Here is a 922,746-nt window from a genome sequence, read left to right on the forward strand (position 1 = left end):
TCGGTTTATACGGCGTTGGGGTTTCCTGGGTTTATGTCGCCATCCATCAGTTTGGCAGTGCGCCTGTTTGGTTGGCGGCGCTGCTGACCGCCCTGTTTGTCGCGTTTATGGCACTGATTTTTGCCGCGCCCTTTGTGTTGTGCCGCTCATTAATCGGGCAGGGGCGGTTGGGCATTATGCTGGCTTTTCCCGCCTGTTACTTGCTGGGGGAGTGGCTGCGCACCTGGTTACTTACGGGCTTTCCCTGGCTCTATGTGGGCTATGGACACCTGGAAACTCCGTTGGCGGCCTGGGCACCTCTAATCGGTGTGATGGGCGTGGGGCTTATCGCCGTATTCAGCGCCGCTACCATTGCCGCCTGGGGCTTTTTTATGCGTCCATCGGCCAACTTGTGGATGGCCAGCATAATGGTTGTGGGGCTCTGGGCCCTGGGTTGGCCCCTGGCGGATATGTCCTGGAGTAAAATTAATCGTGACCAGCCCATTTCGGTGGCCATGGTGCAGCCCAATGTGGCTCAGGAGCTTAAATGGGACCCGGCCTTTGCCCAGCCAACTTTAGATCGGTTAATGGCACTGAGTGAGCCCCACTGGGACGCTGATTGGCTGATCTGGCCAGAGGCGGCCATCCCTTTGACCTACCACAATGCCTCCGATTTTTTAAATCGTATTAATCGCCGCGCCGGGGAAACTCAGACCGGTCTGGTCAGCGGGATTATTTACGATGATCGACCCCGCCAGCGCTACTACAACTCGGTGTTCGGTCTGGGTGAGGCCATGGGAATTTATCATAAAAAACGCCTGGTGCCCTTTGGTGAATACGTGCCCCTGGAAGCCTGGTTGCGCGGCACGATTGAGTTTTTTGATTTGCCTACCTCCTATATTAATTTGGGCCCCGACGAGCAAAACGGACTTTTGATTGGCGATGTCAGTATTGCGCCCAGCATTTGTTACGAAGTGGTCTACCCCACGCTTGTGGCGGAGAGTGCGCGCAATCGCAATGTGCTGTTAACAGTCAGTAACGATGCCTGGTTTGCCGATTCTATCGGCCCGCTGCAGCATTTGCAGATGGCGCAGATGCGTGCCCTGGAAACCGGGCGCTACTTGCTGCGCAGCACCAATAATGGGGTGAGCGCGATTGTGGATCCGCAAGGAAAGATCGTAGCGCGCAGTCGCCAGTTTGTCAGCGCCACGCTAAGCGGCACCATCTATCCGGCCTACGGCGATACGCCCTTTATGCGCTGGGGTAGCTGGCCGGTGGTGGTGTTGGCGTTGGCGCTGTTACTGGGTTTGTGGGTGTCGAGAGGTCGGCTTTAACCGCCTAACGTTATTTCTTTAGCGTCAGACGGTTAAAGCCAATTTCGTATTTACCGGGCACAGCCTCGGCCTGAAATACCTTGGTGTCGGGGTAGAGCGTCTGGACAAATTCCAGCATACGCTTCTTGTCTGCCACACTCATAAAGGCCCCCAGGTAGACCGCGCGCAAATGCTCGGCCTCGAAGCGACGGTCGCTGTACCACAGAGTTTCATCGGTGGTTTTGTTGGCCTCTTCCGCGTCTACGTTGTCAATGCAGCGCCATTCCTGCTCGCCTTTCGCGGCGGGTTGTTTGCTCAGAAATTTATCCTCAAAGCTGTCCTGACTGCGCAGCTTGTCATTGTAGAGAACCACGTCCAGCTGTTCTTTTAAGCGGCTAATTTCCGGTCGGGCGGGGCTGTATTGGACGGCTTTGGGGTGTTTTAGCGAAGTTCCCTCGCCACACTGAAACTTGAGTACCGCGCCCCGGTGGCTGTCGGCGTAGTATTGCCAGGCCGTGAGGTTATCGGCTTTGGCCGAGAAGCTGCAAATGCGCAGGCTGCGGGTGTAGCGGCGCCAATCGCTCATCATTTCATCGATATCGCTCTGGCGCTGGTCCACCATCCGCGCCATAAGCTCCTCCAGTACTTCTTCGGCTTCTTCCGGGGAGTCAAAGCGGTCCTCGTCGCGCCAGCGCCGAATGACCGTGGTCAAAGGAGCTGTGCCACGGGGTTCTTCGCGCGCGAAAATCATCCCGCAGGCGGCGCGAATCACGCTTTGCAGCAGGGTCTGTGGGTCGAAAGACAGCGGGGTTTTGTGGTTCAGCTCGAAGGGGTCGTTATACAGCGTCGGCGCTGACCAACGCAGGGTCTGCGATTGCAGAATCTGACAGGCGGTGTCCGCATCGGTGTATTTCGACAATGTATCTGGGTGATCTGGCACAGGGAGTCCTTGGGGATCGTTATTGTCCGGTTGTTTTCATTATCGGCCGAGGGTGGGATTTATAAAGCGTTTTAATGCGCCAATCAAGAGTGAACTCTTTATTATTCATAGTCTGTGGCCGTCTGGTTTGCAAATTTCCGCGATCTTACATAATAGAGTTTCCAGCGTTTGGCTGGGGCGCTAGAATAGGCACCCCACCTCCAACAGGCATAGGACGACACGTGATTTTTACCGGCTCTGATATCCTCTCCGTGGAACAATTTGATCGCAGTGATATTGAACACATCTTCCAGGTGGCCGATGCCATGGCCCCCTATGCGTTGCGGCGTCGGGTCACCCGGGTATTGGAAGGCGCCATTTTAGGCAATATGTTTTTCGAGCCGAGCACCCGCACCCGCATCAGTTTCGGTTGTGCTTTTAACCTGTTGGGGGGCGAGGTGCGTGAGACCACCGGGTTTGAAAGTTCAGCTATCGCCAAGGGCGAATCTTTATACGATACCGCGCGGGTTTTGTCGGGCTTTTCCGATGTGATTTGTATGCGCCACCCGCAGGAGGGATCGGTGGCTGAGTTTGCCGCTGCCAGTCGGGTGCCGGTATTAAACGGCGGCGATGGCGCCAATGAACATCCCAGCCAGGCGCTGTTGGATTTGTACACCATTCGCAAAGAGCTGGCCTCGAAAGATCGCGGTATTGACGGTCTGCGTATCGCCCTGATCGGCGATTTAAAATATGGCCGCACGGTGCACTCGCTGTGTAAGTTACTGCGCCACTTTAAAAATGTTCAGGTCACTCTGGTTTCACCCGCCGAGTTAGCCATGCCCGAAAATATCGTCGAGGAAATGCGTTCGGTGGGGCACAATGTCGTGGTCACCGAAGATTTGACCCAGAGCATTTCCAATGTGGATATCGCCTATTCTACCCGCATTCAGGAAGAGCGTTTTGCCAGCAAGGAAGAGGCCGATATGTACCGCGGCCGCTTCCGCTTAAATCAGTCCATCTACACCCAGTACTGTGAACCCAATACCGTCATTATGCACCCCTTGCCCCGGGACTCGCGCGCCGACGCCAATGAGTTGGACAATGATTTGAACCAAAACCCCAACCTGGCGATCTTCCGCCAGGCTGACAATGGAGTGCTGGTGCGTATGGCGCTGTTTGCGCTGGTGCTGGATGTAGTGGATCAGGTGGATAAATGCGCTCGGGATGTCAACTGGTATAACTCGGCTCGTACGCTCTGACCTACCCCGCTTGCGGTCAGCCACCTAGCAGCTGGGCGGCCATTTTGGATAGCTCTGTACAATCGAGAGGCAGGGCTACGCTGGGGCGTGGCTCGGGGGGCGACTCGGTAACGTGGCCTAAATACACTTGGGGGATGTCCCCGGTGCGCGGTAATGACGCCAGAGTGTCGGCCAGGTAATGTCCCTGATCGTCCTGCAGTTCAGGGCACAGAATCAGCAAGTCGGGGCGAATATTGAGTGCTAACTCCAGGGCTTCTTCGCTGTTTTCGGCGGTAATTAAGTTGTATAGCGGGCGCAGGCAGCTACTGGCCTCTTGCAGTACCGCGTCCTGGGAGTGGGCGATAACCACAGTGCGGTGTGCGGTCATTTCATCCACAACATGCCGGTTGCGACCGGTGTGTTTGGCCCGGTAGAGGGCGCGGTCGGCGGATTTAATAACGTTTTCTAGGCTATAGCCGCGTGGGTGGGCGCACCCAGCCACGCCGATACTGACGGTTACCCGGCGCTCCACGGGCGACATCTGGTGTTCTATATCCAGTTGTGCCACTGCTTTTTTTATACACTGGCACACTCTTTCAGCGCCCTGGGCATCGGTTTCTGGCAGCAGCACTACAAACTCTTCACCGCCGTAGCGGCCCAGCAGGTCAAAGGGCCGGTGCAGGCAACTTTTAATGGCATCGGTGACCTGTTTTAAGCAAACATCGCCCGCCGGGTGGCCGTAATGGTCGTTGTAGAGCTTAAAGTGATCCACGTCGATCATCAGGGCACAGGTAGGGGTCTGTTTGCGCCCCGCCAACAGCCACTGTTGTTCGGCCTGTTCGTTAAAGGTGCGGCGGTTGAGAACCTGGGTCAGGCTGTCCAGCTGGCTGAGGGCTTCGAGCTCGCCGTTGAGCCGGTTAAGCTGATCGCGCATATCCGCAATTCGCTCCATGGCGCGAATTTTTGCGGTAATGATCATTTTGCTTACCGGTTTTATCAGATAGTCATCGCCGCCGGCCTCAATGCCCTGACGGTAATCGTCGTCATCGCTCATGCCGGTCACAAAGATAATAGGTATCCAGTGGCTGCCCAGCCATTCGCGAATCAACGCAGTGGTTTCAAAGCCGTTAAGGCCGGGCATTTCCACATCCATAATGATCATGTCGACCGGGGTGTCTTCCAAAAGCTGCAGGGCCTGCTCACCACTTTCGGCCAACAAGGGGGTGTGGCCGGCATCGAGCACATACTGGCTCATGGCGTGACGTAAAGTGGCGCTGTCTTCGACCAACAGTATCTTCATCTACAGGCTCTGGCTGGGGTTGGTATGGTGGCTCTAGTGTATCGAGCTTTGGCACCAAAAACATCATTTTGCGTCACAGATTTGGCAATTTCCTATGGACAATGCGCTACGTAGTGCCATTGGCCGGCCTCGCGCTGGAACAATGATTTTTCCAGGTGCTGGTGGGTGTGATCGCCCAAGCGGTAATGGGCGCAGAAGGTGACCGTGCCTGTGTCATCCGCCGCTCCACCGTCGTCGGTGTGTAATATATCCAGTTTCAGCCATTCGCAGCTCTCGGCCCAGTCGCGGATGGCCTCGGGCGTGGTGCACTGGCGAGTAGTCTCGCTCCAGCTTTGCCAGATGTAGTCTATCGCCCGCAGCACATGGGCGCTGTATCGCGAGCGCATTAACTGCTCGGCGGTTTCCGCAGTCAAACCTTGGTAGATAAGACGGCCGCAGCACTCGGTGAGGCCCAGGCCCGAGCCGCAGGGGCAGATACTGGGGGGTGTGAGTGGCATTTTGCACCTCTTTTGGGTATGTTGTGCGCCTGTTTCAGGCCCGACCCGCCTGCAGGGCCATTATAATAGCGACTTTCCTTTTACCTTTGTAATAACTATCTACGACCAAACAAATGACCGATTTCGACGATATTCGCCCCTACAATGATGATGAAGTGCGCCCAGTACTGGACCGGATTCTGGCTGATCCCGAGCTGGCCGACGCCGTGGCTAAGCTTAAGTTTCCGCGTTTGGCTGGCCCCTTGGGATTTATTTTGCGACCGCTTATTCGCCGGGTAATGGCGCGCCAACTGGCTGGGGTAGATAGTGTAGATAAGTTTCAGCTGGTTGTTGAGAAATACATGCGCCATATGATCGAGACCACGACCACTCGGCTCACCAATTCGGGGCTGGATAAACTGGACCCCAACGAGGCCTATCTGTTTGTCAGCAATCACCGCGATATCGCCATGGATCCGGCGTTTGTAAACTGGAGCTTGTACCACGAAGGCTTTAAAACCTTGCGTATCGCCATTGGCGATAACCTGCTGACCAAAGAGTATGTGTCGGACTTAATGCGCCTGAATAAAAGCTTTATCGTCAAGCGCTCGGTTAAGAGCCCGCGCGAGAAGCTCAAAGCGGCAAAGAAACTCTCGGCCTATATTTTTCACTCTCTCACCGAGGATAAGGCCAATATCTGGATTGCCCAGCGCGAGGGGCGGGCTAAAGATGGCAATGACGAGACCAACTCGGCGGTGGTGGGCATGCTGACTCTCAACCGGCCTAAAAGTCAGGACTTTGCCGACTATGTGCGCTCACTCAAAATAGTGCCCGTATCCATTTCCTACGAGCAAGACCCCTGCGACAGCGCCAAGGCTCACGAACTGCACGCCCAGCGCACCACTGGCGCCTATGAAAAAGGCGACCAGGAGGATGTGCAGAGCATTGCCAAAGGCATTGCCGGGCAAAAAGGGCATGTGCATGTGGCCTTTGGTGATGTGCTGCAGGGGGACTTTGCCGACAGCGAGGCGGTGGCCGCCGAGATCGACCGTCAGGTGTGGGCCAAGCAGGTGTTGCACCCCAGCAATTGCTTTGCCTACGAGGCCCGTGGTGGCGAGCCCCGCGCGCTGCCTTACTCTGATAAGGCGCGGCCCTTTGAGCCCTCCGACCTGCGCGACGAGCGCGCCCGTTTTGACTTGCATATTGCCGGAGTTCCCTCGGAATACCGCGATATTGTCCTGGATATGTACGCCAACCCTGTGCGCAACAAGTTAAAAGCCCAGTAGATGCTCACCGATGCGATAAAACAAGAGATTCAGCAGACCTATTCCGAGTTTCTGAAATCTCGCGAACTGGGACCGCGCCACGGGCAAAAGCTGATGATTGCCGAAATCGCCCGCACCCTGGGGGGCATTACCTCGGATGCCGAAGGCGTACGCAACAGCGACGGCCATGTGTGCGTGGTGGAGGCGGGCACGGGTACCGGTAAAACCATCGCCTACTTGCTGCCCTCGATTATCATCGCCAAAGCCCTGGGCAAAAAGCTGGTGGTGTCTACGGCCACGGTCGCACTGCAGGAGCAGATTATTCTCAAGGATTTGCCCGAGCTAAAACGCCGCACGGACTTATCCTTTAATTTCGCCTTGGCCAAAGGGCGCGGGCGCTATGTGTGTCTGTCCAAGCTGGATAATTTAATGGGCGAGTTCGCCGCCGCTGACGACCCTACCCGGGCGCTCTATGAAGATGAGCTGCCCAGCGTAGACGAGCAGGGGGTAAAGTTATACGAATCCATGATGGACGCCCTGGCGGCCAATAAATGGGACGGCGAGCGCGATTCCTGGCCCAGCGAATTAGAACCCGCCGACTGGCAGCGGGTGACCACCGATCACCGCCAATGCACCGGGCGGCGCTGTTCTAATGTGTCGGTGTGCAGTTTTTTTAAAGCCCGCGATGCTTTGCACACCGCCGACTGTATTGTGACCAACCACGATCTGGTGCTGGCAGATTTAGCCCTGGGCGGCGGCGCCATTCTGCCCGATCCCGAAGACACCATTTACGTGTTTGACGAGGGGCATCACTTGCCCGACAAGGCGCTCAATCACTTTGCCTGTCACGGGCGTATGCTCTCCACCAGTCGCTGGCTCGAGCAATGTAATAAAGCGTTGTCCGGGGTGCTGGGGCAAATCAGCGGCGCCGGACGGGTGGATCATTTTGGCGAACAGCTGCCGGGCCAGTTTATTCAATGCAAGCGCGAGCTGGATATGCTGTATCCGGCTCTGGATGAGTTGATTCAAACCCTGAGTGAGGATTCTCGCGAGCGTCGCTCCACTCATTACCGATTTGAGGGCGGTTTGGTGCCCGAGGATATTCGCGCCCAGGCCGAGCAGTTGCACATGAGTTTTGACCGGCTCAGTGACCTGCTGGGCAAAATGGCCAGCGAAATCAACGAGGCCATGGAAGACGCCCACTGCCGCGTGCCCAAGGTGGATTTGGAAAACAACTACCCGGTCATCGGGGCCTGGCAGGCCCGCGCCGAGGCGGGCGCCGAGCTCTGGCTCAGCTATTCGCGTACCGATGCCGAAACCAGCATCCCCAAAGCGCGCTGGCTGACTCTGGTGGACTTTAATGGCAACTATGACATAGAGGTGTGCTCCAGCCCCATTCTGGCGGCCCGCACCCTGGAGTTTAGTCTCTGGAATCAGTGCTATGGCGCCGTGGTGACCTCGGCCACCTTAACCGCGCTGGGCAAGTTTGATCGCTTTCAGATGCGCGCCGGTACCCCCAACAACAGTCGCTATGCGGTGGTGCCCAGTCCCTTTGATTTCTCGCGCGGCGAGTTGCGCGTGCCCGGCCAGGCTGTGGACGCGGGCGATAGCAGCGGCCATACCCGAGCGGTGATCGATTATTTACCCGAGCTTTTACAAAGCGACGAAGGCTCGCTGGTGTTGTTTTCCTCGCGCCGGCAAATGCTGGATGTATTCGACGGTATGCCCGAGCAGTGGCGCCGTCGCATTCAGGTACAGGGCGTTTCGTCCAAGCAGGAAATGCTGGTAGAGCACAAAAAGCGCATCGATAAAGGCGAGGGCAGTGTCCTGTTCGGCCTGGCAAGCTTTGCTGAGGGCGTGGACTTGCCCGGCGATTACTGCGCCCATGTGGTGATCGCCAAGCTGCCTTTTGCGGTGCCCGATGATCCTATCGAGGCGTCGGTGTCCGAGTGGGTAGAATCGCGCGGGGGCAACCCGTTTATGCAAATCACCATCCCCGATGCCTCGCTAAAACTCATTCAGGCCTGCGGTCGATTGTTGCGCACCGAAGGGGATACCGGGCGCATTACCCTATTGGATCGCCGGGTTGTGACTAAGCGCTACGGCAAGGCAATCCTGGATTCGCTGCCGCCTTTTAAGCGGGTTATCGAAAATTAACAGGCCCGAAATGACCGATAAACATATTGCTGTGGCCAATGTATTAATCGATATTGAAGCCGCCCTGCGCGAGCTGCAATTGTGGGAAACTCAGCCACCACCGCCCGAGGCCTTGGCCAGCACGCAGCCCTTTGCGCTCGATACTCTTAGCTTCACCCAGTGGTTGCAGTTTTTGTTTTTGCCGCGCATGCAGCAGATGGTGCATCAGCAAGCCGAGCTGCCCGCCAACTGCCAGATTGCGTCCCTGGCCGAGGAATATTTTCGCGCTCAGGCGGTATCGGGCGAGGCGTTGATTATTCAGTTGCGAAGGATTGATACACTTTTAAACGGGTAAAACTCTTGCCTCGTGCCGTACTTTGGCCTAGTTTAAGTGTCGACAAAAATAGGATGTTTACTCACTGGAGCCAAGCCATGAAAAACTTTTCTCTTGCTTTAGTCTCTGCGGCGGTACTGCTGGCAGGTTGTGCTGCGCCCCCGCCGCCTGTCTCTCACGACGGGTTGCACTTAATCGACAACCGCGATCTGGATCAGGTATATCTTAAGCCCAATATTGAGCTCGACGCCTATGATGCCGTTAGCCTGAAACCCTGCACCGTGGCCTTCCGCGATAATTGGCAGCGCAATCAGAATTCCAGTATCTCGGCTGGCCGCACGCGTGTGACCGATGAGGATATGGATGTGATCAAAGGTCGTCTTGCCGAGGCCTGTGATAAATATTTCCGCCAAGCGCTAGAGAAAGACCCCGCCTATCGCATCGTGGCCGAGGGTGAGCCAAGCGATGGGCGAGTGCTGGATGTGCGCCCCTCCATTATCGATTTGGATGTCACCGCCCCCGACCTTAACGATGTGGGCATGGTCACCACCTACACCACTGACTCGGGTGAAATGACGCTGTTTTTAGAGGCGTTCGACGGCGCCACTGGCGAAATTCTGGCGCGCGTGGTAGATCGCAAACGCGATCGAGATGACATGTACCTGGAATGGACCAATCGGGCAACCAATATGCACGATGCCAATATGGCCCTGCGCAGCTGGACCAAGGATTTGCGTGAAGGCTTGGATAAAGCGCGCGCCTTGTAAATCTACCAGTGAAGTTCCCGCGGCGTAGCAAAGCCGCGGGATTATTCGCTCTTGTGCTGTTCGCGGAACCACTCCCAGGCATTCACCACTGTGCCGTCTTCTAAGGTACATTCACCGGTTTCCCGGTTGTACTGGCCGTGAGCCTCGCAATACACGGCGGCCGGGTTGGGCAGGCCCACGTTTTTCTCCAGCGTTTCTCGGTAATAGTCCCAGGCGTCCACCGTCTGGCCGTCAGCCAGGGTGCATTGCCCCGAATTAAAGTCGTAGCGCCCTTGCTGTTGTTCGCAGTAAACTGCTGCCGGATTGGCCTGGCGCGAGGTGTCCTGGTTGGGGTGATCACACCCGGCGACCAGCGCGGCAAGCGCAATAATGCCCCAAAGCTTATTCATGCTCGCTCTCCTTTAGTGATCTGAAACTTCGGTATTGAACCACTATAGCTTAGGGCCTGTTCACACTAATTAGATGCAGCCTGTTGCGACTAAAAATTCGCCAATTAAGGCGCGAGGAGAGTGGTTTGGTCACTCCAAATGAACGACGAGCAACGAAGAGTGGCGGATTTTTAGCCGCAACCCGAAGGGCTGGAGCCAGTTTTGTCCCCAGCGTTGTTGCCGATCGCTTATTTGGAACAACCAAACTTCGCTCACGGCGCCTAGCTGGAAACAAAACTGGCTTCCAGCAGGCGCATTTAATTAGTGTGAACAGGCCCTAATTAACGCGGCCCGATGGTTGGTCGTAGCGGCGAATGGAGGGCAGCAGGAGCAAGCTGAGAATGGACGATGCCAGCATACACAGGGCAATGGGGGTGATGGAGTGGCTCACAAACACGCTGGCGACCAGCCCCATGCCCGAGCCCATCACAAACATTGAGACCGTTTGTATCGCCGCCGCGCTGCCGCCCTGGTGGGGCGGGAACATTCCCATAAAGTGAGTCGCTCCGGCGGGGTTAATAACGCCAACACAGCTGACCATCAGAATAATTAAACTAGCGGCCAAGGACAGATTCAGTGCATCCAAATAAGCCAAGCCGGTAAAGGCGATGACCAGCAGCGCTTGAAATACTATGACGGCGGCGAACACGTTTAGGGCGCGGTAGCGTTTTAACAGCTGGGTGCTTAAGGAATTGGCACCAATCAAACCTACGGCGGCCCCACCAAACAGCACTGAAAAATGGGTCTCGCCAATGCCAAAATAGGTCATGTAGAGGTAAGAGGCGTGGGTAACGTAAATCAGCAAAATACCCGCCGCGCTGCCCATGCACAGTGCAAAGCGTGCGGCAATGAATTTGCCGTCCTGGCGATGCAATAAAATCTCACCATACTGATGGGCGATACGGCTCATGGAAATGGCGCGAGGCGGATGGCGCATGGTCTCGGGTATCAGCGGCACCATAATCGCCAGCAGCACGCAGGCATAACTGACCTGGAAGATGAAAATCGCCTGCCAGCCAAAGCTGAGTAGCGCTGTGCCGAACAGTGGAGCGATGACCGGGGCGACCATCATCACCATCATTACGGTAGCAAAGCGCGGCCCGATCTCATCGGCGGGGTAGGCATCGCGTACCTGGGCCATGGCGGTAATACTGGCAAAGCCGCCGCCGAAAGCCTGCAGGGCTCGCAGCAGGTTAATGGTGCCCGCCGACTCGCTGCAGGCGATGGCGGCGCTGGCGAGAATAAACAGCAAGGTGCCAATCACGCAAACCCGCTTGCGGCCGATTTGATCCGACAGGGGGCCGCCCAGCAGTTGCCCGGCGGCAAAACCCACTAAAAACGTACTGACCGAGGTGCTTAGCGTCGCGACCGATACGCCCAGTGCTTGCGCCATCGTGGGCAGAGCGGGCAGGTAGGCGTCCATCGCCACCGGGCCCAGTGCGACTAAGGCGCCTAAATAAAGTAAAAAGTAGCGGGGTAATTGCAACTGGGTCATGGCGGGCCGAGGGTTTTGGAATTCTAAGCGCCGTTACTATACAGAATATAGCGTCTCGGCGGCACTGAAACTATTTATCCTCCGTCCTAAAAAAGCTTGGCAGATTTTAATTTTGTAACGTTCGGCAATCAAAAAGCGCCCCGAGTCGGGGCGTTGTCGAATTGCACTTACATCTGCTCGGAGACTTCAATGCCCAGCATATCCAGGCCGGTGGCCAGGGTGCGGGCCACCAGATGACACAGGCGTAAGCGGCTGTCGCGGGTGGCGGGATCAACGTCCGATTTCAGTATGGGGCAGGCTTCATAGAAACGCATATACAAGCTGGCGACATCGTACAAATAATTGCACAAGACATGGGGCAGGGCATCGTCGGCCACTTGCGCCAGCACTTCGCCAAACTGTAGCAGTTTAATGGCCAGGGCTTTTTCCTGCTCTGCGCCGATAATAATATCCGCACTGATGCTCTCGGGGCTAACCCCGGCTTTGCGGAAAATACTTTGCACCCGAGTGTAAGCATACTGCAAATAGGGGGCGGTGTTGCCTTCAAAGCTGAGCATAGTGTCCCAGTTAAAGACATAATCATTGGTGCGGGTTTTACTTAAATCTGCGTACTTAACCGCGCCAATACCCACCTTGCGGGCCACCTCATCGGCGTCCGCCAGCTCGGGATTTTTGTCGGTGATGACCGCGCGCGCGCGTTCGACGGCTTCGTCTAAAAGTGCCGAAAGCTTAACGGTGCCGCCGCTGCGGGTTTTAAAGGGCTTGCCGTCAGAGCCCATCATGGTGCCAAAGGCGTGGTGCTCCAGGCTGACTTGCTCACTGACAAAGCCGGCCTTGCGCGCCAGGGTAAACACCTGCTGCATATGCAGTGACTGGCGAGCATCAATAAAATACAGAATACGGTCCGCGTTTAAATCCACCGCCCGGTAGCGCAGGGCTGCCAGGTCGGTGGTAGCGTATAAGAAACCGCCGCCTTTTTTCTGCACAATCACCGGCGAGGGGTTGCCCTCTTTGTCGGCCAGCTCTTGCAAAAAGACCACCTGGGCACCCTGATCTTCCGAGCACAGTCCCTGCTCTTGCAGCTCGGCGACAATCGGTGCGAGATCATTGTTGTAGAAACTCTCGCCGCGCACGTCGGCCTCTGTCAGGCTTACGTTTAGCTTCTGGTAAATCTCGGCGCTGTGCTCCAGCGATACCTGCTTGAACTGGCGCCAGAGTTTTAGCACCTGCTCATCGCCCGATTGCAATTTCACTACATAGTCCCGTGCCTTGTCGGCAAAGGCCGGGTCGGCGTCAAAGTGGGCTTTGGCCTGCTGGTAAAAAACTTCCAGATCCGACAGCGCCATGGTGGCGCTTTCGTTCTGGGCCAGCTGTTCTTCCAGCTCGGCAATGAGCATGCCGAACTGAGTGCCCCAGTCGCCTACATGGTTTTGGCGAACGACAGTGTGCCCCAAGCGCTCGAGAATTCGCACCAGCGCATCGCCGATAATGCTGGAGCGTAAATGCCCCACGTGCATTTCCTTGGCGAGGTTGGGCGAGGAGTAATCCACCACAATGGTTTGCGGCGTTTCGGCCGGGCGAATGGCCAGAGCGGTATCGCGCTCGGCGCTGCCGGTTTGCTGGGCTAACCACTGGGGCGCCAGGTGGATATTGATAAAGCCGGGTCCGGCAATCTCAACCTTCTCGGCAATATCGTCCAGCTGCAGCTCGGTGACAATTTTGCCCGCCAGCTCGCGCGGGTTGGTGCCCATTTTTTTCGCAGCGCCCATGGCGCCATTGGCCTGGTAGTCACCAAAGCCGGCTTTTTTGGCCGCTGCCACCATAGGTTGGCAGTCGCTTGGGGTGCCCGCAGCGCTCATGGCGGTGCGTACTTTTTCACTGAGGAGTTCGCGGATGTTCATAGGGCCCAATTCAGTAGTGCAAAAGCGTCGATTGTAGCATGGCAGGAACCGGGACGGGCCGGTTTAACGGCGGGTGCGATATAGACACACCCGCGCTGGGCAGGGTTTAAAACTCGTAGCTAACACCTACGGTGTAGCGGAAGTCATCCTGTTCGGGAATCACCCCGTCGGAATCCGCCTGGGGGTATTTAATCCGATCCCAGTAGGCACTCATGGTTAAATCCAGCTTGTCGGTTAAGTCGATATACAGGCTGACCACGCCATGGTGCTTGTACTTGCCCGATTCGTTGTTTGTGGCCGTCAACTGGTAGGTGGCGCTGATGTCCATATAGTCGGTGAGTTCTTGGTCGTAGATGGTGTTTAGGTAGAACGCCCCGGAGTCTACGGTTTGATCCTGTCCTTCAGGGACTTCTTCGTAGCGGGTGTACATATAGCCCGGGCCCGCCGAGGTGGTCCAGCTGGTTTGGTCGTTGTCAATTAAGTACACGCCGGCACCCATACCCCCGGTCCACTGGCTGGAGATGTTTTGCAGTGGCGCGCTGTAAAATTCAAATTGCACTGGTTGCCAGAACCAGCGCTCGGAGCGGCGAATATACCAGCTGCCGGTGGCGCGGTGTTCGTTGCTGGTTTCCTCGCCTTCATCGTAAAACACATCGGCAATATAGGTCAGGCGAATGCTGGAGCGGGCGGTGCGGCGCAGCAGATTCACGTTAGCGTTGAAATCTTCCTGGTCTACATTACCCGTGCGGTAGTTTACCCCCGCGCCGATTTTACCGCTCCAGCGGTCCAGCTCGTGGCGGCTGGTGCTGGCAATGCGCATCACATCCAAAATTTCAAAAGGGCCTTGTTCTCCCACGTACAATTTGCCGTCGACGGTTTCCAGTTGGCCGGTGTAGAGGTTTTGATTGTTAAACAAGACGTTTACCGATTTGGTGGTGTGGATCGCCTCGACCGATTCCCAGTCAATGGTCTGGTCGCCCAGCTCGTCGCTGTCAAATTCCAGCGAGTCTTTTTCCAGCGCGGTAACTTCACCTTTCAGCCACTCGCCCGAGGTCAGTTTGACCCAATCCCAGGGGGCATCGATTTCAATGGTGGCGAGGGTGGGGGCTGCTTCCTGTGCCATCACGGCAGTGGAGGCTACTGGCGTCAGCGCGCAGGTGATGGTCAGGGCAAGTGCACGGCGGTTGAGCGGGAGGCTAATAGTCACAATAAGGTCCTTGATAAAACGTGTCCAAAGAATGTGAAGCCTGTTGCCAAGGGGGCGGAACACCAGCGAGAACAGGCCAGTCTATTATAAGGTAACCCGAATCTAGGCCCAAGGATTCGCGCGCCTATAGGCAGACAGAGAAGGCAAAATCAGACTACACTTTGGCCAAATCCTATAAAGGAGACACCACGTGGATATACCCTTTACCCCCTGTGCCCAACTTGAGGTGGCCGCTTCGCGGGGCATCTTGCAGTTACGCTTAAATCGTGCGGCACAAAAAAATGCGCTGTCTTTGGCCATGTACCAAAGCCTGACCCAGGCCTTGCTCTTTGCCGCCACCTGCGACGAGGTTCGGGTGGTGCGTATCAGTGGCAGTGATGACAGTTTTACTGCCGGTAATGATCTGGCGGACTTTCTTAGTGCTGGCGAGCTCAACGAAGATCACCCGGCAGTGCAGTTTATGCGCGCCGTGCGCGCCTTGCCTCAGCCATTGGTGGCCGAGGTGAATGGTTTGGCGGTGGGTATTGGCACCACTTTATTACTGCACTGCGATCTTATTTACGCCAGCGAAGACGCCTATTTCCAGCTGCCATTTACCCAGCTTGGTCTGTGTCCGGAGTTTGCCTCCAGCACCCTGCTGAGTAAACGGGTTGGGCACGCTCGGGCCCGTCAATTACTGTTGTTGGGCGAGCGATTGCCCGCGCTTGAGGCCGAACAGTGGGGCTTGATTAATGGCGTCTACCCGCTCGAGCGCCTGGGCGAAGAGGTGGATTGGGTGTGTGGCCAGTTGACCAAGCTACCGCCTGGCGCTCTGGTGCGAACCAAGGCGCTGCTCAATGAGGTAGAGTCCTGGCCCACAGACCAAGTGATTGGTCGCGAATTACAGGTGTTTTCGCAGTGCTTGCATGGGCCCGAGGCAAAACAGGTTATCAGTCAGTTAATGAATAAGGAAAAGTCATGAAATTAAACGGAGACTTCGCCGGTAAAACCGTATTGGTAGTGGGCGGGACCAGTGGCATCTGCCGCGGTATTGCCGAGCGTTTTGCGGGCTTAGGTTGCAGTGTATGCGTTATTAGCCGCTCTCAGGATAAGGTGGATACCACGGTTCTTGCTCTAAGTGATATGGGCGCACAGGACACCTGCGGCTTTAGTGTGGATGTGCGCAACGGCGATGCCATGCGTGAGGCGGTGAGTCAGCTGCACGCGCGATGGGGCGCATTGGATATCGTCGTCTCGGGCGCGGCGGGTAACTTTCCCGCGCTCGCTAGTGGTTTATCCGATAACGGTTTTGGCGCGGTGGTGGATATTGATCTTAAAGGCACCTTTCATGTGATGAGCGCGGTCTACCCCTATTTGCGCAAACCCGGTGCCTCGGTGATTAACATCTCCGCCCCTCAGGCTCAGTTGGCCATGGCCGGGCAGGTACATGTCTGCGCCGCCAAAGCCGGCGTGGATCAAATTACCCGTACCCTCAGTATTGAATGGGGTGGCGAGGGTGTCCGCGTCAACTCGATAATTCCCGGCCCTATCGACGGCACCGAGGGCATGGAGCGTTTGGCCCCCGGGGAAGATATGCGCAAAAAAATCGTGCAAACCGTGCCTTTAAAGCGCATGGGGCGGGCGCGGGACATTGCCGACTGCTGCGTCTTTTTAAGCTCCGATTTAGCCAGCTTTATCACCGGCGCAGTAATTCCGGTAGACGGTGGTTGGAGCCTGGGCGGGGCGGCCAGCATTGGCACCGGCATTGCGCAGATGTTGCAACAGCAGCAATAGGCGGAGGCACTTTCCGCGCGGTTTACGTCAGGTGTAAGCCGCCATCGCTGACGATAATTTCACCGGTCAAATAGTGGTTCTCGACCAACATGGACGCCAGCTGAGCAATTTCTTCCGGTCTGGCGCCCCGGCCCATGGGCGCTTTTTCTCGCCACAGGGTTTGCGCCTCTTCCCAGGTTTCGGTCATGGGGGTGTCTACCAGCCCGGGTGCAATCGCATTGACCCGAATCGCAGGGGCCAGACTGCGCGCTAATAATTGGGTGGTGTGGTTCAGAGCGGCTTTACTGGCCGCGTAAGGAATCGAGGCGCCTTTGGGCCGCACCCCCGCATGGGAAGTAATATTGACAATACAGCTGGGGCAGTCGGCGGTAGCGCAGGCACGCAGCGCGCTTTCGGCTGCGCCAATCAACAGCCAGGGCGCAATAACATTCACCTCGTACAGTTCGCGCCACAGTTCGGCCCCCGCGCCTTGCAAATCGGTGTGGGGTACCACCGCATTGATGCCCGCATTATTCACCAGCACATCCAGCCGGCCGTGCTCGGCGATAACGCTTTCGACTAACCGTTTTATTTGCGCGCCATTGGCCAAATCGGCTTGGTGATAACTTGCCCCCGGATATTGGCTGGCCAGTGATTCGCCCGCCTGCACAGATAACTTGGAATGAAAAACCACTGTCATGCCATCGCGGGCGAAACGCTCGGCAATGGCTTTGCCGATACCAGAGGTTGAACCGGTAACCAGAGCGACGCGGGGGGAAGGTGATCTATTGCGGCTGTCCATGTGTCAATAATCCTTATGGGAGGGCGGCCTTGCTAAGCGTTGGTGCAAGGCTAGCTGGGGCGCAAAAGGTTGCCATGGTCGTGTTGCTTTGGCAATGGTCTATTGTTATGACGCGCTAAACCAGGGCTGCTGCGCGAGGTAGGCCATTAACTCGTCGCGAAACACAAGCGCTCGTGCCGACAGCGTTCGCCGGTAGGGCCAAAGTAGAAAGATATTACGAGCCTGGCCGGACCAGTCGGGCAGCACCCGTTGTAAGCTACCTTCTGATAACTCTCGGTAGACCATGCTTTGCGGTAACAGGGCAATGCCTGCCCCGGCTTTAACCAGGTTAAGCGTTACATTCATGTCGTTGCTGATATGTTGATGTTCTTTGCTTATGGTTTTGCTTTGCTGGGTCTTCTGCAGTGTCCAACGGTTAAACAAATGTGCGGCGATGCTGGGGTATGAAGCGAGCTCTTCCAGGCTGGACGGCACTGGTTGAGGGGCGCTCGGCGACACGACTAATACCGTGGAAATAGCGCCGAGTTTTAGCTGCTTAAGGGACGAGTTTTGTTGCGGGCCTGAGCGAATGGCAAGGTCGGCTTGCGGGGCGATGGCGTCGTCCTCGGGGTCGCCCAAGGTAATATTCAGAGAAATGCCGGGGTAGCGCCCGATAAACGCTTGCCAAAAGTCATCCAAAGGGCCGCTACCGAGATTGGTGGGGGCGAGTATACGCAGTTCGCCCTCTAATTGGTTGAGAGATTGATCCAGGTGGCGCAGGCGAAGGTCCAGCTCGTGAATATAACCGGCGGTCTCGTCGTAATAGGTCTGTCCTGCACTGGTCAGCGAAAGGCCGCGGTTAGAGCGGTGGAACAGCTCGGCTCCCAGTTGGTGCTCCAGGTCGCTCACACGTCGTGATACCGTCGCAAGGGTCATATCTAGTGTCTCGGCGGCGCCGGTTAAGCTGCGCTGTTCGGCGGCCGTGATAAAGACCTTTAGTTGATCAAGCATACTGGGCCTTTCATATCTGCAAGTCGCGTTATCTAATATAACTATATACGACAAATGTGGTTGTTAATATCCTCTGCGACGCCTTAATTAGCTGAGAAAGAGGGTATCTCTATGAAGCACCGCATTATTTTCGCTGTGTTGATGTCGTCGATGTTGTCGTTTTTTATGTCGGCCTGGGTGACTTACATTAATATGGGACTGCACCGCGAATTTGTGGCCCATTGGTTGTCGGCGTGGATACTGGCCTGGCCTGCGGCGGGTGTTATTGCCTTTATCGGTGGTCCCGGTGTTCATCGTCTATCCGAGCGATTGGCCCGTGCGCACTCTAAAGCAAACAGCTGATACGCGTTGGGTTATACTGGCGGCATTCAATTCGCTAACAGAAGTTCTTCTACCGTGCCTGATACGCAAACAGCATTTTCCTTTCTGGGTTTACAGCTCGAGCTGCAACAAAACTTGAAATCCCTGGGCTACACCGAAATGACGCCCATTCAGGCCGAAAGCCTGCCTGCCATCATTGCCGGGCGGGATGTTATCGGTCAGGGCAAAACGGGGTCGGGTAAAACCGCCGCCTTTGGCTTGGGGGTACTTAATGCCCTTGAGGTTAAGCGCTTTTGTGTGCAGGCGCTGGTGCTGTGCCCCACGCGCGAGTTAGCCGATCAGGTGGCAAAAGAAATTCGTCGTCTGGCGCGAGCCATCCACAACATTAAAGTGCTGACGGTGTGCGGTGGTATGCCCTTTGGCCCCCAAATTAACTCGTTGGAGCATGGCGCGCACATTGTGGTGGGCACTCCTGGGCGGGTGGAAGAACATATCCGCAAAAATAATCTGGATTTAAGTCAGCTATCGATGTTGGTTCTGGACGAAGCGGACCGCATGTTGGAAATGGGCTTTGCCGAGGCGCTGGACGCGGTCATTGACGCCGCTCCGCTAAAACGCCAGACGTTACTGTTTAGTGCGACGTATCCGGCCAAAATTGAGCAGATCGCTAAGCGCGTGATGCAAGAGCCCGTGCTGGTTAAAGTCGAATCCAGCCACGACACCTCGAGTATTCAGCAGAGTTTTTACGCCGTTACCGACGAGCCATCGCGTGTGCGAGCGGTTCAGCTACTGTTGTTGCAGCACCAACCGGAATCTGCGGTGGTTTTCTGCAACACCAAACGCGAAACCCAGCAACTGGCTAACGCCCTTGCTGCACAAGGGTTTAGTGCCCTTGCATTGCACGGCGATTTGGAGCAGCGTGATCGCGACATTACCCTGGTGCGCTTTGCCAACAAAAGTGCCACGGTGCTGGTGGCCACCGATGTGGCCGCTCGCGGTTTGGACATCGAAAATTTAGACATGGTGATTAACTATCAGCTGGCTCGCGATAGCGAAGTACATGTGCACCGGGTGGGGCGCACCGGGCGCGCGGGCGCGAAAGGTATTGCCTGCAATCTGCACAGTGATAAAGAGCACTACAAACTACTGTTGCTGGAAGAAGAGCAGGGGCTTGATGTGTCCAATACCCCATTGCCTAAAATAGACACGGCCAATGCCCAGGCGCCGCAACCGGCAATGGTGACCCTACAAATCGACGGCGGCAAAAAACAAAAAGTGCGGCCCGGCGATATTTTGGGTTGTTTGACTGGTGATAAAGGCATCGACGGTAAAGCGGTGGGGAAGATAAACATCGCCGACAATTCATCGTTTGTCGCGGTTAAGCGTACCCAAATGAAAAAGGCACTGGATAAAATTCGTCACGGTAAGTTAAAAGGACGGCAGTTTCGGGTGCGGGTTATTTCCGCATAAAGCAAAACGTGTAGTCTAATCAAAGCCTCACTTTTTATTGGCGATAAGGGGCAAAAATCAGGGCGATATCGTCCACCAAGTTGTTAATGTGTTCGGCATCGGGCGAGCTTTGGGCAAAGGATCGAGCGCCCATTACCTGAGTTTGCAGCAGCCTTGCCAGGCGCTCGCAATCCACGGATGCTTTCAGCTCGCCTGTCGCTTTCGCCTGCTCTAGCGCCTGGGCAAAACATTTTTCCACCCCCTGCAGCAGTTGCCTTGATTTACTGCGCAAGGGGTCAGATTCATCGGTAGATTCCAGTAGCGTTTTAACCACCAGGCAAGCCGGGGTTTCGGTCAGGCTGGTGCGATCATCACCTACCAATAACCAACGTAAATACGCTAAAACGCCATCAATCACCCCCGCCTCCTGTTCGATAAAGCGGTTTACGTCAATGGTCATGCGCTGGGCGTAAGCATCAATGGCTGAATCGAAAAGTTGTTGTTTGTTGCCAAAAGCCGCGTACAGACTGCCCGGGCGCATATCCAGCGCTTTTTCAATATCTTTCAGACTGGTGGCGTAAAAACCCCGCTGCCAAAACAGATCTACCGCGGCCTGCAGGGCTGTCTCCCGGTCGTATTGCGCGCTTCTGGGCATAACATTTCCAATAATTTGAACGATTGCTCAATTATATATTGAATGATCACTCAAATACAGGTAGGATCAAATCGAAACTGAATGATCACTCAAGTATTTTGAGACTCACCGAAAATTGATAGGAGATGGTATGACTGATTTTACTTTACACACTCAAGACTCTGCCCCCCAGGAAGCCAAAAACTTATTGCAGGCATCGGAGAAAAGCTTCGGCATGATCCCCAACTTGCACGCGGTGATGGCCGAGGCTCCGGGGCTGTTGGAGGGCTACCAGGCACTACACCGACTGGTGTTGGAATCGAGCTTTAACAACGAGGAAAAAACCGTGGTGTGGCAAACGGTGAACGTCGAGCACGAGTGTCATTATTGTGTGCCCGCCCATACCGGTATCGCTCATTCAATGAAGGTGGATGAATCTATTACCGAGGCTTTGCGTAATAAAACCGAGTTGCCTGCCAAGTTGGAAGCCCTGCGCGAGTTCACCCTGGAAGTGGTGCGCAACCGCGGCAATATGGATGACGCCAAAGTCAGTGCCTTTTTAGATGCGGGTTTTACCAAGCGTCAGGTACTGGAAGTGATTTTGGTGGTTTCGCAAAAAGTGATGAGTAACTACGTCAACCACTTGGCCGAGACACCCATTGACGAGCCGTTCAAAAAGTTCGAATGGTCGCCCAAGTAAGTGTCTGGTTTCCTTAAGAGATTCCCTATAGGGATAAGCGAATAACCGCGGATGGTCTATGACCCTTCGCGGTTGTTCTCTGTGGATACGCGGGCTTTTGTCCTGATCCATAAAACCACCTGCCAGCACGCCAATCCCACCAAAATGCCCAGCGAGTTCGCCGCGATATCCTTGAGCTCAAAACTGCGCCAGGGCAGGGTATACTGGACAATTTCTACCAGGGTAGAAAAACAAAACAGCTGAAAAAACTTCAGCCAGATTGCCTGCCGGGCAAAAGCGATGCTGACCGATACGCCCGCCACGGCGTAACCGGCAAAGTGCATCAGGACATCATTGTAATCGCCCACGACTTGCTGGGGTTGTTTGGCGGTACCCATTACCAGGTACAGCGCTAACAGCAGCAGGTATTGGCCGATAAACAGTACTCGCATTAACGCAACACCTTAACGCAGCACTTTAACGCAACACCAGCATTGAGGTTTTGCAGCGGCAAATCATGGCGGTGGTGGTGCTACCCACAATAAAGTGGCGGATGCGTGAATGACCGTAGGCGCCCATCACCAGTAAATCGATAGCATTTTCACGTTGGAATTCTTCCAGTGCCGAATCCGGGTCGCCGGCTATAATATGTTCGGCCGCCTCAATCCCCGACTGTTGCAGCTGGTTTTTAGCCCAGGCTAACGACTCGCGATTGTCCGCAGTGTCTTTGCCTACCATAACCAAGTGGCACACGCTGTCTTTAAGCAGGGGGCTCGCGGCAATCATCTCGATGCCTTTGCGAATGGTGGGGCTGCCGTCGTAGGCAATCATCAGTTGTTTCGGTGCGCTAAAGCCCTGCTGCACAATCAAAATCGGTTTGTGCATGGTGCGAATAATTTTCTCAATGTGGCTGCCGATATGGCCGTGGGCGCTGGCGCTTTCGGCGCCGCGCTTGCCCACCACGAGCAGGCGGGTTTCATCGGCCAGATCCACCAGAGTGTCCGTCAGCTCGCCATGGCGCTGGCGGGTTTCGGCCTCGCTGATGCCCGCTTGCTTTACGCGCTCAAGGGCGGCAGCCAGCATTTGCTTGCCTTGCTCCATGGCCAGCTTGCCGCGTTTTTCATCCAGCTCGGCCAGCTCTTCCAGCAGAGTTTCCTGGGCGCCAAAGCCCAGGGTGCCGGATAAATTGCGCTCACCCAGGCCGTGTACATAGTCCAACACGTGCAGCAGGTGCAGTGGCGCTTGCAGTTTTTGCGCAGCCCAAACGGCACCGTCGCAGACGGACTGGGCGTAGTTGGAGTCGTCGATACAGGCAATGACATTGTCGGCCATAATGTTTTCCTTTTAGTGACCCATTAACTTTTCAATTTCTTCGGGCTTATTGTGTACCGCAAATTTGTCCACCAAAGTAGCGCTAGCCTGATTGAGACCAATTAAGTCTACCTCGGCCCCTTCACGGCGCAATTTAATCACCACCTTGTCCAATGAGCTGATGGCGGTAATGTCCCAAAAGTGCGCGCGGGATAAATCGATGGTGACACGATCTACCGCCTCTTTGAAGTCAAAACCGCCGATAAACTGTTCGGCCGAGGTAAAAAATACTTGCCCCACGACGGTGTAGGTACGATGGCTGCGATCGTCGCTTAGCTCAGAGCCTACATACAAAATTTGCCCCACTTTGTGAGCAAAGAATAGGGCGCTTAGCAGTACACCCAAGAGCACGCCCAAGGCGAGGTTGTGGGTGGCGACCACTACGGCTACCGTGGCAATCATCACCACCGAGGAGCTTTTGGGGTTGGTTTTAAGCGCCGCAACTGAGGTCCAGCTGAATGTGCCGATGGATACCATGATCATCACCGCTACCAGCGCGGCCATGGGGATGCGGCCCACCCAGTCGCCTAAAAATACCACCAAAATCAACAAGAAGACGCCCGCGACTAAGGTGGATAACCGAGTGCGGCCCCCGGATTTTACGTTGATGACCGATTGGCCAATCATCGCACAACCGGCCATGCCGCCCAGAAAGCCCGCGCCAATATTCGACAAGCCCTGGCCGACACACTCGCGGCTTTTATTGCTGGTGGTATCGGTTAAATCGTCCACGATGGTGGCCGTCATCATCGACTCCAACAAACCTACCACGGCGAGGGTGAGGGAGAAGGGAAAGATAATTTTTAAGGTTTCCAGGTTGAAGGGTACCTCGGGCAGCAAAAACACGGGCAGGCTGTCGGGCAGCTCGCCCATATCGCCCACGGTGCGCACATCAATACCAAAGTACATCGCCACGGCGGTGATCACCACAATGCACACCAGGGGCGAGGGCACCGCGCGGGTAAGGTAGGGTAGCAAGTAAATGATACCCAGCCCGGCGATTAACAGCGCGTACACCGGCAGGGTAAAGTTAGCGCCGGTAATTTCCGGCAGCTGAGCGAGAAAAATTAAAATCGCCAGGGCGTTTACAAAGCCCGTGACCACCGAGCGCGACACAAAGCGCATTAAATTTCCCAGCTTTAAAATACCCGCAATAATTTGCAGTACGCCTGTCAGTAACGTGGCTGCCAGCAAATATTCCAGGCCGTGATCTTTAACCAGGTCCACCATCACCAGTGCCATGGCGCCGGTGGCGGCGGAGATCATGGCCGGGCGACCGCCGGCAAAGGCGCTGATAAACGCGATACAGAAGGACGCGTACAGACCAACTTTGGGGTCCACCCCGGCAATAATCGAAAAGGCGATTGCCTCGGGAATAAGGGCGAGGGCAACCACGGTGCCGGAAAGCAGATCGCCACGTACATTGCTCAGCCAATTTTGGCGCAGAGTATCAAGCATAAAACTAATGTCCGTTTTAGAAAAAAGTAGCAGGTATAAGCAGGCTGCCCGAAAAAGGTTTCAGGCAAATAATGGGTAGGCGAATGCCTGGAAGAAAGGGCGTCCTATGGCGGACTGATTTTGGTTAATTGGGTCATGTGCCGGAAATCTGGCCTGTTAATGTTGCAAACTTGGGTGCGAAAAGGCCGCAAAGTCTAGCAGACTGAATAAAAAATGCCAGCCCGATCACAACGTCTGATGCGCGGCCAGCAGATCTTCTGCGGCGTACAAATCCTGGGGGGTATTGATGTTGGTGAACGGGTCGATGGGCTCGCAGGTAAAGTCCACCTGGGTGTGTGGGCGCTCGGCAATCCAGTGCTGCAGCCAGGGTATTTTGCCACTTTGCAAGGTGTCGGCCAGCTCACTCAGCAGGCTTTTATGCCACAGGGCAAACACTGGCTGCAGACGGCCATTGGAGGTGGCGACAATAATTTTGCTTTCCGAGTCGCTGGCTTGTTGCAGCTGGGTGCACATGTCTTTAGGAAAAAACGGCGTGTCGCAGGCAAAGCTTGCCAGCCATTCGCACTGCGGGCGCTCGCGACACATCCAGTCCATCGCGGCGTGGACCCCGGCCATGGGGCCCGGAAAATCCGCAAACACGTCGGGTACAACGGTTAGCTTAGTGCGGGCAAAGCGCAGGGCGTTCCCATTGGCGCTTAGTAACAGTGGCTCTACCTGGTCTTGGGCACGCTCGATGCTGCGACTTAATAGGGTTTGACCCGCCAAAGGCAGCAAGCATTTGTCGCCGCCGCCCATACGACGGGCTAAACCGCCGGCTAAAAGAACACCTGTGGGGCGTGAGGTAATAGTCATGCGGCCTCAATTTGAAGAATATTGCGCCAAGTATAAAGGCTCTTATGTTTCGATTGTAGCCTTATTATGGTCAATCTGTCAGACAATTGATTTTTTTCACAGGCTTGTCTGGATCAAACACTACACTGTTTAAGGATGGATATCGCAGTTGCTTTTTGCTATTGGTCTTATTTTTATAATTAATTTTATTAAAAGTGCCGGCGCTACTAGTATCAACCATGTGTTCAGTAAAACAACTCCATTAGCCAGAGGGATGCAGTCAATGAGTAAAACCACTTTAACCACGTCGGCCGGGGCGCCGGTAATCGATGACAACAACAGTATCAGCGCTGGCGAGCGCGGGCCGTTAACCTTTGATAACCACTATTTGTTTGAAAAGCTGGCCCACTTTAACCGCGAGCGTATCCCCGAGCGAGTCGTGCACGCCCGCGGCTCCGGCGCTTACGGTACCTTTACTCTGAATAAAAGCTTGAGCGACTACACCATTGCTGATTTTTTACAGAACGTGGGTGACAAAACCGAAGTGTTTTTGCGCTTTTCTACCGTGGGTGGGGGGCAGGATTCCAGCGATTACGCCCGTGACCCGCGCGGCTTTGCGGTGAAGTTCTACACCAGCCAGGGCAATTTTGATGTGGTGGGCAACAACACCCCGGTGTTCTTTTTGAACGATCCGATTAAATTCCCCGATTTTATTCACTCGCAAAAGAAGAATCCGCGCACTAACTTGCCGGACCCCCAGGCGATTTTTGAATTTTGGGCCAATCATCCGCAATCGCTGCACCAGATGACTATTTTGATGAGCGACCGGGGGATTCCCGCCAGCTACCGTCACATGCACGGCTTTAGCTCGCATACGCTGAGCCTTTGGAACGATAAGGGCGAGCGTTACTGGGTGAAATGGCACTTCAAGTCCAACCAGGGCATTAAAACCCTGACGGAAAAAGAAACCGAAGGTTTGGCGCCTTTTGGTGCCCAGCAGGATTTGGTGGAGTCTATCGACAAGGGCGATTTCCCCAGCTGGAGTGTCAAACTGCAAATTATGACCGAAGAGCAGGCTCAGAATTATCACATCAACCCGTTTGATTTGACCAAAATCTGGCCCCACTCGGATTTTCCGTTAATCGAGATTGGCCAGTTGGAGCTGAACCGCAACGTCGAGAACTATTTTGCCGAGACCGAGCAATCAGCTTTTGCACCTAGCAACTTGGTGCCGGGTGTGGGCGCCTCGCCGGATAAAATGTTGCAAGCGCGTTTGCTGGCCTATCAGGATGCGCACCGCTACCGGGTGGGGGTGAACCACAACCAGCTGCCGGTTAACCGTCCGCGCTGTCCGGTGAATCACTACCAGCGCGATGGCGCCATGGCCGGTTGCCCGATGAATGGCGGATCGAGCGTGCAGGCCAATTGGGTTCAGGGAGGTGGGGCAAACTTTTACCCCAACGACCGGGCCGCCCAGGGCGCGCCGGATGTGAGCAATCACACACCTGAGCCGCCACTGGCGCTCGCGGGTTCGGCAGCCACACGCTACGATCAGTCGGATGCCGATTACTACTCTCAGGCGGGCGATTTGTACCGCTTGATGAGTGAGGATCAGAAAAACCAGCTGGTTAACAATATTGCCGGTGGTCTGAGCCAGGCCGACAGCTCGGTGCAGGAGCGTATGGTCGCACTGATCAGCAAATGTGATTCCGACTATGGTAGTCGGGTAAAAGCCGCTATCTCCTAGCCGTTTTTCCAATCCCCAACTTGGGCGCCTACGGGCGCCTTTTTTATATCTGTTATTTTGCATGCTAGGGCCTGTTCACGCTAATTAAGTGCGCCTGCTGGAAGCCAGTTTTGTTTCCAGCTAGGCGCCGTGAGCGAAGTTTGGTTATTCCAAATAAGCGATCGGCAACAACGCTGGGGACAAAACTGGCTCCAGCCCTTCGGGTTGCGGCTAAAAATCCGCCACTCTGCGTTGCTCGTCGTTCATTTGGAATAACCAAACCACTCTCCTCGCGCCTTGATTGACGAATTTTTAGTCACAACAGGCTGCATTTAATTAGCGTGAACAGGCCCTAGGAGCCACACAACTTTCTCAGCGCTGAAGCGTATAATGCATCTCAGAGATAAGAGGTGTGTTTATGAGTCATATGTACGAAACCAAAAGGCGCGAATACACCCAAGGTGGCTTGCGTCGCGCCGACTTGGCCAATTCCCCCTATACCCAATTTGAACGCTGGTTTAATCAGGCTGAAGCCGGAGGAGTGAGCGACCCTACGGCGATGGTTCTGGCAACGGTGTCCGCCGATGGCCAGCCGTCCCAGCGTATTGTGCTGTTAAAGCAATTGGACGAACGCGGCTTTGTGTTTTTTACCAACTACAACAGCCGCAAAGGGCGCGAACTGGCTGGCAACCTTAACGCGAGCTTGCTGTTTCCCTGGCAGATGTTTGATCGCCAGGTAAAAGTGTGCGGCCGGGTAGAAAAACTTCAGCGCTCGGTCTCCGAAGCCTACTTTGCCTCGCGTCCGCGCACCAGCCAATTAGCAGCCTGGGCGTCGCCGCAAAGCGACGTGATAGCCTCGCGCGAGCAGCTGCAGGAAAAGTATAACCAGCTGGAGCAACAGTATGCCGACGGCGATATTCCCACTCCCGAGCACTGGGGCGGCTACCGAGTGGTGCCCGCCGAAGTCGAGTTCTGGCAGGGTGGTGCCCATCGTCTGCACGATTGTTTCCGTTATCGGTACGAGAACAATCAGTGGTCTATTGATCGAGTGGGGCCCTAATGCCTTCGCCTAAGTTGATGCGGGCCATTGTTCACGAAACTCGCGAAGCGGCGGGTTTAAAGCTCCACCAGTTGCCCGTACCTCAGCCAGGGGCGGAAGAGGTGTTGATTCGCGTAAAGGCCTGTGGCGTCAACCGGCCCGATGTGTTGCAGCGCCAGGGGCTTTATCCGCCGCCGCCCGGCGCGAGTCACCGGTTGGGGCTTGAGGTGGCCGGTGAGATTGTCGCTGTGGGGGATAGTGTCCATTCGCTTGAGTTAGGACAGACGGTCTGCGCCCTGGTTAATGGCGGAGGTTACAGCGACTACTGCCTTGCCAGTGCCGGGCAAGTACTGCCGGTACCGAAGGGTTTATCAATGGTTCAGGCGGCGGCCCTACCCGAAACCTTCTTTACCGTGTGGCACAATGTATTTCAGCGCGGTCAGCTTAAGGCGGGCGAAATCTTATTGGTGCACGGCGCCGGTAGCGGTATTGGCACTACGGCCATTCAGTTGGCGGTGAACCTGGGCGCGCGGGTAGTGGCGAGCGCCGGTGGCCCGGAAAAGTGTGATGCCGCGATAACCCTTGGTGCCGAGCGCGCCATTGACTACCACACAGAGGATTTTGTGGCGGTGGTTCGCGAGCTCGGCGGTGCCGATGTGATTCTGGATATGGTCGGTGGGGATTACATCGCGCGCAACATAAAAGCTGCCAAACCCGACGGCCGCATTGTTAATATCGCCTATTTACAGAGCAGCAAAGCCGAACTGGATTTTATGCCGGTGATGCTCAAGCGATTAACCTTAACCGGCTCAACGTTACGCGCACAAAGCGCTGAGCGTAAAAAACAAATTGCACAACAATTATTGCAAAACGTCTGGCCACTACTAGGCGCCAAGCAAATAGCCCCGGTGATTGCCGCCAGTTTCCCGCTTGAGCGAGCCGATGAGGCTCATGCGTTAATGGAATCCAATCGTCATATTGGCAAAATTGTTTTAACCACAGAATAAAAAATTATGGATGCGAAAACCAAACCCCTCGCTGGTCTCCGGGTGATTGAATTTGGTCAGCTGATTGCCGGGCCTTTTGCGGGAAGCCTGCTGGCTTATTTCGGCGCCGAGGTGATTAAGATTGAGCCGCCGGGAAAGGGCGACCCGATTCGCGGTTGGCGGGCGGTGGAAAACGGCACTTCATTTTGGTGGCGTTCGATTGGGCGCAATAAAAAAAGTGTCACCCTGAACCTCAAAAATCCGGAAGGCGCCGCTTTGGCCAAACAGCTGTGCGCCGGTGCCGATGCCATTATCGAAAACTTTCGCCCCGGGGTCATGGAATCCTGGGGGCTGGGCCCGGATGATCTAAAAGCGGATAACCCCCAGCTGGTGTACGCGCGTATTTCCGGTTACGGCCAAGACGGCCCCTACAGTAACAAACCGGGTTTTGCCTCGGTGTGCGAAGGCTTTAGCGGCTTTCGTTACGTGAATGGCCACCCGGGCGAGGCGCCGGTCAGGCCCAATTTAAGTATTGGCGATTCTATTGCCGGCTTGCACGCCGCCTTTGGTGTGGTTATGGCCTTGCTCGGACGCGAGCGCGGGCAGAGTGAGGGCCAGGTGGTGGATGTGGCGCTCTATGAGTCCATGTTCAATTTAATGGAGGCAGTGGTGCCGGAGTTCTCCGGCGCAGGTATGGTGCGCGAGCCTTCGGGTACCACGGTCACCGGCATTGTACCCACCAACACCTACCGCTGCCGCGATGGCAAGTACGTGGTGATTGGCGGTAACGGCGATTCGATTTTTCGCCGCTTGATGGAAGCGTTGGAGCGCCCTGATCTTGCTCGTGATCCGCGTATGGCGGATAACGCCGGGCGGGTGGAATGTGAAAACGAGATCGATCAGGTGCTGGCCGACTGGTGCCGTGCGCGTGCCTCTGAGCAGGTTTTGTCGGTATTGGAGCAGGCCCGTGTGCCCGCCGGCCCCATTTACTCGGTCGCCGATATGTTTGCCGATCCCCATTACCGTGCGCGCCAGATGTTTGAGGCGGTCGAAATAGACGGCCGCACGTTGGAAATACCCGCTATGCTGCCCAAGCTACGGGGAACGCCGGGTGAAACCCTGTGGCCCGGTGGCAACGTGGGCGACGAGACCTGGCAGGTACTGCAGGACACCGTGGGGCTTAGTGCCGAGGCTCTGACGCGGTTGCGAGAGAGAGGGGTTGTTTAGCCTGAGCGCTCCGCTGAGCTGACAGAGCCCGAAGAAATTGGGTGAGTGAGAAGAAAATCACAGAAACGCTTGACAACGTTGTCTGTATGGTAGTAAAAACAGTACCAGATTTTTTATTTTTTTATGAAAATAAATATCACGGTGAGTTGAGAGGCGTTGTGTTTCCTTCAGTTACGAGCTGGTTGTAAAGAGTGTGGATTGATACTGAGCCACGGGGAAGCCATTGTCAGAAAGATTCTGAGCAAAAAAAGAAACGGTAAGCCAAGGGGATTATGACTATGCAATTCAGTAGAAAGCTCTTGAGCCTCGCAGTGTGCGCGGCGACCACAGGTATGGCGGTATCGGGCGTATCGGCGCAAGAGAGCGCCAGTGACGAACAGTTGGTAGAAGAAGTTGTCGTGCGCGGTATGCGTCAGAGTATCGAAAGTGCGCAAGACATGAAGCGCTTTGCGGATACGGTTAAAGACGTTATTACAGCTTCAGATATTGGCGCGCTGCCGGATAAGAGTGTGACCGAAGCGCTGCAGCGCGTACCCGGTGTAACGATTGAACGCTTCGCCTCGTCGGATGACCCAAAACACTACGCCGATGAAGGTACCGGTGTACTGGTACGCGGTTTGGATCGGGTGCGCTCCGAAGTCAATGGTCGCGATGCCTTCAGTGCAAACCCCTATGGTGGCCTGAATTACGAAGATTTTCCGGCCGAGCTTTTGGGGGCGGTGGAAGTTGTTAAAAACCAAACCGCCGATAAAATTTCGGGCGGTATTGCCGGTACCGTAAACCTGATTTCACGCAAGCCATTTGATTCTGACGATCAGATAATTTCCTTTACTGCCAAGGGTAACTACGGCGATTACCGCGAAGAGTGGACGCCTTCTTTCTCCGCACTGTTTTCGGATTCCTGGGAGACCAGCGCCGGTCGTTTTGGCTTTTTGATCTCCGGCGCTTTCTCTGAATACAAAACCCGCGGCGATGGTGTAGGCCTGGGTAATTTCCACTCGCGCAGCGATGAATACTATCGTGGCTCGTGGGATGAGTGGGGCACCTTGCAAGGCGCGCCGGGTAAAGTAGAAGGTTATTACGATGGTCCCTGTGTACCTAACGCCCTGGGCTGGATGCCCGAGTGTAATGGTGTGCCCGCTGAGCTGATTACCGCCGAAACGGCCGAAGCGCCACCGGTTGATGGTGACCCTTTGCCGGGCCAGCCCGCTGGCGAAGTGTGGTATGTGCCGGCTAACTACCATCTCAGTACCGCAGAGAATGACCGCGAGCGTCAGGGTTTAACAGCGTCTTTGCAGTGGGCTAATAACGATGAAACCATCGTTACCACCTTAGAGCACATCAGCTCTGAAGCTTCCCTGGAGTGGCGCGAGCGGGTTATTGCTTCGGGTGATCGCGGCTTTGTCAGTGGCACGGGTAACGCCGTGGTGTGGACGGAAGAAGATGGCCGTCCTATCACCACCACCGAAGATGGCTTTTTAACCTCTGGGGTTGGGGCCAATGCGGATATCAACTTCCCACTGCAGTTCCGCAGTCGCTGGAATTACAACGAAGATACGGTTGAAGATACCTCGTTTAATGTTGAGTTAAACCCCATTGACCGCCTAAAAGTGGTATTGGATTATCAGCACGTGGATTCAACCCAAACCACTCACAACTACAACTTAACCAGTCGGGTGCGTGGCGACCTGACCGCCGAGGTGGCGCCGTTTTTCCTCGATTTGCGCGGCGATACGCCAACCATTGAGTACTTAAATTCGCGTGTATCCGACCCCACCATCAATACCGTGTCGGACGCCCCTAACCCGGATCTATACCTGGGTAACGGCATGCAGCAAGAGGTGCGCTCTGACGCCTCTATGGATGCCTTTAAGGTTGATTTGGAATACGCCTTCGATGGCCCGCTTACCGCCATTAAAGGCGGTGCTTACTACTCGGATAAAGAGCTGGAAATTGGCGATACCGAGTACTCTAACTGGACGGCGCTGGGTACTCCGTGGGTACAGGGTGATCGCTACAATGCGTCGCCACAACAACAGCCAGACCTGTTTGAGCGGGTAAGCTTCGCCGATCACTACAATGGTGAAGTGGTGCAGGGCGAGTACAACAGCTTCCTGTTCCCGCGCATGGATTTGGTAGAGGATTTTGCCAATACTCTACGCGATGGCTGTGGTGTGTGGAATGCGGTGGGTAATGCCAGTGATGGCAGTGGTCGCTGTGGGGTTCCCTACCAGGATATGAACAACCGGGTTGACGGTCCCTTCTCTGTGTATCAGTTGAGCTCGTCTGGCGAAGAGCGTACCGAGGCGTATATTCGCGGCGACTTCGAGTTCGACAATATGGCCATGCCACTTAGAGGTAATGTCGGTTTGCGCTATGTAAGCTATCAGCTTGAGTCTACCGGCTTTGAAGTACTGCCGCCGGTGGATAAGCGCGGCACCGATTCACTGGCCGACGTTATTGCAAACGATCATCCGGATTTGTACGCGCTGGCCGATGGCAGCGCCGAGCAGAGCACGGTACAGGGCACTGACTATGACACAGTGCTGCCAAGCTTGAACTTAAGTTTGGGGTTAACCGACGACTTGGTGCTGCGCTTTGCCGCGTCTAAGGCGCTTTACTATCCCAGTCTGCTGGACAGCCGCAACAGCATGGTGGTGAGCCTGGACTATGAAAATGTGCTGCAAGATCCATCCTCGGGCCGCGATGAAGTCACCAACCCGGTGGTGGGCATTGACGATATCGAAATTACCGCCGTATCGCGTAATCCCTATCTGGAGCCGGAAGAATCCGTTAATTTGGATTTAACTCTGGAGTGGTACTTTGCTCCGGTGGGTTCGGTGAGTATGGCCTTGTTCCAGAAAGATCTGGATAACATTATTCGCAATAAGAGCTTTGCCTACGAGCTGGATCACGCCGGTTACACCTATCCGGTATCGGCCTACGGCCCGGATAACACCGGCTCGGGCACCATTCGCGGGGCGGAATTCTCTTACCAGCAGTTCTACGACTTTTTACCCGGCGCCTGGAGTGGTTTAGGTCTGCAGTTCAACTACACCTATATCGACCAGGACGGGCTGGAAGATCCGCTGAACGAAAGCCCCTCGGATTTGATTTTCAACAACGACGGTTCTCAGGTAACGGATAACCGCAACAGCTTCCGCGTATTCTCGGGCTTGCCGCTACAGGGGTACTCGGATGAAAACCTGAACATTGTCGGTATGTACGAGTATGGCGATGTATCCTTGCGGGTGGCCTACAACTGGCGCTCAGAGTATCTGCTGACTCGTCGTGAGTCGGAAGAGTTTGTACCGGCTTACGCTGAACCTGTGGATCATCTGGATGCGAGCTTTTACTACACCATCAACGATAATTGGAAAGTGGGTATCGAGGGCAGCAACTTGCTTAACTCGGAAACCAAAACTCAGTACCAGTTGAACCAAGAGGGTGATAAAACCCAGGCACTTAGCTTTACCACAGATCGTCGCTACGCTCTGAGTGTACGCGCTACCTTCTGATAAGTGTGAGCAAGTGACGCAAGCGAATGCGCGCGATAGCTTCTATCGCGCGCATTTTTCGTTTAACTTGTCACTTTACCTACGCACATGCAGTAAAGCAGTTTCGCTATGCAAAATTTTTTAAGCTTTCCCGAGTATCGGGGTGTAAGCCGCGAGCAGTTTTTTAACGACATAGTGCCGCAGCAAAAACCCGTGGTCATTCGCGGTCTTGTGGGCGACTGGCCGCTGGTTGAAGCAGCGTTGCAGTCGGATGAATATTTCTGTCGCTATCTTGCGCAGTTTTATCGGGGCGAGCACGTCAATGTAGTGCTCGGCCATCCCGCCATTGAGGGGCGTTTTTTCTACAACGATAATCTGGACGGCTTTAATTATATTGAAGGCGGCGAGCGGCTGGATTTGTTCTTGGGGCGGTTGCTGGAGTTGGCCGGTCGCGACGTAAAACCCTCTGTGGCGGTACAGGGGATGGCGGTGGATAAAATTCTGCCGGGGTTGTCCGCCGCCAATCCGGCTGCTTTATTCGCCGAGCCAGTGGCACCCAAGCTGTGGGTGGGTAATAAAGTGTCCGTCTCCGCGCACTATGACGGCTCCGATAACCTGGCCTGCGTCGTGGCCGGTAAGCGGCGCTTTGTGCTGTTCCCACCCGAGCAAGTGGCCAACTTGTATCCCGGGCCACTGGATTACACGCCCGCCGGTGCACCGGTGAGTTTAGTGTCGCTGCACGACCCGGATTTTGATCGCTACCCGCGTTACCGCGAGGCCTTAAAAAACGCCTACAGCGCCGTGCTTGAACCCGGCGATGCGATTTTTATTCCCATGCTTTGGTGGCACCACGTGGATTCGCTGGCCGAGGTTAACGGCTTGATGAATTACTGGTGGAATGGTTCGATCGGTAAGCCGCAACAAAAGCCTACGCCGTTACAAAGTTTAAATTTCGCCGCTATGGCGATGCGCGATTTAACCCCCGCGCAGCGCAACGCCTGGCGAGCCATGTTTGATCACTATCTGTTTAAACAAGGGGAAGACCCTCAGTCTTATATTCCGACCCATAAACAGGGGGTACTGGGGGAAATGTCGCCGGAGTTTGAGCGCCAGGTTAAAGACTGGTTTATCCGCTTGTTGAAGTGAGTCGCACAGTATGAAGATAAAAAAAATCGCCATTGTGGGCGGCGGTACCGCCGGTTGGTTAGCGGCTAATTACCTCGGGCTATCCGTGGGCCGCGACCCAGAGGTGGAGATCTGCCTGATCGAATCCAAGGATGTACCCACCATTGGCGTCGGCGAGGGCACTGTGCCCAATATACGCGCTACTCTGCAGCGCTTTGGTATCGACGAGCGCGAGTTTATGGCCAAGTGTCAGGCCACCTTTAAGTTGGGTATCAAGTTTGCCAACTGGATGGACGCCGACAAGTACGGGGCGGATCATTATTACTATCATCCGTTTGTAGCGCCTTTTCCTGTGGGGGTGGATATCAGCCATTATTGGATGCACCACCAACAGCAAATGGCGTTTTCTGAACTCTCGGCTATGCATGCGCTGGCCGAGCACAATATAGGCCCCAAGCATCCTTCGTCGTCTCCCTACGATGGGGTGGTGCACTACGCGTATCACTTTGATGCGGGAAAATTTGCGCAACTGCTCGCCGATAATGCCCTTACTCGCTTTGGCGTTCGGCACAAGTTTGCAACCATCGAACAGGTGGTGATGGGCGATGATGGCAGTATTGATCGCTTGCAGTTTGCCTCGGGCGGTGAAGAGGCGTTTGATTTTTATATCGACTGCTCGGGCTTTGCCTCGCGTTTACTGGGGCAGGCTTTGCAAGTGCCGTTTTTAGCGAAAACTGAGCAAATCCCAACGGACACGGCGCTGGCCGTACAGGTGCCGACCGAGCCCAGCGACGAGGTGCAGCCTTACACCACCGCTAAAGCCCATAGTGCGGGATGGATTTGGGACATTCCCTTGCCTCACCGGCGCGGCACGGGCTTTGTGTATTCATCGTCGCACATGAGTGAGTCGCAGGCCGTGGCAGAGTTTTCCCGCTATCTGGGGTTTGATGCCGAAGCGGCGAATTTGCGCAAGGTGCCTATGCAGGCGGGGTATCGGCAATATTTCTGGCATAAAAACTGCGCCGCGCTGGGATTATCGCAAGGGTTTGTCGAGCCTTTGGAGGCCACCTCCATTATGGTAACGGATTTCTGTGCGGCGTTGCTGGCAGATCATTTTCCCCGCGATACCGACGATATGGCGCTTTTATCGCGTCACTGCAACGACTGGGTGGAGTATATCTGGGAGCGCACCATCGATTTCATTCAGTTGCACTATTGTATTTCCGATCGTCGGGACTCGGATTTCTGGGTCGATTGTACCGACCGAGCCAAGTTATCGGATGTGCTGGCCGAGCGATTGGCGCTGTGGAAAATTGCTTCGCCCAAACGAACCGACTTTTTCAGCACGGTGGATTTATTCAATCAGCAAAGTTATATGTACGTGCTCTACGGCATGTATTTCCCCACCCGTTTACCGGCCCTGAACCCGGCAGAAGTTCCGCTGGCAGAGGCGAAAATACGCGAGCACAACGCCTGGTGTGAGAAAGCGGTACAGGCGCTCAGCTCGCATCGCGCCTGGTTAAATCAGTTGCACAGCCGCTAATGTTGGCCAGCCTGAATAAGAGGTAAAAGGCGTGGGTGAATCACCAAAAACCTATGAATTGTCGGCGGCGGTGCTTCGGGGTGAATGGCGGCGATTTTGACGGCGGCAGCGGTGCAATCGCTGAGCTGGTGGAGTTCAGTCGCCGCTGCGGCATTAACCTTACAAACCATAATCAATTGCTTGTCGCCCATAGCGTTACCTAAATCGAGGCTCTAAAATAGCGCTTTTTCCCAAGATGAGCCCCTATGCAAATTAGCCCCGGTTTATATCGACACTACAAAGGCAGTGATTATTTTGTCTATCGCATCGCCACCCACAGCGAGACGCAAGAATCGCTGGTGGTCTATCGCTGCCTGTATGGGGACTTTTCCTGGTGGGTGCGCCCGCTGGCGATGTTTACCGAAACCGTTGAACGGGAGGGGGAAACTCAGCCTCGGTTTGCCTTTGTCGCGCCCATGAGTGTGGATGAGGCCGAACGCCGTGCCCGCGGCGCAGCGTCCACCACCCCCGCCTGCGACCAAGATAGCCAGTGGATGAAAGAGGCTATGGCCCTGGCGGATCGCGCCGCCGAAAACAATGAAGTGCCCGTGGGTGCCGTCGTTGTGCGCGACGGTGTAATGGTGGGGCAGGGCTATAACCGCCCCATTGGCAGCTGCGACCCCACCGCCCATGCCGAGATGATGGCGTTGCGAGACGCCGCGCGTCAGCTGGGTAACTACCGTTTGGCGGACTGTACCCTCTATGTCACCCTGGAACCTTGCACCATGTGTACCGGCGCCATTGTTCACAGCCGCATCGGGCGTTTGGTGTATGGCACCACCGAGCCCAAGGCCGGGGTAGTGGAAAGCCAGGCGCGCTTATTGGACGCGCCCTATTTAAATCACAGCCTGACTCTCACCCCGGGGGTGGAACGCGAGGCTTGCCAGCAACAGCTGCAGGCATTTTTTCGCCGTCGCCGCGCGGAAAAGAAAGCCTTGCGCTCTTAGCGCCCGGCTTTTACCGGGTTGCAGTTTTTAATGCTTACCTTGCCCTGTAAAATATTGCCTTTGGAATATTCGTTAAAGTAGCAGGTGTTGGTGGCCGGATCGTAGTTTTCAATCCACAGGTTGTCTTCTTTCCAGGTGGCGGCTATATGTTGCTGGCCATCGGGCACGGTGACGGTCATCACCCCGCCGTAGCGTTTGACAAAGACCTGTTCAAAATAAAAATAGTAAGCGCCCCAGCCGATCACAAAAATCATCAGCGCACCCCCTAGAGCGCCGCGCCAAAAGTTGTGCTTGCCCAATATAACCAGTGTGGCCATGGCGAGAAAGATAACCGCGCCCCAGTACAAGTAGGTAATCATAAGCGTTTCCTGTGAGGATAGAGTGGTTCAGTGTAACAAAGAGCCTATAATTCATTCCCGATGTTTTTTGCGCGAGTCCAAAACGTTCACTTTGCACGGTAATGGCCATAGTCCTTGGCAAAAGTGCAGGCCTGTCGCGTTCTGCTCACGGCGCTTACTTACATCCATTTGGGCGATACAGTGTTGACGTGTTGGCCGCGCCCTCGGGAATTTGATCAGAGGTCTCTTAAAGAATAGATAAGGGGGCTATTTTTTCTTTTTCCGGGGCGCTTTCATCCGGCGCCTCGTCTTCATCATTCTGCTCAGAGGGAGTGAGGTCGGTGCCTTCGGCCATCGCCAGGCGTCGCTGTTCTTGCTGCTCGTGCCAGGCAATAATATCCCGGTAGCGCAGAATATTATTCACGTAGTGCACCGGCTCCCAACCGCGGGCGTAACCGTGGCTTAGGGTTCTGTAATATTTACGCTTAGCCAACAGAGGCAGGTGCTGTTCTACGTCTACCCATATGTCCGGGTTGCCGCCATGGCGCTGGGTGAGAATACGGGCATCCTCTAAGTGGCTCATCCCCACGTTGTAGGCGGCCAGCGCCAGCAGGGTTCGGTCTGGGTCGGTAATGCGCTGGGGCAGACGGTCGTACAGTCTTTTAAAGTAGAGGGCGCCGCCGCGCATGCTCTGTTTAGGGTCCTGGCGATTTTTAATGCCCAGCTCGCGGGCGGTGGTGCGGGTTAGCATCATTAAACCGCGCACGCCCGTGTGTGAGACTGCGTCCGGGTCCCAGTGAGATTCCTGATAGCTCATAGCGGCCAGTAGCTGCCAATCCAGCCCCACCTCGTCGGCCACGGTTTGGATCAGCTCTTGCCACTGGGGCAGGCGGTTATCAATGCGGTGGGTAAACAGTAGGGCGCCGCCGGTGCTGACCGGCGGCGGGCTGTTAAACAGCTCGTCCACCAGGGCTTTCAGCGAGCCGTCCTTGCGAATTTCCGTTAGGTAGGTCTGCGCTTTTGCAAAAAGTGAGTTGTCTTGCCCCTGGGCGAAGGCCCAGGCGAGGTTCTCGGGCTCGCCCAAATCAAACGCAACCCGCGCTTTGGGGAAAATATGCGAATTGGTTTGATAGGCATTGGAGTCGACCATGGCATAGTCCACCTCGCCCCGGTGCACCATTTCCATCAAATCGATCATTTCCAGGTTTTCTTGTTCGCGCCAGTGCAAATCTGGGTATTCGGCTTTTAACGCCTGCAAACGTTCGGCGTGGGAGGAGCCCTCAATCACCAACAGCTCTCCCTCCAGCTCCCCCAGGGTTTCGGGCTTTAAGGTGCCCCGGCGATACAGCAGCTGTTGGGTAACCTTTAGGTAGGTGGGGCTAAAGCGCACCGTCTGAGCTCGCTGCGGGGTGACCGTAAGGCCAGCGGCGGCCAGATGGGCCTCGCCATTGGCCACCTGGCGAATCATTTTGTTTAGGCTCTCTTGCTCACGTATCTCAAGCTCAACGCCCAGATAGTCGGCGAAGCCCTGCAGCAGCAAATACTCGAACCCTGTGCGTCCCTCGGGGCCTTCGTAATAGGTGGTGGGGCCGTTGCGCGAAATCGCCACCAAAGTGCCACTTTCGCGCAGCGCCTCTAGTTCGGTAGGGGGGCGGCTCGCGGATAACAGCAGGGCGAGCGCCAGCAGCACACTACTAAACAGCAGCCGCTTGGGACGAATACGTCCGGGTAGCCCGCGCCAGTAGTTGCCTAGTGCTTGTATCTGCATTCACTCCGCCTTCCGGTGCTAACCGGATTGAGCAATAGCCCGCTGAGCCGGGGGCGATGCGCCTAAAATTTGCGCGATTTTATACGCTTAGAACCGCCTGTGCCAGCTTGACACTGGCGTTTTTCCAATGCGGGGACGGCTTCCGGGCTGAGCGGTGACCTGTATCAATTTTAGTGTTGCCCCTGAGCCCTGTCCAAATTTACGGTTTTAATCGGTGTTTACTTTTCTGTGGGGATGGGGTGCGTAATTTTTGTACAAACTGCACGAGGCAGCTGCCAATATTGAGTAATTGCAGTACAATGGCGGCCCTTTTTCAGGGCCCGCGATTACCCCTTAAATGGACGGGGTGGCCGCGGGTCTATGTGTTTACACATCAAACCCGCTAGTTTGAGGCTCAACCCGCTATGCTGATTTTGCCCGGTGCCCCCGCACTTTCTCCTTTTCGTACGCAAAAGCTACTCGCCAGCCTGCAAGAGGTTGCCCCCGGGGTGACCGGTGTAGCCGCTGAGTACACCCATTTTATCGACCTGGCGGCGCCACTGTCAGACGACGAACAGGCGGTACTGGGCGCGCTTTTGACCTATGGGCCGCGTATGGATGAGGTGTCGCACGAGGGGCGGCTGTTTTTGGTGGTACCGCGTTTTGGCACTATCTCGCCCTGGTCGACCAAGGCCACCGATATAGCCCGCAATAGCGGCCTGTTTGAGGTCAAACGCATCGAGCGGGGCATCAGCTACCATGTGCAGGGCGATATTGCCGATGCCGAGCGCGAGGCGGTAGCGGCGCTGCTGCACGATCGCATGGTGGAGCGGGTGCTGCCCGATCTGGATTTGGCCTCGGCCCTGTTCGACCACGCCGAGCCCGCGCCCCAGACCAGTGTGGATATTATGGGCGGCGGTCGCGACGCTCTGGCCAAAGCCAATGGCGAGCTGGGCTTGGCGCTGGCGGAAGACGAAATCGACTACCTGGTAGAGAACTTCCAGAAACTGGGCCGCAACCCGGTGGATGTGGAGCTGATGATGTTCGCTCAGGCCAACTCCGAGCACTGCCGTCATAAAATCTTTAACGCCAGCTGGACCCTGGATGGCGAAGAGCAGCCCCGCAGCCTGTTCAAAATGATCAAAAACACCTTTGAGTGTGGCGGCGAACAAGTGATGTCGGCCTACGCCGATAACGCCGCTGTGGTGGAAGGCCCCGAGGCCGGGCGCTTTTACCAGGACCCGGAAACCGCCGAGTACCGCTACAGCAGCGAAAACGTTAACCTGCTGATGAAAGTGGAAACCCACAACCACCCCACGGCTATCTCACCCTTTGCCGGCGCGGGCACGGGTGCCGGCGGTGAAATTCGCGACGAGGGCGCGGTGGGGCGCGGCTCTAAGCCCAAGGTTGGTTTAACCGGTTTTACCGTTTCTAACCTGAATATTCCGTCGTTTATCCAGCCCTGGGAACAGGAGTACGGCAAGCCAGGTCGCATCGTCAGCGCCCTGGATATTATGCTGGATGGCCCCATCGGCGGCGCGGCCTTTAACAACGAGTTTGGTCGCCCCAACATTTGCGGCTATTTCCGCACCTTTGAAGAAAACTACGACGGCGAGCGCCGCGGCTACCACAAGCCCATTATGCTGGCCGGTGGTTACGGCAATATTCGCAGCGAACACGTGGACAAGCCGCCCTTTGCCGCCGGTTGTAAACTGGTGGTGTTGGGTGGCCCGGCCATGCTGATTGGTTTGGGCGGCGGCGCGGCCTCTTCTATGGATTCGGGCAGCTCGTCCGAAGATCTGGACTTTGCCTCGGTACAGCGCCAGAACCCCGAAATCGAACGCCGCTGCCAAGAGGTCATCGACCGCTGCTGGCAGCTGGGCAACGACAACCCGATTGCCTTTATTCACGATGTGGGCGCCGGCGGCCTGTCTAACGCCTTCCCCGAGCTGGTAAAAGACGGCGGTTGTGGCGGCAGTTTTGAGCTGCGCAACGTGCCCAACGACGAGCCCTCCATGAGCCCCTTGGCGATCTGGTGTAACGAATCGCAAGAGCGCTATGTACTGGCCATTGCGCCTGAGAACCTCGCCCGTTTTGAGCAAATGTGCGAGCGCGAGCGTGCCCCTTACGCGGTAGTGGGGGAATCCACCAACGAGCAGCACCTGGTGGTTAACGACAAGCACTTCGACGCCAAGCCCGTGGATTTGCCCATGTCGCTGCTGTTTGGCAAACCGCCCAAAATGCACCGCGAGGCCAGCCGCTACACCCCGGCTTCGGACGAATTTAACACCGCCGACATTGACATTAACGAAGCCGCCGAGCGCGTGCTAAAGCACCCCACGGTGGCCAACAAAAGCTTTTTGATCACCATTGGCGACCGCTCGGTGACTGGTATGGTGGTACGCGATCAGATGGTCGGCCCCTGGCAGATTCCGGTGGCCGACTGCGCCATTACCACCGTCAGCTACGACTCGGTCAAAGGCGAGGCCATGAGCATTGGCGAGCGCACCCCAAGCGCGCTGCTGGACGCCCCGGCGTCTGGTCGTATGGCCGTGGGCGAGGCATTAACCAACATCGCCTGCGCCCCGATTGCCGATATTAAAGATATCAAGCTGTCCGCCAACTGGATGTGCGCCGCTGGCCACAAAGGCGAAGACGAAAAACTCTACCGCACCGTTGAGGCCGTGGGCATGGAACTGTGCCCGGAACTGGGTATTACCATCCCGGTGGGTAAAGACTCTATGTCCATGCGCACGGCCTGGAGCGAAAACGGCAAAGACAAAGCCGTCACCGCGCCTTTGTCGCTGGTGATTACCGCGTTTAGTCCGGTTAGCGACGTGCGTCTGTCGGTCACGCCCGAACTTCGCACCGATCAGGGCGAGACCGAGCTGCTGCTGGTGGATCTGGGCGCGGGCAAGAATCGTCTGGGCGGTTCCATTCTGGCGCAAACCTACAATCAGCTGGGCGACACCCCGGCGGATGTGGATAGCGCCGCACAATTAAAAGGCTTTTTTGAGGCCACCCAAAAAGCCCTGGCTGAGGGTTGGATTCTCGCCTATCACGACCGCTCCGACGGTGGCTTGTTCGCCACCCTGGCCGAGATGAGCTTTGCCGGTCACTGCGGTATCGATGTAGACATTAACGCCCTGGGCGAGTGTCCGCTGACCGCATTGTTTAGCGAAGAGCTGGGCGCCGTGTTGCAAGTTAAACGCGCCGATGCCGAAAAAGTAAAAGCCCTGTACGCCGATGCCGGCCTAACTGGTCTGGTGTACAGCATCGGTACCCTGAATGAAGACGACTGGCTGCGCATCGCGCAAAACGGCGAGCTGGTGTTCGACCAAAGCCGCGTTATTTTGCAAAGCTTGTGGAGCGAAACCAGCTACCAGATGCAGGCGTTGCGCGATAACCCAGAGTGCGCTAAACAGGAGTTTGACGGCATTATGGCCGCTAACCCGGGCCTGAGTACCGAGCTGAGCTACGATATCAACGAGGATGTCGCCGCGCCCTATATCAACAAGGGCGAGCGTCCGCGCATTGCGGTATTGCGTGAGCAGGGTGTTAACGGCCACGTGGAAATGGCAGCGGCGTTTGACCGCGCCGGGTTTGCCGCCGTGGACGTACATATGAGCGATCTGCTGGCCGGGCGCGTAGGGCTGGAAACCTTTAAAGGCCTAGTGGCCTGCGGTGGCTTTTCTTACGGTGACGTACTGGGCGCCGGTGAGGGCTGGGCCAAAACCGTGCTGTTTAATCAGCAGGTGCGCGATCAGTTCGAAGGCTTCTTTAACCGCGCCGATACCTTCAGTCTGGGCGTGTGTAACGGCTGTCAGATGATGTCTAACCTGAAAGACCTGATTCCCGGCGCCGCCCACTGGCCGCGCTTTGTGCGCAACCTGTCCGAGCAGTTTGAAGCGCGCTTCTCGCTGGTAAAAATCCAGGAGTCGCCCTCGGTGCTGTTTAAAGGTATGGCGGGATCGCATATGCCAGTGGCCGTGGCTCACGGTGAAGGTCGCGCCGAATTCGCCGACCCCAGCGCTTTAAACAGCTGCGACAGCAGCGGCCTGGTGACCATGCGCTATCTGGATAACAGCCTGCAGGTGACCGAGCAGTATCCGGCCAACCCCAATGGCTCACCTTTGGGTATCACCAGCGTCACCAGCGAAGATGGCCGCGCCACCATTATGATGCCTCACCCCGAGCGGGTATTCCGCGCGGTGACTAACTCCTGGCATCCAGACGATTGGCAAGAGGATGGCGCTTGGATGAGAATTTTCCGCAATGCGCGAGTATTTGTGGATTAATTGCGGTCTAATACTAAGAAGTGAGGACGACCTCACCTCTCTTACACTATCGTTTGGGGACGGCCCCTGATATTGAGAGGTGTGTATGAGTTGGTTTATTTTAATTATCGCTGGTTTGTTTGAGATTGGCTGGGCCATTGGTCTTAAGTATACCGATGGCTTCACTAAGCTTTGGCCCACCGTGGGTACAGTGTTGTCTTTGGTGATCAGCTTTCTCTTGCTGGGTTTGGCGGTCAAAATTTTACCCGTGGGGACGGCTTACGCCATCTGGGTGGGCATTGGCGCCGTAGGTACAGCGGTACTGGGCATTGTATTGTTCGGCGAGTCAACGGATGTGCTTAAACTGGTGAGCTTAGGTTTGATTGGTGCCGGAATTGTCGGTCTAAAACTGGCTCACGGCTAGCCTGCGCACTGCCGGTGGTTGAGGCCAATATGAAAAGCGAGTCCCTGTGGCTCGCTTTTTTTATGCCTCGGGGAAACGATTGCGTCCCCTGAGCGCTGTTGGTACTCTCTAATCAAAGGTTCCTTAGGCGATAGAGGTGCCCTAAATCTGTTTACTGGTCGCTTGTAAAAATGCGCGAACGGAGGTGGGGCCTTGATATTTAATAGCCTGTTAAGGGAACGCATGAACTTTGGGCTCGTTCATGCGCTGCGCATTAATCCGATAATTTTGATTGTGGGATTAACAAGGACCCTTCGATAATAACAACAGAGCGTTTACGCTTATGATCCGAGTAGGGCGTCTATTATTGGTATTCTTGCTTTGTCCCACCCTGGCATGGGGGGCAGAGTCATATCGCTACTGGGACTGGGGGCAGTCGCAGAGGCGGGATGATTACCAATTTATGGTGCTGCAGAAGGCGCTGGAGGCAACTCGCGCCGAGTATGGCGATTTTCAGGTAGAGCGGGTGCAGCAGCAGTTTAGTACCAGCCGTGCACGCCGCGAAATTAATAGCGGTACGCGGGTTAATGTCCGCTCTGGCCCCTATGTTCCCGCCGAAAACATCGACGATCCCGCCGAAGTTAATCAGCCGGTGGGGGTGCCTATTTTGTTTAATTTACTGGGGTATCAGCGACTGGTTACACAGCGCGAACGCCTGCCCGCTTTGACCAAGGTCGAGACTATCGCCGACCTCCAGGCCTATGAGTTGGGGGTCGGGCGCGGCTGGGTGGATGTGGATATCTATCGCCACAATGGATTTAACGTAAACGACGGCGCCCATGTCACGACCTTGGTGGCTATGCTCGAGTTGGGCCGGTTTGATCTGTTGCCGTCAACCTTAATGGATTATCAAGAAGCGATTGCCGCAGCCTCGCAGCCAGAGTTATTAGGGACTGCGCCCGGGTTGGTTCTCCGCTATCCTTTTCCGGTGATGTTTTATGTAGGCAAAAATGACCAAGCTCGGGCCGCCCGCATTCGCGCCGGATTGGAACGGCTGACTCAAAGCGGGGAGTTGCGCGAGCTTTTTACTCAGTATTTCGAGCCCGAGCTGACTTTTCTAGCGCAACCAGGCCTGCGCGTTATTGCGCTGGAAAACCCCCACCTTGAGGCGGATGCCCCCGTGTCTGGGGGGCCGTCTATCCCCTAAATTTTTAGGGCTTAGGCGCAGGAAGCTCGGTCCCGCAGTGCTTGCAGTGGGCGGCATCGGCCTCGTGGCCACTGCGTTTGCAGCCTGGACAATGGCGCCGGTGGCGGTCGCGCTGCATCTCCTGAGCCAGCTCGGCGGTGAGTATCCCCGTGGGCACGGCGATAATGGAATAGCCGGTTAACATGGCTGCTGCCGAAATAACCTGGCCCAGAATAGTTTGCGGCACAATATCGCCGTAACCCACGGTGGTGATGGTTACGATGGTCCAGTAAATACTTTTAGGGATACTGGTAAAGCCGTGGGCCGGACCCTCCACCATATACATTAGCGAGCCAAAAATAACCGACAGCACCAGCACTGACGAGAAAAACACGAAAATTTTGCGCCGCGCGAGCAGCATGGTGCGCATTAACAAATTGGCTTCGCTTAAATAGCGCGCGAGCTTAAGAATACGAAAAACCCGTAGCACTCGCAGCAGCCGGATAATCAGTAAGTTATTGGCTCCGGGGATAAAAAACGCTAAATAGGACGGCAAAATGGAGAGTAAATCGACAATGCCGTAAAAGCTTTTGACATAAGCCCAGCGCCGCTCGGCACAGTAAATCCGGGTTAGATACTCGGCGGTAAACAGTAAGGTAAACGTCCACTCCGCAGTGCGCAGCCAGGGTTCGTAATCGCGCACGATCCACTCGACGGACTCAAGCATCAGTACCAGTACGCTGATGCAGATGGCCCAAATCAAACAGACGTCAAACAGCTTGCCGCCGGGGCTCTCCCAGCCGAAAATAATGTGGTTGAGTCGGGTGCGCAGGCTATTGTCCGTTGCATTAGACACGTGGGGCGTGGGCTCTGCAGAGTCTGGGTTGGGGGGCTCGGGCGTCGCCATAGTCATCCTGGTTGCGAGGAGTTATTCATAAATTGTACGGATAAAACGCGCCGCCGTCATTCCATGCCCTATCGTTTATTTTCTTCGGGGATCAGTACCAGGGCGCGGCCGGAAGATAAATGTGCCTTATCGACACTCTGCAGTTTGTTGTAGCTGATAATGCTGTGCAAGGTTTTCACATAGTCTGCGCCCCGCTCGGAATAGCGGCTTAAGGTTGCGGCGGCGGTCATGCCATCCAGAGCCTGGCCACGGGCCCGGTATTCGGCGCGCAGAGTGCGAAACTCCCGGTAGGCGTCGTGAGTATTTAAATTAAGCGCGTGGGCGCGCACCGATTGCAGCGGCGATTCGAATGTGGCGATTTTATAATCACCTTTTTCGCTGCGCTGTTGGTTTGGGGTAATACCCTTGCCAGACCAAGTCCATTGGCCAAACAAGGCATTGCCCGCAAAAGTAAAGTGTGATGTGCCCCAGCCGCTTTCCTCGGCGGCCTGCGCTAATACAAGCGAAGGCGGCAGCGTGTCTACGCGCTTGAGTAAGGGCGCGATAGTTGCTGTGAGGGGTTCACCTGGGGCGCGGCTAACTCGGTAGCCTTGTGCCAGTTCGGTCAGCCATTGGCGCTGGGGAAGGGAAAGCGATTGTGACTGGCGCAAAGCGAACAGTTTGTCACGATCTTGCTGAATCAGCTCGTTACTGCGCAGTACCAATGGCCCCAGCAGACGAAAAAACAGCGCCTTTTTGAGAGCCACCGTTATCTTCTGACTGGTTTTTGTACTCCAGCGTTGGGGCACGTCGGCCAAATAAATACGTGGTACCTGGCGTTCACCTTTACGCCAGGTGTCGCGGGTGTAGCCCAAGGTGGTAAAGAGTTCCACGATGGTTTGGTAGCTGTCCACAATGCGCTGCTCCGCCCTGATTTCACCTCCGGTTACCGCCTCGAGCGAGGGCGTCGCCAGGCTGACGGGGCAGGCAATAAGCAGACTAAAGAATATGAGTGTCTTGGGTGACATAAGGGTCCATAATGCAGCGGTCAGCTTACTAAAGTGGGCTGATGTATAAAAACTAGCCCTTATCAGCGACTTTCCCCACAATAATGTACCAACGGTGGGGGAGTCGCTCAAGCCGGAATATCAAGGAGGAAATATGACCTTACAGCCGATTGCCGATGAGCTGTGGATAATTGATGGTCCCGCGGTGTCATTTTTCGGCATGCCCTATACCACGCGTACCACAATCGCACGCTTGCCCAACGGCAGCTTGTGGGTGCATTCCCCGGGCGAGATTAATGATGCCCTGGCCGAGCAACTGGATGCTTTGGGCCAAGTTTGCTATTTAATTGCACCGAACAAAATACACCATTTATTTATCGAACACTGGCAAAAACGCTACCCTGCTGCCGAGAGTTTTGCGGCGCCGGGACTGCGGGAAAAGCGTCCCGACTTGACCTTCAGCGGTGACTTGCTGGATACCCCGCATACCTCCTGGGCTCCGACGCTAGATCAATTAATCTTTGTTGGAAGTCCCGTCATGCAGGAGGTGGTGTTTTTTCACACACCCAGTCGCACCTTGATTCTGACCGATTTAATTGAGAACTTCGCCCCCGATTACTTTACGGGCGTAAAAGCTTTAGCGGCGAAGGCTACCGGGATTGTGGCTCCTAATGGGAAGATGCCGCTCGACTGGCGGTTGAGCTTTTGGCGTGGCAAGGATCAGGCTCGGCGTTGTCTGGCAATGATTTTGGCCTGGCAGCCCGAGCGAATTGTGATTTCTCATGGCGAGTGTGTTTTTGAAAATGCCCAGGATTTTCTGCGACGCTCGTTCGCCTGGCTTAAGCTTGAAAAATTTTGACTTGCGCTTTGTAACTCTTACCAAGTGAGCGGCAAACCCTTTTATTAAGGGTGCTTTTATCTTTCGCTTATGGCGGTAATTCTCATTATGTTTTTATTCTGAATCACAGTTTGAGTGCCAAATTGTGACGCCCGTCTTACGCTTCATTGCAAGTATTATCTTGGCATACAGGTTGCGATACTAAACCCAGGTTTGCACGATTTCGTAACTTTGTTAGGAGTAGTACCGATGATTAAACCTGTTGTAACCAGCTTTGTTTTGCTTGCCTCATCGACCGCCGTTATGGCGCAATCCAACAGCGAAAGCGGTTGGCGGTTCCAGCCAGAATTCTCGGTCGGTGGTGGCTATGGTGTTACTAAGTTAAAAGACGAAGACTTTGATGAAGACGAAGCTGCCATGAAAGCCTTTGCGCTGGTGAAGTTTAATGAGTACATCGGCTTGGAAGGCGGTTACATTGACTTCGATGAAGCGAGTAACGAAGCGCTAAGCTTTGATCCGTCGGGGGCAACCCTGGCGTTGATTCTGGAAGCGCCTATTACCCAGGTTTTTTCGGTTTATGCCAAAGGCGGTCAGCTGTGGTGGGATGGCGAGGCGAGCCTAAACACCGATGTCGTGGACGCCGACACAGATTTTGATGGCGACGAAACCTTCTGGGGTATTGGTACCAAGTTTCAACTTGCGGAACACCTAGATCTACGGGTGGAGTATGAACGGTTTAACTTTGAGGTAGAGCAGGACGAAATTAATCTACTGCAACCTCGTGCACTGGATATGGATGTGGACTATGCCAGTGTGAATTTGCAATACACATTTTAAACCACGGATTTATGGGGGACGTTTAAAGGGCAATAGCGTCGGTTTTGTTGCCCTTAACTAAACCAACCATGAGGTAAATGTTATGAATACTGTACGCAAAAATTTGGTTGCACGAACTACGGCGGTGGTTATGACGGGTCTGTTGGCTGTCTCGCCCTTGGCGCTGGCCGAGAGTATGCGCGATTCGCAAAAACCCGAAGCCCACAGCAGTGTTTACGAGTCGGCGGTGAATTTGAAAGCTTTTTCGCAGGTCGATAAAGACACCAGCGGTCAGGTGGAGTTTGGCGAGCTAGAGCAAGCCTATTCCCAAGATCTTAAGCAGCGTGACTGGGGCTCGGACAAGGTAATGGACCGCTTTGACGACAACGCCGATAATGCGCTTAACAGTGAAGAGTACGCGGTGTTTGCCCGCGAACTCTTGCGCAGTGATCGTTTGTCGCAAAACGGCGAGCAGGCGCAGCGCGACGGCGCTAATGCGATGGCGGACGCCGAGGCCAATTCCAGTTTACGCCCCGATATGAATCGTGAAGGTCAAGGTTTGGCGGACTATAGCGGTGATCAACGAAACCAGCCCGCCGACACTCAGACAACCCTGGCGGGTATTGACGCGGCCCAGGCCGAGCGCTTGGAAGGCCGCGACGTGGTAAACCGCAACGGTGACACTCTGGGTGAGGTGGAAGATGTACTGATTGAAAACAGCCAGATTAAAGATTTGGTTGTCAGTATTGGCGGTATCGCGGGTATCGGTGATAAGGATGTGCTGGTGGATGCGCGCGAGTTTAGCGTCGAGGGCGATAAGCTGGTGTGGAACACACCCTTGACGGAAGATCAGTTAGATAACTTGCCCGAGTATAGCGATACGGAAAAATACTCGGTTAATTATCGCTAGAGCTAACCTTTGGTTAGCTTGATATTGTAGGTCGTTAAAAGGCAAGGGTAGTATTTTAACGGCCTACAGCCCTAAACTATCGCCTTCAGGGGGACGTCCCTGAGGGCGATGTCTTTTGGGGTTAACGCAGGTGCAAATTAATAAAAATCCTGCGCGTTGCTTTCGCCGCTTAGAATACTCGCCTTCACATCATCCGCATTATTTTCCAGCGTGACCAAACCGATGCCTGACTGATTTAGCAAGCGCGCGTGACTTTGTCCTTCCACACGGCGTTGCCGCACTTTCATGCGCCGGCGTTTGGTGAATATATTAAGGGGTGAACGGCTGGCATACAGCCAGCGGTTGAGCCGGTCAAACCATGTAAGCAAGGTCTGAGGAAAGGTGTTCTTAATGCCGCTGGCGGTAATTTGGGTAATCTCGGGGCTGTGCTTTCGACGCCTTAGGGACACATTGTAAACAAAGGAGTAATGGACATCCCCCGAAAGGATAATAAAGTGCGGTGGCGTTTTGGGGTGAGAGAAAATATTCAGCATCACATTGGCCGCCCCTGGGTGTGCCATCCAGTTTTCGGCATCTACCATTAACGCCTTGCCAAAAAAGGTAAAGACTCGCTGTACCACCTCAATTAATTTAACCCCGAATACCGGGCTGGGCGATACCAGAATCACACTGGGGTGGCCGATGAGTTTTTGCTGCATATCCGTTAATGCCTCCCAGTCCATCAAGCCTGAGGGGCGATTGGGGCTGGATTCGGAGCGCCAGCGCCGGGTGCGGGTATCCAGCACCACCACCGGCGGTTCGGTGGGCAGTTCGTAGTGCCAGTGCTCCCACTCAAGCAATCGGTCGATAAGCGCATCCTGATTATGCAGTTCACCGGCACTAAAGTGGTGGTTGATGTGCTCTGCTAAGGGTTCCAGCGCCTTGGGTTGGTTGCCCCAGCCCTGACACAACCAGTAGCCGATTAACGCATTGCCAATAATTCGGCGCGAAAAGGGGTGACCGTAGGCGGTTTCTTCCCAGCCCCGGGTCAGGTTCCAGTCGTCGGTAATATCATGGTCGTCAAAGATCATATAGCTGGGAATATGCGCCAGCAGTCGTTGCACTTGATCCAGCCCCCGAGCAAATTCAGCAATAATTGTTCGCTCGTTCTGGTAGCGTTCGCGATAGGGCGCTTTGACCCCATCGGGGACTCGCTCTGTATCCACCAGCGCCCAGCAACACGGTGACCAGCTCAATAAATACATGGCCAGCACTTCGCTAAAGGTAATCAGGTGGTTGTCGGCCCCCGCCGAGGTGAAGATGGGTTTTTCGGCACCGCTGAAAAATAGCTCTAAAAGGTCGCGATTGGCTTTGTTGCGTGGCAATAGCTGATCGCGCTCGTAGTAGTTGTGCTCGCTATGAACCAGCTCGCGCGCGTTATTCACTATGGCTCCGGCGAAGGTCTCGCTCCATAATCCCAGCGCTTCTATCAGTTGGCCGATGGCTGAAAGCATAGGGCCCGCGACATCGTCGGCGTAAATTTGATCGCCCGTTAACAGCAGCATGGCCGGGCCTTTGTCGCTATGGCGCGCCTGTGCTAAATGCGAGTCGGCCGAGAGTAATCCGTCTTCGCCCGGGTGGTGGGGTTTACGACACGAACCGTGTAGCAGGCTGTGAATTGTGGGGCGAATGCTAAAGCCTGGTCGTTCGTCTGTCCCGTAACAAAGGTTTGGTAAATGCGCTTTAAGGGGCGTGCTTGAATCGCCGTCAAAAATAAAGTCGTAACCAATGTAGCAGTCGGTGGGCAGCGCCTGGGCAACGGGCAGATGTACCAGCTGAATAAAGCAGTGTTTGCCCGCGGGAATTTGCTGTGTTTGGGGCTTATAAGTATGTGGACTTTGCCCGGGCGGATACAGGGTTATTTCAATGCTACAGGCGCGGCTGGTACACAGCCAAAAATTTAACTCGGTGGCACTTGTGTGACGCAGCACAGGGCCCGACAACAGCAGCGGTAATTCGGTCATGGGGTTAGCACCTCGGCTAGCCAAAGTCGGTCGGCTTTAATTTGCTGTGCATTCTTATCAGCCGCCAGGCGTAAATCATCGGCCACCTCGGGCAGTTCGGTACTCAGGCGCCGCTCAAATTCGGTCGAGCGGATATCCCCGCGTGCATGGGCTAGGGCGAGCGCCCGTGCGCAGTGTTTAACGTAATCCAAAAAATTGTGTTTAACCGAGCCTTTAGCCGTCGCGATTTGCTCTGGATCTAAGTTGTAGCGAGCGTGGTGGCGTGAGCGCACCAGCCAGTGGGCGTCTTGCCAGACCACTTCGTCCAACACGATATCGGGGCGGCGCGCCATCAGCCGCTGGCAGTTTACGGTTAAGTGGGCGGGGTTAAGCCGGTTCATTGGCGGCAGGTGATCAAAATAATGCAGTGGCGCCGCCTCTCGTTGGCATTTGACTTCGACGACATGAAACAGTGGCCACTGTGCTTCGCCGGGGGTATCTGTAGGGCCCACCAGTAAATAATAGCGCGCCATATTCACCGATCCGGTTCCCGCGTCCTGGCGCTGCACTACATCGAGAATCTGGTCATCCACATAGGGAGCAAAGGTGTGAATAATGTGCGACACAGTTGCGGCGTCCAAGCGTTTATAACGGCCCGGCCGATTGCGAAACTTTAACGGCACTAAAGTCAAATCCACGGCTTTGGCCAGGGAGCTTTTGCGACTAAACTTTTGGCCACCGGTGGATCGCTCGCAAGCTTTTTTATAGGCTTTACGCATCAGCTTAGACCTATTAAAAGAGTTCACCGCCCGGTAGCGATAGTCCGGTTTTTTGACGCTCTTTTTTAAAGTTTTACGGTAGGTGTGCAAAAAGGCAAGCTGCGCTTTGTGCGCGTGATCGGTGCTTAGACAATGCTCGCCTTTGGGCTCTTCCAGGGGTGGATAAAGTCCCTCCAGCAAGCCCTGACAATAGTCGCGGCACAGCTCTATGCTCGCTAAAAATCGCACCAGATCCCACGCCGGGTTGCCGATGCAGGCATCATCAAAATCATTGGGTCCAAAAATAATCTGCTCGCCGTGGGAGCCCTCTTCGGTAAAAAAGCCAAAATTGGACAGGTGGCAGTCACCCATAATGGTGGTGTGGGGCCAGCTTTGGCATAACTTGGGCAGGGGGATTTCACCACCGGCCAGATCGGCGTAGAAAAGCTGCGCCGAGCCGCGCATAAAAACAAAGGGGTTAGACAACATTTTATGGTGCTTGTCGATACCCAGCTCGCCGTCTACGCGGATCAACTCGTCCTTTAGCTGTTGAGTTCTGTTTTTCACACAATCACCTCTGGGGCCGTTTTCTTTTACCCGATTCTACACGGATTGCGGTTTTCCCGAAAAAGCGCTGAGCCTATTATGGGGTTTTTATTAAGTCTTCGTTTTATGCGGCCAGTCGCGCTAAAATCACCCTATGAGTCTCCAATATATCGACAAGTTGTTACAACCCGCGTCTGTAGCCGTTATCGGCGCATCTAACCGTGCCAATCGGCCGGGCAATGCGGTGATGCGCAATTTGCTGCAGGCGAGCTTTGCCGGGCCGATTATGCCGGTTAACCCCAAATATTCGGCGGTAAACGGCGTTTTGGCCTACGCCTCTATTGCCGAGCTTCCGGTGGTACCCGATCTGGCGATTGTCTGTACTCGGGGCGATCGGGTGCCCGATATAATCGAGCAACTGGGTGCGTTTGGCTGTCGCAATGCGATTGTGATTGCCGCGGGCTTAAGTCAGCTTGAAGCGAATGGTGAAACGGTAGAGTCCGCCATGTTGGCCGCCGCCAGGCGCTGGCACATGCGCATTCTGGGGCCCAACAGCCTGGGGTTGATGGTGCCTGGCATCGGCCTTAACGCCAGCTATGCGCACACCTCGGCTCAGCAGGGTAAGTTGGCATTTGTCAGTCAGTCCTCGGCGGTGTGTACGACTATTTTGGACTGGGCCGAAAAACGCAGCATTGGTTTTTCGCATTTTATCGCCCTGGGCGATGGTGCCGATGTGGACTATGACGAACTGCTGGATTATTTGGGGCGCGACCCCAAAACCAATGCGATTTTGCTGTACGTCGAGTCTATTCGCAGCGGCCGGTTGTTTATGTCCGCGGCCCGGGCCACTGCCGCCCACAAGCCGATATTGGTGATCAAAACCGGCCACACACTTGAAAGCCTGCAGGCGGCCGCCGGCATTGCGGGCGACCAGGTCGGGGCCGATGGCGTTTACGACGCCGCCTTTCGCCGCGCGGGTATGCTGCGGGTAGGCGAGCTGCGCGAGCTGTTCGCTGCGGTAGAAACCCTGGCCCACGGTAAGCCGATTCACGGCGAGCGCTTAACCGTGCTAACCAACGGCATTGGCCCGGCGCTGATGGCGGTGGATACGTTAATCGGCAATGGCGGTCGTTTGGAAACCTTAAGTGACGACACCCTGCAGCGCCTGCAAACGGTGGTGCCCGTAGGCGGGCACAGTGGCAATCCGGTGAACCTGCTGGGCGATGCCTCGCCCGAGCTGTATCAAAAGGCGCTGGAGATTTTACTGGCCGCGCCCGAGGTCGATAATTTACTGGTGCTGCACGGCCCCTCGGCGCTGGTATCCGGTGAAACCTATGCCGATAAAGTCATACACACTGTTAAACGCCATTCGGGTCGCACACCCAATGTGCTGGTGGCCTGGATGGGTGAGGGCGCCTCGGTGGCCGGACGGCAGCGGTTTTCCCGTGCGGGGGTTGCCTCGTTCCGCACCCCGGAAGGGGCAGTGGGGGCGTTTATGCATATGGTGCAATACCGCCGTAACCAAAAGCTGTTAATGGAAACCCCCGAATCGATTCCGGCGGATATTCCCCACGATATTCTAGCGGCCCGTAAAATTATTCATACCGCGTTTGAGCGCGGCGAAGGGCAGTTATCTATTGAGGACGATGTGGCCCTGCTGAACGCCTACGGTATTAAAACCCTGCCCACCTCGACCGCGCAAACGCCGGGTGAAGCGGCGCTGCAGGCATCCAGTATCGGGTTTCCGGTTGCGCTTAAAATTGTCTCGCGCGATATTTTGCATAAATCCGAAGTCGGTGGCGTGGTGCTTAACCTACACGCTGCGCAAGAGGTACACCAAACCGCCGACAATATGCTCAAGCGGGTCGCCTCCACCTACCCCAATGCCACAGTAGCGGGCTTTACCCTGCAGCAAATGGCGCGTCGCGCCGGTGCCTACGAGTTACGCATAACCGTAAAAAACGACCCGGTATTTGGCCCGGTTATTTTACTGGGCGAGGGCGGCACCGATTTGGACACCGAGCGCCACAATGTAGTGGCCCTGCCACCGTTAAATATGGCGCTGGCCCGCTACCTGGTTATTCAGGCGCTGGCCGAGGGGAAAATACGCGATCGCAATTTACAGCGGCCCCTGGATCGTCACGCACTGCAAGTACTGCTGACCCAGGTTAATCAAATTGTGATCGACCACCCCGAAATTCAAGAATTGGATATCAACCCGGTGCTGGCCTCGGGCGCCGAGCTAACCGTGTTGGATATCAGCGTTAAGCTGGGCGACCCGGCCGCGCGCCAACTGGCCATTCGCCCCTACCCCAAAGAATTAGAAGAAGTGGCGATGCTTAAGAATGGCCGCCCGATTACTCTGCGCCCCATTCGCCCCGAAGACGAAACCACCCATAAAGAGTTTGACCACTACCTGTCAGGCGATGACCGCTACAACCGGTACTTCTCCGAAATGCCACACCTGGGCCACGAGCAGTTGGCGCGCCAAACGCAAATTGATTACGACCGCGAAATGGCCTTTATTGCCAGCGCCCGACGCGACGACGGCAGCGAAGAAACCCTGGGCGTAGTACGCGCGCTTATGGACCCGGACAATACCGAAGGCGAATTCGCCGTGGTGGTGCGCGCCGACATAAAAGGCCAGGGCCTGGGCAAACGCCTGCTGCAAAAAATGCTGGGCTACTGCCGCGAGCGCGGCCTGTCCTACTTAACCGGCGAAACCATGCTGCAAAATAACGGCATGGCGGGTTTGGCAAAGTCGGTGGGCTTTACGGTAAAACGCGATATGGAAGAGGGCGTGGTGACTATGCGGTATGATTTTAAAAGCTGAAATAGCGTAAAAAAACAGGGTCAACCCTGATAGCAATATAAAGGTTAAAACCTCTGTTAATCTTTATTGAATGAAAATTATCTACAGCAAAAAACGCTTACTTGGGTACTGGGTACTGGGTTTTGGGTGGATTTCTCAGCTTCATCCCCGGCGTTGTCATTGCGGTTATTTACTGGGTAAACCAAAAAGCCGAGTGGCAGCTTGATCCTGTCGGCGAGAGCATCGCCAGCACCTTTAACCTGCAAATAAGATGCTCGTCCTGAGCATCTTATTTGTCGCCCTGTAAAATTGGCGGAATTTGCGAAATACCTTGATTTCACAGGGCTCACGCTCGCCTTCTGCGGCGTCGGCGCATCCTGCGCCGCTATTAACCCGGCAATCATAATTGCCGGGTTAATAGTATGCTACCGGTGGGCTGGGCTTTCTGCGCGCTCATACCCATGGCGTTACCGGTATCGGCAATGGCGTGGTTATCCATCGCGGGCTTCATCTGGGCCTGTAAAACCCACCGTTGGCAGCCGCTGTATTTATCCTTCGGGGCGTGTTTGGCGTTTGGCTTATTCTGGCCCGCAACCTTTTGGATCATGATGAGCGTGTAGCGCGGAACTGCGCCCACCACCGCAGGTCTATATCGGCAGCGTTAGGCGTTGTTAACTTACGGAAAACACTATGAATGCTTCTTCTATTTTAAATCAGTTGATGAAACAGGCCGGCGGTAGCTCATCTAGCGGCGGCTCGGGCGGCGTTGATGTCAGTAAAGTCATGCAGGGTATTTCCTCACAGTTCTCGGGTGGCAAAAGCTCGGGCGGTATCGATTTAAAAAGCCTTTTGGGCGGCGGCGCCCTGGGGATGATGATCGGCTCCAAGCGCGGCCGAAAAATGGGCGGCAAAGCCTTAAAATATGGCGCTATTGCCGGAGTGGGTTATCTGGCGTGGAAAGCCTACCAGAACTCACAATCGGGTAGCGCCGCTAACCCCGGACAGCCGAGCGCCCAGCAGGGCCAGCCACTGGAAGAACTGCAGGGCCAGGCGCAGGAGCGTCGCGGTCAGGAAATCCTACAGGCCATGATTATGGCCGCCCGCGTCGACGGCCATATCGATGCCAACGAGCGCGCCATGCTTACCCAGGAAATCGAAGCCCTGGGACCGGATGACGAACTCCACGCCTGGATACAACGCCAGTTCGATGCGCCGCTGGATGCCCAGACGCTGGCGCAAACCGCTGACTCGCCCCAGGCTGGGCGTGAGATTTACTTGGTTAGCGCCATTATTGTCGATGAGCAAAACCCCATGGAGCGCGCCTGGCTGGATCAGTTGGCCGGTGCCTTGGGCTTACCGGCTGAGGTGGTCGGGGAATTGGATCGGCAGGTGGAGGAGCAGGTTAGAGGGTAGTTTGCTTTTTATATGCCCGGGTCGCCGGGCGTTGCGAGGTACTTTTGGTCTTGGCCAAAAGTACCCAAAAGCCGCGCCCCAACATCTGGCCCTTCGGGTCCCCTCATTCCAATCGATTTTAGCGGGCCGTATCGATAGGCCGTCCGTGGCCTAGCGATACTTGCGCAAACCTCCTGTTTGCTTACCCCCTAAAATAGATTTCCATTCGGCTTAGATGTAAACGGGGCAAAAAAGCGGTGCTTCGTAGCAGGTGAAGACTTTTATACAGGTATATTTGACCGCCGCGGCCTAAGTCGCACGCATTGCCCGCAAAGCAGGCTCGCTTTGCGGTTTTAAATAATTATAAAAACGTTTATAGTCAGTCACTTAACCAATTGGGAAGGTTAGATAACAAGACAAATGCAAGTGCGTTAACGCGCACGCACGCTTTATCCCGCCTTCCTTACGCCTGAAAACGACTTAAACTTTAATTAATACAGCTGCTTGCGGCTCTTTCCGAATGCTTTTTCAAGGAATGTTAACGCGCATGCACGCTATACAAATGTTATGCAAAAAACGAGAGTTATTCATGGATTCAGAGATAATTATAAAAAAGGGACTAAAGTTAGGGGAATTGGACGCAGAGGCGGACTCTGATCTATTGGACGCTTGCTTTGTTGATAATGGCCAGCTGGGAGAGCTTCTCGACGTAGAGTCTCCTTCTTCAGTAATACTGGGGAGAACCGGTGCAGGGAAAAGTGCTCTTCTGTACAAAATTTAAACTGAAGTTGAACATTCCAGTTTCTTAGATCCGAACGATATTTCCATAAGATTTCTTGAGCATTCGAATATTGTTCTGTTCTTTAATGAGCTTGGCGTTAAACTGGATTTATTCTATCGAATTTTATGGAGACACATTCTTACAGTTGAGCTTCTAAAGTTACGTTATGGTCTACGAAGCGAGACTGATAATGATAGTTTCTCTCGCTGGCTAAACGGCCTAGTATCAAAAGATCGGGTTAGGGAGCGAGCCTTAAGTTACTTTGAAGAGTGGGGAGATAAATTTTGGCTAGAGACTGATGAGCAGCTTAAACAACTCACTACAAAATTTACTGATGACGTTAGGGCCAAACTCGGCGGAAAATATAAGAATATAGAAATATCGCTTGAAGGGGCGAAATCATTAAATGAAGAAGTGAAGACAGAAATCAAGTCGTTAGCGACTCAGGTGGTTAGTGGAATACAAATACAGCGACTGAACGAAGTTTTAGATCTGCTTGCTGAAAATTCCTTCGAAGATAAACAGAAGCGCTATTACATACTGATTGATAAATTAGACGAGGATTGGGCGGAAACTGAAACGCGATGCAGGTTTATTCGCGCTTTGATCGAAGAAACCAAGAGTTTACGTCGTATACCTCAAGTGAAAATTGTGAGCGCTCTAAGAAGAGACCTTTTAGATTTGGTATTTGATAATACTCGAGACTCAGGTTTTCAAGAGGAGAAGTATGAGGCGTACTTGGTTCCGCTGTCATGGTCTAAAGAGGACCTGAAAAAATTACTTTCGTCTCGAGTGGCTGAGGTTTATAAGCGGCAGTATACAAAGCAGAGGGTAATGTTTAATGATGTTTTTCCAAGGTCACAAAAAGGCGGTAGCGGAGAATCAGTACATTACATCGTTGAGCGCACCTTGTTTCGTCCGAGGGATGCCATTCAGTTTGCTAATGAGTGTTTTAGGGTGGCATTTGATAGGCCTCGCATATCATGGAGAGCAATTTTTGCCGCTGAGGCGACTTATTCCAGCAAGAGATTGAAGTCATTAACCGAAGAGTGGTCTGAGTACTATCCTGCATTGGAGCACACCTTGGAAATGCTGAGAGGATTGAAGATTCCGTTTACGAGGTCTTCTTTATCTGCCGATAGGCTTTCAGAAATAACAATGGAGCTTCATGAGGCTGATATTAATGACCCGTGTACAAAAATGGCTCGGCAAATGTATTCTGCAGAATCTAAGTTTAGTGATGCTGATATGGTTTCTCAGATATTAATATGTCTATATCACGTCGGAGTTATCGGTATTAAAATAAGCACCCTGAATACTTACATTTGGTCTCATATAGATCAGCCCAGAATTAGTAAGAGTGAAGTTAAAAGAGCAAATCAAATCGTAGTTCATAAAATGTTTCGCCATGCTCTAGAAATTCATGAAGGCGCATAACAAGTTGCGGTGTGTAACCAATTTTTTTACACTTCAATTGACAACGGGATTGGTTGCCGGTGCAACAAATATTGGCAAGTATCCTGAGGGTGAGAAAGCGCTTGCAACACTCTCCAAGTCCGGGTTGTTTTTCCTTAAGTGGCGAGCATATGCCAATTATAAGAAGGAGCTTAAGGGTATTCGTAATGCCGTTGGCGCGTTGGGTCTTGTATCGGGTGCCTTGCTTCTTATCTTCGGCCCTTCATCCGAACCGTCGATGTATAACGCATTGCCGGGCGCATGCATCGTGCTTTGGTTTATGCTGCACTTCGGTGTGAGTTTTCGGAGCAGCGTGCGGGAACAATTTTCGTTTGTAGGTCTGTTCCTACTTGGTCCATGGTTAATTCTCCCGTTTCAGTTGCTTGGGCCCAATGATGTTGCATTACTTGAAGCCATGGTTCAACCTCTGGAGAAGTTAGGGATAGTAGTCAATTCCCCATACGAAGCTGCACTCTTGAGCAGTTTAGTTGGTGGAGCTATGGCGTTATTCATCGCATGTATGACGGTTCTCTTGTTCTCAGCGATGCCGCTGACGTTGTTGTTTTTATTGGCTGGCACCAGCCGACTTTCGATCGTTGCGTTGAGAGTGAGCGGGAAAACTGCCTACAACGTTGCCATGCTTTACTTCTTCGTTATTGGTCCAATCTTAGGTTTCCTGGTAAGCAAGGGGCATATCTAGGTGTTGCATAACAAAGCGCCGAAGCTTACGTTTGACCCGCTACCCACTTTTGCTGCCGCAAAAGCTGGCGTCGCATCAAAGAGCTCTGGTTTCACCCATTAGGCAAGTTGTCTTGTAGCCCTACGAAGTATTATTAGTGGATTCAGTCTGGGGTTTCGCCCATTTACGGCTGAGCCGAGCGGAGGCCGATTTTTGGGGGTAAGCAAACAGGAGGTTTGCGCAAGTATCGTCAGGCCAGGGAGGGCCTGTCGATACGGCCCCCTAAAATTGGCTGGAGGGAGGGCACCCCGGAGGGGCCAGTTGTTGGGCGAGGTTTTTGGTTACTTTTTGCCGAAAAAGTAACTCGCAACGCCCGGCGACACGGGCATATTAAAAGCGAAATAAATATTTCTTCTCTGAACGTAAAAGTTATCCAATTGAAAATCCTACCCCTGCAATCCCTTACTCGCCAAATACTCATCATAAGTCCCGGAAAAATCGATAATTTTATTATCGGTAATCTCCAAAATACGCGTGGCCAGTGACGAGACAAACTCGCGGTCGTGGCTGACAAAAATAAGCGTGCCGGGGTAGTTCTCTAGCGCCAGGTTGAGCGACTCAATGGATTCCATATCCAGGTGGTTGGTGGGTTCATCCAGCAGCATGACGTTGGGCTTTTGCAGGGTTAAGCGGCCGAAGATCATGCGGCCTTGTTCGCCCCCGGAAATTACCTGTACCCGTTTGTTGATGTCGTCGTTGGAAAACAGTAAACGACCCAGGGTGCCGCGAATCAGTTGCTCATCGCCGTTAACGGGTTTGAACTGGCTCATCCAGTCGAACAGGGTTTCGTTATTGGCAAATTCGCTGCTGTGGTCTTGGGCGTAGTAGCCGATGTTGACGTTTTCGGACCATTTTACCGTGCCGGCATCAGGGGTTAGCTCCCCTTGCAGGGTGCGTAGCAGGGTAGTTTTACCCGCGCCGTTTTCGCCAATGACGGCAATACGCTCCCCTACCTCGACCATCAGGTCGAAGGGTTTAAACAGCGGGCCTTCGTCGAAGCCTTTGCTCAGGTTGTGCACTTCCAGCGCCAGGCGGTGCAGTTTCTTTTCTTGCTCAAAGCGAATGTAGGGGTTTACCCGGCTGGAGGGCTTAATGTCTTCCAGCTGAATTTTGTCTATTTGCTTGGCACGTGAGGTAGCCTGCTTGGCTTTGGAGGCGTTGGCCGAGAAGCGGCTGACAAAGGCCTGCAGTTCGGCAATTTGCTCTTTCTTTTTGGCGTTGTCGGCGTACTGGCGTTCGCGCACGGCGGTGGCGGCGGTCATGTAGTCGTCATAGTTGCCGGGGTAGAGGCGAATTTCGCCGTAGTCCACGTCCGCCATGTGGGTGCACACGCTGTTTAGAAAGTGGCGATCGTGCGAGATAATCACCATAGTGCTGTTGCGCTGGTTGAGGGTCTCGCTCAGCCAGTGAATGGTGTGAATGTCCAGGTTGTTGGTGGGCTCGTCCAGCAGCAGTACATCCGGGTCAGAAAACAGCGCCTGGGCCAGCAGCACGCGCAGCTTCCAGCCGGGGGCGATTTCGCTCATGGGGCCGAAGTGCTGCTCGGTGCCAATGCCCAGGCCAATTAACAGCTCACCCGCGCGCGACTCGGCGGTGTAGCCGTCCATTTCGGCAAATTCGGACTCCAGGTGCGCGACGCGAATGCCGTCTTCTTCGCTCATTTCTGCCTGGCTGTAAATACGGTCGCGCTCTTCTTTAACGGTCCAGAGTTCGGCGTGACCCATAATCACCGTATCGACGACTGAATATTGCTCAAAGGCAAACTGATCCTGACGCAGCTTACCAATGCGCTCACCCGGGTCCAGCGATACATTGCCCGCGCTGGGCGCCAAATCGCCCCCCAGAATTTTCATAAAGGTGGACTTGCCACAACCGTTGGCGCCAATTAGACCATAGCGGTTGCCATTGCCGAATTTAACCGAGACGTCTTCAAACAACGGCTTGGCGCCGAACTGCATGGTGATATTGGCGGTAGTGAGCACGGGAGATCCTGTGGTAGAAAGAATAGGTAGGCGGTTGCTGTAGGACGGTAAAAGCCTGTTCGGCTAAGCAATCGCAAAGGCGCGCGATTGTCCCAGATGTGGGGTAATACATCAACGGTAAATAAATGACTAATATGCTACAGGGTGGTATGCCTGTTTGCGGCGTTAATTGGCAATGCTCTGTCTTTTGGCGCTGCCCAACTTTTTGAATAGCAACCCATTCATAGGCGAAAATACGCTGTTTATCGCGCTGAATATCGGTGTGTTAGGGGCTATTGTTATTCAATTGTATAAAGGCAGATGAAACATTGCAGCCACAGGCTTTATTGTAAGGGCGGGTTACCAGCCAATAAATGTTTGCTTTATTTCTGCGTCAGACGTCCGACCTCAGACGTCTGACGAAAAAAGCCCCGCTATCGCGGGGCTCTCGCGTCGGAAGTCCTTTTCCTTTTTATCGCTAATCCAGTATTACCGATTCAAATACTCCATTAACCACTGCATCGCAGGGCGCTGCTGGCCATTGCTGGTCATTAGGCCCGTGCCTTCGCGCCAGGTGGCGCCGACCACATAACCCCACAGGGTAATGCCGGCAACATCCGGGTGGTTGTAAAAGATAGGAAAGTGAGTCTGCATGTACTCCAGTTGCTGCTGGTCGTTGGACTCTTGAATATCGTACTCGGAAATATACAAAGGCAATCCCAGCGAGGCGATTTGATCCAGCTTGTCTTCAATTTCCTGAGCGCTCCAGACGCGGGGGTTATACAAACCGTGAGCCTGCAAGCCTATCGCATCGACGTAACCTGAATTAACCGCGGGACGGATCATATCGATGATCGCGTCGGTATCCCAGGTCATAAAGTTGTAGTCGTTATAAATCAGAACCGCGTTGGGACAGTGCTCGCGCGCCAAACGGAACGACTCGGTAATCCAGTCGCTGCCATAGGCATTTTCGGCGTAGTTGGCCGGGGCGTGCGACGGTAAGGCCTCGTTGACCACGTCAATCATTTCGGTGTCGGGGTAGCGTTCGCAGTAATCGACAATCCATTCCTCAATTTCCGCGCGCTGCTCGGCGGCACTCAGCCCGTCAATCCAGCTCGGGCGCTGACTGCCCCACACGAGTACGTGGGCTTTAACCGGTATACCGCTGGCGCGTGCGTAATCGTAAATATCGTCCAGCGGCCCCCAGTTGTACTGGTCGCGCGTGCCTTCTACTGAGCCCCACTTGCCTTCATTTTCGGGGGTAATTTGGTCCCAGTACTGGGTAAAATCCGATCTGACACTGCCGTTGGTGGTGATATTGCCCACGAAGAATTCGGGGAAGTCAGGGTTACCTGGATTACCGCTTGAGGAGCTGCTAGAGCTTGACGACGAGCTACCGTCAAACGGATTACCAAAGCCGATAGAGCCGCTGCAGTGCAGCATTTCCGAATATGAACCCGCGCCACATTCGCCGTCCCAGGCGCCGGTATTGTCCTCTTGGTCTTCGGCCTGATGGGTCACATTGTTGACCATTACATAATCCACCTGCACATCGCGGTCACCCGAGTCATTGGTAAAGGCAACGCGCAGCTCGCCGGTGGCATCCGTGTTGACCGTGTAGTCCAGCATGCCAATGCTGAGCGTCCAGGTTTCGATGGTTTGGCCGCCTATTTCCAGGCTGACGCTTTCATCGCCCACCACGCCACTCATACGCACGGTAATGCTGTTGCTGCCACTGTCGGTAGAAGACGAACTGCTAGAGCTGCTGGGACTGCTTGAGCTAGAGCTGGAACTGGTCGAGCCGCCGCCCTCAACCTCCAGGCTGGTGAGTGTTGGCGTGGCGCTGCCATTGGCGCAAAAACCAAAGCTTGTGCTACTGCTGGGGGCAATGTTGGCATTGTGAGGCGCGGGCGAGACACTGTCGCCGCTTAAGTTGCCGTTCCAAAGATTGGTAATATTGGCGCCATTAAGGCCCAGACCTACTGTCCAGTTGGAAATGTTGGCACTGCCGTTATTGGCGATGCTAACGTCGGCGCAGTAGCCGGATCCCCATTGGTTAGAGACGCTAATGGTGGCCTCGCCGGAGCCGTCGGTAATGGCGTGAGCTGCGCTCGCGGTCGCCAGCGCCGAGGCGGCAAACAGTAAATTTATTCTATTTAGATTTGTCATGGCTAAACTCCTTCAAGAGTAGTGGGCTAAGTTTGCGCTAACTCTTGCCGCGATACCTCCTGCGAGCCCGAGCAAATAAGTAGAACCACGGACCTGCGTTCGCTCTGAGTTATTAAATGCTTACGGCGGCCGGTTAGCGAACAGCAGGGAAGATTTAAGTGTGGCCGCAACTTATTGTCAATTTGAGTTTAAGTGGTTTGAGGGATCTTGTGCCTTGGTTTTTAGGATTGTGTTTTCTGTCACGTTTGCTTTGTTCTAATCGAAATATGTAATGGGTTGCTATATTCAGGGAGGAAGTGATAGTCGAGGTCAATGTAAAGGAAGATGCGCTAAGCGACGTTCGATTGTTGTAGGCGAAGTCATTTGTCTGCCAAAATATTTCGCGGGTATTATTGGCGATCAGCTTTCGCTAGGGCGAAAGCGGCACCGCATACAGACGGGCTAGCCAAAAATCGTATGCAACCGCTTCACCATAATGGTTTGTATCGTCGGTTTTACCCAGGCACTAGTCAGTAAGCGCCTTCCGCGTAGATTAGCTCGTAGCTGTGGCTGTAAATCTCCAGAATATTGCCGAAGGGGTCTTCCATATAAATCATGCGATAGGGTTTTTCGCCTGGATAATAATAGCGCGGTTCTGCCATACGCTTTTTACCCCCAGCGGCGACTATTCGGTCCGCGAGCTCTTCCACGTTCGGGTCTTGCACGCAAAAGTGAAACACGCCGGTTTTCCAGTACTCGAAGTTATCCTCCGGGTTGGTCTGGTTTTTAAACTGAAAAAGCTCTACCCCTATCCGGTCGCCCGTGGATAAGTGCGCGATACGAAAGCTGCCCCAGCCTGCGCCGAAGACATCGGTGCACATTTCGCTAATGGCGCTGTTGTCTTCGGTGATGTCGGTGGGTTTCATAATCAAATACCAACCCAGGACCTCGGTGTAGAATTTTACGGCTTGCTCTAAATCCGGCACCGAAATGCCGATGTGGGAAAAATTTCTAGGGTAAACGTTACTCATGGGGTGTTCTCCTGTGTTAAGAGCAACTCTGGATTCATAGAGGTGCCCTTGAGTCAAAAACAGGTTACATTGTGCTAATCATTAGGTAAAATTATTAATATTTCTTAGGGGTATCACTTTTTGTAATGATTAATGCAGTGTGGCTAAATACTTTTTGCACTCTGGTTGAGGTAGGGCATTTCACCCGCACGGCCGAGCGTCTGCACATGACGCAGTCCGGGGTCAGCCAGCACCTGCGTAAGCTGGAGGATCAGCTGGGCGTTGAGTTAATTGTTCGCCAGGGAAAGCAGTTCTCGCTCTCGGGGCCCGGTGAAAGGCTTTATGCCGAGGCCCAGGGTGTGCTTCTTGCGTTGGCGAACCTGGAGCAGAGTGTGGCTGAAGATCCGGCTTTTGAGGGCAGTGTGCGGATTATGTCGCCGGGCAGTGTGGGGCTAAAGCTCTACCCGAATTTGCTGGCGTTACAATCCCAGCACCCCAAGCTTATTATCGATCACCGGTTTGCCCCTAACCCGGACGTAGAAAAGGCGATTGCGGAGTCTCGGGTTGATATTGGGTTGATGACTTCAAAGCCGACCCTGGCCGAGGTAGAAGGTAAAGCCATTGCTCAGGAATCGCTGTTATTGGTCACTCCGACAAGCATGCAAAAGCCGGATTGGACTAGCTTGATGACGCTCGGGTTTATCGATCACCCCGACGGGAATCATCACGCCAACTTACTGCTGGGAGCGAATTACCCGGAGTTTCAGCAGGTTAATCTTTTCCCATGCAAGGGGTTCTCAAACCAGATTGGTTTGATCTTAGAGCCAGTGAGTATGGGGTTGGGTTTTACGGTCTTGCCCGCCTATGCCGTAGAAGCCTTTGATAGGCCCGAGAAAATTAAGGTACACCATCTTGCTAAACCAGTTAGCGAAACCCTTTATCTTTGCAGTTTTAGAAATCGACCACTGCAGGCGAGAATGAAAACCGTCATAGCCGAAGCCAAGCGATGGCTTTAAGTTTTGCGTCAGACGTCCGACCTAAGACATCTGACGCAAAAAGCCATCAGACACTCAAATAACGCTGTACCAGATCTTCATTCAGCTCTTCCATGGCACCGGTCGCTTCCACCTTACCCCGTTCCATAATATAAAAATGGTCCGCCACTTTGCGGGCGAAAGGCAGCTTTTGCTCCACCAGCAATACGGTTAAGCCAAACTCTTCATTCAGGCGGCGGATTACATTGCCGATATCACGCACTACATTAGGCTGAATGCCTTCGGTGGGTTCGTCCAGAATCAGAAGCTTGGGGTCCAGCACCAAGGCACGGCCAATAGCCAATTGTTGTTGCTGACCTCCGGATAAGTCGCCGCCACGGCGGTGTTTCATCTCTTGCAGTACCGGAAATAGCTCGTAAATTAAATCCGGTATTTTGCTCGTGCCATCGCCTCGGGCGCCCAGGGAAATTTTTAGGTTTTCTTCCACGGTTAACAGCGGAAAAATCTCGCGACCCTGGGGCACATAACCAATGCCGGTACGGGCGCGATTTTCGGTAGAGGCTTTACTGACGTCCTTGCCATTAAAAATAATCTGTCCGTCTTTAATCGGTAGTAAGCCGGTCACGCATTTAAGCAAGGTGGTTTTACCCACCCCATTGCGCCCGATTAAACAGCCACAGCTGCCTTCGGGCAGTTCCAGATCCAGGTCCCAGAGAATATGACTCTGGCCGTAATACTGGTTGATTGATTGTATGTTTAGCACGTTGTTGCTCCGGTTGGAGCGCTGAACGCTTTACGCCAAACGCAGAACGCAAAAGATGCGCAGTGTTTGACTACAGGCTTTCAGCGCCTATCATTCTGTTCCGCGTTCCGCGTTCCGCGTTCCGCGTTCCGCGTTCCGCGTTCCGCATCACTACTCCCCCAAATAAACCTCAACCACTTTCGGGTCGCTCTGCACCTGATCCATACTGCCTTCGGCCAGTACCGAGCCCTGGTGCAGTACGGTCACTTTGCGGGCGATGGAGCGGACAAAGGCCATGTCGTGTTCCACCACGATAACCGAGTGCTTACCTGCTAGCGAGGTTAACAGCTCGGCGGTGCGCTCGGTCTCTTCGCCGGTCATACCGGCGACGGGTTCGTCCACCAGCAGTACGCGGGGGCTTTGCATTAATAGCATGCCGATCTCTAACCACTGTTTTTGCCCGTGGGATAAATTGCCCGCGCTGTTAAAACGCGACTGGGCAAGGCCAATGGTGTGCAGCACTTCGTCGATGCGGTCGCGCTGCTCGCCGGTTAGCTCGCGGGTTAAGGTAAACCAGAATTTCTTATTGCCGGCGGTGGCCAGCTCCAGGTTTTCGTACACGCTTAGGGCTTCAAACACTGTGGGTTTTTGAAACTTGCGGCCAATGCCGCCCCGGGCGATTTGGTGTTCGGATAGCTCGCGAAGGTTGATTTGCTGGCCGAAGTAAATACTGCCTTCATCGGGTTTGGTTTTGCCGGTAATCACATCCATCATGGTGGTTTTACCCGCGCCATTGGGGCCGATAATACAGCGCAGTTCACCTTCGTCGATATACAGGTTCAAATTGTTCAGCGCTTTAAAGCCATCAAAGCTCACCGACACGTCTTCCACGTACAAAATGGGGCCGTGGCTGGTATCCAGCGGGTGACCGAAATTGGGGTCTTTAACGGGCAGCGCTTTGGTGCTCCAGTTGCGGGCGTGTTTAAACGGGTTCATGGCTGCTCCTCCTGTTTGCTTGTGCTTTTACTTTTTTTGAAGCGACCGATTAAGCCCACCAGCCCTTTGGGCAGTACCAAAGTGACCAGCACAAACAGCAGGCCCAAGGGGAACAACCAAGCTTCGGGGTAGAAGGTGGTAAACACGGTTTTGCCGTAGTTCACACTGAACGCTCCTACAATGGCGCCATACAGGGTTCCGCGCCCGCCGGTGGCAACCCACACAACCAACTCAATGGAGTTAAGCGGCGAGAATTCGCCCGGGTTAATAATGCCCACTTGCGGCACGTAGAGAGCGCCAGCAATACCGGCCAGTACCGCCGAGAATACAAACAACCACAGCTTGTAAGATTCTACCTGGTAGCCGGAAAACCGGGTGCGCGATTCGGCGTCGCGAATCGAGACAATGACTTTACCCGCCCGCGAAGTAACGATATAGCGGCAGGCGAGATAAGCAAGCATGAGCGCAATACCCGAGGCTAAAAACAAGCCAATACGGGTGGAGTCGGCGGTAATGGAAAAGCCGAGGATATCCTTAAAGTCGGTTAAACCGTTATTGCCACCAAAGCCCATCTCGTTGCGGAAAAAGGCGAGCATTAAGGCGTAGGTAAGGGCCTGAGTAATAATGGCAAAGTAAACGCCGGTTACGCGCGAGCGAAACGCCAGCCAGCCAAATACCCAGGCAAGAATTCCCGGCACGAGGACAATCATTAAGGCGGCAAACCAAAACATATCAAAGCCGTGCCAATACCAGGGCAGCTCTTGCCAGTTCAGAAACACCATAAAATCCGGCAGTAGCGGATCGCCGTATTTACCCCGGTCGCCAATCTGACGCATTAAGTACATACCCATGGCGTAACCGCCCAGGGCAAAGAAAGCGCCGTGGCCCAGCGAAAGAATACCCGCGTAGCCCCAGATTAAATCCAGCGCCAGTGCCAGCAGGGCGTAACACAGGAATTTACCCAAAAGGGTGACGGCAAAGGTTGAGACGTGAAAGGGCGAGCTTTCGGGCACCGCCAGATTCAGGATAGGCACCAGAATGCAGGTGAGGGCAATCAGGCCCAGCACCAGCATGCCGCCTTTATCACTGGTTAATAATCGTTGTGTCAGCATAATTCAGTTCCAATTCTGTTAGGTAAAAATCAATCTGCAGCGGCCCGGCCTTTTTGCGGAAAAAGACCTTTGGGCTTTTTCTGAATAAACAGAATCAGCAGTACCAGAATCAGAACCTTGGCCAGCACGGCACCGGCAAAGGGTTCCATAAATTTATTAATCACGCCCAGGCTCATGGCGCTGACCAGAGTGCCCCACAAATTACCGACGCCGCCGAATACCACCACCATAAACGAGTCGATGATATAGGCCTGGCCCAGGTTGGGGCCTACGTTAGTCAGTTGTGATAAAGCCACCCCGGCAATGCCGGCAACACCCGAACCCAAACCGAAGGTCATGGCATCCACCCAGCTGGCGCGCACACCCACGGCGCGGGCCATGGGGCGGTTTTGCGAAACGGCGCGTACCTTTAAACCCAGCGAGGTTTTTTTAAGCACTGCGAGCAGCGCGAAGAACACCATTAAACCGAACAGCAAAATGTACAGCCGGTTAAAGGTAATCGAAAACGCCGGGTTGATTTGCAGCGAACCGCTCATCCACTCCGGCAAACTGACAGCCCGGTTTAAGGGCGAGAAAATAGAGCGCGCGGCCTGTTGTAAAATCAAGCTGATACCAAAGGTGGCCAGCAGAGTTTCCAGCGGGCGGCCGTACAAAAATTGAATCACGCCTCGCTCAATGGCAATGCCCACCAAACCCGACACCACAAAGGCGGCGGGAATAGCCATAAACAAACTGTATTCGATCTGATTGGGGAAGGCCTGTTGAATGACCCAGGTGGTGTAGGCGCCAATCATCATCAACTCGCCGTGGGCCATATTAATAACGCCCATTACCCCGAAGGTAATGGCAAGGCCAATGGCGGACAGCAGCAGAACCGAACCCAGGCTAAGACCGAAAAAGATATTCTCGCCCAAGCGGAACATTTTCAACTTGCTGTCAATGGAGTCCAGCGAGCGCTGTGCCTCGGCGCGAATGCTCGACTCGCTGTCGTTGTCGGCGACAATTTGCAGCGCACCTCGAACCTCGGGGTAGAGCGAGCCGCGCAATTGTTTCGCGGCGTTCAGGCGGGTTTCGTTGTCACTGCTTTCCAGCTGGGCCAGGGCAACGGCGTCGTCCATGGCATCTTGCACATCGCTGCTGCTTTCGTCGGCTTTGAGTTGTTGCAACAGAGCAATGCTGTCGCCATCAACGCCGTCGGAAATCATCTGCTCTACAGCGCGCAAGCGAACGTCGGCATCGGCTGCGCTTAAATTCATTTGTGCCAGCAGGGTTTTAATCTGGCTGCGTAATTTGTTGTGAATGGGAATGCGTTTGGTGCGGCCCAGATTATCGGCGTTAACGGCCTCACCATTGGCGGCCAGCACATAGGTGTCGGTGCCCGTTTCGATTAACACCTGGCGCGGGTCGCTGCGGGTAGATTCCAGCGAGCCTTCAAGCAGCGCTTTTAATACGGTCTGCGCGCGCTCGTGGTTTGTGGCGGCAATAGCTTCCACGGTTTTACCGCGTTTGCTTAAACTGCCCGAGGCGAGTTCATCCACCAGGGTGGGAAAATCCGGTTCGGCCGGGGACTGTGCATAGGCTGAAGGCAGCGTCAATAAAAATGCGCCGAGGGCTATCCACAGGCACACTGATTTTTTTAAAAGTGCCATGGTTGTATCACTATCAGGTTTGAGGGGGTGATCAGGGCTCTCGCCCTGAAAGTTGGGGCGGCTAATGCCGCCCCGCACTCAGCAGTATTATTCCGCTGTAGCGCCTACACACTTTTTGGTTTTGGTGTTGTAGTTACCGCAGTCCAGTTCAACCCAGTCAGACTTCAGGTCTTTAGAACCTTCCAGGTAATCAGACCAGGCATCGCCCGCTACCAGACCATCGGTTTCCCAAACGGTCAGGAACTGGCCGTCTTCCTGGATTTCACCTAACAACACGGGTTTGGTGATGTGGTGGTTGGGCAGCATTTTGCTGGTGCCGCCGGTCAGGTTGGGCACTTCAACACCCACAATCGCATCGATAACGGCATCGGAGTCGGTGGTGCCGGCTTTCTCAACCGCTTTTACCCACATGTTAAAGCCAATGTAGTGTGCTTCCATGGGGTCGTTGGTCACGCGGTCTTCGTTGCCGATGTATTCAAGCCACTGATCGATAAACGCGTTGTTTTCGTCGGTGTCCACGCTCATAAAGTAGTTCCAAGCCGCCATATGACCCACCAGCGGCTTGGCGTCGATGCCGGACAGCTCTTCTTCACCCACACTGAAGGCTACGACAGGAATGTCTTCGGCGGAGATACCCTGATTACCCAGCTCGCGATAGAAAGGCACATTGGCGTCGCCGTTAATGGTAGAAACCACGGCGGTTTTCTTGCCCGAGCTGCCAAAGCGCTTGATGTCAGACACAATGTTCTGCCAGTCGGAGTGACCGAAAGGCGTGTAGTTGATCATAATGTCTTCTTCGGCTACGCCCTTAGACTGCAAGTAGGCGGCGAGAATTTTGTTGGTGGTACGTGGGTACACATAGTCGGTACCGGCCAGAACCCAGCGTTTTACTTCCAGCTCATTCATCAGGTAGTCCACGGCGGGAATGGCTTGCTGGTTGGGCGCCGCACCTGTGTAGAAAACATTGCGCGAGGATTCTTCACCTTCGTACTGCACAGGGTAGAACAGCAGACCGTTTAATTCTTCCACCACCGGCAGTACGGATTTGCGTGAAACGGAAGTCCAGCAGCCGAAAATCGCATCGACTTCTTCCTGGGCTAGCAGCTCGCGGGTTTTTTCCGCAAACAGGGGCCAGTTAGAGGCGGGGTCAACCACTACGGGCTCTAACTGTTTGCCCAGCAGGCCGCCTTTTTTGTTTTGCTCTTCAATCAACATCAGCATGGTGTCTTTCAGGGTGGTTTCTGAAATGGCCATGGTGCCCGACAGCGAATGCAGCACACCGACTTTAATGGTGTCCTCTTCCTGCGCGCTGGTGGTTAAACTTGAGAGGGCGAGTGTACAGGACGCGCCCAGTACCCCGATGGATTTTAATAATTTTTTAAGCTTCATGTTCAATCTCCGTTGATGGTAAACATTATGTTGGTTCTTTCCAGAATCTTCCTTGTTAAGGATTTGATAAGTCCTTACATCTTCCCGTTTTTTGTAATGCTCTTTTTACGTCTGCCGCGCCTGATGCAGCATGTGCAGAGTAATTTTTTGCACTTCAGCTTGGCTTTCTAGTATGTGGGCCTGCAATAAACGCTGGGCCTCAAGGGTGCGTCGCTTGATAATCGCGCGCAGTATTTTTCCATGCTCTTTATAAGTCGCTTCAATGCGAGGTGCCTGAGTAAAATCAATCCGGCGAATAATGCGCAGTCTTTCGGTAATGTTGCGGTGCACTTTCGCCATTTCTTCGTTGCCGCAGGCCTCCACCAGCTGGCAATGGAATGCTTCGTCTTGTTCGCGAACGGTCGGCCCGTGGCTAAGCCTGTCTTTTACCGGCACTAGCCAAAAGTTTTTTAAGCTGTCCAGAGCGGGGCTTTCTTGCTGCTCGCACAGCTTTTTAATCGCTGCCAGCTCCAGAAAAATTCTCAGTTCATACAGCTGATCAAACTTTTCAAAATCAAACGGTTTTACCTGCCAGCCCGCGCGAAACATCACAGTGACAAATCCATCTCGCTGCAACCGTGACAGAGCTTCGCGCACCGGAGTGCGACTTGCCTGCATGCGCTGGGCCACTTCCTGTTCGGTAAAGCGGTCGCCTGGCAGTAGGGCAAAGTCAAAAATCTCTTGTTTGAGCGCGTCGTAAATCCGGTCGGTTACACTTTGTCTTTTGCTGGTCACGTACGGCTCTTTATTCACTCATCATGTATGCAAGATGGTATTCAGCAGAAACTGTGCCAAGGGTGGTTTGGGTAGGAAAAGCGTCGCAAAGGCGCTTATTTAAAAGGATATGCTTTAACGCGGCAGCAGGTTTAGTATTTTTTGAAATTTGCCTCGCCCTCATTTGGGGCGAGGTGTGGTGCACGGTCTTGTTTTTGGTGCAAGGCACTCCCTGTCGTCGGGGCTAAGTGATACTTTTGATATAGGCGCGCCAACCTCGTAGTTCAGTAATGTCGGTGGCACCCTCGGTGGCGGCGTTCTCGCAAATAAACCCTTTGACGTCGCGACCGTCGTTTAAGGTTAATGTACCTATGCCCAAAGGTGCGGGAATAAGTGCGACAAATGAGCCAAACTGGTCCACAGGCATATCCCACAGTTCCACTTCTATTTCGCCACCGTCCGCCGTTTTAACCAGACCTGGTTTGGGGGGCGTCGTATTGGGTAGGGCGTAAAGTCGATACTGTGGTGCGGTTGTGGTGGCTTCCACCAGGCGTGCTTGGCGTTCCGTAAGCTGGCGGTTGAGGGGCATGCCGCTTAAGTGCGCGCCCACCACCGCCAGGCGAATATGCCCCTGGGGGATGTTGGTCTCACTGGTGGAGCGGGGTAGATCAACGTCGGTGGCCCCGCGTTTGCCTCCCAGCTGTGCCTGCCAGCGGCGACCGAATTCGGCCAGGGCGGTGTCCTGCCACGCGGGCGCAATCAGCGTTATGCCAAAGGGCAGGCCGTCATCGCGAAAACCGGCCGGCAGTGCCAGGGCGCTGCAGTCGGCCAAATTGACAAAGTTGGTCCAGGTGCCCAATTGGCTGTTGACTGCCACGGGGTCGGCTTCGACCTCGGCAATGGTGGGCAGGCGCGGCGCGGTCGGCACCAGCAGGGCGTCAACGCTGGCCATGGCTTGCTGAATACTGCGCACCAGTTCCGCTCGGCGGTATTCGGCGCGGTAGGCGTCGGTAGCGCTAAAGTTCTTTGCCTGTTCGATAATACCGCGCACCACTGGGTTCATCTTATCGGCGCGGTCGTGCATAAATTCGCCCACCGCCGCGTGGCGTTCGGCCACCCAGGGGCCGCCGTAGAGTAGCTGCGCCAGGGTTTGCATATCGCTAAAATCCATCGGCACCAGTTCTACGCCTTGCTGCTCCAGCTGGCTTAGGGTTTTGTGCCAGGCTTTTTCCTGCTCGCTGTCACCAAAAAAGGGCAGCTCGGTAGGAATGCCAAAGCGTGGCTGTGCGGGCAACAGACGCGCCGGGTGCGGCTGCTTGCGGCTGTAGCCATCGGCCGGATCAAAGCCTTCAATAATGCCCGCGACGGTTTCGGCGTCTTCCACGTTCAGGGCAAACACCGAGGTGCAATCCAGGCTTTTACACGCGGGGACCACGCCGTGAATACTAAAGCGCCCCTTGGTGGGTTTGAGCCCGACAATGTTATTAAAGCCCGCCGGCACCCGGCCAGAGCCTGCGGTGTCGGTGCCGATGCTAAAGGGGACCAAGCCGCGCGCGACTGTCACTGCTGAGCCCGAGCTTGAACCGCCGGAAACATAGTCCGGGTTATAGCTGTTGGCTACGGCGCCGTAGGGCGACCGGGTGCCTACCAGGCCGGTGGCAAACTGATCCAGATTGGTTTTGCCCAGCAATATGGCGCCCGCTTGCTTGAGTTTGGCGACAATGCTTGCATCGGTGTTAGCGGTATAGCCAAATGCGGGGCAGGCGGCAGTGGTGGTTAAGCCCTGGGCGTCGATATTGTCTTTAAGTGCGAAAGGAATGCCGTACAAAGGTTGCTCGGTCGGTGAGCGCAAATTATCGATTTGCTGCGCAATTTCCTTGTCGCTCAGGATATAAATCCAGGCCGGGTCCTGTGGGTCCAGGGAGTTGCGTAGTGCCAGCAGGGCGTCGGTCGGGGTTGTCTCACCAGATTTATAGGCGTGCTGCCACTCGCTGATGGTCCAAGCTGTGGTTTGGGTCATGGGGGCTCCTGTGAAATACAATCTTGTATACAAGATCTGTCAGCAGATTTTATGCCAGACTAAAATGAGCAGTATGTTTTTACGCGAGACCTTTGTTTGCGGAGGGAGTAACCTATTGCCCCATTGCCGCGGCACGAAGTTGTTGCCCCATTGTTGAGCTTGCAGGCTAAAGCTGCGTTATGATGGGGCATTAAAGAATGGGGAGCCTCTGATTAAGTCCCCGGCGGCCTCTGGCTTACAGAGCTTTTCGAGATCAAGGCGGCGAACTGAAAGCGGGCTGACGGCCCGGTGAGGTGAGCCAACACAGAGATCGGAAAGCTCTGTAAGCCCCGAAGGGCGCGGCCAAAACGTCCATCCGCTGTGTTGCACTTCTTGCCAAGGACTATGGCCATTGCCTGCGAAGCGCGCCTTGCGGAGTGAACGTTTTGACTCGCGCAGAGACCGCCGGGGACTTGATCAGAGGCTCCTTAGAATGGAGTTGTTAATGAGACAGTGGTGGTCCGTTTACTGTGCCTTACCCGCCAATGTGTGGGTGTTATTTACCACCTTGGCATTGGTGATGACATCCATCCCGTTGATGGTGTTGATCAGCGGTTTGATTGGCTTGCAGCTGGCTCCCGAGCCCGAGCTTGCTACTCTGCCACTGGCGCTCGCGGTCACCGGTACGGCGTTTAGTACTTTACCTGCCGCCTGGTTAATGCAAAACCTGGGGCGCCGTGGTGGTGGTTTTGTCGGCTTGCTGCTGTCGTTTTTAGGGGCCATTGCCGGGGCCTTCGCTTGTCAGTTCTCCAGCTTTACCTTATTGCTGGTCGCGGCCGTTTTGTTGGGCGCGGCCATGGCGTTTTACCAGCAGTTTCGCTTTGCCGCGCTCGAGGCCGTGTCCGCCGCCCAGGCAGGGCCGGCGGTCTCGGTGATTATGTTCAGTGGGGTTATCGCGGCGTTTTTAGGGCCAGAGCTTGCTGTGTGGGGCCGCAGTTGGCCCGGCAGTGCCGAGTACACGGGTGCTTTTGTCTTGCTTGCCGTGGTGATGGCGCTTGCCGCGCTGGTGTTTTCCCGTTTTCGCGCGGTGGCTACTGCGCAAGAAAGTATCGACGAGCCCGCGCGGCCTTTGCGTACGCTTATTGTTCAGCCAGTGTTTTTACAGGCCCTGGCCGCTGCGGCAATCGGCTATGGGGTTATGAGTTTTCTAATGACCTCAACGCCCATCAGTATGCACGAGATGCACGGCCACTCGGTGGCCGATGCCAAGTGGGTGATTCAAAGCCACCTACTGGCGATGTTTGTGCCCTCGCTGTTTGCCGGTGCATTGCTTAAATCGCTGGGTGTTCAGCGCTTGATGCTGCTGGGCAGTGTTTTGTACGCGCTGGTGTTAGCGCTGGGGTTGCTCGGGGTGAGCCTGATGCATTACTGGGGCGCACTGGTTCTGTTGGGTATTGGCTGGAATTTTTTGTTTTTATCGGGCACTTCACTTTTGCCTGGAGCTTATCGTCCGGCCGAGAAGTTTAAGGTTCAGGCGGCCAATGACTTTGTGATTTTTGCGGTGCAGGCAGTGGCGTCTTTAAGCGCGGGTTGGGTGCTGTATCAGTTTGGCTGGCGCTGGCAAGTGTTGTCGTGTTTGGTGCCGGTAGTTTTGTTATTGGTGACGAGCTGGGTCGTGTTAAAGCGGCGCGCTTAGGGGCGGGGGGATGGCTGGCGCAAAGCAAAAGGGCGGCGAAAGCCGCCCTAAAAGTAAGGCTTTTTAACGTTTAGGTAAACTGGACAGTACCTTTGTCACTGCTTGGTCAATCATTTTTTCAGCTTCCTGTGCATTTTTTTCGACCAGTTTTTTCTGATAAACACCCTGCCAGACCGCGCGTTTCTCAGACCAGTCCACCACATCGATATTAATAGCGCCGGTGTAGCTGATGCGCGTGTTGCCGCCTTCGGTTTCCTGGGTTAAGGGGCCGCTGTACCACGAGGCCCAGGACTGGTAGTAGCCCATGCGGGTGGGGGTGATGGGAATCGCGTTATTAAACGAGTCGAGTTCGTTATCTACTTCGGCGCGGTAGTTAACGTACAGATCTCCGTCGCTTTGTTGATACTGATAGCCTTTAGCTTCCATGGCGGCAATGATGCTTTGGTCAAAAGCGCTTTTGTAGTGTTTGCCGCTGGCTTCGCTGAAAAATTGAATCTCGGGCTCGTCGGCCAACGAAAAGCTCTGGTACTGACTAAAATCTGCTTGTTTATCCTGGTGGTGGCTAATCTGCGGGCGCGGGTTGCTTTGGCAAGCCAGCAGCAGCGCACAAGCTACCGCGATAATTACAGTGGAAATGCGCAGTTGCGAGAACATAGATGTTCGGGTATCCGTGTCGAGTGTTGGAAGTGCGCGCGCCGCATAACGGCGCGCTAAAGTTGGTTTACTGATCGGCCTGTTCGGCTAAGCGGGTGGGGTAGCGTTGGAAGATTTGGCTGACCGCGCTTTGGATTGCCGCGCGGGGGTTTTCCATGGCTTCTTTGCTTAGTTTGCCTTCGGCGACGCCTTCCCAGATAAGGCGTTTTTCGGCGGCATCGACCACATCGATATTTAAGGTGCCCACCTTGTAGTGGATGGTGTCGGTGTCAGTGCCGTAGACCGGAAAGCCCATATACAAACCCGAGCGATAGCCGTAGTAACCGTATGAGGCGGTCATGGATGGCGAGGTGCGCACATCGGTGCGGTTCTCGGTATTAGAGAAAAAGTTTACCAGCAGGTCTGGGTTATTTTCTGTATAGGTGTAGCCCAGTGATTCCATCTGCTCGCGCGCAGCAGCTTTAAAGTGCGAAGTCACCAGGGTGGAGTAGCCGTGTTTGTCGGTACCCAGAGGGTCGACAAAACTGAAAGTCTGGTAGGCGCTAAAATCGGCGTTGCGGTCAAAATCGCTGTTGATCTTGGGGCCGCTGGAGGCGCAGCCCGCCAGCACGAGCAGGGCGCCCAAGGTGACCAGTAGCCGGGTGGTTAGAGTGGAAAGCATAGGTTTCTCCTGCTTATTGAATAGTCAGTTCCAACATGATTGTTGCCACAGTATATCGGTATTTAGACGTTCCGTGGCGACAAAGGGTTCAATTGGGGCCCAAGATTTTTTGCCGGTGTGCGACAATGTGTCACAGCCTAAGGGCGGGCCCAGCCCGTACAATAGCCAGCTTTGGTATTTATCGGTTTTTAGGAGACAGTTTTCTATGCAACTCACGGTTTTGCGATGGGCCCCTCTGGCCGCCGCGGCGCTGGCTACTTGCGCCTCAGCCCACGAATCCATGCCCCGTCCCGAGTCCCACGCTCCGGCTGGGGTAATGGCGGACCATACCCACGCCAAGGGCGAGGTAATGACCGGTTACCGCTATCTGCGCACCAGCTACAGCGATACCTACTATGGCAGCGACACCGTGGAGGCCGCCGATTTGGCGGCCGCAGGCTACAGCATGATGGCCACCGGCATGACCATGGAAATGATTATGCTGGATATTATGTATGCGCCCACCGATAACCTGACCTTGATGTTGATGCCCATGTATATGCGCATGGATATGGAAATGGGAATGACCGGAATGGACGGCCAGGGTCACCATAATATGGACGGCATGGACGAGATGCCGGGTCACGGTACGCATGACATGCACCACAGTCACGGTACCTCGGGCTGGGGGGATACTAACGTTAGCGCCCTGTATAACTGGACCAACAATCCTAATCACCAATTTATTACTACTTTGGGGCTTAATTTACCCACGGGTAAAGTTGATATCAAAAACCCCGATGGCACCTTTGTGCACTACGGTATGCAGATAGGCTCGGGCACCTATGACTTAACCCCCTCAGCTACCTACACAGGCACGGCGGGCATTGTCAGCTGGGGCGCCCAGGGCAGCGCGGTTATCCGCCTGGAAGACGAGAACGATTCGGGCTATGCCCTGGGGGACAAATACGCCGCTACCGCCTGGGGGGCACTGCGCCTAGTGGATTGGTTAAGTCTGTCCGCTCGTGTGGAGTGGTCGGATCAGGATGCCATTAGCGGCCATTACAACGGTCCTCACAACCACTCCAGCCCGGCGGATATTCAGGCCAACTACGGCGGTGAGTTCCTGGATGCCGGAATCGGCATTAACACCGTGGTCACCGGTGGCGACTTTGCCGGGGTAAGGCTAGGCGTCGAGTGGATGACCCGCGTGGAGGAAGATTACAACGGTTATCAGCTGGGATTGGATGATGGGGTGAACGTTAGTTTGTCTTATGCGTTTTGATTGGCGATGTCGGACGTCTGAAGTCTGATGTCGGAGGCGAGTGGTAAAGCGTCGGACATCAGACATCTGTCATCAGACCGACTATCGCAAACTCTGCACAAACGTTAGCAGGATCAACGCCGGGCAAATAAAGCGCACATAAAAAGGCCAGATTTTCCAGAAGGCGGTTTGTTCGATTTCGGGGTGGCCCTTGCTTAACTCTTTTAGCAGCTGATTGCGCTGCAGGACCCAGCCGGCAAAGAGGCACAGGGCCACACCCAGCAGGGGTTGTCCGTACACGGTGGTCAGGGTGACTACGATATTAAACAGCGCATCAAACTGACTGACAATAATGGCGCTCAAACCAAAAATAACCCCGCCCGACAGGCAGGCTGCGACCGGGCGTGACAGCCCCCATCGTTCTACGCACACCGATACCGGTACCTCGAGCAGTGATATAGCCGAGGTGAGGGCGGCAATGCTCATCAGGGCAAAAAAGGCAATGGATAACCAGGTGCCTCTGGCGCCCATGGTGTCGAACAGGGCGGGCAGCACCTGAAAGATTAAATCGGGCCCGCCGATCAGCGCGCCGCTATCGGCGAATACCGCGACCCCCTTGGCGTGAGCCACGTAAATAGCGGGTAGGATTAGCAGCCCGGCGGTAAAGGCAAAGCCGGTATCCAGTAGGGTGACTGAAACGCCCATGCGCGGCAAATTGTCAGTGTCGCGCAAGTAAGAGCCGTAAATCAGCATGGTACCCACACCCAGCGACAGCGAGAAAAAGGCCTGTCCCATGGCGCTTAGAATTAACGCCGGGTCCAGAATATCCTCGGGGGTAGGGATTAGGTAGGCTTTTAAGCCATCGGCGGCGCCCGGTTGGGTAAATACGTAAATGATTAACCCCAGCAGCAGGGCAAACAGCAATGGCATTAAGCGCGTAGACCAGGCTTCAATGCCTTTTTCAACGCCGCGCGCGATAATCGCGATGGTCAGCACTGACATGATGGCGCAGACCATTAGGTTGCGCGCCATGGCGTTGGAACCCAGCCAGTCCGCCGCATTGTTTAGCCCCAGAGTATGCGCGGTGGGGGTCAAAAACTCGGCCAGCATCCAGCCGGCGACGATGGCGTAAAAGCTGAGAATTAACAGCGCCACCATCGCGGCGACAACACCGCAGAGCCATCCCGCGCGGCGCCCCAGGCGATGGGTGCTTAACCCCTCGAGAGCGGTAATGACATTGGCGCGCGAATAACGGCCAATGGTCAGCTCGGCCATAAGGGCCGGGTAGGCGAGGATAAAGGCCAGCACCAGATACACAAGCAGAAAGGCGCCGCCCCCATTACTGGCGGCCTGGGTGGGAAAGCTCCAGATATTTCCCAGACCCACCGCTGAGCCAGCTGCGGCTAATAAAAAGCCGATCTTACTGGAAAACTGTCCCCGCGCTTTGTTCATAGTGCTGATCCTGGGGCCGTTTGGGGGCTATTTCGCGTCGTGCTGAAACAAGCGTTGCTTTTGGCGGTTCCAGTCGCGCTCTTTTTCGGTTTCGCGCTTATCGTGCATCTGTTTACCCTTACCCAGGGCGATTTCCACTTTGATCAGGTGCTGTTTCCAGTACATGGCGGTGGCGACCACGGTATAGCCTTTCTGTTCGGCGGCTTGTTGGTACTTGGCGAGTTCGCGATCGTGCATCAGCAGTTTGCGCGAGCGCATGGGCTCGGCGACAAAGTGGGTCGATACCGTGGGCAGTGGCGCAAACTGGGCGCCCACTAGCCAGGCTTCACCATTTTGGAAAATAACGTAGGTGTCGGTCAGCTGCGCTTTGCCGGCGCGGGCACTTTTGACTTCCCAGCCCAGCAGCGAGATGCCAGCCTCCAGCCGATCTTGCAGCTGGTAATCGAACTTGGCTTTCTTGTTGAGTGCAATGGTGTTGCTGCCGGGTTTCTTTTTCGGTTTTTTCGCCATGAATAAATCACAATAGCTCGGTGAATGATGCGACCGGGCATTATAACGACAATCTGGGTGAGTGTCTGCGCCCGCTTTGTTGCGGGGCTGAGTTGCGGGTACAATTCCATTATTCCCTTACGAAAGGAGTAATGCGTGAGAAGAGCACAACAACACGCGATTTGGGGGCGTCGGGGCACATTTATCCTGGCCGCTACCGGGTCTGCTGTGGGTCTCGGCAACATTTGGAAGTTTCCTTACATTACCGGCGAAAACGGCGGCGGCGCCTTTGTGCTGATGTATTTGCTGTGTATTTGCCTGATCGGCCTGCCGGTGATGGTGGCCGAGGTGATGCTGGGGCGGCGCGGTCGCGCCAACCCGATTATGGCCATGGGTGAGGTGGCCCGCGAGTCGGGTAACAGCCGCGGCTGGACCCTGATTGGCTGGTGCAGTGTGGCCGCCGGTTTTATTATTCTGTCTTATTACAGTGTGATTGCCGGTTGGACGCTCGAGTATGTCACCACCGCTGCCCGAGGGGGCTTTGCGGGGTTTGACGGCGATGCCGCCACCAGCACGTTTTCCGCTTTGCAGGGGGATGTCAGCAAACTGGTGCGCTGGCAGACTGCCTTTTTATGTATGACGGCGCTGATTATTATGTTCGGCGTGACCCGTGGTCTGGAAACCGCGGTGCGCATCTTAATGCCGCTGTTGTTCGTGTTGTTATTTGTATTGCTGGGCTATGCGGCCTATGCCGGTGACTTTTCCGCAGGCTTTGGATTTTTGTTTAATTTCCGCTTTAGCGATTTATCCATGGAAGGTTTGTCGCTGGCGCTGGGCCATGCCTTTTTTACCCTGAGTTTGGGCATGGGGGCGATTATGGCCTACGGCTCGTATATGCCCCATAAAACCTCCATTATGAAAACCGTACTCACGGTGGGCTGCCTGGATACCCTGGTGGCTCTAACGGCAGGCATGGTGATATTCCCTATTGTCTTTGCCAGCCCTGGGGTCGAGCCGGGGGCCGGGCCGAGCTTAATGTTCATTAGCTTGCCTATTGTGTTTGGCTCAATGCCACTGGGGACGGTGTTTGGCACGGTGTTCTTTTTGCTTATTACCGTGGCGGCCTGGAGTTCAACCATTTCGCTGCTGGAGCCGGTGGTCGCCTATTTGTCCGAGCGCTTTCGCTTTCACCGTGTCTCGGCCAGTTTGCTCGTCGTTTCCTGCGCCTGGCTTTTGGGACTTACCACGGTGTTTTCTCTTAACCGTTGGCAAGATATGGATTTGCTGGCGGGGATGACGCCGTTTGATTTTAGTGCGTTTATTACCGAGCAAGTTTTGCTGCCGCTGGGCGCTTTAGCCATGGCGGTGTACGTGGGTTGGTTTATGAATAAACGCCCGCTGCGACGGGAGATGAAGCTGGATTCCGGCGTCTGGTTTGGACGCTGGTTGCGGGTGCTTCGCTATGTGTCACCGGCGCTGATTTTGGTGGTGTTTTTGTTGGGTATATTGGATAAATTTACGGGGTAAATGTGGGGCATCGTATAGAGCGCTCGGCAGAGGTGGAATACAGCTGCGAGCAAATGTTTGAGTTAGTGAATGATATCGAGGCCTACCCGGATTATATGGACGGCTGCCAGAGCGCTCAGGTGCTCGCGCGCGGCGACAGCTGGCTTGAGGCGCGTCTGTCGTTGGGGGTGGGCGGTATTGCACAAAGTTTTACCACCCGCAACCAGCTGCAGCCGCCGCATCGTATGACCATGCATTTGGTGGACGGCCCGTTTCGCAGTTTTGATGGTCAGTGGCGCTTTGAGCCCGCAGGCGAGGGGTGCAAGGTGACCCTAGAGCTGGAGTTTAGTTTGAAAAACCCGCTTCTGGCGATGGCGGTGAATAAAATGTTTGAGCAAATTGCCGCTTCACAGGTGCGCGCCCTGTGCGATCGCGCGCGGCATATACACGGCTGAGGTTCGAGAGATTGCAATGGCAGATTTGGATTTGATAACCGTCGAGGTGGCCTACGCCTTACCCGATCGGCAAAAAATTATCGAAGTATTAGTAGAGCCCGGCACCACGGCGTTTCAGGCGGCGGAGCGCTCGGGTATTGTTAAGGAATTTCCCGAAATTGACTTGGATACCGCCAAAATGGGCTTGTTTGGCCAGGCTATGGGCGTTAAAGGGTTAAAGCCACCGCGCGAGCATGAATTGCAAAGCGGTGACCGGGTTGAGATATATCGCCCGTTAAAGGCCGACCCCAAAGAAGTGCGCCGCCGCCGCGCCGAGAAAGCCAAGGGCACGGAAAAATAAAGCCTTGAAAAATAGTCGGGTGCTGTCGCTTGGCGACTGCTATATTTCCAGAGGCTTTACCAAAAGCGATTACCTAAGCCGATTAATTGCTGGAATCAGAGAATCCTTATGCATGGATATGGCCCGCCACCCATAATAAGATGGTTGTACGCTGCAATTCTCTTGCTGCTGAGTCTGGGCAGTTTTGCGCTGGGGCTGCGGCAGGAGTCGGGTTTGTGGTCGTATCTGGGGGCCGGGTTTGCCGGAGTTCTCATTTTCTTGCTGGGCCGTTGGTCTGGGCGTGTCGGCTTGCCCCGGTCGAGCGAGAACGGGCAAGTTGCACCATCGGTAGACAGTAGCGAGGTCGCCTATGGCACTCGCGAATGTTTACAGTTGGCGCTGGAAAATGGTCAGAGTGGCTATTGGCAGTGGGATATCCTTGCCGGAGAAGTCACTTTCTCGGATCACTGGAAGCATATGTTGGGGGCGGACCAGGCCGAGGCTCTGGAAGGTGACAAAGCGGAGTGGACCGAAAGGGTTCACCCCGATGACATCGAGGAGTGTAATGCCCGCTTATTAGCTCATGTAAAGGGGGATACCCCGCTATTCGAGCACGAACACCGTATTCGTGAGGTCTCGGGTGAGTATGTATGGTTTCTTACCCGGGGGCGGGTGATAAAGCGCGACCGCGATGGAAAGGCCTTGACCATGCTCGGGGTGTATACTCGCATTGACGAGCGCAAGCGCGGCGAGTTTATCGCGCAGAAACAACAGCAAGCGCTTAAAAAGCTAAACGACATTGCCTCTTTGCCGGGTACTTCGGCCAAAGAGTTATTGCGTCAAAGCTTAGTGTTAGGCGCCGAATATCTGGAGTTGCCGCTGGGTATCGTCAGTTACATTGAGGGCAATGACTACACGATTTTAGTGCAATGCTCTCCCCCGGATACTCTGAAAGACAATCAAAAATTTCACTTGCCCGAATGTTTCTGCGTCGAAACGTTACGCTACGGCGATGTATTGGCCTATCACCATGTGGCCGAGTCGAACCTGGCTAAGCACCCCTGCTATATCAGTACTCAGCTTGAAACCTATATCGGCGCACCGGTTTGGGTGGGTGATCAGCTGTATGGGACACTCAACTTTTCATCCCCCCATAAGCAGTCGCAACCTTTTAGCGAGCAGGCGCTGGACTTTGTCAGGCTAATGGCCCGCTGGGTGGGCGCGACCCTGGAGCGGGAATTCGCCAACCGCGAATATCGAGAATTATCCTCACGATTTAGCAAACTGTCAGACAGCTTGCCCGGCTGTGTTTGCCAATTTCAAATGCACCCGGATGGCAGTAGTTTTTTCGCTTACGCGAGTCGCGGTATAGAGGATATTTACGGAGTGACTCCCGAGCAGGCTAAGCAGTCCTCCGAAGCTGTGTTCGCCCGCATACACGCTGATGACGTTCCCCGTGTGGGTGAGAAAATTAAGTCGTCAGCCGAAAACTTGACCACCTGGAACGATATCTACAGGGTTAATCACCCTCGCAAGGGATTAATTTGGGTGCGGGGGCAAACCCAACCGGAAAAACTTTCAAATGGCGATGTTATCTGGCATGGCTACTTGTGGGATGTGACCGATGAAGTCGAAGCGGAAGCCAGTCGGCGCAGCTCTGACCGCTGGCGCCGAGCTATTTTAGACGCAACCAATGTGTCCTTTATTGCCACTGACCGCGAAGGCATCATCCGGACTTTTAATCAGGGGGCGGAAAAGCTATTAGGCTATAGCGCCGCTGAGGTCATTGGCAAGGTGCCAGTGGAAAGGTTTCACTGTTCGGCAGAGATAGAGGCGCGTATAGAGCAAGCGAGGCGCGAGGGGCAGGACGACGTTGAGACGCCCTTTGACGCCTTAATTTACCGGGCTCGACAAGGAATACCCGATGAAGAAGAGTGGCACTATAGGCGTGGAGACGGTTCTCTGGTATTGGTAAAGCTTAGTGTTACGGCGGTCGTCGATGACAAAGGGGCGCTTGAGGGGTATTTGGGCGTTGCCCAAGATATCTCCTTGTTGCGCACCCAAGAGGAGGCCTTGCGTAGCTACGCCGAGCGTACCCAGGCGATTCTCGATAACGCCGCTGATGGCATCGTGGTGGTAAATGATACCGGTAATATTGAAACCTTTAATCTTGCCGCTGAGAAGATTTTTGCGATTAATGCGGACGATGTGGTCGGGCGTAATTTCAATACGTTGATTAATGCAGCCGTTGAGAAGGACGACGAGGCCGTCAATTTGCCCTGGAATAATGCCCAGAGGGAATCCTCTAGCGCGGAATTCTCAGAGCGTGAAATACTCGCTTTGCGTGGCCAAGGGGAAACCTTTCCGATGGCACTGTCGTTGTCCGAGATTACGCACAACAATGAGTCGCAGTATATTGCCATTGTGCGTGATATTAGCGAAAGAAAGCGTATCGAGCAGTTAAAAAACGAGTTTATCGCTATCGTTAGTCACGAGTTGCGCACGCCCTTGACCGCTATCAGTGGTGCCCTGCGGCTGCTGGAAAGCGGGACCCTGGGCGGGCTTAGTGAGGCGCAAGTAAAAATGACAAGCATTGCCCACGCGAACAGCGAGCGATTAATTGCTCTGGTCAATGATCTGTTGGATATGGAGAAATTGGTAGCAGGTAAAATGACGTTTGCCAGTTGTCATCAAACCTTGCTCCCGCTACTGGAAAGGGCTTTGGAGAATTTAACTACCTTTGCCTCGCAAGCATCGGTAACCCTAACCTTGGATGAAAGGCCGTTGCGTCAGTTGATCGGCTCACGTACGGCTGTTGTCAATGTTGATGCGGTGCGTTTCGAGCAAGTCATGGCCAATCTGTTATCTAACGCGATTAAGTTTTCGCCCGCCGGGGCAGAAGTCAACGTGCGGGTTGAATGGCAGCCCGCTCAGGTGAAAATCAGCGTGATTGATTCCGGCCCCGGCATTCCCGATCAATTTAAGCCCCTTATTTTTCAAAAGTTCTCTCAGGTAGATACCTCCAGTACGCGGCGTAAAGGTGGTACCGGTTTGGGGTTGGCGATTAGCAAGCAAATAGTAGAGAAAATGTCGGGGCATATTGGTTTTACCTCCCGCGAGGGTGAAGGCGCATGCTTTTATGTGACTTTGCCTGCCTCTGTGGGGACTCAGCCAGCCACAGGTGATCCGCACGTCAAACCACGCGTACTACAGGTCGAAGATGACCGGTTTATGTTGGATTTGGTTGCCGCTATTACCGGGGAATCGTTTGAGTTGGTGCAGGTGGAAAACCTGGCAGAGGCGCGAGAGCTTTTGCATGAACAGGTGTTTGATTTGGTCATGCTGGACGTCCTGTTGCCCGATGGTGATGGCTTGAGCTTGCTGGAACCACTTAAGCTGAATGGTAACCCCTCAGTGCTGGTTGTCTCGCAGGTCAGTTTAAATCGCGCGCAGCGCCAGTCGGTATCGGGGTTTCTGGAAAAGAGCGAGCGTTTAACCGATTCTTTGGTACTATGGCTTGACCGTTGGTTAGCAGGCTGCTGAAAAACCCTTGCATGCTCAGCGAGGCCTGAAGCGTGCAGCTGTCGTGCCTTGTCTCGACGGACAGGGTGGTTCCCTTTCCTAGAGGCAAGGTGCGGCAGATGTGCGCTTCAGGCACCGCCCTGCGGGACTTCCAGGCTGGCCCGTACTCGTCGTTGCCACTTCTCGATGGGTGGGCACACACCTGCGAAGCGGCAACGACGAGTACGAGCCAGCCTGAAAGTCTGAGTACGTAAGGGTTTTCAGCAGCCTGCTAAAACAATTTTCGCACAGGGATCGATCTTGACTCATGAATATGCCCCGCCGTTTAGAAACCATTTTATACGTTGAAGATGAACCGGATATTCGCGCTATTGCCGAGCTGGCGCTGGAAACTGTCGGTGATTTTACTCTGCTGAGCTGTGAATCCGGCCGTCAAGCGCTGAAAACGGCCGAGCAGCAGCACCCCGATTTAATCTTGCTGGATGTCATGATGCCCGAGATGGATGGCCCGGAGGTGTTACAAAAGCTGCGCGAGTTGCCTGGTTTTGAGCTGATTCCCGCCGTATTTATGACGGCCAAAGTCCAGCCCGGCGAAGTTGCCGAATACATCAACATGGGGGCGGTCGATGTGATTGCTAAGCCTTTTGATCCTTTAACCCTGGCGGTTCAGATACAGGATATCTGGAATCGCCTTCAGCGCTAGCGGTGAGTATGAGTTCTGATAAAAAAGCAATAGTGGCGCAGAAGTTGAAGGCGCTAAGGGATGAGTATCGACAGAAACTCCCGCAGGCGTTGGCGCATATCTCTAATCTAGCCAATGAATACTTGAGCGATGAAACAGTGTTGCCAAGCCTGAAGCAGCAAGTTCATAAGCTTGCCGGCTCGGCGGGGACTTTTGGTTACTCTGAGCTAAGCCAAAGTGCGCGCGAGTTAGAGCTGCTTTTGCAGGGGTGGGAGCAACAACCTCCCGGCGAACAAGAGCGCAGTAAAGCGCTTAAGCACGCTCGGGCGCTCGATCAGTTTTTACAGGGGGCGGCCGAGCCGCAATCTCCCACTTCTTATCCCAGTTTTAAAGGCGATGAACCCGAGGTGGATCGTCTTATTTATTTAGTAGAAGACGATACGAGTCTGGCCGAAGAACTCAGCGCCACCTTAAATAGCTTTGGCTATCGAGTGCGGCATTTTACCAGCCCCAGCACTGCCGAGCCGGCCATTGTTGAACGACGCCCTGACTTTTTAATCGTCGATGTCATGTTTGCCGGTGAACAACGCCAGGGGCCCGACAGTATTCAGCAAATTCAGGAGAATATGGCCGATCCGCTACCGGTGGTGTTTATTTCCGGGCGCGACGATTTTGATGCCTACCTCGGCGCCGTCAGGGCTGGTGCGGTGGGGTATTTTGTTAAACCGTTGGACATTCCGCAGCTTATCGATTGCCTGGAAGCGCATTTAAAACTGCATCAAGCTGAGCCTTACCGAGTGCTAATTGTCGATGATGACGTCCTTTTGTCCCATCATTATCGCCTTCTGTTAGAAAGTGCCGGTATGCGGGTAGAGACGATTCAGGATCCGCGAAAAGTCCTGCAGGTGATGCGAGAGTTTCACCCCGAAGTGGTGTTGCTGGATTTGAACCTTCCCGATTGCCGTGGCTATGAGTTGGCGCAATTGATTCGCTTGCACTCGGAGTGGTTGCGTGTGGTCATTGCTTATTTATCCGCCGAGCAGGACGAATATCGGCAAATCCAGGCCATTCGCAATGGTGGTGAAGACTTTTTAACCAAGCCGATTTCCGATATGCGTCTGGTGAGTGCCGTGGCGGTGCGCGCAGCGCGTTCGCGCCAGCTAAGTGATGCCATTGATCGAGACAGCTTAACCGGCTTGCTCAAGCATGCCCGTATCAAAGAGGAAATTGCCTTAGAGCTGGAACGGGCGGCGAGGCAGGGCAAGCCCGTTAGTCTGGCAATGATTGATCTGGATTATTTTAAAAAGGTCAATGATACCTACGGCCATGGGGCTGGGGACAAGGTAATACGGGCCCTCGCGCAACTACTGCGTCAGAGGTTGCGCAAAACCGATAGTGTTGGGCGCTATGGAGGCGAGGAGTTTATCGCTCTGCTACCCGATTGCGACGCCGAATCGGCGTATACGCTGCTGGACAGCATTCGCGAGAATTTTGCAGCGCTAGGTTTTACCGGTGACTCAGGAGTGTTTAACGTGACCTTAAGCGCGGGGCTGGTAACCGTAAATGGTCAAAAAACAGATGGAGAAAAAGCCGTGAATATCGCCGATAAAGCCCTTTATGCGGCTAAAAGTGCCGGCCGTAACCAAGTGGCGGCCACCGAGGTGACCGCCCAGACGGATTTGTCAGACTAACCGTTGAGCCGTCTTCACCTAGCTATTGCTGGGAACTGGCGTGTCGGGCTCCAGATTGTTCTCGGGCAGTTCGTCGTCTTCGGGGGTGGGCTCGGGCAGGTTTTCGCCCTCGTAGTGGGTGTAGGTATCGCCGTCAAAATATACCGTCAAGGTACGCTTAAAAAAGCGGCCGTCACCGGTTTTAAGGCTATAGTAATAGTCCCAGCGATCATCGTTAAACATATCGTCGATCAAAGGGGTGCCCAGAATAAAGCGCACTTGGCGCTTGTTCATGCCCGGTTCCAGCTGACCGATCATTTCTTCGGTAATTACGTGGCCTTGCTGCACATTGATTTTGTGGACACCGGGAAACTGAAAATACTGACACCCCGCCAGCAAAAACAGACTACCAAGAATAAGAAGGGGCGCATGGATTATTTTCATTACAGGGGTTCCACTTGTTAAAATGAATGGGCGATAATACCTGATCACATTAAACACTGAGAAGAGCTGAGACGAAAAAATGGCCGACGAGAACCAAGAATTGCGCAAGGCGGGCCTTAAGGTCACTTTGCCACGGGTTAAGATTCTGCAAATGCTGGAATCTGCCGACGACCACCACATGAGCGCTGAAGATGTGTATAAAGCGCTAATGGAGGCCGGCGACGACGTCGGTTTAGCCACTGTCTACCGGGTGCTCACACAGTTTGAAAGTGCGGGCTTGGTGGTTCGTCATAACTTTGATGGCGGACACTCAGTGTTCGAGATCGCGCGCGGCGAGCACCACGATCACATGGTGTGCTTAGAGACCGGCCGGGTGATTGAGTTCCATAACGAGGAAATTGAAGAGCTGCAGAAGAAAATTGCCGCCGACCACGGTTACGACCTGGAAGATCACTCGCTGGTTTTGTACGTTAAACCCAGAGAGTCCTGATTTCGGGGCGCTTGGCGACAAAAAAATGTGCGATGTCGGACGAATCTGCAGTTGAGGGCTGATGTCCGACCTCGGATGACTGAGGCTTAAAGAGCTTTATGTCTTTTGGCCTGCAGCTGTAATCAGCGACATTTTCCTCAGACCTCATTTACCCCGCCCGCGCCAGCATCTGCTGGGCGTGGGCACGGGATTCTGCGGTAAGTTCCGCCCCGCCCAGCATTCGCGCTAACTCCTCTACCTTTTCATTATTCGACAGCTCCACCAGAGCCGTTTCGGCTTTTTTCGCGCTGCTGCTTTTGCTTACTCGCAAGTGCTGGTGCCCTTTGCTGGCCACCTGGGCCAGGTGGGTAACACACAAAATTTGTCCCCGCGCCGCGAGTTTGCGCAGCAGTTGCCCCACCGTATCGGCGGTGGCGCCACCAATGCCCACATCTACCTCATCAAAAACTAAGCTGGGAATAGCGCTGTGCTCGGCCGCCACCACCTGAATCGCCAAGCTGACCCGCGACAGTTCGCCCCCGGAGGCGACCTTGGCCAGGGGGGCAGGCGGTTGGCCCGGGTTGGTGCTGATCAAAAACTCGATATCTTCCACGCCATGTGGGGTGGGGCGATCGCTGCGATCAGTCATTTGCACGGTCAGGCGAGCGTGCTCCATAGAAAGCTGTTTGAGGTGCTGGTTGACCTTTTTCGCCAGTGCCAAGCCGGCCTTGTGGCGGCCTTGGGTCAGTTTTTGGGACAGGGCGCGGTAGTCTTGCTCCAATGCTTTTACCTCTTGCTCCAGAACCTCGATCTGTTCATCGCCGCCGCCCAGCTCCTGCACTTCCTGGCCCAGCGTCTCGTGAATTTGCGGTAATTGCCCGGGTTCTACCCGATGCTTGCGGGCAATGTCGTAAATGGCGGATAAGCGTTCGTCTATTTCTGCGAGGCGCATAGGGTCCAGGCTAAAGCTGTCGGTAAAGTGCTCGACACTGCGCAGTGCCTCCTGGATTTGGATCTGCGCTTCGTCCAGTAGCTGTTCCGCCTCTTTGAGCGTATCGGGCTTTTCTTTGAGTGGCCGCAGTAGCTGCAACGCGCGGTGAATACCCACCTGCAGACCCATTTCGTCATCGTTGCCCAGCTCGGTCAGCTGGCTGGCAGCGCGCAGCAGGCTTTCTGCCTCGGCTAAAGTGCGCTGCTCCTGCTCCAGGCTATCGAGCTCACCGTCGGTCAGGGCCAGTTGGTCCAGCTCTTCCACCTGGTAGGAGATAAGCTGGTAGCGTTCATTCAGCTCATCGGCGTTGGCCAGGCGCTCATTTAGCCAGTCTTTCTTGTGGCGCCAGGCTTTAAACGCGGTGCTAACCTGAGCGGCCAGAGTCGTGTGGCCGGCGTATTCATCCAGCAGGCGGCGATGGTTGTCTTTGACCAGCAGCGATTGATGTTCGTGCTGGCTGTGGATGTCCATCAGCATATCGCCCAGCACCTTTAATTGCGCCAGAGTGGCGGGGTGACCGTTGATATAAGCCTTAGAGCGCCCTTCGGCGCTTAACGTGCGGCGCAGCAGGCACTCGGCCGGGTGTTCGGTTTGATCCAATTCATGCTCTTGCAGCCAGGTGCGGGCGCGTTCAATCTGGCTTAGGTCGAAGGTGGCGCTAATGTCGGCCCGTTTGGCGCCGTGGCGCACGCGGCTGGCGTCGGCCCGGTCCCCCAGGGCTTGCCCCAGGGCCTCCAGCAAGACTGATTTGCCCGCCCCGGTTTCCCCGGTAATCACCGTCATACCCGCTTTAAAGTCCAGATCGAGACGCTCGACCAGGGTGAAATTCTGTACGCTCAGTTGTGTCAGCATAATCGGCTCCGACCAAGGCTCTTTTCTGGTTATTTATACAGTATTTTTTGGGCGTATACCAGAGAATGGCGGCGGGGGCTTGAAAAGCCAAAGGTTATCCCCAACTCCCCCCGCATACCCCTGATAATTTCCCAATTGGTAAGAGGCAGTCAAGGTGACAGAGCAAGAGCACAAAGATCAAGTGGAACCCGAAGTGGAAGCCGAGCAGGCGCAGCAGGCCGAGCAAGAAGAGGCCGTGGATGTGGAGATTTCGGATCAGAGCGCCCAGGTTCAAGAGCTGAGCGAAGCGCTGGAAAGCGCCAAGGAGCAAACCCTGCGCGCTCAGGCCGAGTTGCACAATGTGCGTCGTCGGGCCGAGGCCGATGTGGAAAAAGCGCACAAATTTGGGCAAGAGAAAATAGTCGCCGACTTGCTTCCGGTGGTGGATAACCTGGAGCGGGCGCTGGCGAACATCGATACCGAAAACGAAGCTAATAAAGCTATTGTGGAAGGTATTGAGCTGACCTTGAAGTCGTTTATCGACACCCTGGTCAAGCATAAGGTGGAACCGGTAGACCCTGCAGGCGAGCCGTTCAACCCCGAACTGCACCAGGCCATGTCCATGATTGAGAACCCGGATGTCGAGCCCAACACCGTGCTCGAGGTGTTCCAGAAAGGTTACACCCTGCACGGCCGCTTAGTGCGCCCGGCTATGGTGGTAGTGGCCAAGGCTTAAGCCCACAAAGTGTAAGGTTTTTGCGGAACCGGCCTTGAAAACTCTCGACGGGTTCCCATATAGGCATTAACGACTGAACGGGCCGCTAGGCGGCTTAACAATGAACATACGCTGACCGACGGATAGGTCGCTGCTTTACGAAAAGTAGAGCCAGTTGCGGTCAGCAGCAACACTAGGAGACTTATTTTTATGGGCAAGATTATTGGTATTGACTTGGGTACCACCAACTCGTGTGTATCCGTGCTTGAAGGTGATAAAGCCAAGGTTATTGAAAACTCTGAAGGCGATCGCACCACTCCGTCCATCGTTGCGTTTACCAACGACGACGAAATTCTGGTAGGTCAGAGCGCTAAGCGTCAGGCGGTGACCAACCCCAACAACACCCTGTATGCGGTGAAGCGTTTGATCGGCCGCAAGTTTAAAGACGATGTCGTGCAAAAAGACATCAAAATGGTGCCTTACTCCATTGTTGAGGCAGACAACGGCGATGCTTGGGTTGAGGTAAAAGGCGACAAGAAAGCGCCGCCGCAAATCTCGGCCGAAGTGCTGAAGAAGATGAAAAAGACCGCCGAGGACTACCTGGGCGAAGCGGTCACCGAAGCGGTGATTACGGTACCGGCTTACTTCAACGACTCGCAACGTCAGGCGACCAAAGACGCCGGTAAAATTGCGGGCCTGGAAGTTAAGCGTATTATCAACGAGCCCACCGCGGCCGCTCTGGCTTACGGTATGGACCAGAAAAAAGGTGACCGCACCATTGCCGTGTACGACTTAGGTGGTGGTACTTTCGATATCTCGATTATCGAAATCGCCGATGTGGATGGCGAGCATCAGTTCGAAGTGCTGTCGACCAACGGTGACACCTTCTTAGGTGGTGAGGACTTTGACCTGCGCCTGATTGACTATCTGGCCGACGAGTTCAAAAAAGAGCAGGGCATTGACCTGCACAATGATCCGCTGGCTCTGCAGCGCTTAAAAGAAGCGGCGGAAAAAGCCAAGATCGAGCTGTCTTCCAGCCAGCAGACCGAAGTGAATCTGCCTTACATTACCGCAGACAACACAGGTCCTAAGCACTTGGTGGTCAAGCTGTCGCGCGCCAAGCTGGAGTCTCTGGTAGAAGAGCTGGTAACCCGCTCGCTGGAGCCGGTAAAAATGGCGATCAAAGACGCCGATGTATCGGTTAGCGATATCAGCGATGTGATTTTGGTGGGTGGTCAAACCCGTATGCCCATGGTGCAAAAAGCCGTGGCGGACTTCTTCGGCAAAGACCCGCGCAAAGACGTGAACCCCGACGAGGCCGTCGCCATGGGCGCTGCCATTCAGGGTGCGGTACTGGCCGGTGATGTAAAAGACGTCTTGCTGTTGGATGTGACTCCGCTGACCCTGGGTATTGAAACCATGGGCGGTGTGGCGACTCCGCTGATCGAGAAAAACACCACCATCCCGACCAAAAAGTCGCAGGTGTTCTCGACTGCCGAAGACAACCAAACCGCGGTAACCATTCACGTGGTTCAGGGCGAGCGCAAGCAAGCGGTGCAGAACAAGTCGCTGGGTCGTTTTGATCTGGCCGATATTCCACCCGCAGCGCGCGGCATGCCGCAAATTGAAGTGACCTTTGATATCGACGCCAACGGTATTTTGAACGTGGGCGCCAAAGACAAGGCCACCGGCAAAGAGCAGTCTATTGTGATTAAGGCCTCTTCGGGCTTGTCCGATGACGAAATCGAGCAAATGGTGAAAGACGCAGAGGCCAATGCCGAAGCGGATAAGAAGTTCGAGAAACTGGTCACCGCGCGCAACTCGCTGGATGGTTTGATTGCGGCGACGCAAAAAACTCTGAAAGAGGCGGGCGACAAAGCCACCGACGAAGAGAAGTCGGCCATTGAAGCGGCGATTGCCGAAGCCGAAGAAGCGGTGAAAGGCGATGACGTTGACGCGATGGAAGCGGCCACCACTAAACTGACCGAAGCGTCTGGTTCGCTGGCTCAGAAGATGTACGCCGAGCAACAGCAGCAAGAACAAGCCGGCGGCGCGGAAGGCGCATCTGCAGGCGAGCAAAACGCTGACGACGGCGTGGTCGATGCCGAGTTTGAAGAAGTTAAAGACGACGAGAAAAAGTAAGCGTCCCTTTAGCGCTGGCCGACACCTGTCGGCCCCAAACTCACAGCGAATGCGGGCGGGGACAACCTTAGCCCGCATTTGTTGTTAGGGCCTGTTAACAAGCCCTGAGGCTTCCAATTTTTGAGGAAACACAAACACATGGCAAAACGCGATTATTACGAAGTACTGGGGGTGTCCAAAGACGCCTCGGCGCAGGAGTTAAAAAAAGCCTACCGCCGGGTCGCCATGAAACACCATCCGGACCGCAACCCGGGCGATAAAGAGTCCGAGGACAAATTTAAAGAGGCGAGCGAAGCCTACGAAATCCTGTCCGACGAGCAAAAGCGCGCCGCCTACGATCAATTTGGTCACGCGGGTGTGGATGGCCAGGGCGGCATGGGCGGCGGTGCCGGAGCCGGTGGTTTTGGCAACTTCAGCGATATTTTTGGCGATGTGTTTGGCGATATTTTCGGCGGTGCCGCTGGCGGCGGTCGCGGTCGGCGCGGCGGCCCCTCGCGCGGTTCCGACCTGCGTTACACCCTGGACTTGTCACTGGAAGACGCTGTACGCGGTTCTCAGGTGCAAATTAAAGTACCGACGCTGGTCGCTTGCGGAACCTGCGACGGCTCGGGTGCGAAACCGGGTAGCAAGCCTGTAGGCTGTTCTACCTGTGGTGGCGTGGGCCAAGTGCGCATGCAGCAGGGCTTTTTCTCGGTGCAGCAAACCTGTCCCAGTTGTCATGGCCGGGGTACGGTCATTTCTGATCCCTGCGGCAGCTGTCACGGCCAGGGCCGGGTGGAAGAGACCAAAACCCTGTCGGTTAAAGTACCCCCGGGTGTGGATACCGGCGATCGCATCCGCCTTTCGGGCGAGGGCGAAGCGGGCATGGAAGGTGGCCCCGCGGGCGATTTGTACGTGCAGATCAATGTCCAGGAGCACGAAATCTTCACCCGCGATGGCCGCGATCTCTACTGCGAAGTACCGATTGATTTTGTCCAGGCGACTTTGGGCGGCGAAATTGAAGTGCCCACCCTGGATGGCCGGGTTAAGCTTAAAGTGCCTGCCGAAACCCAAACCGGCAAACTCTTTCGCCTGCGCGGCAAGGGGGTTACCCCGGTACGCGGCGGCCCGGCGGGGGATTTAATGTGCCGTGTGGTGCTGGAGACCCCGGTGAACCTGACCAGCAAGCAAAAAGAATTGCTGCAGCAGTTCGCCGATACCATGAAAGAGGGCAAAAACTCGCCCCGCCAGAAAAGCTGGTTCGACGGTATGAAAAACTTTTTTGGGGATATGAAGATTTAGCGTCTGATTTTACCCATAGGTTATTTTGAAAGCCCCGGCGCCTAGATAGGTGTCGGGGCTTTGTTTTGATGGGCTAGATGTCTGACGTCTGAAGTCGGACGCGAGTAGCATCAGACGTCAGACCTCGGGCGTCCAGCGTCCTATGTAAAGAAGTGCCAACTTCTGCCAAGTCTGGCATTCAGGGGGATGGGGTTTATCTGACTACTTGCTATACTCGTCGGGATTTCGCCGTGCTTGGCACGGCTTACTAAACGCGTTACAGTAATTGCATATAAAAATTAAGATTATATATAAAACCATTCATTAGTAAGCCAATTCCATTAGAGTTGGCACGACCCAATGGAGAATAACAATGAAGATGATCAAAGGCCCCGCGCTGTTTTTAGCGCAGTTTGCCGGCGATGAGCCACCGTTTAATTCCCTGGACAGTATTGCCAAATGGGCCGGTAGCCTCGGCTTTAAAGGCATTCAAATGCCCTCCTGGGACAAGCGCCTGTTTGACTTAGAACGCGCTGCCGAGGATTTGGATTACTGCAAAGAAGTCACCGATACCCTGGGTAAATATGGGCTGGAGTTGACTGAGCTGGCGACCCACTTACAAGGGCAGCTGGTTGCGGTTCACCCGGTATACGACGAAATGTTTGACGGCTTTGCGCCCGAGCATTTGCACGGTAACCCCGATGCCCGCCAAGCCTGGGCGGTGGATCAGTTAAAACTGGCCGCTAAGGCGAGTAAAAACTTTGGTTTGAAAAATGTCGCCAGCTTCTCCGGCGCTCTGTTGTGGCCTTTTGTGTACCCCTGGCCACAGCGCCCTGCGGGTTTGGTCGAGACCGGCTTTGCCGAGTTGGCCAAACGCTGGAAGCCTATTTTGGATGTGTACGAAGAGCATGATGTTAACGTCTGCTACGAGCTGCACCCCGGTGAAGACCTGCACGATGGCGCGACCTTCGAGCGCTTTTTGAAAGAGGTAGACAACCACCCGCGCGCGAATATTTTGTACGATCCCAGCCACTTTATTCTGCAGCAGCTGGATTATCTGGCGTTTATCGATCGCTATCACGAACGCATCAAAATGTTCCACGTAAAAGACGCGGAATTTAACCCCACGGCCCAGCAGGGCACTTATGGTGGTTACGAAGGTTGGGTTGAACGCGCCGGTCGCTTCCGCTCGCTGGGCGATGGCCAGGTGGACTTTAAACAAATCTTCTCCAAGTTGACCCAATACGACTTTGACGGCTGGGCCGTGATTGAGTGGGAGTGCTGCATGAAGCACCCCGAGGCCGGTGCCGAAGAGGGTTCACGCTTTGTCTCTGAGCATATTATCCGCATTACCGATAAAGCCTTTGATGATTTCGCCGGTGGCGAAGCCGACGAAGCCAGCAACCGCCGAATTCTCGGCTTAGGGGGCAAGTAATGGCGGCACCACGCATTCGTTTGGGCATGGTCGGCGGTGGTCGCGGCGCGTTTATTGGCGCCGTGCACCGTATTGCCTCGCGCATTGACGATAAATACGAGCTGGTGGCTGGGGCACTGTCCTCTAACCCGGAAAACGCCAAGGCCTCGGCCGAGGATTTACTGATTGCCCCGGATCGCGCCTACAGCTCTTATGAAGAGATGTTTAAGGACGAAGCGGCCCGCGACGATGGCATTGAGGCGGTGGCGATTGTGACGCCCAACCATATGCACTTTCCGGTGGCTAAAGCGGCGCTGGAGGCGGGCATTAACGTTATTTGCGACAAGCCCGTTACCCGCACCTTGGAAGAGGCGCTGGAGCTGGAAAAAATCGCCAAAAACTCCGATGCCTTTTTCGCCCTGACCCACAATTACAGCGGCTACCCGCTGGTGCGCTACGCCCGCGAAATGGTCGAGCGCGGCGATATTGGCAATATCCGCTTGGTGCAGGTGGAGTACCCGCAAGAGTGGATGACCGAGCCGCAGCCAGACGACAACAAGCAGGCCTCTTGGCGCACCGACCCGGCCCGATCCGGCGCCGCCGGTTGCCTGGGCGATATCGGCACTCACGCTTTCCAGTTGGCGCGCTTTATCAGCGGGCAAAAGGTCAGCTCGGTGTGCGCTGATTTGACCGCGTTTGTGCCGGGTCGCCCGGTGGATGACAATGTTCATGTGATGATGCGCTTTGAAAACGGCGCCAAGGGTATGCTCTGGACCAGTCAGGTGGCTCCCGGCTGTGAGAACGGCCTGCGGATTCGCATTTTTGGGGATAAGGCTGGTTTAACCTGGGCCCAGGAAAACCCCAACGAGCTGTGGTTGACTCCTCTGGCGGCTCCGGCGCAGCGTATTACCCGTCGCGATGATTACTTGGACAGCGACATCGCGGTGCGCGGCATTCGTATTCCGTTCGGCCATCCCGAGGGCTATCTGGAGGCATTTGCCACTATCTACACCGATGTGGCTGAGGTGCTGCAGGCCAAGCGCGAGGGCAAAACCGTCGATATTGAAAGCTGGATTCCCGGTATTGATACCGGTGTTGAGGGCTTAAAATTTATTACCGCAGTGCTGGCGTCATCCGAGGCGGACAGCCGTTGGACGCCTTTAAACCCTTAAACCTGAGTAAAGATCTCCGCCCCGCGGGGCGGAGGCACTAACAATAAATAAGAGGAAAACCTGCTATGAATAATGCCGCACTGGATGCCAACGGCCTCCACCGTTCTCGATTGTTTGCGGGTGCCTGTCTGGCGCTCTTTCCGACTGCTTTCTCTTTCGCCTTGGTGGGCGGGATACTGGGGCAGTTAAAGTCCGAGTTTATTCTGACCAATGCCGATGTAGGCACCATCGGCGGCGCCGTGCTCTGGGGGATGGCGCTGTCGTTGATTGCCATTGCACCCTTTTTGGAGAAAGTGGGCCTTAAGTTCGCCGCTGTAGGGGCGTTTTTCGGTCACTTGATCGGGGTAACCTTACTGCTTGCCGCCTACTTTTACGCGGGCAGTCCATCGGGTTACTGGGTGCTGTTTTTAGGGGCTATATCGCTCGGTATCGGTAATGGTCTTATCGAGGCAACGGGCAACCCGATGACGGCGGCTCTGTTTCCCGAGCGCAAAACCGTTAAGCTCAATCACTTCCACGCCTTCTTCCCCGGCGGCATGGTGGTCGGCTCTCTGCTGGGTTGGGTGATGTTTAAAATCGGCAGTGTGGGCGGTATTGATCTGGGCCACTGGACCGCGCATATCGCCATTATCTACATCCCGATTATCGGTTACGGCATTATGCTGTTACCGCTGAAATTCCCCAAAACCGAGACCGCCGAAGCCGGTGTGCCGGTGAAGGAAATCCTGCTCTACATCATTACTCACCCAGTGGTACTGCTGCTGATTGTGATTAAAATGATCACCCTGTCGCTGGAGCTGGGCCCCATGCGCTGGATTCCCGATGTTCTGACCAACGCTGGTATGGACGGTATGCTGGTATTTGCCTGGCTTACGGGGCTGATGGCGGTGCTGCGTTTGTTTGCCGGTCCGCTGGTGGAGCGTTTGGCCCCGACGGGTATTCTGTTTTGTGCGGCGCTGTTAACCGGTTCGGGTTTAATTTTGTTCTCGCTGTTTGAAACCGGTGCCTTTAAGTTGATGTTTGCCGCTACCGTTTTTGCGTTTGGTGTGGCCTTCTTCTTCCCCACCATGGTGGGCTTAATGAGCGAGCGTTTCCCCAAAGCCGGTTCTGTCGGTATTGTGTTAATGATCGGCATGGGCATGGGCGCCTCGGGTACGCTGCAGGGCCAGATGGGCGGTATCGCCGACCGTTATATGCCTGACGCTTTGGATCAGCAGCGCACCATTGAGATTCTGGAGCAGGTCGAAGATCGCTTCCCCGGTTATGTGGCCGAGGCCGAAGCCGCCACCGGTGATCTCGATGCCATGGCGGCGCTGGGCTACCGCACACAGGATGCGCAAACCGTATACGAGAACAATGCGGCCGCTTTGACCTATTACCGTGAAAACGGCGAGCTGGATGGTCCGTTGACTGGTAACGCCCTGCGCGCTCTTACCTCTTCGGGTCTGCCTCAGGAAGAAGCGCTGATCAGCGAGGCCGGTGCCATCCTGAGCCCCGCCGATAACTATGGCGGTCGTATGGCGTTTCGCTGGGTAGCGCCGGTGGCGTTGATTGTGGCGCTGTTCTTCGGACTAATGTTCCTTCGCGACCGCAAACAAGGTGGTTATAAAGCGGTTAAGTTGGAGTCCTAAGCCCGGCTTATTAATCCGGCGATTGAGCTTGGCGGATTAATAGTGAATTGCCGCTGGCAAAATAAAAAACGGAAGCCGTGAGGCTTCCGTTTTTTTATGTGTATGAGTGTTGCATCGAAACGGTAGGGGCCATTGCGGGGTAGGGGCGTCAATCGCCCACAAAAAAGCCCCGCTGCCAAAGCGAGGCTTTTATTAGCGTCTGACATCAGACCTCCGACGTCAGGCAATCCGTGCTTTTTACCGCGTTCCGTACACCACCATGGTCTTACCTTTAACGTCTACCAAACCCTGCTCTTCCAGAGTTTTTAGTACCCGGCCTACCATTTCTCGCGAGCATCCCACGATACGGCCGATTTCCTGACGGGTAATTTTAATTTGCATGCCGTCCGGGTGGGTCATGGCGTCCGGCTCTTTGCATAAATCGAGCAGGGTGCGGGCGACGCGGCCGGTAACATCCAAAAAGGCCAGATCACCCACCTTGCGGGTGGTTTTACGCAGGCGACGGGCCATCTGGGTACTCAGGGCAAACAGAAACTCCGGGTGGTCGGCGGCGATTTCCTGGAATTTGCTGTAACTGATCTCGGCGACTTCGCACTCCGATTTGGCGCGAATCCAGGCGCTGCGGGAGTCCTGGGTGTCGAACAAACCCATTTCCCCGAAAAAATCGCCGTCGTTTAAGTAGGCGACGATCATTTCCCGGCCTTCGTCATCTTCGATCAGTACGGTGACTGAACCCTTGACGATATAGTACAGAGAATCGCTTTTATCCCCCGCGTAAATGAGGGTGCTTTTGGCGGGGTAGCGGCGTCGATGGCAGTGATTGAGGAACTCATCGACGTTTTTAATATGCGGTGTAAGTGAGACAGCGACCAAAGTGCGGCTCCTACCAATAGTGCATTCAGAAATAAGGTGGCTCATTATGCCGCGAAATGTGTCAGGAGCCAAATGACGACACCTGGATACTCTTATCTTTGTGACTTGGTTATTAGAGTTATCAGATTAAAATGATTTTGTTATGAGCAGTGCGTTGATTTATGTGACATCTCCTCTGTTGGGTTCGTTTTGTGGTAGTCTTTGCGCCGCTTTTGAGCGCATCAATACAAAAGAGGCAGAATCATGCAAGCAACAGTGAAATGGGTCGATGGGGCGCAATTTTTGGGTGAGTCCGGCAGTGGCCACAGTGTGGTGATGGACGGTCCGGAAGATCACGGTGGGCGCAATACCGGGGTGCGCCCGATGGAAATGCTGTTGCTGGGGTTGGGTGGCTGCTCCAACTTTGATGTCATCAGCATATTAAAGAAAACTCGTCAAAACATCAGCGACTGCCGGGTCGAGATTACCGCCGAGCGCGCCGATGCAGTGCCTGCCGTATTTACTAAAATTCACCTGCACTTTGTCGTCAGCGGCGAGTCGCTTAAAGAGAAGCAGGTAGCCCGCGCGGTGGAGCTTTCAGCGACTAAATACTGCTCGGCCTCTATTATGTTAGAAGGGGCGGGGGTTGAGATTAGCCACGATTATGAAATAGTAGAACAGTCTGACGTCTGACGCTCTTTAATCAAATATAGAAACTCGCCACCGTCATCGCCTTTGAGGTCAGCGTCATCACCGCTTTAACCGGAGCGGGAAAACGCAGGCCGCCAGCCTCCAGGGCGGTGTGGGCGTGGCGGGCTTCATCCTCTAGCATTTGCTCGACCACCACCCGCGATTTACTGTCTTGCACTGGCAGCTTTTTAAGGTGAGATTCCAAATGTTTACACACCTGCTGCTCGGTGGCGGCGACAAAGCCCAGGCTGACTTTGTCGCTGATCAGGCCCGCGCCCGCGCCAATGGCGAAAGAGGCGCCGTACCATAATGGGTTGAGGTAGCTGGTGTGGCTGTTTAATTCGTGAATACGGCTTTGGCACCAGTGCAGGTGGTCTTCCTCCTCTTCGGCGGCCTCGTGCATTTGCTCGCGCACCTGCGGCAATTTTGCCGTTAACGCCTGTCCTTCGTACAAACCCTGGGCACAGACTTCCCCTGAATGGTTAACGCGCATCAAGCCTGCGGCCTGTTTGCGTTCCTGCTCGCTCAGTTCGGCTTCGGGGATATTGTGCGCGGGCGAGGGGCGGGTTTTGGCAGGCGTGCCCCCAGCGTAGGTTTGCAGCGCTCTATCGGCTTTGAGAATCAGCTGATCCAGAAGGGAAAATCGGCGTTCGGTCATGGCTAGCTCCTCAAACCTGTTAGCGACATCGGACGGTGTTGACGGTTAAAGTATACGCCGAGTGAGGTTTGATTTCAGCGCCCGTGGGCGCTTATTGGGTGGATAATTGACCTCGCTCATCCACTATCGCCTGAAGCTCGCGAGCGAAGGCCGGGGCAATAGCCATGTGTTTGCGGTTGAGTAAGGGTTTGGCCTGGGCGCGAAAGAGCGTGCCATTGTCAAAAACCTGTCCCCTAAGACTGTTCCGCTGGGCGGCATTTTCGAAAGACACCTGAGCGCCGACACAATAATCCAGGCGGCCAAAAGCGAGCATGCGAAGCGCGGTCTGGTAGTTGTTAATCTCGTAGACTTCAGGAGCCTTTTCGGGGTGGTTTTGACGAAACGCTTCAAGCCAGTGCTGCGAGGCGCTGCTGCTTTCCACAAAGCAGACTTTGTTGTCGGGTTGAAGCCGGGTTGGTTCTAGGTGATCGGGGTGGCGGCCCCACAGGTTTATCGTGGTAGTGCCCACCACTACATCCACCGGCGCAAAGTCGCTTAACTGTGCTTGGCTAAAAGTTTCGGGTATACGTGCGCATTCCCCGTCGCTCTGTCCCGAGCGAGCTTCAGCTAGTGATCGTTTATCGGGGCGGTGGGTCATTGAAAATTGGTAGCCCAGCTTGGCAAAAGCGTCACGGTAATAGGTTTCTAGCGTTTTTATACCCGGTATTTCGGTAGGTAGTGAGCAGGTGAAGACAATGCGTTGTGAGTCGGTTTGGGCGAGGCTGGCAAGGGGAGAAAAGCCGACCAGCAAACAACATAGGGATATGAGAGTACGCAGCACAGGGGGCGCCCATAGACGGTAAAAACGAAAGTCTAACCGGTATTGTGTGTCAGTCAAGTTGCGGCTTTGGTGTAACGCTGGCAGGATTGGCAAAAAAGCACCGGGGAGCGAACGTGCAAAATACCTCAGAAATAAAACAGATCATGGATGCCAGCATTCCGTTGGTGGTTATCGAAACCTTTGAAGAGAAAAAAGCCGAAGAGCTTTTACTGGCCGTCGCCCGACAACGTTTTGCCCAGGTTCACCGCTGGAGTCTGACCGACGGCTTAACCCAGCTGAACGAGGGGCCGCGCCTGGTCGCTCGCGAAACCAAACTGAATGAACCTATTGAGCTGCTGCGCCACATCAAGGCCAGCCACGAGCCGGGCATTTATTTGCTGTGTGATTTTCACCCGTTTTTGGATAATCAGCCGGAAATTACCCGCCTGGTTAAAGACATTGCACTCAACCATTTGAATGTGCCTCATTCGCTGGTTTTTGTCAGTCATCGTTTTGAGCTGCCTCCCGAGCTATCGCGCTACGCGACACGCTACAGTATTCCGCTGCCCAGTGACGATAAAATCCTGGACCTGGTGCGCGAAGAGGCAAAAGCCTGGTCGCAGAAAAACGGTAATACACGGATCAAAACCGATAATCGCACCTTGCAAAAACTGGTGGCGACTTTGCAGGGGCTGAGCACCAGCGATGTGCGGCGCCTGGTACGAGCGGCGATTTGGGATGACGGCGCGATCTCGGCCGAGGATTTACCCCGCATTAACAAGAGTAAGTTTCAGCTGATGGACTTAGAGGGCATTGTCAGCTTTGAGTCCGACGTGGATGACTTTGCCAATGTGGGCGGCTTGCACAACTTAAAACAATGGTTGCAGCAACGTCGCGCCGCCTTTGTAGAAGAGCATGGTGGTGAAGATAAGCCCAAAGGTATTTTGCTGTTGGGGGTGCAGGGCGGGGGCAAAAGTCTGGCCGCCAAAGCCGTAGCCGGTATGTGGGGACTGGTGTTGCTGCGCCTGGATATGGCGGCACTGTACAACAAGTACATTGGCGAGACCGAGCGCAACCTGCGCGAGGCACTGCAGTTGGCCGATGCCATGTCGCCCTGCGTGCTGTGGATGGACGAAATCGAAAAAGCCATGAGCCAGGAGGGATCGGACAATGGCACCGCGCAGCGGCTGCTGGGCACCTTGCTCACCTGGATGGCCGAGCGCCCCAGTCGTGTCTTTGTTGTTGCTACCAGTAACGACATTAGCCGCCTGCCACCCGAACTGATTCGCAAAGGGCGGTTGGATGAAATCTTTTTTGTGGATTTGCCCGATGCCGAAGTGCGGCGGGAGATTTTTGCCATTCATCTGCAAAAACGCGGCATGTCCCCCGACGGCTTTGATTTGGCGCGCCTGAGCGAAGCCAGCGCGGGCTTTAACGGCGCCGAAATAGAACAGGCGGTGGTGGCTGCCCAGTTTGCCGCCGGGGCCGAGGGCGCCGAGGTATGTGAGCAAAAACTCTTGCAGGCCTGTACAGATACCAGCCCCCTGTCGGTGGTCATGGCCGAGAAAATTGCCCACTTGCGCCACTGGGCCGCCGATAGAACGGTGCCCGCCTAATGCTCAAGCGAGTCGCCTTTTTTACAGTCTGTATTTTTCTCGCGGCCTGCTCGCGCGGTCCGGTGCTGGAATATCTACCGCCCGATGCGGTTATTCTCGCTTTTGGTGATAGCTTAACCCGCGGCACCGGCGCTGCGGCTGGCGAGAGCTACCCCGAACAATTGGCTGCATTGATTGGCCGCGAGGTTATTAACCGTGGCGTTCCGGGCGAGACTTCTGCCCAGGGGCTGACCCGCTTGCCGGGGGTGTTGGATGAGGTGCAGCCGCAATTGCTTTTACTGTGTCACGGGGGCAACGATATCCTTCGCACCCTAAGCATGACGCAAATGCAAAGCAATTTGCAGCAGATGATCGATCTGGCCCGCGAGCGGGATATTCAAGTGGTGTTAATCGGCGTACCCAAGCGCTCGTTACTGTTGCGCGAAGAGCCTATTTACCACGAGCTTGCCGAGCAAAATTCCCTTCCTTTGCTGGACGATATTGTCGCCGATGTATTGGGCGAGAGCGAACTGCGTTCTGATCGCGTTCACCCCAACCGTGCCGGTTACCGGCAAATGGCCGAGGCCGTGCAGGAACTGTTACTGGAAAAAGGGGCGCTCTAAGCGCGAACTGTGGGGAAGCATAGGATGAGAGTAAAAAAGCTGTGGGATCTTAGTGACTGAATGAAGCTGGTTAACTGGAACTGTGCGGGTGCCTTTCGCAAAAAATATCGGGCTCTGGATCAGTTCGATGCTGACGTCTTAGTGATTCAGGAGTGTGAAGATCCGGCCCATTCTAGCCAAGCGTACCGTGATTGGGCTGGAAATTACGCATGGGTTGGAGCAACGCGCCATAAAGGTCTGGGTGTTTTTGCCCGCAGAGGACATCGCATAAAGTCTTTGGACTGGGCGGGTGAGTTTTCTGTTCCCGTGTTTGCCGGTCATAAGGTAGAGCAGACCTGGCGCACCGAAGATTTGCAAAGCTTTCTGCCGGTTAGGATTAACGATGATATCACTCTGTTGGCTGTTTGGACCAAGCGCGCTGGGTCGGATACCTTCAATTATATTGGCCAGTTGTGGAAATATCTCACCATACATTTGCCTGATTTACCCGAGCAAAAGGGTGTGGCCGTGGGTGATTTTAACAGCAATGTGATCTGGGATCGGGCAGACCGGTGGTGGAATCACTCGGATGTAGTACACATTCTGGACCAGCGCGGTTATCGGTCGGCCTATCATCACGTTACCGGCGAGGAGCCGGGGGCGGAAAGCCATCCCACCTATTATATGTACCGTCACCCGGATAAGGGCTACCACATTGATTACAGCTTCTTAACCACCGATCTGTTAGCTCAGGCGCAATACCAGGCTTGCGCCCCGCAAGAGTGGCTTCAGGTTAGCGACCATATTCCCCAGATCATTCAGTTCTAAGCGATGGCTTTCGTCCATGCGTCATTTGACGTAGGCGGCGGGCAATTTGTCGTATTGTTGTTTGGGGTGTGGAACCCGATACTAATCCTGAAATTTGCGGCGGCAAATGCTTTGCCGGTTTTTAGGTATCAGGTCCACAGGAGCCTCTGTCATGACAGAAACCATCGTCAAAATCGACTTGTCTAAGTCGGCCTACGAAAACGATATGATCCACAACCGCTGGCATCCAGATATTCCCATGGTGGCAACGGTTAAACCCGGTGACGACTTCATTATGGAGTGTTACGACTGGACCGGCGGTCAGATTGAAAACAACGACAGCGCCGATGATGTGCGCGACGTCGACTTAACTCAGGTTCACTTCTTGTCAGGCCCGGTCGGGGTTGAGGGTGCCGAGCCAGGTGATTTGCTGGTGGTGGATATTCTTGATATCGGCACTTTTGAGGAGAGTAACTGGGGGTTTAACGGCTTTTTCTCCAAAAACAATGGCGGTGGTTTTCTGACCGAGCACTTCCCGGATGCGCAGAAATCGATCTGGGACTTTAACGGCATGTTTACCAAGTCTCGGCATATTCCGGGCGTGGAATTCGCAGGTCTCATTCACCCGGGGTTGATCGGTTGCTTGCCCTCCAAGGAAATGCTGGATACCTGGAACGAGCGTGAGAAAGGCTTGTACGACACCAACCCCGATCGAGTGCCGGCCCTGGCGACATTGCCCTATGCCGATACGGCCCACATGGGACGCATGAGCGGAGACGCCGCCAAAGAAGCCGCCGCGGAAGGGGCCCGGACCGTGCCGCCGCGCGAGCACGGCGGTAACTGCGACATTAAGGATTTGTCGCGGGGCTCTAAAATTTATTTCCCTGTGTACGTGGATGGCGGCGGCCTGAGCGTGGGGGATTTGCACTTCAGTCAGGGCGACGGTGAAATCACCTTCTGTGGCGCCATTGAAATGGCGGGCTGGATTCACTTGCGCGTGAATCTCGTCAAAGGCGGCATGGAAAAGTACGGGGTGAAAAATCCAATCTTCAAACCCAGCCCCATCACGCCTAAGTATGATGATTACATTATTTTTGAAGGCATTTCCGTCGATGAGTATGGCGAGCAGCATTATTTGGATGTGCATGTTGCCTATCGCCAGGCGTGCTTAAATGCCATTGAGTTCCTAACCAAGTTTGGCTACACCAAAGCGCAAAGCTACGCCATATTGGGCTGTGCACCGGTACAGGGACATATCAGTGGGGTGGTGGATATCCCCAATGCCTGCGCTACTTTGTGGTTGCCCAACGATATTTTCGATATCGATCTCAATCCTACCGCTGATGGCCCGATGGTTCAGGTGGAAAATACCGTCGATGTACCTCTGTCGAAGGATAAGGAGTAACAGCAATGCCAGTGTACGACTATCGCTGTAAAGATCACGGTGTTTTCAGCGGCCTGGCGACCATGGACAAGAGCGCGGAACCCGCCTCTTGTCCTGCGTGCGGGGAGAGTTGTGCCCGCGTGATCATGGTGTCGCCGACCTTGCTGGATATGGCACCGGGCAATCGCGAGGCCCATGCCCGCAACGAAAAATCCCGGGATAAGCCCGCCTTCTCCACGCCTGAGTACCGCGCCGAGCAAAAAGCCAGGCGCGAGCACAAGCATGGCAAGGGGTGCGGCTGTGGCGACAAACCGATTAGGCAATCTCACGTGGTTTATACCGCCGATGGTTCCAAAGTATTTCCATCTGCACGGCCCTGGATGATCAGCCACTAAAGATATTGAATTTCCGTTTGTTTGAGGGTTAGGGAGGCGCAAGCCTCCCCTTTTTTGCCCAAGGTCTGCCTGCTTACATTACTTTACGCAAATGCTCGCATCCAATGTCACACCTGTGGCGTAATAATTCGCAAATCCCCACCTCTAACCGACGGAGTTCAGCATGACAGGCAGTTACAACCTCACTTTGGTCTTCGCATCTTATTGCGTCGCCGTTATTGCCGCCTATACGGCTATTTATTTTGGCACCCGACTGTTCACTATCACCGGCCCGGCCCGCCGCTTCTGGTTGTGGATCGGGGCCGTATGCCTGGGTACGGGCATCTGGTCGATGCACTTTGTGGGTATGAGCGCGTATACCATGCCCATGGATATGGAAATGAGCTTCAGCCTGCCGCTCACCATCGCCTCGTGGATTCCAGCGGTTCTCGCCTCGGCCCTGGCGCTGACAGTGATCACCCGGCCTCAGGCATCGGTCAAAAGCGTTGTCTCCAGTGCCATTATTATGGGCGCGGGTATTTCTGCGATGCACTATGGCGGTATGTATGCCATGCAGATGCAACCGCAAATTCAGTACGACTCCCTGATTGTGGCGATTTCTGTCCTGATTGCGGTGGTCGCTTCGGGAGCGGCCCTGGTGATTTGTCGCCAGGTTCGGGTGGTGCCCGCCAAGTATGCCTTGGCGACCAAAACCGCGGCGGCCTTGGTAATGGGGGCGGCCATTTGCGGTATGCACTACACCGGTATGGCGGCGGCCAGCTACCCCATGGGCGCTGAAATGGCAACCGAAAACTCGTTGCGAGGCCAGTGGATGGGGATTCCCACCGCCATTGTGGCCAGCCTGTTTTTGCTGGTGGCGCTAGTGGTGGCCTATCAAGATTTTCGCCAGGCGGAAAAAGAACGCCGTGAAGAAAAGCAGCGTACTCAGCAAATCCACAGCGCCGCCTTTACCGATTCGGTAACCGGGCTCAGCAACCGCAGCGCCTTCGAGCAGGCGTTGATGCGTCGAATTGCTGGCGCAGGGCAAAAGGGCTTTAGCCTTTTGTATCTGGACTTAGGGCAATACCGCGAGCTACAAAACACTGAGGGCGAGAGCGCAAGCGACGAATTTGCCAGAGGTGTCGCGAACATGCTGCAGACACGTGTCCAAGGTATTGACGTGCTGGTTCGCTACTCCAGCAGTGGTTTTATGGTCTTACTGAACGGTCGCCAGCAAGACGCGCAGGTAAAAGCTTTAGCTCTGGCAATAAAGGCGGATATCCAGTCGTTGCCGTTTGCGGCCCAGTACGGGCAGTGGACTCTGGGGTGCAGCCACTATCCCGACAGTGCCAGCAACAGTCGTTTATTGGTGCGCGAGGCGCAGCGTGGCCGCTTCGGTTCGACCACCAGTGGCGCGCCCGAGCCAGTGGCAGCCTAGCCGGGAGGCGCAGTGAGTGGGAGAATCGTGTATACTCCGCCCACATTTTAGTCAAATCAGGTATTTAGGTTTTGATCACAAAGCTGCTTAAAAAGATGATGGGGGGCGATGAGGCTCCCAAGGCACAAGAGTCTAAAAACAGTCATAAGTCCGATGCGCGCTCCGGCGGGGGTAAAAAGAACCAAGGCACCGGCAAGTCGGCGCGTAACGACAAAGCAGCTAAATCGGCGAATACCAAGTCCGAGGGGAAAAAATCGCCCCAGAAAAAGGGCGGCGGTAAGAAAAAACACCCCAATCAAGCGAACGCCGAAAAACCGAATAATTCGGACAACAAAAAGCTTAAAAGCGATAAGCCAAAGAAAAACAAAAGCAACAAACCTAAAAAATCGGCACCCAAGGCGCCTTGGGATATTAGTCAATTTCCGGTTCCCGAGATTGAGGGAAAAACCCGCTTTCACGATCTGGGGCTGGAAAACGACCTGATGCACGCGATTGCCGATTTGGGCTTTGAGTACTGCTCGCCCATTCAGGCGCAATCATTACCCTATGCCCTGCGCGGGCGCGATGTGGTGGGTAAAGCCCAGACGGGCACTGGTAAAACGGCGGCCTTTTTGGCGGCCATTATCGATGATTTACTTAAGCACAAGCTTACCGAAGAGCGCTATGCGGGCGAGGCGAGGGCGCTGGTTATTGCCCCCACTCGCGAGCTGGTGATGCAAATATCCGATGACGCCAAAGCCTTGTGTAAACACACCGACCTGCAAATCCATACCTTAGTGGGCGGCATGGATTACAGTAAGCAACAGCGCCGCTTGCACGATACCTTGGTAGATATCCTGGTCGCGACTCCGGGCCGATTGTTGGATTTTTGCCGCAATAAAGACGTCTTTTTGGATCAGCTGGAAATTCTGGTTATCGATGAAGCCGACCGTATGCTGGATATGGGGTTTATCCCTCAGGTGCGGCAGATTGTGCGTCAAACGCCCAAGCGCGAGGAGCGCCAAACGCTGTTTTTCTCGGCGACCTTCACTGACGAGGTGCACCGCCTAGTAGAGCAATGGACCAATGACCCAGTCACCGTGGAAATCCAGCCCGACAGCGTGGCCACCGACACCGTCACCCAGCATATTTACCTGGCCAGCACTGATGAAAAATACACTTTGCTCTACAACCTGATTCAAGATGCCGAGGTGGAAAGCTTAATTGTGTTCGCCAATCGCCGGGACGAGTGCCGCGATTTGGAGGACAAGCTTAAGCGCCACGGGATACCGGTGGGTTTGCTATCCGGTGAAATTGCTCAGAACAAGCGGGTGTCAACCCTCAAAGCGTTTAAATCCGGTGAGCTTAAAGTGTTGGTGGCGACTGATGTGGCCGGGCGAGGTATCCACATTGACGGTATCAGTCACGTGGTGAATTTCACTCTGCCAGAAGAGCCAGAGGACTATGTTCACCGCATTGGCCGCACAGGCCGGGCGGGTAAGTCGGGCACCTCGATCAGCTTTGCCTGCGAGGACGACGCTTTCCGCCTAATGCCCATTGAGGAGCTGTTGGGGCGCCAGCTCAAGTGCGAGCAGCCGCCGCAAGAGCTATTGCTTGAGACACCTCCCATGGCGGCGCCACAGCGTAAACCGCGCGACGCGCAGCGCAATCGCCGTGGCGGTGGCCATCGCCGCAGCGGCAATCGCTCGGGGCAGCGCCGCTCTTAACCTATCTTTCTTCCCTGGGCGCCGTGCGCCCCGGGGGCTTTTCTGCTAACGTGTCGCCTTTGTCTCTAAGGCGCACGTAGAACCAATGCAAAGCAGCTCATCGCCCGCCCACACCGCAAAACCCCACCCCTGGCTGGCGGCGCTTAATAACTACCGCGATTGGCGACTGCTGTATATTTTTTTACTGGGCTGCTCGTCGGGCTTTCCTTTTGTTTTGATTGGTTCGAACTTAAGTGGTTGGCTCACCGACAGTGGTATTGCCCGTGCTCAAGTCGGGCTTTTGTATTCTGTATTTGCGGTTTACGCGATTAACTTTTTGTGGGCCCCGCTGCTCGATCGGGTGCGTTTACTCGGTGTATGCCGTTGGCTGGGGCTAAGACGCGGTTGGATCTTTACCTTGCAGGCGATCATGTTGGGCGCCACGCTGCTCTTGGCGGGTTTAAATCCCGACAAGGATTTGCTGCTGTTGTCTTTGTTGGCCCTGCTGATTGCGACCTGTTCAGCCACCCACGATATCGCCATTGACGCCTATCGTATTGATATTATCGGTAAGGATGCCAACAAGGTTCCCGCCGCTTCGGCGGTAAGTATCGTGGGCTGGTGGACCGGTTACTCCCTGCCGGGATATTTGGCGTTTGCCAACGCCGACGCCATTGGCTGGGATGGGGTGTATTTGTGGATGGCCGCTATCTTGGCACTGCTTATGGTGTTCACCCTGGTGGTGCGCGAGCCAATATCCGATCGCCGCGCGTTGCAACAGGCAGCCGAGCTGCGTTACCAGGGTATGCTGGATGCGGGTAATAGCCCCTGGGCCAAGGCGGTTGTGTGGCTAACCGTCACGGTGGTGGAGCCTTTTGCCGAGTTTTTTCGCCGCAATGGCGTGCGCCTGGCCCTGTCGATATTGTTGTTTGTGTTTTTATTCAAAATCGGCGAAGCCTTTTTAGGGCGTATGTCGATTGTGTTTTACCGCGAGGTTGGCTACTCCAACGAACAGATTGCGCACTATTCCAAACTTGTGGGCTGGGGGTTGACCATTTTGTTTACCCTGGTGGGCAGCACCATTAATATTCGCTACGGCATTGTGCGCGGCTTATTTATTGGCGGCGTCGCTATGGCCGCGAGCAATTTAATGTTCGCCTGGATTGCGCTGGCCGGGCCCAAAGAGAGCCTGTTTTTGGCCGCTATCGTGGTGGATAATTTCTGCGCTGCCTTCTCTACAGTGGCCTTTGTGTCGCTGTTAACCTGGCTGACAGGGCGGGCCTTCTCCGGGGCGCAGTACGCGCTTTTGGCATCGCTGGGAAGTTTAGGGCGCACCACGCTCGCCTCGGGCAGTGGATTTTTGGTGGATGCGCTAAACGGTAATTGGGCGCTGTTTTTTGTCCTGACGGCGGTGATGGTGATACCGGGCTTGATCTTGCTGGTGGTCATCGGCAAAAAGCTTCGGGATTAGCGCGCAGGGTCATAAAGGTAGGTTTTTAAGTCGACGCGCTGAGCGCGCACCTCGACTCCTTCGGCTTTGAGGCGCTCGCATTGCTCAGCTCCCGAGCTATCGCTTGGCAGGCTTATACGGCCCGCTGCATTAATGACTCGGTGCCAGGGCAGGCGAGTGTTCGAAGGTAGTAGTTTAAGTTCACGGCCCACCCAGCGCGCCGCACCGGGTTTACCCGCCAGACGCGCCAGGTGTCCGTAGGTGATAACCCTGCCCGGCGGGATCATGGCCAGGGCGGTGTAAAGCGCTTGTTGAGATTCGTTTTCCGGCATGGATTGCTCTGACGGTTTACAGAGTAGGTATGATAAGTATACGAAATTTTCTATGGCTGTTTTTCGGTCTGTGGCTTTCTGGTGCTCAGGCAGGCGTCGTAGAGCTGTTTAACGGTGATCGCCTGGAGGGTGAGTTTGTGGGCCTTGAGGGCGATAAGCTGATTTGGGCCTCGGGTAATTTTGGCGAGGTTAAAATCGCGCGCAGCAAAATTAAAAATATGTCCACCACCATGCCCATGAAAATCAGCGGCAGCGACACCCCTTGTCTGCTCGATGGTATGAAGCAAGAGTATCTGTTCTACACCTGTGGTGGCGATCCGGATCAGCGCAGTGTGCCTTTGGCAACTCTGGAGATAATGCTGCCCTTTGAGAGCCATATCGAGGGCGCTTACACCCTGGGGGGGCGTTTTAGCCTATCGGGGTTTTACGCCGAAGGTAACGACGTGCGCCGGGATATTAAATCCAAGGCCACGGTCGAGTATCGCCGCAGTGAGTTTCGTCACAACGGCTTGTTAGAGTACGCCAGCTATTCCTCAGACAATGAGGCGCCGGACGAGATTTGGACGAGCCGTTATGTTGTCGACTGGTTTTTTCGTGAGCGCTGGTTCTGGAACAATGATATTGCCGTGGGAGCTGACGAATCGCGGGCGGTAGAGACTTATTCCACAATTGGTACTGGTACCGGTTATCAGTTTTGGGAGAGTTCAGAGCGGGCGTTATCGGTAACCGCGGGTCTGACTTACGTGAACGAACGCTATGAAACCCCCGAAGACCCAGAAGAAGATTTTGAAAAGGTAAACGAGCGTTTCGCGATTCGTCTGGGCACCAATTTTCGCTATCAGCTGCCTTTGGGGGTATCCTTCTTTCACGAAAACGAGTTTCTCCAGTCGCAGGAAGACAGCCGCGACTGGCGACTTATTACCAATACTGGGTTGAGTGCTCTGATTGCCGGGGAACTCTACTCTGAGCTTAAAGTCGATTACAACGTAGACAACGAGCCTCAGCCCGATAAAACCCGAGAAGACACCCGCGTGTTGGTGGGTGTCAGTTATGAGTGGTAGATCATGCCTATTCTTTTTTTGTTGTTTATTGTTATCCCCCTGATTGAAATCGCCCTGTTTGTGCAGGTGGGGGACGAAATCGGCGTGCTGCCCACGGTCGCCTTGGTGGTGATTACCGCCGCGGTGGGGGTGCTGTTAATTCGTTGGCAGGGGGTGGCGACCTTACTGCGCGCCCGCACCCGCATGGCCGAAGGGCAGCTGCCAGCCCGGGAAATGATTGAAGGTGTCATGCTGGCGGTGGCCGGTGCATTCTTGCTGACGCCGGGCTTTTTTACCGACACCTTGGGGTTTTTGTTGTTAATTCCGTTCAGTCGGCGCGCTTTAATTCATCTGCTGGGGGATAAAATTAAAGTCCAGGCTGCCGCTGGCAATGGACCCCGCGGGGGCTTCACTCCAGGCGACGACGAGCACACCTTTGAGGGTGAGTATCGCCGTACCGATGAGCCACGGCCGGAAAGGGACTCCTTGCCTAAAAAATGATCACTTAGGGCGTGTTCTCGGGGTGCTCGAGGTGTAAGCGCGCCTTTTTGAATTTTTTTTCGTTTCCGCTATTGAAATACTCCCGACTAGCCCCACCTCCTTTGCAAGCCGGTCGCCGCGTCGCGGCCACGAGAATTTTTGCTTTTTAAGGCTTGACCTTGAGGCAAAATCCCGGTCAACCGGGTTTTTAACAATAGTACTAAGCATATCAACCTGCTAGTTGGAGATCAGTATCCATGAATATTCGTCCTTTACACGATCGCGTTGTGGTTCGCCGCAAGGAAGAAGAGGAAAAAACCGCCGGTGGTATCGTTCTGCCGGGTTCGGCCAAGGAAAAGCCCAATCAGGGTGAAGTTATTGCCGTAGGCAATGGCCGTGTGCTGGATAACGGTGAAGTTCGCGCTGTAGATGTAAAAGTGGGTGACGTTGTGGTTTTCGGTAAGTTCGCCGGTAGTGACACCATCGAAATCGACGGTGAAGAGCTGGTGATCCTGAGCGAGACCGACATTAAGGCCGTGTTGTCTTAATCCCCCATTATCTGTGTTGTTGAACGAATTATTGGAAGGAATTGAATTATGTCTGCAAAAGAAGTGAAGTTTGGTGATAGCGCCCGTCAGCGTATGGCCAAAGGTGTCAACATTCTGGCTGATGCCGTAAAAGCGACCTTGGGTCCCAAGGGCCGCAATGTGGTATTGGAGAAATCTTTTGGTGCGCCTACCGTCACCAAAGACGGTGTGTCGGTCGCTAAAGAGATTACCCTGGAAGACAAGTTTGAAAACATGGGCGCCCAGATGGTGAAAGAGGTTGCCTCTAAAGCCTCTGACGACGCCGGTGACGGTACCACTACCGCGACTGTTCTGGCCCAGTCCATTGTTAACGAAGGTCTGAAATCAGTGGCCGCGGGTATGAACCCGATGGATCTGAAGCGCGGTATCGATAAAGCCGTGACCGCCGCCGTGGCTCACATTCAGTCTATTGCTCAGCCTTGCGATACCCCTAAAGCTATCGCTCAGGTGGGTACTATTTCGGCCAACAGTGATTCACACGTCGGTGACATCATTGCCGAAGCCATGGGCAAAGTCGGTAAAGAAGGCGTTATTACTGTAGAAGAGGGCACCAGCCTTGAGAATGAGCTGGACGTGGTTGAAGGTATGCAGTTTGACCGCGGTTACCTGTCGCCTTATTTCATCACCAACCAAGACAACATGATGGTCGAGCAGGACGATCCCTTTATCCTGCTGGTAGACAAAAAAATCTCTAACATCCGCGAGTTGCTGCCGACTCTGGAAGCCGTAGCCAAAGCTGGTAAGCCGCTGGTTATTGTTGCTGAAGACGTTGAGGGCGAAGCCCTGGCGACCTTGGTGGTCAACAACATGCGCGGCATCGTTAAAGTATCGGCTTGTAAGGCGCCTGGCTTCGGCGATCGTCGTAAAGCCATGCTGCAAGACATCGCGGTACTGACCGGTGGTACCGTAATCAGTGAAGAAGTGGGTCTGGATCTGGAGAGCATTACTCTTGAGCATCTGGGTACCGCTAAGCGCGTCACCATGAGTAAAGAAAACACCACCATCGTTGACGGTTCGGGCGATGCCGGTGAAATTGAGTCTCGCGTAGCGCAAATTCGCACTCAAATCGAAGAGACTTCTTCTGATTACGATCGCGAAAAACTGCAAGAGCGTGTGGCCAAGCTGGCCGGCGGTGTTGCGGTCATCAAGGTGGGTGCTGCCACCGAGATCGAAATGAAAGAGAAGAAAGCTCGCGTTGAAGATGCTCTGCACGCGACTCGAGCTGCGGTTGAAGAGGGTGTAGTGCCTGGCGGTGGTACCGCTCTGCTGCGCGCTGTTGCCGCGATTTTGGATCTCAAGGGTGACAACGAAGAGCAGGACGCCGGTATTGCCATCGCCCGTCGTGCGATGGAGTCGCCGCTGCGTCAAATTGTGACCAATGCTGGCGAAGAGGCCTCGGTGGTTGCCGATGTTGTTCGCAAAGGCGAAGGTAACTACGGCTTTAATGCCGCCACTGGCGAGTACGGCGATATGCTGGAAATGGGTATTTTGGACCCCGCTAAAGTGACTCGTACCGCGCTGCAAGCGGCGGGCTCTGTTGCTGGCCTGATGATTACCACCGAAGCCATGGTGGCCGATAAGCCTGAGGAAGGCGGCTCGGCACCGGCGCCTGATATGGGCGGCATGGGTGGTATGGGCGGCATGGGCGGCATGATGTAAGCCCACCCCCTCCACAAAGGCATCTGTTACGGCAGGTGCCTTTGTTTTATATTGGGGCTATACTGATGGCCCCGATATTGCTCCATTCTAAAAAGTATCAGTTGATAGCCACACTGATGACAAACCTTACAAAACCGGCCCCCGCCGGTGTATGATTTTCACCGTGTACTAAGGAGAATGATATGGCTTTTGAATTACCCGAACTGCCCTACGCGAAAGATGCTTTAGCACCGCACATTTCTGAAGAAACCCTGGAATTTCACTACGGTAAGCACCACAAGACTTATGTGGACAAGCTGAACGCCGCCGTACCGGGTACCGAATTTGAAGGTAAAAGCCTAGAAGAAGTGATCAAATCTTCTTCCGGGGGTGTGTTCAACAATGCCGCACAGGTTTGGAACCACACCTTCTACTGGAACTGCCTGAGCCCCAACGGAGGCGGTGAAGCAACTGGCGCCGTTGCTGCAGCCATCGATAGCGCTTTTGGTTCTTTTGACAAGTTCAAAGAAGAGTTTACCAACTCTGCGATTGGTAACTTCGGTTCTGGCTGGACTTGGTTGGTGAAAAAAGCCGACGGTTCCGTCGCGATTGTGAATACCTCTAACGCTGAAACTCCACTGACCGATGACTCGGTGACGCCGCTGTTGACTGTGGATGTATGGGAGCACGCCTACTACATTGACTACCGCAACGCGCGTCCTAAGTACATGGAAGCGTTCTGGGCGTTGCTGAACTGGGATTTTGTGAATCAGAACTTCGCCTAATCGCCAGCCGATGTCGCGAAAACGCCGGGTTTTGCCCGGCGTTTTTGTATCTGGCTTTGTGAGCACTCGGCTTCTTTTTTAATGGTAGACCTGTTATAACTTCTACCGTTAAAAAATAGGCTGTAATAGGTAGTTTATGGAACGTAAAGAACCGACTTTATCGGGTATTGTGCCCGAGCGGGATGATGACTCTCTGGATAAAGCACCGCCCCAGGCTGAGCGTCCGCAGACGTCTTCTAAAGGCGGCTCGTCCCGTCGTCAGACCCCTCCGCCGCCACCGCCGTCTGCTCCCTCCAGCAGTGGCCCCAGTTTTTTGGCGATATTTGCTCTGGTTCTGGCCATTGGTGCGCTGGGTTACGGAGGTTATCTAACGTGGAAATTTACCGAAGCGCAAAAAGAGCTGGTAGCCGCTCAGAATCAAATCACCAACCTGGAGGCGCGGCTTGATCTCAGCTCGCACCAATCCAGTGAAACCGTGGATGACATTCGCGATAAGTTGGACTGGGCTGATTCCGAAATTCGCAAACTCTGGGGTGTTTCGCACGATACCAACCGCAAGAAAATCACCGCCAACGAAGATGCCCTGGCGGCGCTGAAAAAGCAGGTGGCCGCCACCGAGAAAGATGCCGCCACGGCCCGGGCCAGCGCCAACAATATTAAAGCCGAGTTGGAAAAGCGCATCGCCGCCATGGACAAACAGCTGGCGTCATCCGCCGCCGAGCTGAAAAAATCCCAGCAGGCCCTGCAAAGTGTCGCCGCTAATGGCGAGCGGCTGCAGAGCCTGAGTATGGATATTCAGCGGGTGTCGCAGCAGTTGCCCGGGTTAAAAGATTTGGCATCGCGGGTGAAAACCAATGAAGATGCTATTGCAGCTATCGATGCCTACCGCCGCAACGTCAACCGAGATATTTTGCAGTTAAAACAACAGATTAACTCGGCCGGTTCGCCTGCAACCCCCTGATACGGGGGACAGGGCGTGCCGCCATGGTGTAAAATTCGCCGCAAAATCCAAATACCCAGAGATTTTGCTATGACCACCGTGATTAAAGAAGCCGAGTTTATCGAGAGCGTCGCCGACGCTCTTCAGTTTATTTCTTACTATCATCCCGTCGATTTTATTCAGGCTGTTAACCAGGCCTACGAGCGCGAAGCCAATCCCGCCGCCAAAGATGCCATGGCACAAATTCTGATCAATTCGCGCATGTGTGCTATGGGGCATCGTCCTATTTGTCAGGATACCGGCATTGTGACTGTGTTTGTCACCGTGGGTATGGATGTCCAGTGGGAAACCACCCAGAGCCTAACCGATATGGTGAACGAAGGCGTGCGCCGTGCCTACAATAATCCAGACAACGTTTTGCGCGCCTCTATTCTGGAAGATCCCGATGGTGCGCGTAAAAACACCGGCGACAATACCCCGGCGGTAATCCATTATAATATTGTGCCCGGCAACGAGGTTGATGTTCACGTGGCCGCCAAAGGCGGCGGCAGTGAGGCGAAAACCAAATTTGCCATGCTCAACCCGTCTGATTCGGTGGTGGACTGGGTGCTGGATATGGTGCCCAAAATGGGGGCAGGCTGGTGTCCACCGGGTATGCTGGGGATTGGTATTGGCGGTACCGCTGAAAAAGCCATGCTACTGGCGAAAGAAGCTCTGCTGGACCCTGTGGATATTCAAGATCTGCAGGCTAGGGGAGCCGATAACCGCAGCGAAGAATTGCGTCTGGAGCTGTATGACAAGGTCAACCGCTTAGGTATAGGCGCCCAGGGGCTGGGTGGTTTAACCACGGTGCTGGATGTAAAAGTAAAAGATTACCCTACTCACGCGGCCAACAAAGCCGTGGCGATTATTCCCAACTGCGCCGCCACTCGCCATGCGCACTTCACCTTAAAAGGCGAGGGCCCTGCGCTGCAAACCCCGCCGTCACTGGACGACTGGCCGGAAATCAGCTGGGAAGTGTCCGATACGGTGCGCCGCGTGAACTTGGATCAGGTGACGGCCGACGATGTAAAAAGCTGGCAGCCGGGGGATACGATCTTACTATCGGGCAAAATGCTTACCGGTCGCGACGCCGCCCATAAGAAAATGGTGGATATGCTCGCCAAAGGTGAAGAGCTGCCGGTCGACTTAACCGGTCGGTTTATCTACTACGTAGGCCCGGTGGATCCGGTACGTGACGAAGTGGTTGGCCCCGCAGGCCCCACTACGGCGACCCGTATGGATAAATTCACCCGAACTATGCTCGAGCAGACGGGTCTGTTGGGTATGATCGGTAAAGCTGAGCGCGGCCCTACCGCCATTGAGGCGATTCGCGATAATGAGTCGGTTTATCTGATGGCCGTGGGCGGTGCCGCCTATCTGGTGGCCCAGGCGATTAAATCCGCTAAGGTGTTGGGCTTTCCCGAGTTAGGCATGGAGGCGATTTACGAGTTTGACGTTAAAGATATGCCTGTTACCGTAGCGGTAGACAGCAAGGGCGAGTCGGTACACCAAACAGGCCCGCAAGAGTGGCGCGCCAAGATTGAAGAGGGCGTGGTCACTGTCAGCTAAACTTTAATCGGGCGGTTTGCCGCCCGTTTCGCTTGAGAAGGAGAGTAGGATATGTCAGCACTTCACGAGCAACAATGCGAGGCGTGCCGCGCCGACGCCCCCAAGCTAAGCGATGGCGAAATCCAAGAATTACTGCCCGATATTCCCGCGTGGGACGTGGTTACGCACGGCGGTATTCCGATACTAACGCGCCAATTTAGCTTTAAAAATTTCGCCGACGCCCTGACGTTTACCCAATCGGTAGGGAAGCTGGCCGAAGAGTATCAGCATCATCCGGCACTGACCACCGAGTGGGGCAAGGTTAAAGTCGAATGGTGGACGCACAAAATCAAAGGGCTGCATCGCAATGATTTTGTGATGGCAGCGAAAACCGATAAATTGTGACACTTTTATAACAATTTATAACGCAATGTGAGGGTGGTGCGCTGTTAATCTGCGTGGATTCTGATATCTTTGCGCCCGCTCTCAGCCGCTTGCGCTTCAGTAGCCGACGGGTTGAGCGCTGAGTCTTATCGCTTAAGTGAATAGGTTGTTGATGCGACAAGTTATCTTTCATTACCATCTTTTTAAAAATGCCGGTACCTCGCTTGATTCACAGTTAAAGAAGAATGTGAAGCGTGGCGAGTGGTTAACAGACGAGTTTCCAGGGCCTTTAAAACCAAACCGTGCGGGAGTTAAGCGGTGGTTGGAATCAGAGCCTCGGGCGCGGGTGTTTTCGTCCCATTCAGCCTACTTACCGGAACCCGATATTGCTGATGTTAAAGTTTTACCGGTTATTTTTATTCGCCACCCGATCGACCGCATTGCCTCTATTCACGCTTTTGAGAAAAAGCAGGGCACCGACAACTTTGGTTCCGTGTTGGCGCGTCACACCAATTTACAAGGTTATATCGAGAGCCGCCTGGCTCTGCCTAAAGATCGCTTGTGCCGAAACTTTCATTCCCAAAGGTTTGGATTTCGCTATGATCCTGAGGTTGGAACGGAACTATTTCGCGCCCAAAAAGCGGTCGCCGAACTGCCGTTTGTAGGGGTTGTAGATCGTTTTGAGGAATCCTTGGTCAGGCTTCAAGAGTGGTTGCGAGAGGAGGGCTTTCCTGGTATGAGGCTCGTAGCGGTGCGCAAGAATGTGTCGCGCGACCTGGATAGGTCTCTGGCGGAGCGGCTGGATGAGATTAAACGAGAGATCGGGAGCGATACTTATAAAAAATTGCTTAAGGCGAATGAAGAGGATTTGCAGTTGTATGAGCAGGCCAGTGCCAAGCTATAGACCCAGAGGTTGGTGAGTAAAACGCCCGGATAAATGACCGGGCGTTTTGTTATCTGGGTATGTAAAGTTAAACCAAGCGATACCGCTCGCTTAGGTCACTCGCGCCCGTAATAGGCTCCATCAAATTACGGATAATCCCATCCTGAATGCTGTAGCACCAGCCGTGCAGGGTCAGCTCCTGTCCGCGGGCCCAGGCGTTTTGCACGATGTTGGTGTGGGAAACATTGGCCACCTGTTGCATGACGTTAAGTTCGCACAGCCGTGCCAGGCGCTCCTCTTCATCGCTAATCGTCTCAAGCTCTTGCTGGTGGTTGTAGTAGACGTCGCGAATATTGCGAATCCAGTAGTCCACAATGCCCACTTGCTGGTTGTCCATCGAGGCTTTTACCCCGCCACAGCCATAGTGACCGGTCACCATGATGTGTTTGACTTTGAGCACTTCAACGGCAAACTGCATGACCGATAGGCAGTTGAGGTCGGTGTGGACCACCAGGTTGGCAACGTTGCGATGCACAAAAATGTCGCCGGGCATCAGGCCCACAATCTGGTTGGCCGGTACGCGGCTGTCAGAGCAGCCAATCCACAGGTATTCGGGGGTTTGTTGTTTGGACAGCTTTTCAAAAAACTCCGGGTCTTCGGCTTTGATTTTCTCGGCCCATTCGGCGTTTTGAGCAAATAGATGTTCTAGATTTGACATGGTTTTCTCCCGGCTGTTGACGTGGCGCAAGTATATTCAAACATGCCCCGATGGTACAGTAGGAGGCGATTAAGGAGGTCTATGTGGCACACGCAGGTTCATTTACGTTTTACTGGCACGATTACGAGACATGGGGTGAGGTTCCCTCTATTGACCGTCCCTCGCAGTTTGCCGGGGTGCGCACCGATGCCGATCTGAATGTGATCGGCGAGCCCTTAAACCTGTTTTGCCGCCCCCCGGAAGATCTTTTGCCCAAGCCTATGGCCTGTCTGGTGACCGGGGTCAGCCCGCAATTGGCTGCCGAAAAAGGCTTGCCCGAAGCCGAATTTATAGCCCGCATTGTGGCTGAGTTGGCAGCGCCCGGTACTTGCGGAGTAGGGTATAACTCCATCCGCTTCGATGATGAGGTCACCCGGTACAGCTTGTACCGCAACTTTTACGACCCCTACGAGCGCGAGTGGAAAAATGGTAACTCCCGCTGGGATTTAATCGATGTCGTCCGCATGGCCCGAGCCCTCCGACCCGAGGGTATCGAGTGGCCCAACTACGACGATGGTACCCCCTGTTTTAAGCTCGAGGCCCTGACCGCTGCCAACAACCTCGAGCACGGCGCGGCCCACGATGCGCTAAGCGATGTCTACGCTACGATCGCCCTGGCGCGCTTGCTTAAGCAGGCCCAGCCCAAACTCTATGACTATGGACTAAAGCTGCGCGATAAACGCTTTGTGTCCGGTCTTTTGGACGTTGACGGCTTTAAGCCGGTGTTGCACATCTCATCGCGGTTTTCATCGTCCCAGGGTAATGCCGCTTTGGTGGTGCCGCTCGCTTGGCACCCACAGAATAAAAACAGCGTGATCGCGTTTAATCTGAGCGCTGACCCCTCGCCCCTGTTCGAGCTTGCGCCCGAGGCAATGGCCGAACGCCTGTTTGTCTCCAATGAAGATTTACCCCAAGGGGTAGAGCGCCTGCCGCTTAAAGAGATCCACTTAAATAAAAGCCCGATGGTGCTGCCCGTTTCTATGCTGGACGATCAGACTGCAGAGCGCCTGGGAATTGATCGCGCGCAGTGCGAGGCGCATTGGAAGGTTTTCCACTCCCTAACGCCTCCCGAGGCGGCCAGCTTGCGTGCGAAGCTCGCTAAACTGTATCAACTAAGTCAGTTTGCATCCCGTACCGACCCGGATCAGCGTCTGTACAATGGCTTCTTTAGCGATCATGACCGCGGTCTGATGCGTCAGATCCGCGATGCATCGCCGGACGATTTGGCCCGTGGTTTCGAGTTTAGGGATGATCGGCTGCCCGAGCTGCTATTTCGCTACCGGGCACGCAACTTTCCCGAGACTCTAGCGCCGGCAGAAATGGCATTGTGGCGACAGTTTTGCCTTCGGCGTCTTACCCACGGCGAGGCGGGTGCATCTCTGCTTAAAGAGGACTTCGATCGGCAAATACAGGCCCACTTGCAAGACGGAGCTTTGACCGAGAAGCAGCGCGCGCTGATGCAGCAGTTACAAACCTGGGGTGAGCAATTACTGGAGCGGGCCAAAGGCGGCCCGTAAAGCTATCCACAGGCCCTGTTTCGAATTGTATATCTGGGTAATCTGGTAACATTTGCGGTGGGAATTGGCGGCATTTGCGGGTACAATTTCGCCGCACCTTTTCCGGTGCTCTACAATTGGTGAAAATCTATTCAAGTAGGAGCAGAGTATGTCGTCCATCAATAAAGTTGTGCTGGCTTATTCCGGCGGTCTGGACACGTCCGTGATCGTTAAATGGCTGCAGGAAACCTACAACTGTGAAGTGGTGACATTCACTGCCGACATCGGTCAAGGCGAAGAGGTAGCACCCGCCCGCGCCAAAGCCGAGGCGCTGGGGGTTAAAGAAATCTACATTGACGACTTGCGCGAGGAGTTCGTGCGCGATTTCGTCTTTCCCATGTTTCGCGCCAACACCATCTACGAGGGTGAATACCTGCTGGGTACCTCTATTGCCCGCCCTCTGATCTCTAAGCGTTTGATCGAGATCGCCAACGAAACCGGCGCCGATGCTATTGCCCACGGTGCTACCGGTAAGGGTAACGATCAGGTTCGTTTCGAGTTGGGCGCCTACGCCCTAAAACCCGGCATTCAGGTGATTGCCCCCTGGCGCGAGTGGGATTTGACTTCGCGCGAAACCCTGATGGCCTATTGTGAGAAACACGATATCCCGGTGGACTTTTCTTCCAAAAAGAAAAAGTCGCCTTACTCCATGGACGCCAACCTGCTGCATATCTCCTACGAAGGCGGTGTTCTGGAAGATCCCTGGACCGAAGCTGAAGAAGATATGTGGCGCTGGAGTGTCTCGCCCGAAGCGGCCCCGGACACCCCAACTTACATTGATTTGACCTTCGAGAAGGGCGATATTGTCGCCATCGACGGCGAGCGTATGAGCCCTGCCACTGTGCTGGAAAAACTCAACAAGCTGGGCGGCGACAATGGTATCGGTCGTCTGGATATCGTTGAGAACCGCTATGTGGGCATGAAATCTCGCGGCTGCTACGAAACCCCCGGCGGCACGATTATTCTGAAGGCGCACCGCGCGATCGAGTCCATTACCCTGGACCGCGAAGTGGCCCATTTAAAAGACAGCCTGATGCCCAAGTACGCCGAAGTGATTTATAACGGCTACTGGTGGAGCCCCGAGCGCAAAATGCTGCAAACCGCGATTGACGAAACCCAGGAGCCGGTTAACGGCGATGTGCGCTTAAAGCTGTACAAAGGTGCCGTTCATGTGGTGGGTCGTCGCTCTGCTGATAGCTTGTTCGACGAAAAAGTCGCCACTTTCGAAGACGATGCCGGCGCTTACGATCAAAAAGACGCTGAAGGCTTTATCAAGCTGAATGCGCTGCGTATGCGCATCGCCGCCAGCAAAGGTCGCAACCTGCTGTAAGCGCGAAAATCGGCTAAGCCTAGCCGACTGTGCTCTGAATTCCCGGCGCTGAGTATACGGCGCCGTACTTTGTACTATATTTGATGAGAATCAAATAATCCTCCCAGCCACCGGCCGATAATGTCGCGCTGGCTGGAGGCGCCACTTCTAATAACAATATCCACTTAAAATTGTGTTTTGCCAAAAATAGGGAAGAACCTATGAGTAGTAACCTAGTTGCGGCGGGGGATCACCCGGTGTATGACTACAAGGTCGTGCGTCAGTTCGCAATCATGACCATTGTCTGGGGCATCGTCGGTATGGGTGTCGGTGTGCTAATCGCCGCGCAGCTCGTCTGGCCCCAGCTAAACGATCTGTTTCAGCCCTACACTCATTTCGGACGCCTGCGCCCGCTGCACACCAATGCGGTTATTTTCGCCTTTGGGGGCTGTGCGCTATTTGGCACCTCCTATTACGTGGTTCAGCGTACCTGTCAGGCCAAGCTTTGGGGCGGCTGGTTAGTGCCTTTTACGTTTTGGGGGTGGCAGCTGGTGATCGTGCTGGCGGCTATTACTCTGCCGCTGGGCCTTACTAGCTCTAAGGAATACGCCGAGCTGGAATGGCCCATCGACATTCTGATCGCGATTGTGTGGGTGTCTTACGCATTGGTGTTCTTCGGTACCATCGTAAAGCGCAAAACCTCGCACATCTATGTGGCTAACTGGTTCTACGGCGGTTTTATTCTCACAGTTGCGATACTGCATATCGTTAACAGTGCTGCCATTCCGGTCACCTGGTTTAAGTCATACTCGGCCTACGCCGGCGCTGCCGATGCCATGGTGCAGTGGTGGTACGGTCACAATGCGGTCGGCTTTTTCCTGACTGCAGGCTTTTTGGGCATGATGTATTACTTTGTGCCTAAGCAGGCGGATCGCCCTGTTTACTCATACCAGCTGTCGATTGTGCATTTCTGGGCGCTTATCTCTATTTATATCTGGGCCGGTGCTCACCACTTGCACTATTCGGCGCTGCCCGATTGGGCGCAAAGCTTGGGTATGGTGATGTCTCTGATCCTGCTGGCCCCCAGCTGGGGCGGTATGATCAACGGTATTATGACGCTGTCAGGTGCCTGGCATAAACTGCGCACCGATCCTACGCTGCGCTTTTTGGTGGTATCTCTGTCTTTCTACGGTATGTCCACCTTTGAAGGCCCGATGATGTCGATCAAAACCGTAAACGCGCTCAGTCACAACACCGATTGGACCATCGGTCACGTTCACTCTGGCGCACTGGGCTGGGTGGCGATGATCTCGATTGGTGCGGTCTACCACTTGCTGCCCATTTTGTTTGGCCGCAAAGAAATGTACAGCGTGAAGTGGATTAATGTGCATTTCTGGCTGGCGACTATCGGTACCGTTTTGTACATCGCCTCGATGTGGGTAAATGGCATTATGCAGGGTCTGATGTGGCGCGCCTTTAATGACGATGGCACGCTCACCTACAGCTTTGTTGAAGCTGTACAGGCCAGCTACCCCGGCTACTTTGTCCGCTTTATCGGTGGTGCTTTCTTCCTTAGCGGTATGATTCTGATGGCGTATAACGCTTATCGGACAGCGCGAGCACCTAAGCAGGTGGAAGCGCCCGCGAATCCAGAGCCGCAGACGGTATAAGGGAGTAAGAAGATGAAAAATCACGATATCGTCGAAAAGAACATTGGTTTGATGACCGTGCTGATTGTTATTGCGATCAGCTTTGGTGGCCTGGTTGAGATTGTGCCGCAGTTTTTCCTTAAAGAGACTACGGAACCCGTAGCGGGCCTGAAACCGCTGGGTCCACTCGAGCTGGAAGGACGCGATATTTATATCCGCGAAGGCTGTCACGTGTGCCACACCCAGATGGTACGCCCGCTGCGCGCCGAGGTAGAGCGTTATGGTCACTACTCGGTGGCCGGTGAAAGCGTTTACGAGCATCCGTTTTTGTGGGGGTCTAAGCGCACCGGGCCGGATTTGGCACGTGTGGGTGGTCGTTACTCTGATGATTGGCACAAGGTTCACCTGTTTAACCCGCGCATCGTTGTGCCCCAGTCCAACATGCCGGCCTTCCCCTGGCTGTACGACAATACCCTGGACGGTAAGCACACCGAGGCGAAAATGCGCGGCTTACGCAAAGTCGGCGTGCCCTATACCGATGAGGACATCGAAGGCGCTGGCGATAAAGTCAAAGGTGTGACCGAGATGGACGCGGTGGTCGCCTACTTGCAGCAGCTGGGTACGCTGCTGAAGGAGAAGCGCTAAGTGGATAAGGGCACACTGGGAGCCATCAGTACTGTGCTGGTGGCCATCGCATTTGCCGCTGTGTGCTGGTGGGCGTTTTCCCCCAAGCGTAAGAAGCGCTTTGAGGAAGATGCCAATCTGCCGTTTGCCGATGAGCCAAACGAGCGGGAAAAACAAACAGAAAAAAATACTCCATCGACCGATGATGTAGCAAGGCGGAACTAATTATGAGCACTTTTTGGAGCCTTTGGATTATCGGCCTGACCCTAGCGAACCTGGTGTTGGTTTTTTGGGTTCTTATGGCCAATCGCAAGGTGGCGGTCCGCGACGATGAGACGCCGGAAAACCGTACCACAGGGCATGTGTACGACGGTATTGAGGAATACGATAATCCTCTGCCACGCTGGTGGTTTAAGATGTTTATTGCCACCTTTATCTTTGCGGCGGGCTACTTGGTGGTTTACCCGGGTATGGGCGCGTTTGACGGTATTGCTGGCTGGACTTCTCATAAACAGCTGGCCCAACGTCAGCAAAAAGCCGATGCCCTGTACTCCGAGCAGTTTGGTAAATACAACGCCATGCCGATTGAAGAGTTGGCGCGCGATCAGGATGCCATGAAAATGGCGTTGCGCTTGTTTGCCAACAACTGTGCGGTATGCCACGGCGCCGATGGGGGCGGTAACCACGGTTTCCCCAACTTGACCGATAACGACTGGCTGTACGGGGGTGAGCCTGCCACCATTAAACAAACCATTACCGCGGGCCGCAAAGGCATTATGCCGCCTTGGGCGGCCATATTGGGTGAAGACGGTGTTCATGAAACGGCCGAATATGTTTTGAGTCTGTCTGGTCGTGAGCATGATGAACAAATGGCTGCGCTGGGGGAAACTCATTACCAGCAGAACTGTGTGGCTTGCCATGGTCCTGATGGCACCGGCAATCAAGCTTTGGGGGCGCCTAATTTAACCGACGATGTTTGGTTGTACGGTGGCGAGCCGCGTGATATTCGCCAGACTCTGCGCGATGGTCGCAACGGCGTAATGCCCGCCCAGCAAGAGCTGCTGAAAGAAAGTCGCATCCATCTGTTGGCCGCGTATGTTTACAGCTTGTCACTGCCTTACGAGGAGCAAGAGTAAACACTGCCCGCGCCGGGCATCGCCCGGCGCACGCCCAGCCCACTCACAACGAGGTGTTCTGTGAGTCAAGATCCTGCTTCTGACGAGTCCCAAGGCGGTGTCCGCTACATCAATCTCTATGAGGCGGAAGACAAGGTCTACACCCGCCGCATTACCGGTTTTTATCAAAAACTCCGCCGCTACACTGGCCTGCCGTTAATCGCGGGTTTTCTGTTGATGCCCTGGTTTATTATCGATGGGCGTCCGGCCATGTTATTCGATTTGCCCGAGCGTAAATTCCATATTCTGTGTACCACCTTCTGGCCCCAGGATGGTATGTACCTCGCTTGGCTGTTAATTATCGCCGCGTTTATGTTGTTTACGGTGACCGTTCTGGTGGGACGGGTGTGGTGTGGGTTTACCTGTCCGCAAACCGTGTGGACCCAGATGTATATTTGGGTGGAGTATCTGTGCCAGGGGGACCGCAATAAGCGTATAAAGCTTGATGCCGCGCCCATGAGCCTGGAGAAGTTTTGGCGCAAGGGGGCGACTTACACTCTCTGGTTGTTGATTGCGCTGATTACTGCATTGACCTTTGTGGGTTACTTTGTTCCCATCCGCGAGCTTATTTCTGAGCTTGTGACCTTCAACGCCTCGTTAATGGCAGCCTTTTGGGTGGTATTTTTTACCCTTGCGACCTTTACCAACGCCGGGTTTATGCGCCAGCAAGTGTGCAAGTATATGTGCCCTTATGCGCGCTTTCAGGCGGTGATGTATGACCGCGATACCCTCACGGTGTTTTACGACTATGTGCGCGGCGAGAAACGCGGACCCCGCAAGGCTGGCGAAGACTATAAGGCCCAGGGCAAAGGCGACTGTATCGACTGCTCTTGGTGTGTGCAGGTCTGTCCGGTAGATATCGATATTCGCGACGGGATGCAGTCGGAGTGTATCGATTGTGGGTTGTGCGTGGATGCCTGCAATACCGTGATGGATAAAATGCAGTACCCGCGCGGTCTCATTCGTTTTACCACCGAGGACAATATCAAACACGGCAAAACCCATGTGCTGCGCCCGCGATTTATCGGTTATTTAGTGGTGCTGTTGGTGATGGTGAGTGTTTTTGTTTACAACATTTCCACCCGCACACCGCTGGGAGTCGAGGTGTTGCGCGATCGCGGTGTTCGTATGTACCGTATTAGCGGTAAGGACGTGCAGAACGTCTATACCCTGAAAATTAACAACATGGATAGCCGGGCACACCAGTATCATATTGAAGTCGACGGTGATTTTGATTTCCGTCTGCAGGGCTATCGGCCTCTGACGATTGAGTCGGGCGAGATCTTTACCATTCCGGTGCGCGTTGCCGTGGCACGCGAGCAATTGACCGAGGTAAAAACCGGCGTAAGCTTTACCGTCACCGCGCAAGACAACGCCAAGCTGACTACCGAGCATGAAACGTCCTTTATTGGCCCCCAACTGAGAGATTTCTGAGTCCATGCAAGCGCAACAACGCCCCCCTAACCCCTGGTATCGCGAACCCTGGGCCTGGTTTGTCTTAACGCCCTTAATTATTGTGGTGATCGTGTCTCTGAGTTTTGTGACCGTGGCCGTTAAACACGCCGACGACACGGTAGTGGATAACTATTACAAGCAGGGGCGAATGATAAATCAGAGCCTGGAGCAGGATAAACGTGCGGCCAATTGGGAGCTGGCGGCGCATCTGCACTGGGGGCAGGGTAACGATAAACTTGAGGTCGAACTCGAATCACCGGTGATTCCGGCGCCCTCGGTAATGACTCTGTGGCTCGGCCATCCCTTTGATGAGACTCAAGATGTCCGCCTGACGCTCGAGCCTCAAAAGTCCGGTATCTACACAGCCTCTTTGCCCGCGCTAAAAAATATGTGGTACGCCACTTTGGTGCCGGGCGAGGCCGACTCCGGCCGTACCGATAGTCCCTGGCGGCTGCGCGGCGAGATCTACTTTGATCGCCGCGACGCCATCAATTTGGTGCCACCGTCCAGTCGATGAGCGATCCGCAGCAGGCGCCTAAAGGCTGCTACCACTGTGGCTTGCCGCTGCCGGATCAACCCGAGTATCCGGTAGAAATTAACGGTGTCCGGCAGCTGATGTGCTGCCCCGGCTGTCAGGCGGTGGCCAGCTCTATTGTCAGCGGCGGCCTGGAAGACTTTTACCGCTATCGCAGCGAACTCAGCGAAAAACCTGACGGTGTGAGTGATAATTTTGCCGTCTATGAGCTGCCCGAAATACAGGACGAGTTCGTCCTGCCTTTAGCCGAAACCCGCTATCAAGCCAACCTGCTACTCGAAGGGATTTCCTGTGCCGCCTGCGCCTGGTTGATTGAAAAGCATTTGGAGCCGGTAAAGGGCCTCGAAGCGGTGCGCGTTAATGTGACCAGCTTTCGTGCCCAGCTGGTTTACGACCCTAACCAGATTACCGTTAGCGCCTTAATGCATAAGCTCGCGGCCATCGGCTATCACCCCAGGCCCGCTACCGACGAGCAACAGGCCCAATTAGATACCCGCGAAAACCGCCGCGCGCTGGCCCGCTTGGGGGTGGCCGGTTTCGGCATGATGCAGGCGGGCATGGTGGCTGTTGGGCTCTATACGGGGGCGGTGGACGAGTGGCAAAACCTGTTGCGCTGGCTCAGTCTGCTACTGTCCACGCCCGTGGTTTTTTTTAGCGCCTGGCCGTTTTTTTCCAGCGCCTGGCGCAGTATAAAAAGTGGCACTCTGGTTATGGACGTGCCGGTAGCGCTTGCCGTGGGGTTGGGGTATGGCGCCAGTGCCTGGGCGACGTTTACCGAACAGGGCGAGGTGTATTTCGAGTCCATTGCCATGTTTGTCTTTTTCCTGCTGCTAGGGCGCTACCTCGAATTTCGTTCTCGCACCCGATCGCGGGTGGGGCTGGCGAACGTGGCGCAGTTGCTGCCTCCCGTAGCCGAGCGCTGGCAGTCGGGGCATTGGGTTCAGGTGCCGCTACGCTCTCTAGAGGTGGGTGATACCCTCAGAGTGAGTGCGGGGCAAAACTTCTGCGCCGATGGTGTGGTGCTCGATGGCTCAAGCTCGGCCGATGAGTCATTGCTGACCGGTGAATCGCAGCCGGTCAAAAAAGTGCCGGGTGATAAGGTGATTGCCGGCAGCGGCAATATTGATAGCCCGGTAGAAATACAGGTAACCGCCCTGGGAGCAGATACCCAGCTCTCGTCGATTGAGCGTTTGATTGAGCGGGCCCAGCGCGATAAACCCCGGCGCGCGCTGGCGGCCGATCGACTGGCACGTTCGTTTGTCGCCAGTGTGTTGATTGTGTGCGCGGTGGTCTACCTGGGGTGGTATTTTTATCAGCCCGAACGGGCGTTATGGGTCGCCTTGTCGGTGCTGGTGGTGACCTGTCCCTGCGCTCTGGCGCTGGCCATGCCCACCGCGTATACCGCCGCCACCGATTATTTACGCAAGCATGGGGTCTTGCTCACCCGGGGCCATGTCTTAGAGAGTCTGGAAACCATTGATCGGGTTATTTTTGATAAAACCGGCACCCTCACCACCGGACGTTTATCCGTCGCCGAATTTATTCCGCTGGTGGCTGATGCCCAGCGCGAATCCTGTCTTGCCCAGGCGGCCGCCCTGGAGGCAGGCAGTGCCCATCCCATTGCCTCGGCGTTTGTGCCCTGGCAGGGACAGGTTAGGGCCCGGTCTGTTAAGCAGATAACGGGCGCCGGTGTGAGCGGGACGATTAACGGCGTTCGCTATCGTTTGGGGCGGCCCGATTACGTGGCTGACCACCTGAACCCGCCTTCCGGCGACTACTTGTGGTTAATATTGACTGCCGACGATCAGCCCAGGGCCTGGATAGGGCTGGAAGATCCATTGCGGCCGGAAGCCGCCCAAGTGGTTAATCAGTTGCAAGCACGTGGTATTGCGGTGGAATTGTTAAGTGGCGATACCCCCGCCAATGTCGCGCGCGTGGCCCGCACACTGAATATTGCAGACTTTCGCGGCGGTGTGACTCCCGCGGGCAAATTGTCGCACCTGACCCAGTGCCAGAGCCAAGGTGATAAAGTTGTAATGGTGGGCGACGGGGTGAATGATGTGCCTGTACTGTCCGCCGCAGACGTATCTTTGGCCATGGCTCGAGCGTCGGATTTGGCGCACAATCATGCCGATGCCCTTTTGTTGGCCGATTCTTTGACGCCTTTGGCTGAGGCGGTGAATCACGCCCATAAAACCGCCCACATCGTGCGGCAAAACCTGACCCAGTCACTGATGTACAATGGTTTAGCGCTGCCTCTGGCCGCTGCAGGCTGGGTGCCGCCCTGGGCCGCGGCGCTGGGAATGACAGGTAGCTCTTTGTTAGTGGTGCTCAATGCCTTGCGCCTGTCCCGCTAGCCGCGTTAACGCTTTTTTCTGGACAGAACAGCGGAGTGAACCCGTGAATAGCCTGTTTTTTCTAATTCCCATTGCGCTTATTTTTGTGGCGATTGCTGTGCGCGCGCTTTTCTGGGCCATTAACTCGGGCCAGTACGACAATCTGGATACCGAAGCACACCGTATTTTATTTGACGACGACAAACCTGTGCGGGGTAAATCTGAACCCGATCCCGCCCCCAAGGATGATGAGCTGCGTGACTGATACGGTGACCCTGGCCACGGGCTTGTTGTTGGGTTTTTTTAGCAGCGCTCACTGTGTGGGTATGTGCGGCGGCATTATGGGAGCGCTTAGCCTCGCCATGGGGCAGGTTTCTAAATCCCGACAAGCGCTCATCCTCGTGTCGTACAACCTCGGTCGTATCGCCAGCTACACCCTGATGGGCGCATTGGTGGCAAGCGTGGGGGAGCAGCTTGTCGAGGTGGGCGCCTGGACTTTTTTGCGCCTGCTGGCGGCATTGCTATTGTTGGCAATGGCCCTGTATTTAGTGGGTTGGTGGCGAGGTTTAACGCGGTTAGAGACCCTAGGCGGAAAGCTTTGGCGCCATGTGCAGCCACTAGGTAAAAAATTAATGCCCGTACGCACCCCGGGCGCTGCACTCCTGCTGGGAGGTTTGTGGGGTTGGCTGCCCTGCGGCCTGGTCTATACCGCTTTAGGCTATGCAATGATTCAGTCCTCGATCGGGCAGGGTGCCATTTTTATGACGGCATTCGGTCTGGGTACTCTACCGGCAGTGCTTTTAGTCGCGCTGGCCACAACGCCCGCAAAAGCGGTCCTGCGGTCGCGCTTTCTTCGCTATGGCGCGGCGTTGTTATTGGTAATATTTGCAATCTGGACGGCCTATGGTGCACTGGGCGGCCACCACGGCGGGCATTCTCATGGTTCGATGCCCGCGCAAACCACTGATTCGCCTTCCCATCAGCACCATCACCACCACTAAAAACGCGCCACGGCGTGTTGCAGATATTTACGTTTTCGCGATGGCAATTTAATTACCGGCATGGCAAGCTAGTTGCAGGATTTAGCTAGAAGATTGAGTTGTCAGTGTTTTTAGAACGCTTGTAATCCATCGCTTACGGAGAAACCCAGCCGTTGTTGTCTGCGGTCGAACTATATGAATAACAGGGTCAAGATACTTTTGGGCGCTTTATGCGCGACGCTTACGGTGACGGCCAAGGCAGCTGAACCCGAAACAACTTCCACACCTCGTGAGGGGTGCTATCAGTTCGACTACGAACGATCCGCCATGGCGCGGTTTAGAGATAGTAACCGGCTGGATACTTCTGATATCGACGAGCAGGAAGGTAAGATTATCGGCAACATTCGCTATATGCGAGTGGGTGTGTTCGATGAAAATAACCCCGATGAAAATAACAGCCTCTATCGGTTTTTAAACAAGCTGCACATCAACACTAAAGAGTACGTAATCGCGCCGCAAATATTGTTCGAGTCGGGCGAGCCTCTTGACCCGGATGAGATCCACGAGACCGAACGTTTACTGCGTACCCGCGACTACTTTACCGGTGCCTTTATTGTCCCCGATCAGATTTGTGATGATACTGTCGACTTGGTGGTAGTCACCCGCGACAGCTGGTCGCTGGAGGTTGAGGCGTCGTTCAGTCACAGCGGGGGGGACTCATCGACTGGCATTGGCCTGAGCGACGACAATATTCTGGGTACCGGTACCAGTTTCTCGATTGGCTACGAACAAGACGAAGAGCGATCGGGTATTCGCTACTCGGTGGGTACCGATCATTTATTTAACAGTCGCTGGGCGACGGGGCTTGCCTACGAGGATAACTCTGACGGTGAAAATATCACCTTCGAACTACGGCGTCCGTTTTTTAGTCGCCATACTCCCTGGTCGGCCGGCGGGCGTTACGAAGATGTGACCGAGGCGCAGATCATCCGCGCCAAGGGCGATGAGGTAAATGAGTACCAGCACCAAAATAACTATCAGGAGCTTTTCTACGGCCATAGTTTAAAAGTAACGCCTACCGCTACCCAACGTTTGTTGGCGGGTTTTACCGTCGATGAAGATGTCTTTTACGCTAATGAGAACACCACCGAACTCGGCTTCCCGGAAAACCGCAAAATGAGCTACCCCTGGGTGGAGTATCAATATTTGGAGGACCGTTACGCGGTGTTTCGCAACCTGAACCAAATTCAGCGCACCGAGGATGTGCCTTTGGGGATTACCATGGGGCTTCGGGTGGGTTACGGAGAATCGCAATTACAAGGTCACGACAGCAGCGATGCTATTCGCTATATCGGTGAGTATCAGCATATTTACAGTGTCAACGATAAGCACCTATTAGCGGTAAATTTGGGCGTTAATGGGCGCGACAGTCTGGATGTGGATCAGGCCGACAGCTCTGTTTGGTCAGCCCAGGTGTCCTATAACTTAATGCGCGATTATAAAAACCGCTGGTATGGCAGTGTCAGTTACGACGCCGGGCAAGACTTGATGCAACACGAAGAGCTGACCGTGGGCGGTATTGTCGGCATGCGGGGTTACCCGACCTCGTTCCAGCGCGGTACCAAGCGCTTTTTAACCACTATCGAGCGTCGTTATTACTCCAGCTGGCACTGGTTTAATCTGGTTCACGTCGGTGCGGTGGCGTTTGTGGAGGCGGGTAAAGCGTGGGACGGTCCGGATGGCGGTGCCGATAACCCTATGCTGGCGGATATTGGTTTCGGTTTTCGTTTCAGCTCCAGTAAAGTCCGGGTCGGTAGTGTGGTCCATGTGGATATAGCCACTCCGCTGGTAGAGCGGGACGGTATTGATGATTACCAGCTGTTGATTAAAGCCAAGCAGCAGTTTTAAGCGCCCGGTTATTGAAGTCTCGCCGCTGAATCGCTGGCACTTTACGGCAGAGATCACAGCCGTCTTTTGTTTTTCGCTTTCGCGCATCCTATGACTTCTCGTTCCGCCCCTAATTCTGCAAAGTGTGGACGTCTGATCCTAGAGGGAGATCTATGAAAAAAATTATTGCTGTGATGGCACTGGTGGTCGGTTACTTAGGCTTAACCTATTACGCGGGAATTATTGCAGAGCAAAATATTCGTCAACAAGTAGCGCTTACCCAGCAGCAAAGTACAAGCAAACAACTCCAGCTGCAAATACGCGAGTATGACCGTGGTTGGTTCCGCAGTCGTGTGGTACTTCGGGCAACGCAACCCGAGGCTGAGGTGGATGAGGCGGTTGAATTGATCGCCCGCGCCCGTTTATGGCACGGACCGCTCACGTTTGCCCAGGGAATTAAGCCCGGTTGGTTCTACGCTAGCGGTGAGATTGAGCTGGCAGAAACCAGCGCCGGCCAAAATGCCCGCTTGAGGAAAGTGGTGGGCGATCGCCTGGGAGCAATGAACCTTTGGGGCAAGCTGAGCGGTGCCTATCAATTTTCCTGGGACATTCCCGCGATTGAGTATCGCGAGCCGGAGGGCTCGGTCAAAGTGGCCGCATCGAAGTGGCTGAGCGAGGGTAGGTTTGATTCGCGCGATGGCGTTCACCAGTTGGCGATGGGCGAAGCCGCGCTGACCTCGGGGCGAACCTCTGTCTCCCTATCGCCCTTGACGATACGGGCTGAGGTGGAATTTATCGCCGACGATATTCCGTTAACCCAGGTACACACCCAAGTAGAGCGGGCGGAAATTCGCACTGGCGTGAATATGGCCCTAGAGGGAATTGATTATCGTCAAAGTCAGCGAGCTCGCGAGCAGGTTGTGGATACTCAGGTGGATATTCGCATACAGTCTCTGCAGAGCTTTGTCGCTCTGTCGCAAATTCAAATTCAGGCGGCGGCCGAGGGTACCTCGTTTGAAGCCATTCGTAACGCCACCCGTCTAACCGAACAGTGGCAGACGGACAGCGCCGCTTTGCCCAGCGACGAACAGATTATGGCGCTTATTAAACCCCTGTTACACGATAGCACGCGGGTTACCTGGCTTGCTCACGCCAGTGCCGACAAAGGCGAGATACACAGCGAGATGGAACTAACCTATGCCTCCAACCCCCAGTTTCCGCTGGATGCTCTTGTCTTGGATGATTTGCCTCAGGTGATTGCCGCCCAGGCCGAGCTTAGGGTGGGGGAAAAGATCGTGCAGCGCTCGCCTTTAATGTTTCTAATGGCCGACTATATCGAGCGCTACACCCAGCACCGCAACGGCGCTTATGTGGTGCCGGCAAATTATGATAAAGGCATTTTGCGGATCAACAATCAGCCCGTCTCCTGGGATGAGCTGGGGTGGTAAATTAACGGCACCTATGTGGCTTTTCATTAGTTTACCTGGGGCGACGTTGGTTTTCATTGCCGGGGGTATTGTGTGAGTGTCGTTAATCACAGGAGAAAAAGCGATGAAAAAACTGATCAGCACCCTTACCCTGTGTGCGCTTGCAAGCGCACCCCTGGCAGTCTATGCCGAGCGCGGCGAACGTCCTGACCACGCCCCTCATTCGATTTTGCTGAGCGAGCGGGTAGCGGAAAAGTTAAACCTGAGTGATGAGCAATCTAGCCAAATTAGAGTGTTGCTCGACAATCATACGGCGGTTTATCCGCGCGATCGAGACACTCGCAAGGCGCAGCGTGAAGCAACGGATGCTCTGATTCAGGCACAAAGCTTTGATGAAGCTGCCGCTCGCGAGCTGCTATCGCAAAAGCTCGAGCGTGAACTGGCCGCATTAAAACTGCGCCATGATATCAATCAGGTGTTGAGCGCAGAGCAGCGCGAGCAGTTGCAACAAATGAAGCAGCGGATGAAAAAGCGCTTTGCTAAAAAGCACCGCAAGTCCCGTCGCGATTAACAATGTCAAAAATGGCGCTGCGGCGCCATTTTTTTGCAGCTTGAAAACAGCTCTACTGTTTCTGCTGGTCGGGTTGCAGGGTGAACTTAAGCCCACCTCTCTCGCCTAATGCTACCGTGATGCTAAGATTTTGCGCCTGTGCAGCAGCCTGCACAATGGCCAGGCCCAAACCTATATTGCCTCCGTGGGGGCGCGCGCTGTCGCCGCGAAAAAATGGCTCAAATAATTTGTCTAATTGTTCTTGAGGAACGCCGGGGCCGTCATCCTCTAAGGTTATCTTCCAGTGGCTGTCGACGCTTGTAAGGCAAATATCAATGTGCTCGCCATAGCGGGTGGCATTGGCGAGCAAATTGTCTGTTATGCGCTGAAACAGTCGGGGCTTACCGGCAACCTCGAACGTTCCTGGCCCGTGGTAATTGATATGTTTACCCGGTTGTTGAAAGTGCCAGTCGTCTACGGATGAGCGTATCAGTTGGGCGACGTCCATTGGCTCGCAAGCCTCTTGGCTATCAGAGCCTTCGAGGCGGGCGAGGGTGAGCAGTTGTTCAATTAAGTGTTCGAGCGTATCGCACTCTTTTTCAATACGGTCGGTGTAGGAGTTACTGTTTTGATCGGCCAGTAACCCGGCCGCCAGTTTTAAACGGGTTAGGGGCGAGCGCAGCTCGTGGCTGACATCGGCGAGCAAGCGCTGCTGGTTGTTCATGGCCCGGCTCAGTTTGTCGGCCATTTCGTTAAAGTCCTGGCCCAGTTGCCCCAACTCGCCTTTGCCGGGGGCGACACGGGCATTCAGGTCGCCGTCGCCCAATCGACGGGTGGCCCGGCTGAGTTGGCGAACCGGCCGACTCAGCCAGCGGGCGAGGATCAGCGACAGCACCAAAACCAATAACATTGAGAACAGCAGGCGCCAGTGGGGGGAGTCGTGCAGTATTTGCTTCCACACGGGTACGGGCCTGGGTGGCATTAACCATATGGCGGCGACACTGCCCTCGGCGGTTTCTATATCAAAGGGCCCCAGGGCGACATGGCCGGGACGCAGCTCGAGCGCACTGAGCTGCGTCGTTTCCAGCAGAGGGCGCAGACGCCAGTACAGGCGGCGATCGGGAAAGGGACGTTTATCGTTGGGGTCAAGCAGGATCAGTTCGTTCGTTGCACGGCTACGCTTTAGCCGTTTAATGCTTTCATACTCGCGCTTGTCCAGCATACGCTGCAGATGATTAAACTGCTGCAGCTCCCTTTGGTTAAGGGGGCGCGGTTGCTGGTGATCGTCCAGATAGCGCCCCAGGTAAAAGTTGGCGGTTACCAGAACGCTGAACGCCAGCCAGAACCAGAGAAACAATCGCCCTGCAAAACCCGTAACCAGTGCCGGTAGCTTCACGGGTTAACCAATAGCTGATAGCCACTGCCGCGCACGGTTTTGATGGTTTCGGTGGCGTTGATGTCGGCCATTTTTTTGCGGATGTGAGAAATGTGGATATCGATGTGGCGATCGTATTGCTGCAGGCGTCGTCCAAAAGCTTGTTGGCAAATGGAGTCTTTGTCCACAATTTCCCCCGGCGTTTCGTAAAGAATCGCCAGCACGCGGAACTCGGCGGCGGTTAGCTCCAGGGGTTGGTCGTAAAAGCTGGCTTCCAGGCGTTCGGGCTTAAGCACCAGCGGACCGACATTTTGCTCGGGTGGGTTCAGGCGCCGAAGTATGGCTTGAATGCGTGCCACCAGCTCGCGGTGGGAGAAGGGCTTGGCCACATAGTCATCGGCGCCCAGCTCCAATCCCAGCACCCGGTCAATTTCATCGCCCCGGGCGGTTAACATTAATACCGGCACCTGAGTTTTGGGGCGGAGTTGCCTGAGAACCTCAAAGCCGTTGAGTTCCGGCATCATCACATCCAATAGCACCAAATCGGGCTTGTGAGTGAGGGTTGAATCGAGCCCCGCCTGGCCGTTATGGCTACACATAACCTCGTAGCCGTTTTGCTCAAGGTACTCTTGCAGCAGCTCACACAGGGCCTGATCGTCGTCAATAATATGGATTTGGGTCATGGTTTTATTGTATGAAATCCTTCTCGAAAGGCACGATGGTTTACCTTAGTTTACCTGCTCGGATAATAAAAAAGGGGCCGAAGCCCCTTTGGTTCCGCCTTAGGCGACTTGGTCGTTGGCGGGTTTGTCCATGTGCACATCCATTTGTGGGAAGGGGATGGATATACCATTTTCGTCAAAGGCGAGTTTGATATTCTCGGTCAAATCAAATTTAACACCCCAGTAATCGGCGCTGTTCACCCAGGGGCGGACCACAAAGTTGACGCTGGAGTCGGCCAGTTCGCTCACCGCGATTTGCGGCTCGGGGTCGGGCAGTACACGTTCGTCGGCCTTGACCACACGCTCCATAATCTCTTTGGCCTTTTTAATGTCATCATCGTAGCTAATCCCAAACACCAGGTCGACGCGGCGGGTGGGCAGGGCGGAGTAGTTGGTGATGTTACCCGAGTAGATGGCGCCGTTGGGCACGGTGATTTCGCGGTTGTCGGGGCTGTTTAAAATAGTGGTGAAGATGCCGATGGTTTTCACCACACCGGCGGTGCCGCCTGCTTCAATATAATCGCCCGCGGTGAAAGGGCGAAACACCAGCAGCAAAAAGCCCGAGGCAAAGTTTTGCAGCGAGCCCTGCAGTGCCAAACCAATAGCTAGGCCCGCGGCACCGATCAGAGCAATAAGCGAGGTGGTATCTACGCCCAGCTGATCCAGCGCGGCAATAATGACGACAATCAGCAGCAGTGCATTGGCTATGGCCTGAATAAACTCAACCAGAATATTGTCCAGGTTGGTCCGTTTTAACAGCTTACCGATAATGCCTACTAAAATCTTCACCACAATCTTACCGACAATAAATATCAGCAGCGCAGTGACAATATTAATACCCCAGGGAATCACATGATTCTGGGCAAATTCGTTCATCTCGTCTTGGCTAAAGTCGAACATAATGCATCCCTCATTTGAATGTAGGCGCCGCCCTTTTGAATGCGGCTTAGCGGGTGTGGGTTACCACAGACTTGGAATAGAGATTATTGCGAGTATTCCCGGTGGGCGCAAGGGCACCCACCGAGTGAGAAGCAAAAATTGCGGTAGCAGTAGGATTAGGCAATCTTGCCGGTGGTGCGAACCCGCTTGCTGCCCTTAACGGGTTTGTCTTTTTTCGCGGCGGCCCGTTCTTGCAGGTGCTTGTCGATTACGTTTTTAATCGCAATTAAAAAGCCGGTAATAATAAAAGCGCCCGGCGGCAGGATTGCCACCAAAAAGCCCGGGTAGTTGGCGAACAGCGTCAGCGTCCAGCCCCGGGCTCCTTCGCCAAACAGCAGGTGCATATTGGCAAACAGGGTACCCGAGCCCAGAATTTCGCGAATGCCGCCCAAGGTTACCAGCACCAGCATAAAGCCCAGCCCCATCATTAAGCCGTCCCAGGCGGCGGGCAGCACTGGGTTTTTACTGGCGAAGGCGTCCGCCCGACCCAGAATGGCGCAGTTGGTGACAATCAGCGGAATAAAAATCCCGAGGATGGTGTACAGCTCGTAGGTAAACGCCTGCATTAACAGCTCGATACAGGTAGTGAGCGAGGCGATAATCATCACAAAAGCGGGCAGGCGCACCGCGTCGCTCACGGTTTTGCGAATCAGCGACACGGCGATATTGGAGCACAGCAGCACCAGCATGGTCGCGAGCCCCAGCCCCAGGGCGTTAACCACCGAGCCGGACACGGCCAGCAAAGGGCAAAGCCCCAGCAGTTGTACCAGGGCGGGGTTGTTACTCCAGAGTCCTTTCTGGCTAATTTCCTGCCATTGGCTGTTATCGGCCATTGCTGTCTCCTGCATCGGCTGGAAGTTCAAACAATAGGGTGCGGTGTTCGGCTACCTGTTGCAATACCCGTTTAACTTGTCCGGTAACGGCGCGCGGGGTAATGGTGGCGCCGGTAAACTGATCGAATACGCCGCCGTCTTTTCTCACTTGCCACTGCTCTACCGGCGGCTCGCCTAGGCTTTTGCCGTTAAAGCCAAATATCCAGTCGCTTTTGCTGGTCTCGATTTTATCCCCCAGACCCGGAGTTTCTTTGTGGGCCAGGGCGCGCACACCGGCGACACTGCCGTCGCGGTTGACGCCGACAATCAGGCGAATATCGCCGCTGTAGCCGTCGGGTGCGACGGCGGGAAGGATGACCGCAATCACCTTCCCATCCTTGCGGGCGCGGTGAATCGCTTCGGCGCTATCCAAGCCCAGCGCCGGCAACATGGCTGCGGGGGTGGGCAGGGTATCGGTTAACAAGTCGTTATCCACCCGCGAGGCTGGTACCAGCTCGTAGAGGGCTTTTTCGGCGGCGGCACGCTGGGCATCGGCAATCCGGTCGCGGGTGCTGACGTTGGTAACCGCCAGCACCCCGGCGGTAACCAGGGCGAATAGTCCCAGCAGCAGGCTGTTTTTACTGATCGATTTGCCCAGCATTATTGATCCACCTTGCGGGTTGCCCGCTCACTTTTCTTGTGGCCGTAAGTGCGCGGCAATGTGTAATAGTCGATAAAGGGCGCGGCAAAGTTGAGCAGCAATACAGCGAAGGCGACGCCGTCCGGGTAGTTACCCCAGATACGAATCACGTAAATCAGTACCCCGATAGCGGCGCCGTAAATTAAACGCCCGCGGGTGCTGACCGCCGAGCTAACCGGGTCGGTGACAATAAAAAATGCCCCCAGCATGGTCGCGCCCGAGAATAAATGAAACAGCACCGAGCCGCCGCTCTGCGAGCTGCCGCCGTCGTAAAACAGAGCCGCCATCAGCGACAGGGACGCCAGCATGGCCACGGGCGCGTGCCAGGTAAAGATGCGGCGATACAGCAGATAAAGCCCACCCAGCAGGAAGGCGACATTGGCCCATTCCCAACCGGCGCCGGCAAATTGGCCCGCGCTCAATACCGGGTCTTGCAGGTACAGAGCATCCAGCATCAGGCTGGAATTTTGTTTAACCGTATCCAGTGGCGTGGCAGCGGTATAGCCATCGATGGGACTGCCCAGCCAGATCTGTTTGAGCGCTTCGACAATACCCGGCGTCTGGCCGCCGATATCCTGGGGCGCGGCCCACTGGCTCATCTGCAGTGGGAAGGAAATCAGCAGCACCACATAGGCGACCATGGCAGGGTTAAATGGGTTAAAACCCATGCCGCCGTAGAGCTGCTTGGCGAGAATAATCGCCACCGCACTGCCCAGCACCACTAGCCACCAGGGGCAGTAGGGAGGCAAAGCGAGGCCTAACAAAACACCAGTTACCAGGGCGCTGCAATCGCGCAGGTAAAACCATACCGGCCGACCGCGCAATTTCATCACCGCCGCTTCAAAACCCATGGCGGCGATACTGGCCAGTAGTACATTGTGCAGAGTGCCCAAACCAAAAAAGTAGGTGAGTACCACAAGGCCCGGCAGGGTGGCAAAAACCACATTACGCATCACCGCGCCGGTGCCAAGGGCCCGGTGGGTATGGGGTGAGGTGATGCGTTTCAGTGCCATAGGGTTTTGCCTACTCGTGCTCTGCCAGCTGCTCGCGGGTAGCGGCCAGCTTATCTTCCAGTTTAGTGACGGCGCTTCTAAAGGCGTCGACATTGTCGTCGTTTTCTTGCTCGGCTTTGGCGAGCTTGGCGCGAGATTTCTCCAGGCGTGCCTCCAGGGAGTCGACCTGGTTGCGTAGCTTATCCGACGCGCTCATGGTGGCCATGGCCGCCGCTTTGGCCTTAGCTTTTTCAATGGCCAGGCTGGCGGCGTCCGAGGTGGCTGGATCTTGCGGCGTCTCTTCGGCCACGGTGGAGGGTTTAACCTCGTCCAACTCTTGCTGAGTGCTGGCGATTTTCTCTTTCAGCTTGTCCACGCCCTGTTGCAGTGCCTCGGCTTTGTCCGAGCCCTCTGCCTTGGCATCGGCCGCTTTTTGCTCGGCTTTTTCTAAGCGTTTGTATAAAGACTCCAAAGTGCTGCGAAGCTTTTCCTCGGGGGACATGCTCATTTTGGCCTTGGCCCGCTCGATGGCCGCCTGGGCCGCATCGGGGGTGGACGAGGTCTTGTCCTCTTTGCTCGCCGAGCTTTTCGCCGGGGCCAGCTCGGCCAGCTCTTTTTCGGCGCTGGCGATCTTTTCTTTCAGCTTGGCCACGCCCTGTTTTAAGGCATCCACCATGTCCGGTTTGTCGGCTTCGGCGTCTGCGGCTTTTTGCTCGGCTTTTTCCAGGCGTTTTTGCAGCGACTCGATAGACGCGCGCAGCTTTTCCTCGGGCGCCATGGTCTGCTTGGCCTTGGCTCGCTCAATGGCGGCGGCCACCGGGTCATCCGACGCGGGTTTGTTCTCCGAAGTTTTGGCGATATTGCTGGCTTTAAACTCGTTCAGCTTTTTCTGCGCCTCGCTCACTTTCAGCTCGGCCTGTTTAATGCTGGCGGCCTGCTTTTCGCGCTGCTCGTCCGTGGCGTCATCGGTCAGCGGCTGCTCGGCTTTTTTCAGGCGCTCTTGGGCCGAGGCGAGCAAACGCTCCAGCTTAGCCAGTTGTTTGTCCGCGTCTTCGGCCGGTGCGGGTTTGGCATCGGCCGGGGCCGCCGCCTTTTGCTCGGCCAGTTTTTTCTTCGCCTCTTCGGCGGCCTTTTTGCGCGCTAAGCGCTTGGCTTCTTTTTCCGCCTCTTCTTTGGCGATACGTTCCTGGCGGAATTCAAAGCGCCGCCGCGAGCGGTCCGACTTTTCTTTGTCGATGCGGTGCTGGCGAATTTCGCCCTTGGCAGCGCGATAGTACTGCACCAGCGGAATATGGCTGGGGCAAACGTACGAGCAGGCGCCGCATTCAATGCAGTCGAACAGATTGTGGGTTTCCAGCTTTTCCAGGTCTTCGGCCTGGGCATACCAAAACAGCTGCTGGGGCAGTAGCTCGGCCGGGCAGGCCTCGGCGCACATGCCGCAGCGAATGCAGGCCATGGCCGGCTCGGGCGGCGGCAGCTCTTTTTTACTGGGCGCCAGTAAACAGTTGGTGGTTTTGACCACGGGCACACTGGTATCGGGTAGGGCAAAGCCCATCATGGGGCCGCCCATCACCAGGCGCGAGGCTTTTTTCTCGTTAAAGCCGTGCTTGTCCAGTACATAGTGCACCGGGGTACCCAGTAACACTTCAATATTGCGCTGCTGTTCCAGGGCCTCGCCGACCACCGTGGTAATGCGCTTGACCAGCGGCTCGCCATAGCGCAGGGCGCGGTAAACGGCGGCGGTGGTGCCCACATTCTGGCAGACCACGCCAATGGTGGCGGGAATCTGGCCCGAGGGCACTTCGCGGCCGGTCAGAATTTGAATCAGTTGCTTTTCGCCGCCGGACGGGTATTTGGTGGGGAAGCTCACCACCAGAATGTTTGTACCCTCGGCCGCTTTGCGCACGCGCTCAATGGCCTCGGGTTTGTTGTCCTCGATGCCGATGATAACCCGCTCGGGGTCGTGCAGCAGGCGCGCCAGAATTTGCGTGCCCGCGACGATCTCGTCGGCGCGCTCGCGCATTAGCATATCGTCGGCGGTAATGTAGGGCTCGCACTCGGTGCCGTTGATAATCAGTGTATCAATGGTGTGGTTGGAGCGCGGGTTCAGCTTAACCGCCGCCGGAAAGCCCGCGCCGCCAAGGCCGGCAATACCACAGTCGCGGATGCGTTTAACCACGTCATCATGATCGCGCTGGGTATAGTCTTCCCAAGGCTCAAGCGCCACCCATTCGTCTTTGCCGTCGGTGTCGATAATCACGCAGGTATCGCGCATACCCGAGGGGTGGGGCACCACATGCTCGACAATGGCCGCGACGGTGCCCGAGGTGGAGGCGTGAACATTGGCGCTGAACACGCCGTCGGCCTCGGCCACGACTTCGCCGCCCAGCACTTTTTGTCCGACCTCGACAATGGGTTTGGCGGGGGCGCCAATATGCTGGCTGACAGGCAGAATCAGCTGGGGCGGAATTTCTATCTGCCCCAGTGGCTCGACCATGGATTGGTGTTTGTTTTCCGGCGGATGCACGCCGCCCGGGATATCCCAGACTTTAATCAACTCCATCAGGCTGCTTCACCGCTTTGTTGGCTCTGGCCGCGACCACGGTCGGTGGCAATTAAATTGGCGGCCTGCTCGTGGCTGGCGGCGGGCAATTCCCACTTCCAGTCTTTAATGGTGGTGGATACCGGAATCATATCAATGCAGTCCACCGGGCAGGGTTCTACACACAGATCGCAACCGGTGCACTCGTCGGCAATCACTGTGTGCATCTGCTTGGCCGCGCCCAGAATGGCGTCCATGGGGCAGGCCTGAATGCACTTGGTGCAGCCGATGCACTCGTCTTCGCGAATAAACGCCACCGTGGGTACATCGGCTTCTTCGCCGTGTTCTTCGTCCAGAGTGGGCGCTTCCACGTCCAGCAAATCGGCCAGCTCGTTAATGGTGGTCTGGCCGCCCGGGGGGCACTTATTGATGGCGTCGCCGTTGGCAATGGCCTGGGCGTAGGGGCGGCACCCTGGGTAGCCACACTGACCGCATTGGGTTTGCGGCAGCAAGTTGTCGATCTGCTCGACAATAGGGTCCCCCTCCACTTTAAAGCGGACGGCGGCGAAACCCAGTAGCGCACCGAACAATAGCGCGAGCCCAATCAGGGCAATCAGCGCGGCGGCAATGGGATGTTGTGCAATGGTTTCCAACATAATCCTGCCCGTTTAAACCAGTCCGCCAAAGCCCATAAAGGCTAACGACATAAGACCGGCGGTAATCATACCGATGGCGGCCCCTTTAAACGGCGTGGGCACATCGGCCACCGCCAAGCGCTCGCGCATGGCGGAAAATAAAATAAGTACCAGCGAAAAACCCAGTGCGGCGCCAAAACCAAACAGGGTCGATTCGACAAAGTTGTGGGCCTTTTGGGTATTTTGCAGCGCCACGCCCAATACCGCGCAGTTGGTGGTAATCAGCGGCAAAAAGACCCCCAGCACTCGGTATAACAAGGGACTGGTTTTTTCGATAAACATTTTTGCCAGTTGCACCACCACCGCGATCACCAGAATAAAACTGATGGTGCGCATATATTCCAGCCCCAAAGGCTGTAGCACCCAGGTGGCGACCAGATAGCTGCAAATAGAGGCCAGAGTCAGCACAAACGTGGTTGCACTGGCCATGCCAATAGCGGTTTCCAACTTGTTGGATACGCCCATAAAGGGGCACAGGCCCAGAAACTGAACCAGAACAAAGTTGTTCACCAGAATTGTGCTGAGCAAGATAACCGCTAAATCGGTCATGCTGTTCACCTCGAGTGGGCCGGTTTGAGCGGCCATAGCGCTAAGGGCGCATTATCATGGATGCACCCGCACGGGTTCAATATAAAAACGAGTCTCAATTAGGTTGATTGGGTATATGCTTATGAACGTCCGACGTCCGACGTCCGACGTCCGACGTCCGACGTCGGACGCGCGCAAGCGCTACATAACCCTCTGCCCCGGTTGTGAACCGCTGTCGGGTTCGAGCAGGTAAATCTCGGAGCCACCGGGGCCCGCGGCCAGTACCATGCCTTCGGACAGGCCGAACTTCATTTTACGCGGTTTCAGGTTGGCCACCATAACCGTTAGACGGCCTTCCAGGTCTTCGGGTTTGTAGGCAGACTTAATGCCCGAAAATACATTGCGGGTTTCGCCGCCTAAATCCAGAGTCAATTGCAGCAGCTTGTCGGCGCCCTCTACATGGGCGGCCTTGGCGATGCGGGCAACCCGCAGGTCGACCTTGGCAAAGTCGCCAAATTCAATTTCGTCGCAAATCGGCTCGTCCGCCAGCGGCCCGGTGGCCTTGGGGGTGGCTTCTTCTTTGCTGGCCTCAATCATGGCGTCTACCTTGTCTTTTTCAATGCGCTGCAAGAGCGGCTTAAATTTGTTGATGGCGCCACCGCGATAGGCGAGCGGCTCGGCCCAGCTTAAGGTTTCGCCCAAAAAGTCCTGTGCGCGCTCGGCCAGCAGTGGGGTAACCGGCTTTAAGAAGGTCATAATGGCGCGGAACATATTAATGCCCTGGCTGCACACATCGATCACTTCCTGCTTGCGGCCCTCTTCTTTGGCCATTTTCCAGGGCTCGGCCGCCGCAATATATTCGTTGGCGGCATCGGCCAGGGCCATGATTTCGCGCATGGCTTTGCCAAAGTTGCGCTGCTCATAGTGCTCGGCGATGGCGGGCTCGGCACTGGTGAATTTCTGCCATAGCTCGGCATCGGCCGGTTCGGCGCTCATTTCGCCGCCGGCTTTGGCGATAAATTTGGCGGTGCGGCTGGCAATGTTGACCACCTTGCCTACCAAGTCAGAGTTTACTCGGGCGATAAAATCGTCCAGGTTTAAGTCCAGATCATCCACGGCGTTGGTCAGCTTGGCGGCAAAGTAATAGCGCAAATACTCCGGGTCTAAGTGGGCCAGATAGGTTTGGCCATTAATAAAGGTGCCGCGGGATTTAGACATTTTTTTGCCGTTCACCGTGACAAAGCCGTGCACATTCACCTTGGTGGGCGTGCGCAGTTCGGCCGAGTGCAGCATGGCGGGCCAGAACAGGGCGTGGAAATTGACAATGTCTTTGCCGATAAAGTGATGCACCTCGGCGGTGGAGTCCGGGCTCCAGTACTCCTGCCAGTCGATGCCGTTCTGATCGGCGTAGTTTTTCAAGCTGGCGATATAGCCGATAGGGGCGTCCAGCCAGACATAAAAGTATTTGCCCGGTGCCCCCGGAATTTCAAAGCCAAAGTAGGGTGCATCGCGAGAGATGTCCCACTCTTGCAGGTCGGCGTCCAGCCACTCGGCAACCTTGTTGGCGACTTCATCTTGCAAGTGGCCGGCGCGGGTCCACTGCTTTAAAAAGTCGGCGAATTCCGGCAGTTTAAAGAAATAGTGTTCGGATTCTTTGGGCACTGGCGTCGCGCCGGTCAATACCGAAACCGGGTTGATCAGCTCCATGGGGCTGTAGGTGGCGCCACAGGCTTCGCAGTTATCGCCGTACTGATCGTCGGTTTTGCACTTGGGGCAGGCGCCTTTAATGTAGCGGTCCGCCAGAAACAGCTCTTTTTCCGGGTCAAACGCCTGGGTAATGGAGCGCTTGGCAATATGGCCATTGGCGTCCAAGCGCTGATAGATCATCTCGGCCAGCTCGCGGTTTTCCGGCGAGTGGGTGGTGTAGTAATTGTCGTGGCCGATCAGGAACCCCTCGGATACTGCTTTGTGCGCTGCGTGCATATTGTCAATATGCTGCTCGGGGCTGATGCCCTGTTCCTCGGCCTTAAGAGTAATAGCCGTGCCGTGGGCGTCGTCGGCGCAAAAGTAGTGACACTCGTGGCCGCGCAGCTTCTGAAAGCGCACCCAGATATCCGTCTGGATCTGTTCCATCAAATGGCCCAAATGCAATTCACCATTGGCGTAGGGAAGGGCACTGGTTACCATGATTTTACGGCGAGTGGTCATAGCTTTCCTGTCGGTTGCGGCGCCTTGTGAGCGCAATGTTAGTTACGGCCCGGTGGGGCGGGTAAAAAATGGTGCGGTACTATAGCATTTTTTGCGTGGAATTTGGATGGCTATCAACCGCTTAGACACTGTCGATGCGTGGCCCTACCTTGCAATTTGTCGGTTTGCCCCCATCTCGGCCAGACACCTCGCACACATTTTCGCTAATGAAGGATACCTGTATGTCCAGCGCCGACTTGCAGGCGGTTAACGCCGCCCTCGATGCCGTCATTGACCCCAATCTGGAGCAAACTCTGGCCGAGCTAGACGTGCCCCGCGAGGTTAGGCTGGAAGGAGCGCGCGCGCTGGTCGAGTTGACTCTGGGCTACCCCGCCGGTCGCGACGATACCCTGGCGAAACGTATTCGCGACAGCTTGTTGGTCGTCGAAGGTATAAACGAAGTTGATGTCGATCTGGGCTGGCAGATTGTCGCTCACCCCGCGGCCAATAGCGCGATGGCCGTGCCCGGGGTGAAAAATATTATCGCCGTGGCCTCGGGCAAAGGCGGTGTGGGTAAGTCCACCACCGCCGCCAATATTGCCCTGGCGTTATCCGCCGAGGGCGCGCGCGTCGGGGTTCTGGATGCCGATATCTATGGCCCCAGCCAGCCGCAAATGCTGGGGGTGGGCCAGCAGCGCCCGCAGATTGTGGGCGAGGGCAAAGCCCAGCAAATGATTCCCATCGAGGCCCACGGCCTGCAGACCATTTCTATGGGCTATCTGGTCACTGAGCAAACCCCCATGGTATGGCGCGGACCTATGGTCAGTGGTGCGCTAAAGCAGCTTTTGACCCAAACCCGCTGGGACGATGTGGATTATCTGATTATCGATATGCCACCCGGTACCGGGGATATCGCCCTGACCCTATCGCAAAGCGTACCCGTGACCGGTGCGGTAGTGGTGACCACGCCTCAGGATATCGCCCTGCTGGATGCGCAAAAAGGCATTGAAATGTTTCGCAAGGTGAACGTGCCGGTGCTGGGTGTGGTGGAAAATATGGCCATTCACGTGTGCAGCGAGTGCGGTCACAAGGAGCATATATTCGGCGAGGGAGGTGGCAACCGGATTGCCGAGGAATATGACTCTGCCTTGCTGGGGGCTTTGCCGCTGGCAATGAGTATTCGCAAGCAGGCCGACGGCGGTGAGCCCAGCGTCGTGGCCTGCCCCGACAGTGCGGAAAGCGGCGAGTACTTTGCCATCGCCCGCCGTTTGGCGGCGCGTTTGTGGCAGGCCAATAACCAGGCCGAACCGGTCACCGTGTTTGAGGTGGATTAGGCCGGTACGGGGTTGCGGTGGCGTCGTTTGTGCGACTGTTTAAACACTCCTTCTGGTACTTTGTCACAAAAAATAAATCCCATATTGTTTGAAAATATCACCTGTGGTTGGATGCTCCCGTGATCGGCGCGGGCTGGTGTCGGGCTGAGTTAAGGCCTGTAGCTAATGACTGCGTTTGACAACGTTGTCTAATGCAGTGCTGTCGATTGCCAATAACCAACCAAAAACCAGAGGATGAAGAGGATGAATATTCAGCGGTTAACGACCCACTCATTGAAGGCGGCATTGCTGGGCTGCGTGACAGTAGCCAGCGTGGCGACCACCCACACAGTCAGTGCCCACGGCACCGTCACCTCACCGGCCAGCCGTATCTGGAACTGTAAAGAAGAGGGGCCCGAAACTCTCAGCTCTGACGCCTGTATTGCCGCCCGCGCCGAAAGCGGATCGCAGCAGTTTTACGACTGGAACGGCATTCGTCAGGGGGCCGCAGGAGGTAACCATACCTCGGTTGTGCCCGACGGCCAGCTCTGCTCGGGTGGCGACCCCAACACCTTTGGCGGTATGGATTTGGCCCGTAACGATTGGAAGGCGACGCCGGTGAGCGGCAGCCAGACCTTTAACTGGTATAACTCAGCGGCGCACGCGACCGAGTATTATCGCTACTACATCACCAAGCCTGGTTACGATCCTTTGCAGCCGTTGGGCTGGGACGATTTGGAGCTTCTGAAAGAGACTCCACCCGAGGCGGCCGAGTTTTACCCCTCGCACACGGTTAGCTTGCCCCAGCGTTCCGGGCGTCATGTGGTCTATGCCGTGTGGCAGCGCTCCGATAGCCCCGAGGCCTTTTACGCCTGTGTGGATGTAGTCTTTAACGGCGATGGAGGCGGTTACAGTAGCTCATCGTCCAGTAGCAGCTCGGTAGCTTCATCGCAAAGCTCCAGTAGTTCGTCCAGTGAGGAACCGTCCAGCAGCTCCAGTTCGGCGGTATCCAGCGATGCCAGCAGCAGTTCTAGCAGTAGCACTGGCGGTGGTGAAAACACCTGTATTGGGGTGCCCAACTGGAACAGTGGCACGGTCTACGATAACGGAGACCAGGTGCGCTACAACAACAATCGCTACGAAGCCAAATGGTGGACGCAGGGCGATGTGCCTGCCGACAGCACCGATAGCTGGGAAGCCTGGATTGATCAGGGTAATTGTGCCGGCAGTTAAGCGGCGCGAGATTATCTGAGATGTCGCCCCCGCCAGCCGAGCTGGCGGGGTTTTTGGGTTTTCAGTGAGGCGAAAAAAGCGCTATGATGCGCCCCCTGTAATCAGCCTAGGGGAAAGACGATGAGTATTAAGTCCGACAAGTGGATGCGCCGCATGGTGGAAGAGCAGGGCATGATCGAGCCCTTCGAGCCAGGTCAGGTGCGCTATGATGCCCAGGATCAGCGCATTGTCTCCTACGGCACCTCTAGCTACGGTTATGACGTGCGTTGCGCTGATGAGTTTAAAATATTCACCAATGTCTTTTCGTCGGTAGTCGATCCGAAAAACTTCGATGAAAACAGCTTTGTGGATGTCAAAAGCGATGTCTGCGTGATTCCCCCCAACTCGTTTGCCCTGGCCCGTACTGTCGAATATTTTCGTATTCCCCGCTCGGTGCTGACCGTCTGCCTGGGTAAGTCCACCTACGCGCGCTGCGGGATTATCGTGAATGTGACCCCGCTCGAACCCGAGTGGGAGGGGCATGTCACCCTGGAGTTTTCCAATACCACACCTCTGCCCGCCAAGATTTACGCCAATGAAGGCATCGCGCAAATGCTGTTTTTCGAGTCCGACGAGGTGTGCGAAACCAGCTATAAAGATCGCGGTGGTAAGTATCAGGGCCAGCGCGGGGTGACTCTGCCCAAGACCTGATCTTTATTTCGATGTTCTACAAACCGCACTCCAGGTGCGGTTTTTTTATGCCCGAAATCTTGTCGTTCTGATGCTGGGTGCTATTTTGAGTTCCAGGGTTAATAATTCTTTGTCGATGATAATGTTCGGTTGAGTGTGGGTCTGAGTCGACCAACCCAGAGAACAAGTTCCTTTCGATTGCGTTATGGTTTCAATTTCTTAGCGGTCTGGCTAAGAATAAAACTCCACTTTCTATTTTTTTAATCGGTATTCAATCTTCGATCTCCCTAACAATTTACATTTGTTTGCAACTAATCCTGATGGCGATAGTCTCAAGCGTAACAATAAGAGCTGCCAGTCGGCCGATAATGTTATTGGGGAGTAAATCTATCAAGGAGTTGGAATGCAAATCGTGAAAAAACCTTTCGCACTTATCGCGTTTGTATCTTTACCTGCTTTTGCCGAACCTTATCAGTGGGAAGTTAAAGGAAATTATCAGAGCGATGATTACGATTCTGAGCGGGTGGGTGATAGTGAACGATATAAACTGTGGGGCGCTTACTATTGGGATCCTGTGACAACCGATAGAGGCCCGTTAGCCGAGGCGGCGTTTTTGTCGCGCGCGAGCAATTTTACTCTCGAGCTAGAGCGTGAAGAGTATCAATCGGATCACCGTTTTGATTACCGGTGTGTCGATGGCACTGATTGTCGCGCTACCCATTATGGCCGTTCCGCCGATAACAACCGGGCTACGTTGGGGTTTGAATATTATAGGCCTCATTCGTGGTTGTACTTGGCCGGTAGTTACCAGTACCTGGAGCGAAAGCAAGATTCCTGGGCGAATGTTGAAGGGCAAGATGTTCACTACGACTATACCAGTGATCACGATTATTGGTCGGCATCGGTAGGTATTACTCCCTTAGACGGCTGGTTGCTGGCAACCCAGTTTGGCGAGGGCGGTGATGGCGAGCTGTTTGAAGGTGACTTTAATGTTAGCAGTAAGTATGTGTGGCAGTTGGGTGGTGGACGAGCACTCAATGTGGAGGGAGCTTACTTTGTGGATAACAGCTACAACGATTGGCGTCTGGGTGCGGACTATTATTTCAACAAAACATTAAGCCTGGGCGCAAGCATTGGCGATGATAAAACCTCTGAAATTCGGTTGAAGAAATATCTGACCGATTCGATTTCCCTGGAGGCTTCTTATTGGGATTATGATGGCGGTTACAGTTATCGGTACGGGGTAGGCGATAATCCGGGGGATGGTTTTTCAGTGGGAATGAGCGTGCGCTTTTAATGTCAAGGGCCGGTAATCCGGCCCTTTCTTTTTGCCCCTAGGTTTTACTGATACGGGCGAACTCGGAAAAGTATGTCGGGAAAGTTTTCGATGTGCACTTGGGATCGTTGATAATAATATCTGCGTCACCAAAGCTTGCCAGGGAAAAGCACATCGCCATGCGGTGGTCGTTGTAGGTGTCGATGGCTGCAGAGGTTATTTTTTCCGGTGGTTCAATATGAATATAATCTTCACCTTCTTCAACCACAGCGCCCACTTTGCGCAGTTCGGTGGCCATCGCGGATAGGCGATCGGTTTCTTTGACCCGCCAGTTATAAATGTTTCGGATACGGGTTGGCCCTTTGGCGAATAAGGCGGTAGTGGCAATGGTCATGGCGGCATCGGGGATATGATTTAAATCCACATCCACACCGTTAAGTTCGCCCGTGCCTTCCACTTCAATCCACATGTCCGAGTAAGTGACTTTGGCGCCCATCTGTTCCAGCACATCGGCAAACTTGGCGTCGCCCTGAATGCTGGCGCTGCCGGTGCCGTGCACTTTTACCGGCCCTTTACCGATGGCCGCTGCCGCTAAAAAGTAAGAGGCCGATGAGGCGTCGCCCTCGACCATAATGCGGCCGGGCGATTGATAGGTTTGTCCGCCGCTAATGGCAAACGACTGATAGTTGTTGTTGGTGACGGTTACGCCAAATTTGGCCATGGTGTCCAGGGTGATGTCAATATAGGGTTTGGAGACCAGTTCTCCGTCCACACGAATCAGAGTGTCGCCGGCAAATAGCGGCGCTACCATGAGCAGCGCGGTTAGGTATTGGCTGGAAATATTGCCCTTAATCGACACTTCGCCTCCAGCCAAAGGTTGGCCGTTTATCTCCAGCGGTGGGAAGCCCTGGTCTTTTAGATAAGCCACTTCGGCGCCCAGAGGACGCAGGGCATCAATCAAATCACCGATAGGGCGCTCGTACATGCGCGGCTCACCGGTGACGGTAAATTGCCCCTCGCTTATGGCCAGCGCCGCCGTAAGGGGGCGCACAGCAGTGCCAGCATTGCCCAAAAACAGAGTTTGCGGCTCGCTGACGTTAAAGGCGCCGCCCAGGCCCTTAAGAATGCAGGTGCGGTTATCGTCGGCCAGCTGATACTCGACTCCTAATTGCTTAAGGGCGGTCAGCATATGGCGTACGTCGTCACTGTCGAGCAGGTTGGTAATGGTGGTCTCACCCTCGGCCAGCGCCGCTAACAGCAAAATACGGTTTGACAGGCTTTTTGAGCCGGGCAGGGTAACTTCGCCTTGAACGGTGCTAATAGGCTTAAGGGTTAGGGTTTCCATGTGGTTTGCTCGCAAGGTGAAAAAGCGGGCATTTTACCTAAAGCGGGCGCGCGGTGCTATGGCAGCTATCGCGTCGGACGTCTGATGCTGGACGCCCGACGACAATCCCACTATTCGAAATCGTAGCGAAGGGGAAGTTTAGCGCGTATCTGATCCAGTACTTCCATAATGGCCACCGACTCGGCGAGCGGGATGATCGGGCTCTCGCTCAGACCGGCGCGCAGGCAGCGGGCCGCTTCTTCTACCTGGTGGATAAAACCGTTTTCGGCATTTTCCGCCCCGAAGGTGCCGGTATCTGTGTACTCGCGCCCTTCAATCTGACGTAGCGTGTACTCCCCCTGGCCCTGAAAGTTCTCGTAGGTAATGGTCCCGGCGTCGCCGTACAGGGTCATGCTCTGCCCCAACATCAGGTTAAAGCTGGTGTTAATCGTGGCCAATAGGGGGCCGGGAAAACGCAGCTGAATACTGGTGATTTCATCCACGCCGGTATCGCTGAACACACATTGTGCCCCTGTGACTTGGGGGTGTTGTCCCAGTACCGAACACAGCATGCTGACCGGATAAATACCCATGTCCAGTGTCACGCCACCGGCCACCGCCGGGTCAAACAGCCGGCCGCGATAGCAGTCGGGGGCGATGCCGCCGAAGGTGACATGTGCGGCTTTGACCTTACCGATGGCGCCCTCGCTGATCTGCTCTTTAAGAGACTGCATGCTGGGTAAAAAGCGGGTCCAGATCGCCTCCATTACAAAGCAGCCTTTCTCTCGCGCTTTATCGGCAATGGCTTGTGCCTGGCGGGCATTGACCGTAAAGGGCTTTTCAATCACCAGATTTTTACCGTAATCCAGCGCCAGCAGGGCATTGTCGACGTGAAAGTTGTGGGTGGTGGCAATGTACACCACATCGATGTCGCCCCGCGCCAGCAGAGTTTCGTAGCTTTCGGGGGCAATATCGTATTCGGTGGCAAAACTCTCGGCCTTGGCCTGGGTGCGCGAAGCAACCGCCAGCAGTTGGTTAGCGGCGGCTTGGTTAATCGCGTCGGCCATTTTGTGGGCAATAACTCCGGCGCCCAGAATGCCCCAGCGGATGTTTGTATCTGACACTGTGTGCTCTCCTGTGTTTTGGGCGAGTTTGCGGTAAGACCTAATCTGCGGTCAAATAAGGATAGAACTTCTTATCAATTATTTACGGGTGTTATGAGCAAAATTACGCAGTTGGACTCCAAAGAGGTCTATAAAAATTACTGGATGCGGGTGCGCGAGGACAAAATTCGCCGCCCCAGCGGTGCCGAGGGTATTTACGGTGTGGTGGAAAAGCCCGACTTTGCGGTGATCGCCGCGATTGAAAATGGCTTTATTTACCTGGTACAGCAGTACCGCTATACCGTGGGTGGGCGCTTTTGGGAAATGCCTCAGGGCGCCTGGGAGCAAAACCCGGACGCCGCCCCGGAAGACCTGGCCGCCGGTGAGCTGAAAGAGGAAACCGGGTTGGTGGCCGGTAAAATGACCCAGCTGGCCTATCAGTATTTAGCCTACGGTTTTTGCAATCAGGGCTATCATATTTATATCGCCCAAGAGTTAAGCCAGCGCGCCCGCGAGCTGGATGCCGAGGAGGAGGATCTGGTCGTTAAACCCTTTGCCTTGGACGAGGTTGAGCGGATGATTGACTCGGGCGAAATTCGCGATGCAACGACCGTTAATGTGTGGGGCTGGCTGCATAGAAAAGGGTATTTATCAACGTAACCGATAGGCTAAAGTGAGGTGACAGGTGGCCATTAATGCGGTGTTTCTTGATTTGTCAGGCGTGCTTTACGAGGGTGACAAGATCATTGCGGGCGCCGTTGATGTGGTGCAAACGGTTCGCCGGCGCTCGCTGCCGGTGCGCTTTGTCACCAATACAGCCACCAAATCTCGCGAGCAAATTCTAAACAAGCTGGCAGAGTTAGGAATAGACGTGCCGCCCCACGAACTGTTCACCGCGCCGGATGCTGCGCTTGCCTACCTTCAACAAAACGATTTAACCCCTTACGCGCTGGTGCACGATTCGATTGCCCCTATGTTTGCCGATGGCGATAGTGAGCCTGACTGCGTTGTTTTGGGCGATGCGCGAGCGCGGCTGAACTACGCCTCGTTAAATCGTGCGTTTCAACTATTGATGCAGGGCAAACCATTGATCGGTATTGGTGATAATCGCTATTTCAGCGATGGTGAGCAACTGCTGCTTGATGCCGGTCCTTTTATTCACGCCCTTGGCTACGCCGCTGATACCGAGCCGGTCATTATGGGTAAGCCAAACAAAGCGTTTTTTCGCGAGGTTCTGGCGACGGTCGATGTGCCGGCCGCTGAGTGTTTGATGGTGGGTGACGACATTTACGGGGATATTGAGGGGGCCCTGAATGCGGGTTTGCAGGCACTTCTAGTTCGCACGGGTAAATACCAGCCTGGCGATGAAAGCCGCCTGTCATTCCCGGTCCATGCGGTCGATAGCATTGTGGATGTAGTTTCTGTTTTATAAACTGGTGCTTTTGTGAGTACCACCCCATGCGCATTGCACTGGTAGGCTTGGGCGATATCGCTCAAAAAGCGTATCTCCCCTTGGTTAGTCGTCATTTGTCCATTGAGCCGGTATTGTGTACTCGCAATGCTGAACGATTGGCGAGTCTTTCCCGTCAATATCGGATATCCGAAACCTACAGCGATTACTCCGCCTTGCTGGCCTCGCGCCCTCGGGCGGTTATGCTGCACTCGAGCACCGATGCTCATTTTTCGCAGGCTCGGCAAGCACTGGAGCAGGGTATTGCGGTTTTTGTCGATAAACCATTAAGTTACCATTTGTCACAAACTGAGCATTTGATTGAGCTGTCCTTAGCGCGCAATGTGCCGTTGTTTTGTGGTTTTAATCGTCGTTATGCCCCTTTGTACCAATCGGCTCTGGAACACACACCTGTCAGTGTCTTGTATCAAAAAAACCGCTTTAATCAGGCTGCTCAGGCGCGGGCGTTTATTTACGATGATTTTATCCACGTACTGGATTTTGTCCGCTTTGTGGGCGGTATGCCCCATGGTGAACCGGCGGTTATGGCGCAGTGGGCCGGGGTAAAACTCGGCAGTGTGCAGGTCAGTTGGGCCAGCTCTACGGGTATGTTTACGGCCGCCATGAACCGCTTGTGTGGGCAAACTTTTGAGCGGTTGGATTACAGCGCACATAATCGTAGCTGGCATGTAGAAAATCTGCGTGGCGGTATGGAATGCCAAGGGGGACAGTCTAACGCGACAGGCTTTGGCGACTGGCAGGATACGTTATACAAGCGCGGTTTTCCCTGCATGCTTGAGGCCTTTTTACAGCAGATACAGCAAGGGGGTGCGAACAAGGATTATTTACAGGGCGTGCTCGACTCCCATAGGCTATGTGAAACTCTACTGCATCGCTTGGGAGATACTGGGAATTAATCTAAATGTAGTATTCGTCCGTAATCTATCACCGATATCGCACGTATCATCACCTGTCTAGCGCACGCCGATTCATTAACTCGCGCCGCAGTGGCTGCATTGGCAGGCTTAAGGCTTGTTTCTAAACTATAGTAATAATCGAGATACCCCTTACCCGCGCACTCGATGCGCAAGGGGTTCGTATCATATTCAAAATCACAAGGATCAGAATGAAATCTGTAAACCTAACTTGTTTATGCGCTCTGATCGCACTCAGCACCCCTGGCGCTGTGTTGGCCGAAACCGATCTGTCAGCCGGTATTTGGGGGACCTACCAATATTTGCCGGATAGCGAAGCCAATACGAATAGTGGTGGCGAGTTTACCGGCGAAGCGTTAATTCTTTATTTGGATGGCAAGGCCGATGACGATGCCAACTGGCTTTATTCGGCTGAGTTCCGCGCGGGGCCCGGTAGTTTTACCGATCCGGATAACAACTCGACCGGCGATGAGTTTACCCTGCACAAGGCCTGGGCGGGGTGGCGTTTGGGAGAGCAACATACGGTGAAAGTGGGTAAATCCCAAGTGCCGTTTGGTTGGAAGACTGTCAACTTCTGGCCCGGGGATATCCTCTTAGCCGGGTACGGCGATCAGATGGATGTGGGGCTTAAGCTTAGCGGTGAGCGCGAGCGGTTCAACTACGATCTTGCCTATTACCACGCCGATGATTGGGGCAGCACCAGTACCGACACTGTGGATGACAATGGTCACTGGGGCAGTTCGACCACCTTTCGCAAGGTTAAAACTTTTGTCGGCAACGGCAAGTGGGAATTTGCCGAGGGGCACGGCCTGGGCGTATCCCTGCAAACCGGTAAATTGCAGGACTTGAGTGGTGACCCCGACAGACCGGTGACCGGCTCACACGAAGCGGCCGTGCTCTACTACGAGGGCACAGTGGGCAATTTCTTCTCCAAGGCCTCCTATATTACCCAGTCGCGCGAGCTACCCACCGCTTACGCCAGTGGTGCACAACTGCCTGGGGAGATTGAGAACCAGCGTCTGGCCCTGGAGCTTGGCTACAATATGGGACCCTGGGCGTTTTATTTGGATGCCTCGGCCGCCGAGCCGGATACTCAGGGCAGCAGCGTCGATACGGTGACGGCCTTTGCGCCCGGTGCCCGCTACAACTACGGACCCGGCTGGGTCTATTTCGAATATCTGACCCAAGATGGCTATGTGGACCGCAATGGCCAAGTAGGAGAGGGTGATTTCGACGCGCTTTATATTTCTTTGGATTTTTACCTATAACCGGGAGACGGTATGAGTGAACAAGATAACCCATCACAATCCTCAAACCTGCCACCGTGGATAAAAGTAAACCCGCCGGTGTTCTTCGGCGCCGGTGGCTTGTGTCTGCTTTTCGTACTTTTTGCAGTACTGGCCCCCACCACGGCTGAAACGGTTTTCACAGGGGTGCAAAACTGGGTCGTGACCAAAGCGGGCTGGTTCTACGTATTGGCGGTGGCCATATTCTTAATCTTTGTGATCGTGCTGGCGCTGTCCGACTATGGGCGGATTAAGCTCGGGCCGGATCACAGTGAGCCGGACTACAGTTATCTGTCCTGGTTTGCCATGCTCTTTTCCGCGGGTATGGGTATTGGTTTAATGTTTTTCGGTGTGGCCGAGCCTGTCATGCATACCATGAGCCCACCGGTGGGTGATCCGGCGTCGGTTGAAGCCGCGCGCGAGGCGATGCGTATCACGTTTTTCCATTGGGGCATGCACGCCTGGGCGATTTACGCCGTAGTGGCCCTGTCTTTGGCTTACTTTGCGTTTCGCCACAACCTGCCGCTTACCATTCGCTCGGCATTTTACCCGTTAATCGGGGAAAAAATTCACGGCCCTATCGGCCATTCGGTGGATATCTTTGCTGTGCTGGGCACACTTTTTGGTGTGGCAACTTCATTAGGTTTTGGTGTGATGCAGGTAAACGCCGGGCTCAATTATCTATTTGAAGTCCCCATTGGCACCAGTGTGCAAATTATTCTGATCGGTATTATTACCATTTTCGCCACCATTTCGGTGGTTATGGGCTTGGACGGTGGCATCCGTCGCGTCTCCGAGTTAAACCTAATTTTGGCTGTGGTGCTGTTGCTGTTTGTGCTGGTGGCCGGCCCCACGGTGTATCTGTTGCAAACCTACGTGCAAAACGTGGGCTACTATCTCTCCAAGTTAGTCGAGACGACCTTCCAGCTTTATGCCTACGAACCCAGCGGCTGGATTGGCGGTTGGACCCTGTTTTATTGGGGCTGGTGGATCGCCTGGTCGCCTTTTGTGGGCATGTTTATCGCGCGGGTATCGCGCGGTCGCAGTATTCGCGAGTTCGTGATTGGGGTGCTCATGGTACCGGTAGGCTTCACCTTTATGTGGATGACGTTTTTCGGTAACACGGGTATTCATATGATTTTGGATCAGGGTATTACCCAGCTTGCCGATGCGGTGGCGGCGGATACTTCGGTGGCGCTGTTTCAGTTTTTTGAGTATTTGCCTTTCACTACGATTGCCTCTTTGATTGCGACCGTGTTGGTGATTACCTTTTTTGTCACCTCGTCAGACTCGGGGTCGCTGGTGGTGGATATGCTCACATCGGGCGGCACCGAAGAGGAAACCCCAGTGTGGCAGCGTATTTTTTGGTCGGTGACCGAAGGGGTGATTGCTTCGGCACTGCTGGTCGCAGGGGGCTTGCAGGCGTTGCAGACCGCGACCATTGCCAGCGCCTTACCCTTTACGGTGGTTATGCTGCTGATGTGCTGGGGGATGTTTAAGGCGTTAAGACTTGAGATTGCTAAGCGCGTCAGCCTGCGCGATACCATGCTGGCGCCTCGGGTGGCACAGAACCCGGTTACTTGGGAGAAACGCCTGTCGCGGATTGTGCATCACCCCGGTCGTAACGAAGTGTTGGAACACATGGAAAAAGTCATTCGGCCAGCCTTGGCTAAAGTTGCCCATGAACTTAAACAGCAAGGTCTAGGCACCGAAGTGGCGCACGACGAAAAAGATCGCTTGTGGATTGAGGTTAATCATGGCGAGGAAGCGGACTTTTTCTATTCAGTACATGTACGGCCCTATACCCCGCCGACTTTTATTATGCGCGACACTAGCAGTAAGCGCGGTGAAAAACTTCGCTATTATCGCGCCGAGGTTTACCTGAAAGAGGGTGGTCAGGACTACGACGTTATGGATTGGACCGAAGAGCAGGTGATTGCCGATGTGCTGGATCAGTATGAAAAGCACATGCACTTTCTCGCTGTGGTGCGCTAGGCTGAGAGGGAAACTACCAGCCACCCAAAAACCCGATAAAAAACTTAATGGTAGCGGCGTTTAAAATATCGATAAAAAACGCCCCCACCAGCGGAACCACCAAAAACGCTTTGGGCGAGGGCCCAAAGCGGGTGGTCACCGCATCCATATTGGCAATGGCCACAGGCGTTGCGCCCAACCCCAGTCCTGCGAACCCCGATGTTATGACCGCAGCGTCATAATCCCGCCCCATAAAGTGAAACACGATATACAAGCCGAACAGGGTCATGACTAACGTTTGTACGCCCAAGACTAAAACGATGGGAGTAAAGGCGCGCCCCAGTGACCACAGTTGCAGCGCCATTAAGCTCATGGCTAAAAATAGGCTGAGCGATACCTGACCGAACTTATCAATATTGACGGCATTCAAGGGCACTTTGCAGACATCGGCGGCGTTAGTAAGAATAATGCCAGCGAACATGGCGGTAAGAAAACCGGGTAAAAGAATATTGTGCCCCGCCAGCAGTTGATTGGCGAGCGAACCCAGTTGAATACACAGCGCCAGCACGAATATGGTGCGCAGCAAATGAACCAGGCTGTAGGGATCGTGGGTTTCAGGGCTGGCAGCATTGAAAACCATTTCGGGCGCGGTTTCATCGCTGCTGTAAAGTTGATTTTTTTGAATGAGACGCCTAGCAATCGGGCCGCCGATCATGCCTCCCATCACCAGACCAAAGGTGGCGAAAGCAATGCCCAGCTCGCCGGCGCGCAACAGGCCCGCCGCTTCGGCCTCTTGGCCCCACGCGATCGCAGTGCCGTGACCACCGGCAAAGGAGACGCTGCCTGCCATTAAACCATACCCTGGATGCACCCCCCAAAGCTTGGCAATGAGTACGCCTGCCACGTCTTGGATGAGTAAAAAAATCGCCGCAATGGCCACCAGCTTGGCCAGCGCCCGGCCGCCATTAGCCAGAGTGTTAAATTTGGCGGATAAGCCGATGGTGCTAAAAAATACCAGCAATAAGAAGTCGCGTATTTGCATATCGAACAGTAGCCGTACACCGCCGATAAAATACAAAGCCGCCGTAATGACACTAAAGATAATACCGCCGGTCACCGAGGGTGGGATATTGCTGCGTTCCAAAACGCTAAAGCGCCGATTTACATAAAACCCCAGAAACAACACCAGAATGCTTAAAGTGAGAGTGGGCAGTGGTGGTAATGTTAGTGTATTCATGCGGTTCCTTGCGCGGCTAATAGCGATTGTGCAGCCTTGCTCTTATGGCTTTTCAGCCATCAGGTTCGTTTATGGGCGCGGATAACGCCTCTGCAAACAGTAATAGAGCGTTAATGCTGCCACAGATAGGGCGCCGATCACCAGTGATTTAAACGGTACGCTAAAAGCCAGTAGCAGGCAGAAAATCAGTCCTAGGTAACTGTAATGTGCCGGCCAATGGCGCTCGTTCGCTGTTAATTGCAGTGCCGAGAGATTGGCCAGCGCATAGTAAATCAGCACGCAAAAGGCGCTAAAGCCAATTGCTTCGCTTACGTCTAAGAAAATGATAACAAGCCCTGTAGTGATTGCTACGGTGACCTCAGCCCGTGCTGGTACCCGCCTTTTTTCTGACAACTTGGCGAAGAAAGTGGGCATGTCGGTGTTGCGACTCATGGCCATAAGCGTGCGACTGATGCCGGCAATCAGCGCGATTAGCACGCCCAGGCAGGCCACGGCCGCTACCGCCCGCAGCGCGGGTTCCCAAGCGCTCAAGCCCGCGCTTTGTAAGGCTGCGACCAAAGGTGCTGAGGTTTGGCCGAGCAAGGGGCCAGGGGTGACCAACACCACGCTAATGGCGACTAAAAGGTACAACCCTAAAACAATAAACAGTGCCACAGGAATCGCCCGGGTCAGAACCCTGGCCGGGTTTTTCACCTCCTCTGCCAAAGTAGCCAGGCGGGCGTAACCGGCAAAGGCAAAGAACCAGATAGCAGCGCCTTGCACGATTCCATAGATAGAGAAACCCTGAGCGGAGAAAAGCCGCTCGATGTCGGTGGCAGGTGAGGTTGCGCAGAGTAAGGCGAGAAGCAAAAGGCTGCTGATTACCAGAACCACGATGGCGCGGCTGATGCGGGCGGTTTTTTGAATGCCCCACAGGTTAAGTCCTGTCAGTAGCGCCAGGGCGATGAGGGCGGCCGGTTTTTCATAACCGGGCAGGGCATAGTGGCCAAAGGTAAGGGCCATGGCGGCGCCCGATGCGGTTTTGCCCGTTAAAAAGCAGGCTCCGGCGATAAAACCCGCCAGTGGGCTTAAACGCTCGCGGGCGTACAGGTAGGTTCCCCCCGCTTGGGGGTGGCATGCGGCCAGCTGCGCGGATGACACCGCGTTACAGTAAGCGATAAAACCCGCAATCAACAACGAGACCATCACATATTGGCCCGCTGCCTGATAGGCCTGGCCTATGGCGGCAAAGATACCGGCGCCCAGCATGGCAGCAAGGCCGATATAAATGGCGTCTTTTAGAGAAAGGCTGCGCTCCAGCGACTGCATAAAGGCTCCGTTTGACCTGCTAAGGAACCTAAAATACAAAGGCGGGCCCGTCTATGCAACGAGTCCGCCTAAATGTGCTGATATTAAAGACTTAAAACTGATAGGCCACTGTCGCTTTAATATTGCGGCCCGGTTCATAGTCGGTCAGAAACAGCTCGCCAAAGCGCGGGTGGAAACTGGTGCCTGTGCGCGAGGACTGAGAGGCGTAGAATTCGTCAAACACATTGTCGATCCCGCCGGTCAGTAACAGGCCCTCGATGGGCTCCCAGCTCATGGAAATGTTGTGTACCGTGTAGCCGTCTTTAGAGTTTTCCAAGGTTGCGCCATCTAAGTCCGGAGCCGCGGGCACATCGCCCACCAGCAGCACGTCATAGTGGAAGTTCATATCCAGTGCGCGCAAATCGTAATCTAGGTTGAGACTCCAGGTGTCGCCCTGCTGGCGATCCAAGCGCGCGCCTTCATAGTCTTCGTAGCCCGGGTAAGCGGACAATTCGCTTTCGGCATCCGAGTAGGTGAGCAGGGTGCGCAGGCCGCCCAAATCATAGCCGATGTAAGCCTCGCCGCCGGTGATTTCCATATCGCCGATGTTGTCCATCACGGGGCTGGCATATTGATAGATATAACCTTCGATATCGGTGCGGAAAAAGGTTGCGCCTAACGAGAAGTTATCGGCCCCTAATACCGCGTCGCCATAGGCGAAAGACAATTCATCGTTGCGGCCGGTTTCCGCCTCAAGCTCGGGGTTGGGATCTTCAAATAGGCCCGCGCCGGTAAAGACTTCGGAAAGCTCGGGGCCTTTGAAAAGTTCGGTAGATGAAAGCTTAAAGACTAGGGCGTCGGTGGGTTGGAATTCACCGGCCAACGAGAAAGTTACATCGTCAAAACTGTTATCGACCACGGCTGAGTCTATGTCGTAGTCGTTGTAGCGGGCGCCGGGAATAATGGCAAATTGCCCGATTTTAATACGGTCCTGAACAAACAGGGCCGAGTCTGTGGCTTCTTCACCGGCTCGGTCTACACCCCCTTCGGTGTAAGTGGCGGTATATTCGGTCTCGTACTGAATAATATCTACGCCATACGTCAGGGTTTGTTCCACCGTATTGCCCCAAACGGTTTCGGCTAACACATTAAAGCCGGTGTTCTGGGCATCGCCTTCCACCACTGCGGCCCAGGAAGCAAAGCCTGGGTTTTGCGCATAGCCGGACTCGTCGCGCCACAGGTTGCTTTCGTTCATAAAGGCCGCGGCCTTGATCGTGGTGTGGCTGCCGAGGTCGAGGTCGTAGTTGGCAGTGTAAGTGTCGCGCGAGAATTCGGTGGGCCACAGCAGTGGTACTTGCAGCGATTCGGTAATGGCCATATCGGTGGCCAGCCCCATATCCGGACGGTAGCTGTAGTTGCCCTCATCCACATAGTGCTCGTAGCCAAACTCCAGGCGCTGGCTCGAGGTGATATCGAAACCGATTTTGATCAGGGCATCGTCCAGGGTGCCCGCCAGACCGCGTACCATCCCATCGGTGCCGGGTATCACAGTGCCGTCGGCACCCTTAATTTCGCCGCCGCCCACTTCGTAATCATCGCGCTCCACGTGGTTATAGTAGGCCAGTAAGTCGATGTTATCGGTCATTTGCGCAAAAGCCGCTAGGGAATAATTCTCGCCCGAGTTGTCGCCATAAGTGCCCGACACCCGACCGCCAAAGCGCTCGCCCGCGCCCAGCATATCTTTGGCCTCTTTGGTTTCAAAGCGCACCGCACCGCCCAAGCCACCGTGGATAACCGAGTTGGTGCCTACATCAATATCCACCGATTTTAAAATGTCGGCGTGAATTTGCAGGTTGCCCATATGGTGGTACATGTAGGTGTTCTGGTTAGCGCCATCGATGCTAATGCGTAAATCTTTGTCGTCCATGCTGCGGATGGTGATACGCTGGTTCATGGAGTGAGCGCCGCCCACATCAACGCCGGGAATGGTGCGAAGCAAATCACTGATGTGATCGGCCTGGCGAATCTCGATATCGCCCGTGTCCATATACACTGATGACGCGCGCACTTGCGTGCCCCAGACCACCATTTGCTCAATTTTAGGTTGTTCGGTGTCATCCACTTGGGCAGTGGCGGTGCAAGCGGCGGTCAGCAGTACCGTGGCCGCGCAGTAGGATTTGTACATAGTATTCCCCATCTTTCGTGTCCGGATTCCGTTTGTCTGAATAGCGTCACCACCAAACCCAATGGGAATGGTGGTGAAAGCTAATGTTTTATGAGAATTGTTAGCATTTATGATACAGTCCTATTCGATTTAAAAAGGTTGCGCAATCGTCAAGCTGTTATGAGAAATCATCACTATGAGTTGGCCAGCACCTGATCAGCACCGCGTCAGTGCAGATCAATTACATCGTAAAATTCTTCCTCTAAACCCCGATCATCGTTTGCAGGGCGATTGTCGAGGGCCTTTGGTGGAAGGACATATTGAGTTTCAGCGGATCGGCACCGATTTGTCGGTGCACTGCCTGGCGGGGCGCGAGCTGGTAGACACTCGCAGCAGCAGTGAAATTAATGCGGGGCTCAGTATTAATATCTTTCTAAAAGGCCGTGTGAGTTTTGCTTTGGGGCTCGAAAGCTTCAGGGTGAGTGCCGAACACAGCCCTCTGGGCCTGACTCTGGCGGTATCCGAGCCGCAACCATTCACTCGCTTTTTATGCAAAGGGCAAGAGGTGGTCAAGGTGAATGTCAGTGTTTCTAAGGCCTGGCTAGCCAGCCGTTTGGATGAAACCAGCATTGCTTCGCTGATGCACACATCGGTAACGACCTGGACTCCTTCCCGTGCGCACATCGAGCTGGCCCAGCGTTTGATGGCGTTAAGCCATTCCTCTCGGACGAGTCTATTGTCTTACGAGCTCTGTGCGCTGGAGTTGGTGTCTTTGATCACGGAACAAGCCTCTGTCGGCCAGCATTCCAGCAACCCCTTAGCACCCAATGAGTGTGGGGATAGTTTATGTCGCCAGCTGGAGTCCTTTGTGGAAGGTGAGTGCGATTTGCAAACCTTGGCGAGTCGCTTGGGGATGAGTGTCAGCACCTTACAAAGACGCTTTAAAGCCGCCCAAGGGATTACGGTTATGGAGTATTTACGCCGTCAGCGTTTAGAAAAAGCCCGTCGTGCGCTTTTGTTAGCGGGGGCCAGTGTGCAACAAGCGGCCTATCTGGCAGGCTACGAGCACCCGGGAAATTTTGTAAATGCTTTTAAGCGTCTGTTCAACGTCACCCCGGCGGCTTTAGTGCGTGCGCATCGTAAAACCTCGGTGGGTTGCTGACCTTTGATAGACACTGTAACGAGTTTATGACTAGACTCCCGCAATAAGTTCATTGCAAGGAGATACCATGGGTTCGGGATTTATTCGAGTTGTCATTTGTTGGGCAACTTTGGTTTCGCTAAACGCTCAAGCTCATTCAGACTCATCCCATACCTCGGGCGAGATTAGTATTGAATCCAGTGCTGGGCAAACCCCCTGGACCCATCTGGATTTTAATAATGATCCTCAAGCATTTCAGTTTGCTATTGTTACCGATCGCACGGGTGGTCTGCGTCCCGGGGTTTTCTCTCAGGCAGTGGACAAGCTCAACCTGCTGCAGCCAGAGTTTGTGGTGAGTGTGGGTGATCTGATTGAAGGCTACACCGATAATCGCGCGCAGCTGGAGACCGAGTGGAACGAATTCGATTCCATGGTACAGCGCTTGGATATGCCATTCTTTTATCTGGCCGGTAACCACGACTACACCAATCCGGTCATGGCCGATGTCTGGCGTGAGCGCTACGGCGACAGCTACTACCATTTTACCTATCGCGATGTGCTGTTTGTGATGCTTAACTCCAACGATGGCGGCAAAACCCATACGTTTTCCCAAGCTCAGATTGATTGGCTGGAGACTACCCTGAAGGAAAATCCCGAGCCCCAGTGGACGCTTATTTTTACTCATTCTCCATTGTGGGATCGCGACGAAAAAGATCGTTGGGACGAGATAGAGAGCTTATTGGGCGAGCGCCCATATACAGTGTTTGCCGGCCATCATCACCGCTATGTCAAAGATCAGCGCCACGGACGTAAATACTTCACCCTGGCGACCACCGGCGGTATTACCAGCGGTCGTGGCACTCGCTTTGGTGAATTTGATCATGTGGTGTGGGTGACCATGAGCGAGCAAGGTCCCATTATTGCCAATATGATGCTGGACGGTATTTGGGGCGAGGATGTGCGCACCGCCGAAATGCGCGATCTGCAAACGGCGATGATCGACAAGGGGCGTTTATCCCTGCCCGCTATCTTGTACCGCGATAAATTCAAAAAAGGCGTCGCTCAACTGCGGCTCAAAAACGATTCGGATACTCCCTACCAGTTTAAAGCGCAATACCGCTCGTTGGGCAAGGCGAAAATCGAAGGGGAGAATTCGCTGAACATCACTGTGCCACCCAACGAAATAGTGACACCGAGTATAGCGGTAGCGACTGAGCGAAAGATTACCGACGATCAAGATCTGGCGCAGGTTGACTGGACTCTGAGTTATCAACTTAACGATGAAACCATTGAGTACGCCGGAAAGGAGACTCTTTCGGTGGCCCGCGAACGACCGCTCAAATCCCTGCGTCGATTTCAACTGGATGGTGAACTGGATGAATGGTCGCGCCAACTTTTCTACCCCAACGCCGAGGGCGCTTTTTTCAACACCGAGGGCTTTCACGGTGATGCCGATGCCAGCTTTCGGTGGGCCGCAGCGCGTCATCAAGATGGCTTGGTCTTGGCGGTGGAGGTGGTGGATGATCATCTTCAGCGCAGTGCCGACGGCATAGTACCCCAGCAGGACTTTGTGTATTTCACCCTGGATGCCCGCACCCAGGTCCGCCGCAGTATTAAGCAAACCTATGACAACCGCGTCCCCGGCCAGCAGACCTTGGCGTTACTGGCCCCTTCCAAGGCGATCGAGCCTGAGCTTAGGGGCGATCCGGAATTACCCGAGGGCGTAGACTATGCCGCTCGCCAGACCGAAAAAGGGTATAGCGCCGAGATTTTTATTCCCGAGGTGGTGTTGGATAGCATTCATGGCAGCCCCTGGACCGGGGTGCGCTTAAATGTGCAACTGCGCGATGCCGACCCGAATGAACCTGGGCCTACCGGTCGCCAGTGGATGCCCAGCTGGGGCACCGAATGGGCGGTTGGCGGTTCGGGTAATTTTTATCGGTAACAGCGAATTGGCTTACCAAATGGCCAGGGTCCGGCACTCGTGAAGTGTCGTACCACTGGTCGCTCACCTATTCAGTTTTCCCGACATCGGCCGATATTCTCTAAGTCGGTTTAAAAGCGGGTGGGGCCCTTGATCCAAAGTCTCACACTTAATGACGCCATGTGCCTGCGCTAATCCCGACTATACTTACGTTGCTGCGGAATTTACCAGCGCCTATTTTTGCGCTTATCAGATAGCGAGTTGAATGCTATGTTTTTCCAGAATAAAGGCCTTGCAGACAGGGTTCGGGAGCTTGAAGACGAGTTAAAGGTTTTCTCGGATATTCAAAGTGATTTGCAGCAGGAAATGATCAGCTTTTGGCTGGATTCTGACTGCGTCATCAAAGGCGCTAACCAGAATTTCTTCAGGTGTACCGGTTACGGTGATTCCGACATTCGGGGGAAGCCCTTAAAAGAGATCTTGGTCTCCAGTTCATTGGCGAAAGACCATGGGCGGCGTATGCTCGAATGTATTGAACAGGGGAAGCATTGGCACGGGGCCGTGCAAATCGTTAAAAAAAATGGCGAGGAGGCCTGGTTTAGAAGTATTTTTCAGCCTCGCACGATGCAAGCGGGTAAGCCCCCTGAGCTGGTTAGCTATTCCACCGAGCTGACCCAAACTATTTCTCAGTCCCGAGAGCATCAAGACATGCTGCAAGCGCTGCATCGCTCATCAGCTGTGATTGAATTTACTCTCGACGGAACCATACTCGACGCCAATGAAAATTTTCTGTCCTGTGTGGGCTACAGCAAAAGCGATGTAGTGGGTAAGCATCACCGCATGTTTTGCACTCCTGAGACTGCCCAGTCCTCCGAGTATGCCGCCTTTTGGGGCCGGCTGGCGCGGGGTGAGTTCGTATCCGATCGTTTTGAGCGTGTGGGCCGTTCGGGCAATGTCATTTGGTTAGAGGCAAGCTACAACCCTATTCGTGATGATACCGGCAAATACTACAAGGTGGTTAAATTTGCCACCGATATCACCGAGCAAATGAAGCGCGAGGCGGCCATTACCGAAACCTCAAATATTGCCTACGAGGTGTCGCAAAAAACTGATGCCGATACCGACAAGGGCATTCGGGTAATCAACTCGACTATTGAGACCATGCAGGGGCTATCCAGTCTGATGCAGGACGCTAGCAACGGTATTAATGAGCTGGACACCCAGTCCGAGCGGGTTTCATCGCTGGTCGATAGCATTAAAGCCATCGCTGATCAAACCAATCTGCTCGCATTGAACGCGGCCATTGAGGCGGCCAGGGCGGGTGATCAGGGGCGGGGTTTCTCGGTGGTTGCAGATGAGGTTCGGCAGTTGGCGCTGCGTACCAGTGAGGCCACCGAACAGATTGTTGAGGTGGTCGCTGAAAATAAGCAGCTCACCAAAAAATCCGTTTCGCTCATCGAAGCCAGCCTTGCCGACGCCCGTCGCGCTTTGGAGTCGTCCAGTGAATCAGGCAGTGTAATGAACGAAATTCAGGCCAGCGCGCGCCAAGTGGTGGATGCTGTAAGCGAGTTTAAGCGAACCTTGTAGTAGCGATTCCATTCAACGGTCCCTCTCCTTGCCGCCCGGTTGATTGCGCGGCACGACTTGTTTCTACCCCCGTGCTCGGTTAACGTTTAAACCCATAATAAACTCCGGCAGCGTCCTGTTTCGCTACCTTGCCGGAGGCACAGGCATCCCTTATGGCCTAAAGACATAAGGAATGAATCGCAGAGCCCACACCACTCGACACTAACAGATTTGCAATAGGTTATATTCATGAACACAAGTACGACAAACCTGATTAAAGATCAGGCCAATGGCAATAGCTGGTTGCGGCTGGCAAGCGAGTCGACCGCAAGATTTACGGACTACGGAATAACTCCGACGGTGCTGGAAACCGAGGAAGATGTTGGGGAGGCGATGTTAAACGAGTTGTTAGCCACCGCTGCAGAAAAAGACGGCGATATTAATATTGCCTTGCTCGGGGGGCGCGGCGCGCAGCAAATGCACCGGTTGCTGGGTAGGCTGGCGAAATCGGGTGAGCGCGATGCACTTTTGGCGCGCTTGAATGTGTTTACTCAGGATGCGCTGGCGCCCATGGGAATGGGTAACGGATTCAGTTTTGTGCGGGATTTCGAGCGCATACTGGGGGAAGAGTTTTTTCAGAAAATAAAAAGCTTTACCCCCATGCGCACCGATGCCGATGATTTGGAAGCGGGATTGGTTGAGTATCTGCAAAAATTAGAGTCGTTAGGTGGGCTGGATATTTTCTTTATTGGCCACGGCCCCGAGGATAATCAGGCCTCGCATCTGGCTTATATCAAGCCATTTTCCGGTGCTGAGCATCAGCATGTGGCCGGCATTATCCCTATTTCCAGCAGTATTTTAGAGCATCATATTAGCAAGTTTAAAGCCGGTGGCAGCCAGGTAAACGAGACCGATGAACAAGAGTGCCGCGCGGCGGAGTTTATTCTTACCCTGGGGCCGGCGGCTATCTTGCAGGCGAAAAAAGTGGTGCAGTCTGTGGTCGACGCCGATTCGGCACCAGCGAAAGTAAAAACCTACGCCAAGGTGTTGCATACTCAGTTAAGTGAAGACAAAAGCCAGGCTTTGCGACAGTTGGATGAAAATCCGGGATTGTGGATCAGGTTACACCCCAATGTTAAGTCATTTGTCTTACCCAATGTTGGAGTATAATGCCGGTTAACAATTGACCACGAAGCGATGGTGAGAGGTATGATATCGGTATGCCTCTCGCCAGTGGCTAGAATCTAATACGCTAAAGTGGATATTGGCTATGCCTCCCAAGCTTTCGCCCGACATAGAGGCTATTTTTAGCGGCTACCCGCAACGCGCGCAACACACGCTCATGTGCGTGCGTAATTTGATTTTCACCCTGGCCGATGAACAAAAACTGGGGCCGGTCACCGAGTCTGTCAAGTGGGGCGAGGCAAGTTTTGCGGTAAAATCAGGAACCCCCATTCGGCTTGACTGGAAGGCTGAGGCGCCGGATGAGGTAGTGATTTTCTTCCATTGTCAAACTCACTTAATTGCGACGTTTCGCGAAGTTTATCCGGATGACTTTGTCTATTCAGGCAATCGCGCCATGTCGTTTGCACTGAATCAAGGTGCGGCTCATTCTCCTCTGGCTCACTGTTTATCGGTGGCACTTAACTACCAGCGGGTAAAGCAACTACCGCTGTTGGGAATGTGACAGGAGTAGCCAATGGAAATCTGCGACATATCCGCGGCGGATACTTTAACGCTGCGTAATGAGGTTCTGCGTCCCAACCAGCCGCTATCGGCTTGCAAGTTCGCCGGAGATGATGACACTCAAACCCGCCATTTGGGTGCAATCAATCATGGTGAGGTGGTGGGAGTCGTATCACTCTATCGCAATGCACACCCGCAGGTTGCCGGGCGCGATCCTTACCAGATTCGCGGTATGGCGACTAAGCCTAGTTTTCGGGGGCAGGGGCTGGGTGCGCGTTTGCTGCAGCACGCCGAAAGCTATGCGATGTCGGCGGGCGGCGATATCATATGGGCGAACGCGCGTCACCAAGCCCTGCAGTTTTATATTCGCCAGGGATATAAATTGGCGTCCGACGAGTTTGTGATCGACGGGATTGGGCCTCATTTTTTGATCGCTAAGGATTTGTCTTTTGTCAGAGCTTAAAACCTTCGGCTTGTTTTTATTGACCGCTCTCGCTGAAATTGTGGGTTGTTATCTGCCGTATTTATGGTTGCGAGAAGGTAAATCCATCTGGTTGTTGGTGCCGGCTGCGGCGAGTTTAACCTTGTTTGCGTGGCTGCTGACCTTGCACCCTACGGCGTCGGGAAGAGTGTATGCCGCTTATGGTGGGGTTTATATTGTTATGGCGATTCTCTGGCTGTGGTCGGTGGATGGTATCAAGCCAACGGTTTGGGATTTAGTGGGCTCAGGCGTCGCTTTATTGGGTATGGCTATCATTATGTTTGCGCCGCGCGGCGCCTAAAAAAGTAGTAAGGAGAATGTCATGGCGTGGGTCTATCTGGCTGTCGCGATTGTGTCTGAGGTAATTGGTACATTGGCCCTTAAGGCCTCCGAGGGTTTTTCCCAGGCAGGGGCGAGCACGGTGTGTGTTGTTGCTTATGGCGTGGCCTTTTATGCCCTGTCGCTGGTGGTTAAAAGCATACCCCTGGGCATTGCCTACGCGATTTGGGCGGGCGCCGGTATTGTTCTCATTACCGCCGTCGGAGCGGTTTGGTACAAACAGCTACCCGATGCCCCCGCGTTGGTGGGGATGGCGTTTATTATCACTGGAGTAGTGATTATTAATGTGTTTTCCAAGACCGTAAGTCATTAGTCGTTATTAAGCCGCCAATGTGAATTGGCGGCTTAATAACGCGGTGTATGGATGCGCCGCCGCCAGCGTTAGCCGGTCGATTGGTTGTTTTAAAGTTGTCTAAAAAATGCCAGTCTGATTTGGGAGTATAGGCAATAAAAAAGGCCGGATGTCATCCGGCCTTTTTTATTGGAAGGTCGTTTTAATGGGGTTATTCTATTTCCAGTGCCTGTTTAAACGATTCCAAATAGGTTTTAACTTTAGCGCGGTTTTCCGGCCCGATGCGCAGCATCAGCTTTTGCGGTTCGGGCAGGGCTTCTATTTCCGGGTCGGCGTATTTGTACATTACCGTGGGGCGCTTAAGGGTTAGGGGGCCATCGATATCGGGGGTGGCCAACAGGGTGTTCACTGCCTCCAGCACCACTTTGCGAAATTCACCTTCCAGTCCCTGTTCGGCATAGGCCTCGTCAAACATAGGCGCCATGGTGTCGTACATCTTGGCCAGGTTTTCCGGCGGAATTGATTCCATTAGGGCGATGTGTTTTTCGTAGCGCTCGTAATTGGCATCGGTCAGTTGGTATTCGGGTTCGGCGCCACCGGCCGTCTGAGTCACGCCCATGGTTGGTAGTGGCGACAGCACCGGGCGGTATTGGTTGACCAGGCGGCCCTCGGAAACCCCGATGATCGCGCGCACCGTTTTGCGCACGGTTTCTTCGGGTACCACCAGTTTGACCAGTTCGGGAGGTGCGGCCTGGTTTAGCTCGCCGCTGACAAAGTCATCGCTTTCGTTCAGTGGAGGTACGACCACTTCCGGTTCTGGTTCGATCTCAGGCTCCGGCGTTGTCACGGGCTCAGGCTCGGGTTCCGGCTCGGGCTCTGGGGCTGGCTCAGGCTCTGGAGTTGGCTCGGGTTCGGGCGTAGGCGCCACCGGCTGAGGCGCAGGGGGCGTGGGGAGGGATTCGGGTTCTGCTTCCCTGTTTTTGCTCCAGTAGATAAATCCACCCAGCACTAAAATAATAATCAGTACGACTACAATAACCAGTAAATTACTGGGCGACTTACTGTTACTCATAACGGCACCTGATCGAGTTATACATTCCTTTGGGTTGTTCCCTGTATATTACATCAATATTGTTAGATTGACTTGCAATACCAGACTTTGCGCAAGGGCGGCCAGTATTACAAGTCTTGGAATGTTATTTATCGTTATGGTTCAAATTTGTGGCGTTAATTGCCTCTCAAGTGCATCGGCCATCGCCTTGTGTTGGGCCCCGGTGGGGTGGGCGTCGCACTGATCGCCCGGGTAGTAGGGCGAGTCCACCTGAAATAGTCGGGGGCTGTCAACACGGGCGATGGTGTGGGCAATATAGTCGCGCAGAACCGTCTTTTGTGGGCGCTCCGGATCATCGTCATTGACAATGGAACCCTCGGTGAGCGCGATTTTTGCCTCTGGGTAGAGTGACAGTAGGCGCTGGGTAAAGTCCACATAGGCGCTCACAAACGCCTCTTTTTCGGGCAAAGGGCCAATGCCTAGACTAAAGTCGTTGGTGCCCAGCGATATCAGAATAATCTTCGGTACAAAGGCCTGCAAATCGGCTTGGGGCTGTCCCGGCTCGGGGATCGATAAGTCGAAGAACTGCGGCGCCTGCAGGTCATCGGTGTTGCCATTCCAGCTGCGGATTAAGCCTCGCCCACCGTAGCACACCAGCTGGGTTTCGGCATTGAGCGCTTTGCCCAGCCGCATCCCGTAGGAGTTGTCCGAGTCGGGTTGGCGCGGATTGCTGTCGCAGTGGTGCGCGGGTGGGGTGTAAACCCCTTCCCCGCAGGTGACCGAGTCGCCGATCACCAGAAGCTTGCGCTGGGGCGGAGCGGGTGGAGCGCGAAACTCACCTCCAATAAGGTTAAATCCCTCGACGGTCACAATGCCGCGCCAGGTCTCGCCCACGTGGCTGACTCTAACCGTATGAGCCTGAGTGCTGTTTTCGACTAAAGGGTAAACCCTGGGCTCAGCGCTGACCTGAAAGCGCTTGGGAGGCTGATCGTCCACGCGCACGCTCATCCAGCTTTCGCCTTTATTGCTTACAGCGGTCATTGTCAGAGTGCCGCCGGAAATACGCACATTGGCGCTGACACTGGGGTAGCCAAAGCGCACCTCGCCGTCTTGAGCCGCATGGCGGCCGCTCCAACGCACGGCTGGGTCATCGGCGTTCAGTGTTGTCGTCTTGGGAGCCTGGGCGCAGGCGCTCAGCAGGCCTACCAGGAGCAGCGCGAAAACGTGTTGTGCCGCCATTGGACTACTCCTTGTCCAGCGCGCTTTTAACCACAGGCAGCAGGGACTTAACCCAGATACCGTAGCCTTTGGCGTTGGGGTGCAAGTAGTCGCCCATAATCTCGTTGCTGATGCGGCCGTCGTCTTGTAAAAACAGCTCGCCAAAGTCGTAAAAGTCTACCCGCTCGTGCGCGGCCAGAGTTTGCAGTTGCCGGTTGGTGTCTTTCACCCACTGGCGCTCGGTGGTGTTGGGCTGCTCGCCAAAGGGCAGTACCGCTTGCAAAATGACATGGGCGTTGGGGTAGGCGGCCAGTGCTTGGCTGAGCAGCTGTTGCACTCCCGCGAAGGTGTCTTCGGGGCTGGCTTGATTGTGCAGGTAGTTATTGACCCCGGCCATTAATACCACCAGCTCTGGGTCCAGTTTTTCGACATTGCCGTGCTCAAAACGCCACAGCATATTTTGCGTCAGGTCGCCGCCAATGGCGAAATTGACCGCGTCCAGGGGGGCGAAGTGTTCCTGCCAGATGGTGTGGTCCCAGCCCTCGGTGATGGAGTCGCCTAAAAACACAATCCGGGCTTCACCCTGCTCGGCCAGGGCGACGTCGGCGGCGTGGCGCTCGTACCAGCCGGAGACACTCATCCAGTCGAATTGTTGGGTGCGTGGTACCGGCTGCACCGATAGGGGGGCGGCGCTGGCGAACACGGAAAAGAAACCGGTTACAGTGGCGAGGGATAGGGCAGTTAGGGCTTGGCTCAGTTTCATTTTTACTCTCTTTTTAGTGTTGCACTGGGTTTGGTTGGGGTTATTGTTTGTTAAAGCTTGAGCCCCAGACGGATATTGGCCGGCTGCAAACTGGCGGTACCCGAAAGGGTCAGGACTAAATCGAGCATATCATCCCAGGGGTCGGCATTGCGCATGCCCTTAATCGCTCGGTCTACACCATTGGCTTGGCGCAAGAGCAGCTCGAGGTGGGGGCGCTTAAGGCGCCGCAGCGCGCCGCCAAACAGGCCCTGGCGCTTGCCCCAGACTTTGGCCTGCTTCATGGCCCAGTCCGGGTGCTTGCCCTGTTCGATCAGCGAGGTCACCTGCAGCAGTTGGCGAATATCGCGGGTCAGGGCCCACAAAATTGCAGGCGCCTCGGTACCTTCGGTTTTCAGTCCCTGCAGGCTTTTAACGGCGCCCCGTGCGTCGCCGGCTAGGGCGCGATCCGCCAGGCCAAAAACGTCGTAACGGGCGCTGTCGGCCACCACTGACGCCATCAGCTCGGCATCCACCCGACCTTCAGGGGCCAATAGCTTGAGTTTCTCGATTTCCTGTACGGCGGCCAGCAGGTTGCCTTCAATGCGCGAGGCCAATAGATCAATGGCGCCGCTGTCGGCGCTAAGTCCTGCTTTCTGCATGCGCTGCTCAATCCAGCGTGGCAGTTGCGGCGGGTCAATGGGCCAGATGGGAACATGCACCCCGGCATTATCCAGGGCTTTGTACCACTTGCTGCGGGTAGTACTGCTGTCCAACTTGCCGCTGACAATTAACAGTAAGTTATCGTCGCTGGGGGTCTGAGCGTATTCGCCCAAGGCGCGTGCGCCCTTGTCGCCGGGTTTGCCGGTAGGCAGGCGCAGTTCAATCAGTTTTTTGCTGGCAAATAACGATAGGCTGGTGGCAGCGGTGTGCAGTTGGCCCCAGTCAAAGCTTGGGTCGACATGGTGCAGCTCGCGCTCGCTAAAGCCCTGTTCGCGCGCAATGTGGCGCAGGCTATCGCAGGCCTCTTGCACCAGTAAGGGTTCGTCGCCACTGATCAGATAGATGGGCGCGAGCGACTGAGAGGCCGCGCGCGCTAGCTGATCGGGGCGGACCTTTGCCATTTATTGCGGGGCTTGGGTCGCTTGTTGGTCTTGCAGTACAAAGTAAGAGCGGCGGATTATCTGCTGTACCAGCTCGCGGCGCATATCTTCCAGCAGCATATCCTGCTCGCGATCCAGGCCTGTGGTATCGCTGGCATCGTAGGAGCGGCGCACCTGCACCCGCTCGGGCTTACCGATTACCGCATTGTGTTCGTCGCGCAACTGATAATCTAGTGCCAGAGTCAACTCGTAGGCGGCGGCGAGACTGTCGTTGCCGATACCTACAGTGCGGCGGTTGAGCTGTTCATCGCCCAGGGCGATGGTGTACTCAGCGCCTTTTTCTACCACTTTAATGTCCTGGCTCAGTAGCGATTGCTCCAGCTCGCGCAGCAGCTCGGTGTGCTGCTCGCTCGAGACAATGCGCACGCTGTCAATGTCCAGCGGTGGCATTAGATAGCCGCGCGGCTGCCAGCCGCAGCTGGTTGCCAGAAGTGCCAGAAAAACCCAGATAATAGAGCGTTTAAATTCCATTCTTAATTCGCCACAATGTTGACCAGTTTGTTGGGGACGACGATTACTTTGCGTACCGTAACGTCCTCCAAAAAGCGCTGCACATTTTGCTGTGCTAAGGCCTGAGCTTCGACATCAGCGCGATCGGCATCCACCGGCGCTTGCATCTTGTCCCGAACCTTGCCATTAACCTGCACCACGACTTCGATGGATGAGCGCTTGAGTGCAGCATCGTCCACTTTGGGCCAGGTGGTGTCCAGCGGTATGCTATCGTAACCCAAAGCGCGCCACAGTGCCTGACTAATGTGCGGCACGATAGGGGCTAACATCAAGGTGGCCGCCTCTAACGCTTCGCGCTCTACCGCGAGTCCTTGCTCGTTGCTGCGATCGGCCAGCTTGCTCACCTCGTTCATCAGTTCCATGACGGCGGCAATCGCAGTGTTAAAGGTTTGTCGGCGGGCATAGTCGTCGCTGACTTTGGCGATGGTTTCGTGGGTCTTGCGGCGCAGGTCTTTTTGCGCATCGCTCAGATTGTCGGCATCCAGCTTGCCCGGGGTGCCTGCGGCCAGGTGAGCGTGCAGGGTTTTCCACAGGCGGCGCAAAAAGCGATGCGCGCCCTCGACGCCCGAATCGCTCCACTCCATGCTCTGCTCGGGTGGGGCGGCGAACATTGAGAACAGGCGCACGGTGTCGGCGCCGTACTCTTCAATCAGCTCGGCCGGGTCGACGGTGTTGCCCTTGGATTTACTCATCTTGGTGCCGTCTTTGAGCACCATGCCCTGACACAGCAGGCGCTCGAAAGGCTCATCGCAATCCACCAAGCCCTCGTCGCGCATCAGCTTGTGGAAAAAGCGCGCGTACAGCAGGTGCAAAATAGCGTGTTCGATACCGCCCACATACTGATCCACCGGCAGCCAGTAGTTGGCGGCGTCGGGGTTGAGCATGCCGTCGGTAAAGTCGGGGCAGGTGTAGCGGGCGTAATACCAGGATGACTCCATAAAGGTGTCGAAGGTGTCAGTCTCGCGCTCTACCGGCTTGCCGTCCACCTCGGCCTTACGCCATTCGGCGTCGGCCTTAATGGGCGATTGCACCCCGTCCATTACCACATCTTCGGGCAGCAGCACCGGCAATTTGTCCGCGGGCACCGGAATTTCACCGTCGCCGGGCAAGTTAAACATAGGAATGGGCGCGCCCCAGTAGCGCTGGCGGGATACGCCCCAGTCGCGCAGGCGATAGTTGGTTTGCACCTTACCTTTTTTGGCCGCTTTTAAAGTTTGCGCAATGGCGTCAAAGGCGGCTTTAAAGTTCAAGCCGTCGTACTCGCCCGAGTTCACCAAAATACCTTTATCGACAAAGGCTTCTTGGCTCAAATCAATCTCGCTGCCGTCTTTGGGGGCAATAACCTGCTGAATCGGTAGGCTGTATTTTTGTGCAAACTCAAAGTCGCGCTGGTCGTGGGCGGGAACGGCCATTACCGCGCCCGAGCCGTAATCCATGAGCACATAGTTGGCAATCCACACCGGTACTTCTTCATTGGTGATGGGGTGCAGGGCTTTCAGGCCCGTGTCCATGCCTTTCTTTTCCATATTGGCCATATCGGCCTCGGCTACCGACTGCTCTTTGCACTCGGCCACAAACTGGGCAACCTCGTCGTTGTCGGCGGCCAGCGATTGTGCAATCGGGTGCTCGGCGGCCAGGCTCACGTAGCTGACGCCCATAAGTGTATCCGGGCGGGTAGTGTAAACCTCAAAGCCCGTGTGTTCGGCGTACTTGGCGGATAAGTCAAAGCGCATTTCAATGCCGCGACTTTTGCCGATCCAGTTGCGCTGCATGGTTTTGACCTGCTCGGGCCAGTGGGGCAGCTTGTCCAGGTCTTTTATCAGCTCTTCGGCGTAGGCGGTAATGCGGATAAACCACTGCGCCAGCTCGCGGCGCTGCACCGTGGTGCCGCAGCGCCAGCAGCAGCCGTCTTCTACCTGCTCGTTGGCCAGCACTGTCTGGTCTTCGGGGCACCAGTTCACCGCCGAGTTCTTTTTGTACACCAGGCCCTTTTCGTACAAACGGGTAAAGAACCACTGCTCCCAGCGGTAGTATTCGCTCTGGCAGGTGGCCAGTTCGCGGCTCCAGTCAAAGCCAAAGCCCAGCTGTTTCAGCTGGCCTTTCATATAGTCAATATTGGCGTAGGTCCACTTGGCGGGCGCAGTGTTGTTTTTAATCGCCGCGTTTTCCGCCGGTAGGCCAAATGCATCCCAGCCCATGGGGTGCAGCACGTTCTTGCCCTGCATTCGCTGGAAGCGGGCAATCACGTCGGTAATGGTGTAGTTGCGCACATGCCCCATATGCAGCTTGCCGCTGGGGTAGGGGAACATCGCCAGGCAGTAGAATTTCTCGCGGCTGGTGTCCTCGGTAACGGCGAAGCTCTGGTTCTCTTCCCAGTATTGCTGGGCCTCGGTTTCCACCTCGGCGGGGTGATATTGCTCTTGCATTTTGGGCTGAAATTCCCTGCAGTTAAATGGGTGATTGTTAAAGAGTCGGGCATTATAGGGTGTCGGTCGCGCCAGACCAAGGGGCGCGCGTGCCTCAATTGCTTTAATTAACCGGCAAAAGGAGTTGATTTGGCAGGGGGTTTGCCCTAAAATCGCGGCCCCTGTAAACGGCGCAAGTCCTCGAAACCCACGGCAAGGCTGTGTTACTTCGTGCCGTCCAAGACCATTTGGAGCAAATATGTACGCAATTTTTGAAAGCGGTGGCAAGCAGCATCGTGTAGTGGAAGGCGAAACCCTGAAGCTCGAAAAGATCGAAGTCGCCACCGGCGAGAAAATCGAATTCGATAAAGTGTACCTGGTAGCCAACGGCGACGACGTTAAAATCGGCGCACCTGTTGTAGACGGCGCTAAGGTAACTGCCGAGGTGGTAAACCACGGCCGCGCGGATAAGGTGAAAATCATCAAATTCCGTCGTCGTAAGCACTCTATGAAACGTCAGGGTCACCGTCAGTGGTACACTGAAGTTAAAATCACCGGTATCAAAGGTTAAGCAGGAGTTTACTCATGGCTCACAAAAAAGCAGGCGGTAGTACACGTAACGGCCGCGATTCGGAAAGTAAACGCCTTGGTGTTAAGCGCTTTGGCGGTGAAGCTGTTTCAGCCGGCTCTATCATTGTTCGTCAGCGTGGCACCAAGTTCCACGCCGGTGTAAACGTAGGTATTGGTAAAGACCACACCTTGTTTGCCAAGTCTGACGGCACTGTTAAGTTTGAAACCAAAGGTCAGCACAACCGTCGTTTCGTTTCTATCGAAACTGCGTAATTGCCCTAAGGTTTGGCTGCCCGGCAGCCACCCGGCTTAGGCCGGATGTAAAAGAGCCCCGTCGATTAGCGATGGGGCTTTTTTTGTTGGTGTAAACTATACCAACGTCATTTAATGTATCAGCGGGGTTTACCGTGAAATTTGTTGATGAGGCACCAATTTTTGTAGAAGCCGGTCGCGGCGGCAATGGCTGCCTGAGTTTTCGGCGGGAAAAGTTTATTGCCAAAGGTGGCCCCGATGGGGGCGACGGCGGCGATGGCGGCAGTGTGTTTCTGCGCGCCGACGAAAACCTCAACACTCTGGTGGACTACCGCTACACCCGCCGATTCCGTGCCCAGAGCGGCGAATCCGGTCGGGGTAAAGACTGTCGCGGTAAAAGCGGCGAGGACTTAACCCTGCCCGTGCCTGTAGGCACCACGGTAATCGATGTGGATACCGGTGAAACCCTGGGCGATATGACCGAGGCGGGGCAAATACTAAAAGTCGCCCAGGGCGGCTTCCACGGCCTGGGCAATACTCGGTTTAAATCCAGTACCAACCGCGCTCCGCGCCAGACCACGCCCGGTAGTGAAGGCGAGGTGCGCCAGATTAAGCTGGAAATGAAAGTGCTGGCGGATGTCGGCCTGTTGGGCTTGCCCAACGCCGGTAAAAGCACCTTTATTCGCTCGGTCAGCTCGGCCAAGCCCAAGGTGGCCGACTATCCCTTTACCACCCTGGTACCCAACCTGGGGGTGGTAAAAGTGCAGGCCCACCGCAGCTTTGCGTTGGCCGATATTCCCGGGGTGATTGAAGGCGCCGCCGATGGCGCGGGCCTGGGGATTCGCTTTTTAAAGCATTTAACCCGCTGTCGGATCTTACTGCATGTGGTGGATGTGGCGCCGCCGGATGGCTCCAGCCCCGCGGAGAACGTGCGCACCATCACCCGCGAGCTCAAAACCTTCAGCCCCCATTTGGCCCAGCGTGAATGCTGGCTGGTGTTGAACAAAGTCGACTTGCTGCCACTGGAAGAGCGCGACGCAATCTGCCAAGCCATTATCGACGAGCTGGATTGGCAGGGGCCGGCGTACCACATAGCCGCCGCCAGTGGCCTGGGGACCGATGCATTGGCCTCGGCGCTTATGAGCCACCTGGAGTCTCTGTGGCAAGCTGAAAGCGATGACCCAGAGCTCAAGCAAGCCGAGTATGACTTCCAGGAGGCCATGCAGGCCGAGGTGCGCGAGCGTATCGAAACCCTGCGCGAAGAGCACCGCGCCGCCCGCAAAGCACAAAAGCAGCAAAAAGATGAAGACGACGATGACGATGATGACGGCGACGTAGAGGTGGTCTACGCGCCTTAAGTGTCGTCTGCCAGAGACAAATTAATGACAAGACGTCAGGAAATAACCCGCGCGCGCCGCTGGGTGGTCAAAATAGGCAGCGCCTTGCTCACCAACGATGGCAAGGGGCTCAACTACGCCGGCATTTCTCACTGGGCCGAGCAAATGGCTCAGCTGCGCCAGCGCGGAATCGAGCTGGTGCTGGTGTCCTCGGGTGCCGTCGCCGCCGGTATGACCCGCCTGGGCTGGCGCGAGCGACCCACCGAAATCCACCGCCTGCAGGCCGCCGCTGCGGTGGGGCAAATGGGGCTTATTCAAACCTATGAGGCCGAATTTGCCCGGTTTGATTTGCAAACCGCCCAGGTGTTGCTGGATCACGACGACTTATCTTCCCGCGAGCGCTATCTGAATGCTCGCTCGACCCTAACCACCCTGCTGGAGTTGGGCGTGGTGCCGGTGGTCAATGAAAACGACACGGTGGTCACCGACGAAATCCGCTTTGGCGATAATGATACCTTGGGCGCGTTAGTGGCCAACTTGGTCGATGCCGATGTGCTGGTGATTTTGACCGATCAGGACGGCATGTACAGCGCCGATCCGCGCAGCAACCCCGACGCCACCTTAATCAGCGAAGTTGCGGCGGCGGATAAAACCCTGGACGCCATGGCCGGCGACGGCGGCAGCCTGGGGCGCGGTGGCATGATTACCAAAGTACGCGCGGCCAGGGTGGCAGCGCGCTCGGGGGCCGATACCCTAATTGTGGGCGGGCGCCAGGACAGTGTCCTTACCCGTCTGGCCGATGGCGACAACCTGGGGACCTATCTGTGGGCCGATCAGCAGCCCCAGGCGGCGCGCAAGCGCTGGATTGCCGGGCATTTGCAAACCCGTGGCACCCTGGTGTTGGATGACGGGGCGGTCAAGGTGCTAACCGAAAAGGGCAAAAGCCTATTGCCGGTCGGGGTAAAGGCTGCGCGGGGTGAGTTTACCCGTGGCGAGCTGGTGGTTTGTGTCGATAGCAGTGGACGCGAAGTGGCCCGTGGGTTAATTAATTATCACGCTTTTGAGGCGGCCAAGATTATCGGCCAGCCCAGTGCCCATATTGGTGAGCTTTTGGGGTATCGGGGCGATGAAGAGCTGATTCACCGGGATAATCTGGTAGTGACCATTTAGTATCGTCGAGGTCATTACGGAACAATTAATTCGTTCCGTTAGATTGCATTTTACTATTCGATAATAATTATCATTAGCGTTATAGTGCTTTCTCGAAAGGGAGAGTGCTATGTCGGAAAATGCAAACCAGCAGCCGGGGCTTCAGCAGCGACTGCAAGATTATGTCTTTTCTCGTTTGGGGTCGCAGGCCGTGGCCCGCCGCGCTGCGGCTGAAACCGTTCAGCGCATGAGTCACTGCGATGTGGTGAAAAGCGTGGGCAGCCCCGAAATTTACATGCAGGGCTTTGCGCTATCGGTAGCTTTGCGGATGCGCGAATATCATCAGGAGGAGGGCACACCCTGGTGAGCACCTCCTTGTCCGTTCCTCAGTACTTTCTCGATCATTTATACAGTCATGCCGTGGCGCATCGGCGCTGGCCGAGTTTGGGGCTGCGCGATCTCGCTGCCCGAGAGTTATGGCAAATGTGTCGGTCCGATCGTCCGCGCGCCCAGGCTAATCGGCATTGCCTAGAGCACAGCGTCTGGTTTGATAACCGTTGTTTAAAACTGTTGCGTACCCGGCCCGATATTAACTTTGTGAATATTGGCGGAGGTCTGAATACGCGCTTTTACCGCTTGTGCCAAAGTTGCGATTGGCCACGGTTTACCTGGTGGGATCTGGAGTTGCCAGAGTTCTACGATTGTAAAAAACGCTTGTTACCACGCCTTGATCACTACTGCCTGCAGTCTTTTCAGGCTCATACCCTGGCCGCTCAGCTAAGCGATATTATCGCGCGAACCGACCAAACCGTCGTGCTCTTGTGCGAACGGCCCGCAGCCTACTTAACGCGCGCCCAATGGCAAGATCTGGGGCGCAGTGTCTCGGCTGTGCAGAGCCACTCAGATGTACACCTATTGTTTGATTGCCTGGGGCGAGGCACGGCTTTCTGGCCCAGAGCTCAGCGTTTAAGTGCGGGGTATCCGCAGATTAATTTTACCCAGCCGCATGCTTGCTGGGGCCGGCAGCTCGGCGCCGAGCTGCTGCAGGGCTCTTGGGTTCGCAGTAGTATCCTCTGGCGCAGCTGGCATGCGGAGCATTGGCGAATAGCTCCAGGCGCAAAAAACTGTCAATAAAGCTTTGGCGGCGTCGGTCATTGTCGTTTCATATGAAAATGGCAAAGTTTGTGCTTGCAATGCAATAGAAATAAGCGGGCGATCGATTCGCCTCGCTTTCACTATTCGCCCAATGCCAAACGCACCACGGAGACCGGCTATGCCAGAGAACCGCTCCACCCCCCAATGGCCCGACTTTTTTGCCCAGGGGGCGACCCCGAGTGCCATCGAGCCGGACACCGTCTCGCAAATTGCCACCCAGCTATCTTTAAACGAGCCCTTAGCCGCCAGCTTGTGTCAGTTGTACCAACCCTTGGCGGCCCACTGCGCTGCCGAGGTTTGCGATCGATCTGACAGCGCCTATCTAGTGGGCGTCAACGGCGCCCAGGGGACGGGTAAATCCACGGCTGCCAGCATACTCAAACGATTGTTGGAGACCGGTTACGGACTTAAAGTCTGCGCTCTCTCCATTGATGATTTATACCTGTCCCGCGCCGAGCGGAACCGCTTGGCACGCGAAGTCCATCCTCTGCTGGCCACTCGCGGGGTGCCAGGCACCCATAATTTACCGCTCGCATTGGATACCTTTTCGCAGCTGAATGCCGCTACACCTGGGTTAAAAACGGCTATCCCGCGGTTCGATAAATCCCAAGATGACTGCGTCCCCGAGGCCCAGTGGGATGGTATATCTGGCCGCCCCGATGTCATTATTTTTGAGGGCTGGTGTGTGGGCGCGCGCGCTCAGCGTGTTAGTGACTTAAGTGTGCCGGTAAACAGCCTTGAGGTGAATGAAGACCCTGATGGTCACTGGCGACGCTACGTGAATGATGCGCTAACCGATTACCAGGCGCTGTTTGCGCAACTGGACTTACTGGTCATGCTAAAGGCGCCATCCTTTGCCCAGGTACTTGAATGGCGCCAGCTGCAAGAGCAAAAACTGCGCGACTCGCTAACGCCAGAACAGCTAAAACATTCGCGCGTAATGAGCGAGTCCGACATCGAACGATTTATCGCCCATTATGAGCGCTTAACCCGCTGGATGCTGAGCGAAATGCCGGCTCGGGCTGACATAGTGTTAGCGCTGGGCGCCGATCATCAAGTGGCGCAAATCCATTGCCATATTAATCAACCGTAACAGCCTAATGAAAGACAACGGAGTTGCACTGTGACTAACCCCATCGCGGTCTTTACCGACCTGGACGGCACCCTGTTAAATCATCACGATTATTCCTACCAGGCGGCCATGCCCGCCATTAAAAACCTCAAAGAGCGCGACATCCCACTGGTATTGGTCTCCAGTAAAACCCAGGCCGAGATGAACGCCCTGTGCGCAGAGCTGGCGCTAAGCAGTCCCTATGTTTGCGAAAATGGCAGCGTGATTGTGATGCCTAAGCCCGAATGCGAACGCCTGGGGGCCAGCCTGGAAAACGCTGAGGCGAAAGGTGGCGACTATTTGTTGTATCGCGGTGCCAATCGACGGGATATTTTAACGGTTCTCGAGGGCTTAAAAGCCGAGTTTAACTTTACCGGTTTTGCCGATATGAGTGTGCAGGATGTGGTTGACTGCACCGGTCTCAATGAGGCAGCCGCCAGTAAAGCTATGATCCGCGCCGCCTCCGAGCCATTACTCTGGCACCAGGATGACGCTGCGATGGATGAGTTTGCCCGCCAATTGGGCAAGCACAAATTACGGGTGCTCAAAGGCGGGCGTTTTTACCATGTGATGGCCGCCTGCGATAAAGGCGATGCGGTACGCTATTTGCTCAGCTTGTATGAGTCCTATTATGGGGCAAAAGTGGCGAGCGTTGCCCTGGGTGACAGCCCCAATGACCTGCAAATGCTCAAAGCGGTGGACCAAGCCGTTTTAATGCCGCACCCAGATGGAACTTACATGCACGATGATGGGCTCAAAAACGTTATTCGTGCACCTTTTCAGGGCGCTCGCGGGTGGCGCGAGAGCGTAGAGACCGCGTTAGCGAGTCTAACTTAAAAAAGAGGAAGCACCATGAGTGACTTTTTTCAAAATGGACGTATCGGAACCCTTCACAACCTGGGTGATCGCCCGATTGAAGAGTTAGAAGCTGAATTAATGCAGTGGGGTAAGCAAAAACCCATGTGCCTGGTGCTGCCTTGTTTGTACTCCGAGCTGGAAGGCCCGGCCATGGAAAATATCGTCGACGAGTTATCCAAGGTGCCATTTCTGGATGAAATTATTATCGGCTTGGATCGTGCCGACGAAGAACAGTACAAAAAGGCCAAACAATTTTTCGCCCGCCTGCCGCAAAAGCACTCTATTTTGTGGAACGATGGGCCGCGTTTAAAAGCCGTGGACCAGGTACTGGACGAAGTGGGCCTGGCGCCGCAACAGCTGGGTAAGGGCCGCAATGTTTGGTACTGCTTAGGTTATGCCCTGGCCAAAGGTCGCGCCCGTGCCGTGGCCCTGCACGATTGTGATATCGTCACCTACAAGCGCGATATTGTCGCCAAACTGTTTTACCCCATTGCCCACCCCACGTTTAATTACATGTTCTGTAAGGGCTACTATTACCGCGCCGCCGGGGGCAAACTCAATGGCCGCGTCAGTCGTCTGTTGGTGTCACCGCTGGTGCGTGCGCTGCAAAAAGTCTGCGGTCATAATGATTACTTAGATTTTATCGACAGCTTCCGCTACCCACTCGCGGGTGAGTTCTCCATGAGCATGGATGTGGTCAGCTCCATTCGCATTCCCAGTGACTGGGGTCTGGAGATTGGGGTGTTGTCCGAGGTAAACCGCCGCTACTCTGACGAGCGCGTGTGTCAGGTGGACATTGCCGACGCCTACGATCACAAGCATCAGGATTTATCCGCCGATAATCCCGATGGCGGCTTGTCCAAAATGAGTACCGACATTTCCAAATCTTTTTTCCGTAAACTCGCGATTAAAGGCGTGGTGTTTACCCCCGAGGTTTTCCGCACCCTCAAAGCCAGTTACTACCGCCTGGCGTTAGACTTGATAGACCGCTACCACAATGACGCCGTTATAAACGGCATGAAACTGGACCGCAACAAAGAAGAAGAAACCGTCGAGCAATTTACCCAGTGCATTATGCGCGCCGGCGAAAAATTCTTGAACGACCCCACCGAACGCCCTTTTATGGCCAACTGGTCGCGGGTATTAAGTGCGGTGCCGGATGTGTATGAGCGTTTGTTGGCGGCGGTGGAGAAGGATACGAAGGAGATTGGGTGATAGAGAGAATGACGGGTAACGGTAGACGGAGAAGGGGGAGCGCAATTGCGTCGGAAGTCTGAGGTTGGACGTCTGATGCGATTGGAAAATGCTGGACGCAGAAAGCTGAACGCAAAGACAAAAAATGGCGAGCTTAGGGGCTCGTCATTTTCAGCCTGTATTTAATGTTCACTTGACAGCCAGCTAGGCAAACCCGCGACCATACTATTCCGCGTTCCGCGTTCCGCGTTCCGCGTTCCGCGTTCCGCGTCCATTAACGGCATCCAATTCAACGCCTCAGGGTGTCATATCCTCATGTAAGGTATTACTATTTCGCAGTGACAGCCGGAGCTGTCCGTTGTGACGGACGGTGTGCGCTCAATACACAGCGATAATCCGAGCTGTTGCGGATAAAATTCAGCAAAGGAATTACTGATATGAAAAAAATATCCCTCCTATTTGCGGCGCCAATGGCTCTGGCGGTCGCTGTGCATACCCATGCCGATATCGCTCCTGGCTACGACGTCACCACCCCGGCAGACTTTGGCGTGTCCGACTATGTGTACAAAGTCTCTGAAAGCGATTTTAACTTTAAGCGCAGCCTGGCAAAGGCACCGATCAACGAATGGGCCTATCAGAGTGACTTAAGCCGGGTTAAAACCCAGCAGGTGATTCGCGAAAACCAGGATGGCATTTACGCCAGTGCGGTGGTGGATGTCAGTGAAGGCGCCACTTTTACTATTCCCGAGGGGGATCATTATCAGATCATTCAGGTGATCGATATGCAGAATTATGTTGCCGCTGTGGCCTATGCTGGCGACAGTATTACCGTTACCCCTGAGGATTTAACCTACGGGAATCACGTGTATTTGAATATGCGCGTGCCGATTTTGACCGAAGACAAAGGTGGCATAAAAGAAACACTGCGCCTGCAGCGCGCAGCCACCATTGAGGCCAACTCGGCCAAGCCCTATGTCTCGCCCGACTTTGTCCTGCCGTTGGAAAAAACCGAAGAGATTCGTGCGGCCCTGGTTAAAGACGTAAAAGGCGGTGCGCTGACCCATACTCGTTATGTCAATGGCACTCCCTACAGCTCGCGTCCGCAAGACCACTTATACGGTACGGCCTATGGTTGGGGTGGCCTGGGTTTGCCCGATGCCGCCTACTGGCCGTTTGCCAATAAAAGTAAAATGGTGGATGGCAAAATGCAGCCTGCCAGCGCTACCTTTACCCCGCCGGATATTCAGGAAGAGCGTGGCGGTTTCTGGTCGGTAACCATTTACAACGAAGAGGGTTGGCTGGCCAAGGATATTTCCGCCATCTCCAACACCCAGGCCGAACCCAATGCGGATGGCACCTACACCATTCACTTTAACTCGCCAGGTGAAAAGAACAACTTAGAAACCTCCGCGCCTTTTGCCGCGCTGTTTCGTTTTTACCTGCCAGACTCTAAAGAATCAGCTGTTCAGTACATCAATGATCACGGCAGTGAACTGGTGATTGAATAGTCGCTAAGCGAAAAAGGGCGAACCGCAAGGTTCGCCCTTTTTTAACTCACAGCTTTTCTGGGAAACCAGAAAAAATTATTTGCTGGTGCATGCAGCAAATCGGCAACGTTAGCGTCCAGCTTCACTCCCCCAAATAATTCGTCAACCACAAGTTCTGATAAGGCTGCAACACCATTTTTCCGTATAAATCATCGACCGGTTGGCCGCTGATTAAATCTACCCAGTTCTCGGTGCTGATTAAATTAATATCTGACAGACTTAATTCTTGTGCCTGGTCGCTTAAGTTAAAAATACAAAAAATGCTCTGGGTGCGGCGCATGCTCTGGCGCCAGAAGGCGAAAATTTCGGGGCGTATGTGCAGGGTAAATTGCGTGGCATTGGGGTGAAAGGCCGGCTGCGCCGCGCGTATTTTAATTAAGCGCGTCAGTTCGTTAAAAACCCGCTCGCCCGGCCCGCCGGGTTTGCTTAGGCGTGCGTCTAAATCGCTTAAGCTCCAGTTGCGGCGGTTGATGGAGCGGTTGTGGCCGGTGGTTTCTAGCTTGTCGTAATCGTTAGGGGTGGCGAACAGGGTGTGAATGTAAAACGCCGGTATACCTTCTACCGACAGCATAATGGCCTGAGACATTATCAGTCGTTCGACTTGCCATTTATCGGTGCCGTTTAGAGTGCCTTTAAAGGCGTCGAACAAACTGATGTTGGCTTCGTAGGGTTTGGCGTTGCCTTCGGCATCGGTGCGCGAGGAAATTTTACCGCCAAAGGATTCCAGGGTGCTGAGCATTTCCCCCAGTTCTTTTTCGCTTAATAACCCCTCGGCGGGGCGCAGGCCGATACCGTCGTGGCTGGCGGTAAAATTTAAATAGGCGCAGCCCACCGGTGGTGGGGGCATGCTCATCATCCAGCTTTTGAGGTAGGTGCAGTCACCGGCGAGCAGGGCGTGAATCACCAGCGGCGGCAGGCTGAAGTTGTAAATAATATGTGCTTCGTTGCTGTTACCAAAGTAAGTGAGGTTTTCGCGATTGGGCACATTGGTCTCGCTGATTAACAGCGCGTGGGCGTTTTTGTATTCGGTGAGCAAACGCACCAGTTTGACCACATCGTGGGTTTGTCGCAGGTGAATACAGGATGTGCCCAGTTCTTTCCACAAAAACGCCACGGCATCCAGGCGAATCCACTGCGCGCCTTCGTCCAGGTAGCGGCCGATAATGCGTAAATACTCCAACAGAACTTTTTCATTGCGAAAATCTACGTCCACCTGGTCGTGGCTAAAGGTGCACCACACGTGTTTAACGCCATCGGCGGTATCGGTTTTACGCAGCAGTGGGCTGGTGCGCGGGCGCACGACATTGGACAGGTCGTAGTTGGGGGCGGCCTCGACAAAATAATCCCGCCCCGGGTCTTTGCCGTACTGGTAATTGCGAAACCACAGGCTCTGGCTGGAGACATGGTTAATCACCAAATCAGCCATTAGCTTAAAGTCTTGCGCCAGGGCATTAATGTCATCCCAGTCGCCCAGCTCCGGGTCCACCTGGGTGTAGTCGATAACGGCAAAACCGTCGTCGGAGGAGTGGGGGAAAAACGGCAGAATATGCACCGCCGAAAAAGTACCCTGAAGCTTTTCGTGCAAAAAATTTTGCAGGGTGTCCAGGGGTTTGTGGCCCGCCTCGCGCAGGGAGTTGCCGTAGGTTATGAGCAGTGTGTCGCGTTCGGACCAGAGCCGCTCGGGGGCTACTACGTCTTTGTTAAGGCGCGGGCCGATGGCGTCAAAGCAGGCCCGGGTGAGCTGTTCGGGGTTGCTGTCGGGGTAGAGCCCCGCGATCAGGGCGTGAATCTTTTGTTTTAGCTCGTCGAGAGACAAGAAATCTGTGGTCATAGCAGCGGCCTTGTTGCAGGTCTTTCGTCACTATAACGCAATAGTTATGCCGTTGAGGCAACAAGTTGTTAGCCAGAGGTTCTTCAGGTTTAGGGAAGCGATGTTAAACACTGCTCCAGTACCATTTGAGGTGGTTGGCTGATATCAATGGGGATAACGTCGGGTTCGTTGTCACTCGTTTCCATGCTGGCAAATTGACTGTTCAGCAGCGAGGGCGGCATAAAGTGGTCGCTGCGCCGGGACATACGTTCGGCAATCAGCGCCTGGCTACCGTCCAGATACAAAAAGACCACCCGAAAGGGGAGTTGTCGCAGTTGTTCGCGATGGCTACGGCGTAGGCCCGAAAAGGCGAGCGTGCAGCTTTGCTCTTTTTGGGCGCACTGGGTTAAGTATGCACAAATATTGTGCACCCAGGGCGCGCGCTGTTCGTCGGTTAGCGGTTTGCCGGCGGCCATGCAGGCCTTCGCCTCAGTGCTGTGAAAATCATCGGCATCCAAATAGCAGTAATCCAGTTGTTCGGCCAGCGCTTGGGCCACCGTACTTTTGCCCGATCCTGATACCCCCATAACAACAATAAGGTTGGCTGAAGGGCAGAGCTTATTTGGGGTGACAGGCATAGAGGTCTCTTTTGGGTTAGTCATTTACGGGCTTATGATAGCGCAAACATTTGCGCTTGTGCTACCATGGCATCTTTTTATTCGTTGGGGTTATTATGGCCGGTCGCACTCGCAACAGTTCCTCGAAACGGGCTACTTTGGCTGATGTCGCCAGGGCGGCTAATGTCAGTGCCATTACGGTTTCACGGGTGCTGAATCATCCGGACAAAGTCTCCGATGAGTTAAAAAACCGGGTGCAGCAGGCGATTGATTCACTGGGTTACATTCCCAATCAGTCGGCCAGCTCGCTGGCGTCTTCCAAATCGGGCGTTATCGGCGTTTGCATCCCCTCGCTTTCCAATGTGGTGTTTAACGATGTGCTGCGCGGTATTTACCAGGTGGCGGGCGAGGGCAATTACAAGGTGCTGTTGGTGGATACCCATTACTCTCCTTTGGAGGAAGAGAAAATGGTGCGCACTCTGCTCAGCCAATCCCCCGAGGCTATGATTATTACCGGCGGCGACCAGACCCGCAGCTGCGAGCGTATGCTGTCTCAGGCCAATATCCCGGTGGTGCAGATAATGGAAACCCTGGAACAGCCGCTGGATATGAATGTGGGCTTTTCGCACTACCAGGCCGGTTACGATGTGGCGGTGCGCCTACTGGAAACTGGCTGTCATACGCTGGGGTTTATCGGCGCACGTATGGATACGCGCGTGCAGCAGCGTATGAACGGTTTTATGGCAGCACTCCAAGAGCGGGATAGGTTAGACAGCAAGTTGATTGTCACTACGCCTCAACCATCGTCCATTGCCCTGGGGGGCGAGTTGCTGCGCAGTGTGATTAGCGCCAGCGGCGGCAAGGTGGACGGCATTTTCTGCTGTAACGATGACCTTGCGATGGGCGCATTATTTGAAAGCCAACGCATGAATATTCAAGTGCCTTCGCAGCTGGCACTGTGCGGCTTTAACGACTTTGAAGCCTCGGCCTATATTAATCCCTCGCTTACCAGCGTGCATGTGCCGCGTTTTGAAATGGGGGTAAAAGCCGCGCAGATGATTCTGGATCAGCTACAAGAACGTGTGCCCGCCAATAGGCAAGTGGATATTGGTTACGAGATTGTAATGCGCCAGTCCACGGCAGTGGTGTGATCTATCAGGTTGTTTCTTAGCAGTCCCGCCATGTAAAAAGCCCGGCCGAGCGAGACATATAATTTTCGCTCGGCCGGGCTTTTCGGTTTTGATCTAAAGGGTATCTCTATTATTACAGCGCTCGTCTCTGCACGAGTCAAAAACGCTCACTCCGCAAGGCGCTCTTCTTGCTAGTGGCCGTAGCCCCTAACAAGAAGAGTTGCTCTAGAGCTCTATCTCAAAGCTACTGGCGCCGTCTTTGGAAAGCGATATCGCCGTTTGGGTGGTTTCTCCCTCGTAGGTGACAGTGACGCTGTAGTCGCCGTAAAAACCCCGCTTTGAAAAGTTGCCGTCGGTGTCTGTGTTGCCGTCAAAGTCATTCCACCACTGGTTGTAAATTAAATCTTTCCAGGCCAGGGCGTTGGGTTTGGCCTCCCAGTTTTGCCGGAACATTGCGGTGTTCTCGCGCCAGATAGCGCCCTCCCAGAACCCCCAGGTTTGTACGCCTACAGTGGCGGGGTGGCTGAAAAACACAGTGAGGAAATCGCGGGTATAGTCCGCCTGAAGTTCTTCATCTTGGGTGTTAATGTCAAACTCGGTGGCGCGAATGGCAAGCTCGGGAAACGCCTGATGGTAGCGCTCAATAATGTTATACACCCGGGCTAGGTCCGTCGGGGTATTGCCAAAGTGTCCTTGCAGGCCTATGCCATCAATGGCCGCGCCTTGGTCTACCAAGTACTGAATGGTTTGCTGGTAGTGATCTTGGTGCGGGGTATTGCGGCCACCGCCGGAAAGTATCGAGTAGTCGTTAATGTATAGCTTCTGGGTGGGTAAGTGGGTGCGAGCGCGGTTAAACCAATCCACCATTACTTCGTCACCAAAGGCGTCCATTAGGTAGTGGTTATCATAGGGCTCGTTGAGTACGTCCCACTCCTGCACTACGCTGGCCGTTGAACTGGCGATATCGTCAATATGTTCCAGCACCACCTGTTTAGCCGCCGGGTCGGCACTGTCCGGATCGTCCTCGGGTAAATAGGGTTGCATCAGGTTGGGTAGGTTGCGCTTAGAGGGCCACACCATTACATGGCCGCGAGTGTACAGGTTGTTATCCTGCAGCCACTGCAACGCGTTAAGTGTGGTGGTTTGGTTAAAGTCGTTGCCCCACTCGCCAATCCAGGGCGCCCACTTTAAGTCGTTTTCGGGGCCGCTTTGGTTAAACATTTCCAGCACGGTTTGCCGGTACTGTTCACTGTCGCTGCCTTCGCCCAGCAAAATATTGCCAACGATCACCGAGCCAAAATGGTAAGCATGGCGCTCAAAGTTTACCTCGACCTCGGCGCCCTCAACTGGCGCACCATCATCGGTCACTTTGATCGTAAAGTCGCCTTTGCGATGTTGCTCAATCCGGTCGGCGGCTTCGGCGCGCCAGGGCGCATCGGCTTCGCGTCCGCCGTAGCTTAGGGCGGTGCCGGGTAAGTCGTCGGTGGTTAAGCTGTCGCCGTAATTGAGCAGAGTGACATTGGCAATTTCAAATACCTGGGGCCGGTCCCCCGCGCCAAAACCAATGTTTAATCGCAACTCGCCCGCTTGCTCGTCGCCGTTCATTTCTACCGGAATAAAAAATTCCTGCCACTCGCCGGTGTTGCTGATTTCGCGACTCATGTATTTGGTGTAGTCGGGGCTGGGCCCTTCCAAAAATACAGTGGCAAACCCCGCCCCGGTTTCTTCCATATTCTCCACCGAGCGGAAATAAAAATGCACCAGCAGAGTGTCGCCATTGTTTACATCGCTGACAGTGGGGTACTGCACCTGGCCGTTAAAAAATTCCCCGGCGGGGTTGGTGACATTGACGCGGACCGCCTGCGAGAAAGCGTCGTGCTCGGCGCTGACTGTCTCGGCCGAGCCCACAGGCCCGTTAAAATCGCCGCGCCAGACATTAAAGTCGGTAGCGGGCGAGCCGGTTATTAACAAGCTGCCCCCAGCGGGGATCTCATTGTCTGGCTCTGGCTCTGGCTCTGGCTCTGGCTCTGGCTCTGGCTCTGGCTCTGGCTCTGGCTCAGGTTCTGGCTCTGGCTCAGGTTCTGGCTCGGGTTCTGGCTGAGGGTCAGGCTCCGGTTGCGGCGTCGCGGTAGAACCGCCGCCCCCGCCGCCACAGGCGGTTAGGCTGGTAGCGGTAAACAGAGAAAGAGTGGTGATCAAGAGAAGGTGGAGTAAGCGTGTCAACATAAACAGGACCGTATTATCACTATTATTGGATGTTTAGTGGACAACTTTAGCGTGTTTTGGTCGGGTTTACCATAAGGCCGAGATTGCCTCCTCGGGCGTTTTACCGCCCGAGTTTAACTGTCAACTGATAGGTTGCTCCTTGCTGGAAACCGTTTACACGGTTGCTGGGCAAATCTACCCCGTCCAGATTCACTGTAAGTCCTGCTTCGGCGTCACTCCGTTGGTAAGTGACTTGTAATTTAGCGCCACGGAATATTCGTGTCACCGATGCGGAGTTCCAATCGTGTGGCAAATTCGGCTCGATCACCAAATCCTCTCCATCACCCCTTAAACCAAACAGGCCTTCCACCAGCGAGCGGTACACCCAGCTAACCGTGCCGGTATTAAACAGCTGGCTGGAGCGCCCGGCGGTGCGTGGGTACTGGTAGTAGGCGCCTCGGTAGTAATTGGGAATGTAGATGGGCATTTGGCCGCGCTGCTCAAGGTCCTGCATGTCCGGGCCAGGGATCATCTGGCGCAGTAGCTTGTAGGCGCGGTCGGCTTCGCCGATGGTGTAGAGGCTGTAGATATAAAAGATGGCAGCGTGGTTGTAGACCGAACCGTTTTCGGCTGAGCCCGGGTGTTTTTGCGTGACTCGGCCCACGTCGTCGCGCATGGCGGTGAAGGCGGGGGCGAGCATGGCGACGCCGTAGGGGGTTTCTAATTGCTCCTCCACAGCTTTAATCATCTTGGTGCGCTGATCATCCGAGCAGGTTCCGGCGAGTATGGCCCAGCTTTGCGGGTTAAGAAATATGCGGCCCTCTTTGTCTTTGCTGATGCCAAAGGTGACATTGTCATCGGTGATGCCGCGACCGTACCAGTCGCCGTCCCACAGGTGTTGGTTGACCGCCGTGTTTATCTCGTCGGCCCCCGCGCGAAAATCCTGTGGGGTTTCAATAGCGTTTTGCTCGCAGATATCCGCCCAGAGGTTTAGCGCGTAGGCGGTGGCGACGCTGAGCCAGCCGGACACGCCTTTGCCTTTGTAGCCCACCATGTTCATGGGGTCGCACCAATCGCCCTGGGCGATGTAGGACAGGCCGCGTTCATCGCGCGCTTGCAACAGCCAGCTCATGGCGGCGCTGATGCGTTGGGCGACGGTCATGGTTTTGCCGTCGGACCCGCCCACGGTTTCGTTTAACAAAGCAAAGTCGCCGGTTTCGTCCAGGTAAGCTTTTAGGCACACCGGCAACCACACACAGTGATCGGTGTGGGGTACTTGATTGATGTATTTTAATTCGGCGTCTTCGTGCAGCAGTATGCCGTCGGGCATAGCGCCCGAGGCTTCCTGCTGGCTTAGGGCGTGCAAGAAGGCGTGGCGGGCAACCTCGGGCTTGATATAGCTCATGCCCATATTGTCCTGCAGGTAGTTGCGCGTTTGCGGGTCGGTGGTTAAGCGGTTTACATCGCCGTGGTAGTAGACCTGCCGTGCCAGCCAGTGGTTGACGAAGTTGTTCAGCCCTTCATCGGGGGTGTCGATGTGCAGAACCCCTTCGCCTGCGCCGATGTAACTGTGGTAATCCTGTTCGGCCTGAGAAAAACCGACTTCGCTTAGGTAGCGATCGCGTATTTGTTTTATTTCGGCATCGTCTTTGGCGGGACCGAAGGCAAAACGATAGGTTTGTGTTTCGCCTGCCGCCAAACACAACCGGTACTGCAGTGCGGCCAAGGGTGGTTCGTAGCGCGAGTCGTCGCAGGGCAGTAAGTCTTGTTGTAACGCGTCGGGGTTATGCAGCCCGCCTTCGCCTTCAAAAGCTTCACGCTGCACTTGCCAGGCGTCGGGTTGTTGCTCAGCGAGCAGGTAAGTCTTGTCTTTAAAGTGTTGGTTCTTAAAGTAGTCCGGGTATTTTTGATAGGGCGTTACGCAGCTGGCAACCACTGCCTGCAATTCGGGGCTGTATTGGGCGCTCTGGTTCATCCAGCTCATATAGCCCGGGGTAAAGTAGGGGTACAAGCTGATGTTGCGGGTTTGTTCGCCTAGGTTTTTAACCGACACTTCCCACAGCTCCACCACATCGTCTACCGGTAAGGCGAGGCGCAGGTTAATCTCCAAGTTACTGCAGGTAACCGTCCAGCGAATATCGGTTTTGCCCGGCGAAAAACAAAACTCACTTTTTTGGTTACGGACTGGCTCGTAGGGAGCCGAGAAAATCTCGCCGGTGTCTTCATCTTTTAGGTAAAAAAAGCGGCCCGGGTGGTGTGCGTAGTAGGGCTGCTCGGGCTGCATAAAGGTTTTTGCCTCCAGGTTGGGGGCATAGGCGTATTTAGCCGGCTCTGGTTGCATAAACTGGGCGATGGCGTAACCGCGACAGTTCATTTGAATCATCATTTTTTTATTCCACAAAAAGCCGGCGGCGCGGGGCATAAGGCTGGGGCTTTTAAGGTGATAGTAATGACCATTATCAGAGGGGCTTAACATAGTGTCCTCGTTGTGCTGAAACCATAAAAAAGAGCGCCCGTTAGGGCGCTCAAGCAGGGTGACGTTTGCTCGGGTGTCACCGGTCCGAAGTTGGGTTTACGCTTGTTGTCGCTCGGCTAACTCTTTTTGAATTACTTCCAGTTTGTCGCCGGTTAAGTCGTAAAAGAACAGCGCGATAATGGCGATAAACGCAAAAATTCCGGGGGCCAGGGTTTGCATATACACAATGCCATCAAGCGAAGCGTTGGATTGCACCTGGTTGGCCTGGTAACCCAGCGCTGCTAACACTGACAGCATAATGGCCGAGCCGGCGGCGCTGCCCATTTTTTGCGAAAAAGTGGTGGCGGCGAAGGTCATGCCCGTAGCGCGGCGTCCGGTTTTCCACTCGTTGTAGTCGGCAACGTCGGCGTACATGGCCCAAGTAATGGGTGCCTTGGGCCCCAGTGCCAGGCTGATCAGCATGCTGAGCACAAACATTAAGATCAGTTCCGGCGGCCAGTGGGCGCTGTCCAGTTGTGAACCATCGGCGCGGGTGCGAATCACGCTTAGGGTTTCATTTTCCAGGTTTTGAATATCCAGTTGCGCTCGGGTTTCGGGCAGCTCAACGCGGTTTTTGATAATCCAGAACACTTTGTCGTAGCGAGTCCAGGTGTAGGTGTCGCCCGCTTGGTGGGGTTCGCCCAATAAGTCATCCGCCTGCAATTGGGTTTGGTTGCTTTCGTTAACATCCACCACACCCAGGGCCTGAGGTTTGGGCACAAATGCAAAGACAAAGCAGAGTACGCTGACAATGCCCATTAACATCATCAGCAGTTTTACTTTATCGATATAGCGGGTAAGGGTAGAGGCGGACATGGCGCCAATCATTAACCCCAGCACTTGCAGCCCCACAAAAGCGCCCAGTAGGTCGGGGCGTTCGACAAAGTATTTAAAATAATAAGTGGCCGAGCTGCCGCGCAGGGTGAAAGTGGTCATGATCACCATGGCGAGAATAAAAATAATAATCCACGGCTTGCAGGTCAGCAGGGTTTTTAAATCTTTTAACGGTTCAGAGGTTTGTTCTACCGGTGGTGCGATACGCTCGCGGGTGGTGGCGAAGGTAATCACAAACAAAATAGAGGCGACCACCGCGTAAATGCTCATGGTGATTTGCCAGCCGATGGGGTTGTAGCGATCGCCACCGCCGAAGTATTCGGCCAAATCGGGCGTGGCTGCGCCCACAATAATGCCGGTGAAATAGGCAAAGAAAAACCGGGTGCTGTTAAGGGTGTTGCGCTCTTGCGGGTCGGCGGTAAGCACGGCTGAGAGAGAATTGTAGGGCATGTTGAGCACGGTGTAGGTCAACATCAAAATCATGTAGGTGGCATAGGCCCAGATTAGCTTGCTACCCTCGTCTAAATCCGGGGTGGTCATGGTCAGCAGGCCCGCGCCCATCATGGGCAGGGTGCCAAACAACAGGTAGGGGCGGAATTTGCCCCAGCGAGTTTTGGTTTTGTCGGCTATGGCGCCCATGGCCGGGTCGGTAAAGGCATCCACTATTTTGGTAATAGTGACCATGGTGGCAGCGGCGGCGGCACTGATACCGAAAATATCCGTGTAAAAGAAAATTAAATACGAGCCGATTATCGCCCAGTAAAAGTTGAAGCCGGCATCGCCCAGGCCGTAGCCGATGCGCTCGCGCCAGCTGAGTTTTGCCATCCGATCGGTGGTTTGCGCTTGTGTCACAGAAATCTCCGCCAGAGTCCCTTAGACTCTTTTGTTTTTATTGGGTTGACGCCGTGCGTCGATGGTAGCGCTATCATATTAGCTTGTGCAGCGAAAATCTACCCTAATGGGCGTTAAGATTCGCAATAGGAGAAGGGGCGAAGGCGCAAAGGCCTTCGCGATAGAAGCCGGTGTTTAGGCGCTTTTCTTGAGCTTTTTGTGGGGGTTGACGGTCTGTTCGCGCAGAGAATCAAATTTGAGCCAGGCTTGCTCAACGGGCGTAGTGGGGGCACTTTTTTGAGTGATTATTTTCACCAAGCGCATATCCGCCAGGTTGGGGTTAAGTACTTCGTCGTTTAACAGTGCCGTAATCAGTGTGCCGTGTTTCTTGATTAAACGCTGCTGTGCGCCGGTCAAATCACCGGCATCGGGCAGGTCGTTTAAACCGTAAAAGGGCTGTTTGACATAGTGTTCACGTGGCAGCATAACCATCCCTCTGTCGTTGGTGATGGGGCTGTTATACGTGAGCTTTTTGACTGTTTTGTGGCAGTGGGGTGACGGTTTTGCGAAAGTGACGGGAGGGTAATGGTTGACGACAGCGAAGCGAGTGCGCTTGAGCGCACATTCCCGTTCCCCGTTTACCGTTCTCCGTGTTCCCGTATTTTCCAGGCACAAAAAAACCGGCCGAAGCCGGTTTTTTTGAAGCAGCCAGACTCTTAAGAGGCCAGTGCTTTGATCTTGGCGTTCATGCGGCTCTTGTGACGAGCTGCTTTGTTCTTGTGGTAAGCGCCTTTGTCCGCTACGCGGTCTAAAACCGGTACGGCGGCCGCGTAAGCGGCTTTAGCTTGTTCTACATCACCTGCTGCAATGGCGGCATCCACTTTTTTCAGGTAGGTGCGCACCATGGAGCGCAGGCTGGCGTTGTGCTTGCGAGCTTGTTCGTTCTGGCGTGCACGTTTTTTGGCTTGAGGTGAGTTTGCCACCGTGTTGCTCCTATTTAAATTCAAGATAATCTGGTTTGTACGAGGCAGCGGTTACGCTTATGGGGCCTCATAAAAGACGCGGCATTTTACCCGTTTTTAACCCCGTGTCAACCACCTTGCACAGATTCTGTACGATGCGCGCTAAGCGCCGGGGCATTTACGGGCAGCGACAAAGTAAAGATGACACCGCCTGCTTGATTCTCAGCCCGCACACTACCCTGATGAAAGCGCGCAATCAAATCCACAATGAATAAACCCAGTCCCAGGTGCAGTTGGTCGCCGCTTGCCTGAGTGCGTTTTGAGGTGAGTGAGTTAAACAGCTGGCCTTCCAGTTCGGCGGGCAGCGGCGGCCCCTGATTGCTGACGGATAGCGCTAAGTAGGGCTCATCAACGCCCTGGCGACTCAGGTGCAGCGCAATAGGCGCCTCGGGCGGGCTGAAACTGGCGGCGTTATCGACCAGTTTATCCAGTAGTTGTACCAGCAGCTCCGGGGCTACCGCGTTGCGATAGCTGCCTGTCGGGGCAGGGGCGATTTCGCAAATGAAGCTGTGGTCTGGGTAGGCATCGTTATAAGCGGCGCACATATCCGTTACCAGCTGGGTGATGTCGATGTCTTCGGTCTCGGCATTGCTAATGCTGGCCTCCACCCGAGAGGCCTCGGTCATGGCGCTTACCAGTCGGCTTAAACGCTGGGTTCCCTGGCGTGCCCGGTCAATATAGGGGGCTGGGTCGCCGCCGTGGGTTAGGTTGTCCAGCGAGCTGTTTACCACCGCCAGTGGGGTACGCAGCTCGTGGGCCAGTTTGCTGGTTAGGGTTTTCAGGTAATCGGTGTGGGCCCGCACCTGGGTTAACAGCGCGCGATAGTGCTCGGATAGCTCGCTTACCTCATCGAGCAGGCGGTAGCGGGGCCAGCGCTCAAGGCTCAGGTTTAGTGCTTCGCGGTCGCGTGTGGCCCGCTGCGCCGCTTGGGATAGGCGCCGAATACGCAGGCTCAGCCAAACGGCGTAGCCGATCAGTAGCGCTAATAAGACTGCGCCAGCGCCCAGGGTGTAGGTAAGTAAGCGCACACCGGCGCGGTTATCAATCATTCGCCAGGGGCTGATGCGTTGCTCTACCACGACTGTGCCGGTGCGCTGCGACTCCAGCGCGCCGGCGTCGGGCCAGTTGCGATAAAGCGGCACCCTCACCCGGGCGATATCGGCATTGCCCGCGCGGTACCATTGCGCGCTACCCAGATCATCACCCGGTTCGGCCCAGCGCCCCGACGGGTAGTCCTGCCAAGGTGGCAGGGTGGGGCGTGGGTCCAGCCAGCGCAGCAACCAGGGGGTGGTTTGCCCGGCGGCGTTGGTGTCTATTTGACCTGCCTGGGCGCGCTGCCACTGGTGGCGGTCGAGCACGGTAACCCGCAATTTGTCGGTGGCGAAGGCTTGCAGCGCCTGCTGCAGTGGCTTAGAGGGGGCCACCACTTGCCCGTTGGCGGCGGGCAGCACCCCGGGGTCTAGTCCGCCCACCAGGGTGGCTAGGTCACCCAGGGTGCCGGTTTGCGTTATCTGGTCGGCCTGTTTATCGACAGCGGCAATGCCCAGTGCGCCGGTGGCCCAGCTGGCGGGCAGACGCAATTCCACCCGGTAACCTTGATCTGTCTCGCGCCAGTGTCCGCGAATGCGATAATCCTGTTGCGGCAGGCCGGCGTCATCGCGGTAGTAGGCTGCTATGGGCCCCGGCAAGGGCGCGCGTAAAACGTAATATCGCGGTCGGGGCTCGCCCCCGTAAAGCACCAAGTGATCACCGCTTGCCAGTTGTGGGCTGCTCTCGCGATGAAACTGACGATTCGGGTCGGCAACGTCCACCAGGGCATAAAGAGACTGATTGTGCCGTCCCAGTCGTAAACTGACGGCTGGACCCGCGGCAGAGCTTAGGGTCAGTGGGGCGAGCTTAAAAGTGCTCCAGTCGGCGGCGTCGCCATCAACCACTGGTGGGGCCGGGAGGGTGTGAAGGTATAACTCTTGGTTGGCGTGCACGGCGGGTGCATCGCCTAGCCCGGTGTTGTTCAGCAGGGCATCGTCGGCGCCCAGGCGGGCGGCGATGGCGCGGGCGGTCGCCTGAAGCGCAGCGGTTTGTCCCTCGCGCAATAAATCGTCAAAAATTTGCAGTGACTGCAGGGCTGCCCAGGGGAGTATTAAAGTGCCCAGTGACACCAGGGCCAGTTGGCGGGTTAGTTTCACGCGCTTTCCTGCCAGCGGTAGCCCATACCATAGGCGGTTTGAATGCAGTTAAATTGGCCGTCTACAGCGGAAAATTTGCGGCGAATGCGCTTGATGTGGCTGGTTATGGTGTTGTCATCCAGCACCACGTTGGCGGCATCCATCAGCTGCTGGCGATTTTTAACATGGCCCGGGTGGCGCGCCAGGGCGTGCAGTATCCAGAATTCGGTCACGGTTAAATCCACCGGTTGTTCATGCCAGTGCACACTCATTCGCGAGAGGTTAATGGCAAGCGGGCCCCGAGTCAGGGTGTCGTCTTCGCTGACCGGCTGGCGCAGGGCATCAATGCGGCGAAACAGCGCGTTGATACGCGCCAGCATATGGGGCTGGCTGATGTCCTTGGTTAAATAGTCATCGGCGCCCAGGCGCAGGCCCGAAATCACATCGAACTCGTCGTCGCGGGCGGTCAAAAATACAATGGGCAGCTCCGGGGCGCGGCTGCGCAAATCGCGGCACAGCTCAAACCCGCCCTCTATCTCATCCCCCAGCCCTACATCAATAATCGCCAGATCGGGCAGGGCGCGGGCAAAGGCGGCCTGAGCGCTGGGGCGGTCCAGGTAATGTTCTACCCGGTAGCCCAGGCGGGTGAAGGCATCGCGATAATTATCGGCGATGGCCTGTTCGTCTTCGACAATGGCTATAATACGGGCCATAACTTATTCCAATAATAGGGTTTTGCGCATAATGGTGGCTTGCGCGGCATTGATCAAGTTTAGGGAAACGGATGCTACAAAAATTAAAAGAACGCTGGGTGTTATTTTTGTTTGGGGCGCCCTTTGCGGCGGTGGGCTTAGGTTTTTTGTTTTGGGGTATTGTGCCCCAATTCGCCGAGTGGACCGCGATGAAACGCTGGGAGCCAGTGCAGGCCCGGATTTTAAGCGCCGAGATGAAACACCACCGCTCCGATGACTCTACCACTTACAGCTTGCATGCGACTTATCGCTACCAGTACCAGGGGCAAAACTATACGGGTAATCGTGTGGGCATCAGTTCTAGTTCGGATAACGTGGGCGATTACCACCGTCGGGTGATTGGGCCGCTGGAGCGCGCCGAGCGAAATGGCTCAACCGTCACCGCTTGGGTGAATCCGAAACAGCCAGATCAGGCTGTGCTTAACCGCGAGCTCCGTCTGAGTCTGCTTTTATTTAAAGGAGTGTTTGCGCTGGTCTTTGGCGGCGTGGGCTTGGGGATGTGGGCCTATGTGTTTATCGCCCGGCCGGATAAAACAAATGTGACTGAGTCAGAGGCCCAGCAACAACCCTGGTTGTCGCGTAATGATTGGGCGAGCGCGACCATTAAAAGCGACGGCAAGACCGGCATGTGGGCGCTGTGGGCGTTTGCAGCCTTTTGGAATCTAATCAGTCTGCCCGCTGCCATTGGCGCGGTGGGTGAAGCCTTGGAGGGTAACCACGTCGCCTGGGTAGCAGTTTTATTTCCTCTGGTGGGGGCGGGCATTGCGTTCTGGGCGATTAAGCTGACCCTGGCTTGGCGCCGTTTTGGCCCTGCGTCCGTGACTTTAGACCCTTACCCGGGTTCTATCGGTGGGCAGGTAGGCGGTGCGCTGGAGGTGGCCTTGCCCTATCAGCCGGATAATAGCTTTGCCGTGACTTTGCAGTGTTTGCACAGTTACTACACGGGCTCGGGTAAAAACCGTAAACGGCGCGAGTCGGTGGTGTGGCAGAGTGAGGGCATTGCTCAGACGGCTCGCGCCGCTCACGGCACTCGCGTAGAGTGGTTGTTCGATGTTGATGAGGGGTTGCCCGCATCCGAGCCTCCGGGAAACCGCTACCACTTGTGGCGGGTGAACATAAAATGCGAATTGCCGGGGGCGGACTTTGACCGCAATTATGAAATTCCGGTATTCGCCACCGCTGAAAAAGCGCAACAGTTGGGCGATGTGACCACGAGCAATCAACACCCGGAAATGGCGCAGCAGCGCGAACAATTATTGGAAGAGCTGTTTGATGTTCGTCAGGTGCCGGGTGGGGTGATATTGCATTATCCGGCATTCCGGAACTGGAGCACTATGCTGGTGTTAATTGTAGCGGGGGCAATATGTGCCGGCATTGGGTTGTGGTTAGATCCATACGGTTTCCCCGAATGTATTTTTACGATTGCGGGCCTACTTATGTTCTTCGGCGGGCTGTACTCGCTGTGCTCTAGCTTGGATGTGCGCATCGACCGCACCGAGCTGATTACCCGCCGCCGCATTCTAGGGGTGGGGCTGGGCAACAAGCACACTCCGCGCAGCGAGATCACAAAATTGTTTATCGATGAAAGCTACTCGTCCAGCACCGGTAACAAACACACCACCTACTACAAAATTAAGGCCCGTTTACGCAGTGGCGACAAAAAAACGATCAGTCACAGCTTGCCCGGGCGCGAACTGGCCCAAGAGGCGTTAGAATCACTCAGTCTACTCACCGGAGTCCCCTGTTAGTAATGTCTAAACTTCTTTTGTGCCCTCTGCTATTGGTGTTATCCGCCTGTAGCCACCTTAACGCCACCAGTGTTGAGGATTACCCCTTGCCCGACGGATCGTCATACACAGGCGAGCTTAGCGACGGTTTGATGAATGGCGAAGGCACTATTGAGTGGCCCAACGGCGATGTGTACACCGGCGAATTACAAGAAGGGGTTATTCACGGCAAGGGCGAGCTGGTCACTGAATCGGGCGAGGTGTTTCGCGGCTGGTTTAAGCAGGGGTTATTAAACGGTGCGGGCGAGTGGCTGGGCCCGGACGACGTCACTTACAAAGGCGAATTTAAAGACGATGCCTTCCACGGCGAGGGTGTATACGCCTCGCCCGAGGGCGCCTATGCGGGGGATTTTGTCGAGGGCGAACTAACCGGCCTGGGAACTTTTACCAGTACAGACGGTACTGACTACGCCGGTGAGTTTAAAGCCTGGCGGTTTGAAGGCAATGGCGTATGGGAAGACGGCGAAACTCGCTACACCGGGGAGTTTAAATCCGGCCTCTACCACGGCTATGGCGAGCGTATTGATCTGGCTACAGGCAAAGTGCTTGAAGCCGGGCAGTGGAAGTGGGGCCAGTTTGTGGGCGAGCCGGTCAGCAAGGCCGAACGGCGCCGCCAGCAATTGGCTATTGAAACAGCGCTTTTTAACCAGCCAGCACGATTGCACGACGCATTCGATTCGCTAACACCCTCTCAGCCGGATACTGTCGATTTGTTTGCGTTAATCGGCGCGGGCGACGGTACGCAAAAAGTCTTTTCACTGGAGTCGCAAACCATTGCTAAAACAATACAGGCGGATCGGGTATCCCCGGGGCATTTGCTAACTCTCAGTAACTATCCCGGTACCATGGATCAGGCCCCATTGCTAACGCTACGCAACTTGCAGCAATTAATAAAAGCTCTGGCCGAGCATATGCAAAGCGACGATGTACTGCTGTTGTATTTAACCAGCCACGGCTCGGCCGAGCACGAATTCTCGCTTGAGGCACCGGGCCACGGCTTTGTGGATATTACCCCCGGCGATTTGTCCGATGCCTTAGAACCCTTGAAAGATAACCCCAAAATATTAATGATATCCGCCTGCTATTCCGGTGGCTTTATCGAACCGCTAAAAGCACCGCACCACCTAATTATGACCGCCGCCCGCGCCGATCGCACCAGCTTCGGCTGCGGCGACGCCGACACCATGACCTACTTTGGTCGCGCCTACTTTGAAAAAGCGCTGCCCGATAGCAATAGTTTTATAGAGGCTTTTGAGGTGGCCAAAAAACATATTGAAATTTGGGAAGATGAGCAGGAAGTTGATCACTCCGAGCCGCAGATATTTGTGGGGGATGACGTAGGGCCGGCATTGCAGGGCGTTTGGTAAAACAGCGGCCGAATCCTATTCGTTTCGACCACTGCGTTTAGCTGAAGGCGCTGAGCGCGTCTTTAATTCGCTATTTGAAATTCGTGATGGTGTAAGTTCTTCCGGCGCCGTACTAATTGTCAGGGATAAATATGACAGTGAGGACGTATGATTGAGGATTTATAGTTTTGGTTCTGAGAGCCTGCTTTAAAGTTCCAACCTGCTTTAGCATACTGGACTATCTGAATATCGCGCTGCGTTTCAACGAGTGATTTCATCGACTCTGACGCCATTGATCCTTTGGAGTTGAATGATGATAAGTTATCAGGGCTGCAATAAAGGAAGATATTGATGAAAAAAGAGAAACTGTACCTAATCGTAGCCGCCCTGCTAATCCTGTGTATTTTCGGATGGCTTTTTTGGCTGTTTAACGGCTCTCCTACCGAAAAAATTTCCACTGAAGCCCCTACGGAAGAAGCGCTTGTAGATTCGGCACAAGCCGATAAGATGAAAAAACTCATCGACGAAGCTAAAGATGACCCCGAGAAGTCCGAAGGTTTATTCGACGCACTTTTGGCACTGCTGCCCTTCAAGCAACGCCTTCAATATCGTCTAAGCTTCCCCGAGCTTGACGATATGAGCTTTTACGGGCAGGTGGTGGATCAATATGGTGATCCAGTTGTTGGTGCCACGCTGGATATTGAAGGAGGCGGCCGGTTGTTGACGCCAGGCTCAGGCAAAGCGAGAGCGAGAACCGATGCAGAGGGTAAGTTTAGTGTGCATATGAAAGGCGGTAGTTTACTGATTACTAATCTTTCTCACCCCGGAGTTAAATACTATTTTCCTAATGATCTTCGTTCTACGGGGAGTGGAGGGATAGGATTTGATAGCTTTCAGCGAATGAAGGGCGGAAACGAGCCCTTATGGAGTGATTACCCACAAGGCAACCCCTATGTTTTTCAGGCATGGCGAATTGATCCGAACGATTTGGTGACCAACCTGAAATCAGGTAGAGATAACTTTCGTGTAGATTGTGAAAACAATACATATTCAATTGATATGCTTGTGTCACCACGAAGCAAAAAACGTTTGGTGCTTGACGGGTTAGAAGGCCAGTTGCGTGTTCGCTTTTCGTGCGAAGAGGCGCTAGCGACGGAAACCGCTGACTGGACAGTAGAAATAGAAGCGATTGACGGCGGTCTAGTCGCAACCGATGAACGTTATATGTATAAAGCCCCCGATTTCGGCTATGTGCCATCAATCCGCTGGACATTTAATAAAAATGACTCTAACTATCGGGGCGGCCTATCTCGCAAAAAATTCTATTTTTACTCTAATAATGGAAAAGAGTATGGCAGTCTAATTTTATCTTTCGATATTTTTTATGAAGGCCCCATATTAATGATTGATAAATACAATATAAACCCCGACGGCGGGCGCTCATTGCTCGGGCCAGATCGAGGTTACTAGGGGTTTTCCAGCAGGGCGCCAAGGAACCAGTAGGGTCAGATACCCTCTTGATCTTCAAGAGGGTATCTGACCCCGATGCTCTCTTCTTAAACATATCAACCAAATGAAATTCGGCGACTTATAATTTCCTAGAACAAGAATTAAAGGGTGGATTATGGACTATATCGATCAGGATGTTTACTTAGTAAGAACCAGTAGAACCAGTAGGGTCACCCATTAGGCAAATTGTCAACCGAAGACGAAAAAAATCCTCCCGAGTAAGCGGGGTTTTCGATCTACACACGCCCTCAAGAAAATTGCACCCGGCTTTTCATTGGATTGGTGTTTCTCAATTTCACCAGTCACCCATCAGGATCAAGCTATTGGTAGATAGCCCTGGCTTTCGCCCCAGAAAAACATCGGTACCATACTTTGTTCATTCAAATGACAGATCTGTGAGCTCAACTGTTAACTTCATCATTGGCTCAACCCGTTGCTGACTCGAAGCATGAGCAAATGCTTTTATGCGTGTTATTGGGTGGCGAAGCCGGGCCAATCAGGCCTGGTGGTTTAATGCCAACCCTGTCAATGGTTAGCCGGCTCCGCCAAGCTTAGGCGAACAGTCGTTTCTCGTCATAGGCGACGCCGTTGCGCATAATCCAGTAACAGGCCCTAGCCAATTTGTGAGCTAGTGCTTTTCTAGCCACAATGATATTCGTTTCCTTGGCCTTGCGCTGGTAGAAAGCTTTGGCTTTTTCACTGCGTCGAATGGAGAAATTGGCTGCTTCAATGAAAGCCCACGCTAAGTACTTGTTACCGTTTTTTCGATTATTCTCGCCTTTTTTCTTGCCGTTGCTTTCACGTCGGCTGTCGACGCATCGACTGTATGAGGCGAAATTCCCAGGCCCTTTAAAACGCCTGATATTGCCGCTTTCCAATAGAACCGTTTGTGCGAGTATGTCGCCTATACCTGGCACGGTCTTGAGCAAGTTGAAATTCGGCGATGAATCTACTTGGTGACTAATTGACCGCTCCACGGTTTTTATTTGCTGGGTAAACGCACGCACCATACCTATTGAGGTTTGTAGCGCTAGCTGAGTATTAGCCTCACCGATTCTAGGGGCAACAAATTTCTTGGCCTTAATCTTGTCTGCCCTTAACGTCTGCCCCGTATGAAGCTGTATAAAGGATTTGAGCCGGATAATCTCCCGGCTTCGGTCTTGTACCAACTGCATACGTTTTCTAAGTAAATCCCGCAATGCTCGATGCTCTTTGGGATAGATGTATCCGGTAGGTAGAATCCCGAGGCGCATTAGATGAGCCAGGTGGAACGCGTCGTAGCGATCGTCAGTACGCTTTAGGCCGTTGCAACAACGAGGGTCAGGCCTTACATTTGACACACTGCAACAACGAGGGTCAGGCCTTACATTTGACACACTGATGAAGAGTGCTAGAGTGGGGTAAGTGGTCTGACTTGTTGAGGTGATTCTGTGGCTCGCCCTCTGCGTATTGAGTTTTCCGGCGCTTTGTATCATGTGACTTCTCGTGGCAACGCACGCCAAGACATATTCTTGAGTGATGATGATTTTGAGGACTTCTTGCGGCTTCTTTGTGTCGCCTGCGAGCGATTCCAGTGGTATTGCCATGCTTATTGCCTGATGTCGAACCATTACCATTTACTGATTGAGACACAGGCGCCGTCATTATCAAAGGGAATGAAATACCTAAATGGTACTTACACCTCCGCTTTCAATCGTCGGCATCAATGCGTGGGGCATGTATTCCAGGGAAGGTATAAGGCCATATTGGTCGAGAAAGACGCATATTTACTGGAGCTGGCTAGGTATATTGTCTTAAACCCAGTTCGGGCACGCATGGTACGCTCGGCAAGAGAATGGCCTTGGAGTAGTTACCGCGCTACAGCTGGTCAAAACGAGCCGCCAAGAGCGTTAACGACAGATTGGATTCTGGGAAACTTCGGCCGGCGCCGAAAAGTGGCAGTGGAGGGGTACAAGCGTTTCGTTCAAGAGGGGAAAAATCAACCCTCTCCCTGGGAGGCCTTAAAGAATCAGGTGTACCTTGGGTCAGACGAGTTTGTTGAAGATACGCAAGCCAAGATGGATCCGAATCAGTCCTTGCTTGATATTCCAAAACCACAGAAACTCAGCCCACCGAAACCATTAGGGCATTACGTCGATAGCTACGCAGACCGGAAGCAGGGCATGTCAGAGGCGTACCGCAGCGGCCACTATACGCTATCTGAGGTTGGTGATGCGTTTGGCGTCAGCTATGCGACAGTGAGCCGAGCAGTGAAAAGCTTTGATGAATGATGCGGGGTGTGAAATGTAAGGCCTGCCCCCCGTCGTCTCATGACCCCCGTCGTCTCAGAATATTAAAAAAGCTCATGGCGTCTTGTTTGGCACAGGCTTTCTGAGTGGCTGCTTGTTGAAATTGGCGGCGGCTACGATTAGCATGCATACAGACTGCTCCTTGGTGATGGTGGACTCTTTGGTCGGAAAAAGCCTCATCATTGGAGCAGTTTTTTTGTGTCTATATCAAGTGCTTATGCTTAAGTAAGTGCCATTCAGGCCTGACCCCCGTCGTCTATGCTATCTGAGGTTGGTGATGCGTTTGGCGTCAGCTATGCGACAGTGAGCCGAGCAGTGAAAAGCTTTGATGAATGATGCAGGGTGTGAAATGTAAGGCCTGACCCCCGTCGTCTGACCCCCGTCGTCTGGATAGGCAATCAAGAGCAGCTGCGGCTACCCGAGCACCCAGGCGAGCAGGTTTAGGAGGGGTGCTATCGCGCACAGTACCGAGAAAAACCAATAATTTCATAAAACGTCCTTTTAGATGAATTTGGTCGATTGTGAGCTAGTTCAATGCCACGTTTTAAATGTCGTTAGAAGCGGGTTTATTTCAATATGTAAAATAAAACGCCGAGAGTTTACCCTTCGGCATTACAGGCTGTTCGTGTCTAAATTTTTCCAGTGGTTTTTAGATGCATTATGAGAACAAGTAATAAAATAATGTGAATGGAGAGAAACCCCAAGATTTGCCAGCGAGGCATTTGCCTCGGAATGTCTTTGTGGTTTCCTCTACGGAGCCATGTCAAGCGATGCGAGTATGCGATAATCGAGGAGGATATAGTGTATAACGCAAATGCAGTTGCCGTTTCGGCGTCGTTTATTGCGAGGGCTGCTGTTACAAAGGCAGAAAATGCAGGAATTGCATAGTTACCAATTTTGGTTACTTCGGAAATAGGGTTTGAGTTTGTCATTTTCAGCTTTGTTAGCCCCTTAACGTTCACGATGAGTCAGCTGAATCGGTGTTTAAGGATTAAGCTTTTTTATGTTCTGATTTGACGTTGCTATGCGCTGCACACTCTTATCCAGCGTCCAGCGTCCAGCGTCCAGCGTCCAGCGTCCAGCGTCCAGCGTCTTTTCCGCCCCCCCGTAAACCGTCCTCCATTCTCCAAAATCTAAATCAATTAATATCCACCGAATCATCCCCCTCATTCCCCCAAGGCACATTCCGCGTCCGCGCTTCACATCTTAACTGGCGGTGCAATGCCGCCTTACCCACAATATGCGCACTCACCGGGGCGGTGATAAACAGGAACAGGGCGATCAGCAATTCGTGCAGGCTGAGTTCCTGATCGCCGGTGGAGAAGAAGATAATGGAACCGATAATCATGCCGCCCACGCCCAGGGTGGTGGCTTTGGTGGGGCCGTGCAGGCGCATAAAAAAGTCTTGCAAGCGCGCCAAGCCCAGCGAGCCCACTAGGGCAAAGCAGGCCCCCAGAATTAAAAACACGGAAATAATAATTTCTACGGTAACGCTCATAGGTGCCTCACTCGATAATGTCGCCGCGCAGCAGGTATTTGGACAGGGCGACGGTGCCCACAAAACCCATGACTGCGATCAGCAGCGCGCCTTCAAAGTACAGGGTGCTCTGCTCGTGCATGCCGAATAAAATCAGCATGGCGATGGAGTTAATGTACATGGTGTCCAGCGCCAGAATGCGATCGGTCATGGTGGGGCCGATGCACAGACGCCACAGGTTTAGCGCGAGCGCCAGGCCGACGATAAGCATGGTTAGCTGAATTACGGATTGGAGCATTCGAAAATCTCCTTTAACGGCTTTTCGTAGCGGTTTTTAATCTCGGCAATGGTGGTGTCTATATCTTTGACATCCAGACCGTGCACCAGCAGGTAACCGTCCTCCATTTGCAAGTCTACCGATACCGTACCCGGGGTGAGCGAGATGGTGTTGGCCAGCAGGGTAATGGTGAAATCCTGCTTTAAGTCCAGCGGGATGCGCATAAACGCAGGCTGCAGTTTTTTGCGCGGCCCCATAATTAAAAACGCCACTTGCACATTGGCGATCACAATGTCCCACAGTACCAGCAGTAAAAAGCGCACTGCTTTAAACGGCTTGGCGATAACCATGGATTGGGGCCAGAACTCCTGGGTAAAAAACGGGATGGCCCAGGCGAGTATCGCGCCCAGCACCCAGTGTCCGGGGGCGATGGTGTTGTTCATTAACAGCCACAGGCCCAGCATAAAGACGCTGAGTAACTTGTGGGGAAAAAGTTTTTTTCCGGTCAGACTAGTCATGATGAACCCCCGGAATGGCTTTATGGCTTAACACCGCCTGAGTGTAAATGGCCGGATTTTTTAACTGTTGCGCTAGCGCGTCGGTGTAGCGCACTACCGGGTTACCGCCAAACGATAGCACCAGTGACAGGGCGAGCATGCAGATTACCGCCAGCAGGGCGCCGCGATCAGCCTTGTCGACTTTGGCAACGCGGTTTTCGGTGCGCCAAAAAATGGTGCTGCCGCTGCGGCTTAGGGCGGTAATGGTGACAAAACCCGCCGCCAGCAACATAAACCACAGCCAGAAGGTGCGCTCGTCGGTAGTGGCCGATTGCATTAGCAAGACTTTACCCACAAAGCCCGACAGCGGCGGCATACCGATAATGGCGGCGGCGGCGATAAAAAACAGCGCCCCCAATTTTACCGGTTGGCGCAGGGCGGGGCCGGTAATAATGCGATCGGCGGTGGCGCCGCGCTGGCGCACGATTAAATCGGCCAGCAAGAATAGCGCGCCGCAAATCCACGTAGAATGCATCAGATAGTACAGGGTGGCGCTTAGAGCCTGCTCGGTGTTAAGCGCTACACCCGCCATCATGGTGCCCACGGATACCACCACCAAATAGGCGATTTGTAATCGCAGCTCGCGCGCGGCCAGGGCGCCCGCCACACCAAAGCCCAGGGTTACCAGTGCCAGGGGCCACAGCCAGGGCTGGGCTAAGTTGGCTACCACGCCGGCCTCATCACCAAACACCAGAGTGTACATACGGATAATCGCGTAAATACCGATTTTGGTCATAATGCAGAACACCGCCGCCACCGGCGCCGAGGCCGAGGCGTAGGCGCGTGGCAGCCAAAAATACAGAGGCACCATAGCGGCTTTTAAGCCAAACACCACCAGTAACAACAGGGCGGCGGCGTTCATCAGCGGCGCTTCGTCGGCGGTGGTTTGCGCGACTTTGTTGGCCATATCGGCCATATTGAGGGTGCCGGTTAAACCGTACAAAAGCGCCGCCGCGATCAAGAACAGGCTGGAGCCCACCAGGTTAAGCAGTACATAGTGCAGGCCCGACTTAATGCGTGCCGCACCGCCGCCGTGCAGCAGCAAGGTGTAAGAGGCGATTAGCAGCACTTCAAAAAAGACGAACAGGTTAAACAGGTCGCCGGTCAGGAAGGCGCCATTAACCCCCATAATTAAAAAATGCACCACGCTGTGTAAGCTGTCGGCGGGCTTGTCGTTGCCGCGTATGGCGTACCACAAGCTGAAAAACGCCAGCACCGCCGTGACAAACACCATGAGCGCGCTCAGTCGGTCCAGCACCAGGACAATGCCGAAAGGCGCCTCCCAGTTGCCCAGCGCGTAAACACTAATAGTGCCCTCGGCGGCGGATAGCAGCAGTGCGGTGGCCACACCTAACTGCAGACAAATACTGATAAAACTGATTCCGCGCTGAATACGCAGCGGCCTGCCGGTACCCAGCAGCAGTAATATTGCTGTGAGCAGCGGCATCAAAACCGGAGCAATAATCAAGTGGTTCACGATTTTACGTCCTCCACTTTAATGCGACCGTCGACATGGTCGTTGCCCAGCTCGGCCCGCGCGCGCAGCGCCAGCACCATCACAAAGGCGGTCATGGCAAAGCTGATTACAATGGCAGTCAGTACCAGTGCCTGGGGCAGGGGGTCGGTATAGCCTTCGCCGACGCCGATAATGGTACTTTTGCCCGGATTTAAGCGGCCGGACATAAAAATAAACAGGTTGACGGCATAGGTGAGCAGAGTCAGCCCCAAAATAATAGGGAAGGTGCGTCCGCGCAGCAGCAGGTACACCCCGCAGCTGGTTAATACGGCAATCACCACGGCTACCAGAACTTCCATCAGCTTTCTCCTCTGGTCACTTGGGTGTCGGTATAGGTTTTACTGGTGGGTGGGCGCGGCGAATGGCTGGTTTGGGCCAGCTTGCCCAGGTGCGCCAAAATCAGCATGGTGGCACCTACTACGGTGACATAAACGCCGATATCAAAGCCCATGGCCGAGGCCAGTTCAAAGTCGCCCACCACTGGCCAGTGAACATGGCTGAAGGTTGAGGTCAGGAACGGATAGCCGAAAAACCAGCTGCCCATACCGGTCAGGGCGGCGATAAACACCCCCGAGACCGCCACCCGGCGATACTTCCACTTAAGTCGTTCTTGCATCCAGCCGGTGCCCGAGGCCACATACTGCAATATCAGCGCGACACTGGTCACCAGCCCCGCAATAAAGCCGCCGCCCGGGGCGTTGTGACCGCGCAGTAATAAGTAGGTAGACACCAGTAATGCCAGCGGCAGAAGAATTCGGGCCATAACCGCCAGAATGGGGGGGTGGGGCTCTTTGTCCCAGGTGCGGCCCTCGCCGTCGGCCTGAGGCAGGGGCAAATGCAGGCCGTTGAGCATGGCGTAAATGCCCACCGCCGCAATCGCCAGTACGGTGATTTCGCCGAAGGTATCAAAGCCCCTAAAATCCACCAAAATAACATTTACCACATTGGCGCCTCCGCCGCCCGAGACACTGTTGGCGAGGAAGAAATCCGAGATGGATTCGTAGGGACGGGTCAGCATGGCAAAGGTGATTAACCCCATGCCAATACCGGCGGCGCCGGCCAGGGCAATATCGCGCCCCACGCGCTTGGCGCCGGACTCATTGGGGGTAATTTGCGGCAGAAAGTAGAGCGCCAGCATCAGCAGGACAATGGTGACTACCTCAACCGAGATTTGCGTGAGCGCCAAATCCGGCGCCGAGTAGCGCACAAAAATCAGCGAGACGATCAGCCCCACCACGCTCATTAACAACAAAGCGGCAAAGCGGTTGTGGTGCAAAAGCACCGTGCCCAGCGCGCCCACGATTAAAATAATGGCCGCCAACAGGCTTACCGGTTCAACCGTGCTGATGGGAATGCTGCCCTGCAGTTGGGTCATGGGGTAAAGCGAGTAGGCGATCACCACAATGGCCGAGCCAATCAACAGCGACATATAGCGCTGCAGCGAGTTGTTTTGCACAAAATCGGTAAACAGCTGGGCGATGCGCACCGACAGCTGTACCCGCGACTCAAACACAATTTTCTCGTCGTGGCGGAATTTGCGCTCGTAAAAGGCAAATAAGCCGGTGCGCTGGCTGTACATCAAAAGCCCGCCAATCATGGCGACAATACTCATGATCAGTGGCAGGTTGAAGCCGTGCCAGATGGCAATATGGTAATCGGGTTTGTTTTCGCCCAGTACCGCCAGCGTTGCGGCGTCTAAAAAGGGCGCCACGGTAAAGTTGGGCAGTATGCCCACCAGCAGACACAGGGCCACCAGAACTTCCACCGGCACAATCATATAGCGCGGCGGCTCGTGGGGCGGGTATTTGGGCAAGTCGATAGGCTCGCCGTTAAAGAACACATCGTGAATAAAGCGCACCGAGTAGGCTACCGAGAAAACCCCGGCCAAGGTAGCCATGAGGGGGAATATCCAGCTGAACATGCCCATGGATTCGATGTGCAGCGCCTCGGAGAAGAACATCTCTTTACTCAAGAAACCGTTCAGCAGCGGCACGCCCGCCATTGCCAGGGCGGCTACCATGGCCAGCAGTGCGGTGTGGGGCATGTACTTCCACATACCGTTAATTTTGCGCATATCGCGGGTGCCGGTTTCGTGGTCAATAATCCCGGCGGCCATAAACAGCGAGGCTTTAAAGGTGGCGTGGTTAATAATGTGAAAAATCGCCGCCACCACCGCCAGCTGGGTGCCAAAGCCCAGCAGCATGGTAATCAGGCCCAAATGGCTGATGGTGGAGTAGGCCAGCAGGCCTTTCAAATCGTGTTTAAACAGGGCGTTATAGGCCCCGAACAGCAAGGTGGCCATACCGGTAAAGGTGACAATGTAGAACCAGCCATCGGTGCCGGCCAGCGCCGGGTACATACGCGCGAGCAAAAACACCCCGGCTTTTACCATGGTGGCTGAGTGCAAATAAGCCGATACCGGGGTGGGGGCGCTCATGGCGTGGGGCAACCAGAACTGAAACGGGAACTGCGCCGATTTGGTAAACGCGCCCAGCAGCACCAGTACCAGAATAACCGGGTAGCTGGGGTCGGCTTTTATGGTGTCGGCGGCGGCAAAAATGGCCCCCAGCTCAAAGCTGCCTACAATGCGCTCAATTAGCAGGGCCCCCGCCAGTAAGCACAGGCCGCCCGCGCCGGTTACCGCCAGGGCCATACGCGCGCCTTTGCGGGCGTCGGTTTGGCTGGACCAGTAGCCGATTAACAGGAAGGATACCAGCGAAGTGACCTCCCAAAACACAATCAACAGCAGCAGGTTGTTGGACAGCACAATGCCCAGCATGGCCATCATAAACAGCTGCAGTAGGGCGTAGAGCTTACTCAGAGAGTCCCGCTCGGACAGATAGTAGCGGGCGTACAGAATCACCAACAGGCCAATGCCCACAATTAACAGGGCAAACATCAGCCCCAGGCCGTCCAGGCGCAGGCTTAGATTCAGGCCCATGGTCGGCAGCCAGGCAAAGCTGGCGTACTCCACGTGCCCGCCAAACACGCTGACGGCGCTGCCCATTAATATGCCCAGAGCGCAAAGCGGCCCCAGGGCGGCAGAGTAGGCGCAAATGGTGCGACCGTAGCGCTCGGTAGCGAACGGCAGCAATGCTCCCAGCATGGGTAGCAAAATAATGCTAAGTAGTGTCATGGTGTGTTAGCACCCAAGTTCAAGGCCCTAAAGGGCGTTAATTTATATGATTAGGCTTGTACTAGGGGCTCGGGCACAGCGAATGCAAACGCGCGAGCCTTACACCTGGCCCGGCGGATCCATATAGAAAGGTTGATAGCGCCGTTCGGCGTGATTACAGCCCTGGCAGGCCGCCGAGAGTGCGGTTAGGTCTGGTCGCGGCAATGCGGTTAGTGCGATACGCGAGAAGGCCATGAAATTTGTGTATCCCTGAAGTCGGTTCAGTGCTTGAGACTTTATACACAAACTTGCCGATAAGTGCCACCAGCGATGGCCCTAATTTTGGTCGTCGAGCTTGCGGATGACCAGCTGAATGGAACCGACGGTAAAGCCCCACTTTTTGAGGGTAGATTGATTAATGACCACCTCGTCCGACACGCGCCACATCCAGTCGTCGACCGCCAGGGTCAGTTTGTCGCCCCGGTAGTCAATCTCCAGCGTGTATTGAAGGTTAAAGGCGTTGCCCGCCACGCTCGCGGTGCCGGGGCCAATGACATCGCCGGCGGTGGCGGTATAGCGGTTTTTGCCTGCTGGGGTGAGTGTCCAGGTGCGGTACTGGATTTCACCGTCGTCAAACTCGAACTTTTCCTCTAGGGTGCCTACGCCGTCTTGCCAGCTGGCTTCAATGTCGGCGTTAAACGTGCGGGTCACCAAACCTGCGCGGTCTTTGAGTACGCCGTGAGCGGTCAGTGGGCCGTTAAAAAACTCCTGGGGGGCGAAGGCCGGTTCTCGTCCCTGATAGTCCTGGATCTCGGGGCCTGCGCAGGCTTGCAGTAAAACGAGTGAGAGAATCAGCAGGATTTTATTCATAAAGGCCTCTAAAAAATATCGGTAAAGGTAACCCCCAGCCCGATAGATTGAGTCCGAACATCGTAATCGATCAGGCTGGCGCCATAGCCGTCAAATAGCTTTATGTAACCGCGTACGGTGCTGCTGATGGGAAAAGACCAGTCCAGCTCCAATGCCCCTTTGCGGGTAAAGGGGCGGCGCGTCATAAAGCTCACTATATGGTCATTACGCGTGTAGGCGCCGCGCAGTTCATAGTGACCGTAATAATCCTCGATATCCGGGTTGTCGTCGTCCTCTTTGTCCTCGGGCAATCGATACCAGGGGGACAGCGAAAAGGCGATGTGATCGCGCTCGAAGACAATATTACCCTTGATTCGATTCCAGCTGCGGGATAAATCGCCGGATTGACCGTTGGATTGATGTACTAACGAAAGCTGATTGAGAACATTGCGAAAGCCAAAAAATTCCCAGTCATTCATCACCGAAAGAATCAGTTCTGGCTCGTGGTTGGTCTCGCGAAAAGGGCGAGAGATACCAGTGTTGTAAGCCTGCCAGAAGGAGCGGTTGGTGTAGGCGATATAAAGGTTGCCGTTATTGTGCAGCAAATCTTGGGCAATCAGCACCTTCATACTGATTTGAAACTCAAGCTCGGTATTTTGCAGATTGATATCCCGCTGCGCCGCTTGTTCAAAAGGGGCGGCATTGGGCCTGTCGGTATAGTTGGCCGGAAGCACATAGTTGCGGTTGTGGGGCGTTAGCAAAAAGCGGTTGGAGCGGTTGAGTGCTTCCATTTCAATACGTTTTTGCAGTGGTTCGCTGGCGGGATTGGTCGTGGGTTCGGTTTTCAGCTCAGCGCTGCGTTGCTCCACGCTACCCTGGCTGAGGGTTTTGCAGCTTTCTCGCAGTTGCCCCAAGGTCATGTTGGCGTCGGCAGTTTGTGCCATTAACGTCAGACAGCGGCGGTATTCCGTTTCGTTAAGCGGGGTGTCCTCCCCGGGCTGCTGCGCCAATACGGCGGAGGTAAACATTATGGGCAGGCTGGCAAGCACAGAAAGTTGCATAGGCGTTTACAGGCTCTGGGAAGATACGCCGGTATCTTGCCCGATTACCTTCGTCGCGCCAAGGTTACCAGTTGCTATTGATAAGCCACTGGTCCATATCGGCGTCGTGCCATTGGCTGATTAGGTCGATACCATTGTCCACAATGGATAAATATACATCGATGATGTCGGTGGCGAGGTTGTAGATACGGGTGCTGTCGCTGTTCATGGCCCCTTCGTGAAGGATGTCGGTCTCGACCATGTTGAGCAAAAACATCAGCTTTAACTCGTAGCTTTTCAGCTGACTGAGTAAGCCGATATCCTGCTCCAAAATACTTTCCAGGCGTTTAATTTGGTGGCGCAGTTTTTCGTTATTGACCCGAGTACACTGAATCACATAGCGCAACTTGCTGTCGTGGTGGTCATCCAAAAAGCCGGCGGCGGCCGCGTAGGTGCCCAGGGCGCGGATTCGACCAATCTGCTCCACCACCGCTGGCAGCAGGCGGGTGGTAAAGTGCAGCACCTCAAGGTGTTTAAAACGACCGGGGTAGACGTTAATATCCGAGCTGGCGCCGGCTTCACCCAGCGCTTCGTGAATGGGCTGTTCCAGCTCTCGCGACAGAGAGGCCAGCATGGACAGTGATTGCTCGATCAGGTGGCAGTGGAGTTCATAGTTGTCGATCACCGAGTCTTCCTGCCAGTCGCGGCTGATGGTGATCCAGGCGTTTTGCAGGTTCTCGCGATCGCGCTCGCTGAGCAAGCCATTGTTTGCTCGGGTCATCGCCTGTAACAGCAATACGCGGCGTCCCAGTTCGGTTTGCAGCTGATTTAAATCGTCGCGGAACATATCGTTACCGCCCAGGGTGCCCATGCTCATACCTCGGTGACGCTGGGCGGTTTTGATGGTGCGGTTAAGCTGCCGGATCAGGTTCAACGCATCCTGGCGGCGGCGATACAGGCCGTAATAGCGTTCGAAAATGTCGCTATTGGCGTGCGAATCTAGTGCATGATGTACGCTGGTTTGCCCGTTCATGGTGCCCGTTTTTAAATAAAAAGCTCCGTTAATGTGGCGCTCACTCATGTGCGAGGCAATTTATGCCTGCCCATGGTGCGAAAGTCGCGTCCACAGCCTTGGTCTCCAAATCTGTGGTAATGTCGGAGCAAGAGTTATACCAATAGCTGTGGTGATTGAGTTTGGGCAAATGAAGTGCAACTAAAATCACATTTTGCGCGTCAATTCAGATTGCCGGCCTTTGGTTGATCTTAGGGCGCTATGGGCGGCTTGATCCAGGGCGGGGCAGGGAAAACCGCTTGCGCCTCTAAATGAAACATTGGAGCGTCGAGGGGACATTTGTCTTGCGCTTGCGTATATTGCCCTTGGCCAGATTGACGGGCCCTGCCCATTTAAAAGAAAAGAGAGCTCACAGGAGATTTATTCGATGCAAACCCCCGGTTTCTTTCGCCGCAATATGCGCTGGTTGCTGCCTATAACCATTATCATAATGGCTATTGTGGTTGTTGTTATTCTGGCGGGCTTGCGCGAAGGACCACCGATGAAACCACCGGCTGATAATGCTCCGCTGGTCGAGCTTCGCACCCTCACGCCCGGGCCTTTGCAGCTGACGGTGACGTCGCAGGGGTTGGTGCAGCCCAAGTACACCACTAACTTGGTGGCGCAGGTCAGTGGCGAAATCGTCTCCTTGAACGATACCTTTGTGCGCGGTGGCTTTGTTAAAAAGGGCGATGTGCTGGCCACCATTGACCCCACCAACTATGAAGTGGCCCTGCAAAATGCCAAAGCTTCGCTGGCCAGTGCCCAGGCGGGGCTGGAGCAAGAGCAAGCGCAAAGCGAAGTCGCTCGGGTCGAGTGGGAGGATATCAACGACCGGCCGGCCCCGGCGCTGGGGCTGCGCAAGCCGCAACTGGCCCAGGCCCAGGCCCAGCTTATCGCCTCCGAGGCGGCGTTAAAGCAAGCTCGCAAAGATCTGGAACGCACCCAGATTGTCGCCCCTTATGACGCTTTGGTAGTGGCACGGGAGGTCAGTTTAGGCACCTTTGTCAATACCGGAACCAACTTGGGGCAGGTGGTGGATGTCAGCTCTGCCGAAGTGCGTCTGCCGGTGGGCGAATCGGAATACGCCTATTTGCCCAATGGCGGCATTGGCTCCGAGGTGACGCTGCGCGCGGGCGAACAAACCTGGCCCGCGCAAGTCGTGCGCAGCGAGGGTCTGGTGGATGACGAGACCCGCATGCGCTACCTGGTAGCGGAATATCGCGATCCCTATCATCGCGAATCCTCTAGCGATCTGCCTGCGTTAAGTTTTGGCACTTTTGTTGTGGCCCAGTTGCAGGGTGCACAAATACAAAGTGCGGTGACCATTCCCCGCACTCTATACAGTAATGGCACAGTGCCGCTTTTTACCGAGGGTAGCTTAACCCTGCGCCAGGTAGAGGTACTGCGCCACGAGGGCGGTAACACGGTTATTCAAAGTGGCTTGCAAGCCGGTGATCGGCTGGTGTTGACGCCGCTGGAGCTTGCGGTAGATGGCATGAAGTTAAAAGAGCGCGACGCTGCCACACAGGATGGCGCCGAAGATGGCGAGCCCGCCGACGTTGAGGGAGCCGATTAATGGAGACCGTGGACGATACCCGCAAAGGCGTTATTGCCTGGTTCGCCCGCAACAGTGTGGCGGCTAACTTGTTGATGATCGTGATTGTGCTGATGGGTGTTTACAGTGCGATGACCATTCGCAAGCAGATGTTCCCCCAGTTGGAAATCAACTGGATCAATATCAACATAACCTACCACGGCGCGGCGCCCCAGGATGTGGAAGAGGCGATTACCGTTAAGCTCGAGGAGGCTCTGGCCTCGGTGCAGGGCATTGAGCGGCTGATTACCCGCTCCAATCGCGGCAGTGCCAGTGCGAGCATTGAGGTAATGGAAGAGTACGAGCCCCAAGAGGTGCTCGATGAGGTAAAGACCGCCGTTGACTCTATTTCCAGCTTTCCCGAGGGAATGGAAAGTCCCCGAGTGAGTCGGGCCAAGTTTCGCCAAGAGGTCATGTATGTGTCTCTGTATGGCGATGTCGATAACTTTACCCTTAAGCGTATGGGCGAAGAAGTGTACAACGAGCTGCGCTCGCTGCCCGACGTCAGTATTGTGGACTATTACAGTGGTGCCAACTATGAGATTGGCATCGAGGTAAGCCGCGATAAACTGTATGAATACGGTTTTACTTTTAACGAAATTGCCAATGCGGTGCGTAACTGGTCTACCAATCAGTCAGCCGGACAAATTCGCACCGATGATGGTTTTATTTCGGTTCGGGTGGAAAACCAAGCCTATGTGGGCGCTGAATTCGAGCGTTTACCCCTGCGCACTTTAGAAGATGGCACCACCATTTATCTGGGGGATGTGGCCACTGTTAACGACGGCTTTGAAGAGGGGATTAACTACACCAAACTAAACGGCCACAATGCGGTTACCTTTTTTATCGGCGCCACTAAAGACCAGAGTATTACCGACGTATCGCAAACGGTAAAAGAGTTTATTGCCGAGCGCAATGAAACCTTGCCCACGGGTATTACCCTGGACCCCTGGGTGGATTTAACCTATTACCTGAACGGCCGTTTGAACATGATGCTTAGCAATATGTTCTGGGGCGGGCTCTTGGTGTTTGGCATCCTCGCATTGTTCTTGCGTATGAAGCTGGCCATGTGGGTGATGCTGGGTCTGCCGGTTAGCTTTTTGGGTGCCATGGCGCTGCTGCCGCACAGCTGGATTGACGTGACCATTAATGTGGCCAGTCTCTTCGCCTTTATTATGGTGCTGGGGGTGGTCGTCGACGATGCGATTGTGATTGGCGAAAGCGTCCATGCCGAGGTGGAAGACCGAGGGCAGAGTATAGACAATGTCATTCGCGGTGCGCAAAAGGTTGCTACCCCGGCCACCTTTGGTGTGCTTACCACCTGCGCCGCTTTTGTGCCTATGATTCTAGAAACGGGACCGGATTCGGCCTTCCCCCACGCCATTGGGTATGTGGTGGTGTTGTGTCTGCTGTTCTCGTTAGTGGAATCCAAGCTGATTCTGCCCGCCCATTTGGCTAATATGAAGCCGGCCAAACCCAATCCCAGAAATATTGTTTACCGGGTCCAGACCGCTATTTCCAATACCTTGCAGGGTTTTATCGAGCGGCAATATACCCCCGCGTTAAAGTGGGCCTTGCACTACCGCTATGTGGTGATGGCGCTGTTTACGGCGGTGATATTGATCACTGTGGGTATGTTCGCAGCGGGGCTGTTGAAATTTGTGGGTATGCCCAAGGTGCCCCACGATTTTGCCATTGTCAAAATTGAAATGAATGCCAGTACCCCGGAACAGGCCACCATGGATACTCTATTGGCGGTTGAGGAAATGATTAACGAAGTCGAGGCCGATATACAGGAGGAGTTTGGCAAGCCGCTGGTGGATAAACTGTTCGTGTCTATGCAGTCGCGCACCACCGCCGAAATTCAAGCCAAGCTAGTCGACCCCGAGTTCCGGCCCATTGATACTTTTGGCTTGTCGGCGCGCTGGCGCGAAAAAATGCCCGAGTTTACCGGCCTTAAAAGCCTGACCATTATCGATCAGGTGATGGGTGGCGGCACCAACGACGGCGATGTCAGCTTCCGGGTTGTGGGGAATAACTTACCCCAGCTGCGTGCGGCGGCGGCGGATATTCGGGCAGGGCTGGATAAAATTGATGGCGTGTTTGAAATCCAGGACAGCGAACAGCGCGGGGTGCGCGAAGCGCGATTTACCCTTAAACCGGTAGCCTACAGTCTGGGATTGACCACCGCCGATGTGGCCAATCAGGCCGCGTTTAGCTTGTACGGTATTGAGGCGCAGCGGATTGTGCGCGACAGCGAAGAAATACGCGTGATGGTGCGCTATCCCGAGGGGGAGCGCAATGTGCTGGGGGCCGTGAACCAAGTGCTGATTCAAACCCCCGCCGGTGCCCGGGTGCCCCTGCAGGAAGTAGCCGATATCGAGCTGGTGGATGGTATTAACCAGATCTATCGCGAAGACGGTAAGCGCACCATTACGGTTTGGGCGAATCTGGATTTTGCCAAGGTTCAGCCCTTGAAGGTGGCTGAAATTTTACAGGACGGTGTATTCAAGGAGATTGAGCGCGATTACCGTGATGTCGAGATTGAAGAGTCCGGCAGCTTGCAGGACGAGCGCGAAACCTTTAACAGCTTCTTTATCAATATCGGTATGATTTTGCTGATGATATTTGTGTTGTTGGCGTTGCCGCTTCGCTCATACAGCCAGCCGCTGATGATTATGTCGGTGATTCCTTTCGGCATTGTAGGCGCCATTTGGGGCCACATGATTATGGGATACGATTTTAGCAGCTTGTCTCTGTTTGGCATTTTCGCCGCTATCGGCGTGGTGGTAAACGATTCGCTGGTCATGGTGGATTACGTTAACGGAGCCCGCGAGCGCGGAGAAACACTGCATAACGCCGTGCTGCAGGGTGGGCGGCGCCGTTTTCGCGCCGTTATACTGACCTCGCTCACAACCTTTATCGGGTTGTTGCCGATCATGTTTGAGTCGTCACTGCAGGCGAAAATTGTGATTCCTATGGCGATATCTCTCGCCTACGGTGTTTTGTTCGCCACCTTTGTCACCTTGGTGTTGGTGCCCGTGCTTTACTTGGTGATGAACGATATGGGGAGGCTCAGGCGCAAAACAGTGGCCTGGTTTGTGCCCTACCGTAAAAAGTCCCAGCATTATTAAAGGAGTGAATCATGAAGCTTTTATTGATCAGCGGTAGCTTGCGTGAGGAGTCGTTAAACACCGCTTTGCTTAACGCGGTAGTCCAATCGCTGGGCGACAAGGCCACTTGCCAGTGGGCACGCATAGGCGATGTGCCGCTTTACAACCAGGATAATGATGGAGATAGCAAGCCCGCTGCCGTCGATCGCTTAAAAGCGCAAATAAAAGACGCTGACGCCTTGGTTATTGCCACGCCGGAATACAATTATGGGATACCCGGGGTGTTGAAAAATGCCTTGGACTGGGTTTCCCGCCCGGCGTACAAGTCGGTGCTGGCGCACAAGAAAACGCTGTTGCTCAGCGCTTCAATGAGCCCCATGGGCGGCGTGCGTGCCCAGGGACAGCTTAAGCAGGTTCTTGCTGGAACTCTAACGCCGTTTTTTCCGGCGCCCGAGTTCGCGGTGGGTGGCGCGCAAAATAAATTCAAGGATGGCGATCTTACCGATGACGACACGCGCGAAAAGTTACAGCGCTTGCTGAATGATTTTCTCGCCTGGGTATGATGCGCCTTTAAACGTTTAACTCCGCTCGGCCAGAGCGCGAATCGCCATGGCCGCGGCGGAGGTTCTGTTTTCTACCCCCAACTTTTTAAAGATTTGCTCCAGGTGTTTATTCACCGTGCGCGGGCTCATCTCTAATATCTGGGCAATTTCCCGGTTGGTTTTGCCATTGGCTATCCACAGCAATACATCGGCTTCTCGCTGCGTCACGGTAAACTGCTGGCGCAGTAAATCGGTGTGGTTTTCGGCGCTGGGGGCATCGGTTAGGCGCAGCAAGTACTCTTTATTGTCCACAAAGGTGAGAAATTCCACCGCCAAGGTATCGCTGCTACTGACTTTTAATTTATGGCCGCTCTGGGGTTGGTGTGATAGCCACTGTTTTAGTTGTTCGGCAAGTGAGTTTTCGGCGCTGTCGTCCATAAACGGAGCAAGCAGTTGATGCACCCTAGGCGTTGCCCACAGAATTTCTCCGCTGGGGCTACAGGCAAACAGGTTCTGCCCAGCAGCATCCAGCGCCTGGCGTGCACTTTGGGTCATACGGGCATTGGTTAAATGTACTTGCATTCGCGCGATTAGCTCGGCGGCGTTGATCGGTTTGGTAATGTAATCAACCCCGCCGGACTTTAAACCCATGACCACGTGTTCGGTGTCGGTTAGACCCGTCATAAACACTATGGGCACATCGATCAGCTTGGGGTTTTCCTTTAGGGTCCGACAGGTTTCAAAGCCATCCATATTGGGCATGATGGCGTCCATAAGGATAATGTCCGGGGTAATATTTTGGGTAATGGTAATCGCTTGGGAGCCTTCCAGGGCAATCAATACCGTCATATCTGATTCCTCCAGCACATCGCTAATCATGCGAATGCTGTCTACCGAATCATCAACGACGAGTACGACATCTTGTTGGTTTTTAGGCGCTTTCATTAGAGGGTTCCTGAAGCAGGGTAATCAGTAAGTCGAACTGGAAATTATCCACGTGGTGAATGGCTTGTTGATAAAACGCGCGGTTACAACGCTGCTCGCTCATCAACTGGTTGAGCAGTTTCTTAATGCCGCGTTTATGACCAATTGCCGCAAGCGCGGTAAGTTCCTGACATGCCGCGTCATCGGGTAGAGATATTTTGTCGGATGCATCCGTCTCGTTTTGAATGTGGGTGGTCGGTTCGTAGCACCAGCTTAATTGCAATAAGTTACCGATTTTTTCCAATAGGGTGGACAGTTTGACCGGTTTGACCACATACGCATCGTGATGGGGTGGGTCGGCCAAATCCGGGTGGCTTTCGCGGGCGTCGGCCGAGACCATTACAATCGGACAGGCGATATTCGCTTGTCTAAGGCGTGCGGCGAGCTCCCAGCCGCCGAGCCCCGGCATAGAAATGTCCAGCATAATTAAATCGGGCTGTAGATCACAGGCGTTTGCCACAGCCTTTAATGAATTGTCTAAGGTGTGTACCGCAAAGCCCAAGGGGCTAAGAGCCGCGGTAATTAAGTCCCGGTGGCTCGTCTCGTCGTCCACAACAAGTAGCGAGCGGCGAGGCCCCTGGTAACCTTGAATGTGCCGAGTGGATTGGGGCGGATAGTGCGCGGGTGATGTGCTTGACAACATGAGTGCCAGCTTAAATTCACTGCCTTGACCAAGCTGACTTTTAAGACTTAAGTCGCCGCCCATAATGTCGGTTAAAAGCCGCGTAATGGTGAGCCCAAGCCCCGTACCCGAGGCGGTACTGCCGGGGCGTTTCACCCGCTCGAAAGGTTGGAAAATTCGCTCGATATTTTCGTTGGCAATGCCTTCGCCGGTGTCAGATATCGTGAACTCTGCCACCTGTGAGCGGTAGCGCACCTTAAAGATCACGCGACCGCGTTCGGTGTACTTGATGGCGTTGGACAGCAAGTTTATCAGTACCTGGCGCAGGCGCTTTTCGTCGGTTTTAACAAATTCGGGCAGGCCGGTAAGTTGAATAAACTCGAATGTCAGCCCCTTGCTTTCGGCCTGGGGGCGAAACATATTCACCAATTGTTCGACAAGTTCGGGCAGGCGAACTTGTTCGGTATGTAGGTCCAGGCGGCCCGCCTCGATTTTAGAAATATCCAGTAAACCTTCAATTAAATCCCCCAGATGTTCACCGCTGCGACGAATAACGCCAATAGCATCGCGCCGCGCGGGCGGAATGTCAGCGGCCTTTTCCAGCAGTTGGGCGTAACCCAGCACGGCGTTTAGTGGTGATCGCAGTTCGTGACTAATGCCTGTTAAATAGCGGCTTTTGGCCTGGTTGGCGGCCTCGGCCACTTCCTTGGCGCGCTGCAACTCGCGGTCGGTTTGTTCGTGAGCGAGAATTTCTTCGGTCAAAAGCCGCGTTTGGCGCTGGGACTCCTCCTGTGCAACCACTCGGCTTTCGTGGGCCAAGACAAACAGCCAACTGACAATACCGGTAATAATGACGAGTAGAAAAAAGACTTTCCAAAGTGTCGCGGCGGTGTGGGGCGTGGGCTCTTGAAAATAGATAAGCGAAAGTAGCAGAGCCGAGAAGCCGTTGATGACAGCTTGCAAACCCAAAAAGTGACCCAGGCGGGAGTTAATATTGGGCACCAACCAGGCGGGTAAAAACCCTTGTGCCAGTTGCCGCAATTGCTCCCCATAGCCCGCCCCCGGTTTGCAATAATCGCCGCAGCGGGCGTCCAGCGAGCAGCACAGGGAGCAAATATTACCCGCGTAAGCGGGGCAGTAGGTCATGTCCTCGTGCTCAAAACGGTGCTCGCAAATACAGCACTCTACCGGTTGCCCATCGGCGCGTTCGTATTCGATATCGCTGGCAATAATCTCGCGTGCTAAATAAAAACGGCCGCCGGTGAGCCAGGCAATAAGCGGGGCGGTAAGCAGTGCAGCAGCCAGGGTAATAAAATGGGCCAGCGCCTGAGCGGTGGGGCCGAGAGCAGCGGAGTAACACACCATGCCGGTAATGGCGGCGATAATCATTGCTCCGCATCCGACCGGGTTAATATCGTATAGGTGGGAGCGTTTGAATTCGATGTGCTTGGGGGAAAGCCCCAATGGTTTATTGATGACTAAATCGGCGACCAAGCAGCCAACCCAGGCGATGGCGACGACGGCGTAAAAGCCCAGAGTTTGCTCCAGTGCCTGATATACCCCAAGTTCCATTAACAAAAGGGCGATGCCGACGTTAAACACCAGCCATACCACGCGCCCCGGGTGCGAATGGGTGAGACGCGAGAAAAAGTTAGACCAGGCAATGGAGCCCGCGTAGGCATTAGTGACGTTAATTTTTAGCTGACACAAAACCACAAAAATACCGGCAATGGCCAGGGCGACCTCGGGTGTTTGGGTAATGTAGCTAAAGGCCACCATATACATCCGGGTGGGGTCGGCGGCGTTGTCCGGGGTCATGCCGTGTTTAAGTGCTAGCACCGCAAGAAATGAACCCGCCAGCATTTTGATAACACCCAGCACAATCCAACCTGGGCCCGCCGCCATGGCGCACACCCACCAGCGCTTTTTTGTGGCTGCTGTGGGTTCGGGCATAAAGCGTAAGAAATCCACCTGTTCACCAATTTGCGCAATCAGCGCAAACATGACCGCCGCAGCGGCACCGAACAAGAGAATGTCGAAGTGACCATCACTCTGCAATGGACTGGTAAAGGCAGTCCAATCGCTGACTGCGCTGGCGTCGGCATAGATAATAAATACAAAAGGGGTAAGCTGTAGTACCAGCCACAAAGGTTGGCTCCAGACCTGAAAGCGGCTGATGAAAGTGATGCCGTAGATCACCAGAGGAATCACCAAAACGGCACTGATTAGGTAACCCAGCGCCAGCGGAACATTGAACAGAAGTTCAAGTGCCATGGCCATAATGGCCGCTTCCAGAGCAAAAAAGATAAAGGTAAACGACGCGTAGATAAGCGACGTGATGGTTGAGCCAATATAGCCAAAACCCGCGCCGCGGGTCAGCAAGTCGATATCTACTCCGTAGCGGGCCGCGTAGTAGCTGATGGGAATACCGGTAAGAAAAATCACCAGCCCCACCGCGAAAATAGCGGCTAGGGCATGGATAAACCCATAGTGCAGGGTGACGGTCGCGCCTATGGCCTCAAGGGCGAGAAAAGAAATTGCCCCCAGCGCTGTGACCGCAACCCGGCTGGCGCTCCAGCGGCGTGCACTCTTGGCGGTAAAACGCAGCGCATAATCTTCCAGAGTCTGGTTGGCAACCCATTGGTTGTAGTTGCGTCGCACGCGAAAAATATGTTGCTTGGCGGTCATTCGTTGCTCGTTCGGCGTTTGGTCGTGGGAAGGGCAAAAGCCCGTTTTGTTCGTGCATGGTGCATTGCACAGAGTAAGAGTCTTATTTGGTGCGTGGCGCGTAACGAATCGAACTCATATGCCAAACACCACACCCTCTAGCGACTATCCGTGTGGCAACAGAGCTTTGTGTTTACAAAAGCTGTACCACTTTCGACGCGCGCAAACCTTACGCGTAACTCGACGGAGGGCGTATGGGGTAAATGACGTAGTCTCATGGTGCGATTGGCGAATAGGCCACAAGAGAGACTTTCCCGAGAATAGGTGGCGAGACACAGGTTGTCTGAAACTGCTAATCACACGAGGAAAGATCATGGCTACGATGAATCATGCAAGCCAAAGCGGCTTGGGGGGCAAGTTGCCGGGGTTGGTTAAAACTCTGGCGGGTGCTGTCGCAGGCGCCACCATGGCGTTTTCGGCGGCGTTGCACGCGGCACCGGCTACGTCCGAGGTGAACACCACCGATCTGGCGGTGACTGACGATACTGTTACGGTCGGCATTCTGCACTCGGTAACCGGTACCATGGCGATCAGTGAAACCGGCTCGGTCCAGGCCGAAAAGTTGGCGATTGAGCAGATTAACGCCCAGGGCGGTGTGCTGGGTCGTCAAATTGAATATATTCAAGAAGACGGTGCCAGTGACTGGCCCACTTTTGCCGAGAAATCGCGCAAGCTGCTGTTAAACGACAAGGTGGCCACGGTGTTCGGTTGCTGGACATCGGCCTCGCGCAAGGCGGTACTGCCGGTGTTTGAGCAATACAACGGTATGCTGTACTACCCCACCTTCTATGAAGGCTTAGAGCAATCACCCAACGTTATTTACACCGGTCAGGAAGCGACGCAACAGATTCTTGCCGGCATCGACTGGGTGGTGGAAGAGAAAGGGGCGAAAAGCTTCTACCTGTTGGGCTCTGACTACATCTGGCCCCGCACTTCCAACAAAATTGCCCGCAAACATATCGACAAGCTGGGCCTAAAGGTTTCAGGGGAAGAGTACTATCCACTGGGCCACACTCAGTTCAATTCGGTGATCAACAAAATCAAGCTGAAAAAGCCTGATGTTATCTTTGCCTCGGTGGTGGGTGGCTCGAACGTAGCCTTCTACAAGCAGTTAAAAGCCGCTGGTATCGATATGACCGATGAAAAGCCGCTGGTGCTGACCATTTCGGTTACCGAGGATGAAATTCTGGGTATCGGTGGTGAAAACATTGATGGCGCCTACGCCTCAATGAAGTACTTTCAAAGCCTGACCAACCAGAACAACCAGGAATTCGTAAAAGCGTTTAAAGAGCGCTGGGGCGACGACATCGTAATCGGTGACGTTACCCAAGCGGCCTACCTGGGCCCTTGGTTGTGGAAAGCGGCGGTGGAAAAAGCCGGCTCTTTCGATGTGGATAAAGTGCGCGAAGCCTCACCGGGTATCGAGCTGACCACTGCGCCTGAAGGTTATGTGAAGATTCACCCCAACCATCACCTGTGGTCCAAGACTCGTATCGGTCGCGCTAAAACCGATGGCCAATATGAAATTGTCTATGAGACTGATGAGCTGATCGAACCCGATCCGTTCCCCGAAGGTTACCAATAAGCAGCCTTCTCCACCCGCCGGATTCTCCGGCGGGTACCTTCCCGGTTTTACCTGGAAACCCGATAGATTTGAGCACGAGGATTGAGCGATGTTCGCCGATTATTCCACCTCTGAATTAATGTCAATATTTGCCATGCAGGGCTTTGCCGGACTGATTTTGTTTTCGGTTTTTGTCCTTATGGCATTGGGGCTGGCCATTATTTTTGGTCAGATGGGTGTTATCAATATGGCGCACGGCGAATTTATGATTCTCGGCGCGTACATTACCTATATGACGTCAAATGTGTTTGCGGACTATATGCCTGCACTGTTTGGCTCTTACTTTTTTGTTGCCATGATTTTGGCATTTATCGCCGCAGGGGCATTGGGGATGCTCGTGGAGTGGGCCATGATCAGGCATCTGTACCACCGCCCTTTGGATACCTTGTTGGCCACCTGGGGCCTTAGCCTAATTCTGCAGCAACTTTACCGTACTATCTTCGGTGCCCGTGAAGTGGGCGTTTCTCTGCCAGATTGGTTAATGGGCTCGATCCAGTTAACCGATATTGTCGAAGTGCCGATTAACGGTATTTTTGTGATGACTCTCGCCATTGGTATTTCCATTGCCATTGCCGCGCTAATGTACAAATCCCGTTGGGGTATTCAGGTGCGTTCAGTGGTGCAAAACCGTCCTATGGCCGGTGCCGTGGGTATTAACACCGCCAAAGTTGACCGCCTGACATTTGGTTTGGGTTGCGGCATTGCCGGTGTGGCCGGTAGCGCGTTTACCATGATTGGTTCAACCGGGCCCACCTCTGGGCAGTTGTATATCGTGGATACTTTCTTAGTGGTTGTTTTCGGTGGTGCAACAAGTTTGCTGGGTACGATCGCTTCCGCGTTTACCATTTCTCAAGCCCAGTCCACCATGGAATTTTTCTTAAGTGGCTCTATGGCCAAGGTTCTTACGCTGCTGTTTGTAGTGTTTATTCTGATGCTGCGTCCGCAGGGTCTGTTCTCGCTGAAAATGCGTAAGTAGGAGGAGTCCACTATGTCTTACGATGGCTTGCGTTCGCTGTTGCCAAAAAATGACCTCCTCGGCTTTGCCGTTCTGGCGCTGCTGTTGGTGGTAGTACTGCCGCTGAGCTTGGATATTTTCCGGCTCAACTTGGTGGGTAAATATTTAACTTACGCGTTTGTCGCACTCGGCTTAGTCTTGTGCTGGGGATACGGCGGTATTTTGAGCTTGGGGCAAGGGGTGTTCTTTGGCTTGGGTGGTTATGCCATGGCGATGTTTTTAAAGCTTGAGGCATCGTCGCCGGAAAATACCGCGATTCAGTCCACACCGGGTATCCCCGATTTTATGGACTGGAACCAGATTACCGAGCTGCCTTGGTTCTGGGAGCCCTTCAACAGTCTTATCTTTACCGTACTGGCGATTGTGATTATCCCCAGCATCTTTGCTTACATTATCGGCGTAGCTATGTTTAAGCGCCGTGTAGGTGGGGTGTACTTTGCCATTATCACCCAGGCGGTAGCGGCTATTCTGACCATTTTGATTATTGGTCAGCAAGGCTACACCGGTGGGGTAAACGGTATTACCGACCTTCGCACTCTAAAAGGCTGGGATATTCGCACCGACGAGGCTAAGTATGCGTTCTATTTTCTGTGCGTGTTTATGCTGTTTGTCTGCCTGTTTATCGCGCAATATGTGCGCAAAAGCAAGCTGGGCCGGCTGCTGGTTGCCATGCGCGAAATGGAAGATCGAGTACGCTTTTCGGGCTATGACGTTTCCAATTTTAAAATCTTTGTATTCTGCCTGGGCTCGGCTTTCGCGGCTATCGGCGGCGCCATGTTCACCCTTCAGGTGGGCTTTATGTCGCCCACCTTTGTCGGCATCGTGCCGTCCATTGAGATGGTGATCTTCTGCGCGGTGGGTGGTCGTTTGTCTATTCTCGGCGCGGTCTATGGCACCTTAGTGGTTAACTGGGCGAAAACCACTTTCTCGGAAAGCTTTCCGGAGCTTTGGTTGTTTGCCATGGGTGCATTGTTTATTGCCGTGGTTATGGCCTTCCCGAATGGCTTGGCCGGTTTGTATAACAAGTACGCGGCCCATCACGTAGAAAAACTGTTGGGCAAGAAAAAAGGTCAATCGCCCGACGCAAAGGCAACCGTTGGAACCCAGGGGGTGGCTCATGAGCGCCAGTAACACAGATTTTGTTTTGGCGGTGGAAGGTTTGACCGTCTCCTTTGATGGCTTTAAAGCGGTTAACGATCTGAGCTTTTACGTGGACAAAGACGAGATTCGTGTGATTGTCGGCCCCAACGGGGCCGGTAAAACCACGGTGCTGGATTTGATTTGCGGTCGCACCAAATCCACCGAAGGCTCGATTAAGTTCCGCAATAAAGAGCTAACCAAAATGAAAGAGCACCAGATAGTGCGCGCGGGGGTGGGGCGGAAGTTTCAGACGCCCTCTATCTACGGCGACCTGACGGTGTTTGAAAACTTGGAAATTTCTTTTCCTCGCGGCCGCTCGGTATTTGGCGCACTGGCTTTTAAGCGCGACGCCGAGGTGTTGAATCGGGTGAGTGAAGTTGCCGATATGATTTTCCTGAGCGATCTGTTGGAGTCCCGGGCGGACTTGCTCAGCCACGGCCAAAAGCAGTGGTTGGAAATCGGTATGTTGCTGATTCAAGACCCGGAGCTTTTGATGCTGGATGAGCCGGTGGCAGGAATGTCGGTATCGGAGCGGCGTCAAACCGCCGAGCTATTACGCCGCATTACCAAAGATCGATCGGTCATTGTGATCGAGCATGATATGCAGTTTGTCGCGGAAATTGCCGATAAGGTCACCGTTCTGCATCAGGGTAAAATTCTCGCCGAAGGCTCTGCCGAAGAGGTGAAAGCGGACCCTAAAGTGATTGAAGTTTATTTGGGCCATTAGGGCATTAAGGAGCATCCAATGTTAAATGTATCCGACTATCGCGTCAGTTATGGCCAGAGTGAAATCATTCACGGCATGAACTTTGAGGTGAAGCCCAACGAAATCGTCGCCATTATGGGGCGCAATGGCATGGGGAAAACCACGTTAATGAAATCCCTGATGGGGGTTATTCCTTCCCAGGGGGGCAGCGTTACCTTGGAGGGCAAAGAGGTTTCCAAGCTTAAAAGCTACCAGCGGGTAAGCTCGGGCTTTGGTTTTGTGCCTCAGGGCCGCATGATTTTCTCAAGCATGACGGTAAAAGAGAATATTGAAACCGGTTTGACGACGACCAATAAGCGCAGTGTGCCACGGGACTTATACGACCTGTTCCCGGTGCTTTTGGAAATGCGCAATCGTCGCGGCGGTAACTTGTCGGGCGGGCAACAGCAGCAGCTTGCCATTGCGCGCGCCTTGGCGAGCAACCCCAAAATGCTGCTACTGGACGAGCCCACCGAGGGGATTCAGCCATCTATTATTCGCGATATGGCAAAAACCCTTAAAGAGATTCGCGACCAGCGCGGGCTTTCGATTGTGGTGTCTGAGCAGGTGTTGAGCTTTGCGCTGGATATTGCTGATCGAATTTTGGTGATCGAAAAGGGAGATATTGTTCACGAAGAGCTGAGGGAGAATGTCGACGAGGCGAAAATTGCCTCTTATCTTTCTGTTTAATAGTGGAGTTAGGTTATGCGTCACGGTGATGTTTCAAGTTCACCCGATACCGTCGGAGTGGCGGTAGTCAATTATAAAATGCCCCGCCTGCACACCAAAGCTGAAGTGTTGGACAACGCCCGTAAGATCGCCGATATGATTATCGGTATGAAAAAGGGGCTGCCAGGTATGGATTTAGTCGTCTTCCCCGAATATAGCACCATGGGGATTATGTACGACAACGATGAAATGATGGCGACGGCGGCGACCATTCCCGGCGCCGAGACCGACATTTTCTCGGCGGCCTGTCGCGCAGCCAATACCTGGGGTGTGTTTTCTTTAACCGGCGAGCAGCACGAAGAGCATCCCCATAAAGCGCCCTATAACACTTTGGTGTTGATTAATAACAAGGGCGAAATCGTACAAAAGTATCGCAAGTGTATTCCCTGGTGCCCGATTGAGGGCTGGTACCCGGGTGACAAGACCTATGTCACTGAGGGTCCTAAGGGCATGAAGATCAGCCTGATTATTTGCGACGATGGCAACTACCCCGAAATATGGCGCGACTGTGCGATGAAAGGCGCCGAGTTAATTGTGCGCTGCCAGGGTTACATGTACCCGGCCAAAGAGCAGCAAATTATGATGGCCAAATCCATGGCCTGGGCCAACAACTGTTATGTCGCGGTGGCCAACGCTTCGGGTTTTGACGGCGTCTACTCTTACTTTGGCCATTCGGCGGTGATTGGTTTTGACGGCCGCACCCTGGGCGAATGCGGCGAAGAGGATATGGGTGTGCAGTATGCTCAGTTGTCGGTATTACAGATTCGCGACGCGCGTAAAAATGATCAATCGCAGAATCACCTATTTAAATTACTGCACCGTGGCTACAGCGGTATTCACGCCTCCGGCGATGGCGACAAAGGGATTGCCGATTGTCCATTCGATTTTTATCGCTCGTGGGTTATGGACGCGGAACAAACGCAAAAAGATGTCGAGGCTATAACCCGCGATACGGTGGGTGTGGCTGACTGCCCCGTGGGTAACCTGCCGGTTGGCGAAAAAGAAAAAACGGTGTAAGCGTGGTTTTTATTAACCAGCGATTGGCCGACAATGAGCGTCAGACATCGGCGAAGATGTCTGACGCTTTAGCGGCTGGCTCGCAAGACATTGCTTTCCCCAGCCGTTTTCGCTTTGATTTGACCGCTGGACGGGACTATTTACACGCGAACTTAGTTGGGCAGCCGCAGGTCAGTAAAGCCCTTTGCAGTGCTTTAGCGGTTGTGAAAGCCGATATCGCTGATAACAGTCGTCCATTATGGGCGGCGCTACTCGCGGGTCCAACAGGTGTGGGAAAGACCTCGAGTGTGAAACTGTTGGCGAAAGTTTTAACCGGTAGTGAGCAGAACGTTTGCCGCATCGATATGAACACGCTTTCACAAAGCCATTACGCGGCGGCTTTATCTGGCGCCCCACCTGGGTATGTCGGGAGTAAAGAGGGCGTCAGCCTATTTGATGAAGCGCTGATAAAAGGTGATTTTAGTACTCCGGGCATTGTGTTGTTCGACGAAATTGAAAAGGCCAGTGACGAGGTCATTCAGGCGCTCTTGAACGTATTAGAAGAGGGGCGTCTAACCTTAACCGGTGCCGGTAAAACACTGGATTTTCGCAATAGCCTTATTTTCTTTACCACCAACCTCGGCAGCACCGCTCACCCGATCTGGCTGGATCGATTAGGCCTGACCAGGAAAAAAAGCGATTCAGACGCAAAAGCAATCACCCGCGCGGTAGAAAGCTTTTTCACTCCCGAGTTTTATAACCGACTTGACGCGGTTTTGGTTTATCGGCCTCTCAGTGCTGAGTCAGCGGAAGATATTCTGGGCTTGGAGCTGGAGAAGCTCAATCGGCGCTTGGCCAAAAAGTCTGTCCAGCTGGATCTAACCGATAGAGCTCGACGGGAAATAATCCGCCTGGGGTTTGACGGGCGATATGGCGCCAGAGCGGTGAGGCGAATTGTACGTGAGCACCTAGAGGCTCCTTTGGCTGTGTTTTTATTGTCGGAGACGTTTTCCCCATCGGAGCAAGACCAGCTTAAGTTAAAAGCTGTTTGGGATGGAGAGGCCATTAATATTACCACCTAAAGCTCACGCATCAGCCGTTCATTTAGGTCCAGCCGACTCCGCTTTGCCGCTTGAACTGTGCCCTTGTCGCCCTGAATAGTGCGTTCGGTGTTGGTACAAATTGTGTTTGCTATTCCCTCTAACGAATTGCAGAGGGGGCAAAGATGGCGGACTGGACGAATCTGCAGGCTTGGTTGGGCGCTGCGATTATAATTTTTACGCTATTCGATGCATTTGTCACAATTTTGAGTCTTCGCGGCGGCGGACCGCTGACTACGTTTGTCTCGCGTCGCCTTTGGGGCGCGATGCTCGCCGTACATCGTTTCAGCCCCTGCCATAAACTGCTGTCGGCCAGTGGCCCGGTGTTGCTCATCGTCGTTGTGCTAATTTGGTATTCACTTTTGTATGTCGGGTGGTTTTTGGTGTTTCGCGCAGCGGGCCCGGATTTGACCGATAGCACAACCTTAACGGCCGCGAACGATTTGCAGCGCCTGTATTTTACCGGGGTGACACTCAGTGGCCTAGGCTATGGTGACTACACGGCGCAGCATTTCCCCTGGACGCTATTCAGTACGCTGGCGGTGGCTACGGGCACCTTGCTCACCTCATTGGGGCTGTCCTATATTATCGCGGTGGTACCCGTCGCCTTAGAGAAACGGCAAAATGCGCGGCAGATCAATGCCCTGATAGGCGATCAAGCACAGGCGCTTGAACGACTTTACAACAAAGATGATGTTACCTTTTTATGGGATAAACTCTTTGCTATTCAGTTAAACAGCATGCGTTTTTCCACCAAATACGGTGCCTATCCGGTGGTTGCCTATTTTCACGCTGCCCAGGTACAAAGCGCTTTTTCACTGGCCTACTTAAAAGCCGCCGATGTGTTGTTTTATATTGTTAATCACCCTAATCCAGATTTTCGGCCTTCGCCCAGCGAGGTTATCGCGTTAAAGCGTTTGCTGGCTTCTCATAGTGATAATATTCGAGAGGTGATCGACGGCTATTATCCTAAGGATAGGGACATTCCCGCACGACTTGCCATTGATCCTAGGATCCAAGAGACCGAGTCTGATAACTTCAGTTGGGCCGAATATCAGAGCCTGCGCTACACGCTGGCACTCGCCTGCCTGTACGATGGTTGGTAAAAGCGCCCTAAGGTTAAGCCGCCCCTATGCGTTTAAACCATCTCCAGCCCAGGTACCAAGCCGCAGCCATATAGGGTATGCCCCCCAGCACCCACATCAACACACCCGCTAAGTGTTGATTTTGCAAGTCCCGTTGCGGACCGTACCAGCTTTGATCAGAAAAAGTCATTAGGGCTCCTAGAAAGCCCGTATGCATTAACGTCGCTAAAAGCGCTAAAAGCGCATGACCAGTATTTCTCTGCTGGCTGCGCAATACCGCCCACCAGAAAACGCCCGCCGTGAGTAAAAAACACACATGCTCGAAAAGGTGCCACCATAGATTCTCGAGCGCCAAGATATAAAGGTTAGGGGCATGCCAGAGCCAAATAACCGCGCCGTGGATTGACGCGGCTAAAAGTGGGTGCCGGGCTGTCAGTAATAAAGGGGTAAACAGCTTGGATGCTATATCGGCGTGCAACGCGTGCCATTGCGGTAAAGGACGGGCAATGACCCACAACGGCGCAATGACTGTCATCATCAGCATATGCTGCGTCATATGCGCGGCTTCATTGGTTTCGGCCCAGTGATCGAGTGGGCCAAAAACCGTAAAAATACTGATGACACCCGCGAAGTTAAAAAGTATCCACTGGCTTTTGGTGGGCTTTAATCTCAAGCTTCCTATCAGATAGGCAAGCCAAAACACCAATAAAATAAGGGCGGCAAGAATCGTAGCGCCATCATCCGGTCTGGTAAGCGGGTTATGGGCCAGAGCTTGAAGGGGAAAAAAGCCGATAAACCCCCCAGCTTGTATTGCTCGATAATTTAGATGCATGGTTTCAGAAATATTGCTGGTAAACCCGATAGTAAACACGCCAGCGCTGCGACTAGGTACACCGCGACACTGATGCGACCGATAAACTCATCTGGTGCGCGGCAAGAGGTGGGTTGATTCGCAGCTGGGTTATGTCGGTTTTTCTGGAGCAATCTCCATACCCTACGGGCTTGGTAAAGTAATCCGGCTGTAACAGCCAGAGTAAAAATAAACAAACCAACACTTAAACCATTGATCGGGGTTGTAGATTCAGAAATCGTGCTTTGCTGACAGGCAATAGAAAGCGAGGCGTAAAGAACGATAAAAAACAACGCCCAAATAATAAGTCCCAGGGTTAACTGTACCGGGTGCAAGGGTGAGCGCATTAATTAATATTCCAAATAGGGGGCATGATTATCGCCGCGATAAAAATTAACCAAAAGACACCGGTGGTGTATACCCACCAACGCTCGACCACCATGGGCTCGTAGGGGGCCATTTCACCCACATAGCCCTTGTGAACTCTTAGCGCTTGCAGGGCTGTTAATATCACCGCGAGGCCGCTGTGCAGCATTTGGTATAACAACATAACGGTAATGACGGCATCGTGAGCACTTTTTTGCGCGTTAAGCGGCGCTAGAACGTAAAGGCCAATAAGACTCGCCAGATGAATTGTGCCCAATAAACTGATGCCCCACAATTGCTGGGTTAGGCGTTTTGTGGTTTCACTTTTTAGGTGTTTGATGATTGTTTTGAACCATAGTAACGCTAAAGAAAGCGGGATACCTGCGAGCGCAAACAGATTAGCCGATAGCGGCGATTGCTCGGGAAATTGCCACTGTGGTGCGACTGTCCAAAGGTAAAACCAGCCAAACAGCAACGACATAAACAACGAACCGTTGGCTAACAGGGTGACATTCATGCCCCACAGCCCCGGACCGTCGTGAGTGCGCGAATGCAAGGGTGGGTCCCCTTCGACGACTTCGGCGTTAGGGGCCGCTTTAGGGTGGGCACCATTTTCCCAGGACCAGCGCAATAAAAACGTCAGACTTAGCAGAGCTGCCGCTACGGCAAACTCATATTGTTTGCTCAGCAAGCTAATGCAAAGTCCAGCAGTTGCCACAGCGCCTAGAAAAGGTAGCCAGCTATTGCCTGGTAAATGAATAATTTCTCGTACCTTGCCCGTAATCGGATCTGAGCCCCAAGTCTCGCGCCGTCCGTGATCAATAGTGGCGAGGTCATGATGGCCGTGTTCAATGGTGGACTGGAGGTCGGGGTTATCCCACAGTGGATGCCGCGTGGGGCAGGGCGGCAGGGTGGCAAAGTTATAGGCGCTCGGTGGGAGCGAGGTGGTCCATTCCAGAGTATCGGCCCCCCAGGGGTTGCGCTCGGCGGATTTGCCAAAGCGAAAATGCAACACAATATCCAACAAGCAGGCAGCCACGCCCGCCGCCATAATAAAACTGCCGACAGAGGATATTAAGTTGGGCAGGTCCCAACCGAGATCGGCATCATAGGTATATATACGTCGGGGCATCCCCAGTAGACCCGTCACGTGCATAATGATAAAAGTCGCGTTAAAACCAATAAACGTGAGCCAAAAACCCCAACGCGCCAAACTGCGGTGGGGCATGCGACCGGAGAAATGGGGCAGCCAATAGTAGATGCCCGCCATCAGCGGAAAAATCACCCCTCCCACCAAAACAAAATGAAAGTGCGCCACCACAAAGTGGGTGTCGTGCACCTGCCAATCAAAGGGTACCAGCGCCAGCATGACCCCGGTGAGCCCGCCGGCGACAAAAATAAATAAAAAGCCCAACGCCCAAAGCATAGGGGGCTCGTAAGTGGGGCGCCCGTTCCATAGTGTGGCCAGCCAGGCAAAGACTTGGATGGCAGTGGGAATGGCCACCATCATACTCGCCGCCGAGAAAAACGCCTGCGCCAGATGAGGAATACCCACGGTAAACATATGGTGAACCCAAAGACCAAAGCTGATAAAACCGGTGGTGATAATAGCCAGGACTACCCAGCGATAACCGGCGATGGGGCGGCGGCAAAATACGGGCAGTATGGTTGAGATAATACCCGCGGCAGGCAGGAATAAAATGTACACCTCTGGATGGCCAAACAGCCAGAATAAATGCTGCCATAAAATCGGGTCGCCACCACCGGCGACGTCAAAAAATGGCATGCCAGCGGCGCGTTCTAGTTCCAGTAAAATGCTGCCTAAAATTAAAGGCGGAAAACCGAACACAATCATTAAGGCCATGGCCAGTATGTACCATACGAACAGTGGCATATGCTGTAAGCCCATATCGCGGGTACGGGTACGCATAATAGATACGACCAATTCTACCCCGGCAGATACTGCCGAAATTTCCACAAAGGTAACCCCCAGTAGCCAGAAGTCTGAGCCGGGTCCAGGTGAATAAACAGCGCTACTGAGCGGGGTATACATAAACCAGCCACTGGCGGGCGCGATTTCCATGACCAGACTTGAGGTTAAAATAATTCCGCCCAACAGGTAGCACCAGTAACCAAAGGCGCTTAAGCGCGGAAACACTAAATCGCGCGCGCCGATCATCTTGGGGATCAGGTAGATGGCGAACCCTTCCATCACCGGCACGGCAAATAAAAACATCATAATCGTGCCGTGCATGGTGAATACTTGATTGTAGATTTCAGGGGTCAGTAAATCGTGTCCGGGAAGCGCCAGCTGGGTGCGGATTAGCATGGCGAGTAGGCCGCCAATAAGAAAAAATACTCCCCCGGTCACCATAAAGCGCAGGCCAATGGTGGTGTGGTTAACGATGGTAAGGGCTAAGAGTCCGCGAGGGTTCCCCCATACTTTGTCAAACTGGTGGTGAAAGTCCTGCGCCGCCTGCGGGTCATCGCTGCTCATGGTTCTAGGGTCTCCAACCAGGTGGCAATACGTTCAAGGGTTTGCGGGTTTATTTCCGCGAGTATTGGGGATGGCTCAGTCGCAAACCGCGGGTGTGGTTTCTCCAGCCACTGGGCAATGCTTAGCGGTTTTTTTTGTCGGCTTTGCATATGGCTGAGCCTGCGCCCGGCTATATCACTTAAGTCTGGCCCATTAGCCCCGTCGCTCACACCGCGCACGCGGTGACAGTCGCCGCAATAGGTTTGGAACGCCTCTGCCGCCTGGGTGTGCTGCGGCTGAATCTTTACTGGCAGTTGTTGGCGCTCCTGCCAGTGTTTAAACGCCTGCTGGCTTAAAACTTCGACTTCAAACACCATATGAGCGTGACCTGTGCCACAGAACTCGGCGCACTGGCCGCGTAAGGTGCCGGTTTTAGACGCGCGCAGTCTTATCTTATTGACTCGCCCCGGAACGACATCAATTTTTCCTCCCAATCGCGGCACCCAAAAGGCGTGAATGACGTTATTTGTATGGCCGTAAACATCAATCGGCGTGTCTACCGGAATTACCAGTCGATTACCTGTGGTAATGTCGGACTCAGGATAGTAAAAGCCCCACCACCAACGATGGGCGTGAGCGTCGATTCGCAAGGGGTCGCGCTTATCATCGGGCAATGTCAGTATGTATTGGCCTGCCGGTATGCCCGCCGCCAGTAGTACAGTGATACTTAACAATGGCAGAATAATACCGCCGCCAATTATCCAGCGGTTGGTTAGGCGCGTTGCTTGTTGTTCATCGGGTTCGGGGGCGCGGCGTTTCATGGCGTACAGCCAAAGCCCGGTAACCAGGATTAATACGAGGGTAAAGAATGCGAACATACCCCACCAGAGCCAAGCAATAATACCGGCCCCAGGGCCGGCCGGATCCAGAGCGGATTGTGGTCCGCCGCAGCCGGTGGCTAGGACCGAGGTAAGCACTAAGCCCCAAGCTCTCATGCATGACATTAACTTTGCCGAGACCGTTGAGAAACTTTTATGCGTCCATCTCCCATACCCAGCCGCACCGCGATTGCGGGCCACCCGATTCACCCTATGCTGATCCACTTTCCGGTCGCCGCCTTGCTGGGACTGGTTGCTAGCGATATCGGATTTTTGATGACCGGCGACACCTTTTGGGCCAGAGCGAGTTTGTGGCTTGCGGGTGTGGGCAGCTTGTGTGGCTGGGGTGCCGGGTTGATTGGCCTGATTGATCTGGTTTCGGTGGCGCAAATTCGACGTTTGATAGCCGCCTGGAGCCACGCCCTTGTGGCGGTCATGGGGCTGTCGGTGGTGACCCTCAACTGGTTGCTCCGGCTTGATGATATGCAAAGTTGGGTAAATCCCTGGGGCCTCAGCCTGTCGATTTTTACCGCGGTGTTGGTCTCGCTGGCGGGTATACTGGGCGGCCAGCTGGTCTACGAGCATGGGGTAGGCGTGGATACAGAATTGGACCAATGAGCTGAATGCTAGCATCTTAAACACCGAAAACGGGTTTAGCTAAAACAAGCGCAATAATCGCAGTTATCGCGACGCCGAGCAAAAGAGTGATCGTATAACACCAGCGTCTGGCGTGGCTCAGGGCATTGCGCTTATGTCGGGCGATGAGCCAGCCGAGCAGTAAATGCAGCAAGACTAACAGCGTGACCATAAACAGCTTTGCAATCAGCCATTTATCTAACATATTGTGAACCGAAAATACGAGCGTGCCGAGAATAATGGAGGCCAGAGCGGCGGGTGTGGCAATAGCGGTATACACCCACTGCGATAGACTTTTGGGTTTTCCGGGTGTCTGCGAGAGCATAAGCCCCGGTAGGTATAACAAGGTTCCACACCAGCAAAGCAAGGCGGCAATGTGCAATGTCAGTAACCAGGGCATGAATAGTCCTTAGCTAGCAGCTTGTCAGGGCGTAGTTAACATCGCTCGAGTACCCTATGGTTCTCTCAGTGTCTGGCTTTTGCGGCTAGGGTGCAAGGGGCGTTGGATAATATCGTGATTGCGTGGATAGTTTATGAATCTTTTCACAGTGCGGCCAAGCTTGTGGGCTGTGCCTCATGTCGTGGCTATTCCCCCTTAAACCGTCAGGTTCAGCGTGTATAATGCCTGCTATCACATCATATGTACTCAAAGGGGATGTTATGAAAACATTTGTTACCAGTACCGCTGCAGCCGTTTTGTTGGTTAGCGCTGGCATTGTGCAGGCGCAAGACGACGATGTCACTGAGGTGAAAACCTGGGAAGTCGCTGCTGAGCTGGGTGCCATTAGTACCAGTGGTAACACCGAGACCATGTCGGTTAACGGCAAGGTAGATCTGACACAGACTTTGGAACACTGGAAGAATGAATTCGTTGCCTCAGTGTTATACAAAGAGGACGAGATCAAGAATGATTCGGGCATCAAGGTAACGGAAACCACCGCGGAAAAATATTTCGGGTCGGCAAAGTCGTCCTACTTGTTTGCCGATGACTTTAGCAGCTTGTTCGGGTTCGCTTCTCATACCCACGATGAATTCGGCTCTTATCGGGATTACACTGTTGTATCTTTCGGATACGGCGCCCGCTTTATCGACAATGGATCGATCACCTTAGATGGTGAAATTGTCCCCGGCTACTACTGGGGTGACAAAGTGCTGGATGAAGAAACTGACACCATCGAGAGCGAAGAGGGCGCTATGGTGCGTGTGGCCGGAGAGCTAAACTGGGAGATCACCGAAAATGCCACCTTTAATCAGAAGCTGGCCGCCGAAGCTGCCGAAGACAATACTCGCTATTTAAGCGATACCTCGCTCAGCACGAAGATCAGCGACCGGATGCAGATGAAAGTGGGCTACACCTTGAGCCATGACACCGACGTGGCACCGGATAAAGAAGAGACCGACACCACGACTTACATTAATTTGGTGTACAACTTTTAAACCTGTGTGATCTCACGCTTCTCAACGCCTGGCCTTTGTCGGGCGTTGAGTTAAGTTCCTGTTTTGTTTTGCTGTAGCCACCGTCCGATTATGCAGGGGCGTTTTTTTACAGCTTTGCAAACGCCTATTTAGCCCTTCCATCACACCGGAATCTCCTTGTTTCTGCTCGAACGCGCAATATAGCCGTATGAGAGCTGTTCTTTCACAGAGTCTGGTCGTCAGAGTTAGGCATGGTTTCGGGCGTCAGTAGTCTTTCACTGAATCCCTGGGCGTTGTAACCTCTGAATATTGGTCCCAATAAAGAGAATGTTATGGCTTTAACCCATTGTGATAGTAGCGGCGCCGCCAGTATGGTGGATGTCTCGGACAAGCCCGTCACCACCCGCCAGGCCCGCGCTCAGGCGCGGGTAAAAATGGCGCCCGCCACTTTGCAGGCCATTGCCGACAACGGTTTAAAAAAGGGCGATGTGCTGGCCACCGCGCGTATTGCCGGGATTCAGGCGGCAAAAAAATGCAGTGACTTGATACCCCTTTGCCATCCCTTGGCGCTGTCAAAAGTGGCAGTAAACTTCACCCTCGAGCCTGACTCCAACGAGCTGTATATTGAAACCTACTGCAAGCTCGCCGGTCAGACCGGCGTCGAAATGGAGGCGCTGACCGCCGCCAGTGTTGCCGCGTTAACGGTTATTGATATGTGCAAGGCGGTCGATATGGCGATGGTGGTAGAGGATTTGTGTCTGCTGGAAAAGTCCGGCGGACGTCGCGGTCACTATCAACGGAGCGACCCATGATCACGGTGTTATTTTTCGCCCAGCTGCGCGAAACCTTGGGTTGCGAACAGCTGGAGCTCGAAGCAAGTAATATTCTGACAGTGGCACAGTTGCAGAGCCAATTGCAGACGCGCGGTGAAAACTGGCAAAAGGCGCTGGGGGATGAGCGTGTGCTGGTGGCTGTTAACCAGAGCATGGCAAAGCCAGACACTCCTGTCGGCGATGGCGATGAAGTGGCGCTGTTTCCGCCCGTGACCGGAGGCTGAGATGGTAGACCGGATTGAGGTAACCCCCCGGGATTTTTCGTTGGCCGGCGAATACGCAGCGCTTTTGGCCCACGCCAGCGATGCCGGTGGCATCGTGTTGTTTGTAGGGCGCGTTCGCCCCGATGACGCCGACAACCCGGTCGTGGCATTAGAGCTTGAGCACTACCCGGCCATGACCGAGCAGGCGTTGCATCAGCTGGTTGCCGAGGCCCGCAAGCGCTGGACGCTGGAAGCGGTAACTGTGTGGCATCGGGTGGGTCGGATTGCGGTGGGCGAGCAGATTGTACTGGTCGCTGTAGCGGCGGGTCACCGGGATGAGGCCTACCAGGCATCGCGTTTTTTAATCGATAAGCTGAAAACCACGGCGCCCTTTTGGAAAAAAGAGCACCGGGCCGATGGTACCTGCGGTTGGGTCGAGGCTAAAGCCAGCGACGGTCGGGCCGCCAGTGGTTGGGATTAACTGCCGTTGGCCGAGAGAATTAATCCTCAATAGCCTCGTCAACCGCATCGGCGGCGTCTGAACCGGCTTCTTTAGTGGCTTCCCAGCCATCTTTGCTGACTTCTTTGGTTTTTTCCCAGCCGTCTTCGCTCATTTCTTTGGTTTTTTCCCATCCCTCTTCACCCAGCTCTTTCGCCTTCTCTACTCCATCGGCGGTAGCGTCTTTGGTGGCGTCCCAGGCATCTTCAGCCGCATCGGCGGTTTTGTCGCCCAGGTCGCGGGCTTTATCTGCCGCGGTATTACTGGCTTCTTTTGCGGTCTTTTTGGCGCTTTCCACGGTTTCTTGGGTCGATTTTTCCAGCTCGGACTCGGTACTGCTGTCGGGGCTGCAAGCGATCAATAATGCCAGAGAGCTGGCGGCAACTAGGGTGTGAGTTATTTTCATTGGAAATCTCCGTGATCCAATTGGATGAATCTCCATAATAGTGCAGGCGTTGATGTTTGGGTAGCCCCTTGCTCAGGTGGGGGTGAAACGTGCGGCAGCGGGGTAACTTGGTTACAATAGCCGCCTTTATCCGGCAGTCTTTGCGGTGAGTGAATGTCATTTGAACAGTTCGAAAACTGGTCGCTGATTCTGGGAGTCGGCGGTCTGATCGCCTTTATGGTTTTTATCGTCTGGGATCTGGCGAAAAAATCCAAAGCGGGGCGTTTTGGTACCTTTATTTTGTTTTTGGCCCTGGGTTTGGGGCTGCTGGGCTTTATTATAAAAACCGTTCTGGTTGAGTTCATGATCAAATAGCGGCAAACCCCGCTGAGGCGTATCTATGTTCGACCTATTTACCCCTTGCTCTAAGGTGCAAAAAGACCGTCAGGTGATTCACGACACCGACGCCCGGGTTGCCAAATACAGCCGCCGGGGGCTGGTGCTCAATTTTTTAGTGTTTGCCTTTAGCCTAGCGTTTGGCGATTTCTTTTACCGCGAGACCAACCTGGCGGTGGTACTGGTCACCGGGTTGCTGCTGGTGACTTTGCTGCGAAGCTACTACCTGTTCCGTTTCGAGGCGCTATACTCGCGCGCCCCCAAACGCTGGCGCACGCAGTATTTTTTAGCCTCTTTTTTGGGTGCTATCTGGTGGAGCGTGATTCTGGTCAGCCTGACCTGGGTGCTGGGCATGCGCGAAGAAACCCTGATTATGTGGTTGTACACCGTGGTGTTTTACTCCTCGGTGGCCAATGTGTTCGCCCCCTATATTCGCTTTCTTAAAATTTACCTGTTTATCGGCATGATTCCCGCTGCGGTGACGGCCATGTTACTCGCGACCATTGATGGCTATTTGTACGCCGCGATTATGGTGCTGTTTTATATGATGCTGGTGCACCAGGCGCGGGTTAACGGCAATGCCTACTGGGAGCGGCTGGAGGCCAACCATGTGCTGCACGAGCGGGCGCGGGGCCTGGAGCACGAACAAAAAAGTTCGCGCGCGGCGATTGAACTAAAGAACGAATTTTTAGTGAACCTGGGGCATGAGTTTCGGGTGTCGCTCAACGATATTCTGGGTACCTTGTCGCTGGTGGATGAGGCCGACCTGTCCGATCGTCAGCGAGATTTATTGAAAATGGCCACTAAAGCCGGTGAGCGGCAGCTGGATCTGGTGAACAATGTGGTAGATTTTTCCAAGATTACCACCAAGTCCCTCGAGCTGGATGAATCGGTATTTGACCTGCGCCGTCTGGTCGCCAAGCTGGTGCAGGATTTCTCCTCGGAAGCCCATCAGCAGGCGGTAGAGCTTAACTACCTGCTGGATGCCGAGCTGCCCGCCCGGGTACGCGGCGACGCCGCCCGGCTGCGCCAGATAACTGCGACCTTGCTGGGACATGCGATTAAATTCTCGGTTACCGGCAATGTGTTTGTCGAGGTGACCTACGCCGAGAGTCGCGGCGACGATGGCGAGTTGCAAATCGTGATCAGCGACAGCCATTACCACCGTACCGATGAGGCCAAAGCCGAGATTGATGAAACCCGCTTGTCCGAGGCCGAGCAAACCGGCCGGGTGGGTATTGGCTTGGCGATCAGCAAGGGCCTGGCCGAGTGTATGGGCGGCAGCGTGCATCTGCTAAAAAGCCCCTCGGGGGGTAATCGCCTGGTGATTAATGTGCGCGTGCAAACCATCAGCCACCAGGGCAAGCAATTGGGCAGCGATCAGAAGCTGCACGGTAAGCGCATTATGCTGGTGGACCTGCCCGATCGAGTGGCTCTTAATCTGGTGGATGAACTGGGCAATTGGGGCGTTATTGCCCAGACGGTGTATGGCTATGAGCAAGCTGTTAGCCGGATTGATGAATGCGACAAGGCGGGTGAACCCATCGATCTGGTGTTAATTTACAACCGCCTGAACAGCTTTAACGCACTGGCGTTGTCCAAAGAGCTGGCGCAAGAGGAACCTACCCGCGAGTTGCGCCAGGTGATTGCTATGAGCGTGCTGCAGCGCGACACCGAAGAGGTGCAGGAGCATTTGTCGCGCTTTACCCAGGTCAGCTGCCTGGAAAAGCCCATTATGTACAAGCACCTCTATGAAACCTTGTGCAAGCGCTTGCTATCGGGCAGCTGCGAGGCCGAGCCCGCGGTGACATTAGCCGAACCTGTGTTGCCGGTAACCGACGGGCCGGGTGTGCCTCGGGTATTGGTGGTAGAAGATCACCGGGTTAATCAAATGGTTGCCTCGGGCATGCTGAAAAAGCTGGGTTGCTATGTGCAGTTGGTCAACTCAGGCCCCGAGGCCGTGGCCATCTTGGAAAAAGAACGTTTCGATTTGGTGTTGCTGGACAGCGAACTTCCGGAAGACTCGGGGGTGCGGGCCGTGCACGATATCCGCGAGCTGGAAAAAGCCACCAACAGCCGGCGCCGAGTACCGGTGATTGCCATGGCGCCCGATTTAAGCGAAGAGCAAATCAGCGAGCTGTTTTCTGCCGGCTACGATGATCAGTTGGCTAAGCCCCTGCGCTATGAAGCTTTGCAGGGGCGTTTGCAGCGCTGGCTGGATATGCCGAACGAACCGGAAACTAAAAGCTAGCCCCCCAACATGCCGGGGGGGTGAGGTTAAACCTTAAACTCGCTCCAAATAGGGCAGTGGTCTGAAGGTTTTTCCATGCCCCGCAACTCGTAGTCAATACCCGCGTCAACGCACTGGGGTGCCAGAGCTTTACTTGCCAAAATTAAATCGATACGCAGCCCGCGACGGGGCTCGCGCTCAAAGCCGCGTGAGCGGTAGTCAAACCAGCTAAAGGTCTCGTCGTTATTGGGGTGTATCGTACGATAGGTGTCGGTCAGCCCCCAGGCGAGCAGCTGATCCAGCCATTCGCGCTCTTCGGGCAAAAAGCTGCATTTGCCGGTGCGCAGCCAGCGTTTGCGGTTGTCCTCGCCAATACCGATATCGATATCCCGGTGGGAGATGTTCATATCACCCATTAAAATTAGCGGTTTATCGGCGCTGTGCTCTTCACTCAGCAGCCGGTTTAAATCGGCGTAGTATTTTTCTTTGGCGGGAAACTTAAGCGGGTGGTCGCGGCTTTCGCCCTGAGGGAAGTAACCATTGTAGACATGCAAATCGCCCACGCCGGGCACATCAAACACGCCGCCAATAAAGCGTTTTTGCGATTCTTCAGTGTCGCCGGGGAAGCCCTTAATCGTCTCTTTAAACGGGTGCTTGGACATCAGCGCGACGCCGTAGTGAGTTTTCTGGCCGTGAAATGCGACGTGGTAGCCCATGGCTTCGACCGCTTCTTGGGGAAACTGATCGTCGTGCACCTTGGTTTCTTGTAGCCCGATAAAATCCGGCTGGTATTTGTCGATAATCGCCTGCAGCTGATGCAGACGCGAACGGATACTGTTGATATTAAAACAAACGACTTTCATTGGTTGTGGGTCAAATCCTGATTCAGACGGGTGGTGGTTAAGTCATGGGCGGCGACCAAGGTCGCCGCCGGCTAGGGCTTAAAAGTTAGCGACCTTAGCGGTGTTCTCTTCCTGGTCCAAGCCGCGAATAAAATCCACTAAAATATAACCGGCTTCGGTTAAAAACGGATCTTTGGACGGGTCGATTTTTTCCGGGCCGGTGTCCATGGCTTGCGCCTCTGGGTCGGCTTCGCCACCGCTTTCGCTTTCTCCCTCACCCTCGTCGTTACCTTCGCCGCTAATGTCGGCGTAGGTTTCGTAGGGCTCAAGCCCTTTGGCTTTGCGGCGCGTGTTTTCCAGGTTTAACAGCTGATTTTCCAGATCTTCCTTTTCCGCTAAGCGGGTCTTTTCATTCAGCGAAATATAGTCACGATTGGAGTTGGCGTTAACCAGGGCCTGCTCCTCGGCGAGGAAAATAAAATCCGGATCGGTGCTGATGCGTTTGCTGTGACGCTGCTCGATTTGGGGCAGTAACGCGGCAATATCATAGTAGTGCGCGTGCTTGGCCTCGTGAATTTGATCCCAGGGCAGGGCGTAGTCGTAGATGCTTTCGCCCACATCTTCCGGGTCAATCATCTCCGGCAGGTCAATATCCGGCAGTACGCCCCGGTGCTGAGTACTGTCGCCCGACACACGGTAAAACTTGGATTCGGTAATTTTTAATTGGCCGTGCTGCAAAGGCTGAAGCGACTGCACGGTTCCCTTACCGAAAGATTGGCTGCCCACAATAATACCGCGCCCGTAGTCCTGAATGGCGCCGGCAAAAATCTCTGAAGCCGAGGCACTCAGGCGGTTAACCAGCACCACAATAGGGCCGCGATACACGGCTTTGGAGTGGGAGCGGTAGTTGCGTGAGATGCGCTGATTGGTTTGGCGAATTTGTACCACCGGCCCCTGATCGATAAACAAATCCGTCAGCGAGGTAGCTTCGTGCAACGAACCGCCGCCGTTGTTGCGCAAATCGACAACAATGCCGTCGACTTTCTCTGCCGCCAGCTCGCCCAAGAGTTTAAACACATCGCGGGTGGTGCTTTTGTAATTGGGGTCGCGTTTGCGGTAGGCCTCAAAATCCATATAGAAGGTGGGAATATCAATGACACCCAGTTTGTAGCTGTTGTTTTGCTCGTCACTCAGCTCAAACACGGCTTTTTGCGCGGCCTGCTCCTCCAGCTTAACCGTGTCGCGCTTAATGCTGACAATGTGGGTGGTGCTCCCTGCGGCGGCCTTAGCGGGTAACACTTCCAGGCGCACGGTGCTGTCCTTTTTACCGCGAATTAGGTCCACCACCTCGTCCAGGCGCCAGCCAATCACATCGACGATATCGCCCTCTTTGCCCTGGCCCACACCCACAATACGGTCGGCGGGTTTCAACTGGCCCTGTTTGTCGGCGGGCCCGGCGGGCACTAAACGGACCACTTTGGTGTACTCGTCCTCGCTTTGCAGCATGGCGCCAATGCCTTCCAGCGACAGCGACATATTAATATTGAAGTTTTCCAGCGTACGTGGCGACAAGTAATTGGTGTGCGGATCGTACAGCATGGTAAAGGCATTAATGACGGCGTTAAAGGCGTCATCGCCGGTTTGCTGGCTCATCCGACGCGCCTGGTTTTGGTAGCGCTTTGCCAATAGCTCGCGAGCTTCTTCGATGCTTTTACCTGCGAGTTTAAGGTTGAGCACATCGGCTTTGACTCGCTTGCGCCACATCTTTTCGGCGGCGGCTTTATCGGCTGCCCAGCTCGCTTCGTCGCGGTCGACCAACAGAGTTTCATCCACCGCAAAATCGAAGGTTTTTTCTTCGTCTTCCAGTTCGGCGATCACGCTTTGGGCCCGTTCAATAAACCGGGTGCGGTAGCGGGCGTAAATATCAAAGGCGACGTCAAGCTGACCCTTTTGAAAGTCGTCGTCAAACTTTAAGGCGTGTTTGTTGAACTCGTCGACATCGCTTTGCAGTAAATAACTTTTGCCCGGGTCCAGGGTTTTGAGGTAGTTATCGAGAAACTTCCGCGACAGCTCGTCGTTGATATCCTGGTCACGGTAGTGGTGTTTGTGCAGTGACTCGACAATCTCGGCAGTGGTTTCGCGCTGCTCTTCGGTGCTCTGTAAAGGCTCTGGGTCTAAAGGCTCGGAGTTCAGTGCCTGGGCGAGGCTCGCCGACAGGGTGAAAACCAGCGCGCCCAGCAACTGGGCGGCGTGATGGGACAGGGGCATTTTTTTCAGCATGAAAACTCAAGGCTCCGCTTTACTACTTAGGTCGGCTTGACGGGCCTCTCCCGCGTACCGCTAGTTATAGGACAGCAACATAGCATTATTTGTTCTACTAGCCCAGTAAACCAGCTCGCTCGGCGTCTGCCAAGGGGGCAGGGGGGCGAATAAAAGTCGTGTTTATGGGCACAGGCGGTGGTGCGAGTGGGCCAGTTTTACTATACTGGCGGGCTTTTAGCGCGGTCAGCGCACAAACACACAAGTGGCCTTTGGTAGGGGTCACCACTGAGGAAGGACGTAACATGCCAGTTATCACTCTCCCCGACGGTTCTAAACGCGAATTCTCTCAACCCGTCACTCTCATGCAGGTGGCCGAAGATATCGGACCCGGTTTGGCCAAGGCGACCGTGTGTGGTCGTATCGATGGCGAGCTGGTTGACGCCTGTGAGCTGATTGATCGCGACGCCAATATTTCTCTGATTACCGGTCGCGACGACGAGGGTGTCGAGGTTATTCGCCACTCCTTTGCCCACTTGGTGGGGCACGCGATTAAGCAGCTGTTTCCCGAGGCCAAAATGGCCATTGGTCCGGTCATCGACGACGGTTTTTACTATGACATTGACTACGAGCGTCCGCTGACCCCGGAAGATCTGGAGGCGGTTGAGCAGCGCGTAAAAGAGCTGATCAAGAAAGACTACGACGTTATTAAAGAGATGACGCCCATCGAGCGCGCCCGTGAGGTGTTTGCCGGTCGCGGTGAGGAGTACAAGGTAGAGCTGGTCGACGGCCTGATCGAGGCGGGTGAAAAAGCGGTGGGCCTTTACCACCACGAAGAATACATCGACATGTGTCGCGGTCCCCACGTGCCCAACACCCGGGTGATGCGTCACTTTAAGCTGATGCGTGTTTCCGGCGCCTACTGGCGCGGCGATGCCAGCAACAAGCAGCTGCAGCGCATTTACGGTACCGCCTGGAACGATAAGAAAGAGCTAAAAGCTTATTTGCGCCGCCTGGAAGAGGCGGAAAAGCGCGATCACCGCAAGCTGGCGAAAAAGTTTGACCTGTTCCACATGCAGGAAGAGGCGCCGGGTATGGTGTTTTGGCACCCCAAGGGGTGGTCGATTTACACCACCATTGAAGATTACATGCGTAAGGTGCAGCGCGATAACGGCTACCAGGAGATCAAAACCCCGCAGGTGGTGGATTTGAGCCTGTGGCAGAAGTCCGGCCATGCCGATAAATTCGGCGACGACATGTTTATGTTGAAGTCCGAAGATCGCGAATTTGCGGTTAAGCCCATGAACTGCCCCTGCCATGTGCAGGTGTTTAACCAGGGGCTGCGCAGCTACCGTGATTTGCCCCTGCGTTTGGCGGAGTTCGGCTCTTGCCACCGCAACGAGGCCTCGGGATCGCTGCACGGCATTATGCGGGTGCGCGGCTTCACCCAGGACGATGCCCACATTTTCTGCGCGGAAGACGCGATTCAGGATGAGGTCTCCGCCTTTACCGATTTGCTGTATCAGGTATACGCCGATTTTGGCTTTGATGAAGTGATTATTCGCCTGTCGACGCGCCCCGAGCAGCGCGTGGGTAGCGATGAGGTGTGGGATAAAGCCGAAAAAGCGCTGGCCGATGCCCTGGACGCCAAGGGGCTGGAGTACAAATTACTGCCGGGCGAGGGCGCCTTTTACGGCCCCAAGATTGAGTTTTCCCTCAAAGATTGCCTGGGCCGGGTGTGGCAGTGCGGCACCATTCAGGTGGATTTTTCCATGCCAGGGCGTCTGGATGCCCAATATGTAGCTGAGGATGGCTCGCGTCAGGTGCCGGTGATGCTGCACCGCGCCATCCTGGGTTCATTTGAGCGATTTATCGGTATTTTGATCGAAAACTACGAGGGTGCTTTCCCTACTTGGTTGGCGCCGGTGCAGGTTGTGCTGGCCAATATCACCGACAATCAGGCCGAATATGTACAAAAAGTCGAAAAAACACTCGCAAATCGTGGGTTTAGAGCGGTTTCGGACTTGAGAAACGAGAAGATCGGCTTTAAAATCCGCGAGCACACAATTCAGCGGGTTCCCTATTTAATTGTCGTAGGCGACAAAGAGGTAGAATCCGGGCAGGTAGCCGTGCGTACGCGCGACGGCCAAGACCTGGGTGTGATGAGTGTCGAGGCCTTTACCGACCTGTTGGCAGCGGATGTTGCCAACCGCAGTCGGGTGTCGGCGTCTGACACACAAGATTAATTGAACAGGAGAAAGACACTATCAAAAGAGATAACGCTAAAGGCAAATCCAAGAAAGCTCGTATTAACGATCAAATTGAAGCGTCGGAAGTCCGACTGATCGGTGCCGACGGGGATCAGGTGGGGGTAGTCCCACTGTCCGAAGCCTTAAAAGTGGCCCAGGACGCCGATTTGGATCTGGTTGAAATAGCGCCTGATAGTAAGCCCGTAGTGTGCAAAGTGATGGACTACGGGAAACACCTGTTCGAGATTAAGAAGACCAAAGCCGCTGCGAAGAAGAAGCAAAAGCAGCAGCAAATTAAAGAAATGAAGTTTCGTCCAGGGACGGAAGAAGGGGACTATAAGGTCAAGCTACGCAACCTTACACGTTTCCTAGAAAACGGGGACAAAGCCAAGGTATCACTGCGCTACCGCGGCCGCGAAATGGCTCACCAGGAACTGGGGATGGAAATGATGCAACGCATCGAGACCGACCTGGAAGAACTGGCAACAGTGGAACAACGGCCCAAAATGGAAGGCCGCCAACTGATTATGGTCATGGCCCCGAGAAAGAGAAAGTAGTCGGGCTTTTAGCTGCCTAGGTTACTTAATATTAATCATTGCAAATGCGGAGTTTTTCTCATGGCATCGAAAGCTAAAGTACATTCTGGCGCCGCCAAGCGCTTTAAAAAGACGGCTGCTGGTTATAAGCACAAACACGCTAACAAGAGCCACATCCTCACCAAAATGACCACCAAGCGTAAGCGTCAGCTGCGCGGTACCAACGTGCTTAACGCCGCTGATACCGTTCATGTCGATCGCATGTTACGCGCCAAGTAATTGGTTCATTTGAGATTTTAAGAGGAGGTTAGTATGGCCCGTGTAAAACGTGGTGTAGAGGCGCGTCGTCGTCACAAGAAAGTTTTAAAAGCTGCAAAAGGTTATTACGGCGCTCGTTCGCGCGTATTTCGTGTTGCTAAGCAAGCGGTTATCAAAGCTGGCCAGTACGCGTATCGCGACCGTCGAGTCAACAAGCGCAATTTCCGCGCTCTGTGGATTACCCGTATCAACGCCCAGTCGCGCGCTGAAGGCATGACTTACAGCCAGCTGATCGCTGGTTTGAAGAAAGCCAATATCGCACTGGACCGTCGTGTTCTGGCAGACATTGCTGTTCACGATAAAGCGGCCTTTGCTGCCGTTGTTGCTCAGGCAAAATCAGCTCTGGCTGCTTAATCGCCGCAATGACGCAGACGGGCTCGCTGCCCGTGCAACTACGCGATAAAGGGGAGGGCTGTTTCAGGCCTCCCCTTTTTTATTTGTCGCCAGCGAAAGCTGGGTCGAAAACCACAATGCATTAAATAATTGGATACTGCGATGGAAAATCTCGCTGCGCTGACCGAAGAGGCGCTCAAGCTGGTAGACAGTGCCGAAGATCTGGCGGCACTGGATAAAGTTCGGGTGGAATATCTGGGTAAAAAAGGCCAGATTAGTGCTCAGGCGAAAATGCTGGGCAAATTGTCCGCCGAAGAGCGACCCGCAGCCGGGGCAAAAATCAATCAGGCCAAGCAGCAGGTGCAAGAGCGTATTGAGGCGGTAAAAACCCGCCTGGAAAACGCCGCCATTGAGGCAAAGCTGGCCGAGGAAACCATTGACGTTACCCTGCCCGGACGGGCCCGCGACGCCGGTGGCTTGCACCCGGTTACCCGCACGCTGGACCGCATTGCCGAGATCTTTGCCCAGGTGGGCTACGAAGTGGCCGAAGGCCCCGAAATTGAAGACGATCAGCACAACTTTGAAGCCCTGAATATTCCCGCGCATCACCCCGCCCGGGCGATGCACGACACCTTTTATGTTGAAAACAAACATTTTCAGACTTCCGGCGGCAGCTATGTGTTGCGCACCCACACATCGCCGGTGCAGGTGCGGGTTATGGAATCATCCGAGCCGCCCATTCGCATTGTCTGCCCGGGCCGCGTTTATCGCTGTGATTCCGACTTAACTCATACGCCCATGTTCCACCAAATTGAAGGCTTGGTGGTGGACAAAAACATCAGTTTTGCCGACCTCAAAGGCACGGTGGACCAGTTCCTGAAGGCGTTTTTCGAGACCGACGCCCCGGTACGTTTCCGCCCTTCGTACTTTCCTTTTACCGAGCCCTCAGCCGAGGTGGACATCGGTTGCACCCAGTGTCATGGCGAAGGTTGCCGCGTGTGCAAGCACACCGGCTGGATCGAAATTATGGGCTGCGGCATGGTGCACCCCAATGTGTTCAAGTCCTCGGGCATTGACCCTGAGACCTACACAGGTTTTGCCTTTGGTATCGGGGTAGAGCGCATGGCCATGCTGCGCTACGGCGTAAACGATTTACGCCTGTTTTTCGAAAACGATTTGAAGTTCTTGCAGCAGTTTTAAGCGAATAACTGCAACAAAAACCCAGAATTTAGCCCCTGCGCATCACTGCGCCAGGGGTACAAAGAGAATTGGACTATGAAAGTAAGTGAATCCTGGTTGCGCGAGTGGATTAATCCGGACATTGATACCCAAGCCATCGTCGATCAGTTGACCATGGCCGGTATCGAGGTGGATGCCACCGAACCCGTAGCTGGCGCCTTTAGCGGCGTTGTCGTGGGTGAGATTGTTAGCATCGAACAGCACCCGGACGCGGACAAACTGCGTGTTTGCCAAGTGTCCGGGCACCCGGATGGCGAGCACGTGCAAGTGGTGTGCGGCGCCCCCAATGCGCGCGCGGGCATCAAAGTGCCCTTTGCCACCGTAGGCGCCCAGTTGCCCGGTGATTTCAAAATCAAAAAGGCCAAGCTGCGCGGAGTGGAATCCTTCGGCATGCTCTGCGCGCAAACCGAATTAGAGGCGGGCGATGACGATGATGGCCTGTGGGAATTGGCGGTCGATGCCCCGACTGGCACCGATCTGCGCGATTACTTAAACCTTAACGATACCGTGATTGAGGTGGATATTACCCCCAATCGCGGGGATTGCCTGAGCGTGCGCGGTTTGGCGCGTGAGCTGGGAGTGATTAATCGCCACCCGGTCAACGCAGCGGCCGCAGAGACTGTAACCGCGAGCATAAAAGATGCCTTGCCCGTTGCGCTGGAAGCGGGCGATGCCTGCTCGCGTTATTTGGGCCGGGTAATTCGCGGGGTAGACGTTTCAGCCCCCAGCCCTTTGTGGCTGCAGGAAAAACTGCGCCGCAGTGGTATTCGCTCCATTGACGCGGTGGTGGATGTGACCAACTACGTATTGCTGGAGCTGGGCCAGCCCATGCACGCGTTTGATTTGGCCAAGATTGACGGCGGTATTCACGTGCGTCAGGCAAAAGCGGGCGAAAAGCTGACCCTGTTGGATGAGCAGGAAGTTGAGCTTGCCGAAGGCACTTTGTTGATTGTCGATAACAGTCAGCCCCTTGCCATGGCCGGTATTATGGGCGGACTGGCCTCATCGGTGACCGCGCAAACCACCGATTTATTTTTAGAGAGCGCCTTTTTCAACCCCCTGGCGATTGCCGGGCGGGCGCGCAGCTACGGCTTGCATACCGACTCGTCCCACCGCTTTGAGCGTGGGGTAGACTATCAGTTGGCTCGAGACGCCATCGAGCGTGCTACAGCCTTGCTGCTGGAAATTGTCGGCGGTCAGGCGGGGCCTGTGATCGAGCAAGTGAATGACCAGTTGCCCGCGCCGGCGAGTGTGGTGCTGCGCCGCGAGCGCATTAAAAGCGGTTTGAGTATTGAGCTGTCCGATAATGAGGTCAGCGATATTCTGACCCGCTTAGGCTTTGCCGTCTCGGGTACCGTGGACGGTTGGAAAGTCGCCGTGCCCAGCTGGCGCTTTGATGTCAGCATCGAGGCCGACTTGCTGGAAGAGCTGGCCCGTATCTACGGCTACAACCGTCTGCCTACCAAGGTGCCCACCCAGAGCATGACGATTCAGTCTCATACCGAGTCTCAGGTTACTCTGACAAGCCTGCGTCGCCACTTGGTCGCGCGCCGCTTCCAGGAGGTGGTCACCTATAGCTTTATCGACCCTAAACTGGCCGCTCAGTTTGAGCCAGAGATAGACCCGGTTGCCCTGCAAAACCCCATCAGCGCCGATATGGCGGTGATGCGTACCAGCTTGCTGCCGGGGCTGGTAACCGCGCTTCGCTATAATCTGAATCGCCAACAGGGCCGTATACGAATGTTCGAATCGGGACAAAAATTTGTCCCCGGTGCTGATGGTGTGGCGCAAACGCCTACCTTGGCGGGCTTGGTGTACGGACCACTGGCGGACGAAAACTGGGCCGATAGCACTCAGAAAGTGGACTTCTATGACCTGAAAGGCGATATCGAGTCGCTGGTTGGGGTCACCGGACGCGAGGCGGAGCTGGCCTTTGCTGCCGGATCGCACCCGGCGCTTCACCCGGGGCAGACTGCCGAAGTCATTTTGGGCGGCAAGCCGATTGGTGTGATTGGCGCTATTCACCCGGTGCTACAGGGGCAGCTGGGCCTACCTGACGGTGTGTTTGTGTTCGAGCTGGCGTTAAATAATCTGCTTGAGGCTCGGGTGCCGGCGTTTAACCCTCTGTCCCGGTTTCCCGCCGTGCGTCGCGATTTGGCGCTGGTGGTGGATAAGACCCAGCCGGTTAATCAGCTGTTGCAAAGCATTACCGACAGCGCCGGGGACTATTTGTCAGACTTAAAGGTTTTTGACCTGTATGTGGGCAAAGGTATTGATCCACATAGAAAAAGTGTGGCTCTGGGCTTGACCTTTCAGCATCCATCACGCACTCTTAACGACGATGAAATAAACGGGTTCATCGATAGCGTGGTGGCCGATGTCACCCAAAAATATGGTGCAACTCTGCGGTAGGCGGGAACCTATGACCAACAGTGCATTGACCAAAGCGGATTTAGCGGAAAAGCTGTACGAAGAGCTGGGCCTAAATAAGCGCGAGGCCAAAGAGCTGGTGGAATTGTTTTTTGAGGAAATCCGTCACTCGCTGGAGTGTAACGAGCAGGTCAAATTGTCCGGTTTCGGCAACTTTGACCTGCGCGACAAAAGCCAGCGCCCGGGCCGCAACCCCAAAACCGGGGAAGAGATTCCCATTAGCGCACGGCGCGTCGTCACCTTTAAGCCCGGGCAAAAACTCAAGGCACGAGTAGAGACTTATGCTGGAACCAAGCCATAACGATGAATTGCCGGTTATTCCCGGCAAGCGTTATTTCACCATTGGAGAGGTGAGCGAGCTGTGTGCGGTTAAACCGCACGTTTTGCGCTATTGGGAGCAGGAGTTTCCCCAGCTAAAGCCGGTTAAACGCCGCGGTAATCGCCGCTATTATCAGCGCCAGGATGTTCTTACCATCCGTCAGATTCGGGCACTGCTTTACGATCAGGGCTTTACCATCGGCGGGGCCCGCCAGCAGATGAGTGGCGAGACCGGCCAGCAGGACGCCGGCCAGTTTAATCAACTGGTCACTCAGATGATCTCCGAACTCGAACAGCTACTGGATGTGCTGAAAAAATAACCGGATCGGTCGCCCTGTATTCACAAGATTGAGGCGGCAAAAAAGCGTGTTGCAATCTGGGAAAAATCCGGTATTATGCGCACCTCTTAGCGGTTCTCACCGTTAAGGTCTACCAGTCGGAACGTAGCGCAGCCTGGTAGCGCACCACACTGGGGGTGTGGTGGTCGTGGGTTCGAATCCCGCCGTTCCGACCATTTCTTCTCTTCTTATTGTTTAACTTCTCGACTTGCTTCCTAGTTTTTATTCTCACTACTTGTAATCGCCTGCATCGGTCCAATATAGGTCTGTGAGGTGGCAGCCTCTGCATAAGATGCTACTATGTGCCCCTGATTTTTGACCCAGCGAGGCTTGCGAGCACGCACAATAACAACTGAGGTATTTACGTGACCAAACAATTAATGATTTATGACAACATCCAGCCAGTAACCAGTGACAAGCACCGCAACTATGCGGTTAATGTCCAGTCGCACGACTTTGCCTCTGAGCTGACTTCGGTGCCCCTGCTGGCGACCGAAATCCCTTTTGCATCGGCCGAGTATCCGGTTATTTTTTCGGCGCCTAACGAAGAGGGCGAGCACACGCCTTTGGCGGTAGTGGGGGTTTCTCAGGGTGAAAACCTGATGCTGAATGAAAAAAGTCAGTTCGACGCGCGCTACATCCCCGCTTTTATCCGTCGCTATCCCTTCGTGTTTGCCGGCACCAAAGAAAGTGAAACCCTGACTTTGTGTGTGGATGAAGATAGCAAAGCGCTGGTACCTGATGGTAGCTCGGGCAATCGTTTGTTTGACGACAATGGCGAGCAAACTGAGTTTTTGAAAGAAATGCTGAAGTTCTTGCAGGATTATCAACAGCGCGCCGAAATGACCAAAGTATTTTGTCGCAAGCTGAAAGAGCTGGATTTGCTGGAGCCGATGCAGGCGAATATTGAGTTCCGCAATAATGCTGACAGCAACATGAGCATTAAAGGCTTTTATACGGTTAAGCGTGAGAAGCTGAAAGCCCTGACCGACGAGCAGGCGCTGGATTTGTTTAAGCGCGACGGTCTGGAGTTGATTTATGCGCACCTGAACTCGCTAAGCAATTTGAACGAGCTGGTGGAGCGCAAAAACGCTAAGCTGGGCTAAGTTTTTAGCCTTCCGAAAAAGCCGGCATTGCCGGCTTTTTTTATGCCTGTCGGTTTTTACGTGCGAATTCCTGGCCGGTCGACTAGTCTGAATATCCGTGGTGAAAAATCGTTCGCTTAGGTGAACCGTAAAGCGTCTGCGGCGTACCCTTTATTATCGCGAAATTGGCGCAAAGAAAGGGCAGTGCTATGCAAAACCAGGCAGATATCTTACACGGCAAGAAGGTGTTGCTGACCGGTGCCACCGGGTTCGTAGGGCTGCCGCTGGTGGCGCGGCTGCTTGAGTTTGGGGCCGAGATTACCGTTTACAGCCGTAGGCCCAATGTCGCCCGAAGTTTGTGGGGAGATAAAGTTAAGGTCATTAGCGACTTTCTACACTTGGACTCGGCGGGCTACTTTGCCCTGATCAATCTGGCCGGGGCGCCCATTATGGGGCAACGCTGGAGTCGCGCGCGACGCGATACCTTGTGGCAGAGTCGGGTGGCGTTTACCTCGACGGTGTTAGAGTATGTGCGCAACTTGAATTTAGCGCCCGAGGTTGTGGTTAGCGGCAGTGCGATCGGCTATTACGGCACCCGCACGCAGGACCCGGTTGATGAGCAATCCCCAGGGGGCGAAGGTTTTGCCGCCGAGCTTTGCGCCGAGTGGGAACAGGTGGCTCAGGGGTTTAGGGTGCAAGGCAGTCGACTTTGTCTGTTGCGTACGGCGATTGTATTGGGCCCCGACGGTGGCGCCCTGGCGCAAATGCTACCAGCGTTTCGAATGGGTGTGGGTGGTCCCTTAGGCAGTGGCCAACAATGGATGAGTTGGATTCATCGCGATGATCTGGTGCAGATGATTCTCTGGTTGTTGCGCGACAGCTCAGTCAGTGGACCTGTCAACGCTGCGGCGCCCAAGGCAATTCGCAATCGTGATTTTTCCAGGACTTTGGCGTCGCAACTGAACCGGCCATGCTTTATGCGAATGCCCGCACCCATACTAAAGCTGATCTGGGGGCAGGCCGGCGAGGAGCTACTGCTGGGGAGCAGTAACGTCTGCCCAGCCAAGGCTTTAAATAGGCGTTTTAAATACCAATATCCAGAGTTGCCTGAGGCGCTAAAAAATTGTGTAAAAAATTAAATTTAGTTGCTTGAATTACGCAAAACCGACCTTAAATAAGAAGTGTACCGGCTCTGAAGAGGGGTACACAAACCGCCCGATCGGCACGATGGGCACTTTAAAAATATTGCTCGAATTTGAGGATATGATTATGCGTAATTTTGATTTTTCTCCCCTGTATCGTTCATCTATTGGCTTTGACCGTATGGCCAGCTTGCTCGACTCACTGTCGCGCACTGAACAGTCGCAGCCCAGTTATCCCCCCTACAATATTGAGTTGACTGGGGAAGACCATTATCGCATCACCATGGCGGTAGCGGGTTTCGATCGCGATGAACTGTCCATCGAGGTTAACCAAAACAACCTCACCATTGTGGGCAAAAACGCCGAAGACGATGGTTCGCGAACCTTTTTGCACCGCGGTATTGCCGCGCGCAATTTCGAGCGTCGCTTTCAGTTGGCCGACCATGTGCGGGTAGAGACCGCCAACTTTGAAAACGGTCTGCTGCATATCGATTTGGTGCGCGAAGTGCCCGAGGCGATTAAACCGCGCAGTATTGAAATTGGTACTGGTCAGGCCCAGGGCGTCGAGCATCAGTCGGCCTCTGATAAGGACCAAACTCAGGCTGCCTAATGCCTGATAGTGAATCGTAAGTGCCGGCCTGGCCGGCACTTTTGTATGTCAGACTTACCTTGTCCCCTCTGCCAATCTCGCCATACAGAATTTTACTATCAGGATTCTAAGCGCGACTATTATCAGTGTCTTTCCTGTCAGCTGGTGTTTGTGCCGCCTGGCTTTTACCTGAGCGCAGCGCAGGAAAAAGCCGAGTATGACTTGCACGAAAACAGTGGTGAAGACGCGGGCTATCGGCGCTTTTTATCCCGTGCGTTAAGCCCTTTATTGCCGCGTCTGGCTCCAGGCTGCCGGGGTTTAGATTTTGGGTGTGGGCCGGAACCGGTGTTGCAGAAAATGCTGCAAGAGCGCGGTGTTAGCGTATCGGTTTATGATGTGTTTTATGCCCCCGACCCTGAAAGCCTGAACGCCCGTTATGATTTTATTACCGCGACTGAGGTCGTGGAGCATTTGCACTATCCGCAGCGCGATTTGAATCAATTGTGGTCTTGCTTAATGCCCGGTGGATGGTTGGTGATTATGACCAAGCGGGTGTTGGACAAAAACGCTTTTACTCGCTGGCACTATAAAAACGATCCCACCCATGTGTGTTTTTTTTCGCAGAATACCTTCCATTGGTTGGCGCAGCAGTGGGGCGCCGAATTAATACTGGCCGATAAGGATGTGGTGCTTCTGCAAAAGCCCGCGTTTTAATGTCAGTCAGTATGGAAGAGTTTTGCACGCACGGTGGCTCGATAGTCGCTGGGCGTTATATCTAATTGCTGTTTAAAGCGTTCGGTAAAATAGGCGGTATCGGCATAGCCCACCTGAGCGGCAATTTCGGTAATGCTGTAATTGCTCGAGCGCAATAAATCTTGGGCGGTATTGATTCGGACCTGGCGCAAATACTCTAATGGCGCACACCCGGTGGCTTCTTTAAAACGGCGGTTAAAGGTTCGCGTGCTCATCCCAAAGCGCTGCGCTAGCTCGCCGATATTAATAATGCGGGCGTAGTGTTCTCGCAACCAGCTTTGCACCTGCACAATCAGTTCATCCGGGTGGGGGTGGTCCAAATTGTCGTAAAAAGCCAGGCTTTCGTAGGGGCGGCGAATCTCGTGTGAGAAGTGCCGCTCTACATGAGTGGCCAGGGTGCTATCAAACAGTTTTTGAATAAAGTGCACGGTTAAGTCTGCCAGCGAGTTGACGCTGGCAGCGCAGTAAATATTGCCCGCTTGGGTAATAAAGTGTTGCCGCTTTAACGCCACCTGCGGGTAATCCCGTTCAAACTGATCAAAGTAGTGCCAGTGGGTGGTGGCGGCTTTGCCGTCCAGCAACCCCGCTTCGGCCAGAAAACACACCCCCGTGCTTACCGCGCACAGAGTGGCGCCACGGGCGTGTTGCGCTTGCAGCCAATCCAGCAGGGCTTGCGAGCGTTGTAGGGTGGGGCGGGGGTTGCGCCACAAGGCGGGTAAATAAATGATGTCACTGTCGTGGTTTTGCGCCAAAGTCTGCTCTGCCTGCCACTGCCAGCCATTGCCACTGGCAAAAGGGGTCAGTGTCTCGGCCGTAGAGCTCAGGATTAAGCGGTGGTGTCGGGTGTGTGTCTGTCGTCTGGCCGCCAGTGCCGCCGTGCGCAGCATCTCCATGGGCAGGGCCGTTCCTGTCGCCATCATGTTTTCAGATAGCACAAAGGTGATACGTGTCTCGCTCATAAGTCGTGGCCTCGGTTTTGGCCAGAATACCATAGTCAATGGCTAAAATGGCCGTGACGCTTATGGGGGCAGCACTCTACACTCGCTTGCCATAGTATTCCCCTGTTTGCTCGGAGTTTTTGCCATGTCACGCTTGCCCGTTATTGTCGGTTTTGGAGGTTTTAACGCTGCCGGTCGCAGTTCGGGCCATCACGCCTTCCGACGTATGGTGATTGAGTCGCTGCCCGAGCATGAGCGCCGCGAAACCCTGGCCGGATTGGCGGTGATGATGGGGTTGGTGACCTGCGATGGTGGCGCCTGGTGTGACTCTGAGGGCCACCCCCTGACGCTTGAGGCAGTAGAGCAGCGCTTCGGTGAGCCGGTGTTGGCGGGTAGCTTAATTCGTCGCATTGGCACCGGATTTTTTGATGTAGACGCCGCCGCCTGGCAAAAAAGCGCCACCTTAAACGGTGAAACCGAGCTTCAGACATTTGTCCTGTCTTCGCGCGATCTGCCAGAGCCCATACCCGATAACTGGCGTGTTACCGAGCTGGAAGGGCGCCGGGTAAGGGTTGAGGTGACCGGAAGTGTCGAGGTAAAAGTCGATAGCTACCGCGATATTCCGGTAAAGTCAGCGGGTCAGCTGCCCGAGGGTTTTGATCCGGCGGCACTGTACAACGCTCGCTTCCACCCCCGTGCCCTGCAGTTAACCATTATCGCCGCCTCCGATGCGGTGCGTTCTGTGGGTATTCCCTGGGCCGATATCGCCGCCAGCGTTAAACCCGATGAGGTGGGGGTTTACGCCAGCAATGTGATGAGCCAGATGGACGAGGCTGGTTTTGGTGGCTTGCTGCAGGCGCGTTTGCGCGGTGGCCGGGTGACCACCAAACAGTGCCCGCTGGGGTTAAACAGCATGCCCGCGGATTTTGTGAACGCCTATATTCTGGGTAGCGTAGGACATACAGGTGCCATTGCCGGGGCTTGCGCCTCCTTTTTATACAACCTGCGTGCGGCCACCGAAGATATCGCCAGTGGTCGCTGTCGGGTCGCCGTGGTGGGTAATGCCGAGGCGCCTATTACCCAAGAGATCATCGACGGCTACGCCACTATGGGCGCGCTGGCCAGCGAAGATAAATTAAAAAAGCTCGACGGCGGCGATACCACCGATCCGCGTCGCTCCAGCCGCCCGTTTGGTGAGAACTGCGGTTTTACTATTGCCGAATCCGCCCAGTATGTGGTGTTAATGGACGATGCCCTGGCGCTTGAGTTGGGGGCCGATATCCACGGCGCGGTGAACGATGTGTTTATCAATGCGGATGGGTTTAAAAAATCCATTTCCGCTCCCGGCCCCGGCAACCATATTACCTTTGCCAAGGCGGTGGCCTCGGCGCGGGCGATTGTTGGCGACGAAGGGATTCGCGAACGCTCTATGGTGCACGCTCACGGCTCCAGTACCCCGCAAAACCGCATTACCGAGTCGCAGATTTTTGATCAGATTGCCGAATATTTCGGTATCACCGACTGGCCGGTAGCGGCGATTAAGGCCTTTGTGGGTCACTCCCTGTCCCCCGCCAGTGCCGATCAGTTGATCGCCAGCCTGGGTACCTTTAAGTACAACCTGGTGCCGGGGATCAAAACCATCGATAAAGTCGCAGACGATGTGTACACCGACCGTCTGCGTATCGAAACCGCCGACTTTACCCCAGCGCAGCCCATTGATGTGGCCTTTTTAAACTCCAAGGGCTTTGGCGGTAATAACGCCACTGCGAGTGTTTTGTCGCCTCGGGTGGTCGAGCAGATGCTGGCCAAGCGTTACGGCGCCGAGGCTTTTACAGCTTACCAAGCCCGCCGCGAGGCCACCCGAAAGGGCGCCAATGCTTATGATCAGGCGGCGCTGCGCGGCGATTTCGGCACCATTTACCAGTTTGGGGAGGGGTTGATAGACGAGAGCCAGATTGCCTTGAACGAAGGTAAAATGTCTCTGCCGGGCTTCTCTCAGGCCATTGATTTGGATCTGCCCAACCGCTTTACCGACATGGTTTAAGACAACGGCGGGGCCAGTTGCACAAATCTCGCCCAATAAAGCTATACAAAGGCTTACGTTTGCCTTAAAATGCGGCGCCTTTCGCGACCGGTGCGACTCCGGCCGCTAAAAACAGTTTAATCGCGACCAGGCACAGCCTGGCCACACAACCACAGGAAAGATTTCATGGTAACTATTCGTCTGTCACGTGGCGGCTCTAAAAAGCGTCCTTTTTACCACCTGACTGTAACCGACAGCCGCAGTGCGCGTAACGGTCGTTTTATCGAGCGTGTTGGTTTCTTTAACCCGATCGCCCGCGGTCAGGAAGAAAAGCTGCGCGTTGATCAAGAGCGCATCGACTACTGGGTAAGCCAGGGCGCTCAGCTGAGCGAGCGTGTTTCTAAGCTGGTAAAAGAAGCAGCGTAAGCGACGCGCTGTGGCGGGCTCATCCAATCTTGTCGATTCCGGGCGCATCAGCACGGCATTTGGCATCAAAGGCTGGCTGAAAATCCAGTCGTTTACCGAGCCTGCCGACAACCTGTTCAGCTACAGCCCCTGGTGGATTAAGACCGCCCACGGGGTGAAAGCGGTGGAGGTTGACGAGTTTAAGCCCCATGGCAAAGGCTATGTGGCCCACCTTAAAGGGGTGGACGATCGCGACTTGGCGGCGAGTTACACCGGCGTGACCATCGCGATAGAACGCGATGCGCTGCCCGAGCTGGATGACGGTGAGTACTACTGGCATCAGCTGCAAGGGCTGGCCGTATTCAGCGAGTTTGACGGCCAGCGGGTGCGCTTAGGCGCGGTAAAACGTCTGCTGGAAACCGGCGCCAATGATGTGCTGGTGGTTCAGGCCGATGATCAGAGCATAGATAAGCGCGAAAGGTTAATTCCCTACGTGCCCGACGATTATGTTCTGAACGTGGATCTCGAGACCGGTGAAATGACGGTTTACTGGGACCCAGAGTTTTAACAGACGGTATGACACCGTTTTAGGGGGATAGGCGTGAGCACCGATACAGATGGCCGGGCGCCACTGAAGATTGCGGTGATAACCCTGTTTCCGGAAATGTTTGACGCCGTCCTGGGCAGCGGAATTAGCTCCCGGGCGGTTAAAGAAGGCCGGGTGGAGGTGCGTTGCTGGAATCCGCGAGATTTTACCCGCGATAGGCACCGCACCGTGGACGACCGCCCCTATGGCGGCGGCCCCGGCATGCTGATGAAAGTACAACCATTAGCCGATGCGGTCGAAGATGCACGGCGCTGGACCGAAAAGGCTCGGGTGATCTACCTGTCACCACAGGGGCAGGTATTTAACCAGCAGGCGGCACAGGCAATGTCGCAAGGCGGCAATCTGATTTTGCTGGCCGGACGCTACGAAGGCATTGATGAGCGCTTGATAGAAGCGGTGGTTGATGAAGAGTGGTCCATTGGTGACTATGTGCTTTCCGGCGGCGAGCTTCCGGCGATGGTGCTAATGGACGCGGTGATTCGGTTATTGCCCGGCGCATTGGGTGATGCCCAGTCGGCGGTGGAGGACTCCTTTACCGACGGACTTTTGGATCACCCGCACTACACCCGTCCCGAAACCTTGGACGGGGTGGGGGTACCCGAGGTGTTGCTCTCGGGAGACCACGCAAAAATTCGGCGTTGGCGCCTGAAACAGGCGCTGGGGCGAACCTGGCTGAGACGGCCAGATTTATTGCAACACAAAGACTTAACCGAGGAGCAGCAAGCGCTGCTGACGGACTTTCGTCGGGACCTTAATGACTAACTCTAGCTGTGAAGCTACAGACTCTCAGGAGAAACGAGATGACTAACAAAATCATTCAAGAGCTCGAAAACGAACAGCTCAAGCAAGACGTTCCGGAATTTTCCCCGGGTGACACCGTTGTGGTTCAGGTGAAAGTAACCGAAGGCAACCGCGAGCGTCTGCAGGCTTACGAAGGTGTAGTAATCGCCAAGCGTAACCGCGGTATCAACTCGGCTTTCACCGTGCGTAAAATTTCTTACGGTGTGGGCGTTGAGCGTACTTTCCAAACTCACAGCCGTCAGGTTGACAGCATTGCTGTTAAGCGTCGCGGTGATGTGCGTCAGGCCAAGCTGTACTACTTGCGCGATCTGACTGGTAAGGCTGCTCGTATTAAAGAGAAGCTGTCTTAAGTCTGACAAGACTGAGACGAAAAAGCCGGGGCAGGTAACTGCTCCGGCTTTTTTTATGTCTTCAAGCTTTGTAACTGCCGCAATCTGCCCCATAATGCCTGCCAACTGGGGTAGGTGCTATGAGTAAACGACAAGATTCCGAGGCTGTTATTCGCCAGTATCTGGACAGCCTGTGGCTGGAAAAGGGGCTATCTGACAATACGCGCGAAAGTTACGCCCGGGATTTGAAAGCGGTCAGTCAGTGGTTAGAGCAAACCCCCGGGGTATCGCTAAACGCTGCCGGCCCCGAACACCTTATGGGCTTTCTCGCCTGGCGCCACGAGCGCCAGTACTCCAGTCGCTCGACCGCGCGCCTGTTGTCCTGCCTGCGCGGGTACTACCTGTACCAGATTCGCGAGGGTGCCATGCAGGAGAACCCGCTGGCGAATATCGACAACCCCAAGCTGCCCCAGTCACTGCCTAAACTTTTGACCGAAGCGGATGTCGAAGCGTTACTTAAGGCGCCCGATGTCACCGACTCCGTGGGGCTTCGCGATAAGGCCATGCTGGAGCTGTTGTACGCCTGCGGCCTGCGGGTGACCGAATTGATTAGCTTAAGTATGCCCATGCTCAATTTGCGCCAATCGGTGGTCAGGGTGCTGGGCAAGGGCAGTAAAGAGCGGTTGGTGCCCTTAGGGGAGGAGGCCGCCTACTGGTTGGCGCGGTATCTTAAAGAGGGGCGCGGGGCGCTGCTGGGAGCCAAAACCTCCGAAGTGGTGTTCTTAAGTACGCGCAGTCAGCAGATGACTCGCCAGACGTTTTGGTATCGAATTAAATACTGGGCCAAGGCGGCGGGAATCGAGAAGCCGTTATCGCCGCACACCTTGCGCCATGCCTTTGCCACGCATTTGCTCAATCACGGCGCCGATTTACGGGTGGTGCAGCTGCTGTTAGGCCACAGTGATTTGTCCACCACGCAAATTTATACCCATGTGGCTCGGGCAAGAATGAAAAGCCTGCATGAAGTGCATCACCCTAGGGCTTAAAAAATCTATGTTAAACTGCAAAACCACTGGTATTTGCCTGTAAAAATAGAGAAGTGATTATGATAGTAAACGCTGTTCGTACTAGCATCGCGGCCCTGGCTTTCGCCGCTTGTGCCTCTGTGGCTCAGGACTCGGCCGAGGCACCCGCAAATGACGCCTCGCAACCCCCCGAGCAGGTGATTAAAGCCCAGCTGGATATGATTACCGGTGGCGCGCAACTTGGACCTGTACGCCCCTCGGTGATTGAAGGGCTTTACAATGTCCAGGTTATTGGCGGCCCTAGTTTAATGGTCTCAGCTGATGGCAAGTACGCGATTATGGGCGATGCCTACACCTTCACCGCAGCAGGGTTGGAACCGGTGCAAGACCCCTATCTGCTTAACGCCCGTAAGGAGTTTGTGAGCAGCCTGAAGCCAGGCGATACCATTGACTTTGCCCCCGACGACGAAACCAAGCATGTCGCCTATGTGTTTACCGACGTGGATTGCGGCTACTGTCGCCGTCTGCACAGTCAAATGGACGACTATAACGACGAAGGCATTGAAATTCGCTATCTGGCTTACCCCCGCGCCGGTGAGAACAGCCCCTCGGCGGCCAAACTGGAAAGCGCTTGGTGCGCCGATGACCCCAATGCCGCGCTGGACAAGCTGAAAAACCTGGAAGACGTTGAACCCGCCAGCTGCGATGCGCCTATCGCCCAGCAATTTTTAAAAGGCGGAGAGTTGGGCGTGACTGGTACCCCCAGCATTCTTTTGCCGGACGGCCGCCTGTTTGTCGGCTACTTGCCTCCGGATCGTCTGTTGCAGAATATCGAGCAAGAGTAAGCGATTGCTCCCGGCCCGCCCTTAGCTGGGCGGGCGGCGCGACTTTAAACGTCTAATTGACAGCAACCTTGGCTCTGAGTAAGGTTGCTGCTTTTATTTTACCACCCCCCAAATAGAGGAATTCATGTTGAAGCCGGTCAGAATAGGTATCTGCGGTCTGGGCACCGTAGGCAGTGGCACCGTCAATGTACTTGCGCGCAACCAGCGCGTCATTAACGCCCGCGCCGGTAGCGACATTATTGTCGAACAGGTCGCCGCCCGTCGCGATAATCCGCAAGTGGACATGACCTCACTGAACGTAACCCGCGATATTTTTGAAGTGGCGAAAAACCCCAATGTCGATGTGGTGGTAGAGTTGATCGGCGGCATCAGTGTCGCTCGCGAGCTGATCTTAGAGGCGATTAATAACGGCAAGCATATTGTTACCGCCAACAAAGCGTTAATTGCCGAACACGGCAACGAAATATTCGCCGCTGCGGATGCCAAGGGCGTAACCGTGGCCTTTGAGGCCGCTGTGGCCGGTGGTATTCCCATTATTAAATCGATTCGCGAAGGTCTGTCGGCCAACCGTATCGAGTGGTTGGCGGGTATTATTAACGGTACTGGCAACTTTATTTTGACCGAAATGCGCGATAAAGGCCGCCAGTTCGACGAAGTTTTAGCCGAGGCGCAAGAGCTGGGCTATGCCGAAGCGGACCCCACTTTTGACGTTGAAGGTATAGACGCCGCCCATAAGCTGGTGATTCTGGCCTCTATGAGCTTTGGTATCCCCCTGCAGTTTGAAAAGGTCTTTACCGAAGGCATCAGCAAGATTGAGCCGGTGGATGTCGCTTACGCCGACGAGCTGGGCTATCGCATCAAACACCTGGGCATCGCCCGCCGCGTGAAAGACGGCATTGAGTTGCGGGTGCACCCCACCTTGATTCCCGAAAAACGCCAGCTAGCCAATGTGGATGGCGTAATGAACGCCATTATGGTGAAAGGCGACGCCGTGGGCCCCACCATGTACTACGGGGCCGGTGCCGGCGCCGAGCCCACCGCCTCGTCGGTGATTGCCGATATCGTCGATGTCGCCCGCACCCTGACCGCCGACCCTGAGCACCGGGTTCCCTATTTGGGCTTTCAGCAAAGCAGCCTGAGTGACAGCAACATTCTGCCTATTGATGAGGTGGATACCGCTTATTACCTGCGTATGGCCGCGCTGGATAAACCCGGGGTACTGTCTCAGGTGGCGACTATTTTGAGCGATTCGGGTATCAGTATTGAGGCCTTGATTCAAAAAGAAGCCGATGACGACGAAGAAATCGTACCGCTTATTCTGCTGACCAACCGCGCCGTGGAGAAAGACCTGGCCACCGCGATCAGCAAAATTGAAGCGCTCAGCTCTATTACCGGGCCTATTACCCGTATCCGCTTAGAGCCCTTGAAGTAATAAACTTTTAACACGGGCCTGCGGGCCCTTACGTGAACTGAATTCAGGTTACCGACGTGAAATACATCAGCACCCGCGGCCAGGCGCCGTCACTGTCGTTTGAAGAAGTCGTACTGACCGGTCTCGCCTCTGATGGCGGCCTGTATGTACCCGAAAAACTGCCCGAGTTTTCTCGCGAAGAGATAGCGAGCTGGGCGGGTCTGTCTTATCAAGAGCTGGCATTTAAAGTGATGGCGCCCTTTGTCGACGGTGAAATTCCCGACGAGGATTTACGCGGCTTGATCGACAAAGCCTACCAGAGCTTTCGTCACCAGGGTATTGCGCCCTTAGTGCAAACCGGCCATAACGAGTGGATTTTAGAGCTGTTCCAGGGCCCCACCCTGGCGTTTAAAGATTTTGCGTTGCAGTTTTTGGGGCATTTGCTCGATTATATTTTGCAAAAGCGCGATCAGAAGGTTGTGGTGATGGGCGCGACCTCGGGCGATACCGGTTCGGCCGCGATTGAGGGTTGCCGCCGCTGCGAGAATATCGACATTTTTATTCTCCACCCGCACAATCGCGTGTCCAATGTGCAGCGCCGTCAGATGACCACCGTGCTGGAAGATAACGTCCACAATATTGCCTTGGACGGTAACTTTGACGATTGCCAGAACATGGTAAAGGCGAGCTTTGCCGATCAGTCATTTCTACCTGAGGGGCGCCAACTGGTGGCGGTCAACTCCATTAACTGGGCGCGCATTATGGCGCAAATCGTCTACTACTTTTACGCCTCGCTGGCGCTCGGTGGTCCGCATCGTCCGGTGTCTTTCTCGGTGCCTACCGGTAACTTCGGCGATATCTTTGCCGGTTATCTGGCCAAGCGTATGGGCCTGCCCATCGATCAGCTGGTGATCGCCACCAACAGCAATGATATTTTGCACCGCGCCATCAGCAGTAACGATCACAGCAAGCAAGAGCTGCATCACACCCTGTCGCCCAGCATGGATATTATGGTGTCCAGTAACTTCGAGCGCATGTTGTTCGACTTATACGACCGCGATGGCGCCGCCATTGCGCAGTTAATGGAAGATTTTAAATCTGGCGCCATGCATTTAAGCGACTCGGCCTTAAGCCGTGCCCGCGAATTGTTTGCCAGCCATAAGGTGGATGATGACCGCATGCTGGAGGTGATTCGCGATGTCTTCGAGAACACCGAATACTTGCTGGACCCCCACACCGCCATTGGCGTTGATGCCGCCCGCGCCACGCGCAAAGATCACAGCATACCCATGGTTTGCCTGGCCACCGCGCACCCGGCAAAGTTCCCCGAAGCGGTACAAAAAGCCGGGCAAGAGGAAGACCCCAAGCTGCCCCATCATATGGCCGATTTGTTCGACCGCGAAGAGCGTTACGAAGTGCTGCCCAACGACGCTGAAACCGTGCACGAATTTATGCGCGGGCATTTGGCGTGTTGATTTTAGTGTCTGACGTCTGAGGTCGGACGTCAGACGCTCGCGTTTCTTTGCATAAGGCACGGTTAAGCGTGTCTTATGCGTCCGACATCAGACCTCTGTCGTCCGACGAGCCCATCCCCATGCAAAAAACCATCAAACGCCGCCCCTCACCCGCACACTCATTAACCAATACCGGCATGCCGCCGCTGTTGGAAAAGCTCTACGCCGCTCGGGGCATTGAGCAGGCTGAACAATTACAACTCAATTTACAGCGTTTGCTTAAACCCAACCTAAAAGGTCTGGACGAAGCGGCGACTCTGTTAGCCGATGCGGTGGTGGCCGATGCCCGTATTTTGATTGTGGGCGATTTCGATGCCGACGGCGCTACCAGTTCGGCATTGGCGGTGCTGGCGTTGCAGGCCATGGGCGCCAAGCAGGTGGACTTTTTAGTGCCCAACCGCTTTGAGTACGGCTATGGTTTAACCCCCGAAATTGTCGCGGTGGCCGCCGAGAGCCATCCGGATGTGATTGTCACCGTCGACAATGGCATTTCCAGCATTGACGGTGTGGCAGCCGCGCAAGCGCTGGGTATTGCCGTGGTGGTCACCGACCACCACTTGCCGGGCAGCGAACTTCCCGCTGCCGATGCTATGGTTAACCCCAATCAGCCCGGCTGTGAGTTTGCGAGCAAAAGCCTCGCAGGTGTAGGCGTTATTTTCTATGTGATGAACGCGCTAAAAAACGAACTGGCCCAGATGGGTTGGTTTGCCGAAGCGGGTTTGTCCGAGCCCAATATGGCGCAGTTTCTGGATTTGGTCGCCCTGGGCACAGTGGCCGATGTGGTGCCGCTAGATGATAATAATCGCATTTTGGTCGAGCAGGGCATTCGCCGTATCCGCGCCGGTGTCGCCCGTCCGGGTATCTTGGCGTTGCTGCAGGTATCGGGTCGCTCGCGTGAGCGTTTAGTAGCCAGTGACCTGGGTTTTGCTTTAGGGCCGCGTTTGAACGCCGCTGGTCGCCTGGATGATATGAGCATCGGTATTCGCTGTCTGTTATCCACCCACGAAGATGAAGCCCTGGCCTTAGCTGCCGAGTTGGATAACTTTAATCGCGACCGCAAGGCGATTGAAAGCGGTATGCAGCGCGAGGCGCTGGCCATGCTGGACAAGCTCAGCGTGGATGAATCCAGCGATTTGCCCTGGGGGCTGTGCCTTTACGATGCCACCTGGCACCAAGGGGTGATCGGTATTCTTGCCTCGCGGATTAAAGATCGCTTGCACCGCCCCGTGATTGTATTTGCCGACAGTGACGAGGGGCAAATAAAAGGCTCGGCGCGTTCTATTCCTGGCCTGCACATCCGCGATGCGCTGGATGCGGTGGCCGCACGTCACCCCGAACTGTTGCAAAAATTCGGCGGCCATGCCATGGCGGCGGGAATGAGTATTCGCACGGAAGATTATCAGGCTTTTTCCGAGGCGTTTGATGCCCAGGTAAAACGCCAGCTGCAGCCCGATGATTTACAGGCGGTGGTGCAAAGTGACGGCGAGCTGCAAGACGAAGAGTTTGATTTGTCGCTAGCGCGTCAGTTGCGCGAAGCCGGCCCCTGGGGACAGCACTTTCCCGAGCCGCTGTTCGACGGTGAGTTTTACTTGGTGCAGCAGCGTATTGTGGGCGAGAAACATTTAAAGCTGGTACTGGCGCGAGACGAACAAAAACAAAACTTGGTGGATGCCATTGCCTTTAATGTGGATGTAAAGCTGTGGCCCAACGAGCACGCGGAAAAAATCCGCGCCGCGTTTAAATTGGATGTAAATGAATTCCGTGGGCGCGAATCTTTGCAGCTAATGGTGGACTATCTGGAACCGCTTTAAAGCGGTCATAGAATAGGCTCAAGCACCGGCCATATATTGTCTAAAATTCTCGGCTGGGCTTCGGCGGTGGGGTGAATACTGTCGTTTTGCATCAGGTTTTTGTCCAGCGCTACTCCGTCCAGTAAAAAGGGTACGAGCGCGGTCTCGTGTTCCTTGGCCAGTTCTGCAAACAGCTCGCTAAAGGCCTGGGTGTAGCGCGCGCCATAGTTCGGTGGAATTTGCATGCCCACCAATAACACGCGGGCCTCAGCCTGCTGACTCTGCTTAATCATATCGCTTAAATTCTCGCGCACGATGTTCAGTGGTTGTCCGCGCAAACCATCGTTACCGCCCAGCTCAATAACCACAATACTGGGGCTGTGGGTTTGCAGTAATTTATTGAGTCGAGCCCGACCTCCGGTGGTGGTTTCCCCACTGACGCTGGCGTTGATCACTTGATATTGGGGGTGAGTCTCTTCGAGCTTGGTGCGTAATTGTTGCACCCAGCCGTCTTCTAAATCGATTCCATAACCCGCGCTCAAGCTATCGCCCATCACTAAAACGGTATTGGCGCTGGCGAGGGTTGAAAGCCCCCAAAGCAGGGCAATGCATCCGTTTACTAAAATTGAACGTCTAAAACGGTTAATCATTGTAGAATCCTAACGACGATAATTTAAACAACCCGGAGACCCTATGGCGACCATCCTTCAGGCCCGCGATCTTAGCAAAACGGTTACCACCGCCGCCGGTGATCTTACCATTCTTAAAGATATTAATCTCAGCGTTGATAAGGGTGAGAGCCTCGCCATCACCGGCGCCTCGGGCTCGGGTAAATCTACGTTATTAGGACTATTAGCGGGTCTGGATGTTCCCACCAGTGGCCAGGTGCTGCTGGCCGACGAAGACTTAAGTGCGCTGGATGAAGAGGGCCGCGCCCGGGTGCGCGCCGAACGGGTGGGCTTTGTGTTTCAGTCGTTTCAATTGCTGCCAGGGTTAACCGCGCTGGAAAATGTGATGCTGCCGCTAGAGCTAAGCGGCAAGGCGGGCGCGCGCCAGCAGGCGCAGGACTATCTGGCCCGGGTGGGACTGGCTGAGCGGCTGGAGCATTATCCGCCGCAATTGTCTGGCGGCGAGCAACAGCGGGTCGCCATTGCCCGCGCTTTTGCCTGTGCCCCCGAAATACTGTTTGCCGATGAACCCACCGGTAACCTGGACAGCGCTACGGGTAAAACCATCAGCGATTTGCTGTTTGGTCTTAACGCCGAGGCGGATACCACTTTGGTGTTAATTACCCATGAAGATCGTCTGGCCAATCGCTGCGCCCGGCAGTTGCAACTGGCGGCGGGCGAGCTGTTAATCAGCGCGTCGGCGGCGGTGCAATAGGGGGATTTATGCTGGCACTGCGATTACTTTGGCGCAATTGGCGCAGCGGCGAGGTCAAGTTATTGGCCATTGCTTTGACCCTGGCGGTTACCGTGGTAAGCACCATTGCGTTGTTTACCGACCGGCTGGAATCTACTTTATTGGAGCAAAGTAACTCCCTGCTGGGCGCCGATAAATTAATCACCAGTAATCAACCCCACCAAGCGGCCTGGCAGAGCGAGGCCGAGGAGCAGGGCATAGACACCAGCCGGGTAGCTCACTTTGCCTCAATGGTGTTTGCGGGCGATGAAATGCATCTGGCCTCTATCAAAGCGGTGGGGCAGCGGTATCCCCTGCGCGGCTATATCGATTTAAGCGAACAGCCTTTTGCCACCTCTGGGCCTTCGGTCACCCGCGCCTCGGGCATACCACCGGCGGGAGAAGTCTGGGTGGACTCGCGCTTGCTGCCACTCTTACATATTGAGTTAGGGGATAGCCTGCAGATTGGCGAACACAGCTTTACCGCATCCAAGGTGATTGTCAGTGAACCCGACGGCAGCGGGCCCTTTAGCGTGATGGGTGCGCGCATCATGATGAATATGGCGGATTTAGACAAAACCCGCGTTATTCAGCCGGGCAGCCGGGTCGAGTACCAGTGGCTGCTGGCCTCGGACCCGGATGATTTACAAGCCTTTGTGGAGTGGCTGGAGCCGCGCCTGACCGAGCACGAAGAGGTGGTGGGCATTGAAAACGCCCAGCGCCGCTTGCAGGGTACGCTTAAAACCGGGCGCCGCTTTTTGGTTTTGGCGGCGGTAATGGGCGTTCTTTTAGCGGGTGTTGCTATCGCTTTGGCCGCGCGCCAGTTTGCCGCCCGGCATATTAACCCGGTGGCACTGCTTAAAAGCCTGGGGGTAGGGGCGCGGCGCATTCGTCTGCTGTATCTGGCCCAGCTAAGTTGTTTGTCGCTCTTGGCCGCCCTGGTGGGGCTGGCACTGGGTTACGCGATTCAAGAGTTAATTGCGCTGGCGGTTTATCGGCTATACCAAATTGAAATGGCCCCGGCCCAATGGCAAACCTATTTGCTCAGTGTGATCAGCGGGCCGGTAGCCTTGGTGGGTTTTGCTTTGCCCGGTTTGTGGTTCTTACCCAATGTCGCGCCCATAAAAGTCTTGCGACAAGATCTGGAAGTCAATACCGGCGCGGTGCTCTGGCAAATTGCCATGGCCTGCGGGGTGTTAATTTTGCTGGTGGTGGTCTTCGGTCGCGATTTAATGTTGGGCGCCACCGTCTTGCTTGCCCTGGCCGTGGTGGCGGTATTGGCAGGGCTGCTTGCCTATGGGTTGTTATCGCTGGGTAAAAAAGCCGGTGCCCAGGCCGGTAGCCGCTGGCGCCTGGCGGTGGCCAGTATTCAACGCCGCCGCTCCGCCAGCGTCTTGCAGGTGGTGGTGTTTGCCACGGCGGTCATGTTGCTGCTAACACTGACGATTGTGCGCACATCACTCATTGAAGAGTGGCAGGTGAAAGTGCCCGAGGATGCACCCAATCACTTTCTGTTGAACATTGCCCCCTCCGAGGTTGAGCCTTTTCAAACACTGTTGGATAAAAACCAACTGAGCGTCGAGCAGCTGTACCCCATGGTGCGCGGGCGCCTAACCTTTATCAACGAGCGGCCCAAGCCCGAAGATACCCTGAATCGCGAGGCTTCACTCACCTGGTCCGATCAGCTGGCCGACGACAATGAAGTGGTCGCCGGGCAGTGGTGGGACGAGTGGTCCGGTAGTGAGTCGGGCTTGCCCGGCGTCTCGGTGGAAGCCGAGGTGGCCGAGCGCTTGGATATCAGCCTGGGGGATGAACTCACATTCTCCATCGGCGGGCTAGAGGCCAAAGCCGAAGTGGCCAGCTTTCGCACTTTGGAGTGGGAATCGCTGCAGCCCAATTTTTATTTTATTTTCCAGCCGGGCGCGCTGGATGATTACTCACCGATGTACATGACCAGCGTGTACCTGCCGCCCGAGCAGAAAACCTTTATTAACACGCTGCTGACCAACTACCCCACCATTGTGGTGATCGAGTTGGATAGGATTATCAATCAAATCCGCACGATTGTGTCGCAGGTAAGCGACGGAGTGGGGCTGGTGTTGCTTATGGTACTGCTGGGGGGCTGCCTGGTGTTGGTGGCCTCGGTCAATGGCAGTATTAACGAGCGCAAACAAGAGGCGGGCCTGTTACGCGCCCTGGGCGCGAGCCGCAGCCTGATTACCGGCGGCGTCTGGACCGAGTTTGCCATTTTAGGCTTTGCCGCCGGCATTATCGCCGCTGTCGCCGCCGAAGCACTACTCATCGGCTTGCAAGTGGCGGTGTTTGAAGTGCCGGTGCAACCGCACTATATCTACTGGCTGCTCACGCCTGTGGTTACCGCGGTATTTGTCGCCGCCATTGGCGCGTTCAGTTGCCGCCATGCGGTTAACACCCCACCGGCGGTGGTGCTGCGCGAGGCGGCGTAAAGCAAATAAATCTCGCCGCCTAAAGCCGTTCGCCTTTTTATCAACCCGGCAATTAAGATGCTCGTCCTGAGCCTCTTAATTGTCGCCCTGTAAAATCGGCGGAATGCGCGAAATCCCTTGATTTTACAGGGCTCGCGCTCGCCTTCGGCGGCGTCGGCGCATCCTGCGGCAAACTTTTCCTTCCTATCTTTAAATCCGCTTGCTCCTTTATATTTCCCCGATTCTATTAATCCCGCTCATTTTGAACCGCTCCTTTGGGCCGCCTATGGTCTGTAATCCGATGTAATGTCCTTATTGTCGCGCCTATGCCAAGCTTTATGGTGCAGGTGATGCTTGTCCAAGCCTGTCAGTTTATAGGGCGGTGTTTATTTGTCGCACGGAGCGACAACTGCCAACGAATAGTGCAATCAATAACGTAAGGGTTTCAGGAGATTATCATGGCAGAAGCGTATATCGGTGAAATAAGAATGTTTGGGGGTAACTTTGCGATCCGGGGCTGGGCCTTTTGTCACGGGCAGCTAATGGCTATATCGCAAAACACAGCGTTATTTTCTCTGATCGGTACAACCTACGGCGGTGACGGCCGGACCACATTCGCTTTGCCCGATTTACGAGGTCGCGCTCCAGTAGGTTTTGGCGACGGACCTGGCCTTCAGTCGGTGCGTGAAGGACAAAAGCTCGGAGCCGAACAAGCTCATCTTACCCAGCAAAACTTACCGCCACACACATTCTCAACAAAGGCTTCGGTCGCGATTCCAGCGGTCACAAACTCCAGGTCTGTAGAAAACGCCCCCTCGGCGTCGACTTATTTGTCCAGCCTTAGTGTGCCCGGCAACTCGGAAACGGGTGTCTATGCCGCGGGCGAGCCTAATACCACCTTGGCACCCTTCGATGTTGATATCAACTTGGGCACCTTGGGCGGCGGCGAGGCTGTACAAACTCGCGGCCCCGGCTTGGGCATGAATTTTATTATCTGTCTGGAAGGTATATTCCCCAGCAGAAGTTAGTCCCGTTTATCCGTTAGTTGAGTATTCGAATACAAGTTACAAAAAGGATCTTGTCATGCCGTTGCATAAATTCCAAAAACCATTGCTTTCAGTCCGGTCACTCATAAGGGTGTGGCTGCTGCTTTGTGTAAGCGCTATGGCTTTCGCGTTACCGGTTTATGCGGCGGATTTTGAATTGGCGATGGAGGACGGGAATCCGAGTGACGGGGACGCCGAGACAGGATCCTTTATTATGTCAGATGCAGGAGTCGATTTTGAGTTTCGCATTGAAACAGAAGGGTCACCTGTTGGTTTAGAAAACGGTAAAGGTTCTTGGTATTTTGAATCTCCCCAGCGTGGTCCAAATGATCCGTACGGCGATGGTAAGGATTCTGTTTTCGTTACATCTACTATTGAAGATGAGGACATTGAAACGGTCCGTATTTTTCGTACAGATGGGAAACAATTTATACTTAGTGAGGTGCATGCCAAAAATTTCGGGGCTACCGGTGTCCCTGCGGCTAATTTATCGGGGTATCTAGATGAGAACCCTACCGGTGACGGGCATGTGGTTCCTCTGTCCTTGGAGGGGGAAGTGGAAGATGTTTATACGTTTAACGATTTATTAGTCGATGAAATTCGGATATCCAGCTCAGATTTATATCATTTTCATATCGCTAAAGTCGTAGGGAAAACTGACCTTCCGGCCAATAGCGACGGTAACCTCACAGCTGCAAGTGGTGTATCTGAGCCGGTAGCGATTAGCACTACGCGCAATAGCGTTGCCGATGCAATTGAGGTATTCGATTTTACCTTGAGCGATGACGGTGGTGGCGATGGACTCGATTTGGATGTTAGTGAGATTAGTGTCCATGTGGGTGGTACCTCTACTGATGCCGAACGCGGCAAGCTAACTTGGCGGCTTAATGGCCCGGATGCTAGCAATGTCAACGGGAGCTATAACAACGGTGCCGACACGATTAATTTTACGGGTTTAAATATTTCGGTTAGTGACGATATGTCCGAAATTTACACCGTTAATGCCTACTACAACGACAACACCGGTATAGTGGACGGCCATACGATTGTGCTTAGTCTTGACGGCGATACCGATATCACCGTAGGCGCATCGGGAACGCAAATGGGAGCTACCTCGCCGGTTAATAATGGCACTGGTTCGACCGTTGATGTAACTGCGACCCAGCTTGTCTTTACCACGGCCCCTGCAGGGAGTGTGTCCGGTTTAGCCCTGAATGTTCAGCCGGAGGTCGCTGCGCAGGATACGGCGGGTAACACCGATAGAGATTTTACCGAAACCATTACGCTAACCGAAGCCAGCGGCGGCATGTTAAACAACACCACTGCGGTGGCCACCAATGGAGTGGCTTCTTTTACCAATCTTATCTATAAAGCCACGGCAGACCAGCAAAGCTTTACCTTGACCGCCAACGACGAGGATGCCAAGGGGTCGGATTTGCCTAGTGTAAATGCCAATCCGGTTACCTCCGATGTCGTGGCGACGCGGTTAATATTTGCTACCCAGCCTGCTCCTCTGAGTGTGCCAGCAGGCACTGCGACCGTGTTTACCACTGTGCCTGTGGTTCAGGCCGTGGATGGCGCCAATATTGTGGATACCGGTTATAACACTGATATTGTATTGTCTGCCGTTAATGGCACTGGCAGTGCCACGTTAACTGGCGCCACTGCATCGCCAAGTTTGGGTGTGGCAAGCTTTAGCGGTTTGGAAATTGATTACACTTTAAGTGGCGCTACATCCGAGGCCTTTAATCTGCAGGCGAGCTCGGGGAGCTTAACCCCCGCCGAAAGCGCTCAGCTTACTGCGGCGGATATTACTCCGCCCAGCGTGTCCAATATCAGTCTTTCGGGTTCACCCACCGAAAATGCAAGCTCGGTAACTTTCACTGTTACCTTTAATAAAAACGCCAATAGTATCAGTACAGATGATTTTACCCTTACCACCACTGGCACGGCGGGGGGCAATGTCGCCAGTGTGTCCACCTCCAGCGGACAGTCGGTTGAGGTTACGGTCAATAACATAACCGGTGAAGGAAGCTTGCGGTTGGATCTTAATGGTAATACCAATATTGTCGACGACAATGGCAATGGTGCTAATAACAACGGTTATGTGGCGGCTTATACCAGTGGAGACATTCACGCTCTGGATGTACAGGCACCCACGGTAACTGGGGTTGGCTCGGCAAATCCTAATGGCATCTATGGTGTGGGCGACATGATTGCCATAGACGTCGAGTTTAATGAAAAGGTGCAATTAAATACCAGCGGAGGGGTTCCGGGGCTGACCTTGGAAACGGGGCCTACAGCCAGGTTTATCACTTATATCAGTGGTTCGGGTACTCGTACTTTGCGCTTTCACTATACGGTAGTGGCTGGGGATAACACCACTGATTTAAGTTATCCGAGCACTGCGGCCTTTGACCTAGCCGGTGGCAGCATTTCCGATCTGGCAGGTAACGTGGCAGACGTAACCTTACCAGAACCGGGCGCAACGGGTTCGCTAAGTGCGGCCAAGGACTTGGTGGTGGACACCGAAGGCCCCACAGTCAGTTTATCGTCGACTGAATCCAGCCCCAGTAATTCCAGTAATTTTGTGCTAACGGCTACTTTTAGCGAGGAAGTCACCGGATTAGCCCTGAATGATTTTGTCGCGAACAACGCCGATGCGATTGATTTGACGAATATAGGTGGCGGTGTTTATGAGGTCACTGTGACGCCGTCCGGTGACGGTTCAGTAACGATTAACCTAGGTGCCGGAGCCGCGCAAGATACGGCGGGCAACCCGAGTGAGGCGGCTACTCCATTCACGCTAGAGGTGGATACCCAGGCGCCCACGGTGACTTTGACCAGCGCTGAAACCGGCCCCACCAATGCGGCAAACTTTACGCTCAATGTTGCCTTCAGTGAGACAGTTTCCGGCGTAGCATTAGACGATTTTGCCGCAACCAATGCGAGCCTTAGTAGCTTGTCCGGCAGTGGTAGCACCTATAACCTAACGGTTACCCCCACTGCTGACGGCGATGTAACCGTGAGTTTGCCGGCCGGAGCTGCACAAGACAGTGCGGAAAACCCGAATTCAGCGGCCACTGACTTTACCATTGTCTCGGATACCCAGGCACCTACGGTGGCCTTATCCAGCACCGAGACCAACCCCACCAACGCGGGCAGTTTTGTACTTGCGATAGATTTTACTGAAGAGGTTACAGACTTTACCCAGACTGATTTTAGTGTAACTAACGCGGCGTTAAGTAACTTTGCTAATCTTGGCAGTGGCGCTTACACCGTCACCGTAATGCCGAACGCCGATGGTGAAGTCACCGTGGGCTTGCCCGCCGCAGCCGCGCAAGACATCGCAGGCAATGCCAGCGAGGCGGCCACTGAATTTTCTATTATCTACGATGGCACCGCGCCTACCTTGGTATCCAGCCAACCGGCTGATGATTCGACAAGTTTCGCTTACGACGACCCTATTGTTTTAACTTTCTCCGAGGCGGTTAGTGCCGGTACTGACTCGATTACCGTGTATGAATTAGCGGACGATACGAAAGCGGCCAGCGTCGCTGTGGGCAGCGCCAATGTGTCTATTGCTGGCAATAGTGCAACCATCGACTTGCCAGCTACTTTGAAACCTACTACAAGCTATTACATTAATATTGGTGGCAATGCCTTTACGGATGAGGGTGGTAACGCTTTCGCCGGTATTAGCGGTAATAGCGAGTTAAACTTTACCGTGGCGAATAGTTCTCCGGTTGCTCAGGTTGATACCGCTACGGTAAACGAAGACGGCACCCTAGGCATTGCAGTACTGAATAACGACACCGATACCGATAGCGCCCTCAGCCCCGCCAGTGTGACCGTGGTAGGCGCACCGGTAAACGGTAGCGTGAGTGTGGATACTGGCACCGGTGTTATCGACTACACACCCAGCGCCGATTTTAACGGCAGTGACAGCTTTACCTATACGTTAGAGGATATATGGGGCGCCGTATCGAACGAGGTGGCGGTAAACATTACCGTTACCCCGGTAAACGATGCTCCGGTGGCAGTCGCGGATGCCGTTAGTACCCAGGAAGATAACGCCCTGAGTATCGACGTTACCGCCAATGACGGCGATGTAGACACGGCTGATACCCCCGATACCCTTAGCATTACCGTGGTGTCCGGACCTTCCAACGGCTCGGCTGTAGTTAATGAAGGCGTCGTGGACTACACCCCCGATGCCGACTTTGAAGGCACTGATTCATTTACCTACTCCGTTCAGGATACCAGCGGCGCCACCTCGGCACCGGTAACGGTCACGGTGAGTGTGATTGGCGTGAACGATGTCCCTGTGGCCGTTGATGATTCCCTGACGCTGGACGAAGACGGTGTGGCGAATGTGGATGTGCTGGCGAATGACAGTGATATTGACGGCACCTTGGATGCTATCGGCGTTAGCCTAGTGGCAATGCCGGGCCACGGTGTGGCCGAAGTTGATGCGGTGACGGGTGTCATTACGTATACCCCAGCTGAAAACTACAACGGCGCCGACAGCTTTAGCTATCTTGTGCGGGATGATCAAGGTGGTACTTCTAACGAGGCCAGTGTCAGTGTAACGGTAAACAGTGTTAACGATGCGCCAATGGCGGGCGATGACACGGTCATGTTGCTGGAAGACACCGCCCACAATATTAATGTGCTGGGTAACGACTCGGATGTGGATGGCAGAGTGGACGCCACGACCGTCGCATTAGTGACGCCACCTACCAATGGTGTCAGCCTTATTGACCCCAGTAGCGGTGCTATTACCTATACCCCCAACGAGCATTATTTCGGTGACGATAGCTTTAGTTACCGGGTAATGGATGAGTTGGGCGAGTGGTCCAATGAAGCGATCGTTACTCTGACCATTGAAAGTGTTAATGATTTGCCCACGGCGGCAGACGATGTTGCGCAAACAGACGAAGACAATGCCGTGCTTATTTCGCTGCTGGATAATGACACCGATCTGGATGGGTTGATTGACATCACCACGGTTACCATTGCCACTGAGGTGAACAATGGTAGCCTAGAGAACCACGGCGATGGCACAGTCACCTACACGCCCAACACCAACTTTAATGGCAGCGATAACTTTAGTTATACCGTGCTGGATGATGAAGGTGGCGAGTCGGTTATGGCCAGCGTTAGCATTACCGTTAACCCCGTAAACGACGCGCCGGAAATATCCGGTAGCGCGCCGGGTTCGGCCGAGGCCTTAGCGCCGTACAGCTTTAGCCCCCAGGCGTCTGACCCGGATATCGGCGATACCTTAACCTTTAGCCTTAGCAATGCCCCGGCTTGGTTGAGTATTAATTCTGCGACCGGTGAGGTAAGTGGTACCCCTGCCGAGGCCGATGCGGGCTTGGCGCAAGGTATTGTGGTGTCGGTGAGTGATGGCACCGAGACAGTGTCTTTACCGAGCTTTGCTATCGACGTGACCAATCCCTATTTTAATTCGGCGCCGAGTCTTAGCGGTTCGCCCACGGCGAGCATTCAAGTGGGCGAGCTGTATCGTTTCGCCGCCGAGGCGAGCGATGCCGAAGACGACGCATTGCAGTTTACCCTGCAGGGCGCCCCGGGGTGGTTGAGCGTTGATCCCTCCACCGGGGTGATTAACGGCATTGCCACCGATGCCGATGTCGGACGCTACAGCGATATTCTGCTGACGGTAACCGACGGCGAATACACCGTCGAGTTGCCAGCGTTTAGCCTTGAAGTAACTCCCGGCACCGATAGCGATGGCGACAATGTCAGCGATTATCAGGAAGGGGTGGATGGTACCGACCAGAATGATCCCACCGACTTTGTCGATACCGCTGCGCCGGTGCTTAACGTCGCGCCTGGCGAGACGCTGCAGGCTGAGGGGCTCTACACCCAGGTCAATATGGCGCTGTTGTTAGGGCTTTCTCCTAACGCCGATGAGGCCGCCGTGCAACAGGCTTTGCGCGAGCGGGTAACCGATGGCATTGATGCCGAATGCTGCGAGGTGAGTGTGGCGGGCTTTAACGCCGGGCCCCAATGGCTGCGTTCGGGACGTCACGAGATCGTCTGGAGCGCCGAAGATGCCTCGGGCAATCGAGTGCAAATGACTCAGGTATTGGATATCTGGCCCCAGGTATCGCTGGCCATGGATCAGCGCGCCGCCGAAGGCCGCACCGCTCAGGTGGGTGTGTACCTTAACGGCGATGCCCCCGAGTATCCGGTGGCGGTAGCCTATAAGGTGTCGGACGATAGCACGGCCACAGCGTCCGATTACCAGCTGGGTGAAACGCGCGAGGTGACTTTTAGCGAAGCTCTGGACAGTCGCTACTCACAACTTATTGCGATTGAGCTGCTGCAGGATGAACAAGCCGAAAGCGACGAGAGTGTCATTATTGAGTTAGACACACAGGCCGATGCCGAAGTGGGCAGCGCCCATGGGTTTGTCGCGGGCAACCGCACGCGCCATCAGCTGCACATAACCGAAGCCAATCTGCCGCCTGAAGTGGCCCTTGAGCTCTACCAGGATGGTCGCAAGCGCTCACTGGTAGCTGCCGATGGCGCCTCGGTTGATGTTCTGCTGGATATGGTGGACCCCAACGGCGATGAGCTTAGCCTCAGTTGGCGCGGTGATCAGGCGTTAATTGATTTGCTGCAGGGCGAGGCGCCGGTGCTCAGCTTTAACCCCGAGGCTCTCACCGCCGGTATTTATCAGTTGGTGGCCGAGGTGACCGATAGTCAGGGGGCAATGGCCGAGGCGCCGTTAAACTTTGCGGTGGTCGACAACCTGGCGCCTTTGGGCGATGACGATGCCGACGGTGACGGTATTGCCGATGCCCAAGAAGGCTACGACGACCCGGACGGCAATGGTATTCCCGCTTACCAAGATCGCCATGCTCTGTCACACCTGATTGCCCAGCGCCAGGGCGGCGACGATGATTACCTGATGCAATGCGAACCCGGCTTGATCTGTGCGTTGGGAGCTGCTGTGGCCCGTGCCGCCGGGCAGGGTGTGGAACTGTCGGCCGACGACTTGCCCGCCGATAGTGGCTACCAAGTCGTCGGTGGCGTGTTTGATTTTATGGTGCGGGATTTACCACAGGCAGGTCAGTCGGTAAGGGTTGCCCTAGCGTTAAACGACGCCATACCTGCCGACGCGTCCTATCGCAAACTGGTTGATTCTCAGTGGGTAGCGTTTAGTGAAGATGCCAACAACGCCTTGCACTCGGCCGCTGGTAGTCCGGGCTATTGTCCCTCGCCGGGCAGCAGCGAGTGGCAAGCCGGGTTGAACGAAGGCCACTGGTGTGTGCAGCTAACCATTGAAGACGGTGGCGCTAATGACGCCGATGGCCGTGCCAATCGCACGGTGGTTGATCCGGGCGCAGTGGTGCAACCCGCATCCACCGATGGGGGCAGTGGCGATGGCGGCGACGGTGGTAATGGTGACGGCGGTGGCGATAACCCACCTCCTACCGCGCCTGACTCGGGCAGCTCGGGTGGCGGTGGCGCCGCAGGGCTCTGGACTCTGGTGGCTTTGCTGGGCATGGGCAGCGTGTGCCGCAGGCGTTTCAGGAAAAAAGCAAGCGCCCCATAAGCGACTTTTATACGCCCGGAACTCTTTGTAGTCCGGGCGTTTTTTGTTTTTTCGGGGTGATGCTACCGAGCTTAAAACGGTTCGTGTGGTTTGATTCACCATTCGCTAAAATACCCAGCGAATGTTTTGATTGAATCTACTGCCATGTCACAGTTGGGCGAAAACCTCTACGAAAAACTCATTAACGAAGAAGACGCTCGCGTTTGCAAGGCGATTGACGAGCGCGCCTGCCGCCAGGTACCCGGCAACTTCTTTAAGCTCTTGCTCAGCTACTTTTGCAGCAAGCTGGGTGATGCTTTGGCCAACCCCAAAATTGTGCTGCCCTGGGTGATGGAAGTCTTGCAAGCGCCGGTTTACCTACTGGGCTTTTTGGTGCCCATTCGCGAATCCGGCTCGCTTTTACCCCAGTTGTTAATTGCCAGCTATGTGCGTCGTCAGCCCAAGCGCAAATGGCTGTGGGTGATGGGTTCGGTGGTTCAAGCGGTTTGCATTCTGGCAATGGCCGCTGTGGTGTGGTCGCTTGACGGGGCGCTGGCGGGCTGGTCGATCATCGCCCTTTTGGTGATTTTTTCGCTGGCTCGCGGTTTGTGCTCGGTTGCGGCCAAAGATGTCTTGGGCAAAACCATTCCCAAGTCCCAGCGCGGCCAGGTCAATGGTTGGTCGGCCAGTGTGGCGGGGCTGGTCACGGTGCTTTTGGCGTTAGGGTTAATGCTTAGCGACTGGGAACTGTCGGTGTGGGGCTGCACCTTGTTACTGGGCGGGGCTGGCATGATGTGGTTAGTGGCGGCCAGTGTGTACGCCCGGCTAAAAGAGTACCCGGGCGAAACCGCAGGCGGTGGCAATGCGATTACCGAGGCGCTGCATCGGCTCAGCATACTCAAGCAAGATAAGCCTTTTCGCCGATTTGTTATCACCCGCTCGCTGTTACTCTGCTCGGCCTTAACGGCCCCTTACTATGTGGTGCTGGCGCAGCAGCAGGTAGGCCAGTCGGGCCAATTGTTAGGGTTGTTTTTATTGGCCAGTGGCTTGGCCAGCTTATTGTCGGCGCCGTTTTGGGGACGCTTTGCCGATGTGTCCAGCCGGCGGGTGATGATGTGGGCGGCACTGTTAACCGCCGCTTTGGGGGTGGGCGTGTTTGCGCTCTATTCTTTTAAGTCCGATTGGTTGGGGTATTCGTTGGTTTTGCCGGTGTTTTATTTTTTTCTGAGTGTGGCGCACCAGGGGGTGCGGGTAGGGCGCAAAACCTATGTGGTGGACCTGGCCGAGGGTAATCGCCGCACCGATTATGTTGCCGTCAGTAATAGCGTGATTGGCGTGGTGCTGTTGCTGCTGGGGGTGTCGGGCTGGATTGCGAGTGCGCTGGGCGTCAGCTGGGCTATTTTACTCTTGTCTCTGGCCGGTGCGGCCGGGGCGTTGCTGGCGCGCTCGCTGCCAGAGACAAATGCCGAGTAAAGGTGTTCTATACGTCGTTTTCGCGCGGTTTGGATGTTTTTATCCGCTCCAGATGGTAGCGCGGCCGTTGTTTTAGCTCTTCAAACATTTTGGCCAGGTACTCGCCAATAATACCCAGGCTTAGCAATTGCACACTGCCGATAAACAACAGTGGCACCAGAATAGAGGCCCAGCCGGGAATGGCATTGTCGGTAAAAAGTCGTGTTCCCAAGACCCAGACAATCATCAGTAGCGACAGGCCGCTGGCGATAATGCCCAGCAAGGTAATCGCACGCAAAGGCGCGGTCGAAAAACTGGAAATGCCGTGCCAGGCAAACGACAGCATTTTACGCAGCGGGTATTTGGTCTCGCCGGCGGCGCGGCTCTGGCGGTCGTATTCTACAGTGCTGGAAGGAAAACCTACCTCGCGCACCATACCCCGTAAAAACAACTGGCTTTCGCGATATTCCAACAACGCGTTTAAGGCGCGGCGCGACATCAGCCGGAAGTCGGCGTGGTTAAAAACTAAGTCGACCCCCATTTTGCGCATCAGGCTGTAATAGCCCTCGGCGGTAAAGCGTTTAAAAAACGTATCGGTATCGCGCGCGGCGCGCACTCCATAAACCACATCATTGCCTGCGTGATATTCGTCAACCATGCGTTCAATATTACTGGGGTCGTCCTGCAGGTCGGCGTCGATGCTGACAATAATGTCTTCATCGGTGGCCTCCAGCCCGGCGAGCAGGGCGTTTTGGTGGCCTTTGTTGCGCGACAGCTTTACCCCCACCACGCGTCCGTCGTGCGCATCACACGCTCGGTCAATCAGCGCCCAGGTATTGTCTCGGCTGCCGTCATCCACCAGGTACAGGCGCGAGTCCGCACTGATTTTGGCCTTATCAATCAGTGAGTCCAGAGTCTGCAGCAACACCGGCAGGCTTTGCGGCAGCATGTCTTCTTCGTTGTAGCAGGGCACAACAATGGCGAGAGTGGCGTCCTTAGTCATGATCGATAAATCCAGAATTTGTGTAATAAAAAGTTGCTGATAAGAGTCACGCCAGTGGCAATGATTTGTGCTAACAAATAGTGAGGTAACACTATGTCGGCGATGTAAAACACCAGGGTGTTTAACGCAAGCCCCAGCACCACGACCACTGCAAATTTAAGGCTCGACTCGCGGTGTTTGTGCGTGGCCTGAAAAGTGAAATAGTAATTGGCCAAATAGTTATACACCGCCGATAGCGCAAAAGCGATGGCCGAGCAGGCCACCTTAGGAGTGCCCGTCAACTCCACCAGCAACACTAAAAACAGATATTGCAGCGCTGTGGCTGTGCCCCCCACCAGTAAAAAGCGCACGAACTGGTGTTGGTACAGGTAGCGGCTCCAGCGCTGTAGGGCGGATTGCTCGCCAGAGTTGGTCGATTTGAGAGGCGTTGCTGACACTGTTTTCCTATATGATGTTATTTTACCAGCCGAAATCTTATACCATTTCGTTTACGCCAACACGACATGAGAGGACAACTATGTCACAGGACCAATCATCGGAGAGTCTCGATCAGTTAATAACCCGTTTGCACGATTTATTCGGTAATGAAGAGGTCAGCCCCGAACAGCAGCGCTTAATGTCTGAGTTGGAGCGCCACACCCATGCTGCAGGCAGCGATGAGACGCCCGACCCGCGCCCGGTGGATACCCTGGAGGCGATGTTGGAGGATTTTGAGGAAGATCACCCGCAGGTGTCGGCCGTGTTGGGGCAAATTGTTAATGCCCTAAAGAATATGGGGGTTTAAAAACCCCAAGGTTAAACCCGGGCGCCCGCCGTTACACCCAGCCTACCGCCGCGCGGGCGCGCTCGATATAAATATACTCGGCTTTACCGCTGGCCGGGTGGTGGGGGTGACGCAGGTGGTGGTGATCCGCGCTCGAGCCCATATATTCCCAGCAATATCCCGCGTTTACGCACAAACGATCCCCGTCATTCAGGGGAAACTGTGCTAGCTCTTCCCACATTCTGTCCCATTCGGGGTGGGATACGTCCAGATATTCCATGGTTTTATTCGATCCGCTCACATTTGTCGTGTTGGATATTCTCAACTATTAATCTTTTTTGTCAAATAGTTCTTGTAATATGCTGTATTTTAAGTGATTTCTCAAATATTTTTCTGATAAATATCTATTCTTTTTAGCCAGCTTAGGCTTATTTTCGGCGGAAATAGAGGGCCGGTAGGCTAGTTTTTGTGCTTGACCTTAACCTTGCTGGAAGGTTTATTGTGGTGTTAACGCAGAACGCAGAAAGAGGACGGGTATGAAAATCGGTGAAGTGGCCCGGGAAACTGGGCTAAGTGCCAAGGCAATACGCCATTATGAAGCCGAGGGGCTGGTGAGCAGTCGGCGGTTAGATAATGGCTATCGGGATTACACCCAGGCCAATGTGACGCAGCTGACGTTGATTGCCCGAGCGCGGAAAGTGGGCTTTTCGCTGGATGAGTGTCGAGAGCTGCTGACTTTACAGGGGGATACCGATCGCCACAGCTCTGATGTAAAGCGCGCGGTGGAACACAAAATTGCCCAGCTGGATGAACAGTTGGACCATCTGCACGCCATGCGCGACACCCTGGTGGCGCTGGCCTCGCGCTGTCGCGGCGATGAGGCGCCGGAGTGTGCGATTTTGCAGAATTTATCCCGCCCTCAGCCGGGTATGACTTTTACGGTGTTGGAGGGCAGCCATGAGCCTATTGGAGGAAAATCATGAGTGACCATTGCTGTAGTAAACCCGAGCCCGAACCCGCCGCCCACAGCTGCTGCGGCGATGAGCAAAGCGGGAAGAAGCGACCCGATTTTTTACTCTGGGGATCACTGGCCGGTTGCGTGTTTCTGTACGGGCTATATTTAACCGGCGCCGCCTCTGGCTGGCTGATGCATATGGCTCACGGCGTGTTCGAGCTTTTAAACACCATGTGGTGGGGCGTGGCTTTGGGTATCGTGTTTGTGGGCTTGCTTAACTTTGTGCCTCAGTCGCTGGTGGTTGCTATGCTGGGGCGCGGCGGCTCACTCTCGGGTATTTTGCGCGCCACCGCCGCCGGAGTATTTTTGGACTTGTGCAGTCACGGCATCTTAATGGTGGGCATGAAACTTTACCAAAAAGGTGCAAGCCTGGGGCAAGTCATGGCCTTTTTGATTGCCAGCCCCTGGAACTCCCTGTCGCTGACCTTGATTATGATTGCCCTGATCGGCTTGCCCTGGACGCTGGCGTTTATTGTCTTGTCCATGGTGATTGCGGTGATTGCCGGGCTAGTCTTTGACGCCGCCGTCAAACGCCGAAAACTTGCGGTTAACCCCGACGCGCTGGACGATGAGGTTGCTCCCGAGCCCCTCATACCCCAGCTAAAAGCGCTGTGGGGGCAGGTTAGCGTAAAGCCTGGTGCGCTTAAGGCGGTAGCGCGCGAGGGGGTTAAAGGTTCGCGCATGGTAATTCGCTGGCTGTTGTTCGGGGTGTTGCTGGCCGCCATTATTCGCGCGCTGGTGCCCACCGAGGCCTTTGCCGATTGGTTTGGCCCAACGTTTGTAGGGCTTTTACTGACCGCCGTGGCGGCCACCATTATTGAGGTTTGCTCCGAGGGGTCTACTCCCATCGCAGCCGACCTGATGAACCGCGCCCGAGCGCCCGGCAACAGCTTTTTGTTTCTGATGGCCGGAGTGGCCACCGACTACACCGAGATTATGGTAATTAAAGACACCATGAAGTCTTGGAAAACGGCGCTATTTTTACCCTTAATCGTCCTGCCGCAGGTGTTGCTGGTGGCCTGGATACTGAACTTTTTTGCTCCGTAAATCCCCCTGTCGAGCGCCCTCTGCGGTAGTGTAGAGGGCGTTTCTAAGGTAGAATGCGCCGCTTTTATTTCACAATTTTTCGGCGAGTTCGCAATGGAAATTAATCCCCACCTGACAGCCCTTAAAGACCTTCAGGCACGCACCGACGTGCTTAGGGGGTATCTTTGACTATGATACGAAAAAAGAACGCTTAACCGAGGTCGAGCTAGAGCTGGGCCAGCCCGACGTCTGGAATGAGCCCGAACGCGCCCAGGCGCTGGGTAAAGAGCGCGCGGCGCTGGAGGCGGTGGTCAAAACCATCGACGATCTGGATTCGGGCGTCAGCGACTTGTCCGAGTTGTTGGAAATGGCCAAGGAAGAGGGCGATGAAGACAGCCTGAACGAGGTGATCGACGAGATTGGCGGGCTGGACGAGCAGTTGCAAAAGCTGGAGTTTCGCCGCATGTTCTCGGGCGAGATGGACGAAAACAGCGCTTACTTGGATATTCAGTCCGGCTCGGGCGGTACCGAAGCACAGGACTGGGCCGAAATGGTACTGCGAATGTACCTGCGCTGGGGCGAAGCCAAAGGTTTTAAAACCACCCTGGAGGAAGCCTCGGCCGGTGAAGTGGCGGGCATTAAAAGTGCCACCATCCGTTTTGAAGGCGAGTATGCCTTTGGCTGGCTGCGCACCGAAACCGGCGTGCATCGCTTAGTGCGCAAGTCGCCGTTTGACTCTGGCAATCGTCGTCATACGTCGTTTTGCTCGGTGTTTGTGTCGCCGGAAATTGACGACAATATCGAAATTGATATCGACCCGTCGGATGTGCGCACCGATACCTATCGCGCCTCGGGCGCCGGTGGTCAGCATGTTAACAAAACCGATTCGGCGGTACGTTTAACTCACGAGCCCACCAACACCGTGGTGCAATGTCAGAGCGAGCGCTCGCAGCACGCCAACCGCGACAAAGCCTGGAAAATGCTGCGCGCCAAACTCTACGAGCTGGAAATTCAAAAGCGCAACGCCGACAAGCAGGCGCTGGAAGAAACCAAGTCTGACATTGGCTGGGGCAGCCAGATTCGCTCCTATGTGTTGGATGATCAGCGCATTAAAGATTTGCGCACCAGCGTGCAGACCAGCAATTGCCAGAACGTGCTAGACGGAAGTTTGGACCAATTTATTGAAGCGAGCCTTAAGGCCGGACTCTAGGATTTGATATGACTGACCCAAAGCAAACTGCCCAGGATGAAAACAAGTTAATCGCCGAGCGCCGCGCCAAACTGGCGGCTATTCGCGAGCGCGGCAACGCCTTTCCCAATGATTTTCGCCGTACCGATGTCAGCGTCGATTTACAGGCCCAGTTCGGTGAAAAAGCCAAAGACGAACTGGAAACCCTGGACCACCAGGTGGCCGTCGCCGGCCGCATTATGGCCAAGCGCGGCCCCTTTATGCTGATTCAAGACGGCGAGGGCAGTATCCAGTTTTACGCCAGTAAAGACGTGCAAAAGGCCATGAAAGAGCAAGATGGCCAGTGGGATATCGGCGACATTGTCGCGGGTTCAGGCCCCTTGCATAAATCCGGCAAGGGCGACTTGTACGTTAACCTGACCGAGTGGAAGCTGTTAACCAAATCCCTGCGTCCGCTGCCCGAAAAATACCACGGTCTGGCGGATCAGGAGCTGCGCTATCGTCAGCGCTATGTGGACCTTATTGTTAACCCCGAGGTGCGCGACACCTTTAAGCTGCGCTCCAAGTGCATCAGCTTTATCCGCAACTATTTGGACGGTGAGGGCTTTATGGAGGTGGAAACCCCCATGTTGCAGGTGATTCCCGGTGGCGCCACCGCGCGTCCGTTTGTGACTCACCACAACGCCCTGGATATCGATATGTACTTGCGTATCGCCCCCGAACTTTACTTAAAGCGCTTGGTGGTAGGCGGCTTTGAGCGGGTGTATGAAATCAACCGCAACTTCCGCAACGAAGGGGTCTCTACGCGGCACAACCCCGAGTTCACTATGCTTGAGTTCTATCAGGCTTACGCTGATTATCACGACCTGATGAACCACACCGAAAATATGCTGCGCGGCATGTGTGAAAAAGTGATGGGTACTACCACCATTACCTATCAGGGTACCGAATACGATTTCGCCAAGCCTTTTAACCGCATCAGCGTGTTCGACTCTATCTTGCAGTACAACCCCGAGCTGAGCGCCGCGGATATTTCCGACTTGGAGTCGGCGCGCAAGGTTGCCGAAAAGCTGCACATTCCGCTCAAGGACAGCTACGGTTTGGGCAAGGTGCAAATCGAAATCTTCGAGGCGACGGTCGAGGAAAAGCTGGACCAACCCACTTTTATTACTGAATACCCCACCGAGGTTTCACCGCTGGCGCGGCGCAAAGACGACAACCCGTTTGTGACTGAACGGTTTGAGTTTTTTGTGGGCGGTCGCGAAGTGGCCAACGGTTTCTCGGAGCTTAACGATGCCGAAGATCAGGCCGAACGTTTCCGCGAACAGGTGGCTGAAAAAGACGCCGGCGATGACGAAGCCATGCATTACGACGCCGACTATGTACGCGCGCTGGAATACGGCCTGCCGCCCACCGCCGGTGAAGGCATTGGTATCGACCGCTTGGTGATGCTGTTTGCCGACGCCTCCACGATTCGCGACGTGCTGTTGTTCCCGCACATGCGTCCGGAGTAGAAACATGGCGCTGAGTGCGGGTGTTTATAAAGTCAGCCTGAACCTGTCGGACATGGACCGGCAGGTTTATCTGGACACCAAGCTGACACTCGCCTGTCACCCCTCCGAAACCGAAGAGCGTATGATGGTGCGCTTGCTCGCCTGGTGCTTTCACGCCCACGATGATCTGACCTTTGGCAAAGGCCTTTCCACCGCCGATGAGCCCGACTTGTGGCAAGTGGCCCCCTCGGGGGTGATTGAAAAGTGGATTGAAGTGGGCCAGCCCAGCGTCGATAAAATGAAAAAAGGTCGCTCGCGTTCCCAGCAGCAAGTGGTTTACACCACAGGTCGCGGTCGGGATCAGTGGTGGCCCACAGTTGCCAACGAATTGACGAAATTCTCCGATTTATCCGTGTACCATTTAAACGCCGATGAAGTGAGTGAGCTGGCGACATTGGCGGCTAAGAATATGACCTTGAGTGTGTGTATCAGCGAAGGCAGCGCCTTTGTCAGCAGTGATGCTCACAACGTTAACATCACACCACTCACTGACTTTTAAGCGATAATCTCTACAGAGAGACACAGCTATGAACATTTTTGATGTAACCGCAGAAAACGCCCAGCAAACTGTTATCGACGAATCGTTTAAGCGTTTGGTGGTCGTGCAGTTCTGGTCTTCGCGCAGCCAGGCCTGTCAAAACCTGATGCCGGTGTTGGAAAAAATTGCCGGTGAATACCCAAGCGATATGTTGTTGGCCAAAATTAATGTGGATGATCAGCAGATGCTGGTGTCGCAGTTTGGTATTCAAAGCCTGCCCACGGTCATGTTTATCAAAGACGGCCAGCCGGTAGACGGTTTTGCCGGCGAGCAGCCCGAGCCACAAATACGCGAGCTGTTGGATAAATACCTGCCTAAAGCCTGGGAGGCGGATGTTGCCCAGGCCCAGGCGTTTATCGATGAAGCCAACTACGCCGACGCTCTACCGCTGCTGCGCAAAGCGCTGGAAGAGTCCAACCAGCTGCCGTTTATCGCCAACTTGCTGGGGCTTTGCTACGCCGAAATGAATCGGGTAGACGAGGCCGAAACAGTTCTGGCACAGGTAAAAATGGCCGATCAGGACGCCACCTACCAACAGGCTTTAGCCGTGTTGGAGTTAAAAAAACAAGCGGCTAATTCACCCGAGCTGGAAAAGCTGCAGGCCGAATACGACGCCGACCCTACAAACTTAGAGGTCGCCTACGCTCTGGCGGTGCAAATGAACGAAGAGGGGCAGCACAAAAACGCGCTGGAATTGCTATTGGATATATTCAAGCGCGACCGCAGCTTTAAAGACGGCGCTCCGCGCAAAGCCATTACCGATATTCTCGCGGCCCTGGGTAAAGGCGATCCGCTGGCGGTAGAGTATCAGCGTAAACTGTTTACCCTGCTGTACTGATTGTTTGTTGCTTATGAATCGTTGGTCGCCGCTTGTTGTCAGTCTGCTAGGTCTCAGTGCCTGCGAGCCTAAGGTACCCGATCCGGCCGCGGTGACGCCCCCCGAGTATTTGCGTATGACTCAAAGCGACATTGTTTTACAGCGCGATGAATTAACGGTCACGCTAGCCCCCGAAGTCGGCGGCCGGATTGCGTCAGTCGTGTTTAACGGCGAGGAACGGTTGTTTACCCGTGCTGACACGGATGGCAATAACTGGGGCAATGTGCTCTGGCCCAGCCCTCAGAGTCATTGGGGGTGGCCGCCACCGCCGGTGTTGGACTCGGAGCCCTATCAGTTGTCGCTTACGGACACAGGTGTTCGCTTGACCAGCGGGGAAGAGCCCCAGCTGGGGTTGGTATTTAGTAAAAGCTACCGTTTGCCTTCGCTCGCCAACACTTTGCAAATTGATTATGAGTTGCAGAGCGTTAGTGACCGCGAGATCACTGTCGCCCCCTGGGAAATTACCCGCTTGCCTGCCGAGGGGCAGATCTTTTTCCCCAAGGGTGATACCGACTATTACACTGGCGACTTTGCCAGCCTGCCTTTTACCGAGCAGCAGGGCATCAGTTGGTATATCTATAATGCCGATGATATTGGGCCCGAGCACCACAAAGTAATGACCGATGGTGAAGAGGGCTGGCTGGCCTATCAGGCCGGCGATTACTTATTGGTTAAAGTGTTTGCCAATGTACCCGCCGAACTCATGGCGCCCAATGAAGGTGAAATTGAAGTTTACGCTGACCCGACGGCCACCTACATCGAACTGGAGCAACAGGGTTATCTGGCGACGTTACAGCCGGGGGAGACATTAAACTGGCAAGTAATCTGGATCTTTGACGCGTTGGAAGCGGATTTAAATCGCGCCCAGTTAACCGCGCGAGCCAGGCAATTAGCCGGGCTCGCCTCGAATGCGGCGGACTAACGGCTATACAAATTGGCGTATTTGATGCCGTAAAACAGAATATAGGCGTAGCATACCGCCGGCAGTAAAAACGATAACTGAATGCCGATGGTGTCTGCCAATACACCCTGTAGCAAGGGCACCACAGCGCCGCCCACAATCGCAACACACAGCAAACCCGACCCTTGGCTGGTTAGTGCGCCCAGCTTGTGTAGGGCCATACTGAAGATAGTGGGGAACATGACCGAGTTGCACAGCCCCACAGCGATAATCGACCACATGGCAATCTTGCCGTCAAAGAACACGGCTGTCAGCACCAGCGCAATGGCTGCCAGGCAGTTAAAAGCCAGCACCTTGCCCGGTTGCACATAGCGCATCACCACAAAGCCGATAAACCGGCCAACCATGGCGCCGCCCCAGTAAAAGCTCACATAAGCGGCGGCCTGGTGCTCTTTCATGCCGGCAATATTATCTTCACCAAAAAAATTCACCAAAAAGCTGCCAATGGCTACCTCACCACCGACGTACATAAAAATGCCCAAGGCGCCCAGGATTAAGTGAGGCTGTTGGAAAATTGATGTTTTTTCGGCCGCTTGTGCGATATCGCTAACACTCGCCGGTTCAGCGTCGTGGGTAATTTTAGGCAGCTTGGCTAGTTTAAAAAATATCGCCAGCGCAATCAGTGAGCCCGCGAGCACAAGGTAAGGCATTTGCACTGCCGCTGCTTCTTTGGCTTTGGCCGCTGCGGTATCGGTCTCGCTCATAACCGCGGGGTCAATCGCTTCACCGGCGGCGGCCAGAATCAGTAGCCCGCCCAGTGCCGGCGCGATGGTTGTGCCCAAAGAATTAAAAGCCTGGGTCAAGTTCAAACGGCTAGAGGCCGTTCGAGCTGGCCCAAGTACGGTCACATAGGGGTTGGCCGCCACTTGGAGAACGGTAATGCCGGCGGCGAGAATAAAAAAGGCGATCAAAAACAGGGTGTAGGTACTCATGGAGGCGGGATAAAACAAAAAGCAGCCAAAGCCCGCAATCACAAGGCCGGTGACGGCGCCATTCTGGTAGCCAATTTTGCGAATCAAGGCGCCCGCTGGCAGCGAGACCACCGCATAGGCAAAGAAAAAACAAAATTGCACCATCATCGCCTGGGTGTAGCTCAGGGTGTATACGTTTTTTAAATGGGGGATCAGCACATCGTTCATGGCGGTAAGAAGGCCCCACATAAAAAATAGCAGGGTAATAATAACCAGGGGGCCTGTGTAATTTCCGTCGTTGTCCGCGATCGATTTGGCGTGGGTGCCTGCGGGTGCAGTTGCCATAATTCACCTCAGTTGTCGTGTCTTTATAGGAATATCACTGCCCTGGGCCGGGGCCTTGTGATCATTTATGTCAGGTGAGCGTGGCGGTTGGCCCGCCTTTTTGTGGGCGCTACTATAAAGTAAATTGACAGCGCTGTCAGTACGCCTTACGCAGGAAATTTTAGTATCGGGTAGAATGCAGCTTTTGTTCACGGAGTGAGTCTCTTGGCTAAGGCAACCATCGATGATGTCGCCGCGCTTGCCGGTGTGTCCATGAAAACCGTCTCGCGGGTGGTGAATAAAGAGCCCAATGTGCGCGCCTCTACCCGGGAAAAGGTTCAGGCCGCCATTGCCCAGCTGGAGTATCGGCCCAGCCAGTCGGCGCGTTCGCTGGCGGCGAATCGCTCCTACGTGCTCGGGCTTTTGTACGATAACCCCAGCGCCAGCTATGTGATTGATGTGCAAGAAGGGGCTCTGCAAACTTGTCGTCGCGCCGGTTATGATTTACTCATTCACCCCTGTCGCCATAACGAGCCCGAGCTGGCCGATGAGGTCTTGGCTCTGGTGCGACACAGCCGGGTCGATGGACTTATTCTGACCCCGCCGCTATCGGACATTACCCAGTTGGTGGATGGTTTGGTTGAGGCGGGCGTGCCGTTTGTGCGTTTGTCCCCCACCGAAAACAAACAGGCCTGTCCGTACGTGCAGACCAACGATCAGGAAGCGGCCTATGATATGACCTGCCGTTTGCTTGAATTGGGGCATGAGCGGATTGGCTTTATTGCCGGGCACCCGGACCACCGCGCAGTGGCCGAGCGCTACCAGGGGTATCTGGCTGCGCTAAAAGAAAGCCGAATTAAATTTGATAAAACCCTGGTGGTACAGGGCTATAACTCGTTTGATTCGGGCCGCGAGTGTGCCGCGCAACTGTTGGGAATGAACGATCGACCTACCGCCATTTTTGCCAGTAATGACGATATGGCGGCGGGCGTGATTATTGAGGCGCACCATCGGGGCCTGGCAATGCCCGCCGAGTTATCCGTGGCCGGCTTCGATGATACGCCGGTGGCTCATCAGATTTACCCGTCGCTTACCACGGTCAGTCAGCCGATTACCGAAATGGCCAGTAAAGCCGCCGAGCTGCTGGTTAAACAGTTGCAAGGTAAAGCGGTGCAGATGCCTGCGGCGATTATGAGTTGTCGGGTTATTGTGCGCGACAGTACCGGTAAGCGTTAACGCGTGGATTGCGGGGCCGGGAACAGCCGCTCGTGAACTTCCTGCAAAGAATTGCTATCAGCGCTAAAGGCAAAAGATTGCTGGGCCCGCTGCAATGAATTTTGAGCCATGGCGAGGGCGGCGCGATAAAAATCGTCATCAATGGCGGCGAGAGCGGCAAGGGATTTTTGCAATCGAATTTGCACCTCAATCATACTGGCGCCGTCGCGAGCGATGGGGCTGAAAAAGTCGATAAATAATTCTTCCAACTCAATGCGCGGTACAAACACGCATTGGTGGGGTATGTCGTAATCGCTGACATCGTCAGGCGTAACTTGCCACTGACTGATTAAGCGCACCCCGCGGCCCAGCACTTCAATAGCGGTACCCGGATCGTTAATGCCGGGCGAGAGCGCGCGCGAGGCAATTTCGGCCATCACTAACAGTCCAAAGCGCGGGTCCTGGTCAAAGGAACGGGTGTCGCCAATGGTGATGGTTTTGGCAAGCGTTGCCGCACTGTTTTCACTTTCCGGATCCGAGGTATAGAGCAGTGCCTGGTGAGGGTGAACAAACTTCCCCGGTAAGCAGGCTATGTACACCCGGGCTTTGTTTTGCGAAGCCCACTGATTGAGCGCCTGCATATCAATATGCTGCACATAGCCGGTCTCGCTCGGGTAAACCGGATGAGCATCCTCTGGGATATCCTCGAGCCGATCCAACCGTTGTCCGTCCAACCAGGGATGTTCACCGCGCCGCACGATAGCCGCCTGGGCGGCTTTTTCGACTCGATCGGCAATTTCACTGACCCGCCCAAGGCTGGCCAGGTGGTTGATCCACAGCAAAATGGTGCCCACAATCAAAACGACTACGGCAATGGTCACCACAAATAAAATTACTCGCCCCTGGTCGCCGTATATGCCCGTGCTAAGGGCGATAATCCCCACCAGCGAATAGACAAACGAGCCCACAAAGGTCGCCAGAGCATTCTGGGTGGTGGAGTCCTCCATCAACAGGCGAGTGGCGCGCGGGGTGAGGTTATTGGCGGCGGCGCTGTGGGCAGAGACCATGACACTGAGCGAGAAAGTGGTGACTGCCAGCATACTGGAGGCGAGAATCGAGAGAATTTTGTCGACCGCTTCGGCACCGATCAGGCCCGAGATGGACTCGGGAATAAAACCCTTTAAGGCAATCGCAATCAACGCCGTGGCCACCGCGAGAATGGCAAACGCCAGGGTTCGCATCCACAGGGCACGGCTTAGCATTAATAATTTCCAGCCGAGTTTGGTAAGCATCGCGAACTCCTGTGGGTAGCGCTAAAAGCGAGTTTAAAACGGCGCCTTTATTTGTATGATTAATTAATGTTTTTTGCTAAGGTTGCACCCGCTAACAATAACAGCATAAATGGATGATGTTTATGGAAAAAACAAAAAGAGCACTGGTGCAGTGCGTCGGTTTTATATCTTTTTTAATCATGGCGCAGGCCTCTGGTGCCGCCCAAGCTGATCAACCAGCGTCTATTCCTTCTATCGAGCAGGTAGTTTCAGCCTACGGCCCCATGTCGGAGACTCAGCAAATTGCCCTGTCAGCCGATGGCACGCGGGTGGCGTTTCGCAAGCTGACTGCCGAGCGCGACATGGTGATTGTCTACTCGCTCACTGAAAATAAAATGCTTACCGGGCTTAATGTCGAGGATATTAACCCCAACGGCTTGCGCTTTTTGGATGCGAACCACTTGATCTTGTGGGCGTTTGACCATGGGCGCATCAGCAATCGCTATCGCGGTTCTCACGATTTAAGTACGGCCTTTGTGTTCAATGTCGACAGTGGCAATTTAGAGCGCTTGCTGCGTCCCGGCGATGTGATTGCCGAGAGCAGTACACGACTGGGGCGAATAGTGGGTGCTTCCAGCGACAATAAGTTTGTCTATATGCCTGCGTATGTTCCAGAGAGAAAGAGTGACCTCAGCCCCGATTTATCGCTATTGCGGGTGGATCTTGACTCGCCGCGCAACCCGCGCCAAATTGTCAAAGGCAGCTACGACACCCGCGATTATTTTATCGACGGTAAGGGTAATGTGCTGGCGCAAACCGTTTACGATAATGAGACCGACCTGTTTGAGGTTAAGGTGCCGCGCGATGGTGACTGGAAAACCGTGTATTCTCGCGAAACCGATACCTTGGATGGGGTCGATTTTAGAGGCGTGACCTCAGACCTAAAATCATTGGTACTGCTTAAAACGGATCAGAACACAGGCCGGGTCGCCTACTACACATTATCCTTGGAGGACGGCTCTATATCAGAAAAACTCATAGGCCGCGATGACGCCGATGTGGGCGGATTAGTGACCAATTTTAACCGTATTGTGGAAGGCGTTTGGTATTCAGGCTTTACCCCTAAGTACCAGTTATTTGACCCGGAGCAACAGGCGCGGTTGGATAAAATCACCGCCCAGTTTCCCGGCCGTTATGTCGTGTTGTACGATCGCACCCCCGATTGGCAGCATTTAATTGTGTGGGTGTCCGGTGATGATAGCTCGGGTGCCTACTATCTTGCCTCAGAAGGAGAGCAACTGAGGTATTTGACCGCCAGTCGTCCGGTGGTAACGGCGGATATGATACAGCCCGTTGTTGAGCACAGTTTTGAGGCGCGCGACGGCTTGACGATTCCGACCCTTCTGACTTTGCCGCTGGCCCATGCGGATAATCCCCAAAGCTTGCCCACCATTATTCTGCCCCATGGAGGTCCTGCCTCCCATGATCAAAAATCGTTTGACTGGATGGCACAGGCGTTTGCGGCGCGGGGCTACCTGGTGGTTCAGCCGCAATTTCGTGGCTCTACCGGTTTTGGTGCCAAGCTTTACCAGGCCGGGTGGGGCGAGTGGGGCCGTAAGATGCAAGATGATTTGACCGACGCGGTAGAGTATTTTGCCAAGGGTGGTGTGGCTGACCCCAAGCGGGTCTGTATTGTTGGCAGTAGCTATGGCGGTTATGCAGCGCTTGCCGGCGCGGCCTTCACGCCTGATCTGTATCGCTGCGCAGTGTCTATTAATGGTGTCTCGGATGTGGAGGGATTGATCGACGATCGTCGCTCATCCGGTGGTGATGATAGCTGGGTGGTGTCCTACTTTGAGCGTTCGATGTTTGCCGGTGACTACACGGACGAAAACCTAAAGGCGATTTCTCCACTCCAAGCGGTAGATAAAATCAAAGCGCCGATATTGTTGATCCACGGAGAAGACGATACGGTGGTGCCAATCGCTCAATCTAAAGACATGGAAGATGCGCTTGAGGACAAGGATAAGCCTGTTACTTTTATCGAGCTGGATGAAGACAGTCACTATTTGCACAGCAATAAAACTCGCCAGCAAACTCTTAAGGCCATTTTAGAGTTTGTTGACCCCTACCTCTCCGACAGTTGATAAAAAATGCCCGGCTTGTGGCCGGGCATCTCTTCGGGCATTTCACTTATGGCTAATCTTTATTCTTGGCATAGGGTGAATTAACGCGCGGTGTATTTAAGCGTTACAAAGTGACCTTCTTGCAGGTCGCTAACGTCATTGCCCAGGCCTGAAACGGCAACATTCTCGGGCAATTCGATGACACGGGGCGCACCACCGTCGGCGGGGCGAACCAGCGCCAGATTTTGTTCACGGTTAATTTCCAGAATCTCACCTTTTACAGTGCTGACCTGGCTGGCGGTTACTTCTTGGGGCTGCTCGATGCGGTTGAGCTTCAGGGTAACATCTTGCCCAGGTACGACTTTGCTCAGATCGCCGCTGCGTACGCCGTTAACGCGTACTTTGGGTTGGGCTTCGAAAGCGTAGGTGAACATATCGCCGCTGTCTTTTTCGATCACGGTAACGCGGTTGTTTTCGTAGTCGACAGAGTCAATGGTTGCCTTGACGGTGCGGTCGGCGGCAGAAGCTGTGCCTGCAGCGGCCAGAGCCAGTACAGCCAAAGCAGAAGATAGTTTAGTGCGTGAAGATAAAGTAAACATAATAAAGACCTCAATAAGCCATAAAACATCGGGGGAGGGTAATCCCCTGCCAGAAACAGCAAGTGGTTAACTTGCTTGAGGTCTATTCTACGGATTTATGTTACGCGATTGTTACCTGTGGTTACGTTTTTATAGATTTTTTAATTATTTAAATCTAATTTCTTCATTTTTAATTCTATAAAGAAATAAAAATGCGTGTTTATGGTGAATTGTTGTGTTTTTTGGGTTGCTTTAGTGCATGGCGCGTAACGTGGGGTAACACAGTGATGGTGCGCTTTAGGCAGGGGTGCCCAAAGGTTGTGCTGCCTAGGGCCTGTTCACACTAATTAGATGCAGCCTGTTGCGACTAAAAATTCGCCAATTAAGGCGCGAGGAGAGTGGTTTGGTCACTCCAAATGAACGACGAGCAAAGCTTACCGCATCCTGCTCCCGCGCCTCACCTGCGTCCATGCAGGCGACGCAGAGTGGCGGATTTTTAGCCGCAACCCGAAGGGCTGGAGCCAGTTTTGTCCCCAGCGTTGTTGCCGATCGCTTATTTGGAACAACCAAACTTCGCTCACGGCGCCTAGCTGGAAACAAAACTGGCTTCCCGCAGGCGCATTTAATTAGTATGAACAGGCCCTAGCTGTGGGCGTGCAGTAGCTCTCGCAACCAAGTGTGTATGTCGGGGTAATAGTCGGTATCCAACACAAATTCCTGCCCCCGTGCGGCCGCCTGAAGCCGTACCTTGTCGCCCAGGTGCTGCCAGCGTTCGGGCTTGCTGTGGTAGCTAAGCGGGGGCTTATCGGCGCCAGGGTAAAAGGCCAATGGTAGTTGCCACTGACTGGGGGTGCGGGCATCGGGCGCGGTGAGAGAGAGTTCGCGGCGGTAGTGCCGAAATACCCCCGAGCCCGGCAGGCCTGTTTCAGAACCGTTCAGAGTGAGTCGCCGGCTGGCCTGATACAGCGTGTTAAGGGGATCTGTAGGTAACTGAAAGTGCGGGTGGTAGCGACACCAGGGCAGGGCTGTTGCGCTTAGCAGATCAACGGGGTGAATCTTACCCACCTGTAGCCAGCCCCAGATCACATGCCGGGCCGGTAAGCGACTAAAGCGCCAGCCATGTTCACTAGGCTCGACCGGTTTAAACAGGCCAAAAAACACAAAAATATCGCCCACCGTGACGCCCTGGTTGCGCAGATGACTCTGGGCGGTGCCGGTTTGGCCCAGCATGGGTTGCCAGCCGCGCCCGCGCACCAGCGAGTCGCGGCGCAAATCCGGGTCAATATGGGCGGGCGTGTCCCGCCAGTGAGTCTTGCCGCTCAGCTCGTTTAGCAGCCTTGCCATATCGCCCCAGTCGGTTTGAATATCCCCATAACAAGTGGGACCTGCGCGGTCGGGAATGGGCAGCGAGAGCAGGCGTCCATCGGGAAAGATCGGGCTGGGAAAGCCCCCGGCGGAGGAGTCAAACCCTTTGCGGCTCAGTATCAGTTTCACGGTTTAAGCGGCGACTCGGCGAGTCTCTTCCGGGCGCAGGGTCAATACCTCTACCCCGTCGGCGGTCACCAAAACGGTGTGCTCCCACTGGGCCGACAGCCCCTTATCTTTGGTGACCACGGTCCAGCCGTCTTTAAGGGTACGGTTTTTGGGTGAGCCCTGATTAATCATGGGTTCAATGGTAAAGGTCATACCCTCGCGCAGCACCAGGCCCTGGCCGGGGCGGCCAAAGTGCAGCACTTGCGGCGCCTCGTGCATTTGCTGGCCAATACCGTGGCCGCAGTATTCGCGCACCACACTAAACCCGTGCTGGCGGGCATGGCTGGCAATCGCAAAGCCGATATCGCCCAGGGTATTGCCAGGCTTAACCGCGTTAATGCCCTGCCACATGGCGGCGTAGGTTTGGTCCACCAGCTGTTGCGCTAAGGGGGTTACTTCGCCAATGGTGTAGGTTTTGCTGGAGTCGGCAATATAGCCGTCTTTTTCCAGAGTGATGTCCAAATTGACAATGTCGCCACTCTTGAGCGGTTTGTCGGTAGGAAAGCCGTGGCAGATGACCTGGTTGGGCGAGGCGTTAAGCACATAGGGGTAATCGTACTGTCCCAGGCTTGCCGGGCGAGCCTGCAGCTGCTCGCGAATATAGGATTCCACCCAATGATTGAGCGCCATGGTGCTCACCCCCGGTTTTACCTGTTTGTCCAGCTCGGTAAAAACCTGAGCCAGCAGTTGCCCGGCACGGCGCATCTTGGCGATGGCCTCGGGTGATTTAATAATTACGTTATTCATGGGTGCGGGCCTCGTTGACCGCTTTTTGGATAACGTCCGCAAAGCTCAGCTGCTGGTTTAACTCCGCTAGGCGGCCAATTTTCAGCCAAAATTCGGCCTGGGCGTTAATTGAACGCTCCATGACCTGGCTGGTCAAGCGCAGCTCGTCGTGTAATTCATCTGAAATTTTCACAATACCCATGTTTTCTTCCAGTATACGAAACGTATATATATCGTATATGGTTGTTAAAGTGCAGGCAAGCTGGGTTTTGATTGCATCCCCGGGGCTCGCAGCGCACAATAAGCGCCTGCCGGGCGACGGTAGTCGATTAAAAAACAAGCAACAGAAGCCGATGTTTTTCACCCCAGAGCGCCAGGATTTTTTCAAGCCCTTAACCAGCAAGTACCGCGAGCAGGTGGCTCAGTGCCTTAGCCTGTTGTATCGGCGTTTGTACGGCTCCAATGCCGACTATGGCCACTCGTTGGCGCGCGAACAATTGCTGGAAATTCTGGAGGAGGCGCTGGCCCGGGCTCCGGCACTGGCCGATGACAGTGGTGCGGAGGATGACGAATCGCCTCAGCGGTTTAAATCCCTGCGCGAGCAATCGCTGTGGGTGATGAAACAGTTGCTGGAGGCCGGTTGGCTGGAAAAGCAGGTGGACACCGCCACCTTGCAGTCTACCTACCCGTTTACCCGGCTGGGACGGTTGTTTACCCAGCCTTTGGTGGAGTCCGACACCGCGCGCATTCGCACTCGCCACCGCAACACCCGCAATACGTTAAATGCGCTCGAGGCGTTTACCAGCCGTGGCGAAGTGCACGATTTGCTGGATGCCTTTGAATATTCCGAGCGCATTGTCACCGATTTTACCGACGTAATTTCCGAGCTGGAGGAGCGCAAGCGCGAGCTGGTGCGCGAGGTGGAATCCCAGCAGTTGGTGCAGCAGGCCACCGACCAGTTCTTTGAGTTTATGGAACAGCGCTTTCAGCCGGATGTGGCGGTACGCCTATCGGCGGACAGCGTGGAGAAACACCGCGACCAAATCGGCAAAGCCATTGGCAAAATTCGCCGCAAGCCCAAAGATTACAAAGCGGATGTCGAGCGTCAGTTGCGCCGGTTAATTCCCGAGCTTGTTCACCCCGGCCAGTCGGTGCTGTGGACTATTCTCGATACCATTGAACGGCGGATGGGCAATGCCGCTGATATTATGCTGCCCGCACTGCGCCGGGCGCTGCACAGTTTTACCAAGCGCGCGGATATTATTATTCGCCAGCTCACCTATTTAAACAGCCAGGGCCAGAACGACTTGCTGGAGTTGTGCCAAAGCCTGAACGCTCAGAGCCCAGAGGAGCAGAACAGCCGCCTGGCGCGCGCCGCCGATGCTATGGCGGGCATGCGGGTACAGTTGATTGACCCGGCGCAGCTACGCCTGCACGAGCGCAAGCGCGCCGCCTTAGTGACCACCGCCGTGACCGAACAGCCCCCGCTGGACCCCGAGGCCGAGCGCGAGCTGCTGATTCAACAGGTGTTAGACCAGGCCTTTGCCATGGACAATACCGGCCTTCGCGATTACGTGGGCAAAGCCCTGCGCGACGGTCGTCAGGTATCGACCCAACATTTACCTATTGATAACGCGCGGGATTTACTCGCCATGGCCCATGTGATTGAAGTGGCCTCGCACAATAATTTATCCGGCTCGCAGTGCTTTTCGGTAGAACCCACCGGGCAGAGCTTAAGCACCGAATATTTTAGCGCCGCCGATGAATTCTTAATCTCGCTAAACGAAGAAACCGAATGAGCCTTTTTGACGATTTTTTAACCCAGGCGTTAGCGCCTAGCGGTATTACCCGGCAGGAATTTTCCGAGCTGATGATACGCCTGCTCGATTACGGTGTACTGAGCCGTGAAGAAAGCCAGACCGAAGCGCAGTTGTACGATCGCTACCTGCAGTGCGCCTCTCTGGTAGAGGAGTATCTGGCGGTTATTGGTGTTCGCATTCAGCACGATCGACAATTTGCTTTTGTGCGTATTTTCCCCCCGGGGGCCGAAGTGCCGGGCGTCGCCGATGACGATAACAGTCCGTTTAACACAGGCTTTCGGGTGCGCCCCACCCAGCAAGAGGTGGCCGTTATTTTAGTGCTGCGCGCCGAGTATCAAAAAAGTCTGCGCGAAGGGCAGGTGGATGAAAAAGGCCGCGCTATGCTATCGCTGGAGGGCCTGGCAATTGCCATGAATAACCTGCTAAAACGCAACCTGCCCGAAGGCTTGGTAGAGCGCAAACAGCTGTTTCGCCGCTTAAAGCAGCTGCGGTTAATTCAATACCACTTGGAGGACGACCTGGACAGCGACGAAAGCTGGATCAGTATCCAACCCTCCATTACCAGTTTTGTCAGCGACGATGTATTGCAGGCGTTGGGCGGCGAAAGTCAGGCCGAGCCGCAACAATCTGACGAGGAGAACGCCTGATGTTTTTAAAGCGCGGTATCTTCGTCAACTGGGGCAATATCCCCCAACTGGAATTCGACTTCGGCCCCATTAATTTATTCTCTGGCGGCAACGGTTCGGGTAAAACCACGGCGGCGGATGCCATTCAAACCTTAATGACCGCCGCCCACGAAAACCTGTTTAATTACAACCCGGGCCAGGATGAAACCACCCAGCGCGGGCGCGGCGGCAAACAGGTGCGCACGCTCGCCTCTTACGTGCTGGGTTGTGACGATGGCAGCTACGCCCGTCCCTATACCGTAGACGGTTATGTGGGGGGGGTTTTTCATCCCACCCAGGGCGAAAGTGGCGAGCCCTTTACTGCGGTCATGTGTGTGCGGGCGCATTTGGACAGTGCGGGTAATCAAAAGCAGGCGCGCTTGGATGAACTGTTATTTTTAATTCTACCCGGCGAACAACTTAGCTTGTCGCACTTTGTCAAAAGCTATAAAGACGGCAAGCATGTGGTGCCCATTACCGATATTGTCACCCTGTTAAAAAAACAGTACGGCAGTGGCGTGGTGGAGCAGTACGATAAAAAGGGCGCTTATTTGCGACGCTTATACGGCGCACTGCGCGGTCGCAAAGACGCGGTATCGGATCGCGAGGCCAAGCACGCTGCTCGCACCTTTGCCAATTTTATGGCCTACAAGCCGGTTAAAAGTATTACCGATTTTGTCGCCCGTGAAATCCTCGAGCCGCGCGACTTGGGCGATGCCATTCGCAATGTGTCGGATTTGATGAAAACCATTCACCAAATGGAGTCCGATACCCGTGCTATTCGCGATGCCATTAATACTTTGCAGGGCGCGCGCGAATGCGCCGATCGCTATGTACAAACCTGGGCCGAGCGCCAGCTGGCCGAATACAGTGAAGCCACACGCCTGTCCCGCGCCAATCAGCGCGGTTACCTGGCGGCTAAAAACGAACAAAAAAGCATTTTTCAGCAGCTGGCCGACAACGAGCTGGCCCAGAGTGACAGCGAAGAGCGCCGCCGACAGACTCATGAAGCGCAGGTGACGCTTGAAGCCAAGCGCCAGGGCATTAGCGCCCTTAAAACCAAAGACGAACTAGAGCAAGAGATCGCCGCACAAACGCGCGACTTGGCCAGCAAGGCGCGTCCGGTACATGAGCAAAGCTTGCAGTTGCATCGCAATGTGCAGGCGAGTAACACCCTGTTGCAGCAACTGGCGCAAAGCTCACTGGGGGCGGACATTCCCGCGTTAGATAGCAAAGCGCTGCGCCAGTTGGGGCAAAAGGTGATCGCCACCGGCGAGCAAGTGGATATCGACCTGGGCCAATTGGTCAATAAAGACTGGGTGGGTATCGAACGCTTGGAAAACGATGTAGCCAAAATCAAAGCCGCCGAAACTCTACATTTGCAATGGGCGGACGAGCTGCACAGCAAAGAGCGCACCGAGTCGGGCATTAGCCTGCGCGACCAAATTGCCCAGCAATTTGCCGGGGCCGACCGCAAGCGCCAGGAATTAAACACCAAGCTCAAACAAAAGCAAAAAGATATTCAGCTGCTGCAAAGCCATAAAATTAACTACCCGCCCTATGTCGAAGCGGCGTTACAGGCGATTCGCCAAGCGCTGCCCCAGGCCGAGCCCTGTGTGCTGTGCGATTATGTGGATGTGCTGGACGCCCACTGGCAAATGGCGATTGAGGGCTATTTGGGTGGGGCGAGATTTTCCATTGTGGTCGAGCCCGAATGCGAGGCCGAGGCCATGCGCATTGTGCGCGCTATGCCGGGCGGACGCCGTAACCGGGCGCGGGTGATTCAGGGTGCCAAAGCCCGGCGCGATGCCGAGCGATTGAGTCCGCCCCAGGGCTCGATTTTAGAGGTGATGAGTTTTAGCCATAAAACCGCCGAGTACTACCTTAAAGCCTCTTACGGCAATGTGCTGCGGGTAGACGATGCCGAGGCTTTGCGCACCACCGCACGGGGCATTACCCCCGAGGGGCTCGGCAGTGGTAACTACAGTATGTGGCGCTGCGATCTGGACGACACCGAGCTGGTGTTTGGCCAAAGCGCCCGCGAGCGCGCCCGCAAAGCCAAAGAGCGCGAGTGTGAACAACTGCTGCAAGAGGCAAGCGACAGCGAGCAGCAGTACCAGCAGTTGGCGCGCATACAAGAGCTGGTGGACAGTATTAAACCTGTGCACTGTGGTGAGGCTATTGCCGCGATGATGGATTGCCACCGCGCCATCCAAAAAGCCGAGACCGCTTTGGCGCAGCTTGACTTAAGCGACTTTAACGAGCTGGAAGAACAGCTGGCCGAGCTAAAACAGGTGTACCTGGATGAAGAGACCCGTCACCGCAGCCTGGTAGAAGAGGCGGGCACTTACAAAGAGCGCGAGCGCACCGTGGCGCGTCAGGTTAAACAACTGGCCGATGCTCAGGATGCTTTGGCCGAGGCCCAGGACGACGCCGAACAGGCGGTTTATTTAATGGCGGACCACTACCCGGAGTTGGATGTAGATACCGCTATGGCTCAGGCCGCCGAACGCGCTGATCGGGCAGCCGACAGCTTTACCTTTGCCGACGATATCGAGTCATTAAAACAGCAGCTTGAGCGTACTGAACGCGAGCTGAGTGGCGCCATTGTGCAGCACAATCAACACTGCCATACGCAGGATGCGATTGTTTACGATACCGGCTTGGGCGAAATTCACGGCATAGAATGCTTCCGCCGTATTATCGCCATGGGTAAAGAAGTGGACAGTTTGCACAACCGCCTCAAGAACAATGTCCTGGTGGATAAGCACGAACAGTTGGGCGAGTTAAAAGACAGCTTTAATACCGCGTTTGTCACTAATTTGTGCCACTCGATTTACCAGGCCATTAAAGACGGCGAGCGAGTACTGAAAGATTTAAACAAAGAGCTGGAACACCACCGCTTTGGCGCCGACCGCGAACTGTTCCATTTTGGCTACGACTGGGTGCCCGAGTTTAAAGATTATTGGCGCTTTTTTAACGAGGTGATTGCGGTGCCCAATCTGGGGGATGGCACCAGCTTGTTTGACGCCGAGTTATCGCCCAGGGCCTGCCAAGTGCGCGATAAAATGTTGGATATGCTGCTCGATACCGACGAGCAGTTAGCGCTGCGCGAGCTGGCGCGCATCAGCGATTATCGTAACTACCGCTACTATGAAATTTACAAAGAGCCCGAGGGCAAGGCCGCGATTGCGTTAAGTCAGTACGGCACCGGCTCGGGCGGGCAGCTGGAAACACCCGCCTATATTATTCGCTCGGCAGCGGTGACTTCGGCCTTTCGCTTTAACGAGGGCGACAACCACCTGCGAATGGTGTTGGTGGACGAGGCCTTCTCCAAAATGGACGAAAACCGCTCCCGCGAGGTGATTCACTACCTCACGGAAAGCTTAGGTTTGCAGCTGGTGTTTATTATGCCCAGCAGTAAATCCGGCCCCTTTATGGATTTAATTTCCAATCAGTTTGTCTTTAGTAAGTGCCCCACGGCCCAGCCCATTGGCGAGTTAAAAAGTCGGGTGCTGGTGGATCGCAAGGCCTGCAACCAGGACAAGATTCGCGAGCTTTGGAAGAACCACCGCAAAACCGTGCGCCATCAGGCTATGCTGGATTTTATGGAAGAGTTTGAGGACTAAATAGACCCGAGGTGCTTATATGAAACCGCAACCGGCCCCCAAATGGCTTGATGAAGAGCCACTGCTGCAAAAACTATTGCACAGCTTTGTGGACAAGCTCGAGCGCGGTGTTAAGCCGGTGATTAAAGTAGGCCCTAAAACCGCGCCGGGGCTGTACGATTTTCAGGACGATGTGGATTATCTGTGGGCGTTAGTGGAAAGCCTGGACAAGGACTACCAAATCATCACCGTTAAAATGGCCCGGGTAAAGCCCCATCAAAATTTATACGAAGGCGCTCAGCTGGTGTTTATCCCCGAACGCGAAGAGCTGGTGCGCCAGTGGTTAAATCGCCCGGCGCTGGACCCCTATGCCTTGGTGTGGCATCACGAATTGGAAAAGCTGGCCGAAGCGGGAGTCAACACCGACGCTTTGGCGGCGAACATGATTAGACTGCCCGAGATGGGCGCCGAGGCGACCCTGCGCGGATTGGTGCAAATAGGTGAGGTGCTGCAACGGCCCATGACTTTGCGCGCCTTGTCGGCGCGTTGCTTTCGCGGCGACTCTAAAGTGTTGGATCGCCAAGAGGCGCTGGTTGCCGAGCTGTATCCCGAACTGGCTCAGAATCTTTTACCCCGTCCACTTTTGTTGGCGGTGTATCTGCCCGAGCGGGTAAAGCAAATAATCATGGTCGAGAATCAGGATACTTTCGTGTCCCTGTCCCAACAGCCACCAGACCAAACGGCCATTGTTTACAGCGCGGGTTTTCGTGGCAGCAGCACCCGAATGCGCGACCCCGGCAATGTGGTGTTCAGCTATCTCAACCAATCCGCGAGCTCCCGAGAAACCTTCGAGCGCTATTGGTTTGGCGGCGAGCAAACCCTGGCTACGTATTTTTGGGGTGATCTGGACTACGCAGCTATGGCGATACTCAAGGCCATTCGCCAGTCGTTTACTGATGCGCGGGCCTGGCAGCCAGGGTATCAGCCAATGCTAGAACAACTGCTGAGCGGGGAAGGGCACACCACCCACAAAGGCGTGCAGCCCGACCCCACCAGCACCGGCTGCGACTTTGCCGACTACAGCTTGCTGCCCGCCCTGAGACGGGCCAGTGCCTATGTTGATCAAGAGGTGGTGGATATCGAACGCGTGGTAGCTGATTAACAAAACCGAGCCCCAGTGTTGTGTTTTGGCTGGGCCCAGCCAAAGCATTGGAACTGTGTTTTGTTTTTATAATAAGCGCTGATGTTCTAACCCTGCCGCTTCTGCGGACTTCTGTGAATGGTTAGCTTTGATCCATTCAAGCGCCCACAGTTGCTAGTTTTCATTGTGGCCATACTTCCCTCTGGTAAGTAGAGCTTCTTTCCAAAAGCTCTCTCTCTGAATAATGTACTGCTCACTATCTCGGGATGAGGATTGCTCAAGTAGAGTGAAATAAAAGTTTTCCCTGGCGTATGCTGCGCCATTCCTTTTACTTGAAAGGAGATGCTTCAAAAGAATATTTCCCGCATGACCTCCAGACGTAAAATAATTACCCCACCGTGACCATATACCTTCTTCTCCATATGCCGACCCTACGTATCGAAGCCCGGTTTTATGGTCTGTTATTAAATATACACCTTGGCAGTGAGATAAAGCAGCTACCCAATCAGGTTTGGAATCTCGCCAGAGTTTCTCTAAAACTCCAAAATTATGGTTAATATTACTGTGACCGGGAAAATCTTCTCCAGCATAGGTTTCTGGAAGAATCTCTGAGACGCGCATTAGATGGAGCATGCCCTCAGGTTTGCGTCCTTTTGCTCTTGCATCTTTAACCCAGTGAACCACAAGCCTCCCTATCATTGAGCGACCCTGTTCCGATAGGCAAACCTTGTAATTTACACCCTTCTTTCCATTTTTATTTTTTCCTGGCCTATGCGATTGCACCTCGAAGATCCCACCGAACAACCAACAATCTGGCTGAGATGGAAGCTCAATTATTGAAAATATGTACTGCCTGTTCCAACAATGATTGCTGTGATAGTTACCATTCCATTCGTTCTGCCATTCTTCAAAACTTCGAGTGAATACATCTATGGGACGGTTGTTTGGGGATTTTTGAGCAACATGAACCTTTGTGTCACCCCAATCTAAAGCCGGGAACAATATGTCTATTGGTATTACATCATTATTCAAGGGTTCCACCTTCCGCTGTTGATATCTCCTTGTCAGGGAAAAGAAAGACTGTGTCTTTATGGCTAGAATTCTGATTCTATCGATTTTTGCATGCCGGGCAAATATTCGCCAGCTTAGTGATGTTGCACGATGTTTCCAAGGTCGTTAAATCTTTGGGTGTCCCGGTATCCTTCCCTTACCGGCCGAGTAACCATTATCTTGCGCCCACTGCCGATTTGCGGCGCTGGGGCAAAGTTGTGTTGTTTTCCCACCTCTTGGCGGCTTGAGCCGCTACACTGTAGTTTTAGATTGCAGATGTGACTATGCCGCCCGTCTCGCGCACAACTTCTATCACTCCGGCACTGGTGCTCACCTTTGCCGCCACTATGATGCTGGGTCCGTTTTCGCTGGACACCTATCTGCCTGCGTTCCCAGCTATTGCAGCCGATTTAGGTGTTTCACCCCAGGCGGTGGCCATTAGCGTCTCGGTGTATATTTTCGCTCTGGCCGCTGGGCAGTTAATTGGCGGGCCGCTGTCCGATCGTTTGGGCCGCAAGCGCATTTTGTTGGCCGGGCTTATTATTTTTGCCGCCGCCAGTATCTTGCTTGCGACCTTGCATACGCTGTCGCACTTTCTCGTTGGGCGCGCTTTGCAGGCCGTGGGGGCGGGGTGGGTGCTGGTGTCAGTGCCGGCGATGGTGCGCGATCGTATCAGCGGGCAGGAGGCTGCAAAGTTATTTTCCCTCATGGGGCTGGTGATGGTGGTGGCGCCAGGTATCGCCCCCAGCATTGGCAGTGTGCTGTTAAAGCTGGGCCCCTGGATGGGCATTTTTATCTTTATGGCGCTCTATGCGCTGCTGCTTATTCCGCTGCTATACACAGTGGTATTTAGTCAGATGCCGGGGGTGGTGACGGTCGATAAACCCAAAGGCGGGTTGTTGCGTCCCTATCTTGAGGTATTTAAAACCCGCCGGGCCATGCCTTTTATTTTTTGGCAGGTGGGCGCCTTTTCGGTGATGATGCTGTTTATCACCCACAGCTCGTATATTTATCAGGATCATTTTGGGCAATCGGCGGACAGGTTTGCGCTTTTATTTGCGGCCAATATTGTCGCCATGTTTTGCTGCAACCTGATTAACCGCGCACTTTTGGCCCGCTGCTTTAGCTCGCTGCATATTTTGCAGTTGGCGACGGGGTTGCAGGGAATAGGGCTGGTTCTTTTACTTTTGGCGACTTTTTTACACTGGCCCTTGTGGGCATTTTTGCCCGCCATGATGATCACCATTGGCGCCCATGGCGCGCTGTCTCCGAATATTCAGGCCTGTTATATGGAGCACTTTCCCCGCAATAGCGGCACTGCGGCGGCGCTGTTGGGGGCATGTCAGTTTGGCGGGGCGGGGGTGCTTAGCGCTTTGTCGGGGTTATTGCCCCACAATCTGCCGGCGGTGATTCTTGCCATGCTGGCCTGTGGCTTAGTGGCACAGTTTTTTATGTGGCGCTCGGTGTGGGCAGAGCCTAGCGCTTAACGGTCATAAATCTTGGTTGGTGATGTTCGTGTAAATATAAAAATAGTTTTATATTTACACGGTTCGTTTTTTGCGCTAGCCTTTTCGCGATTTTAAATACAAAAACGATAACAGGAAAGTCATATGCGCATTCAGCGAATTGTCTCGGCTAATCTGCTGGCCCTTGTGCTGGCCGGTTGTGGCGGAGGCGGCGGTTCGGGCTCATCCACTCCCCCCAATAACACATCCAGTAGCACGCCAACGTCCAGCGCCAGCTCGGTAAGCAGTGTATCCAGCTCAAGCCTTGGATCCGAATCCAGCAGCTCGGTGTCCAGTGCTTCGTCTTTAAGTAGCAGCCAGTCAACGCTTTCCAGTAGTCTGGCGTCCAGCGCAAGCTCGCCGGCCTCCAGTGTCAGTAGTGTATCCAGCTCGGTGGCTAGCAGCGCAGAATCGTCCGCCAGCTCGGTCGCCTCTGACGTATCGGCAACAGGCTGTGGGGTTAATACCAGTGTGACCAATGCACCCCAGTCATTCCCGGTGGTCAAATGCATCGTCGTGGACCAATTTGGCTATTTGCCCAACGCCGATAAAACCGCCATATTGCGCAGCCCCCAAGAAGGGTTCGATGCCGCTACAGACTACACCCCGGGGGATAGCTTTGATGTGGTAAACCTGGACACCGGTGAGGTGGTGCACAGTGGCGCGCCCAGCCAGTGGGGCGACGGCGCGGTGAATAGCACCTCGGGCGATAGGGTTTGGTGGTTTGATTTTAGCGGCGTGAGTGCTGAGGGCCGCTACGCGATCGTCGATGCCGACCAGAATTTGCGCTCAGCCGAGTTTCAGATCACCAGCAATGTCTATCGCCCGGTCTTAATTCAGGCGGTGCGCACTTTCTTTTATCAGCGCGCGGGTTTTGCCAAGCGCACCCCTTACGCCGAAGCCGCCTGGGCCGACGAGGCGAGCCATATTAAACCCGGCCAGGATACCGAAGCGCGTTTGTACAGCGCCACCAATGATGCCAGTACTGAACGGGATTTAAGCGGTGGCTGGTACGATGCGGGTGATTACAATAAGTACACCAGCTGGCACGCCGGTTACCTGTTGGGGATGATGGAAATATACAATGATCGCCCCTCGGTATGGACCGATGACTTTAACTTGCCCGAGTCCGGCAATGGTATTCCCGACTTGGCGGATGAAATTAAGTGGGGCATGGACTGGCTGATTAAAATGCAAGAGGCCGATGGCTCCGTGCTATCGGTTATGGGGCTGGACCACGGTAGTCCGCCCTCAAGCGCGGACGGCCCCAGCGTCTATGGCCCGGCTACCACCAACGCGTCGGTGGCTTCGGCGGCCGCCTTTGCCCTGGGCGCCGAGTTCTTTACCCAGTTTGGCAATGAAGCGCTCAACGCCTACGCCAGTGATCTGCTCAATCGCGCGCAGCAAGCCTGGACATGGGCCGATGCCAATCCCTCGGTGACTTTCCGCAACTCGGATAGCGGCGTTGCCGCCGGCGAGCAGGAGGTTGACGATAATGGTCGCCGAGATAAAAAGTTAATTGCCGCGGTGTATTTGTTTGCCGCCACCGACGAGACGGTTTACCGTGACTATGTCGATGCCAACAAGCCCAATATTTACTGGGTGTCGCCCTGGAACGAAGAGTTAAATCACGCGCTGCTGGTGTATGCCAGCTTGCCCAATGCGACAAAGTCGGTGGCCGATACTCTGAATCAGCAGTACCGTCAGTCGATGCAGGGCACCGAAAATTGGGCCGAGGTAAACAATAACACCGATGCCTACCGCGCCTTTATTGGCGATGGCAACTTTACCTGGGGCAGCACCCGTACCATGGCGGTAAAAGGCGCCACTTTTTATCACCTGAAAAAGTTTGCCATTGCCAATGCGTCGGATTCGGCGGTGGATAATGTCGCGATGGATTACTTGCACTATATTCACGGGGTAAACCCCTTAGGCAAAGTGTATTTATCCAATATGGGAGAGTATGGCGCCGAGGATTCGGTGGATAGTTTCTATCACAGTTGGTTTACCGACGGCAGCGCCAACTGGGACTCGGTGAGTGAGTCCAACTACGGTCCCGCGCCGGGTTTTGTGGTCGGCGGCGCCAACCCGCAATACGGTTGGGACGGTTGCTGCCCCGACAGTTGCGGTGGCTCGGCTAATAACGCCCGCTGTGGTATGGCGCCGCCTTCGCCGCCGGCCAACCAGCCGCCCATGAAGTCTTACGCCGATTTTAACGATGGCTGGCCGATTAACTCCTGGTCGGTGACCGAAAACTCGAACGGTTACCAACTGGCCTATATTCGTCTGCTGTCAAAGTTTGTAGACTAAAGAGTAAAGTTGTAGCGAGCGCGGAATAACCGCGCTCGCTTTTTATGGACAGGGAATTTACGGAGGATTTATGCAATTTAAAACACTGGCGCTCGTTACCGCGATGGTCGTGTCTGCCCCGGCCTGGGCACAGGGAACCCAAGAAGATCTGCAAGAAGCCCAGCGTCTGCTTCAGGCGGGCGAGTACGCCGAGTCGCTTGAGGCCCATCAGACGTTTTTTGAGCAATCGAAGCGTGTCGATAGCATGACTGGGGTCAGGCTATCCTTTGCCTTGTCATCCTGGGCGGAGCTGGGCAAGGTTTACCCTCCGGCGCAAGCAGCCCTACAGTCTCTGGCTGATGGCCTAAAACAGCAGCTGTGGAACGGCGAGGGCGACTTTGATGTTATGGCAGATTATTCATCGATCAATACTTATCTTGGCGAGTCCCAGGCGACAGTGAAGGTTTTCCGTCATGTGGCGCAAGAGTATCCCGAGCAAGCCGACAGGCAGTTTATTGCGGTGCGAGACGAATTATTTGCCGCTCAGGAGTATGAGCTGATTGCGCGTTTTCTTGACGATCCCGTCTTCGCGTTCGAGCAAGCCCGTAACGATAGGGAGCGAGATTTGAGTTATGTCCGCACAGGCCACAGGTATCAGCCAGATATTTTTTCCACCAACCAAAAATACAGTCAAAAGATCCATGAGCTTTTGCAGATGACCGAGTCTTTGGGCATGACCGAGGCCTACAGCGAAATCCAAAAGCGGCATAAGGCCTATATGGCACTGCAAAACTAGGCTTAACAATTCTCAATGGTGGGGGCGCTTGAAGTCGTTCAATACAGCCCAATGTCATTGTTAATGAAATTTAACGGTGAGAGGTTGCAATGTCCGATACTTATGTACCCCCCAAAGTCTGGACCCAAGACGGCGAGAGCGGCGGCACTTGGGGCAAGTTAAACCGCCCGGTGGCCGGTGCCACCTTCGAGCGGGATCTGCCTCGCGGGCAGCACCCCTTGCAGCTGTATTCCCTGGCAACCCCCAACGGGCAAAAAGTCACAATTCTGCTCGAAGAGCTACTGGCCTTGGGGGAGCAAGAGGCCGAGTATGACGCCCATCTGATTAACATAGGTGAGGGGGATCAATTCTCGTCGGGTTTTGTGGAGGTAAACCCCAACTCTAAAATTCCCGCCTTGCTGGACTTTTCTCGCGGTAAAGCTCTGCGAGTGTTTGAGTCCGGGGCCATTTTGCAGTACCTGGCCGAAAAACATGGTCATTTTCTCCCCGCTGATATTCATAGGCGTACCGAAACACTCAACTGGCTGTTTTGGCTGCAGGGCGCAGCGCCTTATATTGGAGGTGGCTTCGGCCATTTTTACGCCTACGCCCCCGAGTATTTTGAATACCCTATTAATCGCTTCACCATGGAAGCCAAGCGTCAGCTGGATCTGTTAAACCAGCGTTTGGCCGAGCACCAATATTTGGCCGGAGACGAATACACCATCGCCGATATGGCCACCTGGCCCTGGTATGGTGCGCTGGTGTTGGGCGAAGTCTACGATGGCGCCGCCACCTTCCTGGATGTAGACAGCTACCCCCACGTGCAGCGCTGGGCCCGCGAAATACTGGCGCGCCCGGCGGTGCAGCGCGGCCGTATCGTCAATCGCACTTGGGGAGAACCCTGGGAGCAACTGCCCGAGCGTCACAGTGCGGACGACATTGACCGGGTTCTGGCGCTCGGCGCTTAACACTTATTTAACAGCCTGTTAAGCCGGTCTGTGGTGCCCCTGGGGCCATAGACCGCTTGCGCCTTTGCTGGCATAATCAGCCCCCGTTTTTCTAACCTACTGTCGGCGCGTAACACGCCGTGCAGCCGCACCCTTACTGACAGTTCAGAGGATCGTCATGCAACCTTCGGTAAAACCGCAAAACCCTAATTTTTCCTCCGGCCCCTGCAGCAAACGCCCGGGCTATGATGTCGCCAAGCTGGACACCTCGACTCTGGGCCGCTCGCACCGCTCGAGCATTGGTAAATCTGCGCTGGGCCGCGCCTGCGAACAAACCAAGCAGATGCTGGGTTTGCCCGAAGGCTACCGGGTGGGAATTGTCCCAGGCTCGGATACCGGCGCCGTGGAAATGGCCATGTGGTCCATGCTGGGTCAGCGCCCCGTGGATGTGCTGCAGTGGGAATCGTTCGGTAAAGGTTGGCTGACGGATGTCACCAAGCAGCTGCAATTAGACAATGTTAACGCCCTGGAAGCTGACTATGGCGAGCTGCCGGATTTAAGCAAAGTTAACTTTGATCACGACGTGGTGTTCACCTGGAACGGCACCACCTCGGGCGTTAAGGTGCCCAACGGCGACTGGATTCGCGACGACCGTGAAGGCCTGACCATTTGTGACGCCACCTCGGCGGTGTTTGCGATGGAGCTGCCCTGGGAAAAGCTGGATGTGATTACCTTTAGCTGGCAGAAAGTGCTGGGTGGCGAAGGCGCCCACGGCGTGCTGATTTTAAGCCCCCGCGCGGTCGAGCGCTTGGAAACCTATACACCGCCCTGGCCTATGCCCAAGCTGTTCCGCATGACCAAAGGCGGCAAGCTGGTTGAGGGTATCTTTGAAGGCGCCACTATTAACACCCCCTCAATGCTGTGTGTGGCCGATTACCTGGACGCCCTGGATTGGGTAGAGTCCCTGGGCGGTGTTAGCGCGGCGATTAAGCGCAGCGAAGAGAATCTGGCGGTGCTGGAAGAGTTTGTCGCTGAGAATAATTGGATTGAGTTTTTGGCGGCCGATAAAGCGACCCGCTCCAATACCAGCGTCTGCTTTAAATTAGATGCCACCCCCGAGCAGGGCAAGGCATTGGTGAAACTGCTCGATAGTGAAGGCGTTGCCTACGACATTGGCGCCTACCGCGATGCGCCTCCGGGGCTGCGTATCTGGTGCGGCGCTACCGTTGAAGCGGCGGACCTAAAAGCGCTAATGCCCTGGTTGAGCTGGGCCTATGAGCAGGTGACCGCCTGATAAAGAATGACACGGCGCCCGCGGGCGCCCAAGCACTCAAACACTGGAAAGCACTATGTATAAAATCAAAACCTACAACAAAATTTCGGTTAAAGGCTTAGACCGCTTTGACCGCGCCAAGTACGAAGTGGCCAGCGACATCAACAGCCCCGATGGCTATATATTGCGCAGCCACAAGCTGCACGACGAAACCTTGCCCGAGTCGGTTAAAGCCGTGGCTCGCGCCGGTGCTGGCACCAACAATGTGCCCGTGGCCGATTACAGCAAAAAAGGTGTGGTTGTTTTTAATGCTCCCGGCGCTAACGCCAACGCGGTAAAAGAGCTGGTATTAACCGGCATGCTGTTGTCATCACGCGGCATTATTCGCGGTATGAACTGGTCTAACTCCCTGACGGATATGACCGATGCTGGCGAGATGAGCAAACTGATGGAAAAGCAAAAGTCGCAGTTTGCCGGCAGCGAGCTGATGGGCAAAACCCTGGGTGTTGTGGGGCTGGGCGCTATTGGTTCTATGGTTGCCGAAACCGCACTGGCGCTGGGAATGAACGTGATTGGCTATGATCCGGCGCTGTCGGTCGAAGCCGCCTGGCGTCTGCCGAGCCAAGTAGCGCGGGCCGAAAACCTGCAGGCTCTCTTGTCGCGCTCTGACTTTATTACCTTGCATGTACCGGCGATTGACGCCACCCACCACCTGATTAACGAAGAGTCGCTCAAATCCGTTAAAGCCGGAGCGGTGCTGCTCAACTTTGCCCGCGAGGCGATTGTGGATGCTCAGGCGGTAGTACAAAGCCTGGACGCCAAAAAACTGGGAATGTACATTTGCGACTTCCCCGAGCCGGTATTGCTGAATCGCGACGACGTTTACGCCACCCCCCACATTGGTGCCAGCACCGCAGAGGCGGAAGAAAACTGCGCGATTATGGTGGCCGACCAGCTGATGGATTACCTGGAAAACGGTAACATCAAAAACTCGGTAAATTTCCCCGCCGTGCAAATGGAGCGCGCCGGTTCCGACAGTGCCCGCATTACCTTTTGCAATGACAATGTTTCGGGCGTGCTGGGCAATGTGCTGTCGGTATTGGCCGACCACAACGTCAACGTAATTGACATGGTCAACAAAAGCCGCGGTGAACTCGCCTACAATATTATCGATGTAGAGCAAACCCCCGCTGCCGATGTGGTTGCGGCGATTAAAGCGGTAGAGCATGTGATTACGGTGCGGGTTATATAAACGTCGGAGGTCTCATGTCGGATGTCTAAGGCGGGTGCGCGTCAGACTTCCGGCCTCCGACTTCAGACGGAGTGTCCCATGTACAAATTCGTCTTCTTTGTTCCCGGCAGTCATTTGGAGACGGTTAAAGAAGCCGTTTTTGCCGCTGGTGCCGGGCGTATTGGCGACTATGACCAGTGCTGCTGGCAGGTAGAAGGGCTAGGGCAGTTTCGCCCGCTAGACGGCGCCAACCCCTACAGCGGCGAGCGCGGCAGCTTAAGTCGCGACCCGGAGTGGCGGGTGGAAATGGTTTGCAGCGATGACTGCATTCGCGCCGCCCGCGATGCGCTGATAGCGGCCCATCCGTTTGAAGAGCCTGCCTATGATATCTGGCAGCTCGCCGATGTCTGACAGCTGGTGTACTCATCTGAGTAGCCAGCTGCTGCCCGCCCAGGTAGCCCGCCGCGAAGCACCCGCCCGGGGGCAGGCCGCGGTTTTAGTCCCCATCCTTTTTGTCGCCGACCAGCCCCATGTCATTCTGACCCGGCGCGCCGCTCACCTGCAGCACCACCCCGGCGAAATCGCCTTTCCCGGCGGCATGTGGGAGTCGGATGATATTAACCTTGCGCAAACCGCGCTGCGCGAGAGCTTTGAAGAAACCGGTATGCCCTCGGATGCTGTGCAGCTGCTGGGGCGTATGAAGCCTTTTTCAACCCGCCGCGGGGTTAGCGTCACCCCGGTGGTGGGGGTGGTGCACGGTACGCCTCGTCTAACCCCCGACCCCGCCGAGCTGGATTTAATTTTTCAGGTGCCTTTGGCACAGCTGACGCCCGAGGCCGCTGCGCGTTATGATACTTTTGATTACGCCGAGGGCCGGGTTAGAGTGCCAGTGTTTGAATCTCAGGGCCACACCATCTGGGGGCTAACGGCGGCTATTATCGCGAATCTGAATTCGCTGATCTGCTAAGCTTTAGGTTATGATCAAAGGGTGTCCATATCCGGCGGATAGGGACAACTTAAATACAATAAAGGAGACAGCGGTATGACTCTGGACTGCAATCGCACTATTGTCGATGTGTTCAATGAGGCCTGTGCCGAATTCCCCGACAGCCCCGCTTTTACCTGTCTGGGCCACACCCTGTATTACCGCGATATTGAGCGTTTAAGCGCCCAGTTCGCAGCCTTCTTGCAGCACGAGAGCGGTTTGCAGCCCGGCGATCGTATTGCGATTCAGCTGCCCAATGTTCTGCAATACCCGGTGGCGGTGTTTGGAGCCCTGCGTGCGGGCATGATTGTGGTCAATACCAATCCGCTGTATACCGCTTCGGAGTTAAAGCACCAGCTAACCGATTCGGGCGCCAAGGCGCTGGTGGTGCTGGCTAATGTGGCGGCCCAGGCGGCCGAGGTGATTGACGAGACGCCGGTGGAAAAGGTAATCGTCAGCGAAATTGCCGACCTGCATCCCCCGCTTAAGGGCACCCTGATGAACTTAGCGGTCAAATACCTGAAAAAAATGGTGCCGCCGTTTTCTTTTAAGCACTCCTTGGCGTTTAAGCAGACTCTTAAAGTTGATGGAGGCCGCCTGACGCCCCATGTGGCGACCCCTGATGATGTCGCGGTGTTGCAGTACACCGGGGGCACCACCGGGGTGGCGAAAGGCGCGATGCTGACCCACCGCAACCTGGTCGCGAACATGCTGCAGGTAAACCTGCATATGCGCGATAGTTTCCGCAAAAATCAGGATTTGTTTGTCGCGCCTCTGCCTCTGTATCACATCTACGCCTACACCATTCACTGCATGTGCGCCTTCTCGCTGGGCAACGAGAATTTACTGATTCCCAACCCGCGGGATATTCCCGGGTTTGTAAAAGCCTTAAAAGGCGTTCCTTTTACCTGTTTTGTGGGCCTTAACACTCTGTTTAATGCGCTGTGCCGCAACGAGGATTTTAAAAATCTCGACTTTTCCCATATGCGGCTGTCGTCGTCTGGCGGTATGGCGCTGACTCAGGCCGCGGCCAAACGCTGGGAGGAGGTGACCGGTACACCGGTTTGCGAAGGTTACGGTTTAACCGAGACCTCGCCGGTGGTATGTATCAACCCGCGCTCGGGGATACGCCTGGGCACCGTGGGTTTGCCGGTGCCTGAGACCGAGGTAAAAACCGTGGACGACGACGGCGCCGACTTACCCCTGGGTGAGGCGGGCGAGCTGTGTGTGCGAGGCCCTCAGGTGATGAAGGGCTATTGGCACCGCGAAGACGCCACGGCGGAAATCCTCTCGCCCGACGGCTGGCTCAAAACCGGTGATATTGCGGTCATTGATGCCGAGGGCTATGTCAAAATCGTCGACCGTAAAAAGGACATGATTAATGTCTCGGGTTTCAAAGTCTTTCCCAACGAAGTTGAAGACGCTCTCACCGCTCACCCGGATCTTGTCGAAGCCGCCGTGGTGGGTGTGGAAGACGAAGAAAGTGGTGAGCTGGTTAAAGCCTTTGTGGTAAGTACTAACCCAGCGCTCACCGAAAAAGAGGTGCGCGAGTTCGCCCGTCAGTCTCTGACTGCATACAAAGTGCCCAGTAGCGTCGAGTTTCGCGATGAGCTGCCCAAAACCAATGTGGGTAAGGTATTGCGCCGCAAGCTGAAAGAATAATAGCGAACCACGTCTTGCGAATGACGGCTGGTTGACCGACCTGTAGAGATTTGATTTGACGCAAACAGCATTAGTGTTATCCGGTGGCGGCGCTCGCGCCGCCTACCAAGTAGGGGTGCTGCAAGCACTGGCCGATATCTTACCCGATGGGGCTACCAATCCGTTCCCGATTATCTGTGGCACCTCGGCCGGTGCGATTAATGCGATTGCCCTGGCGGCACACCCGGGTAACTTTCGCGAGGCGACGGCCCACTTGGCCCACTTGTGGTTGGACCTAAGCGTGGAACAGGTGTATCGCCACGGCTGGTGGGATATCACCAAAAGCTTGTCCCGTTTAGGCGCCTCACTGTTTAACGATGGGGTGGGGCGCAAGCGTCCGCTGTCATTGTTGGATAACGGCCCCTTATGGGAGCTGCTGGCGGAAAAGATAAACTTCGCCAATATCGATAAGAATATCGCGGCCAACAAATTGCGTGCGGTTAGTATTACCGCTATGGGCTATACCTCGGGCCAGTCGGTCAGTTTTTTTCAGGGGCAACCCGAGCTGCAATCCTGGGTACGCTTTCGCCGCGCCGGGGTAGCGACCCCGATTCGTTTGGAACACTTACTGGCCTCGTCGGCCATTCCCACTATTTTCCCTACAGTACGTATTAATCGCGAATACTTTGGCGATGGTGCCCTGCGCCAGCTGGCGCCACTCAGCCCGGCGCTACATTTGGGGGCAGAGTCTTTGTTCGTGATCGGTGTCAGTGGCAACCGCAACCCCAAGCACTGGGGTAAGCGCGTTCCCGTGCGGCACTCGCCCTCGATGGCGCAGATTGTGGGGCATTTGTTGAACAGCGCGTTTATCGATGCATTGGAAAATGATGTCGAACATATGGAGCGGCTGAATCAATTGCTTGAGCTGATTCCCGAATCAGTGCGCCAGGCCGAAGGCATTGAGCTGCGCCCGGTGCAGAGTATGGTGGTCTCCCCCAGCAAAGCCGTGGATGCCATTGCCGGGCGCAAGGTGCGCTATTTGCCTTCCAGTGTTCGCTATTTTTTGCGTGCCACGGGTGCTACCGCGAAAGGTGGTGGGGCGACAGCGGCCAGCTATTTGTTATTTGCCAAACCCTTTATCAGCGAGTTGATCGAGCTGGGGTATCAGGACACCATGTGGGAAGCGGCGGGGGTGAGTCAGTTCTTTCAGCAGCCCGCGAGTTGATACAGATCAAATAGGTTGAGTCCGGTTCGCGTTATATTTCCGCTGGGGGAATCAAATGACACGCGACTCAATTTCTACAGCGCAATTGCGCGACTTGGTAAGCCGGTACGATTTATCGGGACCGCGCTACACATCCTATCCTACTGCTCCGCACTTTGCGCCCGATTTTGCCCCGGCGCAGTGGTTAAACGCTCAGGCACAAAGCCGGCAGAGTGGGCGGCCGCTATCACTGTATTTTCATCTGCCTTTTTGTCAAAGCCTTTGCTATTACTGCGGCTGTAACAAAGTGGTGACTCACAATCGCGCCCGTGTCGATCAATACTTGAACAGCTTAGAAAAAGAGCTGCAAATACAGGCGCAATTGGCGGGCGAGCAGCGACGAGTGACGCAAATCCACTGGGGTGGTGGTACACCGACCTATTTAAGTCACGAGCATATGCGGTATTTGATGGCGCTGACTCGCGAGTACTTTTTTGTGCCTCGCGATGGCAGTGCCGAGCTGGCGATAGAAATACACCCCGGCCAAACCGAGCTTGAAACGTTAAAAGTATTGCGCCAGTTGGGGTTTAACCGACTCAGTATGGGGGTGCAGGATTTCGCTCCCGAGGTACAGGCGGCGGTTAATCGGTATAACACCTATGAAGACGTAGAAGCTTTAATTGCGTATGCCCGTGAGCTGCGGTTTGGCTCTCTCAATATGGATTTGATTTATGGCTTGCCACGTCAAACCCCCGCAAGTTTTGCGCAAACCTTAAAGACCGTCATAGCGCTGCGCCCTGATCGCTTAAGCTTATTTAATTACGCGCATATGCCCCGGCAGATTAAAAGCCAGCGTTTGATTAACGAGTCTGAGTTGCCCACCGCTGAGCAAAAGCTCAGTATCTTCAACCGCGCGGTGCAGCAGCTTAGCGATGCCGGATACAGACATATCGGTATGGATCATTTCGCCTTGGAAGGCGATAGCCTGGTGCAGGCTCAGCGCGACGGGCGTTTGCAGCGCAATTTTCAGGGTTATTCCACCGGTGCCGAATGTGATTTGATTGGCTTGGGTGTGTCCTCCATCAGCTCGGTGGGCAACGCCTACTGGCAAAACCATAAATCGATTAAAGACTATGCGGTGGCGCTGGCAACTGGACAATTACCGATTGAACGTGGCATTACCCTAAGCCGCGACGACGAGATTCGCCGTTGGGCGATTAACGAAATTCTCTGTCATTACCGGTTGAATTTTGCTGCGCTGGAGGCGCGCTTTGGGCTGCAGGTCTCCCATTATTTTTCCGCCGAGCTAGAGCAGCTAGAAATGTTGCAAGGCGACAACCTGGTACAAGTTGGGACAGAAGAGTTGGCGGTCACGCCGCTGGGGAAAATGGTTGTACGCCGTATTGCGATGGTCTTCGATCGGTACCTGCAGGGGCAAGCCCTGCAGTACTCTAAGGTTATTTAAACGCTAGGCTCGGTTAAATCGCCCAGTGCTCCAGCTCCAGCGATTCGGGGGTGGCCACCAGGCACCAGGCGTTATCGTGCCAGTCGCCGAGAACTATGCGTTCGGCCGGTGTATGGTCGATATCCAGTTGATGACGGTGGGGCCTGTGGGTGTGGCCGTGAATCATCAAATCTACCCCTTGCTCGCGCATCAGCTCGGTCACCGCAGCGGGGGTCACGTCCATAATATCTTCGGCCTTAGAGCTGTTCATGGTTTTGCTTTTTGCGCGCAGCTCGGCGGCCAGCGCCCGTCGCACGGCTAGAGGCTGAGCCAGAATTTGTGCCTGCCACTGCTCGGAGCGAAGCTGCGAGCGCAGTGCCATATACTCGGTATCGCGAGTGCAAAGGCTATCACCATGCAGTAATAGCGCGGGGCGGCCGTATAAATCAATCAAGCTGGGGTCGGGCAGCAAACGCGCTCCGGCGCGCTGGGCAAAGGTCTCGCCCAGCAGAAAATCCCGGTTGCCGTGCATTAAATAAATGGCTGTGCCAGTGCGAGCCAGCTTGGCCAGTTGTTCGGCAACCTCGTCTACCAGCGGGTCATCGTCGTCATCGCCAATCCAGGCATCGAAAAAGTCCCCCAGAATATACAGCGCTTCGGCGCCCTGGGCCCGCTCTTGTAAGAACTGATAGAACACCTGCGTCGCCTCCGGGCGGGAGGCGTGCAGGTGCAGATCGGAAATAAACAGGGTCGCCATGGATTAGGCAACAGTTACTTTTTCGATCAGTACGGTTTCGGTAGGTACATCCTGGTGAAAACCGCTGGTGCCGGTGGGGACGTTTTTGATTTTCTCTACCACGTCCATGCCCTGGGTTACTTTACCAAACACACAGTAGCCCCAGCCCTGCATGTTTTTGCCGGTGTGGTTGAGAAAATCATTGTCGTTGACGTTGATAAAAAACTGCGCGGTGGCACTGTGGGGGTCGCCGGTGCGGGCCATGGCCACTGTGCCTTTATCGTTTTTCAGGCCATTGTCGGCTTCGTTTTCAATGGGGGCGCGGGTTTCTTTTTGCTGCATGTTTTCATCCATGCCACCGCCCTGAATCATAAAACCGTCAATTACACGGTGAAAAATGGTGGCGTCGTAAAAGCCGTTTTCGGCGTACTCTTTAAAGTTGGCGGCGGTTTGCGGTGCCTTGTCAAAATCCAGCTCTAGGGTAATGTCGCCGTAGTTGGTGTGCAGGGTGATCATGATTAATCCTCTGTGAGTCTATATCCGGGCGTAATTCTACGATGCCCGGGGCGTCTAGGCTATGGTGCAAGCCGACAAATAACCGCTAAATGGGTAATGGCTGTTTAAAAAACAGGCAGTGTCCCAGAGATCCTAACTACCAACTGTTAGGCAGGGCAATGTATAGTGCGGCCTGACGACAATGGCAAATGATACGGAAGAGATTGTGACTGAGCTGGGGCGATTTATTACTATTGAAGGCACCGAAGGGGTGGGTAAGAGCACCAACCTGGCGTTCGTAAAACAGTGGATTGAGGCTCGGGGCCAGCGGGTTTTAGTCAGTCGGGAGCCGGGCGGTACGCCACTGGCCGAGCAAATACGCGAACTGCTCTTGGCCCAGCGCGACGAGCCGGTGGATGCGACCGCCGAACTTTTACTGGTGTTTGCCGCCCGCGCCCAGCACTTAAACCAGGTGATTAAACCCGCACTGGAGCGGGGCGAATGGGTGCTTTGCGATCGTTTTACCGACGCCACCTATGCTTACCAGGGCGGTGGCCGTGGGTTGGACACCCAGTTAATTACCGAGCTGGAGCAGCGGGTGCAGGGCGATCTGCGCCCGGATCTCACCATTGTGTTGGATATTGAGCCCGAGGTGGGGTTGGCACGCGCCAGTGCCCGCGCCGAGCTGGATCGGTTTGAACGGGAAAGCTTGGACTTTTTTGATCGTGTCAGGCAGGGCTATCGGGAACGTATTAACGCCGCCCCCGAGCGCTACGCGTTAATTAATGCCGGGCAGACACTAGAGGCGGTGCAGAGGGATATTGAGCAAGCGTTAACAAAACTGAATTAGCGCTTGCTATTGAGGTTTTTAAAACCGAAATCCGAGTTGCAGCGAGGTGCCGTAGGTGTTTTTATCCCCGGCCATCAAGGTCAAGTCCAGGTTGACCGCATCGAAGGGGGCCAGGCCCAGCCCTAAGGTGTAGGTATCTTCCAGCGAGCTTTGAATGTCGGTTTTATAGCCCAAGCGCAGGCGCGCCCAGGTGTGGCTGCCAAACTCAACCCCCACGCGGGCAATTTGGGTTTCGTCCACTAACGCATAGTTTTTGGCGCTGTTAAGCTCTACTGCGGCATCCAGGTTCACCCACTCCAGCGAGTAGCCCACCGAGGCAATGGCCTGGGGTTCAATCGATAAATCCTCACCCAGAGCGACACTGTCGATATCCTGGCCGATCAGGTTGTTCACCACCATGGCGTAGCGCATATTGCCGTTTAGGTAGGTAACCCCGGCGTCCATAGTGAAAAAGGTCTCGCTGATGGTTTGTTCGTCTTCTTCAATGTTGTCTTCGTCGAAATCGCTTACTGTATCGACGTAGAAAAAGGTTTCGGCTTCAACCTGCTTCGGGGTTACCCCCACCAGCCATTCACCGGATTGGGTAAAGTTAAACTTTTTCGCCAAAGCGATGCCTATCTCGGTAACCATAGACCCGCGAACGGCAACGCTGGAGTTAAGGTCGTCGGAGTCAAACTGGCCGCCGGTTTGATTGGTAAGCGTGGCAAAGTCATTGGGATCAACCAGAGGTACAACACTGGCGTTCACATTTGAGCGCACAAAAACCGTCGCCGCCACGGTATTATTGGGAATGGCAAAAGCGATATTGCCGCCGCCGCTGACATAGGCGTTAGCGCCCGATATGTCAGTCAGCAATTGGCTGATTTTATCCGCGTCATTAATGCTTAATTCGCGGCCGTTATCGTATTGATCCAACAGGTCAACCAAGTCCTCGCCGTTTTCAACCAACTCGTCCGGGTCGGTGGCAAACACACCGAAATTAAGGTTGAGGGCAAAGTCGTCCTCGTCTTTAAAATTCGCCGCCAGGCTGGGGTTCAGCAAAGCGCCGTCAATAAAATCACCTGTGCTATACGCACTTCCGGCTCTGCCCGAGGTCCGCCCATTGTTGTCGCCCTCGGCAAGGGCTGCGCTGGATAAGCTGGCGATTAAAAGAGCAGTTAGTTTATTTTTCATTCACATGACTCCATTTTTTGTGACGTGGTTCAAAAAAAGGGGCGATATTACGTGAATGATTTGGTTATGGGAATAGTGATTGTTTGGGGTTGTTAAAAGTTCGGCTCGCAGGTAATGGTCAAAATTTCTTCGCTTAGTGGATGGCGAAATTCAATATGACGGGCGTGCAAAAGCAGCCGGGGCTCGCGCTGAGCAATCTCGGGCGGTGCGTACAGATGATCGCCCACAATCGGGTGGCCCAGCGAGAGCATATGCACGCGCAGCTGGTGCGAGCGACCGGTTACCGGGGTGAGAGAGATGCGGGTCGTGCTATCGCCTTCGCGGCGTTCTAACACCCGGTAGTGGGTGAGGGCGTTTTTACCGTTTTCATGGTCCACCATCTGTCGGGGGCGGTTGGGCCAGTCGCAAATAAGCGGCAGGTTTACCTGGCCACTGTCGGCGTCGACTAACCCTGCCACCACGGCAATATATTCTTTGCTGACCTGACGGGTCTCAAACTGACGACCGATATGTTTTAGCGCGGTATAGCTTTGCGGCACAATCACAATGCCCGAGGTGGGCTGATCTAACCTGTGCACTATGCGGCTGTTGGGGTAGGGCACCAGCAAGCGGTTAATCAGACAATCTTGCTTGTCGGGGCCCCGTCCGGGAACAGTGAGCAGCCCCGGTGGTTTATTGACCACTAGTAGGTGCTCATCTTTCCAGAGAATATCAATTGTCTGCATTGTTTAGCCTGTCGCTTGTCATTTGGGGCGGCATTATCGCAAAACCCCATAGGCCTTGGTAAGCTGCGCAATAAAACCCAGTAGATGAATTCCATGAGTGATTTTCCGGCGCTGCCTTACCCTTGGCAGCAAGATGTTTGGCAGAGCTTTTTTCGCCAGTTTGAGAACGACCGTTTACCCCACGCGATTATGCTGGCCGGCCCCGCAGGGCTTGGCAAGCGTCACCTGGCGCGGGTACTGGCGCAGTTTACCCTGTGCGCTTCGCCGCGCGCCGAATCGGCCTGTGGCAAGTGTAAATCCTGCGAGTTAAATCGCGCCGGCACCCACCCGGACTTTCGCGTGGTGGCGCCGGCAGAGCCCGGCAAGGCGATTCGGGTGGACGATATTCGCCAGCTGGCCGAGGCCCAGGGCAAAACCGCTCAGCAATCGGGTTTCAAGGTGGTGATTCTCGAGCCCGCCGAAGCCATGAACGTCAACGCCGCCAATGCCCTGTTAAAAACCCTGGAAGAACCCGCCGCGCGCACCTTATTGCTATTGGTTAGCGATGCCCCCAGCGCCGTACTGCCCACCATTCGCAGCCGCTGTCAGATTCGCTCGCTCGCTATTCCTCCCGCCGAGCAAAGCCTGCACTGGCTCACACCTCTGGTATCGGGTACCGATTACAATGCCCGGGAGTTGTTGGCCATTGCCCGGGGTGCGCCTTTGGCGGCGCGCGACCTGATGCAGGGTGATGAGCTGGAAACCCGACGCCAGTGGCAGGATGACATTATTCAGCTGAGCCTGGGCCAGACCGACGCCATCGCCGTGGCCGCCAAGTGGCAGTCGGGTGATGTGGCCGCCGAAGTTAATTGGCTAATTGGTTGGCTGCATGATCTGGCCCGCTGGCAGCTGGGCGTATCCGTGGCGCCACTGGAATCTTTGAACGATGCTAGCGCCTCGCTGTTTAAAGGGGTGCAGCCAAATTTGTTACACCGCTTTCAAGAAAAGCTGTTAGATTGCAAAAAGCGTCTTGCCAGCGGCGCCAACCCCAATAAGCAGCTGCTGCTGGAAGAGATATTACTGGACTGGGGTGTCCTTATTAAACGACGGGCCTGATGGGAATTTGTTATGAAGTATCCTTTTTTCTCCCCCTTGTACGCCATTCTTTTGTGTATGTTTTTGGCTGTAGCGCCGGTTTGGGCCGAAGAGGGCGACAGCGATGATGCCGAGTTTTACCAATGGCTGGACGAGCTGCGCGCCGAGGCCCAGGATCAGGGCATCAGCGATGCCACGCTCGATCAGGCATTTTCCGAGATTACCCCGCCGGTTAAACGAGTCATTAAGCAAGACCGCTCCCAGGCCGAGGTGGTGGAAACCTACGATATGTATCTGGGCCGTCGCCTCTCGGACTGGAAGCTTGAGACTGGCCGTAAATTAATGGTTGAACACGAGGATCTGCTCGCCCAGGTGGCCGAGCGCTACGGCGTGCAGCCGCGTTTTATTGTCGCCATCTGGGGCATGGAAACCAACTACGGCACCTTTAAGCTTAAAGAATCGCTGTTTAATGTGCTGGCCACCTTGGCCTATGACAAGCGGCGCGGGGCCTATTTTCGCTCGCAATTCTTATCCGCCCTGGAAATGATGGATTCGGGCTTTCCCACCTACGATTTAATGAAAAGCTCCTGGGCTGGCGCCATGGGTCAACCCCAGTTTATGCCCGACAGCTACTTGCGTTACGCGCAGGACTTTGACGGCGATGGTAAAAAAGACATTTGGACCAACGAGGGGGACGTGTTCGCCTCAATCGCCCACTATTTTAGCGTGCGCGGCTGGCGCAACGACCAAACCTGGGGCCGGGCCGTGCAATTGCCCGACGGTGGCGAGCAGAGTCTGCCCGCCGAGCAGAGCGCCGGGCTTACCCCGGATGCGGACTGCAAACGCTTTAAAAGCTTAGGCGTGTGGCGGGATTTACGCGAGTGGCAAAAGCTGGGGGTGCGCCGCGCCGATGGCTCGGATCTGCCCGATGTATCCATTCCCGCCGCGCTGGTACTGGCCGATAAAGGCGATAACCAGGGTTATATCGTCTACCGCAACTTCTGTACGCTGATGAGCTACAACCCGGCGTTTAAGTACGCCCTGTCCATTGGCCTGTTGTCCGATCAGGTCAAGCCCTAGACTCGGTGGCGCTTATCTATTACTGTTAACGGCTCTAAGAACTATTGGATTGACGCATATGCAAGCACTTGGCGGCGCCCGTAACGGCATACTCTCGCTGACCATTAAGGATAAGGCGGTCCTCTATGCCGCGTATATGCCCTTTGTGCAAAATGGCGGTCTGTTTATTCCCACCAACAAGCCTTACAAGCTGGGGGATGAAGTGTTTATGCTGCTCAATCTGATGGATGAGCCGGAAAAAATTCCGGTGGCGGGCAAGGTCGTATGGGTAACACCCCGGGGCGCCCAGGGCAACCGCGCCGCTGGCATTGGTGTGCAATTCACCGATGAAGACAACACGGCCATCAGCAAAATTGAAAACTACCTGGCGGGTTCGCTCGAGTCGGATCGCCCGACTCACACTATGTAGTAACCCCCACCCACCGAAAACCGCAAACAGAGTATTGGCAAGATTATGCTAGTGGATTCCCATTGCCATCTGGATCGTCTCAAGCTTGACCCCTACGAAGGCAAATTACAGGGCGCGATTGACGCCGCCCACGAGCGCGGCATCGGGCAGATGCTGTGCATCAGTATCAGTTTGGATAACGTTGAAACCGTGCTGGATATCGCCCGGCAGCACCCCACGGTATTGGCCTCGGTGGGGGTGCATCCCTGCGATGTCAGTGCCGGCACCGCGACCCGCGAGCAGTTAACCGCCTGGTCCCAGCGCGATAAAGTGGTGGCCATTGGCGAGACTGGGTTGGATTACTACCACGAGACCGAGTCGGTAGCAGAGCAAAAAGCCAGCTTTGCCCTCCACCTGGAAGTGGCCGGTGAGCAAGGTTTGCCGGTGGTGGTTCACACCCGCGCGGCGCGGCAGGATACGCTGGATTTGATTAAAGCCCACGGCAACTCGGAGCATGCCGGTGTTTTGCACTGCTTTACCGAAAGCTGGGAAATGGCCCAGGCCGCCATGGACATGAACTACTACATTTCCCTGTCCGGCATTGTCACCTTTAAAAACGCCAAAGAGCTGCAAGAGGTGGCCCGCAAAATGCCGCTGGATCGTCTGCTGGTAGAAACCGATTCACCCTATTTAGCGCCGGTGCCTTACCGCGGCAAGCCCAACGAGCCCAAAAATGTGCGCGAAGTGGCCGAGTTTGTCGCCGATATTAAAGGCATCAGCTATGACGAGCTGGCCGCCATTACCACCGAGAACTTCTATAAGCTCTTCTCGCACGCACAGCAACATCGCCCCCAATAACATCTTTTTTAAACACCGAGGAAGCCCCGTGTCACTGGATACCATCAAACAACAGACCCGCACCATGCTGCAATTGCAGGACGATATGAACAGCAAGGTGCACCCCGAGTGGCGCACCCAGAGCAACGCCTGGTACCGGGCCATCTGGATTGAGTGCGGCGAGCTGATGGACCATTACGGTTGGAAATGGTGGAAACATCAGAGCCCCGACACCGAACAGGTCGCTCTGGAGTTGGTGGATATCTGGCATTTCGGGTTAAGCATTCTGCTCGAATCCGGCGCCTCGGTCGATGAAATTGCCGAGCAGGTGGCCAATAACTTAGACATTAACACCGATCAGTCCGATTTCCGCCTGGACGTAGAGTCCTTTACCGCCGCCACCCTCGCCGATAAACAGTTTCATCTGGAGCTGTTCGGCCGCTTAATGGCCGGGGTTAACATGAGTTACGCCGAGCTCTATCGCCGCTATGTGGGTAAAAACGTGCTCAACTTTTTCCGCCAGGATAACGGCTATAAAGACGGCAGCTACCGCAAACAGTGGTTTGATGGCCGCGAAGACAATGAGCATCTGGTTGAAGTCGTGGACGAATTAGATGCCTCGGCAGCGGATTTTTCTAAGGCGGTTTATCGGGCGTTGGGAGAAAGGTACGCGAAGTAATCTGGTGTTGCGGGAATCGCGTCCCTACCTGTGGGCGCAAATTATATTCAACAAAACTTTAGCGGCTAAAGCCAAAGGTGCAGTAAGCCTCACCTTGAGGATTAGGTGCCCGTCTGTCATCGACTTGGCCCCCGCTGTCTGCTAGCTTAAATGGTTGTTAATAGTGCGTCTGTTAGCAACCTAGGATTGCAAGCATGTTGTCTACTTCTTCAAACGGAGAATATACCATGGAATGTAAACGTTTATTGTTAGTCGCCGCCTTAACCTTGGCAAGTGTACCGGCCTTGGGCCGCGATGCCGTCCCCCCGGGGCAAGTTCCGGCGCCGCAGTCGGCCGCTGATGTTCCCAAGCCAGTAGCCGGGGCCCCCGTCTCCAAAGAGTATGCCCAAGCCATTGGCCGCATGGCCTATATTTGGGGATGGCCTTTGGTGAATATGCACAATCGTCAAACCTTGTTTGCCACCGCTCCGCATCCAGGCCTGTTGGGCGGGGTGTTACCGGTCGCGCCTCTCAATCACGTTAGCATGTTGTCGGATTATCTGGCGCCCGAGCAGCGTTTTATTACCTCTCCTAACCAGGATGTCGTCTATGGCGCGGGTTTTCTCGAGTTAGATAAAGAGCCGGTAGTCATTCAGGTGCCGGATTTTGGCGACCGGTTTTGGGTGTATCAGATTGTCGACCAACGCTCCGACTCTTTTGCTGAAGTGGGTATCCAGTACGATACCGAGCCGGGCATGTACTTGCTGGTGGGGCCGGATTGGGAGGGGAAAAAGCCCAAAGGTATTAACGCCGTGTTTCGCTCACAAACCAACTTAGGTGCGGTGTTTCCCCGTATTTTTATGGATGATACCGCTGAAGATCGCGAGGCTATTCAGCCGCTGATCGACCAGGTGTCAGCCTACCCCTTGTCCGAGTACACCGGCGAAATGAAAACCGTCGACTGGTCAGAGTCGCCCACTATTCCCAATCCCAATGAAGGTGGCGATGGTGAAACTCAGTGGGTTGTACCAGAGGAATTTTTTACGCTGTTGCCCGAGGTTATGGAAGAGACGCCCCCCTTACCCGGTGAGGAGGCACTTTACGCCAGCATTAAGTTTGTTTTAGAGGCGGCCCAGGACAACCCCGAGTTGCAGCAAGCTTTGCAAGAGGTGGCAGTCGCCACTGAGCAAGACGTTATTCAGCCCATGTTCGAATTCCGCAACAACGGGGTTGATGCCGGCAATGGCTGGCGCACGCAGAAAAACGCGGCGCGTTTCGGATTTGGTTATTTTCAACGTACCGCTACGGCTAAGGGCAATATGTTCTCCAACGTGCCCGAAGAAACCATGTATTTTGGTGCCGATTTTGACAGCGCCGGTGAGCGTTTACATGGCAAGGAAAAATACACGGTCACCTTCCCGGCAGGAGAGCTGCCTCCGGTGGACGGCTTCTGGTCGCTTACCCTGTACAACAAACAGCACTTTTTCTACCCCAATGAACTGGATCGTTACTCACTGGGTACCAAGAACAAGTCGCTGGTAAAAAATGACGACGGAAGCTTGACGCTGTATGTGCAAAACAAAAATCCGGGCGGCGCTAAAGAGGCCAACTGGCTACCCGCGCCCAAGGATGACTTCTCTTTGTATATTCGCGCCTATTGGCCCCAAGAGGCGATTCCGAATGGCACTTGGGTTCCGCCAACCATTGAGCAGGTAGATTAATCGACTGCTACAACTGTCGCCCGCTTTGCGGGTGACAGTGGCGTACTCTTGTGGCGCTAACTCAGCCAGTGCCCCCATTTATCTGGCTCAATCATCTATCCGCCTTGTATATCCGTCCCCTGAATTACACGCGATTACACCTTCAGGTATTTAGTTTTCTTATCGATTACACTCTGTGAGTCTCTGTTTAGGATAACGCGGGCTTTTGGCTCGATAACAAGGAGTCGCGGTGATGCGTAATCGTTTTCTTTTCCATGTTTTGGCCGCATGGCTTTACTTGCCACTGTCGGTCAGTGCATCTCAAAGCGCCGGCCGCGAGGCGTTAGCGGTGGATTTGAACTCACTTGAATGCGCGCAATCGACATCTTCGCCTGACTTGCCTTTGCCCAGTTCGCTGCCGCTAGTGGACTATGAAAAAACGCTCTATTCCTGGATTATCGATCGCCAATACGCCGATTTAGGCTGGTGCCACGATAAAGAAGTGCGAGATACCGGACCTTTTATCAATGGTCAGTATCACGGTACCCACCCCGCGGTACTTATCTATTACTCCCCCGAAATGATGCGCTGGCTGTTAAAGCGCAAGAAAGGTGTCGTCGGTCCCATACCCGACGGCGCGATTATTATTAAAGAAATGTATGGTGCACCGGCGCAAATTTATCGCGATATTCGCAGGCTTAAAAGTGCCGAGGAATACGAAACCCTGCGCTTGCAGCAGCTATCGGACTGGACGGTAATGGTGAAAGACGCCAGCGCCTCCCACGATGGTTGGTTTTGGGGCAGTGTGTCGGCGCCCACCATGGTTGATGGCAAGCTGCAAACCAAAACCGAGGCGATTGAGGCCCAACTGGATACCCAGGCAAACAACAATAGGGAAAACTCCTATGTCGCCAACAACGGGGTTCGCTTGTCGGGTTTTGGGATGCCCTGTCTGCGGTGTCATTCCTCCGCCGAAAGTGAATTAACCTTTGCCAGTCTGCGCAATATTAAGGGGTTTGAAGCACAGGGCGATCCTCTGCGTTTTCTGGACGATAACTCCTGGCGTACCGCCAGTCATTTCTCCCAATACCCTTTGTCTTTACTGCTGCAAGACCCTAAGCTTAAAGCGATATTCGATATTCCGCTGGAGCAGCTGCCCTGGGCTACGCAACAAAGCGTCAGACGTGCGCGGGTGAATGCCTCGTTTAACGAGCATGATCGCGATGCGCTGCTGGATGAGAACGAGTATGCCGAGCTTACGGCACAGTCCAAAAAAATCCCCGCAAATTATATAAACCAAGCGTTTCTTAAAACCTTTCCCCAGATTCCCGCGTTAAAAGCCTCAGAGGTCAAAAAATTCCCTCAGCAATGGCTGGATCATGTGGTGCAGAAAACCGGCGAGCCGCAAGCGTATGTTACCTCGGATAACTGCATTGGCTGTCACGGCGGTTTAAGTGCCGATACTTTCGGAACCGAAATGTTTGTCGTCACCGGCCCCGACTATGGCGATGGTTTTGATTTGTCCGAGTATGGCGAATGGCGCTACTCGCCCATGGGCTTGGCAGGGCGCGATCCGATTTTTCACGCCCAGCTGGAAAGTGAAATGGCGATTTTGCGAAACGATGCTAAAAATCCGGATGCGTCGGGGTTAAAAGGACCTTTAAAGGAAACCCAGCAGGCGGTGACCAATACCTGCTTAAGTTGCCACGGCGCCATGGGGCAGCGCCAGTTAAGTTTGGATGCCGAGCAAAATCCGCACTTGGATCAAAATTTTAATACTGATTATTTTTATTATACCGAGCAGCTCTCTTCGGATGAAAAGCAAGGCGCAAAGGAAAAGCAATACCATCAATATGGCGCCCTTGCTCGCGAGGGCATCAGCTGTATGGTGTGTCATCGTATTCAAGAGCCAGACGCCAAGGCGGTGGCTAACTGGGCGCCACCGTCTGGCTGGGTGAATACGGAAACACCCGATAAAGAACTGGCGTATTTACTCTTTCATAACTCCACCGGGCGCTTTGACAGTGCCGAGCCGGGTAACATTTACGGCCCCTACGATGTGGCGCAAAAACCCATGGAGCACGCGCTTAATCTGACGCCCAGCCATAGCGATTTTATTAAACGCTCGGAGCTGTGCGGAACCTGTCACACCATCAATTTACCCAATATCGGCTCGACGGACACGAGCTTACCGGTTTTGCAGGCCGCCGAAACCAACCCGGCGTTTTCTGAGTATCCGCATTCGATTGAACAGGCGACTTTTTTAGAGTGGCAGAACAGCGCCTTTGCCCGGGGCGATACCGCGCAAAGTTGCCAAGACTGTCATATGCCTTCTAATTTTGTCAGCGAAAGCGACAAGATAAACATTGATCAACTGATCAGTAAAATCGCCACCATTGAAGATAATAGCTACCCGGATGCCGACCACGGCCTGGCGAACAGCGAGCTGAAAGTGCCCTTGCGTGAAGAGTACAAGCGTCATACCCATGTGGGGCTCAACGCCTTTTTGCTGACTATGTTTAAACAGTTTCAGCCCATGCTGGGTGTAGCCCCCCAAAGCTATATGACCAGTGCGTCGAATCAGGGGATTGATCTCGCGCTGGCGAGTATGAAGCGCCAGGCGCGCGATGATACTGTGGCCATGAGTGTTGATCAGTTGACATTTGACGGCGACACTCTGGTGGTGGATGTGACGGCCAGAAATAAAGTGGGACACCGCTTCCCGAGTGGAGTTGCCTTTCGTCGCGGCTTTATCGAGTTATTGGTCAAAGACGGCGATAACCTGGTGTGGAGTTCGGGGCGCACCAACGACGCCGGGGTCATTGTTGATCACTCCGGTAAACCCTTGCCTACCGAATTTTTGCCTGAAGGGGAGTGCGGTTACTCGGGTAATAAACCCGCCGGATGTTACCAGCCACACCATCAGGTGATTACCAACGATAAACAGGTACAAATCTACGAAGAGTTGAACCGCGATAAATCCCATCACTTTACCACCAGTTTTGTGCATCGCGTGCACATTGTAAAAGACAACCGTTTGCTCCCCGATGGTTGGCGAGCGTCATCCTACTTTAAGCCCCAAGGTGAGGTAATGACGCAGTTTATGGAGGCTACCGACCCACACTTTGTCGGCGATGACCCGGATTATCGCGATCAGGGGATGGGGTTTGTGGGCAAAGATTCGCTGCAATACCGCATTGACCTGCCGCAAGAGTATCGGGGTAAGCCCCTGAAGGTCGAGGCTACCATGTACTACCAAGCCATTCCGCCTTACTGGTTAAAACAGCGCTTTGATCTCGCGCCAGAGGGTGAAGCGACGCGACGTTTGCACTATCTGGCCAGTCGCTTAAACCTGGACGGATCTATTCTGGCGCAGTGGAAATTTAAAATTAATACCGCGACGGCCACGCTAGCGCCTGTTAATGCGCATTAAATGGTGGCGCCTGCCGAGCGCCGTGAGCTGTGGGAAAGTCGCTTTGCCAGTCCCGCCTGGTAGGTGGTGGCCGCCGAAACCGGAACTGAGATAGTGTGCTTCGCTTGTGTTTATCGAGCAGAGCACCCGCAGTAGGGCGCCTATTTGGATAGTTTACATGTGAAAAGCGAAAACCCGAGGCGGGGCATTGGCGAGGTGTTACTGGGTGCTGAGTTTCGCCAATGATATCTTCGAGCGTCTGTGCCTGCTGGTTAACCAAGACAGTCGGCAGGCGCAAGCCTTTTTACCTGTCGCAGGGTGCGCGTAATACTCATGCTAATGTCTGGAATGCACCCGACGGCAGCGGGGTACCCAATTATTGGTTGACCTGGAAAAGCCTAACAACCTAGGACGACCTCTCCGGTCTTACTGCCGCCCGAACCGATGCCAGTGTGCTTTGAACAAAGCTGTAGTGCCTATCCGAGAAATTAGGCGAATTTCTCGGACAGAACACTAGTCGGTCGCGTACTGGATTCGATCCAGCGAGAAACGCTCGCGACGCGCGTGTAGCTGACGTTGAATTTCCTCTACAGCGCGAGCCTCGGTAGTGGCGTGGAGTGCATCGAGAGACCGAGAGAAGTGATTGCGCATGGCCAGTCGCGCGGCATGGGCATCATGTGCCTTGAGGGCGTCAAGTATCGCTTGGTGCTCGGCAATCCGGCGCGCGCCATCGGTCTTACAGACGGATTGGTGAGCCATTTTGATTTCAGGTAAATTGGCCTGTATATCCCACAGGTGCTGAATGATATTGATCAGCGGCCGGTTCTGGGTCGACTCGGCAATAACGGCGTGAAATTTTCGGTCGGCCACCTCTGAGGTTAAATCCCCTTGGTCGTTTTCCCGGATCATCTCGTTTAGGGCCGCTTCCAGCTCTTCCAGCTGGGATTCGTTAATAGTTGAAGCCGCTAGCGCGGCGGCTTGAGACTCGACCAACACACGAGCTTCGGTAATCTCAAACGGGCTGTAGTCTCGGGGGTTGTCGTTAGTCGCTTTAAACGCCTTGAGTGCGTAGACACCCGAGCCGGTCTGGACATCTACCCGTCCCATTACCTCGAGGGCAATAATCGCTTCGCGTATCGTCGGACGACTCACTCCATAGCGCTCAGAAAGTTCGCGTTCGGGGGGCAGTCGGGCGCCTGCGGGGAATTCTCCCGAATCTAAGGCCGCCAGCATTTTTTGGGCAACCTTGCGGTAGGTGCGTCGATTTCCGTTGCCACTGGTAGTGCTCATGAATGGATCTCCAACCGAACTGTTATTTAAGTGTTATTTCTATGTAACCGATATTAACACGAAATTGTAGATTGGTAATACAGGTTGGTTGACGGTGAAAAATCATTGGAGGTGAACGTATACTCAGGTATTCCTTTTGGTTGACACTGTTTTAGCCCTAATTATGGACTCACGGGAATCTAAAGTGCCGGTTAACCTATTGATATCTATAGGGTAATTTCGGGGTCTTATATGGCCTTCGTTGGGTCCCGGTCCCAGGTTTGAGTATGAATCAAGTAATGGTTCAGCGTCACAGCTTTAAAGTTGTAATAATAATTGGTTGACACTTTTGTTGTACGGCTGCTAATCTTCGTTCAACCGTTGGTACTTGCCTAGTGGATGGCTGCGGCAGTGTATTTTCTAGCATTGATCTCGGCCGAAGCTCTCAGGGCTGCTCGTTAGATTTCATTTAGAACCGGCAGTGTCAGCGTTTGTTTGGGTGTTAGGCATAATAAATAGAATGTTACGTGTTTAGTTCTTGGTTTATTTTCCTTATGTCCGACGCATGCCCTGCAGTTACCAGTCTTCGTGTCTGGGCGAAGAATCAATGCGTGTTATCTGTAGCCTATCGGTAGGGCTAGATTGTTGAATTTTTATGGTAAGTAGGCGCTGGTTTGCGCCAGGCGTTTAACAAATATTTAGGAGTCAGATATGACACAACCTGTCATCGGATTTATCGGCCTTGGCCTTATGGGCGGCAACATGGTCGAAAACCTACAGAAAAAAGGTCATGAGCCTGTAGTAATGGATTTAAACCAAGAGGCCGTTGATGTGGTTTTGGCGCGCGGTGCAAAGCAAGCCAAAACGGCAAAAGAGTTGGCCGAGGCGAGTGACATTGTGATGTTGTGCCTTACCACCTCCGAGGTGGTGGAAAAACTGGTTTATGGCGATGACGGTATTTTGGCCGGTATTAAAGAAGGTGCGGTGCTGGTCGATTTTGGCACTTCAATCCCGGCGTCTACTCGAAAAATTGGCGCTGATCTGGCCAAAAAAGGTGCGGGTATGGTCGATGCGCCTTTGGGGCGCACGCCTGCGCACGCCAAAGACGGTCTGCTCAACATCATGGCTTCGGGTGATAAGGAAACCTTTGAAAAGGTCAAGCCTGTGTTGGAGCAACAGGGTGAAAACGTTTTCTACTTGGGTGACTTGGGTGCTGGCCACACGACTAAGTTGATTAATAACTTTATGGGGATGACCACAGTTTGTGCCATGTCTCAGGCTTTTGCCGTCGCCGATCGCGCGGGCGTTGATCGTCAGCAGTTGTACGATATTATGTCCACTGGCCCCTCTGCATCACCGTTTATGAACTTTTGTAAAAACTATGCCGTAGACGGTGTGAGTGATTTGGGCTTCTCTATTGCCAATGCCAATAAAGATCTTGGCTATTTCCTGGAAATGGTTAAAGACCTGGACACTAAAGCGCCTATTGCTGAGGGGACGTCAAGCGCTCTGCAGGCGGCCTTTGATGCCGGTATGGGCAATGGCAATGTTCCCGAGATATTCGATTACTACCTTAAGCTAGAAAAGTAGTTTACGTTTTCATTAAAAGCCGCGCTTTAACGTAAGTTAAAGCGCGGCTTTTTTGTGTTTGTGTGTTTCAGATTGTAGTCTTTAGTGGCTCTTTACTTCTTCCAGAACCTGCTCTGAAAAACGTTCTTATAAGCCTTTATTACAGGCATTTTAACGGTTGTTCTCTATGTCCGTGACTCGAGTCGGTTGAGAGGGGGTCGGCAAGCAGTGTAAGCAACCTGCGTTGCGGCTGCTTTGATCAAAAAAGCCTCATAATGCTTGTTGATTCGATGCGGTCTACGTTTGTTCGACCATATTCCCACGCTAGCTTTATGGGGCCGAGAGGCGCTCGCAACACCTTATCGTTCAGAAGCATTTTCGTCGGGCGAAGGGTGGGTTTGCGGTGTAGGCATAGGGACGGAGTCGCTAAATGTTACCTATCGTATAAAAAAACGCTCGAGAGCAATGGCATGCTTCCCGAGCGTTCTAGTTGTCGCAGAGCCTTTTGATAAACTCTAGGGTGATTTTATTTCTTCGCTTTCAATGGCTCGACTGTCGGAATAAGAATCCAAACGGCGGCCAGGGCAATCAGCGCTAGGGAGGCCCCGATCACAAATGCTGGGGTATAGTTTCCGCCCTGAGTTAACCAGGGAACGAAAATAGTCAGGCCCCAGGCTGAAAATTTGGCGGCCATGCCGGCAAACCCAGACAGCGACCCTACAGACTTCTGGCTCAGCATATCGGCTGGCAGGGTTTGTACGCTACTGATAGTGGTCTGAAAGCCAAACAAGATGATGCCCATAAGAAGTACGGCGGTAACCGGGCCACCGGGGTTGGCCATCGCCAGCAGGGCAGGCAACATTAACAGGCAACCCAGGGTAATCACAAACTTGCGGGTTTTGTTAATGGTCCAACCCGCATTAATGCGGTTTTGCGATAAAAGCCCGCCAAACCAAGCGCCGAACATGGCGCCTACATAGGGAACCCAACCATAGAGTGCGATGCCTTTAACATCCATATTGTAAACTTCGGCAAGGTAGGTCGGAATCCAGAAAACAAACAGCCACCAAATTGGGTCAATCGCCGCAGAGGCAATAATAACGCCCCAGCTTTGTTTGCGCGACAGCATTTCTTTGGTATTCGGAGCATACTCGGTTTCGACGTTATTATCGTCGGTAGCTGGGGTGGTTTTTTGACCCGTTAGAATATAATCGCGTTCTTCTTCGGTAATCCAAGGGTGCATCTTAGGTGGGCATTTAACCAGAATCAGCCAGGGGATTAACCAGAGCAGGCCGATTAAACCGACAATGACAAAAATGGCTTGCCAGCTAAAATGAACGGCAAGATAAGCGATAATGGGAATAGAGACCAGTCCACCGATGGCGGCGCCAGAGTTAAAAATCCCCTGAGCCAGTGCACGCTCTTTGGAGGGGAACCACTCGGCATTACCCTTGGCGGCGCCGGGCCAGTTGCCGGCTTCAGCCACACCCAGCAAGCTGCGGAAAATACTTAAAGAGACAACCCCTTGCCCGAAAGCGTGCAGGGCAGTCGCAATAGACCAAACACCAATTGACAGAGCAAAACCGATACGGGTGCCGACCCAGTCGAAAATTTTACCGAAAATGGCTTGGCCCAATGCGTAGGCGAGAATGAAAAAGCCGGAAATTGTGCCGTAAATCGCTTTTCGACCGTCGGCGTCCAGTTCTGGGTACAGGTCTTCACCCATGCTTGTCGCCCACAATACGTTCATGGTCTGGCGATCGATATAGTTAATGATGGTCGCTAAGGCAATTAGGGCAATTACCCACCATCTTAAGTTTTTCACTTTCATTATTTTACTCCCTAAGAAGTTGTAGTGTGTTGTAAGCGGTGAATGTGGGCGAGTGAGCTGGTCTTATGTGACACCTAGGTTGATCACTCCCGGTTATGGGTTACTTTAGATTGATTCGGGTTTAGAGGTATATTGGATTCTGCTTAGCGAGAACCTCTCTCGCCGTTCATTGAGTTGTCGACGAACCTCCTCTACCGCACGTTCTTCTGTGGTTGTATGCAGTGCGTCCAGTGAGCGCGAAAAGTGGTTTCGCATAGCAACACGTGCGGCATGGCAGTCTCGATCTTTAAGGGTGTTTAAAATTGCCCGGTGTTCTTCAATTCTTTTTGAACCATCCGTGCGGCAAACTGATTGGTGTGCCGTTTTAATCTCGGGCAAATTGGCCTGTATATCCCACAGATGCTGAATAACGTTGATCAGTGGGCGGTTTTGAGTTGAGTGCGCAATAACAGAGTGAAATTTTCGATCGGCGACTTCGGATGTCAGGTTGCCGCTGTCGTTTTCCTCAATCATTTCTTTGAGCGCGCCTTCAAGCTCTGTAAGTTCTGCTTCAGTCATAGTTGAGGCGGCCAGTGCGGCAGCTTCAGACTCTATCAGTACCCGCGCTTCTGTAATTTCAAAGGGGCTGTACTCCCGTGGGTTGTCGCTTTTGGTCTGAAAGGATTTGAGTGCGTAGACGCCGGATCCTGTTTGCACCTCGACCCGTCCCATCACCTCTAGGGCGATGATGGCTTCGCGAATCGTAGGTCGGCTTACGCCGTAGCGTTCAGATAGCTCACGCTCAGGCGGCAGCCTGGCGCCCGCTGGAAACTGTCCCGAATCCAAAGCCTTTAGCATTTTTTGGGCAACCCTGCGGTAGGTGCGCTGGTTTTTTTTGCCGCTGGCTGTGCTCATTCGTTTGCTCCCCGCATTCTAATGACAGGTAATGACTCTTTGACCTGTACTCTAACATGATTTTTAATAATTGGTAATACATATTGGTCAACTTTGTGGCTTGAATCGATTCATTATTAGTGGATTGAGTCAATGAGTTCATGTGTCAGCGCATTAAAATGACAAAAACGGCGTTTGTAGCGATGTTGTTGAGCGATTTAATCGTTTAAATAGCCGTCTCTCGGGGACAAGAGGGCAGATTTTATGGTTTGGTAGGTGTATTGGTAATAATAAGTGGTTGACATGATTGTTGGGCGGTTGGTAGTCTCTTAACCAGATTGGTCGACTGAGTCGGTGACGGTTGCTTCTCGTTTTGGCAGGAGATGGCGCGCCGGACATCCCCGCTTCGTCGCCGAAGCCAAGCAAGCTCGAGCACTGGTCCCTGTCAGAAATTGGCGATGCGCTGTTTCTGGCATGTGGCTCTCCTTGGGTCGGGCCTTCTTTTAGGAGGCCCGGCCGCTTTTTTAAGTGAAAGTGTGGTGTGTTTAATATGAATAATAAGTCTCCATTGCGTTCTAGTCTTTTCGTTCTCGCCCTGTTTCCTGCACTGTGTGCGGCTAAAGATTACTCTGTTTCCGATTTTTCCGAATACCAAAACGCTGTCGATCAGCTAGAGCCTGGCGATCGGGTTTTATTACAAGATGGCGTGTGGAGCGATGTTGAATTCGTTTTCTCTGCTAGGGGCACCGCCGAGGAGCCTATTACCTTAGCGGCAGAAAACCCTGGAAAAGCGATCATAAGCGGTCGCTCCAACTTAAAGCTTGCCGGTGAGCATTTGGTGGTTCGCGGATTGGTGTTTAAGAACGGTTACACCCCGTCTGACACTGTTATTTCCTTTCGCACCGCAAAGCCGAAGAGCGAGGAAGACTACTCGACGATTGCGATGAATACTCGGTTGACTGAAGTTGTTATTGATGATTTTAGCAACCCCGATCGGTATGAGACTGATTATTGGGTAAGTGTTTATGGCAAGAACAATCGTATTGACCATAACCATTTCAGCTTTAAGCGCAATAAAGGCGTAACCATGGCAGTGCGGCTTGATACCGAGCACAGTCGAGAAAATAACCATGTGATCGAATACAACTATTTTGGTCCGCGCCCGGTATTGGGGTCGAATGGCGGTGAGACTCTGCGTATTGGTACCAGTCATTTCTCTCTAAGCGACTCGCTCACAACCGTTGCACACAACTATTTTGAGCACTGCGATGGTGAAGTGGAAATTATATCCAATAAGTCGGGGAATAATGTCTTGAAAAATAATGTGTTTTTCGAGTCGCGCGGCACCCTAACGTTACGCCACGGCAATGGAAACTTAGTAGAAGGTAATGCGTTCATTGGTAATGGGGTTGATCATACAGGCGGCATTCGTGTGATTAACGCCGATCAAATCGTAAGAAATAACTATATGTCTGGGCTTACAGGATCACGCTTTGGTGGTGGGTTGGTGGTTATGAACGGGGTGCCGAATTCGCCCATCAATCGCTACCATCAAGTCGATAATGCGCTTATAACAGGCAATACTTTGGTTAACGTCGACAGAATTATCTTCGGTGCCGGTAGCGACGAAGAGCGAAGCGCTGCTCCTTCTAATAGCCGTTTTGAGAACAACACCATCGTTAATGACTCAGGCGAGTCACCCTTTGAGCTTCATGACAGTGTAAAAGGGATAGAATTTGATGGGAACAAAGCGAATTTTTCAGTCGCTAAAGAACTGAAGGAAGGGTTTACCAAAGTCGATAACTTGGATGTTTCTGTACCCGAGCTGCCCGTTGAGAAAGATGAAGTCGGCGTTTCCTGGTACCCCAAATATGAAAAAACTGACCGCTTTAGTCGCAAAAATAGCGTTAAGGTCGCGCCAGGCGCGGATACGGTTTTGGACGTTTACAGTGGTCTTGAGGACGCTGCCGAGCTAGTGCTTGATGAGGGGCACTATCATTTCTCCAAAACATTGATTCTAGATAAGCCGCTGGTTATCAAGGGTGCGGGAAAGGGGAAAACGACGTTAACGTTTGCTCGTAAATCCTTGGTGGATCTTATGAATGGAAGTTCGCTTCGCCTTCAAGATCTGACGGTCAGCGGTGCACGCGCACCGGATGATAAGGCCAATGCCGTGATTCGTTCAGACAGCTCACCTATGACCAAAAACTTTCAGTTAGAACTTTTAGGTGTTGAAGTACAAGATCTAGATATCAATAAGGACTTTGACGTCATTAAGCTTCGCAAGAGCACCTTTGCTGATGAGGTTCTGATTAAAGATTCAAGCTTTAATAATATTAAAGGATCTGTACTTAAACTGGACTCGGAAAAAGACGATTATGGTATGTATAACGCCGAATACATTACCGTTAAAAACTCTACAGTGAGTAATGCCACTGGCGGTTTGATGACGGTGTATCGCGGCGGCACCGATGAAAGTACATTTGGTCCTCACGTGCATGTTGCCGGTGTGACTATCGAGTCCTCTCCTGCAGCGGATTCAAGCGGGCATAGCATTTTATTGCATGGTGTTCAGCGCGGTCTTATTGAGAGTAATCATTTTGTAAATAGCGCGCCTGTCTTGATTCAGCATACGGTAGGCGGGCCGGTCATTCGCATTGAATCTAATACTTACAGCAATAAACCTTTATACAAGGTCGAAAGCGTGGTGTCGGGAATGGAGTCCACCTTCAGTGCTGATAATAATAATTTTTCTGAGTAAGCGATTATGAGATTGATGCCCTTGATGACCAAAGCCTTCAGTATTCTCTTGCTGCTTTTAGGTGTGGCTTCTGCGGCGGCCGCCTCTCCCTCGTTGGTACTTAACGAAGATGATATTGGCGCCTTGCGTGAGGCGTCGGGTGGTTTGCTCGAAACCTCGTTGCAAGCCAATAAAATCGTGGCTGATGAGGCGATCGCCGCCGGAATAGTCGTTCCCTGGCCCAAAGATGCTGGTGGTGGGTATACCCATGAACAGCATAAGCGTAACTACAAGGCAATGTACGCTGCGGCTCTGCAGTATCAGATAAGCGGAGATACCCGCTACAGCCACTATGTGGCCGAGATGCTTAGTGCGTACGCGGATATGTACCCACAGTTAGATTTGCATCCCGAGAAAAAAGAGCAAACCCCGGGAAAGCTCTTTTGGCAGAGTCTTAATGAGGCTGTGTGGTTGGTTTACACCAGCCAAGCTTACGATATGGTGGCAGAGACCTTTAGCGATGAGCTAAGGGATCGGTTAAAAAATAATCTCCTCTTTCCGGTGGCCGACTACTTATCGAAAGGCCAGCCTCAGACCTTTGATAAAATTCATAACCACGGTACTTGGGCTGTTGCCGCCGTTGGTATGGTGGGCTACGCGACAGGTCGAGACGATTATGTGGAGCAGGCTCTTAAAGGCTTGGATAGGCGCGGAAACTCTGGCTTTTATAAACAGCTGGACGAATTGTTTTCGCCCGATGGTTATTACACCGAAGGGCCCTATTACCAGCGCTATGCGCTTATGCCGTTCGTATGGTTTGCCAAAGCTATTGAAACGAATGAACCGGATAAAGCCATTTTCAAGTATCGCGACGGTATTTTGCTTAAAGCCATCTACACCACGTTAGAGCTGAGCTACAACGGTTTATTCTTACCCATTAATGATGCCATTAAAGACAAAGGTATTAAGACCGAAGAGTTGGTTCAGGCACTTGCCATTGCTTACGATATTACTGCGGACAAATCCCTGAGCGATATTGCTCGTCAGCAAGAGAGGGTAAGCTTAAGTGCAGGCGGAGTAGCGCTTTCGAAAATCATTGCCGAGGGGGAGGTGGTTCCCTATAACTACCCGTCAAAAGTCTATCGCGATGGTGCCGATGGCGAACAGGGAGCATTGACGCTATTGCGTTCGGGAGATAATGAATCCGGAACCTTGGTGGTGGCGAAGAATACCAGTCAAGGAATGGGGCACGGCCACTATGACCGTCTTAGCTGGCAATTCTATGATGATGGCCACGAAGTGGTCACCGATTATGGTGCTGCTCGTTATCTTAATGTCGAGGCAAAATACGGCGGTCATTATTTAACCGAGAACAAGACCTGGGCCAAGCAAACAGTTGCTCACAATACTTTGGTGGTCGACAAGGCCAGTCAGTTTGATACGGATCTAGATAAGGCCAATAAGAATCCTGCCGAACAGGTGGCTTTCATTCAAGATAATGTGGCTGATATTAGTATAGGCCGTATCAATACCGCTTATGAAGGCGTTCAACTTACTCGCATCCAGGCATTGGTTAAGCCGAAGTCGATAGAGCCGTTTGTTATCGATGTGGTGAGTATCGAATCTGACACGCAGCATTTATATGACTTGCCACTGCATTTTAATGGACAAGTTATAGATCATAACCTAGAAAATTCCGAGTCTTTCAATATTTGGAAGCCTTTGGGAAAGAGTAATGGGTATCAACATATGCTGCTGCGCAGTGAAGGCAATAGCGCAACAACCAATAACCGTCTCACATGGTTAATGGGTGACCGGTTTTACTCTTATACCTATGGTTACCAGGCCGAAAGTGCAAAACAGGCGAACACCTTGTTCTTCCAGTTGGGGGCGAACGACCCTAATCATAACCTGCGTAGGGATCAAGGGGTGGTTAGACGCCTTAAAGCCGATAGCGCTGTTATGTACGCGGTGCTTGAACCCCATGGTGAATACAATGGCACCGCCGAGTATGTACGAAACTCTTATAGCCGGGTTAATTCCTTAGATTATAAACCTACAAAAACAGGCGCTGAGTTAACTGTAGATATGGGGCAGGGGCTAACCTACACTCTAATTTTAACTAAAGGTGACGAAAATTCGTCTCTGGTTAAAGCAAAAGTTATCGAATTATCAGAAAACTGATACTTATTAATATTGACAGGGATGCATCATAAGTTTCCTTTATCCGTGATTGTTATAGGTGAAGATTATGTTAATTGAATCTAGCAAGTTTATTGAGATGGATACCATCGAAGAAGAAGATGTAGCCCCCGGCGTAAAGCGTCGCATTATGGGTTATAACGAACAAATTATGGTGGTTCGCGTAACTTTTGAAGAGGGAAGTGAGGGTTATGTGCATAGCCATTTTCACTCTCAGGTCGCTTATGTCGAGCGCGGTAAGTTTGAGGTTATGATCGACGGCGAGAAGAAAATCCTTAAAGGTGGTGACTGTTTTTACGTTCCGCCTAATGAAGAGCACGGCGCTGTTTGCCTTGAAGCGGGGATTTTGATTGATATTTTCAGTCCTATTCGAGCCGATATGGTCGGTGGAAAATAAGCAAGTCTCTCGTTAATCGGCATTTTGTAGAAAATGCATGCTAAATCCTTAGGTGGGTGTTTTATGAAACTAAATAATCGTGTTTGTGTTATTACCGGCGGGGGACGTGATATTGGCCGTTCAATTTCACTGAAACTTGCCAAAGAAGGAGCCAAACTGGTTATTAACTATTATGGTAGCCGGGAAGAGGCTGAAAAGACCCTGGCCGATGTTAAAGAGCTGGGCGCAGAGGCGATTTTGGTTCAAGGGGACATGGGTAAACCCGAAGAGGTACAGTCACTTATCAACAAAACCCAAGAAGCTTATGGGGAAAAGATTGACATTCTAGTCAATGTTGCGGGTGGTTTGGTAGAGCGAAAAACCATTGATGAGATGGACCCGGACTTTTTTGATTTTGTGGTTCGCTTAAATCTCACCAGCACCTTTCTTCTGACTAAATATGTTACCCCTCATATGGAGAAGGGCGGTGCCATTATTAACTTCTCCTCCCAGGCCGGTCGCGATGGCGGTGGCCCTGGCGCCTCGGCTTATGCTACTGCAAAAGGCGCGGTAATGACCTTTACCCGTTCCATGGCTAAGGAACTCGGACCGAAAGGTATACGAGTTAATTCTCTATGTCCGGGAATGATCAGTACGACCTTTCACGATACCTTCACCAAGGATGAAGCGCGTAAAAACGTTGCGGGGGCCACGCCTTTACGTCGCGAAGGTTCACCCGATGAAGTGGCCGATGTGGTGGCTTATCTTGCATCCGATGAAGCATCTTTCCTGACCGGTTTGAATATGGATGTTAATGGCGGTTTGCTGTTTTCTTAAATTATAGATAAGCAAGGCCTGCATTCCATGGCAGGCCTATTCTCTACAATAGAGGTATTTTGTGAAGATTGCAGCGATTGGGGAATGCATGCTGGAGATGTCCAGCGGTAGCTTGTCCGCTGACCTTTCCAAGGTTCCAGCGGTTATTGGATACGGGGGTGATACCCTCAATACCGCCGTCTATTTGGCAAGACTGGGTTCACAGTCGAGTTTTGTAACCGCTATGGGTGACGATCCGGCCAGTGAGTGGATGATGGCCCAGTGGAAGTCTAACGGCGTAGAGACCTCTTTAGTACGTAAAGATGAAGAGAAGCGTCCCGGGGTGTATCACATAAGCAACGATGAATCGGGCGAGCGCCATTTTATTTACTGGCGCAATGACTCGGCAGCAAAATATATTGTCGATAGCGATGCTAAGCGAGAGGCGCTTCAATCAGACCTTTCAGGGTTTGATTTTATTTACCTATCCGGTATTAGTCTTGCGATTATTGATGCGGATTCCCAGAATCGATTGTTTGAGATGTTACAAGCTCTGCAATCTGCGGGTAAGAAAATAGTTTTTGACGGTAATTATCGTCCTGTTCTATGGGAAAGCACTGATCTGGCTCAAAAGGCGTTCAGTAGGGCTTACGCCATCAGCGACATAGCCCTTCCCACCATAGATGATGAATCTCGATTATTTGGCGAATCCGATAAAGATGTCGTGCTTGATAGAATTCGGCAGTGCGGTGCCCGTGAAATTGTATTAAAAATGGGGGCTGAAGGTTGCTGTGTTGACGACGGCGTAACCCGTGCAATGGTGACCGGTCGCCGAGTAGAAGTGGTTGATACCACATCGGCGGGAGACTCGTTTAACGCTGCCTACTTGCATTATCGCTCGCAAGGGGAGAGCTTCGAGGTGTCTGCGCAGAAGGGGCATCTACTGGCCTCAACGGTAATCCAGTACAAAGGCGCCATTATCTCTGAAAGCGATATGCCCAGCTTTCAGTAGGCGCAGATACGAATTCTTCTCAACATTAAAAGAGAGTTATCCATGATTAATAAACTGACCCTGCCTGAAAATGTGATTCTGGGAGAGGCTGTTTCTAAGACCTTCACTTATGCAAAGTCTCAGCGCATGGCATTGCCAGCGGTAAATATTACCAGCTCTAGTACGGCTAATAGCGTAATGTCTGTGGCTGCCGAGTTGAGTGCGCCCATCATTATTCAGTTATCCCACGGTGGCGCTGCTTTCTACGGTGGTAAATCAGTGTCTAACTCGAATCACCAGGGGTCTATCAAAGGTGCGGTTTCTGCGGCTTTGCATGTCCACGCAATGGCACCTACCTATGGCGCCCATGTCATGCTGCATACCGATCACGCGGCACGTAAATTATTGCCTTGGATTGATGGGCTACTTGATGCGGGTGAAGAGTATTATCGTCAGCACGGCAAGCCGCTCTTTTCTTCGCATATGATCGATCTTTCTGAAGAGCCCATAGAAGATAACATCGAAACCTGCTGCGAGTACCTTAAACGTATGAGCGCAATGGGTATGACGCTTGAGATAGAACTGGGTGTGACCGGGGGCGAAGAAGACGGTGTTGATAATACCGATGTAGATTCTTCACGTTTGTACACTCAACCTTCGGAAGTTGCCTACGCTTATGAAAAACTGAGTAAAATTAGTGATAAGTTCACCATCGCAGCGGCATTTGGTAACGTTCATGGTGTCTATTCGCCCGGTAATGTCACCCTGCGTCCAGAGATTTTGCGAAACTCTCAAGATCACTTAAGTGAGAAATTTGGTTTGAGCCACAACCCTGTCGATTTTGTTTTTCACGGTGGTTCGGGCTCGTCCGCAGAGGACATCGCCCAGGGAATCGATTATGGGGTGATTAAAGTCAATGTGGATACCGACTTGCAGTGGGCTTATTGGAACGGTGTGCGCGAGTTTTACGAAGATCGCAAAGGCTATTTACAGGGACAGATCGGTAACCCTGAAGGCGCTGATGTACCCAACAAGAAGTTCTACGATCCTCGTGTCTGGTTGCGTAAAGCCGAAGAGGGCTTTTCTTCGAAACTGACAGACATTTGCCGTCAACTTAATTGCGAAAGCGCTTTTTAACGTTGCGCCTGATATTTGGTGAGCGATTGATTGATGTCTACACAGCCCTACAAAGTTTTTATATCAGATTTGCACGGTCAGGGAGACGTCTTCGATTCACTGGAGAAGCAGAGATTTGGCGTTGTTGAAACGCTTTTAATTGATTATCTAAACGAGTATCCCCAGGCTCCACGCGAAGCTTTGCGGCACTATCTTTTGGGAGAGAGTTTGGCACGATCCGGGAGTTTCGATCACTTCCAGAACCTCATTGCCATGATGGAGATCTTGCTTAAATTTAAGCAAGATCGTCGCTTTTGGCCAGTCGGGGTGGAGACCTTTTCCAGTTGCAGCTGGTTTTTGAATGTTCTGGATGAGTTTGCCATTACCGGTGTTTTGGATGACCAGCGCCGCGAGGCTATTGCCTTACTGGACGACCAAGATCGAGAGCAGTTGTGTCGGTACATTGCTAAAGCTGTGCTCGCCCTTGTGAGTTACCGCCTGCATGTGGTTGGGGATATTTTCGACCGTGGTCCCGATGCGGCTCATATTCTCGACCGCCTGGAGCAGTTGCCACGAGTCAACGTTCAGTGGGGAAATCACGATGTATTGTGGATGGGGGCCGCCTCGGGGTCACTTGAATGTATTGCCACAGTGATACGGCTGTGCCTAAAGTATGGCCATACGGAAACACTGACACAAGATTACGACATTAGCCTCGATAAGCTTGCCGATTTCGCGTCGAAAGCCTATGGCTGCGACTCTTGCGCAAACTTTTCCACGCCCTTGAGCGACTCTACAGGTCGACCTTGGTCAGCTATGCACAAAGCTATAGCGATTATTCAGTTCAAGTTGGAAGAGCAGATCATTGAGCGAAATACTAACTTCGCCATGGAGGCCAGAGCCATGCTTAGAAAGGTGGACTACGCCAGGGGCGTGGTTGCCTTAGATAACGCAGAAGTAAGCCTTACGGATACCGCTTTTCCCACGGTTAATCCAAACTCTACATCTTCCTTAACGGATGAGGAGTGGCGGATTGTCGAAGATCTCAAATTACAGTTTGTTCAGTCCGAAAGGCTGCATCAGCATATTAACTTTCTTTTCGCCAACGGCAGTCTACTGGGGGCCGACGAGCAATACACAATGTATCATGGCTGTCTTCCTGTTACCGAAGATCTCCAGTTGGCCGCGTTTAGGGTCAATGACAGGGCTTTGGAGGGAAGGGCACTATTTGATGCCTTCGAGCTGCAACTGCGTAAAGCCTATTCTCGACGTAAAAGTACAAGTTGTCAGTATCTTTCGGATATTGCCTGGTATCTGTGGTGTGGCCCTCAATCTCCTTTGTTCGGGCGCCAGAAAATGACAACGTTTGAACGCTATTTTGTCGCCGATAAGAAATACCACCGCGAGGGTAATAATCCATACTTTTCGGCCCGCAATAGCTTGAGCTTTGTGGGCAAGGTGGCTCGCGAGCTACGTGGTGATGGGAACAGTATTTTGGTCAATGGCCATGTCCCGGTAAAGCTTAAAGACGGAGAATCCCCCCGTTATGCTGACGGACGGTTAATCTGCATAGACGGTGGGTTTTCCAAAGCCTATCGATCTAAAACGGGCGCTGCCGGTATGGTCCTGGTGGCAAACGAGTGTCGAAACTACCTGTTTTCTATTCAGCAAGACAATTCCGGGTTTCGTTTTCACGCAATTTAAACCAACTACTCTCATTTGTAGGAGAAAAATATGATAATAAATCGCAAAACATCAGTGCGTCGATTAACCCTTGCCGCTGTGGCAATGGTGTCTTCAGTGACTCTTCTCACCGCGTGTGAAGGTACCGCTCAGACTAAAAAGCCGGCCTTTACCCCAGAGGATTTAGCGGGAAAGAAAATTCCGGGAACAGTAATGGATTTTTCCCATTGGAAAATCACACTGCCTATGGACAGTAATCGTGACGGTAAGATTGATGAGGTGGGACCCCCGCAAATAAGCCGTTTGCTTGAGCCGAGATTTTTTTACGCAAACGAGAACAATCAAGTGGTATTTGCAGCGCCTAATAAGGCGATTACCACCGCCAATTCCACCAATACCCGAAGCGAACTTCGGCAAATGGTAGACCCGAAAGGATCTAAAACCAAAGCACCGGGTAACAATTTTTCACTGGCGGCACACCCCAAAGCATCGCGTTATGGCTCTATAGGTGGTGAGTTATCGGCAACATTGGCGGTTAACCATGTGGCGGTTGAAGCGAAGAATCCCGACAAAAAGCCCGCATTCTCAGTCGTGGTGGGGCAAATTCATGCCGGTAAAGACAGTAAAATGGCCAGCGGTTTTGGGTACGGGAATGAACCATTAAAAATTTACTACAAAAAGTGGCCCAACCACGAATACGGATCGGTTTTCTGGACTTATGAGCGTAACCTCGAGAAGGACGATCCTAACCGTACGGACATCGCTTACCCCGTATGGGGGAATTTGTGGGATTCCTCTGAAGATCCCGGTGCCGAGGGCGTTAAGTTAGATCAGGCCTTCAGTTATACGGTAGACGTTGATGGTAACGTAATGAACCTTACTTTTACCGCCGAAGGAAAACCTACGGTCGAGTATTCGGTGGACTTGTCTAACAATGTCGACCCCTTTGGCGAAGTGGACGAATTAGATAACCCGCGCGGATATTCTGGTGATTGGTTTTATTTCAAAGCCGGGGCCTATAACCAGTGCAGTAGTAAAGATCAGGACGGTATGTGGTATGCCGGATGCGCTGGAACCGGTGATTGGGCGCAGGACAAGGCAAATGGTCACTATGCTCAGGCAACTTTTTCGTCAATCGAGTTAAAATAAGCCGCGCAACCTTCCGCAAGCACGGCTGTAGGGCAGCGGTACCGTCAGGAGTCTCTTAATTCTATGACGGTACCCTGCCTGCCAGACGCTGTTTTCTCCCTAGGGGCAGGGTAAACCTTCGCCTCCCTCTCTCTAAGCTTGGCCGATTTCTTTTTACGCCTGCTGTAAGCATATGATTTTATTGCTTAAATTGTAAGGCTCTTGAAGGTTTAAATATTGGTATGCATAAAGTTCTGCAAACTGGTTGACAAAAATGTAGTCAGTTCGGTAGCCTTTACTCAACGATTGAATATCTGTCCCAGAATAATCATAAGCACGGGGGTAAAGAATTGAACCGAAACGGTGAAACCGGATTGCTGAAGCCATTGCCGTTAATAGGGGCGGCAGGGTGGATGCATGTTGGGCGTCCGCGTCTAGTTGTAGCCACTGAGTATGTGGTCCTCTCCGATGGGTTAGCGAGAATGGTTAACCGAGTTTACGGGCTTCGCTAGAAGCCCGCTTTTTCCCACATGCCCCAGTCTGTTTTTTCGTTCGGACCCGAGGGCTGGTTTGAAGTCGGAGCTTCTAGGTCGCGCAGAAAGACGACTACTAAGGTTTCAACCGATCTGCCTCAGACGGTGCTGATGTTAATTTATGGATAAGTCGAGAGGCCAGCGAGGCGCAAGAAGTTACCTAACCAATGAGTTTATTGAGTATCAAATCGTTAACTAACAATAAGGATACAGTCACTATGAAAATGAAAATATTAACGGCGTCTATTTTAGCTGCGACCCTCGTAGGGTGCGGCGGTGATGGTGATGATGTTTTTGATGTTCCGGATAATGGCGGTTCAAGCTCAAGTGCGGGACCGGTCGAAAATACTCCCGCAACCTTTAGCAGCTTAACCGGTGAGATTTCCAAGATTACCGAAGATCCGCTCCTGGGCTTGGTAACTGTAACCGACCCCGACGAGGGTGAAGCTGCTGTTACGCCTTTAACGGATGAAAGCACTGCCTATGGTACATTCTCAATTGAAGAAAGTGGCTCGTGGGAGTATGTCCTGGATACCCAAAACTCTACGGTTGCGGGTTTAGCCGGTCCAGATGATGTGGTAGTCGATAGTATTGAAATCGAATCTGTCGACGGCACCACCGCTAATTTAGAAATTACCATTACGGGCGCTGAAGAGGAGGTTGAAACCTCTCAGGTGGCCAGAATTACCGATACTATGTTCGATGACGCCGGTGAGCTGCGTTATAAGTTTGGCGAGGCCATGGAAAGCGGCAAGCTGACGGCGTCATTTATGAAGGACGCAGATGCAGTAGACGAAGAAGGTTCTGCCAAAGACGCCTACATTGGCTTATACGGTTCTTCGACCAGTACCAGTCAGGCGTTGGTTGATTTGCGCATTCAGTCAGATCAATTCGTTATTCGCGATAAAGACGATATTGAAGTCGCGATTCCCTTTACTCCCGGTGTGTGGACTGATGTTGAGATGACTTGGGACGCGTCCGAGGCGAGTGCAGAGCAAACGCCGCTCGTTACGATCACGATTAACGGTGTCAGTGTAACCACCGAGCCTTTCTCCTCGGCATCGTCTATCCCAACTACCGTGATGGACGGTGTTGAGGTTGTGATCTTCAAGTTTGGTGATGATAGTGCTGTAATCCCAGAGGCCGCTTACCACGTTGATAATGTGAAGGTTTATTCAGATCTTGAGGGAACAGATTTGGCCTTTGAGGATGATTTTGAAGGCTATGCTCCGGGGACCAAGCTTGATCCAGATGAAAATGCCGACTCTATCTACCATGGTAATAGCGCAGAAGTGGAAGTCGCATCGGTCGCCGTTAGTGGCACCACTGGCCCCGATGATGGTGGCCCCGAGTCAGGCCCGGGGGCAGCAGGCAATAAAGTCGCGCGAATGACTGACAGCATGATCGATGATGCCCCAGAGTTGCGCTACAAGCTTGAATCGCCTTTAGGTCAAGGTAAGGTTACTGCTTATTTCAATAAAGATGATAACGCGGTAACGGAAGATGGAAGCGCGAAGGATGCCTACATTGGTCTTTATGGTGGCTCTACCAGCACCAGCGATGCTATCGTCGATTTGCGTATTCAAGCCGATCAGTACGCGCTGCGCGATCAAGGCGACATTGATGTTGGCGTAGAGTACGAGCCCGGTGTTTGGAATCAGGTTGAAATGACTTGGGATGCATCGAGTGCCGATGACACTGTGACGCCAACGGTTACGGTAACCATTAATGGTCAGCCTGTTACCGTTGAGCCGTTTGTATCTGCATCTTCCTCGCCTGCAGACGTCATGGATGGGGTGCAATACGTGATCTTTAAGTTGGGCGATAACAGTTCAGTCTTGCCTGCCGCGCAATATCGCGTGGATGAGATTAAAGTTTACTCTGACTTAGAAGGTACAACCTTAGAGTACGAAGATGATTTTGAGAGCTATGACGTCGGAATCTCTTTGGATCCAGATGAGAATGAAGGTTCTGTTTATCATAGCAACTCGGCTGAAGTGGTTGTCGATGTAGAGTAAATCTCCATACATTCCATAGCCTTTTACCCGCCTTTGCTTATGCAGGGGCGGGTTTTTTATTTTTTGCTGTTATTTTTCTACAGCTTGCCCATCGTCCCTTCTTTAAGTCCTTGTCTTGATGGCTGGCGGCTCAGCTCAGTCATCGAATAGGTATGAAATTAATTGGTTAACCGCAAAGTCGTTTATGTGTGACCGTTATGGTTATTCTGAAAATATCTAATTGGGGTGATTTCGTTATCTAGCCACGGGTTTGGGTAGAAGTGTAACGCTCAATTTATGTATTTATATGTTTATAAGCTATTGAATATTAAGTGAAATTTTATTTTGTGTGTCGGCATTAAAATCGGTAATAATTAATGTATTCAAAGTGGTTGACAAAAATGTAGTGCATTGGTTAATGTTCGCTATGACAATCGAGGTTGTTCTACCAATAAACATAATTAAGGAGTACGAGAAGTGAGCGACATAAACAAAATTAATTTGCCCAAAGCGGTAGCAGCTATTAGCAGCGCTATGGTTACCGCATCAGCTTTGGCGTTCAGCCAGGGTGCTCTTGCTCAAGAGCAAGAAACATCACCTATGTTGGAAGAGGTTGTTGTAACTGGTATTCGTGCCAGCTTGCAGGCCGCTGTCGATGTGAAGCGTGACAGCGTGCAAATCTCTGACGCGATTGTGGCTGAAGATATCGGTAAGCTGCCCGACAACAATATCGCCGAAGCTCTGCAGCGCATTACCGGGGTTTCCATTGTCCGCGATTTTGGTGTTGGTACCTCTGTTTCAATTCGTGGTCTTCCTCAGAACCGTATTGAATTAAATGGCCGGTCTACCATTGGCGATGGTCGTGGTGGTGTGAGTCTGGAAGATTTTCCTTCCAGCTTCCTTAAGCAAGTAGAGGTGATCAAGTCACCCACTGCCGATATGATCGAGGGCGCTTTGGGTGGCACCGTTAGAATGGAAACCCGCAGCCCGCTGGAGCTGGATGGCCCGACCATCGCCGGCTATCTGGCCGGTGAGTACACCGACAAAACCGAAAACTGGGGTCCGATTTTTAACGCGACTGCTGGCGACAATTGGGACTTGGGCGAAGCTGGTACCATCGGTGCCGTAGCGATGTTCTCTTACCAGGATCGCGAGCTGCGTCGCGATAGTTACTTTAACCGTGTTCAAGCTTTGGCAAAGTCTGACGCGGGCGATGGTTCAAACCCTGAAGATGCCATTCCGTTTGATGCCAACACGCCCAGCGGACGCTATATCGTGCGTGATCAGAACACCGTTGAGCAGTATGTCGAAGAACGTGAGCGTACCGCCTCATTCGTATCTGTTGAGTGGGCTCCAGCCTCAGAAGATGGCCATATATTCCTCGAATACAACACCACTAGCCGTGGCGGATACCAAGGTGGTAACTCCATTCTGGACGTAGGCGGTACCCGTGAGTACGATGCCAATACCGTTCAAGATGCTAACGGCCAAGTCGATAATTACACTCTGCCGGGCGTGTTCCAGATTCCTAAAACCTGGAGTGAGTTCCGCGAGACGGATACCGAAACGATCGCTTTTGGCGCCGATTGGGATCTGACCGATAAGCTGAACGTATTTGCTGAATATGTAGATGCCTCGTCGGAAAGTTCTGCACCGGATAACGAATTCAACTTGCGTCCTGTGCGTCGCGCCGACTTTGAAGCAGACGGCAGTATTAACATGCAAACGGCCGATGCTGAATTTGACGGCACCAACGGTGGAATTCCCTCTATTGTCTACAGCGATCCTAACCTGTTGACCAACCCCAATAACTTGGCGCTGCGCGAATTCGAGGCTGAACTTAACGACACCACCAACGATGAGACTGCTTTCCGTATCGACGTTGATTATCGCGAGCCCTTCGGTATCGGCTGGATTAGCTCTGTTGAGGCGGGCTATCGCCAAACCGAGCGTGACTACTCCTTCCGTCGTGCCAAGTTTGAGCAGGCAGATGTTCACTCAGACACTTACTATCTGGATGAAAATGGCAACCCGACTGACGAGCAAGCCGTATTCTGGATTAACGATTACGAAGCAATGTTTCCCGGCAGTATCACCACGGTTAACTATGACAACTCGTTCGATCAAACCGGCTTAGCTGGGCAAAATGATCTGCTGACTTATCGTGTGTTTGATCCAATGCAGCTCCATAACATCGACGATGTGTTCTTGGATTGGCAGCAGCTCTATCAGGGTACCACGCTCGAAACTAGCGGTACTTTGAGTGACAACATGACCGACGATTTGGGGGCTTACCGGGATATCACGGAAGAAACCAGCGCTCTGTACGCCATGGCCAATTTGGACTTTGGTGCCGTTCGTGCCAATGTTGGTGTGCGCTATGTAGAGAGTGAAATTTCCTCTTCAGATGCAGACGGAGATTCCGGCTCTAACGACTATGACGATGTTCTGCCCAGCGCTAACATTACCTACAGCGTGACTGACAACACCTTGGTTCGCTTTGCGGCAGCTAAAGTAATGCGTCGTGCAGGTTTTGAGCAGCTGGCGCCTTCAGCGGGTGTGGACGATAGTTACGTAACGGCGGAGCGTGGTGCTATCGATTTGGATCCGTTCCGTGCTACCCAGTACGACCTGTCGGTAGAGCACTACTTTGGTGATACCAACATGATCTCGGCGGCCATCTTCTACAAAGATGTTTCGTCGTTCTTCACCACCTCAAGCAGCTGTGTGGCTGACTCGCGCACCCAGAGCGCTCCGCAGAACGTTACCGAGTACGGCAATGTTTGTTTGCTGAATTCAGCGGGCCAGAATAACCCAACACTTGAGTATGTAGATTCGGCCAACTTTGCCAATGAGGCCGAGGGTATCGCCTATGTGGAAGGTTTGCGAGACCAGGGTCTAACCGGTATCCGGACTTACGCTCAAGAAAATGGCGACAGTGGTTTTGTGAAAGGTCTTGAATTGGGTTACCAGCAGATCTTTGATTTCTTGCCCGGTATGCTGTCCGGTCTGGGTATGAATGCAAACTACACCTATGCCGACAGTGAAACCCCTGACGGTTCGCAAATGCTGAATATTTCTGAGCATACCATTAATACTCAGGTGTTCTGGGAGTATGAGGATGTGTCGGTTCGCTTTGCTTACAACTGGCGCGATGACTTCCTGTTCAGCGAGCAAGAAAAACGCGTCGAGAATATTGGTGCACTAGCGACTAACAGTTCTCAGGATGATCCTACCGCCGGTAATAACTACACCGAAGCGCGTGGTCAGCTGGATTTCTCGGTTAGCTACGACATTAACGACAACATCAGTCTTGTGGGTAATGCCACTAACCTGACCGGTGAAAACACCGTTTTCATTACCGAGCTGGGTAGCCCTTGGCAGTACTATGAGTCGGATCGTCGCTACAGCGTAGGTGTTCGTGCGAAGTTCTAACAACTAACCAAGTTATTACTGTCTACAGTGATAGCTGCGTTGTAAAACTTTAATAGCGGGCTTTTTCGGAGGCCCGCTATTTTTGTATAAACCATAATAAGGCCTCAAAAGCTGAACATCCGGCACGGAGTTGAGGAGATACGGCTGCAAATTTTGTAGCACAATCCTTTCGGAGTTATTCGATGTCACGTAATTATGTCTATTTTTTAGCCTTACCTTTTGCGGTGAGTTTATTCACTGCCTGCTCTGGATCTTCGGATTCATCTTCCCCGGCAATCTCTTCCCAGTTCAGTTCTTCGGTATCCTCTTTGCCAAGTTGCACAAACTCGAGTGCCTTGATTATTAGTGAAGCCAGTGATGATGGTACTAACGACGGTCATGGCCCCGAAAATACAATCGACGGCAGCTTTGACAGTGAATCGCGCTGGTCATCCGAAGGGGATGGCAAAATCTTGCTTCTGGACTTGGGTGCTGAAGCCACAGCAACACAGATTAAGACGGCCTGGCTTAATGCCGATGAGCGCACCGCGTATTACGAGGTAGAGGCTTCTGCGGACAATAGCAATTGGGTCACTCTGATTTCTAATGGGCAGGCTGAAGGAACAGAAGAGTTGGTAACCGATAGTTTTGATCCAATCGAAGTCCGTTATTTTCGGATTATAGGAAGAGGCAACTCGGAAAACTTGTGGAACAGCCTTCTAGAGGTTGAAGTGCATGGTTGCGGGGGGCTGGATCAACCGCCTGTGCAGCCAAGTGGTCCGCCCGAGATAGGCGATCTTGATCCGAGTCAGCCTCCCTCCGAGAATTTTGATTTATCTCGCTGGTATGTCAGTGTGCCGGTGGATGACTTTGACCCCAATGGTCGTGCGGATAACATCAAAGAAGACGATTTGAACGACGGTTTTGAGTTGCCAGGTTATTTCTATACTGGTGACGACGGCGCGATGGTCTTTAAAGTCGGGCCTACCGGGTTTAAAACCTCAACCAATACCAGTTATACCCGTGTAGAGTTGCGGGAAATGTTGCGTGCAGGTAACACCCATATTGATACTCAGGGGGTAAACCGCAATAACTGGGTATTTGGTAGTGCACCGGCTTCCGATCGCTCGGCCGCCGGCGGTGTGGACGGAAACATGCGAGCTACACTGGCTGTTAATCGCGTTTCCACTACCGGTGAGGACTACCAAATTGGTCGGGTCATTGTCGGTCAAATTCACGCCAATGATGACGAACCTATTCGTCTTTATTACCGCAAGTTGCCCGATAACACTAAGGGTTCTATTTATTTTGCCCATGAGTTGAATGGCGGCGATGACACCTGGCATGAAATGATCGGAAGCCGGAGCAACTACGCCTCTAACCCCGAAGATGGCATCGCGCTGGATGAGAGGTTCAGTTACGAGATTGATGTTAAAGGTAACCTTCTAACCGTGTTTATTTATCGCGACGGCAAGCCCACGGTTACTAAATCAGTCGATATGAGCCAAAGCAATTATGACGAGGGTGGTCAGTATATGTACTTCAAAGCTGGTGCTTACAATCAGAATAATAGTGGTGAAGAGGACGATTATGCTCAGGTGTCCTTTTACGCGCTTGAGGTTTTTCACGACTAACATCTAACCTTTCTACCCGGGAACTCAATGGAATATAAAGGGGCAGGGAATGCCTCGTGGGCGAGGCATAAAAGGCCTAAGTTAATGCCCTGGATAACATGGTAAAGGTCGAAAGGAATCTCTATTTCGCGAAGATCCAATCAATAGTGCCACCTTTTACGGTGTCAACTATCCATCATTTCTGTTGTATCAATTCATTCTCCCAATCAAGCCTCTTATACCGCTTTAAGGCGTGATCGGCTGCCTATTCACCGGTGCTGATCCTTATGCCGCATCGTCGATACAAAGTTGTTGGCAAGAGTTGGTCAGGTTTTATGTTTGATTGGATCTGTGGGCATAGACTTCGTGAAGGGGCCTAGAGGCCGGGAGGACAAATATTTATATTGGGGTAGACGGTAAACCCGGGTATTGATCTTAAGGGGGCTATACCCTGAGTTGCTTGAAATCTCTGAAACAGACATTGCGGCCGACTAAATTCGAGCACGGGAGGGTCATCGTCGGTCTGGAAGTCTTTTAACCTATAGAATAACGCTGAGCATCAGTCAGCGTCGACACCGCTATTGACACCTACAAAAAAGCCCGCCGAAGCGGGCTAAGGTAAATACCGCAAAGCGCGGTTAAGGGTCTTGACTAGAAAAACTTCACTTTGGCGCCCAGGAAGATACGCGGACCGTAGCTGTTTAGCTCGCCCAGATAATCCCGGGTGTAGTGGTATTGACGCTTAGGCTCATCAAATAAGTTAATGGCTTTCAGGTCCAGACGAATATTGTCGGTGACATATTGAGAGACTTTGGCTTCCCAAACTCCGGTGTCACCCACAAAGCGCAGGCGGGTGCCATTGCTTGTGTAAGGCTGAAAGTATTCGCTGCGGTACTTGTAGATTAAGCTGGCATCAAAGTCGCCTACCGAGTAATACAGCTGGCCCGAGAATACGTGCTCCGAGAAGCCCGGAACATTGCCTGGCTCTACGATTCCCTCGGTCTGGTACACGACATTGCCTTCATCGTCTCGTACCGTCAGGTCACCATAGTTACTGTCTTCAAACTCAAAGTCAGAATCGGCGTAGTTATAGCTTGCTTTAACCCCGAAGCCACTCAAGAAGCCCGGCAGGTAGGAGAAATTGTGGGTGGCCGTAATCTCAATACCGGTCAGGGCGCTGGTGTCGTCATTGGTTTCGGTCAGATCGAAGTCCGCGGGAATAGTCTGGCCGTCAATCAAGAACTCTTCGGTGGTGCGGGTTGTCTCAAAGCCGCCTTGGAAGTTCTTGTGGTACAGGCCGAACGCCAGCAGGGTGTCCTGGTTGGGATACCATTCGATAGCTGCATCAAAGCTCCAGGAGGTAAGTGGCTGCAAGTTCGGGTTACCGTCGCCGCTCACATTCTGAATCAGTTCATCCAGCTCGGTAATGTCTTCTTCGCTGCTTACGGTAAACCCACGCTGATAGCTCATGTCGGCGGGCTCTGGACGAGACAGGCCGCGATATACGGCGCCGCGAAGCATCAAGTCGTCGGTTAAGTCCATAATTACGTTGATGCTGGGTAGAACTTCGGTGTAGTCGCCACCACCCACAACACGTTCGAAATCTGCCCCTTCAACGGGTACCAGAGACAGAATGCCATCGTCTGATGTGGCAATGGTGTAGGGCGTGCGATAGCCAATCGATTCCACTTCGGTTTGTACGACACGAACACCAAAGTTACCGCGAACTGTTTTGCTAAATAGGCTGCTGTCAAAATCAGCCATCAGGTAAGCGGCGTTGGTGGTTTCAGTTACGTCGGTAGTGTTGGCCTTAGACTCGGGCATTTCGGGGAAGTCGGTAGACTCGCCTTCGAAATCGGCCAACATACTAACGGCACAGGCCGTGTCAAAAGTTGCCCAGCTGTTGGTTTGTTTAACCACATTGCCTTCGTCGTCAAGCATAGTGAACAGGGCGCCGTCGCGCTCAGCTCCCATAAAGTCGCTTTCGGGGAACTCAATAGCACAACTATCTTTCACTTGCGACAGGAATTGATACTCTCCCACGGTCACTTCAAACTCATTACGAACGGTGGGGCCGGCATCCAGATATTCCAGCTCGGAGGCGCGGAAACCACCTTTAATGGCGGTAATGGTGCCGTCCAGACGCCAGTCGAAGTCGGCGCGGAAAGCTTCAATAGTGTTGGTGCGATCTACGTCACTGTCAATTCTGGCGCGCCAGCGATCAGAGAAAAGATTGTGGTCGGTAATATCAAACCCGGTAATTTCATACTGACGAATACCTGAGTCGGTGTCCCATTGAACCATCGGGCGGTAGGTAGATACGTTCTCGCCGTTCAGGTCGTAGTCGTCGGACTGGGTGCGCAGCAGCATTTGGTTTTCAATGCGCGTGGTTTCAGAGAATGAGTAATCGGCTGAAACGGTTAAGTCGGGCGTAATGTCGTAGGCTATATTCAGACCATAGCCGGTGTAGTCTTCGTCGCGACGATACAGCTCGCTGTTGGACTCGATGGCGCTTTCACCTTCCCAGTTTAAAATAGCGCCGCCATCGGTAACCACCAGTGCCTCAGGTGTTACCCCCGGAGTGGTTCGCTTTTGGTTGGCAAAATTCAGGTCGTGGCGTTTCTCGGCTTGGATCCGCTCTGATTGCTGATAGTCGATATTGATGTCGGTTTTGTCGTTGGGCTGGAATTGCAGCGCGGCAAAAAAGGCTTCGCGTTCGTCAGATGTGTCATTTTGACGGTAGCTGTTCGAGCTGGGGGCAAACGCGTAATCTTTGCCGGCGTCATAGGCTTCACCGGTCTCGGGATTGATTTCGGTGTTGTAGTCGCCCGAGTTAGAGGGGCCCTCCAGAGGGTCTTCACAGTCGCCAGCCACAGGCATGTAGTAACCGCGGTCGGTCACACTGGGATCGTTAATACAAGCGAACAGCGAGGTGCCGCTGGGGCTTGAGGCGCGCATTTCAGATTCCGGCTGAGAAATGTCGCTTTGTTCGTAGCCCAAAGAAATACCCACTGCCATACCATTGTCGAAGTCAAACTGATCGACATAGCTGGCGCTACCTTTAAACCCAATATCGCCCGACATGGAGTCTTCCAGGTTTTGTTGGTTGGGTTGATAGCCAATGCTTCCGTCTAATTGTAAGCGGCGCTTGTCGTAGTCCAGAGGTCTTAAGGTCTCAAGGGCAATCAAGCCCGCTACACCGCCTTCAATTAAGCTGGCATCTTGGGTTTTGTATATGGCGAGTTCGTTAATCAGCTCTGAGGGAAATTGCGAAAAGTTAACCGAACGGTCACCGCTGCCGTTACTGGCGTTACGGCCGTTGAAGGTGGTTGCGCTCAGGTACGGCCCCAGGCCGCGAATCGAGATTTCGGTGGCGCCGCCGTTTTCACGGTGCGAGGAGGCACCGGTAATGTTTTCCAAAGCTTCACCAATAGACAGTGCTGGCAAGTCGCCGATGTCGTTGGCTGACATGCCGTCGACAATAGTGGTGGAGTTGCGCTTAATGTCAATGGTGGTTTGGATGGTGGCACGAGTACCTTGAACGATGACCTCTTCCAGTGCCATAGACTGGCTGGCGCTATCTTGCTCTTGCTGAGCAAAAGCTAAGTTAGCACATGAAGCAGTGGCGATCGCGCTGACCAGAAGCGACTGTTTAAAGCCAGTTTTCTTGGTTTTTTTGATAGCGAGATTATTGTTATTTCGCATTTGTTCCTCCAGGGCCGTTATTGTTGATATTGCTGTAAGCGCCTTTTGGCGCCCAATTCTAAGTAGTTGGCTGAACATATTGTCTACCAAGTTGAATACCATATGCAAGTCAAATGACCGAGAAAGTATCTGGTTTTGGCTAAAATTTAGTCGTATAAAAAGGGTCTTGTCGAAGCTATAAGCTAACTCTTTGATAAATAAGCAGTAATATTAGTCGAATGACAAAGGTCAGGAGTCCAAGTGTTTGGCTTGAGGTTTAAATAACATGACGTGGGTTGATTTTTCTTAAGCTTCTATTTCAGTTTTTTGGATGAATAATTGGTTAACCGTGACCTTGCTGAGATCTCCCGGCGTCAACCGCGAGCCCACTTATTGGTTTGTCGAAAGGGAATGTCCGAAGCAAATGATAATAGTTGTTATTTATGTTATCGTGCGCCTCCGTTTTATTTACTGATGTCTGGAGTGCCTTTTGAAATCGATACGCTTGCCCTTGGCAGCGGCTGTGCTGCTGTGTTCCCACCCTCAATTCTCGCTGGCGCAGAGTTCTGCTGATTCTGCCAGCGAGCACACTGGCCCACAGGAAGGCGCTATTGAAGAAATGCTGGTTACCGGCAAATACAGTGTGGAAAAAACGTTAAGTACTGCCACGGGCTTGGGATTAACCTTGCAGGAAACGCCTCAGTCGGTGTCCATTTTGACGTTTGAGCGGATGCAGGATCAAAACATCACCACGATTCTCGAGGCGGTAAACAATGCCGTCAGCGTTAGCTCCGAAGAAGTGGACAATGTACGGAACAATTTTTACTCGCGCGGTTTTCGCATCGACAGCTACCAGATTGATGGGGTGCCCACCTCCTGGAGTTTGGGGGGCGATTCGGGTGAGACGGTCGCCGACACCGCCATTTACGAGCGCATTGAATTTGTGCGCGGCGCCACCGGGCTGTTAACCGGGGTGGGCGACCCCTCGGCGTCTATTAACCTGGTGCGTAAGCACGCCGATAGCCGCGATTTGACCGGTTTTGTGGATTTTGCCGTGGGCAGCTGGGATAAGCGTCGCATCACCGCGGATGTCTCTAGCGGTTTAAACCAAAGCGGCAGTCTGCGTGGCCGGGTGGTAGCGCGAGCGCTAGAGGGCGAATCCCACGTCGATTACTACGAAGACGATAAAAACATTTTCTACGGAGTGTTGGAGTCAGATTTGACCGATAGCACCCTATTGCGTGTGGGTGCCAGCTACCAGCACAGCGACCCCAAAAGTACCGTCTGGGGTGCTCTGCCTACGTTTTTCTCGGACGGCAGCAAAACCGATTGGGACGTTTCCAAAACCACCGCAATGGACTGGAACCGCTGGGAAACCACCAACACCAACTATTTCGCCAGCCTGAGTCATGTGTTTAACAACGGCTGGGAGTTAAATGCCAATTACAATAAGCTGTTTTACGAAAAAGCCACCAAGTTGCTGTACGTGTATGGCTCGCTGGATAAAGAAACCGGTACGGGGTTGAATGCCCAGCGCTATCGCAGCGACGGCGAGTCCGAACAAGACAGTATTGATGTGCAGCTGAGGGGGGACTACCAGCTCTTTAATCAGGTTCACGATTTTGCCCTAGGTGCGCTTTACAGCGATCAGTCCGCCGATACCTTTACCCAGCTACCCCTGGGCGGTGATATGAGTGGCGGGTTTGACCGTGTGGACGTGGGTAACTTTTATGAGTGGGGCGGCTTGTACGAGCCCGAGTGGTCCGACGAGCGCACCCAATCCCAGGCCAGCGAAACCGAGCAGCGTGGCTACTATGGGGTAACCCGCCTTTCGGTTACCGATAAGCTCAAGTTTATTGTGGGTGGCCGAGTGGCTACCTGGTTGCGCACCGGCTTTGATTGGAGCGGCACGGTAGATTACGGCAATAAAGACGAGTTTATCCCCTACGCCGGGGCGCTTTATGATGTCACCGACAATCACCGGGTATACGCCAGCTATACGGAAATTTTTAAACCGCAAAATAACCGCGATGCGAATGGCGAGTTTCTCGAGCCGTTAGTGGGGGAGAGTTCTGAGATTGGCTTAAAAAGCCGTTTCTTAGACGACCGCTTGCAGACCACCGTGGCGCTGTTTGATATTCGCCAGGACAACCTCGCCCAGGTGGATACCAACTTTGAGGGCACTCCGGAGCAGCAGACCGCTTATATTGCTGCCCAGGGCGCCGAGAGCACGGGTATTGAAATTGAAGTGGTGGGTCAGCCCGTTGATGGCTGGAACATCAGCGCCGGTTATACCCAGTACGATATTGAGGATGCCGATGGCAACGACCTAAATACGGATATGCCCACCAAGCAGTTTAAGCTGTTTACCTCGTATCAGTTTAGTGGCGCCTTGTCGGGTTTAATGATTGGCGGTGGCGCCAACTGGCAGAATGAAACCTATTCGCAGGGTGAAAACCCCGCGGGCGAAGACGACCGTTTTACCCAAGAGGCCTACACCCTGGTGAACGCCATGGCGCGGTATGACTTTACCGATGCCTTAAGCTTGCAGCTTAACGCCGCCAACCTGACCGATGAAAAGTACTACACCCAAGTGGGCCAGTTCAGTTCATTCCGTTATGGCACCCCGCGTAACTACACCCTGGGGGTTAATTACCGCTTTGATTAATGGGTAGCTCCTAAGCCAATACAAAGCCACGCACCTGCCCAGATGCGTGGCTTTTTGCGTTTTAGGGGCAAACAAAATTTGGGAGTGGGTGCCGATAAGAGTCGACCGAATGCGGTAAGGGCTTATTCAGAGGTTTCTTAGGCAGGCGGGGCTTTGAGCGTGTTACCACTCTTATTTATACGGCTATTCACATTGTCGGGTGTGTTTGTGTTGCCCGGCCAATAGAAGCGGCTATTATGGGGACATGGCTCGCTCATGGCGCAGGGTTGTGGCACAATATTCAACGTCCATAAAGAGCTACCGCCAGGCACATACCTTGGTCGCCGGGACCTGAATTGCCAGAATAGAATAAAACGCCAGTTATCAGGAGGCGCTATGCCCGATTCGTTTCAACGCAGCTCGTCTCGTCCGCGCTCATTGCTGAGCTCTATTTATACGCTGTTGTTACTGGGCGGATTGGTCACCGTATTGGCAGTGCTGGCCTATGATTTTTTGCCCGAGCGGCGTCTGGAGCTGGATTCACAGGCGTTTATCTACGCCGATAACACCAACAGCGTAGAGTTTATTGACTATGAGGCGCGGCGCTGGCGCTGTATGGTCCACCAGTCCCAAGATGGCTCTTTCTGCGGCATGAATCTGCACCTGGGCAGCGATGCCTATGAAGGCGTGGATTTAACTCAGTTTCATTCCATACGCCTGCGGTTGGAGTACCAGGGCGCCTCGCCGTGGCTGCGCTACTACTTTCGCAACCGCGAGCCAGGCTTTTCCACCCAGGCTGATATGCAGACCCATAAATTCCTGCAAACTCACATTTCCACCGAGTTTTTAAACCAAGAGCTGGTGATTGGGTTGGATGAGTTCTATGTCGCCGAGTGGTGGCTCGCGGCCTACCAAGTGCCGCGCGAATTGAGCCGCCCTGATTTTAGTCACGTTACCGCTTTTGGCATTGATTTGTCGTATCCGCTGGTTGAGGGCGAGCATATTGGTCAATTGCACAGTGTCGAGCTGTTGGGCGACTGGATCAGCAAAGAGCAGTGGTATGGCGGCATTATTGCCATTTGGCTGGTGGCCTTGGTGGTGGTGGGGGTAGGCGGGCTGCTTGTGCTGCGCCGCGATATCCTGCGCGAGCGCAAGCGCAGTCAGCGCTATCGGGAGTTGTCGCACCATGATCAGCTTACCGGATTGCTAAACCGTCACGGTATCACCCGGGCCATTGAGGCGCTTTTTACCCGGCCCGATACCGCGCTGACGTTATTGATGTTGGATATTGACCACTTTAAATCACTCAATGATCTTCATGGCCATCATGCGGGGGATCAGGTGCTGACGCAGTTGGGGCAGCTATTGCCGGGCCGTGTGCGCAGCAGTGACAGCGTGGGGCGCTGGGGCGGTGAAGAGTTTATTGTTTTGTTGCCCGGCACCGGGCAGCAAGGGGCGGTTGAATTGGCGGATAAGTTACGCTCGCATATTGCGCAGCAAGCTTTTGCCGGATTGAAGCCGCAGGCCGTCACCGTGAGTATTGGAATTGCCGAGCGCGCACCGCACGAGAGCTACCACGAGCTTTTTAAACGTGCTGATACCGCCCTATACCGCGCTAAAGCCCAGGGGCGCAACCAGTGTGTGGCGGCTGATGCTATCGCTTAAACGCACCTGCTGTTGCGGTTGATGTCGGTTGGGGCAGTGGGGCGCCTCGGTGTTTCCGTATTAGAGAATCAACTCTTTAATCAAATGGTCTTTGTGACCAATACTTGGTGTTGTTTTCTGCGTTTTGCGCGACGGGTGCGCCGCTTTCCTTATGGCTAGGGCTAGTGGCGAGGTGACTCATGTGCGTGTTATACCGAGGTAAATGTGAGGAGTTGATATGAGCCATAAAGATAAAATGCTAACTCAGGAATACTACATTAGCTGGGATGATGAGTTGGTGGCGGAGCGCGAGCGCGCCAAAGATGCCCTGTTTGAGTTTAATGCGATTCGGCCCTCCAAGCGGGATGAGCGCAACAAGCTGTTGTGCCAACTGCTGGGCTCGGTAGGGGAAAACCCCTGGGTGGAGTCGCCTTTTAATTGCGATTTTGGCTACAACATTTCCGTGGGCGATAATTTTTACGCGAATACCAACTGTACCATTTTGGACTGTGCCCCCGTATCGTTTGGCGACAATGTGTTAATCGGGCCCAACGTCAGTTTTTATACTCCCAATCATGCATTCGACGCCCAGGAGCGAGCGGCGGGTTATGAGCGCTCACTGCCCATACGTGTCGGTGACAACGTCTGGATTAGCGGCTCGGTCACGGTGGTGCCAGGCGTCACCATCGGCAGCAATTGCATTATTGGCGCCGGCAGTGTGATCACCCGGGATATTCCCTCCAACGTCGTGGCCGCCGGTGTGCCCTGCAAAGTCATACGTCCGATTACCGACCAAGATAAGCTGGGGCTCAAGCTCGATTTATAAGCTTGGGCGTGGAAAAACGGCCCTCGGATCCCTGGCACTGGTTGGTGCTGGCTTTTGTTGCTCTATTTGTATTATTATATTTTATAAGTAGTCGTTATTTATAAAAATAGTCATTGGGAGAACAACAATGCCAAGCTCACTGAAACGCACCCTGGGTGCCAGCCTGATAGGCTTGCTGGGGGCTACCAGCGCCCTGGCCGATAACCCCGCTATCACCGAGCGCTTTAGCGCAGACCCCGCCGCCATTGTGCACGACGGCAAGGTTTATTTGTACGTAGGCCATGACGAGGCGGCCACCGATGGCGATTTCTTTGTTCTGCGCGAGTGGAATATCTACTCATCCACCGATCTGGAAAACTGGACCTTAGAAGGCGAAGTGCCGCGCACTATTTTCGAGTGGGCCGAGGCGGATTCAGCCTGGGCGTCTCAGGCGGTGGAGCATGACGGCAAATTCTACTGGTACACCACCGTGCGCGGGGTAGACCCGGAAGACGAGCTGGGTGGCTACACCCTGGGGGTCGCGGTATCGGACGACCCGGTCACCGGCTGGAAGGACGCTTTGGGTAAGCCCATGCTCAACCCCAACGAAACCGATCCCGCACCGCATATGATTGAGCACAGCCACAGCTGGGACGACATCGACCCCTCGGTGTTTATCGATGATGACGGCGAAGCTTATTTGTACTGGGGTAACTCGCATTTGTACTACGCCAAGCTCGCCGACAATATGATCGAGTTTGATGGCGAGATTCATAAGGTAGACATCCAGAACATGCCCGGCACCTTTACCGAGGCGCCCTGGGTGCACGAGAAAAACGGCACCTATTACCTAACCTTCGCCATGAACTACCCCGAAGAGCTGGCCTATGCCACCAGCGACAGTCCCACCGGCCCCTGGGAGTTTCAGGCGGTGATTATGGACACCCTGGAAGACAGCGGCACCAGCCACCAGGCAATTTTAGAGTTTGAAGGCGATGATTACTTTATTTATCACACCGCTGCACTGCCCACTGGCGGTAACTTCCGTCGCTCGGTATCCATCGAGCACTTAAATTACAACCCAGACGGCAGCATTCAAAAAATTACCCCCACGGCTTCGGGTATTACCCACGCCGCCCAGGCGCTGCAAAGCGTGGCGGATACGGACGAATACATGCGCTACGACGACGATGCCTCGGTGGCAATGGATGAGCTGAACGCCGACGATCGCTGGAACTTCCAATGGCATTTGGCAGCGCTGGTAGAAGGCGACAACACGGTTTCCTTCCAGCCGGAAACCCGCATGGGCTACTACCTGAGCAACCGGGACGGTGAGTTGAGCATCCAGCGTCACGATGGCACCGATGCCTTCGCCCGCAGCGCGACCTTCACGCAAGTGGACGGTTTGGCCGGGCACGGCAGCTCTTACCGTTTGCTGGATGACAGCTCGGTATACCTGATGACCGATGGCGACAGCCTGACCCTGGGCAAGCCCGGCACCAACGCCGAGCGCAAGGCAGCGAGCTTTATGGCGATGCCGGTGGAGTAAATTGAACAGTCTGACGTCGGAGGTCCGATGTCAGACGCTTTTTTGTTGTGTGTCCCCATTTGTGACTCCTTTCGAGAAGCCATACAACAAAGCGCAATTGTTGTTCAGCGTCTGACGTCAGACATCCGACTTCAGACGCTCCCCCCCACCAATAGATGAAATTTTTTCTCAATAGCCTATAATACCCGCCCGTCGCCGTGCTGCGGATTTATCCCGCATGCTCAGCCTGAGCCGATACCGGAGCCAACCGTGTTCTGGGAAGTGGGGTTCAGGCGGGTCTGTCAATTCACAGTAGCGGTTCTAACCTAATAACAGGCGGGCAGCGGCCATCCCGCGGCCACCTGCAAACTACGGAGATCTATCGTGAAAGCACCCGTTCGAGTTACCGTCACCGGCGCCGCTGGTCAAATCAGCTACTCACTTCTGTTCCGCATCGCCTCTGGCGCCATGCTGGGTGAAGACCAGCCCGTGATTCTGCAACTGCTGGAAATTACGCCCGCTCTGGAAGCGCTTAAAGGCGTAGCCATGGAGCTGGACGACTGCGCTTTCCCGCTGCTGGCCGGTATGGTTTGCACCGATGACCCCAATGTGGCTTTTAAAGACACCGATTACGCTCTGCTGGTAGGCGCGCGTCCTCGCGGCCCGGGCATGGAGCGTAAAGATCTGCTGTCGGCCAACGCTGAAATTTTCTCCGTACAGGGTAAAGCGATTAACGATCACGCCTCGCGCGACGTTAAAGTGCTGGTCGTGGGCAACCCCGCCAACACCAACGCCCTGATTGCCCAGCGCAACGCGCCGGACATTAACCCCCGTCAGTTCACCGCGATGATGCGTCTGGACCACAACCGCGCCCTGACTCAGCTGGCTCAGAAAGCGGGCAAAACCATCTCTGACATCAAAAATCTGGTGGTGTGGGGCAACCACTCGGCCACTCAGTACCCGGACATCCACAACGCCACCGTTGACGGTGCCGATGCCATGGGTCTGGTTGATCAGGCTTGGTACGAAAACGACTTTATCCCCACCGTTCAGCAGCGTGGCGCCGCGATTATTAAAGCGCGCGGTGCGTCTTCTGCCGCTTCTGCCGCTAATGCCGCCATTGACCATATGCGCGACTGGGCCCTGGGCAGTGCCGAAGGCGATTGGGTGAGCATGGGTATCTACAGCGATGGCAGCTATGGCATCGAAGAAGGCCTGATTTACTCTTTCCCTTGCGTATGCAAAAACGGCGACTGGGAAATTGTGCAGGGCGTAGAGACCAACGATTTCTCTAAAGAGCGCATGAAAGCCACCGAGAAAGAACTGGCCGAAGAGCGCGATGCGGTTGCACACCTGCTGCCGTAATGGATTGCTCCCGTGGCTTGAGATAAAGCCTGGAAAAAAGCCCGCGTTTTTACGCGGGTTTTTTTATGGTCATACGATTTACCCTTAATACCCGGCTCTTTATAATTAGTATTATAAAAATTTTAGGGCACCTCTATTAATCCAGAATTGTCTCTGCGCGAGCCCAAAACGTTCACTCCGCACGGCGCTCTTCGCCGCTAATGGCCGTAGCCCTTAGCAAGAAGAGCAACACAGCGGATGGGCGTTTTGGCCGCGCCCTTCGGGGCTTTCAGGGCTTCCCGATCTCTGTGTTGGCTTTACTCGGCGGGCAACCAGCCCGACGTCGCAAAGCCGCCTTGATCTCGGAAAGCCCTGAAAGCCAGAGGCAACTCTGGATTAATAGAGGTGCCCTTATATATAAAAAGGCGGAGCAATGAAACCTATCCGAATCAAACCTATGCTGGTACGCAGCGCCATTTTACTTGCCGTATTGCTTACCCTAATGCAGGCAAAAGCTGACGACACCGAATCAGTCCGCACTGCGCGTTTAGTACCTTTAACCGCTGAAGCCTACGCCGGAAGTTCGGTCAATGTGGTTGCCGGAGCCCAGCCTTTGTACACCGACAGTGTGCACCAGTACGCGGCTTTCTATAACACTGACGCCAAGCTGGTGTTGGCCAAGCGTCGCCTGGGCGAGGATGATTGGGATAGGTCGGTGACGCCGTTCAGTGGCAATGTCAAAGACGCCCACAACAGCATCAGCCTAATCGTCGATGGCGAGGGCTACTTGCACCTCGCCTGGGATCATCACAACAACCCACTCAATTACGCCGTTAGCGAGCAGCCCGGATCGCTCAGCCTCAAGCGCGCGTCCATGCTGGATAATCGTCAATCCAGTGTCACCTATCCGCAATTTTTGCGTCTGCCCTCGGGCGATTTACTGCTTTCTTACCGAGACGGCGGCTCGGGCAAAGGGAATCTCGTCCTCAACCGTTATCACATTAAAACCGGCCAGTGGCAGCGGGTGCAGAACAATTTAATCAGCGGCGAAGGTGAGCGTAGTGCCTATTGGGATTTAACCGTCGACAGCCAGGGTGGGCTGCACCTGGCCTGGACTTGGCGCGAAACCCCCGATGTGGCCAGCAACCACGACTTACTGTATGCCTATTCTCCCGATGGCGGACAGACCTGGCAAAACAGTGCCGCAAAGCCCTACAAGTTGCCGATAACCGCGCAAACCGCCGAAGTGGCCGCTGCGGTAGCGCAAAAAACCAATTTAATGAATCCGCCGCGTGTGGCGACCGACCGTTTGGGTAAGCCTTACATGGTTTCTTACTGGTCCCCCGCCGAGGGAGAGCCTCCAGCGTTTCATTTGGTGTACCAGAGCGATAACGGCTGGACGACCCTTAAAGGCCCCGCCGCCGGTGAAAACTTCACTTTAGCGGGGTGGGGCACTAAACGTCCGCCAATCTCGCGCGCTAGCTTGCTGATTGAGTACGATTGGGATAAAAGCTGGGCGCATATTATTTACCGCGACGACACCGCCGGTGGGCGAGTCATTATTGCCACGGCAAACGATTTAACCCAGCCCGAGTGGCACAAGCGCTTTTTAACCCATCAGTCGGTGGGCGCCTGGGAGCCAAATAATGACCCGGCCCAGTGGGCGCGACTAAAGCAGGCGCATTTACTGGTGCAAAACGTGCGACAGCTGGATGGCGATGACAGTCGTGGTGCCGGTAGCGCCGGCGCACCGATTGATGTGCTGATGTTTAAACCCGACTGGGAGTCCCATCAGGCGCGTGAGGCAGCGGGTGATACGGCAGAGGTAAAGCGCCAAGAGCCCAAGCCCATTGACCCGAGTCAGGTGAGCGAACTGGCGCTGCGAGTGGCCGATTGGCAGTGGGCGAATATGCCCGATGGCTGGCACTTTCATCCTCAGGGGTGGGGCGTGTGCCCGCTGTATATCGGTATGTTGGATATGGACCCCTATCTTCCCCAGGGGCAATTACAAGCGCGGCTGACCCAGCGTGGCCGCGAGCTGGACTTCGCCCCGCGCGATAACAATCCCTTTGATGCCGATGATTATTGTGTGTCCCAGGCCTGGATTCGTCTTTATCAGGACAGTGGCGATAAAGCCATGTTGACCCCGAGCCAAAAGTGGCTGGATAACATTTTGCAAAATCCACCCAGCCACTCGTTGGATTGGGGCTATGGCCACAGCCGCCACCGCTGGAGTTGGAGCGATTCGCTGTTTATGGGGCCCATGGCCTGGGTGTTAATGTGGGAGACCACGGGCGACGATAAGTATCTGGATTTTATGAATCGCGAGTGGTGGGCGACCACGGCGCGTTTGTATCGCAGCGAAATCGGTCTGTATTTTCGCGATGAGTCCTATCTGGATGTGCGCGAGCAAAACGGTAAAACCGTGCACTGGTCGCGCGGTACCTCGTGGGTGATTGCGGGGCTGGCCCAGGTGCTGGAACACCTGCCGCAGGATTATCCGGATTACCCGCGTTATAAAGCCTTATTTCAGGAAATGTCGGCGGCGTTTTTGGCCGCGCAGCAGGACGATGGCCTGTGGCGCCCCGGTTTATTGGACCCCGATACCCATAACGCCCGCGAGACCAGCGGCAGTGGTTTTATTGCTTTCGGGTTTGCCTCGGGTATTAACCAGGGGCTATTGCCCGCCGAGACTTATTTGCCCGCCGTGCAAAAGACCTGGGCGGCGCTAAGCGACAGTGTTCTGGAAAACGGCAAGCTGACCCAGGTGCAGCCGGTAGGGGCGGGGCCTCATGGTTTTGACCCGAATAATGCCGCCCCCTTTGCCAGTGGTGCCTTGTTGATGCTGGCCAGTGAGTTGATGGAACTGTCTGAGACGGACGCTGATTTGCCAATGTAACCCGGCTCGACTAAAGTTCGGCACACAATTAAGGAGAATGTCTATGAAAGGTTTTATCGGATGGCTTGGTTTTGGTTTGTTGGCTCTTTTGGTGGGTTGCTCATCGGGCGCCCCTAAAGAGCTGGCGGGCAGTGAGGGGCAAACCTTTTACACCCAACTGAATATGTGGGTTTACAAAGACCAGCACCAAACCGTTAACTATGGGGTAGATCGCTTAATTCCCGTTAACACGGCGGTAAAGGTTCGCGATATTGGCGGAGAAGATGTGGAGTTTAGCTTGCTGGAGAACGGGCGCGAGCTAACGCTGGTGAATATTGAAAAATATACCCGCGAAGAGATGGGTGAGATCTTTAAGCGTTACTTCGGTCGCGACACCGTAAGCCTAGATTCTTTCAGTGCCGCTGAGCGCGAAGCCATTGCCGAAGGTAAGGTGGAAGTGGGCATGAGCAAAGAGGCCGTACTAATGGCGCGAGGCTATCCACCCGCGCATGAAACCTACTCCATTGACGATGATCAGTGGAAGTACTGGACCTCGCGGTTTAACACTAAAATAGTTTATTTTGAAAACGGTAAAGTCAGCCGGATTAAGGACTGACTTTTAACGGCACTGAATTGCTTAGCAATACAGTGCCTACTAATCTTCCACCGGCCGGTCCGAGTAGCGTACATTGCCGTTTTTATCGGTATAACGGTAAATGGTACCGGCCTCGTCTTCATTTACCGTGGCATCCTCGCCGCTTTCCATGGTGCGAATCCTGTACTGGCTGTCTTGCTCTAAGGTGGCCAGGTTATCACTGCCTTCCTCAAAAATGATGCCTGCCAATTCGTTAAGTTTGGGGTTGGTTAACAGGGCCAGTTTGTTGGAAGCGTTTAGCTGCTGTTGAAATTCCGGGTCGTTGATAATTTCCTGCACCCTGGGGTCGTTTTTCATCACTTCAATACGCTGCCAGCCCAAAGACACTTTGCGTGCCGTCTCGCGGGCGCTGTCTTTATCGTTAATATCCATCCCCGAGGCTTGCATTAAATACTTCATATCAGGGTCGGCAATCAGACGCTTGAATTCGGGCACCTGCATCAGTTCATCAATCTCGCCACGGCGCAGCAAGCGCTGAGTGCGCCGATCATCCAGCATCTTTTTTAAGTCGGGGTTTTGCGTTACGCGATTCACCCGGTCCATATTGGCGACCGGGTCAGAGATAAAGGCTTCGCTTAACTGGATGCTGTTGTCACTGACGCCCGACAGAGCCATTAGCGCGCCGGCGGATTTACTGACGGTCAGCTTGGCGGCCTTGCTTATGGCATTGTTTGCAGGCGGTGGAGGTGTTTCGATGGCGTCGGCTTTAAGCTCTTTTGCCGAGGTATAAATGTCTAATGTGTAAACCAGCAAAAGGCCTATAAAACCGCCGATAAGTGCGCCAATAAGTAAGCCGCCCACGCGCGATACGGTGCCTGGCTTGTCATTGGAGCCGGGCATCATCTGTTTAAGCAGCCAGAAAATCAGACGCAGGCCGAACATGGCGAGCACAAACAGGCCAATACTGCCCGCCAAATAGGCCACCGCACCCTCCAAAGGGGTGTGAGCTTTTACCAGGGCCGCCGCGTCTTTACTAAAATAGAAGGCCGCGCCGTAGGCCCCGATAAAGCTGACGCTGCGTGATAGCGACCCCCAAAAGCCGTTAAAGTAGCCGCGAATAGCGAAAAAACCGGTGATAACCAAAAATATAATGGTGGCAGTGGCCATGGAAGGAAACCTTTTGTACTTTATTGGCGGAAGCCCCGATCATATACTACTGCTGATTTAGCTGCCAATGTGGGCGGCATAGCAAAGCGGGTTGAGACTTTATGTATGTGTGTCCGGTGTGTAAGGCACCTTTACAGGCGCAACAGGCGCAGTTCGCGTGCCCACAGGGGCACAGTTTTGATATGGCTAAAAAAGGTTATGTCAATTTGCTGTTGTCGCACAAAATGCGCTCCAAAAATCCCGGTGACAACAAAGCGATGATTGCCGCCCGGCGCGCGTTTTTATCTCAGGGGCACTATCAGCCGCTGTTGGAGAAAATTACGCAGCTTTGTGTGCAGCATGGTGTTTCCCGGTTGTTAGATGCCGGTTGCGGCGAGGGCTACTATGCCTGTGGACTGGCGCGGGCGGGCCTGGAGGTAGCGGGTATGGATATCTCAAAGGAGGGGATCATTGCCGCCTGTAAACGGGATAAAAACCTCGACTGGTGTATCGCTAGTGTCAATGATTTACCCTATCAAAGTGGGTATTTTGATGCGGTGCTGTCAGTGTTTTGCCGGGTCGACGATGCCGAGTTCTATCGGGTGTTGCGCCCAGGTGGGTTGGTGATTTTTGTGGGGCCGGGGAATAATCACTTGCCCGCTTTGCGCGCCGGGCTCTATGAACAGGTGCGACCCTACCAAACCGCGAAGCAGGAAGATTATCTGCCCTCGTTTACCGAAATTGCTTCGACCGGGGTCAAGTTTGCGATTGAGCTAAATTCTGCCGAGCAGATTTACAACTTACTCACCATGACTCCCCACTATTGGAGCACCAATCCTCAGCAACAGCAGCGCTTGCTTGATAGGGGTGTCCTGTCGGATACTGCCGACATGCGGATTCGAGTGTTCAAACGCTTTTGACGATTAGCTTGGCCATAAATTGAGCTGGGTTGGTCGGGCGCTGTATGGGTGTGCCGCTGCGACGCGAGGGCCCGCACGCCAGCATTTCAAGGGAGATCGCAATCTAGACTGGACGATCTACTCTACTGCCAGGTTGATAACGCTCAGCCACTAATGCCGTTCGCAAAATACGACCCAACAGGTATTAATGGTGGCAAACTTAGGTCGGTGGCGCTATGGTTATAGCCCGCGCGTTGTTGCGTATCATACGTTTGGCAGGAGGCGGTATGACTGGCTTGAAAAGGGTAGTGGGGCAATTGGGTATGGTGTGTCTGCTGGTGTGGTCGCTGGCGGTACACGCGGTGGAGTGGCCCCAGCAAATTGCGGCCGACGAGGGCACCATTGTGGTGTATCAACCTCAGCCGGAAAAGCTGGCTGGCAATCTTTTAACCGGTCGCGCGGCCATGTCTCTGGAACTCAAAAACCAAGACGAACCGGTGTTCGGCGCTTTTTGGTTTTCGGCCAAGCTGGATGTCAACGCCAGCACCGGCAAGGCCATTGTGCGGGATATGAAAGTCACCCAGGTCACCTGGCCCGATTCCACCGACGCCAACGAGTCACGCTTTACTCAGGTGGTAGAGGCGGCGCTGCCCCAGGCGGGCTTTGTGATTGATACCGCCGCTCTCAGTGCCAGCTTAAAAGGCGCCGAGCTGGAGCGCAAAAGCCTGAGTAATCTCAAGAACGACGCCCCGGCTATTTTATTTCGCGATCATCTGGCGGTATTGCTGATGTACGACGGCGAGCCGCGTTTCAGCGATGTCGATAATAGTGATTACCAGCGCGCGTTAAATACCCCGTTTGCCGTCGCGCGCAAAAAAAATTCGCAAGCCTATTATCTTTCCAGCGGCCAGTTCTGGTACAGCGCCAGCGACCCCCTTGGCCCCTGGACGCTCACCGGTAATCCTCCCGCTGACTTACAGAAAATGATGCCGGCGCAAGAAGCCGATGAGCAGGCCGCTAACGGTCAGCCCCCCGAAATTGTGACGGTAACTCAGCCCTCTGAATTGGTGGTGACCGACGGCAAACCCGAGTGGAAAAGCTTACCCGGTGGCGATCTGCTTTATGTGGTCAATACCGAAACCCCCTGGTTGCGCGATGTAGCCGGCGGTTCTATGTATGTCCTGCTGTCCGGACGCTGGTTTAAGGCCGCCAAGCAGGACGGGCCCTGGAGCTTTGTGCGCGCCGACGAGCTGCCCGACAGCTTTGCCCAGATTCCTCCCGACTCGGATATCGGCGGGGTACGCACCTCGGTGGCCGGAACCCCCGAGGCGGATGACGCTGTGACCGACGCCTATATCCCCGAAACTGCCGCTATTAAACGCAGCGAAGCCACCCTTGAGGTTACCTACGACGGTGCGCCCGAATTTAAAAGCATTCCGGGTACCCAGGTCGCCTACGCGGTCAATACCGGTGCCCAGGTATTAAAAATCGATAACCACTACTACGCTGTCGATAACGGGGTGTGGTTCGAGTCCGATGCCGCAAAAGGCCCTTGGGCCGTGGCTGATTCCATTCCCGATGACAAAATCCAGCAAATTCCACCCAGCTCGCCGGTATACAACACCACCTATGTGCATGTGTACGAGTCCACCCCCGAGGTGGTCTACGTGGGCTACACCCCGGGTTATATGTGGTCCTTTCCCTACTATGGTGTGCCCGTGTACGGCACCGGCTGGTACTACCCGCCTTATTGGGGTAATTACTATTATCCGCGCCCGCCCACCTGGGGCTTTCATGTGGGTTACAACCCCTGGACTGGCTGGAACTTTGGGGTGAGCTGGAGTAATGGCTTTTTCAGCTTTGGTGCCAGCTGGAATGCTGGCTGGCACGGGCCTTATCGGCCCTGGGGCTGCTGCAATGGCTGGTATGGCGGCGGATATCATCGCCCGCCGGTAGTTATTAATACCGGGAATATCAACATTGGCAATAGCGTGAATATTGGCAACCGCGCGGTGATCAATAACCGTATTGGCAAAAATCCGCAGCTGGTTAATCGCAACAAGAGCGTCTACCACCGTCCCGAAAACCGCGCTCGCAACGCCAAGCCTGCGGTGGCCCGCAATCAGCTGAAAATGGCGCGCCCAGCCCCTCAACGCGCCAACAATGTGTTTGCCGATCGCAATGGCAATGTTGCCCGTCGGGTAGACGACAACTGGCAGGTGCGCGACAAAGGCCAGTGGAGCGCTAACCACCCCGCGGCGAGCGAGCGTTTGTCCTCCCCCGAGGTCAAGCAGCGCGCGTCGGATTTCAAACAGTCACACCCGGACTATCAGCGTCCGGACATTGATCGCCAGCAGATAAACAACTATCGCAACAATCGTTCGCCGTCCAATTTTGATCGCTCCGGGCTCAACCGCGATTTTCAGTCCCGCCAGCGCGGGATGCAGCGCTCGATGCCCAGAGGCGGCGGCTTTCACGGCGGTGGTGGTGGGCGCTTCCAGCGATAACCCTTAGTCCGCTCCAACAGTGAATAAACCGGCTTAGGCCGGTTTATTTTTTGTCCCACGCCAAAAGAATTGTTAATCGCCATTGAGCTTGTCACTCTCAGTGCGTTTAATGGTTTTTTTTAAGGTTCCCTAAAGTTCAGGAGGCAAAATGTCTGCAGATAAGATTCTACCCCAACCCGGTCTGGGTACCTTTCGCCTGCAAGAAGATGTGGTGATCGAATCGGTAAGTTCGGCGCTGGAGCTCGGTTACCGTCATATCGATACCGCCAGCTTTTACCAAAACGAGGCGGCCATTGGTAAAGCTCTGGCAAACAGCTCGGTGCCGCGCTCGGAATTATTTATTACCACCAAGGTGTGGGTTGAGGATCTCGCCGGCGATGGGGTGCAAAAGAGTATTGCCGCGAGCCTGGAAAAACTCGGCACTGATTATGTCGATTTGCTGCTGATTCACTGGCCATCACCCGGCGATGAGGTGCCTATGGAGCACTATATTGGCGAGCTGAATAAAGTGCGTGAACAGGGCTTAACCCGTCACATAGGAATCTCGAACTTTACCAAAGCGCAGGTGGACCAGGCGCTGGCGTGCCCCGGCGGGGAACATATCATCACCAACCAGATTGAAGTGCATCCATTTTTGTCTAACAGCGCGCTCGTCGAGCACTGTCAGAACAAGGGCTTGACCGTTACCGGCTATATGCCGTTGGCCGTGGGCAAGGTGATGGACGAGCCGGTTCTGCAGGAAATAGCCGATCGGCACCAAGCCACTGCCGCGCAGGTGGCGCTGGCCTGGGTGGCCCAGCGCGGTATTATTGTGATTCCCTCGTCCACTAAAAAGAAGCATCAGCAATCCAACCTAGAGGCGTTAGAGCTCAAATTGAGTGATGCCGATATGCAAGCCATTAATGCCCTCGATCGCAATGATCGTATTGCCAATCCCGATTTCGCTCCCGCCTGGGATTGATCAAAGCGCGCGTGAGGTCTGAAGCCGGGATTTTTTAGGCCTCACGCTCTACTGTTTCCATTATTCCTACCTGCTATAGTGTTTTTAAACATCGGCCCGCTTGCATCCAATCGGGCGGCTGTCACGTAACCGAGATACCACACAATAAAAGACCTTAGGGGACTCTATGGAATTGGAATCACAACACGTCAAACTGCTTTGCGCGACCGCAGAAGGGGATAGGCGCGCCTTTGCAAAATTGTATCAAGCGACCTCCGGTAAGTTGTATGCGGTCTGCCTGCAGCTGCTGCAAAGGCGCGATCTGGCCGAAGAAGCCATGCAAGAGGCCTATGTGAAGGTCTGGCATAACGCGGCGGATTATCACAATGATAAAGGCAGCGTACTGGTATGGATGGTGAGCATCGCACGCTACCGGGCGTTGGATATTTTGCGCTCGGCGTCTTATCGGCGCGAAACCCGCGAATCCGTGCAAGAGCAGGCGGATTCGAGCGGCCCTCAGGGTGCACTTTTTGAACAGCGCGATAAGGTGCGCATTGACGAGTGCATGGACACTCTGGAAGACGGCCAGCGGCAGATGATCCAGCTGGCTTATTTTCGTGGGCTTACCCACGCTGAGTTAACCGAACACACCGGCTCGCCGCTGGGTACGATCAAAAGTTGGATTCGTCGCGGGCTGCAAAAACTTAAGAGGTGTCTGGAGCCATGAATTATTTGACGGAAGAGCGCAAAAACAGTCTGTCCTCCGAGTATGTGCTGGGCACCTTACACGGCCGGGCGCGGCTGCGTTATCAAAGCTTGCTGGTAGCTCATCGCCCCATGCGCCAAGCGCTGTGGCGGTGGGAGAAACACCTAAATGCCCTGGGGGCGGCGCTACCCGAACAGACTCCGGACCCGAGTGTGTGGGAGCGTATTCAGCAGCGACTTGGGTTTGTCGCCGAGCCGAATAACGTCACCTCCCTGGATGCCAAGCGAGCCGCCGCGAATCGCTGGCGCTGGCTGGCAGCCGCTGCCAGTATTGCGGCCATTGCTTTGGCTGTCGTGCTAATGCGGCAACCCCCCGTAACGCCGCCTGCGCCATCGCAAGTGGCGGTAGTGCAGGGCAGTGCGGCAGAGGCGCTGTGGCTGATTGAGTTAACCGAATCCAATATTCAGATTCAGGCGACCTCGCAGTTTGCCCCCCTACCGGACAAGGACTACGAGCTGTGGTTGGTGGCCGCCGATGGTCGCGCGCCCGTATCTCTGGGCCTGTTGCCAGAGTCGGGCCGGGCGAGCCTCGCGCGCGATCCTCTGTTTGACCGGGTCGATGTGGCGGCGCTGGCGGTGAGTCTGGAGCCGCCCGGCGGTTCACCCACAGGTTCGCCGACCGAAGTGTTGTACACGGCGCAGCTGGTTACCCTGTAGCTGAATTTGCGCCAGCACAAAAAGCCGAATGCCTGGTGCATTCGGCTTTTTTTATGTTTTTTGAAAAAGTTGAATCCAGTATCGCGGCTGTCTCGTTACGGGTATGAAGTCCCGTTAAAAAGGAGATAAACCATGCGATTTCAAAAACTCACTCTCGCCATTGCCGTATTGTGCGGCAGCCTATGTTTGCAAACCCAAGCCTCTAGTCATCGCGAGGCGCCCAACCTGACCCGTATGCCCACTGTGGACTCGGCGGATTTTTACGCGTTTAACAGCTACGAGCCCGGCAGGGGCGATTACGTCACCCTGATTGCCAACTATATCCCTCTGCAAGATGCCTATGGTGGCCCTAACTATTTCGCCATGGACCCCGCAGCGGTTTACAGCATTCATATCGATAACGATGGCGATGCGGTAGAAGATATTACCTACCAGTTCCGCTTTAGTCAGCACTTGCCTGGCGATGGCGAAGGGGTTGCTTTAAATGTGGGGCCCGAGGGCGACACTAAAAGCATTGCCGTGCCGCTGAAAAATGTTGGCGGTATCTCGGCTAACGATATGTCGGCGGCCAATTTTTCTGAAAGTTACACCTTGTCCGTTGTGGCCGGAGATCGACGCACAGGTACTAGCATGATGGCTCAGGCCGCCGACGGTTCGGGTACTGATTTTGCCAAGCCCTTGGACTACATTGGCAACAAAACCTTTGGCTCGATGGAAGGTTACGCCGAATACGCACACAGCTTTGTCCACGAAGTTTCTATTCCCGAGTGCGACATGAACGGCCGCGTATTTGTGGGTCAGCGCAAAGACCCTTTCACGGTGAATCTGGGCAAAACTTTTGACTTGGTGAACTATGTACCGGTTGAAGGCGATAGCGCCCCCGGCGCCGGTGATGGCGGCGGCTTCCCAGGTGGTATTACCCAATCTACCGAGAACGATGATCTGCGCTGGAAGAATGTTACCGCGCTGGCCATTGAAGTGCCCAAGTCCTGTGTGACCGGTGACGGAAACGGCGTAATTGGTGCTTGGACTACTGCCAGTCTGCCCCAGGCGCGCATTCTTAACCCACAGGCTGACTTTGCTAAACCCGAGGTGAACGGCGGTGCGCTGACTCAAGTGTCGCGTCTGGGTAGTCCGCTGGTGAACGAGTTGGTTATCGGCTTAAAAGATAAAGATACCTTCTCGGCCAGCGAGCCCAAAGATGATGGTCAGTTTGCCGACTATGTGACTCACCCCAGTCTGCCGGAGTTGTTAAACATTCTGTTTAAAGATCCGGTCAATCAAACTCTGGGCACCGACATTGAAACCTTGGCCCCCACCAACTATCCGCGCATGGATTTGGTGACCGCCTTTCTCACAGGCTTTGAAGGTGTTAACCAGCAGGCCACGGTCACTCCGTCGGAAATGCTGCGCTTAAACACAGGCATACCCGCAACACCCGCCCAAGAGCAATCGGCCTTTGGTGTGGCTGGTGATGATCTGGCGGGCTTTCCCAACGGCCGTCGCCCCGGCGATGATGTGGTGGATATCGCGCTGCGCGTAGTGATGGGACGTTTGTGTTATCCCATCCCCGTGGCAGGCACTGATACCGACCTGGGGCTGTGTGCACCGGAAGATGCCGCAGTGGGTAACGTCCCCTTTACCGATGGCGCGCCGCTCAATGCCAGCATGATGGATATGCACTTTCCCTATCTGGCCAATCCCATTGCCGGATCGGAATAAGGAGGCTGTTATGAAACTCTCTACCCGAAGCGTGACTCTAGCGGCTGTGATGGGAGCCTTGCTGGTCGGTTGCGGCAGCGATAGCGACGACCACAAACCCATGCCCGAACCCGAGCCGCAAAACACCGCGCCCCAAGCGACAAGCGCCAACTTTGTCACTCAAGCCGATGTGGCATTAATGGATAACTTGAGCGGTACGGACGCCGATGGCGATTCGCTGACATTCGCGGTGCAAACCCAACCGGCGACCGGCGAGCTGATGTTAGAAAGTGACGGCAGCTTTACCTACACGCCACCGGCAGCCAGCACCGGAACGGCAAGCTTTAGTTTTGTGGTTTCCGATGGCATGAAGGACTCGGCCCCCGCCGAGGTACACATTGTCATCGAGGCACAAATGCTGTCATTCAGTGCCTACAGTCGCGACGTGTATAACCAGGATGCGACGGCGGAGCCTTTGCCGCTAAATGGTCGGGTGTTGGAGGATGATGTCGAGTCTCCCAACGCCTACGACGATTTGTTGCAAAGCGCCGATTGATAGGGAGCCGCTACCGCCCGAAAGATTGGGCGGTAGCGGTGTTAATCAACGCAGCAAAGGTGTATTCCATGAAAGCTATGACGCGAACAGCCAAACAATGGCTATTAATTGCATTCAGTTTAATCCTCGGTGTTGCTGCATTACCGGGCAACGCTAAACCCTACACGCCCAGCCACTCCGATTCAGTGGTGGTGGATTGGGGGGAGCCTGTAAGCACCGCTGCCAGCCTGCCTGCACAGAGCGCCGCTGATACTTTGCGCTGGGCGGCCCGTCAGGTGGTTCAAGCAAAAAAGCCAGGGCAAAGCTTTCGTTACGCGCTGGCACAGCAGGCGCTGGATGAGCTAACTCTGGCCCAAATCACCGGCGCGGCTGAACGTGTCGAGCTCTGGCGTCTGCGGGCCTCACTGGCGCAGCACAGCCACCATTTTGATGAGGCGCAAGATAATTTACAACAGGTGCTGGCTTTAGCGCCCGACCATATAGAAGCGCGCTTAATGGCGGCGCGTATCGCGCTTCTAAGCGGCGAGGTTGAGCCTGCCGAGCAGCATTGTCAGAAGCTGCTAGGTGTCAGTGATTTACTCACCGCGTCGGCTTGTTTACTCGAAGTACGCTCGGTGAGCGCGAGCGCTGAGCAGGCCTATCCGGCCCTTAAGCGGCTGGTAGAGCGCAGCGGCTGGCCCGATGATGCCCGGCGCCCCTGGTTAGAGCAAATGCTGGCATCAATGGCCGAGCGACAGGGAAAATTTGAAGAGGCGGCCCAGTGGTTATCTCTGCCCGTGGGCGAGCAGAGTGTCAGCTATCTGTCTCAGTGGGCGGAACTGCAACTGCGTTTAGATAAACCCCGCCGAGTTATGCACGCTATTAGTTCTCTCGAAATAGCACCCGACAATCTTGATGATGTGCTGTTACTGCAAATGGCGTTAGCGGAAAACATGCTCGGTGAAGAAAATCAATGGCAGTCGCGTATGGAGCGCCGTGTGGCCCTGCGTGAAGCGCGCAATGACTGGCAGCACGCGGCCCACCTCAGTCGCTATTACTTAGACATAGACCCCGACGCCCAGCGTGCTCTGTTCTGGGCGCGCCGAAATATAAAAGCTGCTCGGGAGCCTTATGATAAAGAGCTTTTACGTCGCGCAGAGCAAGCGGCCTTAACGCGCAACCAAAGCATGGATCGTTCAGGGGGTAATCGCTCATGAAATGGGTACTTTGCTTTTTGCTAGCTCTGCCGCTGCTCGCCAGTGGCCATCAATTAAGCACGGCGTATATGTCGTTGGAACGCACCGACTCCAGTGTTTTAGAGGGGCAATTACAGTGGCGCCTTTACGATCTTGAGCGCAGTCTGCGACTCGATAGTAATCGCGATGGCAAGTTGACTTGGGGCGAAATTAAAGCCCGCGAAGCGGCGATTGGCCAGTTTCTTGGCGAACGTTTAAGTGTTGCTCAAGGTGGCGTCACCTGCACATTAAATAGCGCTTCGTTGCGGAAGCTGGATCGACACTATGCCGAGCCCTACCTGTTATTACCCCTACAGGTGCAGTGTCCAATTAGCGGCGATCTTACGATTCGCTATATGGCATTTTTTAATCAGGACGCCGATCACAAACTGCTGCTTAGTGTAGAAGACGGGGATAGTGCCATTTCGCGAGTGATCAGCGCTCAGCAACAAGAGGTTACCATCGCTTCGTCAGACGGTTTCTGGCAGGGCTTTAGCGATTATGTGTATCAGGGCGTTGTTCATATTCTGATCGGCTGGGATCATATTCTGTTTTTGCTTTGTTTGCTCTTGGTGGCCGTGTTGAGTCGTCGCGATCACCAGTGGCAGGCGCGCGTCGCAAAACGGGAGATTATTCTTTACACCCTGACCATCGTGACCGCTTTTACGCTGGCCCACTCAATTACTTTAACCGCAACCGCCTTGGGCTGGATTGATCTTCCCAGCCGTTGGGTAGAGATCGGCATTGCCGCTACCGTGATCTTTGCAGCAGTGAACAATATTGTGGTGCTGTTTTGGCGAATAGGGTGGATCACCTTTGGGTTTGGTCTGTTACACGGTATGGGCTTTGCCGGTGTGCTGGGCGAGCTGGGGTTGCCGCAGCAGGGCAAACTAACCGCTGTGGTCGGGTTTAACCTGGGGGTCGAGCTGGGTCAGTTAGTGATTATTGCGTTGCTCTTGCCCGTCTTAATGTTGTGTCGCAACGGTCAGTGGTATCGCCGCTGGGCGATGCCAGCAGGATCGGTGCTGATTGCGCTGCTCGGAACCCGCTGGTTGCTCGAACGTTTGTAATTTATACAGGGCGTAGTCCCAAACCCGAGCGCTGGTGCCCCTAGTGGTGGCGCAGCGCTCGAATAAGGCCGCTTTTGCTCAATCGCGAGCGCCCCTCAATTCCAATCTCTTGCGCTCGGCGATACAACTGATCGCGAGTCCAATCTTCATAGGATGAAGCTTTGCCGCCGCGTTTGGCGGCCTTTTGGCGCGGGGTGTTCGCTATCCGCGCCGCTTTTTCTTTGCTGGCTCCTTGCTCTCGCAAAGCCTCGTATTGTTCATCATCTTTGATACTGGGGCCGTAGTTTTTAGCCATAATCACTTACCTCTAGCTGTCCCATTCAAACGTGATTCATGCTGTTTACTCTTATCTAGGCAAAATGCGTTCCTGTAAAGGCCGGTAAGTGCGCTGGTCGCTCGTGCTTATGCACTGCTAGAATAATAGTTCAGTAGCGGGGGTGATTGATGAAAGAAGATGCTTCTACTCAGGGGTTAATGCTGTTTTGGCTTACCCAAACGCAGCGTTTTGCTCTGGGTACACTTAAGATTCGCGAGATTGTACCGTTTACCAAATTAACCCCGATGCCAGAATCGCACCCAGCCATTCTGGGGGCGGCTAATATTCGCGGTACCACAATGCCGGTTATCGACATGGCCGCCGCCGTGGGGAGTGCGCGGTTAAACTCCGAAGAGGCGCAGGCGGGCTATATTGTCATTACTGATTGTCAGCGTAAAACCGTGGGTTTTCTGGTTCGGGCCCTGGACCGTATATCGGAGAAAAGCTGGCGTGATATTGAGGCGCCGCCCAAAAGTTTAGGGCGCAATGCCTGCGTGGCCGGGGTGACTCGAGTCGACGATAAGCTGGTGCAAGTCATCGATGTAGAGCATATTTTTGCGACTTTGTACGGCCCTGAGAATATCCAGGCAAGTGGCGACTTGGACGCTGCCCAAACGGCCTGTTTGCGTGCGCTGAATATTTTGGTGGTGGACGATTCTTCGGTAGCGCGCAAACAACTCTCTGACGCTCTGGATCATTTGGGGATTGGTTATCGGATGACGGCCAACGGACAGACGGCACTGGATATCATGCGTGAGCAAGCTCAATCGGGCAGTCCTATTGACTTGCTGGTGAGTGATATTGAAATGCCGGGGCTGGACGGGTACGAGCTCGCGTTTGCGGTACGGGATAATCCGGAGTTGGCGCAAGCGTATATTATTCTGCACACCTCTATTTCCAGCGAAATTAGCGTCAGCCAAGCCCACCAAGTAGGCGCCAACGAAGCCTTAACTAAGTTCGACGTGGACGAATTGGTGCAAGCGATGCTTCGCGGTGCGCAATAACCAAAACGCCGAGCGACTTAATCCCAGTTGCTCAATCAACGTAGGGCGCCCGGTTTGGGAAATGGGCGCCCGATGACATTAGGCTTCTTTTAGCTGATCGCGCACTGATTTTTCAATTCGCTCGCCAATTGTCTGGTCAATATTTTTCCAGTATTCAAAGGCGCGTTTAAGTACGGGCTCGGAAACCCCGTCGCACAGATGGCCGGTCACGTTATTCACTAAGCGTTCGCGAGCCGGCTCGTCCATTACCTCGTTAATCAAGGCGCGGGGCTGCACATAGTCATCATCATCGCGATGCTGGGTGTAGGCTGCGCGCACCATGTTGCCCTCAGCACCAAAGGTTTCCATATTAGGCGCACGCTCGGGGTCGGCGTGGGCACCGCCTTTGCTGTTGGGCGCATATACAGGGTCGCTGACGTTTTCGGTGCGCATGGCGCCGTCTTTGGTGTAGCTGTGTACCGGGCACTGGGGTTTGTTTACCGGAATTTGTTTGTAGTTAACCCCCAGGCGCGCGCGGTGTGCATCAGCGTAGGCAAACATCCGGCCCAGCAGCATTTTGTCGGGGCTGACACCGATGCCCGGTGGCATATTGTTGGGTTCAAAGGCGGCCTGTTCAATTTCTGTGTGATGGTCGGTGGGATTGCGGTTAAGCGTCAGCTTGCCCACTTTAATCAGTGGGTAATCGTCGTGGGGCCAGACTTTGGTTAAATCGAAAGGGTTAAAGCGGTAAGTCTCGGCATCTTTAAATGGCATAATTTGCATATGCAGTGTCCAGCTGGGGTGGTCACCTTTTTCGATGGCGCTGAACAGATCGCGGGTATGATAGTCGCCGTCCATACCGGCCAGCTTGTCCGCCTGCTCCTGAGTAATACACTCGACGCCCTGGTCGGATTTAAAGTGGTACTTCACCCAAAATTTTTCTCCTGCCGCATTCACCCACATATAGGTGTGTGACGAATAGCCGTTCATGTGACGCCAAGTGTGGGGAATACCGCGATCGCCCATCAACCAAGTTACCTGATGCGCTGACTCAGGCGACAGGGTCCAGAAATCCCACTGCATATCATGGTCGCGCATATTGTTGTCGGCGCGGCGTTTTTGCGAGCGAATAAAGTGTTGAAATTTCATCGGGTCGCGAATAAAAAACACCGGGGTATTATTGCCCACCATGTCGTAGTTGCCTTCGCTGGTGTAAAACTTCACCGCAAAGCCGCGTGGGTCACGCCAGGTGTCGGGGCTGCCGCGCTCGCCTGCCACGGTTGAAAAGCGCATTAACACATCGGTTTTCGTGCCGGGCTGAAACACCGCCGCCTTAGTGTAGGCACTGACATCTTCGGTGACTTCAAAGTGACCAAAGGCCCCGCTGCCCTTAGCGTGGGGCTGACGCTCGGGAATACGTTCGCGGTTAAAGGCGGCCATTTGCTCGACCAATTGATGATCGTGCATCACGATGGGGCCGTCCGGCCCAATGGTCAGCGAATGCTCATCGCTATTGACGGGAATACCGGCGTCGGTGGTGGTGAACTTATCGTTGCTCATTCTCTTCTCCTGGAGTGCTGCAAAAGTTACACTAAGGTGTAAATATTTCGCGGCCTGGTTGCGTAGAAATCCCTAATGGGACGGCTGCTGAGCTAAACGCAAGACCTATTCCAGAGACCGATTAACTTATACTATGTTGTTGATAAGTCTAGTCTATAGTCAGCCCCAGTTGTTTCTTCGCCAGTTTGACGATCTCCGGGTCGATTGGGGGCGGCTCGATATCCACCTTATGGCTTAATGCCTGCACCAGTATTTTTAATACTTCAATACGCGCATGACGTTTGTCGTGGCCCGAAATGATATGCCAGGGGCAGGACTCGGTATCGGTATATTTCAGCATGTCGTTAATGGCCTCTTCGTAGTCGGGCCACCTTTCCCGGTTGCGTACGTCTTCCATGGTGAGCTTCCAGCGTTTGTAGGGATCGTGCAAACGCTGAATAAATCGCTCCAGCTGCTCGTCTTTGTCGATATGAATAAATAACTTAATAACCCGAGCGCCGTCATCGGTTAGCAGGCGTTCAAATTCATTGATTTCCCGATAGGCCCGTTGCCACTCGCTCTTGCGGGCAAAGTCTTCCACGCGCTCCACCAACACTCGGCCATAGTAGCTGCGGTCGAATATTGCCAGGCATCCGGCCTCGGGCAGTTTGGTGTAAAACCGGTAAAGGTAGTGTTTTGCCTGGTTTTCGGGTTTGGGCGCGCCGATGGGATGAACCGTGCAGCCGCGCGGATCGAGCTTTTCCGTCACCCGTCGAATAGCGCCCCCTTTACCCGCGGCGTCCCAGCCCTCAAACACAATAATCGCGCGTCTGCCGCTGTGGTAATACGCCTGCTGTACGTGGAGCAGCTTTTTTTGCCAGTGTTTTAGCTCGGCTTTATAGGTGTCTTTATCAGCTATGCGGGGGCGAATGGCGTCATAGTCGCGAATATCAATCTGGCGCTGACGCAGAACAATCTGTGAGGGTTGGTGCATGCGAACTCCCTGCGCTTGGGTAAAATAGAGCTTCAGTGTATAACTATGCCATCCAACTGTGTGAATGTAGACCGATTTATCAATAGTGTTTAGGTTAGCCCATGTCCAATGTTGTGCCGTTTAAACGCCCCAGCCCCAAACAAAAACACAAAGGCAAAACCCTGTGCCGCAGTGGTTTCCACAAATGGGAGGTGGTAACCAGCCAGCAGTTTGATGTAAAGCAGGGCAGGTTGGTGACGCGCTATAAATGTAAGCGGTGCGGGGAGGAGAAAGTTGAGGCGAGGTGAGTTAACGTCTGATGCTGGAGGTCTGAGGTCTGACGCGTCCGACATCAGACCTCAGACTTCAGACAAAAAAAGGGAGCGCGGAGGCGCTCCCTTTTTATTTGGATAATCGCTGCTCAGCGTTATCCCTTACTCCGCCGCCAAAGCTTCAATCACCTCAGCGGAAACGGCTTCGTTAAAGATGACTAGCTCATCCACCAGTCCCTGGTACGGGGTATCCCAGTAGTTCACGCCGATGCCAAAGGCGGCGTTGTCGCCGGTAAATACATCCGGGAAGCCGGTGCCGCTAAACACCTGTTCGCCGTCCAGATACAGGGTCAGGGTGCCTGCATCGTTTACGGCAGCAAAGTGAGTCCACTCGCCAGAGGGGATTTGCGTGCCGGTGTCGCCGTCGAACCAGTTGGTGCCGGACCACAACATGGTGTTACCAGCATCGCCCGGACCGAAGGGCACCACACTGATCCAACTGGCGTCGCTCATGGCCCCAAAGAAGGTGGTAGTAAACTGATTGAGCGCGGTGGGGTTCAGCCACAGGGCAAAGCTGTAACGACTGCCGCTGATCAGACCGTCGGCCAGACGCACACCGCTGGCGCCATCCAGGCTTAGTGCCATACCGCTTTTACCACTGGCATAGTTTACGGTGCCGCCGGTGTTGTCCAGGCGATCACCGGTCACGCTGCCCGAGGCGAAGCTGCCGGCGACATCGTCCAGGTGCTCGTCGAAGCTATAACGCGCCGATGGCTCGGACGGAGCCAGAGAGCGAACAGTAGCATCGAAGGTTTTGGTTGCCGATTCGCCATCCAGTGTCAGGGTGGCAGTCAGCGTTACCATACCGTCTACCGACTGTGGCTGAGTCACTACGGCGGTGTTATTGTCGATGCTGATCAGGCCCGTATCCGAGCTGCTCCACTCGATCGCGGCGGCGTAAGGGCCGGTAGCGGGCAGGGTGAAGTCGGACTGAACACCGTTTAGATCGCCCAGATCTAGCAGTTCGACGGCCGAATCCAGCAGTTCACTGGCCGGTTGTTGGTCGATATCCAGAGCGGCGATCTCGCCCGCGCTTAGAGAGGCATCGTAGATATTAAGCTCGTCGATCAAGCCCGTATAGGGCGTATCCCAGTAGTTGACCCCCAGCGCAAAAACACCGTCGTTCCAGGTGAAAAAGTCCGTCAGGTTGGCGCCCGAGAACTTCTGCTCGCCATTAAGGTAAACCGATACGGTACCGCGATTCACGCTAAAAGCCATGTGGGTCCACTCGTTGGCGGGAATTACCTCGCCCGCGCTGGCGTCCACCCAAGCTTGGCTTCCGCTCCACAGCATGGTATTGCCGTCCCAGCTTTGCGGTACAAAGCTAATCCACTGGTCTGACGTCAAGGCTCCGCTGTCGTTGGTGTACTCGTCGATTGCACCGAAGAAAGCGGTCGTGAACTGGTTAAGCACCGTGGGGTTTACCCACATGGATACGGTGTATTCGTAGTTATCAATAAGACCATCGGGCAGGCGTACCCCGGTAAAGCCGTCCAGCATCACAGCTTGTCCCGTTTTACCGGCGGCAAAGCTTACCGTGCCGGCGTTGTGGATACGATCGCCCGTCGCCATGCCGTCGGCTTTGTTACCCAGCTCATCCGCCAGATCATCGTCAAAGCTGTAGTGAGCGGTGCGGTTGTAGCTCATGCGCTCGGGCACGGCCACGGTAAAGCTACGTTCGCTTTCCATACCCTTGCGGGTAATGGTGGCGGTCAGGTTTACGCTGGCATCGCCTTCGCCCACGTTGGGACGCATAACCTCGCCCTGATCGTCGATCACGCTTGGGTTGTCGCTGCTCCAGCTAATGGTGGCGCCGCGCGCCCCGGCCGTAGACAGGGTGATTTGGTTGCCTTTAAACATCTCGGGCAGTACCAGGTCGTCGGCAATCGCATCCATAATCTCGCCATCGCCTTTGGCAGGCAATTGGATGCCCCACAGTGACGCGCCCTCATCCGACAGCGCGGTGAAGCTTGGCATCAGCGTTTCCAGGCGCGGGTCCCACTGCCAGGCAGCGTTGCCTTCAAACACAGTGCCGTCTTCCAGGGTAATGGTAATGCGCTCGGGCTGATCGGCGTACAGCATATAGCTGCCGCTTACCTCACCGCTGATGGTGCCGTCTTCGTGCATTGTTACCGCTTGCGACAGGTGTGCCGTGCGGTTGATGTCTTTACCGTGGTTGATAATCTGGTAGTCGCCCACAATGTCCTGATGGTCGACGATATTATCGCCTTCAATGGGCGCATAGCGCTGGGGTGATGCCACCAGCCAGTCGTCGTTATTAATCCACATCTCGTGCACGCGAATAGCGTGGCCTTCGCCGCGATTGGGGAAGCGAGTGTGAGTGATCAAGAAATGCTTGCCGGTCTCGTCATCGTAGTACGCCGAGTTGTGGCCCGGTGCCAGGTAGCCACGCGATTCGGCGTCAGAGCCTGCCAGTGACTGGAAGATAAAGCCGCCCATCATTTTGTTGCCGTAGGGGGCAATGCTGTCCCAGCCGCCACGAGCATTGGCGACATCGTTACCGACGGCGTCCAGGTAGGGGCCATCGGGGGTGCGCGAACGGGCCACGCGAATGTTGTAGCCATCGGCCGCTTCATAGCCGCCGAAAGAGGTGAACATGTAGTAATAGTCCGATTCGGGACTGTAAATGACAAAGCTGCCTTCGATAGAGCTGTGGTCACCACCGATAATGTGTTTGCCATAGCCCTGACCGGGTTCGGGTTTGCCGGTGGTCTCGTCCATTTTTAAAATGAAAATACCGCCGGAGTAGGAGCCGTAACTCAACCACAGTTGGCCGTCTTTGTCGTAGAATGCTGTGGGGTCAATAACATTGGGGTGAACAAAGGCATCGAAGCTTTCCAAATCACCTACGCCGTAGTCGCCTTGCATTTGTTCATCGGTCTGGCCCGAGTAGAGGAAAATACCTTGGTCTTCGTAGGGGCCTTCCACGTTATCGGAAACCGCCACGCCCAGATAGGAGTGAGGCGCGTTGCAAAGGCCTTCTTCACTTGCCGGGTTCGCGCAGTGGTTGTAATAGAAGTAGTAGCGTCCATCGGCCAAGCGGATAATATCTGAAGCCCAAGAGCCCACATGACCACCGGTCCACTCGATGCCCTCGGCAATTTCGGTAGCATAGGTGTTAAACAGAGGGTTAGCGTCGTTTACGCCATTGGCCACCAGCTCCCAATTCACCAAATCGGTACTTTTGGCAAAGCCCAGATGTGAGCCCACCACATAGTAAGTGCCGTCCTCAGCGCGAATCACGGAAGGATCATGCACAGCTACATCGTTATAGTTGACCAGGGTTGGGTCAATGGTGGGGTTTTCGAACGCCTGTAAAGGCTCCGAGCTGGAAGAAGAGCTAACACTGGATGAAGATGAGTTGGCTGTGCTTGAGGATGAGCTGGTAGTAGAACCGCCATCTGAGCCACCGCCGCCGCAACCTGCGAGCGACAATACGCTCACCGCCAGGGCGAGAGACCGAATATTCATTCTGTATACCTCTGTTATGTTTTTATAGAAACGTCTACATCGAAAACACATCAATAGTAATACAATAATAATATATGGGCAATGAGTCCGAGATTCAGGCTCTAAGCGTGATAGCGGAAAAATAATCCTAAAGTAGGTTTTGGCACAATTTTATGCTTGTTTAGGCGGGTTAGAGTGGGGTTTTGGGTTGAGGGAATTGGTCGAGGGGCGAGTCACAATAGGTTTTCCGATAAAAAAGACCACAGTATGTCATACATATTGTGGTCTTTTTGACTCTAACTGGAGGTTTACTTCTCTTTTGTTAGCCGTGTTGCCGCCAGCCACAGCAGCGGCGCTTGGCCGTGCAAGTCTCCGGTAATGCGGGGGCGGTCTAAGTAGTAATCGGGGTCCTGGCTTTGCCCGGTCCCCACGCACACATCGGTGAGCTGGCCGTCGGCAGTGACTCTTTTTTCCAGCGCCTGCCAGGCTTTATCCACCGCTGGCTGGTACAGGCTTTTCTCTAGCAGGCCGCGTTCAACGCCCACCGCCATGGCGAAGGCAAACATGGCAGTGCCCGAGGATTCTTTCCAGGCGTCGGGGTAATCAATCAACTGGCGCCACATGCCGTCATCCGCCTGATACTGCAAAAGGGCCGCCATCATCTTTTGGTAGCCCTGATTAATAGAGTCATAAAGGGGGTGTTCGGGCGGGAGTTCAGATATCAGCTCAGCCAGGCCTGCGGCCACCCAGCCATTGCCCCGGCCCCAAAAGAAGGGGGCCTCGGGGCCGTGATGAAAGAGGCCGTTGGGCTGCTGCAGTTTCTCCAGGTAGGCATTAATTTGCACTGCGGCGCGCTGCAGATAAATGGGTTTTTGGGTGGCGCGGAAAGCCTGAACCTGCAGCGCACCGATCATCCAGACATCGTCAATCCAGTAGCGGGTCTGGCGGGTCAGGCCATCGTCCTGAGGATTCTCCCATTGCTCGTCTGCCAGCACCAAGCCGGTGTTGAGTGCCTCGGTATCGCCATTGGTAAAGTAACGCTCAATGGGCAAGATGCCGTAGGCATTGGCGTCCACATGATCGTCTTCCAGTAAGTTGTCGGTACCCGGAACTTCTTGATAGCGCGCTAGCAGCTTCTCGCTCAGAACCAGATTGTCACTAATGCGGGCGTACTTTAACGCGCCATAGGCTGCCGCGGCTTCGGCATAGTGAAAGCCGGTAAAATGGTCGCTAACGTACATCATATAGTCTGGCCGATTCAGCAAGTCCTTGATCGCGTGGTTGGCGACCGAGCTCGAATCCGCTTGGCTCCATACAGAAACCGTAGTGGCGAAGGTAAGTAATAGGGTGTTCAGGATTTTCATAGGCTACTCGTCCCATTTATTATGGTCGTTGGGACAGTAACAGTGTGGGGCTGAACGGGGAAGAGGCTGGATAATTATTTAAGGTGCTGGAAAACGGGTAGAGCAAGCCCCTAGCGTAGTGCTTGGGGCTGCTTATTACATAAAGCGTGGGTTGCTGGCACTAAAATACGTGCCAGCAGTCGGTTTAAGGGGTTGCCAAGTCGGTGATGATATCTGCGCCAACCGCTTCGTTGTATATCACAAGTTCGTCGACTAAGCCTTGATAGGGCATATCCCAGTAGTTCACGCCTATCCCAAAGCTGTTGCCGGGCTCGGCAAGAGCGTCGGGGAAACCGGTATTGTTAAACACCTGAGTACCATTGAGATAAATTGTAATTTCGCCGTTATCCACCACTGCGGCAAAGTGGGTCCATTGGTTGGTGGCAATCTGAGAGCCTGTATCACCATCGTACCAGGCGGTGCCTGACCATAGCATAGTGTGACCAGCGCCGGGGCCAAAGGGAACCAAGCTTATCCAGCTGTCCCCCGAGCTTGCTCCGAAAAAGGTAGGTGTAAACTGGCTCAGAGTGGTTGGGTTTAGCCAGATCCCGAACGAGTAGCGATGACCGGTAATCAGGTCGTTGGGGAGTGCAATGCCGCTGGCACCATCCAAGCTTACAGCCGAACCGCTTTGGCCGCTTACATAGGCTACAGTGCCTCCGGTGTTGTCTAGACGATCACCGGTAACGCTACCGGAGGTAAAGTTACCTCTCTCGTCATCTAGGTGCTCGTCAAAGCTGTAGTGTGCCACCGGAGTAGGTGGGGCCAGAGAGTCAAGAGTGACCACAAAGGCTTTCTCGGTAGTATCTCCGTTCAGGCTAATGGTGGCGGTAAGGGTAACGTCTGTGTCGTATAGCTCGGGTCGGGTGACCACGGCGGTGTTACCGTTTACCTGTATTAAGCTCGAGTCCGACGAAACCCAGCTTACGCTGGATGCGTAGGGGCCGGACGTTGGCAGGGCAAAATCGTTCTGCACTGCCGAGATATCACCCAGGCTCAGAATTTCCGCCGCCGAGGTCAGCAACTCTGTGGTGTTGGTGGCTTCAATATCCAGCGTTTGAATTTCAGCGGCGCTCAAAGCTGTGTCGTAGACATTCAGTTCGTCAACCAAGCCCTGATAGGGGGTATCCCAAAAGTTAACCCCAACGGAGAACTGGCCGGTTTGCGTGCTGAAAAAGTCCGTTAAATTGGCGCCGGTATACTTGGCCTCGCCATCGATATAAACCGTGACTGTGCCGCGATCCACGGTGAACGCTAGGTGGGTCCAAGTGGCGGCGGGAATCAACTCGCCAGTGGATGCATCCACCCACGCCTGGGAGCCACTCCACAACATGGTGTTGCCGTCCCAGCCTTGCGGTTGCAGGCTGATCCATTGGCTGGAAGCGCCGGCCCCATCGGGTAGACCACCAAAAAACACGGGTGAGAAACCAGTAATGGTCGTGGGGTTAACCCACATAGAAACGGTGTATTCGTGGTTGTCGATCAGCCCATCCGGCAGCTGCACGCCATTGGTGCCGTCGAGCAAAAGTGCCTGACCTTCCCGGCCAATGTCATAATCGACGCTGCCCGAGGTGTTGGCCCGATCGGCGGTAGGTGACCCGGTGGCGAAATGACCGGTGCTGTCGCTCAGGTCGTTTTCGAACTTGAACTCGGCTACACGGTTAAAGGTAACTCGTTCCTCCACGGTGACGTTAAATACTTTTTGGGTTTGCACCCCGTCACGTTCAATGGTGGCTGTCAGAGTTACCGTGCTATCGCCTTCGCCTACATTGGGACGAGAGACTTCACCCGAGGTGTTAATCACGACAGGATTGTCCGACTCCCAGGAAATGCTTGCCCCGCGCGCGCCCTCGGTAGGAAGGTTGAGCCAGCTTCCTTTGAATGTGGTTGGCAGGGTTAGATCATCCACAATTGCGGTAATAATCTCGTCATTAAGTTTACTTTGTAGTTGAACGCCCCACAGAGAAACACCTTGATCTGACATGGCGCTGAAGGTTGGCACCAGTTTGTTAATACGTGGATCCCATTGCCAGGCGGTTACCCCCTCGAAAATTGACCCGTCATCCAGAGCGATAGTGATGCGTTCTGGTTGCTCGGGGTAAAGAACATAAAGGCCGGTCACATCTCCACTGATGCTGCCGTCTTCGCTCAAAAAGGCGTCTACGGACTGGTGCGCTGTGCGGTTAATATCCTTTTGGTGGTTGATCAGCTGGTAATCACCCACTATGTCTTGGTAGTCGACAATGTTTTCACCTTCAATCGGTGCGTAGCGTTGGGGCGAGGCTACCAGCCAGCCATCATTATTGACCCATAACTCGTGCACGCGGATGGCATGACCTTCACCGCGATTGGGAAAGCGAGTGTGGGTAATCAGGTAATGTTGGCCTGTAGCTTCATCATAGTAGGCAGAGTTATGCCCGGGGGCTAAGTAACCGCGGGCCTCGGCGTCAGAACCGGGATAGGAGGCAAAGTTAAAGCCGCCCATCAATTTTGTGCCGTAAGGGGAGATGCTGTCCCATCCACCGCGGGCATTGGCGACATCGTTACCGGCGGCGTCCAGGTAGGGGCCATCGGGGGTGCGTGAACGGGCCACACGGATGTTATAGCCATCGGCCGCCTCGTAGCCGCCGAACGAGGTGAACATATAATAATAATCGGACTCCGGGCTGTAGATCACAAAGCTGCCCTCGATGGAGCTGTGAGCCCCGCCGATGATATGCTTGCCGTAGCCTTGGTCGGGTTCGGGCATGCCCGTATTTTCATCCATTTTGAGGATGAAAATACCTCCGGAGTAAGACCCGTAAGACATCCATAGCTGGCCATCTTTGTCGAAAAAGGCAGTGGGGTCGATCACATTGGGGTGAACCCTGGCATCAAAACTGTCTAGCCCACCGATATTGTATTCGCCTTGCATCTGCTCATCGGTTTGGCCGGAGTACAGGAATATGCCTTGATCTTCGTAGGGGCCTTCCACGTTATCGGAAACCGCTAGCCCCAAATATGAGTGAGGAGCGTTGCAAAGCCCTTCTTCACTTGCCGGGTTGGCGCAGTGGTTGTAGTAAAAGTAATAACGTCCGTCGGCGAGGCGAATAATGTCCGAGGCCCACGACCCGACATGACCCCCGGTCCACTCAATGCCTTCGGCAATCTCAGTTTCGTAGGTGTTGAACAGAGGGTTGGCGTCGTCGACACCACTGGCAACTAGCTGCCAGTTGACTAAGTCGGTACTTTTAGCGAAACCTAAATGCGAGCCCACTACATAAAAAGTTCCATCTTCGGCGCGAATCACTGACGGGTCGTGCACAGCGATATCATTGTAATTAACAAGCGTTGGATCAATGCTGGGATCTGGGTAAGTGGTTAGGGTCGCCTCAGAGCTGCTGAACGAGGCGGAGGACTCGGCATTTGATGAGGCAATACTGGATTCGCTCGAGGCTTGAGAGCTGGATGACAGTGAGCTAGAGGATTCGGCACTTGAAGCCTCGGAGCTCGAAGATGCTGAGCTAAGGGTATCAGAGCTGACCGACGAGCTAACCGAGCTTGCGGCTTCAGAGCTTGATGAGGCTATGCTGGATTGCGAAGAGCTTGACACTGAGGATGCCGGTGTCGAGCTGACCGAGCTCGATGAATCAATACTTGACGCTACAGAGCTTGAAACTACGCTGCTGGAGGCTTGCGAGCTGGTCGGTTGACTGCTGGCTGAGCTGAGCGATGAGGATGAATTGTTATCGCTTTCGGTGGATTCACCACCACAACCGGCGATAGATATTACACTCACCGCTAAGGCGAGGGCGCGTATAGACATAGTTTATCCCTTATTATTGTGTGGGGTTAGCGTTATTGTTAATAAATAATACAATAATAAAATACTACTGATAAGTAAAGTTAACGTCGCTGGTTGTGAGAAAGCAGAACAGGGGTGAGTTGTTATTTTCGTTGCTGAATCATCGGCGCGAATGCCGAAGCGGCGAAGGCAAGCGAGCCCTGGCGTAGCTGAGGTCTATGTTGTGTGACTTAATTAGAGGCGCACATAGCCGTGCTTGCTAACCGTGGAGCGAGCTATAAGTTTCCTGGATAGAACTGTGTGAGAGCTTGTTTGGGTGGGGCTTGAGTGTGCCGCCGAGGGGGCGTTCCGGCGCGCGGCGCGCGCCGGGCAAACGAACACTTAGTGCTCGTGACCGCCAGCGCCGTGGGCGTGGCCGTGCTGCTGTTCTTCTTCGGTAGCTTCACGAACTTCGGTGATTTCCACGTCGAAGTTCAGGTCGACACCGGCCAGCGGATGGTTGGCGTCTACAGTAACAGTGTCGCCCTCGACGGCAGCAACGCTAACCACCTGAGTGCCGTTTTCGGTCTGGGCGTGGAACTCCATGCCCGGCTCGATTTTGTCGACGCCGGTGAACATATTGGCGGGCAGTTCCTGCATCATGGCTTCATTGCGCTCACCATAAGCTTCGGCAGCGGGTACGGCAACTTGCAGTTTGTCGCCAGCTTGCTTACCCGCCAGCTCTTTTTCCAGGCCCGGAATAATGTTGCTGGCACCGTGCAGGTAGGCCAGGGGCTCGCGACCCTCAGAGGAGTCCAGCACCTTGCCTTCCTTGTCGGTCAGGGTGTAGTGAAAACTGGCAATGCAGTTGTCGGAAATAATCATAGTGAATGCCTTTGGTTGGTGAGTGTATAAATAAACGAGTGAGCGTCACTCAAAGCTCGAGATCTCTTCACCGTCGATCTCGGATTCGTGAATATAAATGGTGTACTCGTCACCATCTTCGACTTGCTGCATGCGCACCAGCAAATACTGGTACTCTGGCGCCATCCAGGCGTAGGTAATGCGGTCGTCGTCCTTGCGGGTGCGCTCGACCTTTACCGTGTCCACCTTGCCCAGTGGGGTGTCCAGCGTTTCGCGGCCCACGATGGCAAAGCGGTATTGCTTAATGCTGCCGCCATCGGCGATGTCATACACCAAGTCTTCGTGCCTGCCCGCAATTAAGTCGCGTTGCAGTTGCATTTGAAAGCTGGTTTTGTCCATAACCCCGGGGTGAACTTTCATCTTCCAGGGTTTGTTTTCTACATTGTTGGTGACCCGGCCTTTGTCCCAGTCAAAATCCAACTTCGCGTCGCGATCCCGGCCCAGTCCCCGACGCTTGTAAATGTAGGTCGTGGGGCGAAGTTGCTCGGGTGTGGGGTAATCGAAGTAGCTAATCTCTTCGATACTCGCGAGCATGGAATCGGCGAAAAAACGCAGCTTTTTGCCCTCGGCCGTATCGCTGAGCTCGTGGGTCGCCGTAATCGTAAAACCATAGTATGAGGCTTTGTAGACGTTTTTAAAGGTCTGGGGATAAGAAGGTTCGGTTTTGGGGGGCTCGGCGGCGGCCACGAAGCCGCTAAAAAACAGCATTGTCAGGGCCGCACAGGGGGCTAGTAATCGATTCATAAAATCCTTATTGGGCGGTTGATGACCTTACTTGGTAACCGCAGGCGGGCAAAGGTTCACTGTCAAGCAACGCCTTATTGTCTGTCATGGTCAGGCGCCCCTCGGCAAACCATTGCACCGCCAGTGGGTAGATAACATGCTCTTGTTGCTGCACTCGCGCGGCCAGGCTGGCGGCGTCGTCACCGGGTATCACAGGCACCACTGCCTGGATGGCCGCGGGGCCGCCGTCCAGCTCGTCCGTGACAAAGTGCACCGTAACCCCGTGTTCGCTGTCGCCCGCATCCAGCGCGCGCTGGTGGGTGTGCAGCCCCTGGTACTTGGGTAGCAACGAGGGGTGAATATTCAGCATACGACCCTGATAACGCTGAGTAAACTCGGGGGTCAGAATTCGCATAAAGCCCGCCAGTACCACCAGGTCGGGGCGGTATTGGTCAATCTGCTGGGCCAGCTCGGTATCAAAGTCTTCGCGGCTGGCAAAGCTTTTGTGATCAAGCGTTAACGCCTCAATGCCCGCCTCGGCGGCGCGCTCTAAGCCGCGCACGCCGGGGCGGTTACTGATCACGCAGGCGATCTCCACGGGCAGGCTGCCCGCTTTTTGGCCGTCTATTAAAGCTTGCAGGTTGCTGCCGCTGCCCGAAATCAGCACGACAACACGGGTGGTCTCGCTCATGCAGACAGACCTGTCAGTTCCACTTGTTCTTCGCCTTCGGCGGCATCGCTAATATGCCCCACTTTAAAGGCGGTTTCGCCGGCGTTATTCAGCAGCTTAATCGCTTCGTCGGCGCGTTCGGCGGGCACGGCGATGATCATGCCCACGCCGCAGTTAAAGGTGCGGTACATTTCGCGCGGCTCAACATTGCCCGCCTGCTGCAACCAATTGAATACTTCGGGCATCTGCCAGCTGTTAATGTCGATAACCGCTTTGGCGCTAGCGGGCAGCACGCGCGGAATGTTTTCCCACAGTCCGCCCCCGGTAATGTGCGACAGCGCGTGAACCGGCAGGGTTTTAATCAGCTCAAGCAAGGGCTTAACGTAGATTTTGGTGGGGGCCATTAAAGCATCCGCTAGGCTCTGACCGCCGCAGTCCTGCTGTAAGTCGGCGCCCGAGACTTCAATAATTTTACGGATTAGCGAGTAGCCGTTGGAGTGGGGGCCGGTAGAGGCAAGACCAATCAGCGCGTCGCCCGCCGCTACTTTGCTGCCGTCAATCAGTTCGCTCTTTTCCGCCACACCCACGCAAAAGCCCGCCAGGTCGTAGTCTTCGCCCTCGTACATGCCAGGCATCTCAGCGGTCTCACCGCCCACCAGGGCGCAGCCGGACTGGGCGCAGCCCTCGCCAATGCCGGTTACCACGGCCGAGGCGACATCCACATTAAGTTTGCCGGTGGCGTAGTAATCCAGGAAAAACAGGGGCTCAGCGCCGGCAACCACCAGGTCGTTAACGCACATGCCCACCAGATCGATACCAATGGTGTCGTGCTTGCCCAAATCCATCGCCAGGCGCAATTTGGTGCCCACGCCGTCGGTGCCCGACACCAGTACCGGTTCGCGGTAGCCGGTGGGCAGCTCGCACAGTGCGCCAAAGCCACCCAGGCCCGCCATCACTTCGGGGCGGCGGGTGCGTTTGGCAACACCCTTAATGCGTTCTACCAGGGCGTTGCCCGCATCGATGTCGACACCGGCGTCTTTATAGCTTAACGAGGTGGGGGTGTTTTCGCTCATAGCGCTTGCTGATTCCGTATTGTGTCCGGGAACCGGACAGGTTGATCGTTAAAGGCGCGTATTCTACCGGAAAATTTCACGAAATGCCTTGGCCGGGGGCGAATAAACCCTTTGCCGCGCACAGCTCGACCGGCGGGGTAAGCAAAGCGTAAATTTGCCTGCTACAATGCGCCCTTTGAATCAGTGAAAGCTGCTGTGTTTCAGCCATTCGGAGACAGAACCCTGATTAAGCCGTTGCGATTTTTCTTCGTACTTTTGCTGCTGTTCGGCGGCGCCGTTCAGGCCGAGCAGAAAGTGGACCTATACAGCGCCAACGAGCTGGTGAAAAGCCAGTCGCTGGCTCAGCGCGAAGCCGCCGCCAAGCACGCCCTGGAGCGTGTGTTGGTCAGAGTCTCGGGCAGTCAGCAGGCCGCCACCAAACCCCAGGTGCGCGACGCTCTGGTGCGCGCGCAAGACTATGTGTACGAATACAGCTACAGCGGCACCGACGAAACCTTGGAAGGCATTGAGGGCGAGCCGGTGCCAGCCTCGCGTTTACACCTCAAATTCTCGGCGGCGCTGGTTGAGCAACTGCTGCGCGAAGCCGGGTTGACGTTTTGGCCCGCCAACCGTCCCGAAGTCTTGGTATGGATTGTCGAAAACAGCGGGGCCGAGTCGCAGATCGTGAGCGACTCCGAGCGCTGGCAAACACTGCGCGAGCAAGCGGCGCTTCGCGGTGTGCCTATCAGCGCCCCCTTGTTTGATTTGGAAGACCACCTGGCCATGCCCGCGCAAACACTTTGGCAGCTGGATGCTCCCACCATCCGCGAAGCCTCCGAGCGCTACCGCGCCGATGCTATATTGGTGGTGCGCTACAGTCAGTTATCCGACGGCCGTTTTCGCGGCGACTGGCAGCTAATGCACAGCGAAGGCGAGGCGAGCTTTGAGGGCCAGGGTGAGACCCTGGCGCCGCTGTTGCAAGCGGCCGTAAACGATACCGCCGACCGTTTTGCCTCACTGTATGCCATTAATCCCAGCGAAACCGGCTCGGCGAGCATTGCGATGCGCGTCGACAATGTCACAAGCTTTGCCACCTACAAGCAGATTGAACGCTACCTGTCCTCTCTGGCACTGGTTCGGCGGGTGCAAATGCACAGTCTGTCCGAGCAGGGGCTTATACTTCAGCTATTCACCGAGGGCGACATTACCCGGCTTGAGAACACTCTGCAGTTGGCGCAAGTGCTAACCCCTGCATCCGATAGCGTCAGCCTGTCCGCCAACCGTTATCAGCGCCGCGGCTCGCTCGAGCGCCCCCTTCGCTACCGGGCATTGGGTCAGGAGGCTTCTCCGTGAGTAGTGCGCCCGAGCAGTTATCCCTGGGGGTAAGCCTTAAGGACGACGCCACCTTTGATAATTTTTACGCCCCCGAGGGATCGGCCAACGGCCAGATTATTCAGGCGTTAAATCGCCAGGTAGAGGGTACTGGCGAGCAGTTTATTTACCTGTGGGGCAGCGCTGGGGCAGGGTTGACCCACCTGTTACAAGCCAGCAGCCACTACGCCGAATCGCGCGGTTTGGCGGTGCAGTACTTACCCCTGCAAGACGTGATGGGCTTTGCCCCCGATGCCTTACTGGACGGTATGGAGCAGCTGGACATGGTGTGCCTGGATGGGCTGGACGCTGTGGCCGGCAAACCAGAATGGGAGCGCGCTCTGTTTAGTCTTTACAACGCCCTGCGTGACACCGGCCGTTTGCTGCTAGTGGCGGCCACGGGCAACGCCCGCTCGCTGGGCATTGAACTGCCCGACCTGCGCTCGCGCTTGATGTGGGGCGCCATGTACCAGGTGCAGGGCCTGTCAGATGAGGACAAAATTCGCGCCCTCAGCGCCCGCGCCCGCGAACGCGGCATGGAGCTCGGCGAAGACGTCGCCACCTTTATCGTCCAGCGCGTCCCCCGCGATATGAACCAACTGTTCTGCTACCTGCACCGCCTAGACCACGCCTCACTCGCCGAGCAGCGCAAACTGACTATTCCGTTTGTGAAAAAAGTGTTGGGGTTGTAGGGTGGTCGGACGTCTGAGGTCTGAAGCGAAAATACGCTCGGAATCGCCATTGTTTGTTGTTCGGCAATGGCGGCGCCGGATGCTCGTTTCCAATTCGCATCTGACCTCAGACATCCGTCATCAGACCTCCTCCCCATTAACCATTCTTTGCTCTCCCTGATACAGCTCTTCACTCAATCGCGCTACACTCGATGGCTGCACCATTAAGTCAATATAACTATATAAAGATAGGAAGAGCCCATGAAACCTTTCAGCTTAAAAGCCGCTGTGGCTTTTTGCAGTGCCTGTGTATTAACCGCCTGTGGTAGCAGCGGTGGTGGCAGTACATCCAACCCGCCCAGTAATCAGTCCAGCGAGCAGTCCAGTAGCCAGAGTAGCGAGGCCCAAAGTTCCAGCGCGGTAAGCAGCGCCAGCAGCTCGGTGGTAACCAGCGCCGGGCGCATTAAGCTAAACCAGCTGGGCTATGCGCCCCAGGCCAGCAAAGTGGCCGTGGTGCCCGAGGTGGTCGCCAGCGAGTTCAGCGTGATAGATACCGCCGATAACAGCGTGGTTTACACCGGCGACTTAAGCGCCGCCGCGCGCTGGGCACCGGCCAATCAAACCGTGGCCCTGGCCGATTTTAGCGAGTTGCAAACCCCTGGCACCTACCGTTTGCAGGTCGAGGGCGCGGATTTATCCGACCCCTTTAAAGTGGGCGGCTCGCCCTACGCCGAGCTTAACGCCGCCGCGATTAAAGCCTACTACTACAACCGCGCCAGTACCGAGCTTTTGCCCGAGCACGCCGGCACCTGGGCCCGCGCCGCTGGCCACCCCGACACCAATGTGCTGGTGCACGAATCCGCCGCTAGCACCGAGCGCCCGGCGGGCACCGCCATTAGCGCCCCCAAAGGTTGGTACGACGCCGGCGATTTTGGCAAATACATTGTGAATTCAGGTATTTCTACCTACACCTTGCTGGCGGCCCTGGAGCATAACGGCGATTACTACGCCGATCAGGATCTGAACATCCCCGAAAGCGGCAATGCCATTCCCGACCTGTTAGACGAGGCCATGTGGAATCTGGAGTGGATGCTGGATATGCAAGACCCCAACGACGGCGGCGTGTATCACAAGCTGACCACCAAAGGTTTTGCCGGCGCGGTAATGCCCGCCGAGGGCACCGCCCAGCGCTATGTGGTGCAAAAGGGCACATCCGCCGCGCTTAACTTTGCGGCGGTTATGGCAACCGCTAGCCGGGTTGTGGCCGATTATGAAGAAGTCTACTCGGGCCTGTCCGATGAAATGCTGGCGGCCGCCGAGTCCGCCTGGCAGTGGGCCCAGGCTAACCCCAATGTCGCCTACGACCAGCCCAGCGACATCAGCACCGGCGCCTATGGCGATGGCAGCTTTGGCGATGAATTCGCCTGGGCCGCGGCCGAGCTGTACATCACCACCGGCAATGACGACTACTATGAGGCATTGGATTTGCCCTCACAGGGAATCGGCAACCCCGGCTGGTCGTACACCGCTGCCCTGGCGTGGATGTCGCTGGCCCACCACCGCAATCATTTAACCGACGCGGCGGATGTATCGCTGATTGAATCGGGTATTAAAAACTTTGCCGACCAGCTGGCCGGTGAAAGCGAGGCCTCGGCTTACGGTGTCGCTCTTTCCGAAGGCGATATGTACTGGGGCAGCAACGGCGGCGCTCTTAACAAAGCCATGATGCTACTACAAGGCTACCGCTTAAACGGCGATGCTCGCTATGTTCAAGCCGCACAAGCCTTGCTGGACTACGCCTTGGGTCGCAACCCCACCGATTACAGCTATGTAACCGGCTTTGGTGAACGTCCGCCCATGCACATTCACCACCGTCAGTCCGAAGCCGACGGCATTGTTGATCCGGTACCCGGCTTTTTAGCCGGCGGCCCCAACACCGATGCCCCCAACGACTGCGGCGCCGATCAGTATCCCGCCGGCAACGAAGCCAAAGCCCGCGCCTATTTGGACCACTGGTGCAGCTATTCCACCAACGAAGTTACCATTAATTGGAACGCGCCTTTGGTGTATGTGAGTGGGGCTCTGGATGAGTATTATGGGGAGTGAGGAAAGTCTGACGTCGGAGGTCTGATGTTAGACGCTTAATGAAAGTCGCAGAACGCAAATAAAAGCGCGGAACGCTGAATGCGGAATGCAAAAAAAACGCAGAATGCGGAATGTAATAGCGTCAGACGTCGGATGTCTGATGCTGTGGAAAAATGCGGTACGTGGAATGCTTAACGCGGAACGCAAAAGAAGGGGCAGGCCTAGTGGTTTGCCCCTTTTTATTGTGAGATTTATGTGGAGAAGTTTAGACCTAGTCTGACAAAAACTTGACAGCGACTGTGCCAAAACCGCGATAATTTTGTTCAGCGTTCAGCGTTCAGCGTTCAGCGTTCAGCGTTCAGCGTTCAGCGTTCAGCGTTCAGCGTTCAGCGTTCAGCGTCGGACATCCGACCTCAGACGTCCGACATTCTTTAAACCTCCCCACAAGCCTGATTCGCCGGCACGGCCACGTCCATCATTTTGGGGTTGGGTAAATCCAGCGAGTTCATTAAGTTCACATACTCTTCCACGTCTTTCACTTGCAGGCGCGGGTTGTGGGCGCTTTCTTCGCCAATGGTGCTGACCATCCAGCCTTTGTAATCGTGGCCGGGGTAAACCCAGGTATGGGCGGGCAGCTTGAGTAAATTGCTGAACAAACTCTGGTACTGATCCCGCGCATTGCCGTTTTGAAAATCCGTGCGTCCGGTGCCGCGAATCAATAAAGTATCGCCGGTAAACACCGAGGTGTCGCCGTCGTGCTCCAGCATAAACGTATAAGAGTCGTCGGTATGGCCCGGGGTGAACAGTGTGGTAAGTGTCAGTCCGCCCACGTTTAAGGTATCGCCATCGCGGTAGGTGCCGTTGGCGCAGTCGGCTTTGGACTGCTCGCCCACGCGAGTTTCGCAGCCGGTCAGCTCGCGCAGTTTTCCCAGCGCGGTAATATGGTCGGCGTGAGTGTGGGTGTCAATGGCCAGTACCAATGTTAAGTCCAGCTCTTTTAACAAGGTGATGTAGCTGTCGGTATTGTCTATCACCGGATCAATCAACACCGCCTGGCCTTGGTCGGCGAGCAAGTAAGTGTAGGTGCTGGATGTTTGGTCGAACAATTGTCTAAAAATCATCGTTAAATCCTCACGAAAACAAACTTACAATGGAAACGGCCACCAGCGATACGGCAAACACTTTTTGTTTAACTACATGGTTAATCTTGCCGCTGACCCATTGGCCCAGCATCATCCCCGCGATACCACCGGCGGCAATTTGCCCGAGCATACTCACGTCTAACGCGCCGCCCATTTGCCAGTAGCTGATAAACCCGGCGCTGCTGATGACCGCAATAATCACCAGCGAGGTCGCCACTGCCTGGGCCATACCAATGCGGCTTAAAAACAGCAGCAGGGGGACAATCAAAAAGCCGCCGCCCACGCCGAATAACCCCGACAGTAAACCCACTAACAATCCGCCCAGCGCCAGCCCGGCCATGCAGTGCGGGCGCAGTTGAAACTGGCCACTGGGGCTTAAGCGGCAAAGCGGGCCTTGCAACGAATAGTCGCCCGGGTTGGCGCGGGTCACTTTGGTCTGGTCAGGCGAGTGCAGGGCACTGAGATACATACGCGCGGCGATCACTAACGCCAGCACATTAAACCCAATCAACAGCGCGGTTTCGGGTAAGCGCTGCGCCAGCCATTGCCCCAGCGGGGCGCTGATGACCCCGCCTGCGCCCAGCACTAAGGCGGGCACCCACAAAATGCGCCGGTTTCCCCGGTGGCGCAGGCTGCCGTATAAAGCGCTGGCAGCCACGGCCGCCAGGGCAATGCCCGCGGCCTGTTGCATGGGCAGTTGCAGCAGAATAATCAGCAGGGGCACGGCAAAGACCGAACCGCCCGCACCGGTCAGGCCCAGTACCAGACCGATGACAACGCCAATTGCCGGGGTGATGAAAAGCTCCACATTATCCCCGCTGGTTCCAGCTCATGCGCGCCAGCAACATGCCCATGGCACAAGTGTCGGTCACACCGGCAAACACCAGGCCCGCACCTACAAAGCCGGACAGGGCGTAAAACATGGGGTTAAGCAGCGCGCCTAAAATAACCCCCACCAGCACCAGGCTACCGGCGGTGATACGTACCTGACGCTCCAGCGAAATCACATTGCTGTCGCCTTTTTGCAGTGGGGCATTGTCGTGTTGGCTCAGGGCGTTTACCCCGCCGGTGACAATAATCAGCGGCTCGTCCACTTTCCCCGCCAGATTATTTGCCGCCATTTCGGCGCGTTTGCCGCTCTGGCACATCAAATAAATAGGCTTGCCTTGCTGGCCGCGGGCCGCCATTTCGGCTTTGACTCGCTCGGCGGTAATCTCCTGCACCGGAATAAAAATACTGCCGGGTACATGGGCGTTAGCGGTTTCGGCCGGGGTGCGTACATCCAGCACGCAGCAGTCCGGGTGTTGGTTTAAAAACTCTTGCGTGGTTGCGGTTTTATGGCTCATGGCTTTGCTCCCGTTTGATACGTTAAGGGCAATAAATACTCTGTAATACTTCAATAATCCGCACCGCGGCATCGCCGTTTAAGCAGTAGTAAATTTTCTGCGAATCGCGCCGGGTGCTGACCAACTCGGCCTCGCGCAGGGCTGCCAAGTGTTGCGATAGGGCCGACTGAGACAGTGGCACTTGGGTATTCAAATCGCTTACGCTCATCTCACCGTTAATCAGCGCGCACAGAATCATCAGGCGCTTTTCATTGGCGAGCATTTTCAAAAGGCCCGCCGCCTGAGTGGCGTTGGCCTGTAATTGTTCCGGTGTCATGGATTGGTTCATGTTTGTCCCTCCGTCTAGTTAATAATATTAGATATATCTAAAATAGCAACACCTAAATTAGTTAAGTCTAATGTAGAGATGTAAGTTTTTATCCCATCTCACGAGTCGGCAGCCAGTTAAGGTACAATGCGCGCAGTTTTCAGTGGTTGGACGGGTATGCGGGTATTAATTGTTAAATTGAGCTCAATGGGGGACTTGGTGCAGACCTTGCCCGCCGTGACCGATGCCGCCCGCGCCATTCCCGGTATTCGTTTTGATTGGGCCGTGGACGAAGCTTTTGCCGAAGTGCCCACCTGGCATCCATCGGTTGAGCGCACCATTGTCTCGGCTCACCGGCGCTGGAAGCGCAGCCTTAAAACCGCCTGGCGCTCCGGTGAGTTAACAGCCTATTGGCACACCTTGCGCGAGCAAAAGTACGACTTGGTGCTGGATGCGCAAACCAGTTTTAAAAGCGCTACCGTAGCCCGTATGGCTCGCGGTTTACGCGCGGGGCCCGATGCCGATTCGGTCCGCGAGAAGGGCGCGCACCTGTTTTACCAGCGCCGCTTTAAAGTCGCCCAGCATATTCTGGCAGTAGACCGCTGGCGGGATTTGTTTGCCGTCGGGCTGGAATACGAGCGCCCGCAAACGGCCCCCGAGTTTGGCCTGGCCGAGCGCGAGTGGCCTGTACAAACGATCACCGATAACCCCTATATAGTGGCGGTAACCAACGCTAGCTGGCCCACCAAATGTTTGCCAGAACAAAGCTGGCAGGCGCTGATCGATTTGGCCGCGGAAAAGGGGTTGGACGTTCTTTTACCCTGGGGCTCGCCCGCCGAGCGCGAAACAGCCGAGCAAATTGCCGCCGGGCGCCGCAACGCCAAGGTGCTGGAGCGCATGACGCTCACCCAGTTGGCGGGGCTGCTGCACGCAAGCCAGGGCGCCGTGTGTAACGATACCGGCCTGGCTCATATTTCCGCCGCACTAGGTAAACCCACGGTGACGGCTTACGGCCCGACCGATCCAAAATTAATTGGCGCCACCGGCCCGCACTCTACCCATATCGTCGCTCCCGGCTATATTTGTGACGAGTGCGGCAAACGCCTGTGCCGCCACGAAGACGCCACCGCCGCTAACGGCCAGCCGGGCCAGCGCCCGCGCACGCTTGATGTGATAACCGGCGAGCAGCTGTGGCACGCACTTAATCAACTTCAGAACTGACACAAGAGACACTTATGACCGTTCGCACCCGTATCGCCCCGTCGCCCACCGGCGACCCCCACGTAGGCACCGCTTACATTGCGCTGTTTAACCTGGCCTTTGCCCGCCAGCACGGCGGCCAGTTTTTACTGCGCATTGAAGACACCGACCAGACCCGCAGCACCGCCGAATCCGAGCAGGCCATTTTAGACAGCCTGCGCTGGTTGGGCCTGGAGTGGGACGAGGGGCCAGACGTGGGCGGCGACCACGGCCCCTACCGCCAGAGCGAGCGGATGGATATTTACAAACAATACGCCGACCAGCTGATCGAAAAAGGCCATGCCTTTTACTGTTTTGCTACCAGTGAAGAGCTGGACGAAATGCGCCGCGAACAGCAGGCGCGCGGCGAAACCCCCAAATACGACGGCCGTGGTTTAAAACTGACCGAGGCCGAAGTTCAGGCCAAACTGGCGGCCGGCGAGCCCTATGTAGTGCGCATGAAAATTCCGGAAGAGGGCGTGTGCCAGGTAGACGACATGCTGCGCGGGCAAATCGACATCGACTGGGCGCAAGTGGATATGCAGGTGCTGTTAAAAGCCGACGGCATGCCCACCTACCATCTGGCGAACGTGGTGGACGACCATCTGATGGGCATCACCCACGTGATTCGCGGCGAGGAGTGGATTAACTCCGCCCCCAAACACTTAAAGCTGTACGAATACTTCGGCTGGGAAGCACCCGTGCTGTGTCACCTGCCGCTGCTTCGCAACCCGGATAAATCCAAGCTCAGCAAGCGCAAAAACCCCACCAGTATTCTCTACTACCAAAAGGCCGGCTACCTGCCCGAGGCGGTGCTTAACTACCTGGGCCGCATGGGTTGGTCCATGCCCGACGAGCGCGAAAAGTTCACCCTGGCGGAAATGCAAGAGCACTTCGACATCAATCGCGTGAGCCTGGGCGGCCCCATCTTCGATGTGGAAAAGCTCAGCTGGCTAAACGGCCTGTGGATTCGCGAAAACCTGGACACCGAAGCACTGGCCGATCGCCTTGGCGAGTGGATGCTGAACCGCGACAACCTGTTAAAAGTATTGCCCCACGCGCAACAGCGCATGGAAACCCTGGGCGATTTTATCCCCCTGGTGGCCTTTCTGGCCTCGGGCCAGCTGCCACTGACCGAAGCGGATTTTGCGGCCAATAAGCTGGAGCTGGACGAGCAAAAGCAGTTGCTGCAATTTGCCCTGTGGCGCCTTGAGGCGCTGCGCAGCTGGGAGCGCGATGAAATCTTTAACGCGCTCAAAGAGTTGTCGGGCCAAATGGGCATTAAGCTCAAAGACTTTCTGGCGCCGATTTTTGTCGCTATTGCCGGCACCACGGCGTCTTTCTCGGTAATGGATTCCATGACCCTGCTGGGCCCTGATATGAGCCGTACGCGTTTGCGTCAGGCGATTAATGTGTTGGGCGAGCCTGGGAAGAAGCAGCTTAAGAAGTTGGAGAAAGCCTATGCGGCTTTGGGGAGTAATCCTGCGGATTAATGGTTTTTGCCGGGAGCGTAGCTCCCTGGCGATACTTGCGTGAGCGTCTTGCTCACTTACCCCCTAAAATCGGTCTGCGTTCGGCTCGTTCTCAGGGGCCCCTGGGGGGGGGGGGGGGCAGGGTCGGATTTGTGGGTGAGCCCGAGCCTCAGGGAGTTCTTAATTCAGCTTTTTCCGTACTTCTCGCCCTCTGTCGCCGGGCGGGCGAAGCACTTTTCTGCTTGTCCAGCAAAGTACTCAAAAGAGGACACCCCGGCGTCTGGCCCTTCGGGTTCCCTCGCTCCGGCCGATTTTTGTAGGCCGTATCGACGCGCCGTCCCAGGCGCGGCGATACTTGCGCACGCGTCCATGCGTGCTTACCCACAAAAATAGGCCTGCGCTCGGCTCAGTCGCAGGGGCCCCCTGGGGGTGCCGGATTCAGAAATCGGTGCCTAGTGTGTGCTTTTGGGCCTTAGCTCAGCTGGGAGAGCGCAACGCTGGCAGTGTTGAGGTTAGTGGGTCACAAATTCGCCGGGAGCGAATTTGCACGGCGGATGCCGCCCGGAGTGTGGGGCACATGGATGTGCCCCATGCATCCCGCTAGGCGGGGGTTCTATCAGTGCCTAGCGTGTTTCGACGTCCAATCTCGTGATTTATAGGTATGGGCTCAACAGTCTCAATACGGGCTAGATAAAGCTGATTCGCTTCCGAGGCCTTCGTGCTGCTGAAAAATCAGGCAGATTGGGTAATGCCTGCTCGCTAAGACAAAAATCTATAAATTTCTGTATTCGAAGTGTTGACAGCTCCCCGTCTCGCGCCTATTATGCGCACCTCTTTCGGGGCCTTAGCTCAGCTGGGAGAGCGCAACACTGGCAGTGTTGAGGTCAGCGGTTCGATCCCGCTAGGCTCCACCAAACACAAAACCCTCTGTCCGACAGGACAGGGGGTTTTTTTGTTTGTGGGGCTTGTGGGTGAGACCGCTGACGCGCGGTTCACAAAATCGCCGGGAGCGAATTTGCACGGCGAACGCCGCCCGCAGGGTGGGGCACATGGACGTGCCCCATGCATCCCGCTAGGCGGACAGCCGAAGTCCCACACCTACTTACGAGGCTCCCACAAGTACGGGGGTTTTTTGTTTGTTCCGCTGAAAGATCAGCGGGAGGGAGGCTTAGCTCCGGTTCAGAAAATGGCAGGATAGCCATTTTGCACAGCGCATGCTGCCCGTAGGGCGAGGGCCTAGGATGGCCCGAGTGCATCCCGCGAATCGTCGAAGTCCCGCCGCTATGTGCGATAGCCTCTTCAGGACAGGGGGTTTTTGTTTGTGGGCTTTGTCGGGTGAGACCGCTGACGCCAGCGTGTTTGATGTGCATGGATGCGCAAATGTCGCGGGCGCAGGAAGCGCAGGAGCGACCTCTAATTCGCCGGGAGCGGATTTGCACGGCAAACGCCGCCCGCAGGGTGGGGCGCAGGGACAAGGTGAATGCCTCTGAGAGGCAGAGAGGGCGGCCTGGGCCGAGTGCCCCGTGCATCCCGCTAGGCGGGCAGTCGAAGTCCTACGCATCTCAGTCTCTCGTATACTCCTGCACCGTCAGAGTGGGTCGGTCAGAAAACCGCGCCAGCCAACATTGCCTTCTCAGCCTTCGGCCGGCGGTTATGGGAGCTTCGAATTTAAGGTTTGCTCGGCCCGTGTTCAGGGGAAACCCTTGAACACTAGAGGTCAGGTGTCATTTATCCAAAACATTTTTCTCTATAAATCAGAGTGATAGCCTCGCCTTGCGCCAAACGGTAAAAACAATTACATTGAAATCCAAATTAATTCAGTCGCACTTTCCTCAGACAAGGAGTTGTCAAAATATGCTCTCTTTTCTTTTAATATCAAACGCTTGCGTTTCGCACTTAAGGCAGTTCCTACAGGAGATAGGATGCGAGAGAAAAGTGCGACTGAGTCGCATGAACTAGCTGTTATGCCTCTAGGTAAGACGAACTATGGAAAAGAGACCGAATAAATCTGAAGAGCTGTTTCTATCTCTTGGATACAACAGATTCTATGACTTGTTCGATGAAATCATGGAAGATGAATTCTGGGAAAAAGAAGATTGGTATAGGTTTAGCAAAGTATCGAATATATTCGCCGTATATTCTGAGCTGTTGATGTACGAACCATTCAAGTATGTACTTGAATCTATAAAGAAGCAGCGTCCACCCATGGAATCTGAAATAGGTGGCCCCTTGTTCAAGTTCGTACGAAATATCCTTGCGCATTTCCCCGTCTTTGAAACATGGAATGATGTTTGGGTAAGCAAAGAATTAGTAAATTGGCAGAGAGAAGGTCTTACTATTGATCGATTTCTAAAAAAGTACTCTGGCCATGACGAGGTTAAATATCGGTTCTGGGAGGCTGAGAAAAAACGGATGACCTACATGAGCATAAGCTTTCCGAAAAAATATGATGAAAACAAGATATATCTTAAAGATATAATCGCAGAAAAAGACGGGGTTAAATTTTCACTTTTTATGATGCGTCAAATTATAAATACACAGGTGGAGTCCGTCGGTGAAAAGGCATAACAAAGCAAGCAAATGGGACAATTGTTACGCTGCGCTTCACAATTGCCCCTTCTTGCGGCGTTAGGTAATATTCATGATTCGAGCCGCAATATTCTTAACTTGCATGACCTATTCGGCGTTGATATTCGCGTGCTCCTACCCTTCTAGAGGGGCACAATTCGACAATTTAATTAATATCGAAAAAATTGGTCACAACGAATGGAATCTAATAGTCCCGAAGGACGTAGGCCTTCTCAAATATACGAGGGTCAGGTTGTGTAGCACTGACGATTTGAAAGTCATTGTTTTAATAGGGTAAATACTAGTGGATTTTAGCGAGCCCAATCCTTACCGGCGTAATCTTCTAATAATGTCAATTGGGTACATCATACTGGCTCTGACAGATGCGAAAGTGGTTCCTGATCAGAGCGGCGCCTTCAGTATTGGGCTAATGAAGTTGCAAGTTGAAAAGCCAGAGCTATTACCCATCATATCTATAGTTCTTTTGATCTGGTTTGCCTTCAGATTTCGAGCTAATGATCGCGTTGGCTATTCTGGCTGGCTGGCTGACATACAACGATCATTATACTATTCATTTCTAGCACAGGAATATGCAAAATCACTTGCCCTTTCTCAAGGGTTTGATTGGGAGGAGGAAGCTGTACTGAGATATAAAGGAGGTCTAACCACGGTGCTCTTTTCGATACTTTTCGCTAGGCCAGGGCTGAACAGAGTTACCAGTATAGAGCCTTGGAAGTGCAGTCGAATCAATCATGTAAATGATCCCCTACCGCGCATTTCAAAATTACATAGGCTTGCGATCGCTTTGGACGTCATTGGGATACTGCTCAGCAGGCAAAATTCATTTGCTGACTTTATTCTTCCTTGGTGCCTTTTCCTAGTTGCATTATTGATTGCCGTTTTGAAGTTAGCTATATAGAGGGAGCACGGGGGCAGGTCTTGAATCGTGAATTCCAGAGTCAGCTTGTCGAGCTCGAAGACCTCGCCCCTGTTACCCTTGGGCAGTTAACTCTTTAAACCCCCGCCTTAACCTTGACAAAACCTCGGCAAAAAGCGGAAGCTAACACACCACACATATCTTCGTACGAGCCGCCGTGAATAACAGCGATTTACTATCCACCTTCATCTTTTCGGTATCGGTAAGCACACCTATTTTCTTGATGATTGCCCTGGGCGCGGTATTGCGTCGTGTGGGCCTGATCGATGAAGCGTTTATCAACACCGCTTCACGCTTGGTTTTTTCCGTCGGGCTGCCGGTGTTGTTGTTTTTCAGTAACGCCAGTGCAGATTTTGGCTCGGCTACCGATGGTCGCATTATGATCGCCGTGGTTACCGGTGCTCTGCTTGTTTTTATACTGAGCTTTGTAACCGCCGGCTGGTTTGTGCGCGATAAAAAAGACCGAGGGGTTCTTACCCAGGCGGCCTTTCGCGGCAACCTGATTATTATCGGTCTGGCGTACTGTGCGAATGCCTATGGCGAGAAAGGTATCGCTATGGCGGCTTTGCCCTTGGCCGTTACCATCGTGCTGTACAACGTATTATCCGTTGTCGCCCTCAACCGTGATCTAGACGGAGGGCGTGGTTTTCGCGGTGTATTCGCGGCTATTGCGCGTAACCCTTTGATTATCGGCATTGTCGCTGGGCTGATTTACGGTGCTTGGGGGCCATCTATTGCCGAGCCCATTCGCCGGGCGGGGGGCTATCTGGGAGATATGTCTTTGCCACTAGCGCTGTTGTGCGTCGGCGGGACGCTTAGCCTGAAATCGCTGGGTCAAATGGGCGGAGGCGTACTGGCCGCTAGCTGCTGGAAACTGTTAGTCTCACCAGTAATAACGGTGACGCTGGCGCTGTTGTTGGGGCTTAAGGGCGATGCGGTTTCGGTGGTCTTTTTATTGGCGGCCGCACCCACCGCCACAGTAAGCTTTGTTATGGTGCGCGGCATGGGCGGAAATGCTGCCCTTGCGGCGACTATGATTGTGCAGACAACGCTATTCGGCTTGGTGAGCCTTACCATCGGGTTGTGGCTCGTCGAGGCGTTTGCTCCGACGCTGTAAGCCTTAGGGTTAAAAGCTTCGGGGACAATTTTAAACCGTAAGCCGAAACGGGACAGATTTATTTTTACGGCTGTTTGAACCATTTGAACGGAAAGCTCGTGGTATCGTTAAAAGGTTTTAAATAAGAAACGGCGGTTGATTTACGCATTGGAATTCTATAAAGGGAATATTAATGAACGGACTACTGGAAAAGTTTGTACAGGGCGTGATGTTTGGAGTAGGGGTTGTAGTTGTCCTTGTGCTGGCGTTTCTATTCTTCGGGCAATTCATTTTTGGTGGACTTACCCCTTCTTTTACTGAAGACTCTGGTGCCGAGCATTCGCAGGAGTATTTAGGTGTACCCGCAATTGAGCAGGGGTATTTAGGCGTACATTCAATCCGGCGAGGCCACTGGCCCAACAAGCTGGTCGTGATCGGCGCCGGGCCTGGGGAAATCGTCGGTAAAGTCGTGGCGGAGGGAGAGCCTCGGGCGGGGGTAAGGCTACGTCTGTATTTAAATGGTGCCGCACAAAGTCAGTGGGCTGTATCGGACGAACTGGGTGTTTATCGTATTCCTGTGCCCGAGGGCGAGTATCGTATAGATGGGCTTGAATTGGATATGTCGGTAGCCCACGCTACGCTTTCTGGTTTAATTCTGAGCCCTAATATTGATATCGATAGAGACAACTTCTATGCACGTAAGGCCGAGCCTGCCAGAGGTCTACAGGTATCTTTTGTAAAGCCTGTCATCAAGAACGCTACTGCAAAGCGTTATGGGGCTGAAGAGCCTATTGTACTTTCCTGGCGCGCGTACGAAGGTGCAAAAAGCTATCGTATTCAGCTGTGGGAAATGTCCTCACCCGGCGGTGGCCATGCAAAAGGTCTTTTCAGTTGGCGGGATACTCCTGAGGTTGAAACTACAGAAATTAATATGCGTGACTATGCTACTGATCTTAAGTCCGGTTTGTATTATTATTTTTCCGTAACAGCCTTTGATGGCCAGGGGCGCGAGATTTCCGAGTCGACCGGTGCTCTACAAAGTTACGACTTTAAGCTCAATTAAGTTTGTGAGCCACGTTATTTTTCAAAGCGGCAGTCGGGCCTTCATGCTTAATTTTCGATAATCTTCTTAGCCTGACTTCAGGCTTAGGCGCGCTTGACGACGGGATACGCCAAACCGAAAACACAACAAACCACAAAAAACTCTTTATGCGCAAAGTAAACGTCATTGGCACCAGTGGTACGGGAAAAACCACGTTTGCTATCGCGCTTGCCGAGCGGCTTGGTTATCCTGTCATTCATATGGATGCGCTGTTCTGGAAGGCGGGATGGACGGAAAGTGCGGATGAGGAGTTTTTTGCCAAGCTTGAGCAGGTTCTTTCCTGCGATCGCTGGGTGTTGGATGGCAATTACAGTCGCAGCCAGTCGGTGAAATGGAAAGACGTGGACACGATTATCTGGTTGGATTTCAGCTTTACCCGAACATTTATGCAAGCATTAAAGCGCGCTATTGGGCGAATATGGAGCCGGGAAGAGCTTTGGCCGGGTACGGGCAACCGCGAGAGCCTTCGCCTGCTTTTCTCGCGGCACTCCATCATACTGTGGACGCTGCGTATGTACCCGAAAAATAAAAAACGCTACGCGAACATAATGACCGACCCGCAATACGAGCATATTAAATTCGTTCGTCTAAAGAGTCCGAGCGAATGCCGTATCTTTATTGATTCGGTGAGAGCGGGTTAAGGGCTCGGCTTGTGTAGGGCCGGACTTGTGCCGTATTTGTATCATGCCTTGCCTTTCAAAAAACTGAAGCCGCAAGCTCTGCATTAAAAACCCTTTGCCGCCAGTAAGGCGGCAAAGGTAAGGTATCGCGACTGCTTTTACTCAGCGCAGTAAGGCCCAATCAAAGTCCCCACAAACCCACCAGCTACATTCGTGCTGAGGTTGGTGGCATCCACGCTTTCGGCGAGGGTGTGTTTGGTGCCGTCTACCTCGTAGCTTGCCTGCATTTGTCCGGCGTTGAATGCCAGGGTCAGCTCTACGGGCGCTGAGCTTTCGAGCGGTTGGGCGCTGATCAATTCACCTTCGGTAGAGCCCTCGCGGCGGTACAGGGCAACCTGTTTTTGGCCATCGAGTTGAGTGACGCCCAAAAACATCAGGTGGGTATCACTTTGTACCGCGGCCAGGCCTGCCATGTCGCCTTCGGCGGTCGGGTCAAAGGTGACGGTGGTGGAGACGTCGGCAATGTGGTGTTGCTGACGGCGCCCGATAAAGGACGGAACCACATCTAGGTTGCCCAGTCCACCGCGACACGCCAGGTTGAGCGCTCCGTTGTCCACTTGGTAAAAGTCTTCGCTCGGGTTGCGCAGGCCCATCCACGATAACGACAGGCTGTCGCCATCAAAGCTGTCGGTGTAGCCAAAGTTGCCGGCGGTGGGCAGCTCGGCGGGCGGCTGTTCGGGCAGGGCGGGTTTTTCCATGGCAAACGGAATGCGCTCGCCCTGGGGAAGAATGTAGGGCCAGTCGTCTTTCCAGGTAACCGGCAGCAGAAAGGTCTCGCGGCCGATGTTGAACATGTCGTTGTTGTAAGGGCGAATAGCGAGGAAAGTGGCCCACCAGTCGCCGTTGGGCAGTTGCACAAACTTGGCGTGTCCGGCGGCGATAATTGGGTCTTCGCGCTCCCACTCTAAATCGCGTTGGGTGAGTATGGGGTTGTGGTCCGCAGGCGTGTAGGGGCCCCAAACATTATCAGCGCGAAAGATAGTTTGCGAGTGGTGAACGCTGGTGCCGCCTTCGGCGGCGGTAATGTAGTAGTAGCCGTTGCGCTTGATAATGTGCGGCCCTTCAATCCATACAGGTTCTTGGGTGATATCCACACCGCCGTTAATCAGCTGCTTGCGCTCGCCCACCATCTTCAGGTTCTGCCAGTCAAATTCCTGAATCCAGATGGCGCGGTGGCCGTCGTAGCGGGGTTCTTCATTGGGGGCGTCGTTGTTGACGATATAGGCCTTGCCGTCATCAGCCCAGTAAATGGAGGGGTCGATACCGCCAAAGCCCAGCCAGTGCGGGTCCGACCAGGGGCCGGTGGGGTCCTCGGCGGTCATGACAAAATTGCCGTCACAATCCACGCAAGTGGTTACCAGGTAGTAGGTGCCGTCGTGGTAGGACAAATCCGGCGCGAATATCCCGCGCGAGGCTCGCAGGCCCGAAAAGTCCACTTGGTCGGGGCGATCAATGGCGTTGGCCACTTGCGTCCAGTTAACCAGATCTTTGGAGTGGTAGATCGGCAAACCCGGATAGTGGGTAAATGAGGATGTCACCACATAGTAGTCGTCGCCTACGCGAGCCACGGTGGGGTCGGGGGCATAGCCCGAGATAATCGGGTTGCGAAATTCGCCTTCGCCCACGGTGACGTCTTCTTGCGATTCGCCCCGATAAGAAAATTGGCTGAATTCGGCGGTTTTTTCCGCAGCGGGCTTAGCAGGGGCCGATGATGTCGGTGCATTTTGAGCGGTGGCTTGCTCACTGGGCGGGGCTGTTTCGGGGCTATTGTCGCAGCCGGTAAGGGCGGCAAAGAACGCCAGAGCGGCGAGTGAGGTCATTCTTCTCATGTGATCAATCCTCGATGCTGTCGTTAGAGTTGTTTTAAGTGGAATTAAAAATATATTATGATTATTTCATATTGTATTATTAACTATAAGTCTTTTGAGTGATTCACTCAAACCCTTAGCGAGGTTAATTCGCCGCTCGTGTTTCAGAGCCTGGGGTCGACTTCACGATAAAAACCAAAAGCGAAGGATGGTTATGATTCTGCGAATGGGATTAGTGGCGGCGTTATGGGCACTGCTGGCATGTAGCAGCCAAACTGAGTCGCCCGCACACGCTGTGAGCCAAACCACGGCCCGCAATCCGCTGATTTGGGCCGATGTGCCCGATCCGGCGGTGATTCGTGTGGGGGACACCTACTATATGAGCAGCACCACCATGCACATGAACCCCGGGGTGCCGCTGATGAAATCGACCAATCTGGTGGATTGGGAGCTTATTGGCTACGCCTACGATACGCTGGCCGATGGCGATGCGTCGACTCTGAGCAATGGTGAGCAGTCCTACGGCCGGGGGTCTTGGGCGAGCAGTCTGCGTTACCACAATGGCCGTTTTTACGTGAGCACTTTTGCCAATCACACGGGTAAAACCTACATCTTTTCCAGCGATGATATTGAAAGTGGCGAATGGCAGCGCGCGGAAATTGACGAGTTGTTTCACGACGCCTCGCTGGTGTTTGACCAGGGACGGGCTTTTCTACTTTACGGCAATAACGATATTAATTTAGTAGAGTTGACCGCTGACGCTTCTGCGGTTAAGCCGGGCGGCCTGCGTACCACAGTGATTGAGAATGCCTCGTCTATTGCCGGAGAAAATTTCTGGGTGCCGGCGGAGGGAGCCCAGGTGAGTAAGCGCAATGGCTACTACTACATTAACTTAATCAGCTGGCCTGCTAATGGCATGCGCACCCAGTTGGTCTATCGCGCTAAACAGCTAACGGGGCCTTACGAGGGCAGGGTGGTGTTGCAGGACCGGGGCATTGCCCAGGGCGGTTTGATCGATACACCCGAGGGCGACTGGTATGCCTTTTTGTTTCGCGATTTCGGCGCCGTGGGGCGCATTCCTTACCTGGTGCCGGTGCGCTGGCAAAACGATTGGCCGGTATACGGGGTGGACGGCAAAGTACCCGAGACGCTGAGTATTACCTCGCAACAGTCGGGGCTGGGTAATCTTGTGGCTTCAGACGATTTTGACTATTCGGAAATCGGTTCTGAGGCCGTAGCACTCAAGCCCGCCTGGCAGTGGAATCATAACCCCGATGCGAGTGGCTGGTCGGTGACGGAACGGCCCGGCTACCTGAGCTTAACGAACCAGCGCATCGATCAGGGATTGCTGGATACCCGCAATACTCTGACTCAGCGCATGTTTGGCCCCGAGGCTCGGGCCACGGTTGCCCTTGATACCACTCACTTAAAACCCGGAGATGTCGCGGGGCTTGCCGCTCTGCAGGCCCAATACGGTTTTGTCGGAGTTGAAAAAACAGAAACCGGAGCCTCCTTGATTATGGTGTCCGGGCAATCAAAAGACGACAAGGTGACACAAAGCGAGCAAGCGCGAGTTGCTTTGCCTCAGACGAAAGTTTATTTACAGATTCGGGCCGACTTTAAAGACCAACGCGATCTGGCCAGCTTCTGGTACAGCCTGGATGGGATGCATTGGAACACGCTTGGTACTGAACTTAAAATGGAATACACACTGCCTCATTTTATGGGCTACCGGTTCGCGCTGTTTAGCTACGCAACCCAAACACCGGGTGGGCGCGCGGATTTCGACTTTTACCGATTGGAATAAAACGGCAACGGGTTTTGGGCGCTGAAACATGGCGCCCTTTCAACTGCCAATGCCCCGGTGGTTTTTAGTGAATAGGTTTCGGGCCTTGACACTTATCCCTTCATCCTCGACCCTAGCGCCCGCTAACACTCAACCCTAGGCGCTATGAACCCAGTACTTCCAACCCTCTATTCCTTCCGCCGTTGTCCCTACGCCATACGTGCCCGCTTGGGGCTGCTATTTGCCGGTATCTCGGTCGAGCTGCGTGAGGTGGTGTTAAAACATAAACCGCCGCAGATGTTACAGATAAGCCCCAAGGGGACGGTGCCGGTGTTGCAATTGCCCAATGGTTCGGTGATTGAAGAGAGCCGGGATATTATGATCTGGGCGTTGGAGCAGGGCGATCCGCAGGGGTTGCTATATGGCGGCGCCAGGGCCGAGGCACTGATTGAGCGCAACGACAGTGAATTTAAACATTGGCTGGACCGCTATAAGTATTTTGACCGCCACCCGGCTATGAGCCAAACCGAATATCGCAAACGCGGTGAAGCGTTTTTGCAGACGCTGGAGCAGCTGCTGGACAAAAACAGCTACCTGCTAGGCGACAGGCCCAGCACTCCCGATATCGGCGTAATGCCGTTTGTGCGCCAGTTTGCCCATGTGGACCGCGATGTATTCTACAGCCTGCCTTACCCACACTTGCAGGCGTGGCTTAAACAGTGGCTGGAGCATTCGCTGTTTGTTCGGGCAATGGTGAAATATCAGCCTTGGCAAGAGGGTGAGCCTAAGGTTCTATTTCCGTAAATACTCGAGACGCCTCTGTCGTTTAAGAATCCACAGCCAAACTTGTGCACCTGCAATCTTAGAAATAAGAATCACTATCATTGACATTTTTGTTAATAAATGTATATTGCACGCCTTACTTTAATGCTAGCTAGTTATGGAATGTAGGGGGTGTACATGTCTGAATCATTGAGAACTCGACAGTGGCTTTTGGCGGCTTTGATCGCCGGTTTTAGCAGCCAGGGCGCGCTGGCGCAGGAAGGTGCCTCTAAGCAAATCGAAGATGTGTTGGTCTACGGCGAGGCGGGAGAAACCGACTCTGCGACTAAACTGAATATGACCATTTACGAAACCCCCCAGACGGTTACCGCAATCTCGCGCACGCAAATGGATGACTTCTCTCTGGACTCGGTCAATGAGGTGCTTGATTACACCCCAGGGGTTACCGTAGAAGAAGTGGAAACCAGCCGCACTTATTACACGGCCCGTGGTTTTGATATCGTCAACTTTCAGTACGACGGTGTCGGTACGCCGTTTGTGTATGGCAATGTATCGGGTCAGCTGGACACGGCATTTTACGACAAGGTTGAAGTCGTGAAAGGCGCGGCCGGTTTGGTGACTGGCTTGGCGAACCCATCGGCGACGGTTAACTTTGTTCGCAAGCGTCCTACCCAGCAGTTGCAAGCCAGTGCCCGCGCTTCGGTAAACGAGTGGCAGGGGTATCGTTTAGATGGCGATGTTTCTGGCTCTTTAAGTGACTCGGTTCGCGGGCGCCTGGTGGTGGCTACGGAAGATACCGAGTCCTACTTAGATCGCTACGAGGAAAGCACCGACCTGTTTTACGGCGTGTTAGAGGCCGATTTAACCGATACCACATTGCTGACGCTAGGCCATAGTTACGATGACAATCGCGGCGAGGGCATTCTGTGGGGCGCACTGCCTTTGGTTTACGCCGACGGTACACCCACCGATTACGATGTCTCTACCAATACGGCACCCGATTGGACTTACCGCGATATGCAGCAATCGCAATCGTTTGTGGAACTGAAACAGCAGTTAAGTGATAGCTGGACGGTTAATGCGATTTATACGAAAACCTCCACCGATAACGAGTCGGAGCTGTTTTACGTTTTTGGTACACCGCAGCAGGACGAAACTGGTTTGGGCGCCTCAACCGGCCGGTACCTGAATGAGGTGGATCAGGATATGGTCGACCTTTCGGCCTCGGGCGATGTGCATTTGTTTGGTCGCGATCATCAGCTGGTGTTCGGGTATAACTATGCCGACGTAAACTACACGGCAAATTCTTACAATGACCTGAGCGCTGTGGGGTCGCCGGTGCTGGGTAGCGATTGGGCCGAGGGGAATTCGCCGCGGCCAAACTTTAACGCTCATGACCCTGTATACGGGGTTAGCGATGTGGAGCAAGAGCACGAATCGTTTTACGCTGCCGCCCGTATTAACGTGACCGATGCTTTATCCGCATTGGTGGGCGCGCGCCAAGCAGAAATTGTTCAGCGGGGTATCAACTATGGTAATGCTGCCAATACCGATGCTGACGATACCGTGCCTTATTATGGTTTGACTTACCAGATAACCAACTCGCTGATGGCTTACGGTAGTTACTCCGAGGTGTTCTCGCAACAACTTTTTGTGAATGACCAATTTGAGCCCTTGGGAGCGACTCAGGGTGAAAGTACCGAGTTTGGTTTAAAAGCTTCGTTTAATAATGATTTGGCGGTAGTGACTCTGGCCGCGTTTGAGTCTGATTTGAGCAATTTGGGTGAGTTTACGGGCCGCGATCCCGAAACTAATACGGCATTTTATGCTCCTAGGCAATACACTAGCGATGGTTACGAATTGGAGTTTTCCGGTGAGTTGGTCAAAGGCTTGAATGTTAGTGCGGGTTACACTTGGATTAATATCGACGGTGAAGCCGGCGAAGCCAAGCCCTATATTCCCGAGCAGATGCTGAAGGTCTCAGCGTCCTACCGTGTGGCCGCCATTCCCGCCTTAAAAGTGGGCGGCTCGCTGAAATGGCAGGATGATATAAATACCGTAGGCGGTGCGGTTACTCAAGAAAGCTATACGCTGGTCGACCTAGTGTTGCAGTACGAGTTGACCCAACAGCTGACGGCTGCCATTAACCTGAAAAATATCACCGATGAGAAATACTTAAACAGCCTGTATTGGGATCAGGCCTATTACGGCGCACCGCGCAATGTGAGCGCATCTATTAGCTGGAAATATTAATATTGCACTAGTATTCCTTTGGTTTTGTGAGCTCTTGCAAAACATTTGGCAGGTCCGATGAAAGTCGTGCCTGCCTTTTTTTAGTCACCATGCAGCCAGCTTGTGAATACGGGTTGCAGGTAGTCGCCAGCGGCTGAAGTTTCGAATATGATGTTTGCCTTGTAATAATTCGAATCATTTAAAGGTCAATTTATGTTGGTGAAGGTAAAGGTTTGCTTGGCGGGGTTGGGCTTGTTGGTGTCGGCGGGGTTATCACCTTTGGCACAGGCCGAGAAGTGGCAGCCGTTGCTGGATTCTGAGCTAAGCCAATGGCGAACCTACTTGGGGTTTCCCAATCCACAAACGTCCGTGTCTGGGCTGAAACGAGCCGAAAGCGGAGAGTACCAGGAGCCTGTGGGTTATGATCGTGATGAATGGAATGTATTCAGTATAAGTACTGAAAGCGGAGAGCCTGTGTTGCGTATCTCAGGCGAGATATACGGCGGAATCTTTACCGAACGCGAGTTCGAAAATTATCACCTGCGCTTGCAGGTAAAGTGGGGCGAGAAAAAGTGGCCGCCCCGCGAGAATTTACCCTTGGATACGGGAATCTTGTATCACGGTACCGGTGAGCATGGTGTGGATTATTGGCGCGCATGGCCCCTATCGCAGGAGTTTCAGATCGTCGAGCAGGGGGTGGATGGCCTTACCGGTGACTGGTGGAAAATTGCCTACTCACAAATTGACATTCGCTGCGCTTACGATGATGAGGACGACATCCATCGCTACAGTCCAGAGGTTCCGTTAAAAACTTTCGGGGGTAACGACGGCCCTATTACTTGCCGCGCTAGTCATAACAACGAAAAACCCACCGGCGAGTGGAATACCCTGGAGTTGATTAGCTATCAGGGTGACAGTTTGCATATAGTCAATGGCGAGGTGGTGATGGCACTGAGCGGATCAGCTTATCCAACCGACTCAGGCACCAAACCCCTAACCCGTGGTCAGATTGTGTTGCAGAGTGAAGCTGGCGAGGTCTACTTCCGCCGAATAGAGCTTAAATCTATTGACTCGCTTGACGAGTCTTATCGTCACTACTTTCATTAAACGTTTTAGCGTTGTGGCACTTTAAGTGCTGGACTTAGATGCGGCTTCTATCTCGGTTCTGATTTTCTCGGCTTTTTCAGTGAGCAAAGAACAAGTTTTTATATCGCCATTGCGTTGGGCGTGCATGGCTTTTTCGGGGACTTTTCCACCTGGGGCCGATTTAATCAAAGCCGCCGAGGGGCGTTGTATCAAGCGAAAGACCGGCGGCGCAACACCGCGGTGGTGGTCACCGCACTTGATGCTTGGGGCTGGCTGCGGAGATTTCCTCCGGTCTTGCCGCGTATAGTGGGTTCTGGCGGCTTCAGGCTGCGCCGAAGCGCCGCTCAAGATACTGAATAATATCGCCGGATTCATACATCCAGGTGGTCGTGCCGTTTTCGTCGATACGCAGGCAGGGCACTTTTACGCGGCCTCCGCCTTGCTGCAACTCGGTGCGGTGGTGATTACCGGCCTGGGCGTTGCGAGTTTCCATAGGCAAGTTTAAGCGGTGCAACGCACGGCGGGTTTTAATGCAAAACGGACAGGCAAAAAACTGATACAAGGCAAAATTTTGTAACTCGTTTTCTACCGCCGTTTGGGACTCGGGGGTGCGTTTAAGTTTGCGGGGTCGCGTGATCCAGCTGATAAAGGCGATAATGCCGCCCAGGCCTTCGCGTAACAGTTTTACTAAAAATTTCATAAACCTTTCCGTTTCCAAATTGTGTTATTGCGCTGGGCTGAGGTTAATGCTCCAGCACATGACGTCTGCGCCCGGCGCCCAACCCGGCCAGAATGGCGACTGCGCCCACCACCCCGAGAAATACACCGGTAACCTCCCAGCCGTGAAAAACGTCGTGCAGTATACCGGTTATTAACGGGCCAAAGGCGGCCAGAGTGTAACCCACCCCCTGGGCCATACCCGACAGGCGCGCGGCGGTCGCCGGGTCACGCGAGCGCAACGCCAGCAGGGTAAGAGCCATGGCAAAGGTACCCCCTTGCCCCAGGCCTAAAATCACCACCCACAGCCACAGGGTGTTGGCCGGAGCATAAATACAGCCGCCAATACCGATTAACGTCAGGCTCATCACCAAAGTCACCATAAAGCGTTCGTCTCGCATCCGCGTGGCCAGCCAGGGCGCGGTAATGGCCGTGACGATCTGGCTCATAATTGAGGTAGACAGCGCGAGACCGGCTTCTACCGGTGTGAGGCCCCGATCCTGCAAAATAGTGGGTAACCAGCCAAACACGGCATAGGCCAGCGATGACTGCAGGCCCATGTACAAAGTTACCTGCCAGGCCAGGGGGTCGGTAAGCAAAGAGCGAGGAGTGTGAGGGCGCGCGGCGGGTTTATGTGTCTCGCCCGACTGATGCCACCACACCAGGCCCGCGGTTAAGGCAGGAAGGCACCAAAAGGCCAGAGCGGGCGACCAATTTTCATTAAACGCAAGGCGCAGAGGCTCCGTGGCCCCGGCGGCCAGGGCCGCTCCCAGGCACATAATGGCGGTGTACAAACCGGTGGTTAAGCTGGTCGCTTGAGGAAAGTCGCGCTTGACGATTCCGGGCAGTAAAACCCCCATCACCCCGATGCAGGCGCCGGCTAAGGCGGTGCCAATAAACAAACCCGCGGTGCCGCTAAAGGGCCGAATGGCCAATGATGCAGCCAACAGCAGCACCGCCAGTAAAACGGTACGCTCCATTCCCATACGGCGAGCACTTAACGGCGCCAGGGGTGCGCTTAAGCCTAAAAACAATACAGGTAAGGTCGTCAAAATACCCTGTTGAGCCGCCGATAGCTGCATGACTTCACCGATGTTACGCAGAACCGGGGAAATACTGGTCAGGGCGGGGCGCAGGTTCATCGCGACCAGCAGTATCCCGATTAAGGTTAGAAGGTTGCGGCGTAAGGATGGTGACATAGTCGGTAAGCGCCAGGTTGAGGTAATCAAAGGCTGTGCCGGGTAAGCCGACGCGGGCATTATATCCCCCGACTGTTATGGAGCAACCGCCTTTGCGCTTCTTATTAACTAGGCCATTAAGATGCTCGCCCTGTAAAGTCGGCGGAACCTGCGAAATCCCTTGATTTTACAGGGCCTGCGCTCGCCTTCGGCGGCGCATCCTGCACCGCTATCCACCCATGACGACTTAGAACAAAGTTGCTGCTAAGTGAACTCAGCGTCGCATGGCTTGAAAGATCGACAGCTCCCAGGGTCGCATGGCCATTAACAGGCCCATGTGAGTGCGTTGGTCTAAGGGGAGGCGGGCGTCGGCGGCGTTGAGCTCTTCGGCCTCGCGGGTTAGCTGTTCCAGGCGCCTTTGCAGGTGGTGAATAGACGCGGCTGAGTATGAGCCGCGCAGATAAAAGCGAAAGCTTTCGGGTTCGGCGAAGCTGCCCTGTAAAAAACCGCTTATCACATCCCGGGCAATAAACTGCTCCAGCGGACCATCGGGGCTCCAGCGAACATTCTGCGAAATTAGCACCTTAAATTTATTGCCCGGCAGTAGCTGCAAAAGCTTTAACCGATCCAGGCGCGCCAGTAATTGAATGCATTCGTGCTCGTCTATTTGGTAATGGGTGATGATGTCCTCATAGCTCCAGCCATCGCGAATACATACCGCCGCCAGGCAAAGTTTGGGGTCGTCCACCAGCTGTTGCTCTTGCTCTAAAGTCAGCTGGGTCACGCTGCGCTCATCGGGGTCGGCCAGACTGAAAAACTCGGCCAGGGATAACTCCAGTTGTTGGCATACCGCTTCCAGGCGGTGTAGGGATAAGCTTTGCTGAGAAAACATACGTTTGACGTTGGCTTCGCTCATTTGCAGCGAATCGGCCAGTTGCCGGTAGGTGATGCCACGCTCGCGCAGCAGGCGTTTTAAGGTCTGGCAAAGGTGGGGAATCTGGCTCAAGTCTATTATTCCTATACGTAGGGTTGACTTAAAAGCGACATTAACAGTTTTGGTTTACATAATCTATCCCTTATCCATAATCGCACTTGCTGGTTTCAGCAACATAAGCATCAACAAAGGAATTTGATTATGAACAAGCAAAGTATGCAAATCGGTGTTTTGATCTTGAGTGCGGCTATGGCTTTACCGGCCTGTGCGGCCTCCAACAATGCCAGTCAGGCGAGTAAGCATTCAACTTTGGCTGCCGGGCATTCGGTGGTGGCGGGCACAAAGGTCGTCAGTGGGGCGGTAGCGGCGCCCTTGGTGATAACCGGAAAAATTGGCGAGGCCGCCGGTAAGGCCGGTGATGCGATGATGGATTACGCCTTGACCGATGAGCCTTTGGAGGTCTCCGAAGAAACCATTGTGGCGCAACCCGACCCCGCGCCTCGGCAAATGAAAAGCGTACGCGAGCAGGGAGGTATTTAATATGAAGCAGTTAGCCGCAACCGTGCTGGTTATGTGCCTTGCGGCTCTGCCTACCCGCCTGTGGGCGGGTAGTGCCAGCGCCGAAGACAATGTATTCGCCCCCGAGCAAATTACTCAGTTCGCTAAAAGCGTAGAAAAGTACGCTGCGCAGAAAGGTGCTCGCGCCTTTATTATCGGCCGGGTAGGGCGCCCCGAGGATCAGTTACCCGAGGGCATCGCTTTTACCCACACAGCGGTGGCTGTTTACTCTAAGGTGACCAGTGATAACGGCGATACCTTAAAAGGCTATGCCATTTACAATTTGTATCAAAAAGAGGATCAGGTCGAGCGCAGTGAAGTGGTGCAGGATTATCCGGTGGATTTCTTCTGGTCCGCCAAGGCGCTGAAAGCGGGGGTCATTATTCCCACCCCGAAAATGCAGCGCGCATTGATTGAGCTAATTGCCCGGGGGGACCATCTGCCGCTGCACAATCCGAATTATTCGGCTATTGCCAACCCGTTCAACAGTCGCTATCAAAATTGCACTGAATACACTCTGGATATAGTGAACGCGGCGATCTACGGTACTGTGGACAGCGCGCGTTTAAAGGCTAACGCCCGGGCTCATTTTACCCCCACACCCGTTAAAGAAAGTCCCGCTAAAATTCTGCTGGGTAGTGTGTTGATGAAAGACGTTTCGAGGGACGATCACAAAGGCCCCATTGCAACCACAACTTTCACATCGATTGCTCAGTACTTGCAGGAGAATCACTTGCTGGTAGAAGCCAGTGTGCTTAAAGCCGGTGCTCGCCAAGCGTCACCACTGTTGCTCTAATAGACATGAATTACCCTGGGCGGGCTAGTCTCCCGTCCATTCTTAATAGCACAGACACAACTCGAGAGCCTGCAAATCGAGTTCTTAGCTCCTCAAGATGCATAGATTTTATTGCGTGTTACCTCTATACAGGCTGCACAAAAAATATTCACTTTTCAGCGGGTGAAATTATCCGTTTAGTCATGCGCTGTTTTTTGCCGCTAATATTTTGTAGTATTTGCGGGTGACTGTAACTTGAGAGCTTAACCCCATGCATCCACTGTTTATTCGCACGGTTTCTACCATTCATCGGCCTCTGGTGGATGACGCTCAGGAAGTGGGGACCCGTTACGCACTTTGTCCACGGGCTGATATCGCCTTGTTAATCAATGGAAAGTCTAATTTTCGAGTCTGTTCCTTTGATGGGATTAACGGCCATGTGGAGTTTTCTGGTGACTGGGCTGAATTTCGGGCAAGCTTTGGCGACGAATTTATCGACATCAATATTGTGTCGGATGAGGGGGATCCCCCAGGTGTTGAGGCGGCGGTACGGATTGATACCATTTGCAAGGTTGTTTTTATCGAGAATGACCGTTTTGCAACTCTGCATTTATCCGATGAGCTAGCCTGCTCGGGTATGTACGGTATTTTACCCGGTCGCCCCAGTCAGGTACGTATTGATTTGGGCTCGTATAAAGTGCTGGAGGAGGTGTTGGCGGGTTGGCACTGATCGCTATTGCGCCTGTTCGTAACCGGTTCGAGCCTCTGGCTGACAATGCAGAGCCTTTTCGAGTCTGATGGCGGCCGGAGCGATTAAACAAAACCTTACAGTGCTCTTCACCGCTTCGCTTGGATGACTGAGGTTAAAGGCCTACACTCCGGGTTGATTTCTCTGAATAATACAACGCTTATGTCGTCTGCCCCACCTGTTCGCGAGTTCTATAATATTAGTCGTCGCGATTTTGAAACGGAGATAGCCCCCTCGTATCAGCCTGCAGTGCTGCGCGGTTTGGTGCGACAGTGGCCCGCGGTGAAGGCCGCCGAGCAATCGCGGGATGCACTGCTGCAGTACTTGCAGCGCTATGCGAGTAATAACCCCGTCAGTTTGTTTGTAGGTGCGCCCGACATTAAGCGCCGATATTTTTATCGCGACGATATGCAAGGCTTTAACTTTGAGCAATTGCAGGGCCCGTTTGGCGCGGCCATGGGCAAGCTGATTAGCACTATCGGTCATGCAGGTGCGCCTTCAATGTACATGGGGGCCACCCCTATTCCGAATGTCTTGCCCGGATTTGAGCGGGAGAATAGTCTCGATATTGTCAGCCCCAGTGTCGTACCCAATATTTGGATTGGCAGTGCGGCTACCATTAGCACTCATTTCGATACTTCAGAGAATATCGCCTGTGCGGTGACGGGGAAACGGCGGTTTACCCTTTTCCCGCCCGAGCAAGTGCGCAACTTGTATATCGGGCCTTTGGATAATACTCCCGCTGGACAGCCGGTGAGTATGGTGGATTTGAACGATCCTGACTTAGAACGTTACCCGCGTTTTGCAGAGGCATTACAGCATGCTGTGGTGGCCGAGCTGGAGCCTGGGGATGCGCTTTATATCCCGCCTCTGTGGTGGCATAACGTAGATTCTTTTGGCGAATTTAATATCTTAGTGAATTACTGGTGGGAGGATCTAACTCCCCTTACAGGCTCGCCGTTTGATAGCTTGGTTCACGCGATTCTCGGGGTGTCACACTTACCGCTTGCGCAAAGACGGGCCTGGCGCGCGTTTTTCGATCACTATGTGTTCGGTGAGGATCATCCAGCCGAGCACCTTGCCCCCGAGCATCGCGGTATTCTGGGGGAGCTTACCCCGTCAATGAGTCAAGAGATAAAAACCTACCTTAAGCACGCCTTGCCATCGGATGATAAGCCCCGAGATCCCTAACGCACACGCTTTTGCCAGTATTTAGCTGGCTTAGCGTTGTTTAGCTTTCCCCTGTATGCTGTAACGGAATTTATTCACTCGGCCATTTATATCGTCGGGTCCATTGCGGTGCATGGATTTACCGCCGCCGTCGCTCAGACGGTCGCGAGCCGTTTAAATACCAGCCAGTCCGCGCACTTGCGCCAGTATTAAAGGGCGACAATAAAGTCGATTGGGACGATCTACTTTATTGCTAGGTTGATGCGGTGCATGGAAGCACCGCCGCCGGCGTTCAGTCGGTCGCGAGCCGTTGAAATACCAGCCAGTCCGCGTACTTGCGCCAGTATTTTAAGGGCGACAATAAAGTTGATCAGGACGATCTGCTTTATTGCTAGGTTGATGCGGTGCATGGAAGCACCGCCGCCGGCGTTCAGCCGGTCGCGAGCCGTTGAAATACCAGCCAGTCCGCGTACTTGCGCCAGTATTTTAAGGGCGACAATAAAGTCGATTGGGACGGTCTACTTTATTGCTAGGTTGATGCGGTGCATGGAAGCACCGCCGCCGGCGTTCAGCCGGTCGCGAGCCGTTGAAATACCAGCCAGTCCGCGTACTTGCGCCAGTATTTTAAGGGCGACAATAAAGTCGATTGGGACGGTCTACTTTATTGCTAGGTTGATGCGGTGCATGGAAGCACCGCCGCCGGCGTTCAGCCGGTCGCGAGCCGTTGAAATACCAGCCAGTCCGCGCACTTGCGCCAGTATTTTAAGGGCGACAATAAAGTCGATCAGGACGATCTACTTTATTGCTAGGTTAAAGGAGCTGCTATGTGGTTACGCGCCAGTTGTGAGTTGCAATTCGAAATTACCGTACCAACCCCGCTTATTTTGATGCTGCGCCCGCGCAGTGGGGCCCAGCAGTGGATCGCTCGGGAGGAATACGCCTTTTCGCCGCGCTTGCATGTCGAGGAGTTCAGTGACCTGTATGGAAATTTGTGTCAGCGCCTGGTCGCCCCGGTGGGGGCGTTTTCCATTCGCACCCAGGTGGAGGTGCTAACCGCCGATTACGTGGATCGCTGTCCGGGGGCGGAGTTTATTGAAATTCAGAACCTGCCTCAGGGGGTGCTTAATTTTCTGCTGCCCAGTCGCTACTGTGAATCGGAGCAGTTTAATCACATGGCGTTAGAGATAACCGCCGGGCAAAAACTGGGTTACGATCAGGTGGCGTGTATTGAAAACTGGTTGCGTAACAATATTCTTTATCAGCCCGGCAGCGGGGATTTACCGGTGTCCGCCGTGGGGGTGAATGCGCGTCAAGTAGGCGTGTGTCGCGATCTGGCGCATTTAGGGATTGCCCTGTGCCGAGCGCTAAGCATTCCTGCGCGCTTGGTCGTGGGGTATTTAGAAGGGCTGGAACCCATGGATATGCACGCCTGGTTTGAAGCCTATGTGGGTGGGCGGTGGTACACTTTTGATGCCACACCGACCGCATCGCCCGGCGCTTACATTGCCATTGGTTACGGTCGCGATGCCGCCGATGTGGCGGTATGCAATCAGTTTGGTCCGCCTGCTTCACCTTTAAAGCAAGTCGTGAAAGTCGAGCAGTTTTTCCCTAAAGACGCTTAATCGCCTGTTAGACTCAAAGCACGGGCCGCGACAGTCAGATGATTGTCACCGGCCCGCTGTTTTGATCCTTGAAGATTTCTAGCCGACCTTTTCCAGAGCCTGATCAATATCGGCGAGAATATCATCGATATGCTCAATTCCCACCGACAGACGCACCAGATCCTCCGATACCCCAGCGGATTTTAGTTCTGCTTCGTTTAACTGCCTGTGTGTCGTGGTGGCTGGATGGCAGGCGAGGGATTTGGCATCGCCTATATTCACCAGGCGTAATATCATTTGCAGCGCGTCGATAAATTGTGCCCCTGCGTCTTTACCCCCTTCAATGCCAAAGCTGAGAATCCCCGAGGCTTTACCCTGGGTGATTTTCTGGCTCAGGGCCCGATAGGGGCTGTCGGGTAAGGCGGCATAGTTAACCCAGGTAACTTTAGGGTGATTTTGTAAATGCTGTGCCACGGCCAATGCATTTTCGCAGTGTCTTTCCATACGAAGGCCCAGAGTCTCCAAGCCCTGCATAATCAAAAACGCGCTGTGAGGCGCCAGTGCCGAACCCGTATTGCGCAGTGGGACCACCCGGCAGCGACCGATATAGGCGGCCTCACCCAGCGCTTCCGTGTAAATCACGTTATGGTAAGAGGGGTCGGGTTCATTAAGCATGCGGTAGCGCGCTTTGTGTTTTACCCAATCAAATTTCCCTGAATCTACGATAGCGCCCCCCACGGTGGTGCCGTGGCCGCCAATGTATTTAGTGAGTGAGTGCACCACAATGTCGGCGCCATATTCGAAAGGTTTGCACAAAAACGGAGTGGCTACCGTGTTGTCGACAATTAAGACAATGCCATGTTTGTGAGCGATATCGGCCAGCGCTTGCAAATCCACAATATTACCCGCCGGGTTGCCGATGGATTCGCAAAAAAGTGCTTTGGTCTTGTCGTCAATCAGGCTTTCCAACTTTTCCAGATCGTCAAACGATGCCATACGCACATCAATACCCTGGCGCGGAAAGCTGTGGGCAAACAAATTATACGTGCCGCCATACAATTGGCTGGTGCTGACGATATTGTCGCCTGCTTCGGCAATGCACTGAATAGAGTAGGTAATAGCGGCCATGCCCGAGGCCAGTGTCAGGGCGCCAATACCGCCTTCCATGGCCGCGATGCGCTCTTCTAAAACGGCGTTAGTCGGGTTCATAATGCGGGTATAGATATTACCCGCCACTTTTAAATCAAATAAGTCCGCACCGTGTTGGGTGTCGTCAAAAGTGTAAGAGGTGGTTTGGTAAATTGGAGCGGTAGCAGCTTTAGTGGTAGGCTCAGATTCGTAACCACAGTGCAAAGCGAGGGATTCTAGTTTCATGGGAATCTCCGTTATTAGTGAGGGCGTTCAAGAATGTAGCACATATCGCGCTTAATACTTACTAAACCGCTGATTCAATAATAATGAGTGTTTCGATAATCGTGTGAAGGATGACAATGCGTTTGAGCCATAAGCTGTTGTTAGGTGGGGCAGTTATAATACTGCTGCTTTACGGTGTGTACGAGGTAGTGCTCACCCCCGCCGATCAGAATTTCTCGACATCGACACCCGCAAACGTTGAGGTAGAGACCTCAAGCGAAAGAAAACGGGTAAAAGCTTCCTCGAGCGCTCCAGAGCCCGCGACTGAGCAGAGCAGGGCGCATCGTCAGTCTCGCGGGCATGATATCGCGGTGGAGAAGGATGAGCTTATTCAATATCTGCAAGATTCCGCCAACCCAGATGAAGAGTTGTTGTTGCTGGCTATGACCGGGCAAGGCAGTGCTAACGATGAGGCCCGCTTGCGTGATCTTGTGCACTACACCTCGGAAAAAGCCATGGCGATGTTTTTATTGGCTCAGTTTCGGGTAGATGGAGAGCGTGTGGCGACCACCGAAGATTTGGAGGGGTTAAAGACGCTAGCACCTGACAATGCCGTGGTGGATGATCTCTTGGCCGAGCACGCCTATCGCGAGGGTAATACCGCCAAGGCGCTGGAGCATTTTCAAAACGCTGGGCAGGCCACGCAAAACAATGCCTACCAAGCTAAATACTTGGATTTAATTGGCGACGTTTATTTGAGGCGCAATGGTTATCTGACGGTGACGGAGTACGTGGATATAGTTGGGTTTCGTGCGGCGCAGCCTGTGCCCAACTTGGGGTTTGTTGGTGAGGTGTGTCGCGAAAACGTCGATAACAACGCTTGGCAAAGCGCCTGTAGCGCCCGTGGGAATGTTATGTTCAACCACGGCGAAACTCTGTTAGATCGCGCCGTGGGCGCTCGGTTAGTCACAAGTTACGGGCAGGGAAAAACCGACCGTTACCGCGATAATATCAAACAAAACGAGACGACGCTTTCGGCGTTAAGCGAACAGCTGGAAAGCAAAATCACCACATCAGGTACGATGATTGACCGAGCCGTCTGGCAAGAATACATCTCGATCTACGAGCGAGAGGGGGAGCTGGCGGCACTGCAATATTTAGTGAATGCGCTCTAGTTGTCAATGAACCCCAGATCGACAGTGCTAAAATTTTTCAGATTGGGAAAGGTACTGGCAAAGTCGGCTGTCGGCAAGCCAAACCAGCTTGCCAGAGTTGCACCGTATTGGTCCACGCTGGTAGTTGGGATAATACGCCCCTCGCCAATATCGTCGCTGCTGTCCAGTGCCAGTGAGGGTAGCTGGCCGTAGATGTTTCCGCCTTTTACCGCGCCGCCCATAATAAGCTGGTGTCCACCCCATGCGTGATCGGTGCCATCGCCATTGCTGGTCAGGGTGCGCCCAAAATCCGATAAGGTGAAGGTGGTGATTTTATCGGCCAAACCCAATTCATGGGTGGCCTGGTTAAACGCCGACAGAGCCTGGGAGAGTTGCGCGAAAAGCGCGGGCTGGCGGTTATTCTGGTCGCCGTGAGTGTCAAAGTCCCCCATGCCCACAAAATATATTTGCCGCTTTACGTTCAGGGCTTCGCGTGCCGAGATAAGACGCGCGACCATCGATAGATCCGTGCCCAGCTTGTCGCCGGGAAAAACCGTTTGCAGGGGCGGTTGTTCATCAAGGGCGGCTTTAACCTCACCGGAAAGCGCCCAGGCCCGCTCCTGCACGGCCGCGTATTCGCGTTGCAAGACATGCTGATCTGCACTTTGCATAAGCGCCCGAAAAACCTGAGCGCGGGTGGCGTCGGCTGTGTCTCCCGAACTATCAAAGTGTTTTAACCGTTCAACCCCATAACCGCTTACCGAGTAGGGAACCACCTTAGTCCCGGTTTGAAAAATATTGCTGCCGCTAAGAGAGATATTCATTGACAGCTGCTGGTTAATGTTCAGCGAACCCATAATATCCGCAGCCCGCCCGGCCCACCCAGTGGTGGCGGTGTCGCGGTTGAGCGCCTGCACAAAGTTTTGTTGATCATTGTGCGAAAACAGCTGCGGTGGTAAGCGCGAGCGATTGTTTTGATAATCTGGTTTGCTCACAGGTTCGATTAACGCACCAGTGTTTGCTAAAACGGCGAGCTTCCCCGTGTTATAAAGGGTACTCACATCAGTCATTGCGGGATGAAAACCATAGGCGTGGCCGCCACGGTTCATGGGTAATAAGTCCGACTTTGCGACGGCCAGGTTTTGACGTACGTCTTGATAGGTGCTGTACCCCGAGCCATCAGCGGGAATAATCATATTGTAGGAATCGTTACCCCCGTATAGGAACACACACACCAGTGCTCTGTAATCATCGGTAGGGGTAGTTTGCGCTATGGCCAGTTGCATGCGCGCGCTAAGAGCGGCAAAGCTGGCACTGCCCAGACAGGCGGCGAGACTGTTGCGTAGGAAGCGTCGGCGGTTGTGGTTAAAGCTTTTCATAGGCGGAATCGAATTAACGTTGAACAGCAAAGTAGGGCGAGGCGGAAATTAAGCTAGCTGCCTCAAACACACGCACGCGTTTACTGTGCTCGCTGTTAACGCTGTAGTCTAACGAGTCTATATGATTAACGAGCAATTGCCGGGCGTCGTCACTCAGTTGTCCGGCGGTTAACAGTAAATCCAGTCGGTCGATTAGCGCGGTGGAATCGCCGGCAATGGTTTTTTCTTTGGTCATGTCGACAGCGGGTGGGTAAATATCCCAGTCGAAATTCGCGGTTTGCTCTTGCACGTAATCGGCATCGGCGTCGCGCCAAAAAATGGCGTCGGTCAGGGCATTGGTTTTGGCAATCATCACGCTTTCGGTGTGTAATTGGAGTTCGGGCGAGGTTAACCCCTGCTGTGCGATCGGGCCCGGTTGAGCATAGTTGGGCCGATAAAAGTTAAACACCGAAAACGATCCATAGGGGCGTTGACCCAAGGCTCTGTCAGAGCCGCGGTAGCGGATTCTTTTACCGACAACCTGAGTGCCGTCTTGGTTTAGCACGTTAACGCCTTGCGCTTTAAAAACTCGCCATAAATGGGCCATTTGCAATACAGGTTCGCGCACCTTGCCAAAGGTGTCGGGGTTGTTGTTATGGCCACGCCTGGCCTCGGGGTCGGTGAGTAAAGTACGAATAACCGCCTGTAAATCGCCGCGTACGCCAAAACCATTATCGTTAAATACCTGAGCAACCCGCTCGACATACTCTAGACTGGGGTTACTGGTGACCAAGCGCTGAATAAGTTGTTTGCTAATAAATGGCGCGACATTGGGGTGGTAAAACAGATTGTCGAGAGCATCGCTAAGATCTTGTTCGGCGCTTTGCCCGGCGGGTAAAGTCTGGGCATTTAGCAGGGTTTTCTCGCCGGTGTCGTGAATGCTCTGATAGGCCTTCATCGGTAGCGTTTCGCCCACAGCGTCACTGGTCCATTCCCACCAGCGATTGGTGGTAGCAAAGTTCCAGCCAGTAAACACCCGGGCAAAGGCTTTGATCGTGTCTTGATCGTAGGTGGGAATAGGGTCGCCGTAGGCGTCCTCTTTGACGCTGCCGTCAAGATTAAGTTGAACCAGCCCAATACTAAACAGCTGCATAACTTCACGCGCATAGTTCTCATCGGGTCGGATGTTGCGTTCAGGGTCGGCCTTTTCATTGCGTACCATGCTTAGGTATTCCCCCATCATGGGGTGCAGGGTGACGGCCTCAAGCAGATCGCGGTAGTTGCCAAACGCATGCCGTGCAAGGGTGTCGTGGTAATCGGCGACACCTCGGGTGTCGTTGTAAAGGACATCGGAAACATTTGAGATAACAAAAATTTGGCTGAGTGCGAACGCGATCCGCTGACGCAGCTGATCGTCCCCGCGCAGGGTCAATTCCCACCAGACGTCGCTGCGTTGCAGGTCGCGGTAATAACCGTCGGCACCGTCGATTTCAGGTTCGGGGCTCACATTCCACCCCAATTGCCGAAAGCGCTGGTCCAACTGCCCCAGATGATCGCTCGCCGGAAGGTTAAGTTGTTCCTGAAGCCAGGCTTGCTCGCCTTTGTTCATTACCTTCAAAATGCTTTGTTCGGTGGGGCCGTAGCTGGTTTGCATTAAGAACCGTGCGGCTTGGGTTGCCCGCTCCCAGCTGGGGTCCCCCTTTCTCGGTAGATCAGTATACTGAGGTTCGGGTTCGGGTTCGGGTTCGGGTTCGGGTTCGGGTTCGGGTTCAGGCGGGCTAGATGAGGCCTGACTACTTGTTGCGGCACTGCTTTGCACGCTGCTGGCTTGACTGCTGATGGGGTTGTTGGTCTCGGGTGTTGTCGCGCCGCCGCCTCCACCGCAACCACCCAAGACCAGATATAACAGGGTGCTGAAAGCTGTAAGGCGTAACTTGGGCGTGTTCAATCTAGAGTAATTGCAGGGCATAGCTGTTTTATAGTTTTTGGGTGCTGGCACCACTTTGCCAGTATCGGCATCGTTTGGCCAACACCTTTACACTAAGGAGCCTCTGATCAAGTCCCCAGTGGTCTCTGCGCGAGTCAAAACGTTCACTCCTTCGCCGGAAAATGCTCCTGCCTTTCGGGCATTCGGGCAATCCATTGCCCTTGGCGCGCTTCGCAGGCAATGGCCATAGTCCTTGGCAAGAAGTGCAAGCCTTCCGCGTCCTGCTCACGGCCCTTACCTACATCCGTGTAGGCAACACAGCGGATGGACGTTTTGGCCGCGCCCTTCGGGGCTTACAGAGCTTTCCGATCTCTGTGTTGGCTCACCTCACCGGGCCGTCAGCCCGCTTTCAGTTCGCCGCCTTGATCTCGAAAAGCTCTGTAAGCCAGAGGTCACTGGCGACTTAATCAGAGGCTCCCTGACTCGAGTTTAAACTTTAGTCAGTTAACGCCAAATTGTCCCAGCCTACCTCATTAACTAATGCGCGTAGCGCTGGCGGACGGTAATTTTCGTCGCTCTGGTAGCGCTGCTTTACGCTCATGTGGATATGGGTGGGTTTTCCCGGTATTTGTAGCGGCCGATGCAAAGGCTTTTTAAGGCGATACACATGCTTGCGCGAGCGATGCAATTTGGCTTTAGCAGCGGCCGCCATATCGGTGCGAATATGCGACTCGGTTGCGAGTCCGGCTGTGTGGGCCTGCTCTAAAAGCCAGTGCAGAGGCGTATCCGACGCTCGCAGACCGGTTTTCGCATCCGGCGGGTAGGAGCCGCCTACATCCGCGTGGCTGCCTGTAAACCAAACCTGTTTTAAATCAACTTCCGGGCGGGGCAGCCAGACAGTAGGTTCAAAATCTTGGCGCTGTTCGTCAATGGCCAGGGCGTGGCGGGCGACGCGCACATTGGGGCCCATCTTGGTATCGTAAAATTCATCGTGCTGTTCCAGAAGACCCATCAGACTAAATGGAATGCCTAGCGCGCCTACGGTGTCCCATACGCCAATAAACTCGACCCGGCGCGAGCGGTGGCTATACGCCTGACGAAAAGCTCTTGCCGCATTACCGTCGGGGTGGTTTTTGTCTGCCGGGCTTTTGTATATTTGCCAGGTCTTTGCGATTAGATTTGCGTGGGGGCGCCGCACAATACCGCAGTTGTTAATCAGTCCGCTCAGCGCCCGCACTGTGTAGGCGCCGCGACTAAAACCAAAAAGAAAAATTTTGTCCCCTGCACCGTAATTTTGAACAATGTAGCGATAGCCATCCATAATGTTCTTGTGAATGCCGCAGCCGGTCGCCCCGGCGCTAAGGCTGTTGTGGTAGGAGCCAAGGCCCCAATCGTAAAACACGTGCTGGCGTTGCCCCTGAAAGGCGGGGGTGATCGCGCGCGCAAGCTGTAGAACATTGGTGGGAAAATCCCTGGCGATGTCTTCCTCGGGCCGATTCCAGGTGCCGTCGGCGCAGATGACAATGTTGGCCATGTTCTCCTCCGCTTGATTAGGGGCGTATGGTGCACCGAGATAGCATAGTCCCGCTTCTCGAGTACTGCCATAGTTGGTCGATAGCAGCGATGCGGTCGCGCGGGTAGCCGTTTTCTTTAGCGAGCGGCCGGTTTTCGAGAACTGCGAGGCTAGCGATGTATTGACGATCCGCTATATAGCTACTATGCCTCGTTTTTTGCCGGAATCATGTTTCCGTTTACATCAAGCGGCGGCTGTGTCATTGTCAATTTGATGGCGTTAATTTGCCTCATAATGAGCCATCAAAACTTTTACTTCCTCTGCCTGCTAACACCTAGGCCACAGTGTTGGTGGATAGCCATGAAGCTTTTAGAGATATAAGCCTGTGATAAACCATGCCATTCGCCTATCTATTCGCACTAAAATTGCTATAGGTAGTTTGGTGATTGTTTTATTGGTGTGGGGGCTGCTGGCTGTCGTTAGCTACAGCGCGACCAACACGTTATTGAAGGTCGTTAGTCAGGCTTTGTTTTCCTCGGCCAGCAAAGAGATATCGCTTGAGGTAGAGTCCACTTATCGCCCTGTGCTGCAGATGACGGCTTTATTAGCAGACAGTCGGTTAGCCCAGGGGAGGGATTTTGAGTCTCACATACAGAGCTTGCCTATCATTACTGAATTACTGGCCCAACATCCCCAAGCGGTTGCGATAATGGTGGGGCTGGATAATAGCGATTACTTTAGTGTCAGACAGTTGCGCCGCGCTGATGTACGCGAGAGTTTGGATGCGCCTCCTGATGCTCACTATGCGATTGATTATATGGCAGGGGACCGGGCCCAAGCGCCTTTGCGGCAATTCTACCGACAGGATCTTTCCCTAATCTCGCAAATAAACGTCGAAGATACGGGGTTTGATCCCACCCAAAGACCCTGGTTTCAAGACGCGATGCGGGTGAATACAGCGGTAACCACTGAGCCTTACTTTTTTTATTTTCTGCAGACCATGGGCGTTACGGTTGCCAAAAGGGCTGGCAATAGGCGCTCGGTGGTGGCCACGGATATCACACTAGATGACATATCACGCTACCTGGGACAGCAGCGGGTGACCCCGGGGACTGAGATACTGCTGCATCGCGAAGATCAGATGGTGGCTTCTTCTTTGGCGAAAATTTCAGAAAATGGTATGTCCAAACAACTAGGTGATGTAAAGGGCACTGTTTTTGAAACCTTGGTACACGGCACGCCAGCCCCTAAGCGGTTAATCCACCGGCAGAAGGTTCCCTTGGGGTCCAATAATAGTGTGGAATTAATGATCTCGGTGCCCGAGAATGAATTGTTGGCAGAGTTCAGACAGCTTCGCGACCGGGTTCTATGGTGGTCTTTGGGGTTGCTGATTCTGCTGGTGCCTTTGGCCTGGTGGTGGGCCACAGGTATATCGCGGCCTATTCGGCGCCTATCCGACGCGGTCACGAATGTCGATCAGGCCGATTTTGTCATGAATTTACCCGCTGTGCGTAATAAAGATGAGGTGGGGGTACTAACCCACGCACTTGAGCGAATGAGTGACTCTCTGCAGCGCTATATCGCTGAGTTGGCAAGCGCTACAGCGGCACGGCAAAAACTAGAGAGCGAGCTGGATATTGCCCGCCGAATTCAAATGGACTTAGTCCCGGGCGGTGGTGAACTCGCAGTCAATGTCGGCGAAGATAGTCTCTATGCCTGCCTTAAGCCGGCCCGCGCGGTAGGGGGCGATCTTTATGAAATGCTGGCACTTGACGATGGACGTTACTTCGTGGCGGTGGGCGATGTCTCCGATAAAGGAATGCCTGCGGCTTTATTTATGTCCCGTGCCGTGGCTCTCGCTAAAATGCTGGCCCCCCGGGCCGACTCCCCAGCTACTCTTCTGGCTGAGCTTAACCACGAGTTGGTTAAAGGCAATGATTCATGCATGTTTATCACCTTGATTTGTGGTTTTTACGCCCCCAAAACAGGCGAGCTTATATTCTCCAGTGCCGGACACAATCCGCCGGTTCTAATTCGGAATAATAATGCTCAGTTTGTCGAACTGGATTCGGGTACGGCCGTTGGGGTGTTTGAGGGGATAGATTACTTCAATCAGCGGTTATTATTGAGTTCGGGAGACCAGTTGTGTGTCTATACCGACGGCATTACCGAGGCCTTTAACGCCCAGCGTGAAGAGTTTTCCGAACGTCGCCTGATCAGCACCTTAAACAGCGATGCGCCCAATTCCACAGTCAAGGATCGTGGTGAGCATGTGTTAGAGGCCGTGCACGCCTTTGCTGCAGGAGAAGCGCAGTCCGATGATATTACCCTAATGATTTTGGGCAAGCGTTAGTATGCAAGATAAGCGGCTAAACTTTAGGTTATTGAGCGCGGCCGATTTGGATGGCTTCGGCATGCGTGTCCAACTTTTTTTACACAATCATGGATTGCCCGACACTATTCAGTCGGACATTATGGTTATAATCGACGAGCTGCTGAGTAATCTTCTCAAGTATGGCGGTGGCCACTTTTTGGATGTCAGGCTTGAGTGTCGGCACAAGCTGCTCGTTCTTCTCTGTCTGGACGACGGTGCCGCCTTTAACCCTTTGGCGAGCAAGCGCCCCGATTTAGATCTTCCGATGGAGGAGCGGGAAATTGGCGGCTTAGGCATTGAGTTGGTTATGGGGCTTACCGAGACGCAGCACTATTGGCGAGAAAATGGCTATAACCATATCGAATTAACCTTACCCTTACCGCAGTAAAACTGGATAAGCATATGGCGTTAGAAATTAAAACACTGGAAGCCACGGATAGCTCGCTAAAATTGGCCTTACAGGGCTCACTGGACAGCGAAACCTATCCGACCCTAGAGGAGACGTTGCAGAGTCAAATGGGGCCCGAGACCGAATTGGTGGCATTCGATTTAAAAGAACTCAGCTTTATCAGCTCGGCGGGGCTTCGGGTCTTTTTTGCCACCGTTAAAAAGCTCAAGGCGCGCGGTGGCAAGGTAGCGGTTTCCAATATGCAGCCTGGGGTCAAAAAAGTGTTTGAAATCGTCAAAGCTCTGCCAGATTTGAGTGTTTTTGCCAGTGTTTCCGAGCTAGATGATTATCTTGCTAACTTTCAGCGCAAAGCGGAATAGACGGGGCAGGTTGGTGTTTTGCCGATACGCTCATCCTTGATCATAGCCTTTCGTTTTTAACGCTACATTTCCTTATTTGCTCCCCGTGAAATCGCTGGCGCTCAGGTTGCGTCAGCGTTAATCGCTCTGGTTTGAGTCTTCTGGTCGCTCCAAAAGTGGCACAGCGGTTTTGTTCCGGCTTTCTCCCCAGTCCTTTACCGATCCTCTTTTGAGTTCGCTCGATGGTGCGGGCCTTTGAGGCGCCTTTGTTGGCACTCCAAAAAACGCTGGGGGAGTAAAGAAGGGGAATGGAAAAACATCTACCTAATGGTTTGTTTGACTATATATTTGGGCGCAAATTCGTCTAAAAAATAGTCAAAATTGGCTTTTAAATCAACAGAGTTGACACCGCTGTCATTTGTGTAATCGGTTACTTTATGGTTGTGGATGTTCTTTGTGTTTCGCGGTTCTCCCGAAGGCTAGAGTATTCGGGGGGTGTGGCCGGGGAGGAGAAATAAAGGTGGGTAATAGGAGGTCTAGAATTGTTTTGATAGCGTTAACATTAAAAAAATTAACAAAAGTTTTTAGTGCCACAAAAGTGCTAAGGGTCACGTGTTTCCGTGATGATAGCGCAATCATGGTTTTTCATCTTGTGATGGCGTAATAATCTTTATAAGACTTCATTATTTTTTTTAAAAAAGTATAAAAAACAGAGGCTTGTGATTATTTTAATGGAGCGTGATAAGACTTATATCCATTTTTACCTTAAGTTAAAATTAACATAAAGTTTTCCAGCTCAGTCAGGTCGTTTTCTGTTCACGCTTACCGCTGCCAATTTCCCGTTAAGGTTAACACCCGAAAAGGTAACCGGTTACATTTGGAGGGCAAATATTTTGGCTATTGAATAGCGTTTTAGGTTGCCGTAAATTCTTCTTCCAGCCAGCTTTACGACCTGCAAAGAAATTTCAATAAACGGGCGTAAAGGTAAGACAAATCTTTGGCAATAAGAAAATCACTGACGCGAAAAGTTCGTTTGTGTAGAGCGAAAGCTTGATGCGTGCAATGCCCAAATTTTGTGCGTAACAAGTGGTAATACAGATAAAAATCTTCCTGATGATAATAAAAGGAGAGCTCCATGTATAAGCAGTCAACTTTTAAGAAAAAGCTTATTGCTTCGGCAGTTGCTTCCAGTGCGTTAATGGGTATGGGCCAGATGGTTCACGCTCAGGAGCAGCTGGAAGAGGTCGTGGTTACTGGTATTCGCGCATCTTTGGATCGCGCTATGGATATCAAGCGTGACACCACCGGTGTGGTGGATGCTATTTCCGCTGAAGACATTGGTAAAATGCCCGACGCTAACCTAGCCGAATCGCTGCAGCGTATTGCCGGTGTATCGATTACGCGTACTAATGGCGAGGGTGCAAGGGTAACTGTGCGCGGTATTGATCCGGCTATGAATATGGTCACCTTAAACGGTCGTAATATGCCGGCAGTTACCAACGATGGCGGTGCGGGCGATCGTTCTAGCCGCGCCTTTGACTTTGCTTCGCTGGCCGCTGAAAGTGTAAGTGGGGTAGAAATCTATAAAACCTCGCGCGCCGACTTTTCGGGCGGTGGCTTGGGCGCAACCATTAATCTAAACACCGTTCGGCCCCTGGATGTAGGTGACATTAAAGCCTCGGCGGCGGTTAAGGCGGTGCACGACACCACCATTAACCGTGGTGGGGATGGTCGCGAAGTGACCCCTGAACTGTCGGGCATTTTTTCTTGGGCAAATGATGAAAACACCTTTGGTGTTGCGCTGAGTGCCGCCTATCAGGAGCGCGATAACGTGCGCTCTAATGCTTTTGTGAACAACTGGCAGTTACGTGAAGTGGGCGCCGATGGCAGCCACGCTGATACCCCTGAAGATGCCGTGATAACCAATCCGTTGTCTCCGGGTGATATGTATGCCATTCCTACCGATTTGCGTTTTGCCTTGGAAGATAATCATCGCGAGCGCACCAATGGCCAGCTGACCATGCAGTTCCGTCCGGTGGAGACTCTTACTGCCACAGTTGATTACACCTATACCGAATACGATTTGGAAGCGACTCGCGCGCAGCAGTCGACTTGGTATAACGAAAGTGCTATTTCGGCCATGACTTTTGACCAGGGCGCTGAAATTGCTACACCTGTTATCTACGCTGAAACCTATGATGTGCAGGCGGGCAAAGATGTTTCTTTTGCTCAGCAAGACTACCGCGGCACTAGTAAAATGGAGTCTGCCGGTATTAACCTGGAATGGGATGTGACCGACCAGTTTAGTCTGGCGTTGGATTACCACGACTCTACCGCGCGCAATCACACCGACCAGACCGAGCTGGGGTTGAACGCAAACGTGGTAACTTCAGAGTACTCAGATTGGCGAACCGATCTGCCAGTTATGGGTATTACGTTTGATGATTCGCGGGAGGATAAAGGGAACAATAATGGTGTTCTCGATGGCGGCGATGTCAGCTCTGCCATGGGTGCCGCGCGCTGGGATCGTACCGAAACCAATATCCAGCAGCTGAAAGTTGATGGTGATTTGGACTTGGGCGGTTTTGCATTTTTTGAGGCCTTTGACATTTCTTTCGGCGTTGAGGATCGTAAAGATACCAACCAAACCGTGGTAAATACAGGTGAGACTCCGCGTGTGACCATGGGTAACTGGGGCGGTGTTGACCCCGATGTGTTTGGCAGCGACTGGGCCTCATACTTCTCGCCCCGCGATTTCGGGGAAGGCTTTCCAAGCTTTGATGGCGCTACCAGTGATCCAATGTTCTTGGATTATGGTGTGGATGGCGATTTCCATTCTATTAAACGTGCCATTGAGACCGCTTACGCCAACGCCCAGACGCGTATTCGCATTAATGGCGATGATCCTACCACCGTTGACGATCCATCTACGCCCGATGAAGTAGAAAATGTCGAAAGCTATTATTGGGTTACTGCGCTGGACGCTGACGGCGAGCACTGGAAAAATCGTGACACCCAGCTCACTCCCGATAACTTCAACAATTTCCCCAATGGCAAGGTTGAGCCCACCAACGTAGTTGCTACCGACCGGACTATTGTTGAAGAGGTCCAGGCTGCCTACGTTCAGTTCCACGGTGGTTTTGATTTGGGAGGCTTGGAGTCAAACCTGGTAGTAGGTCTGCGCTACGAGGAAACTGATTTGACCTCAATGGCGGTGGTTACTTCGCCCGTCAATCAAAGCTGGGATGGCGATAACGATTGGTCGTTGATTTACGGTTCGGGTTTACCTGTCACTCTGAACGCAAGCAATAGCTATGATAACTTCTTGCCCAATGTCGATTTTGATATCACTTTGATGCAGGATCTGAAGTTGCGCGCTTCTTATAATGTGACAATTGCGCGTCCTTCGTACAATAATCTGAGAGTGGCTGAAACCATCGACAACCAGTACTTGAAGCAGGCTGGCGGCGGTAACCCTGGTTTGACTCCTCTGGAGTCGGAAAATATAGACCTTTCGGTGGAATGGTACTACGGCGATTCCAGCTACATGTCGGTTGCGGTATTCCAAAAAGAAGTGTCTGACTTTATCGGTACCACTGTGGTGCAGGACGAGGTCTTTGGCCTGCGTGACCCGCGTATGGGCGAACGCTTTGAGCAGGCGATTGCAGACATTGAAGAGCTCCGTGCTGCCGGTGAAATTAATCGCGATGGCAACTTATGGAACCCCAACAGCGAAGCGCATCAGCACGATATGATGCTGCGAAACGAAGGCTTGGATCCTAACGACGAGTCTACTTCTATTCTGGCCAATAGCACTGACCCGGTGCAGATGTGGAATAAATCTATTCCCAGCAACTTCCAGGATGACACCATTACCGGTGCCGAGTTGTCGGTTCAGCATTTCTTTGGCGAGAGTGGTTTTGGGGTTCAGGCTAACTACACCATGGTCGATTCTGATCTGGAAGTAAGTAATACCAGCCAGGTCGAGCAGTTTGCCATGTTGGGTGTGAGTGATACGTCGAACTTGGCGCTGATTTACGATAAAGATCGTTTCCGCGCTCGAGTGACTTATAACTGGCGTGACAAGTACCTGACCAGCCTGGCCCAGGGTGGTAACAATGCCCCGGGTTATGTGGATGAGTATTCGCAAATCGACTTTAGCTTGGGTTACGACATCACCGATAACTTTACCGTTACCGCGGAAGGTTTGAACGTGACTGGCGAAGATTCTCGCCTGTATGGCCGCTCTGAGCGCCAGATGTTTAGCTTGGAAGACCTGGGTGCACGCTACGCTTTGGGTGCGCGTTACACCTTCTAAGCTGATATAGCTTTATCTCTCTTAAGCCGCTGGAAACAGCGGCTTTTTTTATGGGAGAATGATCTGTAAAACCTCGTTACCTGGCGTATTAGCAGTATGAATAAAAAAATAGTAATAGTGGGTGGCGGAACGGCGGGTTGGTTAACCGCTGCCGTTCTGGCTGCAGAGTTTACCGCCGGGGTTGAAATTACCCTTATAGAGTCGCCGGAGGTAAGCCCTATCGGGGTGGGTGAGGGAACCTGGCCGACCATGCGCTCGACCTTAAAACGCATTGGTATTCGCGAGACTGAGTTTTTACGCGCGTGCTCGGCGTCTTTTAAGCAAGGCTCTAAGTTTGTCGGATGGCGCAATGGCGCAAGCGACGATTTTTACTATCATCCGTTTACGCTGCCCGCTTCTTTTAGTGATGTTGACTATCATCGTTTGTGGCAGGAGGGTGCCGAGCCTGCTTATGACCGGGTGGCCGGTATTCAATCGCGCCTGTGCGAAATGGCCAAGGCTCCTAAAACCATCACCGTCCCCGAGTATGCCGGCGCCTTAAATTACGGTTACCACTTAGACGCCGGAAAGTTCAGTGAGCTGCTGCAATCTCATTGCACAAACCGGTTGTCGGTCGAGCATATTGTTGACCATGTGGATAGGGTTAATCTGGCAAATAGCGGCGACATCGAGTCTGTGGTGACAAAAGAGTGTGGCGAAATTGCTGGGGACCTGTTTATCGATTGCAGTGGGAGCAAAAGCCTGTTGTTGGGTGAGACGCTGGGCGTTGGGTTTGTTCCATGTGGTCAATATTCAATGAACGACCGCGCCCTGGCGGTGCAGGTAGGCTACCCAAGCGCTGATGCTGAGGTTGCCAGCGCGACTATAGGTACCGCCCAAGAGGCTGGCTGGACGTGGGATATTGGGCTCAGCTCACGCCGTGGCGTGGGATATGTATACTCCAGTGCCCACACAAGCGAAGAGCAGGCTGAGCGCTGTTTAAAGCGTTATTTGCGAGAGACAGCGCCCCATCTAAAGGAGGCGGAAATCGAGCCCAGAGCATTGCGCTTTAATCCCGGTTATCGCGAGAAGTTTTGGCACAAGAACTGTGTTGCGGTGGGTATGGCCGCAGGGTTTATCGAACCCTTAGAAGCCTCGGCACTGGCGTTGGTCGAGTTATCAGCGGCGATGATCCGCGACGAGCTGCCGTCTGACCGCCTTGAAATGGAGGTTGTGGCAAAGCGCTTTAATCAAATCTTTTCTTATCGTTGGCAGCGAATTATTGAGTTTCTAAAGCTTCATTATGTATTGTCTGAGCGCCGCGATACTCAATATTGGCACGATGCGGTCGCGAAAGAATCTACGCCCCAAACTTTGTTGGACAGTTTAACAATCTGGCAAAGCCGATCGCCGTACTCGCGCGATTTTCTTCACACCGAAGAGCTTTTCCCAGCGCCTAGTTACGCCTATGTTTTGTATGGCATGGGCTTTGGCAAGTGCGCTTCGGGTATTACGCGGACGCGAGATGAAGCGCGTGTACAGCAGGTGTTGGCACAAGAGCAAAAGAAGCTCCACAATTATATGCAGGCTATACCAGGCAATCGCGAATTGTTAGATGCGGTGTCTCAGTATGGGTTAAGCCTGGTGTAAAGCTGGTCGTCGCAGGAGTGAGTCATGAGCGAGCAAGCTATTAAACGAGTTGTTGTTGCCGGAGGGGGGACGGCAGGCTGGATGACGGCCTGTGCTTTGGTCTCTCAATTGGGGCATTACCTGGATGTGGTGTTGGTAGAGTCCGAAGATATTCCCACCGTAGGTGTTGGTGAGGCAACCATCCCTACCATGCAGTCGTTTCATTTGTTGTTGCAGCTGCAAGAACAGGAGTTTATGCGTGAAACCAATGCTACCTTTAAACTAGGGATTGAGTTTGCAAACTGGGGCCGTCAGGGCCACAGCTATTTCCACTCGTTTGGTGAGACCGGAAAGGAATTTTGGGCCGGGCAGTTTCAGCACTTTTGGTTGCGCGAGTGTCAGTCCGGCGGACAGTATTCTTACGCAGACTATTCACCCGAAACCCAGGCGGCAAAAGCGGGTAAGTTTGCTATTACTAAAAATCCCCGCTTGGGTTTTGCCTATCATCTGGATGCCGGGTTGTACGCCAAATATTTACGCCGCGTTAGCGAGAGCCGCGGAGTGACCCGGATTGAGGGAAAAATTGACGCTGTTCAGCTTAACCCTCAAAGCGGCGCTATCGATGCACTGCAAATGGCTGATGGGCAAAAAATAGCAGGGGATTTATTTGTCGACTGTACCGGGTTTCGTGGTTTGCTGATCGAGCGTGCTCTGCACGCAGGCTACGATGACTGGTCGCATTACTTTTTGTGCGATAGCGCCGTTGCCGTGCAGACTTCATCTGCGGAGAATCTTACGCCCTACACACGCTCTATTGCTCGAGAAAGTGGTTGGCAGTGGCGTATTCCTTTACAAAACCGTGTGGGTAACGGTTTTGTCTATGCCTCCGGTGCCATTGATGATGATCGCGCCACGCAAACGCTTTTAGATAACGTCAGTGGCGATACCCTGACCGACGCCAAGCTAATTAAGTTTCGCCCAGGTAAGCGACGACGCAGCTGGGTAAAAAACTGTGTCGCTCTGGGGCTTGCCAGCGGTTTTATCGAGCCTTTGGAGTCAACCAGCATTCACTTGGTTTCATCGGCAGTTATTCGCTTAATGCGGATGCTGCCTTTGGGGCAATTTCGCGATTGTGATATCCAAGAGTTTAATCGGGCAACGGATTGCGAGTTAGCTTCGGTTAGGGATTTTGTGCTCTTGCATTATAAACAGACAGAGCGTGAGGACTCGGATTTTTGGCGTTATTGCCGGTCAATGGATGTGCCCGAATCGCTTCAAACGCGGTTGGACATATACCGAGATTCGGGACGTATTTATTGGCAGCCTGACGAGTTGTTCACGGTAAACTCATGGAACCAGGTGATGTTGGGCCAGGGCGTTATGCCCAGGCATTATCATCCCGCAGCGGATATCATGTCGGAATCGCAATTTGTCACACAAATGACGCAGCTGCGAGAGGGAATCGACGCTATGGTGAAAAAAATGCCATCGCACGGTGAATTTATACGCGCCTATTGTCAGAGATGATAAATAGGTACTGCTAGCAGTACTGGGTGGAAGTTTCATTATATGCGCTTTATTCCCGTAGGATAGGGTGCGCATTCCCCGTTCTTTCTATCGGCCTTCATTAGCTTGCCCCGTTACCTCGCCACCCGGTTAAGCGTGAGTTACTTGGATGATAAACAATGGTTTAGCTTGGCTAATCCTTCTAAGCGCTCAATTACCTTTCTTTTCAACGATTACCGCAAATTTTGTACTTGATATGCTCATCTCCTTGGCGTAGACTCGGACAAAAGGTCAAGTTGACAACAAGCATAAGGTTTAAAAGACATTTACGCTATTGCCCTAAAGCTGCTTAGAGTGAATACGAATAAATGCGGCACGGCTTTGGCCTAAGGACATTCTGTTTCCAAGTCCATTTGGAGGCGGGGTTTACCCGGTGCCGGCTTTGGTTCTGGGAATAAAGCTAAAAATAATGCTAAGTCCATCAAAAGGAGAGCTCATGTATACAAATAAATCCAACTTTAAACGCAAGTTGATCGCCTCAGCGGTGGCCTCTTGTGCCATGTCGGGCTTTGCAGCTCCGACATTGGCGCAAGACGACCAGATGTTGGAAGAGGTGGTTGTAACGGGTATCCGCGCGTCGCTAGAGCGATCTATGGATATCAAACGCGACTCGGCCGGTGTGGTAGACGCTATCTCGTCTGAAGACATCGGTAAGTTCCCCGATACTAACCTTGCAGAATCTCTGCAGCGCATTACCGGTGTTTCCATTAACCGTAAAAACGGCGAAGGTTCTGAAATTACGGTCCGCGGTTTTGGCCCGGACTTCAATATGGTTACCTTGAACGGACGAACCATGCCAACCGGTAGTGCATACGGTGGTAGTTCAGGTGCGGGCTCTGCGACTCGTGGCGGTAACTCCCGTGCGTTTGACTTTGCCAACCTGTCTGCTGACTCGGTTTCTGGTGTTGAAGTCTACAAAACCAGTAAAGCCAGCATCGCCACCGGTGGTATTGGTGCGACGGTAAATGTAAAAACCTCCAACCCTTTGGATGAGCCGGGCCTGAACGTCAGCGTCGCCGGTAAAGCAATTATGGATACCACTAACCGCACCGGCGACGATGTAACGCCTGAGGTTTCAGGTATTTTCAGCTGGTCCGACGATGACGGTATGTTTGGTGTGTCTTTGAGCGCCAGTTACTCTGAGCGCGACTCAGGCGTGACCAGTGCCACCGTTAATGACTGGAGCGTTGCCGAGTGGGGGGCTGGAGATACCCAGACTATTTACGACAACCCTGCAAACAGCGACATTTTTGTGAATGCGCCCGAGGTCGGGCAGCTTTACTCCCGCCCTAATGACGTTCGTTACACTTTTGCTGATCGCACGCGCGAGCGCACCAACGCGCGCCTTGCATTCCAGTTCCGCCCCATGGATAGCTTGACCGCCAGCCTTGATTACACCTTCGCACAAAATGATCAATCGGCTCATCGCGGTGAGGTAACCACTTGGGTTCAAAATGGTGGGTTTGTTCAAAACGTTGAGTTTGATGATTCAGCTATTAAGACGCCAATATTCATTACTGAGAGCTATGATCCGGCAAGACGCGATGTAGGTTTCTCGCAGCAATATCGCTCGCAAGAAGATACGCTGGAATCTACTGGCTTGAACATTGAGTGGGATGTCACCGATCAGTTCTCGTTAGTCTTTGATGCCCACAACTCTACTATGGAAAGTCTTCCAACTGGTCCAGGCCGCGCGGGTTCGCTGGATATCGGTGTTGGCTCTTCAATCAAATCTGGGGCTAGTTGGCAATTTAGCGGCGCTGACATCCCTAACTGGACGCACACAATTGATGGCGATCTGGAGGAAAATCTTAGCTCTTCAGTGATGCGTGTGTTCTCTGTTGAGCAGACCTCTGAAGTGGATCAATTTAAAGTAGATGGTCACTGGGAGTTTGACAACGGCAGCCGGTTTGATTTCGGTATTGAGCGCCGTGAAATGAACTCAAACACTGTTAGTTATAACGGTAATAACAACCAGGTATTGGGCGGCTGGGGTGCTTCAGCGCCTGGCGAGTTCCCTGATGGCAGCTTTGAACCATTTAATGTGGCTGGCGAATTTGATGATCCTAGCACTGGTAATTCACCCCCCATCGGCTTCCGCGCGGACGCTCGTGAACTGGGTGCTTTCCTGGTGGAGGAATACAGTGATCAACAGGCTTATATTGGCGTAGAGAACACCGAGCAAGACGCGGTTCGAAACAGCGCAAGTAATAACGAGATTCAGGAAGATACAGACGCTGTTTATGTCCAGTTTGGCTCTGTAGGCCAGTTAGCTGATTTTGAAGTTAATGTGCTTGCCGGTTTACGGTATGAGACTACAGACCAAACCTCATCTTCAGAGACCCCTCCTCTGGCTTACTATATCTGGTCATCGGATAACGACTTTACCGCTGTCAGCGCATCGCCGGACACGCCAACTGTAGACGGCCAGAAGTATGACGTTCTCTTGCCTAGCTTAGATTTCTCTATGAACTTTTCGGACAATCTGATTGGCCGAGCGTCCTACAGCCAAACCATCGCTCGTCCTGGCTTGTCGAGCTTAGGGTCAGTGATTTCGTTTGGTCAGCCAAACGGTTCAACATTGAACGCAGGTACTACTGTTGAAGCGACAGGGCAAAACCCACAATTGGCGCCGCTTGAATCAAGCAACGTTGATGTGTCGTTGGAATGGTACTACGACGATGCGAGCTACGCGTCTGTAGGCTTATTTGAAAAACGTGTAGAGAACTTCACCGGTTCAGAGATTACTGAGCAAACTTTTGATATTCGAGATCAGACTGCTGGTCCGAGAGCTTTGGCCGCTCGTGATGCACTGGAAAGCATTGGCGCTAACGTCGACAATGCCAACCTGTACGCCATGATGCAGATTTTGGCTAATCCTTCAGAATATCCTGGTGGCGCATCCGAGCTAAACGATGCAGTGGTAGCTGATCTTAATGATCAGGCCGGCTATGAGTTTATCACTCCCAATGCCGACGATCCTCTGATGGAGTACGAGTTCAGTACTACAATTAATAACCGCGAAGCGAAACTGTACGGTGCCGAGTTTGCATTGCAGCACTTCTTCGGTGAAACTGGGTTTGGTGTACAAGCCAACTACACCATCGTAAGAGGTGATGTTAAGTTCGATAATTTGGACATTACTTCAGACCAATTTGCACTCTTAGGTCTTAGTGATACAGCAAACTTGGTGTTGATGTATGAAAATTACGGCTTCGAAACCCGTCTTGCGTACAACTGGCGTGATGAGTACCTGAACCAAACCAATTGGGGTTCCAATAACCCAGGTTACGTTGAAGCTCAGTCGCAACTTGACATGAACATCAGCTATTACTTTACTGATAACTTGTCTGTGTCCTTCGAAGGTATCAACATGACCGGAGAAGATCGCCGCGAGCATGGTCGCAACGAAAACATGATGATCTTCTATGATGATCTGGGTGCACGCTACCAGCTAGGTGCGCGTTACAGCTTCTAAGCTATAACGTAAAAGTTGTTTGATCGAAAAAGAGTCGCCTAGGCGGCTCTTTTTTTAACTCAACTGTTATAATTTCTCTTATTGCGTAAGTAAATCGGTAGCTTTAGATGCAAAAAATAGAATCATTAAACAATATCACTCATGAAAATTTAGCAGTGAATCCTGAATTTTCAGCCGAACTTGGGGACAATGCAGTCAGCACCGTTACATTTATCACTGAGTTTTCTGAGGTCCAGAAGGAGTACCCAATACTCTGCCGCAAAGACCCGGAAACGGGTGAGTATCAGGCTGTAGTGCTTTTCGGGTTCCAAAAAGATGAAAATTTGTTCTTGGTAGAGGCAGATCCGTCGAGCCAAAAGTATGTGGGGTGGCGCGCTGAATATATTCCGGCTGCTGTAGCTCGGGGGCCTTTCTCAATTGGGGTGCAAGGTGACGCTGACGGCAGTTCAGAGGCGCCAAAGCCCGTCGTTCATATTGACATGGCCCATCCCAAAGCGAGTTGTGATCGAGGTCGAGCATTGTTCTTGGAAAATGGCGGGCACAGCCCATACTTAAATTATATTACAAATGTGCTGGATACGATTAACGAAGGAATGCACCTCACTAAGCACATGTTCAATACGCTTAATAAATATGAGTTAATTGAACCTGTGAACTTGGATATCGAGTTTATCGATAAAAGTAAATTAACCATAAATCAGTTTGAAACAATCAATACAGAGAAGTTGTCTCAGCTTAGTGGCGAAGCGCTAGCGGAGCTGAATAAATCAGGCTTCCTTCAGGCCGCTTACTATATGGCGACCTCTATGTCCAATATTCGAAAATTAATTGATTGGAAAAATCGTAATCTGTCTGCCAGCGGAAACGCTAATTAATCGTGAAAAGGGTCAAAAGCTTAAATGGCATCGGTCCGAGCACCATTCCACGGGACGTGATTGTTTCTGACGAGCCTGTAGTTTTTAAGCAGATGGTTTCGGATTGGCCTGTCGTTAAGGCTGGGCAAGTTTCCGATAGGGCGTCAGTGGACTACTTGAAATCCTTTTACAATGGCACGCCGACCATCGTATGTAAGATTCCTCCTGAAAATGAAGGGAGAATGTTTTACAGCGACGACTGCACCGAGCTTAACTACGAAAGTTATAAAGGGTATATCGGTGAAACTTTAGAGGCTATCTTACAAGGCGCGAGTGATTTAAATGCCCCTGCTTATTATATTGCTTCCAATATAATAAGCTCTCATCTGCCCGGGTTTAGTGATGCCAATAGCTTGGATATTCCCAGAGATCAACACCCTGAAGCATTGAATGAAAGAGTGAGCATTTGGATTGGTGGTAAAACGACCGCCTCGTGTCATTTTGATGCATTAGACAATATCGCATGCTGTGTCGCAGGTAAGCGTAGGTTTACGCTTTTCCCCCCAGATCAAATAGATAATCTCTACCCGGGCCCACTTGACCCAACACCTGGGGGGCAGGTGATTAGTTTGGTGGATTTTAAGAATCCGGACTTTGAAAAGTTTCCCAGATTTAAAGAAGCGCTCGAGACCGCACTTGTTGTTGATCTGGAGCCAGGCGACGCCTTATTTATACCGACTATGTGGTGGCATCACGTGGAAGGATTAGCGCCCTATAATATTTTAGTAAACTACTGGTGGGAAGATGCACCGGCTTTTCTGACCTCAGGTATGAATGCGCTTAATTGCGCAATGCTCGGGATTCGTGATAAGTCGCCCCGTGAGCGAGAAGCCTGGCGACATATTTTCGAGTACTATATTTTTGATGGTGTTGAAAAGTCTACTGCTCATATTCCTTCGCAGGGAAGGGGATTTTTGAATGCATTGGATAGGCTTGGGGCTAGAAAGTTAAGAGCTTTACTGATTAATAAATTGAATCGTTAGTACCGATAGAGCTGGGAATTCTTGTAATGTCAGGTAGTAAAAAAAGAATAGTCATTGCCGGTGGAGGCACCGCGGGCTGGATTGCAGCGGCTGCGCTCTCCCATCAAATGGGGGAGCTGCTTGATATTACCTTAGTGGAGTCAGAGGACATCGGAACAGTCGGTGTCGGCGAGGCCACTATCCCCCCAATGAGGACTTTCCACAGGTTGGTGGGTATTAATGAGCAGGAGTTTGTGAAAGCCACCAATGCTACTTTTAAGCTGGGTATTCAATTTGAAAACTGGAAGCAGATTGGCGAAAAGTACTTTCACTCTTTTGGTGTTACCGGCAAGCAAACCATAGTGACCGATTTTATTCACTTTTGGCTCAGAGGGCGTGAGTTGGGGATCGCCAATGACTTTGGTGATTACTGCCTTGAGTTTAAGGCAGCCTTACAGGAACGGTTTTCCTTAAATAACCAGGCTAAGTTGAATTACGCTTTTCACCTAGATGCGGGGCGCTACGCACGTTTTCTGAGGGCGCGGGCGGAATCTTTTGGTGTTAAGCGGGTCGAGGGGAAAATAGCTCAGGTAAACCAAAACTCAGATTCTGGTGATCTTACGTCTTTGGTGCTGGAGTCGGGGCAAGAGCTGTCCGGAGATTTGTTTATTGACTGTACGGGTATGAAAGGCCTGTTGATAGAGCAGACGCTTAAAACCGGGTTTGAGCCATGGGTCCAATGGTTGCCGTGTGACACGGCTATCGCCGTGCAAACAGAGGCCACTGCGCCCCCTTTACCCTACACAAGGTCAGTGGCCCATCATGCGGGTTGGCGCTGGCAGATACCGCTGCAGAACCGCGTTGGCAACGGAATCGTTTTTTCCAGTCGTCATATGTCTGAAGATGAGGCGAAGGATAAATTGCTGTCGAGCGTTGAGGGAAAAGCTCTTACAGAGCCCAATCTTATACGGTTTAAGACGGGCAGGCGTAAGAAGTCCTGGAATAAAAACTGCATCGCCATGGGGCTCGCTTCTGGTTTCTTGGAGCCGCTAGAGTCGACCAGCATCCATATGATAATGACAGCGGTAACTCGCTTGCTGCAGCTGTTTCCCCATGGTGAGATCAAGCAGTCGGTTGTTGACGAATATAATGCTCAAGCTGAAAGTGAGTTCGACAGAATTCGCGATTTTATTATTTTGCATTATAAGGCCACCGAGCGCGATGATAGCCCATTTTGGCAATATTGCAGGGATATGGAGGTTCCGGCTGAGCTAAAACATCGTATGGATCTTTTTAGGGATTTTGGCCGAGCCAACCAGGTTGAAGGCGAATTGTTTCGTTTGGATTCGTGGACCCAAGTTATGTTGGGGCAGGGGATTATCCCTTCCGCATATCATCCCATGGTTGACCTTATGCCGGAGTCGGCGCTGCGAAGCCTCTTAGCCAGCATTTCGGCTGATGTCGATAAAAAAATTGAAATGTTATCGCCGCACGCAGAGTTTGTTAAAAAGTATTGCGGTATCTCATAAAATAAAAGCTCTTACTCGGGCCATGCGCTTATTTTTAATAATTAAGCCGTTTTCGGGCGCAGGCGTCTTATTGTGAAAGCGCGCTGATTGACCGCTAACAGGATTACAGAGTGATTGCATAATTTAAGCGCAGCACTGAGGTTGGAAATGCAACTATCATTAAACCCTGATATGTCGACTAACGTTTTTCACTTTGGTGAAGAGCAATCACCGCTATTGGTGGTAGACAACTTCCTGCAAAACGCGGAAATGCTTGTAGAGGATGCTAGCAGAAAACAATTTTCACGAAACTCTCCCATGTATCCAGGGGTTCGGGCACCAGTGCCAGCTAGTTTTGAGTCTCTATTACTCAATGAGTTAAGACCCTTTTTATTCGAGACTTTTGACTTAAAGGGCGATCAATTACGGTTGCCTTTATGTCAGTACTCTATTGTAACCTTGCCTGCAGATCAGCTGGCACTGTTACAGCGTATACCGCACTTTGATTCTACCCAGCGTGACGAGTTAGCGGCGGTTTATTATTTGTTTAAAGAAGATCTGGGCGGCACGTCTTTTTATCGTCACAAAAAAACCGGCTATGAGTATATCGATGATGCGCGCAGTATGGCTTATTTCAAGTCACTCGAGAGCGAAAATGGCGGTGATAATATCCCCCAAAGCGGCTATATCAACGGTGATACGGCGTTATTTACACGCATAGGCGAACAAAAGGGTATTTTTAACCGACTCATTGTTTACCGGCGTCAGAGTCTTCATAGCGGTTCAATAAGCTCTAGCTTTATTCCCCAGGCTGACCCTCGAAAGGGGCGACTGACTATCAGCGCTTTTATTGATTGCGTTTAGCTTTCAGCGTTGTCAGTACAGATAATGCTCCATTGAATTGTCATCTGTAGTCGCACAGTACGAGTAATGGCGAAGATGGTGTCTCAGCCCTCAACTGACCTCTATCTGATTGGTTCGTATGACGAGAGCTTCTGTGCTTATAGGGTTACTTCTGTCCCCCTTAAGTCGGGGGCTTTAGGTAGAAACTCATCATCTAGGTTTTCATCCACTTTAGTTCAATTTGCGAGTGTGTTTAAATGGCGACACATTAATCAGAAGCTCCCTGTTTTAGTGGATTACGTGTCCATTGCGAGAATGGCCGCGATATAATAAATATTACCGGGTAAAAATATACATCATGGCCAATCACGCACTGCTGAATAGCGACACGCATAAAAATTTAAAGGTAAATACGCGCTTTGCCGCTGAGTTCGGCGATGATCAAAGCGCAGTCATTACCTTCCCTACAGAATTTGCTGATATCCAGCGTCACTATCCTATTTTGTTGCAAAAAGACGCTAAGACCGGCGAGTTTCAAGCGGTGACGCTATTGGGGTTGGAAGCCAATGAAAACCTCTTTTTGCGCGATGGTCATTGGCAGGGATATGTGCCGGCGATTGTTGCGCGTGGCCCTTTTCTGATCGGTTTTCAGGAAAAAGAGGTGGATGAAGAGGTTCGCAGAGAGCCAGTTATTCATATTGACCTTGATGACCCGCGGGTGAATGAGTCAGAGGGCGAGGCGGTTTTCCTTGAAAACGGCGCTAACTCTGCCTATTTGGAGCGCGTGGCGACTATTCTCAAGGGGATTCATGAGGGGCTCAACTATGGCAGGGCGATGTATGCAGCGTTTGCCGAGCTCGCTCTAATAGAACCTGTCAACCTTGATATCAAAGTCGATGCAGAAAACCAGTTTCATTTAAATAACTTTTATACAGTCAGTGCCGAAAAGCTTGCGCAATTGGATGGAGAAACCCTGGCAAAGCTGAATCGGGCGGGTTTCTTAGAAGCTGCATTTTTGATCAAGTCTTCGTTGGCTAATGTCAAAGCGCTTATCGAGGCCAAGCGCGAAAGAGTATCCAGGTAAAGAGAGTATCCACGTAAACGGAAAGTGTGGTGTTTGGCCTAAAATGGGTTGTATCCGGGGGCTGCTGCTTGGGCGCGCCAATTAACTTTATGCTTATCCATCGCGTTACCTCACCGCATTTGGCTTGTATATCACGCCGGTCACTGTCAGATGAAAAACTCCTGTCCGCTCGTCTGACCCTTCCCCGCTTTTTTACTCAGATTTAACGTTAACATGGTTAAGCGTCATTAAGTTACGCAAATTCTCCCGGCCAGCCTTGCCTGCTGTTGCTATACTTGGCGGTTAGAGCCACAACACAGGGGCGTGAATAGAGCCAGAAGCAGCGGATAATGCACGTCAATGTGTGTCCACTTTTATTGAGTGCAGGAGGTGGGGCGCCCATGGCTTTTATCCCTGTTAATTTAGCCGCAATCTGTGTCATACCCGTTATCGTTAAAACAATTATAGGAGCCGATATGGCTATAAAGTCTTTTATGCGTCTTGCTGTTACAGGCGCTGTACTGGCGGCAATGGCTGCCTGTCAGTCTAGTGATCCCAAGTCTGCTGACTCATCCGAGGCAGCTAAGGGCGATGCCAGTATTTGGCCACAAATTGAAAGTCAGGTGGCTACGGACCCAGCGATCGAGGCCCGTATCGCCGATATTTTGTCCCAGATGACGCTGGAAGAGAAAGTGGGACAAATGATTCAGCCTGAAATTCGCCATTTGACTGCCGAAGACGTGCGTGAGTATCACATTGGGTCTCTCTTAAACGGGGGCGGTTCTTACCCCAACGCCGATAAATACGCGTCGGTGGAAGATTGGCTGGAAATAGCCGACGCATTCTACGAAGCATCGGTCGATACTTCCGATGGTAGTACGCCGATTCCCATCATGTGGGGTACCGATGCGGTACACGGCGTGGGCAATGTGGTGGGCGCGACGCTATACCCCCATAACATCGCTCTGGGGGCGACCCACAACCCCGAGCTGCTAGAGCAAATCGGCTGGGCGACCGCTCGCGAGCTGGCGGTGACCGGAATCGATTGGGACTTTTCACCCACGGTCGCGGTGGCGCGCAACGAGCGTTGGGGCCGCACCTATGAGTCCTGGTCTGAGGGCCCCGATCTTGTGGGCGATTATGCGGGTGAAATGGTGCGTGGCCTGCAAGGCGAGCCGGGCACCGACGACTTTATGGGCGAGGGACACATCGTTGCTACCGCCAAGCACTTTATCGGCGATGGTGGCACCTTGGACGGTATCGATCGCGGTGATACCACCGGTGACGAAGTGCATTTGCGCGATATTCATGGCGCTGGCTACTTTACGGCGATTGAGGCGGGTGTTCAGGCGGTAATGGCCTCGTTTACCCGTTGGGATGGCATTCGCATGCATGGCCATAAATATTTGCTCACCGATGTGCTCAAAGATCAGATGGGTTTTGATGGCCTGGTCGTGGGCGACTGGAACGGCCACAGCTTTATCAAAGGCTGCACGGCCACCAATTGTCCGGCGTCGGTCAATGCGGGGCTGGATATTTTTATGGCCCCCGAGCCTGATTGGAAAGAGCTGTACGCCAACACTATTCAAAACGTCAAAGACGGCGACATTGCTATGAGCCGCATCGACGACGCGGTTAGCCGCATTCTGCGGGTTAAACTGCGTGCCGGATTGTTTGAAGCGGGCAAGCCTTCATCACGTCCACTGGCGGGCAAAAAAGAGTTGCTGGGCGCCCCCGAGCATCGTGAAATTGCCCGTCAGGCGGTTCGCGAGTCGCTGGTTATGCTGAAAAACAGCGACCAGTTGCTGCCCCTTAGCCGCGATTTGAACGTGCTGGTGACCGGTGATGGTGCCAATGATATCGGCAAACAGGCCGGTGGCTGGTCGGTAACCTGGCAGGGCACGGGTAACACCAACAGTGACTTTCCCGGCGCGACCTCTATTTACGATGGCATTAAGCAAGCCGTTGAAGCCGGTGGCGGTAAAGTTCAACTGAGCGACAATGGTTCTTATATCTCCAAGCCCGATGTGGCGCTGGTGGTATTTGGTGAAGATCCTTACGCTGAAATGCAGGGCGACATCCCTAACTTGGCCTATAAGCGCGGGGCCACCGAGGATCTGGAGCTGCTGCAGATGTTGCAAAAGCAAGATATCCCCGTGGTGGCGCTCTTTATTACCGGTCGTCCACTGTGGGTGAACCGCGAATTGAATGCCTCGGATGCCTTTGTGGTGGTCTGGCAGCCGGGTACCGAGGGTGTGGGGGTAGCTGACGTGCTATTTCGCGATAATGCCGGTGAAATCAATTATGACATGACCGGCAAGTTGTCGTTCTCCTGGCCTCAAACCCCGGATCAGGTGCCGCTTAATGTGGGCGATGATAATTACGATCCCCTGTTTCCCTATGGCTTTGGTTTGAGCTATGGCGATAAAGATACCCTGGGCGATAACTTGTCGGAGGAGGGTTTGAAAGTCGCGGAAACCAGCGACGTTTTGACTCTGTTTAACCGTCGTCCCATGGACCCCTGGGGTATTGAAATCGTAGGGGTAGAGAACGACCGGGTGGTTATGAACAGCAAATCGATTACCTCGTCCACGGTGAGTGTGACGGCGGTGGATCGCAACGCCCAGGAAGACTCTCGTCGCGTTGTGTGGAATGGCGAGGGTGAAGGTCTGGTGGCTCTGTTCGCGCCTGAACGTCAGGACTGGACCGGCTATATCGAAGATAAAGCGGCGTTGATTTTTGATATTAAGGTAGATCAGGCACCTACCGACACGACTTACTTGCGTCTTGGGTGTGGCTCGTACTGTGCGTCGGATATCGAAGTGACCGAAGGTTTTCGCGACCACCTGGCGGGGAATGGCTGGCAGACACTGAGTGTTGATCTCAACTGCTTTCCTACCGCCGGTGAAAACTTTGGTATTTCCCAGCCGCAAGACGAGTTTATGACCCAGGTGTTGCGCCCGTTTAGCTTTGTGACCGAGGGTGAATTGGATTTGACCTTCGCCAATGTTCGAGTTGAGAAGTTCAAAGCCAATAGCGCACTGGTGAATTGCCAGAATCAGTAAGTCTTAGCGCATTATCGTTCTGTGGATTAACCCGGCCTTGTGCGCCGGGTTAATCCGTTTTTAGCGGGTCTATTTTTGTATTCAAACGATTGCAGAACGGACTAGTGACTAAGGCGAAGATCGTTTAATAGCAGATGGGAATCGCGCGATGGCCCCCAGTCCGGAGTGTTGCCGCCGTGAAAGGTCGATACATAAATACCGCCAACTAATCCCGCTGTGGTGTCCGCTAAGCGGTAACTGATGTCGGTGCGCGACAGTACTTTTTCACCATCAAACCATACATGTAATTCCCCGTTCTCTTCTCCCATATCGTTAACTTTGACGCTTTGCTTTAAACAGTGCCAGCGTCCGGGAACAAAGGATTTGCCCAGTTCAATATCTTGCCCCCACTGCTCATTGCCGTAGCGACCGTTGGGCGAGGGCGGCAAATAGGCGTAGACCACAGCGCGGCCGTTTTGCCGCCACATATATCGTAGGGTCCAGCCATTGCTACCATCGGGCTGATCGCCGCCTGAGCGCGCCCAGGCGCCTTCCGAGCCCATCAGGCCGGGTAGCTTGCCGCCTTTGACAAAATCGAACCCCGGCTTGAACTTAAGGCAATAGTCGAGGGTAAGACTGGAGTAGTAAGCCTCAAACCCTTCTATACCATCCAGGACAATCGGGAACTGAACGCCACCTTCTTCTGGTCCCACCGCGCCCTTGGGGTAAGAAATCAACAGAGATTGGTCCGAGCCGGGTGCTTTCGGTGTGGCGACGACTTGAGTCGAACCGAGTCTGGCCTGCCAGGGAGTGTTCCAGTGCTCAATCCAGCTGCCTTCGGTAAAAGTAAACCTGTGCGGCAGGTCCGAGGCTGAGGCCAGCGGGTAGTGCAAAAAAGTCAGGCAGCAAGCGGCTGTAATGAACGGCGTGAGTTTCATATGTGCCTCCGTTATTGTTATTTTTTAAGTGTTTGGGCGATGTTAGCGCCAATTGTCCCAGGCATCCATAACCTTGGCGGAATAGCGGTAGCTACCGTAGCTGCCGTTATAGCGGGCCAGGGCTTCGGCCAGGCGGCCGTCGGCGATATCAATATAGTGCTTTAAAATAATACAGCCGTAGCGCAGATTGGTGTCCAGATCAATTAAATTGTCTTCCGGGCGACCGATTTCGTTTTTCCAAAAGGGCATGACCTGCATGATGCCTTGGGCACCCACGGGTGAGAGGGCAAAGCGGTTAAAGTGGCTTTCGGTTTCGATCACCGCCAGGACCAGCTCGGGCTTTACCCCGGCGGCCATGGCTTCGCGGTGTACCGTGCGAAGCAGGCGCAGGCGCTGATCGGGGTTGGTGATGTATTTTTTTAAACGCCCATCCATCAGCATTAGCCACGCCTGGGCGTCATACTGATCGGTAAAACTGTCGGCCTGTTCGATATGACTTTTTAGTAGCTCGCGCAGCTCGTCGTCGATTTCTTCGCGGCTGAGTTGGGCCGAGAGCCAGCTGGGGGCCAAACAAAGCCATGCCCCCAGCAAGAGTGCGGCGAGGCGTTTACGCCAGATCGAGCTTGTCGCGCAGCAGTGCTTGAATATTATCCACGGGGACGTCTTGTTTTTCACTGTCGCGTCTGCCTTTGTATTCAATGGTGCCTGCTTCCAAGCCGCGCTCGCCAATCACCAAACGGTGGGGGATACCCATCAAGTCGGTGTTGGCTAACAGCACGCCCAGGCGGGCATTTTTCTCGTCCATAAACAATACGTCTACGCCGGCGTCGCTCAACTCGCGATAAAGGCTCTCGCACAGCTCGGCAACTTTCTCTGATTTGTGCATGTTGATAGGCACAATGGCCAACTGGAAGGGCGCAATGCTAGCGGGCCAGATAATGCCTTTGTCGTCGTGGTTCTGCTCAATGGCCGAGGCCACCACCCGTGTGACACCAATACCATAGCAGCCCATTTCCATGGTTTGCTCTTTGCCGTTTTCATCCAGTACGGTGGCGTTCATCGCCTGAGAGTATTTGTTGCCCAGCTGAAAAATGTGGCCTACTTCAATGCCGCGTTTAATCTCCAGCTTACCTTGGCCACAGGGGCTGGGGTCGCCGGCCACAATATTGCGAATGTCGGCCGCCTCGGCCAGGGGCAGGTCGCGTTCCCAGTTAACACCGCTTAAGTGGTAGCCGTCTTTATTGGCACCGCAGGTAAAGTCCGCTGCAGCCAGGGCACTATGGTCGGCAATAACACGAATATCTAAACCTACTGGCCCGATTGAACCTGGGCTTACGCCCAGTTCAGCGCGAAGTCGTTCTTCGGGGGCGAAGGTTAAGGGGTTGGCAACGCCTGCAAGCTTTTCGGCTTTGATGTCGTTCAGTTCGTGGTCACCGCGCAGCACCAGGGCCACCAGTGGCGCCGGTTTATCCTCTTCGGCTTCGCCCAATACCACCAGAGTTTTCAGAGTTTGGTGGGCAGGCAGCTGCAAAAAGTCGGCAACGTCGGCAATGGAGTGCTTGCCCGGGGTGGCCACCTCGTGAAGCTCGGCGCTCGACTGTGCACGGGGGGCGCTGGGGGGCAGGGCTTCGGCTTTTTCAATGTTGGCCGCATAATCCGAGCCGTCACTGAAAGCGATGGCGTCTTCGCCACTCTCGGCCAGCACGTGAAACTCGTGAGAGAAGGCGCCGCCGATGGAGCCGGTGTCGGCCAATACCGGGCGGTAGGCTAAGCCGATACGGTCAAAGATATTGCAGTAAGTGCGGTGCATGACCTCGTAGGTCTCCTGCAGGCTCTGGGCCGACAAATGGAAAGAATAGGCGTCTTTCATAATAAATTCGCGCGAGCGCATCACCCCAAAACGCGGACGGATTTCATCTCGAAACTTAGTCTGAATTTGGTAAAAGTTGGCGGGCAGCTGCTTGTAGCTGGACAGCTCATTGCGCGCCATTTCGGTAATCACCTCTTCGTGAGTGGGGCCCAGGCAAAAATCGCGCTGGTGACGGTCGTTAATGCGCAGTAGCTCGGGGCCGTATTGCTCCCAGCGCCCGGAGTCCTGCCAGAGCTCGGCCGGCTGCACCACGGGCATCAGCACCTCTTGCGCGCCGGATTTGTCCATTTCTTCGCGCACAATGCGCTCTACCTTGCGCAAAACCCGCAGACCCAGGGGCAACCATGTGTATAGCCCTGAGGCAAGTTTGCGAATCATGCCGGCGCGCAGCATCAGCTGGTGGCTAATCACTTCGGCATCGGCGGGAGTTTCTTTTAAGGTGGCGATTAAAAAACGGCTGGAGCGCATAGTCGGATTCTTGCTTACTATAATGAATAGGTAGTGTATTCTGGAGCCTAATGCCTGCCCGGGCAGAGCGCTAGACCAATCAGCGGTATTCTACGCAGCTTCCGCGCCCGGGTACAGATCCTAACGTCCGTTTACGGGAGCCAATTATGTTTTCACTGGATCAGCGACTGCGCGAAGATTGCTATGTGGTAGGGCGTTTCTCCCTGTCGCTATTGTTACTGTCCCGCGATGCTAACTACCCCTGGTGCATCCTGGTGCCGGAGCGGGAGAACACTTATGAGCTATATCATTTGTCGGAAGAGGATCAGCAACAGCTTATCCACGAGTCCAGCCGCTTGGCCGAGGTAATGGACAGTGTTTTCGATGCCGATAAAATGAACATCGCGACCCTGGGCAATGTGGTGCCGCAGCTGCACTTGCATCATATTGCCCGTTTTAAGGATGATCCGGCCTGGCCCGGGCCCGTCTGGGGTAAGGTGCCCAGTAAAGCCTATCAGCCCGATGTGCTCGAGTCGCGAATTGAGAAGCTTGCCAATGCCCTGGCGGGTAGCGGTTTTACCGCTCTGACCGAAGGGGCGGATATATCATCGGTAACCGCTCCCGCGCCCCGCATCGATTGCTGATTTCTCGCAAAGGGCCCCATAAAAAAAGCCCCCGCATAATAGCGAGGGCTTTTTCTTGCTGCGGCACTCTTAGTGCTTACAGCGGCATTTCTTTAAGCTTTTTCAGCGGGCGAACCTTAACGGTGGTGGTCGCGGGCTTGGCTTTAAACATGGTTTCTTCACCGGTAAAGGGGTTAATACCTTTGCGCGCCTTAGTGGCCGGTTTCTTCACGGTTTGGATTTTCAGCAAGCCGGGCAGAACAAACTCGCCGCACGAGCGTTTTTTGATGTGGCCTTCAATAATATCTGACAGCTCGTCCAGTACCGATTGAACCTGTTTTTTGCTCAGCTCGGTATTTTCGGCCAATTGGTTCAAAATCTGGGTTTTGTTGTAGCGTTCGCGAACCGCTGTAATTTTCTTTGCGGGCGCGGCTTTCTTCGCGGGGGCTTTTTTAGCGGCAGCTTTCTTGGCCGGCGCTTTTTTGGCGGTAGCTTTACGGGCAGCCATAATATCTTCCTTTTAGTGTCTGATGAATGGTGTTACAGGCTTTAAGATTCGCACGGTAACAGGCCGGCAAACTTGCTTGCAAGATGGCGCCGGTGGCGAATGACTCTATATATAAAGGATATAAATGATTGCAGCAAGAAAAAACTGGCTAAAACCCGGTAAAAAAGCACATTTTTGGGAAGATTGGCTTTAGGTTCGCCACAGTGCTTGATTTTGGTGCCTGTTATCGAAGGGGCAACGCTCCGCCTTGAGTCGTTCTGCGTCTAGTGGATGTTTTGCGCGCATGAATCTAGAGATGCAGGATTCGCAGTCCGGGATCCGTTTCTGCTTGTTCCCACAAACGGTCGAATTCTTCGCGCAGGGCTTTAATTTCACTGAACGCGCGATCGTTGGCAAAGCCCAAGTAGCAGCTGTCATCGTTTTTATAAATTAAAAATTGCGAGTGTCTCGCACGAGAATGCGCACCTCAATGTTTCGCGCCCGGCGGCTAAACGCTGAAATGAGGGCAACGGTATCATCGCGGTCGTAAATCAGTGGATCTAGAGTGTCGCTGAGTAAAGTCAGGGTACGTTTGCCGCGCGCGATCACTTTATGAGTCTGATCGAGGAAATCCTCCACCGACTCAAGACGATACAGATCCGGTGTTTCCAGCGGTTTCATTCGGTGTCTCCGGATGCAATATAGCCCGCGTCGGGTTTCAGCACCATGGTACGGTGGGGGATTCCGGCGTCCATAAAGGTGTCTCCTACAAACTTAAAACCGAGACTTTTATAGAAAGGTATCACGCTGACTTGAGCGTGTAAAAATACGGGCTTTTGTGGGCCGGCCCACTGCAGTATATACCGCATTAATTCGCTTCCCAGACCCTCGCCGCGACGCTTCATTTTTACCGCAACCCGGCCTATGTGCAGTCCCGGTGTTTGTTCCCAATGTTCGCAAACCACTCGGGCGCAGGCAATTAGCTGCTCGCTGGCGTAGGTGCCAAAATGCCAGGCTGATTCGTCCTTGCCATCCCATTCTTCACTGACGGGTACCTGTTGCTCCTGAATAAAGACTTCGCGGCGCAGTTCGGCTAACGCCAGGTGGTGTTCGCGCCAGGATAGCAGGGTGGGATTAGCCATCGGCTTCATCGCACAATTCCAACTGTTGCAGGCTAAACAGCTCAAGCAACAGGTGGCGCTCAGCCGGGTCACTAAGCTCGGCCAAACAGTAGGCGGTTCGGTTGCAAAGCGTGCGGGCAAAGCTCGGGCTGCAGGAGTATTCCTCGCCATTGACAAAAAGTCGGGCGCTGTCGCCTTGCTCCAGGTAACTAAAGCGGGCCTCCGGTGCCTGCTGCGCCCAACGTTCACTGTCAATCCACGTTTGCATCTGCGCGATTTCAATGGCTTCGGGATCGGGGCAGAGCTCGGGATACTTGGGGGTTGTCATGTAGCGACCAAACCAACTGGATAATGCCTGATCACTGAGTTGCTCTTCAATGAGTTGCCGTAACTGCTTAAGGCTGGTGGTGTCGATCTCTCCGGGGTTAGTAAAGCCCAGAGGTTGGGCGTCGCGATAGCGCTGATCGTTTGACAAGCGGCTGGCAATGTCCTGACTTAAGTCGTCAAAAATATCCGCCACGCTCGGGGCGCGAAAGCCGATGGAATAGGTGATGCAGTCGTCGTCTAGCGCCGTGCCCCAGTGCGCGGTACCCGGCGGAATATAAACGATATCGCCCGGGCCGGCGGTAAAGCGTTGCTGTGCTTTAAATTCCTTGAGGATGTTAAGTGGCGTGCCTTCCAGCGTAGGGCTGTTGCTGTCGCACTGTTGACCAATTTGCCACTCGCGCTTGCCCGCACCTTGCAGTAGGAATACATCGTAGTAATCAAAGTGTGGCCCTACACTACCGCCTGTAGGGGCGTAGCTGACCATAATGTCGTCTAAGCGCCAGCTGGGAATAAAACGAAATTTTTGCAACAGCTGGTGCACGTCGGGAATTAACTGATCCACCGCCTGTATCAGCAAAGTCCAGGGTTGCGAAGGCAGCGATAAAAAGCGCGATTCAGCAAAGGGGCCGTTTTCTAGCTGCCAAGGGGACTCATCGCTGTGAGTAATAAGACGGGACTCGACTTCTTCTTCCAGCGCCAATCCGGCTAACTCTTCCGGGGTGAGTGGAGAGCGAAAATCGGGCAAGGTGGCAGGTAAAAAAATGGCCTCGCGCTGCCAATAACCCTGCAAGAAATCGGCGACCGACAGAGGGCCCAACTGGGTAAGGGGTGTTTGCGACATAAAATCTAGGTTAAAAAAACGGGGAGCTTAGCTCCCCGTTTGCGTGTATTAAATATTGCGAGCCTGAGCCTCGGCATTGCCAATGTAATTGCCGGGGGTCAGTTCGCGAATGGTTTGTTTGGCGTGCTCGGGAATATCCAGGGTCTCCACAAACTCGGCCAGTACTTCGCGGGTGATGGCCTGGCCGCGGGTGAGCGCTTTAAGTTTTTCGTAGGGCTCGGCCACCGCATAGCGACGCATAATGGTCTGAATCGGCTCGGCCAGAACTTCCCAGGCATTATCCAGGTCTTCTGCCAGACGGGCACGGTTAATTTCCAGCTTGCTAATGCCTTTAAGGGTAGAGGCGTAGGCGATAAAGCTGTAACCAAAACCCACACCCATGTTGCGCAGCACGGTGGAATCGGTTAAGTCGCGTTGCCAGCGAGAGATGGGAAGCTTTTGCGCCAAGTGGGTAAAAATGGCGTTGCCAATACCCAGGTTACCCTCGGAGTTTTCAAAGTCGATGGGGTTTACTTTATGGGGCATGGTGGACGAGCCCACTTCACCGGCAATGGTTTTTTGCTTGAAGTAACCCAGCGAGATGTAACCCCATACATCGCGATCAAAGTCGATAATAATGGTGTTAAAGCGGGCGATGGCATCGAACAGTTCGGCAATATAATCGTGGGGCTCGATTTGTGTGGTGTAGGGGTTCCACGACAGTCCCAGGCCGGTGACAAAATTTTCGGCATTGGTTTGCCAATCCACATCCGGGTAGGCCGACAAGTGCGCATTGTAGTTGCCCACCGCGCCGTTAATTTTGCCCAGTAAATCAACCGCTTCGATTTGGGCGATTTGACGACGCAGACGTGCCACCACGTTGGCCATTTCTTTACCCACGGTGGTGGGGCTCGCGGTTTGACCGTGAGTACGCGACAGCATGGGGTCGGCGGCGTAATCGTGGGCTAGTTTGGCGATGGCGTCGGTGATGGCGTTGGCTTGCTCCAGCAGGGAGGAGCGGCCGCGGGTGAGCATCAGCGCGTGAGACAGGTTGTTGATGTCTTCACTGGTGCAGGCGAAGTGAATAAATTCCAGCACTGACTCCAGTTCAGTGTTGCCCGCCAGCTTCTTTTTCAGAAAGTACTCCACCGCCTTAACATCGTGGTTGGTGGTGCTTTCAATGTCTTTAACCGCCTGGGCATCGGCCTCGCTAAAGTCGCGGATTACAGCATCAAGCTGCTGATGAGTGGCTTCACTAAAAGCCGCCACTTCGCTGACGCCTTCGAGGCGGCTGAGTTGCTGCAGCCAGCGTACTTCTACTTCGACGCGGCAGTGAATCAAGCCAAACTCACTGAAAATGGTGCGCAGGGAAGAGGTTTTGCTGCCGTATCGGCCGTCAACGGGGGATACAGCGCTCAGGGCAGATAATTCCATGGGCGGTCTCACAAAGTTTAAAGGGTTAAAATCCGGGCGTTAAAGGGGCGCTATGATACCCTAAAAATAGCCTATTTTCAGGTGCTAAACGGGTATTTGGCGCAGTAAGTGTTCGGTTTCGGCGAGCAGCTTCTTGCGCTGCAAGAGTATCTGCAAGCGCGATCCGCCCACCTGGCGCCAGAGGGTGGCCGAACGAATAGCCGCTAGCAGCAGGGCGCGCACTTGGTTGGCCACGCGCTGCTGTTGCAGAAAACTGGGGTCGCCCGCCACCTGGATGCGAAAGCGAAACCGGCTTAGGGTAGAGGCGTAAATGTCTGCCAGGTTGGCAATCACGTTTTCGTGGGTTGTATCAAAATGCTCGGCTTGCTGTTGCGCCTGTTGCAGGCGGCTGGCAATTACCCCCAACATGTCTTTGCGCTTACTAAGGCGCCCCTGTAAATGCAAAACCCCGGCACTGTAACGCACCGTGTTGTTTTGTAGCTGACGGCTCGACATCAGCAGATCGCGCAGTGTCTCGAGTCCCAGGCGTAAATCGGCGACTGAACCATACACGCTCAGGGTGTCGGGCGGGTTGAGCTGAAACAGGCTGTTAATACTGCAGCGGTAGGCATCGCTAGGGGTAAAACCGGTGCGCGCCAGCTGATCCACCAGCGCGGTTGCCTGCAAAATGCCCGCCGCTGCGAGGGTGATATCCTGCCATTTGTTTGCTCGAGCCAAGAGTTTTATCCGTCCTGTTTAACGATTTTCACTGAATTCGATAACCGCGCCGCCCAAGCAGGTGTCGCCCTGATAAAACACCACCGACTGACCGGGGGTGACGGCGCGCTGAGGGTCGTTAAACCAGACGTTGAGTTTGTCGCCCGCAATTTCAACCCGACAGGGCTGATCCATTTGTCGGTAGCGGGTTTTGGCAGTGACGTTAAGGCTCTCGACTCCGGGGCTGCCGTTAATCCAGTGTGCGTCGGCGGCCTGTAGAAAATTGGTGTACAGCAATGGGTTGTCAGTGCCCTGAGCCGCCAGCAAAACATTGCGCTCCAGATCTTTACCCACCACAAACCAGGGCTCGTCGCTGGCGTCTTTGACCCCGCCAATGCCCAGACCTTGGCGTTGTCCGATGGTGTGGTACATCAGGCCGTTGTGCTGGCCGATCACCCGGCCGTGCTCGTCTTCAATATTGCCCGGTTGGGCGGGAAGGTATTGCTGTAAAAAGTCCTTGAAGCGGCGCTCGCCAATAAAACAGATACCCGTGCTGTCTTTTTTGTTGTGGGTGATCAAATCATATTGCTGGGCGATGGCCCGCACTTCGGGCTTTTCCAGCTCTCCCACCGGGAAGAGGGTTTTGCTAAATTCCGCTTCGGACACGGCGTGGAGAAAGTAACTTTGATCTTTGTTGCCGTCCAGGCCGCGCATCAGATAGGTGTGGCTATCGCGATCGGCGCGCCTAACATAGTGGCCGGTGGCAATCAGGTCGGCGCCCAACATTTCTGCGTACTCCAAAAACACTTTAAATTTGATTTCGCGGTTACAGAGAATGTCGGGGTTGGGGGTGCGCCCGGCTTTATATTCGGCGAGAAAATGCTCGAACACATTGTCCCAGTACTCGGCGGCAAAATTGGCGGTGTGCAGTTTTATACCCAGCTTGTCGCAGACCTTTTGCGCATCCGCCAAGTCTTCTTTGGCGGTGCAGTATTCGGTGCCGTCGTCTTCTTCCCAGTTTTTCATAAACAGACCCTCCACCCGGTAGCCTTGCTGCATAAGCAAAAGCGCCGATACGGAAGAGTCGACCCCGCCGGACATGCCGACGATTACGGTTTGGGGGGTAGAAGTCATAGTAAGTCTGTGCTGCTGTGAAGAACGGGCGGGCATTTTACCCGTGCTGGCCCGCGACCTCCAGTGGGTAGCGGCGCCCGGCCAAATATTGATCGATGATGTCGAGCACCATGGGGCTTCGCAGTTGTTCGCGGCGTGCGGCAATCTCGTCGCGAGTCAGCCACTCGGGGCCAATAATACCCTCATCCAGCTGTGGGTTCGCGTCTTCTTCCAGGGCGCGGCCTATAAAAGTGGTGCGCACATAGGTTACGCCATTGGCCGGTGCCGTGTATAAATCTACCCCCACTACGCCGGTTAGCTCAATATGCCAGCCGGTTTCCTCCAGAGTCTCGCGCACTGCCGCCTGAGCCAAAGTTTCGTTGGCTTCTAGATGACCGGCGGGTTGGTTTAAGCGCTCGCGGCCATCGATCCATTCGCGCACCAGGAGAAATTGAGCGTCCCGCTCGATCACGCAGGCTACAGTTACGTGGGGCATAAAATCGCGCTGTGATGTTGGTGGCATAGCTTTACCGTTTGCGGCCTCCGCGTCGGGGCGAAGGTTGGGGTAGATGAATTTGCGTTTCGCTGTACTCCCCCGGCTTTAGCGCTCCCAGCGCCCACTGGCCAATGGCGCTTCGGACTAGGCGGAGGGTAGGTAGGCCCACCGCAGCGGTCATGCGGCGAACCTGGCGGTTGCGCCCCTCGGTGATGGTAATGCTGAGCCAGCTGGTGGGAATGTTTTTGCGCTCGCGCACTGGGTTGGATCTGGGCCAGAGTTCGGGGGGCGAGAGGGGCTCGACCTTGGCCGGACGGGTGGGCCCATCGTTGAGTTCAACCCCGCGGCGCAACTGATCTAAAGCACCGTTATCGGGCGTACCTTCCACTTGCACCCAATAGGTTTTGGGCAACTTGTGCCGCGGATTGGTGATGCGCTGAGCGAGGGCACCGTCGTCTGTGAGCAGTAACAGCCCTTCGGAGTCCATATCCAGGCGTCCGGCGGCATAAATATTCTTTTGTTTTAGGTATTGGGAGAGTGTGGGGCGTCCCTGAGGGTCAGTAAATTGACACAAAACCCCATAGGGCTTGTTGAAAAGTACGAGTTTGGCCATAAATAAAGCGCAGGACACAGCAAATGGGTCGGGTAGTTTAGCCTAACCGACCTGCGTTTGTTGAGTGGTTGCCGAGGGCGTTTAACCCGTGGCGGGCTTGGGGAGCGATATATTAACCGCGTGAAAGCCCTTATCTCCCTTGGATACATCAAAATTTACGGTCTGGCCCGCTTTGAGTGTTTTGTACCCGTCCATGGAGATGGCGGAATAGTGTGCGAAAAGGTCTTCATTGCCTTCGTCGGGGAGGATAAAACCGTAGCCTTTGGCGTTATTGAACCACTTAACGGTACCTGTAGGCATAGCGAAATTCCTTCTATGAGCTGGCGCGTTTCGCGCATCGTTATTATTGGAGAGCCCGCACAAAATCTTTGCGGGCCAGTGCTGATGGTTTTTTGATCAGCCATCGGTCTTTTTATCCGACCCTTCTCCACTTGTCAAGGTTTCAGCCATGTGGCTTATTTTTGTATAGGGTACAATGAGACAAACCATCCGCCCAACCGAAGTGTCAGATTCTTGTGATGTATATGGGAAAGTTTGAAAACTATCGACTAACATTAAATCAAATCCGCTGTCAGAAAGACGAAGATTATGACGCGGACGAAGGGGTTGCGGTGCAGGAGTCGCCGCCGCAATTAAAACGCCCTTCAATGTATAAAGTGGTCATGCACAATGACGATTACACACCCATGGAATTTGTGGTTTATACCCTGGAAGAGTTCTTTGGCATGAATCGTGAAAAGGCCACTCAGGTGATGCTGACCGTTCACACTGCGGGAAAAGCCGTTTGCGGCATTTATACCCGCGATGTCGCCGAAACCAAGGCTGAACAAGTCAACCAATTCGCCAAAGACAACGAACACCCACTGTTGTGCGAAATCGAAGTGGTAGACGGAGATGAGGACAGCGATTAAGTGGTAACACTGTCACCCTTATTTAGACAGTGGTTTTGCTCCCTAGAGAGGTACCGTTGATGTTAAGTAAAGATCTAGAAGTCACCCTGAACATGGCATTTAAAGGCGCTCGCAGCAAGCGTCACGAATTTATGACCGTGGAGCATCTATTGTTGGCGCTGATTGACAATGAATCGGCGGCCACGGTGTTGCGTGCGTGCGGGGCAGATCTGGTGGTCTTGCGGCGGGAGCTGATTGAGTTTGTCGATTCCACCACGCCCTTGCTGCCCGAAAACGACGAAGAGCGTGAAACTCAGCCCACGTTGGGTTTTCAGCGAGTGCTGCAGCGCGCCGTCTTTCACGTGCAGTCGTCGGGTAAGCAGGAAGTGACAGGCGCCAACGTGCTGGTCGCGATTTTCAGCGAACAGGAAAGTCAGGCGGTCTACTACCTGAAACAGCAGAATATTGCTCGTATCGATGTGGTGAATTACATCACCCACGGCATTCAAAAAGTGGCGGGCCAAGAGCACGGCTCCGAGGACGGCTCCCACGAGCAGGCTGACGATGAAAGCATCGGCGCCGAGCAGCCTGTGCAAAGCCCGCTGGAGAACTTCGCCACCAACCTGAATGAGTTGGCCGCCAGCGGCAAAATTGACCCGCTGATCGGTCGCGCGCAAGAGCTTGAGCGGGTGTCACAGGTGCTGTCCCGCCGCCGCAAAAACAACCCGCTGTTGGTGGGCGAGTCCGGGGTGGGTAAAACCGCCATCGCCGAAGGTTTGGCTAAGCGTATCGTCGACGGTGAAGTCCCCGAAGCACTAGCATCCAGCGTGGTTTACTCGTTGGATATGGGCGCGCTTTTGGCGGGCACAAAATATCGCGGCGACTTCGAGAAGCGCTTTAAAGGCTTGCTAGCCGAGCTCAAAAAGCAGGAACACTCGATTTTATTTATCGACGAAATTCACACTATAATCGGCGCCGGAGCGGCTTCGGGCGGGGTAATGGATGCCTCCAATTTGTTAAAGCCGCTGTTAAGCTCGGGGCAGTTGCGTTGCATGGGGTCTACGACTTACCAAGAGTATCGCGGTATTTTTGAAAAAGATCGCGCCCTGTCGCGCCGTTTCCAGAAAATTGATGTTGCCGAGCCCAGTGTGGATGACACCTATCAGATCCTTAAAGGCTTGAAAAAGCACTTTGAGGAACACCACAAGCTGCGCTATACCGATCCCGCGTTAAAAGCGGCCGCCGAGCTGTCTGAGCGCTACATTAACGATCGTTTTATGCCCGACAAAGCGATTGATGTGATCGATGAAGCCGGTGCTTATCAGCAGTTACAACCGCCCAGCAAGCGGAAAAAAACCGTGGGTGTGGGCGATGTGGAAGCGATCGTGGCGAAAATCGCCCGTATTCCGCCCAAGAGTGTTTCCTCTAATGATTTGGAACAGCTGCGTAAGCTGGATGACAACCTGAAGATGACCGTTTTCGGTCAGAATGAGGCCATCGACACCCTCTCCACGGCAATCAAACTGGCGCGCGCCGGGTTGCGCAATGGCGACAAGCCCATTGGCTCGTTCCTGTTCGCCGGGCCTACGGGTGTGGGTAAAACTGAGGTCAGCCGCCAGCTGGCCAAGTGTCTTGGAGTCGAGCTGATTCGCTTTGATATGTCCGAGTATATGGAACGTCACACAGTGTCGCGCTTAATCGGTGCGCCTCCAGGTTATGTGGGGTTTGATCAGGGCGGACTGCTGACCGATGCTGTCACCAAAAACCCGCACAGTGTGGTGCTGCTGGATGAGATTGAAAAAGCGCACCCGGATGTGTTTAATCTGCTGCTGCAGGTGATGGATCACGGTACCTTGACGGACAACAATGGCCGCAAGGCGGACTTTAGAAATGTCATCTTAATCATGACCACCAATGCAGGGGCCGAAGATGTCAGCCGTGCCTCGATTGGCTTTACTAAGCAGGATCACTCCACTGATGGCATGGAGGCGATTAAGAAAATGTTTACCCCCGAGTTCCGCAACCGTCTGGATGCTACGGTGCAGTTTGGCGCCTTGCCCCTGGATGTTGTGGAAACTGTAGTGGACAAGTTCTTGACCGAGTTGCAGGCCCAGCTGGATGAGAAAAAGGTGACGCTGGAAGTATCCAAGCGGGCGCGACAGTGGCTGGCCTTTAATGGCTACGATGAAAAAATGGGGGCACGCCCCATGGCCCGGCTTATCCAGGAGAAAATTAAAAAACCCCTGGCCGAAGCGGTATTGTTTGGCGAGTTAACCCAGGGCGGAACCGTGTCGGTGGATATTAACGATGCCGACGAGCTGGCCCTGCAGTACGAGGTTAAAGAGCCCGCCCACGCTTGATTTGCCTTAACCCCGGCCTTGTTCTAAGGCCGGGGATTTTCAATACGCACTTTTAATCAAATCAATGCCTGGTGTCAGGGCGTGACGCCAAGCGCTCTCCACCTGCGGTGAGTACTGCTTATCGTGCTGACGTAAGGTTTCCAGCAGCGCTTCCAGCCAAATGTTGTATAAGTGGGGCTTAATGTCGTAGCCGTGGCGGCTGTGGCTTTCGCCCAGGGCTTTTAATTTACTGTCGGGTAGGCCCCGGGAAAATAAAATCAATTGCATGATCCCGTTGCGCAATAAGTGCCGCTGACTGGGCATATCGGTATCCACAAACATCTGCCGAATTTCATCGGACTTTCCCATAAAGCAATCGTAAAAATCGCTGAAAAACTGGTCGCGTATACAGCAGCGTCCGTAGCTTTGAAAGACTATGTCCTGCGGGGTATCCACACTGGCTCCTGCACCGAAAAAGGCACTAGCCTAACGTGTAAAGCGGGGGAGGTTTTGATTTGAATCAAATTCGAGCTAAATCCGCAAAGCCCCAAGGCAGGGGCCCTGCGGGCTCGGTGATATAGGCTTAACGAGCGCGGTAGGTAATGCGGCCCTTAGTCAGATCGTAAGGGGTCATTTCCACTTTTACTTTGTCGCCAGTAAGAATGCGGATATAGTTTTTACGCATTTTGCCCGAAATATGTGCGGTCACAACATGACCGTTTTCCAGTTTTACCCGGAAAGTGGTGTTGGGCAGGGTGTCGATGACTTCACCTTCAAATTCAATAACGTCGTCTTTCGCCATTCGGCAGAATCCTCAATTTGTCTTTGCAGTTGCGCGAAAAGGCGGCAATTGTGCCTGAAAAGCGCGCAATAGCCAAGTCCGAAGGGCGAATTTCGTTGTTATGGATTGCCGCTGGGCTAATTCAGATTAACCCAGTGCTTGTTCACCAGAAGCTGAAGGGGGCGGTATTGGGTTTTATACGCCATTTTCTGACAGTCGCGTATCCAATAACCTAGGTAAACATATTCCAGACCCAGCTCGCGGGCCTTGTGCACCTGGGCGAGGATGGCAAAGGCGCCCAGGCTGCGTTTGGCCTCGCGGCTATCAAAAAACGTGTACACCGCCGACAGGCCGTCTTTCAGCTGGTCGCATACGGCAACCCCCAGTAATTGATCGTCTAACCGGTATTCGATGTAACGGGTGGTGCCCCAGGCGGGGCTTAAAAACGCCTCGTACTGTTCGCGCGAGGGCGGGTACATATCGCCGTCGGCGTGACGGGTGTTAATGTAATCTTCGTAAAGGCGGTAGTGCTCGTCAGTTTGAATGCTGTCGGTCAGGCGCAGCTCGATGTCCTGGTTTTTCTTAATGCAGCGCTTCTGGCTGCGATTGGGACGGAATAAACGCACTGGAATTCGGCAAGAGATGCAGGCCTGACAGGAGGCGCAGTGTGGGCGATACAGGTGTCCACCGCTGCGGCGAAAACCCAGGTGGGAGAGCTGCGAGTAGAGTTCTTGATCCACCTCGGCCGCCGGATCGATAAAAACGGTGGTTGCTTCTTCATCGCTTAAATAGCTGCACGGATGAGGAGCAGTGGCAAAGAGTTTTAGGCTCGATAAATCGCTCATGCTGTCCAGACCCTAAATATATCGCTAACACTCTAATCGATTTGCCCGCCCTTAGAAAGGGTAGCTGGGCTGGGGCAGAGCCCGCGGCCATTGGGATTGGCTGGAGGTGCCGATTAGACGCTTTAGCCGCTGGGCAAATTCAGGGCGCGGTATTTCGTGGGCGCCCAGGCTAAACAGATGGTCGCTGGCGACCTGGCAATCGATTAGTTCGAACTCCCACTGTGCCAAATAATGGCACAGGCAGGCAAATGCGACTTTCGAGGCGTTGTCGCGGCGAGCAAACATGGATTCGCCAAAAAAGACCTTGCCTAATGCGATGCCGTAAAGCCCGCCCACCAGCTCGGTCTCATCCCACATCTCGACACTGTGGGCAATACCCAAGCGGTGCAGCTCGATATAGGCTTCGCGCATTTCTTCGGTAATCCAGGTGCCGCCTGTGGCGTGCCGGGGGGCGGCGCAGGCGTCGATTACGGCGTTAAAACTGGTGTCAAAGCTCAGGCGGTAGGGCTGTTTGCGCAGTAATTTACGCATCGAGCGGGACAGGTGTACATCCACTGGCCGCAGCACGGTGCGGGGATTGGGGCTCCACCAGAGGATGGGTTGGTCGGCTTCATACCAGGGAAAGATGCCCTGGGCATAGGCGTTGACCAGCCGTAAGGGCGATAAATCCCCACCTGCCGCCAGGAGGCCATCCGGGTCATCCAGAGCGTGTTCCAGCGCGGGGAAACGCGCGGGGTTGTGGTCTAGCCAGGGTAGGTGAATCATATGCTACTCACAAAAAAACGGCGGGATAGCCCGCCGTTTAGTCTAACCTAAGCCTGCGCTCGGGTTCAGTCGTCGAGAAACTTCTCGGCGTCCAGCGCGGCCATACAGCCAAACCCGGCCGAGGTAATGGCCTGACGGTAGATGTGGTCAGATACGTCGCCAGCGGCATACACACCTTCAACGCTGGTGCAGGTGGCGTTGCCATCCAAACCGCTTTTGATTTTGATGTAACCGTCTTGCATATCCAGCTGACCGGCAAAAATATCGGTGTTGGGTTTGTGACCAATTGCGATAAACACGCCGGCCACATCCAGCTCGGTTTGCTCACCGGCGTCCAGATTGTTTAAGCGCAGGCCGGTCACGCCGCTGTCATCGCCCAGCACTTCATCCAGAGTGTGGTTCCACAGAATTTTGATGTTTTCTTTGGCAAACAACTTGTCCTGCAGGATTTTTTCCGAGCGCAGCGAGTCGCGGCGGTGGATCAGTGTCACTTCGCTGGCGATATTGGACAGGTACAGAGCCTCTTCCACGGCGGTGTTACCACCACCTACCACGGCGACTTTCTGGTCGCGGTAGAAGAAACCGTCACAGGTTGCGCAGGCGCTTACGCCTTTACCCATAAAGGCCTCTTCTGAGGGCAGGCCCAAGTACTGAGCCGATGCGCCGGTGGCAATGATCAGAGCGTCGCAGGTGTAGGTTTCAGTGCCTTTCAGGGTGAACGGGCGCTTGGACAAATCCGCCTCATTGATATGGTCAAAAATGATTTCGGTGTCAAAACGCTCGGCGTGCTGCTGCATATTAACCATCAGGTCTGGGCCCTGCAGATCGGCGACACCGCCCGGCCAGTTTTCCACTTCGGTAGTGGTAGTCAGCTGACCACCCTGTTGCATACCGGTGATCACAACGGGCTTCAGGTTGGCCCGTGCGGCGTAGATGGCGGCGGTGTACCCAGCGGGGCCGGAGCCGAGAATAATCAGGCGGTGATGTTTTGCTTCGCTCATCGGGTTGAATCCTTTTAGCAAGTGTCTGGTGATGTGAAAGTGGCGCCAATCATAAGCGAATCATTTAGTATGGGCAAAATTGTACTCTTCAATGCGGGGAATTGTTAATTTTAATGATCGTTTGCGACACCGATGTGTGGGGATGCACTGCGGGCGTCGATGGCATGAGATACAATAGCGCCGCCCGCGCCAGGGGCGGCAAACAGGCCCTGGGCGGCCCAGATCGTATAAAAGATAAACAACGGGGTTATAGCGTTTGAGTAAGAAAGTGACCAAAGCCACTGCGGAAAAAGCGGATAAAAAGACCAATGGCACAGTGTTAGTCCGGGTGCTGCGCGAAGGTGCTCTGATTGGTTTAGTGGCGGCCTGCGTATTATTGTTGCTGACCCTGGTGACTTACGATGCCGGAGATCCGGGCTGGTCACGCACAGGCTCTGGCGAGCGTATTCAGAACGCCGGTGGTCCGGCGGGCGCTTGGCTGGCCGATGTTTTTTTCTCGCTGTTTGGTTATCTCGCCTTTTTGTTTCCGTTAATGCTCGGTTACCGAGCCTGGCTGATTATTCGCGATCGGGCTCATCGCCCTGAGTTTGATCCGGTGTTGCTCGGGCTTCGAACCGTGGGCCTGGTATTGGTCATGGTGGCCGGCACAGGGCTGGCGGTGCTGAACATCGGTGGTCGCGAGTCGGCGCTGCCGTTTTCCGATGGCGGCTATTTGGGGCTTTCAGTAGCCGATGCTGTGGCGGGGGCGTTTAGTCACACGGGCGGCACTTTGTTGTTGCTGGCAATGTTCTTTTTTGGTTTGACGATTTTTACCGACTTGTCCTGGTTAGCGTTAATGGACGGGATCGGACAAAAGGTTATCCAGACCTGGCAGGGCGTGGGCGCTAAATGGACGGCCTGGCGCAGCGAGCGGGGCAATAAAAAAGAGGCAGAACAGCAGCAGCGCGAGCGTCGCGCGGTGATTGAGACGCGCAAAAAGACCGAGCAAAAGCGCGTCGCTCCCACGATTACCGAGCCGGTCAAGAAAGCTCAGCCGAGCAAGCGTGCGGTGCAGGAGCGTCAGAGTTCGCTGTTTGACAAAGACGAGGCGCCGGTGGGTGATCTGCCCGCCATTAGCCTGCTGGACCCGGCGGATAAGCACAGCGATAAGGCGTTTTCTAAGGAATCGCTGGAGGCTATGTCCAAGCTGCTGGAACTCAAGCTTAAAGACTTTGGCATCGAGATTGAGGTGGTTTCGGTACAGCCGGGCCCGGTAGTCACACGCTTTGAAATTCAGCCCGCTCCCGGCGTGAAGGCCAGTCGTATTACCAACCTGGCGAAAGATTTGGCGCGCTCGCTGGCGGTGATCAGTGTGCGGGTGGTGGAAGTGATTCCCGGTCGCTCGGTGATGGGGATTGAGATTCCCAACGAGCACCGCGAAATGGTGCGTTTGAGCGAGGTTTTGTCCTCCGAGCTTTACGAAAAGTCCAGATCTCGCCTGACCATGGCCCTGGGGCACAATATTGCCGGCGAGCCCGTGGTGGCCGATTTGGCGCGTATGCCCCACTTGTTGGTGGCCGGTACCACCGGCTCGGGTAAGTCCGTGGGGGTGAATGTGATGCTACTCTCGCTCTTGTACAAGTCCTCGCCCAAAGATGTTCGCCTGATTCTGGTGGACCCGAAAATGCTCGAGCTTTCGGTCTACGAGGGCATTCCTCACCTGCTGACCCCGGTGATTACCGATATGAACGACGCCGCCAACGGCTTGCGTTGGTGTGTGGGCGAAATGGAGCGCCGCTATAAGCTGATGGCGGCCATGGGGGTAAGGAATTTGGCGGGTTTTAACCGCAAGGTGGAAGAGGCGGAAAAAGCCGGTAACCCCATACCCGATCCGCTGTTTAAACCCGATGAACACTACGAGCCGGGTAGCGAAGAGGCCACGCCGCCCAACCTCGAAACTTTGCCCGCGATTGTGGTGGTAATCGATGAATTTGCCGACATGATGATGATTGTGGGCAAAAAAGTGGAACAATTGATTGCTCGTATTGCTCAAAAGGCCAGGGCGGCGGGTATTCACTTGATTTTGGCCACCCAGCGGCCCTCGGTGGATGTGATTACCGGCTTGATTAAAGCCAATGTTCCCACCCGTATGGCGTTTCAAGTGTCGTCTAAGATCGATTCGCGCACGATTCTCGATCAGGGCGGCGCCGAACAGCTGCTGGGCCACGGGGACATGTTGTATCTACCTCCCGGCACCAGTGTGCCCGAACGGGTTCACGGCGCCTTTGTCGACGACCACGAAGTTCACAAGGTCGTGGCCGATTGGAAAAAGCGCGGTGAGCCGGATTATTTGGAAGAGGTTATCGACGATAGCGCCAATAATATTCCCGTGCCCGGGTTATCCGGTGGGGATGAAGGCGGCAATGATGAAGGCGATGCGCTCTACGACGAAGCGGTCGCTTTTGTGTTGGATTCACGTAAGGCTTCTATTTCGGCGGTGCAGCGTAAACTGCGGATTGGCTATAACCGCGCGGCGCGCATTATCGATACCATGGAAGCCGCCGGTGTGGTATCGCCCGCCGGGCACAATGGCAATCGCGAAGTGCTGGCCCCCAAGTCGTAAACAAGCCTGCAAAGCGGGCGCAACACTAGGATAATTGTATGAAAACATGGCTGACATCCGCTGCCCTGGCGCTTGGGGTTTTGAGTGCGGCGGTTTGGGGCGAAAGTACTCAGGCGGTGGATAAGCTCAGCGAAAAGCTGAGCGATTTAACCAGCCTGGAAGGCACCTTTACCCAGAGTCTGCGCGATGAAAGCGACAGCGAGCTGGAGCGCAGCAGCGGCACCTTCGTGGTCCAGAAACCGGGGCGATTTTACTGGCGCACCACCGACCCCTATCCACAAACCCTGGTGTCGAACGGCGAGACCGTCTGGCTGTACGACCCCGATTTAATGCAGGTGACTGTGCGCCAAATGAGCGATGATATGCAGCGCACCCCGGCGCTTTTGTTAAGTGATTCGGCGGCGCGTATTGCCGATGCTTATCACGTGAATCAGCCAGAAGACAATCGTTTTGTGTTAACCCCTAAAGAGTCTGACCCACTGTTTGAATCCCTTACACTGGTATTCGCTGCGCAGCGAGTGGCGCAAATTCAACTGCTGGACAGCTTGGGGCAGACAACGGTATTTACGTTCTCCGCTACCAAGATAAATAAGCCAGTGTCGGAAGATTTATTCGAGTTTGATATTCCCGACGATGTCGATATTTTAATTGAGTAGTATGGGCGATCTATTTACCACTCAGGCGGTGCACCAGCCGCTGGCCGCGCGCATGCGCCCCCGCACTTTGGACGATTACATTGGCCAGACTCATATTCTGGCCCCCGGTAAACCCCTGCGTGAAGCCGTAGAGAAAGGCCAGTTGCACTCGATGATTTTGTGGGGGCCGCCGGGAGTGGGTAAAACCTCGCTGGCGCGTCTGTTTGCCGAGCGCGCCGATGCGCGCTTCGAGTCTCTTTCCGCCGTGTTGTCCGGCGTCAAAGATATTCGTGCGGCGGTGCAGGTTGCTCAGCAAGAACGGCAAATGCGCGGGCGCGCCACCATTTTGTTTGTGGATGAGGTGCACCGGTTTAACAAGTCACAGCAAGATGCGTTTTTGCCCTACGTGGAAGATGGCACCTTTATTTTTATCGGCGCCACCACCGAGAATCCCTCGTTCGAACTGAATAATGCGTTGTTGTCGCGCTGCAGAGTGTATGTGCTGCGCTCGCTGGCCGAAGCGCATATTCGCGCCGTTATCGAACAGGCCTTGACCGACAGCGAGCGCGGGCTGGGAGAGTTGGGCATTACGCTCGCAGACGAGGCGCGCGATATACTGCTTAATGCGGCCGATGGCGACGCCCGCAAATCGCTCAATTTGCTTGAACTGGCCGCCGATCTGACGCCCGAAGGCGAGGGCAGCCGGGTGATCGACAAGGCGGTGCTGGCTGAAGTTTTAGGCGGTGATGTGCGGCGCTTTGATAAGGGCGGTGATCTTTTCTACGAGCAGATATCGGCGATGCACAAATCCGTGCGCGGCTCGTCCCCGGATGGTGCCCTGTATTGGTTAGCGCGTATGTTGGATGGCGGCTGCGACCCGCTGTATATCGCCCGCCGGGTGGTGCGTATGGCGAGCGAAGATATTGGCAATGCCGACCCCCGGGGTCTGCCTTTGGCGCTGGCGGCCTGGGACACCCAGGCGCGCCTGGGCAGTCCCGAGGGCGAGCTGGCCATCGCCCAGGCCATTAGCTACTTGGCCTGTGCGCCCAAGAGCAACGCGGTATATAATGGCTTTAACCAAGCCATGGCGGATGTTAAGGCCGACCCGGCCCTGGATGTTCCCATGCACCTTCGCAATGCCCCCACCGCGATGATGAAATCCATGGATTTCGGGGCCGAGTACCGCTACGCCCACGACGAACCCGGTGCCTATGCCGCCGGCGAGTGCTATCTGCCCGAACAGATCGCACACAGGGTGTACTATCAGCCTACCGACCGGGGGCTGGAGGGAAAAATTGGCGATAAACTCAAACACCTGCGTGCCCTGGATGCGGCCAGTGCGCAGCAACGCTACCAAAAGGACTGACACATGCAGTGGCTGTTTGTGGCCTCGGGCGGCGCTCTGGGCGCTATGGCGAGGTTTTATATTACCGCCCATTTGTACCCAGTCGCGGGCAATCGTTTTCCGGTGGGGACGTTAATCGTCAATCTGCTGGGCTGCGCTTTAGTGGCTTGCTGCTATGTGGTGATCGTTGAAAAAGCGCTGTTGTCCCCCCACTGGCGGCACTTATTGGTCACCGGGTTTCTCGGGGCGCTGACGACCTTTTCCACCTTCTCTTTGGATGCCTTGTTACTGTGGCAGAACGGTCTGCACGGGATGGCGCTGGCTTATGTGCTCTGTAACCTGCTCGGTTGCCTGCTGGTGGTCGCCGCCTCGTGGTATTTGGTCAACTTTATGTTATCTTAACCGCCCTAAAATTCGGGCCCTTGGCCCAGCCACCAACTGTTAAAAGTCATTTCTATGCTAGATCCGAAACTGATTCGCGGCAATCTTGAAGAAGTCGCCCAGGGGCTCGCCAAGCGAGGTTTTCAACTGGATGTGGAGCTGTTGCGCTCGTTGGAAGAAGAGCGTAAAGCCATTCAAATAAAAACTGAAAACTTGCAATCGGAGCGCAACAGCCGCTCTAAAAATATCGGTAAGGCGAAAGCCGCCGGTGAAGATATTGCACCCTTATTAAAAGAGGTGGATCAGCTAAAACAAGATCTGGCCAGCGCTGAAACCGAGTTGCACGAGGTCCAGCACAAGCTGGACGACTACCTGTCCGGTGTGCCCAATATTCCCGATGCCGAGGTGCCCGAGGGCGAGAGCGAAGACGACAATGTCGAGGTGCGCACCTGGGGGACTCCGCGTCAGTTTGATTTTGACGTTAAGGATCATGTGGATTTAGGCGCGGATTTACAGGGCCTGGATTTTGATACGGCGAGCAAAATCACCGGCGCGCGTTTCGCCGTCATGCGCGGTGATATCGCCCGTTTGCATCGTGCCCTGATTCAGCTAATGCTGGATACTCACCAGCGCGAGCACGGCTACGAAGAGGTCAATGTTCCCTACATCGTCAATGCCGACTCGCTGTACGGCACGGGCCAGCTGCCCAAGTTCGCCGAAGATTTGTTCAAGCTTGAAGACGAACGGGATTTTTACTTAATCCCCACCGCCGAAGTGCCGGTGACCAATTTGCTGCGCGATCAGCTGCTGGATAAAGACGCTTCGCTGCCGCTTAAGTTTGTCGCCCACACCCCGTGCTTTCGCTCCGAGGCGGGCAGCCACGGTCGCGACACCCGCGGCATGATTCGCCAGCACCAGTTTGAAAAAGTCGAGCTGGTGCAATTTGTACGCCCCGAGGATTCCGACGAGGTGTTGAACACCCTGACCGGTCACGCCGAGGCGATCCTGCAAAAGCTGGGTTTGCCCTATCGCACGGTGATTTTGTGCGGTGGCGATATAGGCTTCTCGGCGGCCAAAACCTACGATATTGAAGTCTGGGTGCCGTCGCAGGATAAATACCGCGAGATTTCCTCGTGCTCCAATTTCCGCGATTTTCAGGCGCGCCGCTTAAAGGCTCGCTACCGCGATCCGGAAACCGGTAAGCCTGCGCTTTTGCACACATTAAACGGCTCGGGGTTGGCCATCGGCCGCACCTTGCTGGCAGTGCTTGAGAATTACCAGCAGGCCGATGGCAGTGTATTGGTGCCCGAAGCCCTGCAAGGGTACATGGGCGGTATTACCCGTATCGGTGGGGTGTAAGTTCGCTATGGAGTATTTCCCCTTCTTTATGCGGTTGCGCGATCAGCGCGTACTGATGATTGGCGGAGGGGAGATCGCTACCCGCAAAGCGAGGTTGCTGCTAAAAGCCGGTGCCAAACTGGCGGTGGTTACTTTAGAAGTCGATTCAGAACTAAAACAACTGGTTGAGGAAAGTGGCGGCACGGTTGAGCTGCGCGCCTATCAACCCAGTGATATCGATGGCGCCGTGCTGGTGTTGGCGGCGACCGATACCGCCGAGGTTAACGAGCGAGTTTCCCGCGATGCCCAGGCCCGGCAAATCCCCGTCAATGTGGTCGACAGCCCCGCACTGTGCACGGTGATTACCCCAGCCATTGTGGATCGCTCACCCCTGGTTATTGCTATTTCCAGCGGTGGTGAGGCGCCGGTGCTGGCGCGTTTAGTGCGCGCCAAACTGGAGCGCTTGCTGCCCGCCAGTTATGGTCGTTTGGCGGGGCTTGCCAGTCGCTTTCGCGAAGCGGTGAAACAGCGCTTTAAAACCGGCGACGAGCGCCGTCGCTTTTGGGAGCGGGTGTTGGAAGGGCCGGTTGCCGAACGGGTTTACAGCGGTCAGGAAGACGACGCCGATCGCCTGTTGGAGCAGCAGCTGGCCAGCGCCGACAATGAAGTGGGCGGCGAAGTCTATTTGGTGGGGGGCGGCCCCGGCGATCCGGAGCTGCTTACCTTAAAAGCGCTGCGTTTAATGCAGCAGGCCGAAGTGGTTTTGTACGATCGTTTGGTCTCCGACGAGGTTTTAGAGCTGGTGCGCCGCGATGCCGAGCGTATTTATGTTGGCAAGCGGCGCAGCCAGCACGCATTGGAGCAACCCGCCATCAACCAGCTGCTGGTCGATTTGGCCAAGCAAGGCAAGCGGGTGTTGCGTCTTAAAGGCGGCGATCCGTTTATTTTTGGGCGCGGCGGTGAGGAGATTGAGCTGCTTGCCGAGCACCGTGTTCCCTTTCAGGTGGTGCCAGGTATTACCGCCGCCTCGGGCTGTGCCGCTTACGCGGGTATTCCCTTAACGCACCGCGACTGCGCCCAGTCCGTGCGTTTTATTACCGGGCATTTAAGAAATGATAATCCCAACCTTAGCTGGCCCGAGTTGGCGCTGCCCGGCCAGACTCTGGTGTTTTATATGGGGCTGTTGGGGCTTGAGCAAATAGCGCAAGAGCTTATTGAGCACGGCCGAGCGCCAGCAACGCCTATCGCGCTGGTGGAAAAGGGTACCACCGATACCCAGCGAGTCATTGTGGGTGAATTGGCCAATATCACCCAAAAGGTTGCCGCCTGCGACGTCAAAGGGCCTACCTTAATTATTGTTGGCGAGGTAGTCTCGCTTCGCTCGCGTTTGGATTGGTTCTCTGCGGCGCAATAAGATAGCGCTAAAGTTATTTGCCCGCGAGTCGATAACCTTGCATGGTCTATCTCGGTCCCATTACACGTCTGACCCCCGCCAAGCCCAAGCCTGCCACAGGCTATGAGCCCGACCGGGATTTGCTTATCACTAAGCGTCTGCCAGATCAGCCCCCTGCTTTTGTCGAACGTCGCAAAGGGGATCGCCGCAGTCGCGACCGCTCCACTCAATTTGACTCCCGTTCGGGAACCGATCGGCGCCGCAGTCATAAGCATCGCGTCGATATCGAGGTTTAGCTCGCCCTCTCTCGCTGTATTTGCCTGTAGAATAGCGTTAATTCTAGTTCGGGAGCGACGCTATGGAACATTATGATTTACTGGTGATTGGTGCGGGCTCGGGCGGGGTGCGGGCCAGTCGCACAGCCGCGGCTTTAGGCGCACGGGTGGCCGTGGTCGAAGAGCGCGATTTGGGGGGCACCTGTGTCAATGTGGGTTGTGTTCCCAAAAAACTCTTCGTTTACGCGTCGCAGTTTTCCGAGCAATTTTCTCGCGCCGCCGGTTACGGCTGGTCAGTCCCCGAACGAGAGTTCACCTGGGCCACTTTGCGCGAAAATAAAAACCGCGAAATTTCCCGTTTAAACGGTATTTACGATCGCATGCTGGGCTCTGCCGGCGTGGATGTTCTGCAGGGCCACGGCAAAATATTGGGACCCAATAAAGTACTGGTGGGTGAAACTGAATATTCCGCTGACCGTATTCTTATCGCGGTAGGGGGGTGGCCTTTTGTGCCGGATTTTCCCGGGCGCGAACATGTTATCAGCTCTAATGAAGTCTTCTTTCTCGATCAGTTGCCGGACTCTATGGTGATCGTGGGCGGTGGTTATATAGCCTGCGAATTCGCCAGTATTTTCAATGGCCTGGGAGTAAAAACCCATCTGCTCTATCGCCGCGACCTATTTTTGCGGGGCTTTGATCGGGACATTCGCGAGCTTATGGCCAAAGAGATGCAGGCCAAAGGCATTGAGCTGCATTTTAATACCGATGTGCAAAAGGTAGAGCGTGACGGCAGTGACCTTAAAGTGTTTACGGATATTGGCTCGACCATTGACGCCGGACAGGTGATGTACGCCACCGGTCGGCGTCCACTGCTGCAAGGATTGGGTTTGGAAAACACCCAGGTGGCGCTAACGGATAAAGGCCAGATTGAGGTCGATGAGCTGTTTCAGACCGCTGAGCCCTCAATTTATGCTCTGGGAGATGTGGTGGGGCGAATGGAGTTGACCCCGGTGGCGCTGGCCGAAGGTATGTCACTGGCGCGGCGGCTGTTTGCGCCCCTGCAGTTCAGCGAGCAAGAGCTAAAGGTCGACTACAGTAAAATTCCCACGGCGGTGTTTACTCAGCCTAATATTGCCACCGTGGGCTTGTCGGAAGAGGCGGCGCGCGAGCAGGGCTTTGATGTGTCGGTGTTTAAGGCGAGCTTTACCCCCATGCCGCTGGCGTTAACCGATAGTGATGAAAAGGTGTTGGTTAAGCTGGTGGTGGACAAGGCCTCCGATAAAGTGTTGGGAGCCCATATGGTAGGGCAGGATGCCGGAGAAATTATTCAGGGGTTAGCGGTGGCGATAACCGCCGGGGCCACCAAAGCCGACTTCGATCGCACTATCGGCATTCATCCGACGGTGGCGGAGGAGTTCGTCACTCTCAGAACCCCAGAGCCTTGAGTTCAGGGGGATTTGGCAATTGAGCTTGTGGGGATTGCCTGCGATACTTGGCAGCCCTGAAAGTCTATTAATTAAGGAGATGAAAATGACTTCAATCAGCGGACGTTTGACGGCCATAGTAACCATGTTGGCGGCGCTAATGGCGAGCTCGGCCGTTCAGGCCCGAGACGATGCGTTAATGTTCCCCGTGCAGGATGTACTCGAGGAGTATAAGGATCGTCTGGACCCAGACGTCACCTTTTACTTTGGCGAGCAAAGCTATCCCGAGCCGACTAAAAAACTGGGAGAGTTCGTTACCAACAAAAAAACCAACGCTTTCAACAAGTCTGATGAGGAAGCCTGTAAATGGGTGATGCTATCCGCTCTGATGCAGCTACAGGATCGAGCCATTTCAGAAGGTGGTAACGCGGTGGTCGACATTCGCAGTTACTACAAGAAAAAAGAAGTCAGCAGTGAGACGGAGTACGAGTGCCATGCCGGAACCTTTGTTGCCGGCGTTGCCCTGATCGGTCGGGTGGCCCAAATCGACTGATAGAGACCACCTTGTTCACTGAGAAAAGCGCCTTTACCCGGGCGCTTTTTTTTCGTCTCCACTTTTGCGTTGCGCCATTGTGAGGCGCGAATAAAAATATGCACAGACGCATTGCTGTCTTGTGGGGCAAAAAGCATGCGTCAAAGTGCAGCGTTTTATCGTCTGGGTGCGCAATATTGTGCGCGTCGGGTTTCGTAAGAATTCAGTGAGATGAGAGCCCGAATTGTCATCTTCTGCCTTTGTGTTTTTTGTAAGTGATTGATAGATAGTAAGTTTTAATGTTGTTCGGAGGTGTGTGCCAGTGCTGGCATATGCTTTGCTCTAGCGGTTGAGGAAGCGCATTAAGGCCATAAGGCTGTGTCTGAGTGCACCGATTGAGGCCGCAGGCATCGCGTGAAAACAGACGCCCATAGAAGGGCGCGTATCGGGAAGAATTACCGACTATTCAACTGAGCTAGGAGATAACCAATGATTAAGCGATTGACGGCATTAGCTGGGGCGATAAGTACTCTTGTGTGCGTGGGGGCGCAGGCCGAGCAAGCGGGCAGTTTGCAAGAGGCCTTGACCGAAGCGGACGTGAAGTTGGCGTTGCGCCTGCGTTATGAGGGAGTGGAGTGGCAGGGGCTAGAGGACTCCGATGCCGTCACCTTAAAGACTCGCTTGAGTTTTACCTCGGCGGATTATCACGGCTTTGGGTTTATGTTGGAGATGGACGATGTGCAGGCACTGACGGATGTGGATTATCGCACCGCCGGCAACGACCCCAGCAACCCCGGTACGGCGGTGATTGCCGATCCGGAGGGCACCGAAGTGAATCAGGCCTATTTGTCCTACAAGGGGCTGGGCTCGTCTGAGTTTCGCTACGGCCGCCAGAGAATACTGCTGGATAATCAGCGTTTTGTGGGGGGGGTGGGCTGGCGCCAGAACGAGCAGACCTACGATTCATTTTCTTTCACAAACACCGGGTTAGCAGACACTAGGTTTTTTTACTCTTACCTGTACAACGTCAATCGTATTTTTGGCGATGACAATCCCATTGGTAATCACAAGCACGAGTCTCATTTAATCAATGTGAACCACGCCTTTGCGGAGGCTGGCACATTAACGGCCTACGCCTATCTGCTGGATAATATTACCGCCGCAGCGCTTTCCAGCGATTCTTATGGGGCACGCTGGCAAGGCAAGGCAGGAGAGAGTTTTACTTATAATCTAGAGTACGCAGTGCAATCGGATGCCGGCGATAATCCCGTATCTTATGACACCGATTATATGCTCGCCGAGGCGGGCTATAAGTTCGGGGCGGTGAAGCTTGGTGCGGGTTATGAGGTATTGGGTTCAGACGAAGGTAAAGTAGGCTTTACCACGTCGCTGGCAACATTGCACAAGTTTCAGGGGTGGACGGATCGCTTTTTATCCACGCCTGAAAACGGGGTAGAAGACGTCTACGTGAGTGCCTCGGGTTCGGTGGCCGGATTTAAACTTATGGCGGTCTACCACGATTTGACGTCGGATTATCAGGGCATAGATTACGGCCAGGAAATTGATCTGTCGGTCAGTAAAAGCTTTGGCCCGGTTTCGGCCCTACTTAAATTTGCCGACTATCAGGCGGATGATTATGGCTCGGATACCCAGAAAGTATGGTTGCAGTTGAGCAGCGTATTTTAATTCGCCAAAACATGCCCGCCTAAGTGGGGGTAAAAGCGTCAGACACAAAAAAGGCCCCTCGGGGCCTTTTTTGTGCTTGTCCGGCAGGCGAGATTACGCGGGGTAATCGCGTTGAGTGTAGCCGGTGTACAGCTGGCGTGGACGGCCAATTTTGTAGGGTTTGCTGACCATTTCGTCCCAGTGTGCGTACCAGCCCACGGCGCGACCGGTGGCGAAAATAACGGTAAACATCTCGGTGGGAATACCCAGCGCTTTCATGATGATGCCCGAGTAGAAATCCACATTGGGGTAGAGTTTCTTCTGAATAAAGTACTCGTCTTCCAGGGCGATTTTTTCCAGCTTTTTGGCGATCGCAAGCAGCGGATCGTTTTCCAGGCCCAGCTCCGACAGCACTTCATCGGCGGCTTGTTTCATTACCTTGGCGCGCGGATCAAAGTTTTTGTAAACACGGTGGCCAAAGCCCATCAGGCGGAATGGATCGGCTTTGTCCTTGGCCTTGGCAACATAGGTGTCGATGTTGTCGACGCTGCCAATTTCTTCCAGCATGTTCAGTACGGCTTCGTTGGCGCCGCCGTGGGCCGGTCCCCACAGGGTAGAAATGCCCGCCGCAATAGCGGCGAAGGGGTTGGTGCCCGAAGAGCCCGACAGGCGTACGGTAGAAGTAGAGGCGTTTTGCTCGTGATCGGCGTGCAGCAAGAAGATGCGATCCATGGCCTTGGCCAGTACCGGGCTGACTTTGTCGTCAGTGGATTTGCCGAAGGTCATGTTCAGGTAGTTGGCGGCATAATCCAGCGCGGGGTTTGAGGCGACAAAATCTTCGCCTTTGAGGTGCTTGTAGGTCATGGCCGCCAGGGTCGGCATCTGGCCGATCAGGCGATACGCGGTCTGGTCGCGATCTGCTTCTTTGGTGATGTCGATTTCGTCGTTATAAACCGCTGCCAGTGCCGCGACGGCGCTGCACATCACCGCCATAGGGTGTGCTTCTTTGGGGAAACTTTGGATCAGGTTGGCGACGGAGGAGGCGACTTCAGAGCTATCTTTAACGGCTTGAACAAAGTGCTGCTTTTGTTCTTGGTTGGGCAGCTCGCCCTTTAGCAGCAGGTAGCAGGTTTCCAGATAATCGGAATGTTCGGCCAGCTGATCGATCGGGTAGCCGCGGTGCAGTAACACACCTTTGCCGCCGTCGATAAAGGTGATTTGCGATTCACACGAAGCAGTGGACATAAAGCCCGGATCGTAAGTAAAAAAACCGTTTTTGGTCAGGCTGGTGACATCAATAACGTTTGGGCCTACGGCGCTTTCATAAATCGGCAGCTCTACCGACGTGTCCTGGCCGTCGACCGTTAAACGTGCTTTTTTGTCAGTCATTACGGACTCCTGTAGTTACTTTCGAGTTTGGCTGTCTTGAAGCCAACATTCTCATTCTGTGAGACGCAACCATCCGGCACGAGGCTCGCAAGCGCCCAGGCGGGTCAGCACACTGTGTAAAAGGTTGGGGAGAATCGTTGCGTCGGGCACAATCTTTAGCTTCTCACCGCGGGTGTTGTTCTGTGGCTCTATTTTGGCTAGAGCTCTTGAGTTGGCCCGGCCTCTTCGGGGCGGGCGTTACACTGGCTCTTATTGTGACAAATACTTAAAACAACACAATCCTGCCACCGGGCATTTGTCGCATGCCCTTTTGCGGGAGGCGGCATTATAGATGAGATTGGCGGATAAGGCATAGCTTTGACCGCCGATCCACGGTTATTTACTGTTTTTTTTGGTTTAGGTTTGGCGAATATTTGAACTTTAGGTCTATTCTGGTGCAGTGGCGAGGGTTAATTTGGGGCGTTAGCTTGAAAACGCTCTGGAATGGCGCGCCAGTGTGGTTCGCAATAGCAGTGAAAACGGCGGGAAGTGCTTGGAAAACCAGCAAAAAATGCATTTTTCGATCATCCTTTTTATTTGTGTTTCAGCGTGCAAATCCCTATAATACGCCGCGACTTGCAGGATGCGCCCGAGGGGGCATTAAGTGCACTTTGATGGCGCACAACGCCTAGTGCTGGCTCTCAGGAGCTATCCCCGGACGCTTATTCTTAAAACCGGCCCTAACCGGGCACAAAGGTGATTAGCTACCGTGAACAACAAAAGACCTGTCAATCTCGAACTTTCGACGATCAAGTTCCCAATAACTGCCCTTGTTTCCATTACCCACCGTATTACCGGCGTATTTTTGTTTGCCGGTGTTGCCGTGCTTTTGTGGATGCTGGATTCCAGCTTGACCTCTGAAGAGGGGTTTGCCGCGGTACAGGACGCTCTGGCGAGCCCTGTATGTAAATTTATTATTTGGGCCGTGCTTGCCGGTCTTGCCTACCATTTGGCAATGGGTGTTCGCCACCTGTTTATGGACTGTGGTGTGGGCGAGACGCTCGAGGGTGGACGCCGGGGGGCTAAAATCGCCCTGGTGGTAGCGGTTGTTCTGATTGTATTGGCAGGAGTCTGGGTATGGTAACGGCAATTACAAACTTGGGGCGCAGCGGTCTCTACGACTGGCTGATTCAGCGCCTGAGCGCTGTCGCAATGACAGCTTATATTGTTTTTCTGGTGGCCTATTTGGTCATGAATCCCGAGCTCGATTACGGTCAGTGGAGCGCTTTGTTCGATCAGTTGTGGGTGCGGGTGTTTAGCCTGATCACACTGTTATCGATTGTGGCCCACGCCTGGATAGGCCTTTGGTCTGTGGTGACTGACTATATTACTCCCATGACGCTGGGCGGCAAAGCCGTGGTGGTACGCGTACTGGCTCAGGTTGTTCTGGGTGTGGTCGCAATCACCTACACCGTGTGGGGCATCGAAGTACTTTGGGGGCTTTAATTCATGGCTAATATGCGTACGATTTCATTTGACGGTATCGTCATCGGCGGCGGCGGTGCGGGCATGCGCGCAGCCCTGCAGTTGGCGCAATCAGGTTACAAAACAGCGGTTATTACCAAAGTATTTCCCACCCGCTCGCACACTGTATCGGCCCAGGGCGGTATTACCTGTGCTATTGCCAGTGCCGATCCGCAGGACGATTGGCGTTGGCACATGTATGACACCGTTAAGGGCTCTGACTATATCGGTGATCAGGATGCTATCGAGTACATGTGCTCGGTGGGCCCCGAGGCTGTATTCGAGTTAGAGCATATGGGCCTGCCTTTCTCGCGCACCGACAATGGCCGCATTTACCAGCGTCCCTTCGGTGGTCAGTCTAAAGATTTTGGCCGCGGCGGCCAGGCCGCGCGCACGTGTGCCGCAGCTGACCGCACCGGCCACGCCCTACTGCACACCCTTTATCAGCAAAATGTGCAGAACGACACCACCTTTTTGAATGAGTGGTTTGCGGTCGATCTGGTGAAAAACCAGGATGGCGCCGTTGTAGGCGTTATCGCTATCAATATCGAAGACGGCGAAGTCGTTTTCGTTAAATCCAAGGCCACGGTTTTCGCGACGGGCGGGGCGGGGCGTATTTATGCCTCTACCACCAATGCTCACATCAATACTGGCGATGGTATTGGTATGGCGCTGCGCGCGGGCTTCCCGGTGCAGGATATCGAAATGTGGCAGTTCCACCCCACCGGTATTCACGGTGCCGGTACTCTGGTGACCGAGGGTTGCCGGGGCGAGGGTGGCTATCTGATTAACAAAGATGGCGAGCGCTTTATGGAGCGTTACGCCCCCAACGCCAAAGACCTGGCGGGCCGCGACGTGGTCGCCCGCTCGATGGTGCTGGAAATTCTGGAAGGCCGCGGCTGCGGCGAAAACGGCGACCATGTTTACCTCAAGCTTGATCATCTGGGCGAAGAGACCCTGAACGCCAAACTGCCCGGTATTTTGGAGCTGTCGCGTACCTTTGCGCACGCTGATCCGGTAAAAGAGCCGATCCCGGTGGTGCCTACCTGTCACTATATGATGGGTGGTATTCCCACCAATGTCAGTGGGCAGGCCTTGACCCAGGATGCCGATGGTAACGATCAGGTGATTCCGGGCTTCTACGCCTGTGGTGAAGCCGCCTGTGTATCTGTGCACGGCGCCAACCGCTTGGGCGGTAACTCACTGCTGGATCTGGTGGTGTTTGGTCGCTCGGCAGGCCAGTACATTGAGAAAAGCCTGCGTGAAGGCATTGAGCTGCGTGAACCCAGTCAGTCGGATATCGAAGCAGCTATGAGCCGCCTGGATCGCCTGAACAGCTCCCAGGGCGGTGAGAGTGCTGCTGCACTGCGCACGGAGTTACAGAATGTGATGCAGAATCACTTCGGTGTATTCCGCAAAGGTGAATTTATGGAAGAGGGCATTAAGAAGTTGGCTGATCTGCGCGAGCGTATCGGCAATGTGACCCTTGACGATAAAAGTAATGCCTTTAACACCGCGCGTATCGAAGCGCTGGAGCTGCAGAACTTACTGGAAGTGGCCGAGGCTACCGCGATTACCGCCGAAGAGCGCAAAGAATCTCGCGGCGCCCACGCGCGCGACGATTTCCAGGAGCGCGATGATGAAAACTGGTTGTGCCACTCCATGTTCTTCCCTGTGGAGAAGCGTGTGGGTAAGCGCAGCGTGAATTTTGCGCCCAAGTCGATGGACGCGTTTGAGCCTAAAGCTCGTACTTACTAATTGGGGTGGTGAGATATGTTGAAAGTAGAAGTGTATCGCTATAACCCGGAGACTGACTCCGCGCCCTACATGAAAACTTACGAGTTCGATGCTCAGGGCAAAGATTTGATGGTGTTGGATGTGATGGAGCAGCTTAAAGCTCAGGATCCAACCTTGGCTTATCGTCGCTCGTGCCGCGAAGGTGTGTGCGGCTCCGATGGCATGAATATTAACGGTAAGAATGGCTTGGCCTGCATTACCCCTCTGTCCGAGGCGGTAAAAAAGAACAAGTTGGTCATTCGGCCGTTGCCCGGTTTGCCGGTCATTCGCGATTTGGTCGTGGATATGTCTCAGTTTTACGCGCAATACAAGAAAATTGAGCCCTATTTACAGACCGACAGCCCCGCGCCTGCCATCGAGCGGTTACAATCGCCCGAAGATCGGGCTAAACTCGACGGCCTGTATGAGTGTATACTCTGTGCCTGTTGTTCAACCAGTTGCCCCTCTTTCTGGTGGAATCCGGATAAGTTTATCGGTCCGGCGGGCCTGTTGCAGGCTTATCGATTCCTGATCGACAGTCGCGACGAGGCAACCGAGCAGCGTTTGTCTAAGTTGGACGACCCCTTCAGCGTATTCCGCTGTCACGGTATCCAGAATTGCGTGTCGGTGTGCCCCAAAGGGTTAAACCCGACCCGGGCCATTGGCCATATCCGCTCGATGCTGTTGCGCAGTGCAACCTGATCGGACGGTTTGATGATGAACGAGTGACGCCAATGCGCTGCCAGACGGGATTTCCCGCTGCAGCGCATTTGTGTATGTGCCGCGCTCTGAGACGGCACAACTAAGCGGCGCCTTTGGCCACAAGCTGAAAGCGTTATTGGAAGCTAACTGCCAGTGCTGGCAGGGGGAACCCAGGTTATCGCCCGGGTAGCCCGATAGGGTAAATCCCTAACAACTAGGTGGGTGGAATGCAAGACAGCCTTATGGAGCAGCTATGGAGTACGTCCCATATCTCAGGTGGGAACGCTTCATATGTGGAAGATCTCTACGATACATATTTACATGACCCCAATGCCGTGCCCGAGCAGTGGCGCGATTACTTCGATCAGTTGCCCCGCGTTAATGGGGTCGTTTCCCAAGACACTCCGCACTCGGTGATTCGCGAGCAGTTTGCTCAGCTTGCCAAAAGCCATTCCGGTGCTGCCTCGCCCAATCTGGCGACTTCAATTTCCGTCGAACACGAACGCAAGCAGGTTAAAATCCTGCAGCTGATTAGCTCTTACCGATTTCGCGGCCATCAAAAAGCCCAGCTCGATCCGCTGGGCATTATGGAGCGCGAGCAAGTGCCCGACCTGGATCTGGCCTATCATGGCCTGACCTCGGCCGATCTGGATACGGTATTCCAAACCGGCCCTCTGTTTATCGGCCGCGAAGAAGCGCCCCTCAAAGATATCGTCGAGGCCCTTGAGCAGACCTATTGCGGTCATGTCGGGCCCGAAATCATGCACATCACCAACCTGGCGGAAAAGCAGTGGCTGCAGCAGCGCCTGGAAAGTGTGCGCTCCAATCCCACCTTTAGCCCCGAGCAACGCCTTTCTGTGCTGGAGCGCTTGACCGCCGCCGAAGGGCTTGAGCGTCACCTGGACAGTAAGTACCCGGGTACCAAGCGTTTCGGTCTGGAAGGTGGCGAGAGCTTTATTCCCCTTGTCGATGCCCTGGTTAAGCGCGCCGGCGGCTACGGCGCTAAAGAAATTGTATTGGGTATGGCCCACCGGGGGCGCCTGAACACCCTGGTCAACGTTTTTGGTAAAAGCCCCGCCGAATTGTTCGGTGAGTTTGAAGGCAAGCGCCTGGTGGATACCTCGGGCGATGTGAAATATCACCAGGGCTTCTCGTCTAACGTTATGACTCCGGGCGGCGAGATTCATATGGCGATGGCGTTTAACCCGTCGCACCTGGAAATCGTCTCGCCGGTGGTTGAGGGCTCGGTACGCGCCCGTCAGGATCGCCGCGACGACCCGGACGGCGGCAAGGTCGTGCCCATTGTGGTTCACGGCGACGCGGCTTTTGCCGGTCAGGGCGTGGTGATGGAAACCTTCCAGATGTCGCAAACCCGCGCCTACAAAACCGGTGGCACCCTGCATCTGGTGATTAACAACCAGGTAGGCTTTACCACCAGCTTCCGCGAAGATGCACGCTCCACCGAGTACTGCACCGACGTGGCGAAAATGATCGAAGCGCCTATTTTGCACGTTAACGCGGATGATCCGGACGCGGTGCTGTTTGTGGCTCAGTTGGCGATGGATTATCGCCGCGAGTTCAAAAAAGACGTGGTGATCGATCTGGTCTGCTACCGTCGTCGTGGCCACAATGAGGCAGACGATCCATCGGCCACTCAGCCGATGATGTACCAGGTGATTCGCAAGCAAAAATCCACCCGTACCCTGTACTCCGATAAGCTGATCGAGGCGGGTGTTTTGAGCAAAGAAGAGTCGGCCAAAATGATGGACGACTACCGCGCCTCGCTCGATCGCGGCGAGAGTGTGGCGAGCGGCTTGGTGACCGAGCCGGATAAGTCTCTGTTTGTGGATTGGTCTCCCTACATCGGCCACGACTGGCAGACCCCGGCTGAGACCGGCTACGACTTAAAAGCCTTGCAGGCGGTAGCGCACAAAATGTGCGAAGTGCCAGACGGCATGGTGTTGCAGCGCCAGGTGTCTAAAATTTACGACGACCGCCGCAAAATGGCCGGTGGCGCACTGCCCATCAACTGGGGCTTTGCCGAAACGCTGGCCTACGCCACCTTGCTCGAACAGGGCTTCCAGGTACGCATGACAGGCCAGGACGTGGGGCGCGGGACCTTCTCGCACCGTCATGCGGTTCTGCACAGTCAAAAAGACGGCAAGCGCCATACGCCGCTCGCCAAGCTCAAAGACGATCAGCCCGCGTTTGATTTGTTTGACTCCTACCTCTCTGAGGAAGCGGTGCTGGCTTTTGAATACGGCTATGCCACCACCACGCCCAATGCCTTGGTGATTTGGGAAGCTCAGTTTGGCGATTTCGCCAACGGTGCCCAAGTGGTAATCGACCAGTTTATTACCAGTGGTGAGCACAAGTGGGGCCGTTTGTGCGGTCTGACCATGCTGCTACCGCACGGTTATGAAGGGCAGGGGCCCGAGCACTCTTCGGCGCGTCTGGAGCGCTTTATGCAATTGTGCGCCGAGCACAACATTCAGGTGGTTATTCCCACCACCCCGGCGCAGGTTTTCCATATGCTGCGTCGCCAGGCGATTCGTCCTATGCGTCGTCCGCTGGTGGTGATGAGCCCCAAATGGATTCTGCGTCACCCGCTGGCGACTTCCAGCCTAGAAGATCTGGCTAATGGTACTTTCCAGAACGTAATTGGCGAGCAACAGCTGGATCCGGCCAAGTGCAAGCGCGTGGTGCTGTGTTCGGGCAAGGTGTACTACCATTTACTGGAAGAGCGCAATAAGCGCGAGCAAGATGATGTGGCTCTGATCCGTCTGGAGCAGCTGTATCCGTTCCCAGAGGACGAACTTAAAGCAGCGCTTGCACCTTTCGCCCACGTGAAAGACGTGGTCTGGTGTCAGGAAGAGCCCATGAACCAAGGCGCTTGGTATGCCAGTCAGCATCACATGCGCCGTGTGGTTTTTGAGTTGAACCCCAATCTGTATCTGGGCTATGTGGGGCGTGACCCCTCGGCAGCGCCTGCAGCCGGCTACGCCTCGGTGCACCTTGAAGAGCAAAAGCGCTTTATCAATGAAGCGCTGAGTGTATAAGCACGCAACTGATTAGAAAGCTGTATATAGCTAAGGACACGTAATGAGCACTGATATCAAAGCCCCAACTTTTCCCGAGTCTGTGCAGGATGGCACCTTGGCCACCTGGCACAAGCAGCCCGGTGAAGCCTGTTCGCGCGATGAGCTGATCGTTGATATTGAAACCGATAAAGTTGTTTTGGAAGTGGTTGCCCCCGCCGATGGTGTTATATCCGAAGTCCTAAAGGCCGAGGGCGATACCATTCAGTCCAATGAAGTCATCGCCAAATTTGACGAGGGCGCCAGCGGCTCCGGCGCGGGTGAAAAAGCAAGCGAGGCCAGCGAAGAGAAATCTTCCGAGCCAGAGGCTGAACCTGCGGCCTCGGGCGACGATAAAATCTTGAGCCCCGCCGCGCGCAAGATGGCCGATGAAAACAACATTGATCCGGCCAGCGTAAAAGGCACCGGCAAAGATGGCCGTGTTACCAAAGAGGATGTGATGAACCACATCAAAGACGGCGAGAGCAAGCCCGCTGCTCCGGCGCCTAGCGCCTCTAAAGCGGCCGAGCCGGCGCCCATGGAAGCGGGCGAGCGGGTTGAAAAGCGCGTTCCCATGACCCGCCTGCGCAAGCGTATTGCCGAGCGCCTTTTGGAGGCAACCAGCTCTACCGCCATGCTGACCACCTTTAACGAAGTGAACATGGCGCCGGTGATGGAGTTGCGCAAACAGTACAAAGAGAAGTTCGAGAAGGTTCATAACGGTACCCGTTTGGGCTTTATGGGCTTTTTCGTTAAAGCGGCGACCGAAGCGCTGAAGCGTTTCCCTGCGGTTAACGCGTCTATCGATGGCGATGACGTGGTTTATCACGGCTACCAGGATATCGGTGTGGCTGTATCCACCGAAAAAGGTTTGGTTGTGCCCATTTTGCGCAACAGCGAAAACATGAGTATTGCCGAAGTGGAATCCACCATTCGCGATTTTGGTAAGCGCGCCCAGGCCGGTAAGCTCAGCATTGATGAAATGACCGGCGGCACGTTTACCATTACCAATGGCGGCGTGTTCGGCTCTTTGTTGTCTACACCGATTCTGAACCTGCCGCAGACCGCGATTTTGGGTATGCACAAAATCCAAGAACGCCCCATGGCGGTTAACGGTAAGGTCGAGATTCAGCCCATGATGTATCTGGCGCTGTCTTACGATCACCGTTTGATCGATGGAAAAGACGCGGTGCAGTTCTTGGTGGCCCTTAAAGAGTTGCTGGAAGATCCTGCGCGCATCCTGCTGGAAATCTAAACCGGATGCACTTACCGGGTGGCTACCCGCCGCCCGGACATTTGAAGCGCCGGAACACCAAAGCCGGCATTGCGAAAACAATTGGGAATGAGACTATGTCTGACAAATACGATGTGATTGTGATTGGTTCCGGGCCCGCCGGATACGTGGGGGCCATTCGCTGCGCGCAACTGGGCTTAAAAACCGCCTGTATTGAAAAGTGGAAAGACAAAGACGGTAAGGGCATCAACGGCGGTACTTGTCTGAACACAGGTTGTATTCCATCCAAAGCGCTGCTGGACAGCTCGCAAAAATTCCATTATGCCGAAGAAGGCTTCGCCACCCACGGTATCAGCACTGGCAAACTGGCCATTGATGTACCCGCGATGATCAAGCGCAAAGAAGCCGTGGTTAAGCAGATGTCTGGCGGCGTTGCCGGTCTGTTTCAATCGAACAAGGTAAAAAGCCTGTACGGTACCGGCAAGCTTCTGGCCGGTAAAAAAGTTGAATTTACCGATAACGAAGGTAAGACCACGACTCTGGAAGCGGAAAACGTCATTCTCGCTTCGGGTTCTGTGCCAGTTAATATCGGCGTGGCTCCGGTGGATAACGACGTTATCGTCGACTCCTCGGGTGCTTTGGAATTCCAGGAAGTGCCCAAGCGTTTGGGTGTTATCGGCGCCGGTGTGATTGGCCTCGAGCTCGGCAGTGTGTGGAAGCGCGTAGGCGCTGAAGTGGTACTGCTGGAGGCGATGGACAACTTCCTGTCGATTATGGATCAGCAGATTGCTAAAGAAGCTCAGAAAATCTTTACCAAGCAGGGTCTGGATATTCGCCTGAGCTGCCGCGTAACCGGCACTGAGGTAAAAGGTCGTGGCAAGAAAAAAGAAGTGGAAGTGACCTACACCGATAAAGATGGCAACGAACAAAAAGAAGTGTTCGATAAGTTGATTGTGTGCGTGGGCCGTAAACCTTACACCGAAGGCCTGCTGGCTGAAGACAGCGGCGTAAACCTGGACGAGCGCGGCTATATTTACGTTAATGACCTCTGCTCTACCGACGCCCCCGGCGTTTGGGCGGTAGGTGATGTGGTACGCGGCCCCATGCTGGCTCACAAAGGCTCGGAAGAGGGCGTGATGGTTGCCGAGCGTATCGCCGGGCAAAAACCTCTGGTGAACTACGATATCATTCCCAATGTGATCTATACTCACCCCGAAGTGGCCTCCGTGGGTAAAACCGAAGAGCAGCTGAAAGCCGAGGGCGAAGATTACGAAGTGGGTACCTTCCCCTTTATGGCCGTAGGCCGTGCAGTCGCTTCCGACGAAGCCGAGGGGATGGTAAAAATTATTGCCGATGCGAAAACCGACCGCGTTTTGGGTGCACACATCGTGGGCCCCTCTGCCTCGGATTTGGTTCAGCAGGTCGCCATCGCGATGGAATTTGGCTCAAGTGCCGAAGATATCGGTATGACCGTATTTGGTCATCCGACTTTCTCTGAGGCGGTCAAAGAAGCGGCTCTGGCTGTGGGTGGTCACGCCATTCACATGCCCAACCGCAAAAAGCGCAAGTAATAACTATTCCAACAATGAGATGAAGCACAAAGAGACCGGCCCTATAAAGCCGGTTTCTTTGTGGTTGTCGGGTATTGAGCCACAGCGCCCGGCAGCCGGGAAGAAAGCAGCGGCGGGTTGTAGCAACCAAATAGCCAGTGCCTCAGAGCGCCGGCCCGCCATTTTTTCAGTCACGTGAACAAAACGGAAAAGCATCATGAATCTGCATGAGTACCAAGGCAAACAATTGTTTGCGCAATACGGTTTGCCCGTCTCCAAAGGCGTTGCAGCCCAAACGGCTGCCGAGGCCGTGGCCGCCGCCGACACCCTGGGTGTTGACGAGTTTGTTGTAAAAGCACAGGTTCACGCCGGTGGCCGTGGTAAAGCGGGTGGCGTAAAGCTGGTTAAGACCAAAGGCGAAATCGAAGCCTTTGCCAAGCAGTGGTTGGGTCAGAACCTGGTCACTTATCAGACGGACGAGAAAGGCCAGCCGGTAAGTCGCATTCTGGTAGAAACCTGCTCGGACATCGACAAAGAGTTGTATCTGGGCGCGGTTCTCGATCGCTCTAGCCGCCGTATTGTCTTTATGGCGTCTACCGAAGGCGGTGTAGAAATCGAGAAGGTCGCGGAAGAGACTCCTGAGAAAATTCTAAAAGCCACTATTGATCCGCTGGTAGGCCCGCAGCCTTATCAAGCTCGCGAGCTGGCGTTTAAGCTGGGCTTGGAAGGCAAGCAAATCAAACAGTTTGTGCAGATCTTTATGGGCCTGGGCAAAATGTTTAAAGAAAAAGATCTGGCGTTGGTAGAAATTAACCCACTGATCATTACCCCCGCCGGTGACTTGCACTGCCTAGACGCCAAAGTAGGTGTAGACAGCAACGCGCTTTACCGTCACGCCGATCTGCGCGAAATGCACGATCCCTCGCAGGAAGACGAGCGCGAAGCACACGCGGCCCAGTGGGAGCTGAACTATGTAGCGCTGGACGGCAACATCGGTTGCATGGTGAATGGCGCGGGCCTTGCCATGGGCACCATGGATATCGTGAAACTGCACGGCGGTCAGCCAGCCAACTTCCTTGACGTAGGTGGCGGTGCAACTAAAGAGCGTGTAGTCGAAGCCTTTAAAATCATCCTTTCGGACGACAATGTAAAAGCCGTACTGATCAATATCTTTGGCGGTATTGTGCGCTGCGACCTGATTGCCGAAGGCGTTATCGGCGCGGTAGAAGAAGTAGGCGTAAAAGTACCTGTGGTGGTGCGTCTGGAAGGTAACAACGCTGAGCTGGGCGCAAAAGTACTGGCTGACAGTGGTCTGAACATTATTGCTGCGACCAGTTTGACTGACGCTGCCGAGCAAGTGGTTAAAGCAGCGGAGGGTAAATAAATGAGCGTATTGATCAATAAAGACACTAAAGTTATCTGTCAGGGTTTTACCGGTTCGCAAGGTACCTTCCACTCTGAACAAGCCATTGCCTACGGCACTAAAATGGTTGGTGGTGTAACCCCGGGTAAAGGCGGTCAAACCCATCTGGGTCTGCCTGTGTTTAATACCGTGGCCGAAGCGGTAGAAGAAACCGGCGCTGAAGCCTCGGTTATCTATGTACCTGCGCCATTTTGTAAGGACTCTATCCTTGAAGCAGCCAACGGCGGCATCAAACTGATCGTCTGCATTACCGAAGGCATTCCCACCATGGATATGCTGGACTGTAAAGTGAAGTGCGACGAGCTGGGTGTGACCCTGATCGGACCTAACTGCCCAGGTGTTATCACTCCAGGCGAGTGTAAAATCGGTATTATGCCTGGCCATATTCACAAGCCAGGTAAAGTGGGTATTGTGTCTCGCTCGGGTACTCTGACCTACGAAGCGGTTAAGCAAACCACCGACTTCGGTTTTGGTCAGTCTACCTGTGTGGGTATCGGTGGTGACCCGATCCCGGGTTCTAACTTTATCGACATTCTGAAGTTGTTCCAGGACGACCCTCAGACCGAAGCAATCGTAATGATTGGTGAAATCGGTGGTAGCGCCGAAGAAGAAGCCGCCGCGTTTATTAAAGAAAACGTTACTAAGCCTGTGGTTTCTTACATTGCTGGTGTTACTGCACCTCCGGGTAAGCGTATGGGCCATGCCGGTGCGATTATCGCCGGTGGTAAAGGTACCGCCGACGACAAGTTTGCCGCATTGGAAGACGCCGGGGTAAAAACCGTGCGTAGCTTGGCAGGCATTGGCGATGCCTTGAAAGAATTGACTGGTTGGTAAAATCGGTTAGTGGAAAGGGCGGCCTAGGGGCCGCCTTTTTTGTATCTGCAGCGCTACTTTTCACTGGGGTAAAAACGCTTTTCTTTTGTAGGAAAATGTGGGACATTGCGCGGTTTCTACCCTGTATAACTATGGCATTATTAACCTGTCATAAAGCTCCAAGGGAGTAAGCGATTGAACGATACTGATACCCAGCAATGGTCTGTCAAACAGTCTACCGACCTCTACGGTATTGAAGAGTGGGGCGGGGGATATTTCGGCATTAATAATGACGGTAATGTCGAGGTTCGCGCGCCTGGCGAAGACGGGAAAGTGGCCGTTCCCCTGACGGAAATTATCGATGGTCTCAAGCAACGCGGCTTGGATATGCCGGTGTTGCTGCGCATCGAAAACCTGGTAGACAGCCGTATCAGCATCTTGAACGAGTCTTTTGCCGAAGCCATAAAAGTGACTGGCTACAAGGGCCAGTACCGCGGCGCCTTTCCGATTAAAGTAAACCAGCAAAGCCATATCGTGGAAGAAATAGCGCGATTTGGCGAGCGCTATAATCACGGCCTGGAGGCAGGCAGCAAGGCTGAGCTGATGATTGCCATGTCAGTGCTGCAAAACCGTGAAAGCCTGATTATCTGCAACGGCTACAAAGATGCCGAATTTATCGACTTGGGATTGCAGGCCCGAAAGCTCGGCTTTAAGTGTATTTTTGTGCTTGAAACCATCGCCGAAGTGCGCTTGGTGATAAAGCGTTCGCGCGAGTTAAACGTCGACCCTATGATCGGGGTTCGCCTTAAGTTGTCCACCAAAGTAGAGGGGCATTGGGCCGAGGACAGTGGCGATCGCAGCTTGTTTGGTTTGACGACCAATCAGTTGGTCGAGGTGATGGATGAGTTGCGCGAGGCGAAGCTGTTGCATTGCCTGCAGCTGTTGCATTTTCACCTGGGCTCGCAAATTCCCAATATCCGCAGTATTCGTGCCGGGGTATTGGAAGCCTGTCGCTACTATATTGAGATGGTCGCCGAGGGTGCCCCGCTCAGCTATATCGACCTGGGCGGGGGGCTTGCGATTGACTATGACGGCACCAGCAGCGTCAGTGGGCACAGCCGCAATTACTCGGTGCAAGAGTACTGTGTGGATGTGGTCGAGGCCATTGCCCAGCAATTAGATGCGCACCAACTGCCCCATCCGACCATTGTGACCGAGTCCGGTCGGGCTACGGTGGCACATACCTCGGTGCTGCTGTTTAACGTATTGGATGTGGGCCACTTTGAGCCAGGGCCATTGCCGGAGTCGCTGCCCGATCAGCCTCACGAGCAGCTGTCTAATTTGTGGCATACCCTCAAGATGATCGATGGCGATCGCTTGCAGGAAAACTACAATGACGTCATCTACTATCGCGATCAGGTGCGCGATTGTTTTTTCCGCGGCGAGATCAATCTGCGCGATCGGGCTCTGGCGGAAAATCTCTGTCTCGCCGGTTTGCAGCGCATTGTTTCTTTAGTGCCGCAGATGAAACGCATTCCCCCCGAGTTGGAAGCTTTACCCGAGCAGCTGGCAGATATTTACTACGGCAATTTCAGTGTGTTTCAGTCACTACCGGATTCCTGGGCGATTAACCAGGTGTTTCCGGTTATGCCTATTCACCGCCTGGATGAAGAGCCCACGCGCAAGGCGACTATTGCCGATTTGACCTGCGATTGCGACGGCAAGCTCGATAGCTTTGCCGGCCCTGACGGTGAGACCAAAACCTTGTCCTTGCACGCGATTAACGAGGGTGAGGAATATCATTTAGGAGTCTTTTTGGTCGGTGCCTATCAGGAAACCTTGGGGGATCTGCACAATTTGTTCGGCGATACCAATGTGGCCAGTGTGCGAATTAATACCGATGGCTCGCTCGATTTTGTTCACGAGTTACACGGTGACAGTATTGCCGATGTGCTCAGCTACGTTGAGTATGATCCCCAGTCTATGTTCCGTCAGTTCCGCATGGCGGCGGAGCAGGCGGTGCGCGACGGACGTATCAGTGTGTCTGAACGCCAGAGCATGTTGGCCGCCTATTCGGAAAGTTTACGCGGTTACACGTATTTTGAACGTTAACGGTTAAAGGAGAGGCAATATGGCGAAAGTAATGATTATTGGTGCCGGTGGCGTCGGTGGTGTGGTCGCGCATAAATGCGCCCAACTGCCCGAGGTTTTTACAGAGATTGTGCTGGCGAGCCGCACCGAATCCAAGTGTAAGGCCATTGCCGAGCAGCTCTCACGTCCGGTGACCACCGCACAGGTGGATGCGGATAATGTTGCCGAAACAGTGGCGCTGTTACAGCGTGAAAAACCGGATTTGGTGATTAACGTTGCACTGCCTTATCAAGACCTGGCGATTATGGATGCCTGCCTGGAAGCCGGTGTGGATTATCTGGATACCGCCAACTACGAGCCGCCCGAAGAGGCCAAGTTCGAATACAAGTGGCAGTGGGCCTATCAGGACAAGTTTGCAAACGCCGGCCGTATGGCGCTGCTGGGTTCGGGGTTTGATCCGGGAGTGACCAATGTCTACACCGCCTACTTGAAAAAGCATTATCTGGACGAGATCCACTATCTGGATATTATCGATTGCAACGCCGGTGATCATGGTCAGCCTTTTGCCACCAACTTTAATCCGGAAATTAATATTCGCGAGGTCACGGCCAACGGCCGTTTTTGGCAAGACGGCGATTGGCGCGAAACCGGGCCGCTGGAAGAAAATCGCTCTTTTGATTTCCCTGCGGGTATCGGTCCCAAGCAAATCTACCTGATGTACCACGAAGAGTTGGAATCCATTACCAAGCACCTGCCCGAAATTAAGCGCGCACGCTTCTGGATGACCTTTTCCGATAACTACTTAAAGCACCTTGAAGTGCTGGGTAATATCGGTATGACCTCGATTGAGCCTGTGCAGTTTGAGGGCAAAGAGGTGGTTCCGCTGCAGTTTTTAAAGGCGCTGCTGCCTGACCCCGCGAGCCTGGGGCCTTTGACTAAGGGCAAAACGTGTATTGGTTGTATTGCCCGTGGCGTGAAAGACGGTGTGGAAAAAACCTTCTATATCTACAATATTTGTGATCATGAAGAGTGCTACGCCGAGGTTAAATCCCAGGCGATTTCCTACACCACCGGCGTTCCCGCGATGATCGGCGCAAAAATGATGCTGGAGAAAAAGTGGGCCGCCAGCGGCGTCTGGAATATGGAGCAGTTGGATCCGGATCCGTTTATGGAAGACCTCAATAAGTATGGCCTGCCTTGGCAGGTGGTAGAAATTGACCAGCCCACGGGTATGGAAGATTAAGGGCACCTCTACTAATCCAGAATTGTCTCTGCGCGAGTCCAAAACGTTCACTCCGCACGGCGCTCTTCGCCGCTAATGGCCGTAGCCCTTAGCAAGAAGAGCAACACAGCGGATGGGCGTTTTGGCCGCGCCCTTCGGGGCTTTCAGGGCTTCCCGATCTCTGTGTTGGCTTTACTCGTCGGGCAACCAGCCCGACGTCGCAAAGCCGCCTTGATCTCGAAAAGCCCTGAAAGCCAGAGGCAACTCTGGATTAATAGAGGTGCCCTTAAGCCCGTCTGCGACGGGCTTTTTTTCTAGCCGTAAGCGCAAGATAAGTACAAGAGAGCCCCATGGAAAAACGCCAGTACTTTAATCAGTTTGACCCAACCCGCGTCCCTTCACCCTGTTTTGTGGTGGACAAGGCCGCCGTGGAAGACAATTTAAAAATTCTTCACCGAGTGGGGGAAGAAAGTGGCGCGAAGGTGCTCGCTGCTTTAAAAGCGTTTAGTTGTTGGTCGCTGGGTGATCTTTTCAATCAATACCTATGGGGCAGTTGCGCCAGTGGTGTTCACGAAGCGCGGTTAGCCCGCGAATACTACGGCGGCGAGGTACACACTTATTCGGCTGCCTACAAAGAGCGTGATTTAAAGCAGGTGTTGGAGCTTTCCGATCATGTTCTTTTTAACTCGGCTTCCCAGTGGCAGCGGTTTGAGTCTCTGTGTGCACAAGCTAAAGCTAAGCGGCCTGACTTGGCGTTTGGTTTACGCATCAACCCCGAGCACTCGGAAGGCGACGTGGCCATTTACGACCCCTGCGCCCCCAAATCCCGTATGGGAATACCGGCCGGCGAATTTCCAGAGCAATTACCTGAGTTAATCACCGGGCTTCACTTTCACACTTTGTGTGAGCAGGATGTGCCGCCTTTAGCGCGTACGATTGCGGCGGTGGAAGAAAAATTCGCTGATTATTTACCGCAGCTACAATGGGTCAACTTTGGTGGTGGCCATCATATCAGTCGTGAAGACTATCAGGTGGATGAACTGATTGCGCTGATCAAGCGCTTTTCGGCAAAGTACGATGTCCAAGTTTATATTGAGCCGGGTGAGGCCACCGCTATTCGCAGTGGCATTCTTGTGACCGAAGTACTGGATACCTTTACCAGCACCGTACCTCAGGCCATTTTGGATACCTCGGCCACGTGTCATATGCCCGATACCTTGGAAATGCCTTACCGCGCCGACATCCTGGGCGCCGGAATGCCCAATAAAAAAGCGCACACCTATCGTCTGGGCGGCATGACATGCCTGGCGGGCGATGTTATCGGTGATTACAGCTTCGATCAGCCATTGCAGGTTGGGCAGCGATTAATGTTCGATGATATGGCCCACTACACCATGGTAAAAACCACCACTTTTAACGGCATTAATTTACCCTCAATCGCCTTATGGGATTCACGAACGGATGAATTAGAGGTGATTCGCGAGTTTGGTTATGAGGATTTTAAAACGCGTTTGTCGTAGGAGTTTAGGGTGACGGTGAACGGATTGCGATGAACGGAAAAGCACCGTCGATGACGGTGTTGTTGCACTATGGCCCGCCGTTACTGGTGACTTTCGGCTGACAATAAGGTTTTAATCCGTTCTTGAAGTGTGGGTACTACCTCTTGCTCAAACCATGGGTGGCGCTTTAACCAGCGGTTGTTGCGTCCGCTGGGGTGGGGTAGGGGTAAAATCTCGGGCCAGAACTCGCGCCAGCGCTGCACCCGCTCGGTCACGCTTTTGCCGCTGTTGGGTAAGTGCCAGGCTTGGGCATATTGGCCAATTACCAACGTGAGCGAGACATTTTGCAATTGCTCAAGCAGGGGTTCGCGCCACAGCGGTGCACACTCGGGCCGAGGGGGCAGGTCGCCGGTTTTCCCTTGTCCCGGATAACAAAAGCCCATCGGCACCAAAGCAAAGTTTGTGGGGGTATAAAACGTCGCTCGGGAAACGCCAAGCCAGGCGCGCAGGCGGTCGCCACTGGGGTCATCAAAGGGGGTGGTGGAATGGTGAGCGCGAATACCCGGCGCTTGAGCGGCGATTAATATTCGCGACTCAGCGCTTGCCTGCAGCACTGGCCGAGGCGGAAGGGGCAGCAGTGCTTCACAGTGAGTACACCCCTGAATTTCTTGCCAAAGCTTAGAAAATGTCATTGCCATCTTTTTGTCATATTGTAGACCCTGTTATGCAGTAGACTGACTTTATGACACCTTGGTTCCTGATTATTGCGGGCGTTTCGGCCAGCGGCAAAACAACATTGGCTTCTTATCTGGCGGATCGCTTCGGCCGTAATGGGCTGGAGGTCACGCAGATTGCCATGGATGCCTATTACCGCGATTATTCCCACATGTCTTTTGCCGAGCGCGCGGACATTAACTTTGACCATCCCGACAGCTTTGATGACAGTGCTTTGCACCGCGACATCGAAAGCCTCCGCCGGGGCGAGTCTCTGACCTTACCCGAATACGATTATTGCGACCATAGACCTCGCGCATCGAAGGTTGCGACTCGGGCCGGGGCGTTGATTATTCTCGAAGGTATTTTACCTTTGCACTTTGTGTCTTTGCGCGAGTTGGCTGATTTTCGCGTATTTGTCGATACGCCGCTCGAGGAGTGCTATCGGCGACGATTACAGAGGGATATTGAACACCGGGGGCGCACAGAGGCCTCGGTAAAGCGCCAGTTTGAGGAGCACGTATTGCCTATGTACCAACGTTTTATTGCCCCGCAAAAATATCAGGCCGATACCATCCTGGCCGATGGCGGTGAGCAGCCCGCTCTGTTTGAGGAAATACGCCAGAGGAGTCCGCTTTGCACTTGCTGATTTCTGTGCTGGGTATTCTGGTTTTACTGGCGATTGCCGCTGCCTGCAGCGAGAATATTCGCGCGATTCGCTGGCGCACGGTCAGCGTCGCCTTTGCCTTGCAGTTGGGGTTGGGGGCCCTGGTACTCTACTCAAGCTGGGGGCGGCGGGCGTTGGCGCATTTGTCCGAGGCGATTTATCAGGTGATCTCCTACGCTCAGGCGGGTATCGAGTTTATGTTTGGCGAGCTGTCCAGCGATAAACTGGGCTTTATCTTCGCCTTTAATGTCCTTCCCGTGGTAATTTTTTTCTCCTCATTCGTTGCCGTGCTTTATTACCTAGGCATTATGCAGTGGGTGATTCGATTCTTAGGCGGTGGTTTGCGCTGGCTATTGGGGACTAGTCGCGCCGAGTCGCTTTCGGCTACAGCCAATATATTTGTGGGTCATACCGAAGCGCCCATGGTGGTAAAGCCTTTTATCGCCCATATGACTCGCTCTGAGCTGTTTGCCATTATGGTGGGCGGCCTGGCAACGGTAGCCGGGTCGGTACTGGCCGGTTATGTGGGGTTGGGGGTAGAGCTTAAGTATTTGCTGGCGGCCAGCTTTATGGCCGCGCCGGGCGGTTTTTTAATGGCCAAGCTTATGGTGCCGGAAACCGAAACCCCGGTGGAAGACATTGACGCCAGCGCCGCCAGTGAAACCCAGTACACCAATGTGTTTGACGCCGCCGCTGTGGGGGCGACCAGTGGTCTTCAGCTGGCGGCCAATATTGGCGCTATGCTGATCGCGTTTATCAGTTTGATTGCATTGGTAAACGGCCTGCTGGGTTTGGTGGGCGGCTGGCTAGGGATGGAGTTTTTGAGTCTTCAGTGGTTGCTTGGGTTACTCTTTCAGCCTTTGGCGTTTTTACTGGGTATCCCCTGGGAGGAGACGCGGGTGGCGGGTAGCCTGATTGGCCAGAAACTGGTGCTCAATGAGTTTGTTGCCTTTGTCGATTTGGCTGCGCAGCGCGAACACCTGTCGGAAAAGTCCGTGGCCGTCGTGTCCTTTGCGCTCTGTGGCTTTGCTAATTTTGGTTCGCTGGCCGTACTTTTAGGTGGATTTGCCACTCTGGCCCCCAATCGCCGGGCAGATGTCGCCAACTTGGGGCTTAAAGCCGTTTTTGCCGGTTTTTTTGCCAATATGATGAGCGCCGCCATTGCTGGGTTATTTCTCTCTCTGGTCTAAACCGTCTGGTTTTTAATTTCCGCTCCTTCCGTATAATGGGTCGCAAACTATAAAACGGGGGTGAGTTTGAAACTATTGCGTTTAGTCTTTGCGGTCTGGTTGGTGTCGGTTTCGCTACTGGCGTCGGCCCAGCCTAAGAGTTCAAAAGAAATTGTCGCCCTGGTGCAGCAGTATTGCGGCAGTTGCCATACGGCGCCTTCCCCTCAGCTTCTGCCTAAGGCGAGCTGGCCGCCGGTCATTGATGCCATGGCGGAGTTGGCCGAAAGACGTCTTGGCCAACCTTTTATCCCCCCCGAGGCTCAGCATCATATCAAGGCGCTCTACTATGGCAGTGCGCCGGAAAAGCTGGCGGTCTTGCCTTATATCGATGAGTCCCACCCGCGTATACGTTTTGCTCCCACACAGTTGTCAGCGCCCACTTTGGTACCCCAGATAATGGCCATTACGCCGCTGCCGCCTAGGGAAGATCAGCTGCGATTCTTGGTTTCCGATGCCGAGACGGGCGAGCTTCGCCTGCTCAGCGGGAAAGTAGGGGACCTCGATGCCTGGCAAGAGCAGACGGTGGCAAAGATTGCGCTGCCGGTGGCGGTGGATTCGCTGGATATGAACGGCGATGGCCTGGATGATTTGGTGGTCGCTGATTTGGGCGAGTTACCCCCCAATGGCAACCCATCGGGACGCGTGTATTTGCTGCTAAATAAAGGTAAGGGCCAGTATGAGCAACGTCTGTTGGTCGAGAAGCTGGGACGGGTCAGCGATATCAACGCTTTGGACTTGGATCAGGATGGCGACATCGACTTGGCCATCGCGGTGTTTGGCGGCCAGGGCAAGGGCGAAATACTCTGGCTTGAGAACACGGCCAAGGGGTATCAGACCCACCAACTATTGGGCTTGAGTGGCGCGCTTAACATTGACGATACCGATCTCAATGGCGACGGCATTGTCGATTTGGTCACTCTGGTGGCCCAGGAGCACGAGACTTTGATCGCTTTTATGGGGAAGGGCAAGGGCGTTTTTGAGCGTCAGGATTTGGTCAGTGCGGGACACCCTATGTTTGGCGCCACCAGTATGAGTGTGGTGGATTTGGACCGAGATGGTGACCCGGATATTTTATTCACCAATGGCGATGCCTTCGACACCCAGACCGACCCCAAGCCCTATCACGGTCTGCAGTGGTTGGAAAACAAGGGCAAAATGCAGTTTGCGGCCTATGATATCGGTCGTTATTACGGCGCCGTGAATGCTCAGGCGACCGATATGGACGGCGATGGAGATTTGGATATTGTTGCCAGTAGTTGGGTTAATGATTGGGATGATCCTAAGCGTAACGCATTAATTTGGTACGAAAACAATGGTCGCCAATCATTTACTCCATACCCTATCAGCCAGGCGTATCGGGGGTTAGTACCCTTGGTGGTTGCCGATTTCAGCGGTGATGGGGCGGCGGATATTCTTACCGGGTCCTTTCGTATGGACTTGCTTCACCAAGGGCTAAAGCGTGATGACAATACGCTTAGTTTCAATTTAGACCGCTCCGAGCAGGGTGAGAAAAGCGGTCGTCTGATGATATTTGTCTCACAGGAGCGCGCTGAGCAGGAGTGATGCTTTAGCGCGTAACCATCGCTTAACGCTTGTGTTAGGCAATTTGTATTGTATAATTACTGAAATTTCAGAAAATAGTGAAAGTTGATGTCGCCACTTATTGAGTCCTTTGTGCGCCACTTCGGCGAAATGGGTAGTCGCTGGGGCATTAATCGCACCGTGGGGCAAATGTATGCCTACATTGTCCTGTCGGATGAGCCGGTTAACGCCGATGAGCTAGCCGCTGAATTAAAGGTGTCACGCTCCAATGTCAGTATGGGGCTGAAAGAGCTGCAAAGCTGGAATCTGGTGCGCTTACTGCACGTGCCGGGCGATCGCAAAGATTATTTTACCGCCCCGGAAGATGTCTGGGAAATTGCGATGACGCTGATTAACGAGCGGCGCAAACGCGAAATTGATCCCACCCTTACCGTGATGCGCGATTTGTTAATGGAAAATCCGCGCAGTCCATCCGACCAGTACGCCCAAGGTCGGATCGAAGAGATGTACCAGTTAATCGAAATGCTGACTCACTGGAGTCGCGAAATACAACAGTTAAGCCCCAAGCAAATTTCCCGCATGCTAAAGCTCGGGGCCGGGGTGAGTAAGTTGCTCGGTTAAAGGTTCTGTAAACAGCGAGAGGTAGCCATGCTGGATGTATTTATGTTGTCGCGGATTCAGTTTGCGGCCAATATCACCTTTCATATTCTCTTTCCCACGATCACCATTGCGCTGTGCTGGCTCTTGTTGTTCTTTAAGTTGCGTTATAACCGCACCGGCGATGAAGCTTGGTACCACGCTTACCGTTTCTGGGTGAAAATCTTTGCCCTCAGCTTTGCCCTGGGTGTGGTTAGTGGCATCACCATGTCGTTTCAGTTTGGCACTAATTGGCCGGGCTATATGGAGACCGTGGGTAATATTGCCGGGCCTTTGTTGGGCTATGAGGTGCTGACTGCCTTTTTCCTTGAGGCAACTTTTTTGGGAATTATGCTCTACGGCACCAAGCGCGTGTCCAACCGGGTACACACGATCGCCACGGCTTTGGTGGCCGTGGGTACCTCCATGTCGGCATTCTGGATTTTATCGCTCAACAGCTGGATGCAAACCCCGGCCGGTTTTGAAATGCGCGATGGGGTTGCCTTCCCCACAAGCTGGTGGGAGATTATCTTCAACCCGTCCATGCCCTATCGGGTAGGGCATATGCTTTTGGCCTCGGGTTTAACCGCATCGTTTTTTGTAGCTGGCGTGTCCGCTTACCGAAAATTAAAAGGGGATCATTCCCGCGAGGTGACACTCAGCTTAAAAACGGCCGTTTATCTGGCGGCGATCTTGATTCCGTTGCAAATATTTATGGGCGACCTGCACGGTTTAAATACCCTCAAACACCAGCCAGCCAAAATTGCCGCCATGGAAGGGATTTGGGAGACCGAGTCGGGCGCGCCCTTGCAGTTGTTTGCTCTGCCCAACAGCGAGACTAAAACCAATGACTACTCTATCTCTATCCCTCGCGGGGCAAGCTGGATCCTGACCCACAGTGGCGACGGTGAAATTCGCGGTCTCAATGAATTCGCGGGCGAGCATCCCCCGGTGGCACCGGTATTTTGGGGGTTTCGGGTTATGGTGGGCATGGGGCTTTTGATGTTGTTTATGTCTTGGACGTGCTCCTGGCAGTTGTGGCGCCGCGGTATGCCTGCCAAAGTATTCTTAATGGGGTTAGTGGGAATGACGTTTTCCGGCTGGATCGCGACGGTCGCCGGCTGGTATGTCACTGAAATTGGCCGTCAGCCCTTTATGGTCTATGGCGTGGTGAAAACCGCAGATTTGGTGACCAATACGCCGGCCAGCCACGTGCTGTTTACCGCAATCGGCTATGTGTTGGTGTATATCGGTTTGATTGTCGCATTTTTGCATACCTTGTTCTATTTGGCTCGCAAAGCGGTAGAAAACTCGGTGGAAGATCTTGACCCGGAAGTAACAGGAGGCAAGGCATGAGTGGCGAAGCTTATTGGCTACCGATTATTTTTATTTTTTTGATGGGGCTTGCTGTACTGATTTACGCGGTATTGGATGGCTTTGATTTGGGTGTAGGTATTTTGATGCCCATGGGGCGCACTGAGTCGCGCAACACCCTATTTGCATCCATAGGGCCGTTCTGGGACGCCAACGAAACCTGGTTGGTGCTGGCGGTGGGAATCCTGTTGATCGCATTTCCCTCGGCACATTCGCAAATATTGGGCACCCTTTACTTACCGGCCTTCTTTTTGCTCTTCGGTTTGATATTGCGAGGCGTTGCCTTTGATTTTCGGGCTAAAGCCCATGCCGATTACCAAAACCGGTGGGACCGCTGTTTTAAAGCCGGCTCTCTGATTGCGTCTTTAGCACAGGGGTATATGCTGGGTATTTATGTGACCGGGTTTGACGGTGGGGCTTTATCCACGGCTTTTGGGGTGCTCAGTGCTATCTGCGTGACGGCGGCCTATGCGTTTATCGGCGCCTGTTGGTTGGTGCGCAAAACCGAAGGCGAGTTACAGCTATGGGCTGCTAAACGTGCGTGCTTAACCGCGATTTTAATGATTGTCGGGCTTGTCAGCGTCAGTGCGGTGAACCCCCTGTTAAGCCCAGAGGTGTTTGATAAATGGTTTACCTTGCCGCAGGCATTGTTGCTGTTGCTCATTCCTTTTATGTGCGCGGTGCTTTTTGTTGTGCTGTTTATCTATTTGCGCCATTTTCCCTATGAGAATGATTTTGACTCGTGGGTTCCTTTCGCCTGCGCGATTGGTATTTTTGTATTGTCGTTTCAGGCACTCGCTTACAGCTATTTTCCCTATGTAATTCCGGGAGAAATCACGATATGGGAGGCCGCCAGCGCACCCGAGTCACTCAAATTTATTTTGGTGGGCGCCTTATTTGTATTGCCGACTATTTTAACTTACACGTTTTTTGTCTATCGGATTTTTGGGGGTAAGGCGCAGGCGTTAACTTACGGCGATTAAGAAGCGCCCGGCGCAATTGCCGCTTCTGTCATAAAAATGCCCTCAAGCTTTGGTTTGCGTCGTGATAGCATAGGCGCTTTTACCGACTTGGGGGCCGAGATGGCTGCTAAAAAAGCTCGTAACACCGCATCCAAATCCGACGAGAAACACCTGCATCTTTTGCATGGCGTTTATCTGCCCAAGGCGCAGCATAAAGAGATTCGTCGCTTTAAACGCTTGTACGAAGAGCCTTCGCTACACGGTACCAAAGTATGGCGCTCCAGCGCGGTGCTGATGGATTACTTATTAGAAAACCCCATTCGTAAACGCGCTAAAGTGTTAGAGGTTGGCTGTGGCTGGGGTGGCCTTAGCTGTTTTATGGCAAAACAGTTTGATGCCCGAGTCACGGCGGTTGACGCCGATGGTGCTTTGGCTCCTTATGTGGAGTTTGTGAAATCGCTCAATAGCGTCAAAAAAGTCGAGTTCGTGACCAAGCGTTTCGAGAAAATCACCAAAAAAGACCTGCAGGGGGTGCATACCCTCATTGGAAGCGAAATCTGCTTCTGGGACGAAATGACCAAACCTCTTTTTAATCTCATTAAACGCGCACGCAATGCCGGGGTGAAAAATATCCTGATTGCCGACCCCGGACGCACACCGTTTCTTAATTTGGTGGACTTGTGCGATGAAAAGTTTGATGCCGAGATGCTGGGTCATACCATTAAAAAACCCTGGAAGACCGAAAAGTATATTTTAAAGGTGTCCGGATGATATTAATCCGGCAATTGTGATTGTCGGGTTAATAGCGATGCGGGATGCGCCGACCTCGTCGAACGCGAGCGCGAGCCCCGTAAAATCACGTGGTTTCGTAAATCCCGCCGATTTACAGGGCGACAGCTAAGATGCTCAGCACGAGCATCTTAGTCGTTCTAGTTAATAGTTTTTGCAGCTTTTACAATAAAGAGCGGTTTTATTGGCCGTAGCGCCCGTTAAAGCTGCTATTTCGCCTCTGGCAAGACAATTGCTTTGTACTACCCATAGCCATTTGCCCAGGAGGCGGTATGTACGTTACTCACGAGAAAGTTGCAGTCGAGTTTTTACTGGATGACCTGAATGATCTGGTTCACTCCCACGCCGATTTGATCGCGACCTATGAGGATGCGCAAAAGCAGGTGAAGGCGCCCGAGCTTAAGCGCTTATTGGAGCAGTTGCGCGAGGATCAGGCCATCAATGTGCAGTTGCTGGCGCAGTTGGTTTCCGAGCATGGTGGCAAGCTGAACGACACCACGGATATCGGACAGATCGCCCCGCGGATGCGAGTTGTCTTTGGCAGTTTGCTAAGTGATGGGGCAGTGGTGCGTGCATTGCACACCGCTGAGGCTAAACTGGTCCAGGAATACACGCGCGCGATTAACAACCTGACCTATATTCCCGGGCTGGAATCTGTGCTGGAAAGCAACCGACTCTCCACTCAAAGGCGACAAGGCCGGTTGCAAATTGCGATTAACTTGGATGAATAGGTTTAGCCAACCGGTAGACCTAATCTGTTAGATATAATTTCTACCAGGCATTGCTGGGGCAGCCACAGTTAGGGCGCGCTGCACTTAAGGCAGTAGGTCATGACGTCTCCCGGCGTCTGTGAAAAAGGCAATGCAGGCAGGGCACTGCCCAGTGTCCGCCAGTGTTGTAGCTGCGCACTGATTTCGCGGGGCAGGGGTAGGGCAATCTGTCCCAGCTGCTGTAAAAACTCCTCCATGGGCGTCAGTGGAGCGCTAATGGTTTTGACTTCCCAGTGCTCCAGCCCCGCATCGCTAGCGGCGGCGTTGATAGTGTCATTCAAGGTGCCCAGCTTATCCACCAAACCCAATTCCTGAGCGGTTTGGCCACTCCAGACCCGTCCCTGACCAATATCATTGACACGACTGGTGCTCAGTTCGCGTGCATCGGCCACGGTGCTTATAAAGCGCTGGTAAATACTATCGACTGACATTTGCATCAGGCGGGCGGATTCTTCGGACATGGCGCGTGTGGGGTTAAGAGCATCCGCCAGCGGCGTTGTACCCACCCCATCGGTGCTAACCCCGAGCTTGGCGAGAGAATCCTCTAGCGTGGGCACGAGTGAGTATGCGCCGATCGAGCCGGTTATGGTGGTTGGCAGGGCCCAAATCTGTTCACCGGCGGTGGCAATCCAATAGCCTCCCGAGGCTGCCACACTCCCCATACTGATATATACGGGTATACCCGCGTCGCGGGTGGCGGCGATTTCGGCGCGGATAATTTCCGAGGCAAAGGCACTGCCCCCGGGGCTGTCGACCCGTATCACCAGCGCTTTAACGTCGCGATCGTTGCGTACGTCGCGCAGCAACTGAGTCATGCTGTCGCTGCCCACGGTACCTGGGGGTTGTTCGCCATCGAGGATAGTGCCCACGGCATTGATCAGCGCCACGTAGTTTTTCCCCGGCAGAGGCATCTGGCGGTTGTGGTCGAGATAGCGGTACCAGTCCACCGCTTTGTAGGTGTCGTGCTTACGGTCATAGCCCAATGTTTGCGCCAGCTCAGCGCGCATGGTCTGACGGCTGGTCACTTTATCCACCAAACCTTGCTCGCGGGCTAGTTGCGAGGTGTCGCTGTCGGCCGCGGCCAGGGCTTGATCGCTATTGTCCAGCAACTGCTCTAACGCGCCGGGTTTGAGATTGCGCATTGTTTCTACGCGCCGGGTGTATTCACTCCACAGCTGGCCAATCCACTGGCTGTTGTGCTCGCGCGAGGCCTCTGACATATCGTCGCGCAAGTAGGGCTCGACGGCATCCTTAAACTTACCGGCGCGAAAAATATGCATGTTGAGGCCCAGTTTATCCAGGGCGTCCTTGTAGTAAAGGCGGTAGCTGCCGTAACCGGTGAGTAAGACAAACCCCATATCGTGCAGGTAAACCGTGTCGGCGTGACTGGCGAGATAGTAGCGATCCTGGGTGTAATGATCGGCCAGTGCGGTAACCGGTTTGCCGCTCTCTTTAAACCCCTGTATCGCCTGGGCCACCTCGTAGAGCTTGCTGATGCCTCCACCGCTAAGGTGATTCAGGTTGAGTACCAGGTGGTTAACCCGCTCGTCGTCGCGCGCAAGATTAATGCTGCGTACCAAATCGCGCACCAGAGTTTCGCTGTGCAGGCTGTTTTCGCCGCCCAGCGCGGCCAGCGCATCCACGGCCTGGCGCTCGTCCACCAGCGCGCCGTAGGGGGTGACCTCCAGGGCAAATTGCTGGGGGAGTACATCACTCTGGCGCTGACTGATCGCCGCAATAATAACCACCACAATGAACAGAAAGATCAGGTTAACCACAACGCGTCGGGCGCAATTTATACCGCGCCAGATGGCGGAGAAAAAGCGGCGAATGGGGCCTTTGGTTTTGGTCTCGGTCACGCAGTATCCTTAATGGTCTGTTGCGGCTTGCTGGCGGGCAAGGTTGCTGTGCTGGCGCCATCGGCTGGTCATCATCGCGCTGCAGAACAGTACGCTGGTAAGCGCGACGCCCACGGCGTCAAGCCATTGCCCACTGGGACTCATCAGGGCGACGACACAGCCGGTAAAATAAAATAACACCACGAAACACAGCCAGCTGTAGGTGCGAAAGTGGCCCCGCAGGCACCCGGGAATAAACAGCGCGAGCGGCAGAGTTTGCAAGCACCAGCGCACCCAGCTGCCGGTATCTTCGCGCAGGTTAATCCAGGTGAAGATCAAGCACAGGGCAAACAGGCAGGCAAGGCTGATGTTGCGGCCGAGCTGATAGCGGCGGGTTAGGGGGGCAATATCGGCAGCGGTGTATTGGGGTGTTTTCACGGTTGCGCCCCTAACGTTAAGGCCAGCTGCGCCAGTCGCTGCCCCTGGGCGCGGCACAGGGCGATTTCGATGTCGTCCGGTTCACTTTGCTCACCGTGGTGGCTGGCGCCATAGGGGGTGCCGCCAGCTCGGGTTTGATTGAGGCCCGCTTCGCTGTAGGGGATTCCCGCCAGCACCATGCCCTGGTGCAGCAGCGGAATCATCATTGAAAGCAAGGTGCTCTCTTGCCCGCCGTGCAGGCTGGCAGTCGAGGTAAAGACGCCGGCCGGCTTATCGATTAAGTCGCCGTTGAGCCACAAATCGCTGGCACTGTCGAGAAAATACTTAAGAGGAGCGGCCATATTGCCAAACCGCGTCGGGCTGCCCAGCAGCAGGCCGGCGCACTGGCGCAGATCATCCTTGCTGCAGTAGGTCGCGCCTGTGGGCGGAATCTCTGGCAGGCTGGCCTCGCAGTCGGGCGATACCGGAGGCACCGTGCGCAGGCGCGCCTCGATGCCGCTTACCTGCTCGACGCCGCGCGCCAGCTGCTGCGCCAGCGCGGCCGTGGCGCCGTTGCGGCTATAGTATAGAATCAGGACATAGGGGGATGGTTTCACAAAAGCTCCAGTACATTTTCCGGCGGACGTCCCAGACAGGCTTTATCGCCCGCCACCACAATGGGGCGCTCAATCAGCTTGGGATGTTCGATCATAGCATTGATTAGCTGAGCGTCGCTTTGCGGGTGATTTGCCAAATCCAGTGCTTTGTATTCGGCCTCGCCGCGGCGCATCAGCTGTTGTGGACTTAGCCCCAGTTTAGCCAGAATACTTTTTAATTCGGCTGCCGTGGGTGGGGTGTCCAGATAGCGGATAATCTCGGGCTCGATGCCTCGCTCTTGCAGCAAGGCTAACGTCTGGCGCGATTTGGAGCAGCGCGGATTGTGATAGATTTGCATAGGTGGCTCCCGTGTGTGTTGGCGGCCGCAATTATAGCGGTTTGCGCTCTAGGTCAACAGGCGGTAGACGGACAGGAACTTTGTCTTCGCAAGCGTTATTTGCAGTGCTCCCCTGTTTTTGGGTGCTGGCCGTCGAGTTAAAAACCCTTTACAGTTCCTTAGATGCGAACGCGCTATAATAGCCATAACCGACGTAAACTTGGGTTTTAAATCCTGATATGAGTACTCCGTTGTTAATCTGTGATGATTCCAAAATGGCGCGCAAGCAGGTTGCGCGGGCGTTGCCGCAGGATTGGTCGGTGGATATTAGCTATGCCTGTAACGGCGTTGAGGCCCTTGAGGCAATTCGCGCCGGGCGCGGGGAAATCGTATTTTTGGATTTGACCATGCCCGAGCTGGATGGCTACCAAGTGTTGGAAACTGTACACGCCGAGCAGCTCAATTGCGTCATTATTGTCATCTCCGCCGATATCCAGCCCGAAGCCTTTAGTCGGGTTAAAGCGCTGGGAGCCTTGGACTTTATTAAAAAACCCGTCGATGGCGACGCATTGCGCGGCACCCTGAGTACCTACGGCTTACTCTAACCATGCGTTTATCCCGCTTTGGTCAGATGCTGTCGGCCGACAGCGGCATTGTCTCGTTAATGGACGATCTGGGCAGCGCCTTGCGCGAAAATCCGGAGATGCTCTTTTTGGGCGGCGGTAACCCCGCCCGCATTCCCGCCGTGGAGAGTGCTCTCAAACAGGCCTTAAAGGACGCCTTGGCCGATCCGGAAGAGGCCTGGCAAATGCTGGGCGTGTATCAGTCGCCCGCCGGAGATCTGCCGCTGCGCCGCCAGTTAGCCGACACTTTATCCCGCCAATATCAGTGGCCCCTGGGGCCGGAAAATATCGCTGTAGCCAACGGCAGTCAGTCGGCGTTTTTTGTGTTGTTTAATTTGCTCGCGGGCGAGATGGGCGACGGCACTCGTCGGCATATTCAGCTGCCGCTGGTGCCCGAGTATCTGGGCTACTCGGAGCTGGGCTTGGGCGCTGATTTTTATCGTGCCAGCCGCCCGGCGATTGAGCTGATTGGCGAGCACGAGTTTAAGTACCACGTGGATTTCTCCCGCTTTGCCATTAATGACCAGGCCGCGGCGCTGTGCGTCTCCCGGCCCACTAATCCCACCGGCAATGTGATTACCGACGCCGAGCTGGCGGGGCTGGATGAGCGCGCTCGGGCCGCGGGTGTGCCTCTTATTATCGATGCCGCCTACGGTCTGCCATTTCCGGGTATTGTGTTTTCTGAGGCCGGCGCCCACTGGAATGAAAATACCATCGCAGTGCTCAGTCTATCCAAGCTAGGGTTGCCCGGAGTGCGTACCTCCATAGTGGTTGCCAGTGAGCCGGTAATCCAAGCCTTTGCCCAGGCCAATACCGTGTTGAGCCTCGCGGCGGGCAATGTCGGGCCCGCGATCGCTCGCCAGCTTTTGGCCAGTGAGCAGCTTCTGGCGCTGGGGCGAGAACAGGTGATGCCCTATTACCGCGAGCGCTGTGAGGCGACAGTGGCGAGTTTACATCGTGCGCTTAAAGGCTTGCCCTACCGTATTCATCGCCCCGAGGGGGCGATTTTTCTGTGGCTTTGGTTTGCCGATTTACCCATTTCCAGCGATCAGTTATACCGGCGTTTAAAGGCCCGGGGAGTATTGATGATCGCCGGTGAACATTTTTTCCCCGGTCTGACCGAGCCCTGGGATCATCAATACGAATGCCTGCGCATCAGCTATGCCCAGCCCGCGCATGTGGTGGAGCAGGCCGGACAGATTCTGGCCGAAGAGGTGGCGCGCGCTTATCGTGAAAGTTAGCGTGCGAGGTGAGTGTCGCAAACAGGCGTCATAGTCTGTACCAGGGGCGGGCGGTGTGGTGAATGTGCGCCAGGTGCCGGGCTTTGACGGCTTCACTGTCGTAAAAAAAATAATCTTCGTCCAAGGCGCGCCGCAGCCACTTGCGGATTGCGGTAGTAGTCACGGCTTCTAACCTTGGAACTCCCAGCTTGTGCTCGGCGTTGTAGCTCTGGTTCCAATGCACCAGCACTTGGTGTTGGGCGAGCTTGATGGCCTGGGTCGTGTCTGCGGCCGCTACCCGTCGCGCGGTCAGAAAGCCGATAATAGGCGTTTCCGTGAAGTTATCAAAGTAGATGCCGGTTCCGCACAGCACAACATCAAAACAGCGGGTCATAGCGATAAAAATATCCTTACTGAGTACGCAGCAGGTGGGCAAAATGCTTGCGCACCCGCACATTGTCGAGCCCGGCAATACTACTGGAAAAGCCAAACCAAACATATAAACCGTTCAGGTTTTTAAACATCGGCGGCAGGTGGGTGGGGCCTTTGATAAGGCCTTCACAATAATGTTGGTAAAGCACGGGAATATCTTCCAGAGTGACCTTGCCTAGATACAACATGGGAATCATTTGTGGGGCGCCTGCGGCAATGGCGCTGCGGATAAACCCGACGTTCTCCACAAAACCTTTAACGTAGCTGATGTCTTTGGTGAAGGCAGCACCACCTGTTACCGGTGCGCCGCGAAACACCCTTTGGGTGACCTTGTAGCTGGCCTCGGGACTGTCACCGCGCTCGCGGAAAAAGCGGTAGACCTCGACAAAATCGGCGCCATTTTCGGCCATATTCACCGCCACGACCCGATCGCTGACCTTTTGTGCCCGGCGGGGAAACGAGCTGAAGGTCAGGGTTTCCATCAGCACCGCCATGCCTTCTTGAATCGCGGTAATACGCGGCGAGCCCACGCTTAGCCAGGTGGCGTAAGGTTGTTCGCGACCGTTAAGGGTGGTGCCAATATGCACCCAGCCTTCGTGTACCTCAAGGACGTTTAGGTCCTGCATGGTAAAAGTGGCGCGGCTGTTGATTTTGATGCAGTCGCCCCCGGCGGCGGCATCAGAGACTATTTCGTCGGACAGCTCGACCCGCACCTTGCCCTTGCCAAAATATTCATCCATGCGCTTAGCCAAATACTCTACTGCAAACTCGGCATCGTATTGGCGGGCGCCCGGCGGGGTCAGGTGGCTGGCGGCGGGCCAGGAAAAGATCTGACACAGGTCCTGTCCCAGCTCCAGCAAGGTTTTGTTATCGCCTGTGATGGTATCGGCGGGTGAGCCGTAGAGCAGGCGGCTGTAGTGGCCAAATTCCGCCGTGCCGCGACAGCCCAGCATGGCAAGCACCTGGCGGTATTGGACTGCGGTATTGCGCATGATCTGGCCCAGGGCATCGGCGGCGCCCAGTTGGCGCACAATATCAATCTCCAGTCTGGCAAACTCTTCGCCCAATTGGTGGCGGTCAAAGGGCAGGGGCATATGCTCGTAATAGTCCCGGCCCAGGTTGGGCAGAGCCTTGCCGTCGCGGGCTAAAAAGGCGTCCTGAATGCTAGCGGGCCATTTGATGGCATCCAGAATACGAATAGGGCGCTGCAAAGCAACTAAGCGGTCGGAGAGGGTTTTGATTTTATCCCGGTACTGAGGCGAGCTGGACATGCTTGTACAACCAGAAGTGGATTCCTTGGGCTTTAGTGTAGCGCGAGCCAGTCGCCACTGAATAGTGGTCAAATACTGAAGTTCGACATTAACCTGTGCCCCTTTTCACAGAGCTGAAGTTGCGGCATAGTGCTTTTATGGCTTACATACCCTTAGCGCGCTTGCATGAACTTTACGACGGTTATCGCCAGTCTATTCGCCTGGCGGGGCAGGAGCTGTTGCTGGTGCAAGATGAGGGGCAGGTCTACTTGTTTGCCAATGTCTGTCCTCACCGTCAGGCGTCGTTGAGTAACGCCAGTATCAATGATGGGGTGCTGCGCTGCGCCCGGCACGGTCTGCAGTTTTCTCTGCGTACCGGACAGCCTTTACAGCCGGGTGGGTGCAATGGGACGCTGCAGTTTTTCCCGCTCATATACGAGGGCAATACCATCGGGGTTGAGGCGTCGTCCTAACCCATTGCGCCCCAGGCGCTGATATTTGTCCTCCCGCCGTATCTGGTGCGGTTTCGATGCGCCTCACTCTCAGGTATAATTGCGCCCTTTTTGGCGGCCAGGGGTCCCTGGATGCGCTGTTTGTTGGTAGGTTTGAAGTGGAGAAAAGCTATGCCTATCTATGAATACCGTTGTGAGGCCTGTGGCCACGAGATGGAAGCATTGCAAAAAATGAGTGATGCGCCCCTGACCGAATGCCCCGAATGTCATCAAGCTGAATTGATCAAGAAAATCTCGGCGGCCGGATTTCGCCTTAAAGGCGGCGGTTGGTACGAGACAGATTTTAAGTCGGGCAGCAAGAAAAACCTTGCCGGCGACGGTGGCAAGAAAAAGCCCGCCTCAGGCGGCAAAAGCGAGTCGGCAGCGTCCGCCTCGGCCAGTTAACGAATAAATTAGACGGGAAAATGAATATGCGCAGTGATTACTGTGGCGCTCTGAATGCCTCTTACATCGACCGAGAAGTCACCCTGTGCGGCTGGGTTGACCGTCGCCGCGATCACGGCGGTGTGATTTTTATTGACCTGCGCGACCGCGCCGGGATTGTTCAGGTGGTTTTCGATCCGGACGCCCAGGATAAGTTTGAGCTGGCCGATAAGGTGCGTGGCGAGTATGTGCTGCAGGTGACTGGTAAGGTTCGCGCGCGCGATGCCGCCACCGTGAATCCTAATATGGCCACTGGGGAAATCGAAGTCTATGGCACGGATTTGGAGATTCTCAACGAAGCGGAAACCATTCCCTTCCCGCTGTCTGAGCACTCCAGTGTGGGCGAAGATGTGCGCCTTAAGTACCGCTATATCGATCTGCGCCGCGCCGAAATGCAAAAAAGCCTGCAGTTTCGCTCTAAGGTGACCATTGCGATTCGCAACTACCTGGACGAAAACGGCTTTTTGGATATCGAAACCCCGATTCTGACCCGCGCCACCCCCGAGGGCGCCCGGGACTATCTGGTGCCTTCACGCACCCACGAAAACAAGTTCTTTGCTCTGCCGCAGTCGCCTCAGTTGTTCAAGCAGCTGTTAATGGTGTCCGGCTTTGACCGCTACTATCAGATTGCCAAGTGCTTCCGCGACGAAGACCTGCGCGCCGATCGCCAGCCCGAGTTTACCCAGATTGATATCGAAACCTCGTTTATGGACGAGGAAGGCATTATGGGTATCACCGAGGGCATGGTGAAGCAGTTGTTTAACAACCTGCTGGAAGTGGACTTGGGCGAGTTCCCGCGTATGGATTACGCCACAGCCATGGCCAAATACGGCTCGGATAAGCCGGATCTGCGCATCCCGCTGGAGCTGGTAGACGTTAAAGATTTGATGGACGAGGTGGAGTTTAAAGTCTTCTCCGGTCCCGCCAAAGATCCCAAAGGTCGCGTTACCGCACTGAAAGTACCCGGTGGCAACGACAAGCTGACCCGCAAGCAAATCGACGACTACACCAAGTTTGTGGGCATCTACGGCGCTAAAGGCCTAGCCTACATCAAGGTTAACGACGTCAGTGACGTGGAAGAGGGCTTGCAATCACCCATCGTTAAGTTCTTGCCCAACAATGTTCGTCAGGCCATTTTAGAGCGTCTGGATGCGCAAAATGGCGATTTGATTTTCTTCGGTGCGGACAAGGCCTCGGTTGTCAGCGAAGCGCTGGGCGCACTGCGCTGCAAGCTGGGCGAAGACCTGAATTTGTACACCCGCGAGTGGGCGCCCCTGTGGGTGGTGGACTTCCCCATGTTCGAGGAGGGCGATGACGGCTCTATGCAGGCCTTGCATCACCCCTTTACCGCTCCTTCGTGTAGTCCGGCCGAGCTTAAATCCAACCCGGCCACCGCGCTATCGCGCGCCTACGATATGGTGCTAAACGGCACCGAGCTGGGTGGCGGTTCTGTGCGTATTCACGATCAGACCATGCAGCAGACCGTGTTCGAAATTCTGGGCATCAGCAGTGAAGAGCAGCGCGAGAAGTTCGGCTTCTTGCTGGATGCGCTTAAATACGGTGCGCCACCACACGGTGGTTTGGCCTTTGGCCTGGACCGATTGATTATGCTGATGACCGGCGCCAGCTCAATTCGCGACGTGATCGCCTTCCCCAAAACTCAGAGTGCGGCCTGTGTAATGACCGACGCGCCGGGTGCGGTGGACGCGGCGCAATTGCGTGAGCTGCATATTCGTCTGCGTCAAAAAGAGCAGAAAGAGTTAAAAGAAAAATCTGAATAACCGGGTTTACCGGTATAACGGCCGGGCTTGCCCGGCCGTTTTTGTATCTACTTTTTGATTTATCTAAGCAATAGCGAGAAATAAGCGGAGTCAACTATGGCTGGCCACAGTAAATGGGCAAACATTAAACACCGCAAAGCCGCGCAAGATGCCAAGCGCGGTAAAGTCTTTACCAAAATTATTCGCGAGTTAACCGTTGCCGCCAAGGGCGGTGATAACCCCGACGATAATCCCCGTCTGCGCGCTGCCATGGATAAAGCCCTGGGCGCCAACATGAAAAAGGACACCATCGACAAGGCCGTTGCTCGCGGTGCCGGTAACACCGAAGGTGATAACTATGAAGAGTGCACCTACGAGGGCTATGGCGTCGGCGGCGTGGCGGTGCTGGTCGAGTGTATGACCGATAACAAAAATCGCACCGTGGCCGAGGTGCGTCACGCTTTTACCAAGCGCGGCGGGAACCTGGGCACCGACGGCTCGGTCGCCTATTTGTTTTCTAAAATCGGTCAGCTGACTTTCAGTGCTGATGTGGAAGAGGACGAATTGCTGGAAGCGGCTCTGGAAGCAGGTGCCGAAGAGCTTATTACTCACAGTGACGACAGTAAAGAAATTGAGACCGCCTTTGAAGATTATTTTGATGTTAAGGGCGCGATGATTGATGCGGGCTTTGCCCCCGAAAACTCACAGATCACTATGAAGCCCTCAACCACGGTAGAGCTGGATAAAAACGGCGCCGAGAAGATTGTTGCTCTGGTGGATATGTTGGAAGATTTGGATGATGTACAAAATGTGTACACCAACTCCGATATTCCCGATGAGGTATTGGAGCAGTTGTGATTTGTCCCGCCGCAACACTCTTGTAATATAGGGCTGTCTTACACAGGCTCTGGGAAAATTAATGGCTATTGTCATGGGGGTGGACCCCGGCTCGCGCAAAACCGGCTTTGGTTTGGTGAATGTGGTGGGAAGTCGCACTGAGTATGTCACCAGTGGGGTTATTCGCATTCCCGATATCGCCTTTCCCGAACGGTTAAAGCTTATTTTTGACAGTGTGACCCAGCTGATTGAGCAGCACTGCCCTCAGGAGTTTGCCATTGAACAGGTGTTTATGGCCAAGAGCGCGGGTTCGGCGCTGAAGCTTGGGCAGGCGAGGGGGGCGGCAATTGTCGCTGCTGTTAATCAGAATCTGCCCGTAGCCGAGTACGAGGCCCGCAAGGTCAAGCAGGCCATTACCGGTACCGGCGCAGCGGATAAACTACAGGTGCAACATATGGTGAAGAACCTGTTAAAGCTTCCCGCCTGCCCGCAAGAGGATGCCGCCGATGCGCTTGCCATCGCCCTGTGTCATGTAAACTCGCAACAACATTTGTTAAAACTGGCCCGCGCACGCAGCTTTCGCCGCGGTCGTATGGTATAAAGGCCTTTGTTTTTAAACAGAATTAATAAGTCATGATTGGACGATTGCACGGCACATTGCTGGAAAAACAAGCCCCGTTTCTGCTTCTCGATGTGGGTGGTGTGGGGTACGAGGTGCAGGCGCCCATGACGACCTTTTACCACCTTCCTGAGCTCAATCAAACCGCGACTCTCTACACGCACTTGGCCGTCAGCGAAACGGCGCAGCAGTTGTTCGGTTTTGCCAAACGTTCTGACCGCGATTTATTTCGCACCTTAATTAAGGTAAACGGCGTCGGACCCAAAATGGCTGTGGCTATTCTTTCGGGCATGGATGCGGACGATGTTGCCCGCTGCGTGCACGATGATAATGTCAGCGCTTTGGTCAAGGTGCCCGGAGTGGGCAAGAAGACCGCCGAGCGCCTGGTGATTGAGCTGCGCGATAAAATTTCCCCTTCAGGTGGTCGCGCCGATCTGCTTAATCCTGCCGCCGCCGCGCTCACCCCGAGCGACGCCGGTGAAGAGGCCGAGAGCGCGCTGATCGCGCTGGGCTATAAGCCCGCCGAAGCGACCCGTATGGTTGCCGCCCAGAGCAAGGCCAACCCCGCTGCCAGTGCCCAGGAATTAATTCGGTTAGCACTGCGGAAAATAGCGGGATAGCGTTATGATTGAAACCGACCGCTTAATCGCCCCCGATAGTAAAGGCCCCGAAGAGCAGCTGGACCGCGCGATTCGCCCCAAAACCCTGGCCGAGTATGTGGGCCAGCCGGTGGTGCGCGAGCAGATGGAAATCTTCATTCAGGCCGCGCGCGCGCGCGATGAATCCCTGGATCACACGCTCGTGTTTGGTCCGCCTGGCCTTGGCAAAACCACACTCGCCAATATTATTGCCCAGGAAATGGGGGTGGCGTTAAAAAGTACCTCGGGGCCGGTGCTGGAAAAAGCCGGTGATCTCGCGGCGTTAATGACCAACCTTGAGCCAGGCGATGTGCTGTTTATCGATGAAATTCATCGCTTAAGCCCCGTAGTAGAAGAGATCTTGTATCCGGCGATGGAAGATTTCCAGCTGGATATTGTGATTGGCGAAGGCCCTGCGGCGCGCTCAATCAAACTGGATTTGCCGCCATTTACCCTGGTGGGCGCGACCACCCGGGCGGGCTTGTTAACCTCACCTTTACGTGATCGTTTCGGCATTGTGCAGCGGTTGGAGTTTTACAATATCGCCGATCTCACCCACATTGTCAGCCGTTCGGCTGACCTTTTAGGGGTGCCCATGGATGAGGCTGGCGCGGCCGAGGTGGCCAAGCGCTCGCGTGGCACCCCGCGCATTGCCAACCGCTTGCTGCGCCGGGTGCGTGATTATGCGCAAATTAAAGCCGATGGTCAGGTGAGTGAAACCGTTGCCGATCAAGCGCTCAACATGCTGAACGTGGATGTGCGCGGCTTTGATCATATGGATCGGCGCCTGCTGGTGGCGATGATGGATAATTTTACCGGCGGCCCGGTGGGGGTGGATTCTCTGGCGGCGGCCATTGGCGAAGAGCGCGGCACTATCGAAGATGTGATTGAACCCTATTTGATTCAACAGGGTTTTATTGCCCGCACCCCGCGTGGGCGCGTGCTGACGGCCCAGGCTTACCAGCACTTCGGCGCCCCGGTGCCCGATCGCTTTAAGGATGGCTTGTGAGCGAAGCGTTATTTTCCCTTCCAGTGCGGGTTTACATTGAAGACACCGATGCCGGCGGTATTGTCTACTACGTCAACTACCTCAAGTTTATGGAGCGTTCGCGCACAGAATTTTTGCGCCAATACGGTTATGATAAGCCCGCGATTTTAGATGATGGCAAATTACTGGTGGTGCACCGGGCCGAAGTGGATTACAAACGCTCGGCGAAATTGGATGATCTGCTTGAGGTGACCTGCGAGCTGGACACTCTGGCGCGCACCAATGTGATTTTCCGTCAGCGCATATTTCGCGGGAACGAATTGCTGTGCACGGGTCTAATTCGCATTGCCTGTGTGCTACCCGAGACCATGAAACCCTGTGCCATGCCCAGCGCGATGCGCGACAAGCTGGCCCAGACTATTGATACGGACAAGAGTTAAGTCTTTATGCCTAACGAACATTCGCTTTCCATTTGGGGGTTAATTGCCAATGCCAGCCTGCTGGTGCAACTGGTGATGGCGTTGCTATTTCTGGCCTCGGTGGTCTCCTGGGTTATGATTATTCAGCGCGGTATGTACCAGCGCAAAGCCCGGGCAAAATATTTATCGTTCGAAAAGCAGTTTTGGTCCGGCATTGATTTGAATCAGCTGTATCGTCAAAGCAATGGCAAAACCGGTAAAGATGCCGTCGATGGGGTAGAGAATATTTTTCGTGCCGGCTTTAAAGAGTTTATGCGTCTGCGTTCGCAAAGCAGTGCCGACTCGGACGCCGTTATGGAAGGCTGCCAGCGTGCCATGCGGGTGGCCCTGGCGCGCGAGGAAGAAAAGCTGGAACAGCATCTGCCATTTTTGGCGAGTGTGGCCTCGGTTAGCCCCTACATTGGCTTGTTCGGTACCGTATGGGGGATCATGAACTCCTTCCGGGGGCTGGCGAATGTGCATCAGGCGACCCTGGCTACCGTGGCGCCGGGTATTTCCGAGGCCCTGGTGGCGACTGCCATGGGGTTGTTCGCCGCGATTCCCGCGGTGCTGGCTTATAACCGCTTTTCCGCCCGCGCTGAGGTCATGGAAAACCAGTACCAGACCTTTGCCGAAGAATTCTCCGCGATCCTGCATCGCCAGGTACACAGCAAACAAGTGTCCTCGTAAATTTCGCGACCGGAGACCGCTTTTATGTCAGCCTTTGGCCCCCGACAAAAGAAAAAGCCCATGGCAGAGATCAACGTCGTGCCCTATATCGACGTGATGTTAGTGCTGCTGGTGGTGTTTATGGTAACTGCGCCCATGCTGATGCAGGGCGTGCAGGTGGACTTGCCCGAAGCGCCTTCGGCGCCTATCGATAACCAGGATGACGAGCCTTTAATCGTTTCAGTGGATAAGTCTGGCCAATACTACATTGAGCTGGGCGGCGAGCCCAAACAGGCCAAGCCGCTGCCGCAAATTGCCGAGATGGTGGGCAAGGTGCTGGGTGAAAAGCCCACTACCCCGGTCTTGGTTTGGGGGGATAGCGATGTCAATTACGGCGTAGTGGTGGGGCTGATGACCCGGCTGCAAAACGCCGGTGCGCCCTCGGTTGGTCTGGTGACCGACCCGCCGGAATAAGTGAAGCATCGTCTATGAAGTGGCGCAGTAGTTATACGCTTCCCACCGCTGTCAGTGTCAGTATGCATCTGGCACTGCTGTTGGTGATTACCGTTGGCTGGGAATCCACCGCAACCGTCGAGCCGCGGGTGTTCAAACCCAAGTTTGTCGAGGCCAAGTTGGTAGAGCTGAAAGCGCAAACCAAGGAAGAGACCGCACCGGCACAAAACAAAGTGATTGACCTGACTAAAAAGCGCGAGTTGGAACGTCAGCAGGCCGAGGCCGAGCGCAAAGCCCGCGAGCAGGCGGCACGCAAGCGCAAACAAGAGCAAGAGCGCAAGGCCAAAGCCGAGGCCGAGCGCAAACGCAAGCAAAAGGAAGAGGCCGAGCGCAAGCGCCAGCAGGAGCTGGAAGCCAAGCGCCGCGCCGAGGAAGCGGCCAAACAAAAAGCCGAGCAAGAGCGCCGCGAGCGCCTGGAGCGTCAGCGCCTGGAAGAGGAAAAGCGCAAAGCCGAAGAGGCGGCGCGCCAGCAGGCCGAAGTGGCTGCTGCGCAAACCCAAAGTTACGTCAATATGATCGCCGCCCGGGTGGAGCAAAACTGGAGTCGTCCGCCCTCGGCGCGCCGTGGCATGACCGCCACGCTCTTGATACAGTTAGTGCCCACCGGTCAGGTGGTGAACGTCACGGTCATAAAAAGCAGTGGCAATGCCGCCTTTGATCGCTCCGCCGAACAGGCCGTGCGGCGGGTGGATCGATTTGCCGAGTTGCAAAACATGCCGCCGAAACTGTTTGAGCAGAACTTTCGGCAGCTAAAGCTGGAATTTAAGCCCGAGGATTTACGCTTGTGAGAATTGTTGTCGCTTTATTAATGTTATCTCTGGCGTGGAGTGCCCACGCGCAGCTGACCATTGAGATCACTCAGGGGGTGGACAACCCTACCCGAATTGCGGTGGTGCCCACGGGGTGGAGCGGGTCAGCGCCTCTGCCGGAAGATCTGTCGTCTATTATTTCGGCCAACTTAGAGCGCAGCGGGCAGTTTGACTCGGTTCCGCGCAGCAGCATGCTGTCTTTTCCCGCCACCGAAGCGGATGTCTTCTACCGCGACTGGCGGGTAATGGGCACAGAGTTTTTGCTGGTCAGCAATGTGGAAAAGCGGGGCGAGCGTTATTACGCCACTTACAGTTTGTTTGATGTCCTGGGGCAGCGCAAAGTAATCAGCCAGGCTAAGGTCGATGGCAGCGAAGCGCAGCTGCGTGATCTGGCGCATCATATTTCCGATAAGGTGTACGAAAAAATCACCGGTATTCGCGGCGCTTTCTCTACGCAAATCATGTATGTAGAAGCCTTTCAGCGCGCCACCAGTGATGACAAGTTCCGCTTGATGCTGGCCGATGCCGACGGTGCCCGGCCGCGTCTGTTGCTGGAGTCGGAAGAACCACTGCTTTCACCAGCTTGGTCTCCCGATGGGCGTCAGGTGGCCTATGTGTCGTTTGAGACCGATCGCCCGGCCATCTTTTTGCAGGATTTGGCCACGGGGCAGCGTGAACAGTTAACCAATTTTACCGGTTTGAATGGCGCGCCGGCGTTCTCGCCCGACGGCGATAAGCTGGCTATGGTGCTATCGAAAGACGGCAATCCCGAGATTTATACCCTGGATTTGCGCTCGCGCCAATTCACCCGTATTACCAATCACTACGCCATTGATACCGAGCCCAGCTGGACGGCCGACGGTGAAGCGGTGGTATTTACTTCAAATCGTGGCGGTAAGCCACAAATTTATCAGGTGACTCTTGCCAGCGGGCGGGTAGAGCGCTTAACCTTCGAGGGTGAGTATAACGCTCGCGGGCGAGTGTCCCTGGATGGCAAAACCCTGGTGATGGTTCATCAGCGTAATGGTGTGTTCCACATTGCGGCGCAGGACCTTACCAATGGTACTTTGCGAATCCTGACAGAGACAAACCTGGACGAATCGCCTACTATAGCGCCTAATGGTGCTATGTTGCTATATGCGACACGCTCTGGGGGAAAAGGTATACTGGCCGCTGTGTCACTGGATGCGGGAACCAAATATCGTTTGCCATCCAAGCAGGGTGATGTTCGGGAACCTGCTTGGTCGCCATTTTTTCAATAAAATTGCAGTGAGCTCAAAATATCAACAATTGATCGGAGTTAAACATGATTACTAAAGCAATGAAACAAGGCCTGAGTTTTGCGTTTGTTATGGCGTTCCTGGTGGGCTGTTCCAGCACAGACACAAAAACCGATGGCGCCGACGCCGGTACCAGCGCGAACGGCGGTGTGACCACAGGCACAGCTGATGGTGGCTCACTGGGCTCCAGTGACGGCTCGCAAGACGCTATGAGCGATCTGGAAACTGTGATCTACTTCGATTTTGATCAGGCCGTACTTCAGCCTGAAGCACGCACGCTGCTGCAAGCGCACGCCGAGCAGCTGATCGGCACCAACACTCAGGTACGCCTGGAAGGTCATGCCGACGAGCGCGGTTCGCGCGAATACAATATGGCGCTGGGTGAGCGTCGCGCCAACGCGGTACGCGACTTTTTGGTTCTGCAAGGCGTAAACCGCAGCAATCTGGAAGTGATCAGCTACGGTGAAGAGCGTCCTCTGTCGCTGGGCAGTGGCGAGTCTTCCTGGAGCAAAAACCGTCGCGTAGAACTCGATTACTAAGAGCGTCGAATGAAGAAAAACCTACTATCTACGGCCGCTATTGCGGCCGTATTTTCGCTGGGGGCTCAAGCGCAGGTCGAAGTCGTGGATTCTTCCACTCAGGCGCCGCGCGAACGCTCCAATGCCACGGGCAATCAAAGCGCTGTTAATCAGCAAGCCGAGCTTTACTACCAGTTGCAAACCCTGCAGCAGGAGGTCATGAACCTGCGTGGTCTGGTGGAAGAGCAGGCGTTTGAACTCAAACGTTTAAAGCAACAGCGCTTGGATGATTATCTGGATCTGGATCGGCGTATCAGCGCTTTAACCACCGGTACCACCCCCGAAACCTCGCCGGCTGCGGCTATCTTCACCCCCTCTGAATCCCTTGGCGCGGGTAGTGTAAGCGCCGCTGAAACGGATGTATCGGATGTCTCCGGCGCTGATTCTGCGCCCGCAGCGGCCCAGGTTTCGGCAGCGTTACCGGCTGGCGTCGCCGAAGGGGCGTCGGAAGCGGAGATTTACGGCGCCGCCTATGACCTGCTTAAGGAGCGTCAGATAGACGCTTCAGTGGCGGGGTTCAAGGCGCATTTACAACGCTTCCCTCAGGGTGAATATGCCAGCAATAGTTACTACTGGTTGGGTGAGATTTACTTGTTAAAGAGTGATTTGCCCGAGGCCGAGCGCTGGTTCGATAGTTTGCTGGTGGAGTTTCCCGACAGTCGCAAGGTGCCGGACGCGCAGTTTAAACTGGGCAAGGTGTACCATTTGCAGGGTAATAACGCCCGCGCTAAAGAGCTTTTGGAAGTTGTTGCAACCAGCAGTGCTGATGCATCGCGCCTGGCTCAGCAGTATTTGCAGGAAAACTTTTAACCGGGGAGGGCCTCCCCGGTTAAATTTGTGCTGCTTGCTTAACGGCGAAAGGGAGACTGTATCAGAGGCAAAAACAAAAAAGACGGGCAAAAAAAAGGCCCACCTATGTGGACCGCGGGTGAACTGTGAATCCCTGTTCGCAATACAGACCTACTCCGTGGTCCATGCGTCCTGCTGTAATCCTTAACCCCTGTCGTGGTTTGGCATTCCCGGCCGTAAGACTTCCCTATTTGTCCTGTCGCTTCCTTGTTGCTGTTGTTGTATTCCCTGGCCTTCCTGGCAGACGTCCTGTGAACCTTCCTGGCCCTTAGTCATCCCTGTGACGTCCCTGTAGATACAGTATCGTCAAATCGTAAGCTTTTGCAAAGAAGTGAAATTCACCTCTTTGTGTAGGATATGTCTCACACTGCCACAATGATATGACGCTTTGATGACCACTATACAATTCGGTAACAGGGGGTGTAGTGACTGCCGGGAAGCTTCATGCGGCCCTGGTTCTGGAAGGCTGTTAACAAGTCATCCACCGGCTGCATGATGCTCTGCTCACCACTGATCTCAAACAGACCGTTTGCTTCAATGGCGCGAATGCCTTCATCTTTAACATTACCCGCGACAATCCCGGAAAACGCGCGCCGCAAATTGGCGGCCAGCTGATGGTTGGGTTGCTCGCGGTTGAGCTGCAAATTACGCATATTTTCATGAGTAGGAGCAAACGGGCGCTGGAAGTCTCGGGGGATTTTCAATTGCCAGTTAAAATAATAGGCATCGTCGGTTTGTTTGCGAAATGCGCGCACCGAGGCAATGCCCCCCACCATGGCTTTGGCGACTTTTTCCGGGTCGTCGATAATAATCTGATATTTTTGCTGTGCCTCGGGCCCTAAGGTCGTACCAATAAACGCATCGATCTGGCGGAAATAGTCCGCTGCCGAGCCGGGCCCCGTAAATACGAGTGGAAAAGGCAGTTCACGATTGTCAGGGTGCAGTAGAATGCCCAGCAGGTAAAGAATCTCTTCGGCAGTACCCGCACCGCCTGGAAATACGACAATTCCATGCCCGGCGCGCACAAACGCCTCCAGACGTTTTTCAATGTCCGGCATAATCGTGAGTTCGTTGACGATAGGGTTGGGCGCTTCGGCGGCAATAATCCCCGGCTCGGTAATGCCGATATAGCGACCCACGCCCAGGCGCTGTTTGGCGTGGCCGATAGTTGCACCTTTCATGGGGCCTTTCATGGCGCCGGGGCCGCAACCTGTGCAAATATCCAAACCGCGCAGGCCCATCTGATAGCCGACTTTTTTGGTGTAATCGTATTCGCCCATACTGATAGAGTGCCCGCCCCAGCAGACCACTACATTGGGATCGACTTTGGGGCGAATCACATCGGCGTTGCGCAGCATGTGGAATACTGCATCGGTGGTGGCTTCGGTGCGGTCGTTATCGAGAGAGCGCAGCAGGCGTTCATCGCTGCTGGCAAAGACCACATCGCGCAGCACGGCAAACAAGTGTTCTGCTATACCGCGGATCATCTGTCCATCGACGAAAGCACTGGCCGGTGCGCCTTTCACTTCGAGCTTGATACCGCGCTCTTCCTGAATGATTTGAATCGCAAAGTCGGGGTAGCGCTCCAGCAGTTCTTTACCGTCGTCCAGCGAGTTGCCGCAGTTGAGAACCGCCAGGGCACAGCTGCGAAACAGTTTATAAAGCCCGCTTTGGCTTACATCCAATAACTTCGCCACTTCGGCTTTAGATAATATATTAAGCTGCTCTTGCGGGGAGATAATCGCGTCTATCGTGTGGTATGCACCGGATTCGTGGTGGGTGTGCTGATAAGGTAATTGGCTTTGAGGCATAGAGGTAAACATCCTGTGGTATAACCTGAATTTTTAGTGTAACGCATCTTAAGCGCCTTCAGGTTGCAAAATTACCCCCCTTTGATTTGCTGATGCCCAATAATGGGGCGAGTTGTGTGGCTTTTTGTTTGCCTGCACTTTGGTGGTGCATTATTGCTGCTTGATGGGTTGTCAAAGCGCGCGTTTCGGGGCTTATGGGTAAGTGCTATCTGGCATACTTCTTGTTGTTGAATGCCCAATCATGGAACAGGTTGCTGAGAATTTATTTTGACATTACCCGCCAGTGAATTAGAGGGCGATATAAAAAGATCGCGTGCGGACGATCCTGTGCAAGTGACGCGCAGCTGGCCCGCAAGTTTAACGCTTGAATTTGCCCCCCGGGGTGAGCGAACAGCTGTGGTTCGTGCCCGGCATCAGGGACCTTTGCGAATTCAACGTGCTTTTTATCCCGAAGCCGATTGGGCCCATGTGTATTTGTTGCACCCCCCGGGCGGGCTGGTCGTGGGCGATCAGCTGCAGCTAAATTTAAGTACTCAGGCTAACGCTTGCGCCTTGGTGACGACACCTTCGGCGGGAAGAGTTTATTCGCTCCAGGCACTTCAGCACAGTGATAAGACGACTACCCAGGGACAGCGGGTCGAGTTGCAGCTAGAGGAGAACAGCTCGCTTGAGTGGCTGCCACAGGAAACCATTGTCTTTAACGGTGCCAATGCCCGCCTGCATACTAGGGTGGAGGCGAGCCCGGATAGCCGGTACTGCTTGTGGGATATTGTCTGCTTAGGGCGGCCCGCCTGCGATGAGGTTTTTACCCAGGGTGAGGTTCTGCAAACCCTGGAGATTAACTGCGCGGGCAAACCACTGCTGCGTGAGCGCACCCGAGTACGCGGAGGCGATTCAATGATGAAGGCGCCCTGGGGGCTGAAAGGGGCCTCAAGTTTTGGAACTATGGTTGCGAACGTTAAAGTCTCACGCGATGCGGTTGATCAGCTGTTAGAGGATTTGCATCAGCGCTTTGCCGGCACCGCCGAGCAGTGGGGCATTACGCAAAAACAGGGGCTGCTTATCGCCCGTTATTTAGGCAATAACGTGGGGGAGTGCCGGATGGGCTTTGCTCAGATTTGGGCCGCGGTGCGGCCACTGCAAATGGGGCGCGAGGCGGTCGAACCAAGAATTTGGAATACTTAAAAAGGGGACAGATCTGTGGAGTTAAGCCCGAGAGACAAAGATAAATTGCTGCTTTTTACCGCGGCACTGCTGGCCGAAAGACGCAAGGCGCGCGGGGTGAAACTTAACTACCCCGAGGCAGTAGCATTAATCAGCGCGGAAATTATGGAAGGTGCGCGCGATGGCAATACCGTTGCGGAATTAATGGATCGCGGCCGTCAGGTTCTCACCCGCGACGATGTAATGGATGGGATTGCCGAGATGGTACACGAGGTTCAGGTAGAGGCGACCTTTCCCGATGGTACCAAGTTGGTCACAGTCCATAACCCCATTGTTTAGGAGATGGCGATGATTCCCGGTGAATACGATATTAAGCCCGGTCAGCATACGCTGAACGAGGGCAGAGAAACCATTCGTTTGGTGATTGCCAATACCGGCGATAGACCCGTACAAGTGGGATCTCACTATCATTTTTTTGAGGTGAACCCGGCGCTGCGTTTTGATCGCGATAAAGCGCGCGGATTTCGCCTGAACATTGCCGCTGGTACTGCTGTGCGGTTTGAGCCGGGCCAGGAGCGCGAAGTGGAGCTGGTGGCTCTGTCGGGTAAGCGAGTGGTCTATGGGTTTCGCGGCCAAGTGATGGGGGAGTTATAAAATGGCGACGATCGACAGAAAGGCCTATGCCGAAATGTTCGGCCCCACCACCGGCGACAAAGTGAGATTAGCGGATACCTCGCTGTGGCTGGAAGTGGAAAAGGATTACACCACCTACGGTGAAGAGGTTAAGTTCGGTGGCGGTAAAGTGATTCGCGACGGGATGGGGCAGTCCCAAGCCAGCTGTGCCGATACCCCGGATACGGTGATCACCAACGTATTGATTTTAGATTACTGGGGCGTGGTAAAAGCCGATGTCGCGCTCACCGGCGGACGTATCAGTGCTATTGGCAAAGCGGGTAACCCGGATATCCAACCCGACGTCACCATTCAAGTCGGGCCGGGTACCGAAGTGATTGCCGGCGAGGGACAGATACTGACCGCTGGCGGTATCGATGCGCACATCCATTTTATTTGTCCGCAGCAAATTGAAGAAGCTTTAATGAGTGGTATTACCACCATGATTGGCGGCGGCACGGGGCCTGCGACCGGCACTAACGCGACCACCTGTACACCGGGCCCCTGGCACATGGCGAAAATGCTGCAAGCGGCAGAAAGTTTTCCCATGAATCTGGGGTTTTTGGGTAAGGGTAACGCCAGCTTGCCTCTGGCGCTGGAGGAGCAAATCGCTGCTGGGGCCCTGGGATTAAAATTGCACGAAGACTGGGGGACCACGCCGGCATCGATTAATAACTGCTTGAACGTAGCAGAAAAGTACGATGTGCAGGTGGCGATTCACACCGACACCTTAAACGAGTCGGGCTTCGTCGAAGACACCATTGCCGCGTTTGACGGTCGCACTATTCACACCTACCACACTGAAGGAGCGGGCGGCGGACATGCGCCGGATATTATTAAAGCCTGTGGTCTGGCGAACGTATTGCCCTCGTCCACCAATCCGACGCGGCCTTACACGGTCAATACCATCGACGAGCATTTGGATATGCTGATGGTGTGTCACCACCTGGACCCTAATATTCCCGAAGATGTGGCCTTTGCCGATTCGCGTATTCGCAAAGAGACCATTGCCGCCGAGGATATTCTGCACGATCTGGGCGCCTTTTCCATGATTAGCTCCGACTCTCAGGCCATGGGGCGGGTGGGCGAGGTGATTTGTCGCACCTGGCAGACGGCCCACAAAATGCGCGAACAGCGCGGCGCGATTCCCGGGGAAACGTCCAGCGCCGACAATTTACGAGCCAAGCGCTATATTGCCAAATACACGATTAACCCGGCCATCGCCCATGGTATTTCCCACGAGGTGGGGTCGATTGAAGTGGGCAAGTTGGCCGACCTGGTGCTTTGGAAGCCCGCGTTTTTCGGTATCAAGCCTTCATTGATTCTTAAGGGCGGGGTGATTGCCGCGGCGCCCATGGGCGATCCCAATGCCTCTATTCCCACTCCGCAGCCGGTACACTATCGCCCCATGTTCGGCGCCTACGGCAAGGCCTGCACCGGCTCGTCGGTCACCTTTGTCAGTCAGGCCGCCATAGAGGCTGGGGTAAAGGGTTCTCTGGAACTCGAGCGACGTTTGGTGGGGGTTAAAAACTGCCGTTCGGTGACCAAAGCGAGTATGGTGCTTAACGACTATCAGCCTCATATGGAGGTCGATCCGCAAACCTATGAAGTGCGCGCCGATGGCCAGTTGCTGACCTGTGAGCCGGCTACCGAGCTGCCCCTGGCGCAACGCTACACCTTGTTTTAATCATCAGTTGGGAAAAGAAATTTATGTTAGAGGCGTTTAAGGTTGTTCAGGGCCCGGCCCGCGACGATATACCGGTTGTCGAATTAACCTTTGAGCAGCGGCAAAAAAGTCGCTACCGGACGCAGACTCGCTGCGGACAAACCCTGGGCTGGTTTGTCGAGCGCGGTCATGTGCTGGCCGATGGCGAACTGCTGGAATGCAGTGACGGTACACGAGTTTTGGTGGAGGCCGCGTTGGAAACGGTTAGCAATGTGGTGTGTGATGATCGCCGGCAGTTGGCGCGCGTAGCCTATCACCTGGGTAACCGCCATGTGCCCTTGCAGGTGGGGGACAACTTTGTGCGCTATCAGCACGACCATGTGCTGGATATTATGGTGAAGGGGTTGGGGCTTGCCGTGGAATGCAAACAAGCCCCTTTTAATCCTGAAAACGGGGCTTACCATGGCGGATCTCACGGGCATTCCCACGATCATGCCCACGAGCACAGTCATACCCATCAGCATTCTCACGAGGCGGTGTAGGCGTGGCGTCCACGGCCTTACTGCACTTACTGCACTTAGTGAGTCCCGCACTGCCGGTAGGCGCCTACGCCTATTCTCAGGGCTTAGAGTACGCTGTGGAAGAGGGCTGGCTAAAAGACGATGAAGCCCTGCGGGACTGGTTGGCAAACGTAATGAGCCATTCACTGGCCTATTTGGACGTGCCGGTTTTGCGACGTTGTTACGCGGCCTGGCAGCAGGGTGATATTGATCGGGTGAACCACTGGAATGATTATACCCGCGCCTGTCGTGAAACCTCGGAGTTGTTGTTAGAAGACGAGCAGCTGGGTCAGGCGCTCAATCGCTTGCTGGTGTCGTTGCAGGTGCCCCGCAGTGAGCGAAGCTTGTATCGCTCGACGCCGGGCTTTGTCTGTCAGTTTGCTCTGGCCGGGGTTCATTGGAACGTCGATCTAGACGAGCTGGCACAGGGTTTGGTTTGGAGCTGGCTGGAAAACCAGGTGGCGGCGGCTACAAAAATTGTGCCCCTGGGGCAAACCCATGCACAACAAGTATTGGTCGCGCTAATGCCCGAGGTGCAGGAGACCTGCGAGCGGGCGAAGAGCGTGAAAGACGAGGAAATCGGTTTGAGTCTGCCGGGTTTGGCTATGGCGTCGTGTCTACACGAAAGACAATACACCCGGCTGTTTCGGTCTTGATCTGGCCTAAGCGACATCAATCATATCGATCATTGTATTGAGAGTAAGAGAGTAACCATGAAAAAACCTACACTGCGCTTGGGCATCGGCGGCCCAGTTGGCTCGGGAAAAACCGCTCTGGTAAAAACCCTGTGCGCGCATTTAAAAGACAAATACAACATCGCGGTTATTACCAACGATATCTATACCCGCGAGGACGCTGAATTTTTGCAACGCCATCAAGCGCTAGAAGACGACCGTATTATCGGGGTGGAGACCGGGGGGTGTCCTCACACGGCGATTCGTGAGGATGCCTCGATGAACTTATCGGCGGTAGCCGAATTGCAGACACGGCACGAGGGCCTGGATGTTATTTTGATTGAAAGTGGCGGCGATAATCTGGCCGCTACATTTAGCCCCGAGCTGTCTGATTTGACCCTTTACGTTATCGACGTCTCGGCGGGTGATAAAATCCCCCGCAAAGGCGGCCCGGGCATCACTAAATCAGACTTGTTAATTATCAATAAAATTGACTTGGCACCTCTGGTGGGTGCGGACCTCGATGTGATGGATCGCGATGCCCGTAAAATGCGCGGCGACAAGCCATTCTTATTCACTAACTTAAAAGATGAAACCGGCGTGGCCGATGTGATCGCCTTTATCGAAAAAGCGGGCATGCTTGCGCCTGCCAGTTAATACGGATTAATTGAGGAACTCCTATGAAAATGTTAATGAAATTCACCAGCCTGTGCACATTGGCGTTGTTTTCGCTATTCGCCCAAGCGCATCCGCACCATAGCGAACACGCCGCCAGTAGCCATATCCACTTTTCGGTGGGCAGCTTCGCATTGGTCGCGTTTGTCCTGCTAGCCTTTTGGTTTGGTTCGCGTTATTTTCGTTCGCGTGAACGCAAGCACCACGCAAAACAGCGCAAAGATAAGTAGGAAATTCTTAGCCCTGTTATACTGTCCGCTATCTTTTAGGTTTGGTTGATATTTAACCATTTTATCGAGGTGGCGAACGCGATGGACATTATAAATTCTGAGGTGGAAGAAAAACTTGCGCAGTTAAAGCAACGCTTTGCCAGCGCTGAGCCTTTTGGTCATGTAGTGATCGATAATTTCTTCACCGAAGAGTTTTGCCAGGCGCTACTGGATCAGTTCCCGAGCTTTGATGAGCGCCTGGCCATGAACGAAAACGGTCAGGTCGGTCGCAAAGCCGTAAATGAAAAAGTGGCGCAATTGGGGCCTGCCTACCGCCAAATTGATCAGCTGGCAAGTTCGGAATCGTTTCGCGAATGGATTGGTGAGCTGACTGGCATCGATAATCTTCTCTACGACCCCCACTACTTTGGCGGGGGCAGTCACGAAAATTTAACCGGACAAAGTTTAGATGTCCATGTGGATTTTACTCATCATCCGGTTACCAATTGGAATCGTCGACTCAATCTAATTGTTTACTTGAATCACGATTGGCGGCCTGAGTGGGGCGGTAATATCGAGCTACATAAAAACCCGCGCTTACCCGCTGAGCAAGATGAAACGGTTACCGTAACGCCGGTGTTTAATCGCGCGGTGCTGTTTGAAACTCACAACCATTCATGGCACGGTTTTAAGCAAGTTGCGTTACCCGAGTCTGAAAGCCATCGCAGCCGAAAGTCTTTCGCCCTTTATTTTTATACTGATGATCGCGAAAACAAAGTCAGACCTCACTCTACTATCTATGTTGAGGAGCGGGTTGAGCCCTCGCTGTTGGCACCGGGGCATACTTTGAGTTCAGCAGACAGCCAGGCGCTGCGCAATCATATTACACGCCGCGATCATCATTTGGATCGGTTATACAAAAATATTACTGACCTGATGGGACAGCTGCAAGACGCGCGTGAATACATCGAGCACTTAAAGCGTTTCGAGAGGGAAGTGGAGCGGTTACGCCGCCGGCCAGCGCCGGAAACGGTAGTAGAAGTGCCGCAAGAAGAGCCCTTGCCAGAGCCATCATTGCAGGAGTCGGAAACTCCCCGTGAGCGCATGCTTCGCGAAGAGCTTGAGGCGATTGAAAACGCCACATTTTGGAAAATGACAGCACCATTGCGCGCGCTAGTGAGTAAGTTTCGCAAGTAATTCGCACTTACACCCAGCAAAACCGCGCCCAAGCAAGCCAGGGCGCGGTGTATGTTTTACTGTGTGCGAAGGATTTGCTCGATTTGTGTTAACTCTTCGCTGTCGAACTTGGCATTGTCTAAGGCTTGAACCGAGTCTTCAATTTGCGCAACGCGGCTGGCACCAATAATGGCACTGGTAACCGTTTTATTGTTGAGTACCCAAGCCAGCGCCATTTGCGCCAGAGATTGACCACGGTTTTGGGCGATCTCGTTGAGTGCGCGAATTTTGTCCAGAGTCGCTTCGCTAATATCATTTTCGCTCAGATAAATCTGCTCGCCCCGCGCGGCGCGAGAGTCTTGGGGAATACCGTTTAGGTATTTGTCCGTCAGCATGCCCTGAGACAGCGGTGAAAACACAATAGAGCCCACACCTTCCTCATCCAACACATCGGTTAAACCGTCTTCAATCCAGCGATCGAAAAGGTTGTAGCGAGGTTGATGAATCAACAGTGGTGTTCCCAAGTCTTTTAAAATGGCGGCGGCGCGCCGGGTTTGTTCGGGGTCGTAGCTAGAGATGCCCACGTATAACGCGCGGCCGGAGCGCACAATGTAATCCAGCGCACCCATGGTTTCTTCCAGCGGAGTGTCTGGATCGAAGCAGTGGGAGTAGAAAATATCAAAATACTCGACGCCGCAACGTTTTAAACTCTGATCGCAGCTGGCCACCAGGTATTTGCGCGATCCGCCGATACCGTAGGGCCCGGGCCACATATCGTAGCCGGCTTTGCTGGAAATGATCATTTCGTCACGGTAGTGCTTTAAACCATCGGCCATAACCTGGCCAAAGGTTGATTCGGCCGAGCCGTAGTGAGGGCCGTAGTTGTTAGCCAGGTCAAAATGGGTAATGCCCAAATCAAAGGCGCGGTGGATCATGGCGCGCGCGTTGGTCAGAGAATCAACCGCGCCGAAGTTTTGCCATAACCCCAAAGACAGGCGTGGTAGCGATAATCCACTTTTACCACAGCGTTGGTAGGGCATGTTTTCGTAACGCTTTGGGTCGGCAATATACTTGGGGTTTGGCTCGTGAGTGATCATGGGGGCTCTCTTGTGGGTGGATATCGTTATAGTAAATTCGCAAATTTTACGTAAAAACCGGCCCCTAAGGGCCGGTTCTGACGATTCTTAACAGATGTTAAAGTTTTCAGGGGCGTTATTAGGCGCTAAAAAAGTCGTCAATCGACAGATAGCGCTCACCGGTGTCATAGCTGAAAATGATGATTCGACTGCCCGGCGCAAATTCGGCCTCTTTTTGTTTGACCGCCGCAAGCGTGGCGCCAGAGGAGATGCCCACTAACATAGCCTCTTTAAGGGCGCACTGTCTCGCCATTTCAAAGCTGTCCTCTTCGCTCACGGCCACGGTGCCATCCAGAGCGTCAGTGTTAAGAATCTCAGGTACAAAACCCGCGCCTATACCCTGTAAGCGGTGTAGGCCTTTTTCTTTACCTGCAATCACCTGTGATTTTTCGGGTTCTACCGCGTAGGTTTTAAGAGAAGGGAAGGCCTCTTTTAGCACCTCGCTGCAGGCGGTAATGTGGCCGCCTGTGCCGACACCGGTAATCAGGTAATCCAGCCCCTCGGGAAAGTCCGCCAGAATCTCTTTGGCGGTGGTCTCGCGATGCGCTTTAACATTCGCTTGGTTGGTAAATTGCTGCGGTGTCCAGCTGTTGGGGTAGTCGTCGCGCAGCTCGGCGGCTTTGTTGAGCGCACCACCCATGCCTTGTTCTTTGGGGGTTAACACCAGCTCGGCGCCCATGGATTTCATAATTTTGCGACGTTCGACCGACATGGATTCGGGCATGGTTAGGATTAGCCGGTAGCCCCGGGCCGCGCAAACCATTGCCAGGCCAATACCCGTGTTACCGCTGGTGGGTTCGATAATCACAGTATCTTTTTTGAGCTTTCCCTGGGCTTCGGCCTCTTCAATCATTGCCAGGGCAATACGGTCTTTAATGCTAGAACCCGGGTTAAAGCGCTCGACTTTCATCCACACTTCGATGTCGGGACGGAAAAGGTGGTTGATACGAACATGGGGCGTGTTGCCAATGGTTTCGAGAATATTGTTGGCCTTCATCGGGTGCTCCCTGTGTTTGATGGATGCTGCTTGAGTGAATTCACAATCTAGATCATTTAGCCTTCAGGAGCCAGCAGTTCGCTGTTTTCTAACACCTGAGATTCATGCTGAGTGAGTGTTTTGACCGCTGATTTTAGATCCGCAAGACTGACATCGCCAATAGAAATCAGGGCTTTAACGACGTCATCCAGGCTCTTCTCGTCGTCGCTCTGCTGTCTGATCTCGCGATCCAGATCGGCAAAAAGCAAAGCCGCGCGGGCGGTGCGTTCGCCGCTTGAGCTTGTGGCGAACAGGGTTTCGACCTCGGCGCTCCACTCTTCTAACCACTTTATCACCTTGGTGTGGCGCTCATCGGTCATGCCGCCCGCGCGATGCAAGATGGTAAACGAATAATATTCTGCCAGGCCCTCGGCAATCCAGTCATCCTCTCCTTTGCCGCTGATGCTCGTGACAGTGTGAAAAAGCTCGTGAAGCAGGGTGCTGGTGCCGTTTTCGCTCACCATGGGGCGGTCGGCGTGCATAAACAGAGAGTTGGGGCCGGAGAGTCCGCCGCGCCACATGGGGTCGCCGGCGCCCACGATTAAAATTTTAGGTGGCGTTTCGCCGACGATTTCCCGAAGGGTCGGCCAGTTCAGCAACACAAAACTCAGTACATCCATTCGCTTAACGGCATTGCCCAGGGGCGCACTGACGGCGATGTGGGTATCGGGCAAGCGTTCACGGCGGGTGCCCAGCTTACCGGCAATAAACCACCCGGTGGGGCGATCAAAGCGCCGCTTGGGGTCATCGATACGGAATTGACCATCGTCTGTTTTGGGCCAACCACTGTTTACCGAGCGCCAGTGCTCGGGCAGGGTAAAGCGTAAACTCGCCTCGCTCTCGGCGCCTTTGACGGTGCGTACCCGCGCCGGCGGAATCAGATCATCGCCGCGAAAAATGGCAAAGTCCTCTCGGCGCACCGAGTCGTAGCCATCCCCACGACGCTGGTGATTGAGTTGCACGTTTAGTGTTAAGCGGGCGTCGGTTTTGGGTGGCTGCCACACGGCTCTGCCGTCTTCTATGGCCAGTTCGCCATTGGCTTCGACCTGGCTATGAAAGTCTTTATCGAGGTTAAAGTCGATGGTTTTGACGTCGCTGGCATCGGGTATTTCCACACTCACGCGCGCGTGGTCGTCGCTGTGGGTTAAATCGGCATGATAGCGAAGCTCGTAGGCGAGAGTATGACCGCACGTGAGTAAGCCAAGCAAGGGGAGAGCCGTGTAAAAATTACGCAGAGGTAGCAGATAACGCTTCATTAAAAACCTGTTTAGGTGATTGATTTTTAGGGATATATAGCTTTTGCAAAGCACTTCGAGCCGAAACTGAAAGATTGCTTCCGGCTTTATTCGCTTTCCAGTTTAAAGTAGCAAACACTTTGCCAGTACTTGCTACTCGGATGCAGTCGCTCTAGTATGCACCGCCTTGGTGCGCGCTAGCCAGCCCTGATTAATGACTCGCGATTGAGGTCACACGTGTTAAAAATTGCCGAATTTTTTGGAGTGGAATCGAATACCACAAGTCACCGGGAAAAACTAATCTCGGGGCTGGGCGCCTTCGTGGGGATTGCCAGTGTCTATTTTATTTCGCGAGGTGTCCTCAACGAATGGGGCCTGGTGCTAATGCTCGCCTCCATGGGGGCGTCGGCGGTGCTGTTGTTCGCTGTGCCCCACGGCACTTTATCTCAGCCCTGGCCTTTGATAGGGGGGCACCTTATTTCGGCGGCCATCGGGGTAAGTTGTCAGTGGTTGCTGGGTGATTCGGTGTGGACTCCAGCGATTGCGGTGGGAGCCGCGGTAACCGCCATGACTTATTTGCGTTGCATTCACCCGCCCGGGGGGGCAACCGCCTTAGCGGCGGTGATTGGCGGAGCCCCGGTGCACCAACTGGGGTTCACGTATCTGCTGGTTCCGGTGGGGTTAAATGTCGTCGCGATTTTTGCCGCCGCCCTGGTGTTTAATAACCTGTTTGCCTGGCGCCGTTACCCCAGTGCCTTGATGCGCAGCACACCCGCTGCTACCAGCACTGCTCCGCATCTGACTCACGAAGATTTCGCCGCCGCTATGCACAAACTGGATACCTATGTCGATGTCAGCTCGGAAGAGTTATCGCACATATTTGATATGGCTTGGCGCCATGCCCGCGACTCTGAGCGCGAACCTCTATTGCTGCGTAAAGGTGACTACTACAGCAATGGTGAAACGGGGGCGCAGTGGTGTATTCGCCAGGTATTTGATGCTGATGACGATTTAAGCATCGACAAGGCTAAACTGATTTACCGTAATGTTGCGGGCATTAGCGGTGAACAGACGGTATTGTGTACGGCAAAAGAGTTTCGTCATTGGGCCAGGTTTCGCGTGGTCAATAAAAATGGTCGCTGGGTCAAGACTCTCGATACTGTCAGCTGAATCTGCCGCCGTGAGCGGGATACCCTATACCTTCCGAAAGCACGCCCAGGGCGTCTATTAATCTGGCAATTAAGATACTCGTCCTGAGCCTCTTAATTGTCGTCCTGTAAAGTCGGCGGAATTTGCGACTTCCCTTGATTTTACAGGGCTCGCGCTCGCCTTCGGCGCCTCCTGCGCAGTTATTCACCCGACAATCAATCGTTGCCGGGTTAATAGGTATTTCGCCCCTGTGGGAGCAAGCCCTTGGGCATTTGCTCGTTTTCACATCCCCCTTGCAAGATCTGAAGTTTAACGAATTTATTGCAGCTTGTCGGTTCAATAGTGCATGGCTATTTATTTTATAATAATAGTTAATTTAAATTATTGTGAGTATTTTAATAGTATTTACTTCGTGGACAGCTTAAACACTTTTATCCAATCAGGAGTAGCAAATGTCTCGTTATATGAACAGCGAAGTAAAACCTTTTAACGCCACCGCTTACCAGGGTGGCGATTTCATTGATGTCAGCGACAGTGATCTGCGTGGCAAGTGGTCGGTTATATTCTTTTATCCGGCGGACTTTACCTTTGTCTGCCCGACAGAACTGGGAGATCTGGCGGATAACTATGAAGAGTTCAAACGCTTAGGCGTAGAGATTTACTCGGTATCGACCGATACCCACTTCACGCACAAGGCGTGGCACGACTCGTCAGAAACCATCGGCAAAATCCAGTTTCCGATGATTGGTGACCCCACGGGTACCATCACCCGCAATTTTGGGGTGATGATTGAGGAAGAGGGCATTGCTGATCGCGGCACCTTTGTGATCGATCCCGAAGGCCGAGTGCAAATCGTCGAGATTACCGCCGGAGGTATCGGCCGCGATGCCAGCGAACTGCTGCGCAAAATTAAAGCGGCTCAGTATGTGGCGGCAAATCCGGGTGAAGTGTGTCCCGCCAAATGGAAAGAGGGTGAAGAGACACTGGCACCGTCACTGGATTTGGTTGGCAAAATTTAAGCAACCGTGTGTGACCGGCCCCGCGTTTCGTGGAGCACGTCGGACTAATAATGCGGTGCATGGATGCATCGCCGCCGGCGTTAAGCCGGTCGCGAGCCCTAGAAATACCAGCACGTCCGCGCACTTGCGCCAGTATTTCTAGGGCGATAATAAAGTCGAGAGGATGATCTACTTTATTGCCAAGTTAATAGCTCCCCCAATTGCCGGCTTCGGCCGGCCTTTTTCTAATGTTTAGGACACACTTATGTTGGATGCAAACATCAAACAACAGCTGGACACCTATCTGCAAAAGATCGCCGAGCCGATTGAGGTTAGTGTGTCCATGGACGACAGCGAAAAGGCACGTGAATTGAGCGCGCTGGCCTCAGATATCGCCGGTCTGTCGGATAAGATTCAGTTAAGTTATCGCGCTTTAGAGCGCTCGCCCAGTATGGCGATTGGTGAAGCGGGTGCCGAACCCAGAGTCAGCTTTGCCGGTATCCCATTGGGGCATGAGTTTACCTCGCTGGTGCTGGCGTTGCTGCAGGCGGGCGGGTACCCCCCTAAAGCCGAGCAAGCACTGCTCACGCAAATAGCGACCCTGCGCGGACCGCTTGATTTTGTCACCTATGTGTCACTGTCGTGCCAGAACTGTCCCGACGTGGTTCAGGCGCTTAACCTTATGGCGGCGGTAAACCCCAACATTACCCACACGATGGTCGATGGCGCTCTGTTTCAGCAAGAAGTGGACGAGCGCAATATTATGGCGGTGCCCGCCGTTTACCTTAATGGTGAGGCGTTTGGCCAGGGGCGGATGACTTTGGAAGAGATAGTGACCAAGCTGGACAGCTCGGGGGGTGAGGATAAAGTCGCCCAATTGAGTGCCCGCGATCCCTATGATGTGTTGGTTGTCGGTGGTGGTCCGGCCGGTGCGGCTGCGGCTATCTACGCCGCACGCAAGGGAATTCGTACGGCTATGCTGGCGGAGCGATTCGGTGGCCAGGTGATGGATACCGTGGGTATTGAGAATTTTGTCTCAATTCCCTATACCGAAGGGCCCAAGCTTGCGGCAGGGCTAGAGCAGCATGTGAAGGAGTATGGCGTGGACATCATTACCGCTGAGCGGGTGGCGGATATTCAGCGTCAGGATATCGTGCGTCTTCGCACTGAAAGTGGGGCAACCCTCGCCAGCCGCTCGGTCATTTTAGCCACCGGCGCCCGTTGGCGCGAGCTGGGCGTGCCCGGTGAAGCGGAGTATCGCACCCGCGGGGTGGCCTATTGCCCCCACTGCGACGGCCCTTTCTTTAAAGGCAAGTCGGTGGCGGTTATTGGCGGCGGCAACTCGGGGATTGAGGCGGCGATTGATCTAGCCGGTATTGTCGGCCATGTGACCGTCCTGGAATTTGCCGATACCCTGCGCGCCGACGACGTTTTGCAAAAGAAAGCTCATTCATTGCCCAATGTGGATATTCTGACCAATGCTCAGACCACAGAGGTGGTAGGCGATGGTAAAAAAGTCACCGGCTTGAATTATCTTGATCGCGCCACGGGTGAATCGAAACAGCTGGCACTGGCCGGGGTATTTGTGCAAATTGGTTTGGTACCCAACACCGAATGGTTGCAGGGCAGTGATGTCGCTTTAAGCGATCGCGGTGAGATTGAGATTGATGCCCGGGGGGCTACCTCGGTACCGGGTATATTTGCCGCCGGCGATGCGACTACCGTACCCTATAAACAGATTGTGATTTCTATGGGGGCCGGGGCCAGCGCAGCGCTGGGAGCATTTGACTATCTTATCCGGCAATCGGTTGACGACACGGTTTCCAATTTAGCGAAAGCGGGATAAACAAAAAGCGCGGGTCATCCCCGCGCTTTTTTATGTGTAAATGTTTTGGTTTAAAAGGTAATCGATGCGCCCAGTGAGTAAAAGTCGATATCGGCGCGATCGGCTTCAAAAATTTCATACTCGGCGCGGATTCCAATGGAGCCTAAGTGAAATTTTGCGCCTAAGCCGTACAAGGGGTCAGTGCCCGAGTCATCGCTGTCGAGCGACACATGTTCAATCTCGCTGTTCCAGTCAATAAAACCCGCTTTGCCAAATAAGCCCACGGGGCCAAGGTTAAAGCCCACTAAACCCGATGCATGCCAACCGGTCACGTCGATTTTAGTGTCCAGATCGTTTTGCGAGCCAAAATCAACGTAGCCACCTTCGACCGCCAAATCTAGCATGGGCACCAAGCCGAAGTTGTAGCCGGCAAATAATTTGTAGCCCGTATCGTCGTCGTCAAAATCAATACGTCCGATTTCGGCGACATCATCGTCTTCAAAGCTCAGTTCGGCATTACCCATGGAGCCGCCAATATAAAGGCCGCTTTCAGCGCCTGCGTGGGCGACGCCTGCGGTTGATACGGCCGAAGCGATAAAAATAAGAGAGAAAAGAGAGTGTTTCATTGCCAAAAACTCCTTGATGAAAGGGCAATTGTGGATGCGGCGTAAATTAGCAGCTGCCACAGGGGTTGTCTATCGAAGGGCGTCATATACCTCGGGGTTTTCCGCCAGTTTTTTCATAAACAAAAAAAAGGGCCGCAAAAGCGGCCCAAGGGGGGAGGGTGATGAAGCCCGGTAGGCTTCAATCGAAGGGTATAAAAAGGGGCCGGGGGGCGGCCCAACGAGGGTTCGGATCACCGCAAGCTGAGCATGTCATATCCGTCACTTGCAAATGTTCATTGATGTGTACGGCAGACATTGTGCTCTTCCTCGCTCATTCGTTTGCAAAAGCCTCTGGGCGTTTGCGTCAATCTTGATAGGTTTGTAGCGATGACTGTGCCAGGTTTATTAAGTTGTTTTAAATCAAGGGTTTAGGTTTTCTGTTGGGGTTTTGTAAAAAGCAGTCGAGCCAACTGAGTGAAGATTTTTACAAGAGCGAATGTAGAGCTTGCAAAAAAGCGGCGGGCAATGCCCGCCGAAGTGTTTCAGCCCATAGAAACAAGAGGAGAGAAGATCAGGGCATTACAAACAATCGTTAATTTTTCCGCTACCGGCGTAAGTGGTTACATGCTCAACGACGTCGCTGGCGGGCATGGCCGAGTATTCATACTCAGGGGTATAGCTCACTGTGGAATCCAGGTCGGTGCCGGGGCCCGCGATAATATCGCCACCACTGGGATTGCTCCAGCTGATATTGGTGTAGATGTTATCGGCTAAATCCCAGTAGCCCACGTCCTCAGAGTAGAAGCTGACAATGGGGTTTTTCACATTTTCAAATACCGTTCCCTCTACCCGGATGTTGGCACCCATGCGGGAGTTAACCGCTGTGGAAGAGACATCTTTGTAGTAGTTGTTAAGAATGTGGCTCTCGCCAAACCGGAACAGTGGCATACGCGAGCTGGCGTTTTCCCAGTAGTTGGCGTAAAAAGTAATGCGCCGGTGAGCACTGTCGGTATCGCTGCTGCCCCATAGCGAGGTTTTCCAGCTATCGTGCAGGTAGTTGTACGAAATGGTGACGTTGTCCACATCGCGTTTACCGCTGACCAGCTCATCGTAGTAGTCTTTGTCGGAATCTAGGGTGTTGTAGATTTCGTTGTGGTCAACCCAGATATTATTCGCCGGACCTTCCAGGCTAATGCCGTCTTTTTCGCCGGTGTCCACATAGCGAATGGTCAGGTTGCGAATAATAATGTTGCTGGCGTCGGTGACCTTAATGCCAATACCATCGAAAAGCGCATTGTCGAGCACGCCGATAATGGAGACATCTGACACGTTCTTGACATCAATTTTATCCACGCCCGAGTTGTCGGGGTTGACGGTGCCGTCCACCCAGATAGTGAGCGGGTCGGCGCCTTTTGCCGATAGCGCCTGAACCAACTCGGCACCGTTTGTCACGGTTACTGAGGTGCCGCCGGCGCCACCGGTGGTGCCTTCACCCAGACTGGCAAAGCCGACCACGGTGTTCATTTGTTCACAGTGATTGGCGACCGAGCTGGATGAGCTCTGGGTCGAGGAGCTTGAACTTGCAGTGCTGTTTGAGGAGCTGCTCGATGAGCTACTGTCTGGGTAGGTTGGGTCGCTGCCGGTGGTCGGGTCACCCGAGCCGCCGCAGGCTGCCAGAAAAGCGCTCAGTGCCAAGGCACTGGAGTATGAGACTGCTTTCATGGAATATCTCTTTAAAAGTGAGTACATCTTACGTTGAGAAATGGGGCGCGGCGGTTAAGCCGCGCCCGGGTTATTACTCAACAATCTCTTCAATACTGATATTGTCAAACTCGACAGTCACGTTATTTTCGCCCGGAGCCGCATAGAGCCCCACGTACCAGGTATCGCTGTCCGGAGTGGCTGCGAAGTCGCTGGTGCTGTTAGCTTGAATAAAGTCAATACCGTCTTTGGAGTAGTAGCGTTTCACACGCTTATCGTCGCCGTCATCGTAAATTTCGATGCGAACGTAATCGCCTACTTCCAGCTCGTCAATATTCGAGCGCGAGCGACTGCCGCTGGGCTTCATCTGCGCGCGCGAACCGATCAGCTCGGCGGGGTCACCGTCCACATAGAAGCCGGCATCGGCCCAGCCTGGTAGGTCGGCAAAGTCCGCAACCGGGTCCAGGTTTTCCATAATCATAATGCCAAAGCGGTAGGCGTTACCCGCTGCAACATCGGCGCCTTCCACGTTGGTGATCTGAGCGGTAAACATAAAGTCACTCATCTCGACCATCTGGTGGGCAAAGAACAGATTGTGGTTTGACGATGACATATTGCCGCCGGTAGCGGTTAGGGTGGCCGAGAAGGCTTCGTTCTCGGTCAGCTCGCCGGAGGGAGCAATGTCGGATTCGCCGGCCATGTTCAAGGTGCTGGGAGTCCATTCGGCGTCAGAACCTGGTGCACCGTCGAGGTATTCGAAGGTGATGTTTTCCAGGGTCAGGTTGCCCACGCGGCTGTCGGCACGAATCTGAATAAACGAGTTGGCGGTGCCAAACTCGGGTTCCAGTTCCAGCTCATAGGGCAATGTAATCTCGTCGGGGGTCAGCTCAGAGAATTTAGAGTCGCCGCCGTGAATTGAGTTACCAGAGCTGGTGGTGTTGTTATCAATGTACACTTGGAATTTACCGGGATCGGCTGGATCGGCACTGGTAAAGTCCGTTACCGTCATGCGAATGCGGTAGGGAACCGAGAAGTCCATATCACCTGAGGGTTCAACACCTTCAGCCGATGGTGTGCCTTTATCACCAATGGTAAAGCGGGCGTTGTTTAAGCTCAGTGCACCGTTTTCAACGGTGATACGGCTGCTACCGCTGGTGACCTTGTAGAACGGATCGGCGCGGTCGGTAGAAATGGACAGGAACTCAGCCTCGTCATTTTCCCCGAACAGGGTGTCGGCATCGCTGGACAGATCTACGGTAAATGGCAGGCCGCCGAAGGGAATACCTTCAATTTCGGGTTCAGGGGCGTTGTTATCATCGCCGCCGGTCGCGGGGTTAACCAGTTTGTAATTCGAGTCTTTGGTCGAGCAATCTGGCTGGGGGTTGTTACCCACATCGTCTTGATACTCGATGACTAAGTCATCAAACACAGTCCAGCCACCGCTGGAGACACGCATAGCGATAAACGAGTTTTCGGTACCAATCAGTTCTGGCTTAGAACCGACCAACTCACCGCCTTCTTGTAGCGTGGTATTGCCGGGAATATTAATCTCTACACGCTCGCCGGGCACCAGAGTATTTACCGGTACATTAAAGATACGCGAACCGACGTTACCGCCGCCGTGAATGGAATTGGCTTCGCCAGTAGTGTTGTTGTCAACGTAAATTTGGAAGTCACTGGAGCTTGCGGTATCGGGGCGAGCTACTACACAAAAAGAGATTTTGTAGTCGCGAGTCAGGTCCAGCTCACCCCAGCTTAGACCTTCATCAATACCTTCACCCGGGGTGGTATCTTTACGCGGAACTTCGACATCACCGGCTAGCGGCGATACGGTTTGTGCCAAGGTGAAGCGGGCATCGCCCAAGCGCATTTTTTGGTCCGGATCGGCGGTGATCCAGTTGCTGCCTTCGGTGTCTACACTGCCGTCTTCCATAAAGACACCCGCCATAGAGAAGTAGAAGTTGTCTTCGCCGTCTTCGGCATCGCTGGCCAGGGCTTTGTAGTCAGCGGTAAAAAAGCCCTGGGTGTCGCTTGCGCCAAAATCTTCAATGATGGGCAGGTCGGTGTTGGTGATTTCGGGCAAATCGTCGCCACCACCATCACCGCCGCCGTCACCGCCGCCGCTATCCGGTACATCAATATCAATAATAATGTCGGGGGCGCTCGAGTCAGGTTCGCTTCCGCAACCGGCGAGAACGCTGCTTGCTATGATCAGTGAGCTTAAAAGCTTTAGCTTAGTGTTCATAAAGACCTACCTTCGTTATTTTAGATTCTATGTGGGGCGCATATGCGCCCGGTTTTGGTAAAAATTGGCTTACATAAACTGAACGTTTACACCCACTTGGTACGAGGTGCCGAAATCTTCCGATTCGAACAATACGTTGCCGCGCGAGTACTCGTTGCCGGTGAAGTACTTAAAGCTTTTATCCTCGGACAGGTTAATGGCATCGAAGTAAAACTGAATATCGTCGTTAAACTGATAGGTCGCTTTAAAGTCGATACCCAAGGTGTCGTCATCGTAAACATCGGACCAGTCGGCACAGTTTTCGGGAATGCCGCTGGCGGCGTCGGCGTCAATGTCGGCCTGCGAGCAAGAACCGATGCGCTCGAGCACCTTGCTGCGGTAGTTACCGATTAAGCGCAGGGAAATGTCGTCGTTCTCCCAGCCCAGGGTCAGGTTGACGGTGGTGTCTGCCTGGTTGGGCAGCTGAATTTCCTCTACCCGAATGGTTTCGCCCACATCGGCGGTACTGTCGATTAGAGTCATGTTGCTTTGTACAAATAGACCTGTGTCGAAGTACTGCGAGTAAGACAGCTCGATACCATATACCTTGGCTTGCTCGCCGTTGGTGGTCAGGTTGACGTCGTTATAAACCTGGTTGGGCGGGAAGTAGAACTCGCTGATTTGATTCACCGGAATGGTTACCGGCATATCTTCAAACGACAGGGAGACACCGCTGACATCGACAATAAAGTCGGAAATGTCTTTGTAGAAAGCGGCGGCCTGCAAGTACAGATCTTCGCTGGCGTACCAGGAAATAGAGGTGTCAAAGTTAACCGATGTCATGGCGGTTAACGTGGGATTACCCAAGTTAATGACATTGTCGGGGCTGACGTAAAAGTTTTGCGTGTCGGCTGACAGATCATCCAGTGACTGAGCGCCAATGTCAGTGGGGCGGTCACTACATTCACCATAGTTAGCGCTGTCGGGGATGTCGTTACACACTTCAATGCGGCCCGAAAAATCGGCATAGGCGCGCGCTTCGCTGAACGAGGGGCGGGTAAAGCTGGTCCACAGCGCGGCGCGTACCAGAATATCCTCGCGCGGCTCGTAGCGGTAGTGCAAGCTTGGGAAGAAGTCATCGTAAGAGCTGCTGGCACCTTCCATGGGTACGGCAATATCCAGCACTGCCGCTTCGTTGGCCACTTCAAAGCGATCGTTGCGAATCGACAAATTACCGGTGGAGGCGAACTCGGTTTCCGCCCAGCGTACCCCGGCAATTAAGCTGGACTTTTCGCTCAGTTGGAACTCGGCCATTAAGTAGGCAGCGGCCGTGTCTTCGGTGAGCGTGTAATCGTCTTTTACACTGTCCTGCCCAGTGCGCAGGGGGTCAGTGTACTTGGCAATCGGGGTGGTGATGTCCAGCAAACGCTCGGCTTCATCGTAGGTAATAAAGTCGTGCTGAATGTCGGGATGGTCGGGAGTAAAGGTGGCAAAGTCGCCCAGACGCGCGCCCGCCAGCTGCAAACACTCTTCATCGCCTTCACAGCCGTTGGTGTAGTCGCCCGGTACAACGCTCCAGCGGTCTTTATTGCGATCGCGCTGACGCTCTTTGGCTGTCGCACCAAACTTGATGTAATTTAAGAAATCACTGTCCGCGAACTCGCGGGTAAAATCGATGTTAACCTGATCCAAGGTATCGTTGCGGAAGCTGTCCTCGATAAAGATGTTATCGTACAGCAGGTTATTCTGGCGCCGTTCACCCTCTTGGTAGCCGTTAAGGCCGCCGTAACCACCGGACTGGGGCAGGGTAGACGAGCCGCTCATGGCTTCCAATACGTCAGGGTCTACGACCTGGCCTTTAATGTAGCCAGGGCCTGCAACGCCCAGCATGGCTAAGTCGCGGGCGCGGAATTGAACCCGGCGGCCATCGGGCTTAGTCCAGTCGCCTTCGGAGTGGGCATAGTCGTACTCAACGGTCCACTCTTCGCCAAAGTGATTTTTACCGCCCAGGGAGAAGGCGGTGGTTTCACTGGTGCCGTCTTGAATAAAAAATTGCTGTTGCAGATCGGTGTCCACTAAACCAAACAGGCCGGATTGGTTATCGGTGTAGACAATGTCCCCGGAGCCGGCTTGACCGAAGCGGTAGTATTCGCGCATGGCCACGTCCAAATCCTGATACTCGGTGTAGCTGAATTTGGCAAAGTATTCCGAGTTTTCGGTGGGGCGCCAGCCTAAATCCAGCGAGCCTGAGGTGCGTGTTCTTTCGGCATCTTCCTGACGCGCTTCGTAGCGGAAAGGAATTAAGTTGGGCTCACCCTCGTAAGGTTCAGCCAGAGTGTCGACATCCGGTGTGATGTAACGGGGCAGCGAGTCTGAGTGGTGTTGAACCTGGTAGACCACCGAAGAGCGGTCTTCGTAGGACAGTGAGTAGCCGACGCCAATGGTGTCATCGGCAAAAAGGTGAGTGCCGTTTAGAGAAATCTTGGGGTTAAACTCGCCCTTATAGGACTGGTAGTTGGACTGTACCTTCATCTTCACGCTGTCGGCTTTGCGATCAAAGGCCGAAATCGTGTTTACATTAACGGTACCGCCGATGGAGTTAAGATCCATGTCGGGGGTCAGTGATTTGATTACCTCGATCGAGCTCAGCATGTCGGCGGGCAGTGCGTCCAGAGCCACCGAACGATCATCCGCACCGGCCGAGGCCAGTTCATTACCGTTCATACTAACCGATACAAAGCCCGGACCCAGGCCGCGCACGTTGACATATTTACCTTCACCCTCGCTTTTTTGCAGGGTGACACCGGGAAGACGTTGCAGGGATTCGGCCACGTTCTGATCGGCAAAGTTGCCCATGTCATCGGTGGCGATAATGGAACTAAAGGTGTCTTTGTTGCGTTCGCGTTCAAGGGCATTCAGTTCCGCCTGGCGGACCCCCTGAACAACAATTTCCTCCAGCGCCTCGGGCGCCTGGTCGCCAGTCTCAGCGTCTTGCTGCGCGTGCAGCTGGCCCGCCGAGGCCATGGCAATCACAAAGGGGAGCAAACGGTACTTCGGCATGATCGTTCTCCATTTTTATACGTTATTAGTGATCTAATTGTTTGGTAATACCAATTTAGTTTGATGGTTGCACATTTTGGCGCAAAGTTCAATGTTTGGTTATACCATTGTGTTATTTGGTCAGTCAGGTGACTGGCAGTCACCGTGCGCTTTATCTGAAAGCGGTGAAGCTGCGCTCCGACACCCGGTAAACAGAGGGGTAGGGGGCCGGAGCGCAGTGATTTATGCGAGGGTGATGCTCTTGTCCAGGTAGACGTCCTGGGTGGCGTGGAGCAGGGCTACACCTTCGGCGAATGGTTTTTGGAACGCTTTGCGGCCGCTGATCAGGCCCATGCCGCCGGCGCGTTTGTTAATAACGGCGGTGCGCACCGCTTGAGTCAGGTCATTTTCCCCCGAAGCGCCCCCTGAGTTGATCAGGCCGATGCGCCCCATATAGCAGTTCGCAACCTGGTAGCGGGTTAGGCAAATTGGGTGATCGCTGGACAGTTCGCTGTACACTTTGGGGTGGGTTTTACCCACGGGGACATCGTTAAAGCCGCCATTGGTTTCGGGCATTTTCTGCTTAATGATGTCGGCTTCGATGGTTACGCCCAAATAGTTGGCCTGACCAGATAGGTCCGCTGAAATGTGGTGGTCCTTGTCTTCGGTTTTAAAGGCGCTGTTGCGCAAATAGCACCACAGTATGGTCACCATGCCTAAGCGGTGGGCTTCGGCAAAAGCCTCGGAAATTTCTTCCAGCTGGCGGCGCGAGGTGCCCGAGCCAAAATAAATGGTCGCGCCAATGCCCACCGCTCCCATGTCATAGGCCTGCCGAACATTGGCAAACATACGCTGGTCATAGTCGGTGGGGTGCACCAGGGCATCGTTGTGATTGATCTTAACGATGAACGGAATTTTGTGGGCATAGCGACGCGATACCGCGCCCAGCACACCCAGGGTAGAAGCCACCCCGTTACAGCCGCCCTCGATGGCGAGGCGGACAATATTCTCCGGATCAAAATACATGGGGTTAGGGGCAAAGCTGGCACCGGCGGAATGTTCAATACCCTGATCGACGGGCAGAATAGAGAGGTAGCCGCTGCCTCCCATGCGGCCGTGATCCAGCAGCTGCTGGTAGTTGCGCAGTACGGGATTGGGGCGGTCGGTCAAGCTCAGCACGTCGTCCACATAGGTGGGGCTGGGCAGGTGTAAATGCTCAGTGGTAAGGCCTTTACATTGGTGACCTAACAGGTATTCGGCGTCTGAACCTAGTAGGGTTTGTATGTCAGTCATTGCTGTTATGTCCTGTGCGTGCATGTGTCGCGTAAGTGTCATTGTTCGAGCTCACTCTCGTGAGTTCGGTTTTCCCGGCCATGGCTGCCTGGGTAAAAGTGTGTGGTCTCTGCTCGGCCGCATCCCGCAGCCCGTCGGTCTTGATCAGACTCTATTTTTTAACTGCTATTAACCCGGCAACCATGTATTGTCGGGTTAATAACGGCGCAGGAAGCGCCGACGCCGCCGAAGGCGAGCGCGAGCCCTGTAAAATCAAAGGATTTCGCAAATTCCGCCGATTTTACAGGGCGACAATTAAGAGGCTCAGGACGAGCATCTTAATTGCCAGGTTAATAGCCTTAAGCTGGCTCAGTCACAGCTTGTGTCGTGTTACCGCCAAAGTATTCGGGCAGCTTGCGCTCGACCAAACGGTGGCGGCATTTTTTGTAATCGGGTAGTCCGCCGCTGTAGGGCGGGTAGGCTTCCCCGGCAATCAGGGGGGCAAAGTAATCGCGCCCCGCCTGGGTGAGAGTGAATCCGTCTTTACTCATAAAGTGTCGTGGCATACTCTTTTCGCCACCCACGACCTGAGAAATATGCACCGGCTCAACATGCCATTGGTAGGGCACAGACTGCTCGCGCACAATGGCGGGCATCACCGATTGCAGCCCTTTAACCGCGTACTCCACCGCCGCTTTGCCCACCGCGTAGGCTTGGTCTACATCCGTTTGCGAGGCAATATGACGTGCGGCGCGCTGCAGGTAATCGCAAACGCTCCAGTGACATTTGTAATTAAAAGCCTGTTTGATTTCATCGACGAGGTGCGGAGCAACACCGCCGAGCTGGCCGTGGCCGAACGCGTCTTCGGTATCAATGTATGAGAGGTAGCGTCCCTCGGTATCGCGAATACCTTCGGCGGTGACTACAATACAAAAGCCTTTTTTGGCCACGACTTGTTTTACGCGCTCTAAAAACTTTTGCTTATCGAAGGCAATTTCGGGCACCAGCACTATATCCGGGCCCAGTTCCCGCTCGTCACAGGCTAAAGCCGAGGCCGCGGCGATCCAGCCGTTTTGACGTCCCATCACTTCCATCACGAAAACTTTTGTAGACGTTTGGTGCATGGAGGCAACGTCAAATGATGCCTCGAGTGTGGATACGGCAACGTACTTTGCCGCCGAGCCAAACCCCGGGCAACAATCGGTCGCGGGCAAATTATTATCGATGGTTTTGGGAATCCCGATGCACGTCAAATCGTAGCCCACCAGCTCGGCCGCATGGGCGATTTTGCGGGTGGTGTCCTGAGAATCGCCCCCGCCGTTGTAAAAGAAGTAGCGAATATCGTGCGCGCGGAACACATCAATCAGACGTTGATATTCATCGTGCTCCACGGTGGGGTTTTGCAGTTTGTGGCGGCAAGAACCAAAGGCGGCCCCTGGGGTGTACAACAGACCGTCGAGGGTATCGGCAGACTCCTGGGTGATGTCTATCAGGTTTTCATGCAAAGCACCCAGAATGCCGTTGCGACCGACAAACACCTTGTCGATGACGCCGGGGTATTCGCGAGCGGTCGTCAGCACCGCCGAGGCGGTGGCATTGAGTACTGCAGCCGCGCCTCCCGACTGCCCGTAAAATGCATTTGCCATGGTTTAGCTCCTGTTGTTGATGACACTATTTAACCTCAATTGGACTGACCACGCAATGATAACTGGTAATACATATGGCGTTTTTTTGCCAGAAAACTAAATATTTTTGGTCAGTCAGATATGACACCGCTGTCATTCTCGGGTTATGGTCAAAAATAATTTAAGGTGCTTTTTCCGCCCAAAAGCCGCTTTTGGTAGGATTTTACGGAGATTTTGGGTGCGAGGGGTGGAGACCTGTTAGAGAAATAGTAAGGCTAATTGTATGACAAAATGGTCAGGCCGATTTTGGTGGTTATCAGGCGGTGTGGTAGAAGCGTTGCGCGGCAAAAGCGTAGAGATCGAGGTCGAGTTGATTTCGCTGGCATAAACGTAAGAAAAGTTCGCTGCCCAGTTCGCGCTCAATTTCACTCACCCGCTGTGGAATGGGGGACGGTGTGTGGTTGGTGGCATTTTGCCACTGATTGCGCCATTCAAGCCCGGGAAAGTGAGGCTCAAGGTAGCGCTGCAGGCGTGCGATGGTAGTGTCAAAGGCTTCGACCAGGCCAAAGGTTTCCAGCGAGGCGATAAAGGCCTGGGCCTGCTGCACGGTGGTGGGGGCGGGCTTGGCAGGGCCAGTGTCCGGGCCCTGAGGTGATTGGTTGGCCAGGCGGCAGCATTGAAAGTTAGTGATGACGCCGCCGTCCAAGTCGTTAAGGCGCTCGCGGACATACTCGGCAAAAGAAATCTCCGGCTGCTCTAAACCCAATTGCTTGCCGCATTCAAAGGCGTAGGCCGAGTGTGCGCGCACAATCGGATGGCGTAAAACCACAATGGGAAACAGTTTGAAGTTTCCCTGCGGTAGCGGCGGGGCGGCATCGTGCGAAGACAGCGCGATCAGGGAGGGGGTTTGTTCAAATTTGTCCCGGATAGCCTCGGCGCTGATGGTATGGCCTTGCGGATGGTCGTAATTTTCCCAGCCATCGCCAAAGGATGCCTTTAGGTTGGCATCGATCGATGTCCCCGCGTTTTTAAACAGGTGGTAGTGCAGTATGACCGGTCGCATAAATTTGGCTCGCAATATGGGGGCATGTGACGTGGGGTGCGTATTGTGCCATTGGCGGGTTGCGGATGCATCTGTGACCTGCCACTTGCGTTTCGGGGCATCGACTGTTAATGTACTAGTACATGAATACAGAAAAGCAGCATTTTCTCGACTTGATCGCGTATTTGCATCGGGCAGACTCTCCCGCCGACCTGGGTCGGATGCTGGAGGGCTTGCTTACGCCTGCCGAATTGCACGCTATTACTCAGCGTTTGCAGATTACCCGGTTGTTGAAATCCGGGGTATCGCAGCGCGAAGTGGCCAAGCGGTTGGGGGTCGGTATTGCCACCGTCACCCGAGGCTCACGCGCCTTGCAGGCGGGTAAGTTCGATGATGTTGAGTAACTTTTTAAAGGCCTTGTTATGACTCAGCCCGCTAAAATTTCCATCCCTCGAAAGCCAACCTATGTGACTTTGGCCACCGAGTGTGACTTTTTTCAATTGTTTAAGAAAATTGAAAAGCGCTTTTCCCATTGTTTCTTTCTGGAGTCTCTGGGAGAAGAAAGTCACATCTCGCGCTATTCGCTCATCGGGTTTGATCCCGCGCAAATTTACTCGGCCCGCGATTGCGCGCTAACCGTGACCGAGCGCGATGGAACAGCCCAACACTACCCCAGTGATAATCCCTATTACCTGCTGCGGGATCTGGTGCCTCAGGACATTATTTCCCGGGGCTACGCCGGCGGTTTAACCGGCTATATTGGCTACGACTGTATGAATTACTTCGAGCCCAGCATGAATATCCAGTCCAGTGAATACTTCGACGCGTTTAAGTTCGGGCTCTACAAAGACGGTTTAATTCTCGACAAAATGACCAATGAAGTTTTTTACTTCTACTACGACGAGAATCGTGAAGAGCTGGTCAACGAATTGTTGCACGCCGACTACGCCGGTGATGGCGAGCTGAGTATTACCCCTCAGGGCGACACCATGGGGCGCGAAGCCCACGAGGCAGCAGTAGAAAAAGTTAAGCAGGACATTATTGAGGGCAAGGTGTTTCAATGCGAAGTGGGCTTTAAAACACTGTTTAAAGTCTCGGGCGATACGATTCGTGTTTACGAATCCATGCGTGAAGTAAACCCCTCGCCGCAGATGTACTACATCAAGTTTGCCGAGGAAAAAGTCATTGGCGCCAGCCCCGAGTTGCTCTTTAGGCTGCGCCAGGGCGAGATGGAAACCTACCCCCTGGCAGGCACGACTAAGCGCGGCGACACAGACGACGAAGATAAGCTACTCGCCCGCGCTCTGCTTAACGACCCTAAAGAGATTGCCGAGCACAATATGATTGTGGATTTGCACCGCAATGATATTGGCCGGGTAGCGCAGTTTGGCACAGTTAAGGTGCGCAACTTAATGGATATTAAGCGCTTTAGTCATGTGCAGCATATTTCCAGCGAAATTGTGGGCATTATGTCCGACTCGGAAGATATGTTCTCGGCGCTGGCCAGCAACTTTCCCGCCGGTACGCTAACCGGTGCACCTAAAATTGAAGCCATGAAAATTATCGACGAGCTGGAATCGGAAGGGCGGGGGCCCTATGGTGGTGCGGTGGGACATTTTTCGTTTAACGGCGACTGCACCTTTGCCATTCCCATTCGCACTTTGTTTGTGAATGGCGAGCATGGCTATGTGCAAACCTGTGGGGGTAATGTCTACGACTCTAACGCCGCCGACGAGTACCGTGAAATTCAACGCAAGTTTGCCGGTACTAAAAAAGTACTGGATCGCTTTAAGCCGGTTTGAGGAGTATTGCTGTGAAAATTTTAATTATCGATAACTACGACTCCTTTACCTATAACCTGTATCAATACATGGGTGAGATTCTTACCGCCGAAAAAGCGAAAGGTCGGGTGGGGGACTTTAGCATTGTGGTAAAGCGCAATGATGACATTACCCTCGAGCAAGTCTACGCGCTGGCGCCGGATCGGATTATTATCTCGCCCGGGCCCGGCTCACCGGAGGACAAAGCTTACTTTGGCGTCTGCGCCGAGGTGATCGCTGAGGCGGGAAAATATACGCCGCTATTGGGTGTGTGCTTAGGGATGCAGGGCATAACTCATATATTTGGCGGCAAGGTGGTAAAAGCCGGCTTGCCCGTGCACGGTAAAACCAGCCCTATATACCACAATGGCGCGGGAGTGTTTCAGGATGTACCCCAGGCGCTTGAGATTATGCGTTACCATTCGTTGGTGGCAGATCCGCTTACGCTTCCAGATTGTCTGGAGTTAACGGCTGTGGTTGCCGAGGTGGGCATTGAAAACTTTGCCGATGCGGTGGCCTGCGGCGCGCCTATGGAGATAATGGGCGTTCGCCATAAAGACTACCCCATTCAGGGTATTCAGTTTCACCCAGAGTCGTTTGCCACCGAGGGCGGTAAAGACTTGCTACGCAACTTTTTGTTTGACAAGTGAAGCCGATCGGGACGGGTTGCGAGATCATTACAACCGTAACCCGTAACCCGTAACCCGTAACCCGTAACCCGTAACCCGGCCCATCAATGCACCGGTATGCGCTGCACGCTGCCATCTGGCATCACTTCAATCAATGTATCCTGAGGGGCGTCCATTAACATGGACGCCGCAGCGGCCAGAGCTATGCCAATGGCAATGGTTAAAAAGAAAGTGCTGGTATCCACCAGTGAGAAAACCGTTAAAAACACGACCGCTCCGATATTGCCGTAAGCACCCACAATGCCGGCAATCTGTCCGGTGAGGCTGCGGCGAATTAAAGGAACCATGGCAAAAACACAGCCGGCCGCCGAGCCTAAAAAGAAAGAGCTGCACATCATCGCGGCAACCGCCAGGGCAATAGGCCAGCTGTCGTCAATACTGGCCATGATAAAAAAGCCGATGGCCGCACCAGTTAACAGAATGGTTAGTGAACGTTTGCGGCCAAAGTTATCGCTAATCCAGCCGCCGGAGGGGCAGGATGCCATATCCACCGCGGCAAAACAGGCGCCGAAGACACCCGCCAGGGCGACGGGCACTGCGAATGTGTTTTGGAAAAACATGGGCAGCATGGATACCACGGCTAGCTCGGCACCAAAAGTAACGGCGTAAGCCAGAGATAAAATCATCACTTGTTTGAACTTATATTGGTACAGTTCGTTAACCGGCGTGGCGATAACTTCTTTATTAATCGCGAATAGCTTGCGGCACTGCAATAAGTAAAGCACCACAAGTGCTGCGTATATACAGTACAGCACCTGAGCGGAAATCAGCTGCAGCGCTTCGACCTTCCAGGCCAGCAGTGCCATGGCGGCAAACATGGGAATGTTGGTCAGCAGATAGAGAGCAAAATCTCGTTTGCTGGTGACCGCCAGGCCGCCTGACTTGTTGGGTTTAAAGTAGGTTGAGCCAGCGGGCGTGTCGCGCACCGATAAATAGTAAATAGCGGCGTAAACAAAGGCCAGTATCCCGGTTGCGCCGGTGGCGTAGCGCCAGCCATTTTCGCCCCCAAACCACAGCGCCAGAGCGGGCAGACTGATCGCAGCAGCCGCGGAGCCAATATTTCCCAGCCCCTTGTACATTCCCTCTGCCAGCCCCAGCTGGCGGGCCGGAAACCATTCGCTGATCATCCGTATGCCAATCACAAAACCAGCGCCGGCAAAGCCTAATAAAAAGCGGGCCAAGGCCAGCGCTTCAAAACTGCGAGCGAGGGAAAAGAACAGACAAAGCCCACCCGTAATGGCCAGCAACACCGAGTAAATAGTGCGCGGACCATAACTATCTACCAGCATGCCCACGATAATTCGCGCTGGAATTGTCAGTGCGACGTTCAGAATCAGCAGGGTTTTAATTTGCTGATCACTCAGGGCCAGCTGTTCTTGAATAACCACCAGCAGTGGGGCGTGATTAAACCAGACCAAAAATGAAACGAAAAAGGCCATCCAGGTAAGGTGCAGTACCTTAAAGCGGTCGCCAAAAGAGAAGAACTTAAAATCCGCACTGGTGTTGCTCATGACTTTCCTGTTTGCTGCTTTGTGTGCGGCGAAACAGGGCAAGTATTGGGCCAGCACCGGCATTTTACTGGTGCGCTCACTGGGTTTGGGGTGAAAACTGGTGCATTTGATTGTGTTTTGTTCGGTTTACGAAATTGTTGGGTGATTTTTGAGCGGCTTTCAGTGTGGGCAAGGTGAGGTTCGCGGGGTAAAAACAAATTGTGTGCACCGAGATAAGTCTCTGCGCACGGCATTGTGCGCAGAAATTGTGCGTTCGGCGTTATATTTTCGCAGCAAACTGCTCTTTAATGAACGCCGCGATGGCTGAGGCAGCGGGTTGCATCCAAGGGTCAAATAACCAGAAGCTGTGCGGAGTATTGCTAAAAGTGACGACTTTGCTGGGGATGCCGTGTTGATTCAGGCGGCGAATCATTTCATCGCGACCTACATAAAACCGGGTGCGGCCGCTGGCTAAAAATAAGATTGGCGGGGTTGCCTGGTTAACATAATAGATCGGTGATGCCTCGTGCCAGCGCTCGGTTTGTTGGGCATAGTGCCCGCCCAGCCACAGTACCGCCGAAGAAGGTTTATCGCGCGGTGCATCCTCATATTTTCGGGCCTTCTCCGAGGTGAAATCCGAAAGCCCATCAATATTAATAATCAGCTGCGCATCTGAAGACACTTTGCTGGTGGCCGCTTGCGGGTCAAATTCTTCCAAACCATTCGTAACGCCCGTCAGGCTTGCAATTTGTCCGCCCGCTGAGCTGCCCGCTACTGCAAGTTGTTCGGGATTAATGTGATACTGGCCGGCGTTTGCTCGCATCCACCGCAGAGCCGCTTTGGTATCGTAAATAGCGGCGGGGTAGAGGGCCTCGGGTGCCAGACGGTAACTAATGGTTGCGGCGGCAATACCGGCTTCGGCCAGTTTTATGGCAATAGGGGTCAAGTGGGTTCGGTAGCCCGCCTGCCAGCCGCCGCCGTGGACCAAAATAACCCCTGGGGTAGGGGAGCCACTGGTTTCTGCGGGGCGGTATAGATCCAGGTGTAAGCGTCGCTCGCCATCACTCACATAAGCAATGTCTTTATGGGCCAGGACTGAAGCCGGTGCATTAATGCTGGCGATGCTAATAAAGGGGTAGTCGTCGCTGTATTTGGCGAGAGTGTTTTCTGCAGTGTACGTATTTTCCGCTGCCTGCGCGGGCGTGACGCCGCAGATTAGTAGTAAGATTAAGCTAAAGGAAAAACGCATTACGCAGTGTACTCTTGAGCCGGACTGGTCCCTTGATCGCGAATGGGCAGGCGACAAAGCCGTCGCATTTTAGCTTGGCTGGTTAACGTCTACCAAAATTACCTGAATATTTTCGCTTTCAAAATATTTAACCAGTTCCGGATCGGCCTCGCTATCGGTGATTAGTACATCCACTTCTGAGAGGGGGCAGAGGATAAAGTTACTGCGCTTACCGAGCTTGGTGCTGTCGGCGAGCACAATTAACTGGTCAGCTTGTTTTTTTAGCTTCTGTTCAGTTTGTATCAGTAGCGGGTCGGATTCCATGACTCCGAATTTACCAATGCCGGGAGTACCCATAAACATTTTACTGGCTTGGTAGTACTGAATAGTGTCATTTTCGAAAGCACTTAAAATAATGCCCTGTTTCCGGTAAAGCTCACCACCGGGCAAGGTGATTTGGTTGTCGCTGGTTTCCGCCAGCTCTTGCGCGAGCACGAAAGAATTGGTCAGGACATTCAGATGTCGCTCGGCGAGGAACTCCCTCATCATATAGGTAGAACTGCCACCATTGATAATAATGAACTCACCGTCTTCGCAGAACTTGACCGCCTCTTTGGCGAGTAGACGCTTCACGTCGGCCCTTTGTTCCTTGGCCGCCAAAAACGCTGTGCCCGATAGGTGAGGGCGACGCGAGCGCCTTTCTGAGCTGTTGAGTACTTCGGCACCGCCGCGAATTTTGCGCAGTTGATCTTGTTTAGCAAGCTTGGTGATATCGCGCCGGATAGTCGCTTCCGATGCGTTTAACTGGCTGGACAAGTCGTTCACACTGGCAAACTGCTGTTCGTCGAGGATGTCCAGAAGCAACTGGTGGCGTTGTTTTTCGAGCATAGGAAATCTATTTCCGGTAAGTCCAATCATTGAACATAAATTTGATCAAAATTTAGCATATTGATCGTTTTTTAACAAGCAAAATCAGTCTTTAATAATCATACAAACGATTACATGATTGCTCGGGGTTAACTGTCGCGGGGCTGATATCAGGCTTTTAGCGCGAACTCCCAAAGGTTTGTCCGATGTACCCGATCATCATAGTGAACGGATCACTTAAATACGGATTAGCGGGGTTTGTCGATCACAAGGTAATCAGCTTCGCGAGGCCCGTGTGCGCCTATTTGAATTTGCTGCTCAATATCCGCCGTGCGCGAAGGCCCCGTAATCCAGTTGACCGTGCGGGGCAGAATATTTCTGGCTCGCAGTCTTTGCCAGGCATCTTCCTGATAGGCGACGATATCCTCTCGTGCGATAACAATCACCAGGCGTTCAACTAAAAACAGCAATCCACTGGGGCATTCATCGCTGAGCGACATCACCGTTCCGGTCTCGGCGATACCCGTATGAGCCTGAACCACGCCCCAGCTTTGCGCCGCTGTTGGCGTTTCGGTTGTGGTGGTTAAACCGTCCCAGTCAAGCGACTGAGTGAGAATCGATGGTGAAAGATGGAAGCGGGCACTGGTTGACGTGTTGTCGGTGTTGTCCCGCAACCAGGGTGTGACCTGAGCTATGGATTCAAGCTCTGTGACCCGCGCACCATTGCGACCTGCCTCTGAAATAAAAGTGGCGACCGGATCGGCCATTTCCATTTGGGGCTGCACGGGCGGCAAAGTATGTTTAACCGTGAGTGCTTTAAAGCTTTCCTCCAAAGAGTCAGTGCTAAAGTTTCCCCCGGTGCTACGTGCGATACGATCAATAATGCGGCTGCGACTGTCGGTCATGGCTGTTTCTCTTTTTGCCGTTGCTGCCATTGGGACTGAAAACTAGATTTTTCCGGTGCGGGAAAATCTCTGTGCCTGGTCCAACCAGATAAAAAGGGCAGTGATTGAAAACGGGGCTTGCGACCGCGAGCGATAGCAACGAGCCTCAAGTTGAAATCATTGAGTCTTCTGTAAACCGCCGGGTGACGGCTAAGCTTGCAGAAAAGTTTTACCGCCCATTGAGCCATGCCTGCGTGTTTTCTCTCGCGCTGCTCGCGGTCGCGCAGTTTACGCATCAGCCCGGGTAAGGGAATGCGGACGGGACAGACCGATTCACAGCGGCCGCAAAAGGTGCTGGCGTTAGGCAGTTGATTGTCTTGCTCTTCATGTCGCAGCAGCGGAGTGAGTACGGCGCCCATTGGGCCCGGGTATACACTGTTATAAGTGTGCCCACCCACAGACTGGTACACCGGACAATGGTTCATGCAAGCCCCGCAGCGGATGCAGTGCAGCATTTTTTCGTATTCGCTGCCCAGCAGTTCAGAGCGCCGATTGTCCAGCAGCACAATATGAAACTGCTCGGGCCCGTCTTTGTCCTGGTCAGAGCGTGCACCGGTAAAAAATGAGGTGTAGGTGGTAATGTCCTGGCCCGTGGCGCTGCGGCCCAGTACCCGCAAAATCGCGCTGGCATCTTCCCAGGTTGGAACAATTTTATCGATTGAGGTAGTAACAATATGGGTGCGCGGTAGTGTAGCGGTCAGATCGCCGTTACCTTCGTTCGTAACAATTGCCGCAGTGCCTGTTTCGGCAATCAACATGTTGGCCCCGGTAATGCCCACGTCCGCCTGTAAAAAGCGATCGCGAATCACCGCGCGGGCTTCGTTGACAATATCGGCGACCTCGTCCAATGCGCGTTCGCCCAGCGCGTGATTGTCGCGAAATAGCCTTTGTACCTGGGCTTTGGTTTTGTGCAGCGCCGGGGCCACGATATGGCTGGGGCGCTCGTGGGCCAATTGCAGAACATATTCGCCCAGGTCGGTCTCTTGGGGGGCCACCCCAGCCGCCTCTAAGGCCTCATTCAGGTCTACTTCTTCGCCCACCATAGACTTGCCTTTGGTGGCTGTTTTGGCGTTTTGCTTTTGGCACAGACCGATTACCAGCTCGCGCATCTGTTCCGGCGTTTCGGCCCAATGCACTTGGCCGCCGGCCTCTGTCACTTTTTTTTCAAAGTGAAGCAGATATAAATCTAGGTTTTTCAGGGCGCGAGCACGTACCCTCTGCGCTTGGTCGCGCAGCTGTTCAAAGTTACCGATTCTGTCAATCGCCGCTTGGCGCTTGTGGACAAAACCAGAACCGGCTTTTTCCAGTGCTTCTTGCAGATGTTCGTCTTCCAGCGAGGCGCGCGAGCGAATGATAAAGTCGGGTTGAGGTTCGTGCATCTGTACCTGGCTCATATCACTCTCCTTTTTCGAGCGCAGGAGAGTGTTCGCCTATGGCTGGGGTGCTTAGCTCACCGGCCAGCACTTCCGCAATGTGGCGCACCTGTACCCGGTTCGGATTATCTGGCTCCAAACGTTGCAGTTTACCGGCGATATTGAGCAGGCAGGACAGGTCACCCCCCAGTACCATACTGGCACCGGAGCGACGAATGTTGTTCACTTTGTTGGTCACCATGTGATTGGAAACATCGGAATACTTAACGCAAAAAGTGCCGCCGAATCCGCAGCAAACGTCTGTGTCCTGCATTTCGGTTATATCGAGATTGGCGCAGCGCTTGAGCAGGGTGCGCGGTTGCTGCTTAATATTCAGCTCGCGCAAGCCGGCGCAGCTGTCGTGATAGGTGACGGTTTCCGCGCTCAGATCGAGTGCGGCTTGCACGGGTGTGTAATCCAGCACTTGGGTTAAAAACGTGGTTAACTCAAAGACTTTTTCGCAGAATGCTTCCACTGCCTGAAGTCGTTGGTCGTGTTCGTCAAATAACTCCGGGTAATGCGTTTTTATGGTACCCCCGCAAGAGCCCGACGGGATCACCACATAGTCATACTCGTCAAACTGCTGCACGATATTCCAGGCAAGGGCGCGGGTTTGCTCCGGTTGACCGTTGTTGAGGGCCACCTGACCACAGCAGCTTTGCGGTGGCACGTGAACATCACAGCCGGCTCGTTCGAGCAGCGTGGCGGTCGCAAAGCCGATACTGGGACGAACCAAGTCAACCGGGCAGGTGACAAATAATCCAACCTGGGGCTTGGGCTTTGATGAGTTTGATGGCGTCTCAATCATGGGGCTTGGTTGCGCTGGGTAAAAAAGGAAAGAAAAAAGTGCCGGCCGAAGAGAGAGCCGGCACCAAAGAGGGTGTTACACAATACCGGAGCGGCTGCCGCCTGTATCCGGCCGCGCTTTAGCGGCTTGCTGACGATAGCCGGAAGCTCGGTATGTCGCGAGTGAGTCAATGGCGGCATTTTTGTTTTTGCGTGCCATGGCAAGAATGGGAGAGACGTCGGTATTAAAGGCAGCCTTTAATGTGTTGCTGGCCATAATAGCGTCGTTGTCGTTTTGGTAGTTTTCCAGCGCGTTGCGATCTACCAGTAGCGCTTTAATAAACGAACGCTGAACTTCGGTGGCCGAGTTAATCAGACTCTCAATTGGGTCGGTCACATTGTGCGACTGATCCAGCATATAGGCGGGAGCAAAGCCTTCCTGTTTGCGGTGCTCGGCATCCACCAGTTCATTAAAAATTAAAAACTGTTGGTAGGGGTGTAGCGAGCCACTGTCCAGATCGTCATCGCCGTATTTACTGTCATTAAAATGGAAGCCGCCCAGCTTTTTAAACTGGATTAAACGCGAGACAATCATTTCAATATTCACGTTGGGAGCGTGGTGCCCCAGATCCACCAGAGATTTGCAGCGCTCGCCGGTTTCCATGGCGGCGAGAATATTCGAGCCCCAATCCTGAATCACAGTAGAGTAGAACGCCGGTTCGAACATTTTGTGTTCGATGTGCATTTCCCAGTCGTTCGGCAGGCCCTGGTAAATGGCTTTGGCGCTGGCGAGATAGCGCTCGAACGCGCGCTGGAAATGTTGTTGCCCCGGATGGTTCGAGCCATCGCCCACCCAAACGGTCAGCACCTTTGAGCCCAGTTGTTTGCCCCACTCGATAACTTGCAAGTTGTGGGCAACGGCCTGTTCGCGCACTGCTGCATCGGCGTGGCTCAGGCTTCCGTATTTGTAGGAGCGTTCCTGATCCGGCTGATCTTGAAAGGTGTTGGAGTTAACCGAGCTCCAGCCCAGTCCGTACTGATCGGAATGCGCTTTTAATTCAGTAAAATCGTCGACGGCATCCCAGGGAAAGTGTGGCGAAATCTCGCTGGTGCAGCCGGACATTTGGTTAATGACGGCGCAGTCTTCGACTTTTTCAAAAATATTGCGCGGCTCACCAACGCCCGGAAAACGCGCGAAACGCGTACCACCGGTGCCAGTGCCCCAAGAGGGTACGGCGATGTCGAACGCTTCGGCTTGCTCGGTTAGCGCTTGAATATTTAAACCGCGACGCTCGAGTTGTTCACCCAGTGCATCAAAGTCTTTTTGCAAGTCGGGGGTCAGCTGATCGTTTTTTTCGGCGACCAAATCCGGGGAAATAGGGTATTTCATATTATCGTCCCGTTGTTTCCGGTGGTTATTATTTGCGCGCCCCGGTGAAGCATGGGGCGCTTATCTGTCTATTTATTTTATCGCTGTTCTGTTAGCGAGTGAACGAGGGCGCATGGCCTGCGTCGACGTTGATGATATTCCCGGTAGACTTGGCTGACAAATCCGCGGCAAAAAAGTAGGTTGCCTCGGCGATGTCTTCGGGCAAAACAGAGCGCTTTAGCATGCTGCGCTGACGGTAATGTTCTTCCAGCTCGTCGTTGCTGATGTCGTAAGCGGCGGCGCGCTCTTTGCGCCAGTCGCCGTCCCAGATTTTAGAGCCGCGCAGCACGGCGTCGGGGTTGACCACATTGCAGCGAATGCCCACGGGTGCGCCTTCCAGGGCGATACAGCGAGCCAGTTGTATCTCTGCCGCCTTGGCGGTGCAGTAGGCCGAGGCGCCGGGGGAGGCGACCAGGCCGTTCTTGCTGACTACGAATACCACCGAGCCGCCAGTGTTCTGGCGCTTGAGCAGCTTAAAGCCTTCGCGCCCGACCAGGAAATAACCCGTGGCCAGAATATCGATATTTTTATTCCACAAATCCAGGCCGGTTTCTTCCAAGGGGGCCGAGCTGGCAATGCCCGCGTTAGACACCAGAATATCGATGCCGCCGTATTCGCGCGCCACGCTTGCCATGGCATCAACGACCGTGTTTTCTTTCGTTACATCGCAATGAACCTGGCGCACGACATCTTTGCCAAACACGCTGATTAATTCTTCGCTGGTGTTCTCCAATGCCTTGGCGTCAATATCGGCCAGCATAACGCACGCGCCTTCGCGCAGCATGCGCGCAGCGGTGGCTTTGCCGATGCCACCGGCGCCGCCGGTAATAAACGCCACCCGGCCGGCGAGGGATTTGGGTTTGGGCATGCGCTGGAGCTTGGCTTCTTCAAGCAGCCAGTATTCGATATCGAAAGCCTCTTGTTCGGGCAGGCCCACATACTCGCTCACCGCGCTCGCTTCACGCATAACGTTAATAGCATTAACGTAGAACTCGCCGGCGATGCGGGCGGTGGCCTTGTCTTTGGCAAAAGTGATCATGCCCACGCCAGGCACTAAATACACCACAGCGTTGGGGTCGCGCATGGCCGGGCTGTTGTCGCGTTTACAGCGGTTATAATAGTCCGCGTAGTCCTTGCGATAATCTTCCAGTTGGCCGTCTAGGCCTTGGGTGCAGCGCGCCAGCTCGTCTTCCAGGTTAGACGCGGTGGGGTCGAAGTCCACCACCAGCGGACGAATTTTGGTGCGCAAAAAATGGTCGGGGCAAGAGGTGCCCAGGGCGGCCAGGGGCTCCAGCTCGGCCGAGTTTACAAATTCGATCACCGTATCCGAGTCGTTAAAGTGACCCACTTTGTATTGCTCGTTGGTAATTTTCCCGCGAATTAACGGCATCAGTTGGCTGGCCACAACTTTGCGCTGCTCGGCTTGCATTGGCTCTTGATATTTCGCGCCACCGAAAGCTTCGCTGTTGTTGTTGGCTTCCAGCCAGTCCTGCGCCTTTTGAATAATATCCAAGGTGGTTAAGTAACACTCTTTGGCATTTTCACCCCAGGTAAAGATGCCGTGGCCTTCCAACATAATGCCTTTCAGTTCAGGCTTGTTGCGGGCGACTTCTTCTAATTTCAGGCCCAGGTCGTAGCCCGGACGCTGCCAGGGCAGCCAGCCCATTTGGCCGTCAAAAATTGTTTCGGTCAGCTCTTTGCTGTTTTTGGTGCAGGCGATGGCAATGGCCGCATCCGGGTGCATGTGATCCACATGCTTATGCGGAATGTACGCGTGCAGAGGCGTGTCGATGCTCGCGGCTTTGGGGTTGAGGTTAAAGGTGCAGTGGGGCAGGTAGCCCACCATTTCATCTTCGTGTTCAAGCCCGCGGTAGAGTGATTTGAGCTGCTGCAGCTTTTCCATATAAAGGGTAGAGAAGCCATCGAGGGCAATGGAGCCCAGGTCGCCCCCAGAGCCTTTAACCCACAGAACCTCGGCCTCGCCGCCGGTGAGAGGATCGGTCATGTTGATTTTGGCGGAGGTGTTGCCGCCGCCGAAGTTGGTGATGCGTAAGTCTGAACCGAGCAGATTTGATCGGTACTGCAACAGTTCCGACTCGCTCATGCTGGCGGCTTTCTGATCATCCCATAGGTTCTGGAGTTTTAAGGACATAATCATTGGCTCTCATTTATCGGTGAACGGTGAGCGGCGTCATGGAACCGCCTTTCTGATTGACAATGATTGTATGTGATTAAAAGTGTGCGGTCAAGAAAGTATTTTGTGTGTATATTGCTTTTTTAAGGTTGTTTAATTTCATTTTTAACGTTAGTGTTCATTAATAGTCAAATACGTTCATTTTGAGACTAGTAGACTCCACACTCTTGGAGTCGTTCAGCCGGCGAGAATAAAAATGACGAATAATAATGAGTTCGAGCGCACAGCGGTGCGACCCGAGCGCCTAGAGCCCGCACGCCATTTTGCGGCCAGTTACTCAGGCGAGCATGTAGCGGGAACCGAGTTTGTCATTGGCGCTCTGTTTGTGGCCTGGGGCGTGGGCGTCCAGGACATTCTGTGGGGACTGCTGTGGGGTAATCTGCTCGCGGTTCTAACCTGGGGCCTGATTTGCGCCCCCATCGCGGTGAATACCCGCCTGACCTTATATGCCTACCTGGAGCGAATTGGCGGTAAGGGCATCATTAACCTCTATAGCATTGTTAATGGTGTTCTCTTTTGTGTATTGGCGGGAACCATGATTACCGTCTCGGCCTCGGCCGCTCGTATTTTGTTTGATATTCCCGTGCAAGTGAATTGGTATCCGACCAGCCCCGGATTTGTAGCTGTCGCGGTTCTGGTCGGAGCCCTGGTCACGGTGATTGCTGCCAAGGGGTTTCGCCGCGTGGCTATTTTTTCTCAGGTTTGCGCGCCCTGGATGATTTTGATGTTCGTGGTGGGTGCGTTAGCCATGCTGTCGGTACTGGCCGCTCAAACGCCCGAAGTGCCCGGGCAGGGCGTGGGGCAAAGGCTGCTGAGCATTGCCGATACTCACATCTGGCAAGGCAATAAAGAGAGTGAGCTGGGTTTGTTGCATGTGGCCGCCTTTGCCTGGGTCGCCAATTTGGCGATGCACGGTGGACTGGCGGATATGACTTTGTTGCGTTACGCGCGGCGCTCCTCTTACGGCTTTTTTTCGGCGCTGGGAATGTTTATTGGTCACTATCTTGCCTGGTTGTGCGCGGGTGTTATGGGCGCGGGCGCGGCTTTTGTGCTTAAAACATCAATACAAGAGCTGGACGCCGGTGCCGTGGCTTTTCAGGCGTTGGGCACAACGGGCATTCTGGTGGTCATTATCGCCGGGTGGACCACCTCCAATCCCACCATTTATCGCGCCGGTCTTGCGTTTCAATCGCTCTGCCCGCGCTGGAATCGCACCACGGTGACGGCCATCACCGGCGTGGTGACCACGGTCATTGCCTGTTTTCCATTTGTGTTTACCCAGCTGATGAGTTTTGTCGGTTTGATGGGGTTGATTCTTGCTCCCGTGGGAGCCGTGATTGTGGCTGAACATTGGTTGTTCTCTCGCATAGGGTTAACCCGTTACTGGAGCCATTACCGAGGCGATTATGTAAACTGGCCCGCTTGCCTGGCGTGGTTTATGTCGCTGGTGGCTGCCTGGGGGTTCCATGCTTTGGGGCTACATTTGTTTTTCTTGCTAATACCCACTTGGGTTACCGCCACTTTGCTTTATATCGGTTTGGCGGCCCGAAGCGGAGCCCGAGCCCCTTATACTGAACAAGCGACAAGCCTAGAGCAAAACGAAGCCCAGCGGCGCGAGGGTGAGCGCGACTACTTGGCGCGTTGGAGACGCGAGAAATCATTAGCCCGGCGTAGCCATCGCTCTCTGGCGCAAACACTGTCGCTCAGTGTCGCTGCACTTTCTTTGTTGGGGTGTCTGGCTTTGGGGGTTCAAGCGCTGTACTCGGGCAGTGACGCTTGGGTGAAAGATTGGCTGCTGATACCCACGGTGCTTTATATGCTAGCGGCCATACTCTGGTCGTTGTTAAAAGAGCGGCAATGGCGTTCGGAACAGCCATAAATGAATCAAAAGAGCACAGCGGTTTGCTGTCGTAAAGCGCAGTTTATTAGAGGTTATTGAGTTCTATGGGTTACGTTGTGGTACTGGATATTGGCAAAACCAATATCAAAGTGCATGTGCTGGACCGACACATGCAAAGCGTTTTTGAGCAAGCTAAACCCAACGCGGTGGTGAATGCTGAGCCTTACCCGCACTTTGATGTGGATGCAATATGGGAATGGCTGCTCGATGTCCTTAAGGGAGTGGCCGGTCAATTTTCGATCAGCGCCATCAGTGTCACGACCCATGGGGCCACCGCCGCGTTAATCGATCGAGAGCGCCCAGGCAACGGCTTGGTGCTTCCGGTGTTGGATTACGAATTTACCGGACCCGATAGTGCCAACGACGGTTACGCCCAGTTCCGCCCCTCGTTTACCCAGACGAGTTCCCCCGCGTTACCGGCCGGTATGAACCTGGGGCGTCAATTGTACTGGCAGCAAAATCAATTCCCGAATGCGTTCGCTAAGGCGACGGATATTCTGCTTTACCCTCAGTACTGGGTCTGGCGACTGACAGGTGTTCGTTGCTCGGAAGTGACGTCTTTGGGTTGTCATACGGATTTGTGGCAACCGGCTCAGAACAGTTTTTCCAGTCTGGTTAGTGGCATGGACTGGCAATCACTGTTTGCCGAGCTAAAGCCCGCCGACAGTATGGCGGGAGTGGTCATCCCCGAGGTGAGCGAGGCGACAGGGCTGCCTGCTTCTTGCCCGGTAACGGTAGGCATTCACGATAGCAATGCCAGCTATTTGCGCTATGTAAAAGCAAGCAAGGGCGAGCCTTTTTCGGTTATTTCAACCGGCACCTGGGCGATTACCATGGCCAATGGTGGTAAGGATGCTGTTTTGGATGAATCCCGGGATATGTTGATGAACGTTGATTTTCGCAGCACACCCGTAGCCTGTGCGCGTTTTATGGCGGGCCGGGAGTACGAAAGTATCTGTAAGCAAATGGGCACTTCCCCGGCCGAGCCATACACGTTGCACGATCTGGAACGCATTATCGAAACGGACGCCTATGCAGTGCCCGCCTTCTGCGACAACTCCGGCCCTTTTGCCGGGAAGAGCGGATCGGTCAACACGGACCAAAGTATTCATGGCGCTGCCCTCGCGTCTTTGTACTGCGCCCTGATGCTGGATTTGGAACTGGAATTGTTGAATGCCGAAGGCGATATTTTTTTGGAAGGTGCGTTTTTAAAAAATGCGTTGCTTTGTCAACTGTTGGCCACTCTGCGCCCCGAGCAGCGGCTGTTTTTATCCGGCGATTCAACCGGCACTGTGAAAGGAGCGGCTGCATTAGCTGATCCCGACGCGTCCGTTGCGGAAGAACGAGTGCGCTGTGAATCATTGTCGCTGAGTGGGCTTGGGTCCTATCGCGAGCGTTGGCGAGCGCGTTGTCAGTCTTTGTAAATAATGAGGTATAAACATAATGCGAATCCCTGTTAAAAAGTCTTCAGAAGCGACCTTAAAGCGTAAAGGGGCGGGGGCTCTGGTCTGCGGTTTGTCACTGGCGGTGGCGGCTTGTAGCTCGGGGCCGGAATCGGCGGAGCGCCAAAGCAGCTCAACACAAGTTTATTCTGGTGCTCGCCAGCTTGAACAGCTTGATCGTGGGTTAATTGCCGTTCCCGCCGACGAGGGCGTTCTGGTGTCCTGGCGAAAGCTGCAAGGTGATTCGGATCAGCTTTCGCTTTCTCTGTACCGGGGCGGCGAACTGATAGCAGAGCAGGCGGTTTCCCAGAGCACGAATTTTCTGGATCGGCAGGGAAGTGCGGGCACAACATATGAGCTGCGTTCGAATGGGCAGGTGTTGGCAAGTGTAACGGCCTGGGAAACGCCCTATCTTAACCTGCCCATTGACCAGCCCAAAGACAGAACCACGCCCGATGGCGAGCGTTATTCCTACACCGCCAATGATGCCAGTGTGGGAGATTTAAACGGCGATGGCCGCTACGAGATTGTCCTCAAGTGGGACCCTACCAACGCCAAAGACAACTCTCAGGGCGGCTACACTGGCAATGCTCTGATCGATGCATACACTCTCGAAGGCGAGCGTTTATGGCGTATTGATATGGGCCGCAATATTCGCGCGGGGGCTCACTATACCCAGTTTATGGTGTATGACTTTGACGGGGATGGTCGCGCTGAAATTGCCATGAAAACCGCTGACGGCACCGTCGACGGTGAGGGCAAAATTATTGGCGACCCGAAGGCGAACTGGGTATCGGGGGAGCAAAAACAAGAGGTGCGCGATCGCACCGGCTCGCAAGTGACCTCAGATGGACGCTACATTGGCAACTTGAAAGGTCGCATTTTAAGCGGGCCCGAGTACTTCTCGGTGTTTGAAGGCGCTACCGGTCGCGAGTTGGATACCGTTGCCTATATTCCGCAGCGCGCGCCCGGCGACGACAACCCAAGCTCCGAACAGATGAAAAAAATCTGGGGCGATGGCTATGCCAATCGTTCCGAGCGCTATCTGGCGGGCGTTGCTTATCTGGATGGCGAGCGGGCCAGTGCCGTCATGGCGCGCGGTTATTACGAGCGCAGCGTGATCGCCGCCTACGATTTTAGAGACGGCGCCATTTCGACGCGCTGGGTATTCGATTCAGCAGCGCCGGGGGTGCCCGATCATTTTGGCGGCCAGGGCAACCACCAGCTGTCGGTAGCCGATGTTGATCGCGACGGTAAAGATGAAATTATCTACGGTGCCATGGCGCTCGACGACGACGGCTCCCCCAAATGGACCACAGCTCTGGGCCATGGCGATGCCATGCATGTCTCGGATTTAGACCCTTCACGGCCCGGCCTGGAACTGTTTGGTGTGTACGAGTCAGTTCGCCGTAACGGTGGCATTGGTTCGGCGGTGATAGACGCTGAGGATGGCACTGTGTTGTGGAGTAAGAGCGCAGAAAAAGACAATGGCAGAGGCCTGGCTGCGGACATCGACCCGCGCCATCCGGGGGCAGAAGTCTGGGCCCTGAACGCGCCCGAGCTGTTCAATATAAAAGGCGAGCCGGTATCGCCGCAAAGACCCAGGCAGGTGAACTTCGCTATCTGGTGGGACGGCGATCCGCTGCGTGAACTGCTGGACGGTACCACGGTTTACAAATGGAACTGGAATACTGGCACTTCCGAGCCGATTTTAGAGACAGAGGGCACAAGCTCCAATAACGGCACCAAGGCGAATCCCGCTCTGTCGGCGGATATTCTCGGGGACTGGCGCGAAGAGGTGATATTCCGCACGGAGGATAATCAGTCGCTGCGAATTTACTCTACGCCGATTGCCACCGATATCAGCCTGACAACACTGATGCACAATTCGCAGTACCGTTTGTCAGTGGCCTGGCAGAATACCTCATACAACCAACCCCCACACCTGGACTATGATGTTGGGGAGAAGGTGAAGAGCGCGAAGCAATAGTAATCAACACGAGATCGGCACTAACTTGCTAACTTAACCGGCTCCTCTGGGCCGGTTTTTTTGTATGCTAAATGTTTTGACGGTCGCTTGGGTACCTAAGCATGAGTGTAGGGGATAGCTTGAGATCTATTAAATTCACAAACCGAAAAAATGGAGGCGATATGCCGCGAATAATCAATAAAAGCCTGGCGCGACGGGCGGGCAATCTCTCGTTGGGTTTAATCTGTTGCGCGAGTTTTATTGCCTGCAGTTCCAACATTGCCTCTTCAAAGGGAGAAAACTGGACGCCACTGTTTAACGGTAAGAATCTGGATGGCTGGGTTGTCAAAATTCACCACCATGAGCTGGGCGACAACTACGCCAATACCTTCAGAGTGATCGATGGTGTTATTCAGGTTAATTACGATGGCTATGAGGGTTTTGAAGAGCGTTTTGGTCATCTTTTTTATGAACAGCCTTTTTCCTCATACCACCTTAAATTTGAGTATCGCTTCACCGAGCAGTGGCTTGAAGATGCGCCTAGCTATGCCTATAGAAACAGCGGAGTAATGTTCCACTCCCAGGCCCCTGATACTATTTTAAAAGAGCAGGATTGGCCAATCTCGGTGGAGTATCAAATGCTCGCGGACAGGGGAGATGGCAAACCCCGGCCTACGGGAAATATGTGTTCTCCAGGGACAGATGTGTTTTATAAGGGGAGGTTAGATGAACGCCATTGCATTAATTCATCTGCCGCGACCTATCCCACAGGCGAGTGGGTCGAAGCTGAGCTTATTGTCGATGGCGATTCCCGAGTGGTGCATAAGGTCAACGGCGAACAAGTGTTGGAATATAGCAACACGCAAATTGGTGGCGGCGTTGTGAGCGGTTATGACCCCAATATCTGGGTGCCAGGAAAGCCGTTGCAAGAGGGCTATATTGCGCTGCAATCTGAAGGGCAGGGTGTTGAGTTTCGGAACATAAAGATTAAACGGTTAGAATAGAGGCGCCCGAGGCGCCCTAAGTTTGCTCTTCTATGCCCCGATAAAAAAGCCCCGGCACGAGTGCCGGGGCTTTTTCGTTACACAAAGACACCTTCCGGCACCTTTGTAAGCTGGTTGAATTTACATTCTATAGGTAAAGCCCAGCGAGAACTCACGGCCTGACCACTGTAAGTCATTGGTGCGTCCAGCGCCCGAGGTTTCCAGTTTCACCTCTTTGCCTAAGTTGGTCGCATCGACGTAGAACTTCAGGTTGTCGTTATAGGTATAGGCGATTTTACCGTCGATATACCCACTGGCGTCGACAAATACCGGCAGGCCATCAAATACGCGCGAATAGAACTCATCGCGGTAGTTGTAGGCGAGCTTAATGCTCCATGAATCATCCTCGTAGAAGGCTTCCAGGTTGTAGGAGTTTTCAGACTGACCGCGCAGGGGCATCCGCTCGCCCGTCAGCGGGTTAAAGTCGTTGACGTTATCAGCGGTGGTATAGGTGTAGTTGGCTTTGGCGCCGGTGTTGCCTAACAGTCCTGGTAAGAAGTCAAAGAAAGTCGATGCCTGAAGCTCAATCCCTTTAGTCTTGATGCCTTGTTTGTTCACCTGCTGGGTCACATCCCACAGGGTGCCGTCGTTAAAGAAGTCAACGTCCTGTTGTACTTCGGCGCCAAAGATATAGCTGCTGATATCTTTGACGAAGTAAGCGCCCGACACAATCGAGCTTTCATCCGGATACCAGGTCAGAGCCACTTCGCCCTGGGTAGCGCGATAGGGGTCCAGATCCGGGTTGCCCGCAGTACAGGTGTTAGGCGTCATCTGATCCACAGCGAGTGGGTAATCGCGCAAGGTACAGTCGGCGTTGATGTTGAGGTCGTTAATGTTCGGGCGGGACATTACTTTTGCCGCGCCTACATAGGCTTCCAGTCCCTCAACAATTTCCAGGGTCAGGTTAATGCTTGGCAGAACATCAACAAAGTCCTCTTCAACGGTCTGGCGACCTTCAAAGGCACGTGGGTCGTCCGGGTCTTCAACCCCTGCCAGATCCTCGCCATTGGGGCCGTAGATCGGGTTGCCGTCGTCATCGGTCTGCTCTACCAGTACCCGAATGCGAGAGAAGCCCTCAGAGGCGGTTTCCGTGCGCGCGACACGCACCCCGAAGTTACCCCGTAAAACCATGCTGCCTATATCAGTTTCAAAATCGGCCTGAACATAAGCAGACTGAGTTTCCACGTTAATATCGTAACGGCTATCAATGGGCTGTAAGTTGCCACGGGCCGCTTCGGCAGAGCTGAAACCACTGCGCTCAAGCAGGGCGTTCAGGTAGGGGTCGGTATCGATGGCCATATAGCTTTCGATAACGTCTACATCCAGATCATAGTCGCGGAAAAACTGGTCGGTGGCAAAGCGGTTGTCAACCAGTACCGCTTCGTGGTCGTCCTGGGTCCAAATTTTGGTTTCCCCGTCAACCGTATAAGGGTTGCCCACGGTTTGCATTAGGTTGTAACCCCAGGCGTTGTTGGAAAACTCCTGATCGGTCAGGATGAAGCCGGTGCGGTATGCCGTAAAGAGTCCATCATCGGGGTTGTAAACCACATCAAGCTTGGCGACGTTTTCTGCAGCATCGTTCTGAAAGGGTGAATATTTGAAGCGATCCAGCGAGGTGTACTGGGTGCCGTCGTTAATGTGGAACTTGTCGAAGGTGTCGTTGACGTCATTTTGGTTAATGATGTAGGCATCGGTAAAGTCAATTTCCGGCAGTTCGTTAACCTGGGTCACCACAATGCCGCCGACATTGTTTTGTGCCGATTGAGTGTCGCGCGAATCAATGTCTTCAAAGGTGGTTGAGCGCGCAATATAGCCGTCGATTACCCAGTTATCATTGATGTAATCAAAGCCCGCATGCATAACTTCGCGTTCTTGATCCCAGTCAAAGTTGAGGGTCCGGTTTCTAACCGTGGCACCAATGGGTGTGCCCGCAGCGTTAAAGCCATTGGTGGTCAGTTGGACAACGTTTTTGTTGTCATCCAGTACGGCAGTATCTAAATCAAAAGCCGAGCCCACCTCAACTTGGAAGTTGCGGTCGGTGGCCACTTTGTCCCTGGTGCCTGAGGTGTAGGATACGTCGAACGAAAAGTTGTCGGTCAGTTGGTATTGCACTTCTATGTTGGCCGACAGGCGGTCCTCTTCACGGCCCCAAATACTGTAACGGGGTGTGCTGGGACTATACTCGTACCACTGCTCCAGGCAGGCGGTTTCCCCAGCGGCATCGAGTCCCGCGTCCATACATTGTTGCTTGCTGGAGTAATCGGCGTAAAGTTGGTCCACCGAGGTTTTGTTGGGGTCCATATCAACGTCGTGGTACTTCTGCCAGTTGGTGTTGCGCAAGCCGTTAAGCGTAGGATTCACTTTGGACCCGGTGAGGTTAACCAGAACACCCAATCGCTCGGTGAATTTATAGACGCCCGTTAAATTGTATTTAGGCATCACATCGTCAAGCATGGTGTTGTATTGGGCTTCAGCGTTGACTGAGAAAAAGTGATCGTCGAATTCATTGGGCTTACGGGTGTTGATCTGAATGGTGCCGCCCACGCCGCCTTCGGTGATTCGTGCTTCGGAGCCTTTGTACACATCGATGGATTTAACCAGTTCAGAGGCCATATCCCGGAAGTCAACACTGCGGCTGCCGCCCATGCCCATGGCAGATACGCCATTCAATTCAACGCGAACCAGACCTGATTCGACGCCGCGAACACTGACCGAGGTGCCTTCGCCCATGTCCCGTTCGAGCTGGATGCCCGACATCCGTTGCAGTGCCTCACCGATATTTTTATCGGGGAATTCACTGATATCTTCGGCAACAATGGAGTCCATCATGGTGCCGGCGTCGCGTTTGCGGTCCAGTGCACTGGTGTAACTTTGGCGAATGCCGCTGACAATCACTTCTTCAATCTTGAAAGAGGTGTCTTCCTCTGGGGTTTGAGTTTGCTCTTCTTGCGCATAGGCATGCGCGGTGGCCAGGGTGCCGAAGGTGGCGCCCGCCAATATAGAGGTAATCCGCTTCGCCAAAGAGTTTTTCTTAAACACTGGAGCTTGTGAGTTGATGCAGTCAAGGTTATTAGACTGGTTGTAATTATTCATTATGAAGTCCCGCCCTTATTGTTAGTAAGTGGAAATTTTATTGAATAGTGACTTTTCTAACAGGGGTCATACTATAACCAAAAAAAATCAAATTCAATAAAATACAGCCAAAAGTGAACGTGAAGTCACAAGGGTAACGGTGTGTGATGATCGGTAACGATTGGTAACAGCTTTGGACCCTTAAGGAAACAAGGCGCTTTAAGTCGTTTTGACAATATAAAGTTCCCTCGCGGTTAGCCGTTTTGGCTTCTCTGCTTTGCGCTAAAGCCTATCAATGCTGGCGCGAAGATCAGTGGCTGATATTGCTTGAGGTGGCTGCGGAGTACAGCATTGGCGGTGTCGCAGGTAGCGGTGCCGGGTGAGAGGGCGCTAGCCAATGGTGTCGGTCATTATACCTTGTCCGTTGCGGCGGAGCTTGAAAGCGGGCTTGGCGGGCAACGGGGGAAGTGCTTGTGCTGAGAAATCTTGGAAAGAATCGCTAAAAAACACTAGAAACGTGACCAAACCTGATGTAATGTGATTGTTGCTGGTTAATTATTGGCGTAAAAATAACGATAAATGATTAGGTCCGTTGCTATTCACCATTTATATGAACAACCCGGTTTCATCGCCACATAGTTTTCAGACTTAGTTCTATCACTACTTTCTTAGAATCACTTTCGGAGACAGCATAATGAGAAAAGACGGAAGGTATTTCAAAGGCAAACGTTACACCTCGGCAGCACGGTTTGTGCCTCTGGCACTGACCGCTATGCTCGCCGCTTGCGGTAGTGACGATTACACCCCCGCCGAACCCTATGAGGCGCCTCCTCCAGAGGATGTTGAGCGCGATACCAGTGGCAGCTCCAACGTGGAATACTTGGATCGTGGGCTGGTGGTTATGCCTGCCGAAGAAGGCGGCAATGTGCTCAGCTGGCGTTGGTCGGGGCTTGATGAGCAGCGAATTCGCTTTGAAGTTTATAAAAACGACGAATTTTTTAGAACTGTGCGGCCCGGTGAGCCAACCTTCTTGGAGGATATCAACGGTCAGCCCGGTGACAGCTATCAAGTGGTTGCGACCGTGGATGGCGAAGAAAAAGATTCTTCCGATGTTGTGCAGGTTCAGGAAAAACCCTATCTCAGTATTCCGTTGAATAAACCTGCCAATGGTTTTGTCGACGGGGTTGAATACAGTTATATTGCCAATGACGCCTCTGCAGCCGATTTAACCGGTGACGGCCAGTACGAGCTGATCCTTAAGTGGGAGCCGGACAATGCCAAGGATAATTCCCAAGGCGGCAAAACCGGTGACGTATTGATTGATGCCTACACCCTGGAAGGGGAGCTGTTGTGGCGTATTAACCTGGGCCACAATATTCGCGCTGGCGCTCACTATACGCAATTTATCGCGTACGACTTTAACCAGGACGGCCGCGCAGAAGTTGCCATGAAAACCGCCGACGGCACCGTCGACGGTCGCGGCACGGTTATTGGTGATGCCGATGCGGACTACCGCAATGACGGCGGCTATGTATTGGACGGCCCTGAGTTCCTGACCATGTTTGAAGGTGCTACTGGCGAAGCCTTAAGCACGGTTGATTACATTCCGCCGCGTGGCGACGATATTAATGCGATTTGGGGTGATGATTACGGCAACCGGGTCGACCGCTTTTTGGCGGGCGTTGCGTATTTGGACGGTAAAACCCCAAGCCTGGTAATGTCGCGTGGTTACTATACCCGCGCGGTTGTCGCCACCTATAACTTTGACGGCAATAACCTATCTCAGAATTGGGTTTACGATTCGAATAACGACACAGGCGCGAGCCTGGCGGGGCAGGGTGCCCACAGCCTGAGCGTTGCCGATGTTGATACCGATGGCAAAGATGAAATCATTTTTGGTGCCGCGACCTTGGATAACGATGGCTCTGTGCTCTACAGCACCGGCCTTGGGCATGGTGATGCGCTGCATGTGACCGATATTATTCCAGGCAATGATGGCTTGGAAATCTTTATGGTGCACGAGAGTTCAGGAGCTTACATCACCGACGACGGTAACTTTGGTGTTGAGGTTCACGATGCCGCTACCGGCGAAGTTCTGATTTCTCAGCCCAGTAATGGCGAGGGCGACGATGTTGGCCGAGGTGCGACTGGCGATATCGACCCGAACTATCCAGGTATGGAAAGTTGGGGCTCTCGCGGTGGCCTAATGGCCGCTGATGGCTCGGTGATTAGTGAAAACAAGCCCGCTATGAACTTTATGGTTTGGTGGGATGGTGATCTCAACCGCGAGATGCTCGACGGCACCGAAATTACCAAGTGGAACTCGGAGTCTCTGCTGGTAGAAAAAGAGCCTTTGTTTAACGCCGGTACCTTCTCCAATGGTTTGGCTGTTTCTAATAATGGTACCAAGGCCACACCGGCATTATCGGCGGATATTCTGGGGGACTGGCGTGAAGAGGTTGTTCTCGCCAATGAAGCAAGCACCCGTTTGATGGTTTACTCAAGCAATATTCCCACGGATGTTCGCTTGCCGACCTTGATGCATGATCGCCAGTACCGCACTGCCATTGCCTGGCAGAATGTGGGTTACAACCAGCCGCCGCACCCAAGCTTTTATATGGGGTCGGACATGGAGTTGTATGATCATGTCATCAAAGAATTGCCCCAGTTTAAAACCCAGGCCGTTCCCGGCCAGGCGGCAACCGGGGTTACCGCACAGGGTAATAACGACAACATTCTGATCAAGGTTTACCCAGGGGGTGCTGAGCTGGGTTCGGCCACTATCTTCCGTGCGACAGTTAATGATCGTTCAGCGGCGACAGAGGTCGGTATGCTGGAAGGTGGGCAAACGTCGTTTGTCGATGAGTCTGCCGTTCCCGATGTGACCTATTACTATTGGGTTGAAGCGGACGTTGCCGGGCTTGACGGAGCTTATTCGGCGCGTATGACGTCTACGCTTATTCCCAGAGTTGCTGTAGCAAGCATGGATAACTATGTGGATTTAACCTGGGCGACCAGTCTTAACCTGAGTGATGTCTATATCTATCGCGCTCAAACCGACGAGGAGGGGATGATTCCCGAAAAGCCGACGTCGTCTTATGCGCAGGTGAGTGGCAAGGCCAGAACCTGGAGCGATGCAGGTACCGAAGAAGGGCAAAAATACTATTACTGGGTTGAGCTGGTAACAGCTTCTGGTGATTCCATTGTTGCCGATCCCGTGTTTGGTGAAAATCTCGTTGTTCCCAAAACAAACCTGAATGCGACCTATGAAAACGGCGTTTTGAATGTTTGTTGGAATCTTGAGAATGTCGAGCCGGGCGCTACCTACAACGAGCTCTACCGCAATGATCAAAATCAGGCAGGTGGTCGCACGCGGATTTATCCCATCAGCGATCCGGCTGTGATCTACGAAGGTTGTTTTGAGGACGTAGGGCCTGAAGGTGGTTTCCCTGAGGGGCAAGGTTACTGGTATATGTTCAAGCAGGTCGGTAACACGGAAATTGTCGGTCCGTTTGGTAACGGTCTTGCGAGCAATGTAACCAACCTGTCGGCTGGGTTGGATCCTTTGCTGGGCACGATTAACCTAACCTGGAACCTTTGGAACTTTGGTCAGGATATCGTTAATGTTGATCTGTATCGCAATACCAGCGCCTCGATGAGTGGCCGAACTCTGGTGAGTGAAGGTGTGCGCGCCCATGACGGTCGCTTGCGTGACACAGGTGGTGCTGACGGCTTTGTGGAAGGGGAAACCTACTGGTACTCCTTTGAAGTGTTACTGGCCGATAACACCGTGATCAATACTGATCCGGAAGGTGAGGTGTTGTTTGAATTGCCCGCGCCCGAGACCAACCTGATTACTCGTTTGGAAGACGGTGGTATTCGTATCGACTGGGATCTGGAAAACTTCCAGGGCGAGCTAAGTCAGATTGAGTTGCTGCGCAATACCGACGCTTCGGACCAGGGCGCTATGGTGGTTGCTTCTGAAGGGCTTGAGCCTCGTGGCGTGTACGCCGAGTACGAGGGGGTCGTGGAAGGGCAGACCTACTGGTACATGATGCGCGTCACTATGGCGAACGGCGATATTATTACCGGCGAGCCTATGGGCGAAATCGTGTACGAAGCCAATCCAACTACCACGAGCGTAACCATTAACGAAAATGAAGATGGTTATTGCGAGATTTCAAATGGTGCGATTGAGAGCAACTGGGCAGGCTTTGAAGGTGATGGTTTCTCCAACACGGATAATGCTGAAGGGGAATTTATTTCCTATAAAGTCAATATCCAGGAGGCTGGCACTTATCGCTTCTTGCTTCGCTATGCGAATGGTGCCGGAGATAACCGTTTCGCTCTTGCCGATATCAACAGCCAGATCGGTGCAGCGACAATCGATATGGAAAGCACCAGTGGTTGGGATGTTTGGATGGAAACCCACGTTGACGTCGAGCTCGAGCCGGGTGAGACGGATATCAAACTGCGCGCCGGCTCCGGTGGTGGTTTGGGTAACGTTGACTATCTGTTTATCGATGCCTTGACCACAGACAGTGCGCCACAACGGATTGCGTGCGCACCCTAAGTACCGGGTTAGTTTAAACCCAGCCCGTTAGTAAAAGGCCAGGCGCAAGCCTGGCCTTTTTTATGGGAGGTTGAAAATTGGTTTTTACTGTCGATTTTCCACGGTGTCCGGGTGCCGCTTTGTCCGTCCGGCATTTAGTCGCATTTCCAATAAAGCACGCCTTTTTATATTTCATTTGAACATTTCGTGGGTTACAATTGCCTTGTTGTGATCGTAAATGACGTAACATGATAAATAATAAGTAATAGAGCCGGTTCACTTGATAGTGATTACAGGCTTAATGGTAGGAGAATAATAATGAGGGCTAACCCAAAGCGGCCCCCTGCACTGAAAGTGCTGTGCGCATTCGCCGCCATTGCGGCGACGGTGGCATTCATTGTTTACTCTGCGGTGGAGTCCAACTCCAGCCGGGGCACGACGCTTTTTGTGGCTTACGCCCAGAACAGCCAGCCTGTGATTGACGCCTTGCAGCTGCTGGGTGAGCGGGTTGAGCAGAAGACCGACGGCGCGGTGAAGGTCAAGTTTTTTCCCGATAGCCAGCTCGGCGGTGAACGCGAATTAGTCGAGCTGTTGCAGGTGGGGGCGGTGGATATCACCAAAGTATCTGCCGGCCTTATGGAAAGTTTTTCGCCAATTTACGGCGTCTTTTCCATGCCCTTTCTGTTTGATGATACCGAGCATTTCTATCGCGTTATGGACAGCCCCGAAATTATGGCGCCGATTTATGAATCGACGCAGCACAATGGTTTTGTGGGCATGGGTTATTACGATTCCGGCTCGCGCAGCGTTTACGTAAAAGATAAGCCCGTGCGTTCGGTGGAGGATTTAGCGGGCCGCAAACTGCGGGTTATGCAAAGTGAAGCGGCGATTGAAATGATGCGCCTGCTGGGCGCCACCCCGGTGGCAATGGGGCAGGCGGAAGTCTATACCGCCATGCAGCAGGGCATTTTGGACGGTGCCGAGAATAACGAGTTTGCGCTGACCATTGCCCGCCATGCGGAAATTGCCAAGCACTACACCTACACCATGCACACCCGTATCCCCGATGTGGTGTTGATCAGCAACAAAACCCTGGACAAGTTAACCGACGATCAGGTGGCCGCCGTTTACGAGGCCATGGAAGAATCCATCGAATTTCAAAAGCAGGCCTGGAGTGAATCGATTGAAGCGACTCGCCAACTTGCGGTCGATGAATTCGGGGTGACTTTTTATGAGGTTGATTTAAAACCTTTCGTTGAGGCTGTGCAGCCCATTTACGAGGGGCTGAAACCTTACCCCGAACAGTACAAGCTTTACCGCGATGTTCGGGCATTGGGCGATTGAGTGCTGACTCGGATCGGTGCAATTATCTGGGAGTGGATCGGAGTAACCTATGATTAATCGCGTTCGCAAGACGCTGGACCGAATTATTGTGTCGGTGTGCAGCATCTGGTTGCTGGCCATGGTCGCCATGACCTGCTGGCAAATTATCAGTCGTTATTTGCTGGGGGTTCCCAGTACTTACTCTGAAGAGTTTCTGCGTTTTTCTCTGGTGTGGGTGTCCATGCTGACAATCGCCTATGTGGTGGGCTTGCGCAAACACGTCAGATTTACCTTGTTTTCCGATAAGGCCTCGGAAAAAGCGCAACGTTACTGGCAAATTTTTATTGAGCTGGCGTTTTTAGCCTTTGCTGTTTTTATCCTTGTGCAAGGCGGCTATCACGCCAGCAGCATCACCATGAACCAAATTTCCCCCTCCCTGGGCTTGCCCATGGGCTATGTCTATTTGGCTTTGCCCATCGCCGGGGCCGTGTTAGCGCTGTACAGCCTGCTCAATTGTATTCAATTGTTTACCGGTGAGATGGCTCCCGACGAGGAGGCCAGCAATGCTTGATGCCGCGTTTGTATTAATAGCGTCTTTCGCTTTACTGCTGGTGTTGGGTATTCCCATTGGTATTTGTATCGCCGTGTCATCGGTGATCACTATTGCCTTGGTGTTGCCTTTGGATATCGCCCTGTTTACCACAGCGCAAAAGATCTTTTCGAGTCTGGATAGCTTTTCCCTGTTGGCAGTTCCGTTTTTTATTTTATCCGGCGTGATGATGAACTCGGGCGGTATCGCAATTCGCTTAGTGAACTTTGCCAAGCTTTTCAGTGGGCAGATTCCGGGTTCGCTCTCCCATACCAATATTGCCGGCAATATGATGTTTGGCGCGATATCCGGGTCGGCCATTGCGGCTTCTACCTCTATTGGCGGCGTGATGGTGCCGATGAGCAAAAAAGAGGGCTACAAGAATTCCTTTGCGGCAGCCGTAAATATCGCTTCGGCGCCTACGGGCATGCTTATTCCTCCCACTACGGCGTTTATTTTATATGCGCTCGCCAGCGGCGGCACTTCAATTGCGGCGCTATTTGCCGGCGGCCTGATTGCCGGTGTGCTCTGGGGCGGTGGATGCATGCTGGTGACTTACTTTATTGCGCGGCGCCGGGGTTATCGCTCGGAGCGACTGGTGGAAAAAGGCACGGCGCTTCGGGTGACTCTTGAGGCCCTGCCGAGTTTGCTGCTGATTATTGTAGTCGTGGTGGGCATTATCGCGGGCGTGTTTACCGCGATTGAAGCCTCGGCAGTGGCTGTGGTTTACACCGCCTTTCTTACCATGGTGGTGTATCGCTCGGTATCCATGGCTGGCTTGCGCGATGTGCTGGCGCAAACGCTGGTGATGTCCGGCATTATTATGTTCCTTTTGGGCACCTCGTCGGTAATGTCTTTTGCCATGGCCATTACCGGTCTGCCGGATTTGATCAGCGGCATGATTCTCGGCCTGTCGGATAACCCCGTTATTGTGTTGTTGGTGATAACGCTTTTCCTGTTATTGATCGGCACCTTTATGGACATTGGCCCGGCTATTTTAATTTTTACCCCAATCCTTTTGCCCATTGCCTTAAAGATTGGCGTCGACCCGGTGCACTTTGGCATTTTGATGGTTTACAACCTGTGCATAGGCACGATTACTCCGCCGGTGGGCAGCGGCTTGTACGTGGGCGCCAGTGTCGCCAATGAAAAAGTGGAAAAAATATTACCGTCTCTGATGCCGTTTTATGGTGTGATCATCTTGGTTTTGCTGCTGATCGCTTTAGTACCTGAGGTTACTTTGTTTTTACCAAGAATGTTGGAGTTGTAGTCCCCGGTTTTGTCCACCCGGGCCCTTGGATCAGGACGTTACCATCACAAAAATTATCAGTGGGAGTAGAAGAACATGCAGCTATCGAGACGAAGCGCTATGAAACTGATGGCCTCGGCGACGGGAATGGCGGCATCCGCCCCTTATGTTTACGCCGGCAGTGGCGCGGCGCGCGGCGCTCAGCCCGCGAGCCCTTATCAGATGAATCGTTTGGTACACGGCGTTTGTTATTACCCGGAGCTGTGGCCGAAAGAGGATGTTGACCGCGACATCGTCGAGATGAAAAAGCTGGGCATTAACCTGATTCGCATCGGGGAGTTCGCCTGGTCAAGCATGGAGCCGCAAGAGGGAAACATTTCCACTCGCTTTTTTCGCGACGTGATGGATAAGTTCCATGACGCCGGTATTTCAGTGGTGTTCTGTACGCCCACGCCCACACCGCCGCGCTGGTTGACTTACAACCACCCGGATCGCTTGTTTGTTAACGCCGATGGCGAGCGCTTGATTCACGGCGCGCGCCAACATGTGAGCTACGAACACCCCGCCGTGCGCGAAGCCAGTTTCCGAATTATTAAGGCCATTGCGCAGGACTTGGGAGATCATCCGGCGCTGGTGGGGTGGCAAATTGATAACGAACTCAAATGTCATGTGGCGGAAGATTTTAGTCCCGCGGCTGTGGCCTCTTGGCACCGCTGGTTGAAAGAGCGCTTTGGCACCATTGAGCGACTGAACGAGGAGTGGGGCACCCACATTTGGAGCACCTACTACAATTCGTTTGAGCAGGTGCCTGCGCCTTTCAAAACGCCGTTTCTGCACAATGCTTCCCTAAGTACCGCGTATCGAATGTTTAACCGGGAGCGTATCGCTGAGTTCTCGGATCAGCAGTGCGAGATTATTCGCCAGTACTCCAAGGCGCCGATTACCCACAATACCAACCCGGCGTTCTCGGTGAATCACGAGCGTTTGTTTGAAAATTTGGACTTTGCCTCCTACGACGCTTACCCCTCCAGCGAACAGTGGGATGCGCTGGTGTTTCGCAGCGATATGTATCGCGCCGCCAAACCGGGGCGTCCCTTTTGGCTGATGGAAACCAGCGTGGCGCACAATGGTTGGTTGGGGAATCACACCGTTATGCATCCGCCGGGTTATCTCGCGGCCGAGGCGTCACTGGTGTATGCCATGGGCGGCGAGGGATTTTGTTACTGGCTCTGGCGCCAGCAGCGTACCGGGGCCGAAATTCCCCACAGTGCGGTGCTCAGCAGTTGGTATAAGCCGTCTATTGGTTACTCCCAGGTCGAACAAGTCGGGCGCATGCGCCAGCAAATGGAACCGCTGCTGGTAAACAGTCAGCCGCTGGTGCCGGAAATTGCCGTCACCTGGTCCGACCACGCCCGGGCGATGATTGAAACCGAGCCCATGGATAAAGACGAAAATTTCCCCGATAAGTATCAGGGCGTGGTGCAACTGTGGCACAAGAAAATCTTTGAGCTGGGGTACCACCGTGAAGTCCGGTTTGAAGGTGCCGCCCTCGACGGACTGAAGTTTCTGATCACCCCGGCCATGCCCTATGTCAGTGAAGAGTTTTTGCAGCGGGTAATTGAATTTGTGAAAGCCGGCGGGATCTGGCTGGCCGGGCCGGGCACGGGTATGCGTGGCCGCGAGCACAGCATTCCCACCGATTCCGGTCTGGGGCTGCTGGATGATGTGGCCGGTGTGAGCGCCGAGTATGTTTTCCCGCTGACCGGTACCGGCATACAGGGTAAGGCCGACGGCAAGACGCTGGATTTCACCGGTTGGTGCGCGGCGCTAAAGGCGGACCACGCCGACACCCGAGTGCTGGGCACTTTGGAAACCGAGCTGGCACCGGGCACGGCGTTTCTCACCGAACGCCGACTGGGTAAGGGCAAGGTCGTACTGCTGTCTGCTCACCCCTCTGGCGAGACCGGCGAGCAATTTTTGCGTGAGTTGATTCAGCGCTACGCCCGCGAGCTGCAACTGCGCCCGCCGTTTGAGGTGAGCGCCGGCACGGTGGTGGCGCCGCGAGTGGATCAACAGGGGCGCCGTTTGTGGATCGCCGTCAACATGGATGGCCAGGGTGGTCGCTTGGACCTGCCCAGCGGCGCTCGCGATGCTTCCAGTGGCGAGGCTTTGCAAGGCTCAAGCGTTACTGTTGCCCCCTATGGGTGGAAGGCCGTTGTGCTGCCGTCGTAAACCCTGATCTTGCGGCCCTAGGGGCCGCCTGCCCACAGCACGAGGTATATGCCATGAGCGATAAGCCCCTTCCCCCCGTTGCCGTTAATCGCCGCGCTTTTTTGCACGGTGCCCTGTCAATGGCCGCGCTGGCCGGTTGCACGTCGACCGCCCTGGTGAAAAAACAAGCCATGCCCATGGAGGAGATTAACGTGTCGGCACCATTTGCCATGCCGACCCTGCGGATTCCCGACTTCTCCGGTCGACCTTCCTACCGTATTACCGACTTCGGTGCCAGGCCGGATGACAAGGTGGTCAATGGTAAAGCCATTCACCGCGCCATAGCGCTGGCCTCTGAAAATGGCGGCGGCACGGTGGTTATTCCTCGGGGCGAGTGGCTGACCGGTAAAATCCACCTGCAAAGTCACGTTAATCTGCACTTGGAAGAGGGCGCTGTTCTGCTGTTTTCTGAGGACCCGGCCGATTACCTGCCAGCGGTAAAGACTACCTGGGAGGGAATGGAGTGCTATAACTACTCGCCCCTTATTTATGCTTATGGTTGCGACAATATTGCCATTACCGGCAAGGGCACCCTCAAGGCCCGGCTGGATGTGTGGGAGGTATGGTACGGCCGCCCCGAGCCGCACATGGATGCTCTGGCCGAGCTGTACCATATGGCCGCCAAGGGCGTACCGGTGCAAGAGCGTCAAATGGCGTATGAGGGGGCCAACCTGCGTCCTCATTTTGTGCAGTTTAACCGCTGCCGCCATGTTCTGGTGGAGGGCATCTCGATAGAGAATTCCCCCTTTTGGGTGCTGCACCCGTTTCTCAGTAAAGATGTTGTGATTCGCGGTGTGAGTGTGCACGCCCACGGTCACAACAACGACGGCGTCGACCCGGAAATGACGCAAAACATGCTGATTGAGAATTGCACCTTTGATCAGGGGGATGACGCCATCGCGGTTAAGTCGGGGCGCAACCAGGACGCCTGGCGACTCAACCGACCCGCCAAAAATATCGTTATGCGCCACTGCCGAATCAAGCAGGCGCATCAGCTGCTGGCCGTGGGCAGCGAGCTGTCTGGGGGCGTTGAAAATATCCTGGTCGAGCACTGCCAGTTTGACGACGGCACCGAGTACGCCGGTACCGGCAACCTGGTATTTATCAAAACCAACGAGCGTCGCGGTGGTTTTGTGCGCAATATTACCGTGCGAGATGTGACCGCCGTTGCCCTGGAGGGTGGGGCGCTCAGTATTGCCACGGATGTGCTCTATCAGTGGCGGGATTTGGTGCCCACCTACGAGCGCCGCCTGACGCCCATCGAGGGAATCACCCTGGAGAATATTCGCATTGAGCAAGCGCGCTACCTGTGCAAGATAAATGGCCAGCAAGCCCTGCCGGTAAAAGACGTCACCCTGAATAACGTTCGCGCCGACCAGTTGAAGGAAGCGGCCATTCAAAACACCCATGTGGTTCCCTTTCAGCACCGCTAACAGGATCGGTGTTTAGCGGTCTCTCTCGTGGGGCTTTTTAGCGGGGGCGGGCCGTGGAAGGCTTCAGGCACATTTTCTCCTCCCGTCAGTGGTTTTGCGCCTCAATATGGCTCAGCGGTGTGTTAATTCGCGGGGCCGGGAGGCTGCTCGATGGTGTCGGCACGGGTGGTGTGGGGTAGCTCTTTTGGTGATTGATAATAGTCTTAAATCAATCATATAAAAACAAAACAAATCAATAGTTGTCATTATGTGTCGAACATGCTAGTTTTTATCGGTAAATTACAGCTTTGTCGCTGTCTGATAACGATAAAACCGTGCGGGAATGATGCTGGATGAATCGACGTGAATTTCTAAAAAAGGGGGGCGTGGCCGCTTCTCTTCCCCTTGCGCTCCCGGCGCTCAACAGTGGTTGTGCGAGCAGCTCACCGGCGCAGGCCACCCAGGCGCGCCAGTCCGGGCACCTGAGCTGGCTAGAGGGCAAAGAGCCGGCGGTTAAGGCCGGTACAACCTGGGGGCACCCCTGGCCGCAGGGGGCACTCAGGCGCGAGCAGCCTTTGAGTTTGGTTAACGCCGCAGGGGACAAGGTACCCCTGCAGAGCTGGCCAACCGCCTATTGGCCCGATGGCAGCATCAAGTGGACCGCGCACGCGGTTCCGGCGGGAATCTCACTCGGGGATCAGTTTCAGATAAAAAAGGAGCGCGGACCCGCCCCGAATCTGCCGGTTCGAGTGGCCACCTCCGCTGAATCAATCACGGTGGATACCGGCGTGGTGACAATTTCTGTCCCCACCAGCGGCGAGCATCTTATCAGCACTCTGTCACGCGACGGCCGCACGATAAGTAAGAATGCGCGTCTGGTGGGATTGGTACAGGACCAAGTTGAGCCGGACGCCGTCGCCCAGGTCTTTGCGTTTCAATCCCAAACCCAGACGGTTTCGGTCGAGCAAGAGGGGCCGGTGCGCGCGGTGGTTAAAATTGAGGGCGTTCACCAAATTGACAAGGGTAAGCAGTGGCTACCCTTCACCCTGCGCCTTTACTTATACAGTGGCGCCGAATCGGTGCGAATCAGCCACAGTTTTGTGTTTGATGGCGATGATCAAAAAGATTTTATTCGCGGCCTGGGGTTGCGCTTTGATGTCGTGCAGCGCGATGAACTCTACGATCGCCACGTGCGTTTTGTGGGCGAAAATGACGGCCTGTGGGCCGAATCGCCGCAGGGCATTACCGGCCTGCGCCGCGACCCGGGCAAAGCTGTGCGCGACGCCCAGATTGCGGGCCGCAAAACGCCGCCTTTAAGCGAGTGGCCAAGCGATGTCAGCAGCAGACTGAAATGGGTTCCGGTCTGGAACGACTTTACCCTGTCCCAGCTTACCGCCAATGGTTTTGCGATTAAAAAGCGCACCAAAGCCGGCCACGGCTGGATCAATGCCGACCAGGGCCAGCGCGCGGCGGGCACCGCCTATGTGGGTGGCGCCTCCGGGGGCGTGCTGTTCGGTATGCGCGACTTCTGGCAATTGCATCCGGTACAAATTGATATTCGCAATGCAGGGCAGGAAGAAGCCGAAGCCACCTTATGGTTTTGGTCGCCCGAGGCGCCGCCCATGGACGTGCGTTTTTATCACGACGGCCTGGGCCAGGAAACCTACGAGCAGCAGTTGGATGCGCTGCGCATTACCTATGAAGATTACGAACCGGGTTTTGGCACGGCCTACGGCGTAGCGCGCACCACGGATTTTGTCCTGTGTGTCATGGGCGCCACGCCCTCGCGCACCACCAGCGTCAACTGGGCCCGCGAAATTAACACCCCCGGGCAGGTGATGGCGGCCCCCGAAGATATACTAAAAACCGGTGTGTTTGGTGGCCTGTGGAGTCTGCCAGATCGTTCCTCGCCGAAGAAAAAACAGATTGAAGATCGCCTCGCCTGGCAGGTGAATTACTACCGCCAGCAAGTGGATCAGCGCCACTGGTATGGCTTTTGGGATTACGGCGATGTCATGCACACCTACGATGTTGACCGCCACGTGTGGCGTTACGACATTGGCGGTTACGCCTGGGATAACTCCGAACTCTCGCCGGATTTGTGGCTGTGGTATTCCTTTTTGCGCAGTGGCGATGCCGCAACTTTCCGCCTGGCCGAAGCCATGACCCGCCATAACCGGGATGTGGATATTTACCACTTGGGCCGCTTTAAAGGCCTGGGTACCCGCCACAATGTGCAGCACTGGGGTTGCAGTGCCAAACAGTTGCGTATCAGTACGGCGGCCTATCGCCGTTTTCATTATTTTCTCACCGGTGACGATCGCACCGGCGATGTACTCAACGAAGTGATTGACGCCGGCGAAGCACTGACCCGCGTCGACCCCACCCGTAAGCTTGCTAACCGCGAGCCGGTGCCGGGGCCCGAGCGGATGCAAGTGGGCACCGACTGGGGTTCGGTGGCGTCAAACTGGCTGACGGCCTGGGAGCGCACCGGCGATGATCAGTACCGCCAACGACTGATCGGGGCCATGCGCACTATTGGCGGCAATGCCGATGGATTTTTTGCTGGCACCTACGGGTTCGATCCAACGACCAAAAAGTTGTTTGCACCGGCGGATGGCGAGGCCCAGGTATCGCACCTAAGTGCGGTCTTCGGCCTGGTAGAGATTAATGCCGAGCTAATTCAGCTGTTGGATGTGCCGGAATACAAAGCCGCCTGGCTGCGCTACTGCCGCTTGTACAATGCCAGCGATAAGGAAAAGATCGCCGCTGTGGGCAAAGCCTTTGGCACTCACTTGGAAGCGCCGCACTCGCGCCTGACGGCCTACGCCGCCGCGCAGAACAAAGATTCGGCTCTGGCCAAGCGCGCCTGGAAAGAGTTCCGCCTGCCGCAGGAATTTGCCCTGCAGTGGACGGGCGATCATCAGGCTATTCTCGATGTAAAAGGGCCACAGGTGCTCAACCCGGTAGTCGAGGCTCCCTGGTTGTCCACCAATGACAGCTCCCAGTGGGGCTTGGCCGCGATCCAAAATTTAGCGTTGATTGGTAATGCGTTGTAAACGCCGGACCGGTTTTTAACTCATTTAATACTCTAGAGGTTGTAACAAGTATGCCTACGGTTGCTCATAACATTGAATACACCAACGTCCGCAACAGCATTGATAAGCTGATCGATAATCTGGTTAACATTAAAGACGAAACCGGCGAGTTTTTGCTTAAGCTGGAAGACGGCCGGGTGATTGATACCAAAGGCTGGGCCGGGTGGGAGTGGACCCACGGAATCGGCTTGTATGGCTTGATGAAATACTGGGACATCACCGGTGATGATAAACCCCGACAAATTATTGAAGACTGGTTTAGTGATCGTTTTAAAGAAGGCACCACTACCAAAAACGTAAACACCTATTCGCCTTTTCTGACCCTGGCTTATATGTATGAGCGTAACGGCGACCGCTCCTACTTGCCTTATCTGGATGTGTGGTCAGAGTGGGTGATGCGCGATATGCCCCGCACCGCCGAAAATGGTTTGCAACACATCGTTTACAACTCAGAGAACTACCAGCAGATCTGGGACGACACCTTGATGATGAGCGTTATGCCGCTTGCCAAAATCGGTCTGGTGCTGGATCGCCCCCATTATGTGGAAGAAGCCAAGCGTCAGTTTATGCTCCACATTAAATATTTGGCGGATCGTAAAACCGGCTTGTGGTTTCACGGCTGGACCTTCGATGGCAACCACAACTTCGCCGATGCTTTGTGGGCCCGCGGCAACAGCTGGGTGACCATCGCGATTCCCGAGTTTATCGAACTGCTGGATTTACCCGAGACCGATGGCTTGCGCATGTTCCTGGAGGAAACGCTGGAAGCGCAGGTTAAGGCGCTGCAACAAACCCAACATGCCGATGGCCTGTGGCACACACTGCTGGATGACCCCGACTCATACCTGGAAGCCTCGGCCGCTGCCGGTTTTGCCTACGGTATTCTCAAAGGTATTCGCAAAGGTTACCTGGATAAAAAATACGAAGAGGTAGGCATTAAGGCGGTTAAAGCGGTACTGGATAACATCAGCGCCGATGGCGAGCTGCAACAGGTGTCTTTCGGCACCCCGGTATTTGACGACCTGCAGGGTTACCGGGATATTCCGCTAACCTCCATGCCCTATGGTCAGTCCATGGCAATTTTGCTGCTGGTGGAATACATGAACTACTACATCTGATTGCCGTTTACCCCGCCTTATTTTTTAAAAATAGGGCGGGGCTGCTTTATCAAATTCACAAAACCGCCAAGTCCATCCATTCGGAGTGTGAGTAATGGAAAAGATTGCGTTTGTTATGCAGCTTAAGCCCGGGTTCGAACAGGAATACCAAAAACGTCACGACGACATCTGGCCGGAACTTGAGAAAGAACTTCGGGACGCTGGGGTGTCGGACTACTCCATTTTTCTGCACCCAGAAACCCTGCAGTTATTTGGCGTGCTTAAGCGCGAAGATAATCACCGCATGGATGATCTGCCGCAGACTCAGATAATGCAGAAATGGTGGCGGCATATGGCGGACATTATGGACACCCACGCCGACAACAGCCCGGTCACCGCGCCTTTAAATAAAGTGTTTCATTTGGAGTAGTGCATGGGTGTGAGTCATAAAACCGTTGCCGCGCCCCAAGGGCTGTGTTTGCTAATGCTCGCCTTAAGCTTGTTTTGGGTTGCGGGCTGCGCAACCGTACCCCCGCAACAGGTGCAAACGGAAATTCCACCCGAGCCTGGCCCGTTACTTTACCGCGCGGATTTTGCCAGCGCCGAATCGGTTTCTGACTGGGTAATGGAAGGCCCGGGTGAAGTTTCTTTCGACCAGGGCTGGATGACAATGCTGTCCCCGGACGAGCAAGGTCATCACGTATTCTGGTGTCCACAAGAGTTTCCCGATAATTTTATTGCCACCTGGGATGCGCAAAACCTGGACCTGGAAGCGGGCCTGGTGATTGTATTTTTTGCCGCTTCTGGCGTGAATGGTGAAGATATATTTTCCCCGGAGCTGGCTCTGAGAGATGGCACCTTCACCCAATACACCGAGGGTGATATAAAAAGTTACCACATATCTTACTACGCCAATGCCGCGCACAACCCAAGCCGCGGCCACGCCAATTTACGCAAGAACAATACCTTTAGCTTGCTGCAAAAAGGCGAGCTTGGTATTCCCACAGAATCCACGCGCCCTCACGAGATCACCCTGGTAAAACAGGGCAGTCGCATCCGCCTTTATGTGGATGAACGCAAGGTGATTGATTACACCGATGATACGCCGGTGGTGGATGGCGTTGACACCGGCCCGTCACTGGCAGGGGGAAAGATGGGTTTTCGGCAAATGAAGTGGACGCAGTTTCGCTACCGAAATTTTCGCGTTTACGCCTTGCCGTAACCATTGGCCAAAACCCACTGGTCCAAACATGCAAGCCCCGCAATTAATGGTCCGTGCCAGAGACGTAATAGGGGAAATCCATAGTAAGAGGCGACAGCCCGCGTTTACCCAGTGAATTTTACTCGCTGTTATAAAACACACTATTAGCCCGACAAGTTGAATGCCCGGGCGACAGACTTGAAAAAATAATAACCACGATTTTTAGGAAGGCCATAACCATGAGATTTTGCAGAACCTTTGCCGCGTTAACGAGCCTGCTGTTGGCGGTTGCCTTGAGCGCCGAAGCGCAAGCCAAACCCGAGGTGAAAGTGCATTGGCTGAAACCCGATACCGCCCGCGCCAGTGTGGGCACCACTTGGGGCACGCCCTGGCCCCAAGGCGCGGTTCAAGCGCAGAGCGAATTCACGCTAAGCGCTGAGTCCGGATCTTTGCCGGTGCAAAGTTGGCCACTGGCCTACTGGCCCGATGGTTCTGTGAAATGGAGCGGCCACGCCATAGCGCCGCTGGCAGTGAACACCGACTCGCTGACGCTCGCGCCCGGTAAAGGGCCGCAGCCCGAGCAGGCATTAACGGTGCGCGAGGACAAAAACAGTATTCGTGTGGACACCGGGGCTATTCAAGCGGTGCTCTCAAAGTCTGGCACACAGCTGATTCAATCGATCAGTCGTCAAGGTCGGGAAACACTACACAATGGTCACCTGATTATTCTGGCGCAGAATCAGGCCGAGCCAAAAGTGGGCGAGCCTCTTACCGTCAACGCGTTTAACGGTCAGCTGAACACGGTCACCCTGGAGCAAGACGGGCCGCTGCGGGCGGTGATTAAAGTTGAAGGCAAGCACCTGGGTGAGAACGGCCGAGCCTGGATTCCGTTTGTGGTGCGCCTGTACTTTTACGCCGGAGACGATTCGGTGCGGCTGGTGCATAGCATGATCTACGACGGCGACCAGAACCAGGATTTTATTCGTGGGGTGGGTGTCCGGTTTAATGTGCCTATGGACGGTCCGCTGCACGACCGGCATGTGCGTTTCTCGGGCGAGAGTAACGGGCTGTTTGCCGAAGGGGTGCGCGGCATTACCGGTTTGCGCCGCGATCCGGGTGAAGCGGTACGTCAGGCCCAAATCGATGGACGGGCGACACCGCCGCTTAATCAGTGGGCCAAAAGTGTCTCTGACCGTATCAATGTGATTCCCGCCTTTGGCGATTACACACTGACTCAATTAAGCGCCGACGCGTTTGCAATTCGCAAGCGCACCCAGCCCGGCTTGGCCTGGGTAGACTCCGCCGCCGGTGGACGTTCGAGCGGGCTGGGTTATATTGGCAGCCCCGAGGGTGGGGTGGCCTTTGGTATTCGCGATTTCTGGCAGAGCCATCCGTCGCAATTGGATATTCGCAATGCCGCAACCGACAGTGCTCAAGTCACCCTGTGGTTTTGGTCTCCCGAATCTCGCGCTATGGACATGCGTTTTTATCACGACGGTATGGGGCTGGATACTCACGAGAAACAGTTGGATGCCATGGGCGTGACCTACGAAGATTACGAGCCGGGTTTTGCCGATGCCACCGGCGTGGCGCGCACCAGCGAGTTGCGGCTTTGGGCACTGCCCGCCACTCCCGATCGGGACACCACCGTGCAAATGGCGCGCACCCTGGCCGAGCCTCCGCAAATGGTAGCCCGCCCAAAAGATTATAAAGCGGCCGGCGTTTTTGGCGCGGCCCTGTGGAGCTTGCCGGATCGCTCCACCCCGGCCAAAGCCGCCATTGAAGATCAGCTGGATTTTTACCTGGATCATTACCTGACTCAGGTCGAAGAGCACCACTGGTACGGCTTTTGGGATTATGGCGATGTGATGCACAGTTACGATCACGACCGCCACACCTGGCGCTATGACGTAGGCGGTTTTGCCTGGGCCAACTCCGAGCTTTCGCCGGACATTTGGCTTTGGTATTCCTTCTTGCGCACCGGTCGCGCCGATGTGTTTAGCATGGCCGAAGCCATGACCCGCCACACCGGTGAAGTGGATGTGTACCACCTGGGGCGTTTCGAGGGGCTGGGCTCGCGCCACAATGTTAAACACTGGGGCGACAGCGCTAAACAGTTGCGTATTAGCACCCCCGCCAATCGTCGCTTTTATTATTATCTGACCGCCGATGAACGGGTGGGGGATTTAATGCGCGCAACTCTGGGGGCCGAGCGCCGCCTGCTGGACGTGCCGCCGCTGCGTAAACTCAACCGCCCCCAACCGGATTTTGCCGGCAAACCCTACAGCATGATGATGGGGCTGGGTACCGACTGGAACTCGGTGGCTGCCGCCTGGCTGACCGAGTGGGAACGCACGGGTGAACCCGAGTATAAGGACAAGCTTTTGCGCGCGATGCGCAGCATCGGCGAATTTAAACAGGGTTTGCTTTCATCGGGTACCGCTTACGATCCCGACACAAGCCGCTTTTACCGAGTTGGTGAGGGGGTGTCCGGCTCCCATTTGGCAATGGTGTTCGGCGGCGTAGAGATTAATGCCGAGTTGATTCAGTTGCTGGACGTGCCCGAATACGAGGCGGCGTTTATTCAGTACGGGCGCTTTTTTAATGCCTCCCGAGAAGAGAAAGCCGACATTATCGGCCAGCCCTATAACCGCAATCTTAATCTGGGGCAGGCGCATTCCCGCATGACCGCATACTCTGCCTGGAAACTGGATGACAAAGCATTGGCAAATCGGGCCTGGGGTGAATTTTTTGACGCTAAGGCGGGCATAAAAGTGTACGGCGCGCCTTATCCGTCGAACACCATTACTCCGCCTGCGGTGTTGGCTCCGGTCACCGAAGCGCGCGGGGTGTCTACCAACGCCGTTTCGCAATTTGGATTGACGGCCATTCAGATTATGGCGTTGATTAGTGAGCAGGCGCCTGAAAATATTCCGGAGCGTGACTGATGCGATATTTTTTATTCCTGTTTTTGCTGCTCGCACTGACGGCCCAGGCCGATAATATTCGACCTCTTACAACGCCGCCTGCTGACCATTCGTCAGCGACGGCATTCGAACTCGTCAGTGGCAATCGGGCAGCGCCCATAGTCGTCGCTGAGAATGCAGCCAAGGTGATACAGATTGCCGTGCGCGATTTTGCTGCCGATGTCGAGCGTGTGACCGGCGTGCGGCCGGATATTCTCAACACGCCGCCTCGCAATACGCCTTTTGTTCAGGTGGGGCTCGCCGCTGACTTACAAAATCGCTGGGAGGCGTTTCAGCTGTCGGCCGACTCGACAGTCTTGGCTGTTGAAGGCGCCGACCCTCGCGGGGTGGCTTTTGGTGTTTATGAGCTATCGCAGCGTATTGGCGTCTCGCCCTGGTACTGGTGGGCCGATGTGCCGGTTGAGCGGCGCGAGCATTTATATCTGAGCCTTGGGCGCGAAGCGGTGGATGCGCCTGCGGTAAAGTATCGCGGTATTTTTATTAACGACGAATGCTGGGGGCTGGGGGCGTGGGCCGAAAAAACCTTTGAGCCGGACGTGGGCACCTTGGGGCCCAAAACCTACGCGCGTATTTTTGAGCTTATGTTGCGCCTGCGTGCCAATGCTATCTGGCCCGGCATGCACCCCTGTACCACGCCTTTTCATCAGGTAGAGGGCAACAGCGCTTTGGCCGACGACTATGCGATTGTAGTCGGTTCCAGCCACGCCGAGCCCATGCTGCGCAATAACGTGGGCGAGTGGGATAAACCCAAAAACCAGTACAACTTTTTGACTCACCGCGACACGGTAATGACTTACTGGGAGCAGCGGGTTAAAGAGCGCCGCTCCGGCGAAAGCCTGTGGACTTTGGGCATGCGCGGCATTCACGACAGCGGCATTCTCGGGCCCGAGTCTCAGCAAGAGCGCATCGGTGTGTTGGAGGAACTTTTTGCTGCGCAACGAAATTTGTTGGCAGAACATTTGGGCGATGGCGATGCTACCCAAGCGGCACAAATTTTTGTTCCCTACAAAGAAGTGCTTAAGGATTACAACGCGGGGCTCAAGGTGCCCGAGGATGTAACCATTGTCTGGCCGGACGATAATTTCGGCTATGTGCGCCGCTACGCGACACCCCAGGAGCGAGCGCGCTCCGGTGGGCTCGGGGTTTATTATCACTTATCGTATTTGGGCTCGCCGCTTTCCTGGCTCTGGTTCGATTCGCAATCGGTGTCGCTGGTGTGGTCGGAAATGATTCGCGCCTACGAGCAGGGCGCCCGTTCTTTTTGGGTGGGTAATGTGGGCGATTTAAAAGCCCATGAGTTAAGCACGGAGTTTTTTCTCGACCTCGCCTGGCATGCCGATCGCACTTCGCCCGAGGCGCCCATGCAGTTTCTGCAGGAGATGGCCGGGCGGGACTTTGGCGCCGAGCATGGGAAGGCCATAGCCGACATCTGGAAGCGTCATCAGCACCTGGCGTTTGCGCGCAAACCGGAACACCTGCAGTGGCATCTTTCTTTGCAAGACTATCAGCCCACCGAGTTGACCGACGCGGAAATCGAACAGCGCTTGCAGGCCTATCAAAAGCTGGAGTCGGATACCGCGCAGATCGCAAGTTCAATTGCCCCAGCCGCACGGGATGCGTTCTATCAGCTGGTGGAATACCCGGTGCGTGCAGCGGCGGCCGCTAACCAGCGTTATTTTTTGGCAGAGCTTGCCAGGCGACAAAAAGCCCGTGGCGCACCCGCCGCTCCGGCGACCTTTGCAGCGGCTGAGCAGGCCGCAAAGCGTATAGAATCCTTAACCCGTAGGTACAACCGCGAGCTTGCCGCTGGCAAGTGGCAACATATTCTCACCAATGGTGGCGTCTCTCCCAAGGATTGGCTGCGTTTCCAACCCGAGCCTCTTCCGCCTTTGGGCGCGCAACAAAAGACGGTCAAAGAGTCGCTTAAACCTGCGATCAACAGTCGCGACTTGTCCACCGCGCAAATACCCTCCGATGCCCGAGTGGGAGACTTTTTTGAGTTCGAAGGGGTAGTGTCCATCAATGCCGGGCATTTCACCGCGCGCGAGGACAATGCCGAAGGCGGCTGGCGTTCGGTGGAAGGCCTGGGGCGCACAGGTTCAGCGGTGACGCTATTGCCATCGACTCTTACCGTTAACCCGGATGCCGCTCCGAAGCTTAGCTATCGCTTTTATGTGGCAAGCGGCGGCGAGGCCCAAGCGCATGTTCGCTTGTTGCCAACGCATCCGATTGTGCCCGGCAAGGGGTTGCGTTTGGCTCTGGCGTTGGATGATAACCAGCCGCTTGCGGTTAACGTAACCGAGGGCTTTGATACCTACAGTCAAGAGTGGAAAGAGCAGGTCTTAGCCAATGCCGCTCACGCGACTGTGCAGCTTCCCCAGGCGCTTGAACCTGGCTGGCATACCCTGCATTTAGTGGCCGTGGATGCCGGGGTTGTGGTGGATAAATTTGTGATTGATTTCGGCGGGTTAAAACCTTCCTACGATGGCCCGCCGGAAACCCGTGTTTTGCAAACCACGGCTTTAGAGTCCGACGCGAAAGTCTATCGGTTTGATTTTGGTTCCACTGCAGCGGAAGGCTATACAACGCTTGGCTCGCAAACACGATACTCACCTGAGCGCGGCTACGGATGGGTGGGCGTCAATACTCCCGATTGCGACGAGGGGGACGCTTGTGTCTCGGATAAACCTTTTACGCTGGCGGTGGATGTGCCGGAGGGCAATTACCAGGTGAAAGCTATTTTGGGTGCGGACCGTGCAGCCCAAACTACGATAAAAGCTGAATCGCGTCGGTTGCTGCTACGCTCTGTGGTAACGGCAGCGGGAGAGCAGACCGAGGCATCGTTCACCGTAAACAGACGCAGCCCCCAGCTTGAAACTGGTGGGCGCGTAAGCCTTAACGCGCGCGAGACCGGCCCACCGATGATTGCGCACTGGGATAAGTATTTGACGCTCGAGTTTCTCGGCAGCCCCGCCGCCGTGAAAGCCCTTGAGATTACGCCGGTGCCAGAGACAACCACGGTGTTTATTGCCGGGGATTCCACGGTTACCGATCAGCGCAAAGAGCCCTGGGCCGGTTGGGGACAGATACTGCCGGCCTTTTTTGACGCGAACGTGGCCATCGCTAATCACGCCGAATCGGGGCGGGCGCTGTTTAGTTTTGAAGCGGAGCACAGGTTGGAAAAAGTACTGGGGGCCATGAAACCCGAAGACTATCTATTTATTCAGTTCGGTCACAATGATCAGAAAGATAAAACCGAGGGCGCCGGTCCGTTCACGACTTATAAGCAGGATTTACGTGAATACATTGCGGCGGTGCGCGCTAAGGGCGGTATTGTCGTATTGGTTACGCCCATGGAGCGTCGGCGTTGGAAAGATAACAAGCCCACAGAAACCCTGACCGATTTCGCCCAGGCGGTACGTCAGGTAGGGCAAGAGCAGGGCGTCGCGGTGATTGATTTGCACCGGATGAGCTTGGAGATTTACGCCGCGCTTGGCGAGGCGGACTCTAAAGAAGCGTTTGTTCACTTTCCGGCAAACAGCTTTCCTGGCCAGACAAAACCTATTAAGGACGATACTCACCACAGTGTGTACGGTGCGGATCAGCTGGCGCGTGCGGTGGTTGAAGGTATTCGCAAGCATGTGCCTGCGCTGGCGGTGCATTTGCGCGATGAAGTGCCGCCTTTTGATCCGGCTACACCTGGCTCACCGGACTCTGTCGATGTTCCCCCAAGCCCGGTGTTTACCCTGGAAGCGCCTGAAGGAAACTGAGCGACAAGCTGGGAAGTCGCTCAGTATTAAACTGTGGGGCTTTCCCGAGCGCTGGTTTACTCAGCGCACTGACGAAGATGCTGCAAAATACCCTGCACGTTATCCGGGTTAGTACTTTCCAGAATGGTGTGAATGCCTGGTTTGAGTTTTTGCAATTTTTCGAACAAATAGCGGTGATCCATGTCGCCGCTACCCGAAGGCAAGTCGCCGTGTTTCAGGCCGTCTTTAATCACAAAGTCTTTGCTGTGAATGGCCACAATGCGATCGCCAAACAAATCGAAAGCCTCGTCCATTAGCGCTTGCTGCCGGTGGCATTGGTCCAGCGGAAAAAAGTTAACCGGGTCGTAAATCACCTGAACATTGGGCGAGTCTACTAGCTCCAGCAGCTCCAACATTTTTTCGTAAGTGTGCACCGTATGATGGTGCGCCACGCCTTCAATACCCACAATAGTGCCGTATTTTTCCGCCGTGTCGGCCAGGCGCCGAACCGCGTCCACCAGTTCTATAAACGACTCTTTTTTCTGGCTGTCTGGGTGAAAAGTGCAATCGCCATTTTTTGATCCAGTCTCGGTGCCCACAATCGCGCACCCAAAATCCCGCGCAAAGCGCAAATGTTCTTCAAAGCGTTGTAGCGCTTGCTCTTTGGCCACCGGGTCTGGGTGGATGGGGTTGATATAGCAGCCCAATACCGCTATGGAAATTCCCTGTGCGGCAAACGTATCGCGTACCTGGTTCGCAAAGCCCGGGCTTAGTTGCCCGGGTTGCTCACCGATAAAGGGAAAGGATTTGGCGGGGGCAAGCTGTACGCAAGACGCGTTATATTGGCCGAGCCGGGCGGCGATCTCTGCGGGTGTACCCTGGCCGTAGTCGTGTGCTCTCAGGCCCAAGTTCAGCATAGTGTTTTGTCCTATTTAATCGTTCGTCTTTGTAAAACGCTTTTGTTTTACTGAGTGTGTTTTAGCGCGTCTATTGCTATTGCAACCCGTCGGCCAGTTCATCGGCGACAATCTCGGCGGTGAACTTTGCCCCCTCGAGTGAGGTGTGGGTGTGTTCGTCGGCAAAAAATGCTTCTACTTTTTCTGGGCCTAACTCGTCGTAGCGCTGGCCTACCAGTTCGTGCAGATCAATCAGTTTTACCCCGCTAATGCTCGCGACCTGGCGTGCCCATTGGGGGTAGCTGTCGTCGGGGCGGGCGATTTTGTCGCCGCTGTCATCCCAGATTTTGCGGGGCACAGGGGTAAAAAGAACCGGCGTTACGCCGCGCGCCATCGCCTCGCCGATCATTTTGCGCAGGTACCAGCCGTAGGTGTGAACCGTCTCAGTTTTACCGGTCAGCATATTGTCGATGGTTTCCTGCGCATTGCTGATGCCGTCTATGGTGCCCCGGGCGCGCTGATCGTCGTTGAGCGCTGCCGAATCATTGTGGCCGAATTGAATTAACACATAATCCCCAGGCTGGGTCATATTTAGGGCGCGTTGCCAGTGCCCGCCGGTGACAAAGGTGCGGCTGCTAAAGCCGCCAATGGCGCGATTGACCAGGTTGTAGGAATCATTCTCGAGGTAATTCCCCAGAAAATCGCCCCAGCCCCATTGGCCACCGGCGCCATCGCCCCAGCCGTTGCGCACCGTGGAATCGCCCACCATAAAAATGCTGGTTTTTTCCGGGTCGGCGACCACCGGCAGACGTAAAAAGGTCCAATCGTAGGCGATAACCTCGCGCCCTTTATCGGAATATAAATCCTCCGCCAGGGTGGGGCGCAGGCCCTTCAACGCGGAGACAATAGTCTCGGCATGAATTTCGGCACCGGCGGCATTAAAGTGGGTGTGATCTTTCGGGTAGAGTTCTGCCACTTTTGCGGGGCCGAGCTTTTCCAGCTTGTCGGCCACCAGGTTGGTGACATCGATAAACGGGGTTTCCAGTTCCCAGGCCAGTTGGTGCATCCAGTAGCTGTACTGGCCGTTGCGCCGTTCAATTCTCCCCTGGTCCCAGCGATTGCGCGCGGTTAACGACAGCAGGATCGGCGTGGCGTCTTGGGCGCGCACGTCGGCCACCATCTGGCGAATATAGTGGCCAAAGGTATAGACGGTTTCATCTTTGTCGGTCACTTGGTTGGCAATATCGGTTTGCTCGTTGCCTAACCCAGGCAGTGAGCCGCGAGCGCGCCGGTCGTCATTAATTTCACCGGCATCGTTATGGCCGAACTGAATCAGTACCAGGTCTCCGGGTTCTACGTCCTCGATCAGCGCTTGCCATAAGCCTTCGGTGATAAAGGTTCGGCTGCTCCTGCCGCCACGGGCGTGGTTGTTGACGGTGACTTGCTGTTCGTCAAAGTAAGATTGCAGCTGCGCCCCCCATCCCTGGTGGTCCTTTTCTTGGTAAGAGGCGGCGGTTGAGTCGCCGGCAATAAAAATGTGCGGTGGGCGCAAGTCATCGGCCAGACTGGCCTTGCTGACTAAAAGAGTTAGGACCATGGAAATAAAGAAACTGACTCGTCCCTTCCACATGCTGATTTCCTCGCGAGTTAAATGCCGGTGAATAATGCTTTTTATCATTGTCGATAGATCGGAAACGGCCAGACCAAGGCGCCGGGGTGTGTCTTATCGTGTCGCCCCTGAGTCTTGTCAGGCCAGTCTGCGGGGGTAAGACTATCATTATATGATCTTTAATGACTACAAATGGTTTAAATAGATTTTATGTGATTCTGGCAGACGCAGAATCAGCCGCCTTAATAAAGCGCTTGTTCAAGGGCCACAATAAGGCTTTTCTTGAGTCGGTCCATGCCGTAATAGTGCGGCTCAAACTCTATTTCTGGGGCGCCTGATGCCTTCTTGGCACTTTCTCATCGCCAGCCTGACATCTTATAGATTGTAGTTGATTTAAAATGATTGATAATGATAGTCTGTGATTTGTTGCTGCGTGATATCGCGATGCTCGGGTAACGAACCGTTTGCTCGGGAATATCGCTATTGCCCCTGTGACCCAGCCCTTTGTGTCTGGAGGGGTTGTCCACCCCTGTGTGCGAACAGCCCCTAAAGGCATTCCTACGTGCCGCGTGTATCAACGAGAAATGTTTTGACGATAACAAAAGAGTCGCAGGCAAGCTTGGAAAAGTGCCCTGCGGTGACAAGATGATTGAGGTGAGAAAATGAAAAACGACATTATAAGTTTGCTTGGCGAAGAGGCTGAATCATTATTAGGGCATCAGTGTCAGGCGATTCCCAAAGACAGCATCATTCAGCCCAGCCCGGATTATGTCGACAATATTTTTTCTGTGACCGATCGCCCCGCGCCGGTGCTGCGCAATTACCAGTCGTTGCTTTCAGCCGGTCGTTTGTCGGGTACGGGGTATATGTCTATTTTGCCCGTGGATCAGGGTATTGAACACTCGGCGGGCGCCACTTTCGCGCCCAACCCGATCTATTTTGACCCGCAAAATATTGTCGAGCTGGCGATAGAAGGTGGCTGCAATGCGGTGGCGTCAACATTGGGTGGCCTGGGTTCTGTGGCGCGCCGTTACGCCCATAAAATCCCTTTTATTGTAAAGCTTAATCACAACGACGCGATGGTTTATCCCTCCAGTTACGACCAGCGCTTATTTGGCCAGGTGCGCCAAGCCTATGATATGGGCGCCGTTGGTATTGGCGCGACGGTGTATTTCGGTTCCGAGAGTTCGCGTCGCCAGCTGCAGGAAATTTCCGAAGCGTTTCAGCAGGCTCACGAGCTGGGTATGGTGACGATTCTGTGGTGTTACTTGCGTAACGATGGTTTTAAAACGGCTGACGGAGATTTTCACTTGGCGGCCGATTTGACCGGCCAGGCGAATCACTTGGGCGTGACCATTCAAGCGGACATTATTAAGCAAAAAACGGCGGAAACCAATGGCGGCTTTAATGCTGTCAAGGTGGGTAAGACACACCCCAAAGTGTACGGTGAGCTAACCACCGAGCACCCCATTGATCTGGGACGCTATCAGGTTGCCAACTGCTATATGGGTCGCATCGGTTTGATCAATTCCGGTGGCGCCTCAACCGGCGAAGGCGATTTTGCCGAGGCGGTTCGCACCGCGGTGATTAACAAGCGCGCCGGCGGCATGGGGCTGATATCCGGTCGCAAGGCGTTTCAGCGCCCGTTCGCCGACGGCGTCAACCTGTTGCATACGATTCAGGACGTGTACTTGGATAAAAGCATATCCATTGCCTGATGGTTCGTCGGTTAAGATTTTGAAGGCTTGGGCGGGGCGATTATTTGTCCCGCCGGAAAAAGGTGCTGTGTTATGAACATTATTGAAGAACGCTACGCCGTTCATCGGGACGACGTCAAATTCTATGATACCGAAATGCTGCGCCAGCATTTTTTAATCAAAAAAGTGTTTGCGCCCGATCAGGTATTGTTTGTCTATACCCATTACGAGCGCGTGATGGTCGGCGGTGCTATGCCCGTCAATGAAAAAGTAGCGCTTGAGCCTGTCTATCAACAAAAAGCCAGCCACTTTCTCGAACGCCGTGAGCTAGGCGCGATTAATGTGGGCGGTAAAGGCTCGATTACTGTCGATGGCGATGTTTTTGAGTTGGATACCAAAGAAGCGCTCTACATCGGTCGGGGCGCTAAAGAGGTTGTATTTGCCAGCGCCGATTCCGCCCAGCCGGCAAAGTTCTACATGAACTCTGCTCCGGCGCATCACAGCTATCCCCACAAAAAAGTGGGTATGTCAGATGCAAAAGTTCTGGAGCTGGGGTCGTCAGAGACTTGCAACGAGCGACGCATAAACCAATTGTTAATTAATGAGGTAGTTGATACCTGTCAGTTGCAAATGGGTATGACCGAATTGCAGCCCGGCAGTATCTGGAACACCATGCCAGTTCATACTCACAGCCGCCGCATGGAGGCCTACTTTTATTTCAATATTCCCGATGAGCAGGCGGTTTGTCACTTTATGGGGCCAGCCGAACAAACCCGACATATTTGGGTGGGTAACGAGCAGGCGGTGGTGTCTCCGCCCTGGTCCATGCACTCGGGGGTAGGCACCGCTAACTACACCTTTATCTGGGGTATGGCGGGTGAGAACCTCGACTATACCGATATGGACTTTCATAAACCCCATACCCTGAAATAATTTTAAACGCGAACTGAATAATAGGTGGCATTATGTCCAGCGAACTATTTTCCCTTAAAGGTAAGACGGCACTGATCACTGGGGCGACTCACGGTATTGGTATGGCAATGGCGATGGGCCTGGGTAAAGCGGGCGCAAAAATTGTTATTAACGGTCGCTCGTCTCAGGAAAAAATTGATCGCGCCGTAGAAACCTACCAGGCAGCCGGTATCGAGGCCTATGGCTATCGCTTTGATGTGACCGACGAGAACCAGGTAGTAGCGGCGGTCGACAAAATTGAGCAAGAAGTAGGGGCTGTTGATATCCTGGTGAATAACGCCGGCATTATTAAAAGAGTTCCGTTATTGGATATGCCGGTGGCCGATTTTGAAGAAGTCATTAAAACCGATTTGACCGGTGTGTTTACCATGACCCGCCCGGTAGCGCGCAAAATGGTCGAGCGTCGCGCCGGCAAGATCATTAATATTTGCTCAATGATGAGCGAGTTGGGTCGCAATTCGGTTGGTGCATACGCCGCCGCTAAAGGCGGGCTGAAAATGCTGACTCGCAATATGGCCACCGAGTGGGCCAAACACAATGTTCAAGTCAACGGTATTGGCCCCGGCTATTTTGCCACCAGCCAGACCGAACCCATTCGGGTAGACGGCCACCCCATGAATGATTTTATTGTCAGCCGCACACCCGCCGGCAAGTGGGGCGACCCCGACGATTTGCAGGGCGCGGCCATTTTTCTCGCCAGTAAAGCCAGTAATTTCGTAACCGGCCAGGTCGTGTATGTGGATGGCGGCATTCTTGCTACCATCGGCAGGCCAGCAGGTGAAAACTAGGCGCTTGTTGCCCGTCAAAAAGGCTGAATGCTCAAGCCGAATCTATTGAAGGTGTTTCCAAAGAGGATCAACTTACGTGGGAGAGTGAAGGGTGGGACGTCGGAGGTCTGAGGTCGGATGTCCGACGCGGAATCCAAGTAAAAAGGTTGAAGGGTTTCTATTCGCCTACCTGAACCCGTCAACCTTTTCTTTTATTTCCCGTCCTCCGTCAACCGTTCTCAATTTCTATTCCCATCCGACATCCGACATCCGACATCCGACATCCGACACGATAGCGTTCTGCGTTCTGCGTTCTGCGTTCTGCGTGAAACGGAATTTTATTCGTGCACCGTATCCCGTCAGCCGTTCCCCACATTTATCAGCGTCAGACGTCCGACCTCAGACGTCTGACGTTTATTCATACTAATAAACCCCGCGAATATGCGCCGCAACTTCGTTTTGATAAAACGCCCGCAGGTCATCGTGCAGTGACTGTGGCAATGAAGGCAATTCACTGACCTTGGCGTTTTCCAGCACTTGTTCGGGGCGGCTGGCACCGGGAATAATGGTGGTAACAGCCGGGTGATCGAGAATCCAGCGCATGGCCATTTGCGCGGTGGTATAACCCTCTGGGGTTTTCTCTTTAATGGCGGCCGCCAGTTCTACGCCTTTTTCGAAGGGAATACCGGCGAAGGTTTCTCCTACGTTAAAGGCGTCGCCGTCTTTGTTGAAGTTGCGGTGATCGGTTTTATCAAACTGGGTGTCGGCTTTAAATTTCCCGCTCAGCAGGCCGCTGGCTAAGGGCAGGCGGGCGATAATCCCAATGTCTTTTTCATCGGCGACCGGAAGCAGTTCGTCTACTAGCTTCTGACGGAAGATATTAAAAATAACCTGCAGTGAGCTCAAGTCGTCGTGCTGGGCGCAAATCAAGCCTTCTTCTACGGTTTCTACGCTCGCGCCAAAGTACTGAATGTGTTTTTCCTGTTGCACTGTGCGCAGCCAGTCAAAAATTTCGCCGCGCTGCATCACTTCAGTCGGAATGCAGTGCAGCTGGATTAAGTCGATGCAATCGGTTTGCAGCCGGTCTTGGGCGCGCTTAAGGCTGTCGCGCAAGTCGGTCAGTGAGTAGCCGTCCGGATAAGTGCCGGCGCCGCGCCCGTATTTGCTGGCGACAAAGGGCTTGTCTTGCATTCCATGTACGGCCTGGCCAATGTAGCTTTCGCTCTGGCCGCCGCCGTACACGTCGGCGGTGTCGTAGAAATTAATGTCGGCCTCTTGCGCCGCGCTAAAAATACCATTAACCGCGCTGCGATCAATGGGGCCAAAGTCGCCGCCCAGTTGCCAGCAGCCGAGGCCGACTTCGCTGATTTTAAATCCGGTATTGCCGAGGGTTCGCGTTTTCATAATCTCTCCAGTTGGGCATGAGTAATATTCGCCGTGTCTCCGGCGTTAGCCGAATATGCTAGCACGAGAAGAGGGCCGGGAAGGGCGCTTAACATTCCTTAGCCATCCCGTGCGGGAGAGGGACGCTGGGCAAGCGCCTAACGGTGGGGCTATTCGGTCAGGCAGGCCGGGTCAAACGCGTACTCGCCGTTTAGCCAGTCGATGACTTCGCGCCCCGCACCGTGGTGAGCAAAAGGCTGATAGGCCTGCAATAGCAGTTCGCGCTGGTCTTCGCTCAATTGACCAAGCCCCTCGTGGGCGAAGAGGTCGGCGTTGGCCGCTAATTGTTGCGCAAGGCCTGCGGGGTACAGGCGCTTTAGAGTCGTTTCCAGTGGGGCTTCCGTTTCGCCCTTCAGTGCACTGTGTAACCCTGATAAGGCGGGCAGAGATAGGCTGAACTGATTCATGGGGTTCACCGCAATACCGGCAATGTTCTCGCGACGGAGGCCGCGTTCCGCAGTGGGCGGGTGCAGATAGAGGTGCTGGGATTTTACGGCGCCGTCGTTAACCGGATAGTTGTCCCATATAAAAGGTCGGCGCTCCAGTTTTTGGGTGATCTGCTGTAAGTGCTCATCCGGGTAGTTGTCGGAGCATACCTTGGGGCCGGTCCAGAATAGATGAATACTGGGGTCCAGTTGGCGGCCCAAATCTTCCAGGTAGTGATCGGGGCGAGCGCCAAACACCTTGTCTAGCACCGGGTCGTCGCTGTAATAGGTGGGGCAGAGCACGATATGTGGGGCGCTGCTCTGGGTGGCGGCGCAGTGCGCGAGCTCGGCCTGGCGCTGGGCGAGGTGAGGGATATCGCCGCGCATATCGTCAAAAAAGAGCCCTAGCCAGTCGGGCTGGAGCTGATTGAGTCGCCCAATTTTGGTCTCTAGTGCGGCGCTGTCCGCGCGGCCTGTGGTATCGCACAAATCCAGAGGGCTGAGCCCCAGCCCAAAAGCGACCCCTCGGTCGCGAAAGTGCTGGCGCAGCTGCAGGAGTTGCTGCCAGTCGGAATTGCTCCAGTGCTCGCGCCAGCGGCTGCGCAGGTGACGATCGGACTTGGGAGCGTATAGGTAGAAATCGAAGCCTTCGCGAACCATAAAGTCGGCCAGCTGGCGGCGCTGATCCCAGCGCCAGCTGCGACCAAAAAAGCCTTCAATGATGCCCGTATGGGGCGGTGCTGAATTTGTCATCGGCCTAGATTAACCGGTTTGCCGGCGCTTAGAAAGCCACCGCTCGAGAAGCGGGCTTTTGCTGTATTTTCAATGACCTGGGGCGCTTGATGGGAACTGCCTGAGGTACTGTCAGATTGACACAAAGGCGCCGGATGCCTATGATAGCCGCCTTTTCGCACGACACTGCACCTTTTGCTGGCCTTACTGTTTTGGCGGGCATTTAATCCTGAGGTAACCGCGTCTGGCGCACCATGTTGGCGCGTCAAGCCAAGTTGCTTGGTAGTGTGTGTTTTCATTTAAACATGACAGTAAGAGGATACGGAGTAACTCATGTCCAGCCGTACTGAATTGACTGCCTGGCAAACCCTCCAGGCCCACGCGAGCGAAATGAGCAAGCGTCACATGAGTGACCTGTTTGATGAAGACGATCTTCGCTTCGCTAAGTTTTCCCTCCAAGCTCCCAATATCCTGCTCGATTACTCCAAAAACCTGATTACTGAAGACACTCGCACCAAGCTGCTCGATCTGGCCGAAGCTTGCGAGGTCGAATCTTTCCGCGACAAAATGTTCGCCGGTGAGAAGATCAACCGCACCGAAGACCGCTCAGTATTGCACGTGGCCCTGCGCGATCAGTCCGACGAGCCACTGGAAATTGACGGTGAAGACGTACGCGCCCAGGTCAAACACGAGATGGAGCGCATCAAATCGCTGGTCGCTCAGGTTCGCAGCGGCGACTGGCACGGGTACACCGGCAAAGAGATGACCGACATTGTCAGCATCGGTATTGGCGGCTCTAACCTGGGCCCGCTAATGGTGACCGAGGCGCTGTCAGCCTACAGCGACGGTCGTCTGAATGTGCACTACGTATCCAATGTGGATGGTTTCCAAATCGCCGACACGCTGCGCGATCTGGACCCCGAGACCACCTTGTTTGTGATTGCCTCGAAAACCTTCACCACCTTGGAAACCATGACCAACGCCCGCTCGGCCGAGGCCTGGTTCCTGGATAAAGCCAAAGATAAAAGCTTTATCAATCGTCACTTTATCGCCGTGTCCTCCAACCGCGAAAAAGCCACCGAGTTTGGTGTGGCGGAAGAAAATATCTTTGATATGTGGGATTGGGTCGGCGGCCGTTTCTCGCTGTGGTCTGCGATTGGCCTGCCTATCGCCCTGAACCTGGGCTTTGACATTTTCGCAGAGCTGCTCGAAGGCGCCTTAGAAATGGACAAGCATTTCCGCACTGCGCCCATGGCGAAAAACGCACCGGTGATGCTGGCACTGATGGGTGTGTGGAACAATAACTTCCTGGGTCGTAAAGCCCACGCACTGCTGCCTTACGACCAGTGCCTGCATCGTCTGCCTGCCTATATGCAGCAGGCCGAGATGGAGAGTAACGGTAAGAGCGTTAACTGGTCCGGCGAGCGCATTGATTACTCCAGCGTCCCACTGATTTGGGGTGAGGTCGGCATCAATGGGCAGCACGCTTTCTACCAGTGCTTGCACCAGGGTACCCAAATTGTACCGGCCGACTTTATCGGCTCGGTAGAGCCGTCTCTGGCGGTGAAAGGTCACCACGATGCTCTAATGGCCAACTTCTTTGCCCAGTCCGAGGCGATGATGCGCGGTATCAATGCCGACCAGGTGCGCGAAGAGTTGACCGCCAAAGGCATGTCGCCCGAGCGTATTGAAGAAGTGGTGCCCCACAAGGTGCACGAGGGCAATCGCCCCACCAACACAATCCTGATGCAAAAAGTTAACGCCCGCTCGCTGGGTTCGTTGATCGCGCTCTACGAGCACAAGATTTTTGTGCAGGGCATCATCTGGGAAGTTCACTCCTTCGATCAGTGGGGCGTTGAACTGGGTAAAGTGCTGGCCAAGGGTATTCAGGATGAACTGGCTCCGGATGCCGAAATCGATGCCAAGCATGATGCCTCGACCCGCAATCTGATAGAATATTACAAAAAGGCGCGTCCTTAAGCGCCACCCCATAGCGGGGTAGAGCGAGGGGCCGAGCCCCGCCAAGCGATACCGCGGCACTGATTGAGTGTCGGGGTATCGTTTTGTTGTTTTTACGTTTTACCCCTGTCGGGATATGAAATGGCCTTATTTGCGCTATTTCTTAGAGTCTGCGCCCACAAGCAGACCTGCACCGGTTGGCCATGAGCGAATCGGTTGCCCTTAGGGCAGGCTAACGAACCCGAACCCTATTTAAGGGCCGTTTGCCTACAATGACGAAAAAAAGCGTTATTAAACGCTTGGGCCAAATAGAGCGCAAAGCCGGCGGCCCCACGCAATGCGTGAAATTAACGAGAGTGACACACGACAGCCACACAAACGGCATAGATTGGGAGCAACCCAGCACGCCGCTTGTATTTCTGAGCATACTGGATCAGTGGTAACGAAATGACCGATAGCAAAATTGCTGCAATTACCAACCGAATTATTGAGAAAAGCCGTGCTACCCGCGAAGCCTACCTGGACAAGGTAGAGCGCGGGCGCTCTAACGGCCCGGCCCGCAAACGTTTATCCTGCGGCAACCTGGCCCACGGCTTTGCCGCCTGCGGATCCGATGACAAACAGGCATTGGCCGAGGGCGATGCCCCCAACCTGGGGATTGTCTCGTCTTATAATGAAATGCTGTCGGCTCACGAGCCCTATCACAGCTATCCGGATCGAATCAAAAAGGCTGCCCACGAGGCGGGCATGACGGCTCAGTTCGCTGGCGGTGTGCCCGCTATGTGCGATGGCGTTACCCAGGGCCGTGAAGGCATGGACCTGTCGCTGTTCTCGCGCGATGTGATCGCCATGTCGACGGCCATTGCTCTGTCTCACGATATGTTCGACGGCGCCATCTGTCTGGGCATCTGCGATAAAATCGTCCCCGGGCTGACCATCGGTTCGCTGTCTTTTGGCCAACTGCCGGTGATCTTTATTCCCGCCGGCCCGATGACGCCGGGCTTGCCCAATGCCGAGAAAGTTCGCGTGCGTCAGCTGTTTGCCGAGGGCAAAGTAGGCCGTAAAGAGCTGCTAGAAGCCGAAAGTGCCTCTTACCACAGTGCCGGTACCTGTACCTTTTACGGCACCGCCAACTCCAACCAAATGTTGATGGAGATCATGGGCCTGCACCTGCCGGGCAGCTCTTTTGTTAATCCGGGCACGCCTCTGCGCGACGCTTTGACCGACGCCGCCGTGAAGCAGCTGGCCAGTATTACCACTCACGGTAATTACACACCCATGGCTGAGGTCGTGGATGAAAAGGCTATTGTTAATGGCATGGTGGGCCTGCTCGCCACCGGCGGCTCCACCAACCACGCGATCCACTTGATGGCCATGGCACGCGCGGCCGGCGTTATTGTGGATTGGCAGGATCTGTCTGATTTGTCCGATGCTGTTCCCTTGATGTGCCGTATCTACCCCAATGGTTTGGCGGACATTAACCGTTTCCAGGCCGTGGGCGGCATGGGTTATTTAATGCGCGAGCTGCGTGACGCCGGTATTTTGCACGACGACGTAAAAACCGTGATGGGCGAGGGCGGTTTAGAGCCCTACACCAAAGAGCCTTTCCTGGAAGACGACAAGCTGGTGTGGCGCGATGCCCCCAAAGAAAGCCTGGACGATGGCGTGCTGCGTCCGCCCCAGTCGGCCTTTAGTGCCAGTGGCGGTATGAAGCTGCTAACCGGCAACCTGGGGCGCTGTGTGATCAAAGTCTCGGCCGTCAAGCCCGAGCACCGCAAGGTGAAGGCCCCGGCCAAGGTATTTCACACCCAGGATGCGGTGCAGAAGGCGTTCAAGGCTGGCGAACTGGACCAGGATTTTGTCGCAGTGGTGCGTTTCCAAGGGCCTAAAGCCTGCGGTATGCCCGAGCTGCACAAGCTCACGCCGCCTTTGGGCGTGCTGCAAGATCGCGGTTACAAAGTGGCTCTGGTCACTGACGGACGTATGTCCGGCGCCTCGGGCAAGGTGCCTGCGGCGATTCACCTGACCCCCGAGGCCTTGGACAAAGGCCCCATTGGCCTGGTGCGCGATGGCGACATCGTAGAAGTAGATGCCGAGACCGGCGTGCTGCACTTGCATGTGGATGACGCCGAGTTGGCCAAGCGCGAGCACCAGGACTACGATTTGTCAGAAAGTCACGACGTGATGGGCCGCGAGCTGTTTGCACCGCTGCGCAAAACTGTTGGATCGGCCGAAGAGGGCGCGACGGTTTTTCGCTGGTAAGCGGCCGCGAGCTAAACATTCAGAACAAGTAGGACTATTAAATGCAAAAGCCTTTTGACTTTGTCATTTTTGGGGGCGCGGGTGATTTGGCCCTGCGCAAATTAATCCCGGCCTGGTACCGCGCTTACCGCGAGGGGCAAATGCCCAAAGGGTCGCGTATTTTTGGCACGGTACGTCGCACCGAGCAGGCCGATGGCTATCGTGAAATGGTACGCGAGGCGGCTTACAGCTATTTGCGCGATGACGAAATTGACAATGAAACCTGGCAAGAATTTGAAGCCTGTATCCACGGTGTGTTTATCAATATCACCGAGCTGGATGAGCACTGGGAGTCACTGGCCAAAACCCTGAATGAAGGCAACGAAGAGCGCGTGTTCTACATGGCCACACCGCCTGCGGTGTTTTCGGCCTGTTGTAAGAATATTCACGACGCCGGCATGATCACCCCGACTTCGCGCGTGGTGGTGGAAAAACCCTTGGGTTACGACGCCAAGTCCGCCGATTCTATTAACGCTGACATCGCCCAGTACTTTGAAGAAAACGCGATTTTCCGCATTGACCACTACCTGGGTAAAGAAACCGTACAAAACCTGCTGGCGCTGCGGTTTACCAACTGTATTTTTGAGCATTTGTGGGATTCCAAGTCCATCGACCATGTGGAAATCAGCATTTCCGAAACCGTTGGCCTGGAAACCCGCGCGGGTTTCTACGACGACGCTGGCGCGCTGCGCGATATGGTGCAGAACCACCTGATGCAGCTGCTGTGTCTGGTGGCCATGGAGCCGCCCAGCAAATTAAACGCCGACAGCATTCGCACCGAAAAACTTAAGGTGCTGGATGCGTTGCGTCCGCTGGTGGGCGACGATGTGGCCAAAAACACCGTGCGCGGTCAGTATGTGGCCGGTGAAATGGGCGGTAAAAAAGTTGACGGTTATCTGGACGAGCTGGGTAAAGACAGCAACACCGAAACCTTTGTGGCCATTCGCGCCCATATTGATAACTGGCGCTGGTCCAACGTGCCTTTTTATCTGCGTACCGGTAAACGCTTAAAGCAGCGCTGCGCGGAAATTATTATTCAGTACAAAACCCCCACCCACCACATCTACCCAGATTCGGCCGGCGCCATGATCCCCAACCGTTTGGTGATCCAGCTGCAACCGGATGAGCGGGTACAAATGATCGTGACCTCCAACAACCTGGAAAAACACGATGCCGAGTTGGTGCCGGGCGTTATGGACTTGGGGCTGACCGATCGCTATGAAAAATTTTACTCGGATGCCTATAAGCGTTTGATGCTGGATGCGGCTGCCAACAACCCGGCGCTGTTTATTCACCGCAACGAGGTAGACGCCGCCTGGAATTGGATCGATCCGATTATCGAAGCCTGGCAGCGCCCCGAGAACAAGCCCAAGCCCTACGAATCGGGCAGCTGGGGTCCTAAAGAGTCCGAAGACTTGCTGCGCACCGACGGTAGCGCTTGGTTTAACGCCGGCGATAACATCTCAGGAGAGTGCTAATGGCGGTTGAAGAACGTTTTTTTGACACCCGCGAAGAGATGATTGATGCGGTGTTTGCGCAAACCATTGGCGCTCTGGAAGAGGCCGTAAAAGAGCGCGATGAAGCCAGTTTTTTGGTCTCAGGTGGCAGCTCACCGGCGCCTATTTACAAGCGTTTGTCGGAAGCGGATTTGGCCTGGAACCGAGTTAAAGTGGCATTGGTCGACGAGCGCTGGGTCGATTATGACCACGATAAAAGCAATGAAGCTTTTATTGTTAAAACACTGATGCAAAACAACGCTGCCAATGCCAAGTTGATCGGCATGAAAAACACCAGCGAATCAGCCGCCGCAGGCTTGGCGCAGTGTGAGTCTGCCTACCAGACTCTCGCCAAGCCCTTCGATGTGACGGTTTTGGGTATGGGCCCGGACGGTCACACGGCCTCGCTATTTCCGCACGCACAAGGGTTGGCCGAAGCGCTGGAAACCAAAAACCTGTGCAGTGCGATTAAGGCGATTAAAAGCGAAGTGACCGGCGATTGCACCGAGCGCATGACCTTGTCTCTGGCTGGCATCAGCAATTCTCGCGAAGTGCTGTTGTTAATTTCCGGTGACGAAAAACTCGCCACTTACCGCGAAGCTATGGCCGGTGGTGACGTTGCTGAAATGCCGGTGCGCGCAGTGCTTAATCAGCAAGATATAAAAGTCACCGTTTACTGGGCGCCGTAAGGGCCATCACTATTTCTTAAGAGGACAAAGACGTGGGTTTATCCATTGATGAGATTTTAAAAGTCGCACCGGTTGTGCCGGTCATGGTCATTGACGATTTGGAAAACGCCGTACCCCTGGCGCGCGCGCTTTACAATGGCGGCTTAAAAGTACTGGAGATTACCCTGCGCACACCTGTGGCGCTGGATGCGATTAAAGCCATGGTGAAAGAACTGCCCGAAGATGCAGTGATTGGCTCGGGTACTGTAGTGACTCCGGAAGATCTGCAGGCCTCTGTGGATGCCGGCGCTAAGTTTATGGTGAGCCCCGGAACCACCCCGGCGCTGATTGAAGCGGCCAAGAAGTGCCCGGTACCTTTGTTGCCCGGTATTGCCACCCCATCCGAGGCGATGAACCTGTACACCCAGGGTTTTAAGCATTTGAAATTTTTCCCGGCTGAAGCGGCCGGTGGCGTACCCATGGTTAAGTCCATCGGAGGCCCGCTGCCACAGATCACCTTCTGCCCCACCGGTGGTATTAATTTAGAAAAGGCGCCGACTTATTTGGCTCTGCCCAACGTTGCGTGTGTGGGCGGTACCTGGATGGCGCCGAAAAACCTGATTGCGGAGAAAAAGTGGGACGAAATCGAAACCCTCGCCCGCCAGGCGGCCAGTCTTGAGCGCTAAAACTTAAGCATTTAACGACTTTTTATTTACGACTGAGTTAGCAATTGCCGGCGGCGCCGGCAACGTCAATTGACAGGAGAGAAACACATGACCATTAAAGTAGCTATTAACGGTTACGGACGTATTGGCCGCAATGTTCTGCGCGCTCTGTATGAATCAGGCTATCGCGATCGCATTCAAGTGGTTGCCGTAAACGATTTGGGCGATGCCGATCTGAATGCCCACTTGACCAAGTACGATTCTGTACACGGCCGTTTCCCCGGCGAAGTATCCGTTAGTGGCGACAAAATGATCGTTAACGGCGACGAAATTCAAATTACCGCCGAGCGCAATCCCGCCGATTTGCCCTGGGGCAAGCTGGGCGTCGACGTGGTTTACGAGTGCACCGGTATCTTCACCAGCCGTGAAAAAGCCAAGTCGCACCTGGAAGCGGGCGCGAAAAAAGTGATTATTTCGGCTCCTGGCACCGATGTCGATGCCACCGTCGTATACGGTGTAAACAACAATGTGCTGAAAGCCTCTGATGAAATTATTTCTAACGCTTCCTGCACCACTAACTGCTTGGCGCCTGTGGCGAAAGTTTTGCACGATAAGTTCGGTATCGAGCAGGGCTCTATGACTACCATTCACGCCTATACTAACGATCAGCACTTGAGCGATGTGTTTCACAAAGACATCTACCGTGCGCGCTCTGCGACTCAGTCGATGATTCCCACCTCTACCGGTGCCGCTCGTGCGGTTGGTTTGGTGCTACCTGAGTTGAACGGCAAGCTGGACGGCATGTCTGTTCGCGTACCGACCATCAACGTTTCTCTGGTTGACTTGAACGTTTTGGTTAAACAAGACGTTACCGTCGAAGAAGTTAACGCGGCCATGAAAGAAGCGTCCGAAAAAGAAATGCCAGGCGTGCTGGTTTACAACGACGAGCCTTTGGTATCAATCGACTTTAACCATCACCCCGCGTCTTCAAACTTTGACTCCAAGCAGACCAAAGTAATGGGTAGCCGCTGGGTGAAAATTATGTCCTGGTACGACAACGAGTGGGGTTTCTCCAACCGCATGCTGGACAACACCATCGCACTGATGAACGCTAAGTAAGAAAAGAGAGAGAGCTATGTTACGCCGTACCAAAATCGTCAGTACGCTGGGCCCGGCTTCCGAGTCAGAAGACGTTCTGGAAAAACTCATTCTTGCCGGCGTTAATGTCGTGCGGTTGAATTTTTCTCATGGCGCCCCGGAAGATCACAAAAACCGCGCCGAGGCGGTTCGCCGCCTCGCCGCCAAGCACGACCGCTTTGTCGCTGTGCTGGGTGATCTGCAAGGCCCTAAAATTCGCATCGCACGTTTTGCCGATGGCCCGATTAAATTAGCCATTGGCGATAAGTTTATTCTGGATGCCTCGCTCGAGCGCGACGCGGGTAACCAGGAGCGTGTGGGAATCGACTACAAAGAACTGCCTCAAGACTGTAAGCCAGGCGACAAGCTGTTGCTGGATGATGGTCGCGTGGTGTTGGACGTGGATAAAATCGAAGGCACTCAGGTATTTTGTACCACCAGTGTTGCTGGCCCTCTGTCTAACAACAAGGGCATCAACCGTCAGGGCGGTGGTTTGTCTGCGCCGGCTTTGACCGAGAAAGACCTGGCCGACATTAAAACCGCTGCCGAAATCGGCGTGGATTACCTGGCCGTGTCGTTCCCGCGCAGTGCCGATGATATGAACCAGGCGCGCAAACTGTTGCATGAAGCGGGCGGTACGGCAGGCTTGGTTTCTAAGATTGAGCGCGCCGAAGCGGTAGCCGACGACGAAACCCTGGATTCTATTATTGAAGCCAGTGATGCGGTGATGGTTGCTCGTGGTGATTTGGGTGTGGAAATTGGCGATGAAGAGTTGATTGGTGTGCAAAAGCGCATTATCACCCGCGCCCGTGCTCAGAACCGCACTGTGATTACCGCCACCCAGATGATGGAGTCGATGATCAACTCGCCTCTGCCGACCCGCGCCGAAGTGTTCGACGTCGCTAACGCTGTGCTCGATGGCACCGACGCGGTTATGCTGTCGGCCGAAACCGCTGCCGGTAACTTCCCGGTTGAAACCGTTCAAGCGATGGCTCGCGTTATCGTGGGTGCGGAAAAACATCCGCAGGCTTGTCGTGAAACTTACCGCGTGGACGAAGAGTTTGGCTCTATCGATCAGTCAATTGCGTTGGCTACTATGTACACCGCCAACCATCTATCCGGTGTGAAAGCCATTATTGCTCTGACCGAGTCGGGTACCACCCCGCGCTTGATGTCTCGCGTGGGTTCACAGCTGCCTATCTTCGCTTTCTCTCGTTACATTGAGACGCAGCGTCGCGTGGCTCTGTACCGCGGTGTGCAGCCTGTACCTTTCGATACCGATGAAGTGCCCAGTAAGAAAGACTATGGTCGCGCCATCGCTATCTTGAAAGATCGCGGAGTCCTGGCCGACGGCGATCTGGTTATTTTGACCGCGGGCGACAGCAATCAGCTCGGTGGCACCAACACCATGAAAGTGATGCGTGTGGGCGACTAAGTTCGTTGCGATCTCGTTAAAAACGGCAGCCTCGGCTGCCGTTTTTTTTGCCCCGATGTAAGATACTATGATTATTTCAGGTTCTATTGACGGGGCTTGTGCTGTTACGGAGATACTTTATGTTTAATCGGTTTTGGTTACTGCTGTTGGGGTTGTTGTTCACGTTCGCCCACGGCGCCCAAGAAACGCCGCTGCTGTCCCAGCTGAAAGGGGAGTGGACCCAGGGTGCTGTGCTGCGAGGCAAGGTTAAACCGGGCACTCAGGTCAGCTTTTTAGGGCAAAACATTCCGGTGGGGCCGGACGGTGAATTTGTGCTCGGCTTGGGTCGCGATGCGGGCGCCAATGCCGAGTTGATCCTTAAAAAGGGCGAGGATGAATGGCGTCACACCTACACGGTGGCACGGCGCGATTATAATATTCAGCGCATTGAAGGCGTGCCGCAGAAAACGGTGACTCCTTCGCCCGAGCAACAAGAGCGGACCCGCCGCGAAGCGGCCAAAGTGTGGCAGGCACGGCAGACCGAGCGGGACACCGTGGAGTTTATGCAGGACTTTAAATGGCCGCTAGTTGGCCCCATTACAGGGGTGTATGGCTCGCAGAGATTTTACAATGGCGAGCCACGCTCACCGCACTATGGAGTGGATATCGCCGCCCCCACAGGAGCCGGGGTCATTGCCCCGGCCGCGGGCGAAGTGATTTTAGCCGAACCCGATTTGTTCTATTCAGGTGGCACCTTAATTATCGACCATGGACACGGGCTTTCGTCGACCTTTATTCACCTGTCTGAAATCTTGGTGCAGGTCGGTGATAGCGTGACCCAGGGGCAAGAAATTGCCGAGGTAGGCGCCAGCGGACGCGCGACTGGACCACACCTGGATTGGCGTATGAACTGGCGCGGTGAGCGGGTAGACCCTACCACCCTGGTAGGGCCCATGCCCCAGTAGCGGTTGACGCTTTCGGGGCGGCAAGACACAAGCGCCCGAGCGGTGTAAACTAGCGCCCCTTGAATTTATCGCCCAATCGCGCAGGTAAGAGCCATGATCGATAAAAAATTGCTGGGAATTTTAGTGTGCCCCGTGAGCAAAGGTGAGCTGGAGTACCGTAAAGAGGCCTCCGAGCTGGTGTGCTACAGCAGTGGTCTGGCATACCCGGTGCGCGATGGTATTCCGGTGATGCTGGAATCCGAAGCGCGCCGCCTGAGCGACGAAGAAAAACAGGCACACAGAAACCGCTGATTCCGCCCCGCAAGAATCCGCAGACAACCGAATTGATACAGATAGCCAACGGAAACTCTATGAAAAGCGCTGAAATTCGCGACGCCTTTTTAAAGTACTTTGAATCAGAAGGGCACAGTATCGTGCCATCCAGCTCGCTGGTGCCGGGCAATGACCCGACCCTCTTGTTTACCAATGCGGGCATGAACCAGTTTAAAGACGTTTTTTTGGGCGGCGATAAGCGTCCCTACAGCCGCGCTACCAGCTCACAGCGCTGTGTGCGGGCAGGGGGAAAGCACAATGACCTGGAAAACGTTGGCTATACCGCGCGTCATCACACATTTTTTGAAATGCTGGGTAACTTCAGCTTTGGTGACTACTTTAAACGCGACGCGATTCAGTTTGCCTGGAAATTTCTTACCGAGGTTCTGGGGCTACCACCCGAGCGCCTGTGGGTAACCGTGCATATCTCCGATGACGAGGCCGCCGATATTTGGCAAAAGGAAATGGGGGTTAGCCCCGAGCGCTTTTCGCGTCTGGACGAAGACAACTTCTGGCAAATGGGCGATACCGGCCCCTGTGGCCCCAGCTCGGAGATTTTTTACGATCACGGCGCTGATGTACCCGGTGGCCCTCCGGGTAGCGAAAACGATGACTTAGATCGCTACATCGAAATCTGGAACCTGGTGTTTATGCAGTACGAGCGCCAGGCCGACGGCGAGCTAAAACCATTGCCCAACCCCTCCATTGATACCGGCATGGGCCTTGAGCGTATTGCCGCCGTGATGCAGGGCGTCCACAACAACTACGATATTGATTTGTTCCAGCACCTGCTTAAAGCCGCCGCTAAGGCGACCGGCTCGGATGATTTGGAGCATAAATCACTGCGGGTGATTGCCGATCATATCCGCTCCAGCGCTTTTTTAATCAGCGATGGGGTATTGCCCTCTAACGAAGGGCGGGGCTATGTGTTGCGCCGTATTATTCGCCGCGCCATTCGCCACGGTCACAAATTGGGTCAGAAAGACGCTTTCTTTAACACCCTCGTGGATGCCCTCGCTGACGTAATGGGCGAGGCATACCCCGAACTGAACGAGCGCAAAGCCCAGATTGCCAAGGTGCTGCTGACCGAAGAAGAGCAGTTTGCCAAAACCCTGGATAAAGGCATGGGCGTCTTGGAAGACGCACTGGCGGATTTGTCCGGCACTGAAATTCCCGGCGATGTGGTGTTTACCCTCTACGATACCTATGGCTTTCCGGTGGATTTGACCGCCGATATCGCCCGCGAGCGGGACTTAAGCATTGATCAGGCAGGCTATGAGGCCGCCATGGAAGCCCAGCGTCAGCGCGCCCGCGCGGCGGGGAATTTTAAAGTCGACTATACCCAGGCCTCTCTAGATGTGCCCGCGACCGAATTTACCGGCTATAGCGAGCTGGCAGGTGAAAGTAAAGTGCTGGCCCTGCTGCGCGACGGCGCCAGTGTCGAGCAAATCAGCGAAGGTGAAGAAGCCGCGGTGGTGCTGGATAGCACACCGTTTTACGCCGAATCCGGCGGCCAGGCCGGTGATAGCGGCTATCTGGAGGCCAATGGGATCCGTTTTGAAGTTCGTGATTGTATTAAACAGGGCAATCACTTTTTGCACCTGGGGCAATTGCTGCAGGGGTCGCTCGAATCCGGCGTTGCTCTGCAGGGGCAGGTGGACAGTGAGGTACGCCAGGCCACGGCTTTGAATCACTCGGCTACCCACTTGTTGCACGCGGCGCTGCGCAAGGTGCTGGGCGAACATGTCACTCAGAAGGGCTCGCTGGTGAACTCCGAGCGTTTGCGCTTTGATTTTTCTCACTTTGAGCCGGTCAGTCCGGACGAATTAAAAACCATTGAGCGGATGGTAAACGAGCAGGTTTTGGCCAATACCCCCGTCGCTACCGAGCTGTGCGATATGGAAACCGCCCAGGCAAAAGGTGCCATGGCGCTGTTTGGTGAAAAATACGGCGATGAAGTGCGGGTGCTGAGCATGGGCACCGACAGCTTTTCGGTTGAGCTGTGCGGCGGCACCCATGTGAGCCGCACGGGCGATATCGGCCTGATGCGCATTGTCAGCGAATCGGGTATTGCCTCGGGCGTGCGTCGGATTGAAGCCATCACCGGTAAAGCGGCGCTAGCGGCGTTTGACGAAGCCGAAGCGCGCTTGGCCAAAGCGGCGGCGCTCATCAAGGCCAATCCGGACAATTTGGTGGAAAAGCTGGAACAGCTAAGCGCTCAAAGCCGCAAGTTGGAAAAAGACCTGGCGGCGCTTAAAACGAAACTGGCCACTGCCGGCAGCCGCGATCTGGCTGCCGAAGCAGTCGAGGTGCAGGGCATCAAGGTGCTCGCGGTTAAACTTGAGGGCGCCGATGCCAAATCACTGCGCGACAGTGCCGATCAGCTTAAAAACAAACTGGGTACCTCGGTGGTGTTACTGGCCGCCGAAGACGAGGGCAAAATTGCCCTGGTAGCCGGTGTCAGTAAAGATGCCACGGCCCAGGTTAAGGCGGGCGACTTAATGCGCCATGTGGCCCAGCAAGTGGGCGGCAAGGGCGGCGGTCGCCCCGATATGGCCCAGGGCGGCGGTAGCGACGTGGCGGCCCTAGAGGGCGCGTTGGCCTCGGTTGCCCCCTGGGTTAAAGAACAATTGGGTTAACCCTAGCTCGAATATGACAAATCTGTAAAAAAGTGTTTCGACGGGCAATAAACTGATTAACTTTTGTCTAATTATCGTGTTTAATTGCCGCCTTTTGCGCCAAGCCCCTTAGGGCGAGTGTCAGGGCAGTGCGTCGAAAAGACGACAAATGTGAGGAATAGGCCGGGAATGAGCTTATTGGTACAAAAATACGGTGGCACTTCGGTGGGTACCGTAGAGCGTATCGAAGCGGTCGCTGATAAAGTGGCCGGCTTTCGCGCTCAGGGGCACGATATGGTGGTTGTGGTTTCCGCCATGAGCGGCGAAACCAATCGCTTAATTGCCCTAGCTAAGGATATTCAGCAAGCCCCCGATCCCCGCGAGATGGACGTGTTGGTTTCCACCGGTGAGCAGGTCACCATCGCGCTTTTGTGCATGGCGCTGAAAAAGCGCGGCTGTGACGCGCGTTCCTACACGGGTGGCCAGGTGCGCATTTTGACCGATGATGCCCATACCAAGGCCCGTATCCAGGAGATTGACGACGCCAATATGCGCGCCGATCTGGCGGCAGGGCGTGTGGTTGTGGTTGCGGGGTTTCAGGGCGTCGATGAGGCAGGCAATATCACCACTCTCGGACGCGGCGGCTCGGATACCACCGGTGTTGCGCTGGCGGCAGCCTTAAAAGCCGACGAATGTCAGATCTATACTGACGTTGACGGCGTATACACCACAGACCCCAGGGTGGTCGACAAGGCCCGGCGCCTAGAGCAAATCACTTTTGAAGAGATGCTGGAAATGGCCAGCCTGGGCTCAAAGGTATTGCAGATACGCGCCGTTGAGTTCGCCGGCAAATACAATGTACCACTGCGGGTGCTGTCCAGCTTTGCCGACGGCCCTGGCACTTTGATTACCCTCGATGAGGAAGAGAGCACTATGGAACAGCCCGTTGTCTCTGGGATTGCGTTTAACCGCGATGAGGCCAAAATTACCCTGGCTGGTATTCCCGATACCCCCGGTATTGCATCTAAAATTCTGGCGCCGGTGGGTAAAGCCAATGTTGAGGTTGACGTTATCGTGCAGAACGTCGGTGCCGACAACACCACGGATCTGACTTTTACTGTTAATCGCGGTGATATGAATAAAACCGTGGATTTGTTGTCTAACGTCGTGAAAGAGATTGGCGCACGGGAAGTGACGAGTGACGATGCCATCGCCAAAGTGTCTATTGTGGGTGTGGGAATGCGCTCTCACGCGGGCGTGGCTTCGACCATGTTCACGGCGCTCGCCGAAGAGGGCATTAATATTCAGATGATTACCACATCAGAAATCAAGATTTCGGTGATTATCAGCGAGAAATATTTAGAGCTTGCTGTGCGAACCTTGCACAGTGCGTTTGGCCTGGATGCCGAACCTGCTCAGGCGTAAGTGGTTGTACCTGAGCAATAACAGGGTCGGATGACCTCAGACGTTTAAGGTCTGAAATTTTTTTGGGGGCAATTCCCTTTTTGCGAAAAATGAACTTTACTTAAGGTAAGGATCAGAAATCACCAGCTTGGTAGATTGGATCGCATTAAGGGCTAAATAGTGGCATAGGAGTTGGATTCCGGCCGCACTTACAGGATGGATTGAAGGAGTTGTACTATGTTGATCTTAACCCGCCGTATTGGCGAAACCCTAATGGTTGGCGATGAAGTGACCGTGACTGTACTGGGTGTTAAAGGCAACCAAGTTCGTATTGGTGTTAATGCACCTAAAGATATCGCGGTACACCGCGAAGAGATTTACCAGCGCATTCAGCGCGAAAAACAAAATCAACAAGAAGGTCTGGCTTAATCTGACCTCGTTGAGTAAACGGCAACCAAGGGTTGCCGTTTTTTTATGCGTTTTGTTTGTACACTGGGCAGCGGCGCGAAAAATCTAACCCCAAATGCTTACAAGCCTTTGAATTTCTGCCAAATATGGTATTATGCCGCCCCAGTTGAGCAGATGCCCCAAGGCATTTACTGAACCACAAATTGCACGGAGAAGTGGCCGAGTGGCCGAAGGCGCTCCCCTGCTAAGGGAGTATACCTTGATCGGTATCGAGGGTTCGAATCCCTCCTTCTCCGCCATACATTAAAACCGCCAGAGGCTAAATTCCCTCCGGCGGTTTTTTTATACACAAAAGGTTAACAGGAGGCGTTCGAGCCCGACAGAGGGTCGACCAAACGCCGGGAGCGTTTGGTACCGAGCGAAGCGAGCCCGAAGGGTGGGCGCAGGATGCGCCCAGTAAATCCCTCCTTCTCCGCCATACATTAAAACCGCCAGAGGCTAAATTCCCTCCGGCGGTTTTTTTGTGCGAGAAAGGTTAACAGGAGGCGTTCGACCGCTCATCTGCCTCCCTGCAGTCACAGCATTTGTGCATCCATGCACATCAAACCCGACAGAGGGTCGACAAAACGCCGGGAGCGTTTTGCACCGAGCGCAGCGAGCCCGCAGGGTGGGCGCAGGACGCGCCCAGTAAATCCCTCCCGCAGCACATACTAAAACCGCCGAAGGTCATTTCACCTCCGGCGGTTTTTTATACGCAAAAGCCCGCGAGCGACACTCGCCCCCAAATCCAAAACCATCACGCTTGCCTCACCGGAGCATTTCCCGTACCCCTCCGTCGCAATCACAAATAAAATACATATTTAAATATAAAAATAAATACGCTAAAGTAACCGTTTACACAATAACGAATAACAGTAGGAGAGCCTGTGTCTCATTTGAATAAAAGTGGTATCGCCGCGCTTGCTTTGGTCCTGAGTGCCTGTGGTTCTGGCGGTGGGGGGGCAAGCCCGCCGGTCGCCAGTGCGTCCAGTCAAGCGTCGTCAATGGCGTCGAGTACCTCGGTGTCCTCTTCGATTGATTCCAGCAGTGAGCCCTCATCCAGTCACTCTTCTGCTGTCAGTTCCGAGCCCGGCGATTTTGATATAAGCAGTGTGGCTCTAACCCAAAAGTTGGGTATTGGTTGGAATCTCGGCAATACCTTAGAGGCCGTGGGCGGCGAAACGGCCTGGGGTAACCCCAAAGCTACTCCCGAGTTAATGCAGGCCGTGAAGGCGGCTGGTTTCGATTCGGTGCGCATTCCTGTGGCCTGGAGTCAGTTCAGCGATCCGGCAAACTTTATTATCGAGTCTGCCTGGATAGATCGGGTTGAAGAAGTAGTAAACGACGCCTTAGAGGCCGATCTGTATGTCATGATGAATATGCACTGGGACGGCGGTTGGATGCAGCCTACTTACGCCGAGCAGGACTATGTGCTGGGGCGTATGGACGCTCTGTGGGAGCAAATTGCCCTACGCTTTGCCGATTACGATGAGCGCCTGGTTTTTGCCTGTACCAATGAGGTGATGGTGGAAGGGGACTACGGCACCCCGACCGAAGAGTATTACACCGTGCAAAATGGCTACAACCAGCAGTGTGTGGATACTGTGCGAGCCACCGGCGGGAATAATCCTCACCGCTTTTTGGCGGTGCAGGGCTTTAACACCAATATCGACCACACTCTGAGCTTTTTCACTTTGCCGGAAGACCCCGCCGACGATAAATTGTTGGTAGAGGTTCACTACTATGATCCCTATAACTTCACCCTTAACAATGAGAGCCAGGTAACCCAGTGGGGGGATGAAGCCGAAGATCTTAGCAAAACCGAAACCTGGGCCAATGAAGCTCACGCCGATGAGCAATTCGGGCGAATGCAAGAGCGTTTTGTGGATCAGGGGATTGGGGTGATTTTGGGGGAGTACGGGGCAATACATCGCCCAAACATAGACCATCACCAGCGCTACCAAATCTATTGGAATGAGTATATTACCGCCTCTGTGCTTGAGCATGGCTTGGTCCCGGTGGTGTGGGACAATGGTGTTACCGGCAATACCGGTTTGGGATTGTTTGACCGCGCCAGTGCGGAACAGGCTTATCCCGAACTTATCGAAGCCATTACCGGCGCAGGCGTTAACCCGTAATTACGGTTAGCCTCGGCACGGCTTGGCCGTCTGGTGTTACTGTTCTGCCAGACGGCTAACGGTTTGCGCAAAGTTCATTACACCTTGCTCGATCTGCTCGACCCCCTCCGAGACATGGTGAATTTTGGTTTCACCCTGCTCGGAAATCGAGCTGACTTCTTCCATTTGCGTTTTAATTTGCTGAGCCAGTTCATGGTTGTCGCCCACGACGCGGGAAATTTCCTCGGTGGCCTCGCTGGTGCGTCCGGCGAGCTGGCGCACCTCATCGGCTACCACGGCAAAGCCTCGCCCCTGGTCGCCCGCCCGGGCCGCCTCGATGGCCGCGTTTAATGCGAGCAGATTAGTTTGATCGGCAATAGAGCGAATGGTGGTGACGATTTCGGCAATGCTTTCCGACTGCTCGTTCAATCGGTCGGTGATCGCAGCGGCCTGTTTTATTTGCGTGGCAATTTTTTCTGATGTGGTGACCGCATCGTCCAGTAGACCTTTGGCATTCAGGGTGATTTGCGAGGTTTCTTCCGAGGTGGACGAAGCCGCTTCTACAGCTTCCATAGCCGCGCTAACTCGGTGGGTAATGTTGCTGGCAAACTTAATCACCTTATAAACCTTGCCACTGGCATCGCGCACCGGATTGTAGGTGGCTTCTACCCAAATGGTATTGCCCCGAGCATCTTTGCGCTCAAACTTGCCCGATTCAAAGTGTCCCGCAGCTAGGCGCGACCAAAAGTCCGGGTTCTGCTGGTAAAAGCGCTCGTAACAGAACATGCGATGGTGTTGGCCGACGATATCATCCAGTTGATAGCCGATAGTGTTTAAGAAGTTCTGGTTGGCAGTAAGAATATTGCCGTGAGGGTCAAATTCAATCACCGCCAGCGAGCGGTCCAGGGCGTCAAACAAGGCGTTGCGATCCAGTAACGAGCTGCGCGATTCGGTGACATCCGAGGCAATTTTAATGATTTTAGTCACCTGGTTATCGTTTCTTACCGGAAAGTAGCTGGCCTCAAGCCATATGACTTGGCCGCGTTTGCCAAAGCGTTGAAAGGTGCCTTGCTGGCTTTTGCCGGCGGCTAGCTGACGCCAAAACTCGGCGTAGTCTTCGCTGGCAGCGTAGGAAGAGTCGCAAAACATACGGTGGTGACGCCCGCGAATTTCTTCCAACGGGTATCCCACTACATCCAAAAAAAGCGCGTTGGCGGTAATAATTTCCCCGGTAGGGGTAAACTCGATATACCCCATATGCGCCTGGATGGCGGAAATATCGGCCTCAAGTGTATGATTTTTATCGCTAAGTTCTTCTACTTCCGACTCTAACGCTCTTGCTCTGCCAAACATTGTCTTAAACACTCCATTTTTAAGGGAAGGCAGTAAGGAATTGTTAATTTGCTCACTGACACTTTAAAGTATCGGCAAAATTTGACATTCCTCAAGTTTTTATTGGATTTTATCGGTTAAGGCGAAGATGAAAGGTTGGCCACTGTCCCTGTGGCCATGGCTGTATACGCCCGTCATTTTTATTTACGGTTGGGGTTCGTAACCCAGTACGGGGCTTAACCAGCGCTCAAGCTCGGTCTGTGACATGCCTTTTCGCTCGGCCAGCGATTCCACCTGGTCTTTCTCAATCTTGCCAATGGCAAAGTACTCGGACTCGGGGTGCGAGAAATACCAGCCAGAAACGGCGGCGGTGGGGAACATGGCGTAGTGCTCGGTCAAGGTGAGGCCGGTGTTTTTCTCCGCATCCAGTAGCTTAAACAAGGTACCTTTTTCGGTGTGATCCGGGCAGGCGGGGTAGCCTGGTGCCGGGCGAATACCTCGATAGCGCTCGCGAATTAAATCCTCGTTGGCCAGCGCCTCGTCTTTATCGTAACCCCAAAACTCTTTGCGCACCCGCAAATGCATATGCTCGGCGAGTGATTCGGCCAAGCGATCCGCCAGGGCTTTAACCATAATCGCGTTATAGTCATCGCCTTTGGCTTCATACTCTTTGGCCAACTCTTCGGCGCCAATGCCGGCGGTGACCGCAAAGCCGCCAATGTAGTCTTGCTTGCCGCTGTCTTTAGGGGCGACAAAGTCGGCCAGCGAAAAGTTGGGTTTGCGGTTGCCGGGCTTTTGCTGTTGTTGGCGCAAGTGGTGCAGGCGCGCCAGCTCTTCGCCATCTTCGCCAAACACGGCAATATCGTCGTGGTCGACGGTATTGGCAGGCCAAAAGCCGAGTACCGCGCGGGCTTTAAGCAGCTTTTCGTCGATCAGCTTTTTCAGCATCTTTTGCGCGTCGTCAAACAGGTTGCGCGCCGCTTCGCCGACCACTTCGTCTTCCAAAATGCGCGGATACTTACCCGCCAAATCCCAGCTGATAAAAAACGGCGTCCAATCGATGGTGTCAATCAGCTGCTCCAGCGGGTAGTCGTCAAACACTTTAACGCCGGTAAAGCTGGGGGCAGGAGGGGTGTAGTTTTCCCAATCGGCCTTAAAGCCGTGCTTGATAGCGTCATTGTAGGTGCGCAAAGTGCCGCGGGGTTTGCGGTTGGCGTTGCGCACCCGCACGGCTTCGTACTCGGTTTTCAAGTCGGCGACAAAACCGTCGCGGTTGGCATCGCTTAACAAGGTGGAGCATACCCCTACCGCGCGCGAGGCATCGGCTACATAAACCACTTGGTTAATGTTAAGCGCCGGATCAATTTTGACGGCCGTGTGCGCTTTAGAGGTGGTGGCACCGCCAATCAACAGGGGTTTATCGATGCCCTGGCGTTCCATTTCGCGGGCGACGCTGACCATTTCGTCCAGCGATGGGGTGATCAAGCCGGACAAACCGATAATATCGCAGTTTTCTTCCACGGCGGTTTGCAGGATTTTCTCGCCGGGTACCATTACGCCCATATCGACGACTTCAAAGTTATTGCACTGCAAGACAACCCCGACAATATTTTTGCCGATGTCGTGCACATCGCCTTTAACCGTGGCCATTAAAATCTTGCCGTTGGGTTTGGCCCCTTCGACTTTTTCCGCCTCGATGTAGGGTTGCAAGTAGGCCACGGACTGTTTCATCACCCGCGCGGATTTCACCACCTGGGGCAGGAACATTTTACCGGCGCCGAATAAATCACCCACCACGTTCATGCCGTCCATCAGTGGGCCTTCAATCACATCCAGAGGTTTTTCTGCCTGCTGGCGGGCCTCTTCGGTGTCTTCAATAATGTAGGCCGAAATACCTTTTACCAGCGAGTGCTCAATGCGTTTTTTAACGTCCCAGCTGCGCCACTCTAAATCTTCTTTTTTGCCGCTGTCGCCACCGCCTTCGCGGTATTTCTCGGCAATATCTAACAGCGCTTCGGTGGCATTGTCGTTGCGGTTTAAAATTACATCTTCGACTTTCTCGCGCAGTTCATTGGGCAAGTCGTCATACACCGCCAGCTGGCTGGCGTTGACGATGCCCATGTTCATGCCCACTTTAATCGCATGGTACAAAAACACCGAGTGAATCGCCTCGCGCACCGGGTTATTCCCCCGGAAGGAGAAAGACACGTTGGATACACCGCCGGATACACCGGCGTGGGGCAGGTTTTCGCGAATCCAGGCGGTGGCTTCAATAAAGTCCACGGCGTAGTTGTTGTGCTCTTCAATACCCGTGGCGACGGCGAAAATATTGGGGTCGAAAATAATGTCTTGGGGTGGAAAGCCGACTTTATCCACCAGCACCCGGTAGGAGCGCTCGCATATTTCTTTTTTGCGCGCGGCGGTATCCGCCTGGCCGGTTTCGTCAAAGGCCATGACCACGACGGCAGCGCCATAGCGCATGCACAAACGGGCCTTTTCAATAAACTCGTCTTCGCCTTCTTTAAGGCTGATGGAGTTGACGATACCCTTGCCCTGAATGCATTTAAGCCCGGCTTCAATCACCTCCCATTTGGAGGAATCCACCATAATCGGCACACGGGAAATATCCGGCTCGCCTGCAATCAGGTTTAAAAAGCGCACAATCGCCGCTTCGGCGTCGAGCATGCCCTCATCCATATTAATGTCGATAACCTGAGCACCGCCTTCGACCTGCTCCAGCGCGACCTCCAACGCGGTGTCATAGTCTTCTTCGACAATTAAACGCTTAAAGCGGGCCGAGCCTGTAACATTACAGCGTTCGCCCACGTTCACAAACAATGAATCTTGGGTGATGTTAAAAGGCTCCAGGCCCGACAAGCGGCACGCGGGTTCAATGTCGGGAATCTGGCGCGGCGGGTGTTTGGCCACGGCCTCGGCAATGGCCTGAATATGATCGGGCCGTGTGCCGCAGCAGCCGCCGATAATATTTAAAAAGCCTGACTGGGCGAACTCTTCGATAATCGCCTGCATTTCTTCGGGCTCTTGATCATACTCGCCAAACTCGTTGGGCAGGCCCGCATTGGGGTGGGCCGATACATGGCAGTTGGCGATACGCGACAACTCTTGTACATACTGGCGCAGCTCGGCCGCGCCTAGGGCGCAGTTAAGGCCAATGGACAAGGGCTTGGCGTGGGCCAGCGAGTTGTAAAAGGCCTCGGTGGTCTGGCCCGACAGGGTGCGGCCCGAGGCATCGGTAATGGTGCCCGAGATCATCAGTGGCAGCTCGGTACCCAGCTCTTCGAACACCTCCTGCACCGCAAATATGGCGGCTTTGGCGTTTAGGGTGTCAAAGATGGTTTCGATCAGAATCAGATCCGAGCCGCCCTCGATCAGCGCTTTGGTTGCTTCTATGTAGTTCTCTACCAGCTGGTCAAAGGTGACGTTGCGCGCGCCCGGGTCGTTAACGTCCGGCGAGATAGAGCAGGTGCGCGAGGTCGGCCCTAACACCCCGGTGACATAACGGGGTTTGTGGGGTTCGGCCTCAGTCAGCTCGTCGGCCACTTCGCGGGCAATGCGCGCACCGGCCAGGTTCAGCTCGTAGGCCAGATCTTCCATGCCGTAATCGGCCATGGAGATGCGGGTGGAGTTAAAGGTGTTGGTTTCAATAATATCCGCGCCGGCTTCCAGGTAGTCCCGGTGGATCTGCTTCATCAACTCGGGTTGGGTGAGGTTAAGCAGGTCGTTATTGCCCTTCACATCGCGGTTGTAATCGGCAAAGCGCTTGCCCCGGTACTCTTCCTCGCTGAGCTTGTGGCTCTGAATCATGGTGCCCATACCGCCGTCGAGCACCACAATGCGCTCGGCTAGGGTTTGTTTTAGTTGGGCAATGCGTTGCTCGCGGGGGGTAGCGCTCATGCGGAAAACCTGTAATCAAATAGCAGAAATAGAAAAGCCCGCAATTTTACAACAATTGCGGGCTTAGGTCGTGCGGTACTGGGGGCTTAGGCGGCTTTAATCGTCATATGCGCGCTTCGGGCCTGTCCCGCGGGCAGGCGCCAGGTGTCGCCCAGGCAGGCGCCGCGCTCGACACACACATAACCCCGGTGGTTATCGGGGCCGATATCGGCAATGCCGCTACCCGCCTCGGCGCCGATATTCCACACCACCACGCTCGGGCACTGGTCGCCTTCAATACGGTAGCGGTGTTGGCCGTCGTCCAGGGTAACGGGCAGTTGGATATCTTCGTACACCCGGTCCACCTCGCCGTTAAAGGTGACGGGGCCGCTCTGGGTAAAGTATTTTCCGCCTTCGACTTTATCGGCGTATTCGCGCCCGTCCAGGCCTTCAACCCGGGCCGCCTCCAAGCTGTTTATGGCGAAATAGGTGTGCATCACCCAGCTGGCGTCAAAGTCGGTAGCGCCTGTATTGGTCAGGGTTAGGTGCAAGGTGGGGGTAACGCCTAGCGACAAGGTCAGCTCGGCGCTAAAGTCGTGTTCAAACAGCTCGTCTGCTTTGTGGTGCAGGGCGAGTTTAAGGTGACAGACGCCAGAGTCGTCCAGCTGCGCGCTTTGCAATGCCCATTCGCGAGTGCGGGCAATACCGTGCTTGGGGCGGGTGTCATCCGTGGGGTGGGGGCCAAACCAGGGCAGGCACAGAGGAATACCGCCGCGCAGACTGGCGCCCGGGCTAAAATTGCAGTTGGGGCTAACCCATAGCAGCTCCTCGCCGCCTTTCGGGGTAAAGCTTAATAGCTGGCCGCCGTTGGTGGTCAGCAGTGCCTGGCACAAGGGGGTGTCGACACAGATTAAGGGGAGCCCATCGCCCTTACTGCCGGGAAAATAGGTTTTACTGTCGCTTAGGCTTAAAAAATCGTGTTTATCCACCAGTGCTTGCAGTGATTGGGGAACCTCGGGGCTCGCGTTTTGACTCATATAGCATCTACTCTTACTTTGGCGCTCAAAAACGACTGCTATTTTATCAGAAACCGGTTTCGCGGTTTAGTTTACCGCCCAGTCGCAGTATCATGCGCGCCCCAATCACAGCAGCGAGGTTCCCGTGTCCCAGGCAGAAGTCACCTTAGGTCAACGTTATGTGAGTGATACCGAGCCCGAATTAGGCTTGGGTGTGGTGTTACAGGTGGACGGTTCTACCGTGGACATAGGCTTTCCCGCCGCCGGCGAAAGGCGGACCTATTCGCTAAAGCAGGCGCCTTTAAGCCGGGTGCGCTTTACCGAAGGCGAAAAAATCAAACACCAGGACGGCACCCGCGTGGTGGTGCAAGAGGTGATAGAGCAGGCTGGTTGTTTGTTGTACCAGACAGTCACCGATGAAGGCGAAGAGCGCGCCGTACCCGAGTTTGAACTGGACAGCTATGTGCAGTTCTCCACTCCGCGCGAGCGCTTGTTTGCCGGGCAAATCGATAAAAGTAATCACTTCTCGCTGCGCTACCAAAGCCGGTTGCTGCGTCATAAGGTAGAGCAGACCAACACCTTTGGCTTGGGCGGCCCACGGGTCTCGCTATTGCCCCACCAGTTGTACATTGCCGAGCAGGTCGCCTCACGCTTTAGCCCCCGGGTATTACTGGCTGATGAAGTAGGCCTGGGTAAAACCATTGAGGCGGGGATGATTTTGCACCGCCAGTTGCTCACCGGTCGCGCTTCGCGGGCGCTGGTCATTGTACCGCCGGCGTTATTGCACCAGTGGCTGGTGGAGATGCTGCGCCGCTTTAATCTGTCTTTTACCCTGTTGGATGAAGAGCGCTGCCTGTCGTTGGAAGGTAAAGATACCGAAGACGATATTATGGATTTTGAGCTAGACGCTGATGATCTGCTGGATGAAGAGGACGGCCCTGCCGTTAACCCGTTTGAGCAGGCCCAGCTGGTTCTTTGCTCGCTGGACTTTATAACCCAAAACCCCGAGCGTCTGGCCCAGGCCGAGGCCGCCGATTGGGACTTGCTGTTGGTGGACGAAGCTCATCACCTAAGCTGGAGCCCCGACGCCCCGAGCGACGAATACCTGGCTGTAGAGCGGCTTGCCCAGCGCGCCCGAGGTTTATTACTGTTAACTGCCACTCCCGAACAGTTGGGGGTTGAGAGCCACTTTGCCCGTTTGCGCCTGCTGGACCCGGACCGCTACTATGATTTAGAAGTGTTTACCCGCGAGCAGGCCGACTATGGCCCCCTAAGCGCTCTGGTAGAGCAGCTATTGGAGGCTCGTCCCGATGACGCTGAGCAAACCGGCGAGCTCCCCACCGCGACTCTCAAGGGGCTTGAGCAATTTCTGGATGCCGTTCAGTTAGAGGCGCTTAGTAGCCAGGCTCGCGAAACCTCCCAGGCTCAGGCGATTGATGAGGTTATCAGTGTACTGCTGGATCGCCACGGCACCGGCCGGGTACTGCTGCGCAATACTCGCCACGCGGTGGCGGGCTTTCCCGAGCGGCATTTGCACACCTATCCGCTGGAGCTTGAGGCAGGCGATGCCGAGGCCCTCGCAGAAATGGAGCTGCAAGCGCAGTTATACCCCGAGCAGTATTGGGAGTCTCAGGGTGAATGGTGGATTAACGACCCCCGGGTACTCTGGTTAAAAGATTTAATCAAAGAAAAGCGCGGCCAAAAGATTCTGGTGATCTGCGCCGACAGTGATACCGCGCAGTCACTCGAGCTTTACCTGCGTTTGCGTCACGGCATCGCCTCGGCGGTATTCCACGAGTCCATGAACCTGATTGCCCGCGACCGCGCCGCGGCCTATTTTGCCGATACCGAAGAAGGCGCCCAGGTGTTAATCGCCTCGGAGATTGGCAGTGAAGGGCGCAACTTTCAGTTTGCCCAAGACTTGGTGCTGTTCGACTTGCCCCTTAACCCGGATTTGCTCGAGCAGCGCATCGGCCGCTTGGATCGCATCGGTCAGGCGGGGGAGATTCATCTGCACCTACCGCTGTATACCAGCGAGGGTTCACCCACCGCGCAGGAAAAGCTCAGCCGCTGGTACCACGAGGGCATTAACGCCTTTGAGCACACCTGCGCCATTGGTCACAGCGCGTACACCGCTTTTGCCGATCGCCTGCTGCCCGCGTTAACCGGGCCGGGCGACGACTTTGAAGCCTTGCTTAGCGATACCCGAGCCTTTGCCGATAAGTTGAATGCCGAGCTCCAGGCGGGGCGCGATAAGTTGTTGGAGTTAAACTCCTGCCGCCCCGGTAAAGCCGAGGCGTTGGTGGAAAACCTAAGCGAGCAAGACGCTGACCCGGCGCTGCCCGATTACGTTATGCGCGCGCTGGACAGCTTTAACGTGGACTATGAGCGTCACAGCGAAAACGCCTGGGTATTGCACCCGGGCGAACACATGCGCGTTGATCCTTACCCCGGTTTGCCCGAATCCGGCTTAACGGTCACTTTTGACCGCGAACAGGCCCTGTCGCGTGACGATATGAGCTTTCTCACCTGGGAGCACCCGCTGGTGCGCGGCACCCTGGAGCTGATTGCCGATACCGAATACGGCAATACCGCCGTGGCGACCCTTAAGTTGCCGCCGCTCAAGCCCGGCACCATGATGGTCGAGGCGGTATTTTGCCTGATGAGCCCGGCCCCGGCCGAGCTGCAGTTAAATCGCTATATCCGCGAGCCTCTGGTTCGGGTATTGTTAGACAGCAACGGCAAGGACTTTGCCCAGGCACTGGGGGCCGACAAGCTGCACCAGATTCTCAAAAAAGTCCCCCGCGCGACCGCTCAGGAACTGGTGCGCCACAGCCGCGAGGCGATTGCCACCTTGCTGGATCAGGCCGAAGCAAAGGTTGAACCCTTGCGCGACCAACAGGTGGACGACGCCAAATCGGCCGCGCGCGAAGACATTGGCCGCGAGATAGAGCGCCTGCAAGATCTGGCCAAGATAAACCCCAACATTCGCGAAGAAGAACTTAACTACCTGCAAACCCGTTTGGATACCAGCCTGGAGTGCTTAGACCACGCCAGCTTAAAACTGGACGCCGTGCGGGTAATTGTGGCGGTATGATTTCCCGTCTGAAGTCCGATGTCTGACGTCTGATGCGTCTGACCTTAGACTTCTGACATCAGACATCTCTTGAGGTTTTTATGTTTATATTCTCCGCCGATGCCACGGCGCGCAAAGACATTGACGAAGACGTAAAAGAGGGCCAGAAAGTGCCTTTTATTGTCTATATCCACTTTGCCGATATGTTCGGTGCCGAGCAGTTATGTAAGGTTTATCTGATGCGCGCGGGCTTTACCGATATTCAAATTCACAATCGCAAAACCGTAGCGCCTTCACTGTTGCAAGACGAGCGAGTGCTGGCCGCCGATAAAGCCATGAGTGAAGCGGTGGATGGCGGCTATCATATTCAAATGTTTGACGATTTTTAGCCGGGTTCTAGCACCACGCAATTCTGTTAATATAGGCTTATAAAAATCATCACGGATTGAGATTATGAGCCTGCATGACCCGGTGATTAGCACCGATCAACTCCCCCCTTTAGACAATGAACCCTGGACCCCGATTGAGCGCGCCTACCGCTCGGTGCTGCGCTGGATGGTGTTTATCTGGTGCGCTATTCCCCTTATCGGTTTAGGGGGTGTTATCTGGTTTAACCTCGATCACTTACGTTTTCCCGCGCAAATAGCGGCTGGTGTTGTGGTTGCACTTGGGCTGTTTTTAATGGGGGTGTGGGTACCACGCCGGGTGGCCCATACCCAGTACTTATTACGCGAGCTGGACATACACAAACGCACGGGCTTTTGGTGGCATAAAACCACCTCGGCGGGGCATAACCGTATTCAGCATATCGAAGTCATCCAAGGCCCGATTGAGCGCCTGTATGGTCTTAGCCAATTAGTGTTGTATACCGCCGGTGGTTTTCAGTCGGACGTTCGTATTCCCGGCCTGAAAACCGACGAAGCGCATCGCTTAAAACAGTATCTAACCCAGCGCATTGTCAGCGAAGAGCCAGCGGAGAGCGACAATGCCACGGCCTGAAGACGATCGCTTGCATTGGCGCCGGGTGTCTCCGGTGGCGATGATCTACTTCGCCCTAAAAATGCTTCCCGCACTGGGGCAAATGTGGCCCGCGCTGATTCCGCTTTTTGCCGGTGGCGAGGAAATACGTCAGATTTTTTGGGTATGGGGTATACCCGCGGCGTTATTACTCTTGTCGATGGGGGTGGTGCTCTACTGGTGGTTTTTCAGTTTTGCAATTGAGGATAATCGTCTGACATTGCGCAGCGGCGTCTTTAATCGCAAACGCCTCAGCCTGGACTTTGAGCGTGTCCAACAGGCTGATATTGCCGACCCGTTTTATTTTCGCCCCTTTAAACTGGTTACCCTGGGGCTGGAAAGTGCGGGCTCGGCGCAGCAAGAGGTGGATGTACCGGGTATTCCCGTGGCTCTGGCTGAATCCCTGCGCCATACCATTTTGGAAAAACAGGTCCAGACTAAGCCAGCCACGGAAACTGAGGTTCACGCTGCAACGTCTGCGGCCGATTATCGCTTAAGCCTGGGGCCGGCTGAGATCGCGCGCTACGGCTTAATGCACAACACGCTTTTGTATCTGGCGCCTTTGGCCGCGCCCTTTGGTCAACACCTGGGGCCGCTGTTTGAAAGCTGGTTGGTCAGTTTAGAGTCTTCCCAGGTCTACTCAGCCTTTAACTGGTTGAGCGCTAACCTGGCGGTCTCGGTTACCTTAGTGTTGGCGGTGTTTGCGGTGCTGGTGGGCACCTCTGTGTTGTTTGGGTTGTCTGTGCTCTTGGCCTTTGTGCGCTACTGGGGTTACACCCTCACGCGCGTCGACGATCGCTATCAGAGCCGCGCCGGTTTAACCACGGTACGGACCCGAGGGTTTAAAATCCATAAGCTGCAGAAAGTGACCTTAGTGCAGGGCGTCATCGCCAAGCTGTTAAAACGCTATACGGTTTCTATCAGCAAAGCCGGGGGCATAGCGGGGCAGTCGCCCCAAGCGCAGGATAAAAATTTTACCGTACCCGTACTGGACGAGCTTAACTGGCTATTGCTGCGCGGCGAATTGAAACTGCCCAAACCCGAATGGACACGGGTTCACCCCTTTAGCTGGCGTTTTCCCTGCGCGATATGCAGTCTCATTATTGTGTTAAGCGCCCTTGCCGCCAGTTTTAAACTAGGCGCTGTGGCTTTTACGGGGTTGCTGGGCTTAGTGCCTTTGTTGCTAATCGGACGGCGGCTATGGCGGCAAAAAGGCTACTTCTACAACGGCGAGTGGCTAGCCTGGCGTCGTGGGTTTATCGGCTTTTCCGAGCAGTGGTTACCGGTGGGGAAGTTGCAGAAAATCCAGTTGGCCCAGTCTCCGCTTAAGCGTTTGGTGGGGTTGTGTGATTTGCAGGTGTGGAGCGCCGATGGGCGGGTGACTTTGGTTTGTTTGCCAAAGGGCGAGGCGCAGCGGTTGCGGGATGGGCTTTTGACTGGGGTGGTGATGTATAAGAAGCCTTGGTTTTAAGGCTTTTAAAAAGGGGAGATGGGGTCGCCCGTTGGGCGAGTTTTTTTGTGCCCGAGTCGCCGGGCGTGGCGAGTTACTTTTCTGTTGTGTGGGCAACAGAAACCTAACGAAAAGAGAAGCCCACCCCGGTTCGCGGCCCTGGCGGGTTCCCTCACTCCAATCGATTTTAGGAGGCCGTATCGACAGCGCGTCCTTGCGCTGGCGATACTTGCGCAAACGTCCTGTTTGCTTTCCCCCTAAAATCGATCTCCGTTCGGCTCGCTCTCAGGGGCCCCGGGGGTGCCATTCTGGTGGTCAGGCAGATATGGCTCATCCGATTCCGTTTATCCTATAGCAGGTAATCATTTTTTCGTCGAACTTCAGACGTCCGACATCAGACGTTAACCCGTTGCCAAACGGGTCAACTTATGGCACTCTTTTCATTAAGTGTTTTGTGGGCTTAATTCGGCTTGTTTAACCCGAATTAAGCCCACAGCAGGGCCAGCGGAAAGGTAGGGTAAACAGTGCATCGGGACTGATGTGCGGGCACTTCTCCCTTCTGTTTTGAATATTCTCCATATTTCTTTTTGGCCCATTGTGACATGCCATGACTATTGGTCTTTGGTGGTCAAAACTAGTGCGACCAAGCAAAGTAAGCTGACTCACTTTGCTTTCCAGTTTCGTTAATGCTACTGGAATGAATGCGATAGTATTCGGATGCTGAAAGCGTAAAGCTAACGTTATCAAACAGAATCGACACATCGCCAGTGTGGAAGTAAGACGGCTTCGTTATAAACCAAAATAAATTCGTCAAATGGCCGGTAACTTAAGAGGTAGCAGAAGGTTGAAAGCACTTTTTAAAAATTTTCTTGGTAGGAAATGTTGCCAGGCGTATTTTTCAATTTGCATATTAATAAACTGATAGTTGCTTATTTCCAGCGGGGGTTTGCAATGAATCCAAAGTTATTTTTTGATTCAATTAAGGAAAAGCACGATAGATACTTCATAGAATATTACCCTCCAATGCACGGTTTTCTATTTGCAAACCTCCAAATCACTTACATGTATGATATCAAGCTGCATCAAATGAAGGCTGACATGGAGGAGCTTGCCAAAAAATGGGTGAAAAGGTATCCAGTATCGCTAATGGTTTCTGCTTTCGATGATCATGGCAGATTGATTAGTTTTAGTGGCGGAGCTGGTGAGAGCTACTTAATAGCACTTAAAGTAGATGGCTCATTTGATTTGCTTTGGAAATCTGTTCCCGACAGCTCATTTCCAACAGAAGTTCTGGATGCTGATTACTTACTTTCTGTTTACAAGGATATTAATTTTAGAACTCAGGAAGAGATAAGGCAATCAGCGCAAGAATCGCTTAAGCCCATGCGTAGGCTAAAGTTTCTTATTTTGATCTGGGCTGTTTTTATACCTGCGCTCATTGCAGTGCTGGAATTCTTTAGCCCTACTTGGGTTGCACTAATAGCCTTGGCATATAGCCTTTGGCAGGCTTATCAAAAGTATTTGATTATGACTGGCCGCAAAGTAAAGAAAGATGCCGAGATTGAAAAAGAGAAGGAAAAACAAAGAATGGAGCACCATCATTACCATTGCGAGCTAAATCCCGATGGGTTTGTCCGCTTGAGGAATGAAAACTTCAAGGCAGATGCTAAGTATAGAACGAGGAAGGAATACGATGCACTGTCTTAGAACAACGAACAAAAAGTTGTTGGATATAGCCCGCACTGCTCCGCTAACGCGGCGGGCTATGGGCTCGTATTCGCTCGCTCCAATAGAAAAACGTTAAGCAGGGAGGCATGCCATCATAGCATTATATTTCTTGTTAACATCTTTGCTCTATTTGTGGAGTTATAGCCTGCTCTGTAAAGCTCATCCGGATGAGGCAAAAGAACTAGCGCTTTGAGATTGTCAGTGGTATTTCTCGAAAACAAAGTCTTTGTATCTGGGATGGCTTATATGTGGGCATTATGTTCCTCTTTTTCGAGGCACTGGCTACAGGTGGTTCTTCGAGATAGTGCGAATTCTAGTGGTCACGAGCCTCATTTTTACCATATACCACTTGATAAGTTTGTTGCCGCGCTATGTTTAGAGCCAGTAGGCGTATGTAAAATTTATCCCTTGAAATGCCCAGCCAAGCGGCTGGTTACTCAAATTATTTTGTTAATGTATGATGAAAAAGTACTTAATAGCACTCGCTTTCTCTGTAGGCACCGTGGTTGCGATTTTATTCAGTTTTGAGTTTAGAGATTTTCAAACCACGGATAAATGTGTCGATTTGGGGGGTAGAGTTTTGTATTCGGGATTCTGCGAGTTCGTAGGTGGAAGTGTTCGAGCTCTAGAGCTTAACAAAATTGAGCTTTCTTCAGTTCTATTTGCGGGTGTTATTGTCTGCAATGTTATAGGTTTTTGTGTTTACGCTATTGGCGCTAGACTTATCAAAGTAACTGGATAATGTTATCGCGTGCTGAAGAGCCCGGCTGGAATAACATTAGACGCATGCCTTACACGACTCCAATATTACGGTGTTAAGTGCCTATGATCGACCACGAGAGATTTCGGGCCTTGGTGAAGGATCTTTATGCCACGGTCAACGAGTTGGAGAGTATGTTTCCGGGCAGGCACTTTACACCGGATGGTCATATGGTCGGAAGTTTAGGGGAATGCTTAGTGGCTGATGCCTACGACTTGAAGCTTATGACAGCATCCAACAAAGGCTATGATGCTGTGACGGAAACCGGTTTGGAGGTAGAGATTAAGGCGACACAATCTAATACCGTTGCTTTCCGAAGTCAGCCTCAGCATGCGATCATCATAAAGATCATGTGTGACGGTACGTTCGAAGAAATCTATAACGGACCTGGGGCCCTTGTTTGGGAGCTGTTTTCGGGTAAACGGCTGCCGAGTAATGGTCAGTTTCAGGTATCTCTCAGCAAACTCCGTCAACTTAACCAAACTGTGGCTGAAGCGGATCAGGTGCCCAGAGCTTTATAGTAAGCAATATACACGTCAGCACTGTTTAGCGAATGGTATGACTGTGCAGCGTAAATTAGATGCTTTTTTTGTGAAAAACAAGCGTAGTGACTTTAGCTATGAATCGGAAAACCTGTATTTGTTTCATTTGGGTGCTTAGCGCGCCCCGAATTCTAGCTTGTGAGCTCATAGCTCCCGTTGTTATTCCCCCATCAACACTGGATGGCGATTTTCATTACATTTACCCCGATTACCAAAAAGAGTTGGAAAACTCTGTTCGCACTGAAAAAGATGTGGCGGTCGTGAAAGTCCTTAACGATTCCTTATCAGAGTCCAAGTTTGGGCAACAGGTTGCTGTGGCTACTTTGGAGTTGCTGCATGGCTGGGGATACCAATCCAGTCGTTATATGCCTTATAAGAGAGAAGAGTCCACTTGCGGAAAGCCCCAAAAGATTATCAGTTCAAAGTGGCATGTAGCAATTTTTCGTTACACCGACGTTTATGCCTTAATTCCCTATGATGCCGTGGAAAAGCAGATCAAGTCGCGCGGTAAGCCTGATTATGTATATTCTGCCATTGGTTTGATCAGGAGGCAGCGCGGTGATCATACGCATTAGCTGTTAGGCGCTGTTAAGATCTGTAGCTTCAGTAAGCGGGTTTAATAAGGCAATCAGCTCCGCTTTGGCTTGTTTTTTCGAGGCCAAATCGGTAGATGCGCTGGCGTTTGTTAGAAGGCGTATAGCATCAACGGTGTCGATGCTTTGTCGCTCGTCCCGTTGCTCGTCAATAAGATTTCCTTCGCTCCAGGTTTGCTGAGAATTTTGGATGCTGGTTAAACGTTGTATTGAGGCGTTATCGATTTTCTCATTCTTCCAGGTTTGCTGGCTGACTATTTGTATCGACTCATCAACTTTGTGCCATTTAAAGTTTTCTCGGGCTAAATCGATATTTTCAAGGTGCGGTAGCGAGGTAAAGTACGCGGCCTCAAGGTCAATGTTTTGTGTTTGAGTTATGGATGTGGTCCCGTTTTCTGTTTCAGTGTGGGTAACTTGACCGATGCTAAGCAAACGAATACCCGAGTATTTGTCGTGATGCTCGTTGCGGCGAGATGGGTAGTCTACCTTGCCTTTAAAGTCGAGCTGATAGTCGGGTAGGCCCGTTAATAATGCTGAACCTTTTTCTGGTTGTGCCGATGGTGCCTGGTTGTTTGAAACGTTAAACAGCGATAGGGCATTGAGCAAGGCCTTGGTGTCAGATGATTCGGCTCGTCCTTTGTCTAAATATTCAAGTAGAGTTTCGCGTAGGCGTGATAGATCTTGCTGGTTGCTTTCTCCCGGTTGAATGGCGAGATTGAGTGATCGACCATTCCAGGCCAGATTAAACTCGGTACCTAGGGTGTTACGTGAGTAATCAAGTGACAAGGTCTTTTGATCGGCCGTTTTTAAACTCAGCTGTATAGACTCAATCTCAGTTAATTGCGAGAGGTTTAAATGGCTTATATCAGGCTCGCCACCTGCGGCAAAGTTGGTCGCAAAAGTGCCTAAGTTTTTGCTCAGTGTTTGCAGCTCGGCTTGTTCTTCTTCGGTTAATTCGGCATCAGACCAAAACTGCACATCCATACTGCGAAATGCGACCAGGTTTTCGCTAGATTTTTCAAGACCTGAATGGGCGTTAATCGAGAAGGTAACTTTCGTCCCGCTTGCCAGAGTGGCCGAAAAAGACATTCCTCCCAATGATGACCGGCTGATTACCTGCGGTTCGGTATTTCCCTCGGTGCGAGGCGTCAGTCGGGTTGTAGCGTTTTGTTCGATAGAGCGGTATTGGCTGATTTGTCCAAGCCCACCAGCGAGAGCTTGCCAGCTGCGGGCGTCTGGTAGTTGGTTTAACGCTCCCTCAAGTGTCTTATCCCAATTGCTACCGCTGGTTGGAGGCTCTACTTTAGTAACTCGTTCGGTAGGTACGGGGCGTGTAAAAGCCGGCTCCGGCGCGGTTGTAGTACGTGAAATCTGCGGGGTTTCGGCTTCGGCCTGAAGGCTCGGTTTACTGGTGTCTGGCAAAGCGGCAGCACTGAGCGGAGTGCCGCTGGGAGTTGTTGCAGTCCGTGAAAGTCCATTGATGTCCATACGTCACATTTGCTCTGTTCGTACCCTTTTAGTCATTATCGGCTGTGATTGTCGTCGCTTTAGGTGTTTTTTGCGGCATGATTATGAAGGGGGGAGGAAAATAGAGGAGTGTGTGAAATAAGATGAAGATATCTGTCTAACCACCAGAATGGCACACCCGAGGCTCCTGCGAATGCGCCGAACGAAGGCGTGTTTTTGTGGGTAAGCACGCAGGAGGAGAGGTGAATGCCGGAGGCAGAGAGGCCGGCCTGGGCCGCGCGTGCGCAAGAATCGCCAGGACAGGGAGGTCTTGTCGATACGGCCCTCAAAAATAGGCCGTAGAGAGGGACCCGTTAGGGCCATTCGCGGGGTGGGCTGTTGAGGTGAAGGGATTCACAAATGCAGCGGGCGCAGGGACAAGGTGAATGCCGAAGGCAGAGAGGGCGGCCTAGGCCGGGCGCAGGACCTGCCTTTTCGTTAGGTTTCTGTTGCCCAAACAACAGAAAAGTAACTCGCTACGCCCGGCGATGCGAGCCTATAAAAAAGCCGTTAATTTATTAACGCCCAATAAAAACCGCCACAGCAGTCTCCTGCTGTGGCGGTATATTGATTACCCGTCGGTAGGTTTAGGCTTTACGCTTACGCGGCTTAGCCTTCCCTTTATCCCCACCTTTACGCATAGGCCCGCGGTCTTCACTCAGTGACAACTGCTGACCACGCACGTGCAGCGAGGCAATTTTCTTCGCCTGTGCTGGGGCCAGGTCTTCGGGCAGGTCGAGAGTGGCGAAGCTGTCGAACAGTTTAATCTGGCCGATGCTGCGGCCTTTTAAACCGGCTTCGTTGGCGATGGCGCCGACGATATCGCCTGGGCGGGCGCCGTGGTTACGGCCCACTTCAATGCGGTAGCGTTTCATGCCTTCTTCCGGGCCACGGTTGCTGCGACGTGGGCGTTCGCCACGCTCGCCGCGATCACGGCTGCGCTCGCGCTCGGGTTTGATGTCGGCGAATTTAACCTGTAGCGGACGGTTCTTTTGCAGCAGGTAGGCCAGAGCGGTGGCAATGGCTTCCGGCTCCAGGTCGTTTTCGCGGCTGTATTTGGCCAGCAGCTCTTCGAAAAAGCTCATGTCTTCTTCGCTGTTGACCACGTCGGTAATCTGCTGCAAGAACTGGTCAATACGTGCGGCACTGACGGTGTCGCCGCTGGGCAGTTTCATGGCTTCAATACGCTGGCCGGTGGCTTTCTCGATTGAGTAAAGCAGACGCTTTTCGCGCGGGGCGACAAACAAGATGGCTTTGCCCGAGCGACCGGCGCGGCCGGTGCGGCCAATGCGGTGTACGTAGGCTTCGCTGTCGTAAGGAATGTCGTAGTTAATCACGTGGCTGACGCGCTCAACGTCAATGCCGCGGGCGGCTACGTCGGTGGCGATCAGAATATCCAGCGATTTGTTTTTTAAGCGCTCAATGGTACGTTCTCGCAGCGCCTGGTTCATGTCGCCGTTAATGGCGGCGGCGCTGTAGCCACGGGCTTCGAGCTTTTCGGCAAGCTCGACGGTGGCGGTTTTGGTACGCACGAACATGATGATGCCGTCGAAAGGTTCAACTTCCAGAATGCGGGTTAGGGCGTCCAGTTTGTTGGTGCCGCTGACCATCCAGTAGGCCTGCTCGATGTTGCTGCCAGTGGTGCTTTCGCGGGCCACTTTAATCTCTTCGGGCGAGCGCAGGTAGGTGTTGGCAACACGGCGGATTTCTTTGGGCATGGTGGCCGAAAACAGCGCGGTTTGGCGGCTCTCGGGGGTGTGCTCCATAATCCAGGTTACGTCGTCAATAAAGCCCATACGCAGCATTTCGTCGGCTTCGTCCAGCACCATGGCTTTCAGGTTAGACAAATCCAGACTGTTGCGGCGCAAGTGGTCCATAACCCGGCCGGGTGTGCCTACCACAACCTGAGCGCCGCGCTTTAACTGGCGTAGCTGGCCGCGCATATCCTGGCCGCCGTAAATGGGCAGTACGTGAAAGTTGTTCAGCTCGCTGGCGTAGCTTTGAAAGGCTTCGGCCACCTGAATAGCCAGTTCGCGGGTCGGGGCCAACACCAGTACTTGGGTATCGGAGCTTTGGGTGTCAATGCTGGAAAGCAGGGGCAGGGCAAAAGCGGCGGTTTTACCGGTACCGGTTTGTGCCAGGCCGACAATATCTTTACCGTCCAGCAGCGCGGGAATGGCGCGTGCCTGAATCGGTGAGGGGGTTTCGTAGCCAATTTTAGAAATGGCGTTAAGAACGGGCTGAGACAGGTTCAGCTCGGAAAAAGCAATATTTTCTGATGACATGAATACATCCAATTGTGGCGCGGGGCGCCGATTGCAAAATGGCGTAATGCGTACGCCGCGAGTCGGAGATTGACTCAAACAGACAGGTCAGGGCGCCAAAGCGCCGGCAACAATCACAGGTTTACCGCAGTGCCCGCAGGCCGCTGCTTTCAGGTATCTAATTCAGGCGGGGAAATACATAACCGCTTGAGGCATACGCTGGAGTAAATCTCCATCAGTATTTGCCTCATAGCACGGTGCGCAAATGGCGCGGGTCTCGAACGGAGCTCTTAGGGCTCTTGTGAGGCTTTCACTGAGGGCGCGGAGTATAGGGTATTGTTTAACCTTTGGCCAGTACTTTCGAGTGAATATTTTATCGACACTAGGAAACAAAACGCTGAAATTGGCATTTCTCGTCCATATGCCCGTGTCGCCGGGCGTGGCGAGTTACTTTTTTCGGCAAAAAGTAACCAAAAACCTCGCCCAACAACTGACCCCTTCGGGGGCCCCTCACTCCAGCCTATTTTAGCGGGCCGTATCGACAGGCCTTCCTTGGCCTGACGATACTTGCGCAAACCTCCTGTTTGCTTACCCCTAAAATAGGCTTCCGTTCGGCTCAGTTGTAAACGGGCGAAAAACCCAGTTGGTTCCACGCTGTTTGACTTGTATTAAAGTTGAGCAGTCCGGATGCGTATGATTGGTGGTGAGGGAGTGTCTGGCAAAAAATGAGGACCATTTCTCGTTTGTTGGTGAAGATTATAGCGAGCGGTAGTGTGCTAATCTTGCACAAAAGTAACGGGCGGGCGTATGAGCAGGGAACCACAGCAAAAGCATCTATCCACCACGGCCCTGGCTAAGGTGATTGGCAAAGACAGCAAAGAGCTGTTTATTTTGCTGGCCAATAGCGGTTGGATTATTAAAACGGACGGCCAGTGGCATTTAACCGAAAAGGGCCGTTTTGAGGGCGGTAGCTACGCCAATCATCCTAAGTATGGCGAGTATATTGTCTGGCCCGAAAGCCTGAAAAGTCACCCGGTGATGGGCTTGCTGCCAGAGGCGCCTTTAAGTGCGCGCAATTTATCCTTTAAGCTGGGGCTGCCAGCTCGGTTGGTCAATATGCTACTGGCCGAGCGCGGCTGGATTGAAAAGTATGTGCACGGCTGGCTGGCCACCGAAGCGGGTAAAGCGCTGGGCGCGCAGCAGCATACCAGCGATACCAGCGGTATTCCCTTTGTTACTTGGCCCGAAACCCTGCTAGATAACCCCGCCTTGCAGCAAAGCGCCCGCGCCCTCAAACCGGCGGCGGCCGATTGTCTGGACGGCCATGGCGCGGGCGAGGGCGGTTTGGGCTTTATCGATAATTGGCTTTATGTCACAGGCTTGCAGCACGCGCGCGAGTACCCTTTGGCGTTAAGTGTGGGCCAGTACCGGGGCGAGTCGGTCATGGTGGATTTTTATTTGCCCCAGCAGCGGGTGGCGATTGTTTATTGGCCCGCCGACCCCAAGCCCGGCAAGTTGGCGGCAACGCTTGATTTGCGCGAAAAACTTAAGGCCGCCCACTGTCCGGTGATTGAATTGGAGCAGTCGCAGCTGGATAATTTGGATGAAATTTTAGCGCGTGAGCTGATGAAGCTTGGCGTCGCGGTTTATTAATGTAGAGGTTTTTATGGCAAGTGTATTCAGCAAAATCATCGCCGGCGAACTGCCCGGACATTTTGTCTACCAAGATGATCTGGCGGTGGCCATTATGACCATCGCGCCGTTAAAAGACGGCCATGTACTGGTGATTCCCCGTGAGGAAATCGACCACTGGTACGACCTGCCCGCCGAGACTCTGGCGCACTTAACCGTGATTAGCCAAAAGGTGGCAAAGGCGCTGCAAAAAGCCTTTCCCGCGACCCGCGTGGGAATGATGATCGCGGGGTTGGAAGTGCCCCATACTCACCTGCACTTGGTGCCTATGGACGAGATGAGCGAGCTGGATTTTTCCAACGCCAAGCCCGCAGAAGGTGATGTGCTGGCCGCTCAGGCCGAGAAGATTAAGGCGGAGTTGGAGTAACGAGAAAGAAGATGGATAAGGCTCCGCTCCACGCAGAGCAGTGATGGGCGTTCGAGCCGGAAACCTTACCTTGCACCTGAGGCCGTGACCATAAACTGGCGATTACGCGAATAAAAACTGGTTTTATAGGGCTCGCATGCTTGTAGATCCAAGGTGGTAAGCCTGTCTGGCGCGAATCCATACAATAATTTCAATCACTAGAACGATGCAAATAAGAGAATTAAATTTCGGCGGCTTTACAGGAAAGAGGTTTAGATGAAAATTGTTGTAAGTAGTATGAGCGCGGCGTTCCTATCACTAGCCGCCTGTGGTCCCGCTCCGAACGAAGCGTCAAAAACGCATGAAGAAAAAGGTGCGTTTGAATCTTACACAGAGACTCAAAAAGAAACCTTGGACAAGGCTAAATCCCTTCGGGACGAGATGGAAAAGGTCAATGAAGAGCGTTTAAAAGACCTTTAGCTCTATACCTCCCCATACAAAAAGCCCCGCCTGAGCGGGGCTCGACCTTTCGGCAAGAATGATTAACTGTTCAGCTTTTTGAATTCGCGGATGGTTTTGTTAAATGCATCGGCGTAGGCGCGCAGCTCGTCTTCGGCTTTGCGTACTTCTGAGGAGCTCATGCCGGCGCACGACAGATATTCTTCGGTCGCTTTAACATAAGCTTTTACTTCATTGTTTGACTTAACCATCTGCGCGGTTACGGCAGTGGTTGGGTCGGGAATGGCGGGCTTGTTTTGCGGCTTATCACAGGCCAAAGCTGGTGCGGCTAAAACAGACAGTACGGTGGCGGCAAACAATGATTTTTTCATAACTCGTTCCATAAATTAAAAAGTCATCAGGCCGTCTTTTGAACAGCCCCTGGGCAGTTGATGTCTGAGTAGTGTGATCTGCGTCTCAAACTGGCGGTTATTTTGCCATCAAAAATTCCGCTGTAAAGCGCCATTACTAATCAATTCGCTATCAATGTGGCGCAAAAACTAACATTTGGTTATGCTTATAGGCTCTAAAAATAAAGTTCTGATATTTCGTAACGGTATTATGGCGTTTAAGGCAGTGGGGTCGTGAAAATCGAAATCTAGACATTATTTTGACGAGCTTTTTATTGTTTTAATGGATGTCTAAGAAGACGCGGGGGGCTCAAAACGGCCATCCATTGTCGTCGCATACTATGGATATAGCTAAGGTCCCTGCGCCAAAAGTGTTAGGATTGCCCTTTCTGCTAAAGACGATGGCCGTTGCCGCTGAAGAGTGCCTTAGGCCAAGGGGACAGTTCAAATAACGAACATTCAGGAGCCTTCCTTTTGCGGTTAAAGGGCGTGATTTGAACTCACGTAGGGACAATTGAGAATAACCGAGAGTTTACTCGATCTTCTAACGTCTCTTCTGTCAAAAGTTTGACATCCTGAGCAAGGCAAGCTATTTCTATAGCAACGACAAAAAAACGTCGGTTTCGCTGGGTGAGTTTGCCTACCCAGCGGCCAGGCGTTGTGAGTTTTGGGGACGAGGTATGTACCACAACAATAAAGTGTTGATTTTAGAAGAAGATGCCCAAAGAATCGCCGAATTGGGTACGGTATTTCGGTTTTTGGGTGAAGAGCCCGAATTTTACGGTCCCACCGAGCTAGACACTTTACTAAGCCTGCCACCCGCTGATGCTTTTGCCACGTTAATGCTAGTCAGTACAGACTTGGCCGGTTGGGGTGAAGCTCTGGTCGAGCGCTTACATCGTTGGAATGACGAGTTGGCCTTAGCAACCTTGGGGGGCGAGCGTTGCGAGGTAAACAATTTTAGCCCAGAACTGCGAATCAAAGTGATTGGCGCCCTGGAAACGCCTGTGGCTTACAACCCCTTAATGGACTTGCTGCACCGCGCGCGGGTATACAGCGCTGCGCAAAATGCCAATAAAAAGCGTGCCCAGCGCCGTCCCGTGCATTTGTTTCGCTCTCTGGTGGGTACCAGTCGCGAAGTGAGCGACGTGCGCGAGATGATGGGGCAGGTGGCCGATAAAGACGTATCGGTGCTCATAACCGGTGAGTCGGGTACTGGTAAAGAAGTGGTGGCACGCAACCTTCACTACCATTCCCCCCGCCGCGATAAGCCCTTTGTACCGGTTAACTGTGGCGCCATCCCCGCCGAGCTGCTGGAAAGCGAGCTATTTGGCCACGAAAAAGGTGCCTTTACCGGCGCGATTACTGCCCGAGCCGGTCGATTTGAGCTGGCCGAAGGCGGCACGTTGTTTTTGGATGAAATCGGGGATATGCCTCTTAACATGCAGGTGAAAATCCTGCGGGTTTTGCAAGAGAAATGCTACGAGCGAGTGGGCAGCAACAAAACCGTTATGTCGGATGTGCGCATAATCGCCGCCACTCACCGCGATTTAGAAGCGATGATCACCGAGGGCAGCTTTCGCGAGGACTTGTTCTACCGCTTAAATGTGTTCCCTATTGAGCTGCCTCCGCTTAAAGACCGCGCCGAGGATATCCCACTGCTGATTAACGAACTGGTTTCGCGGATGGAAAGCGAGGACCGGGGCTCCATCCGATTTAATTCCGCCGCTATTTTGTCCCTGTGCCGTCACGCCTGGTCGGGGAATATTCGCGAGTTAGCTAACCTGGTTGAGCGGATGGCAATCATGCATCCCTACGGAGTGATTGGGGTCTCTGACTTACCCGTTAAATACCGCCACGTGGATTATCAAGAGGAAAGCTTTCTTACCGACGATGAAACGCCAGTCGCGACCAATGGCACGACGGTCGTGAGCATGAATGACACGCCGCTGTTGCCGGATCAGGGGATAGACCTGCGCGAATATCTTACCCGCCTGGAGAAAGACTTGATCCAGCAGGCGCTTAACGATTGCGGTGGAGTGGTGGCCCGGGCGGCCGATAAGCTGTCGATTCGTCGCACCACTTTGGTAGAGAAAATGCGCAAGTACGAACTCCAGCGTTAGTCGGTTAATCGCATGAGCGGTGAATGCTGGGCATTTCCGGCATTCACCGTGGCTTTTTAATTTTTGCCAATTCGCCAAAATATTGGCTTCTTTTTTCTTCCCCCTCTCTAACCTTTTGAAAATAAAAGAATAATTTCTTTGGCATTAGCCTTGCAGTAACCCTCTTAAATCTCGAAATTCGCGCCGTTGCTGACAAAGTATCGGCGCATAAAGGTATAGGCATGGTGCAAGAGGCAAAGGTTCAGTCATTTCCCGCAAACCCTAAAAGCCGTGGTGAAGCCCAGGATAAGGCCGAGGCCTTAGCCGATGCCTTTGCGCTTTTTTCGGAAATGTCCGAGCAGCTGACCGAATCTTATCAACAACTGGAGCAGCGAGTCAGCGACCTTAATGAAGAGCTGAACGCCGAAACCGAGCAGCGTTTAAAAGAGTTGGCCGAAAAGGAGCGTATCGCTCACCGCTTGGAAGAATTGCTAAATGTTTTGCCGGGCGGGGTAGTGGTGCTGGATTACAGCGGTCGAGTGCGCGACTGTAACCCCGCCGCCATTGATCTGTTGGGCGAGCCACTTGAAGGCGAGCTGTGGCGCGAGGTCATTACCCGCAACTTTGCCCCGCGCGGTGACGATGGGCATGAAGTTTCTTTGCGCGATGGTCGCCGTATTAGCTTGGCCACTCGCAGTTTGGGTGGCGATGGACAAATCATTCTGTTAACCGATCAAACCGAAACCCGTCGCTTGCAAGGTGAGCTGGCCCGCCACGAGCGTTTATCCGCACTGGGGCAAATGCTGTCGGCGCTGGCCCACCAAATTCGCACGCCCTTATCAGCGGCGTTGTTGTACGCCGGCCATTTGCAACGCGAAGAGCTAGCGCCGCAAAAACGTCAGGTGTTTGCTGAAAAAGTCTCTAAGCGTTTGCTCCATATGGAGCGCCAGGTGCAGGACATGCTGCTGTTCGTTAAAGGTGATATGCCTATTAACGATGTGATGGGTGTTGATGAGTTGGCGCGCGAACTGGCCGAAGCCATGGAAGTGCCGGTCGAAACCTCGGGCAGTCGTGTGATGTGGGACATTGAGGAGACTGACGCTCAGCTTGCCTGCAATCGCGACGCCTTGATTAGCGCCTTACTGAACCTAGTGAACAATTCTATTCAGGCGGTGGGGCAAAAGGCCGAGATTCAAATTGGTATTAGCACTCACACGGTCGCGGATAAACGCTGGCTGGCGATTGAGGTGGACGATAAAGGCCCGGGTATTCCCGAATCGCTGCTGCCCCAGCTGGGCGAGCTGTTTGTCACCACCAAATCTCAGGGGACGGGGCTGGGGCTAGCGGTGGTTCATGCGGTAGCCAAGTCTCACGGTGGTCGCTTTACCTTGCGCTCGACCGAGGGTAAGGGCACTCAAGCTATTTTGTTATTGCCTTGTTTGGCAATCGAAACTCAACAATAAGCCCGCAGGGCGTCGAAAACACAACAGGTAGACACATGGTTAATGCAGCTTATGCTCAGTCGGTAACACCGCAGGAATCTCAGGCACGGGTTTTGGTGGTTGAGGACGATCCGGATTTGCGCGAAGCTCTGGTGGATACTTTGATGCTGGCCGACTATGAGGTCGGTGAGGCCTGTAGTGCGGAAGAGGCTTTACTCAATCTTAAGAAAGATGCTAACTACGCGTTGATTGTCTCGGATGTGAATATGGGCAATCTAAGCGGCTATGATTTGCTGCGTCAGGTGCGCGCCGACTACCCCCATATTCCCATGGTGCTGATTACCGCTTACGCCAGTATTTCCGACTCGGTCGCGGCGATAAAAGAGGGCGCGGTGGACTATTTAGTTAAACCCTTCGAGCCCGACGCTTTGCTGGACGTGGTGGGCCGTCACGCGGGAGTAAAGGGCGCCCATACCGAAGAGCCCATCGCCGAGGCTGCCTCTAGCCAGAAACTGTTGCAGTTGGCTCGCCGGGTGGCGCAGTCCGAATCCACCGTACTGGTGGTGGGTGAATCCGGTACCGGTAAAGAGGTATTGGCCCGTTATATCCACGACCAGTCGAACCGGCGCGATCAACCGTTTGTAGCGATTAACTGCGCGGCGATTCCCGAAAACATGCTAGAGGCTACCTTGTTTGGCCATGAAAAAGGGGCCTACACCGGGGCTCACACCAGCGCACCGGGTAAGTTTGAACAGGCCAATGGCGGCACCTTATTGCTGGATGAAATTTCGGAAATGGACGTGGGCTTGCAAGCAAAACTTTTGCGGGTGCTACAGGAAAAAGAAGTGGAGCGTTTGGGCGGGCGTAAAACCATTGCTTTGGATGTGCGGGTTATTGCGACCTCAAACCGCGATATGCGCGAGGCGGTGGTCGCCGGTCGCTTCCGCGAAGACTTGTATTTTCGTCTGAGTATTCTTCCATTGCAGTGGGCGCCGTTGCGTGATCGCCCGGAAGACATTGTGCCTTTAGCGGAAAAATTACTCGCCAAACATGCGCGCAAGCAAAAGCGCGGCAGGGTACACCTGGCCGGTTGCGCTCACCGGGCGTTAACGGCATACCCCTGGCCTGGCAATGTGCGCGAGCTGGACAATATTATGCAGCGGGCGTTGATATTGCAGCCGGGGCGGACCATCCGCGCCGACGACTTGGGTCTGACCGCAGAAGCCGCGTTTAGCGAAAAGCCCAGCTTGCTGCAGACGGACTTTACCACGACGCCCGCCGCCAGTGGCGACTTTATGACGGCTGTCAGTGGCAATAGCGAACCGGCGTCGGTTGATGAAAGCCCGGCCCTGGGCTCAGATTTAAAGCAACGCGAGTTTGAAATTATTCGCGAGACCCTTCTGGCGGTAAAAGGTAGCCGCAAGCAAACCGCTGAACGCCTGGGTATTAGCGCTCGCACTTTGCGGTATAAAATCGCGCGGTTAAAAGATGAGGGGTATCATCTGGATATTTAAACGCCGAATTGTAACAAGCGCGCAGTAAAAGCCGCCGCAAAACAATTTGCGGCGGCTTTTTTATCTGTGCACAGACGCTGGTGGGATGAATCCTGCCGGCGGCAAAAGATCACCTGCGGCAAACTCTGGCCTGGTTTGTGCAGTATTCCACCTAAAGGCATTTAATCCGTTAAATCGCCAAAAAAACGACGTTTTTTATCGAAAATTAAAGTGGCCAGATTATGAGCAACCGGGTCGATATCAATAACCTGCTGACTGAAATGCGGTCGTTAAAGTCTCAAACGCAGGCGTTCCAGAAGCCGCAGGCACTGAATGAGCTAAACCCCACCGATCAGGTTAATCGGGTTGATAAAACCGAAGAGGTTCCGGGCTTTGGCGATGTTATGGCCCAGGCGGTGAATAAGGTCAACGATGTTCAGCAAACCGCCGGCGACATGGCGGAGGCCTATCAGCGCGGCGAACCCAACGTGGACATTACCGATGTAATGGTGGCATCGCAAAAAGCCAGTGTCTCTTTCGAGGCGGCGGTGCAAGTGCGCAATAAGCTGGTAGAAGCCTACCGCGATGTAATGAATATGCCGATTTAAGGCTAATGGAGTAATACACCATGGCAGAAGCGCAGACCCCCGATCTCGGCTCGCAAGAACGGGAAAAAGCACCTCGCAGTAGCAGCGACCTTGTTGAGGGTTTCAGCAACTTGCCGCTATTGCGCCAAGTGGGTTTGATGATCGGTCTGGCCGCGTCGGTGGCCATTGGTTTTTATGTGGTGCTCTGGAGTCAGGGCGAAGACTACAAGCCGCTTTACGGCAGTTTGGATCGCCTGGATTCGTCGCAGGTGGTGGAAATTCTCGAGCAAAATCAAATTCCCTACAAAATAGAGCCCTCTACCGGCGCGCTTTTGGTGACCAGTGAACAGCTGCATACCGCCCGTTTAAAACTGGCCGAAATGGGCATTGGCAATAATCAGTCGGTGGGGTTTGAGCTGCTGGAGAAAGAGCAGCCCTTGGGCACCAGCCAGTTTATCGAAAGTGCCCGCTACCACCGCAGTCTCGAGGGAGAGCTGGCACGCACCGTAACCAGCATTCACACGGTGCGCTCGGCACGGGTACATCTGGCGATTCCCAAGCGCAGCGTGTTTGTGCGCGATGCCCGCAAACCCACGGCGTCAGTGTTTGTTGAAGTTTATCCCGGGCGCGAGGTGGAGCCCCGCCAGGTAAAAGCCATTGCCAACCTGGTTGCCTCGAGTATCAGCGAACTCAAAAATGAAGACGTTACCGTGATTGATCAGCACGGGAATTTACTCTCGGCCGGTGAAGAGGCGCCCGAGCTGATATTGGCCGATAAGCAGCGTCAGTACACCGCCAATTTAGAAGAGGGGCTGCTTAATCGCGTCAACAGCATTTTGCAGCCCGTGATTGGCGCGGGGAACTTTCGCGCCGAAGTCAGCGCCGATGTCGACTTTACCGCGGTAGAACAGGCCGAAGAGCTTTACAGCGACGAAAACCCGGTGCTGCGTAGCGAGCAGTCGCACATGGAAACTAAAACCGGAGATACCCAAATTGGCGGTATTCCGGGGGCGTTGACCAATCAACCTCCCGCCGAGGCTGAGGCGCCCGAGCAAGTACTGGCCGATGGCGAGCAAGCCGAGGCGGTGCCTCAACACCGTCGCGAACAGGTAACCAAAAACTATGAAGTGGACCGGGTGATCAGCTATACCCGTCGCCAACAGGGCAATCTGGAGCGACTCAGCGTAGCTGTGGTGGTCGATGACAAACTGGTGCCCGGCCCCGAGGGCGAACCAGTGCGCGAGGCCTGGACCGCCGCTGAGTTGGAGCGCCTGACCATGCTGGTGCGCGATGCGGTGGGTTTTTCGGCCGCCCGCGGCGACAGTGTAAATGTGGTCAATTCGGCCTTTATGGCGCGTGACACTGGGCTGAGCGAGCCAGTTGAACGTCCCTGGTGGCAGCAGGAATGGCTGCAGCCTTTTGTTAAACCGCTGGTGGGTTTTCTGTTAGTCTTGGCACTTATCTTTGGGCTTTTGCGTCCGGTGCTTAAAACCATTGCCAAATCCGGCGCCGATGAAGCCGAAGACGAAGAGTCGCGCCAATTAGAAGCGTTAGAAGCGGCTGGGTTGGGCGGCGATGTATCCGCCGACTCGGTCACCTTAACTGGCGGCGCCATGGCATTACCTGGCCCCGAAGAGGGCTACGAGCAACAATTAAACGCGATTAAAGGCTTAATTGCCGAAGACCCCGGCCGCGTGGCGCAGGTGGTTAAATCCTGGATAAACAAAGACGAGTAAGCACTGTGGCCGATAATAACGAATCCAAAGCCCTCACTAGCATGACCCACGTGGATCAGGCGGCGATTTTGCTTATGTCGCTGGGCGAACGCGATGCGGCCGAAGTACTGAAGCATATGGGTCCTAAAGAGGTTCAGCGAATTGGCGCGGCCATGTCGGGTTTGTCCAACGTGCAGCAGGCGGATGTGCAATCGGTTATGCAGCATTTTTTGGAAGATGCCCGCACCCTGACCGGCTTGGGGTTGGGCGCCGATAATTACATTCGCAATATGCTGGTAACCGCGCTGGGTGAAGACAAGGCCAGCTCTCTCGCCGATCGCATTTTGATGGGCGGCAATACCACCGGTTTGGATACTCTAAAGTGGATGGATGCGCGCTCCATTGCCGATGTTATTCGCAACGAACACCCGCAAATTCAGGCGATTGTGGTGGCGTATCTGGATGCCGATCAATCGGCCGAAGTATTGACTTTTTTTACCGAAAAAGTCCGTATCGATATCATGATGCGTGTGGCATCACTGGACACGGTGCAGCCCAGTGCCCTGCAAGAACTTAACGATATTTTAGAGAAGCAGTTTAGCGGTAAAGGCGGTTCGCAAACCAAAGCCATGGGCGGCTATAAAGTCGCGGCTGAAATTATGAACCACCTGGATGGCGGCATCGAAACCGAACTGATGGATGCGATTAAAGAAGTCGACGAGGATATGGGCAATCAGATTCAGGATCTGATGTTTGTGTTTGAAAACCTTAAAGACGTCGACGACCGCGGCATTCAGATGCTGCTGCGAGAAGTGTCCTCTGAAGTACTTATTGTCGCGCTTAAGGGCGCCGATGGTGAGCTGCAAGATAAAATCTTTAAGAATATGTCTAAGCGCGCGGCCGAACTATTGCGCGATGATCTGGAAGTGAAGGGGCCAGTGCGCATATCCGAAGTGGAAGCGGCGCAAAAAGAAATTCTGACCACCGCGCGCCGAATGGCGGATGCCGGTGAAATCGCGCTGGGTGGCAGCGGCGAGCAAATGGTTTAACGGGTACCAGAATTATGGGTGAGAAGCCCCGTTCCAACAGAATACCGGCGGTTCATGCCGACGAATGGCGATCCTGGGCCATGCCCTCGATTGACGATGATGGCCAGGTTGTTAACGCGGAGAAGAAAGCGCAAAAACCGGCGGACGAAAGCTGCGAAAGCGTGGAAGATGTCGATATCGATGAGTTGCCCCAGGGCGGACTAAGCGCCGAAGAGTTCGAGGCGATTGTTCGCGAGGCCGAGCTAGAGGGCTTTGCCAAAGGCCGCGAAGAGGGCTTTAAAAGTGGTCACGATGATGGCTACGAGGCCGGTCAACACAAAGGCGCTTTGGAGATGCGTCAGCAACTGGTTGCCGAGCAACAAAAGTTTCAGGCCTTGGCCGAGGCCTTGATGGCGCCTATCGATACTCAGGATGAAAAGCTGGAAGGCTTGTTACTCGCGACCATCACGCGTTTGGCCCGCGCGGTGGTGAACCGTGAACTCGCTCAGCAGCCTGTCGATATTTTGCCTGTGGTGCGCGAGGCCATTGGCGCCTTACCTGCCGGAGACGCGCATATTAATGTTCATTTGAACCCGAGCGATCTTGAAGCGGTAGAGCAATATTGCCGCGAGCAGAACCTGTCATGGCAGTTTCAATCTGATTCGGCAATGACGGCGGGCGGGGTTAAAGTCAGTACCCGTGACAGTCACGTGGATTACTCCATGGAAAAGCGATTGGATGAGGTGATTGCCCGCTACCTGTCGCAGCAAGACGTCGATGAGAGCACCTCGGACGAGCAGCTGCTAAGCGAAATGGCTCACAATGAACTGCCAGAGCCAGAGCCAGAGCCAGAGCCAGAGCCAGAGCCAGAGCCAGAGCCAGAGCCAACGACTCAGACAAGCGCCAACGCCGACGAGGCTCCAGCTCGCGAACCGCACGACGCCCAGCCCAGACCGGATTACAGTCCTGAGCCAGGCAACAGCCCTGAGCTAAATAAAAGCCCTGAGCTAAAAGAAAATCCTGAACCCAACGAAACCTCTGAGCAAGAGAAAGAAACCAATCTCCAAGCGCACGAGCCCAAACCATGAGCTCGCGTCGCGATTTATGGTACCGCTTGCGGCCCTATTTGCCCGACCCCGAACCGCTCCGGCCCGAAGCCGAGGGCAAGCTAGTGCGCTCGGTGGGGCTGACCCTTGAGGCCGTGGGGCTGAATGTGTCGGTTGGCCGTCAGTGTGCGGTGTGTTCCCGCGACGGTCGCCGGGTTGAGGCCGAAGTGGTCGGGTTTGCCGGTTCCAGTATTTACTTAATGCCTGTCAAACGGGTAGAGGGGTTAGAACCCGGTGCTCGGGTTATTCCTTTGGCGCATACCGATGCAATGCGTATTGGATTACAGACCCTGGGGCGCGTCGTTAATGGTTTGGGGCAGCCGCTGGATGGGTTAGGACCCTTGCAGGGCAGTGAGTTTCTGGACGCGATGCCGCGCGACATTAACCCTCTAAACCGCCACCCGATTAACGAGCCCCTTGATGTAGGCATTCGCGCCATTAACGCCTTGGTGACAGTGGGGCGCGGCCAGCGTATGGGGTTGTTTGCCGGTAGCGGCGTGGGTAAAAGCGTGCTGATGGGCATGATGACCAAATACACCACTGCCGATGTGGTGGTGGTGGGGCTGGTGGGCGAGCGGGGCCGCGAGGTTAAAGAGTTTATTGATCATATTCTGGGGCCCGACGGGATGAGCCGGGCGGTTGTGGTGGCATCCCCAGCCGACGATGCGCCGCTGATGCGGTTGCGTGCCTCGCAACTGGCCAGTCGAATTGCGGAGTTCTATCGCGACCAGGGGTTGAACGTCCTCTTGCTGATGGATTCGCTCACCCGCTTTGCTCAGGCCCAGAGGGAAATTTCTCTGGCGATTGGCGAGCCACCGGCAACCAAAGGGTACCCGCCCTCGGTGTTCGCCAAAATTCCCGAGCTAGTCGAGCGCGCCGGTAATGCCGCTGAGGGTGAGGGCTCAATTACCGCGTTCTATACCGTGTTAACCGAAGGGGACGACCTGCAAGATCCCATAGCCGACTCGGCGCGGGCGATCCTGGATGGCCATATAGTTTTATCCCGGACCTTGGCAGAAGAGGGTATCTACCCGGCGATCGATGTCGAGGCATCCATTAGCCGCGCCATGCCCAATATTGTTGCCGAGGATCACTTAAAGCTGATGCAGGGCTTTAAGCAAATGTTGTCGCGTTACAATCAAAACCGCGATTTGATTGCCATTGGGGCTTATAGTCCGGGCTCCGACCCGGTTACCGATGAGGCTATTGAACGCTTTCCCAAGCTGCGCGCTTTTATTCAGCAGGGTTTAAAAGAGTCGGTGCATTTGCCCGAGTCGCTGCAGAACCTGCGCGCGGTGATCAATCCGCCCCAGCAAAACAAAGTACAAAGCCCGCTGGCGGCCGCGCACAAAAAGGGATAATAAGTGGCGGTCAAACGGTCACAGCGCATGGCGGTGGTGTTGATGCTGGCCGAGCGTCATGAACAAGAGGCTGCTGATTATTTAACGCAACACAAGGAGCGAGTCGATCAGCAGCAGGCCCAGTATGACGAGCTGATGCAATACCGCGAGACCTATGTGGCGCGCTATCAAAGTGAGCAAGGGCAACTGGCGCCCCAGGATTTAGTCCGCTACAGCCAGTTTATTCAACATTTAGCCGGTGCCATTAAAGAGCAGGAGCAGGCCTTGGAATTGCTGAACACTCAATTGGCCAAGTTGCGGCAACATTGGCATGGGCAGCATCTGCGGCGCAAGGCCATTGCGGATTTGCTTGATCGTTTAAAACGCGGAGAAGACCAAGCTGCCGAAAAACAGTTGCAAAAGCAGCTGGATGAAATGGCTCAGGCCGCCAGCCGTGCCAAACTTTAGGTTTTCTGGCGCGGGAGCCTCTGATCAAGTCCCCGGTGGTCTCTGCGCGAGTCAAAACGTTCACTCCTTCGCCGGAAAATGCTCCTGCCTTTCCGGCATTCGGGCAATCCATTGCCCTTGGCGCGCTTCGTAGGCAATGGCCATAGCCCTTGGCAAGAAGTGCAAGCCTTCCGCGTCCTGCTCACGGCCCTTACCTACATCCGTGTAGGCAACACAGCGGATGGACGTTTTGGCCGCGCCCTTCGGGGCTTACAGAGCTTTCCGATCTCTGCGTTGGCTCACCTCACCGGGCCGTCAGCCCGCTTTCTATTCGCCGCCTTGATCTCGAAAAGCTCTGTAGCCAGAGGCCGTTGGGGACTAATCAGAGGCTCCTTAGGCCTATTGTTTAGCGTCGAAATAGTCTATTCTTATCACAAACAAAGCCGCTGGTGACTAAGGCAATAATAATGGCGGTATTTCAACGGGTAAGACCCAACACCATGGATTCATCTTGTCGGTTACAAAAAGGGGTAGGTTATGGCCGTTACGTCGACGATATCAGGAGATGGCGCAGATTTAACGATCGTCATTAAAGGGCGGTTTGATTTTAGTTCCCATCAGGACTTTCGCGGTACCTACGAAAACTTGCCCCACAAGCCTACTCGCTATGTGATCGATATGCAGGACACAGCTTATCTCGATAGCTCGGCGCTGGGTATGTTGCTGCTTCTACGCGATTACGCCGGGGGCGACAAAGCCAATATCCAGATTCTAAACGCCAGCGACGATGTAAAAAGAATTTTAACCATTTCCAACTTTGAGCAGTTGTTCAGTATCGAGTAGCACTCTGGGGCCGACTATGAGGGATGAGCGCGCCATTCGAGTCTTGATCGCGGATGATACCAATACGGATCGGCTGATCCTTGAAGCCATTGTGCGCAAAGAAGGGCACGAGGTTATCAGCGCCCGTGACGGGACAGAGGCTCTGGAGCAGTTTGAGCGCGAGCGCCCTGATATTATATTGCTGGATGCATTAATGCCTCGTATGGATGGTTTTGAGACGGCGCGAAGAATTAAAGCCCTGGCCGGCGAAGAGCTGATCCCTATTATTTTTTTAACTTCTCTGTCCGATACCCAGTCGCTGGTTAAGTGTTTAGATGCCGGTGGTGACGACTTTATTTCCAAACCCTACAACCGGGTGATTTTGCAGGCAAAAATCCGCTCCTTTTACAGGATGCGTACCATGAACCGGACCATGCTCGAGCAGCGCGATCAAATTGCGCGCCATAACGAGCATTTTCTGCAAGAGCAAACCGTCGCTAAACAGGTGTTTGACAACATCACCAGTGGCGGCCACTTAAACAATCCCAATCTACGCTATTTTATGTCTCCCCTGGCCGTGTTTAACGGCGATGTCATGGTGGCTGCTACCACGCCCGCGGGCAACTTGATGGTCTTACTGGGCGATTTTACCGGGCATGGCCTGCCTGCCGCTATTGGCGCAATGCCACTGGCGACCACTTTTTACGGGATGGTGGGCAAGGGTTACTCAATGGCCGATATTTTGTCGGAGATTAACGGCAAGTTAAAAAGCTTGTTACCGGTGGGGCTTTTTTGTTGCGCGTCGATGGTGGAGTTGAACTTTCGCAAAGGCACCGCGCGTATTTGGAACGGGGGGCTGCCTGCCGCCTATATTTACCGCTTGGGGGGCAGTGTAGAACAGGTGAAATCCACCCATTTACCATTGGGGGTCGTGGGCAATAAGGACTTCAAGGCCGACGCCGCACTCTATTCCCTGGAGGAGGGCGAGCGCCTCTATCTATGGTCCGATGGGATTCACGAGGCTCGCAACAGCGACGGCGACATGTTTGGCGAAGAGCGGGTTATGGCCGCGTTTGCCAGCAATCAGACCCGTCAGTGCATGTTTGACGAGTTGTTGGGCCAGGTCAAAGGCTTTATTGGCGAGGGCGAAAAAAGTGATGATTTGTCTCTTATAGAGTTACTGATGGCCCCCTCGTCGGTGGCCTTTAATCAGCAAGGGCAGACATCGAATGATCAATCGCAGTTGGCCGAGTGGAGCCTGGCTTTTGAGGTAAAGCCCTCAAGTTTTGCGATTTTTGATCCTCTGCCGCTGCTGTTAAGCGTGCTGTTGGAAGTGCCGGGGCTGCGCAATCACAGCGGCACCCTCTATACTGTCATCTCCGAGTTGTATAGCAACGCTTTAGAGCATGGTGTTTTGCAGCTGGACTCGAAAATGAAAACCGACCCCAATGGTTTTGACCGATATTACGAGCTTCGCAAGCAGCGTACCGCCCAAGTAAGTGAGGGATTTATACGCATCACCTTGACTCACCAAACCTTTGACGAAGGCGGATGTCTGACGATTGAGGTGGCGGACAGCGGTGCCGGTTTTGAGACGGGCGCCCTGACATCGGGGAATATAGAAAGGTACAGTGGTCGCGGTGTTGCCCTGGTTGAGTCACTGTGTGACACCGTGGAATATCAGCCGCCCGGCAATAAAGTGCGCGCTACCTACCAGTGGCACCGCGATGACTAAGGCCGCAAACAGGAGGTGTGAGTGAGCGAAAAACAACTAATTGACCACGAAGCTCTGGCGGGGTTGCAGGAAGTATTGGAAGATGACTTTCAGCAGTTAATCGACACTTTTATAAGTGATTCCCGCGCCAACCTTGTGGCCATGCAAAAAGCCCTGGCAGCCGATGACAGCGATACCCTACGCCGCGCCGCGCACAGTCTAAAGGGCAGTTGCTCGAATATCGGCGCCGCCGGCCTGATGCAAACCAGCTTGGATGTCGAGGCACGAGCCCACCGCGGGGATCTGCAGGGGGTTGAGCATTTATTGGTCGAGTTACAGGGCGAATTCCAGCAGGTGCAACAACAGCTCGAAGTCTATCGTTAATCATCTCCATTCCCTATTGGCATTGCTTTTGCTGATTACTCCTCAGAACCCTAAATAACCCTTAGGTGCGGCAAGAGATTGCCGCTTATGCAAGGAGTGGTCGGCCATGGCCAACACAACATTACTCAGCTCGTTAATGAACAATCCACCGGTAGAGGCCAAGGCCCGGACAGGTGGCGCCAGACAGGCGGGGGATGATCCCTTTTCCAGTATTTTCGCATCAACCCGAAGCGAAGCGCCAAGGCGAGAGACTCCCGCTCGCGAGGGGCGTTCAGCTGACACCCCGTCGCATAAAACCGAGCAAGACCATAGTGCAAGATCGGAACCGGCTGGAAGTGAAAGGTCAGAGCGAGCGCAGGGCCCCCAATCTGACGGACTTGAGGCCGAGCGCAAAGCCGAAGCCGGTAATACTTCTCAGCCCACAGAGAACAAGCAATCCGGGACCTCTGTTGACGAGCCCCGCGAGGCTTTGACTGAAGAGCAAAAAGCGACACTAGAAGCTCTGCCAGAAGAGCAACAACAGGCGCTGGAGGCTCTGGGGGGCGAACGCCTAGCCAAATTGTTGGATATGATGATGGCGCAGCGGGATGCTCTGAACCAAATCGCTCCCGATATTGCCGCCAAGCTTAGTGAGCTAAGTGAAGCTGAGATAGAGCAGCTACAGGGCGTGCTGAATAAGCTCGCACAGATGGCAGAAACCCAGGCGTTGGCCGCTGAGGATGTGGCGGGGTTGATCGACGAACAAATAGGTGATCCTCAGCTGGCGGAGATGGTTAAACAGGCATTGCTTACCGGGGTCGCTAAAGCGGATGCCCAGGCAACTGGAACCAAGTTAACCGACAATCTTGCGGGTATGCAATTGGCCCTTGCAAATGCAGGCTCAGGAAAAGGTTATGCCGTTTCTTCGGAATTGCTTTCGGGTTCTGTGTTCAAGGGTACCAAGCTTGATTTGGCAGATTGGGGAGCGGCATTCAAAGAGCAGACGACAGCGCTTAATAGCGCCGCAAAGGGTCCGATGAACGAATCCGCCCAGCTTCACAACCTACTGGCCCCCAAGGTGACATTAGAAGAACCCAAGATGTCGCCGAGCGGGTTTGCCTCAATGGTAGAGGCGGCCCAGCGCGCCAATGTGCGCAGCGAAACTCCACCGGTTCTGCAGTCGCAGCTGGGAACCAAGTTTGGCAGTGGCGGGTGGAATGACGCTGTGGGGCAAAAAGTCATGTGGATGGCCAAGCAAAATATCGGCGCCGCCGAGTTGCGTCTGGACCCGCCGGATTTAGGGCCTTTACAGGTGCGTGTCAATGTCCACAATGACCAAACCCACATTACTTTTACCAGCCATCAATCGGTGGTGCGCGACGCCCTGGATCAATCGGCTTTTCGTCTGCGCGAAATGCTGGCCGAGCAGGGGATGACCCAAGTTAATGTGGATGTATCCGGGCGCGATGACGGGCGTCCATCCGACCAAGAACTGGTGGGCGAACCTCAAAGTGACGGTGAAGAGGTGGCCGGTGGTGTCACTGGCGAAGGAGATCAGAGTGGGGTTGGCCTTGAAAACGGAGGTGTTGTTCACCTAGTTGATCATTACGCATAGCCCCGGTTTTATTTGGAATCGCAGAAGGAACGCCCGAAGTACTCGCTTCGGGCGTTTTTTTATGGTCTGCAATGTCATTGTTCCCATTTCTCCTATCGGCTAGACTCGTGGCACGGCAATTGCTGAAACCCTTAAAACGGCGACTGATAACGCACGAGTGACGGATATTTGACATGGCCGAAGACGACCAAGAAGAAAACGAAGGCGCTGAAGGCGAGCAGCCCGAGAAAGGCAAAAAGAAGAAGTGGTTATTGTTGGGCGGTGCACTGTTGTTGCTAATCGCTGCTTCTGTGGGGGCGACCCTTTATTTTCTGGGCTTTTTCGGGGCCGAAGAGGCCTCTGAGCAGCCTGTGGAAGAGCCGGTGGAAGAGGTGAGTGCGGCGGTTTACTACCCGTTAAAGCCCGCTTTTATCACCAACTTTGATGTTCGCGGACGGCAGAGATTTATGCAGGCGGAGCTGACTTTAATGTTGCGGGATAACTCAGTGATCCCCGCAATTGAGTTACACATGCCCGCTATTCGCAACGCTTTGGTAATGCTGATGCGGGGCCAGGACTACCGAGAGCTGCAAACTCCCGAGGGCAAAGCGCTGCTACGACAGCGCGCTTTGCTCGAGGTGCAAGAGGTTTTGCAGCAGGAAATCGACTCTCCCGGCGTGGAACAAGTGTTATTCACCAATTTGGTACTGCAATAGGGGCTGACAGGTGCAAGACTTACTCACTCAGGATGAAATCGATGCGCTGTTACACGGCGTAGATGACGGCGATATCGACACCGATGCCGATGACGACCCCAGTGCAGTCCGCTCATATGATTTAACCAGTCAGGACCGTATTGTTCGCGGGCGAATGCCTACGCTCGAGATGATTAATGAGCGCTTCGCTCGCTATACCCGCATTAGCATGTTTAACCTGTTAAGACGCACCGCCGATGTGTCTGTGGGTGGCGTGCAAATTCAAAAGTTTGGCGAGTATGTGCATACACTCTATGTGCCGACCAGCTTGAACATGGTTAAATTTCGTCCCCTGCGGGGAACCGCATTAATCATTCTCGATGCGCGCCTGGTGTTTAAACTGGTGGATAACTTTTTTGGCGGCGATGGCCGACACGCCAAAATTGAGGGTCGGGAATTTACCCCGACCGAGTTACGCGTTGTGCAAATGGTACTTAACCAGGTGTTTGTGGACTTGGGCGAAGCCTGGAAGGCGGTAATGCCAATCGAGTTTGAATACATCAACTCGGAAGTGAACCCGTCACTTGCCAATATTGTCAGTCCCAGCGAAGTGGTGGTGGTCAGCACTTTTCATATTGAGCTGGACGGCGGGGGCGGAGACTTACATCTAACCATCCCTTACTCCATGATTGAGCCCATCCGGGAGGTGCTGGATGCCGGTTTGCAAAGCGATAGTGATGAGTATGATGAGCGCTGGATAAAAGCGCTGCGCGAAGACGTTCTCAGCGCACAGGTCAATCTTGAGTGCGAGATTGTTAAGCGCGAGATTACTCTGCGCGATATTGTCGATTTGGATGTAGGGGATATTATTCCTGTGGAATTTCCCGAGCAGCACGTGCTTACCGCCAATGGGGTGCCTGTGTTCCGGACCCAGCTGGGACAACATAAAGGCAACTTGGCCTTAAAGATTAACGATTTTATTGACCACAGTATTGCTCACAATATTACCGTGGCCGAGGGAGGTAAAAATGGCGAATGACGATAACGAGAATCAAGAGGGCGGCGAACTGGATCAAGATGCCATGGCCGATGAGTGGGCCGCCGCCATGCAAGAACAAGAGGCCATGGATAGCGAACCTGACGCCGGCGCGGCTAGCCAAGGGGCAACCGATTCGATGGCTTTAGATGAGCTTGAAAGTGAGGGTGCCCCGCGCGAGGTGGGGCCCGAACTGGATTTGATTTTGGATATTCCCGTTTCTATTTCGATGGAAGTGGGCAGTACCGCGATCACCATTCGCAACCTACTGCAGCTGAATCAGGGCTCGGTAATTGAGCTGGACCGTTTGGCGGGTGAGCCCCTGGATGTCAAAGTCAACGGCACCCTTATTGCCCACGGCGAAGTGGTGGTGGTTAATGAAAAGTTCGGCATCCGAATGACCGATGTGATCAGTCCGTCCGAACGCATTAAAAAGCTTCGGTAAGGTCATGTCACTATTACTGTTGAGCGCCCAGGCAGCGGCCTCGCAAGTGCCGGTACAAAGCGGCAGTGTCAGTCAGCTGGTGTCGGTGTTGTTGGCATTGGCGGCGGTACTGGGGCTAATCTTTTTGTTGTCCTGGCTGGTCAAACGCAGTGGTGCCGGTTGGGGGCGATCCGATCATATTAAAGTACTCTCAACCATGGCGCTCGGGACCCGTGAGCGAATCATGCTTGTGGAGGTGGGGCCCACCCAGATGCTATTGGGCGTTACGGCGCACTCGATTAAAACGCTTCATGTTTTTGCCGAACCTGTTATCGCGCCGGGGGAAAAGCCCGGGCCAGATTTTGCGGGTAAATTGGCGCAGTACTTACAACCTCAAAAAGGGGCCAGTCGAACTCGGGCCGATGCGGACAAGGAGTCGTCCCATGAACCTTAAAGTGGTGTTACGCAGTGCGCTGTTGATTCTTTTTTTGCTCTTGGCCTCGACAAGCGGTTTTGCTCAGGAGCAAACCGAGCTGTCGCAAAGCGTTGCCGATAATGCCTTGCCTGCTATACCAGGGTTACCCGCCTTTACGGTGACCACTAACGCCGACGGAAGCGAGGAATATTCGGTCACACTGCAAATACTGGCCTTAATGACAATGCTGACGTTTTTGCCAGCGCTGTTGATGATGGTCACCTCGTTCACCCGTATTATTATTGTCTTTGCCATTTTACGCCAGGCATTGGGGCTGCAACAGTCGCCCTCTAACCAGATTTTGATCGGTTTATCGCTTTTTTTAACCCTGTTTATTATGAAGCCGGTTTTTGATCAATCCTACACTAATGCTCTGGAACCCTACATGAATAACGCCATACCCGCTCAGCAGGCGCTGGCGGAAGCGGCGAAGCCATTCCATGAGTTTATGCTCGCCCAGACCCGTGAATCCGATATAGCGCTGTTTGTGGGGATTGCCGGCAATGTGGAAATTGAAACCCCGCAAGACACCCCTTTTTCTATTTTGGTGCCGGCGTTTGTAACCAGTGAGCTCAAAACCGCCTTCCAAATCGGGTTTATTATTTTTATTCCCTTTTTGGTGATTGATATGGTGGTGGCGAGCGTGTTAATGGCTATGGGGATGATGATGTTGTCCCCCCTAATTGTATCGCTACCGTTTAAAATTATGTTGTTTGTTTTGGTCGATGGCTGGGCCATGATTATCGGCACCTTGGCGGCGAGTTTTGGGGTCTAGCCATGACGCCCGAAATTGCGCTGAGTTTATTTGCCGACGGTTTGTACCTGACTGTATTACTGGTGCTGGTTATTGTCGGACCCAGTTTGGCGGTGGGTTTAATTGTGAGTATGTTTCAGGCTGCCACGCAAATTAACGAACAGACCCTCAGCTTTTTACCCCGTCTTATCGTTATGTTGATCACCATTATGATTGCGGGGCCCTGGATGGCGTCGGAATTAATGGACTTTTTTGACCGGCTGTTTAATGCGATTCCGCAGCTTATAGGTTGATTATGGAGTCTCTCGTCGTCTCAGATGAGCAGCTGATGCAATTTATGGCGCAGTATGTGTGGCCTTTTTTTCGCATTGGTGCCCTGTTTATGGCAGCCCCGGTGATTGGCGCCCGCACGGTTACCGCACGAGTCAGAATTATTCTCGCCGCCCTGGTAACCTTTTTGGTTGCGCCTTTGTTGCCCGATCCTCCCTCGGTTGACTTCCTCAGTCTGGCTGCGGCGCAAATTGTGTTATCTGAGGTGCTGATTGGCCTGGCCCTGGGGTTTGCCTTTCAGGTGGGGATGCATATTTTTGTGCTGTCGGGGCAGTTGGTGGCAATGAAAATGGGGTTGGGGTTTGCCTCTATGAATGATCCATCCAATGGCATTACCGTGACCGTGCTATCGCAGTTCTATTTGCTCCTGTCTACCGTGCTTTTTCTGATTTTCGACGGTCATTTGTTGATGATTGAGCTGATCAGCGCCAGTTTCTATTCCATGCCGGTCGGCGAGGGCGGACTGGGGCCGAACGAATTTGTTCAAATCGCGTCAATGGGGTCGTGGATGTTTAGCGCGTCGCTTATTTTCGTACTGCCGCTGTTTACCGCCTTACTCGTTATTAATATGGCGTTTGGCGTTATGAATCGCTCTGCGCCACAAATTAACGTTTTTACGGTGGGTTTTCCGATTACCTTGATTTTCGGGCTGCTTTTTATGTGGATAGGTTTGGTGGCGTTTATTCCCTATTTTGAGCAAATTTTCGCTGATATGGCCTTGTTCGGTCGCCGTCTAATGGGGCTTCCGTAATGGCGGGTGAGAACGATAGCAGTCAGGAAAAGACGGAAGAACCCACGGCACGAAAGCTGGAGAAAGCCCGTGAAGATGGGCAAATTCCCCGTTCGCGAGATTTAACCACCACTTTCATCTTGCTGGCTGGTGCCCTGGGGCTGACGTTTTTTGGTCAGATAATCGGCGGCAGTATGCTGGGGCTGAGTAAAAATAATTTTACCTTATCGCGGCGCGAAGTGTTTGATACTGACGCCATGTTCGCTCATCTGGCCAGCTCGTTTTACGACGGCTTTATGTCACTTGTGCCATTAATGGCGCTGCTTCTGATCGCCTCGGTGGTGGGGCCAGTGGCGCTCGGCGGTTGGTTGTTAAGCGCCAAGGCAATGGCACCCAAGGCTAGCCGTATGAGTCCTCTGGCGGGGCTCAAGCGCATGTTTTCGCTCAAGTCACTAATTGAGCTATTCAAATCCGTCGCCAAGGTTTCTTTGGTTATGATTGTCGCAATTATGGCGCTGTTGTATTGGCAGCAAGATATTATGCAGCTGGCGGGCGTAGAGGTAGAAGTCGGGATTATCGAGTCGCTGCAAATTAGTGCCTACGCGACTATTGCCATGGCGGCCATTACTATTTTGGTGGCGGCCATTGATGTGCCTTTTCAAATTTACGAGCATGTCAAAAAGTTAAAAATGTCATTTCAGGAAGTTAAAGACGAGCACAAAGACACCGAAGGTAAGCCCGAGGTGAAGGGCCGCATTCGTCAGTTGCAGCGGGAAATGGCTCAGCGGCGCATGATGAGCCAGGTGCCTGAGGCCGATGTGGTTATCACTAACCCGACGCACTTTTCTGTCGCCCTAAAGTATGATCCTGAAACCATGAGCACTCCGGTACTCTTGGCAAAAGGCGTGGACCATACGGCGCTAAAAATTCGCGAAATTGCCGGAGTCCACAAGATTGATATTATTCAATCCCCCATGCTCGCCCGTTCGGTGTACTACACCACTGATATTGACGAGGAGATTCCCGCAGGCTTGTATATGGCGGTAGCTCAAGTTTTGGCCTATGTTTTTGGCCTGCGCAACTTCCGTCGGGGCCACGGGGAAAAGCCTGTTTATCCGCGCAACATTCAGGTTCCCAAAGACTTTCAGTACGATCAATAAATGATCGCCGCGCCTGTCTTTAGGGTGCCCTTTAATAGTACCCGAAGGGATGTCTGAATAGGTATGCTTCTTGCCATAGTAGCTGTGGGTTCTATACAAGCGTCAAAATTCGGACATCTATGGCACTTTCATTCGGGCAGATCAATAAAAGCAATAGTAAGGCGGCGCTGTTACAGCTAAAAGGCCTGGGCCATGGCAATGTGGGTATCCCCATTTTGCTGGTGATGTTGCTGGGAATGATGATCCTGCCCATGCCGGCATTTATGCTGGATGCTTTCTTTTCTTTTAACATCGCGCTGTCGATTGTGGTGCTTCTGGTAGGGGTGTACGCCCTGCGTCCATTGGATTTTGCCGCTTTCCCGACGATTTTGCTGGTCGCCACTTTGTTGCGTCTCGCCCTTAACGTCGCCTCTACCCGTGTGGTTTTGCTTAACGGCCACGAGGGCGGAGATGCTGCGGGTAAGGTTATTCAGGCCTTCGGTGAAGTGGTGATTGGAGGCAATTACGCCGTCGGTCTGGTGGTGTTTTTGATTCTGATGATCATCAATTTTGTGGTGGTCACCAAGGGGGCGGGGCGCATATCCGAGGTGAGCGCGAGGTTTACTCTGGACGCCATGCCCGGCAAGCAAATGGCGATTGATGCGGACCTGAACGCGGGCCTGATTGACCAGGAGCAGGCGCGGCAACGTCGCGAAGATGTGGCCAGCGAAGCGGACTTTTACGGCGCAATGGACGGTGCCAGCAAATTTGTGCGCGGCGATGCCATTGCCGGTATTTTGATTCTGGCGATTAATATTCTGGGTGGGCTGGGTGTGGGCATGTTGCAACACAACCTGGAGTTTTCCGATGCTTTGGAAAAGTACATTCTTCTGACTATCGGTGACGGTCTGGTCGCACAGATCCCTTCGCTGATGTTGTCAACGGCTACGGCCATTTTGGTCACCCGGGTAAACAGCTCACAAGACATGCGCGCGCAGGTTATGTCGCAAATGTTCGACTCCCCTAAAGCGCTGGCCATTGCCTCGGGTATGCTCTTCATTATGGGCGTGATTCCCGGGATGCCGCATCTGGCGTTTTTGGGATTGGCTTTTTTGTGTGGCGCTTTGGCTTACTACATTCACTGGCGCAAGCAGCAGCCCGAGGCGGTTGAGGAAGACTACTTCCCAGGCGACAGACGCGCAGGTACATCCACAGGTGGTGGCTCCCCGTCACCGTCGACTCCTAGTCCGGCTCCAGCCTCTTCGGCGGCCTTACCGCCTGCGGAAAACGTTGAGCTTAATTGGGACGATGTGCAGCCTGTGGACGTTATCGGTCTGGAGGTGGGGTATCGATTGATTCCCATGGTGGACAAATCACAGGGTGGGGCTTTGCTGGGGCGAATTAAAGGCGTTCGTAAAAAGCTGTCTCAGGAAATGGGCTTTTTAATCCCTACGGTACATATTCGCGACAACCTGGAGTTGGCACCCAACGGTTATCGGGTCAGCCTAATGGGGGTAACCGCCGCCGAGGCTGAAGTGCACCCCGATCGCGAGCTGGCGATTAATCCGGGGCAGGTGTTCGGCGAGCTTGAAGGGATTAAAACCAAAGACCCGGCCTTTGGGTTGGACGCGGTGTGGATCAGCGCGGGCCAGAAAGAGCAGGCGCAAACCCTGGGGTATACCGTGGTGGATGCGAGCACGGTGGTGGCAACGCACCTTAATCAAATACTGCAACAGCATGTGCACGAGTTGATTGGCCACGAAGATGTGCAAAAGCTGCTGGATATGCTGGGCAAAACATCGCCCAAGTTAGTTGAGGAACTAGTGCCTAACACTTTGAACCTCAATACTCTTTTGCGAGTATTGCAGAACCTGCTGCGGGAAAAAGTAGCGGTGCGGGATATTCGCACCATCGCCGAAGCTTTGGCGGGCCAGTCGGGTAAGAGTCAAGATCCCGCCGCTCTAACGGCTCTTGCCCGGGTGGCCTTAGCGCGCCAAATCGTTCAGGGAATCAATGGTACTGCGGCTGAGCTGCCGGTTATCACCTTAAACCCGCAGTTGGAACAGTTGTTGCTGAGTACTGTGCAACAGGCACAAAAAGCCGGCGCCGACGACAGCGCTTTTGTCGAACCCGCGCTGGCGGAAAAGCTGCAACGATCCCTAAGTGCAGCGGCCCAAAAGCAGGAAATGGCGGGCAAGCCTCAGGTGTTACTGGTGGCTGCTCCGCTGCGAACCATGTTGGTTCGGTTTTGTCGTCACAGTGTCCCGGATATGCATGTTTTGGCGTATACCGAAGTGCCCGACAATAAACAGATCACCATAGACGCGTCGGTCAGTGCCGATGGTTAGCGGGAGATAGAAAAATGCAGGTAAAACGCTTTGTCGCCAAAGATATGCGCCGAGCCCTAGAGATGGTTCGTCAGGCATTGGGTGAAGAGGCCATTATTCATTCCAGCCGCCGCGTAAAAGAGGGGGTCGAGCTGATCACCAGCCTAGCCTCGTCACAGCCCGCGCTCGCCGATCCCTCGCCGGTTCCGCAAGCTCCGCCGCAGCAAACAAGCGATGACGATCTGCCCGCCCCGAAAGCTCCGGCGAAAAGCGGTCGCGATATCGCTGCCGATATAGAACTCGCTACCCGCCGCTTGGAAGCAAAGCGCTTGGCGGAGGCATCGGCTGATGAGTACTTGCAAGATAACCAAGTGGTCAATGCCGGTATCAAAATGCAGTCAGCCCAAGGGGAAGCCACTGCCCCGCAATCGGCGGCCGAGCGCTACGGTTTGGTTTCTCCCTCAGCACCTGCCGAGTCTGCCAATGCCGGGGACGAACTGGAAGCCTTGCACGAAGAAATCGCCCAGATGCGTCTGATGCTGGAGCAACAGTTAGGCCGCTTAGGAGCAGCGCCCACTGGGCCGGGTAATCGCCAGGCCAGCGCCCTGGCCCAACGCCTGCAAAAGCTAGGCTTGTCTGAGCAAACAGCCCAGGCATTATTGCAGCAGCCCCTTAAACAGAGAGCTCTGGCTAAAGCTTGGCCCGAGGTTATGGCCCGGTTGGCACATGCGATTCCCGCGTGCAAAACGGATCTTACCGCTCAAGGAGGCGTTTTCGCCCTTGTGGGGCCCACAGGTGCCGGCAAAACCACGACTTTGGCAAAGCTTGCCGCTCGTTACGTGATGGCCCACGGTGCCGACAAGGTGGCGCTGGTCACTACCGATACCCAGCGTTTGGGCGGGCAGGAGCAACTGCGCTCGATTGCGCGTATTTTGCAGGTGCCTTTACGCACCGTGGATGAAAATAATAGTTTGTCCGCCGTACTGCGCAGTTTGCGCAAATGTCCGTTAGTGCTTATTGACACCGCAGGGATGCGTGCCGGCGATCCCGCTCTGAATCAGAAAATGCTTGAGTTGGCCAACATCTCACGGGTGCAAAGCCTTTTGGTGCTGCCCGCCAACAGTCAGCCTCAAGTATTGAAAGCGGCGCTTCACAGTTATCAAAAAGCCGATTTGGCGGGTTGTATTTTGAGCAAATTGGACGACTGCGCCAGCTTGGGCGAGGCCATCGACTGCGCGCTACAAGCCCGCCTGCCAATAGCCTATACTACCGATGGACAAGATGTTCCGGATGATATTGCTCTGGCGCGGGGTCATGCGTTGGTCAGCAAGGCTGCACAAATGGCCCAAAGTGCGAGGGGCCAGCACAATGCCCAGCGCTCACAAGCATAGTTCGCTGGTTCGGTCCGGATCGCGGCAGTGAAATTAGAGAGATAATCAATGAGTCAAAATCGCCCTGTACAGGTCATCGCCGTCTCCGGGGGTAAAGGAGGCGTGGGCAAGAGTAATATTTCCGTCAACCTGAGTATTGCCCTGGCCCAGCTGCGTCGCCGAGTGGTTTTAATGGATGCGGACCTGGGGCTGGCTAACGTCGATGTCTTGTTGGGGCTAACCCCTAAATATACCCTCGCCGATGTTCTTACGGGCGAGTGCTCAATGTCTGAGGTTCTGGTGTCCGGACCGGGGGGCATTAAAATCGTTCCGGCCGCCTCTGGCGTGCAGCGCATGGCAGAACTGAGCGCGCAGGAACACGCGGGCTTAATCAGCGCTTTTAGCGAATTGAGCGATCAGGTTGATATTTTGATTATCGATACCGCTGCAGGTATTTCTGATACGGTCGTCAGCTTTGTACGCGCCGCTAATGAAGCTTTGGTGGTGGTGTGTGACGAGCCGTCCTCCATTACCGACGCCTACGCATTGATTAAACTGCTTCACAAAGAGCACGGCTTGCAGCGCTTTCGGGTGGTCGCCAATATGACCCGACGCAGCAACGAAGGCCAGCAAATGTTCAACAAGCTCAATGCGGTCTGTGAACGCTTTTTGGAGGTCGCCTTAGAGTATGTCGGTCAGGTGCCTTTCGATGAAAGTGTACGCAAAGCTGTGCAAAAGCAGAAGGCATTGTTAGAGTTTGCCCCCCACTGCAAAGCGTCGCAGTCGCTGCGTGAGCTGGCCAAACAAGTAGATCGCTGGCCGTTGCCCAGCGCACCGACAGGAAAGCTGGAATTTTTTGTCGAACGATTGCTGCAGGCGGCAGCTTCGGGGTATTGACCTATGAATGCGGCAAGTGGATTGGCTATGTACAATGAAACACGAGCGCAAACCAGCGACATTCGAGTTGAAGATTACGCGGGTCTGGTAAAACGCATCGCCCACCACATGATGCTGAAAATGCCGGCCAGCGTGCAGGTGGATGACCTGATCCAGGCGGGTATGATCGGCCTGCTTGAGGCGGCGCAGAAATATGACGGGGGTAAGGGTGCGAGCTTTGAAACCTACGCTGGCATCCGCATTCGCGGCGCTATTGTCGATGAGATGCGGCGCGGCGATTGGGCGCCGCGTTCAGTGCACCGCAATGCCCGCCGGGTGGCCGAAGCCGTCAACCGGGTCGAGGCCCGAGTGGGGCGAGACGCGGATGATAGCGAAGTGGCGGCCGAGCTTGGGGTTGAGCTGGACGAGTATTACGCAATGCTTCGCGATGCGAACGCCAGCCGCTTATTCAGCTATGAAGAGACATTTGCCGACGATGCCGGCGCCAGCCTGGCGGGAGAAGGGGATACTTTTGTCAATCCCCAGGATGGCGTGACCCGCGACAGTTTAAAGCAATCCTTAGCTGCGGCGATTGGACAGTTGCCCGAGCGAGAGAAAATGGTGTTGGCGCTCTATTACGATCAAGAGCTAAACCTTAAAGAGATTGGTCAAATATTAGGCGTCAGTGAGTCGCGGGTCAGTCAAATCCACTCTCAGGCGGCGGCGCGGTTGCGCGCGCGTATGAGTGACTGGACACACTAGCGGGGTCTATCCTCTTCAGCCCGGGCCTTGCGTGTAAGGACAGAGCGCCTTCAATTTTACTAGGCGGGGCATAGCGACATGGGGAAGGGCGCTCTTTTGAGTGAGGCGCCGGGCTCCAGAGGCCGTCAATTGCCTAAAAAGCGCACAATGCTGGACTATTTTTCTGACCACTAAGTGAATCCTGTGGACTCTGCAAGATCGTCGGAGATTAAGTAAAAGTTCCTTTATATTGACCCCGGGGCTAAATCCCAGTACTTTTCCGCCGATAACGCGGTAAGCGTCACACATACATCTGATTCTGGCATTAGCCGAATCAGCCACTAGACTGAGAGTAAACCAGACTTCCCTGTTGGGTGAGACGGAGGCAGCATTGGATAAAAATATGAAGATTCTTATTGTCGATGACTTTTCGACAATGCGACGGATCATTAAGAACCTACTGAGAGATCTCGGGTTTAACAATACCCACGAGGCAGACGATGGTCTTACCGCCTTGCCAATGCTCAAAGGGGGTGGTTTCGATTTCTTAATTACCGACTGGAACATGCCGGGCATGAGCGGGATTGATCTGCTTAAGGCCGTACGTGCCGATTCCAGCCTGGCTTCTCTGCCGGTGCTTATGGTCACGGCTGAAGCCAAGCGCGACCAAATCGTCGAAGCTGCTCAGGCCGGTGTCAACGGATACGTGGTAAAACCTTTTACCGCAGCAGCACTGAAAGAAAAGATCGAAAAGATTTTCGAACGGGTAGGTTAGTACCACCATAACAATAAGGCGCGGCCATGACTTCCGAAACCCAAGCACACGACAATCAACTGTTTGTCAAAGATCTGCAAGAAAGTGCCAGTTTGCTGGTGGAAAAGCTGCAGGGTAATGATTACGACGAGGCCGCACGCCTTATTCACAGTATTGTCGAGTCTCGCGATAAGCACCTGTATCAGTCTGTGGGGCGCCTCACCCGTGGCCTGCACAGTGCGATAGTTAATTTTAATGTCGATGGCGATTTGAGCAAAGAGCCCCCCGAGGTCGACCGTTCGGAAATCCGCGATGCCACCGACCGACTTAAATACGTCATTGAACTCACCCAAAGCGCCGCCGATAAAACCATGGATATGGTGGAGGAGGCAGCGCCTATTGCGATGAACCTCGGTCAGGAAGCGAGCGCTCTGCGAACTGAGTGGGGGCGTTTGCAAACCGGCGAGATGAGTGCCGATGAATTTCGCTCTTTATATACCCGCATGGAAGATTTTTTGGGTCAAATGGAGAGCGGTACCGACCAGCTGGGCAAGAATTTGCAGGAAATTATTCTGGAACAGGGGTTCCAGGATTTGACCGGGCAAGTATTGAAGCGGGTCATGGGGTTAATTACTGAGGTTGAGCAAGATTTGCTCAGTCTTGTGCGTATCGCGGGCCAAGTAGAAGAAATTACAGGTTTGCACGTAGAAGCCGATAACGAAGGTAAAGCGCGGGTTGTTGAGAAAAGCAGCGGTGAAGGTCCTCAGATCAATAAGGATCAGGCCGATGTGGTCTCCAGCCAGGATGAAGTTGACGATTTACTTTCCAGTCTCGGTTTTTAGAGGAATATTGCATGGGTTTCGGTGACGACGAAGATATTCTCCAGGATTTTCTGGTTGAAGCAGGTGAGATTCTGGAAAATCTGTCGGAACAGCTGGTCGAGCTGGAGCGTCGCCCCGATGACCGCGACTTGTTAAACGCCATATTCCGGGGTTTTCATACCGTAAAGGGCGGGGCGGGTTTTTTGCAGTTGACGGCCATGGTGGAGTGTTGCCATGTGACCGAAAACCTCTTTGATATCTTGCGCAACGGCAAGCGCGACGTCACCTCCGAACTTATGGACGTGGTGCTCGAAGCGCTGGATGTGGTTAACGAGCAATTTGATCAGGTATCCCGAGGCGAAGACTTGGCGGATCCTGCCCCTGAGTTAATTCAGGCATTAGAAAAGCTTGTCGCCTGCGAAGATCTGCAGGAAGGAACGGTATCGAGCGAGCCTTCAGAGCAATCCTCCGCGTCTAAATCTGCCGACGCAAGCGACACGACCAGCCCCCGTTCACCGAGCACCGTGCGCGGCTCGAGTGATATTTCTGATCAGGAATTTAACGATCTACTGGATGCGCTTGCTGACGAGGGCGAGTCTGCTCAGACATCGGCTGGTGCGAGTATGCAGCAAGCCGGCAGTGATGATATTTCCGAGGATGAGTTTGAAGCGCTGCTGGATCAGTTGCACGGTCAGGGGCAGGCGCCGGCCGGGCAGGCGACGGCGCAACCGCAAGACTCTAAATCTGACGATATCTCGGACGATGAATTTGAGGCCCTATTGGATGAATTGCACGGCAAGGGCAAAGCACCCAGCGCAAGTGCAGCTCAGCCGACGGGCGCTGAGAATAAAACACAGGATGATCAAGCATCCACCGACTCTATCAGTGACGATGAGTTCGAGAATCTGTTAGACCAACTTCATGGCAAGGGTAAAGGGCCGGGTGTCGCCAACCCCGCGTCTGAAACGCCAAATTCCAAGCCCGCCACGGCTCCAGCTTCTGCGCCCCAAAAAGCTGGCGAGACGGCTGTTTCCCCGCCACAAAAAACGCCTGCGGGTTCGAAACCGCGACCTGAGCGTGAGGCAGGTGCTGCGCAAATCGAATCTTCTGTGCGTGTCGACACCCAGCGCCTCGATGACATTATGAATATGGTGGGTGAACTGGTATTGGTCCGCAACCGACTCGTTCGCTTAGGCGATAGTGCGCAGAACGAAGCACTGAGTAAAGCGGTCGCCAATTTGGATGTGGTGACCGCCGATCTGCAGTCGTCGGTCATGAAAACCCGCATGCAACCGATTAAAAAAGTCTTTGGTCGCTTCCCCCGAGTGGTTCGCGATCTCGCCCGCAGCTTAAAAAAGGAGATTAATTTAGAGCTGGTCGGCGAAGACACTGATTTGGATAAGAATCTGGTCGAAGCACTCGCCGACCCTTTGGTTCACTTGGTCAGAAACTCGGTCGACCATGGTATCGAGTTGCCCGATGTACGTGAGGCCAATGGTAAGCCGCGCCAGGGGTCGGTGATTTTGGCGGCCGAGCAAGAGGGTGACCATATACTCTTGTCGATCACCGATGACGGCGCGGGCATGGATCCCGATAAGCTCCGTCAGATAGCCGTTGATAAAGGTGTTTACGACGAAGATACCGTGCGTCGCCTGTCGGACAGCGAGGCTTACGATTTAATCTTTGCCCCTGGGTTTTCCACCAAAAAAGAAATATCTGATGTCTCGGGTCGAGGCGTAGGTATGGATGTGGTAAAAACCAAAATTACCCAGTTAAACGGCTCCATTGAAATTGAATCCAATCTTGGGAAAGGCACGCGTTTTAATATTAAAGTGCCTTTGACCTTGGCGATTATGCCAACCTTGATGATTATGTTGGGCGGCCAAACCTTTGCCTTGCCGCTGGTCAGTGTGAATGAAATCTTTCATATGAATCTGCGTAAGTCTCACAGGGTCGACGGACAGGAATGTGTGGCCATACGCGATCAGGCCATTCCCATTTTCTATTTGCGCAACTGGTTGGTGTCAGGCAGTCCGGTTTCGGCAGAGACGATGGAAGAGGGGCATGTTGTCATTGTTTCAGTGGGCACTCGTCGCGTGGGATTTGTTGTTGATCAGTTGATCGGTCAGGAAGAGGTGGTAATCAAGCCTTTGGGGAAAATGCTGCAAGGCACGCCCGGCATGGCGGGCGCGACTATTACCGGCGATGGTACTATGGCGCTTATTCTAGACGTGCCCAGTTTACTTAATTTTTACTCCGGTTCTGCCTAGTGAGTGAACAGAGCGGCGTTGGTGCAGGTTTACATTGGTCGGGTTTGCACGGTAACGGCCAGATACATAATGTTTGTGCAGGCAACCCTAGTAAACGGAGTTGATGCCGATAAATTGGAGAGCCAGCATGCCCGTCCGGGTTTTAATTGTTGATGATTCGCATTTTTTTCAAACTCGTCTGAAAGATATCATCAGTCAGAACCCCAGCCTCAAGGTCATTGGTGTTGCCAGTAACGGTCAGGAAGGGGTTCAGAAAGCGCGTGAATTAAAACCAGACATTATCACCATGGACTTTGAAATGCCGGTGATGGATGGCGTTACCGCCGTGCGCCAGATTATGGCTGATAACCCCACGCCGATTTTAATGTTCTCGTCCCTGACCTACGAAGGGGCGAGGATTACCCTGGATGCGCTGGACGCCGGGGCGTTGGATTTTATTCCCAAAGATTTTGCCGAAGTTTCGCGCAATGCCATAGGCTTGACGCAAAAGCTGCACGAGCGCTTGCTAAGCCTGGCCCGTCAGGGTAGTAAGCCCGCCTCTGAGCCTGTACCGCGACCGGTAAAACCCGCTGTAGACTTCACCCGTAAGTCGGCCCCCGTCCCGCCTCGGGCGACGCCAAGTCCGTCCCGGCCTGCGGCTAAGCCGCGAGTTTTGATTATCGGGGCATCCACGGGTGGGCCTGTGGCGCTGACCGAGGTGCTAACCAAACTGCCAGCGCAATTCTCTGTACCTATCGTATTGGTTCAGCACATGCCCGAGAGTTTTACCAAAGCTTTTGCCGAGCGATTAAATCGTCTTTGTCGAATTGAGGTGCGCGAAGCGGTCGATGGCGACATCTTGCGACCCGGTCTGGCGTTATTGGCCCCCGGTGGTAAGCAGTTAATGCTGGATAAACGTGGCTCGGGGCAGGTCCGGGTTATTGAGGATGATGCCCGGGTCAGCTACAAACCCTGTTTGGATATCACCTTTGGCTCGGCGGCCAACACTTATGGTGATCGGGTGCTGGGCGTTGTGCTAACCGGTATGGGGTCCGACGGCTGCAAAGGCGCCGAGCTGCTCAAGCAGCGCGGCGCCCGGATATGGAGCCAGGATCAGGCGAGCAGTGTTATTTACGGAATGCCCATGGCCGTTGTCCGTGCGGGGCTAACCGATAAAGTTCTGGCGTTAAAAGATATTGGTAACAGCCTTGCCAGTGAGGTGGGGTGATGGATCTGCTCAGCATTATCGGGGTTATTATCGGTTTCGCGGCAATTATCGGCGGAAACTTTATTGAAGGTGGCTCGCTTTCTTCTCTGGTGAATTTTCCCGCCGCTTTTATTGTGTTTGGCGGCACCATTGGCGCGGCATTACTGCAAACCCCTAAAGAGTGCCTTTCTCGGGCACTGAGTATTTTTCCGTGGGTCTTTAATCCTCCTGACGTGGAGTTTTCACAGGGCGTGCGTAAAATTACCCAATGGTCCGAGATTGCGCGTAAAGAAGGCCTGTTGGGTTTAGAGCGCCTTGCAGAAGAAGAAAAGGACCCTTTCGCTCGCAAAGGCCTTGAGTTGATGATCGACGGCAACACTCCCGAAACCATTCATCGGGTGCTGGAAGCCGATATGCTTTTGCACGAGCAGCAACAAATGGATGCGGTTCGTGTTTACGAGAGTATGGGAGGTTACTCGCCGACCATTGGTATTATTGGCGCGGTCATGGGGTTGATTCACGTTATGCGCAATCTCGCCGATCCCGAGCAATTGGGGCCGGGCATCGCCGTGGCCTTTGTCGCGACTATTTACGGTGTCGCCCTGGCGAATTTATTCCTGTTGCCCATTGCCAATAAGTTGCGCCAGTGTGTGGATAAGCAAAGCCGTTACCGCGAACTGTTTATTGAGGGGTTTATGGGCGTAGCCGATGGCGAAAACCCCCGGGCGATTGAAATTAAACTTAACGGTTACCTAAGGTAGAGGAGGTAGTCGTGAGGCGTCGCCGCTCCTCGGAATTGAAGGTTAACCACGAGCGCTGGCTGGTTTCCTACGCGGATTTTATTACCTTGCTGTTCGCTTTTTTCGTGGTTATGTACTCCATTTCCCAAGTGAATGAGGGGAAGTACCGGGTGCTTTCTGAAACCCTGGATAAAGCCTTTAAAAGCCAGCCTCAATCCGCGTTACCTATACAGACGGGGGTGCCGGCGCGGGTGTCTGATCCGGGGGTGATCGACTCAGCTTCGGCGTTTAATTCTGGCAACCTTCCCGATCTTGAACAGGAGTTTCGCGAATCGTTTGAGTCTTTGCTTGATAGCGACTTAATGTACATTTCCAGCAATGAATTGTGGCTGCAGGTTGAGCTGCGCGATGAGATTTTGTTCGACTCGGGCAGTGCCCAGGTGAGTGAGCGAGCGCAACAAATATTTACATCGGTCGCCGATATTTTACGCGATACGCCCAACCCGATTCAGATAGAAGGGTTTACCGATAACTTACCCATCAGAACCTCGCAATTTCCCAGTAATTGGGAGCTCTCGGCCGCTCGCGCCAGCGCCATCGTAAAATGGATGGCCGCGCAGGGAGTGGCGCCTACGCGCCTGGCCGCTGTTGGTTACGGTGAATACCAACCGGTCGCCTCCAACGACACCCCCGAGGGGCGCGCCCAAAATCGGCGGGTGGCGGTGATGATTGCCCGGGATCAGCAGGCGCGGCCTCTACGATCATTACAGAATTTACCTGAGAGCGAGGCGCAGGCAATGGCGCGGGAAGTTGAAGTTTCGCCTGAAGTTTTGCCCCCGGCTGCCGATACCGAAGACAGTAATGGCATTGAAGCGGTAGAAATGGACAATGGCAATTTGTTGTTCAGTAGCGATCCCGAGTTGCCCCGCAATGGCCAATAAGTTCACCCCGTGGCTATGGGTATAAAACTTGCTGTGCACTGGGGAAACCGGGATTAAGGTGAAGTTTTCCCAAGTATTACGATTATTTGACGCTGGAGTCACAATTGAACGTCTGGACGGTAGCCAATCAAAAAGGTGGCGTGGGCAAGACCACCACCAGCATCGCTTTGGCAGGCCTTGCGGCTCAGCAAGGCCAAAGGGTGCTATTGGTGGATTTAGACCCGCATGGCTCCTTGAGTAGCTATTTGCGTCAAGATCCTGACAGGGCCGAGCGCGGGGCTTTGTTTTTATTTACCGAACGCGAAAAAATAAGCCGCGACTTTGTACACCAGCATATTATTCGCAGCGAACATCAGGGAATTGACTTGATTCCGGCGGCGACCGCTTTGGCCACCCTAGAGCGTAAATCTGTGGGACAGGAAGGCCTGGGGTTGGTGGTTAAACGTGCATTGCACGAGTTGGAAGGCGATTATGACCTGGTGATTATCGATACCCCGCCTTTACTGGGTGTGCTTATGGTAAATGCTTTGGCGGCGTGCGATGAGCTGGTCATTCCGGTGCAAACAGAATTTTTAGCGCTCAAAGGCCTGGAGCGTATGGTGAACACCTTAAAGATGATGTCGCGCTCCAACCGCCAAACCCTGCGCTACCATATTGTTCCCACCATGTTTGATCGGCGCACCCACGCCTCGGTCAGTACGTTTCGGACCATCCGTCACGACTACCCCGAACACACCTGGCCCGGGCGTATTCCCGTGGATACCAAATTTCGCGATGCCAGTAAGATGGGGGTCCCCCCATCCTGGTTGACCCAGGATAGTCGTGGGGTTGAGGCCTATCAATCGTTATACAAGTGGCTTCAGCGCCAGGGGGTAAAATCCCCGGCGCGCTCGGCCGGAGGGCTTTCATGACGCACCGGTCTGATGAGTTGTTGCAGGATTATCTGGATGATTTGCTGGGAAGCGAGGCGCCGCCGGTGCAGGTCGCGCCTCGTTCACCGGCGCCTGAGGAACACCGCGAGGCGGGGGTTCGAGACGCTAACGCAGAAAAACAGCGCCAGCTGCAAAAACTACTGAACAGCGCCAAGCTTCAGGTGGCGCAGGTCGCCCCTCAGAGTCCCCCCGAGCCCGAGATCAAGGAGCCGGTACCAGTCCCGTCGGAGCTAGAGCCCGCCGTGGTGGTGCCAGAGGACCTTACTCAACCAGAGCAGGCGGAAGCTGTTGCCCAGGTGCTGGATGAGCAGCTGCAGTGGCATGTCAACGGACGCCCACACTGGGCGCAGGATGAATTTGAGGTGCTGCTGTTTAAGGTAAGTGGGCTGACTTTAGCCGTACCGTTGATTACGCTGGGGCAAATTCAGCCTTTAACCGATGAGCTAACCCCGTTGTTTGGCCAGGCTGACTGGTTTATGGGCTTGCAGCCGACACCGTCTGGCAAAGTGCGCACCGTTAATACGGCCAAGTTTGTGATGCCCGAGCGGTATGATCCCGAATTCGTGAAGACCGCCCAATACGTCATTTCCATTAACGGGGTTCCCTGGGGCTTGGCGGTTGATAAAGTGGAGCAACCGATACGACTTAATCCCGAGGATGTAAAGTGGCGCAGCGAGCGGGGCCAGCGCCCTTGGCTTGCGGGAACAGTAAAAGCGCATATGTGTGCTCTTCTGGATATTCCGCAGATGGGGCACTTGTTAACCAAGGCCGATAAAAATGCGGGTTGAGCGGTAAATTCGCGCAACGTTAAAACGGTCCTCTGGGGCAAAGGGTCCGCAGTGGCGCATTTTTTAATGCTATAGTAGAAACAGAGATGACAATGGCTCAAAAGAGCTGCGAGTGAGGGTATAGCCATGGCAACCAATGCCAATCAGAATCATAACGCCGATGATCCCGTGTTGCAGTGGGTGACCTTTCGCCTGGATGGCGAAACCTATGGTATTAACGTGATGCAGGTACAAGAAGTGCTGCGCTATTCGGAGATAGCTCCGGTGCCGGGCGCGCCGGCCTATGTGCTGGGCATTATTAATTTGCGCGGTAATGTGGTGACGGTTATTGATACTCGCCATCGCTTCGCCTTGCCAGCCGCTGAGGTCACCGATAATACGCGTATCGTCATTATCGAAACCGATAACCATGTGATCGGCATTATGGTCGACAGTGTGGCCGAGGTGGTGTATCTGCGTCAGTCCGAAATCGAAACGGCGCCCAACGTGGGTAACGAGGAAAGCGCTAAATTCATTCAGGGGGTTTGCCATAAGAACGACGAGCTTCTGATTTTGATTGAATTAAACAAACTGCTCACCAACGAAGAGTGGGCCGAGCTGGACGAGATTTAAACCTCGTGATGGGCGCTGAATGGATGGTCTATCTGCTCTGGTTGGCGCCTGTGGCGCTGCTGGTGTCAGTGGTTGTTGCGCTGACGCAGGGGGTAAAGATAAAAGCGCTTAGCAAAAAGCTTGAGGCGTTGGAAGTCGAAGCGGCGAAGCGCGGCAAAGAACTCAACACTTTGCGCAGCGGCGCTGTGGGAATGGGACAGAGAATAGTGGCAATGGAGCGCCAGGATAAACCCGGTGATCCCGGCGCTGCTGACGGTGCCAATGCGCGCCCCTATTCAGAGGCGTCGCATTTGCTGTCATTGGGCTTGGATCGCGACGAGGTGGCGAGTCGCTGCGGCTTATCTCGGGCCGAGGCCTCTTTACTGGACGCGCTGCGTAAAAAGCCCGAATCTTAACGTTACGCGAGCCCCGTTATTGCGCGTTAAATCGTTCTCCGCTAACCCCTTCACTGTCTTCGCTTATTAAATACAAATACAAAGGCATCAAATCTTCGGGCGTTAAAAGCGTATCCGGGTTTTCGGCGGGGTAGGCGGCCGCTCGCATGGCGGTGCGAGTTGCGCCTGGGTTTATGCTGTTCACTCCGATGTTCTTATCCTCTAATTCATCGGCCAGAGTTTGCATTAAATTTTCTTGCGCCGCTTTGCTGGCCGCGTAAGCGCCCCAGTAAGCCCGCCCTTTGCGCCCCACGCTCGAGCCGGTAAACACAATGCGCGCGGCCTTTGATTTATCGAGCAACGGCAAAAGTGCTTTGCTGAGCAAGAAAGGCGCGTTGACGTTCACCTGCATCACCCGGCTCCAGGTATCCGGTGCATAGTCGCTGATGGTCATCCGATCACCCAGCTCCGAGGCGTTGTGGAGTATGCCGTCCAACTTGCCAAATTCTCCGTCCAGCACGTCGCACATGGACTCGAAATCGGCGTGGGTGGCCCCCTCTAAATTGAGCGGATAGATAGCCGGTTGGGGCAGCCCCTCGGCTTCTATTTCATCGTAAACCGCTTCCAGCTTTTCCATGGTACGGCCCAACAAAATGGTGGTGGCACCATGGCGGGCAAAGCACAGAGCGGCGCTGCGGCCAATGCCGGAGCCCGCGCCGGTGATCAGAATAATTCTGTCTTTTAAAAGCTCGGGAGCGGGCTGGTAGTTCTCGGGGAGTCTAGCGATAGAGTCAGTCATATAATGTTATAGGCGCGTCATTCGACGGATAAGAGTGGTTAATTGTGTCGGGTCGTCAATGGTGTAGTCCGCTTGCCATTGGGCCGGGTCATCGTCCGCTTCTATGTAACCGTAAGTGCAGGCGACGCTGGCTGCGCCACAGGCCTTGGCGCAGTCGATATCGCGGCGGTGATCTCCCAGATAAATGATTTGCTCGGGAGCACATTTAAAGTGAGTGGCGGCGAGCAGTAGTGATTCCGGATCGGGCTTGCGATGGGTGACATGATCCGGACAGATCACAATGCCCGGGGGGGATGGAAAGTGAATCTGCTTAAGCAAGGCCTCGGTGTAAAGGGCCGGTTTGTTGGTGGCGATACCCCAGCCCAGATTTTTGTCGGTCAGCCATTGCAGCAGTTCGTTTATGCCGGTGAAAGCCTTTGTGTGATCGGCAATGTGGAGCATATAGATTTCCAGCAGGCGCGCGCGCAACTCGTCAAAGCGTACGCTGCCGGGTTCTTCGCCGAACCCCAGCTTGACCAGGGCGGCGGCGCCGTTGGATACGCTGGCGCGCACTCTTTGCTCGTCCAGTAGGGGTAAGCCTTGCTCTTGGCGCAAACGGTTCAGAGCCCCGCCCAAATCCGCTGCTGTGTCTAACAAGGTGCCGTCCAAATCAAACATAACGGCGCGATAACTTGATGTCTCGGTCACAATTCAGGGGTATCCGCTTTGGTGGCGTGTAATATGTAGTTGACGTCTACATCCGTCGGGTCGAGCTTGAAGCGGCGGGTTAGGGGGTTGTAGGTAATCCCGCTGATATCCTGAAGCTCTAGGTCTGCCTCGCGAACATCTCGCCCCAGTTCGGACGGGCGAATAAAACGGCTGTAATCGTGGGTGCCTTTGGGGAGCAGTTTGAGAATATATTCGGCACCTACCACCGCCATGCCCCAGGCTTTAAGGTTGCGGTTGATGGTGGAGAAGTAGGCGCTGCCGCCGGGTTTTAACAGCCGGGCACAGGCTGATACCACGCTGGCGGGGTCGGGCACATGCTCAAGCATTTCCAGGCAGGTGACAATGTCATAGCGCCCGGGCTCTTGTCGGGCCAGCTCTTCCACGCTAATGCAGCGGTACTCGATGGATAGACCGCTTTGCTCGGCGTGCTGGCGGGCCACTGCGAGCGGCGCTTCGCCCAAGTCCAATCCTGTCACCTGAGCGCCGCGCTGGGCCATGGCCTCGGTAAGGATGCCGCCGCCACAGCCTACGTCCAAAACCATTTTTTCTGCCAGTGGAGAGCGGGCATCAATGTAGTTGGTGCGCACCGGATTCATGTCGTGCAGGGGGCGAAATTCGCCCTCGGGCTCCCACCAGCGCTGGGCAAGGTGTTCAAACTTGGCCAGCTCGGCGGCGTCTGAGTTTTGTGAGGCATGGGAATCGTTCATGGTTGACTCCTGACGGGTTTAATCTTCGCTTGCCACTGCTCGGTGCGGGCGCGTATATCGCGCTCATCCAGAGTTTGCAAATGGCCCGAGAGAAGCAAGGCGCGCCCGGCCACCCAGACATGGCTTACCTTTAAGGCGCGGTTGTTGTAAGCCAGTGCCGAGGCCGGGTCGTAAATGGGCAGAGCGCTGGTATCATCCGCCTGGAGGGCGACGATGTCGGCGGCTTTGCCCACTTCCAGCGAGCCGGTAATATCATCAATGCCCAGTGCTTTGGCGCCGCATAGGGTGGCACAGGCGAGGGCTTGGTGGGCATTGAGCGCCGCAGGGTCACGGCTGACGGCTTTGGCCAGTAGGGCCGCAGTTTGGATTTCCTCCAGCATATTCAGATTGTTATTACTGGCCGCGCCATCGGTGCCCAGGGCGACATTGACCCCTGCCTCTTGCAGCTTCGCGACCGGGCAAAAGCCGCTGGCAAGTTTTAAGTTGGATTCGGGGCAGTGGATGACGTGAGCGCCGCTATTGGCAATGGTCTGAATGTCGTCATCATTTAACTGTGTCATGTGTACGCACTGGGTTTGCGGTGTCAAAAGCCCCAGCTGGTAAAGTCGCTCAATAGGGCGAACCCCCGTGTCGCGGTAGGCATCATCAACCTCTTGCACGGTTTCGTGCAGGTGGATTTGGATGGGGGCCTGTAGCTCCTCCGCCAAGGTGGCAACTTTCGCCAAGTGCGGATCTGAGACCGTATAGGGGGCATGGGGCCCAAAGCCTATGCGAATCAGGTCATCCGCCCGATATTCGTCGTGTAGTGCCAGTCCTTTGGCGAAATAGTCGTCCGGCCCCTGGCCCCAGCTGGTGGGAAAATCCAAAATCGGGAAGGTGATTTGGGCGCGCATATGGGCCTTGCGCGCCACCTGAGCCGCTTGCTCGGGAAAAAAGTACATATCCGCAAAGCATGTGGTGCCACTTTTTATCATTTCCGCAATCGCAAGCTCGGTGCCGTCGTGCACAAACTCGGCGTCCACGTGTTCTGCCTCGGCGGGCCATATATGGTCGTTAAGCCAGGTTTGCAGGGCAAAGTCGTCAGCGTAGCCGCGCAAAAGGTTCATGGCGGCGTGTCCGTGGGCGTTGATCAATCCGGGAATCACAATGTGGCGGTCCAGGTTTACCGCCTGCTCTGGCTCAAAGCGCTTGCGGGCCTCGGCCTGTGGTACCAGGGCGATAATCTTCTGGCGGTGAATGACCAGAGCGCAGTCTTCGAACACGCGGTTGGCGGGGACCACGGGGATTATCCAGCGCGCATTGATCAATAAGTGGACAGCTTGCTTGGCGGTCATAGTCTTTCCTGTGGCGAGCCCGGATACAAAACCGCGATTATATCGTATGCGGCCCGGTCTGTGGGCGATAGCAGGGTTTGCAGGCGCACCTATCCGTCTGATTTTATGGTAATATTGCTGACTTTATGTCCGTTTGTGTAGTGCGGGCAGCCGGTCGGCGCTACGCCGACCCCGCGGCCTGTGGCAAGGCCTAAAACACCGCTTTAAGACAATAAGGAATCCGTGGATCCATGGGCGATTTAGCGAAAGAAGTATTACCCGTCAATATTGAAGATGAGCTCAAGCAGTCCTATCTGGACTACGCCATGAGCGTCATTGTGGGGCGCGCTTTGCCCGATGTGCGAGATGGCTTAAAGCCCGTGCATCGGCGCGTACTCTTCGCCATGAGCGAGTTAAAAAACGACTGGAATAAATCCTACTTAAAGTCGGCGCGTGTAGTCGGCGATGTGATTGGTAAATATCACCCGCACGGCGATTCAGCGGTGTACGACACGGTGGTGCGTATGGCGCAGCCTTTCTCGCTGCGCTACATGCTGGTGGATGGCCAGGGTAACTTCGGTTCGGTGGACGGCGATAGTGCCGCGGCCATGCGTTATACCGAAGTGCGGATGCAGAAAATCGCCCACGAGCTGCTTGCCGACCTGGATAAAGAAACCGTCGATTATGTGCCCAACTACGACGGCAGCGAGCAAATTCCCGATGTCTTGCCGACTCGCGTGCCCAACTTGCTGGTGAATGGTTCGTCCGGTATCGCTGTGGGTATGGCCACCAATATTCCGCCGCACAACTTAAAAGAGGTGGTGCAGGGCTGCTTGGCGCTGATCGACAACGAAGACATTACCATTGACGAGTTAATGGAATACATTCCGGGGCCTGATTTTCCCACCGGGGCGATCATCAACGGCCGCGCGGGGATTGTACAGGCCTATCGAACCGGTCGCGGGCGTATTTATATCCGTGCCAAAGCGGATATCGAGACCGACGCCAAAACCGGTCGCGAAACCATCATCATTACCGAAATTCCCTACCAGTTAAACAAAGCGCGGCTGATCGAAAAAATCGCCGAACTGGTGAAAGACAAAAAGATTGAAGGCATTAGCGAGCTGCGCGACGAGTCCGATAAAGACGGCCTGCGGGTGGTGATCGAGGTCAAGCGCACCGAATCGGCCGATGTGTTGTTGAATAATCTTTACGCCCAGACCCAGCTGCAAAATGTTTTCGGGATCAATATCGTTGCTCTGGTCGATGGCCAGCCCAAGGTACTCAATCTAAAAGAGTTGCTCGAAGCCTTTGTCCGTCACCGTCGCGAGGTAGTCACTCGCCGTACGGTTTACTTGCTGCGCAAGGCGCGCGAGCGGGGTCATATTCTGGAAGGTTTGGCGGTTGCGATTGCCAATATCGACCCCGTAATCGAGCTGATAAAAAGCTCGCCCACACCGGCTGAAGCCAAAGAGGGATTGATTTCGCGCGGTTGGGATGCATCGGAAATGGGTCAGTTTTTAGAGCGCGCCGGTGAAGATGCCTGCCGCCCCGAAGATCTGCCCGATAGTTTCGGTATGCGCGAGGGGAAATACTATTTATCCCCCGCTCAGGCCCAGGCGATTCTGGAGTTGCGCTTGCATCGTCTGACTGGCATGGAGCACGATAAGCTGCTGGCCGAGTACCAAGAAAAAGTCGAGCAAATCGCCGAGTATCTGGAAATTTTGGCCAACTTTAGCCGCCTGATGGAAGTGATTCGCGAAGAGCTGGAAACCATTGTGCAAGAGTACGGCGATGAGCGTCGCACCGAAATTACCGCCTCTACGCTGGATTTAACCGTTGAAGATTTGATCAATGAAGAGCAGCGGGTGGTGACCATTTCCCACGGCGGTTACGCCAAAAGTCAGCCCCTGGACGATTACCAGGCGCAGCGTCGCGGCGGCATGGGTAAAAGTGCTACCTCGGTAAAAGATGAGGATTTTGTCGAGCATCTCTTGGTGGCCAGTACCCACGACACGGTGCTGTGTTTTACCAGTGCGGGCAAGGTTTACTGGCTTAAGGTTTACCAGATTCCCCTGGCGGGCCGCCAGTCGCGCGGACGCCCAGTGGTGAATTTAATGCCGCTGGAAGAGGGCGAGCGCATTACTTCCATTCTTCCGGTTAAAGAGTTTGACGCCGATCACTTTGTGTTTATGGCGACCGAGAAGGGCACCGTGAAGAAAACCTCATTGGATCAGTTCTCGCGTCCGCGCAGCGTGGGCTTGCGGGCGATTGAGCTGGATGAGGGTGATCACCTGGTTTACACCGATATTACTAATGGCGAGCGCGACATTGTGCTGTTTGCCAGCAACGGCAAGGCGGCGCGTTTTAACGAGTCGGCGGTACGCTCTATGGGCCGGATCAGTCGCGGTGTGCGCGGTATTAAAATGGCCGAGGGGCAATCGGTGATTGGCATGGTGGTCCCCGTTGAGGGGGGCAAAGTGCTCACGGTCAGCGAAAATGGTTACGGTAAACGTACCGAGGTGGAAGAGTTTCCAGTCAAAGGCCGAGGCGGTCAGGGCGTAATCGCCATGGCGGTCACCGATCGCAATGGCCCCTTGGTGGGCGCGGTACAGGTGCTCGACGGCGAAGAGATTATGCTGATTTCGGATCAGGGCACCATGGTGAGAAACCGCGTCGATGAAGTCTCTGTGCTAAGCCGTAACACCCAGGGTGTGCGATTGATCAAACTGCGTGAAAATGAGCACTTAAAAGGCCTGGCCCGGATTGAGGATGCCGGCGACGAAGAAGGCGAAGAGGGCGAGGCGGAGGACGCATAACCATGGCTGATCAGCCGCAAAAAGAACAATTGCTCGCGCTGCGCGATCGAATTGATGCCCTGGATGCCGATATCGGCAAGTTAATTTCCGAGCGCGCCCGCTGCGCTCAGCAAGTCGCCGACGTTAAAAATGCCAGTGGTGATGGTGAAGTGCTTTACTATCGCCCCGAGCGCGAAGCCCAGGTGTTGCGTAAGGCGATGGAGCGCAACCAGGGGCCGCTTAGCGATGAAGAAATGGCGCGCCTGTTTCGCGAGATTATGTCCGCCTGCCTGGCTTTGGAACAGCCCATTAAAGTGGCGTACCTGGGGCCCGAGGGCACTTTTACCCAGCAGGCGGCGCTTAAGCATTTTGGTGCTTCGGCGGTTACCAAACCGTTTTCGGCGATTGATGAAGTCTTCCGCGAAGTCGAAGCGGGGGCGGTAAACTATGGTGTGGTGCCGGTAGAAAACTCTACCGAGGGGGTGGTTAGCCATACCCTGGACAATTTTATGAACTCAAACCTCAAAATATGTGGTGAGGTTGAGCTTCGGGTGCATCACAACTTGGTGGTCTCCAGTGTCACCAATGTTAATAGTATTTCGCGTATATACTCCCACGGGCAATCTTTAGCTCAGTGTCGCAAATGGCTCGACGCTCATTACCCCAAGGCCGAGCGAATCGCTGTTTCCAGTAATGCCGAAGCGGCGCGGCGTATTCGGGGGGAGTGGAATGCCGCGGCTATTGCGCCCACTCAAGCCGCTGAGCTTTATGAGCTGGAGATTATTGCCGATAAAATCGAAGATCAGCCGGATAACAGCACCCGATTTTTGATTATTGGCGCCGAGGAAGTCGAGCCCAGTGGCGACGACAAAACCTCGATTTTGGTGGCCATGCGCAATCAACCGGGGGCGTTGCATAATTTGTTAGAGCCCTTTCACCGCAACGAGATTGATCTAACTCGGGTGGAAACCCGCCCCTCGCGAACCGGCGTGTGGACCTATGTATTCTTTGTCGATTTTAACGGCCACCAAAAAGACCCGGTGGTGCGTGAAACTCTGGACGAAGTGTCAGCCCGCGTCGCTGATTTGAAAGTGCTGGGTGCCTACCCTAAGGCTGTGCTCTGAGTATGATGGAGGCAGCATCCAGCGGCGCGAACTCGGCTGCGTTAATCGGTAAGTTTGTGGTGATTGGAGCGGGCTTGATCGGCGGAAGCCTGGCCAAGGGCCTTCGTTTGCGCGGTCAGTGCCGCGAGGTGATCGCCGTGGTGCGCCGCGCCGAAACCGCTGAGGCCGCTTTGGCCGAGGGTGTGGCGGATCGAGCTGTGTTGGACATCGCCGATGTGGCCGCCGAGCTGGGCGCGAATGACGTAGTGTTTATCGCAGTGCCGACCCTTGCCGTCGAGCCGGTATTGGCCCAATTAAAATCGCTATTGTCGCCGACCGTGGTGATTACCGATGGCGCCAGCGTTAAGGGGAGTGTGGCCGCGGCGGCTCGGCGGGTGTATGGCTGCTTGCCGCCCCAGCTGGTGTTGGGGCATCCCATTGCGGGATCGGAAAAAAGCGGTGTGACGGCGGCCAATCCGGACTTGTACGTAGATCATCGGGTGATTCTCACCCCGACCGATGAGACCTCGCCCGAGCACTTACAGACAGTGCGAAATATGTGGCTGAGCGTGGGCGCTGAGGTGCTGGATATGCCCATCGATGAGCACGATCAAGTACTGGGGGCGACCAGCCATCTGCCTCACGCCATTGCCTATTCTTTGGTCGATACGCTGGCCCACGATATCGATAGCCCCAATATTTTTCGCTACGCCGCCGGTGGTTTTCGGGACTTTACCCGTATTGCCTCCAGCGATCCGGTGATGTGGCACGACATCATGAAAGCCAATAGCGCCCAGGTGGTCCGTTCGCTGGATCAGTTTATGGATAATCTGGCGCGGATGCGTCAGGCGATCGCCGATGGCGATGGCGAATATTTGCTAGACACCTTTACTCGCGCCAAAAAGGCGCGCGATAAGTACACTCAGGCGGCGGTCAAGTCGTCTAAATCGTAAAACTGGCTATAAGCATAGAAGGATTCGTTTGTTCACAGCGGCCGTTAAAACCGTTAACGTGCCCGCTGCTGATGAATCCTAAGGTGAGTTTGTCTATAATACGCGCCGCTGACCCAGGGTCGGCGGTTTTCTTTTGATCAACAGACTGTGAGCGGCATGTCCGAGCAATATAATCTTACCCATTTAAAGCAGCTTGAAGCTGAAAGTATCCATATTATCCGCGAAGTGGCGGCCGAGTTTGATAACCCGGTAATGCTTTACTCAATCGGTAAAGATTCCGCGGTGATGATGCACTTGGCAATGAAGGCCTTCTCCCCAGGCAAGCCTCCGTTCCCCTTGTTGCACGTGGATACCACCTGGAAATTTCGCGAGATGATCGAGTTTCGCGACAATCGCGTGAAGGAGTTGGGTTGGGACTTATTGGTTCATATCAACCAAGAAGGCGTGGACATGGGTGTGGGGCCGTTTACCCACGGCAGCGCCAAACACACCGACATTATGAAAACCCAGTCCTTGAAGCAGGCGCTGGACAAATACAAATTTGACGCGGCCTTTGGTGGCGCCCGTCGGGACGAAGAGAAGTCGCGTGCCAAAGAGCGTGTCTATTCGTTCCGCGATCGCAACCACCGGTGGGATCCGAAAAACCAACGCCCTGAGTTGTGGAACATTTATAACGGTCGCGTAGATCAGGGCGAAAGCATTCGCGTGTTCCCGCTGTCCAACTGGACCGAGCTGGACATCTGGCAGTACATTCACCTGGAAAATATTCCCCTGGTGCCCCTCTACTTTGCGGCTAAGCGTCCTGTGGTGGAGCGCGACGGCACCCTCATTATGGTGGATGACGATCGTATGCCGATCGAAGAGGGCGAGGAAATCCAGGAGCGAATGGTCCGCTTCCGTACCTTGGGCTGTTATCCGCTGACGGGCGCCGTCGAGTCTGATGCAACCACACTGCCGGAAATTATTCAGGAAATGTTGTTGACCACAACCTCTGAAAGGCAGGGGCGGGTGATCGATCACGACAGCGCCGGATCGATGGAAAAGAAAAAGCAGGAAGGTTACTTCTAAGCCTGCTGGTGCAACACTGGACGAGGTTGAGCTAAAGCTCCCCAAAAGTTACCCAAATTTGAGAGTGGAACATGAGTCACCAATCTGACTTAATCGCAACTGATATCGACGCTTATTTAAAACAGCATGAACACAAAGAGCTGCTGCGCTTTTTAACCTGCGGCAGTGTCGACGATGGTAAAAGCACATTGATCGGCCGCCTGCTGCACGACTCTAAAATGATCTATGAAGATCAACTGGATGCTGTGCGTTCAGACACAACTCGTCACGGCACCACGGGTAAAGAGCTGGACTTGGCGCTATTGGTCGATGGTCTGCAAGCCGAGCGCGAGCAGGGCATTACCATTGATGTCGCTTACCGCTATTTTTCTACGGCCAAGCGCAAGTTTATTATCGCTGATACCCCGGGGCATGAGCAGTACACCCGGAACATGGCCACGGGTGCTTCCACCTGTGATCTGGCGGTTATCTTGATTGATGCCCGCTACGGCGTGGTTACACAAACCCGGCGCCACAGCTATATCGCCTCGCTGCTTGGGGTGAAGCATATCGTCGTTGCCGTGAATAAAATGGATTTGCTCGATTTTGACGAGCAGGCCTTTATTAAAATTAAGTCTGATTACCTGGCCTTTGCGCAAAAGCTCGGTATGAAAGATGTGAAATTCGTACCTATCTCAGCGCTCGAGGGCGACAATGTGGTGAACCGCTCGGAGCGTTCGCCCTGGTACACCAACGAAACCCTGATGGAAATCCTCGAGTCGGCGCCGATTACGGCGGATAAAAACTTTGACGATTTCCGCTTCCCGGTGCAATACGTCAATCGCCCCAATCTGGATTTTCGTGGGTTCTGCGGCACCATTGCCTCGGGAGTGGTCAACGTTGGCGACGCGGTAAAAGTCTTGCCCTCGGGCAAGTCCAGCAAAGTAAAGTCTATTGTCACTTATGACGAAAATTTGCAGAGCGCATTTGCCGGCCAGGCGGTCACCTTAACGTTGGAAGATGAAATTGACGTAAGCCGTGGTGACGTTTTGGTTCTGGCCGATGATGACACCCAACAAGCGAGTCACTTAAAGGCGCATGTGGTGTGGATGAACGAAAATCATGCCCGCTCCAACAGCGAGTATTTGTTTAAGTTTTCCAGTAAAGTCGTTAGTGGCCACTTTTCAGCCTTTGATTACCAAATCGATGTGAATACCCAGGAACACACCGACATCAGTGAGCTTAGCTTAAATGATATTGCCGTGGCGCAACTATCTCTGGCGCAACCGGTGCTAGCCGACAACTACAAGCACAACCGCGCTACGGGCGCCTTTATTGTGATAGATCGGTTAACCAATATTACCGTGGGTGCCGGTATGGTGATTGAAACAACCGAAGGTGGTTCTAGCACTCAAGGCAATTACAGCGAGTTTGAAGTAGAATTAAATGCACTTATCCGCAAGCATTTCCCGCATTGGGAGGCAAAGGACTTAGCCAGCTTGCTCAAATAGTACTTCATATATAGCGCTTAAAATGATGAAAAAGCCGCAACATCGAAAGGTGTTGCGGCTTTTTTTGGTTTGAATTCTTGCAAAATGATGACAGTGAGCTAGCTTGTGGGGTGTGACAGGGGCCTCGTCACTTCCTTAAACAAGACGGAGTTTGAAAAATGCATAAATTAATGAGTTATCTGTTGTTAATCTTCTCGGTTTCACTGTTCGCCCCCACGCTGGTGAGCGCAGACGAGGCCATGGAGAAGCCTGCCGAAACCATCAATGTTAATACCGCCGATGCTGAAACCTTAACCGAGTTAAACGGTATAGGGGATTCCAAAGCATCCGCCATTGTCGAGTGGCGCGAAGATAATGGGCCCTTCGAGTCCCCAGAGGATTTGCTGGCCGTCAATGGAATTGGTGAGGCGACATTAGAGGATATTGAGTCGAGAATTTCTTTTAATTGACCAAAGTGCTATCGAGGCTTGCCTCGGTAGCATTTCTTGCTGCGTATTTCCCCCAAGTTTGTTTTAATAGTCGCTGTTCCGCAGCGACGGATATACTGACAACGGGGGAGTTATGCGACAGCCGCAAGGGCCGCGCTTAATCGTAGCGCTGGATTATGATAATGCCGAAGATTGCTTGAAAATTGCTCATCAGCTGTCGCCGCACGAGTGCCGACTAAAAGTCGGCAAAGAGTTATTCACCGCATCAGGCCCTCAATTGGTTGACCAGTTGATGACCCTGGGGTTTGATGTTTTTCTGGATTTAAAATTTCACGATATCCCCAATACCACAGCAAAGGCTGTCGCCGCGGCCGCTCGTTTAGGTGTGTGGATGGTAAATGTACACGCTAGTGGCGGTCAGCGCATGATGGAAGCGGCGCGCAATGCGCTCTCTAACTTTGAAACCCCGCCTTTATTGATCGGGGTTACGGTTCTTACCAGCATGGAAGAGTCGGATCTAAAAGGCGTGGGTATCGATGTATCTCCCTTACAGCAAGTGCAAAACCTCGCCAGACTGGCGCAGACGTCCGGGCTGGATGGAGTTGTTTGTTCGGCCCGTGAGGCAGAAATATTAAAGCGCCTCTGTGGCGATGACTTCTCTCTGGTCACTCCCGGCATCCGTCCGGCCAGTGCGGCGGCGGATGATCAGCGCCGCATTATGACTCCGGCTCAGGCCATTGCTGCGGGCAGTGATTACCTGGTGGTGGGGCGACCGGTCACACAGGCCGATGACCCGAGTATCGCCTGCCGCGATATTCTGGCGCAAATAAAGGGGGCCTGTTAGTGAGCTCAAGTCAGGGACAATATTTATTGGTCACCATTGATGGCCCCAGCGGCGCGGGTAAGGGCACGTTAAGTCAGCTGCTGGCTAAAGCGTTGGGTGCGAGTTTACTCGATAGCGGTGCTTTATACCGTCTTGTCGCCTTGAGCAGTCTTAAGCGGGGCATTGCCGCCGATGACGTTGTCTCGTTGAGTGAGACTGCCCGCCAACTGGATGTGGTCTTTCGGCCCGAAGAAGGCACAACCATGCTTGAGGGGGAGGACGTTACTCAGGCTATTCGTGCTGAGACGGTCAGCATGCTGGCCTCTCAGGTAGCGGCCCTGCAGCCTGTACGCGATGCTTTGTTAGAGCGCCAGCGCCAGTTTTCCAAAGGGCAAAGCTTGGTGGCGGACGGACGCGACATGGGCACTACGGTCTTTCCCGAGGCCGATGTAAAATTTTTCCTTACCGCCAGCTCCGAGGCCCGAGCTCAGCGCCGCTACAAACAACTGCTTGAGCGCGGTGAAGAGGTAGACTTGCAGCAGTTAATTGCTGATATCGAGGACCGGGACTTGCGCGATCGTTCCCGCGCGGTTTCTCCACTGCGTCCAGCCCCGGACGCCATAGAAATTGACAGCACGAATTTAACGATTCCTCAGGTGTTGGAGCTGATGCTCTCGCACGCCTCAAATCATTAGTGCGCACGATATTTGCTATATGCTTTATAAAAGCTCTATCAAGAGCTCGGTAAGGTGTGCACTCTTATCGATAATTGTGGCTTGAATGCCCAAATACGGGGCGAATTGACGAGTTAATAGTCTAGTTGTCATAAAAAGCCACGATTTCTTGATGCACTATGCTGGGGCGTTTGTAAGTTTTACTCGACGGTGCTGCGAATGCGGCCAATAACAATTTAACAATGGATGACAAGGTATATGACAAGCTTAACGTGTTTTAAAGCCTATGATATTCGGGGCAAATTGGGCGAGGAGCTAAATGAAGATATCGCCTACCGAATTGGCCGAGCTTACGGCCAATTCTTGCAACCGAGTAGTGTGGTGTTGGGCGGCGATGTACGTTTGACCAGCGAGTCACTGAAGCAGGCTTTGGGAAATGGTTTGCGCGACGAAGGTGTGGATATTATCGATATCGGTATGACAGGGACCGAAGAAGTCTATTTTGCCACCAGCCACCTTGAAGCCGATGGCGGAGTAGAGGTAACCGCCAGCCACAATCCGATTGATTACAATGGAATGAAGCCCGTGCGTGCAGGCTCTCGCCCTATTAGCGGTGACACTGGTTTGCTGGATATCAAGCGCTTAGCGGAAGAGGGCGATTTTGGCCCCGTGGCGGAAGAGTCGCGCGGCCAATATGTTAAGCAAGATACTCTGAGCGATTACGTTCAGCATTTACTGACCTATGTGGACGTGAGCGAGCTCAAGCCTCTCAAAATTGTGGTTAATGCCGGCAACGGCGCCGCCGGTCACGTTATTGACGCGATCGAGTCCTTTTTACCTTTCGAATTTATCAAAATCCATCACGAGCCCAATGGCGAATTCCCCAACGGTATTCCAAACCCTCTGCTGGTGGAAAATCGGGCCTCTACCCGTGAGGCAGTGCTGGCGAATGGAGCCGATCTGGGGATTGCCTGGGACGGTGATTTTGATCGCTGTTTCTTCTTTGACGAGAAGGGCGATTTTATCGAGGGATATTATTTAGTGGGGTTGTTAGCTGAGGCCTTCTTAACCAAGGTGCCCGGCAGCAAAGTTGTACACGACCCGCGCCTGACTTGGAATACCATTGATATCGCCGAGCGCTGTGGCGGCGAAGCAGTCCAATCGAAAACCGGCCACGCGTTTATCAAAGAGAGAATGCGCAAGGAAGACGCCATCTACGGTGGTGAAATGAGTGCGCACCACTACTTCAGAGACTTTTTCTACTGCGATAGTGGCATGATTCCCTGGCTGTTGGTGACCGAACTTATGTGTCGCAAAAGTGCGACTCTGTCTTCCATGATGGCCGAGTGTATCGCCAAGTTTCCCTCTCCGGGTGAAATTAATCGGGAAGTGGCCGATGCGAAGGCTGCTATTGCCAAGGTACGGAAACACTTTGAGCCCCAGGCAATTGCCATTGACGATACCGATGGCATAAGTATGACGTTCGAAAACTGGCGTTTTAATCTGCGGATGTCTAACACCGAGCCTGTGGTGCGTTTAAATGTAGAGAGTCGCGCCGATCGCGAGTTGATGCAGGCAAAAACGGACGAAATCATCGCCTTACTGGATAGCAATTAATTCGACAAATAATTGTTGAGTTAATTGGCGGCGCATGGAGCGGGCCGCCATGAATTGAGTTTCATGCGAGCCCTTTAAGTTAAGTTCTGGGATTCCCGTGCGAATCCGGAGGCGCTTAAGGGGCGACAAATGAGCAGATGTGGAGGATCTGTTTGTTTGTCAGGTTAGTAAAAACCGACAGACCCTGAAGGAGTTTAGGATGCAAGTGAAAAAAGCTGTGATCCCTGTGGCAGGCTTGGGCACCCGTATGTTGCCGGCAACCAAGGCCATTCCCAAAGAAATGCTGCCCGTGGTAGACAAGCCTTTAATTCAATATGTGGTTGATGAGGCTGCCGCCGCCGGTATTAAAGAAATTGTATTGGTGACCCACGCATCAAAGAACTCCATTGAAAACCACTTCGACACCAGTTTTGAGCTGGAAGCCCAATTAGAAGCGCGCTTAAAGCGCTCATTATTGGAGCAAGTGCAATCGATTACGCCGCCGGGTTTGACCGTTATTTCGGTGCGTCAGGCCGAGGCGAAAGGGCTTGGGCACGCAATTTTGTGTGCCAAACCGGTTATTGGCGATGAGCCTTTTGCTGTGTTGCTGCCAGATGTCTTGGTGGATAGCTACGAGTGCAACCCCAAGCGGGATAATTTGGCAGGCATGGTTCGTCATTATGATGAAACTGGCGCCAGCCAAATTCTGGTAGAAGGTGTGCCCTGGGAGTGGGTGTATAAATATGGCGTGGTTGATTGTGATGGCCAGGAAATTGGTGCGGGCAATAGCCGAAAAATTAAAGCCATGGTGGAAAAGCCCCCTGTCGACGAGGCGCCTTCAAACATGTCTATTGTGGGGCGCTATGTGCTGTCGGCGACGACTTGGGATTTGCTGGAGCGCACTCAGCCGGGCGCCGGTGGAGAAATTCAGTTGACCGATGCCCTGGATGCGCTGCTGGAAAAAGAGCCGGTGGAGGCTTATGAGTTGGTCGGACGCAGTCACGACTGTGGCAGTAAAACCGGCTATATGATCGCCAATATTACCTATGGTGCTCGGCATCATGAAGTCGGCGAGGCTGTCACTGAGCACCTTAAGAAGACATACTCAGCGGGGAATTAAGCGCGTTTAATCCGCCTAACTCGGTGTTTTGGTAAAAAAGGGCGGGATTGTGTCGCTAAATTTGGCGATAGCGTAGTTTTATCTTGCTAACAGGCTGGCGTTCTGCTAGCCTGCCCGCCCTGCTGAGACTTGGATTAGCTGGGGTGCCCTATGGGCACTCGTATAATCCGTGGGCAAGCAGGTGATAGACAGGCTTTGTCAGCGAAGAGGTCTGGCTATCAATTCAATGAATCGACCCGTATGACTGACCGTACGGTGCTGTGTCGAGCAGGCGTTAATAGTTTTTGAAAGCGTTTGTTCTGGGCAGTGTCTTATTACAGGTATTTATAGACCATGACCGAAAGTTTTGCAGAGTTATTTGAAGAGAGCTTGAAGACCGTTGAAATGGCGCCCGGCACTATTGTGACTGGGGTTGTTATCGACGTAGACAAAGACTGGGTAACCGTACACGCGGGCCTGAAGTCTGAGGGCGTGATTCCCGCCAACCAGTTTGCCGATGAAAACGGTGAAGTGAGTCTGGAAGTAGGGGATGAAGTACAAGTTGCCCTGGAAACCGTAGAAGACGGTTTCGGTGAGACTCGTCTGTCTCGCGAAAAAGCCAAACGCGCCGAAGCCTGGAAAGTGTTGGAAGCGGCTCACTCGGCTGACGAAGTGGTTAAAGGTGTTATTAACGGTAAAGTTAAAGGTGGTTTTACCGTTGATGTAGCTGGTATCCGCGCCTTCCTGCCCGGTTCTTTGGTGGATGTTCGCCCCGTGCGCGAAACCGCTCACCTGGAAGGCAAAGAACTCGAATTTAAAGTGATCAAGCTCGATCAAAAACGCAACAACGTTGTGGTTTCTCGTCGTGCGGTTCTGGAGCAGGCCAACTCGGCCGAGCGTGAAGAGCTGCTGGCTACCCTGCAAGAAGGCATGGTGGTTAAAGGTATCGTGAAGAACCTGACCGACTATGGTGCTTTCGTAGACCTGGGTGGCGTTGACGGTCTGCTGCACATTACCGATATGGCCTGGAAGCGCATTAAGCATCCGAGTGAAATCGTGAATGTTGGCGACGAAATTGACGTTAAAGTACTCAAGTTCGATCGTGAGCGTAACCGCGTTTCTCTGGGTCTGAAGCAGCTGGGTGAAGATCCATGGTTGCAGATCACCGGTCGTTATCCGGAAGGCGCCCGCGTTAAAGCGGTTGTGACCAACCTGACTGACTACGGCTGCTTTGCTGAGCTGGAAGAAGGTGTTGAAGGTCTGGTTCACGTCTCTGAAATGGATTGGACCAACAAAAATATCCATCCTTCTAAGGTTGTGAACGTTGGTGACGAGATCGAAGTGATGATCCTCGACATCGATGAAGAGCGTCGTCGTATTTCTCTGGGTGTTAAACAGTGCCAAGAGAATCCTTGGGATGCCTTCGCACGCACCTGCGCTAAAGGTGAGAAAATCACCGGTAAGATCAAGTCGATTACCGATTTCGGTATCTTTATTGGTCTGGAAGGCGGCATCGACGGTCTGGTTCACTTGTCCGACATCTCTTGGCAAGAAGCTGGCGAAGAAGCGGTACGTAAGTACAAGAAAGGCGACGAAATCGAGACTGTGGTTCTGGCTATCGATCCCGAGCGCGAGCGTATCTCGCTGGGTATCAAGCAGCTGGAAGCCGATCCTTTCTCTGAGTATGTAGCCGAAAACGATAAAGGCACCGTGGTTAAAGGCGTTGTCAAAGAAGTTGAAGCTAAAGCGGCCGTGGTAACTCTGGCGGAAGACGTTGAAGCGGTATTGAAAGCGTCTGAGCTGTCTCGCGAGAAGGTCGAAGATGCCCGCAATGTGCTGAAAGAAGGCGAAGAGGTTGAAGCTAAAATCATTAGCGTTGATCGCAAAAACCGTTCTATCAGCTTGTCAGTGAAGTCTAAAGACGTTGCTGAAGAGAAGGCTGCGATTAAAGAGCACTCGGCGAAGCAGGTAGAGCAAGCACAGCCTGCCACCCTGGGTGACTTGATTAAGGCACAAATGGAAGCGAAAGACTAAGGTTTGACGCCTTCATAAAAAGCCGACCTCCGGGTCGGCTTTTTTTTTGCCTGCGATTTGATATAGGATACAGATCAAAGACTTAGGCGTTATTTATAAAGCCTTTGTTAAATCTTGCGTCCAGCTTGGCTACGTTATAAGCTAACTTCGGCTTGCGGCGCAAAGCCTGCATTAAAAGGTATTAACGAGACCAGGCTATGACAAAATCTGAGCTAATTGAGTATATTGCCGAAAAGCAGGACCACCTTCCGGTACGCGATGTCGAACTGGCTGTTAAGCTGTTACTGGATTATATGTCCGAGATGCTGGCCGAGGGTGAGCGTATCGAAATTCGGGGCTTTGGCAGTTTTTCCCTTCATTACCGGGCGCCCAGAATGGGGCGCAACCCCAAAACCGGTGAGTCCGTAGAGCTCGAGGGCAAATATGTTCCTCACTTTAAGCCGGGCAAGGAAATGCGGGACCGAGTCAATGACAGTATCCAAGCCTAATACAGAACGCGTAATCGGCGCGAGTTTACTATGAAAACCATTGGTCGCTGGATCTTCATCCTGCTCATCATTATCGCTATTTTTCTGGGGTATCTTTTCAGTCTGGAAAACGACACCCTGGTTTCTGTTACCTTGGTGGGTTTGACTCTGCCTCCTATGGGGTTGGGAACTTGGCTGCTCGCATTTTTGTTACTGGGACTGATTCTGGGGATAATTGTGACGGGTTTGCCTGTTTTTCGTCAAAAGCAGAAGGTGACTGCCTTAACCCGAAAAAATCGTCGTTTAGAGCTGGAAATACAGCAGATAAGAAGTCAAGATCTGCGTGGCTGATATGAATACCTTGGCGCTACTGGGAGCATTGGTCCTGGGTGTGTTACTCGGCTTGGGCGTGGGGTATATTCGCCGCGCGAGCAGGGAGTTACGTCAACCTAAAGATTATGCCCTGCAGTATTACAAGGGGTTGAGTTATCTGTTTAATGAGCAGCCGGACGGCGCGATTGACGCGTTTATCGGCTCTTTAGACGTCAATAGTGATACGCTGGAAACCCATCTTGCTTTAGGTAATATGCTGCGTAAGCGTGGCGAAGTCACTAAAGCGATCAAAATTCATCAAAATCTACTGGCTCGCCCGGGCCTAACCACCCGCCAGCTGCACGAGGCGCAGCTGGAGTTGGCGCGGGACTATGTCCGCTCGGGCCTTTTGGATCGGGCTGAGGCACTGCTGCTGGAGCTGGTTAAGCTCTCATCCGCTTACCAACAGGTTGCTCTTGAACACTTGGTTGAAATTTACCAAGATGAGCAGGAGTGGGCCAAGGCGATTGATATGGCGGCGAAACTGGACAGTAAGCACTACAAGCCCAAACAGGCCTATCAGTTAAATCAACTACAAGCGCACTTCTCCTGTGAGTTGGCGCTGCTGGAGCAAAAGCAGCGCAGCTACAACAAAGTAAGAAATCACTTGCTGGCGGCGCTAAAGTACGATCCTCAGTGCGTGCGAGCCAGTTTGCTGTTTGCACACTTAGAGATTATTCAGGGGCGTTATCGCGGCGCCTTAGAGCATTTGCATAAAGTCCCCGAGCAGGCCCCCGATTTTATTATCGAAGCGCTGGATATGATTTGTGAATGCTATGACAAGCTGGGTGAGCCCGAGGCTTTGCTGCGCTATCTCCAGTCGCTTTACGACTCCTATCCCAGTAATAGTCTGGTATTAAAGATTGCCGAAAAGCTGCGCTGGGTTAACGATGATTATCGCGCTGCTGATTTTATCGCTGAGCAGTTAAAAGAGCGCCCCAGCATTCGCACCTTAAATCGCCTGGTCGAGTTGTATCTTCCGCACTCAGAGGGGCGTGGGCGCGAGAATTTACAGCTCTTAAAACAGTTGGTGGATAAAGTCATTGCGGAAAAGCCCAGCTATTGCTGCACTAAGTGTGGTTTTTCTGGTAATACCATTCACTGGTTGTGCCCCGGTTGTAAAACCTGGGGCAGTGTCCGTCCTATCCGTGGAGTCGCCGGCGAATAGCCCGGCGCAGCGGATTGCCTAGAGCATGCATTCAGAAGCTCCCCAGGTTTTTGTGTCGGGCGTTACCGGTTTTGTCGGTGGCCATATCTATCGCTACCTAAGTGGCAGAGGATTAAAGGTCGCAGGTTCGGGCAGATCTAGTGGCCAAACGCATGATGCCTGGGTTGCCTTGGACGAACACTCTGATCTGAGCGAATTTAAACAGGCGCTGGCGGGAGTTGAGTGGCTGGTTCACGCCGCCGGTAAGGCCCATGTTTTTTCGGCCGAGGCTAATCGCGATGAAACTTTTTATCCCGGCAATATCCTCTTTACTCAGAAATTAATGCGTGCCGCCTGTGAGGTGGGTGTGAAGGCAATTGTCCACATAAGCTCTGTGAGCGTGTACGCAGCCGGGAAAACAAGTTTTATCGATTCTACCATGGCTGTGCAGCCGGATTCTGCCTATGGCTCTTCCAAACTGAAAGCGGAAACGGCAGCTGAGCAAATCTGTCGCTCATTGTCGGTTCCCTTAGTGACGCTGCGCCTGCCTCTGGTTTACGGTGCCAACCCCAAAGGCAATATGCAGCGCTTATTGGGCTTGGTTGACTCCGGTTTCCCGCTGCCATTGGGGGGTGTGCGCAATGCCCGAAGCTTGTTGAGCATTAATAATCTGAGCCATTTTATTGCAAGACTGATAGGGACACCCGAAATTGTTAGTGGCACCTTTGTGCTTGCCGATGCCGAGCGTTTGTCGACTCCCGAGATAATCAAAGCACTGGCCATGGGAATGGGGCGGCCATATAGGGTGTTTCCGTTTCCTTTAACGCTATTGAGCGCTTTGGCAAGACTGGCAGGCCGTAAGCAGGCGCTGGATAAACTGTGTGGTTCTTTGATCGTAGATGCAGGCGATCTCTACCGAACATTTGATTGGCTCCCACCTTTTAACACCAAAAATGAGTTAATAGAAATGGCGAGAGGCTTTGCTATGGAGCGTAAAGGTTGATTTTGGCCCTTCAGTTGATCGGTGCTTTTTTTCTCGCAGTCGCGCTTACGTATGGGCTGCGGGGCTACGCTTTGCGCGCCAATATGCTCGATCATCCCGGTGCCCGAAGCTCCCATAGTGAGGCAACCCCCAGAGGCGGTGGGCTATCGATTGTCTTGGTGGCTGTTTTAGCCGCATTTATTTTTTGGGGCCCGGGTGCGAGCTTTACGGATCAACTCTTGGTGATTGTGGCTATGGTGCTGGTGGCCGGGGTAGGGTGGCTTGATGATCGTAAGCATCTGCCCGCTCGCTACCGCCTGTTGGTCCATCTGGGGGCGGCACTATTATTGGTGTGCAGTTTGTGGCCTGCCGGGGTTGAGTTGCTCGGTGTGGCTTTACCCGAGTGGCTATGGGCAATCTGTATACTGCTTGGTGTGGTCTGGTCCATTAACCTTTTTAATTTTATGGACGGCATAAACGGCATTGCAGGCTTACAGGCTGTCTTTGTTGGGCTCGGTCTGTATGCACTTTGGTGCGGGCACGAGCTGGGCGGAATATGGCAGGCAGAATACTGGCTGGTTTTGGCGGTCGCGAGCGCGGGGTTTCTGGTGTTTAATTTTCCGCGGGCGCGTGTCTTTATGGGGGATGGTTGCAGTGGTTTTCTGGGGATGATGTTGGCTCTGGGTATTGTGAGCTTGCTGTCAGTTTCCTGGTCGCTTTTTATTGCCGGTGTGATCCTGCACGGCGTTTTTATTATCGATGCCACCTACACCTTGGGGCTACGGTTGTTGCTAAAAGAAAACCTGTCCCAGGCTCACCGCAAGCACGGTTACCAAAAGGCGAGTCGTTCTTTACGCAGTCATACAAAGGTTTCACTGACCATTGCGGGTGTTAACGTACTTTGGCTGGCACCATGCAGTGCCGCCGTAGCGCTCGGTTTTGTGAACCCCTTGCTGGGGCTGATTGTGGCGTTCGCGCCTTTGGTTGGCATTGCCCGGGCTTTGGGGGCCGGGCGTGACGATGTGCAAAGTCTTACTTAATGACCCGCAGTTGGGCGGTGTTGGTTTTGTGTAGCCAAACTGCGTCGCCCAGTTCTTCTTCGGAGTTGTAGCCGGTCGGAGCCAGCATAAGAAGGTCGCGGACTTTGTCGCAGGAATAAGAGTGGCAGGCCTTGTCCAGTTCATCCAGTATTGCCCGGGTTTCGCCCCAGGTCATACTGTATTCCTCGGCCCGCATAATGCGCTCGTGCATGGTGCCGGCAACATTGTCGCCAATCAGCAGCTCCTCATAGAGCTTCTCACCGGGGCGCAGCCCAGTATAGGTAATTTCAATATCTCCCTCGGGTGAACTTTCGCTCTTAACGCTCAGGCCCGACAGGTGAATCATACGTTTGGCCAAATCGGTAATCTTAACCGGTTCGCCCATGTCCAGCACCAGAACGTCGCCGCCTGTACCCATGGAGCCCGCCTGAATCACCAACTCGGCGGCCTCCGGAATAGTCATAAAGTAGCGAATAATTTCGGGGTGAGTGACCGTTACCGGGCCGCCCACGCGAATTTGCTGACGAAACAGCGGCACAACTGAGCCCGAGGAGCCCAAAACATTACCAAAGCGCACCATGGTAAAGCGGGTTTTACTTTGGCGCTGAGAAAGGCCTTGCAGAACCAATTCGGCCATTCGCTTTGATGCTCCCATGATGTTGGTAGGGCGCACCGCTTTATCGGTGGAAATTAGAACAAAAGATTCTACGTTGGCGCGTATTGCGGCCTCAGCGGTATACCAGGTGCCGTAGACATTATTGCGCACGCCTTCAACAATATTGTGCTCCACCAGGGGTACGTGTTTGTAGGCAGCGGCATGGTAGACGGTCTGGACGCCAAAGGTGCGCATAATGGTCTCTACCCGATGCTCCTTTTGTACTGAGCCCAGCAGGGGGATTACCTCAATCTCATAGCCTTCTTTGGCAATGATCTGCTCCAGTTCGGCTTCCAGGCGGTATAGACTGAACTCGTTTAGCTCAAACAAGACCACCCGACGTGGCGCTTGGTGAATGATCTGACGGCAGAGCTCGCCACCGATAGAGCCTCCGGCACCGGTAATCATAACCACCTTGCCGGTAATGCAGGCACTTAACAGCTCTTTGCTGGGCTGGACAGGGTCGCGACCCAATAAGTCCTCAATATCCACATCGCGGATATGTTCAATACGGGCACGACCGCTGATTAGGTCGGGAATGGCGGGAGCCGTTTGCACGGTAACCCCTAAGGGTTCGAGGTTTTTAATAATCTGAGCCCGGCGCGAGTGGGGGGTATTGCCCAGCGCTAAAAGCACCCGCGTGGCGCCAAATTTCCGAATAATCTGCGGCAGTTCAGCTGGAGATTGAACCTTTATATTGGCAAAAACGGAGCCCTGACGGCTGGGCTCGTCGTCGACGAAAGCGACGACTTTGTACGTTGTCGCTTTAAGTGCCAAGCGAAGCTGATGCCCTGTATAGCCGGCACCGTAGACGATAACCGCCTCTTTGTTGCCCAGCTTTTGGCCCGAGAGCACCATCACTATGTGGTGCACCAGCAGCCTGGGCCCGCCCAGCAGAATCAGGGCTACGGTGAGATAGATAAAAGGCACCGAGCGGGGAATAAAGGAGTGGGTAAAAAAGCTTCCCACGGCGAGAATAAGTGCTGAAAAACAGCTTCCCAAAAAGACTGTATTGAGAGCCTGGGGGGTCATATAGCGCAGAATAGCGCGATACATTCCCATTTTTATAAACGCTCCCAGGGTGCAGACGATGGTGATTGCCAAGGTGGCCAGCTCGGGTTCGCTGACAGGGATGTTGAAGCTGCCAAGGCGCAGGCAAATCGCGATATACAGAGAAAGAGTAATTGCCAGAGAGTCGTAGGTTAAAGAGATAACCCGCTTGGTGGTTCGGGATGACTCAAAAAGCAGTTTTAGCATGACGAGTGGCCTTGGGGTGATGATCACGCAGCGCTATCCTTAAGTCGTCGATTATACGGTATTTCTGCTTCGGAAGTGAGATCCGAGCGGCACTTTTTACTATTATTCAACGGCTTAAAGGCAAATGTTGTATTAAATTGTTACCTAAAAGCCAAAATAAGGTCTTGCCTGGATCGCGGATGCTTGGTAAAGTTCGCGCCCAGTTGCAGAGCACAGCCTCTGCGGCGATTTTGTACGACCGTAGCTCAGCTGGTTAGAGCACCACCTTGACATGGTGGGGGTCGGTGGTTCGAGTCCACTCGGTCGTACCAATTCTTCTGCAGTATCAGTCACTTATCCTTTTATCCCCGCATTTTAATTGGCTTAAAATTCCTGCTTAAGCGCTTGAATTCTTGTATTTTGCCCCCCATCTACTGAACCGGATATGAACAGCCTGCTAGGCGACACGGTTATTTTGGTACAGGAGCCTCAAGACAATGACAGTAGAAGCGCAAAAAGAAACTCGCGGCTTTCAGACGGAAGCAAAGCAGCTTTTACATTTGATGATTCACTCGCTTTACTCCAATCGGGAGATTTTCCTCCGCGAGCTGATCTCTAACGCCTCGGATGCGGCCGATAAACTGCGGTTTGCGGCGGTGAAAGATGACAGCCTTTTTGAGGGCGACAGTGATCTGAAGGTGAAGGTGAGCGTCGATAAAGACGCGAAGCTCATCACTATCAGTGATAACGGCGTGGGTATGAACCGCGAAGACGTAATCGACAACCTTGGGACCATTGCCAAATCGGGCACCGCTGCATTTATGCAGAATTTGACCGGCGATGACAAAAAAGACGCCCAGCTTATCGGTCAGTTTGGGGTTGGCTTCTATTCATCATTTATTGTCGCCGACAAAGTGGTGGTTACCACACGTAAAGCCGGGGACAAGCCCGAAAATGGGGTGCGCTGGGAGTGCGACGGCGAAGCCGAGTTTGTAATTGAGAACACCGAAAAGGCGACCCGAGGCACGACCATTGAGTTGCATCTGAAAAGCGATGCCGATGAGTTCGCCGACGATTGGCGTCTGCGCTCCATTATCAAAAAATACTCCGATCACATTGCGATCCCCATCGTGATGGATAAAGAAGTCCCCGCAGAAGAAGAGGGCGGCGAACCCACAATTGAAGAAGAAGCAGTCAATACGGCGACAGCTATGTGGACTCGCTCGCGCTCGGAGATCAGTGAAGAGGAATACCAAGAGTTTTACAAGCATGTCAGCCACGATTACAGCGATCCGCTGACCTGGAGCCATAACCGCGTAGAAGGTAAGCTGGATTACACCAGCTTGTTGTACATCCCGGCGAAGGCTCCGTTTGATTTGTACAACCGCGATGGTGCCCGGGGCTTAAAGCTTTATGTTCAACGCACTTTCATCATGGATGATGCGGAGCAGTTCTTGCCGCTTTACATGCGCTTTGTCAAAGGCGTAGTGGACTCCAATGATCTGTCGCTCAACGTCTCACGCGAGATCTTGCAAAAAGACCCCAATATCGACTCCATGCGTTCGGCCTTGACCAAGCGTGTGTTAGATATGCTGACCAAGCTTGCGAAGAACGATGCCGAGAAGTATGCGACCTTTTGGAACGAGTTTGGGGAAGTCTTAAAAGAAGGCCCGGCCGAGGATTTCGCCAACCGCGAAAAAATTGCCAAGCTGCTGCGCTTTGCGACTACCCATAACGATACTGCCGAGCAGACTCAGTCTTTGGATGATTATATCGGTCGTATGCAAGAAGGGCAGGACAAGATTTACTATATCGCTGCGGAAAATCACAACACGGCGAAGAACAGCCCGCACCTGGAAGTCTTCCGCAAGAAGGGTATTGAGGTATTGCTGTTGTCCGATCGCGTGGATGAGTGGCTGATGAGTCATCTGTCTGAGTACGACGGTAAGTCTTTGCAGGATGTGGGTAAAGGCGAGTTGGATTTAGGCGAGTTGGACAACGAGGAAGACAAGGAAGCCAAAGAGAAAACCGCAGAGGCGCTTAAACCTTTGCTTGAGCGCGCCAAAGGCGCCCTGGGTGAGAAGGTAGAAGATGTCCGCGTCACTCACCGCTTAACTGAATCACCCGCGTGTGTGGTGGTTCCCGAGCATGAAATGGGAGCGCAAATGCGTCGCTTGCTGGAGTCGGCCGGTCAGGCTGTGCCCGAGTCCAAGCCTATCTTTGAGCTGAACCCAGAGCATCCGCTGGTGCAGAAGCTGGACCAGGAGCAAGACGAAGATCGCTTTGCCGACTTGGTGGATGTTTTGTTCGATCAGGCCAATCTGGCCGAAGGTGCTCACTTGGCGGATCCCGCCGCCTATGTACAGCGCTTGAACAAACTGCTGTTGGAGTTAAGCAACGGCTAATCGGTTAGGTCCGAATAAAACGCCCCGGGCAGCCGCTCGGGGCGTTTTTTATGTGCGGCTTTTCATATAGCTTTCGTAGTCCGGCACCGAACGCTGAAACTCCTGGTTAAACAGCGGTGAAGCCACCATAAAATCCGCGCTAATAATGTTGCAGGCCACGGGGACATTCCATACCGCGGCAATTCGTAGCAATGCCTTTACATCAGGATCGTGCGGCATAGGTTCGAACGGGTCCCAGAAGAATATTAAGAAATCGACTTTTCCCTCGGTGATCAGCGAACCCACTTGTTGATCACCGCCCAAAGGGCCGCTGATCAGTTTGTTGATTTCCAGTCCGGTTGCCTGACTGATGACGGTTCCGGTGGTTCCCGTGGCGTAAAGCGTGTGCTTTTTTAAGTCTTCAGTGTGGTTTTCACACCAGCGTACAATATCTGGCTTTTTATTGTCGTGTGCCACCAGGGCAATCGATTTGTTGGCGGGCAGGGTGATTTGCTTATAGTGCATCGCGTTAATCCGTTTAAGTGGAAATTCGACCCAGTATATTGTCCATCATCCGCGTTGTCAGGATGCGTTTTAAATACCCCATAAGGTAGGTGGGGAAGGTGACATAATAGCGGGGCTTGGGACGTTTGCTGGTCAGCGCATGGTGAAGTTTTTTATATACCGCATCGGGACCCAAGGTGAATTTTGATGCGGGTCCTGGCTTGGATAGCCGGTTGATGGCAGCGGCGTATTTAAACCCGTGGCGACTGTTATTAAAGTCGACATTCGCCTCCAGGGCCTTGAGGGCGTTTTTACGAAAGTCGCTGAGTATGGGGCCGGGCTCAATCAAGCTGACTTTAATATCCGTGTCGGCAAGTTCCAGGCGCAGTGTGTCGGTAATCCCCTCCAAGGCAAACTTGCTGGCGTTGTAGGCGCCGCGAAATGGCATAGCGGCGAAGCCCAGTACCGAGCTGTTGTGTACGATACGGCCGTGCCCTTGCTTGTGCATCACTTTTATCACTTCATTGGTCAGTTCGCACCAACCAAAAAAGTTAGTCTCGAACTGTTTTCGCAAGGTGTCTCGGGTTAAGTCTTCAACCGCGCCGGGTTGGCCATAAGCGCCGTTATTAAACAGAGCATCCAGTTTGCCATCGGTTAGGGCCAGGGTTTTTTCCAGGGCGCTGTGAATGCTGTCGGTGCTTGCAACATCCAGTTGAACGCAGGTAAGTCCCTCAGACTGCAAGCGACTGACGTCAGAGGACTGCCGACAGCTGGCGATCACCTGCCATCCATCTTTGGCCAGGGCTTTGGCACAGTGGTAGCCGATGCCCGTTGAGGCGCCGGTCACTAAAATACTTTTTCGTTGGTCGCTCATAATTGGTTTTCCAGGCTATAAAAAAGCCCACCGGGTGGTGGGCTTTTCAATTCAAAATAACCGTGGGTTTACACAGCTACATTTTGAATTTCAACGGCGGCAATACGCTTACCTTCATCCGCTGATTTTTGATATTCCTCAATCTCGTTAAAGTTGAGGTAGCGGTAAATATCATCGCCCATGCTATCCAGTTTGCTGGCGTACGTCAGGTATTCTTCCGGTGTGGGAATTTTACCCAAAATAGCCGCTACTGCTGCCAGTTCGGCCGAGCCCAGATAGACGCCCGCGCCCTGACCCAAACGGTTGGGGAAGTTACGGGTTGAGGTAGATACCACAGTCGAGTTGGGAGCAACACGCGCCTGGTTGCCCATGCAAAGAGAGCAGCCCGGCATTTCGGTGCGCGCACCTTTGCGGCCGTAGATGTTGTAGTAGCCTTCTTCCATCAATTGGTGAGCGTCCATTTTGGTCGGTGGGGCAATCCACAAACGAGTGGCCAGCTCTTCTTTGGCGGCATCCAGCAACTTACCGGCGGCGCGGAAGTGACCGATGTTGGTCATGCATGAGCCGATAAATACCTCGTCGATCTTGGTGTTCTGAACGTCAGACAAGGTTTTTACATCGTCCGGGTCGTTGGGGCAGGCCAGAATCGGCTCTTTGATTTCGGCCAAGTCGATCTCGATGACGGCGGCGTATTCGGCGTCGGCATCGGCTTCCATCAGTTCTGGGTTTTCCAGCCACTCTTCCATCTTGCGAGCACGGCGCTCCAGAGTACGCACATCGCCATAGCCTTGTTCGATCATCCAGCGCAGCATAACGATATTGGACTTCAGGTACTCGATGATCGGCTCCTGGTCCAGCTTAATGGTACAGCCAGCTGCCGAGCGTTCGGCTGAGGCGTCGGAAATTTCAAACGCTTGCTCGACTTTCAGCTTGGGCAAGCCTTCTACCTCGAGAATGCGGCCCGAGAAGATGTTCTTCTTGCCTTTTTTCTCAACGGTCAACAGGTCTTGTTTAATAGCGTAGTAGGGAATGGCGTTAACCAAGTCGCGCAGGGTAATCCCCGGCTGCATTTCGCCTTTAAAGCGCACCAGCACGGACTCTGGCATATCCAGTGGCATGACACCGGTAGCCGCGGCAAACGCCACCAGACCTGAACCGGCCGGGAAGGAAATACCCAGTGGGAAGCGGGTGTGAGAATCGCCGCCGGTCCCCACGGTGTCGGGCAGCAGCATACGGTTCAGCCAGCTGTGAATAATACCGTCGGAAGGGCGCAACGCCACACCGCCGCGGTTTTGAATAAAGTCGGGCAGGGTGTGCTGAGTTTCAATATCCACGGGCTTGGGGTAGGCCGCGGTGTGACAGAAAGACTGCATGGTCAAATCGGCGGAAAAGCCCAGGCACGCCAGGTCTTTCAGTTCGTCCCGGGTCATGGGGCCAGTGGTGTCCTGAGAGCCCACGGTGGTCATTTTCGGCTCGCAGTAAGTGCCGGGGCGGATGCCGTCGGTGCCACAGGCGCGACCGACCATTTTCTGAGCCAGGGTGTAGCCTTTATCACTGTCAGCGGGCTGCTCGGGCAGACGGAAAGTGTCGATGTCGGGCAGGTTCAAAGAGGCGCGGGCTTTAGCGGTCAAGCCGCGACCGATGATCAGCGGAATGCGACCGCCGGCCTGCACTTCGTCCAGAAGCACTTGAGACTTGAGGCTAAATTCGCAGATAACGTCGCCGGTTTCGGCGTTCAGAATTTTACCCTCGTACGGACGTACATCAATAACGTCGCCGCTGTTCAAATCGTCAACCGGCGCTTCAAAAACCATCGCACCGGCATCTTCCATGGTGTTGTAGAAAATAGGCGCTACTTTGCCGCCGATGCACACACCGCCGGTGCGTTTGTTGGGCACGCCGGGGATATCTTCACCGATGTACCACAGCACTGAGTTAGTGGCGGATTTACGTGAAGAGCCGGTACCCACAACATCACCCACAAAGGCCAGCGGGTGGCCTTTGGCTTTGAGTTCGTCAATTTGCTTGATGGGGCCGATGGTGCCTTCGTCGTCGGCGGTAATGCCGTCGCGGCTGTTTTTGTACATGGCCAGCGCGTGCAGTGGAATGTCGGGGCGCGACCAGGCGTCTTGCGCCGGTGACAGATCGTCGGTGTTGGTTTCACCGGTCACTTTAAACACGGTGAGTTTGGTGCTTTCGGGCACTTTCTTGCGCGAGGTAAACCACTCGGCATCGGCCCACGACTGCATGACTTCCTGGGCGTGCTGATTGCCCGCTTTGGCTTTGTCTTCCACGTCGTGGAACGCGTCGAACATCAGCAGAGTGTGTTTCAATTCTGTGGCCGCTAATGGCGCCAATGTCTCGTCATCCAGCAGATCAACCAGGGTCTCGATGTTGTAGCCACCGTGCATTAGGCCCAGCAGCTCTACCGCTTTGGGCTTATCGATCAGTGGTGATTGGGCTTCGCCTTTGATCAATGCGCTGAGAAACGCCGCTTTGACATAGGCCGCTTCGTCCACACCCGGTGGCACTCGCTCGCTGATCAGCTCTAGCAGGAAATCTTCTTCCCCGGCCGGTGGATTCTTTAACAGTTCCACCAGATCGGCGACCTGTTCTGGAGAAAGGGGTTTCGGGGGCACGCCTTGGGCTGCGCGTTCGGCAACATGGTTGCGGTAGGCTTCAAGCACGATTGAGATCCTCTAATTGTATTTGAATTACTCCGTTGGCAGGATCGCTGCGTTGGAGGCTATCCATGACCCACATGGATGGTCCCGGGACTGTCAACAGTCCGGCGGGCTAATCGGGCGCGAATTATACCCCATTGGGCCATGCCTTGTTAACTTGACTGGCTTTTTCCTCTGGTAGCGCAAACATTCTCTGCTAGAATGCCCCAAATATTAAAGCCCATAGGATGGAAAATGAAAAAGTATGCTTTATGCGCAGCGCTGGTAAGTGTTGTCGGTTGTCATCATGCCCCCGAGACTGTCGCCGACGCACCGCAAGGCTATTGCGCGACCAGTGAATTTGTCGAGGCGCCCGCAGGTACGCTTGAGGCCGAGCGCATTGAGGTGGCTAACAACACCGCTCCCGGCTTGTACGAGGGGCCGGTGTGGATTGATGACACCCTGTACTTTTCTCATTTTACTTTTGGTGAAGGGTTTCCATCCAATATTCTCGCCTTTAATGGCGATGCACTGACGGTAGCATTGGCCGATTCCGGTAGTAACGGCTTGGCGAAAGATGATCAGAGGCGTATTTTGGCGGGCACCCATAAATACAAAAGTGTCTCGCGGTACGATCGGGGCACTTGGCAGCGCGCCGAGCTAGCGGGGCAGTATCAGGGGCGGGTTTTTAATTCTCCTAACGACTTAACTATGGCGGCCGACGACACGCTATATTTTACCGACCCGGGGTTTCAGCGCGCCGCAGCCCCAGGCGGCCAGCCGGTCACCGGTGTATATCGGGTTCGGGATGGGGAGGTGAGCCTGATTGATGCCAGTATCGAAAACCCCAATGGCATTTCTCTCTCGCCCGATCAGCAGACGCTTTACGTGGCCGGTGGTGGCGAAGACGGTTTTGTGCGCGCCTATGACCTTAGCGGTGAAAAGCCGGTTAGCTTGGGCAATATTCTCGAGGGTGTACAAGTGCCCGACGGCATGGCCGTGGATTGCTTGGGTAATCTTTATGTCACCGAGCATACCGCGCAGCGGATTCGGGTTATTACGCCGCAAGGTGAAGTCATCGCCCGCATCCCTTTGGATGCGAATGTCACCAATGCCGCTTTTGGTGGCGAGCAGGGCACCACCTTATTTATTACCGGTGCCGGGGCCCTCTGGCAGTTGGATCTCGGTGTGAAGGGTCTGCCTTACTGACCCCCGGTGGTGTAGAATGCGGGCACTTTTATTAGCTGTGACTCGCTGTTGTTCGATATGCCCGTATTCACACCCGTTAAAACTCCCTGCGTTGGCGTTTGCTCCACCGGTATTGGCGATTCTGTCTGTCGCGGCTGCAAACGCTTTGCCCACGAGGTGATCCACTGGAACGCCTACAGTGAAGATCAGCGCCGCGTGATCGCCTCGCGCCTGGAGACTTATTTGACCCAGGTGGTGGCTAACCATATTGCCGTGATTGATCAGGCGCTTTTACTGACGCAAATTCGGCACCAACAAATCCAGTTTAATCCCGATCAGTCACCCGAGTGCTGGGCGTTTGATTTGCTGCGCGCGGGCGCCAGTCAGATAAATGATTTGGCTGTGTATGGCTTGCAGTTACAGCCCGGCTCGCGTGCCCTGACTCTGGTGGCCATACGCGATGACATTGACCGGGATTTTTATGCGCTCTCCTGCGCCTACTATGAGCGCTACATCGCCCCCGGCCTAACTTCCGCCTAAAGACCCTATATGATCGACTTAACTGATATTAAAGAGTTTCTGCGCTGCGATACCCCCGATAGCTGGGTAGAGAGTGCACTCGCCAACCCCGCGTTAATGCTCTTGGATCACGCCAATTGTGAGAAAAAAGCGGCCTCCACCGCAATACATTTAATGTACCGCTATGTCGATGACTTCGAGCTGTTGAATAAAATGTCCCGTTTGGCGCGCGAAGAGTTGCGTCATTTTGAGCAGGTGATTGCCCTAATGGAAAAGCGCGGCATCGCCTACGAGCAAATTACCGCCTCACGCTACGCCGCGGAATTGCGCAAACCGGTGCGCACCCACGAGCCGGGCCGGCTGATCGATACTCTCATTGTGGGCGCTATTATTGAGGCGCGCTCATGCGAGCGTTTTGCCAAGCTGGCGCCACACTTGGATACCGAGCTGCAAAGCTTTTATGTGTCGTTATTAAAGTCGGAGGCGCGCCACTTTAAAGATTATTTAGGGCTTGCCCGCAAAGCCGCGGGTGGCGAATCCATTGAGGGCAGGGTGGATGAGTTTTTGACGCTGGAAGAAAACTTGGTGCAGGCAGGGGATTCCGAGTTTCGTTTTCACAGCGGGCCAGTAGCGCTTGCGTAAAGCTCTCGTTTGAAGTGTCTATAGACAACGCCGGGCACTAAGAATGATGCCCGGCGCTGAGTATGCCGTTACGCGCGACGGCGAAACAGCGGCTGCGGCTGATCCACGCCAGCCTGATAAAACTCGGTAAAATCCGCAAGCGATTGCTGCGCCTTTTCCAGATCGGCGTTGTCGTCATCGAAGCGAAAAGCGTTCACGCCGCAGCGTGACAAATAGCACAGCTGGTCGCGAATAAAGCCACCCACCGCACGCAGCTCGCCGTTAAAGCCAAAGCGTTCGCGTATTAAGCGCGCGGTCGAGAAAGCCCGGCCATCCATAAAGGCGGGAAAGTTTACCGCCACTAATGGCAGGCTTTGCGCATCATTACCCAGGTCGTAAGCGCTCTCGTCACTGTCGATCCAAACACCGATATCGCTGCGCGCTTGCAGTTGCTCGCGCTGCGCCTGCCACACTGACAGAGGAACGATAACCTGACCTTCGGGGACCCTTACCTCGGCCGCTTCACCTTCGGGTTTGTCCAGGCGTTGCCAGGTGTCTTCAATAATGGCCCCATCTTTAACTAGCTTTGGCATATACACGCTCCTTAAAAGGGGCAATACCGATACGCTGGTAGGTATCGATAAACAGTTCTTCTTCGGTGCGGTTTTCCAGGTAGACATTGACCACCTTTTGCACCACTTCGGGCATTTCTTCGGCTTCAAAGGCCGGGCCCAATACTTTCGCCAGTGAGGCTTTATTACCGGCGTTGCCGCCCAGCATTACCTGATAGAACTCCTGGCCTTTCTTGTCCACCCCCAGCACGCCGATATGGCCCACGTGGTGATGGCCACAGGCGTTCATGCAGCCCGAGATGTTGAGATCCAGATCGCCCAGGTCATACACATAATCCAGGTCTTCAAACTGGCGCTGGATGGCCTCGGCCACCGGAATTGATTTGGCGTTGGCCAGCGAGCAGAAATCGCCACCGGGGCAGCAAATAATGTCGGTCAGAGTGCCGATGTTGGGTGTGGCAAAGCCCAGTTTTCGCGCTTCTTGCCAAAGATCGAACAGTTCGGTTTTCTTAACGTCGGCCAGCACCATGTTTTGCTCGTGGGTGGTGCGCACCTCGGCAAAGCTGTAGCGCTCGGCCAGATTGGCGATATGCTCAAGCTGAGTATCGGTGATATCCCCAGGGGCAATGCCGGTCGGTTTTAGCGACAGGGTCACAGCGGCATAACCGTCCACCCGGTGTTGGCGTACATTGCGGCTCAGCCATTTGCCAAAGGCGATGTTATCGCTGGCCTGCTGTTCCAATTGCGCCTGAGCCGAGGCGTCGTCCAGGTTCTGATAATCGGGCTCGGTAAAGTAGCTTTTGGCGCGCTCAATGTCTTCGCGGCGCAAGGTGCTGGGGGCGTCTTTCAGATGCTGCCATTCTTGCTCGACTGCCTCGGCAAAAGTCTCGGCGCCCATGGCGCGAACCAGAATCTTAATGCGAGCTTTGTATTTGTTATCACGACGGCCATGCAGGTTGTAGACCCGTAAAATGGCTTCTAAGTAGGTCAGCAGGTGTTCTTGCGGCAAGTACTCGCGAATCGCGCTGGCAATGACCGGGGTGCGGCCCAGGCCGCCGCCGACCAAGACTTTAAAGCCGATTTCGCCCGAGCCATTGCGCACCAGCTGAAGGCCGATGTCATGCACCTGGATCGCCGCGCGATCCATTTCGGAGCCGGAAATCGCAATTTTGAATTTGCGCGGCAAAAAGGCGAACTCCGGGTGAAAGCTCGACCACTGACGGACAATTTCACAGTAGGGGCGCGGGTCGACGATTTCATCGGGCGCCACACCGGCAAACTGGTCCGAAGTAACATTGCGGATGCAGTTACCACTGGACTGAGTGCCGTGCATTTCCACTTCAGCCAGTTCGGCGAGAATATTGGGTACTTGATCCAGATCGGGCCAGTTGTACTGAATGTTCTGACGGGTGCTGACGTGGCAGTAGCCTTTGTCATAGTCCCGCGCAATGCGGGCCAGGCGGCGCAGCTGAGTGCTGTTTAACATGCCGTAGGGCACGTTAATGCGCAGCATAGGCGCCAGGCGCTGCACATACAGGCCGTTTTGCAGGCGCAGGGGCAAGAACTCCGCCTCGCTCAGATCGCCCGCCAAGTAGCGCTCGGTCTGATCGCGGAATTGCGCCACCCGTTGGCGCAGAATCTCGTGGTCATACTGGTCGTAGATATACATAAATCGTTTACCATCGCTGAAAAAGCCCGGGGCAGGGCGTCGCAGGCGCGCAAGGATACAGTAAAAGCGCGTCCGCCGCGAGACCCGCCGAGGCGCGAAGGTAGCAATTTAGAGCGGGATTTTGAACGATTTTATTTCGCTAAGGTAAAAGTTTTTGGTTATAAAGGCGCCAGCCCTTGAAACTTTGTTAAAAATTGTATATAAGAAGGATCACCTAGGAGCTAGATTGCACGGGACGCTGGCTATTTTTAGACGTTGGCTATTGTAAAAGAAACCTGTGTGTAACCAACCAGAAAACTGGGAGAATAAAAATAATGAATGAACAAATTGAAATGCAAGATCAAGGCGATAGTGTTGCCGACGCTATTGCGGCCGTATCTCTGGTAGCTATTTTTGTAGCCACCTGTATTTTCTGGATTAGCGGTCAGTAGTGTTTTTGCCGCCTGCGGGCGGCAACCCCCTAACGCCTGTTTTATATTGTCGTGTCCTGCTTTAAAGGCGATTTATTGATCTCCCAGTAAGACCTTTACCAGCAAAATCAACCCGCCCACAAACAATCCAGTAAAAATAATCCCCGCCGCCACATAAACGTAAAGGTTGCCCTGGGTAAAGTCGCGCTCGCGGTTTTTGTTGCTTTGCACGCCCACGGCGGCTGCCAAGGTGCTGAGAATGGTTTGCCCGATGCTAGGCTTGTTGTTATCAGATTTTGGCGACATAAGAAATTCCGTTAAACTCTAGCTTGATCAGCAAAAGATTAGTCTATCATTTATGAACACCCCCGTTTCCGAGCTCGCTGTATTGCCGCCTTGTGCTGAGGACATTGAAATCCTCAGAGCAGAGGCCGATTATTTACTGATCAATAAGCCCGCGGGGCTTCTCAGTGTGCCTGGGCGTCACCCAGATAACAATGACAGTGTGTTAAGTCGCATGGGGGCGCTGTACCCAGGGGCCAGTATCATTCATCGCCTGGATTTCGATACTTCGGGGGTGATGGTAGTGGGGCGGACCAAGAGCGGTCACGCTCATATTGCCCGCCAGTTCCAGGAGCGGCAGACCTACAAACTGTACACTGCGATTGTGGCTGGGCGGCTGGCGCAAGAGCGCGGTGAAATCGATATGCCCATCGCCCCCGATAAAGACAACCGGCCCAAATACAAGGTGGATGGCGAAACTGGCAAGCGCTCGGTCACCCGCTACCGGGTGCTCAGCTACGATGCCGAGAGCGACACCTCGCGGTTAGCGTTAGAGCCGGTCACCGGTCGCTCGCATCAGCTTAGATTGCATTTGGCGAGCATAGGTCACCCCATTCTCGGCTGTGTATTTTATGCCTCCCCCGAGGTGGCCGCTCGTGCCACCAGGCTTTTACTGCATGCGACCCGGCTGCACTTTGCCGCGCCCTATGGTGAAACGCCGGTTAAAGCCTTTGCAAACTGTCCTTTTTAGGAGCAAAAACCTTTGCGCAAGCCCCGTAAGACTTGGCGTCGCCAGCTGTATATACAGCTGGAGCCCCGCGCTTGGCTGATGGGCGTTTCGCCGCTTAATAGGCTTATATGCGGTCTGATTTTGATCACGGTAATTGCGGCGGCGCTGGAGACCGAGCCCAGTATCAGTCGTGGCTACGAGTCGATCACTCGCGCGTTAGAGCTGATATTTAGCGGCTTGTTTTTGCTTGAGTATCTGGCCCGCGTATGGGTCTGTGTCGAGGATCGGCGGTACCGGCGCCCGCTGCGGGGGCGGCTCAAGTACATGCTAACCCCGGCTGCGCTGCTGGATCTGCTGGCGAGCTTGCCCCTGTTGCTGGGATTCTGGGGGGCGGAGTCTTTAATTCTGCGCCTGGTCCGCTTGCTAAGATTATTGCGCCTAACGCGCTACGGGCCTCTGGCGCGCGCCTTACACCATGTGGTCAGTGCCGTTCATTCGCGCCAATATGAGTTGTATGTCAGCCTGATTATCGCCTTTAGTATGATCTTTATCTCCTCGGTGGCCCTCTATTGGGTTGAGGGCGAGGTGCAGCCGGAGGCGTTTGGCAGCATCCCCCGCGCCATGTGGTGGGCAATTATTACCTTCACGACTGTCGGCTATGGAGATGTTTATCCCGTGACATCTTTGGGGAAGGTGTTCGCCTCAGTCACGGCATTGTCGAGTATTGCCCTGGTGGCTATGCCCACTGGGATCATGGCCTCGGCGTTTAGCGATGCCATGCGCCGTGGTAAAGACGAAATCTCTCATGTTCGCAAATAGTGGCTGCTTGTTTTCCGTCGGCCGGGCCTTTAATCGACGGGATTGGGCAGATCAATTTTTAATTCCGGCGTATCTGTCGTAAAATACCTGAGTAATTTAATCAGGTATACACAGAGGTCTCTTAATTTCGCTTATGCTTAGCGTCGATATTACCCCATCAGCACAAACCTACCTCAAAGGCTTGCTGGACAAGCAAGACAACAACGAGGGCATCGGCATTCGTATGTTTGTCGCCAATCCCGGCACCGCCAAGGCCGAGACATGCATTGCCTATTGCCGTCCCGAGGAAGTCAAAGAGGGGGATGTCACCCTCGAGCTAGAAGGTTTTAACGCCTACTTTGAAGAGCGCAGCTTACCCTTTTTAAAAGACGCCAAGGTGGACTATTCCGCCGATCGGATGGGTGGGCAGTTGACCATTCGTGCGCCCAACTCCAAAATGCCTCAGGTGACTGACGACAGTCCCCTGGAAGATCGGATTAACTATGTGCTCTTTAACGAAGTCAATCCGGGGCTGGCCTCCCACGGTGGCGAGGTGAGTCTGGTTGAGGTGACCGAGGATCAGTATGCGGTGCTGGAGTTTGGTGGAGGCTGCCAGGGTTGCAGCGCAGTCGACTTAACCTTGAAAAATGGGGTAGAAGTCGCGCTCATGGATAAACTGCCTGAGCTAAAAGGTATTCGCGATATTACCGACCATACTGATCGTACCCAGGCATATTATTAGCAATTAAAGCGAGCGACAGGCCTTATGTTCAAGGATAGGGGCATTGCGTCACTCTTACCGAGTGGATTCATCGCGGGGCTGTCGTTCGCTATTGTTGCGCTGGCGAGTATTACGGTTCAGGCTCAGGCGCCCGGCGCCAAGCCCCAGGGGCGGGTTTGGCCGGCGCCTCCCGAGCGCCTCGCCGGCTGGGATTGGCTGCAGCTGGATTCGGGTGAATGGATTAAAGGCGAAATTATCGGCTTGTACGATAAGACCCTGACCTTCGATTCCGATCACTTTAAAGAGCAAACCCTGGATTGGGACAGCGACGTCAACCGTTTGCTCTCCGCCCGCAGCATGAGTGTACGTTTAAACACCGGAGAGACGGTCTATGGCCCGGTGGTTATTGACGAAACTCACCTTATTTTCTCATCGCCCGTAGCGGCTCAGTATCCCCGTGCCAATATTGTCGCCATGACCGTAAAAGGTGAGCGGGAGCTCGACTTGTGGCGTACCGAGTTAGGCTTAAGTGGCACCCTCAAGGGCGGTAATGTCGATGAGAAGGGCTATAGTGCTGACGTTGACATCGCCCGCCGTACCGCTATGTCGCGTTTTAGCATGAATTACCGGGGGAGCTTTGATGAAATCAGCGGTGTGCAAACAGCAGAGAGCCATCGCGCCGGGGGGCGATATGATCGTTTTATCGGCACCTCGCTTTATTGGACCCCGATTTACACCGAGTATTTTCGCGATAGATTTCAAAACATCGATCTGCGTGCCACCTATGGTGTTTTTATCGGTTATTACCTCGCTGATCGCCCGCATTTAAGTTGGAGTGTCAGCGGTGGTCCAGGCTACCAGTATCAGGAGTTTACCACCGCGCCCGAGGGGCAGGATTTGACTCAGTCAACCGCCGCGGTGTTGGCCGAATCGCGTCTGGAGTGGGATGTGACAGACGATATTACCTACGAGCTCACCTACCAGCCGCAGTTTACCAACAAAGAAACCGGTCGCTATAAGCATTATCTGGAAACCAGTTTGGAGCTGGATGTCACCGACAAACTTTCGGTTAACTTTATTTACAGTTGGGACAGGACGGCCGAACCGCAAGTGGACGAAGAGGGAGTGCTGCCGGAAAAAGACGATTACAGTCTCTCGGTGGGCGTCAGCTGGAATCAGTAGGGTGGTTATCCGGTTGGAAATCCCGGGCCAGGGGTGGCCCGGGTGTTAGGCGCTTATTAGGCGCTTAAGGGTAGCGCTTATCAATATAGGGTTTGATTTTATCGCGCATTGAGTGCAGTGCTTTCTCGGTCGCACTCCAGTCAATGCAGGCATCGGTCACTGATACCCCATACTCCAGCTGGCTTAAATCCTCGGGGATTTTCTGGTTGCCCGCACCGATATTACTTTCCACCATTAAGCCGATAATGGATTTATTGCCTTCGGCAATTTGATTGGCAACGTTATCCATTACCAGAGGTTGCAGGTTGTGGTCTTTGTTGGAATTGGCGTGGCTACAGTCGACCATAATGTTGGGTAACACTTTAGCCTTGTCCAGCTCCTCTTCGCACATGGCGACACTGACGGAATCGTAATTGGGTTTGCCGTTGCCGCCGCGCAGTACTACGTGGCCGTAGGGGTTGCCGCGAGTGTGGACGATCGAGACCTGGCCCTCGGTATTAATGCCCAAAAAGCGGTGCGGCTTGGAGACCGACTGCAGCGCATTGATTGCCACGGTCAGACTGCCATCGGTACCGTTTTTGAAGCCCACCGCCGAGGACAGCCCGCTGGCCATTTCGCGGTGAGTTTGCGACTCGGTGGTGCGCGCGCCAATCGCCGACCAGCTGATTAAATCCTGCAAGTATTGTGGTGAAATCGGGTCCAGTGCTTCGGTGGCGGTGGGCAGGCCCATTTCGGCAATATCCAAAAGTAACTTGCGGCCGATGTGCAGCCCTTCTTGAATTTTAAAAGAGTCGTTCAAGTAGGGGTCGTTAATCAGACCTTTCCAGCCCACGGTAGTACGGGGCTTTTCAAAATAGACGCGCATAACAACATAGATAGTGTCACTGACTTCGGCGGCCAGTTTTTTCAGGCGGGCAGCATAGTCCTTGGCCGCCTCGACATCGTGAATGGAGCAGGGGCCAATCACTACAAAAATACGCGGATCTTTGCGATCGAGAATATTGCGGATAGTGGCGCGCCCTTCGGTAATCGCCTGGCGGGCTGCATCGCTAATGGGCAGCTCGCGCTTTAATTCAGCGGGCGATATCAGCAGCTCTTGCGATACGACGTTTAAATCGTCTACTGCCGCGTCTTGGGATTCGTGTGACATTGTCTTTCCAGATTTCCTATATTGTCGTGGTTGCGCGTCTGAAAATCATCAGACGCGCCTATTCTACTGAATTTCAATGGCTTTTGGGGGATGATTTTGGCAATCAACACTATAAGTGGGTTTTATTACTTTTGCCTGCTTTATTGGATTTCCAAAAAATCGTACGGCGGCGCTAAACCTGGGCAATAAATAGCCAACCGTACCGGGATATCGCCGTGCGCAAAGAGGGCGGCATAGCCCAAAAGCTGCGCGCGATGTTCATCCATCAGTTCCTGTGCCGCTTTCGCCAGGTCATCTCCGGGCTCGGCGAGGGCGGTTTTATAGTCGATAATCCAGCGTTCGCCGTCAGCAATAAAGGTGCGGTCGATTACCTGGCGCCGATAGCGCTCGCCGTCCGCACGCAGGTAGGCGGACTCCACGGCGGCATCTGAGTGTTGCCAGTCGAGCACCCAGCGACCTTTATCGGAGTTAAGGCAGGCCGATACCGCTTCGCTCACCCGTGCGAGCGCCTGTATCTCTTGGGTCGGGCTCACGCCCTCGCGTCTAAGCAGTTGACGCCATAGAGCTTGCTGAGCGTCGATATAGGCGCGGGTGTCTTGCGGCAGTGCTCGCGTGGCCAGTTGTTCTAACAGCCTGTGGGTCACGGTGCCAGACAATCGAGCCAAGCGCACTTGGGGCGTTTCGGCGACGGGGATATTGGCCTCGTCATCGGCGTATTCATGGCCTCGCAGGGCCGCTAAGCGCGGGTTATCGTTAGCGGGTGGCGCTTGCCACTGGGGGCTCAGGCGGCGCAGCGGCTGATGTAGCACGGTGTTAGAAAGCTGCGAGGAGAGGGTGTGGGCAGGAATAATCTCCGCTTGATCGCCGACAAGCGGCCACAGACTGGACAGTTGGCCGCCGGGCTTTAGGGCATCGGCGGGTTGTTCGTCCTCGCGTTTTACACAGCCGGTCAAATAAAGTGTGTCGATCGCCCGGGTACAGCCCACGTAGAGAAGTCGCGTGGCTTCAAAGGCGGTTTGCTTTTTCTGCTCGCTGCGCAAGTAGTGGTAAATGGGCCCAGGGTTTTGCCCTTCGGGGGAAAGCGGTCCGAGCAGTAGCTGAGGTTCGCCATCGCTGGACAGGCGTTCGCGCCACAAAAACAGCTCTTTACTGTCGCCGCGGGAGTGGCGATCCAATCCGGGAATAATGACGGTATTAAATTCCAGACCTTTGGATTTGTGCATGGTCATAACATGCACCCGGGCATCGACATTTTGCGATACCGCGTAGAGCTTGCCGATGGCTTGCTCCAGCGCCGTCCAGTCGTCCACATCCTGAGCCTGATCGTGCTTATCCAACAGGTCAAAAAACTGCATCGCTACCAGATGGTCGTCCTGGTCTAGTAATCCCGCCGGGCCGCCCAGCGCGACCCAGGTGCCATAGACCCAATCGCGCAGTCGCTTGCGCTGACGCAGCTCCAGTGCTTGTTGCAAAATGGTTGCGCAGCGCTCCAATATCGCGCGGCCGGGCGCGCTTAGTCCCTGCCGTGCTTCGGGCTCGAATAGGCGCTGCCAAACAAACGCATAGCCCTGGTGGTCGGTAAAGCTGGCCTCATCTGGCGGCTCCCCCAGCAGGGCGGTGAGATCGTGCAAATCCAGGCCCACCCAAGGGCAGCGCAGCAGGGCGATCCAGGCACTGCGGTCATCCGGGCAGAGCAGGGCGCGGGTCAGTGTGAGTAGGTCGATGATCACCATGCGGCTCGCAAGCGAATCCATGTCCTGGGCTTGAAAGGCGATGCCCTCGCGATTGAGCGCGTCGATTACCAGACTTAAGTGACCGCGGTTACGCCCCAACACGGCAATGCTGCCCTCGGGGTCTTGCCGCAAAGCGTGTCGGACTAAGTCGATAATCGCCCGGGCTTCGGTCTGTTGCGCATGCTCACGGGTTTGCTCTTGTGCCTCGTCATAGGCGAAGACTTTAACCTGTACCGCCTGATTGGGGGCGGCGGCTTTGAAGGCGTTTGAGGGGCTGTAGCTGACCGCGCCGCGAGAAATATCATCCTGTTGGGGGAAGGCGTCGGCAAAAACCTGGTTAACCCAGTCAACCACTCCCGCGCGGGAGCGGAAGTTTACATTCAAATCCAGCGGCGTCAGCGGCACCGATCCTATGCCCTCGCGCCTGGCTTTTAAGAACAGCCCGACATTGGCGTTGCGAAAGCCATAGCACGATTGCATACCGTCGCCTACGATAAATACGGTGCGGCCATCATCGGGCTCCCAACCTGCGGTTAGCTTTTCCAGCAGGGTGAGTTGGGGCTGGGAGGTGTCCTGAAACTCATCCACCAACAAGTGTTTGATCTGATAATCCAGTTTTAGGGCAATTTCGCTGGGTTCATCGTCTTCGCCCAATGCATCCAGAGCGGCCAGAGTAATGGCGGTAAAGTCGGTTGCGCCCTGTTCGGCAAAACACAGCCAGAGCTCGGCTGCTAACCGAGGCAACAAAATGGTCAAGCACTGCAGGATATGCCACTCGTCGTCCTGATAATAAGGCGCGGGCAAGCTGCGCACTTCGGCGAGGGTTTCAACGATCTCGGGTGCGACTTGCTCTAGCTGTTCGGTGATGAATTTAAAGCGGGCTTTTTGTTCTTTGCCCGGCGCACCCGCGGGAACGCCTTGGTTTTTATTAAGTTGCTTGCGAAAGCTGTCGCCCCGGGTCAGCATAAACTCCGCCAACGCCTGCCACTGGGAGAGGTCTCGCGCTTTTGCTTGGGGCAGCTCCCGCGCCCCGGCGAAGACTGTAAATTGACTGTCGACACTTTCCTGTTGCAAATGATGGCCCGCCTGATCCAGTAGCAAGGCCAGATCGCTGGCTACCGGTTGCAGCTGTTGCCGAAGACTTGTCAGGTGATCTTCTATCACGCTCGACAAAACCGATTCCAAATAGGGGCGGGTATTGTCGCCACTGGCGGCGAGAATCAAACCCAGCCATTGCTCGCGCTTAGCCAATAAGCGGACAAACAACTCGGTAAGACTTTCCAGCCGGTTGTCCATATGTCGGCACAATGTGGCCAAGGCGGCTCCGGTTTCGCTGTCTTCCCCGGTTTTTTGCAGCAACCGGGTGGCGGCGTCACGATAGGTCGTGTCGGGAAACTCTAATGTGTCGGGCAGCTCGCCCAGGCCGCTTTGAAAAGGCAGCTGGGCCGCGATCGCCCGGCAGAGGCCGTCGATGGTAAGCACACGCAAGCGGTTGGGGTTTTTCAACAGTTGCCAGTTGTGCTTTTTATCGTGCTCAAGCAGGGTGCGGCTGGTCTGCCATAGAGCGCGTTCGTGTTCTTGTGCGGGCTCGGCACTGTAGGCAGCTTGGCTGAGCGCCCCCACAATTCGCTCGCGCATTTCGCTGGCGGCCTTGTTGGTAAAGGTTATGGCCAGGACCTGCTCGGGGGATTCTACGGTGCACAGTAGTTTCAATACCCGGTGGGTTAAAAGCCCGGTCTTACCGGAGCCGGCGGGGGCGCTAACCGCGAAAGATTCGGTGGGATCGAGCGCTCGCTCGCGCGCCTGAAAATCCTGAGGGCGTTCGCTCATGACTTGCCTCCACGGGCTTGCAAATAGGCGCGCAGTTGCGGCTGCTCATCCTGGCGGGTCAGAGGCTTCAACCATTCGTCGTACAGTTGGGCATCGGCGCTACGGTACTGAATACTGGCATAGCCATGGTGCAGTTCGTCGGCCAATTGCTGCAGCGGCGCCTCCCAGGCTTCTAGCTGCTCACACCATGACTCCGCCTGGGGGGCTTTAATTCCGGTGTGAGTCTGTGCGTGTTCATTGCCCCAGCCGCTAAGGTTGATGCCCTTGGCGTTAATACTGGCAAAGGCGATAGAGCTCACCTCTCCCTCACTGAACACCTTGGCATACAGAGGAAGCTGCGGATCGGTAAACCGGTCCACCTGCCAGGCGCTGGGGTTAGCGGCGCCGGTTTTGTAATCCATGATCAGTCGGCTGCCATCGGCCAGGGTGTCTACCCGATCCAGGCGGACCTCAAACTGATAGCCACTGAACGTCGCGCTTAAAGGTTGTTCTATGCCCGACACGGTAAAAACCGGGCGTTCCCGCTCCAGGGCCAGCCACTCTTGCAGTTGCGCGGTGAGACGTTCTATTTCCAGCTCGCACAGGGCAGGGCTGAGCTCGGGCCGCTGTCCTGCCCAGGGCATAACGGTATCCTTACACACCTGATAAATCAGCGTGTGCAATCTTTCCCCTTGGCTGTCGCTGAGGCCAGCATGGTCTTTTAATGCAGACCAAATTTGCGCCAGTGCCCCGTGTAAAATGGTGCCTCGCTCGCGGGGGGTAAAACCCAGTTGCGGTTTTTCTGCGGGGTAGGCGCCGAGGCGGTAGCGGGCAAAGGCGCTAAAGGGGCACTTAGCCTGGGCGGTAAAGATACCGGTGCCGCCGCGCAGCTTGCCTTTAGCCAGGCCGGGGCCATACTCACAATCGAGCCACTCAAGTGTGCCGCTTGTGGCCAGCGCTTGATAATGTTGTTGTTGCAGCGAGTGCGAATTTTTAAGCAAAGATTCTGGTGAACACTCGGGCAGCTTGGAGATCAAGGCGCTGCACAAAAAGTGGCGATCACCTTCGCCTTGCGGGTAGCTAAAGATAACCTCGTGGGCGCTGGTTTGCAGGCGCTCGGTTAAAGCCTCGGCATAGATCAGTTCGCGTTCCGCGCTCGCCTTGGGCATTTGCCACTCACGCTGCAGGCCGACCGGTAGCAGGGGGTTGGGTTGGGCACTGGGCGGCCAAGCTTGTTGGTGCATCCCCATGACCCACAGGTGCGTAAAATGCAGCCCCGAGGCCTCGAGCAGGCCCAAAACTTGTATCGGCGAGTCGGGGGTTTGCGGTTGAAAGGGCGTTTTTTCCAGCCGCTTTTGCAACTGGCTTAAGGCGCCGCTTAAGGTAAGTGACGGCAGCAGGCGAGATAGCTGCTTGAGCTCTTGCAGGGTTTCCTGCCACAAACTCATCTGCTGGTATTCGGCGCTGTCCAGGCGTCGCTGTCCGGGCCAGCCCAGGGTGTCTAACAGCTTTGTGATTCTTTCCAGCCAGTATTCAAGAGGCCGTTTTTTGCGCGCGTCGCGCTCAATCTCACTGGCAAGTTCCAACCGCTTGGCAAGCTGCAGATCCGGGTTGTCACTGCGCTCAATAACTTGTCGGCATACCCGGCGAATGTCAGTGCTTTTTACGCTGTGACGGGCCAGCTTGCGCAACTTTACCGCAGCCTCGGTGCGCGCGGGTTTCTCCAATGGGTAATCACCCCAAAACAGGCTGTGTAAGGTTTGTACTGCGGCATCGGTTGTTAGCGGCCGACAGTGTAGACTGATTAACGCCAGCGCCGCCTGTACCAGCGGGGTTTGGCCCAAAGGTGTACCGGCCGAGAAGTTAAAGGGCGACACCTGACGCGGCTGATCTGGGTAGGGGGTTAGGGGGTTAAATACTTCGGCAAAAATACGCTCGACACGCTCTCTCTGCTGGCCCAGATCGGGCACAATAATTCCCACCACAGGGTCATTTTGCTGCGCGAGAATCTGATCGGCCCAGAGTGCGGCCGTGCGTATTTCTGTCTCTTTATCGGCGAGACAAGTGCGCTGTAACTGCTGATTGCGCGGCGGCGGAACATAGGTGTCGGCGCCGGGTAGGGCAGCCTCTAACAGGTCTTGAGTCAGCGGGGCGATATCATCAAACCCATAGAGGTAGGCTTGTGTTTCGGGTTTTATATGCTTCCCATGCAGTGCCTTAATAAGCTCGGGAATCGCTTGCTCTTGGGTGGTTAGCTGGTGCTGAACGAGTAGCGCTTCAAATTTTTGCAACCAGCCGAGAAATGTCTGGTTGCTGCCGGGCCATTGATTGAGCTCCTGAATGGGGCATTGCCAAGCCTGTAGGGCATGGCGCGCCGCTTCCGCTTTGGCTGCCAGTTCATTGGCGCGCATAAGGGCCATGGGGTCGGATGAGTCGCCAATGACCTGCTCCCACAGGGCGGCTGTTTGCCAGCGGTCAATGAGCATGGGAGCGTCTGGATTTAAACCTGCGAAAAGGTACTGATCCCACAGACTATTGAGCCATTGATTGAGCGCATAGACCCGCGGCTCTTGCCACACTGCTTGAGCGGCACGGGTGTGATTGTGGTAGGCACGTAAAATATGATTGCGCTGCCGGTTGTTTGCGGTGACCAGGAGCTGGCCGCTTTGTAAACGGGAGAGAGCTCCCTCAATATCAAATAGCACAGCGGCCATAATCATCTACTCCTTTCGTTCGGGGGCAGTGTAACATTCGGGTGGGGCAAATGGCCTCAAATTGCGCCATACTGGTGTATAGTTGTGAGGGAAACCTTCACAAGGAGTGGTTCACTGCCTCCATGCGCTCGCTAAATGCCAAATTACTGTTAATCGTTATCGGGTTTGTCATGCTCAGTGGCGTTCTCGGGGCGATTCGAGTGGGTTACTCCGAGTCCCAGCGCATTGAGGCGCAGTACGATGCCCGCCTTAAGGCGCTGTCCAGCCGCTACAGCCGCTATTTAGAAGACGAGCTAAGTGGACGGTTGCACGCACTGCAGGCCGCCAGTGATGTTTTGCTCGCGCAACTCGATATTCCGCTAAGTAACTACGAGCCGTTAACAGGCGCCCGCGGTGATGATGGGGCCTACCGCCAGTGGGATGAATACTCGGGGGCCTTTGTCTATCGGCCGCAAACGCTCGATGCCTCAACCCGGCACTTGCTCCAGGCTTCGCATCAGGTGTGGGAGCAAACCAGTCCCATAATGGCAAGCTTGTTCAGCGCGTTTTACTTTATTAGCGACAATGGTATTAGTCGGGTATGGCCCAAATCTATTATCGATGCTCATCGTCCCAATCACGATGTGACTCGGGAAATTTTTTACACCATCGCCGCGCCGGATAATAACCCCGACAAATCGCCGGAGTGGACGCCTATTTACTTCGACACCTATACCGACAAATGGATGACATCTCTGGTTATTCCCATTTATCGCCAAGGCGACTTTATCGGCGTGGTTGGTGGCGACATTGACGTTGGTTTTTTACTCGACAAGCTTCGGGCACTGGATGCGGATAATGATCAAATCCAGGCTTTTTTATTCAACCGCGAGGGGGAGGTGGTCTTGCATAGCAGCCAGCGCCCTGGGTCTCCCGCACAGGCAAAGAGTATGAATGAAGCCTATCCCTTGCTCAACAAAAAACAGCAACCGCTGGAAGTCGATTCTCGCTATATCGATGATGTGATCAAGCAAAGTTTGAGCTTGGGACAGGTGACGCGCCGTCAAATTAAATCCGCCGAGGTGAACATCGTTACTACCCGCCTTGAGGAAATGGATTGGTACATTAGCTTTTACTATCCGCAGCAATTGGTCCAGGAAAGTTTTCGCGCGTCAATGGTTTCGGTTTACAGCAACATCTTAATGCTTGCACTGTTTTTATTTGTCGTGCTCTATTTCAGTATACGGTTTTTTGTGGTGCGTCGTATTGCGCGGCTCGCCGACGCCACAAGTGCTATTGGAGGCAGCAATCGCAAGCTTAGCTTGCCCGATATGGGCGACGATGAAATCGGTCGTTTAAGTAACGCTATTAATAATATGTTGGATCAAATTCGACATCTTATTCGCGGTTTAGACGACAAGATTGTGCTGTTGGATAAGGCCGGGGCCGAGTCGCGGCAATTGATGAGCGCTATTGAAAATAGTGTCAGCTTGGTGGTGATACTCGATCGCGATTGGGAGATTCTCTACGCTAACTCTCAGTACTGGCAAGTGACTGGCTACCGTCAAGATCGCCCGAGCAAAGAGCAGAACCCGCTGCTGTTGGGAGAGAATCGATCCATAACGCCCGAGCTGATTCGCGCTAAACTGCGCGATAAGCTACTCAGAGGCGCTGATACCGAAGAGGCGGCGAGATGGCAAGCAGAATACCTGGCAACCACCGCGACAGGGCGAGAGTTTTGGCTAATGCAATCGGTCACCGCTATTCTGGGGCCCCATCAAGAGCCCGAATACTATGTTTGCGTGGGCCAGGACATTAGCGACTTAAAAGAAAAACAACAAGAGGTTGAAAAGCTTGCCTATTACGATCATTTAACCGGGCTGGCCAACCGTACTCTTTTTAAAAAGCAACTTAGCTCTCACTTGAATCATTGCCTGCGCACCAATACCAAACTGGCGCTGTTTTATATTGATTTGGATCATTTTAAACGTATCAATGACACCTTTGGTCACGAATCCGGAGACCAGTTGCTGGTGAGTGTTGCCCGAAAATTGCGGGACAATTTGCGCGAGGAGGACTGCGTGGCGCGCCTGGGTGGCGATGAGTTTGCGGTTCTGCTGGGCGAAGTGGAAAGCCCTCAATACGCCTATATTGTCGCCAGCAAATTAATTCGCGCGCTCAACGCGCCGATCGACTTACAGGGGAAAGAGGTGGTTGCGGGAGGGAGTATTGGTATCACCTTGGCACCCGATGACAGTGACGACTTGGATGTATTGATGAAAAACGCTGATCTGGCGATGTATAAAGCCAAAGATCAGGGGCGCAATGCCTTTCAGTTTTACACTACCGATATGAATATCGCGGTTGAGCGGCGTTTGGCCATTGAGCGAGAGATTCGTCAAGCGCTGCGCTTTGGCCAATTCGTACTTTATTATCAGCCATTTGTTGATTTTAGCAGCGGCAAAATTGTGGGGGCTGAAGCGCTCCTGCGCTGGAACCACCCCGAGCGCGGTTTGGTGTCTCCGGGTGAGTTTATACCCGTCGCCGAGGAGTCGGGGTTAATTGTTCCCCTGGGTCGCTGGGTATTAAAAACCGCCTGCTTCCAAGCCCGTGCGATTCAAAAAGCCCTGCAGCGCGACTTTACGGTATCGGTCAATATTTCGGCGCGCCAGTTGAGCGAGCCTGATTTTCTGCAGTTGCTTGAGGCCTGTTTAAGGGAGTCCGGTCTGGCGCCCAGCTCGCTTGAACTCGAAGTGACCGAAAGCACCTTGATGGAAGATGTCTCCCGGGTCATTCCCATGTTGGAGCAGTTGCGCCAAAAAGGCTGTGGCTTGGCTATTGATGATTTTGGCACGGGTTATTCGTCGCTTAGTTATCTTAAAAGGCTGCCCATTAATAGCCTGAAAGTTGATCGCAGCTTTGTCCAGGATTTGCCCGACGACGAAGAGGACAAGGCTATTACCTCGCTGGTGGTGGCAATGGCGAAAAGCCTACATTACAAGGTGATCGTCGAGGGGGTAGAATCCCCGGAGCAGCACGCGTTTTTGACGACCTGTGGTTGTCATCTAGGGCAGGGATATTTCTATAGTCGCCCGGTGCCTTTGGATCAATTTATGCGCCTAGTGCAGGCCGATGCCCGTATGTCACAGTAAGCGCAGTGTCGCGTAGCCGTGCCCAGTGAATGCAGGTCGTAACGGCTCGATGGTGCCATCGCTCTGGGTGTAATAGGCCGAGCCGGGGTGTGCTGGAGAATCAGTATTAAGCTTTAACTCGTCGATAAGCCAGTAGGCTACTCTCCTGGCTATGGCTTCGCCCGAGTCCATGAGGGTGACCCCGGGGCCGAGTAATTCGCTGATCTCTGAACGCAATAAGGGAAAGTGAGTGCAGGCGAGCACCAAAGTGTCAAGCGTATCGGGCTTGGGGTTTGCGGGGCTGGGTAAAAGAAATTTCTCTAAGCAAGCGCGAACATTTGAAGCGGCAATTGTCTCCCCGCGGAGTTTGGCTTCGGCCAGGGTAACCAATTGGCGCGAGCCGCTGGTAACCACATGACAACCATCGGCAAAATCACTAATGAGATGTCGGGTGTAGGGCCGTTTAATGGTTCCGGGGGTTGCCAGCAGACCGATATAGCGAGATTGCGATGATGCGGCGGCCGGTTTTATCGCTGGGACCACGCCTACGATCGGCTGGCGAAAACGTTTTCGCAGTTCGGGTAGCACCAGGGTGCTGGCGGTATTGCAGGCGATTACAATAACCTGGGTGTGTGGGTCGCGACGCTGCAGGTAGTCACCAATGAGCTTGCTGCTGCGCGCGAGCAGGTATTCCTCACTTTTCTCGCCATAGGGAAAGCCGGCATTATCAAACAAATAGTTTAAATGAGCGCCGGGCAAAAGCGTGCGGATATGTTGCGAAACGCTCAGCCCGCCTACGCCCGAATCAAACACCAGTACTGCTGGGGCGGTTTTATATTGAGTCATGTGAGATTAAATCAGCGATAGCCTGACGGTAGCGGGGTGCCTCGCTGTCGAATAGGGTGGCATTGTGGTTATACGCGTGCAGCAGGTATTTGCGCGCCTCGGGGGTGCGCCCCAGCTCAAGCAGGCATTGGCCCAGACGCAGTTGCACAAAAGGGCTTTGCTCCGCCTCGGGGCAGTACAGGGCTGAAGTAAGGGATTCGGCGCCCTGTTCGTGCTGATGCAGGCGAAAGTAGGTGTCGCCAATCGCGGTAAGCACCCAACCGGCCTCGGTGTATTGGCTTTGGGGCTTGGGTATTAAAAGCCAAGCTTGGTAGAATGATCGCAACGCAAGCCGGTATTCGCCGCTGTCGTACAAACGGTAGCCATCGGCGCAGAGACGTCTCACTTGTCGTGTCAGATCGGTTTGACCCATGTCGTTTTATTGTCCTTTTGATTGAACATAAATCGTTCACCAAGCCGGTTAGTTGTGCTCTTAAGGCCAAAGCGCATAACCTTTTTCTAGTATATCGAGACAAGTGTCGCGAAGTGAAGCCTTACTCGGAATCCTTTTAATGATTGATAGTTTATATTCAGCCTCTCAACTGTGGTTAGCCGGTGTCGGCCTGCTGGGATTGCTTATTGGGGGGCTCGTTACCCTGGGGTGGGTGAGAAGCCGTATACGCACGCTTGAGTCAACCATAAGCGAGCTTAATCATGCCAAGGCCATGCAGGAGTCACAGGCCGAGAGTGAATTAGGATATATGCGAGACAGTACTGCCGAGCTGCGCCAGACTATCGCCGAGCAAGAGCGGGAAATCGAGCGGCTAAGATCGTCCTTGGCGGAGCAGCAGGCGCTTAATTCCGGGCTGAAGGAACGGTTAACGCACTTTGACGACCTTGAGCGTGATTATCGCGAACAGGAGAGGCGCATCATCGAGCTAAGCGAGCAGCGCTCCCAATTGCAAACCCAACTAGAGGCCGAACGCGAGAAGCTGCAAGCTCAAGCTGAATTGTTGCAGCAAACTCGCAGTGAGCTCAAGCATGAGTTTGAGCTGATGGCCAATAAAATATTCGAGCAGAAGTCGGCGCAATTTACCACCGCAAGCCAGTCCATGCTGGAGGGCACGCTTTCGCCATTCAAAACCCAGTTGTCTGATTTTCGTAAAAAAGTTGAAGACGTATACGAGAAAGAAAACGCCGAGCGAAGCCGCTTGTCGGGCCAGATTGTGGAGCTGCAAAAACAAGCCCATAAAATTGGCGAGGATGCGGTCAACCTCGCTCAGGCGCTAAAGGGCAACAGCAAAGCCCAGGGCGGCTGGGGCGAGGTGGTGCTGGAGCGCTTGCTGGAGCAGTCGGGCCTGCAAAAAGGGCGCGAGTACGAAACACAGTTAAGCTTTACCACTGAAACCGGTAACCGTCGAATGCCCGACGTAGTGGTGCGGCTGCCCGAGGGTAAAGATATTGTCATTGATGCTAAGGTTTCGCTGACCGACTACGAGCGCTTTTGCAGCAGTGATACCGATGCCGAGCGCGAGCGCTATTTGCAGGCGCACATCCAGTCGATTCGCTCGCACATTAAAGGCTTGAGTGCGAAAGACTACGAGAACCTGCCCGGGCTTCGGGCACTTGATTTTGTGTTTATTTTTATCCCCATCGAGGCGGCGTTTATGCTGGCGCTACAGCATGACACCACTTTGTACAAAGAGGCCTACGACAAACAAATTATTCTCGCCAGCCCGACGACCCTGTTGGCCATTTTGCGCACAGTGGAAAATATTTGGCGCTATGAAAAGCAAAACCGCAATGCCGAACGCATTGCCAAAGACGCCGGCGCACTGCACGATCAGTTTGTCGGCGTGCTGGAATCTCTGGATCACCTGGGAACGCAATTGGACAAAACTCAGGCGGCCTACGAAAAAACTCATAAACGGCTTCAATCCGGGCGAGGTAATTTAATTCGTCGCGTCGATGCCATTCGCAAGTTGGGTGCAAAAACCAAAAAGACGATTGATCCGGCGCTTTTACCTGAGGATGATTTAGGCCTCGAAGACAATTCAAAAGGTGACACAGACAATGAATAATCCCTGGTTGTGGTTAGTGCTGGGCGCTTTAATTATCGCGGTTTTGGGGGGTGTTGCGGTTTACTATGTGCTGCAATTGCGCGCATTGCGCCAGCGTCAGGCGCAGCAATTACAAGCATTAGAGGCGGAGCAAGTCGCGCAACGCAAGCGGATAAATAAGAGTATTGAAATTCTCTCTACGGCGCTCGAAAGCGACGAGCTTAGCCTGACTGAGGCCAGTATTCGCCTGTCGGTACTGCTTGACAGCCTCGAGGTCGAAGAGTCCGTGCGCGAAGAGTTTTCCGCTTTTTATCAGCTGCGCGAGGCGACCTCTCACATTCCGATTCTCAAGGCCTGGAAGGAGCTGACACCGCGCCAGCAACTGCAGTTCGATAAAGAGCGCCTGCAGCACGAAGCCACCTATGGTGAGTTCGTGCGCGACGCGGCCAAACGTATAAAAGGCAGGCAGTTTTAGTCGCCGGTAATGCGTTTTAAAACCGCACCGCACTCAATATGGTGAGTAAACGGGAACTGATCAAAAAGCGCAAGCGACGTAAGCTTGTGAGTTTTGCACAGCTCGTCGAGGTCTCGCTTCAGGGTTTCCGGGTTGCAGGAAATGTACAAAATATTATCGAAACGTTGGGCCACTTCGGTAGTGTGCGGATCCAGCCCGGCTCTGGGTGGGTCAACAAAAATACTACTAAATTGATAGCTGTCCAGATCAACATGCCGCAAACGGCGAAAAGGGCGGACTTTATCCAGTGCCTGGGAAAACTCCTCGCTCGACATGCGCGCCAGCGCGACATTTTCCACCCCGTTTAACGACAAATTATAGAGAGCGGAGTTAACCGAACTTTTGGCCAGTTCGGTGGCCAAAACCCAGTTGAAGTTTTGAGCCAAGGGCAGGGTGAAGTTGCCGTTGCCGCAATACAGCTCGAGTAAATCGCCGCCAAAGTCAGCACTTTTTTCCACCGCCCAGGTCAGCATTTTTTCGCACACCCGCGCGTTGGGTTGGGTAAAGCTGCTTTCAATCTGCTGGTATTGGAACTCCCGCTCCTTGACAGTCAGCTTTTCGATGACGAAATCATCCTGCAGTACCCGCTTTTGTTTCCGGCTGCGGCCGATCAGTTTTACTTGGAGTTGAGTTGACAGGGCACTGGCCTCTGCTTCCCATGGGTCATCGAGCGGCTTGTGGTAAATCAGTGTGATCAGCGCCTCGCCGCTTAATGTTGTTAGAAACTCAACCTGAAACAGTTTGCGGCGCAGTAGCTCGCTTTGGTTGATGGCTTCCAGCAAAGGCGGCATTAGTTTGCCGATGGTGGCATAGCCTGGGGGAAACTCACTAATGATATAAGGTTTTTTGTATTCCCCCTGGCGATACATGGCATAGTCGGCGCGGCCGCCTCGGTGCCATATTTTAAATTCGGCGCGCATGCGAAACCCGGTAGCAGGCGAGTCGAAGACTTCGAGCCGAGGGGGAGTGAAGGGAGCAAATAGACTGGTGACTCGCTCAGCTTTTTCCTGTAATTGGGCGCGGTATGCGTCCGGGGTGTAAAGATCGTTCATTCAAGCTCTCAGTTGGCCGACCCCGCCTTTTGACGGGTGCATTTTCCCCACTGGCACTGGATAAGTGAGATTGGCCGCCCATTGCAATAGTGAGCGTACACCTCTTCGGGCCAGTGATTGACGAGCGGCATTATACGGGAATTGGCGCTGCAATTTGGGCCGGTCTGCTTATTAAGTGCAAAGAACGATCGGCCGGGTTCGGGCCAGCGGCTAAAGCTATCACTCAGGCGAACAATGCTCACACTGGCGGCGGCTTTAGGTTGCGCCTGGGCGACCAGCGCCTGGGCTACTTGGGGGGATGCTAGATCAGAAAAAATACGGGTTTCGGCGATCGCCAACTCGCGCCGACACACAGATTTTTGTCCGCTGGGGCCGCGCTGGGCTAAATTTAATTGCTCGTACTGACTCTGCTGGATATCTTTGACTAAAGCCAGTACCGATAGAGAGTAGGTCTCTTCGCGCCAGCTTACCCAGTCATCATTGCCGGCCTGCATATGTCTGTCGGCTGCCTCAACCAGGCGCTGGTTGGAAAATGTCCAGGTTTCGCGGGCGGTGTTAGCGTAATCCCCTAAGGCGCCGCCCAAACTGGCGCAGGCTTTAAAAAGCGCTAAATCCGAGAGCGCTTGACGCTGCACTTCGGTCGCCAGATTGTGAATTTGGGATTCGCTGGGTGGCGGAGTCTCGGTTTGGTTTTGGCAGGCGCCGAGGGTTATAGATAGTATCAACGCAAAGGTGACACGGGAAAACGAAATGAACATAGTGACAACTCTAGGGCAATGAATGTGGGTGGGGCGATGCACCGTCGGCATTGGGGGATTTGGGTAGTTTTACGGTAAAGCGGGTGCCTTCGCCCTCAATCGACTGTACTTCAATGGTTCCGCTGTGGTGTTCGGTGATAATAAAGTAGGAAACTGAAAGCCCCAACCCCGTACCCTGGCCAACTTCTTTGGTTGTGAAAAAAGGCTCAAAAATATGACGCGCCACTTCTTCGGCCATGCCCGGGCCATTGTCTTCGACAGTGAGTATGGCGTGAGTATCGCTTTGCCCCAAGGACACATAAATGCGGGCCTCGGGCGTTAAGGTTGCACCGAATGCCTGGGCGGCATTGCGTACCAGGTTAAGCAGCACCTGTTGAATTTCCGCAGCGCTGCCCATGACTTTAGGAAGCGTGTTATCCAGTTTAAGATCAACCGGGGGCAGGGTGGCGCGCTCGGCGGCGAGCAATTCAATACCGTGGCGAATCACATGGGCTAAATCGAAAGGGCGCTGCGTCTGGCTGCTCGAGCGTGAGAAATCCAACATATTGGTGACGATTTCGGCCGAGCGCTCGCCAGCTTCGCGGATATCCTCGAGGAACTGCCATATTTTGCGGTCAGAGAGGTAGTCTGTGATTTGTTCAATGGTCAAGTGATGTTTATCGGCGGCCTGTATATTCGCTTTCAACTCCGGAGATGTGCGCCGGTAAATGTTTTGCACGCCGTGCAAAATAGTACTCAACGGATTGTTAATCTCGTGCGCCATACCGGCGGCCAGCTCGCCCAGCGAGAGCATTTTCTCGTTTTGAATCATCATATTTTCCACCCGCACCCGCATGGTGACATCGTCAATGCGGATTACAGCCCCGATCGCCTGTGCGGCAATCAGCGGATAGATGGTCAGATCGCTGTAGTGCAATTCGCTGCCCTGGGTTTCCTGAATATTCTGACTGACATAAGGCAGGGCTGCGTCGATGGTATCGTTAATGATCTCGCCATCCACGGGGAGGCTTGGGTAGACGTCTTTTAAATGTTGATTGAGCGCTGATTCGGCACTTACCCCGGTTTTTTCCACTGCGGCGGCGTTCCAGTGGGTGATAAATCCGCGGTGGGTGACCCCGATAATGACCGAAGGCATAGAGTTTAACATGCTGTGTAGGTATTCTTGGGTTTCACGCAGCAGTAACTCAGTTGCCTCGTGCCGCCCGATTTCTTGGTACAGCTGCTCGTTCGTGGCATGAAGCGACTCCGTGCGATCTTGCACTTTCTGCTCCAGAGTCTTGTGGGAGTCAAACAGTGCTTGGCGGGCGTGCTTTAGTTTTAGCCGACTGCGTTGCAAGCCGATAATAAGCAGCGTCTGTAAAAGTCCCAAAATGACAATGGTCACCCACAGCCAATCGCGCTCGCTGACCGCTTGAGCGGCAAACGCCGAAGAGCTTATAAAAGTGCCAGCTAAGAGTATGGTTAATTTTGCAGTCGTCACATTTCCTACCGAAGAATTCGATGGCCAGAGTCTAGCATTGAACCGCATCGGGAGGTAATTTGGGATAGCCGCACGGGTGGTGGGGCACGGCTTATCAGAAGCTGATCAATATGCCTAATATTTGCAATAAGTGTATAGAATTTAGGCGCTTAGCGAATTTTTTTGCAAAAAGCGTTTGACAGCTTAGCGCTTTTGAGTAGAATGCCCACCACCAAGACGGGGTGGTTAGCTCAGCTGGGAGAGCATCGCCCTTACAAGGCGAGGGTCACAGGTTCGATCCCTGTACCACCCACCAATCCAGTCTAGGTTTTGCGGACCGGTAGTTCAGCTGGTTAGAATGCCGGCCTGTCACGCCGGAGGTCGCGGGTTCGAGTCCCGTCCGGTCCGCCATACAAACAAAAGAGCCCTCGCGAAAGCGGGGGCTTTTTTGTTTGTATTGTGGTTTGTGACGGGCGAGAAGCCGCGCTCGGGTTCGACCAATTCGCCGGGAGCCAATCGGCACAGCGCGAATGCGCTGCCCGCAGAGTGGCCGCCATGGACGGCGGCCGTGTTTCCCGCCCGGTCCGCCATATGACGAAAGAGGCTCCACAATGTGGGGCTTTTTTATGCCTGCCAAAAGTGTCGTTGCACGTCGACGCTAACCGAAAGCCGCTTCGGGAGTTTCCGCATTCAGCCCCAAAATGGCCATTAGGTTGCTGCCCGCTCCACCTCGGGTCGCAAGAAGCTTGTTGGGCCGTTTGGGCGTAATTCGCGAATTAAGCCCCAGTTTCTGCCCAATTTGTCGGCTTGAGAGAACCTCTCGATAACAAATCTGTCACACTGGTGTGAAATGCTGTTCCTCAAGGCGGTTTGTTGAGCGAGCGGCCAGGGAGAATGTCATCAATATTAATAAAGTTGGAGAACTTAATATGCAAGATTATCTTGAAGAGTTGTTGGAAGTAACGTTTGACGAAGCCGATGAAGAGATCGGTGAGGACTACGCAGAAGTGTAGTCCTTTTGGTTATAAACACCCCCCTTAAAACCTGAACTGAATCCCACATTTCCCCCTTACCATCTTCTTCAGCCCGCGCAGCGGCTGCTTTCTTGACCCTGTCGCTCTATACTGCCCTGTATGCGCAATTGAATAGGGCCTGTTCACGCTAATTAAATGCAGCCTGTTGTGACTAAAAATTCGTCAATCAAGGCGCGAGGAGAGTGGTTTGGTTATTCCAAATGAACGACGAGCAACGCAGGGTGGCGGATTTTTAGCCGCAACCCGAATACTTACATGGACGTAAGGTATTAGAGCAATGCAGGAGCAATTGCCGAGGGCTGGAGCCAGTTTTGTCCCCAGCGTTGTTGCCGATCGCTTATTTGGAGTAACCAAACTTCGCTCACGGCGCCTAGCTGGAAACAAAACTGGCTTCCAGCAGGCGCACTTAATTAGCGTGAACAGGCCCTAGCAACGGGGAAGCGACCAGAGGCGTCCATGTCGAGAGAGGATATCACCTTAGAAGCCGTTATCATTTTTGCCGATGGTAAAATTGATCGGGAGCTACAGTATCCCGAATTTGAGGCTATTATCGACGGCTTTGTCCCCATCCCCGAATTTGCCGGTCGCCGCATGGAAGCCGTCTACCTGCGGGTGAATCCCAGCTTTCGCATTACCTCCTGTGTTTTCTTTTTGGTGGACTTTGACGCCAAGGGCATGATTGCCAGTGGCTGGAATGTCCCCATGCAGTCTCTGGCCGATAATGCCGCCCGGGGGCCGGATTTGGGGGCAGGGCCTGTGGCGCTTGCTTGTTACAGCCAGTGTCCGATTCAGTGGCAGCAACGCAACCTGTGGGACCCGGTGATGGAGCCGGGTAGAAACAGTTTCGTTCTGATGAAAAAAGCCATTGTTGTCAATACATTAGGGCTTCTTTTTCCCAAACAAGATGAAGAGCCTGAGGCCTCGCCCGAGGCCGATCACCGAGAGCTACGCGACGCCCTTGAGCGTCAGTACGCGCAGACCATGCGCACCCGACTGGCGCACACGCTTAAAGAGCAGCGTTTACGTATCAATACTCTAAAAAGCCGCATGGCGCTCAAACTCGACGCGCTCAAGCGGGAGCATCAGGTACGGCTTGAATCTTACAATTTGCGTCTGCAGCAGGCCGACGATGCGGTAGCGGCGGCGGATGAGCGAATTAAAACACTCCAAAGTGAGTTGGCCCTGCAGACGGGCAAGGTTGAGGGACTTAAAGAATACTACGAGCATAAACTGGCCGCCGCGCGCGAAAGCGACGAGCCTGACGCCGACCTTGAGGCTCTGGAGCTGGACTTTGCCGACAGGCTCGAGCGCGAAGTGGAGTCGGTGCGGGCTGAATTACAGCAGCAATTGGACATGCGCGAAATGGAGCTGCACTACCGCCAACAACAAGAGGCGAGTCTGCGCGATGAAATTGAACACTTGCAGAGCAACTATGCATCGCTCTTAAAGCACGGCGCCACACAGGTGTTATTACCCATGGAAAAGGCGGGCATCAGCTTTGTGGTGCACGCCCCTGGGTGCGGCCAGCTGAGTTTGAGTGTCAGCGATGTCAGCGACTACATGAGCGACCCCGAGGCTTTTGCGGCGAGCAAGTGCGGACTGGGCCTGGCGCTTTATAAGCAGTGGCTGGATCACTATCGCTCGCCTTACTGTACCGCCTGTGATGAGGCCAATGAGGAGTGTGGTACAGGGGTAAACCGGGTACATAATCCGGCCGATTTTCACCATGGTGAGTCCAACCGCTGCCCAGAGCATCGTCACTCAGTCGCCGCGAAAGTTTCCGCGCGCCCGCTATGAATTGCCGGAGTGGGATAGACGAAGATTTGCTTAATAGGGCGCTGCGAGTGCGCTACGATGTCTTGCGTTTGCCCGAGTGTGAAAGTCGCGGTATTAATCTGCTATTCAGGCGCGATGATCTTATCGACCGCCACTGCAGTGGTAATAAATATTATAAATTGTACTACAATATTCGCGCGGCTCGGGAAGCGGGCTGCCACACCTTGGTCACCGCGGGGGGCGCTTGGTCCAATCATCTATTGGCAACCGCTTATGGTGCGGCACAGCACGGTTTACGTGCGCGCGGTGTGGTGCGCGGGCAAAGGCCCGAGCGACTAAGTGATACCCTGCGGGATGCGCAAAAAGCCGGTATGGAACTAAAGTTTGTCAGTCGTCACGAATATTTAAGTCTGGCGCAGCGTAGTGGCGCTTTTCGAGGCGAATTTTACGTACCTGAAGGGGGCGCTAACGAGGCTGGCGAGCGCGGCGCCGAGGCTTTGGGGCAGGCCATCGGCGCAACCCAAGATCTGAGCCATGCCTGCGTCTGTGTGCCCGTAGGCACCGGCGGAACTCTAAGCGGGTTAGTGCGAGGTTTACCTGAAAACACCCTGAGCTTGGGGTTTTCGGTATTGAAAGATGGACGCGCCTGTAGCCAACTAGGTACCCAGTTGGCGCCGGGGCATTGGCGTTTGCTCTGGGGCTTTCACGGCAAAGGTTATGGCCGGGCATTACCCGCGCCCCTGCTGGCGTTTTGGCGCGACTTTGAAAGGCGTCACGCGATCGCACTCGACCCGGTTTATACCCTTAAAATGCTCTGGGGAATTGAGCGGCTAGCAGCATTAAATTATTGGCCTCAAGGCACCAAAGTTATTGCCGTTCACACGGGTGGTCTGCAAGGGCGGCGCGGTTTTTCCCAGGTTATTGATTGGCCCCAACCGATTATGGATGTTTGAGTGAGAGAGATGGAATTGTCTTCGCCGTCAGAGCATAGCGAAACACTGGATCTGCAGCAGGTAAAAACCCTGGTGCCGCTAAAAGATATGGGATCCCAACACCTGAATGTGTTGTTGGATTTTGCTAAGACTGAGTATTTATATTCGGGACAGACGCTTTTTAATCGCGGCTCGGTGGATGAATGCCATCTCTATTTGCTCTATGGTGATTTGTTGCTCGAAGACGAAGCGGGTAACGAACGGCTGTTAAAAGGGCGGAGCAATCTATTGCCTTTGGTGCATCATCGTCCGCGTCGTTATCAGGCAACGGCCGCGAGCGATTGTGCTGTTTTACGTTTTCCCAGTGACGAGCTCGATAAGCTACTGACTTGGAGTCAGGTGGCGGATTATTTGTCGAGCGTGATCGCCCGCGACCGGGACAAGGACGAAGATGAGCTGTGGATGAGCCGGGTTTTGCAGTCCAACCTGTTTTACAAAGTGCCGCCGCTTAATGTCGACGATATTTTTAGCGAAATGAAAGCCAAGATCGTGGATGCCGGTGAGGTCATTTTGCGTCAGGGCGAGATTGGCTCGTGTTGCTATTTTATTAAAGAAGGCCGGGCCGAGGTCACCCGCCAGGGGGCGACCGGAATGGAAACTCTCGCCCAGATTGGCCCCGGTCGCTGTTTTGGCGAAGACGCCCTGGTTAATGACGCCCCGCGCAATGCTACCGTCACCATGCAAACCGATGGCGTTTTAATGTGTCTGCCCAAGCAGGCTTTTTACCGTTTGTTAAAGAGCCCTGAGGTCCCAACCCAGAGCATGCTGTCTTTACCACAACGCGATCTCACATCCACCGCGATTATCGATGTGCGCTCGGACGAAGAGTATGCCTTGGGTCATTTACCCGGCGCAGTGAACATTCCCCTGCATTTGTTGGGTATTAAATCCCGTTTAATGCGTTTGGGAGTGCACTATTTATGCTACTGCAATACCGGCAGGCGCAGTCGTGCTGCGACTCATTTGTTGCGGCAGCAGGGGTACACCGTCAGTATGCTCACCGATGCCGCCGCATTGTTTGAGCGCGGCGATGAAGACAGCTCGCTAGAGACGGATAAAAATTATATTTTGCGCGAAGGCCTGGCGGTAGTAGGCCAGTGATCGGGTACCACAAAAAAGCGTTCCTGCTCACACCAAACGTCTTGTTGTAGCGAAACCCGAGCCACCAACTTAGGGCGTTTTTGTCCTCCCACCTGGTGTAAAAGTGCGCGGCCCAATTGCTCGGCCGATAAAGGCCGCACTCGTCTGTCATGAAAGGCAGGTGCTATCCAATGGTTGCGCGGAATTATCACATAGCCCGAGGAGTTAACGACTTTAAAGTGTTCCTCAAGGTATTGATTTAAAGCCAGCCAATAGCCGCGAACAGCTGTACGGCCGACCCCGTGGGGCAAATTGCCATGTGCGTTGAATCGGCTTTGCCTGTCACCGTATGCGTTTAGCGGGACAAATAAATAACCTTTTAACAAAAATCGTCGCTCGATGGCTTTGGCGTTTACCCCCATTGAGGTCAGCGTTTGTTTCCCTTCAGTGGTGTTCGATAAAGGTAGCTGGTGGCTGCGCAGGTGATCGAGCTTATGGCCCAGGCAATCATTGGCGTTGGGGCCGATCCAGTGTGCGGGGTCGGTCAGATCCTCGCCGTGTCCCAAATACAGCTTAAAAGCCGCCTCGATATGAAGCGGGCGGCTGGGGTCGTTCAAAATAAAATCAAAAGCGCCCAGGGTGCGTCCGCCGCTTGCGACTTGAAGGTTGTGATCGAGCAGGGGGGCGGGTTCAATACACTGCCAGTAGTAGCGCCACAGGGTTTCAAAGTAGAGTCCCAGGCGCGTACTCTTTACTTGCTTAATAAATGCCAGCAGAGGCTCGGGCTTGGCATCTAATTCCCGCAAGCGCGTTGCGATATTGGGACTTAAGCATACACTGAACTGACGAGCGTCTGTACCTTTCAGGTGTTCGACAAGATTTTCGCCGAAACAGGCATAGGCAAGGTCGCGAACCTGCCGGGTACGCAAATCGTCTAGCAGCTGTGTAAGTGTTTGTGTTGGCGTTTTTGACGTCATTGGCGTTTGTCTGGGGCTTAGGCATAATGTCTGCCCAAATCCTCATCGATATCAGAGAGTCATCATGACACAATTTGCCTCTATTGGGTTGATCGGTCGTCTCGAAAACGAGCGCGCCAAATACAGTGTCGATCGTTTAATCCGCTTTCTCCGTTCGCGTCAGCTTAATATTATTATCGAGCAGCGCAGCGCCGAGATCATTAATGCCAGCCAACACTATCCCGACGTTGAAGTGGCCGGGATGGACGAGCTGGGTAAGCGCTGTGATCTGGCGATTGTGATCGGTGGTGACGGCAGTTTATTGAGCGGTGCGCGGGACTTAGTGCAATACAATGTGCCGCTGTTAGGCGTTAATCGCGGTCGCCTGGGCTTTTTGACTGACATCGTTCCCGAAGACATCGAGCAGAAGGTCGCCGAAGTGCTGGCCGGCGAGTATGTCTCGGAGCAGCGCTTTTTACTGGATATGAGCGTCGAGCGAAACGGTGAAACCATTTGCTCGGGTGACGCACTCAATGATGTGGTGCTGCATCCGGGCGAGTTTATCCGGATGCTCGAATTTGAGCTGTATGTGGATGATCACTTTGTGACCTCTCAGCGTTCCGACGGTATGATTGTCTCAACTCCTACCGGCTCGACGGCCTATGCTCTTAGCGGTGGCGGCCCGATTATGCATCCCAAGCTTGACGCCATGGTGCTGGTGCCCATGAATCCTCATACTTTAAGTAGCCGCCCCATGGTGGTGGCTGGCGATAGTGTGGTGCGTATTTTGGTGGGCGAAAGCAACAGCGCGGTACCCCAGGTAACTTGCGACGGTCAGACTCACGATGCGATTGAAGGCGGCGACCGGATTATTATTCGCAAAAAACCTCAGCACTTGCAGCTTATTCATCCGCTTAATCACAACTTTTATGAGCGGTGTCGCTCCAAGCTCGGCTGGGGAGGGCACTTGCTGGACAAGTCATGAGTGATTGCGGGGCGATCAATTTACCGGCGCGCGCCGCCGACCTTGATATTATTGGTGATGTACACGGTTGCGCCCAGACCCTGGCCCGGCTGTTGGAAAAGCTCGGTTATCAAAAGCGGCAAGGGGTTTATCAGCACCCTCGGCGCCGGGTAGTCTTTGTCGGCGATATTGTCGATCGCGGGCCGCGTATCCGCGAGGCTCTGGCGATGGTGCGCGAGATGGTCGAGCGCGGCTCTGCCTACCTGATTTTGGGCAATCACGAGGTTCACGCCTACTGTTATTGCACTGCCCATCCGCATGCCCCTGGCAATTACTTGCGCCCCCACACCCCCCGCAACACCGCCATTGTGGCCGAAACCCTGGAACAGTTTGCCAACCACAGCGCCGATTGGGCGGACCATTTGCGCTGGATTGCCAAGTTACCCCTATATCTAGCCAGCCCGGAGCTGCGCGTCGTACACGCCTGCTGGGACGAGTCGGCTATCGCCCGGCTGCAGACACCGCAGCTATCAATGCCGCAATGGCAGGCTTTAGCCGATCCCGGTTGTGGTACGGCTACAGCCGTTAAGCGTTTAACCTCGGGAATTGACCTGCCTTTGCCCGATGGCGCCCAGATGATTTCGGCCGAGGGGTACACAAGGCGCAGCTTCCGCGCCAAATTCTGGCCTCCGGCGGCACAGCAGTATCGCGATCTAGTCTTTCAGCCCGATCCGCTGCCGGCTCATCTCGGGGAACGACCGATTGATGAACACCTAAAAGCCCAGTTGGTGGTGTATGATAGCGACCAACCGCCGTTGTTTGTGGGCCACTACTGGCTCAATGGTACGCCCCAACCGGTCGCCCCCAATATCGCGTGTCTGGACTATGGTGCGGTGCGATTTGGCAGGCTGGTGGCCTACCGCAATGACGGCAGTGCGCGGATAAAGCCCGCCAACTTTAGTTGGGTTTATGTCGATCCTTAAAGGCAAGCCCCCCCAGTGTGAGTAACCGGAGCCGCCGTGTCCTGGAGCAGTGTTCGCAAATTCCCCTTAACGCAGGATTTAACCCCGCTAAACCGCGCCCTGCGCGAGCGAGATATACCCCACAAAATTGTCGAGCTGGCCGGCCAGCAGGTCTTGCAAGTGCCGTCCCGCGAGTGGGCAGAGCCGGTCAGCGACTTTGTCGACGCCTGGCTGGCCGGAGATGTTGTGGCGACTCCCCAGTCGTCTGCGCCGCGCCCGCAGGCGGTTAAACCTTCATCACTGTGGATAGAGGCCCGGTTAAGCCCCGTCACCTTGGTGCTTATCGCCCTGAGTCTTTTGGGTTTTGCCGCCGCCGAGTGGGAGGTTTTTAATCACGCGGTGGTGGCATTGACCTTTACCCCGCTTACGCCTGTGCCCGGCGGTTTTGCCTGGGGGTCTCTGGCCGACACTCTGGGCAATGGCGAGTACTGGCGTCTGATCACGCCGGCGTTTCTGCACTTTTCAATCTTCCATATTGCTTTTAATGGTTTGTGGACCTGGGAGCTGGGCCGACGCCTGGAGTGGACCATGGGCAAGGGCCGCTATCTGTTGTTTTTTGTGGTGACCGCCATTGCCAGCAACTTGGCCCAGTACTATTGGCCCGGCCCGGTGACTTTGTTCGGTGGTATGTCGGGCGTTATCTATGCCATGGTCGGCTATATCGGTATTTACCAGTGGTTAAAACCCGAACCATTATTGGCAATACCCAAGGGTATTTTGCTGTTTATGCTCGCCTGGCTGGGGATTTGTATGCTGGGTGTGGTGGACTTTTTTATGGCCGGCGGGGTCGCCAATGGTGCTCACCTGGGTGGGTTGGTCAGTGGTGCGATCTTTGCGCTGGCAAGGCTCGGCTTGGGCGCGAGCGAGCGCAAGAGTTGATACAAACGAGACGTTGACGATGAACGATTTTGAACAAATACTGGCGAATCTTACCCCCGAGGTATACGCCAATTTAAAGCGCGCCGTAGAATTGGGCAAATGGCCCGACGGCCGCGTGCTGAGTGACGAGCAGCGCGAACTGTGCATGCAAGCGGTGATCGTCTACGAGCACAAAAACCTCAAACCCGAAGAGCACACAGGCTTTATTCCGCCTAAACCTCACACTCACTGTGGCAGTGGCGACGACGAGCCAGATGCGGAAACGCCCTTGAAGTGGCAATAGCAGGCAAACGAATGACTCAAGATTTATCCAGTAACAACTCTGATACCGTTTATTTAAAAGACTATCAATCACCGGCCTACGCCATCGAAAAGACCGATTTGGATGTGGCGATTTATCCGGGGGAAAGCTTTGTCGAAGCGCGCTTGCAGCTGGTACGACAATCCGGTCTGGTGAGCGAGCTGGCGCTTGATGGCGAGCAGCTGGAGTTACTCGCGATCGAGATCAACAGCCAGTCCCTGAGTAAAGATCAGTACCGCCTGGACGATGGCAAGCTGGTGTTAATCGAGCCTCCAGAGCGTTTCGAGCTTTACACCAAAGTGCGAATTCAACCCGAGCAGAACACCTCGCTCGAAGGGCTGTACCGCTCGCGCACCATTTATTGCACCCAGTGCGAGGCCGAAGGGTTTCGTAAAATCACCTATTATTTAGATCGCCCGGATGTGATGAGCGACTTTACCACTCGCATTAGCGCCGCTAAGTCCGAGTGCCCGATACTGTTGGCCAACGGCAATTTAGTGGAGCAGGGCGATTTAACCGATGGCCGTCATTACGCGGTGTGGCATGACCCCCACAAAAAGCCCTGTTACTTATTCGCCTTGGTGGCGGGTGATTTAAGTGTGATGGAAGATCACTTTGTCACCGCGAGTGGTCGCAACGTAGATTTGAAAATTTACGTTGAAGAAAAAGACCTGGATAAATGCGATCACGCCATGGCTTCCCTTAAAAACGCCATGCGCTGGGACGAAGAGGTCTACGGCCGCGAATACGATTTAGATATTTTTATGATCGTTGCGGTGGACGATTTTAATATGGGCGCTATGGAAAACAAGGGCCTGAATATCTTTAATACCTCCTGTGTGCTGGCCAAGCCGGAGACCACCACCGATGCGGGTTTTCAGCGGGTAGAAGGCGTGGTGGCTCACGAGTACTTTCACAACTGGTCCGGCAACCGGGTCACCTGTCGCGACTGGTTCCAGCTGAGTCTTAAAGAAGGTTTTACCGTTTATCGCGACGCCGAGTTCTCGGCGGATATGGGCTCGCCCACGGTTAAGCGGGTAGAGGATGTGGCCATGCTGCGAACCCACCAGTTTGCCGAAGACGCAGGCCCCATGGCGCATCCCATTCGTCCGGCCAGCTACATGGAAATTTCCAACTTCTATACCCTGACGATTTACGAAAAAGGCGCCGAAGTGGTGCGCATGCTGGCGAACTTGTTGGGCCCCGAGCTGTTCCGTAAAGGGACCGATTTGTATTTCGAACGCCACGATGGACAGGCTGTCACCACCGAGGATTTTGTTCAGGCTTTGGCCGATGTGTCGGGGCGCGATTTTAGCGTTTTTCAGCGCTGGTACAATCAAGCGGGTACCCCGCAGTTAGAAGTACGCGACGAGTACGATGAAAATACCCGCGAATACACGTTGCATATCACCCAGAGTACCCCGGCCACTCCCGAGTGCGCCGATAAACAACCCTTTCATATTCCCATTGCCATGGGGCTGCTGGGCGATGCGGGTGAAATAGCGCTCAAGTTGCGGGATGAAGAACTAGAGGATTTGCCAACCGATAACACCCATCGGGTACTGGAACTCACCGAGCAAGCGCAGAGTTTTGTCTTTACCGATGTGCCCGAAAAACCGGTGCCCTCGCTTTTACGCGGCTTCTCGGCGCCGGTTAAACTCAAGTTTGCCTACAGCCGCGATGATTTGGTGCGCCTGGCTCTGCGCGACAGCGATGGCTTTAACCGCTACGAGGCCTGTCAGCGGCTGGCCCTGGGCGTGATCGAAGACGCTCTGGCCGCCGATAGTGGGGGCGAGCTGAATAACTTTACCCCGGATGAGCGACTGCTGGCGGTCTACCAACAGCTACTGCAAGAAGAGGGCTTAGACCGGGCGATGCTGGCCTATATGCTGCTGTTGCCCTCCGAGGGGTTTATTGCGGAGCAGCAGAGCGTGATTGACCCCATTGCGATTCATCGCGCGCGCGGTGAAGTGGCGGGCTACATCGCCAAGGCGCTCCACAAGCCTCTACTGGCTGTGCTGGAAAATTACGACTTGCGTAAGCCCTATAAGCCTACGGCCGTTGATATCGCTGCGCGTTTGCTCAAAAACACCGCGCTCGAATTTCTCATGCGCGAGCCGGATCAAGCGGTGGTTGATCTGTGTGTGAAACATCTGCAGCAAGCCAACAATATGACCGACGAGTTGGCGAGCCTGACGGCGCTGGTGAACAGCCGCTCGCCACTGGCGGCCGACATCGCGCCGCAAAAGTTGGCCGATTTTTACGCTAAATGGCAAGACGAGTCGCTGGTGGTAAATGCCTGGCTCGCCCTGCAGGCGCGCAATGCCAACCCCGGTGGGGTAGAGCGGGTAGAGGCCCTGCTGGCGCACCCGGCTTTTGAGGCGAACAACCCCAATAAGATCCGTTCGGTGGTCGGGGTGTTTGCCAATGCCAACCCGGTTAATTTTCACGGCGGCACAGACGCGGACCCCGAGGCCGGTTATCGCTTTTTGGCCGACCAGGTGATTGCCCTGGACAGCAAAAATCCACAAATAGCGGCGCGCTTAATCACCCCCTTAACCCGCTGGCGGCGCTATGATAAACAGCGAGGCGGGGCCATGCGTGGGCAGCTTGAACGTATCAAGCATACACCTGGGCTTTCGTCCGACAGTAACGAAATTGTAAGCAAAAGCCTCTGAGGTATTTATGGCAAGTGGTTTTGGACACAAACTGGTCATCGCTATCTCCTCCCGGGCGCTGTTTAATATGGATGACAGCCACCAGGTCTTTATGAATGAAGGGCTTGAGGCCTATGCCCAGTATCAGATTGATCACGAGGATGAATTGCTCGAACCCGGCGACGCCTTTGCGGTGGTACAGAAGCTGTTAAAGCTCAATGACAACCAGCCGGGCGAGCCTCCCCGGGTTGAGGTGATACTACTGTCGCGCAACAGTGCTGACACAGGGCTTAGGGTGTTTAACTCCATTGAGCACTACAAGCTCAATATTACCCGCGCCGCCTTCTGCGGCGGGCAGAGCCCCTATCGTTACGCCTCGGCTTTTGGCTGTCATTTGTTCCTGTCTACCGAGGCGGCCGATGTACGCGACGCACTGGAGCATGGTATTGCCGCGGCGACTCTGGTGGCCCCCAAAACCCAAAAGCCCAACGACAATGAGCTGAGGTTTGCCTTTGATGGCGACGCGGTGCTGTTTTCCGACGAAGCTGAGCAGATCTTCAAGCGCCAGGGCCTGACCGCCTTTACCGAGAGCGAAAAAGCCGCCGCTAAAACCCCACTGCCCGGGGGCCCCTTTAAGCCATTTCTGGACGCGCTGCACAAGCTGCAGGCCGAGTTTGGCGATGCCGAGCGTTGCCCCATTCGCACCGCCTTGGTCACCGCGCGCTCGGCACCGGCCCACGAGCGGGTGATTCGCACCCTGCGCGCCTGGAAGATTCGTATCGACGAGTCGCTGTTTTTGGGCGGGCTGCCCAAGGGCGAGTTTTTAAAAGCCTACGGAGCCGATGTGTTTTTTGACGATCAAGAGGCGCACATCGAGTCCGCCAGTGAGCATGTGGCCAGCGGTCATGTGCCTCACGGGGTGGCTAACTCGGCTGAATTTGCGACGAAACCGTCGAAAAAGTGAATTTAACCGTGAATCTTTGTCCGGCACCGCAATTTCGGCTATTCTTGACCTGAATAATCAACTATATTTTTATAACACGATATCTATGGGCCATTTGGAGGGCTTATGAAGCTGCAACAACTCCGGTACATTTGGGAAGTGGCGCACCACGATCTCAACGTATCCGCGACGGCGCAGAGCTTGTATACATCCCAGCCGGGCATTAGTAAGCAGATTCGCCTGTTAGAGGACGAACTGGGTGTAGAGATATTTTCCCGCAGCGGTAAACACCTGACACGTATCACCCCGGCGGGCGAGGCAATATTAAAAACCGCTGGTGAAATACTGCGCAAGGTTGAGAGCATTAAGCAGGTAGCCCAGGAGTTCAGCAATGAGCGCAAGGGCAGCTTATCCATCGCCACCACTCATACTCAGGCCCGCTACGCGCTACCCAAGGTAATAGAGGGATTTATTGAGCAATACCCCGAGGTGTCTTTGCACATGCACCAGGGCACGCCCATGCAAATCTCGGAAATGGCTGCCGATGGCACCGTCGACTTTGCTATCGCCACCGAGGCGCTGGAATTGTTCAGCGATCTGGTCATGATGCCTTGCTATCGCTGGAACCGCTGTATTGTCGTGCCGCGCAATCACCCGCTGGCGCAGCTATCCGAGCTGACTCTAGAAGAGGTGGCCAAACACCCCATTGTGACCTATGTATTTGGTTTTACCGGCCGCTCTAAGTTGGATGAGGCCTTTATCAGCAAAGGGTTGGCGCCCAAGGTAGTGTTTACCGCCGCCGACGCCGATGTGATCAAGACCTACGTCCGCTTAGGGCTGGGTATTGGCATTATCGCCGATATGGCTTTTGATGAAGATGCCGACAGTGATTTAGTGGCGCTTGATGCCAGCCACTTGTTCGCCGCCAGTGTGACCAAAATCGGCTTCCGCCGCGGGACCTTTCTGCGCGGCTTTATGTACGATTTTATTCAGCAGTTTGCCCCTCACTTAACCCGTGAAGTGATTGATCAGGCGTACGCCTGTCACTCCCGCGTAGAGCTGGATGAGCTTTTTTCGGACATTCCGCTCCCCGCGTACTAACCAGCCACTGAATTGAACCAGTATTGTCTTATCGGCCCGCCATAATGCGGGCCGATTTTGTTTCCCCACCTGTGATCTATACTACAAGTGCGTACGAATAACCCAATGTGGTTTTGGTAAGCCACTGAATTTTAGACAATTCCCGGTTTACTGCCGGTAAACATGTCTTGGCCGTGGAAGTGAAACAATGTCGACAAACACGCAAAAAATTCCCGTTGGTGTCAGTCAATGCTTATTGGGCGAGCAGGTTCGGTACGATGGCGGACACAAGCGCTCGCGCTATGTTACTGATCAGCTGAATCAGTATTTCGAATTTCATCCAATGTGCCCCGAAGTGGGCATTGGCTTGGGCATTCCCCGCAAGCCCATTCGTATAGTCAATGTCGATGGTGACAGCCGGGTACAGCAAAATGACGATCCCAGCGTTGATGTGACAGATCGTTTGGTCGATTACGCCCAGCAAACCATTCCCGAGTTCAAGTCTCTGTGCGGCTATATTTTTATGCAAAACTCCCCCAGTTGCGGGGTGTTTGATTTAAAGCGTTACGGCGAGAATGGCTACCCACTGGATAAAAAGGGGCGTGGAATTTATGCCCGCGAGGTTATCGAGGCTTATCCGCTATTGCCCGTTGAGGAAGCGGGCAGGCTGAATGACGCTGGGTTGCGAGAGAACTTTATTACCCGGGTTTTTGCTTACCACGACTGGCGCACCCAAGTGGAGCCAGAGCCCACCGCGCAAAAGTTAATCAACTTTTATTCGCGCTATAAGTATCAGGTTATGGCGCACCATGTGGCCAGCTACAAGGCGATAGGGCGATTGTTGGCCGATCTCAAAAGTCGACCTATCGAAGAGTTGTGTGATGAATTCATTGTGCAGTTTATGGCCGCACTGAGCCACAAGGCGACGCGCAAAGGCAACACCAACGCGATGATGCATTTGCGTGGTTACCTAAAGAACCAGCTGGATGCCGAGGAAAAGGCTGAACTGGGTGATTTGATTGAAAATTACCGCACCGGTTTCGTGCCCCTGGTGGTGCCAATGACGCTGCTTAAGCATCATTTGCTAAAGGTCGACGATGTGTATCTTCAAAAGCAGACTTTTTGGTCCCCGCATCCAGAAAAGCTGGGTCTGCGGAACGTGCAGCAATCTAGTTAACGCGGGTGCTTATCATGAATGATATGCAAGTCAAAGCTTCAGGCTCTCAACCACTCACCGATTCGGCGCTGCTGCAGGATTTAATGGGCGCTTACGGTGAGTTTAACCAGTCCAGTGTCCAGCGCTTGTTGGGCCTCTACCGCGACGATGTTTTATTTATCGACCCGGTGACCCAGATTAAAGGCAAAGAGGCGTTGCGGGAGTATTTCTTGGAGATGGCGGCCGGGTTAAACCAGTGTCACTTTGATTTTGAGTCGGTGATCAGTCAAAGCCATCTACCGGACAACTTCGACACGAGTTTGTTTTGGACCATGCGGTTTTCACACCCCAAGTTGGCCTCGGGTGAGCTGATTTCGGTCAAGGGCTGTTCGCACCTACGTCATACTAGCCAGCAGATTACCTTTCACCGTGATTACTACGATTTGGGCGAGATGCTTTACGAGCAAGTGCCAGTTGTGGGTGGCCTGGTTCGCTATATTAAAAATCGGCTGGAGCCTTAATGAACACTTTGGTTTGGTTTCGAAGTGATCTAAGAGTTCACGATAACCCAGCTTTGCACCACGGCCTTAATCGCGACGAAACGGACGAGAATTCCGTTGCCGCTCTTTATATTATTTGCGATGAGTACATCAAAACGCATCCGGTAGGGCCTCGCAAGTTGTGGTTTACCCGCGAGGCACTGCTGAATCTGCAGGAAAGTCTCGCCGATGCGGCCATTCGACTGGACATTATTCGGGTTAAAAAATCTGCCGATATTTCCCAGGCGCTACTCAAACACTGTCTGCACCATGAAATTGATCAAGTGAATTGCAACGCCGAGTATCCCTGGGATGAACTTCAGCGTGATCGCGCCGCTCGCGATTTGTGCGAAGAGAATAATATCAAGTTTAAACGTTACCACGATCGCTGCCTGATTCCGCCCGGCGCTCTCACAACCAAGCAGGGTGATCCTTACCGAGTTTTTACCCCATTTAGTAAAGCGTGGCGCCAATTAATTGATCAGACTTTCCTAACTGTTTACCCCAAGCCCAGTCGAAAACAGTCCCTTAAGGTGGACCCTGAAACTATTGTTAACAAATTTTCGGGCCTCTCATTGTCCGAGGTGGACGATGATCACTGGGCTCCCAGTGAAGAGACGGCTTTGGCGCAGTTAGGTGAATTTTGCGAAGCCGGAATCGAGGATTACCACGAGCGTCGCGATTTTCCTGCCGAGCCGGGTACATCCTGCTTATCGCCTTACTTAAGCCTCGGTCTGATCAGTCCCAAGCAGTGTTTTATCGCCGCCGCAAACAGCGTAAGCGGACACTGGGCTGAAGACCCGGGGGTGAACACCTGGATTACGGAATTGATATGGCGCGAGTTCTACATGCACGTGGCGGTGGCCTTCCCCCAAGTGTGCAAGCACAAACCCATGCAAGCTTACACCGATAAAGTCTCCTGGCGTCGCGATAACAAAGTCTTCGATGCCTGGTGTGAGGGCAGAACAGGCATCCCTATTGTTGACGCCGCCATGCGTCAGCTTAACAACACCGGCTGGATGCACAATCGCCTGCGGATGATAACCGCGATGTTTTTAAGCAAAAACCTCGGCATAGACTGGCGCTGGGGCGAGCGGTACTTTATGGAGCAGCTAGTGGATGGCGAGTTTTGTGCAAACAATGGCGGCTGGCAGTGGAGCGCGTCAACGGGCACCGACGCTGCGCCTTATTTTCGAATCATGAACCCCATTAACCAGGCCGAGCGCTTCGACCCTAAAGGCGAGTTTATTCGCCGCTATATTCCCGAACTTGCCGATGTGACCGGGAAAAATATCTACTCGGGTGAGGGAGCCAAGGGTTACCGAAACCCCATTGTCGATGTCAAACAAAGCCGTAATGAGGCGATAGAGCGTTTTGCCAGCGTCAACAAAAAGGAGTCCGAGCAATGACCCAAGAGACTTTTTCCGGCCGCGAAGTATTGATTACCGGAGGCACCAAGGGCCTCGGCTTAGCGTTAGTCCACCAGCTTATCGATCACGGCTGTCGGGTTACCGTTTTGGCGCGCCACCTAGAGCCACTAAACGATCTACTGCAAGCCCATCAAAATAGCTTGCGAGCGATTTCGGCCGATATTGGAGATCGCAAAAGCGTTGCCGCCGCGTTGGCTGAAGTGGACGCTATTGACACGCTCATTCTGAACGCGGGTACCTGTGAATACCTAACCCCCGGACAGGTAAATGCCGAAGCCTGTGAGCGCGTGATTGATGTGAATGTGCTGGGTGCGGCCAACGTGTTGGAGTCCAGCTTGGATAAGTTGGCCGTCTCGACCCGTGCGCCACAGGTGGTAGGCATTTCAAGCTTGGTAACCGAGATGCCCCTGTCGCGGGCAGAAGTTTACGGTGCCTCAAAGGCGGCGCTGGACTATTTTTTAGAAAGCCTCAGGGTTGATGTTTATCACAAAGGTATTGATGTTACGGTGATTAAACCCGGTTTTATCAAAACACCGTTAACCGATAAAAACGATTTTCCCATGCCTTTTTTAATGAGTGCCGAGCAGGCTGCAAGTGCGGTGATGAAAGCTATTGTTCAGCGCCGCTATCTCTATAAGTTCCCCTGGCAGTTAGCTTTCAGTTTACGCTTAGGAAGCCTGTTGCCGACGGGGCTTCAGGTTAAATTATTACAAAAAATGGTAAAGCGTGGATGAGTGAAAACCGTAAGAAAATTGCAATTATAGGGTCGGGCATCAGTGGTCTGAGCTGTGCGTATCTTTTAAATCGAAAGCACGATATTACCGTGTTCGAAAAAAACGACCGCATCGGCGGCCACACCGCGACCAAGCCTGTTTCGGTAGAATCGGGCGATTATTGGATTGATACCGGGTTTATTGTTTACAACGACCGTACTTACCCCAATTTTATTGCCTTAATGAAGCAGCTGGGCGTGCAGGGGCAGAAAACGGAAATGGGTTTTAGTGTCACCTGCGAAAAGACGGGTTACGAATACGCCGGAACCAATGTCGGCGGTTTGTTTGCGCAAAAACGTAACTTATTCAGTGGACGGCATTGGCGCATGCTGAGCGATATCGTTCGGTTTAACCGCCAGTGCACCCAATTGCACCACAGTAATGCCATTGATTCGGAGCTAACGCTGGAAGATTTTTTAATCCAAGAGGGCTTCAGTGAGGCGTTTACCGACTTTTATTTATTGCCCATGGTGTCTGCGATTTGGTCGTCCGGTACTCAGACCGCGGCTAAAATGCCGCTCGAGTTTTTTATTCGGTTTTTCCACAATCACGGCTTGCTCACCATTACCGATCAGCCACAGTGGTACACCCTGGTGGGCGGCTCCCACCGTTACTTAAAGCCGCTCACCGAATCCTTCGCGAACAAAATTGTGACTGATGCGCAGATTCAATCGGTTAGCCGGAACGGGCAGGGGGTGTCCATTGAGCGGGCGGGGACAACCCCAGAAATCTTTGACGAGGTGGTGTTCGCCTGCCACAGCGATCAAGCATTATCCCTGCTAGCAGACCCCACTGAAGCCGAACAAGGGCTGTTAGGGGCCATACCTTACAAAGCCAATCGGGTTGTTATGCATACCGACAGCAGTCTGCTACCTCGGCGCAGAGCCGCCTGGGCCAGCTGGAATTACTGTTTGCCGGCCGAGCAAGATGACCGCACACTGCTCACTTATAATATGAATATTCTTCAGTGTATCAAAGCGCCCGAGACCTTTTGTGTCAGTGTGAACCCCGGTGACCGAATCGACGGCTCGGCCATTCTGGGCGAATACGAGTACGATCACCCGGTCTTTACCCGTGAAAGCGTGGCGGCCAAGTCCCGTTGGCGAGAGATTAGCGGCGTTAAGAATACCCATTTTTGCGGCGCTTACTGGCACAATGGCTTCCACGAAGACGGGGTAGTCTCGGCGCTGCGCGTGGCTAAAGATTTTGGAATTGAATTGTGAGTGACTCTCAGCCCCCAAGTGCCATCTATTCCGGTTGGGTCAGGCATCGGCGATTTACGCCGGTTGAGCACGAGTTTCGCTATCGTCTCGATCTTTTCTTTATGGACTTGGATTCGCTCGGCGAATTGTTTTCCCCGCTCAGGTTCTGGTCTTTTAATAAACGCAATCTGGGGCAGTTCCGGCGCAAAGACTTTATGGGGCCCGTGGACCGCCCACTGAAAGAGCTGGTGCTTGAAAAAGCCTCTGCAGAGCTAGACAAGGGGCGGGAGCATAAAGTGTATTTGCTGGCCAATTTGCGTCAGTGGGGTACCTGTTTTAACCCGGTGAGCCTTTACTATGTATACGAAAATGCTCAGCTACGCTGTATTGTTGCCCAGGTCAACAATACCCCGTGGGATGAGCGCCACACTTACGTGATACCGGCCGTAGCCAAAAAAAATAAAACCCAGCACAAATTTGCCAAAGCGTTTCACGTCTCGCCGTTTAACCCCATGGATATGACCTATGATTGGTCGAGCACCACTCCCGGAAAACGTCTGTGCGTGCATATGGAAAATCACCGCGAGGGCCAATGCCATATGGACGCCACCTTGGTGCTTACACGTAAAACTTGGACTGAAACGCATCTAAATCGCGTGCTCTGGCGTACTCCCTTTAACAGTGCCAAGGTTCCCCTGGCCATCTATTGGCAGGCGTTAAAACTTTGGTGGAAAGGCGCACCTGTATACGATCACCCCGGTGCAAACAGCAGTAACCGGTAAAGGAGAAAAACAGTGACAGAAACAACGACCCGCAAAGGTATTTCTGCTATCAGCTCCCACCGTGCCCGTGCGTTTACCTACCGTGAAAAGGTAGCGAGGACCCTGGTGCATAAGACCCTGGCCAAGCTCTATCGCGGTTGTCTGCGGATTCATGAAGGAGAGGATTGCTTTACCTTTGGTCAGAGCCCCGATCACGCCGAGATTGTGGCCGATATCCACGTGCATGATTTGGCCGCATATTGTGACGTAGCTTTTTCGGGCTCCATCGGATCTGGTGAAGCCTATATGTCGGGTTACTGGTCTACCCCCAACCTAACCAATGTGGTGCGTATTTTTGTCAGTAATATCGATACGCTGGATACGATGGATCAGGGCCAGTCCCGTGTCAGCAAAGCAATGCTTAAGGTCTTTGCCTGGTTGCGTCGCAACTCCAAGGAGGGCGCCCGGCGCAACATTAGCGCACACTATGATTTAGGCAATGAGTTTTTCTCGCTGTTCTTGGATAAACAACTGATGTACTCCTCGGCCATTTTTCCCAGTGAAACGGCCAGTTTAGACGAGGCGGCCGAATACAAACTTAAAGTTATCTGCGACAAATTAGAGCTTACGTCCGAGGACCACTTGCTGGAGATTGGTACCGGCTGGGGCGGGCTTGCGGTTTATGCGGCCCAGCACTATGGCTGCCGCGTGACCACCACTACCATCAGTCATGAACAATACGAGCACGCCCAGAAGGCGGTCAAAGAGGCTGGGTTGGAAGATCGCATAACCCTGTTGTTTGACGATTACCGCGACTTGCAGGGGAGCTACGACAAGTTGGTGTCGGTCGAGATGATTGAGGCGGTGGGTTACGAGCACTATGCCACCTATGTAAAAACCTGTGGCAAGCTGCTTAAGCGCGACGGGTTGATGCTGATTCAGGCGATCACCATCACTGACCAGCGCTATAATATGGCGAAGGACTCGGTAGACTTTATCCAGCGTTATATTTTTCCCGGCGGAGGTTTGCCGTCTGTAAGCAAGCTAATGGAGCTTACCCAGTCCCACAGCTCGCTCAATCTGGTTCATTTTGAAGACATTGGCGCCCACTACGCCAAGACCCTCAAATGCTGGCGCGAGCGCTTTTGGGCGCAGCTGCACACGGTCCGGGCTCAGGGGTTTGATGAACGCTTTATTCGCATGTGGGAATACTATCTCTGCTATTGCGAGGGCGGATTCGCCGAGCGCAGCATCGGCACCGGACAATTTTTGCTGGCAAACCCCGACTACCGTCCGTGAACAAACCCCTCGCTAAAATACGGGATACCCTGAACGAGCATCGCCTGATCTTGGCAAACGCGGCAATGTTCCAGATCGGTTGGCTACTATGCCTAATGGCCCCATTGGCGGTCGCCTTGGTTTACACTCTGGCGGCAATAGCGGTTCATTTTTTGTATTGGGGCGGTCATCGTCAAGATGTTATTGCGGTGATCCTCGCTATTGCCATGGGGTTTATTCACGACACCGCACTTTTGGTCGGCGGCGTCCTGCAGTATTCGCTTGTGATACAGCCCTTGTGGCTAATGTGTTTGTGGGCACTGCTCGGTTTAACGCTCAACCATTCACTGCACGCAATTTACGGACGTCCTTGGTTAGCTGCCATTTTGGGGGCAGTGTCGGCGCCTTTATCTTACATCGCAGGTGTCGCTATCTCGGGGGTTAGCTGGGGCGTTCCGAAAGAAATGGGGGCAAGCATCATCGCCCTGGTATGGCTTGGCGTTTTACCTCTGCATCTGGCTTTAAGCCGGATTCTGACAAGACTTGTATTTCCGCGTACGGATAACTCCCCGGAGACTCAGTGATGAAATTATTATCGCTACATTTGTGTCTGCTGTTGTTTTTTGCGTTAAAAGTGTCGGCCGCCTCCCAACCATTTGCGGTGGGTAAAGCCTATAACCTAGACGAAACCGACGCACTCTTGTACAGCGAAGCCTATTATCAAGTGTCTGAAGACAAAGTCAGAGTCGAGTACCGGTCTGCCAGCGAAGATCTGATTGCGGTTAAAACCCTCGATTACTCCCGGTCCAAAATCAGTCCCAGCTTTACGCTTCGTTATGAAAATCGAGACTATGGCCTGCAGGCGAGGGTAGAGGAGCAGTTCGTTACGCTCACTCGTGAAGAAAACGGCGATAGCAAAAGCAAAACGTTGAGCCCGGCCGATAACCAAGTCGTGGATGCGGGTTTTGTGGGTTTTATTCTCGATCAATGGAATGCTTTAAGTAACGGCGAAGCGGTAAGCTTTGCCTTCGCCTTTGTCAGCGATCTTAAGAATGTGGGGCTAAGTGCGCAAAAAGTGGAGCCGGAGCGCACGCCTTTCGGCGAGCCGTCCGAGGATCGTCTGACTCTGAAGATGCAGTTGGATAACGGCTTTCTGGCGATGTTTATCGATCCCATTTACCTTGAATTTTCGCCCCAGAAACAGCTTATGACTTTTGCCGGGCGCTCCAATATCACCGACAGTGAAGGTGAATCGATGGATGTGCTTATTCGTTACCAGTATCCATAACGCGGCTAGCTTCCCTGCGGCCGCTCACCCTTTAAGTCGTAGGCAAACGCGATAATATAGGCGACGGCCAAATAAAGCTTTTCCGGTATCTCGTCTCCCAACTCAAGGGTGACCAAAAAATCCACCAGCGAGGCATTGTCGCACAGGGGAACACCGTGCTCCTCGGCGATATCGATAATCTCCTGCGCCAGTGCGCCCGAACCTTTGGCACTAATAACGGGCGAGTGAGTGCCGTCATAATAAAGAGCGACGGCTTTTTGCAGATCCTCAAGTTCGGCAGTATCGCTCATGTGGTAATGTCCACCAGGTTGTATCTGAGTTTGTTGCCTTGCTCTGGGGGCGCGCCCTCGCGAAACTGCACCTTGTTTAATTCAATGCCGGCGGCGGCAAACGGCGCACGGTATTCGTTAAAGCGAGTTTTTGCCTCGGTTAATAGCGTTTTATCTTCACTCCAAATCACCACATCAACGCTGGCGTTTAGGTAGCGTAAACGCGCCGCCAGCGGGCCGGCGGGGGTGTCCAGATCCAGAGTGACTTGCCAGCATTTGGCTTGCTTGGTGGTCGCCCGGTCGGACTCCGGATCGGGGAATTCTTCTATGCCCAGTCGGGCGTTGTATAACTGCTGATCAACCCGAATGGGAACATCCAGGTGGATGTTAATGCCGGCTGGCGCCTCGCCCTGACGCGCCCGACTGATTTCGGGTTGCAATTGCTGCTGGCGAATGCGCGCTAAACTGGTCAGAGTTAATTGATGGGTGAGCAACAATAGCTGGGTGCGCAGGGTTTGGCTTTGCTCGGCGGTGGCAGGGCGCGGCGATGCGTTTAATAAATCCTGCAGCAGAGCATTTTTACCGCCGGGCAGTGCCTCCATCAGCTCGAGGGTCAAGCGATTTTGCTGCGCTTGAGCCTTATGGCCGCCGGTGCCCAGCAGCTGAGCAAGCAGGGGTAAATCGGCAGGCTTTTGCGGCGTAATAGCTCGCTGGGCCGGCTCGCTCACAGCGCTCGGGGTAAGCTGGCTGACTACGGCTTGGGCCAGCTTTAGCAAAATGGCTTTGCGATCGTTTTGTAGCACAGGTTCCAGCGCCGCCGGATTGCTTCGCAGCGCGTTGAGCAGCCGCGCCTCCAACAAGGTCCCCGTGTTCTGCACGGCCTCTTTAGCCGCTGGCGCCGTAAGCATTTGCGGTGTATTCGGCGTTAGGGCCTGACTTTCAAGCTTTTGCAGCAATTGCTGTATGTTTTTTAGCCCGCTTTGGTTGGGTAATTGCTGCAGTAGCCGCTGCAGTAAGGCGATTGCGGGCTCAAGGGTGGGACCATTCTGGCGCGGTAGTATTTCCCTAAGCGCCGTGGCGAGCTCTTGCGGTGCAATTGGGGGGCGATTTGTATTGGCCGTGGCAACGTCTGTGCTCACAAGGGCTTGCTGCAGTGCCGCACTGGTCCCTTTACCGGCCATAACGCTGTTTGTACCCGGTGGCTGAATCACAAGTCCACGCCCTGGTTGAACGGCTACAGCCAGTTTATCGCCCGGGGTCAGCAAGGCGCGGGTTAAGGTTTGAACAATCTGGCCTTTCACCAACAGGCTCGCCAGCCGCACCGGGGCGGGCGAGGCGCTCTCTTTGCCGGTGTTGGACGCGGCGGTGGGCGGGGGCTCGATACGTCCCTGTTTTAGCAGCTGCGCTTGGTGCTCGGGCTTTATATTTTGCAGGCGGACCACCTCGGCGGTGGCCATTTCTCCGGTTTTCAGGGGCAGGGATGCCAGGGCGCTCAGGTTGATTCCGGGGCGCAGTGCGCCGCGGGCACTTGGGTTGCCCGAGGACGAAGAGTAAAGCTGGGTAAAATCTACGGGCATAATGCACCTTGGGGTGGAAAAAGGCCGCTGTGGGTAAACTTTTGCTCGTCCTGCCTTTATAATCAGCGCGCATTAACCTTTACGGCCGTGAGCCACAAATATTGAGTGCCCTGATGTCAGAACGGGAAACCGCCGAGCCAGTCGAGCTTGCAATAAATGGTGTTAGTTGCGTCCGGGACGGTCGCACGCTGTTTACTCAGCTTGAGTATAACTGTCCTCGGGGCACAGTGCTGCAGGTGCTGGGGTTTAATGGCGCGGGTAAGACCACTTTGCTCAACGCCTTGGCCGGTTTGCTGCCCTGCTCAGAGGGCGAGATCCTGTGGCGCGGGCATCCCATTCGGCGCAGTCGAGCCTTCACCGCCGAGGTTTTTTACCTGGGCCATCAGGTGCCGGTTAAACCGTCGTTGACTGTGTGGGAAAACTTACACTGGCTGGCGCGATTGCGCGGCCAGGCGGTGGCCGCCGAACAAGGCTTGCAAGCGCTTGCGCAAGTAGATTTAGACGCCTATCACGGGGCGTTGTGCCGCAATTTGTCCGCCGGACAAAAGCGCCGCGTGGCACTGGCGCAGCTGTACCTGAGCGGCGAGCGGCTTTGGATTCTGGACGAACCCTTTACCGCCATTGATAAAGAAGGCGTCGCGCGGCTGCAGGATCTACTGCAGCAGCACGCCGAGCGCGGCGGTATCGCGGTCATTACCTCGCACCAGGCGCTGGAATTGCCCGGCCTAAAAAACCTGAACTTATCGGATTATCAGCCTCTGGACGCCTATGACTATGCCTGACGCACGCCCGCCTGTGGCTGGCGCCTGGCGCGCGGTGCTGGCCCGGGACTTAAAACTGAGCTGGCGCCAGCGCAGTGATCTTGTTAACCCACTGCTGTTTTACCTAATTACGATCACCTTGTTGCCCCTGGGAGTTGATCCGTCGCGCCAGCTGTTGGGCAGCATAGCGCCGGGCATGTTGTGGATTATGGCATTGCTGGCAACCCTGTTGTCTCTCGACAGCCTGTTTCGCTGCGACTACGAAGACGGCACCCTGGTTCAGTTTCAGTTGTCCTCCGAGCCTTTGTTTTTAACGGTGTTGGGAAAAATTACGGCCTATTGGCTGACCACGGGCTTGCCCCTCGCGCTGGTTTCACCGCTCTTGGCCGTTATGCTGGCGCTGCCACCGTCGGGGTATTTAGCGCTCGTGTTATCGTTGCTTTTGGGGACCGCCATTATGGCGTTAATCGGTGCGCTGGGGGCCGCATTAACCGTGTGCCTGCGCGCCGGCGGCCTTATTTTGACGCTGGTGGTTATGCCTTTGTATTTGCCCGTTCTGATTATCGGCGCCAATGCGGTCAGCAGCGCGGTGGCGGGGTTTGGCTATGGTCGCGAGTTAGCGTTGCTGGGGGCGGGGCTGGCGCTGGCGCTCATGGTTATGCCCGCGGCGGTCGCCGGGGCGCTCAGAGTATCGGCAAATCAATAATGTATTAGAGGGTTAACACTTTGGCTTGGCAGTGGTTTCATCGATTGGGTTCCCCGCGCTGGTTTTACGAGAAAACCGGCCGCTGGCTGGTATGGTTTGCACCTATAACCATTGCACTATTGGTCATTGGTTTTACCTGGGGCCTCGCGTTTGCGCCGGTGGATGCCAAACAGGGCAACAGCTACCGGATTATATTTATCCATATGCCCGCGGCGGTTTTATCGCTTGCCGGTTACTACCTGATGGCTATTGCCGGTGGCATCGGCCTGATCTGGAAAATGAAACTGCCGTTTATGGTAATGAAGTCCGCCGCCGTTATTGGGGTGGCTTTTACCGCGCTCACGTTAATAACCGGTTCGCTCTGGGGTTACCCCACCTGGGGGACGTTTTGGGAGTGGGATGCGCGCAATATTTTTATGTTGATCCTGCTGTTTTTGTACCTCAGCATCGTGCTTCTGGGGCAGGTCTATCCCGAGCAGGAGGCCGCCGACAAAGTCTGCGCCATTCTGGCCTTGGTGGGTACGGTGAATGTACCCATTATCTATAAGTCTGTGGACTGGTGGTACAGTTTACATCAGCCCGCCAGTATTAAGTTTACCGGCTCTAGCAGTATTCACCCGAGCATGCTGTACCCTCTGCTGCTGTGCATTGTGGCTTACTATTGCTTTTATACGCTGTCGCTGATCTTATACACCCGCCAGGAAATACTCGCCCGCGAGGCGCGCACCAAGTGGGTGGCGGCGCTGGTGGAGCCCGGCACCGAGAACCGGGTAAAAGGGTAACCCTATGCCGACATTTAAATTTGCATCATTGGCCGAGTTTATCGCTATGGATGGCCACGGCGTGTACGTCTGGAGCTGTACATTAATTGCTCTGATCATTCTAAGCGCCCTAGTTATTCACCCGCTGTGGTTGCAGCGCGGCCAAAAACAAAAAATTCGTACCCGGCTGCAATTGCAGCGCAGCCAGGCAAAGCGCCACGAGCGCACCAGTAGCCCCCAACAAGTGAAGTAATATGCATCCAGTTCGTAAACAGCGTTTATTGATTGTTCTTGCCATCGTGGTTTTGTCGAGCATCGCCATCGGCCTGCTGGTCTTCGCGCTGCGCGATAACATTAATTTGTTCTATCCACCGGCAAAGTTTAGCGCGGGGGAGGTGCCCCACGACGTAAGGCTGCGCGCTGGCGGTTGTGTGCAACCGGGTTCGGTGGTGCGCGATGAATCCAGCCTGGAGGTCAACTTTCAACTGGTAGACCCAACGGGCAAGTTAAAGGTGCAGTACGAGGGCATTTTGCCCGACTTATTTGCCGAGGGCGAAGCGGCCGTGGTGAATGGGGTGTGGCGCGACGACAAGGTTTTCTATGCCGATCAGGTGCTCGCCAAACACGACGAAAATTATATGCCCCCCGAAGTGGCCGAGGCCATGAACAACGGCGAGATGCATCAGGCGACCTGCGAGGGGGCTGAGTATGATTCCTGAGTTAGGCCACTTTGCGCTGATTTTATCTCTGGCGCTCAGTGCCGCGCTGTTTGTGGTTCCGCTGTGGGGCGCTTACCGTTTAAGTCAGCCTTTAATGCTTGCCGGTCGCTCCCTGGCGGCCGGGCAATTGCTAATGGTAACCGTGGCCTTTGTGATTCTGGGCTGGGCGTTTTTGCATGACGATTTCTCGGTGTCTTATGTCGCCAATCACTCCAACTCGTTAATGCCCGTTTACTACAAGCTCAGCGCCATCTGGGGCGGGCACGAGGGGTCTTTGCTACTGTGGATTTTAATGCTCTCGGGCTGGACCTTTGCCATCGCCATATTCAGCCGCAGCCTGCCGTTGGATATGCAGGCTCGGGTGCTGGCGGTGATGGGGTTTGTCGCCACCGGGTTTTTGATGTTTATTCTGTTTACCTCAAATCCCTTTGATCGTATTTTGCCGCTATCGCCGCAAGAGGGGGCCGACCTTAACCCACTGCTGCAAGACCCGGGGCTGATCTTTCACCCGCCACTGCTCTACATGGGCTATGTGGGTTTTAGCAGTGTGTTTGCCTTTGCTATCGCCGCACTCTTAACCGGTAAGTTAGATACCGCCTGGGCTCGCTGGTCGCGCCCCTGGGCCACTGTGGCCTGGGCGTTTTTAACCCTCGGTCTGGCCCTCGGCAGCTGGTGGGCCTACTACGAGCTGGGCTGGGGCGGCTGGTGGTTCTGGGACCCGGTGGAAAACGCGGCTTTTATGCCGTGGTTGGTGGGCACGGCGTTAATTCATTCGCTGGCGGTGACGGAAAAGCGCGGCCTGTTTAAAAGCTGGACAATATTGCTGGCCATTTTTGCCTTCTCGCTCAGCCTGTTGGGAACCTTTCTGGTTCGCTCGGGGGTGCTGACATCGGTGCACGCCTTTGCCAACGACCCGGACCGGGGGCTGTTTATTCTGGTTTTCTTGGCGGTGGTTGTCGGCGCTTCGTTGCTGTTGTTTGCCCTGCGCGCGCCGGTGATTAAAAACGCTCCCAGTTTTAATTTACTGTCGCGCGAAACACTGCTGCTGGCCAACAATATTTTGTTAATGATCGCCATGATCACCGTGCTATTTGGCACACTGTTTCCGCTGGTGGCAGACGCCCTAAAGCTGGGTAAGTACTCGGTGGGGGCGCCGTATTTTAACCTCACCTTTATTCCCTTTATGACCATCATTTGCCTGTTGATGGGCATTGCACCAGAAAGTCGATGGAAGCGCACCAATGGCTCGCCATTGGCAAAGGTCGTGTCTGGCCCTGCGGTACTCAGCCTGGCGTTGGGCATCGCTGTGCCCATACTGCTGGGGGACTTTGCTTTTAGCATGGTGCTTGCCGTGTTTATCGGCAGCTGGGTAGGCTTGACCACTTTGTGGGATTTGTGGCGCAAAAGCCAGAACTCTCAGGGACGCTGGGTGGGGCTGCGCAAGCTTAGCCTCAGCTATTGGGGCATGATAATTGCCCACTGCGGGATCGCGGTCTCGGTATTGGGAGTTTGCTTAAACAGCCACTATGCCGATATGGACAAAGTGCGTATGGATGTAGGGCAGCCTGTGACGGTAGCCGGTTACCAGTTTACCCTGGAGAAATTAGAGCAGGTGCGTGGCCCCAACTATATGGCCGACCAAGCGGTGGTGGTAATGAGTAAAGACGATCGAGTTCTGCGCGTGCTCAAGCCGCAAAAGCGCCGCTATTTCGCCAGCGGACAAATTATGACCGAGGTGGCGTTAGATCCCGGCTTTACCCGCGATGTCTATGTCGCCATGGGGGATAAAATTAATGCCCAAAGCTGGGCCATGCGTATTCACTATATGCGTTTTGTACGCTGGATTTGGTTGGGCGCGCTAATGATGGCGCTGGGCGGTATGTTTGCGGTTATCGACAAACGCTACCGCAAGCGTAAAAGCGCGGCTTCACCCACACCGCAAGAGGCTTAAATCATGGGTCGATTAAAACTGTTTTTACCGCTGATTGTCTTGCTGATTTTATTGCCTTTGTTTTACGTCGGGCTTCGTTTAGACCCCAGTGCCATGCCCTCGGCGCTCATCGGCAATCCCTTGCCTGGGTTTAGCTTAAGCACTGTCGAGTCCGAAGAGGTTGTGGGCCCCGAGGCGGTAACCGGTGAAGTCACCCTTTTAAACGTATGGGCCACCTGGTGTTTTGCCTGTAAAGCCGAGCACCCGTATTTAAATAAACTGGCGGGCGAGGGCATTCGCATTATCGGCGTTAACTACAAAGACGAGCGTACCGCAGCGCAAGAATGGCTGCGGGATTTGCACAACCCCTATGAATTTAGCCTGTACGATAATGAAGGTCGGTTGGGGTTAGAGTTAGGCGTGACCGGCGCGCCGGAAACCTATTTGCTCGATCGCGATGGAATTATTCACTACCGACATATTGGTGTGGTGAACGACAAAGTATGGAACGAGGTGCTTGGGCCTAAGTATCGGGAGTTGCAGGGCGAGTAGGGCGGTTCGTTGTTCGAGTTGTATAAGAGCCTTCGCGTATACGAGCCTTCGCTTTGCGGGGGCTTTTTTGTTTGTGGTGGGGTGGTTGGAGAGGGATCCGGACGGGAAACACTCGGGCCGTCCTGGCCCTCGCCCTACGGGCAGCGCATTCGCGCTGTGCCAATTCGCTCCCGGCGAATTGGTCGAACCCGAGCGCGGCTTCTCGCCCGTCACAAACCACAATACATACAAAAAAGCCCCCGCTTTCGCGAGGGCTCTTTTGTATGTATGGCGGACCGGACGGGACTCGAACCCGCGACCTCCGGCGTGACAGGCCGGCATTCTAACCAGCTGAACTACCGGTCCGCAAAACCTAGACTGGATTGGTGGGTGGTACAGGGATCGAACCTGTGACCCTCGCCTTGTAAGGGCGATGCTCTCCCAGCTGAGCTAACCACCCCTCCGTTCAAGAGCTGCGTATTCTAATGATATCGCGGCCGGGGTCAACCACTTTTTTTAAATTTTCTTACAATTGCTCTAGGTGCTTGGTTTTTAACCACTTTACCCAGCTTAGCTCGCACCCTCGGGGCGCTACCGTTATACTCGCCACTCGATGAATGTGAGGTGTCTATGGCTCGTTTGTTGATTCTATGGCTGGTGCTGTGTGGGGCAGCACAGGCCGAGGATATTTATCAGTTTTCCAATCCGGTGGATCGCGCCCGGTTTGAACATTTTACCGCCGAGTTGCGTTGCCCTCAGTGCCAAAATCAAAGCATTGGCGATTCCGACTCCATGCAGGCAGAAGATTTGCGCCGCGATTTGTACGAGCAAATTCAGGCCGGGCGCAGCGACAAAGAGATTACCGACGAAATGGTGCGCCGCTACGGTAACTACATTCTCTATCGGCCCCCGTTAAACTCATCGACCGTGGTTCTCTGGGTACTACCTGCGGTGCTCTTGATTATTGGCATTGTGGTTGTGCTGGTGATGGTGCGAAAACGCAAGGCCGCCGAAGGCCAGCGACAGCTGACTCCCAAAGAGCAGGCGGATATTGAGGCAATGCTGGCCGAGCACGACCGGAAAGGCGCAACAAGCGAGAAAGATTCATGAATGTATTTTTAATTGGCGCTTTGGTTTTAACCTTGGTGGCCACGCTTTGTGTTGTTTGGCCACTGTTTGTGCGCAAATCCTACAGCACCAGTCGCGACGATCGACTACAGGAAAACATTGCTCTCTACCGCGAACATGAACGCGAGTTACAGCGCTCCCACGAGGCGGGCGATATCGATGCCGCCCAGCTGGAAAAGCTAACTCTGGAGTTAAAAGCCAACCTGTTGGCCGATCAGCAGGTTCACACGGCGCGATATCAATCTGGTGGCAAGGCGCTGCTGGCGGTCATGGCGCTGGCGGTTTGCTTGGGGTCGGTGTGGCTGTACTTTGCTCAAGGCGCCAGTGGTGATGTCGCCTTTACCCAGCTGCAGCGTAAAGTGTTAGAAGATAATTTTACCGCCATGCAGGCGGGTGAGCGGCCCGACGCGGCCAAAACTCGCGAGCTGGTCGATAGGCTGCAGGAGCGGGTTAAGGTTCAACCCGACAATGCCCAGTACTGGTACCTGTTGGGTAACTACGCCAGCCAGTTGGGGGAGTACCCGCTTGCCATTGAGGGTTATCGCAAAGTTTACGAATTGGCGCCCAACGAGCCGGGCAGCGCGTCAGAGCTGGCGCAGGCGCTCTTTCTGGGGGCGGACAATCAAATAACCGAAGAGGTCGCATTTTTAACCGACAAGGCCTTGCAGGTTGATCCCGACGATACCACCGCCCTGGGGCTGGCGGGTATTCGCGCCTTTGGCGCGCAAGATTACGCCAATGCCGTGCGCTACTGGCAGAGTGCGGCGGATTTAACTCCGCCCGGCGCATCGGGCCGACGGGCTCTGTTGGCGGGGGTAGAGCGCGCCCGTGCTGAATTGGAAAAGGGTGGCGCGGCGCAATCCGAGGCGAGTGCAGACGCCAGCTGGCAGCTGCCGGTAACCGTAACCTTGGCCGATGATTTAGCGATTCCCGATGGCGCTACCTTGTTTGTATTTGTGCGTCAGCACCAGGGCAGCCCCATGCCGCTCGCGGTGTACCGTACCCCAGCGCGGCAGCTGCCGCTGTCCGTTACTCTGGATGAATCCATGGCCATGACCACGGCAGACAGACTCTATAACGCTGGCGCTCTGGAGTTGGTCGCGCGTTTGTCCAACTCCGGGCAGGCGATGCCACAGTCGGGCGATATGGAGGGCAGGGTTGGCCCTCTGGATGCTGAAGATTTGGCGGGAGAACTGAACGTGGAGATCGATACGGTGCGCCCTTAGCGCCGCCAGCGTGCCCTGGCTGGTCAAAACCTGATCGGCTGGGGGCAAATCCCTGATTCCGCGCGTAAAAACTTCTCACAACCAGTGCGGTAAAGGTGTAAAGCCGCGGGCAAATGTGTAGAATTCTTGGCTTTATCTGGGCAAAAACATCGCCCCTGTACCGGCGAGCAGAGGCGTTAGCTCTGGGGTCGACGGCAAAGCATATAACGAGTGACAAGGACCTATGCGGTTAAAGTGTATTAAATTGGCGGGCTTTAAGTCGTTTGTCGACCCGACCACCGTCAACTTTCCCAGCAATCTGTGCGCGGTTGTAGGCCCTAACGGCTGCGGCAAATCCAATATTATCGACGCCGTGCGCTGGGTTATGGGCGAGTCATCGGCCAAAAACCTGCGCGGCGAGTCCATGACCGACGTTATTTTCAACGGCTCGGGCGGACGTAAACCCGTGGGGCAGGCCTCCATCGAGCTGGTGTTTGACAACAGCGACGGTTCTCTGGGGGGCGAATACGCGGCCTTTTCCGAAATCTCGATTAAACGCCGGGTTACCCGCGACGCGCAAAACCAGTATTTTCTTAACGGCGCCAAGTGTCGGCGCCGGGACATCACCGATATTTTCCTGGGCACTGGCCTGGGGCCGCGCAGCTACGCGATTATCGAGCAGGGCATGATTTCGCGGCTGATCGAGGCAAAACCCGAAGAGCTGCGCGTTTACATCGAAGAGGCGGCGGGTATTTCCAAATACAAAGAGCGCCGCCGCGATACAGAAAACCGGATGCGCCGTACCCAGGAAAACCTGGAGCGCTTGACCGATATTCGCGACGAGCTGGAGCGCCAGCTGGCACGCCTGGAGCGCCAGGCCCAGGCGGCGGAAAAGTACACCGAGTTTAAAAAGCAAGAGCGCACCCTCAAAGCCCAGGTGCAGGCGCTCAAATACCGCAACCTGGATGACCAGGCCAAGGCCAAACAAGAGGCCATCCGCGAACTGGAAATCCAGATGGAATCCTTTGTGACCGGTCAGGTAAACAAAGACACCCAGATTGAAAAATTCCGCGCCCAGCAGTCCGAGTTCAGCGATAAATTTAACGAAGTTCAGGGCCGTTTTTACGCCATTGGCGCCGACATCGCCCGCATCGAGCAAAGCATTAAACACGCCGATGAGCGCAACCGTCAGTTGCAAACCGACATGGAACGCACCGAGCGCGAATCCCGCGAGGCTCGCGAGCGCCTGGAGCAAGACGTCGAGCGCGAACAGCAATGGCAAGCCGAGCTGCTGGAAATCGAACCCGAGCTGGAGCTAGTCGAGGCCGCCGAGCAAAGCTCCGGCGATTTGCTGCACGAAGCTGAAGAACTTATGCAGCAGTGGCAGAGCGACTGGGACAGCTTTAACCAGCGCGCCGCCGAGCCGCGCCAGCGCGCCGAGGTGCAGCAATCGCGCATTCAGCACCTGGAGCAAGTGCAGACCCGTCTTTTGACCCGGGTGGAAAAGCTGCAGGACGAGAAAAAGGGCCTGGGCGAAAACACCGTCGAAGACGAAGATCTGGCCATTGCCCGCGAAGAGCTGGCCGAGCTGGATGTGGAAATGGAAACCCGCCGCGAGGGCAGCGAAAACCTATCCGATCAGCTGGAACAGGCGCGCAATAACAGCCGCGATATTGCGGACGAACTGGATACCGCCCGCAGTAAGCTGCAGAGCATGCGCGGCCGCCACGCCTCGCTTGAGGCACTGCAACAAGCGGCCCTGGGCGAAAAAAACAAGGCCGTGACCGAGTGGCTGGAGACCCAATCACTCACCGACGCCCCCCGTCTGGCCGAGCAGGTCACCGTTAACGATGGTTGGGATAAAGCCCTGGAAACCGTACTGGGTAATACCCTGCAGGCGGTCTGCGTGGATGGCGCCGATCAGGTCGCCGCGACTTTGGAAAGCCTTAGTCAGGGCGAGCTGGTACTGCTGGATGCCAGCGCCAGCGCGAAAGCGGACGAGGGCAAAGGTCCTCTGTTGGCCGAGCAGGTAAACGCCGACTGGGACGCGGCCGGTTTACTGGCGGGCATTCATATCGCCGAAGACCTAAACGCGGCCCTGACTCTGCGCGCCACATTAGGCGCGGGCGAGTCTGTGGTCACTCGCGATGGCATTTGGCTGAGCCCCCACTGGATTAAGGTAGCGCGCGATACCGACGCCAGCGCCGGGGTTATTGCCCGCAAGCAGGAATTAGAAGAGTTAAGCGAAACCATCGCCGAAACGGAAGCGACGGTACAGGCGTTGCAGGAAAAACTGGAACAAAACCGCGACGAGATCAAAAACCGTGAGCAAGAGCGCGAGAACATGCGCCGCGAGCTGGATGATTTAAACAAACGCCACGGTGAGCTGCGCTCCAGCATAAGCGCCAAAGAGGTGCAAATTGAGCAATTAGGCATGCGTAAGTCGCGTCTGGAAAGCGAAATACGCGAAGCGCGCGAGCAAATGGAGCAAGAGGCCGAGCAACTGGCCGAAGCCCGGGTGATTTTAAGCGACGCCATTGAAGCCATGGAGGCCGATACCGACGAGCGCGAAAAACTGCAGGCCCGACGCGAAGATATTCGCGGCAAACTGGACGGCGCGCGGCAAAAGGCCCGCCAGGACAAAGATCGCGCCCACGAGTTACAGCTGCGCGCCTCGGCCCTGAACACGCAAATCGACAGCATTAAGCTCAGCATTGCCCGCCTGCAGGAGCAGAGCGAAACCCTGACCGAGCGCCGCGAACAACTGGCCGAATCCATGGCCGAAAACCGCGACCCGGCCGAAGAGAACAAGCTGGAGCTGGAAGCGCTGCTGGATAAGCGCATTAAGGTTGAAGAGGAGTTAAACGAGTCCCGCCGTGCGCTGGAAGGCGTCGAGCACGAATTGCGCGAAGTCGAGCAATCGCGCAACCGCGCCGAGCAAGAAGTGCAGGCGGTGCGTTCGCACCTGGAGCAAGAGCGACTGCAGGCGCAAACCTTTGAGGTACAGCGCAAAGCACTGGCCGAACAGCTGGCCGAAGATAACTTCGATTTGCAGACCCTGCTGGATAACACCCCCGAGGATGCCGAAATGGCGCCTCTGGAAACCGAGCTGGAACAGCTGGCGGCGCGCATCAGCCGCTTGGGGGCGATTAACCTGGCGGCGATCGACGAGTTTAAGTCAGAATCCGAGCGCAAAAACTACCTGGACGCGCAAAACGAAGACTTGCTGGAAGCTTTGGAAACCCTGGAAAACGCGATTAAAAAGATCGATCGCGAAACCCGCACCCGTTTTAAAGAGACCTTTGATCAGGTCAACGGCGGTTTACAGGAGCTGTTCCCCAAAGTGTTCGGCGGCGGTCACGCCTATTTGGAACTGACCGGCGAAGATATGCTCGATACCGGTATCGCGATTATGGCGCGCCCACCGGGCAAGCGTAACAGTACGATTCACCTGCTCTCGGGCGGCGAAAAAGCACTGACGGCCATTGCGCTGGTGTTTTCGATTTTCCGCCTCAACCCCGCACCTTTTTGTATGCTGGATGAGGTGGATGCGCCGCTGGACGATGCCAACGTGGGCCGCTACGCCCGCATGGTGGAAGAAATGTCGGCGCAGGTACAATTTATTTACATTACCCACAACAAGATCGCCATGGAAATGGCGCATCAGTTAATGGGGGTCACCATGCACGAGCCGGGGGTTTCCCGCTTGGTCACCGTGGATGTAGACGAAGCCGCCGAACTGGCAGCGGTATAAACGAATTCTCAGCATTTGGAAGAAAGGTTATGCAAGATTGGCTAACGGTTATCGTCGTTCTGTTAATCGTCGGAATCCTACTGGATGGCTGGCGGCGAATGCGAGCCTCGCGGCGCGACACTATTCGCGTATCCAGGCGGGCTCGCCAGTACGACTCAGGTGATAGCGAGCCAGTTGAAGAACCCTACACCAGCGAGCTGCCCAACGGCGGTGCGCGGGTGGTTGCCAAGCGCGAAGTGTTGGACACCCCGGACACTGGCGGGGGTAGCTCAGTCCCCAACCGCGACAGCATTCCGCAACAGGTGACGCTCAACCTGGACGAATCTGTACCCATGTTAATGGAGTCGGTGGAAGAGCAGGGCGAAGAGCGCACTGAGCCCAGCTTTGGTGAGGCCGACCCGGCGCCTGCGGCCGAAAGCCGCGATGAGCCAGAGCTTCGCCAAGAACCCTCGTTCAGCGCCCTGCAAGACGACGAGCCCGCGGCTGCGCCAGACCCCGAGCCCCTGCGCTCTACCGAGCCAACCCACGCGCCGGAACCCGAGCGCGACGCGCAAATGCCCGACGAAGTCATCATTATTAATATCATGGCCCGCGAAGGCGAGGTCTTTGTGGGCGAAAGCCTTTTGGATGTCCTGCTGCAAGTGGGAATGCGCTACGGCGATATGAATATTTTCCACCGCCACGCCCGTGAAAACGGCGAGGGACCGGTACTGTTCAGCCTGGCCAATATGGTCAAGCCCGGCACTTTTGATCTGGATAATATGGCCAGCTTTCAAACCCCGGGTATCAGTTTATTTTTAACCTTGCCCCTGGCGGTGGATAGCATTAAGGCCTTCGATATTATGCGCGATAGCGCCTGGGCTATTGCCGATGCCATGGGGGGCGAGCTAAAAGACGAAAATCGCAGCGTCATGACCCGCCAGACCATGGAGCACTGCCGCCAGCGCATTGCCGAGTACGAGCGCAAACGACTGTCGCGCGCCGGCGCCTGACACGAATAACGAGGTCCATTTGTGTCTGACAATTCTGCAACATCCCAAGTGCGCAGTCGCATCGAGCAGCTGCGCCAAAGCATTAACGATCACAACTACCGCTACTACGCCCTGGACGAACCCAGCATCCCCGATGCCGAGTACGACCGGCTGCTGAATGAGTTAAAGCAACTCGAAACCGACCACCCTGAGCTTTTAACGGCCGATTCACCCACCCAGCGGGTGGGCAGCGCGCCACTGGACAGCTTTACCAGCGTGCCCCATGAAAAACCCATGCTGTCGCTGGACAACGCCTTTAGCGATGATGACCTGCGCGCTTTTGATCAGCGCCTGAAAGATCGGTTAAAAGACAGCGCCGATATCGAATACGCCTGCGAGCCCAAGCTGGACGGTATCGCCATTAGTATTTTGTACCAGGACGGCCAGCTGGTGCGCGCGGCCACCCGAGGCGATGGCACCAATGGCGAAGACATTACCGCCAATGTGCGCACCATTAAATCGGTCCCCTTAAGTTTACGCGGCAAGGATTACCCCCAGCGCCTGGAAGTGCGCGGCGAAATCTATATGCCCAAAGCGGGCTTTGCCAAACTCAACCAGCAGGCCGCCGACAAGGGTGAGAAAATCTTTGTTAACCCGCGCAATGCCGCCGCCGGCAGCTTGCGTCAGCTGGATTCGCGCATTACCGCCACGCGCCCCTTAGAGCTTTGCGCCTACAGTGTGGGAGTTCATCAGGGTTTGGAGTTGCCGCCCAGGCACACGGATATCCTGCAGCAGCTGCGCACCTGGGGGTTTAAAATTAACCCCGAAATGATCGCCGCTGCTTCCATTGAAGAGTGTATTGCCTATCACCAGAGCCTTGGCGAGAAGCGCGACGGCCTTGCCTACGACATTGACGGGGTGGTGTTCAAGGTCAATAACATCGCCACGCAAGAAACGTTGGGGTTTGTCTCGCGCGCGCCACGCTGGGCCATCGCCTATAAATTTCCCGCGCAGGAAGAAATGACCACCCTTGAAGCGGTGGAGTTTCAGGTGGGGCGCACCGGCACCATTACCCCGGTGGCCCGACTTAAGCCGGTGTTTGTGGGCGGCGTGACCGTCTCCAATGCCACCTTGCACAACCGCGACGAAATTGCGCGTTTGGACGCCCGGGTGGGCGATACCGTGATTGTGCGCCGCGCGGGTGATGTGATCCCGCAAATTGTGGGCGTGGTTGAGGCCAAGCGCCCCGACAACGCCACACTGATTGAATTTCCCGATACCTGTCCCATTTGCGACTCGCCGGCTGTGCAAATACCGGGCGAGGCCGCCATCCGCTGCGAGGGCGGTTTGATTTGTCCAGCCCAGCGCAAAGAGGCGATTATTCACTTTGCCTCGCGCAAGGCCATGGATATCGACGGTTTGGGCGATAAGCTCGTCGAGCAGCTGGTGGATCGCGGTTTAATTAATACCATTGCGGATTTGTACCGCCTTAAAGCCGAAGACGTCGCCGCCCTTGAACGCATGGGGCAGAAGTCCGCGGAAAATCTCATTGCCGCGCTGGAGGCCTCCAAATCAATCAGTTTTGCGCGCTTTATTTACGCCCTGGGCATTCGCGAAGTGGGCGAGGCCACCGCGCGCAATTTGGCAGCGCACTATGGCACCTGGCAGGCGCTAAGCGAAGCGGACGAAGAAATCTTGCAGCAGGTGGACGACATAGGCCCGGTGGTGGCGAAATTTGTGCGCGACTTCTTTGTCGAGCAAGATAACTTAGACATTGTCAGCCAGCTGCGTGAATGTGGCGTACACTGGCCCGAGCGCGAACCCGAACAACAGCCCGCCGAGCAGCCCTTGGCCGGGCAAACCTGCGTGCTCACCGGTACTCTCGAGCAGATGACCCGCGACGAGGCGGGGGAAAAGCTGCGCGCTTTGGGGGCAAAGGTGGCCGGTAGTGTGTCCAAGAAAACCGACTTTGTGGTGGCGGGGCCGGGCGCCGGTTCTAAACTCAGCAAAGCCGAGCAACTGGGTGTCGAGGTTCTGGACGAAGCAGGGCTGTTGGCATTGCTTGCGCGCTATTGAGGAGCAAATCATGGATCCCGAATCGATTGTATACGGTTGTATTAAAGACAGCATTCTGGACGCCGGCCAGGCCGATCGCCAGCGGGTTAACCGCTCGGCCATGCTGTCGCTGCCCAAGGCCGAGCAGTGGCCGTTTCTGTGCCAAGAGATGTTCTCGATGCCCAACCCGGGGCGAATTAGCGGCAGCTACCAAACCGATGTGATGCACTTTGGCGCTTCCTACAAAGCGGTGGAATACGAGTGGAACCAGTGGATTGACCAGTTTGAGTCACTGTTGAGCAAAATGTATTGGGTTTCCGCCACGGTACACCTTGAGACCGAGCTGTACGGCACCCATACATTCACCTGGGAGAGCAGCCGCAACTATCACGTGCCGGGCTCTGGTGATATGTATGTGCAGTGCGAGTGGAGCCACGAAAATTATTTACGAGCGTAATTTATGACCGATGTTTACCGTTTTCGCCGTCGCCGCAAAAGCGCCGCTATGCGTGATTTGGTGCGCGAAAATCACCTGAGCTGCGACGACTTAATTCTGCCCATCTTTGTGCAAGAGGGCATTAGCGAGCCCGTCACCATCGACAGTATGCCCGGCGTGGTCCGCTACCCCGAATCGCAACTCGCCCAGGCGGTGCAAAGTGCCTGGCAGCTGGGCATTAAGGCCGTACTTTTGTTTGGCGTGTCCGAACACAAAGACGATACCGGTTCGGACACCTGGAGTGACCAGGGGCTACTGGCGCGTATGATCAAAACCGCCAAGCAGGCCGCGCCGGATATGTTGATCATCAGCGATAACTGCTTCTGCGAATACACCAGCCACGGTCATTGTGGCGTGGTGTGCGATCACGATGTCGACAACGACCAAACCCTGGCCAACCTGCAAAAGCAGGTGGTTAACTGCGCCCGCGCCGGGGTGGATATGATCGCCCCCTCGGGCATGATGGACGGCATGATTGCCGCTATTCGCGAGGCCCTGGACACCGCCGGCTTCACCCATATTCCGGTCATGTCTTACTCCACCAAGTTCGCCAGCGCTTTCTACGGCCCGTTTCGCGATGCGGTGGACAGCACCTTTAAAGGCAGCCGCAACACCTATCAGATGGACCCGGCCAATGGCCGCGAAGCACTGGCCGAATCCCTGGAGGACGAAGCCCAGGGCGCCGATCTTTTAATGGTTAAACCCGGTGTCGCCTATTTGGATGTGATTAAAGACATTCGCGACCACAGCTCTCTGCCGCTCGCGGTTTATCACGTAAGCGGTGAATACGCCATGATCAAAGCCGCCGCCCAGGCAGGCGTGATTGACGAAAAGGCGATTGTGTTAGAAACCATGACCGCCTTTAAACGCGCGGGCGCCAATTTAATTATTACCTACTACGCCCGCGATATCGCCCAGTGGTTACAGTCGCAGGTGGCCTCGTGAATAAATCGTTAATCATCGCGCTTATCGCCACCGGCATAGGGGTGTGCACCCTGGCGGTGGGGCTGTATATTTTAGCCACCACCCCGGCGCCCGCACCCGAGCCCCAGGCGCAGGCCGCAGCGGCCAGCGAACCCATGGCGGTTATCCCCCAGTTAAAAAACAGCGATTCGCCCCTGGTGCCCAACGCCGATGCCCCCATGGGCTCTGAGCCCTGGTGCGAGGCTTTAATGGTAAAGCCCGATCGCGACTGGTCTGAGACCGAATCCCGGCAGTTCGCCCAGCACTGCATTTACGAATAATCATCCCGGACACACTCAGTGAGCTCGAACTCTAACCTGACGGATATTCCCCTGGACCCCAACTCGTTGCAGGCACGGTTTCACCGCCTGCGCAGCAACAAAGCCTTCGAGCTTTTTGTGGTGGGCATTATTGTCTTCTCGGCCCTGGTGATCGGCGCCAAAACCTACGATATACCGCCGCTACTGTCTCAGGTGATTGTGGTTCTCGACTGGATGATCACCCTGTTCTTTTTGTTTGAGGTGACCATTCGCTTTATCGGCGAGCCCCGCAAGCGCGACTTTTTTAAATCCGGCTGGAATATTTTCGACACCTTAATTGTGGTGATCAGTCTGGTGCCCATCGAAGACAGTGATATGGCGCTTATCGGCCGTCTGATTCGGGTGTTTCGGGTGCTGCGGATGGTGTCCATTATTCCCGAGCTGCGTATGCTGCTTAGCTCGCTGATTAAAGCACTGCCGCAGCTGGGATATGTGGCGCTTTTGATGTTCATTATTTTTTATATCTACGGCGCGGTGGGCAGCTTCTTTTTCGCCGATGTTAACGACGTACTCTGGGGCGATATCGCCATCAGTATGCTGACGCTGTTTCGGATTATGACGTTCGAGGACTGGACCGACGTCATGTACGAAACCATGGCCGAGTATCCGTTCAGTTGGATGTTCTACGTCAGTTTTATCTTCTTAACCGCCATTGCCTTTTTGAATATGATTATCGGCATTGTGGTGAATGTGATCGAGTCGGAAAACCGCGCCCGTCAAATCGAAGAGGAGGGCGAGCAGCCCGCCCGCTCCGAGCTAGAGGCGCAACTGGTACAGTTGCAAAAATCCGTGGATCAGCTGCTGGCCCAGCAAGCGACGCAAAGACCGCCGGATAAAAACGACTAGCACGCGTTTACGCTATGGATTGATACCGGCGCCCTTAAAAAAGCTGGGGAAAAAACCGCTTTAGTTTTCGCTTCAGCGCCTGCTCGGAAATCGGCTTTGCCAAATAGTCGTTTATGCCCCGGTCAATGGCTTCGCGTATTAAAGTGGCCTGAGTGACCGAGGTGGACATCACAAAAGGCGTGTGCACATATCGCTCTGAGGCTTCCATCGCTTCGTGAACCTCCAGGCCGTTTTTAATCGGCATATTCCAGTCGCACAGCACCAGATGAAAGGGCAGAGGAGTGTCGTACAGTAGCTTAATCGCACTCTGACCATCGTGAGCCAGGGTGGTGTTGTCAAAGTCCAGGCCTTCCAGCTGGGTGGCCAGCATTTTCGCGCTGGGCTCATCATCGTCCACCAGTAAAATACGCACATCCTTGCGGCTTTGCGGGCCGGTTTCGACTTTGTGCTCTTCGGCGGTAAATTTAGCGAGCACTCTTCCCAGCTGGCGGTTCATTTCTTCGCTGGCGGCGTTCGGCGCATCCGTTAGCTTTTTCTCCAACCACTGTTTGCGCTGGCTCAGCGTCTGGATAATCAGGGCTTTTTCTTCTGCAGTAAATTCCATATAAAACGTATCGCGTAGAAATGTCAGGGCCTATTAACTATAGCGCAAATCTGTATTGGATTGGCCGCCGCTCCAATTTATCACCCATTGTCGGTAAATGGTAAGATTGGTGGCATAAATTGCCCGATTCCCCTCAGGAGCCCCGTATGGCTGACATGTCCGACCTTTTAACCCGCGTCGATCAACTCTTGGATCGCCTTGATCACTTTATTCCCACGCCACCACCGGCCACCGACTGGAACGCCGACGCCTTTTACTGGTGCGCTCACCCCGCAGGCGGCTATCTCGAGGCGGTTGGCAAGCCTCACCATATTCCGCTGGATGCATTACAAAACGTCGACCGTCAGAAAGAGGCCATTCTGCGCAATACCGCCCAATACGCCGAGGGCAAGCCCGCCAACAATATTCTCTTAACGGGATCGCGGGGCACAGGCAAATCCACCCTGATTAAAGCCTGCTGGTACAGGTACAAAGACGCGATCAAGCTGATTGAAATCGACAAGCCCGACTTAAAAGACCTGGGCAAGCTGCTGAGCATTCTGGCGGAGCGCCCCGAGCGCTTTATTATTTTTTGCGATGATTTGTCGTTTGAAGAGGGCGAGCACCACTACAAAGCCCTTAAGTCGGCCCTGGATGGCTCCATCCGCGCCCCGGGCGATAATATTTTATTCTACGCCACCAGCAACCGCCGCCATCTGCTGCCCCATAAAATGAGTGACAATCTGGAAACAGAGCAAATCGACGGGGAAATTCGCCCCGGCGACAGCATGGAGGAGAAAACCTCGCTGTCGGAACGGTTTGGGTTGTTGCTTACTTTTTATCCGTTTCGGCAGGATGAGTACTTTGCCGCTTGTGAGTATTGGGTGGAGCATTTAGGCGGGCAGTGGAGTGATGAGGTTCGTGCGGCGGCGTTGCGGTGGAGTATGACGCGGGGGTCGCGTAGTGGGAGGGTGGCTTGGCAGTTTGCTAGGGATTATGTGGGTGGGGCGGGGATTTAGGTTTTCCCGCTGGCCGTAAGTCCGGCCTTGAGCCGGTATCTAGATAAATTGCGCCGCCGAGGCGGCATCTCTTTATTTGCCCTTAGTCGCCGGGCGGGCGAGTCCCTTTTTGTAATGCGACGAAAAAGGGACGGAAAAAACGCACCCCGGCATTCAGCCCGTTGGGTGCCCTCGCTACGGCCGATTTTAGGGGACCGCATCGACACGCCGTCCCTGGCGTGGCGATGCTTGCGTACGCGTCCATGCGTACTTACCGCCCTAAAATCGGCCTTCGCTCGGCTGGATGCAGGGGAGGGCGAGAGCGGTGCTTCGTAGCTGGCTGGGCGAGTAGGTGATGGCTCATGTATCATCATCCTGAGCCACAAAGCGACCAAAACCTATTTGGGAGATCCGAAATGAGTAGATTGGATAAAGAAGAACAGGAAATTCTGGAGGCATTCGGTGCAGGGAAGTTACAACGGTCAACGGACAATGAGGGCAGGAAAGCTCGACATCAAGACTACGCCGAAGCTATGTTTAAAAAAGATGCGCGCATTAACATCAGGCTTTCCTCTAAGGACCTTCGGGGGTTGCAGAAAAGAGCTTTAATTGAGGGCATTCCTTATCAAACACTTGTTGCTAGCATTCTTCATAAATATGTTGAAGGTCGTTTGCACGAGGATCGGTAGTTAGTCAGTTATAGCGGTTGAGTGGTGCGAACATCTGCATTGTCATACCGGCCTTGAGCCGGTATCCAGAGGGATAGCGCCGCCGGTGGCGGTAACTCTTTATTTGCCCTTAGTCGCCGGGCGGGCGAGTCCCTTTTTGTAATGCGACGAAAAAGGGACGGAAAAAACGTACCCCGGCATCCAGCCCTTCGGGTTCCCTCGCTACGGCCGATTTCGCCGTCCCTGGCGTGGCGATGCTTGCGCAAACGTCCTGTTTGCTTACCCCCTAAAATCGGCCTTCGCTCGGCTGGATGCAGGGGAGGGGCTAAGAGCGGTGCTTCGTGGTAGAGCGGGGCAGTTGCGTTTCTTGCTCTAGAGTAATATTGTACGGCGACTATAAACACTTACGCTTACTTTTTCTGGGGACGGAGTTATCATAAATGAATTTCCCTTTCCTGTAGAGGGTTGCCTGCTTCCACTTTAATTATTTTCTACCTTAAATGGAGTGCAGGACGCATTTTTCGAATCATGAGAGGATGAGTAGTCAGCCTGTTTTAGATAATTGGACCTGTTAAAATAATATTTTCATATCCGGGATGGTCAAGAATCAACAAGACTTAACATTAAGCTTGTCTACATAAAACCAACAGGTTATGAGCTGATCGTTTAGTCGACTAGCGCTTAGTTACTAAGCATAAGGATGGACAATGAAAAAAACACCACTATCCACAGCTAAGGTACCCTATATTATTTTTGGAGCAATAAGTCTGGGAGTTGTCGGTTTTTCAGCCCTTCTATCAATCTTTTACTATCGAGATACGTTTGGTGTTCATCTGTCATCAGAAATGGATGAGTGGGCGCACTTCGGTTCATTTTTTGGCGGTTTTATCTCTACGACTATTTCCTTCTTTATGCTTGTTGCGATTATTATCACTATTTGGCTTCAGGCACGCCTACTGTACCAGCAAGATGAACAGCTTCAGCACTTGGTTCTATCCTCGAGCCAGAATAAAGTTCACCAGCACAAACAAACCTTGTTGAATGAATGCCACCTGTCTTCCAACTCAAGCTTTCAAGAGGCCAGCCTCAATAGAAAAGACCTTTCGTATGCAGTAGAAAAAAAGGTAGAGCTAACAAAAGAAATTGAAAGCTTCAAGAGAAATTCAGCCGGAAAAATAAATGTTGAAAAAATGAAACTAGTCTGGAGCGCGCATTTAAAACATTAGAGAAATATAACTCCTATATAGAATCCCAAGAGAAACTGGTCAAGTACAACATAATTTGTCATAAAGGCTATGCCAGTATTTCGAATCAGTTGACGCTGGAGTCATTTGATTCAATAGATGAACTGAACAGAGAGTTTATTAAACTCTACAGAGAGAATATTTCCAGTGCATCGGAAAGCCTCCCCTAATTAGCTGGAAACATTAAATTATTGGCGTATTAGCCTCTGAAATAAGGCGCGAGCGGGTCTCGAGGGTCAGCGGGTCTCGAGGGTCAAGCCTTACATTTTACATCGAGTGTAACGGCGGCAGAGTAGGTGAGGTTATTCTTTAACCAAGAAATCAAGTTTGTCTAAAAGCCTCAAGGATCTGTGAGCCGCCATGCTTGGCGGGACTATTCAATTAGGGAAATTATGAAAAATATAATTAAAATACTGACTTTAACCATTCTGTCGCTGTTCGTTGCTTCTTGTAGTTACGATGACCTTAGCGAAAAGCTGATACCGAAAGAAGAGTCCGATTTTGCCAGGAAGTATCTATCCAATGATCAATGGGGTCAGAGTCGTTGATTTTGGGGTGATGCTTAACTAAGCTCCTAGATAATCATAGAATCCAGTATTTGTTCAGGGAGGAACCAGTGGCTCGACTGCGTCGCCCTTACTTGGCAGGTTGCCCACAGCACATTATTCAACGGGGCAACAATCGTGAAGCGTGTTTTCTGGCCGATGATGATTGCGCCTCATATTTGCGCTATCTGGAAGATGCCGCGAATGGCTACGAGGTAGCCATACATGCGTTTGTGCTAATGACCAATCATGTGCACTTGCTTGCAACACCAGCAAATAAAGATGGCATAAGCCGCATGATGCAAGCATTGGGGCGGCGATACGTTCAGTATTTCAATCATACGTATCAACGTACAGGCACTTTATGGGAGGGGCGCTATAAATCTACTCTTGTGGATTCTGAGACCTACCTGTTTACTGTATATCGATACATTGAACTCAACCCCGTTCGCGCAAATATGGTGAAGCACGCAAGCCAATATATCTGGTCTAGCTACCAATACAATGGGGCGGGTAGGACGATTTCACTGATTACGCCCCATCCAGAATACGTAGCATTGGGAGATAATCACGCGGAAAGGCAGTCTGCTTACCGAGATCTATTTAAAGGCAGAATGCCTCAATGGGAGCTACAAAGCATCCGAGATGCAACAAATAGAGCATGGGTGCTCGGTAGCGAGCAGTTTAAGCGCAATTTCGAGTCGAAGACCGGAAGACCCGCGCATCCAAGACAGCGCGACGGCGATCGAAAATCGTCGCACTGGAGAAACCAACGACTCTGGCCCCATTGATCGGACCCCATTGATCGTAGATATTTTCCTTTTATATAATTCTGCGGAGAAGTGAAATTGGATTCAATTGAAGGGTCTTACAGTTTTACAGGTTATATATACAATAACGAATCAGTTTGTGCTGAGGAAATCACCTTTCGGAGTCATTCTCCGCTATTCAGTGACTGGGATGATAGCGGGAAGTACAAGGTTCTGCTTGTTGGTGTTGGCGGAGAGCTCCTTTTTGAAGAAAATTTTAGTCCTAGCCCCGTTTCTATAGAAGATGAATTCTCTCACAATAGCGAAGTTTCCTATTCGTATTCATATAGCATCAGTATTCCTTATGATGGGAATGCTAGATCTATTACGGTATCGGATACGACGACTGGGGATTTTCTATGCGAGTATGAAATCGTGCCAAACAAATATTCTGTGCAATTTTTGAATGAACCTGAAGGTCTATTGAGTGAAGGTCAAATACTAGAGTGGAGTGCATCGGGCGCGATGGATGGCAATAGCCTTCAGTATGCGTTGGAATATTCCCATAATGCCGGTGAGCCTGGATCATGGCAAAACATACCTCTTAATGATTCATCTGCAACACAATACGCTGTTGATTTAGATGTTGTTCCGGGGAGCTTTACTTCGTCGGCCTTTCGAGTCATAGCATCCGATGGAGCCAGCCACGCTATTGATACTACTGAAAATGAGCTTTATGTGCCAATTCGGAAGCCTCAGGTGATCAAGTTTTTATCCAACCCAAGTTTTCTTAGGGCGGGTGTGGGTGGAGATATGGCGGTACAGTTAAGAGGTGTGGATGGAGAGCTAACATCTGTCGATAATATATTATGGCACTCCGATCGTGATGGGATCGTTGGCAGGGGAGATAGCTACGATGGCAGCAACCTATCTGTAGGGATGCATGAGATAAAAATTGATATTCAAATGGGAGATGGTCAGGTTTTCGAGGAAAAAATCACTGAAGTACAAGTGATAAGTGTTGGGCCTGTTGTTGAGGTTAAGTTAGGCGATGGAGAGATGTTGGGGCTCGAATGTAATGAGCTAGAAATAGATGTCCGTTTCCCGCATGCTGAAATGGATGAAGTTTTGTATTCCATGGGTGTTAATGATCAGTATCCAACCAATACGATAACAGGGCCAGATCAGTTGCCGATTAAGTATGCGATCACGAAGACTGTGAGGTTGAACTTAATAGCCATAGATAAGGCTGGGCTCAAAGATGTCTACGACGAAACTCTCCAGCCTTTGGGCTGCGAGTAAGGGTAAGCAGAGCCCCGACGGTCATCCATTAGGCAAATTGTATGGCGTGAGGATCAGGCCTTACATTTCACATCGAATGAAACAGCGAAAGAGTAGGTAAGGTTATTCTTTAACTAAGCATTCGAATTTATCTAAAAACCTCAAAGAACTTTGGGCCGTCATGCCGGGCGGGACTATTCAATTAGGGAAATTATGAAAAATATAACTAGAATACTGACTTTAACCATTCTATTGCTGTTCGTTGCTTCTTGTAGTTATGAGGACCTTAGCGAAAAGCTGATACCGAAAGAAGAGTCCGATTTTGCCAGGGAATATCTATCCAAGGTGAGGGCGAAAGACTACGAGTATGTTAAAAGTAAATTGGGTCCGGAATTAAAACCTGAGTTAGACAACGATCTAATCGATCAGATGGCGGACTATTTTAGGCCGGGTGAGCCGATCTCGGTCAAAATAATCGGCTCTCAAGTCAATGTGTTTAATGGCCAGTGGCAAGGAAATTTTACTTTTGAATTTGAGTTTGAAACCGGCTGGAATATTGCGAACACTGCTCTGAGAAAAGTTGAGGGTGACTATGAGGTCACAGGCGTCAACGTCTACCAAACCGATGATTCTCAGGGGAATATCAACGCTTTCACGCTCTCATCAAAAAGCCTTCTGCAATATTTTGTTCTTTTTCTGGCTATTGCCGTTCCGGTTTTTATTATCGTTACGCTGGTGGTTTGCATTCGAACCCCCATACAAAAGAAAAAGTGGCTTTGGATAATATTTATACTGTTGGGCGTGGGGGCTATCCAAGTAAATTGGACAAATGGAGCCTACGCAATCCAGGTTTTAAGTGTTCAATTTTTAGGCGCCTCGGCCTTTTCTGCCGGACCCGCTGCACCTTGGATTATTTCGGCTTCAATACCCTTTGGGGCATTCATATTTTGGTCACGGCGACGAAAATTAATGCTTCAGGCAGAAGAGTCCAGAAGAGCAATGCTATCGAGCGAAAACCGCTCACTCGATTGAGTCTGGAATTTTATAAGAGATTTCAAAATAGGCATGAATCCCGCAATTTCAGCGCGCATGATGCCTTCTGGCGGATGCCAGCTGCGCTGCCCTTTTTTAAACGTGAATGGCTCACTAGAAGATTAAGGAACAAGAGTTGATACTGCATGGAAATATAACCATAAACGGAAAGCACTATTCGAAGGGGTCATACATTTCCCCTTGGAAGGTTTATCCGTTCTTTCTGTTTCATATGCTTATTTTTGGCGGTTCGGGTTTTGCGATGGCCTATTTTTTCGAGGCGCCCGCGAGCTTTTTGTATATGCACGGTGGTTTCGCAATTTTAGTCTATTTGGTTTTCTATTTGACTATTTTCGGTAGGGATGAGGTCAAATGGATGTTGATTAATGCAGCGCTCGGTATATTTGGCTTGTACAGCGAAGTGGGTATACTGCTTTCTTTTGCAGATAAGAACATTGACAGCTTTCCGTTTTACATTCACGTAATCCCTTTTATGTATTATGTGCTTTACACCTTCCTGTTACGCCAGCTGGTCCTGGAAGTGACCGGCAGCAGAGATGATGAAGTGAAATCGAAGAAGATCAATCGTCTATACTTGGTTTTCTCGCTGGTTATATATTGTATTATATTCGTTATTGGTAAGCTTTAAAGTCGACTTTTTTCTAATACTGCCAGCCCCGGATCTTTATCTTTTGATTTAAGATAAAAGTTCGGGCACCGTTGCCTAGCTAAAAAGTATCGCTTTTCACCAGCTATTCCAACAACCCCCGATAAAGCTCCATATACCCCTCGCAACTCTGCTGCCAACTAAAGTCGGTGTGCATGCCGTTTAACTGCAGCCGGCGCCACAACTCGGGCTCGTGGTAGCAGGCTAGGGCGCGTTCCAGGCAGGTAGTTAGGGCTGGGGCGGTGGGCTGGTTAAACAAAAAACCGGTTTCATCGATTTCATCGACCGTTAGTGAGCCCTGGCGCCAGGCGTCTAGCTGGGTTTGGCAGAAGTTAATCACGGTATCGCGCAGGCCACCCACATAGTGGCACACGGGTACCGCGCCATAGCGCTGGCTGTACATTTGGTTGAGGCCGCAGGGTTCGAACAGTGAGGGCATAAGAAAAATATCGCAACCGGCCTCTACCCGGTGGGACAGGGGTTCGCTGTAGCCGATGGTGGCGGAGGCTTTGTCGGGGAATCGCTCTGCGAGTGCGGCCAAGCCTGCCTCTAAATCCTTTTGCCCGGTGCCTACGGCTACTAGTTGACATTCGCTGCGCTCGAGCATGGGGGTTAAGGCTTCTAGAATTAAGCTAACGCCTTTTTGCTCTACCAGGCGGCCGACAAACCCGAGCAGTGGGATTTCCGGGTCTACCGGTAGCCCCAGTTGTTGCTGCAGTGCTTGCTTGTTTTCCGCCCGTCGCTTAATGCTGCGGCGGGTGTATTTGCGTTCCAGATAGTCATCGGCGCCGGGGTTCCAGGTTTCTGTATCAATGCCGTTGATAATACCCGACAAGTCGGCCCGGCGGTGTTGGAGTAATCCTTCAAAGCCGTGGCCGAAAGCCTCGGTTTGAATTTCTTCGGCGTAGCTGGGGCTGACGGTGGTGATTTTATCGGCGTAGACCAGCCCCGCTTTTAAATAGGAAAAGTGATCCCAGAATTCTAAAGATTCAAAGTGCCACCATTCGGGCGGTAGGTTTAAGTACTCGAAGGTGGCGTAATTAAATACGCCACGGTACGCCAGGTTGTGAATGGTAAACACTGTAGCCACAGAGCTGTTATGGTAGCGGAGCAGGGCGGGGACCAGGCCGGTTTGCCAGTCGTGGCAGTGAACGATCTCGGGCTTAAAGTCGGTGTTGATTTCGCCACAGGCAAGCATTTGCGCGACCCGGCTTAGGATGTAAAAGCGTTTGGGGTTGTCTATCCAGTCCTGGCCCTGGTCGTCGCCATAGGGGCCGCCGTCTCGCTCGGAAAACTCGGGAATGTCCACCAGCCAGGTGAGTACCCGGCTGCCGGGCAGGCGAGTTTGCCACAATGTGACTTTGCTACCGTCACAAGCAAAGATTGCGATGGCGCGGCGCTCTTTGGCCTTTGCCAGTAATGATTTATAGGCGGGCAATAACAGGCGCACCTGGGCACCGGCTTTTAAGAGTGCGCGGGGCAGGGCGCCACCGACATCGCCCAGGCCGCCGGTTTTAATTAACGGGTAGGCTTCGCTGCAAACAAACAGTACTTTCATAAAAAGGCCTATGCTTCGCCGGTAGTATCAAGCGGTTGCAAAACAATCCCGGCCAGCGGCGGCAGGGTGACTTCCACACTGAAGGGTTGATTCATCCAGGGGATAGGCTCGGCCTGTAAACCGGCTCCATTACCCAGGTTGCTACCCCCGTAAAACGCCGAGTCGGAATTAAACGCTTCGCGGTAATAGCCCGGTTGGGGGACGCCAATGCGGTAGCCCTCGCGGGGTTGGGGGGTAAAGTTAAGCACCACCACCGCCACTTCGCCGCCGCCGCAACGCAAATAGCTGAGTACCGACTGGGTGCTGTCATGGCAGTCCACCCACGAGAAACCTTCGGGTTGATAGTTCTGCTGATGCAGCGCCGGGTTATGGCGATACAGCTGGTTTAAATCGGCGACGGTTTGTTTTAGTCCCACATGTGAGTCAAAATCCAACAATGCCCAGTCCAGCTGACCTTTGTCGGCCCACTCACTCCACTGGCCGAATTCACACCCCATAAACAAAAGCTTACTGCCGGGGTAGGTAAACTGGTAGGTGTAAAGCAAGCGCAAGTTGGCAAACTTCTGCCAATAGTCGCCGGGCATTTTATTGATCATGCTGCCCTTGCCGTGCACCACTTCGTCGTGGGAGAAGGGCAATTGAAAGTTCTCGCTGTAGGCGTACATCATGCCAAAGGTTAAGCTGTCGTGATGGTACTGGCGGAATATGGGGTCTTTACTCATGTACTGCAGCGAGTCGTGCATCCAGCCCATGTTCCATTTGAGGGAGAAACCCAAACCGCCCAGATACACCGGGCCCGATACCTGAGGCCAGGCGGTGCTCTCTTCGGCAATGACCAGGGCGCCGGGACTTTGGCCGTGGCACTGCACGTTAAGCTCGCGAATAAAGTCTACGGCCTCAAGGTTTTCGTTGCCGCCGTAGCGGTTGGGTATCCAATCGCCGTCGTCACGAGAGTAATCCAGGTGCAGCATCGAGGCGACGGCATCCACCCGTAAGCCATCGATGTGAAACTCTTTCAGCCAGTAGAGGGCGCTGGCGATCAAAAAGTTGCGTACTTCGTTGCGACCGTAATTAAAAATTAACGTGCCCCAGTCTTTGTGCTCGCCCATGCGCGGGTCTTGGTGTTCGTATAGGGCGGTGCCATCGAACTTAGCCAGGGCAAACTCATCCTTGGGAAAATGCGCGGGCACCCAATCCAGAATCACGCCTATATTGTGGCGGTGTAAATAGTCGACAAAATAGCGAAAATCGTCCGGGTTGCCGAAGCGGCTGGTGGGGGCAAAGTAACCGGTGCATTGATAGCCCCATGAGTCATCCAGTGGATGCTCTACCACGGGTAAAATCTCAATATGGGTAAACCCCAGAGGCGCCACGTAATCAACCAACTGGTGGGCCAGCTCGCGATAGTTTAGGTAATCTCCGTCGCTTGAGCGTTTCCACGATCCCAGATGCACTTCATAGACCGATAGTGGGGCATGCTGCCAATCCCAGTTGGCCCGCTGGGTCATCCAGTCGGTGTCTTGCCAGGTGTAATCGACCGGCGCCGTCACCTTTGCCGCCGTGGCGGGGCGCAACTCAAAAGCCTGCCCGTAGGGATCGGTTTTGACACTCACGGCGCCCGTCTCGCGCTGGCGCAGTTCAAACTTATAAAGCTCGCCCACATCCAAGTCGGGGATAAAAAGCTCCCACACCCCCGAGCCACCGCGTGAGCGCATGGGGTGGGCGCGACCGTCCCACTGGTTAAAGTTGCCCACCACACTAACCCGTTCGGCCCCGGGCGCCCAGGTGGCAAAGCGCACGCCGCGAATACCATCCACTTCTTTAATATGGGCGCCCAGCATATCGTATAGCTGCCAGTGGCGGCCTTCGTTAAAAAGGTGTAAATCAAATTCCGAAAGCTGGGGGCCAAAGGTGTAGGGGTCGTGATTGTTGACCTTGTGTCCATCGGCGCTGGTCCAACTAAGCCGGTAGTGACTGTCCTTTACTTTACTGGCATCGGCCGTGTAAAAATCGGTGTTGGGGATATGACTTAACTCAACGGTTTGGGTGTCGGTTTGTAGTCTCGCCGCGCCATTGGCATGGGGCAGAAAAATCAGCAGCTGATCCTCGTGACGACCCAGTACCGCAAAAGGGTCGTGGTGGGTGGCTGCACTGATTCGTTGCATGGCGGGTGAAACGTGACTTCCTTTGGCGCGCGGCATATAAGGCTTATTCCTTTTCCTAGGTGCTGAACACAAAACCGTAACACACTCTCGTTATAGTAACGTTAAATGATGCACTGTTTAAGGTCGATTCGATAATGCTTTTGCACGTTTGGTGCCAGCGCTTGGCTTTGCTGTCCTTTACCTTTTTAACCTTCTGCACTATACCTATTTTACTAGGGTTTATTCTCCCTCAGCGAATGGTTGTCCCGTACGTCGATTCACGTAACGGTCTTTTTACCCCTTCACACTTTACGTTTATAAGCTAAACCGTGACAGTTTTATGGCATTCATATTGCTGTCTGATTACTGCTGGTTGTGTTGGCACCTTTGCCACCCCAACGAATCGCAGGAAGTACTTTTGCCTTGCGCGGCAAAAGAGGCGGCATAATAGGTCGTACATTTAAGAAGGAGCTTTTTACAATGCCTAAACCAAAATCGGGACGTTTTGTCAGTCGGCTGACACGCGAAACCCTGGCTTTAGTCTTGGCGGGCGGGCAGGGCACTCGGTTAAAAGATCTGACTCGCTGGCGCGCAAAACCCGCCGTTCACTTTGGCGGAAAATTCCGGATTATCGACTTTCCTTTATCCAATTGTGTTAACTCAGGCATTCGCCGGATTAGCGTGCTTACCCAATACAAATCCCATTCGTTAAACCGTCATATCCAACGCGGTTGGGGTTTCTTGGGGGGCGAGTTGGGAGAGTTTGTGGAACTGATACCCGCGCAACAGCGTCTGGGAGACTCCTGGTACGCGGGTACAGCGGATGCGGTATTGCAAAATCTGGATATTATTCGCCGCCACGATCCCAGCTATGTCTTAATTTTGGCCGGGGACCATGTCTATAAGATGGACTATGGCACCATGCTTGGGGCACACGTGGAAAGCGGTGCCGATATTACCGTGGGTTGCATTGAGGTTCCCTGTGAAGAGGCGAGCGCCTTCGGGGTGATGGCCGTCGACAAGGATTATTCCATTACCGAGTTTCGGGAAAAACCCGCCAACCCCGAATCCATACCCGGAAAACCCGGCACCGCTTTAGCCTCGATGGGTATTTACGTTTTTTCTACCGATGTTTTGTTTAACGAACTAGAGAACGATCAAAGCGTTGAGGGCTCCAGTCACGACTTTGGTAAAGACATTATTCCGTCGCTTCTGGGTAAGCGTAAAGTGCAGGCGTTTCCCTTTAAAGATCCGGTTTCCGGTGGCGAAGCCTACTGGCGCGATGTGGGAACAGTGGATGCTCTGTGGAAATCTAACCTGGAGCTTACGGGCATTACCCCCGAGCTGGATTTATACGACGGCGAATGGCCTATTTGGACTTATCAGGAGCATGTTCCCCCGGCCAAGTTTATTTTTGATGACGGTGGCCGTCGAGGAATGGCAGTTGACTCCATGGTGGCGGGCGGTTGCATTGTCTCGGGGGCCACGGTGCGTCATTCGCTACTATTTCCCCGGGTGCGGATTAACTCTTACAGTGAAGTGACCGACTCGGTATTGTTTCCCAACGTTGAAGTGGGGCGTAACTGCAAGATCAAAAAAGCGCTGATTGATCGCGCTTGCATTATTCCGGCGAATACCGAAATAGGCTACGACGAGCAGGCCGACCGCGAGCGATTTTATATATCTCCCGAAGGGGTTGTGTTGGTTACGCCCGATATGCTCAACCAAGACTAGAGGTCAAGATTATGAGCACTGGCACAAAAATTCCCGTTGTTTTTTTGTGGCACATGCACCAACCGGATTATCGCGACTGCGTGACCGGCGAGTATTATTTTCCCTGGACATATTTGCACGCCCTAAAAGACTATGTGGACATGGCCGCCCACTTAGAGGCGCACCCCAGGTGTAAAGCCGTGTTTAACTATGTGCCGATTCTGATTGAACAGCTGGACGACTACGCCCGGCAACTCAGGGCCAACTTGAATTCGGGCCTGGCCATTAAAGATCCGGTGCTGGCTTTGCTTACTCAGGCCGACCGCCCAAGCCCCGGCAGCCCCGAATTTCTGGATTTGCTGGAAAAATGCACCCGCGCCAATCGCGACCGTATTATCGAACGTTTTAGCCCTTTTCGTCAGCTGGTGCATATGCTGGACGCCTGGCGTCAGGATGACGACTTACCCTGTTACTTTAATCAGCAATTTTTGACCGATTTGGCCATGTGGTATCACCTGGGGTGGCTGGGTGAAACCGTGCGCCGCCAAGACCCGCGAGTCGAGCAACTGCAAAAGCAGGGGACGGGTTTTAGCGACGAGCAACGCCGCGAGCTGCTAACCATTATTGCCGAGCTTATGACAGATCTGTTGCCACGCTATAAACGTTTGGCCGACAGTGGGCAGGCCGAGATTATCACCAGCCCCTACGCTCATCCGATTCTGCCCTTGCTGCAAGATTTTAATACCACCCGTGAGGCAATGCCCGACGCACCTTTGCCCGCTGCGTCTCACTATCCCGATGGCGACCAACGCGCCCACTGGCATCTGCAAAAAGGGCTGGAGGTATTTGAATCGCATTTTGGTTTTAAACCCCAGGGCTGCTGGGCCTCGGAAGGGGCGGTCAGCGACGGCGCGCTCGACAGTTTAGCCAAAGCCGGTTTTCGCTGGACCGCGACCGGTGATTCAGTGATGCACAACAGTCTACAAAAATCCCAGAATGAAGCGGCCGCCCAGGCTTTAAAGGAGCAGCCGGATCGGCGTCATCGCGCTTTCGCGGTAGCCGATAAATCGGTAAACATTTTTTTCCGCGACGATGGTTTGTCCGATAAAATAGGCTTTGAATACGCCAACTGGCACGCCGATGACGCGGTGGGGGATTTTTTACACCACCTGGAGAATATCGCCGACAGTGCCAGCGACCCCCAAAGCTGTGTTATCTCTATCGTTATGGACGGCGAAAACGCCTGGGAATATTACCCCGAAAACGCTTACTACTTTCTCGATGCCCTCTACGCCCGGTTGGCCGATCACCCGAGGTTATACACCACCACCTACAGTGAATTTTTAGACAGCCAGCCCACGCCTGAAACGTTAAACGGGCTCTGCGCCGGTAGCTGGGTGTACGGCACATTTTCTACCTGGATTGCCCATGTGGAAAAAAACAAAGCCTGGGATATTCTCTGTCAGGCAAAAACCGATTTTGACGAGGTGATTGAAGCGGGCGCTTTACAGGGCGACGCGTTAAGGCTTGCCACCGAGCAACTGGCGTTGTGTGAGGGCAGTGACTGGTTCTGGTGGTTTGGCGATTACAACCCCTCAGACAGCGTGCGCGACTTCGACTACCTGTTCCGCCAGCATATTAAAAATTTGTATCAGCTGATGGGTAAAGACGCCCCCGCCAAGCTTGATATTCCCATCAGCCTGGGCAGTGGCACTCCCGCCAATGGCGGGGTAATGCGTCAGGGCCATGCGGATGCGAATTCATGAAGCCTGCCGACATATTTAATCGGCGCACGGCGGGTTGCTTACTTCATCCGACCTCTCTGCCTGCGGCACGACTCGGCGGACGTGCGTTACCCTGCGGAAACTTAGGCGACGGCGCGCATCAGTTTCTGCGTTTTTTGAGTGATGCCGGCTTAAACGTATGGCAAATGTTGCCTACCGGGCCCACCCATGGTGACCGTTCGCCGTATCAGTCGTGGTCGGCTCACGCGGGTAACCCGGAGTTAATTTGCCTGCAAACCCTTGCCGACTGGGGCTGGGTTCAGGCGGACGCGTTAGGGCTGGAGACTCTGCCCGATAACATCGACTTTGGTCATTTGGCGCAGGTGCGCGTGGCCGCCTGCGAGGCCTTTTATCGTTATATAAACAGCGCAAACGGTAAATTGTTGCGGGAGGACTTCAGCCAGTTTCTACAAGACCAGTCCCATTGGTTGAATGATTTTGCCTTGTTTTTAGCCATTCGCAAAGCCCAGGGTGGGGCATCATGGTTAGATTGGGAAGCGCCTTTACGCCAGCGCGACACTCAGGCCCTTGCCGAAGCAAAAGAGCAGTATAAAAACGATATACAGCAGGCCCACTTTGAACAGTTTGCGTTTCACTGTCAGTGGCGTTCTCTGCGATCGCAAGCTAAGTCGCTAAATGTTCAGTTGTTTGGCGATATCCCTATTTTTGTGGCGCTCGATAGCGTTGATGTCTGGGCGCACCCGGACCAGTTTAAACTGGATGCATCCGGTAAACCGTTAACCGTGGCGGGGGTGCCGCCCGATTACTTTTCCGAAACCGGGCAGCACTGGGGTAACCCCCATTATGACTGGACCACCATGGCGCGAGATGATTTCGCCTGGTGGCGCGAACGTATTGCTGGGCAGCTGGAACAGTTTGATTTGATTCGCATTGATCATTTCCGCGGGCTTGAGGCCTATTGGGAAATACCCGCCGATAGTGTGGATGCCCGAGGCGGTGAATGGGTGAAAGCGCCGGGGGCGGCGTTGCTGGACAGTTTGTTTCGGCATTTTCATAGTTTGCCCATTGTTGCTGAAAACCTGGGCTTAATTACCGACGAGGTTGAAGTACTGCGCAAACAATTTGCGTTACCGGGTATGCTGGTATTGCAATTTGGGTTTGATGGCAACCCCGAGAATATTAATGCCCCGCATCACTTCGAACCGGTCAATATCGTCTACACCGGCACCCACGATAATGACACCACTAACGGTTGGCTAACAAGCTTGTCCGAGGAATCGCATCACTATCTTAATGATTATTTTGGCTCGCCTTCGCCGGATACGTGGTTGTTAATAAAAACCGCGCTGGCCTCGGTTGCCCGCATGGCTATTATCCCCCTGCAAGATTTTCTAACCCTGGATAACACTGCCCGCATGAATACGCCGGGCACTACGGATAACAATTGGCACTGGCGCTTTGAATGGTCAGATGTGCCCGAAAATTTAGCGTTACGAATACGTCACGAAATTCATTTATACGACCGGCTGGGCCACGACTTGCCTTTTGCCGACGCACATTTTTCAGAGGATTAGTTTATGGAACATCGCGCAAGCCCCCGTACCAATACCGATCTGCTCGTGGAAATCATCAGCCCCTGCGGTGACCGGGCGGCGGGTCGTATCAAAAACCTGAGCTTATTGGGTGTCTTTATCAGCAGTAACCCCGATCCCTATCGTTTGTATCAAAGCCTGACGGTATTGGTTCATTTAGCCGATGCCGTCTACACCTTAAAAGGCCAGATTGTGCGCAAGCAAGCGAATGGCATTGCCTTGGAGTTGGAGGCAAGCGCTGCCAGCTATCATCAGTCCAGTGGTTTGCTGCGCGCTGTGAAGCAGGAAATGACTGAGGAACAATCGATGAAAGGCCGTATTGTGAACCAGTAATATGTCGGTTTATCGGTAAAAAAGCCAAGCCGGTTCCGGCTTGGCTTTTTTATTTGGGCGCTGGCCTTGATTAAAACGCCATTTCCAGCGATACCCGCAGGGTGCGAGGCTCCAGCGGGTGGTAATGCACATCTTCCACCGGTTCTGTTTCGCCCGCCAATTGTGACTCGTAGTAGTAGTCAATATCGTGGTCATCGCTGTCGAGCAGGTTGAGTACATCCAGGCTCAGGGTGAAGGGCTCGAAGTGGTACCCCGCTTTTAAGTTAACCAGGGTCGATGAGCTGGATTCAACCTCGTCGGTTTCTACCAGAGGGCGCGGGCCGAAATAGCGCAGTCGCGCGCTGCCAAAAAGGCCATTGCTAAAGTTACCGCTGACCCCGAATTGCACAACATCCTTCACGGCCCCTGGAATTTCCCGGCCCGGTTGCTCGTGGGTAAACTCGGCGTCCGTGTAGGCGTATTCCAAATCCAAGGTCCAGCTATCGTTTAAACGGTAGTAGCCTGTTAACTCAAAACCGCGGCGCTCACTTTCATCGCTGGGTTCGGTATTGCCAGCGTCACCCACAAAAAGTAATTCACTGTCCAGTGTCAGATACCACAGTGCCGCAGAAACATTAAAGTTGTGCCCCAGGTGACCGCGTACCCCCCATTCACCCCCTAGCGAACGAACCAAGGGGTCGACACTATCAACCGCTGCTCCATTGTTGGGATCAATCACAATCGTGGTGCCACGGGCGTCGTTAGAGTGATAACCGCTGCCGGCGGACAAATAGGTTTCCCAGTGATCTGTCAGAGTAAAAATACCGCTGGCTTTAACCGAGGCAATACCGTCTGAGGCGTCGCCCGAGTTTTGGCTGAGGTTTACGCCCGCCGTGTTAACGCCGACCTTATCGTTCACTTCAAACTCAAACTGATCGTAGCGCAGGCCCAGAACGGTCTTAAAACGCTCGCTCCACTCAATGGTGTTATCCCAGTAGGCCGCCAGGCTCAGCTCATCCACCGCATCGGCGCGCACCACGCCATCGTGCACTCGGCGCTCTGTGGTGTAAAGGCCGACCTCGCCGATATCGTCAAAGCGGGTCTGCAAGCCAAAACGGTTTTGTACGGTTTTACCCGCCCAACGGGAGTTAATGGTGTAGCGCACCTGGCCGCCGAAAATTTGCCGGTCGTCTACCTGTTCAAACTGGTCGCCGCGCTCGGGATCATCGAGAAAGTAAGTAAAGTTTGACCAGAGGTTCATCCCGTAATCTATGGCATAGGCCTCCACCAACCACTGCTCATTTTCAAAGCCCAGGTTCACACTGTAGCGGTGCGACTCGCCGCCGGTGGTGGTATCAATAGAGCCCAGCTCGTCAATAATGCCTTGCGCCACTGCGCGGGCGGGAATTTGATCGGCGCTATTCCATTGGTTGTCGTAGGCCATCACACCCCAGCGGAAGGTGCCGTTAGAGAGGTCGGTGGTGCCTTTTAACTGCGCGTTGATTTTGTCTAAGTCTTCATCAATATCGCTCCAGGGGCCTTCGTAGGCTGTGTACTCAAGCGCCCACAACACATCGGTGGCGCCGGTGTTGACGCTGTCGGTCGCAAGCAGCCTTTGGTATTGGTCTTCACCAGCGGTTAATTGCACCATGCCTTGATTGCGCTTGCGTAAGCTTTTAATATTCGCCGCTCCCGCACCGCTAAAGTCGCCCACATCGGCATAGTAGGGGCCTTTTTGGTAGTAGAGCGTGCCCACCACTTCGGGGATAATAAAGTTTATATCGGTGTAACCCTGACCGTGACCATGGGTGCGCATATTGACCGGCATACCGTCATAGGCGGTGGAAAAGTCGGTACCATGGTCGAGGTTAAAGCCGCGCAGAAAATACTGGTTGGCCTTGCCCGTGCCGCTGTGTTGGGTTACCACCATGCCCGGTACTAGCTCTAGAATTTCGCCCACGCGCAACATGGCCCGCACTTCGATATCGGCCTGAGACACCATGCCTTGCGATGCAGACATACTTTTGCCAATCAGGTTGGTGCGCTGGCCCGACACATTAATCTCTTCGATAACGGGGTGGGCGCTAGCCCAGGGGCTAATGGCCATCGCACTGATAATGCCCACGTAAATAGCTCTTTGCCGACTCATGACGCTTCCTTTTTGTTTAAAACCTAATCACGCTACGGCGCAGACTTTTTAATGGATTCAGCAGCGCCGCAGAAAAACGCGATATTTTATCCATGGCTTACGGTAAACGGCGCCGCAGCGCGCTTTGCATTACCACTAAGGCAAAAAAACATATATAATTCAGCGCGTTAGAGAAAATATTTAATTTGAAGTAAAAGGCGATGAAAACCGCGTGATAATCGGTTTTGGGCGAACGGATGAAAAGTCGATCACTAAGTAACACCTTGCCACAACTCGGAGAGCTGGAGCTCTCGGTGTTACGTCTGCTGTGGGAGTGCCCGGAGCAGGATGTGAAAACTATTTTCGCGGCGTTGCCCCAGGGCCGATCCCTGAGCCTTAATACGGTACAGTCGACCCTGGAGCGCTTGTTTCGCAAGCAGTTGTTGCAGCGCGAGAAACGTGGCCGCGCGTATTTTTATCGCCCCGCACTGGATCGCGGCGAGTTCCTAGGCAAGCTCTTGGGCGGAGTTATCGCCAAGGTTCACACTGGGACCTTATCGCCTATTTTGAGTGGTTTTGTCGACTTTGCCGATAGCATCAGTGACGATTCGCTAAGCGAACTGGAACAACTGATCGCCGCCAAGCGCGAGCAGCGGGAGGAGTCATGACTCTCGCCCTGGAAGCGCTCAGTCAATGGCTGCTGGTGTGGACGCTGTTGTTAATTGGGCTGCGGTTGCTATACCCCTTGCTGCGCCCGGCACTTGAGCGATTGCACCCGGCCGATGGTGCGGTGGTGCGCTTGGCGCTCTACGTTTTGCCCTGGGCGTTAAGCGGCTTGCTGGTCTGGGCGGTAAATGGCGGAGCAGGGGGGCTGTGGGTGCAACCTCACTGTCATGGGGATGAATGCCAGCCCCATCGTCCAGATATTATTTACCCCCTGGTATTACTGGTCGCCGCCCTAAGCGCCTGGGGAGTACTCGCCATTTATACCTTGTGGCGCAGCTGGCAAGCCCACCGCAAAGCGCGCCACCTTTTAATGCTCGCGCGCCGCGAGGGTGATTGGTGGGTGCTGCCGACCTCGGCGCCCTTAGTGTTTACCCTGGGTTTTTGGCGCTGCCGTCTGTTTGTCAGCCAGGGGTTGCTGTCTGAGTTAAGCCCCCGAGCGCTGGATGTTGTCGCCGCCCATGAGCATGCGCATCGGTATCGCGCCGATAATCTGCGCACTTTCCTGGCAACCCTTGCGCTTTTGCCTCTGTTACCTTTTTGCCTCAGTCTACGCGAGGATCTAAAACTCGGTCATGAAAAGGCCTGTGATCTCGCCGCCTGCCAGCGCGCCGATGCCACCTTTGTGGCCCAAACCATCGTGGATGTTACCCGCCTGCAGCAGCCCGAAGCCAATGCGCTGGACGCCAGCTTTTTTGCCCGCTGTCACACCCGCACCCGTGTGCAGGCCTTGCTCGCGCCTATTCCGGCCACTGGTGGGCGCACCAGGGCATTGGCATTTATGGGGTTTTGTGCCCTGGTGCTCTTTACTCTCGGGGTCGATTCACTGCACCATGGCCTGGAATGGCTCTGGTAATCGCGCGCTGAACCAAGTGCGCCTCCTCGGCGTAATCCTCAGCCTATTATAGTCAATCGGGGTTTGATCGGTCAGGCGCTTTTTATCCAAGGTATCTAAGGCCTTGGCCATTAGCGGTCACTCCTGTATATTTAGCCAGTCTTTTTATCCGCTGCGAGAATACTATCCATGAGTTTCGACGCCATTAAAGTGCGCGGCGCGCGCCAGAACAACCTGAAGAACCTCGACTTAGACATCCCTTTAGGGGAAATGGTGGTGGTTACCGGAGTCAGCGGCTCGGGCAAGTCTACGCTGGCGTTCGATACCATCTACGCCGAGGGCCAGCGTCGCTACGTTGAAACTTTCTCGGCCTATGCGCGACAATTCCTGGACCGCATGGATAAACCCGCCGTCGATAGCATTGACGGCATTCCCCCGGCCATTGCCATCGAGCAGAACAATACAGTGCGGACCTCGCGCTCGACCGTGGGTACCATGACCGAGCTTAACGATTACCTAAAACTGCTGTTTGCTCGCGTGGCCACACTCTATTGCTCGGGTTGCGGCGATCCGGTGGTTATTGATACGCCCCAGAGTATTGTTGAGTCGCTGTACAGCAACTGGCCCGCGGAGCAACGTCTGATGGTATGCCTGCCCATTACCGTGCCGGAAAAGCTCAGCGATGATGAAGTACTGCAACTGCTCAACCAGCAGGGGTATGCCCGCATTCACCAACGCGACGGTAGCCGGGTAGAAGTGGTGCAGGACCGCCTGCGCCTAAACGATGACAATCGCGGCCGCTTAACCGAAGCGCTGGAAGCGGCGTTGCACTATGGCAAAGGCCATGTGCTGGTCTACCCACTGGATGACAACCGCGAGGTCGGACAGGCGGCGCATTACTCCAGTCACCACCATTGCCCCAGTTGCGATATTACCTACGGCAAACCCACGCCCAGCCACTTTTCGTTTAACTCGCCCATCGGCGCCTGTGAAACCTGCAAAGGCTTTGGCCGGGTTATTGGGGTGGATTGGGGCCTGGTGATTCCCGACGAAAACAAAAGTTTAAAAGACGGCGCTATTAAGCCCATCCAAACCCCAAGCTACGCTGAAGTGCAGCGCGATTTAATCAAATTCGCCAAAAAACGCGGTATTGCGATTACCACCGCCTGGAAAGACTTAAGCGAAGAAGATCGCCAGTGGGTGATTGAAGGTGAGGGCAGTTGGAGCAAAGGCGTCTGGTACGGGGTGCGTGAGTTCTTCGATTGGCTGGAATCCAAAGCCTACAAAATGCACATTCGGGTATTGCTGTCGAAGTATCGCGCCTATACCCCGTGTAAGGCCTGTGGCGGGGCGCGCTTAAAACCCGAGTCACTCTGGTGGCGCATCGGCTCGTTTGCCGAGGCGCAAAAAGCCCTGGCGGGACGCACGCGCTTTAAGCCTGTGGGCGCCACCCTGGCCGATAAAACCTTTCACAAACTGCCCGGTTTAAACATTGCCGATGCTATGCAGTTGCCTCTGGCCAATGCCTTGGCGTTTTTTAACCAGTTGGCGGCTGACAGCGGCTCGGCCATTGACGAGGCCACCGAGCTTTTGCTGGGCGAGGTGCGCTCGCGCCTCGGCTTTTTGTGCGAAGTGGGGCTTGAGTATTTAACGCTTGATCGTCAATCGCGCACTTTAAGTGGCGGCGAAGTGCAGCGCATCAATTTAACCACCGCGCTCGGTACCTCGCTGGTAAATACATTGTTTGTGCTGGACGAACCCAGTACCGGTTTGCATCCGCGCGATATTGATCGGCTGGTAAATGTGTTGCACCGATTGCGCGACGCGGGTAATTCACTGTTAGTGGTAGAACACGACCCGCAGGTGATTCTGGCCGCCGATCGCATTTTGGATATTGGCCCCAAACCCGGCCGTGATGGCGGCAATATCGAGTTTTTCGGTACCCCCAAGGCGTTGTTAAAGCGCAAAAACAACACCACGGCGCGCTACTTAAACGGCAGTGAGCAAATTGAAATGACGGTGACTGATGGCGTCGCCGAGGTGTCGCCTCAGTATTTGCCGGACCTTAATGCGTTGCATGGTAAGACCATCGAAATCAAAGGCGCCTGCGAGCACAATCTGAAAAACATTGATGTCGGTATTCCGCTGGGCAAATTGGTGTGTTTAACCGGGGTTAGCGGCTCGGGTAAATCCACCATAATGCGTCAAATCTTATACCCGGCGCTGCTCAAACATTTTGGCGAGCAAACTGAAGCGCCCGGCGCACACGATTGCATTAACGGAATGGACGCCGTGGATAAAGTCGTGATGGTGGACCAAAGCCCCATCGGCAAAACCACTCGCTCTACACCGGCTACTTATGTGGGCGCCTATGACGCCATCCGCAAGTGCTTTGTCGCCACGCCCCAAGCCAAAGAACGCGGCTACAAGCCCGGTATTTTCAGTTTTAACTCTGGCAATGGTCGCTGCCCCAGCTGTCAGGGCAACGGCTTTGAACACGTGGAAATGCAGTTTTTAAGCGATGTGTATCTGCGTTGCCCCGATTGTGACGGCAAACGCTTTCGCGACGAAATTCTGGAGATTAAATTACTCAAAGACAAACGCGCGGTATCCATAGCCGATGCTCTGGCTATGACCGTTAGTGAGGCACTGAGCTTTTTTGAAGACAAACCCGATGTCGTTAAAAGCCTGCAACCATTGGCGGATGTGGGACTGGATTATGTGCAGCTGGGGCAGGCGGTGCCCACCTTAAGTGGTGGTGAAGCGCAGCGTTTAAAACTGGCGGGCCATTTGGCGGCCAGCAAAGGTAAAGACCGCGACCATATTCTGTTTATGTTCGACGAGCCCACCACGGGGCTACATTTTTCTGATATCGCCACGCTTATGCAGGCCTTCCGGCAGCTGCAGGCGGCCGGACATTCGCTGCTGATTATCGAGCACAACCTGGACGTCATTCGTGCCGCCGACTGGATGATCGACATCGGCCCCGAGGGTGGCGATGCCGGCGGCGAGCTGATCGCCCAGGGCACACCCACTGAGGTGATGCAGCAGGGCACGGGTTACACTGCCAAAGCCCTGAATGATTACGTAAAAACTCTGGCAAAAGGCTCGCCGCTGTCCGAGGCCAGCGGCAAAGCAGCACCGAAGAAAGCCGCTAACGTGATCAGTGTGCACCACGCCCGCGAACATAACCTAAAAAATATTGACGTGACCATTCCGCGCGATAAGCTCACGGTTATTTCCGGGGTGAGCGGCAGTGGTAAAAGTACCCTGGCGTTCGATTTAATTTTTGGCGAAGGTCAGCGCCGCTACCTGGAATCACTCAACGCCTACGCCCGCCAATTTGTGCAGCCCGCTTCGCGCCCGGATGTGGACGCTATTTACGGCATTCCACCGGCGGTGGCGATTGAGCAACGCACCAGTCGCGGCGGACGCAAAAGTACCGTGGCGACGCTGACCGAAATTTATCACTACCTGCGTTTAATGTTCGTTAAGTTAGGTGTGCAGCATTGCCCCAGCTGCGATGTGCCCATCGAACCGCAAACAGTCGATGCCATTATGGCGCGGGTGCAAAAAGACTATCGCGGCAAAGAGGTCACTTTACTGGCACCCATGGTGGTGGCACGCAAGGGCATCTACCGCGAGTTGGCGCAGTGGGCGGCGGAAAAAGGCTTTTCGCAATTGCGAGTGGACGGCCACTACCAACCCACGGACAACTGGCCCGCGCTCGATCGCTACAAAGAACACGATATTGAACTGCCGTTTGCCACGGTAAAAGTGACGCCGCAAAGCAGCAGCGAGCTCATGCAGGCGTTGGAGCAAACCCTGAGCCTGGGGAATGGGGTGGTTGTTATTGCCCCCGCGGGTAAGAGCAAAGAGCGTTTATTTTCTACTCAGCGCGCGTGCCCCAGCTGCGGCTGCGGCTTTCCCGAACTGGACCCGCGCCTGTTTTCCTATAACTCCAAGCACGGCTGGTGCGAAGGCTGTTTTGGCACGGGCGTTAAATTAAAAGGCTTTGATGAAGAACAAACCGGTGAAGAGAACACCTGGCAACCGGAAGAGGACGACACGGAAACCGTCTGCCCTAAATGTGACGGACAGCGCTTAAACCCTACCGCGCTGGCGGTGCGCTTTCACGACCGCTCTATCGCCCAGCTGGCGGCCCTGCCGGTGGACGACGCTGAGAAATGGTTTGGCAAACTGACACTGAAAAAGTCCGAGCAGGCAATCGCTCGCGACCTGCTTAGCGAAATGCAAAATCGGCTGCACTTTTTGCAGAAGGTTGGGCTGAATTATTTAACCCTGGATCGCGCCGCACCCACCTTAAGCGGCGGCGAGGCTCAGCGTATTCGCCTGGCTGCGCAACTGGGTTCCAGTCTGCAGGGTGTATGCTATGTGCTGGACGAACCCACCATTGGTTTGCATACCCGCGATAACCGCCAGCTGTTGCAAACCCTGCGCGAGTTGCAGCAGCAAGGCAATACGGTACTGGTAGTAGAGCACGACGAAGACACCATGCGCGAGGCGGATCATATTATCGACATAGGCCCCCGTGCCGGGGTTAACGGCGGTAAGGTGGTGGGCGAGGGCAGCGTCGCCAAGCTTATGAAAAACAAGCAGTCGCTCACCGGGCAAATGTTGGCCAACCCCTTGCGCCACCCCATGCCTGAATTGCGCAACCCCGAAATGCGCGCTCTGTGGGAAAAAGAGACCATTACCCTGGAAGGCGCAACGCAAAACAACCTGAAAAATGTCAATGTCTCGGTGCCCCTGCATCAGCTGGTTGCTATTACCGGTGTCAGCGGCAGTGGCAAAAGTACCCTGGTGCGCGGGGTGCTCTATCCCAATGTGAAAACCGCTATTGCCAATAAGCGAAAGAAAACACAGCGCTGGCAGGGCGCCGATAACATCACCGGTTGGGAGGGCATAGATCGCATATTGGAAGTCGACCAAACCCCCATTGGCAAAACTCCGCGCTCTTGTCCGGCGACTTATATCGGCATTTGGGATGCAATCCGTAAACTTTTTGCCGGTACCGTGGACGCGCGCTTGCGCGGTTACACCCCGGCGCGCTTTTCGTTCAACGCCGGTGATGGCCGCTGCGATGCCTGCGGCGGGCAGGGCATGCAGAAAATTGAAATGAACTTTCTACCCGATGTGCGCGTGCCCTGTGATGTCTGCCACGGCTGGCGTTTTAACGATGAAACTCTAAGCGTGCGCTACAAAGGCAAACACATTGGCGATGTGCTGGCCATGAACATCGATGAAGCGGCCGAGTTTTTTAAACCGGTCAGTAAAGTGCATCACTCGCTTTGTTTACTGCAAGACGTGGGCTTGGGTTATTTGACCCTTGGACAACAGAGCCCAACCCTAAGCGGCGGTGAAGCGCAGCGTATTAAACTGGTGGCGGAGCTGGCCAAAGCCAAGATGACCCCGGAAGATGCCAAAGGCCGTGTTAACCAACACAATATGTACGTGTTGGACGAGCCCACAGTGGGTCTCCACATGGCCGATGTCGACAAGCTTTTGCATGTATTGCACCGACTGGTGGATGCTGGTAACTCGGTATTGGTGATTGAGCACAACCTGGATGTCGTGGCCGAGGCCGACTGGATTATCGATATGGGACCGGAAGGCGGTTCCGGTGGCGGTAAGGTCGTCGCGCAAGGTACACCGGCGACGGTGATTAAGCGCAAGCGGTCTTTGACGGGACAGTTTTTGGGTGAGGTTATGGGCGGAGTTTAAAGCCTGAGGTTAAAAGCTCCGACGTCGGACATTAATCACCAAACATACATATAAGCCAGGGTAAGGCTGTCAAAGTCACCTGCTATTTTGGACTCAATGGCGGTGCTGGCGGCCAGCCGGATGGCGTGCTGGCGGTTAAAGGGGCGGAGCAGAGTGATGCCGGCGCGAGAGTTTTTGAGCTCGGCCTGCTTCGGACCATCGCCGACGGTGGCGGCGCCGCCCTGATACCAGTTCACATCAAACGAGATCCAAGTGCTACTTTTAAGTACATGAACCAAGTGAAATTCCGAGGAAAGCACGGCCTCCTGACGGCGGGTTTTACCCTGATAGTCGGAGTTGTCTTCGTATAACCACGCACCTATCTCACCTTCGAATAACCAGCGGTGGCTGAGTGGCAAAATAAAGCCCAGCGCGGGCTTGGCGGCCCAACGGTTACTACCGGCGTTAAACAGTTTGTCGCCGTCATAGTTTCCGGTTGGCGCGCTGACCAGCACACTGGCACCGACAATGGGCTCGGGGTTTGCCACCAATTGACGAAATGCTTCGCCATCCATGCTGGGGGCGCCCAAGAGGTTTATGGCAAATCGGGCACGGGCGTCGGCGGATGCGGTAATAGAACGCTCGCGAAACTCTCCGTTGACCATCGCCTGGGCATCGCCTTGCACGAAAGGGTAATTGACTTGCACGCTGGCGGTCCGCCCCCAAAAGCCAAAAGTGCGTTGATAGGTCAGGGAAAGAAAATCTAGGGTGGCCTCGGCGCCTTCTATGGGGGCGGAGGCGTCTACCAAAACATCACCCTGCGAGTGCTGATAACCCACCAGGGCCACATTCGTTCCGGTAGGGGCGGGCCAATAGGCTCTGGGGGCGAGCTCTTGTGCCTGACAATAAATAGCCGAAAATAAGAGTACTAAACCGCTAATGTCCTTCAATAAGCGCTGCATAGCTCAATTCCATTAACCTGGTAATAAAAATTCTCGTCCTGAGCATCTTTATTGTCGCCCTGTAAAATCGGCAAATTTACGAACCGACTTGACTTTACAGGGCTCGCGCTCGCCTTCAACGACGTCGGCGCATCCTGCGCCGCTATTAACCCGATAATCATAGGTGCCGGGTTAATAGTCTGAAAATCAGTCCTATTATAGTCGGGCAGCGGTTCCGCCGAAAAGCCACGATTCGAAATTCGTAAATCGTTCTCCATCACCCGTTTTCCGGCCCAACCTAAAGCGCTTCGATATTGTCCAAACACCACTTGGCTCGAGCCAGGGTGGCGTCTCGGGTTTCGAGCGATTGTTTATCCCAGTTACGGTAAACCATACCGATGCGCGGGTTATTCTCCAGCCTTTTGCGGTGTCGATTTAAAAAGTTCCAATAAAGACTGTTTAGCGGACAGGCCTGTTCGGTGGTTTTTTCTTTAACGTTGTAATGGCAACCGGTGCAGTAATCGCTCATTTTATTAATGTAGTTACCACCGGCGGCATAGGGCTTGGTGGCTATGATGCCATTGTCCGAAAATTGGGTCATATCCCGCGTGTTGGGCAGCTCGACCCACTCTAAAGCGTCAATGTAAATCCCCAGGTACCATTCATCGACTTCGTCGGGGTTAATGCCGGTGATCAAGCAAAAGTTGCCGGTCACCATCAAACGCTGAATATGGTGAGCGTAAGCGGTGGCTAAGCTCTGATCAATAGCGTGCTCTAAACAGCGCATGCGGGTTTTCCCATTCCAGAAATAGCCGGGCAGGGCGCGTTTGGCGTTAAGAGTGTTGTAGTGTTTGTAATCTGGCATATTCACCCAGTAAACACCGCGAACGTATTCGCGCCATCCCAGTATTTGCCGTACAAACCCCTCAATTTGCGCGACATCAATGACGCCATTGGATTGTTCGTAGGCGCTTAAAGCGGTGTCAATCACCTGTTTGGGGTGGAGCATCTTGGTGTTTAACGCAAATGAAAGTCGGCTGTGATAGAGGCTCCAGCGGTGGGGTGTATTGGCGGTCATGGCATCTTGAAAGCGGCCAAAATTGGGCAGCAGATGCTCGCAAAAATAGCTTAACAGTTGTTTGGCTTGGGCCCGGGTGACGGGCCAAATAAAGTGCTCATCCAACTTGCCAATGGTGGGCACTTTATGACGTGCTACGCGATCGTTAATCCTGCTTATGTCTGTCTCGAACAGCAGCGGCTCGGGAATCTCTGCCAAGTCTTTTTTCTTGAGTTTTGCGCGATTCTTGGCATCAAAATTCCACTGTTCCCCTACGGGTGTATCGCCGTTCATCAACACATTAAAACGCTTGCGCATCTGGCGGTAAAAATGCTCCATAGTGAGATGCTGATTGGGGCGAAAATATTGCGTCAGATCGTCATAGGGCAACAAGAAGTGCTCGCTTTCGACACATTCAATATCGACTGATTTGGTCTCCATGTCGCCCAGCTGTGTTGCCAGGCGATATTCGTCGGGGCGCTGATATTGCAGACGACGGCATTGATACGCGCTGCACAAGCGTGCGAGCAAATCCGGCAGGCTGGCATCGTCTTGGGTGTCGTCAAGGGTTAAGTGCAATACGTGAAAGTACGCTTTTTTTAGGGCGTTAGCAAAGTTCTCCATGGCGGCGAAAAAACCGCATACTTTCTGAATATGATGTGCAACGTAATCGGTTTCTTGTCGTATTTCGGCGAGCACATACAGAACATCGTCTTTATCGTCATTAAACCACGAGTGTTGAGCGTTGAGCTGATCGCCCAGAATCAACCTCAGGGTGGAAAATTTTTTTTGGCTCACGAGTTACCTCCGAGTGGCCAGTCGACCATATCCACCTGATCCAGGGGCTGACATTGTGCCTCGCCAGACCAACGCGCAACATAAGTGCCTTCGGGGTCGTAGAGTTCTCCCTGCTTATCAAGATTAAAATGCCGACCGCCGCGCGGGTCCGCACCTACACCGGCAATATACTGCCAATTACCCCAGTTACTGGCGACATCGTAATCAATCAAGCATTGCTCAAAATAGGCAGCGCCATAACGCCAATCCAACTGCAGCTCGTTCACCAGACAGCTGGCGGCTATCTGCCGACCGCGATTAGACATCCAGCCGGTTGCGTTTAGCTCACCCATTAGAGCATTCACTAAAGGAAAGGGCGTAGTACCCTGGCACCATTGTTTAAAGCGGCTGGGGTAGAAACTGGTCTGCGGGCCTTTACCGGTGCCGCCGTCAAAGGTGAATAACTTCTTGCCGCGTGCTCGAGCACTCCAGTAAAAATATTCGCGCCACAATAGTTCGAAATAAATCCAATAGGTGGACTCGTTCGCGCCGTAGCGTGCCTCGTATTCCCTAAGGGCAGTCACAACCTGGCGGGGGCTCAACGCGCCATGGGCCAAGTAGCCGGACAGTTCGGTGGAAAAGCTCTGGCCCATTAGCTCATTGCGAGTCTCTTTATAATGGCGCGGTGCCGTGCCGGTAAAACACCTGGCCAAATGTTGCTGTGCGCTGACCTCGCCGCCCCTGTAATAATCGTTGCTAGCGGCCACTAGCGCGTGAGGCCACGCAGGCAAAGGTACCTGCGCAGGCGCGGGTAAATTTGGCCAGCCTGCCTTGGAGATCACAGGGTCAATGGTTTCAATGCGTTTGCGAAACGGCGTAAAACTGGTGGGCAAGCCTGCCAGGGGAAAAGGCAAATCTTCCTGATCAAACAGGCTGCTGCTGTTGGCCTCAACGAAGGTCTGTTCAGGGTATTGCTGCTGTAACTGCTGCCACTGATTTTGTTCGTATAAACCCGGGTGAACACTGCGGCCGATATGGCTGATAGAGTATTGTCGTATATAGCGACCGACGACATCCAACAGTGGGCCGGGTTCTACCAACAACCGCTGATCTAATGCCGACAGTCCTCGGGCTAACTCTGCTAAGGTTTGCTGTAAATAACCCCGCTGAGCACTACTGGCTGCGCTGTGGCTGAAATGTCGGCTAAAGTTATCCTGGGGTTTTAGGCAATACAGGCAAATCAGCTCATCCACCTGCTCACTAAACTTTGCGAGGGCGGGGTTATCTTGCAGTCGACAATCGTTGTCAAAAATATACAGACCGATAACTTTCATAAAACAGCGCGAAATTGAAAAAATGTAACACGCTATACGCTCTAATCTGTGTTATGGACCATGTGTGGAGCAACTCAGAGGAGTGAAGCTGGTATAATCGCACCGTTATCGCAATGCAGTGCTCAATAATCAGGGCCGGGTAGGGCCCAACAATGGACGCCAGCTTAGAGTTTTTCCGACCGCTAATTCATTATTCCTTTCATTTTCTCGTTCCTGTGGTGTTCGCTAAGCTTTTTTGGAAGCAACACTGGCCTAGCGCCGCGTTGATTATGATTGCGACCATGCTGATCGACACCGACCACCTGCTGGCTGACCCGATTTTTGACCCCAATCGATGCAGTATTGGATTTCATCCGTTGCACACCGCGTGGGCTGGTGCCGTTTACGCCTGCTTGCTGTTTATACCCTCCTGGAAGTGGCGGGCTGTGGCGGTAGGGTGTCTCTGGCATTTAGCCACGGATTCTATGGACTGCTGGCTGGGTGGAACATTAATCTAACAATTCTGAGATCCTAACAGCTCGCTATTAGCCTGAGGATCTTAATGGTCGCGCTGTAAAATCTGCGGGTTTTGCGAAATTCTTGATTTTACAGGGCGCGCGCCACCTTCAGCGGCGTCAGCGAGTCCTGAGCCGCTATTAACGCGACAATCATAATTGCCGGGTTAATCGAGACCCAACTTCGTGTAGAATAGCGATTTAAAAGACGAATAATGACTCGCCCGACGAAATCACCGAAGGATGGTGCTTTGAGCAAACTACCTCTTAAATTTTTGGATAAAGCCGCCGAATACAGCAGGCAAATCGATTACGATCGCCCCGCCAGCGGTCAGATATATGCGTTTATCCGCGATGCGATAGTCGCTATGGAGCTTGAGCCGGGGCAGCTCATTTCTGAGGCCGCCCTGGCGGCTAAATTTGGCGTCAGCCGCACGCCGGTCCGCGAGGCCCTGATTAAGCTCGCCAACCTGGGTTTTGTGAATGTACTTCCGCAGCGGGGTACTTACGTCTCGCGCCTGAGCTTGGAAAAGATTATCGAGGCGCGCTTTATTCGCGAGGCACTTGAGGTTTCGGTGGTTAGCCACCTGGCTGAAAACGTGAATAAAGACGTCATCAAAGCCGCAGAGAATATTATTGCCGAACAGAAGGCCGCGGCTGAGGTAGACGATGCTTTGCTTTTCCAGCGCCTGGACGATGATTTTCATCAACTTCTGGCCAGTTATACAGGCTACCAACGCATGGCCAGCATGATTGAGCAGGAAAAAGCGCATATGGACCGTGTTCGCAATTTAAGTCTGCACATCAGCGGACAGTATAAATGCGTATTAGCTCAGCACCGAGCTATTATTCGCGCGATAAAATCAGGCTCGGTAAGCGGAGCGGCTAGCGCTATGAGCACTCATTTACGCGAGGTGTATAAAGTACTGGAAACCCTACCCAAAGAGCACCCAGAGTATTTCCAGTAGCACTATCAAACGCCTCGGAATATCCGATTTAATCCGGCAACTTGAGTTGGGCTTAATAATCGGCGCGTGTTTTGGCAGAGCTTTAAAACGCCTAATATCCCTGCTTGGAGTGTTAAGTCCACAATAATTAGCGGTATCTACTCAGTGGTGGTCCGAATGACTTTAGCGAGTTTGCGCTAGCGGATATGAAGCAAAACAATCGATAGATAGTCGGTAGCGAGACTAACTGCCACAGGAATTTGTAAACTGCGGTAACTCGCGTAGTAAAAGAAATACGATAGGCCCTTACAAGCAATCACCCACAGGTGAAGAGAATTATCATTGCCCGCGCTTCTGGTTAGTAGCTTCCGGTAATACTAGCGTCTCCTACTCAAGGCTTACCCCGGTCCCAATGGCGGCCCAGTCTACATCGATTTTGATGTTATATGTCATACAAATGGAGGTGTGCTGCCAATTACTGGCAAGCCTGCGGCCGCCTGTTCGGACCTCTACAGCAAAAGTCGATAAAAACCAGCCATCATGAGCACCTTTTAACCACTTTGTGCGCTTGGCGCTCGCTATACTCAATGCAGAGTGTAAGCTATAGCGATGGAGGTGAGCGCTATGAGAATTCTGACAGTGGCGGTTTGTTTGCTGGTCGCAGGTTGCGGAGGATCGGGCGGAAACGGCGGAAATGGCGTCTCCAGCTCGGTGCCACAGTCATCCGAAGTTTCTTCGCAGCAAAGCCAGAGTAGCTTGTCGTCGGCGTCCAGCGAGAGTAGTCAAATGGCTTCGAGCGACGCATCGGTGAGCTCGTCGACTTCAAGTAGCTCGCTACAATCCAGTGAGTCAAGCCGCTCCAGCGTTAGCACCAGCGCGTCGAGTGTGTTCTCATCCAGTCAGGCGTCCTCTGATCAGCCTCAATCCTCTTCAAGTTCGTCAAGTTTCTCAAGCGCGGAGACATCCTCCAGCACCAGCTCGGAACCGGTCGCGGGGCTCTCCGCACGCCCCAGTAATACCAGTTGCCTGGCCGGCGAATCGCCGCAACCGGAATATGGTGTGGAACTGCAGCGGGTGTATGGAGATTTAAGCTTTAGTCAGCCCGTGGATATGCGCTTACCGCCTGACGATTCGACGAGCTGGTACCTCGCCGAGCAGAGCGGACGAATTTTACGCTTTGCTAATCAACCCAACGTTGACCAAGCTAGTGTATTTGCCGATCTAAGAAACCAGGTGAACAACAGCGCCAATGAGGCGGGGCTGCTGTCTTTTGCGTTTCATCCGCAATTTGCCAGCAATGGTGAAGTCTATGTGTTTTACCAAACCGATGAACCCGGGGGAGGCTGTTGCGATTCATTGCTATCGCGCTTTAGCACTGATGGATCGGGCTCGCTTGATCTGGCTTCGGAGCAGGTACTCATTCGTTTCACCGCTCCCTATCGCTCTAAAAATCACTTTGGTGGACGCGTGGGTTTTGGCGATGACGGCTACCTTTACTTAAGCATTGGCGACGGTGGCTCGGCGGGCGACCCCGATAACCGCGCGCAGAATACCGCCAACCTATGGGGCAGCATGATTCGCATTGATGTCAACGGTGGCTCGCCTTACGCGATTCCGAACAGTAACCCTTTTGCCGATCAATCGGGTTTTTTGTGCAATACCGATACGCAAATGCTGCAAAAAGCAAGTGCCGGCGGCGACTGCCCCGAAGTTTACGCCTGGGGATTGCGCAACCCCTGGCGTTGGTCTTTTGACCGAGCCACGGGAGAGTTGTGGCTCGCCGACGTGGGGCAGGGTAACTGGGAAGAAATTAATAAAATTCAGCGTGGCGGTAACTACGGCTGGCGACTACGCGAAGGGGCGCATTGCTATAACCCTGCCAACAACTGCGACACCGGCGGCCTGATAGATCCGGTTGCAGAAGAGCCTCAGCCCGATTTTCAATCCATTACCGGCGGGTTTCGCTACCGGGGTTCGGCCATTGCCTCGTTACAAGGTAAATATGTCTACGGCGATTTCGTTACTGGCCCCTTACACGCCCTTAAAGCAAATGACGCCGGTGGCTGGGATCAAGAGGTGCTGATGGCGAACACGGGGCAAAATATTGCCTCTTTTGCCGAGGATCACAATGGCGAACTTTATATGCTGAGTTTTAGCGGCGGTATTTTTCAGCTGGTAGAAAGTGATCAATCGGCCGGCGTTATCAATGCGCCTGCTGCTCAGCTTTCTGATACTGGGTGTGTGGATGCTGCAAATCCCCGTCTTCCGGCCCCAGGGTTAATTCCCTATAGCGTTAACGCGCCTTTCTGGTCTGACGGCGCACAGAAAAAGCGTTGGATGGCATTGCCCGACAATAAAAACCTAAACGTTTCAGCGAATCAAGACTGGACGGTTCCGCCCGGTAGTGTGCTGGTTAAAAACTTCTATTTAAGCGATCAACTAATCGAAACGCGGTTATTGAAGCATCACACCGATGGCGTCTGGGCCGGGTATACCTACGCTTGGAACGAGGCCGGTACTGATGCCGGTTTGGTAGAGGGCGGGGCGGTTAGACAACGCCAGGGACAAGACTGGATTTATCCCAGTGGCAGCGACTGCATGCAATGTCATACCGAAGCGGCAGGGCGAGCCCTGGGGCTTGAAACCGTGCAGTTAAACAGCAACGTTTTATATCCCTCAAGCGGCATTGAAGGGCATCAGGTAACTACATTAAAAAGCATCGGCGCGCTTAGCGGTAGCACCACCGATGCCAAGCTTGCCGACCCGGCCGACCAAAATGCGCTGCTGCAGGACCGAGCCCGTGCCTATCTTCATACCAACTGCGCTCAGTGTCACCAACCGGGCGGAGGCACTAATGTGGATATGGATTTGCGCTGGCACACATCGTTCGCTGATATGCAGTTATGCAATCGTCCACCGCAGAACGGCGATATGGGCCTGAGCGATGCTACATTGCTCAAGCCGGGTGACAGTGATTCATCGATACTGGTATCGCGAATGGCGTTGCGCGATCACGCACAGCAAATGCCGCCTGTGGGCAGTAACCAAATCGATACCCAGGGGAAAATATTGTTAAGCGCATGGATTGATTCGCTATCGAGGTGTACAGATTAGCGAGGGGTAACTTTTTAAAAAGACCATTGGCGGATTGACCGCCAATGGTTCGGGGCTGACTACTCCGTTAAGCTGGGTGTGGTCCAGTCTATCCAAGCTTCAGCCTCGCCGGGCTCGGCTTTGGTAGAGTTCATCACCTCGGTATTGCCGGGCTCTCCTAATAAAAAGCGCTGCACGTAGGCGGCCAACACCTCTTGCTGGTGGCCCGGAAACTGACAGTGACCATGGCCACCATTTTCCGAGTAGGCAATATTCTCAGGCGCACCCAGGGCGCGGTAAATCTCTTTAGCGGCCAGAGTACCAATGTAAGCCGCTTTCGGGCCCAGCCAGTCGATATCGTTGTCAATTACCAACAGGCCTCGCGGCGCCACCATGCCTATCAGCTGATGGTGATCAAACGGCAGGTGGGTTACCCGGCTGCCAGAGAATGTCTCGCCAAAAGACTCGCGAAACCAAGGTTGCTCCCCAGCGGCGTGGCCTAAGGTTTGAATGTTATCTCCCGCGTCCGCTTGTGCTTGCGCCGCGCGCCAACTGACTGCGCCACCGGCGCCGGATTCCTGCGGAATGGTCAAGGCAATACGCTCATCCATAGCACCAGCCATTAGCGCACCTTTACCGTTGCGCGAACAACCTGTTACGCCTAGGCGCGAAGCGTCAATTAAACCTTCGGATGACTCTTCCAATACATCGATTAAACGGCTGACGCCCCAGGCCCAGGCTGTCATGGAGCTGGCTGAATGATCGCTCCCATACAGATCGTAAAACAGACCGGTACCGCGCGATTCAGCCCCGCTTTGAGCACCCACTTCATTGTGATTAAAATTAATAACTGCCACTCCCTGGCTGGATAGGTAGGCATTATCCAGATTGGAGGCACCCATACCGATAATCGCCGGGTAGGGCGGCTCACCACCGGTTGGCAGGGCAACCGATGCACTGAAGGCAATGTCCGTCTCTTCGTGAGTGACATTTACATTAATGGCGTCGGCCGCTACGCTACCACTCACGACTTCAGGTTTGTTGGGCTTATTGCCCGCTTCGTAATATTGCACCTGCCAAAAGGTATCCTGCCGCTGACAGCGCCACTGCTCTTCAGTGGTAATGCGCTCGCCTTCAAGCGTCATAAATGGGTCAGGTAGCTTGTCTATATTGGGAAGCTCTGAGGCCACGGGTAGCTCGGGCACGGGGCAATCCGCCCCGGTATTTTCGGCGCTGGCAATACCGGGCTCTCCGGGTACGCCGGGTTCAGGCGGTGGCGGAGGTACAAACTCGCCGTTTTCGGAGTAAATGGCAAATCCGCTTAACGTGCCATTGTCTTGTACCGCTTCAAGCTCAATGGTTAGGGAACCATCAGAGACGGGGAAGGGAGGGACCTCATAGGTGTAGACACTATCGTGGCCCACCTCGGCAAAAAGGTCTACCTCCGAGAGAATTAAGTCACCCTCTACGGATAAGTTAAAGGAACGTTCGCCATTGGCTTCCCAGTACATTTCCACAAAGTGCAAGGTGACATCGTAATCGCCGTCAGTCACCGGCACCTCGTAGCGATAGCTGCCATAGCGCTCGGTTTGAAAAAGCTCGCTACCCTGAGAATTGGAAACTTCGTCCTGGGTTTGGTTTACCGTCCCGGTCGAGGCAAATTGGTCGGCCTGATATTCGACACCATCGTAAATTGCGCTTTCGAATGAACCGGCATTAATAGCCAAAACCAGTTCGCGCACTGCGGTTGAGCTGGAGCTGCTGCTAGACGATACAGTGGATGAGCTCTCACTGGAGGAGCTAGAAGAAACTGAACTAGAGGAGGTATCTGAATCGCTGTCGGAGCCGCCGCACCCCACTAAAACACACGACAGTGCAAGGACGGCCGTCGCGCAATGCGACTGTAAAGGTCGTATTAACATTATTATTCCTTTTGTTGATGAGCTTTCGTTTTACGCTTCATGTAGTCACTAGGACCATATCAATGTACTCTAGCATACTAGTTGATGCAAGTATTAATGGTCAGCTAACGCATAAGCTATGGGGAAGCGTAAGACAGAGAAGATCCGCGATGACAAAACTGAAGATTTAACCTTGATGGCGAGGCATGAAAAGGAAGCAATGGCTGCGCTAAATCCTTCTGGCAATTATTAATACAATACGATGAATTGGAGGTCGCGATTACAGAATTAATGCACCGAGTGGCTAATTGAAAATCGATGTGGCGCTTACAAATTGAGGGCTATCGGTCTGTCAATAATTAAGCGTAAGGTTTGGCCATTGCAATAACTCAGGGTAGGGGAGCGCACCCGTTTGATGGGCGATCACCTCGTCACCGAGCATTACCATTAGTGTAGGAATGCTTAGAATAGAAAAATGTGCAGAGGCCTGAGGACAGTGCTCGGTGTTTACTTTAATAAACCTTGCCATAGATTAAAGGGTTGCCGCCGCGTGGGCAAACCCGGGGGGCAAAACTCTGGCACGGACCGCATCACGAGGCCCAAAAATCGATCACCAAAGGTAACCGTTCACGCTCAGCCCAACGTGTGAACTGAACGTCCGAGACAGCAATAGGCGCTCCTGAAAATAGCGGACTGCCGCATTCTCCACACTTGGGTGTATCTCTCAAGCGAGTCTCATCTACGCGGTTGGCTGTGGGGCAATAGGCACATAGGGTTTGGATTTTGGCCGTATCGAGAAGCTCCAAAAGGTTAGTGAATTTCAATTATGAGCTAGATTTCAAATCTAAAGTCATTATTTATGAATGACGCACTCGGTATCGATAACATGTGAGGTGCATCACATAAGGAGCGGGGAAATCAGATGCAGCGCACAGACTAAGGTAAACTTCCGCAAAACAAAACTTTAAGGATAAAGAGCCGCGCATGACCTAGCCCCCGTCTCGTACCATCCTCTGCTTAAATCAGAATTTTCACCGCTTTACTCGCGGTATGTTTGACCATTAAAACAATTAAATGGAGTTATTCGCATGATCCTCAAGCCCTTTACCACACTCCCCTCCAAACCCCTCGGATGCCTGCTTCTCACAATGGCTTTAACCGCCTGTGGCGGAGGCGGGGGAGGCGGTAGCAGTGCTCCCCCACCGAGTAACACTCAGAGCAGTTCGTCTACCGCGCAGGTATCGTCGACTAGCAGCGAATCACAAAGCTCGGTTGATCAGTCCAGCGAGAGTTCGTCGGTCACCGAATCAAGTAGTTCTGTGGTGGTGTCAAGTAGCTCGGTCAACAATAGCAGTAGCGAGAACACCAGCTCTTCCTCTGTATCGTCAACTAACGGCCAGACTTCCAGTACTAGCTCTGTAACAGTGTCCTCGGAACGCTCAAGCTCTAGTAACTCATCGACTAGTTCTCAACAAAATAGCTCTAGCGAAAGCAGTAGTTCAGAGTCCAGTTCATCTGTCTCCACAAGCTCGTCTAGCTCAAGCTCAGAACAAAGCAGTTCTAGTGAGAGCAGTTCTTCAGAATCCAGCTCGTCTGTTTCGAGCAGCTCGAGCAGCTCGAGCAGCGAAATGGCAGTTGCGCCCAGTGTTGACGCAGGCGCAGCTCAATCGGTCGTTATTGGTCAAGATGTTGGCTTCGCGGCAACGGCGAGTGCAGACACTGGTAGCAGTATTGTGAGCTATTTATGGGAGCAGGTTGATGATACTGGCGTAGTCGCGACTGTCGTGAACGATGGCCAGCTAGAGGCTTCATTTACCGCTCCTAACGTTGTCTTACCCACCGCATTAGTGTTTAAGCTGACGGTAAAAGATGACCAAGATTTATCCGCTTCAGACACAGTGACTGTTACCGTTAATCCCGATCCAAATGCTCCTTCACTGCAAGTTGCCTTTCCTCCGCCGGGCGGTATTTATATCGCTGAAGACAACAGCAATACTTTGTCTATATTCGGTGAGGTCACAACTCAAGGTGGCGCGGCGCTGAATGCTATTACCATCAAAGGTATCACGCCCGAGGTTACTGCCACTGTCAATGGTCAGAAGTGGCGCGCCGATAATCTTGCAATACCTACTGATTCATCAGAGATTACATTAACGGTCGAAGCCGAAGATGATCAGGGACGAATCTCGCAAGAAAATGTTCAGTTGGCCATTTCAGATGACTACGAGTACTCCTACAGTACTGCAGCGCGAGCCATTTTGTGGGACGAGTCTATTGATAAGCTTTGGGTGTTAGGTGCAGACTTCTTAATTAGTGAAACGGAAATTGTTCCCGTTGACCCCCTAACCGGCGTCCGGGGAACCTCTATTCTGAGCACCCCAATGGCTGCCACACGCATGATCTTTAATGCTGATCAGAGCGGCTTTCTTGTCTCTGGCGCGATTTCAGGCGAGGCGGGAAAGATCCACGCCGTCGACAAAAGTACTGGGGCCGTTTCGGTGTTATCAAGTGAGACGACGGGCAGTGGGCCCGACCTGCAAACAGGGTCAGCGGGTCTCGCCCTGGATGGAAGCGACCTCTATGTGGGCGAGAACAGCTCGAGTGGCTTTTCTGGCTTGATGAGAGTCAATTTGCTTAACGGCGATAGAGAAATATTACTTGAAGCTGTGGATGACGATTCGTTGACGTATGCGCTCTCGGACATCGCTTACCATAACAATGAAGTCATTATGGTAAAGAACAGCTTTTCCAACTCACCGGTTTTAGGTTACAACCTTAATACTTTGACCGATCGTCAGGTGAATTCATCAGGCTCTCTAATCAGCTCTCGAGGAAGGATAATGCTAGCAGGGGGAGACATTATCGGTGTTTCTAACACTACGTCTCTTGTGCGAATTAATGTTTCCAGTGGTGCAGTTTCTAGGGTTTCCAGCAACCTACCACTGACCGGCGGGAACAATATAAAGTATGTTACCTACGACAGTGACAGCAAGCTTTTTTATGCCATTACCATGAGAAACGCTATTGTAGTTGTTGACGAAGAGTCCGGACATGTTGTCGGGCTTGCCGGGGATTGATTCAACGAAACCAGGATGTGATGGCGCCTTGGTGCGCCATTACTTCGGTAGAACTACGATCGAGAGTTAGCAACGGCTAACTTAGTTAATTGCCGATACTTTCGACTGAGCCCGCCTTTGTTTGGGCTCAGCTTTACAAATATTTCAGTTTGTCGGTAACAACAATCCGAACTTTAGGCGCGGATTCAAAAACCGCTTTGACCAAATACCGATACAAATCCCTATCCAACATCGCCGACTCGTCTTGTTTGTCGATTAATACCTGTAAGTCTGGCTCCCCCTGTCCTTTGTGAGACCCCAGTAGGCACCAGTTATCTATTAAAAACGCGGTATAGGCGTTATCGCCACCTTTTGTGTGCTGATTTTCGATTAAGGCCACAGGGCCGTCGTAGGGCCAGGCTTTTAGTGCCAGCTTTCCCAGCGCGTCTAACAGGCTGGTATTGTGTTGCAGTCTACTGAATTCACCACAGCACAATCCCTTGCAGCGTTTAATTTGATGCCCCATACAGGGGCCACTGATTTTAGTGTTAGTCACGATGACATGATCACATAAACCAAAGGGCTGCGCGTTTTCTACCAACGCATTTTGAGCTTTCTTTTTAGACGGAAATAAACCGTACATTTTTAACTGCCGGTCTGCATCGCTTACAGGAATGATTACTGGGCGTAAAAGCTGGTCATCTGTTTCATGCAGCTGGATGGTGTATAAAGTGCTTAATCTTCTAAGTCGGCGGTTGTACAGCGGCTGTTGGGATTTTATTTCCGCCGATTCCAGCAGCAGGGCGCTTAGCTCGCCCGTGGTGGCCTGGGCTTTGATGTCGCGAATTTGCTGGCACATGGCCATTGCCTTGCCACTGGCTCGGTCGCCGCTAAAGTGCGACATAACACGCTTGCGTATGTTGATGCTTTTACCCACATACAGCAGGCTGTCATTGTCGCCGTAAAAATAATAAACACCGGGGCCCTCGGGCAGGGTCTCGATAACGGCCGGATCAAGCCCAGGTGGCAGGCTGGGGCGCCGGGTTTGTATTTGTACGGCGGCCATAAAATCTTCGCTGTCACGCTCGGAGGCGGCTCGGCACAAGAACTGGTAAGTCGCTCTGGCATCGGCCAGTGCGCGGTGGCGCTCGTCAACGGCAATACCAAAGCGCTGGATAATAGTCTCTAGGCTGTGGCGCTTATGTTCTGGATAGAGTGCGCGTGAAAGCTTAACCGTGCACAGGGTTTCCAGTGACAGGGGAAAGCCTAAATCGGCAAAGGCGTTGCGAATAAACCCATAATCAAAACGAACATTGTGGGCGACAAAGGTTTTACCCTCCAGGCGCTGCCAAATTTGTTTTGCCACCTGCTCAAATTTGGGTGCGTCGGCGACCATCGCATCGGTAATGCCGGTAAGGCCCTGAATACTGCGGGGTATGGGCACTTGCGGGTTAATCAGGGTAGTCCATTCTCGCACACCCTGGGCGTCGACCTCGACAATACCGATTTCAGTGATGCGGTCGCGAGTGACGCTGCCGCCGGTGGTTTCCAGATCAACGATCGCAAGCGGTCGATCCAGCCCGGGGAAGACGCTTTGTTTGAGTGGTTCCGACACGGTAACTCCCGCTAATACAGTATGGTTGTCATACGTTTAGGCATTGTACCGGGATCAAACGGGGGCAGGGGAGATCGCTATAAAAAAGGGGGCCAGATTACCCTGACCCCCAAGCAGCTCCACGAAGGAGAGCACTCACTACAGACGAGCGCGCAGACCTAATGCCAAACGGCGCTCTTGAACACTTAACGAGTAGAAGGAGTCTTCAAACTGCGAATAGTTGCGATAGTCCGTCTCGGTCAGGTTGATGCCCTGCAAGTAGACGGTGACATTATCGTTAATATCGTAGTTGATGGACGCATCCAGATAACCCGCAGGCTCACTCCAGTTACCCAAGCTGATAGGCGCCTCGTTGGTGTTTAAACCTGCCTGGCCCTGGAAGATATCGCTGCGCCAGTTATAGGCGATACGCGAGCTCAGCTTGTCGCCCTGATACCATACAATCAGGTTGGCCTGATGCTCAGAGTTGGACTGCAGCGGGAAGGCATTGCCCTCTAAGTCCACGCTGCCGGAGTCGTTGTCCGAGTAAGTGTAGTTGGCCTCAATGCCGGTATTCGACAGAACGCCTGGCAAGAAGGTAAACGCCTGCTTATAGCCCAGCTCAAAACCCTGCAGATCCGAGGCGGGCACGTTTTGCGTAGTCCAGACGTTCGCGGTGCGACGCACAACGCCGTCCGAGTCTGGGTAGGCTCGCGCCTCTTGCATAGACTGGGTAGCGCTTTCAACTTCAATTAAGAAAACGCTGGCGCCCAGAATGCCGCCCTCACCAAAATACCACTCAGTCGACAAGTTGTAGTTGTTGGCGCGCCACGGGTCGACATAGGGGTTACCCTGGTCATTGCCGCCGCCGGGACTGGTCACCACATTGTAGCTACCGTTTTCGTCGGTCTGGTTGCCGTCTTCAGTGTAAACCTTGTATTCCTGGTACCACAAAGACTCTCCCGAGCCGATGTTCGCCAGATCGTTGCGCGACATGGTTTCGGCGTAGCCAAAGCGGACAATAACGTCCTCGCGGGGGAAGAAGTTAATGTTGAACGAGGGCAACACATCGGTAAACGAGGTTTCGGTGGTTTCGGTGCCCAACGTTTTATACATAATCTGCCAGCCCTGGGGCTCGCCGTAGGTAGCTGGGTAACCACCGCCGTAGTAGGTGCCTTGTTCGGGAACCGATTGCTGATCGTAGAGTGCATTGACTACTTCGCGCTTCGTTTCCACCACTTGAACGCCAAAGTTACCTTCGAAGGGGACGCCAAACAGACCTTCATCGTTAGCGAAATTCATCTGAATGTAACCCGAGGTCTCTTCCTCCACCACTGAGTATGCACGAGACGGATCCACAAAACGCTCAGAGCCCGGATACAAGAACTCCATAAAACCGTCCAAGTCATCCAACTGGTGCGGGTCCAACGCGGCCACGCCATCGCCCCAACCGCCGAAAGGTCCAAAGTCGTTGTATGAGGTCAGCATATCGCGCAGCTCGTCATAGGGCTCGATACCCAGTTGAGCATTACCCGCCAAATCGTTCCAGTCGGGGTATTGCTGCCACTTGTAATCGCCGGGCAGGGGTTGGTACCACAAGTCCTCGGGTACATTCGGGTCTTCCCACGTTGAGTAGTAGCCGGTGGGCGTCATATAGATAAAACGGTCGTTATCGACATCGCGACGGCCATAGCGCACGCCAAATTCCACCGAGGTAAATCCAGCGGCATCAAATTCATAGGTGCCGTCGGCGCGGGCCACATCCAGAGACGCCTCTTGTTCTACACCGTCGGCAAAAGCCTGGAACAAATTCAGACGGTCGGTGCTGGACAGATCATCCTCAAACTGAAAGGTGGGGTACTCTTCGCGGTAATCTACCGTTACCCAGAAGGGCTCAACTGGATCATCAATACCATCGTTGTTTTCGTCTACCCAGTACCACTCGGGGGTCCCTTGCTGGAAGGTCGCGTTTTCGTAGGTTTTTTCCGCGTCGCCGTGGATATAGCGCACCGAGCCGGTAAAGGGACCGCCGTTATCAAAGGCCAGTTCGATGTTGGCGTTGAGTGATTCGGTGTGGTTTTGGGTGCTGCGGGTGGTGGCCTGAAAATCCGGCGCTTCTACTACCGCCACCTGAATCGAGTTGATATCCCGGGCCGGAGTATCGCCCTCGGCGGGTACCGTGGTCTCGTAGCTGGTTTCGGTGCCGGGGCGCAGCACGTCGTAGGCATCGCTGTTGCTGCCGTTAAACTGGGTTCTTACACCGCGGTCATACTGGTTCATCTTGGTGTAGAACACATCGGTGGTCAGTTCCAGGCTGTCGGAAATATCAAACTGGAAGGAGCCGGACATACCTTCGCGTTCGCGCTCCATCACAAAGGCGCTAACGCCGTAGGCGCCGGGTACCAGATAGCGATCATTCAAGTCGCCGTTGTTGTTCAAATCAAGTGGGTCACCGCCCTGGCCGACAAAGCCTAAGCGCAGATCTTCGCGAATCTGGTAGTTCGCCGAGTTGGAGTTGGTTTGAAAACCGCCCAAAGTAAAACCAAAGCGATCGCCGTTATAGCCCACCAGACCGTTGACGTTGTAGTTGTCCTCTTCGGTAATAGAGCCCTGAGACACTTCGGCACCGACAGACGCTGTCCAGCCCTGGTCCAGATTGCGGGGCCGACGGGTCTTGAGGTCAACCACCCCTGAGATACCGCCCACCGCCAGAGAAGCGCTTTGCGACTTGTACACGTCCACGCCGGAAATCATTGAGGCGGGGATATCCGAATAGTTGGCACCCACATCGGTAATCGACCAGGGGCTCAAAAACTGCTCGCCGTTTAGGGTGGTCAATACTTGGGGCATCCCGCGAATATTAAGGCTGGTTCCCTCGCCAGCGGTACGCTGTATTTGCACACCGGTTACACGCTGCAGCGAGTCGGCGATGGTCACATCGGGGAGCTTGCCGATATCTTCGGCGACGATTGAGTCGACGATTATGTCAGAGTTGCGTTTAACGTCTACAGCCGCTTTTTGCGATCCGCGAATACCGATTACGACAACTTCTTCAAGCTGAACCAGCGAGTCGTCAGGCGTTTCCTGAGAAATCGCGGGAATACTCGTAAACCCCGTAGATAGCGTGGCCACGGTAAGGCTCAGCAGACGTTTTTGACGTGTATATTGCATCATGGATGTCCTCGTTTGTTATAAATTTATTAGGCATTTCGGGGTTTTACGAGCGGTGGGGCATCACCGCTCGTGGCTACCAAAGCCTTAAATAAGTAAAACCCTATAAAGGAAAATGCTTAACGTTATTGAAATTATGAATAAGCCAAACTAACAGTAACGAGGCGCGACATTAGTCATAAATGTAAACGGTTACACGAAAGTTTGCATACCTTTACAAAGGGGTTTAAAAATTAATCAAAATGAAGGTTTTGGCGCCAAAATGAAGGTCGGTAACGCTTATGGTCGAGGTAAGGCAGCTGCGACCTGACGCTGGGGCGCTTTTATGAGCGACCCCAGTCAAAATTTAACGAGATAAATCTAGGGGGAGACAGGGTATTCCTAGTGGACCGCGTGTGAAATCAGGTGACAAAGGAGTGCAGCCAAAATGACCCGATCAAGACGGAAAACGCAGGAATAGGGGGGCTATTTCAAGTCTTTCCACCACAGGTTTGGGCGTTTTGGCGCAGCGAACTGTTACCTAGTTTTGCACATGGCCCACTAGCTTTGGGCTTTTATCTGATCACGATAGCGAGCCAGTTCGTCGAGTCGAGCGGTAGAGGCCTTTTTACGAGCAAAAGCAATCGCATCAATTTTCTCAGCGGCCTGGCCGAGGTATCGAGCAAGTTCATCACCGGTCAGATACTCCCCCGTAAGCTTGTTAAGCTTGCTCCAACCCTGTTTAAAATTATCGGCAAACTTACCTGAAACAATCTCGACGGCTTGCCACTCAGCGGTTTGCGAGGCGAAAAAGTCATCTGTATTGCGCTTAATTCGGGCACTGAGGCGGGAACGCTGAGCCACCTTATCGGTCAGTTTGGCCTGTTCCTGTGCGTGTTCCATGACCTGCTGCATAAAACTGGCAAAGGACTTAAAAAAGAACGCAATTTCGATAATAATCTCGCGCGCCCGCTTTAAAGCCTTTAGGCTTAGCCCCAGCGATTTTATGGCAAGCTGAATGGTCTCTTCCTCGGTACGCGCACCGCGTAGCAGTGCGTTGATTTTGACCAGCTCAGCCGCTTGATTGCGCTTTTCGGTTTCATAGGCCTCTACCTTTTCCAGCATCTGCAACTGCATTTTTCGCAAGCCGGCCGCCTGATCTTCCTGCTTTTGCGCCATATCAGCCATGCCTTTGCCCAACTGCTCAAGAGATTTTTGCGCCGCGTTTAAAGCGGTAGTGGCCGCCGTAATCTTGGCGTCTTTCTTGTCTATCTCTTGCTCGTTGGTTTTTAGGCGTTTCTCGACAGACTCGAGCTTGGATTTTTTAGCATCCTCATCTAAGCTCGTGTCAGCTTCAATTTCACCTTTTTCCTGGTTAAGTGTCTCTTTCTGCTCTTCCAGTTCGGCTTTTTCTTTCTTTGCCAGGACAACCTCGGATTTTTTATCGGCAACCTCTCGCTGCAGCTCAATCCCCTCGGCAGTATCGTCATCTTCTGTGGCCGCCGATTCCGACTGTGAGAGTTGCTTTGCGGTATTCATGGCGGCGCCTGCAATCAATGAGGTTCCGCCCGTAGCACCTGCGGTAAGCCCAGCGGTAATGGCGGGGATGGCCGACGAGATCATTTGCGCACCGACCTGAACAATGGACATGATAAAGGCCCGCTCTTCAGCCGTTTCAGCGCGTGATTTGTATTCATTCGCCATTTTTTCGTATTTGGCAATATCTTGTGTCAGGCTCTCAACCAAACTTTCCAGCTTCTGTCTTTCGGCGTCTCGCTCCGCTAACTCTTTTTCGATGGCTTCTTTGTTCTTTAGCTCATCGGCCAGTGCCTTTTCGCTGGCATGGGTCGATTTACTGGTGTCATCGATAATTTCATCATACTCTTGCGCTATATCACTTAACTCATTGGCAATTTTATCGGCGCGATCTTTAATGTCCTCCGCCAAATCGAAAAGGTCTTCGCTGACAAAGCGGATAAGCGCCTCGGCGTCATCTGCCTGATTAACTGCACGCCAATCGTCAAAGGTTCCTCTTAAATCTTTGACAATTTTCGCCGAAAACTCTACCGCATCTGACATCTTACGCTCGCTTTTTTGCTGAGCTCGAATCAGTCGAGTCATCAGTCCGTCCAGCTGAGGCCGGATATCCTTCTGTGAGGGAGGGGTAGTGTTGTAGGCGATGTAAAGTAGCTCTATCGCATTATCGGTATCTTGCTTGGAGCGAGTTACATCGTAAGTGCCCTCAATTTTTCGTATATAATCATCCACTAACGGGTGGTCATGCTTGGGCAGCTCGAAATTCTCTGTCTTTACCAGCTCTTCCAGTCGCTCCTCTATACGCTTGCGAACATCAAACTCATAAGATACGATTTTTTCTTCGGCAGTCATATTACATCCTCATCCTTTTGGGGTTGCTTTTTGTGCACAAGCTTTTGTTTCGGCGGACTCAAGCTCCAGAAGAGTAGTGGTGGTATCCATTTTCTGGTGTAGATCGTCGGCAGCTCGGCGTATTTTTCGCTGGTAGTAGCGTCGCTCAGTGTTAATATCTTGTTTGTCAAGTTCCACAAGTAGGTTGTTAAAAGTATTAATCGTCTTGGCATACGTTTGGCTTTGAATGCGCATTTTCTCAAGCGTTTTCTTTAACGTAGCGATCCGGTTCTCGGTTTTTTGAATCTCTGTGTTATTATTTTTCACTCTCTGCAATATACGTAGGTAGGACGTCTTTGCCTCGGCCTGACGATTTTTCGCATTATCCAATTGTTTTTTAGAATGCCTTTGCGTTTCTCGAAGCGCTTTTAATGAGTTTTGATTTTTTCTTAATTTATCATTAAAACCTAAGATTTCGGCGCTGAAGTCGCAAAGAAAACCAAAGGGCCAAGAATTTTTTCGACAACTATTTAGTGCTGCTTGATACATTGCTATACTACGATAAATCTCATTGATTTCGACTTGAGTTTTTTGGGCTTTAGTCTTGGCATTGTTATATTCTCTTTCGTACCCTTCGGTTTCAGATTTTTTTTTCTTTAGTACATCGGATAACTCTTTTTCTTTTTTGTGCAGCTTGCCAGCGTCACGTTGTAAGGTTTCACTCTTTTCTTGTAGTGAACTATCTAGATCGTTGTAGCAAGATAAACGCCTATCTAGTTCTTGATTCACTTTTTTAGCGGAAACCTGCAAGTCCTTTATCGCTTTGATTTCGTCTGGTGTAAGGGAGTTCTCTGAAGAGAACGAACTGCAGGTAAATAGAGCAATTGTTACAAGCACGACCCATCGGTGGAAAAGCGAAAAACTCATAATTCTCCTTGTCGTACCAGCACAAACTCCAGTGCAATGAGATAGGTTAAGGCTATTTGAGTATCTTAACCAAAACTTAAAAGAATGAGGATTACAGGGAATTACACGAAGAGAGGCGGCGTTGAAATCCGCATTTATAAGCGTGACTATTAACTTGGCAATTCAGATCTTCGTCCTGAGCATCTTAATTGTCGTCCTGTAGAATCGGCGAAATTTGCGAAATCCCTAGATTTTACAGGGCTTGCGCTCGCCTTCGGCGCATCTTGTGTCGTTATTAATCCGACAATTATGGCTGGCGAGTTAATAGAAGGCTGTGAAAGCCCTTATCTGCGCAGGTTTGAAGCTGGATTTAGCGATCTGATGTGGGCTTTGAAGGTATGCCCGTCCATTAAAAAAACGGCCACGATGAGTGCAGATAACATCTGCAAGCTCCAAGGGGGTCGTTATATGTAAAGCTGATTGAAGCATGTGGCGGGAGGATGAAAGACAGCGCTGGCTCGGTACACAGGAGCCAACGCAGCCCGATATTAGTGGTCCACCGAATGTAGATCCAAACCCACAGTATCCAGATAATAATCGGTGTAGGTGTTGTACTGGCCGCGCGACCACAGCACTAACTTATGCTCGCCGTCGTTAACCACCAAGGGGCGGATATTGTGGCGATGATCGTCGAAGGATAAGCGCTGCCAATCGATGGAGGCAGTATCGTCCGCCGATTTTACCTGCGCGGTAAAAATCTGATGTTTGCCACCCAGGGCTTTGCCAGTGGTGGGGTCGACATCGGTGGAGATCACCACGCGCTGAGGATCAGCTGGATCCAGGGTAATTAAGCCGGTGTAACTGGCTTCGCGCTCGTACAAACGGCTGCCAGCGTGGGCCACTTCGCCATCTATCCATTTTTCGCCGTTCCACGATGCAATGCGGTAGCGCTGGTCGTCGTTACTCAGATACAACGAATAGGCGATATGTGGGTGACCCTGGCTGTCGATTTCCACGGCGCTGGTCCAGGCGCTGTTTTCTGCGCTTAACTCTACGCTGCGAAACCCGCCACCACCACCGGCAAAGATTTTTTCGGCCTCAGAGGGTTTTAGGGGGCCATCTTTTGCCAAGTTCTTAATGAACGTGCCGTCTACGTGGTAGAAGTTACCATCGCGAAATTCGGCGTAGTAAATACTGGTGCCGTAATCGCGTGGATGGGCATCGGTAAACGAAATACCAATGGTGTCTGCGCCATTGCTGGTGTAGCGCGCGTAAGGACGGTGACGGCCTTCAACTTCATTTTGAATAAAGTGCTGCTCTTCACCCCAGGTTTTGCCGTGGTCGGTGGAGACAACCATGGTGGGGTTCCAGTCAACGCCGCGATAGAAGTTGTACAGCTTGCCATCGCTAAGGGCAAACAGGTTCATGTAGGTGACAGAATCGTCGTAGGTTTTGGTTTTCTCGTCACCCCAGCTTAAATAATCGTCGCTATTGGATATGCGGTAGTAATGAATATTTTCAGTGCTGTGACGGGCATAGACGCTTAAAACACTGCCGTCTGGGCGGGCGTAGAAAACAGGGGAGTTATGATCGTCGCGATCAAATTGATTGTGCAGGGTGGTGCGGCCCAGCAGAGCGTTGCGCTCTAAATCGTAAACGCCCACGGCCGCGTCACCGCGACCGTTACCGGCAACCCCGCCCACCAGCAATTTGCCTTTGTGGACGATGGCGCGGGGGTCCTGAAACCAGCACCACCCGCTGTTGTACATAAAGGTGCGAACATCAGTTATCTTTTTTTTTACGCCTTCTTCTTCGGCCAGCAGCTTATACAGTTCGCTGCCCGCGGCCAGAAAGGCGCCAATGCCGTAAACCTCGGTGTAGTCGGGGAAGGAGTCGCCGGGCGCGGCGCCCACAGGTTGTACATGCCCCAGCAGCCCTTCATCGGTTACGGCGCCGGACAGTGCCTGCCAGGCACGCATAACGGCTGGTTGGTAGGTTTCGCGATCGAGAATGCCCTGGTTGATGCCCCATGCCAGACCAAAGGTAAAGAAAGAGGTGCCGCTGGTTTCAATAATCGGGTAACCGTCAATACCACCCAACAGGCCCATAGACCAGGTGCCGTCCTCGCGCTGAATCTCTAGCAGGCGGGCTGCCAATGCCTTGTATAAGTCGATATAAAAGTCACGACCTTCCCAGCTAGCGGGCAGGTCTGGAATCATTAATGCCAGACCGCCTAACACCCAACCGTTACCGCGTGACCAGAAAATGTCTTCGCCGTTTTTCTCGCTCTGGGTAAAGTAGCTGGAATCGCGCCAGAACAGGTGATCTTTTTCACTCCATAGCAGATCGTAGGTGGCGTGATATTCCCGGTCCATAAACTCCAGATATTTGGGGTCGCCGGTTACTTTAGACAGACGTGCCCATACGGGAGGGGCCATAAACAGTGCGTCGCTCCAGCCCCAGCGATCATGGGCGTGGGTGTCTTCGGCCAGCCAGTCCAGGGTACCGGTTTTGGGGTTTTCTAAAATCCAATCAAACTGTTCGCGAGTCGGCTCAAGCATGTCGGGGTCGCTAAAATCCTCGTACAGTGCCAGGTAGAACTGACCTACGGTATGGTCATCCGCGTGGTAGGGGCGCTGGTGCAGCTTCCAGTCGTTGCGCTCGCCGATCTCAAGCAGCCAGTCAGTGTATTTCTCGGGGTTGTCGGCTACTTTGCGCCACTGGTTCATACCCGCGTAAAGCGCACCATGGTGCCACTCAAGGTCGTGGTATTGCTCGCGATTCATCCAGTCCGGTGGAATAGTAGGCAGGGCACGATACTGACCTTGCTGGTCGAAAGTCTCTATTTGCCAGTCGGCGACTTTTTGGGTCAGCGCTTTGACAGACTTGGCCGAGGGAGTGGATGGCGTTTGCTGCGTCTGAGTGGGCGTACAAGCCGCTAAACAGAGCCATAAGACACAAGCAACGATTTTTCGCATGGCGTTAACCTTTTATTGATTCGTTATTATGGGGTATTACGGCGCCTGGCGGGTCGCAATACCCGTGTATTCGTATTATATTACTAAGGCAAAATACACATAACAATCTGGATAATATCAATAAGGGTAAAGTATGATCAGAGCCCTGGCTCGCCTGCTCACTGTAACCATCCTCTCCACTCTATTGGCCGCTTGCGCAAATAAACCTCAGCCGCAAACGGCTTATATATTTAGCTCCTTTCGTGACAATGGCGAAAGCGGTCTGCACCTGGCTTACAGCCGCGACGGCTATCGCTGGCAGCCCCTAAATCAGGACAAACCACTGTTAAAGTCCACCATCGGCCAGGGCTTGATGCGTGATCCCTGTATTATTCTGGGCCCCGATGGTCGCTACCATATGGTGTGGACCACCGGCTGGTGGGATAAGGGCATTGGCATCGCTCATTCGGATAATCTGATTGACTGGAGTGAGCCGGAGTTTGTGCCCGTCATGGCCCACGAACCCACTGCCCGCAATAGCTGGGCACCGGAAATCATATGGGATGATGAACGCGAGCAGTACGTTATTTACTGGGCCAGCACCATACCCGGCCGCTTTCCCGCTACCGAAGATACGGGCGACGATGGACTCAACCACCGCATTTATTACACCGCGACCAAAGACTTCAAAAACTACAGCGAGACCCAGCTGTTTTACCAGCCGGACTTTAACGTAATTGATTCAACCATCGTGAAGGACGGTGATGACTATGTGATGGTGTTAAAAGACGAAACCCGCCATCCGCCTGCCAAATATTTACAGGTTACGCGCAGTAACAGCCTGTACGGTCCCTGGCAAACACCCCTTGAGCCTTTTACCCCCAAAGACCTGTGGGTAGAGGGCCCCACAATACTGCGCCTGCCCGATAGCTGGTTGGTCTATTACGACGAGTACACCAGCAAAGCGTTTGGTGCGATGAAAACGCAGGATTTTATTCACTGGGAAGACGTAAGCGAGCAAATTCATATGCCCGAGGGCAGCCGCCATGGCACAGTGTTACAGCTGCCACTAAGCGAACTAGAAGCACTGCTTTGGTCAGAAACGGGCTAACGGGAAGTAACTTTTATCGGTTTTTAATCGTTAACCCTACACGGCCTGTCTTGACGATACAAAAACACAACTGACTAAAGAATAAGGCTAAGCAAAAAGCGGGGAATGGGAAGGCGATAGCGGGGCCCTCTTAACGATGGCCCCGCTGTAAAGCTTAAAAGGAGTAAGTAACCGAAGCCCCGGCATTGCGCGGGTCCACTATCGACTTATATCCATAGGGGTAGCGACCACTGACGGGCTCTTGCGACAACAGTGCCTCTTCGTCGGTGGCATTGTTAACAAAGGCTGTAATCAGCCAGTTACCCACTTCGTAGTTGGCGTTTAAGCGCAGCAGAGTGTAGTCACCGGCAACTCGCTCTTCGGTATTGGCAAAGTCACCAAAGTACTCACCCACATAGTTGGCCGTGGCGCCAATGCTAAAGCTGTCCGTCAGCCAGTACTTCGCGCCAATATTTGCGGTTACACCCGGCGCCGAATCAAGCTCGTTGCCGTTTACATCCGGGTAGTCTGCGCCAGCATCGGTAATTTCGGTTTCCAACAAGCCCAGGCCCGCACTCAGTTGCAGTGATTCTGTCACTGAAGCCAGCAATTCAACTTCCACACCATAGGTTTCTACCTCGTCCATATTGGTAATAAAGCGGCTGGAGCTGAGCGCCTGATAACCTTCGTACTGATTAAAAAATACGTTGGCGTTCAGGAACACCGTGTTATCCGCAAAGCTGCTTCGGCTACTGAACTCATAGGTCGTGACTTCTTCTTTATCAAAGTAGGAGTACTCTTGCGCGGTAAAGTTCAGTGCGCCACCTGGGCCGTTGTAACCTTCGCGGCCACCGAGGGCGATGGTGGTGTTTTCAGTGATGTCGTATTGCAGCACAAGCTTCGGCAGGAAGATGGATTCATCGGTATCCAGGGTGGAGTCGATGGGCGCATAGGTAAAATTACGCAATTGCGATTCTTTCTGATAACGACCACCTGCGATTACGCGAAAACGATCGGAAAGACCGATGGTCAGCTCACCGTACACAGCCTCAGAATCACTGCTGTCGTCACCAAAGTAGGGGAAGGCGCCTGAGCTCACCACGTCGTGATCACGCTCAAAGTAGGCCACACCCACAAAGCCGTTAAAACGTTCGTTGTTAAGACCAAAATTAAAGCGAACATCAAGATTCAGGTTGCTTTCATCAAACACCAATTGTTGCTCGGCCGCTGGGTCTGGCTCGTAGGAGTCAAAACCCCACTCGTAATCCATAGCCGCCAGCAGAACGTCGACCGACATAGACTCATTGATTTGGTAGTCAACGTCCAGACTGGTTGTGCTTACGTCTGTTTCAATATTGCGGAAGAAAATCCGGTTGTACTCACCGTTGTCCGTGTTTTCATAAAACACTCGCCCCGTATCGCCTTTTTCGTTATTGCTGGCATAGGTGAGGGTTGCCGCCAGATTGTCGATTGGCGTCCAGAGCAATTTGGCGCGGCCGCGCTGGGTTTTGATTTCGTTGAGGTCATAGTCCGGTGGGTTGGTGTCAAAGCCTTCCTCACCGGTAATGGTTTCTGCATCAAGGTTTTCAAAGCTCACGCGAAACGCGAGTTTGTCTTGCACAATGGGGCCGGAGAGCGCTACGGCGCTGTCAATGTACTGCTCTTCGTTGCGATATCCCAAACGCGCAGCGCCTTCCCATTCCTGAGTTGGCTGTTTGGTTTCAATATAAATAGACCCGGCAATGCTATTTTGACCATTGCTGGTCGATTGCGGACCGCGATAAACCTCAACCTGCTCAACCTCCCACATGCCCGAGTCGCCAGTAAAATCAGCCACAAATGGCTGTGCAACGCCGTCCACCAGGATCGACACACGGCCTTTGGCACCGCCGGAAATGGAGTTGAAACCGCCGGCAGAACCGTTACCGGAAACACCGCGAATATCTGGCACGGCGCCGGATTTCGTCACCACATTAGGTACATCAGAAATCGCATCGCGCAGATTAACGTGCTGCAAGCTGGTTAACTCTTCTTCAGAAATTACCGCAACCGATGATGTGGTTTCTTTTAGTGAGCGCGAAATTTTTTCGCCATTTACAATGATTTCTTCGACGTTTCTGGTTTTGCTTTTAGTGTCGGTATTGTCAGCCGCCATCGCGTTTACCGACAGTAAGCAGGCGCTAAAACAAATTACGGATTTTTTTAAGGCAAATACTTTCATGGTGTCCCCATCCCTCTGTTCTTTGAGTAATCAGCCTGGCGTCTGTTAATAATTCCAAACACCATCGCGGCCCATTAACGCCTGTCGGTTGCGCATCCAGCGCCAGGTGGCCATAAGCCCCAAAGCAATGACAAACGCAACCACCGACACGGCGAAGTTAATGGTGGCAAAACCCATCAGCCCGATGGCAGACAACGCCAGAACTAAAGTGATCAGAACCACCATTTGTTGCAGTGCCGCGCGCATGGGTGCCTGTACACAGGCCCACACCACACACAACACAAAACCGAAATAATAGGTGGCATGTTGCCACCACTGAATATCAAACTCGCTATGGGGCACCAACTTGACCGCCAGCAGCGATAGCGCCAAGCCCACCATCGAGCCCATGCATACGCCCACGGTAAGGCGCGCCAAGTTGCGCGTAGACTTTTTTTGCTCAACCGGGGTCTGCGGATCTTTCTGTCTGCGCCTGCGAGTTTCTATCCAGAGAATATTGCCCGTTAAAAACAACAGCGCCCCCGACAACCCCAAACCAAAATACACCCAGCGAATGGTGTTACCGCCAAAGCCACCAAAGTGCAGCGCAAAAAAGCCGTTAACCACCTTACTCATTACACCGGGTTGATTCGGCAGCATTGTGGTGTAGCCGGGAGTGGCCGTATAAGGGTCACTGCCCACATAGGCGTAATAGGGGCCGCGCACCCAATGGCCTGCCATATCTCCGGCAATAAACACACTGGCCCTTGGGGTGTTTAAGCCTCGATAGTTAACCAATGCGGGTTCAAATTCTGGCTCAAGTGCCTGGATGGATTCGGTCAACTGGGCAATGCTGGCGAGCTCTGCAAGTTCAGGTTGAGATTCGCGCGGCCTAGGCATTTCAAACATGGGAGTATCCTGGTACACCATTGCCCGCATTGAGTCGTACAAAATGTCGTGGTAGGCGAAGACAAAAGTGGTTAGCGCAATCACAATATGAAAGGGCAGTGCGGTAATGCCCAATACATTGTGAAAATCCACCCAGAATCGTTTGCGGTTTTTGCCTTTTCGTACGGTTAAAAAGTCTTTAAACCAGCTGGGTAAAAAGATGATCAAGCCAGACACAATTGCCACAAAATATAAAGCGGCAATCACACCCATAACGTAGGTACCCAGGTGATGATGGCCTATGGTGCCAGGTATACCCGCCGTTTGATGGATGTAATCAATGAACTCACCCACCGCCGAAATCGTCACCTGCTTAGTTAACAGATCACCCTCAGGCGATAAAGACGCATACCACTGGGTAACTTCGTGGGTGTCATGATTCTCGATGACCCAGCCGGCCGGCGCGTTCTGTTTGCCCGCAGCAGGCATATAAAGGGTTAAGCCGGCTTGAGCTTCGGGGTGCTGTGCCAGTACTTTTTGTGTCAGCTCGTCGTAGCGCTCTTTGGCAATAGGCGGCAGGGTAGTTTCAGACTGCAGCGCCCATTGGTTGAGAGGCTCTTTAAACATGGTAAAAGCGCCGGTCACAAAACAGACCAATAAGAATAAGCCGGCGACGATGCCCGCCCAGGTATGAATTTGGTTATAGACTTTAAAATGTTCAATACGCACGAATCACGCCCCCGATCTGGCAAGCCAGAGCAACGAATAAACCAGCGCATTCAAAGCCAATAACACAACAAAAGCGCGAGACAATTTACGAACAAAAAAGATTAGGCTGAAGGACAAAAACCACAGCGGTGTAATCATCCACATCACCATTTGCGATTTAACATCGTGAGTAACATCGCCCGGTCCCCACCAGGCCAAAAGCCCGCTTAACCCTACCGCCAGAGGGAACACCAAGAGAACGCAACCAAGGGTGCGCAGCCACCAATGAGGTTTATAGCTGGCTGAGTCAGCGTGCTTACTGACACCCGATTTACCCGCTTTAATGGTGTCTGGTGCTTTGGCGAATCGGGTCATAAACGGTAGCAACCCCAGGCAAAGCATTTGCGTGGTAAGCAGAGCAAAGCTCGCCGAAATCGCGCTGATATTCTGATGAAATAACCACCAGGCGGGTATAAGAAGAACAAGGCTTGTAAGCAAAGCCGGCCAAAAACCGGTTGGGCGTTTTGCCAACCATTGCTGGTTAGGACAGCCCAAATAAAACACGACGGCCGACATTAAGCAGCAGCTTAATGCCAAGGTGTTGGCAAACATAAGAGACATCTATAGCCCCAAGGCAGCGACAGATAATAAGAAAAGCGTAAGACCGTCCGTGGTTGGGGGCAGTAAATTGCCCTTCCTTAAAGAAAGGAATTGTAATGACTTCGATAATTATTATCAATAGCGAAGGAAGACAAAAACTTTTGTTCTCGGTAAGTGGGCGGGGGTGGGATTTGCAGATTAAGGCAGTGCATCCACGGAAAAGCGCGATTTTTCCTAAGGCTTACTTCCAGCCAGCCAAGAGCACGCCGGGACAGGCGGCACTTGGCTTTTGCGGGTTAAATGAGGTTCTGCGCACTGCCTAAGGCTCAGTTCCCGGGCGCGGCGGTTGTTCAGATTTCGCTAGCCGACATAAATACTCGTCAGGCAGGCCAGCCCAGCCCCAAGGGCAGCCATAACACACAGTGGCGCTAGCCATGGGGGCTTAGCATTCGCTAATGCAAGCGCAAAAAGTGCCGCGACGCTGGCGGCACCAGCGATTGTTGCCAAGCCAATGCCTAGCCCTTGCACAGTAATGGCAAGACTTGTGGCTGCCAGCAATAATGCCCAGGCTAAGGCTCGTAGCCAGACTGTTGCCAGGCGTACCTCGGCGTTAGTTTTTCGCAGGGTCCACCTGACTTTTTGGGTCGCCAAAGAAAATGCTGTAAATGCACTGACGTTAAGCAACACGATACCGATTACTGTAAGGCCAACTGCATTCACGCTTTTTCCCTCTTTACCGGTCGCGACGGCAACTGCACTTTGCCGACTTGCCGTGCAGCGGCCGTAAAACACAAGCCGAGGGTTAACAACGTAAACTCAACGCCCGCAAACACCCAATCACCCGAGCTTACGCTGTGCCACAGCGCTCTTTCGGTTGTGAGCGCCGTCAGCAGGGGCAAGGACAGATAGACACAGGCCGCTATCGCCAGCTGCTCTTGCCACACTCTGTGGCGCGGCCGTACACAGGCATAAGCGAGAGTTGCCAGCCAGGTTAAAAAGAAAATGTGTACCTCCCACTGGCCACGATTATCCATGGCCACCGGTAGCAGCCGGTTGGCCATAAAATAGGTGCCCACCGCCAAGGGAACGCCGACAATGGTCGCCGCATTTAACGTTTCTACTAAGCGCAACCCTTTGTGAGGCTTACTGTGTTTTGACTCGTTTTTCTGCCGACGCTTACTGGCCCAAAGAATTAAACCGGTGGCCACCATTCCCGTACCCATCAGGCCCGATAAAAAATAAATCCAGCGCACCAATGGCGATGCGAACAGGCCTTCGTGCAAGCCCAAAAACACATCGCGCACATGTTTAATCAGCGACGCATCGGCGGGGTCGACGTGCAGCAGTTCGCCACTGGCTCCGGCAAACACCAAGCGCTCGGCATTGGTACTGACCGTTGCGCTAATGCTTTCATAGAGGACAACTCGCGAGTCAGCATCGCTGGGGTTATGAATGTCCAAGGTTTGCACACGCCCGCGACCCCAGCGCTGTTCCGCCTGGGCAATAAATTCCTCCACCGGGCGCAGTACCGCATTTTCCCCGCGGGCATCAACCAAACCAGGAGGGTCAAAAACCTCGGCATAGAACTGGCGGCGCCCTTCATCCGGGTACTGGCTGTCGACGATATAGGGCATAAGCGAAAACCCCAAAAACAGCAGGCCGGAATAGGTAATCATTAGATGAAAGGGAAGGGCGAATACGCTTAAAAAGTTGTGCGCATCCAGCCAGGAGCGGCGGCCTTTTCCCAGACGCAAAGTAAAAAAATCAACGAAGATATTTTTATGAATAACGATGCCGGTAATTAACCCAACCATCATAAATAAGGTCGCGATGCCAATTAATTTATCGCTATGTTTGCGCGACAAATAATGTAGCCGCCAATGCATTTGATACAGCGTTTGGCCGCCGCCCGTGTCGCGAGGCGTTAGAATTTCGCCGGTGTGAGCATCAAACATCTCACTGCCGCTGGCCGAGCGTGCGCCGTCTTCAACCGAAGCGCCTTGCCAGAACACACTGGGGTAGGGCTGATTGCGATCGGCGGGCAGGCTTATGTACCAACGTGACGCTTTGGGGGCCTCTTGCTCCAAGGTTGCGACGATGGTCTTAGCCACGTGAGCCGTATCCACTGGACTTACCGGGGGCAGCTCAGGTTGCATCCAGCGATCAATTTCGGTGTCGAAGTAACCGGCTGTGCCGGTCACAAACATTAAATAAAGTATCCACCCCAAGGTTATTCCGGCCCAAGTGTGTAACCATGTCATGGACTCCCGAAAGCCACCCTTGCGACGCGATTTGTTTGGCTGATTCACAACGGGTACCCCCCGAGCAAATAGCCCAGCAAGAATAAAACCGCAGCAGGAATAAGCATCCCCAACCAGGCCCGCCGCTGAGTAGGTTGAGAAAGCGCCCACATCATGGCGACAATATAAAAGGCAAAGCTCAAAATATTTGCGAGCAGGGTGGCGTCGCTGCGCGTTAGGGGCAGGGCAACGGCAACAAAAATGCTGGCAACATTGGCCAGACAATAGCCCCCCACTAAAGCGGCAACAATAACAGAGGCTAAACGCCAGCCTTTATGCACCATAAAAATTTGCCCTTATAACACTGTGGCCCCATAAAATCGTACTTTATGGAAAGCCCGAAACACGATTGCAGAAATAAAAACAGCCGCACGCCGATAAGGCGCGCGGCTTTTCTTTTAAGACCTTCCCTGGTTTTGCCAATAAAGCTTAGAACTGATAGTTCACACTGGCAGTCACACTGCGCGGCTCACCGTACTCTAACTGGTTGTAGAAACCGATTTGACTGTAGTAGGTTTCATCCAACAGGTTTTTAGCATTAACCTGCAGCGATAACTTATCACTAAAGCGGTAGCGCGCCATTAGGCTGACCAGGCTGTAGGAATCTTGCTGCAACCGCTCAGAATCTTTACTAACCGGGTTGGTTGAATTGGTGTAGTTTTCACCCTGCCAATCCACACCGCCGGCCAGAGTAAAGCCGTCCAGTGCGCCGCCAAAACGATAGCTAGTGTACAGTTTTAACAGCTCTTTAGGTTGGCTGGTGTTAATCGCAGCGCCGGTGGCGTCTTCGGCGTCAAAGTTTGTGTAGCTGAAGCTTATATCCCATGCGTCTGTTAGCATACCCACAACTTCCAGCTCGTAGCCTTCACTCTCGGCGCCTTCGGCCGCGTAGTAGGCCTGGCTGTTTTCGATGCCCGGCACTTCGTAATTTCCATCCGGCTGCCCCAGGTTATCCTGCAAAATTTTGAATACAGAAACGGTGGTTTGCAAGGCGCCGCCAAAGAATAAACTTTTCAGGCCAAGCTCGGTGCTCTCGCCGGTAATTGGGTCTAGGAAATCGCCGTTGCGGTCCTGCAGGTTTTGCGACTCAAAAATCTCGGTATAGCTGGCGTAGACAGTGTGCTGATCGTTGAACTCATACAGCAAACCGGTGTAGGGAATAAACACATTGTCGTCGCCGTAATTAAGAGGGCTGCCATAGTAAAGCCCACTTTGCTCCCAGTCGGCTACGCGGCCGCCCAAAATTACTTTAAAAGGTTCGGTTATGCTCAGGCGAGTCGCACCGTAAATACCCAATTGCTCGGTGGTTAAATCAATATCGACGCCGCTGTCACCCCAAGTAGGCTGAGGGTAGCTGCCATCCCATTCGTTAAAATTACCCACATCGGCGACGTTACTACGCGCCCGCGAGCTGGAAAAATTATCCTCTTCGTGATCAACCACGCCAAAGGTCAAGTCATGTTGCTGACCCCACAGGCTGTATTCACCGCTCAACTGGAAGCTAATGCTGGTTTGCTCGCGGTCAGTCATTGCATTGCGCGGTGAGGCGCCCATGCCCAGGCCGGTTTCTTTATCTGGCGTGCCCGACAAATACAGCAAGCGTTGTTCTGAGGCGTTGGTGTTGTTGTTAACACTAAACTTGGCCGTCCAGGCGCCGAAGTCATGCACCAAGTCCAGGTACTGCTGCTCGACAGTAGATGACCAAGTGGTCCAGTCGGCAGCCACGGTTTTACTGCGATCCCATTCGGTACGCGAACCGTCGGCGTGCCAAGTAGGCAAGCCACCCCAGGTGGATGCCGTGGGTTCGTTATCCTGCCGACTGGCGCCCACACGCAGCAGGGTGTTATCGGTCAGGTCAAAGTCCATAGTGGCGTAAAACACCGATGTTTCTTCTTCGGCGAGATCGCGAAAGCTGTCTCCTTGCTCGTACTGAGCCACAACACGAGCGCGGATTGACCCGCTTGAGTTAAGAGGGGTAGAGACGTCGCCCATAGCGCCGTAGGTATTCCAGCTGCCGCCAGATGCCTGTACTGTTCCCGTCAATTCACGGCTGTCGGCGTGTTTGCGAACCAAATTGATGGAGGCTGAAGGGTTACCGGCACCGGTCAACAGGCCGGTAGCACCGCGCACAATTTCCACCCGTTCATATAGCGCTGTGCTGGACTGGGTTTCACCGGCATTACCGCCGCCTTCCCAATAGATAGGAATACCGTCCACTTGGTAGTTATTGATACTAAAGCCGCGAGCAGAAAAGCTATAGCGGGTGCTGTCCTGGGCTTTGGCCGATACACCCGGTGCACTAAGGACAACATCGGTAAGCGAGTCCAAATCTTGGTCCGCAAGGCGCTGAGCGGTCATTACGCTGACCGACTGAGGGGTTTCGTACAGGGTTAACCCCAGGCCGGTGGCACTGTTTAAGCGTTCGTTAGTGGTGTACCCAGTTACCACCATTTCTTCAATGCCTGCCGAATTTTCTGGCTTCTCGCCCTCAGTCTGGCCGCGCGCCACCGCACTGATGGCCGCTGACAGCGCCAATAGCGCAAAGGTGCAGCCGTGTTTAACGGCATTAGTAGTGTGCCTAGACATAGAATCCCCCAAGGATAGGTGTCAAATATTGCTGCAATCCTAATGATAATAGTTGTTATTTGCAACTTAATTCGGTTTTGTTATAGGGATTCAGGTTCTCGAATTAACGATTGGCAGGATAATAGAAGGTATGAAATAGGAGCGGGCAGCATGGCTGCCCGCGTTTAGCCTGACTATTCGTCTGCACTGGTGATGGCATCGATCAAATCCGGCTCGATCTCGGCGCCGCTGTAGCGGTCAAACAGCGCAAAACCACCGTTACCGGCGTAGCCATTATCCCAGTAGACCGGCACCATCTCGTGGTCGACCGCAGACTGGGTGATGTACTCGTTCCAGTAATTCCGGTAAATCTCGTGATCCGACACATTCTGGCGAGAAATAACCCCGTACTCACCCAGGATTACACCAATACCCTGATCCACAAAGTTGGTCTGCATGCGGCTGAACTGATAATCCACATAGGATTCGTTAGCCCAGGTTTCAGTCACATTCGGGTCAGTGGCAATCGAGCCCCACTGGGTAATGTTACTGCTCTGATTAAGGGTGAAGTTATAGGGATCGTAGTAGTGCACCTCCATCAACAAGCGATCCGTCGCCGGGTCTGTGGGAATCTCGGCAAAATTGATCGTGTGATCAATATTGGTGTTAAAACCCTGCACCACGATATAACGGTCGGCGTTGTTACCACCGGTTGCCCGCACCGTATCCACAAACGTCTGGTTAAAGCTGTTTTGCACGGTGTAATACTCTTCGGTGGGAGTACCGTAATCCCCATCAACCATAACTTCGTTGGTACCGGCAAACAGCAGGCGATCATCGTAGCCCTCGAAATGGGTGGCGATTTGCTCCCACATGATGGCCAGGCGATTATTCACATATTCCTGCTGGGCGTAAGTCGGCTGCATCCAACCTTCGTCCCAGTGGATGTTCATAATCACGTAAAGGTCGGCATTAAGCGCATAGTTTACGACTTCCTCGACCCGATTCATCCAGCTTTGCTCAATCACAAAGTTTTCCGCATCCGAGAACTTACTCCAGGCCACGGGCACGCGAATGGTTTTAAAGCCCGCATCGGCCACCGAGTCGATCAGCGCTTGAGTCGTTTCGGGGTTGCCCCAGGCGGTTTCGCCACCGATGGCATCCAGGGTATTCCCCAGATTCCAGCCCACACCCATCTCATCGGTCAGCTCGACCGCTGTGGGTTCATCGCCCGCAGAGGACGAGGAAGAGCTGGATGATGAACTGCTCACCGATGAAACCGAAGAAACGCTGGAGCTACTAGAAGAAGATGAGCTGCTGGACGATGAGCTGCCTGCGCAGACATCGCCCGTAACATTGGGCACATCGACACCGTTTGCAGCATTCACCTGCATACCGAAAGTCACCGTTTGACCGGGCTGAATACTGCCATTCCAACTCATGTTGGATGCCGTATAGGGATTGGTGCCGCTGGTATTGGCATTCCAAACATTTACCAGCGAGTCATCCTGGTAATTCCACTGCACATTCCAGCCGTTAATAGGCGCGCTGCCGGTATTGGTAATCTCAATATTCGCCGTGGCACCACTGCCCCAATCGTTGGTGACAATGTACTCACAAGAGGCTGTCTGAGCGTGGGCAAGGGGTAGGGCACTAAGGCCAGTGCCTAACAGGGCAAAGGCGCTGAGCGTTTTCATTTTGGGTAATCTCATGGGCGTTGTCTCCTTATATCCATTATTTGTGACGGTCACCTCATCACAAGCAGTTGCTTGTGTTGCATCAGCGGTATTCTGCACGCCTCGTTATTCAGCTCTGTCACGGTGCTCGCTAGGGCGCTGAACTTAGGGTCATACAAAACGACCGGTCTAGGAGTATATCCACAGCCAGATTTTAAATATAAAAAGATTTGCGAGTGTGATCACAAAATGAGGAGCCAGTGATCAAGTTTTTCGTCTAAATCAACCGTGAAATCTTATGAAAATAACGCGTACTTTCACGTTAACGATAACCCCGGAGGGCGACGGTTAACGATCTTCAAAAGTCTTTATCCGCCAATTTTTAAGAGCAAAAACCGGCTATTCAGGGCGCACTTGAAGCCCCCAATGCTTGCGACGTTTGCCTTGTACGCTGGTGCGAGAGCGATTATTCATCGTAATAACTTGGCATCTATGTTCGCTAAGAACTATAGTGGTTTAAACGTAACGGCCCTAAAAGGACTCCTAGCCGTGACACCCCAAACACCCCCCAAGCGAGGCTTGCGTTTTTCTATACGCTCGCTGGTGGTCAGTATCGTTGCGGTTACCATTGTGCTTACCGCTATTCTGGCCATCGGTTTGCAGTACTATTTCACCCGCGACATGGCCATAGACGCCGCACGCGATAGGTATCAATTAGCCGCCGAAAATACCGCCAGTTATATTGAAAGCGAAGAAAGCCGAGGCATGCAGCTGACCGAGCTTCTGGCACGCTACCCGTCTTTAATGGATACCGAAAATCAAAGCGTCAGCATGAGGGACCTGTTTGCCGAGGTGATGCTAAACCGGCCGATTTTCTACAGCATTTACATCGGCTTCCCCAATGGCGATTTTTACGAGGTGATTAATCTGGATAATGGCCCAGGGGTTCGGGAAGGGGTAGGGGCGGATGACACCGATCGCTGGGCGGTTAACCGTGTGCGCCAAATCAATGGTATCAGGCAGCGGGAGCTGTACTTTTACGACAGTGAATTTTCCCTAAAGCACCAACGTACCGAGCCCACCAGCTACGATGTTCGCGAGCGCCAATGGTTTATTCATGCCAAACACGACCGGGCCACTCGCTCAGAGCCCTATTTATTTCAATATACGCAACATGCGGGTAAGACCTTTTCAGTGAAAATACCGAAGAGTGAGGCGGTGCTCGCCATCGATGTTACTTTGGATGCCTTTTCGAATTATTTACGCCAGACCAATCTTGGCGACAGCAGCGAAGTTTATGTTTACACCCAGTCGGGTCAGATCATAGCCTCTAGCCAATTAAAAGAAACCTCTACCGAATTGCCTGCTGTCACACCGTTAACCCTAAGCGGTGAAGAAAGGCGCTACCTTGACTCCTTGGGGAGGTCCGGCCGGTAAAACTGTAAAACTCAGCCACTAGCCTCGTAAGCGATTGATTCAAAAGCATTTTCCCGTCATTCGATCTCCAGCTCGAAAGCCATTGGTTTGAATTTCTTGGACAAATCAATTTCGAAGCTGCCCAGTCTACCAAGGTGCTCTGCGTGGTATGGCGAGAAGCTGGCCATGTGCTCTCGGGTAATACTGTGCCCTTCCGCCTTCAACTGGTTAAAGACCTCCGTCATTGCATTCACGTTGTAAAGAATCGCAACATTGGCAAGCAAGTGATTGTATTTCACGATCTTGCTCTGCTCATGCCTGAGGTTCGCGCTAATCTTCCCACCGTTGGCAAAAAACAACCAGCGCGCAAATTCGTTGAACTCTTCACTCTTACATGTGGCGGCCTGAATCGTCCTCCGCAGGTCAAGGTCGGTAACATAGTCCAGCAAAAACATGGTTCTGACGACCCTTCCCAGTTCCCGAAATGCAAAGTACAGCTTATTCTTGCGGTTTTTGGTGCCAAATCGTCGGAGAATGGTCGATGCGGTGATTTTCCCCGTTTTTACCGACATGGCGGTCCTCATCATATCGGGGTAATGAGTCTGAATGAGCTCCCACCGGATGGGATCACTGAATAGCGACTGGATATGCTGTAGTACCAGTCCCCTTTCTGGCTTGTAGAACGTTAGGTCTTTGATGTTGCGGATGCGAGGCATCAGTTTAATGCCCAGCAGGTAGGCCAACCCGAACACCGGCGTTGACTGCGCCTGAGTGTCGCCGTGCACGGTATCCGGGTTGAAGTCGGATTCATCGTTCAAGAGACCATCGAGAATGTAGATGGCCTCGTAAACACCGCACGGAATGAACCGGCTGAATAATGCTATATAGGTATCGGAGACATGGTAGTAAGCGATACCACCGTAACTGCCGTATCGCAGATGGTATTCGGACAGCAGATTGTCTTCATACAGATCCCAAAGCTTGCCGTCTGCGGAAACGCTGTTACCTGAGCCCCAACACTCAATTAGGCCGTATTTCTTGTAAGCGTTGTTGACCTTGGCGATGGCCTTATCGAGGCGCTCTTCGGTTGTTCTTTTGAGACTGATCCAGGCGATCTGTTTGCGGGAAATGCCTTTGACTGACCGGGCCGTTTCTGTCGGGCCGATGTTGGTTCCGTAACAGAACAACGTCAGTACGAAGCGTAAAAAAGGGTCGTCGATACGTGAATCAAAGCCGGATAGCGGACCGAATTGGTGATTCAAATTAAGCCATTTTTCCACGGTGATGGCGAGATCAAGCAGGTTAATCTTCTCCAAGCGATCTTTAAGCAAGGCAGCGATGGCTTCAATTTCGGGCGGCGGATCATCGATTTTGGCTTTACCAATAACAAGCTTCCCATTTTCAATACGAACCAGTTCGTCATCAGGAAAACGCTGATCGGCTTTCTGACAAGAGTCTGTCATGGCGGTTTTCAGTGCTTGTGAGAAGGCGGAAGCCCCCGCGACCAGACCGACCTGCTCGCAGTACGGTTCTAACCCGGCTTCGTACTCTTCCCATGTGATCATTTGCTCTCGATAGTCGTCGAAGGTTTCGCTGTAAGGGATGAACAAGTCGCCCGTGCTCAGCTCCTCCGCGATTCGCTCGAATACGCATAGTTCGAAGCACAGTTTATTGACATGGGTAACAGCTGCAGATTTCGTGGACTTTCCGGTTACCAGCTTCCACCACTTGTCGCGAATCCACCGGATGTTCAGCACGTTCTTACTTGAGGGTGAATCGGGGTCACTTAGAATGCACAGGGTTTCAGTGCGGCGCTTTTTGTGCTTGAGGATAAATCGGAAAGCCTTGAGAAGGTCTTTATCTTCGGTGGCCGACGCAAGGTTTAGTATCTCGATCGTACGAAACAACGTGGCTCGCTGCTTCTTGTACAGCGGCACCATGAAAGGCAGGTAGTTGTTGCCAGCATAGGCCATATACTGTTCGCACATTTGTAAGATCAGCTTGCTGTCCTTGCCCAACACAGGATCAAACGCGGTTACTGTTTCCGGCTTGTCCAGATATATTTGGACGGTACCGGACAGTATAGCTATGAGCCGATCCGTCTGCTTTTGGTGATGAGCCAGATACTGCTCTAGCTTCTTTTCCGCCGTGCGATCCATCTTCTGAAGGAGCTTGATGACGATCTCAGCGGCCTTGTCCAGGGTTTGGGCATACTGATGACGAATCAGCACGATCATCAGGGCCGTGCGTTTGCTCGCCTTGAGTTTCATCAGCTCAGCGTGGTCGAGAGCCTTGGCTTCATTGATGAATTGCCGGTGCTTGACAGGTGGCAACCCCAGATCCACGGGTAAGCTATTTTGCAGGGACGTCAGCCATTCCAGATAGGTGATGTAGGCCTGAATATTTCGAGGCGTAGGCCGTTTGGGCTCGTTTTTCAGAGTGTTCCAGCCAAAACCACTCGCACCACCAGCAGATCGGAGCATTTGGCCGATGAGCTGGCGACCTCCGGCCGTCAGATAGCCGCAGAGCTGATCATAGTACCTGTTATTGACTTCTCGGCGCGCCGATTGGCATAAGCGGTCGAGAGCGCTAAAGGCGGGCAGCTCGTACTTCTCCTTGACTAGGTACTCCAGGGTGACATTGATGATATCGGCCAATGCCTCTTTGCTTGCCGCCGCCTCCAGCGCCCAGCCCCGCACCAGAGCACCCGTTGTTTCGCTATCGAAAGGTCGAATCTTCAGGTACTGGCGAATGAATTTGACGTGCCGAATTTTCGCGCCGGAGGCGAAATAAGTCTGCAGTTCCTTACGAGATGTTCGGGAACGACTGTGAGCTCTGATGTGGTTGACGATAACGTCTGGTACCTCGCCCAGTGTGGCAAAGCGCCCCAGCCTTTGAACCAGCTTAAGCTGCACCAGTAATCCGAGATACGAGGCGCTGGTGCGTTTACAGTGACGTTGGGCGAAGCGAAGCTCGGTATCTGTCGGCGTGTACACATCGTCGAGCTCGTGCGGCGAAAGGTCTTTTTTAAGGCGCGGGTACGCGGTGTGGTAGATGGCTACCATGGCAAGTGCTTATTTTGTCTCGGGTGGGTTAGAGGGGCCACCGCAAGCCTCGGCTTCGTTAGGCCCATGTCCAATCCGAAGGTGGGCGAACGGATCAGGTGCATCGATGTAGCGCATTGCGGAATGAACGTCTCGCCATCCCACATACTCCATCAAAGACTTCGTGTCCCAGCGCTGGTCATTGGCCCAGCTCGCAAACCCTCGGCGCAAAGAGTGGCTACTGAAAGCGTCTGAGCCCTCTATGCCTGCCGCTTGGCAACAGGATCTGACGATGGTGATGATACTGTTCGGGTGCAGAGCTTCACTCGCAAGTTGGCCCCAACGGTTAATGGCCCGAAATACCGGGCCTTGCTTGATCTGTGCCGCGTTAGTCCATTCCAAATAGGCTTCTACAGGACACAGTTGCCTGAGGGCCGGCGCTTTGAAGTAACGCCCTTGCCCGGAGCGGTCACTTTTGGTGCGAGGCAGGTAAATCTCCATGCCCGAGCCAGGCTCCACCTGGATATGCTCCGTATTGAGCCGCGCCAACTCGTCACTTCGAAAGGCCCGCCAAAAACCGATCAGCATAAGTGCTTTGTTGCGAAGCGGTTGCAATGGCAATCGGTGTGCATCTTGTCGAGCAATCTGCTGGTCCAGGTGCGATACGATGGCCGTCAACTGCACCAACTGGAGGGGTCTGGCCCGCTTTTCTGGGGCCGGGTGCAGTTCGGCAATGCCCTTGAGCACCTTTTTAACATGCGGTGCTTTAGTCGGATCGGGAAAACCTTGCTCAAGGTGCCAGGCCGCCAGCCCCGCCAGTCGCTGGCGCAGGGTATTTATCGAGTGAGTGCGGGCGTGGTCCACCAGGTAACGCGCAACACTATCGGCCGTGGCGGGCAGAAACCCGCCCCATTGGTCCTCAAAGTGCTGGACGGCGGCTTGGTATGCCTTGCGGGTATTGGCGCGGGTAGCCGCATGAATGTACTGGTCAATGCTGCTCATGCCGACCTTTTATCGAATTATGGACTGAGCGTCCCCGGTATCTCCCGGGCCGCGACATCGAAGGTGTAAACGCCTTTTAGCGCCTGGCGCCACTGCTGTGCTTGGTGCTTGGCCTTGTTCACAATAAGTGCGTCTGGAAAGTCAGCGCTTTTTTTCTTGCCGCCGACCCTCACCGGCTGCGCCTTTTTATAGTCATTCAGAGCACGCCACACGGTCTGCCCATCCTCAAAGACAATGTTCGGCTCTTCAAACAGCGCATTGATCACGCCAGCAATGGCCTCCCGCTCCAGCCTGTAGCGTTTGCCAGCAAGAACCCATATCGTCTCCACCAGCACGACATCCATCACTAATACGGGCATAACCCCCGTAATCAGTGATGCGGCCTTTCGCGACTGGCCTTGCTCGTCCTGCAGCAGGTAGCGAAGCAGAACGTTGGTGTCGATCGCGATCATGCATTGATACTGCTTTGCCGGGAGGCGTCTTCGCTCACCCGGGTATCCGGGTCAACGCCCTTGAGAATACCGCGCGCGGCCCCGGAAACCTTCTTAATGATGGTGATATGGCCGTCGTTGTCCACGAAGCACTCGTATTCATCACCTGGTTCGATGCCCGCTAGCCGACATTGATCCACAGGTAGCGTGATTTGCCGCTTTGAGCTTACTTTTGGCATAGAATACCTCTTTAAGTTGTGCCATTCTAAAGGATACCAATGCCTTTACAATTAATCAATTCGTAAAGAATTTCTGCTGGCGAGAGGCTGGAACCAGCTTTGCTCAAATCACCGTCGCCCGGCATTCCGGCAACTCGAATCCCCGGAAAGAGCCGGTCTCTCGATTCACGGCCAAGCGGCCCACTATGAGGAGGCCGTTTTTTTAACAGGGGCTATTGGCCAGAAGCGTCCTTAATCAGGTAACGCGGCACCCAACGCAAATAAGCCACCATGCCAAATAACTCCACCAGCGATTGAAAAACGATCACCACCACGGCGGCGCTCCAGACCTCTGGCAGTGACAATGCCAGTGGCAGCATGACAAAGGAGTTTCGGGTGCCGAGACTGAAGGTAAGGGTACGGCCAGCGGCGGGTGTGAGCGCGAATAGCTCACTCAACCCCTTGCCGATAAAGGCGGCAAGAAGCAAGTAAAGCGCAAAGGCCGCGAGCGTCGACCAAAGAAAGGTGCTGTTGTCTATCACCAGGCTGACCTGGGAGCCGGCAATCAGAAACACCACCAGTGCCAGCAGTGGGACGGGAAGCCATCCCAGCCATCCTACAAGCCTTTGCACCCGCAGATGTCGTCCCGACAGTCGCTCGGTCACCCAGGCCAAGATCAGTGGTGTGACAATCAATCCGAAGAACGCCGGCAGCAAGTGGCTGCCAGCGGCCAGCTCAATGGCCAAGTCGCCCATGAATAGCCAGATATACACGGGCAGCAAAATAAGCTGGACAATCAGCAGGACCGGTGCGGCCGCAATGGCCCGGGCGCCGTCCCCACCACCGAGGTGAGTAAAGCTGATGAACCAGTCGGTACAGGGTACCAATAGTACCAGCAGCACGCCGAGGCGAATGGCCGGTTCATCCGGCAATAGCAGCAAGAGAGCGCCGACGATCACCGGTATCAGAACAAAATTGCCAGTCAACAATGCGGCCAGGAAACGGCGATCGCGAAACGCCGATGTGAGGTGGATCAAAGGCACCTGGGTGAAGGTGGAATAGAGGAGAATCCCCAGGACTGGCCAAAGCAATAATTCCCAATCGCTGGTATGTCCTGGTGACTTCCAGCCGATGGCCATGCCGGCCAGAATGGCAACCAGATAAATCCAGACTTGATACTGTTCCAGTTTTTCTCGCATTTAAAAAGGTTTCCGTAATAATGCTTAAACTTGGCCACTGATTTTCGAGGAAGAGATACTCGTGGATCAATCCTGGCATCTGTCTGTGGAATTGTATCGTTACCTTTGTGTTGGCGGAAGCACCCGTAGGGAATGCTTACGCACTGCCGTGCTTTCTGTTGGTCTGCGTGTCGACACAGCCACTGCCTTCCTGCTCAATTTCAAGTGTTGAGTGGCTGACGTCAAATTGGTCATGAAGCACACCCTTTAAATTGGTCTTCACCCGTTCAAGATCGGGCAGATTGGCCTTCTTTACGACAACATGTGCTTCCAGTGCGATTGTGTGTTCAGCCAGTTCCCAGACATGTACATGATGGACACCCACAACATCGTCCACTTGCTCCATGGCGCTGATCACCTCATCAATGGAGACTCCGTTTGGTGTGCCTTCCATCAGTAAGTGAATGGTTTTCGGTAGCATACTGAAGCCTTGCCACAGCACGTACCCAGCGATCATCAACGTCAGCACAGTGTCCGTCCAGTACCAGCCGTACAGCAGTATCAAGGTCCCCGCTATAACAACACCGACGGACGCCATCGCATCCGACACATTGTGCAAGAACGCGGCCTTTATGTTCATGCTGCTTTTTGACATCGTGTAGGTGAGTATGGCCGTGGCAAGATCTACAATTAGAGCGATACCTGCCACCACAACTATAGTCCAGCCTTCGACGGGCTGCGGAACAAATAGTCGTCCTATCGCCTCGTAGACAAGATACAAACCCACGATTACCAGAGTGACCAGATTGATCAAGGCAGCTATGGTTTCACTGCGTTGATAGCCGAAGGTTTTGAACGCATCGGGTGGTTTTCGACCAATTTTTCGTGCTATGAGCGCGATCGCCAACGACGCGGCATCGCTCAAATTATGGAGCGCATCAGCGATGAGCGACAAACTACCTGAAAGTATTCCGCCAACAACTTGTGCGAGCGTGAGTAATGCATTAACACAAATGGCCGTGACCAAACGTTTGTCGCCCATATCACCGGCACTATGGTTATGTTCATGTCCCACGGGATGACCTCTCTCAGAGTAAACAATTTGAGAAGAGTAGCAGGGGTGCTAATTGGCACCCCTGCTACTCAACGTTTAGACGACGTTGGTGTCTTCGATACCATCTTGAATGCGGATTGCCCGTCTAATATCGCTAATAAAGATACGGCCGTCCCCCCTAAGTCCTGTATGGGCTTCGGCCTTTAGCAGCTCCACTACGGCATCGACGAGGTGGTCCTGACACACAACCTCCACCTTCACATGCTCGGAGAACTCTGAGGCACCAGCAATCGGGTGCGTGGCGCTGCTGTGCGCCTTGCTACGGCCAAAACCCCGAACTTCCGAGGCGCTCATCCCGGTGATTCCATCTAGTCGATGCAGCGCCAGAGTGACCGATTCCAGTTTCCGGGTTTTAATATAGGCTTTTATCTCTTGCATGGTGTCACCTCAAGACGTTGAGTTCTCGCCGTTGGAACGATCGGCGAACCAAGGGTAAAGAGCTGGTAGAATCACCAGCGTGAGAATGGTGGCGGTTACCAGCCCACCAATTACCACAGCCGCCAAAGGGCGCTGAACTTCGCTGCCGGTTCCGGTGGCAAACAGCAACGGCGCTAAACCGAGGCCTGTGGTCACGGCGGTCATGATGACCGGGCGCAATCGCGCCATCGCGCCTTGAACACAGGCTTTGCGCATGGGCACGCCATCACGCACTAACTCGTTTAAGTAACTGACCAGTACCAGACCGTTTTCAAGCGCTATGCCGAATAGGGCGATAAAGCCTACAGAGGCTGGCACTGACAAACTCAACCCCGCCAACCACAGCGACACAATACCCCCGACCAGAGCTAGGGGAATGTTAAGCATGATCAGCAGAGCATTACGCAAAGAACCGAAGTTTGCGTATAGCATCAGAAACACCAGCGCCAAGGTAATCGGAACTACCACCATCAGGCGTTTGTTGGCCTGCTGCTGAAGTTCAAATTGGCCGCCCCATTTCAGGAAGTAGCCCGGTGGAAGCTCCACCTGCTCGGTAATCATCTGGTCCGCCTCGGCCACATAGGAGCCGATATCACGGTCGCGGACGTTGGCCTGAATGGTGATAAATCTCTGATTATTTTCCCGGGTAACCTGTCGTGGACCAACCACTTCTTCCACGCTGGCGAGTTCACTGAGAGGAATCTGCTGCCCCAGTTCATTGCGAACCTTTAGGTCCCGAATAACCTCGGTTTTATCTCTTGACGACTCTGCCAGCCGCACATAGATATCGAAGCGACGAATACCTTCGAATACCTGACCGGCGCTCTCGCCACCTACACCAACCCTGATGGTTTCCTGCACATCCGACACATTCAAGTTATAGCGGGCTATAGCCTTCCGGTCCAACTGAACTTGGACTTGAGGCGTACCACCCACTTGGTCTTTCTGGACATCTTCTCCACCAGAGACTCGGCGCATGACCTCGGCAATCTCCGTGGCTTTACGATCCAGAACCTCCAGATCATCGCCAAATAGCTTAGCGGCCAGCTCGGCTTTCGTGCCTGTTAGCAGTTCATCAACAGCGGCTGCAATCGGCTGTGTAAAGTTGAACTTGGTGCCAGGAAAATCTTCGAACTCGGCACTCATTGCAGAGTATAGGCCGTCCAGTGTCTTCGCCGTCTTCCATTGCTCCTTGGGTTTAAGTCCGACAAAGATTTCCGCACTATTGACTGGGTCTGCATGTGCCCCGACTTCACCGCGACCGATGCGGGTTACTACCTGAGTTACTTCGGGAAAGCGCTCCAATAGTTGACGTTCAAACAGCGTCATCGACTGCTTGGCTTTATCAAGCGAGATGGAGGGCGCCATTGTAGCTCGGATCAATAGGTCTCCTTCGTTGAATCGCGGTACAAACTCCGAGCCGAGGCGTGGACCGATAACGACCCCGATTGTCAGAACCACCACTGCAATGGTCACACCAATCCAGCGGTTGCGAATAACGCCCTGAACGAGTGGTCGGTAACCCCGGGCGATCAAGCCAATAAGGCCACCGGGCTCGTCCGAAGTCTGAGTTGATTTAGGGCGGCGCATGATAAGCGAAGCCACCACCGGTGCCACTACCAATGCAAAGATCAACGAGCCCATCATGGCTAGAGATACCGTGTATGCCAGTGGCCGGAAAGTGGCACCTTCAACCCCCTGCAAGCTGAACAACGGCAAGAACACCACAATGATGATACTTATGGCAAAGAGTATTGGTCTTGCTACCGCCTGGCTGGCCCTCGCCACAATGTGCATGCGTGACTCATCCGAGGACGATTCACGTAAAAGTCGGTCGATGTTCTCTACCACGACTACAGCGCCGTCTACCATCATGCCAATGGCAATAGCTAGGCCGCCCAGAGACATCAGGTTTGCGGAAATCCCAAACCATTTCATGGCAATCAATGCCAAGCACACCGAAAACGGAATGGATAGGGCTACCACCAGGCTGGGGCGCCACCCTCCCATAAAGACGAGTAATATGATTGCGACTAAGACAATACCCTGGAGTAACGCATTCGTCACAGTAGAGACGGCGGCCTCGACCAATTGTGCCTGGTCATAATAGGGACTGACTTGAATTCCTTCCGGCAAATTAGCATTGATGGTTGTCAGCTCGTCCTTCACAGCACTGATCACGTTAGAGGTGTTGGCACCAATTAGCTTGAGCACCATACCTACCACGGCTTCGCCTTTACCATCCTTAGTGGTCAACCCTCGACGAATTTCCCCGCCAATAGTCAGCTCGCCGAGTTGGTGCAGGTAGACCGGCACTCCATCGGCACTTTTGACCACAATGTTACGCAAGTCATCCAGGTCTTCTGCGAGGCCGACAGAGCGAACGATGTATTGCTCGTCATTCTGGATGATAAACTGAGCACCCGCATTGGCGTTGTTCTGCTCGATCCGGCGTTTAACTTGTGGCAAGGAGATGTCAAAGCGCAATAGTGCGTCGGGATCAATGCGCACCTGAAACTGCTTGACGTTGCCGCCAATGGAAAGTACCTCGGTGACGCCTTTGACCGTCTGCAGATTGAACTTGACGATCCAGTCCTGAATCTCTCGCATATCGGTGCGGCTGTACTCGCCACTGGTGTCTTCCAGAACATAAAACAGAATCTGTCCCAGGCCGGTGGTGATCGGCCCCATAACCGGTTCACCAAATCCATCCGGAATGGCCTCTCTGGCCTGTTGCAATCGTTCGCTAACCAATTGTCGGGCGAAATAAATGTCGGTTCCATCTTCGAAATAGATGTTTACCACCGATAGACCAAAATTGGACACTGACCTGACGTGGTCTAGCTTCGGTAAACCATTCATGGAGCTTTCAAGAGGGTAGGTCACATATTTTTCTACTTCCTCCGGCGCGAGACCTTCAGTCTCAACAAATACCTGCACCAATGAGGGGGAAATGTCCGGGTAAGCGTCTACCGGTAAACTACGATAAGCGGCATAACCGCCAATCACACAAGCCAGTGCAATCACTACCACCAGCAGCCGGTTTTGCAACGCCGCTCTAATTATCGCCTGCATAAAAACCTCCGAGTACTAGTGGTTGTGGCCCGATTCGAATTCGCTCTTGAGCAAATCCGCTTTCAGCGTGAAGCCACCTTTCGCGACGTACTGTTCACCTGAGGAGACGCCCGACAGGATAACCACCTGACCTCGATCTTTTGCCCCTAGGACGACAGGCCTGGGGTGCCAACTGTCACCCTCTTTTACAAACACTACCTGACGGCCCTGATACTTGATTACCGCCGTCTGAGGCACCACCACTTCGGCTTCCGTCTCGGTCAGAGTTACCTCCGCATCAATGAACATGCCGGGTCTCCATTGGCCTGCGGCATTATCAAGATAAATTCGAGCCAGGCCGGTCCGCAGTTGTTCGCTGACCATGGGATCGAGATAGTCGATCTGGGTGTTGACAGGCTCGGGGCCGAACGTCGTGGAAATGCGCACCGGTTGGCCCTTTTTTACGAGCCCAATCTGTCGTGGATAGAGTGCAATATCGACCCAGAGCGTCGAAAGGTCCGCGACTACGAACGCTGCGTCACTAGGCTGGATATGTTCACCCAGCGTTACGGAACGATCAATGACAGTGCCGCGAATTAGGGACTTGAGCGAGAAACGTTGTAGGGTCTGAGAGCTTTCACCAATGGCCAGCGTATCTCCTGCGGCGACAGAATCGCCGATTCGGGCGCTAACATCGACAATCTGCGCAGGGTAGCGAGGGGTGATCTGAGCCACCGCCTCTTTATTCAGGCGGACCTCGCCCGGTAAAGACACGGTTTGACTCACTCTTCCGGGACTTGCGATACTCACTTCTGCGCCCAGCGCCCGTAGCGTTTGGGGATCTATCGAGGTGCTTTGCTCTTCATGTCCTCCATGTTCATCATGCTCCTCGTGGGCTTCCTCACCAGCTTCATCATGGGCTCCCTCGTTCTCTCCGTGGTCTTGGTGGTCATCATGACCTTCTTCGTGGTCCTCGTGCTCACTATGATCGTCGTGCTCGCCACTATCTTCGTCGTTATGGGTTTTCTCTTTTTGCGTCTGCTCATGCTCGTGATCGCTGTGTTCGGCTTCTTGAGCCTGTACGCTGATGCTGACTCCAGACAAAGGCAGCGCCATACTCATCATAAAAATCCAGAAAGATGCTAACGACTTCATGATTCACCTGCTTGTTCTTTAATGTAACGGGGTTGGGGTTCATAGGGTTCGGTGGCCCCATCGATTGAATTGGGAGTCAGACTCCATTGCCCGGTTAGGCCCGTGCCGGTGAGCTGTTCGAGAGTCACCAGTGTCTGGTGAAAATTTACAGCTGCTTTAAGTGCATCACTCTCTACCGCCAGACGTTCCCGTCCCGCATCGACTAGCTCAAGGTAGCTATACAAACCCTCTTGGTAGCCTCTGCGAATACTCTCAAAAGCGGCGCGCGCAGAAGGTAAAGCTTCACCCCGCAAGCGAGTTGCGGTGCTGCGAAATACCTCCAGCTCCTGATAAAGCCGTTGAATTCGGGCCATAAGATGTACCCGTGTGGCTTTCTCTTCCAGTGCCAGTTGCTCGTATTCTGCACGTCGAGCCCGGACCTCTCCCTGGTTACGGTCATTGACTCCAATAGGCATGGACAGGCTCAGAGTAAAAGCGTGATCGTCGGTTTCTTGCATTTGCTTGACGCCCACACCGATTCGAAGGTCTTGCCGACCCCGAGTTTGTGCCAACTGCAATTCCGCCTCGCGCAGGCGTTTTTCGGTGATATAGCGAGATAGCTGCGGCGCATTTTCTAGCTGGCGACGGATCTGGTTAAAATCAGGCAGCTCCACAAGTTGGTACAAATCGGCGTGAACCTGCTCAAAATTCGGTTCGCTCTCGCCCCATTGAGCAGCCAACGCCACCCGCGCAGACGCCAGTTGTTGATGGGCAGAGTCTACGGCGAGCTCCGCCCGTGTGACCAAAATGGCCGAGCGTTGAAGAGAAGCGTCACTGGCTGTTCCCGCTTGCGCACGCTTACGGATAGTCTCCCTGCTTTCTTGTGCTAATTCTAGCGACAGTGAAGCCAGTTGGATCTGTTCTTGGGCTTCGGCTACCCCGAGAAATCGGCGTACGGTTTCCGCGAGCACTTGCCAGCGGACTTGCTGATATTCGCTATCCACTAGATCGGTGCGGTAGCGGGCAACCTCTTGGCGCTGATCGCGCTTGCCGCCCAATTCGATCAGCTGGCTCAAGACAAGTGAGATTTCAGCGGAGTCCGTTCCGGCAAAGCGGCCGCTGCCGCCGATATTTTCTACTTCGGCAGCGAGCTCCGGGTTGGGACGCAAAGCGGCTTGAAGCTCGCGAGCTTCAGCCGCGCGGCGTCGATAAGAGAATTGCGCCAGCTCGGGATGGCGCTCCAACGTGTAGGCCAATGCTTCGTTTAATGAAAGAGGCATCGGCTCCGCCACAACGGGCGTGGCAGTCATGACCAATAGCAAAGCCCAGACCGCCAGTATCCCTCTCCTCTGAGAAGAGAGAGTTAATAAAGAAATAAACATGCATTACCTGCCTGAATTTTCAGTGATAGAAATATGCCGTTCTGCATAGGGCAAGGTGCCGAGCAAAAACCGACAGAGGATCTCTAGTGCATGAAATTAGGCAATGGGAGGGGGCACATCAGGTGCCAAAAAGTGCTGTGGAGGTAAAGACAGGTCTTCCGCTCGCCAACGAGGTGCGGAGGGTAAATCGAGCCCATGCCCACTGGTTTCAACAAAAAACAGATGGGAGTGGGCATGGCAGCTATGGCTGTGAACACAGCTCCCCCCAGGAGGGTGAGAGTGATTGCCGCGATCGGTGCCGACGTTACCCTCAGCATTGGCCAAATATTCCAACGCGGCCTCGTCTCCTGTTACTCGCTCATGCCAGTCCGCCGCGAATACGAGATTCGCGATAGCTAGCAACATTAAAAACAGGATCAGAGAGCGTTTTTTCATGCGGTTGAGTTTACTAGCAAGCGTTCAGGCAATACAACTCTTTTGCCGTTTACGGGACCTCACTCCTGATTGTCACGATTCTAACCGTCTTCATTAGGCCGCAGCTCTGGAAAAGCTATATCTGTACAGATTTTGGGGTCGATTTGGACAAAAAACGCTCTAATATTAGATAATATTTTATTATTCTTTGTCATATATAGGCTGTGCTAAGCCTCATTCATGAGCTAGAATAGTACGTATATACATATTACGTATTATAGTACGAAATAAACAGGAGAGGACAGCATGGCTCGTGGCGGTATCAACAAAGCATTGGTGGCCAAGGCCCATCAGGCCGTTCTAGCCAGGGGAGAAAACCCGTCCATTGACGCGATACGCATTGAGCTCGGTAACACCGGCTCTAAATCAACGATTCATCGCTATCTCAAAGAATTGGAGGAAGAAGCGTCCACCAGGATGGACGATGAAGCACTGTTGAGCCAGCCCATCAGGGAACTCATTGCACGCCTAGCATCGCGTTTACAAGAAGAGGCCCATGGCATTGTTGATGAGAGCAAAAGCCACTATGAGCACCAGCTCAATGAACTCTCCGAGCGCTACGCCGCGCTCACTCAAGAGGCTGGCCAGATGGTCGATCAGCATAACGTGCTGGAACGCCGGCTTGACGAGACCTGTTCGGAGCTAAGTGCTAAATCCGCAGCCTGTGATGCCTTGGACAAACAGCTTAACGCGGCGACTCAGCGCGAGGCTAGCACGACGGCGCTGCTCAAGGAAAAGCAGGCTCATATCGAATCCCTTGAGGAAAAGCACCGCCACGGCCGAGAGGCGCTTGAGCATTATCGTGAATCAGTGAAAGAGCAGAGGGATCAGGATCAGTGCCGGCATGAGCATCAAATCCAGCAGCTCCAGGCTGAGATTCGCACGTTAAACCAGGCAATTTCGGTCAAGCAGGGCGATTTAACGCAGCTCAACAAAGACAACGCGCGCTTGGTCAGCGAGTTGAACGCTGCACGCAAAGTAACACAGGACCTCGAATCGAAGCTTACTCGGGCTGACACGAAGCTTGAAGATGCCAATAAGCAATTGCAAACCCAGTCGGCGGATCTGCAGCAGTACGCCGACAGCGCTCAACGCCAGGCCTCGCAAATCGATGAGCTGACGCAACGCCTTGAATCGGCGCAAAGCAAGGTGCAAGATTTTACCGTCAGCCAGGCCAAACTGGAGGCTGAGCTATCTGTTAAGAACGATATGATTGAGCGCCTGATGGCTGAAAACCGGCGCCAACATGACGAACCGGCTACGTAAGCGAGAGGTGGTCCAGGATTGGCTATGGGTGTATAGAATTTTCCTTTTAAATCAATGAGATACGGAGTTAGTGGCTGAATTTTACAGTTTTACCGGCCGGACCTCAACAGCGTTCCTCACGAGCGCTTGCTTGCTGTCCCGGACACAACCACATATGCGCATAATGTATATTATGTTAAATAGGATTATGGGGAATTCGTAGGCTTCAATAAAATACCCCGCCTCGGTGCATGTCCACCGCTAAGCGGCGAATTAAACCCTAGCCACAACACCGTTTAAACTTACGGCCACTGCCGCACAGGCAGCTCTCGTTGCGTCCGGGCTTAAAGCTTTCATCCCGGGTTTTACCTTCTACATAAAACCACTGCCCAGCCTCTCGGATAAACGTTGAGCGCTCTTCCAGAAATCGCCATTGATCGTTAAAGCGATAAAAGGCTTTAAAGTGCACATGGCCGCTATCGCCCGTTTCGTCCGCCTCTAACACTGACAACCCCACCCAATTCGGGCTATCGGCCAAATCCAGTTGCTCGGGCCGGGTTGACTGGTGCCAGGTGGCCAGCAGGTATTCCGCGCGGTTCTGCACAAAAGCGCTATAGCGTGATCGCATTAGTACCTCTGGCGTGGGCGCCGCCTCCTCTGTCGCATGGTAGCGACAGCAGTCGCGGTAAGGATGCTGGCTGCCACAGGGACAAACCTGAACATCACTCAAAATACGACTCCATCCACGCAAATAGCTTCTGCGCATCCATATCGGAAAACGCCATGCTCTGAAAATCGTCAGCCGCTTCGTCTTCGATGGTAATGAATTGGTATAGCAGCGCGCCCGGCTGCTGGTCGTGCAAGATAAGGTTAATACGACGGCGAGTGCGCAGACAGTCAATGGTCATCACATCGGCGGGAATGCCGATATCCCGCATGCCCCGGCGCACTTGAACCACAGGGTTGATCTGTTCGTGCTGCTCCTGAATACGGGCGTGGACCTCACTGGCCATATCGGAAAGCGCTTTTAGGGGATCTTCAGACATTACAATCACTGCTTTTGGTGTGGGATGGATTCAATCAGCGGCGTCAACTCTACCGATGGCTCGCGGCTAAAAACCTAACATAAAATAGAGGAAAACCCTGTAGGCGATTGTTTTATATGGTTATTTATAAGATTTTCTTCGCCCTTATTTCTCATTTTAGGGGTTCACTTTACCGCAACCGGCGCTTATTTTCAGGGCGTGTGTGACGATTACGCTCGCATAACAGACGCCAGGTGTAGAACGCTCCCCAGGTAACTGAGCCAGTTTAGGCGGGAAAATTAGGCTAATCTGGGTAACTTCCGGTAAAATGCGCGGTTTTTCCGATTAATACAGTTACTCGTCATTTCGAGGTTATTTATGCAAGATCCCGTTGTCAGCATCATTATGGGCTCGCGTTCCGATTGGCCGACTATGCGCTTAGCGGCCGATATATTGGACGAGCTGGGCGTGGCCTATGAAACCCAGGTGGTGTCAGCACACCGCACGCCCCAGCGCCTGTGTGAATTTGTCGAACAGGCGCCCGGCCGCGGTATTCGCGTCATTATCGCTGGCGCGGGGGGGGCAGCCCACCTGCCCGGCATGGCCGCAGCCATGACGCATATTCCCGTGGTTGCTGTGCCGGTATCCAGCCGTCAACTAAAAGGCTTAGACAGCCTGCTGTCTATTGTGCAAATGCCCAAGGGCGTTGCTGTGGCCACTCAGGCTATCGGCGAGGCGGGCGCGGCAAACGCCGGCGTAATGGCCGCCCAGATCCTGGCCCTTAGCGACGCGGAATTAAGCAAACGCTTTATCGAGTGGCGCACCCGTCAGACTGACTCTGTTCCTGTGGAGGTTGAATAATGCATGTTGCCATTCTTGGCTGTGGCCAGCTGGCAAGGATGATGGCCCTGGCGGGTATCCCCATGGGCATGAGCTTCAGCTTTTTATCTGAAAACAATGAAGATACAGCCCCGGTAACCGGGTTGGGCAACATAATCGCGGTGGAAGACTACCCCTCCGCCGATGCTTTGTTTAAGGCCGCAGGCGAGCCGGATGTGGTGACTGTTGAGCGCGAACAGTGCTCCTTAGACCCGTTAAAAAAATTGGCCGAACATTGCAGTGTGCACCCGAATCCGACCGCGATTTACCACTGTCAAAACCGTCGCCGCGAAAAACAACTGCTAATCGATTGCGACGTATCGCACACTCCGTTTGTCAGTGTAGGCAAGGCCGAAGATTTGCAAACGGCGGTAGATGAACTCGGATTTCCGATGGTGGTAAAACACACTGAGCAAGGCTATGACGGCAAAGCTCAGTGGCGTTTGTACAACGACGATAATGTAAAGCAGTTTATTGATGACGCGCACTTTGAACCCCAGTCGGATGGCGCCGTGCCCTATGTGGCCGAACCGTTTATGAAGTTCGACCGCGAGGTGTCTTTTATTGCCGTGCGCGCCACAAACGGCGAAGTGCGTTTTTATCCGGCCACCGAAAATGTGCACGACAATGGTATTTTGTTGCACTCGGTCTCCCCTGCCCCGGATTTATCCAGCGCCCTTACAGCGCAAGGCCAAGCCAGCATCCAACGACTTTTAGAAAAGCTCGATTACGTGGGTGTTATGGCGATGGAGTGTTTTGTAACTCAGGATCAACTATGGGTAAACGAACTGGCGCCGCGTGTTCACAACAGCGGCCACTGGACCATGCATTGCGGTGTCGCCAGTCAGTTCCAGAATCATATGCGTGCGATAGCGGGCTGGCCACTGGGCTCAACCGAGCTGATGGGCAGTGCAGGCATGTTAAATTTGCTGGGCGTTGAACTGGATCAAAGCACGCAAATGGAAGATAAGGTTGCGCTGGACTGGTACAACAAATCAGTACGACCTGGACGCAAGCTTGGTCACTTAGTGCTTACGGATACAAACCCCAATGCCGTAAAAACGCGCTTAAAAACGCTTAAAGAAAAAGTTTACCGAAACTAGCGTAGTTTTAAATGAGATATGCCAGCGGTATTTATTGGCTGCTGGTGTATCTTGGTGACCCGCCATCTCACGGAGTCCTTTTAATTAAAATAAAAACTATTATCGCTGCTGTACCCAGAGTTTAAGTCATCCGACCTTCAAAAGTGTGATTAATTGCGGCGATTACCCCAACTCGCTGTCCATAAATTAAATCCTGTCATCCCCCCGACATAATCAGCCCCTTGCTTGATTGACAGACACCGAGACTATGTAAAAAAACATCATTTCAAATAGAAGTGGTTCTTATTTGTGGTAATGTGAGACACGATTTTCATGGGCGCCAAAGTGTGTAATCGGCTCCGTTAATCAAGACAGCGAATAAAAAGGTAACTGGGATGAAGTACATTGTTTCTGTGGCGGCATTGTTGTGGGCCGTCAGCGTGTTTGCACAGGATGCCGCGCGGGTGGTGGTATCTCCTATAACGGCCGACTCGGTGCAGCGCACACTGGCGCTAACCGGTACTACGCGCGCCGCCGAACACGCCGAGCTGTCCAGCCTGAATGAAGGCATAGTCACTGCCCTGCACGCCGAGGCAGGTGACACCGTAAACAAAGGCGACCTGTTGCTCGAGTTGGATGCCGCCCTCGCCCAAGCCCAAGTTGCCAGCCTGCAAGCCGCCCTCACCCAACAAGATGTTGTTTTAAAAGAAGCCCAGCGCCGCCTGGATGAAGCCCGCGCGCTTAGCGATAAGCAGTTTGTCGCGCAGACCGAGCTGGCGCAGCGAGAATCTTTGGTAGCCGAGGCACAAGCCAATCGCGCCCGCGCCCAGGCCGAACTCGACTACCAGCAAGAGCTGGTGGCCCGGCATCAGCTATACGCCCCCTTTAGCGGTGTCATTGCTCAGCGCAACGTAGACTTGGGCGAGTGGCTAAACCGGGGTGACCCTACCTTTGAGCTGGTCAGTAATCAAACTCTGTGGCTGGACATTGCCGTGCCGCAAGAATACGTAAACCGTCTGCAAGATAATGCCAAGGTGAAGGTGCGCTTTGATGCCCACAGTGATACCACCTACGACGCGCAAATACTGGCCAAAATCCCCGTTATCGACAGTCTGAACCGCAGCTTTTTACTTCGCCTTGCCCTGCCCCAAACCGACGAACTGCAAGCGGGGCTGTCGGCGCGAGTCAGCATCCCGCTTAATCACAGCGAGGCCAGCGTGGTCATGATTCCGAGCGACGCGCTATTGCGCCAGCCCGACCGCCGCTACAGCGTATTTGTGGTGGAGCAGAATCAGGCCAAGCGCCAAAGTGTTGAAATTGGCCAACGAGTCAACGGCCATATTGAAATACTCTCAGGCCTTGAGGTTGGCCAATCGGTGGTTACCGAAGGCAACGAGCTGCTGCAAGACGGCCAAACCGTTGAAGTGGTCGGCAATACGGATGAGGTGCGCTAATGCTGGCAGGAGCCGTTAAACACGCCATTTTGGTGGCAGTGGGCGTACTGATCCTGTGTGTACTGGGCACAGTGGCCGCGCTGAAAATTCCGGTGCAGATGATTCCCGATTTGGAAGTGCGCACCATTAGTGTGGTCACCCGCTGGGCGGGCGCCACACCGCAGGATGTGGAAAAAGAAATTCTGATTGAGCAGGAGCGCTACCTGCGCTCAATCCCCGACATGAAGCGCATGTCCAGCTTTGCCGAAACCGGGCAGGCCGAGGTTGCCCTGGAATTTCCCTTCGGCGTGGACATTACCGAGGCGCTGATTAACGTCAGCAATGCCCTGTCGCAGGTGCCCAGTTACCCCGAGAATGTCGACCAGCCGGTGCTTTACAGCAGCGCATTTTCCAGCAATGCGTTTATGTACTTTACCTTAAAGCCCCTGCCCGGCAACCCGCGCAACCTGGATGTTGACCTGCTGCGCGATTACGCCGAAGACAATATTCGCCCGCAGATGGAACGGGTGACCGGAGTTTCGCAGGTGGATGTTAACGGCGGTGCGTTACGCCAGGTGCAAATTCTGGTGGACCCACAAAAACTCGCCAGCCGCGGCGTCAGCTTAACCGATGTACGCAACGCCATTCGCGCGCGCAACCGCGACAGCTCGGCGGGCGACATTGACAGCGGCAAACGCCGCTACTTAATGCGCATGGTGGGCCGGTTTGAATCCGCCCAAGCGCTGGAAAATTTAGTCATTACCCAGCGCGGGCAAACCAGTATTTTGCTCAAGCATGTAGCCGATATTTCACTGGATCACTTTGAGCTACGCGCCATGACCTACAGCAATGGCGAGCGCTCGTTAACCGTGTCGGTGAAACGCGAAAGCGGCGCCAATGTGATGGCTATTAAAGAAGAGATGATGGCCGTGGTCGAGCGCATCAATCGCGACCAACTGGCTGCCAACGGCTTGACCATGTCGCTAATGAGCGACGATGTGCGCTATGTTGAAGGCTCGGTTAAAAACGTCTGGACCAACCTGTTCCTCGGCGCGGTACTGGCCACTTTGGTGATGTTTTGGTTTTTTAAAAGCCCCCGTTCCACCCTGGTGGGTGTTATGGGCATTCCGATTTGTACCATCGCCGCTTTTTTAGGCCTGTTAATGTTTGGCCGCACCGTTAATGTGATCTCCCTAGCGGGGGTGGCTTTTGCCATTGGCATGACAGTGGACAATACCATTGTGGTGCTAGAGAACATAAACCAGGCGCGACGCCGGGGCCTCAACGCCCTGGACGCGGCCATTACCGGCGTAACCGAAGTCTGGCCCGCGGTGCTCGCCTCTACCCTTACCACGGTACTGGTCTTCGCCCCTATTTTGTTTATTGAGCAAGAGGCCGGACAATTGTATTCGGATATTGCCATCGCTATTTCGGCGGCGATTATCGCCTCCATGCTGGTGGCGATTTGGGTGGTGCCAGCTGCCAGCGCAAATTTAGTGTGCCGCAGCAAAGCCGAGGCCGTGACCTTAACACTCCCCAAATTTATTCCCGCCCTGCTGCAAAAAACCAAGGTGCGCGGCATCATTTTAATCGGCGCGATTGTGCTGTTTTTAGGCGGCAGCTGGCTGCTGATGCCCGAGGCCGAATACCTGCCCGAGGGCGAAGAGCCCAAAGCCTTTTCCATGATGATCGCCCCGCCCGGCTACAATATGTCGCACATGGAAAAAATTGCCGAAGAGCTGCGCCCCTATTTCGATCAGCATTTGCAAAATGACCCCAGTGCGTTCGAGGCGGGCGAAACAGCCATGCCGCCGCTCAAGTACTACATGCTGTCGGTCCAGGTGGGACGCATCTGGTTTTTGAGCGAACCGGTGAACCCGGATCACATCGCCACCATGATGGAGACCATTACCGAAAAATTTCGCGCCTATCCGGGCATGCGCGCTTTCTCATCACGCGGGTCGATTATCACCAGCAATGACGGCGGCACCCGTGCGGTGGCGCTGGACATTAGCGGCACCGAGCAAACCGCTTTGTATCGCGCCGCCGATGCCATTTACCGTTTAGCCAGCGATGTGTTTGACAACCCGCAGGTGGATTCCAACCCGTCATCCTTGACCCTGGATCAGCCGCTGGTAGAGTTGCAACCGCGCTGGCAGCGATTGGCCGAAGTGGGTATGGACGCCGATGAACTGGGCTATGTGATTGCCGCGCTCAGTGACGGCGCTTATGTGGACGAGCTGATTATTGACGATGACAAAGTCGATGTCTTTTTATTCTCCGATGCCGGCAATCGCCAGAGCCTGGAACAACTCAGTCAGGCCCCTGTATCCACCAGCGCAGGCTTGCTGCCTTTATCGGCCCTTGCGGATCTGGTGGAAAAGTCAGACAGCGAAAGCTTGCGCCGGGTTAACGGCCGCCGCACAGTCACCGTTTATATTATTCCCCCGCGCGAGGTAGCACTGGAGCGCGCCGAACACATGGTGCGCGAGCAATTGCTGCCCAAGTTGCGCGACCAGGGGGATTTACTGCCCGGAGTCGATATCCGCATCGGCGGCGCGGCCGATCAGCTGGAACAAACCCGCAACGCGCTCTCGGGTAACTTTTTGGTGGCACTGGTACTGTCCTACCTGCTGCTGGTGGCCATTTTTAAACACTGGGGTTATCCGCTGTTTATTATGGCGACAGTGCCCTTGGGCATGGCCGGTGGTTTGTTGGGTTTGGTGGCGATAAACGGCGTGGGCAGTGCGGTGCAAGCCGTGGGACTGGGCGGATTTCATCAACCCTTCGATATGATTACCATGCTGGGCTTTTTAATTTTGCTGGGTACCGTAGTCAACAACCCAATTTTGATTGTGGACCAAACCCGTCGCAATTTAAGCGAGGCTAGCACATCGGTTTATCAAGCGGTAATGGACGCATTGGCAACGCGGCTCAAACCGATTGTCATGTCCACCGTTACCACTTTATGTGGCCTGGCGCCGCTGGTACTTTTGCCTGGCGAGGGCGCCGAACTGTATCGCGGGGTGGGGATTATTGTGCTCTGCGGCATCGCCGTCTCAACCCTGATCAGCCTGACGGTATTGCCCGCACTGTTAATCAGTGTGTTAGAGCTAAAACAAAAGCGAGCGAGTTAAGCACAAAGTTCAAGGGCAAAAAAACCGGGGCGTAAAACGCCCCGGTTTTTTATGGATTGTTTGCCTAAAGATTTTTAACGGTCAACTCAAACGAGCGTGAAAAAGTCGCGCCGTGGCTTAAACCGTCAAACACGGCATCGTCACCGACAACACCTGCGCCACGCAAAACGCGGGAAAAATTTTCCAGTGCATCGGCGGGCAGCTGGTTGCGCATGCGAATCATATTGTTGATGGCCGGATTATCATGGCGCTTTGTGGGTGTGTCGTCCCCCTTGCGTTCGGCGCTGCCCGAGTGAATATCCAAGCGCAGCTCAGGTTTCTCGCCCAGATTTAGCTGTGTATTTAGCTGATGTAAAAACTCACCATTATTCCACCAAAGCGCGGGGCTCACCGCGACGATACGGTTAAAGCTTCCATCGCCCAAAAATGTGCTCCAAAGTGCGAACAAACCGCCGTAGGAATGCCCCCACAAAGTTCGCTGCTGCGGGTTTAACGGAGCGATGTTCTCCACTCGGGGAATGATGTCCTCTACCAGTAAACGGTAATACTCAGGTGCACGGCCACCCGCGCGCCCCATCGGATCGTCGAGCGGCTCTCCCTGTGCGTTGGGCGGGGTGTAGTCATAGGTACGCTCGAGCGACGCAAAGCGTTTATTGACGTCGTGCCCGAGCGCAATAATGGCCGGGCCACCGGCCGCACGTAACTGTGCCAATAACGGCTCGGTCAACTGCCCAGCTACGGCCGTGCCATCCAGCGCATAGACCGCGGCAAAACCATCGGCGGGAATATCGCCTTGCGGCCAGGCAATGCTCACTTGATAGGACGCGTGACCAGCGGGCCCGGGCAAAGTAAATTGGTGGGTGTGATAGTGCCGAGATCCGGTGACAAAGACGCTGTCTTTCTCAATCCTCTGGCTGGGCTGCGCGCCAATCTGGCTCGAGGTTAAGCCAAGTATTGCGAGTAGTCCTGTTGCCAGGACAGCACCTAAGCGCCTTCGCCGTGGGGCGCGAAACGCTTTAATACACATCGCGTCGGTAGCGACCTTCGGCTTGCAACTGGGTTAAGGTGTTTTCGCTCAGCAACTCAGTTAGTACCTCGTGTACGCCCTGCCCCATACCAATACGACTGCCGCAGACATAAATACACGCCCCCCGCTTTAACCACTGGTGCAATAATTCGCCACACTGGGCTAACTTTTGTTGCACATATTCAGCTTGGGCAGTGTTGCGAGAAAAAACCCGATCCAACCGTTCGATCACGCCCTGCACTTGCCAGGCATTGAGTTCGGCATCAAAAGGACGATCCGTCGCCGGATCCCGCTCACCGTAGATAAGCCAACAGGCTTCGCCACCGGTATTGGCTCGGTGCTGCAAGTGCGCCCGCAACCCCGCGATGCCCGAACCATTCCCAATTAAAATAATGGGTTGTTCTGACGGCGGAGTATGAAACTCACTGTTGTCGCGTATTGCCAGAGTGACCTCAGTGGCCAAGGGGGCCTGTTGGGTTAAAAAGCCCGACGCTAGCCCCAAGTGTCCATCCGCCGAGTACTGTTGGCGTACCACCAATTCCATTCGATCGGCGCACGACGCGCAGGCAATGGTGTACTGCCGGGGCTGAATGACGGGCAGGCTAAGCAACCAGTGATGGACTGCATCTGAATTGGCACCGGCGGTCGGCACGCTATGGTCTTGCCATTCGCGGGTCGCCAACCATTCAATTGCCGTTTGCGGCCCCTCCGGACACGCCAACACCGACTCGGGTGCCAGCGCCAACTTATCCAGTAGTTGGCTACAACGCTGGGGATCCTGACGGGGGTAGACGTCGGCGATATCGCCAGCGGAAAACTGCAAACGGCTATCGCGAGCCTGTAATGCAAGCCGGTACAACCCCTGCCACGGGCTACCTGAATTCAAACATTCCCGCTCGGTTAAGTGCAGTATTTGCTTGACAGGCATGACCGTAATCTCAGCCGAGGCTACTGAAAACTCGCCCCCTAAATTGGCCAACATTCGGTGCCAGGACTGCAGCGCTAAATGTTCGGCGGCGGGATTGGTCGCATCCAGCTCGATTAAAGGGGCTAGCTCTTGGGCACCAGCGGCTATGCTCCAGGCGTGTAGCTGACGACCAAACCGGCAGTAATCGGCATAGTGAGAGTCGCCCAAGGCTAAAACGCTAACACGCAAATGAGACAGATCAAGGGGTTTGGAAGAACGTATAAAGCGGGCGGCGAAGGCGGCGCCATTGTCGGGGGCTTCGCCATCGCCATAGGTACTGGCAACTAACAGCAACCGCTGGCAGGTTAACAGCTTTTCTTCGTCGAGCTGGTTAAGGTTGATCAGCTCAGCGTTGCCATGCAGGGCGCTTAGAGTTTGCTCGGCCAGCGCATGTGCGCGACCGCTTTGACTGGCATAGGCGATAATACAATCGCCTCGCCCCGTCGCTCCCCTACCGGGCAAACGCTTGCGGCCATGACGCCAGTAACAAAAAACGGTAAACGCCGCATACAACAGCGCCAGCAATGCTGCCAGCGCTATGCGTTCAAGCTCACTCATCGATAAAGGATAGTTACAGCGGCAGAACTTCTAAGGTGGCAATGTATTTGCCACTGCGAGAGGTTGCCGGAGCCTTGGCATTATCGTCACCATACTCGGCCTCTAACCAATAGCGACCGGCGCGTGGCCACTCGACGTTGATCTTACCGTCGGAGTCGGTGGTCAGCTCCATAGACTCTTGCGAGTCACGATAGCGCATGCCGTCGGGAATAATGACAACCTCTACCCCTTCGGTTGCTTTTCCGTCCATAAAAAATTGCAGCTCCACCGGCTCACCGGTAAATAAATCATTGGGGTGAACCGAACTTTTCATTTCGAGCCCTTGGTTGCTTAATGCCAATACCGTGTCGGTTGGCGCGCCCGCCGTAATGAATGCTTCAAGCTTTGTGGCAGAGTGACTGACCTGCAGGTTCTTTGCTTGCTTGGGCACTTTTTTCTCGAAATCACCTGGCTCGGGCTTCTCGCCGCGGCCGGGCCAGAATTTACGTTCACCGTCTTCGGTTTCCCAGCGTGCGCGCAGGCCACTGGAGTCCATTAACACTTTGTAGGTGCCCTGCTCGGTTAAGTTTAAATCAAAAGTGGTGCGGTGCTTACCTTCGCTTACGTTAAGCATTTCACCAGTGCTGCCGTCGGGTTTCACCACACTTAAAAAATCGGCTTTAAGAGGAAAGTGATTGAAGTAAAAAATATCGTTGGATACCGCGGCATCGACCGTGACCCAAGGGTCGTCGCCCGATAATACCGTTGCTGCAGGCAGCACCCAAAAACGGTGCGCCTGGGCCGCCATGGGAAGAGTTAACGCCAGTACCAGCGCCAAAGAACGTTTAAATTTCATAACCGACTCCTGTGGTTTTATATTAAGGGGTAATGGTAAGTGTGATGGCGCCGAGCTCGCTGTCGCCCTGAGCGCTCAGGGTCTGAGTCTCGTCAGACGGCCAGCTGAAATCGACGCTCAGTAATTCGCGGCCACCGACTTCGCGCGCGGCCTCGACATACAAAACATAATCACCGGGGGTGAGCTGCTGTGCGACATGGGTAAGGCTGACCTCATACTCGCCGGGTTTGCGGGTTGCGCCGGTCACGCCATCAATGGGTACCTCTAACGAACGGCCGCTGCGACGCCACCAAAGGCGCATATCTTTGAGCCATTTCTCGCCCTCGCCATCGTCGTCAATCTGATACCAGACCGCGCCATTAGTGACGGCCTTATCGTCTTTATTCATGGCCCACACGGCCACATAGGGGCGGTGATATTCGGCAACGTTCATTTCTGGAATAGCGACAGATAATTGCATATCGGCGGCTAAGCTTTGGCCAGCACTAAAGCTGCCGGTTAGCAGCGCGAGGGGTAGAACATGTTTCAAGGACTTCATAGTGGTGTTGCTTCCTTGGCGTTAAGTTAATGAACAAATAAAACGATAATAATGACTGGAATAACCACGCCCAATGCGACCGCCGGCCAGGTACCGGGGCGATTGTTGCGCTGGCGAACCAACAGCCACAAACCCGTCAATGAAAACAGCACACAGGCGGCGGCGAATATATCGATAAACCAGCTCCAGGCTGCGCCGGTATTGCGGCCCTTATGAAGATCATTCAAATAAGCAATGGCGCCGCGGCTGGTTTTTTCGTAGAGCAAGTCGCCGGTGGTTAAATCCAGGCTTAGCCAGGCGTCACCGCCGGGCCTAGGCAGCGGCACGTAAACCTCATCGCCATACCATTCGGCCTCGGCGTTAGCGGGCAGGTAAACCCCCAGAGCGCGGCGAATTTGAATGCGTAAATCCCGTGACAAAGGCGCTGTATCGGAGTCGGGCAAGGCAATGTTTTGCAGTGCCTGTTCGGCTAATACGCCCTCTTTGCTCAGCGTGGATTTCTGCGCGGGTATCTGGTGCGCGTGATTCAGGGTAATACCCGTCACCGCAAACAGCAGCATCCCCACCAGACAAACCGCTGAGCTCACCCAATGCCATAACCTGACACTACCGAGTCGCATCGACACTTCCCCACCGCGCAACACTTACTCGCACTCTGTCCTCACTGGATTCATTGTTTTAGCTATTGACCATCTTTCTTAACGGGGCACTATCGCCTCTCGTACTTGCCGACTTAAAACAGCAACGCCATACACAAAACGCCCGGCGGTAGCCACCGGGCGCTCGATAATGATTCTCATTTTATGGATATTGCCAAACCAAAGCAATGCTTTCTCAAGCAAATACATTAATTTACCTTGGGTTAACGTCGACGCGAAATTTAACCATTTTGTGACACAAACAGTATTGATAACCGTTATCGTTTGTGTGAGTATGAACTCAGCTATATTGATGGTGACAAACTGGTAATCGTCGTTTGCGCGCAAAGCCTTAGCCCGCCGACACACCCATATCACCCCAGGAGGTATTCAATGAGTCACACACGTACCGAAAAAGACAGCATGGGCGAGCTTCAGGTGCCCATTGATGCACTCTATGGCGCCCAAACTCAGCGTGCGGTGAACAATTTCCCCATTAGCGGGCAGACGCTACCCGAGGGTTTTATTCGCGCTCTACTGCTGATTAAGTCCGCCGCTGCCGAGGCCAATCACGAGCTGGAAACCCTGGACGCAGAGGTAGCCGAGGCGATTGTGAACGCCTGCGCCAAGCTGCAAAAGGACCCGTCCCTTTTGCATCACTTTCCGGTGGATGTGTTTCAAACCGGCTCGGGCACCAGCTCAAATATGAATGCTAATGAAGTCTTGGCGACCCTGGCGAGCAAAAGCTGCGCCCAGACCATTAGCCCCAATGACCATGTTAACTGTGGCCAGAGCAGCAACGATGTGATTCCCACGGCGATTCATGTGAGTGCGAGCCTGGCCCTAGCGGAACAATTACTGCCCGCGCTTAACCATTTGGTTAGTACCTGTCGCGAAAAGGCCGAGGGCCTGGACGAGTACGTCAAAACCGGCCGTACTCACCTGATGGATGCCATGCCCGTGCGCATGAGCCAGCCTATTAACGCATGGGCCGACACCATGGAGCAGCATGCCGCTAACTTAGAGCACCTACAGGGCCAGCTGCAAAGCTTAGCGCAAGGTGGAACTGCGGTGGGCACCGGCATCAACGCCCACCCCAACTTTGCCGAGCGCTTTTGCCACAAGTTGAGTTTACACACCGGCCATATATTCACCCCCGCGCAAAACTTCTTTACCCATATCAGCACCCAGGACACCGCCGTCGCGCTTTCCGGACAGTTAAAAGGCGTCGCTGTCAGCTTGATTAAAATTGCCAATGATCTGCGCTGGATGAACTCTGGTCCCTTGGCGGGGCTGGGCGAGATAGAGCTGCAGGCCCTGCAACCCGGCTCATCCATTATGCCCGGCAAGGTGAACCCGGTAATTCCCGAAGCTGCGGTAATGGCGGGCTATCAAGTCATCGGCAATGACACGGCGATTGCTTTAGGCGGGCAATCGGGCAATTTCGAGCTTAACGTCAGCCTCCCACTGATCGCCCATAATTTGCTGAATAGCCTTACCCCGCTCAGTAACAGCTGCCGCTTGATGGCCGACAAGGCCATTGCCACGTTTAAAGTGAACGACGAGCGACTGCAAGAATCGGTAGCGCGCAACCCTATTTTAGTGACTGCCCTAAACCCGATTGTGGGCTATTTAAAAGCGGCGGAAATTGCCAAGGCTGCCTACGCCAGCAGACGCCCTATTATTGACGTCGCCAGCGAAATGACCGACCTCAGCCGCGAAGAGCTGAGCGAACTTCTCGACCCGCGTAAACTGACCGGTTAACGGAGCTTCTCATGGAAAAAAACACTGCCGCACTCAGCATTTCCCAGGCCTACTGGCAACAACCCATGGATACCGGCATGCTCGGTTGCCGCCTGCAGACACAGGCGCGTAAACATCTGCAAAAAAAGTGTTGGGCATTGGCGGTAAAAGATTACGCCGCCGCCCTTGAGGTGGCGGACACCATGTTGGCTGATCCGGTTACGCAAAAATTTGCCATAGAGCGTTATCTGCGAGCGGCGCTGGAGCTGATTTACGCGCTTCGCAAACATAAACCCGACACAGACTTATCTGAGTTGATTGAAACCGTAAAGCATCGCTTGCAGCCCCTGCTTGCCCCGCTGCCGGTCGAGGTAATGATTGCCCCGTTAATCGATGTGGCTTTCTCCCCAATTAGGGATGTGGATGAGTGGATTGATATGCTGTTGCACGACGATAATCCCGACCGCTCAGTGGCTCACTAATCGGCGCAAGCTCAATAGCAAAAGGCTATGCGGGTAACCTTGGGCAGGCCCACGCTTGATAACTATTATCGTTCGGCTTAGGATGCAGGGTAATTTCTACCTCCCACTCACAACCTTAATGATACCCGACGCAAAGAGGCTTAATATGCGCGCCGTAAAAAACCTTGCAACCCTGGCATTTTTTTCTTTGGCCAGTGTACCCGCTTTAGCACACTGGACCCTCGACTCGGAGCAATCTACGTTAAGTTATATCTCGGTAAAAAATGACACCATTGCCGAGGTTAACCAGTTCGAATCATTCTCCGCCGGTATTGACGATAGCGGCGCCGTAAATATTAGCGTTGATCTTGCCAGTGTTAACACCAACATTGATATCCGTGACCAACGTTTACGCGATATTTTATTTACTACCGCTGATTTTCCCGAAGCGAACATAAGCGCCCAGTTGGACGCCGACGCAATCGCCAACCTGAAAAAGAATGCCCCGCAAAATATCGATATAGACCTGCAGGTCGAGCTTCATGGCGAGAGCAAAACCTTGCCTGCACAATTGAGTGTCACCAAGTTCGATGAACACACCCTACTGGTTGCCACACGCGCCCCGGTTTTACTCAATGCAGCGGATTTCGCCCTGTTAGAAGGCCTTAAAGAGCTGCAATCCATTGCCGGACTTAACAGTATCCAGCCCGTTGTTCCAATCACCGGCGTATGGACTTTTACGCTGGAGCATTAATACAAGCGCACGCCAGGCCTCCTCGGGGGCCTGGGCAGCGTCATATAACAGCCCCTCCGCACCGAATTTCGCTTAGCGCCACTCTGGCTGCCCTGCGCCTCTACAAGCCACCATCCCACTACCGTGTCCGGCTGTGTCATCGCCAACAAAGTTATTGATAATTGTTATTGTTTGCATTAATCTACGCTCACTTTAACCCACAACCACCAACAGCATATTGGAGCGTAATAAAGCATGGCTGATATGATTGACGCGAATGTCGGTTTGATTTTTGGCACCGATACCGGCAACACCGAAGAGGTTGGCGAAAAAATTTCCGCAAGCCTGGCCGCTCACGGCGTTGTGGTCGAAATGCTCAACGTTACCGACACCTCACCTGAAGAGATTGAGGGGTTCGACTTTTTGATTATGGGAATTCCCACGTGGGATTTCGGCGGCATTCAGGAAGACTGGGAAGAGTTTGAGGAGCAGATTCTCGCCACCAAGCTTGCCGGTAAAACCGTCGCCCTATACGGCTTGGGTGATCAGCTCGGCTACGGTTTTTATTTCTTAGATGCCGTGGGTTGGTTAAACGAGCGTGTGCTGAAAGCCGGTGCCCAGGTTATCGGCCATTGGCCCACCCAGGGTTACGATTTTGATGAGTCCCTGGCTCTGAATGAGGCGCGCACGCACTTTGTGGGCCTGGGTATTGATGAAGACCAACAATTTGAGCTCACCGACGAGCGAGTGGAAGGCTGGGTCAATCAAATTATTGCGGAATACGCCAGTGCCAACGCCGCATAATCGCCCTCGTCAATTTTTATGCGCCCGACACAGGGCGCAGGTATTGCAAAGCCCGGCCCGCTGTCGGGCGTTGGTACAACGCCTGCGACGCGAAGCGCACGGCGCGTTGAACTCCGCAGACTGGCGCGAGGCCATCTCTTTTCTCGGCACCGCCTGCGAGAGTATTGAGCTACTGCTTGAGCGCGAGCGCATCGCTTCGGCGGATGTGAATTACTACCTACAACTGTCCCTCGAGCTTATCTATGCGTGCCGCAAATCCGATTACGCCATCCAGACTGATGTGCTTATCGAGCGGGTTAAGCGCTGTTTGGAACCCCACTATTCGCTCGAAGATAGCCACCGAATGCTAAAACCCCTGATTGATGTGTCTTTTTCCCCGCTGGCAGAGGTCGATGGCTGGATGCAGACCATTCAAGCCATGAACGAGCGCTCTTATCGCGTATTGCATTAGCAACTACCTAGTGGCAAAAGCCAGGTATTTTCAACCTCTGCTCCCCTTACCCTCTGAACGTCTGTAAACCTTTGGCATACGACAATGCCTCATAATGAAAATTGTTATCGCCTGCATTCAAGGTTAAGATAACGCCTCAAGAAGAGGCTCTGACATGTCCGCAAAACCATCTCTTTTCAGCTCACCCAAGTGTCGCCTGCTGGCTTGCCTGCTGGGCGCATTGATTGCCGCCACCCTTGTTACCGCAGGCGCTGGCACCTATCTGCCGTTTAACGATATTGATCGCATTGGCGTGCCTATTTTGCTCTTCCCGGTCACCTGGACGCTGTTGTTTTTGTATGCGGCCATGGCCTCGAAACTGTGGCACGTCTGGCTGGTATTGACGCTGCTGAGCCTGATTCATATCGGCCTTGTCTATCGACATTTAGCAGGATAAATATGCAAAGAGATACCACCAAAAAGTTCTATATTGTCCACAGTTGGCTGGGGGCTGTTACCGGCATTTTGCTTTTTATTGTCGCTTTTACCGGCGCACTGTCGGTGTTCGGTCATCCCGAGTTAAAGATATGGGCGACCCCCGAGATTCGCGGCAATGTGGTCCATGATTACCAAAGTATCGATTACCTACTGCAACAGCATGCGCGGCGGGTTGATCCGGATTACCTGGATCACATCGGGGTCACCCTGCCCGGCGCCTCCAGTGCCAAACAACTCAGCTTTAGTTTTGCCAAAGAAACCCATCTGGAAAATGGCGGCCACGAACACCACCTCATTGTATACAACCACCACCCGCAAACCCTGGAATTACAAAGCACATTTACCGGTACTAGCGAAGAGTGGTTTGCGCAGCGATCCGGTGATATGGCCAATTTTATGACCACCTTTCATGCCGACTTGCACCTGGGCAACCCCTGGGGATTGGTGCTCACCGGCTTACTCGGGCTCACCTTGTTTGCATCGGTCATAACCGGGGTATTGATCCACCGCAAAATTCTTAAAGACCTTTTTAGCTTCCGCCCCTTTCGCAGTTTGCGCCTGCTGTTTACCGATACCCATAAAGTCCTCGGTGTCTGGGGGCTGTTATTTCACGGCGTCATTGGCTTTACCGGCGCATTTCTGGGATTGGTACTCGTGCTTTTGGTTCCGGTCGCAGCGTTTGTCAGCTTTGCCGGTGATCAGGAAAAACTGGTAGAGACTTTTTTACCCGAGCCCGAGCCCGCACTCACTGGTGAGCCCGCCACACCTCAGTACGCCTCGGTGATGGAATCTTTTAGCCGCAACCATCCTAACCTAACCATTCTGGACACCGACATACATGGCTGGGGCGACAGCGGAGCGCTTTTCGCCATTAACACCTCAGGGGGAAACACTCTTTCGGCCTTTGTAACCCATGAAATCAATGCCATCAGTGGCGAGCCTGTGGCCGCCTACAGCACTTTCGGGCGCCACGACAGTGTCTCGGGCACCATGCTGGATGCGATGTACCCATTGCACTTTGGCGATTTTGGCGGCTTGTTGGTTAAGGTTATTTGGGCGCTACTGGGAATAGGCACGGCACTGGTGGCGGTAACGGGCATGATGATTTGGGTGGAAAGGCGAGCCTACGGCCCCGAAGGCAGCTTATCGGTGGCCGCTTATCAGCGGGTAAGCCGCTTTACCGTGGGCAGTTGTATGGGGCTGGTAATCGCCAGCTTGGCTCTGTTTTACGGCCAGCTTTTGCTGAACGTGCCTGGCCCGCAAATGAATTTTTGGCTGGGGGTCATCTTTTTTACCACTTGGTCCGCCATACTGTTCTACGCGCTGATCCGACGAAATAGCTATCGAACCATCAAAGCGCTGTTTGCCCTGTGCGGGCTGCAAGCCCTCGGGGTTCCTTTAGTGAACGCCATAAGCACCGGCGACGCCCTGCCGCTGGCGCTGATGAACGGCAAACACGTCACCGCGGGTGTCGATCTGAGCTTGCTACTGGTCGCCGGGATCTGCCTCTGGTCAGCGCGCAAACTGCCCAGCGAGCGTCCCGCCAGTGGCCGCTTCACGCGCGCGGCGCAACCCCAGTCTAACGCTTTAACAATGGAGCAAACCCCGTCATGAAAAGCGTGTTGATATTACTGTCGCTGCTGGCCAGCTGCGCCGTTATTATTTTGTGGATGCGCAGCAGACATTCCCAGGCGCGCATCTACCCGGCTTTGGCCTTAATCGCTCTGGGTGTGGGTATCGCGGCTCTTATTCCTTACTTTGGTAGCCCCCGCGCCGTTTTTATCGCTTTGGGGGCAACCTCTCTGGCCGGTTGTATTATTGTGATCGCTAAACCGCTGATAAGTCGAAACGCACCTTAAAACGGCAAAAAAAACGGAGCCATTTTATAGTGGCTCCGTTTTTTATCGGCTTGGTTTGTGGTTTAGAAACGATAATCCAAACTTACTCCCCATTGGCGCGGCGCGCCCAAAGTGACAGAGGGCGGCGTTCCTACATTGGCAAGCTCCACATACTCTTCATCCAACAGGTTGGTTACCGTTGCGTAGAGCGCGACCTGATCCCACTCGTATCCCAGTTTGGCATTGACCAGGGTGCGGGCATCGTTTTGCGGATCAAAGCCCGGGTCTCCCTCAGTCAAACCATTGGCGTAGGGGTTCACCGCCACGATAGAGCTATCGGCATAGTTGGCGTTCACGCTGGCAAACAAGCCACTCGCGGCGCGGTAGCTCGCGCCAATATTGGCCGTCCATTCGGGCGCCCGGGGAAATGCCCGGCCCGCCAGATCATAAGTTGCCGTGGGCTGCACAATAGTAAACTCATCGAACTCGGTGTGCGAATAACCTAAGCCACCAAACACCTGCAGCGCTTCGGTCACGGCATAGTTCAGCTCAAGCTCAAACCCTTCGACGGTCGAGCTGCCTGCATTCTGTGTTTCGGTGTCATAAGAGTTACCCGACAACTGAACCGCAATCTGTTGATCTTGCCAATCGATAAAAAACACATTGGCGTTGGCGGTCAGGGCGCCATCCAACCAAGCGGTACGCAGGGCCAGTTCGTAGTTGTCGGTGAACTCTGGCTGGTAAGTAAAAATAGAGCCACGAGCCACATTGGTCCCTACCCCGCCCGAGCGGTAACCCTCTTGATAAGTAAAACTTAGACTGACGTCATCGGTAAAACGATAAGTGGTCCCGAGCTTGGGCAGCCATTCATCAAAACTCGCATCGGACGGCGGTTCGGTGCCAGAGGCGTCGTCTACCATTTGATAGAGCTGCGCATTAATACCCGTAATCAGCATGGCAAACTGAGGGTTGGCAGCATAGTCGGCCGGGTTGGGTAATAAATCTTCGTTATCGATGGTGTACAGCGTATCACTGGCGTTGCGCTGCTCTTCTTTATCCCAGCGCAAGCCGCCGAATATATCCCAGTTGTCGGTCAGGCGAAAAGTCAGGTCGGTAAACACCGCTTGGGTTTCCACGCCTTGCTCTAGTTTTGAATAGGTGCCCAAGCGGACCGGATCGATAGGCGCGTAGAGTGACAGCACCGTATCCGCGGTGGCTTGATCCAATCCAATACCACCGTATTCGGGCGGCGTTACTAACAATGTGGGCAGACCGGTTTGCTGTATGGTTAAGCTGCGTTGGCCGTTGGCTTCATCCACCACATCCAAGTCCGAATAATAAGCGCCTACAACACCGCTTAAGCGCTCAAACTCCATCACCAGGCGAAACTCCTGACTCAGGGTTTCATCCACACGATCATCGATTAACACTGACAGTGGTTCCGCGGTCGCATCGCCATCCCACTCGTAACCGTATTGGGAATCGGAATAGCTGGTAATCGACATCAACTCCAGATTGTCATTGATGCGGTAATCGAGGTTCAGCGTGGTGATGTCGGCATCGTTTTTTTCAAAGGTCGGATCGTTAAAGGTGACGATTCGGTGATCGAAATCGCTACCGCCCTGCTCCGGATTAGGTTCGGTCCAGCGCACGCCATATTCGGTTTCGGTGCGGGTAAAGCTTAAAAGCGCCGACAGATCTTCGGTGGGCTCAAACAACAGCTTACCGCGGTAGGTGTTGTTATTGTTAAAGTCGGGGTGATCGCCGCGAGTGATATTATCGTTAATGCCATCAAAGTCGTATTGCTCGGCACTGACACGGAATGCTAAGACGTCATCAATAAGCGCACCGCCGCCGGCAAATGCCAGCTGCTGCTTGCCGTATTCTCCCGCGCCCAAACGCAACTTACCTTCCCACTCGTAGGTAGGATCTTGAGTGTTCACCACAATGGCGCCGGCGAGCGAGTTGCGCCCCTGCAAGGTCGACTGAGGGCCTCGCAGCACCTCTACCTGGGAGACGTCCCAGGTTAAAAAGCCGCTTTTTTGGATTGCGCGATAAGGTAAAGGAGCACCGTCGACATAGACACTGGCCAGATAACTATTGCCGCCACCGGATACGTTGAAAGCATCAATGCCCCGGATACTAAAACCGCTGCCCAAGGTACCGTGCACATTGGGCACCCGGTCTAGCAGGCCGTAAAAACTGTCGATTTGCTGATCTTCCATAAACCCTTCGGTCAATACTGCCACACTGGCCGGAGTATCTTGCAGCGAGCGCTCGACCTTTTGTCCCGTAACCACCAGCTCCTCGGCTTTGGGTATGGATTCTTCGGTTTGCGCTTGAGCGCACAGTGATGTGATCAGGCAGCCGAGCACGCAAGTCGACTTCATCGGAAAGGCTGTATTAGACATGATATTGGTTTCCCCCATAAAACCACCTAAAGATAATGATATTAATTATCACATGTAATACAATCCGCAACAACCAAATTGGAAGCACTAGCGGGGCACGCGGAAAGCCTGGTAATCCAAGGAGCACAGTCAAAATGTCGGGGGCTAAGCGAAAAAGTGTAGGAATAGTGGCCTATTTCTAACTTTCTCAAAGCTTACTGAATCCTGCTCCCGCTCCTCGCCGAGATTCATGTGGGTGACGCAGCAGCGGGCGTTTTGTTGAGTGAAGGGTTACATGACTTTCCGCGTGACTCACTAGATCACCGAACCGAAAAGCAAGCTGACTTAAGGAGAAGCTGTGGGAATTGTGGTTAAACCCAAAAATCGCCGCCGCTATTCGGCAGAATTTAAACGCGAAACACTGGCCCTTGTGGACCAAGGAATGGCACCCGCCCAGGTGGCCCGTCAACAGGGGATTCGCGAAGCCAATATTTATCGCTGGCGCCGCGAACTGGAAACCCCGGCCGCCGCTGAGCTGGAGCGCGCTTACGCCGAAATAGCCCAGCTAAAGGATGAAAACGCCCGCCTACGAGCCGCTCTCGAACGCCAGAAAGTGCCTTAACGGAGCGCAGGCGCGCTTGGCGTATGCACCAAGAGCGCGCGTTTCTCGGCCGTTGCGGGCCCGACACCCACCCGAGGCATCGGCTAGCCGCTCTTAATGTCACACGCCCGGAACAAACTTTTTCTATACTTGCCACCGGCACGTCTGATGCTTGTTAATTCAGACCCCGCAGTCGTCATTAGGGAAAGTTTATGAAGCGGCAAAACGATACTCTGGAACGCATTTACCAAGAGATTAAACAAGTCGTTCTATCTCGACAGCACCCTGTGTCGGGGCTTTTACCCGCCAGCACAGCCATCACCGCTCACGGCGATTACACCGATGCCTGGGTGCGCGATAACGTCTATTCGATTATCTGTGTCTGGGCGCTGGCCCGAGCCATGGCGCGCGCGGGCCAGAAAAACCGTGCCGATACGCTGAATCAGTCGTGCATTAAGCTGATGCGCGGATTATTACAGTCGATGATGCGCCAATCGCCCAAGGTGGAGAAGTTTAAACACACCCTCGACCCAGTGGACGCACTGCACGCCAAATACGATACCGCCAGTGGTATGCCGGTGGTCGCCGATGACGCCTGGGGCCACCTGCAAATTGACGCGACCTCGATATTTTTATTAATGCTGGCGCAAATGTCGGCCACCGGGCTTCGCATTGTCTGTACCGAAAGCGAAGTGGATTTTGTGCAAAACCTCGTGTACTACATTTCCAGTGCTTACCGGACTCCGGATTTTGGTATCTGGGAGCGCGGAAACAAGATCAATAACGGCCTCACGGAAATTAACGCCAGCTCCGTAGGCATGGCTAAAGCCGCGATGCAGGCGCTGGACGGCCTGAATCTGTTCGGGCCCGACGCCAGTCGGCGGGCTGTGATTCACGTCATTCCCGACGCCATCTCCCTGTCGCGCAATACCTTGGGGGCACTGCTGCCGCGCGAATCACTGTCCAAAGAGGTGGACAGCGCCCTGCTTTCGATTATCGGTTTTCCGGCCTTCGCGGTGGGCCGCCCCGAACTGTTGACCAAAACCCGCGACACCATTTTATCGAAGCTGGGCGGCGACTGGGGCTGCAAGCGCTTTTTATGGGATGGCCACCAAACCGCCATCGAGGAGAGCTCGCGCCTTTACTACGAACACTCAGAGCTGGCCACCTTTGAACATATTGAGTCCGAGTGGCCGCTGTTTTACTGTTTTTTGTACTTAAACGCCCTATTCGACGAGCTGGATACCACCGCCAATCACTACCGCCGTAAAATTGAATCGCTTATGGTGAGCAAGGACGGTGTGGGGTTAATTCCCGAGCTTTACTATTTACCTCGCGAAAATATCGCGGCGGAAAAGAAAAAGCCCCGCTCCCAGGCGCGCCTGCCCAACGACAATATTCCGCTGGTCTGGGCACAAAGTTTGTATTACACCGGATTACTGCTGGACGAAGGGTATATCGCCACCACGGATCTGGACCCCTTGCACATCCGCCGCCGCGCGACGCGCTTCTCCCGAGCGCAGATTGCCCTGGTAGTGCTGGCCGAAAACGACGAAGTGAAAACCACCCTGTCGCAAAACGGGGTTATTGCCGAGTCCTTGGAAGACATTAAACCGATCAATGTGATTACCGCACCACACCTGATGGACGCTTTTACCCAGGTGGGCGCAAACACCGCACTGGGGTTAAGCGGTCGCCCCAGGCGCCGCCTGCAAAGCCTCGCGACCTCGCACACTTACCGTATCAATGGTAAAACCTGTTTGTGTTTATCCTGGCTGCAAAGCGAGGTGTTTGATTACCGCGTCTACGATGCCGAGTTTCTCAGCGAGCTGCTGATTGCAGAAGTCACACATATTCGCAAACACTGGACCGATGCCGAAGTCGCGGTGTTTACCCTGAAGGTCAACGCCAGCATTTGCGCGATTCCCAATGCGGGGCTGTTTTTTCAAACCTTGAAAGACCTGCAGCTGCGCACCACCCATGAGCATGTGGGCAATGCCTCGGCGAGCCTTGCAGTGCGCGCCTCGCGTGTGACTAAGCTGATTCTGCCGGACTACTGTTTGGTGCCGATAAGCACAAGCCACGGCACGCCACAGACCTGCCCGCAAATACCAACGGACGCCCTGCCCCCAGAGATGGCTAAATTGCAGCAACTCGCTACCAGCGACTCTTCCGCATCCGAACTGGCGGAGGGCTTTGCCCAGATTCTGGATTCTGAAAGTCTGGATAAGCCGGTGAGTCAGGACCATTCGGTAAGGGATGTATTGGCCGATTTGTATCGCTACGCGCGCCACTGTAACCACTGGGCGTTGTGCCGTTTGTGTTTTGCCTATCTCGATTACGGCCATCAGGATCTGGCCGATAGCTTAACGCTACTGGCGGCGCGGCATTTAAAAATTGCGCTGGGCGATAGCGCCGATGCCGAACTGTTGATCAACTCGGGGCTGGGCAATCAGGAAATACTGGATGGATTGGATAAGGTTTTCCAAAACCCCCTCGAGCGTTCCTTGGCGCAGGAAGTGATCATCGCCGTGGGCGCGCTGCTTCGCACCCAACCCTATTTGTTTGATGGTCTGCGCTCTATACAGCTGCACAACTTTATGCTGCTGTGCTCTCACTACCCACAAAACGACAGTGAATCCCCGATAGAATGGTTAGCCAGCCAACCGCCCGTGTATTTGTATAAAAAGCTCCGCCAGGTTTTCGATTCGCAGCGCAAGGTATTCTCCCAGGGCGTTAACCACAGCTTTCACTTAGACAATGAGCAAACAAGCTTACTCAGCGACAGTGATGCGGTCGCCGCCAACGCGGTAGATGCCGACTGGTTTGAGTGGCGCTTGGCACGAGGATTTATTACCCGCTTTGACGATAAGTTTTTGACCGCCATCTGGAAAAGCCTGGCTAATGCCAAGACCCTGGTGATCGGCGACAGCAGCAGCGACAGCCAAATCGATTGCGAGCTGGTTCGCAGCTCCATGACGCCCGGCGAAGAGAGCTTTGCCCAGCTGATCGATGAGCTGACCCAGCCTCTGCACCCCAGCTATTTTAAAAGTGCCGTGGTCGAAGCGTTACTGGCGTTTACCCTGTTTTGCGAACGTCACCCCAAGGTTTACTTTGATCAACCCGTGGTCTTTAGCCGCCTGCTGGAAGACGCCGCCTTGCACTGGGCGGAACAAGCGCAGCAGTCCAGCGAAGGGGGACGCTACCTGGATGCACTGATTCAGCAATCGCCCCGAGTGCTGCAAACCGCGGTTCTGGATGAGTTAAAGCACTATGCTGGCTCATAGCCCTTTTATGACCCCTTCGGAATCCGGCCTATAAATGCTGAGCTAAGGCATTCGTGCTTTGGCCTGGGAGAGAACTGTTCGAGACACGCCGTAAACACATCCCTGTAGACCGTCAAAAAGGTCCGTATTTTTGACGGTCTCAAACAGCCTTCTCGCCGGCTTTAAATAACCTGCCACTGGAGGATAACCAAAAACCCCATGGGTTATTTCGGGTAGAGGTTACCGGTATACTTTGCCTGCCCAAAGACTTCCAGGTACTAGCCTTTCATGAGTGTTTATCACCCAAGCGCCAAACCCGTTGTTGAACCTATTCCCTACAGCGACAGTGGCGCCACCTACTTTGCGCAAATACGCCATCTAGACCTACCCATTTGGCTGGACAGCTGCCACCCCTACACTCAACAGGGCCGCTTTGACATCATCGCGGCCAGCCCGACGGTCGAACTGGTTACCCGAGGTGGGCTTACGCAAATCACCGAACACGACGCTAAGCGGCAATGGGAAAGCGCGGAAGACCCATTTCAACTACTGCAAAACGCCATGCCCCAAGCCTGTGCCAAGGCCCGCGCGGACGGCCAAATACTGCCTTTTTGCGGCGGTGCGCTGGGGTATTTTGGCTATGACCTAGCCCGTCGGCTGGAGTCGATTCCCTCTGTCGCGGCCGAAGATTTATCCCTGCCCGATATGCACCTGGGAATCTACCCCTGGGCTATCGTGCTGGATCACCATAAGCAAAAAGCTTGGTTAACTGGCTTACCTGATACAGAATTGAGCTCAGTTCGGGCACTTATAACGGCGGAAACAAAGTTAAAGTCAATTCTAGAAAACACAAATGAATCTTTTAAAATCAGTCACTTCAAGAGCACTATTAACAAAAAGGATTATATTGAAAAATTCGATATTGTTCATAATCACATCCGTGAGGGCAACTGCTACCAGATCAATCTGACCCAGCGCTTTAGCGCCGGCTACACAGGCGATCTCTACCCCGCTTATCTGGCACTTCGCGAAGCCTCCCCCGCCCCTTTTGCTGGCTTTATGCAGCTGCCGCAAGGGGCGGTTCTCAGTCTGTCGCCCGAGCGTTTTATCGCCTGCGACGGCACCCGCGCCACCACCAGTCCCATTAAGGGCACAGTGGCGCGAAGCCTCAATCCCGACGAGGACCAAACTAACGCCCAACGCTTGCTGGCCAGTGAAAAAGATCGCGCCGAGAACTTGATGATTGTGGATTTGCTGCGCAATGACTTCAGCCGCTGCTGCTCCCAGGTGACCACCCCAGAGCTGTTTGCTCTGCAGAGCTTCGCCAATGTGCATCACTTAGTCAGCCGGGTGGAGGGCGTACTCAAGCCCGAGCAAACGCCCATTAAGCTTCTGCGGGCAGCGTTTCCCGGCGGCTCTATCACGGGCGCACCCAAGGTTCGCGCGATGCAGATTATCGAATCGCTGGAGAGCCACCGCCGCGGTGTCTATTGCGGCAGTCTGGGCTACATCAGTGCCTGCGGCAACATGGACACCAGCATCACCATTCGCACCCTAAGCGGCGACGGAGAAAAACTGGTGTGCTGGGGCGGCGGCGGGATTGTGGCCGACTCGACGGCCGATTCAGAGTACGAAGAGAGTATTACCAAAGTGCGCCTGCTGATGCGCACTTTGGAGGAGGCTTTTGCCTAGGGCCTGTTAACACTAATTAGATGCAGCCTGTTGCGACTAAAAATTTGCCAATCAAGGCGCGAGGAGAGTGGTTTGGTCACTCCAAATGAACGACGAGCAACGCAGAGTGGCGGATTTTTAGCCGCAACCCGAAGGGCTGGAGCCAGTTTTGCCCCCAGCGTTGTTGCCGATCACTTATTTGGAACAACCAAACTGCGCTCACGGCGCCTAGCTGGAGACAAAGCTGGTTTCCAGCAGGCGCATTTAATTAGTGTTAACAGGCCCTAGACTAAGCGACTGCCGATTAGCAGTAACAATCCGCCAATCACCACCCACTTAGCGGTGTAGTAAAACGTGCGGTTTTTCTTCTTTACCGACTTCAAGAAACGCTGATAGCCGAGCAGGCCCTGCCCCAACTTGTTGCCAATACCCGAGTTTGAGGCATCCACATTGTCAATCTTAAACAGACCATTAAAAAAGCGGCCAAAATACCAATAGCCCTTCTGTACGAATCCCAGCTTTAAGGGCCGATCGATATCGGTCATTAAAATAACGCGCGGTGTCTCTGTGTCGTTATAGGCGCTGTGCAGATAGGTTTCATCGAAGATAATGCTGTCGCCATCGCGCCAGGGGTAGTGGAAATCATCAATCTGCAGACCGCATTTTTCACTATTGGGGGTGCTTAACCCTAAAGAATAACGCAGTGTATAGGCAAAGGGGTCGTGGTGCTGATTAAGCTTTTTGCCCGGATTGAGCACTGCAAAGAGTGCCAGGTTCAGATAAGGCACCTGATCCAGCAGCTCCATGGTCTTGGGGGCCAGCTCACGGGCCGAGGGTATGTCATGATCGTAGAGCTTTAGGTAAAAGCTGGTCCAGCGATTATCTTTGTAAAAGCTACTGGCAGGCAAATCATCTTTAGTGGTGATTTTGCCGCCCTGGTATAAAGCCAGAGCCTCGTCTCGAATCACTTCCCAGTTCTGCTCAATCACGTCCAGCTCCGGGAAATGCTCTTTGGATACCCGCGGGGTTGTGGGCACCTTGCTAAGGCCATAGGCCGGCAGGTTAAACGGCACCATAAAGGTGGAAAAATCCGTCATTTGCCGGCTTAGGGGGAAAGTGACCCGGTTGCGGGTACGAACGAAGGCTATGCAGCCAATGTATATTGCAATACAGGTAAGGATGACGCCCATAGCCTGTTGACCTCTTGATTACTGGTGTCGCATCTGGGCGCGTATGATACGCAAAACCGTCAATCCGACCAAGCACTAGCCGGTGTTTTACTCGAAAGCGCTGGCCGAGTCGCCCTTTAAAAGCTCCTGCCGCTCGCGCTCATACTGGTCATAGCTTTTTGCCACTCGCTCACGACACTCGGCTTGTGTACTTATGGGTTCTTTGTCGCACTGCCAGCGCTGATCATTCTGGGCGTTGTCGTAAATAGCCTTATGACTGCAGGCGGCCAGCACTGCGAGCAAAATCAACCCTGTGAATTTAGTCACCTTCATACTCCAATAGCGCGTGGGTCTGAATATTCCGAGCTTGGAGCCGCCCCAGGCCGCCAAGTTCCGGCAAGGCAACCACAAAACTGGCCGCGACCACCTCGGCACCCAGTTTTTGCGCCAAGTCCGTGGCCGCCATAGCGGTGCCGCCGGTGGCAATCAAATCATCCAGCAGCAGAACCCGCTCGCCCGGTTTAATGGCATCCACATGAAGGCAAAGCATATCCTTGCCGTACTCAAGCTCATAGGTTTGGGCGATCACTTTACGGGGCAACTTGCCCGGCTTGCGCGCCATGACCATGCCCGCCCCCAGAGCGACGGCTACGGCGCCCCCAAAGATAAAACCGCGCGCCTCAATAGCCAGAACTTTTTGAATACCGGCATCGGCAAAGGGCGCGGCTAGCTGTTCGCAGGCCTCGGCAAATGCCTGGGGATTTTCGACCAAGGAGGTAATATCGCGAAATTGCACTCCGGGCGAGGGGTAATCGGAAATGGTGGTAATCGCTTGCTCAAGCCTATTCATAATTCGTGGCACAGGGTTGTAGATCGAAAACAAAAAAGGCGAGGTATTAACCCCGCCTTTTCGGCTAATCAGCTAGGCTGATTAAGAGAACGTGCACCGTAAAATTTACAGTACTACGATGTTCTCAGCCTGAGGACCTTTTTGGCCTTGAGTTACGGTGAACTCAACTTTTTGGCCTTCGGCCAGGGTTTTGAAACCCGAGCCAACAATAGCGCTGAAGTGAGCAAAAACGTCTGGACCAGACTCTTGCTCGATAAAACCAAAACCTTTCGCTTCGTTAAACCACTTAACAGTGCCAGTAACAGTAGACATAGTCTATTCCTTTTCAATCAATGAGTAAGCCTTGATAGGCGATTGGTGCTAAAAGTGTTGCTATTACTTATGACAAAAAGACCAGAACTGTAGAAACTACTGTTGCTAAGGTTGGGCATAAATATAGGACATACTTTCAAGCGTATTTGAGTATATACCCCTGTCAACCCAAGTCAACACACTCGCCGAGGAAAGTTTAACCTTGTTCACGCTTGCATAAAGTCATGCCAATGCCGCCCAAAATAACCGCCGCCGCCACCGCAAAACTGGCTGTTACAGGCTCCGAAATTAACACCATTCCCATAACTGCTGTCCACACCGGAACACTCAGCTGCACGGCCCCTGTTTGAGCCGCCGTCAAAAACGGTAAAACCCGATACCAAAGCGCATAGCCAAGCCCCGAGGTCAAAGCCCCCGAGACGACCGCAAGCCCTACTCCACGCCAATCCCAGTGCGCCTGTAACCCGATCACGAGCAACAGTGGAAGCCCCAGGATAACCGCCATTTGAAAGCTGGCTGCGGTGGTCTGCAACGCCGCCCCTGACACCTTGCCGCGCATGGTAAATACACCCCAGGCAACGCCTGCGCACAACATCAGTGCAAAGCCACTGAGCGAGGGTCGTGATGCGGCCGGTAACAACCAGCCACACAAGCCGGCAAATGCCAGTGCTGCGCCGGCAAGCTCGAGTCGACTGAACCTCGTGCCTTGCCAACGCGCCCAACTAAAAATAGTAAGCTGAACCGCAGCAAACAAAATTAGCGCCCCCTCCGCCGCTCCCAGGGACCGATACGCATAGGAAAAAAATAATGCGTACAAAAAAAGCGAAACAGCATTAGGCCACCGCCCGCGCCAGGTCAGTCTGCCAGGCTTGGCCACCAAAATTGACAGCATTAACGCGCCACTAAACAGGCGAATAAAGCTGAAGCTGGCCGGGTCGATCAAAGGCTCCGACAGAGCCAGACGGCAGAGAATGGAATTGCCGGCAAAAGCCAGCATAGCCACCAGAGTTAAAAGCGCGATATTAGCGAAGCGCAAAGCAGCACCACAGGGTTAGAGGTATTGGGGCCCGTCAGTATTTCGGTATCGGCTAAGAGATTGCCGATAGGACGATGAATAACGCTTTAGCACAAGCGTCACTGCGCCGCCCTGAACAGGCGGCACATAGCCAGGTTACAGGCTCAGGTCACGATTACTCGCTTTAATAAACGCCTGTTTAAGCTCAGCAAAATTGTGCGCGGCCGGGAACTGGGGAAACTCGTCAATGACATTTTGCGGGGCGTGGAACAAAATGCCGGCATCCGCTTCTCCGAGCATAGTAGTGTCGTTGTAAGAGTCACCCGCGGCGATAATCCGGTAATACAGGGTTTTTAACGCCAGTACCGATTGACGTTTGGGGTCTTTCTGACGCAAGTGGTAGTTAATCACTCGGCCATTGTCGTCGGTTTCCAGGCGGTGGCACAGCAGCGTCGGGAAACCCAACTGGCGCATAAGAGGCTGAGAGAACTCATAGAAGGTATCTGACAGAATAATTACCTGAAAGCGCTCGCGCAGCCAGTTGATAAAATCTACCGCGCCGTCCAGAGGCTCAAGCGTGGCGATAACCTCCTGAATTTCATTCAGGCCCAGGTTGTTTTCTTCCAGAATGCGCAGGCGCTGACGCATCAGCACATCGTAATCGGGAATATCCCGAGTGGTGTCTTTGAGCGCGTCAATACCGGTCTTTTCGGCGAATTTAATCCAGATTTCTGGTACCAGTACACCTTCTAAGTCTAAGCATGCGAGTTCCACAGCCAAATCCCCTAGTTTTCAAGTCAATAAAAGATCGCGAATCTACCCTGCCCGACGCGGAAAAGCAACGTACACCATACGAGCTGTTATAAGGTAATGCCGCAAATCTATTGGGCAGCATGGCGCGGCTTTGCTATGATTTGCACCCCAAAAGCGCCGCAGAGCGATCCCCGAAACAACCGTGTCAGCAGGAATCCCGGAATGAGTGACAGCATTGCCATCACCGATATTGAACAAGAACTTGAGGGCAAAAGCCCGCACAGCATCATGCGCTATGCGCTGGAGCACTACGACAATATCGCCATCTCTTTCAGTGGCGCCGAAGATGTCGTGTTGATTGATATTGCCAGCCGTATTCGCCCGGATGTAGGGGTATTCTGCCTGGACACTGGCCGCCTGCACCCGGAAACCTACCAGTTTATTGAAAAAGTGCGCCAGCACTATGGTATCGAGATTGACGTGGTATCGCCCGACGGTGAAGCGGTACGCAAGCTTGTGCGCGAGAAAGGCCTGTTTAGCTTTTATCAGGATACCCACAAAGAGTGTTGCGGTATCCGTAAAATCGCCCCGCTGCGCAAAAAGCTGTTGGAGGTAGACGCCTGGATTACCGGTCAGCGCAAAGATCAAAGCCCCGGCACCCGTGCGGACATTCCAGTCATTCAGGACGACAAAGCCTTTGCCCGCGAAGGTGACCGGCTTACCAAGTTTAACCCGTTGGCGAACTGGAGCTCGGAAGAGGTCTGGGCCTATATTCGCGCCTACGAGGTGCCCTACAATCCACTTCACGATCGTGGCTTTATCTCGATTGGCTGCGAACCCTGCACCAAGCCCGTAGGCCCAGGCCAGCACGAGCGCGAAGGCCGCTGGTGGTGGGAAGAGGAAACCAAAAAAGAGTGCGGCTTACACGCCAGCAATATCGAGTAGTGCGATGAAAATCACTCTGGTCAAAAAAATACTGCCCGACGGTCGCCCGTGCCGCAAATGCGTCGATGTGCAGGAAAAGCTAGAACGCTCAGGGCATATTGATCGGATTGACGAGGTTCTGGAGGCCCATGAGAGCGACCCTCAAAGCCCAGGAATGCTACTGGCTAAGGAGCATGAGGTTAACCGGGCGCCCTTCTTTATCGTCGAGCAGGCGGGCGAGCCTCCCCAGATTTACACGGTGTATATGAAATTTTTGCTCGAGGTGTTAGAGCCTTAACCCGGGCAGGAGACCCCGGTACCGCCCAATCCACAATAACCACCCGGATTCTTCGCCAGATATTGCTGATGGTAGGTTTCCGCGTAGTAAAACTCGGGGGTGGGCAAGATTTCAGTGGTGATCTCTCCCAATCCCTTAGCTTTAAGCGCTTGCTGGTAGCGCTCGCGGCTTTGCTCAGCCTCGGTTATCTGTTCGGCCAGAGGCAAATACAAGCCCGAGCGGTATTGGGTGCCGCGATCATTGCCCTGCCCCATTCCCTGAGTGGGGTCATGGGACTCCCAGAACACTTTTAACAACTCGGCAAAACGGATATCGCCGGGCTTATAAACCACCAACACGACTTCGTTGTGACCTGTCTGGCCGGTACACACTTCTTCATAGGTAGGATTGGGAGTAAAGCCGGCGGCGTACCCCACCGCCGTCGTGTAGACTCCATCAAGCTGCCAAAAACATCGCTCCGCGCCCCAAAAGCAGCCCATTCCCAGTATCAACCACTGGGTATCCTCGGGAAACGGCGGCTTAATAGAGTGCCCGTTAACATAATGCTGTGGCTCAACCGCCAGCGGCTCGCTGCGCCCGGGTAAGGCTTCTTCGGGCGTGGGCATTTGCAATTTCTTTGGGGTAAAAAACATAGTCTTAACCTTTTGCCTGTAGGTTCACCACCACTCGCCCGCGCCCGCTTCCTTTAAGCATGGCAGCCAGCAGCTCTGGCACCTGAGTGAGTTCGACCTCGCGTATTATCAGCGCTTCCTGCTCAGCAGTGAGAGGCACTGCGGCCAAAGACTGCCAGAGCGCCCGCTTTGTCTCGAGTGGCTGCTCTACCGAGTCGATTCCCAGCAGTGAAACCCCGCGTAAAATAAACGGAAAGACGTTCCCCTCAAGCTCGGGCCCCAAGGCCAAGCCACAATTGGCAATGGCGCCCTCGGGCGCCGTCGCTTTTAACACATTAACCAGCGCAGCGCCGCCCAGAGAATCCAGGCCGCAGTCCCACTCGGGCTTAAGCAAGGGCTTTGGCGATGATTTAAGCAAATCCTCGGCGGGTAAGCATTGGCTCGCGCCAAGCTGGGTAAGGCGATCGAACTCCTGCGCTTTACCCGTTACTGCAGTCACGGAGTAGCCCGCGTGAGCGGCCAAGAGCACGGCCAGAGAACCGACCGCACCCGAGGCTCCGGTGACCACAAAGCGGCGCCCCGCGACCTCTGGCTGAAGCTTTTGAATTTTTTGCATCGCCATAGCGGCCGTCAGCCCGGCAGTGCCATAGAGCATGGCGTTGCGCAGGCTTAAATCGTCGGGGCAGACAGATACCCATTGGGCGGGTACCCGACAGTATTCGGCTAAGCCGCCGGGAGTGTTCATACCAAAGTCATAGCCGCTGATCAGCACTCGCTGGCCCGGAGCGAAGACTCCAGACGGGTCTTGCTCGACCACCCCCGCGGCATCAATGCCTGGGGTGTGAGGAAACGTCCGGGTAACCCCTGGGTTGCCTGCGGCACTGAGCGCGTCTTTATAATTGAGGCAGGAGTAGTAAACCTTAATCAGAACCCCCTCTGACCCCAGCTCGCCAAGAGGGAGTCGAGCCACCTCGCAGTGGAAATCGTCGGGGGATTGTTGCGTAACGCGCAGTGCTTGGTAATGTGTCATATAACGCCTCGGCCCTACCCGCTGCAAATATTTAGAACCACCGGTTCGGCTGCATCCGTGAAAGCCAGCGCAACAACACTTTATCAAGGCTAGCTTCGGCGGCCAGTCCCAGACGTTCCGGCAGTGTCTTTTTGTGCGCGTAAGTGACTTCGAAAATATCCGCATCCGGGTGTTGGTTTAACAGATAACCATCGCTGGTGATCACTTCGTCAATCAAGCGAATATCCAGCGCTCGCTTACCATACCAGACCTCGCCGGTGGCCACTTGTTCCACTTCCACCTGGGGGCGGTTCTCGGCGACAAACTCTTTAAACAGTACGTGGGTTTGTTCCAAATCGTCGGTAAATTTCTCGCGCCCTTTATCGGTGTTTTCGCCAAACATGGTAACCGTGCGTTTGTATTCACCGGCGGTGTACATTTCAAAGTCGATATTGTTTTTCTTCAACAGGCGATGAAAGTTAGGCAGCTGCGCCACCACGCCAATAGAGCCCAAAATGGCAAAGGGGGCAGCGACGATTTTATCGGCTACGCAGGCCATCATATACCCGCCGCTGGCGGCGACTTTATCGACACTCACGGTTAGGGGGATGCCCCGCTCTTTGATGCGGCTGAGCTGACTGGCCGCCAGGCCATAGCTGTGCACCATACCGCCGCCGCTTTCCAGGCGTACCAACACTTCGTCCTGAGATTCGGCCAGCCCCAGCACTGCGGTAATTTCCTCGCGCAAATTATTGCCCGCGGATGCTTTGATATCGCCATCAAAGTTCAAAACGTAAAGCCGCTTTTTACGCTCAGCGCCCGGCTCAAGTTCGGTTTTGGCACTTTTGTCTTTACGCTTGCGCGCCTTTTCGCGTTTTTTCTTTAACTTGTTCTCAAGTTTTAACGCGGTCGAATCTAAAACGGCCGACTTAATTGTCTCGGTATAGTCGTCCAGTTTTTCGTTCACTTTGGTGACTTCGATATGCCCGTCGGAGTCAGGACGGTTTTTACTATTAGCGACAAGCGCTAATACCACCGCAATAGCGATTAATACCGTAACCGCCTTGGCTAAAAACAAACCGTACTCGATAATAAATTCCAAAAATCACACTCCTGCTATGTTTATTTCCAGTCTCCGACGGCGTCGCGCGCGGCGTCGTTGACTGGCCGTGAAATTAATCCCGCACCGCTTAAACGAATATCAAACACGGCGCCATCGGCCATAGGCAAATAGGTGGCGCTTCCGTAAACGGTATCGACGATGGGTAGTTGCTGTTTGGCTTCGCGCAGCCAGCGCCAGACGTCCACGCCCATAGGGCTTTCACTAAATGCGTAGACACTGGGCGGTTCGCGGCGCTCTTGCTCAAGGGAATAGTAGCGCCCCGACAGTCGATCTAAACGGTAACCGGGTTTTATACCTAACTGCAGCAATGGGCCTTTCCATTTAACAATACGGGCATCTAGCTGCCATTGATCACCTTTTAGGGTATACGCCTGTTCGTCCTCTTCGGGTATGGCCACCAACACCTCATACTCTTGGCTAGCTTTTTGGGTAAAGCTTACGGTGGCGACGGTCTGCTCACCCTGGATTTGGCGGTAGCTGAAAATGTCCAGGGCGATAAAGGCAAAAAATACCGCCAGGGCCAAAAGTGCCAGGCCAAACATGCCCCGCAGCCACCCCATAATCCAGGAATCTTTCCATAACAGTCGGGCCGCCATATAGGCCACCAACAGGCAAATAAGTGCGGCTGCCACAGCGATTGCGCTATAAACCACGAGCTTAATCCTCCGAAACTAAGGCTTGATCAAAGCCCGAGACAAAACCGTCAATCAAACGCCGGGCGATAGTGCCACGGGGCGGAATAGACGGCAAATTTTTGTAGTGGTACCAGCGGGCGTCCGCTATTTCATCTTCCTGAACCCGAATGTCGCCGACATCATAATCAGCGTAAAACCCCAGCATTAATTGACCGGGAAAAGGCCAGCTTTGACTGCTGCTGTAACGCAATTGCGACACCTGCAGCCCGACCTCTTCATAGATTTCGCGCTCCACGGTCTGCTCGGGGGTCTCTCCGGCCTCAATAAAACCCGCCAGGGTAGTATAAACCCCGCTTTTAGAGCGAGTGTGACGCGCCAATAGACACCATTCACCACGGGTGATTAACACAATAATACACGGGGAAATTTTGGGATAGTAATGGGCCGGGCAGGCACTGCAGCGCAGCACCAGCTCGCCCCGTGACAAATCCTGAGGGCTTAGCTCGCCCAGCGCCTGGCCACAGGCGCCGCAATAGCGATGATTGCGCCACCAGTGCTCCAGCTGCACCGCGCGACTGGCTGACTGGAAGTTACGCTCACTCAGGCTCGCTAAACATTCGCGCAGTGAAATCCAGCTTAGATCATGGGGCTCCGTTAACAGCGCGACACTGCGCTTGTCACCGCTGGCGGGGGGAAGGTAGGTTATGCCCGATAGGCCTGTGGGCACCTTCTGTAAGGGATCGCCTTGTTCGTCAATGGCAATCTGGCCCGCGTGTACCAGCCAGGCCGAACTCGCTTGTGTCGCCATTAGCTTGCAACCGGGTAACCCAGTGCCTGAAGGCTCTCTTCGGCTACTTGTAACACACTGGTGTCGGCGTTCCGATCGGATTTAATGGCGTCCAGATAGTATTCCAGACTGATAACCGCGTCCGCAAAAGTCTCAAGCAAATGCTGAACCGCGGCCAGCGGCTCGCCTCCCAGTAAAGCTTCGTTGACGAACCGCTCGGAGGCCGCCACGACCTTCGCCGCCCGGGGCAAGTCGAGCACCAGCATACCGCCGCGCACACTCGATAGCGTAGAAGCCACGTTTTTAATGTGGCCAATATCGTAATTGGATTCGGCGTAAGACGTTAAACCGCGTTTTATTAACGCCAAGCCCGCTTCAGCCTCCTCGATTACCAGCGCTTCAGCTTCCATGATCTGACTGCTGGAAAGCGCTTCAGCACGACTCAAGGCATTAAGCTGGGCCAGTTTTTCATCCGACAAGTTCATTTTTGTCAGACCGGTGACGGTGCTTTCAATGTACAGCAGTGTGTCGGCCACTCCCAACAGGTCATCGGGCGATGCTTCGGCGGTGCCCTCCTGCCAGGTCTGGATTTTAACCATATCCGCTTTTAAAGAATCCGCCGGCGCCTGCAGCCCCACAATGGTCAGAGTATCGGCCACTTTCTTGAGGTTTTCTCCCAGCTCAGGGGTGTCTTTCAACATTTCAACGCCCCCCTGCGCAGCGCGCTCCAGGATGTTTTTGGTGTTGCGCAGCTCATCTTGCAGTACCGCTGCCATAGAGCTGACAGTGGTCGCACTGGGGCCTTTTAAATATTCCTGTTCGCGGATTAGCGAGCTCTCGGTGTAGGACAATTCTGGGGTGGAAAAAGCAGCGCGAATTGCCGCCGAACGCTCGCTGTCGGCGCCTGCCAGCACCACTAAATAAAGCAGCTCTTTGAGCAGCGCCTCGGGCGGTTCGCGGTCCAGTACCGCCTCGCCTTCAAACTGTAGGCGTTTTATGTCGCGGTCAATCGCGCCAAACAGCATCTTGCGGGTTTTACTCAGCTGTAGCTTGTCTTTACCCAATAAGGTCAACACCTCAGAGCCCACCCACCAAAGCTTCGCCTGCGCGCGATTGCCACAGATTTTATCCAGTCGCTCCAGCGCGCGGGCCATCATTCCCAGCGATGGCGCGGCCTGTTTGCCCTGCAGCACATTTAACATCGCCACCTGATACATGTGACGCAGACGTCTGACCACCTGGCGAAAATCCTCGGGGATATCCAACTCCGGTTGAGGAGCGCGCTTAGATTCGAAGTGTTGCTGGGGAAAATAATGGCTGTCAGCCAACAAGGGGGCCTTGCGGGCACGGCGCAATTCATTAATGTAGGGAATCAGCAAAATGGCCATACTGCGCCCGGTTTGGCTACAGTACTCCAGGTAACGCGGCAGAATAAAGAACACCGAAGTAATAGGCTCAAGCTTGGCTTGAGTAATCTCGTGACTGCCTAACGGAATATCGGTGATGTGCTCTACCAGTTCCTGGGCCAGTAAATCGACACCGCGCAGCTGCAACAGGCTGAGAGTGCCGCGAATTTGTTTGATATCGTCAATACACAACTGCAGCAACTCGCCGTTTTCAGAGTCGGCGGCAAAGCGCTCTAATCGCGAGGCGGCCGACTCGATGGTTGCCACCAACTCATCGTGGACCAGTTTCAAAGAGGCGGGGTTAAATGTCTCTGCAGTGTCGTTGTTCACGATTATTCTTCCTAAAGTTGCTGGCGCGGCCCGGTCTGTATGGGTGGTTTTTAACCTGGGCCGACACTGGGTTTTACCTTTTGCGGCAAGGGGTTGATTCTATATCTTAGAAATTACATTAAATTTTGCCAGATCGCCAGCAACACGTGTCATAGGTGTTATTGAACGCCAAAAGCGTCGCGTTTTATCCCCACAAACAGTTTCCGCCAGATGCTTTGCCGATCTGTTCCAGCTTCTCTTTGTGCCGTTCGAGCTCTTCAGGGCTGGCTTGTAAAACCGGTAAAGGCGCGCGCCCGGCCGCCAAGCGGCGAATCTCTTCGCCCCCTTCACCGCCGCTGTCGCCACCGCTGCTACTGCCCAGTGAAAGGCTGGTCTGGCCGCCGGTCATTAGAAGATAGACGTCCGCGAGGATCTCGGCATCCAGCAAGGCGCCGTGTAGATCGCGCTGGGAGTTATCGACACCATAGCGCTTACACAAGGCGTCTAGGTTGTTCTTTTGCCCCGGGTGCTTGCCGCGAGCCAATACCAGCGAATCGACAATAGCGTTAGTTAAACCGATGGTCTGGTGCGAGGCGTCCAGCTGACGCAGCTCGTGGTCGATAAAACCCACATCAAACGGCGCATTGTGGATGACGAGCTCAGCCCTCTGAATAAACGCCATAAACTCATCGCGAATTTGTGAGAATACGGGCTTATCGGCCAGCATTTCATTGGTGATGCCATGCACCTCCATAGCGCCGGCATCGACCTCACGCTGGGGGTTTATATACTGGTGATAGTGGTTGCCGGTTAACTTGCGATTCACCACCTCCACACAACCAATCTCAATGATTTTGTGCCCCTGGGAGGGCTCGAGGCCGGTGGTTTCCGTATCCAGAACAATCTGGCGATGGCCTTTTAACTCGTTTTCGTTCATCTTTTTACCTTACAGGGAATCTATGCCTTTATTAGCCAGGGCGTCGGCCCGTTCGTTCTCGGGGTGTCCACTGTGGCCCTTAACCCAGCGCCAATCAATCTGATGCCCCTGACATTCGTGATCCAGCGCCTTCCACAAATCGTCGTTTTTAACCGGCTTTTTGGCGGCCGTTTTCCAGCCATTGCGTTTCCAGCCCGTCAGCCACTCGGTAATGCCTTTGCGCACATACTGGGAGTCAGTCGTAAGCACTACATGACAGGGCTCCTTAAGCGCCCTTAGCCCCTCAATAGCGGCCATAAGCTCCATGCGATTATTGGTGGTGTTGGGCTCGCCTCCGTACAGCTCCTTTTCCTGACCATTGTAGCGCAGCAGCGCTCCCCAGCCCCCGGGGCCGGGATTGCCGCGGCAGGCGCCATCGGTAAATACGTGTATTTCTTTCACTTAAGCTCTCTCAGTCAAGACTATGGCCTGCTAGAACAGGCCCGTTTATTTGGGTTTGGGGGAACTATCACGCCTCAGGTCGTAGCGGCGATTGGGCGCTTGGCGTCCGGTGAGTTTACCGGCTAACGGCTTAAGCCCTACCACCTCGCCTGACTCCCAGGGTGGTTTAATCGGTATAACGCCGGGTACGTCCTTGCGCACCAGAGCGACATAATAACTTCCCCAGGGCAGCCGAACGGCTGTGCCTATGGATTCAGCCACCTGCCCGGGCTTCTTAGAGGCACCCGGCCAAAACCCGCCATACTCGACAGATACCGGCTCTAACCCCAGAACTGTGCACCAATCGAGCAATCGAGCCAGGCGCAACTGATGATGGCGCCACAGAGGGCCGCCCCCTATCAATCGGCGCACTCCGTGCCAGGCCCCCACTGGGCTCCAGGGGTTAAATCCAACCATCAGGATGTGGCCGCGGGGAATGGTTGCCCGCGCCGCCTCAGCCAGTAACTGATGGGGCGTCGCGCTGTAATCCAGGGCGTGGTGCAGCACCATCACATCCACCGATTCACTCGCCAGAGGCAGCCGCGTCAAGTCCACACAACCGGCTTCCCGTCCACCCGCCTGGGCGGTTGGACCCAAGGCAAATTTGTGGGGTATGCGGCTGTCTGCGGTGAGGTTGACGTCTTTACACACACTCAGCTGACACAGGTGGTACCCAAACAGACAGCTCAACGCGCGCGCCACCTGAGCCTGCTGACGCTCAAGCAGCGCACCACCGGCCGGCTGGTCAAACCAAGCCGACAATGCCTGCACCGCCAACGGGGGGGAGACTACCTTATCGCGCGCCATGAATCACCCGTGAAAGCCATAAAATTGGCTGTTAACATAGCATACCTCGGTAAACCGTCCGACGCCGATATAGGCTTTAGCGACTGTGATTTGCAATATCGCATGTCCGCATAACCTCTAATAAGGCGTCGGCACAGAAACCGGGCGCTGCTGTTAACAGGCCCACAACCCAGGAGGCCATTTGCAACTTTCCCTCTTCCCCGCACTACAAACCAATTATTTCTGGCTATTACAGCCGGATGACTCCAAATCCGTGGCCTATATTTTTGACCCAGGTGACGCCACCGCCGTAAAACAGCAACTGCAAGCGCGCGGACTGACCCTTGCGGGCATCGTTATCACCCACCATCACTGGGACCACACCGACGGTATCGATGAGCTGGTAGCAGATTGTAAGGTCCCGGTGTATGGCCCCCGAAGCGACAAGATTCCGCAAGTGGATCACGTTTTAAGTGAAGGCGATAAGCTAACCTTGGGCCCACTAACGCTCGACGTGTTAGAAACGCCCGGCCACACACTGGATCACATCAGTTACCTGCTACAAACCCCAGAGCAAGATCTTTTATTTTGCGCCGACACCCTGTTTGCGGGTGGGTGCGGGCGAATGTTTGAAGGTAGCCCCGAGCAATTCCTTAGCTCGCTTAATCGCTTAAAAGCTCTACCCGAACGAACCCAGGTGTGCTGCTCCCACGAATACACCGTGGATAACCTTCGTTTCGCCCAAGCGGCCGAACCAGACAACCGGGCGATAGCTGAACGTCTTGCTCGCGAGACCGAAAAACGCCGCCAAGGGCAATCCACCCTACCCTCTACCATTGGCCTGGAAAAGCAAACCAACCCCTTTTTGCGCACCGATTCCCCCTCCTTAAAGGCCTCAGTAAAAAAACACACCGGACTAAAAGCCCCCCGGGAACACGAGGTTTTCGCCGCTTTAAGGCAGTGGAAAGACCGCTTTAAAGCGAATTGACCCGACTTACCGAAACCCCTAGAATCGGCCGACTATAATCAACCAAGTATCGATGTCGCATGAGTGTAAACCGTTTATTTTTTCTCGCTGCCAGCTGTATTGTTACCTCCTGTGGCCTTATCTCTGAAAAACCTGAACCTGCTCCCTCTGCGAGTGAAACCGCCGCTGTCAGTGCCCCCCAAGCTACTCTACCACCGCCAACTATTCGCAAGCTGGACGCCGAAAAGCCCGAAGAGGACCTCTGGCAGCGCCTGCGCCAGGGCTTTGAACTAGGGCCCTATGAGCAAGCCCAATTAGACTCGTATGTACAGTGGTACATTGACCACCCCGACTATATTGAGCGGGTGTTTAACCGGGGGCAGCGTTACCTGTATCACATAACGGAAAGACTTGAAGAAGAAAATCTTCCGCTGGAAATAGCGCTGCTGCCCGTCGTAGAAAGCGCCTTTGACCCCTATGCATACTCTTACGCAACCGCCTCGGGGATGTGGCAATTCATGTCCGGAACGGGGTCAGACTACGGATTAAAACAGAACTGGTGGTACGACGGCCGCCGCGACATTATCGACTCGACCGATGCCGCCCTGGCCTATCTGGAACAGCTGCAAGAGATGTTCGACGGCGATTGGTTGCATGCACTGGCGGCCTACAACACCGGCCAGGGGCGCTTGCAGCGCTCTATAAACCGCAATCGCAACGCCGGAAAATCCACCGACTTTTGGTCTCTCAAACTACCTCGCGAGACCCGCAATTATGTCCCCCGGCTGCTAGCCCTGTCGAAAGTGGTGGCCAACCCCGAAAAATACAATATTAGCCTGCCTCCCATTGCCAATGCCCCCTACTTCGTTGCCGTGGATATACAATCGCAGCTTGACTTGACCCGCGCCTCCGAGCTCGCCGGAATTAGCATGGACGAGCTCTACGCCCTCAATCCAGGCTTTAACCGGTGGGCCACTGACCCCGAGGGGCCCCACCGTTTGCTCATGCCTCTGGACGCCCAAGCCACATTCACCGAGGCGCTGGCCAAGCTGCCCGACAACGAACGTATTAGCTGGCAGAGATACGCCATCAGACGCGGAGACTCGCTAAGCACTATCGCTCGCCAGTTTGATACCAGCGTGGATGTGCTGCGCACGGCCAACAAGCTATCGTCGTCGCGTATTCGTGCAGGCGATACCCTGCTCATACCCAGTGCATCGGTCGGTAGCGAAAGCTATGCATTGGAGCCGCAAGGCGGCAATGCCAAACGAAGCTATATCGTGAAAAAAGGCGATAGTTTTTGGCAGATAGCGAATCGCCACAAAATCAGTGTGGACTCGCTCGTGAAGTGGAACGGCATGTCGTCGCGGGACACTCTCCAGCCGGGGCAAAAGCTGGTGATTTGGGAAAAGTCTCAAGCCCCCGGCAACGCTCAGGGCATTACCCGCAAACTAACCTATAAAGTACGTAGAGGCGACTCGCTAAACAGTATTGCCAGTAAATTCAATGTCAGCATTCACGAAATTACCCGCTGGAATAATGTTTCCACCGCTAACTATATCCACCCCGGCCAACAATTAACGCTGTTTGTGGGGGTTACAAAGGCTCGTTAACCGCGCGCAATAATTTTTGCGTGTACTGGTGCTGGGGCGCCGTCATAATTGACGTCGCCTCGCCGGCCTCCACCACACGCCCGGCCTGCATTACCAGCATTTGATGACTCATCGCCCGCACCACATCCAAATCGTGGCTGATAAAAATATACCCAAGCTGATGCTCACGCTGGAGTGATTTAAGCAAGATAACCACCTCGCGCTGCACGGCGCGATCCAGCGCCGAGGTAGGTTCATCCAGAATCAATAAGCGTGGCTTTAAAATAAGCGCCCGTGCAATGGCCACGCGCTGGCGCTGGCCACCGGAAAATTCATTGGGGTACCTATGGCGAACGGCGGGATCCAACTGCACCTGCTCGAGCGCTTCAATCACTTTTTCTTCCACTTGATCGCGGGATAATTGCGGCTCGTGGACTCGCAAACCTTCGGCAATAATCTCGGCAATCGACATGCGAGGGCTTAAGCTGGCATAGGGGTCTTGAAAAATCACCTGAATCTCGCGCCGCAAAGGCTTTAATTCGCGGGCCGACAAGGAGAGCAAATCGTGGTTTTGCGCGTAAACGGCCTTTCCCTCGGCCTCAAGCAAACGGGCAATCGAGCGCCCCAGAGTGGTTTTACCCGAACCACTTTCCCCGACGACGCCCAGTGTCTCCCCTTCGCGCAAAACAAATGAAATATCGTCAACCGCTTTCACATGATCGACGACTCTTTTGAAAACGCCTTTCTTGATGGGGAACCAGGTGCGGATATGACTGACGTTTAAAAGCGTTGCGGCGTTTTCGCGTATCGATTCCGGTGGATCACCTGGATCCGCCGCCATCAGCATTTGGGTATAAGCTTTTTGAGGGCGGTTAAAAATTTCATCGGTCGCGCCAGCTTCGACCACCTGACCCCGGTGCATAATCACGACTCGATCGGCGAGCGCGCGCACAATATGTAAATCATGAGTAATAAAAACCACCGCCATCCCTAAATCGACTTGCAGGTCTTTAATCAATCGTAAAATTTGCGCCTGTACGGTGACATCCAAGGCGGTTGTGGGCTCGTCGGCGATCAGGATGTCCGGCTCGTTAATAAGCGCCATGGCAATCATAACGCGCTGACGTTCACCGCCGCTCAACTGGTGTGGCAGCGCCGACAAACGCTGCTCCGGGCTGCGAATACCCACGCGGTTTAACCACTCCAACACCACCGGCCGGGCTTTCACCTTGGATAAGCCTTTATGCAAAAACAGCACTTCGGCCAGCTGCTTCTCAATGCTGTGCAAAGGGTTCAAAGAGCTCATAGGCTCTTGAAATATCATTCCTATGCGGCGCCCCCGGTAACCTGCCAAAACCTTTTCGCTTTGATTCAATAAGTTTTGCCCGGCAAAGATTATTTCACCTTTTTCGTAGCAGGCGGTATCGGGATTGAGCAGACGCATAATAGACTGAGCTGTGACCGATTTTCCAGAGCCACTTTCACCCACCACGGCTAATACCTCGCCGGCAAAAACCTCAAACGAGACGCCCTGCAAAACAGGTTTAGGCGTGCCCTCATGGGTAAAAGACAAATGCAGATCGTTAACGTGAAGAATGGATTCAGGCATAAGGTTACCGCGTTTTATTGGGGTCTACAGCGTCGCGCACCGCTTCGCCCACAAAAACCAATAGCGTCAGCAGCAGCGCCAACACAAAAAACACCGACAAACCAATCCAAGGGGCATGAAGGTTGTTTTTGCCCTGGCTGACCATTTCCCCTAAAGACGCCGACCCGGGCGGCAAACCAAAACCGAGAAAATCCAGCGCCGTAAGGCTCGTGACCGCGCCGACCAAAATAAAAGGCACGAAGGTTAAAGTGGCGACCATGGCATTGGGTAAAAGGTGGCGGAAAATCAACGCGCGATCGGACACACCCATTGCTTTGGCCGCCAACACATATTCCAGATTGCGAGCGCGCAAAAATTCAGCACGGACCACGCCCACCAAAGTCATCCAGCCAAACAGCAATAAAATTACCAACAAAATCCAAAAGCTGGGTGGCACCAAGCTGGCAATAATAATGAGCACAAAAAGCGCGGGCATACTGGACCAGACCTCGAGCAATCGCTGGCCAATCAAATCAATTTTACCGCCATAAAAGCCTTGTACGGCTCCCGCCGCGACACCAATAATACTGGTGGCCAAGGTAAGCAAAAGACCAAATATGACCGAGATACGAAACCCGTAAATCAGACGGGCCAAAACGTCGCGCCCCTGATCATCCGTACCCAGCCAATTCTCGGCGCTAGGCGGGCTAGGCGCAGGTGTCGGAAGGTCATAATTAATGGCGCGATAATCAAACCGAACAGGAGGCCACAGCATCCAACCCGACTCGTTAATCAGCTCGGCGATATAGGGGTCGCGATAATCGGCCGCCACATCAAAATCGCCACCAAAGGTAAGCTCCGAATACTCCTTAAACAGCGGATAATAAAAAGCATCCTGATGTTTGATTAAGATAGGCGTATCATTGGCAATAATCTCGGCAAACAAAGAGCCTATAAACAAAAACAAAAAAAGCCATAAACTCCAGAAGCCGCGACGGTTGTTTTTAAAGCGTCGCCAGCGCTCTTGATTTAAAGGGCTCAGCATACTAACGGCTCTCAAAATCAATGCGGGGGTCAACCCAGGTGTAGGCCAGGTCACTGACAATACCAATAAGCAACCCCAATAAACCAAACATATACAAGGTGCCAAACATGACTGGGTAGTCGCGCTGAACAATCGCCTCATACCCGAGTAGCCCCAGGCCTTCCAGCGAGAAAATCACCTCGATTAGCAAAGAGCCGGTAAAAAACATACTGATAAACGTAGCGGGAAACCCGGCAATAATAATTAGCATGGCATTGCGAAATACATGCTTATACAAAACCCGCTTTTCCGAGGCGCCTTTAGCTCGGGCCGTCATTACATATTGCTTATTGATTTCGTCCAAAAA

At 53.9% G+C, this 922,746-nt stretch carries 768 protein-coding genes, 8 tRNA genes and 1 pseudogene (2 of these 777 only partly in view); 499 read left to right on the forward strand and 278 right to left on the reverse strand.

Annotation, left to right across the window (positions count from 1 at the left end):
- Positions 1-1,313, forward strand: partial view of an apolipoprotein N-acyltransferase gene (gene lnt / locus M6D89_RS00495; RefSeq protein ID WP_253966069.1) — the 3' portion only. It extends 232 nt beyond the left edge of the window; 1,313 of the gene's 1,545 nt are visible here — the last part of the coding sequence; its start codon lies beyond the left edge, outside the window; the stop codon is at positions 1,311-1,313.
- Positions 1,314-1,323: 10 nt separating this feature from the next.
- Here the strand turns inward: lnt and M6D89_RS00500 are convergent, their stop codons facing one another.
- Positions 1,324-2,232: a DUF2971 domain-containing protein gene (locus tag M6D89_RS00500; RefSeq protein ID WP_253966070.1), complete on the reverse strand. Its 909-nt coding sequence runs from the start codon at positions 2,230-2,232 to the stop codon at positions 1,324-1,326.
- A 221-nt stretch (positions 2,233-2,453) separates the two neighbouring features.
- Here M6D89_RS00500 and M6D89_RS00505 point away from each other — a divergent pair, with 221 nt between their 5' ends.
- A complete protein-coding gene (locus M6D89_RS00505) occupies positions 2,454-3,470 on the forward strand; it encodes an aspartate carbamoyltransferase (RefSeq protein ID WP_253966071.1) in 1,017 nt (338 codons plus the stop codon).
- Positions 3,471-3,486: 16 nt separating this feature from the next.
- Here M6D89_RS00505 and M6D89_RS00510 read toward each other — a convergent pair whose 3' ends face one another.
- A complete protein-coding gene (locus M6D89_RS00510) occupies positions 3,487-4,749 on the reverse strand; it encodes a diguanylate cyclase domain-containing protein (protein ID WP_253966072.1) in 1,263 nt (420 codons plus the stop codon).
- 92 nt (positions 4,750-4,841) lie between these two features.
- Positions 4,842-5,246, reverse strand: a complete 405-nt coding sequence (locus M6D89_RS00515) for a YchJ family protein (RefSeq protein ID WP_253966073.1) — start codon at positions 5,244-5,246, stop codon at positions 4,842-4,844.
- 113 nt (positions 5,247-5,359) lie between these two features.
- Here M6D89_RS00515 and M6D89_RS00520 point away from each other — a divergent pair, with 113 nt between their 5' ends.
- The 4 genes from M6D89_RS00520 (at position 5,360) to M6D89_RS00535 (ending at position 9,727) form a co-directional block, all read left to right on the forward strand.
- Entirely contained in the window at positions 5,360-6,511 is a 1,152-nt protein-coding gene (locus M6D89_RS00520) for a 1-acyl-sn-glycerol-3-phosphate acyltransferase (RefSeq protein ID WP_253966074.1), read from the forward strand.
- Complete coding sequence (gene dinG, locus M6D89_RS00525) at positions 6,512-8,647, forward strand: ATP-dependent DNA helicase DinG (protein ID WP_253966075.1); 2,136 nt, start codon at positions 6,512-6,514, stop codon at positions 8,645-8,647.
- Between the two features lie 10 nt (positions 8,648-8,657).
- Positions 8,658-8,981, forward strand: a complete 324-nt coding sequence (locus M6D89_RS00530; protein WP_253966076.1) for a YqcC family protein — start codon at positions 8,658-8,660, stop codon at positions 8,979-8,981.
- 77 nt (positions 8,982-9,058) lie between these two features.
- Positions 9,059-9,727, forward strand: coding sequence for a DUF3313 family protein (locus M6D89_RS00535; RefSeq protein WP_253966077.1), 669 nt, complete (start codon positions 9,059-9,061; stop codon positions 9,725-9,727).
- Between the two features lie 41 nt (positions 9,728-9,768).
- Here the strand turns inward: M6D89_RS00535 and M6D89_RS00540 are convergent, their stop codons facing one another.
- From M6D89_RS00540 to M6D89_RS17315, 4 genes are all read right to left on the reverse strand, one after another.
- Entirely contained in the window at positions 9,769-10,116 is a 348-nt protein-coding gene (locus M6D89_RS00540; RefSeq protein WP_253966078.1) for a DUF333 domain-containing protein, read from the reverse strand.
- 316 nt (positions 10,117-10,432) lie between these two features.
- Positions 10,433-11,650, reverse strand: a complete 1,218-nt coding sequence (locus M6D89_RS00545; protein WP_253966079.1) for a multidrug effflux MFS transporter — start codon at positions 11,648-11,650, stop codon at positions 10,433-10,435.
- Positions 11,651-11,817: 167 nt separating this feature from the next.
- Entirely contained in the window at positions 11,818-13,551 is a 1,734-nt protein-coding gene (gene argS / locus M6D89_RS00550) for an arginine--tRNA ligase (RefSeq protein WP_253966080.1), read from the reverse strand.
- Between the two features lie 106 nt (positions 13,552-13,657).
- Positions 13,658-14,758 (reverse strand): DUF481 domain-containing protein, encoded by a 1,101-nt coding sequence (locus M6D89_RS17315; RefSeq protein ID WP_253966081.1) that lies wholly within the window; start codon positions 14,756-14,758, stop codon positions 13,658-13,660.
- Between the two features lie 190 nt (positions 14,759-14,948).
- On the opposite strand from M6D89_RS17315, the gene M6D89_RS00560 reads away from it, so the two are divergent.
- Complete coding sequence (locus M6D89_RS00560) at positions 14,949-15,719, forward strand: enoyl-CoA hydratase (RefSeq protein ID WP_253966082.1); 771 nt, start codon at positions 14,949-14,951, stop codon at positions 15,717-15,719.
- Complete coding sequence (locus M6D89_RS00565) at positions 15,716-16,531, forward strand: SDR family oxidoreductase (protein ID WP_253966083.1); 816 nt, start codon at positions 15,716-15,718, stop codon at positions 16,529-16,531. Before M6D89_RS00560 ends, M6D89_RS00565 begins: the two co-directional genes overlap by 4 nt.
- A gap of 22 nt (positions 16,532-16,553) precedes the next feature.
- Here the strand turns inward: M6D89_RS00565 and M6D89_RS00570 are convergent, their stop codons facing one another.
- Positions 16,554-17,312 carry an SDR family NAD(P)-dependent oxidoreductase gene (locus tag M6D89_RS00570; protein WP_253966084.1) on the reverse strand — a complete coding sequence of 253 codons (759 nt, stop codon included), beginning with the start codon at positions 17,310-17,312 and terminating at the stop codon, positions 16,554-16,556.
- Positions 17,313-17,417: 105 nt separating this feature from the next.
- A complete protein-coding gene (locus tag M6D89_RS00575) occupies positions 17,418-18,302 on the reverse strand; it encodes a LysR family transcriptional regulator (RefSeq protein WP_253966085.1) in 885 nt (294 codons plus the stop codon).
- Between the two features lie 111 nt (positions 18,303-18,413).
- Between M6D89_RS00575 and M6D89_RS00580 the strand changes: the two genes are divergently transcribed.
- Together M6D89_RS00580 and dbpA are read left to right on the forward strand one after the other, a co-directional pair.
- Positions 18,414-18,644: a DUF2798 domain-containing protein gene (locus tag M6D89_RS00580; RefSeq protein WP_253966086.1), complete on the forward strand. Its 231-nt coding sequence runs from the start codon at positions 18,414-18,416 to the stop codon at positions 18,642-18,644.
- A gap of 54 nt (positions 18,645-18,698) precedes the next feature.
- Positions 18,699-20,093: an ATP-dependent RNA helicase DbpA gene (dbpA, locus tag M6D89_RS00585; RefSeq protein ID WP_253966087.1), complete on the forward strand. Its 1,395-nt coding sequence runs from the start codon at positions 18,699-18,701 to the stop codon at positions 20,091-20,093.
- 34 nt (positions 20,094-20,127) lie between these two features.
- Here the strand turns inward: dbpA and M6D89_RS00590 are convergent, their stop codons facing one another.
- Positions 20,128-20,727 (reverse strand): TetR/AcrR family transcriptional regulator, encoded by a 600-nt coding sequence (locus tag M6D89_RS00590; RefSeq protein WP_253966088.1) that lies wholly within the window; start codon positions 20,725-20,727, stop codon positions 20,128-20,130.
- Between the two features lie 130 nt (positions 20,728-20,857).
- Between M6D89_RS00590 and M6D89_RS00595 the strand changes: the two genes are divergently transcribed.
- Positions 20,858-21,406, forward strand: a complete 549-nt coding sequence (locus M6D89_RS00595; RefSeq protein WP_253966089.1) for a carboxymuconolactone decarboxylase family protein — start codon at positions 20,858-20,860, stop codon at positions 21,404-21,406.
- 56 nt (positions 21,407-21,462) lie between these two features.
- Here the strand turns inward: M6D89_RS00595 and M6D89_RS00600 are convergent, their stop codons facing one another.
- The 4 genes from M6D89_RS00600 to mobA all read right to left on the reverse strand — a co-directional run bounded on the left by M6D89_RS00600 (position 21,463) and on the right by mobA (position 25,066).
- The gene (locus M6D89_RS00600) at positions 21,463-21,837 is read right to left on the reverse strand and encodes a VanZ family protein (RefSeq protein WP_253966090.1); all 375 of its coding nucleotides are present in this window, start codon (positions 21,835-21,837) and stop codon (positions 21,463-21,465) included.
- A 25-nt stretch (positions 21,838-21,862) separates the two neighbouring features.
- On the reverse strand, positions 21,863-22,717 hold the full coding sequence (locus tag M6D89_RS00605; RefSeq protein WP_253966091.1) for a universal stress protein: 855 nt from the start codon (positions 22,715-22,717) through the stop codon (positions 21,863-21,865).
- 12 nt (positions 22,718-22,729) lie between these two features.
- Complete coding sequence (locus M6D89_RS00610) at positions 22,730-24,214, reverse strand: SulP family inorganic anion transporter (protein ID WP_253966092.1); 1,485 nt, start codon at positions 24,212-24,214, stop codon at positions 22,730-22,732.
- A 225-nt stretch (positions 24,215-24,439) separates the two neighbouring features.
- The gene (gene mobA, locus M6D89_RS00615; RefSeq protein WP_253966093.1) at positions 24,440-25,066 is read right to left on the reverse strand and encodes a molybdenum cofactor guanylyltransferase MobA; all 627 of its coding nucleotides are present in this window, start codon (positions 25,064-25,066) and stop codon (positions 24,440-24,442) included.
- 262 nt (positions 25,067-25,328) lie between these two features.
- Here mobA and M6D89_RS00620 point away from each other — a divergent pair, with 262 nt between their 5' ends.
- The 7 genes from M6D89_RS00620 to M6D89_RS00650 all read left to right on the forward strand — a co-directional run bounded on the left by M6D89_RS00620 (position 25,329) and on the right by M6D89_RS00650 (position 36,188).
- The gene (locus tag M6D89_RS00620) at positions 25,329-26,792 is read left to right on the forward strand and encodes a catalase (protein ID WP_253966094.1); all 1,464 of its coding nucleotides are present in this window, start codon (positions 25,329-25,331) and stop codon (positions 26,790-26,792) included.
- 397 nt (positions 26,793-27,189) lie between these two features.
- Positions 27,190-27,831, forward strand: coding sequence for a pyridoxamine 5'-phosphate oxidase (gene pdxH / locus M6D89_RS00625; protein ID WP_253966095.1), 642 nt, complete (start codon positions 27,190-27,192; stop codon positions 27,829-27,831).
- A complete protein-coding gene (locus tag M6D89_RS00630; RefSeq protein ID WP_253966096.1) occupies positions 27,831-28,817 on the forward strand; it encodes an NAD(P)H-quinone oxidoreductase in 987 nt (328 codons plus the stop codon). Before pdxH ends, M6D89_RS00630 begins: the two co-directional genes overlap by 1 nt.
- 6 nt (positions 28,818-28,823) lie before the next feature.
- The gene (locus M6D89_RS00635; RefSeq protein WP_253966097.1) at positions 28,824-30,023 is read left to right on the forward strand and encodes a CaiB/BaiF CoA transferase family protein; all 1,200 of its coding nucleotides are present in this window, start codon (positions 28,824-28,826) and stop codon (positions 30,021-30,023) included.
- Between the two features lie 278 nt (positions 30,024-30,301).
- On the forward strand, positions 30,302-33,541 hold the full coding sequence (locus M6D89_RS00640) for a TonB-dependent receptor (protein ID WP_253966098.1): 3,240 nt from the start codon (positions 30,302-30,304) through the stop codon (positions 33,539-33,541).
- 108 nt (positions 33,542-33,649) lie between these two features.
- A complete protein-coding gene (locus M6D89_RS00645; RefSeq protein ID WP_253966099.1) occupies positions 33,650-34,666 on the forward strand; it encodes a cupin-like domain-containing protein in 1,017 nt (338 codons plus the stop codon).
- Between the two features lie 10 nt (positions 34,667-34,676).
- Complete coding sequence (locus tag M6D89_RS00650; protein WP_253966100.1) at positions 34,677-36,188, forward strand: tryptophan halogenase family protein; 1,512 nt, start codon at positions 34,677-34,679, stop codon at positions 36,186-36,188.
- On the opposite strand, the gene M6D89_RS00655 is transcribed toward M6D89_RS00650, so the two are convergent.
- Positions 36,185-36,379 carry a hypothetical protein gene (locus M6D89_RS00655; RefSeq protein ID WP_253966101.1) on the reverse strand — a complete coding sequence of 65 codons (195 nt, stop codon included), beginning with the start codon at positions 36,377-36,379 and terminating at the stop codon, positions 36,185-36,187. The two genes, M6D89_RS00650 and M6D89_RS00655, sit on opposite strands and share 4 nt — an antisense overlap.
- Before the next feature lie 54 nt (positions 36,380-36,433).
- Between M6D89_RS00655 and tadA the strand changes: the two genes are divergently transcribed.
- Positions 36,434-37,174, forward strand: a complete 741-nt coding sequence (gene tadA / locus M6D89_RS17320) for a tRNA adenosine(34) deaminase TadA (protein WP_336297525.1) — start codon at positions 36,434-36,436, stop codon at positions 37,172-37,174.
- Here tadA and M6D89_RS00670 read toward each other — a convergent pair.
- Together M6D89_RS00670 and mltF are read right to left on the reverse strand one after the other, a co-directional pair.
- Positions 37,171-37,533, reverse strand: a complete 363-nt coding sequence (locus M6D89_RS00670) for a hypothetical protein (RefSeq protein ID WP_253966102.1) — start codon at positions 37,531-37,533, stop codon at positions 37,171-37,173. The genes tadA and M6D89_RS00670 overlap by 4 nt on opposite strands.
- Positions 37,534-37,759: 226 nt before the next feature.
- Entirely contained in the window at positions 37,760-39,280 is a 1,521-nt protein-coding gene (mltF, locus tag M6D89_RS00675) for a membrane-bound lytic murein transglycosylase MltF (RefSeq protein ID WP_253966103.1), read from the reverse strand.
- Between the two features lie 404 nt (positions 39,281-39,684).
- Here mltF and purL point away from each other — a divergent pair, with 404 nt between their 5' ends.
- The 3 genes from purL to M6D89_RS00690 all read left to right on the forward strand — a co-directional run bounded on the left by purL (position 39,685) and on the right by M6D89_RS00690 (position 45,146).
- On the forward strand, positions 39,685-43,557 hold the full coding sequence (gene purL, locus M6D89_RS00680; protein WP_253966104.1) for a phosphoribosylformylglycinamidine synthase: 3,873 nt from the start codon (positions 39,685-39,687) through the stop codon (positions 43,555-43,557).
- A gap of 85 nt (positions 43,558-43,642) precedes the next feature.
- The gene (gene sugE, locus M6D89_RS00685) at positions 43,643-43,960 is read left to right on the forward strand and encodes a quaternary ammonium compound efflux SMR transporter SugE (protein WP_253966105.1); all 318 of its coding nucleotides are present in this window, start codon (positions 43,643-43,645) and stop codon (positions 43,958-43,960) included.
- 322 nt (positions 43,961-44,282) lie between these two features.
- Positions 44,283-45,146: a type 2 periplasmic-binding domain-containing protein gene (locus M6D89_RS00690; RefSeq protein ID WP_253966106.1), complete on the forward strand. Its 864-nt coding sequence runs from the start codon at positions 44,283-44,285 to the stop codon at positions 45,144-45,146.
- A 4-nt stretch (positions 45,147-45,150) separates the two neighbouring features.
- On the opposite strand, the gene M6D89_RS00695 is transcribed toward M6D89_RS00690, so the two are convergent.
- Together M6D89_RS00695 and M6D89_RS00700 are read right to left on the reverse strand one after the other, a co-directional pair.
- Positions 45,151-45,981 carry an ion transporter gene (locus M6D89_RS00695; RefSeq protein WP_418930347.1) on the reverse strand — a complete coding sequence of 277 codons (831 nt, stop codon included), beginning with the start codon at positions 45,979-45,981 and terminating at the stop codon, positions 45,151-45,153.
- Between the two features lie 119 nt (positions 45,982-46,100).
- Positions 46,101-47,039, reverse strand: a complete 939-nt coding sequence (locus M6D89_RS00700; RefSeq protein ID WP_253966108.1) for a glucosaminidase domain-containing protein — start codon at positions 47,037-47,039, stop codon at positions 46,101-46,103.
- 133 nt (positions 47,040-47,172) lie between these two features.
- On the opposite strand from M6D89_RS00700, the gene M6D89_RS00705 reads away from it, so the two are divergent.
- The 3 genes from M6D89_RS00705 to M6D89_RS00715 all read left to right on the forward strand — a co-directional run bounded on the left by M6D89_RS00705 (position 47,173) and on the right by M6D89_RS00715 (position 49,582).
- A complete protein-coding gene (locus M6D89_RS00705) occupies positions 47,173-47,877 on the forward strand; it encodes a DUF4336 domain-containing protein (protein ID WP_253966109.1) in 705 nt (234 codons plus the stop codon).
- 228 nt (positions 47,878-48,105) lie between these two features.
- On the forward strand, positions 48,106-48,693 hold the full coding sequence (locus M6D89_RS00710; protein ID WP_253966110.1) for an outer membrane beta-barrel protein: 588 nt from the start codon (positions 48,106-48,108) through the stop codon (positions 48,691-48,693).
- An 82-nt stretch (positions 48,694-48,775) separates the two neighbouring features.
- Positions 48,776-49,582 carry a PRC-barrel domain-containing protein gene (locus M6D89_RS00715; protein WP_253966111.1) on the forward strand — a complete coding sequence of 269 codons (807 nt, stop codon included), beginning with the start codon at positions 48,776-48,778 and terminating at the stop codon, positions 49,580-49,582.
- 137 nt (positions 49,583-49,719) lie between these two features.
- Here the strand turns inward: M6D89_RS00715 and M6D89_RS00720 are convergent, their stop codons facing one another.
- Both M6D89_RS00720 and M6D89_RS00725 read right to left on the reverse strand, forming a co-directional pair.
- On the reverse strand, positions 49,720-51,585 hold the full coding sequence (locus M6D89_RS00720) for a metallophosphoesterase family protein (RefSeq protein ID WP_253966112.1): 1,866 nt from the start codon (positions 51,583-51,585) through the stop codon (positions 49,720-49,722).
- Positions 51,582-52,889: a DUF2252 family protein gene (locus tag M6D89_RS00725; RefSeq protein WP_253966113.1), complete on the reverse strand. Its 1,308-nt coding sequence runs from the start codon at positions 52,887-52,889 to the stop codon at positions 51,582-51,584. The genes M6D89_RS00720 and M6D89_RS00725 overlap by 4 nt, the downstream gene beginning before the upstream one ends.
- A 133-nt stretch (positions 52,890-53,022) precedes the next feature.
- Between M6D89_RS00725 and M6D89_RS00730 the strand changes: the two genes are divergently transcribed.
- Positions 53,023-55,701 (forward strand): bifunctional acetate--CoA ligase family protein/GNAT family N-acetyltransferase, encoded by a 2,679-nt coding sequence (locus tag M6D89_RS00730; protein WP_253966114.1) that lies wholly within the window; start codon positions 53,023-53,025, stop codon positions 55,699-55,701.
- 379 nt (positions 55,702-56,080) lie between these two features.
- Here the strand turns inward: M6D89_RS00730 and M6D89_RS00735 are convergent, their stop codons facing one another.
- A complete protein-coding gene (locus M6D89_RS00735) occupies positions 56,081-56,287 on the reverse strand; it encodes a hypothetical protein (RefSeq protein WP_253966115.1) in 207 nt (68 codons plus the stop codon).
- Between the two features lie 83 nt (positions 56,288-56,370).
- Between M6D89_RS00735 and M6D89_RS00740 the strand changes: the two genes are divergently transcribed.
- From M6D89_RS00740 to M6D89_RS00750, 3 genes are all read left to right on the forward strand, one after another.
- Positions 56,371-57,093, forward strand: a complete 723-nt coding sequence (locus M6D89_RS00740; protein WP_253966116.1) for a tellurite resistance TerB family protein — start codon at positions 56,371-56,373, stop codon at positions 57,091-57,093.
- An 835-nt stretch (positions 57,094-57,928) separates the two neighbouring features.
- Entirely contained in the window at positions 57,929-59,290 is a 1,362-nt protein-coding gene (locus tag M6D89_RS00745) for a P-loop ATPase, Sll1717 family (protein WP_418930348.1), read from the forward strand.
- Positions 59,277-60,008: a hypothetical protein gene (locus M6D89_RS00750; RefSeq protein WP_253966118.1), complete on the forward strand. Its 732-nt coding sequence runs from the start codon at positions 59,277-59,279 to the stop codon at positions 60,006-60,008. The genes M6D89_RS00745 and M6D89_RS00750 overlap by 14 nt, the downstream gene beginning before the upstream one ends.
- A 425-nt stretch (positions 60,009-60,433) precedes the next feature.
- Here M6D89_RS00750 and M6D89_RS00755 read toward each other — a convergent pair whose 3' ends face one another.
- From M6D89_RS00755 to M6D89_RS00765, 3 genes are all read right to left on the reverse strand, one after another.
- Positions 60,434-62,029 (reverse strand): ABC-F family ATPase, encoded by a 1,596-nt coding sequence (locus tag M6D89_RS00755; RefSeq protein ID WP_253966119.1) that lies wholly within the window; start codon positions 62,027-62,029, stop codon positions 60,434-60,436.
- Between the two features lie 468 nt (positions 62,030-62,497).
- Positions 62,498-64,177 (reverse strand): endo-1,4-beta-xylanase, encoded by a 1,680-nt coding sequence (locus tag M6D89_RS00760; RefSeq protein ID WP_253966120.1) that lies wholly within the window; start codon positions 64,175-64,177, stop codon positions 62,498-62,500.
- Positions 64,178-64,686: 509 nt separating this feature from the next.
- Entirely contained in the window at positions 64,687-65,187 is a 501-nt protein-coding gene (locus tag M6D89_RS00765) for a lactoylglutathione lyase family protein (protein WP_253966121.1), read from the reverse strand.
- Between the two features lie 125 nt (positions 65,188-65,312).
- On the opposite strand from M6D89_RS00765, the gene M6D89_RS00770 reads away from it, so the two are divergent.
- Positions 65,313-66,182 (forward strand): LysR family transcriptional regulator, encoded by an 870-nt coding sequence (locus M6D89_RS00770; RefSeq protein WP_253966122.1) that lies wholly within the window; start codon positions 65,313-65,315, stop codon positions 66,180-66,182.
- A 46-nt stretch (positions 66,183-66,228) separates the two neighbouring features.
- Here M6D89_RS00770 and urtE (M6D89_RS00775) read toward each other — a convergent pair whose 3' ends face one another.
- The 7 genes from urtE (M6D89_RS00775) to atzF all read right to left on the reverse strand — a co-directional run bounded on the left by urtE (M6D89_RS00775) (position 66,229) and on the right by atzF (position 74,822).
- Positions 66,229-66,924, reverse strand: coding sequence for an urea ABC transporter ATP-binding subunit UrtE (gene urtE, locus M6D89_RS00775; protein ID WP_253966123.1), 696 nt, complete (start codon positions 66,922-66,924; stop codon positions 66,229-66,231).
- Positions 66,925-67,074: 150 nt separating this feature from the next.
- Positions 67,075-67,899: an urea ABC transporter ATP-binding protein UrtD gene (gene urtD, locus M6D89_RS00780; protein ID WP_253966124.1), complete on the reverse strand. Its 825-nt coding sequence runs from the start codon at positions 67,897-67,899 to the stop codon at positions 67,075-67,077.
- On the reverse strand, positions 67,896-69,011 hold the full coding sequence (urtC, locus tag M6D89_RS00785) for an urea ABC transporter permease subunit UrtC (protein ID WP_253966125.1): 1,116 nt from the start codon (positions 69,009-69,011) through the stop codon (positions 67,896-67,898). Before urtC (M6D89_RS00785) ends, urtD (M6D89_RS00780) begins: the two co-directional genes overlap by 4 nt.
- A gap of 29 nt (positions 69,012-69,040) precedes the next feature.
- Positions 69,041-70,660, reverse strand: coding sequence for an urea ABC transporter permease subunit UrtB (gene urtB / locus M6D89_RS00790; protein ID WP_253966126.1), 1,620 nt, complete (start codon positions 70,658-70,660; stop codon positions 69,041-69,043).
- Between the two features lie 87 nt (positions 70,661-70,747).
- Positions 70,748-72,049, reverse strand: a complete 1,302-nt coding sequence (gene urtA, locus M6D89_RS00795; RefSeq protein ID WP_253966127.1) for an urea ABC transporter substrate-binding protein — start codon at positions 72,047-72,049, stop codon at positions 70,748-70,750.
- A 105-nt stretch (positions 72,050-72,154) separates the two neighbouring features.
- Positions 72,155-72,823 carry a GntR family transcriptional regulator gene (locus tag M6D89_RS00800; RefSeq protein WP_253966128.1) on the reverse strand — a complete coding sequence of 223 codons (669 nt, stop codon included), beginning with the start codon at positions 72,821-72,823 and terminating at the stop codon, positions 72,155-72,157.
- 223 nt (positions 72,824-73,046) lie between these two features.
- Positions 73,047-74,822: an allophanate hydrolase gene (atzF, locus tag M6D89_RS00805; protein WP_253966129.1), complete on the reverse strand. Its 1,776-nt coding sequence runs from the start codon at positions 74,820-74,822 to the stop codon at positions 73,047-73,049.
- Between the two features lie 484 nt (positions 74,823-75,306).
- Here atzF and M6D89_RS00810 point away from each other — a divergent pair, with 484 nt between their 5' ends.
- Positions 75,307-76,497: an MFS transporter gene (locus tag M6D89_RS00810; RefSeq protein WP_253966130.1), complete on the forward strand. Its 1,191-nt coding sequence runs from the start codon at positions 75,307-75,309 to the stop codon at positions 76,495-76,497.
- A 63-nt stretch (positions 76,498-76,560) separates the two neighbouring features.
- Here the strand turns inward: M6D89_RS00810 and M6D89_RS00815 are convergent, their stop codons facing one another.
- Together M6D89_RS00815 and M6D89_RS00820 are read right to left on the reverse strand one after the other, a co-directional pair.
- Positions 76,561-77,151: a DUF4136 domain-containing protein gene (locus tag M6D89_RS00815; protein WP_253966131.1), complete on the reverse strand. Its 591-nt coding sequence runs from the start codon at positions 77,149-77,151 to the stop codon at positions 76,561-76,563.
- Positions 77,152-77,218: 67 nt separating this feature from the next.
- A complete protein-coding gene (locus tag M6D89_RS00820) occupies positions 77,219-77,812 on the reverse strand; it encodes a DUF4136 domain-containing protein (RefSeq protein ID WP_253966132.1) in 594 nt (197 codons plus the stop codon).
- Between the two features lie 205 nt (positions 77,813-78,017).
- Here M6D89_RS00820 and M6D89_RS00825 point away from each other — a divergent pair, with 205 nt between their 5' ends.
- Positions 78,018-79,076: a transporter gene (locus M6D89_RS00825; RefSeq protein WP_253966133.1), complete on the forward strand. Its 1,059-nt coding sequence runs from the start codon at positions 78,018-78,020 to the stop codon at positions 79,074-79,076.
- An 81-nt stretch (positions 79,077-79,157) separates the two neighbouring features.
- Here M6D89_RS00825 and M6D89_RS00830 read toward each other — a convergent pair whose 3' ends face one another.
- Complete coding sequence (locus M6D89_RS00830; RefSeq protein ID WP_253966134.1) at positions 79,158-80,507, reverse strand: sodium-dependent transporter; 1,350 nt, start codon at positions 80,505-80,507, stop codon at positions 79,158-79,160.
- A gap of 27 nt (positions 80,508-80,534) precedes the next feature.
- Entirely contained in the window at positions 80,535-81,017 is a 483-nt protein-coding gene (smpB, locus tag M6D89_RS00835; RefSeq protein WP_253966135.1) for an SsrA-binding protein SmpB, read from the reverse strand.
- Positions 81,018-81,152: 135 nt separating this feature from the next.
- On the opposite strand from smpB, the gene M6D89_RS00840 reads away from it, so the two are divergent.
- The 6 genes from M6D89_RS00840 (at position 81,153) to M6D89_RS00865 (ending at position 89,171) form a co-directional block, all read left to right on the forward strand.
- A complete protein-coding gene (locus tag M6D89_RS00840; protein ID WP_253966136.1) occupies positions 81,153-82,523 on the forward strand; it encodes a sodium-dependent transporter in 1,371 nt (456 codons plus the stop codon).
- Positions 82,524-82,525: 2 nt separating this feature from the next.
- On the forward strand, positions 82,526-82,957 hold the full coding sequence (locus M6D89_RS00845) for a type II toxin-antitoxin system RatA family toxin (protein ID WP_253966137.1): 432 nt from the start codon (positions 82,526-82,528) through the stop codon (positions 82,955-82,957).
- A 16-nt stretch (positions 82,958-82,973) separates the two neighbouring features.
- Positions 82,974-83,297, forward strand: coding sequence for an RnfH family protein (locus M6D89_RS00850; protein WP_253966138.1), 324 nt, complete (start codon positions 82,974-82,976; stop codon positions 83,295-83,297).
- Positions 83,298-83,441: 144 nt separating this feature from the next.
- Positions 83,442-86,819, forward strand: a complete 3,378-nt coding sequence (locus tag M6D89_RS00855; RefSeq protein ID WP_253966139.1) for a PAS domain S-box protein — start codon at positions 83,442-83,444, stop codon at positions 86,817-86,819.
- Positions 86,820-87,105: 286 nt separating this feature from the next.
- Positions 87,106-87,501, forward strand: coding sequence for a response regulator (locus M6D89_RS00860; protein WP_253966140.1), 396 nt, complete (start codon positions 87,106-87,108; stop codon positions 87,499-87,501).
- A gap of 8 nt (positions 87,502-87,509) precedes the next feature.
- Entirely contained in the window at positions 87,510-89,171 is a 1,662-nt protein-coding gene (locus M6D89_RS00865) for a diguanylate cyclase (RefSeq protein ID WP_253966141.1), read from the forward strand.
- 18 nt (positions 89,172-89,189) lie between these two features.
- Here the strand turns inward: M6D89_RS00865 and M6D89_RS00870 are convergent, their stop codons facing one another.
- On the reverse strand, positions 89,190-89,594 hold the full coding sequence (locus M6D89_RS00870) for an outer membrane protein assembly factor BamE (RefSeq protein WP_253966142.1): 405 nt from the start codon (positions 89,592-89,594) through the stop codon (positions 89,190-89,192).
- A 79-nt stretch (positions 89,595-89,673) separates the two neighbouring features.
- On the opposite strand from M6D89_RS00870, the gene fur reads away from it, so the two are divergent.
- Positions 89,674-90,084 (forward strand): ferric iron uptake transcriptional regulator, encoded by a 411-nt coding sequence (gene fur, locus M6D89_RS00875; RefSeq protein WP_253966143.1) that lies wholly within the window; start codon positions 89,674-89,676, stop codon positions 90,082-90,084.
- 148 nt (positions 90,085-90,232) lie between these two features.
- On the opposite strand, the gene recN is transcribed toward fur, so the two are convergent.
- A complete protein-coding gene (gene recN, locus M6D89_RS00880) occupies positions 90,233-91,906 on the reverse strand; it encodes a DNA repair protein RecN (RefSeq protein WP_253966144.1) in 1,674 nt (557 codons plus the stop codon).
- 154 nt (positions 91,907-92,060) lie between these two features.
- On the opposite strand from recN, the gene grpE reads away from it, so the two are divergent.
- The 6 genes from grpE (at position 92,061) to M6D89_RS00910 (ending at position 100,219) form a co-directional block, all read left to right on the forward strand.
- A complete protein-coding gene (gene grpE / locus M6D89_RS00885) occupies positions 92,061-92,621 on the forward strand; it encodes a nucleotide exchange factor GrpE (protein WP_253966145.1) in 561 nt (186 codons plus the stop codon).
- Positions 92,622-92,810: 189 nt separating this feature from the next.
- Positions 92,811-94,742 carry a molecular chaperone DnaK gene (gene dnaK, locus M6D89_RS00890; protein WP_253966146.1) on the forward strand — a complete coding sequence of 644 codons (1,932 nt, stop codon included), beginning with the start codon at positions 92,811-92,813 and terminating at the stop codon, positions 94,740-94,742.
- 138 nt (positions 94,743-94,880) lie between these two features.
- On the forward strand, positions 94,881-96,023 hold the full coding sequence (gene dnaJ / locus M6D89_RS00895) for a molecular chaperone DnaJ (protein WP_253966147.1): 1,143 nt from the start codon (positions 94,881-94,883) through the stop codon (positions 96,021-96,023).
- A gap of 352 nt (positions 96,024-96,375) precedes the next feature.
- Complete coding sequence (locus M6D89_RS00900; protein ID WP_253966148.1) at positions 96,376-97,437, forward strand: sugar phosphate isomerase/epimerase family protein; 1,062 nt, start codon at positions 96,376-96,378, stop codon at positions 97,435-97,437.
- The gene (locus tag M6D89_RS00905) at positions 97,437-98,588 is read left to right on the forward strand and encodes a Gfo/Idh/MocA family protein (RefSeq protein ID WP_253966149.1); all 1,152 of its coding nucleotides are present in this window, start codon (positions 97,437-97,439) and stop codon (positions 98,586-98,588) included. Before M6D89_RS00900 ends, M6D89_RS00905 begins: the two co-directional genes overlap by 1 nt.
- 65 nt (positions 98,589-98,653) lie before the next feature.
- A complete protein-coding gene (locus M6D89_RS00910) occupies positions 98,654-100,219 on the forward strand; it encodes an MFS transporter (RefSeq protein WP_253966150.1) in 1,566 nt (521 codons plus the stop codon).
- Between the two features lie 237 nt (positions 100,220-100,456).
- Here M6D89_RS00910 and crp read toward each other — a convergent pair whose 3' ends face one another.
- Positions 100,457-101,092, reverse strand: coding sequence for a cAMP-activated global transcriptional regulator CRP (gene crp / locus M6D89_RS00915; RefSeq protein WP_253966151.1), 636 nt, complete (start codon positions 101,090-101,092; stop codon positions 100,457-100,459).
- A 243-nt stretch (positions 101,093-101,335) separates the two neighbouring features.
- On the opposite strand from crp, the gene M6D89_RS00920 reads away from it, so the two are divergent.
- Positions 101,336-101,764 carry an OsmC family protein gene (locus M6D89_RS00920; protein ID WP_253966152.1) on the forward strand — a complete coding sequence of 143 codons (429 nt, stop codon included), beginning with the start codon at positions 101,336-101,338 and terminating at the stop codon, positions 101,762-101,764.
- 10 nt (positions 101,765-101,774) lie between these two features.
- Here the strand turns inward: M6D89_RS00920 and coq7 are convergent, their stop codons facing one another.
- Both coq7 and M6D89_RS00930 read right to left on the reverse strand, forming a co-directional pair.
- Positions 101,775-102,419 (reverse strand): 2-polyprenyl-3-methyl-6-methoxy-1,4-benzoquinone monooxygenase, encoded by a 645-nt coding sequence (coq7, locus tag M6D89_RS00925; protein ID WP_253966153.1) that lies wholly within the window; start codon positions 102,417-102,419, stop codon positions 101,775-101,777.
- Positions 102,420-102,510: 91 nt separating this feature from the next.
- Complete coding sequence (locus M6D89_RS00930) at positions 102,511-103,239, reverse strand: transporter substrate-binding domain-containing protein (protein WP_253966154.1); 729 nt, start codon at positions 103,237-103,239, stop codon at positions 102,511-102,513.
- A gap of 143 nt (positions 103,240-103,382) precedes the next feature.
- On the opposite strand from M6D89_RS00930, the gene M6D89_RS00935 reads away from it, so the two are divergent.
- The 8 genes from M6D89_RS00935 to M6D89_RS00970 all read left to right on the forward strand — a co-directional run bounded on the left by M6D89_RS00935 (position 103,383) and on the right by M6D89_RS00970 (position 112,574).
- A complete protein-coding gene (locus M6D89_RS00935; protein ID WP_253967676.1) occupies positions 103,383-104,834 on the forward strand; it encodes an AAA family ATPase in 1,452 nt (483 codons plus the stop codon).
- Complete coding sequence (locus tag M6D89_RS00940) at positions 104,834-105,436, forward strand: arylesterase (RefSeq protein ID WP_253966155.1); 603 nt, start codon at positions 104,834-104,836, stop codon at positions 105,434-105,436. The genes M6D89_RS00935 and M6D89_RS00940 overlap by 1 nt, the downstream gene beginning before the upstream one ends.
- Before the next feature lie 60 nt (positions 105,437-105,496).
- Positions 105,497-106,243 carry an endonuclease/exonuclease/phosphatase family protein gene (locus tag M6D89_RS00945; protein WP_253966156.1) on the forward strand — a complete coding sequence of 249 codons (747 nt, stop codon included), beginning with the start codon at positions 105,497-105,499 and terminating at the stop codon, positions 106,241-106,243.
- Between the two features lie 151 nt (positions 106,244-106,394).
- Positions 106,395-107,627 carry a formamidase gene (fmdA, locus tag M6D89_RS00950; protein WP_253966157.1) on the forward strand — a complete coding sequence of 411 codons (1,233 nt, stop codon included), beginning with the start codon at positions 106,395-106,397 and terminating at the stop codon, positions 107,625-107,627.
- A gap of 5 nt (positions 107,628-107,632) precedes the next feature.
- Positions 107,633-108,001, forward strand: a complete 369-nt coding sequence (locus M6D89_RS00955) for a zinc ribbon domain-containing protein (protein ID WP_253966158.1) — start codon at positions 107,633-107,635, stop codon at positions 107,999-108,001.
- Between the two features lie 163 nt (positions 108,002-108,164).
- A complete protein-coding gene (locus tag M6D89_RS00960; protein WP_253966159.1) occupies positions 108,165-109,418 on the forward strand; it encodes an MHYT domain-containing protein in 1,254 nt (417 codons plus the stop codon).
- 98 nt (positions 109,419-109,516) lie between these two features.
- Entirely contained in the window at positions 109,517-111,124 is a 1,608-nt protein-coding gene (rhlB, locus tag M6D89_RS00965; RefSeq protein WP_418930349.1) for an ATP-dependent RNA helicase RhlB, read from the forward strand.
- An 85-nt stretch (positions 111,125-111,209) separates the two neighbouring features.
- Positions 111,210-112,574 (forward strand): AmpG family muropeptide MFS transporter, encoded by a 1,365-nt coding sequence (locus tag M6D89_RS00970; protein WP_253966160.1) that lies wholly within the window; start codon positions 111,210-111,212, stop codon positions 112,572-112,574.
- Here M6D89_RS00970 and M6D89_RS00975 read toward each other — a convergent pair.
- Entirely contained in the window at positions 112,571-112,885 is a 315-nt protein-coding gene (locus M6D89_RS00975) for an MGMT family protein (protein WP_253966161.1), read from the reverse strand. The genes M6D89_RS00970 and M6D89_RS00975 overlap by 4 nt on opposite strands.
- A 29-nt stretch (positions 112,886-112,914) precedes the next feature.
- On the opposite strand from M6D89_RS00975, the gene M6D89_RS00980 reads away from it, so the two are divergent.
- The 9 genes from M6D89_RS00980 to M6D89_RS01020 all read left to right on the forward strand — a co-directional run bounded on the left by M6D89_RS00980 (position 112,915) and on the right by M6D89_RS01020 (position 121,233).
- Positions 112,915-113,946 (forward strand): DUF481 domain-containing protein, encoded by a 1,032-nt coding sequence (locus tag M6D89_RS00980; protein ID WP_253966162.1) that lies wholly within the window; start codon positions 112,915-112,917, stop codon positions 113,944-113,946.
- Positions 113,947-113,949: 3 nt separating this feature from the next.
- Complete coding sequence (locus M6D89_RS00985; RefSeq protein ID WP_253966163.1) at positions 113,950-114,426, forward strand: FxsA family protein; 477 nt, start codon at positions 113,950-113,952, stop codon at positions 114,424-114,426.
- Positions 114,427-114,662: 236 nt separating this feature from the next.
- Positions 114,663-114,953, forward strand: coding sequence for a co-chaperone GroES (groES, locus tag M6D89_RS00990; protein ID WP_253966164.1), 291 nt, complete (start codon positions 114,663-114,665; stop codon positions 114,951-114,953).
- Between the two features lie 48 nt (positions 114,954-115,001).
- Complete coding sequence (groL, locus tag M6D89_RS00995) at positions 115,002-116,651, forward strand: chaperonin GroEL (RefSeq protein ID WP_253966165.1); 1,650 nt, start codon at positions 115,002-115,004, stop codon at positions 116,649-116,651.
- 182 nt (positions 116,652-116,833) lie between these two features.
- On the forward strand, positions 116,834-117,415 hold the full coding sequence (sodB, locus tag M6D89_RS01000; protein ID WP_253966166.1) for a superoxide dismutase [Fe]: 582 nt from the start codon (positions 116,834-116,836) through the stop codon (positions 117,413-117,415).
- A gap of 136 nt (positions 117,416-117,551) precedes the next feature.
- A complete protein-coding gene (locus M6D89_RS01005) occupies positions 117,552-118,376 on the forward strand; it encodes a hypothetical protein (RefSeq protein WP_253966167.1) in 825 nt (274 codons plus the stop codon).
- Positions 118,377-118,445: 69 nt separating this feature from the next.
- Positions 118,446-119,966 (forward strand): fumarate hydratase, encoded by a 1,521-nt coding sequence (locus M6D89_RS01010; protein ID WP_253966168.1) that lies wholly within the window; start codon positions 118,446-118,448, stop codon positions 119,964-119,966.
- A 51-nt stretch (positions 119,967-120,017) separates the two neighbouring features.
- Positions 120,018-120,350 (forward strand): 4a-hydroxytetrahydrobiopterin dehydratase, encoded by a 333-nt coding sequence (locus M6D89_RS01015; RefSeq protein WP_253966169.1) that lies wholly within the window; start codon positions 120,018-120,020, stop codon positions 120,348-120,350.
- A 151-nt stretch (positions 120,351-120,501) separates the two neighbouring features.
- On the forward strand, positions 120,502-121,233 hold the full coding sequence (locus M6D89_RS01020; protein WP_253966170.1) for a hypothetical protein: 732 nt from the start codon (positions 120,502-120,504) through the stop codon (positions 121,231-121,233).
- A gap of 67 nt (positions 121,234-121,300) precedes the next feature.
- Here the strand turns inward: M6D89_RS01020 and can are convergent, their stop codons facing one another.
- Entirely contained in the window at positions 121,301-121,930 is a 630-nt protein-coding gene (gene can / locus M6D89_RS01025) for a carbonate dehydratase (RefSeq protein WP_253966171.1), read from the reverse strand.
- Positions 121,931-122,013: 83 nt separating this feature from the next.
- Here can and sbcB point away from each other — a divergent pair, with 83 nt between their 5' ends.
- From sbcB to M6D89_RS01095, 14 genes are all read left to right on the forward strand, one after another.
- Positions 122,014-123,486 (forward strand): exodeoxyribonuclease I, encoded by a 1,473-nt coding sequence (gene sbcB / locus M6D89_RS01030; protein WP_253966172.1) that lies wholly within the window; start codon positions 122,014-122,016, stop codon positions 123,484-123,486.
- Positions 123,487-123,634: 148 nt separating this feature from the next.
- The gene (locus M6D89_RS01035) at positions 123,635-124,855 is read left to right on the forward strand and encodes an argininosuccinate synthase (protein ID WP_253966173.1); all 1,221 of its coding nucleotides are present in this window, start codon (positions 123,635-123,637) and stop codon (positions 124,853-124,855) included.
- Between the two features lie 200 nt (positions 124,856-125,055).
- Positions 125,056-126,504, forward strand: coding sequence for a cytochrome-c oxidase, cbb3-type subunit I (gene ccoN / locus M6D89_RS01040; RefSeq protein WP_253966174.1), 1,449 nt, complete (start codon positions 125,056-125,058; stop codon positions 126,502-126,504).
- A 12-nt stretch (positions 126,505-126,516) separates the two neighbouring features.
- Positions 126,517-127,128: a cytochrome-c oxidase, cbb3-type subunit II gene (gene ccoO, locus M6D89_RS01045; RefSeq protein ID WP_253966175.1), complete on the forward strand. Its 612-nt coding sequence runs from the start codon at positions 126,517-126,519 to the stop codon at positions 127,126-127,128.
- Positions 127,129-127,332 carry a CcoQ/FixQ family Cbb3-type cytochrome c oxidase assembly chaperone gene (locus M6D89_RS01050; protein ID WP_253966176.1) on the forward strand — a complete coding sequence of 68 codons (204 nt, stop codon included), beginning with the start codon at positions 127,129-127,131 and terminating at the stop codon, positions 127,330-127,332.
- Between the two features lie 2 nt (positions 127,333-127,334).
- Positions 127,335-128,243 carry a cytochrome-c oxidase, cbb3-type subunit III gene (gene ccoP, locus M6D89_RS01055; RefSeq protein WP_253966177.1) on the forward strand — a complete coding sequence of 303 codons (909 nt, stop codon included), beginning with the start codon at positions 127,335-127,337 and terminating at the stop codon, positions 128,241-128,243.
- Between the two features lie 60 nt (positions 128,244-128,303).
- Complete coding sequence (gene ccoG / locus M6D89_RS01060) at positions 128,304-129,716, forward strand: cytochrome c oxidase accessory protein CcoG (RefSeq protein WP_253966178.1); 1,413 nt, start codon at positions 128,304-128,306, stop codon at positions 129,714-129,716.
- A 4-nt stretch (positions 129,717-129,720) separates the two neighbouring features.
- Complete coding sequence (locus tag M6D89_RS01065; protein WP_253966179.1) at positions 129,721-130,254, forward strand: FixH family protein; 534 nt, start codon at positions 129,721-129,723, stop codon at positions 130,252-130,254.
- The gene (locus M6D89_RS01070; RefSeq protein WP_253966180.1) at positions 130,251-132,629 is read left to right on the forward strand and encodes a heavy metal translocating P-type ATPase; all 2,379 of its coding nucleotides are present in this window, start codon (positions 130,251-130,253) and stop codon (positions 132,627-132,629) included. Before M6D89_RS01065 ends, M6D89_RS01070 begins: the two co-directional genes overlap by 4 nt.
- A 43-nt stretch (positions 132,630-132,672) precedes the next feature.
- Positions 132,673-132,873: a cbb3-type cytochrome oxidase assembly protein CcoS gene (ccoS, locus tag M6D89_RS01075; protein ID WP_253966181.1), complete on the forward strand. Its 201-nt coding sequence runs from the start codon at positions 132,673-132,675 to the stop codon at positions 132,871-132,873.
- Complete coding sequence (locus M6D89_RS01080; RefSeq protein WP_418930334.1) at positions 132,857-133,609, forward strand: sulfite exporter TauE/SafE family protein; 753 nt, start codon at positions 132,857-132,859, stop codon at positions 133,607-133,609. The genes ccoS and M6D89_RS01080 overlap by 17 nt, the downstream gene beginning before the upstream one ends.
- A gap of 306 nt (positions 133,610-133,915) precedes the next feature.
- Positions 133,916-135,496, forward strand: coding sequence for a BamA/TamA family outer membrane protein (locus tag M6D89_RS01085; protein WP_253966183.1), 1,581 nt, complete (start codon positions 133,916-133,918; stop codon positions 135,494-135,496).
- Between the two features lie 152 nt (positions 135,497-135,648).
- Positions 135,649-136,923 carry a DUF945 family protein gene (locus M6D89_RS01090; protein WP_253966184.1) on the forward strand — a complete coding sequence of 425 codons (1,275 nt, stop codon included), beginning with the start codon at positions 135,649-135,651 and terminating at the stop codon, positions 136,921-136,923.
- A gap of 103 nt (positions 136,924-137,026) precedes the next feature.
- A complete protein-coding gene (locus M6D89_RS01095; protein WP_253966185.1) occupies positions 137,027-137,473 on the forward strand; it encodes a Spy/CpxP family protein refolding chaperone in 447 nt (148 codons plus the stop codon).
- Between the two features lie 52 nt (positions 137,474-137,525).
- Here M6D89_RS01095 and M6D89_RS01100 read toward each other — a convergent pair whose 3' ends face one another.
- The 10 genes from M6D89_RS01100 to metG form a co-directional block, all read right to left on the reverse strand.
- Entirely contained in the window at positions 137,526-138,848 is a 1,323-nt protein-coding gene (locus M6D89_RS01100; protein WP_253966186.1) for an ATP-binding protein, read from the reverse strand.
- On the reverse strand, positions 138,845-139,510 hold the full coding sequence (locus M6D89_RS01105; protein WP_253966187.1) for a response regulator transcription factor: 666 nt from the start codon (positions 139,508-139,510) through the stop codon (positions 138,845-138,847). The genes M6D89_RS01100 and M6D89_RS01105 overlap by 4 nt, the downstream gene beginning before the upstream one ends.
- Positions 139,511-139,609: 99 nt before the next feature.
- Complete coding sequence (locus M6D89_RS01110; protein WP_253966188.1) at positions 139,610-140,449, reverse strand: mechanosensitive ion channel family protein; 840 nt, start codon at positions 140,447-140,449, stop codon at positions 139,610-139,612.
- A gap of 155 nt (positions 140,450-140,604) precedes the next feature.
- On the reverse strand, positions 140,605-141,321 hold the full coding sequence (locus M6D89_RS01115; protein ID WP_253966189.1) for an electron transport complex subunit E: 717 nt from the start codon (positions 141,319-141,321) through the stop codon (positions 140,605-140,607).
- A complete protein-coding gene (rsxG, locus tag M6D89_RS01120) occupies positions 141,311-141,961 on the reverse strand; it encodes an electron transport complex subunit RsxG (protein WP_253966190.1) in 651 nt (216 codons plus the stop codon). The genes M6D89_RS01115 and rsxG overlap by 11 nt, the downstream gene beginning before the upstream one ends.
- Positions 141,961-143,013, reverse strand: coding sequence for an electron transport complex subunit RsxD (gene rsxD / locus M6D89_RS01125; RefSeq protein ID WP_253966191.1), 1,053 nt, complete (start codon positions 143,011-143,013; stop codon positions 141,961-141,963). The genes rsxG and rsxD overlap by 1 nt, the downstream gene beginning before the upstream one ends.
- A 10-nt stretch (positions 143,014-143,023) precedes the next feature.
- Positions 143,024-145,555 (reverse strand): electron transport complex subunit RsxC, encoded by a 2,532-nt coding sequence (rsxC, locus tag M6D89_RS01130; protein ID WP_253966192.1) that lies wholly within the window; start codon positions 145,553-145,555, stop codon positions 143,024-143,026.
- The gene (gene rsxB, locus M6D89_RS01135) at positions 145,555-146,190 is read right to left on the reverse strand and encodes an electron transport complex subunit RsxB (RefSeq protein WP_253966193.1); all 636 of its coding nucleotides are present in this window, start codon (positions 146,188-146,190) and stop codon (positions 145,555-145,557) included. The genes rsxC and rsxB overlap by 1 nt, the downstream gene beginning before the upstream one ends.
- A 12-nt stretch (positions 146,191-146,202) precedes the next feature.
- Positions 146,203-146,778 (reverse strand): electron transport complex subunit RsxA, encoded by a 576-nt coding sequence (gene rsxA / locus M6D89_RS01140; RefSeq protein ID WP_253966194.1) that lies wholly within the window; start codon positions 146,776-146,778, stop codon positions 146,203-146,205.
- A 180-nt stretch (positions 146,779-146,958) separates the two neighbouring features.
- Positions 146,959-148,965, reverse strand: a complete 2,007-nt coding sequence (gene metG, locus M6D89_RS01145) for a methionine--tRNA ligase (RefSeq protein ID WP_253966195.1) — start codon at positions 148,963-148,965, stop codon at positions 146,959-146,961.
- Positions 148,966-149,186: 221 nt separating this feature from the next.
- Here metG and apbC point away from each other — a divergent pair, with 221 nt between their 5' ends.
- The 4 genes from apbC to M6D89_RS01165 all read left to right on the forward strand — a co-directional run bounded on the left by apbC (position 149,187) and on the right by M6D89_RS01165 (position 153,456).
- Complete coding sequence (apbC, locus tag M6D89_RS01150; RefSeq protein ID WP_253966196.1) at positions 149,187-150,278, forward strand: iron-sulfur cluster carrier protein ApbC; 1,092 nt, start codon at positions 149,187-149,189, stop codon at positions 150,276-150,278.
- A 243-nt stretch (positions 150,279-150,521) separates the two neighbouring features.
- A complete protein-coding gene (locus M6D89_RS01155) occupies positions 150,522-151,490 on the forward strand; it encodes a lytic polysaccharide monooxygenase (protein ID WP_253966197.1) in 969 nt (322 codons plus the stop codon).
- A 120-nt stretch (positions 151,491-151,610) separates the two neighbouring features.
- Positions 151,611-152,180: a dCTP deaminase gene (gene dcd / locus M6D89_RS01160; protein ID WP_253966198.1), complete on the forward strand. Its 570-nt coding sequence runs from the start codon at positions 151,611-151,613 to the stop codon at positions 152,178-152,180.
- 382 nt (positions 152,181-152,562) lie between these two features.
- Positions 152,563-153,456, forward strand: a complete 894-nt coding sequence (locus tag M6D89_RS01165) for a putative porin (protein ID WP_253966199.1) — start codon at positions 152,563-152,565, stop codon at positions 153,454-153,456.
- Positions 153,457-153,493: 37 nt separating this feature from the next.
- Here M6D89_RS01165 and aroA read toward each other — a convergent pair whose 3' ends face one another.
- Positions 153,494-154,780 (reverse strand): 3-phosphoshikimate 1-carboxyvinyltransferase, encoded by a 1,287-nt coding sequence (aroA, locus tag M6D89_RS01170; RefSeq protein ID WP_253966200.1) that lies wholly within the window; start codon positions 154,778-154,780, stop codon positions 153,494-153,496.
- Positions 154,781-154,890: 110 nt separating this feature from the next.
- Positions 154,891-155,883, reverse strand: coding sequence for a Gfo/Idh/MocA family protein (locus tag M6D89_RS17325; protein WP_253966201.1), 993 nt, complete (start codon positions 155,881-155,883; stop codon positions 154,891-154,893).
- Positions 155,884-155,976: 93 nt separating this feature from the next.
- Here M6D89_RS17325 and M6D89_RS01180 point away from each other — a divergent pair, with 93 nt between their 5' ends.
- The 5 genes from M6D89_RS01180 (at position 155,977) to M6D89_RS01200 (ending at position 161,528) form a co-directional block, all read left to right on the forward strand.
- Positions 155,977-156,522, forward strand: coding sequence for an NUDIX domain-containing protein (locus M6D89_RS01180; RefSeq protein WP_253966202.1), 546 nt, complete (start codon positions 155,977-155,979; stop codon positions 156,520-156,522).
- Positions 156,523-156,547: 25 nt separating this feature from the next.
- A complete protein-coding gene (locus M6D89_RS01185; RefSeq protein ID WP_253966203.1) occupies positions 156,548-157,294 on the forward strand; it encodes a TIGR01458 family HAD-type hydrolase in 747 nt (248 codons plus the stop codon).
- A 26-nt stretch (positions 157,295-157,320) separates the two neighbouring features.
- Complete coding sequence (locus tag M6D89_RS01190; RefSeq protein ID WP_253966204.1) at positions 157,321-158,229, forward strand: Gfo/Idh/MocA family protein; 909 nt, start codon at positions 157,321-157,323, stop codon at positions 158,227-158,229.
- Positions 158,230-158,438: 209 nt separating this feature from the next.
- Positions 158,439-159,515, forward strand: coding sequence for a porin (locus tag M6D89_RS01195; RefSeq protein WP_253966205.1), 1,077 nt, complete (start codon positions 158,439-158,441; stop codon positions 159,513-159,515).
- A 12-nt stretch (positions 159,516-159,527) separates the two neighbouring features.
- Positions 159,528-161,528 carry a BCCT family transporter gene (locus M6D89_RS01200; protein ID WP_253966206.1) on the forward strand — a complete coding sequence of 667 codons (2,001 nt, stop codon included), beginning with the start codon at positions 159,528-159,530 and terminating at the stop codon, positions 161,526-161,528.
- 13 nt (positions 161,529-161,541) lie between these two features.
- Here the strand turns inward: M6D89_RS01200 and gltS are convergent, their stop codons facing one another.
- From gltS to M6D89_RS01215, 3 genes are all read right to left on the reverse strand, one after another.
- Positions 161,542-162,744 carry a sodium/glutamate symporter gene (gene gltS, locus M6D89_RS01205; protein ID WP_253966207.1) on the reverse strand — a complete coding sequence of 401 codons (1,203 nt, stop codon included), beginning with the start codon at positions 162,742-162,744 and terminating at the stop codon, positions 161,542-161,544.
- A 69-nt stretch (positions 162,745-162,813) separates the two neighbouring features.
- Complete coding sequence (locus M6D89_RS01210) at positions 162,814-164,052, reverse strand: APC family permease (RefSeq protein ID WP_253966208.1); 1,239 nt, start codon at positions 164,050-164,052, stop codon at positions 162,814-162,816.
- A gap of 91 nt (positions 164,053-164,143) precedes the next feature.
- A complete protein-coding gene (locus M6D89_RS01215; RefSeq protein ID WP_253966209.1) occupies positions 164,144-166,216 on the reverse strand; it encodes a TonB-dependent receptor domain-containing protein in 2,073 nt (690 codons plus the stop codon).
- A gap of 175 nt (positions 166,217-166,391) precedes the next feature.
- Between M6D89_RS01215 and M6D89_RS01220 the strand changes: the two genes are divergently transcribed.
- From M6D89_RS01220 to M6D89_RS01255, 8 genes are all read left to right on the forward strand, one after another.
- Positions 166,392-167,357, forward strand: coding sequence for a helix-turn-helix transcriptional regulator (locus tag M6D89_RS01220; protein ID WP_253966210.1), 966 nt, complete (start codon positions 166,392-166,394; stop codon positions 167,355-167,357).
- 67 nt (positions 167,358-167,424) lie between these two features.
- Complete coding sequence (locus M6D89_RS01225; RefSeq protein ID WP_253966211.1) at positions 167,425-169,281, forward strand: metallophosphoesterase; 1,857 nt, start codon at positions 167,425-167,427, stop codon at positions 169,279-169,281.
- Between the two features lie 249 nt (positions 169,282-169,530).
- Complete coding sequence (locus M6D89_RS01230) at positions 169,531-170,847, forward strand: methyl-accepting chemotaxis protein (RefSeq protein ID WP_253966212.1); 1,317 nt, start codon at positions 169,531-169,533, stop codon at positions 170,845-170,847.
- Between the two features lie 228 nt (positions 170,848-171,075).
- Positions 171,076-171,996: a 6-phosphogluconolactonase gene (locus M6D89_RS01235; protein ID WP_253966213.1), complete on the forward strand. Its 921-nt coding sequence runs from the start codon at positions 171,076-171,078 to the stop codon at positions 171,994-171,996.
- 100 nt (positions 171,997-172,096) lie between these two features.
- Positions 172,097-172,513, forward strand: coding sequence for a DUF1801 domain-containing protein (locus M6D89_RS01240; RefSeq protein ID WP_253966214.1), 417 nt, complete (start codon positions 172,097-172,099; stop codon positions 172,511-172,513).
- A gap of 12 nt (positions 172,514-172,525) precedes the next feature.
- On the forward strand, positions 172,526-172,975 hold the full coding sequence (locus M6D89_RS01245; RefSeq protein ID WP_253966215.1) for a GNAT family N-acetyltransferase: 450 nt from the start codon (positions 172,526-172,528) through the stop codon (positions 172,973-172,975).
- On the forward strand, positions 172,962-173,294 hold the full coding sequence (locus M6D89_RS01250; RefSeq protein WP_253966216.1) for a YnfA family protein: 333 nt from the start codon (positions 172,962-172,964) through the stop codon (positions 173,292-173,294). Before M6D89_RS01245 ends, M6D89_RS01250 begins: the two co-directional genes overlap by 14 nt.
- A gap of 21 nt (positions 173,295-173,315) precedes the next feature.
- Positions 173,316-173,645 carry a DMT family transporter gene (locus tag M6D89_RS01255; protein ID WP_253966217.1) on the forward strand — a complete coding sequence of 110 codons (330 nt, stop codon included), beginning with the start codon at positions 173,316-173,318 and terminating at the stop codon, positions 173,643-173,645.
- Between the two features lie 190 nt (positions 173,646-173,835).
- Here the strand turns inward: M6D89_RS01255 and M6D89_RS01260 are convergent, their stop codons facing one another.
- The 6 genes from M6D89_RS01260 to leuS form a co-directional block, all read right to left on the reverse strand.
- Positions 173,836-174,696: a DUF3014 domain-containing protein gene (locus M6D89_RS01260; RefSeq protein ID WP_253966218.1), complete on the reverse strand. Its 861-nt coding sequence runs from the start codon at positions 174,694-174,696 to the stop codon at positions 173,836-173,838.
- Between the two features lie 141 nt (positions 174,697-174,837).
- Positions 174,838-175,914, reverse strand: a complete 1,077-nt coding sequence (locus M6D89_RS01265; RefSeq protein WP_253966219.1) for an SGNH/GDSL hydrolase family protein — start codon at positions 175,912-175,914, stop codon at positions 174,838-174,840.
- Positions 175,915-175,918: 4 nt separating this feature from the next.
- Positions 175,919-176,656 carry a GDSL-type esterase/lipase family protein gene (locus M6D89_RS01270; protein ID WP_253966220.1) on the reverse strand — a complete coding sequence of 246 codons (738 nt, stop codon included), beginning with the start codon at positions 176,654-176,656 and terminating at the stop codon, positions 175,919-175,921.
- Between the two features lie 50 nt (positions 176,657-176,706).
- Entirely contained in the window at positions 176,707-177,756 is a 1,050-nt protein-coding gene (gene holA / locus M6D89_RS01275) for a DNA polymerase III subunit delta (RefSeq protein WP_253966221.1), read from the reverse strand.
- Entirely contained in the window at positions 177,757-178,266 is a 510-nt protein-coding gene (locus tag M6D89_RS01280; protein ID WP_253966222.1) for an LPS-assembly lipoprotein LptE, read from the reverse strand. It abuts the gene before it with no gap.
- Positions 178,267-178,268: 2 nt separating this feature from the next.
- Positions 178,269-180,731, reverse strand: coding sequence for a leucine--tRNA ligase (gene leuS, locus M6D89_RS01285; RefSeq protein WP_253966223.1), 2,463 nt, complete (start codon positions 180,729-180,731; stop codon positions 178,269-178,271).
- Between the two features lie 238 nt (positions 180,732-180,969).
- Here leuS and rplU point away from each other — a divergent pair, with 238 nt between their 5' ends.
- From rplU to M6D89_RS01335, 10 genes are all read left to right on the forward strand, one after another.
- Positions 180,970-181,281, forward strand: coding sequence for a 50S ribosomal protein L21 (gene rplU / locus M6D89_RS01290; RefSeq protein ID WP_253966224.1), 312 nt, complete (start codon positions 180,970-180,972; stop codon positions 181,279-181,281).
- Between the two features lie 14 nt (positions 181,282-181,295).
- Positions 181,296-181,553, forward strand: a complete 258-nt coding sequence (rpmA, locus tag M6D89_RS01295; RefSeq protein ID WP_253966225.1) for a 50S ribosomal protein L27 — start codon at positions 181,296-181,298, stop codon at positions 181,551-181,553.
- Between the two features lie 134 nt (positions 181,554-181,687).
- Positions 181,688-182,890, forward strand: coding sequence for an Obg family GTPase CgtA (cgtA, locus tag M6D89_RS01300; RefSeq protein ID WP_253966226.1), 1,203 nt, complete (start codon positions 181,688-181,690; stop codon positions 182,888-182,890).
- Between the two features lie 24 nt (positions 182,891-182,914).
- A complete protein-coding gene (gene proB, locus M6D89_RS01305) occupies positions 182,915-184,039 on the forward strand; it encodes a glutamate 5-kinase (RefSeq protein WP_253966227.1) in 1,125 nt (374 codons plus the stop codon).
- A 109-nt stretch (positions 184,040-184,148) separates the two neighbouring features.
- Complete coding sequence (locus tag M6D89_RS01310) at positions 184,149-184,385, forward strand: hypothetical protein (protein WP_253966228.1); 237 nt, start codon at positions 184,149-184,151, stop codon at positions 184,383-184,385.
- A complete protein-coding gene (locus M6D89_RS01315) occupies positions 184,382-185,152 on the forward strand; it encodes a class I SAM-dependent methyltransferase (protein WP_253966229.1) in 771 nt (256 codons plus the stop codon). Before M6D89_RS01310 ends, M6D89_RS01315 begins: the two co-directional genes overlap by 4 nt.
- A 139-nt stretch (positions 185,153-185,291) precedes the next feature.
- Positions 185,292-186,266, forward strand: a complete 975-nt coding sequence (locus M6D89_RS01320; RefSeq protein WP_253966230.1) for a phosphoribulokinase — start codon at positions 185,292-185,294, stop codon at positions 186,264-186,266.
- Positions 186,267-186,296: 30 nt separating this feature from the next.
- Positions 186,297-187,121, forward strand: a complete 825-nt coding sequence (locus tag M6D89_RS01325; RefSeq protein WP_253966231.1) for an HAD-IIB family hydrolase — start codon at positions 186,297-186,299, stop codon at positions 187,119-187,121.
- A 15-nt stretch (positions 187,122-187,136) separates the two neighbouring features.
- Positions 187,137-188,357, forward strand: coding sequence for a glycosyltransferase family protein (locus M6D89_RS01330; RefSeq protein ID WP_253966232.1), 1,221 nt, complete (start codon positions 187,137-187,139; stop codon positions 188,355-188,357).
- Positions 188,358-188,773: 416 nt separating this feature from the next.
- The gene (locus M6D89_RS01335; protein ID WP_253966233.1) at positions 188,774-189,844 is read left to right on the forward strand and encodes a DUF1214 domain-containing protein; all 1,071 of its coding nucleotides are present in this window, start codon (positions 188,774-188,776) and stop codon (positions 189,842-189,844) included.
- Positions 189,845-189,965: 121 nt separating this feature from the next.
- On the opposite strand, the gene M6D89_RS01340 is transcribed toward M6D89_RS01335, so the two are convergent.
- Entirely contained in the window at positions 189,966-191,714 is a 1,749-nt protein-coding gene (locus tag M6D89_RS01340; protein WP_253966234.1) for an alpha-amylase family glycosyl hydrolase, read from the reverse strand.
- 89 nt (positions 191,715-191,803) lie between these two features.
- Positions 191,804-192,331 (reverse strand): gluconokinase, encoded by a 528-nt coding sequence (locus M6D89_RS01345; protein WP_253966235.1) that lies wholly within the window; start codon positions 192,329-192,331, stop codon positions 191,804-191,806.
- A gap of 95 nt (positions 192,332-192,426) precedes the next feature.
- On the opposite strand from M6D89_RS01345, the gene gntR reads away from it, so the two are divergent.
- Positions 192,427-193,461 carry an HTH-type transcriptional regulator GntR gene (gene gntR / locus M6D89_RS01350; protein WP_253966236.1) on the forward strand — a complete coding sequence of 345 codons (1,035 nt, stop codon included), beginning with the start codon at positions 192,427-192,429 and terminating at the stop codon, positions 193,459-193,461.
- 204 nt (positions 193,462-193,665) lie between these two features.
- Here the strand turns inward: gntR and M6D89_RS01355 are convergent, their stop codons facing one another.
- The 7 genes from M6D89_RS01355 to pdsR all read right to left on the reverse strand — a co-directional run bounded on the left by M6D89_RS01355 (position 193,666) and on the right by pdsR (position 203,725).
- Entirely contained in the window at positions 193,666-195,666 is a 2,001-nt protein-coding gene (locus tag M6D89_RS01355) for an endo-1,4-beta-xylanase (protein WP_253966237.1), read from the reverse strand.
- Between the two features lie 100 nt (positions 195,667-195,766).
- A complete protein-coding gene (locus M6D89_RS01360; RefSeq protein WP_253966238.1) occupies positions 195,767-198,121 on the reverse strand; it encodes a GH36-type glycosyl hydrolase domain-containing protein in 2,355 nt (784 codons plus the stop codon).
- 96 nt (positions 198,122-198,217) lie between these two features.
- Positions 198,218-199,846, reverse strand: coding sequence for an MFS transporter (locus M6D89_RS01365; RefSeq protein ID WP_336297526.1), 1,629 nt, complete (start codon positions 199,844-199,846; stop codon positions 198,218-198,220).
- A gap of 174 nt (positions 199,847-200,020) precedes the next feature.
- Positions 200,021-200,311, reverse strand: coding sequence for a DUF413 domain-containing protein (gene maoP, locus M6D89_RS01370; RefSeq protein ID WP_253966239.1), 291 nt, complete (start codon positions 200,309-200,311; stop codon positions 200,021-200,023).
- 230 nt (positions 200,312-200,541) lie between these two features.
- Positions 200,542-200,808 carry a 30S ribosomal protein S20 gene (gene rpsT, locus M6D89_RS01375; RefSeq protein ID WP_253966240.1) on the reverse strand — a complete coding sequence of 89 codons (267 nt, stop codon included), beginning with the start codon at positions 200,806-200,808 and terminating at the stop codon, positions 200,542-200,544.
- A gap of 107 nt (positions 200,809-200,915) precedes the next feature.
- On the reverse strand, positions 200,916-203,033 hold the full coding sequence (locus tag M6D89_RS17330; protein WP_253966241.1) for an ATP-binding protein: 2,118 nt from the start codon (positions 203,031-203,033) through the stop codon (positions 200,916-200,918).
- Entirely contained in the window at positions 203,030-203,725 is a 696-nt protein-coding gene (gene pdsR / locus M6D89_RS01385) for a proteobacterial dedicated sortase system response regulator (RefSeq protein WP_253966242.1), read from the reverse strand. Before pdsR ends, M6D89_RS17330 begins: the two co-directional genes overlap by 4 nt.
- A gap of 71 nt (positions 203,726-203,796) precedes the next feature.
- On the opposite strand from pdsR, the gene M6D89_RS01390 reads away from it, so the two are divergent.
- From M6D89_RS01390 to M6D89_RS01400, 3 genes are all read left to right on the forward strand, one after another.
- Positions 203,797-205,512, forward strand: a complete 1,716-nt coding sequence (locus M6D89_RS01390; protein WP_253966243.1) for a DUF3592 domain-containing protein — start codon at positions 203,797-203,799, stop codon at positions 205,510-205,512.
- Between the two features lie 2 nt (positions 205,513-205,514).
- On the forward strand, positions 205,515-206,918 hold the full coding sequence (locus M6D89_RS01395; protein WP_253966244.1) for a C13 family peptidase: 1,404 nt from the start codon (positions 205,515-205,517) through the stop codon (positions 206,916-206,918).
- 330 nt (positions 206,919-207,248) lie between these two features.
- Positions 207,249-208,367, forward strand: coding sequence for a carboxypeptidase-like regulatory domain-containing protein (locus M6D89_RS01400; RefSeq protein ID WP_253966245.1), 1,119 nt, complete (start codon positions 207,249-207,251; stop codon positions 208,365-208,367).
- A 590-nt stretch (positions 208,368-208,957) separates the two neighbouring features.
- On the opposite strand, the gene M6D89_RS01405 is transcribed toward M6D89_RS01400, so the two are convergent.
- Complete coding sequence (locus tag M6D89_RS01405) at positions 208,958-209,881, reverse strand: IS110 family RNA-guided transposase (protein ID WP_256504403.1); 924 nt, start codon at positions 209,879-209,881, stop codon at positions 208,958-208,960.
- Between M6D89_RS01405 and M6D89_RS01410 the strand changes: the two genes are divergently transcribed.
- Positions 209,837-210,676: a transposase gene (locus M6D89_RS01410; RefSeq protein ID WP_253966247.1), complete on the forward strand. Its 840-nt coding sequence runs from the start codon at positions 209,837-209,839 to the stop codon at positions 210,674-210,676. The two genes, M6D89_RS01405 and M6D89_RS01410, sit on opposite strands and share 45 nt — an antisense overlap.
- 1,156 nt (positions 210,677-211,832) lie before the next feature.
- Here M6D89_RS01410 and M6D89_RS01415 read toward each other — a convergent pair.
- From M6D89_RS01415 to M6D89_RS01455, 9 genes are all read right to left on the reverse strand, one after another.
- Positions 211,833-212,192, reverse strand: coding sequence for a Na+/H+ antiporter subunit G (locus M6D89_RS01415; protein ID WP_253966248.1), 360 nt, complete (start codon positions 212,190-212,192; stop codon positions 211,833-211,835).
- 7 nt (positions 212,193-212,199) lie between these two features.
- Entirely contained in the window at positions 212,200-212,469 is a 270-nt protein-coding gene (locus tag M6D89_RS01420; RefSeq protein WP_253966249.1) for a K+/H+ antiporter subunit F, read from the reverse strand.
- Positions 212,454-212,966 (reverse strand): Na+/H+ antiporter subunit E, encoded by a 513-nt coding sequence (locus tag M6D89_RS01425; protein WP_253966250.1) that lies wholly within the window; start codon positions 212,964-212,966, stop codon positions 212,454-212,456. Before M6D89_RS01425 ends, M6D89_RS01420 begins: the two co-directional genes overlap by 16 nt.
- Positions 212,959-214,482, reverse strand: coding sequence for a monovalent cation/H+ antiporter subunit D (locus tag M6D89_RS01430; RefSeq protein ID WP_253966251.1), 1,524 nt, complete (start codon positions 214,480-214,482; stop codon positions 212,959-212,961). Before M6D89_RS01430 ends, M6D89_RS01425 begins: the two co-directional genes overlap by 8 nt.
- Positions 214,479-214,820, reverse strand: a complete 342-nt coding sequence (locus M6D89_RS01435) for a Na+/H+ antiporter subunit C (protein ID WP_253966252.1) — start codon at positions 214,818-214,820, stop codon at positions 214,479-214,481. Before M6D89_RS01435 ends, M6D89_RS01430 begins: the two co-directional genes overlap by 4 nt.
- Positions 214,820-217,657, reverse strand: a complete 2,838-nt coding sequence (locus tag M6D89_RS01440) for a monovalent cation/H+ antiporter subunit A (protein ID WP_253966253.1) — start codon at positions 217,655-217,657, stop codon at positions 214,820-214,822. Before M6D89_RS01440 ends, M6D89_RS01435 begins: the two co-directional genes overlap by 1 nt.
- A gap of 315 nt (positions 217,658-217,972) precedes the next feature.
- Positions 217,973-218,506, reverse strand: a complete 534-nt coding sequence (locus tag M6D89_RS01445; protein ID WP_253966254.1) for a DUF3833 domain-containing protein — start codon at positions 218,504-218,506, stop codon at positions 217,973-217,975.
- Between the two features lie 8 nt (positions 218,507-218,514).
- Positions 218,515-219,546: a phospholipase A gene (locus tag M6D89_RS01450; protein ID WP_253966255.1), complete on the reverse strand. Its 1,032-nt coding sequence runs from the start codon at positions 219,544-219,546 to the stop codon at positions 218,515-218,517.
- Between the two features lie 64 nt (positions 219,547-219,610).
- Positions 219,611-220,606, reverse strand: coding sequence for a hypothetical protein (locus M6D89_RS01455; protein WP_253966256.1), 996 nt, complete (start codon positions 220,604-220,606; stop codon positions 219,611-219,613).
- A gap of 358 nt (positions 220,607-220,964) precedes the next feature.
- Here M6D89_RS01455 and M6D89_RS01460 point away from each other — a divergent pair, with 358 nt between their 5' ends.
- From M6D89_RS01460 to M6D89_RS01470, 3 genes are read left to right on the forward strand one after another with little or no spacing between them, the layout of a single operon-like run.
- Entirely contained in the window at positions 220,965-222,155 is a 1,191-nt protein-coding gene (locus M6D89_RS01460) for an efflux RND transporter periplasmic adaptor subunit (RefSeq protein WP_253966257.1), read from the forward strand.
- Entirely contained in the window at positions 222,155-225,307 is a 3,153-nt protein-coding gene (locus M6D89_RS01465; protein WP_253966258.1) for an efflux RND transporter permease subunit, read from the forward strand. Before M6D89_RS01460 ends, M6D89_RS01465 begins: the two co-directional genes overlap by 1 nt.
- Before the next feature lie 11 nt (positions 225,308-225,318).
- On the forward strand, positions 225,319-225,849 hold the full coding sequence (locus M6D89_RS01470; RefSeq protein ID WP_253966259.1) for an NADPH-dependent FMN reductase: 531 nt from the start codon (positions 225,319-225,321) through the stop codon (positions 225,847-225,849).
- Between the two features lie 15 nt (positions 225,850-225,864).
- Here the strand turns inward: M6D89_RS01470 and M6D89_RS01475 are convergent, their stop codons facing one another.
- Both M6D89_RS01475 and M6D89_RS01480 read right to left on the reverse strand, forming a co-directional pair.
- The gene (locus M6D89_RS01475; RefSeq protein WP_253966260.1) at positions 225,865-226,773 is read right to left on the reverse strand and encodes a response regulator; all 909 of its coding nucleotides are present in this window, start codon (positions 226,771-226,773) and stop codon (positions 225,865-225,867) included.
- On the reverse strand, positions 226,760-230,122 hold the full coding sequence (locus M6D89_RS01480) for a hybrid sensor histidine kinase/response regulator (protein ID WP_253966261.1): 3,363 nt from the start codon (positions 230,120-230,122) through the stop codon (positions 226,760-226,762). Before M6D89_RS01480 ends, M6D89_RS01475 begins: the two co-directional genes overlap by 14 nt.
- 445 nt (positions 230,123-230,567) lie before the next feature.
- Between M6D89_RS01480 and urtA (M6D89_RS01485) the strand changes: the two genes are divergently transcribed.
- The 8 genes from urtA (M6D89_RS01485) (at position 230,568) to M6D89_RS01520 (ending at position 238,616) form a co-directional block, all read left to right on the forward strand.
- Positions 230,568-231,746 (forward strand): urea ABC transporter substrate-binding protein, encoded by a 1,179-nt coding sequence (urtA, locus tag M6D89_RS01485; protein WP_253967679.1) that lies wholly within the window; start codon positions 230,568-230,570, stop codon positions 231,744-231,746.
- A gap of 88 nt (positions 231,747-231,834) precedes the next feature.
- Complete coding sequence (gene urtB / locus M6D89_RS01490; RefSeq protein WP_253966262.1) at positions 231,835-232,761, forward strand: urea ABC transporter permease subunit UrtB; 927 nt, start codon at positions 231,835-231,837, stop codon at positions 232,759-232,761.
- 12 nt (positions 232,762-232,773) lie between these two features.
- The gene (gene urtC, locus M6D89_RS01495; protein WP_253966263.1) at positions 232,774-233,931 is read left to right on the forward strand and encodes an urea ABC transporter permease subunit UrtC; all 1,158 of its coding nucleotides are present in this window, start codon (positions 232,774-232,776) and stop codon (positions 233,929-233,931) included.
- Positions 233,918-234,667 carry an urea ABC transporter ATP-binding protein UrtD gene (urtD, locus tag M6D89_RS01500; RefSeq protein ID WP_253966264.1) on the forward strand — a complete coding sequence of 250 codons (750 nt, stop codon included), beginning with the start codon at positions 233,918-233,920 and terminating at the stop codon, positions 234,665-234,667. The genes urtC (M6D89_RS01495) and urtD (M6D89_RS01500) overlap by 14 nt, the downstream gene beginning before the upstream one ends.
- A gap of 18 nt (positions 234,668-234,685) precedes the next feature.
- Positions 234,686-235,375: an urea ABC transporter ATP-binding subunit UrtE gene (gene urtE / locus M6D89_RS01505; protein ID WP_253966265.1), complete on the forward strand. Its 690-nt coding sequence runs from the start codon at positions 234,686-234,688 to the stop codon at positions 235,373-235,375.
- Positions 235,376-235,390: 15 nt separating this feature from the next.
- Positions 235,391-236,431, forward strand: a complete 1,041-nt coding sequence (locus tag M6D89_RS01510; RefSeq protein WP_253966266.1) for an aliphatic amidase — start codon at positions 235,391-235,393, stop codon at positions 236,429-236,431.
- A 2-nt stretch (positions 236,432-236,433) separates the two neighbouring features.
- Positions 236,434-237,492, forward strand: a complete 1,059-nt coding sequence (locus M6D89_RS01515; protein ID WP_253966267.1) for an AAA family ATPase — start codon at positions 236,434-236,436, stop codon at positions 237,490-237,492.
- A 143-nt stretch (positions 237,493-237,635) separates the two neighbouring features.
- Entirely contained in the window at positions 237,636-238,616 is a 981-nt protein-coding gene (locus M6D89_RS01520) for a potassium channel family protein (protein WP_253966268.1), read from the forward strand.
- A gap of 13 nt (positions 238,617-238,629) precedes the next feature.
- On the opposite strand, the gene M6D89_RS01525 is transcribed toward M6D89_RS01520, so the two are convergent.
- The 3 genes from M6D89_RS01525 to coxB form a co-directional block, all read right to left on the reverse strand.
- On the reverse strand, positions 238,630-239,466 hold the full coding sequence (locus tag M6D89_RS01525; protein ID WP_253966269.1) for a cytochrome c oxidase assembly protein: 837 nt from the start codon (positions 239,464-239,466) through the stop codon (positions 238,630-238,632).
- Positions 239,467-239,791: 325 nt separating this feature from the next.
- Positions 239,792-242,308 carry a cytochrome c oxidase subunit I gene (gene ctaD / locus M6D89_RS01530; protein WP_253966270.1) on the reverse strand — a complete coding sequence of 839 codons (2,517 nt, stop codon included), beginning with the start codon at positions 242,306-242,308 and terminating at the stop codon, positions 239,792-239,794.
- Complete coding sequence (gene coxB / locus M6D89_RS01535; protein ID WP_336297527.1) at positions 242,305-243,291, reverse strand: cytochrome c oxidase subunit II; 987 nt, start codon at positions 243,289-243,291, stop codon at positions 242,305-242,307. The genes ctaD and coxB overlap by 4 nt, the downstream gene beginning before the upstream one ends.
- Positions 243,292-243,321: 30 nt before the next feature.
- On the opposite strand from coxB, the gene M6D89_RS01540 reads away from it, so the two are divergent.
- On the forward strand, positions 243,322-243,783 hold the full coding sequence (locus M6D89_RS01540) for a DUF2231 domain-containing protein (RefSeq protein ID WP_253966272.1): 462 nt from the start codon (positions 243,322-243,324) through the stop codon (positions 243,781-243,783).
- 16 nt (positions 243,784-243,799) lie between these two features.
- Here M6D89_RS01540 and M6D89_RS01545 read toward each other — a convergent pair whose 3' ends face one another.
- A complete protein-coding gene (locus M6D89_RS01545) occupies positions 243,800-244,201 on the reverse strand; it encodes a CopD family protein (RefSeq protein ID WP_253966273.1) in 402 nt (133 codons plus the stop codon).
- A gap of 260 nt (positions 244,202-244,461) precedes the next feature.
- Here M6D89_RS01545 and M6D89_RS01550 point away from each other — a divergent pair, with 260 nt between their 5' ends.
- The 4 genes from M6D89_RS01550 to M6D89_RS01565 all read left to right on the forward strand — a co-directional run bounded on the left by M6D89_RS01550 (position 244,462) and on the right by M6D89_RS01565 (position 246,734).
- Entirely contained in the window at positions 244,462-245,238 is a 777-nt protein-coding gene (locus M6D89_RS01550) for a DUF481 domain-containing protein (RefSeq protein WP_253966274.1), read from the forward strand.
- Between the two features lie 311 nt (positions 245,239-245,549).
- A complete protein-coding gene (gene moaC, locus M6D89_RS01555; RefSeq protein WP_253966275.1) occupies positions 245,550-246,029 on the forward strand; it encodes a cyclic pyranopterin monophosphate synthase MoaC in 480 nt (159 codons plus the stop codon).
- Positions 246,026-246,274 carry a molybdopterin synthase sulfur carrier subunit gene (gene moaD / locus M6D89_RS01560; protein ID WP_253966276.1) on the forward strand — a complete coding sequence of 83 codons (249 nt, stop codon included), beginning with the start codon at positions 246,026-246,028 and terminating at the stop codon, positions 246,272-246,274. Before moaC ends, moaD begins: the two co-directional genes overlap by 4 nt.
- Position 246,275: 1 nt before the next feature.
- Complete coding sequence (locus M6D89_RS01565) at positions 246,276-246,734, forward strand: molybdenum cofactor biosynthesis protein MoaE (protein WP_253966277.1); 459 nt, start codon at positions 246,276-246,278, stop codon at positions 246,732-246,734.
- A 19-nt stretch (positions 246,735-246,753) separates the two neighbouring features.
- On the opposite strand, the gene M6D89_RS01570 is transcribed toward M6D89_RS01565, so the two are convergent.
- On the reverse strand, positions 246,754-247,158 hold the full coding sequence (locus M6D89_RS01570) for a hypothetical protein (protein WP_253966278.1): 405 nt from the start codon (positions 247,156-247,158) through the stop codon (positions 246,754-246,756).
- A 153-nt stretch (positions 247,159-247,311) separates the two neighbouring features.
- Between M6D89_RS01570 and M6D89_RS01575 the strand changes: the two genes are divergently transcribed.
- On the forward strand, positions 247,312-247,512 hold the full coding sequence (locus M6D89_RS01575) for a DUF2788 domain-containing protein (RefSeq protein WP_253966279.1): 201 nt from the start codon (positions 247,312-247,314) through the stop codon (positions 247,510-247,512).
- Positions 247,513-247,537: 25 nt separating this feature from the next.
- On the forward strand, positions 247,538-249,784 hold the full coding sequence (locus tag M6D89_RS01580) for a response regulator (protein WP_253966280.1): 2,247 nt from the start codon (positions 247,538-247,540) through the stop codon (positions 249,782-249,784).
- A gap of 26 nt (positions 249,785-249,810) precedes the next feature.
- Here M6D89_RS01580 and xthA read toward each other — a convergent pair whose 3' ends face one another.
- Both xthA and M6D89_RS01590 read right to left on the reverse strand, forming a co-directional pair.
- On the reverse strand, positions 249,811-250,626 hold the full coding sequence (xthA, locus tag M6D89_RS01585; RefSeq protein ID WP_253966281.1) for an exodeoxyribonuclease III: 816 nt from the start codon (positions 250,624-250,626) through the stop codon (positions 249,811-249,813).
- A 78-nt stretch (positions 250,627-250,704) separates the two neighbouring features.
- The gene (locus M6D89_RS01590; RefSeq protein ID WP_253966282.1) at positions 250,705-252,885 is read right to left on the reverse strand and encodes a carboxy terminal-processing peptidase; all 2,181 of its coding nucleotides are present in this window, start codon (positions 252,883-252,885) and stop codon (positions 250,705-250,707) included.
- Positions 252,886-253,169: 284 nt separating this feature from the next.
- Between M6D89_RS01590 and thrS the strand changes: the two genes are divergently transcribed.
- From thrS to M6D89_RS01655, 13 genes are all read left to right on the forward strand, one after another.
- Positions 253,170-255,110, forward strand: a complete 1,941-nt coding sequence (thrS, locus tag M6D89_RS01595; RefSeq protein WP_253966283.1) for a threonine--tRNA ligase — start codon at positions 253,170-253,172, stop codon at positions 255,108-255,110.
- 20 nt (positions 255,111-255,130) lie between these two features.
- Complete coding sequence (gene infC, locus M6D89_RS01600) at positions 255,131-255,670, forward strand: translation initiation factor IF-3 (protein ID WP_253967680.1); 540 nt, start codon at positions 255,131-255,133, stop codon at positions 255,668-255,670.
- 60 nt (positions 255,671-255,730) lie between these two features.
- The gene (gene rpmI / locus M6D89_RS01605; protein WP_253966284.1) at positions 255,731-255,928 is read left to right on the forward strand and encodes a 50S ribosomal protein L35; all 198 of its coding nucleotides are present in this window, start codon (positions 255,731-255,733) and stop codon (positions 255,926-255,928) included.
- A 33-nt stretch (positions 255,929-255,961) separates the two neighbouring features.
- Positions 255,962-256,321: a 50S ribosomal protein L20 gene (gene rplT / locus M6D89_RS01610; RefSeq protein WP_253966285.1), complete on the forward strand. Its 360-nt coding sequence runs from the start codon at positions 255,962-255,964 to the stop codon at positions 256,319-256,321.
- A 141-nt stretch (positions 256,322-256,462) separates the two neighbouring features.
- A complete protein-coding gene (pheS, locus tag M6D89_RS01615) occupies positions 256,463-257,500 on the forward strand; it encodes a phenylalanine--tRNA ligase subunit alpha (RefSeq protein ID WP_253966286.1) in 1,038 nt (345 codons plus the stop codon).
- Between the two features lie 75 nt (positions 257,501-257,575).
- Positions 257,576-259,951, forward strand: a complete 2,376-nt coding sequence (pheT, locus tag M6D89_RS01620; RefSeq protein ID WP_253966287.1) for a phenylalanine--tRNA ligase subunit beta — start codon at positions 257,576-257,578, stop codon at positions 259,949-259,951.
- A gap of 10 nt (positions 259,952-259,961) precedes the next feature.
- Positions 259,962-260,270 carry an integration host factor subunit alpha gene (gene ihfA / locus M6D89_RS01625; protein ID WP_253966288.1) on the forward strand — a complete coding sequence of 103 codons (309 nt, stop codon included), beginning with the start codon at positions 259,962-259,964 and terminating at the stop codon, positions 260,268-260,270.
- A complete protein-coding gene (locus M6D89_RS01630; RefSeq protein WP_253966289.1) occupies positions 260,251-260,607 on the forward strand; it encodes a MerR family transcriptional regulator in 357 nt (118 codons plus the stop codon). Before ihfA ends, M6D89_RS01630 begins: the two co-directional genes overlap by 20 nt.
- Positions 260,608-260,724: 117 nt before the next feature.
- A tRNA-Pro gene (locus tag M6D89_RS01635) sits at positions 260,725-260,801 on the forward strand.
- Between the two features lie 189 nt (positions 260,802-260,990).
- Positions 260,991-261,731, forward strand: a complete 741-nt coding sequence (locus M6D89_RS01640; RefSeq protein ID WP_253966290.1) for a SapC family protein — start codon at positions 260,991-260,993, stop codon at positions 261,729-261,731.
- A gap of 188 nt (positions 261,732-261,919) precedes the next feature.
- On the forward strand, positions 261,920-262,849 hold the full coding sequence (locus M6D89_RS01645; protein WP_253966291.1) for a TIGR01777 family oxidoreductase: 930 nt from the start codon (positions 261,920-261,922) through the stop codon (positions 262,847-262,849).
- Positions 262,850-262,979: 130 nt separating this feature from the next.
- A complete protein-coding gene (locus M6D89_RS01650) occupies positions 262,980-263,462 on the forward strand; it encodes an Hsp20 family protein (protein ID WP_253966292.1) in 483 nt (160 codons plus the stop codon).
- 45 nt (positions 263,463-263,507) lie between these two features.
- On the forward strand, positions 263,508-264,155 hold the full coding sequence (locus M6D89_RS01655; RefSeq protein WP_253966293.1) for a class I SAM-dependent methyltransferase: 648 nt from the start codon (positions 263,508-263,510) through the stop codon (positions 264,153-264,155).
- 2 nt (positions 264,156-264,157) lie between these two features.
- Here the strand turns inward: M6D89_RS01655 and M6D89_RS01660 are convergent, their stop codons facing one another.
- The gene (locus M6D89_RS01660) at positions 264,158-265,153 is read right to left on the reverse strand and encodes a GlxA family transcriptional regulator (protein WP_253966294.1); all 996 of its coding nucleotides are present in this window, start codon (positions 265,151-265,153) and stop codon (positions 264,158-264,160) included.
- 124 nt (positions 265,154-265,277) lie between these two features.
- Here M6D89_RS01660 and M6D89_RS01665 point away from each other — a divergent pair, with 124 nt between their 5' ends.
- The 10 genes from M6D89_RS01665 (at position 265,278) to recJ (ending at position 275,903) form a co-directional block, all read left to right on the forward strand.
- Positions 265,278-267,176 (forward strand): beta-ketoacyl synthase, encoded by a 1,899-nt coding sequence (locus M6D89_RS01665; protein ID WP_253966295.1) that lies wholly within the window; start codon positions 265,278-265,280, stop codon positions 267,174-267,176.
- A gap of 165 nt (positions 267,177-267,341) precedes the next feature.
- Positions 267,342-267,581 (forward strand): 30S ribosomal protein S16, encoded by a 240-nt coding sequence (gene rpsP / locus M6D89_RS01670; RefSeq protein WP_253966296.1) that lies wholly within the window; start codon positions 267,342-267,344, stop codon positions 267,579-267,581.
- Between the two features lie 10 nt (positions 267,582-267,591).
- The gene (gene rimM, locus M6D89_RS01675; RefSeq protein ID WP_253966297.1) at positions 267,592-268,128 is read left to right on the forward strand and encodes a ribosome maturation factor RimM; all 537 of its coding nucleotides are present in this window, start codon (positions 267,592-267,594) and stop codon (positions 268,126-268,128) included.
- Between the two features lie 33 nt (positions 268,129-268,161).
- A complete protein-coding gene (gene trmD / locus M6D89_RS01680; protein WP_472924527.1) occupies positions 268,162-268,929 on the forward strand; it encodes a tRNA (guanosine(37)-N1)-methyltransferase TrmD in 768 nt (255 codons plus the stop codon).
- Positions 268,930-268,967: 38 nt separating this feature from the next.
- On the forward strand, positions 268,968-269,318 hold the full coding sequence (gene rplS / locus M6D89_RS01685; protein ID WP_253966298.1) for a 50S ribosomal protein L19: 351 nt from the start codon (positions 268,968-268,970) through the stop codon (positions 269,316-269,318).
- A 119-nt stretch (positions 269,319-269,437) separates the two neighbouring features.
- A complete protein-coding gene (gene xerD, locus M6D89_RS01690) occupies positions 269,438-270,343 on the forward strand; it encodes a site-specific tyrosine recombinase XerD (RefSeq protein WP_253966299.1) in 906 nt (301 codons plus the stop codon).
- 59 nt (positions 270,344-270,402) lie between these two features.
- The gene (locus M6D89_RS01695; RefSeq protein ID WP_253966300.1) at positions 270,403-271,167 is read left to right on the forward strand and encodes a thioredoxin fold domain-containing protein; all 765 of its coding nucleotides are present in this window, start codon (positions 270,403-270,405) and stop codon (positions 271,165-271,167) included.
- A 124-nt stretch (positions 271,168-271,291) separates the two neighbouring features.
- Entirely contained in the window at positions 271,292-272,599 is a 1,308-nt protein-coding gene (locus M6D89_RS01700; RefSeq protein WP_253966301.1) for a homoserine dehydrogenase, read from the forward strand.
- Between the two features lie 56 nt (positions 272,600-272,655).
- Positions 272,656-274,053 carry a threonine synthase gene (gene thrC / locus M6D89_RS01705; protein WP_253966302.1) on the forward strand — a complete coding sequence of 466 codons (1,398 nt, stop codon included), beginning with the start codon at positions 272,656-272,658 and terminating at the stop codon, positions 274,051-274,053.
- Between the two features lie 119 nt (positions 274,054-274,172).
- A complete protein-coding gene (gene recJ, locus M6D89_RS01710) occupies positions 274,173-275,903 on the forward strand; it encodes a single-stranded-DNA-specific exonuclease RecJ (RefSeq protein WP_253967682.1) in 1,731 nt (576 codons plus the stop codon).
- A 5-nt stretch (positions 275,904-275,908) separates the two neighbouring features.
- Here recJ and M6D89_RS01715 read toward each other — a convergent pair whose 3' ends face one another.
- Positions 275,909-276,532: an arylesterase gene (locus M6D89_RS01715; RefSeq protein ID WP_253966303.1), complete on the reverse strand. Its 624-nt coding sequence runs from the start codon at positions 276,530-276,532 to the stop codon at positions 275,909-275,911.
- Between the two features lie 43 nt (positions 276,533-276,575).
- Here M6D89_RS01715 and M6D89_RS01720 point away from each other — a divergent pair, with 43 nt between their 5' ends.
- The 5 genes from M6D89_RS01720 to M6D89_RS01740 all read left to right on the forward strand — a co-directional run bounded on the left by M6D89_RS01720 (position 276,576) and on the right by M6D89_RS01740 (position 289,816).
- Positions 276,576-277,265: an ABC transporter ATP-binding protein gene (locus M6D89_RS01720; protein ID WP_253966304.1), complete on the forward strand. Its 690-nt coding sequence runs from the start codon at positions 276,576-276,578 to the stop codon at positions 277,263-277,265.
- A gap of 8 nt (positions 277,266-277,273) precedes the next feature.
- Positions 277,274-279,748 carry an ABC transporter permease gene (locus M6D89_RS01725; RefSeq protein WP_253966305.1) on the forward strand — a complete coding sequence of 825 codons (2,475 nt, stop codon included), beginning with the start codon at positions 277,274-277,276 and terminating at the stop codon, positions 279,746-279,748.
- Between the two features lie 437 nt (positions 279,749-280,185).
- Positions 280,186-280,755: a phage tail protein gene (locus M6D89_RS01730; protein ID WP_253966306.1), complete on the forward strand. Its 570-nt coding sequence runs from the start codon at positions 280,186-280,188 to the stop codon at positions 280,753-280,755.
- A gap of 232 nt (positions 280,756-280,987) precedes the next feature.
- Complete coding sequence (locus M6D89_RS01735) at positions 280,988-288,364, forward strand: beta strand repeat-containing protein (protein ID WP_253966307.1); 7,377 nt, start codon at positions 280,988-280,990, stop codon at positions 288,362-288,364.
- Positions 288,365-288,490: 126 nt separating this feature from the next.
- A complete protein-coding gene (locus tag M6D89_RS01740) occupies positions 288,491-289,816 on the forward strand; it encodes an MFS transporter (RefSeq protein WP_253966308.1) in 1,326 nt (441 codons plus the stop codon).
- Positions 289,817-289,823: 7 nt separating this feature from the next.
- Here the strand turns inward: M6D89_RS01740 and M6D89_RS01745 are convergent, their stop codons facing one another.
- Together M6D89_RS01745 and M6D89_RS01750 are read right to left on the reverse strand one after the other, a co-directional pair.
- Entirely contained in the window at positions 289,824-290,798 is a 975-nt protein-coding gene (locus tag M6D89_RS01745) for a glycosyltransferase family 2 protein (RefSeq protein ID WP_253966309.1), read from the reverse strand.
- Entirely contained in the window at positions 290,795-291,235 is a 441-nt protein-coding gene (locus M6D89_RS01750; RefSeq protein WP_253966310.1) for a GtrA family protein, read from the reverse strand. Before M6D89_RS01750 ends, M6D89_RS01745 begins: the two co-directional genes overlap by 4 nt.
- An 80-nt stretch (positions 291,236-291,315) precedes the next feature.
- On the opposite strand from M6D89_RS01750, the gene M6D89_RS01755 reads away from it, so the two are divergent.
- Positions 291,316-291,582 (forward strand): DUF4404 family protein, encoded by a 267-nt coding sequence (locus M6D89_RS01755; protein WP_253966311.1) that lies wholly within the window; start codon positions 291,316-291,318, stop codon positions 291,580-291,582.
- Positions 291,583-291,613: 31 nt separating this feature from the next.
- Here M6D89_RS01755 and M6D89_RS01760 read toward each other — a convergent pair whose 3' ends face one another.
- Complete coding sequence (locus M6D89_RS01760) at positions 291,614-291,862, reverse strand: 4-diphosphocytidyl-2C-methyl-D-erythritol kinase (protein WP_253966312.1); 249 nt, start codon at positions 291,860-291,862, stop codon at positions 291,614-291,616.
- 235 nt (positions 291,863-292,097) lie between these two features.
- On the opposite strand from M6D89_RS01760, the gene cueR reads away from it, so the two are divergent.
- The 7 genes from cueR to M6D89_RS01795 all read left to right on the forward strand — a co-directional run bounded on the left by cueR (position 292,098) and on the right by M6D89_RS01795 (position 298,681).
- On the forward strand, positions 292,098-292,544 hold the full coding sequence (gene cueR, locus M6D89_RS01765; protein WP_253966313.1) for a Cu(I)-responsive transcriptional regulator: 447 nt from the start codon (positions 292,098-292,100) through the stop codon (positions 292,542-292,544).
- Positions 292,541-293,623 carry a permease gene (locus M6D89_RS01770; protein WP_253966314.1) on the forward strand — a complete coding sequence of 361 codons (1,083 nt, stop codon included), beginning with the start codon at positions 292,541-292,543 and terminating at the stop codon, positions 293,621-293,623. Before cueR ends, M6D89_RS01770 begins: the two co-directional genes overlap by 4 nt.
- 93 nt (positions 293,624-293,716) lie before the next feature.
- Positions 293,717-294,812 (forward strand): peptide chain release factor 2 gene (gene prfB, locus M6D89_RS01775; protein WP_253966315.1). Its coding sequence is split into 2 segments (ribosomal slippage): positions 293,717-293,788 and positions 293,790-294,812, totalling 1,095 coding nucleotides; the frame shifts between segments, so codons are not numbered across the junction.
- Between the two features lie 8 nt (positions 294,813-294,820).
- A complete protein-coding gene (gene lysS, locus M6D89_RS01780) occupies positions 294,821-296,305 on the forward strand; it encodes a lysine--tRNA ligase (protein ID WP_253966316.1) in 1,485 nt (494 codons plus the stop codon).
- A gap of 4 nt (positions 296,306-296,309) precedes the next feature.
- Entirely contained in the window at positions 296,310-296,843 is a 534-nt protein-coding gene (locus tag M6D89_RS01785) for a YaeQ family protein (protein ID WP_253966317.1), read from the forward strand.
- 28 nt (positions 296,844-296,871) lie between these two features.
- On the forward strand, positions 296,872-297,720 hold the full coding sequence (locus M6D89_RS01790) for a thioredoxin family protein (protein ID WP_253966318.1): 849 nt from the start codon (positions 296,872-296,874) through the stop codon (positions 297,718-297,720).
- Positions 297,721-297,733: 13 nt separating this feature from the next.
- Positions 297,734-298,681, forward strand: coding sequence for a DUF4380 domain-containing protein (locus M6D89_RS01795; RefSeq protein WP_253966319.1), 948 nt, complete (start codon positions 297,734-297,736; stop codon positions 298,679-298,681).
- Here M6D89_RS01795 and fucP read toward each other — a convergent pair.
- Entirely contained in the window at positions 298,678-299,976 is a 1,299-nt protein-coding gene (fucP, locus tag M6D89_RS01800) for an L-fucose:H+ symporter permease (RefSeq protein ID WP_253966320.1), read from the reverse strand. The two genes, M6D89_RS01795 and fucP, sit on opposite strands and share 4 nt — an antisense overlap.
- A gap of 195 nt (positions 299,977-300,171) precedes the next feature.
- On the opposite strand from fucP, the gene M6D89_RS01805 reads away from it, so the two are divergent.
- Positions 300,172-301,191, forward strand: coding sequence for a LacI family DNA-binding transcriptional regulator (locus tag M6D89_RS01805; protein WP_253966321.1), 1,020 nt, complete (start codon positions 300,172-300,174; stop codon positions 301,189-301,191).
- Here M6D89_RS01805 and M6D89_RS01810 read toward each other — a convergent pair.
- Positions 301,188-302,462, reverse strand: coding sequence for a DUF2254 domain-containing protein (locus M6D89_RS01810; RefSeq protein ID WP_253966322.1), 1,275 nt, complete (start codon positions 302,460-302,462; stop codon positions 301,188-301,190). The genes M6D89_RS01805 and M6D89_RS01810 overlap by 4 nt on opposite strands.
- A gap of 122 nt (positions 302,463-302,584) precedes the next feature.
- On the opposite strand from M6D89_RS01810, the gene M6D89_RS01815 reads away from it, so the two are divergent.
- Complete coding sequence (locus M6D89_RS01815) at positions 302,585-304,588, forward strand: alpha/beta hydrolase family protein (RefSeq protein WP_253966323.1); 2,004 nt, start codon at positions 302,585-302,587, stop codon at positions 304,586-304,588.
- Positions 304,589-304,668: 80 nt separating this feature from the next.
- On the opposite strand, the gene M6D89_RS01820 is transcribed toward M6D89_RS01815, so the two are convergent.
- From M6D89_RS01820 to M6D89_RS01835, 4 genes are all read right to left on the reverse strand, one after another.
- Positions 304,669-305,166: a hypothetical protein gene (locus M6D89_RS01820; RefSeq protein ID WP_253966324.1), complete on the reverse strand. Its 498-nt coding sequence runs from the start codon at positions 305,164-305,166 to the stop codon at positions 304,669-304,671.
- 621 nt (positions 305,167-305,787) lie between these two features.
- On the reverse strand, positions 305,788-306,639 hold the full coding sequence (locus M6D89_RS01825) for an Nmad3 family putative nucleotide modification protein (protein WP_253966325.1): 852 nt from the start codon (positions 306,637-306,639) through the stop codon (positions 305,788-305,790).
- 3 nt (positions 306,640-306,642) lie between these two features.
- Positions 306,643-307,425, reverse strand: a complete 783-nt coding sequence (gene map, locus M6D89_RS01830) for a type I methionyl aminopeptidase (protein ID WP_253966326.1) — start codon at positions 307,423-307,425, stop codon at positions 306,643-306,645.
- Positions 307,418-307,606 carry a ParD-like family protein gene (locus M6D89_RS01835; RefSeq protein WP_253966327.1) on the reverse strand — a complete coding sequence of 63 codons (189 nt, stop codon included), beginning with the start codon at positions 307,604-307,606 and terminating at the stop codon, positions 307,418-307,420. The genes map and M6D89_RS01835 overlap by 8 nt, the downstream gene beginning before the upstream one ends.
- Before the next feature lie 151 nt (positions 307,607-307,757).
- Between M6D89_RS01835 and M6D89_RS01840 the strand changes: the two genes are divergently transcribed.
- The 4 genes from M6D89_RS01840 to M6D89_RS01855 are packed head-to-tail and all read left to right on the forward strand — an operon-like array spanning position 307,758 to position 314,659.
- Positions 307,758-309,203: a Wadjet anti-phage system protein JetA family protein gene (locus tag M6D89_RS01840; protein ID WP_253966328.1), complete on the forward strand. Its 1,446-nt coding sequence runs from the start codon at positions 307,758-307,760 to the stop codon at positions 309,201-309,203.
- Positions 309,200-309,871, forward strand: coding sequence for a DUF4194 domain-containing protein (locus M6D89_RS01845; RefSeq protein WP_253966329.1), 672 nt, complete (start codon positions 309,200-309,202; stop codon positions 309,869-309,871). The genes M6D89_RS01840 and M6D89_RS01845 overlap by 4 nt, the downstream gene beginning before the upstream one ends.
- Positions 309,871-313,518, forward strand: a complete 3,648-nt coding sequence (locus M6D89_RS01850; RefSeq protein ID WP_253966330.1) for an ATP-binding protein — start codon at positions 309,871-309,873, stop codon at positions 313,516-313,518. The genes M6D89_RS01845 and M6D89_RS01850 overlap by 1 nt, the downstream gene beginning before the upstream one ends.
- A 19-nt stretch (positions 313,519-313,537) precedes the next feature.
- Positions 313,538-314,659, forward strand: coding sequence for a Wadjet anti-phage system protein JetD domain-containing protein (locus tag M6D89_RS01855; protein ID WP_253966331.1), 1,122 nt, complete (start codon positions 313,538-313,540; stop codon positions 314,657-314,659).
- A 153-nt stretch (positions 314,660-314,812) separates the two neighbouring features.
- On the opposite strand, the gene M6D89_RS01860 is transcribed toward M6D89_RS01855, so the two are convergent.
- Entirely contained in the window at positions 314,813-315,670 is an 858-nt protein-coding gene (locus M6D89_RS01860; RefSeq protein WP_253966332.1) for a GIY-YIG nuclease family protein, read from the reverse strand.
- A gap of 302 nt (positions 315,671-315,972) precedes the next feature.
- On the opposite strand from M6D89_RS01860, the gene M6D89_RS01865 reads away from it, so the two are divergent.
- Positions 315,973-317,175, forward strand: coding sequence for a multidrug effflux MFS transporter (locus tag M6D89_RS01865; protein WP_253967683.1), 1,203 nt, complete (start codon positions 315,973-315,975; stop codon positions 317,173-317,175).
- Between the two features lie 131 nt (positions 317,176-317,306).
- On the opposite strand, the gene M6D89_RS17335 is transcribed toward M6D89_RS01865, so the two are convergent.
- Entirely contained in the window at positions 317,307-317,672 is a 366-nt protein-coding gene (locus M6D89_RS17335) for a hypothetical protein (protein ID WP_253966333.1), read from the reverse strand.
- Between M6D89_RS17335 and M6D89_RS01875 the strand changes: the two genes are divergently transcribed.
- The 10 genes from M6D89_RS01875 (at position 317,665) to hemN (ending at position 329,006) form a co-directional block, all read left to right on the forward strand.
- Positions 317,665-319,503 carry a glycoside hydrolase family 9 protein gene (locus M6D89_RS01875; RefSeq protein ID WP_253966334.1) on the forward strand — a complete coding sequence of 613 codons (1,839 nt, stop codon included), beginning with the start codon at positions 317,665-317,667 and terminating at the stop codon, positions 319,501-319,503. The two genes, M6D89_RS17335 and M6D89_RS01875, sit on opposite strands and share 8 nt — an antisense overlap.
- Before the next feature lie 70 nt (positions 319,504-319,573).
- On the forward strand, positions 319,574-320,278 hold the full coding sequence (locus tag M6D89_RS01880) for a hypothetical protein (RefSeq protein WP_253966335.1): 705 nt from the start codon (positions 319,574-319,576) through the stop codon (positions 320,276-320,278).
- An 89-nt stretch (positions 320,279-320,367) separates the two neighbouring features.
- Positions 320,368-321,228 carry a glutathione-dependent disulfide-bond oxidoreductase gene (gene yghU / locus M6D89_RS01885; RefSeq protein WP_253966336.1) on the forward strand — a complete coding sequence of 287 codons (861 nt, stop codon included), beginning with the start codon at positions 320,368-320,370 and terminating at the stop codon, positions 321,226-321,228.
- Between the two features lie 157 nt (positions 321,229-321,385).
- The gene (locus tag M6D89_RS01890) at positions 321,386-322,501 is read left to right on the forward strand and encodes a phosphoserine transaminase (protein ID WP_253966337.1); all 1,116 of its coding nucleotides are present in this window, start codon (positions 321,386-321,388) and stop codon (positions 322,499-322,501) included.
- A 55-nt stretch (positions 322,502-322,556) separates the two neighbouring features.
- Entirely contained in the window at positions 322,557-323,732 is a 1,176-nt protein-coding gene (locus tag M6D89_RS01895) for a phosphoglycerate dehydrogenase (RefSeq protein ID WP_253966338.1), read from the forward strand.
- 78 nt (positions 323,733-323,810) lie between these two features.
- Positions 323,811-324,122, forward strand: a complete 312-nt coding sequence (locus tag M6D89_RS01900) for a YqfO family protein (RefSeq protein WP_253966339.1) — start codon at positions 323,811-323,813, stop codon at positions 324,120-324,122.
- Positions 324,094-324,678 (forward strand): CoA pyrophosphatase, encoded by a 585-nt coding sequence (locus M6D89_RS01905; protein ID WP_253966340.1) that lies wholly within the window; start codon positions 324,094-324,096, stop codon positions 324,676-324,678. Before M6D89_RS01900 ends, M6D89_RS01905 begins: the two co-directional genes overlap by 29 nt.
- A 75-nt stretch (positions 324,679-324,753) precedes the next feature.
- Positions 324,754-326,358, forward strand: a complete 1,605-nt coding sequence (locus tag M6D89_RS01910) for an AMP-binding protein (RefSeq protein ID WP_253966341.1) — start codon at positions 324,754-324,756, stop codon at positions 326,356-326,358.
- A 55-nt stretch (positions 326,359-326,413) separates the two neighbouring features.
- A complete protein-coding gene (locus M6D89_RS01915) occupies positions 326,414-327,562 on the forward strand; it encodes a patatin-like phospholipase family protein (protein ID WP_253966342.1) in 1,149 nt (382 codons plus the stop codon).
- Positions 327,563-327,617: 55 nt separating this feature from the next.
- Positions 327,618-329,006, forward strand: coding sequence for an oxygen-independent coproporphyrinogen III oxidase (gene hemN / locus M6D89_RS01920; protein WP_253966343.1), 1,389 nt, complete (start codon positions 327,618-327,620; stop codon positions 329,004-329,006).
- 13 nt (positions 329,007-329,019) lie between these two features.
- Here the strand turns inward: hemN and lpxH are convergent, their stop codons facing one another.
- Positions 329,020-329,742, reverse strand: coding sequence for a UDP-2,3-diacylglucosamine diphosphatase (lpxH, locus tag M6D89_RS01925; protein ID WP_253966344.1), 723 nt, complete (start codon positions 329,740-329,742; stop codon positions 329,020-329,022).
- 3 nt (positions 329,743-329,745) lie between these two features.
- Positions 329,746-330,237 (reverse strand): peptidylprolyl isomerase, encoded by a 492-nt coding sequence (locus M6D89_RS01930; RefSeq protein WP_253966345.1) that lies wholly within the window; start codon positions 330,235-330,237, stop codon positions 329,746-329,748.
- A gap of 181 nt (positions 330,238-330,418) precedes the next feature.
- Between M6D89_RS01930 and tmk the strand changes: the two genes are divergently transcribed.
- A complete protein-coding gene (tmk, locus tag M6D89_RS01935) occupies positions 330,419-331,066 on the forward strand; it encodes a dTMP kinase (protein ID WP_253966346.1) in 648 nt (215 codons plus the stop codon).
- Positions 331,067-331,084: 18 nt separating this feature from the next.
- On the opposite strand, the gene traF is transcribed toward tmk, so the two are convergent.
- Complete coding sequence (traF, locus tag M6D89_RS01940) at positions 331,085-332,239, reverse strand: conjugal transfer protein TraF (RefSeq protein ID WP_253966347.1); 1,155 nt, start codon at positions 332,237-332,239, stop codon at positions 331,085-331,087.
- Between the two features lie 92 nt (positions 332,240-332,331).
- Positions 332,332-332,964, reverse strand: a complete 633-nt coding sequence (locus tag M6D89_RS01945) for an RluA family pseudouridine synthase (RefSeq protein WP_253966348.1) — start codon at positions 332,962-332,964, stop codon at positions 332,332-332,334.
- A gap of 93 nt (positions 332,965-333,057) precedes the next feature.
- Between M6D89_RS01945 and M6D89_RS01950 the strand changes: the two genes are divergently transcribed.
- The 7 genes from M6D89_RS01950 to M6D89_RS01980 all read left to right on the forward strand — a co-directional run bounded on the left by M6D89_RS01950 (position 333,058) and on the right by M6D89_RS01980 (position 342,134).
- Positions 333,058-334,059 (forward strand): DNA polymerase III subunit delta', encoded by a 1,002-nt coding sequence (locus M6D89_RS01950; protein ID WP_253966349.1) that lies wholly within the window; start codon positions 333,058-333,060, stop codon positions 334,057-334,059.
- Positions 334,060-334,071: 12 nt separating this feature from the next.
- The gene (locus M6D89_RS01955; RefSeq protein ID WP_253966350.1) at positions 334,072-335,118 is read left to right on the forward strand and encodes a lytic murein transglycosylase; all 1,047 of its coding nucleotides are present in this window, start codon (positions 334,072-334,074) and stop codon (positions 335,116-335,118) included.
- Between the two features lie 58 nt (positions 335,119-335,176).
- Positions 335,177-335,527, forward strand: a complete 351-nt coding sequence (locus M6D89_RS01960; RefSeq protein ID WP_253966351.1) for a PilZ domain-containing protein — start codon at positions 335,177-335,179, stop codon at positions 335,525-335,527.
- A 45-nt stretch (positions 335,528-335,572) separates the two neighbouring features.
- Positions 335,573-336,364 (forward strand): TatD family hydrolase, encoded by a 792-nt coding sequence (locus M6D89_RS01965; protein WP_253966352.1) that lies wholly within the window; start codon positions 335,573-335,575, stop codon positions 336,362-336,364.
- Between the two features lie 43 nt (positions 336,365-336,407).
- Positions 336,408-337,022, forward strand: a complete 615-nt coding sequence (locus tag M6D89_RS01970; RefSeq protein ID WP_253967684.1) for a dUTP diphosphatase — start codon at positions 336,408-336,410, stop codon at positions 337,020-337,022.
- Between the two features lie 227 nt (positions 337,023-337,249).
- Entirely contained in the window at positions 337,250-338,722 is a 1,473-nt protein-coding gene (locus M6D89_RS01975; RefSeq protein ID WP_253966353.1) for a DUF1254 domain-containing protein, read from the forward strand.
- A gap of 232 nt (positions 338,723-338,954) precedes the next feature.
- Entirely contained in the window at positions 338,955-342,134 is a 3,180-nt protein-coding gene (locus M6D89_RS01980) for a hypothetical protein (protein WP_253966354.1), read from the forward strand.
- Between the two features lie 492 nt (positions 342,135-342,626).
- Here the strand turns inward: M6D89_RS01980 and M6D89_RS01985 are convergent, their stop codons facing one another.
- Entirely contained in the window at positions 342,627-343,403 is a 777-nt protein-coding gene (locus tag M6D89_RS01985; RefSeq protein ID WP_253966355.1) for a FadR/GntR family transcriptional regulator, read from the reverse strand.
- 690 nt (positions 343,404-344,093) lie between these two features.
- Between M6D89_RS01985 and M6D89_RS01990 the strand changes: the two genes are divergently transcribed.
- Positions 344,094-344,972, forward strand: a complete 879-nt coding sequence (locus tag M6D89_RS01990; protein WP_253966356.1) for an NAD(P)-dependent oxidoreductase — start codon at positions 344,094-344,096, stop codon at positions 344,970-344,972.
- A 505-nt stretch (positions 344,973-345,477) separates the two neighbouring features.
- Here M6D89_RS01990 and M6D89_RS01995 read toward each other — a convergent pair.
- Both M6D89_RS01995 and M6D89_RS02000 read right to left on the reverse strand, forming a co-directional pair.
- The gene (locus M6D89_RS01995) at positions 345,478-346,782 is read right to left on the reverse strand and encodes an MFS transporter (RefSeq protein ID WP_253966357.1); all 1,305 of its coding nucleotides are present in this window, start codon (positions 346,780-346,782) and stop codon (positions 345,478-345,480) included.
- A gap of 105 nt (positions 346,783-346,887) precedes the next feature.
- Positions 346,888-347,676: a FadR/GntR family transcriptional regulator gene (locus M6D89_RS02000; RefSeq protein ID WP_253966358.1), complete on the reverse strand. Its 789-nt coding sequence runs from the start codon at positions 347,674-347,676 to the stop codon at positions 346,888-346,890.
- A 529-nt stretch (positions 347,677-348,205) separates the two neighbouring features.
- Here M6D89_RS02000 and M6D89_RS02005 point away from each other — a divergent pair.
- The 10 genes from M6D89_RS02005 (at position 348,206) to M6D89_RS02050 (ending at position 364,672) form a co-directional block, all read left to right on the forward strand.
- Positions 348,206-350,416 (forward strand): chondroitinase-B domain-containing protein, encoded by a 2,211-nt coding sequence (locus tag M6D89_RS02005; protein ID WP_253966359.1) that lies wholly within the window; start codon positions 348,206-348,208, stop codon positions 350,414-350,416.
- A 6-nt stretch (positions 350,417-350,422) separates the two neighbouring features.
- Entirely contained in the window at positions 350,423-352,579 is a 2,157-nt protein-coding gene (locus M6D89_RS02010; RefSeq protein ID WP_253966360.1) for an alginate lyase family protein, read from the forward strand.
- A 67-nt stretch (positions 352,580-352,646) separates the two neighbouring features.
- A complete protein-coding gene (locus M6D89_RS02015; protein ID WP_253966361.1) occupies positions 352,647-352,994 on the forward strand; it encodes a cupin domain-containing protein in 348 nt (115 codons plus the stop codon).
- Between the two features lie 63 nt (positions 352,995-353,057).
- Positions 353,058-353,810, forward strand: coding sequence for an SDR family NAD(P)-dependent oxidoreductase (locus M6D89_RS02020; RefSeq protein ID WP_253966362.1), 753 nt, complete (start codon positions 353,058-353,060; stop codon positions 353,808-353,810).
- A gap of 61 nt (positions 353,811-353,871) precedes the next feature.
- Positions 353,872-354,801: a sugar kinase gene (locus tag M6D89_RS02025; RefSeq protein ID WP_253966363.1), complete on the forward strand. Its 930-nt coding sequence runs from the start codon at positions 353,872-353,874 to the stop codon at positions 354,799-354,801.
- Positions 354,802-354,843: 42 nt separating this feature from the next.
- The gene (gene fbaA / locus M6D89_RS02030; RefSeq protein ID WP_253966364.1) at positions 354,844-355,917 is read left to right on the forward strand and encodes a class II fructose-bisphosphate aldolase; all 1,074 of its coding nucleotides are present in this window, start codon (positions 354,844-354,846) and stop codon (positions 355,915-355,917) included.
- A 33-nt stretch (positions 355,918-355,950) separates the two neighbouring features.
- On the forward strand, positions 355,951-357,600 hold the full coding sequence (locus M6D89_RS02035) for a fructose-bisphosphatase class III (RefSeq protein ID WP_253966365.1): 1,650 nt from the start codon (positions 355,951-355,953) through the stop codon (positions 357,598-357,600).
- A gap of 30 nt (positions 357,601-357,630) precedes the next feature.
- Positions 357,631-358,728 carry a polysaccharide lyase family 7 protein gene (locus M6D89_RS02040; protein ID WP_253966366.1) on the forward strand — a complete coding sequence of 366 codons (1,098 nt, stop codon included), beginning with the start codon at positions 357,631-357,633 and terminating at the stop codon, positions 358,726-358,728.
- 730 nt (positions 358,729-359,458) lie between these two features.
- Positions 359,459-361,258, forward strand: coding sequence for a VCBS domain-containing protein (locus tag M6D89_RS02045; RefSeq protein WP_253966367.1), 1,800 nt, complete (start codon positions 359,459-359,461; stop codon positions 361,256-361,258).
- Positions 361,259-361,714: 456 nt separating this feature from the next.
- Entirely contained in the window at positions 361,715-364,672 is a 2,958-nt protein-coding gene (locus tag M6D89_RS02050; RefSeq protein ID WP_253966368.1) for a TonB-dependent receptor, read from the forward strand.
- A gap of 199 nt (positions 364,673-364,871) precedes the next feature.
- Here the strand turns inward: M6D89_RS02050 and M6D89_RS17260 are convergent, their stop codons facing one another.
- Positions 364,872-364,994, reverse strand: coding sequence for a hypothetical protein (locus tag M6D89_RS17260; RefSeq protein WP_256504411.1), 123 nt, complete (start codon positions 364,992-364,994; stop codon positions 364,872-364,874).
- Positions 364,995-365,007: 13 nt separating this feature from the next.
- On the opposite strand from M6D89_RS17260, the gene M6D89_RS02055 reads away from it, so the two are divergent.
- Positions 365,008-366,285 carry a polysaccharide lyase family 7 protein gene (locus tag M6D89_RS02055; protein ID WP_253966369.1) on the forward strand — a complete coding sequence of 426 codons (1,278 nt, stop codon included), beginning with the start codon at positions 365,008-365,010 and terminating at the stop codon, positions 366,283-366,285.
- Between the two features lie 630 nt (positions 366,286-366,915).
- On the opposite strand, the gene M6D89_RS02060 is transcribed toward M6D89_RS02055, so the two are convergent.
- Positions 366,916-369,969, reverse strand: coding sequence for a TonB-dependent receptor (locus tag M6D89_RS02060; protein ID WP_253966370.1), 3,054 nt, complete (start codon positions 369,967-369,969; stop codon positions 366,916-366,918).
- Positions 369,970-370,438: 469 nt separating this feature from the next.
- Between M6D89_RS02060 and M6D89_RS02065 the strand changes: the two genes are divergently transcribed.
- From M6D89_RS02065 to M6D89_RS02100, 7 genes are all read left to right on the forward strand, one after another.
- Positions 370,439-372,616 carry a TonB-dependent siderophore receptor gene (locus M6D89_RS02065; protein WP_253966371.1) on the forward strand — a complete coding sequence of 726 codons (2,178 nt, stop codon included), beginning with the start codon at positions 370,439-370,441 and terminating at the stop codon, positions 372,614-372,616.
- 375 nt (positions 372,617-372,991) lie between these two features.
- Positions 372,992-374,260, forward strand: a complete 1,269-nt coding sequence (locus M6D89_RS02070) for a GGDEF domain-containing protein (RefSeq protein ID WP_253966372.1) — start codon at positions 372,992-372,994, stop codon at positions 374,258-374,260.
- A gap of 217 nt (positions 374,261-374,477) precedes the next feature.
- Entirely contained in the window at positions 374,478-375,065 is a 588-nt protein-coding gene (locus M6D89_RS17265; protein WP_272496032.1) for a sugar O-acetyltransferase, read from the forward strand.
- A gap of 127 nt (positions 375,066-375,192) precedes the next feature.
- Positions 375,193-376,593, forward strand: coding sequence for a family 43 glycosylhydrolase (locus tag M6D89_RS02085; protein WP_253966373.1), 1,401 nt, complete (start codon positions 375,193-375,195; stop codon positions 376,591-376,593).
- Between the two features lie 363 nt (positions 376,594-376,956).
- Positions 376,957-377,937, forward strand: a complete 981-nt coding sequence (locus tag M6D89_RS02090; protein ID WP_253966374.1) for a malate dehydrogenase — start codon at positions 376,957-376,959, stop codon at positions 377,935-377,937.
- 412 nt (positions 377,938-378,349) lie between these two features.
- Positions 378,350-380,815 carry a BNR-4 repeat-containing protein gene (locus tag M6D89_RS02095; protein WP_253966375.1) on the forward strand — a complete coding sequence of 822 codons (2,466 nt, stop codon included), beginning with the start codon at positions 378,350-378,352 and terminating at the stop codon, positions 380,813-380,815.
- Positions 380,816-380,858: 43 nt separating this feature from the next.
- On the forward strand, positions 380,859-381,410 hold the full coding sequence (locus tag M6D89_RS02100) for a DUF2845 domain-containing protein (protein WP_253966376.1): 552 nt from the start codon (positions 380,859-380,861) through the stop codon (positions 381,408-381,410).
- Between the two features lie 39 nt (positions 381,411-381,449).
- Here the strand turns inward: M6D89_RS02100 and M6D89_RS02105 are convergent, their stop codons facing one another.
- Positions 381,450-382,556 (reverse strand): CvpA family protein, encoded by a 1,107-nt coding sequence (locus M6D89_RS02105; protein ID WP_253966377.1) that lies wholly within the window; start codon positions 382,554-382,556, stop codon positions 381,450-381,452.
- Between the two features lie 101 nt (positions 382,557-382,657).
- Here M6D89_RS02105 and M6D89_RS02110 point away from each other — a divergent pair, with 101 nt between their 5' ends.
- From M6D89_RS02110 to M6D89_RS02150, 9 genes are all read left to right on the forward strand, one after another.
- Positions 382,658-383,455 carry a putative RNA methyltransferase gene (locus M6D89_RS02110; protein ID WP_336297528.1) on the forward strand — a complete coding sequence of 266 codons (798 nt, stop codon included), beginning with the start codon at positions 382,658-382,660 and terminating at the stop codon, positions 383,453-383,455.
- A gap of 266 nt (positions 383,456-383,721) precedes the next feature.
- Positions 383,722-385,941 carry a carbohydrate-binding family V/XII gene (locus M6D89_RS02115; RefSeq protein WP_253966379.1) on the forward strand — a complete coding sequence of 740 codons (2,220 nt, stop codon included), beginning with the start codon at positions 383,722-383,724 and terminating at the stop codon, positions 385,939-385,941.
- Between the two features lie 148 nt (positions 385,942-386,089).
- The gene (gene dkgB / locus M6D89_RS02120; protein ID WP_253966380.1) at positions 386,090-386,902 is read left to right on the forward strand and encodes a 2,5-didehydrogluconate reductase DkgB; all 813 of its coding nucleotides are present in this window, start codon (positions 386,090-386,092) and stop codon (positions 386,900-386,902) included.
- Positions 386,903-387,068: 166 nt separating this feature from the next.
- A complete protein-coding gene (locus M6D89_RS02125; protein ID WP_253966381.1) occupies positions 387,069-387,608 on the forward strand; it encodes a sigma-70 family RNA polymerase sigma factor in 540 nt (179 codons plus the stop codon).
- Positions 387,605-388,303 (forward strand): anti-sigma factor, encoded by a 699-nt coding sequence (locus M6D89_RS02130; protein WP_253966382.1) that lies wholly within the window; start codon positions 387,605-387,607, stop codon positions 388,301-388,303. The genes M6D89_RS02125 and M6D89_RS02130 overlap by 4 nt, the downstream gene beginning before the upstream one ends.
- A 132-nt stretch (positions 388,304-388,435) precedes the next feature.
- Positions 388,436-390,025: a DUF4331 domain-containing protein gene (locus tag M6D89_RS02135; RefSeq protein ID WP_253966383.1), complete on the forward strand. Its 1,590-nt coding sequence runs from the start codon at positions 388,436-388,438 to the stop codon at positions 390,023-390,025.
- Between the two features lie 10 nt (positions 390,026-390,035).
- On the forward strand, positions 390,036-390,560 hold the full coding sequence (locus tag M6D89_RS02140) for an Ig-like domain-containing protein (protein ID WP_253966384.1): 525 nt from the start codon (positions 390,036-390,038) through the stop codon (positions 390,558-390,560).
- Positions 390,561-390,628: 68 nt separating this feature from the next.
- Complete coding sequence (locus M6D89_RS02145) at positions 390,629-391,756, forward strand: tetratricopeptide repeat protein (RefSeq protein ID WP_253966385.1); 1,128 nt, start codon at positions 390,629-390,631, stop codon at positions 391,754-391,756.
- Entirely contained in the window at positions 391,753-392,844 is a 1,092-nt protein-coding gene (locus M6D89_RS02150) for a HupE/UreJ family protein (RefSeq protein ID WP_253966386.1), read from the forward strand. Before M6D89_RS02145 ends, M6D89_RS02150 begins: the two co-directional genes overlap by 4 nt.
- A gap of 40 nt (positions 392,845-392,884) precedes the next feature.
- On the opposite strand, the gene M6D89_RS02155 is transcribed toward M6D89_RS02150, so the two are convergent.
- Positions 392,885-393,139 (reverse strand): DUF7218 family protein, encoded by a 255-nt coding sequence (locus M6D89_RS02155; RefSeq protein WP_253966387.1) that lies wholly within the window; start codon positions 393,137-393,139, stop codon positions 392,885-392,887.
- Between the two features lie 149 nt (positions 393,140-393,288).
- Here M6D89_RS02155 and M6D89_RS02160 point away from each other — a divergent pair, with 149 nt between their 5' ends.
- Positions 393,289-394,164 carry a chemotaxis protein gene (locus M6D89_RS02160; RefSeq protein ID WP_253966388.1) on the forward strand — a complete coding sequence of 292 codons (876 nt, stop codon included), beginning with the start codon at positions 393,289-393,291 and terminating at the stop codon, positions 394,162-394,164.
- Positions 394,165-394,242: 78 nt separating this feature from the next.
- On the opposite strand, the gene M6D89_RS02165 is transcribed toward M6D89_RS02160, so the two are convergent.
- The gene (locus M6D89_RS02165; RefSeq protein ID WP_253966389.1) at positions 394,243-395,703 is read right to left on the reverse strand and encodes a catalase; all 1,461 of its coding nucleotides are present in this window, start codon (positions 395,701-395,703) and stop codon (positions 394,243-394,245) included.
- Between the two features lie 148 nt (positions 395,704-395,851).
- The gene (locus tag M6D89_RS02170) at positions 395,852-396,676 is read right to left on the reverse strand and encodes a polyphosphate kinase 2 family protein (protein WP_253966390.1); all 825 of its coding nucleotides are present in this window, start codon (positions 396,674-396,676) and stop codon (positions 395,852-395,854) included.
- Between the two features lie 101 nt (positions 396,677-396,777).
- Here M6D89_RS02170 and M6D89_RS02175 point away from each other — a divergent pair, with 101 nt between their 5' ends.
- Positions 396,778-396,963, forward strand: coding sequence for a hypothetical protein (locus tag M6D89_RS02175; protein WP_253966391.1), 186 nt, complete (start codon positions 396,778-396,780; stop codon positions 396,961-396,963).
- 126 nt (positions 396,964-397,089) lie between these two features.
- Here the strand turns inward: M6D89_RS02175 and M6D89_RS02180 are convergent, their stop codons facing one another.
- The 7 genes from M6D89_RS02180 to purM all read right to left on the reverse strand — a co-directional run bounded on the left by M6D89_RS02180 (position 397,090) and on the right by purM (position 409,014).
- Positions 397,090-400,479: a LamG-like jellyroll fold domain-containing protein gene (locus M6D89_RS02180; protein ID WP_253966392.1), complete on the reverse strand. Its 3,390-nt coding sequence runs from the start codon at positions 400,477-400,479 to the stop codon at positions 397,090-397,092.
- Positions 400,480-400,766: 287 nt separating this feature from the next.
- On the reverse strand, positions 400,767-401,822 hold the full coding sequence (locus M6D89_RS02185; RefSeq protein ID WP_253966393.1) for a glycoside hydrolase family 88/105 protein: 1,056 nt from the start codon (positions 401,820-401,822) through the stop codon (positions 400,767-400,769).
- A gap of 184 nt (positions 401,823-402,006) precedes the next feature.
- Entirely contained in the window at positions 402,007-405,666 is a 3,660-nt protein-coding gene (locus tag M6D89_RS02190) for a LamG-like jellyroll fold domain-containing protein (protein WP_253966394.1), read from the reverse strand.
- Positions 405,667-406,026: 360 nt separating this feature from the next.
- Positions 406,027-406,509, reverse strand: a complete 483-nt coding sequence (locus M6D89_RS02195; protein WP_253966395.1) for an FKBP-type peptidyl-prolyl cis-trans isomerase — start codon at positions 406,507-406,509, stop codon at positions 406,027-406,029.
- 45 nt (positions 406,510-406,554) lie between these two features.
- The gene (locus M6D89_RS02200; protein ID WP_253966396.1) at positions 406,555-407,292 is read right to left on the reverse strand and encodes a DUF3108 domain-containing protein; all 738 of its coding nucleotides are present in this window, start codon (positions 407,290-407,292) and stop codon (positions 406,555-406,557) included.
- A 7-nt stretch (positions 407,293-407,299) separates the two neighbouring features.
- On the reverse strand, positions 407,300-407,962 hold the full coding sequence (gene purN, locus M6D89_RS02205) for a phosphoribosylglycinamide formyltransferase (RefSeq protein ID WP_253966397.1): 663 nt from the start codon (positions 407,960-407,962) through the stop codon (positions 407,300-407,302).
- Positions 407,959-409,014, reverse strand: a complete 1,056-nt coding sequence (purM, locus tag M6D89_RS02210; RefSeq protein WP_253966398.1) for a phosphoribosylformylglycinamidine cyclo-ligase — start codon at positions 409,012-409,014, stop codon at positions 407,959-407,961. The genes purN and purM overlap by 4 nt, the downstream gene beginning before the upstream one ends.
- A gap of 195 nt (positions 409,015-409,209) precedes the next feature.
- Here purM and M6D89_RS02215 point away from each other — a divergent pair, with 195 nt between their 5' ends.
- From M6D89_RS02215 to M6D89_RS02225, 3 genes are all read left to right on the forward strand, one after another.
- Positions 409,210-410,346: a DUF2066 domain-containing protein gene (locus tag M6D89_RS02215; protein ID WP_253966399.1), complete on the forward strand. Its 1,137-nt coding sequence runs from the start codon at positions 409,210-409,212 to the stop codon at positions 410,344-410,346.
- Positions 410,343-411,056: a DnaA regulatory inactivator Hda gene (gene hda, locus M6D89_RS02220; protein ID WP_253966400.1), complete on the forward strand. Its 714-nt coding sequence runs from the start codon at positions 410,343-410,345 to the stop codon at positions 411,054-411,056. Before M6D89_RS02215 ends, hda begins: the two co-directional genes overlap by 4 nt.
- Positions 411,057-411,296: 240 nt before the next feature.
- Positions 411,297-413,141, forward strand: coding sequence for a glycoside hydrolase family 9 protein (locus tag M6D89_RS02225; RefSeq protein ID WP_253966401.1), 1,845 nt, complete (start codon positions 411,297-411,299; stop codon positions 413,139-413,141).
- Between the two features lie 410 nt (positions 413,142-413,551).
- On the opposite strand, the gene M6D89_RS02230 is transcribed toward M6D89_RS02225, so the two are convergent.
- The 4 genes from M6D89_RS02230 to M6D89_RS02245 are packed head-to-tail and all read right to left on the reverse strand — an operon-like array spanning position 413,552 to position 415,936.
- Positions 413,552-414,241 carry an MBL fold metallo-hydrolase gene (locus M6D89_RS02230; protein WP_253966402.1) on the reverse strand — a complete coding sequence of 230 codons (690 nt, stop codon included), beginning with the start codon at positions 414,239-414,241 and terminating at the stop codon, positions 413,552-413,554.
- A gap of 10 nt (positions 414,242-414,251) precedes the next feature.
- Positions 414,252-415,070 (reverse strand): sulfite exporter TauE/SafE family protein, encoded by an 819-nt coding sequence (locus M6D89_RS02235; protein WP_253966403.1) that lies wholly within the window; start codon positions 415,068-415,070, stop codon positions 414,252-414,254.
- Position 415,071: 1 nt separating this feature from the next.
- Positions 415,072-415,608, reverse strand: a complete 537-nt coding sequence (locus M6D89_RS02240; protein WP_253966404.1) for a rhodanese-like domain-containing protein — start codon at positions 415,606-415,608, stop codon at positions 415,072-415,074.
- 22 nt (positions 415,609-415,630) lie between these two features.
- Positions 415,631-415,936 (reverse strand): ArsR/SmtB family transcription factor, encoded by a 306-nt coding sequence (locus tag M6D89_RS02245; protein ID WP_253966405.1) that lies wholly within the window; start codon positions 415,934-415,936, stop codon positions 415,631-415,633.
- 156 nt (positions 415,937-416,092) lie between these two features.
- On the opposite strand from M6D89_RS02245, the gene waaC reads away from it, so the two are divergent.
- The 8 genes from waaC to M6D89_RS02285 all read left to right on the forward strand — a co-directional run bounded on the left by waaC (position 416,093) and on the right by M6D89_RS02285 (position 424,970).
- The gene (gene waaC / locus M6D89_RS02250) at positions 416,093-417,136 is read left to right on the forward strand and encodes a lipopolysaccharide heptosyltransferase I (protein ID WP_253966406.1); all 1,044 of its coding nucleotides are present in this window, start codon (positions 416,093-416,095) and stop codon (positions 417,134-417,136) included.
- Between the two features lie 14 nt (positions 417,137-417,150).
- Positions 417,151-418,647, forward strand: a complete 1,497-nt coding sequence (gltX, locus tag M6D89_RS02255) for a glutamate--tRNA ligase (RefSeq protein WP_253966407.1) — start codon at positions 417,151-417,153, stop codon at positions 418,645-418,647.
- An 817-nt stretch (positions 418,648-419,464) separates the two neighbouring features.
- A tRNA-Ala gene (locus M6D89_RS02260) sits at positions 419,465-419,540 on the forward strand.
- A 1,072-nt stretch (positions 419,541-420,612) separates the two neighbouring features.
- A complete protein-coding gene (locus M6D89_RS02265; protein ID WP_253966408.1) occupies positions 420,613-421,194 on the forward strand; it encodes a hypothetical protein in 582 nt (193 codons plus the stop codon).
- A 304-nt stretch (positions 421,195-421,498) separates the two neighbouring features.
- Entirely contained in the window at positions 421,499-422,113 is a 615-nt protein-coding gene (locus M6D89_RS02270; RefSeq protein WP_253966409.1) for a hypothetical protein, read from the forward strand.
- Between the two features lie 175 nt (positions 422,114-422,288).
- Positions 422,289-423,248: an AEC family transporter gene (locus tag M6D89_RS17340; protein ID WP_253966410.1), complete on the forward strand. Its 960-nt coding sequence runs from the start codon at positions 422,289-422,291 to the stop codon at positions 423,246-423,248.
- Positions 423,249-423,420: 172 nt separating this feature from the next.
- Positions 423,421-424,290, forward strand: coding sequence for a carboxypeptidase-like regulatory domain-containing protein (locus M6D89_RS02280; protein WP_253966411.1), 870 nt, complete (start codon positions 423,421-423,423; stop codon positions 424,288-424,290).
- A gap of 146 nt (positions 424,291-424,436) precedes the next feature.
- Positions 424,437-424,970, forward strand: coding sequence for an AAA family ATPase (locus tag M6D89_RS02285; RefSeq protein ID WP_253966412.1), 534 nt, complete (start codon positions 424,437-424,439; stop codon positions 424,968-424,970).
- 137 nt (positions 424,971-425,107) lie between these two features.
- Here M6D89_RS02285 and M6D89_RS02290 read toward each other — a convergent pair whose 3' ends face one another.
- Positions 425,108-426,838, reverse strand: coding sequence for a glycoside hydrolase family 43 protein (locus tag M6D89_RS02290; RefSeq protein WP_253966413.1), 1,731 nt, complete (start codon positions 426,836-426,838; stop codon positions 425,108-425,110).
- Positions 426,839-427,031: 193 nt separating this feature from the next.
- On the opposite strand from M6D89_RS02290, the gene M6D89_RS02295 reads away from it, so the two are divergent.
- The 4 genes from M6D89_RS02295 to M6D89_RS02310 all read left to right on the forward strand — a co-directional run bounded on the left by M6D89_RS02295 (position 427,032) and on the right by M6D89_RS02310 (position 432,725).
- Positions 427,032-428,624 carry a glycoside hydrolase family 43 protein gene (locus M6D89_RS02295; protein ID WP_253966414.1) on the forward strand — a complete coding sequence of 531 codons (1,593 nt, stop codon included), beginning with the start codon at positions 427,032-427,034 and terminating at the stop codon, positions 428,622-428,624.
- A 144-nt stretch (positions 428,625-428,768) separates the two neighbouring features.
- Positions 428,769-429,407, forward strand: a complete 639-nt coding sequence (locus M6D89_RS02300; RefSeq protein WP_253966415.1) for a glutathione S-transferase — start codon at positions 428,769-428,771, stop codon at positions 429,405-429,407.
- Between the two features lie 156 nt (positions 429,408-429,563).
- Positions 429,564-431,639, forward strand: coding sequence for a TonB-dependent siderophore receptor (locus M6D89_RS02305; RefSeq protein ID WP_253966416.1), 2,076 nt, complete (start codon positions 429,564-429,566; stop codon positions 431,637-431,639).
- A gap of 192 nt (positions 431,640-431,831) precedes the next feature.
- Positions 431,832-432,725, forward strand: coding sequence for a 3-keto-disaccharide hydrolase (locus M6D89_RS02310; RefSeq protein WP_253966417.1), 894 nt, complete (start codon positions 431,832-431,834; stop codon positions 432,723-432,725).
- Positions 432,726-432,746: 21 nt separating this feature from the next.
- Here M6D89_RS02310 and M6D89_RS17425 read toward each other — a convergent pair whose 3' ends face one another.
- The 4 genes from M6D89_RS17425 to M6D89_RS02325 all read right to left on the reverse strand — a co-directional run bounded on the left by M6D89_RS17425 (position 432,747) and on the right by M6D89_RS02325 (position 435,605).
- Positions 432,747-433,079, reverse strand: coding sequence for a DUF6435 family protein (locus M6D89_RS17425; RefSeq protein WP_418930335.1), 333 nt, complete (start codon positions 433,077-433,079; stop codon positions 432,747-432,749).
- The gene (locus M6D89_RS02315) at positions 433,027-433,404 is read right to left on the reverse strand and encodes a glutathione S-transferase N-terminal domain-containing protein (RefSeq protein WP_253966418.1); all 378 of its coding nucleotides are present in this window, start codon (positions 433,402-433,404) and stop codon (positions 433,027-433,029) included. Before M6D89_RS02315 ends, M6D89_RS17425 begins: the two co-directional genes overlap by 53 nt.
- Positions 433,405-433,447: 43 nt before the next feature.
- A complete protein-coding gene (locus M6D89_RS02320) occupies positions 433,448-434,620 on the reverse strand; it encodes a CynX/NimT family MFS transporter (RefSeq protein ID WP_253966419.1) in 1,173 nt (390 codons plus the stop codon).
- A 253-nt stretch (positions 434,621-434,873) separates the two neighbouring features.
- On the reverse strand, positions 434,874-435,605 hold the full coding sequence (locus tag M6D89_RS02325) for a helix-turn-helix domain-containing protein (RefSeq protein WP_253966420.1): 732 nt from the start codon (positions 435,603-435,605) through the stop codon (positions 434,874-434,876).
- A 129-nt stretch (positions 435,606-435,734) separates the two neighbouring features.
- On the opposite strand from M6D89_RS02325, the gene M6D89_RS02330 reads away from it, so the two are divergent.
- The 4 genes from M6D89_RS02330 (at position 435,735) to M6D89_RS02345 (ending at position 438,805) form a co-directional block, all read left to right on the forward strand.
- Positions 435,735-436,073 carry a hypothetical protein gene (locus M6D89_RS02330; RefSeq protein ID WP_253966421.1) on the forward strand — a complete coding sequence of 113 codons (339 nt, stop codon included), beginning with the start codon at positions 435,735-435,737 and terminating at the stop codon, positions 436,071-436,073.
- A gap of 1 nt (position 436,074) precedes the next feature.
- On the forward strand, positions 436,075-436,887 hold the full coding sequence (locus M6D89_RS02335) for a DUF2145 domain-containing protein (RefSeq protein WP_253966422.1): 813 nt from the start codon (positions 436,075-436,077) through the stop codon (positions 436,885-436,887).
- A gap of 250 nt (positions 436,888-437,137) precedes the next feature.
- Complete coding sequence (locus M6D89_RS02340; protein WP_253966423.1) at positions 437,138-437,596, forward strand: hypothetical protein; 459 nt, start codon at positions 437,138-437,140, stop codon at positions 437,594-437,596.
- Positions 437,597-437,776: 180 nt separating this feature from the next.
- Positions 437,777-438,805, forward strand: a complete 1,029-nt coding sequence (locus M6D89_RS02345; RefSeq protein ID WP_253966424.1) for a cupin-like domain-containing protein — start codon at positions 437,777-437,779, stop codon at positions 438,803-438,805.
- A gap of 221 nt (positions 438,806-439,026) precedes the next feature.
- Here M6D89_RS02345 and M6D89_RS02350 read toward each other — a convergent pair whose 3' ends face one another.
- Positions 439,027-439,194, reverse strand: coding sequence for a hypothetical protein (locus M6D89_RS02350; RefSeq protein ID WP_253966425.1), 168 nt, complete (start codon positions 439,192-439,194; stop codon positions 439,027-439,029).
- Between the two features lie 414 nt (positions 439,195-439,608).
- Here M6D89_RS02350 and M6D89_RS02355 point away from each other — a divergent pair, with 414 nt between their 5' ends.
- Positions 439,609-440,406, forward strand: coding sequence for a transglutaminase-like domain-containing protein (locus M6D89_RS02355; RefSeq protein WP_253966426.1), 798 nt, complete (start codon positions 439,609-439,611; stop codon positions 440,404-440,406).
- Between the two features lie 78 nt (positions 440,407-440,484).
- On the opposite strand, the gene M6D89_RS02360 is transcribed toward M6D89_RS02355, so the two are convergent.
- Positions 440,485-441,759, reverse strand: a complete 1,275-nt coding sequence (locus M6D89_RS02360) for an O-acetylhomoserine aminocarboxypropyltransferase/cysteine synthase family protein (protein ID WP_253966427.1) — start codon at positions 441,757-441,759, stop codon at positions 440,485-440,487.
- A 116-nt stretch (positions 441,760-441,875) separates the two neighbouring features.
- Here M6D89_RS02360 and M6D89_RS02365 point away from each other — a divergent pair, with 116 nt between their 5' ends.
- Positions 441,876-442,913 carry a hypothetical protein gene (locus tag M6D89_RS02365; protein ID WP_253966428.1) on the forward strand — a complete coding sequence of 346 codons (1,038 nt, stop codon included), beginning with the start codon at positions 441,876-441,878 and terminating at the stop codon, positions 442,911-442,913.
- On the opposite strand, the gene M6D89_RS02370 is transcribed toward M6D89_RS02365, so the two are convergent.
- The 3 genes from M6D89_RS02370 to M6D89_RS02380 form a co-directional block, all read right to left on the reverse strand.
- Positions 442,910-444,271: a DUF1501 domain-containing protein gene (locus M6D89_RS02370; RefSeq protein WP_253966429.1), complete on the reverse strand. Its 1,362-nt coding sequence runs from the start codon at positions 444,269-444,271 to the stop codon at positions 442,910-442,912. The genes M6D89_RS02365 and M6D89_RS02370 overlap by 4 nt on opposite strands.
- A 13-nt stretch (positions 444,272-444,284) precedes the next feature.
- Positions 444,285-446,198 carry a DUF1800 domain-containing protein gene (locus M6D89_RS02375; protein WP_253966430.1) on the reverse strand — a complete coding sequence of 638 codons (1,914 nt, stop codon included), beginning with the start codon at positions 446,196-446,198 and terminating at the stop codon, positions 444,285-444,287.
- Positions 446,199-446,673: 475 nt separating this feature from the next.
- On the reverse strand, positions 446,674-447,711 hold the full coding sequence (locus tag M6D89_RS02380) for a DUF2235 domain-containing protein (RefSeq protein ID WP_253966431.1): 1,038 nt from the start codon (positions 447,709-447,711) through the stop codon (positions 446,674-446,676).
- A 364-nt stretch (positions 447,712-448,075) separates the two neighbouring features.
- Here M6D89_RS02380 and M6D89_RS17345 point away from each other — a divergent pair, with 364 nt between their 5' ends.
- The 13 genes from M6D89_RS17345 to M6D89_RS02445 all read left to right on the forward strand — a co-directional run bounded on the left by M6D89_RS17345 (position 448,076) and on the right by M6D89_RS02445 (position 470,136).
- The gene (locus M6D89_RS17345; protein ID WP_253966432.1) at positions 448,076-450,043 is read left to right on the forward strand and encodes a SpoIIE family protein phosphatase; all 1,968 of its coding nucleotides are present in this window, start codon (positions 448,076-448,078) and stop codon (positions 450,041-450,043) included.
- A gap of 61 nt (positions 450,044-450,104) precedes the next feature.
- Positions 450,105-450,452: an ATP-binding protein gene (locus M6D89_RS02390; protein WP_253966433.1), complete on the forward strand. Its 348-nt coding sequence runs from the start codon at positions 450,105-450,107 to the stop codon at positions 450,450-450,452.
- Positions 450,453-450,466: 14 nt separating this feature from the next.
- Positions 450,467-450,832 carry an STAS domain-containing protein gene (locus M6D89_RS02395; protein WP_253966434.1) on the forward strand — a complete coding sequence of 122 codons (366 nt, stop codon included), beginning with the start codon at positions 450,467-450,469 and terminating at the stop codon, positions 450,830-450,832.
- A gap of 1,114 nt (positions 450,833-451,946) precedes the next feature.
- Positions 451,947-455,129 (forward strand): TonB-dependent receptor, encoded by a 3,183-nt coding sequence (locus M6D89_RS02400; protein WP_253966435.1) that lies wholly within the window; start codon positions 451,947-451,949, stop codon positions 455,127-455,129.
- A gap of 96 nt (positions 455,130-455,225) precedes the next feature.
- Positions 455,226-456,758 (forward strand): tryptophan halogenase family protein, encoded by a 1,533-nt coding sequence (locus tag M6D89_RS02405; RefSeq protein WP_253966436.1) that lies wholly within the window; start codon positions 455,226-455,228, stop codon positions 456,756-456,758.
- A gap of 24 nt (positions 456,759-456,782) precedes the next feature.
- Entirely contained in the window at positions 456,783-458,264 is a 1,482-nt protein-coding gene (locus M6D89_RS02410; protein WP_253966437.1) for a tryptophan halogenase family protein, read from the forward strand.
- Positions 458,265-458,739: 475 nt separating this feature from the next.
- Complete coding sequence (locus tag M6D89_RS02415) at positions 458,740-461,781, forward strand: TonB-dependent receptor (protein ID WP_253966438.1); 3,042 nt, start codon at positions 458,740-458,742, stop codon at positions 461,779-461,781.
- A 107-nt stretch (positions 461,782-461,888) separates the two neighbouring features.
- Positions 461,889-462,656, forward strand: a complete 768-nt coding sequence (locus M6D89_RS02420; RefSeq protein ID WP_253966439.1) for a SapC family protein — start codon at positions 461,889-461,891, stop codon at positions 462,654-462,656.
- Positions 462,657-462,658: 2 nt separating this feature from the next.
- Positions 462,659-463,678, forward strand: a complete 1,020-nt coding sequence (locus tag M6D89_RS02425; RefSeq protein WP_253966440.1) for a cupin-like domain-containing protein — start codon at positions 462,659-462,661, stop codon at positions 463,676-463,678.
- A gap of 26 nt (positions 463,679-463,704) precedes the next feature.
- Positions 463,705-465,186: a tryptophan halogenase family protein gene (locus M6D89_RS02430; protein ID WP_253966441.1), complete on the forward strand. Its 1,482-nt coding sequence runs from the start codon at positions 463,705-463,707 to the stop codon at positions 465,184-465,186.
- A 147-nt stretch (positions 465,187-465,333) separates the two neighbouring features.
- Entirely contained in the window at positions 465,334-466,029 is a 696-nt protein-coding gene (locus M6D89_RS02435; RefSeq protein ID WP_253966442.1) for a DUF6445 family protein, read from the forward strand.
- A gap of 337 nt (positions 466,030-466,366) precedes the next feature.
- Positions 466,367-467,092 carry a SapC family protein gene (locus M6D89_RS02440; RefSeq protein WP_253966443.1) on the forward strand — a complete coding sequence of 242 codons (726 nt, stop codon included), beginning with the start codon at positions 466,367-466,369 and terminating at the stop codon, positions 467,090-467,092.
- Between the two features lie 455 nt (positions 467,093-467,547).
- Complete coding sequence (locus tag M6D89_RS02445; protein WP_253966444.1) at positions 467,548-470,136, forward strand: glycoside hydrolase family 3 protein; 2,589 nt, start codon at positions 467,548-467,550, stop codon at positions 470,134-470,136.
- Between the two features lie 101 nt (positions 470,137-470,237).
- Here the strand turns inward: M6D89_RS02445 and M6D89_RS02450 are convergent, their stop codons facing one another.
- The 3 genes from M6D89_RS02450 to M6D89_RS02460 are packed head-to-tail and all read right to left on the reverse strand — an operon-like array spanning position 470,238 to position 473,391.
- The gene (locus M6D89_RS02450) at positions 470,238-471,053 is read right to left on the reverse strand and encodes a polysaccharide lyase (RefSeq protein ID WP_253966445.1); all 816 of its coding nucleotides are present in this window, start codon (positions 471,051-471,053) and stop codon (positions 470,238-470,240) included.
- Positions 471,054-471,095: 42 nt separating this feature from the next.
- A complete protein-coding gene (locus M6D89_RS02455) occupies positions 471,096-471,623 on the reverse strand; it encodes a lytic transglycosylase domain-containing protein (protein WP_253966446.1) in 528 nt (175 codons plus the stop codon).
- 37 nt (positions 471,624-471,660) lie between these two features.
- A complete protein-coding gene (locus M6D89_RS02460) occupies positions 471,661-473,391 on the reverse strand; it encodes a proline--tRNA ligase (protein ID WP_253966447.1) in 1,731 nt (576 codons plus the stop codon).
- Between the two features lie 146 nt (positions 473,392-473,537).
- Here M6D89_RS02460 and M6D89_RS02465 point away from each other — a divergent pair, with 146 nt between their 5' ends.
- Positions 473,538-474,014, forward strand: a complete 477-nt coding sequence (locus tag M6D89_RS02465; RefSeq protein ID WP_253966448.1) for an HIT domain-containing protein — start codon at positions 473,538-473,540, stop codon at positions 474,012-474,014.
- A gap of 76 nt (positions 474,015-474,090) precedes the next feature.
- On the opposite strand, the gene M6D89_RS02470 is transcribed toward M6D89_RS02465, so the two are convergent.
- The 10 genes from M6D89_RS02470 to cspD form a co-directional block, all read right to left on the reverse strand.
- Positions 474,091-474,501: an HU family DNA-binding protein gene (locus M6D89_RS02470; protein ID WP_253966449.1), complete on the reverse strand. Its 411-nt coding sequence runs from the start codon at positions 474,499-474,501 to the stop codon at positions 474,091-474,093.
- Between the two features lie 429 nt (positions 474,502-474,930).
- Positions 474,931-475,161, reverse strand: coding sequence for a DUF7931 domain-containing protein (locus tag M6D89_RS02475; protein WP_253966450.1), 231 nt, complete (start codon positions 475,159-475,161; stop codon positions 474,931-474,933).
- Positions 475,158-475,631, reverse strand: a complete 474-nt coding sequence (locus M6D89_RS02480) for a GNAT family N-acetyltransferase (RefSeq protein WP_253966451.1) — start codon at positions 475,629-475,631, stop codon at positions 475,158-475,160. Before M6D89_RS02480 ends, M6D89_RS02475 begins: the two co-directional genes overlap by 4 nt.
- Positions 475,615-476,769: a JmjC domain-containing protein gene (locus tag M6D89_RS02485; RefSeq protein ID WP_253966452.1), complete on the reverse strand. Its 1,155-nt coding sequence runs from the start codon at positions 476,767-476,769 to the stop codon at positions 475,615-475,617. Before M6D89_RS02485 ends, M6D89_RS02480 begins: the two co-directional genes overlap by 17 nt.
- A gap of 48 nt (positions 476,770-476,817) precedes the next feature.
- Positions 476,818-478,182, reverse strand: coding sequence for an adenylosuccinate lyase (gene purB, locus M6D89_RS02490; protein WP_253966453.1), 1,365 nt, complete (start codon positions 478,180-478,182; stop codon positions 476,818-476,820).
- An 84-nt stretch (positions 478,183-478,266) separates the two neighbouring features.
- Positions 478,267-478,899 (reverse strand): high frequency lysogenization protein HflD, encoded by a 633-nt coding sequence (gene hflD, locus M6D89_RS02495; RefSeq protein WP_253966454.1) that lies wholly within the window; start codon positions 478,897-478,899, stop codon positions 478,267-478,269.
- A gap of 18 nt (positions 478,900-478,917) precedes the next feature.
- Complete coding sequence (gene mnmA, locus M6D89_RS02500) at positions 478,918-480,012, reverse strand: tRNA 2-thiouridine(34) synthase MnmA (RefSeq protein WP_253966455.1); 1,095 nt, start codon at positions 480,010-480,012, stop codon at positions 478,918-478,920.
- A gap of 37 nt (positions 480,013-480,049) precedes the next feature.
- Complete coding sequence (locus M6D89_RS02505; RefSeq protein WP_253966456.1) at positions 480,050-480,514, reverse strand: NUDIX hydrolase; 465 nt, start codon at positions 480,512-480,514, stop codon at positions 480,050-480,052.
- 4 nt (positions 480,515-480,518) lie between these two features.
- The gene (locus M6D89_RS02510; protein ID WP_253966457.1) at positions 480,519-481,100 is read right to left on the reverse strand and encodes a pseudouridine synthase; all 582 of its coding nucleotides are present in this window, start codon (positions 481,098-481,100) and stop codon (positions 480,519-480,521) included.
- A gap of 81 nt (positions 481,101-481,181) precedes the next feature.
- On the reverse strand, positions 481,182-481,400 hold the full coding sequence (gene cspD / locus M6D89_RS02515; RefSeq protein ID WP_253966458.1) for a cold shock domain-containing protein CspD: 219 nt from the start codon (positions 481,398-481,400) through the stop codon (positions 481,182-481,184).
- A gap of 224 nt (positions 481,401-481,624) precedes the next feature.
- Here cspD and clpS point away from each other — a divergent pair, with 224 nt between their 5' ends.
- Together clpS and clpA are read left to right on the forward strand one after the other, a co-directional pair.
- Entirely contained in the window at positions 481,625-482,011 is a 387-nt protein-coding gene (clpS, locus tag M6D89_RS02520) for an ATP-dependent Clp protease adapter ClpS (RefSeq protein ID WP_253966459.1), read from the forward strand.
- A gap of 59 nt (positions 482,012-482,070) precedes the next feature.
- A complete protein-coding gene (gene clpA, locus M6D89_RS02525; RefSeq protein ID WP_253966460.1) occupies positions 482,071-484,350 on the forward strand; it encodes an ATP-dependent Clp protease ATP-binding subunit ClpA in 2,280 nt (759 codons plus the stop codon).
- Between the two features lie 39 nt (positions 484,351-484,389).
- Here clpA and M6D89_RS02530 read toward each other — a convergent pair whose 3' ends face one another.
- The 5 genes from M6D89_RS02530 to trxB all read right to left on the reverse strand — a co-directional run bounded on the left by M6D89_RS02530 (position 484,390) and on the right by trxB (position 487,721).
- Positions 484,390-484,785 carry a globin gene (locus M6D89_RS02530; RefSeq protein ID WP_253966461.1) on the reverse strand — a complete coding sequence of 132 codons (396 nt, stop codon included), beginning with the start codon at positions 484,783-484,785 and terminating at the stop codon, positions 484,390-484,392.
- A gap of 127 nt (positions 484,786-484,912) precedes the next feature.
- Positions 484,913-485,131, reverse strand: coding sequence for a translation initiation factor IF-1 (infA, locus tag M6D89_RS02535; protein ID WP_253966462.1), 219 nt, complete (start codon positions 485,129-485,131; stop codon positions 484,913-484,915).
- Positions 485,132-485,247: 116 nt separating this feature from the next.
- The gene (locus tag M6D89_RS02540) at positions 485,248-485,955 is read right to left on the reverse strand and encodes an arginyltransferase (protein ID WP_253966463.1); all 708 of its coding nucleotides are present in this window, start codon (positions 485,953-485,955) and stop codon (positions 485,248-485,250) included.
- Between the two features lie 51 nt (positions 485,956-486,006).
- Entirely contained in the window at positions 486,007-486,720 is a 714-nt protein-coding gene (gene aat / locus M6D89_RS02545) for a leucyl/phenylalanyl-tRNA--protein transferase (protein ID WP_253966464.1), read from the reverse strand.
- Between the two features lie 65 nt (positions 486,721-486,785).
- Positions 486,786-487,721, reverse strand: a complete 936-nt coding sequence (gene trxB / locus M6D89_RS02550) for a thioredoxin-disulfide reductase (RefSeq protein ID WP_253966465.1) — start codon at positions 487,719-487,721, stop codon at positions 486,786-486,788.
- Positions 487,722-487,977: 256 nt separating this feature from the next.
- Here trxB and M6D89_RS02555 point away from each other — a divergent pair, with 256 nt between their 5' ends.
- The 10 genes from M6D89_RS02555 to M6D89_RS02600 all read left to right on the forward strand — a co-directional run bounded on the left by M6D89_RS02555 (position 487,978) and on the right by M6D89_RS02600 (position 499,332).
- Positions 487,978-490,323 (forward strand): DNA translocase FtsK, encoded by a 2,346-nt coding sequence (locus tag M6D89_RS02555; protein WP_272496033.1) that lies wholly within the window; start codon positions 487,978-487,980, stop codon positions 490,321-490,323.
- A 38-nt stretch (positions 490,324-490,361) separates the two neighbouring features.
- Positions 490,362-490,979: an outer membrane lipoprotein periplasmic chaperone LolA gene (gene lolA, locus M6D89_RS02560; RefSeq protein ID WP_253966466.1), complete on the forward strand. Its 618-nt coding sequence runs from the start codon at positions 490,362-490,364 to the stop codon at positions 490,977-490,979.
- Between the two features lies 1 nt (position 490,980).
- A complete protein-coding gene (locus tag M6D89_RS02565; RefSeq protein WP_253966467.1) occupies positions 490,981-492,324 on the forward strand; it encodes a replication-associated recombination protein A in 1,344 nt (447 codons plus the stop codon).
- A gap of 3 nt (positions 492,325-492,327) precedes the next feature.
- The gene (gene crcB / locus M6D89_RS02570) at positions 492,328-492,705 is read left to right on the forward strand and encodes a fluoride efflux transporter CrcB (protein ID WP_253966468.1); all 378 of its coding nucleotides are present in this window, start codon (positions 492,328-492,330) and stop codon (positions 492,703-492,705) included.
- Positions 492,706-492,759: 54 nt separating this feature from the next.
- The gene (serS, locus tag M6D89_RS02575; RefSeq protein WP_253966469.1) at positions 492,760-494,043 is read left to right on the forward strand and encodes a serine--tRNA ligase; all 1,284 of its coding nucleotides are present in this window, start codon (positions 492,760-492,762) and stop codon (positions 494,041-494,043) included.
- Positions 494,044-494,050: 7 nt separating this feature from the next.
- Positions 494,051-495,436 carry a siroheme synthase CysG gene (gene cysG / locus M6D89_RS02580; RefSeq protein ID WP_253966470.1) on the forward strand — a complete coding sequence of 462 codons (1,386 nt, stop codon included), beginning with the start codon at positions 494,051-494,053 and terminating at the stop codon, positions 495,434-495,436.
- 41 nt (positions 495,437-495,477) lie between these two features.
- Positions 495,478-495,711: a hypothetical protein gene (locus M6D89_RS02585; protein ID WP_253966471.1), complete on the forward strand. Its 234-nt coding sequence runs from the start codon at positions 495,478-495,480 to the stop codon at positions 495,709-495,711.
- 62 nt (positions 495,712-495,773) lie between these two features.
- Positions 495,774-497,135: a glutathione-disulfide reductase gene (gene gorA, locus M6D89_RS02590; protein WP_253966472.1), complete on the forward strand. Its 1,362-nt coding sequence runs from the start codon at positions 495,774-495,776 to the stop codon at positions 497,133-497,135.
- Between the two features lie 85 nt (positions 497,136-497,220).
- Positions 497,221-497,667: an excinuclease ATPase subunit gene (locus M6D89_RS02595; protein WP_253966473.1), complete on the forward strand. Its 447-nt coding sequence runs from the start codon at positions 497,221-497,223 to the stop codon at positions 497,665-497,667.
- 468 nt (positions 497,668-498,135) lie between these two features.
- Entirely contained in the window at positions 498,136-499,332 is a 1,197-nt protein-coding gene (locus M6D89_RS02600; RefSeq protein WP_253966474.1) for an alginate export family protein, read from the forward strand.
- 93 nt (positions 499,333-499,425) lie between these two features.
- On the opposite strand, the gene M6D89_RS02605 is transcribed toward M6D89_RS02600, so the two are convergent.
- The gene (locus tag M6D89_RS02605; protein WP_253966475.1) at positions 499,426-500,700 is read right to left on the reverse strand and encodes a citrate synthase; all 1,275 of its coding nucleotides are present in this window, start codon (positions 500,698-500,700) and stop codon (positions 499,426-499,428) included.
- A 748-nt stretch (positions 500,701-501,448) separates the two neighbouring features.
- On the opposite strand from M6D89_RS02605, the gene sdhC reads away from it, so the two are divergent.
- The 12 genes from sdhC to nspC all read left to right on the forward strand — a co-directional run bounded on the left by sdhC (position 501,449) and on the right by nspC (position 517,611).
- Positions 501,449-501,823, forward strand: coding sequence for a succinate dehydrogenase, cytochrome b556 subunit (gene sdhC / locus M6D89_RS02610; protein ID WP_253966476.1), 375 nt, complete (start codon positions 501,449-501,451; stop codon positions 501,821-501,823).
- Positions 501,817-502,185: a succinate dehydrogenase, hydrophobic membrane anchor protein gene (sdhD, locus tag M6D89_RS02615; protein WP_253966477.1), complete on the forward strand. Its 369-nt coding sequence runs from the start codon at positions 501,817-501,819 to the stop codon at positions 502,183-502,185. The genes sdhC and sdhD overlap by 7 nt, the downstream gene beginning before the upstream one ends.
- Before the next feature lie 3 nt (positions 502,186-502,188).
- Entirely contained in the window at positions 502,189-503,961 is a 1,773-nt protein-coding gene (sdhA, locus tag M6D89_RS02620; RefSeq protein ID WP_253966478.1) for a succinate dehydrogenase flavoprotein subunit, read from the forward strand.
- Positions 503,962-503,976: 15 nt separating this feature from the next.
- Positions 503,977-504,681 carry a succinate dehydrogenase iron-sulfur subunit gene (locus M6D89_RS02625; protein WP_253966479.1) on the forward strand — a complete coding sequence of 235 codons (705 nt, stop codon included), beginning with the start codon at positions 503,977-503,979 and terminating at the stop codon, positions 504,679-504,681.
- A 227-nt stretch (positions 504,682-504,908) separates the two neighbouring features.
- A complete protein-coding gene (locus M6D89_RS02630; RefSeq protein ID WP_253966480.1) occupies positions 504,909-507,740 on the forward strand; it encodes a 2-oxoglutarate dehydrogenase E1 component in 2,832 nt (943 codons plus the stop codon).
- 43 nt (positions 507,741-507,783) lie between these two features.
- Positions 507,784-509,013: a 2-oxoglutarate dehydrogenase complex dihydrolipoyllysine-residue succinyltransferase gene (gene odhB / locus M6D89_RS02635; RefSeq protein ID WP_253966481.1), complete on the forward strand. Its 1,230-nt coding sequence runs from the start codon at positions 507,784-507,786 to the stop codon at positions 509,011-509,013.
- A gap of 95 nt (positions 509,014-509,108) precedes the next feature.
- On the forward strand, positions 509,109-510,563 hold the full coding sequence (gene lpdA, locus M6D89_RS02640) for a dihydrolipoyl dehydrogenase (protein ID WP_253966482.1): 1,455 nt from the start codon (positions 509,109-509,111) through the stop codon (positions 510,561-510,563).
- Between the two features lie 196 nt (positions 510,564-510,759).
- Positions 510,760-511,926: an ADP-forming succinate--CoA ligase subunit beta gene (gene sucC, locus M6D89_RS02645; protein WP_253966483.1), complete on the forward strand. Its 1,167-nt coding sequence runs from the start codon at positions 510,760-510,762 to the stop codon at positions 511,924-511,926.
- The gene (sucD, locus tag M6D89_RS02650; RefSeq protein ID WP_253966484.1) at positions 511,927-512,799 is read left to right on the forward strand and encodes a succinate--CoA ligase subunit alpha; all 873 of its coding nucleotides are present in this window, start codon (positions 511,927-511,929) and stop codon (positions 512,797-512,799) included.
- A 174-nt stretch (positions 512,800-512,973) separates the two neighbouring features.
- Positions 512,974-514,890, forward strand: coding sequence for a biosynthetic arginine decarboxylase (speA, locus tag M6D89_RS02655; protein WP_253966485.1), 1,917 nt, complete (start codon positions 512,974-512,976; stop codon positions 514,888-514,890).
- Positions 514,891-514,909: 19 nt separating this feature from the next.
- Complete coding sequence (locus tag M6D89_RS02660) at positions 514,910-516,112, forward strand: saccharopine dehydrogenase family protein (RefSeq protein ID WP_253966486.1); 1,203 nt, start codon at positions 514,910-514,912, stop codon at positions 516,110-516,112.
- A gap of 329 nt (positions 516,113-516,441) precedes the next feature.
- Entirely contained in the window at positions 516,442-517,611 is a 1,170-nt protein-coding gene (gene nspC / locus M6D89_RS02665) for a carboxynorspermidine decarboxylase (RefSeq protein WP_253966487.1), read from the forward strand.
- 80 nt (positions 517,612-517,691) lie between these two features.
- On the opposite strand, the gene M6D89_RS02670 is transcribed toward nspC, so the two are convergent.
- Positions 517,692-518,282, reverse strand: a complete 591-nt coding sequence (locus M6D89_RS02670) for a uracil-DNA glycosylase family protein (RefSeq protein WP_336297529.1) — start codon at positions 518,280-518,282, stop codon at positions 517,692-517,694.
- 50 nt (positions 518,283-518,332) lie between these two features.
- Between M6D89_RS02670 and udk the strand changes: the two genes are divergently transcribed.
- The 8 genes from udk to M6D89_RS02710 all read left to right on the forward strand — a co-directional run bounded on the left by udk (position 518,333) and on the right by M6D89_RS02710 (position 526,234).
- Positions 518,333-518,953, forward strand: coding sequence for a uridine kinase (gene udk, locus M6D89_RS02675; protein WP_253966489.1), 621 nt, complete (start codon positions 518,333-518,335; stop codon positions 518,951-518,953).
- Positions 518,941-520,161 carry a NupC/NupG family nucleoside CNT transporter gene (locus tag M6D89_RS02680; protein ID WP_336297530.1) on the forward strand — a complete coding sequence of 407 codons (1,221 nt, stop codon included), beginning with the start codon at positions 518,941-518,943 and terminating at the stop codon, positions 520,159-520,161. The genes udk and M6D89_RS02680 overlap by 13 nt, the downstream gene beginning before the upstream one ends.
- A 66-nt stretch (positions 520,162-520,227) precedes the next feature.
- Complete coding sequence (locus M6D89_RS02685; protein WP_253966490.1) at positions 520,228-521,763, forward strand: FG-GAP-like repeat-containing protein; 1,536 nt, start codon at positions 520,228-520,230, stop codon at positions 521,761-521,763.
- A gap of 87 nt (positions 521,764-521,850) precedes the next feature.
- A complete protein-coding gene (locus tag M6D89_RS02690; RefSeq protein ID WP_253966491.1) occupies positions 521,851-522,363 on the forward strand; it encodes a GbsR/MarR family transcriptional regulator in 513 nt (170 codons plus the stop codon).
- A 27-nt stretch (positions 522,364-522,390) separates the two neighbouring features.
- Entirely contained in the window at positions 522,391-523,734 is a 1,344-nt protein-coding gene (locus M6D89_RS02695; RefSeq protein ID WP_253966492.1) for a cytochrome ubiquinol oxidase subunit I, read from the forward strand.
- Positions 523,731-524,735 (forward strand): cytochrome d ubiquinol oxidase subunit II, encoded by a 1,005-nt coding sequence (locus M6D89_RS02700; protein WP_253966493.1) that lies wholly within the window; start codon positions 523,731-523,733, stop codon positions 524,733-524,735. The genes M6D89_RS02695 and M6D89_RS02700 overlap by 4 nt, the downstream gene beginning before the upstream one ends.
- 99 nt (positions 524,736-524,834) lie before the next feature.
- The gene (locus tag M6D89_RS02705) at positions 524,835-525,485 is read left to right on the forward strand and encodes a class I SAM-dependent methyltransferase (RefSeq protein WP_253966494.1); all 651 of its coding nucleotides are present in this window, start codon (positions 524,835-524,837) and stop codon (positions 525,483-525,485) included.
- Positions 525,486-525,775: 290 nt separating this feature from the next.
- The gene (locus M6D89_RS02710; protein WP_253966495.1) at positions 525,776-526,234 is read left to right on the forward strand and encodes a DUF2383 domain-containing protein; all 459 of its coding nucleotides are present in this window, start codon (positions 525,776-525,778) and stop codon (positions 526,232-526,234) included.
- Positions 526,235-526,302: 68 nt separating this feature from the next.
- Here the strand turns inward: M6D89_RS02710 and sppA are convergent, their stop codons facing one another.
- The 4 genes from sppA to arsC are packed head-to-tail and all read right to left on the reverse strand — an operon-like array spanning position 526,303 to position 529,483.
- The gene (gene sppA, locus M6D89_RS02715; RefSeq protein ID WP_253966496.1) at positions 526,303-528,132 is read right to left on the reverse strand and encodes a signal peptide peptidase SppA; all 1,830 of its coding nucleotides are present in this window, start codon (positions 528,130-528,132) and stop codon (positions 526,303-526,305) included.
- A 9-nt stretch (positions 528,133-528,141) separates the two neighbouring features.
- Positions 528,142-528,549 (reverse strand): DUF2069 domain-containing protein, encoded by a 408-nt coding sequence (locus M6D89_RS02720; protein ID WP_253966497.1) that lies wholly within the window; start codon positions 528,547-528,549, stop codon positions 528,142-528,144.
- Positions 528,546-529,145: an NAD(P)H:quinone oxidoreductase gene (wrbA, locus tag M6D89_RS02725; protein WP_253966498.1), complete on the reverse strand. Its 600-nt coding sequence runs from the start codon at positions 529,143-529,145 to the stop codon at positions 528,546-528,548. The genes M6D89_RS02720 and wrbA overlap by 4 nt, the downstream gene beginning before the upstream one ends.
- Positions 529,142-529,483 (reverse strand): arsenate reductase (glutaredoxin), encoded by a 342-nt coding sequence (arsC, locus tag M6D89_RS02730; RefSeq protein ID WP_253966499.1) that lies wholly within the window; start codon positions 529,481-529,483, stop codon positions 529,142-529,144. Before arsC ends, wrbA begins: the two co-directional genes overlap by 4 nt.
- 218 nt (positions 529,484-529,701) lie before the next feature.
- Between arsC and M6D89_RS02735 the strand changes: the two genes are divergently transcribed.
- Positions 529,702-530,067: a response regulator gene (locus M6D89_RS02735; protein ID WP_253966500.1), complete on the forward strand. Its 366-nt coding sequence runs from the start codon at positions 529,702-529,704 to the stop codon at positions 530,065-530,067.
- Positions 530,068-530,069: 2 nt separating this feature from the next.
- On the forward strand, positions 530,070-531,326 hold the full coding sequence (locus M6D89_RS02740) for a valine--pyruvate transaminase (protein WP_253966501.1): 1,257 nt from the start codon (positions 530,070-530,072) through the stop codon (positions 531,324-531,326).
- A gap of 28 nt (positions 531,327-531,354) precedes the next feature.
- Here the strand turns inward: M6D89_RS02740 and M6D89_RS02745 are convergent, their stop codons facing one another.
- Positions 531,355-531,699, reverse strand: a complete 345-nt coding sequence (locus tag M6D89_RS02745; protein ID WP_253966502.1) for a hypothetical protein — start codon at positions 531,697-531,699, stop codon at positions 531,355-531,357.
- Between the two features lie 16 nt (positions 531,700-531,715).
- Complete coding sequence (locus M6D89_RS02750; RefSeq protein WP_253966503.1) at positions 531,716-533,008, reverse strand: flavohemoglobin expression-modulating QEGLA motif protein; 1,293 nt, start codon at positions 533,006-533,008, stop codon at positions 531,716-531,718.
- Positions 533,009-533,145: 137 nt separating this feature from the next.
- On the opposite strand from M6D89_RS02750, the gene M6D89_RS02755 reads away from it, so the two are divergent.
- The 14 genes from M6D89_RS02755 to M6D89_RS02820 all read left to right on the forward strand — a co-directional run bounded on the left by M6D89_RS02755 (position 533,146) and on the right by M6D89_RS02820 (position 543,881).
- On the forward strand, positions 533,146-533,460 hold the full coding sequence (locus M6D89_RS02755) for a Rieske (2Fe-2S) protein (protein ID WP_253966504.1): 315 nt from the start codon (positions 533,146-533,148) through the stop codon (positions 533,458-533,460).
- A 150-nt stretch (positions 533,461-533,610) separates the two neighbouring features.
- Positions 533,611-533,883: an FmdB family zinc ribbon protein gene (locus tag M6D89_RS02760; protein ID WP_253966505.1), complete on the forward strand. Its 273-nt coding sequence runs from the start codon at positions 533,611-533,613 to the stop codon at positions 533,881-533,883.
- A gap of 26 nt (positions 533,884-533,909) precedes the next feature.
- Entirely contained in the window at positions 533,910-535,703 is a 1,794-nt protein-coding gene (aspS, locus tag M6D89_RS02765; protein ID WP_253967687.1) for an aspartate--tRNA ligase, read from the forward strand.
- A gap of 96 nt (positions 535,704-535,799) precedes the next feature.
- Positions 535,800-536,540, forward strand: coding sequence for a YebC/PmpR family DNA-binding transcriptional regulator (locus M6D89_RS02770; protein WP_253966506.1), 741 nt, complete (start codon positions 535,800-535,802; stop codon positions 536,538-536,540).
- A gap of 61 nt (positions 536,541-536,601) precedes the next feature.
- The gene (gene ruvC, locus M6D89_RS02775) at positions 536,602-537,120 is read left to right on the forward strand and encodes a crossover junction endodeoxyribonuclease RuvC (protein ID WP_253966507.1); all 519 of its coding nucleotides are present in this window, start codon (positions 536,602-536,604) and stop codon (positions 537,118-537,120) included.
- Between the two features lie 32 nt (positions 537,121-537,152).
- Positions 537,153-537,758, forward strand: a complete 606-nt coding sequence (gene ruvA, locus M6D89_RS02780) for a Holliday junction branch migration protein RuvA (protein WP_253966508.1) — start codon at positions 537,153-537,155, stop codon at positions 537,756-537,758.
- A 4-nt stretch (positions 537,759-537,762) separates the two neighbouring features.
- Positions 537,763-538,785 carry a Holliday junction branch migration DNA helicase RuvB gene (ruvB, locus tag M6D89_RS02785; protein ID WP_253966509.1) on the forward strand — a complete coding sequence of 341 codons (1,023 nt, stop codon included), beginning with the start codon at positions 537,763-537,765 and terminating at the stop codon, positions 538,783-538,785.
- Positions 538,782-539,204, forward strand: coding sequence for a tol-pal system-associated acyl-CoA thioesterase (ybgC, locus tag M6D89_RS02790; protein ID WP_253966510.1), 423 nt, complete (start codon positions 538,782-538,784; stop codon positions 539,202-539,204). The genes ruvB and ybgC overlap by 4 nt, the downstream gene beginning before the upstream one ends.
- Positions 539,205-539,210: 6 nt before the next feature.
- Positions 539,211-539,912, forward strand: a complete 702-nt coding sequence (tolQ, locus tag M6D89_RS02795) for a protein TolQ (protein ID WP_253966511.1) — start codon at positions 539,211-539,213, stop codon at positions 539,910-539,912.
- Positions 539,913-539,936: 24 nt separating this feature from the next.
- Positions 539,937-540,365, forward strand: a complete 429-nt coding sequence (gene tolR, locus M6D89_RS02800) for a protein TolR (protein ID WP_253966512.1) — start codon at positions 539,937-539,939, stop codon at positions 540,363-540,365.
- A gap of 14 nt (positions 540,366-540,379) precedes the next feature.
- Entirely contained in the window at positions 540,380-541,192 is an 813-nt protein-coding gene (tolA, locus tag M6D89_RS02805) for a cell envelope integrity protein TolA (RefSeq protein ID WP_253966513.1), read from the forward strand.
- Positions 541,193-541,212: 20 nt separating this feature from the next.
- On the forward strand, positions 541,213-542,475 hold the full coding sequence (gene tolB, locus M6D89_RS02810) for a Tol-Pal system beta propeller repeat protein TolB (RefSeq protein WP_253967688.1): 1,263 nt from the start codon (positions 541,213-541,215) through the stop codon (positions 542,473-542,475).
- A 44-nt stretch (positions 542,476-542,519) separates the two neighbouring features.
- Positions 542,520-543,032 carry a peptidoglycan-associated lipoprotein Pal gene (gene pal / locus M6D89_RS02815; RefSeq protein WP_253966514.1) on the forward strand — a complete coding sequence of 171 codons (513 nt, stop codon included), beginning with the start codon at positions 542,520-542,522 and terminating at the stop codon, positions 543,030-543,032.
- Between the two features lie 9 nt (positions 543,033-543,041).
- Complete coding sequence (locus tag M6D89_RS02820; RefSeq protein WP_253966515.1) at positions 543,042-543,881, forward strand: YbgF trimerization domain-containing protein; 840 nt, start codon at positions 543,042-543,044, stop codon at positions 543,879-543,881.
- 437 nt (positions 543,882-544,318) lie between these two features.
- Here M6D89_RS02820 and ppnN read toward each other — a convergent pair whose 3' ends face one another.
- Complete coding sequence (ppnN, locus tag M6D89_RS02825; protein ID WP_254722093.1) at positions 544,319-545,731, reverse strand: nucleotide 5'-monophosphate nucleosidase PpnN; 1,413 nt, start codon at positions 545,729-545,731, stop codon at positions 544,319-544,321.
- Between the two features lie 267 nt (positions 545,732-545,998).
- Here ppnN and M6D89_RS02830 point away from each other — a divergent pair, with 267 nt between their 5' ends.
- From M6D89_RS02830 to M6D89_RS02870, 9 genes are all read left to right on the forward strand, one after another.
- Positions 545,999-546,916 carry an urease accessory protein UreD gene (locus M6D89_RS02830; RefSeq protein ID WP_253966516.1) on the forward strand — a complete coding sequence of 306 codons (918 nt, stop codon included), beginning with the start codon at positions 545,999-546,001 and terminating at the stop codon, positions 546,914-546,916.
- Positions 546,917-546,931: 15 nt separating this feature from the next.
- Positions 546,932-547,234: an urease subunit gamma gene (gene ureA, locus M6D89_RS02835; protein ID WP_253966517.1), complete on the forward strand. Its 303-nt coding sequence runs from the start codon at positions 546,932-546,934 to the stop codon at positions 547,232-547,234.
- Positions 547,235-547,243: 9 nt separating this feature from the next.
- Positions 547,244-547,549 carry an urease subunit beta gene (locus M6D89_RS02840; protein ID WP_253966518.1) on the forward strand — a complete coding sequence of 102 codons (306 nt, stop codon included), beginning with the start codon at positions 547,244-547,246 and terminating at the stop codon, positions 547,547-547,549.
- A 1-nt stretch (position 547,550) separates the two neighbouring features.
- Positions 547,551-549,254 carry an urease subunit alpha gene (gene ureC / locus M6D89_RS02845; protein ID WP_253966519.1) on the forward strand — a complete coding sequence of 568 codons (1,704 nt, stop codon included), beginning with the start codon at positions 547,551-547,553 and terminating at the stop codon, positions 549,252-549,254.
- 23 nt (positions 549,255-549,277) lie between these two features.
- Positions 549,278-549,775: an urease accessory protein UreE gene (gene ureE, locus M6D89_RS02850; protein ID WP_253966520.1), complete on the forward strand. Its 498-nt coding sequence runs from the start codon at positions 549,278-549,280 to the stop codon at positions 549,773-549,775.
- A gap of 2 nt (positions 549,776-549,777) precedes the next feature.
- Positions 549,778-550,449, forward strand: coding sequence for an urease accessory protein UreF (locus tag M6D89_RS02855; protein ID WP_253966521.1), 672 nt, complete (start codon positions 549,778-549,780; stop codon positions 550,447-550,449).
- A 57-nt stretch (positions 550,450-550,506) separates the two neighbouring features.
- A complete protein-coding gene (ureG, locus tag M6D89_RS02860; protein WP_253966522.1) occupies positions 550,507-551,124 on the forward strand; it encodes an urease accessory protein UreG in 618 nt (205 codons plus the stop codon).
- Positions 551,125-551,147: 23 nt separating this feature from the next.
- Positions 551,148-551,372: a hypothetical protein gene (locus M6D89_RS02865; RefSeq protein WP_253966523.1), complete on the forward strand. Its 225-nt coding sequence runs from the start codon at positions 551,148-551,150 to the stop codon at positions 551,370-551,372.
- Positions 551,373-551,453: 81 nt separating this feature from the next.
- Positions 551,454-552,548 (forward strand): 2OG-Fe(II) oxygenase, encoded by a 1,095-nt coding sequence (locus tag M6D89_RS02870; protein ID WP_253966524.1) that lies wholly within the window; start codon positions 551,454-551,456, stop codon positions 552,546-552,548.
- A 56-nt stretch (positions 552,549-552,604) separates the two neighbouring features.
- Here the strand turns inward: M6D89_RS02870 and mgrA are convergent, their stop codons facing one another.
- The 3 genes from mgrA to M6D89_RS02885 all read right to left on the reverse strand — a co-directional run bounded on the left by mgrA (position 552,605) and on the right by M6D89_RS02885 (position 555,955).
- On the reverse strand, positions 552,605-553,624 hold the full coding sequence (gene mgrA / locus M6D89_RS02875) for an L-glyceraldehyde 3-phosphate reductase (protein ID WP_253966525.1): 1,020 nt from the start codon (positions 553,622-553,624) through the stop codon (positions 552,605-552,607).
- A gap of 118 nt (positions 553,625-553,742) precedes the next feature.
- Complete coding sequence (gene cysK, locus M6D89_RS02880; RefSeq protein WP_253966526.1) at positions 553,743-554,660, reverse strand: cysteine synthase A; 918 nt, start codon at positions 554,658-554,660, stop codon at positions 553,743-553,745.
- Positions 554,661-554,716: 56 nt separating this feature from the next.
- Positions 554,717-555,955: a hypothetical protein gene (locus tag M6D89_RS02885; protein ID WP_253966527.1), complete on the reverse strand. Its 1,239-nt coding sequence runs from the start codon at positions 555,953-555,955 to the stop codon at positions 554,717-554,719.
- A gap of 216 nt (positions 555,956-556,171) precedes the next feature.
- Here M6D89_RS02885 and M6D89_RS02890 point away from each other — a divergent pair, with 216 nt between their 5' ends.
- The 3 genes from M6D89_RS02890 (at position 556,172) to ahpF (ending at position 559,927) form a co-directional block, all read left to right on the forward strand.
- A complete protein-coding gene (locus M6D89_RS02890) occupies positions 556,172-557,104 on the forward strand; it encodes an HPP family protein (RefSeq protein WP_253966528.1) in 933 nt (310 codons plus the stop codon).
- 431 nt (positions 557,105-557,535) lie between these two features.
- The gene (ahpC, locus tag M6D89_RS02895) at positions 557,536-558,102 is read left to right on the forward strand and encodes an alkyl hydroperoxide reductase subunit C (protein WP_253966529.1); all 567 of its coding nucleotides are present in this window, start codon (positions 557,536-557,538) and stop codon (positions 558,100-558,102) included.
- A 244-nt stretch (positions 558,103-558,346) separates the two neighbouring features.
- A complete protein-coding gene (gene ahpF / locus M6D89_RS02900) occupies positions 558,347-559,927 on the forward strand; it encodes an alkyl hydroperoxide reductase subunit F (RefSeq protein WP_253966530.1) in 1,581 nt (526 codons plus the stop codon).
- Between the two features lie 50 nt (positions 559,928-559,977).
- Here ahpF and M6D89_RS02905 read toward each other — a convergent pair whose 3' ends face one another.
- The 7 genes from M6D89_RS02905 to M6D89_RS02935 form a co-directional block, all read right to left on the reverse strand.
- Positions 559,978-560,532, reverse strand: coding sequence for an outer membrane beta-barrel protein (locus M6D89_RS02905; protein ID WP_253966531.1), 555 nt, complete (start codon positions 560,530-560,532; stop codon positions 559,978-559,980).
- A gap of 558 nt (positions 560,533-561,090) precedes the next feature.
- Positions 561,091-562,233, reverse strand: coding sequence for a pectate lyase family protein (locus M6D89_RS02910; protein WP_253966532.1), 1,143 nt, complete (start codon positions 562,231-562,233; stop codon positions 561,091-561,093).
- A 73-nt stretch (positions 562,234-562,306) separates the two neighbouring features.
- Entirely contained in the window at positions 562,307-564,457 is a 2,151-nt protein-coding gene (locus M6D89_RS02915; RefSeq protein WP_253966533.1) for a DUF1349 domain-containing protein, read from the reverse strand.
- 69 nt (positions 564,458-564,526) lie between these two features.
- Positions 564,527-567,496, reverse strand: coding sequence for a TonB-dependent receptor (locus M6D89_RS02920; RefSeq protein WP_253966534.1), 2,970 nt, complete (start codon positions 567,494-567,496; stop codon positions 564,527-564,529).
- A 222-nt stretch (positions 567,497-567,718) separates the two neighbouring features.
- Entirely contained in the window at positions 567,719-568,768 is a 1,050-nt protein-coding gene (locus M6D89_RS02925) for a class I fructose-bisphosphate aldolase (RefSeq protein WP_253966535.1), read from the reverse strand.
- Positions 568,769-569,106: 338 nt separating this feature from the next.
- Entirely contained in the window at positions 569,107-570,393 is a 1,287-nt protein-coding gene (locus M6D89_RS02930; protein WP_253966536.1) for a 6-phosphofructokinase, read from the reverse strand.
- Between the two features lie 295 nt (positions 570,394-570,688).
- Positions 570,689-571,435 carry a sulfotransferase family protein gene (locus M6D89_RS02935; RefSeq protein WP_253966537.1) on the reverse strand — a complete coding sequence of 249 codons (747 nt, stop codon included), beginning with the start codon at positions 571,433-571,435 and terminating at the stop codon, positions 570,689-570,691.
- Positions 571,436-571,557: 122 nt separating this feature from the next.
- On the opposite strand from M6D89_RS02935, the gene M6D89_RS02940 reads away from it, so the two are divergent.
- From M6D89_RS02940 to M6D89_RS02950, 3 genes are read left to right on the forward strand one after another with little or no spacing between them, the layout of a single operon-like run.
- Complete coding sequence (locus tag M6D89_RS02940) at positions 571,558-571,818, forward strand: Trp family transcriptional regulator (RefSeq protein WP_253966538.1); 261 nt, start codon at positions 571,558-571,560, stop codon at positions 571,816-571,818.
- An 18-nt stretch (positions 571,819-571,836) separates the two neighbouring features.
- Positions 571,837-573,216: an anthranilate synthase component I family protein gene (locus M6D89_RS02945; protein WP_253966539.1), complete on the forward strand. Its 1,380-nt coding sequence runs from the start codon at positions 571,837-571,839 to the stop codon at positions 573,214-573,216.
- A gap of 11 nt (positions 573,217-573,227) precedes the next feature.
- Entirely contained in the window at positions 573,228-573,884 is a 657-nt protein-coding gene (locus M6D89_RS02950; protein ID WP_336297531.1) for an anthranilate synthase component II, read from the forward strand.
- 83 nt (positions 573,885-573,967) lie between these two features.
- Here the strand turns inward: M6D89_RS02950 and M6D89_RS02955 are convergent, their stop codons facing one another.
- From M6D89_RS02955 to M6D89_RS02990, 8 genes are all read right to left on the reverse strand, one after another.
- Positions 573,968-575,434, reverse strand: coding sequence for an MFS transporter (locus tag M6D89_RS02955; RefSeq protein WP_253966540.1), 1,467 nt, complete (start codon positions 575,432-575,434; stop codon positions 573,968-573,970).
- A gap of 259 nt (positions 575,435-575,693) precedes the next feature.
- On the reverse strand, positions 575,694-576,662 hold the full coding sequence (locus M6D89_RS02960) for an alpha/beta hydrolase (protein WP_253966541.1): 969 nt from the start codon (positions 576,660-576,662) through the stop codon (positions 575,694-575,696).
- Between the two features lie 69 nt (positions 576,663-576,731).
- A complete protein-coding gene (locus M6D89_RS02965) occupies positions 576,732-577,529 on the reverse strand; it encodes a DeoR/GlpR family DNA-binding transcription regulator (RefSeq protein WP_253966542.1) in 798 nt (265 codons plus the stop codon).
- 227 nt (positions 577,530-577,756) lie between these two features.
- Positions 577,757-578,413 (reverse strand): LutC/YkgG family protein, encoded by a 657-nt coding sequence (locus M6D89_RS02970; RefSeq protein ID WP_253966543.1) that lies wholly within the window; start codon positions 578,411-578,413, stop codon positions 577,757-577,759.
- A complete protein-coding gene (locus M6D89_RS02975; RefSeq protein ID WP_253966544.1) occupies positions 578,410-579,846 on the reverse strand; it encodes a LutB/LldF family L-lactate oxidation iron-sulfur protein in 1,437 nt (478 codons plus the stop codon). The genes M6D89_RS02970 and M6D89_RS02975 overlap by 4 nt, the downstream gene beginning before the upstream one ends.
- Position 579,847: 1 nt before the next feature.
- Positions 579,848-580,672 (reverse strand): (Fe-S)-binding protein, encoded by an 825-nt coding sequence (locus M6D89_RS02980; protein ID WP_253966545.1) that lies wholly within the window; start codon positions 580,670-580,672, stop codon positions 579,848-579,850.
- 75 nt (positions 580,673-580,747) lie between these two features.
- Positions 580,748-582,040 (reverse strand): L-rhamnose catabolism isomerase, encoded by a 1,293-nt coding sequence (rhaI, locus tag M6D89_RS02985; protein WP_253966546.1) that lies wholly within the window; start codon positions 582,038-582,040, stop codon positions 580,748-580,750.
- 91 nt (positions 582,041-582,131) lie between these two features.
- Positions 582,132-584,231 carry a bifunctional rhamnulose-1-phosphate aldolase/short-chain dehydrogenase gene (locus M6D89_RS02990; RefSeq protein ID WP_253966547.1) on the reverse strand — a complete coding sequence of 700 codons (2,100 nt, stop codon included), beginning with the start codon at positions 584,229-584,231 and terminating at the stop codon, positions 582,132-582,134.
- Positions 584,232-584,469: 238 nt separating this feature from the next.
- On the opposite strand from M6D89_RS02990, the gene M6D89_RS02995 reads away from it, so the two are divergent.
- The 4 genes from M6D89_RS02995 to M6D89_RS03010 all read left to right on the forward strand — a co-directional run bounded on the left by M6D89_RS02995 (position 584,470) and on the right by M6D89_RS03010 (position 590,588).
- Positions 584,470-586,152, forward strand: coding sequence for a purine-cytosine permease family protein (locus M6D89_RS02995; RefSeq protein ID WP_253966548.1), 1,683 nt, complete (start codon positions 584,470-584,472; stop codon positions 586,150-586,152).
- A 65-nt stretch (positions 586,153-586,217) separates the two neighbouring features.
- Positions 586,218-587,597, forward strand: a complete 1,380-nt coding sequence (locus M6D89_RS03000; RefSeq protein WP_253966549.1) for an FGGY-family carbohydrate kinase — start codon at positions 586,218-586,220, stop codon at positions 587,595-587,597.
- A 19-nt stretch (positions 587,598-587,616) separates the two neighbouring features.
- Positions 587,617-589,605 carry a rhamnogalacturonan lyase gene (locus M6D89_RS03005; RefSeq protein WP_253966550.1) on the forward strand — a complete coding sequence of 663 codons (1,989 nt, stop codon included), beginning with the start codon at positions 587,617-587,619 and terminating at the stop codon, positions 589,603-589,605.
- Between the two features lie 161 nt (positions 589,606-589,766).
- Positions 589,767-590,588: a 3-keto-disaccharide hydrolase gene (locus M6D89_RS03010; RefSeq protein ID WP_253966551.1), complete on the forward strand. Its 822-nt coding sequence runs from the start codon at positions 589,767-589,769 to the stop codon at positions 590,586-590,588.
- A 120-nt stretch (positions 590,589-590,708) separates the two neighbouring features.
- Here the strand turns inward: M6D89_RS03010 and M6D89_RS03015 are convergent, their stop codons facing one another.
- Positions 590,709-593,720 (reverse strand): TonB-dependent receptor, encoded by a 3,012-nt coding sequence (locus M6D89_RS03015; protein ID WP_253966552.1) that lies wholly within the window; start codon positions 593,718-593,720, stop codon positions 590,709-590,711.
- A gap of 673 nt (positions 593,721-594,393) precedes the next feature.
- On the opposite strand from M6D89_RS03015, the gene M6D89_RS03020 reads away from it, so the two are divergent.
- From M6D89_RS03020 to M6D89_RS03075, 12 genes are all read left to right on the forward strand, one after another.
- Positions 594,394-598,272: a rhamnogalacturonan lyase family protein gene (locus M6D89_RS03020; protein ID WP_253966553.1), complete on the forward strand. Its 3,879-nt coding sequence runs from the start codon at positions 594,394-594,396 to the stop codon at positions 598,270-598,272.
- 297 nt (positions 598,273-598,569) lie between these two features.
- Positions 598,570-599,595 (forward strand): TRAP transporter substrate-binding protein, encoded by a 1,026-nt coding sequence (locus M6D89_RS03025; protein ID WP_253966554.1) that lies wholly within the window; start codon positions 598,570-598,572, stop codon positions 599,593-599,595.
- A gap of 49 nt (positions 599,596-599,644) precedes the next feature.
- Positions 599,645-600,145, forward strand: coding sequence for a TRAP transporter small permease (locus M6D89_RS03030; protein ID WP_253966555.1), 501 nt, complete (start codon positions 599,645-599,647; stop codon positions 600,143-600,145).
- Complete coding sequence (locus tag M6D89_RS03035; RefSeq protein WP_253966556.1) at positions 600,138-601,433, forward strand: TRAP transporter large permease; 1,296 nt, start codon at positions 600,138-600,140, stop codon at positions 601,431-601,433. Before M6D89_RS03030 ends, M6D89_RS03035 begins: the two co-directional genes overlap by 8 nt.
- A gap of 99 nt (positions 601,434-601,532) precedes the next feature.
- Positions 601,533-603,644 (forward strand): beta-galactosidase, encoded by a 2,112-nt coding sequence (locus tag M6D89_RS03040; RefSeq protein WP_253966557.1) that lies wholly within the window; start codon positions 601,533-601,535, stop codon positions 603,642-603,644.
- Between the two features lie 53 nt (positions 603,645-603,697).
- The gene (locus tag M6D89_RS03045) at positions 603,698-605,116 is read left to right on the forward strand and encodes a glycoside hydrolase family 28 protein (RefSeq protein ID WP_253966558.1); all 1,419 of its coding nucleotides are present in this window, start codon (positions 603,698-603,700) and stop codon (positions 605,114-605,116) included.
- A gap of 332 nt (positions 605,117-605,448) precedes the next feature.
- Positions 605,449-608,154, forward strand: coding sequence for an exo-rhamnogalacturonan lyase family protein (locus tag M6D89_RS03050; protein WP_253966559.1), 2,706 nt, complete (start codon positions 605,449-605,451; stop codon positions 608,152-608,154).
- Between the two features lie 50 nt (positions 608,155-608,204).
- A complete protein-coding gene (gene bglB / locus M6D89_RS03055; RefSeq protein ID WP_253966560.1) occupies positions 608,205-609,311 on the forward strand; it encodes a beta-galactosidase BglB in 1,107 nt (368 codons plus the stop codon).
- A 94-nt stretch (positions 609,312-609,405) separates the two neighbouring features.
- Complete coding sequence (gene rhaM, locus M6D89_RS03060; RefSeq protein ID WP_253966561.1) at positions 609,406-609,720, forward strand: L-rhamnose mutarotase; 315 nt, start codon at positions 609,406-609,408, stop codon at positions 609,718-609,720.
- Positions 609,721-609,729: 9 nt separating this feature from the next.
- Positions 609,730-610,512 (forward strand): DUF1961 family protein, encoded by a 783-nt coding sequence (locus M6D89_RS03065; RefSeq protein WP_253966562.1) that lies wholly within the window; start codon positions 609,730-609,732, stop codon positions 610,510-610,512.
- Between the two features lie 218 nt (positions 610,513-610,730).
- Entirely contained in the window at positions 610,731-613,439 is a 2,709-nt protein-coding gene (locus tag M6D89_RS03070) for an exo-rhamnogalacturonan lyase family protein (protein WP_253966563.1), read from the forward strand.
- Entirely contained in the window at positions 613,439-617,248 is a 3,810-nt protein-coding gene (locus tag M6D89_RS03075) for a glycosyl hydrolase 115 family protein (protein WP_253966564.1), read from the forward strand. Before M6D89_RS03070 ends, M6D89_RS03075 begins: the two co-directional genes overlap by 1 nt.
- 56 nt (positions 617,249-617,304) lie before the next feature.
- Here the strand turns inward: M6D89_RS03075 and M6D89_RS03080 are convergent, their stop codons facing one another.
- Positions 617,305-618,144 (reverse strand): sugar phosphate isomerase/epimerase family protein, encoded by an 840-nt coding sequence (locus tag M6D89_RS03080; RefSeq protein WP_253966565.1) that lies wholly within the window; start codon positions 618,142-618,144, stop codon positions 617,305-617,307.
- A gap of 76 nt (positions 618,145-618,220) precedes the next feature.
- Positions 618,221-619,753, reverse strand: a complete 1,533-nt coding sequence (locus tag M6D89_RS03085) for a rhamnogalacturonan acetylesterase (protein ID WP_253966566.1) — start codon at positions 619,751-619,753, stop codon at positions 618,221-618,223.
- Between the two features lie 641 nt (positions 619,754-620,394).
- On the opposite strand from M6D89_RS03085, the gene M6D89_RS03090 reads away from it, so the two are divergent.
- The 3 genes from M6D89_RS03090 (at position 620,395) to M6D89_RS03100 (ending at position 623,189) form a co-directional block, all read left to right on the forward strand.
- Positions 620,395-621,450 carry a class I fructose-bisphosphate aldolase gene (locus M6D89_RS03090; RefSeq protein ID WP_253966567.1) on the forward strand — a complete coding sequence of 352 codons (1,056 nt, stop codon included), beginning with the start codon at positions 620,395-620,397 and terminating at the stop codon, positions 621,448-621,450.
- Between the two features lie 72 nt (positions 621,451-621,522).
- The gene (kduI, locus tag M6D89_RS03095; RefSeq protein ID WP_253966568.1) at positions 621,523-622,362 is read left to right on the forward strand and encodes a 5-dehydro-4-deoxy-D-glucuronate isomerase; all 840 of its coding nucleotides are present in this window, start codon (positions 621,523-621,525) and stop codon (positions 622,360-622,362) included.
- A gap of 32 nt (positions 622,363-622,394) precedes the next feature.
- Positions 622,395-623,189 (forward strand): gluconate 5-dehydrogenase, encoded by a 795-nt coding sequence (locus M6D89_RS03100; RefSeq protein ID WP_253966569.1) that lies wholly within the window; start codon positions 622,395-622,397, stop codon positions 623,187-623,189.
- 402 nt (positions 623,190-623,591) lie between these two features.
- On the opposite strand, the gene M6D89_RS03105 is transcribed toward M6D89_RS03100, so the two are convergent.
- Together M6D89_RS03105 and M6D89_RS03110 are read right to left on the reverse strand one after the other, a co-directional pair.
- Positions 623,592-624,572 carry an aldo/keto reductase gene (locus tag M6D89_RS03105; protein ID WP_253966570.1) on the reverse strand — a complete coding sequence of 327 codons (981 nt, stop codon included), beginning with the start codon at positions 624,570-624,572 and terminating at the stop codon, positions 623,592-623,594.
- A gap of 149 nt (positions 624,573-624,721) precedes the next feature.
- Positions 624,722-625,789 (reverse strand): beta-N-acetylglucosaminidase domain-containing protein, encoded by a 1,068-nt coding sequence (locus M6D89_RS03110; RefSeq protein WP_253966571.1) that lies wholly within the window; start codon positions 625,787-625,789, stop codon positions 624,722-624,724.
- Between the two features lie 312 nt (positions 625,790-626,101).
- Here M6D89_RS03110 and pgi point away from each other — a divergent pair, with 312 nt between their 5' ends.
- From pgi to M6D89_RS03180, 14 genes are all read left to right on the forward strand, one after another.
- On the forward strand, positions 626,102-627,748 hold the full coding sequence (gene pgi, locus M6D89_RS03115; protein ID WP_253966572.1) for a glucose-6-phosphate isomerase: 1,647 nt from the start codon (positions 626,102-626,104) through the stop codon (positions 627,746-627,748).
- A 426-nt stretch (positions 627,749-628,174) separates the two neighbouring features.
- Positions 628,175-629,989 (forward strand): phosphogluconate dehydratase, encoded by a 1,815-nt coding sequence (edd, locus tag M6D89_RS03120; protein WP_253966573.1) that lies wholly within the window; start codon positions 628,175-628,177, stop codon positions 629,987-629,989.
- A 41-nt stretch (positions 629,990-630,030) separates the two neighbouring features.
- Complete coding sequence (gene zwf, locus M6D89_RS03125; RefSeq protein ID WP_253966574.1) at positions 630,031-631,506, forward strand: glucose-6-phosphate dehydrogenase; 1,476 nt, start codon at positions 630,031-630,033, stop codon at positions 631,504-631,506.
- Positions 631,506-632,213, forward strand: a complete 708-nt coding sequence (pgl, locus tag M6D89_RS03130; protein ID WP_253966575.1) for a 6-phosphogluconolactonase — start codon at positions 631,506-631,508, stop codon at positions 632,211-632,213. The genes zwf and pgl overlap by 1 nt, the downstream gene beginning before the upstream one ends.
- A gap of 32 nt (positions 632,214-632,245) precedes the next feature.
- Entirely contained in the window at positions 632,246-632,878 is a 633-nt protein-coding gene (locus M6D89_RS03135) for a bifunctional 4-hydroxy-2-oxoglutarate aldolase/2-dehydro-3-deoxy-phosphogluconate aldolase (RefSeq protein WP_336297532.1), read from the forward strand.
- Positions 632,879-632,965: 87 nt separating this feature from the next.
- Positions 632,966-633,976 (forward strand): type I glyceraldehyde-3-phosphate dehydrogenase, encoded by a 1,011-nt coding sequence (gene gap, locus M6D89_RS03140; RefSeq protein ID WP_253966576.1) that lies wholly within the window; start codon positions 632,966-632,968, stop codon positions 633,974-633,976.
- 16 nt (positions 633,977-633,992) lie between these two features.
- Positions 633,993-635,429 (forward strand): pyruvate kinase, encoded by a 1,437-nt coding sequence (gene pyk / locus M6D89_RS03145; RefSeq protein WP_253966577.1) that lies wholly within the window; start codon positions 633,993-633,995, stop codon positions 635,427-635,429.
- A gap of 119 nt (positions 635,430-635,548) precedes the next feature.
- Positions 635,549-636,373 (forward strand): M23 family metallopeptidase, encoded by an 825-nt coding sequence (locus M6D89_RS03150; protein WP_253966578.1) that lies wholly within the window; start codon positions 635,549-635,551, stop codon positions 636,371-636,373.
- Positions 636,374-636,466: 93 nt separating this feature from the next.
- Positions 636,467-636,664 carry a Trm112 family protein gene (locus M6D89_RS03155; RefSeq protein WP_253966579.1) on the forward strand — a complete coding sequence of 66 codons (198 nt, stop codon included), beginning with the start codon at positions 636,467-636,469 and terminating at the stop codon, positions 636,662-636,664.
- A 59-nt stretch (positions 636,665-636,723) separates the two neighbouring features.
- Complete coding sequence (gene alaS / locus M6D89_RS03160) at positions 636,724-639,324, forward strand: alanine--tRNA ligase (protein ID WP_253966580.1); 2,601 nt, start codon at positions 636,724-636,726, stop codon at positions 639,322-639,324.
- 168 nt (positions 639,325-639,492) lie between these two features.
- Positions 639,493-640,728, forward strand: coding sequence for an aspartate kinase (locus tag M6D89_RS03165; protein ID WP_253966581.1), 1,236 nt, complete (start codon positions 639,493-639,495; stop codon positions 640,726-640,728).
- A 216-nt stretch (positions 640,729-640,944) separates the two neighbouring features.
- On the forward strand, positions 640,945-641,136 hold the full coding sequence (gene csrA / locus M6D89_RS03170) for a carbon storage regulator CsrA (protein WP_253966582.1): 192 nt from the start codon (positions 640,945-640,947) through the stop codon (positions 641,134-641,136).
- Between the two features lie 188 nt (positions 641,137-641,324).
- Positions 641,325-641,414 (forward strand) — tRNA-Ser (locus M6D89_RS03175).
- Positions 641,415-642,041: 627 nt separating this feature from the next.
- On the forward strand, positions 642,042-643,292 hold the full coding sequence (locus M6D89_RS03180) for a glycoside hydrolase family 5 protein (RefSeq protein ID WP_253966583.1): 1,251 nt from the start codon (positions 642,042-642,044) through the stop codon (positions 643,290-643,292).
- A gap of 36 nt (positions 643,293-643,328) precedes the next feature.
- Here M6D89_RS03180 and M6D89_RS17430 read toward each other — a convergent pair whose 3' ends face one another.
- The 4 genes and pseudogenes from M6D89_RS17430 to M6D89_RS03200 all read right to left on the reverse strand — a co-directional run bounded on the left by M6D89_RS17430 (position 643,329) and on the right by M6D89_RS03200 (position 649,534).
- The gene (locus M6D89_RS17430) at positions 643,329-643,844 is read right to left on the reverse strand and encodes a methyl-accepting chemotaxis protein (protein ID WP_256504501.1); all 516 of its coding nucleotides are present in this window, start codon (positions 643,842-643,844) and stop codon (positions 643,329-643,331) included.
- Between the two features lie 12 nt (positions 643,845-643,856).
- Positions 643,857-644,624, reverse strand: a pseudogene (locus M6D89_RS17435) (PAS domain-containing protein); the annotation flags it as partial.
- 183 nt (positions 644,625-644,807) lie between these two features.
- Positions 644,808-648,518, reverse strand: a complete 3,711-nt coding sequence (metH, locus tag M6D89_RS03195) for a methionine synthase (protein WP_253966584.1) — start codon at positions 648,516-648,518, stop codon at positions 644,808-644,810.
- A gap of 86 nt (positions 648,519-648,604) precedes the next feature.
- Positions 648,605-649,534 carry a D-hexose-6-phosphate mutarotase gene (locus M6D89_RS03200; protein ID WP_253966585.1) on the reverse strand — a complete coding sequence of 310 codons (930 nt, stop codon included), beginning with the start codon at positions 649,532-649,534 and terminating at the stop codon, positions 648,605-648,607.
- Between the two features lie 124 nt (positions 649,535-649,658).
- On the opposite strand from M6D89_RS03200, the gene rapA reads away from it, so the two are divergent.
- The 7 genes from rapA (at position 649,659) to M6D89_RS03235 (ending at position 658,661) form a co-directional block, all read left to right on the forward strand.
- A complete protein-coding gene (gene rapA, locus M6D89_RS03205; RefSeq protein ID WP_253966586.1) occupies positions 649,659-652,610 on the forward strand; it encodes an RNA polymerase-associated protein RapA in 2,952 nt (983 codons plus the stop codon).
- Between the two features lie 80 nt (positions 652,611-652,690).
- A complete protein-coding gene (locus M6D89_RS03210; RefSeq protein WP_253966587.1) occupies positions 652,691-652,978 on the forward strand; it encodes a hypothetical protein in 288 nt (95 codons plus the stop codon).
- A 64-nt stretch (positions 652,979-653,042) separates the two neighbouring features.
- A complete protein-coding gene (locus tag M6D89_RS03215; RefSeq protein ID WP_253966588.1) occupies positions 653,043-653,588 on the forward strand; it encodes a PH domain-containing protein in 546 nt (181 codons plus the stop codon).
- Entirely contained in the window at positions 653,575-655,077 is a 1,503-nt protein-coding gene (locus tag M6D89_RS03220) for a PH domain-containing protein (RefSeq protein ID WP_253966589.1), read from the forward strand. Before M6D89_RS03215 ends, M6D89_RS03220 begins: the two co-directional genes overlap by 14 nt.
- Before the next feature lie 930 nt (positions 655,078-656,007).
- Positions 656,008-656,763 carry a hypothetical protein gene (locus M6D89_RS03225; protein WP_253966590.1) on the forward strand — a complete coding sequence of 252 codons (756 nt, stop codon included), beginning with the start codon at positions 656,008-656,010 and terminating at the stop codon, positions 656,761-656,763.
- An 846-nt stretch (positions 656,764-657,609) separates the two neighbouring features.
- The gene (locus M6D89_RS03230; RefSeq protein WP_253966591.1) at positions 657,610-658,065 is read left to right on the forward strand and encodes a DUF6998 domain-containing protein; all 456 of its coding nucleotides are present in this window, start codon (positions 657,610-657,612) and stop codon (positions 658,063-658,065) included.
- A gap of 98 nt (positions 658,066-658,163) precedes the next feature.
- Positions 658,164-658,661 carry a hypothetical protein gene (locus tag M6D89_RS03235; protein ID WP_253966592.1) on the forward strand — a complete coding sequence of 166 codons (498 nt, stop codon included), beginning with the start codon at positions 658,164-658,166 and terminating at the stop codon, positions 658,659-658,661.
- Positions 658,662-658,664: 3 nt separating this feature from the next.
- On the opposite strand, the gene M6D89_RS03240 is transcribed toward M6D89_RS03235, so the two are convergent.
- Together M6D89_RS03240 and M6D89_RS03245 are read right to left on the reverse strand one after the other, a co-directional pair.
- Positions 658,665-660,167 carry a hypothetical protein gene (locus M6D89_RS03240; protein ID WP_253966593.1) on the reverse strand — a complete coding sequence of 501 codons (1,503 nt, stop codon included), beginning with the start codon at positions 660,165-660,167 and terminating at the stop codon, positions 658,665-658,667.
- Positions 660,168-660,772: 605 nt separating this feature from the next.
- Entirely contained in the window at positions 660,773-662,470 is a 1,698-nt protein-coding gene (locus M6D89_RS03245; RefSeq protein ID WP_253966594.1) for a DEAD/DEAH box helicase, read from the reverse strand.
- A gap of 786 nt (positions 662,471-663,256) precedes the next feature.
- Here M6D89_RS03245 and M6D89_RS03250 point away from each other — a divergent pair.
- The 3 genes from M6D89_RS03250 (at position 663,257) to M6D89_RS03260 (ending at position 664,967) form a co-directional block, all read left to right on the forward strand.
- The gene (locus M6D89_RS03250; protein WP_253966595.1) at positions 663,257-664,102 is read left to right on the forward strand and encodes a phage antirepressor KilAC domain-containing protein; all 846 of its coding nucleotides are present in this window, start codon (positions 663,257-663,259) and stop codon (positions 664,100-664,102) included.
- Positions 664,103-664,115: 13 nt separating this feature from the next.
- Positions 664,116-664,508, forward strand: a complete 393-nt coding sequence (locus M6D89_RS03255; protein ID WP_253966596.1) for an HIT family protein — start codon at positions 664,116-664,118, stop codon at positions 664,506-664,508.
- Positions 664,509-664,763: 255 nt separating this feature from the next.
- The gene (locus M6D89_RS03260) at positions 664,764-664,967 is read left to right on the forward strand and encodes a hypothetical protein (protein ID WP_253966597.1); all 204 of its coding nucleotides are present in this window, start codon (positions 664,764-664,766) and stop codon (positions 664,965-664,967) included.
- A 62-nt stretch (positions 664,968-665,029) separates the two neighbouring features.
- Here the strand turns inward: M6D89_RS03260 and M6D89_RS03265 are convergent, their stop codons facing one another.
- A complete protein-coding gene (locus tag M6D89_RS03265; protein WP_253966598.1) occupies positions 665,030-665,317 on the reverse strand; it encodes a hypothetical protein in 288 nt (95 codons plus the stop codon).
- Positions 665,318-666,015: 698 nt separating this feature from the next.
- Here M6D89_RS03265 and M6D89_RS03270 point away from each other — a divergent pair.
- The 35 genes from M6D89_RS03270 to M6D89_RS03440 all read left to right on the forward strand — a co-directional run bounded on the left by M6D89_RS03270 (position 666,016) and on the right by M6D89_RS03440 (position 701,424).
- Entirely contained in the window at positions 666,016-667,458 is a 1,443-nt protein-coding gene (locus tag M6D89_RS03270; RefSeq protein ID WP_253966599.1) for a sigma-54 dependent transcriptional regulator, read from the forward strand.
- Positions 667,459-667,679: 221 nt separating this feature from the next.
- Positions 667,680-668,900 carry a sensor histidine kinase gene (locus M6D89_RS03275; RefSeq protein ID WP_253966600.1) on the forward strand — a complete coding sequence of 407 codons (1,221 nt, stop codon included), beginning with the start codon at positions 667,680-667,682 and terminating at the stop codon, positions 668,898-668,900.
- Between the two features lie 35 nt (positions 668,901-668,935).
- The gene (locus tag M6D89_RS03280) at positions 668,936-670,393 is read left to right on the forward strand and encodes a sigma-54-dependent transcriptional regulator (protein ID WP_253966601.1); all 1,458 of its coding nucleotides are present in this window, start codon (positions 668,936-668,938) and stop codon (positions 670,391-670,393) included.
- A 221-nt stretch (positions 670,394-670,614) separates the two neighbouring features.
- Positions 670,615-670,980, forward strand: coding sequence for a flagellar hook-basal body complex protein FliE (fliE, locus tag M6D89_RS03285; protein WP_253966602.1), 366 nt, complete (start codon positions 670,615-670,617; stop codon positions 670,978-670,980).
- Between the two features lie 20 nt (positions 670,981-671,000).
- Positions 671,001-672,695 carry a flagellar basal-body MS-ring/collar protein FliF gene (gene fliF / locus M6D89_RS03290; RefSeq protein WP_253966603.1) on the forward strand — a complete coding sequence of 565 codons (1,695 nt, stop codon included), beginning with the start codon at positions 671,001-671,003 and terminating at the stop codon, positions 672,693-672,695.
- 5 nt (positions 672,696-672,700) lie between these two features.
- The gene (gene fliG, locus M6D89_RS03295; RefSeq protein ID WP_336297533.1) at positions 672,701-673,723 is read left to right on the forward strand and encodes a flagellar motor switch protein FliG; all 1,023 of its coding nucleotides are present in this window, start codon (positions 672,701-672,703) and stop codon (positions 673,721-673,723) included.
- Between the two features lie 14 nt (positions 673,724-673,737).
- Positions 673,738-674,790, forward strand: coding sequence for a FliH/SctL family protein (locus M6D89_RS03300; RefSeq protein ID WP_253966604.1), 1,053 nt, complete (start codon positions 673,738-673,740; stop codon positions 674,788-674,790).
- On the forward strand, positions 674,787-676,169 hold the full coding sequence (fliI, locus tag M6D89_RS03305; protein WP_253966605.1) for a flagellar protein export ATPase FliI: 1,383 nt from the start codon (positions 674,787-674,789) through the stop codon (positions 676,167-676,169). The genes M6D89_RS03300 and fliI overlap by 4 nt, the downstream gene beginning before the upstream one ends.
- A 3-nt stretch (positions 676,170-676,172) precedes the next feature.
- On the forward strand, positions 676,173-676,616 hold the full coding sequence (fliJ, locus tag M6D89_RS03310; RefSeq protein ID WP_253966606.1) for a flagellar export protein FliJ: 444 nt from the start codon (positions 676,173-676,175) through the stop codon (positions 676,614-676,616).
- A 516-nt stretch (positions 676,617-677,132) separates the two neighbouring features.
- Positions 677,133-677,438, forward strand: coding sequence for an STAS domain-containing protein (locus M6D89_RS03315; protein ID WP_253966607.1), 306 nt, complete (start codon positions 677,133-677,135; stop codon positions 677,436-677,438).
- Positions 677,439-677,454: 16 nt separating this feature from the next.
- Positions 677,455-679,152, forward strand: coding sequence for an ATP-binding SpoIIE family protein phosphatase (locus M6D89_RS03320; protein ID WP_253966608.1), 1,698 nt, complete (start codon positions 677,455-677,457; stop codon positions 679,150-679,152).
- Positions 679,153-679,173: 21 nt separating this feature from the next.
- On the forward strand, positions 679,174-679,515 hold the full coding sequence (locus M6D89_RS17160; RefSeq protein WP_253966609.1) for an Hpt domain-containing protein: 342 nt from the start codon (positions 679,174-679,176) through the stop codon (positions 679,513-679,515).
- 106 nt (positions 679,516-679,621) lie between these two features.
- A complete protein-coding gene (locus tag M6D89_RS03330) occupies positions 679,622-681,109 on the forward strand; it encodes a flagellar hook-length control protein FliK (RefSeq protein ID WP_253966610.1) in 1,488 nt (495 codons plus the stop codon).
- 173 nt (positions 681,110-681,282) lie between these two features.
- Positions 681,283-681,804 carry a flagellar basal body-associated FliL family protein gene (locus tag M6D89_RS03335; RefSeq protein WP_253966611.1) on the forward strand — a complete coding sequence of 174 codons (522 nt, stop codon included), beginning with the start codon at positions 681,283-681,285 and terminating at the stop codon, positions 681,802-681,804.
- Between the two features lie 10 nt (positions 681,805-681,814).
- Positions 681,815-682,822, forward strand: a complete 1,008-nt coding sequence (gene fliM / locus M6D89_RS03340) for a flagellar motor switch protein FliM (RefSeq protein WP_253966612.1) — start codon at positions 681,815-681,817, stop codon at positions 682,820-682,822.
- Positions 682,812-683,264 carry a flagellar motor switch protein FliN gene (gene fliN, locus M6D89_RS03345; protein ID WP_253966613.1) on the forward strand — a complete coding sequence of 151 codons (453 nt, stop codon included), beginning with the start codon at positions 682,812-682,814 and terminating at the stop codon, positions 683,262-683,264. The genes fliM and fliN overlap by 11 nt, the downstream gene beginning before the upstream one ends.
- Before the next feature lie 4 nt (positions 683,265-683,268).
- Positions 683,269-683,697: a flagellar biosynthetic protein FliO gene (fliO, locus tag M6D89_RS03350; RefSeq protein WP_253966614.1), complete on the forward strand. Its 429-nt coding sequence runs from the start codon at positions 683,269-683,271 to the stop codon at positions 683,695-683,697.
- Positions 683,687-684,493 (forward strand): flagellar type III secretion system pore protein FliP, encoded by an 807-nt coding sequence (gene fliP / locus M6D89_RS03355; RefSeq protein WP_253966615.1) that lies wholly within the window; start codon positions 683,687-683,689, stop codon positions 684,491-684,493. Before fliO ends, fliP begins: the two co-directional genes overlap by 11 nt.
- A gap of 2 nt (positions 684,494-684,495) precedes the next feature.
- Positions 684,496-684,765, forward strand: coding sequence for a flagellar biosynthesis protein FliQ (gene fliQ, locus M6D89_RS03360; protein WP_253966616.1), 270 nt, complete (start codon positions 684,496-684,498; stop codon positions 684,763-684,765).
- Between the two features lie 2 nt (positions 684,766-684,767).
- Positions 684,768-685,553 (forward strand): flagellar biosynthetic protein FliR, encoded by a 786-nt coding sequence (fliR, locus tag M6D89_RS03365; RefSeq protein ID WP_253966617.1) that lies wholly within the window; start codon positions 684,768-684,770, stop codon positions 685,551-685,553.
- Positions 685,553-686,692 carry a flagellar biosynthesis protein FlhB gene (flhB, locus tag M6D89_RS03370; protein WP_253966618.1) on the forward strand — a complete coding sequence of 380 codons (1,140 nt, stop codon included), beginning with the start codon at positions 685,553-685,555 and terminating at the stop codon, positions 686,690-686,692. The genes fliR and flhB overlap by 1 nt, the downstream gene beginning before the upstream one ends.
- A 119-nt stretch (positions 686,693-686,811) precedes the next feature.
- Entirely contained in the window at positions 686,812-689,019 is a 2,208-nt protein-coding gene (gene flhA, locus M6D89_RS03375) for a flagellar biosynthesis protein FlhA (RefSeq protein ID WP_256504421.1), read from the forward strand.
- 14 nt (positions 689,020-689,033) lie between these two features.
- On the forward strand, positions 689,034-690,389 hold the full coding sequence (gene flhF / locus M6D89_RS03380; RefSeq protein ID WP_253966619.1) for a flagellar biosynthesis GTPase FlhF: 1,356 nt from the start codon (positions 689,034-689,036) through the stop codon (positions 690,387-690,389).
- Between the two features lie 48 nt (positions 690,390-690,437).
- A complete protein-coding gene (locus M6D89_RS03385; RefSeq protein ID WP_253966620.1) occupies positions 690,438-691,265 on the forward strand; it encodes a MinD/ParA family protein in 828 nt (275 codons plus the stop codon).
- Positions 691,266-691,292: 27 nt separating this feature from the next.
- Positions 691,293-692,006, forward strand: coding sequence for an RNA polymerase sigma factor FliA (locus M6D89_RS03390; protein ID WP_272496035.1), 714 nt, complete (start codon positions 691,293-691,295; stop codon positions 692,004-692,006).
- Positions 692,007-692,376: 370 nt separating this feature from the next.
- The gene (gene cheY, locus M6D89_RS03395) at positions 692,377-692,760 is read left to right on the forward strand and encodes a chemotaxis response regulator CheY (RefSeq protein WP_253966622.1); all 384 of its coding nucleotides are present in this window, start codon (positions 692,377-692,379) and stop codon (positions 692,758-692,760) included.
- A 26-nt stretch (positions 692,761-692,786) separates the two neighbouring features.
- The gene (locus M6D89_RS03400) at positions 692,787-693,581 is read left to right on the forward strand and encodes a protein phosphatase CheZ (protein ID WP_253966623.1); all 795 of its coding nucleotides are present in this window, start codon (positions 692,787-692,789) and stop codon (positions 693,579-693,581) included.
- A gap of 11 nt (positions 693,582-693,592) precedes the next feature.
- Complete coding sequence (locus M6D89_RS03405; protein ID WP_253966624.1) at positions 693,593-695,830, forward strand: chemotaxis protein CheA; 2,238 nt, start codon at positions 693,593-693,595, stop codon at positions 695,828-695,830.
- A gap of 127 nt (positions 695,831-695,957) precedes the next feature.
- Positions 695,958-697,037 carry a protein-glutamate methylesterase/protein-glutamine glutaminase gene (locus M6D89_RS03410; RefSeq protein ID WP_253966625.1) on the forward strand — a complete coding sequence of 360 codons (1,080 nt, stop codon included), beginning with the start codon at positions 695,958-695,960 and terminating at the stop codon, positions 697,035-697,037.
- Positions 697,037-697,777, forward strand: a complete 741-nt coding sequence (locus tag M6D89_RS03415; RefSeq protein WP_253966626.1) for a flagellar motor protein — start codon at positions 697,037-697,039, stop codon at positions 697,775-697,777. The genes M6D89_RS03410 and M6D89_RS03415 overlap by 1 nt, the downstream gene beginning before the upstream one ends.
- A gap of 11 nt (positions 697,778-697,788) precedes the next feature.
- A complete protein-coding gene (gene motD / locus M6D89_RS03420; RefSeq protein WP_253966627.1) occupies positions 697,789-698,697 on the forward strand; it encodes a flagellar motor protein MotD in 909 nt (302 codons plus the stop codon).
- A 104-nt stretch (positions 698,698-698,801) separates the two neighbouring features.
- A complete protein-coding gene (locus tag M6D89_RS03425) occupies positions 698,802-699,608 on the forward strand; it encodes a ParA family protein (protein WP_253966628.1) in 807 nt (268 codons plus the stop codon).
- Complete coding sequence (locus tag M6D89_RS03430; protein WP_253966629.1) at positions 699,605-700,417, forward strand: chemotaxis protein CheW; 813 nt, start codon at positions 699,605-699,607, stop codon at positions 700,415-700,417. Before M6D89_RS03425 ends, M6D89_RS03430 begins: the two co-directional genes overlap by 4 nt.
- 126 nt (positions 700,418-700,543) lie before the next feature.
- Positions 700,544-701,029 (forward strand): chemotaxis protein CheW, encoded by a 486-nt coding sequence (locus tag M6D89_RS03435; protein WP_253966630.1) that lies wholly within the window; start codon positions 700,544-700,546, stop codon positions 701,027-701,029.
- Positions 701,030-701,037: 8 nt separating this feature from the next.
- On the forward strand, positions 701,038-701,424 hold the full coding sequence (locus M6D89_RS03440; RefSeq protein ID WP_253967694.1) for a DUF2802 domain-containing protein: 387 nt from the start codon (positions 701,038-701,040) through the stop codon (positions 701,422-701,424).
- A 16-nt stretch (positions 701,425-701,440) separates the two neighbouring features.
- Here the strand turns inward: M6D89_RS03440 and M6D89_RS03445 are convergent, their stop codons facing one another.
- The 4 genes from M6D89_RS03445 to M6D89_RS03460 are packed head-to-tail and all read right to left on the reverse strand — an operon-like array spanning position 701,441 to position 704,951.
- Positions 701,441-702,202: a YciK family oxidoreductase gene (locus tag M6D89_RS03445; protein ID WP_253966631.1), complete on the reverse strand. Its 762-nt coding sequence runs from the start codon at positions 702,200-702,202 to the stop codon at positions 701,441-701,443.
- Between the two features lie 6 nt (positions 702,203-702,208).
- Positions 702,209-702,889: an HAD family hydrolase gene (locus tag M6D89_RS03450; protein ID WP_253966632.1), complete on the reverse strand. Its 681-nt coding sequence runs from the start codon at positions 702,887-702,889 to the stop codon at positions 702,209-702,211.
- Positions 702,886-703,617 (reverse strand): bifunctional 2-polyprenyl-6-hydroxyphenol methylase/3-demethylubiquinol 3-O-methyltransferase UbiG, encoded by a 732-nt coding sequence (gene ubiG, locus M6D89_RS03455; RefSeq protein WP_253966633.1) that lies wholly within the window; start codon positions 703,615-703,617, stop codon positions 702,886-702,888. The genes M6D89_RS03450 and ubiG overlap by 4 nt, the downstream gene beginning before the upstream one ends.
- Complete coding sequence (locus M6D89_RS03460) at positions 703,614-704,951, reverse strand: TRZ/ATZ family hydrolase (RefSeq protein WP_253966634.1); 1,338 nt, start codon at positions 704,949-704,951, stop codon at positions 703,614-703,616. Before M6D89_RS03460 ends, ubiG begins: the two co-directional genes overlap by 4 nt.
- 230 nt (positions 704,952-705,181) lie before the next feature.
- Here M6D89_RS03460 and gyrA point away from each other — a divergent pair, with 230 nt between their 5' ends.
- From gyrA to M6D89_RS03540, 16 genes are all read left to right on the forward strand, one after another.
- On the forward strand, positions 705,182-707,749 hold the full coding sequence (gene gyrA, locus M6D89_RS03465) for a DNA gyrase subunit A (protein WP_253966635.1): 2,568 nt from the start codon (positions 705,182-705,184) through the stop codon (positions 707,747-707,749).
- A gap of 2 nt (positions 707,750-707,751) precedes the next feature.
- Positions 707,752-708,852 carry a prephenate dehydratase gene (gene pheA, locus M6D89_RS03470; protein WP_253966636.1) on the forward strand — a complete coding sequence of 367 codons (1,101 nt, stop codon included), beginning with the start codon at positions 707,752-707,754 and terminating at the stop codon, positions 708,850-708,852.
- A 2-nt stretch (positions 708,853-708,854) separates the two neighbouring features.
- Positions 708,855-709,784, forward strand: a complete 930-nt coding sequence (locus M6D89_RS03475) for a prephenate dehydrogenase/arogenate dehydrogenase family protein (protein WP_253966637.1) — start codon at positions 708,855-708,857, stop codon at positions 709,782-709,784.
- A 156-nt stretch (positions 709,785-709,940) separates the two neighbouring features.
- Positions 709,941-710,852, forward strand: coding sequence for a sulfate adenylyltransferase subunit CysD (gene cysD, locus M6D89_RS03480; protein WP_253966638.1), 912 nt, complete (start codon positions 709,941-709,943; stop codon positions 710,850-710,852).
- A 71-nt stretch (positions 710,853-710,923) separates the two neighbouring features.
- Positions 710,924-712,342 (forward strand): sulfate adenylyltransferase subunit CysN, encoded by a 1,419-nt coding sequence (gene cysN, locus M6D89_RS03485; RefSeq protein WP_253966639.1) that lies wholly within the window; start codon positions 710,924-710,926, stop codon positions 712,340-712,342.
- Positions 712,343-712,500: 158 nt separating this feature from the next.
- Complete coding sequence (locus M6D89_RS03490) at positions 712,501-712,791, forward strand: ComEA family DNA-binding protein (protein WP_253966640.1); 291 nt, start codon at positions 712,501-712,503, stop codon at positions 712,789-712,791.
- Between the two features lie 112 nt (positions 712,792-712,903).
- A complete protein-coding gene (pyrF, locus tag M6D89_RS03495; RefSeq protein WP_253966641.1) occupies positions 712,904-713,614 on the forward strand; it encodes an orotidine-5'-phosphate decarboxylase in 711 nt (236 codons plus the stop codon).
- Positions 713,614-714,288, forward strand: coding sequence for a (d)CMP kinase (gene cmk / locus M6D89_RS03500; protein ID WP_253966642.1), 675 nt, complete (start codon positions 713,614-713,616; stop codon positions 714,286-714,288). The genes pyrF and cmk overlap by 1 nt, the downstream gene beginning before the upstream one ends.
- 237 nt (positions 714,289-714,525) lie before the next feature.
- A complete protein-coding gene (locus M6D89_RS03505; RefSeq protein WP_253966643.1) occupies positions 714,526-715,884 on the forward strand; it encodes a phosphohexomutase domain-containing protein in 1,359 nt (452 codons plus the stop codon).
- A 199-nt stretch (positions 715,885-716,083) separates the two neighbouring features.
- Positions 716,084-716,983 (forward strand): UTP--glucose-1-phosphate uridylyltransferase GalU, encoded by a 900-nt coding sequence (gene galU / locus M6D89_RS03510; RefSeq protein ID WP_253966644.1) that lies wholly within the window; start codon positions 716,084-716,086, stop codon positions 716,981-716,983.
- A gap of 333 nt (positions 716,984-717,316) precedes the next feature.
- On the forward strand, positions 717,317-718,996 hold the full coding sequence (gene rpsA / locus M6D89_RS03515; protein WP_253966645.1) for a 30S ribosomal protein S1: 1,680 nt from the start codon (positions 717,317-717,319) through the stop codon (positions 718,994-718,996).
- 197 nt (positions 718,997-719,193) lie between these two features.
- Positions 719,194-719,484: an integration host factor subunit beta gene (ihfB, locus tag M6D89_RS03520; protein ID WP_253966646.1), complete on the forward strand. Its 291-nt coding sequence runs from the start codon at positions 719,194-719,196 to the stop codon at positions 719,482-719,484.
- 30 nt (positions 719,485-719,514) lie between these two features.
- Positions 719,515-719,814, forward strand: a complete 300-nt coding sequence (locus tag M6D89_RS03525) for a lipopolysaccharide assembly protein LapA domain-containing protein (RefSeq protein WP_253966647.1) — start codon at positions 719,515-719,517, stop codon at positions 719,812-719,814.
- A gap of 1 nt (position 719,815) precedes the next feature.
- The gene (lapB, locus tag M6D89_RS03530) at positions 719,816-721,003 is read left to right on the forward strand and encodes a lipopolysaccharide assembly protein LapB (RefSeq protein ID WP_253967695.1); all 1,188 of its coding nucleotides are present in this window, start codon (positions 719,816-719,818) and stop codon (positions 721,001-721,003) included.
- A gap of 25 nt (positions 721,004-721,028) precedes the next feature.
- Positions 721,029-721,985, forward strand: a complete 957-nt coding sequence (locus tag M6D89_RS03535) for an NAD-dependent epimerase/dehydratase family protein (protein WP_253966648.1) — start codon at positions 721,029-721,031, stop codon at positions 721,983-721,985.
- On the forward strand, positions 721,982-723,004 hold the full coding sequence (locus M6D89_RS03540) for an MraY family glycosyltransferase (RefSeq protein WP_253966649.1): 1,023 nt from the start codon (positions 721,982-721,984) through the stop codon (positions 723,002-723,004). The genes M6D89_RS03535 and M6D89_RS03540 overlap by 4 nt, the downstream gene beginning before the upstream one ends.
- On the opposite strand, the gene M6D89_RS03545 is transcribed toward M6D89_RS03540, so the two are convergent.
- Entirely contained in the window at positions 722,997-724,916 is a 1,920-nt protein-coding gene (locus M6D89_RS03545) for a polysaccharide biosynthesis protein (RefSeq protein WP_253966650.1), read from the reverse strand. The genes M6D89_RS03540 and M6D89_RS03545 overlap by 8 nt on opposite strands.
- Before the next feature lie 234 nt (positions 724,917-725,150).
- On the opposite strand from M6D89_RS03545, the gene M6D89_RS03550 reads away from it, so the two are divergent.
- Positions 725,151-725,227: transfer RNA gene (locus M6D89_RS03550), tRNA-Val, on the forward strand.
- 165 nt (positions 725,228-725,392) lie between these two features.
- A complete protein-coding gene (htpG, locus tag M6D89_RS03555; protein ID WP_253966651.1) occupies positions 725,393-727,300 on the forward strand; it encodes a molecular chaperone HtpG in 1,908 nt (635 codons plus the stop codon).
- Between the two features lie 48 nt (positions 727,301-727,348).
- On the opposite strand, the gene M6D89_RS03560 is transcribed toward htpG, so the two are convergent.
- The 3 genes from M6D89_RS03560 to acnB all read right to left on the reverse strand — a co-directional run bounded on the left by M6D89_RS03560 (position 727,349) and on the right by acnB (position 731,344).
- The gene (locus M6D89_RS03560) at positions 727,349-727,804 is read right to left on the reverse strand and encodes a methylglyoxal synthase (RefSeq protein WP_253966652.1); all 456 of its coding nucleotides are present in this window, start codon (positions 727,802-727,804) and stop codon (positions 727,349-727,351) included.
- Positions 727,805-727,817: 13 nt separating this feature from the next.
- Entirely contained in the window at positions 727,818-728,657 is an 840-nt protein-coding gene (locus tag M6D89_RS03565) for an SDR family oxidoreductase (protein ID WP_253966653.1), read from the reverse strand.
- 68 nt (positions 728,658-728,725) lie between these two features.
- On the reverse strand, positions 728,726-731,344 hold the full coding sequence (acnB, locus tag M6D89_RS03570) for a bifunctional aconitate hydratase 2/2-methylisocitrate dehydratase (RefSeq protein WP_253966654.1): 2,619 nt from the start codon (positions 731,342-731,344) through the stop codon (positions 728,726-728,728).
- 231 nt (positions 731,345-731,575) lie between these two features.
- Here acnB and M6D89_RS03575 point away from each other — a divergent pair, with 231 nt between their 5' ends.
- From M6D89_RS03575 to M6D89_RS03585, 3 genes are read left to right on the forward strand one after another with little or no spacing between them, the layout of a single operon-like run.
- Positions 731,576-732,529 (forward strand): SMP-30/gluconolactonase/LRE family protein, encoded by a 954-nt coding sequence (locus M6D89_RS03575; RefSeq protein WP_253966655.1) that lies wholly within the window; start codon positions 731,576-731,578, stop codon positions 732,527-732,529.
- A 57-nt stretch (positions 732,530-732,586) separates the two neighbouring features.
- On the forward strand, positions 732,587-733,048 hold the full coding sequence (locus tag M6D89_RS03580; protein WP_253966656.1) for a DUF1289 domain-containing protein: 462 nt from the start codon (positions 732,587-732,589) through the stop codon (positions 733,046-733,048).
- A 9-nt stretch (positions 733,049-733,057) separates the two neighbouring features.
- Positions 733,058-733,669, forward strand: coding sequence for a MiaE family protein (locus M6D89_RS03585; RefSeq protein ID WP_253966657.1), 612 nt, complete (start codon positions 733,058-733,060; stop codon positions 733,667-733,669).
- A gap of 68 nt (positions 733,670-733,737) precedes the next feature.
- Here the strand turns inward: M6D89_RS03585 and M6D89_RS03590 are convergent, their stop codons facing one another.
- The 3 genes from M6D89_RS03590 to M6D89_RS03600 form a co-directional block, all read right to left on the reverse strand.
- Entirely contained in the window at positions 733,738-734,241 is a 504-nt protein-coding gene (locus M6D89_RS03590; protein ID WP_253966658.1) for a DUF934 domain-containing protein, read from the reverse strand.
- Positions 734,225-735,889 carry a nitrite/sulfite reductase gene (locus M6D89_RS03595; RefSeq protein ID WP_253966659.1) on the reverse strand — a complete coding sequence of 555 codons (1,665 nt, stop codon included), beginning with the start codon at positions 735,887-735,889 and terminating at the stop codon, positions 734,225-734,227. Before M6D89_RS03595 ends, M6D89_RS03590 begins: the two co-directional genes overlap by 17 nt.
- Before the next feature lie 503 nt (positions 735,890-736,392).
- On the reverse strand, positions 736,393-736,605 hold the full coding sequence (locus M6D89_RS03600; RefSeq protein ID WP_253966660.1) for a DUF2970 domain-containing protein: 213 nt from the start codon (positions 736,603-736,605) through the stop codon (positions 736,393-736,395).
- 52 nt (positions 736,606-736,657) lie between these two features.
- Here M6D89_RS03600 and M6D89_RS03605 point away from each other — a divergent pair, with 52 nt between their 5' ends.
- The 4 genes from M6D89_RS03605 (at position 736,658) to M6D89_RS03620 (ending at position 740,012) form a co-directional block, all read left to right on the forward strand.
- A complete protein-coding gene (locus tag M6D89_RS03605) occupies positions 736,658-737,332 on the forward strand; it encodes a pseudouridine synthase (protein ID WP_253966661.1) in 675 nt (224 codons plus the stop codon).
- Between the two features lie 78 nt (positions 737,333-737,410).
- The gene (locus M6D89_RS03610; protein ID WP_256504505.1) at positions 737,411-738,130 is read left to right on the forward strand and encodes a potassium channel family protein; all 720 of its coding nucleotides are present in this window, start codon (positions 737,411-737,413) and stop codon (positions 738,128-738,130) included.
- 133 nt (positions 738,131-738,263) lie between these two features.
- Entirely contained in the window at positions 738,264-738,851 is a 588-nt protein-coding gene (gene nfuA / locus M6D89_RS03615) for a Fe-S biogenesis protein NfuA (protein WP_253966663.1), read from the forward strand.
- 24 nt (positions 738,852-738,875) lie between these two features.
- Positions 738,876-740,012, forward strand: coding sequence for a DUF481 domain-containing protein (locus tag M6D89_RS03620; RefSeq protein ID WP_253966664.1), 1,137 nt, complete (start codon positions 738,876-738,878; stop codon positions 740,010-740,012).
- A 64-nt stretch (positions 740,013-740,076) separates the two neighbouring features.
- Here the strand turns inward: M6D89_RS03620 and M6D89_RS03625 are convergent, their stop codons facing one another.
- The 3 genes from M6D89_RS03625 to M6D89_RS03635 form a co-directional block, all read right to left on the reverse strand.
- Positions 740,077-741,162: a 3-deoxy-7-phosphoheptulonate synthase gene (locus tag M6D89_RS03625; protein WP_253966665.1), complete on the reverse strand. Its 1,086-nt coding sequence runs from the start codon at positions 741,160-741,162 to the stop codon at positions 740,077-740,079.
- 140 nt (positions 741,163-741,302) lie between these two features.
- Positions 741,303-744,725 carry a UvrD-helicase domain-containing protein gene (locus M6D89_RS03630; protein WP_253966666.1) on the reverse strand — a complete coding sequence of 1,141 codons (3,423 nt, stop codon included), beginning with the start codon at positions 744,723-744,725 and terminating at the stop codon, positions 741,303-741,305.
- The gene (locus M6D89_RS03635) at positions 744,722-747,418 is read right to left on the reverse strand and encodes a PD-(D/E)XK nuclease family protein (protein WP_253966667.1); all 2,697 of its coding nucleotides are present in this window, start codon (positions 747,416-747,418) and stop codon (positions 744,722-744,724) included. The genes M6D89_RS03630 and M6D89_RS03635 overlap by 4 nt, the downstream gene beginning before the upstream one ends.
- A gap of 122 nt (positions 747,419-747,540) precedes the next feature.
- Here M6D89_RS03635 and M6D89_RS03640 point away from each other — a divergent pair, with 122 nt between their 5' ends.
- A complete protein-coding gene (locus M6D89_RS03640) occupies positions 747,541-750,549 on the forward strand; it encodes a bifunctional diguanylate cyclase/phosphodiesterase (protein ID WP_253966668.1) in 3,009 nt (1,002 codons plus the stop codon).
- Here the strand turns inward: M6D89_RS03640 and murI are convergent.
- On the reverse strand, positions 750,541-751,374 hold the full coding sequence (gene murI / locus M6D89_RS03645; RefSeq protein WP_253966669.1) for a glutamate racemase: 834 nt from the start codon (positions 751,372-751,374) through the stop codon (positions 750,541-750,543). The two genes, M6D89_RS03640 and murI, sit on opposite strands and share 9 nt — an antisense overlap.
- On the reverse strand, positions 751,361-751,786 hold the full coding sequence (locus tag M6D89_RS03650) for a tetratricopeptide repeat protein (protein ID WP_253966670.1): 426 nt from the start codon (positions 751,784-751,786) through the stop codon (positions 751,361-751,363). Before M6D89_RS03650 ends, murI begins: the two co-directional genes overlap by 14 nt.
- A gap of 139 nt (positions 751,787-751,925) precedes the next feature.
- Between M6D89_RS03650 and M6D89_RS03655 the strand changes: the two genes are divergently transcribed.
- Both M6D89_RS03655 and M6D89_RS03660 read left to right on the forward strand, forming a co-directional pair.
- A complete protein-coding gene (locus tag M6D89_RS03655; protein ID WP_253966671.1) occupies positions 751,926-753,434 on the forward strand; it encodes a DNA recombination protein RmuC in 1,509 nt (502 codons plus the stop codon).
- Positions 753,427-753,888: a DUF2489 domain-containing protein gene (locus tag M6D89_RS03660; RefSeq protein ID WP_253966672.1), complete on the forward strand. Its 462-nt coding sequence runs from the start codon at positions 753,427-753,429 to the stop codon at positions 753,886-753,888. Before M6D89_RS03655 ends, M6D89_RS03660 begins: the two co-directional genes overlap by 8 nt.
- Here M6D89_RS03660 and trmA read toward each other — a convergent pair.
- The 3 genes from trmA to M6D89_RS03675 are packed head-to-tail and all read right to left on the reverse strand — an operon-like array spanning position 753,885 to position 757,217.
- Positions 753,885-754,979: a tRNA (uridine(54)-C5)-methyltransferase TrmA gene (trmA, locus tag M6D89_RS03665; protein WP_253966673.1), complete on the reverse strand. Its 1,095-nt coding sequence runs from the start codon at positions 754,977-754,979 to the stop codon at positions 753,885-753,887. The two genes, M6D89_RS03660 and trmA, sit on opposite strands and share 4 nt — an antisense overlap.
- Before the next feature lie 8 nt (positions 754,980-754,987).
- Positions 754,988-755,737: a hypothetical protein gene (locus M6D89_RS03670; protein ID WP_253966674.1), complete on the reverse strand. Its 750-nt coding sequence runs from the start codon at positions 755,735-755,737 to the stop codon at positions 754,988-754,990.
- 10 nt (positions 755,738-755,747) lie between these two features.
- Positions 755,748-757,217 carry a two-component system sensor histidine kinase NtrB gene (locus M6D89_RS03675; RefSeq protein WP_253966675.1) on the reverse strand — a complete coding sequence of 490 codons (1,470 nt, stop codon included), beginning with the start codon at positions 757,215-757,217 and terminating at the stop codon, positions 755,748-755,750.
- Positions 757,218-757,436: 219 nt separating this feature from the next.
- On the opposite strand from M6D89_RS03675, the gene M6D89_RS03680 reads away from it, so the two are divergent.
- From M6D89_RS03680 to M6D89_RS03700, 5 genes are all read left to right on the forward strand, one after another.
- A tRNA-Val gene (locus M6D89_RS03680) sits at positions 757,437-757,512 on the forward strand.
- 18 nt (positions 757,513-757,530) lie between these two features.
- Positions 757,531-757,607: transfer RNA gene (locus M6D89_RS03685), tRNA-Asp, on the forward strand.
- Between the two features lie 1,079 nt (positions 757,608-758,686).
- On the forward strand, positions 758,687-760,027 hold the full coding sequence (locus M6D89_RS03690) for a hypothetical protein (protein ID WP_253966676.1): 1,341 nt from the start codon (positions 758,687-758,689) through the stop codon (positions 760,025-760,027).
- Positions 760,024-760,959 (forward strand): 1-aminocyclopropane-1-carboxylate deaminase/D-cysteine desulfhydrase, encoded by a 936-nt coding sequence (locus M6D89_RS03695; RefSeq protein ID WP_253966677.1) that lies wholly within the window; start codon positions 760,024-760,026, stop codon positions 760,957-760,959. Before M6D89_RS03690 ends, M6D89_RS03695 begins: the two co-directional genes overlap by 4 nt.
- A gap of 9 nt (positions 760,960-760,968) precedes the next feature.
- Positions 760,969-762,099 carry a cyclic nucleotide-binding domain-containing protein gene (locus tag M6D89_RS03700; RefSeq protein ID WP_253967696.1) on the forward strand — a complete coding sequence of 377 codons (1,131 nt, stop codon included), beginning with the start codon at positions 760,969-760,971 and terminating at the stop codon, positions 762,097-762,099.
- On the opposite strand, the gene M6D89_RS03705 is transcribed toward M6D89_RS03700, so the two are convergent.
- Positions 762,060-763,055, reverse strand: a complete 996-nt coding sequence (locus M6D89_RS03705; protein ID WP_253966678.1) for a DUF1853 family protein — start codon at positions 763,053-763,055, stop codon at positions 762,060-762,062. The genes M6D89_RS03700 and M6D89_RS03705 overlap by 40 nt on opposite strands.
- Before the next feature lie 64 nt (positions 763,056-763,119).
- Here M6D89_RS03705 and M6D89_RS03710 point away from each other — a divergent pair, with 64 nt between their 5' ends.
- From M6D89_RS03710 to M6D89_RS03785, 16 genes are all read left to right on the forward strand, one after another.
- The gene (locus tag M6D89_RS03710; protein ID WP_253966679.1) at positions 763,120-764,019 is read left to right on the forward strand and encodes an NAD(+) kinase; all 900 of its coding nucleotides are present in this window, start codon (positions 763,120-763,122) and stop codon (positions 764,017-764,019) included.
- Positions 764,016-764,981, forward strand: a complete 966-nt coding sequence (locus tag M6D89_RS03715; protein WP_253966680.1) for a metallophosphoesterase — start codon at positions 764,016-764,018, stop codon at positions 764,979-764,981. The genes M6D89_RS03710 and M6D89_RS03715 overlap by 4 nt, the downstream gene beginning before the upstream one ends.
- A 36-nt stretch (positions 764,982-765,017) precedes the next feature.
- The gene (locus M6D89_RS17350; RefSeq protein ID WP_253966681.1) at positions 765,018-765,899 is read left to right on the forward strand and encodes a rhomboid family intramembrane serine protease; all 882 of its coding nucleotides are present in this window, start codon (positions 765,018-765,020) and stop codon (positions 765,897-765,899) included.
- A gap of 19 nt (positions 765,900-765,918) precedes the next feature.
- Entirely contained in the window at positions 765,919-766,182 is a 264-nt protein-coding gene (locus tag M6D89_RS03725; RefSeq protein WP_253966682.1) for a YeaC family protein, read from the forward strand.
- Between the two features lie 11 nt (positions 766,183-766,193).
- Positions 766,194-768,878 (forward strand): aminopeptidase N, encoded by a 2,685-nt coding sequence (gene pepN / locus M6D89_RS03730; RefSeq protein ID WP_253966683.1) that lies wholly within the window; start codon positions 766,194-766,196, stop codon positions 768,876-768,878.
- A 7-nt stretch (positions 768,879-768,885) separates the two neighbouring features.
- Positions 768,886-769,821 (forward strand): 5'-nucleotidase, encoded by a 936-nt coding sequence (locus M6D89_RS03735; protein ID WP_253966684.1) that lies wholly within the window; start codon positions 768,886-768,888, stop codon positions 769,819-769,821.
- Positions 769,822-769,926: 105 nt separating this feature from the next.
- Entirely contained in the window at positions 769,927-770,901 is a 975-nt protein-coding gene (gene cysB / locus M6D89_RS03740) for an HTH-type transcriptional regulator CysB (protein WP_253966685.1), read from the forward strand.
- A gap of 187 nt (positions 770,902-771,088) precedes the next feature.
- Positions 771,089-772,057, forward strand: a complete 969-nt coding sequence (locus tag M6D89_RS03745; RefSeq protein ID WP_253966686.1) for a YbgA family protein — start codon at positions 771,089-771,091, stop codon at positions 772,055-772,057.
- A gap of 14 nt (positions 772,058-772,071) precedes the next feature.
- On the forward strand, positions 772,072-772,557 hold the full coding sequence (locus M6D89_RS03750) for a nuclear transport factor 2 family protein (RefSeq protein ID WP_253966687.1): 486 nt from the start codon (positions 772,072-772,074) through the stop codon (positions 772,555-772,557).
- Positions 772,557-773,984 (forward strand): deoxyribodipyrimidine photo-lyase, encoded by a 1,428-nt coding sequence (gene phrB / locus M6D89_RS03755; protein WP_253966688.1) that lies wholly within the window; start codon positions 772,557-772,559, stop codon positions 773,982-773,984. The genes M6D89_RS03750 and phrB overlap by 1 nt, the downstream gene beginning before the upstream one ends.
- Positions 773,981-774,739, forward strand: coding sequence for an SDR family NAD(P)-dependent oxidoreductase (locus M6D89_RS03760; protein ID WP_253966689.1), 759 nt, complete (start codon positions 773,981-773,983; stop codon positions 774,737-774,739). Before phrB ends, M6D89_RS03760 begins: the two co-directional genes overlap by 4 nt.
- On the forward strand, positions 774,736-776,001 hold the full coding sequence (locus tag M6D89_RS03765) for an NAD(P)/FAD-dependent oxidoreductase (RefSeq protein ID WP_253966690.1): 1,266 nt from the start codon (positions 774,736-774,738) through the stop codon (positions 775,999-776,001). Before M6D89_RS03760 ends, M6D89_RS03765 begins: the two co-directional genes overlap by 4 nt.
- Positions 775,998-776,762, forward strand: a complete 765-nt coding sequence (locus tag M6D89_RS03770) for a DUF1365 domain-containing protein (RefSeq protein WP_253966691.1) — start codon at positions 775,998-776,000, stop codon at positions 776,760-776,762. Before M6D89_RS03765 ends, M6D89_RS03770 begins: the two co-directional genes overlap by 4 nt.
- A 12-nt stretch (positions 776,763-776,774) precedes the next feature.
- A complete protein-coding gene (locus tag M6D89_RS03775; RefSeq protein ID WP_253966692.1) occupies positions 776,775-778,040 on the forward strand; it encodes a class I SAM-dependent methyltransferase in 1,266 nt (421 codons plus the stop codon).
- On the forward strand, positions 778,037-778,603 hold the full coding sequence (locus tag M6D89_RS03780) for a DUF2878 domain-containing protein (protein ID WP_253966693.1): 567 nt from the start codon (positions 778,037-778,039) through the stop codon (positions 778,601-778,603). The genes M6D89_RS03775 and M6D89_RS03780 overlap by 4 nt, the downstream gene beginning before the upstream one ends.
- Positions 778,603-779,307, forward strand: coding sequence for a hypothetical protein (locus tag M6D89_RS03785; protein ID WP_253966694.1), 705 nt, complete (start codon positions 778,603-778,605; stop codon positions 779,305-779,307). The genes M6D89_RS03780 and M6D89_RS03785 overlap by 1 nt, the downstream gene beginning before the upstream one ends.
- Before the next feature lie 5 nt (positions 779,308-779,312).
- Here M6D89_RS03785 and M6D89_RS03790 read toward each other — a convergent pair whose 3' ends face one another.
- On the reverse strand, positions 779,313-779,597 hold the full coding sequence (locus M6D89_RS03790; RefSeq protein ID WP_253966695.1) for an EscU/YscU/HrcU family type III secretion system export apparatus switch protein: 285 nt from the start codon (positions 779,595-779,597) through the stop codon (positions 779,313-779,315).
- Positions 779,594-781,153, reverse strand: coding sequence for a flagellar hook-length control protein FliK (locus M6D89_RS03795; protein ID WP_253966696.1), 1,560 nt, complete (start codon positions 781,151-781,153; stop codon positions 779,594-779,596). Before M6D89_RS03795 ends, M6D89_RS03790 begins: the two co-directional genes overlap by 4 nt.
- Positions 781,154-781,266: 113 nt before the next feature.
- Here M6D89_RS03795 and ccmA point away from each other — a divergent pair, with 113 nt between their 5' ends.
- From ccmA to M6D89_RS03830, 7 genes are read left to right on the forward strand one after another with little or no spacing between them, the layout of a single operon-like run.
- Positions 781,267-781,935, forward strand: a complete 669-nt coding sequence (ccmA, locus tag M6D89_RS03800; protein WP_253966697.1) for a cytochrome c biogenesis heme-transporting ATPase CcmA — start codon at positions 781,267-781,269, stop codon at positions 781,933-781,935.
- Positions 781,928-782,620: a heme exporter protein CcmB gene (gene ccmB / locus M6D89_RS03805; RefSeq protein ID WP_253966698.1), complete on the forward strand. Its 693-nt coding sequence runs from the start codon at positions 781,928-781,930 to the stop codon at positions 782,618-782,620. The genes ccmA and ccmB overlap by 8 nt, the downstream gene beginning before the upstream one ends.
- A gap of 20 nt (positions 782,621-782,640) precedes the next feature.
- Positions 782,641-783,402, forward strand: coding sequence for a heme ABC transporter permease CcmC (gene ccmC, locus M6D89_RS03810; protein ID WP_253966699.1), 762 nt, complete (start codon positions 782,641-782,643; stop codon positions 783,400-783,402).
- Between the two features lie 4 nt (positions 783,403-783,406).
- The gene (gene ccmD, locus M6D89_RS03815) at positions 783,407-783,634 is read left to right on the forward strand and encodes a heme exporter protein CcmD (RefSeq protein WP_253966700.1); all 228 of its coding nucleotides are present in this window, start codon (positions 783,407-783,409) and stop codon (positions 783,632-783,634) included.
- A 1-nt stretch (position 783,635) separates the two neighbouring features.
- A complete protein-coding gene (gene ccmE / locus M6D89_RS03820; RefSeq protein WP_253966701.1) occupies positions 783,636-784,100 on the forward strand; it encodes a cytochrome c maturation protein CcmE in 465 nt (154 codons plus the stop codon).
- Positions 784,090-786,051, forward strand: coding sequence for a heme lyase CcmF/NrfE family subunit (locus M6D89_RS03825; RefSeq protein WP_253966702.1), 1,962 nt, complete (start codon positions 784,090-784,092; stop codon positions 786,049-786,051). Before ccmE ends, M6D89_RS03825 begins: the two co-directional genes overlap by 11 nt.
- Before the next feature lie 3 nt (positions 786,052-786,054).
- A complete protein-coding gene (locus tag M6D89_RS03830) occupies positions 786,055-786,582 on the forward strand; it encodes a DsbE family thiol:disulfide interchange protein (protein ID WP_253966703.1) in 528 nt (175 codons plus the stop codon).
- Between the two features lie 268 nt (positions 786,583-786,850).
- Here M6D89_RS03830 and M6D89_RS03835 read toward each other — a convergent pair.
- Together M6D89_RS03835 and M6D89_RS03840 are read right to left on the reverse strand one after the other, a co-directional pair.
- A tRNA-Asp gene (locus tag M6D89_RS03835) sits at positions 786,851-786,927 on the reverse strand.
- Between the two features lie 18 nt (positions 786,928-786,945).
- Positions 786,946-787,021: transfer RNA gene (locus tag M6D89_RS03840), tRNA-Val, on the reverse strand.
- Between the two features lie 170 nt (positions 787,022-787,191).
- On the opposite strand from M6D89_RS03840, the gene M6D89_RS03845 reads away from it, so the two are divergent.
- From M6D89_RS03845 to M6D89_RS03885, 9 genes are all read left to right on the forward strand, one after another.
- On the forward strand, positions 787,192-787,671 hold the full coding sequence (locus M6D89_RS03845; protein WP_253966704.1) for a cytochrome c-type biogenesis protein: 480 nt from the start codon (positions 787,192-787,194) through the stop codon (positions 787,669-787,671).
- Entirely contained in the window at positions 787,668-788,915 is a 1,248-nt protein-coding gene (ccmI, locus tag M6D89_RS03850) for a c-type cytochrome biogenesis protein CcmI (RefSeq protein WP_253966705.1), read from the forward strand. The genes M6D89_RS03845 and ccmI overlap by 4 nt, the downstream gene beginning before the upstream one ends.
- Before the next feature lie 223 nt (positions 788,916-789,138).
- Positions 789,139-792,648: a chromosome segregation protein SMC gene (gene smc, locus M6D89_RS03855; protein WP_253966706.1), complete on the forward strand. Its 3,510-nt coding sequence runs from the start codon at positions 789,139-789,141 to the stop codon at positions 792,646-792,648.
- Between the two features lie 29 nt (positions 792,649-792,677).
- Positions 792,678-793,640 (forward strand): cell division protein ZipA, encoded by a 963-nt coding sequence (gene zipA, locus M6D89_RS03860; RefSeq protein WP_253966707.1) that lies wholly within the window; start codon positions 792,678-792,680, stop codon positions 793,638-793,640.
- A 21-nt stretch (positions 793,641-793,661) separates the two neighbouring features.
- Positions 793,662-795,695, forward strand: coding sequence for an NAD-dependent DNA ligase LigA (ligA, locus tag M6D89_RS03865; RefSeq protein ID WP_253966708.1), 2,034 nt, complete (start codon positions 793,662-793,664; stop codon positions 795,693-795,695).
- A 10-nt stretch (positions 795,696-795,705) separates the two neighbouring features.
- On the forward strand, positions 795,706-796,131 hold the full coding sequence (locus tag M6D89_RS03870; protein WP_253966709.1) for a hypothetical protein: 426 nt from the start codon (positions 795,706-795,708) through the stop codon (positions 796,129-796,131).
- A gap of 3 nt (positions 796,132-796,134) precedes the next feature.
- A complete protein-coding gene (hemB, locus tag M6D89_RS03875) occupies positions 796,135-797,115 on the forward strand; it encodes a porphobilinogen synthase (protein ID WP_253966710.1) in 981 nt (326 codons plus the stop codon).
- Positions 797,112-797,414 (forward strand): DUF3012 domain-containing protein, encoded by a 303-nt coding sequence (locus M6D89_RS17355; RefSeq protein WP_253966711.1) that lies wholly within the window; start codon positions 797,112-797,114, stop codon positions 797,412-797,414. The genes hemB and M6D89_RS17355 overlap by 4 nt, the downstream gene beginning before the upstream one ends.
- A 51-nt stretch (positions 797,415-797,465) precedes the next feature.
- Entirely contained in the window at positions 797,466-798,299 is an 834-nt protein-coding gene (locus M6D89_RS03885; RefSeq protein ID WP_253967697.1) for an ion transporter, read from the forward strand.
- A gap of 34 nt (positions 798,300-798,333) precedes the next feature.
- Here M6D89_RS03885 and M6D89_RS03890 read toward each other — a convergent pair whose 3' ends face one another.
- Entirely contained in the window at positions 798,334-798,903 is a 570-nt protein-coding gene (locus M6D89_RS03890) for a response regulator (RefSeq protein ID WP_253966712.1), read from the reverse strand.
- A gap of 146 nt (positions 798,904-799,049) precedes the next feature.
- On the opposite strand from M6D89_RS03890, the gene M6D89_RS03895 reads away from it, so the two are divergent.
- From M6D89_RS03895 to M6D89_RS03920, 6 genes are all read left to right on the forward strand, one after another.
- On the forward strand, positions 799,050-799,901 hold the full coding sequence (locus M6D89_RS03895) for an ATP-binding protein (protein ID WP_253966713.1): 852 nt from the start codon (positions 799,050-799,052) through the stop codon (positions 799,899-799,901).
- Positions 799,902-800,296: 395 nt separating this feature from the next.
- Positions 800,297-800,569, forward strand: coding sequence for a hypothetical protein (locus tag M6D89_RS03900; RefSeq protein ID WP_253966714.1), 273 nt, complete (start codon positions 800,297-800,299; stop codon positions 800,567-800,569).
- 686 nt (positions 800,570-801,255) lie between these two features.
- Complete coding sequence (locus M6D89_RS03905) at positions 801,256-801,774, forward strand: hypothetical protein (protein ID WP_253966715.1); 519 nt, start codon at positions 801,256-801,258, stop codon at positions 801,772-801,774.
- A gap of 634 nt (positions 801,775-802,408) precedes the next feature.
- Positions 802,409-803,128: a transposase gene (locus M6D89_RS03910; protein ID WP_253966716.1), complete on the forward strand. Its 720-nt coding sequence runs from the start codon at positions 802,409-802,411 to the stop codon at positions 803,126-803,128.
- Positions 803,129-803,185: 57 nt separating this feature from the next.
- A complete protein-coding gene (locus M6D89_RS03915; protein ID WP_253966717.1) occupies positions 803,186-804,388 on the forward strand; it encodes a hypothetical protein in 1,203 nt (400 codons plus the stop codon).
- A gap of 192 nt (positions 804,389-804,580) precedes the next feature.
- Positions 804,581-805,399, forward strand: a complete 819-nt coding sequence (locus M6D89_RS03920; protein ID WP_253966718.1) for a hypothetical protein — start codon at positions 804,581-804,583, stop codon at positions 805,397-805,399.
- 752 nt (positions 805,400-806,151) lie between these two features.
- On the opposite strand, the gene glgA is transcribed toward M6D89_RS03920, so the two are convergent.
- Both glgA and glgB read right to left on the reverse strand, forming a co-directional pair.
- Positions 806,152-807,624: a glycogen synthase GlgA gene (gene glgA, locus M6D89_RS03925; protein WP_253966719.1), complete on the reverse strand. Its 1,473-nt coding sequence runs from the start codon at positions 807,622-807,624 to the stop codon at positions 806,152-806,154.
- Between the two features lie 8 nt (positions 807,625-807,632).
- A complete protein-coding gene (glgB, locus tag M6D89_RS03930; protein ID WP_253966720.1) occupies positions 807,633-809,825 on the reverse strand; it encodes a 1,4-alpha-glucan branching protein GlgB in 2,193 nt (730 codons plus the stop codon).
- A 423-nt stretch (positions 809,826-810,248) separates the two neighbouring features.
- Between glgB and glgC the strand changes: the two genes are divergently transcribed.
- Genes glgC through M6D89_RS03950 form a run of 4 tightly spaced genes read left to right on the forward strand, consistent with a single transcriptional unit; the run spans position 810,249 to position 815,151 of the window.
- Complete coding sequence (gene glgC / locus M6D89_RS03935) at positions 810,249-811,502, forward strand: glucose-1-phosphate adenylyltransferase (protein ID WP_253966721.1); 1,254 nt, start codon at positions 810,249-810,251, stop codon at positions 811,500-811,502.
- A gap of 11 nt (positions 811,503-811,513) precedes the next feature.
- Positions 811,514-813,247: a glycoside hydrolase family 57 protein gene (locus tag M6D89_RS03940; RefSeq protein ID WP_253966722.1), complete on the forward strand. Its 1,734-nt coding sequence runs from the start codon at positions 811,514-811,516 to the stop codon at positions 813,245-813,247.
- Positions 813,244-814,800, forward strand: coding sequence for a 4-alpha-glucanotransferase (malQ, locus tag M6D89_RS03945; RefSeq protein WP_253966723.1), 1,557 nt, complete (start codon positions 813,244-813,246; stop codon positions 814,798-814,800). The genes M6D89_RS03940 and malQ overlap by 4 nt, the downstream gene beginning before the upstream one ends.
- Positions 814,801-814,803: 3 nt before the next feature.
- Positions 814,804-815,151 (forward strand): PilZ domain-containing protein, encoded by a 348-nt coding sequence (locus M6D89_RS03950; RefSeq protein ID WP_253966724.1) that lies wholly within the window; start codon positions 814,804-814,806, stop codon positions 815,149-815,151.
- 70 nt (positions 815,152-815,221) lie between these two features.
- Here M6D89_RS03950 and M6D89_RS03955 read toward each other — a convergent pair whose 3' ends face one another.
- Positions 815,222-817,279, reverse strand: a complete 2,058-nt coding sequence (locus tag M6D89_RS03955) for a TonB-dependent receptor (protein ID WP_253966725.1) — start codon at positions 817,277-817,279, stop codon at positions 815,222-815,224.
- Between the two features lie 236 nt (positions 817,280-817,515).
- On the opposite strand from M6D89_RS03955, the gene M6D89_RS03960 reads away from it, so the two are divergent.
- The 3 genes from M6D89_RS03960 to uvrA all read left to right on the forward strand — a co-directional run bounded on the left by M6D89_RS03960 (position 817,516) and on the right by uvrA (position 824,561).
- A complete protein-coding gene (locus M6D89_RS03960) occupies positions 817,516-817,926 on the forward strand; it encodes a BlaI/MecI/CopY family transcriptional regulator (protein ID WP_253966726.1) in 411 nt (136 codons plus the stop codon).
- The gene (locus M6D89_RS03965) at positions 817,923-818,837 is read left to right on the forward strand and encodes a M56 family metallopeptidase (protein WP_253966727.1); all 915 of its coding nucleotides are present in this window, start codon (positions 817,923-817,925) and stop codon (positions 818,835-818,837) included. The genes M6D89_RS03960 and M6D89_RS03965 overlap by 4 nt, the downstream gene beginning before the upstream one ends.
- 168 nt (positions 818,838-819,005) lie before the next feature.
- Positions 819,006-824,561: an excinuclease ABC subunit UvrA gene (uvrA, locus tag M6D89_RS17170; protein ID WP_254722094.1), complete on the forward strand. Its 5,556-nt coding sequence runs from the start codon at positions 819,006-819,008 to the stop codon at positions 824,559-824,561.
- Between the two features lie 35 nt (positions 824,562-824,596).
- Here the strand turns inward: uvrA and M6D89_RS03980 are convergent, their stop codons facing one another.
- The 3 genes from M6D89_RS03980 to M6D89_RS03990 form a co-directional block, all read right to left on the reverse strand.
- Positions 824,597-825,502, reverse strand: coding sequence for a transporter (locus M6D89_RS03980; RefSeq protein WP_253966728.1), 906 nt, complete (start codon positions 825,500-825,502; stop codon positions 824,597-824,599).
- A gap of 277 nt (positions 825,503-825,779) precedes the next feature.
- Positions 825,780-827,336 (reverse strand): cryptochrome/photolyase family protein, encoded by a 1,557-nt coding sequence (locus M6D89_RS03985; protein ID WP_253966729.1) that lies wholly within the window; start codon positions 827,334-827,336, stop codon positions 825,780-825,782.
- Entirely contained in the window at positions 827,333-828,649 is a 1,317-nt protein-coding gene (locus M6D89_RS03990; RefSeq protein WP_253966730.1) for a DASH family cryptochrome, read from the reverse strand. Before M6D89_RS03990 ends, M6D89_RS03985 begins: the two co-directional genes overlap by 4 nt.
- Before the next feature lie 152 nt (positions 828,650-828,801).
- Here M6D89_RS03990 and M6D89_RS03995 point away from each other — a divergent pair, with 152 nt between their 5' ends.
- The 3 genes from M6D89_RS03995 to M6D89_RS04005 all read left to right on the forward strand — a co-directional run bounded on the left by M6D89_RS03995 (position 828,802) and on the right by M6D89_RS04005 (position 833,204).
- Entirely contained in the window at positions 828,802-829,146 is a 345-nt protein-coding gene (locus M6D89_RS03995; RefSeq protein ID WP_253966731.1) for a DUF6122 family protein, read from the forward strand.
- 248 nt (positions 829,147-829,394) lie between these two features.
- Complete coding sequence (locus M6D89_RS04000) at positions 829,395-830,111, forward strand: GntR family transcriptional regulator (protein WP_253966732.1); 717 nt, start codon at positions 829,395-829,397, stop codon at positions 830,109-830,111.
- Between the two features lie 603 nt (positions 830,112-830,714).
- Positions 830,715-833,204: a PQQ-dependent sugar dehydrogenase gene (locus tag M6D89_RS04005; RefSeq protein ID WP_253966733.1), complete on the forward strand. Its 2,490-nt coding sequence runs from the start codon at positions 830,715-830,717 to the stop codon at positions 833,202-833,204.
- A 59-nt stretch (positions 833,205-833,263) separates the two neighbouring features.
- Here the strand turns inward: M6D89_RS04005 and M6D89_RS04010 are convergent, their stop codons facing one another.
- Positions 833,264-835,105 (reverse strand): glucuronyl esterase domain-containing protein, encoded by a 1,842-nt coding sequence (locus M6D89_RS04010; RefSeq protein ID WP_253966734.1) that lies wholly within the window; start codon positions 835,103-835,105, stop codon positions 833,264-833,266.
- Between the two features lie 569 nt (positions 835,106-835,674).
- On the reverse strand, positions 835,675-835,908 hold the full coding sequence (locus M6D89_RS17440) for a hypothetical protein (protein ID WP_418930336.1): 234 nt from the start codon (positions 835,906-835,908) through the stop codon (positions 835,675-835,677).
- Positions 835,909-836,712: 804 nt separating this feature from the next.
- Here M6D89_RS17440 and M6D89_RS04015 point away from each other — a divergent pair.
- Positions 836,713-838,161 (forward strand): PKD domain-containing protein, encoded by a 1,449-nt coding sequence (locus M6D89_RS04015; protein ID WP_253966735.1) that lies wholly within the window; start codon positions 836,713-836,715, stop codon positions 838,159-838,161.
- A 133-nt stretch (positions 838,162-838,294) separates the two neighbouring features.
- Here the strand turns inward: M6D89_RS04015 and M6D89_RS04020 are convergent, their stop codons facing one another.
- The 5 genes from M6D89_RS04020 to M6D89_RS04040 form a co-directional block, all read right to left on the reverse strand.
- Positions 838,295-839,755, reverse strand: coding sequence for an exonuclease domain-containing protein (locus M6D89_RS04020; RefSeq protein ID WP_253966736.1), 1,461 nt, complete (start codon positions 839,753-839,755; stop codon positions 838,295-838,297).
- A gap of 138 nt (positions 839,756-839,893) precedes the next feature.
- On the reverse strand, positions 839,894-842,908 hold the full coding sequence (locus M6D89_RS04025; RefSeq protein WP_253966737.1) for a TonB-dependent receptor: 3,015 nt from the start codon (positions 842,906-842,908) through the stop codon (positions 839,894-839,896).
- Between the two features lie 537 nt (positions 842,909-843,445).
- Positions 843,446-845,272, reverse strand: a complete 1,827-nt coding sequence (locus M6D89_RS04030; protein WP_253966738.1) for a coiled-coil domain-containing protein — start codon at positions 845,270-845,272, stop codon at positions 843,446-843,448.
- Positions 845,273-845,281: 9 nt separating this feature from the next.
- The gene (locus M6D89_RS04035; RefSeq protein ID WP_253966739.1) at positions 845,282-846,178 is read right to left on the reverse strand and encodes a hypothetical protein; all 897 of its coding nucleotides are present in this window, start codon (positions 846,176-846,178) and stop codon (positions 845,282-845,284) included.
- Between the two features lie 527 nt (positions 846,179-846,705).
- Positions 846,706-849,135: a glycoside hydrolase family 88 protein gene (locus tag M6D89_RS04040; protein WP_253966740.1), complete on the reverse strand. Its 2,430-nt coding sequence runs from the start codon at positions 849,133-849,135 to the stop codon at positions 846,706-846,708.
- Between the two features lie 133 nt (positions 849,136-849,268).
- On the opposite strand from M6D89_RS04040, the gene M6D89_RS04045 reads away from it, so the two are divergent.
- Positions 849,269-850,225, forward strand: coding sequence for a glycoside hydrolase family 43 protein (locus M6D89_RS04045; RefSeq protein WP_253966741.1), 957 nt, complete (start codon positions 849,269-849,271; stop codon positions 850,223-850,225).
- A 154-nt stretch (positions 850,226-850,379) separates the two neighbouring features.
- Here M6D89_RS04045 and M6D89_RS04050 read toward each other — a convergent pair whose 3' ends face one another.
- From M6D89_RS04050 to M6D89_RS04060, 3 genes are read right to left on the reverse strand one after another with little or no spacing between them, the layout of a single operon-like run.
- Entirely contained in the window at positions 850,380-852,425 is a 2,046-nt protein-coding gene (locus tag M6D89_RS04050) for a TonB-dependent receptor (RefSeq protein WP_253966742.1), read from the reverse strand.
- A gap of 45 nt (positions 852,426-852,470) precedes the next feature.
- Complete coding sequence (locus tag M6D89_RS04055) at positions 852,471-854,021, reverse strand: PepSY-associated TM helix domain-containing protein (RefSeq protein ID WP_253966743.1); 1,551 nt, start codon at positions 854,019-854,021, stop codon at positions 852,471-852,473.
- Positions 854,022-854,024: 3 nt separating this feature from the next.
- Positions 854,025-854,621: a hypothetical protein gene (locus M6D89_RS04060; protein ID WP_253966744.1), complete on the reverse strand. Its 597-nt coding sequence runs from the start codon at positions 854,619-854,621 to the stop codon at positions 854,025-854,027.
- Between the two features lie 95 nt (positions 854,622-854,716).
- Here M6D89_RS04060 and M6D89_RS04065 point away from each other — a divergent pair, with 95 nt between their 5' ends.
- Positions 854,717-854,923 (forward strand): hypothetical protein, encoded by a 207-nt coding sequence (locus M6D89_RS04065; protein ID WP_253966745.1) that lies wholly within the window; start codon positions 854,717-854,719, stop codon positions 854,921-854,923.
- Positions 854,924-854,960: 37 nt separating this feature from the next.
- On the opposite strand, the gene M6D89_RS17445 is transcribed toward M6D89_RS04065, so the two are convergent.
- The 5 genes from M6D89_RS17445 to M6D89_RS04085 form a co-directional block, all read right to left on the reverse strand.
- Entirely contained in the window at positions 854,961-855,392 is a 432-nt protein-coding gene (locus M6D89_RS17445) for a DUF3325 family protein (protein ID WP_418930337.1), read from the reverse strand.
- On the reverse strand, positions 855,317-856,861 hold the full coding sequence (locus M6D89_RS04070; RefSeq protein WP_253966746.1) for a PepSY-associated TM helix domain-containing protein: 1,545 nt from the start codon (positions 856,859-856,861) through the stop codon (positions 855,317-855,319). The genes M6D89_RS17445 and M6D89_RS04070 overlap by 76 nt, the downstream gene beginning before the upstream one ends.
- A 44-nt stretch (positions 856,862-856,905) precedes the next feature.
- Positions 856,906-857,184 (reverse strand): DUF3649 domain-containing protein, encoded by a 279-nt coding sequence (locus M6D89_RS04075; protein WP_253966747.1) that lies wholly within the window; start codon positions 857,182-857,184, stop codon positions 856,906-856,908.
- A gap of 145 nt (positions 857,185-857,329) precedes the next feature.
- A complete protein-coding gene (locus M6D89_RS04080; RefSeq protein WP_253966748.1) occupies positions 857,330-859,486 on the reverse strand; it encodes a TonB-dependent siderophore receptor in 2,157 nt (718 codons plus the stop codon).
- Between the two features lie 173 nt (positions 859,487-859,659).
- Positions 859,660-861,177 carry a cellulase family glycosylhydrolase gene (locus M6D89_RS04085; RefSeq protein ID WP_253966749.1) on the reverse strand — a complete coding sequence of 506 codons (1,518 nt, stop codon included), beginning with the start codon at positions 861,175-861,177 and terminating at the stop codon, positions 859,660-859,662.
- Between the two features lie 513 nt (positions 861,178-861,690).
- On the opposite strand from M6D89_RS04085, the gene M6D89_RS04090 reads away from it, so the two are divergent.
- Complete coding sequence (locus M6D89_RS04090) at positions 861,691-862,578, forward strand: cache domain-containing protein (protein WP_253966750.1); 888 nt, start codon at positions 861,691-861,693, stop codon at positions 862,576-862,578.
- 56 nt (positions 862,579-862,634) lie between these two features.
- Here M6D89_RS04090 and M6D89_RS04095 read toward each other — a convergent pair whose 3' ends face one another.
- The 10 genes from M6D89_RS04095 to M6D89_RS04140 form a co-directional block, all read right to left on the reverse strand.
- Complete coding sequence (locus M6D89_RS04095; protein WP_253966751.1) at positions 862,635-865,622, reverse strand: Tn3 family transposase; 2,988 nt, start codon at positions 865,620-865,622, stop codon at positions 862,635-862,637.
- Between the two features lie 9 nt (positions 865,623-865,631).
- The gene (locus M6D89_RS04100; protein ID WP_253966752.1) at positions 865,632-866,603 is read right to left on the reverse strand and encodes a site-specific integrase; all 972 of its coding nucleotides are present in this window, start codon (positions 866,601-866,603) and stop codon (positions 865,632-865,634) included.
- 17 nt (positions 866,604-866,620) lie between these two features.
- A complete protein-coding gene (locus tag M6D89_RS04105; protein WP_253966753.1) occupies positions 866,621-867,055 on the reverse strand; it encodes a PIN domain-containing protein in 435 nt (144 codons plus the stop codon).
- The gene (locus M6D89_RS04110) at positions 867,052-867,273 is read right to left on the reverse strand and encodes an AbrB/MazE/SpoVT family DNA-binding domain-containing protein (RefSeq protein ID WP_253966754.1); all 222 of its coding nucleotides are present in this window, start codon (positions 867,271-867,273) and stop codon (positions 867,052-867,054) included. The genes M6D89_RS04105 and M6D89_RS04110 overlap by 4 nt, the downstream gene beginning before the upstream one ends.
- A 212-nt stretch (positions 867,274-867,485) precedes the next feature.
- Positions 867,486-868,451 carry an arsenic resistance protein gene (locus M6D89_RS04115; protein WP_253966755.1) on the reverse strand — a complete coding sequence of 322 codons (966 nt, stop codon included), beginning with the start codon at positions 868,449-868,451 and terminating at the stop codon, positions 867,486-867,488.
- A 136-nt stretch (positions 868,452-868,587) separates the two neighbouring features.
- Positions 868,588-869,472 carry a cation diffusion facilitator family transporter gene (locus M6D89_RS04120; RefSeq protein WP_253966756.1) on the reverse strand — a complete coding sequence of 295 codons (885 nt, stop codon included), beginning with the start codon at positions 869,470-869,472 and terminating at the stop codon, positions 868,588-868,590.
- Between the two features lie 108 nt (positions 869,473-869,580).
- Positions 869,581-869,922 (reverse strand): P-II family nitrogen regulator, encoded by a 342-nt coding sequence (locus tag M6D89_RS04125; RefSeq protein WP_253966757.1) that lies wholly within the window; start codon positions 869,920-869,922, stop codon positions 869,581-869,583.
- 9 nt (positions 869,923-869,931) lie between these two features.
- Positions 869,932-873,036 (reverse strand): efflux RND transporter permease subunit, encoded by a 3,105-nt coding sequence (locus M6D89_RS04130; protein WP_253966758.1) that lies wholly within the window; start codon positions 873,034-873,036, stop codon positions 869,932-869,934.
- Positions 873,037-873,051: 15 nt separating this feature from the next.
- Positions 873,052-874,170: an efflux RND transporter periplasmic adaptor subunit gene (locus tag M6D89_RS04135; RefSeq protein WP_253966759.1), complete on the reverse strand. Its 1,119-nt coding sequence runs from the start codon at positions 874,168-874,170 to the stop codon at positions 873,052-873,054.
- On the reverse strand, positions 874,167-875,429 hold the full coding sequence (locus M6D89_RS04140; protein ID WP_253966760.1) for a TolC family protein: 1,263 nt from the start codon (positions 875,427-875,429) through the stop codon (positions 874,167-874,169). The genes M6D89_RS04135 and M6D89_RS04140 overlap by 4 nt, the downstream gene beginning before the upstream one ends.
- Before the next feature lie 822 nt (positions 875,430-876,251).
- Between M6D89_RS04140 and M6D89_RS04145 the strand changes: the two genes are divergently transcribed.
- Positions 876,252-877,271: a DNA-binding protein gene (locus tag M6D89_RS04145; protein ID WP_253966761.1), complete on the forward strand. Its 1,020-nt coding sequence runs from the start codon at positions 876,252-876,254 to the stop codon at positions 877,269-877,271.
- A 259-nt stretch (positions 877,272-877,530) separates the two neighbouring features.
- Here the strand turns inward: M6D89_RS04145 and M6D89_RS04150 are convergent, their stop codons facing one another.
- Positions 877,531-878,016: a YchJ family protein gene (locus M6D89_RS04150; protein ID WP_253966762.1), complete on the reverse strand. Its 486-nt coding sequence runs from the start codon at positions 878,014-878,016 to the stop codon at positions 877,531-877,533.
- Positions 877,973-878,296, reverse strand: coding sequence for a hypothetical protein (locus M6D89_RS04155; RefSeq protein WP_253966763.1), 324 nt, complete (start codon positions 878,294-878,296; stop codon positions 877,973-877,975). Before M6D89_RS04155 ends, M6D89_RS04150 begins: the two co-directional genes overlap by 44 nt.
- A gap of 357 nt (positions 878,297-878,653) precedes the next feature.
- Between M6D89_RS04155 and purE the strand changes: the two genes are divergently transcribed.
- The 4 genes from purE (at position 878,654) to M6D89_RS04175 (ending at position 884,806) form a co-directional block, all read left to right on the forward strand.
- The gene (purE, locus tag M6D89_RS04160; protein WP_253966764.1) at positions 878,654-879,136 is read left to right on the forward strand and encodes a 5-(carboxyamino)imidazole ribonucleotide mutase; all 483 of its coding nucleotides are present in this window, start codon (positions 878,654-878,656) and stop codon (positions 879,134-879,136) included.
- Positions 879,136-880,257 (forward strand): 5-(carboxyamino)imidazole ribonucleotide synthase, encoded by a 1,122-nt coding sequence (locus tag M6D89_RS04165; protein ID WP_253966765.1) that lies wholly within the window; start codon positions 879,136-879,138, stop codon positions 880,255-880,257. Before purE ends, M6D89_RS04165 begins: the two co-directional genes overlap by 1 nt.
- Positions 880,258-880,631: 374 nt before the next feature.
- Positions 880,632-881,690 (forward strand): efflux RND transporter periplasmic adaptor subunit, encoded by a 1,059-nt coding sequence (locus M6D89_RS04170; RefSeq protein ID WP_253966766.1) that lies wholly within the window; start codon positions 880,632-880,634, stop codon positions 881,688-881,690.
- The gene (locus tag M6D89_RS04175; protein WP_253966767.1) at positions 881,690-884,806 is read left to right on the forward strand and encodes an efflux RND transporter permease subunit; all 3,117 of its coding nucleotides are present in this window, start codon (positions 881,690-881,692) and stop codon (positions 884,804-884,806) included. The genes M6D89_RS04170 and M6D89_RS04175 overlap by 1 nt, the downstream gene beginning before the upstream one ends.
- Before the next feature lie 64 nt (positions 884,807-884,870).
- Here the strand turns inward: M6D89_RS04175 and M6D89_RS04180 are convergent, their stop codons facing one another.
- The 5 genes from M6D89_RS04180 to M6D89_RS04200 all read right to left on the reverse strand — a co-directional run bounded on the left by M6D89_RS04180 (position 884,871) and on the right by M6D89_RS04200 (position 889,351).
- On the reverse strand, positions 884,871-885,620 hold the full coding sequence (locus M6D89_RS04180) for an alpha/beta hydrolase (RefSeq protein WP_253966768.1): 750 nt from the start codon (positions 885,618-885,620) through the stop codon (positions 884,871-884,873).
- A gap of 202 nt (positions 885,621-885,822) precedes the next feature.
- A complete protein-coding gene (locus M6D89_RS04185) occupies positions 885,823-887,358 on the reverse strand; it encodes a flavodoxin domain-containing protein (RefSeq protein ID WP_253966769.1) in 1,536 nt (511 codons plus the stop codon).
- Between the two features lie 13 nt (positions 887,359-887,371).
- Complete coding sequence (locus M6D89_RS04190) at positions 887,372-888,193, reverse strand: DUF4198 domain-containing protein (RefSeq protein ID WP_253966770.1); 822 nt, start codon at positions 888,191-888,193, stop codon at positions 887,372-887,374.
- Positions 888,194-888,215: 22 nt separating this feature from the next.
- The gene (locus M6D89_RS04195; protein WP_253966771.1) at positions 888,216-888,731 is read right to left on the reverse strand and encodes a DUF2271 domain-containing protein; all 516 of its coding nucleotides are present in this window, start codon (positions 888,729-888,731) and stop codon (positions 888,216-888,218) included.
- Positions 888,732-888,757: 26 nt separating this feature from the next.
- Complete coding sequence (locus M6D89_RS04200; protein WP_254722096.1) at positions 888,758-889,351, reverse strand: PepSY-associated TM helix domain-containing protein; 594 nt, start codon at positions 889,349-889,351, stop codon at positions 888,758-888,760.
- Between the two features lie 411 nt (positions 889,352-889,762).
- On the opposite strand from M6D89_RS04200, the gene M6D89_RS04205 reads away from it, so the two are divergent.
- From M6D89_RS04205 to M6D89_RS04240, 8 genes are all read left to right on the forward strand, one after another.
- Positions 889,763-891,133 carry a class II fumarate hydratase gene (locus M6D89_RS04205; RefSeq protein WP_253966773.1) on the forward strand — a complete coding sequence of 457 codons (1,371 nt, stop codon included), beginning with the start codon at positions 889,763-889,765 and terminating at the stop codon, positions 891,131-891,133.
- 11 nt (positions 891,134-891,144) lie between these two features.
- Positions 891,145-891,594 (forward strand): hypothetical protein, encoded by a 450-nt coding sequence (locus M6D89_RS04210; protein WP_253966774.1) that lies wholly within the window; start codon positions 891,145-891,147, stop codon positions 891,592-891,594.
- A 145-nt stretch (positions 891,595-891,739) separates the two neighbouring features.
- Positions 891,740-892,327 (forward strand): YceI family protein, encoded by a 588-nt coding sequence (locus M6D89_RS04215; protein WP_253966775.1) that lies wholly within the window; start codon positions 891,740-891,742, stop codon positions 892,325-892,327.
- Positions 892,328-892,561: 234 nt separating this feature from the next.
- Entirely contained in the window at positions 892,562-893,110 is a 549-nt protein-coding gene (locus M6D89_RS04220) for a flavodoxin (protein WP_253966776.1), read from the forward strand.
- Between the two features lie 43 nt (positions 893,111-893,153).
- Positions 893,154-893,561 carry a hypothetical protein gene (locus M6D89_RS04225; protein ID WP_253966777.1) on the forward strand — a complete coding sequence of 136 codons (408 nt, stop codon included), beginning with the start codon at positions 893,154-893,156 and terminating at the stop codon, positions 893,559-893,561.
- Between the two features lie 154 nt (positions 893,562-893,715).
- Positions 893,716-893,997: a hypothetical protein gene (locus M6D89_RS04230; protein WP_253966778.1), complete on the forward strand. Its 282-nt coding sequence runs from the start codon at positions 893,716-893,718 to the stop codon at positions 893,995-893,997.
- 2 nt (positions 893,998-893,999) lie between these two features.
- The gene (locus M6D89_RS04235) at positions 894,000-895,652 is read left to right on the forward strand and encodes a PepSY-associated TM helix domain-containing protein (RefSeq protein ID WP_253966779.1); all 1,653 of its coding nucleotides are present in this window, start codon (positions 894,000-894,002) and stop codon (positions 895,650-895,652) included.
- Positions 895,649-895,897: a hypothetical protein gene (locus tag M6D89_RS04240; protein WP_253966780.1), complete on the forward strand. Its 249-nt coding sequence runs from the start codon at positions 895,649-895,651 to the stop codon at positions 895,895-895,897. Before M6D89_RS04235 ends, M6D89_RS04240 begins: the two co-directional genes overlap by 4 nt.
- A 62-nt stretch (positions 895,898-895,959) precedes the next feature.
- Here M6D89_RS04240 and M6D89_RS04245 read toward each other — a convergent pair whose 3' ends face one another.
- Positions 895,960-898,287: a TonB-dependent receptor gene (locus tag M6D89_RS04245; RefSeq protein ID WP_253966781.1), complete on the reverse strand. Its 2,328-nt coding sequence runs from the start codon at positions 898,285-898,287 to the stop codon at positions 895,960-895,962.
- Between the two features lie 337 nt (positions 898,288-898,624).
- Here M6D89_RS04245 and M6D89_RS04250 point away from each other — a divergent pair, with 337 nt between their 5' ends.
- From M6D89_RS04250 to pabB, 3 genes are all read left to right on the forward strand, one after another.
- A complete protein-coding gene (locus tag M6D89_RS04250) occupies positions 898,625-898,888 on the forward strand; it encodes a transposase (protein ID WP_253966782.1) in 264 nt (87 codons plus the stop codon).
- Positions 898,889-899,079: 191 nt separating this feature from the next.
- Positions 899,080-902,154 (forward strand): phosphorylase b kinase regulatory subunit alpha/beta, encoded by a 3,075-nt coding sequence (locus M6D89_RS04255; RefSeq protein ID WP_253966783.1) that lies wholly within the window; start codon positions 899,080-899,082, stop codon positions 902,152-902,154.
- A gap of 267 nt (positions 902,155-902,421) precedes the next feature.
- On the forward strand, positions 902,422-903,825 hold the full coding sequence (pabB, locus tag M6D89_RS04260; RefSeq protein WP_253966784.1) for an aminodeoxychorismate synthase component I: 1,404 nt from the start codon (positions 902,422-902,424) through the stop codon (positions 903,823-903,825).
- A 263-nt stretch (positions 903,826-904,088) separates the two neighbouring features.
- Here pabB and M6D89_RS04265 read toward each other — a convergent pair whose 3' ends face one another.
- The 6 genes from M6D89_RS04265 to thrH form a co-directional block, all read right to left on the reverse strand.
- Positions 904,089-904,994: an aspartyl/asparaginyl beta-hydroxylase domain-containing protein gene (locus M6D89_RS04265; protein ID WP_253966785.1), complete on the reverse strand. Its 906-nt coding sequence runs from the start codon at positions 904,992-904,994 to the stop codon at positions 904,089-904,091.
- An 87-nt stretch (positions 904,995-905,081) separates the two neighbouring features.
- Positions 905,082-905,300 (reverse strand): hypothetical protein, encoded by a 219-nt coding sequence (locus M6D89_RS04270; protein WP_253966786.1) that lies wholly within the window; start codon positions 905,298-905,300, stop codon positions 905,082-905,084.
- Entirely contained in the window at positions 905,293-905,823 is a 531-nt protein-coding gene (locus M6D89_RS04275) for an adenine phosphoribosyltransferase (protein ID WP_253966787.1), read from the reverse strand. The genes M6D89_RS04270 and M6D89_RS04275 overlap by 8 nt, the downstream gene beginning before the upstream one ends.
- A 105-nt stretch (positions 905,824-905,928) precedes the next feature.
- Positions 905,929-906,135 carry a cold-shock protein gene (locus tag M6D89_RS04280; RefSeq protein WP_020209639.1) on the reverse strand — a complete coding sequence of 69 codons (207 nt, stop codon included), beginning with the start codon at positions 906,133-906,135 and terminating at the stop codon, positions 905,929-905,931.
- A gap of 196 nt (positions 906,136-906,331) precedes the next feature.
- A complete protein-coding gene (locus M6D89_RS04285; protein WP_253966788.1) occupies positions 906,332-907,171 on the reverse strand; it encodes a DMT family transporter in 840 nt (279 codons plus the stop codon).
- 135 nt (positions 907,172-907,306) lie between these two features.
- Positions 907,307-907,924 carry a bifunctional phosphoserine phosphatase/homoserine phosphotransferase ThrH gene (gene thrH / locus M6D89_RS04290; protein ID WP_253966789.1) on the reverse strand — a complete coding sequence of 206 codons (618 nt, stop codon included), beginning with the start codon at positions 907,922-907,924 and terminating at the stop codon, positions 907,307-907,309.
- A 201-nt stretch (positions 907,925-908,125) separates the two neighbouring features.
- On the opposite strand from thrH, the gene M6D89_RS04295 reads away from it, so the two are divergent.
- Together M6D89_RS04295 and M6D89_RS04300 are read left to right on the forward strand one after the other, a co-directional pair.
- Positions 908,126-908,848, forward strand: a complete 723-nt coding sequence (locus M6D89_RS04295; protein ID WP_253966790.1) for a phosphoadenylyl-sulfate reductase — start codon at positions 908,126-908,128, stop codon at positions 908,846-908,848.
- Positions 908,849-908,852: 4 nt separating this feature from the next.
- Positions 908,853-909,125, forward strand: a complete 273-nt coding sequence (locus M6D89_RS04300; protein WP_253966791.1) for a hypothetical protein — start codon at positions 908,853-908,855, stop codon at positions 909,123-909,125.
- On the opposite strand, the gene msrA is transcribed toward M6D89_RS04300, so the two are convergent.
- From msrA to M6D89_RS04345, 9 genes are all read right to left on the reverse strand, one after another.
- Complete coding sequence (msrA, locus tag M6D89_RS04305; protein ID WP_253966792.1) at positions 909,122-909,757, reverse strand: peptide-methionine (S)-S-oxide reductase MsrA; 636 nt, start codon at positions 909,755-909,757, stop codon at positions 909,122-909,124. The two genes, M6D89_RS04300 and msrA, sit on opposite strands and share 4 nt — an antisense overlap.
- Before the next feature lie 4 nt (positions 909,758-909,761).
- The gene (locus M6D89_RS04310) at positions 909,762-910,766 is read right to left on the reverse strand and encodes a YhdH/YhfP family quinone oxidoreductase (protein ID WP_253966793.1); all 1,005 of its coding nucleotides are present in this window, start codon (positions 910,764-910,766) and stop codon (positions 909,762-909,764) included.
- 31 nt (positions 910,767-910,797) lie between these two features.
- Positions 910,798-911,847, reverse strand: coding sequence for a protease SohB (sohB, locus tag M6D89_RS04315; protein WP_253966794.1), 1,050 nt, complete (start codon positions 911,845-911,847; stop codon positions 910,798-910,800).
- Between the two features lie 20 nt (positions 911,848-911,867).
- Positions 911,868-912,521: a cation/multidrug efflux pump gene (locus M6D89_RS04320; RefSeq protein WP_253966795.1), complete on the reverse strand. Its 654-nt coding sequence runs from the start codon at positions 912,519-912,521 to the stop codon at positions 911,868-911,870.
- Between the two features lie 4 nt (positions 912,522-912,525).
- Positions 912,526-913,311 carry an NAD(+) diphosphatase gene (nudC, locus tag M6D89_RS04325; RefSeq protein WP_253966796.1) on the reverse strand — a complete coding sequence of 262 codons (786 nt, stop codon included), beginning with the start codon at positions 913,309-913,311 and terminating at the stop codon, positions 912,526-912,528.
- Positions 913,311-915,026, reverse strand: coding sequence for a FimL-related protein (locus tag M6D89_RS04330; RefSeq protein WP_253966797.1), 1,716 nt, complete (start codon positions 915,024-915,026; stop codon positions 913,311-913,313). Before M6D89_RS04330 ends, nudC begins: the two co-directional genes overlap by 1 nt.
- 184 nt (positions 915,027-915,210) lie before the next feature.
- The gene (gene dnaQ, locus M6D89_RS04335; protein ID WP_253966798.1) at positions 915,211-915,942 is read right to left on the reverse strand and encodes a DNA polymerase III subunit epsilon; all 732 of its coding nucleotides are present in this window, start codon (positions 915,940-915,942) and stop codon (positions 915,211-915,213) included.
- A gap of 9 nt (positions 915,943-915,951) precedes the next feature.
- Complete coding sequence (gene rnhA / locus M6D89_RS04340) at positions 915,952-916,383, reverse strand: ribonuclease HI (protein ID WP_253966799.1); 432 nt, start codon at positions 916,381-916,383, stop codon at positions 915,952-915,954.
- Between the two features lie 45 nt (positions 916,384-916,428).
- Positions 916,429-917,229, reverse strand: a complete 801-nt coding sequence (locus tag M6D89_RS04345; RefSeq protein WP_253966800.1) for a methyltransferase domain-containing protein — start codon at positions 917,227-917,229, stop codon at positions 916,429-916,431.
- A 181-nt stretch (positions 917,230-917,410) separates the two neighbouring features.
- On the opposite strand from M6D89_RS04345, the gene gloB reads away from it, so the two are divergent.
- Positions 917,411-918,196: a hydroxyacylglutathione hydrolase gene (gene gloB, locus M6D89_RS04350; protein WP_253966801.1), complete on the forward strand. Its 786-nt coding sequence runs from the start codon at positions 917,411-917,413 to the stop codon at positions 918,194-918,196.
- A 59-nt stretch (positions 918,197-918,255) separates the two neighbouring features.
- Positions 918,256-919,788 carry a lytic transglycosylase gene (locus M6D89_RS04355; RefSeq protein ID WP_253966802.1) on the forward strand — a complete coding sequence of 511 codons (1,533 nt, stop codon included), beginning with the start codon at positions 918,256-918,258 and terminating at the stop codon, positions 919,786-919,788.
- On the opposite strand, the gene M6D89_RS04360 is transcribed toward M6D89_RS04355, so the two are convergent.
- The 3 genes in view from M6D89_RS04360 to M6D89_RS04370 are tightly spaced (at most 4 nt apart) and all read right to left on the reverse strand, a layout consistent with a single transcriptional unit that may run on beyond the window.
- Complete coding sequence (locus tag M6D89_RS04360; protein WP_253966803.1) at positions 919,772-921,376, reverse strand: ABC transporter ATP-binding protein; 1,605 nt, start codon at positions 921,374-921,376, stop codon at positions 919,772-919,774. The two genes, M6D89_RS04355 and M6D89_RS04360, sit on opposite strands and share 17 nt — an antisense overlap.
- A 4-nt stretch (positions 921,377-921,380) precedes the next feature.
- Positions 921,381-922,400 (reverse strand): ABC transporter permease, encoded by a 1,020-nt coding sequence (locus M6D89_RS04365; protein ID WP_253966804.1) that lies wholly within the window; start codon positions 922,398-922,400, stop codon positions 921,381-921,383.
- A gap of 1 nt (position 922,401) precedes the next feature.
- Positions 922,402-922,746, reverse strand: partial view of a microcin C ABC transporter permease YejB gene (locus M6D89_RS04370; RefSeq protein ID WP_253966805.1) — the 3' end only. It continues 717 nt past the right edge of the window; only the last 345 of its 1,062 coding nucleotides appear in the window; its start codon lies off the right edge, out of view; its stop codon occupies positions 922,402-922,404.

The sequence above is a fragment of the Gilvimarinus xylanilyticus genome, from assembly GCF_024195295.1.
GTDB classification, from domain to species: Bacteria; Pseudomonadota; Gammaproteobacteria; order Pseudomonadales; family Cellvibrionaceae; genus Gilvimarinus; species Gilvimarinus xylanilyticus.

Coding starts and splice junctions, on each gene's coding strand:
- M6D89_RS03705 (WP_253966678.1), bottom strand. CDS start 763,055: ATGACGTCAAAAACGCCAACACAAACACTTACACAGCTGCTAGACGAT.
- M6D89_RS01260 (WP_253966218.1), bottom strand. CDS start 174,696: ATGAGTAACAGTAAGTCGCCCAGTAATTTACTGGTTATTGTAGTCGTA.
- ureE (WP_253966520.1), top strand. CDS start 549,278: ATGTTAGAGGCGTTTAAGGTTGTTCAGGGCCCGGCCCGCGACGATATA.
- M6D89_RS02690 (WP_253966491.1), top strand. CDS start 521,851: ATGTCGCCACTTATTGAGTCCTTTGTGCGCCACTTCGGCGAAATGGGT.
- moaC (WP_253966275.1), top strand. CDS start 245,550: ATGGCTTTAACCCATTGTGATAGTAGCGGCGCCGCCAGTATGGTGGAT.
- M6D89_RS01895 (WP_253966338.1), top strand. CDS start 322,557: ATGTATAAAATCAAAACCTACAACAAAATTTCGGTTAAAGGCTTAGAC.
- M6D89_RS02100 (WP_253966376.1), top strand. CDS start 380,859: ATGAAAGGTTTTATCGGATGGCTTGGTTTTGGTTTGTTGGCTCTTTTG.
- M6D89_RS02625 (WP_253966479.1), top strand. CDS start 503,977: ATGTTGAAAGTAGAAGTGTATCGCTATAACCCGGAGACTGACTCCGCG.
- M6D89_RS04145 (WP_253966761.1), top strand. CDS start 876,252: ATGGCTCGTGGCGGTATCAACAAAGCATTGGTGGCCAAGGCCCATCAG.
- M6D89_RS02565 (WP_253966467.1), top strand. CDS start 490,981: ATGGGCGATCTATTTACCACTCAGGCGGTGCACCAGCCGCTGGCCGCG.
- M6D89_RS03200 (WP_253966585.1), bottom strand. CDS start 649,534: ATGAGTCAAAACGCGAGCCCCGAGGTTCCCCAATCACTGCAAGCACTG.
- smc (WP_253966706.1), top strand. CDS start 789,139: ATGCGGTTAAAGTGTATTAAATTGGCGGGCTTTAAGTCGTTTGTCGAC.
- M6D89_RS00670 (WP_253966102.1), bottom strand. CDS start 37,533: ATGATTACCTACTTGTACTGGGGCGCGGTTATCTTTCTCGCCATGGCC.
- M6D89_RS03155 (WP_253966579.1), top strand. CDS start 636,467: ATGATCGATAAAAAATTGCTGGGAATTTTAGTGTGCCCCGTGAGCAAA.
- M6D89_RS01440 (WP_253966253.1), bottom strand. CDS start 217,657: ATGACACTACTTAGCATTATTTTGCTACCCATGCTGGGAGCATTGCTG.
- M6D89_RS00575 (WP_253966085.1), bottom strand. CDS start 18,302: ATGCTTGATCAACTAAAGGTCTTTATCACGGCCGCCGAACAGCGCAGC.
- M6D89_RS01310 (WP_253966228.1), top strand. CDS start 184,149: ATGTCGGAAAATGCAAACCAGCAGCCGGGGCTTCAGCAGCGACTGCAA.
- M6D89_RS01195 (WP_253966205.1), top strand. CDS start 158,439: ATGAAATCTGTAAACCTAACTTGTTTATGCGCTCTGATCGCACTCAGC.
- M6D89_RS02395 (WP_253966434.1), top strand. CDS start 450,467: ATGGCGTTAGAAATTAAAACACTGGAAGCCACGGATAGCTCGCTAAAA.
- M6D89_RS02770 (WP_253966506.1), top strand. CDS start 535,800: ATGGCTGGCCACAGTAAATGGGCAAACATTAAACACCGCAAAGCCGCG.
- M6D89_RS01405 (WP_256504403.1), bottom strand. CDS start 209,881: ATGATACAAAGCGCCGGAAAACTCAATACGCAGAGGGCGAGCCACAGA.
- urtC (WP_253966125.1), bottom strand. CDS start 69,011: ATGCTGACACAACGATTATTAACCAGTGATAAAGGCGGCATGCTGGTG.
- M6D89_RS01095 (WP_253966185.1), top strand. CDS start 137,027: ATGAAAAAACTGATCAGCACCCTTACCCTGTGTGCGCTTGCAAGCGCA.
- rhlB (WP_418930349.1), top strand. CDS start 109,517: ATGGGGGGCGATGAGGCTCCCAAGGCACAAGAGTCTAAAAACAGTCAT.
- M6D89_RS02740 (WP_253966501.1), top strand. CDS start 530,070: ATGCGTTTATCCCGCTTTGGTCAGATGCTGTCGGCCGACAGCGGCATT.
- ubiG (WP_253966633.1), bottom strand. CDS start 703,617: ATGAACGATTCCCATGCCTCACAAAACTCAGACGCCGCCGAGCTGGCC.
- M6D89_RS02245 (WP_253966405.1), bottom strand. CDS start 415,936: ATGAACCAATCCATGACACCGGAACAATTACAGGCCAACGCCACTCAG.
- maoP (WP_253966239.1), bottom strand. CDS start 200,311: ATGCTGCCACGTGAACACTATGTCAAACAGCCCTTTTACGGTTTAAAC.
- M6D89_RS01840 (WP_253966328.1), top strand. CDS start 307,758: ATGTTTTTCACCCCAGAGCGCCAGGATTTTTTCAAGCCCTTAACCAGC.
- M6D89_RS03845 (WP_253966704.1), top strand. CDS start 787,192: ATGGCTCGTTTGTTGATTCTATGGCTGGTGCTGTGTGGGGCAGCACAG.
- M6D89_RS00960 (WP_253966159.1), top strand. CDS start 108,165: ATGACAGGCAGTTACAACCTCACTTTGGTCTTCGCATCTTATTGCGTC.
- purB (WP_253966453.1), bottom strand. CDS start 478,182: ATGGAATTATCTGCCCTGAGCGCTGTATCCCCCGTTGACGGCCGATAC.
- M6D89_RS04025 (WP_253966737.1), bottom strand. CDS start 842,908: ATGATGCAATATACACGTCAAAAACGTCTGCTGAGCCTTACCGTGGCC.
- M6D89_RS02190 (WP_253966394.1), bottom strand. CDS start 405,666: ATGTCTATACGCGCCCTCGCCTTAGCGGTGAGTGTAATATCTATCGCC.
- pyk (WP_253966577.1), top strand. CDS start 633,993: ATGTTACGCCGTACCAAAATCGTCAGTACGCTGGGCCCGGCTTCCGAG.
- M6D89_RS03870 (WP_253966709.1), top strand. CDS start 795,706: ATGGATCCCGAATCGATTGTATACGGTTGTATTAAAGACAGCATTCTG.
- M6D89_RS01400 (WP_253966245.1), top strand. CDS start 207,249: ATGAAAAAAGAGAAACTGTACCTAATCGTAGCCGCCCTGCTAATCCTG.
- M6D89_RS00900 (WP_253966148.1), top strand. CDS start 96,376: ATGAAGATGATCAAAGGCCCCGCGCTGTTTTTAGCGCAGTTTGCCGGC.
- M6D89_RS01330 (WP_253966232.1), top strand. CDS start 187,137: ATGAGTGACTTTTTTCAAAATGGACGTATCGGAACCCTTCACAACCTG.
- M6D89_RS02510 (WP_253966457.1), bottom strand. CDS start 481,100: ATGGCCAAACTCGTACTTTTCAACAAGCCCTATGGGGTTTTGTGTCAA.
- M6D89_RS01475 (WP_253966260.1), bottom strand. CDS start 226,773: ATGAAAGCGCCTAAAAACCAACAAGATGTCGTACTCGTCGTTGATGAT.
- M6D89_RS00940 (WP_253966155.1), top strand. CDS start 104,834: ATGCTCAAGCGAGTCGCCTTTTTTACAGTCTGTATTTTTCTCGCGGCC.
- M6D89_RS01340 (WP_253966234.1), bottom strand. CDS start 191,714: ATGACCACAGATTTCTTGTCTCTCGACGAGCTAAAACAAAAGATTCAC.
- tadA (WP_336297525.1), top strand. CDS start 36,434: ATGCAAATTAGCCCCGGTTTATATCGACACTACAAAGGCAGTGATTAT.
- M6D89_RS01575 (WP_253966279.1), top strand. CDS start 247,312: ATGTCATTTGAACAGTTCGAAAACTGGTCGCTGATTCTGGGAGTCGGC.
- fliQ (WP_253966616.1), top strand. CDS start 684,496: ATGACGCCCGAAATTGCGCTGAGTTTATTTGCCGACGGTTTGTACCTG.
- M6D89_RS01200 (WP_253966206.1), top strand. CDS start 159,528: ATGAGTGAACAAGATAACCCATCACAATCCTCAAACCTGCCACCGTGG.
- M6D89_RS03580 (WP_253966656.1), top strand. CDS start 732,587: ATGCCCGTATTCACACCCGTTAAAACTCCCTGCGTTGGCGTTTGCTCC.
- ureC (WP_253966519.1), top strand. CDS start 547,551: ATGGCGACGATCGACAGAAAGGCCTATGCCGAAATGTTCGGCCCCACC.
- M6D89_RS04010 (WP_253966734.1), bottom strand. CDS start 835,105: ATGTTAATACGACCTTTACAGTCGCATTGCGCGACGGCCGTCCTTGCA.
- M6D89_RS00765 (WP_253966121.1), bottom strand. CDS start 65,187: ATGAGTAACGTTTACCCTAGAAATTTTTCCCACATCGGCATTTCGGTG.
- trmA (WP_253966673.1), bottom strand. CDS start 754,979: ATGAACGATCTTTACACCCCGGACGCATACCGCGCCCAATTACAGGAA.
- M6D89_RS00985 (WP_253966163.1), top strand. CDS start 113,950: ATGCCTATTCTTTTTTTGTTGTTTATTGTTATCCCCCTGATTGAAATC.
- M6D89_RS00735 (WP_253966115.1), bottom strand. CDS start 56,287: ATGATCCAAAAGGTTGCGGGCCAGAATAAGCCAAACGCCAAACACGCC.
- cysG (WP_253966470.1), top strand. CDS start 494,051: ATGGAGTATTTCCCCTTCTTTATGCGGTTGCGCGATCAGCGCGTACTG.
- purN (WP_253966397.1), bottom strand. CDS start 407,962: ATGAGCGAGACCACCCGTGTTGTCGTGCTGATTTCGGGCAGCGGCAGC.
- M6D89_RS02435 (WP_253966442.1), top strand. CDS start 465,334: ATGCAACTATCATTAAACCCTGATATGTCGACTAACGTTTTTCACTTT.
- M6D89_RS02185 (WP_253966393.1), bottom strand. CDS start 401,822: ATGAAAATCCTGAACACCCTATTACTTACCTTCGCCACTACGGTTTCT.
- yghU (WP_253966336.1), top strand. CDS start 320,368: ATGTCCGATACTTATGTACCCCCCAAAGTCTGGACCCAAGACGGCGAG.
- M6D89_RS02115 (WP_253966379.1), top strand. CDS start 383,722: ATGACTGGCTTGAAAAGGGTAGTGGGGCAATTGGGTATGGTGTGTCTG.
- M6D89_RS00945 (WP_253966156.1), top strand. CDS start 105,497: ATGAAGCTGGTTAACTGGAACTGTGCGGGTGCCTTTCGCAAAAAATAT.
- M6D89_RS03790 (WP_253966695.1), bottom strand. CDS start 779,597: ATGAGCGATACTGCCGAACTTGAGGATCTGCAAAAAGCCGTCGCTCTT.
- M6D89_RS04165 (WP_253966765.1), top strand. CDS start 879,136: ATGCATGTTGCCATTCTTGGCTGTGGCCAGCTGGCAAGGATGATGGCC.
- pheA (WP_253966636.1), top strand. CDS start 707,752: ATGGCTGATCAGCCGCAAAAAGAACAATTGCTCGCGCTGCGCGATCGA.
- M6D89_RS01510 (WP_253966266.1), top strand. CDS start 235,391: ATGCGTCACGGTGATGTTTCAAGTTCACCCGATACCGTCGGAGTGGCG.
- dinG (WP_253966075.1), top strand. CDS start 6,512: ATGCTCACCGATGCGATAAAACAAGAGATTCAGCAGACCTATTCCGAG.
- M6D89_RS01755 (WP_253966311.1), top strand. CDS start 291,316: ATGTCACAGGACCAATCATCGGAGAGTCTCGATCAGTTAATAACCCGT.
- M6D89_RS02315 (WP_253966418.1), bottom strand. CDS start 433,404: ATGAAATTTTTAGTAAAACTGTTACGCGAAGGCCTGGGCGGCATTATC.
- M6D89_RS02595 (WP_253966473.1), top strand. CDS start 497,221: ATGACTTCAATCAGCGGACGTTTGACGGCCATAGTAACCATGTTGGCG.
- M6D89_RS00760 (WP_253966120.1), bottom strand. CDS start 64,177: ATGACAAATCTAAATAGAATAAATTTACTGTTTGCCGCCTCGGCGCTG.
- fbaA (WP_253966364.1), top strand. CDS start 354,844: ATGATTAATAAACTGACCCTGCCTGAAAATGTGATTCTGGGAGAGGCT.
- M6D89_RS03315 (WP_253966607.1), top strand. CDS start 677,133: ATGGCCGTTACGTCGACGATATCAGGAGATGGCGCAGATTTAACGATC.
- ccoN (WP_253966174.1), top strand. CDS start 125,056: ATGAGTAGTAACCTAGTTGCGGCGGGGGATCACCCGGTGTATGACTAC.
- mnmA (WP_253966455.1), bottom strand. CDS start 480,012: ATGACTTCTACCCCCCAAACCGTAATCGTCGGCATGTCCGGCGGGGTC.
- M6D89_RS00705 (WP_253966109.1), top strand. CDS start 47,173: ATGACCTTACAGCCGATTGCCGATGAGCTGTGGATAATTGATGGTCCC.
- M6D89_RS01695 (WP_253966300.1), top strand. CDS start 270,403: ATGATAGTAAACGCTGTTCGTACTAGCATCGCGGCCCTGGCTTTCGCC.
- M6D89_RS02085 (WP_253966373.1), top strand. CDS start 375,193: ATGCCAAGCTCACTGAAACGCACCCTGGGTGCCAGCCTGATAGGCTTG.
- htpG (WP_253966651.1), top strand. CDS start 725,393: ATGACAGTAGAAGCGCAAAAAGAAACTCGCGGCTTTCAGACGGAAGCA.
- M6D89_RS02600 (WP_253966474.1), top strand. CDS start 498,136: ATGATTAAGCGATTGACGGCATTAGCTGGGGCGATAAGTACTCTTGTG.
- M6D89_RS01910 (WP_253966341.1), top strand. CDS start 324,754: ATGACTCTGGACTGCAATCGCACTATTGTCGATGTGTTCAATGAGGCC.
- rpsP (WP_253966296.1), top strand. CDS start 267,342: ATGGTAACTATTCGTCTGTCACGTGGCGGCTCTAAAAAGCGTCCTTTT.
- dcd (WP_253966198.1), top strand. CDS start 151,611: ATGAGTATTAAGTCCGACAAGTGGATGCGCCGCATGGTGGAAGAGCAG.
- M6D89_RS01390 (WP_253966243.1), top strand. CDS start 203,797: ATGCTACAAAAATTAAAAGAACGCTGGGTGTTATTTTTGTTTGGGGCG.
- M6D89_RS02125 (WP_253966381.1), top strand. CDS start 387,069: ATGGAATTGGAATCACAACACGTCAAACTGCTTTGCGCGACCGCAGAA.
- M6D89_RS01230 (WP_253966212.1), top strand. CDS start 169,531: ATGTTTTTCCAGAATAAAGGCCTTGCAGACAGGGTTCGGGAGCTTGAA.
- M6D89_RS03110 (WP_253966571.1), bottom strand. CDS start 625,789: ATGACAAATTCAGCACCGCCCCATACGGGCATCATTGAAGGCTTTTTT.
- M6D89_RS01580 (WP_253966280.1), top strand. CDS start 247,538: ATGTTCGACCTATTTACCCCTTGCTCTAAGGTGCAAAAAGACCGTCAG.
- M6D89_RS02310 (WP_253966417.1), top strand. CDS start 431,832: ATGTTGGTGAAGGTAAAGGTTTGCTTGGCGGGGTTGGGCTTGTTGGTG.
- M6D89_RS01900 (WP_253966339.1), top strand. CDS start 323,811: ATGTACAAATTCGTCTTCTTTGTTCCCGGCAGTCATTTGGAGACGGTT.
- udk (WP_253966489.1), top strand. CDS start 518,333: ATGACACCTTGGTTCCTGATTATTGCGGGCGTTTCGGCCAGCGGCAAA.
- ccoO (WP_253966175.1), top strand. CDS start 126,517: ATGAAAAATCACGATATCGTCGAAAAGAACATTGGTTTGATGACCGTG.
- gyrA (WP_253966635.1), top strand. CDS start 705,182: ATGGGCGATTTAGCGAAAGAAGTATTACCCGTCAATATTGAAGATGAG.
- M6D89_RS03025 (WP_253966554.1), top strand. CDS start 598,570: ATGAGGGCTAACCCAAAGCGGCCCCCTGCACTGAAAGTGCTGTGCGCA.
- M6D89_RS04280 (WP_020209639.1), bottom strand. CDS start 906,135: ATGTCTACTGTTACTGGCACTGTTAAGTGGTTTAACGAAGCGAAAGGT.
- M6D89_RS02925 (WP_253966535.1), bottom strand. CDS start 568,768: ATGACTGACATACAAACCCTACTAGGTTCAGACGCCGAATACCTGTTA.
- M6D89_RS00715 (WP_253966111.1), top strand. CDS start 48,776: ATGAATACTGTACGCAAAAATTTGGTTGCACGAACTACGGCGGTGGTT.
- M6D89_RS03745 (WP_253966686.1), top strand. CDS start 771,089: ATGTCGACAAACACGCAAAAAATTCCCGTTGGTGTCAGTCAATGCTTA.
- M6D89_RS00970 (WP_253966160.1), top strand. CDS start 111,210: ATGCAAAGCAGCTCATCGCCCGCCCACACCGCAAAACCCCACCCCTGG.
- M6D89_RS02700 (WP_253966493.1), top strand. CDS start 523,731: ATGAGTGGCGAAGCTTATTGGCTACCGATTATTTTTATTTTTTTGATG.
- M6D89_RS02480 (WP_253966451.1), bottom strand. CDS start 475,631: ATGAAGCCGATGGCTAATCCCACCCTGCTATCCTGGCGCGAACACCAC.
- M6D89_RS17425 (WP_418930335.1), bottom strand. CDS start 433,079: ATGAATCCGGCGATATTATTCAGTATCTTGAGCGGCGCTTCGGCGCAG.
- M6D89_RS04040 (WP_253966740.1), bottom strand. CDS start 849,135: ATGCGAAAAATCGTTGCTTGTGTCTTATGGCTCTGTTTAGCGGCTTGT.
- M6D89_RS04015 (WP_253966735.1), top strand. CDS start 836,713: ATGGCAGTTGCGCCCAGTGTTGACGCAGGCGCAGCTCAATCGGTCGTT.
- M6D89_RS03785 (WP_253966694.1), top strand. CDS start 778,603: ATGAAATTATTATCGCTACATTTGTGTCTGCTGTTGTTTTTTGCGTTA.
- M6D89_RS03545 (WP_253966650.1), bottom strand. CDS start 724,916: ATGCTAAAACTGCTTTTTGAGTCATCCCGAACCACCAAGCGGGTTATC.
- M6D89_RS03760 (WP_253966689.1), top strand. CDS start 773,981: ATGACCCAAGAGACTTTTTCCGGCCGCGAAGTATTGATTACCGGAGGC.
- pabB (WP_253966784.1), top strand. CDS start 902,422: ATGAGTGTTTATCACCCAAGCGCCAAACCCGTTGTTGAACCTATTCCC.
- M6D89_RS01540 (WP_253966272.1), top strand. CDS start 243,322: ATGCGTCCATCTCCCATACCCAGCCGCACCGCGATTGCGGGCCACCCG.
- M6D89_RS03635 (WP_253966667.1), bottom strand. CDS start 747,418: ATGGCCGCTGTGCTATTTGATATTGAGGGAGCTCTCTCCCGTTTACAA.
- bglB (WP_253966560.1), top strand. CDS start 608,205: ATGCCTACGGTTGCTCATAACATTGAATACACCAACGTCCGCAACAGC.
- M6D89_RS02460 (WP_253966447.1), bottom strand. CDS start 473,391: ATGCGCTCCAGCCGTTTTTTAATCGCCACCTTAAAAGAAACTCCCGCC.
- rsxA (WP_253966194.1), bottom strand. CDS start 146,778: ATGACCGATTTAGCGGTTATCTTGCTCAGCACAATTCTGGTGAACAAC.
- holA (WP_253966221.1), bottom strand. CDS start 177,756: ATGGCAAAGGTCCGCCCCGATCAGCTAGCGCGCGCGGCCTCTCAGTCG.
- M6D89_RS04265 (WP_253966785.1), bottom strand. CDS start 904,994: ATGGGCGTCATCCTTACCTGTATTGCAATATACATTGGCTGCATAGCC.
- pdxH (WP_253966095.1), top strand. CDS start 27,190: ATGAGTCATATGTACGAAACCAAAAGGCGCGAATACACCCAAGGTGGC.
- pyrF (WP_253966641.1), top strand. CDS start 712,904: ATGCGACAGCCGCAAGGGCCGCGCTTAATCGTAGCGCTGGATTATGAT.
- M6D89_RS04050 (WP_253966742.1), bottom strand. CDS start 852,425: ATGAAAGTATTTGCCTTAAAAAAATCCGTAATTTGTTTTAGCGCCTGC.
- rsxC (WP_253966192.1), bottom strand. CDS start 145,555: ATGGAGTTGATTAAAGTCTGGGATATCCCGGGCGGCGTGCATCCGCCG.
- edd (WP_253966573.1), top strand. CDS start 628,175: ATGACCGATAGCAAAATTGCTGCAATTACCAACCGAATTATTGAGAAA.
- M6D89_RS02060 (WP_253966370.1), bottom strand. CDS start 369,969: ATGCGAAATAACAATAATCTCGCTATCAAAAAAACCAAGAAAACTGGC.
- M6D89_RS00820 (WP_253966132.1), bottom strand. CDS start 77,812: ATGCTTTCCACTCTAACCACCCGGCTACTGGTCACCTTGGGCGCCCTG.
- rhaI (WP_253966546.1), bottom strand. CDS start 582,040: ATGAAATACCCTATTTCCCCGGATTTGGTCGCCGAAAAAAACGATCAG.
- M6D89_RS03330 (WP_253966610.1), top strand. CDS start 679,622: ATGGCCAACACAACATTACTCAGCTCGTTAATGAACAATCCACCGGTA.
- M6D89_RS01245 (WP_253966215.1), top strand. CDS start 172,526: ATGGAAATCTGCGACATATCCGCGGCGGATACTTTAACGCTGCGTAAT.
- hemN (WP_253966343.1), top strand. CDS start 327,618: ATGACACGCGACTCAATTTCTACAGCGCAATTGCGCGACTTGGTAAGC.
- rsxG (WP_253966190.1), bottom strand. CDS start 141,961: ATGCTGGGCAAATCGATCAGTAAAAACAGCCTGCTGCTGGGACTATTC.
- M6D89_RS01735 (WP_253966307.1), top strand. CDS start 280,988: ATGTCAGATGCAGGAGTCGATTTTGAGTTTCGCATTGAAACAGAAGGG.
- M6D89_RS04295 (WP_253966790.1), top strand. CDS start 908,126: ATGAGTGACAGCATTGCCATCACCGATATTGAACAAGAACTTGAGGGC.
- M6D89_RS03280 (WP_253966601.1), top strand. CDS start 668,936: ATGGTTAATGCAGCTTATGCTCAGTCGGTAACACCGCAGGAATCTCAG.
- M6D89_RS02955 (WP_253966540.1), bottom strand. CDS start 575,434: ATGAGCAACACCAGTGCGGATTTTAAGTTCTTCTCTTTTGGCGACCGC.
- M6D89_RS01015 (WP_253966169.1), top strand. CDS start 120,018: ATGTCAGCACTTCACGAGCAACAATGCGAGGCGTGCCGCGCCGACGCC.
- M6D89_RS03320 (WP_253966608.1), top strand. CDS start 677,455: ATGAGGGATGAGCGCGCCATTCGAGTCTTGATCGCGGATGATACCAAT.
- M6D89_RS01725 (WP_253966305.1), top strand. CDS start 277,274: ATGCTGGCACTGCGATTACTTTGGCGCAATTGGCGCAGCGGCGAGGTC.
- M6D89_RS03240 (WP_253966593.1), bottom strand. CDS start 660,167: ATGGACATCAATGGACTTTCACGGACTGCAACAACTCCCAGCGGCACT.
- M6D89_RS03235 (WP_253966592.1), top strand. CDS start 658,164: ATGAATCGGAAAACCTGTATTTGTTTCATTTGGGTGCTTAGCGCGCCC.
- M6D89_RS02485 (WP_253966452.1), bottom strand. CDS start 476,769: ATGTCGCAAACACCCCTTACCCAGTTGGGCCCTCTGTCGGTCGCCGAT.
- cysK (WP_253966526.1), bottom strand. CDS start 554,660: ATGAAGGCCAACAATATTCTCGAAACCATTGGCAACACGCCCCATGTT.
- map (WP_253966326.1), bottom strand. CDS start 307,425: ATGAATAACGTAATTATTAAATCACCCGAGGCCATCGCCAAGATGCGC.
- M6D89_RS03475 (WP_253966637.1), top strand. CDS start 708,855: ATGATGGAGGCAGCATCCAGCGGCGCGAACTCGGCTGCGTTAATCGGT.
- M6D89_RS01785 (WP_253966317.1), top strand. CDS start 296,310: ATGGCGCTGAGTGCGGGTGTTTATAAAGTCAGCCTGAACCTGTCGGAC.
- M6D89_RS03960 (WP_253966726.1), top strand. CDS start 817,516: ATGAAAAGTCGATCACTAAGTAACACCTTGCCACAACTCGGAGAGCTG.
- M6D89_RS01975 (WP_253966353.1), top strand. CDS start 337,250: ATGGAATGTAAACGTTTATTGTTAGTCGCCGCCTTAACCTTGGCAAGT.
- M6D89_RS02000 (WP_253966358.1), bottom strand. CDS start 347,676: ATGAGCACAGCCAGCGGCAAAAAAAACCAGCGCACCTACCGCAGGGTT.
- M6D89_RS01520 (WP_253966268.1), top strand. CDS start 237,636: ATGGCGGACTGGACGAATCTGCAGGCTTGGTTGGGCGCTGCGATTATA.
- M6D89_RS02145 (WP_253966385.1), top strand. CDS start 390,629: ATGAAAGCTATGACGCGAACAGCCAAACAATGGCTATTAATTGCATTC.
- M6D89_RS02370 (WP_253966429.1), bottom strand. CDS start 444,271: ATGAAAAGCTTTAACCACAACCGCCGACGCTTCCTACGCAACAGTCTC.
- argS (WP_253966080.1), bottom strand. CDS start 13,551: ATGAACATCCGCGAACTCCTCAGTGAAAAAGTACGCACCGCCATGAGC.
- M6D89_RS02410 (WP_253966437.1), top strand. CDS start 456,783: ATGAGCGAGCAAGCTATTAAACGAGTTGTTGTTGCCGGAGGGGGGACG.
- M6D89_RS04300 (WP_253966791.1), top strand. CDS start 908,853: ATGAAAATCACTCTGGTCAAAAAAATACTGCCCGACGGTCGCCCGTGC.
- M6D89_RS03590 (WP_253966658.1), bottom strand. CDS start 734,241: ATGCCAAAGCTAGTTAAAGATGGGGCCATTATTGAAGACACCTGGCAA.
- M6D89_RS03050 (WP_253966559.1), top strand. CDS start 605,449: ATGAATCGACGTGAATTTCTAAAAAAGGGGGGCGTGGCCGCTTCTCTT.
- gorA (WP_253966472.1), top strand. CDS start 495,774: ATGGAACATTATGATTTACTGGTGATTGGTGCGGGCTCGGGCGGGGTG.
- coq7 (WP_253966153.1), bottom strand. CDS start 102,419: ATGACCGAACGCCGATTTTCCCTTCTGGATCAGCTGATTCTCAAAGCC.
- M6D89_RS02330 (WP_253966421.1), top strand. CDS start 435,735: ATGAACAAGCAAAGTATGCAAATCGGTGTTTTGATCTTGAGTGCGGCT.
- crcB (WP_253966468.1), top strand. CDS start 492,328: ATGCAGTGGCTGTTTGTGGCCTCGGGCGGCGCTCTGGGCGCTATGGCG.
- M6D89_RS01990 (WP_253966356.1), top strand. CDS start 344,094: ATGACACAACCTGTCATCGGATTTATCGGCCTTGGCCTTATGGGCGGC.
- M6D89_RS03965 (WP_253966727.1), top strand. CDS start 817,923: ATGACTCTCGCCCTGGAAGCGCTCAGTCAATGGCTGCTGGTGTGGACG.
- M6D89_RS03695 (WP_253966677.1), top strand. CDS start 760,024: ATGAATTGCCGGAGTGGGATAGACGAAGATTTGCTTAATAGGGCGCTG.
- M6D89_RS02305 (WP_253966416.1), top strand. CDS start 429,564: ATGTCTGAATCATTGAGAACTCGACAGTGGCTTTTGGCGGCTTTGATC.
- zipA (WP_253966707.1), top strand. CDS start 792,678: ATGCAAGATTGGCTAACGGTTATCGTCGTTCTGTTAATCGTCGGAATC.
- ahpC (WP_253966529.1), top strand. CDS start 557,536: ATGTCTCGTTATATGAACAGCGAAGTAAAACCTTTTAACGCCACCGCT.
- M6D89_RS01455 (WP_253966256.1), bottom strand. CDS start 220,606: ATGAGTGAGCGCCACATTAACGGAGCTTTTTATTTAAAAACGGGCACC.
- M6D89_RS00610 (WP_253966092.1), bottom strand. CDS start 24,214: ATGCTTGATACTCTGCGCCAAAATTGGCTGAGCAATGTACGTGGCGAT.
- M6D89_RS04110 (WP_253966754.1), bottom strand. CDS start 867,273: ATGCCAAAAGTAAGCTCAAAGCGGCAAATCACGCTACCTGTGGATCAA.
- M6D89_RS02320 (WP_253966419.1), bottom strand. CDS start 434,620: ATGTCACCATCCTTACGCCGCAACCTTCTAACCTTAATCGGGATACTG.
- M6D89_RS01110 (WP_253966188.1), bottom strand. CDS start 140,449: ATGTTCGACTTTAGCCAAGACGAGATGAACGAATTTGCCCAGAATCAT.
- M6D89_RS03075 (WP_253966564.1), top strand. CDS start 613,439: ATGCGATATTTTTTATTCCTGTTTTTGCTGCTCGCACTGACGGCCCAG.
- M6D89_RS03080 (WP_253966565.1), bottom strand. CDS start 618,144: ATGCTGAACTTGGGCCTGAGAGCACACGACTACGGCCAGGGTACACCC.
- rplS (WP_253966298.1), top strand. CDS start 268,968: ATGACTAACAAAATCATTCAAGAGCTCGAAAACGAACAGCTCAAGCAA.
- M6D89_RS02475 (WP_253966450.1), bottom strand. CDS start 475,161: ATGAAACCGCTGGAAACACCGGATCTGTATCGTCTTGAGTCGGTGGAG.
- M6D89_RS01660 (WP_253966294.1), bottom strand. CDS start 265,153: ATGAGCGAGACACGTATCACCTTTGTGCTATCTGAAAACATGATGGCG.
- M6D89_RS03335 (WP_253966611.1), top strand. CDS start 681,283: ATGGCCGAAGACGACCAAGAAGAAAACGAAGGCGCTGAAGGCGAGCAG.
- M6D89_RS04080 (WP_253966748.1), bottom strand. CDS start 859,486: ATGTCTAGGCACACTACTAATGCCGTTAAACACGGCTGCACCTTTGCG.
- M6D89_RS02265 (WP_253966408.1), top strand. CDS start 420,613: ATGGAAAAGAGACCGAATAAATCTGAAGAGCTGTTTCTATCTCTTGGA.
- M6D89_RS04175 (WP_253966767.1), top strand. CDS start 881,690: ATGCTGGCAGGAGCCGTTAAACACGCCATTTTGGTGGCAGTGGGCGTA.
- M6D89_RS03385 (WP_253966620.1), top strand. CDS start 690,438: ATGAGTCAAAATCGCCCTGTACAGGTCATCGCCGTCTCCGGGGGTAAA.
- fliF (WP_253966603.1), top strand. CDS start 671,001: ATGGCAGAAGCGCAGACCCCCGATCTCGGCTCGCAAGAACGGGAAAAA.
- M6D89_RS00540 (WP_253966078.1), bottom strand. CDS start 10,116: ATGAATAAGCTTTGGGGCATTATTGCGCTTGCCGCGCTGGTCGCCGGG.
- M6D89_RS02605 (WP_253966475.1), bottom strand. CDS start 500,700: ATGACTGACAAAAAAGCACGTTTAACGGTCGACGGCCAGGACACGTCG.
- tmk (WP_253966346.1), top strand. CDS start 330,419: ATGGCAAATGATACGGAAGAGATTGTGACTGAGCTGGGGCGATTTATT.
- M6D89_RS01010 (WP_253966168.1), top strand. CDS start 118,446: ATGACCACCGTGATTAAAGAAGCCGAGTTTATCGAGAGCGTCGCCGAC.
- M6D89_RS03210 (WP_253966587.1), top strand. CDS start 652,691: ATGTTTATATTCTCCGCCGATGCCACGGCGCGCAAAGACATTGACGAA.
- M6D89_RS02760 (WP_253966505.1), top strand. CDS start 533,611: ATGCCTATCTATGAATACCGTTGTGAGGCCTGTGGCCACGAGATGGAA.
- M6D89_RS00635 (WP_253966097.1), top strand. CDS start 28,824: ATGGATGCGAAAACCAAACCCCTCGCTGGTCTCCGGGTGATTGAATTT.
- M6D89_RS03165 (WP_253966581.1), top strand. CDS start 639,493: ATGAGCTTATTGGTACAAAAATACGGTGGCACTTCGGTGGGTACCGTA.
- clpS (WP_253966459.1), top strand. CDS start 481,625: ATGGGAAAGTTTGAAAACTATCGACTAACATTAAATCAAATCCGCTGT.
- rpsA (WP_253966645.1), top strand. CDS start 717,317: ATGACCGAAAGTTTTGCAGAGTTATTTGAAGAGAGCTTGAAGACCGTT.
- glgC (WP_253966721.1), top strand. CDS start 810,249: ATGCCTAAACCAAAATCGGGACGTTTTGTCAGTCGGCTGACACGCGAA.
- M6D89_RS01790 (WP_253966318.1), top strand. CDS start 296,872: ATGAACATTTTTGATGTAACCGCAGAAAACGCCCAGCAAACTGTTATC.
- M6D89_RS01415 (WP_253966248.1), bottom strand. CDS start 212,192: ATGAGCGTTACCGTAGAAATTATTATTTCCGTGTTTTTAATTCTGGGG.
- ccmD (WP_253966700.1), top strand. CDS start 783,407: ATGCCGACATTTAAATTTGCATCATTGGCCGAGTTTATCGCTATGGAT.
- M6D89_RS00600 (WP_253966090.1), bottom strand. CDS start 21,837: ATGCGAGTACTGTTTATCGGCCAATACCTGCTGCTGTTAGCGCTGTAC.
- M6D89_RS02105 (WP_253966377.1), bottom strand. CDS start 382,556: ATGGCCACTGCCACCATTATATTTTTGGTTATCACCGGTTTTTTCGCT.
- lpdA (WP_253966482.1), top strand. CDS start 509,109: ATGTCTGACAAATACGATGTGATTGTGATTGGTTCCGGGCCCGCCGGA.
- M6D89_RS03100 (WP_253966569.1), top strand. CDS start 622,395: ATGTCCAGCGAACTATTTTCCCTTAAAGGTAAGACGGCACTGATCACT.
- M6D89_RS00810 (WP_253966130.1), top strand. CDS start 75,307: ATGAGACAGTGGTGGTCCGTTTACTGTGCCTTACCCGCCAATGTGTGG.
- M6D89_RS01235 (WP_253966213.1), top strand. CDS start 171,076: ATGAACACAAGTACGACAAACCTGATTAAAGATCAGGCCAATGGCAAT.
- M6D89_RS03005 (WP_253966550.1), top strand. CDS start 587,617: ATGCGAATCCCTGTTAAAAAGTCTTCAGAAGCGACCTTAAAGCGTAAA.
- purE (WP_253966764.1), top strand. CDS start 878,654: ATGCAAGATCCCGTTGTCAGCATCATTATGGGCTCGCGTTCCGATTGG.
- M6D89_RS01815 (WP_253966323.1), top strand. CDS start 302,585: ATGGAAAAAACAAAAAGAGCACTGGTGCAGTGCGTCGGTTTTATATCT.
- moaD (WP_253966276.1), top strand. CDS start 246,026: ATGATCACGGTGTTATTTTTCGCCCAGCTGCGCGAAACCTTGGGTTGC.
- M6D89_RS04275 (WP_253966787.1), bottom strand. CDS start 905,823: ATGAATAGGCTTGAGCAAGCGATTACCACCATTTCCGATTACCCCTCG.
- lolA (WP_253966466.1), top strand. CDS start 490,362: ATGAAAACATGGCTGACATCCGCTGCCCTGGCGCTTGGGGTTTTGAGT.
- M6D89_RS02865 (WP_253966523.1), top strand. CDS start 551,148: ATGAAAATGTTAATGAAATTCACCAGCCTGTGCACATTGGCGTTGTTT.
- M6D89_RS02295 (WP_253966414.1), top strand. CDS start 427,032: ATGATTCTGCGAATGGGATTAGTGGCGGCGTTATGGGCACTGCTGGCA.
- M6D89_RS02140 (WP_253966384.1), top strand. CDS start 390,036: ATGAAACTCTCTACCCGAAGCGTGACTCTAGCGGCTGTGATGGGAGCC.
- M6D89_RS01820 (WP_253966324.1), bottom strand. CDS start 305,166: ATGTTTACTTTATCTTCACGCACTAAACTATCTTCTGCTTTGGCTGTA.
- rpmA (WP_253966225.1), top strand. CDS start 181,296: ATGGCTCACAAAAAAGCAGGCGGTAGTACACGTAACGGCCGCGATTCG.
- M6D89_RS03765 (WP_253966690.1), top strand. CDS start 774,736: ATGAGTGAAAACCGTAAGAAAATTGCAATTATAGGGTCGGGCATCAGT.
- M6D89_RS00825 (WP_253966133.1), top strand. CDS start 78,018: ATGCAACTCACGGTTTTGCGATGGGCCCCTCTGGCCGCCGCGGCGCTG.
- M6D89_RS02230 (WP_253966402.1), bottom strand. CDS start 414,241: ATGATTTTTAGACAATTGTTCGACCAAACATCCAGCACCTACACTTAC.
- M6D89_RS04210 (WP_253966774.1), top strand. CDS start 891,145: ATGGAAAAAAACACTGCCGCACTCAGCATTTCCCAGGCCTACTGGCAA.
- lysS (WP_253966316.1), top strand. CDS start 294,821: ATGACTGACCCAAAGCAAACTGCCCAGGATGAAAACAAGTTAATCGCC.
- M6D89_RS01565 (WP_253966277.1), top strand. CDS start 246,276: ATGGTAGACCGGATTGAGGTAACCCCCCGGGATTTTTCGTTGGCCGGC.
- ppnN (WP_254722093.1), bottom strand. CDS start 545,731: ATGCCTCAAAGCCAATTACCTTATCAGCACACCCACCACGAATCCGGT.
- M6D89_RS01665 (WP_253966295.1), top strand. CDS start 265,278: ATGTCACGCTTGCCCGTTATTGTCGGTTTTGGAGGTTTTAACGCTGCC.
- M6D89_RS02415 (WP_253966438.1), top strand. CDS start 458,740: ATGTATACAAATAAATCCAACTTTAAACGCAAGTTGATCGCCTCAGCG.
- M6D89_RS00645 (WP_253966099.1), top strand. CDS start 33,650: ATGCAAAATTTTTTAAGCTTTCCCGAGTATCGGGGTGTAAGCCGCGAG.
- M6D89_RS03230 (WP_253966591.1), top strand. CDS start 657,610: ATGATCGACCACGAGAGATTTCGGGCCTTGGTGAAGGATCTTTATGCC.
- sdhD (WP_253966477.1), top strand. CDS start 501,817: ATGGTAACGGCAATTACAAACTTGGGGCGCAGCGGTCTCTACGACTGG.
- urtD (WP_253966124.1), bottom strand. CDS start 67,899: ATGAACCCGTTTAAACACGCCCGCAACTGGAGCACCAAAGCGCTGCCC.
- pal (WP_253966514.1), top strand. CDS start 542,520: ATGATTACTAAAGCAATGAAACAAGGCCTGAGTTTTGCGTTTGTTATG.
- M6D89_RS03215 (WP_253966588.1), top strand. CDS start 653,043: ATGAGCCTGCATGACCCGGTGATTAGCACCGATCAACTCCCCCCTTTA.
- thrS (WP_253966283.1), top strand. CDS start 253,170: ATGCCAGTTATCACTCTCCCCGACGGTTCTAAACGCGAATTCTCTCAA.
- M6D89_RS02540 (WP_253966463.1), bottom strand. CDS start 485,955: ATGAGCGATTTATCGAGCCTAAAACTCTTTGCCACTGCTCCTCATCCG.
- M6D89_RS02335 (WP_253966422.1), top strand. CDS start 436,075: ATGAAGCAGTTAGCCGCAACCGTGCTGGTTATGTGCCTTGCGGCTCTG.
- ccmI (WP_253966705.1), top strand. CDS start 787,668: ATGAATGTATTTTTAATTGGCGCTTTGGTTTTAACCTTGGTGGCCACG.
- M6D89_RS00655 (WP_253966101.1), bottom strand. CDS start 36,379: ATGGGCGACAAGCAATTGATTATGGTTTGTAAGGTTAATGCCGCAGCG.
- M6D89_RS00595 (WP_253966089.1), top strand. CDS start 20,858: ATGACTGATTTTACTTTACACACTCAAGACTCTGCCCCCCAGGAAGCC.
- M6D89_RS02430 (WP_253966441.1), top strand. CDS start 463,705: ATGTCAGGTAGTAAAAAAAGAATAGTCATTGCCGGTGGAGGCACCGCG.
- M6D89_RS03505 (WP_253966643.1), top strand. CDS start 714,526: ATGACAAGCTTAACGTGTTTTAAAGCCTATGATATTCGGGGCAAATTG.
- M6D89_RS04150 (WP_253966762.1), bottom strand. CDS start 878,016: ATGCGCAGAAGCTATTTGCGTGGATGGAGTCGTATTTTGAGTGATGTT.
- M6D89_RS01745 (WP_253966309.1), bottom strand. CDS start 290,798: ATGACTAAGGACGCCACTCTCGCCATTGTTGTGCCCTGCTACAACGAA.
- M6D89_RS04345 (WP_253966800.1), bottom strand. CDS start 917,229: ATGGCGCGCGATAAGGTAGTCTCCCCCCCGTTGGCGGTGCAGGCATTG.
- sdhA (WP_253966478.1), top strand. CDS start 502,189: ATGGCTAATATGCGTACGATTTCATTTGACGGTATCGTCATCGGCGGC.
- M6D89_RS01180 (WP_253966202.1), top strand. CDS start 155,977: ATGAGCAAAATTACGCAGTTGGACTCCAAAGAGGTCTATAAAAATTAC.
- M6D89_RS02195 (WP_253966395.1), bottom strand. CDS start 406,509: ATGATTATTTCCGACAACTGCATTGCCAGTTTTCACTACACCCTGACC.
- M6D89_RS02005 (WP_253966359.1), top strand. CDS start 348,206: ATGAATAATAAGTCTCCATTGCGTTCTAGTCTTTTCGTTCTCGCCCTG.
- murI (WP_253966669.1), bottom strand. CDS start 751,374: ATGACTCAATATAAAACCGCCCCAGCAGTACTGGTGTTTGATTCGGGC.
- M6D89_RS02870 (WP_253966524.1), top strand. CDS start 551,454: ATGGACATTATAAATTCTGAGGTGGAAGAAAAACTTGCGCAGTTAAAG.
- M6D89_RS03670 (WP_253966674.1), bottom strand. CDS start 755,737: ATGTTCATTTCGTTTTCCCGTGTCACCTTTGCGTTGATACTATCTATA.
- rplU (WP_253966224.1), top strand. CDS start 180,970: ATGTACGCAATTTTTGAAAGCGGTGGCAAGCAGCATCGTGTAGTGGAA.
- M6D89_RS01550 (WP_253966274.1), top strand. CDS start 244,462: ATGAAAACATTTGTTACCAGTACCGCTGCAGCCGTTTTGTTGGTTAGC.
- cysB (WP_253966685.1), top strand. CDS start 769,927: ATGAAGCTGCAACAACTCCGGTACATTTGGGAAGTGGCGCACCACGAT.
- M6D89_RS04205 (WP_253966773.1), top strand. CDS start 889,763: ATGAGTCACACACGTACCGAAAAAGACAGCATGGGCGAGCTTCAGGTG.
- odhB (WP_253966481.1), top strand. CDS start 507,784: ATGAGCACTGATATCAAAGCCCCAACTTTTCCCGAGTCTGTGCAGGAT.
- sucC (WP_253966483.1), top strand. CDS start 510,760: ATGAATCTGCATGAGTACCAAGGCAAACAATTGTTTGCGCAATACGGT.
- M6D89_RS00545 (WP_253966079.1), bottom strand. CDS start 11,650: ATGACCCAGTTGCAATTACCCCGCTACTTTTTACTTTATTTAGGCGCC.
- M6D89_RS04195 (WP_253966771.1), bottom strand. CDS start 888,731: ATGAAGTCCTTGAAACATGTTCTACCCCTCGCGCTGCTAACCGGCAGC.
- M6D89_RS02585 (WP_253966471.1), top strand. CDS start 495,478: ATGGTCTATCTCGGTCCCATTACACGTCTGACCCCCGCCAAGCCCAAG.
- M6D89_RS01215 (WP_253966209.1), bottom strand. CDS start 166,216: ATGTACAAATCCTACTGCGCGGCCACGGTACTGCTGACCGCCGCTTGC.
- M6D89_RS02345 (WP_253966424.1), top strand. CDS start 437,777: ATGTCGTCTGCCCCACCTGTTCGCGAGTTCTATAATATTAGTCGTCGC.
- M6D89_RS00935 (WP_253967676.1), top strand. CDS start 103,383: ATGGATGCCAGCATTCCGTTGGTGGTTATCGAAACCTTTGAAGAGAAA.
- M6D89_RS03435 (WP_253966630.1), top strand. CDS start 700,544: ATGGCAACCAATGCCAATCAGAATCATAACGCCGATGATCCCGTGTTG.
- M6D89_RS02910 (WP_253966532.1), bottom strand. CDS start 562,233: ATGAAAGCAGTCTCATACTCCAGTGCCTTGGCACTGAGCGCTTTTCTG.
- M6D89_RS03015 (WP_253966552.1), bottom strand. CDS start 593,720: ATGAATAATTACAACCAGTCTAATAACCTTGACTGCATCAACTCACAA.
- M6D89_RS02165 (WP_253966389.1), bottom strand. CDS start 395,703: ATGAGCAACGATAAGTTCACCACCACCGACGCCGGTATTCCCGTCAAT.
- M6D89_RS03010 (WP_253966551.1), top strand. CDS start 589,767: ATGCCGCGAATAATCAATAAAAGCCTGGCGCGACGGGCGGGCAATCTC.
- M6D89_RS00910 (WP_253966150.1), top strand. CDS start 98,654: ATGAATAATGCCGCACTGGATGCCAACGGCCTCCACCGTTCTCGATTG.
- mltF (WP_253966103.1), bottom strand. CDS start 39,280: ATGCAGATACAAGCACTAGGCAACTACTGGCGCGGGCTACCCGGACGT.
- M6D89_RS01855 (WP_253966331.1), top strand. CDS start 313,538: ATGAAACCGCAACCGGCCCCCAAATGGCTTGATGAAGAGCCACTGCTG.
- tolR (WP_253966512.1), top strand. CDS start 539,937: ATGTCAGCCTTTGGCCCCCGACAAAAGAAAAAGCCCATGGCAGAGATC.
- serS (WP_253966469.1), top strand. CDS start 492,760: ATGCTAGATCCGAAACTGATTCGCGGCAATCTTGAAGAAGTCGCCCAG.
- metH (WP_253966584.1), bottom strand. CDS start 648,518: ATGAGCGCTACCCCCCGCGAGCAACGCATTGCCCAACTAAAACAAACC.
- coxB (WP_336297527.1), bottom strand. CDS start 243,291: ATGTCATGCATGAGAGCTTGGGGCTTAGTGCTTACCTCGGTCCTAGCC.
- M6D89_RS01355 (WP_253966237.1), bottom strand. CDS start 195,666: ATGTTGACACGCTTACTCCACCTTCTCTTGATCACCACTCTTTCTCTG.
- M6D89_RS02940 (WP_253966538.1), top strand. CDS start 571,558: ATGAATACAGAAAAGCAGCATTTTCTCGACTTGATCGCGTATTTGCAT.
- M6D89_RS04355 (WP_253966802.1), top strand. CDS start 918,256: ATGAGTGTAAACCGTTTATTTTTTCTCGCTGCCAGCTGTATTGTTACC.
- M6D89_RS01065 (WP_253966179.1), top strand. CDS start 129,721: ATGCAAGCGCAACAACGCCCCCCTAACCCCTGGTATCGCGAACCCTGG.
- M6D89_RS04035 (WP_253966739.1), bottom strand. CDS start 846,178: ATGAGTTTTTCGCTTTTCCACCGATGGGTCGTGCTTGTAACAATTGCT.
- M6D89_RS00770 (WP_253966122.1), top strand. CDS start 65,313: ATGATTAATGCAGTGTGGCTAAATACTTTTTGCACTCTGGTTGAGGTA.
- M6D89_RS00640 (WP_253966098.1), top strand. CDS start 30,302: ATGCAATTCAGTAGAAAGCTCTTGAGCCTCGCAGTGTGCGCGGCGACC.
- recN (WP_253966144.1), bottom strand. CDS start 91,906: ATGCTGACACAACTGAGCGTACAGAATTTCACCCTGGTCGAGCGTCTC.
- M6D89_RS02360 (WP_253966427.1), bottom strand. CDS start 441,759: ATGAAACTAGAATCCCTCGCTTTGCACTGTGGTTACGAATCTGAGCCT.
- M6D89_RS02710 (WP_253966495.1), top strand. CDS start 525,776: ATGTACGTTACTCACGAGAAAGTTGCAGTCGAGTTTTTACTGGATGAC.
- nfuA (WP_253966663.1), top strand. CDS start 738,264: ATGCTTAGCGTCGATATTACCCCATCAGCACAAACCTACCTCAAAGGC.
- M6D89_RS02995 (WP_253966548.1), top strand. CDS start 584,470: ATGACGAATAATAATGAGTTCGAGCGCACAGCGGTGCGACCCGAGCGC.
- M6D89_RS01425 (WP_253966250.1), bottom strand. CDS start 212,966: ATGACTAGTCTGACCGGAAAAAAACTTTTTCCCCACAAGTTACTCAGC.
- M6D89_RS03035 (WP_253966556.1), top strand. CDS start 600,138: ATGCTTGATGCCGCGTTTGTATTAATAGCGTCTTTCGCTTTACTGCTG.
- waaC (WP_253966406.1), top strand. CDS start 416,093: ATGCGGGTATTAATTGTTAAATTGAGCTCAATGGGGGACTTGGTGCAG.
- M6D89_RS17430 (WP_256504501.1), bottom strand. CDS start 643,844: ATGGAAGCTGTAGAAGCGGCTTCGTCCACCTCGGAAGAAACCTCGCAA.
- M6D89_RS01700 (WP_253966301.1), top strand. CDS start 271,292: ATGTTGAAGCCGGTCAGAATAGGTATCTGCGGTCTGGGCACCGTAGGC.
- M6D89_RS02450 (WP_253966445.1), bottom strand. CDS start 471,053: ATGAAACTCACGCCGTTCATTACAGCCGCTTGCTGCCTGACTTTTTTG.
- sodB (WP_253966166.1), top strand. CDS start 116,834: ATGGCTTTTGAATTACCCGAACTGCCCTACGCGAAAGATGCTTTAGCA.
- urtC (WP_253966263.1), top strand. CDS start 232,774: ATGTCTTACGATGGCTTGCGTTCGCTGTTGCCAAAAAATGACCTCCTC.
- ccoP (WP_253966177.1), top strand. CDS start 127,335: ATGAGCACTTTTTGGAGCCTTTGGATTATCGGCCTGACCCTAGCGAAC.
- M6D89_RS03905 (WP_253966715.1), top strand. CDS start 801,256: ATGAAAAAAACACCACTATCCACAGCTAAGGTACCCTATATTATTTTT.
- M6D89_RS02755 (WP_253966504.1), top strand. CDS start 533,146: ATGGCTTACATACCCTTAGCGCGCTTGCATGAACTTTACGACGGTTAT.
- M6D89_RS02920 (WP_253966534.1), bottom strand. CDS start 567,496: ATGCCGAAGTACCGTTTGCTCCCCTTTGTGATTGCCATGGCCTCGGCG.
- ruvA (WP_253966508.1), top strand. CDS start 537,153: ATGATTGGACGATTGCACGGCACATTGCTGGAAAAACAAGCCCCGTTT.
- proB (WP_253966227.1), top strand. CDS start 182,915: ATGACAAGACGTCAGGAAATAACCCGCGCGCGCCGCTGGGTGGTCAAA.
- M6D89_RS03595 (WP_253966659.1), bottom strand. CDS start 735,889: ATGTATATCTACGACCAGTATGACCACGAGATTCTGCGCCAACGGGTG.
- clpA (WP_253966460.1), top strand. CDS start 482,071: ATGTTAAGTAAAGATCTAGAAGTCACCCTGAACATGGCATTTAAAGGC.
- M6D89_RS00620 (WP_253966094.1), top strand. CDS start 25,329: ATGAGTAAAACCACTTTAACCACGTCGGCCGGGGCGCCGGTAATCGAT.
- M6D89_RS00590 (WP_253966088.1), bottom strand. CDS start 20,727: ATGCCCAGAAGCGCGCAATACGACCGGGAGACAGCCCTGCAGGCCGCG.
- fliE (WP_253966602.1), top strand. CDS start 670,615: ATGAGCAACCGGGTCGATATCAATAACCTGCTGACTGAAATGCGGTCG.
- M6D89_RS01955 (WP_253966350.1), top strand. CDS start 334,072: ATGAAGTATCCTTTTTTCTCCCCCTTGTACGCCATTCTTTTGTGTATG.
- gltS (WP_253966207.1), bottom strand. CDS start 162,744: ATGAATACACTAACATTACCACCACTGCCCACTCTCACTTTAAGCATT.
- M6D89_RS00750 (WP_253966118.1), top strand. CDS start 59,277: ATGAAGGCGCATAACAAGTTGCGGTGTGTAACCAATTTTTTTACACTT.
- M6D89_RS03220 (WP_253966589.1), top strand. CDS start 653,575: ATGCCACGGCCTGAAGACGATCGCTTGCATTGGCGCCGGGTGTCTCCG.
- M6D89_RS02160 (WP_253966388.1), top strand. CDS start 393,289: ATGAAAGAAGATGCTTCTACTCAGGGGTTAATGCTGTTTTGGCTTACC.
- M6D89_RS03900 (WP_253966714.1), top strand. CDS start 800,297: ATGAGTAGATTGGATAAAGAAGAACAGGAAATTCTGGAGGCATTCGGT.
- M6D89_RS02110 (WP_336297528.1), top strand. CDS start 382,658: ATGTATGTGTGTCCGGTGTGTAAGGCACCTTTACAGGCGCAACAGGCG.
- M6D89_RS01395 (WP_253966244.1), top strand. CDS start 205,515: ATGTCTAAACTTCTTTTGTGCCCTCTGCTATTGGTGTTATCCGCCTGT.
- aroA (WP_253966200.1), bottom strand. CDS start 154,780: ATGGAAACCCTAACCCTTAAGCCTATTAGCACCGTTCAAGGCGAAGTT.
- M6D89_RS01590 (WP_253966282.1), bottom strand. CDS start 252,885: ATGCTGAAAAAAATGCCCCTGTCCCATCACGCCGCCCAGTTGCTGGGC.
- M6D89_RS02280 (WP_253966411.1), top strand. CDS start 423,421: ATGAACGGACTACTGGAAAAGTTTGTACAGGGCGTGATGTTTGGAGTA.
- M6D89_RS04005 (WP_253966733.1), top strand. CDS start 830,715: ATGAGAATTCTGACAGTGGCGGTTTGTTTGCTGGTCGCAGGTTGCGGA.
- M6D89_RS03600 (WP_253966660.1), bottom strand. CDS start 736,605: ATGTCGCCAAAATCTGATAACAACAAGCCTAGCATCGGGCAAACCATT.
- traF (WP_253966347.1), bottom strand. CDS start 332,239: ATGAAAAATAAACTAACTGCTCTTTTAATCGCCAGCTTATCCAGCGCA.
- ctaD (WP_253966270.1), bottom strand. CDS start 242,308: ATGAGCAGCGATGACCCGCAGGCGGCGCAGGACTTTCACCACCAGTTT.
- M6D89_RS03605 (WP_253966661.1), top strand. CDS start 736,658: ATGAACACCCCCGTTTCCGAGCTCGCTGTATTGCCGCCTTGTGCTGAG.
- M6D89_RS03575 (WP_253966655.1), top strand. CDS start 731,576: ATGAAAAAGTATGCTTTATGCGCAGCGCTGGTAAGTGTTGTCGGTTGT.
- malQ (WP_253966723.1), top strand. CDS start 813,244: ATGAAGCCTGCCGACATATTTAATCGGCGCACGGCGGGTTGCTTACTT.
- M6D89_RS01730 (WP_253966306.1), top strand. CDS start 280,186: ATGGCAGAAGCGTATATCGGTGAAATAAGAATGTTTGGGGGTAACTTT.
- M6D89_RS02420 (WP_253966439.1), top strand. CDS start 461,889: ATGCAAAAAATAGAATCATTAAACAATATCACTCATGAAAATTTAGCA.
- M6D89_RS02990 (WP_253966547.1), bottom strand. CDS start 584,231: ATGTCCTTAAAACTCCAGAACCTATGGGATGATCAGAAAGCCGCCAGC.
- M6D89_RS03430 (WP_253966629.1), top strand. CDS start 699,605: ATGACGCACCGGTCTGATGAGTTGTTGCAGGATTATCTGGATGATTTG.
- M6D89_RS01865 (WP_253967683.1), top strand. CDS start 315,973: ATGCCGCCCGTCTCGCGCACAACTTCTATCACTCCGGCACTGGTGCTC.
- M6D89_RS01950 (WP_253966349.1), top strand. CDS start 333,058: ATGAGTGATTTTCCGGCGCTGCCTTACCCTTGGCAGCAAGATGTTTGG.
- M6D89_RS03275 (WP_253966600.1), top strand. CDS start 667,680: ATGGTGCAAGAGGCAAAGGTTCAGTCATTTCCCGCAAACCCTAAAAGC.
- ahpF (WP_253966530.1), top strand. CDS start 558,347: ATGTTGGATGCAAACATCAAACAACAGCTGGACACCTATCTGCAAAAG.
- M6D89_RS04190 (WP_253966770.1), bottom strand. CDS start 888,193: ATGAAATTTAAACGTTCTTTGGCGCTGGTACTGGCGTTAACTCTTCCC.
- M6D89_RS03270 (WP_253966599.1), top strand. CDS start 666,016: ATGTACCACAACAATAAAGTGTTGATTTTAGAAGAAGATGCCCAAAGA.
- M6D89_RS00955 (WP_253966158.1), top strand. CDS start 107,633: ATGCCAGTGTACGACTATCGCTGTAAAGATCACGGTGTTTTCAGCGGC.
- M6D89_RS01470 (WP_253966259.1), top strand. CDS start 225,319: ATGAAGCTTTTATTGATCAGCGGTAGCTTGCGTGAGGAGTCGTTAAAC.
- M6D89_RS04170 (WP_253966766.1), top strand. CDS start 880,632: ATGAAGTACATTGTTTCTGTGGCGGCATTGTTGTGGGCCGTCAGCGTG.
- M6D89_RS02960 (WP_253966541.1), bottom strand. CDS start 576,662: ATGCGTTTTTCCTTTAGCTTAATCTTACTACTAATCTGCGGCGTCACG.
- M6D89_RS03660 (WP_253966672.1), top strand. CDS start 753,427: ATGAATAATCCCTGGTTGTGGTTAGTGCTGGGCGCTTTAATTATCGCG.
- M6D89_RS02170 (WP_253966390.1), bottom strand. CDS start 396,676: ATGCACCAACCCTCACAGATTGTTCTGCGTCAGCGCCAGATTGATATT.
- M6D89_RS01335 (WP_253966233.1), top strand. CDS start 188,774: ATGAAAAAAATATCCCTCCTATTTGCGGCGCCAATGGCTCTGGCGGTC.
- M6D89_RS01795 (WP_253966319.1), top strand. CDS start 297,734: ATGAATCGTTGGTCGCCGCTTGTTGTCAGTCTGCTAGGTCTCAGTGCC.
- urtB (WP_253966262.1), top strand. CDS start 231,835: ATGTTCGCCGATTATTCCACCTCTGAATTAATGTCAATATTTGCCATG.
- M6D89_RS00630 (WP_253966096.1), top strand. CDS start 27,831: ATGCCTTCGCCTAAGTTGATGCGGGCCATTGTTCACGAAACTCGCGAA.
- M6D89_RS03710 (WP_253966679.1), top strand. CDS start 763,120: ATGACACAATTTGCCTCTATTGGGTTGATCGGTCGTCTCGAAAACGAG.
- M6D89_RS02340 (WP_253966423.1), top strand. CDS start 437,138: ATGCATCCACTGTTTATTCGCACGGTTTCTACCATTCATCGGCCTCTG.
- pepN (WP_253966683.1), top strand. CDS start 766,194: ATGACTCAAGATTTATCCAGTAACAACTCTGATACCGTTTATTTAAAA.
- gap (WP_253966576.1), top strand. CDS start 632,966: ATGACCATTAAAGTAGCTATTAACGGTTACGGACGTATTGGCCGCAAT.
- M6D89_RS04115 (WP_253966755.1), bottom strand. CDS start 868,451: ATGCGAGAAAAACTGGAACAGTATCAAGTCTGGATTTATCTGGTTGCC.
- M6D89_RS03940 (WP_253966722.1), top strand. CDS start 811,514: ATGAGCACTGGCACAAAAATTCCCGTTGTTTTTTTGTGGCACATGCAC.
- csrA (WP_253966582.1), top strand. CDS start 640,945: ATGTTGATCTTAACCCGCCGTATTGGCGAAACCCTAATGGTTGGCGAT.
- M6D89_RS01070 (WP_253966180.1), top strand. CDS start 130,251: ATGAGCGATCCGCAGCAGGCGCCTAAAGGCTGCTACCACTGTGGCTTG.
- M6D89_RS02350 (WP_253966425.1), bottom strand. CDS start 439,194: ATGCACCGCATCAACCTAGCAATAAAGCAGATCGTCCTGATCAACTTT.
- dnaJ (WP_253966147.1), top strand. CDS start 94,881: ATGGCAAAACGCGATTATTACGAAGTACTGGGGGTGTCCAAAGACGCC.
- M6D89_RS03045 (WP_253966558.1), top strand. CDS start 603,698: ATGAGCGATAAGCCCCTTCCCCCCGTTGCCGTTAATCGCCGCGCTTTT.
- M6D89_RS01960 (WP_253966351.1), top strand. CDS start 335,177: ATGCAAGCACTTGGCGGCGCCCGTAACGGCATACTCTCGCTGACCATT.
- M6D89_RS04030 (WP_253966738.1), bottom strand. CDS start 845,272: ATGACTGCCGAAGAAAAAATCGTATCTTATGAGTTTGATGTTCGCAAG.
- M6D89_RS04075 (WP_253966747.1), bottom strand. CDS start 857,184: ATGGTGCATAAAGGCTGGCGTTTAGCCTCTGTTATTGTTGCCGCTTTA.
- fliI (WP_253966605.1), top strand. CDS start 674,787: ATGAGCTCGCGTCGCGATTTATGGTACCGCTTGCGGCCCTATTTGCCC.
- M6D89_RS01945 (WP_253966348.1), bottom strand. CDS start 332,964: ATGCAGACAATTGATATTCTCTGGAAAGATGAGCACCTACTAGTGGTC.
- M6D89_RS03105 (WP_253966570.1), bottom strand. CDS start 624,572: ATGAAAACGCGAACCCTCGGCAATACCGGATTTAAAATCAGCGAAGTC.
- arsC (WP_253966499.1), bottom strand. CDS start 529,483: ATGCAAATCTATCACAATCCGCGCTGCTCCAAATCGCGCCAGACGTTA.
- lpxH (WP_253966344.1), bottom strand. CDS start 329,742: ATGGCGACCCTGTTTATTTCCGATCTGCACCTGCACGCCTCCCGCCCG.
- purM (WP_253966398.1), bottom strand. CDS start 409,014: ATGAGCGAAAACACCCCCACCTCGTTAAGCTATAAAGACGCCGGTGTC.
- alaS (WP_253966580.1), top strand. CDS start 636,724: ATGAAAAGCGCTGAAATTCGCGACGCCTTTTTAAAGTACTTTGAATCA.
- M6D89_RS00730 (WP_253966114.1), top strand. CDS start 53,023: ATGAGTCTCCAATATATCGACAAGTTGTTACAACCCGCGTCTGTAGCC.
- M6D89_RS01345 (WP_253966235.1), bottom strand. CDS start 192,331: ATGCCTGTCACCCCAAATAAGCTCTGCCCTTCAGCCAACCTTATTGTT.
- M6D89_RS02750 (WP_253966503.1), bottom strand. CDS start 533,008: ATGTCCAGCTCGCCTCAGTACCGGGATAAAATCAAAACCCTCTCCGAC.
- M6D89_RS02035 (WP_253966365.1), top strand. CDS start 355,951: ATGTCTACACAGCCCTACAAAGTTTTTATATCAGATTTGCACGGTCAG.
- flhA (WP_256504421.1), top strand. CDS start 686,812: ATGGCACTTTCATTCGGGCAGATCAATAAAAGCAATAGTAAGGCGGCG.
- flhF (WP_253966619.1), top strand. CDS start 689,034: ATGCAGGTAAAACGCTTTGTCGCCAAAGATATGCGCCGAGCCCTAGAG.
- apbC (WP_253966196.1), top strand. CDS start 149,187: ATGTCCAGCGCCGACTTGCAGGCGGTTAACGCCGCCCTCGATGCCGTC.
- M6D89_RS02885 (WP_253966527.1), bottom strand. CDS start 555,955: ATGAAGCGTTATCTGCTACCTCTGCGTAATTTTTACACGGCTCTCCCC.
- mgrA (WP_253966525.1), bottom strand. CDS start 553,624: ATGATCACTCACGAGCCAAACCCCAAGTATATTGCCGACCCAAAGCGT.
- ureG (WP_253966522.1), top strand. CDS start 550,507: ATGAAAAAACCTACACTGCGCTTGGGCATCGGCGGCCCAGTTGGCTCG.
- M6D89_RS00815 (WP_253966131.1), bottom strand. CDS start 77,151: ATGTTCTCGCAACTGCGCATTTCCACTGTAATTATCGCGGTAGCTTGT.
- M6D89_RS01630 (WP_253966289.1), top strand. CDS start 260,251: ATGCTGGAACCAAGCCATAACGATGAATTGCCGGTTATTCCCGGCAAG.
- M6D89_RS00700 (WP_253966108.1), bottom strand. CDS start 47,039: ATGTCACCCAAGACACTCATATTCTTTAGTCTGCTTATTGCCTGCCCC.
- fliN (WP_253966613.1), top strand. CDS start 682,812: ATGGCGAATGACGATAACGAGAATCAAGAGGGCGGCGAACTGGATCAA.
- M6D89_RS03525 (WP_253966647.1), top strand. CDS start 719,515: ATGAAAACCATTGGTCGCTGGATCTTCATCCTGCTCATCATTATCGCT.
- M6D89_RS01165 (WP_253966199.1), top strand. CDS start 152,563: ATGCAAATCGTGAAAAAACCTTTCGCACTTATCGCGTTTGTATCTTTA.
- pheS (WP_253966286.1), top strand. CDS start 256,463: ATGGAAAATCTCGCTGCGCTGACCGAAGAGGCGCTCAAGCTGGTAGAC.
- M6D89_RS01085 (WP_253966183.1), top strand. CDS start 133,916: ATGGCGCGGTTTAGAGATAGTAACCGGCTGGATACTTCTGATATCGAC.
- M6D89_RS02930 (WP_253966536.1), bottom strand. CDS start 570,393: ATGGCAAATGCATTTTACGGGCAGTCGGGAGGCGCGGCTGCAGTACTC.
- cysD (WP_253966638.1), top strand. CDS start 709,941: ATGTCCGAGCAATATAATCTTACCCATTTAAAGCAGCTTGAAGCTGAA.
- rsxB (WP_253966193.1), bottom strand. CDS start 146,190: ATGTTGGAAACCATTGCACAACATCCCATTGCCGCCGCGCTGATTGCC.
- M6D89_RS02155 (WP_253966387.1), bottom strand. CDS start 393,139: ATGGCTAAAAACTACGGCCCCAGTATCAAAGATGATGAACAATACGAG.
- M6D89_RS01270 (WP_253966220.1), bottom strand. CDS start 176,656: ATGAAACTGAGCCAAGCCCTAACTGCCCTATCCCTCGCCACTGTAACC.
- M6D89_RS02285 (WP_253966412.1), top strand. CDS start 424,437: ATGCGCAAAGTAAACGTCATTGGCACCAGTGGTACGGGAAAAACCACG.
- M6D89_RS00515 (WP_253966073.1), bottom strand. CDS start 5,246: ATGCCACTCACACCCCCCAGTATCTGCCCCTGCGGCTCGGGCCTGGGC.
- M6D89_RS03400 (WP_253966623.1), top strand. CDS start 692,787: ATGACTTCCGAAACCCAAGCACACGACAATCAACTGTTTGTCAAAGAT.
- M6D89_RS03225 (WP_253966590.1), top strand. CDS start 656,008: ATGAATCCAAAGTTATTTTTTGATTCAATTAAGGAAAAGCACGATAGA.
- M6D89_RS02470 (WP_253966449.1), bottom strand. CDS start 474,501: ATGGCTGCCCGTAAAGCTACCGCCAAAAAAGCGCCGGCCAAGAAAGCT.
- M6D89_RS02745 (WP_253966502.1), bottom strand. CDS start 531,699: ATGACCCGCTGTTTTGATGTTGTGCTGTGCGGAACCGGCATCTACTTT.
- sucD (WP_253966484.1), top strand. CDS start 511,927: ATGAGCGTATTGATCAATAAAGACACTAAAGTTATCTGTCAGGGTTTT.
- M6D89_RS01020 (WP_253966170.1), top strand. CDS start 120,502: ATGCGACAAGTTATCTTTCATTACCATCTTTTTAAAAATGCCGGTACC.
- M6D89_RS04095 (WP_253966751.1), bottom strand. CDS start 865,622: ATGGTAGCCATCTACCACACCGCGTACCCGCGCCTTAAAAAAGACCTT.
- ccmA (WP_253966697.1), top strand. CDS start 781,267: ATGTCAGAACGGGAAACCGCCGAGCCAGTCGAGCTTGCAATAAATGGT.
- M6D89_RS02735 (WP_253966500.1), top strand. CDS start 529,702: ATGAGTACTCCGTTGTTAATCTGTGATGATTCCAAAATGGCGCGCAAG.
- M6D89_RS04185 (WP_253966769.1), bottom strand. CDS start 887,358: ATGAGTGAGCTTGAACGCATAGCGCTGGCAGCATTGCTGGCGCTGTTG.
- urtD (WP_253966264.1), top strand. CDS start 233,918: ATGAGCGCCAGTAACACAGATTTTGTTTTGGCGGTGGAAGGTTTGACC.
- tolB (WP_253967688.1), top strand. CDS start 541,213: ATGTTATCTCTGGCGTGGAGTGCCCACGCGCAGCTGACCATTGAGATC.
- M6D89_RS00870 (WP_253966142.1), bottom strand. CDS start 89,594: ATGAAAATAATCCATGCGCCCCTTCTTATTCTTGGTAGTCTGTTTTTG.
- M6D89_RS01980 (WP_253966354.1), top strand. CDS start 338,955: ATGCGTAATCGTTTTCTTTTCCATGTTTTGGCCGCATGGCTTTACTTG.
- galU (WP_253966644.1), top strand. CDS start 716,084: ATGCAAGTGAAAAAAGCTGTGATCCCTGTGGCAGGCTTGGGCACCCGT.
- M6D89_RS03040 (WP_253966557.1), top strand. CDS start 601,533: ATGAAACTGATGGCCTCGGCGACGGGAATGGCGGCATCCGCCCCTTAT.
- M6D89_RS04125 (WP_253966757.1), bottom strand. CDS start 869,922: ATGCAAGAGATAAAAGCCTATATTAAAACCCGGAAACTGGAATCGGTC.
- M6D89_RS01890 (WP_253966337.1), top strand. CDS start 321,386: ATGCAACCTTCGGTAAAACCGCAAAACCCTAATTTTTCCTCCGGCCCC.
- M6D89_RS04360 (WP_253966803.1), bottom strand. CDS start 921,376: ATGCCTGAATCCATTCTTCACGTTAACGATCTGCATTTGTCTTTTACC.
- M6D89_RS03990 (WP_253966730.1), bottom strand. CDS start 828,649: ATGAAAGTTATCGGTCTGTATATTTTTGACAACGATTGTCGACTGCAA.
- M6D89_RS03560 (WP_253966652.1), bottom strand. CDS start 727,804: ATGCACTATAAGCAAATCACCCTGCCCGCCAACAAATCGATTGCCCTG.
- M6D89_RS00530 (WP_253966076.1), top strand. CDS start 8,658: ATGACCGATAAACATATTGCTGTGGCCAATGTATTAATCGATATTGAA.
- M6D89_RS01845 (WP_253966329.1), top strand. CDS start 309,200: ATGAGCCTTTTTGACGATTTTTTAACCCAGGCGTTAGCGCCTAGCGGT.
- hemB (WP_253966710.1), top strand. CDS start 796,135: ATGACCGATGTTTACCGTTTTCGCCGTCGCCGCAAAAGCGCCGCTATG.
- M6D89_RS02445 (WP_253966444.1), top strand. CDS start 467,548: ATGGCTATAAAGTCTTTTATGCGTCTTGCTGTTACAGGCGCTGTACTG.
- M6D89_RS01420 (WP_253966249.1), bottom strand. CDS start 212,469: ATGCTCCAATCCGTAATTCAGCTAACCATGCTTATCGTCGGCCTGGCG.
- M6D89_RS02505 (WP_253966456.1), bottom strand. CDS start 480,514: ATGCCACCAACATCACAGCGCGATTTTATGCCCCACGTAACTGTAGCC.
- M6D89_RS03995 (WP_253966731.1), top strand. CDS start 828,802: ATGGACGCCAGCTTAGAGTTTTTCCGACCGCTAATTCATTATTCCTTT.
- M6D89_RS04060 (WP_253966744.1), bottom strand. CDS start 854,621: ATGTCTCTTATGTTTGCCAACACCTTGGCATTAAGCTGCTGCTTAATG.
- M6D89_RS03890 (WP_253966712.1), bottom strand. CDS start 798,903: ATGGAATTTACTGCAGAAGAAAAAGCCCTGATTATCCAGACGCTGAGC.
- nudC (WP_253966796.1), bottom strand. CDS start 913,311: ATGGCGACACAAGCGAGTTCGGCCTGGCTGGTACACGCGGGCCAGATT.
- rpmI (WP_253966284.1), top strand. CDS start 255,731: ATGGCATCGAAAGCTAAAGTACATTCTGGCGCCGCCAAGCGCTTTAAA.
- M6D89_RS02365 (WP_253966428.1), top strand. CDS start 441,876: ATGCGTTTGAGCCATAAGCTGTTGTTAGGTGGGGCAGTTATAATACTG.
- M6D89_RS01280 (WP_253966222.1), bottom strand. CDS start 178,266: ATGGAATTTAAACGCTCTATTATCTGGGTTTTTCTGGCACTTCTGGCA.
- M6D89_RS04230 (WP_253966778.1), top strand. CDS start 893,716: ATGTCCGCAAAACCATCTCTTTTCAGCTCACCCAAGTGTCGCCTGCTG.
- trxB (WP_253966465.1), bottom strand. CDS start 487,721: ATGAGCGAAGCAAAACATCACCGCCTGATTATTCTCGGCTCCGGCCCC.
- M6D89_RS01545 (WP_253966273.1), bottom strand. CDS start 244,201: ATGCCCTGGTTACTGACATTGCACATTGCCGCCTTGCTTTGCTGGTGT.
- M6D89_RS03000 (WP_253966549.1), top strand. CDS start 586,218: ATGGGTTACGTTGTGGTACTGGATATTGGCAAAACCAATATCAAAGTG.
- M6D89_RS01265 (WP_253966219.1), bottom strand. CDS start 175,914: ATGGCGGCACAACACGTTTTCGCGCTGCTCCTGGTAGGCCTGCTGAGC.
- M6D89_RS03610 (WP_256504505.1), top strand. CDS start 737,411: ATGGGCGTTTCGCCGCTTAATAGGCTTATATGCGGTCTGATTTTGATC.
- M6D89_RS03090 (WP_253966567.1), top strand. CDS start 620,395: ATGAAAAACGACATTATAAGTTTGCTTGGCGAAGAGGCTGAATCATTA.
- M6D89_RS04085 (WP_253966749.1), bottom strand. CDS start 861,177: ATGAGATTACCCAAAATGAAAACGCTCAGCGCCTTTGCCCTGTTAGGC.
- M6D89_RS03415 (WP_253966626.1), top strand. CDS start 697,037: ATGGATCTGCTCAGCATTATCGGGGTTATTATCGGTTTCGCGGCAATT.
- pgi (WP_253966572.1), top strand. CDS start 626,102: ATGTCCAGCCGTACTGAATTGACTGCCTGGCAAACCCTCCAGGCCCAC.
- ruvB (WP_253966509.1), top strand. CDS start 537,763: ATGATTGAAACCGACCGCTTAATCGCCCCCGATAGTAAAGGCCCCGAA.
- M6D89_RS00865 (WP_253966141.1), top strand. CDS start 87,510: ATGAGTTCTGATAAAAAAGCAATAGTGGCGCAGAAGTTGAAGGCGCTA.
- dnaK (WP_253966146.1), top strand. CDS start 92,811: ATGGGCAAGATTATTGGTATTGACTTGGGTACCACCAACTCGTGTGTA.
- M6D89_RS02020 (WP_253966362.1), top strand. CDS start 353,058: ATGAAACTAAATAATCGTGTTTGTGTTATTACCGGCGGGGGACGTGAT.
- pdsR (WP_253966242.1), bottom strand. CDS start 203,725: ATGGCCCGTATTATAGCCATTGTCGAAGACGAACAGGCCATCGCCGAT.
- M6D89_RS02010 (WP_253966360.1), top strand. CDS start 350,423: ATGAGATTGATGCCCTTGATGACCAAAGCCTTCAGTATTCTCTTGCTG.
- M6D89_RS03630 (WP_253966666.1), bottom strand. CDS start 744,725: ATGAGCGAACGCCCTCAGGATTTTCAGGCGCGCGAGCGAGCGCTCGAT.
- fmdA (WP_253966157.1), top strand. CDS start 106,395: ATGACAGAAACCATCGTCAAAATCGACTTGTCTAAGTCGGCCTACGAA.
- M6D89_RS03795 (WP_253966696.1), bottom strand. CDS start 781,153: ATGCCCGTAGATTTTACCCAGCTTTACTCTTCGTCCTCGGGCAACCCA.
- M6D89_RS04365 (WP_253966804.1), bottom strand. CDS start 922,400: ATGCTGAGCCCTTTAAATCAAGAGCGCTGGCGACGCTTTAAAAACAAC.
- M6D89_RS17265 (WP_272496032.1), top strand. CDS start 374,478: ATGAGCCATAAAGATAAAATGCTAACTCAGGAATACTACATTAGCTGG.
- rplT (WP_253966285.1), top strand. CDS start 255,962: ATGGCCCGTGTAAAACGTGGTGTAGAGGCGCGTCGTCGTCACAAGAAA.
- M6D89_RS03265 (WP_253966598.1), bottom strand. CDS start 665,317: ATGAAAAAATCATTGTTTGCCGCCACCGTACTGTCTGTTTTAGCCGCA.
- ruvC (WP_253966507.1), top strand. CDS start 536,602: ATGGCTATTGTCATGGGGGTGGACCCCGGCTCGCGCAAAACCGGCTTT.
- M6D89_RS00520 (WP_253966074.1), top strand. CDS start 5,360: ATGACCGATTTCGACGATATTCGCCCCTACAATGATGATGAAGTGCGC.
- M6D89_RS02660 (WP_253966486.1), top strand. CDS start 514,910: ATGGCGAAAGTAATGATTATTGGTGCCGGTGGCGTCGGTGGTGTGGTC.
- M6D89_RS03715 (WP_253966680.1), top strand. CDS start 764,016: ATGAGTGATTGCGGGGCGATCAATTTACCGGCGCGCGCCGCCGACCTT.
- M6D89_RS04045 (WP_253966741.1), top strand. CDS start 849,269: ATGATCAGAGCCCTGGCTCGCCTGCTCACTGTAACCATCCTCTCCACT.
- glgA (WP_253966719.1), bottom strand. CDS start 807,624: ATGAAAGTACTGTTTGTTTGCAGCGAAGCCTACCCGTTAATTAAAACC.
- M6D89_RS03300 (WP_253966604.1), top strand. CDS start 673,738: ATGGGTGAGAAGCCCCGTTCCAACAGAATACCGGCGGTTCATGCCGAC.
- M6D89_RS02965 (WP_253966542.1), bottom strand. CDS start 577,529: ATGCTCGAAAAACAACGCCACCAGTTGCTTCTGGACATCCTCGACGAA.
- M6D89_RS04070 (WP_253966746.1), bottom strand. CDS start 856,861: ATGACATGGTTACACACTTGGGCCGGAATAACCTTGGGGTGGATACTT.
- M6D89_RS03445 (WP_253966631.1), bottom strand. CDS start 702,202: ATGACTGACTCTATCGCTAGACTCCCCGAGAACTACCAGCCCGCTCCC.
- M6D89_RS04310 (WP_253966793.1), bottom strand. CDS start 910,766: ATGACACATTACCAAGCACTGCGCGTTACGCAACAATCCCCCGACGAT.
- M6D89_RS03250 (WP_253966595.1), top strand. CDS start 663,257: ATGAGCAGGGAACCACAGCAAAAGCATCTATCCACCACGGCCCTGGCT.
- M6D89_RS03085 (WP_253966566.1), bottom strand. CDS start 619,753: ATGTGGAAGGGACGAGTCAGTTTCTTTATTTCCATGGTCCTAACTCTT.
- M6D89_RS01480 (WP_253966261.1), bottom strand. CDS start 230,122: ATGACCGCCAAGCAACATATTTTTCGCGTGCGACGCAACTACAACCAA.
- M6D89_RS01965 (WP_253966352.1), top strand. CDS start 335,573: ATGCTAGTGGATTCCCATTGCCATCTGGATCGTCTCAAGCTTGACCCC.
- M6D89_RS01005 (WP_253966167.1), top strand. CDS start 117,552: ATGGAACGTAAAGAACCGACTTTATCGGGTATTGTGCCCGAGCGGGAT.
- zwf (WP_253966574.1), top strand. CDS start 630,031: ATGCAAAAGCCTTTTGACTTTGTCATTTTTGGGGGCGCGGGTGATTTG.
- M6D89_RS02135 (WP_253966383.1), top strand. CDS start 388,436: ATGCGATTTCAAAAACTCACTCTCGCCATTGCCGTATTGTGCGGCAGC.
- M6D89_RS03725 (WP_253966682.1), top strand. CDS start 765,919: ATGAACGATTTTGAACAAATACTGGCGAATCTTACCCCCGAGGTATAC.
- M6D89_RS01240 (WP_253966214.1), top strand. CDS start 172,097: ATGCCTCCCAAGCTTTCGCCCGACATAGAGGCTATTTTTAGCGGCTAC.
- M6D89_RS01320 (WP_253966230.1), top strand. CDS start 185,292: ATGCCAGAGAACCGCTCCACCCCCCAATGGCCCGACTTTTTTGCCCAG.
- leuS (WP_253966223.1), bottom strand. CDS start 180,731: ATGCAAGAGCAATATCACCCCGCCGAGGTGGAAACCGAGGCCCAGCAA.
- M6D89_RS01930 (WP_253966345.1), bottom strand. CDS start 330,237: ATGATCACCCTGCACACCAACTACGGCGACATTACCCTAGAGCTGGAT.
- M6D89_RS00580 (WP_253966086.1), top strand. CDS start 18,414: ATGAAGCACCGCATTATTTTCGCTGTGTTGATGTCGTCGATGTTGTCG.
- ccmE (WP_253966701.1), top strand. CDS start 783,636: ATGCATCCAGTTCGTAAACAGCGTTTATTGATTGTTCTTGCCATCGTG.
- fucP (WP_253966320.1), bottom strand. CDS start 299,976: ATGGCAACTGCACCCGCAGGCACCCACGCCAAATCGATCGCGGACAAC.
- tolQ (WP_253966511.1), top strand. CDS start 539,211: ATGCCTAACGAACATTCGCTTTCCATTTGGGGGTTAATTGCCAATGCC.
- M6D89_RS04255 (WP_253966783.1), top strand. CDS start 899,080: ATGAAGCGGCAAAACGATACTCTGGAACGCATTTACCAAGAGATTAAA.
- M6D89_RS04140 (WP_253966760.1), bottom strand. CDS start 875,429: ATGCCTCTTTCATTAAACGAAGCATTGGCCTACACGTTGGAGCGCCAT.
- M6D89_RS04240 (WP_253966780.1), top strand. CDS start 895,649: ATGAAAAGCGTGTTGATATTACTGTCGCTGCTGGCCAGCTGCGCCGTT.
- M6D89_RS02820 (WP_253966515.1), top strand. CDS start 543,042: ATGAAGAAAAACCTACTATCTACGGCCGCTATTGCGGCCGTATTTTCG.
- M6D89_RS01090 (WP_253966184.1), top strand. CDS start 135,649: ATGAAAAAAATTATTGCTGTGATGGCACTGGTGGTCGGTTACTTAGGC.
- M6D89_RS03920 (WP_253966718.1), top strand. CDS start 804,581: ATGAAAAATATAACTAGAATACTGACTTTAACCATTCTATTGCTGTTC.
- M6D89_RS01465 (WP_253966258.1), top strand. CDS start 222,155: ATGGAGACCGTGGACGATACCCGCAAAGGCGTTATTGCCTGGTTCGCC.
- mobA (WP_253966093.1), bottom strand. CDS start 25,066: ATGACTATTACCTCACGCCCCACAGGTGTTCTTTTAGCCGGCGGTTTA.
- M6D89_RS00850 (WP_253966138.1), top strand. CDS start 82,974: ATGGCAGATTTGGATTTGATAACCGTCGAGGTGGCCTACGCCTTACCC.
- M6D89_RS02045 (WP_253966367.1), top strand. CDS start 359,459: ATGAAAATGAAAATATTAACGGCGTCTATTTTAGCTGCGACCCTCGTA.
- M6D89_RS02150 (WP_253966386.1), top strand. CDS start 391,753: ATGAAATGGGTACTTTGCTTTTTGCTAGCTCTGCCGCTGCTCGCCAGT.
- M6D89_RS04065 (WP_253966745.1), top strand. CDS start 854,717: ATGACTTCGATAATTATTATCAATAGCGAAGGAAGACAAAAACTTTTG.
- M6D89_RS04200 (WP_254722096.1), bottom strand. CDS start 889,351: ATGCGACTCGGTAGTGTCAGGTTATGGCATTGGGTGAGCTCAGCGGTT.
- M6D89_RS02380 (WP_253966431.1), bottom strand. CDS start 447,711: ATGGCCAACATTGTCATCTGCGCCGACGGCACCTGGAATCGGCCCGAG.
- xthA (WP_253966281.1), bottom strand. CDS start 250,626: ATGAAAGTCGTTTGTTTTAATATCAACAGTATCCGTTCGCGTCTGCAT.
- M6D89_RS02630 (WP_253966480.1), top strand. CDS start 504,909: ATGCAAGACAGCCTTATGGAGCAGCTATGGAGTACGTCCCATATCTCA.
- urtB (WP_253966126.1), bottom strand. CDS start 70,660: ATGGCACTTTTAAAAAAATCAGTGTGCCTGTGGATAGCCCTCGGCGCA.
- M6D89_RS03825 (WP_253966702.1), top strand. CDS start 784,090: ATGATTCCTGAGTTAGGCCACTTTGCGCTGATTTTATCTCTGGCGCTC.
- M6D89_RS02705 (WP_253966494.1), top strand. CDS start 524,835: ATGGCTGCTAAAAAAGCTCGTAACACCGCATCCAAATCCGACGAGAAA.
- M6D89_RS01035 (WP_253966173.1), top strand. CDS start 123,635: ATGTCGTCCATCAATAAAGTTGTGCTGGCTTATTCCGGCGGTCTGGAC.
- M6D89_RS03585 (WP_253966657.1), top strand. CDS start 733,058: ATGATCGACTTAACTGATATTAAAGAGTTTCTGCGCTGCGATACCCCC.
- M6D89_RS03020 (WP_253966553.1), top strand. CDS start 594,394: ATGAGAAAAGACGGAAGGTATTTCAAAGGCAAACGTTACACCTCGGCA.
- M6D89_RS02970 (WP_253966543.1), bottom strand. CDS start 578,413: ATGACCGACAGTCGCAGCCGCATTATTGATCGTATCGCACGTAGCACC.
- aat (WP_253966464.1), bottom strand. CDS start 486,720: ATGATTCACCTACCCTGGCTAGACCACAACCCCGCGCGTTTCCCCGCG.
- M6D89_RS01850 (WP_253966330.1), top strand. CDS start 309,871: ATGTTTTTAAAGCGCGGTATCTTCGTCAACTGGGGCAATATCCCCCAA.
- M6D89_RS02040 (WP_253966366.1), top strand. CDS start 357,631: ATGATAATAAATCGCAAAACATCAGTGCGTCGATTAACCCTTGCCGCT.
- purL (WP_253966104.1), top strand. CDS start 39,685: ATGCTGATTTTGCCCGGTGCCCCCGCACTTTCTCCTTTTCGTACGCAA.
- ccmB (WP_253966698.1), top strand. CDS start 781,928: ATGCCTGACGCACGCCCGCCTGTGGCTGGCGCCTGGCGCGCGGTGCTG.
- infA (WP_253966462.1), bottom strand. CDS start 485,131: ATGGCGAAAGACGACGTTATTGAATTTGAAGGTGAAGTCATCGACACC.
- M6D89_RS01115 (WP_253966189.1), bottom strand. CDS start 141,321: ATGGCCGATAACAGCCAATGGCAGGAAATTAGCCAGAAAGGACTCTGG.
- M6D89_RS04135 (WP_253966759.1), bottom strand. CDS start 874,170: ATGAAGTCGTTAGCATCTTTCTGGATTTTTATGATGAGTATGGCGCTG.
- M6D89_RS02390 (WP_253966433.1), top strand. CDS start 450,105: ATGCGTGTCCAACTTTTTTTACACAATCATGGATTGCCCGACACTATT.
- M6D89_RS04220 (WP_253966776.1), top strand. CDS start 892,562: ATGGCTGATATGATTGACGCGAATGTCGGTTTGATTTTTGGCACCGAT.
- M6D89_RS02015 (WP_253966361.1), top strand. CDS start 352,647: ATGTTAATTGAATCTAGCAAGTTTATTGAGATGGATACCATCGAAGAA.
- urtE (WP_253966265.1), top strand. CDS start 234,686: ATGTTAAATGTATCCGACTATCGCGTCAGTTATGGCCAGAGTGAAATC.
- M6D89_RS02200 (WP_253966396.1), bottom strand. CDS start 407,292: ATGAATCGATTACTAGCCCCCTGTGCGGCCCTGACAATGCTGTTTTTT.
- M6D89_RS04235 (WP_253966779.1), top strand. CDS start 894,000: ATGCAAAGAGATACCACCAAAAAGTTCTATATTGTCCACAGTTGGCTG.
- M6D89_RS02405 (WP_253966436.1), top strand. CDS start 455,226: ATGAATAAAAAAATAGTAATAGTGGGTGGCGGAACGGCGGGTTGGTTA.
- M6D89_RS01360 (WP_253966238.1), bottom strand. CDS start 198,121: ATGTTAAGCCCCTCTGATAATGGTCATTACTATCACCTTAAAAGCCCC.
- M6D89_RS01210 (WP_253966208.1), bottom strand. CDS start 164,052: ATGCAGTCGCTGGAGCGCAGCCTTTCTCTAAAAGACGCCATTTATATC.
- M6D89_RS03460 (WP_253966634.1), bottom strand. CDS start 704,951: ATGACCGCCAAGCAAGCTGTCCACTTATTGATCAATGCGCGCTGGATA.
- M6D89_RS02180 (WP_253966392.1), bottom strand. CDS start 400,479: ATGAATATTCGGTCTCTCGCCCTGGCGGTGAGCGTATTGTCGCTCGCA.
- M6D89_RS03390 (WP_272496035.1), top strand. CDS start 691,293: ATGTACAATGAAACACGAGCGCAAACCAGCGACATTCGAGTTGAAGAT.
- M6D89_RS00535 (WP_253966077.1), top strand. CDS start 9,059: ATGAAAAACTTTTCTCTTGCTTTAGTCTCTGCGGCGGTACTGCTGGCA.
- M6D89_RS04105 (WP_253966753.1), bottom strand. CDS start 867,055: ATGATCGCGATCGACACCAACGTTCTGCTTCGCTACCTGCTGCAGGAC.
- glgB (WP_253966720.1), bottom strand. CDS start 809,825: ATGCCGCGCGCCAAAGGAAGTCACGTTTCACCCGCCATGCAACGAATC.
- M6D89_RS03735 (WP_253966684.1), top strand. CDS start 768,886: ATGGCAAGTGGTTTTGGACACAAACTGGTCATCGCTATCTCCTCCCGG.
- M6D89_RS02130 (WP_253966382.1), top strand. CDS start 387,605: ATGAATTATTTGACGGAAGAGCGCAAAAACAGTCTGTCCTCCGAGTAT.
- aspS (WP_253967687.1), top strand. CDS start 533,910: ATGCGCAGTGATTACTGTGGCGCTCTGAATGCCTCTTACATCGACCGA.
- M6D89_RS02980 (WP_253966545.1), bottom strand. CDS start 580,672: ATGATTGAGACGCCATCAAACTCATCAAAGCCCAAGCCCCAGGTTGGA.
- M6D89_RS04120 (WP_253966756.1), bottom strand. CDS start 869,472: ATGGGCGACAAACGTTTGGTCACGGCCATTTGTGTTAATGCATTACTC.
- groES (WP_253966164.1), top strand. CDS start 114,663: ATGAATATTCGTCCTTTACACGATCGCGTTGTGGTTCGCCGCAAGGAA.
- gltX (WP_253966407.1), top strand. CDS start 417,151: ATGACCGTTCGCACCCGTATCGCCCCGTCGCCCACCGGCGACCCCCAC.
- M6D89_RS03650 (WP_253966670.1), bottom strand. CDS start 751,786: ATGGGTCAAACCGATCTGACACGACAAGTGAGACGTCTCTGCGCCGAT.
- smpB (WP_253966135.1), bottom strand. CDS start 81,017: ATGGCGAAAAAACCGAAAAAGAAACCCGGCAGCAACACCATTGCACTC.
- M6D89_RS02175 (WP_253966391.1), top strand. CDS start 396,778: ATGTCCAATGTTGTGCCGTTTAAACGCCCCAGCCCCAAACAAAAACAC.
- M6D89_RS04155 (WP_253966763.1), bottom strand. CDS start 878,296: ATGTCTGAAGATCCCCTAAAAGCGCTTTCCGATATGGCCAGTGAGGTC.
- fliP (WP_253966615.1), top strand. CDS start 683,687: ATGAACCTTAAAGTGGTGTTACGCAGTGCGCTGTTGATTCTTTTTTTG.
- sugE (WP_253966105.1), top strand. CDS start 43,643: ATGAGTTGGTTTATTTTAATTATCGCTGGTTTGTTTGAGATTGGCTGG.
- M6D89_RS02070 (WP_253966372.1), top strand. CDS start 372,992: ATGCCCGATTCGTTTCAACGCAGCTCGTCTCGTCCGCGCTCATTGCTG.
- M6D89_RS02440 (WP_253966443.1), top strand. CDS start 466,367: ATGGCCAATCACGCACTGCTGAATAGCGACACGCATAAAAATTTAAAG.
- M6D89_RS01450 (WP_253966255.1), bottom strand. CDS start 219,546: ATGCAACTTTCTGTGCTTGCCAGCCTGCCCATAATGTTTACCTCCGCC.
- fur (WP_253966143.1), top strand. CDS start 89,674: ATGGCCGACGAGAACCAAGAATTGCGCAAGGCGGGCCTTAAGGTCACT.
- M6D89_RS02905 (WP_253966531.1), bottom strand. CDS start 560,532: ATGAAACACTCTCTTTTCTCTCTTATTTTTATCGCTTCGGCCGTATCA.
- M6D89_RS01225 (WP_253966211.1), top strand. CDS start 167,425: ATGGGTTCGGGATTTATTCGAGTTGTCATTTGTTGGGCAACTTTGGTT.
- M6D89_RS01810 (WP_253966322.1), bottom strand. CDS start 302,462: ATGCTTACCAAACTCGGCTGGAAATTATTAATGCTAAGCCGTGCCCTG.
- M6D89_RS02975 (WP_253966544.1), bottom strand. CDS start 579,846: ATGAGCCAGGTACAGATGCACGAACCTCAACCCGACTTTATCATTCGC.
- dnaQ (WP_253966798.1), bottom strand. CDS start 915,942: ATGAACGAAAACGAGTTAAAAGGCCATCGCCAGATTGTTCTGGATACG.
- gntR (WP_253966236.1), top strand. CDS start 192,427: ATGGCCGGTCGCACTCGCAACAGTTCCTCGAAACGGGCTACTTTGGCT.
- fliO (WP_253966614.1), top strand. CDS start 683,269: ATGTCACTATTACTGTTGAGCGCCCAGGCAGCGGCCTCGCAAGTGCCG.
- uvrA (WP_254722094.1), top strand. CDS start 819,006: ATGAGTTTCGACGCCATTAAAGTGCGCGGCGCGCGCCAGAACAACCTG.
- M6D89_RS00565 (WP_253966083.1), top strand. CDS start 15,716: ATGAAATTAAACGGAGACTTCGCCGGTAAAACCGTATTGGTAGTGGGC.
- M6D89_RS00570 (WP_253966084.1), bottom strand. CDS start 17,312: ATGGACAGCCGCAATAGATCACCTTCCCCCCGCGTCGCTCTGGTTACC.
- rhaM (WP_253966561.1), top strand. CDS start 609,406: ATGGAAAAGATTGCGTTTGTTATGCAGCTTAAGCCCGGGTTCGAACAG.
- M6D89_RS03895 (WP_253966713.1), top strand. CDS start 799,050: ATGGCTGACATGTCCGACCTTTTAACCCGCGTCGATCAACTCTTGGAT.
- M6D89_RS02695 (WP_253966492.1), top strand. CDS start 522,391: ATGCTGGATGTATTTATGTTGTCGCGGATTCAGTTTGCGGCCAATATC.
- M6D89_RS01435 (WP_253966252.1), bottom strand. CDS start 214,820: ATGGAAGTTCTGGTAGCCGTGGTGATTGCCGTATTAACCAGCTGCGGG.
- xerD (WP_253966299.1), top strand. CDS start 269,438: ATGAGTAAACGACAAGATTCCGAGGCTGTTATTCGCCAGTATCTGGAC.
- M6D89_RS02300 (WP_253966415.1), top strand. CDS start 428,769: ATGAACCCAGTACTTCCAACCCTCTATTCCTTCCGCCGTTGTCCCTAC.
- M6D89_RS04245 (WP_253966781.1), bottom strand. CDS start 898,287: ATGTCTAATACAGCCTTTCCGATGAAGTCGACTTGCGTGCTCGGCTGC.
- cueR (WP_253966313.1), top strand. CDS start 292,098: ATGAAAATCGGTGAAGTGGCCCGGGAAACTGGGCTAAGTGCCAAGGCA.
- M6D89_RS03410 (WP_253966625.1), top strand. CDS start 695,958: ATGCCCGTCCGGGTTTTAATTGTTGATGATTCGCATTTTTTTCAAACT.
- M6D89_RS00830 (WP_253966134.1), bottom strand. CDS start 80,507: ATGAACAAAGCGCGGGGACAGTTTTCCAGTAAGATCGGCTTTTTATTA.
- M6D89_RS04215 (WP_253966775.1), top strand. CDS start 891,740: ATGCGCGCCGTAAAAAACCTTGCAACCCTGGCATTTTTTTCTTTGGCC.
- M6D89_RS03980 (WP_253966728.1), bottom strand. CDS start 825,502: ATGCAGCGCTTATTGAAGGACATTAGCGGTTTAGTACTCTTATTTTCG.
- urtA (WP_253967679.1), top strand. CDS start 230,568: ATGGCGTTTTCGGCGGCGTTGCACGCGGCACCGGCTACGTCCGAGGTG.
- metG (WP_253966195.1), bottom strand. CDS start 148,965: ATGACCACTCGCCGTAAAATCATGGTAACCAGTGCCCTTCCCTACGCC.
- M6D89_RS03405 (WP_253966624.1), top strand. CDS start 693,593: ATGGGTTTCGGTGACGACGAAGATATTCTCCAGGATTTTCTGGTTGAA.
- M6D89_RS03690 (WP_253966676.1), top strand. CDS start 758,687: ATGTCGAGAGAGGATATCACCTTAGAAGCCGTTATCATTTTTGCCGAT.
- M6D89_RS03260 (WP_253966597.1), top strand. CDS start 664,764: ATGAAAATTGTTGTAAGTAGTATGAGCGCGGCGTTCCTATCACTAGCC.
- cysN (WP_253966639.1), top strand. CDS start 710,924: ATGAGTCACCAATCTGACTTAATCGCAACTGATATCGACGCTTATTTA.
- M6D89_RS01720 (WP_253966304.1), top strand. CDS start 276,576: ATGGCGACCATCCTTCAGGCCCGCGATCTTAGCAAAACGGTTACCACC.
- M6D89_RS01835 (WP_253966327.1), bottom strand. CDS start 307,606: ATGGGTATTGTGAAAATTTCAGATGAATTACACGACGAGCTGCGCTTG.
- M6D89_RS01770 (WP_253966314.1), top strand. CDS start 292,541: ATGAGTGACCATTGCTGTAGTAAACCCGAGCCCGAACCCGCCGCCCAC.
- can (WP_253966171.1), bottom strand. CDS start 121,930: ATGTCAAATCTAGAACATCTATTTGCTCAAAACGCCGAATGGGCCGAG.
- M6D89_RS01650 (WP_253966292.1), top strand. CDS start 262,980: ATGCGTAATTTTGATTTTTCTCCCCTGTATCGTTCATCTATTGGCTTT.
- kduI (WP_253966568.1), top strand. CDS start 621,523: ATGAACATTATTGAAGAACGCTACGCCGTTCATCGGGACGACGTCAAA.
- fliR (WP_253966617.1), top strand. CDS start 684,768: ATGGAGTCTCTCGTCGTCTCAGATGAGCAGCTGATGCAATTTATGGCG.
- M6D89_RS02465 (WP_253966448.1), top strand. CDS start 473,538: ATGTTTTCACTGGATCAGCGACTGCGCGAAGATTGCTATGTGGTAGGG.
- M6D89_RS03245 (WP_253966594.1), bottom strand. CDS start 662,470: ATGTCATCAGAAAATATTGCTTTTTCCGAGCTGAACCTGTCTCAGCCC.
- cspD (WP_253966458.1), bottom strand. CDS start 481,400: ATGCCTACAGGTACCGTTAAGTGGTTCAATAACGCCAAAGGCTACGGT.
- M6D89_RS02290 (WP_253966413.1), bottom strand. CDS start 426,838: ATGAGAAGAATGACCTCACTCGCCGCTCTGGCGTTCTTTGCCGCCCTT.
- M6D89_RS02915 (WP_253966533.1), bottom strand. CDS start 564,457: ATGAACACTAAGCTAAAGCTTTTAAGCTCACTGATCATAGCAAGCAGC.
- M6D89_RS02095 (WP_253966375.1), top strand. CDS start 378,350: ATGAAACCTATCCGAATCAAACCTATGCTGGTACGCAGCGCCATTTTA.
- M6D89_RS01445 (WP_253966254.1), bottom strand. CDS start 218,506: ATGAATAAAATCCTGCTGATTCTCTCACTCGTTTTACTGCAAGCCTGC.
- ihfB (WP_253966646.1), top strand. CDS start 719,194: ATGACAAAATCTGAGCTAATTGAGTATATTGCCGAAAAGCAGGACCAC.
- M6D89_RS00720 (WP_253966112.1), bottom strand. CDS start 51,585: ATGACCGAATTACCGCTGCTGTTGTCGGGCCCTGTGCTGCGTCACACA.
- M6D89_RS03955 (WP_253966725.1), bottom strand. CDS start 817,279: ATGAGTCGGCAAAGAGCTATTTACGTGGGCATTATCAGTGCGATGGCC.
- phrB (WP_253966688.1), top strand. CDS start 772,557: ATGAACACTTTGGTTTGGTTTCGAAGTGATCTAAGAGTTCACGATAAC.
- ihfA (WP_253966288.1), top strand. CDS start 259,962: ATGACCAACAGTGCATTGACCAAAGCGGATTTAGCGGAAAAGCTGTAC.
- M6D89_RS03440 (WP_253967694.1), top strand. CDS start 701,038: ATGGGCGCTGAATGGATGGTCTATCTGCTCTGGTTGGCGCCTGTGGCG.
- M6D89_RS03030 (WP_253966555.1), top strand. CDS start 599,645: ATGATTAATCGCGTTCGCAAGACGCTGGACCGAATTATTGTGTCGGTG.
- dkgB (WP_253966380.1), top strand. CDS start 386,090: ATGTCTGCAGATAAGATTCTACCCCAACCCGGTCTGGGTACCTTTCGC.
- pgl (WP_253966575.1), top strand. CDS start 631,506: ATGGCGGTTGAAGAACGTTTTTTTGACACCCGCGAAGAGATGATTGAT.
- M6D89_RS03640 (WP_253966668.1), top strand. CDS start 747,541: ATGCGCTCGCTAAATGCCAAATTACTGTTAATCGTTATCGGGTTTGTC.
- pheT (WP_253966287.1), top strand. CDS start 257,576: ATGAAAGTAAGTGAATCCTGGTTGCGCGAGTGGATTAATCCGGACATT.
- M6D89_RS01105 (WP_253966187.1), bottom strand. CDS start 139,510: ATGACCCAAATCCATATTATTGACGACGATCAGGCCCTGTGTGAGCTG.
- M6D89_RS00920 (WP_253966152.1), top strand. CDS start 101,336: ATGCAAGCAACAGTGAAATGGGTCGATGGGGCGCAATTTTTGGGTGAG.
- tolA (WP_253966513.1), top strand. CDS start 540,380: ATGAAGTGGCGCAGTAGTTATACGCTTCCCACCGCTGTCAGTGTCAGT.
- M6D89_RS00860 (WP_253966140.1), top strand. CDS start 87,106: ATGAATATGCCCCGCCGTTTAGAAACCATTTTATACGTTGAAGATGAA.
- M6D89_RS03255 (WP_253966596.1), top strand. CDS start 664,116: ATGGCAAGTGTATTCAGCAAAATCATCGCCGGCGAACTGCCCGGACAT.
- M6D89_RS03750 (WP_253966687.1), top strand. CDS start 772,072: ATGAATGATATGCAAGTCAAAGCTTCAGGCTCTCAACCACTCACCGAT.
- M6D89_RS01995 (WP_253966357.1), bottom strand. CDS start 346,782: ATGAAAGTGAAAAACTTAAGATGGTGGGTAATTGCCCTAATTGCCTTA.
- M6D89_RS01155 (WP_253966197.1), top strand. CDS start 150,522: ATGAATATTCAGCGGTTAACGACCCACTCATTGAAGGCGGCATTGCTG.
- M6D89_RS00740 (WP_253966116.1), top strand. CDS start 56,371: ATGAATGCTTCTTCTATTTTAAATCAGTTGATGAAACAGGCCGGCGGT.
- M6D89_RS00650 (WP_253966100.1), top strand. CDS start 34,677: ATGAAGATAAAAAAAATCGCCATTGTGGGCGGCGGTACCGCCGGTTGG.
- M6D89_RS02670 (WP_336297529.1), bottom strand. CDS start 518,282: ATGACATTTTCTAAGCTTTGGCAAGAAATTCAGGGGTGTACTCACTGT.
- flhB (WP_253966618.1), top strand. CDS start 685,553: ATGGCGGGTGAGAACGATAGCAGTCAGGAAAAGACGGAAGAACCCACG.
- M6D89_RS00980 (WP_253966162.1), top strand. CDS start 112,915: ATGATAAGTATACGAAATTTTCTATGGCTGTTTTTCGGTCTGTGGCTT.
- M6D89_RS03535 (WP_253966648.1), top strand. CDS start 721,029: ATGCATTCAGAAGCTCCCCAGGTTTTTGTGTCGGGCGTTACCGGTTTT.
- M6D89_RS01570 (WP_253966278.1), bottom strand. CDS start 247,158: ATGAAAATAACTCACACCCTAGTTGCCGCCAGCTCTCTGGCATTATTG.
- M6D89_RS00975 (WP_253966161.1), bottom strand. CDS start 112,885: ATGCCGGAAAACGAATCTCAACAAGCGCTTTACACCGCCCTGGCCATG.
- M6D89_RS02355 (WP_253966426.1), top strand. CDS start 439,609: ATGTGGTTACGCGCCAGTTGTGAGTTGCAATTCGAAATTACCGTACCA.
- urtA (WP_253966127.1), bottom strand. CDS start 72,049: ATGAAGCTTAAAAAATTATTAAAATCCATCGGGGTACTGGGCGCGTCC.
- rsxD (WP_253966191.1), bottom strand. CDS start 143,013: ATGGCACTGAAACGCATCACCTCACCCCATACCCACCGGGCCCTTGGC.
- M6D89_RS00690 (WP_253966106.1), top strand. CDS start 44,283: ATGATCCGAGTAGGGCGTCTATTATTGGTATTCTTGCTTTGTCCCACC.
- groL (WP_253966165.1), top strand. CDS start 115,002: ATGTCTGCAAAAGAAGTGAAGTTTGGTGATAGCGCCCGTCAGCGTATG.
- lapB (WP_253967695.1), top strand. CDS start 719,816: ATGAATACCTTGGCGCTACTGGGAGCATTGGTCCTGGGTGTGTTACTC.
- M6D89_RS01985 (WP_253966355.1), bottom strand. CDS start 343,403: ATGAGCACTACCAGTGGCAACGGAAATCGACGCACCTACCGCAAGGTT.
- M6D89_RS03830 (WP_253966703.1), top strand. CDS start 786,055: ATGGGTCGATTAAAACTGTTTTTACCGCTGATTGTCTTGCTGATTTTA.
- M6D89_RS01655 (WP_253966293.1), top strand. CDS start 263,508: ATGTCAGACTTACCTTGTCCCCTCTGCCAATCTCGCCATACAGAATTT.
- M6D89_RS01255 (WP_253966217.1), top strand. CDS start 173,316: ATGGCGTGGGTCTATCTGGCTGTCGCGATTGTGTCTGAGGTAATTGGT.
- M6D89_RS03625 (WP_253966665.1), bottom strand. CDS start 741,162: ATGTCACACGAATCCCAAGACGCGGCAGTAGACGATTTAAACGTCGTA.
- M6D89_RS02840 (WP_253966518.1), top strand. CDS start 547,244: ATGATTCCCGGTGAATACGATATTAAGCCCGGTCAGCATACGCTGAAC.
- M6D89_RS01715 (WP_253966303.1), bottom strand. CDS start 276,532: ATGATTAACCGTTTTAGACGTTCAATTTTAGTAAACGGATGCATTGCC.
- M6D89_RS03700 (WP_253967696.1), top strand. CDS start 760,969: ATGGAATTGTCTTCGCCGTCAGAGCATAGCGAAACACTGGATCTGCAG.
- M6D89_RS00905 (WP_253966149.1), top strand. CDS start 97,437: ATGGCGGCACCACGCATTCGTTTGGGCATGGTCGGCGGTGGTCGCGGC.
- M6D89_RS01220 (WP_253966210.1), top strand. CDS start 166,392: ATGAGTTGGCCAGCACCTGATCAGCACCGCGTCAGTGCAGATCAATTA.
- M6D89_RS01905 (WP_253966340.1), top strand. CDS start 324,094: ATGATATCTGGCAGCTCGCCGATGTCTGACAGCTGGTGTACTCATCTG.
- M6D89_RS00605 (WP_253966091.1), bottom strand. CDS start 22,717: ATGGCCGACAATGTCATTGCCTGTATCGACGACTCCAACTACGCCCAG.
- M6D89_RS03950 (WP_253966724.1), top strand. CDS start 814,804: ATGGAACATCGCGCAAGCCCCCGTACCAATACCGATCTGCTCGTGGAA.
- M6D89_RS03070 (WP_253966563.1), top strand. CDS start 610,731: ATGAGATTTTGCAGAACCTTTGCCGCGTTAACGAGCCTGCTGTTGGCG.
- M6D89_RS02400 (WP_253966435.1), top strand. CDS start 451,947: ATGTATAAGCAGTCAACTTTTAAGAAAAAGCTTATTGCTTCGGCAGTT.
- M6D89_RS04130 (WP_253966758.1), bottom strand. CDS start 873,036: ATGCAGGCGATAATTAGAGCGGCGTTGCAAAACCGGCTGCTGGTGGTA.
- msrA (WP_253966792.1), bottom strand. CDS start 909,757: ATGTTTTTTACCCCAAAGAAATTGCAAATGCCCACGCCCGAAGAAGCC.
- M6D89_RS03655 (WP_253966671.1), top strand. CDS start 751,926: ATGATTGATAGTTTATATTCAGCCTCTCAACTGTGGTTAGCCGGTGTC.
- M6D89_RS03620 (WP_253966664.1), top strand. CDS start 738,876: ATGTTCAAGGATAGGGGCATTGCGTCACTCTTACCGAGTGGATTCATC.
- M6D89_RS01460 (WP_253966257.1), top strand. CDS start 220,965: ATGCAAACCCCCGGTTTCTTTCGCCGCAATATGCGCTGGTTGCTGCCT.
- M6D89_RS02935 (WP_253966537.1), bottom strand. CDS start 571,435: ATGCGACCGGTCATACTGCACTACCACCTGTTTAAAAACGCGGGGACA.
- M6D89_RS02225 (WP_253966401.1), top strand. CDS start 411,297: ATGAAACCTTTCAGCTTAAAAGCCGCTGTGGCTTTTTGCAGTGCCTGT.
- M6D89_RS04100 (WP_253966752.1), bottom strand. CDS start 866,603: ATGAGCAGCATTGACCAGTACATTCATGCGGCTACCCGCGCCAATACC.
- M6D89_RS03150 (WP_253966578.1), top strand. CDS start 635,549: ATGTTTAATCGGTTTTGGTTACTGCTGTTGGGGTTGTTGTTCACGTTC.
- M6D89_RS00510 (WP_253966072.1), bottom strand. CDS start 4,749: ATGAAGATACTGTTGGTCGAAGACAGCGCCACTTTACGTCACGCCATG.
- M6D89_RS00710 (WP_253966110.1), top strand. CDS start 48,106: ATGATTAAACCTGTTGTAACCAGCTTTGTTTTGCTTGCCTCATCGACC.
- M6D89_RS01080 (WP_418930334.1), top strand. CDS start 132,857: ATGAGCTGCGTGACTGATACGGTGACCCTGGCCACGGGCTTGTTGTTG.
- M6D89_RS02240 (WP_253966404.1), bottom strand. CDS start 415,608: ATGAGCCATAAAACCGCAACCACGCAAGAGTTTTTAAACCAACACCCG.
- M6D89_RS03490 (WP_253966640.1), top strand. CDS start 712,501: ATGCATAAATTAATGAGTTATCTGTTGTTAATCTTCTCGGTTTCACTG.
- recJ (WP_253967682.1), top strand. CDS start 274,173: ATGCAAAAAACCATCAAACGCCGCCCCTCACCCGCACACTCATTAACC.
- M6D89_RS02945 (WP_253966539.1), top strand. CDS start 571,837: ATGACTCAGCCCGCTAAAATTTCCATCCCTCGAAAGCCAACCTATGTG.
- M6D89_RS03565 (WP_253966653.1), bottom strand. CDS start 728,657: ATGAGCGACCAACGAAAAAGTATTTTAGTGACCGGCGCCTCAACGGGC.
- M6D89_RS01880 (WP_253966335.1), top strand. CDS start 319,574: ATGCAATTTAAAACACTGGCGCTCGTTACCGCGATGGTCGTGTCTGCC.
- M6D89_RS01645 (WP_253966291.1), top strand. CDS start 261,920: ATGCAAAACCAGGCAGATATCTTACACGGCAAGAAGGTGTTGCTGACC.
- nspC (WP_253966487.1), top strand. CDS start 516,442: ATGGAAAAACGCCAGTACTTTAATCAGTTTGACCCAACCCGCGTCCCT.
- atzF (WP_253966129.1), bottom strand. CDS start 74,822: ATGACCCAAACCACAGCTTGGACCATCAGCGAGTGGCAGCACGCCTAT.
- M6D89_RS01190 (WP_253966204.1), top strand. CDS start 157,321: ATGCGCATTGCACTGGTAGGCTTGGGCGATATCGCTCAAAAAGCGTAT.